Below are 922,746 nucleotides of genomic sequence, written 5' to 3' on the forward strand. Positions count from 1 at the left end.
AAAATAATTCTTTTACTTAGTTTCATCTTAATAGGAATATCGTCATTTGCTCAAAAATTAGAATATGAAACGAAAACCAATATTCAATATTATAACGCAGCAACCAATAAATCTGACAGTTACATAAATGAAAGATGTGTTCTTGATATTTATTATCCAAAAAATACTAAAAACTTCGCTACAATAGTCTGGTTTCATGGCGGAGGATTAACTGGCGGAAGCAAAGAAATTCCCGAAGCTTTAAAAAACAAAAGATTTGCTGTTATTGGCGTTAATTACAGATTATCTCCAAAAGCAAAAGCCGAAAAAGCTATTGAAGACGCGGCTGCTGCAATTGCATGGACTTTTAACAATATTGCTAATTATGGCGGAGATACTTCGCAAATTTTTATTTCCGGACATTCGGCAGGCGGATATCTTGCTTTGATGACTGGTCTGGATAAAAAATGGCTGCAAAAAGAAGGAATTGATGCTAATAAAATTGCAGGATTAATTCCGTTTAGCGGACAATGTATTACGCATTTTGAAATTAGAAGAGAAAACGGAATTCCGGATACAACACCAACTATTGATGATTTTGCACCGTTATTTTACGTTCGCGCAGATGCTCCGCCACTTTTATTAATTACCGGAGATCGCGAATTAGAAATGTTGGGTCGATATGAAGAAAACGCTTATATGGCACGAATGATGAAACTGGCTGGGCATAAACAAACCAAACTTTATGAATTAGACGGTTATGGTCACGGAATGACGGAACCCGGTTTTCCGTTGCTTGTAAACGAAATAAACCGCATTTTGAAAGAGAAACAAACCAAAAAATAATATTTAAAAAATCCACGGCAATGGAAACAAAGTTATTAATATTACCCGGACTTGGAAATTCAGGCGAAAAACACTGGCAAACCTTTTGGCATAAAAAATTTAAAAATTCAACACGCCTGGTTCAGGACAATTGGGATGAACCTATTCGCGAAGAATGGCTGGAACGCTTAAATGAAGAAATTTCAAAACTAGATCAACCAACAATTTTAGTCGCGCACAGTCTGGCGGTTTCTTTAGTACAGCATTGGGCAGCATCAAATAATAATAAAAATATTGTAGGCGCTTTATTAGTGGCTCCTGCCGATGTAGATTCACCAGAACATACTCCGGAAAGTGTCAGGAATTTTTCGCCAATGCCAATTTCAAAATTACCTTTTCCGTCTATAGTTGTGGCGAGTGAAAATGATCCGTATGCTTCTTTTGAAAGAAAACAATATTTTGCAGAAAAATGGGGAAGCGATTTTGTAAATGTTGGTCAACAAGGACATATTAACTCGGATTCTGATTTAAAATATTGGGAAGAAGGACAATTGATATTACAGCAGTTAATTTCTAAAATAAATTAGTTTTCAGTCTCAGTTGCAGTTTTCAGTCTAATCCCGGAAACTGAATAGTGAATACTGTGACTAAAATAGCCGCAGAGTTCGATAAAGTTTTACCCGAGTTCACAAAGCTGGAATTTAAGAATAATTATTGATAATTAGTGACTTCAGCGATAGCAAACAGCGGAAAACTGAAACTGAAACTGAAAACTGAAACTGAAAACTGAAAACTGAGACTGAGACTGAAAACTGAGACTGAAAACTAAAATCAACCTATCCTAAGTCCGTTTTCAATTTTAAAATCCGGAGCCAATAAAATAACATCTCCCTCCTTGCCTATTGCGCCAAGAACCAAACATTCACTCATAAATTTCCCTATTTGTTTTCTGGGAAAATTCACCACTGCAATAATTTGTTTATTTAGTAAATCTTCTTTTTTATAATGTACCGTTATTTGTGCCGATGATTTTCTAATTCCGATTTCGGCACCAAAATCAATTGTTAATTGATAAGCAGGTTTTCTGGCTTCTGGAAAATCATTTACGCCAATTATAGTTCCAACACGCATTTCAGTTCTTTCAAATTCACTCCAGGTTAAATCCATTCTGTTTTAATAATTTATTCAATTTACAAACCTATTAATTTTGTAATTATTCCCACTAATTCTATAACCTTTTTTTTAGTCTAGCTTCTAATTTTACTACATCAATTTTTAAGCTAACAACTAAAAAACATAAAAAAATGGAAAATATTATCTTAAACAGCGATCATTCTATAAGAGATTTTGATTTTGATATCCACGAATTAAACACCGATAAATACATACAAACCGACAAAAACGTTAAGCTATACGTAAAAGATTATGGTAAAGGAAAACCTGTAATCCTGATTCACGGATGGCCGCTTTCTAACGAAATGTGGGAATATCAGATTGATTTTCTGGTTCAGAACAATTATAGGGTAATTGCTTATGATCGCCGCGGATTTGGGAAATCATCCCAACCTTATGACGGATATGATTATGATACTTTAACCGACGATTTAAAAGAAATTATTGAACAGCTAAAATTAGAAAATGCAACTCTTGTAGGTTTCTCCATGGGCGGCGGCGAAGTAGTTCGTTATTTTAGCCGTTACGGCGGAAAAGGTGTTACAAAAGCAGCTTTAATTTCTTCTGTAGTTCCGTTTTTATTAAAAACTAATGACAATCCTGATGGACATCCAAAAGAAAAAAGCGACGCAACAGCCAATTCTATTAAAGAAGACAGAATAGGATTTGTAGATAATTTTGGGAAAACTTTTTTTGGTATCAACATTATCAACAAACCTTTAAGTACGCCATTGTTAGAATATTACAGAACTTTATGTTCATTTGCTTCTCCGCGAGCTACTTTAAAATGTGCCGAATCTTTTTCATACACTGATTTCAGAGACGAATTGGATTTTATAAAAGTTCCAACCTTGATTATTCATGGCGACGATGATAAAATCGTTCCTATTGAACTTACTTCAAAAAAAGCAGCAAAAGCCATTCGCGAAAACACTTACATTGTTTATGAAGGCGCACCACACGGATTATTTTATACGGACAGAGATAAACTAAATACAGATTTACTGAATTTTTTGAATTCGTAAATTCCATATAAATAGTAATAAATATCCAAAGAAGCAGCTTATTCTTAAGTAAAACTTCTTTGGATATTATTTTATACTTGTGTTTCTTTTACAGAATATTAAGGTTATTTTTGGAGAACTAATTTTTGTAAAAATGGCACGAACTTCTTCAAATATGTTACCTCTTGGAACTATTGCTCCAGACTTTAAACTAAAAGATACCAACTCTAATAATAATTATTCGTTTGAAGACTTAAAAGGATCAAAAGGAACACTTGTCATTTTTATGTGTAACCATTGTCCTTTTGTACATCATGTTATCACAGAAGTAGTTATGATTGCTAATGATTATCGTGTGCAGGGACTTGGCGTAATTGCTATTTCGAGCAACGATGTAGAGAAATTTCCTCAGGATGCTCCAGAATTGATGACAGAATTTGCTTTTCAGAATAAAATTGATTTTCCTTATTTATTCGACGAAAGTCAGGAAGTAGCGAAAGCTTTTGACGCAGCCTGTACGCCGGATTTTTATTTATTTGATAATCAAAACCGGTTGTTTTATCGCGGCCAATTAGATGATTCAAGACCTGGAAACGGAATTCCGTTAAGCGGAAGTGATTTGCGAAACGCCATAGATTCCCTTATTTACAATCGAAATTTAAAAGGTCCGCAGAAACCAAGTATTGGCTGTGGATTAAATGGAAATAAACATTCTTTAGCTTTTTTAGATTATTTTTCCTACCTTTGCCGTTCAATAAATATTCTCATTGTGAGCACTATAAGTATAATTACAGTTTTGACCCTGCTGTTTTCTTTAAAGAGGAAACCGCTTGCTGCTGCATTTATTTCACATAGTAAGGCCTTTATTAATTAGGCCTCCGTCTATTTCAATTCTTCTTTCAGGCGGAGGATTTTTACCACGATTTAATCCTTTATTTTATTTGAAAGAGTAAACCTCTCTCAAATAATTTTCTGGTTTTTTCAATCAAAATTTCCAAAACATACATAATTATTAAACTTCAATTTGCGCTGATGCAATTTGGAATATTAATTATGCATTTATCAGCCTGTAAAGAAATATACCAATCACTGAATTCAATAAAAATTTATAAAATAAAACATAGTTATGAAACCAACACCCACTTTCTGTAAAACAGATTATCATTTCTTAAGAGAATTGATAGTAAAAAGTAAAAATTCAACAAATGCAAAAGAAGCCAATCAGCTTTCACAAGAATTAGATCGCGCTATTATTAGCAAAGAAAGCGAATTAGGCAACTCGATTGTAAGAATCAATTCTCATGTTACAATTGAAGATGTAAAAGCGAAGAAACAAATGAAAATCCAAATCGTTTTGCCTTCATTTGCAGATATAAAACAAAATAAAATTTCAATTCTTGCGCCTTTAAGTGTAGCTATTATTGGATTTAAGGAAAATGACGAAGTTGATTGGGAATTGCCGGCCGGAATAAAGACCTTAAAAATAATTGCAGTGAGTAATACTGCTGAAAGTATTTCATAATTTTTTAAACACCTCATTCGTGAAGGTGTTTTTTTATGTTCCGTTTTAAAACAAAAAAACTATCCAATAAAATTTACTGAATAGTTTTTTGATATATCTACAATAGTACTTCTTCTTACAATTGAGAATTTATATAATTTGAGATTGAAACCATCTGAGTATCATCTAAATGTGCTTTTTTCTGCATTCTCGTTAAAATTGGCTTCCACTCTTCCTGAGTAAATTTCTTTGGTTCAAATAATTTGTGGCATTTTGCACAGTTATTTTCATACATACTTTTGCCTTCTGCCAATTCTGGCGTTAATTCTGCAGTTTTTACAGTTTCAGTTACAACTGGAGTAGCCGGAGTAGCGGGTGCTGATTTTTTAGAACCGCATGAAACTAAAAGTAGTACTGCAGCGGCCAGGATTAAGATTTTTGTTTTCATTGTTTACCTTTATTTTTATAGTAAATATAAAAAAATCCCATACACAGCGTGTATGGGATTACTATTTAAAACAATACTAAATTGCTTTTAAAATCTTATTTTACGTCCATTAATTCAACGTCAAAAATCAAAGTTGCGTTTGGTGGAATAACTCCTCCAGCACCTGCAGCTCCATAAGCCAAGTCAGATGGAATAACAAAACGAGCTTTGTCACCAACTTGTAATAAAGCAATACCTTCATCCCAACCTTCTATAACCTGACCTTGACCTAATCTAAATTCGATTGGTTTTTTACGTGGGTAAGATGAATCAAAAACTTTTCCGTTTTCAAGAGATCCTTCGTAATGTACTGAAACTGTTTTACCAGCTTCTGCTTTTTTACCGTCTCCTTTTTGAATCATTTTGTAACGTAAACCACTATCTGTTTTATCAAAACCTGCAGCTAATTGCTCCATTTTTGCTTCAGATTCTGCTTTTAAAGCTGCATCTCTTTTTAAACGAGCACCTTTTAAAGCGATAAAAGCTTCAATAGCATTAAACTTTTCAGCTTCTTCTCCAACTCTGATAATTTCTACAGATTCAAGACCATCACCCTGAGCAACAGCATCAACAATATCCTGACCTTCGATTACGTGACCAAAAACAGTATGTTTTCCGTCTAACCAGGAAGTTGGAACGTGCGTAATGTAAAACTGAGAACCGTTACTTGCTGGTCCTGAATTTGCCATTGCTAAAACTCCCGGACGATCGTGTTTTAAACTTGGGTGAAATTCATCATCAAATTTGTAACCAGGATCTCCTGTTCCAGTTCCTTTTGGACATCCACCCTGAATCATAAAATCAGGAATAACTCTATGGAATGTTAATCCGTCATAGAATTTTTGTCCTTGAGGTTTTACTTTATTTTCCATATTTCCTTCTGCAAGAGCTACAAAATTCCCTACGGTTCCTGGTGTTAAATCGTGTGTAAGTTTTACTAAAATCGAACCTTTGCTAGTGTTGAATTTAGCGTATATTCCGTTTTCCATGTTGTTATTTTTTATTTGAATGCAAATTTACAAATTAATTTTATATCAATTTGTTCTTTCTATTTTTTAGATTTATAAGTAAGTCCGTAAACTGTTAATGCTAATACTGACAAGCCAACACAACCAATGGTTACGGCGTGCCATCCGCCTAATTTCCATAGTAATAATCCGTAAGCAGATCCGGCTGCAGTTCCTAAAAAGCTAAACGACATAAATACGGTATTTAATCTGTTTCTGGCTTCGGGAAGCAATGAATATACTCTGGTTTGGTTTGAAATATGAACGCCCTGAATTCCTACATCAATAAATACAATTCCAATCGCAATTCCGATTACGCTTTCTATGGAGAAATAAAAAATTAAAAAACTAATTAAGATCAATAAACAGCCGTAACCAACCGCTACTCTTGACCCGCCTTTATCTCCCAATTTTCCTACCAAAGGTGCTGCTAAAGCTCCGGAAGCACCTACAATTCCGAATAATCCAATTGTGGCGCTGTTAAAATGAAAAGGTTCTCCTGAAAGCAATAAGACCATTGTAGTCCAGAAAGCACCAAATTGTGCAAAACTAAACACATTAATTAAAGTTGCTTCACGCAAAACAGGTTGTGTTTTTATAAGGGTAAAAAGAGATTTAATCAATTGACCATAAGTTCCCTGAAACTGTGGTTTGTTCACCGGAAATTTATTCTGAATTACAAAAAAGATCAAAAGACAAATTCCGGCAGCGATATAAAACATCGATCTCCAGCCTAAAACCTGACCAATAAATCCGCTTAAAGTTCTGGAAAGCAAAATACCTACAAGCAAACCGCTCATAATCGTTCCTACGACTTTTCCGCGCTGTTCAGGCGCACTTAACGATGCTGCTAAAGGTAAAATAAGCTGTGGTACAATCGAAGTGATTCCGATAAGTAAAGAAGCTATTTGTAAAATAAAAAAACTTCTAGATGTTGCTGCAATAATTAATGCAATTACAGAGGCAAAAGTGGTTATTAAAATTTGCTTTTTACGTTCGATTTTATCGCCTAACGGAACCATAAAAAACAAACCAATCGCATAACCAGCTTGCGTTAGATACGTTATTGTTCCGGCGTTGGCTTCAGGAATTTTAAATTCGTTGGCAATTAAAACAATTAAAGGCTGGCAGTAATACAGGTTTGCAACTATAAGTCCAGTGCAGGCTGCCATAAATAAGACATTCGTTTTGGATAAATTCATTTTGCAAAAATACCAATCTAATTTTTACCAAAACTTTAAAAAATGTATAAATTTTTCAAACCCAAAAGCAAATAAGAAGATTGTTTTAGAGATTATATTGATTTTTAAAATGTTATGAAGGCATAAAATCTTCACGAATCGGACTAAAAACATCGGTCAAAAGTCCGCTTTCTAAACAAACCACGCCGTGAATTGCATGTGGCGGAATGTAAAAACTATCTCCTTCTTTTAAAGTTTGGGTAATACCGCTTATAGTTACATCAAATTTACCGCTTGAAATATACGTTACCTGCGAATGATAATGTTCGTGCAAAACGCCAATTCCACCTTCTTCAAAATGAACATTTACAAGCATTATTTTGTCATCATACGCCATTATTTTACGTTTGATTCCTTCGCCAACTACTTCCCATTCAAGTTCATCACCTTTTATAAACTCTTTACTTGTTCCGAAACTTTGCATATTTATTTCTGATTTTATTCTTACAAAAATAAGATTTCTATATGAATTATTCTAAAACAATTCTTTCGAAATAAAATCACAGCTTTTTTTGATCGACTCAAAAGCATTTGGATTATAATTATTCTCCTGCTCTACAAAAAAATGTTTCATTCCGGATTGTTTTATTTCCTTAAATATAACTTTAAAATCAATTGAACCTGAACCTATTTCTGTATTTAAAGCCTGATTTGCCTTGTCCATATCTTTAACATGCCACATTGTAAAACGCCCTTTATTTGCCGCAAACAATTGCAAGGGATCATTTCCTGACCTTACAACCCAATATAAATCTAACTCAAAATGAACTAAATCTTTATCGGTTTCTTTTAACAGAATTTCGTAACCTGTAATTCCATCATGTTTTTGAAATTCAAAATCATGGTTATGATATGCCAATTTCAAACCGGCATTTTTACACAATTTACCTACTTCATTTAAACGTGCAGCGATCTTTTTATAATCTTCAATATTTCTTCTAAAAGGTTCATCAACCCACGGAATTGTCAGGTATTCGCTTTTTAAAATCTTAGCGGCTTCGATTGCTGCAGGAATTTCAGTTGTATTTCCATCAGCTAAAAAACTTCCTAAATTATAATGTCCGCTAACCGATTTAAGTCCGTTTGCGTCCAGTAATTTTTTCAATTCAATTGGAGAAAGTCCCCAAAACTGATCTTTAATCGAAAAACCATAAGTTTCGACATTTTTATATCCTGAAAGCGCTACTTTTTTAAGAGTTGATTTTACATCTTTAGGAAGTTCATCCCTTAAAGTATACAACTGTAAACCAATTTCATTTTTATTGGATGAAAACGCCAATGATGGCATTGCTAAAACTGCTGCGGTGGCTAAACTACTGTTTATCATAAAGGTTCGTCTGGAAATCATTTGTAAATTTTGAAAAATTATCGAAGTAAATCTACTATTTTTATTGCTATTATTCTGAAAATTGATTCTCAAAAGAATTGATAAAATTTTGAAGTGCAACTGCAGTTTCTTCATTTGTAATTTTGCCTTTGTCATTAATTTTACCACGAATACCTTGTATTAAAAGCAAATTTTCAGCTTCAAATTTGGCTCCAAGCGTTTTCATTATCAGCATTAATTGTTCATGCGCCATTTCGCCAGAAGCAGATGCGGTGATTAATCCAACCTTTTTATCTGAAAAAATAGTAGTCGAAACGCACCATTCTAAAGCATTTTTTAAACTTCCGGGTAAGCTAAAAACATATTCTGGCGTACAAATCAAAATTCCGTCAGCATTGGTAATTTTATTTCGAAAAGAAACTATTGTTTCCGGTGGATTGTCTGTATCTAGGTCCGGATTAAAATGAGGAAGTTCATCTAAATCTTCAAATATTTCAACTTCAAACGAATCATCGATTTGGTCTGAAATGTTTTTTAAAATTTTATAATTACTGGAATTCTTTCTGGTGCTTCCTGTTATGGCGAGGATTTTTGTTGTTGAATTTGACATTATCTTTTGGGAAATAACTTTAAATTAATTCCTTAAAAATAAACTTTTCATCATAATCTACTTCAAATTTTTCAAGAAAATCAATATATTCTTCTCTAAACGTTCTTTTTTTATGATGCAATTCCTGATTCTCAATATAGTTAGCTACGGCACGTAACTGGGATTTACTATATGAAAATGCTCCGTAACCTTCTTGCCACTCAAAATGATTTTTTGAAAATTTACTTGTATTAATCCACTTTGAAGAATCTTGTTTGATATTTTTTATCAAATCAGAAATGGATTGTGCAGGTCTTATTCCAATTAAAATATGGACATGATCTGAAACTCCATTTATAGCCAGAAGTTTATGATTATTATTTTTGATAATTCCTGCGATGTATTTGTAGAGTTCCTCTTTCCAAATCGTTACCTATTATAGCCTGTCTAAATTTTACCGCAAAAACAAAATGTATGTGTATTTGCGTGTAAGTATTTGCCATAAGAGTGTAGTCCCTACGGGACATTTTTTGCGTTAAACATTTGGTTTCTACCGACATATTGTTCCTAGCGGAATATTTATAACAGGCTTTATTAGGCAAATATAAAATCAATTATAAGAATATGATTACAAAATGTTTTTTGTGAATTTTTAAAAATATCATATTGATCGAGGATATCTCTGTGTAGTCCCTACGGGACACCTTAAAATTCGTGATTATTGCTTTTCCTACCGACATGTAATTCCTAACGGAATATTTAAATCAATAATTATAATTTAAAAAATATCACAAACTGAAATTGTTGCGTTAGGAACAAAATATTCATAGAAATATTGGAATATCCATAAGCCGAAACTGTTCCGCTAGGAACAAAATATTCATAGAAATATTGGAATATCCACAAGCCGAAACTGTTCCGCTAGGAACAAAATGTCGGTAGAAACATAATATCGAGAATAACATTTGTCCCGTAGGGACTACACAATAATAATTTCGAACGGAATATTTAGATCAATAATTATAATTTAAAAATATCAACAAGCCGAAACTGTTCCGCTAAGAACAAAATATTCATAGAAATATTGGAATATCCACAAGCCGAAACTGTTCCGCTAGGAACAAAATGTCGGTAGAAACATAATATCGAGAATAACATTTGTCCCGTAGGGACTACACAATAATAATTTCGAACGGAATATTTAGATCAATAATTATAATTTAAAGAATATCACAAACTGAAAATGTTGCGTTAGGAACAAAATATTGGTAGAAATATTGGAATATCCACAAACCGAAACTGTTCCGCTAGGAACAAAATGTCGGTAGAAACATAATATCGGAGAATAACATTTGTCCCGTAGGGACTACACAATCATAATTTCGAACGGAATATTTAGATCAATAATTATAATTTAAAGAATATCACAAACTGAAAATGTTGCGTTAGGAACAAAATATTCGTAGAAATATTGGAATATCCACAAACCGAAACTGTTCCGCTAGGAACAAAATGTCGGTAGAAACATAATATCGGAGAATAACATTTGTCCCGTAGGGACTACACAATCATAATTTCGAACGGAATATTTAGATCAATAATTATAAATTAAAGAAGATCACAAACTGAAAATGTTGCGTTAGGAACAAAATATTCATAGAAATATTGGAATATCCACAAACCAAAACTGTTCCGCTAGGAACAAAATGTCGGTAGAAACATAATATTTGAGAATAGCATTTGTCCCGTAGGGACTACACACCCATAATTCCTAACAAAATAAATCATCAAAAAATATTTTGCCAAACAAAATCACCATTTATCCTTTAAACTACACGAATTATCCAATTCTATTTCTTACTCGTATCTGCCTCAAAATTATCGAAATAGGTAAAATCTTTGGTAATTAACCCATTTTCAATTGTAAAAACTGTACAAATAGGCAATTCTAATTTTGAATTATCCGGCGCCGTTCCTGTCGAAACAAATTCAACAATAATATGATTTTCTCCGGACGGATAAATCTGTATAATTTTATCATGCAAATCCGGAAAAATTTTATTTAACTCTGCATATTTATCTTCAGTTTGTTTGCGGGTTTGTTTTACGATTCCTTTTCCGAAAGATGGATCTTTAAAATCAGCTGTTTCTATATACATTGCAGCCATTTTTTTCCAATCGTGATTATTGAAATGTTCAAAATATTGTCTGACTACTTTTTCGTTTTTAGAACTATCAATAACTTTTGACTGGTTTTGATTGTTGCAGGAAATAATTATAAAAGTTATAACTATCAATATTTTTTTCATTGGTTTCGGTTTAAGTTATTATAAATCAACTCGTAAAGAGTTTAAATATAATAAAAAATGACAGAAATTTCAATAAAAAATAAGCTGAAAAGATAAAATTATTTTACAGCAATTGCCTGAGGTGGTAATTGTTGTTTATCATTTTTATAAGAGTAAATTTTTCCATCCTTGTCTGCGTATACATATATATAGTTCCAATAATTTGGTCCCGCGATTTTTGAACCTGCATTATTATCATCATTTGTAAAAATTTGCTCTGCATAAATAAGAATTTGTCCTTGTTTACCATCATCAAGTATACGAACTGGTGGGCCCCAGCTTTTAATTATATCTTTTTTAGATTCTCCAATCCATTTGTCTCCAGTTTTTTGAGAACTCGAACAAGCGCAGAAAATCAATATGGGTATGAGTAGAATAATTTTTTTCATAATCGTGTGTTTTTAGAAATGTTTTTGGTGAATTGGTGAATTCCTTAATCAAGTGAATTAATAAGTAATGTTAGTTAAAGTTAGTTGTTAAAGGTTTACACAATAACATCTTAATATTATATAATTATTACTTATTCAATTGAATTACAATTACATATATTCAAAATTCTTAATCTCAATTCTTTAAAATTCTCAAATATTTACTTTGTATCTTTGCTGCTTAGAACTATTTGAAGAAAAAAATGCGAATTGACATTATTACGATTTTGCCTGAATTATTAAGAAGTCCGTTTGAGGCTTCAATTATGAAACGTGCCATAGACAAAGGTTTGGTCGAAGTACACTTTCATAATTTACGTGATTATACAACGAATAAACAAAAAAGTGTCGATGATTATCCTTTTGGAGGAGGCGCCGGAATGGTCATGACAGTTCAGCCAATTGATGCTTGTATTACACATTTGAAAAGCGAGCGCGAATACGACGAAATCATTTATATGTCGCCTGACGGTGAAACTTTGAACCAAAAAATGGCTAATACAATGTCGATGTATGAAAACATTATCATCCTATGCGGACATTATAAAGGTGTAGATCAACGTGTACGTGATCATTTTATTACTAAAGAAATTTCGATTGGCGATTATGTCTTATCAGGAGGAGAATTAGGCGCTTTGGTTTTATCTGATGCTTTAATCCGATTGATTCCAGGTGTTTTAAGTGATGAAACTTCAGCCTTAACAGATAGTTTTCAGGATAATTTACTTTCCGGACCTATATATACAAGACCAGCAGATTACAAAGGATGGAAAGTTCCTGAAGTTCTAACCAGCGGTCACTTCGCCAAAATTGACAAATGGCGCGAGGATATGGCGTATGAACATACAAAAAACAGACGTCCGGATCTTCTAGAAGGGCAAGATTAGTTTAAGGTTTCAGGTTATTTTTGTTTCAAGTTAAGATTCTCGTTAACAACAACTTGAAACGTTAAACAAGAAACAAAAACTTTACTTAAAATAATTTATAATTTACAATTTATAATTCATAATTATTTTCTACATTTGCACCCGAATTAGACTAACCTCTGGCGAGATCCGTGAATGTTGCTCTATATAAAAAACCATAATTACAAGATATCATGGCAGATTTAATGAAATTCGTTCAAACCGAATTAGTTGAGAAAAAAGATTTCCCTGTTTTCGGAGCTGGAGACACTATTACAGTTTACTACGAAATTAAAGAGGGTGAAAAAACAAGAACTCAGTTTTTTAAAGGAGTTGTTATTCAAAGAAGAGGTTCTGGTAACACAGAAACTTTTACTATCCGTAAAATGTCTGGAGCTATTGGTGTTGAGCGTATCTTCCCGGTAAACTTACCAGCTTTACAAAAAATTGAAATCAACAAAAAAGGAGCTGTTCGTAGAGCTAGAATTTTCTACTTCAGAGAACTTACTGGTAAAAAAGCTAAGATTAAAGATAAAAGAAGATAATCATTTATCGATTTGTTATAAAAAACTCGTTTCATATCATTTGAAACGAGTTTTTTTTTATGCTTATTTTTTAAAATATCAAAACCATAATTTTTCAATATCAAAATCATCGATTTCATAATAAAACGACTTCGAAATAACAATCTGTTAATTTCGGCATTTCTCATCAAAACTATACCGTTTTCGGACTGTTTTTATTATATTTGCTCCGCTCATTTTGAGCCGACTATACCTTTTACATCGCCATTCCTGACGATACGATTATAAAAAAAAAAAAATGACACAGAATTCAAAAATTTATTACACCTTAACTGATGAGGCGCCATTATTAGCGACTTATTCTTTTTTACCTATTGTTCAGGCATTTACTGCTACGGCTGGTATTGCAATTGAGACAAGAGACATCTCGCTTGCAGGTAGAATTTTATCAAATTTTCCTGAAGTTCTAACAGATGCTCAAAAAACCGGAGATGCATTGGCTGAATTGGGTCAATTAGCGACACAACCTGAAGCTAACATCATCAAATTACCAAACATTTCGGCATCAGTACCGCAATTAAAAGCGGCTATTGCTGAATTGCAATCTCATGGTTACAAAATCCCTGATTTTCCTGAAGAGCCTCAAAATGATGCTGAAAAAGAAATTAAGGCAAAATATGCAAAAGTTTTAGGTTCTGCTGTAAATCCTGTTTTACGCGAAGGAAACTCTGATCGTAGAGCGCCAAGAGCGGTTAAAAACTTTGCAAAAGCAAATCCACACTCAATGGGTGCATGGTCTGCTGACTCAAAAACAAAAGTAGCTTCTATGCCAAACGGTGATTTTTACGGAAGTGAAAAATCGCTTACTGTTGCAGATGCTAATGATGTAAAAATCGAATTCGTTGCAAAAGATGGTACAACAACTGTTCTTAAAGCAAGTACGCCATTAAAAGCAGGTGAAATAATTGACAGCTCTGTTTTAAGTGTAAAAAAATTAAAATCTTTTGCTGCTGATGCAATTGCTGATGCTAAAAAAGAAGGTGTTTTACTTTCTGTGCATTTAAAAGCTACCATGATGAAAGTTTCAGATCCAATTATCTTTGGCGCTATCGTTGAAGTTTATTTTGCTGATCTTTTCAAAAAATACGAAACTTTATTTGCTGAATTAAATATTGATACAAGAAACGGTTTAGGTGATATCTACGCAAAAATTGCCGGAAGACCTGAACAAGCTGAAGTGGAAGCTGATATTACAAAAGCTATCGAAAACGGACCAGCTTTGGCAATGGTAAATTCTGATAAAGGAATTACAAACTTACACGTTCCGTCTGATGTTATTGTTGATGCTTCTATGCCGGCAATGATCCGTACTTCTGGACAGATGTACAATAAAGATGGAAAACAACAAGATACAATCGCTCTTATTCCGGACCGTTCTTACGCCGGAATCTATACTGCAACTATCGATTTCTGTAAAAAACACGGTGCTTTTGATCCAAAAACAATGGGAAGTGTTCCTAACGTAGGTTTGATGGCTCAAAAAGCTGAAGAATACGGATCTCACGACAAAACTTTCCAAATGAAAGGCGACGGAGTTGTTCGTGTTGTTGATACAAACGGAAATGTTTTAATGGAGCAAAACGTTGAAACGAATGACATTTTCAGAATGTGTCAGGCGAAAGACGCTCCTATTCAGGACTGGGTTAAATTGGCTGTAAACAGAGCTCGTTTATCTGATACTCCTGCTGTTTTTTGGTTAGACGAAAACAGAGCACATGACAGAGAATTGATTGTAAAAGTTCAAAAATATCTTAAAGATTACAATACTGTAAACTTAGATATCCGTATTTTAAACCCTGTTGCTGCAACTGAATTTACTTTAGACAGAATCATCAAAGGTTTAGACACTATCTCTGTAACAGGAAACGTTTTACGTGATTACTTAACAGATTTATTCCCAATTTTAGAGTTAGGAACTTCTGCTAAAATGTTGTCTATCGTTCCGTTAATGAACGGTGGTGGATTGTTTGAAACTGGTGCAGGAGGTTCTGCTCCAAAACACGTTGAGCAATTTACTGAAGAAGGTTATTTACGTTGGGATTCATTAGGAGAATTTTTAGCTCTTGGTGCTTCTTTAGAGCATTTAGGACAAACTTTAGACAATTCTAAAGCACTAGTTTTATCTGAAACTTTAGATCAGGCAAACGATAAATTCCTGGCAAACGATAAATCTCCGGCTCGTAAAGTGGGTCAGATTGACAACCGTGGTTCTCACTTTTATCTTGCTTTTTATTGGGCTCAGGCTTTGGCAGCTCAAAATAAAGATGCTGAATTAAAAGCGATTTTCACGCCAATTGCTGCTCAATTTGAAGCTAACGAAGCTAAAATCGATGCTGAACTAATTGGTGCACAGGGAAAACCTCAAACTCTTGGTGGTTATTACCAGCCAACTCCTGAGTTAGTAAGCAAAGCAATGCGTCCTAGTGCAACATTTAACGCAATTATTGCTGAAATAAAATAATACAGCATTATATATTTTATATCAAAAAGACAACCATAACGGTTGTCTTTTTTTATTTTTGGCAACAAAGAATTGTTAGGATTAAAAGAAATAACAGTTGAATATTTTTAGGCTTAAAACAAAAAACATTCAGAATGTGTAACAAAAGAAAACTATTCTTAACTAATGTTTAACAAAACTTCCGCACATATATATAGTAAGAATTATTAACTATGTGCATCAAAACCAAGACAATGATTATAAAAAAAATTGGCCTTCTTTTTATCTTCCTTTTAACCACTTTAACTTCATTTTCTCAGGAAAAATTTACTTTAAGCGGAACAATCACTGACTTTAAAAACAACGAAACCTTAATAGGTGTAAATATTTATATTCCGGCTTTAAAAATCGGAACCACAACAAACGAATACGGTTTTTATTCGCTTACTGTTCCTAAAGGCGAACACGAAATCGAAATTAGTTATCTTGGCTATCAAACCATTCAAAAAACAGTTTCTTTAAACCAAAATACCAAAACTAATTTTGCCATTAACGAAAGCGGCGAAGAACTTCAGGAAGTTGTAATTACAGATAATAAAGGCAAAACCAATATAAAATCTCCTGAAATGAGCGTTAACAAACTCTCTATTTCGACCATCAAAAAAATGCCGGTTGTTTTGGGCGAAGTCGATGTTTTAAAATCGATTTTATTGCTTCCGGGTGTTACAAATGCTGGCGAAGGCGCTTCGGGATTTAATGTTCGCGGCGGCGGAGCCGATCAGAATTTAATTTTATTAGACGAAGCAACCATCTTTAATTCTTCGCATGTATTTGGTTTTTTCTCTGTTTTTAATCCGGATGCCATAAAAGATTTAAAATTATACAAAGGCGGAATTCCTGCCCGCTATGGCGGAAGAGCTTCTTCTGTTTTGGATATTTATCAGAAAGATGGAAATAGCAAGGAATTCCATGTAAATGGAGGAATCGGGTTAATTTCAAGCCGACTTCTTGCTGAAGGTCCTTTGGTAAAAGATAAAGGTTCATTTTTAATTGGAGGAAGAGCTTCTTATGCGCATTTATTTCTGAAATTATCCGAGAAACAAAAAGATAACGCAGCTTATTTTTACGATTTAAACACCAAATTAAGCTATAAATTAAACGATAATAACAGCTTGTATTTGTCCGGTTATTTTGGTCGTGATGTTTTTAGTTTAAATAAAAGTTTCACTAATACTTATGGAAATTCTACTTTAAACCTGCGTTGGAACCATTTATATTCTGATAAACTATTTGCTAATTTATCCTTGATTTACAGCGATTATTATTACGGACTTGATCTTAATTTTGTTGGCTTTAAATGGGATTCGGGAATTAAAAACTATAATATCAAATACGATTTCAAAAACTATATTTCAGATAAATTCAAATTAAATTACGGTTTAAACGGGATCTATTACGAATTTAATCCGGGAACGATAAAACCATCAGACGCAGATTCTGGAATTAATCCGGATCAATTAGATAAAAAATATGCTTTTGAACCTTCTGTTTATATCGAAGCTGAAAATCAATTATCAAAAAAAATCACCGTTTCTTACGGATTGCGTTATAGTTTATTTTATCGTTTAGGCGCCTCAACCATTAATTATTATGACAATAATGAACCTGTAGTTTTCGATACCGATATGCAGATTTATGAAAAAGGCATTCCAACCTCAACAAAATATTTTGGTAAAAACAAAGTCATTCAGCATTATAATAATTTAGAACCCCGATTTTCAATTTCCTATCAATTAAATGATGACCAGTCGGTAAAAGCAAGTTATAACCGAATGGCACAATATCTTCAATTAATTTCGAATACCTCATCTCCTACTCCGCTTGACGTCTGGATGCCGAGTGATAATTATATCAAACCACAAATTGCGGATCAGGTGGCGCTGGGCTATTTTAGAAACATAAATAACGGGGCATATTCGCTTGAAGTTGAAACGTATTATAAGGAAATCCAAAACAGGCTTGATTATATTGACGGTGCTGATTTAATTGCTAATAATGCAATTGAACAAGTAATTTTAAACGGACAAATGAGAGCGTACGGTCTTGAAATTATGTTTAAGAAAAACGAAGGAAAATTTAATGGATGGATTTCATATACATTATCAAAATCAGAACAGCAAACTCCAGGAAGAAATCCTGAAGAAACCGGGATTAATAATGGTCAATGGTACAGTTCTGCTTATGATAAAAGACATAATTTAGCGGTAACTTCGGCTTATAATTTAAACGAAAAATGGTCATTTGGAGCGAATTTCGCTTTACAATCAGGACAGCCGGTTACGTATCCTACCGGACAATATGAATATTTAGGAATTACGGTTCCAAGTTATGGTTTACGAAACGAAAATCGTTTGCCTGCCTATCATCATTTAGATGTTTCTGCAACTTTAACGCCTCGAAAAAACAAAGACAGAAACTGGAAAGGCGAATGGGTTTTTAGCATTTACAATTTATACAATCGTCATAATGCGGCCTCTATTAACTTTCAGCAAAACGTTGATACTGGTTTAAATGAGGCCGTAAGAACATCCATTTTCGGAATTGTGCCTGCTGTTAGTTATAATTTCAAATTTTAAAAATTCACTTCTGTAAAAGAAATAAAACATATACTATGAAAAAAGTACTCTTATTAATCGTGTTTTTTACATCGCTTTTTTTTACAAGCTGTGAAGAAGTTGTTGATGTTGATTTAGATACTGCCCCTCCAAAACTAGTTATTGAAGCTTCAATAAATTGGGAAAAAGGAACAACAGGAAATGAGCAGACAATAAAGCTGACTACAACAACCGGTTATTTCGAAAACGTAATTCCAACTGTTTCCGGTGCAATTGTTTATATAGAAAATAGTAAGAACGAAAAATTTAATTTTATAGAAGTTAAAAAAACGGGACGATATGTATGCATTAATTTCAAACCCGTTATCGATGAAGAGTACAAATTGACCGTAATTAGTCTGGGAAACAGATACAACGCAACTGAAACTTTAAAATCTGTAGCGCCTATTACCAGAATAGAGCAAAATAACGAAGGCGGAATTACAGGAACCGATATAGAAATTAGATCTTATTATAATGACCCGGCAAATGCTGATAATTTTTATTTGTACAAATACGTGTATTCGAATAAAGTAACCTCAAACTTTTACGTTGACGAGGATAAATTTTTTCAAGGCAACGAATTTTTTAGCAATTCTGATGATGACGAATTAAAAATTGGAAATGAAATTGAAGTTACGCATTACGGCATTTCAAAACAATATTATAATTACATGAGCATTTTAGTTAGTATTGCCGGAAGCAATGTAGGCGGGCCATTTCAATCTCCTCCCGCAACTGTAAAAGGAAATATCATCAATGTAACGCATAAAGAAAATTACCCGTTAGGTTATTTCTCTCTTAGCGAAACAGATACTAAAAAATACAAAATTCAATAAAAATAGCGCTATATAAAAATAGCCAAAATTGTTAAATCAATCCATCATTTTACAGAAGACAAGTCAAAACGGCTTGTCTTTTTTATTGTTTTAAAACATTCTATTCATTAACCATAAATTGTAATACAAATCTTATATTTTAACTAACAAATAAGCTATTATAACTTAACTTTAATACCATTATGTAATCAAATATTTGCAAATGGTAACTAAAAAATTCTACGCCTTATTGAGTATAATTCTTATTAGTTTTTTTTCATTTTCTCAGGAAAAATTCATTTTAAGCGGCATTATATCTGACTCAAAAAATAGTGAAATATTAATTGGAGCAAACATTCATATTCGTTCATTAGCTGTGCAAACTACCACAAATGAACATGGTTTTTATTCGATAAGTGTTCCAAAAGGAGAATATCAAATAGAGATAATTTATACTGGTTATCAATTACTTGAAAAGACAATATCGGTCACAAAAAACACTAAAAATAATTTTTCATTAAAAGAAGGCGGTGAACAATTACAAGAAATCGTTATTACGGATAATCGAAAAAAAGCTAATATCCGTTCATCTGAAATGAGCGTTAATAAACTTTCTATTTCAACCATAAAAAAAATGCCGGTTGTTATGGGTGAAGTAGACGTTTTAAAGTCTCTTTTGTTCCTCCCTGGCGTAACAAATGCAGGCGAAGGTGCATCTGGATTCAATGTGCGTGGCGGAGGCGCTGATCAAAATTTGATTCTACTCGATGAAGCTGTTATTTTTAACTCTTCGCACGTTTTTGGCTTTTTTTCTGTATTTAATCCGGATGCGATGAAGGATTTAAAACTATACAAAGGCGGAATTCCAGCGCGATATGGCGGCAGGGCATCTTCTGTTTTAGAAATTTATCAAAAAGATGGTAATAATCAGAATTTCAATATCGATGGAGGAATCGGACTAATCGCTAGCCGACTTTTATTTGAAGGTCCGATCATAAAGGATAAAAGTTCATTTTTACTTGCAGGAAGAAGTTCTTATGCGCATTTGTTTTTAAAACTTTCAGAAGAAGATCGCAACAAAACAGCCTATTTTTATGATCTGAATTCCAAATTTACATATCAGTTAAATCAAAATAACAATTTATATTTTTCAGGTTATTTTGGGCGTGATGTATTTAGTATCAACGAAAGTTTTACAAATTCTTACGGAAACACTACTTTAAACTTACGATGGAATCATTTATTTTCTAATCATTTATCTTCAAATTCATCCCTGATTTACAGTGATTATTTTTACGGACTTGATCTGGATTTAGTAGGTTTTAAATGGAAAACCGGAATTAAAAATTATAATTTCAAATATGATTTAAAAAGTTATGTTTCGGATAATTTAAAATTAAACTACGGCATAAACGGTATTTATTATGAATTTAATCCCGGAACTCTTAAACCAATAAATGCCCAATCCGGAATAAATGCCGATCAACTGGATCGAAAATATGCTTTTGAACCCGCTGTTTATCTTGGCATCGAAAATAAAATCGACGATAATCTGACCTTTTCTTACGGATTGCGTTTTAGCTTATTTTATCGTTTAGGAGCTTCGACGGTAAATCTTTATGAAGATAACAATCCTGTTATTTTTAATAAAACGCTGCAAATTTATGAAAAAGCAATTCCTATTGGGACGCAATATTTTGACAAAAATAAATCGATTTATACTTATGATAATTTTGAACCGCGTTTTTCTGTCGGATATCAAATTAATGAAGATATTGCCATAAAAGCCAGCTACAATAGAATGGTGCAGTATTTACAATTAATATCCAATACTTCATCTCCAAGTCCGCTGGATATCTGGATGCCAAGTGATCAATACATTAAACCACAACTTGCCGATCAGATTGCGCTGGGCTATTTTAGAAATTTCAGCAACGGAAAATATTCACTTGAAGTCGAAACCTATTTCAAAAAAATCCAAAACAGGCTGGATTATATTGATGGGGCAAATTTGCTGGCAAATGATGCAATTGAACAGGTTATTTTAAACGGAAAAATGCGTGCTTATGGTATTGAGGTATTATTCAAAAAAAATCTGGGTAAACTAAACGGATGGATTTCATATACATTATCAAAATCACAACAGCAAACTCCCGGCAGAACACTGCAGGAAACAGGAATTAATAACGGACAATGGTACAATTCTGTTTATGATAAACTTCATGATTTAGGAATAACAAGTACTTATACTTTAAACAAAAAATGGTCATTTGGAGCCAACTTTGTATTGCAATCCGGTCAGCCTTCTACCTACCCGGATGCACAATACCAATATTTGGGAATTAAAGTGCCCAGTTATGGTTTACGAAATGAAAACAGATTGCCCGCTTATCATCACTTAGATATTTCGGCAACATTAACTCCTAAACAAAGCAGGGAGAAAAACTGGAAAGGCGAATGGGTTTTCAGCATCTACAATTTATACAATCGTCATAATGCGGCTTCAATGAATTTTAAACAAAATACAGATACTGGATATAATGAAGCGATAAAGACTTATATTTTTGGAATTATCCCTTCGGCGAGTTATAACTTTAAATTCCCTTCAAAAAAGACAAATTCTATTTTCTAAAAAGAGAAGATTATCAGTTTTTATATGTTTTAATAACAACATTTACACATGAAAAAATTCAGTTTATTATTTTTAGTTTTATTCACATTAATGTTTACAAGCTGCGAAGAAATCACCAAAGTTAATCTCGCAACAGCATCGCCAAAATTAGTTATTTCAGCTGCCATTCAGTGGACAAAAGGCACGGATGGAAATGAACAAATCATCAAATTAAGTACAACAACAGGTTATTATAACAATGAAATTCCGGTTGTTTCAGGCGCTAAAATTTATGTGCAAAATAGTCGCAAGAAAAGATTCAATTTTATAGAAATTCCAGAAACAGGAGATTATATCTGCACAGATTTTGAACCTGTAATTAACGAAACTTATACTTTAACTGTTATTCATAAAGAGATTACGTACACTGCAACCGAAACCATGAAATCAGTTACGCCAATTACAAAGCTCATACAAAACAACAATGGCGGCATTGCAAAAGATAAGATCGAAGTAAAAGCTTATTTTACAGACCCGCCTAACGAAATCAATTATTATTTTTACAATTATAGGTATTCAAATCAGGCAACCGGTAATTATTCAGCCGAAGAAGATCGCTTTTTTCAGGGAAATGAATTCTTTAGTGTTTCCTATAATGACGACTTAAAGCCGGGTGATGAGGTTGAAGTCAGACATAGCGGAATCTCTGAGAACTATTTTATTTACCTCAGTATCTTAATTAGTATTGCCGGTGACAGCGGTCGTTTGCCGTTTCAAACCCCGCCAGCAACTGTAAGAGGAAATATCATGAATGCAACAAATAAGGATAATTTTCCGTTAGGATATTTTTCACTTAGCGAAGTTGATAGCAAAAAATATACGATTAAGTAATATCTTTGATATACTATTAAATAAAATATGAAACCCAGAATTGAAAACTTAATCGAAAAAAAATTCATTGGCAAATACATTTTAATGTCCTTTCTCGAAAATAAAACATTTCAGTTATGGAATGGTTTTATGCCGCAGCGAAAAGAAATAAAAAACGCAATTAACGATAATCTCTATTCACTTGAAGTTTTTCCCACGGGACATTTTGATAATTTTGATCCGGGTAATATTTTCGAAAAATGGGCTGCAGTAGAAGTTTCTGATTTTGATGAAATTCCGTCAGATATGGAATTTCTAATAATCCCAACCGGATTGTATGCCGTTTTCATTCATAAAGGCCCGCAAAGTGAAGGCCATAAAACCTATCATACCATTTTTGCAGAATGGCTGCCCAATTCAGAATATACTGTAGACGACAGACCACATTTTGCCGTAATGGATGAAAAATACAAAAAAGAAGATCCGGATTCTGAAGAAGAAATTTGGATTCCGATAAAAAACAGAGTTTAATAAAATTAAAAAGTTATGGTATTAATAGAATCACTAAAATCCCTTTTTGACAGAGATTTAAACAAATTAATAGTTGAGATAGAATCGTATGAAGACGAAAGCCAAATGTGGGTAATTGACAAAAATATTTCTAATTCTGCCGGAAATCTCTGCCTTCACCTAATCGGAAACATTAATCTTTTTATTGGTGTCGAAATCGGAAAAACAGATTATGTCAGAGATCGTCCTTTAGAATTTTCTTTAAAAAATGTCCCAAGATCCGAATTAATAAGCAAAATCAAAGAAACAAAATTAGTCGTAAATAATGCCCTGGATACTTTAACCGCATCAGATCTTGAAGCTATTTATCCGCTAATTGTTTTCGAAAAAGAAATGACAACCGGTTATTTCCTCATTCATCTTTCAACACATTTGGCGTATCATTTAGGGCAAATTAATTACCACAGAAGACTTATTTAATTTTAGATTTTAGATAAAAGATAATCTCAGGTAAAAAATCTAAAATCTAAAATCCGAAATCTAAAATAGTACCCGTACATTTACACCACATTTCAAATCAAGAATCTAAATGTCTTCACACCATATCGTACGCGACGACCAGGAACCAGCATTAATTATTGCCAACGGAGCAGCATGCAATCCCGAATTATTAGGACAATTATTAGAATGGTCGCCTTTGGTAATCGTATTAGATTCTGCCATCGAAAGAGTTATTGATCTGGGCATAAAAGTCGATGTACTTTTAGGCGATTTCGATCGTGGTTTTGATCCTGAAATCTACAAAACATCACAATATCCTATAGAAATTGTACACACACCGGATCAGGATAAAACCGATCTGGAAAAGGCTTTTGATTATTTAATTGATAGAAAAATCCCTGCCGTAAACGTAGTCTGGGCAACCGGAAAACGTGCCGATCATACCATTACAAATCTGACCAATATCGTTCGTTACCGCAATTTGCTTAAAATTGTTATTCTCGACGATCACTCAAAAATATTTTTATTGCCAAACAAATTCGAGAAATGGTACACCGCAAAAACGCCAATTTCCCTGATTCCAATTGGTGTTGTAAACGGTATTCATTCAACAAATTTACAATATCAGCTTCAAAATGATACGCTGACTATTGGCTACAGAACCGGCAGCAGTAATGCTGTTCTTCACGACGGTTTAGTCAGCATAACCCATACTGACGGCGATTTATTGCTAATGGAATGTATGGATTAGAAAATTGATCCTGAGAAAATTAGAAGAATTATTGGAATTTTCAGGAGCTATTTCCTGCTGTCCTTCCAATCTTTTGTGCCTCCCGAAGCCTCGGGACCGGCACAAAAGGATTTTCCCTCCCATCAGGGCTAGGGCAATCATTTTCATAATTACACTTTCCTCCAAAAGGAATGACTATCTTTGCACGGAAATTCAAAAAAATGAAAGCAATAGACAATTCCGAAAAAGACATTTTACACCCTCGAAACCTGCATCGTTCGCGTTATGATTTCGAACTTCTCATTGCAAATTGTCCCGAGTTAAAGCAATATGTTGCCATCAACATTCACGGAATTGAAACTATCGATTTCAGCAATCCCTTAGCTGTAAAAGCGCTTAACAAAGCATTATTACAAACGTATTACGACATTCAAAACTGGGATATTCCTAAAAATTATCTTTGTCCGCCAATTCCCGGAAGAGCAGATTATATTCATTATCTGGCTGATTTATTGGCCGAAACCAATAACGGAATCATTCCGCAAGGATCTTCGGTATTAGGATTAGATATAGGAACCGGCGCAAATTGCATTTATCCAATTCTGGGACATTCAATTTACGACTGGAGTTTTGTAGGAACCGATATCGACGAAAATGCAATCCAAAATTGCAGTAAAATAATCGAGGCAAATCCAAAATTAATTGATGCGATAAGTTTACAGCAACAAACCGAATCTCGTTTTATTTTCAAAAACATCATCACGCCAGAAGACCGTTTTACGTTCACAATGTGTAATCCGCCTTTTCATTCTTCTGCCGAAGATGCAAACCAAAGCACCGTTCGTAAAGTTTCGAATTTAAATCCAAAGGAAAAGAAAAAAACAAATCCGGTTTTAAATTTCGGAGGCCACAATGCCGAATTATGGTGCGATGGCGGCGAAATTGGTTTTGTAACCCAAATGATTTACGAAAGTGCCAAATTTGCCATGCAATGTTTGTGGTTCACCACATTAGTTTCAAAAAGAGAAAATCTTTCAAGCATTTATAAAACATTAAACAAAGTAAATGCCGCTTCCATAAAAACAATCGATATGGCTCAAGGCCAAAAAACAAGTCGTGTTGTAGCCTGGACTTTTTTAAGTGAAAGCCAGCAAAAGCAATGGAAAATAGAATAAAATTCATACAAATTTATTTAACCAATTTTTTTCACTACATTTACAAAACAAATAGGTAATACCTGATTCAACGTGGCGGTGAAACATCTACCATAAATGTATTGTTAATACATCGTTTTCAGGGTCTATTTTAAATACCAAAGGGCTTTATTAAGCCCTTTTTTTGTGCCTTTATTTTAGATAATGAAAATATATATTGACGAAAGTGGTGACTTAGGATGGAAACTTGACAAACCAAACAGACATGGTGGTTCAAGTAGATTTGTCACAATTACAGGGATTGTTATTGCTAAAGAGGAAGAAAAGTATATCTCTCGTTTTATTTCCGATATTTATAAAAAATATAATCTAACGCCAAATATTGAAAAAAAAGGTGCTAATTTCATATCTGAACATTCTTCATTTATTACTTCTCAGTTAACAAATAAAATAATAAACAAAAGTTATTCATTTAAGATTATTTCAATTACAGTTAATAAATCAAAAGTTTTTGAGTCATTAAGAAAAGACAAAAACATTTTTTATAATTATGTTCTTGGATTATTATTAAAACCCGAAATCATCCAACTTGATAATGCTGAAATTGTATTAGATAAAAGAACAATAAAAGTTAGCCATGGCGAAAGTTTTCCTGACTATATAAAAACAGAAATTTGGGGGCAGGTAATTGATATAGATATCTCTTGCGAATTTTTAGAAAGTACAAATAATAAAATGATTTGGCTTGCAGACTGGTATGCAAATTTTATTTGGAGAAATCATGAAGACAACGAATCCAGCTCCTACAATATTTTAATTGACCTTCCTAAAAGTAGATTTTTAGAAAAAAAACTTTTCTTTTAAGTGAGATGGTTATAGCATTGTAATTATGATATTTTAAAACAAAATTCTGATACTTCATCGGCAGTCCTTTATTGTACCTTTAAAGTAAATTGAATTTTATAATTATGCCAAAATCATTCCTCAGATTAGTATTGTTTTTCTTAATCGCAAGTTGCGCTTCCTCTAAAAAAGAAAAATTTGACGATTACGTTTTTCAAACAAAAAAAGAAAAAGAATCCTATATAAATTCTTATAATAAATCCCTAAAGCTTTGGGAAGTTCCATATACGGAAGAAAATATAAAAACCAGTTTCGGAACGGCGCATGTTATAATGGCTGGTCCAAAAAACGGAAAGGACGTGGTTTTACTCCACGGAATGGATGCCAGCTCCACAATGTGGTATCCTAATATTAAAGCGCTGACAAAAAATCATCGCATTTATGCCATCGACTTTTTGATGGAACCAAACAAATCTACGTTAACATCAAAACCACTTTCATCAGAGGAAATAGTACTTTTATACAATGAAATTTTTGCTCATTATAAATTAAAAAACTTTGATATTGTAGGTGCTTCACGCGGAGGCTGGATTTCTACTCTATTAGCTGTTCAAAAAGAAAATTCAATAGACAAAATTGTTTTATTAAGTCCGGCGCAAACCTTTAAATTTATTGATAAGGTCGGAAAAACAACATCTGCTTTAATGCTAAAACTTTTCCCAAGCGAAAAGAAATTCGGAAAAACATTAAAAGCCTTTTCTACACATCCTGAAAAAATTAACGCTGTTTATAAAAGACAATTTTATTTGGCCAATAAATATGCAAAATCAAATTCAAGCATGCTTAAAATGACACCTTTTTCAGATAAAGAATTAGAATCAATCAAAAATCCGGTTTTGATTTTAATTGGTGATCATGATGTCATTAATTCTGACGAAAGTCTGGAACGTGCCCAAAAATATTTGCCAAATTGTAAAACTAAAATCATTAAGGATGCGGGGCATTTTCTGTCTATTGATCAGACCAAAATTGTAAATGACGCGGTTGTTGATTTTTTATAGCATATTATTAAAGATGTAGTCCCTACGAGACAATTGTACATTATAAAAAATTATTTTTCTACCAATATTCAATCTCTACGAGAGATATTACATTAAAAACTAATTGCAAAATTATATTGACATAATACTCTCCGCTAGGATTTTAATATTGGTAGTAAAGAAAATGCATGCAAAATGTCCCGTCAGGGACTATACAATTGTGAATATCTATTCCTGACAAAATACTCTGTTAGGAGTTTAATAATCGGTAGAAAAACAAATACAAACGAGCACAAAAATGTCCCGTTAGGGGCTAAATAAAACAAAATTTATATAGTCCTGACAACACTTTTTTATAGATTTCAAACTTCGTATCTTTACAAAACCAAATTTTTCATACGCCAAAAATGAAGTTCAAAGTTACCTCAGAATATAGTCCTAAAGGCGATCAGCCACAAGCCATACAAAAATTGGCACAAGGTATTGTCGATGGCGATAAATATCAAACTTTATTGGGAGTTACAGGTTCCGGTAAAACATTCACCGTTGCCAATGTAATTCAGGAAGTACAAAGACCTACGTTAGTTTTGGCGCATAACAAAACTTTGGCGGCGCAATTATACTCCGAATTCAAACAGTTTTTTCCTGATAATGCCGTTGAATATTTCGTTTCTTACTACGATTATTACCAGCCGGAAGCTTTTATGCCCGTTACAGGCGTTTTTATCGAAAAAGATTTATCTATCAACGAAGAGCTTGAAAAAATGCGTTTGAGCACCACTTCTTCGTTACTTTCAGGACGAAGAGACATTCTTGTTGTGGCTTCTGTTTCATGTCTGTATGGTATTGGAAATCCGGTCGAATTCAAGAAAAATGTAATAGAAATCTTCAGAGATCAGGTTATTTCGAGAACCAAATTACTGCATAGTTTAGTACAAAGTTTATATGCCAGAACGGAGGCAGATTTTAATCCGGGAACATTTAGAATTAAAGGAGATACGGTTGAAGTATACCCAAGTTATGCCGATGATGCCTTTAGAATTCACTTTTTTGGAGATGAAATCGAAGAAATAGAATCGTTTGACGCCAAGACTTCTCAAGTCATTGAAAAATTTAAAAGACTGACGATTTATCCCGCGAATATGTTTGTGACTTCTCCGGAAGTTTTGCAAGGCGCTATTTGGGAAATTCAGCAGGATTTGGTGAAACAAGTTGATTATTTTAAAGAAATAGGAAAACATCTCGAAGCAAAACGTTTAGAAGAACGAACTAATTTTGACTTAGAAATGATTCGCGAATTAGGATATTGCTCCGGAATCGAAAATTATTCCCGTTACCTTGACGGACGACAAGCCGGAACAAGACCGTTTTGCTTATTAGATTATTTTCCAGATGATTTTTTAATGGTCGTTGACGAAAGTCACGTAACTGTTTCGCAAGTTCATGCGATGTATGGCGGCGATCGCAGCCGTAAAGAAAATTTGGTCGAATATGGTTTCCGTTTACCGGCCGCAATGGACAATCGTCCTTTGAAGTTTGAGGAATTTGAGGCCTTGCAAAATCAGGTTATTTATGTATCTGCAACTCCGGCAGATTATGAATTGCAAAAATCTGACGGTATTTATGTGGAACAAATTATTCGTCCAACAGGGTTATTAGATCCGGTTATTGAGGTTAGACCAAGTTTAAACCAGATTGATGATTTAATTGAAGAAATTCAGATTCGCTGCGAATTAGACGAAAGGGTTTTAGTCACGACTTTGACTAAAAGAATGGCTGAGGAATTAGCAAAATATTTAACAAAAGTAAACATTCGCTGTCGTTACATTCACTCAGAAGTTGATACTTTAGAGCGTATTGAAATTATGCAGGATTTGCGAAAAGGTATTTTTGATGTTCTAATTGGGGTTAATTTGCTTCGTGAAGGTCTGGATTTGCCGGAAGTTTCGCTTGTTGCTATTTTAGATGCTGATAAAGAAGGTTTTTTACGTAACCACAAATCTTTAACCCAAACTATTGGTCGTGCGGCTAGAAATTTAAATGGAAAAGCAATTTTGTATGCCGATAAAATTACAGGAAGTATGCAGAAAACGATCGACGAAACGGATTATCGCAGAACCAAACAGATCAATTTTAACGTTGAAAACGGAGTTACACCTCAGGCTTTAAACAAAAAAATCGATAGCGCTTTTACTAAAAATCCTTTGGTAGAATACGAATTAGGTCATACTTTATCTATTGCCGCAGAACCGGAAACGGCTTACATGTCTAAAGCAGAATTAGAAAAAATGATTCGGGAAAAACGTAAATCAATGGAAAAAGCTGCGAAAGAACTTGACTTTTTACAAGCGGCTAAATTGCGTGATGACATCAAAAAATTACAGGAACAATTGCCTTAATTGTGCTGTTCCTGAAATACTTTTAATAAAACTTTAGGTTCAATCATAGCGTTTGGCGCTTTTTTCATCAAATCTAAAACACGTTTTACAGAACCCGGACTTAAACCCATTTCGATTGCAATTTGCTGAATTGCGATTGATTCTTTTTCGTGCAAAATACCATCGCAATGCATAATCAAAGCCAATCTGTAAAATTGTTTAATTCTTTGAAACTCAGATTTTATAATTTCTGTTATCTGTTCCTGATGAAATAAATCCTTAAAAACATCATAACCAATACTTAATTCCTGCGCTACTAACCATAAAAAATCATATTCTCTTTTGTGCAATTGCCCGTCAACGGTAGAAAAAGCAATCATTTCTAAAAGTAAACTTCTCTTTTCTGTCTCCGGTATTCATCAATTTATTATTTTTAGCTAAATTATTGTTTTTAAATCTAAAACGCAAAAGAACTCATGATTCGAGTATTCTTATTTTCTTTTTTCCTTTCGCTTGCTTTTGCTGGAAATGCACAACAGCAAAGTACGGCATCAAAAAACGTGGCGACTTTTACAATTGAAGCCCCGCAATTAAAGACTACCAAAAAAATCTGGATCTATTTACCGGAAGGTTATTCGGCTACAGCCAAAAAAAAATACAGCGTAATTTACATGCAGGATGCCCAAAATTTATTCGATGCAAAAACTTCTTATGTTGGCGAATGGAATGTAGATGAAAAACTGGATAGTCTAAAAGCGCAGGTAATTGTCGTGGGAATCGAACACGGAAACGATAAACGCATAGACGAATTAACGCCATATAAAAATGAAAAATATGGCGGCGGAAATGCGGATAATTATGTAGATTTTATTGTAAAAACATTAAAACCATACATCGATAAAAACTACAGCACCAAACCTAAAACCAAGAATACCATTATTTTGGGAAGTTCGCTTGGCGGTTTACTTTCCTATTATGCCGCTTTAAAATATCCGGACGTATTCGGGAAAGTTGGCGCTTTTTCGCCTTCATTCTGGTTTTCTAATGATATTTATACTTTAACAGAGAAAACTCCGAAAATAAAAACAAAAATTTACTTTCTCTGCGGAGATAAAGAAAGCGATGATATGGTAAAAGATGTTAACAAAATGGAACGTTTATTAGACACAAAACGTTGTTATTGCCTGCATCTTAATAAAACCAAAATTGTAAAAGACGGCGAACATAACGAAAAACTCTGGCGAGATGGTTTTGTAAAAGCAATTCTCTGGCTTGGTTATTAAATATTAAATCGAATTAATTATGGAACTAATTTTAAGAGAATACAATCTAAAACTTAAACATACTTTTACCATTTCGAGAGAATCGATTGATTTTCAGCCTTCGCTGATTGTCGAGCTTAAAAGTGATGGTTTTTCAGGTTTCGGAGAAGCAACTTCAAATCCGTATTACAAAACTACAGTTCCGGTGATGATGCAGGATTTAGAAGAAATCAGAAGTATTATTGAAAGTACAGAAAATGAAACTCCTGAAGAATTCTGGGCAAAAATACATCCTCATTTAAAAGACGATATGTTTGCTTTGTGCGCTTTAGATTTGGCTTATAATGATTTGTATGCACGCAAAAAAGGCAAGAAATTATACGAATTATGGAATTATACTATCGAAAGAAATCCGCTTACAGATTATACAATCGGGATTGCATCAATAGATAAAATGGTTTCGAAAATGCAGGAACTTCCGTGGCCAATTTATAAAATTAAACTCGGAACAAAAGAAGATATCGCCATTGTAAAAGAACTTCGAAAACATACAAATGCTATTTTTAGAATTGATGCCAATTGCGGCTGGGGCGTTGATGAAACGATAAATAATGCAATTGAATTAAAAAAATTAGGCGTAGAATTTCTGGAACAACCCATGAAAGCAGATAATTGGGAAGCGCACAAAGAAGTTTTCAAACATTCGGTTTTACCAATAATTGCCGACGAAAGCTGTATAATTGAAGAAGATGTTGCAAAATGTAATAATCATTTTCATGGCGTAAATGTAAAACTGGTTAAATGCGGCGGATTAACTGCCGGAAAACGCATGCTTGAAGAAGCTAAAAAATTAGGTTTAAAAACGATGGTTGGGTGCATGACAGAATCTACTGTTGGAATTTCGGCAATTGCGCATTTATTACCTCAACTCGATTATGTCGATATGGATGGTGCGTTGCTTTTGGCAGAAGATATTGCGACTGGCGTAACCATAAAAGACGGCGTTATTCATTATTCTGAACTTAACGGAACCGGAGTTACTTTAAAATAAAAACCATGAACGTCAATCAATTTCCGGATAGAATTATTGTGATCGACCAGGAACACTATTTGTATTTTGGCGGAACGGCCTATTTAGGATTGCCAACAAATAATGCTTTTCAGGAATTGGTTATCAAAAACATTCGGAAATGGGGAACTACTTACGGAAGTTCCAGAAGTGCAAATATTAAACTTACCGCTTTTGAAAATGGCGAAAACTTTTTAGCCAGACATATAAAAGCTGAAGCCGCTGTTACGGTTTCATCTGGAATGTTAGCAGGAAAATTGGTAATTGATGAATTAAAAAAAAGTACTGATTGCTTTTTTCATTTTCCGGATATTCATCCTGCGATTCAGGTAGACAATAGTTTACCTGTATTTATAAATGATAAATTAAATCCCAGATTACTGGATTCAAAATCAGAGAAAATTACAGTTCTGACTGATGCTGTTCCTGGTTTTCAAACCGAAGCAATTGATTTATCTGTTTTAAGAAAAATTCCAGCTCATAAAGAAGTTACTTTAGTTGTTGATGAATCACATTCTCTTGGAATTTTAGGTCAAAATGGCTGCGGAATATATTCTGAAATTAATCTTCCTATTAAAAGAAAAATAACGGTTTCTTCTTTGGGAAAGGCTTTTGGTTTAACGGGAGGAGTTATTGCAAGTGATGCTTCTTTTATCAATCAAATGCATCATTTAAGTACTTTTATTTCTGCTGCGGGAATGAATCCTGGTTTTGTTCAAACTTTGGCTGATGCTGAAGAAATTTATAAAATTCAACATCAAAAATTGCTTGAGAATTTAGAATATATTGATACTATATTAGTTAAAAATGATGCTATAAAATTTGACAAAACATATCCTTTAATTTATTTAAAAGATGCAATTATGATTGAAGTTTTAAAAGCTAATAAAATCATTATTGCCAGTTTTAAATATCAGGAACAAGCAGAAAATTTAAACCGAATTGTAATTACCGCTAATCATATTAAAGAAGATTTAGATAAATTAATAAGTCTTATAAACGGTTATAATTTTAAATCATAATAAAAAAGTTAGCCACAAATTACACAAATTTTCACGAATTAAATTTTAAACGCAACGCAATTAGTGAAAATTCGTGAAATTCGTGGCAAAAAAACTTCCGTCAGTTCAATAAATTGTATTCAAATTAGTTTTAAAACGTACCTTTGTAAAAAATTAAACGATGACGAACAACGATATCCTAAAAAAACTGCGCGTGGCTTTGATGCTCCGTGACGACCAAATAGTTGAAATTTTAGAATTAGTCGATTTTAGAATTACAAAATCTGAATTGGGCGCTTTTTTTAGAGCCGAAGATCATGAAAATTACATGGAATGTGGTGATCAGGTTTTGCGTAATTTCTTAAACGGATTGGTAATTCATTTAAGAGGTACGAAAGAAAACCCTAAAAATCCAAATGATGTTTTAGCCAAACATAAAGCAGAAATTCCGAAGAAAGACAGCACTAAAGAAAGACCTGAATTTAAAGCAAGCGTGAAAGATGCTGAAAAAGGAAGAGGCGATAAAGCTCCTTCTAAATCAGGAGGACCGGCAGCTAAAAAACCTTTCAAGAAAAACAATACGAAAACTGCCCCTAAAGTTCAGGTTGTAGAAAAGGTTGTTTATAAAAACGGTAAGAATAAAAAATAATTTACCCAAAAGAACACAAAGATTTTATCTTGCTATTATGTTCAAAAACACAAAGTTCACAAAGCTATCTGCATAAAGCTTTGTGAACTTTGTGTTTTAAAAAAGATTCGAATTTTCAAATATAGCCCGCGGTTCCAACCGCGGGAATGCAATGTATATCGTACAATAATCTGGACGTCCCCGCGGTTGAAACCGAGGGCTATGTTCACAAAAATTCTCAAATCTTTATGCAGATAGGTTTGCGAACTTCGCGTTTATATTGAACATTACAATTAAAAACCTTGCACACTTTGCGATTAAATAGACCAAAAAAAAATCCCTCCGAATATCGAAGGGATTTTTATATATAACTTAAATCTTATTTGATTAAGATAATGCAGCTTTAACTTGGTCAGCAGCTTCTTGAAATTGAGTAGCTGATAAAATTGGCATACCTGAATTGTCAATTAATTCTTTTGCAATTTCAGCATTTGTTCCTTGCAAACGAACGATAATTGGCACATTGATAGCATCACCCATATTTTTGTAAGCGTCAACAACTCCTTGCGCCACACGGTCACAACGAACGATTCCACCAAAAATATTGATTAAAATTGCTTTTACGTTTGGATCTTTTAAGATAATACGGAAAGCAGTTTCAACACGTTTTGCATCAGCAGTTCCACCAACGTCTAAGAAGTTAGCAGGCTCAAAACCAGCGTATTTAATTAAATCCATAGTTGCCATTGCAAGACCTGCTCCGTTTACCATACATCCTACAGTACCGTCAAGATCTACATAGTTCAAACCTACTTCTTTAGCTTCAACTTCAATTGGATTCTCCTCACGGATATCTCTCATTTCAGCATATTTTGGTTGTCTGTATAAAGCATTATCATCGATATTTACTTTAGCATCAACAGCCATAATTTTGTTATCAGATGTTTTTAAAACGGGGTTGATTTCAAACATAGAAGCATCAGAACCAATGTAAGCATTGTAAAGTGCATCGATGAATTTAACCATTTCTTTAAAAGCATTTCCGGAAAGACCTAAGTTAAAGGCGATTCTTCTTGCCTGAAAACCTTGTAATCCAACATTAGGATCAACTTCTTCAGTAAAGATTAAGTGTGGCGTATGCTCAGCAACTTCTTCGATATCCATTCCACCTTCAGTAGAATACATGATCATGTTACGTCCTGTACCTCTATTCAATAAAACAGAAACATAAAATTCAGAAGTTTCGCTTTCACCAGGATAGTAAACATCTTCAGCAACTAAAATTTTGTTTACTTTTTTACCTTCTGCAGAAGTTTGAGGAGTAATCAATTGCATTCCGATGATTTGTTCTGCAATTTCTTCAACTTGTTGCAAGTTTTTAGCCAACTTAACTCCACCACCTTTTCCACGTCCACCTGCGTGAATTTGTGCTTTTATCACATGCCATCCTGTACCAGTTTCGGCAGTTAATTGTTTTGCAGCAGCCACAGCTTCAACCGCATTATTAGCCACAATTCCGCGTTGAATGCGTACTCCGTAACTCGCTAAAATTTCTTTTCCTTGATATTCGTGTATGTTCATAATATAGAATTTGTCTGGTTCTGAATTTAGTTCAGAATAAAAGTGCGACAAAAGTAGCAAAATTCAACTTAATAGTAAAATCTTTTTCAATTAAAAAACGAGTGAGATATCTCTAAAGCGTTTATTCTTTTTTAATGCAAAGAAATAGTTAAGCAAACGATTTGTTAATATTAACTGAAAGCAGCTAAAACGTTTGATATTTAACAAAAATATCACTGTATTCATTAGCCTTCCAGCGATTTTTCTTAATATATTTTAAAACAGATTATCATTTTGTCATTTCGCAATGCTTTCTATAAAATTATTATCATTTAAGAAGCGTTTTTCTAATATTACAACAAAAATGTAAGCCAAATTATAATTTCACTACATTATATTTAACGAAATCTTTATTTTTGTAGAAAAAATATCAAGAATGAAAGTTAAAGAACAAGGGCTTTATTTGCCTGAATTTGAACACGACAATTGTGGTGCAGGATTTATTTGTAATTTGAATGGTATTAAATCAAACGATATTATTCACAAAGCATTGGATATCTTAATAAAATTGGAACATCGTGGTGCCGTTAGTTCTGATGGACGAACTGGAGACGGGGCTGGAATTTTATTCGATATCCCACATGATTTTTTTAAAAAAGTATGTGATTTTGAAATCCCTGAAACACGTGAGTATGCAGTAGGAATGGTTTTTTTACCAAAAAGCAAAAACCAGGTTTCTTTTTGTATCAACGCTTTCGAATCAACTATTAAGGATCAAAATTTAAAGATTCTTGGTTGGAGAGATGTACCTGTTGAAGTTGAAAATTTAGGACAGATTGCCGCAGAAAAAGAACCAACAGTTAAACAGGTTTTTGTTAGCAAAAACGGTCAGGATTTAACTGAACAAGAATTTAATGCAAAACTTTTTGCAGCTAGAAAAATTGCTGAACATGCCGTAAGAGGATCAAAAACCTCTGAAAGCCATATGTTTTATTTCTCTAGTTTATCGACAACTACCATAATATATAAAGGTCTATTGATGCCGGAAGACATCAGCCGTTATTATGTTGACTTAAAAGATCCAGATTTAGTGACTCGTTTGGCGTTAGTGCACCAACGTTTCTCTACCAATACTTTTCCTTCATGGGAGTTAGCTCAACCGTTTAGATACATGTGTCATAATGGTGAGATAAACACACTTCGTGGAAACGTTAGCCGTATGCGTGCTCGTGAAGAGCTTATGCAAAGCAAAGTTTTTGGCGATGATATCAAAAAATTATTCCCAATTATCTTAGAAGGAAAATCAGATTCTGCTTCTATGGATATGGTGGTTGAACTTTTATTAATGACCGGTCGTTCATTGCCTGAAGCGATGATGATGGTTGTTCCTGAAGCTTGGGAAAAACACCAGACTATGTCTCCTGAGAAAAAAGCTTTCTACGAGTTTAATGCTTGTATCATGGAACCTTGGGATGGTCCGGCTTCTATTCCGTTTACAGATGGAAACGTAATTGGTGCCTTGCTAGATCGTAACGGTTTGCGTCCTTCTCGTTATACTTTAACTAAAAGCGGATTCGTAATCATGTCATCAGAAATTGGTGTATTGGATATCGATCCTGAAGATGTAATTCAGCACGGACGTTTAGAGCCAGGAAAAATGTTTTTGGTTGATATGAACGAAGGTCGTATTATTGAAGATGAAGAAGTTAAAAAAGCAATTGTTACCAAACGTCCTTACAAAGAATGGATCGATGCTAACTTATTGCCTTTGGCTAAAATACCATATACCAATAATCCAACTCCGGTTGAGAAACTTGATTTCCTGACAAGACAAAAATTATTTGGTTATACTATTGAAGATTTAAAAACCATCATTAACCCAATGGGAGGTCAGGGAGCTGAAGCAATCAGTTCTATGGGTAACGACACGCCATTGGCTGTTTTATCAGACCAGCCTCAATTGTTGTACAACTATTTTAAACAATTATTTGCTCAGGTTACCAATCCGCCTTTGGATGGTATTCGTGAAGAAATCATTACTGATATCAGTTTAGCAATTGGTGGAGATTTCAATATTTTTGAAATTGAATCGAAACAATGTAAAAAATTAAAAATCCAGAATCCGGTTATTTCTAATGAGGATTTGGATAAAATAAGAAACATTGATCACGCAGATTTCAAATCGGCTACCATTTCTACTTTATATAAAATAGAAAAAGGAGTTAACGGTTTAGAGCGTGCACTTGAAAAATGTGTTCAGGCAACTTACAAAGCGGTTTCTGAAGGATGTAATATTATTATCCTTTCAGACAGAGGCGTAAGTGAAGAATTAGCTCCAATTCCAATGTTATTGGCTTGTTCTTACATTCACCACTCTTTGAACATCTTGCAAGTTCGTTCTAAATTCGGAATCATAATCGAATCTGCAGAGCCTCGCGAACCGCATCATTTTGCTTTATTGTTTGGATATGGCGCAAGTGCGATTAATCCATACATGGTAAACGAAATCATTTACGATCAGGTTGCGCAAGGATTTATTACTGGTGTAAAAGCGGATTATGCAGTGGTAAATTACAACAAAGCGATCGCAAAAGGAATCGTTAAAATCATGAACAAAATTGGTATCTCTACTTTACATTCATACAGAGCTGCCCAGATTTTCGAGATTTTAGGTTTAAACAAAACATTTACTTCTAAATATTTCCCTTACACACCTTCAAGAATCGAAGGAATTGGTTTGATGGAAGTTGAAAAAGAGGTTAAAAAACGTTTCCAAAAAGCATTTCCAAACTCAAAAATTGCAAACTTGCTTTCTCTTGAAATTGGAGGTATTTACAGATGGAGACGTGGTGGAGAAAAACACATGTTTAACCCAACTACTATTGCTAAATTACAACAGGCCGTTCGTTTAAACAGTCCAGAAAGTTATAAAGAATACTCTAATATGGTGAATGAGCAAAGCTCTAACTTAATGACGATTAGAGGAATGTTTGAATTCAACAATTTAGATCCAATTTCTATTGATGAAGTAGAACCATGGACCGAAATTGTAAAGAAATTCAAAACCGGTGCAATGTCATACGGATCTATCAGTAGAGAAGCGCACGAGAATTTAGCAATTGCCATGAACAGAATTGGCGGAAAAAGTAACTCTGGAGAAGGTGGAGAAGATCCAAAACGTTTCCAGAAAGAAATTAACGGAGATTCAAGAAATAGTGCAATCAAACAAGTTGCTTCGGGACGTTTTGGTGTTTCGATCAACTATTTGACAAATGCTAAAGAAATTCAGATTAAAATGGCTCAAGGGGCTAAACCTGGTGAAGGTGGTCAGCTTCCTGGAGAAAAAGTAGTGCCTTGGATTGCCGAAACCAGAAATTCTACGCCTTATGTAGGTTTGATTTCGCCTCCGCCGCACCATGATATTTATTCTATTGAGGATTTATCGCAATTGATTTATGATTTGAAAAATGCAAATCGTGAAGCGCGTGTTAACGTAAAATTAGTTTCTGAAGTGGGTGTTGGAACAATTGCAGCCGGTGTTGCCAAAGCAAAAGCTGACGTTATCCTTATTTCTGGTTATGATGGAGGAACTGGTGCTGCACCGTTAACATCCTTACAACACACCGGAATTCCGTGGGAACTTGGTTTAGCCGAAGCACAGCAAACTTTGATCTTAAATGATTTAAGAAGCCGTGTGGTTCTGGAATGTGACGGACAATTAAAAACGGGTCGTGACGTAGCCATCGCTGCATTATTAGGAGCTGAAGAATTTGGTTTTGCAACTGCACCGCTTGTAGCTTCAGGTTGTATTATGATGAGAGCTTGTCACTTAAATACTTGTCCAGTTGGTATTGCCACTCAGGATCCTGAATTGAGAAAAAACTTCAAAGGAACTCCGGAGCATGTAATCAACTTCATGTATTTTATTGCTGAAGAATTGAGAGAAATCATGGCACAATTAGGTTTCAGAACTTTAAAAGAAATGGTAGGTCAGTCACAAAAATTAAATGTGAACAAAGCGATCAAACATTACAAAGCCAATGGTTTAGATTTATCATCTATTTTATACAAACCGGAAAAAGCAAAAACGGTTCCAAATCACAATACAACTACGCAAGATCACCAACTTGAAAATGTATTGGATTTTGATATCATTAAAGAAGCGATTCCGTCTATTTATAGAAAAGAAAAAACAAGAGTTACCTTTAAAATTAAAAATACAGACCGTTCTGTAGGTGCTATTTTGAGTAATGAAATCTCAAAAATATATGGCGCACAAGGTTTACCTGAAGACACTATTTTAGTTGATTTTGAAGGTTCTGCCGGACAAAGTTTTGGTGCTTTTGCAACAAACGGATTGTCGTTTAAAATTCACGGAAACTGTAATGATTATTTAGGAAAAGGTCTTTCCGGAGGAAAATTGATTATCAAAGTCCCTCCTACTGCAACCTTCAAACCTGAAGAAAACATCATTATTGGCAACGTTGCCCTTTACGGAGCTATTACCGGAGAGGCTTATATTAATGGAATGGCCGGTGAGCGTTTTTGTGTGAGAAATTCCGGGGCAACAGCTGTTGTTGAAGGAATTGGAGATCACGGATGCGAATACATGACCGGTGGTACTGTAGTTGTTTTAGGAAAAACAGGAAGAAACTTCGCGGCTGGTATGAGTGGTGGTGTGGCTTATGTTTATGATCCGAAACAACAATTCGATGCTACATTATGCAACATGGAAATGGTTGCTTTTGATCCTATCGAAGAAGAAGATGTGACTAAATTAAGAAAACTAATCAAAAATCACTCTTTGTATACTAACAGTCCATTAGCAAAAAGAATTTTAGCAGACTGGGAAAATGAACAGAAACATTTCGTAAAAGTAATGCCAACTGATTACAAAAAAGCATTACAACGAATTGCAGAAGAGAAAAAAATAGAAGAATTAATAGCTGGATAAATGATTTTAGAATTCAGATTTTAGATTTTAGATTTTAATTCACTTTGTGAAAAAATTGGAATTTGGAATTTAAAAATTTGGAATTTATCACTTTATTTTAATTAAAATGTCATGGGTAAAATAGGCGGATTTAAAGAATATAACAGAGCCGACGAAAGTAATCTTGCAGTTGCAGAACGTGTTTCGAACTACAACGAATTTACTATTCCGTTATCTGAAGAAAAGAAAAAAGAACAAGGATCAAGATGTATGGATTGTGGTATTCCTTTTTGCCACAGCGCTTGTCCGTTAGGAAATTTAATTCCTGACTTTAACGACATGGTACATCAGGAAGAATGGCAGGGTGCTTTGGAGATTTTACAATCTACAAATAACTTCCCGGAATTTACAGGCCGCTTATGCCCTGCTCCATGTGAGAAATCATGTGTATTAGGGATCATAAAAGAACCTGTTGCAATCGAAAATATCGAGAAAAACATCATCGAAAGAGGTTTTGATGAAGGCTGGATTAAACCACAACCGCCAAAAACAAGAACAGGAAAAACGGTTGCCGTTATTGGTTCAGGTCCTGCAGGTTTGGCGGCAGCTCAACAATTAAACAGAGCCGGTCACACGGTTACTGTTTTTGAAAGAGACAATGCAATTGGAGGTTTATTACGTTACGGAATTCCGAATTTCAAATTAGAAAAAGGGATTATCGACAGACGTGTATTAATTCTTGAAGCAGAAGGAATCACTTTTAAAACCAATGTAAATGTTGGTGTAAACTTTAGCGTTGAAGAATTAAATTCTTTCGATTCTATCGTACTATGTGGTGGAGCAACAGAAAGAAGAAGTTTACCAACTAAAGGAATCGAAAGCAAAGGCGTTGTTCAGGCAATGGATTTCCTGACACAACAAACGAAAGTTTTATACGGAGAATCAATTCCGGATCAGGTTAAAGCTACCGGAAAAGATGTAATCGTAATTGGTGGTGGAGACACTGGATCTGACTGCGTTGGAACATCAAATCGTCACGGTGCAAAATCAGTAACAAATTTTGAGATTTTACCAAAACCTCCAGTTGGAAGAAGTGAGTCTACGCCTTGGCCTTTTTGGCCGTTGCAGTTAAAAACTTCGTCTTCTCACGAGGAAGGCTGCGACAGAAACTGGTTAATCAATACTAAAGAATTTTTATCTAATGATAAAGGAGAATTAGTTGGATTAAAAACAGTTGAGGTTCAATGGAAAATGACTCCTGGCCAAAGACCTGAATTAATCGAAAAGGAAGGTTCTGAGAAAATCTGGCCTTGCGATTTGGCTTTATTGGCTTTAGGATTTACAGGTCCGGAGAAAACGTTGAGCGAGCAATTAGGTCTTGAAGTTGATATGAGAAGCAACTATAAAGCAAAAAATTATCAAACGAATGTTCCGCATATTTTCACCGCTGGTGATATGCGAAGAGGACAATCGTTAATTGTATGGGCTATTTCAGAAGGTCGCGAAGCAGCAAGAGAGGTAGATTTATTCTTAATGGGATATACCAACTTGCCAACCAAAGGAAACGGAGACTTACCGAGTTTGTAGTTTTTGAGTCACTAAGACATTAAGTTGCTGAGGATCTAAGTTTCTTATTTCCTTCATCTTAAAAACTTAAAATATCAAAAATTATCAGTAGTCTTTAAATCCTTATAACACACAACTAACAGAAGCCCCTGAATTAATTCAGGGGCTTTTTTTATGCCACTGATTTCGGATTTAAAATGATTTTTGTTTGCCCCTAATTTCACTAATTTTCACTAATTACTTCTATTTAGCAAAGTTACGCACAATTTAAATTAGTGAAAATTAGTGCAATTAGTGGCTAAAAAATCTGCGCTAATCCTTTAATCTGTGACAAAAACTTAGTACCTTAGAATCTTAGTAACTCAGCATCTTAAAAAGTTTTATAAAAATCCTAAATAAGCAACTTTTTGTTTAAAATTAAACAATTTGTTACAATTTGTTATTTTTCTACAAAAAATTTGTCGTTCCTCAAAAGTGTAATAACTTTGCTCAAAATAGTTTAAAAATGCAAGCAAAAGATTTACTGCAGTTAGCAGACCAATTTGGAAGTCCATTATATGTTTATGATGCCGAAAAAATCCAATCTCAGTACAATAGATTAACTAAAGCTTTCTCTAAGGTAGAAAACTTGAGAGTTAATTACGCCATGAAGGCATTGTCTAACGTTGCGATTCTTCAGTTATTAAAGAACATGGGGTCTGGTTTAGATACTGTATCAATTCAAGAAGTTTTATTGGGACTTCATGCTGGCTATGATCCTGACAAAATCTTTTTTACACCAAACGGAGTTTCTCTGGAAGAAATCGAAGAAGTTGCCGCAATGGGTGTTCAAATCAATATTGATAACTTATCTATTCTGGAGCAATTCGGGACAAAATATCCACAAATTCCGGTATGTATTCGTATCAATCCGCACGTAATGGCGGGTGGAAATGCAAATATTTCTGTTGGACATATCGATAGTAAATTCGGAATTTCGGTACATCAAATACCGCATATTTTGCGAATTGTAGAGAATACAAAAATGAGTATTGTGGGAATTCACATGCACACAGGATCTGACATTTTGGATATCGAAGTATTCTTGTATGCTGCTGAAATCTTGTTTGATACGGCAAAACACTTCAAAGATTTAGAGTTTTTAGACTTCGGAAGCGGATTTAAAGTTCCGTACAAAAAAGACGATATCGAAACAGATATTGAAGAATTAGGTAAAAAATTATCAAAAAGATTCAATTCTTTCTGTACAGAATATGGCAGAGATTTAACGTTGATTTTCGAACCAGGAAAATTTTTGGTGAGCGAAGCAGGTTTCTTCTTAGCAAAAGTTAATGTTGTAAAACAAACAACTTCAACGGTTTTTGCCGGAGTTGATAGTGGTTTCAACCACTTAATTCGTCCGATGTTTTACGGTTCACAGCATTATATCGAAAACATCTCAAACCCTAAAGGAAAAGAGCGTTTTTACTCGGTTGTAGGTTACATTTGCGAAACTGATACATTTGCCAACAATCGCAGAATTTCGGAAATTACAGAAGGTGATATTCTTGCTTTCAGAAACGCCGGAGCATATTGTTTCTCTATGTCTTCAAACTACAATTCAAGATACAAACCAGCCGAAGTTTTATGGAAAGACGGTAAAGGAATCTTAATCCGTCAACACGAAACTTTCGAAGATTTGCTTAAAAATCAAATTCCGTTGCCACAAGAAGTTGCTGCAACAGTTTAAAATAAAAAAAAAGAGAATATCTATTGTAGAAATCCCGTTTCATTTTGAAATGGGATTTTTTTTTGTTTTAGATTTCTAACGTTTGTCAGGCTGAGCGAAGTCGAAGCCCCGTAAAGCAAATCGTCAATATAGAACGCGGATGACGCAGATTCGCTTCGCAAAAACACTGATTAAAACGGATTTTTTTCATGGTCTTACAACTGAATCGGCTTGACGCAATAAACCCGACAGATTTTTGAAACCTGTCGGGTTTACTAACTTCAACAAGTGGAATTTGGAATTTAAAAATTGATATTTTATATTTTGGGCGTCTCCCGCCGAAAAAGGCGGGCCGGGCTTTCGGCTATATCTTTTGCTCCGTTTCACTTCACAAAAGGATACCGCCTCTATTACTGACGCAAGATCGTTTTGACAAGGAAATAAATACTATATAAGATTAAAGTTTTAATAAATTATTATAATATGTTTGTATAAATCTAATTAGCAAATGAAACAGGAACAAATTGCAACAAAGCCAAATCTTAGAAAAAGAATATTTGCAGGACTGATAGATTATACATTAATGTTTGGAATGCTCTATATTATGTTTGTCTATTTTGGAGAAAAAAATTCAACAGGATATGAATTACATGGATTTCCTGCATTAGCAACTTCAATAATCTGGTGCGTTTATATGATTGGATTTGAATTAAGATTTGGAGGAACTCTTGGCAATCTTATGTTTGATTTACAGGTAATTTCTATACGAGAGAATAGTACAAGTTTAACTTTTGGACAATCTTTTAAAAGACATTTGTTAGATATGTTAGATATTTGGTTTTTTGGACTAGTAGGAATATTATTAATTAAAAACACAAAATACAACCAAAGACTTGGAGATTTTTGGGCAAAGACAATTGTTATTGATTCAAAAGATAGTAATCAGTTTTTTAAGCGTTTTGTGTAAAAATAAAAGTCTATTATGTCAATTTAGAAACTAATATTATTGGATATTAAAAAATTATACTGCAGATTCTTTTATCTTAATACAAGAGGGAGAAATTCATTGAAAATAACTTTGCCCCTTTCAAGTCTTGAGGCATTTATTGTATTAGCAATTTGGGCAATTTTTAAGAAATCTTTATTTCTTCATTTTCAAATTAGCTTCCCTCTTATCTTTCTATTTTTTCTTCTAATTAGCTTATTAATTAATCATTTTAACTATAAATTATATCAAAGACAAAACAATATTTTTACTGCAGAATGGAAAAGTGAAACCAGAAGAAATAAAATTAGATACCGAATTTGTAATATCGTATTTGTGATTCTTGTTTTCTCGATTTGCATTTATATTTTAGATTATTTAGATAACAGATTTAAATAAGATGAACATCAAAACCTTAATCCCAAAAGAGAAATCACTAAAGATAAAATTGTTTTGAATGAAATCGAAAGAATTGCAAAAGATCCAACTAAAGACGAAATCGACGAAGAAGTTTCTGAAATTGCTAAACAGATAATTAATAAAAATCTTGTTTAATTCTTTTCAAATAAAAAAACTATTTTAGCTTGGTAAACTAAACCCAAAAACCATGAAAATTACGATTGCCCTGTCGATATTATTTCTGCTACTTACTACAACTTTATTCAGTCAGACGATTGCTGATTTAAAACTAAAACCCAAAGAAATTCCCAAATCTTATAACTTAAGCGACGGTCACAATTGTGTTTCTCCTGAGGCTTGTACTTTTTATAACGATATTGCAACGTACAGCAACATTGTTGGAACCGTGAAAAGTAAAGAAATTCAAAGCTTCAAAAGTAAAACAGATAGCGGCTCTATCATGTATTTTGAATTTGAAAACAGATTCAAAGGCGATCGTTTTCTGCAAGGATTACTTTGGCGAAAAGACGGTCAGCCAACTGATGAACATCCGGAAGAATATCTTGCAAAAGGAAAATTTCTAATTATCTGGAGTTTCCATCCGGACAGCGCTATTAAAGAAAAATCAGAAACCAAAATAGATGCAATTTTGCAGTAAACAACAATATCAAAAATGAACAGACAAGGCGCAGTTGGAGCATTGCTTGACATATATGAACAAGCAATTTTAGATCTTAAGAATGTTATTAAAGATATTCCTGACAATGCTTTAACGAAAATCATAGACGAAAAAACAACTAGCGAAGATTGTAAATCAATACAAACAATTCTGTCTCACGTTGTCAGTTCCTGTTATAGTTATGCTACGAGTATCCATAACCTGACAGGACATAATCTTAAGCGACCTGAAAAAGTTTTCCGTTTTACCATTGCCGAATATTTGAACGACTTAACGAATGTATTTATATATACCGAAAGTGTTTTTAAAGAAATTAAAGACGATGAATTAGAACAATGCGATAATTCATTAAAAATAAAAACAGGCTGGGGACAATCGTACGACATCGAACAAATTACAGAACATGCTATTGTACATATTCTTAGACACAAGCGACAAATTGAGAAACTAAAACACAGCAAATTGAATTAAATTATATTTAAATTATAAAGCCAATAGTATCTAAGAAATGAATTCAAGTATAAATAAACAGGTTAACCCGAAATTGAATATAAAATAACAACACGAACATAAAATATATAGCGTAAAATGTATAGATTATTTTATGGCGGAAAAACCTAATCAAAGCTTCATTTTTAATTCGTAATTTCGGCAAATTAAAAAAACATATAATGAAACCACAACTTCGAATCTTAATCTATTCTCTATTATTTTTTACTTATAGTTTTTCAACTTCACTTTTACTTGCATTAGGCGAAAAATTACAAGACCATAAATTTATTACATTGGGCTGCGGTTTTTTGCTCATTAATATTGCTTATTCTTTTTTCATGCTTAAATGGACACCTTTATTAAATATAATTTGTTCTATTGTAATCGCAGTTTTAGCGTTATTCCTGGCTTTGAGATTTGGAGATTTACATTTATTTTCAAAATATGATACTTATGGCATTAAAACAGCATTAATGGCCAATGCGGTTTTTTCGGTTATATTTTGGGAAATTGTTTATCAGATAAAAATCAGGAAAGAATAAAATATACCGCCTGTTAGACGCAATCCTGTGCGTCTCCGTTTGCATCATTTTTAAATTAAAATTCTTAAATTTATTATACGATTATTTCATGATCGGAATTAGGTTTTAATTTTAAAAATGAATTTTATGAAAACGAATAAAATATGGGCCAATTTAGGCGTCGAAGATCTTGCGCGAACAACTAAATTCTATAGCGAATTGGGGTTTAAACCAAACGGCACAAATACAGAACTCACAAGTTTTATTTTTGGAGATGATAACTTTATCATTCATTTTTTTATAAAAGAAAGATTTAAATGGGCTGTCAATGATGAGGTTGCCGACTTAAAACAAGGAAATGAAATTATTTTTTCCCTTTCGGCCGAAAGTGTAGATGAAGTACATCAATGGTTATTAGCAGTTAAAAATGCAGGCGGAAGAATTTTTGCTGAACCGCAAAGTTTTGAAAAAGGCTATTTCTTTGGATTTTCGGATCCGGATGGTCATAAATTTAATGTTTTGTACTGGCCAAAATAAATAGATTTTGATTAAATAACCAGAGACGCACTACTGTGCGCCTCTACATTCTTATGAATAATAAACTTCTTATCTAGCCCCGATATCCTCGCAATGAAATGGAGAGATAAAGGCGAAAGCGGGACAAGTCGTCTTATGAAAACGCATGAATCTGCTGCTTATAATAATTTTAAAAAAGGCATAGTTGTTGAAAGTTAAAAAAGATATATTTACACTTCAAAAGAGATACTATGCGAAAAATTACTTTACTGATTTCTATATTATTTTTAGCACTTTCGTCATGTGGCGTAAAAACTACTCAGTCGCTCATAAGTGATGGCAATTATGATGGGGCGATAGACCGCGCGATCGATGCTTTGAGAACCAAAAAAGACTCAAAAGGAAAACAAGATTATGTGATTTTGCTGGAAGAAGCTTTTGCAAAAGCCAAAGAAAGGGATTTACGCGATCTTGATTTGCTGGTAAAAGAGGCGAATCCTGCTAATTCTGAACGTATTTATAATACGTATATGCAATTGAATAACCGTCAGGAAAAAATAAGACCCTTGTTGCCTTTGCCGTTATTGAAACAGGGAAAAAATGCTTCTTTTGCATTTGAAACGTATTCGGATCAGATTGTGAGCAGCAAAAATGCACTTTCAAAATATTTATATGAAAAGGCTTCCGGGCTTTTAAAATCGAATAATAAACTTGATTTCAGAAAAGCGTATGATGATCTTGCGTATTTAGAAAGCATCAATCCGAATTATAAAAGCACTAAAAAACTGATGGATGATGCACAGTTTAAAGGGACGGATTTTGTTGATGTTTATGCCAAAAACGAAACTAATCTCGTAATTCCGAAAATGCTTCAGGATGATTTGTTAGATTTTAAAACCTACGGATTAAACGATAAATGGACGGTTTATCATAGCGCAAGACAAAAAAATGTTGTTTATGATTATAGCTTAATTATCAATTTTATTCAAATTAATATTTCGCCTGAGCAAATTAAAGAGAAAGAATTTGTAAAGGAAAGACAGATTAAAGATGGTGTAAAAACGCTTTTGGACAGTCGCGGAAGACCTGTAAAAGATAGTTTGGGCAAAGAAATAAAAGTGGATAATTACAGAATGCTTCGTGCAAATATTTACGAATTTCGACAATTTAAATCGTGTCAGGTTACGGCAAAAGTTGATTATGTTGACATTAGAACAAATGCATTATTACAGACGTTTCCGGTAACGAGCGAATATATTTTTGAGAATATTTATTCAACTTATAAAGGAGATCGAAATGCTTGTGAGGATAATTATGTGAATTATTTTAGTAAACGAGCTGTTCCTTTTCCGAATAATGAACAAATGGTTTTTGATACCGGAGAAGATTTAAAAGCGAAGCTTAAAGATATTATTGTTAAAAATAAATACAGGGGATAAAAATAAAATCAACCCGAATTGCTATAAGGACGTACAGAATTGTACGTCTTTTTTTTATCATATAATTCAAGATCTTTCGCTTTTCTGTAAATAATCTGAAAAAAATCATTAAAAACTTTTTTTGAAACCAAAAGGTTGCTTATATTTGCAACTGATTAGTTGCGTATTTAAATAAAATAAAAAATGAAACGAGATATTTTTCAGGCAATTGCTGACCCAACACGTCGGGCAATTTTAGTATTAGTTGCAACAAATGCATTAACGCCAAATGCTATTGCTGAGCAATTTAATACCACACGACAAGCCGTTTCTAAACACATCAAAATTCTCAACGAATGTGAATTATTAGATGAGAAAAAAGTTGGCAGGGAAATCTATTACCAACTTAGAATTGACAAAATGAAAGAAGTTGACAAATGGCTGGAACAGTTTAAGGAAATTTGGGAAAACCGTTTTAGCCAGCTGGATCAAGTATTAATGAATCTAAAATCTAAAGAAAATGAAATCTAATCTATTGATGAATTTTACCGTGAACAAGGAAAATAGCACGGTAAACGTAAAACGCGAATTTAATGCGCCAATTTCTAATGTTTGGTCTGCGTGGACAGAACCTGAAATCCTGGATCAGTGGTGGGCGCCATCGCCGTGGAAAGCCAAAACAAAAAGTATGAATTTTAAAGAAGGCGGACGCAGACTTTATGCCATGATTGGTCCGCAAGGCGAAGAACATTGGGCTATTGCCGATTTTACGTCTATAACGCCAAAAACTAATTTTAAATATTTGGATGCTTTTAGCGACAGCGAAGGAAACCTGAACAAAGATTTTCCGCGTTCTGACTGGAATGTGAATTTTTCTGAACAAGGAAACTCAACTATTGTCGACATTGCTATTAAACATGAAAACCTTTCGGATTTGGAAAAAATTATCGAAATGGGTTTCAAAGAAGGTTTCACAATTGCAATGGAAGGTTTGGACAAAATTTTTGCTTCTGGAGAGAAATAAATTTCTCAAAATATATAATCTCAAAAAAATGTGCGATGTCTCTGACTTTGCACATTTTTTTTGACTAAAAATGCAATATATAAGGGTTTTTACGGCTTTCCGTACTGCAAAAGAATTTCTAAATATTACATTTGGCCACTGAAAAAACGAACAACCAAAATCTATATTATAATGCCAATTATTCTACATTTCAAACGCTATTTCTTATTCTAATCCGGAAATAGAAGTATTCGTTTTCATTTCTCTTTTAAATACAAATAATCCAATAAACACTAATCAACCCCAATTAATCTCAATGAGAAAACAAATTTTATTTATTGCCTTAACTTTAATTTTAAGCATTCATTCTTATTCGCAAATCGTTTTTGAAAACGGATATGTTATTACCGATAACAACCAAAAAACAAACTGCTTAATCGAAAACGTGGATTGGAAAAATACTCCAAACAACTTTAGATACAGATTATCTGATAACCAGCCCATTATTGATGCAGATGTGAAAACCGTAAAAGAATTTGGACTAACCGGACAAAATAAGTTTATTAGAGCGGTTGTAAAAATAGACCGATCTACTAAAAATTTACAGAACATGTCTAAGGATAAAAATCCGGTTTTTAATCAGGAAAAAATATTTTTACAAGTTCTTCTGGAAGGAAAAGCTTCATTATATTTATTTGATGACGGAACTGTAAGACGTTTCTTTTATAGCGTTGATGGTTCTGAAATCAAACAATTGGTCTACAAATCTTATATGGCAGATGACGATCATATTGCCAAAAACAATTATTATAGAGAGCAGCTTTATCTTGATTTAAAATGTGATATCATTCAACAAGATGAATATGAAAAGTTAGGTTATGCAAAAAATGAATTAGTACGATTCTTTACAAAATACAACAAATGCAATAATTCTGAAGTTGTTGATTTTGAAGTAAAAGAGAAAAAAGATTTATTCAACTTAACCATTAGACCAAGATATAACAGCAGTTCTATGTCTTTAGACAATTCTCTTTTTAAAGGTCTTAGTTTTGATTATGGCAATAAATCCAGTTTTAGCGTAGGAATCGAGGCTGAATTTATTTTACCTTTTAATAAAGACAGATGGTCTGTAATAATTGAACCAACTTACAATTACTACAAATCAGAACAAACGATACAAAGTTCGCAGGTTGTTGGCGGAACTCTTACTGGAAAAGTAGATTACACATCTATTGAATTACCTATTGGTGTCAGACGTTACTTTTTCGTTAATGACGCCGTTAAAATTTTCGCAAACGCTTCTCTTGTAGTTGATTTTAGTACTAACTCATCTGTAAGCGTTACCAGAAGTGATGGTTCATCATTAAATGAATTAGATATTAAATCAGGTACAAATTTTGGTTTCGGATTAGGTTGTAAATTTATGGATAAATTTAGCGCCGAAATAAGATACCAAACCACAAGAGGACTTTTGGCAGAAAATCCAAACTGGGGATCTTCTTATCAAACTACTGCTTTAATAGTTGGATATTCGTTTTTCTAGAAATAATAATTTTGATGCTTTGCATTATTATCAAATCCCATTTCAATTGAAATGGGATTTTTTTGTTTCATTCGATACTAACAAATGTTTAATTAGAATTTTAAATTTGTATTTTCGATTATAAAAAAAGTTTAACTTACAAACTTTATTATTGCTTAAACTAACCTATGAAATCAAATATTTTTCTATCTATTACTGCTGTCTTACTATTAATTGGATGTAAAAACAAAGCCAACCAAATTTCAACCGTTGATTATGAAAAAGTTTTAGTTGAGCGAGAAAATAAAGCTGCTGCGACACCAATTAATATTACAGGGAAATTACAAAAAACAATATTGTTTGAAATTAAAGCTGATCCAAAAGATTTTGAAAATGGAATCCAACCTTGGGTAAGTATTGAAAATAAAAAAATGGATTTATCAAATTTGATAAAAAAAGATGAAATTGTTGTTTCTGAAAATACAATAACAATTATTATAGACTACCCATTATTGCATAAATACCAATTTGATTTAAAATCAGAAAATGGGTTTACCAGAGAAATACTTCTCAAAGAAATTAGTAGTCATTACTATAAAATTTATGCCGAAGAAGAAAAATCAGCAACCATAAAAACAGTTCCAATGGAAAAAAGAACTATGTACAACAGAAATGAAACTAACGGAAAATACGGTATTTGGGGACATGATATTGCTGATTTAGTTCTAACAGAAATTCAGGTCTATAAAGTTGAAAATGGAAAGACAATTCTAACATTAGGAATTGATTCTAAAAAACAGCTTTAATCCATGCATGGAAAGTCAATAAATAACAAACTATCAAACCCAAATTACTAAGTATGAAAAAACTAACTTTAATTATAACCTTATTTTAATTGGATCAACTTATACTTTGCAAAAAACACCAAGGAAGATTTAGTAAAAATGTCTGATCCCGTATTAATGAAAGCATTAGATATTGCAGAAAAAAAATAGATTCATTTTAATTTTTTGAATATGACACCAAATAAACAAACCGTAAACGAATATATGGCCGCTTTTAGAATAAGCGATCATCAAAGAATCCTTGCTTGCCTCACCGAAGATGTAATTTGGGAAATGCCTGGAATTTATCAGCATGTTGGCAAAGCAGCTTTTGACAAAGAAATTGAAAATGACAATTTTGTTGGCAGCCCCACAATTCAAATCATAAAGCTTGTGGAAGAAAATAATACCGTTATTGCCGAAGGCGCTGTACAAGGCAACATGAAAAACGGCAATATTTTAGACGCCGTTTTCTGCGATGTTTTTGAAATGGAAAATGGTAAAATAAAAAAACTGACATCGTATTTAATGTCCCGAAATGCAAGTTTAAAGTTTGAATAAGTTTTTTTACACCTGAATTATAAACAGCAAAACTATGCCTGATTTGTGATTTCGATTTCTATTATAATACTATTTTTTTGGAGCTATTCCCGCTATCCGTTTCAATCTTTTGTGGCGACACGCCACAAAAGGATTTCCACTTTTATCGGGGCTAGGGCAATCATTCCCAAAAAAATATTTTCGTTTCTTACTTATCATCACTTGATTTTAAGTACGAAAACCATTTGTCTTCCATAGATTTCTCCAGATCAATATTGTGATAATTTGCGAATAACAAAATCTGCCCAAAAACATCCGCCAATTCATTCGAAATATTTTTCTTTAATTCTTCTTGTGTTAGATTTCTATTTCTTCCTCTAAGTGTGTATGAAAGGTAATTTTGCGTTAATTCCCCCATTTCTTCATGTAGTTTTAAAATATACCAATCTTCATCCCTTTTGATGTTACAGTTTTTTTCATACTGATCAGATACCATTACAACTTTCTCTGTTAAAGTCTTTAAATCCATTATTTTCTATTTTTATTAAATTATTTTAAACGAGAACGAGGGCAATATTAAGAACAAATCGCAACAATCTAAACTCTGAAATCTAAAATTTTACCCCAGCCAGCCATCACGATCTAAACTTCTGTATTGAATCGCTTCGGCTATATGCTGCGAAATTACAACTGGCGCGGCATCTAAGTCGGCAATTGTTCTTGCAACTTTTAGGATTCTGTCGTACGCCCTTGCAGAAAGATTCAAACGTTCCATTGCAGTTTTAAGCAATTGTTTGGATTGTTCGTCGAGTGCGCAAAATTCGCGGATTAATTTGCTGCTCATTTGTGCATTATAATGTATGTTTTCCATTCCTTCAAATCTTACGGTCTGAATTTCGCGCGCAGCAGTTACACGTTTTCTGATTTCTACACTGCTTTCTGCTTTTCGGTCATCTGATAATTTCTCAAACGGAACCGGTGTTACTTCAATATGAATATCGATTCGATCTAATAACGGACCGGAAATTTTACTCAAATAACGCTGCATTTCATGTGGAGATGAGGTATTTGGCTGACTTGGATCATTAAAAAAACCACTCGGACTCGGGTTCATACTTGCCACCAGCATAAAAGATGATGGATAAGTTACGGTAAATTTTGCACGCGAAATAGTTACTTCACGATCTTCAAGCGGCTGACGCATCACTTCGAGAACATCACGTTTGAATTCCGGTAATTCGTCTAAAAATAAAACGCCATTATGAGCCATAGAAATTTCGCCCGGCTGCGGATAACTGCCTCCTCCAACTAAAGCAACATTAGAAATCGTATGATGCGGACTTCGAAAAGGACGCTGATTCATTAAACCAACTTCTTTTAATTTTCCGGCAACGCTATGAATTTTAGTCGTTTCTAAGGCTTCCCTCAGCGTCATTGGCGGCAAAATACTGGGTACTCGTTTGGCCAGCATTGTTTTTCCTGCTCCGGGAGGACCAATTAAAATAATATTGTGGCCTCCCGCAGCGGCAATTTCCATACAGCGCTTTATGCTTTCCTGTCCGCGAACATCGGAAAAATCAAATTCCGGAAAATCTAAGGTTTTATAAAATTCGGCGCGAGTGTCTATTATTGTAGGTTCAAGTTTTCCTTTTCCGGAGAAAAAATCAATTACTTCCTGTAAATTTTCGACTCCGTAAACATCTAAACCCGTAACAATAGCAGCCTCTTTTACATTTTGGATTGGAAGAAAAAATCCTTTATAACCTTCTTCTTTTGCTTTTATGGCAATTGGTAATGCGCCTCTTATGGGTTGTAAACTTCCGTCTAACGAAAGTTCTCCCATGATAATATAATCTTCAATTTCGGGAGCTTTTATCTGATCTGAACCTACTAAAATTCCCATTGTTAAAGTCAGATCATACGAAGAACCTTCTTTTCGCAAGTCGGCGGGCGCCATATTAATTGTTATTTTCTTGCCCGGCATTTTATAGCCATTGTTTTTTAGAGCAGCTGCAATACGATAACTGCTTTCTTTTATGGCATTATCCGGAAGTCCAACTAAATGATAACCAATACCATTATCCATATGTACTTCGATCGTAATCGTTGTGGCTTCAACTCCAAAAACAGCACTTCCGTAAACTTTTACTAACATAAATTTCTCTTCATTAAATATTTTTAAATCTAATGAAAAATAATTATTTGTAGCTATTTTAATACAAAATATATTTTATTCGAATTCCAACCCAATCTGATTTTTAATTTCCTCAACAATAGTACTCAGATCCAGACTATTTTGATGTGACCAAGATTCACTTTCAATTTGATTATTTCTAATGCATTTATGACATTCAATTGCTTCATGCGCATATCCTTTCCCGAGATTCGGTAAACTAAAAACAGACTCTTTTTCATTTTTAAAAATAGAATATCCATCAGCCATGAACCAAGGCGAATTCAATTCTATTCGGCCTTGTGTTCCGCTAATTGTGGCTTTCATATCTGAAGATGAAACAAAACCGGCATGCAAAACTGCCTGAGCAGCTTCATATTGCAAAATCATACTGGTTTGCGAATCGACTCCTGAAGTATGATAAGTAGATTTTGCGATAATCTCTTTTGGAATCCCTAACATTATATAGGAGAGAAACAACGGATAAACGCCAATATCAAAAAGAGAACCGCCGCCCAGTTTTTTATCTGTCAATCTACTTCCTTCTGATGGATCCATATAAAAAGCAAAATCGGCATTTATATATTTAACATCGCCAATATCTCCTTTTTTAACTTTCGCTAAAGCATCCTGAACTGACGGAATGAAACGCGTCCAGAATGCTTCCATAAAAAATTTATTGTATTTTTTTGAAGCTTCAATCATTCTAACTGCATCATTATAAGATAATGCAATTGGTTTTTCGCATAAAACGTGTTTACCATTTTGCAAGGCTTTTATCGATAATTCAGCATGCGAATCGTGTGGCGTGGCAATGTATATGATATCAACCTGATCGTCTTCAAAAAGAGCTTGATAAGTATCATACGCTTTTTTGCAATTGTATTTCTGAGCAAATTCTGACGCTTTTTCTTCATTTCTGGAAGCAACGGCAACTAATTCTGCATCTTCCAACAATAATAGATCAGTCGCAAATTGATTTGCAATATTTCCTAAACCAATAATTCCCCACTTAATTTTTTGAATTTCCATTCTTAAATTTTAATTATAAAAATTGTTAAAAACATCAAATATACATCATCATTAAAAAATTTTAGATGTTTTTCGACAACAAATACCTTATTTCTTCGCAAAACAATCAATAAAAATATAGGAAAAATGTCCATTTTACAAAATAACCTAAAAAAATCGTTGCCAAATTGTAAATTTTAAGTCTGTTTTAACAAATACATTCAAAACAGAGGGGGTTCTATTGAAAAATTAACAAAAATTAAACATTAGACTCTATTTTTTTTAGGGGTGTCGAATGATTTTATATTTTTATCAAAAATTTAAAACTAAATAACTATGCGAAAAATTATTTTAAGTGTGATTCTTATCACGATTTTGGTACTAACCTTTGTTTCAAACTTCATCTTATCAGATAACCCAATTCCTGCAGAAGCTGTAAAGTTTGACACAGGAGATACTGCCTGGATGATCGTAGCAACTGCATTTGTATTGCTTATGACTCCCGGATTAGGATTTTTCTACGGAGGGATGGTAGGTAAGAAGAACGTTATCAGTACTATGCTACAAAGTTTTATGGCAATGGTAATTGTTACTATCTTATGGGTTGTTGTTGCTTTTGGACTTGCATTTGGTCCTACAATTGGAGGAATTATTGGAAATCCAATGCCAAATTTATTTTTCCAAGGTGTTGGCACCAGTACTGCATGGAGTCTTGCCCCAACTATTCCGTTTATGTTATTCGCGTTATTTCAAGCAAAATTCGCCATCATTACGCCTGCTTTAATTACAGGTGCATTTGCAGAGCGTGTACGTTTCTGGGCTTATTTATTATTCATGGTTTTATTTATCTTAATCATATATGCGCCATTGGCTCACATGACGTGGCATCCTGATGGAATTTTCTTTAAAATGGGCGTATTAGACTTCGCCGGAGGAACTGTAGTACACATGAGTGCTGGTTGGGCTGCATTGGCCGGAGCGATCTTCTTAGGAAAAAGAAAAGTTCAAAAAGTAAATCCTGCAAGAATTACTTATGTATTATTAGGTACAGGTTTATTATGGTTTGGATGGTTTGGTTTCAACGCAGGTTCTGCATTAGGATCTAACGGATTAGCTGTTCAGGCTTTAGGAACTACAACTGTTGCTGCCGCTGCCGCAGCTATGGCCTGGGTTTTCCTAGACAAAATATTAGGTCACAAATTATCTGCACTTGGTGCTTGTATCGGGGCTGTTGTAGGTCTTGTTGCAATTACTCCTGCTGCTGGTTTCGTAAGTATTCCTCACGGAATTTTCATTGGAGCGTTTGCTGCAATCGTAAGTAACCTTGTAGTAAGCAAATTCCCTAAAGGAAAAATTGACGATGCATTAGATGTTTTTGCTTGTCACGGTGTTGGTGGTATGGTAGGAATGTTGTTAACCGGAGTTTTTGCTTCTAAAGCTATCAATCCGGTTGTTGGAGATAATCAAGGTTTGATTTTCGGAACTCCAACTTTGTTCATCAACCAATTAATTGCTTTAGTAGCGGTTTCTATCTTTGCTTTCGTAGGCTCTTATATTTTATTCTTTGTTGTGAATAAAATTACACCACTAAGAGTTACTGAAGAAAAAGAAGAATTAGGATTAGATATTTCTCAACACGGAGAATATTTGTAAAATTAATTTTCGATTTGCCAATCATTAATAAAAAAGCGCTCCAGGTTTACACTTAGAGCGCTTTTTGCTTTGAATTAATTTCCCCCTTATTATATTGTAGATTTTAGAATGTAGATTTTAGATTTCTATTCTCCGTATAGTCTATTGTCTATATTCTTTCCTCTTGCCTCTTGCCTCTTACTTCTTTCCTCTTCTTCAAAGACCTACTTAAAATTAGAAATCCCTTCTTTCAGCCACTTTAAATATTCCTCAACCCCTACATAACTAATTGTTGGTTTTGAATTGTTTAAATTCTTTCCTTCTAAATCAGTAATAACATATAAAGGCTGTGTATTGGTTTTATATTTAGAGATCATAAAATCAGTCCATTTATCACCAACAGTTATGATTTTATCTCCTGCTGCTGTTACAAATTGCTCCTCTTTTGGCAAATCGCGTTTATCATCAACATACAGAGAAATCAAAACAACATCATTTTTTAAGATTGGTAAAATAGTAGGATCAGACCAAACATTATTTTCCATTTTTCTGCAGTTTACACAAGCATAACCTGTAAAATCAAGCATAATAGGCTTCTTGATTTCTTTCGCATATGCTAAACCATCTTCGTAATCATGAAAAACCATAATACCGTGTGGACCTAATTCTGCTCCGGCAGGCAACCCTTTTATAGATTCTGCACTAACATTTGAATTAGACGAACCTCCTACTCCAAACGGGCTTTCGCTATAGGTTGGCGGTGGCGGAAATGCGCTGATTAATTTCAAAGGCGCTCCCCAAAGTCCAGGAATTAAATATACTGTAAACACAAGCGTAAGCAATCCTAAATATAATCTGCCAACAGAAATATGATGCAACGGACTATCGTGTGGCAAGGTAATTTTTCCGAATAAATATAAAGTCAAAGCTCCAAAAATCGCGATCCAGATGGCGATGAAAACTTCTCTTTCTAAAAAGTGCAATTGAAGAACCAAATCAGCATTTGATAAGAATTTAAATGCCAAAGCCAATTCTAAAAATCCTAAAACAACTTTTACAGTGTTTAACCATCCGCCTGATTTTGGCAATGAATTTAACCATCCCGGGAACATCGCAAACAGCATAAAAGGTAAAGCTAAAGCTAAAGAAAAGCCTAACATCCCAACAATTGGAGCAATTCCTCCGTTTGAAGCTGCTTCTACCAATAAAGTTCCAACAATAGGTCCTGTACAAGAAAAAGAAACAATTGCCAAAGCCAAAGCCATAAACAATATTCCAATTATTCCGCCTCTGTCAGCTTGTTGATCGGCTTTATTTGCCCATGAATTTGGAAGCATAATTTCGAAAGCTCCCAAAAATGAAGTAGCAAAAATGATCAATATTATAAAGAAGATCAAATTGAACCAAACATCTGTAGATAACGCATTTAAGGCATCAGCACCAAATATTTTAGTTACAATTAGTCCTAAAATTACATAAATAGCAATAATCGAAAATCCGTAAAAAATAGCATTTCGGATTCCTTTTGCCCTGCTTTTACTTTGTTTGGTAAAGAAACTTACCGTCATTGGAATCATCGGAAAAACACAAGGCGTTAACAACGCTGCAAATCCGGATATAAAAGCGATAAAAAAGATAGACCACAAACTTCTTGATGGCTTTGGTGCTGGAAGTTCTTCCTGAGCAGAAATCCCTGCAGGAGCTTTATGAATATCAGTTTTAGCAGTATTTACAACAGCTGGTTTTACTGTATCAACAGCTAAACCAACAATTTTAGTCTCGTCTTTTGTAGCTTCTGCAACACTTGCAACCGCATCCATTTTAAATGTTGACGGAATTGCAATTGAGAATTTTTTATTCGAATTGATACAAACTTCTTTACAAACCTGAAAATCAAAGTCAACATCAACCGTTTTTAAATTTGGGTTAATAATCGTGATTTCCTGTTCGATATGTGCTTTTCCTTCAAAGAAAGTTTCATTTACGCCAAAAACATCATTAAAAGCGGTTTTGGTCTTTCCTTCTTTAGCTTTGCCAACTAATTCGTAATTTCCTTTTTGATTTTTAAACGCAATTTCTAATGCAAGCGGTCCGCCTTCCGGTGTAAACTGCGAGTACATATGCCAGTCTTTTTCAATCGTTCCATCAAAAACTAAAACAGCATTCTTGCCGGTTTTTTTCTCAATTTTAGCAGTCCATTTTACAGGCTCCAGAATTTGCGCGTTACCTTTTGCAAAAGCAAAAAAGAAAAACAGCAAAAATACGATGATTTTATTCCAAACACTTTTTGACATTATCGTTTGATGGGATTGATTAAAGTTCATTATTGTAATTCTATTTTTAGTATTCTGTTTGTGGTATTTTCAATTTTAAAACGTTCGTCTTGTCTGATTCCAATAACCCAGACAATCTGATTATCAGAGCTTAAAATCCACGTTTTTTCCTTTTCGATTAAGGATAATTTTTCATCTTTAAAAAGCTTGCTCACTTTTTTAGATTTCCCCTGCATTCCAAAAGGATGAAAAACATCTCCCTCATTCCATTTACGTAAAACCAAAGGAAACTGGATTTTTTCTGCGTCCACAAAGATAGCTTTATTTGAATCTATTGTAATGTCGTCTACCTGACAAAGCTTCAATTTTAAGGGAAAATTAACGTCTGTTACATTTTCGTTAATTTCATATTCTTCCTTCTGATCAATCTCCGAAATTGGGCTTAAAATCAACGTATTTCTGTTTTTCAATATTCTAAATTCTTCTGAAAACACTTGTTTTCCGGATTGTCCATCGACCAAATCATAAATATCATTCCAGGCAACGAAACCAAATTCATTCAGCCATTGGTACAAATACGATTTATAATTAGGGAGCTTTTTTAGTTGATTTAAATCGAAATGAATATCGTCGCCTTCTTCTTTTGCCACTTGCTGATAAATCATAATCGATGCATCTTCAACCATTTCGTGAGATTCCTGCAAATACGATTGTGTTTTCTGAAAAGCAGTTAAAAAATTCGGATTGATTTCCTTTAAAATCGGAACCAAATCGTGGCGAATTTTATTTCTTAAATATTTATTTGAAGCATTGCTGCTGTCTTCCCGCCATTCGATATTATTTTCTTCTGCATATTTCAGAATTTCTTCTCTTGAAAAAGGCAAAAGCGGACGAATAATTTTATCATTTTGTTCGGGAATTCCGGTTAATCCGTCTAATCCGGTTCCGCGGGTTAAGTTGATTATAAAAGTTTCGAGATTATCATCTGCGTGATGTGCCGTTAGTATATAATCGAATTTTTCGGTTTCTAAAAGTTCGTAAAACCAACTATATCTTAATTCACGAGCCGCAACCTGAGTCGATAATTTATAATCTTTTGCGAAAGCTTCGGTATCAAATTGGGTGGAGAAAAGAGGAATATTATTTTGATCGGAATAGTTCTGAATGAAATCCTGATCTCCAAAACTTTCTAGTCCGCGTAATTGAAAATTGCAATGCAAAACGGCGATTTCATACGGCAATTGTTTTAGTAAATGCAATAAAACCATACTGTCTAATCCTCCGCTAACAGCCAGAAATAGTTTTTTATTTTCCAGAAATGGAAACCTTGAAGTGATGTGATTTTGAAAATTTTTAAGCATTTAACTCTTTTTTTTTGCCACGAATTACACAAATTTACGCTAATTATTTTTTTTCCACAGATTAGAAGACTTTTCACAAATTTTTTAAATCATTTTAATCCTTAAATATTTGGCTAATTTTTTTTGACAAAGATTAGAAACAAATTCGTGAATTCGTGGCTAACTTTTTTTTACTGTAAAACCTGGTGCATCGCCTTAGCCTTCAGCAAACATTCTTCGTATTCTTTTTCAGAAATCGATTGTGCTGTAATGGCACTTCCTACCGAAAACGAAACATATTGATTTTCCTGATTGTACAAAATACTTCTGATCACGACATTAAAATCAAAATCGCCTTCTGGTGTAAAATACCCAATTGATCCGCTGTATAAACCACGTTTTGTTTCTTCGAGATTTTCAATGATTTTCATGACTGAAATTTTTGGAGCACCCGTCATACTTCCCATTGGGAAAGTTGTTCTTAAAACATCAATTGGCGAATATTGAGGATCTAATTTTGAAGTTATCGTCGAAATCATTTGGTGAACCTGCAAAAAAGAATAAATCTTGCAAAGTTCTGTAACTTCAACCGAACCTTTTTGTGCGGTATGCGACAAATCATTCCGAACCAAATCGGTAATCATGATATTTTCGGCACGTTCTTTTTCATCTGATTCCAGAAATTGTTTCGATTTTTCGTCTTCTGCAGGATCTAAAAATCGCTTTGAAGTTCCTTTTATAGGTTGCGAAATCAACTTTTCTCCTTCTCTTTTCAGATAGCGTTCCGGTGATGCCGAAAGTAAATATTGTTTATTATTTTTGAAGAAAACCGAAAATGGTGCCTGTGATATTTCGTTTAATTTCTGAAATTTTTCTAAAGGATTTATGATTGCATCTTCAGCAAAAAATTCCATACAAAAATTGGCTTCATACATATCACCTTTATGAATATGTTCGAGCATTTTTGTTACTTTTTCGATATAAAATTCTTTAGAAATTCGTTGTTCAATTTTTAAAGATGTTCCACTTTCAACTTTCGACTTTTGACTTTCGACTATCTCATTAAAATCATCTTCGATCTCATCATTACAAAGCAATAAATACTGTATTTCAAGCTGATTTCCTTTCAATAAAAATATTTTTTTTGGTTGAAAGAAAAACAAATCCGGAAAATCTAATCCGTCAAAATTAGCCGATTTTAAATCCTCTACATCATTTTTTAAATCATAAGTCAAATACCCAAAAAGCCAGTCTTTTGTGGTTTGCTGATATTGTTTTAAATCGTCAAAAGCGTTTTGAAAATCAGTTTTTAAAGATGTAAAAGCATCTACGGCCAACACACAATCAAAACTGGAATATTCTTGCGGATAGGAATTGCTATCCAAAAAAACAACCTCACGAAATTGCTGTGACCAGATTAGAAGCTGTTGTTTAAACGGATCAGGATTTGGAATATGTTTATGAATTGAAACTCTCAAAAAGGTATAAATTTTAGACTTCAAAATTACGATAAAAAAAATCCTTCGATAAAAGAATACTCAAAAATTATTGGCACACTTTTTAGTATATCGAATTAATAACAATTTCCAAAACAGTTTTGCCATTTGATTAAAAATTACTCAAACAAACGCACAATAGACTAACAGATTCATACCGATTATAAAAAATCATTTAAGATCTTATAATCTTAAAACAAAAACTAACCTGAAAGACAGGCGAGTCTATTTATTAATCAACTTTAAAAACTTTTATGAAAACAATTGCACAATTAGGTTTGACTACCTTGGTAATCATCGCATTACTATTTTCCTGTAAAAAAGCAGATTCTACTGCTACGGCAGACATCGCAGATTCTCAAATCACTGCAGACAGCACCGCAGTTTCGTCATCGGCAGCGGTGGAAAAAAAAGACAGCAAGCAAAAATTTATTCGAACTGCTGATATTAAATTCAAGGTTAAAAACGTCGTCAAATCTACTTATGCAATTGAAAATGTCGTCTCTAAATTTGGCGGATTTGTTACTTATACTAATTTACAGAGTAATATTCACGATCAGATTAAAACTAAAATCAGTCAGGACAGCACACTTGAAACTACTAAATTTTCGGTAGAAAATAACGTTACGATTCGTGTTCCCAATACGCAGCTTGATACGGTCATAAAAAGCATCGCCAAACAAATCGATTTTATGGATTTCAGGGTTATAAAGGCAGATGACGTGTCTTTGAAATTATTAGCCAATCAGCTTTCGCAAAAAAGAAGTGCTGTTAATGAAAAAAGAGTCGAAAAAGCGATTGATTCAAAAGGCAAAAAAATAAATGATATCATGGAAGCCGAAAATACTTTGGCAAACCAAAAAGAAGAAAACGATAATCGCACGATAGATAATTTATCAATTCAGGATCAGGTTAATTTTAGCACCATTACTTTGCAGCTTTATCAAAATGAAACCATAAAACAGGAAATTATGGCAAGCGAAAAAGACAGCAACGCTTACAAACCAAATTTAGGTCTTCAAATTCTTGATTCGCTTAAAAATGGCTGGTATAGTATTGAAGCAATCTTTGTGTTTCTACTAAATCTTTGGCCTTTTATACTGATTGGTCTGGGTGGTTTTTTCCTTTACAAAAAATACGGCAAGAAAGAATAAAGTGTTAATAAACTAGCAATTTCATAACAAAAAAATCATTATATTTGATATAGCATTAAATTAATCCTAAAATAGGATTATAAAGATTGTAAAATTCTCAGTAAAATAGCCCCGAAAATTAATTTTTTATTTTATTTAGAGAATTAAGCTTATAACGTTTATCAAAAATAAATTATACTTTTTTAACCTATCTAAAAACCCTAAATGTTATGAAAATTGCAACTATTATTGTCCGCGTCCTGATTGGTCTTTTGTTACTTTTTGCTTCTATTAGTTATTTTTTTCATTTAACTCCTGAACCAGAAACAACAGGAAATTTTAAAGCTTTTAATGTTGGTTTAATGGCTTCGACTTATATAATGCCTTTAGCAAAATCAATTGAATTACTTTGCGGAATTGCATTTGTAACGGGTCGTTACGTAACATTGGCTAATATTTTGATCTTACCTATTACGGTAAATATTCTATTTATCAATTATTTTCTGGCTCCGGAAGGTTTGCCAATTGCCGCATTGCTGTTCCTGGCCAATTTATTTTTGATTTACAGATATTGGGATAATTACAGAAGTGTTTTTACACAATAATTTATCTTTCAACCTAAAATAAAGAAACCCGACATTTATGATGTCGGGTTTCTCTTTTTAATAATGTTTTGAAATTCAAATCATTATTAATTTGCTTTATTATGTTGAGTCCAGACAAGATCTGAAATATCATAACCTATTTCTCTGGCTTTTATAAGATAATCGGCTTTTATGCTTTCAGGAATTGTAGTTTCTCTGGATAATATCCATAGATATTTTAAGCTTTCGCCTGCAACAAGAGCGTATTTATAATCCTTGTCGATTGCAATTACGTTGTAACCAGCATAAAAAGGACCAAAAAATGAGACCTTAAGCATACCTACATCATCCTTTTTGACGAATTTGGCTTTTCCTATACTTTCCTCCCATTTGTCTTTTTTGACATTGTAGCCCTTATTATCAACTTTTATAGTTCCGTTATCATTCAGCGAATATTCTGCTGTAACGTTATTCAGTCCTTTTTCATATTTAAAATCCAATCTGGCAATTTCATACCATTTTCCTAAATACTTTGCTTTATCAAAATTATTTACGGCAGTTACGTTTTTCGGAATCGTTGTTCTGCAGGAATACAGTAAAAAAACAATTCCTGCTCCTAATAGAACTGGAGCTATATGCTTATTTTTCATGATGTTATCTTTTAAAAAAGTAAAGATAGCATCAATACTATCCATCTAATTTACAAAATTTTTCTGAGATTTTATATTTTTCTGCTAAAATGATTTATAAAATTTAAATACAAATCTTAAAATATTTTATACTAAAAACTATATTTGATTGATTTAAACAAACAGCGTAAATGAAAAAACAGCTACTCCTAATTTTTATACTTTTTACCGCTTTATCCCAGTCACAATCTATCCAAGCTGTTGATTCATTAAATATTGAAATCTGTAAATCACTGGTTCAAAATAAAAATTTGAAGGATGAAGTCAGAGTCAGTACAATTGAAAATTTGCATATAATACCTTATTTAGCAAAATTTACCGACACTGTAGTTCAGCAAAAAGTATTTGCTCAGATATTTTACAGATTACATAAAAACTGCAATGAATTTGTAGCCCTTTTTCCAAATAAAGCTAGTGAAAGCAGTTGGGGAATACAATATGAAAAACCAAAAGAAAATATATCTAAAGAGCAATGCAGGCATTTTGATGAAGCTTCAAAGTATTATTATGTTGAGAATGATGGCAATAAAGTAGAAGTTACTTTAAACGATAATTTGTGGATAGAAAAATTTGCCGATAATACTTTTTCGAAATTATATTACAGAAAAAAAGGCAGCTGCGAATTTGAACTGGAATTCATTGAAAGCAATAATTTATCGAGAAGCAACCTCAGCATCAAAGGCGATAAATATCTTTACAAAATATATAATGAAGAGCATGAAACGTATAGTGTTTACATGAAAAACAAAGAAACCTATTATACTTTTACAATAAAAAAGCAATAAAAAAAAACCGTCAAATACAAATCTGACGGTTTTTGAAAAATATATTTTTACGTAAATTATACGTGTAATGCTCTGTTATCAGTAGCGGCCAAAGCAGCTTCTTTTACCGCTTCTGCGAAAGTTGGATGCGCGTGGCTCATTCTTGAAATATCTTCAGCAGACGCTTTGAATTCCATTGCTGTTACCGCCTCAGCAATTAAATCAGCTGTACGTGCTCCAATCATGTGAACGCCTAAAACTTCATCTGTTTTTGCATCAGCAATGATTTTTACAAATCCGTCAAGATCTCCACTTGCTCTTGCACGACCTAAAGCTTTGAAAGGGAAACTTCCCACTTTATACTCCGTTCCTGAAGCTTTTACCTGCTCTTCAGTTTGTCCAACTGCAGCAACTTCAGGCCAAGTATAAACTACACCAGGAATTAAGTTATAATCGATATGTGGTTTTTGACCTGCAAGGATTTCAGCAACCATGGTTCCTTCTTCCTCTGCTTTGTGCGCTAACATTGCTCCACGAACAACATCACCAATTGCGTAGATGTTTGCAACATTAGTTTGTAAATGATCATTTACTTCTACTTGTCCTCTGTCTGAAATTTTCACTCCTGCTTTATCAGCGTTTAATCCGTCTGTATAAGGACGACGGCCAACAGAAACTAATGAATAATCTCCTTCAAGAGTTATCGTTTCTCCTTTTGTATTTTCAGCCTGAACAACAACTGCATCGCCGTTTCTTTCTACCGATTTTACTTTGTGAGAAACGTAGAATTTCATTCCTTGTTTTTTCAATACTTTCGTCAATTCTTTAGACAAAGAACTATCCATTCCCGGAATAATTCTGTCCATGAATTCTACCACAGAAACCTGAGCACCAAGACGTAAATAAACTTGTCCAAGCTCGATTCCGATAACACCTCCACCAATAATTACCAAGTGTTTTGGAACTTCTTTCAAAGCTAAAGCTTCTGTAGAAGTGATGATTCTTTCTTTATCAATTTTGATAAAAGGCAAAGAAGATGGTTTTGAACCTGTAGCGATTACAGCATATTTAGTTTCGATAGTTTCTGATGTTCCGTCAGCTTTTGCAACTGCAATATGCGTTGCATCTACAAAAGAACCTAAACCATTGAAAACTGTGATTTTATTTTTATCCATTAAGTAGTTGATTCCACCTACGGTTTGATCTACAACGGCTTGTTTACGCGCGATCATCTTCTCTAAATTGATTTTTACATCTCCGGAAACTTCGATTCCGTGATCTGCAAAATGAGCAATTTCAGCATAATGATGAGAAGAAGATAATAATGCTTTTGAAGGAATACAACCTACGTTAAGGCAAGTTCCGCCCAAAGAGCTATACTTTTCTACAATTGCTGTTTTGAAACCTAATTGTGCGCAACGAATTGCTGATACATATCCGCCAGGACCTGAACCTATAATGACTACGTCAAATGAACTCATAGTTTGTAAATTTTATTTTTAGCGATACAAAATTAAGGAATAAAGTTTTGTTTAAAGTTTAAATCTCAATGTTTTTTGTGTGAAATTTTGGGTTGGAGATTTTTGCCATGAAGGTTTATTTTTTTTGCCACAAAGGTACTAGGACGCGAAGTTTTTTTGATTGTTATGATTGCGAAAAGAAGGTTTCACGCAGATTTTGCAGGTAAAGCAGATTTTTTGTTTCTCAAAGACGCAAAGCCGCAAAGTTTAAACACAAACTTGTCATCCTGAGGAAGGAAGGATCTCCGCCCAGAATATCGCCAATCTTTATGGAGTTACTTGCGGAGATCCTTCCTTCCTCAGGATGACAAAAATGATGGATAAAAAACTTTGTCCCTCTGAACCTCTGAGCCTAAAACTTAGAATCCCAGCAACTCAGAACCTTAGTACCTCAAAAAATCACCGTCGAATTCTTCACTTCGCTAATCATAAACATGCTTTGCGTACTTCCAATATGTTGCAACGAAGTAAGTTTTGTTACTAAAAACTCTCTATACGCTTCCATGTCTTTTACGAGGACTTTGAGGATGTAATCGTAATCACCGCTTACGTGATGGCATTCCAGAACTTCATTAAGTTTGATGACTTCGCTTTCGAATTTGGTTAGAAATTCTTTGGTGTGCTGAATTAATTTTAAATGACAGAACACTACAAATCCTCTTTCGATTTTGGTTTTATCTACTAATGCTACGTAGTTCTTGATGATTCCTTCGCGTTCTAACTTTTTGATACGTTCGTAAACCGCTGTTACCGAAAGATTGAGTTTTAAGGATAATTCTTTGGTTGTTTTTTTACTGTCGGTTTGTAATAAAACGAGGAGTTTTTTATCTGTGGCGTCTAAGGTCATTTTCGTGGTATTAGGAAATGAAAGAAAATCTATTGATTCGGATTTTACAAAACAAATTTAGATTAATAATCTTTATTAAATCATTTAAATAGTTTTTAAATCTAATTATTAAACCCATCATTGATTAATTTTCTATTAAGACGTTATTTTGAATAGAATTTCTTTTGAAAACGAATGTCCTAGCCCTGATAGAAGTGGAAATCCACGCCTAAATTCTACGTGGTAAGAACTTGAAACTTGAAACAAATAAAACTTGAAACTAAAAAAAATGAAAAACTTTAACCCAGCAGATAAAATTCAGGATTTGCAATACTTTGGGGAATTTGGCGGTGTGAATCCTTCAATTTCTGATTCTTCTACTTATACGTTTCTTTCGGCGAAAACGATGTTCGATACTTTTGAAGGAAATATGGAAGGCTGTTATTTGTATTCGCGCCATTCTTCGCCAAGTAATTTGTATTTGGATCAGGCTTTGGCAGCAATGGAAGGAACGGAAACTGCCAATGTTTCGGCATCGGGAATGGGAGCGATTACGCCTACTCTATTGCAGCTTTGCGGTGCTGGCGATCACATTGTTTCAAGCCGAACAATTTATGGCGGAACGTATGCTTTTTTGAAGAATTTTACGCCGAGATTTGGAATAGAAACAAGCTTTGTAGACATTACTAAACTGGATATTGTAGAAGCTGCAATTACGCTAAAAACGAAAGTTTTATATTGTGAAACAGTTAGTAATCCGTTATTAGAAGTGGCGGATATTGCGGGTTTGGCTAAAATTGCTAAAAGGCATAATTTAAAATTGGTGGTTGATAATACGTTTTCGCCTTTATCTGTTTCTCCTGCAAAATTAGGTGCTGATATCGTGATTCATAGTTTGACTAAATACATTAACGGAAGCAGCGATACCGTTGGCGGCGTGACTTGTGCATCGAAAGAATTTATTAATTCGCTGAAAAATGTAAACTCCGGAGCGAGTATGCTTTTGGGACCCACGATGGATAGTTTGCGTTCTGCAAGTGTGATGAAAAACCTGCGTACGCTTCATATTCGTATCAAACAACACAGTCATAATGCGCATTTTCTGGCGGATCAATTTGAAGCGGATGGTTTAAAAACGGTTTATCCGGGACTGAAAAGTCACCCAAGTCATGAATTGTACAGAACGATGATTAATCCGGAATATGGTTTTGGCGGAATGTTGACGATTGACGTTGGAACTTTGGAGAAAGCCAATGAATTAATGGAATTGATGCAGGCGAGAAATCTGGGTTATTTAGCCGTAAGTTTAGGGTTTTATAAAACGTTATTTAGTGCACCGGGAACTTCTACTTCGAGTGAAATTCCGCTAGAAGAACAACACGAAATGGGATTAACGGATGGTTTGATTCGTTTTTCAATTGGGTTGGATAATGATATTCAGCGTACTTATGAAATGATGAAGGAATGTATGGTTGAGTTAGGGATTCTACAATTATTGCACAGAGATTCACGAAGAGTTTTCGCAGAGAACCGCTAAGTTATTTCACGCAGATTTTAAAAAGATTTAAGCAGATCAGCGCAGATTTATTTATTGTTTAAGCCTAAAAAAAAATCCATTTTAATCTGCTTAAATCTGCCAAATCTGCGTGAAATAAAATCATATTAATCGTTTTAATCTGTGGCAAAATAAAAAAACCGTTCTGATTCGATTTCAGAACGGCTTTTTTTAGTTTTGTTGAAAATGGCTAAACGATTGCCAATATTTATCTTTATAAAAATCGTAGGTTATTTCTAGTTTTTTATTGTATTTCTTAATTATTTCATTTAAAACTTTCGGTGGTTTTCTAAATTCTTTACAAGCAAAATAAATTTCTCTTTTACTGTTTGCGGTTTGTCTTCCAATATTCAAATAACCATCATAATCTTTCAAATCTAATATTAATTCTTCTTCAATTTCATTTAGTAACTGATAAGTTTCCTTATCTGGCATTCCGTTATTGTTACTTCCATTAAATGGAATTTCAACACTCAAAATCCATGGATGTGAGGCTTTTTTATCCCAATTTAAAATATCTGTATTAATGACAGCTAATAGCGCTTCTCCGTTTTTTAGATTTGCTTCAAGGATAGAATAATTATCATTTTCAGTACTATGTCTTAAACCTTCATATTTCTCTACAAACTCTTTTTCTCTCCAGATCAAATAATCTTTTAATTTTTCTATTGGAATTAACTCTTCAGAAATTGTTTCTTTACCTACCACATTCAGATGGTCAATAATAGTTATTGAATCTAATTCTCCTAAAAAATTATCTAAGAAAATATAAATCGCATTTGTTATCATTGGCCTTTTTTCTTCAACAAAATGATCATAAACTATTGTCAAATCAATCTTATCCGGATAATCAGAATGCACATTAGGATAAAAATTTATAGTATCCATATTGAATTTAAAGCCGTCCATCTGAAGACCAAAATCCTTACCATTAGTTGACGGTTTTAAAGCTGTAAATCTCCAGCCATCAATTTTAGGAGCTGAACTAACTAATTCTTCTATTACAAAAATATTTTTGATTACACCGTCAGGAGTTAGAACTAATTCAGCTGTTTGATCATCAAGCATCCCTGTTAAAAAGTAAATTCCTTCATGAATTTCATTCACTTTTGGACCTAATTTACTAAAAAAGACTTTTTCAATGTCTTTCTTCTTTTGTACTGTTTTGAAAAATTCCTTTTCATGTTTCAAAAACCAGTCCCAAAAATCATTATAAGATACTATTGGAGCATCTTTTTTACCAAATAAACTTTTTAAAAAACTCATTCTATATAAATTATTGGAGTAATTAGGCCTGTGCCGGAAAATTCAATTTACTATTTTTTCTACTATACGTAAAGTAAATAAACAACCCGATTAGTAACCAGATTGTAAAGTAAATCCAGTTCCAAACGCTCAATTCTGCCATCATATACAGGCAGCAGATCAATCCTAAAAGTGGAATTAAAGACAGGTTTTGTCTGAACGACCAAACAGCTAATCCAACTAAAACGAATAAGAATATCCACATTGGGATTTTATGTTTGAATAAACTGAAACCTGATTCATATTTTAAGGAATCGTTGATTGGCAATCCTTTTACAACTTCAGCATATTTTGAATCGTCGTCTTGGTATTGGCTTAACAAATGTTCTAAATCTGATGTTTCGGCAGTTTTATTTTTAACGTCGATACTTTCTAAATAAGTAAAAACTTTTGCCGATTCTTCTTTATTTAAAGATGTAATAATTGTCGTAGCATCGTTTGTTTGTGCTTCATTATTAATAAAAGCCATCGTTGCTTTATTGTTGAAAGCAAATGCATAATATAATCCGGCAATCATTAAAACAGGCAAAATAAATTTTGAATTTACGTATGGCGTTTTGAATTTTCCTCTCGGAATTTCTGGTTTATTCTGTAAAACCAAAACTCCGGCGCAAACCAATACAAAGGCAAATAAAGTACCGATACTACACAAATCAGTAACCATAGTCAAGTTCAAAAACAAAGCGGGAACGGCTACCACAAAACCGGTTACGATTGTAGCAAATGATGGCGTTTTGAATTTTGGATGAACGGTAGAAAATTTCTTTGGTAATAAACCATCACGGCTCATACTCATCCAGATACGAGGCTGACCCATCTGGAAAACCAATAAAACGCTTGCCATTGCAATTACGGCACTTACGGCTATAATTCCTGACATCCATTTTAGGTTTAATTTATCGAAAACAAACGCCAGAGGATCTCCAACATTTAGTTCATTATAACGTACCATTCCGGTTAAAACCAAAGCAATGGCAATATATAAGATCGTACAAATAATAATCGCCCACATCATTCCGCGAGGTAAATCACGCTGTGGATTTTTACATTCTTCGGCAGTTGTCGAAATCGCATCAAAACCAATATAGGCAAAGAAAACGGCTGAAACTCCTTTTAAAACCCCGCTAACGCCATTTGGTGCAAACGGATCCCAATTGGCTGTATCTACGTAAAATACACCCACTGCAATTACTAAAAGTACAATACAAAGTTTTACAACAACCATTGCGTTACTCGCGTTACGAGATTCTTTCATTCCTCTGTAAACCAACGCTGTAATTAAAACAATGATAAATAAAGCCGGTAAATCGGCCACAAAGTGGAACGATCCAATTGTTGGCGCTGTTGTCCAGGCTGTATAGGCAGCTTGCAAAGCAGTACTTAAATTTTCGTATGATTTTCCGCCCTGCATTAAAGCTGTGGCATCTTTAAATCCGTTTGAAGCAGTCAGATAATCCATCTGAATCCATTGTGGGAGATGAATGCCGCCACTCTGGAGCAGTCCTGTAAAATAATCACTCCACGAAATGGCGACCGTTATATTGCCCACGGCATATTCCATGATTAATGCCCAACCGATTATCCAGGCAATAATTTCTCCAAAAGCTACATAAGAGTATGTGTATGCACTTCCTGAAACGGGAACCATTGAGGCAAATTCGGCGTAAGCAAAAGCAGCAAAACTACAAGCCAATGCTGTAAATAAAAACAAGAAAATAACAGCTGGTCCACCGTCAGCACTGGCTTTTCCGATAGTACTAAAAATACCTGCTCCAACAATTGCAGCAATTCCAAAGGCAGTTAAATCCCTTGTTGTCAAATGTTTACCTAATGCATTATGACCATCTGCTTCGTTTTTTGCAACTTGTTTCAGAATATCCTGTACTGTTTTTTTTCGGAATAAACCTGATAATGCCATATGTGAGTTTGCTTTATAAATTAATATATTTCGGTCTTTGTGCTTTTATTTTGCAAATAATGCAAAAATTATCCTGATTTCAAATATATAAAACGATTTTGTTTTATTGGAAATTATTTTTTGCCGCTAAGGCGCTAAGTCGCAAAGATTTTTTTTGCCCCACGGATTTTGCGGATTAAACAGGTTTACACAGATTTTTTTTTAATCTGTTTCATCTGTGTGAATTTGTGGGCTAATTTTTTTCACGCAGATTTTGCAGATTCAGCAGATTATTTTTTGCCACAGATTAATTTTCTTTTAAATAATTAATGATCGAAATAACATCCTGACTTCCTAAACCTGATTTTTCTGCATTCGAATACGTGTCTAAAATAGAACTCGTTAAGGGATAATTTACACCATTTTGTTGGGCAAGAAATAAATCTTTCGTCATTAAACTTAAGGCAAAAGCAGGCGAATAATCCTCATCAATCAATAATGGGGTTTTAACTTTTGTGGCACCACTACCGGCAGCACTTTCATTAATAATTTCGAGTAAATCAGTCCGATTAATTCCGTTATTTTCTGCAAACAATACTGTTTCAGCCAATCCAAGATATAAAATGGAGAGAAAATAATTCACACTTAATTTCGCTGCAAGGCCTTTTCCGTTTGGTCCCAAATGTTTAATTAATTTTCCGAGTTTTTCTAAATAAGGCTGTGCAATTTCTAAATCAGAAGCATCGCCTCCAACCATAATGATTAGCGCTCCGTTTATTGCAGGCTGTGTGCTTCCGGCAACAGGCGCATCCAGAAGCGAAGCTTGTTTTTCTTTTAGTTGCTCAGCAATAGATTCAGATAATTGTTGTGAAATCGTGCTCATATCGATAAAAAGTTTTCCCTTTAAAGATTCCATCAGAAAAATTTCGTCGTACGTTGCTTCAATTGCTGCATCATTACTCAACATCGTAAAAATAATGTCTGAGCTGGCAACCAATTCTGAAATTGAAGAACAAATTGTGGCGTTCGTTTCTTCAAAAGGCTGTGTTTTTTCAGTCGTTCTATTAAAAACGCTTAACGAAAACCCTGCCTTTTCAAGATTTTTTGCCATTGGTGTCCCCATATTTCCAAGTCCTATCCATCCCAGTTTTTTCATTTTTATTTATTTATTTTTTATTATTTATTTTTTATTATTTATTGGCTACTAAATTTACATAAAAACCGGTGTTATTCTTTATAACCACAGTTAAAATATAATCTTCCTAAACGTTTTTATTTTTTAGTTCTGAAAATCAGATGATAAACTCATTTTTTTTAATTTTAATTGTTATTGATTGCAGTACAAACTTGCGACCTAATCAAAAATGGGATGTAGTTCAATCTATCGTCTTTTTTTGTTTTATTTTATTTTGTTTCACGCAGATTTAAAAGATTTAAGCAGATATGTGCAGATTTTTTATAAATTAGACTTACTGTATTTTTGTATAAATACATAATATGTAAAGTCAATTCGCTGATTATAAATAACTTACAATGAACAAAATTGTAATATTCTGAAAACAGTTTTACTAATAAATAAAAAATAAATTTTATGGAAAAAATATCAAGACGATCATTTGTAAATAAATTTGGAGTTGGAGTTGGTGCTTCAGTAATTATGACGACACTTCCATCCTTTTTGGCTGAACCACTATCAGATGAAAAGCCGTATACAGGAAAAAAATTAAATGTCGCATTATGCGGTCTTGGTATTTATGCTTCATTACTGGCAGAAGGAATTGTAATTTCTGAATACTGCAATCTATCCGGAATAGTGACAGGCACTCCGGCAAAAGCAGCTAAATGGAAAACCCAGTACAATATACCGGACAAGAATATTTATAATTATCAAAATTTTGATGATATTATCAATAACAAAGACATCGATTTAGTGTATGTTGTTCTGCCAAACAGCCTTCACAAAGAGTTTGTTATTCGTGCTGCAAAAGCCGGAAAACATGTCATTACTGAAAAACCAATGGCAATTTCTGTTAAAGATTGCGAAGAAATGATCAAGGCCTGCAACGATAATAATGTGCAATTGGCCGTTGGTTATCGCTTACATTATGAACCAACACATTTGGAAATTAAAAGATTAGGTCAGGAGAAAGTTTTTGGAAAAGTACGCTACATAGAATCATCGCTTGGCTATAAAACCTATGATACGATTGCCAAAACTCCTGTCGATGTAAATGATCCCGCCGTATGGAGATTAAATAAAAAATTATCCGGCGGAGGCCCTTTAATGGATTTGGGAATTTATTGCATTCAGGCCAGCCGCTATATTTTGGGAGAAGAACCTATCGCTGTTACTGCTCAATTTGGAACTGTAAATGATAAAAACAGATTTTCAGAAACGGAAGAAAGCATTTCCTGGCAAATGGAATTTCCGAGCGGTGCGATGGCAAATTGCAATTCTTCTGTTGGTTATTATATTGACCGAATTTATGCAACTGCTGACGAAGGTAATTTTCAATTAAGTCCTGCTTTAAGTTATGGACCGTATGAAGGAAAAACATCGAATGGAATATTAAAATTTCCTCCAATAAAACAACAGAAAACACAAATGGATGAAATTGCAAAATTATTATTAGAGAATAAAAAACTACCCAATCACATTACAGGAGAAGAAGGACTTAAGGACATTAAAGTTATCAATGCTATATATAAAGCTGCAGAAACACAAAAGAAGGTTTTTATAAAGTGATTTGCCACTAAGGCGCTAAGTCACAAAGTTTTTTTGCCACAGATTAAAAAATTATTACAGATTATTATAATCATTTTAATCCTTTAATCTGTGGCTAATTTTTTTCACGCTTCTCTATAAAAAAGATTGAAGCAAATGTGCGCAGATTTATTTATAACCAAACAAAATTAATTCTCCATTTTCCTCAGTTATTTCAAATAGTCCAACTCTATTTATGACTTCTTTAATTTTATTCAAATTCTGTTCCTCAGTTAGTTTTCCATTTTGAAATTTTGACGGAAAGCGGAGAAATTCTATTTCTTTATAAAGTAACCAACCACCAAAAGAATGACCACTTTCAAAACCTATATTCCAATAATCAAATTCATAGGCAAGATCACTTGAAATATAAAGTAATCCCCTTTTTTCATCAAGGACTTTTTTAATCTCAACTTCTTTGATCCATTCAGAATTAGCTACAAAAGCATTCATTAGTTTCACCCATTTTAGGTTAGACATATAACCTGATGAAAAATTTTGTTGTATTGTCTGATCTAGTTTTTTATCTAATTCATCAAAGCCTGGTTGATATTTTTTCATTTTTTATTTAATAGATAACTAAAATTTTTCTCTCGCAGATTTTGCAGATCAAGCAGATTTTTTTATCCCGATAGCTAGCGGGAGCGTGAAAAAATTAAAAAAATCCGCATTAATCCGCGCTTTCACGAAGTGAATCCGTGTCATCCGCGTGCCATCTCTCAACGCAAGCAGCTTCTTAAAATACTAACCGGATGCTGTGCTTCACGGCTAGTTCCGTCAAAAATTTGATGGCGGCAACTCGTTCCTGCAGCGGCGATTTTTACGTTTTTGGCAGTGGCACGCACTTTTGGGAATAAAGTATCTTCTCCCATTTGCATACTCACCTGATAATGTTCTTTTTCGTAACCAAACGATCCCGCCATTCCGCAACAGCCGGAATTGTAAATTGTAACGGTATTATTTGTTGGTAAATTCAGCATCGCGAAAGTCGCTTCAACCGAACTCAATGATTTCTGATGGCAATGTCCGTGAATCTTGATTTCTTTCTTTTCTTCAGAGAAAGATTCCGGTTTTATTTTTCCGTCGATGATTTCTTTTTTAAAGAATTCTTCGATTGTAAAGGCACTTTGCGATACTTTTTCGGCAGCTTCTTTATCATCTGACAAACGTAAATATTCGTCTCTAAAAGTCAAAATTGCCGAAGGTTCGATACCTATTAATGGCGCTTTCGCGGAAATTAAATCTTTGAAAATATTCACGTTGATATTTGCGATCTTTTTCGCTTCTTCCAGAAATCCTTTTGATAAATACGTTCTTCCGCTTTCTTCGTGATCGACGATTAATACTTCGTAACCTAATTTCGTTAATAATTCAAAAGCATCGATTCCGATATTTACGTCGTAATAATTCGTGAATTCGTCATTAAACAAATATACTTGTCCGTTCGGGAAATTATTATTTTGCGGTTTCTGATTTTCGTACCATTTTTTGAAAGTCTTTTTCGCCAAAAGCGGAACTTGTCTTTCAGGCGCAATTCCCATACTTTTTTTAACCAAAGATTGATTCGAAATAAAATTCGTAATCGACGGAAACTTACTTCCCATTTTATTCAGTTTTGCATTGTGGGCAAAAATCTTATTTCGGGTCGAGAAACCGTTTGCTTTTTGATATTGGTATAAAAATTCCGCTTTTAAAGTGGCAACGTCTACATTACTCGGACATTCGCTGGCGCAGGCTTTACAGCTCACACACAACTCAAAAACTTCGTAAAGTTCTTTCTGGTCAAATTTATTTTCTTTTTCAGAATACGTCAAATATTCACGCAACGCATTCGCTCTCGCACGCGTCGTTTCTTTTTCGTTTTTAGTCGCACGATAACTAGGACACATCGCTCCTCCTGCCGATGGCAATTTTCTACAATCGCCAGATCCGTTACATTTTTCGGCTGCACGTAAAATTCCTAAACTATCTGAGAAATCCTGAAACGTTTTAATATCCGGTTCTACCCTGCCCGAAATCACACGATGGTTTTCGTCCATTTTTAAGGCATTCACAATCTTCCCAATATTCAAAACCGAATTCGGGTCAAACGCTAATTTGATTCTTTTCAGCAATTCATAATTTTTCTCGCCAATCATAAACGGAATAAACTCTCCGCGCACAATTCCGTCGCCGTGTTCACCGCTTAACGAACCTCTATATTTCTTCACCAAAATCGCCACATCTGTTGCGATGGTTCTGAATAATTTAAGATCTGATGTTTTCTTTAGATTCAAAACCGGACGCAAATGCAGTTCGCCCGCACCGGCGTGCGCATAATAAATTGCGCCTTGTCCGTGGCGTAACATCATTGCCGAAAACTCTTCAATATAAGCTGGCAAATCGCTCAACTCAACGGCTGTATCTTCAATAGAATCGGCTGCTTTATCGTCTCCTACGATACTTCCTAAAAGGCCTAATCCGGCTTTTCTAAGTTCGTTTACTTTTTCAATATCTGCACCATAAATTTTTACGAGTGCATAACCAAAATTATTTTTTTCTAAATCCGCCACTAAAGCATTTGCCTGATTTTCGGCGTCTTGCGCATCGTGCGAAGCTACTTCAAACATCATAATTGCTTTTGGTTCTCCAACCAAAAAGAATCGGTTTTTAATGTGTTCGCGATTGGTTTTGGTACAATCCAGAATCGTGTCGTCGATCATTTCGCAAGTATATAAATGATGTTTCATCGCCACGACAACAGATTCCAGCGATTCCTGAATGCTATGATAATGTGCCACTACCATAATATTATTCGCAGGCGGTAAATCGTCTACTTTTAAGGTAATTTCATAAGTAAAAGCCAAAGTTCCTTCGCTTCCACAAAGCAATTTTCCCACGTTAATTGTTGGTTCAGTTCCGCCAAACAAATCTGATTTTAGTAGAATATCAACGGCATAACCTGTATTTCTTCTGTGAATCTCCGGTTTCGGAAACTCTTTTATAATTTCGTCCTGCGTTGCTTTTACCGAAAGTTCGTCGTAAAGACTTTTGTATATTTTATTTTCTAAAGTATCACCTTTGGTTTTCTCGATAAATTCAGCCGAAGTCAGCTCTTTAAAAACCACTTCAGATCCATCGCTCAAAAGTCCTTTGATTTCAACAATTTTATCTCGCGTAACGCCATACCTGATTGAAGTTGTTCCCGAAGAATTATTTCCCACCATTCCGCCAATCATACAGCGATTTGAAGTCGAAGTATTCGGACCAAAAAAAACGCCGTGAGGTTTCAGGAACAAATTCAGTTCGTCGCGAATTACACCAGGCTCGACCGTAACCGTTTTTTTAATCGGGTCAAAATTCAGGATTTTGGTAAAATTCTTCGAAACATCCACTACAATTCCGTCGCCAACCGTTTGTCCGGCAAGCGAAGTTCCCGCGGTTCTTGGCGTAATCGAAATTTGGTGATGCGCCGCAAACCGGATCAGTTTACTAATATCTGCTATCGTTTTAGGCACGGCAACCGCTTTTGGTTTAATCCGGTACACCGAAGCATCGGTCGAATAAAGCGTTTTATGAAGATCATCGTATAAAAGTGTTCCTTCTAACGATGCTGATAATTGTTCTAAATCCTTAAGTATTGACATTTTTGCTGAATATGATTTCACAAAAATAGTTATTTTTTTAAGGTTCAAAGATGCAAAGGGACAAAGGTTCAGAGGTTTTTCTTTGATTGGGTCTTTTTGAATTAAAATTTGGAGTTTTAATATTGAAATTAACCCAAATGTTATCCTGAGCGTCCCGAGGCTTCGGGAGAAGGCTTTTGAAAATGGAATTTATTTATTGGAATTTTCAGGAGCTATTTCCTGCTATTCGTTTCAATCTTTTGTGCCGCCGCGGCGGACACAAAAGGATTTCCACTTCTATCAGGGCTAGGGCACTCTTTTTCATAAGAAGTTTTGTCTAAATTAATTGACAAGAAATCATTACCCAACAATGCCCTCATGCAATATTTACAATCCCTACTTACAGCACTTTATTTTGATTTGTTGACAGTGTAAATTCCGCCCACAAGTAAAATGACGCCCAGCCCTAAATAAAGGTATCCCTGTTGTTTACCGGATTCGTTGGACGCATTAATTTTTAGTCCTAATAAATTAACTTCTTTTGTATTATCAGCTATTTTGTTGATGCCTATATATCCCAGACCGAGACTAATAATGATTAGAATTATTCCTATTATTTTTGATGGATTCATGTTTTTTGAATTTAATTGTTTCTCTAATTTAAGAAAAATATTTTTCAATCAGATGATAATATTCATTTTATCCTAATTGATACAACGATAGGGCGGATTTGTAATTCGTTCCGACAAAAATTAAACACGAGAAAACTTATATACTTTGCGGGCACGGATTGCAAATCTGCGCTATCGGGTTTCATTAGAAAATTATTTGAAAATTGATAAATAAAGCTTCAAAAAATATTTTTCTTAAATATTTACAACAAAATACATTTTTTTCGATATAACATTTATAAATATTATAATAAAATGGAAAAACTAAAAAATGAAATTGCAATAGCAAAAATTAGACTAGAAGCTTTAAAATATTCAATCAAACATTTTCGACAAGGATCTCAACAGGAAATGGATTTTTTGGAAAGTAATTTAATGATGCTAAAAAGACAACTAATAGTAGGAAATATATTAAAATAGCATTAATCAACTTGCACAAAAGCTGACAAAGATTGACGCAAAACGATAGTTAAATTGCTTTTTTATTAAAAAAAACTCCTAGTGATTACGCGGGTTTTACTATATTTGCCGTTCCTTAATTACAGAATCATGACATCTAAAAAACTTTTGCCCATGTGGTATGGTGGCGGTATTGGAAACAACCGTAACACTTCTGTAAGTGTAGGACACCTTAGCCTCATGGGTTTTATATTTCCTAATATTACAGAGTTATGAGTACCAACACCCTTTCAGAAGAAGCTGAAAAAAGGCTAATCCATTTTTTTAACGACACCATAGAACCCGAAGAAATGTCCAGGGCAATAAGGAAACTAAATTATATACTTGCCTTAGGCATTGTGCGCCAAGACCCAACTCTTCAAAACGAATTGATCAATTTAGAAGACGGCTTTTTTTGGCTGAATGAATTAGCAGAAGTTTTAAATCCTTATTTGAATGTGGAATAAGATTTTGATTTTTACAATAAATGGAAAACCTCGACTTTAAAAGATCGAGGTTTCTCGTTTAATTTTTTTATTAATTATTTGAACGGGTACGAAATTAGGAGATTTTGCACAGCATAGAACTTTTAATAAGATTTTCGATTTTTTGAAGACTTTGAATAGCTTTGACTTCACTAAACGCAAAATTTTTAATTATACTTTATGTTCTGAGAAGATTTCGGAGAGTTGGTTTAATTCTAATCTGTTATGACCCATGAAATTTTCTAACTATGCTTCATCATATCATAAAGCGGATATAATTTTCTAAATTCATCAAGAACGGTTGATGAAATATTTTCTTTAGAAAGTTTTGGACTTAAATAATCTATATTACAGCCAATTATAAAATATTTATCAATACTTTCTTTATTGGTTTCTTTTAATAAATCCTCAGGAGTTTTAATATCTCTTATTGCTGGTGAATTAGGTGTATTAATCCAGTATTCATCTCCAAGATTTTTAAACGCATTAAAAAAGTTTGTTCTAAAATTTTTATCCATCATCCTTAGCTTGAAGTGCTCTCTATCTTTAAAACTACCATTATTTCTCCCTAATACCAACCAAACACCTACACTATTTTCATGAATAATAATTTGCATCCTTATATTATTGATAAAGGAATCGGGTTTATTTATAGACTTATCACCACTGGCATATTTCTGTAATTGATTAAATGATTTTCCATAATGTAACCATATTGCATTGATATAGTTTCCACTAAATTGATTAAAAAAATGCCTACTTACGATTTCTCTGGATTGGTGGTGGTGATGTAAATCATTAAGTCCATAAGATTGAAACCTTGGAAATATTTTTTTATGTAATTGGAGAAATTTATCTCTTACTTCTTTTCTTAATCGTTTAAGATCAGGATTATCAAGACGATGATATTTTATATTGAATACTTCATGCTCATTAGCCGAAAAAAATTGCCCTTTATCTTTTGAAACATTTTCCTTGATCCTGTCGATTTCTTTTTCGATTTCTTTGATTTTGATTGAAGTTTTAGCAAATCTAGTTTTATAATTTTCAATAAAAGATTGAGTAACTAAGTAGCCTTTAGAATACAACTCTTTAAACCAAATTAATATTCTTTCACATTCCGTTAAATCGTTAATTTGATAATTCATCTCTATATTTTTTTCGAATCCCCAATTTGTTGTATTTGAAGACCCAATAAAACAAGTAAATGAATTATCAATTCGTTGAATTAGATATACCTTAGGATGAAAGGTGAATTGTGTTTCGTAAATTCTTGCATTTATCTTTAAATCAGTAAGGATATCTTCGAACACTTTTGGGTCAGTAGAAAGGTCTATACCAATTAAATAATTTTGAGTTGCATCTTTTGGAAGATTTGTTTGAAGAAATTTCCATCCATAATGACTAATCATAGCTGATGCAATCCAAACAGATTTTGCTTGAACTAATTCGGCTTGAATGCTTCTTTTGATATTTGAATGAATAATCATAATAGTTATTTAGCGAGTCATGCACATATGTATTCAAATATGGCTTATGTATTTGCAGTTGGAGTTAATTGCAGAATACTTTTGTTTTGACTAAATACAAAAAAAAGCTAATTCCAATAAACCCCAGTCACTCCAACGGCTTTTACAAACTGCTCATTTATTCAATAAGTCTTCATCCTTAGTAGATATTCCCTCGATCTGTGAAGTCTTCTGACTTCAGAGCGACCATGATAGACAAACATATTTAAAAAAACATATTGGATCGGGTACAAAGTCAGGAGATTCATAACAGCGGGCAAAATTCTAGTATTAAACTTCTAATAATGTCTTTCGTTTTTAGAATACTTGGGATAGCACATACAATTTTAAGATTTAAAATTTTGATTAATAAAATATCTCGTATCCAATATGAGTTTATAATTTTCTAAATATTGGTTTTCCTTAAACATTTTACTTTTTTGTAGAGCTTCTACTTTCTCAATTAGCTTTTCAATCAATTTATATTCATTAGTTTCAGAAGAAAATCTTAAATCAGAAAGCAGGCGATTATCATCTTCTTCTCCAGTAACCCTTTGGATCAAAACTTTTTCATTATTTTTTGCAAAAATTACATGAACTTCAAATCTGATTCCAAGATGAATTTCCTTATGCTCTAAAGAATCTGCAATTGGCCAAAAGAAATTTTCGGTATTATCTATAAGGTTATTAATTGTTGCTTCAATATCCATAAAATTTTATTTAATGAAACTGATCAAATAATGATATGTTAATATAAATCTTATCTAGTATTACTAGTAAATTTTCTCTAAGAAAAACTCAAATTAATCGTTATACCAAATCTTCGTCAGTAATTTTCTTTTCAAATGTTATAAACTCTTAATAGATTTTAAAAAATTTCTAATTTCTCTATCATGAATTGCTGTAACTCCTCCTGTGTGTTTATTTTCTATGTTATAATGAAAAATATGGTCTATAACAAAACTTTTGTTTTTATCAACGTTTGTCCAACTTCCTTTAATAAGAAAGTAAAATAGTTTAATATCTCTATCTGAAGGGACAATAATTTGTTGGATAATTGACGCATCTTTATCTAGCTGTGCATTTGACTGAAATAATTCAAATTCCTTAGAAAAAATCATTTTATTTGTTGAATCAATTGAAACAACATAGACTTTTGCATTTAAATTTCGACTTGGTGCAGAGGAATTACAGATTTTTAGGTCAAAAATGTACTCACTTGAAGATTTATTTGTTAGTGTAATAGGTTCTTCTTTACAAAGTGAAAGAAATGAATCTATGCCATTATAAATATTTACATTCTCCTTAATTGAATCTTTTAATTTTTCAACATTTTTTTTCAAAGTATCCAATTTTAGACCTTGCTTGGCAAAAGCCTCTGAAACATCATCGAATAATTTCTTTCTATTTGCATCAATTCCAACTTTTATTTTTGTAGCGATTACTAAGTCTCTTGTATTATTTTCTTTTCTTATAAAGCCATCTTTAATATCTGAAGAAATATTATTATTATATTCTTGTAAACATAAAAATATTGCAATAAAAAACAATGTAAAAAAAACTTTTTTCCCTCTGATTGTTAGTTTACTCCATTGATTGGTATATCTATCGTCCGTTAACTCTCCTTTTGTAGTTAAAAAAGTTAAGTAGCCAGTTAATATGGCAACAATAATGACAAATATTATATTAGGTAAAGGAAGCAATATGTTTAAATTTATAGTTAATTCTTTAAATATCATGGAGATCAGATTTATTTTTTTACTTTTTCTAATCCACACCAGAATCGATTTCCTTTTGTCACTAATATCGAATAATTTTTCCCTGTTCTACTTACTGCACTTTCAGCAGAAGAAAAAACTTCTTCAATAGTAAAATTACCAATTTTATTGTATTCTGCATTTGGTAAATAATACTCAATTTTTGTCTTGTCATCAATTATGGTTCTAATAAAACCTCCCGCTTCCATTTCCTTGTGTAAAATTTCATATTCATTCCAATCAAGTGGTTCTTTATTTGTTTCATCTTTATGCAACATTACTCTTGTTGTAAACTTAGCCATAATTTTTTTTGTGTTAGATAATACTTTAATTAGTTATTTATTTACTCTTCTAAGTTATAATTATCTTCCGATGCTTACCGTAAAATTAAAACTTCCAATTTCATTAACTAAAATTAAATCTTTTCCAAGGAATTTGAGACATATGTAATTTGGATAAAAAATTCACAATATCTGTTCGTCCATAGTATGTTGGTATTCCTCTAGAATTTTGTGCCATTAAGATAATTGGCATTCCTGGAAAATATCTTGAAAATTGCTTAACTGCATTATCTCGTTCACTTGAATTCAACACATGAGATTTAACAATTACAATCGCAAAATTCTGACCTTGTTCTTTTATAATAGCACCTTCTAATTGCATAACTTTTTTGATTTAATTGGTTAATAAAAATTAATAATCAATCAAATTTCATCTTAAAATTCAGTACTATTTTACGGAAAACCTTTTTCTAGAAAATAAATTTGTATCCATCAAAAATATCAATTAACAATTCTAAACAACCAAGTACATATACCCGTTTTTCCAAAACAAAAAAAATCCCCAACTTTCCCTAAATTTATATCCAAATAAATCCCATTTTAGCATTACCAAACAAAAAACATCATTTTAATGAATAAAAATATAAGTGCCCTTTACGAAATCGCTCAAAAAAAGACCCGAAAAATAATAGGTTTAATGTCCGGAACTTCGCTTGACGGACTTGATATTGCGCTTTGTGCTATGTCTGGTTCGGGTGAAAATACGGTTGTAAAAATTCTGGAATTTGAAACCATCAATTATACCGAAGACATTAAAACCGAAATCCGTAAAGTGTTTGCACAGAAAACAATCGATTTTCAGCATTTGGCTTTGTTAAACGAATGGATCGGGATTTTGCATGCAGGAATGGTAAACGATTGTCTCTCAAAATGGAATATTGCCGCACACGAAGTCGACTTAATTGCTTCGCACGGGCAAACGGTTTTGCACGCTCCGAAGTTTTTGCATCAGCAGGAAAAATTCCCAAATGCGACTTTACAAATTGGCGATGGCGATCATATTGCGGTAAAAACCGGAATTATAACGTTGTCTGATTTCAGGCAAAAACACGTTGCTGCGGGTGGCGAAGGCGCGCCTTTGGCGGTTTATGGCGATTATCTATTGTTTAGTAAAAAAGGCGAAAACCGCATTATGCTCAACATGGGTGGTATTGCCAATTTTACCTATTTGCCCACTTCTTTAAACGCTAGCGATGTTTTTGTAACCGATACCGGAACCGCAAATACCTTAATCGACATTTATACCAAACATTATTTCCCTGAAAAAAGTTACGATAAAGACGCCGAAATCGCCCAAACCGGAACCGTAAATCAAGCTCTTTTAACCGAATTAAAAAACAATGCTTTCTTCCAAAAAAGTTTCCCAAAAACCATTGGTCAGGAATTATTTAATTTTGATTTTGTACAAAATGCACTTTCAAAAACGACTTTACACAATATTTCGGCACCAGATTTGTTAGCTACTTTAACACGTTTAAGTGCAGAAACAATTGCTGAAGCGATTTTGTTTGTGGTCAAAAACAGTTCGGACAAATTAGAAGATTTCAAAATTTATATGTCGGGCGGTGGCACAAGCAATCCATTATTGGTCAAATGGCTGATGGAATTATTGCCGTACAAATTTCAAAAAAGCGATGATCTGGGTATTTTAAGCGATGCGAAAGAAGCGGTTTTATTCGCGATTTTAGCCAATGAAACGGTTGCGGGAGGTGATTATAATTTCGGGACAAACAAAGGAATTCCCTCAGTAACAATGGGAAAAATTTCGTTTCCTTGTTAAAGTTGCCACGAATTACACAAATTAGCACGAATTATTTTTACTACTCCCGATAGCTATCGGGATACAGAATTAAAATGATTTTGTTTCACGCAGATTTTACAGATTTAGGCAGATTTAATTTTAGATTTTTATAACTTAATCTGCGCGCATCTGCTTAAATCTTTTTGAATCTGCGTGAAATTCATATTAAAAAATCTGTGTGAATCATTTTATCCCGATAGCTATCGGGAGTAGTAAAAATTTTCTCTCGCAGATTTAGCAGATTTGGCAGATTTTTTTATCAAACAGAAACAAAAAAATTGAGCTAATTTGTGCAATTTGTGGCAAAAAAAACTTTGTGCCTTAGTGCCTTTGTGGCAAAAACAACACACAGCATACATAATTAATATTTTATCGTAAATTTATTCAAAAACAAATACATGAAAACCAACTTAGTAACGTTCAAATTATAATTTCTGAATTATTTATTATAGTCCGTTAAAAAAACTATTTTTGGTTTCTGTTAAAAAAGATTGAAATGCATAAAAATCAGCACCTAATATACTCTATCCTATTTTTATTTTTCTTTGGATTAAAATCCAATGCACAGGAAAAAACAATGTATCCTAAAAACGAATTTAGAGGTGTATGGATTGCAACTGTGGTGAATATTGACTGGCCTAAAACCGCTACTGACGGTGTTGAAAAAGAGAAAACTGATTATCTTGAAATTTTAGATGCTTATAAAGAACTTAATTATAATGCTGTAATTGTTCAGGTTAGAAGTGTTGGTGATGCTTTTTACCCATCTGAATTGGCGCCCTGGTCGCGTTTTTTAACGGGTAAAGAAGGTCAGGCTCCAACTCCGTATTACGACGCATTGGCCTGGATGATTGAAGAAGCGCACAAAAGAGGTTTTGAATTTCACGCGTGGCTGAATCCGTATCGTGCGACTTTCGATTTAAACAAACAACAATTGAGTCCTAATCACGACGTTTTTAAACATCCGGAATGGATGATCGAATACGGCGGAAAAATATATTATGATCCTGCGTTGCCTGAAGTTCAGGAACATTTGACCAAAGTGGTAAAAGAAGTTGTTGATAAATACGATATCGACGCGATTCATTTTGATGATTATTTTTATCCGTATACTGTTCCTGGAAAAACATTTAACGATACAGCTTCGTTCAAAAAATACGGAGCAGGTTTGAGCCTTGCCGATTGGCGTCGTGCGAATGTGAGCAACTTTGTACACACGATTTCTACTACTATAAAAGCAAGCAAACCGTGGGTTCAATTTGGGATTAGTCCGTTTGGGGTTTGGCGTAATAAATCAGTTGACCCAAAAGGTTCTGAGACACAATCAACTGCGAATTATGATGATTTATATGCTGATCCAGTTTTATGGATGGACCAAAAATGGATCGATTATATCATGCCTCAATTGTATTGGAGTATGTATAATCCGAGAGCCTCTTACTCTAAACTAGTAAAATGGTGGTCTGAAAATTCTAATAATACTGCGCTTTATATTGGTCATGCGTCTTATAAAATTAGAGGCGATAGCGACAAAAGCTGGAATTATGTTAGTGAAATTCCAACGCAGGTTGATTTTGCAAGAAGTTTCAAAAAAGTAGGCGGAAGTGCTTATTTTAGTGCCAAATGGTTCATCAATAAAAACTTTGATATTGTGCGCCTTTTGGCCGATAATCAATACCGATATCCGGCGCTTCCGGCTGCTGTTCCCAATTTAAAACATATTATTATTGATACGCCTGTTGTAGATGAATTTACAAAAGATACTACTAAATATGCTTTCAAAATTAAATCTCCGCTGAACACAAAAGTGCGTTATATGGTGATTTATGGTGGTGAACATGTTTCTAAAGTAGATATTAATGATGCTACTAAAATAATTGACAAAATTGCCGTGTACCAATACGACGGCAGCATTACGTTTTCTATCCCAACTGAAAAAATCGAGCAGTATAAAGCTTGCGCTGTGACATTTATTGATTATTTTGCAAACGAAAGTACCCCAACTGCTATCGACTTAAAACAGAATTATAAAATATATTCACCTGCTCAGCCTAATGAAAACAGATAATAAACCGTGGTTTTGGATTCCGCTGCTCAACTTTGCTTCCGGATTTCCTTATATAATTATTACATCCGTATCTGTATTGATGTATAAAAAATTAGGCATCAACAACGAAGATATTGGTGTTTATACCAGTTTATTATATCTGCCGTGGGTTATAAAACCATTATGGAGCCCGTTTATCGATTTGCACGGGACTAAAAGAAAATGGTTTCTGGCGATGCAATTGCTAATTTCAATTGCGTTTTTAATCGTAGGTTTTACCATTCCGCTTAATAATTTCTTTTTGATGAGTCTGGCTATTTTTTGGGTTGCGGCTTTTGCTTCGGCTTCAAATGATGTGGCAAGTGACGGATTTTATTTATTGGCTTTAAAAAAAGACGAACAATCTCTTTTTCTAGGAATCCGTAATACCTGCTACAGATTAGCGATGTTAACCGGAAACGGACTGATTGTACTTCTTGCCGGATATCTGGAACATAAATATGGTGATAATACAAAAGCGTGGTCACAAACTATGGTTTTTGTTGGTTTGGTAATGGTATTCTTAACGCTTTATAACTTTGTTTTTACTCCAAAAAATGCTGAAAATACAATAGATACTAAAGAACAGGCAGATCATAAAAGTTTCGGTTCTGTGTTTGTGAGCTTTTTCAAAAAGAAACAAATCGGATTGGTTTTGGCTTTTATTCTCGTTTTTAGATTAGGTGAATCGCAATTGCTTAAAATGCTGACGCCTTTTTTGGTTGACCCAATCAGTAAAGGCGGAATGGGTTTAGAAACCGAAGACGTAGGATTAATTTATGGTACTTTTGGTTTGATTGCTTTATTGGCCGGAGGAATTTTAGGCGGACTTACGATCTCTAAACAAGGTTTAACAAAATGGATGTTACCGATGATTCTGGCAATGCATTTACCCATTCTTGGTTTTGTGTTACTGGCACATTTTCATCCCACTTCAATTTATTATATTTACGCTGTCGTTATTATAGAACAATTTGGTTACGGATTTGGTTTTGCTTCTTTTATGATGTTTCTGATTTATGTTGCCGAAGGAGAATCTAAAACCTCACATTATGCACTTGCAACTGGTTTTATGGCATTAGGAATGATGCTTCCGGGAATGTTGAGCGGTTATATTCAGGAATATTTGGGTTACGGAAATTTCTTTATTTGGGTCTTTCTGGCCACGGTTCCTGGTATTATTTTATCTCGTTTTTTAATTTTCCCAAAAGATTATGGGAAAAAATCTGAAGAAGTTTAACCCCAAATCAAACATCTTATATGGAAATCAATGAAAATTTGCAGTCCGAACGCAACTTAAAAGGATCTGAGTTCGAGAAAACAGGAGAATTTGAAAAAGCAATTGAGTTATATGAGGAAAATGTTGCGGAAAGCTTTAAAGGAAACCATCCTTATGATCGATTGGCAACCATCTACAAAAACCAAAATGATATCGATAACGAAATTCGGGTTTTAGAAAAAGCGATTATCGTTTATGAAGAAATTACAATCGAAGACAGAATTGAAGGTTTACCCAAACTCTTCCGTTTTAAAAACCGACTCGAAAAAGCAATTGAAACAAAGAAACAATTAGCCAAACAAAAAAAAGCAAAACTAAAGTAAAATATCAAAATAATAGCCTTCGTCATTTAGTGAGAGCGTAAAGTTTTTTTTTAAAAAATTAAGCTTGTTTTGACATAAATACTAAACTTTTATTTAATCATGATTACCTTGAAAAGAACAAACTCTGATGATATTGATTTTATAAATCTCGTGGTTTTATTAGACCAGGATTTAGCCATTAGAGACGGAGAAGATCACGCCTTTTACAATCAATATAATAAAACCGATAAGATAAAACATGTTGTCGTTTTTTATGAAAATGATACTGCCGTAGGTTGTGGCGCTTTTAGGGAAAAGGAAAGTGACAAGGTCGAAATCAAACGTATGTTTGTACATCCTGATTTCCGAAAAAAAGGAATTGCATCTCAGGTTTTGGCTGAATTAGAAATTTGGGCAAAAGAGGTACATTACACTTATACTATTCTGGAAACCGGGAAAAACCAGCCGGAAGCGATTAATTTATACCAAAAACTAGGTTATACCATAATTCCGAATTATCCGCCTTATGAAAAAATGGATAATAGTGTTTGCATGAAAAAGACTTTATAATAATGAAAATGACAGCTCAAGCATTAAAACAAAAAGTGGGACAATTCTTTTTTCCCGCTGTATTCATAAACGATACCGAAGAAAATATTCAGGAAACCGAACGTGTAATAAAGGAACACAATATTGGCGGATTGACTTTTTTTCACAGTCGTGCGAGCGCTGCAACGAATTATGAAAGCAAGAAAAAAGTCGTTTTTAACGATGATAGTTACCAAAAAATAAAAGAGCTTATTGTTCGCTACCAAAAGGCCGCTTCTACTCCACTTTTAATCAGTATTGATGCTGAATGGGGTTTAGCGATGCGTATCGAAAAAACACCGCAATATCCGTATGCGATTACGCTTGGCGCTTTACCGGAAAGTAAAGCTAATTTGGTTTATGAAGTGGGAAAACAAATAGGTTTAGACCTGAAATCAGCCGGAATTCATTATAATTTATCGCCTTTGGCAGATATTAATAATAACCCGAATAATCCGGTTATTGGCTATCGTTCTTTTGGTGAAAACAAAGAAAAAGTCGCTGATTTTGGCGTAGAATATCTTAAAGGAATGTCGGAAGTTGGGATTCTTGGCTGTCTGAAACACTTTCCCGGACACGGAAATACCAATGTAGATTCGCATTTGGGATTACCGGTTTTAAATGAAACGCTTGAAGAATTACTGGAAAACGAATTATATCCGTTCATCAAAGGAATCGAAAATAATGTCGATTCGATTATGATTGGACATTTGGCTGTTCCGAGTCTGAATGACGGAAAGAATACTTCGGCTACTTTATCGAAACCTATTATTGAAACGCTTTTACGTGAGAAATTGGGCTATGATGGTTTGGTCATTTCTGATGCTTTAAACATGCACAGCGTTTCTAAATTATATGATATTAAAGGCGAACTGGAATGGGAAGCTTTTAACGCCGGAAATGATATTTTGTGCTTTGCCGAAAATGTTCCGGAAGGAATTGAGGCAATCCTGAAAAATGCTTCTCCGGAACGTATTGAACAAAGCTTCAACAGAATCATGAAAGCCAAAGAAAAAGTGGATATTTTATCCGAAAACACTTTTACTTCGGGATTATTAAACTTCGAAAAAGCTTCTGAATTAAACTTTGAAATTGCTCAAGACTCCATTACAAAAATCATTGACAATTCGAATACTGAATTGGCTTTTGAATCTCAAAAAAACAATCAATTAGCCAAATTGAGTTTGTATAAAGGAGTTGAAAATACGTTTTTTAAAACTTTAAATTCAAAACTTACTTCTCCTGAATTTGCTTTTGAAAACATAGAAGTTTCTGATATCAAATCGATAGAAAAAGAATTGGAAAATTTCGAAACCATAATCATTTCATTATTTGTTCCGAAGGCAAAACCTTTGAATAATTTCGAAATTGATGATGAAGTTTTCGCTTTGCTTTCAAATGTATTACAAACTAAAAAATGCATCGTTTATGTTTTCGGAAATCCGTATGTTTTACCACTTATTCCGAATCTAAAAAAGGCTTCCGGACTTATTGAAGTATATCAGGATTTTGAAGAATTTCAAAAAAATGCAGGAATTCAACTTTTAGAAAATATTTCTTGCAACGGGACTTTACCGGTAAATATTGACCTTCAATAACTTAAAACAACACATAGTTAAAATTGATCAACTTATAAATTTTAATAATCACTTCTTATTGTAAGAAACCTTACTTATAGACTACTTTTGCACCAGAAATAAATTTTTAACGTAAAACGAAAAATATGTCTTTAGTAGGAAAAAAATTCCCAAGTATTGCAGTAGATGCTATCTCAGAAATGGGTGATAACTTAAAAATCAACATTTTTGAAGAAGCAGTAAATAACAACAAAAAAGTATTATTGTTTTGGTACCCAAAAGATTTCACTTTTGTATGTCCAACTGAATTACACGCCTTTCAAGCTGCATTACCAGAATTTGAAAAAAGAAATACTATCGTAATCGGAGCTTCATGTGATACAAACGAAGTACACTTTGCTTGGTTAAACACTCCAAAAAACAACGGTGGAATTGAAGGTGTAACTTACCCAATTTTAGCGGATACAAACCGTAACTTATCTAACATTTTAGGTATTCTTGATATTGAGTCTACAGAATACAGCGAAGAAACTGATTCAGTTATCATCGAAGGTTCAAATGTAACTTACAGAGCTACTTACCTTATTGACGAAACTGGAAAAATCTTCCACGAAAGTGTTAACGATATGCCATTAGGCCGTAACGTAAACGAATATTTACGTATGGTTGATGCTTATACTCACATTCAGGAAAAAGGAGAAGTTTGTCCTGCAAACTGGGAAGCTGGAAAAGAAGCTATGTCTGCTGACAGAATTAGTACCGCTGAATATTTGAGCGCAAATTAATTCTCAAAGATTCTGAGATTCTAAGTTGCTAAGTCTCTAAGATTTAAAACTAGACAACAGAATTTTAATAAATTACATCTAATAACAAGTCACAAGATTCTAAGAGCAAAAAACTTAGCCTCTTAGAATCTTAGCGACTTAGAAACTTAAAAAAAGGTATGTTAATCGACTTAAACGAAGATACATTAGCAGATTTAGTTGCTAAAAACGAAAAAGTAGTAGTACAATATTCAGCTTCATGGTGTGGAAATTGCCGTATTATGAAACCAAAATTCAAAAAATTAGCAACAGAAAATGAAGCTATCACTTTTGTTTTGGTTGATGCTGAAAATTCTCCGGAATCAAGAAAATTAGCCAATGTAAGCAACTTGCCTACTTTTGCTACTTTCGTAAACGGAAAATTAGTTGGTGAAACTCAAACCAACAAACAAGAAGTTTTAATCGACCTGGTAAACGCAATCGCTTAATCTTAGATTTGTTAGACTTGCTTAGATTTTTAGACTACTTAGATTCTTTCAATCTAAGTTTCAAAATCAAGCGAAGTCCAAAAATCTAAGCAAGTCTAAGAAGTCTAAAAATCTAAGAAATCTAGAATATGAAATTACCCGTAATAAAGCAATTGACCCAATTTATCGAAGAAAACGATCAGGATTATATCATTGAAACGATTGAAGTTTTGGAAGCAATGACTGAAATTCCGTCTCTAAAAGATGAAGAATTAGATGTAATTGGCGAATTAATTTCAAATATGTATGGCGCGCTTGAAGTACACAAAATGGTAGTTCAGGGCACTGATAAAAAAGAAGCTTTGAATGCGTTTATGAAACGTGTTTTAGGTTCTATCGATAAATAAATCGACCTCTTTTTCAAAGAAAAAACAAAAAAACATGACTGAAGAAAGCGTTTCTATTCCAAAGAAACGCTTTTTTTTATGATTATAACTGCCCAAATGTGTTGCGTTCAACGGTTGAAACCGTTGGCAATATTTATACCTTTTATTTAAAATCTCAATTGTGTTTTTACCTGAAACTGCGTTAGGGATGGAAGCGGTATCCTTTTGTGATTACTTAAACTTCTTATTTATATCGAAAACTGCTATCACAAAAGATTTAGCGTACAGCCCGACCCGAAGGGAAACGCCATAATAAATAGCAACGAAATTAGTTTACCCAATATTCCGAAGTGCCCATTTAAGTAACGTGTTTTTCTCTTTTGTCAATTCCAGTTTTTCTATAATATTGGCACGATGACCTTCAACAGTTCTTTCAGATAAAAACAACAATTCGGCGATTTGTTTACTGGTTTTATTTTGGGCAATAAGTTCAATAATTTTCCTTTCGGACAATGTCAGCTTTTGTAGTTTGTCATTGCTATTTAAAGTATCTACTATTAAATTTTCTTCCAGATTAGTACTTACATAACGATTTCCTTTCTGGATTTCTTCTAAACATTTTTGCAATTCTATTTGTGCATGTTCTTTTAGTATATACCCGTAAATTCCGTATTCGCTGGCTTTTTTATAAAGCGTATTTTCTTTGTGCATGGTCAGCAAAATAACTTTTGTATTCATCCTGCTTTCCTGAATTTTTTTAGAAACGTCCAATCCGTCCAATCCGGGCATATTAATATCTAAAATAGCCACATCAGGCTGATGCAGCGTTATTAAATTTAAGGCCGAAATACCGTTTGAACACGTATCAATAACCTTATGTCCAAAAGATTCTACAAAAAACTTAGTTCCCTGAAGTGTAAAAGGATGATCATCTGCAATTAATATTCTCATCTTGTTTTTTTGATTTCAATGCTTATAATAGTCCCTTTTTTATCCGATATTATTTTGGCTTCTCCGCCAATAGCCCGGCTACGCTCAATGATATTATGAAGTCCAAAAGATTTTTTACTGTTCAGGGTTTCATTTACATTAAAACCAATTCCGTTATCTTTTATTTCTATTACTATACATGCATTATTTTCCGAAATTGAAATTTTGGCCGCAACTGCATTTGCATATTTAATAATATTAGACAAAGCTTCTTGTATGATGCGATATAACTGAAGTTCATCAGAAGTAGAAAGCGATTCCTTATAATCAATATCTGATGTGACCAAAAAATTATTAACCAATTGTGCTCTTTCTACCAATTGTTCGACACTTGCTTTTAAGCCTATTTTATCAAACATTACCGGATGAAGATTTCGGCTTATAATCCTGATGTCGTTTATAATACTGTCGATTTTTGAATCTGTGATTTCAGATTTTTCTTCAAATGATTTTTTCAGACTCAATAATTCATGGCTTACACTATCATGCAAATCACTGGCAATACGCCTGCGTTCTTCTTCGGTTTTTTCGAGTAATTGTTTGGTATATTCCTGCGAATTTTGTTTTTCGAGTTGTAATTTTTTCTGTTTTTGCCAGATGATATAAACAATTATAATTAGTAATAAACCAATTAGGCCAAAAACCAATAATGCGATTATATTGTTGTTATTTGTTATAGTTTTTTTCTGCAGTGCTATTTCCTGTTCTTTTGCCCTTGTTTGGTATTTTTTGTCCAGTTCTGCAACCTTGTGAGCCATTTCCTGGGTACCTAAACTATCTGTTGCAACATACATACTATCCTTATAAAGCATTGATGTTTCATAATCATTTTTATCCATAGCGTTATTATATAGTACAGCATATAAATCTCTTACCCGCGTATAATTTTGATCAGCCTTAAGTTGCTGAATAGCATCCAGAATAAGTTTGGTGTTTCGGATTCCTTTTTTTTGTTTAGATTCTACTGAAGCTAATGCCACTGTATATTCCTGAGTCGAAACCTTAGAATTCAAAGCCAATACTTCAGGTTCTAAACTGTCCAGAATTATTTTGGCTTCAGCTACTTTTCCCTGATCTAATATTCTGTGTACGTAATATGTATTAATTGAAATTTTAATGGAAGGATCATTTACCTTACTTTTTTTATAAGCAAAATAAACCGAATCTACTAAGGGATTCATCTTCGTATAATTCATACTTCGATCGTATAAATTAATTTTATTATATAAAACGATAAAAATATTCTCGATATTATTTTTTCTGTCTTTAGAGAAATTAGAAATGGCCATATTCAGGTAATCTTCAGCTTTATCATACTCTTTTGAAGATTGATATATTACTGCTGTTCCGGAATAAACAGAACCTATATTCGAGATATTATCTGTTTTTTTGAAATATTTTAATGCCAACAATTCGTTTTCCAATGCCAGATTCAGGTTTCCCAAATTAGTATTGCACCAAGCAATAGTGCGATAACTGTCGGCTTTAAAAAAACAAGATTGATAATCAACAACATCAACTGTTGTGTTTTTGCTATAACACTCAATTGCTTTTTTTAAATTTCCTTTGTCCGTATAAAAATCCCCAAAATACATGTTTATAAAAAGGGCATCCTTTTCAGGAATTTCATTTTTATAGTTCTCTGAAAAATTAGTTACAGTCTGAAAAAAACGCTGGTCAAAAGATGCAAAACTAGCCGTATTCCAGGCCACCACTTCTAGCGCTTTAGCTGCCTTACTATAATCTTGTTCTTTTATTTTTTCATTATAATACTTGTAGAAAACCGGCATATAATCTTTTTTAAAAAAATTATCTCCTTTTCTCAACCAGGTACAAGTAGCATCTAGTTTTTCCGGAGCTGCTTTTTTGTAAACAATTGTCGATTCTTTTTTTTCGTTACAAGCCAAAAAAGAAAACAGTATAACAATAAATAATGAAACTACTTTTTTATAGTCAGGCATATTAAGTGTGGATTTTCAACAAAAATATCTATTTTAATCTGATTAAAAACAGGATTAAAAAAATCAGGTATTACCACTTACAATATACAAACCTGAATTCCTTCAAATTATAACCAAATTGTTTCAGCTTAACTGTGTGTTTCTAAATTCTTACGTATAAAATTCCGAATTTCAGCTTGTCTTAAAACTCACCTAATTCTGATCACAACCCGTAACAAATACTTTTAGATTCAAATTTTAATCCTTACTTTTGAACCTCATTAATTTAAACAAAAATCATGGCTTCAATAACATTAGGAGGAAATCCTATTCATACTTCGGGAGAATTACCAGCAGTTGGATCTCAACTTGCTGATTTCAAATTAGTACAAAACGATTTATCAGTAGCTTCATTAAGCAACTTTGCCGGTAAAAAATTAGTTTTAAATATTTTTCCAAGTATTGATACGGGAACTTGTGCAACTTCTGTTAGAAAATTCAACGAAAGTGCAAGCAATCTTGAAAATACTACTGTTTTATGTATTTCAAGAGATTTACCATTTGCTCAAAAACGTTTTTGTGGAGCCGAAGGTTTAGAAAATGTAGTTAACTTATCTGATTTTCAAGCTGGTGATTTTGGTAAAACAAATGGTTTAGAAATCGTTGACGGGCCTTTGGCAGGTTTGCATTCAAGAGCAATTATTGTAGTTGATGCTAACGGAAAAATTACACATACGGAACAAGTTGCTGAAATTGCAAACGAACCAAATTACGAAGCAGCTTTAGCAGCACTATAATACTATAAATGGAATTTCAAAAAGATAATACTTTTGTTACAGGCCGATTAAAAAGCATGACTTATGCTTTTAATGGAGCTGTAAAATTGATAAAAACAGAACACAGCATTATGGTTCAATTTTCATTGGGAATTTTGATGACTATTGCCGGGTTCTATTTTCATATTTCACAAACTGAATGGCTTTGTCAAACCTTAGCAATTGGTTTAGTTTTAGCTATTGAAGGATTAAATACTGCTGTTGAAAAAATAGCTGATTTTATTCATCCTGATTACAGCAAACGAATCGGATTTATCAAAGATATTGCTGCAGGAGCAGTATTTTTTGCTGCAATGACGGCAATAGCAATAGGCTTGATTATTTATATACCCAAATTTATATAGGCAATAGGAAACGCAAGAATGGCAAAAACAACCAAAAAAGAAACTGTAAACAAAAAAAACGAACCAAAAGCTGAGAGCTTAAAATCTTGGAGACCTAATAAACAACAACGTTTTGTTTTAGGATGCCTTTTGGTACTATTTTCTATTGCATTATTAGTTGCATTTATTTCTTTTTATGTAAACGGACAATGGCAGTTAGACCAAAGCGCAGTCAGCCAGCTTGGTGATCGTACGGAAGAAGTGCAAAACTGGCTCGGAAAATTCGGGGCTTATCTTGCTGATTTAATTGTATACAGAGGTTTCGGAATTGCTTCTTTTATATTAGTTCGTTTATTTTTCCTTACGGGAATGTTTTTAGCTTTGGAATTATCACTGAAAAAACTAAAAAACATCTGGTTTTGGGATTTATTTGCCATTATTATTGTTTCTGTTCTATTTGGATTTTTCGCCACTTCAGCACCTGAATTAGGCGGAACTATTGGTTATGAACTGAATTTATTCCTGCAGGATTATATTGGAAAAACAGGAACTTTATTGACGCTGCTTTTTGGATTAATTGTGTATTTAATTTTCAAAATCAAATTATCTCCGGAGAAAATTCAGTCTTATTTTGATTCGACTAAAAAAGAATTCAAGTCGGAATTAGGTTCTTTAAAAACGCCTCAGCAGCCTGAAAGCGCTTATAATCTTGAAGAATTTGCTATTGAAGAAGATGAAGATCCTGAATTGGATAATATTCATTTAAAAACAGAAGATACGCAATTCGAAATCAACAAAGAAGCTTTAAAACCAACCATTTCAAATTCATCTGAAATTGATTTGAATCCGATTTTAAAACCAGTTCAAATGAATGTAAATCCTGTATCGCAGCCTCAGGTTCATACAGAAGAATTTGTTATTGAAAAAGCCGAAGAAGAAGATATTATCGAAGAAAATCTGGCTTCTCGTTTAGTGGCTGATTTCGGATTATTTGATCCTACTTTGGATTTATCCAATTATAAATTTCCAACAATCGATTTATTAAAAGAATATTCGACTGGCGGAATTACGATTAATCAGGAAGAATTAGAAGAAAATAAAAACAAGATTGTAGATACACTTCGTAACTACAAAATTGAAATTGCCCAGATAAAAGCAACCGTTGGTCCATCTGTAACTTTATACGAAATTGTACCGGAAGCGGGAATCAGAATTTCTAAAATTAAGAGTTTAGAAGATGATATTGCTTTGTCTTTATCTGCATTAGGAATTCGTATTATTGCGCCAATTCCCGGAAAAGGAACAATTGGTATCGAGGTTCCAAACAAGAATCCTACGATGGTTTCTATGAAAAGTGTTATTGGTTCTGCGAAGTTTCAGGAAGCTGAAATGGAATTGCCAATTGCGTTAGGAAAAACCATTTCGAACGAAACTTTTGTTGTCGATTTAGCCAAAATGCCTCACTTATTGATGGCGGGAGCTACAGGACAAGGAAAATCTGTTGGTTTAAACGCTGTTTTAACGTCTCTTTTATACAAAAAACATCCTGCGGAAGTAAAATTTGTTTTGGTTGACCCGAAAAAAGTAGAGCTTACATTATTCAATAAAATTGAAAGACATTATTTAGCCAAACTTCCGGATGCAGGAGATGCGATTATTACAGACAATGCAAAAGTAGTGAATACTTTAAACTCACTTTGTGTCGAAATGGATAATCGTTATTCATTGTTGAAAGATGCAATGGTGCGTAATATCAAAGAATATAACGATAAATTTAAAGCCAGAAAATTAAATCCGGAAGCGGGACATCGTTTTCTACCTTATATTATATTGGTTGTCGATGAGTTTGCCGATTTGATTATGACTGCCGGAAAAGAAGTCGAAATTCCGATTGCGCGTTTGGCTCAGTTAGCCCGTGCTATTGGTATTCACTTGATTATTGCAACACAAAGACCATCGGTAAACGTAATTACCGGTTTGATTAAAGCGAATTTCCCTGCAAGGATTGCATTTAGAGTAACATCGAAAATTGACTCGAGAACTATTCTTGACACACAAGGTGCCGATCAGTTAATTGGTCGTGGAGATTTATTATATACCAACGGAAATGATGTCGTTCGTGTACAATGTGCCTTTATTGATACTCCTGAAGTCGAAAAAATCACTGATTTTATTGGTTCACAGAAAGCATATGCTACGGCTTATTTGCTTCCTGAGTTCGTTGGAGAAGAAACTGGCATTAATCTTGATATGGATATTTCCGAAAGAGATACTTTATTTAGAGAAGCTGCAGAGATTATTGTCAATGCGCAACAAGGTTCAGCTTCATTATTGCAAAGAAAACTAAAATTGGGCTACAACAGAGCCGGTCGTTTGATCGATCAGCTGGAAGCAGCAGGAATTGTTGGACCATTTGAAGGCAGTAAAGCAAGAAGTGTTAACATATCTGATTTAAGTGCTCTTGATCAATTTTTTAACAATGAACAAAATTAATCCCATCATGAAAACAAAAATTCAGGAAATCAGAAACAATTCTATCACAAACATGACTAAAAAGTGTTTTCAAATGGCAATTTTATTGCTTTTGAGCTTCACTTCTATTCAGGCTCAGGATAAAAAAGCCAAAGATTTATTGAACGAAGTAACTGCAAAAATAAAAAGCTACGACAACATCGTTATTGACTTTAAATATTCTTTGAATAATGCGAAAGAAAACATTAATCAGGACAGTAAAGGAAATGTAACCATGAAAGGCAATCAATATGTATTGAATTTTATGGGTGTTACTAAAATATTCGATGGTCAAAAAACCTATACTATTGTTCCTGAGGACGAAGAAGTTACTGTTTCTAAAGTAAATGAGAAAGATGATACTGCTATTACGCCATCAAAAATGCTTACTTTCTTTAATTCAGGCTACAAATACAACATGGATATTGTGCAAAATGTGAAAGGAAGAAAAATTCAATACATTAAATTAGCACCAACAAATACAAAAGACCAAAGAAAAGAGATTCTTTTAGGTATTGATGTTCAGACTAAACACATCTATAATTTGATTGAAACTGGAAAAAATGGAACAAAAACCACTTTAACCGTTAATTCTTTTAAAACCAATCAGCCTTTGTCAAAAAATCAATTTACCTTTGTAGCGAGTAAATATCCAAAGTACTACATCAATAAATTAGATTAAATTACAAGGTTGAAAATTTTAGACAAATACTTACTAAAAACATTCCTGATTACATTTACTACGGTATTTGTAATCCTTTTTTTTATATTCATACTTCAAACTGTCTGGCTGTTTATTTCTGAACTTGCAGGTAAAGACCTGGATTTGATCTTGGTTGTAAAATTCCTTTTATTCTCAATGCCCCGAATAATTCCGTTGGTTTTGCCATTATCGGTTTTATTGGCTTCAATTATGACTTTTGGAAACTTAGCTGAGAATTATGAATTTGCGGCTATGAAATCATCCGGAATATCGCTGCAAAGAGCGATGCGGGTTTTAATTGTATTTATTTTTGTTTTGAGTATTGTGGCGTTTTGGTTTGCTAATAATGTGATTCCGTACGCTGAATATAAATTTGTTAATTTCCGAAAAAGTATCGCTCAGGCTAAACCTGCCATGGCAATTGCCGAAGGTCAGTTTAATGATGTAGGCCTCTATAACATTAAAGTAATCAAAAAATCAGGTGAAAACGGAAATATATTAACCGGAGTTACAATTCATGAGAAACCCAATAATATGGGCGAAAACAAAACTGTAATCAAAGCTAAAAACGGAAAGTTAATCAGTAACGAAAAATCAAGTATTTTAAAGCTGGTTTTAAATGATGGTTATTACTATCAGGATGTTACACCAAAAAAATATGAAGATCGTGCGAAACTTCCGTTTATAAAAGGAAAATTCAAAAAGCAAATCATCAATATAGACTTATCCGAATTAAACAAAACCGATGACGATAAAGAAAGCATAAACGGTACAAACGCCATGCTTAACGTTAACGAATTGCGTTATACTTTAGACTCGTTAAATAAAAACCTGAACAATGAAATTGTTTCTTTTTCAGAAAATATAAACCAACGCGTTGGGCTCAGAAAATCTCCTATACCAATAAAAAGCGATCCTAAAAAGAAAAAGCCATTACCTAATGATCTTTTATCTTTATTTAAGAATCAGGAAAAGTCAGGAATTCTAAAAATGGCAAGCAGCAATGTTACCAGCAACGTCTACTCTATCGAATCTACTCAAAAAGATTTAAAAGACAAACAGAGAGAAATTAACAAACACTTAAGCGCTTTATACGAGAAATTCGTAATTGCTTTTGCTTGTTTCTTAATGTTTTTTATTGGCGCTCCATTAGGCGCTATTATTCGAAAAGGAGGATTGGGACTGCCTATTGTATTTGCGGTTTTAATTTTTATTACTTTCCACTTTATTAATACTTTTGGAAAAAGACTTTCACAAGAAGGCGGAATGACTCCATTTATGGGATCATGGATGTCGTCCTTTATATTATTGCCATTGGCTGTTTTATTGACGTATCGTGCAACAAACGATAACGGATTAATAAACTTTGACGCCATTACTACTCCAATATCACAACTATTTCAGAAAATTTCCGAGCGATTTTTTCCTGCTCAAAATCCACAATAATTATGTCAACAACAAAAATACAATTGAATACCATTGAAGAAGCTATAGAAGATATTCGTCAAGGTAAAGTTATCATTGTAGTCGATGATGAAGATCGCGAAAATGAAGGTGATTTTTTGGCTGCAGCCGAAAAAGTAACACCTGAAATGATCAATTTTATGGCTACGCACGGACGCGGATTAATTTGTGCTCCACTAACAGAAAGCCGTTGTAAGGAATTGGACTTAAGACCAATGGTTACAAACAATACAGACCATATGGAAACTGCATTTACGGTTTCTGTAGATTTAAAAGGACACGGAGTAACTACAGGAATCTCCGCAGCAGACAGATCTAAAACCGTATTAGCATTAACAGATTCTAATGTTAAACCACATGAACTAGCAAGACCCGGACATATTTTTCCGTTAGTAGCAAAACAAGGCGGTGTTTTAAGAAGAACCGGTCACACAGAAGCTGCTATCGATTTTGCAAGATTGGCAGGATTTAAATCAGCTGGTGTTATTTGTGAAATTTTAAATGAAGACGGAACTATGTCCCGTTTACCGGAATTGGTAAAAGTGGCTCAGAAATTTAATTTAAAATTAGTTTCGATTGAAGATTTAGTTGCTTACAGAATGCAACACGACAGTTTAATCGTTAAAAAGGAAGATTTTGATATTGAAACCCGTTTTGGAACTTTTAGATTAAGAGCTTACGAACAAACGACCAACAAACAAATTCATATTGCTTTAACAAAAGGAACCTGGAATCTTGGAGAACCAATCTTAACCAGAATCCACTCTTCGCAGGTAAATAATGATTTATTAGGAACTTTAACCAACAATGCTGAACAGCAATTAGACGGCATGTTTAAAGTTATTAATGAAAACGGAAAAGGGGCAGTTGTTTTTATCAATCAGGATATGCAGGCCGTAAATTTATTAAGCCGTATCTCTGAACTTAAAACGTTACAGGCAGAAGGTACAATGAAAGCACCAAAAGTGGTCATTGACAGCAAAGATTACGGAATTGGAGCTCAAATTTTACACGATATTGATATCTCTAAAATTAGATTAGTATCGAATACCGAGCAAACAAAACGTGTTGGTATGATTGGATACGGACTTGAGATTACTGAATACGTAAGCTACTAATTTATGGGTACATTAGAAGAAAGAATTATAAAATCAGAAACACATATTTTTAAAGCCGTTTTTCCGAGTACAACAAATCATTACGATACTTTATTTGGAGGAACTGCGCTTCATCTTATGGATGAAGTTGCTTTTATTTGTGCAACGAGATTTAGCCGAAAAAAGGTTGTAACAATTTCGACTGGTCAAATTGATTTTAAAAAAGCAATTCCAGCCGGAACTTTAATCGAATTAGTGGCAAAAGTGATTAGCGTTGGAAGAACAAGCTGCAAAATTCATGTTGATATCTTCATGGAACAAATGTATTCAGAGCTTCGTGAAACGGTAGTTTCAGGAACTTTTTCGTTTGTTGCAGTCGATGAAAATAAAAAACCAGTACCGATTTTAGACTAAGATCGTAATTTAACGTAAAAATGTTCTTTTAGTAATTACTGATTATGAAGCACTTGAAAATTAATTTAAAATAATCAGTAAAAAAGCTTAAAAAAAGTTTTGAGAACCGAAAAAGCGTCTTATATTTGCACTCGCAATCAGCAAATGATCGCAACATACTGGAGAAATGGCAGAGCGGTCGAATGCGGCAGTCTTGAAAACTGTTGACTGTAACAGGTCCGGGGGTTCGAATCCCTCTTTCTCCGCCAGTAGAAGTTTCAAAAGAAACTTTAAAAGTCAAAACCCTTTAAATACTAGTATTTAAAGGGTTTTTTGTTTTTTGTAAGTTGTCAAAAAACACATATATTATCAAAGTACGGTGACCCTATGAGTGACCCCTATTTTTTTTCGCAAAAAAAAGCAAAAAAAGGGTCACTAAAAAAAGTGAATTGCCCGGGAATTCCTTGAAAACACTATAAACTTTCAGCGATTTTAAATCAATTTGATTATTAATTTAAAATTGTGAGTTATGTTAAAAGTAATTTTTTATCTCAAAGCAGGTAAATTCAACAAAAGTGGAGAATCTCCAATTTATGCCCGTATTTCGTACAAGAAACAATCCATAACCATGGCCGTGGGTAAATCGATCTTAAAAGAGAGATGGCAGTTTACCGACAACCTAAGAAGTGTTCTCAAGCTTGAAAAAGAAAAGGTAATCAAGAATGCCCTGGATCTTTTTCTTCTTGGTATGGAGAAGAAGTTCAATGAACTTCTTAAAATCGATCCCGATTTTTCATTACAATTACTCAAAGATGAATTTAAAGGAGAAACAGCCGTAAAAGAAGATGGTGTGAGCCTAATCGGAATTATGAACAGGCATAATGAGTTCTTTAAAAGAAAGGTCGATGCCGGAGAGCGATCAAAGGCGTCCCACCAAAAATATGAACGTGCAAAAGATTTGCTTATCACATTTATGACAAAGCAGTATGGAATACACGATATTTCTTTGCCTGAAGTGAACAGTGCCTATGTTTACAATCTTGAGGCTTTTCTTAAATATGACAGCAGCTTTAAAGGCAAAACAGGCATTCAAAATAACTCAGTAGTCAAATACATGCGGATGTACAAAACAGCATGTAAATACAGCATCAGAATGGGAATAATAGAGAAAGACCCTTTTAGTGTTTATGATGGCAAACTACATGTCACTGATGCTATATTTCTTACTCAGGAAGAATTAAACTTAATTGAAAACAAAAAATTTTCAGTTAAGCGCCTCGAAAAGGTTAAAGATGTCTTTCTTTTTAGCTGTTACACCGGTTATGCACCTGTAGATGCCGCTAACCTTACCTTCAATAACATATCTTCGGATGGGAATGATAATCTTTGGATCATGACCAATAGAGCCAAAACAGCAATTAGAGCAAATGTCCCTATCCTTCCTCCCACCTTGGTGATTATTAATAAATACAGGAACATGCAAATTGGACTGATCCCAAAATTATCAAATCAAAAAATGAACGCCTATCTTAAGGAAATTGCTGATTTGTGTGGTATTGATAAGCACCTCACTTGGTATGTTGCAAGACATACATTTGCAACAACAGTAACTTTAGGAAATGGAGTAAGAATAGAGAATGTTTCGGCAATGATGGGACATACTAATATTAAACAGACCCAGCATTATGCTAAGGTACTGGATATAAATATCATGGAAGATATGTCAAAATTAAAACAAAAGTACACTTGAACAATTAGTCAGTTAAACATTGACTACTATTAAAAAAGGCAAAAGGATTCAATTGTGAATTCTTTTGCCTTTGTGTTGAAATAGTATATTATTTTGTTTGCAGATGTACAATCAATAATGATCACGGCTCGTTTTCGCTAAGTATTTTTTCTATTTTGCTTGATTCATATAAGTATATATCACCTAATTTAGTATAAGGAAGTATACCCGTTTGACGGTATTTAATGATTGTATTATTTGAAAGCCCAAATATTTTCTTTAAATCTTCATTTCTATAATATCGTAAACTGTCTTTTGTATTGTTTCCTTTTATTTTTGAATCTATTTTTTCCAGTCTGGCATATAAAGGATCTAGCAATTGTTTGATTGCTACTATATAGGACATTTTTGTTTTATTACCTTCTTTAGACATAATAGTTAATTTTTAGTATTGCATTTTAAATGATACAGATTACCAGCAAATTAATTTTTCTCTCCGTTTTTCAAGTATAACAATAATATTCTCAAGAAATCTTATTTGCTTGTCTTTATAGGTAAATCCTTTTGACTCAGAAAACTGTTTACTTATTGTATCTATGTTTGTTTGAAGTCCTGAATCTCCTATATATGTAAAATTATTTTCTATAAAAAACTGAATTTTGCTTCTATTGCACTTTTGATTTCTATCATCAAAAAATAAAATTTTCTCATCCATAAGAATATAAAAAAGTTGTGCCAAATCGCTCTTGTTGAAATTAGAACTGCACTTCTCTTGCGCTAAGGCATTAAGTGACGAATTCCTTTTACTAAGGTTAGGTTTATTTTTTTCTAAAAACCTTTCTATTTCTTGCATCCTCTCATACAATTTTGAAACCGCATCGGGAAGTTCTTCAAAAGCAAACTTCTTCATAACATAAACTTTTTTTTGCAATTTTACTTCTATATCAAGGTCACTAAGAATTGAAATAAATCGTACTCCTTTGGTTTCTATTCCGCTTAGGCAGATAACTAATGTAGCCATACTCATTTAGCTCACGAATGCATTTATGGTAGGTTACAGGCCCCGTGATCTTCGCTAACTTCATGATTTCAGATCTATAGACCTTAATAGGATTTACAAAACCCTTTTCCGTCCTAAATTGAAGCAATGCAGCATATATACCAATATGCGTAACGCTAATACGATAATCTTTTTCTATTGCCTTAAAGAAATCCGATAAAGGTTTTAGTGTTTTCATTATATTTTAGTTTGTCAGCTTATACGCATACTATTCCTTTTCGAATGGTTCACCTGCTGGCTCTCATTCGTTTTTTGTATTTGTTTTACAGTTTCCATTGTTTTATTACCCAATGCCGTAGGGAGGGTAATTTTTCTCGAATGCTCATCATAAATGTTTACCGATTTAAACTGAGGATTTGCTTCAATATAAAATCGATATTCATTTCCATTTTTAAGCAAGGTTACGGGCAGCCGATTTCCTTGTTTTAAGTCATCCTTTAATTTATCAGCTTCATTTTTATTTGATAATTCCTTTAAAGGAAGCTGCTGTACTGTTTTATCAAGATCATAACCGTATCCGGAATGAAATTCTTTGATACGATGATTTCCACTTGCGTCTTTGTCATTAAGATCTAACTGTATCCAGGATTTTTCTTTTTGAACTGCTCGACCCGCTAACAAATTATAAGCCTGTTTTGTGTCAACAGAGTTCCTTTCCTGTAATTTGAAATACTGGCTTTTATTTTCTTCAGGTTTTAACTCATTATGCAGACTAGCTTTATAACCTTCAAATTGATACTGTCCGCTTTGGTCTTTAACAAACGACAACTCATGATCCAGTCGTTCTTTTTCGTTGACGTAATAGGAAACCGGAATAGTAAATTGCTCATGACCTTGTTTGATTTGTTGATCAATTTGATTTGATAAATCTCTAAAACCAATACGCTGCACTTGATCGCACAGCGCTTGGTTATTCTTCTGCTCTTCTTTTACATCCTTACGCACTGCAATTTGATCTATAAGCGGTGCGACAACTAGTTTACGAATGAGTCTTACCAATAAATTAGGATAAAGCTGTTTTAGAATCTTGTCCTTTTCCTGCTTGAGCATCTGCAAAGCAAAACGTTCCTCAATATTTTTACTGCCCTTATACTTTGTTCCAATTCGCTCGTAATGATGCAGCTTTTCTTTGATCAGTGACCTATTATTGGAAAGACTAAAATTAAACAGTTTACTAAAACGCTCTTCCCTGGAGCGCCACTGGTTCAATTCCATCTCTACTCTGTTTATGGGAAGTTGTTCGTTCATCATTATTGATTACATGGATTGACTTTTCTTTTTCTTCTTAGCTTCCTTTGGCACTTCTGGTCCATCATCATCGGCTGTTTGGTTTTGCTTTTTACTGCCCTGTTTTTCGGAAGTTTGCTGAGTTTCGGATTGCTTTTCTTCTTTAGACTTACGATTATCAATACGTTGCAAATTACTGTCATATACATTAATTGTCTTGAATTGTGGGCTGGCTTCAATATATTGCTTAATCTCATTTCCTTCTTTTTGGAAAGTAGCGGATTGCAGGTTTCCCTTTTTCAAAGAATTGATTAAGTCTTCTTTGTATTTTGGGGTTTCCAATTCTTTAATCGGATGTTTGGAGAGTGCTGCTTCTAAATCATAGCCGTAATTCTGATGGTAATGGTTTAGTTTAAAGTTTCCATTAGATTCGGATTGCTTAAAATCGATTTGAACCCAAGAATTGTAAATTTCTCCCTCTTTATTGGTAAGATCTTTATTTACTGATCTGCCTTCCATAAGATTGTAAGCTTCTTTCATGGTTATGTTGCTGCCTTTATTGATATAAAAGGTTTGCTCCAAATTTTCTTTAGAATTCTCTTTTTGCAATTCCACTTTATAAGAATTAAAGAAATACAGGTCACTTTCTTTTGACTTATTGAAATTTAATGTAGCTGTAGCAGTATCATTACCATATTGCGCATTATGCGTCAAAGTGAAATTAGGTTCTTCCTTTTGCATTTTTTCTTTTAATTCAGATTCAAGCATTTCACCGAAACCGGTATACTTAATTTGATCTCTTAAGTATTCAAAATTTTTCTCGTTCATGATTTCAATTTTTTAATTATTAAATAGTTTATAATTTTGGAAGTACAGTAACCTGTACCAGTTTTGTATTCTTGACATGTTCTTCTAGATGTCTGCCGCCATTTTTCTCCATTAGCTGTATGGCTAAATATTTTTTTTCCGGAATTGTAAATTTTGGCAGCGCAAATACAAATATGTTTTCTGCTTCAGCTTCAATTTTATCAATATCATTCAGAATATAAATGGGCGTAATTTCAATCTCCTGAGAAGCGGTACGTTTTACTTTTTTTGTATCACGAATAAAAAAACGAAGCTGATCGATTTCATAATTGATTTTAGAACTGTTGGTTACTTTTATCCTGTAATACATTACTTCGTCACGAATAAAAATTCCGTTGAGCCTAAAATCAATATCGTATTTACTTGCCCTTTGACCTCGGAGCTTCTTTTTGTTGTGTAAGGCTAACTTTGAATATTCCTCAATATCCTGATTATTAATAATTTCATCTGAAAAGTAAATTTCCTGTCCATCGGGCTTAGTTTTATTCAATGTAAGATTCAGCTGTGGATACTCTTCATTGTAATCCAGTACAAAAGAATAGAGTTTACCATCTGCAGTCACCACCGTAAGGTTGGTCTGGAAAAATCCCTTTTGGGCCGCCTTAACCTGAAGGATATTTTCAAGACCTTTCGCTTTTTGTACCAGTATATCGGGACTTCCTTTATCGACGCTTTTTATGGCAAAAGGAAATACAAGATGGGTCGTTTTTGAATAGGCTATCATTAAAGAGTCCGATTCCGTTTTGGATAAATGGTTTTTACTTGATTGCTGTGCTAATACACCGATGGTCATAAATAATAAATAACTCATCACCAATAGTTTAAAATTTTTCATCTGTATCATTTTTAGTTTTTAATTAGAATCATTTTGTTTCTGTTTTTCATCACGCAGCAGTACTTTATATCCCGCTTTTACAACTACTTTAACTAGTTTTACTTTTTTACTTAGCAGGCTTTTAGCCGCTTCAATTCCCGCTCCAGCTGCCTGAGCTCCCCAGGAATCGTCTAGTGATGCAACTCCTAAAGTTTGCATGGAGCGATCAGCGGATGTTTTGGCGACATCACGATTAATGGCTCCCGGAATATATATACCAACAAGTCCATCCATGTCGTAAACAGACAAATCCACCGGAAATAAGGAGTTGTTGTATCTGATACTAGTAATGTTAATAGTTAATCGTTCTCCTTTTAAGGAAGCTGTTCCAAACAAAAAATTGTCTTTTGGAACTTTAATGCCATTTATGAAAATGTCGTTGATGAGTCGGAACTTAACTGTAGCTCCATTTACAATAGTTTGTGTTTCATGAATAATGGCTTCTACGGCATTCTGCATTAAATCATCATTTTCTAGTTCGTCTAAAGGGTAAAAACCATTCTGTTTATACTCAGAACTGTTCATTGTTTTGTTTTGTAAAGAAGAAACAGGATCTTCATACTCCTTGGTTGAAATAGTAAAGACTTGTCCACGCTGAGCCTCGGACGCTTTTTTCAATTTTTCCTGTACCCTGTTTGGATGTTGGATATCCAAAATACTCTCCAGCATTCCACCGAGCTGCTGCAGTTCCGGATCCTGACCTTCCTGCTCTTCATTCATGGATTGCATCATTTGTTCGAGCCTGTCCACATCATTGGAATGCAGCGAGGTTTCATTCGATTTTGCAATTTTTACATAATCTTTATTTTGCTCCGGAACTGCTACTGGTGTATTTATTGCTTTTTGCAATGCTTCCAATTTTTGATGTACTTTTTCTTCGTTTGGATCGCGATAAACAGATTTATTTAAACCATGTCGCTCTTTTCTCTGAGTAACAGCACTGCTGTCTTCGGTTGAATCAATCTGAAAAGACTGGCTCAAATAGTTGGGATCTTTTTTGATAAGTTCATCAAGCTTTGCTGAATCAAGTGCAGCCAGATCATAGTAATTCATTTTATCGAGCGGAAGTCCTTCTTTCAGGTTCGCATTGGGAAGTTTTAGATTAAAACCTTTTTGCTGTGGTGCTGCTGAGTTGGCAGCATCCATTTTTCCACCGCCCAATGCCCAAAATAGGGCTGTTAGAAATGGCAACGCCAATATTGGCAGTACCAAGAGCATCTTACGATGCTTTAAGGCCTTTAATGATTTTGTGTTTTGTTCCATGATATTAATTTTTAAGATGTGAGTAATAATAATTTTCTATTATTGTTAAACTGTCCAGAAGTCCGGGACGATTTAATACAATGCTGTCATGCGTTTTTTTTCCTGTCGGACTGCGCTCCAGACTATCCATATACCGACGGAAACTTGTAATTTTTTCAAATTCAGTTTCGCTAATAATTGTATTGAGTTCAAGAGGCTTTTCTTTTGTGGGTATCAGATTGGTTGGTTTGGTAATCGGGGTTACTGTTATATTTCTATTTTTATTACCTGAAAAACTATTAACGATCAGGTATATACTGCAGCCAGTTGTAAATACTGTAAAACACAACAGAATCACAATCCAGTTATGGCGTGTAAAATGAGCTGTTTTGCGTTCCAGCCAATTGGCGCATTTATACTGAAATCGCAGATTAGCCTGATCAAACTTTTTCCATAGATTATTTTTAGCAGTTGCAAGAGCATCGCTTTTTTTGCTATTTCGTTTAGAAGTGAATTTCATGATGTGCAGCTTTATTGTTTTCTGTTTTCGGTACTTATGTCCCGATTCTCAATAGTATTCCAACGCTCGATTAAAAAGCCATGAGGGTTGTTGTCACTTCTTGATACGTTACGAAGGTTGCCTTCCGTAATAAGGTTTCGATGCGCAATACTGGTAGTACGAATGATATTTTGAGTAGCATAACATCGGAATCCATACGGATAGTTGTTAAGGTCAATAGTCACACTGTCAATCTGTATCGTCTGGCTGACATTCCCTGATATGATACCGGAGTAATAACCGTTTTCCATTAAATCGTCATAGACCCGTTTGGCACTGTCATCCGCCAGATAAAGAGCCTTTGTTACATTGCTTTTAATGACTTTATCATCCGGGTCAAGTGTAAAAAACAGCTTATGAAATGTCTTTACATGATCTCTCGCTTCTACAGGAATGTTATCTTTTCGATCCGAAGCATAGGCTTCGAGCGCTTTTCCGTTAGCCAGTATATATACCTTATTTTGCATTTGTGATACCAGCGAAAAACTCTTATAAAGTGAAAAACAGCTAATTAAAATACATCCTATAATGACCAGCAGGGTAAAACTGCGAACATGCCGAAAGGCAGTATCAATATTTTTCATTTTGCTAAACATAAACTTTGAATTTAGGGTTAAGATTTACCTTTTAATTTATCAGCCATATAATTGTCCTTGTCCTTGAAGTAAGGCGCAGAATTTCCGGAATCTGACATGCTTTGATACATACGACCGGCAGCATTCCCCATTGCATCCGCTACCATTGTAGTCCCTTGAGATGTAGTATTGACAACGGAAGTTGTAGAATTACTAAACATGCTGGTTACTTTTTGTCCAAGTGCACCGCCACCTCCGGCATGAACAATGTAATTGGCAACAGAAGGGACAGTGAAATAGCCTATAATCCCAATAATCATAAAGACCAAATAGGCAACATCAGTCCTGCTAAAGAAAGTATCTCCATATTCTCCAGCTTGTGCAATATCAATTTTGAGCATATTCTCCTGAATTTTTCCAATGATGCTTCCAAATATGTTAGCCACGGGAAGCCACAGATAGATATTGATGTAACGTGCGAGCCAGACGGTAAGGGTGTGTTGAAAACCATCGAAGACCGAAATGCCAAAAACAATTGGACCTAAAATAGAAAGTACCACCAATTGAAAAGTCCGCAGTGTATCGATGCACAGGGAAGCAGCTTCAAATAATACACGCAGTACCTCGCTCATCCACTCCTTTACTGAATTGCGAAAATTATAAGAGGCTTTGCTCATGGCAAATTTGATATCATTTCCAATACCATCCAGCATCCCCTGCCCACTTGGATCTGCATCATCATGAGTATAGCGGTACCATTTATCCTGATCACCAGTTCCTGTCGAACCAACATACATTTTCCATGGATCTGTTTCTTTGAGTGCTTCTTCTTTTTCTTTAAGCAGTCTTTCAATCGCTTTGTTCGATCCTTCCACCATTGCAGCAGTTGCTGTAACGGTAGGTTTCATAACACCATTAATCATATAGAGGACAGAGGGAAAAATCATAATACAAAATCCAATAACAAAGGGACGAAAGAGTGGATAGAAGTCGATGGGTTCAGCACTGGCAATATGTCTCCAGACTCTTGAGGCGATATACCACATAGCTGCAAAACCGGCAAGTCCTTGTCCAACCCCAATCAGATTACTGCATAAAGGCATCATTTCATCATACAATTGTTCCAGTACACTATGCAGGCCGTTCATGTCGTCTGCAATTCCTTGTGCCTGGATCGTAAACGGTAATATCATTGCAAGAAGAACAAGTATTATTTGCTTATTTATCTTTATCATAACAGTGGATATTTAGTTATTTAACTTATAAATACTGCGCATTGCCTGCGTATCATTATGCTCTTTTGCACGCTGTAAAGCCAGTACAGTCGTATTATTGTTGAAGTTTCTCAGGAACAAAAGTTTGTCCTGCATATCTGCATATATTTTGTCAATAGCGGCCAGCCTTTCATCATCAGACATTCGCATTTTATTTGCGGTAATCACAGAGGTCAGTTCATCAAGATTTCTAAGACTTTGCTTAAAAAGATTATTGTATACCCTTTCGAAATAGGCAATTTCTTCAGCATTAAAATTTTTACTGTCCCTAAAGCGGCTAAAAGCGGACTTGTATTCTTTTACTAAGAGCACTTGATAATTCACAATGTCACCAATACGCCTGTAATTCTTAACTGTGGGGCTAACCTGCATGAGCGCATCAAGAAATGTTTCATGAAGGTTGAAATTTCCTTCAGACAAATCTTTTACTGTATTATAACCTCCACTTAGTATTTCATAGCCCTTTTTCATATCCTTTAGAATCTGTTTGAACTGGGCCAACTTCTCTATGTTCAAAATCAATTGCTGGATTTCCTGTTTTTGGGCTATTATCGGGGACGGAAATAGCAATCCGATAAACACAATTCCTATAATCAGTAATTTTTTCATGGCAAATCAGTATTAATGCCGTTTACGACACGGCTGTTTTTTGCTTCTTTCAATTCGGTTGCTTTTGATACAACCAGTATTTTAGTTTCATTACTGAAGCTCTCAGAAAAAGCGTAGTTATCCAGCATATTCTGGTAAATCATATCAATGCGTTTCATTCGTTCATCATCTTTCATTTCTAAATTTCCGTCCGTAACGATTGTTAGAAGCTCATCCAGATTGGTATCACAATTTTTGATTAACCTTTCAAAGACCCTTTTGATATAATCGACTTCATCTCCATGAAACAAATCATCCTGCCGGATTTGCTGATGCAAGCTCTTGTAGCTTTTCATGATTTTTGTCTGGAGCCCAATAATTTCTGTTACCCTGGCATACTTTTTTATTTTGGGATTGACGACCTTGAGGGAATTCAGGTAATCGGTATGAAGATTAAATTCTCCACGTTTGAAATCTCCTATGGTATTGAGTCCTTTTTTGACTGCCGAATAGCCTTTTTGAGCATATCCGATATAGACTTGCAGGGCTGCTATTTGCTCTAAAAGCATCCTTTGCTGTTTTGCCTGTGCATGAAGATTCCCTGTGATCAGTGCAGTAAAAAGCACTAGTAAAAATATCTTTTTCATGATTTTATTACTTGTTTACGGAATTCCGTAAAATTGTTTAACGGATTTGACATCATGCTCTGTTTTGGCTCTTTGAAGGCTCAGTAGTATATTCTGTCTGTTGAAGAGCGTCAGGTCATCATAATTAGCATCAATCTGATCTGCAGCAGCATTTATAATCTCCAGTCTTTTGGCATCACTCATCTGTGTGGTAAAAGAATCCAATACAAGGAAAATCTGATCGATGTTTTTCAGGCTTTCATTTAATATTCCGGAATACACACTTTGCATATAATCGAGTTCGCTGGAATTAAAATGAGCATCTTTTTGAAACAGGTTCCATGCTCTTTCGTATTCATCTACCAAACGAACCTGCTTTTCACTGATGTCTTTGATACGCTGGTAATAGGTAATAATGGATTTAACTTTTGCCAGTTCCTCGTAATAATTCTTATAGAGTTCTTTTTGTTTCTCAGTCCAATCGGAAATCTCATCTAACTTTAGTTTGGAGAGGATATTTTCTATTTTTTTCTGCGCATTCTGCAGCCAGATCGTTTTGTTCTGCAGTTTTTGGATCCTTAGGTCAATAGCCTTAATTACCTTTTTGGCAACCGCTTTTACAATTTCTAAAATCGGTATTGCTGCAACCGTTGCCGGTCTTGCCGGTGTGCTGATCAGTAAAAAGCACAACAGGCAAATCATGATTTTCTTCTTTGTTTTCATAATTATTGTTGTTTAGTTTTTATAATTTTTATGCTCTTAAGTCATTAGCAAGTGCTGCAATCCCTTTTCTAATGTCACCATCAAATTTCTTTGCATACGCATGTACTTTTACTTTTTCGGTTTCTTCGGTAGTGTAGGCCAGATATTCTTCAAGAGATACCTCGGTTCGATATACTTTAGACTGCATGCCTCCAAGCGAAATGAATACTTCTTTGTATTTCTTATCAGGATCATTGGCTTTGTTTACAGATAGTACGAGTGCTTTTTCTTTTTCAGTAAGCCCAAGCAGTTCCTGAATTTGTTCGAATTTATTTTGATACTTGCTTTGGTCTAATAGTATCTTGCAGTCACTGTTATTGATGATGGCTTGTTTAACGACTGGAGAAGAAATAATATCTTCTACTTCCTGAGTCACTACAATGGCCTCTCCAAAGAATTTACGCACAGTCTTGAATAAATACCGAATATATTCTGCCATTCCTTCCTTGGCAATAGCTTTCCAGGCTTCTTCAATCAGGATCATTTTACGGACTCCTTTGAGCTTGCGCATCTTACTGATAAATACTTCCATGATAATGATGGTTACCACTGGAAAGAGTATTGGATGGTCTTTGATATTATCGAGTTCAAAAACAATAAAACGTTCTTTTAACAGATCCAGATTTTCGGTGGCGTTGAGCAGGTAATCAAATTCTCCTCCCTTGTAGTAAGGACGCAGTACGTACAGAAAATTGTTTACATCAAAATCCTTTTCCTTTACCTTGTCACCCTCTAATATGGATACAAACTCATTTTTTAGAAATTCATAAAAGCTGTCAAAGCAGGGAAACAAATCAGAATTGCTATCTAACTTTTCATAATACAATTGCAGTGCATTGGACAGTGCAACATATTCACTTCGATTGAATGTTTCATTGTCTTTTTTCCAGAGTGCTAATAACAATGTTTTAATACTTTCTTTTTTTTCGGTATCAAGCGAATCGCCTTCACTGATATAAAAGGGATTAAACCTAATAGGGTTCTTTTCATCGTAGGTAAAGTAATAGCCATTAACCATATCACACAGTCCTTTGTAGCTGTGCCCGACATCAACAAGTACAACATGAGTTCCCTGCTCATAGTAACTTCTAACCATATGATTTGTGAAAAATGATTTACCGCTTCCCGAAGGCCCTAGTATGAATTTGTTTCTATTGGTACAAATCCCCATTTTTACTGGTTCGTCGCTAATGTCTACATGAACCGGTTTTCCAGTCAATCGATCTCCTAATCGAATTCCAGTTGGACTAAGGGAAGAACGATACCCTGTTTCCAGATTTAGGAAGCATGTTGCTTGTTCTGTAAACGTATCGAAGGTGTCATTCATTGGGAAATCTGCGGAATTCCCGGGAATTCCTGCCCAAAATATTTGTGCGCCACCCACTGTTTCCTGTTTAGCAGCTGCATCCATCTGAGCCAATGCTGAAGAAACTTTATTCTTCAGGTCTTTGAGCTCTTCTTTATTATCTGTCCAGATCAGCACATTAAAATGTGCTTTTACAGGCAGTCGCTGCTGGCTGATAGCCTCGTTAAGAAAATCATTTGTAGCATCTCGCGCAATCAGGTTCTCCCTGCTGTAGGCTGATAAGGATTGCAGTCGCAGTCTTTTACTTTCAAGTTTTTGCAGCGTTTTCTGGAAATCCTCTATGAAAATATATTGATTATAAATGTGGTTACAGGAAAGTAATTGCCCCAGAGTCGAAGCAAATCCGATACTGAATTTGGTCTTGTCGGTTGAATATCTATCGTAGTTAATTCGGGAACCACATAATGCCGGTAGATCTGCTGCATCCCCCAAAGTATAAATCTGGCAGTGTTTGTCTCCTACCTGCAGGCCATCATCAAAAGCAATGTCTTTAAAAACAAATGAGTTTTGTTTTTCAGACAAAAAGCAATATTGTTCAATAATTCCAATTTTTCGGCTGTGGCTTCGCAGGTCATCATTACCAAGGCGGGTCAGTTTTACAAAACCACTGTCTTCCAGTATTCGTCTGAATTGACCAGTACTTTCAATAAATTCCTGACGTAATTGTGCTTTTAATGTTTCTTCCGGAACAATGGAAGTTCTCAGTAAATTTGAAAATAAGGAACTTGACGTTTTTCTTCCTGCCGGTTTTTTGGTCAGGAAAATGTAACAGGAATGATCCAGAAAGGGACGTTCGTTAAAAAACCGTTCACTGCTTCGGGTAAGAAAACTCGAATCTTCGCTTGTGAAATCGGGTTCAAACTTGCTGTCTATAAACCAGTCCTGTTTATGGAATACACTAAATTTCGGCAATAACTTTATGGCTTTGAGCCACGCCTGATGAAATGCTTCGTATTCCTGATCTGACAAGGTAAATATCTCGGGTAATTCAGCTTTAAACACTACTGTCACATCTCCTTGTTTGGACAGGATGCAATCGTGCTGCACATCCATAATTGGTAAAATATCATCTATCATCTTTTCCATCATCTTCTTTTTTACCGCTCAGGTAATACTGAGCAAATTCTATTTCTTCATCATAAATATTTTTCTACTTTGGGATTTCACAGCTTTTGGAATCTGTCGTTTCGCTAAAGCTTTCATCATTCCATATTGACCGTATTGATGGCTCATTTTATATATTTTCAAAACCCACAATGCTCCTGAAATACCAATAATTCCGATACAGATTAAAGAGGGTAATCCGGCTATGTACATAATTGCAAACAGTATCATAAGCACAATTACGCCACCACCCAAATACCAGATATACTGCGCTTTTAACCCTTTAAACTCGATGCTCTGGTTAATTCCTTTGTTGATTTGATACACACTGTTTGACATGGTCTTTATTTTAAAATTTCATCCTGCTGCTGCGTCTCATCTCCGAAAAAGAGCGCTCCTGCCATTTATCACTATTGCTTTCTGCCGCTTTGAAACCCTGTGATTCTTTACTGCTTTTTACTGGCAGTTGAATTACGGGAGTTGTATCCGTTAGTTTTGTTTCATTACTGAGACTAGCCTCTTGCGGATTGGCTTCTTTCAATTGGTTCTCCTGAATTTTCAGGGCTATTTCCCTTTCCAGACTAAAGAGGTCGCTTTTCATTTTTTGAAGTTCATCTTCCTGACTAAATACTCTTGTGGTTAATTGTTGTAATTCCGGCAGTTGGTTTTCAATATCATTCAGGGACTTTTGGTATTTTGCCGTGAGATGTTCCACCTTATCAATGGCATTTAGAAAATGACGGGCTGCTAATTTTGGATTGTCCACATTTGGAGTTCCTCCATTGGAAGTATATTTAATACCATCTTCCAAACGTTGTGCATAAAAGCTGTTGGAGTAACGGTACTGGTACAAACCATCATTTTGATAGGCTTCACGTTCTCTTTTTATATAGAGTCCAAAATCATATAATTTCCCAATCTGTTTGGCCTGGTTTTCTTCTTCGGGAGGTTTCCAGTTTTTATAGAGTAGGATAATTTCTTTACCGATACTTTCAGGATCTGCTGTCTTGCAGTCATACAACTCTATAGGATTTGCTTTGGAACCATCAGGCTCATACTTCAGATTGTTTTTGTAAAAACTGTGATCAGCAGTTAGTTTGTCCAGTGTTCTAGAGGTGATTCCTTTTTCCTCCATTAGGTATTCAACCTGATATTTAGTTCTGGAAATTTCCTTGTAATGTGCTTTTTTAAGGCTTTCCATTACCGTTACTTTTTTCTCCAATTTTGATTTTTCCAGTAATGAAGTATCACCTGATAATACTGCGATATATTCTGAAAAGTTCATTCCACTTTGCTCATCCATGGCTCCCTCATCAATAGTCCTCACATTAAGTTCACAGTTTTTCATCTGACTGATAAAAGTCTGTTTGTTCTTCAAAAGGTTGAATTTGTAATTGTCCAGTGACTGCTCTGTGGCATAGATGAAGTTCTTTACTTTATTACCATAATGCTGTTTGGCAACTTCGTTCCCTTGTCTGCTGCCTCGTCCGTTGCGTTGTCCCAGATCTGATGGTCTCCAGGGAATATCAATATGATGCATCGCCACAACACGCTTCTGCACATTAAGGCCAGTGCCTGCTTTTTCTGTACTACCCAAAAGAATACGTATCTCACCTGTATTCATTTTAGAAAATAACTCTGGTTTCTTCTTATCGGTCCAGTCGTGTATATAGGTAATCTCATGAGCTGGGATATTAAAATCCCTTACCAATTTTTCTTTAAGGGCATCATACATATTAAAGTCATCCGGCTTGGGTGTCCCGATATCCGAAAAAACAATCTGAGTGCCTTTATGCTCCATGGAAGCATGGTAAATTTCAGCCACATTTCTGGCGCATGTATTCACTTTATTATTCGGATGATCACCATATCTTTCATTTATCAGCCTCATATCGGCAGCCATTTTTTTAGCGTAATTAGTAGCTATAAGCATCCTGCCTTTATCTTCCTGCGAGGTAAGAGGTGCCCTGCCAATAAGTGTCGCATTACCTGTTTTGGCAAACTGCATGAGCTGGGTAATAAACTCGCTTTGCTCAGGTGTAGGACTGATATTGACAAGCTGTTCCTCAATTTCAGGTTTGTCCAGATCAATATGTTTTGCTGTTTTGTAATCGGTTATCTCATTATAAAACAGTGCCAGTTCCGGAACTTTAATAAAATGGCGAAAACGCTCCTTTGCAATAATCTCATTGGTGACCGAAAATTCAAAATCAGTTGTTTTTCTGGCAAAAACAGCTGCCCACCCGTCAAAGTTTTCAATATGCTGGCGTTCCATTTCTTTAGGCCGCAGGTATTTAAAAAGCAGGTACATTTCTGTCAGACTGTTTGAAATTGGAGTACCGGAAAGAAAGGTTACACAGAGATCCGAATCGAATTTTTCCTGAAGCGTGCGTACCGCAAATAACATATTAAGCGCCTTTTGGCTTCCCTGCATATTTCCAATTCCGGCAACACGGTCATGACGGGTAGTGAAAGTCAGGTTTTTGAATTTGTGTGATTCATCTACAAACAAATGATCAATCCCCATTTCTTTAAAGTTGATGCCACTGTCCTTTTTATCTTCTATATCTTTGAGCAGTGCTTTTAATCTGCCGTCCAGATTATTTTTTCGTATTTCAAGACCTTTTAATATTTTCTTGGAGATATCGCCTCCCAGATCTCTTGCCGTATCAAGGTCCCGTTCTATATTATTCAACTCATTTTGTAAGATCTCTTTTTGTATTTCGGGTGACTGCGGAATTTTACCAAACTGATCGTGGGTTAAGATGATACAGTCCCAATTATTATTTTTAATCTCATGGAAGAGTCTCATTCTTTTTGCCGGAGTAAAATCATTTTCACCAGGTGCCAATATTCTCGCATTGGGATAAGCCTTTTGATAGGTTGCTGCAATTTGATTTACATTGGCATTCAATGCCAGTATTGCAGGTTTATGAATAATCCCTAATCGTTTCATTTCATTGGCAGCGACAATCATAGTTAGTGTCTTTCCAAGCCCAACCTCATGATCGATTAATGCACCACAGTTCTGAATAATACGCCAGGCCGCATTTTTCTGCGAACTGTACAAGTCATCAATTTCAAGTGCTTTTTTATCCAAACCCGGAAAGCTCAGATGACTTCCGTCATACTCGCGTAATACATAACAATTGAACGTATTGTTATAGAGGCTCTCCAGTTCATTTTTATCGCTTATTGGTAATTCCTGCAGCCACTCAATAAAGCCGTTACGGATGTTTTCAATTTTTTGATGAGCAAGCTGTATGGCTTCATTATCGGGCAGTCGGATGGGTTTTCCGCCGGCTCCCTCAACTTCATAGGTAAAAAAGGGAGCCGTATTTTCGAGCGCATGCTCCAATATGGTGTATCCATAAGTTGTTCTGCCACTTTTTGGAGTTACCGAAAATTCTCTGTCTATTTTGGTATTGTGTCCTGCACTTACTTTAAAGGTATCTAGTGATGGGAAATAATTAATTTCAGTTGGCTGGTCAAATAATTTTCCGGCGAAATTCTCATAGTATCGGTTAGGAATCCATCGCTCACCCAGGTTAAAATCGAGTAATTCAAAAGGGATACGCTCTGGCTGAACTTTTTCCAGTGCCTGCAATCCCTTGTAGTATTGCGTGTTTTCAGGGTATAGCTCCACAGCCTGTTTAGCCTGTTGTAACTTTTCTACAACATTGCCGCTTAAATAGAGGTCTGAAGTTTCCCAATTCTGACCTGTAGGATTCAAATAAATATGATGGTTCAGACGTTCTATAACCTCGTTTTGTTCAAGTCCTGTCGAGGCAGTTATAAATCCTAAATCAACAGTTCCTTTTTCATTCAGACTGCGGGCCAGCGCTTCAACAGGATCATCTGTATAATAGCGTTCTTGCTGTTTTACTACAGACTCGATTAAAATATCCGACTTCACATAACGTTCGCCTTCTTTGCGTTCGAGTGAAGAAAGAATGGTGAAACCAAAAGCGAAATCCTGCATGATTAACCTGCGATTCTCAGCACTGTTCAAAATACCATAGTGGGACACAAATTTGGTATACTGCTCATCTAGATTTTTCCGAACCTCTTCACTGCCAGCTTTATTTGATTGCTCTTTCTCAAACAATTCCAGATAATGATCCCGAATAGCAATATAGGAATCATAGAATTTCAGATTGCCTTGTGGTACTAATGGTTGAAAAAAGGCCTGTTTGTGCTGCTCATTGATATCACTGATAATCCCAACGGATTCTCCAACTCTAACCAGAGTGCCTTCTGTATAAAAAGATTTCAATGAAGCAACTTCTTCATAAAGTCTTTTTTCAAGGTTAAAAGCAGGTTCAAGGGTTTTATCCCCTTCATAAGTATACTTGTGATCATAGTATTGAAGGGTATTGGATAAAGCCAATAATTCATGTGGCAGTAATCCGCCATTCATCCAATTGGCTGAAAAGCCATCGATTTCTTTTACATTGGAATATAATTTATACAAATACCGATTGGACTTGTTTTGTTTAGCAGTGATAAGCACAACATTTTCATGTGAGGGATTATCATTTGTGCGTATGGTACTGAGTATTCGTGCTGTTTTTTTATCTACTACAGTTTCATCAAGAGGATTGATGTAATCCATAGCACGATTGATATTCTCTGCAGGCACAGTATCAAACAAGCCAAGCTGGACTGAAATACCGCTTGCTTTACTCTCAGGCATGGGTAAATAAGTGAATTTTTGCCTGATTGCTTCAGCGGGCTGAACTATCTCCGTTTTTTGAGCCTTCTCAAAGCGTTCTGGGTTAAAGTTTTCTTTTAGTCCTTTGGCAATATTTTCTCCAAGGTGATTTCCAATAGAATTAATATCACCGATTTGTCTCACACTTTGATGCGCCTGTCCGTATTGGTTTTTACCGGCTTTTATTTCATTCCCAATGATGAGCTCGGGTCTATTGTGCAGATATTTATTGATACTGTATTTTCCAAATTCATTTCCCCGTTCAACGGTTTGCAGCAGCTCATTTTCATTATCAGACAGGGTTTGTTTATGCTCGTTTTTCTGAACAATAAGCAGATGATTTGGAGCATCAGTATTTCCTGTTTCTTTCATCAGGTTGTCAGGCATAACTGCCACACTCACAAAATCCGCATTTTGAAAAAGGAATTCTCGCACGCTCTGATTGGAAGGACTGTTTAAAAAACCGTCTGTTGTAATATAAGCCATAAGACCGCCATCAGCTAGTTTATCAAGTCCTTTTGCAAAGAAGTAATTGTGAATTTTCCCCGAAATCGCTTTATCGGGATAGGCTTGGTCATAAACAGAAAAATTACCAAAAGGAATATTGCTGACCACAAGATCATAACTGCCGTTATCATTTGTCGGAGCTTCTTCCAGTCCTATTACATGAGTGGTATTTTGGGTTGAAAGTGTACTGTTTAATGCTGAAAGTACCAGTCCGCTTAATTGGTCCTTTTCCACAGCAGTAATTTGTTCCAAACTTGAAAATGCACTGTCTGCTTCGGTTATAAAAATGCCTGATCCTGCTGATGGTTCGTACAACCTTTTAGGGTTAATACCTTGTTTTTCCAAAGCAGTGTACAAAGTGTTAGGTACAATTTCCGGCGTATAAAATGCGGTAAGGACGCTATTACGAAGTGAAGAAACAACTGAATTATACTCTTTTTCAGAATAGTGTTCCTGCAGTATTGTGTGCAGTCGTGTCATTTCAGGATACAGCTTCAGATCTTCTTTAGTTGCGCCGGATTTTGTCCAGTCTTCGGTAGTACCATTTGGATATAATATAGCCTTGATACCTCCAAAGCCAGCGTATGCCTTAAGCGCAGCAACTGCTTCTGCCGATAAAGCATCACTTTGCTGCCATTGCATTGCAATGGTAATCGCATTGATATTGGCACTTAGTTTTTGGGATAGATTGTAAGCCATAATTACTCCTTTTCATACTACATGCTATAAATAGCTCAATTCAAATAGTCAGCAATCTGACCAATAAGGGCATTTCTTAAATTAGGATCTTCTTCATTTTCTTTAGTAAAACCAATGGTTTCAAAAACGGGCCTGCAGTTTTCCATAAGATTCATTACCTCATAGGTCAGGATACCCGATTCCTGAAAAGCAGTATAGGTTTTCTCAAACTCATCCGAAAGAAGGGAGCGGATATATAAAAACCGGGAAGGTTTCAGATCTTCGGTAAGTACATTGAGACAGATTTCTTCGATGATATATTTAGGTGTACCATCAGATAACATATCGTCCAATATGGATTTTACACTACTTATTTTCTCATTGAGATAATCCAATACACTATAATCTTCCTGTAGTGTAAACATCAAATCTGGATTGTTATGGATAATGTAAAACCATAACTTTTCTTTGAGCAGATCTTCCATAACGATTTGTTTTAAATCCCAAAGAAGGATTTGATTACGGTAGCCACTACCACCAGAAAAACACAGCTTCCAAACCAAGCTGCCGCTACTTTTCCAGTATCGGGATCACCTGCGTTCCATTTTTGATATACTTTCACAGCGCCTATTAGTCCTAGTAATGCTCCTACGGCATACATGAGTTCCGTTCCTGCATCAAAGTAACTTCGTACTTGTTGGTTGGCTTCATTGATTCCTGCCAGACCATCCTGGGCATAGGTTTCATAACTGATCACAAAAAGGATTTGTACCAGAAGCATACAGATACTATCTGTTCTTTGCTCAATAAACTTTTTAAAATTCCAGTTCCATTTTTTCATCACTCATTATTTTTAAAGTTTAAAAATTCAGATAAAAAACGGAGGTGTAGCCGCTGTCGCAGTTCCACTTTCCTGTTACATATGCCATACTGCGCCGGGATGGACAGGGGCAATTCCTCCGTTAAATTGTTTTATAGTTATTCCCAAAGGGCTTCTGCTTCCTTCTGTGTTAAAGTAATTGATTCGAGTTTGTCACATTCTGAGACTATTAATTCACTTATCGAAGAATTAAAAGGGGAATTTTTCACTGAAGGAAATTCTCTTAGGAGAAGCTGCAGATAATAGGTAAATTCTTTTTGGACTAATTTTTTCTTTGCTGCATCTGCGATAAAACTTTTTAATCGTGCCACCAAAGTATCAACGTCCTGAAAGGTAGTGTCAAACTCTCCGAAGGAAGTTTGTTCTGAGATTGCTTCAGGTGATTCCTGATAATTTAATTCGGATTGAGAATCCTCGTAACTTGGATTTTCAAATCCACGGAATTGAAGTTTCCGCTTTCCTGATATGACTTCTTTGATATCATCAAAATAAAATCGAAATCCAACAAATAAATACCAGCTTGCCAATAGCAGAATAACTACAACCATGTAATTACCCCATGAAATGTTTGTAAACATACCTCATCATTTTATCGTTCTACATTAGTTCTCACAATCGCGGTAAATGGATAATTCCAAACCAGGTTCTTCATCATTACAAGGCAAAGAAACGATAGAGATAACACTGCCACAAGTACAACTTTTTGTTGTACCCCAGTTGTACCCCATTGAACCCCCAGTAAAATCAAGAATAAAAAATGCAAAAAAAATAAAAACCTCCCCAGTGGGGAGGCCAAATTGATGATGAAATAAATTATTTTTGAATCGTTGATCCTATTCTAATAAGATAAAAATTCAAATTCTGACTTTTTATCCACGAGCTTCCAGCCATCATCTGTTCGTATAAAATAGACTTCATGATTTAGTGTATCTTTTAATCCGTTTTTAATGGCAGCAGCAAAAACATTCTTTCTTCGAATCGTAGTGTATTCTACAATTGCCTTATTACCAGAACTCATCATCCTTATTTCTTTGATTGCTCCAAATTCTTCATCAGCTACTTTTACTCGCTGTATTTTACTTATTTTATCATCTGCTGGTGTATGTAGTAAATACGGTTTTGCTGCAGGAGTAAAACTCACAAACGAAGTTGTATCACCAAATTTCTTGCTTTGAAGTACTTTTACAAATCCTTTTTCTACGAGTCCGGATTTAAAAATGGTGTAAGCATGCGTCGGATCACCGCAAAAAATGTCATGGTGTACAATAGCAGGGTAATGATTTTTTTCCAGAATAAGGTTTGTAGCCAGTTTCTCATCCAGCTTTTTAGGCTGGCAGCCTATGATTATCAGAATCAAGGTCGCTAAAATGTAGGATAGCTTTTTCATGTTTTTAAATTTTAAATTAGTAGTATTTGATTAATATTCCTTGATCTGTTTGATCATGCGTTCCAATGTTTCAATTGCTATTTGCTTATCCCTTTCTTCAAAAACATAAGCCTTGCTCCTCATGGCATTGTATGAAAGATCTGCTTTGTTTGGAGTGGATAAAAAAGGAACGATTGTTTTAAATAAATGATTCATTGATTTTGAAATAAGAATTTTTAATTCATCGGATGCCCTTAATATTAAGGCTGTTTGATCGGTTGAAAGTTTACATAAAACTTTACCAGAAAAGCCATTCATTACTATAGGACTAGTTGTCTTGCTTTCAACAATTTGAAAAGGGGCCGTTAAATAGTTTGCAAATCTTGATTCTATAAAAATTATTAATTCATTCAAACAGGATATTAAAGTAGTTGTCACTTCTTTTAGACTATCTCTGTGTAAATCATTACTATTATTTATTTCTGTGATTTTATCTAAAAGAAATAGTAATGTGGAATAATAATTTCCAACTAAAATTTTTATCTGTTTCTCCTTAGTAAGCGAAAAAACCTGTATAGTAAACTGTGACTGAATAAAAAATGTTTGTTCATTCGCTTTTTCAATAATCTCTCTTGATTGAATTGGAGAAATCAGAGTAAGGTCCGTTTTGTTGGGATTAAGGGTTGAAGTCACCGTTAAGTCCATCCATTCTAAAAGATAGGTTTGAGTCATTTCTTTTACTTTTATTTAGTAAATATTTCTCCCGACTTGCAATCGACAGTACTCTAAATCAATGCTTATAGAACATTCTTAACCCGGTCAAAACATGTGTTGTTAATATATTTAATTAGAATTTAATCGTAAACGGTATTCAGAAGGAGACAGGGAAGTATGCTTCTTAAAAAAAGTACTGAAAAAAGAAGTATTGGCAAATTTCAGTTCTTCTGAAATATACAAAATGGTTAAATCATTATTTTGAAGCAAGATTTTGGCCTCCAGAATGATTGCATTTTCTATGCATTGTTTCGCTGTGATCTCCGTAACCTGTTTGACAGTTTTAGTAAGATGCCCTGCAGTAACATTTAGGATATTGGCATAGAATTTCACACTGTGTTCTTTTCTGCAGTGTAGTTCCACTAACCTAAAAAAATGGATAACTATTTTTTCATTTCCAGTATGTTTGACATTATCGTACCAGGATGATCGATAGTATGTTCCTGCCAGTTCATAAAGAAAAAGATTAAAACTCAAAAGCAATGTTTCCTTTTTCAGGATATTCTTATTTGAACTTCTGACCTTACTATTGATTAATTTAAGTAAATCTACAAGTAATCCAATTTCTTTATTTTTGAGAAAAATCTTGGAAGTATTTTTTGCAATAAAAAATTCAAAATATCCTATGTGCGGCCATCTTATACTATTAGCAAAAGCAAACTCCGAAGAGAATGAAAGCTGGCATATTTGCAATTGATTACTCATTATTAAAACTTCACAAATAGACTTTTTTGGAATGACGATTAGTTCATTGATAAATAAATGAATCTTTTTACTGTTGATCAACAGGCATACTGCTCCTGAATTTATAATCAAAACTGTAAATCGATTCAATATAATTGATTCTTTAAAAGCAATTCTGGAGGAAAATGTTTCAAAAATGTAGACTTGCAAGCCTGATGGGTTATATTTTGATTTTAGAGATGCCAAAATAAGCGTTTTAAAATGTTTAATTTTGCTAGAAAGTATTACTTATCAAATAATCTGGTCATCAATGAAACGCAAACGAAAAATAAATTTGATATGCCGTTTACAAAAAATAGATATGCCAATTTTCTGGGAGAATCAGTTTTTATCCCGCCATCGGTTAAATAGCCTATTATTTCATCATAGGATAATAGATCTATGATGAAATAAAGGCTCACAATATTGAAAAGAATCAAAAACACGCAATACACATATTGCAATTGTTTTTCAATCGACTCAGTTATATACATAACTATTCTGTTTGGAGATTTTGAATTATGAGTCCTGTCACTATTGATTTATTAATCGCAGTCGAAGAATTTGCTACTGCGCCTTGTACCGCTCCAGCACGATTTCCAACAGAAGTTTCCCAATCCTTATCTTTACGTTCTTTAGCATAATACGATGAATATCTTGCTATAGAGGAAGTAGTGAGAATAATCCTCTTATCCTCATTGCTAAATTGTGTGTTAGATATAACGGAGGTCTCGAATGAGATTATGGATTGATGAATGATAGCATATTCATCAGTTTCCCATAACAGTATGGAATCCATAAAGTTGGAAAGAGAAATTTTAGCGGCATTTGTCATTGAGGAATTTGCAATCGCCTGCTCTAATTTTATTTGAGGATCATCAACAGTTTCTTGAATTTCCTGAAAGTTGCAGGGAAGACTTGTTGCCATATTTAATAGATCGTTATTCAGAACCGAGATAGAATCTACTTTTTGGCTGATTTGAGCAATCGTATTGAATGTATAATTTCCAGACAAGTAAACATCAAGGATGTCATTATGTATTTTACCTGCTATGTCATATTCATTAGCCGGATTTTCAGGACTTAGTGTCTGAAGTAGCTTTGCCGTTTTTTTAGATTTATTTTCAAGAAGACCATCATCTAAAATTTTGGCATTATCAATACTCTCACTGGTACAAGAAACAAGTAGTGATGCTAATACAACTAGCAATAATAAAAGATTTTTCATGATTAAAAGTGTTAAATGTAAAGACTGTTTTTTTTCAGTCAGTTCATTTCACCCGGGTTAGCAGAACTTTAATCCGGCACGATGCCAAATGTTTTTGCTATTGAATTCAAGACAAATCTAGAAGTAGATTTTTTGATTTGCAAAACGTTGTATATGGGTTTTCCGAATTTAGTATGTCGATTTTCCGAAAATCGACATACCTTTTTTTACTTAAAACAGACTGATTCTAAATAGATTGCAGTATATTTAACATTGTTTTAAACAAAACACAATGTTATATTTACACAGTAGTGTTTTTCGCTGATAAAAATGCATTTCACATCAAATAATGTCTCATTTTTTAATTTAACTTATGATTAAAAATTATATATTATTAGTAATTCTTTGCTTTGGAAATCAATTGTATGCGCAGGAAATGGAATCGGAAATTTTCGATACGCTTAAAAGAAAAAGTTATGATTATCTTTTTGAACGTATAGAAGCCACAGCTGAGAATAAAGTAAACCAGGCATACTATCTTAAGTACTTTTTGAACAAGGCAAAAAAGGATAAAAATTTCGAGGAAATTGTAAATGGATATAAAAATTATTTATTCTATGCACCTGAAAAATCGAAATTGATATATGCAGACAGTATGATTTACACTGCCAAAAAAGCCAATAATAATGCTCTTATCGGCTCAGCTTATCTTTCAAAGGGAATTGTTTACTATGCCAGAAAAGAGCACAAAAATGCACTGGATAATTACCTCATAGCTGATAATTTTATTTCCAAAACCAATGATAAGTACTTAGTGTATAAGGTTAAATATAATATTGCCATCATAAAATATTTTCTAGGGTTTTATGACGAAGCAATTTCTTTATTTACTGAGTGTACTGATTATTTTAAAGAGAAAAATACAAGAGCATACTTAAATTCATTGCATTTACTCGGTTTGTGCCATAATAGGATTGGTAATTATGGATTATGTTCTGAAATAAATAAAAAAGGAATTGAAGAAGGGATAAGAATGTCAAATACTGAAATGAAAAATTATTTTATTCATTCAGAAGGCATCAATCAGTACTTTAAAAACAACTATGCAGAAGCTATAAAAAAAATTAATTATTCCGTTCCATCTATAAAGGAAAATAAAGATTTTGGCAATGAGTCTGTTGGGTATTTCTATATTGGAAAAAGCTATTGGGATCTCCATAAACCCGAAATGGCTTTGCCATATCTTTTTAAAGTTGATAAGATTTTTGATGATAAAGGATATATACGTCCGGATTTACGGCAGAACTACGAGTTACTATTAAAGTATTATAAATCTAAAAAAGATCTTCATAAACAGCTCTATTATACGGATAAGCTACTAAAGGCAGACAGTATATTAGACAACAAATTCATCTATCTTTCCGGCAGAGTTCGCAAAGTGTATGACACGAAAGTATTACTAAAAGATAAGCACGATATTGAAGACTTGTTTAATAAGAGGAAGTATAACGATTTTATTTTTACTGCTATCGTACTAGTATTATTTTTAATCGTATCATTCATTGCTTACAGGCATATCAAAAATAAGAATGTTTATAGGCAAAAATTTGAGGAATTGATGGCAAAAAATGAGGCAGTTTCTAAAGTGGAAGTCAAAAATGTAAGTAATGGAATTGGAAATATAAATAAAGATACTATTGCTGATATACTAAAACAATTGGAAAAATTCGAAAAAGATAAAAAATTTCTAGTAAAAGACCTGACTTCCGCAAAGCTTGCCGCTATTTTCAATTCCAATCCAAAATATTTATCACAGATAATTTATCAATACAGAGGAAAGAAATTTGTGAAATACATCGCTGATCTTAAAATCAATTATCTAATAAAGTTGTTAAAAGAAGATAGTAAAATAAGAAAATATTCCAATAGTGCATTGGCTGAAGAAGTTGGCTTTAACAGTACTAAAACATTTACTCAGGCTTTTTTTGCAGAAGCTGGATGTCCAACGTCTTATTTTATTGAAGAACTAAATAAGATGTCTCAGGAAAATTAGATTCTTTGAATAAATAATTCCTATAATAATTATGAATTAAAAACGTTTTTAATTTTTGCAGCAAAGTTGCAATATAACAAGCAAAGTTTTATTTTCGCTGCCTTAATTTAATAAAAACATACCATGAAAGATTTAGTAGCCAAAATAAACGCCGAAATCGAAACATTTAAAACAGAATCAGATTCACTAATTGAAAAAGGTGTTAAAGCAGCTGGAGCGAGAGCTCGTAAATCAACTTTAGAAATTGAAAAACTATTAAAAGAGTTTAGAAAAGTTTCAATTGAGGAGTCGAAAAAATAATTCAATCTTACTTTGCTTAAAAAGCCTTTCCGATTTTCCGAAAAGGCTTTTTTTTGTAAATTTATTATGACTCTTGTAATAGATCTTAATAAATCTGTAAGTAATTTTAATCTCTGAGATTCTAACGTTAATAAAGTAACTCAATTAGAACTTAAAAGAATAATTGCTATTATCTGTTTGGTTATCGGATGTTATCGACAGTTTCTAACTTTAGAGATTCACTAAATTTTACATGCTTTTCAATTTTTGGCCTCCATTTGTCTTGTGTTGACATAGTATCGCAAATTTTTTCATGAAAATAAACCTGAAACCATGTCTTTTTATGGAACTCACAAACATTCTTATATGTTTTTTCAGAATGTATCATTAACTTCAGAATAAATTCTTCTTTAGGTTCTCTGTGATTGTTTATGACTTGACTTAAACTTACTGGAGTTATATCAATATCTTTTGCAAAACTACTTCTCTTATTGTAAATAGTATCAATATATGCCGATAAGAATTCTGAAAAATAGTGGTGATTATCATAAGTTGGTTTGCTTATATAAGCTTCCATTTTTAATTTTAATTGTAATAGTTTGGCACGAATAACCTGATCTATGGGTAAGTTTTTAATTCGTTGTAAACGTGCTTCCATTAAAACCGCTCCATCAGTATCACGTTCTGAATTTGATTTGTATCTTGAATCTACTCCAAATTCAATATCTTCAATATTTACTTTCTTATTCATTATCGTATGTGTTTATCAAGTTTAAAATTTCCGGAACCTCAAGACTCAAAGTCATTCCGGTTATATTCATATTGTATTTGTCGATATAATGCTGGGCAATATTACTTTTTGGTTTGAGTGATACGCAGGCTAACTCTGCATATTCTGCTACTGCAATTTTCGCAGCATGAGTAATTAAGTTTGCAGCAATATTATCAAATATCTTATTTGCACCTTTATTTTCTAATGAAACAGTCAGAAGTCTAATATGGACTCTCCATTCCTCGGGTATTCTTTCCAAAGAAATAATTCCTAAAATATCATTTGAATTGATAATTTTTAACTTATAGATTTCGTACGCCCTTTCAGTCTTCCAATCGAAAAAAAAGCGTTTTTTATCTATAGACTTAAAATCAATATCTTCTACTGGCAGAATTTCTACATTGTAAATTTTTCCCGAAGAAGTTTCTTGAATTGTCATTTCACAAATTTACAAATAGTTTACTTAAAACGGAAACATTTATTGTTAAGTTTACGTCTTTGGGAAAATATCAGGTAACTTGTATTTACTAACAATTTAAGTAATTTTGCTTCTATGATACGTCCTGTTTTTTTAAATGTTCTGAAGCTAGAACAGATGCAGGGGAAAATTAATCAGAACTTTTAATATCAATCAATGAAGGTTGATCTAAGATTGCATCTTGTAAAACAAGAGTGTCATTTTTATCAGGAGGGCTTTCTGTTTGGTAAAGATTGACTTCCGCTCTTGTAATAGCAACATATTTAAGACATTTTTCTTGATATAATTGCCATTCTAACATGTTTTCTTTTTTTATGGGCAGTTCATTATAACCAATTATAAAAACATTTTTTTTCTCCAATCCCTTTGATCGATGTATTGATGATAGTATCACAGAATCTTCATCCTCACAATTCATTAAACTTTCAATATAGTCAAATAAATCATTTAGTGTTTTTGCATTTTGGTTATGAAAAAAACATGATTCAAGGATATTAATACTATCTCCTAGATTTTCCAGTTTTTCATAATTAGCAGGATTATTGCCTAATTTATTTTCAGCAATCTTATATATCTTTTGTAAGTGATCAGGTAACTCTTCATAATATTTTTCACTATATAGTTTATTATTATCAATTATATCTTTTAGAGATTTAAGAATTTCTTTTTTACCGATGATTTTACATTTAATATTATGACATAAAAGTTTGAAAACTACTTCAAACAAATTACAATTTTGTCTAGATAATACAAAATCTCCTTTTTGTACATATTTAATTATATCATCAAATTTTATTTTTATTATACTAGATTTAAAAGAGTTAGTAGTAGTAATGTCAGGTCTAATCTCTTGTGCTAATTTTACGATATCGCTTGAACACCTAAAGCAATTTGTGAGTTTAAACATTTTAGGGTTATATAATGTTTTGATGTTGTTAAAAGATTCAGGCGAAGCTCCTGCAAAACCATATATTGATTGAAATGGATCTCCTACTGCAAAAAATCTTCCGCCTTTTTTAAGATATTTAGTTATAGTTATTAATTGTGCATTTGATAAATCTTGACATTCATCAACAAATACAATATCAAATTGATCAGGTGAACTTAATTTAAACTCACATGGTAAGAATATCATATCAGCATAGTCATAAATACCTAATAATTTTGCTTTTATATTTCCCTCTCCTATGGCTAACTCAACTAATTTTCTGTACAATTCAAGTAATTGAGTGTTTTTCTGATCAATATCAATAGCATATTTTTCTACTAATCTTTGAAATGAACTTTCACCTTTTGCATAGCTTAATGTGTACCTTAATAAATCAACAAGTCTGTAATAATTTGAATAAAATGTCTTATAAAATATATCTGGCTCTTCTTGTTTCTTCTCTTGGTAATATATAAATTTTATTTTCTCAAAATACCTTGTGAATTTTGTTTCCTCAACATAGTTATTAGACTTATTTTTTCTTAATTGTTCATTTAAAATATTAAAATATTTTGACTTATCAAGGTTTGGACTTCTAGTAAATATTTCAAAATGATATTTTAGAATACTAAGACCTAATGCATAAGTAGTTTTAACAATCACATTTTCTTTATTGACTGTTTTTTGGTTAATTTCCTCTTGAATTTTTTTATTAAAAGCGCAAAATAAAATTTTGTTTTTTTTATCAATGTAATCTATACCATTTATTATTGTACTAGTTTTTCCTGACCCTGCTACTGCATCAATCATTCCATTTTCTTTTCCATTTTTAAAGAAGTTAAAAATTTGATTTTGTTCAATAGTTGGTTTGAAACTCATAGCTTTACTCAATTATGGGAATTATTCTATTTGGATTATCTAGCTAATATTTTTAAATGAAATATCTGTAGTCATATTCAACTTTATCTCTGTTTTCTATTAGTTTACCAATTTTAGCTATTTTATTGGAAGAATCAATAGTTGCAGGCATCTGTGAATACATATTTAAAGAGTTCCAATTCATTTTGGTAAGCCCAAGTATTTCATTAGCGATTTGTTCTAAACTGCCTGCTCCATAGTGTTTTATTATTCTTAATGGTTTTGGAATGTATCTTCCGCCTGGATAAAAGTTGTAACTAGGATTTTTTACAGATGGAATTACTCCATGGGCATAAAGTAATGCTTCTTTTTCATTTAAAAGAATACAAGTTCCTCTTGAAACAGAATATCCATCAATTTTTGTTTCACGATTGAATATTTTACTTGATACATACCTTACATTATCTTCAAAATTGATTTCAATTAAATCTATATTTTCAATTTTCTTATTGTCGTGAAGGCTATCTAAAATTCCTTGTTTTTCGTCTTCTGTATAAAAAGTTCTTTTATGAATGACAACCCTTTTAGGTACTTCATTCATTGATTCATAAAATAAATTAATTACATTTTTCCCAAACTCGTAAGCATCATCATAACTTAAATGTGGTTTCTTTTTAATCCATTCTATTTTGTCATTAACTTTTGATAATTTATACTTTAATCCTTCCCCATTTGAACTATAAATGTGGCTACAGCCTAATATAATATGTCCTTTATCTTCTTTTTTACTCTCTACACTATAACCTATACCAGCAAAAGCAGTTTTGTTATCAGTATTATCAATTACCCAAGGAGTTCTAAATGACTTAACAAAATATGATAAAGAAAGCCACCAATTTATTTGACACTCTAAGTTATTGTCAAGTATTGTTTTTTCCCTGATAAGTTGAGAGGTTACTTTTTTTTCTGTACAAAAAGCTTTAATGTAGTCATGTAAGTCAAATGATTCAACTGCATCATTGTAATGAACAAAATTGTCCCATCTTTTTGGAATAAAGATCACTATTGTTTTTTGACCTCCAATAGAACATAACTTGTTGATTTTGTCACAGATATTGTTTTTTATTTCATGAATGATTTCTTTAGAATCTCTGCTAACTGGTTCATTCGTCATCTCCCAGTTAGAGGATGATGTGGTTGGTATATTAAGGCTAAGTCCATAAGTATTATGAAATCCTTTGTAATCAATAACATATTGATCTTTAATATTTACATTTTTAATTTCTTGATTCTGTTTATTTAAAAATTTATAAAAATTCTCTGAGTCTTGCTGTGGACAAACAATACCCAGATTGATAGTTGTGTTTTTTAAACTACTTAATCCTCTATCAAAAGGACTATTATTGACAAGTCCTCTCATAGGATGAGTCTCTTTAACAACTTTATCGCCATTTTGACTAGAAAATAACAAGTTAGTTTCCTTAAATTGAACACCCTTCAATTTTATCATATTTATAGGGATATTATGTTCATTAGTATAGTTATTATTCAAGTCATCAATGTTAGTAAAAATAGGGTTTTTAGAAATTTTGAATACAAATCCAGTACCAGAATTCAGAGGAAGTTCGTAAGATGTAGTCTCTAATAATTTTTTTCTCCAAATATTAATATAATCGTTAAACTTGTCATTGTAAATTTTGTGAAAGAATTCCAAGCCAACTTGCTGATTAATATCATTGGGAACATTATCGTCTGCCAATTGAAAATCAGGATTTAGAGATAAGTAAGATTGTTCTTGAATTTTTACAAGATCAATTTTTATTGCATTATATACCTTTTGGTTATGAACTGTTTTATAACTTGATTCATCCCAGATTTTGCTTCTGAAATCAGTTTTTAAATTGTATGTTTTTGAAAGAAGTTTACATAAGGATGAAAGCAGTAAGAATTTTATATTGTGATTATATAATCTAATATCTGTAAGAGGTTTTCTCTGTATTTCTCCTTTAATTATATCTGCAAACTTTTCATATACGTTATTAGCAGTGCCAAAAGCCCAAATATCTTTTTCAAAAGGAATAGCTGAGATTTCATAATCACTTAACGTTTTTTCTTTTACTAATTCCCATGGGTTTTTATCAAAAGTAGCATTGAAAACAAATATTTCTTTTGGAAATGTAATGGGAAATAGGTTGCTTTTTAATACTTTGTTTATTCTTTCAGGGTTAAGTGTAAAAGGAGTAGTTGTATTTTTATTAATAATACTCTTTTTTAACTCTCTAAATTCTTCTTTCAAATTATCATCATCTTCAATAACATGCTTAGTAAGATTTAACATTGTATTATCAAATCCCTCTGTAGAAACATAGAAAGCACTTCTGCCTTTATCTTTTATAAATTTCAAAAGCTCCTTAACTTCATTAGATGGACTATTACCGTAGCCACACCAAAATAAAATTCCGGCACCAGGTTTTGAGTAGGTTTCTTTTAAAGATTCCATTAACGAATTATCTCGACCGCTATATCCAATAACAATTAGATTTTTATCAGATAAATAATCGAGTAATTTACTTCTTAAAGTTTCATCTTGATTTTGCAATTCTTCGGATGTGTTTTTTAGATCTCCATATTTAAAATCCCCATGAAGTTTTATAATAGGTAATTCATTTTTTGATTGATTTCTTTGATTGATTCTATTTACTGTGTGTAAAGAAATATCAATTCCTTGTACACCGCCCCCAATGCAAGCAACATTTACTAAGTCATCAAAATTGGTAGTCCAAATAGAATCCAACATACCTTGTCTTACCAATAATGGAATAGCTCTATATCCAACGGAAGGTTTTTTATTAGCACATATTTTTTGAAAGTACTGACGCCTATTTTCATCAATTGGAAAGCACTTCTTAGCATAGAATGAATATTCCTCTATATTATCCTTTTCAGGATTATTACCCTGATTATCCAGCCATTTTTGAATTACATCTTGTGTTTTATGGCTTTTGTAGTTTTCAATCCAGTCTTGAGTATTTGGATTATTACTTTTATAGATAATTTTTTTCCATTCCCAAATACAATCGTATGCTGATTGGATATCCGAAGTAATTGAGCAACCAGCACCTATAAGCATAGAATATGTGTTGTCCTTACTAATAGAAACCGATCTTAGAAATTCATCAAATTTTAAATGGTTAATCATTATTTTGTGGTTTTTAGGGATAGTTTGCCTTTTGGATTGAAAAGACAATATAAGCTAATTTTCAGAACATTCTTATGATTATCTATATTGTCTAAGTAAATATTTGTGTAGGGATTTTCACTACGAGCATAAAAAAACTCTTTTGGAAATATAGAAAAATTCAAGTTTAAATGATAAATGTAAAGATTAGCTAAGTAAGGATTTCGACATAAAGTATCCAAATCTTTTTAAAGACAAAAGCAACATTCCATGAAACCTATTGGCCAAATCCGCTGTAGCTGTTATGCGCAGATATTTTATTCTCCATATCGACCAAATAGTAGGGTTTGCTGCCCGTCAAACTTCAGATTAAGTTCTCCCGTTTCAGAAATTTCGAAATCAGTTTTAAAATCCTTAATATCGAATATGTCTCCGAAAACTTCTGAAAATATTTCTGCTTTTTCGAGAATAGTGTTAGACTCTACTCCAAGTTTTCTCTTTACATACGATAAAGAAAAATTACCCATTATGTCAGCAGCTTGTATCAGAAAGGAATCTCCATCTGATATTACTGAAACACCATTATCTATCAATGTTGGTGAATTACGATATTGAAGTTTTCTATAGCCATTATAAATTACATTAAGAAGTTGATTGGAAGTCATTGTAGTTGAACCTATCGAATTGGAAACTTGAATAGTTTGTGCTCCAAATCCTTGAGTCACGTTATGACTATCAACGATTATTTGAATTCCATAATCTGACGAGAGTGATTTAGTCAAGTGTTGTAACGTAAATAATGGACTTGTAAGCATTTGAGCAGACGAAACCAAATTAGGGTCATCTATATCATTTTTCCCATAGGTGTTTTTGATTATTCTTTCGGTAAATGGAATGTACTGACTTTTCCATTTTTCATTCTGCAAAACAACACCAATTAGTGATATTTTACTTTTCTCGGCATATTCTCTACAGAGTTTTAGAAATTGCAAATATTTATCTTTAAATCTTCTTTTGTAGTTTTTACCGTGGAATGAATCTAATGCTATTCCGTTAAGTAAATCATTTGCCTTTTGAGAAAATTCATCAAGCAGTTCTTTTTCAATTACAAAATAAGACCAACCTTCCAATAGTTGTCTTTCTGTCCCTAAGTCATCAATACCTGCTGTTAAAAGTGTTGTCATTTTGCTTTTCTATATTTGTGCATAACGTTCTCGTGCTTATTGCTGTTATGGAAGTTCGTAACCTTTCAATTTTCGGCTTTGCAGAAAGTTGATGCGAAACGATAATTTCACTAAATTCCATAATAGCCACAAACGTGGGTTATATAGCGTAACTTTGTGTGTAATTTAGTTGAATTATCATTAAAAATCTTTTTTCTATTTTCAAACTTTACAATTGCTTTCTTTTGGTTTTTAGCTATTTAAGTTTTCGACGCTTTTTAAAATAGTAGAATGAAAGTTAATTTCGTTTATTAATCTTCACCGTAAATATCAGAATCGATGTCAATTTTTATATCTGTAATTATTATTTTTGTTGAGTTTTCAAAATCAAATTCTCCTGTTGCGGAAAACGGTTTACTATAAGATTCATTAAAACTTGAATCTCCCTTACTTGACCCCATAATTAAATCAGCAGAGAAACTTCCATTTTTTACAGTAAAAGTTTTTTGAGGTATGTTAACAAAAATATCATTATAATCTACTTCTGCTTCCCAATGGTCACAACCATAATTACCAGGACTTGTATCATTTAGTACATCATTCCAATTGTCCATATCATTTGAAATTAATTCCGCTATTTGTTCTCTTATCTCGTCAATTTGCATAATAAATAATTATTAGATTTAAATATAATTTTTTCATTTGTTTAACATTCTTTAGTTAAAGATTATTTCGTTGTTCCTCGCGATAATTATTGCCAGACAGCGGTTATGCACCTTACTCTTTATATTGATGCATTTTTCGGCTTAAGTTTTGTCTGAGTCTTGTAGCATAAAATCTAAAAATAATAACTCTTTTTTTGAGTGTTCGTTTTCAAATTTAATATTCCATCTTCTTTCCATAAACTCTATCAAACTCAATCCACGTTTTAAAATACTGTCGGAATTCCATTCATCATAAGATGAAACTTCAATTTCTGAATGTGACCCGTCAGAATACCCTTGTCTAATTTTTTCGCCTCGCTCGTTGTATCTTGGTTTTTTCTTGTCAAAAAAACTGTCGTTTTGTAAACTTGAGTTTATACTTTGCGATAAAGGAAGTAAATTCCCTAATGTCCCTTGCAAAAAGTTCAATTCAGCTTCTTTATAAACTTTAAAAGATAGTTTCCAATCTTTATTTTCAGGTGTTTGTGGGTAAATATGTTCAATTGAAACTTTATCTTTTTCTCCTTTAACAAATAATTTCCAGTCTATTTTTTGGCTTCCTCTATGTCTTACTTTTTCCATTTCATACTCATACAAGAAATATCTTAAATCGCTCCAATAATAAAAACCGCCACCAATTTTAAACTTCTTGTCTATAAATTTTTGGAAATAAGTATAATCAAAGAAGCTTTCTGTTGAATTTTCTGGTGTGTAAAAACAATAACTCATTCTTTCTTCAAGACGTTTGGTTATTTCTTCAATTGTTAATTCGTTATTTCTAAATTGTCGTGCTGCTTTATAAAATTCACTGTTTCTATAAGTTGAAAAAGCACGACTTAATCTAAACGTAATAAAAATAAATCTTTCAATTGCTTTGAAAAGTTTAACTCGTTGGGTTGAATCAATTTCATTGGAAAGGAAGGAAACAGTAACAAGTGGTCTGAAATAAATTATACCTATTCGATTTAATCTGTCTATCCATAAACTTTCTGTATTTGTTAAGTCAGGATTATTTACGGGATTATGAGTATTGTACCAATGGACGGCAGCAGATTTTAAGCTATTAACATAATCTTCAATTTCTTTTGGGGAAAGTTTAGATCGAAAAACAACTATTTCTTCACTTTCATTTTCTTCAATTTCTTCTTGGTCATTTTCTTCATCTTCTCTTATTTCTTCGATTTCTTGTAATGAAGTTACTTTAACTTCTGTCTTAGCATAAATATTTTGAGGTGTAAATTTTTGTTCCAAAAGAAAACGGATGTAATCATCTCCTTTTTCTCTAGAGTATTGAAAATACATAATCCAATGAGCAACAAGAAAATCATCATCGTTTAGTGGATTTTTTTTGTTTCTACCAAGTTGATAATAAATTTCTTTCCAAGAATCATTAATTTTTTCACGAAGTGAAAAACGTTCGTCAGCTTTTAATTCGGTCTCCTCATATAGTGTTGAAAGATAGATAAGTCTATTTTTTAATAGTTCAAGGTTTGATAATTTTTTACCTCTATTATTCATTGTTTCAAAGGCAACGAATACGTCAAAATCATCACTAATTTCATAAACATTGAACATTAGATTTTGTGTGAGTTTTTTAAATAAAATTTCAATTTCTAATATTCCATATTTTTCATAGTAATTTTCTAAGTTTTCAACAAAAAATCTTTTAGCATTTTCAAGATTCAAAGTATAAAATGTCTCTTGAATAGTTCCACTATTTGGTTCGTTAAAGATTCTGTATTTTAAAAATTTGAAACTTGGATTATCTACTTCATAACTGAATTTATAAGTGCTAATTATGAATTGGGGTGGTTTTTGAATAACCAAATATTCTTCTTTTATAGCTTTGAGGCTAAAAGAACCTAGATAAATATCATCTTCTTTTTTGTCTTTGTTTTCGGGAATAGCTTTTAATAGTTCAGAAATTGCTTGTATGAAAATCACAAAAGTTGTTAGCCTTTGTTGACCATCAACAACGTGAAACGGTTTGTAACCTCTGTCTTCTAACAGCCACCTTTCGTCATTCCAGTTGTTCCAAACATTTCGTTCAACTTTTTTTAATGATAAAAGCCCAGTATAATGAAATCTATCGCTAGGAAGATTTACCACGTCTTCCCAAAAATCTTTCAGTTGTCTTTCTGCCCAAGCATAACCCCGTTGATAATCTGGAATTTTAAAAATTCTATCCTTGAATATGTTTTTTAATGATTCTAATTCGTTCATTTTAAGTTTGAATGTTTATGTTATTGGTGTTACTACACGTAGTATCGTTTGGCGAGATTGGGAACTTCTTAAACGCTAAATTTTTCACAAAGAAAAATTCTTGCAAAACTTGAACTTGATTCAAAATCCGAAATATTGCAAAACCGGGCCTAGTAATTATTCTCTACATTGGTAAACATCCCACCATTGTTGCATTTGACGTGTTGGTAAATTCCCGTTTAAATTTTTAATTACCTTAAGTTCTCGGCATATACATTCTTTGAGGCCATCAGAATATCTATCAAGTTGATTTGGTGTAATATTTAGGTTCGACACAGAATCATTAAAATCATTCCAGCAAACTTCAACCCTTGATCTTAATGTTCCCAAAATTGGAGTCGGAATTAAACTTTCAAGTAGTAACCCTTCATCAACTATTCCTGTACTATTCGTTACTTGATTAAATTGTTGAAGTTGATCTTGTACTTGTATAACATTTCTTGTTTCTCGCCACAGATTCAAAGTTTGAAATCCTACGGATAACACTCCTGTAATAAATTGTCCTAATCCAAAGTCCATAATTTCTGATTTTTCGTTAAAATATTTTGAAAATAATCGATTTAAAATTTTGCGTTGTACAAATGGTAAATATTCTTCATAGAAAGTTGCTGCTCTAATATTTGTCAAACGTCCTTCTTCGGAAGGTATTTTAATTATGAATTGTTCAGTTACAATCCATCTGATTGGAATAGAAAAATTATTCCAATCTGAAATATAAGAAGGATCTAAATTGTTTTCGATGAAGTATTGAATAAAACTTTGCTCAACAACTCCAATAGCCTTGACTCTAATATTTCTAGATCCTGGGCGGTTCGCTTTTAAATAAATTATGTCTCCAACTTTAAGCGAGGAAACCGCCTCATATATATCTTTAGCTGATAAATAATTCCATCCAACAATAAAATTTTTGTTTTCGAAGAAATGGTCTTTCATTTCCTCATCCCAAACAGATCCAATTCCAAATATTGCCATATATTATTGCTGTAGTTACTTGATTATTACACACAACTTACTTATATCTGCCATAAAATGACTTCAATAAATCTAGTTACGTTTGGATTTGTGTCACTTATTTTAATTTACCAAACATACAAAACCGCTTTTACTCTATTTTACGGTTTTCCACAATAGTATTTAAGTTGCAAAATAATTCTTTTATTAATGAAGAGTTTACCGTATAAATACCTGTTTTTAAATTCAATTGAGCATAAAAAAAGATGCTTAGAGCATCTTCATATTTTATAATCCCGTTAATTTAAAAAATTCTGATAGTTTCAAATTTTTTGCCTCACAGATCTTATTTATGGTTTCAAAACTTATATTGTAATTTGGATCATTTTTTATACTTCTGACCGTTTTTTCATCAATATTATGTTCTACAGCAAAAGAACTCTGGGATTTAGCTTTACTAACCCATTCATCCTTTATATAGTCAACAATAATACGGTTTGTACTCTTCATCTTAACAAAGTAAATCCCAAGAGGATAAAATAATTCGGATTTAAATCCGAATTATGAAATATTTTGTTATATTTGTTCATAATAAATTATATTTGCGACTCTTCATATAAAAATATTTGAAGCATTCGCTTTGAATCTCGTTTTCAAAAACTGGTAATTTTTAAACGCTCGAGATGATAAGTAAGATGCTCACGTCTTATGGCGTGGGCTCACTTATTCGTGCGTAGGGTATACCAGTACCTTGAAAGCGTTTAAGTTGAGTTCCGCGCCTTTTTTATGGTTATAACTCTCTTATTATTCATAGCAAATCACTCTTCTTAATTTTTAAAAGTTTCGCAACAAGAAAATCGAACTTTTTAAAACTATCATTGCCTGTGTATTAAAACAATCATCATTTATGTTTATTAAGCCGTCTACTTAATACGTAAAAAATGGCCCTCTACCACAGTGACCAAACTAGTATAGAGAACCATAGCTAATCAAATCTTCGTTTAACTAACCAATCCAATATTATGAATAATTTTTCATATTACAGGGATGGAAAAGAACTTTATTGTCTAATTTTTCTGGGCATGGTGCTATCTTTTTCATCTGCTTTAGCCGGAAACTCCAACCGGCAGTTCAAAACTATTTTACAACAGGCTCAGGTTCAGGGATCTGTCACAGATGGAAGCGCTCCCTTGCCCGGAGTTACAATTGCTGTAAAAGGCAAACTAAAAACCACTGCCATCACGGATTACAATGGGCAGTACACTATTAATGCCACGGCTCAGGATACTTTGGTGATCACTTTTATAGGTTTTAAAACGGCCATTATTCCTATTGCAGGGCGCACCAAAATTGATATTGCCCTGCAATATGATACGACAACCTTGCAGGAAGTCCGCGTAAATGCCGGATATTATTCGGTAAAAGAAAGCGAACGCACCGGAAGTATTGCCCGCATTACATCCAAAGATATCGAAACACAGCCCGTAACAAATATCCTTGCAACGATGCAGGGCCGTATGGCTGGAGTAAGTATAACCCAGGCAACTGGAGTTCCCGGGGGAGGCTTTGATATAAAGATAAGGGGACAGAACAGCATCAGAACGGATGCCAATGCACCTCTGTATATTATTGATGGTGTACCGTATTCCTCGGAACCGGTTGGGTCCTTTTATACTGGAACAACTTTCCCCACACTTACCAGTCCTTTAAACAGTATAAATCCTGACGCGATCGAAAGCATAGAAATTCTAAAAGATGCGGATGCTACCTCTATCTACGGATCTAGAGGTGCCAACGGTGTCGTTTTGATTACAACCAAGAAAGGTAAAGCCGGAAAAACAAAGTTTGCCGTGACGGCATCGACTGGGACTGGGACTGTAACTAAGTTTATAAAACTGATGAATACACAAGAGTACTTGGATATGCGCAGACAGGCCTTTATAAATGACGGGATTAGCGAGTACGGGATTTCTGATTATGATATAAACGGTACGTGGGATCAAAACCGCTATACAGACTGGCAGAAAGAACTACTTGGAGGAACAGCTCAAATAACGGACCTGCATGCATCTGTGTCAGGAGGTTCAGAGAATACACAGTTTCTGGTCAGTGGTTCTTACCATACAGAATCTACTGTGTTTGCGGGTGATTTTTTATACCGAAAAGGGGGCAGCCAGATAAATTTAAACCACCAGTCAGAGGATAATAAATTTAAGCTGACATTCTCGGCAGGATTTAATAGACAGGATAATAACCAGCCGTCATTTGATTTTACCTATGATGCGCGGGCACTGCCTCCTAATGCGCCAGCTTTATATAATTCAGATGGTGAACTAAATTGGGAAAACGGAACTTGGGATAATCCGCTTAGGAATCTTAATACGGAATTTGAATCTGCAACCAATGATTTAACAGCAAATACAACTCTTACATACGAACTGGCAAAAGGATTATCGGTAAAAAGTAACCTTGGATATACAATCTTGCATAATGATGAAACCCGAATCGTGCCATCCACAATTTATAATCCAGCAAATAATGTAAGCAGTGCAGGTTCTGCTATCTTTTTAAATAATACAGATCGCTCGTCATGGATTATAGAACCACAGATCAACTGGAAAAAAGATCTTGGTAAATCTAATCTCGACATTCTCTTGGGAGCCACATTTCAAAGCCAGGAGTCCCAATCGCTTGTTCAGTCGGGAACAGGTTTCGCTTCCAACAATCTAATTTATAACCTTGCCGCCGCAAAGAATGTACGTGTGCTCAATAATGACCAGACTCAGTATAAATATCAGGCTTTTTTCGGAAGGATAAATTACAACTTGAAAGAGCGGTATATCATCAATCTGACAGCAAGACGAGATGGATCTAGTCGTTTTGGTCCTGGAAATCAATTTGCTTATTTCGGGGCAGCAGGTCTGGCTTGGATTTTTTCAAATGAAAATTTACTAAAAGACAGCTCGTGGCTAAGTTTTGGTAAAATCCGTTCCAGTTATGGAACAACAGGAAATGATCAAATCGGTGATTATCAATTTCTCGATACCTATACAACCTCATCAGTGCTTTATGGTGGCAACACCGGACTTTCTCCCTCAAGATTGTATAATGCAGATTTTGGATGGGAAACAAATAAAAAATTTGAAGCAGCGCTCGAGCTTGGTTTTTTTCAGGATCGCATATTTGTAACAGGAGCTTGGTATCAAAATCGATCGTCCAATCAGCTGGTGGGCCTATCCTTGCCGGGCACAACAGGTTTTACAAGCATACAGTCTAATCTTGACGCTGTTGTAGAAAACAGCGGACTGGAATTTACACTTCGTACCAGTAATTTTGTAAAAGGAAATTTTACCTGGATAACAAATCTAAACTTAACGTTTGCCAAAAATAAATTGGTTCGTTTTCCAGGTCTGGAAAGCTCAGCCTACAGCCAGCAGTACCGCATTGGAAAACCTTTAAATATTGCACTGGTCTACGACCTCAAAGGTGTTAATCCGCAGACAGGCTTATATGAATTCCATGATTTAAATGGCGATGGAAGTATTACATTTCCCGAAGATAGACAGGCAATGGCCGATTTGAATCCGAAATATTTCGGAGGAATTCAAAATCAGCTGACTTATAAAGGAATCACTTTAGATTTTTTATTTCAGTTGGTAAAACAGAAAAACAGAACCTATCCAATGGGACCTGCCGGAATGATGTCCAATCAGCAGCAAAGAATAGCCAGCAGCTGGAGGGAACAGAACGATATTGCGCCATATCAGATCTACACTACCGGGTATAACGATGATGCTATGACAGCCAGTTATTTACTTGATGAAAGCACGGGATCTGTTACCGATGCTTCATTCGTTCGGTTGAAAAATATATCTCTTTCCTACAACCTGCCTCTTTCGTTAAAAGAAACTCAGTGTAAAATTATGCTGCAGGGCCAGAACCTTTTGACATTCACTAAATATAAGGATGGGGATCCGGAATTTTTAAGTTACGGTTTTCTGCCGCCACTAAAAGTTATAACAGCAGGAATACAATTAATATTTTAAATCAATTAATATGAAAACACTTTTTAACACATCGATCAATGCCTTGTGCCATATTATTATAATTTCGATGTTCTCCTGTGATTCGTTTGTAGAAGTTGATCTGCCAAAATCCCAGCTGACCACACCAACTGTTTTTGAAGACTATAATACTGCCAGTTCAGCACTTTTAAATATTTACTCCAATATTAGGGATGCGGGAATTTTCACTGGAACAGCTGTAGGGATTTCAAATCAGCTTGGCAACTATGCAGATGAAATTAAAAGCAGTGAAAGTCCAACCAATTCCAGTTTAAGTTTTTATAAAAATACACTTTTGCCTGCCAACACTGTTATCAGTGGGTACTGGAACGCCGCTTATAATCAAATTTATGCTGCAAATGGGATAATCGAAGGCTCAGATGCAAGTAGCAATCTTACCCTTGAGCAAAAGAATCAGCTTCAGGGAGAAGCATTATTTATCAGGGCACTGGTTCATTTCTATCTTACAAACCTTTTTGGAGATATACCCTATATTACTAGCACTGATTATAAAGAAAACAGCACTGTTAGCAGAAAACCTGTTGCGGAGATATATGGAAAGCTTACAACAGATCTTGAAAATGCTATTCTTTTACTGCCTGTTCAGTATCAGGGTCAGGAAAGAGTGCGTCCTAATGTTTTAACTGCAAAAGCTCTTCTTGCCAGAGTTTATTTGTATTCAAAAGCTTATCCGGAAGCGGCAAATGCCTCCTCTGCTGTGCTTAACAGAGAAGAACTTTATCATCTGGAAAGTCCCGACCGTGCATTTTTATTGAATTCAAATGAAACGATATGGCAGCTGCAGACCGGGGCTGCAGGCAGAAATACAGCAGAAGCTGCCACTTTTACTTTTATTTCGATTCCTCCCCCTCGTGTTTCGCTCAGTAGTTTTCTGGTCGATTCATTTGGGGCTAGTGATTTGCGCAGGTCCTTATGGATAAAATCAGTTACAAAAAATACTTCGACATTTTACCACGCATATAAATACAAAGAAAACAACTCAACAGCAGTTTCAAAAGAATATGCAATAATGTTTCGATTAGCTGAGCAGTATCTGATCAGAGCAGAGGCCAGGGCCTATCAGGGAGATCTCATCGGTGCCAAGGAAGATTTAAATAAAGTAAGGTATCGTGCAGGCCTATCAGACACTTCAGCCACAACGCAGCAGGAAATTTTGGACGCCATAATTATTGAGAGAAAATGGGAACTTTTTACTGAGTACGGGCATCGTTTTTTTGACCTTAAAAGGACGGCTAAATTAGACATTGTACTCAGTGGAATTAAACCTGGCTGGAATACAACTGATAATTTATTACCTATTCCTCAAAGTGAGTTTAGTGCAAATCCTTTTCTTGGATCTCAAAATCCGGGATATTAAATTTATAATTATGTTTTTCAATATAATAAAGAAGCATCTGAGAACCATGAGGTTCTGTGAAATGCAATGCCCACTATATTTAGTTTTATTATTTATTTTGCCATTAGTAGCCTGTCCCTTATGGGGGCAGGTGGTGCAAAAAAAAAATTGTCCCCTGATGAGTATCATCTTTGGGGAGAGGTGCGTTTAGACAAAGTAAGCCATGATGAGAAATGGGCAGTATACAATATGGAGTATACTAGCGGAAACAATACTTTATTTGTTCAGAATGTCGAAAAAAATACTACATATGCTTTTCCGGACGGCGAAAACGGCAGTTTTGCGCCTAATGATATATTCGTTTGCCGTTCAGGAGATAACCTGCATATTCTTAATTTGAAAACTTCAAAAAAAGAAACAGTGCCCAATGTGATGCAGTATTCATTAAGTGAAACAGGATATTTAATTTGTTTGCGAACCAATAAGAATAATAAAAAAACCCTTGAAATCAGATCGATGCAAAGCGGAAGCATCAAAAAGATCAATGATGTAACTAGTTATCTGATGAGTCCTGATGGTAAAAATTTGGTCTATACAATCTTATTGGATAACAGGAATGCTATTGCTTTAATTAGTATTAAAAAACCGGAACAGATAAAATGGTTTCAGCAGGACAGCAGGGAAAAATTCATAGGTTTGACATGGCAGAAAGAAGGGAATGCGCTGGCCTTTATAAAGCAGTATGATGATTCCAAAGAAAATATTTTGTTTCTGTACAACCTATTGAATCATGAATTATATCATCTTAGCGCATCTGATATAAATTTCCCGGAAAATTGGTCCATAGTAAATGATAATTTTCGAAAAATTCTAATATCTGAAGACCTGCAGAAAGTTTTTTTTGCTGTTGTTACCTCATCTGCTGTAATACAAAAGGAATCAAATGTTGAGATATGGAATGCAAATGATAAGTGGATATATCCTGTTGAAAAATTTCAGGGCAGTATTGAAAAGAAATCAAAATTAGGTTTATGGCAGCCTACAGAAGGCAAAGTAAATATTATTACCTCAAATGAGTTATCAAGTGTTATGCTTACCGCCGATATGAAGTATGCTGTATTATCAAATCCCAAAGAGTATGAACCCCAATTTGAAATAGAAGGTCCGAGAGATTATTACATCTTAAACTTGAAAACTTTCGAGAAAAAATTAATTCTGGAAAAACATCCCTATGATTTAGAGGCATTGAACCCTTCGCCCACAGGAAAATACCTGGCGTACTTTAAAGAAAATAACTGGTGGGTTTATAATCCGGCCACTGATGCCCATACAAATATTACTGCCTCGACAGGCATTAAATTCAAGGGAAAAAAGCAGGAACTTGTTCCGGAATCAGTCTATGGAAATCCGGGATGGACACAAAAAGACAATGAGATTATCCTATACGATCAATACGATATTTGGGCCATTAACCCTGATGGAAGTAATTTTAGAAGATTAACTAAAGGAAGGGAGCAGCATATACAATACAGAATTATTAATCCGTCTGTCAATTATAGAAAACTCGTATATGACGGACCCGTTGTAGAGACTTTTGACCTGAACAAAAAAATATTTCTGAGAGCTAAGGGAGACGACGGCAAGACGGGCTGCTTTAGATGGGATAAATCTTCATTTGAAAAAAGAATAGTCTATTTAGACAGTTATATTGATCAGTTTAAATACAGTGGAAAAAGAAATAAAATTTTCTATCGAGAGCAAAAATTTGACATGCCTCCACAACTCGTCAACAGTAATAATTCATCGCTGCCGGTTAGTTTTTTTAAAAGCAATCCCCAGCATGAAAAATACTATTGGGGAAAATCCGAACTGATTAATTTTAAAAATTCAAAAGATCAGAATTTAAAAGCTGTTGTATTATATCCCGCCGCTTACGATCCCAAAAAAAAATATCCAATGATTGTTAATATTTATCAGGGTAAAGCCGATGAGCTGCACCTCTATCAAAATCCAACCTTTGCAAACGAAGGAGGATTTAATGTTACTTTAATGACATTGGAAGGATATTTTGTGCTTCTTCCAGATATCAGCCTTATTTATCAGAGTCCTGGTGTTTCAGCTGCTGACTGTGTTGTTTCTGCAACCACGGCAGTAATAAAAAAAGGGATTGTAAATTCAGCAAAGATCGGTCTTATGGGACATTCTTTCGGAGGATATGAGACCGCTTTTACTATTACACAGACCCCTATGTTTGCTGCTGCAGTCGCCAGTGGGGCGATCACGGACCTGGTAAGCCTTTATTATTCTGTCGGCAGATCTGGAAATCCGGAAATGTGGCGCTTTGAGGGTGAACAATGGAATATGGGCGGATCTCCACATGATATGCCGTCAATCTATGCTGCCAATTCACCTCTTCCAAATGCTGCTAATATTCAGTCACCCGTACTGCTGTGGAGCGGCAAAAATGACCAGCAGGTTGATATACATCAGAGCCTGGAATTTTACTTGGCACTTCGCCGACTAAAGAAAAAAAGCATCATGCTTTTATATGCTGATGAAGGTCATGTTTTTACAAAACCAGAAAATCAAAAAGACATTACGATACGCATGATAGAATGGTTTAATTACTTCTTGAAGGATGATCATTCCTATTCTTGGATTAACAAAGGAGTACAATAGAAATTTATATAAAAATGCAGTCCCATTTGGGACTGCATTCTTCCATGAAAACGAAAATTACTGACCATTTACAACACGATATAAAGGTTGAACACAATTGTTTTGGTCATCTTTTTCATAAGCAACAGGACCTGATGTCACGTTAAGACGACATAGCTGCGGCTTTTGAATGTTAGAGCAATCTATTGGTTCTTCTTCAGTACAGTCTCCATTTGAATCAGGAAAGTATCCTGGTCGGATGGCAAGGGTATCTGCTTTTGGCGAACTCTGCATGGAGGTAGTTGCAAAAGCTCCTGCCATTGCCAATAATACGGCAGCCACAGGCATTCCTTTTTTTAAAAATAAACTTTTCATAATATTAAATTTAAAATTATAATTTGATCTACTTTTTCTACAGGTTTCGATCTGTTTCCTGTCACCAGCGCCGGTAAATTTTGAATTATTTTATTTCGTCTTTTATTATTTTTTTTAATTCATAAACTACAAGGTCTTTTCCTATTATAGTGTACAAATGCGTTTCGGTTATCACAAAAGAATTAAGGACTTTGCTCGAAGTGTGGAAGAGAGGAAAACTGAGCAGATATGTATTGTTTTTTAGATTGTATACATCTATAATAAAGGATTTATCCCATAACTTTTTATTCTCATACCTGCCCTTTACCCTGGAGTGCACGAAGAGCAGATTGCCGACTACTGCGGCATTTGCATTTACTACGAATGATGGTGTGGAAATTGCATATTGTTTTCCATCCCTGAGAAGTGAAACCTTTAAATTTGGATGGCTTATAGTATCAATGGTATTTCCTCTGGTGATAAGTTTTCCGTTTTTTTCAGCGGTTATAAATTCATTGCGGTAATAGTATAGGTAGACAATTTTCTTTGCCGCTTCACTGTACAGAAGCGTTCCATCAGTATCAAAAATACCATCATTGCGGCTCTGCAGAAGTTCTCTGCTATATGTTGTTTTTTGTTCGGCGTCAGCATTATAAATCCCCAAAACATTTGCCAGTTTTTTTGAATTGTTTGATCTGAATACCGCCATGCTGCTGTCAATTGGGACTATCCTTGTAAAGTAAGGAACTGAGTTTAATTCTCTAGTGATGGTCCAGTTTTTCATATCTCCTCTAAGGAGCACAGGAACATTGCCGTCCGATAAATAAAAATAGGGTTCTCTGACACTTATCGTAATTGATTGGAAGGGGAATTTTTTTGCATCGAAATGCAGTTTATCTAATTTTTTGTTCTTTAGATTTTGGTCCAATGAAAGTACATACATTGGATATTGATAGTTTCCAAGATAGATCCTGTTATTTGCAAAACCGGCAATATAATATGAATGATGTTTTAAATCTATTGTATTTGAAAACTCAGCTGGATGATTTGGATATGTTCTTATAAAAGGGTTGTTATGATGTATGATATTTTCAGAGGAAAGAAATAAGATAAACACAATCAGTATACCTCCAACAATAATTCCAATTGTTAATTTAACCGTTCTGGTGCCTGTTGTAGATGCAGTAGCATTAATGTTGGTTTGTTTTTCTAGCACAATTGCAAAAAGGCCCAGTACAATAAATATACAATTGAAAATCAAGTGCATATTCCAGCTCATTTTCTCTAAAATCCCTCCGCAGGAACAGGGAATAAAAGAACTGAAATTTAGAATTATAAAAATATAAGCAGAAAACATTGTCATCAAACCCAGTGCAGCATACAAACCTATTGATTGCAATTTGGGTACTAGCAGTGCTGCAGCGATTAATAGTTCAATAATAATTACCAGCCACGAAATCCACGAGGCATATATACTTAATAATGGAGACTGACCAAGCTGCACTTCAAAATTCTCAAAATTCAATAATTTACTTACTGCTGCATAAACAAAAAGAATTGTATACAAGAGACAAATGATCTCCGCAATTGCTTTTTTACTATGTAAATTTAATTTTTTCATCTTCATAGATTTTGAAAATCATTCCTGTTTCAAATTCTAGAAAGGATATCTTAACTTGAAGTTTTACTAATAAGAATTTGATAAGACAAAATTACAGTGACCTCTGCAATAAACTGTTACCGAAAACAAGCCAAGATTTTTCAAAAACAATCAATCATAGTTAAAAAAATAAAAAAAGACATTACTAAACTATTTTGTTTAGCAATGCCTTGATTAAATAATTCAATTCAAAGAAAATTACTTACCCGTTTCACTCAACGTTTTTAGTTTTTCACTAAGTTCAATCAGTCCGGCTTTTTGTAAACATTCATCTCCAAAGAATCTTAACTCCTGAAGATTTTCGTCTGGGATACTCGTCATGAGAATTGAGGGTTTGTCATTGTCCTTAACAGATAATCCACGTTCAATAACATGATTCAATAATAATACATTTTTTCGTGAAATTTTCAAATCAATCTTCACTACATCATTCATGCCTGGGATACTAAGTACAGTATCAAACACCTTGGCCACATCATTTGTTGTCATAATCATCACGTTTTTAATTAGTAATTTATTATTACAAAGGTATAAAGCCAGTCTTAAAGTGTCATGGACATAATATGTCCATCATAGGTAAAATCCATTTCGCTTACTTAATTTTGTCTCTGAATTAAACAGCAAAGATCAAAATGAGCAATCAAAAACCTTCCTTAAAACAGTCAGGATTTTGTTGTTTTAAAATTGGTTTATTGCTTTGAAAGAGCACGTTTTCAATCTAAAATTCGGAAGATAAATCGGCATAATAGTTACCAGGTTATAATAGTTCTGAATTTTATGCAGTGTGCACTTTCTTTGAGTTCTGAAAATAAAAATGAAATAGATTTTAGAAAAAATATTAAAAATTTAATGACTGTCTTTATAGTGTATTAAGTTCTATGAACAATACAGTTCAAACGTCAAATTGTCCAAAAAGAGGTGATAGTTGGATATTTTGAATTTTTAAAATCTTAGAAAATACTAGAATGTCTAAAGAACATTAAAGTACCAGCAGGATTGCCACGTTCCTGCAATCGGCAAGATGTCCTGTTGTTAAACAACAGCCTTCTTGCTGCTCTACACTCGGGACTCGTGAGCAGTAATAGGTGAAGGATAAAAGGAGTTTGATGATAATGAAAAAGAGAGATGATGAAAAGAGAAAATTCAAACAGAACACGCATTGTCGGGTTACGCTTTACACCTGAAGAGTATGCGAAAATTGAGAAAAAATGGAAAGCCAGTACTTGCCGTAAGCTGAGTGATTACATTCGAAAGCATCTATTTGAAAAACCAATAAACACCATTTACAGGAATCAGTCTTTAGATGATATGATCCATGAAATGTTGCCGTTGTTCAAGCAATTAAATGGTCTTGGAAACAACTTCAATCAGGCAGTAAAAAAACTACATACACTAAATCAAATTCAGGAATTTAAAGTATGGATTATAAGTGCTGAACTGGATAAAAAAATCCTTTTTGACAAAATTGATGAAATCAAAAATTACATCCGGAAAATCTCTGAAAAATGGTTGCGATCATAAAAACAGGATACTCTATCCAGAAAGTTTTCTATTACAATGAAAACAAAGTAAAAGAAAATGTGGCAGAGTGTATAGGTGCCGGAAATTATCCGATTGATGTCGATCAAATGAGGGGTGACGTAAAACTAAACCGGTTTTTAAAACAGCTGGAACTAAATGAAAATGTAAAGCGAAACACTGTACATATTTCGATCAATTTTGATCCTTCAGAAAATCATTCCAAAGAAAAATTAATGGCTATCGCGGATACTTATATGGAAAAAATCGGATTTGGCCAGCAGCCTTATCTCGTGTATCAGCATCACGATTCCGGACATCCGCACATCCATCTGGTCTCCATAAATGTTCAGAGAGATGGTAGACGTATTGACATGCAAAACATTGGCAAAAACCGATCTGAACCGGCAAGAAAAGAAATCGAAGAACGCTTTGGACTTGTTGAGGCGCAAGGGAATAAAAACAGTACTGATTTTACGCTTAAGCCAATCATCTCAAAAAAGATTCAATACGGGCGAAGCGAATCGAAAAAGGCTATTGCAAATGTACTGGGTCAGGTACTTTCATCTTATAAATATGCCAGCTTTCCAGAACTCAATGCTGTGCTTAAACAATACAATGTTTTAGCAGACCGGGGCAATGAAGATTCAAAAATGTTTAAAGCAAAAGGATTGATGTATAGAATACTTGATGATGACGGTAAACCTATCGGAGTCCCCATAAAAGCCAGTCTGTTTTACAACAAGCCAACAATGAAATTTTTAGAAGAAAAATTTGAGTCTAATAAAACAAATGAAGTCTCAGATTTAAGAAGGGTAAAAAATGCCATTGATATGGCATTCTTTAAAACTCAAATATCACTCGCAGAACTAGTTCAAGTACTGCAAAAAGATGGAATCAATACTGTTTTTAGAAAAAACGCAGAAGGATTGCTTTATGGAATTACCTACGTTGACCATACCACAAAATGTGTTTTTAATGGAAGTACACTTGGTAAACAATACAGTGCTAAAACGATACAGGAACGTTGCGCGTACGTTAATCCAGCCGAACAAAAAATGACAAATTTGGTTAGTGAAAAATTACACGAAATCACATTTGAAACACCGAAATCGGAAATAATTGTAGCACTGTTTGGTGATGATTTTAGGGATAACAAATACATAGGATCCAGCACTATAATGGGGCAATTAGCAGAGATGCTCATGCAATCAGAACAAACGGCTAATTATCTGCCGTATGAGCTGAGAAACAAAAAGAAAAAAAGAAAAGGACAATCTAATAATCGATAAAACTTGACATCATGGCTATGCAGACAGGAGAAAACGAACAGGCGCTTAGAAAGATCTTGGATATGACAAGACTTATAAGCATCATTATTTTAGTAATCCATTTTTATTATTACTGCTATGCTGCCTTTCAGCAGTGGCATCTGGTCAGCGGATTCAGTGATAAAATTATGGGCAATATTTACCATACAGGATTATTCAATAATTTTCATAAATCCAAACTCTTTGCTCTGGGATTTTTAATCATTTCTTTAATTGGTGCAAAAGGAAGAAAAGATGAAAAACTGAATTACAAAACAGCTTTTGCTTACATCATTACGGGGATTCTGATTTACTTTATAAGTTGTCTTTCACTATACCTGAAAATTGAACTCATGCTGGCAGCAATTGCCTATATGATCCTAACTTCCAGTGGCTTTCTTCTGATGCTTTCAGGAGGTACGCTATTATCTCGTATTATAAAAAACAGGCTGAACAGCAAGGATATTTTTAATAACGAAAATGAAACTTTCCCCCAGGAAGAAAGATTCTTGGATAATGAATATTCCATCAACCTTCCGGCCCGCTATCATTTAAAGGACAAGGTAAGGGACAGCTGGATAAATATTATTAATCCCTTTCGGGGATTGCTAGTTTCCGGTACGCCCGGATCCGGAAAATCTTATTTCGTCATACGCCATGTCATTACCCAGCACATACGAAAACAATTCACCATGTTTGTCTATGATTTCAAGTTTGATGACCTAACCAGAATAGTCTATAATACCTGGCTTAAATACAAACATCACTATCCGAAATTACCACAGTTTTATGTCATTAATTTTGATGACCTGACCCGGACAAATCGTTGTAATCCTTTAGAGCCATCTGGTATGAGTGACATTACGGATGCTTCAGAATCAGCGCGTACTATTTTGCTCGGACTCAACAGGGAATGGATCAAAAGACAGGGCGATTTTTTTGTAGAATCTCCGATTAATTTTCTATCAGCTATAATATGGTATTTACGAAAATACAAAGACGGCGAATTCTGTACGCTTCCCCATGTAATTGAACTAATGCAGGAAGATTACGATAGTCTCTTTACCCTGCTCAGAACCGAAAAAGAAATAGAAGTACTTATTAATCCTTTTGTGAATGCCTACCTAAATAATGTTATGGACCAATTGGAGGGGCAAATTGCTTCTGCAAAAATTGCCATGGCACGGCTTTCCTCTCCACAATTGTATTATGTTTTATCGGGTAGTGACTTCACACTGGACATCAATAATCCGGACGATCCTAAGATCGTATGCATGGGCAATAATCCGCAGAAAATCCAAATATATGGAGCTGTGTTGTCACTTTATGTAAACCGATTGGTTAAACAAGTGAACCAAAAAAACAAGCAGAAAAGCAGCCTTATATTCGACGAATTTCCAACTATTTATCTAAACAATATGGACAGTTTAATTGCCACAGCTAGGAGCAATAAAGTAGCAACCTGTTTGGGTATCCAAGATTTTAGCCAATTACGTAAAGACTATGGACGAGAGCAGGCTGACGTGATTATGAATATTGTTGGAAACGTAGTAAGCGGACAAGTTACAGGTGATACTGCCAAACAATTGTCAGAGCGTTTTGGAAAAATTATGCAGGACAGGGAAAGCCTTTCCATTAATAGCGGAGATACTTCTATAAGCCGGTCCAAACAATTGGAATCGGCAGTGCCTCCATCCAAAATTTCCGGACTTAGTTCTGGTGAATTCGTGGGTATGGTTGCGGATGATCCTGATTGTAAAATTGAACTCAAAACATTTCATTCTGAAATAGTAAATGACCATGAAGCATTAAAAAAAGAACAGGATCAATATGTAGATATTCCTATTATTCGCAAAGTTGATAATGCAATGGTACAGCGCAATTATCTACAGATAAAAAAGGACATCAAGGATATTATTTATGCAGAAAAGGAAAGACTATTAAATGATATTGAACTAAGTTATTTAGTAATTAAGAAGTGATAATAAATTAAATTCAGAAATAATGATACAGGAACAATTTACCGATATAATCCAATTAATAAAACAATCCAGATCAAAAGCCATATCAGCAGTTAACACTGAAATGATCAATCTGTACTGGAATATTGGACAATACATTTACAATCGTATCGAAACAGCACAGTGGGGGAAATCAGTAGTAAAAGAACTGGCTGATTTTTTGCAAAGAAGCGAGCCTGATTTAAAAGGATTTTCGGATAAGAATCTTTGGAGAATGAAACAGTTTTACCAGACATACAAAGCTTCTCCAAAACTCTCAGCACTGCTGAGAGAAATTAGCTGGACAAACAATCTTATCATTTTAAGCAGAACCAAGTCAATCGAAGAACAGGAATTTTATTTGCGCCTTTCAAGTCAGGAGAAATTTAGTTCAAGGGAATTAGAAAGGCAAATAAATAGTGGTGTTTTTGAAAGAACCATTATTGGAAATACAAAAGTCTCATCAGTGATGAGAGAATTACATCCCGATATAACAAACACATTTAAGGACAGCTATATATTTGATTTTTTAAACCTTTCAGATACCTACACCGAGAGTGATTTGCAAAAGGGCTTGATTGATCAGATGAAAAATTTCATACTTGAATTAGGCAAGGATTTTTTATTTATAGGGGAAGAGTATAAAGTTCAGGTGGGGCATAGTGATTTTTATATTGATCTGGTTTTTTATCATAGAGGCTTACAATGTTTGGTAGCATTTGAATTAAAGTCAGATAAGTTTAAACCGGAACATTTGGGTCAGTTAAATTTTTACTTGGAAGCTCTGGATCGAGATGTAAAAAAGGAGAATGAAAACCCAAGTATTGGTATTTTATTATGTAAAGACCAAGACCATGCAGTGGTAGAATATGCTTTAAGTAGAAGTCTTTCCCCTACTATGGTTGCTGAATATAAAATTCAGCTACCTGACAAACATTTGTTAAAGCAAAAGTTAAATACTCTATAACCGTAAACTTTTAGAGCAAGCTATTTTTGAATAAAATTTATTTTACTTAAATAAAGTTGTGCAATTAGAGCAGAAGTATCTAATAACATTCAAGTCCTTTTACACATTATCTATTCCAAGGGCTTTAAAAAACGCCTCATGTCTTTTTTCTGAAAAATCTAACATCTGTTCATAAGACATAACTTCAATGTGAAGATTTAATTCAGGATTAATTTTATATAAATGACCATGAGCACTTTTCTTAAAGCCATTCCACTTTATATTATGCTCAATGTTATCCTTGTTTAATTCGCAAATTATATAACCAAATTTAGGGGTATTATCTTCAATATTTAGAATTTTCCCTTTATTACTTCGAGCCTTACTCTTCATAAGATCTCTAAAATACTTCAAAACCAAATCATCTAAATTACTACTGCCGCTTATTTCTCTTCCTGGCTTCTTAAATTCGAAAACTACAAGCGAATTAATTTTATCTAAATTATCTGAATATGCACAAGGAACATCATATATTAACAAATCTGCTTCCTTTATGCCATCACTTAGGACATTTTTAACCGATTTTGTTTTAACATCTGAAGAAGTGTGAGAATGAAAAGTAAATCTTTCGTCTAAAAGCCACAAATTATGATAATCAATGGGTATAATATTAGTCTCAGAACCCATCGTAAAGATAATATTATGTAAATCTTTTTCGAGCATAAAATTTTCGTCGGTACGCCATTGTAAATACTTCTGAAACAATTTAATAACCGATTTTCTTTTAATCATTAAATCGGCTAATTTATCCTTTGAAAATGCTGCCTCTTCATTTAATATTTTATGGACTATTTCACCAAAAGCTTCTTTATCATATTCATTTTTTTTAAATACTTTTTCAAATGCTTTGCTTCTTTTTTGCTCTAATTTAAACTCCTTTTCGTGAAGTTTCGCCTCTAAAGTTTCATCTGATGCATTAATTGGGATATCTAAAAAGGCATTGTCAACACTTAATAAGTGGCGATACCTTAATCTAGGCTTCTGAGGATTTAAAATATAATTTTCGATTCTTTTATTTTTCTCCTTTTCTGCCTCTTGTATGTGTCCTGAAAAATTGAGTCTTACATTATCAGATACATGAGTAAATAATTCTTCCAACGAGAATAAATCGTAGTCACTTTTTTTATTTGAAGCCTCAGGAAAAGTAAATCTATTTCTTTGAGGGTGATTATTGTCATCGAGAAATTTACTTTCAACATATATTGATAAATAATATTTTTTGTCTTCGTTGTAAAGTTCTTTAAAAGAAGGTAAATAATTAGTAAGAGATTGTTTTTTTCCAACCTCTCTTTTATTTGCACATAAATGTATAGAGTGCGAATGGACTCCGTTGTAGTTTCTAATATATCTTAAATTAAAATCTTGCTCAATATCTGAAAACTTCAAGTTAAGCTCGTTCTTTTCTACTTCAATTACAGTTTTATATATATCATTTAAAACTATTGCATCTTCAATTTTTTCATTATCATATAATATTCTTATTGTAGGTATATCCGCTGAACCAATAAAAAAAAGTAGGCAATGCTGTATTATATCATCCGCAATATCTTTTATACTTATTTTTAATTTATTAGCAAAGTTGAAATATTCGGGACGGTAATTATTTAATTTAACAATAGTTTTATTTTTAAAATCATCACTAAAACTTTCAAAACTATCAGGATATTTTTGAAGACCTGTTAAGTTATCAAATTTATATTTCTTATTATAAACACTTTTTCCATCGGTAAAAGAGCTTTCTATTTCCATATTACCAAAACAGGCTAGAACAGTATACCTACCCATTCCTTTACCGCCCTTCTCATAATTGAAATTTGTAAATGGCGTACTGAAAGCCGTTTCTCTTTTGTTGGTAAAGCCTACACCATTATCGGTTACGGTAAAACCAGTAATAGGTTGATAATCATCAGCATCATCTAAGTCTAATTTTTCTTGAGAAATTCTATGAATTTTAATAATAATTGATCCAGAATCAGTGGGATTAGTCCTGTCTTCAATACTTTGGATAGAATTTACAATAACTTCGTGAAGAGGCAATAAATACTCATCCGGTTTAATATCAATGCTGTTTATTAATCCTGTATAGTTAACCTTCTGCTCGATTATTAGAATATCATCCATATATTAGTACTCATTTTCTACAAATATAATTAAATAGCAGATAGAAAAATCTCTTAAAACAACACCCTCTTCTTATTTTTATTAATATGGAGCTATGTTAGTAGAGTCGAAACCAAGTCCATAAACTTGTTTACATTAGGGTAATTTTCCCCAATACTTAATTTTAATTTATTTAAGTCAGTTCTATGCTCAAACAAAACGGCTAAATCATCATTAGATTATATTAACCAAGGAAAAACAGATCTTATAAATTTATTTTCCCCTAATTTAATATTACCTTCGGCAAATCATTTTCCTACATATAAAAAAATCAAATGAGCTTTAATAAAATACTAGAAAAATATCGTAAAATTTCATTTTCCGAACGTGATAAAGGAGCTCGTTTTGAAAGATTAATGCAAGCATATCTTTTAACCGACCCTCAATATGCTTACAGATTCAAAAAAGTTTGGATGTGGGATGAATTTCCCGGAAAAAATGATTTAGGTAGTGGCGACACCGGTATAGATTTAGTTGCTCTCACTATTGATGGGGATTATTGGGCTATTCAATGTAAATGTTATCACGAAACATCATTAATAGACAAACCGGCTGTAGATTCTTTTCTATCTACTTCAAGCCGTACATTTAAAAATGAAGATTTAAAAACCGTTGGTTTTTCACACCGCCTTTGGATTTCAACAACAAATAAATGGGGCCCTAATGCAACTCAGGCAATCAAAAACCAACACCCTCCAGTATCAAGAATTCATCTTCACGATTTACAGGATGCCCCTGTAGATTGGGCACAAATGGAATCGGGTGTTCATGGTGAAATAGCGCGTATTACCGGAAGAGATTTAAGAGATCATCAGAAAGAAGCATTAGATAAAACACACCTGAATTTTCAAATTGCGGATCGTGGTAAATTAATCATGGCGTGTGGAACTGGAAAAACTTTTACTTCACTTCGTATTGCCGAAAACGAAACCGACGGCAGCGGGATGATTTTGTTTTTAGTGCCATCCATTTCTTTGCTTGGTCAAACTTTACGTGAATGGTCAACTTTTGCCAAAGAACCTATTAATGCAATTTGTATTTGTTCCGATCCTGATATTTCAAAAAAGAAAACAAAAGATGAAGACACTGACACTTTCAGCACAGTCGATTTGGCTTTGCCAGCATCAACCGACCCTGAGGAAATTTTAAAACAGTTCAATCTTTTCAAAAGAATAAACAAACCTGGTATGACGGTTGTTTTTTCTACCTACCAGTCTATTGAGGTAGTCGCAAAAGCGCAAAAAATAATTCTTGAAAATGGTTTTTCTGAATTTGATATGATTATTTGCGATGAAGCACACAGAACCACCGGAATAAAAATTGCAGGTTTTGACGAATCTGCTTTTACAAAAGTGCATGATAACACTTTCATAAAAGCAAAAAAACGTCTGTACATGACTGCTACACCTCGTCTGTACAATGACGAAGTCAAAAGCAAAGCAGCTAAAGCAGAAGTGATTTTATGTTCTATGGATGATACCAATTTGTATGGAGAAGAAATCTATAGAATAGGTTTTGGAGAAGCCGTAGAAAAAGATTTATTGACTGATTACAAAGTTTTGATTCTTACGTTGAATGATTACGATATTCCACCGTCAGTTCAAAAAATGATTGCCGATGAAAACAGCGAAATATCGACGGACGATGCCTCAAAATTGATAGGTTGCATCAATGCTCTTTCAAAACAAGTTTTGGGAGACGAAGGAATTATAAAAGATTCCGACCCGCACCCAATGAAAAGGGCAGTCGCCTTTTGTTCAAATATAAAAGTTTCAAAAAAAATTACAGAAACCTACAACACGGCTTCTGATTCTTATATTGATTCCTTACCAAAAGAGAAAAGAGATACGATGGTTTCCATCGCTTCTAAACATATTGACGGCTCCATGTCAGCTCCAGATCGTGATGAATTATTAGGTTGGATAAAATCTGATATCGAAGATGGTGATTGTAGAATATTGACTAATGTACGTTGTTTGAGTGAAGGAGTTGATGTTCCTTCCCTCGATGCTGTTTTGTTTCTTTCGGCTAGGAACTCTCAGGTTGACGTTGTTCAATCCGTGGGGCGTGTTATGCGTAAATCGCCAGGAAAAAAATACGGTTACATTATTATTCCAGTTGTAGTTCCTTCTAATATAGCTGCCGAAAAAGGCTTAGATGACAACGAACGTTACAAAGTAGTTTGGACAGTCCTCAATGCACTTCGTGCACATGATGACCGTTTTAATGCAACGGTAAACAAACTCGAATTAAACAACAAACGCCCTACTAATGTCTTAGTGGGTGGCGCTCCTTGGGGTTTTGACGAGAATGGTAATCCCGTTAGAAAAGATGATTCAGAAGAAACTACAAAAAACAATGATTTAAATGACCAAATGACTTTGCATTTTGAAGAATTACAAAACGCAATATTTGCCCGTATGGTCAAGAAAGTTGGAGACAAAAACTATTGGGAAGTTTGGGCGAAAGATGTGGCGCAAATTGCGGAGCGTTATATGGAACGCATTACCAAACTCGTTAAAACTGACGGCCAACATAAAATCGCTTTTACTAATTTCTTAGAAGGATTACAAAAAAATATAAACCCTAGTATTGATGAAAATCAAGCCATCGAAATGTTGGCGCAGCACATCATCACCAAACCCGTTTTTGAAGCTTTGTTTGAAGGCTATTCCTTCGTTAAAAACAATGCTGTTTCAATAGCAATGCAAAACATGACGTCTATTTTGGAAGAACAGGCTTTGGAAAAAGATGTCGATGTACTGCAAAAATTCTACGAATCCGTAAAAATGCGTGCTGCGGGAATCGACAATGCCGAAGGAAAACAGCGCATCATCATCGAGCTTTACGATAAATTCTTTAAAACTGCTTTCCCTAAAATGGTGGAGCAACTCGGTATAGTTTATACGCCTGTCGAATGTGTCGATTTCATTATCCATTCAGTAAATGACATTCTTCAAAAAGAATTCGGCAGAAGTTTGACAGATGAGAACGTTCATATTCTAGATCCTTTCACTGGAACAGGAACATTCATCACGCGACTGCTTCAAAGCGGATTGATCAAAGAGGAAGATTTAGAACGTAAATACAAATACGAAATTCACGCCAACGAAATTGTTTTATTAGCCTACTATATTGCAGCTGTTAATATCGAAAATGCTTACCATGATGCTACGCTTGACCCTGATGATGGTATTGGTAAAGAGAAATATACACCTTATGATGGTATCTGCTTAACAGACACCTTCCAATTGGGTGAATCAGATAACAGCGAAAAAATGTTTTCTGAAATGTTTCCTCAAAACTCCTATCGTGTTGCCAAACAAAAGAAAGCACCGTTAAGGGTTATTATGGGAAATCCGCCTTATTCCGTAGGGCAAAGTTCTGCAAACGACAATGCACAAAATCAATCCTATCCAATTCTTGATAGCAGAATTGCTAACACTTATGCAAAAGAAACCATCGCAACAAATAAGAACTCTCTTTATGATTCTTACATAAAAGCATTCAGATGGAGTGCTGACCGCTTGGATAAAAATGGTGGTATTATTGCTTTTATCTCCAATGGAGCTTGGTTAGACGGTAATGCCACCTCTGGTTTCCGTAAATCATTGGAAAGAGAATTCAGCTCTATTTATGTGTTTAACTTAAGAGGAAATGCACGAACACAAGGGGAATTACGCAGGAAGGAATCAGGAAATGTTTTTGGAGTTGGCTCTCGAACTCCAATATCAATTACTTTCCTGATAAAAAATCCTGCTGTTATACAAGAAAAAGCAACAGTCCATTATCACGATATTGGTGATTATCTAACCCAACAGGACAAACTAAAAATTATTACAAAATTTGACTCTGCTTTCAACGAAAAAATGTTGTGGGAAACCTTAGAAACAAATGAGCATGGAGATTGGATAAATATGAGAAGCGATGCGTTTTCAACTTTTATAGCTATGGATGATAAGTCCGAAAAAAATACTTTTTGGAATTCTAACCTCTATTGCAGAGGACTTGAAACTTCTCGTGACGCATGGCTATATCAATCAAATAAAAACCATTTAAAAGAGAATGTTTCTGTCAGCGTAAATTTTTATAATTCAGAATTACATAAATTAAAGAAGGAAAAAGAAATTAATCCAAAATTAGATGCAAAAGAATTTATTAAATATGATAGTTCAAAAATTAGTTGGTCAAGGGCATTTATAAATGATATTAAAAATGAAAGGCATAAAGTTTGTGATGATACAAAAATTGTAAAATCGTTATATCGCCCATTTTTTAAACAATTTTTATATTTCAGTAGAGAACAAAATAATGTTGTTTCTAGAATGGATTCTTTCTTTCCAAATTCATCAATGAATAATTTAGTATTATGTATTTCTGGAGTCGGAGGAACTAAGGATTTTACAACAATTATTACTAATAACATTCCTGATGTTCAATTACAATTTAACGGTCAATGTTTTCCCCTCTACTATTACGAAGAAAACAACCGTTCACAAAAAAGTATTTTTGACACTAACGACACGAGTGACTACTTACGCCGTGATGGAGTAAGCGATTTTATACTAGAAAGAACTAAAAAACAATATGGAAAAAACATAACCAAAGAAGATATTTTCTATTATGTATATGGTTTTTTACATTGCCCGGAATACCGCGAAATGTTCACCAGCGACTTAAAAAAAATGTTGCCTCGTTTACCTTTGTTAGAGGATGTTAATGATTTTTTCAAATTTAGCAAAGCAGGTCGAGAACTCGCAGAACTCCATATCAATTATGAAACCGTTCCGCCTTTTGATGCTGTCGAGATAAAAGGAGCCGAAAGTGAATTCTATACCGTAGAAAAAATGCGCTTCCCGAAGAAAGACCAAAAAGACACCATCATTTATAACAGCCGTATTTCTATTTCAAATATACCTGTAACAGCTTACGAATATGTCGTAAATGGAAAATCTGCCATCGAATGGGTTATGGAGCGTTATGCAGTGACCACCCATAAAGACAGCGGCATCAAAAATGATCCAAACGATTGGGCTGCCGAAGTTGGGAATCCGAGATATATTTTAGATTTAATTTTGAGTATTATTAATGTAAGTGTACAAACTGTAGATATTGTTAAGGGATTACCTAAAGTTAATTTTGAGTAAAAACATTTAAAAGGATTGAAATTAAAGAACATATAAAAGGCTGTGGTGAAAAAGATATCATTATGCGTCTTACTATAAGGCATTATACAATTCATCTAGTCATTATATAGTGATTATCATTTTTCTACTCTAAACAGAGTATAATGACATTTAAATCACTACCACTTACATAATTATAAGCTTAAAATAGAAAATCAGTTAATATTTCGATTTATTGGCATAACCAGCAATAAATAAACCAAAAATAAAAACTCCAAATAAAGCCTCTGTTGCCATAAAAATCTTAAAACTACCATTCTGGAATGGTACAAAATCTCCAAATCCCAATGTAGTAAACATAATGGTAGAAAGATACATAGAAGTAGAAAAATCATGGTTTACAGGGGCTACTCCAGAGAAAAAATAGCATATTGAGTAAGATAGTAAAACTACTGCCGAAGAAATTAATGTTCTAAAAGGACGTTCTCCAAAACCCCATACAAGACATGAAAAAGAATCAGCTATTATTTTTCCAGCCTTATCAACATTTTCCACAATCAATGGTTTTGAATAATCGTATCCCATTTTATATAAAACTTTTATTGGTCTTGTAAACTCTACACTGCTTTTGTTATACTTTAGTTCATAAAGTCTTTCATTGAAATAAGCTTCACCTGCTTCTTTCCTGTGCCCATTATTCTGATAAAGAACCCTCAGTCTTTTATAATTTTCCAGTACATTTTCATACGTTAGTGCAGCACCTGAATACCAATTTTTCTTGGGAGGAACATAAGTAAGATTATCTACTTCAACACGGTTGAATGAAAAAGAACTCACGGAAGAATTATCTATTACGAAATTTACAAGTGATGAATTTTCAAAATCTGCTCCAAATAGGTTACAAGTAAAAAACCTTGTCGAATAGAAACGTGAATTTCTACTCTGGAGTTTTTCAAAATGACATCCATAGAAATTAGTGAAATTCACTACACTATCTTCAAAAATTATATTCCTGCAGCTTGAGAAGAAAATATTTGTCTCCGTACTGAAATGATGATGGCCTTTAACTACAAGGAAATCCAAATCGGCAAAATCTAAATTGACATTTGCTGTCAAACCCCAGCCCTTAATTTTAGTTCCACCAAGTTTTAAAACAGGTATTCCTGGAGCGATAAAAGTATTTGAAGCTTTAGGGACATCGGGGGCGTTTGTTAAAACAAATCGGAAAGTATTCTGGCTGCTGTATTTGCTTTCTATAATGTTCTCCTTTCCTAATTTATTTTTAGCCCATCTCAAGTAAGGTATAAAACGGTACTCAATAGTGGTATCGCTTTCAGATTTCTCACGTAACCTCCTATCATGCGCTTCATTTTCTATAGGAATAAAAAAATAATCATCAAATCCCCGCTCTATAGATTTTACTAATATGGTTTCTGTATCCCAATAAAAAAAGCCGCCAGGTTTATTGGTTTTTAGTATAAAATCGATCGTAAAGTTAAATTCCTTAAGCCATTCATCAAAGTGTGGCAGGCTTTTCTGAAAACAGTTAAAAAGTTTAAGCAAATCATTTTCTCTTCTCCATTGGTTAAAGTCATCGATGCTTAGTTTCCATAATTCTTTCGGTTTCATATTTTGAATTTAACGGTGTTGGATATTAGTAAACAATTCTATAAATTTCTCGCCAAGTTCAGTCTTTGCAGTAGTCAGCATAATGGGTGAAGACCCGCTTTGGGTCATCGCTGAAGCATTTTTAGAAATTTCCGCCATTCCGGTTCGCAGTAGTCTATCTAAGATCATTTGATTATTTGGTGTTTTTATAAAATCATACAAGTCAGAAGAGTGGCTTAGGTCAATTGCATTTCCTAATCTTATAAAATCGTCAAAAAGTAATCTGCCTTCAATATACGCTGAAAAACATTGGGCTAAAAAGTAAGGTTTGTTTAAATCACTAAACCTGTCTAATAAAAGGATTACCGCTTCTCCAGTTTTCTTTTTCACAGTATCACTGAGCTGTATTTTTTTGTGCAGGATACTTTTTTCCAAAGAAGCCACTGTTGAATATTCAAACAGAAAACGTTCCATTTTTTTTAAAAATATTCTATCGCTGATGGATTTTACAGCAAATCCAATCTTAACGGCTATGCCGATAATAGGAAAATCTTTAACAGCCTCGTTTTCGGTAAAAAAATCAATGCCGTATTCTAAAATATCGGCAGATCCATCAATAAGATTTGAACTGTTTTCATCCATTTTATTCTTTGTTAAGATTCAAGGCTAAAATAACCAATATTCTTTAATACAATTTGATTAATAAAATAGATGTATAAGTTTCTTGTCCATCTATAAAAGTAGAACTGCTGTATACTGAAGCTTTTAATAATGATATAGTGAATGATTTCACTCGAAACGGACTAAAAGGGCAGCTAAGATAGTGACTTAAGCATGCCCCGTGCGCATAATGGCGGCGCTTCCCTTGCCACCCTTCGGGACTTATAGCACTTACCCATCCTTAAGCCACTTACATCTTGCTTTCTTTTTTCCCGTTTTTTCGTTTTGAAAACAATTTTTGTGGGAGCAGGATTAGAGAGAAACTAAAACAGTAGTAATCTTTAAATTTTAAAATTATGGAAATCACAGGACGAGTAACAGCAGATGCATCAGTTCAAAAAGTGAACAATGACAAACAAGTGGTCAATTTCAGTATTGCCATCAACGACAATTACAAACCTAAAGGAAGTACCGAAGTAAAGGAAGTAACAACCTATATCAATTGCTCTTATTGGTTAAATACTGCTACAGCCCAGTGGCTTAAAAAAGGAACTCTTGTACAGCTCTTTGGGCGTATTGGCATGAATGTTTACAATAACAGCGAAGGCGAAGCAGTAGGCACGCTGACTTTTCACACCAATAATATTAAAATTTTGGTTTTTGCCAAAAAGACAGAAACTAATACAGCCAATTCAGCGGTAAAGGAAAAGAAATCAAAAAAAACAGCAGACGTACCTTTTTAATAATAGCGTAATCGCTTAAAATGTAACATCATGGCACACAATATCAATTACAACGAGCAGTCAGGAAAACACAGTTTTTTCAGCACGAAGCAAACAGCATGGCACAATTTGGGGCAGATTATTACCGATTACCCAACAAGTGCCGAGGCAATTATCCACTCAGGTTTGGATTATGAAGTAGAAAAACGTAAACTGTTTACAGCCGGTTCAGCCGACATTATTTTGGATAATGAAATCATTAACAATAAAATAGAAGTCCCGAATTATTTCAGTACGGTGCGCACCGATAATGATGCCGTACTCGGTGTGGTGGGTAAAGATTACCAGATTGTACAAAATAGGGATGCCTTTTCTTTTTTTGACAGTATCGTGGGCGGTGACGGGATTTTATACGAAACCGCAGGAGCCCTCGGAAAAGGGGAACGCATTTTTATAACGGCAAAATTGCCTGATTATATCAAGGTAGGTAACGATGATTTGATTGAAAAATATCTTTTCCTGACCACTTCCCACGATGGAAGCGGAAGCATAACGGCAGCATTCACGCCCATACGCATCGTGTGTAACAATACGCTAAATGCCGCTATGAATAACAAAACCAATACCGTGCGTATTCGCCATACCTCCAATGCCAAACAACGTTTGGAACAGGCGCACAAAGTAATGGGTATATCCGATATGCTTTCTTCGCAGATGGAATCCATTTTTAACCATTGGACAAAAATACGAATCACGGATAACGAAGTAAAAAAACTGATACAGTCTGCCCTTGTTCCTAATAAGGAAGTGCTGAAAACCATAAAAGATGGGAAAGAAGACGAATTATCTACTTGTTTTACCAATATGGTCGATAGCGCATTTGAATATGCCATGAGCAACCCTACACAACTGATGGACACAACCAAAGGGACTGTTTTTGGGGCTTACAATGCAATCACAGGATATTTTCAGAATGTTAGAAATTACAAAGATGAAGAGGCTAAATTAACTTCCCTTTTGATGGGTGGTACAGGACAGATTCGCACACAGTCTGCTTTTAACCTTTGTGTGGATTTTGCCAATAAAGGCTCGGACGCCTTGATTCTGAATTAGCTAATCAGGACAGGCAGTTCCTGCCTGTCCTTTTAAACCCTGAAATCATGATACAGATAGAAGATAGAAATGGAGAGAATATTGAAGTTCTAAATTTAGCAGAGGCAATAAAACAGGCAGACTACTTCAGGAATTTTGCCCATGAAGACAAACTCTTTGAAAACTTTGATAAAAAACGGCAAGCCTATTGGCAAGACCTGTACGAAAAGTTAGTAGCAATTAGTGATTTAGAGGTAAAACAAACTAAATAGTAAAGCAATGGAAACCAATTTTTTTAAATCAATCCTCGCCTTGCAGGTAGCAGGGAATTGGAAAATAAACATAGTCAAAGAAGAAGCAGACAAACTAATCGTATCGGTATTGTTTTTTAATGATACCGTTGGCGATGATGCCCGCAAAAAAGTACCGCCTATTTTGCTAAAAGGCACGGCGGAGGAACTCGACAACGGATTTTTTGAAGCGATTACAGAGCCTGTAAAAGATACCGCAAAGCTTTTTGCCAATATGGAACAGTTCCTCAAAGAAAAGGAACAGGCAAAAGTGAATTCACAGATGGAAAAAGACAACATTCTGAAAAGAGATAAGGAGAAATCCGAATTGCAGAAACAATACGAATCAGCCATGAAAAAAGCAGACGAACTCGAAACGGCAGGTAAATTTAAAGAAGCATGGATGAAAGTGCCACCTGCCGACCTGTACCCCGAGTATAAGGATATTATTCACGCCCGCAAAGCTGAGCTTTCTGATAAGTTCCCGATAGACCTTTTCAATGACCCCAAAACCGAAGAGCCATGTTAACAGCCACCACCTTAGAGCGCATTTTTATCTTCAGGGATAAAGAAGTAGATATAAAACTCGCCGACCCATCGCCATCGTTCAGCCCCGAAGCGGTACTCAATTTTTATGCGCAGACCTATCCGATTTTAACCACGGCATCCATAGAGGGACCTGTTATAAATGACGATGCCGTGCAGTACAAATTTGTAGCTCAGATCGGCACAAAAGGATAAACCATGAAAACAAAAACCATAACAGGCAGTATCAAACTGCCAAAAAACAAAAAGTTATGCAGACTATACAGACAGTTAGGGGAATTCGCAGAAAACACAAACAGGCTTCCCGATGCGCATCAAGTAAAAAAGAACCCGAACAGTTCGGTTCCGCTCGAACTCCTGCCGATGGTTTTTTAAGACATTCTTTTCTGCCATTGTTCGAAATGGGTAAAAAAATACCAGACCAATATGAGGTGGAAAATGATTTTTTTAATTCTCTTGCTATCCTGACAGGATTGTATGGCTTTGAGGTTTTGGATACTACAGGCAAATCCTATCCCTATAATATATTATTAGCACATTGTGATGCTCAGAAGCAGTTGAACCGTTTGGGGCGCGATATTGAATTGTCCATTATGCAGTGTAATAATGGCTGTGCAAAATTAGCAACCCGGCATATTTATAACACATGCAATACGCTGTACTATGTTCCTGTACTGCCTTTATATAAGCTATTGCAGGACAGGAAACAAAAACAAACCGCAGAACTACTGCTGTCTGTTTTTGCCTATCTATACCATATTGCAGGGATTCCGTATTACAGGGAAGACAGCAGTTGTCTATTTTACCACTATGAATGTATGGAAGAATGGATGATTGATGAGTTGGAAGATGAAGAGTCTGAAGCAGGTAACAGCATGATTTCAGAATTGAATAAGGCATCTTACTGTGGGGATGTTATACACCGTAAAATGTACAATCCCTATCATCTAAATGTCTTTGAAAAACGCATAAGCAGTTATAAATTCAATAACAGTTTCGAAAAAGACTGTCTGTGTATTGCCAAACAGGCATTAACATTAATGCTCGAATATCCTGCTTGCACTATTTTTCAAAGCACATCAAATCGGGAATTTGAAAAAGATGAGGGGATTATAAGAGCAGAACAGTACATTTCCTTTATAGCAGACACTGATGGTCTGCTCTATGAGAATATTGCACGGGTAATCAATGATGAATTTAACGAATGCTCCGAAATAGAAGAGCCGACACTCCTGCAAATCTATGATTCTCAAAATGAGTTAATCCATAAAACGCTCGATTTCGAATACAGGCTGTTTCCACTTCTAAATGATTTATGCACCCTTTTAAATAATATGCCATGAAAAATATAACCTCCGCATTCGGAACATTGTACAATCCTGTAAAAGCCTTTGTAGTCTATCAGAACCATTCTGCTGAAAAATCCATTTATGTGGAAGCCTATGATATGGATAAAAATGGCTGTCCCATAAACGCCCATCCTTTAAGCCTTAAAGAAAGTACACAGCTTGCCAGTGCCCTTGATACATCAGACGAACTGACCCGTAAATTCTTAAAGCCATCAGGACTGCTTCCTAGAAATGTACTGCACTTGAATCCCGAGCATAATGGTTCTGCCATTTGGTACACCCCTGCCCAAAAAGTCAGTTTGTTTTTCGTGGAGAGTTTAGGAATTACAAATGGAGAAGCATTTGTGCCTCCCTTGTTATGGAAAGCCTCTAAAAACACGCTGTACATTTATGCAATAGACACCGAAATGCAAATAAACGAACAGACACCCCTTTATCATGCACCGTTTTTTAATTTATATGCCGATGGCAGGGTCTGCATGGGGACGGTATCAGTTACTATAAAGTCAGACTGCCATTTGGAAGAATTCATTTCGCTTTGGGAACAGTATTTTTTTAACAGCTATTTCAGTCATCTGATTGGAAATAAAAGTCCTGTAAAAGGAAACATTATTCAGCTTTGGCAGAAACTTGTGGGTAGCGATAAACCATTTCCCATAAAATCCTTACTCAAAAATGGTTTAACAATTAAAAAGATACTATCATGAACACGCAAAGCGTCATGCATTACACGCACAATTACCTGATAAACCCAGCCAATCCAATAACGGTAAACCTTATTGGCGCAGGAGGAACAGGAAGCAGGATGCTCACCGAACTCGCACGAATGAACCACAGCCTTATCGCATTGGGACATCCCGGACTACAGGTTAATTTGTTTGATGATGATGTGGTTACCAAAGCCAATCAGGGACGACAGCTTTTTGCAGATGCTGAGGTTGGACTTCCCAAAGCAGTAGCACTTATAAATCGTACGAATCGCTTTTTCGGAACGAATTGGAAAGCCATAAAAGAGCAATTTTCAACGGCTAATTTGAAATCCCTGCCCAATCGTGGCAGAGCAAATATTTACATTAGTTGTGTTGATACCGTATCGGCACGTTTTGATATTGCAGATTTCTTTAAGAACTGTAATGGAAATAATGATTTTGAACGCAACAAATCCCTCTATTGGCTTGATCTCGGCAACGCTCAAAATACCGGTCAGGCGATACTCTCAACAATCACGGAAATCCAACAGCCTGATTCCAAACTATACAGGACTGTACCGAGTCTTCCGATGGTAACCGATGAATTTAAGGAATTACTGCAAGTACAGAGCGATAACAATGAGCCGAGTTGTTCGCTTGCCGAGGCACTTGAAAAACAGGATTTATTTATTAATGCGACACTTGCCAGTATGGGGGCATCACTACTATGGAAATTATTTCGTGAAGGAATGACTGCTCAGAGAGGATTTTTTCTGAATCTTGGCACTTTTAGGTTAGAACCTATAGCGGTAGGCTGATGCCCCGCCGCCCCGCAATTGGGCTTCCTCTGGTCGGGCAATTGCGGGGCGCTTTAAAACGGAACAACATCATTAGCTATATTGCTCATTACGCAATCGCAATATAGCTAATGATGTTTGTGTGTTTTAATATTTTTATTTTCAGACATCTTTAATAATCTATTAACACGTCTCTAGGTTTTATACATATGTTAGTTTCTTATCATCAAATTCTCGCATTCTAAATTCCCCCGGCATATATAAGTGGAACATTTATGCTATCATCTAAGAAACAACATCAAACATAACAACTTTAAGCGTTTACTAATCAAACATAATCTCATCATAACGGAAAAAGCAGTTCAAAATAAGATCAAGTCACGATAAAAAATAGGTACTAGAGTTTTTTTCTAGTTTTCTATTGACTCAATAAAATTAATTGTATACTTTTATAATGTGAAATTTCTCAACTTCATATTAACAATCTATCTGCTAAGCCTGCCGTGTTTTACCTGCGCAGATACGCAGATGCAAATTGTTGTTTCATCATCCTCTGGAATAGTGAAACAGCTCAATTTTAGCAAGGATACAACTTCACACAACACAAAAAATGATTTATGCTCGCCCTTATGCTGTTGTGCCTGTTGTGGCATTCACGTTGTTAGTGCTGTAGAAAAGGAGCCTATTGATTTTACTATTGTACTTCATAAAATTTCACCTCAGGTTTCCAACTACCAATCGCTTTTAACGTCAAGCTTCTTTGGAAGCATTTGGCAGCCTCCACAGATTATTTCATAATATTATTTATTATGGCGACTCTAAGTCAGGAAGGTGTATAATTATGTTATAATAATTATATTTTGACAGTATCAAAAAAAGGGTGTACACGGGAAATAACCGATTCAAATCTACTGTATCCAAAGAAAGTAAAAAGATAACCCTTTGCCCTTTTCCAAATTATTTTATCGTGATGATTTCTATATTAGTCTTTTTTACTAGTACGCACAAGAATACGTCATTTCTCTGTCGCACATTTAACCGAAGGATATTATTTCATTACACTGTTATTTGATGTAGCCGTGATGCAAAGACAGTATCTTTAAATTACATATTAGAAAGCCTAAAATAGAGGTACGATGATATTGCAAAACTCAGCAAAACAGTATTTACTAGCACCTTTAGATGACAACAGCGCAATCACTGCTAAAAATGAAAATAAAACCTGCATTACTTTTTTTAAATATATACCTGTTAAAAACTTGCTGCAGAAACAAGTGGAAAGCATTGTGACGAAGGCTTACATTCATTGGCCTACGATAGGGTTGTGAAAAAGAAAAACATATAAATAAAAGGGAGGTACATTGTTTGCCACATTAAAATAGTGTATATTTTAAACAATCAATATACTCAGAGGAAATTGCTTACACGACCAGGTAAACTTTATCAGTATTTGGTTTCGAAAGTAATGAAAGAAATTTTTATAGTTGGAAATTAATTCTTAATTTAGATACATATGGATATTAACACAGAACTTGCAATAATTATCAAAATAATTGTTTCGTTTATTTTAGGATTTCTGATTGGTCTGGACAGAGAGCGACATGACCATGATGCAGGAGTACGAACTTATGCAGCAGTCTGCATTGGAGCTACTCTGTTTACCTCCATCACGGTTCATTTAGCCAATGATCCTGCAGCCGCGTCAAGGGTAATAGCCAATATTGTTACTGGTGTGGGGTTCCTTGGCGCAGGAATCATATACAGGAACAATCATGCCAATTCGTCACATGGACTAACAACAGCCGCTACAGTTTGGTGTACTTCTGCTGTAGGCGTAGCTGTGGGCCTTAACATGTACCTTATTGCTATGGCAAGTTCCGCTGTTTTATACTACCTGCTCTCACTGCATCATCAAAAATGGTATGTAAGATGGAAAAAAAAGATAAAATATAACCATGATGAAAACCTATAGATCATCCTTAAAATATACTACTAATAATAAATAATTAAGGTAGTCAGAAAAACTTAGAATCTTCGTCTGAGATACCTAAATGAATTAATCATTAAAGAAAGTTCATACTATGTTAGTTAAAAACAATAAAGATTCAATAATCTATTTTTTCAGATCCATCTGGCGTGATATTACTGCCATAGTCATCTATGCGGTTTTAATAGGCACACTGGATCACGTGACCATACTCAGGCAGGTTGCCATACCTCTGCCTATAACCGGCATAATGGGCACTATAGTGGCATTACTTCTGGCTTTCAGGACGGCGCAATCCTATGAGCGCTGGTGGGAGGCACGGAAAGTATGGGGTGAAATTGTAAATGATTCCAGAACACTTCTTCGACAGATCAAGCAGTTTTTACCTGAGCTGGAATATCAGAGAGAACTTAAAGAATTTGCACAAAGACAGACCATTTGGTGCTATGCCTTGTCAGAGAGCCTGAGAAAGATCCCTTTCTCTGAGAAAGTGCTGCACTATTTAGAACAACATAAAATTACGGCCAATAATATTCCCGCCGAACTTCTCAACAGGCACGCAGACCAGCTTGCCTTAATCTGCAAAACCTACCAGATAAACGATAACAAGCAGGTACAGATCGACACGACCATTGCACGTCTGAACGATGCAATGGGAAAATGTGAAAGAATTAAAAATACCGTATTTCCAAAGTCATACAGCTTACTGATTCACTTTCTAATTTACGTCTTAATCTCCATACTTCCTTTTGGACTTGAAGATAACTTTCCTATCCTTGAAATTTTTCTAACCATAGTTGTAGCCTCAATGCTTATAGGAGTAGAAAAAACTGCAATCATTATGCAGGACCCATTCGAAAACAGTCCAACCGATGTACCCATGAGTGCATTAAGCGCCGTGATTGAAAATAACATCAAAGAAATATGCAGTGATACTGCCATACCGCCGCTGGCACCAGACAATTATTATTACATTAATTAACTTAGATTAACATTGTGAAATGAATTTCACACTATTTAAAAACAGATATTATGATTGAAAACAGCAATAATTCAGATATTCAGGCCGGAGACCAACTTAGCAATCATGCTGAGCACGATAAAGCAGCTCCGGAAAAGCAACAAACAATACATAAAGATGATGATGGTCACGACCATAATGCTACCGATACGGATTCGGGATGGAAAAGCCACTGGCAGCTGTTACTTGCCATTATAATACTGGTGGCAATGTTAGTACTTGAATTTGGCTTTGAGTTTGTCCCGCCATTCCCTGCCAACCTTATAATTTTTTCTGCCGCTTATCTCCTTGCAGGCTACAATGTACTTTATATGGCTTACAGAAAAGCTAAACGATTTGATTTTTTTAACGAATTTTTCCTGATGAGCGTTGCCACGATTGGGGCATTTGCGATTGGGTCTTATAGTGAAGGTGTTGCTGTGATGGCGTTTTATTCGGTAGGCGAGTGGTTTCAGGATGCTGCAGTTAACCGCGCCAAAAGAAGCATTCAGGCACTTCTGGACATCAGGCCTGATAAGGTTGCTGTTCAAAGAGATGGCGGTTTTGTAGTCGTGGATCCCAAAGAAGTAAAACCAGAAGAGATTATACAAATAAAGCCTGGTGAAAAAGTGGCTTTGGATGGCGAACTGCTTTCTGAAAAAGCTTCATTTAACACAGCAGCACTCACAGGAGAAAGCAAACCTGACACCAAAAATAAAGGAGAACAGATATACGCTGGTATGATCAATTTAAATACCGTTTCCCAAATCAAGGTAACCTCACTTTTTCAGGATAGCAAGCTAAGTAAAATTTTGGAAATGGTTCAGGATGCCACATCGCGCAAATCGCAAACACAGTTATTCATTAGCAGGTTTGCCAAAATTTATACTCCTATTGTTTTTGCCCTGGCGCTCGCAGTGTGTTTTGTTCCTTTTTTCTTCGTAGATCCTTATGTTTTCAATGTATGGTTTTACAGAGCCTTAGTGTTCTTGGTCATAAGCTGTCCTTGTGCTCTTGTGGTTTCGATACCACTTGGGTATTTCGGTGGAATCGGACTGGCATCAAGAAATGGCATACTTTTTAAAGGTTCAAATTTTCTTGATGTAATGACTGAAATTAATGTAGTTGTCATGGATAAAACAGGCACTCTTACCGAAGGTATATTTAAAGTGCAGGATATCAAATCAAAAGAAATTCCCCAGGAGGAGCTTCTTAAATATGCCGCAGCTATTGAAAGCCAGTCCACACACCCTATTGGACTTGCTGTTGTGGAACATGCCGGGAAGGATTCAATTAAAGGTATAGAAATTTCCAACGTGGAAGAAATATCCGGCCATGGACTCAGAGGAACCATAGCCGGCAAGGAAGTCCTTGCCGGAAATACAAAACTCATGAAAAAATTTGGCATCGAATATCCTGCCGAAATTGATGCGATTGTATATACTATTGTAGTACTCTCCCTTGATGAAAAGTATGCAGGACATATAACGATCGCAGATAAAATAAAAGAAGATGCCTTACAGGCCATCAAAGATTTACATGAATTAAAAATACAAACTGTAATGCTTTCCGGCGATAAGCAAACCGTTGTCGATGAAGTTGCCAGAAACCTGGGCATTGACAATGCTTATGGAGATTTGCTGCCGGAAGGAAAAGTAGAAAAAGTTACAGCGCTGAAAAATGAAGGAAAGAAAATTGCTTTTGTCGGTGACGGCGTCAATGATGCTCCTGTTGTAGCATTGGCAGATGCCGGAATTGCCATGGGTGGACTGGGCAGTGATGCCACAATCGAAACTGCTGACATTGTGATACAAAATGACCAGCCCTCTAAGATCGTTACGTCAATAAAAATTGGAAAACTTACAAAAAAAATTGTTTGGCAGAATATTATCCTGGCAATGGTCGTAAAGGTAATAGTGTTGGCATTAGGCGCCGGGGGGGTTGCTACCCTTTGGGAAGCTGTTATTGCTGATGTTGGGGTATCGCTCTTAGCTATACTTAATGCCGTTAGGATCCAAAGATTAAAAATCTAACATTTACTACTGAAAATTTTATCTATCTGAGAGAACTAGCTTGATATAAAAAATGGCATCTTACTATTTTCAGTAAACAAATGCAAAAAGATTACGGAATTTTAAAAATTATGGGTTCATACAAATAGTATGGATCCATAATTTTTTTATAAATGTGTTCTAAATCGGATACTGCTGCTACATTATTTTCTAAATTATCTGTTGTCACCTGTATTAAGTTATTGTGCTTAATCTGGAAAAAATGTAGAAAGTTGAACTGTATAATTTAAAATGGATTCCTGCTTATAATAAAAAAAAACAATTATCTGCATCCATATTATATAATTATGTATTTTTGCTTTCGTGAAATACATATGCACCATATTAACTCTGATTTTCATCACCCTTTCGGCCATTCCATGTGCCGATAGTCAGAGTAATGCCTTGAGTACTTCACATGTTTCTTTCTTAGATTCTTCTTCACATAAAAAACAAAGTAAAGATGATTGTTCTCCGTTTTGCACCTGTAATTGCTGCAGAACCATTCTTTGTTTGGATTTTGATAGCCAGATCGCAAAAGAAGTGATCGCAAGTTCACCTATAAGAAAAAAACAACAAAGCTACGTTTCAGTAGCTTACTCCCGTTTTCACGGTTCCATCTGGCAACCGCCCAAAATTAGTTAAATGACTTTTGTATTTTCGATCTGATCGAAGTGATTCGTTGTGGCATCATGCCATACTATTTATCGTCATTTAACTAAATTTTCATTCATGTTAAACAAAATCATCCAGTTCTCTATAAAGAACAAATTGATTATTGGGCTTATGGTCTTAGCCTTAATAATCTGGGGAATTTATTCCGTCAGACAGCTACCTATTGATGCGGTCCCTGACATTACAAACAATCAGGTACAAATCCTAACCAGTTCTCCAAGCAACGGAGCAGAAGATATTGAACGCTTTGTCACCTTTCCTGTGGAACAGACAATGGCAACTATTAAAGACATAGAGGAAGTTCGCTCTTTCAGCCGTTTCGGCTTGTCAGTTGTTACTGTTGTTTTTAAGGAAAATATTGATATCTACTGGGCAAGACAGCAAGTTGCAGAACGTCTTAGCGAAGCAAGCGAACAAATTCCTCCTGGTATGGGATTGCCGCAGATGGCTCCCGTTTCAACCGGCTTAGGTGAGATCTACCAATACGTACTGCATCCTAAAAAAGGACAGGAAAAAAAGTATAATGCCACAGAGCTTCGTACCATTCAGGACTGGATTGTGCGAAGACAGCTGTTAGGAGTTGACGGTATCGCTGATGTCAGCAGCTTTGGAGGTTTTCTTAAACAATATGAAATAACCCTTAATCCTGACAAACTGCGCAGTATGAACATCAGTATAAATGATGTCTTTCAAGCACTTGAGAAAAACAACCAAAATACGGGCGGAGCCTATATTGATAAAAAACCAAATGCCTACTTCATTCGAAGCGAGGGTTTAATCAATAATGTTGATGATATTGAAAACATTGTCGTTAAAACCAATGCTAACAGTACTCCTGTTTTAATTCGAAATGTCGCCGAGGTTAATATTGGGGCAGCTACCCGGTATGGTGCAATGACAAGAAACGATGAAGGTGAAGTGGTCGGCGGAATTGTTTTGATGTTAAAAGGGGCCAATGCATCCAAAGTAATTGGGAATGTAAAAACCCGAATGGAGCAGATTAAAAAAACGCTGCCGGAAGGTGTTACTATAGAACCTTTCTTAGACAGGACTAAATTGGTTGACAATGCTATCGGCACAGTTACCAAAAATCTTGCAGAAGGAGCCCTTATTGTAATATTTGTCTTGGTATTGCTTTTAGGAAATTTGAGAGCCGGACTTATTGTGGCATCTGTAATCCCACTGGCTATGCTATTTGCTATATGCCTCATGAATCTCTTTGGTGTCGATGGCAATTTGATGAGCCTGGGTGCAATTGATTTTGGATTAATTGTAGATGGGGCCGTCATTATTATAGAGGCCACAATGCATTATCTGCATGTCAAACATAAGGGCCAGGTCCTTACACAGGAACAGATGGATCACAGCGTTATGAGTAATGCGCGTAAAATGATGAGTTCTGCTGCCTTTGGTCAAATCGTGATTCTTATCGTATATCTACCAATTCTGGTATTGGTAGGCGTAGAAGGCAAAATGTTCAGGCCTATGGCACAAACAGTATCTTTTGCAATATTGGGAGCTTTTATACTTTCATTGACTTACGTGCCTGTTATGAGTGCGCTATTTTTAAGCAAAAAAGTAGCTGTAAAGGAAAACATTTCAGATCGGATTGTTAATGCTATACAAAGGGCCTATACACCGATTTTGGCTTTTGCACTTCGCTCCAAAGCTATTATAGTGGGGATTGCCGTTGGAATGCTGGTATTAAGCATGATCGTGTTTACTTATCTCGGAGCCGAATTTATTCCGACTCTCGAAGAAGGCGATTTTGCTGTAGAACTTAGAGTTCTGACCGGCAGCAGCCTTTCTCAGACCATTGAAACAACACAAAAAACAGCTAAGGTACTTAAAGATAATTTTCCTGAAGTAAAGGAAGTTATTGGTAAGATTGGTTCTTCTGAGATTCCTACCGACCCCATGCCTGTAGAAGCATGTGATATGATGGTTATCTTAAAAGATAAAAGTGAGTGGACAAGTGCTGACAATTCAGCCGACCTCGCAGAATTGATGCAGAAAAAACTTGAAGAAAATATAGCAGGAGCCACTTTTGGATTCCAACAGCCGATTCAAATGCGTTCCAATGAATTAATTTCAGGTGTAAAACAGGACGTGGCCATTAAAATATTTGGTGAAGATTTAGATAAACTATCCAAATACGCTAAACAAATAGGTTCAATAGCGGGTAAAATCAATGGTGCAGAGGACATTTATGTGGAGCAGGTTTCGGGGCTGCCACAAATTGTAATTGGCTTTCAAAGAGATAAAATAGCACAGTTTGGTCTAAATGTAGAAGACGTAAATACAGCGATTCGCTCGGCCTTTGCCGGTGAAGCCGCAGGACTGGTTTTTGAAGGCGAGAAAAGATTCAGTCTGGTAGTAAGACTTGGAAAAGAAAATCGACAGTCGATCGATGATATAAAAAACCTCTTTATTACTGCCCCTAATGGAAATCAGATTCCTTTAGATCAGCTTGCCAATGTTAGTTTTAAAGAAGGTCCAAACCAGATCCAGAGAGAAGATGCCAAAAGAAGAATTATTGTCGGCTTTAATGTGCGTGGAAGGGATGTAGAGAGTGTTGTTGCTGAAATTCAGAAAAAAATAGACACACAGGTTAAATTCGAATCAGGTTATTATCCTACTTATGGAGGTACATTTGAAAATCTGCAGGCTGCAAAAGAACGTCTGACTATTGCTGTACCTGCATCGCTTATGCTGATATTTTTATTATTGTTCTTTGCTTTTGGTTCCGTTAAGCAGGCATTGCTAATATTTACTGCCATTCCTTTATCAGCCATTGGAGGTATATTTGCCTTATGGATGCGAGGCATGCCGTTTAGTATTTCGGCCGGAGTCGGCTTTATCGCTCTTTTTGGTGTTGCAGTATTAAATGGTATCGTATTGATTGCCGAATTTAATCTCCTGAAGAGAGAAGGTATGGATGACCTGAAACAAATCGTTATAAAGGGAACTTCTGTCAGGCTAAGGCCCGTAGTAATGACAGCCCTTGTGGCTTCACTTGGATTTTTGCCAATGGCTCTATCCCATGGTAGTGGAGGAGAAGTGCAAAAACCTCTGGCGACAGTTGTAATAGGCGGTTTATTTACTGCAACGCTGCTTACTTTATTGGTTCTGCCAATACTTTATATATGGTTTGAAAAATTTAATAAGAAAGCTATGAAGATAAATCCAACAGTAGCCATTATTGTTTTGGTGCTTACAGCTAATTTTGCTACAGCACAAAATAAGACCTTAACCTTAGAACAGTCTATCGAAGAGGGATTGCGAAACAACCGCGAAGTACTCATCTCACAATTGGATATTAACTATCAGCAACAGCTGAAAAAATCCGCTGTAGAAATCCCAAAAACTGAAATTTCAGGTCAGTTTGGACAATACAACAGCTATGTAAAAAACGATAAAAATTTTGCTGTATCCCAGACTATTCCTTTTCCAACTGTCTTTGGAGCAAATGCAGCATTAGGAAATGCGTTGGTAAAAAGTAGTGAGTTAAGAACCAATATCACTAAAAATGAACTAATCTACCGTATCAGAAACACATATACAAATTTACAGTATTTGTATGCTAGGCAGGCCCTTCTGAGAAAGCAGGACAGTATATTTTCCGGCTTCCTTAAATCAGCAAAACTGCGCTTCGAAACAGGGGAAAGTACCCTCTTGGAACAAAGCACTGCTGAGACACAACTAAACGAAACACGGAATGTTTTAAGACAGGACGAGGCAAATATTGAAATTTATCTTTCTCAGCTTCAAGCATTACTGGGAAGCAGCGAGCGTATAGCTATTGCAGATAAAACTTTAGTACTCTCCGATTATACAGCTGTGGATAATGCTGCACTTGCATCTTCAAATCCTGCATTGGCATTTATACAGCAACAGATCGAGGTTGCAAAACTTCAAAAAAGAGTACAGAAAACAAAAGCACTGCCCGATCTAACCTTTGGTTATTTTAATCAATCCCTTATAGGTTCTCCTCTTAATGCTTCGGGAACCGAGCTCGCCCGTTCAGGCGACAGGTTTCAGGGGTTTCAGGCCGGTATCTCTTTACCAATTTTCTTTGGCTCATACAGTTCAAGAGTAAAAGCAGCCGAAATTAATACTCAGGTAGCTTCTAAAACACTGGAGAGTCAACAGATAACGATAAAAGGACAGTTTGAGCAGGCCTCGCAGGAATACATGAAAAATAAAACAAGTATTGATTACTATCTAACATCTGGCTTGCCAAATGCTGAACTACTCTTAAACAAAAGTGAAAGCGCATACAAAAATGGTGATATCAGTTATGCCGAAAATTTTTTTAATTTAAGGACCGCCACAGGAATCCAGGAGAATTATTTGTCAGCAATTTTACAATACAACTTGAGTATTTCCCTGTTGGAATACCTTTCAGGAACAAACCAATTATCAAGATAAAATCAAAAAATATGAATATTCTATATAAAACATCTATGTTATTTTTAGCTGTAACTCTGTTTACAGCATGCGGCGATAAGACCAAGGAATCAGAGCCTGCTGCAGCTGAGGCAAAACCTGCAGCACAGGCAGACATTGTAGAGATTACCGCAGAGCAATATAATTCAGCAGCTATCGAACTCGGCTCCATTGAATCAAAAGCGCTAAGTGGCACTACCAAGGTAAATGGCATACTTGATGTTCCTCCGCAGAATCTTGTTTCCATATCTACACCGTTTGGAGGCTTTGTGAAGAGTACAACATTGTTACAGGGAATGAAAGTAAGCAAAGGCCAGCTCGTGGCCATGATGCAAAACCCTGATTATATACAGCCTCAGCAGGATTATATCGATCTTAAAAGCCAGTTGAACTATTTGAAACAGGATTATGATCGTCAGCTGCAATTGTCGAAAGAAAATGTTAATGCGTTAAAAACATTACAGAAATCCAAATCAGAATATGAGAGTGTCCGCGCACGCGTTGCAGGGCTTAAATCAAAACTGCAGTTAATGAATGTCAATATTTCAAGCCTTGAAAAGGGAACTATACAAAGCTCAATTCCATTATATTCACCGATAAATGGGTATGTGACCCAAGTAAATACAAATATTGGCGCTTTTGTAAATTCTGAAGATGTTCTCTTTAAAATTGCCGACACGGGAAATCTTCACGCTGAACTTACCGTATTTGAAAAAGATGTTCCAAAACTTCAAATAGGTCAAAAAGTAAGGTTCACACTTGCAAATGAAACGAAAGAAAGAACCGCTACTGTAACTTTAATCGGTAGAGAAATCAGTGCAGAAAGAACGGTGCAGATCCACTGTAAATTAGATCAGAATGATAAGAATCTCTTGCCCGGTATGTATCTGAAAGCCCTCGTTGAGAGCGGAAGCTCACAGGTCCCTGCAGTAGTTTCAAAAGCTGTTGTGGAATTCGAAGGGAGTAAATATATCTTTGTAGCAGATGGCCAGACAAAAGATAAGCATGGTAATGTAAACCGTTTTAAATTAATGAACGTTAAAACAGGAATCTCAGAATTGAACTATACTGAAATCATTTTTGATGAACAGACTGATTATAAAAACCTTAAAATAGTTATTAATGGCGCTTATGATTTACTGTCGAAAATGAAAAACAGCGGCGAAGAAGATTAGCACCCCGATACACAGTTCTTTATAAGCTCAGAATTCCGAGCTGGTCTAAATTGTCATATACTGCCATTAGTTTTGCTAGTGGCCGTAGTGACAAACATTTGTCCTGCAGACTGTTTTATCTTAAACAAATAACCACGAAGAGGATAAATAAGCGGTCTTTAAGAGAATAGTAAAAGGACAAATACAAAAGATGATCAAACCAACTGGGATGTAAGCTGATCAAAAAGCGACAAATCATGATCAGCAGGCTTGGAAGGCAAATTTAGTGCAACTGGAAACAGATATGTTAATATTAAATAAAATATACAGCAGTGGAAATACTTTCTGAAGTTTTAGGATATGCATTTTTACCCGTAATAACCATAATCGCTGGAGGGGCTGTCGGACTTTACAAAAATCCTGGCGGTTTAATTCGCAGTTCCATTTTACATTTTGCTGCGGGTGTTGTTTTTTCTGTAGTAGCTGTGGAACTTTTACCTGATATTGTTAAAAATCATCTGCCTATTGAGGTTGGAATAGGTTTTAGCATGGGGATTGTTTTAATGCTTTTTGTAAAGTATTTTACAGAAAGAAACCAAAAAACAGAAAATGCGCTAAATGAAAATAAAGATCGGCTGCCATTCGGCCTGCTTAGTGCTCTAATCATTGATTTAATTATTGATGGGCTTTTGCTTGGTATTGGGTTTGCCGCTGGCAAGAAGGAAGGAATACTGCTTTCTGTTGCGCTGGGTTTGGAAACATTTTCTTTAGGGCTGGCCGTAGTGATAGCCTGTCGCAAAAGCAGCTTTTCAAAGTCAGAAAACTTTTTGATTTTGGCAGGACTTGGCCTGACCTTCTTTATTGGAGCGCTCTTGGGAATAACTTTACTTTCTCACCTGTCTCAGGAATTATTAGAATTACTGCTTTCATTTGGTTTAGCGGCCTTGCTGTTTCTTGTAACAGAAGAACTGCTGACTGAGGCTCATGAAGAAAAAGAGTCGCCAATCCAGACAGCCTGTTTTTTTCTTGGTTTCCTGTTATTTTTAATACTGGGTATGATGAACTGATGTAATTAAACAAATTGATGCAACATTGATTCATTATAACAATATCTGGCGGCTGACATGTACTTGTACTGCTTGTTTTTTGGAAAGAAATTCTGCCTTTACGAAAACTTCCTTAAGGTTGAATCTATTTTTTTAGGATGATTTGATCTTGCGGCTTAATTATTTTTAATTTCTGCTCACTTTGATTCATAAGAATGCATTTGAGTTAGACTAAGACAAGAAAAGTTTAAGTGTATGGCACTTCACACCGAGGTTTTAAGATCAGAAAAAAATCATATAAACTTTGTTGGCATACTAAATTAAATACCTGATGCGATTAAGATATTATTAATCTACGTCTACAACATTGAGATTCAAAAAAAATGGCTTTTGAAAAATTGTGATTTGGGCATAATGTAAAGCACTCCCACTATTTTTAAGTCCAAGCCTCAATAAATAAAAAGCACTAAAAAAGTTGCTTGTATGCCGATTGCTATTTTTTGAATTGCCTTACAATGTCTTTTAGCGACAGTAAATATTGTTGTACAATTTTTAGTATATACAAATAGAACTCTAATTTTTAATTAAAACGATACATCATATGTTTTATAAACAATTTTTATCACCAAGATACGCCCTTATAAGGGATTTAATCTTATTTTTTATATCTGCTTCATTTCTTTTGCGGCTCTTATTTTTTATATGGCAGTATCAGGAAGTTTCATGGAAGATATTGGACCTGCTTCGAACACTTTTTACCGGACTTTTTTATGATATAGGAGCAATTTCCTTTCTTATATTTCCAGCAGTGCTATACTATGCAGTTATGCCTAATAAATGGATTGGAACATATACTGATAAAATCCTAATCTGGCTCTTCACATTCCTTATCGTATTTATATTGGTATTAGTTTTTTTTGCCGAAATTACATTTTGGGACGAATTCAGAACTAGATTCAATTTTATTGCTGTTGACTACCTGATCTATACCCATGAGGTAGTGGCCAATATCGAAGAGTCATATCCGATGCCACTCTTAATTGGAGGAACCGTTCTAATCTCCTTGATCATCATTTTGATCTTTAAATGGCGGGAATCATTTCGAAAAACTTTTGAGTTTATCGCCAAACCTTCCACTAGAATAGCCTTTTTATCCATAACTGTAGTTATTATGGCATTCTTTACTTCTTACATTTCAAATGCACAGGCAGAGTGGTCTGCTAACCGTTATAATTCTGAAATTTCAAAATCTGGAATTTATTCTTTCTTTGCGGCCTTTCGCAACAATCAAATGAAGTATGATGAATTTTATACTTCAATTGATGATGACAAGGCTTTTAAATTGGTTCGAAGTAAACTGTCAGATTCAAATGCCAGCTTTACGGGTAAATATCCTTCAATACATAGAAAGATTAATGACTCTTTGAAATTATCATCAAAAAGAAATGTTGTTTTTATCCTGGTGGAGAGCCTTAGTGCCAGTTTTCTTAAAGAATTTGGAAATGAGCAGGATATCACACCCTTTATGGACAGTCTGGCTCAAAAAAGCATTTTTTTTGAAAATATTTTTGCCACCGGGACAAGAACTGTCCGCGGAATGGAAGCTGTGACATTATCAATCCCTCCAACTCCTGGGCAAAGTATTGTAAAAAGACCTGAAAACCAAAATCTCTTTACTGTTGCCAGCGTCTTTAAGGAAAAACAATACGATTGTAATTTCTTTTACGGCGGGGATGGCTATTTTGACAATATGAATTCCTATTTCGGCGGTAATGGTTTTACTATTCATGACCATGGACGTGGAAGTGTGCTAAGTGACCAGATTAGAACCATCAGAAATAATATTGAGGACCATGAAATTACATTTGAAAATGCCTGGGGTATTTGCGATGAGGATATCTATAATAAAATGTTAAGTGTTGCCGACAAACAATATACAGAAGGTGTTCCATTCTTTAATTTTATCATGACAACCTCCAACCACAGACCTTATACCTATCCCTCAGGAAAAATTGACATACCTTCGGGAACAAGCCGTGAAGGAGCCGTAAAATATACTGATTTTGCACTTCAGGAATTATTTAAAAAAGCTTCCAAAAAAGAATGGTATAAAAATACCATTTTTGTCATAATTGGTGATCACTGTGCCAGCAGTGCAGGAAAAGATGCCATTGATGTAGCCAACTACCATATTCCAGCCATGATTATAAATCTTCCAGCATCTCAAAACCAAAAGATTCCAAAATTGTGTTCGCAAATAGACATCTTTCCTACTCTTTTTGGCGTTATGAACTGGAGCTATCAGACCAATTTTTTTGGTAAAGACGTCTTAAAGAATTCATTTGAACAACGTGCTTTTTTGGGAACATACCGTAAACTAGCCTTGATGAAGAGAAATAAAGTAATGATCCTATCCGATCAAAAAAGACAGTCGTTTTACAAATGGAAAAAAGAAGACAACAGTCTATTGGAAATACCGATGGACAGGGCTTTTCTAAAAGAAACGATTGCATGGTATCAGACGGCAGATCATTTTTTTACCAATAAATTATTGAAATAATTTTAATTACAAATTAATTGCAGAAAAAAACAGTACCAGTACACACCTAATGCAGGTTTTTTTTCGTCTATTACTATGATTCTTCGACAAATCCCATCCAATTGGTCCAGAACCATAAGAGAAATTACTTTAAGAGAACCTATATCAAGAATGTATAACTTTAAAAATTTTACAAATGAAAAAAGGAAAACAGCCGGTATACAAGAGTCATTCCCGCTACAGCAGGAAAACTTCCAAGTCCATGAAAAGATTGCGGGATCTTGCTATATTTTTTGCTATTCTGGTAATTATTGCAGGCATCGTTATATCGATGATGTATTTATACCATTATTATCTTAAAAATTAAGCAGATAAAACATACTCTAGCCTTACAAACTAATTTTCAGCAATGCAAATTACTATATCATCACTTGCTTACATTCCTATATCAATTCTTGTAATACTTATAATTATGGCACTTCAGGAAGAATTCGAGAAACAAAGTATATGGCTGCTTAAATACGGGAAAACATTTCCCCACATTATGCTTCTTATAGGTTATTTATTACTGCTTAAGTCTGAAAAAAATCCAAATGGGCTAATCTTAAGACAATCACCTTTTGAAAGCTTATTTGAATATTTATGCCTGGCAATAAGCCTTCTAGGATGCACCATTAGAATACTCACCGTAGGTTACACTCCCAGTATTCCAACACATGAACATAAAAAAACAGGTGTATCTAATCATTATAGTTCTGGTACTTATTCGATGGTCAGGCATCCTTTGTATTTAGGCAATTTTATAATATGGCTTGGAATGATTGTCATCACCGGTGACTTTTGGTTCATCTTTGCCTTTGCACTTTTATATTTTATATATCTTGAAAGAATAATGATGGCGAAAGAAAGGCAATTAAAAAGTACGTTTGGTTTTAAATACTCTCGCTGGGCTGAAAAAGTACCTGCAATACTTCCTAATGTCTGGCTGTATAAAAAGTCACACTCACCTTTTAACTGGAAAAAAATAAGAAAGAGTGAAAGCGGGCGTCTCTGCAGTACATTTTTTATTTTCTTTGTGTTTGAAATTTCCTGTCAGTTAATGCAAGGAAAAAACAACTATAATTTTGTATCACTTATAATAAGTTTGATCTTCGGTATTATTTATATCTTTGAAAACTTGAAATCCATAATTTCCTTTTTCCGGAGATTAATTGTAAAAATGAGGTAAGAGTGTAAATAGAATTAAATCCGAAGAAATCTCTAAATGGATATTATTATTTACAAAATGATTAAATATTCATAAATATTACATTATCATTGAAATTATCCGGGAATGTATTGTCCAATATAATAGTGCCGTATCTGGATGCATAAAGCCATTAATGCATCCAGAGGGGGCCTATATTTGATAAAAAATAATTCCCCAGTATATTATTTTCAGATTACTACAATCTTTTTTTTGAAATACTGTTAGACAGCCCGCACAATTTGGCAATAAATTTAACCATATACTGTTCTTTTACAAATAAAACTGTTTGATGCTAGATTAAGGTAAGGCCAATGATAAATTACTCTAAAGCCTCTCAAAAATAGTTACTCAAAAACCTTTGCTATACGATTCATACTTTATATTTGAGATAGCCATTTACCGTAAAGTTTTCAGTATTAATTTTAATTATGAATTCCATCTTTATAAAAAAGTCATTATTTGATCTTTTTATATCTAAGAATAGGACTACTTTTGGATCAAACCGCCTATTATGTTAATACTTAGGGCCAAAATAATAGTATTAAAAAAAAAGGAAAGCATACCATGCAGTAAAACTATTCTCCTGATATGCCTTGCCGTGATACTAACATCGGATACCTGAAATGTGGTTCCCAGAACAAACGAAAAATAACAAAAATCCAAATAATCCGGCGTATTGTCTTCAGGAAAATTCAAACCTCCAAATACACGCCTCCCAGCTTTTTCTTCTCCCACAGCATAGTATAAATGTGCGTATTTAAATGTAAAAGTCGTGTGAACCAGCCACCAGGCCAATATGGCTGAGAAAACCGTAAGTAAAATATGAATAAGCAATTCAGTTCCTTTCATTTCACCTGAAGTCCTATAAAACAAAACAATAGCAATCAAACTAATTATAGAAGCCATCAAAATCAATATCATAATTAAAGAGCGACCTGAATCCTGCTTCTCTGCAATTTTATGCAAATCTTTAGGATGACAGCTTAAAATTGTCATCCAGCATAAAAGAAGATAGGCGCCAGAGAAAGCCAGCCATGAAGCCATCCAATGTACGGATGCTTTTTCAGTATTTTCCAACATAAAAAACATAGCAGCACCAATGGATAATGATATATATAATCGAAGATTACTGTCAATCTTGCTCATCCAAATTATCTTTGATTTCAAAATATTTAATTTAAATTATTTAATCATCTCCCGTAGAATATTGATTGATTATTTTAAGATTCATTAGCAATAAAACCGACACCTCTTACAGTCCTAAGTCTTTCATCGGTAGCAGAGATCCGAAGTTTTTTTCTTATATTACTCATAAAAACATCAATAATGCCTGCGTCATACTCATAGTCTGAACTCCATACCTCCTTAATAATATCTACGCGAGAACATACTTGTCCTTTATGCCGCAGCAGATAAGCCAGCAGCAGAAATTCTTTACGCGTCAGTAGAACCTCTCGACCTGATTTAAAAACTTTATAAGTATTCATTTTTATATTTATATCTGAAAGCCAGTATTCGCGCTCTGAATTTTGTGCTTTTCTTTCATATGCCATAATTCTTGAAATTAATTCCTCAAGACTAAACGGCTTTTTTATATAATCATTTGCTCCATGCTCCAGAGCAACGATGGTGTCCTCGAGTGTATCTTTTGTGGTGAGAAAAATTATAGGCGTCTGGGTATCGGATACACGGATTGCCTGGCATACTTCTATTCCCGCAACCGTAGGAAGAATCCAGTTCAGAAGAATCAAATCATAGTTTCTTGTAGCTGCTCTAAGAACTCCTTCCTTACCATCCTCAGCGGTATGCACAAAATGTCCTGCTTCCTCGAGTCCAATGCGCAGGAAGTTTACAAATTTTGGTTGGTCATCAATTATTAGAATATTCATTTTTAAGACGGTAATTAATTGTTGGAGATTTAGGGCTCCCTGATTTTAAAAGTGTTTATCTGGAAACCTGCCAAATGTTTGTGCATTTTATTCAGCGACCCTAAAATAATTTGCGAACATAATCCGCAATTCATTTTAATAAACAGAAAAATAAAGATAGATGGCACAGTACATAGATAAATTGTGCTGACATACTGATTCAATACGCTAACCAAGCATGTATTGTATCAATATGCAGACAATTCTCCCCAAGGGATTGTGTCCTGTAAGTGAAAAGACATTTTGGCTATGCCTCACCCCGCTCTTGCGGTGGCTGCCATATTGAACTAAGGTAATCAGACCTCAAGGATTGATATACTATTAAATTAGTCTCGGTAATCACAATGCTAATGGGAAAAACTAGCATATTGTTGATTGGAAGAGAAATATCACACTTACAGGTAATACAGTGGCAGACGGAACAGCATAATTCTTTATTACTATCACAGCCAGCATTTCTTTGTTCGGAAACTACTGTCCTCCCGCCACTGCTAGAAATTTCCATATCTAGACAGGGAATGAAAAGTACGGTCAGTAAATGTACCGCCAACAAGATTACGAAAATAGATTTCTGATAAGTCATTATTGTAAATTTACAAAAAAGAAAAAGAAAAGTAATTTATATTTTATAAAATCCGGTAATTTAATAATATAAGCAGATAAAAAAAGCCCCTTTAATCAAAAGACTATAAGGGGACTTTTTGGCATTCTCTACTTTTATTTGCTTTGTTTATGATGCTCACCTTCTTTATGATGTTCTATTTCATCGTGGTGTTCTAATTCATCATGATGTTCCGGATGATTTTTTCCCTGTTCTCCTTCATGATGTTCCGGATGCTGGTGATGTTCCTTATGTTTGTCATGTTCCGGATGTACATGCCCCTCTTTTTTTTCTGTGTTCATAATGTAAATATTTAATTAATAAATTAGTCTTACAAATACCTGAAAATAATTTACTAACGGCACCTGTATTTATTTACACTAATTTACATCATAATTCAAAGTAGTTTCTTAAGATTAAACTAAGATTTAATAAATAACAAAAAATTAAGATGTTATATTATTTTTAAACCTTAGAAATTTAAATTTTAAAAAAGTAAACAAATCTCAATTTTTATAGTAGAAAAATATATTTTTCATTTTTATTACTGTGTTCAGCAAACGATTTTGTGCTACAAGTTTCCTGTTATAATTAACCTTGTATATAGTTCTAACTAAAGAGAGTCTACCCTCAAATAATTTATATAAAATTAAAATATTTTTAGACACTTTTTTCTATATGATATTAGCTTCCCATTTTTTTATAAACATTCAAAGATAAAATATTAATTATCTAAAAAAAATATTTAGATTTGTCTAAAAATTAAAACATGTACTACATAAATATTTTTTTAAATAAATCTTTATTGCTGATAATGTCATCTTTAATATTATTATCATGCGAAACATCGTATGTAGAGCTTCCCGCCGATGATGAATTATTAGACGGCCCAATTGAGGGGTTATCCGCTTCGCAAGCTTCGCAATTTTTACGTGGTGATATCGCAGTGAATGAAGTTTTTACCAGAGCTACGGGCCTAGGATCAACGTTTGTTGGCACAAGCTGTATTAATTGTCATGCCGGAGACGGCAAAGGACATCTCTTTACAAGCTTGGTTCGTTTCGGACAAGTGGACGACACCGGTAACAAATTCCTGGATCAGGGAGGTCCCCAGCTCCAAAACCGTGCCTTGCCGGGTTTTCTGCCAGAAGAGATTCCTTCAGGTGCTACTTTTTCCAGGTTTACCCCTCCCGCCATTACCGGGCTTGGTTTTTTACAATATGTTTCAGACGCGGACATATTGGCTATGACAGATCCTGAAGACTTAGATAACGACGGTATTTCGGGTACCGTAAACTGGATCAGTATTCCCAATTATTCTATTACTGGTGCAAATACGATATCTCAAAATGGAAAATATATTGGAAGGTATGGCAAAAAAGCCTCCGCTTATGATTTATTACATCAGACAGTGAATGCTTACAATCAGGATATGGGAATTACATCATTATTTAATCCCATTGATCATTATACTAATTTAGAAATTGACCCTGAAATCCTAACGGCTAAAGTCAATGATGTTGTTTTTTACTTAAGCACTTTAAAAGCCCCGATTCAGCGAAATCAAAGTGATCCCATTGTTATTCGCGGTAAAAACATCTTTACTCAAATTAATTGTGTGGCTTGTCATAAAAGCGAACTTAAGACAAGTTATTCTCCTATAAGCTTTCTTTCTTATAAAACTTTTGCACCCTATACCGATTTGCTTTTACATGATATGGGAAAAGAATTAGACGACCGTTATACAGAAGGCACCGCCAAAACCTATGAATGGAGAACTCCTCCACTTTGGGGAATTGGTCTTTCAGAAAATTCACAAGGCGGCAATTTATTCCTAATGCATGACGGGCGTGCAAAAACTATTGATGAGGCCATAAAACTGCATGGCGGCGAGGCCGAGCAAAGTAGAAATGCATTTGGGCAGCTTTTTAAAGAAGATAGAGAAGCTTTACTGAAATTTATAAAATCATTATAATAATGGATAGAAAACAATTTTTAAAAACATGTGGTTTTGGATGTCTTGCAGGAATATCCGGAGTAACTTTATTACAAAGCTGTGCTTCTTCTCAGATCCTTTCAAGGGAGATTAAAGATACCGATCTTTTAGTTCCTGTTTCTGATTTTATATTACAAAAAGGAACCAAAACAGAATTTAAAAAATACATAATCATTCAAAATGAAGTATTAAAAGCTCCAATTTGCGTATATCGGTTTGACCAAAGGGATTATTGCGCCATGTTTATGTTATGTACACATCAAGGTGCGGAATTACAGGTTTTTGGGGATAAGCTCCAATGCCCTGCGCACGGAAGTGAATTCAGCAGTCGTGGTATTTTGGAGAACGGTCCAGCCAATACAGATCTTAGGAGATTTCCGGTAGTAATAGAAAATGACATTCTAAAAATATCTTTAAAATGAGATTAAAACTACCTTTAGTTCTGGCAATCGCTTTTTTCTCTTACGCAAATTGCTGTGCACAAATTGACCCAAGTTTACTAAAAAGAGTTCCTAAAGATACTGTAAAAAACATCTTAAATATGGATGCCCTTTATAGTAGACCTGCATTGAATATAAATAAAACACCGATTTCTATTGGCGGGTACATTGAAATGAACTGGCAAAAACTAACCACAGACGGAGTATCAGAAGGTCATCAATTTCAAGCCAGAAGATTGTCTATTTTCATGTCATCAGCCATTAGTAGAAGGGTAAAGTTTTTAAGTGAAATTGAATTTGAAGACGGAGGAAAAGAAATTGCAATTGAATTTGCATCTATAGATATCGAATTTGACCCTTTGGTAAATTTAAGGGCCGGAATAATTTTGAATCCAATAGGTTCTTTCAATCAAAATCATGACGGACCCAAATGGGAATTTACCGATCGGCCAATTTCATCCACGCAAATGCTGCCCGATACATTTAGCAATGCAGGTGCGGGACTTTTTGGAAAAAAATACACAAAAAACTGGATGTTTGGATATGAAGCTTATTTATCGGGAAGTTTTGATAATTCTATAATTGAGAATACCGAAAATAAAACTTTCCTGCCGGCAGCAAAAAATAACCCTGAAAGATTTGAAGAAATAAATAGCGGTGAGCCTTTATTTACAGGAAAAATAGCGCTTAGAAATAACAAAATAGGTGAAATGGGAATTTCATATATGGGAGGAATATATAACAAATTCCAGGATGATGCAGTGACGATTGACAAGAAAAGACGCGTAGCAGTTTTTGCCTTGGACTTTAACACTACACTGCCAAAAATCAGAACTTTTATTACCACAGAATTTGCCTGGATTTATGTTGATGTTCCAGAAACTTATTCTCAACAATTCGGCAACAAGCAAAAAGGCGGCTTCATAGATATTGTTCAGCCGATCCTGAGAAGATCAATTCTGGGATGGGAAAAAGCAACTTTAAATATCGCATGCAGATTAGAATATGTCGACTGGAATGTTGGAAAATTTAAGGAAACAGGAACCAATATCGGTGAAGACTTATGGAGCATAATGCCTGCCATTAGTTTCAGGCCCAGCTCTCAAACAGTAATTCGTCTGAATTACCGATATTTAAAACAAAAAGATATTTTTTCTAATCCCGCTTCTGTTACTGATGGCTTTAATTTAGGAATTTCAACCTATTTTTAATTTTATAAGCCCTGATTGTATCGGTATATACCCTATACATTTAAGCGTGGCATGAAAATTGTCTTATATAAAAAAATTAACTCTAAAACAATTCAATATGAAAAACAGGCTTAACTGCTGGAAATGTGTGATTGTACTTACCGGTATAATGGGATTTGTTTCCTTTTTTTCGCAATATTAAAATTTTAATATAACTACAAATTAGCCCCTTTCAAGAAACTGGGGCTTAAATTTCCCATCTGTCGAATGCTTACCGGCTAAATGTGGTCATTGATAAATTATTAGCAATAAATGAATCTTAGGACAAGAAATTATTAATTAAGTTAAAATAATATATTAAAATTGTCTAAATTTGGGATGTGAAATTCTGCCTGACATTCTTATCATTAATTGTACTGATTCTCTCAACAGTACCTTGTTCTGCATCTTCTAAGCATTCAAAATGTGATATCGAGAAAAATTGCAAAAATGATTCCCATGACTGCGGGAATGAGTGTAATGGAAAATGCTCTCCCTTTTATTCCTGTGGCAGCTGTATCGGCTTTACAATTACTCAAAATTCTATAATAATTTCTGAGAAACCAGGATTTACAATAAATGAAATCGTACAGCCCATCTTCTATGACAAGTTTGTCGATTCTTACTTCATTTGTAAAATCTGGCAGCCTCCTAAAATATCTTAATATTTAAAATAGTTCTACTTTCATGATTTCAATATCATGAGCCTATTTATGTATTAATATTAAGAAATTATAAATGTTTAAATATATTTTATTGATTGTGGCAATAACAACTATTGGCACAGCACAGGCACAGAATAACGTTAAAATTCTCATTAAAGATGCCGAAACCAATCAGCCCCTTAAAGGAATAACGGCTAAACTTGAGCAAACAAATTTATCAGCTTTATCCAACGCAGAAGGGCTTATCGTTTTTGAAAATCTTCAGCAGGGAGTTTATAATGTTTCTTTTTCTTTGGAAGGTTATAAATCGCACATGGCATCTTTTACAATACCTTTTACAGGTGAACTTTTAGAAATTTCATTAGAGAGCGAGGCCGAAGAGATGGATGAAATTATTGTCACTTCTACCAGGGGTACGCGAACTATAAGCAATATTCCTACCCGAGTGGAATTTATAGCAGGAGAAGAACTGGAAGAAAAAGCCAACATGAAACCAGGGGATATCAGAATGATGCTTAATGAAAGTACCGGTATACAAACCCAGCAGACCTCTGCCACTTCCGGAAACTCTTCTATCCGGATTCAGGGATTAGACGGCAGGTACACTCAAATATTAAAAGATGGTTTTCCTGTTTATTCCGGGGCTTCCAGCGGACTGGGATTACTTCAGACACCTCCACTGGATTTAAAACAAGTGGAGATCATTAAAGGATCTGCCTCTACCCTATATGGCGGGGGAGCAATTGCAGGTCTGGTGAATTTAGTCTCTAAAACACCAACAGAAGAAAGAGAGCTTCGATTTTTATTAAATGGAACCTCTGCCTTTGGCTTGAATATCAATGGGTTTTATTCACAAAGATTCAATAAAATTGGATTGACCGTATTTGCCTCACATGACCGCAATGCGCCCTATGATCCAGCCGATATAAAACTTACAGCTATTCCAAAATTTGAACGTTTTAATTTCAACCCAAAATTGTTTGTTTATTTTAACGATAACACAAAACTGAATTTCGGCGTAAATACAGTTTTCGAAAATCGTATTGGCGGAAACATTGATTATATTAAAGATCAAAGCAATTACCCTGATAGTTATTTTGAAAAAAATAAGACACAGCGAATCAGCACTCAATTTACCCTTACACATAAATTAAGCGAAAAAGAATCGCTAACATTCAAAAATAGTTTCAATAATTTTAGCCGTGTTATCACTATTCCTGATTATGCTTTTGATGGGCTTCAAAACAGTACTTTTTCAGAAATTACATATGCCCGCAATGGCGAAATATCCGAATGGGTTACCGGAGCCAATTTATACACTGATAAATTTACAGAAAATAGTGCTACTGCTTTCCCTTTAAGAGATTACAATCAAATCACATATGGGGCTTTTGTACAAAATACAGTTAAAGCCAAAGAATGGCTGGACATTGAAACCGGTCTGCGAGGTGACTACGTTATTGATTACGGGTTTTCACTCCTGCCCAGAATTTCGGCTTTATTTAAAATCAATCCTAAGCTTACCTCAAGACTCGGCGGTGGATTGGGTTATAAGACGCCAACTATATTTACAGAAGAAAGTGAGCGTATTGAGTACCAAAATGTATTACCTATTAATAGTGATTTTAATAAACTTGAAAAAAGCTATGGTGTGAATTTTGACGTGAATTACAAAACCAATATTACCGAAGATATATCTTTATCATTCAATCAGTTATTCTTTTATACGAATGTGGATAATCCCCTGATCTTGACTTCGCTCCCAAATAATATTTATCAGTTTGTTAATGTTGAAGGCTTTTTAGATACCAAGGGAGCTGAAACAAATATAAAATTAGGATATAAGGATTTTAAACTATTCCTGGGTTATACGTATACTGATGCCTCAATAAATAATAGTGGCATTAAATCTGAGAATCCTTTGACTGCAAAGCATCGCTTAAATAATGTTTTGATGTATGAAGTGGAAGATAAATGGAAGGCTGGTTTAGAGGCATATTACTACAGTGCTCAAAAATTAAATGACGGAACAACCGGAAGGGAATATTGGATTTTCGGTTTTATGGTTGAAAAATTATGGGAGAATTTTTCCCTGTATGCCAATTTTGAAAACTTTACCGATACCAGACAAACGAAATTTGGAAGTATTTATACCGGACCAATTTCAAATCCTGTTTTCAAAGATATTTATGCTCCGTTGGATGGTTTTGTCGTAAATGCAGGGATTAAAATAAAAATATAGATATTTACTCGAATATAAAAAAGCCTGTAGAAATATTTCTACAGGCTTTTTTTCATTTATATTACCAAATAAAATTATTCTTTTGATGCTTCTTTTTTAATCATTCCCATTCCACATTTAGAACAATTACCAGGTTTGTCTGAGATCTGACCATCCATTGGACAGACATATCTGGTTACCAATTCACTTCTTGGCTGACTTCCTTTTGTCGCATGAGTATCCTTTTTTTCGGTTACTTTTGTCATATTCATGCCACATTTTGAACACTTACCGGATTGATCAGAAGTCTCTCCATCCATTGGGCAGATATATTGATCCACTTTTTTAGTCATTGGCTGACTCCCTTTTGTTTGATGAGTATCTACTACTTTGGTTGTTTTTATCAATTGCATCGCACACTTAGAACATTTACCTTCTTTGTCTGAAATAGAACCATCCATTGGACAAACATATTGGATCACGTTTTTAGTCATTGGCTGACTGCCTTTGGTCTGATGGGTATCGATTTTCTTTGTTATTTTAACCATCTCCATCGAACAAATAGGGCATTTTGCGGAATTTACATCACTCTGTTCAGGATGAGAAGGGCAAACATAAATTGTTTTTGCCAGTTCTTTTTCAGTAACCTTTTGTGCTGATACTGTAGTTCCCATTATTAAAAATAGGTTTACAATTATTATTAGTGTTTTCATTTTATTTTTATTTAAATATTATTATTTTGTCTCTATTATTTTTAGAAACTTATATTAGTTTGCTTTTTTAAATATTGATGCAGTAGTCCTATTGTTCTTTAAATATTTTGGCTCTTTTAAATACAATTAACATCAGCCATCAATTCTTGTCACACTTTCTTTGTAAACTAACCAATCAAGTTCCTTGAGATTAGTTTTGTCATCATCAATAGCATCCGGAATATTTTTAATCTGCAAAATCGATTGATCACCATTATATCAATTTTATGGATAAAATAAGAGTCAAAAAAACTTTTTGAAATCAATATTCTATAAGATTTTTGATTCAAATGATTCATTTTAGATCAGGATCTAACAGTTGTAGAATAAAAACAGGAATTATATTGATTGTAAAGAAAATGTGATGATGAGCTTCTACTGCTCACGAGATTTGACACACCTATGGCTGTCAATTTTTTTATTAGCCTATTTTAGGTATAAGCCAAAGAGAAGAGAAACCAGATGAAATATTGCTATTATAACTATGAATTTTCTGTTTTCCACTAGAAATATCGTAATTATCAATCTTTAAAGCAGAACCAAAAATTGCCCAGAAATTGCCACAAGCTATAGTACAAATACACGTATTTTTACATTTTCCGGTGCAAGGGTTCTGATTTTTATTGTGGGAATGATTATTTACATTACAACATTCTTTTTTTTCTGATTTCGATAACTTTTCCATCTTAAAAGAGTAATTCTCTGATTTATTTTCACATGCAAAAGCACGACCTGGCATCAGGAAGAAACCAAGTAATAAAATTGCTAATAAATGAAATAATTTCATGTTTTTTAAAATAGATTATCAAGCAAAATTAATCAAATTACATTCATTAATTCTCAATAGAAAGTTAAATTGATAATATTTGGCTTATGCTATAATCCTTACTTCATAATTATTTTATTGGCTTGCTTTTCATTCACTTTTAAGAAAAATAACAAATACCGTAACGTTACATATTACAATAAAACATAGAAATAATTTTGAATTAAAATTTAATATCGTAATATTGCAATATAAATATAAAACAATGGGAGCTACAAAAACAGATTACTTTACAGACAGTCAAAACGAACTTGCGGTTTTAGCTAAGGCTTTGGGGCATCCTGCCCGTATTGCTATTATGGAATATTTATTAAAAGTTGATACCTGTATCTGTGGGGATATCGTCAATGAACTGCCGCTATCCCAGCCTACAGTATCACAGCATCTTAAGGAACTTAAAAATGCCGGGCTTATAAAAGGAAGCATTGAGGGCAACTCTATCTGCTACTGCATTAATGAGCCGGGACTGGAGAAAATAAAAGGATTTTTCGAACATATCACCGCTCATCTGGAAAAAAAGAGAAACGAGTGCTGTTAAATTAATTGCTATGGAAATCAGAAATTTATTAGCTAGTGACTGGGAAGAGATCAGATTAATCTACGAAAAAGGCATAAATACCGGTGATGCTACTTTTCAGACCACTACTCCTTCATGGAAAGATTGGGATGCATCACATCTTTCTTCCTGCAGAATTGTTGCAGAAAAAGATGGGCAGCTAATAGGCTGGGCAGCACTAACACCGGTCTCTTCAAGATGTGTCTATGCAGGGGTAGCCGAAGTCAGCGTATATATTGATCCTGAATGGTCAGGTAAAGGAATCGGTCTTACACTTTTAAATCAGCTTGTTCATTTAAGTGAGGATGAAGGTCTTTGGACACTTCAGGCTGGTATATTTCCGGAAAATAAAGCAAGCCTGCGTATCCATGAAAAAGCCGGATTCAGGATTTTAGGCATTCGCGAAAAGATCGGGAAGCAAAATGGAATCTGGAGAGACACCGTTCTTCTGGAGAGAAGAAGCAGATTGATTAATTAAATATTACTTATAAATATAATACCTGCAAGAATAACTTAAATAGAGTTATTGCTACTGCTGCAAAATATTATAAATTTTAAAAACATACATTATGAAACTCTCAGAAATTAAAGAAGTATTAAAAACAGTTGAAGCTGTAAATTTTGAATTGCCAAACGGAAATTTTGTTCCGGAATATTTTCATGTAACAGAAGTGGGCCTGATTACTAAAAACTTCATTGATTGTGGTGGAACAGTAAGAAAAGAAACTGTTGTAAACTTTCAGCTTTGGGATGCTAATGATTATGAGCACAGGCTGAAACCGCAAAAACTGATTCATATCATTGAGCTTTCAGAAAAGGTTTTGGGGATTGAAGACCATGAAATTGAAGTGGAATACCAGGATACCACAATTGGTAAATATGATCTTGAATTTAATAGCAAAAACTTTATTCTGCTAAATAAACAGACTGCATGTTTAGCTCAGGAACAATGCGGAATCCCTTCAGATAAATCAAAAGTAAAATTATCACAGCTCAATGCGGATAGTGCAAATTCATGTGCACCCGGATCAGGCTGCTGCTAATTTTTAATGACAATTAAACATCTATTATAAATACCAGACAAAAACTATGTTATTTACTGAAATACAAAATACCACGAGCTCATTTGATTTTAAGAAGATCTCAGAAGAGCGTAAAACGATCCTGCAGCCATTAGTGGATTATATTCAAAATAAATTCGACAACAAACTGCCGATCAGGCTTAATTTGATCTGTACACATAATTCCAGAAGAAGTCACTTGTCCCAAGTCTGGGCGCAGACTGCTGCTGCACATTATAATATACAGAATGTTTCCTGTTATTCAGGAGGAACAGAAGCTACTGCCCTATTCCCAATGGTAGCCGAAACCCTGCAGCGCACTGGATTTAAAATTAAAACTATTTCCGAAGGTCAGAATCCTGTGTACTCAATAAAATTTTCAGCAAATGAACTGCCCGTTATTGGTTTTTCTAAAACCTATGATGATGATTTTAATCCTGAGAGTGAATTTGTTGCTATCATGACGTGTTCACAAGCTGATGGAGGCTGTCCTTTTATTGCAGGTGCCGAAAAGCGCATACCGATTACTTTTGAAGACCCAAAAGCCTCGGACGGCACTCCACAGCAGAAGGAAGTTTATCAGGAGCGAAGCCTGCAGATTGGGACTGAAATGTTTTATGTATTCTCACAAATCAAACAATAAAAATGTCAGCAAATAACTGTGCGCCTGCCGCAGGACGCAAAAAATTAGGCTTTTTGGATCGGTTTTTAACCCTCTGGATTTTCCTGGCTATGGCACTAGGTGTAGCAATAGGATATTTTATTCCATCCAGTGGTAATTTTATCAACTCTTTTTCCAGCGGGACAACCAATATTCCTTTGGCTATTGGGCTTATTCTTATGATGTACCCGCCGCTTGCAAAAGTGAAATATGAGCAGATGGGACAGGTTTTCAGGAACACAAAAATTCTGGGGGCCTCTCTTTTTCTAAACTGGATTGTTGGGCCTATTTTAATGTTTTCCCTGGCCCTGCTTTTTTTAAATGGCTATCCTGAGTATATGATAGGTGTCATTCTGATAGGTTTGGCCCGTTGTATTGCAATGGTTGTGGTTTGGAATGACCTTGCAGATGGAAACAGGGAATATGCGGCCGGCCTTATTGCACTTAACAGTATTTTTCAGGTCCTGCTTTACAGTGTATATGCTTATATCTTCATAACTGTTCTTCCTCCCTACTTTGGTTATAATGGATTTGAAGTTAACATCAGTATTGGCCAGATTGCTAAGAGTGTTGGTATATATTTAGGAATTCCTTTTGCCCTTGGGATCATAAGCCGTTGTGTGCTTATTGCAATAAAAGGTTCTGAGTGGTTTGAAACTAAATATGTACCCTTTATTTCCCCTGTTACACTTATTTCGCTGCTTTTTACAATCATAGTGATGTTTAGCCTTAAAGGGGAACTTATTGTCCAGATTCCTATGGATGTTGTTCGTATCGCAGTTCCATTGGTAATATACTTTACCATCATGTTTATCATCAGCTTCTTTGTTGGAAAATATTTTGGTGCTGACTATTCGAAAGCAACTGCAATAGCTTTTACCGCCACTGGAAACAATTTCGAACTTGCAATTGCAGTGGCAATTGGTGTATTTGGAATAAACAGCGGTCAGGCATTCGCAGGAGTTATCGGACCTCTGGTAGAAGTACCGGCTCTTATTGCACTTGTGAATGTCGCTTTCTGGTTTAGAAAGAAGTATTATTTAAAAACAGCATAGTTTCCAATACTAATTTCCAAAAGATGAGAATTGCAGTACTATCGGATATACATGCCAATTTTCCGGCGCTCGAACAAACCTTAAAAAGTATTGAGCAGCAGAATATTGATGCTGTTTAATGCCTGGGAGATCTGGTTGGTTACAATCTGTGTCCTAATGCCGTGATCAATGAAATTCGCAAAAAACATATTCCAACGCTGGCTGGAAATCATGATGTTAAAGCTGTAGAAATACATAATGAAGGTTCTAATGACCTTGATAGTTATGCCTATCAAATAGTGGGCAAAGAGCAGATTAAATATCTTTCTGCTCTTCCTGCCCATATTAAACTGGAATTTCAGACAGCCGATAAACTAATCAAGATCCTGATGGTACACGGCAGTCCATACAGCAATACCGAATATTTGCTTGAGGATAAAAAAGAAAAGATTTTACGGACATTTTCCTTGATTCGAAAGCAGATATCATTATCTGCGGACATTCACACAAGCCTTATCACAGAGTCTTGGAAAACCCGAATAAAAAAGGCAGTTATTTCCATGCAGTGAATGCAGGATCGGTAGGAAAGCCAAAGGACGGAAATCCCAGATGCTGTTATGCCGTATTAACTATTGACAAAGACAGTAATCTCTCAAAAAAAGAAGGTGTACAGGTTGAATTCATAAGAGTCGACTATGATATTGAAAAAGCCGCCCAGGCCATTGAAGAAAGTCCTCTTCCGAATGTTTACGCACTTATGCTTCGAAAAGCATATTAAAGTTTTACAAATTAAATACTCAATGTAAAGTTCCCTATTATTCTTTCATTAAAACATATTTATCTTAAAACGACTCCCAGAAACAAATCGGTAAAAGTATATAATTCGAAAGTCGCAATCAAAACCTCAAAAACTGATTTTTAAACGTACTAATCTCCAAAAGCAGAAACATTAAAAAAATATTTTTCTTTATTTAAGCATTTGCTTAAATAAGCAAATTAGCTATATTTGCACAATGGACAATAATTCCTGCATACGCCAACAGGCGGATATCAAACAGATAAACCGCTGTAAAGAAAGACTATCGGACCTAAACGGCTCCTTTGACTATTTATCAAACGGACTCGAATTAGCCGGAAATAATATTAGGCTTAGAATTCTATTTCTGCTGTATGAGGAAAAACGGCTCTGTGTCTGTGATATCAGTGATGTTCTCGCTATGGGCATATCAGCTGTATCCCAGCATTTAAGAAAATTAAAAGACAGGAAACTTATCCAAACCGAACGAGAAGCACAAACAATCTTTTACTCATTGACAAAGGAATATGAAAAAATGTTAAAACCATTTTTTCTAATACTTGATGAAAATAAAATTTTAGAAATTTTATGAAAATTGACAATAAATTAATTGGAGCGGGATTCATCAGTGCTATAGCGGCTTCACTGTGTTGCATTACACCGGTATTAGCCCTTATTGCCACAACAAGTGGACTTGCTTCTGTTTTTTCCTGGCTGGAACCATTCAGGCCATATACCGTTGGCCTTACCCTTTTAGTTCTTGCATATACCTGGTATCAAAAGTTAAAGCCTAAAAAACAAATTGAGTGCAATTGTGATACGGTAGAAAAACAAAAATTCATTCATTCAAAAATCTTTCTTGGGATTGCGACAGTAGTTATAGCTGTTATGCTTACATTTCCCTACTATTCGTCCATTTTTTATCCAAAGACAGATAAAAAAATCATAGTAGCGGAAAATTCAAATATCCAAAAAGCTGAATTTACAATAAAAGGCATGACTTGTGAAAGCTGCGAGGAACATGTCAATCACCAGGTAAATAAACTCAGGGGAATAATTGATTCCAAGGTCAGTTATCAAAATGGTAAGGCTACCGTAGAGTTTGACAAGACCTTATCTAATATCAGTGAAATTGAAAAAGCAATTAATACAACCGGATATACTGTAATCAATACAAAATCAAAATGAAAGTGATATTAGAATCAATAATAACTTGTCCAAAATGTGGCCACAGGAAAGAAGAAATAATGCCTACAGATTCTTGTCAATATTTTTATGAATGTGAAAGCTGCAAAAAAGTTCTCAAACCAAATGAGGGCGACTGCTGCGTATATTGCAGCTATGGAAGTATTGCCTGTCCTCCCATTCAACAGGATAAAAAATGCTGCTAATGCTATAAAATTAAACGAATTTGAACCTATAGCGGGAATAGCTACTAAACAATAATATTAAACCTAAAAATAATATTATTATAGAATTGACGATGATAAGCACTCCAATCAGGTTCCGGTAACAATCCTTGACACCCGATTAATTCAAGCCTCATAAAATTCCGACCACTTCTTTATCAAAGCGGGCTACTTTGGCGGTCAAAGTGCGCGCTTATTTTTGGGCATGATGCTGCAACTTTATTATTTTAGATATCTTCCATCCATCAGGACTAAAATATAAGGATGCGAATTCTGTAACAACACACCAGCAGGCTGTAACCACAACGAGTCAGGAAAGTACATCTTTGACCCTGCAGCGATGCCCATCCTTTTAAATAGTTTGCAGCACTATGTCTTTAAGAATAAGCCAAGAAAAAGCATTACAGGCCTTTAGATAACTTAAGTAAACATAAAATGGAAGATTATGTTTATGGACACCCCGCCTGATGTATTTTCTGTATTGGGCGGGTTTTTTCAGAATCCCCGGCCTTTAAGGGAAAAACACCAAACAGCACTGCAATAACAGGTACAGGTTAAGGGTGGATATAGGAAGAAATTCAGCAGACAGATTTGAAATCGACTTCAATATTGCATTATCTTTGCATAAATTTCAGAGCGTTAAAACATTCTAAATTTAGTTTGCAGTGTAATGAGCCTGTAGAATTTATTGCTGATCCAAGAGTATGAAAAAGTTCGAAATAAAAAAAATATCCGAGGACAGCTGGATGGTTTCCCATAATGAACAGCCAAGATTTACGTGTCATTTTGAAAATAAGAAATTCAATTACAGCCGAACCATAACAGGGCTTGCAAACCCCACAGGCGACCCGAAAGAAATCCAGCTGCTCCAGAAAATAGAAAAATGGCTTTCTGAGTACCATATAGAGAAAATAAATGGTTAACTTTTTTGACTTTTAGCCAATTAGGATAAGGTGTTTATCATTTTAATATTCATCATTTTTCACATAAAAAAAAACTTGCATGCCAGTTAACCTGACTGAAGATAAAACAATGTAAATATCTGCTTTACAAAGAATAAAATCGATATCTTCCTTTTTTAAGACAACAGCAAGAAAATTTTCCATTTCAAAGAATCTGCGGCTATTTTATTTAACTTTACTACTTAAACCTTTTTATGGTGTAGAGAGGCGGGTTGCCAAAAAATATAAAGGGACTGATTTTGCATTTTGACAACCGTAACCCTAAGGCGCTTTTAACATTTTTTTTTGAAAAAAACCAAGAAATAGCAGTAGATTTGTACTATTATTTTTATTACATGAATCGATTTCACCTCATAGTAATTGTTTTACTTGGCTTATTCCTAATGCCAACAAATACTTTTGCTTGTAAAAAAAATGATGTAAATCATTCTTGTAAAAAAGAAACTTCGAAACCTGACAATGATGATTGCTGCTCTAAAACGAATCATTCAGGCAGCAAAAATCATGACGGTTGTGGCGGAAAATGCGGGCATTCAATCTGTGGTTGTGCCTCAGTATGCAATGGAGGCATATCCTTTTTAAGCGAACTGGAATTCAAAAATAATACTTTGAGTCTTTTTTCTAAAAAACAAAAATTCTACAATTCAGAAACCTCAATTTTAACAGGTTTCTATTCTATTTGGCTTATACCTAAAATAAGCTAAACACCTTTTTTGATAGCCATACGTGTGTCAAAAAAGGAAGGCATTTGCTTTTCATTTATTTTAATTTTTCGCTTATATAGAATAATAGTCTATACAACTCGTATATACAATTATTTCTCATAAGGCTACATTCACTTCTAATACATTTTAAAATGAAATCAATTCAAAAAGGATTGATGGCAATCACAATATTGCTATCAGTCATAGTGTATGGCGCACCTATAAAAAATGCCAAAACCGTAAACACAAAAATTTATGGTAATTGTCTAATGTGTAAAACTGCTATTGAAAAAGCAGGAAACATCAAAAATATTGCTTTGGTAAACTGGGATGAAAACACCAAAATTGCGGCCATTACCTACGACCAGAAGAAAACAAATCAAGATGAGATCCTAAAACGAATTGCCTTAGCGGGATATGACAGTGAGCAATTCTTATCTCCTGCCGAAGCATATGCAAAACTTCCACAATGCTGCCAATATGAAAGAACAAATAAGATGGCTGTCCCAATGAAAGAATCAAAAATGGATATGGAGAAAATGGATCATTCCCAGCATACAACCGCAGTTCTTCCAGATGCACAGCAAGACAGTCCATTTAAAACAATTTTCGACAACTACTTTGAACTAAAAGATGCTTTAGTGAAAACAGATGCCAAGACTACTGCAATCAAATCTAAAGAGCTTCTTACTGCAATCAATGCTGTTAAAATGGACAACCTAAAACCTAAAGAACATACTGCATGGATGAATGTAATGAAAAGTTTAGCTACAGATGCAAAAAACATTTCTGAAACCCAGGATATTAAGAAACAAAGAGAATCCTTTAAAAGCTTATCTAAAAACACTTACGATCTTATAAAAACTACCAATCAGCCACAACCGGTTTATTATAATCATTGCCCAATGGTTGATGCGAATTGGCTGAGCAAAGAAAGTGGTATCAAGAATCCGTATTACGGTTCCCAGATGCTAAGCTGTGGATCAACTATAGAAACAATCAAATAATCCCAAATCAAAAATGAAAAATATAATTACAGGTACTTCAATCCTTGGAGCATTAATCTTAGGAACCCTATGGCTGTCTTCTTGCAGTAAATCAGATGATATGAATATGTCCGATCCAAAATTGAACATAAACTATCCTGCCGCATATGTGGTCAATGGTCAGGACGGCACAATTTCAGTAATCAAATTGGCAACCAATGAAGTTACAGAGACCGTCAGCCTTATGGGGACCGGAACTGATATGATCATGTGGCCTCACCACATTTCTTTACATTCTAATCACCTGGCCATTGGCGTGCCCGGAATGGACTTCTCTGCCGGTCATACTGCCGGCATGGAAGGAATGACAGGTAAGCTCCTAGTAATTGATGCCGTCAATGGAACAACTGTAAAAAACATTAACCTGCCAATGATGAACCATAACACGATCTACAGTCCAAATGGTTTAGAAATTTGGGTACCTCAAATGGACATGAATGGAAAAGTTCTGGTTTATGATGCATTAACATACACATTGAAAAATACCATTGCAGTGGGCATGATGCCTGCTGAGCTTACCTTTTCTTCTGACGGCACTAAGGCTTATGTCGCTAATGGAGATGATAATACTGTGTCAGTTATAAATACGACAACCAAACAAGTTACAGCCACTGTTGCTGTAGGGAACAACCCTGTGGGTGCTTGGACAGGAAGTGACGCCAGAATGTATGTTGATAATGAAGACGGGCAATCTATCTCGGTAATCAATGTGGCAACGGATGCTGTAGATCAAACCATTGATTTAGGATTTATGCCTGGAATAGCGTCTCACAATGGCAATAAGAAGGAACTTTGGGTAAGCGATCCTGTTAATGCAAAAGTACATTATTGGACTTGGGACCAGACTATGATGATGTGGATGCATGGAGGTGTATTTACTACTGGCACGGGTGCACATGCAATAACATTTACAGCAGATGGCAATACAGCATATGTGACCAATCAGACAGCCAATACAGTCTCTGTAGTTAACGTATCAAATCACACTGTCTCTAAAACTATTAATGTAGGCCGAAAACCCAATGGGTTGGTGCTAAAAATGTAAATCCTATCCTAAAAGGTATTCAAAATGCCAACTGGAAATTGAATTTGCACAATCAAAAAAAGAATAATTCGTATAACACTCAAATAAAACAATGTTGGACAAAACAACATTTATAAGAGATAAAAACTAAAAAAAATGAAAAAAATAATTTTCTCGACCCTTATAATGGCAATTGTACTTACAGCCTGTAATTCAAAAAATAAGGAAACTACAGCTCCTGAAGCTGCTTCTGGGACCGCTCAGAGTGATTCACAACTGTATGCCTGTTCCATGCATCCTGAAGTTACAGGAAAAAAAGGAGACAAATGTTCCAAATGCGGAATGGAACTCACCGAGCCAGTAAAGGAAACTACTGAAAAAAGCGCAGAGGTAAAAACAACTCAAGCTGCCGGGGCAACATTTTCTATAAACGAAATTGTGAGCAATTATCTGACTTTAAAAAATGCATTAACCAAAGATGATACAAAAGGAGCTGCAAATGCCGGACAAGCATTGTATGCAATTTTTAATAATGTAAATCCCAATTCAATAGATGCGAAATTAAAGACAGAATATCTTGATATTGCTGATGATGCTAAAGAACACGCAGAACATATTGGAGCTAACGGTGGAAATATCGAACACCAAAGAGAGCATTTTGCCATGTTAAGTAAAGACATGAATGATTTGATAAAATCTTTCAAATCAAAGCAAAAATTGTATCAAGATTTTTGCCCTATGTATGATGGTGGGAAAGGAGCTATTTGGATAAGCGAAACCAAGGAAATCAAGAATCCATATCAAGGAAAAAAAATGTTAACCTGTGGTTCTATCAAAAAAGAACTGTAAAACGGTTAACTACTTATAAATATATCGGGTTATTTACATAATGACCACTCAATGTTCCGGTGACTACTGATGTTCCGAATTTATTGAAATGGAAAAAATGCATGTAATTTTTTATACTGCCCTTTGAACCATTCTTTAACCAAATAGTCACTTATGATATGTGTTTTCATGTAAGTAAGTTGATATACCTATTTTCAGAAACATCAATAGTAGCCTTTTTTTTTAACAATTAAAATGTAATAAAAATGAAAAATGTAATTCTTTCAGCCATAGTTATGGTATTTGTAATAGTTTCAGGTACTGCACAAAGCAAAAAAACAGAAACTAAATTTTCAACTGAACAAATTGTAGCAAATTATTTAGCATTAAAAAATGCACTTGCAAAAGATGACACCAACGGAGCTGCTAAAGCTGGAAAAGCATTGTATGCGACTTTCAAAAGCGTAAATATAAAAACGATAGATCCAAAATCCAAAGCAGCATATCTTGATATAGCTGACGACGCCAAAGAGCATGCAGAACATATTGGGGCTAATGGTGGTAATATTGAGCATCAAAGAGAGCATTTTGCACTACTGAGTAAAGACGTAAATGATTTGATCAAAACTTTTGGAGCTGCAAAAACACTATACCAGGATTCTTGTCCGATGTATGATGGTGGAAAAGGAGCTATCTGGATTAGTGAAACAAAAGAGATAAAAAACCCTTACTATGGTTCCAAAATGCTTACCTGCGGATCAATGAAAAAACAATTGTAAAATGAAACGATTCATCAGAAAAATTCTTTTTATTGGGTTAATTATTTTTCTACTGATGCAATTGTATCAGCCTGCCCGAAATTCCGATTACGGGCAGGTTTTACCAATTCACATTTCGAGAGTCTATCCTATTCCCAAAAATGTACAAACGATTCTTCAGACTTCCTGTTATGATTGTCACAGCAACAACACGCAATATCCATGGTACTCCTACATACAGCCGGCACGTACTTTCATGGAGGGGCATATTACTAAGGGTAAAGAAAATTTGAATTTTAGCCAATGGGGAAGTTATTCCAAACGAAAACAGGAAAATAAATTAGACCGAATTGCCAAGCAGATAAAAGCCAACGAAATGCCTTTGGCTTCCTATACGCTTATCCATAAAAATGCAGTGCTGAATACTGTTCAGAAAGAACAGCTGCTCAATTGGATTGAAAAAGTAAGCGATAGTCTTGCACAAATAAATTAAATCTATGGTACATAAATTAATAGAATGGTCGCTGCGAAACCGTTATATCGTTTTACTATTATCGGCAGGAATATTTGTATGGGGTATCATCTCTATTCAAAAAAATCCTATTGATGCTATTCCCGATTTATCTGAAAATCAGGTAATCGTATTTACAGAATGGATGGGACGTGCTCCACAGCTCGTTGAAGACCAGATCACCTATCCCTTGGTTACCAACCTTCAGGGATTGCCCAAAATTAAATATGTAAGAGCTGCTTCCATGTTTGGTATGAGTTTTATCTATGTCATTTTTGAAGATGATGTTGATGTATACTGGGCAAGATCAAGAGTACTGGAAAGGCTCAGTACTATTAGCAGCACCTTGCCCAAAGGAGTTGCCCCGCAATTAGGACCCGATGGAACTGGGGTTGGGCATATACTCTGGTATACTTTGGAGGCACCCGGTATTGACCTTGGCGAACAAAGAGCCCTACAAGACTGGTACGTCAAGTTTGCGTTGCAAAATGTTCCCGGAGTGAGTGAAATTGCTTCGTTTGGAGGATTTCAAAAAGAATACCAGGTTACCATTGATCCAAACAAACTGCTATATTATAAGCTGTCTGTCCCAGAGGTTATAAGTGCTGTACGTGCCAATAATAATGAAAGCGGCGGAAGAAAATTCGACATGAGTGATATTGGCTACATCATTAAGACATCCGGTTATCTGAAATCCATCAAAGAGATTGAGGATATTCCACTGAAAAACCAAAATGGTATTCCTATAAAAGTAAGCGATATAGGAACTGTTCAGATGAGCGGGGAAACCCGATTGGGAATCTTTGATCATAATGGTACTGGCGAAGTCGTTGGCGGTATAGTAGTGATGCGTTATGGTGAAAACGCAGATGCTGTAATTGATAATGTAAAAGAAAAAATGAAGGAAGTTGCTAAAGGGCTTCCAAAGGGGGTAAAATTCAATATTGTATATGACCGGGGGCATCTGATTAAAGAATCTATTGATTCGGTGAAGCGTACCTTAATTGAAGAAATGCTTGTAGTGTCGCTTATCGTTATTATTTTTCTTTTTCACTGGCGTAGTGCACTGAGTATTATCATCCAGATACCAATTACAATTGCAGCAAGTTTCATACTGCTCAATGCCTTTGACATATCCTCCAATATTATGTCACTTACAGGTATAGCACTTGCCATTGGAGTAATAGTTGACAATGGTATTATTATGAGTGAAAATGCCTACCAGCATCTCTCACAAAGGTATGCACAATGGGAATCTGAACAAAAAAATGAAACAAACTCTGATGAAAAGAATTAAAAATATATTTCGCAAAAAACCACAATGGATATCCGAAGAGGAAAGGCTCAAAATAATTGAGAAAAGTAGCAAGCAGGTTTCACGTGGCGTATTCTTTGCCACTGTAATTATAATTACTTCTTTCTTACCTGTGTTTATGCTTACCGGACAGGAAGGAAAACTATTCCATCCTTTAGCCTATACAAAAACATTCATATTGATTGTGGATGCCCTCTTGGTACTTACATTAGCTCCGGTACTGATATCTTTTTTTATGAAAGGAAAATTCCGTCCAACCGATTCACATCCGGTAAATCGCTTTTTGGAAAGAGGTTATGAGCCAATTATACGCTGGGTTCTGAAATGGAGAAAAACAACTCTTGCAGTCAATATTCTTGCATTATTGATTTCTATACCATTATTGATGCGGCTGGGAACGGAGTTTATGCCTCCATTGGATGAGCAGAGTATTTTATTTATGCCTGTTACCCTTCCTGATGTATCTAATGGAGAAATCAAACGCATTTTGCAGGTCCAGGATAAAATAATCAAATCGGTTCCTGAAGTAGAAAGTGTTTTGGGAAAGGCAGGGCGAGCTAACACAGCTACGGATAATTCCCCAATGAGCATGATTGAAACCATTATCATGCTAAAACCAAAATCACAGTGGCGTGAAGGAATAGATAAAAAAGATATTATTAAGGAACTCGACACCAAACTCCAGATACCTGGTGTAGTAAACGGTTGGACACAGCCCATTATTAACCGAATCAATATGCTGGCAACAGGAATTCGTACCGATGTAGGAATTAAAGTCTACGGACAAAATCTCGACACCATTGCCCGTGTGTCTGAAAGGGTGAAAATGGCTTTAGAAGGAACTCCGGGAGTGTCTGATTTATTTGTAGATCCTATTACCGGAGGTAAATACCTTGATGTTGATGTTAATCGCCAGGAATTGGCCCGATATGGATTAACAGTAGATGATGTAAACCAAACGGTGGAATTTGCTTTAGGTGGTGCATCCATTGGTAATACTGTTGAAGGACGAAGACGTTTTTCAATAAGTGTGCGTATGGCGCAGGATTATAGAAATAGCGTGGAACGCATTAAACGCATTCCCTTACAGTCTCCAACCTTTGGAGAAGTACCTTTATCTGCCGTTGCTGATATTAAATTCGTAGATGGCCCGCCAATGATCAGTTCTGAAAATGCATTATTGCGTGGAGCTGTTATGTTCAATATACGGGATCGTGATATGGGAGGAACCGTACAGGAAGCCATGAAAAAATTGGAAAGCGCCAAAAACATACTTCCTGAAGGGTACTTTATAGAATGGAGCGGACAGTATGAGAACCTGATTAGCGGAGAAAAAACACTTAAAATCATTGCACCACTGGTATTGCTTATTATTTTCTTCGCCCTCTATTTTGCCTTTAATTCCCTTAGAGAAGCCTTTTTAAGCCTTATAACAGTTCCTTTTGCTTTAATTGGAGGTGCCTATATCATTTTTTTCTGGGATGTCAATCTATCAGTGGCGGTAGCGGTAGGTTTTATTGCCCTTTTTGGAATTGCCGTGGAAACCGGAATTGTGATGGTTATCTATCTCAATGATGCCATGGAGCAACTTATCAAGGCCAAAGGAAACTCAAGGGAAACCATCACTAAAGAAGATCTCAGGGAATATGTGGTACACGGCGCCGCAAAACGATTGCGCCCAAAGCTAATGACCGTCTGCGTTTCATTATTTGGCTTAGTACCTGTCCTGTGGTCCAATGGTGTTGGAATGGATGTAATGAAACCAATTGTTCTGCCTATGATTGGTGGAGTATTTACCTCTGCCGTACATATCTTATTAGTAACCCCGCTTATTTTCCTAATGTCCAAAGAATATGAACTAAGAAAATATGGCAAACTTGAAGTACATGATGTCAAACATTAAAATACTGGCAGTACTATTGCTTTTACTGCCATTACAGCTATTGAGCCAGACCAAACAGGTCTTGTCTCTCGATACAATCCTTCAAAGGATTGATAAAAAAAATGTGCTCCTGCAAAGCTATAGTTTAAAAGCAGAAGGATATAAATACAGTGCCGATGCCGCAACAGCATGGATGGCACCAATGGTGGGTGTGGGAACCTTTATGACCCCCTATCCTTTTCAGGAAGTTATGGATGACCGCGACAAAGGATCTTTAATGTTCAGAATTGAACAGGACATCCCCAATGTAGGAAAGCTAAACAAGAAGAAAAAATTCATCCAGTCCCAAGGAAACATTGAGAACGCTACCCGTGCCGTTACCCTTAACGAGTATAAAGCACAGGCCAAACAACTATATTACAGTTGGATGGTGGCCGAGCAGCGAATGAAAGTTTTGGATCAGAACGAAAAGATAATGCTGACCATGAAAAAGATTGAGGAAGTGCGCTATCCCTACAACCAATCGCAATTGGGTAATGTATACAAGATCGATGCAAGGATTGAAGAAAATAAAAATATGGTCCGCATGCAGGAAGGTGAAATCGCAAAAGCAAGAGCATGGCTCAACAGCTTGATGAACCAGCCCGGCAATGCTGATTTTGCCATAGACACGAGTATTATCCCCGTCTTTAACCCTGCTTTACACGACACCACAAGTCTTGCAGGAGTGCGTGGTGATATTAAGAAGATGGATGCAGGGATTGAATCGATGCAGCTCAGTATCGCAGCAATGAAAGCGGAAAAGAATCCCTCTTTTAAAATCCAGTTTGATCATATGAATTCTTTTGATAAAATGATGCCCAAAGCCTATTCGGTAATGGCAATGATGTCTATTCCTATTGCTCCCTGGTCATCAAAAATGTATAAATCAGATACCAAAGCAATGCAATATAATGTGCAGGCAATGGAGAAAGAGAAATCCGCCATGCTGCAGGAAACCCAAGGTATGTTATATGGTATGCAATATGAAATATTGACCATGCAAAAAAGGATTTTAGGACTCGAAACAAAAATAATCCCTTCTATGCAAAAGTCCCTGGATGTAAACTTTCTGAACTATCAGGAAAACAAACTGCAGATTCCTGTAGTAATTGACTCCTGGGAAGCTTTAAATATGCTGCAGAATAACTTATTAGATGAAAAATTAAAACTATATCAAATGATTGTCGATTATGAAAAAGAACTCTATCGCTAAGTTAGTCGCATTGTTATTCGTTTCGATATTATTATTGACAGCCTGTAACAAGAAAACCGAGCATAACAATAAGCCATCACATCAGCATGTTACAAATCAGGAATATACCTGTCCAATGCATCCCGAAGTTATTCAGGATAAGCCCGGCAGCTGTCCAATATGCGGTATGGAATTGGTTCCAAGACATACCCCTGGTACGGAAACAGCTATAGACAGCAGCCTGAAACACCTTTTAAAACCCGTCAACGAACAGGTCGTTTCTAATATATCTGTCATAAAACCTCAGGGAGGGACTAAAATATTCTCTCTGCAGGTGCAGGGAATTATTACCTACGATACCCGTGAGCAGACCAGCATTTCCAGCAGGGTAAGCGGAAGGATTGAGCGCCTGCTGATTAAGTACAATTACCAGCCCGTAAAAAAAGGACAGCTAATCATGGAAATCTATTCACCTGACCTCGCTGCCGCGCAAAGAGAATTGTTGTTTATTTATCAATCCGATGCAAACAATCCGATGCTGCAAAAAGCAAAAGAGAGACTGTATCTGTTAGGTATGCAGCAGAAACAAATACAACAGGTATTAAAGACAGGTAAAATTTCCTATCGCATTCCTGTTTACAGTAATGCTACCGGATACATCTTAGACAACACTGCAGCAGGAAACAGTTCTACGGCAGCTAAGGCGGCTTCGCCTCAAAGCACAGTGTCAGATGATGGCATGGGCGCTATGGGTTCAAGTGGCAATGCAGCATCAAATAGTAACACATCTACCCCTGCTGTCTCTGCTATTATGTTAAGAGAAGGGCAATATATCGGTGCAGGACAATCACTTTTTACAATCTATACCAATAAAAACCTTATCGCTGAATTTGCTTTTGATCCATCTGTATCACCCCAGGTTAAAAAAGGACAAAAACTGGTGTTTTATGAACCATCAGATAAGCAAACCGTATATACTGGTACTGTCGGACTAATTCAGCCCGTCTTTAAAGAGGGGACCAACTTTACTATAGCAAGGATTTATTTACAGGATAATAAATTTCAGACTGGAAAATTAGTAACTGCAGCCGTTCCTATTGTCAGTAAAGGCTGGTGGCTTCCGCAAAGTGCTGTTCTCAATCTAGGTAATAAATCCATCGTTTTCAAAAGAGAAAAGGACGTATTTGTTCCCAGAGAAGTTAAAACGAAAAACAATGCTGATGGAATGGTCCTAATAGATCAAGACATCAGTGATTGGGGTATTGCCAGCAATGCGGCCTATATGATAGACAGTGAGAGTTTTATCAAGATAGCTTCAGAAAATAAATTAAAAAATTAAGTCATGAACAGTAAATCAATAATTCGTACTATTTTGCTCATTGCAATGGTTTTTCCACTTCTATTTACAGCATGTGCCCAAAAAGAAGAAAAAAAAGTCAGTCAGGAAAAAGCTCAAACCTATACCTGCCCCATGCATCCGCAAATTGTAAAAGATGGCCCTGGCTCATGCCCAATCTGTGGAATGGATTTAGTGCCCTTCGAAAAAAATAACGCACAGGACTTTCTAACCTTGGGGCCAAGTCAGCAAGCACTAGCCAATTTGACTACAATAACAGCCGGAGAAAATGAATTTTCAAATTCGTCCCGTCTCAATGGACGTTTGGTTACTGACCCTGAGCAAACTATTTATATCTCAAGCCGAGTAGCAGGAAGGATTGAAGAATTGTATGTAAAAGAAACTGGTGTTCCCGTTCGAAAAGGCCAGCCTTTATACAGAATATATTCAGAGCAGCTATCAGCCCTGCAACAGGAGTACCTCATCGCCACAGCACAGGCCACAAGCTTTGCCGAGGATAAACGCTTTGCCCAAATAAAAAATGCTGCAAAACAAAAACTATTATTGTATGGGCAGTCCGAAGCCCAGCTTAATGAATTATTCAAAAAACAAAAAGCATCCCCTTATGTTGATTATTATTCTCCCAATTCAGGAATAGTTGCGGAACTTTCCATAACGGAAGGCCAATATGTAGCAGAAGGAGCCTCTATTATGAAACTAGAAGATTACAATCGTTTATGGGTCGAAGCTGATGTTTATCCAGCCGATGCAGGTAAAATTAAAACCGGCCAAAAGGTTAAAGTTATAGTCTCGGGTTATGAAGATCAGCCCCAAACAATGACCGTAGATTTTATAAATCCTGCCTTGCAGACAAGCAAGCAGATAATACAGTTGCGCGGTACTATTGCCAATCCAAACAATCAATGGCAGGCAGGTCAGCAGGCGATTGTTTTACTGCCTTCATCAGAACAGAAAATGAAATTGACCATACCTGTGGATGCTGTAATAAGAGATGGCAGCGGCACACATGTGTGGATTGAAATTGGAAAAGGCAAATATCAGCCTAGAATGGTGGCGATTGGTTCGGAAACATTCGATGAAGTCGAAATTACTACGGGCTTAAAAAAAGGTGATGTCGTTGTTGCATCTGGCGCCTATCTTCTGTACAGTGAATTTATATTAAAGAAGGGCAAAAACCCAATGTCAGGAATGAAAATGTAATAACCAATCTCACAACAGACAATGAAAAAAATAATCAAAATAGGAATCCCAATAGTATCGATCTTCTTACTTATTGCCTGCGGTAATAATGAAAACAAAAAGCAAGAGAATCCTAAGGATAGTGAAACTTCTGTCCCAATTTCAAAGGAAGCCGAAATCAGGATAAATGATGATGTCTTAAACGCGATATACAACCAATATGCACATTTAACAGTAGCCCTTACCCAAGATAATCTCGCGGAAGCAAAGCTGGCGGGCAATGCGATTGAAGCGGGAGCACGGGAAATCAGCAACAACAGTAATCTTGCAGCAAGCGCTGCAGCAATCGTTTCAGCTCCTGATATCGAAAAGCAGCGGGCTGCTTATTCTAAACTAAGTAATGAAATGGTTGCCTTGCTAAAAAAAGCTGGAATGGCTGAGGCTGAGCTATACGTGGAATATTGTCCAATGGCTTTTGACAATAAAGGGGCCGTATGGATTAGTTCTACCAAAGAAGTGCTTAATCCTTACTTTGGAGAAAAAATGCTCAAGTGTGGTGAGGTGAAAGAAACAATTAAATAATTAATCTAAATATATAAATATTTGTAATTATTTTCCAGTGTTTAACAATAGGCTGTTCCAGCTGATGAACAACAAGTCATTTTAAGTAAATTAAAATTACAGGTTTACTAAAAAAAAAACACTAACTTTCTATATATTAAGTAAATAACGCTTCTAATCTGTAAAAAAAACTCATGACACACACCTATACAATATCGGGAATGACTTGCGATGGATGTCGTACCAAAGTAGAAAAAACATTAAATATGGTCGAGGGAGTAAAGGCAACTGTTACTTTAGATCCTCCATTGGCAACCATTACAATGGAAAAACATATTGCGACCGAGCAACTGCAGGAAGCATTGACTGCGGTTGGAAAGTACACCATTGAAATGACCCACACGACTCATTCGCAAGAAAAAACAGCTGAGAAATCATGCTGTAGTACTGCTAACGATCGTGATCATAAAAAGTTAGCTGTTCTTCATAATGCTGCGGGTGGAAAATACTATTGCCCGATGCATTGTGAAGGCGATAAAATGTATGATAAACCGGGAGATTGTCCTGTATGCGGAATGCATTTGGTACAAGAACCAGCCGCTGTTCAGGTTCAGCAATACACATGCTCTATGCATCCGGAAATTATAACCAATGCGCCAGGATCATGTCCTATTTGCGGGATGGATCTAGTACCAATGGAACCAAGCGAAAGCGAAGAACAAAGGATTTATAAGGGTTTGGTTAAGAAAATGAAAATAGCGGTTGTATTTACAGTTCCTATTTTCGCCATTGCCATGATAGAAATGGCACACAACAATCCTCTACTCGGGCTAATGGATGCGGCTAAATGGAATTGGGTACAGCTTATTTTATCACTCCCTGTTGTCTTTTATGCCTGCTGGGTGTTTTTTGTACGAGCATGGAAATCAATAATCACATGGAATTTAAATATGTTTACCCTTATCGGAATTGGTACAGGAGTGGCATTTTTATTTAGTTTAGTTGGAATGTTTTTTCCAGACATTTTTCCAAGTGAGTTTAAGACCGAGCACGGAACAGTACTATTATACTTCGAGGCTACAACAGTTATTCTAACTTTGGTTTTGTTAGGACAATTGCTTGAAGCCAGGGCGCATAGTCAAACCAGTGGTGCTATAAAAGAATTATTAAAATTGGCTCCTACCGAAGCTACTTTGGTAATTGATGGAGGTGATAAAGTAATCTCAATCCATGATATAAAAAAAGGTGATTTATTACGGGTAAAACCCGGAGATAAAATTCCTGTGGATGGGAAAATAACCGATGGTGAAAGTACAATAGACGAATCGATGATTACCGGTGAACCAATTCCTGTAGATAAAAAAACAGGCGATATGGTGTCTTCAGGAACTATAAACGGAAACAAATCATTTATAATGATTGCCGAAAAAGTTGGGTCGGAAACCTTGCTTTCGCAAATTATACAAATGGTTAATAATGCAAGCCGTTCCAGAGCACCAATTCAAAAACTAGCTGATAGTATTGCTAAATATTTTGTACCAATTGTTGTTGTAATTTCCATTCTTACCTTTTTCATTTGGGCAAAATTTGGTCCCGAACCGGCATTGGTCTATGGGTTTATAAATGCCATTGCGGTATTAATTATTGCCTGTCCTTGTGCTTTAGGATTGGCAACGCCCATGTCTGTAATGGTAGGAGTTGGAAAAGGTGCTCAATCGGGAATTCTGATAAAAAATGCTGAAGCTTTAGAAAAAATGGATAAGGTAAATGTTCTGATTACTGATAAAACAGGAACAATTACAGAAGGGAAACCTTCGGTAGAAAAAATTGTTGCATTACAATATTCAGAAGATGAACTGCTGCAATACATTGCGTCTTTAAATCAGTATAGCGAACATCCTTTGGCACAAGCAGTAGTAAAATTTGCCAAAGCGAAAAATGTCTCTTTAACGAAAGTCGATGATTTTGAAAATATTGCAGGAAAAGGAGTTATTGGAACTGCTATTGATAAAAAGATCGCATTAGGGAATAAAAAATTAATGGAGCAAGTAGGCGCAGCTATTTCTGCCACAATTGAAGAGAAAATTATTGCCGAACAAAAATTAGGAAAAACAGTTTCTTATATCGCTGTAGATAAGAACGTAGTGGGATTTGTAACGATAACCGATGCTATAAAAGAAACCAGTGCTGCCGCTATAAAAGAATTAATGCGTCAAGGAGTTGAAGTAATCATGCTTACGGGAGATAATGTAAATACTGCCAAAGCTGTTGCCGACGAGTTGCATTTAACCTCTTTCCAGGCAGGTTGTTTACCAGAAGACAAATTAAAAGTAATAGAGAAATTACAAGCTGAAGGAAAAGTTGTTGCTATGGCAGGAGATGGTATAAACGATGCGCCAGCTTTGGCACAATCGGACATTGGCATTGCGATGGGAACAGGAACAGATGTTGCGATCGAAAGTGCCAAGATTACTTTGGTAAAAGGAGATTTGCAAGGAATTGTAAAAGCAAAAAATCTGAGCCACGCTGTAATGAGCAACATCAAGCAAAACCTATTCTTTGCTTTTATATATAATGTCTTAGGTGTACCAGTTGCTGCGGGAGTTTTATATCCGTTTTTCGGAATATTACTTTCTCCTATGATTGCTGCCCTGGCAATGAGTTTTAGCTCGGTATCTGTTATTGTCAATGCATTGCGATTGAGAAGCTTAAAACTCTAAAGAATAATAATTTATTATAAAAACAAATGACCAATCTAGGACAAATTATTCTTCAGTATAAAAACGATAACGAAAGTGTCTACAATACCTGGTTTATAGATAACAACCAACGGTTAAAGGCATTTAGGACTATAAGACGAGGTGTTTTACAAGTCATTGAGGATATTAAAAAGAAAACCTTTCCTAATGATTTTAAAGAAAGCAGCTTAGAATTTGTTCTGAGTTGCATTGCTGAACAAAAACAAGTCTTTGCAGGGGTTTCCCATCCGTTTTATTGGAAACCCAAATTGCGCATCCCCGATATCTATGAAAATCAAAACAATAAATTGGCTTTTGGTCAATTCCTTGAAAATTGTATTAATGCCAAGTCTGAAGAACAGGTTGTAAAAGAAATCATAAAACTCGATGAATTAAAAATTAAAGGATTAGGACCTGCGGTTGCCAGTATTTTATATTTCATACACCCAACCTGGTTCCCGCCATTCAACACTGCTATTCTCAATGGTTTTAATTTTCTTTTTAAAGACAAAAAAAAATTGGGAAGCTGGACAGAATATCTTAAAATAAGGGAAACTTTGATGGAAACTAACACTTTGCATAAATCTCAACTGTCAAATGATTTGGGTGCCATTGCAGGATTGTGTTTTGAAATTGGAACCCAGAAAATGCTAATCGGTAACGATGAATACTTAAGCGAGGCAGAACGTTCAAAATTCGAAAAAAACGTACACAAGCGTCAAAGAGAAATACTCGAAGAAAAACTGGAGGAAAATCTGCATAGTGAGATGCAATACCATCTGCTAAAAATAGGTATTTCTCTAGGTTTCGATGTTACCCCGGCAAGCAATGATAAAAACAAATCATTTAATGGACAAAATTTCTCATTTATTTCACTGGTAAAATTCCCTGAGTTGCCTACTGACAAGGACACTCAAAATACCATCAGGCTTATTGATGTGCTCTGGTTTGAAAAAGGCACAAATAAAATTATAGGAGCCTTTGAAGTGGAAAAGAGCACTAGTATCTACTCCGGCATACTGCGCTTGTCTGACCTATACTTCAGCATATCAAGCGGTCAAGAAGTTTTTTATATTATTATTCCAAACAACCGCGAAAAAGATGTAGTTCTGCAATTAAATAGGCCCGTTATAAAAAACTCTAAAATGAATATAAAATATATCCTGTTCTCTGAACTAAGGGCCAATTGTGATGCGATTTGCAAGTTTGGAACAGACCATTCAATAATGGAAAAAATATCAAAATCAATTTAAAATTAAAAATTATGAAAAAAATACTTCTACTGAGCTTCATCACGATACAATCATTATCAATTTCTGCACAAGAAAAAGTTCAAATAAAGCTTACTCCTGCAAGTCCTTCAGCATCATTTCAGCAAGAAATCGGAAGTTCAACAATTAAAATGGCCTATAGCAGGCCCCTAGTAAGAGAACGTAAAATATTTGGCGAGTTGGTGCCCTTTGGTAAACTATGGCGAACAGGTGCCAGTGACTGTACGACCATCAGTACTAATGAGGATATTACCTTTGGAAATAATATTTTAAAAACAGGGACTTACTCTATATTTTCAATTCCTTCAGAAAATGAGTGGACTATCATTATCAATAGTGATATAACTTTACATGGTGAAACCGGTTATGATGAAAAAAAAGACATTCTGCGTTTTACCGTTCCCACAGAAAAAACGCCTAATTTTTACGAAACTTTTACTATCGAATTAAACGATATCAATAGTAAAGGGGAAGGTTTCCTTAAAATAGAATGGGAAAATACCATGGTTAAAATACCAATGAAAAGCAAAGCTGACAAAGAAATATTGGCCCTAATTGACCAAAATATCATCAAAGAGAAAAGCCACGATGCCAATTTATTATTTCAGGCTGCAAATTATTATTCCTCTACCAATCGAGATACTAATCAGGCGATAGCCTGGCTACTTGAAGCTGAAAAATTAGATCCTGAAAATTTTTATTATCCCAGCCTGAGACAAAAACTATCGGCAGGACAGAAAGATTATCCAAACGCTATTGAAGCTGCAAAAAAAGCGTTAGTCATTGCGGAGCAGAAAAAAATGAAAAGTGCAGAAAAATTAAAAAAACAAATTATCGAGTGGGAATTATTACTTAAAGGCAAATAAATAATAAACTATTACTGTATCACATTGAGAAATACAAGTGCGGAAAAAATCCCAGCGATTTAAGCAAATACTATAGTAATATTAGACTTGTTTGTTGGGAAATCTATTAAACTGAATAACTTTTAAACTACAAATTATGAAAATGGAACACGCAACACAGCAGCATTCAAAAGAGGTAGACTCCAAAATGTACAAAAAATTAGCCATTATGATCGTATTGTCATTTATTTCTATGTACATACTTATGTATTCGATGGTCGATATTTTTGCTAATGTCATTCCTAATGTAAACCAATTTTACATGGCAGGACTAATGACTATGCCAATGCTCGTAATTGAAATTATTGTTATGGGTAGTATGTATATGAATAAAAAATGGAACATAATGTTACTTATAACAGGCAGCCTTGTCGCAATCATTTTTTTTTCCAGCATCAGACAGCAAGCAGCTGTTGATGATAAACAATTCTTAAAATCAATGATACCACACCATGCAGCAGCAATCCTCATGGCTCAGGAGGCTTCTCTTCACGATCCAGAAATAAGCCAACTTGCCCAAGACATTATAAAAGCGCAAGAAGCTGAAATTGCACAAATGAAAGCCAAATTGGATGAAATGAAAAAAAAATAACAGAATAATATTCTTTAAAAAAGCAATATGAAAAAGATACTGACAATACTCGTATTTATCATGCTTCCTGTCCTAATTCAGGCGCAGGATATGAAAACAATGGAAATGGATAAAAAGCCAGCGAAAGAAGAGTCAAATGCCACTACCTATACCTGTCCAATGCATCCCGATATTCATGAACCCAAACCGGGAAACTGTCCAAAGTGCGGTATGAAACTAGTGCCGGAAAAAACAAAAAAGCAAACAAAAATATCGCAGCATAAAGACACCCCCAAGAAACAAACTGACCAAGGAAATACAGCAATACAGGAGAACAATAATAGTACGATTGCTCAAAAAAAACCTGAAGAAAATAACGCACAGCCACGTGTGGTTCGATATGACCTGTATATAAGAGATACAATAGTAAATTTCACGGGTAAAACAAAAAGGGCAATAGCTGTCAATGGACAAATACCAATGCCTACCCTGACTTTTACAGAAGGAGATATCGCTGAAATCTATGTTCACAATGAGCTGGATGAAGATACTTCCCTGCATTGGCATGGCTTATTCTTACCTAATCAATATGATGGTGTGCCAAATCTAACCCAAATGCCAATTAAACCCCATACCACGCATCTATATACTTTTCCCATTATTCAGCATGGCACACATTGGTACCACAGCCATACGGAACTACAAGAACAGATAGGCATGTACGGCTCTTTTATTATGAATAAAAGAATTGATGATCCGACTTTCCGTAAAGGAATTGATGATCTGCCTTCTGTTCCAATAGTATTGAGTGAATGGACAGATATGAAACCTGAAAATGTACACCGACTGCTGCACAATGCATCGGACTGGTTTGCTATTAAAAAAGGGACCACACAAAGTTATGCTGAAGCTATAAAGCAAGGGTATTTTAAGGACAAAGTAAAAAATGAATGGAAGCGAATGAATGCGATGGATGTCAGTGATGTTTATTACGACAAATTTTTAATCAACGGAAAAAATGAAAATCAGCTTTCTCAATTTAAAGCGGGTGATAAAGTCCGACTACGGATTGCCAATGGTGGTGCATCAACCTACTTTTGGCTTACTTATGCCGGTGGGAAAATTACGGTTGTGGCCAATGATGGAAATGACGTAGAACCTGTTGAGGTCGATCGATTAATTATTGCAGTTTCTGAAACCTATGACATAATTGTAACCGTTCCAGCTGACAAAACAGCTTATGAGTTTTTGGCAACACCGGAAGACCGAACAAAATCTACCTCTCTGTACATTGGCAGCGGGGTTAAGCAATTAGCGGCACCCTTGCCAAAGCTTAAATATTTCGAAGGGATGAAGATGATGAACGGTATGATGAAAATGAATGGAGATCTCGATGATATGGGCATGAGCATGAGCCTTAATAAAATGGATATGAATGTAGTAATGTATCCCGAAATCACCGGTGAAACCAAGCCTAAAACCAATACAAAGATGGATGGTATGAAAATGGATGCTGAGCAATACAATGCCAATGCGCTTTCAGATATTACAACTCTAAATTATGCAATGCTTAAATCGCCTACCAAAACAACACTTCCTGAAAATGCGCCTATTAAAGAACTAAAATTTGAACTTACCGGTAACATGAATCGATATGTCTGGAGTTTGGACAATAAGGTGGTTTCTGAATCCGATAAAATATTAATTAAAAAAGGCGAAAATGTACGCATCGTTTTACATAATAATTCAATGATGCGCCATCCAATGCACTTACATGGTCATGACTTCAGAGTCCTTAATGGACAAGGAGAGTATGCACCATTAAAAAATGTGATTGATATAATGCCGATGGAAACAGATACGCTGGAATTTAACGCCAACGTAGACGGGGACTGGTTTTTTCACTGCCATATTTTATACCATATGATGAGCGGAATGGGAAGGGTTTTTACCTACGAAAACCAACCTGCCAACCCTGAAATTCCAGACCCAAAATTGGCACAACGAAAACTCTTTGCAGACGACAGGAAATTTCATTTTATGGCAGAGAATGATTTTGCAACCAATGGAAATGATGGTGAAGCAATGTATCAAAGTACGCGCTGGAGTATAGGAACCGAATGGAGATTAGGCTACAATGATATGCATGGCTATGAAACTGAAACACATATTGGACGCTATATTGGAAAAATGCAATGGCTAATGCCATTTATAGGATTTGACTGGAGATATAGAAAAATGGGAGAAGATAAACAGGAAAGAAATCTCTTTGGACAAAAAAATACTAAAGATAAACGTGCAGTGGCTAGTCTAGGGGTCAACTATACCCTTCCTATGTTAATAGTAGCACAGGCTGAAGTTTTCACAGATGGTAAAGTTAGAGTACAGTTTGAGCGAAAAGATATTCCTGTTTCTAAAAGATTACGAGTGAATCTAATGTGGAATACCGATAAGGAATATATGGCGGGACTTCGTTACATTCTAACAAGATGGGGGTCAATTTCGTCGCATTATGATAGTGATATGGGTTTTGGGGCCGGATTCATTTTGAATTACTAACAGTTTATGCTGCAAAGTATCATATAAACGGTCGATGCCTAGTGTAGTAATAATAATGTAAAACTTGGGCTAAATTTTATAAATAAAAGACAAATGGTATAATTATTTTAGCTTTAGTATTATTTTATAACTGTAGAAATTATGAAAAAAGCAGCATTCACAACCTTGATCGTAATTGCGCTAATGGTTGGCTCTTGTTCAAATGATGAAGATAACGCAATACATCCTCAGGAGCATGATAAAAACCTATTGATGAATAAGATGCACATAATGATGGATCAAATGGCCGCAATGACCATGAGCAAAGATCCAGATCTGGATTTTGCCAATATGATGATTATGCACCATCAAGGTGCTATAGATATGGCTAATTATGAATTGCAAAATGGTACCGACGTCCAGATTAAGGAAATGGCACAAAATGTGATTGAGGCGCAGCAACAGGAAATACAGCATATGAAAGCTATTATAAATGGCATGCCAGCTGATGAAACCGATAATGCTTTTGCTATGGAACTTATGCAATAAATGGACAAAATGGGCATTACTGCTGACACGCAATTAATCACCGGAAATACGGACCATGATTTTGCAATACTAATGATTGTCCATCACCAAAGTGCACTCGATAATGCATCGGCTTATCTACATCATGGAAAAAACTCAGAACTCAAAGCAATGGCGAATATGATGGTAGAAATGCAGGCCAAGGAAATAATTGATTTTGGAAATTGGCTGCTTGTAGCAAATTAATTCAGTATGAATATATACTATAACTTGTAATACAAAATAAATAATTATGGATCAGAAATTTAGAAATTGTATCGAGGCCTGTCTGGTTTGCGGTATAGCGTGCAACAACTGCGCAACGGAATGTCTCAATGAAGACGATATAAAAATGCTTGCAAGATGTATACAGCTCGACAGGCAATGTTCTGTCATCTGTTTTGCCGCTGCAAACCTTATGAGCATTGGTGGCGAACATGCCTCTCATTTATGTGCTGAATGCGCAGAAATCTGTAAGGCCTGTGCTGAGGAATGTGAGAAACATGCTGCAATGGGCATGGATCATTGCGCGGAATGCGCGGAAGCCTGCCGCAAATCTGCCCAGGCTTGTGAGGCAATGGCAAGTTAATACCAGCAATTATTTAAACAAAAACCGCACAGATGTGCGGTTTTTGTTTTTGAAGCCTTAACCCAGTAAAAATCTGCCTGTTTATTGCCATTAGAGTTTCATTTTCTGAATCCTTACCGCATTTAGCACATCTTTTTGTTAATGGATTTCATTTTGCTTCCATTGCAGTATTTTTATCCCTAAAAATTAAACATGAAAATGACAAAACAATCATTTTAACCAACATTGATAAATATCAAAATTTTGAAATATCCCATACTGCTGTAATTAATCTTTTACCAAGTGCTATTATAATTGCTCTAATTCAATTACTTACATGTATTCCAAAAACAAAAGGAATGTTGAACACATTAAGAAATAAACTTGTCATGTTGCTAGTATATTTAAAATAAAAAACGAGCATTCAAAAACAAAGTTTAAACAGATATGCCTTATCTTTGCATTATAATTATTTAATATGCTGAAAGTTAAGTGACCCTATAGGTGACCCTTTTTTAATTAATATAACTTAGCCTTGTATTTACTGGGATTGACATAAAATCAGCGGAACCTCTTTCTCCGCTGAAAAAATCCTAAATGGTATCAAAACCTCGAAAATCTTATTTTCGGGGTTTTTTGCTTTTACAGACATATCAAATTATTGATTGAATCTTATCTCATGCGAATAAAATCGAGACCCTGGAAAAAATCAAAAATTAGGGTCTGGCTAAATTCTCTCAACCCTTCAAACATTAGGTTTAGCAACGTGTTCAATAGCCTGGTCATAAAAATATTCAGACAACACCGTATTATGCTAAAATATTGGATAAAAAAGTAAAAGTGAGGATATGAAATTATTGAGAGATAAGTTTTCAATCAACAATGCCATAAATATAAAAACAGGAAGTTAGCTATTTAAAGGATTTTCTATACAATTCCTAACGCAAAATTTCATTACTTCATGCGAGAAGCTTTCTTCGATAACTTGCGGGGGTTTCACCAACTTTGGATTTGAAAAGCCTATTAAATGCAGCTTCAGATTGATAACCTACTCTGTTCGCTATTTCACTGATGTTTTCTTTGCTTTCTGATAGAATCTCTTTCGATTTTAAAATACGCCAGTTAGTCAAATAACTTAAAGAAGTTTCACCTACAAATCTTTTAAACTCTCTGCAATACAACGAACGGGACATGCTGGCACTTGCAGCTAATTGATTTAATGTCCAGTCTTTTTCAGGAGATTCATGCATAATTTTTAAAGAATTACTAATTCTATCGTCCTTTAATGCCATAAGAAAACCTTCCTTTATATCTACCTGTTCTATATAAGCACGAATGATTAATACAAAAAGTATATCAACCAAGCGCCCTAAAATTAATTTACTTCCTATTTTTTCAGAACTTATCTCTTCATTCATCATTAATGCTGCTTGTTCCAACCACAAGTTTAATTCTGTAGTTGTATTTATGTGGATCACTTTAGGCAGCGACTTAATAAAAGGATGTTGTACAGATGGAGTAAACTCAAAATGTCCACCCATTAATATTGTCTCTTCATCTTTCCCTTGAAATAAAGGCTTCCCGCTGTGATAAGCTTTGCCAAATTCCGAAGCGGGCACACATATAGAATTTGATTTGCCTGAAATGAGATGTTTAGAACCATGAGGAATACAAACAATATCGCCCACATTCATTTTTATATCCTTCTCACCCGGTACTCTCAAATAACAAGTGCCTTTTAAAAGCTTCCAAAACTGCGAGCGTGAATCTTGCTCCATTTCTACACCCCAAGGTGACGTAAATAGAAATTTTGGATAAAAAACTGTTTTTAATTTCGCACTCTCTAAAACACCACTTAATGCATCCATAATATATTAAGCTTTACAAATCAATTTCTTTACCTAATTTCAGATAAAGCATAAAATAATAACTGGAGTAAATTGTCCATTAAATAAGCCGAAAGATCCATTTCAAAAAACTTTTTTATGTTGGAAATTTGACATGTATTTAAATACAATCAAATGAAAACTTTTTATAACAATACCCTAGTGGCTGCCTCACGATATCAAATTAAATTTTATACGATAGCGTATGGACTGATACTGCTGATGACTACAGCTGCACTAAGCTTTAAGGATAAGGAAATTATTTTGCCAGAACTGGCCGCCTTGTCAATCGGATGTTTCATGTACAAAAAAAACACATGGACTGCCAAGCCTCTGCACTTGTTTCTGCTGCCCTCGGCTACAGCATTTATTGGTTTTTTTATTAATCACTTAGAAATTAATATGATTGCCAAAATTGTAGTGATTATGATAGTAATGCTGAGCTTTTTGTACTCAATCAAGAGTAGTCTGGCACCAGCACTTGCAACAGGTCTGCTGCCAATTGTAACAAATTGTGATTCTTATAGTTTTCTAATTTCGATAGTTCTTTGCATGGGATTGCTTGCAATTCTTGCAGCTGTATTTTTTAAGCCTGAAGTTTCCGGGGCTGCTGCCGTGGAGGAACCAAAATCGATTCTTGCAATTTTGATATTTCTGGCTGTTTTGATAGTATGGATAATGATCTGCTCTGTATTAGGTCATATGCAGATAGCAGCGCTTCCTCCTATAATTGTAATGAGTTACGAATTGATCAACAAGAAGATGTACAGTCTTATAATGTTGTACAAACAGATTACCGCTTTGATACTCGCCGCTTTTATAGGAGCTCAGAGTTTTTATTTTTTAGACAATTTTCTGCTCGCCGCCTTTATAAATTTGATTGCGGTAACTATAATTCTGCATTATTTGAAAATGAAAATGCCTCCCTTGTATGCAATGGCAATGCTTCCGATGGTTCTGCCTTCCTATTCTCCTGTTTATTTCGCACTTGGTACAGGAATTGCCGCAGCGGCAATTTTGGGAACTGTATACATTTTAATAAATAAAACATCTATTAAGCTTTCGCATTAACTTATATCACTTCATAACTTAAGACTAATACAAAAGAATTAGAAACCTCCTAAAAATCACAGTAAAAAGATGGTTGAAATTATGGAATTTAAAGCTGGGGATCAGAGTCTGGTACGCGAATTTGTACTTGAATCTGCCTAAGAAGTATGTATTTCCCAATAAAAAACTCTAAAATATATAAGCTTGCTATATTGTAGTATTCAGAAAAAGCAGCGATATAAATTTGCTGCCTAACAGGTGATTAAGCTGTTTTTATATATTAATCTTGATATAAATCAATTCTTTTCCTATCAAATATCAATCAGTAAAAAGATCTTTTTTTGGAAATTTGAACTTTAAATAATACACTTTACAGGTGCTTAAATAACAATTTTATTTATTTTAAATATGGAAACTACTTCACCAAATAAAAATGGCCTTGCCTCTTTTTCCCTTTACAATGTTGCTTTTACCGTTGCCGACTTAGATCAGTCTATCCAATGGTACAAATCTATTTTTGGTTTTGATCTTGTAAGCCGAGTCACTTTTACTATTCCTGCCGGATCTGCAGAAACAGCAATAATAAAAGCTGGGGAACTGCATCTTGAACTTTTGCAGGTGCCAAATGCAAAACGAATTGAAGAACTTTTTGCAGAAGCACCACTGCATCTGACTCCAATAGGGAATAAATCTATTGTACTGCAGGTGAATGACCTCGCAGTGGCTTCACAAGAGCTTGAAGAAAAAGGAGTGACATTTGTTTGGCGTGAACTTTATATCGCTGGCGATAAAATGCTTTGTACTATGATACAGGATGTTGATGGAAATAAAATAAATATTTTTCAGACTGATACTATTATTGGTTATTAAAACAAATAGTTATTAATCTTAAATTTTTAAAGCGCTGTAGCAGTAAATGTTGCAGCTTTTATATTTTATCCCTTTTTGTATCAGAATAGATAAAATTGCTTTTGCCTTTGGGTAAAAAGGAAATAAAAATTAAAATTCATAAAGTAAACTGTTTATTTTTACATCAGTAATAAAGATAATTCCCAGCATATGAACAAAGTATTTTCAGATACAGGAAATGTACTCTTAGGGCTTGACCACCCTGAAAATAATAATTTCGTTTCACCTTCGCAATTTTCAGAATATACTATACTTGTGATAACAGAGGGCGAAGGTATATTTCATGCTGATTTTGCTTCTTTTGCATTTACTGCTCCTGTCATACTATTTTCAACACCTCAGCAGTCTATTTACGTTAAGGAAACAAAACCTGTAAAATATGTTATGCTACAGTTTCACAGCGATTTTTACTGCATTGAATACCATAGAAATGAAGTAGCCTGCAATGGACTGCTTTTCAATAATATTTATATTGAGCCATCATTGAAACTTGCCCCTGAAGAACTCCAATCTTATATGCAGTTAATCTATCAGATCAGTGATGAATTCAAACAGCCCGATCCTTCAGATATCGTACTTAGGGCATACCTGCAGCTTTTCCTTGCCAAATCCAGCAGCATAAAAATAAAAAGCACTGAAAAACAAAAAGTATTCAAGGATGAAAAAATGGATTTATTTAAACAGCTTCTTGAAGAAAACTTTCTCACGCTTCACAAACCAAGCGACTATTCTTCACTGCTGGCAATGACGCCAAATAATTTTACCAAACAGTGTACCAGACGTTTTAATAAAACTCCTTCTCAGCTGATTCAGGAAAGGTTAATCCTTGAGGCAAAAAAGCAACTTCATCTTACAAGGCTAAGTATAAAAGAAATTGCTTTTGCACTTAAGTTTCAGGATGAATATTATTTCAGCAGGCTATTTAAAAAGATGACTAAAATTTCTCCTCAGGCCTTCAGGAATACCACAGGCATCTCTATAGTGGCAGATTTGTCTATCTAAAAGCATTTTTCATCCATTTCAGCAGAACTCCATGTACCATAGCTTTGTACTGTTAATTATCAAAAATAATTTTAAAAAACAAAGCAATGAAAAATAATTTTTTAAATACAATAGCAAATCTTGACAAGGCAGGAAAAATTATCATTCGGGCGGGAATAGTGATTGTTTTCCTTTGGATCGGCGCTCTTAAATTTGTTCCTTACGAAGCGGACGGAATTGTACCATTTGTTGCCAACAGTCCTTTTATGTCGGGTTTATACAACAACCCTCAGGAATATAAAGATCATGTGAATAAGGAGGGCGAATTGATTACTGAAAACCGTCAGTGGAATATCGACAACAATACCTATGGTTTTGCAAATGCATTGGGGATGTTATTAATTGCACTTGGTATTCTGGTAGGAATTCACCGTTGGGCACCTCTTGAAAGCATGTTTGGAAGCATTCTTGTATTTATTCTAACACTTGGAACACTGTCATTTCTGATTACAACTCCTGAGAGCTGGGTGCCTCATTTGACTGATCAGCAATATGGATTTCCGTTTTTATCCGGCAGAGGGCGTCTTGTTTTAAAAGATGTAGTGATCATGGGCTCTTCCATAATTACGATGAGCGAGTCGGCGAGCCTTTATCTTAAAAATAAAAAGGCAAAATTGATAACAGAACATTGATAAACAACATAAATGAAGTTCGGAATTTTTCCAATCTGTGACTTGACTGATAATCGTGTTGATATTGAAAAAACGTTAAATTTGGCGGAAAAATTCGTCTAGTGTAAGACACAGAAATTATCGAAAATTTGCACTATCATGTACTCAATAGTTTCTGCAACCGGCCAATGCATGTTACCTGCACAGAATGATTGAAGGAGACTGAAATATAGAAAATACGCCTCAGCGGAAAAAATTTCTGCCGGGGCGCATTTCGTAATTATATAAATTAATCCTTACCAGGCAAGCCTAGTTACCTTTATATCAGATTCATTAAGTCTTTTATGCCGAATGCTAAAATATCAATACTCATATCTTAATCTTCTTTAATTCCCAGTTTTTCCTCCAATATTTTTACCTTGTTTTCCAAGCTTACAATGTACTCTTTCTGGGGTATCAGTGCCTCATCGATCTCCGCGGTTGTGTATCGCGGCGTAATGTGCTGCGGACAGTTCCAGTCGTATGCCTGAATTTCGAATACCATCATTCTCTCCGGACGAAACTTATAGTCTTCAGGTTTCAGCATATCGTATAATTTTTGATTATTTTCAAGATCTACAATCTTTGCCTTGGCATAAATTTTTAGTCTCGCACGATGAGGATAGGAAATCAAAATAATTGATACATTGTTATTCGTGGCGATATTTCCAGTGGATATATATTGTTTATTTCCAACAAAATCCACAAATCCAATAGTTTTATTATCAATGACCTTTATAAATCCTTTTGGTCCTCCGCGATGTTGTATATAGGGATATCCATTCTCTCCGAAACTTGCCATATAAAAACTGTCACGATCCTCTATAAAATAAATTTCATTATCGGTAAGTCCGTCAACTACAGACATTTTTTCCATTCTGTCATAACCATTTCTGCTCCCCTGTTTTTCCTGCAGGTCTTTAACAGCATCTGTAAAAGCTAATTGTGCATAATTCATAATTAAAATTTAAGTTGTTAGATTTTTATATTAGAGGCAAATCGTAATCTGTACAAAACTTGTCTGAGTCTTTTTTATAGGATTAATTCCAATTTTTCCTCCAATAAAACTGTGGGCAGAATTGCAGTAAATAATTCATTGGATTTTCCTTCGGTTTGATCCGGGTCTAAAGCTGTTAATCGTGCCATGATATTGATTATTAAATTAATATTCGTTTTGATTGTCGTTATTGACAGTACAAAGTTGCAATACTTATGATGGCAGGAGTTAGTCACATTTTCCCGATGAGTTAACGTTTTTTCCCAAATAGCAGAAATATCAAGAAATAAGGTCTTAACGGATTATAATAATCCCGGAAAGTTCAAGACGCAGCGTTTTATTTTTAATTTTAAAGAGGTTTATAAGCTTTTACAAAAAAACTGCAAAATCTGCGTGAGACTTTTTTACGCAAAAGTTATTTCTCGCAGATTGAGCAGATTATAATTGATTTATAAATTGATAATTCAAAATTTGATCTGAAATTCAGTTTTAAATAAGGCACAAAAAAATGCCCAATGGAGCACTTTGTTACGTATTTTATGTTGGCTAATTTAGCTTTAGTTTTTCGCGATATTGAATGGGTGAAACACCTTCTTTGTTTTTAAAAAACCGACTGAAAGTCTGAATATCTTCATAACCTAAATCGTAAGCAATTTCTTTTATCGATAAATTGGTATAATTGATTTGTCTTCTGGCATGCAGCATAATTCTGTCGTGAATAATACTTATGGGAGGACGGCTTGAAACCAAGGCAAAAAGATTCGACAGCGTTTTAGGAGATTTATTTAATTTAGAAGCATAAAAAGCAACATCATGATGCTTGGAGAAATGCCCTTCTACTAAAAAATTAAACTCGCGAATAATATCAACCTGACTTTTTTCTAAACGGTCATAATTGGCCGATTTTTTTAAACTTCGGGCACAAAAAATTAATATTTGTTTTAAGATAGATTGCAGCATGTCTTTTTGAAGACTGTCTTTGGCAGACATTTCATTTGAAAAGTTCTCCCAATAATTTTCAAGAAACTTAATTTCGTTTTCTATGATGTTTACAACCGGCAAACCTGTAGCGCCAAAAAACAAAAGTCCTTTGATCCCTACTTCATTATCATGATTAATTGGACAGAAGAAGGGCTGGTTCCAGCGAAGAAAACGAACGGAATCTACATTTAAGCGGTCTATTTTGTGATATTCGGTTAGAAAAACAACATCGTTTTTTTTAAAATTATATTCAACTTTATCAATCATGATTTGCATTTCTTCACCTTTGTTCCAAAGCAAAGTCATATCGGTATCACCACATTTATAAAGTATATCTTTGTTTACGTTATCCAATTCGTCTAAAATTAATAACTCTTTGCTTTCTCCGCTATAAATCATAACTATAAATATAAGGTGATTTAAAGATAAAATTAGCATATTTATTTACATGATGATAAATAGTATTGGAATTAAAACCTCAGCAGAAGCTAAATACTATTTCTATAAAAGAAAATTAAGCTGCCCTAAATGATAACACTGGTGATTTACAATAGTGAGCATGGTTTTTAATTGATGATACGATTTTTCATCTTCCATAATCCATTGCTTTTCATTTATCGAAGCAAATTTCAGAATCAGATGTTCATTTAACGAAAACCAATGCGATTTTACTTCTTTCGCAGTTGGAAAATTTTGAGCGTATTTATCAGGACGGCACAAGAAAATTTTCTCATAGTCGGGATACATTTTTTCTCCAAAACCAAAAAGCGGCAGCAATAAATCATTACTCGCAATTAAATGTCCCAACAGATAAATTCCGCTGTTTCTACCTAAAGCAACGTCTTTTTTTAAGTCTTCATCATTAATTTTATGAATGAGATCGCTAATTTTCCTGTTCTGTAAAAGCCATGCCTGATAAATAATGCTGCCTTCCATATTTCCTCACATTTTATGTTGTTAAGTAGTAGACAAAATTAATTTCAAAAACGCTGTAAAAAATTGATATAAAATAAAAAAGCACTTGATAAATATCAAGTGCTTAAAGTAGAAATCTATTTCATGATTATTTTTTCGAGCTCTGTTTTCTTATTCTGCTCAGTGTTTCGGGTGTCATTCCTAAATAGGAAGCAATCATATGCTGTGGAACGCGTAGTGCGATCTGTGGTTGTTTTTCGATAAATCGAATGTACTTTTCTTCGGCATTAAGGCTGATACTGTTATTGATCCGATCCTGACTTGCGACAAAACTTCGCTCAATTATTAAGTTTACCAAATCCTGAAATTGCGGAATGCTTTTCATGAGTCCGGCAAAATTTTCTTTACTGATTAAGAGCAAAGTACTATCTTCGATGGCATCAATATTAAAGCGGGACGGCGTTCCGTTTAAAAGGCTTTCCCTGTCTCCTATCCAATAATTTTCGATCGCAAAATTAAGAACATGTTCCATCGATTTATCGTCGATACTGTAAGTTCTCAAACAGCCTTTGGTTATAAAGGCATTAAAGCGCCAAATATCTCCTTCCTGCAATAAATATTGATTTCTTCTAAGTTTACGGACCACGCAAACGTCTTCGATCATTTTTAATTCCTGATCGCTGAGTTCGATCTTACTTTGCAGGTATTGAGCAAAAATTTCAAACATATAAATCTTAATTAAAATACAGATTATTTTAGCGTAAAGATAGAACAATTACCAAATGAATATACTGATAAAACAGGATCGTAACCTGAATTATTTCTAACCTGATTGTAATTTAAAAGTAAAAATTACACCAGAATCTTTTCTTCTTATCCGTAAATACTAAAATCATTAACCGCTTTTATACGCTTAGTTTCGTAAATAAAAAAACTCCTAAATAGTTTTAAGAGTTTTCGTTTTGAAAAAATAATAAGATCCTTAGTTTTTCTTGATTGTTTCATAATCCGTATAACCTTCGGCACCGCCTGAATAAAGAAGATCTGTGTTTGGAAGTGAAAGTGCAGTTCCCGTACGATATCTTTCTACCAAATCAGGATTTGCAATAAATGGGATGCCAAATGCAATAAGATCAGCATTTTTTGTGCGCAAAAGTGCATCTCCTTTTTCAGAATCAAAGCCACCGCCAATCATAAGAGTACCGTTGTATAATGGTCGAAAATAAGACGCAACATCCTGAAATGCTTCTGCCGGAGTTCCTGCAACTGATTCTGTTGGTCCCCAAACATGCAGATAAGCAAGATCAAATTGATTTAGCGCTTTGGCTAAATAACGAAAAGTGGGTTCCGTATCAGTATTCGGTTTCAACGTTCCGGAATTGGTTGCAGGACTAATTTTTAATCCAACTCTTCCTTTTCCCCAAACGCTGGTTACGGCTTCCAGAAGTTCAAGTACAAAACGGCTTCTGTTTTCTACAGAACCACCATAAGAATCGGTTCGTTTATTGGTCTCCGAACTCAAAAATTCAGGAAAAAGATACACATGAGCGCCGTGAATTTCGACTCCGTCAAAACCGGCTTTTTTTGCATTAAGGCTTGCGGTACGAAAATCTTCTATAATGCCTTTAATGTCTTCTACTGTCATTTCGCGGGGTACGGGAGTATCTTTAAAACCCTCAGGTGTATAGGTTTTTTCATTCGGGTTAATAGCAGAAGGTCCCATAGGTAATTTACCGTTAAGATGATCTGGATGACTAACTGCCCCCACATGCGAAATCTGAAGAAATATTTTACCGCCTTCGCTATGTACCGCATCAACAACATTCCTCCAGGCTTCGGTTTGTTTGTCGCTGTATATACCGGGCACATTGATATATCCAATAGCATCCGGGCTTACCCAGGTTCCTTCTGTAATGATCAGACCGGCTGATGCGCGTTGTTTATAATAAGCAGCCATTAAGTCAGTGGCCATAAGTTCCGGATTCGTAGCACGCCCTCGTGTCATTGGTGCCATGATCATGCGGTTTTTTAAAGTAAGATCGCCCAATTTGTATTCAGAAAATAATGTATTGTCCATTTTAATGTATTTGTATGTTAAAAATTGTGTTGATTATTTTGTTGTAAAATCAATTTAATGATTCATTTCTAAAAATGCCAGACTCGACTGCTTTCAAAAACAGGCTTCTTTGCTCATGAAAAATTTAAAGGGATTAAATAATTATTGAAGAGGAAGATGAGCTGCCGCTTCGGGAAAGAAGCTTTTGGTAACTTCGGCCATGTTTAAAGCTTCGCGAAGCAGTTTGATTTTTCCATTTTCTGCCACCAGTCTGCCCATATACGATTGATCGTAAAGAAGTCCTGTTGCTCCATTGGTACAATGAACATCATATTCACCAAATGCCTGATCTGGCGTATCAATAAAAATTTGAACATTTTCAAATGTAAAACCCGGAAACATAGCAGGAAGATTTTGTAGAAATTCTAATATGACGCCTTTTCCCTTCATTTGCCATGGCATTCCCAGAGTTTTAAGATATGGAAGTTCGATAGCGGCATCATCTGCAAATAATTCTATTACTGTCTTTGGATCATTAATATTTTCAAGATAACTGACAAGCAATTCTTTAGCTGTTTTAGTACTCATTTTGTCTCATTTAAATAGGTTAGAAATTCTATTTGATTATTGCAATTAACGCTAAACTGTAAAAAAGTTAACTACTAATTGAGTTACAAAATTAGGTCGGGATCCTGATATCGAAATTGACATATAATAAGAAATCAATTGACAAATCTCAAGGATAAATAGACGGTTATTATCGAATGGGAAGAACTCTCGCCTTACTTTGATCTTACAACAGATGGTAAAAAGTGTATATATAGGTACCTGCTTTCGATATTTTCGATACATAAATAAAGGCTTAAAAATTAAGGTTCCGGATCATATTACTTTTTAAAACTAATGTATAAAATCCTATAGTTTTCAATAGCAAATGGTTAAAATGCAGGCATTAAAGTACAGCAAAAATGAATATCTTTGGGATTTAGGCACTTAAATGATAATAACACCAAAATATAAAAGAAACATTAATCGTATTTTGCCATTTGGTATAATATGGCTGATATTTAGTTTAATTTATACGATCCTTGAACGAGGGCTTTTAGGCGACCTAAACTTTTATCCGTCATCGGGTAATCAATATGTTTTTGGCCGAAATATTATAGCGATTCCACTATTAGCTACTATATTTGGAACCATAATAGGTATACTTGAAATCCTTTACTTTAATAAATGGTTCTTCCAAATTAGCTTTACTAAAAAAATTTTATACAAATCTTCGATTTACCTGTTTATCATTATATTTCTTCTGATAATCATTTTTCTGACAACCGCTAATGAAATTCCTAACGCAATTTCGAGTGAAGGCTTTTGGCTTTAATGTTGGATTTCTTTACTGACTATTCCTTTCTCGGGATCCTAACCTATATTGCGAGCATTATTTTAATAACCCAGTTCTACACTGAGGTAAGTGAAAGTATGGGAACAGGTCTTCTTAGTAATTTTTTTCTCGGAAAATACAATAAACCCGTAGAAGAAGAACGGATTTTTATGTTCCTGGACATGAAATCATCTACGGCGATTGCAGAAAAGTTAGGACATGTTATATATTTTCAGATGCTTCAACAGTATTTTTCAGATCTGAGCGGTCCTGTAATTGAGTATTACGGCGAAATATATCAGTATGCCGGTGATGAAATGATTATATCCTGGAAATTAGAAAAAGGAGTAAAAAACAATGCTTGTATACGGTGCTTTTTTGCTATGAAAGAATCCTTAATAGAAAAATCATTTGCCTATAAAGAAAAATATGGCTTAGTACCGCAATTTAAAGCAGGATTGCATTGTGGAAAAGTTACAACTGGGGAAATAGGCGTATTAAAAAAAGAAATCATATTTACCGGCGATGTACTTAACACAACTGCACGAATTGAAGGGCTTTGTAACCATTATGATGTAAATATTCTGGTATCAGCCACAATTGCTGAGAAGCTTGACCTTAGTACTTATTACAAGGTAGAATCAGTAGGAAAAAATACTCTGAGGGGTAAAGACATGCAATTAGAATTGTTTACATTAAATCAAATTTGATTAAGACAAAAAAATCAATAAAAAACATGAATTAAGAGGTGCGATTTGTGGCACAAAATTTCACTTAAAGCCTAATAAAGCATTATCAGATCTACATCTCCGGGTAATACAAAAAAAGCTGCCAATGGCAGCTTTTTTAATGCGTTAGCATCTTTGATTAATTATTTGATTTTAAGTTACCGGATTCGTCCTGTTGCAAATCCGTAGGAGATTCTGGTTCATCATTTGTACTTAAAGATGATTCCAAATTTTCCTGCCCTTTTTCATCAGGTTTCTCCTGCTCATCCGGGCTGAAATCCCCAGAACCGCTGTATTGGTTTCTGGCATTAAATCCCTGATCGGTATCCTTAAATTCCTCATTACCATTATCCGTACTGTTTTTTTGCTTTTCCATAACTTATTCATTTACGTTTTTATCCTGAGCATCATGACCTTCCAATTTTACAAGCTTGTTATAAATTCCAAGCAATAAAAACGGAGCGGCCCATTGTCCTACAAATAATGCATTGTGGCTTTTACCCAGACACTTAAGGGTAAGTGAAGTTCCCATTGCGACCAATGAAGCATACAAAAATAAATCTGACGGCAGTTTTGAAGTTTGTTCTTCAATAGCTTTTGCCGTAGCACCTTCTGTGTTTTGATTTTCTAATATCATAATAAGTTTATTTAAAATTTATAGTGTAAATTAAATTTCTCCGTAACAGATATTTTACAGAATTTAACTGAAAATTTACAAAATTAACTAACTGCAATTAGCTTATAATGTGATAATTACAACGCTTTTATCTTCATATTAGATTTTAATAAATAAAATTAATTTTTGCTTATATAATTTAAAGTGGGTTGTTGATTTAAACCCAAAAAAGATGAAAATTCAGTAACAAATTGTGGTTTTCTTATAAAAAAAACATTTTCTATTAAATTAATTTTAGTGCTAAACCTTTAATAATTAAACAAATGGAAAATTTAGAATATTTCAACAACGAACAAAGATGTCCTTTTCACAGTCAATCCAAGGATTCATCTGACAAAGACTCACGCGAAAATGCAAATACCGGAGACTGGGACGACGAACGAGATGATACCGGCACAGATCCTAACCGATATGACCCTGAAAAATTTAGACAAGGCGGTAACGACAATTCAGGAGGTGCCGGAAGCAGCGGAAGCGCAGCAACAAACAGCTAAACTTATAATTTTTACTAACTATAAATTTATTATCATGAGCGACGATTTAAGCAAAAAGGGATTTCAGGACAGAACGAGAATCAATATGAGTGAACCACACGAAGTTGCATACTGGACTGATAAATTTGGAGTAACTAAAGAGGAACTTCAAAAAGCAATTGAAAGAACAGGTACCAACAGTGCTTTAGAAATTCAAAAAGCATTGAATAACAATAATAAGTAACATAATAAATATTATGCCTTGGTATAAAGGAGATTATCCGCCATCTTATAAGAACCAGCCCGTAAAGCTCCGTGATAAAGCTGTCGAAATTGCCAATGCACTTCTTAAAGAAGGTGTTGAAGAAGGTATTGCTATTGCCACCGGTCTTAAACGTGCAAGAGCATTTTTTCGAAATGAAAAGAAATGAAGACCAATAATCTTATAGTTGAATGGCGGATTTTTTTGATATAAATGATAAAAGAAGATGAAAACAAAGACGGAAACAAAAACAGCTATTTCGAAGAAAACCGATGCATTGTTAAAAAAAGGCATATCGGCTAAAATTCCTTCTGGTATAAAGCCAATGCTTGCTACATTGATTAATGCTCCATTTGATGATGCTGATTGGATATATGAAGTAAAATGGGATGGTTATCGGGCTGTTTCTTATATAAATAAAGGTTCTGTCACTATTTCATCACGCAATAATAAATCTTTTGCAGAGAAATATTATCCCATTACAGCTGTCATGGAAAAATGGTCTATCAATGCCGTACTTGACGGAGAAATTGTCGTTATTGGTAAAGATGGCAAAGCCAATTTTAGTGCGCTGCAAAACTGGAGAAGTGAAGCCGATGGCAATCTGATTTACTATGTTTTTGACCTTCTTTGGTACAATGGCATCAATATTATGCCACTTACTCTTGTTGAAAGACAGGCTATTTTAAAAGAAATTCTTCCTGTCAACGATGATCGTATCCGGCTGAGCTTAACATTTACGGGCAATGGAATTGACTTTTTTGCCGCCGCAAAGAAAATGGGCCTGGAAGGAATTATGGCTAAAAAAGCCAATTCTGTTTACAGTCCGGACAGTAGAAATAAAGAATGGCTAAAAATCAAGGCAAACCTGCGTCAGGAAGTTGTTATTGGCGGATTTACAAAAAATGATGGCTCGTCTAAACAATTCAGTTCCTTATTACTTGGTGTTTTTGAAAATGGCAAATTTCAATATGTTGGCAAAGTAGGTACCGGCTTTAGCGATAAACTTCAGAAAGAGATGATGCAACAATTTCTACCCCTAATTACAGACAAAATTCCCTTTGCTTCTGAACCTGATATTAACAAACCCTCCCGATTTCGTCCTAATCCGCCTAATGCAGTTGCAACATGGCTAAAACCTGCACTGGTTTGTGAAGTTAGCTTTGCAGAAGTTACCAGCGATGGTGTTTTTCGTCATCCCTCTTTTGAAGGTATGCGATCTGATAAAAAAGCTACTGAAGTAGTACGTGAAACTGCAGAAGCAACAACAGAAATTATATCAGATCTCCAGGAGAATATCGATAATAAATCCCAATTGGTGGCTGCTCCTAAAAATACAGGAAGAAAAACGCTGCTGAACCCTACTGAAGAATCTCAGGTAAAAAAAATAAAGGGACACAGCCTGAAATTCAATAATCTTAGTAAAATATATTGGCCGGAAGAAGGCTATACCAAACGTGATATGTTTAACTATTACTATCAGGTGGCTGACTATATTCTGCCTTATCTCAAAGACCGTCCATTGTCACTTAATCGTTTTCCGGGCGGTATAAACGGACCCGGTTTTTATCAGAAAGATGTGAAGGGGAAAGCTCCTGAGTGGGCTAAGACATTTCCTTACACGACAAGTGATGGCGAGGATAAGGAATTTCTTGTTGGCGGAGATGAAGCTACACTTTTGTATATGGTTTCACTGGGCTGCATAGAAATGAATCCGTGGTTTAGCCGGATTCAGCAACCCGATAATCCTGATTATTGTGTTATCGATCTTGACCCTGATAAAAATACTTTTGATCAGGTTATAGAAACTGCGCAGGAAGTAAAGAAAATATTGGATGCAATTGAAATTCAAGGTTTTGTAAAAACATCAGGATCTACAGGAATTCATATTTACATTCCGCTTGGCGCAAAATATTCGTATGACCAGTCGCAAATGTTCGCAAAACTTATTGTATCAATTGTTCATGAGCAGTTGCCTGAATTTACATCTATGGAACGCCAAATCAAAAACAGAGATGGAAAAATGTATCTCGATTTCCTTCAAAATCGCCCCGGTGCAACAATTGCCAGCCCTTATTCGCTTCGGCCAAAACCGGGCGCGACAGTATCAATGCCCTTGCATTGGGATGAAGTCAAAAAAGGGCTTACTATGAAAGATTTTACTATTAAAAATTCAATTGAGCGCATTAAAAGTGAAGGGGATCTCTTTAAAGGTACTTTACAAAAAGGCATTGATATAGCTAAAGCACTTACTAAAGCCCAAAGCATCTTTTTTTAGATAAAAAACACTATTGTGCGATTTTAAAAAAAGCAATCCGTAAATAAAAATTTCAGAAAATGGAAGATATAATAAAACAATTTGAAATAGGTTTAAGAGCCCACCTCGAAAGTACTTATACCCTATTTGATGAGCAGGATGAAATCAAAAAATTAGATGACATCGAAAAAAACGTTACTGATTTTGTTGACAATTATTTGCTTGAAACGAATTTAATTGCAGGAGATGTGGCAATAGCTACTCAGCATATTGTGGACGATTTTGTACAATCAAAAATAAAATAGAAAGAATGAGGCGAAATGTAAGAATTATTATTTTTTGACAATAGTATCTATTTAAAAAATTATATTCTTACAAAATATAAATAAGGCATGGTAATTATATAACAATTGCAAATAATTATATAAAAACAAGGTATATAACACTTTTATTTTTGTTTTGAATCAATATTAATTGTAAACTATTCCTTATGTACAAACCTAAACTCACTATAATTTTATTACTTTTCTCCTTATCTTTTGTAAGTATTAATTGTGGAAATTGTGATGATGAAGATTCTCCAAGAGAAAGGAAGGAAAATTTAAATATAAAAAAAACCGATACTGTAAATTTTAAAAAATAATGCTTAACAAAAGCAGTTATTTACTACTATTTTTTGTTGTCATCAGCTATCTTTATTTATTGAGGATCTAAAAGATTTTGCATTGAATACTACAACTGGCATTATCATCTCTGTTCCTTTTACAGCTTACATATTTAACTCTAAGGCAGAATAATCACCTGCATTTTAGAGAGTATTTTTTTATTTTTTCTACATTTTTATGCACTTTCTAACATTGATTGTTAGTGATAAAGGTGTCTTTATTTCATTAAAACCCATACTAAGGAATAACGATTGTATAACAAATAAATACCTGTTCATAAGCGATATTATAAAACAGACATTGTCTCCATTTAAATTCTTTATAAGCAATATGGGAATTATATAAGAAATCCGTGAAATTATGTAAATCGCTCTTTATTGACCCTTCTACTTTTGAAAAATGAGCTTAGAAAGAAAAAAATTACAATTTATAACCCATAATAAAATTCATATCGACTAAATACGTATTATATCGATAAAAAGCACTTTTAAAGCTCAAATAAATCTTTCATTTAAATCACGGATTACGATAATAATTACCTGAACCTATTTAAACAAATTATTAATCTATTAAATGTTATTTTATGAAGTATAAAAATATTTTACAAATTGACGACGATTATGACGACTGCGAATTTTTTGAACAAGCCTTAAAGGCAGTTTCTCATGCTCATTACACTGCTGTGAATAATCCGCTGGATGCTTTAAAACAGCTCATAAACAAAGAGATAAAGCCTGATCTCATTTTCATGGATGTTAATATGCCTCTCATGTCCGGTCCGGAATTATTAACAGAAATTAAAAAAAGGGACATAACCAAAAACATTCCTGTCATTTTGCTGTCAACCTCTCCTTTGCTTTCCAGAAATCACGGAAAAGTTTCAGGAGCTAAAGATTACCTTATTAAACCCAATACTTTTATGGAACTTAAAAATTTGATAAGAAATACACTCATCTAACACTAGATGAGTCTATTTCTTATTAAGTTAAAATTCGAAAAGAACAATAACCTGGTATTCACTAAATCAAAAGCCATGAAATTAATTACTGTTAAAACACATGCTTATCTTGACTATATTGTTGGAATCTTTCTTTTGGTTGCGCCTTTTGTTTTCCATTTGGGCCGCAAAAGCCCTGAAGGCCTCATCTTTTACATTCTTGGCGCAGGCTTGCTTGTTTACAGCATGATAACCAATTATGAGTTAGGTCTTTTTAAAATAATTCCAATGAAAATTCATTTATTTCTGGATGTATTATCCGGAATTTTTCTAGCTGCTTCTCCATGGATTTTAGGCTTTTCAAATCGTATTTATCTTCCGCATCTGGTATTAGGCTTATTTGAAATTGCAGCGGGCCTGATGACCAGTTCAAAACCAAATCCAAATCTTTAAAAAATTGCTGTGAATATGTTTTGGGATGGTATTTTTCATCTTTTTACTTTACTTTCTACCATAGTTGGAATTTATTTGCTTTGGAAAGTGATGCGAAAAATCAATATCAATACCTCCGGAAATCTTGTTACAGGAGGAATGCTGACAGGCTGGGGGATTTTTAATTTAGCAGAGGGAATTATTAATCACCAGATTCTTGAAATACATAATGTTAGAGAAATCACAGCTAACAAGGAGCTTTGGAATTACGGATTTCTTCTTTTTGGAATTCTACTGCTCCTTTTTGGATCGTTCCTAATAAGAAAAGTTACTTTAAACAAGTTTAGCTAAATTTTATAAAGTAAAAAAAGCCACTCATCAAGAGTGACTTTTTAAGATATGAAGCGAACTAACCCTATTTAAAAAAATAACCGATTGTTATTTGAAAAACCCTATTCTTCATATCACTATTAATAACATATGTAGCTGCACTTGCATCTTTAAATATGTCCGAATAAGAAATATTATATCTTAAGTCTGCATAAAACTTATTTTTAAACTGATATCCTAATCCAAAATTTACCGAAGTGTCGATACCATTTGCATAGTCAGATAAATTGAAAGTCTCATGATTTTCATAACCCAAAAAATTATCCTGATATTTGTTATTGGCTTTTAAAAGAATTCCTATTTGAGGTCCCGCTTGTACACTTAATCCTTTTACTACGTAATATTTTAACATTACAGGAATGTTTAAATAATTGAGTTCAATTGTGCTTTTATAATGTGAATTTTCTACATCTTTATCAGAATAGGTAAATTTCATTCCCTGTTGGCTGTATAGTATTTCCGGTTGAATTGCAAAGTTTTTTGCTAAAGGAATTTCCGCCATTACACCAGCCGTAAAACCTGTTTTATGAGATGATTCTAATTCATTTTCGTCAGAAGTAAGACTGGAAATATTCAAACCTGCTTTTACGCCTATTTTAACCTTTTCGGTTTGAGCCGTAACTGTTGCACACAAAAAAAGTGTACATAAAACTAGTATGGATTTTTTCATAGTTTTGTTTGTTTTAAGATTGACAACTCTAAAAATTAGAGCTGTCAAATCTTTATTTTTTGTTACTTTTTAATAATCTTAGCAGTATATTTTTTCCCTTGCACTGTACAATCTAAAATATAAACTCCCGTATTCAACTCACTTACATTAATATTCGATGGAATACTCGTGTACGTTTTGCTCCATAATGTATTTCCATCCATTGCATAAATTTTAATCTCGGTTTTACCGTCAATTTTATCTGTCAGGAAGATATTTACATTATCAGCAGCCGGGTTAGGAAAAACTCTGAATGAATTCGTTAACTTGCCAATAATCAGACCTTTTGATTCAATTGGTTTAGACATGCTGTTGCATCCATTGCTATTTGTTGCTTCAAGACTGTAACTTCCTTCCCAAATAGTGGCCACCATTTTTTGAGTTGCATTTGGAATCGGTCTTCCGTTTAAATACCATTGATAAGATGTTGCATCTGCCGAAGCCACTAATTTATTTTCATCTAAAGGCTGAATTTCCGGAACCTCATTTTCAAGAACCGAAATACTGGTTCTTAAAATTTTACCCAATCCGTTTTCGTTGTAAACAGTTACATAATAATCACCGCTTTCTGTAGTAACATAAGTTGGATTTGTAGAACCGTCAAACCATTCGTAAGCCGCATAATCTCCAGGAGTTAAAGTCACTTCCGGACCACAAATATTTCCGCTTGGTAAGTTAGACTCAAAATTATCAAAGACCACTTTTACGGTTTCTGAAACTGTACATCCATTTTCCAATACAGCCGTTACAGTATAATCACCTGCTTCAGTTACATCGATACCACTTGTAGTAACGCCGTTATTCCATTTATACGATGCAACGTTTAATTCACTTTCAAGGAAATTATTCCTGGCATCTATATAAAAACTTTTACCGGCATAACCGTGCACTACCGCATTATCAAATATTTTGAAATTTGACGATACATTTTGATACACATAATTCTTAATTACATTGTTTTTTGTAATAAGATCATTTTCAAGATTTGCCTCAATAGTAAACACATCAGAATCGCCTGAATTATCCAATTTAGGCTGTTTTTTGAAAGTATATTCGATACTTCCTCCAACAGGAATTGCTGCTCCTACCGTTTCTGAAGTAGTTTCGCCTGTATTCATATATTCCAGTCCTAATTGAATCGCATTTGCTGCAATGACAACTTGCCCTTCGTTTGTTAATTTCACTTTAACATCGCCCGCACCGCAAATATCTTTTGGAGATAAAATTTGTACTGAGACATCTAAAACTGGTTCAGCAATTACTTTTAAATCATCCAAAACCATGTACGAGTAACCGTCTGCCTTTGCATGTCTAAAACGGATCATAACCGATTTCCCTGCGTATTTAGTAAAATTAATATCTGCTTTTAACCATTCCTCATCAACATAAACACCTTGTCTGGTGTTTCTCCAAATTTCAGTCCATTCGCCACCCAAAGTTTTTACTTCAACAAATAAAGCATCGTTGTAATTACTCTGCATTGCATAATAGAATTCTAAAGCTGTTGCTTTGTCTGATACTTTATACACTGGAGAAATCAATTCACTTTCATAAGATAAATTTTCTAATTGGCTGTACAGCATCAATGCCGATTTATCTCCGGTATGATCTGCCATCGGAACTGATAAATTCTCATTATCAGGCGTTGTAACATTTCTCCATGGATAATTTTCATCACTTTGATTCGATACATAGCCATTTGTACCAAATAATGAACCTTCGCCTACAGTTGAAAAATTCTCTAAAGTCAATTCCGGTGCTTTATCAACAACCTGGAATGTTCCTTTAATGCTTTGTGCCTGATCTTTTGATGTACCGTCTGCAATTACTTTTACGTTAATTTCATAATTTCCGGCATCCAATTTTGGAAGACCATCAATTTTAGAAACAATCGTTTCACTTTCTAATATAGGATCTGCTTTTTCTATTACAACCGGAGCGCCAACGGCAGTTCCGTTTTTAGAAATTTGATATTCGATCTTAACTTTATCGATTGTTTTATAATCTAAATTCATGGCACTTACAAAAAATTCATGAGATGGAGCATCTTCATAAACCTTTTCAGCAACACTTAAATTCGATAATCCAATAGATTCTTTCGTATCTTTAAGTTCAATGTTATCTACTGCAAATCCGCTTGCATATAATCCATTGTCATTGTGTACAAAGGCAACCTGAACGCAGGATTTACCTGCATAAGCACTTAAATCTACATGATAAGGCGCCCAAGCTCCATAGTATGGCAAATGATAGGCTTCTGTCCATGTTTTACCACCATCAGTACTTACTTTTACATATCCGTCAGAAAGCTCTAAACTATCTCCAAAACCATCAAATGATAAATAAGCTTCTTTGTAATTTGTCAAATCAAATACCGGCGAAACCAACATATCGTTTGAAGAATCACAATTACATTTGTCATCATTACTCGCCATAAAATGAGTATGGTCGTCAATGAACCATCCCGGAGAACCTAAATCATCACGTAATCCTTGTTTCCATCCGTCGGCATTTTTATTTTCGAAAGTTCTCCAGCCTTTGTATTTACTGTCATCTTCAAAATTCATTTTGTATGGAAGAACAGTTACTTTTTCATCTTCATTTTTCCAATTATCATAATAGAATGTTACCGTATTATTTGACGGTTTAACATCTTTGGCTATATCTTCAGGGAAAACTGAAACTGAAATCGTATGTTCTCCAATATTTTTCAAATTGATATTTGGCGTAGAAAATGTTATCGTATCTCTAAATTTCGTGAACACTAAAGTTGTTTTCTCTGTTTTTGAGAACACTTCATTTTGATCCGCATCCAGAATTTTAGTTGTAATAACAACTGGCTGGCTGGTTTTTGCAAAATTATTCATGATGGCAGTATTTACTGTAACATTCGTATTGTCAACAGTACAAGCTCCGGCATTTACTTTTGAAGATACTACCTCTAAATCATAAGGTGCATCACCTACATGGATATTATCTACCATAGCACCTAAAAATCCATCATTATAATCATCAGTAATAACGCGGAAACGAATCGCTACTTTTTTTCCTGCCAATTCATTTAAACGCATTTGGTAAGGTGCTTTTGATCTAATTGTATTTATTCCGGTAAACCAATCACCTTCAACAAGTTCATTGTAATGAGGATCGGTAGGATAATTAGCATCAGCCACTTTTTTCCAATTTTGTCCTTTGTCTTCAGAATATTCAACAATTAAACCGTCGTATCCTCTGTGAAACAAGTAATACAAATCAAATTCTACATAAGGAGAAGCTACATTCGTAAAATCAAATATTGGAGATTCTAATGTAAAATCAGCATTAATTGCTACTTTACTGGTTTCATCACCAAATTGTACACATGCCCATGCATATTTTGAGTTAGTATCTCTCATAGATACAGGCGCTTGCTGCCAAATAAATTTTTGATCTACTGCATTAAGTGATTTTGTATACCATCCTCCAGGCGTATTTTCAAAAGCCATATCATACGGCAGCTGTGTAACCATACCATTGTATACTGCATCTGTAGCACTATTATTGGCAACAACCGGATCTTTATCAAATTCTAAAAATGACTGATAGGTATACAATCCGGCTTTAGATAAATCAATAGTAGCATCAAAAGGAATTGTAATTTCTGAATTCCTTGCAAAATCAGTACTTAAAGTTACCTCTTTCCAAATTGTATCCGTTTCTGCAGTATTTAAATATCCAATTTTTAATTTAGTACCGGCAACAATATCCTGACAGCCTAAATTATACAGTTTAAGCGATAAAGCATGATTTGCAGGCAATGCACCACCTGTGTATGCCGGAAGATTTAATCCTAAAACTTTAACATCATAATCTTGTTGTGAAGGCGCAACAATGAAACTCGAAATCACCGAAACTCCGTCCTGAGTTCCAAATTCTTCAACCGGTTTCAGATCAAGTTTAAATTCTACATAATTCAAATCAGTTGCACTTACTTCGTACGGAAGAGAATCCTGAATTTTTAAAGTGGTTTCCTGACCTATGCCCAAATCTTTATCCAGAGCAACAGCACCAGTATTGTCATAAAGGTCAAAAAATGTACCACGAAAACCAGCCACCATTAATCTCAATTTGTAATTAATGCTGTCCTTCGCTTTCATTACTGTAGCTCCAGTATTTTTAATTTTAATATAAAAAGGTTCATCTCCTTTTAGAGTTCCGCAGCTTACAGTAGGATTTTCTATAGAAGAAATCGCAAATTGTTTGTCTGAAAAAGCGGGTCCAACTCCAATAGCATGCCACGCATTTGTAACCTGAATGTATTCTTCAGATCCAATTCCGTATAAATCTTCTGCTGCTAATAAAGATGCCTGACGCATATCGCTAAAAGTAGCAGATGGTGCTAAATATTCCGTAAGAGTCATGTAAGCAATTTTTTCTGCTTTAGCAAGACCAAGGCCTTTTACGCTGTAACTTTCATTAAGGTCATTTACGCCTTCTCCACCTTTAACTAAAAGATAATACCAATAATTGGTAATTCCGCTGTTAACGTGTACCCCGCCATTATCGTATGAAGTATCGGCAGGATCTGCCCAGTTCTCACCTCCGTAAGTATCCGGCTGTCCTTGCGCTTTCGGATTGGCCATGCTTCTTAAACTTCCGTGAGAATATAATTCATCACCCAGCATCCAGATATCTTTTTCGGTATCTTTTCCTGAGTAAAATTCAATAGAAACACCAAAAATATCACTAAATGATTCATTCATCGCGCCAGATTCTCCTTCGTAAATTAAATCAGCTGAAAATTGTGTAACAGCGTGTGTTAATTCGTGTCCGGTAATGGCTAAACTCACATATGGAGTACCGTAACCATCTCCAAATTGTGCCCATCCGCCAGTCCAGGAAGCGTTTTCAACATTATTACCCAAATGCGCCAGACCAATAATGGTCATTCCCTTATCATCAACACTATTTCGGTCAAATTTTTCTTCGTAATAATCGATTGTTTTTTGAATTCCGTAATGAATATCAATAGCGGCTTCATTTCCATCTTTATCATACAAATCATTCCAGTTATTATCCTCATCGATATACTCTGTAAGTATTTCATCTGTAGGATGCTCGTAATGATTCATGTTTAAGGTAGTCATTGGCACTTTATATTTTCCTTGTAAAGCTTCTAATTTGTAACCTTCAGGATATAGCTTTGTATTAAAAGTAACATCACCGGAATAACGTGATTTTCCTTTTCCAATATTATTATCCGGAACAACATTTGTACTTTGACCCGCAACATGAACATCTCTGTCTAAAGCTACTTTCAGGATTATTTGTCCGGAATCGGCATCAACATAAATGGTTTGACTTGATTGTGGATTAGTCGCAAAAACATCGTATTTCCACGCCAGGTGATATTCTTTCAATTTGGAAGAATAATTAGGTCCAACATAAACCAGCTCGCCTTCAGGCTTTTTGCTGAATTTCTGATTCACTAATGCCGACATTTTTTTGCTTTGCCAAACATATTCTTTTGCATTCACATGTTTCATTGCATTGTCTAAACCCTGAGCCGAATTGACTTTGTATTTGCTGCTTGCCGGCAGTTTTTTACTTGTTTCTCCAAAAGCATCAATTTTAGTTTTATTCTCTCTGACTTTATAAATCGCACCTTCAACAGGAATGGCATTATGAAACTGCTGATAAGTAGCCAAAGTTCGTCCGTGTTTATCCGAAACCGATTTTAGCTGCATTTTATCAGAACCTGATAATTCAAAATCTCCTTTTTTTACTTCGAATACATTTCGAACCTTCAAATTAGCCGATTTAGCAAAAGATTTCACTTTTGAGATCGTGTCCTTTGGCATTGCTTTAGCTGTACTATTATTTCCTTTTTGACCAAAGAATTTTTTACTTTCTTCGGCACTTTTTTTAATTGCTTCACTTTCTTGTTTAGAAAGTTCTTTTCCTTTTCTCTTTTCTTCTTTTGGAAGAAATTGATTATCGGATTCATTACTTGCACTTACACTCGGATCAGCCGTCTTTTTAGACACTTGAGCCTTTTTTTGAATTGCGGCTGGCGATTGTACAGCCATTTGCACATTGCCTGGTTTGCTTTTTTGTAAAGATGACTGAGCCATTCCCACGGAACAGACCAAGAAACCCAACAAAAGAAACAAATACCTCGGTTTAGAGTAAATCTGGTTCATTTTTAAAAATTTAAATTAGTATTAAGATTTGTTTAGTTAAGAGTTTAGAAGCGCCACAATGGTTCATAGAAAACCACAAAAGCAAATTCTAAGAATCAATTTGGAGGTTGATTTTTAGAATTTGCTTTTGTTATTTTTTCTAAAATTTTTAAGAGTGCGCTCTTCTTTGTTTTTGCTTCCTCTAAAAGTTCATCAAGACTTTTAACAGGTTCATTCTTTTTCTTGGTGTTCATCAAACCTTATTTATATATAGATTTGGCGAATATAGAATGACAGTATCAGGTACTGAAAAAAAAGACTGATGCAAAAACCTTCGCAGGTAAAAATGCATCCCTAGAAAAACATTCGTTTTAAGATAAATACAAATAAATCAAGTAGTTACTTTAAAAATTATTTTATGATTGATTGTATTTAAATGTGTTCAGATAAGTAGAGATATTTACTTTTTCGTTGGTTAAATCAAACTTTTTACGAAGTCTTGCACGGGCACTTTCTATAGATTTATAAGATTGTCCGGTAATTTGAGAAATTTCTTTTGTAGTTAAATCCAAATAAAGCAGTGCACACAATCTGCGGTCTTTTGGGGTAAGTGAAGGATAGTCGACTGCAAGTTTGTCAAAGAAAGATTTATGTACCTGCTCAAAACTCATTTCAAATTCTTTCCAGATATCTGCATTTAAATCTTTTTCGAGGCGTTTTAAAACAATATCAATAGCATGCTGCATTTCTTTGTTTGCCGTTTGAAGTTTAATCTTTTTCAGATCGGTCAGGATTTCATTGATATTATCTGTACGACGTATTTCTGACATTGCTTTTCCTACCAAAACCATATTTTTTGCCTCAAGACTTTGTTTAAGTTCTTGTTGTTTGGCATTTAATGTTTGTTTTTCGAGCTGATTTTTTATATTCTTATTTCGATATCTTATCAGTAAAATAATCAAAATCAAAATCCCTACAACCAGTATTAATCCTGTTACATAAAATTTAAATCGGTTTTTCTCTTCCTCTAAAGTTCTTATTTGGCTGCGAACTTTATAATCCTGCTCCAGTCTTATTCTTTCCAGATTTACGGCTTTCTGCTCAATATTTATGCTATCACTTATAGCGGTATACTGCTTAAAATAATAAGCCGCACTTTTATAATCTTCTTTGCCTAAATAGGCTTCATACAGGATTTTATTCAATTTCAGTCCAGAAAAACTATAGACATTTTCTTTCGCTAATTCTAAAGCTTCTTTTGCATTTATAATGACATCATCAAACTTTTTTTCTTTTAAATTATATTCAGAAAAAGACTCATATACAAAGGATTTCAAAGAATTATCTGATACGTTTTTGATTAAGGAAAAAGCGTTTTGAAAATAAAGCTCCGTATTTTTTCTATCTTTCTTTAATGCGTAAGCTCTTGCTAAATTGGTATAAATGTATCCTGTTAAGGTATCATTTTTTAAAGTTTTGGCTTTTAAATCTGCCTTATGGAAATAATATAAAGACGAGTCTATATTTTTATCTAAATATATGGTTCCGATATTGTTTAAAATTTTAACCAGTTTATCAGATTCCTTTTTAGATTTTTGATACTGATAGACATGCAAAAAAAACTGAAGTGCTTTTTCCTGGTTATTACTTTCTGCATAAACAATTGCCAGATTGTTTTCTATTTTAGAAATTTCCTGAACATTGTTAGTGCTTTTATAAATTTCATATGCTTTTAAATAATATTGCAAAGCAATGTCCAGAACATCTTTTGAATCGTATATATTACCCGCAGAAATATATACTTTAGCTAAAATTTCATCTGACTTCGATGCTTTTTTTGCTTCGATTTCAGCCAATTCCAGATATTTTATGGCTCTGTTCCAATCAGAATCCTGAAGTGCAGCCGCAATTTTCAGGCACAGATCAACCTTTTTCTCATGATCTTCAATTCTATTTAAACTATCAATTAGTTCTTTTGTTGAAGACTGAGAATAACATATGAAGGTAAAAAAAATAAGAAAGGAAGATAATAATCGTGCCATCGTTGTAAAACTATAAAGATGGATTCAAAATTAAAGAAAATAAGCCATAAAAGAAATAAAACTGTATGTTGTAAAATCTCTTAAATAATGTATTTACAATAGATTATTAAATGGAAACAACACTTGCATAGAATTGACAAATCAATTATACCTTTTTGCCAGCCTTTAAACAGTATTGCTTTAAAGGCTTTTTTATTTTTGGCAGACCTTTCAAAAAGAACTTTCTTCGACAGTTCCCTAATTTTTGTTTATTTTTTAAGCAGGCTATCTCTTACTTAGAGCGCCAATGCTTTATTAATCAACCGCTGTTTTCTAAACTGATATATTGATCCGGCAATAAAGAACACCAATAAAATAAGAAGTGTATTACCAATTACGGGATCTTTTATATCTTTCGCCAGCGGATGCCCTACCGGAACTCTGGTAAAAGTTTCATTAACGGTTGGAACAAGAGACAGGAAAAAACTAAAGGACAGCCAGAAATTTTCAAAATAACGCGCCCTTCCGCTGTTCTTCTTTTTTGAATTCAGAAAATAAGCTGCCAATACAAGAACAATTATAAAAATAGAAAAGACATGTCCCGGATTAAAACCGCCATGTTTTGAAATACCTAATGAAGTTAATGAAGTAACAATAGTTCCGTAAAAATATATTTTACCGGATAATGCGTTCAAATTGATTTTACCGTATTTGATAAAATCCGATAACGCTGCTATAATTGAAGCAACACCAATGATAGTGTGAAAAATTCCTAAACTTGATAATCCCATTTTATACTGATTTAAATTTGTTTGAAAATACATCGCAAACTTCCGATAGATCAAGGAGATTAGTTTTGGCAATTAGTCCAATTATTTGGCAATTTAGTTCACAAAAAAAGTATTTTTAAAACTATATTGCAAACGTATATAAAATGAGTCTTCATTATGGTTTGTTATTCAGCTTCTGTCTGTAATTTGTTGGGCTGACGCTGTATTTACCGGTAAAACTTTTGGTAAAATTTGCCAGATCATTAAAACCGCAGTCAAATGCTATTTCAGTAATACGCTGATCAGAAACCTGAAGCAATTCGGCTGCTTTCTCAAGCTTTTTAGCCTTAATATAATTGGCCGGTGTATCGTGGTATATTTTTGAAAATTCACGTTTGAATGATGACACACTCAAATTATTCTGCTGTGCCAGTTCTTCAATTGTGAGCTGAGAAAATAAATTTGCTTCAATTATTTGTTTGAAAGTGTAAGTCGTGGGAGAAAAAAGCTGCGATAATATCAGCTGTATCGAGTCTGAATTTTGTGTTTGAGACAACAGCAGTATAATTTCTTTTACTTTCAGAACCAGGATATCTTCGTTGATCAAAGATGGATTCTCAAAATAAAACAATAATCCTTCGATGTATTTCTGAATTAAAAAATCGTTGTTTATTTTTTCACTTGATTTATTCGATAAGACATTCTTGGGTTTCTGAAGCAATAACGGAAGTTCCCTGTCATATATTTTCTTTAATATCTCCGGATAAAAGGTAACAATTACAATTTCACAATTATTTTTTGAATTTGAATTGTACAGCTGTTTGCCTGAATTTATACAATTCAGTAATAACGAATAATGAGTCGCAATGTTTATCTGTTCATCATCGATCTGATACTCAACCTCACCTTGCTTCACATATAAAAAACAAGCCTGTTCAGTAACCGGAAAATCAAATTTAAACGGCGGTGTTAATTCAATTTTCTGAATCAGTGTTTTACCATATAAATCGTGTTTTTTGTAATCGTTTATCATATATTTTTACCGTTACAAAATCTTTTAAGAGCGGTTTAACGATTAATTTTTCTACTTCTTCAGATTAAAGCATATAATAAACGCCATGCTTTAGCTCCATTCCGGAAACTGTGTACGATTTAAGTCCAATTTTTCAATCGCCTTCATATCTCCATTATCAAGACTAAAATCAAATATGTTAAGATTTTCTACGATGTGTGCTTTTTGCGAAGATCTCGGAATAGCGACAACACCACGCTGAAAATGCCATCTTAGATTTACCTGAGCAACGGTTTTGCCGTGTTTTTTGGCAATCTGAGCAAATACTTCATTTGTAAAAAGCCCGTTTCGGCCTTCCGCAAAAGGCGCCCATGCTTCCATCTGGATATTATGCTTTTTTAGCACATTATACGCATTCTCCTGCTGATAATAAGCATGTGTCTCAATCTGGTTCACAGCCGGTTTTACTTTAGCATAAGACAAAAGATCCGTCAGTTGATCTGAATCGAAGTTGCTTATCCCTATAGCCTTGATTTTTCCAGCCTTATAAAGTTCTTCCATTGCCTGCCAGGATCCTTTTACATCGCCTCTTGGACGGTGGATAAGGTACAGATCAAGATATTCAAGTCCTAATTTTGCCAATGTCTCCTCAAAACCTTTTTTAGCATTTTCATAACCAGCATCATCAACCCATAGTTTCGAAGTAATAAAAAGATCTTTCCTGTTAACCCCGCTTTGTTTTATTCCTTTTCCTACCGCCTCTTCGTTTCCATACACTTTTGCCGTGTCAACAAGGCGGTAACCTGCTGATAAGGCATCGGCTACAGATTGCTGGCATACTTCTCCTCTAAGTCCATAAGTTCCAAATCCGAGCATTGGCATTCTTAAGCCGTTATTCAGTTTAACATTTGGAATATCTGCAGCATTTTTATCCATTAAAACATTTGCGAACAATTTGGGCATACCAAACAGCCCCGCGTAAATTCCAACAGCTGCGGTGTTTTGTAAAAATCTACGTCGGTTTAGTCCGTTTTTTTGGTTTTGAGAATCCATATTTTTTGGTGTATTAGTCAGTTCGTATCAGTTGATAAAAGTATATATTATATTTTATATAGAAAGAGCCGTGATTGAAAATTTAAATTATATAAAGTAAAAAAATAATTAGAATAAAATTTTATTTTTATACTAAATCCAGATTGGAATGCTGAGATTTTATGCCTAAATTGGTAATATGAAAACAAATTCAGAGGTATTGATTATAGGTGGCGGACTTGCTGGTTTAACAGCGGCTATTCATCTGTCTCAAAAGAATTTGAAAGTAATACTGATCGAAAAATCCGAATATCCCAGGCATAAGGTTTGTGGTGAATATATTTCGAATGAAATTTTGCCTTATCTGAATTGGCTTGGCGCCGATGTTTCTGAACTTTATCCCACAAAAATCTCTACGTTTGAATTTACCACCAATACCGGAAAAACTGCAACAGCAAAACTTCCGCTCGGCGGATTTGGTATCAGCAGATATGCGCTCGATGATTTTTTATATCAAAAAGCTATATCAAACAATTGTACGGTAATTAAGGAGAATGTTACTGATGTGACTTTCAGCAACGATATTTTTACTGTTACAACTTCTGAGCAAATCTTAACGGCTAAAATAGTATTAGGTGCCTTTGGCAAACGTTCTAATATAGATCAGGTTTTAGATCGTAACTTTTTTCATAAAAAATCTCCATGGTTGGCCGTAAAAGCACATTATGCCGGTAATCTGGATAATGATGTTGTTGCGCTGCACAATTTTAATGGTGGTTATTGCGGAGTTTCCAAAGTAGAAAATAATATCATAAACATTTGTTATCTGGCCGATTACGCAACTTTTAAGCAATATAAAAACATTGAGGATTATCAGCAAAATGTCCTTTATAAAAACAAACATCTTAAAGCTGTTTTTGAAAACAGTACGCCTCTTTTTGATAAACCTTTAACGATAAGTCAGATTTCGTTTGAAAAAAAACAGCCTGTAGAGAATCATATGATAATGATTGGCGATACGGCAGGCCTTATTCATCCGCTTTGCGGTAACGGAATGGCAATGGCAATTCATAGTGCCAAAATTGCATCAGAATTAATCTTAGCCTATTATCTTAAAAATATTTCCAGAAATCAATTAGAAAAAAATTACACAAAGGAATGGAATAAACATTTTGGAAAAAGAATATTGATGGGCAGAGTTCTCGCGCGAATCTTAACCAATAAAACAATAACCAATATATTCGTTTCGGCTGTCGCTTCATTTCCTAAAATACTACCCGGAATAATCAGACAAACTCACGGTAAACCAATAGCAATTAACTAAAATGACCGTAAACACAAAATACAGAACACAGGAAACCGAAATAATGGACGATTTTTCTCTGCAGGGAGAAGAATTAAGAGATGCTCTCGATCAAATTGCGCGTATTAATCAACTGCTCGGCGGGAATAATATTACGCTGCAGGGAATAAAAAAATTATTAAACCAATCTGATCAAAATAAAACAATTACAATAGCCGATATAGGCTGCGGAAATGGAGATATGCTTCGGATGCTGGCAAAATTTGGTCAAAAAAACAACCTTAGTTTTAAACTTACAGGTATCGATGCCAATGATTTTACCATCAATTATGCAAAAAAATTATCAAAAGAATTATCAAAAGAATATTCTAATATCGAATACAAATGTGTGGATATTTTTAGTGAAGATTTTAAAACCATGAACTATGATATTATTTTATGCACCCTAACGCTGCACCATTTTACCAACGAACAAATATTAAAAATAATTAGTATCTTTAGTAATAATGCTCAAATCGGCATCATTATCAACGATTTGCATCGAAGTAAAATAGCCTACAGGCTTTTTGAACTGATTTGTGTTATTTTTAATTTAAACCGAATGTCACGCGAAGACGGACTGATTTCAATTCTGCGAGGATTTAAAAAAAACGAACTCGTGGCATTTTCTAAAAAACTAAATTTAAAAAACTATACCATAAACTGGAAATGGGCTTTTCGCTACCAGTGGATAATTGCAAAAAGATGAGTGTAAAAATAGTAACGGTTGCCAGGCAACTTCCAAAATATTCGCGTGCAACTGCTGATATACTTCCAATGCTGGAAGGCTGGCTGCACGGACAAGATGAACGATTTATAAAAAAAGTAAAAAAGATATTTGAAGGCGCTGCAGTCGACAAAAGGTATTCGATCATGGATCCTGAAGAAGTTTTTACCGCCACATCATTTGAAGAAAAAAATGATATTTATACGCGTGAAGTCATTATTCTGGGCGAACAAGTGCTTCAAAAAGCACTCGAAAAAGCAAATTGGGATCCGCAGAGCCTGGATTATATTATTACCGTAAGCTGTACCGGAATTATGATTCCGTCTTTGGATGCTTACCTCATCAATAAAATGAAATTACGACAGGATATTGTGCGTCTTCCGGTAACCGAAATGGGTTGTGCGGCGGGAATATCTGGTATTATATATGCGAAAAATTTTCTGAAAGCAAATCCCGGAAAACGTGCCGCTGTTATAGCAGTAGAATCTCCAACGGCAACATTTCAGCTTGACGATTTTTCGATGCCCAACATTGTAAGTGCTGCTATTTTTGGAGACGGATCTGCCTGTTGTTTATTATCTTCTCACGAAGACGATTATGGTCCCGAAATAATAAATGAAGAAATGTATCATTTTTATGAAGCAGAACATATGATGGGTTTTAAACTTACCAACAGCGGCCTGCAAATGGTTTTAGACATAGAAGTTCCGGACACTATTGCTTCTCATTTTGGTGCTATTATTCATCCGTTTCTCCAAAAAAATAATTTTGAAATTAAAGACATTGACCATATGATATTTCATCCTGGCGGAAAAAAAATCATTACTACGGTAGAAGAACTTTTTTCGGGACTAGGCAAAAATATCGATGATACAAAAGAAGTTCTCAAACAGTATGGTAATATGTCGAGTGCAACCGTATTGTATGTTTTAGAACAAATTATGGATCGAAATCCAAAACAGGGAGAAAAAGGTTTAATGCTCAGTTTTGGCCCAGGATTTTCGGCACAAAGAGTTTTATTACAATGGTAATTATTAGAGAAAAATTATGAAACTGACCGATATTTTAGCGAAACTGCCGTATAGCAAACCGTTTTTGTTTGTGGATGAATTACTGCACGCAGACGAAAATAGTGTGACCGGCACTTATACATATAGTGAAGATCTCAATTTTTATAAAGGTCATTTTAAGGATAATCCGGTAACTCCGGGCGTAATCCTGACAGAAACTATGGCTCAGATTGGACTTGTTTGTCTGGGTATTTTTTTACTGGGCGATACTTTTACTAAAGATACTGTAATTGCTTTTACCTCAGCCGATATGCAGTTTTTAAAACCAGTTTATCCAAATGAAAAAATAACCGTTACTTCTCAAAAAATATTTTTTAGGTTTGGAAAATTGAAATGTGATGTAATTATGAAAAACGAAGCCGGACAAGAAGTCTGCAAAGGTATTTTGGCTGGCATGATGACTAATAAACTATGAGCAAGCGAGTTGTAATAACAGGATTGGGCGTTGCAGCTCCTAACGGAGTTGGAATTGCTGCATTTAGCCACGCCATAAAAAACGGGATTTCTGGAATTAGGTTCGATAAACAGTTACAGGAATTACAATTTTCCTGCCAGATAGCCGGTCAGCCGCAAATATCTGAAGAACTCAAAGCTGAGTATTTTACCGAATTGGAATTGCGAGGTTTTAACAGCACCGGTATTTTGTACGGCGTTATTGCAGGAATAGAAGCCTGGAAAAATGCCGGATTACCAATAGAAATAAACGACGAACCCGATTGGGACAGCGGTACTATTTTTGGATCCGGAACCTCCGGAATTGACAAATTCCGCGAAAGCATTTATAAAATAGACGAATTACAAACCCGAAGATTAGGCAGCACTGTTGTGGCACAAACCATGAATAGCGGTATTAGCGCTTATCTTGGCGGAAAATTAGGCTTTGGAAATCAGGTTACCACAAATTCATCTGCCTGCGCAACAGGAACCGAAGCTATTATGATGGCTTACGATCGTATAAAAGCAGGACAGGCAAAACGAATATTGGCCGGAAGTACCGGAGACAGCGGACCTTATATCTGGGCGGGATTTGATGCGCTTCGTGTTTGCAGTTCAAAATATAATGAAAATCCGGAACAAGGTTCAAGACCAATGAGTGCAACAGCTTCAGGATTTGTACCAGGCAGCGGTGCCGGAGCATTGGTTATAGAAGATTTAGAGAGTGCATTAGAACGCGGTGCAACAATTTATGCCGAAATTTTAGGCGGAGATGTAAACTCTGGCGGGCAACGCGGCAACGGAAGCATGACTGCACCAAACAGCACAGCCGTGCAGCGCTGTATTACGAATGCAATTTACAATTCTGGTATTTCAGCTGATGAAATTGACGCTATAAACGGACATCTTACGGCAACCACAAAAGACAGTCTTGAAATTGAAAACTGGACAAAAGCACTTGATCGAAAGGGAAATAATTTTCCGTATATTAATTCTTTAAAAAGTATGACCGGACATTGTTTAAGTGCTGCCGGAAGTATCGAAAGTGTCGCAGCCGTTCTCCAGCTTCATGAAGGTTTTATATTCGGAAATATAAATTGCGAAGATCTTCATCCTGAGATTAGTACTCTTATTGATCCTTCAAAAATTCTTTTAAAAACAATTGATAATAATCCTAAAATTATTGCCAAAGCAAGTTTTGGTTTTGGCGATGTAAATGCCTGTATAATTTTTAAAAAATTTCAAAAATAATAGTATGAACAAAGAAGAACTTATCGCCAAATTAAAATTAATCATAAAGCCTTATACGTCCAATACAGAAGCGTACGACAACCTTACCGAAGAAACTGATTTTATTAAAGATCTTAATATCAACTCTGCTAATCTGGTAGATATTGTTCTCGATATCGAAGAAGCTTTTGATGTTGTAATTGACAATACCGATATGGAACGCATGCTTGATGTAAAAACGGCTGTAGAAATTATTGATGCCAAATTAGCCCAAAAATGATTGGAAATGACGTGATTGATATTTTACAATCCCGCAAAGAAAGCAATTGGCGGCGCAAGGGTTTTATAGAAAAAATATTTACCCTTGACGAACAATTGCTTATTTCAACCGCAGAAAATCCTGAAATTATGGTTTGGCTCCTTTGGAGTATGAAAGAAGCTGCATATAAAGTCTATAATCGGGAGACAAAAACAAGAGAATATATTCCTAAAAAACTGATTTGTACCATAACATTCCAAAACTGCAATACTATTGCAGGAAATGTAATTTGTCTGGGAAAAAGGTATTACACCAATACGATTTTTTCTCAGGATTATATTCATACTATAGCCACTAGTCATTTTGACGATTTGAATAAAGTTATAGAAATTAAAAAAGAAACGATCTCAAAAGATCAAAATGGTATTCCGTATTTGACTGTGGCGAAAAATACCATTCACGATGTATCTGTAAGTCATCATGGCCGATTTGAAAAAGTAGTAACTATCAGTCTTTCTCCTATTCAAAACTAAGCAATTCTTAATTTAGATATTTATAATTGATCCTTACCAAAGTTTTTATTTGGTACGAATCTTCATTTTTTTTTCCTTTTCTCTTATTGTATTGAAATTATATAATGGCAGTCAATTTACCTGTAAAATTAAAAAGAAAGGTCTCAGTAAATTTATTCATATGATTAAAATTAACCTTAAAACTTATTATTATGAATATAGATACAACAGAAAATTACCGTCAGGAAGACCAGAATTTTCAAAATGAAGCTAACAAAGAAAACATCGATCATTCTTTTACTGAAAATGCAGAACCAGATTATGGAGACGATTTAGTAAATGAAGAATCGGACAATAAAGAATTCGACTCTGATAATCTTGACAACGAAGAATTTGATCAGGAAAACTTCGAAAATGATGAGATCGATAATGATGATTTGGAAAGAGAGGGTTTTAATAACGACGAACTCGACAACGAAGAGCTTGGGAATGAAAACCTTGATAACGAAGGTTTAGGAAATAAGGATAATGACGACGAACCTTTTATTACCGGCTAAGATTATGAATCCAAATTAATTAGTAAAACCTAAAACCGTCTTATTCAGACGGTTTTTTTAGTATAAATCCAACAAATTTGACCAATTTTTCATAGCATTTTTATTGTTTGAAAACAGCAATTGTTTATGTGCTAAGCTTATAAAAGTGTATCAAAATGAATCGGCAGATTGTGTATGCGTTTTCCGGTGGCATGAAAAATTGCGTTTGCAATTGCCGGAGGCATTCCTACGATACCAATTTCACCAACGCCTTTTACACCAAGATCATTAACGAAGTCATCTTTTTCTTCTACAAAAATCACTTCTAAATCATGAATATCTGCATGAACCGGAATATGATATTCTGCCAAATTTGGGTTCATGTATTTTCCTAATTGATGATCGACAATTGTTTCTTCATGAAGCGTTTTGCTGATTCCCCAAATCATTCCGCCCAGGATTTGACTTTCGGCAGTTTTAGGATTTATAATTTTTCCGGCTGCTACCGCTGTCAAAGCTCTTTTTACCTCAATGATTCCCAACTCTTCATCCACTTCAACCTCAACAAAAACAGCACTATGAGTGGCTTTGGCTTTTTTTCCGGATTGCAGCGGATTTGGCATAGCCGTATTTGTAGTTTTAATTTCTTTATTAGTATTGGCTTCAAAAATTTCGGTTAAACCAATTATTAAATCAGGATTGTTTTTGTGAATGATAAAACCATCCGTAAAAATTACATCTTTAAATTTGGCTTCACTTAAAACAGAATTTTCTATTTCTTTAGCCTTTTTAAATAACTTTTTATTCAGTGCCCTGCAAGCTGCCTGAACAGCAGGCCCAACAGTTGCTACGGTAAAAGAACCGCCTTGAATAGGCGCAAATGGCATTTTACTATCAGCATAAGAAAAAGTAATATCTTCAATAGGAAGTCCGAGTTCATCTGAAGCAATCTGAGTCATTACGGTTAAAGTTCCCGTACCAATATCGGTTACGGCGCTTTTTATTTCGACTTTGCCGTCGCTTTTCATAATAGCTTCTGCACGCGCCAAAATTCTACTGGCTTCCCAAATTCCGGTTGCCATACCGTAACCTACCAATTTATTACCCCGTTTCATAGTTCGGGGTTCCGGATTTCTTTGGCTCCAGCCAAATTTTTCTGCTCCCTGAAGATAACATTCCCTTAGTTCCTTGCTCGAATATTCTTTATCAGTGCTTTTGTCGATTTCCGAATAATTGATTAATCGCAATTCAAGCGGATCAATATTTAATTTATACGCCAGTTCATCCATCGTGATTTCGATGGCGTGCATTCCTGTACTTCCGCCCGGAGCGCGCATATCAAGTGGCGTATAAACATCTAACGGAACTAATTTATGCTCAAGCAACGTATTTTCGGCAGGATAAAGCATGTTCGCCCAATTGACAACTGTTTCTACATAATCTTCAAACTGGGAGGTTTCGCCAATTGCATTATGGTAAATCGCATTTACTTTTCCGTTTTCGTCAGCACCAAATTTGGTTTCCTGCAAAGTTGGCGGTCTGTGTCCGAAGGTAAACATTTGAGCACGGTCTAATGTAACGCGAACATTTCGTTTTAATTGAAGCGAAGCCATAACCGCCATAAAAAGCTGGTATTGTGGCCGAAGTCCGGAACCAAAAGCACCACCAACAAAAGGCGCAATAACCTGAACATTTTTCATTTTTAAGCCAAAAACATTCGCCACATACATTTGCGAATTAATTGTTCCCTGTGTTTTATCGTATATTTTTAATTTGTCTTTTCCTTCATAAAGTACGGTCGTTGCAAACATTTCCATCGGGTTATGATGTTCTGTTCCGTGTTTGAATTCACCGGAAACCTGAGCAAAAGAATTTTGATAAGCCTCATCAAAATTTCCTTTTGGTTTTGGCGGAGGCGGTTTTAATAAAGACGCCAAACCTTTTTTTGGCTTTCTCGCTTTATTTGAATTTGCTTCTAAATTTGTTGCAAATTCTTCTTCGATATAAGCTACTTTTATTTTTGTTGCAGCATATCTTGCCATTTCAAAAGTTTCTGCTACGACCAGTGCAATGGGCTGACCGTTGTATTTAATTTCATTATCTTTTAATGGTTTAAAAACCGTTCCGGGAGGCGCATCCATATCGGCATATTGAAAATCAAACCACGCAGTTGATAGTCGGTTTTCATGGGTAAAAACTTCAATTACGCCTTCTAATTCCTTTGCATCTGAAGTAACAATTGCAGCTATTTTACCTTTCGTAATGGTGCTGTTTACCACATATCCATACAATAAATCAGGTACATTATATTCACCTGAATATTTGGCGGTTCCTGTTACTTTTAAGTGCCCTTCTAAACGGGGTATGGATTTTCCTATGGAAGGTAATTTTGTCATATTTTCAATTTTTAAATTGATTTAAATCGCTGGTAATTTTTAAACACATAGAAACATAGATTTCTTTTGCTAAAAAAGTCGTTTCAATTGTTTAAAAGAACATAGCTTATATATGTCAACGAAACAAACATCTATTTTTAATTTTTAATTCTCAATTTTTAATTAAAATGATGGCTTTGCGCCCGGGCGTTGTACTTCCGGATTTAGCGCCATGAAGCAATTACGTATAATGGCTCTTTTTGCCAATTCAATTTTAAACTCGTTATGTTCGTAACCTTTTGCGCCCTGTAGTATAATTTTGGCTGCAGCCGAAAAATTCCCCGTGGTTGGTTCCTTATCTTTTAAATAATCTTCGGCTTCTGTAACGCGCCACGGTTTGTGTGCAACGCCTCCCAAAGCTATTCTGGCTTCTTTGATTCTATTGTTTTCAAGATCAAAAGCCGTGGCTACAGATACAAGTGCAAAAGAATATGAACTTCTGTCTCTTAATTTTAGATAAGAATAATTTTGAGAAAATCCTTTTTCGGGAAGATCGATACTTGTAATAATTTCTCCGTGTTTAAGATTATTATCGAGATTAGGTGAGTCTCCGGGCAATCGGTGAAATTCGGCGAAAGCCAAAACCCGATCTCCATCCGGACCTGTAATATTTACGGTTGCATTTAGAGCTGCCAGGGCCACACACATATCCGAAGGAAAAACAGCGATACAATTTTCACTCTGCCCTAAAATCGCATGAATTCGATTATAGCCCGAAATCGCTGAACATCCAGAACCGGGATCGCGTTTGTTGCACGGCGTGTTGATGTCATAGAAATAATAACATCTTGTTCGCTGCATGAGATTGCCGCCATTGGTTGCCATATTTCTTATTTGCGCCGAAGCTCCGGCTAATATAGCTTTTGATAATAAAGGATAACGCTCTTCTATTATAGGATCGTATGCGGTATCGGCGTTGGTATGTAAAGCTCCAAGTCTTATGCCTCCATTATCAAGCCGGAGTATCGCATTATTTTCTGTAAGGGAATTGATATCAACGAGTTTATCGGCTTTGGTAATAAAGTATTTTAAAAGATCGTTGATGTTGGTGCCGCCAGCGATAATTTTATTTCTGATGTCACCATTAATTTGAGCGATTGCCTCAGGTGTGTTTTTTGCTTTTGTATAAGAAAAATTATTCATGATAACCTCCTTCCTTTACTTCCATAATGGCTTCGATTATACCTTTGCTGGCGCCGCATCTGCAAAGATTTCCGCTCATTAACTCCTGAACTTCTTCTCTGGTTTTGGCTTTGCCTTCCTGTAACATTCCAATAGCACTGCAAATCTGGCCCGGCGTACAATATCCACATTGAAAAGCATCGTGATTTATAAAAGCTTTTTGAATTGGATGCAGGTTTTCGCCATCTGCGATTCCTTCAATTGTAGTAATATTTGAGCCGTCTTTCATTACACCAAGTGTCATGCAGCTCAATATTCTCTTTCCGTCTGCAATAACAGTACAAGCTCCGCATTGTCCATGATCACATCCTTTTTTTGTACCTGTCAGATTCATTTTTTCACGAAGCAAATCCAGTAACGAAACCCAGGGCATAATTTCAAGATCATAGGCTGTGCCATTAACATTTAGGTTGATAGAATGTTTTTCAGATGGTATCATAGATGACTATTTTAAATAAGAAAAGAAATACTGCATAATTAATGAATTAACTTAAAAAAGCTATTTCACTGATTATAAGACTATAAAATTGTAATTCTGTTTTTTAAAATTACCTTTTCGCTGATGATTACTTTTATAGTATTTTTTCAATTCCTTACAAAACTTCAACTTGAATTTACCAAATCCAACATGGGAATTATATAAAAAAGATATAGTAATTATGTAAAAAGCGGTTTAGGTATGAAATTATTTTTGAAATCCTCTGAAAATTAATTAATAGATACAAATGAGAAAACTTGTATTATTTATAATTTGTTTATTTCCTGCTCTTTTTAATGCACAAGAAAAGGAATACAATCCGAAAGTTAATTTCGCCATTGAAACATACGCTTTTCTAAAAGGCCAGAGTTCTGCACTTAAAATGGTTGCCATTCAATTTCCTGAACTTCAGCGAAATATTGCAGCAGCAGAAAAAAATTCAAAAGCTTTATTTGGAAGGGCAGAGCGCAATATAGAGCACTTTTTGAAGGATGAACTAGAAATATCAACCTTTAATAAATTACAAAACAGTCTGGATTCTTTGCTTTATGAACAATTGAAAAATCCAATTGAAAAGGAACAACATGCACGCGATTTTCTCGCAAAAATCAAAAACAGACACCGTTTAATTGCTGATACATTGTTATTAAAAGGAATAATGTCATTTGCCTATCATGATGTTCCACATCAGGAAATTAATGACGGTCATGTTAAAATTTTTAATACAAAGGATCATCCTAAAGGAGGTCAAATCGCTCTAAAACTTACTATCCCTAATAGTTGGCTGGCCGAAGAAGCTGAGATGGCAGAAACAATTCAGCAATTTACCAGCTATTACGGAAAAGGACATGAGAAATTTTTAATTGTAGCCTATGATCTACCTCCGGAATATGATGTTATTCTGGACGAAAAATCAATTTTAGAAATGATGCCTCCCGAATCTAAAATCATTCGTACCGATACGGTGACAATTGACAATATCCCCGGAATGATGATTGAAGTTGAGGAACCGCTAAATACGGCAAATACTAAAATGAAAATACGAATGCTGCAGTTTATGTTCGTTCAAAAACGCAAATTATTCTGTCTTCAAGGAAGTATCGGGCCAGTCGAAGTGGGCAAAAACCTTGATCATGAGATAAAAAAATATGAACCGCTATTTAGACTTATTGCTACTAAAACACAAATCGAAAATTAAGTGCAATAACTAAAAAGTACACATTATCTTTTTGTTTCTTTTTGTTTTAAAACCTTCGCTTTAGCTTTTGCGCCTAACCTCGTAGTATCTTTTTTGGTTTGTGACGAAATATCATATGTCGCTCCGTCTTTTGCACTTGGCCCGGGTCCGCTTCCTGTACCAACAGTACTTGTTCCTTGTGCGGATGTTCCCGGGGCTGAAATACTTCCTGCACCAGTTACACCTTCAGACTCTGTTCCTGTAGCACCTGTTGAATTTGTACCTGTGGTATTTGCATTCTCATTTATATTGGTGGTGTCTGTAGCAGAACTATCAACAGGAGTTTGTCTGGTGTCAATTTCATCACTGTATCCATCTTTATTATTTTTGCACGAAAATAAAAATCCTGCTGTCATTATAATCATGACAATCTTTAATTTAAATTGAGTTTTCATAAATATTAAATTTTGTTTCTACTTATTTCAAATTTAAAATTATGATGCATTAAAATTTTATATAATTCTCATTACATTTTATAATCCTTTAATGTAAAGGCATTTTATTAATTGAACTTCTATCCGTATTTTCTTATCCTAACTTTCATAAACTTCCTAAGACGTACTGCTTTTTAAAAGAAAATAAGAAGTGGTATTAGCGAATTAGCCACTACTGTTTTAATAAATTTACGAAATAGCGTAAATTAAAAATACTGCAAAAAACAGCAACTCAATAAAAATCAACACCTTACACTTTAAGGCATATTATTTGGCTACTGCTACGCGATGCATTTCTTTTTAAATATTTAATAAGGTTCAAATAAAACTTTTATTTCTTAATCTAGGTTAATCGATACACCTTGTTTTCTATTATAGATTTGCAATGTAAACAAATGAAAAGTCAAACATTTAACAAAATAACACGTAAAAATTTAGATTTAATTTCAAATTATAAAATTATATCTAAAATCCATTAATTTAAAACCATAAAAAATGAGCACATTTAAAGTACAAGACGGAACAGAAATTTATTACAAAGATTGGGGAACAGGTCAGCCAATAGTTTTTCACCACGGATGGCCATTATCAAGTGATGATTGGGATGCACAAATGATGTTTTTCCTAAAACAAGGATACCGCGTTATTGCGCATGATCGTCGCGGACATGGACGTTCTGGTCAAAGTGCTGAAGGAAACAATATGGAAACATATGCATCTGACATAGCTGAATTAACAGCTGCGCTTGACTTAAAAAACGCGATTCACGTAGGTCACTCAACCGGAGGTGGTGAAGCGATTCGCTATGCAGCAAAATACGGAAAAGAACGTGTGGCAAAAGTGGTAATTATCAGTGCTGTAACGCCAATTATGATTCAAAACGAATCGAATCCTGAAGGTGTGCCATTAGCTATTTTTGATGAAATAAGACAAGGTACAGGATTTAACAGAGCACAATATTTTTATGACTTTCCTATTCCGTTTTACGGATGGAACCGTGAAGGAAAAACAGTTCAGGAAGGCATTAAACACAATTGGTGGCGTCAGGGAATGATGGGTTCAGTTTTGGCTCATTATGAAGGAATAAAAGCGTTTTCTGAATCAGATTTTACAGAAGATCTTAAAAGCTTAGATATTCCTGTTCTTGTATTACACGGAGAAGATGATCAGATTGTACCTTTTGGTCAGGCGCCAAGAGCGGCAAAACTTTTGAAAAACGGAAAATTAATTTCGTATCCTGGTTTTCCTCACGGTATGCCAACTACAGAGGCTGAAACAATCAATAAAGATATTCTTGACTTTATTAAAGCATAAGCATCTTTAAAAATAATCAAAACTGCCTGTAATTTTTATGGGCAGTTTAATCTCCACAAGTATGAGTTCAATACAACAGCCTTCTTTTGATACGGTTACAGAAGCTTTGCAATGGTTAAATAATCAAGGTTTTACAGAAAACTTTAATCTTGACGAAAACTGCATCCGTTACAATAATAACACCCAAAGTATGTCTCCCGAAGAATTTAAAATCGAATATTTATTTCGTTTTGAAGGCGATACAGATCCCGGAGATGAAGATATTGTGTACGGTATTACGTCTGATATTTATGATATAAAAGGTGTTTTAACGAGCGCTTTTGGTATCTATGCCGATGCTATTTCTACAGAAATGATTAAGAAACTTTCAACCCATTAAAATCAAAATTATGAAACCATCAACTAACTTATTATCACCGGATAATCACACATTAGTCTTAATTGACTTTGAAGGACAAATGGCATTTGCTACAACCAGTATTCCGCTAAGCGAATTGCGTACAAATGTTGCCATTATCGCCGGAGCATCAAAAATTTTTAAAGTACCAACAATTGTTACAACAGTAGCCGAAGAAACTTTTTCTGGTCCTGTTTTTCCGGAAGTTGAAGAATTTTATCCAATGGCAACTTCAGGATATATTGACCGTACAACCATGAATACCTGGGAAGACGAAAATGCTTATCAAGCCATTACCGGAACAAAAAAACAAAAAATAGTTCTGGCTGGATTATGGACAGGCGTTTGCATTGTTGGTCCTGCACTATCTGCAATTGACGAAGGTTACGACGTTTATGTAATCACAGATGCCTGTGGTGATGTAAGCAAAGAAGCCCATGAACGTGCAGTTCAGAGAATGATTCAAGCTGGTGCAAAACCTATCACTTCTATTCAATATTTACTGGAACTTCAGAGAGATTGGGCACGCCAGGAAACCTATGTTCCGGTAACCAACTTAATGAAAAAATATGGCGGATCTTACGGATTGGGAATTCATTACGCACACAACATGTTGAAACACTAATTCTTTTTCATTTCACCCAAACCTGAAACCTGAAACTTGAAACAAAACAAACATAAACTCTTGAAATCATCAAAACCCATATCGCAAAATTTCAGAATAATGGTGCTATTTTTTCTTTTAATAGGAAGTATAGCATCGGCACAAAATTTTAAACTTTTGCGTTATGATGAAAATTATGAATTCCTGAAAGACTCGAACAGAAATTTTTATGAAAATTTAAAATTTGTTCCATTAAACAAAGCCAAAGATGTTTATATGTCTTTTGGAGGTGAAGCAAGATATGAATATGTTGATTTTGATAATGAAGATTGGGGACGTTTAAACATTGGTCACAACAACTTTTTATTGCAGCGTTATGATCTTCATGCCGATATTCATTTAGGAAAAACCTTTAGAGTATTTGCCCAATTAAGAAGTGCTTTGCAAGACGGAAGAATCAACGGTCCAAGAGGAATTGATGAAGATCAGCTGAATGTTCAGAATCTTTTTGTGGATGTGAATGTATACCAAAAAGAAGATAAAAAACTAATCCTTCGTGCCGGAAGACAAGAACTTGATTATGGTTCCGGAAGATTGATTTCGGTTCGAGAAGGTCCAAATGCCAGACTTTATTTTACAGGAGGAAAAATAATGTATTCGTCTGCAAAATTTGCGATAGACGGATTTGCGATGATGGCAGATACAGTTTATAAGGGAGTTTTTGATAATAAAATGTCTAAACAACTTAATCTTTGGGGAATTTATTCCAAAATAATATTCCCCAAAGCAGGAAATCTGGATCTTTATTATCTCGGAATACAAAAAAAAGAATCCCTGTTTGAAGAAGGAATTGCTCCTGAAAAAAGACATACAATAGGCGCAAGACTCTGGAAATACGGCGGAGGTTTTATTTATAATTTAGAAGCAGCTTATCAGTTTGGGAGTTTTGGTTCCGGAAATATCAACGCCTGGACCACTTCTGCAGATTTGGGTTATTCCTTTGAAAACATAAAATTCAAGCCCACCATAAACCTTCGGAATGATTATATCTCAGGAGATAAAAACCAAGGCAACGGCGAATTACAAACTTTTAATCCGCTGTATCCAAAAGGAGGATATTTTGGCTTTAGTCCGCAAGTTGGGCCCGTAAATCTTATCGACATTCATCCTTATGCCACGATGGATTTATTGCCGCAGTTAAAGATGCAGGTCGATGTGGTTTTCAACTGGAGATATTCAATTCACGATGGCGTTTACAGACCTAGCGGCACGCTGAATCTTCCCGGAAGTGCTTCAGACGAGCGTTATATCGGGACGGCTTATCTGGCTAATTTTTCCTATAGCGTCAACAAATATATTTCAGTCGTCAGCGGAATTCAATATTTCAAAACCGGTGCTTTTATCGACGACATTATTCCAAATTCAAAAGACGGTATTTTCTTTAATGCCAGACTCGGATTTAAATTTTAATAACTTAATTCACAACTATGAAAAACATAGCGATTTTCACCACATACAGACTTAGATACGCTAATCTAATTCTTTTTATCACCATTTTATTTGCCGGTTCACTTACCAACAACACTTTTGCACAAACTGCTCCTGAAACCAAAATGGCTTCACTTGGAACCACAGTTACCTGGGGAAAAGTAGACGGAGTTGCCATAAACGGATTGGTTCAGGGACCATCTGCAACCGAAGCAGAATTACAGGTTGCCTGTGTTTTTGAATACACTGAAGGGGACATCTTCAACCCTCCTGCCCTTCCTGCTAACTTAAACGGAATGGTACATTTAGACGATGCATTAAAAGGCGTTATTACCGAATTACGCAAAAGCGGAAAATTCACTGGTCATTCTTTAGAAACGTTATTGATCACACCTCCAAAAGGTACTTTGGGCGCTAAAAAACTATTGCTGATTGGCCTTGGTGACAGAAATAAATTTACGCCGGATTTAATGACGAACGTAGGAAGTGTTGCCATGCGCGAAGCTTTGCGTTTGGGTGTAAGTAATTATGCATTTGCAAGCGATATCAAAGATGCGGGAATTGATTCTCCAACGGCTTTAATTGCTACAAATGTGGTTTTGGGTTCGTTTGAAGCGTATAGAACACAGACTTATTTAAGTGAAAAAAAATTATCCGATCACAAGCCTTTAACAAAAATTACTTTGCTTGCGGGTCCTGCATTTTATAATGTTGCGGGCGAAGGAATCAAAGAAGCAATTGCGAAACTTAACGCTAAATAATCAAATTATGAAAGCAGATCTAATTTTGTTCAACGGAAAGATTCACAGCTTTAATAGTGAAACGCCAAATGTGACGGCAGTTGCCATCAAAGACGGAAAGTTTATTGCAGTTGGAAACGACAGCAGCGTAATGGAATTTGCATCTGAGGAAACGAAAATAATCGACCTTCAAAACAGAAGAGTCGTTCCCGGAATCAATGATTCGCACATTCACCTGATTCGCGGTGGTTTAAACTATAATTTAGAATTGCGCTGGGACGGTGTTCCTTCTTTGGCAGATGCACTTAGAATGTTAAAAGAACAAGTAGACCGCACACCAAATCCGCAATGGGTTCGTGTCGTGGGCGGTTGGTCTGAATTTCAATTTGCGGAGCGCAGAATGCCAACTTTGCAGGAAATCAATGCCATTGCGCCCGAAACTCCTGTTTTTATCCTGCATTTGTACGATCGTGCGATTATGAACAGAGCAGCTCTAAAAGCAGTTGGTTATACTAAAAATACGCCTGCACCGCCCGGAGGACAAATCGAAAGAGATTCTAACGGCGAACCAACGGGACTTATTATTGCAACGCCAAATGCCATGATTTTATATTCGACTTTAGCAAAAGGCCCAGCACTTTCTTACGAACATCAAATCAATTCTACGCGTCATTTTATGAAAGAATTGAATCGTTTTGGGATTACAAGTGTGATCGATGCCGGAGGTGGTTTTCAAAATTTTCCCGATGATTATAAAGTGGTTAATGAATTGAATGAGAAAAAACAATTAACGGTAAGAATCGCTTATAATCTTTTTACACAAAAACCAAAACACGAATTTGAAGATTTTGAGGATTGGATTGATACCGTAAAATTATATCAGGGCGATGACATGTACCGCCATAATGGTGCGGGCGAAATGCTCGTTTTTTCTGCCGCTGATTTTGAAGATTTCTTGCAACCAAGACCTGATCTTCCTGAAAATATGGAAGCGGAACTTGAAAAAGTAGTCCGTCTTTTAGTCGAAAATCGCTGGCCTTTTAGACTTCATGCGACCTACAACGAAAGCATTACGAGATTTTTAAATGTATTTGAAAAGATCAATCAGGAAATTCCGTTTAACGGATTACCTTGGATTTTTGATCACGCTGAAACAATTGACGAAAGAAATATCGAACGTGTTAAAAATCTAGGCGGCGGAATTGCAGTTCAAAGCAGAATGGCGTATCAGGGCGAATATTTTACAGACCGATACGGAGCAAAAGCAGCCGAAAACACACCGCCAATCAAGAAAATGCTCGAAATGGAAGTTCCCGTTGGCGGAGGTTCAGATGCCACAAGAGTAAGCAGTTACAATCCGTGGGTTTCCATGTATTGGATGACGGTTGGAAAAACTGTTGGTGGTTTGCAATTGTATAACGAAAGCAGATTGAGCCGTGAAACAGCATTAGAATTGTACACCAGAGGAAGCGCATGGTTCTCGCAGGAACAAGCCAAAAAAGGCGATATCAAAACCGGAATGTTTGCTGATTTAGTCGTTCTGGATCGTGATTATTTTACTATTGACGATGAAGATATTAAAAAAATAGAAGCTGATTTGACGATTGTCGACGGGAAAATTGTGTATGCAAATGGTGATTTTTCATCCTTTTCACCGCCACATATTCCGATTTTACCGGACTGGTCTCCAACTAATATTTATAACGGATATCCCGCAAGAAGCAATTTTCAGAATACTATCGAAAAAAACACAAAAGCAGATGCAAAACCAAGTCTGACTTCTCAAATACACAGCTGCAGCGGAAGCTGTGATGTTCACGCTCACAGTCATGATGTTGCCCGATTGAGCAACGTGCCAGTAAATAACTATAACGCATTTTGGGGCGCATTAGGCTGCTCCTGTTTTGCCTTCTAAATTTTAAATAAAATGATCGAAATTATAAAACAAATCCTTTATTCAGATTTAGGAACATCATTCAACAATGCCGCTCTTTTAATATTTAGAGTATTACTGGCGGTTGAGTTATTCAGAGTACACGGAATGAAAAAATTCAGGGTTGAAAACGGACAAAGAGAACATGTGCCAAATCCGTTGCATTTGCCTGAAAAACTAAACGGATTAGTGGCTACTTTCTCTGATACCGTAGTTCCGTTTCTTATTATTCTGGGCATCGGAACCCGATTTGTTGTCCTGCCAACCATTGGCGTTACAGCCGTAGGTTATTTTGTAGTGCACAGAAAAGATTCACTCGAAGTACGCGACGTTCCTTATATGTACACTTTATCCCTATTATTAATTTTAGCACTTGGTGCCGGAAAATATTCACTTGATTATTATTTATTCACATTTATGAATAATTAATCTAAACACATAGAAACATAGAATTATTAAGATTAAAATGATTTTGTTTCACGCAGATTTTGCAGATTAGAGCAAATTTAATTTTAGATTTTTATTAATTAATCTGCGCTTATCAGCTTAAATCTTTTTAAATCTGCGTGAAAAATATCCAATACATAAATTTAAAATGATTACTTATTAAACCTTATATAAAATGAAAGCAAACATCGGAATTAAAGAAGAAAGCATCTCAAAAGTAGTTGAAGTATTAACTAAAGTTCTAGCTGACGAATTTGTATTGTATACCAAAACAAAAAAAGCACACTGGAATATTGAAGGACCGGATTTTTACAACAAACATCTTTTCTTTGAACAACAATACGAAGCACTTGATGAGGTTGTAGATGCTGTTGCAGAAAGAATCAGAACTTTAGGTCATTATGCACCCGGAACGCTAAAAGAATATTTGGCACTAACACATCTTACCGAAGAATCAAGAGAAAAAAACGATAGCGCAGGTTATATCAAAGAATTACTGGCGGATCATGAAAGTATTTTAATTCACTTACGTGAAAACATCAATAATTTTGCTGCAGAATTGCACGATGCCGGAACCAGCGATTATATTACCGGTTTATTAGAAAATCACGAAAAAATGGCCTGGATGCTTCGTGCACACTTGAAATAATCACATTATGGAGATACAAAAAAATATTTGGTACGTAACCCTGCTGCTCACCATGGTTGCAGGATATTGCGATACCGTAACTTTTGTGGCGGCTGATTCTATTTTTTCGGCACACGTTACGGGCAACTTTATTGTCTTTGCTTATCAGCTTGTCAAAGGTTCTGATGTGCATGCCTGGGTAAAACTGCTTACTTTTCCTGTATTTATAATCGCGGTTATTGCCGGAGGAAGAATTGCCTTAAAAAGTACCAATCGTTATAGGATTTTATTTTGGGAAGGTGTCATATTGGTTTTAAGCGGTATCGCTACTTATGCTTTTGGCTTTCTAGAAATGTTTTCAGAATGGACGATTTATTCCATCGCAATGGCTACTGTTTTTGCAATGGGACTTCAGAATGCTTTTGGAAAATTGTATGCTAAAGAAACCCACGGCCCAACAACCATGATGACCGGAAATGTAACACAAGCTTCTCTTGATTTGGGAAACCTGCTAAAAAGCGGCATTAAAGATCCTGAAACTATTTTAAGTTTTAAAAAACAGGCAGTTACTATTATGGGATTTCTTACAGGCTGTTTTTTAGGAGCAATCGCAGGAAAGTTTTTTGGTTTAGGAACTTTAATTATTCCCGGAATTGCTATTATAATTTGCTATATGTATCACCGCGAAAAATAAGTGTAATCCCTACGGGATATTTTACTGTGTGTTTTTTAATAATTCTACCGACATTTAACTCCTAACGGAGTAAAAAATATTTCGTAGAAATTACATATTGATAAAACAATTTATTTCGTGCCGGTTTGTCTCGAAAGCAATGTTACTAAGTTAAGAAAAAATCAATAATATTATGCGGACTAAATCTCTTGCAAAATCGTAAAAGTTTGTCATTTCGACGAAGGAGAAATCACACGCGGGATTCGACAAAGATTGACGACTTTCTCTGCGGAGTTTCTAGTGTGATTTCTCCTCCGTCGAAATGACAATATTGTGTTTAAACTTTGCGTCTTAGCGCCTTTGCGAGATTAATTTTATTTATAAAAAGCTTAACTTAATGACATGCCCTAAAGGATGTTTTATTTGTATGTTTTTCAATATTTCTGCCAATATATATTCCCAACGGAATAAAAAAAATATCTCGGAGAGATTACATGTCGGTAGTAAACAATTTATTTCGTGCCTTTTTTGTCCCGTAGGGACTACACTATATTAAATGCCACCTGAATTACAACAAAAACACAATTTGATTATCTGATAATTCTGAAATGATATAAATTTACATAATGAAGGATAAAATTTTAATTGTTGAAGATGAATTTATTGTAGCAAATGATTTAAAAATCATGCTGCTCAAAGCAGGTTATCAAATATCCGGCATTGCTTCTTCTGTGGTTCAGGCCCGAAAATTAATAGAAACCAAAAAACCGGATTGGATATTGCTTGATATTATGCTAAAAGGTGATTTGACAGGAATTGACCTCGCCTGGGAATTGCAAGAAAAGCAACTTCCGTTTCTATACATTTCTGCAAATACCAACCAAACAACCCTTGAAGCCGTAAAAGCTACGCATCCGTATGGATTTATGGTAAAACCGTTTAGAGAAAAAGACCTTATTGTAATGCTGGACATTGCCAAATATAGATTTGATCAGGAAAAAAGAACATTGACAACAATTAAAACTGAAACAAAAAGTCAGGAAATTGACAAAATTATTGGCGAAAGCCCTCTTTTAAAAGATGTAATTGAAAAAATAAAAATTGTAGCGCCTGCAGAAACTTCAGTATTGATTCTCGGCGAAAGCGGTACCGGAAAAGAAAGAGTTGCGCATGCCATACACGATCTTTCGGCTCATAAAGCAAATCCTATTGTAGTTGTAAATTGTGCTGCTCTGCCACATTCACTTATAGAATCGGAACTTTTTGGACATGAAAAAGGAGCTTTTACAGGAGCAAATACTTTACGAATTGGCAAATTTGAACAAGCCAATAACGGAACAATTTTTCTGGATGAAATTGGAGAATTACCACTTAATTCGCAGGTAAAATTATTGCGTGTTTTACAGGAAAAGGAAATCCAGAGACTGGGCGGAAATAAAACGATTAAAATTAATATCCGAATTATTGCCGCAACCAACAGATCTCTTGAAAAAGAAGTTGCCGAAGGACGTTTTAGGCTTGATTTATATTACAGATTAAACGTATTTCCGATACAATTGCCAACATTAAAAGAACGTGCAGCAGATATTGAAGTATTGGCTTTTTTCTTTTTAAAGAAATATTCAGCAAGTGCAGGAAAAAATATTACAAGTATAAGCCATTCCGCTTTAGAACAATTATTGCAATACGATTGGCCGGGAAATATTCGGGAATTAGAACATTTGATCGAAAGAAATGTGTTGCTTGCCAAAACAAATGAGATTGAAAAATTTGATCTTCCATCCCATTCTTCCTATTCTTTACAGGAGAATTCCGGAAAAATGAAATCGATGGAAGAAATGGAAAAAGATCATATTATGAATGCCTTACAAAACTGCGACGGAAAAGTTTCCGGTCCCGGTGGTGCAGCAGAACTTCTGAAATTACCGCCACAGACTTTGTATTCAAAAATGAAAAAATTAGGTATAAAACAAGGATATAATTAAATATGGAAACAATAAAACTAGAATTAGACCAGAAAAAACATGGCGCTTTTAATCTTTATGTCGATGAAAAAAAATTAGGCGAAATGACGGTAAGCATCAAAGATGATGTATTGACTGTTTACCATACAGGAGTTGAGCCGGAAGCCGAAGGAAAAGGTTATGCCAAGAAACTTCTGGACGAAATGACGACTTATGTACGTGCAAACAATATGAAAGTTTTAGCGCTTTGCCCTTATGTGCATGCACAATTTACGAGACATCCGGACGAATATGCAGATATCTGGAAAAAATAATTAATTCTTAACAAAGTATCACCAAAGTTTGTCATTTCGACGGAGGAGACTCGAGCGATAGCGAACAGACGAAGTAAATCACACTCCTAATTCGACAAAGATTGGCGGCTTTCTATACGGAATTTCTTGTGTGATTTCTCCCTTCGGTCGAAATGACAAGATTGTGTAAACACTATCATTATCGCGATAATAGATTAAAAATTGAAATCTGCGAAATCTGCAGAATCTGCGTGAAAAAATAACAACACTTAGATTTAAAAATCTGCACAATCTGCTGAAATCCATTAAAAATCTGCGTGAAAAATTATTGCCACAAACAATTAATCAAAAAACAAAAACTCATGAATTTAGAAATAATAACAGACGGCGTACCTTTAGATCGGGCTAAAAAAGCCCTGATTATGATTCACGGACGTGGCGCCGGCGCGCATGATATTCTTTCGGTTGCGAAACATCTTAATGTGGATGATTTTGCATTGGTAGCACCTCAGGCCGAAAACAACACTTGGTATCCATATTCGTTTTTAGTGCCAATTGCCGAAAATGAGCCTTCTTTTACAAAATCATTAGATGCCATTCATCAGGTTGTTGTTGCCATTCAGCAAAACGGAATTGAAAAAAAGAACATTTATTTTCTTGGATTTTCGCAGGGAGCTTGTCTTGCCTTAGAATTTACGGCCAGAAATGCTGCAAAATATGGCGGAGTTGTCGCTTTTACAGGCGGACTTATTGGCGATAAAGTTTACGAAGATCATTATACAGGAAACTTCGAAAACACACCCATTTTTATCGGAACGAGCGATCCTGATTTTCATGTTCCTGTAGAAAGGGTAAATGAAACAGAAGCACTTCTTAAAAAATTAGGCGCATCTGTCACTAAAAAAATATACGACAATATGGGACATACGATCAGTCAGGATGAGGTTGATCTGGCCAATGAACTTATTTTTTCTAAAAAATAATGATTCAAATTACGCGTATTTACAGCGATGAAAATGGTGAAAGTCATTTTGAGGATTTCGAAGTTGCATTAACAAACAATGGCGATATTGGTTTTTTATCTGATGATGAACCCGTAAAATCAATTGTTTTTAGAGAAGTAAAACCTTCTTATGACTATGATTTTCATAATGCGCCAGAACCTCAATATATTGTTTTGTTAGAAGGCGGTGTAGAAATTGAAACTTCTCTTGGTGAAAAAAGAACTTTTAATACCGGTTCTATTTTATTGGTTGAAGACACCACTGGAAAAGGACATAAAACCAAAAATCTGGAAACTAAATTGCGAAAATCAATATTTATAAAATTATGATTAAGAAAAAATTATAGCCATGAATTCACGAATTTATATGTTCAAACATTATCAAAATAATTCGTGAATTCGTGGCTAAAAAAAACTTAGCGCTCTTTGCGTTAAAAAATGATTTCAACAAATTATAAAATGGAAAAAGAAACCGTACGAATAGAGAATTTCAGCGATGCCGTTTTTGCGATTGCTATTACACTTTTGGTCCTGGATCTTCATGTTCCGGACACAAATGCTGTAAAAAATGGTACCGATCTTTTAATTTATCTAAAAGGCGAATGGACAACTTATCTTGCTTTTACGCTTTCTTTTTTCAGCATTTTTATCATGTGGGTCAATCATCATAAGATTTTCAAACAAATTTACAGCCGCAATACAGCTATTATGTTTGCCAACGGATTGATTCTTTTTCTGGTTTCTGCCGTATCATTTCCCACTGCTTTATTAGCCCGTTTTTTTGACGGAACGGCTTCTAATATTGCTGTGGCCATTTATACCGGAATTTTTGTGCTGATCAACCTTTCGTATAATCTTTTGTGGTTTATTGCGAGTAACAACAAAAAGCTTTTGCGTCCCGGAATTACAAATTCTGCCATCAAAAAAATCAGGAATAATTATTTGTACGGACTTCCAACGTATTTAATTGCTTTTGGAATTTCTTTTCAATATCCGGCAATTGCTTTAGCTATTAGCATGATCTTATTAGTTTTTTGGGCACTTTCTTCCGGAAAAATAAATGTGGTGCAGGAATAATAGAAAAGCTTGCCACGAATTCCCGCTAATTTTTCATGTATAATTAACCTAAAAAATGTTCTTTCTTAATCCCTAATTTTTTCATTTTCGAAATCAAAGTTGTTCCCGGTAAATCTAATAAAAAAGCCGCACCCTGAGGACCTGAAATTCTGCCATTGCATTTTTTTATCACTCTCAAAATATGCTCTTTCTCTGCTTCCTGAAGTGTTTTAGTGTGAAAATCAGTTTCTGTTGTATTTGATTCTGCCATAAAAACCGGAGGAAAAATCATTTCTTTTATAATGTCATCTTTGGCAAACAAAATACTTCTTTCGACCATATTCTCTAATTCCCTCACGTTTCCCGGCCACGAATTTGTGGTCATACTGTCAAGCACTTTTTTAGAAAAACCCTTCACTTTTTTTTCGTTTTTTTTGGAATGTCTTTCTAAGAAAAAATTCCCTAAAACGGCAATGTCTCCCTTACGGTCACGCAAAGCAGGCAAAGCAATTGGATATACATTTAAACGGTAATACAAATCGCTTCTAAAACGATCTGCAGCAACTTCTTTTTCGAGCGATTTGTTGGTTGCGGCTATAATTCTCGCATTTACTTTTATGGTCGTATTTCCGCCAATTCTTTCAATTTCTTTTTCCTGTAAAACACGAAGCAGTTTTCCCTGAAGTTCCAGAGGCAACTCTCCTATTTCATCTAAAAAAATGGTACTGTTTTGAGCTTGTTCAAATTTGCCAATTCGCATTTCTGCTGCTCCCGTAAAAGCTCCTTTTTCATGTCCGAATAATTCACTTTCGATAAGATTTACAGGAATTGAAGCGCAATTTACTTTAACCATATTTTTGTTCGAAACCAACGATAAATTATGAATTGCATTTGCTGCCAATTCTTTTCCGGTTCCGGTTTCACCAAAAATTAAAACCGTCGATTGCGATGGCGCAACTTGCTCAATTAATTCATACACTTTTTGTATCGCATCGCTGTTGCCAACAATTCCATGAAAATTTTCAATTTTTGCAGTTATGGTTTGTGCTTTTTTTTCGCTTAAATTTCTTTTCAACATTTTCAATTCGGCTATTTTATTTTCATATTCTTCACTTAACATGATATTGCTGACCGTGATTGAAAGCTGCATGCCGATACCGCGAATAATTCGGCTTGATTCTCTGTTAAAAGTTCTGGCAGTTTTAAAGAAAAGAAAAAGCACATTCCGATTTCCTTTTAAATAAGGAAGACAAATTCCTACTCCGTTTTTGAACCCTTTATTCTTTGCTTTGTTTATGTAATCTGGTAAACTATTATTTTTATTCAGTATGGCTTTTAAATCAAAAATAACCGTATCGGCTAAATCCAGACAAGCATTAAAAAAACCATCGTTTAAAGGATAATTTTTCTCTTCTGATGCCCTTTCAGAAAATTGATAAAAAATCTGATATTCGGATTCATTTTCTTTTGATGATGCAAAAATAAAATCATCAAAATCAAAATTTTCTTTTAATAAACCGTTTATGACAGCATTAAATTCTGCCTTAGATAAAACCTGAGCAAGTGCGCTGCAAATAGACAGAATTAGCATTTGTTCCTGCTCTCTTTCCTGCAATCTGTTCATAATAACTGCAGTCTGATCTGTCGGCTTTTCCATAAATAATAATTGTTGTGGTATTTTAGTGTGGCAACAGCGTAAATTTAATAAATAGCTTTATTTAAAAAAACACTATTCCTTTTAAATCAAACATTCCTAATTCATAAAATTACGAGATATCGTATAATCAAAATTTACTTATCTTATCTAAACACCTCATAAACAACACATTAAATAAACAGGGGTGTTATTTGGTTATTGTTTCTGTGATAAAAATCTGCCCGCTTTTTATTTCTTAATCTAGGTTAATCGATAGACAGCCATAACCGAAGTAAATTTGTATAAGAAAATCAAAATAACTTAATAAATAAAAACACCATGGAAAATACAATTTTAGGCTTACACCATATTACTGCAATTGCAGGTGACGCCAAACGTAATTTTAACTTTTACTCTAACATATTAGGATTAAGATTCATCAAAAAAACGGTGAATTTTGATGATCCCGGAACCTACCATTTTTACTTTGGCGACGAAGTAGGAAGCGCAGGAACTATCTTAACTTTTTTTCCTTGGGGAGAAGGAATTCAGCAAGGAAGAAAAGGTTCCGGAATGGCAACAGAAATTGGATATTCTGTACCAAAAGGAAGTCTTGATTTTTGGCAGAAACGTTTTGAAAAATACAACGTAATTTACAACAAACCAGCCGAAAAATTCGGAGAAAAATACCTTACTTTCCTAGATCCTGATGGTTTAAAACTAGAATTAATCGAATCTAAAACAGAAGATAATAGAAAAGCCTGGGAAACTGACGAAGTTAAAGCCGATGTTGCCACAAAAGGTTTTCATAACATTACTTTGACTTTAAACAGTATTAAAGCAACTGCCGCAATTTTGACTGATATTTTTGGTTATAAACTGATCGATCAGGATGTAAACCGTTACCGTTACGCAACTGATGCTGTAGAAAATGCTGCCATTGTTGATCTTGTAGAATTGGCCGATGAAAAACGCGGACATGTAGCAAACGGATCTGTGCACCACGTGGCTTTTAGAGTTCAAAATGACGAAATTTTAATGCACTTCCGTGAAAAAATCGAAGCATACGGATTATCCATTACACCACAAATTGACAGACAATATTTCCACTCCTTATATTTTAGAGAACCAGGAGGAGTTTTGTTTGAAATCGCTACAGAAAATCCCGGATTTACTGTCGATGAACCTTTAGAAGAATTAGGAAAAAACCTAAAACTTCCTGCACAATACGAATCAGAAAGAGCCAAAATTGAAGATCATTTGGTTAAAATTAATTAATTCTAAAATGCAGATTTACTACATCGTATAAATTACGGTGCTATGAATGCAATAATCCTGAATAATTTGTTATTAAGAGCTGTCTGTTTGAGACAGCTTTTTTTATTTTACAAACTTACATGATTGATGTGATATTGCAGAAAACAACAGTAATTTCTAAGGAAAAATAGTTTTATAAACTTGACAAACTATTAGCTTTACGCACCAAACAAATTTAAACCATGAAAAAAGCGATCATTGTAAGTCTTTTGTTCTTTTTTGTCGTAAAATCTTTTAGTCAAAACAAAAATACTGATCCCAAACTGCAGCTGCAAAAAACCCGATTGATGATCGAAAATATGGGGATTTATGTACATAGCGCAAATCAGGGACTTATTGATATAGACAGTGCCATGGTTTTGGTTTGTAAAGCAAATAAACTTCCTTATACATTAGTGAATGATGAAGGTTATAATGACGGTTCTTATTTTCCCGGAAATGATTTAATTAGTAATGGAAATATTCGTGGTGCCGAAAAATTGCTTTCCAAGTTAGAATTGGCAGATCAAATAAAATTAAGCTTACAATTGGCCAATTTTTACCTTTTTAAACCGGGAACAAAAAAAGCTGATCTTACAAATGCTTTTTTATATATCGCTAAGGCTGAAAAACTTGTAAAGGAAATAAAAATTCAAAAATGGTATTTTCAAGTTAAATTTCTTTTGGCAAAATATTATTATCAGGCGGGAAATAAAGCATTAAGCAAAACTATTTTTGCACAGCTTACAGCAGAAAGCAGAAAAACGAATGATCCTAAAATCATCGCTACGGCAATTGACAATCAGGGTACTTTTATGCCAAATGAAAGTCCTGAAAAAGCAGTTGTTTTAACTGAGGCTATGGATCTTTATAAAAAATCAGGCAATAAAGAAAAAGAAATTGAGACCTTAATGAAAATAATTACGGTTCATTTCTGGACAGGAAATCTTAAACTCGCAAAAGAAGAATGTTTACGCAGTCTGGCTCTTCAGAAAAAAACAGGCTTTAAATATACGCAGTATACCGAAACAACTATTGCCTATATCGAAATTGTAGATGACAATGTGAAAAATGCACTTTATTATGCTTTGCAAAGTATAAATTCTATGGAAAAAACCAAGGATTATGCCTTTGCAGATGGTTTCTACATGCGTTTGGGTAATATTTATAACCGAATGGGTTATTTTGAACAAGCTATTAAATTTTACGAAAAAGGAATTAGTTACAATCAAAAAGAACTGAGTGGCGGCTGGTATAAAAGTTTTTTTAGTGCCGTAGATTCTCTTAGTGAAAAAGGAAAATTTTCTGAAGCTTTACGTTATCTCGAAACGACCTTCAAAAAATATCCGCCTAAAAACGACTTGGACAACATGATTCTTTATGAGATTAAAGCGTATTGTTTAGAGCATTTGGGAAGAATGAAAGAAGCTGAAACTACTTATGAAAAAATGGCTTTTTATGCCCAAAAGCTAAACACTATAGAAACGATAAAAGATGTTGCAACGCATTATTCTTACATGGCATTATTTTACACTAAAATAAATAAAGTGGATAAAGCCAGAGCTATTACCGATAAAATAATTGCGATGACAAAAGAAAATAAACACGGTTTTAATCCTAGCAATCTGGAGCTTTCGTTGTATAAAATTGATTCTATTTCCGGCAATTATTATTCGGCAATTAAACATTCTGCAAATTATAATAAAATTAAGGATTCCATGTTCAATCTTGCTAAGAATAAAGAATTTGAAAATTTGAAATTTAAATATGAAACGGCAAATAAAGAACACAATATCAAATCATTAAAAGAACAGGCAAAACAGCAGGAAAGTAAATTAAATACGTCAAAACTTTTAAATACAATTTCGATCAGTTCGTTATTTTTATTACTTATAATTATTATTTTATTGTACAACAGATCTAAAATTAAGCAACGAAATACGAGCAGATTAGAACTGAAAGAAAGAGAAATCAATCTTAAAAATATCAAACTTCAGAATTTGGTTGAAGAAAAAGAATGGCTTCTGAAGGAAATTCACCATCGGGTAAAAAACAATCTTCAAACCGTAATAAGCCTGCTTAATTCTCAATCAGCTTATTTAAAAGATGATCTGGCTATTTCTACTATCAAAAACAGTCAGAACAGAATACACGCAATGTCGCTGATTCACCAGAAATTATACCTGGGAGAAAAATTGTCTACTATAAATATGCGTGATTATTGTAATGAATTGGTCGAATATTTAAAAGATTCCTTTAATGTAGCCCAGTCTATTCATTTTGAAATACAAATAGATCCAATTGAATTGGACATTTCGCAGGCCATTCAGCTTGGTTTAATCATGAACGAAGTAGTAACGAATTCTATAAAATATGCATTTCAGGAAAAAACAAATTGCATTATCAGTATCTCACTAATTGAAACTACTGAAAATTGCTATATCCTGATTATTTCAGATAACGGAATTGGTATTTCGAACGTCTCAGATCTACAAAACAGCAACTCATTCGGAATGACTTTAATTCAGGGTTTAAGTGATGCATTAGAAGGAGATCTTTCGATAGAAAATGAAAATGGATTGATTGTGAAACTGGCTTTTAAGAAGGAGCTTAAATAATTAATTCTGCTAAGACTTCATGTTTTGCTGGATTAAATCAAGGCACATAGGGTCTCTTTGCCAGTATTTAAAACCTCAACAATTGTTGAGGTTTTTTGTTTTCAATTTCAAATAAAATACTTCATTAAATTCTTCGAGAAGTAAGTATTTATCTTTAAAAAAAACATACATATTTCATAAGAAATAGTTGCTTTAAACATTTATATTTCAACAAAAATACCTCATTAAACAAAATTCATTAATTCGTTATCTTCTATAATTTTAACAAAGATTAAAACACTAATATTGTGTTAAAATATAATAACCTAATTAATGAAAAATAAAGCCCTGCTAACTTCAAATAGCTTTTTAGTTCTTTTCTTTTTTACTTCTTTTAGTATTTTTTCTCAAACTGTTTCGACTTTTTCTCCTAAAATTAATATTCCATCTTCGCCTGAAGCAGCCTTATTAGGCCGTTTTGGTGATATACCTGTAGGATATTATACTGGGACGGCAGATATTTCTATACCTATTTATACTATAAAAGAAGCTGGTATTGAAATTCCAATACAATTAAGATATCACAGTTCTGGAATTAAAGTTGCTGACGATGCAACTTGGGCTGGTTTAGGCTGGGATTTATCTCCTGGCGGAAGCATAATTCAGGAAGTAAGAGGAAAAAGAGATGATATGGACGGGTTTTATTCTTCAACATTACCTCCCAATTATTCTCATCTAAAAAATATTATTGTAAGTCAGGGATATCCTGCAACTTATAGAACTCTAAAACACCGTTGCTATGCTTCTGGAGAATCTGATAATTTAAATCCAATTCCTGGTGGTGTATTCCCTCTTGAAATCAAAAACCTTATAGATCAAGGAGGCGCTCAACCGGATATATACCGTTTTAATTTTGGAAGTCATTCAGGGAGTTTTTATATTAATTATGAAACTAAAGAGATAGTTCAAATAGACAAAAGCGAAGAAATCATGTTTACCAAAACAGCAACTGACATTACTGCAAAAACATCTGATGGTATTGTTTTTTTCTTCGGTGTTATTGAAAAGGCCTTTAATACTGATGTTAGTCCTGATGATGTTAGCAGAGCCGGACAAACTTATAAACTAAGTTCTATTACTCTGACAAACGGAAGCACTATTGACTTTTCATATGTAGACGCCACATCTGCAAATTTAACCTATCAGGAAAGCTATCAAATTACTGAAACTTGTAGCGGAAATAATCAAAGTGTTAAAGGATTAAAAACTAAAGTAATAGAGAATGATATAAAAGTATTATCTAAAATTACAACTAATGACGTTGTTATTGATTTTATACTGGAAGATCGAGACGATATTGTTCCTATTGCTTCACGTCCAAATCCAAAAAGACTTAAAGCTATTGATATCTCTTACAGAAGCTCACCAGTTAAAAAAATAAAAACTTTTGAACTGGGATACAGCTACTTTCCATATGATGAGTCTATGGGAAATCCTTCTATGAGCAGTTCCATAAGTTTTTATAATGACAATAAAGACAGATTAGGAAAACGACTTAAACTGGATACTGTAAAAGAAGTTGGATATGATCAAACTACCGGTACTGCAGACAGAACGAAACCATCTTATAGATTTGAATATGATTTGACCAATACAATGCCTATGAAACTTGGATTTGCAAAAGATTTTTGGGGCTATTTTAATGGTGTAGACAATAAAACATTATTACCAGATTTAAGATATTTTGATTACAATTACCAATTACCTTATTTCCAGCCTACTCTTGCAGCTCCGCAAATATCGTATTCACTTCCTTTTAATTACGCTAATTATCAAGGCATTAACCGATACACAGACAATACAAAAGCAGGTGCTTATATGCTTAAAAAAGTATATTACCCAACCGGAGGTTTTTCTGAATTTGAATATGAAGCAAACTCTTTTAGCAACCAATTTATTCCGGATGCTGTAGAATTAAATAATGCACGCAAAAGAACTGTTTTATTAAACGACAGTAAAGGAGTATATAATGTAAACTATCATAAAGAATTTAAAATAACAAATTCGACTACTATATCTTTTACGAATACTGTCGTTGACGGATATACTCCATTTCCTAATCCAAATGCACCTATTTATGGTTATACTGATTTTAAAAATTCAAGAATAGTTTTTTCTAAAACAAAACAAGGTGTTACTACCTTTATCCAACAATGGAAAGTTACTGACATTTCTGGAAGTCAATTTGGATTGAACCACGGAGCAACATGGTATCAAGACTTTAGACTTGATTATGACCCTGACCCAACTGTTGTTTATGCTGTAGACGTTATTAATGAATTGGTATATAGTGGCGCAGATACTTATAAAATTGCCAGTCTAAAAGCCGATTTCCTTTATTATGATAATACAGGTGTTAATACTTCTATTAGTAATCAGGGAGGAATGAGAGTGAAATCGATAAAAAATTATGCTTCAACCGGTAACATGACTAATCAAAAAAACTTAAAATATTCTGAAGGAAAACTTTTAAGCAAATTTGAACCCTTGTCTGCACAGGAAACATTTTGTGAATTTGCAAAACCTGATGCGGTAACCGGTCAACTTATAACAACAGCCACTATTAATAATGAAATTTCTATTTCATCTGACAATTTGATTAATAGCGAAGGAAATTTAGTTGGATATGGAACTGTTGAAGAAATTGATATTGATAATTACTATCAAACTCTTGGAAAAAAAGTATATCAGTTTTATAACTATGAAAATACAACCAGTAAAAATGCACCAAGCATTCCTAATGCACTTAATGGACTTCCAACTTATGAAAGTGTTTACAACAAAAACAATGATCTTTTGGTACAAAAAACAAATAGTTATCTACAAATAGGTTCTGACCAATATTTTCAGGGTATAATAAATATCAATCAGTTAAGTGGATTAAGCAGTTCTTGTAATGATATATATTACCCAGGAATGACAGATTTTTCATTTGTAGTATATCCTATTGTATCCAGAACTTTTAAATTACAAAATGTAATTACCAAAAATTATTTTAACGGAAATCCTGTAGCTACAAACGAAGCTTATACTTATACTTCCAGATATGATCTAAGAACCAAAACTACTACTAATAGTAATGATGATCAATTATCAAGTACTTATTATTATGCCAACGATTATCCGGATGGCCTTCCTATAGAAACTACAATGGTAACTGCTAATATGACAGCAATTCCTTTAGTAACTGAAAACCGAAAAAATACTGATTTTTTATCAAGACAAAAAACGCAATATGCTAAAGATGTCACTACTAACAATGCAATACTTCCTAAATATATTTTTGCAGGTAAGGGAGTAAGTGTTGTTGATACAGAGAAAAAAGTTACTTATGACAAATACGATTCAAAAGCTAATATTCAGCAGTATACTTTAGAAAATGGCGCTAGTGTAACTATACTTTGGGGTTATAACAAAACATTACCTATTGCAAAAATTGAGAATGCAACCTATGCACAAATTGCAAGTGCTCTTAGCATTACAACGACAGCTCTCGATGCCTACAATGAAACTAATTTAACAGCTATCAATGCTTTACGAAGTAATACAACTCTTGTAAATAGCCCTATTAGTACGTATACCCATCTGCCATTAGTTGGGGTAAATACTATAACAGATCCTAAAGGAGACATGATTACTTATACTTATGATTCACTCGGCAGATTAATAAATGTAAAAGATAAAAACAATAAGATATTATCTGAAAATAAATACCAGTATAAAAACTAATTTGAAATGATGAAAAAATACAATTACTACTTAGTTTTCTTTTTAATAATGTTTTTTGGTCAGATTCAAGCTGGAATTTATCCCAATTACACACAAAGCATTTCTGTACCAAGCTTAAACTATGCAGGCCAAGCCGGCACAGGAGGTGGTACAATCTCAGTCACCAATGATGTTTTAACTATTAATATTTCAGCAGCATGGGCTAATCTAAGCTATTTAAATTACGGCACAACTGTTGCAACCTTAACCATATCTCCAGCTTTACCTAATATGGAATTAGGGCAACTTTCATCTGCCCCAGGTAATCCCCTTGCAAATTTTGCTGCAAAAATTCAAGACAATAAACTGATTTTCTATTTGACAAATTCACCAACACAATGGTACGGATGTTATTTTAGCTATACCAAAAACCTGGCATGCAATATTGATAATACCTGGTATTTAGACGATGATTTAGATGGATTAGGTGATCCTTTAAATTTTCTCACTCACCAATGTTCAAAACCCCCGGGGAATTATGTACTTGACAATACAGACAATTGCCCGATGATTCCGGGTACAAATGCCAATTGTGCCAGTTTAGAACCTGCCTTGCAAAATCAAAACTCAATTAAAAATATTACTTATAAGATAGCTACAGGTGTTAGCCTTGCAAGCCCGACCGTTGCACAGGCTAATCAAAATATAACTTATTTTGACGGACTTGGCAGGCCTGTACAAAAAACAGCCTATCAATCCTCAGCAACTGGGAAAGACATTGTTACACCTATTGTATACGATGGCTTTGGAAGAGAAGCTAAAGAATACCTTCCGTATGCTTCAACACAAAACAATCTAAATTATATAAACCCTCTAACGCTTATCCCTAATTTAGTCACACAATATCAAACCAATTATGGAGCAGCAAACAATAATCCTTTTAGCGAAAAACAGTTAGAAGCTTCACCACTAAGTCGTGTGTTGCAACAAGCAGCTCCCGGAAATGATTGGGCCTTAGCAAATAATCATACCATTAAAATGGATTATCAAACTAATGCTGATACAGACTATGTACAAAATTATATTGCCAATGCTTCTTGGAATGCTACTTTAGGCTTATATGATATTGGATTAACCAAAGCTCCCGGAAATGGTTTTTATAGCAGTAATAAACTTTATAAAACTATTACTTATGACGAAAACACCACTGCATCTCCTCTAGAAGCTAACGGATCAACTGTAGAATTTAAAAATAAGGAAGGTCAGGTTGTACTTAAGAGAACGTATGGCATTGTTGGATCAGGAACTATTAATGAAAAACATGATACCTATTATGTTTATGATTCTTATGGAAATTTAACTTATGTAATTCCTCCAAAAGCAGTAGACCTGATGACTGCAATAAGCTACGCCGAAGCTAATATAACTTCTACAACCGTAACCGCATCGGGAAGTTCGCTAAATATAAAAGCGACCAATTCTATTACTTTATCTAATGGATTCAATGCAAAAAGTGGAAGTACTTTTTCTGCTGTTATTGATAATGGTAATCAAAGTGTGTTAGACAATTTATGCTATCAATACAAATACGATTCTCGTAATCGATTGGTTGAAAAAAAATTACCTGGCAAACAATGGGAATTTATCGTCTATGACAAATTAGACAGACCTGTAGCAAACGGACCAGCTAATTCTCCTTTTAATGATATGACCTCAGTTGGGTGGACTATAACCAAATATGATGCTTTAAATCGTCCTGTGCTTACAGCATGGCTGCCTGTCGCAACAGCCGCAATAACTGCTGCAGATAGAAAAACACTGCAGGATACTCAAAATAGTATTACAACTAATTTTAGTGAAACCAAAACTGCAGCAGCTACAAACACTACTATAAATGGTGTTGCCTTTCGTTATTCTACTGTTGCATGGCCAACTTCTGGATATCATGTGTTAACTCTAAGCTATTTTGATGATTATAATTATCCAAATGCACCTACTGCTTTTCCTGCTATTGAAACGCAAATTGTTTATTATAACAACACTATAAAACCTGCCGGACTTGCTACAGGAAGCTGGACGCGTATTTTAGAAACCAGCACCACTTATAGAAATGAATTAGCCTACACGTTTTACGATGAAAAAGCAAGACCAATTCGTACTTACACACAAAATTTCCTGGGAGGTTATACTTATACAGATAGTAAACTTAACTTATTCTCTGGACAATTACTGTATAGCATTACCAAACACAAAAGATTATCTACAGATACTGAACTTACTACAAAAGAAGTATTTACATACTCTGACCAAGATCGTTTATTGACTCAGACACATCAAATAAATAGTGGCACTATTGAGCCAATAGTGACTAACACATATAATGAATTAGGACAACTTCTAAATAAAGTTGTAGGAAACGTACAAATTGTTGATTATACCTATAACATTAGAGGATGGCTGAAAGGGATAAACGATATTACAACCATAAATACGACTGGTAATACAGACTTATTTGCGTTCCGAGTTAATTACAACGACCCTACAGATTCTACTAAAAAACTGTTTAACGGAAATATTAGCCAAACTTTATGGGCTACAAATAACACTGATAAAACCTTAAAGAATTATATTTATACTTATGATGTGCTTAATCGTTTAAAAAGCGCTACAGACAATACTACCCTATTTAATGAGGATAATATTTTATATGATAAGAATGGTAACATTACCAAATTAAAAAGAAAAGGCCCCATAGTAGATACACCATCTATAACAAATCCTGCTCAATATGGGCTTATGGATGATTTAAATTATACCTATGATAGTGGAAACAGACTGCAGATAGTTTCAGATTTAGGTAATGAAACTATTGGTTTTAAAGATGATGTAACAGGAGCTGGTATTGTGGATACAAGTATTGATTATACTTATGATGCTAATGGAAATATGATTACTGATATCAACAAGGGCATTACTAATATTATTTACAATCATTTAAATCTTCCTACGAAAGTCATTTTACCTACAGGAAATATTGTTTATCTTTACAATGCTGCTGGGCAAAAAGTACAGAAAATAGTAACCACAAACTCACCAGTAAATATTACTACAACTGATTATTTGGGATGTTATCAATATAACAATATTATATTAAAGTTTTTCCCAACGGCAGAAGGTTATGTTGAACCTTCTGGAAGTTCTTATAAATATGTATATCAATATAAAGATCATTTAGGGAATGTTCGCTTGAGTTATGACAAAACACTTGTTATTCAGGAGGAGAATAATTATTATCCTTTTGGATTAAAACATATTGGTTATAATGGAGCTACTCCTTCTACTAACGATGCTTTAAAGTTCAAGTATAACGGAAAAGAATTGCAGGACGAACTGGGGCTTAACATGTATGACTATGGCGCACGTAATTATGACCCTGCACTTGCGCGATGGATGAACATTGACCCATTGGCAGAACAAATGAGGAGATTTAGCCCTTACAATTATGCTTTTGACAATCCTATACGTTTTACAGACCCAGACGGAATGTCACCAAGTGATATAGTTTTAACTTTTCAAAATGATGATGCTAAAAAAGCTTATGAAAGTACAGTGAATAAAGCATTAGGAGATTCTTATAAAATAAATATTAACTCTGACGGAAGAGTAGCAATCGAGTCTACAGGAAATCAAGGTGTAATGACGGAACAACAACAAGCATTTTACAATGAATATAGTGCAGTTGTAGATAGCCCATACATAGTTAGTCAAAAGGTAATGGAAAGAAGTGTTGATACTAATGTAGGAAGTTTTGCTACAGCTAAGGTAGATATGGCAGATGTTAAAGCTTTTGATGACGCTGGGAAAGGTGCAACCACAAGTGCTGGTGCAATTATTCATGAAACTGTAGAACAACATGAGAAAGTAAAAATGGGTCTAAAACAAGGAGAACCTGGTTCGCCTGAACAATTTACTGTTGCTCACAATACAGCATCAACTGCCGAAGATAAGGTTAATGGAAATAGAAGAGTAGCTGATGGCAATGTTTTCATTGAAAAGGATAACACATTGACAAGACAGACCATAAATCCAAATAGTCCTTCTGGTCGAAACACCGTAACTAAACAAAAAAGTAAATAAAATATGAAAAAAAGAATATTAGTAATTTTAATAATATTTTCAATATTAAATTCAAACTGCTCAAGTTCTAAAAAAAATGAGAAGCAAGATTGTATAGAAAACATTGAATTTAGAAATGTTTTTATGTCACATATTTCTAATGTAGAAAATTATACATTGCAAAAAGAGTTCGACAAAAAAAAATTTAATGATGGGATTAAATTTCTATCAAAATATTGTCATATATCACAAGAAGAATTGATGAATTATGCAAATGAATATACTAATTCGATTGTATTTTACAAAGATAAAGACGGTTGGTTAAAGTGGTACGAAGAAAATAAATGCAACAATATTCAATTTAAATAGATACGATTCAACGAAAAGCCATTCCATATTAGGAGTGGCTTTTGCTTTTAAGTAAAGGTCTTAAATTATATTTTTCTGAATAGTTCTGATATTTCAACATTCAAAGCTTTACCAATACGAATAAGCTTGTCGATTCCCATTATTTGTTTCCCTAACATGTATCTCCTTAATGCTTCAATATCCAAATCTGAATCATGGGCCACATGTCGTACTTTAAGATTTTTTTCTTTTATAATCTCTTTTATATTATCTCCAACAATCTTAACGGATTCAGGTACTTCAGTTTTTCTCATTTCTATCTTATTAAAAGATGAAAATTATAAGTAAGTAGCCGTAAAAACAGGAATCTATATATCCAGTCAAATAAGTCTGTTTTTTATTTATATTTGCTAAGTAATGCAAAAAGAAAATCGAACAAACAGAATTTTAATTCAATGAAAAAAATAATCTTACTAGGAATCCTAATTACTTTCACCCGCTCTACGAAGAGTTCCTTATGAAATGCTGTGCGAACGTCTCCTGACTTCGCACCCGCAGAGAATAATCCACAGAGAATAAAATTAAGCCTCGCCCAGAAATGGCGAGGTTTTTTTGTGCTCAGAGCTTGGTAATATTAATTATGGTTTTAAAGATGATGTAACAGGAGCAGATGTTGTCGATACTAGTACTTATTATACCTATGATGTTAACGGAAATATGCTTACTGATGTCAATAAAGGGATTACGAATATCACTTACAATCAATTAAATCTGCCAGCAAAAATTGTTTTGTTTACAGGAAATATTGTATATATTTACAATACAGCTGGACAAAAAGTACAGAAAATAGTAACCACAAACTCACCAGTAAATATTACTACAACTGATTATTTGGGAGCTTATCAATATAACAATATTATATTAAAGTTTTTCCCAACAGCAGAAGGGTTATGTTGAACCTTCTGGAAGTTCTTATAAATATGTATATCAATATAAAGATCATTTAGGGAATGTTCGCTTGAGTTATGACAAAACACTTGTTATTCAGGAAGAGAATAATTATTACCCTTTTGGTTTAAAACATATTGGTTATAATGGAGCTACTCCTTCTACTAACGATGCTTTAAAGTATAAATTCAATGGGAAAGAACTGCAAGACGAGTTAGGGCTTAACTTCTATGACTATGGAGCAAGAAATTACGACCCTGCACTCGGTAGATGGATGAATATTGACCCGTTAGCAGAAGTTTCAAGACGATGGTCTCCTTATACGTATGCTTACAATAACCCTGTTTTACTTATAGATGTTGACGGTCTTTATGTAGACACATCTTGGATTTATCGAAAAAATAAAGATGGTAACTATGTAAATAAAAAAATAGTAGAAGCTTTTGAGGCTTTTGCTAAATCAAAAGAGGGAATTAGTTTTCTGGCTGATTTTGTAGAAAAAGGTCAAATAATTGCGGGACATGAATATTCTGAAAGTGGTAAATTCGATAAGAAAGATATTGATTTAAATTATGCAGATGCAAAAAGTGAAGATAGTACAGGTGATGCTTATACCAGTCAAGAAACCAAAGGTAAAAAAGGGGTTCAAATTACTATTCATTTATATGGAACAGCAAAAGATGTTCCTAGTTTGATTGATGATATTGGACATGAAGCTTTTCTTCATGCAGAACCAATAGCTAAAGATTTTTATGATGATAAGAAATTCAACTTATCTTCAGTTGACAAAAAAATTGTAAAGCAGTTGGAAGATGAAAATTATCCAAAAAAATGGAGGGAAAATGCTGCTCATCATATGCAAGATATGAAATATAACATTCTTGACAAAAAGGTAGTCCCAATATTGAGAAATTATTATAATAGCAAAAACATAAAAAAGACAGATGCACAAATTAGAAAAGAAAGAGGAAGAGGATATTAAAAATAAATCTGGATACATAAAATCAATTAACAAATTTTTCATGTTGTTATTAATTTATTTGCTTACTATTAATTGTACAAGTACATTAAAAAATAATGAAGAAGATTTTTATGCAATTGATTTAAGTGTTGAATACAAGAGTGAAATTAATACCTTTCAGATAGGGAAAGATGGCAAGGCTTTGGTATTAATAAGAAAATTCAATGAAAAGGATAAATACTATAATGTTGTTTTTAATGAAAAAGAAATGGCTCATATTCAAAAAATATTAATTGAAATGGATTATTCAAAATGTGATACAATAAATAGGACAATATATGATGGTACACAATATATCTTCCTTATTAGTAAAGATAGTATAAATAGAGAAATAATAAGCGGTACTTGTGAACAATTAAAAACTAGTGGTAAGTTAGTAAAATTCATTACTGAAGCTTACCGAGAAAAAAAGAAAACTGAATTTTTTAAAAGCTTAAGAATAATTATTCCACCAGATTTACCAAAGTGATGCACGGTAATTAATCAGATGTGTTGATGATTAATTATTGCATAAAACATTTACAGAAAATCAGAGATTTATAGTAATATCCCAACAAGGGACTTGTTAAAAAGCCCGCTCTGCAAAGAGTGTCCCTTATTAAAAGCTTGTGCAAATGTCTCTGACCCCCGCTCTGCGAAGAGTTCCTTATGAAAAGCTGTGCGAACGTCTCCTGACTTCGCACCCGCAGAGATAATCCACAGAGAATAAAATTAAGCCTCGCCCAGAAATGGCGAGGTTTTTTTGTGCTCAGATCTTGGTAATATTAATTATGGTTTTAAAGATGATGTAACAGGAGCTGGTATTGTGGATACAAGTATTGATTATACTTATGATTCTGATGGAAATATGATTACTGATATCAACAAGGGCATTACTAATATTATTTACAATCATTTAAATCTACCAACCAAAGTAATTCTATCTACAGGAAATATTGTTTATCTTTACAATGCTGCTGGGCAAAAAGTACAGAAAATAGTAACCACAAACTCACCCGTAAATATTACTACAACTGATTATTTGGGAGGTTATCAATATAACAATATTATATTAAAGTTTTTCCCAACAGCAGAAGGTTATGTTGAACCTTCTGGAAGTTCTTATAAATATGTATATCAATATAAAGATCATTTAGGGAATGTTCGCTTGAGTTATGACAAAACACTTGTTATACAAGAGGAAAACAACTATTATCCTTTTGGATTAAAACATATTGGTTATAATGGAGCTACTCCTTCTACTAACGATGCTTTAAAGTACAAGTACAATGGAAAAGAACTGCAGGACGAACTGGGGCTTAATATGTACGACTATGGAGCACGTAATTATGACCCTGCTTTAGGTCGTTGGATGAACATTGACCCGCTGGCTGAAGTTTCCAGAAGATGGTCTCCTTATGTATATTGTTATGATAATCCAGTTAGGTTTGTTGACCCAGATGGAATGTTAGCATCAGACCCAGGGGACTTATATAATTTAAAAGGTGAACATGTCGGAAATGACGGAGTTAAAGATAATACAGTCTATTTAGTGCATACAAACAGTAGTCAACAATTAACCCAAACTGAGTCAAAGCATTTGGTGGCTGGAACTTTAGCCCCAGGATTATCTCCAGGTCCTAAAGTTGAGCAAAAAGAGATTTCAAACGATGAACTTAATTTGAGAGCATCGCTTTCAACTTTGAAACAAACGGAAGCAGGAAGTGCAAATGCACCATTAGATTATAATAGTTGGAATATGGGTGACAATTTTACAGAAAAATCATTTTCGGAAAAACCGAGCGATTATTCTAAACATCCTGGTATGAATACTGAAGGTGGTGGTGGTTCTGCCGCTGGAGCTTATCAAGCTTTGGAAAGATTTTATAAGGGAAGTGATTTTAGCCCTAAAAGTCAGGATGCTTCTGCAGTTAATAATATGACATCATCTAGTTTTGCAGCAGCAAAATCTGGAAGTGGAGCAGACTTTAAAACAACTACTGAAGGTAGATGGACTTCACTGAAACATTTTACAGCAGGAGGAGTTCAACAGTTAATAAACAATTATAGAGCACAAGAATTGAAAGGAAGTTCAACTATAGCAACTCCAGTAGGAGAACTATTAAAAACAAGACGTTAAAATATGTTAAGCCAAATTTTAAAAACAAGTGTAGTTTTATTACTGATGAGTATTGCTTGCAATCAAGACAAAACCATTAGTAAAAGTGTTTCTCATAATAAAGAAAAAGTACAGAAGTCAAAAGATAAAATTACAAGCAGTTTGAGCAATAAAGATTTTTCTTTAAATGTTGAAACACAATTTTCTAAAGATACTTTAAATGTTGTAGACTATAAAGAAGATAGATATAGTAGTCCAATAATAATATTTCAGAAATTATCCTTTTACAAGAAAAATAAATTAGTTAAGAACCATCAATTACCTCTTAAAAACGTTAATAAGAAGACGATTACGGGTAAGGTTATAAGTGCTACGGAAACGCCCATTTATAAAGTATGCCTTTCCAAAAAATCAAATCAAGATTTTTATATAGTTCATGGTTCTGATTATTGTAATGGTTCCGATTGCCCTGAATTCATTGGTATATATTCAATGAATGGAGATGTTATTTATGAAGGTTTCTCTAATGAGAAAAAAAAGGTTCTATTAAAAGATGTTGTTTTTAAAAACAATATAGACTTGAATAAATTAAGTGATTGTGTTAATATTGACATTTTCAAATAATTTGATATGTAAACAAAAAGTAGCTTAAAGATTTTTTAAACCGTTCCGACATCTAAACGAATTAATACTACAACAGTAAAACTAAAACAACCCCTGTTGTAACTACAGATTATCTGGGAGGATATCAATATGAAAATGCAGTTTTAAAATTTTTCCCGACAACAGAAGGTTATGTTGAACCTTCTTCAGGTTCTTACAAATATGTTTACAATACAAAGACCACTTAGGTAACGTTCGCTTGAGTTATGATAATGCACTTACTATTAAAGAAGAGAATAATTATTACCCTTTTGGTTTAAAACAAGACGGATATAATAACATTAAAAATGGTGTTGAAAATAAGTATAAGTACAACAATAAAGAGCTCCAAGATGAGCTTGGACTGAACATGTATGATTATGGTTGGAGGAATTACATGCCAGATATTGGACGTTGGTCACAATCTGACCCCTGTTCTACGAAGAGTTCCTTATGAAATGCTGTGCGAACGTCTCCTGACTTCGCACCCGCAGAGAATAATCCACAGAGAATAAAATTAAGCCTCGCCCAGAAATGGCGAGGTTTTTTTGTGCTCAGAGCTTGGTAATATTAATTATGGTTTTAAAGATGATGTAACAGGAGCAGATGTTGTTGATACTAGTACTTATTATACCTATGATGTTAACGGAAATATGCTTACTGATGTCAATAAAGGGATTACGAATATCACTTACAATCAATTAAATCTGCCAGCAAAAATTGTTTTGTTTACAGGAAATATTGTATATATTTACAATACAGCTGGACAAAAAGTACAGAAAATAGTAACCACAAACTCACCAGTAAATATTACTACAACTGATTATTTGGGAGGTTATCAATATAACAATATTATATTAAAGTTTTTCCCAACAGCAGAAGGTTATGTTGAACCTTCTGGAAGTTCTTATAAATATGTATATCAATATAAAGATCATTTAGGGAATGTTCGCTTGAGTTATGACAAAACACTTGTTATACAAGAGGAGAATAATTATTATCCTTTTGGATTAAAACATATTGGCTATAATGGAGCTACTCCTTCTACTAATGATGCATTAAAGTTCAAGTATAACGGAAAAGAATTGCAAGACGAGTTACAGCTTAATGTTTACGACTATGGGGCTAGAAATTATGACCCTGCGTTAGGTCGTTGGATGAACATTGACCCGTTGGCTGAAAAAGGACGTAGATGGTCTCCCTATAATTATGCTATGGATAATCCTGTATATTTTATTGATCCAGACGGAATGTGGCCTTGGCCATCAGGGCCAATTTTTATACCTATAGTTAATGCGGTAAGTAACTTTTTTAAGGGAGCGGATAGCGGTACTAAACAAAGATACCAAACTGAACCTGTTAGGGGTGATACCAAAGCAGGTATAAGAGATACCAAAGCAGGAAGAACTAGTGCAACTACTGGGAAGCCAGTAGGAGATTGGGTCATTAGAGCAGACCAACCTCACAAAAATGCTCCTGAGCCTCATTTTAATATTAATCCAAAAGCAACTGGATTACCTGACCCGCATACAACTATTCCGGGTGGGGCTAAAACATTAGAAGCTCTAGAAAAAACAGGAAAAACACTTGACGCTATAGGTAAAGTAGCAAAACCACTTGCAATAGCGACTGACGTTGTCAGAATTGGTAATGCAATAAATGAAGATGGTGGAACTATAGGGAAAAATACTGTTGTTACTGGTGCTAGTGTTGCAGGTGGTTGGGCTGGTGCATCTATTGGTGCGTCAATCGGAACAGAAGGTGGTGCAGTTATCGGTGGTGGAATTGGTGTATGGGCTGGAGGTGTTGGAGCAGTCCCTGGTGCGGCAGTGGGAGGTTTTATAGGTGGTCTTGGAGGCGGTATAGCTGGTGCTTTCGGAGGTTCTTGGTTAGCTGAAGAAGGAGCGAAAAAAGCAGTTCAAACAGTAGAAAATAAATAGAAAAACTTATGGAATTTAATAAATATAGTGTTTTAAACACTGACTTTTCAGATAAATATAATTTTGAATATGAAAACCTGAAATATAGTTTCATTACTAATTTTATTTATACTCATGTCCAAAATGAAAAATGTTTTTTATTTGAAATGATGCCAGAAAAAAATTCAATTCTGTATGACATAACTTCATCAAATAAAGAGATTAAAATAAATGGAAAAAAATGTTTACATACTTTAAATATAAATTTAAGGAAGGAAGATATATACAAAATCGTCAAAGAAGAGGAATTTTATTTAGGACATCTATTAATTGTAATTAGTGAAATAACTGAAAATAATTTATTCAACATTGCAAATTTATGGAGTAATGAAATTTTTAAAACAGGGTTAGAGTTTTTTAAAATGGATAGTGACGGTTTATCTTTCTATTGGTATAATCCAAAAGATAATTTTGCAGAAATTGATTTTCAAACTTTTGTAAATGATTTTAAAATTAGTAGTAATAATTTAAATAAAATAATTTAATGCAATCCTTCCAGTGGACATAAGCATTTTGCTCGTGAACGCAATCAAAAAACAGAAGCCATTCCATAATGAACATGCCCCAAAAAGTTAGACACTATTTGGGGCATTTTTTATGGAAAGAAAAGCAAAGTATGACTACACATTTAAGTTAGAATGTGTAGAATTGGTTTTAAAGAAGCATTATTCAGATGGATATGTTTCAAAATTAAAACAGACTGCAAGATGGAATATTCGTAAGTGGGTCAGTTTTTATAAGGCATATGGCAAAATTGGTTTATTGCCACGGATGAATGAAAGCTATTCAGTCGAATTTAAGCTAAAAGTGCTCAATTCATAGAAAAGGAATCCCTTAGCTTGATGCAGGCTGGTATAAGATTTAATATTCCCGCTCTCCGAAGAGTTCCTTATGAAAAGCTGCGCAAATGTCTCTGACTTTGCGCATTTTTTTTTGTTTCTTAGAAATTGTTGACCTGATAAAAGTCTCCCGACTTTTCACGATTATTTCTTAATAATGAATTAAGTAAGAAAAATTATTAATTTTGAAAGAAATTATTTTAAAAATGAAAGAAGGATATATATTCGGGATCAAAAGCTGCCACATTTTATAACACCAACAGTTGTAGATTGGATTATGTTTTTGCACGCCAATCTTATAGAAGATATTGTTATTGAATGTTTAGATTATTGTATCAAAAACAAGGGAATGATTTTGTATGGTTATGTTATTATGAGCAATCATATTTATTTAATAATACAATTTGAAAACGGGAAATTATCTGATTTAATAAGAGATTTTAAAAAGTTTACAGCAAAGAATATTTTAGATAAAATTCAAAATGATCCTGAGAGCAGGAAGAGATGGATGGTAGAACGTTTTAAATTAGCAGCTGAAAAAAAAACAGCTGACGCGAGCGTCTCGCTCGTGAACACAACATCAAAATAAAAAAGCCGCTTCACAATATGCGAAACGGCTATCTTTTTATTAACTGAAATATTCTAATTCTTTTTTGTTTCAAGAACTTCTAAACGCTTATTTTGCTCGTTTATAATTTTAGTTAACTTCTCTGTATTTTTCTGTTGCTCAATTGCATACAAAGTCAATTCTTCTACTTTTTTCAGCAGCGCCATATTCATTTCTGCTAATTGAATTCCATTTTTTTCGAATTCTTTTGCTGAAGGAATTTCTGGTAAGTGACTGTTTTGGTTTACGAAGCTTTCTACTTCTTGTAATGTTCTTAACTTATAATCATTTGCAAAAACATAATCCGGTGCAGGAAAATTCAAATCAACTTTTACTTCTTTGGAATGGATGGTTCCGTTTACTGCTAATTTTGAATCTGGTGTTGCTGTACCTATACCAATATTACCGTTTATATCAATACGCATGCGTTCAGCTCCAGAAGTTCCCAATATAATATTTCGATCCATATCTGGAATTGTGGAATAACCTGACAAGTCAATATATGATTTAACGCCTACGGTTGTCCCTCCTCCGGCAGTCAATCTTAAAAATCCATCATCACCACTATTTGCAGTATTACTATAACCTCTAATTTCTCCATTTAGCAAAGTTCCTGGTGAAACGGCTGGTCTTGAAAAAGTATTAGTTAAGCCTCCATTTACAGTCAAAGAACCTGCAACAGATAATTTACTAAAAGGAGCAGTTGTTCCTATACCAACATTTCCAACGTCGCTAATACGTATTCTTTCTATTCCATTTGTTGAAAAACCAAGAAATCCGCCAAATGTATTAGCTCCTCTGTAAAATGAGATAAAACCATTGTTTTCATCATTTACATTTTTTAATCCTAATCTAAATGATTCCGTATTAATTGGAAGAGTAGTTAATGTTTTTGTATATAACGTAAAGCTATATTCAGTACCTGTTGCAAGAATAGCTCCGTAGGAGTTATTTCCATTGTTTATATGTAATTTTGTCTCTGGAGAAGTAGTTCCTATACCAACATTGCCAGTAGTTGGGAATGTATTTTGTCCAAAATTTATCTGACTAGTTAATACTATTATCACTAAAAATTTTATTTTCATCTTATTTCTTTTTTATTAAACCTATTTGATTTTTCAATTCGTTATTCTCTGCTTTTAAAATGGTAATATCTTTTTTCATCTCAATCATATAAAGCGTCATCTCTTCGATTTTCTGCAACAATTTAGCGTTCATCTCTCCTAAATTCACTCCATTTTTCAAAACTTCTTCTTCGCTTGGAATATTTTCTAAATGTCCTTTTTCAGTAATATGTTTTTCCACTTCTTCAAGAGTTGGCAAACTATATTCCTTTTTAAATACATAATCTGGCCAGCCTAACATATCTACTTTTACTTCTTTGGAATGGATGGTTCCGTTTACAGCTAGTTTAGCATCTGGATTTGTCGTACCAATACCAACATTCCCATTTCCCTGAATTCTTACTTTTTCTGTTTGATTTGTTTGATAAGATTCTTGTGTAAAAAATTGCATTCCGTAAGTATTGTTTCCTGCGCTTTGAGTAATTGTTCTTATTGATGTTCCAAAAGTATCAAGACTACCTGCATTAATAGAGTGCGCAATCATAATTGAAGATTCGTTATCTATGTTTACAGAATTACGAACTAGAATGTTACCACTATTCACTTCTAGTTTAGCAAGTGGTGTTATAGTACCTATACCTACCTTTCCTTTATTAATAGTTAAATAAGTTTGAGCAGCATTTCCCCATGATTGAATATCATCGCTCGGATCTCTTTCCCACCAAGTTCTAGTATCAAGTTGCGGAGTATTATGAGACACATCTATAGAAATTCCATCATGCAATCGAGCTGAAAACCAATTATTAATTGTAGCATCCCTATATACCCATAATCTATTAAACAAACTATTTTCTCCAACATTTCCTCCTACTTCATTTATCAATTGTGATGAATTTACACTAACGTTTAATGGAGTTGTTTCATAACTTTTAATTGTTCCTTTAACATACAATTTCGAAGAAGGAGATAATGTTCCTATCCCCACATTACTGCCATCAGTTGGAAAAATACTTTGAGCAAAATTAATTTGTGTACTTAATACCACAAATAATAAAATACATCTTTTCATAATGTTAGTTATTTTCAATTTTTAAAATTCTTTTTTCTAGTTCTATTTGATTCTTTTTCATCAGAGCATTTTCTTTCTTTACTACTTCATTCTCTTTTTTCATCTCAATCATATAAAGAGTCATTTCCTCAATTTTCTGTAACAACTTAGCGTTCATTTCTCCTAAATTAATTCCATTTTTCAAAACTTCTTCTTCACTTGGAATATTTTCTAAATGTCCTTTCTCAATAATATGTTTTTCCACTTCTTCAAGAGTAGGCAGATCATATTCTTTTTTAAACACATAATCTGGCCAGCCTAACATATCAACTTTTACTTCTTTAGAATGGATAGTTCCGTTTACATCTAATTTATTTGTTGGATTTGTCGTTCCTATACCTACATTTCCATTTCCTGTTATCTCCATGGAAAGTAATCCTGAATAAAGCTGATCTTGTATAACTGAGCTGGGATTAGTGGTGAAAAATTGAATTTTCCCTTGATTTGGTTGAGAATTTCCAGGAAACAATATTGCACCTCCAGACATAGTACCATGGGAATTAGCAATTTTTAAAATATCATTATTCGAAATAAATATATAGATTTGAGGAAATCAGTACGCTCCCGTGATTATTTGCGCTGAAATTCGCAAAATTTTTAGTACTTGTCAACTGATCTGTTTGACCAAAACCTGCATTGTAACTTTTTATTTGGCCTAAAATATCTAATTTTTGAGTTGGTGAAGTTGTTCCTATACCAACATTACTACCATCCGTTGGAAAAACACTTTGAGCAAAATTCATTTGTGCAGCAAATGCCACAAATAATAAAATAATCTTTTTCATAATGAATTATATAATTTAGTTTCGTAGTAAGCTTTGGAATTAAACTCCTTTATTTTTTTGCATAATAACTTCTACAAATAGCTGATCTGTATTCGTTTTATAATTTTTCTTTTTTACAAAGTTTAAATGTTTGATAGTTCCCAAAGCAGGATTGTTTTCGACTTTATTAAGCACTGCCAAACAACCGTTAAATGAGCCTTCTAAGGAAAAAATATAACTTGTTGTGGTAAATCCTTTTTGGGATATAGAATGCGGCTCCTGAAAATCTACAATTTTCAATTTATAACTATCACTATATGAAGTCAGTTGTTTTAATAAATCATTTTGAAATGATTCTGAAATTCTTATGTCATTTTGCACTAAAACCTGATCCAACTGCTTTTCTTTCTGAATCAATTGCCCTACCAATTTAGGCATGTTACTATCAGCAGCTATCTCTTCTTGTTTAGTCTTATATTCTTTATAATAATTTATAGTATTTGAAATCGCAAATGAATAACATATATATAAAATAACTATAAAACCAAGCAAAAGCAGTTTGTTTTTTTTGTCCAGTCTCATGTTATTTCAAAGTTAGTTTAATTGAAAATGCGGTTTCATTAGCGTCATCTTTTCCAAAATGAGTTATTAAAACTTTATCTATCCAATTTAATTTTTCCATTTCTTCAACCCAATGTGTAAACGCTTCATTTGCAATTGTTGTTCCTGAAATGGTAATAGTTTTTTCTTGTGTTAGTATCGGCTCATCGGCTTTTATTTTTTTCTCCAATGGATTAAAAGCTAATTCGGTCAATAAAATGGAGGATGGAACTTTATTTGCAATTTCATTAATAATTAATGAGCTCTGAGAAGTTGTTTTTCCAACAATATTTTTAACTTTTTCTTCTTTTAAAATAATTCTTTGCTTTATTTTATTGACATCTTCAATGGATGATTTATTAACCAATAACGTTTCTGATGTTTCTTGTGCAAGTTTATAATAATGAGTAAAAAAAATAAAATTAAGAAGTAAAATTCCTAATAGTATACCTACCATAATTTTCAAACCTTTGCTAAAAAAAACTTTTTGGTTGTAAGTATCATACAATTCATCACTGAAAGAAATGATTGAACCAGTGTTTACAGTGGTATTCATGATCAACCTCAGAATTCCTGAAAAAGTCAACAATTGTCTATTTTCTATCTGAAGATCATTAATGGTATAGATTATCGCAGTATCCTCAACATTAGCCGAAATTGTTTGCTGTTGTTCCTGTTTCGATATTAATTGATTATTGGTCTGTAATTCAGTTTCGTCAGTATATTCAATAATATCAGCTATAGCACATGTACCAAGACTAATTCCTGCAATTGCTATTTGCTGATTTTGATAGTTTGATAAAATAGTATCGAGATAGGACTTTCTTGTAATTGCAATTATAGATTTTGTTTTTAGCCGCCAGATTTCAAAATAAAATTCGTCCCAATTAGTATTTGGAAATGCTTTATGTAACAATTTTTCATCTGAAGGATCTATACCGGTAACTTCTTTCTGAATAACCTGATTGGTATTGACTATTAAAAAGAAAGGTAATTTAGAATCCCATTTCTCAGCAATTTTTCCATTATAAGTAACTCTGTCTTTTTTGGCAATTACCAATCCTTCTTTTTTCTTTTCGACTACTAATAATGCAACTTTTTCTTCATTATTTAAAGTGAAGTGCTCAACACCAATATAGTGATTGCCAAGCAAAAAAGCAGTTATTGATGGTAAAGACATTAGTAAATAACAGTAGGTTTAATTAATACACTTAATTTTTTCTTAGAATCTTCGCGTTTTCTGGAACTAAATAACCATTTGATTACCGGAATTCTGGACAATAATGGCACTCCTGTTCCGGAATCATTTTTTACAGATTCTTCAAGTCCGCCCAATACAATTAAATCCTGATCTTTTACCCTGATTATCGATGTAAATTCTCTTGAATTAATTCCCGGAGGTGCATCCTTATCCACTTTTTGTCCATTAAAACTAGATTGAATTACTTTAATATCCATTGTAATTTGTCCATTACCGGAAACCAAAGGCATAATAGTTACTGACAATTCAGCGTCAATAGGCTGGTAATTTTTAACCTCTGATGCTTGCGGAATCTGAGATCCGTAATAATTTTGATTCGTAACCACATAATACGTAGTTTCTCCTATAGAAAGATAGGCTTTATGACCGTTTAATGTTGATAATCTAGGGGAAGAACGAACTTTTAAATTTCCATTAGTTTCCATAGCTTTCAGGCTTAAGTAAAAATTAGGAACCACTTTCCCAATATTCAAAGAGCCAAATCCGCTAAAACCGTCAATGATATTATTAATTGTTTGTGCTCCCAAATTAATATCGGCAGTTGGAAATACAGTACCTGTTGTCGTAACTGGTTTATCACCAATACCTGCTTTAATTCCTGTTTCAACCGTAGCGCTTCTATTCACTTCCAGAAGCATAACTTCTATCAAAATAACCGGAACTGCCTTGTCTATATACTTTATAAAAGACTCAAATCGTTCGATATTTGCAGCTGGTCCATTTACCAGGAAACTATTCAGTTCTTTATCAATTTTGATATCTAAATCTCTCTTTATTTCATCCGGAACGATAGTCAAAATAGACTCTGAAGGATTACTACCCGAAGATGAAGAACTGCTTGCACTATTATAATTACTGTTTTGATTTTGATAATTAGAATTTGTTCTATTATCAGAAGAAGTTGAGTTTGTATTATAATTTGAAAAACTATTTGTATTATTATTTAATCGTCCGGCACTTCTACCCTCTTTTGAAGGATCACTCAAAATTTCAATTGAGCGGTGCATTAAGGTAATCGACTTAATATTTCTAACAACCAGCTGATCTTTGGTTCCAAAATAATAGATAGAACCGCTTTTCATGAAAGTAAAAGAACCGCCTGATGATTGTGCACTGGCGCCTGAATTACTACTGAATTGTTGAGAAGGATTATTTTGAGAAGGTCCATTTTCTGTTTTGGTTGAAAATAATTTAGCCAAAAGATCATCAAAAGTGATATTTTTAGCTTTAACGGTTCCGTTACCGGCATTCTCTAACGGACTTGAAATAAACATATCGATATCAAGTTCATGACCTATATCATAAACGATACTTGCAATTGGGGTATTTTCAAAATCTACATCTAATAACTTTTTATCAGCATCAACAACAGTAAAGAAAAAGTTTGATTTTCTAGGGCGTTGTGGTTTATTTTGTCTTATAGCTCCATTAGGGTCTGCCGCACCTTCAGCAACAAAACTTCCTTCTAATTTATCAAATACATAAAAATTATCTCTTGTTTTAGTCACAGTTAAATTATTGGCAAATGCCAATTTGTTTAAGGCTGCATCAAAAGGCATATTTTTAATATATACTGTCAAAAGCTGATTTTCCAAACCTGGTGCAAAAACTAAATTTTTAGCACTTTCGTCCATAATTTTTCTAAAAACGTCATATAATTTGTCGTCTTTCAAATTTAGGGAAAGTAAATTATTTGCTAAATCATAAGTAACATCTATATTTTTTAGCGCTTGAATTTCAACAGGTTTTTCATATGATTTTATGGAAAGAATATTACCCGTAAAATCAATTGTAAGGCTATATTCTTTACATAGAAAAATTAGCAAATCTCCTACTGTTACATCAGAAAAATTATTTACAATATTAATCTGAGTCAGGTTTGGAGCTACACTTATGTTTAATTTATGTACTTGAGAAACTGCTAGCAAAAAACTCGACAATGAGGCTTCCTTAATGTTTACATTAATTTTTTCATTTAATCCAGGGGCATCTGCAGTAATTGATTCAATCTGATTTTTAAGCTGCAATATTCTATTATCTTGCGAATATGAAGTTTGGAAAATTAGTATTAAAAATAGGGCAATTATTTTTTTCATGAATTTATTTCAATTGTATTTTTTATGCGCATTGTATTACAAGAGTAATGAAAAAACTTCATCAACAGAAGTTATTCCTTCTTTTATTAATAACAATGCATTACGTTTTAGTGTGAAAATATTATTTTCGTCAAGATACTCGTTAATATCCAGTTGATTGTTTTTTATTAAATTAGACAGCTCACTGCCAATTGGCAAAATTTCGTAAATAGCTTTTCTTCCTGAGTAACCTGTATGATAACAATGCTCACATCCTACTGCCAGATGATGGGAACTTAAATGATCCGGAATTGTAAACCCGGTTGGAAAATTGGCAGAAGAAATAGTTTCTTCTTTTTTACAAGAATTACATAGTTTACGGACCAAACGCTGTGCAACGCTAATATTAAGTGTACTTGCAATTAAAAAAGCAGGGATCCCCATATCAATTAACCTTGAAACTGTTGCCCAAGCCGAATTGGTATGGATAGTTGAAAGAACCAAATGGCCTGTTAAAGCGGCACGAATTGCCATATTTGCGGTATTGACATCACGAATTTCCCCAACCATAATAATATCAGGATCTTGTCGCAAAAATGTCCTTAACGTAGTAGCAAAATCAAGTCCGATATTTTCTTTTAACTGTACCTGATTAATTCCTTCAAGCGTATATTCTATCGGATCTTCAACCGTTAGAATATTAGTATTAGGTACATTTAATTTTTTTAATGTGGCGTATAAAGTGGTTGTTTTTCCAGATCCGGTTGGACCTGAAATAAGTACAATTCCGTTAGGACGTTTTATGTTTTCAAGATAAGCGGTCAATTCCTTTTCGGTAAAACCGAGCGAGTTAATATCAATATGACTGGTATCTTTACTTAAGATACGCAATACCACTTTTTCGCCATGTAAAGTTGGCAAAACAGACACACGAACATCAAAATCCTGATAATCGGTTACCATTGTAATACGTCCGTCTTGTGGCAAACGTTTTTCAGAAATATCAAGTTGTGCCCTGATTTTTATTTTATTTACGATAATAGGATATTCTTCAACCGAAATATGAAATTGCTCTTTAAGTTTTCCGTCTAAACGAAAACGAACCCTTGCATTTTTTTCATAAGGCTCAAAATGAATATCACTGCTTCCTATTTCTTTGGCATTTAATACAATTTTCTCTAAGAAATCAGATGTATAATGAATTTCAGAAACACTATCGTTATTTGTTTTCCTGTAATTTGTACTTAAATATCTATTTATATTTTCAGTGGAATCATTTTCTAATTCTACCTGAAAACTAAGCAAGATTCCTAATTCGTTTTGTAAACTTACAATGTCAGAAGCATCTGTTTTTAACAAAACAGTTTGTTGATTTTTTCCTACCGGAATAATTCGATAATAATAAGCCTGTTCTGATTTTACAAGCTGCTGAAATTCTATTGGAATATCAAAATTTTCCATTTAGTAAGCGTATAAAAAAGAACTATTATAAAAATAAGTAATGGCGTATATCACTCCAAAAAAAAGAGACATATAACCTGCCAAAGGTACTGTTTGCTGCTCTTTTTTATTATTTAAAACAAAGTGCAAAATCAACGAAAATAGTAACGCAAAGACAAATAAGATCAAAAATGATACAATGGAAAAAGTAAAGGATATGAATGCAAAAAATAAAACATCGCCAATTCCTATAGCATTCAGAAAATCTAACTTTCTAAGTCGGATATATATAAAACTTACACCTAATATTATGGCAACAAATACTAAATTAAAACCTGAATTATAAAATGCGATTGGCATAGGTACATTGTATAACTGAACTGCAAAAGCTAAAATTCCGATAATTGGATATAAAAACCAGTAAACCAAACGATTTTTAAAATCCTGAAATAATACAATTGCAAATACAATGATCAATATCAATTTTAAATACCACATTTAGTCGTTGATGATTTGCTTAGGGACTCCATTTTGATCAATTTCCCAAACGTTAAAAACACCATTCCCATTAAAGTCTGTAATTGCTGTTGCCTTTACCTTAAATTCATTATTTGTTGATTGAATAATTTCATACGTATAATTGGCACTCCCATTATCTTTTGTAGTCTTTGGGGCTTCAAAATCAATTTCGGTAAAATTTGGACTGTATTTAGAGTACATAAAATAATACTGTTTTTCAGCATTATAAATAGCTTTCAGCTGTACTTGTGCCTCTACGCTTTTGGCTTTAGTAATTAGCGGCATTAAGTTAGGCAGCGCAATTAGTAACAATATACCAATGATTGCCAATACAATTAACATCTCCTGAAGATTGAATGAAGGTACTTTTTTTAGCAGATTTTTTTTCAAAGCAAAGTGTAATTAATTTTTACAAATATATCTTTTTTATTGTGATAAAAGTTAAAATATTAAGTAAGAAATATTTCGTTAATTTTTATATAAAATATAAGAATTATTTTACTATTATTGCATTTGCTCAGATTGAAAATTAAAATCATTTAATAAACTATAATCAAATAATTATTATTTTTTTTAAAATTAAATCAAATAGCCTTTTAATAAATAAACGCCAATTAACATGAAAATTAAATTTGTAATCTTATTTATATTCTATTCTTTGCTAGGATTATGTCAAACTAATACAAATCCATCACTACCAACAATTATTTCAGCATCTCCAGAAGCGGCCAGTCTGGGGCAATATGGAGAAGTACCTATTAATTTATCTACAGGACAGATTAATTATACAATTCCAATTTACACCATAAAATCAGGAGATTTTGAATATCCCTTAACGATTTCATATAATTATAATGGTTTTAAACCTGAAACAGACCCTACAATGGTAGGAATGGGATGGACAGCAAATTTTGGTGGCGTAGTAGCTAGACAACTTAATGGAGCTCCTGATGAAGAACCTTATATTGGATATTTTATCAGAGGGAGTAAATATGAAAATTTAAGCAATTTTTCTCTAGCAGAAAAAATGGAAGCTTTGAAAAATGCTGCGGATCATGGCTACGATACTCGTCCTGACAAATTTATAATGAATACATCAACCATTAATGGAAGTTTTAGATTTAAATATGATAAGACCTCCGTATTTTCAGAGCAAAGAAACTACAAGGCAACATTTAACGGTTTTATTAATGTTAGAGATGATAATGGGATATTATATCAATTTAATGATATTGAACACTCTATTACAAGAGATTTGACATGGGCAAGTAATGAAACTGATTATATGAGCGCTTTTATGCTTAGTAAAATAACATTACCAAACTCAAATAAAGAACTTGTTTTTCAGTATGATAATTATAATTCTATTCACCGATATACAACTAACTTAAAAATAGTACAAACACAAACTGCTAATGGTGCAGAAGCTAATGGTGGAGGATATTCTTCTAATTACACTTTTGAGACAACAGAATCAAAGATTATAAAACGAATTGACTTCCCAAACGGATATATTCTTTTTGACCAAAATATTTTTTACAGACCAGGATATTCCATATTTCCTGATCCTGCAAGTACAGAAGGCACTTATCAAGTTAAACTAAGATCAGTTCGTATTTACAATTTAAACAATCAATTGATTAACAAATTAAATTTTGATTATTATGACTGTGGCTATTATTATTACTTAAAGTCTATAAAAAAAGAAGATAACAAAGGTATCTTAATAGACTACTATAATTTTGAGTATGAAAATTTAACTAATGTAGCAACTCATAAAATTGCCAACAATATGATTGATTTATGGGGATTTTACAACGGAATACCTTTTACCGAATTTGACACAAAAAACTCTTTAAATCCTTCATTTAATAATGGGATTTTAGGGGCATTGACCAAAATAACCTATCCAACCAAAGGAACTACTGAAATTAAATATGAGCCTAATCAAATTAGAAGATATGAAGGTGACTACGAATCGTCAAATCCAGTATTTAATGCATATGATTTTGTAGCTATATCTTCTGAGAACAATAGTTTTGACTGTGATGAAAAAGATAAAATTGTTACCATACCATTTAATCAAACTGTTAAAATTAAGCTTGAAGTTGATGTCACTGCAGGTAAGAGTTCCGCTACTAGTTCATTTCTTAATAATTCTCAGGAGTTTTTTAGATTATACAAAAATAATGAAGTTAATACAGGACCAAAATATTTCAGCGAAGAACATCTGCAATTTTTAGAAGCAGGCACTTACAAATTAAGGGTACACTTATGTGAAATAGGAGTAGAAAAAGGAAATCATAATGCAAAAACTTCTATAGAATATAGAACGACTCCGTATGTAGAAGACCTTACTTATTCAAATATTGAGGTTGGAGGTATTAGAATTGCTGAAACAAAAGATTGTTCCAATAGTAGTGGAGCAAACAATTGTGTAATTAAAAAATACAAATATACTGATGATACCTATTCTTTTAATCCTTTTTTATCAAGTGGTTTTCTGGTAGAACCAAGCCCCAGATTTAAAAGCTCTACTATACGTAAAGATATATATAATGCCCCAACTATTTTAGAACTCCCGGACGGAAATATAATATTTTCTACAGGAGGAGGACAATTTTCTACTCAAACATACTTTGAAACTAATTTTAGCTTAAGACCTCTCACTCCATTAACTGTTTTGGGTAGTCACATTTTTTATTCTAAGGTAAGTATCATTACCAATGATGAGAGTAGTGGCAAAACAGAAAATTATTATACCAGTTATATTAAACAATCTTTTTTACCCTTTGAAAATCTTTACCCTGATATTGAATTTAAATTAGGTAAAATGATTCAACAAAATTTATTAGAAAATAAATCCGGAAATCTTACAAATAAACAAACTAAAACAAATGTATACAACGAAACAGAAATCAATCCATCAAATTATGCTTTTGATTGCCAGGTTTTAAGACCCATGGAATCAATTGCAATTGATAAAAATGGAAATAGTTTAAAATTTAGTAGACTTAGTGATTTTGCTATGCAATCTATAAAACATATATCAAAAGATTTTCAGTTAAGTTCAAGTCATACAAGTGTTATAGAACCAACAGGAACTATAAATAATCAATCTTCTTATACCTATGATTTGTATACAGGTTATCCAACGGAGATTAATACTATAAACAGTCAGGGTCAGCAAGTAATTAAAAAAACATATTATGCAAATAATAAAGAAGCTATAATTGGTTTAGGGACTTTACAAAATCAGGCGATTGACGGCTTAATTAACAAAAACATTTTTTCTATTCCAATTCAAACAGAAACTTTAGTAAAAAACCTAAATGGGTCTATCATATTAAAAGATATGCAAAGGACTAATTTTAAGATTTGGCCTAATAATAATTTAGTTCTTCCTGAATTTGTTCAAACTGCAAAGGGAACAAACGTATTAGAAGACCGAATACAATATGACAGTTATTATTCAGATGGTAATGTAAAAGAAGTATCTAATACAAATGGTATTCATATAGTTTACCTCTGGGGTTACAATAAAGCATTGCCTATAGCTAAAATTGAAAATGCTACTAACGTCCAAGTTGCAACAGCTTTGGGCCTCACAGATTTAAATAGTATTGATGAAAATAGTTTGAACTCCGTGAATAATTTACGCAATTCTTTACCGAATGCTATGATTACAACCTACACTTATATTCCGTTAGTTGGGGTAAGTACTATAACAGATCCTAGAGGAGATAAGATAACTTATACCTATGATTCTTTTGGAAGACTACAATTTGTAAAAGACAAAGATGGCAACCTTATTTCTGAAAACCAGTACTATTATAAAAACTAAGCATCATGATAAAAACTATTCTAAAAAAAGCAACATTGTTTTTGGTTTTTACAAGTGCCAATTTATTCGCACAAACACCAGCAACTATAACAAAAACTAACTATACAGGTACAAATGAAACGCTTGTGGCAACAGAAAGCATTACAATAAAGCCTACTTCTGTTATTCCGGCAGGAACTACTTTTGTAGCAACTGTTCTTTCAGATGCTTATATACCAACTAGTTTTAGTAATCAAAACTATATTTTTACCAGAACATTCCAGACGCCAATGTCAACTGTTTCCGGTATTTCAAACAACAAGGATGTGATCGAATCTATAATCTACTTTGACGGTTTAGGAAGATCGATGCAAAATATTGCCATAAAAGCAGCTCCGGGAAAACAAGATATAGTAACACATATTGGCTATGATGGTTTAGGCAGGCCAGACAAAGATTACCTTCCTTATATGACCAGCAGCGGAGCTATTGCCTCATACCGAAGCGGTGCTGATGCCGGTACAAATAATTATTATAGCATCAATTATGCAACAGATATAAATAACACGGCACCAAACCCGTTTAGTCAAAAAAAGTTTGAAGATTCTCCTTTGAATCGCGTTTTAAAACAGGCAGCTCCCGGAAGAGACTGGGCTATCGGTTCCGGTCACGAGATCGAAACGGAGTATCTTACCAATACAGCTGCTGATAAAGTAAAATTGTTTACCGCTACTACTACCTGGAGTTCAGTCCTGGGCGCATATGAGATTGCTTTGGGGAACATTGGTAACTTTTATGGAGTCAACCAGCTTTATAAAACAGTTATAAAAAACGAAAACTGGACCAGTGGAAATGAAAATACAACCGAGGAATTTAAAGATAAAGAAGGGCGTTTAATTCTTAAAAAAACGTATGGAGTTTCTGTTGTAAATGGTAACCCTGTAAGTGTAGCACATGAAACTTATTATGTGTATGATATTTATGGAAATTTAACTTATGTGTTGCCTCCAAAAGCCGATGGCTTCATAGATACCTATGTTTTAAATAATTTATGTTACCAATACAAATATGATTCAAGAAACAGATTGGTTGAAAAAAAATTACCAGGCAAAGAATGGGAATACATCGTTTATGACAAACTAGACAGACCTGTACTAACACAAGATGCTAATTTGAAAGCTCAAAATAAATGGATGTTTACCAAATACGATGCTTTCAACAGGCCTGTTTATACCGGCGAATATACCAATACCGTACAAACTGCCAGATATGCTGTGCAGGCATTGGCTAATGGAACTATCTTATTTGAAAACCGTTCTGCTTCAGCCATACCTATTGGTGACACCTCTGTTAATTACACTAATACAGTTTTTCCAACAACGGGTATTACACCATTTACCATCACGTATTATGATAATTATACCAATATTGACTTAGACGCAGGTACACCAGCCGTATCTTACGGTATAACCCCTGTTACCAATGCCAAAGGCCTTACTACAATCTCTAAAGTTCGAATTTTAGGGACATCACTCTGGACAACAAATGTAAATTATTATGATGCTAAGGGAAGGACTGTTTATACCTACAGCAAAAACAACTATTTGATTACGACAAATACAATTAAAAGCCAGCTCGATTTTGCTGGAAAGGTATTAGAAACTACAGCAACACACCAAAAAAATTCCGCTAGTATTATTACAGTTACAGACACGTTTAGTTACGATCATACAGGCAGACTGCTCACACAAAAACAGAAAATAAACAGTCAGACCCAAGAAACCATTTTGGCGAACAATTATGATGATTTGGGACAATTAATCAAGAAAGGAGTTGGCGGTTTGGCCGCAAATCTTCAGACTGTTGAATATAAATACAATATTAGAGGCTGGCTAAAAAATATTAATGATATAAATGCAATTGGAACCGACTTGTTTGCTTTTCAAATCAATTACAATGATCTTAATAATATATCGGGGCCTTTATTTAACGGAAACATTAGCCAGACATTTTGGAAAACTGCAAATGTCGATACCAGCTTAAAAGGTTATAGTTATGGTTACGATGAGCTCAATAGATTAACATACGCAGTTGGAGAATCAGACGACCAGCAGGAAGTAGTATCCTATGATAAAAACGGAAATATCATGAGTATGTATCGTACAGGAATCAGGCCTAAAAATACTGGGACTTCTAAAAAAGTCATGCTGACTTTAGATGATTTAACCTATACATACGATCGGGAAATAAACTTATTAAAGTAGAAGACCGCGCAGATCCTGATGAAGGTTTTAAAAATGGTTCCAATCTTGCGATCGAATATACCTATGATACAAACGGTAACATGAAAACCGATGCCAACAAAGCAATAACCAATATAGTATATAATTATTTAAACCTGCCAACAGCAATAACACTTCCGGGTGGTAGGATTAGCTATACCTATGATGCCACAGGAATAAAACAGCGCAAGACAGCAGGATCTATTACCACAGATTACGCAAACGGCTTTCAGTACGAAAATAATACATTGCAATTTTTTCCTCAGCCAGAAGGTTATGTGAAAAATAATAATGGAGTTTTTGAGTATATTTACCAATATAAAGATCATCTTGGTAACGTTCGTTTGAGTTACAACAAAAACTTAAGTATTATTGAGGAAAACAATTATTATCCTTTTGGCTTAAAACAAATGGATAATAATAATATAGTGAATTCTTCAGGAAATGCGGCTGCCAATAAGTATAAGTACAATGGCAAAGAGTTGCAAGACGAGCTAGGACTGAACATGTATGATTATGGAGCACGTAATTATGATCCTGCACTAGGCAGATGGATGAATATTGATCCACTCGCGGAGAAATCACGTAGATTTAATCCTTACACTTATGCTCTTGATAATCCTGTTTATTTTATTGACCCTGATGGAATGATGGCTTATCCTCCAACAGGATTTGATGCAGAAAACGGACAACATCATACCGATGGTGATGGTAGTTGGGTATATAACAAAGAAACAACTACTTGGGTTGGACAAGGCGAAACAGCAGATATAGGCAATACTATTGAGTTAGACAATATTAATATCAAAGGATATAAGAGCAATTATGTTTCTTCTGGCGAGTATGGTCCTGATAAAGACTTTAATCATGCTTTAATAGCAGCTGGTGTCGTTGTTTTTCCTGCATTAGCCCTTGAAGGTGCTTTAGTAGGTGCTTTTGCATTATCTGGAGAAATGACTGCTGGAGCCACAGGGGGAAGAATGGCAATCGACGCTTCAGTACAAGCAGCAGTAAATTTTAGCACAAATGGTGGAGATTTTGGAAGGGCATTTGGAGATATAAACATAACTCAGGTTGGATTATCAGGATTAGGAATGAATTATGTTGGCAATGCTTTACTATCTTCTTCAACAAATTTTAGCTTTGGAAATAAAACAAAATCAATCTTTAATCGTACAATTACTTCGCAAGAGTTTGCTACGCAATCTGTATTTAGTATTGCTGGTGGTGCAGCAGCCCAAAGTATAAATGGGTCATCATGGTCTAAAGGAACTACTTTAGGAGCTGACATGTATAGTTCTGTTCGTTTTGGTCAAACTGCAGGTAACGCAGCAGGTAAATTTACTAGTGGACTTATATCAAACGCTCCTGTTTTTGGAGCTGGGGTGATACAAAATAAAATTCAATAAATTATGCTTAAGAGGATCGTAAAAAAAATAAATGATATATCTAAAAAAAATTCTTATTGGAATTTATGGATTATTATTGTATCAGTTCTAGGAATTTTAATATATAATGAAATTAAATTAGGTCCTTTAGAAAAGGGTAATTATACTATAGGTATAGTAACTAAAAAGTATTGGCCAATATTATCTCATAAAAAAATAATTTATACTTATACAGTAAATGGAGTGGATTATAAAAATGGGCAAGTATATTCAAGTGCTGAAGAAGGAAAACGTTATTTAGTTCAATATTCATTAGAAGATAATAGTATATCAGATATGTTTCAAAATATTCTTGTTCCAGATAGTATAAAAGAAGCACCCGATGTAGGCTGGAAAAAATTGCCAATATGGGCAGAAAAGAAATAACCCCTGCTTAAAGACTTCAATCATGCTTTAATAGCAGCTGGTATCGTTGTTTTTACTGCTTTTAGCCCTTAAAGGTGCTCGTAGGTGCTTTGAGCTGGAGCCGCAGGAATGGTTCAATACAAACAGCAGTAAACTTTAGTATAAATGGTGGAGATTTTGGAAATGCTAGAGGAAGAGTAAACCTTACTCAGACCTTATTATCGGGAGCTGGAATGAATTATTTAGGCAATGGCTTGCTTTCTTCTTCAACAAACATCTCATTAACAGATCAAACAAGTGTTTTTAATGGAACTATGAGTGTCCAATCGTTTGCCACTCAGTCAGTATTTAGTATTGGAGCAGCAGCAGCTCAAAAGCTAAATGGCTCATCATGGTTTAAAGGACCTACTATTGGTTCGGATATGTATAGTTCAGTTCGTTTTGGACAATCTGCTGGGAATGCTGCGGGTAAGATTACAAATATAGTTTTAGGAAATGCTCCCGTTTTTGGAGCTGGTGTAATACAGAATAAAGTTCAATAAATTATGTTAAAGAAAATCTTTCAAAAAGTTAACAGTATTTCTAAAAAAGAATCTTACTGGAATCTATGGATAGTTATTGTTCCAGCTATTATACTAGGAGTCTATATTTACAAAAAAAATGTTTCTATAAAACAAGGAAATTATTCAATAGCATTAGTAAATAAAAAATATTGGCCTTTAGTATCTCACATATCAATAATGTATTCTTACGAAAAAGGCAATGAACAATTTACTAGTTCTGCAGTTTATGATGATAGATATAAACCTAAAGTGGGGAAACGTTATCTAATACAATATTCTTTAAAATACAGTTTTGGCGGTACAAAAATTTTTCAAGATGTTCCAGTTCCAGATAGTATAAAAGAAGCACCACCTGAGGGTTGGAAGGAACTTCCTAAATGGGCAGAAAAGAGATAAAAGTATTTTTTTGAACTGACACCACCATACAAAATGCTACAATGAAAAAACTATTAAAAAAATTACAATATTATATATTTGTTAGACAATCTAAATGTAATCTTGTTGTCATAGTTATTCCTTTTGTCATTTTTTTTACTTATAAATTCATCATCATCTTTTATAAAAGAATATGTTTTTAAAAATATTAAGTATGAAGGATCGAGTATTTATAATAGAGGAAAAGAAGTAGAGGAAAACAAAGATATTTAATTCGATTTTCTTTGAATGCCCCTAGAGAACCTGATATTTTTCAGGACATATTCCAGATAGCATAAAAAGAAACACCTAATGGAGGCTGGAAGAAATTACCTGAATGGGGACAAAAGAGATAAAACTTACTCCTCAGATAGGTTCAACGATGCAGAAATATAATTTTGAAAAAAAAAAAAAAACAATTAAAAAAGGGCAAATTTTCAAACTTTTGAATAGTCTAAAACCTTAAAAATAAAGATAATGTTTTAACAGTCCATTACATCTATTTTATTAGATTTGTTAAAAATTGACTAAAAAAATATTAATAAAATATTGATGATAACAAACATTTATTTCAAGTCTAATAAATATTAGCTATCTCATTAAAAATCAAAGTTATGTTAAAAAAAATAGTTGTATTGACAATCTTAATTTGTAGTGCATGTCAAACAACAAAAATCAAAGATAAAGAGTATAAAGTTACATCTTCGGTTGTAGAATTAGGAAGTATTGGTGTTTCGAAAACCTCGTATGACCAAAATACATTTGAACCAAAAGCTTTACCAAAACTTGAAAATAATATTAGAGTCGAAATTGGTGTTGTTCCTTATAACAAAAAATTAAATCAGATTTATAAAGGAAAAGCAAAATACAATCAAAATCAAACAAAAGTAGCTTTTATTGATAGTCTTCCCGTTAAACCTGAATTAGTTACTATCCAAATTTTAGATGTAGCAGGTTTAGCTCATGAAATTAATGCAGATTATAATGCAGATATTTTAAAATTATTAGTAGATACTCAAAATTCTAAAATAATTTCAAGCCTAGCAGTTAGTTTGTCTACAGATGAAATTACAAAAATCAGACAAGCCGATGCTTTTTATTTATCTAATGTGCAATATAAAAAATACATAATTGCATTATTTAAATCTGGTAAAAAAGTAGATGCCATTGATATAAATCCGGAAACTATTGTGGCTTATCAGGTTAGCTCGTTTTGCTGGTCTATTTCAGAAAGAGGAAATTGGTATGTAGCTGATATAGTAAATGTACACAATCGATGCTCTGGAGTGACAAAGTCAAAAATAACCAAAAAGAAAAAATCTGAAAGTTTATTTGATCTCTAAATTGTTTACCCAACAATTTGTATCAATTTTAAAATAATTATAGTTACTCTATTATGCCTAAATTACATCTTAATAAATATTTACTCGTTTTAATAATCCTGTGTTTTGCTTCTTGTGAAGAGATTCTTATTGTACCGGATATATCAAAAGAAGAAGTTATTCTGGTTGCACCTGAAAACAATGCTGTTTTATCTTCCTCTGGTGTTACACTATCCTGGCAGTTTGTTGAAAATGCTGAAAAATACCAATTGCAAATCGCAACACCAAGTTTTGATGCTCCGCAACAAATAGTTACTGATACTCTTGTTTCAAAAAACTCTTATACCCAACAATTAAATATTGGCAAATATGAATGGAGAATAAAAGCAATCAATAGCGGATATGAAACAGCATATGAAACACGAAGTTTAGAAATTTTAAACAATGACGATTTTCAAAACAACACAGTAGTTTTACTAACACCTGCTAATAATATTATTACTAAAACAGCTTTGCAAAAATTATCCTGGGATGCTATAATTGGAGCAACTACTTATCAGCTTCAGATATTAGATGAAAGTAGCACTTTAGTAAAAGAGCAAAATGCTGCAACAACATTTCTAAACTTTACTTTTGATGATGGAAAATACACTTGGAAAGTAAGAGCCAGTAACGGAACCGCTCAAACTTTATACACAACAAGATCTATATTGATTGATACAAAAGCACCAAACACTCCTACTCTATCTATTCCTGTTAATGCAAGTACTACAACAAACACTGATATAAATTTTCAATGGAGCCGAACTCCAATTTCCGGAAGTCCTGAGAAAGACAGTATTTATGTATACAACGAAAGTGCTTTAACTAATTTAAACTTCAAGGACAAAAGTACTAGTCCGTATAGCAAAACATTAATAAAAGGAACCTATTATTGGTTTGTAAAATCATTTGACGAAGCCGGAAACCAAAGTGCAAGAAGTACTGTTTTTAACTTTACTATAAATTAATGTTTACTGAAAAACATTAATTTATAGATTCAACAAAATAATAAGGATAGAACTCTTAAGATATAAGCTAAAGCAATTCCAAAAAACACAAGCTAAAAATAATCTGATAAATTAAATCAAATTCTAAAATAGTGAAAAAAATATTTCTAACCATATCAATATTATTCATTTTAAATTCTGTTTTTTCTCAAACTACAGTAAATCAAAACGGATTACAAACTACAGTAATTGGCCCATTTTCCGGTCCAACTGGATCTGGATCTAAAAGATTTGAAATAGCTAATATTGGATATAACTCACATAATTGGCAAACTGGTGGTTCTATTGTTGTTGAATTATTTCAATTGAATTACTCTACGGATTATCAAAAATATATAATTGAAAAATGGTTATCGACAAGGTACAGACTTGACATTACCTGACCTACGATTAGTACAAAAAATTGAGGAATTAACATTATATGTAATTGAAATAAAAAAGGAAAATGCCGAAATTAAAAAGCAAAATGAGAAAATGATTGATTTAGAAAAACGCTTAAAAAAATTGAACTAAATTCGAAATAAACGAAATGAAAAAAAAGACCTCTCTATTTATAATTATATTGGGATTATTTACTACTGTAAATTTAACTGCACAAAGTTTTAACCCAACTTCTAATATATCTGCAACAGGTTCAGCAGATGTTTTTAAGGCAGGGTATACTTTTGCATACGCAACATCTGGAACACCCTGGAACGGGTCTCTTATTAGTTATGGTGGTTTCCCTTCTAATAATTATGATACGCAAATAAGTTCAGATTATGGACCTCAGGGAGGAAGTCATATTTCATATAGAACGAAAAATGGCGATACCAACACTTGGAATCCTTGGAATGAATTAGCAACGCGTGGAGCAAATAATTTCATCGGAGATCAAAATATAAATGGAAATGTTGGTATCGGAACAACTAGCCCTCAACATAAATTATCAGTAGTAGGTAATTCCGGAAGTCAATTTATAGCATCTTATACAGGAGGAAGCAGTATATATCAAAATTATAAATACACAGGAATAAGTTATGGAGAATCTATTAGTTTAGGAAATTCTTCGAATATAGGTTACATGTCACACCAGCTAGATAAATCACTAAGTGGTTTATATTTTACAAATTATGGTGAAAGTGAGATTTCCTCAAGTTTATTTATAAGAATTGGGGGAAATGTGGGTATTGGAACTATAAAACCAACTAATAAGCTAGACGTAAACGGAACCATTCATTCAAAAGAAGTAAAAGTTGATATGATAGGCTGGTCAGATTTTGTTTTCAAGAAAGAATATACTTTACCAACTCTTGAAGAAGTTGAAAAACATATTAATGAAAAAGGACATTTAGAAAATATTCCTAGTGAAAAGGAAGTTTTACAAAACGGAATTAATTTGGGAGAAATGAATGCTAAATTACTTCAGAAAATTGAAGAATTAACTCTTTATAGCATTGATCAAAATAAAAAAATTGAAGCTCAGGCAAAAGAAATTGAATCTTTAAAAGATTTGGTTATTAGGGTTTCAAAACTTGAAAATCAATTAAATCAAAGTAGGATTTAATGAAAAATAAAAAAAACATATATATTCTTTTACCATTAGTCTTATTTGTTTGGGGCGCTGTTTTATATCAGGTTTTTTCATTTACAAAATCAGATGAAATTGCTTCCGTAAGTAATCCAGAATTCAATATCAAACCCTTGAAAATTGATAAAAGAGAATCCTTTATTATAAATATCAATTATAGAGATCCTTTTTTAGGAAAAATGTATGCTGAGAATACTGCTCCAAAAAGCAAAACAAATATATCTAAAATAAAAAAAGAAGTAAAACCAAAGGAAACCTTAGTTTGGCCCATCATTCTTTACAAAGGAATGATATCTGATTCTAAAGAAAAAACTAAAATTTTCATGCTGATTATAGATAATAAGAATTATTACATGAAAATTGGAGATATAGAAAATGAAATTCTTTTGAAAAGTGGAGATAAAGAATCTGTTTATGTTAAGTACAAAGGCAATTTAAATCTAATAATGCTGCAAGATTGAAACTGAAATTCAAAATTAAATCTGGTGCTTTACAATTTACAGTTTTTATTGCTGTACTTATTGCTTTGCTTTTAGCCGGGTTAATTTTATATGCTTATACTTTCACTTATATGAAAGAACAATCTAAAGGCGCTATTGAAAATATTCAGTTTGCTGATATTGGAATTCAATCACTTTTAGAACAAAAAGAGCTTAACAAGGATACAGTTCAAATTGATTTCATTAAAAAAGAAAATCAATCCATAAAAATCCATTTATCACAATGGGGAATTTTTCAAAAAGGCATTACAGTAGCGCAATTCAGAAAAAAGAAATTCACTAAAACAGCTATAATTGGTTCACTTATAAAAGCTAATGAATCTCCTACTCTTTTTTTACAGGAAACCCATAATGCCTTAACTGTAGTGGGCACTACAAATATTAGAGGAATTGCCTATTTACCAACTCAAGGCGTAAATTCCGGTTATATAGCAGGAAATAGTTATTACGGATCACAACTAATATACGGATCTATTAAAAAAAGTACTGCAGATTTACCTAAACCTGAAAAAACAATTCTTGATGCCTCTCAATATTATCTAAAAGAATATAAAATTAATGATCAGGAAAACTATATAAATTTAAATTCTAATTCAAGGATTATTAATTCTTTTAAATCTAAAACAAAAGGATTCTATTCTTCAGAACCCATTATTTTGGAAAATAAAATCATCACTGGAAATATTATTATTAAATCAGAAACTTCTATTAAAATAAAAAAAACGGCATTTCTTAAAGATATCATTTTGATAGCTCCAATTATAGAAATTGAAGATGAAACTGTAGGCACTTTCCAGGCTATTGCCTCAAAAAAAATCGCATTGGGAAAAAAATGCAATTTGAGTTATCCAAGTGCTCTATTTCTTTTTCAGGATAATAAAAACAATCCGAACGAAGTTTCGAATATTCCATTTGATAATCAAATTTTTATTGACACAGGTAGTATTATAAAAGGAGTTGTCTGCTATATTCAAACCAAAGAAATAGCCGATTTTCAGACGCAGCTTATTTTAGAAAAAGAGGCAAAAATAAAAGGACAAATTTATTGTAATGGTAATTTCGAATTAAAAGGAACTGTTTCCGGTTCCGTTTATACCAAACAATTTGTAGCTAATCAATCAGGATCTATTTTTATGAATCATATTTATAATGGAATCATAGAAAATGAAAGTGTTCCTCCTATCTACGGGGGAATATTACTGGAACAAGAACCTAAAACAGTTTTGAAATGGTTGTATTAAAAAAAATAAAGTCGGCAACCTTAATAGAAGCTCTTGTAGCTACAGTTTTAATTGTGATCATATTTGTGATTGCAAGTCTAATATTGAACAATTTAGTCTTAAATACATTTTCTAAAAATACACATGCAATCGAAAATAGAATAAATGAACTTGAATATGAACTTCAGAACCACATTATAAAATTGCCTTATCAGGAAAATTATAAAGGCTGGGATATTGATATCAGTTTAGAAACTATTCCGACCCCAAAAACAATTTCAATTTCAGCTATAAATAGTACTTCTAAAAAAGAAATCACAAAACAACAAATAGTATGGCTGCAAGAAAATTAAAATCATTTACACTTGCCGAGTTGCTAGTTGTAATGATTATCACTGCTATTGTAGTTGGCATGGCGTTTAGCGTTTTACGTTTAGTGCAAAAACAAATTCATACCATTCAGACTAATTTTGACAAAACAAGTACTTTAGCTCTTTTTGAGCAAAAATTGTGGCAGGATTTTAATGAACCACATACTATAATTTACGACGATCAAAAACAAGTTCTCATACTAATTTCAGAAATAGATACTGTAACTTATTCTTTTCAGGAAAAATGTAGCCTGCGAAATCTAGATACTATTAAATTGAAACTCACACCAAATAAATTGTTTTTTAAAGGAAAAGAAATAAAAACCGGACAAGTTGATGCTATAAATCTATTTGCTGAAACAGAACTTCCGGATTATCAAATTTTCGTTTCTAAAAAAAATGACATAACCTTTTTTATGAATCAGGAAGATGGCCTTTAAAATAGAAAATACCTCAAATAAAAAAATTACTCAATCTAAGAAATCGAGTAGTATTGAAGACTTGCTGAAAAAAGAAATTACTCTTTTTGGCGACAGCTTTAATAACAAAAAGAAACAAGCCTTCTATCAGGAATTAGCCATCTTATTAAAAGCTGGTGTTAGCTTTAAAGAAGGATTATCCTTAATTGTAGAATCCTTAAAGAAAAATGCAGATAAAGAATTAATTCAATCTATATTGAATCAAGTGGTTAACGGAAAACCATTTTCTGAAGCTTTAGCAGCATCTAAATCATTTACTGAATATGAATATTATTCTATCCAAATTGGCGAAGAAACAGGAACTACTGCACAGGTTTGTAATGAATTAGGTCATTTCTTTGAACGTAAAAACGAACAAAAACGAATCATTGTTGCCGCCCTCACCTATCCTTCTATTGTATTAAGTACAGCAGTTCTTGTTGTTATTTTTATGTTGAGTTATGTAGTTCCGATGTTTCAGGATATCTTCAGGCAAAATAATATGGAATTGCCTTTTTTGACTCAGGTAATTGTCAAAATGTCTATTCTGACTAAAACATATGGTATTTACTTTTTATTAGCCATTATACTCTTTGTATTTTCGACTCAATTTTTTAAAGACAACGTCAAATATAAACGAGCTTTACATTACTTTTTAATTAAAATTCCAGTTTTAGGAGCTTTTATGACAAAAGTCTATCTAGCACAATTTACACAAGCCGTTACCTTACTTACAACGGCAAAAGTTCCGCTATTGAATAGTATACAAATGGTCAAAAAAATGATACATTTTATTCCTCTACAGGAAGCATTAGAACAAGTTGAACAAAGCATTTTAAAAGGAAATAGCTTGAGTTCCAGCTTAAGAAATACCCCTCTTTTTGATAACCGAATCATATCTCTCGTAAAAGTAGCCGAAGAAACCAACCAAACTGAATATGTTTTTAAACAACTTAGCGAACAATACAATCAGGAAGTTGTACAACAATCTAAAGTTATGACTACTGTCCTGGAACCTTTCATCATTCTTTTTGTTGGAGTTTTGGTGGCTGTTTTATTGGTAGCGATGTATTTACCTATGTTTCAATTGAGTAGCGCTATTTCCTGATTTTTTTTGTAATTCTCAATACAATATTTAAATCTTCCAATTTAAAGGCTTTTTGTGATATTGTTTAAAATGTAATTTGCTTACAAATAACAAAATCAATCTAATTATTTTTCGCAAGTTCAAAAAATATTGAAGCTATAAGTATAATAATTTAGTTTTTAATGTTTTTTGAAACTGTAATATATTGATTTTTAAACTTTAGAATTATTAACATAGTAATTTCAGAACTTAGAATTAAAACCCATTTATGAAGTATGTAAAATATATTAAAAAAGGATTCTACACTTAGCGCCTTGTTACTTATTTCAATACTCAATTCAAACACGGGATGTACTTTCCTTATATATTCTCTAAATCAATTTTTAATTCGTATTTTAGTTTTAACAAAAGAGCCTCAAGTATATAACTTCAATTCTAAAAATATGCGTTCTACCCTTCTCCTAGTAATATTAATACTGATAACTTCCTGCAAAAACGAAACTAAATCAGAAAAAAAGCTTGAAAATTATTTTACATACAATCAAAATATCAGTGTAGAATCAGCTGGCGTAAAAATGATTCCGATTAAAACTCCAATTGGAGAATTTAAAGTCTGGACAAAACGATTCGGTAATAATCCAAAAATAAAAATACTTTTATTACATGGAGGACCAGCTATGACGCATGAATACATGGAGTGTTTTGAAACGTTCTTTCAACGTGAAGGCTTTGAATTTTATGAATACGATCAATTGGGTTCTTATTATAGCGATCAACCAAAAGACAGCAGTTTATGGACTACAGAACGTTTCGTTGAAGAAGTAGAGCAAGTAAGAAAAGCCATTGGTGCAGATCAAAATAATTTCTATGTCTTAGGAAATTCCTGGGGAGGGATTCTAGCAATGGAATATGCACTTAAATATCAGAAAAATCTAAAAGGCTTACTAGTTGCCAATATGGTCGCCAGTGCACCGGAATATGGCAAATATGCCGATGAAGTGTTAGCCAAGCAAATGAAGCCAGAAATACTAGCTGAAATTAGAGCTTTAGAAGTCAAAAAAGATTTCAATAACCCACGTTATATGGAACTTCTCATTCCAAATTTTTACAAGGAACATCTATGCCGACTAAAGGAATGGCCAGACGGATTAAACCGAGCCAGTAAACACGTAAATGGAGAAATCTATACCTTGATGCAAGGACCAAGCGAATTTGGCATTAGTGGCCGCCTAGCCAAATGGGATATAAAAAATCGCTTACATGAAATTACAATTCCAACTTTAATGATTGGCGCAAAATATGACACTATGGATCCAAAGGCAATGGAAGAACAAAGTAAGTTAGTGCAAAAAGGAAGATTTTTATATTGTCCAAATGGAAGCCATTTAGCAATGTGGGATGATCAGAAGGTTTTTATGGATGGTGTTATTCAATTCATAAATGATGTTAATAGTCAGAAATTCTAAAAACAAAAGCACTTAGCACACCAATTTAACCATTAAAAACTTCAAAAAAAGCATAAAAACTTAGCAAAAAACGACTAAAAAACAATAATAGATAAACTTTAAAAGCTTCTTAACCACAATTAAGGAGCTTTTTTTAACTTCTTATTTAAAACCACTAGTAAACAAAATAATTAACAGAGGAAGATATTTTAGCATTATATTAATTTAAAATAGCAAAATATATTCTTTAAAACGTAAAAAATATATTCAAGAAGCATTTTCAAATTCATAATTCCTTATAATTTGAAAACTAAATCTTAACCAACAACATAAAAAAACATTATCTCTCTTAGTCCTTTTTCCATAAAAATCACAATAAAAGGCAATAAATTCCAAAGTAAAAGTTATAAGGCACTAATAACTTTGAGATTCCAAACAATATAAAATTTATTATAAGAATAAGACAGTAATATTTTTCAAATTATGGATTCTCAGAGCATTGTTTTTTGGTTTTAAATCTTAAAAAACAAGGAGGTTTTATTTTTTAAGATTTAAAACCAAAACAAACACTGTTAGGATAAGATTTTTCAACACAAAGGCGGCGACTCCGATAGCTATCGGGGCTCCCGCATAATTGCAATATTTTATAAAACAAAAAACCCTATTCGTTAGAATAGGGTTTTCCAAAAGAAAGGCGACGACCCCCGATAGCTATCGGGGCTCCCGCATAATTGCAATATTTTATAAAACAAAAAACCCCATTCGTTAGAATAGGGTTTTTCAAAGAAAGGCGACGACATACTCTCCCACATAACTGCAGTACCATCTGCGCAGGCGGGCTTAACTACTCTGTTCGGGATGGGAAGAGGTGAGCCCCGCCGCAATAACCACCTTAAGGTTGTTAGTCTAAAGTCACAAGTCTTAAAGTACAAAAGTCTTTTGACTTTATGACTTTAATCTTTCGACTTAAAGACTGCTCGCGTCGAGCAAATATCTTAACATACTGAGATAAAGAAAAGTATTTTTATTTATTATTTTTAGAAAGTTTCTTCCTCCCGTCTTTTGGACGGGAGGAAAAGGGTGTACATAAGCTTACGGATTATTAGTACTACTCGACTATGACATTACTGCCTTTACATCTATAGCCTATCAACGTGGTCATCTTCCACGATCCTTAAAAGAAATCTCATCTTGTGGTGGGTTTCGCGCTTATATGCTTTCAGCGCTTATCCCTTCCAAACGTAGCTACTCTGCGGTGCCCCTGGCGGGACAACAGATACACTAGAGGTTTGTCCAATTCGGTCCTCTCGTACTAGAATCAGATCCACTCAAATTTCTAACGCCCACAGTAGATAGAGACCGAACTGTCTCACGACGTTCTGAACCCAGCTCGCGTGCCACTTTAATGGGCGAACAGCCCAACCCTTGGGACCTTCTCCAGCCCCAGGATGTGACGAGCCGACATCGAGGTGCCAAACCCCCCCGTCGATATGAGCTCTTGGGGGAGATCAGCCTGTTATCCCCGGCGTACCTTTTATCCTTTGAGCGATGGCCCTTCCATGCGGAACCACCGGATCACTATGCTCTACTTTCGTACCTGATCGACCTGTATGTCTCTCAGTCAAGCTCCCTTATGCCATTGCACTCTACGCACGGTTACCAAGCGTACTGAGGGAACCTTTAGAAGCCTCCGTTACTCTTTTGGAGGCGACCACCCCAGTCAAACTACCCACCAAGCAATGTCCCCCGCAAAACGGGGTTAGGCCTCAGATAAACAAAGGGTTGTATTTCAACAATGACTCCACAACGCCTGGCGACGCCGCTTCAAAGTCTCCAACCTATCCTACACATCATTTATCCAAGGTCAATACTAAGCTATAGTAAAGGTGCACAGGGTCTTTTCGTCCCACTGCGGGTAAACGGCATCTTCACCGTTACTACAATTTCACCGAGCTCATGGCTGAGACAGTGTCCAGATCGTTACACCATTCGTGCAGGTCGGAACTTACCCGACAAGGAATTTCGCTACCTTAGGACCGTTATAGTTACGGCCGCCGTTTACTGGGGCTTCAATTCAATGCTTCTCCGAAGATAACATCTCCTCTTAACCTTCCAGCACCGGGCAGGTGTCAGGCCCTATACTTCATCTTACGATTTTGCAGAGCCCTGTGTTTTTGATAAACAGTCGCCTGGACCTCTTCACTGCGGCCCTGTATTGCTACAGGGCGACCCTTCTCCCGAAGTTACGGGTCTATTTTGCCTAATTCCTTAGCCATGAATCTCTCGAGCACCTTAGGATTCTCTCCTCAACTACCTGTGTCGGTTTACGGTACTGGTACTAATTACCTGAAGTTTAGAGGTTTTTCTTGGAAGCCCTTAGGCGCACTATCTCTTTGTCCGAAGACGCCGAGTACTATCGTATTTCCCCAAGACGCGTGGATTTGCCTGCGCATCTTATAGGTAGGTACTTCAACGAACTATTCCGTCAGTTCGCGGCGCTTTCATCACTCCGTCACCCCATCACAGTAATTAGTAGTACGGGAATATTAACCCGTTGGCCATCGACTGTCCCTTTCGGGTTCGCCTTAGGACCAGACTAACCCACAGCTGATTAGCATAGCTGTGGAAACCTTAGTTTTTCGGTGTGCGGGTTTCTCGCCCGCATTATCGTTACTTATGCCTACATTTTCTTTTCCAGCCGGTCCAGCATACCTGACGATACACCTTCAACCCTGCTGGAATGCTCCCCTACCACTTAGAGTAAACTCTAAATCCATAGCTTCGGTAATACGCTTATGCCCGATTATTATCCATGCTCGTCCGCTCGACTAGTGAGCTGTTACGCACTCTTTAAATGAATGGCTGCTTCCAAGCCAACATCCTAGCTGTCTGGGCAGACAAACCTCGTTCTTTCAACTTAGCGTATATTTGGGGACCTTAGCTGATGGTCTGGGTTCTTTCCCTCTCGGACTTGGACCTTAGCACCCAAGCCCTCACTGTTATGAAACATTATATAGCATTCGGAGTTTGTCAGGAATTGGTAGGCGGTGAAGCCCCCGCATCCAATCAGTAGCTCTACCTCTATATAACTTTACGCATAACGCTGCACCTAAATGCATTTCGGGGAGTACGAGCTATTTCCGAGTTTGATTGGCCTTTCACCCCTACCCACAGGTCATCCGAAGACTTTTCAACGTCAACCGGTTCGGACCTCCACACTGTGTTACCAGCGCTTCATCCTGCCCATGGGTAGATCACACGGTTTCGCGTCTAACACTACTGACTAAAGCGCCCTATTCAGACTCGCTTTCGCTACGGATCCGTGGCTTAACCACTTAACCTTGCCAGCAACGTTAACTCGTAGGCTCATTATGCAAAAGGCACGCCGTCACCCCACGAAAGGGCTCCGACCGCTTGTAAGCGTATGGTTTCAGGATCTATTTCACTCCGTTATTCACGGTTCTTTTCACCTTTCCCTCACGGTACTGGTTCACTATCGGTCTCTCAGGAGTATTTAGCCTTAGCGGATGGTCCCGCCAAATTCAGACAGGGTTTCACGTGCCCCGCCCTACTCAGGATACCACTATCTATTATACTCGTTACCCATACGGGACTATCACCCTCTTTGGTGTCGCTTTCCAGCAACTTCCGGTTCCTTGTACATAAAATATCGTGGTCCTACAACCCCAGAATTGCCGTAACAACACTGGTTTGGGCTAATCCGCGTTCGCTCGCCACTACTTACGGAATCACTTTTGTTTTCTTCTCCTCCGCCTACTTAGATGTTTCAGTTCAGCGGGTTTGCCCACCTATCGGTGTACTATGTCTTCAACATAGTGGGTTGCCCCATTCAGGTATCTACGGATCAATCGGTGTGTGCCCGTCCCCGTAGCTTTTCGCAGCTTATCACGCCTTTCATCGCCTCTGAGAGCCAAGGCATCCCCCATACGCCCTTATTTTGCTTATTGTACCAATCATAAATTAATATGACCGTTTTTTTTTGTCTTTTATTACTCGTATCGCTACTCATAACAAAAAACGCTTTCTACTTTTTATTATTTTCTTATCTCAATATGTCAATGAACTTTACGGGCTTCGCGCTTTACGCACTAGGCTTTAAGCTTACAGCCTATGGCTTATAGCTTTTTGTGGAGAATAACGGAGTCGAACCGTTGACCTCCTGCGTGCAAGGCAGGCGCTCTAGCCAGCTGAGCTAATCCCCCTTTTTAATTAAAAATTAAAAATCGTGAATTAAAAATTATGAACTTTTTGATTCTTAATCTTTCAACTTCTAAAATTTCCTTTTTTTTAAGTTTGCAGTCTTTTTAGTTTGTTGTTTTTTCTTATAACTTACAATTCATAATTTATAATCAACAATTTAAAAAGTAGTCCCGGGCAGACTCGAACTGCCGACCCCTACATTATCAGTGTAGTACTCTAACCAGCTGAGCTACGAGACTCTGTTTTACTTAAAATTTAGTATTTGAACTAACAGCAAGAGTAATGAAATTTTGTGATTCAGAACCTTCAAGATTAACATCTTTTTTCCCCATCGTGCATTACTGCTAACAATTGGGGCTCTAGAAAGGAGGTGTTCCAGCCGCACCTTCCGGTACGGCTACCTTGTTACGACTTAGCCCTAGTTACCAGTTTTACCCTAGGCAGCTCCTTGCGGTCACCGACTTCAGGCACCCCCAGCTTCCATGGCTTGACGGGCGGTGTGTACAAGGCCCGGGAACGTATTCACCGGATCATGGCTGATATCCGATTACTAGCGATTCCAGCTTCACGGAGTCGAGTTGCAGACTCCGATCCGAACTGTGACCGGTTTTATAGATTCGCTCCTGGTCGCCCAGTGGCTGCTCTCTGTACCGGCCATTGTAGCACGTGTGTAGCCCAAGGCGTAAGGGCCGTGATGATTTGACGTCATCCCCACCTTCCTCACAGTTTGCACTGGCAGTCTTGTTAGAGTTCCCGACATGACTCGCTGGCAACTAACAACAGGGGTTGCGCTCGTTATAGGACTTAACCTGACACCTCACGGCACGAGCTGACGACAACCATGCAGCACCTTGTAAATTGTCTTGCGAAAGTTCTGTTTCCAAAACGGTCAATCTACATTTAAGCCTTGGTAAGGTTCCTCGCGTATCATCGAATTAAACCACATGCTCCACCGCTTGTGCGGGCCCCCGTCAATTCCTTTGAGTTTCATTCTTGCGAACGTACTCCCCAGGTGGGATACTTATCACTTTCGCTTAGCCACTGAGTTTGCACCCAACAGCTAGTATCCATCGTTTACGGCGTGGACTACCAGGGTATCTAATCCTGTTCGCTACCCACGCTTTCGTCCATCAGCGTCAATCCATTAGTAGTAACCTGCCTTCGCAATTGGTATTCCATGTAATCTCTAAGCATTTCACCGCTACACTACATATTCTAGTTACTTCCTAATAATTCAAGTTTAACAGTATCAATGGCCGTTCCACCGTTGAGCGATGGGCTTTCACCACTGACTTATTAAACCGCCTACGGACCCTTTAAACCCAATGATTCCGGATAACGCTTGGATCCTCCGTATTACCGCGGCTGCTGGCACGGAGTTAGCCGATCCTTATTCTTACGATACCGTCAAGCTGCTTCACGAAGCAGTGTTTCTTCTCGTATAAAAGCAGTTTACAATCCATAGGACCGTCATCCTGCACGCGGCATGGCTGGATCAGGCTTGCGCCCATTGTCCAATATTCCTCACTGCTGCCTCCCGTAGGAGTCTGGTCCGTGTCTCAGTACCAGTGTGGGGGATCTCCCTCTCAGGACCCCTACCCATCGTAGCCTTGGTAAGCCGTTACCTTACCAACTAGCTAATGGGACGCATGCTCATCTTTTACCGTTGTGACTTTAATATAATCCCGATGCCGAGTCTATATACTATGAGGTATTAATCCAAATTTCTCTGGGCTATCCCTCTGTAAAAGGTAGATTGCATACGCGTTACGCACCCGTGCGCCGGTCTCTGCTTCCGAAGAAACATACCCCTCGACTTGCATGTGTTAAGCCTGCCGCTAGCGTTCATCCTGAGCCAGGATCAAACTCTTCATCGTATATTGTGTGCTCTAATTAATTAAAGCTAATTATTATCGATGCTTCTCTATCGGTTCTTCTCGAATCTCGCGATTCCTTTACTCTTATTCTTTTGCTCTAACATCTCTGTTAAAGCGGCTGTCAATTCAATATGTCTACGAACGTGTCTTTCAATCTTGTTTCGCTTGTGTTTCAAAGCGGGTGCAAAAGTAGAAAACTTATTTTAATCTGGCAAATGTTTTTTGAAGTTTTTTTTAAGAAATTTTACTTTCTTTTTCCCTCCTAAACCTTGCCAATCTCTCAATGAACTTTCCCTGTTTTGCGGGGTGCAAATGTAACTTCTGTTTTTAAATCTCACAAGCTTTTTGGAATCTTTTTTGAAAAAAAATTTTCATCCTAAATTCGTTTGCCTGTCAGTATTTCAGTGAACGTCTGTCGTTGTTGCGGGTGCAAAAGTACCACCTTTATTTACATTTACAAGGGTTTTTATTATATATTTTCCATCTTTTTCAAAACTTTTTCTTAACACTCTGATAACAGTAAACTTAGGTTTTGATATTTTTTGTCGCTTATGAGAATTTTCTGCGGAGTTTTGTATTTATCGTAATTGTATGATTGTTTGATATAGTGTTTTTATAGACTTCTAAGTTCAAACTTGTGTTTCCTGAGAACTTTTTAATAAAACCTTATTAGCGATTTTTATGGTGATTTGAGTGTTTAGGAGAGTTTTATAATGAAATTGCAAAGGCGCTAAGTTTTCTTTGGCGGTTTCTTTCTTAATATCATTAATGTTTTCTTCTGGAAACTGATGCCCTAGCCCCGATAGAAACGGAAATCCTTTTGTGCCGGTCCGATAGTTATCGGAAGGCACAAAAGATTGTAGTGGATAGCAAGAAATAGCTTCTAAATAAAAATTAAATTCCAAATTTTAAAAATTCCAAATTCCAATCTTGAAAATTGCTTCGTCTGTTCGCTAATGCTCGAGTCCAAATTCCAATTGCCACGATGCTTCTCCCGTCCCGAAGTTTCGGGATCGGGACGCGCAGCAGGACAAAAACTAGACTTATTATTATAACAGAAACTTATCCTTATATATAGGTGCAAAAAAACAAACCCGACAGCTTTTAGAAACTGTCGGGTTATGGCGAGTGAAATTTACTCTTATATATAGTATGCAAAAATGTACCTTATATATAGGTGTCGATAATTAGTTTAAAGCATCGATTACTTCTTTGGTGATTTGAATGCTTTTTAGTTTTGCCTGATGATCGAAAATTGGGCTTGTTACCATCAATTCGTCAATTCTGGAATAATCTATGAACTTTTTAAGGTCGATTATTAATTGTTCTTTGTTTCCGGTAAAAGTACATGCGGTCATTTGATTGACATGAAAGCGTTCTTCTTCGCCCATGATATCGTCTAAAGACGGAACTGGCGGCTGTAAACCTTTACGATCACCGCGAATTAAATTCAGGAACATTTGATATAAACTCGTGGATAGAAATTCGGCTTCTTCATTTGTATCTGCGGCAACGATATTAACACATGCCATTGTTTTGGGTTTGTCTAAAACTGCGGATGCCTGGAAATTTTCGCGATAAAACTCAAACGCCTGAATCATTTGGCGTGGTGCGAAATGTCCGGCGAATGCGTAAGGCAATCCGTAAGCTGCAGCAAGAGCAGCACTTTCCATACTTGAACCTAAAATCCAAATAGGAATATTTGCACCTTCGGCAGGAAATGCGCGAACTTTTGCTGTAGCATTTTCTAATGAAAAATAATCCTGAAGCTTGCTTACATTTTGAGGGAATCGCTGTGCCTGCTCAAAAAAGTCTTTTCGGATTGCTTCGGCTGTTGGCTGATCTGTTCCCGGCGCTCTTCCTAATCCTAAATCGATTCGGTTTGGATAAAGTGTTTCTAAGGTTCCAAATTGTTCGGCTACTATTAAAGGAGAATGATTCGGTAACATGATTCCGCCTGAACCTACGCGAATATTTTTTGTCTGACTGGCGATATAACCAATTAAAACTACGGTTGCAGTACTTGCAACATGTGCCATATTATGGTGTTCGGCGAGCCAAAAACGTTTATAATCTAATTGATCCGCGAGTTGCGCTATGTCTTTTGTTTTTTGAAATGTTTCGGTGGCGTTGCTATCTTGTGTGATGATAGCGAGTTCTAGTATGGAGACTGAAATTGGGTTTTTCATGAAAATTTTTGATTTATACAAAATTAATTCATTTATGGAGATGTCTTTTCTTTTCTTGTGTTAATAGAATTATAATGTTTTATTGTAGGACAAAAAAAGCATTTGAAATTACAAATTTTGATAACCAATTATTGTTTTACGATAATTAATTATACATTTGCAATATCAAAACTAAATTTAGTCACAAATGAAAACCACTTACATTGTTTCGAAAATCTTATTTTATGTTACACGATTTCTGTCTATTGTTTATTTTACATTATCATTTTATTCTTTGCTTACTTTAAGTACAGGATGGTTTTTGAACTTTAAGGATAACGGAAAGTATTTTCAGATTTGTTATCCTTTCACAGAACATCCTTTAATGTTAGGCGACTATAATCTTCCTTATATTATTTTTGAGTTTCTGTCGCCTTTGAGTCTTTATGGGCTTTTCTTTTTACTGATTAGTAATGTATTCAAAGTATTTTTTCAACCTAAATTGTTTACTCAAAACGGAATTAATCATTTAAGGCGATTTTATCTGGCTAATTTACTTTTGCCAAGTGCGGTGATATTTTTAGCTTCATTTTTTGTTTCGCTTGATAATGAAGTCAGCATTTTTATCGTGCTGCATTTTATGCTGGGTGTATTTGCTTATTTTTTAGCTGCCATTTTTAAACAAGGATTAAACCTTCAGAACGAACAAGACTTATTTATATAATCATGCCAATAATTGTAAACGTTGATGTCATGCTTGCGAAACGTAAGATGCAAAGTAAAGAGTTGGCTGAAAAACTAGAAATTACACCAGCCAATTTATCGATACTTAAAACCGGAAAGGCCAAAGGAATTCGGTTTGATACTCTTGAAGCTATTTGTAAAATACTGAATTGCCAGCCTGGTGATATTTTAGAGTACGTAAGCGAATAAATCTTTTTTAAATCTATTATAAAAATCGACTCTTTGAGGTCGACAGGAATTCTATTGCCTAATTTTTTCTCAATCATCATTTAAATAATCATTAAATCAATCAAAAAATGAACAGTTTATCAATCAAAAATCTCAGCAAAATGTATGAGAACGGCACGCAGGCATTAAATGACGTGTCATTGGAAATTACTAACGGAATGTTTGGCTTATTGGGTCCAAACGGAGCCGGAAAATCGACCTTAATGCGAACTATTGCGGCTTTGCAAGAACCTACTTCGGGAGGTATTGAATTTAACGGAATTAATATTCTTGAAAATCCAATGTTTATCAGAGAAAATCTCGGATACCTTCCTCAGGAATTTGGTGTTTATCCTAAAATTTCAGCTTATCGCTTATTAGATCATTTGGCTGTCTTGAAAGGAATTGTGAATACACAGGAAAGACACGATCAAATTCTGACTTTATTACAACAAACTAATTTACTGCAACACAAGGATAAAGCGGTTCACTCCTTCTCTGGCGGAATGCGTCAGCGGTTTGGTATTGCGCAGGCATTGCTTGGAAATCCGAAGATTATTATCGTCGATGAACCTACGGCTGGTCTTGATCCTGAAGAAAGAAATCGTTTCAATAATCTTTTAAGCGAAATTGGCGAAAGCATTATTGTGCTTTTATCGACTCATATTGTCGAAGATGTTCGTGATCTGTGTACCAAAATGGCGATTATTTCGAGTGGAAAATTGATTTTAGAAGGAAATCCAAATGAAACAATCGATTTATTGAAGGATAAAATCTGGATGAAAGTAATTCATAAAAATGAATTAACAGATTATCAAGCCCATTTTAATATTATTTCGTCGCATTTGAATTCCGGTAAATTGAATATTCATGTTTTTTCGGATCAACAGCCGGATTTTGGTTTCAACTTAATTTCACCTGATTTAAGCGATGTTTACTTTAGTGTTTTAGCTCAAAATCAATTTAAAAAATAACGTTATGTTCTCAAAATTAATTCAATTTGAATGGCATAACAATACCAGAAACTGGAGCTTTTATGCCACATTTTTAGTTTATTTAGTTTTAGGATTTTTTATGAGTGCTTTTGCGAATTTCTCCTTTTCCAGCGCTTATAAAAATAGTCCTTATGTTCTGACTTACGCCATTGGTTTGATTTCTTTGATGACGATATTCTCTACAACACTTCAAGTTGCACAGAATTTTCTAAAAGAATACGAAACTAAATTTGACACCATTATCTTCACAACCCCAATTTCTAAATTTCATTATTTAGGAAGTAAATTTATTGTCGGTTTTAGTATTGCCGTTGTTTCTTTTGGCATGTTTATCGTCGGGATGATGATTGGACATCAAATGCCCTGGCTTTCAAAAGATGAAATTGGTACTTTCTATATTATCAATTATCTATGGCCATATTTGGTTTTGGTGATTCCCAATATAATATTGTGTCTTTCTATTTTAACAACTTTGGCCTGGTTAACGCGAAGCAAGTTTTTTATTTATGTTGGCGGTTTCCTGATTTACATTTTATATATCGCGGGTTCGCTTTTCTCCAACTCTCCTATTTTTGCAAATGCTTCGCCTTCGTCTGCGGCGGCGATGTCTTTTGCAGCAAAAATAGATCCGTTTGGGTTGGCGGCATTTTTAGAGCAAACCAGATATTGGACTTCAATTCAAAAAAATACTGATCTGCTTGGATTATCGGGTAATTTTTTATTGAATAGAATGCTCTGGTCATGCGTTTCTCTTGTATTATTATTCTTGTCTTATAAATTATTTTCTTTCCGAAAAACGAAAACTAAAAAGGTAAAATCATCTAAAGTTTTAAAAACAGAAGTCATTTCATTTTCTAATGAATCTCCAAAAAATATGGAATTTAGGACTTTCAGACATAATTTTCTGGTTTTTAAAAGTTACACTAAAATGGATTTTTCCCTTATTCTAAAAGGAATTCCATTTCTGTTGATTGTTCTTTTATTTTCGGGATTGCTTTTAATTGAAATTTCTGATGAGATTGATGGCGGAATCAGATTGGCGCAAAATATTACGAATACGGCTTTGATGATTAGCACAATTATGGATTGTTTGCCGTTTATTCTCATTATTATTCTGCTTTTTTATAGCAATGAATTGATAAACCGAAGCGAAACGTCCCGATTTGAAATGCTGGAAAACACAACTCCTTATCAACAAACGGTCGTTTTAATCTCAAAAATCATTTCGCTTTTTACGATTCCGCTTCTTATAATTGCTTTGAGCATTTTGATTGGTTGTAGTTTTCAAATCGTTCATGCCAATGCGCCTATAGAATTTGGACTTTATCTTTCGCTATTTTATTATTTGGGCTTACCCATCCTATTGATTTCGATTTTAATTGTTTTTATTCAAACCATTATTCCTAATAAATATTTAGGTCTTTCGGCAGCGACTATTATTACGATCTTGGTCAGTACGGGAATTGGCGAACAATTAGGTATTTCCCATCCTTTATTGAGGTTTGGAGATTCTTTCAAAAGAGAATATTTTGATTTGAATGGTTTCGGAAAATATACATTTCCGTTTCATGTTTCGATGTTGTATAATTCAGGATTGGCTTTGATGCTGCTAATCGCGACAGGAATTTTATGGAAACGAAATGCTTCTATCCTGAAATCATTTCGAAGACATTCGTTTAATGCTATTCAAAAAGCAGTTTTTGCTTTCGGAATTCTTCTTTTTATTGGTTTTGGAAGTTATCTCTTTTATAAAACCAATATTGAATATCCTTATATTACTGAAGAAGATCAAAATAATTGGAGTGAGCAATATGAGTTGAAATTTAAAAAATATGCTGATTTACCTCAACCAACGATTACTTCTGTAAAAAGCAACGTTGATTTATTTCCATCAGAAAACCGTTATGAGGTAAAAGGAACGTATGAAATAATCAATAATTCTGAAAACCCAATTGATAGTTTACTCCTATATATAGATCGAAATTCGAAACTAACTTCAATTGAAATTCCGGATGCTAAAAAATTAGGTGATGTTTCTAAATTCAATCATTATTGGTTTCGATTAGCAAAACCACTAGAACCTCATCAGAAAATGGAAATTTCATTTTCGTTTGAATCAAGCTGGTCGCCGTTTAAAGGTCATACTCCTTTTAATTCGATTATAGAAAATGGTTCTTTTATGCGAATAAGTCGTTATTATCCCACTTTTGGTTATCAGGATTCTAATGAAATTGAAAGTAAAAAAGAACGCTTAAAAAGATATTTGAAACCTCAAAGTCCGCTTAAAAAATTAGAAAATAAAACATCAATTCCATATAATTTTATTGATTATGAAACTGTAGTTTCGACTTCTGAAAGTCAAACGGTAATTGGAGTTGGAGATTTAATTGGAAAATGGACCAAAAATAATCGCAATTATTTTCATTATAAATCAAATGGAAAAATTCCGTTTCGGTTTGCTTTCGCTTCCGCGGAATATCAAATTCAGAAAACAAATTATAAAGAAATTTCAATTGAAGTTTATTATGATAAAAGGCATTCCCGGAATGTTGCTAAACTGATTCAAGATGTAAAAAACACTTTAGATTATTGCCAAACCAACTTTGGTAAATATCCTTATAAAACGATTCGTTATGCCGAAGTTTCTGCTTTCGCCGATGGTTTTGCAGCGACTTCTTATCCTTCGACGGTTTATATGAAAGAGAATTTTGGTTTTTATAGTGATTTAAATCATCGCGATAAAGAAGATGTAATCAATCAATTAACGGCGCATGAATTGTCGCACGAATGGTGGGGAAATGCACAAATTAGTCCGGAGCAAAAAGAAGGAAGCTGGATTTTGACCGAGACTTTAGCCAATTATACGGAACTGATGCTTTATGAAAAAGAACATGGTTTGGAGAAAGCTTTGGAAACTTTAAAAATTCATCTCGATTTGTATTTGAGCAGCCGAAGCTATGATCCTGAAACGCCTCTTTATAAAACCAATTATGATACCCCATATTTGCCCTATGATAAAGGAATGCTTGTGATGCATCAATTGCGATTGTTGATTGGAGAAAAAAAGGTAAATCTGGCTTTGCAACGTTTCCTAAATCATTATAAATACCCAAACAAAACGCCGGATTCTGAAGATTTATTGAAGGAGATTTATTCGGTTACAGATTCTAAGCTTCATTATAAATTAGATGAAATGTTTAAACAGATTATTACCTATTCATCAAATGTAGTTAAAGTTGAAAGTCAGCAGAAAAATGGTTTTTATGAAGTTTCGTTTAAAGTAAATTCTGAAAAATATTCAGAGAATGCGACTGGAAAACGAAAACTTCTTCCGAATGATGCTACAATAGATATCGGGATTTATGATGAAAACGGAAAATTATTTTGTTATCCATTTTCTATAAAGAATAATTCCCTTGAAGGGAAAATTAAACTCAAAACCAAACCTCAACGTATTGTTGTTGATCCGTATTTAAAAAATATAGATACTTTTTATAAAGACAACGAAAAGGAAATTAATTAATTTTTTTGCCACAGATTAAAAGATTTTCACAGATTTGCAAAATCTGCGTGAAATAAAATCTTTCTAATCTTTTAATCTGTGGCAAAATTATTTTTATTTGAGTTCAATCGTAATTAATTTATGATTGGTTTTTCCATCGCTTAAAACTTTAAAATCAGGTGAATTAGATTCTATTTCAAATTTTGAAGGAGTATTAACTAATAATGAAATAGCACGATATCTGAATGTTTCCGGAATTTCCGGAAGTTCAATTGTTACTAGCCCTTCCTTATTATTTTGTTCATAATTGATTTTGATTCTGTCACGAAGCCAGATATATTCGTAAACTTCCTGCCACGGCGCCATCCAGATAGTATCGTCTCCTTTTGCTCCGTATTTATTGGCAATTGTGGTCATATAATATTTAAAATCAGGGAAACGCATGCTTAAATTCCAAAGATTTTGATTTCCAACTCCGTGCGTAAATTCGTTATACCAAACTGGACTTGGTGACTTTGCAACTGCGTCCAAATTCTCCAAAAAATGATCCATAGTTTTAAAACCAATCGTGTCTTTTGAGCTTTGCACAAAAGTTCTTGCATAAATCATTTTATCAAGGTTTACTTTTTCATTTACATTAATTACCGGTCCTGAACCAACATAAGATGCTACCGAAAAAGAACCATTTGCCAATGCGTCTCTTTCATATTCTAATTGATATCCGGGATCGCTTTCTCCGCCGGGAACTACAAACTGAGAAATGGTAAATCCTAAATTTTGTTTTATTGAAGTCGTATTTTCGGTTACTTCAGTCAAAAAAATAGTGCCGTGTTTGGTTGCATGATGAAAACCGTGGTTCAAAATATCCCAACCGGCATTGTACATTTCTTTTACTTCCGGCCACGAAAGATGTCCGCGATTGGCTGGCAAATCGCCAATTGCTGCGCCATTAATCGCCAAACCTAACTTAAACGGAATTTTATTTCCTAATCCGTCAGAATATAAAAGCCCTTTTGAGGTTGTTCCGTCTCCGCCCTGATCATTTTTCCATTCACTTTTTGATGGTCCGTTAATTTTTCCTCCATTCAATAACGGAAAAGCGGTTAAATAAGCCGACCGATATCCGTCATCAACCGTAAAACTGTAGGCTAAATGTTTATTAAATTTTAATGCTGAAGGCTCAATTTTTACTTTCTCATTTGACTTTAGTTTTATTTTGAATGAGATTGATTTTGATTTTAATGAATCTGTATTTGAATTATTTGCAGAACAAAAAAATACGCCATTGATTATGAGAATTGTAGTGAATAAAAATGTTTTCATTCGGAGTTGTGGTATTTCCATTTTAGGGATAAGATTTAGAGTTTCTAAAGATACATTTCTTTAAAATTAAAACTATTTAAAAAATGATATTTCAATATTATCAATTGTATTTTAACGAAATAAGAATAATTTATTAAAAACAAAACCTACAAAACATTGATAATCAATAACATAAAACAAGGCATTTAATTTGGTTCATTTTAGACATGCAATTCAAATTTAACAAAGCTGGAGATATATAAAAGCTTCCGGAATGAACAAAATATTTATTTACAGAAAAACATGCAGCTTAATTTTTAATCAGAAACAAAAGGGTAAAATAGTAGAAACTAATTTAAAAACACCATTATGAATCTATCACATACTAAAACTATTGTGTTTATTACAGGAGCATTCGTTAGCCATTCTTGTTGGGATGAATGGATCGTTTTTTTTGAAAATAAAGGTTACAAAACGGTTGCGCCGCCGTGGCCTAACAAAAATGAATCGGCTGAAGTTTTAAGAAGCAGACATCCGGACGAAAAAGTGGCTTCGATACGATTGCAAAACCTGATTGATTATTATACTGAAATAATTGAAAAACTTCCGAATAAACCAATCCTGATCGGACATTCATACGGAGGGCTTTTGACACAATTATTACTTCAAAAAGATCTTGCGACGGCCGGAATAGCGATACATTCTGTTGCTCCACAAGGATTAATAACGTTTAAATTTTCATTTTATAAAGCGAGCTGGGGCGCTTTAGGATTTTTTACTTCACTAAAAAAGACCTTTTTAATGCCGTTTAAACAATGGCAATATGCGTTTACAAACGGAATGTTGTTTGAAGAACAAAAAGAGGCTTATGAAAAATTAGTGGTTCCGGAATCTAAATTGGCCTTGAGGGATGGTTTGACTAAAACTGCCAAAATTGATTTCAGGAAAAAACATGCTCCTTTATTAATTATCGCAGGTGCTGAAGATCATATTATTCCTTCGTCTTTAAATTATTCGAATTTTAAAAAGTACAAAAACTTCGATTCTATAACAACTTTTAAGGAATTTAGAGGTCGAAATCATTTTGTTTTAGGACAATCTAACTGGAAAGAAGTGGCGAATTTTAGTGCGGATTGGCTAGAAAAAATAGATTAAATTTTGTTAAACACGAATTTCACTAATTTTCACGAATTCTGTTTGTGAATTAATTTCACAAACCTGGCTAACGCTTCAAATTAGTGAAAATTAATAAAATTCGTGTTTTATTTTTATAGACAATAGTCTAATTTAATTCTCGTTTAATTTCTAATTTCTTGATTTTTGAATTTAATGTCGATGGATGAATATCTAAAATTTCAGCGGCACCGCCAATTCCGGATATTTTTCCGTTGCATTTTTTCAGAATATATAAAATATAATCGCGTTCGTTTTCTAAAATAGTTTTAATCGAAAAAGATTCGCTTACTTCTTCTGCATGCATTTTTGAAGATGGCGAAACCTCAATTTCCTTAATCGTATTTCCGTCGGTTAGCAAAATCGCACGCTGAATACTGTGTTCTAATTCTCTTATATTTCCCGGCCAATTATAATTCATTATTTGCTGCAAAGCATGTTCGGCAAGAATTGGCGCTTTTCTGCCCATTTTCTCACTATATACCTTTATAAAATGATTCGTTAATTCCGGAATATCTTCTTTTCGTTTTTTTAATGATGGAACCATAATCGGGAAAACATGCAGGCGATAATACAAATCCATTCTAAATCTTCCTGCTGCAACTTCTTCTTCCAGATTTTTATTGGTTGCCGCAATAATTCTCACATCAACTTTTATAGACGAAGCTCCGCCAATGCGTTCAATTTCTCTTTCCTGCAAAACCCTCAATAATTTTACCTGAAGTTCCATAGGCATCTCTCCTATTTCATCTAGAAAAATAGTTCCGCCATTGGCCAGTTCAAACTTACCAATACGTTTATCCATTGCTCCGGTAAACGCTCCTTTTTCATGCCCGAAAAGTAATGATTCTGCCAGATTTTCCGGTATCGCACCACAATTTATGATGACAAGAGGTTTATCTTTTCGAGGTGATAAAGCGTGAATACTTTGAGCAATTTTTTCTTTCCCGGTTCCGCTTTCGCCTAAAACTAAAACCGAAGTATCGGATGGGGCAACTTTTCGGATATAATCAAAAACGGTCATCATTTGTGTACTATTTCCAATAATTCCTTCAAACCCAATTTTTGATTTTTCTGAATTTAAATCTTTTTTTTCCGTTTCTTTTTTGCTTTTTTCATCCAAATTCAAAACTTCGCCTGAATACGTTTTATTAATAAGCTGAACCAGATTATTTTCTAAATTTGATAGTAATTTTAAATTTTCAGCTGAATAAATATTGAAATTCCTACTGTAAAATGTAAAATGAAAAGTTTGAATTGCCGCAATTGAAATTGGAAAAACCAAATAAGATTTTATTCCAAAATTATGTGCGATCAAACCTTTTATCGGTGCATCCTGAAAATTATTAATCAACGATTCTTCGCTATAAATAACAGGTTTCAAATCTACTTTTGATTTTTTATACGTTTCATTTAATTCTTTTACCGAAATATCGGCGATTTTAGAGAATTTTTCAGGATTAATAATCTGATAATCATCTATGTTTTTACGCATCATTCCTAAATTATCATAATGCGTTTTATTGGTAAAACCAACTTCGAGATAATCAAATGAAATAAATGTCTGCATCATTTTTCCAAATTCCAGCAAAACATTTTCTTTTTTTAAATTTGAATTTATAATCGTTTCAATATCACTTTTCAATTGTAATTGCTGTACTAATTGCGATTCCAGACTATATTCCTGACGGTAAAAAGCGATTTCAAGTGTAGTTAAAACGTCTTGTTCCCTAAAAGGTTTTACGATAAAACCATAAGGCTGAGTTGTTTTGGCACAATCTAAAATACTTTTGCTGGAATTGGCGGAAATAAATATAAATCCGATGTAGTTTTCTTTTAAAATTCTGGCCAGATCAATTCCGTTTTTAGTTCCTTTCAAAAAAATATCCAAAAAAACCAAATCAGGTTTTTCCGCTTCAATTTGTTCCAAAGCCTGATCAACAGAACGGGCAATTCCGGTTACTTCATAATTTGCTTTTTCAAGGATTAATTGCAAGTCATGCGCTTCAATAAATTGATCTTCAACAATTAAAATTCGTTTTTTAAATCTCTTTTCAATTGAATTGATTGTAGCATCCGAAGCCGTTTTCATTATTGTGGTATTTTTATTGTTAGAAGACTTGTAATATATTGGTATAAAATTAGTTAATTATTACAATTAAAACAGCAATTTATCCAAATATTAAACATAAAAAACATCTTTTATGTGAATTTTCTTGATATTACTTCATAAAACGATAACAGTTTATATCTATATTTGTTACACCAAAAACCTCTGTAATAATTACTTATAAACCAATTATGAAACACGCATTTTGCCTCTATTTCTTGTTCTTTATTTCAACACTAACTTTCGCACAAGCACCTTCAACTGCAGATTACGACTTAAAGAAAAAACGTTTGCTAATTCATTTTTGTTCTACATTTTTATACGCCATTAATCAAGGAAAAATAGACGAAGACAGTTCGGCTGTTTTGGCCGCAAAAGCGTATAAATTACCACTTTCTTTAAGTTATGATGAAGGTTATAACGATAATGAAAGTGTTTTAATTGGAAGTGATCTTATAGAAAAAGGAAATATTAATGCTGTAAAAAAACTTTTAGGCACATCAAAAGATATAAATCAAATTAAAATATTGCTTCAGCTTGGCAGTTTTTACCTTTTTAAACCCGGAACAAAACCAGAAGATCTTCAAAATGCTTTTACTTATATTAATGGAGCGGTAAAAACCAGCAATCAGCTTAAAATTCAAAAATGGCAGCATCAAAGTTTATTATTACTCGGAAAATATTATGCTCAGATTCATAATAGTATCGAAAGTAAAAAATGTTTTTCTAAAGTTGCAGACGAATGCCGAAAACAAAATGACAAAAAGGCTCTTGCCGATGCGTTAGAAAATCAGGCCAGGTTCTTGCCAAATTTAGCTCCTGAGAAAGAAGAAATCTTAAATGAAGCGATAAAACTATATCAGGATTTAGGTTTAGAAGAAAAAGTCATCGAAACACATTTGGAGCTTATTACCGTTCATTATTTTGGTGGCAATATTAATCTGGCCACTAAAGAATTTTACCAAAGTTTATACCATCAAAGAAAAATTGGCTTTAAGCATATTCAATTTACAGAAGCTACAATATCTTATATAGAGCTTAATATGCACAATTTGAAAAGCGCTTTGTATTATGCTCAAAAAACAATACAAACCATACAAATACTTCATGATTACAATTTTGCTGACACTTTTTACCTGCGTTTCGGGAACGTTTATTTAGTCTTAGGTCATTATGAAGAAGCGCTCGAAATGTACCAAAAAAGTGTACAATTAGGACAGAAAAATATCAGTACCGGAAGTTGGTACAAAAGTTTTATGAGTCTTGTTGCGGCGCTGTCATCAAAAGGAAAAAACCAGGAAGCCATTGATTATATTAATACTGTAACTGCAAAATATCCGCCAACAAATCCTTATGACACAATGATCCTGAATTATACCAGAGCAAATTGCTATGATAAATTAAAAAATTATGCATTGGCAGATAAATATTATAAAGAAATGGATATTGCTGCACAACAATTAAACGGACCAGAAACGGTATATGATGTTGCAAACGCCTATTCGTCAATGTCTTATTTTTATGCTCACAGATTTCAGGCAGACAAAGCTATTTTTTATGCCAATAAAGTTTCGACATTATCCAAGGCAAATCATTTAAACTACAACTCTGTAAATCTCGAAGTTTCAAAATCGATAACAGATTCCTTAAATGGCAATTATCTCTCAGCCTTAAAACATTATCAGGTTTATAAAAAAATGAGCGATTCAGTGATTGATTTTTCAAAAAACAAACAAATAGAAGAACTTAGATTTCAGTATGAAACGCTTAATAAAGAACAAAAAATCAAGCTTTTAAACAAACAATCAAAGCTTCAGGAAAGTGAATTACACAAATCTCAACTCTTGAATAATCTATCAATCTGGAGCTTGATTTTACTTTTAATAACGATTGGTTTATTGTATAACCGTTATCGTTTAAAACAGCGAAACAATATAAAACTTGAACTTAAAGAAAAGGAAATCAGCCAGAAAAACATTAATTTAAGGCATTTACTCGATGAAAAAGAATGGCTTGTAAAAGAAATTCACCATCGTGTAAAAAACAATCTTCAAACCGTTATAAGTCTGCTAAATTCGCAATCAGCTTATCTGGATAATGATATGGCTTTATCGGCAATAAAAAATAGTCAGCACAGGATCCATTCGATGTCGCTGATTCACCAAAAATTGTATAATGCAGAGAATATTTCGACCATAAATATGCCAAATTATATCAAAGAATTAGTCGAATATTTACGAGAATCTTTTTCGCTTGGACAAAGAATTCGGTTTGAAATAAAAATTGATCCATTAGAATTAGATGTTGCTCAGGCCGTTCCGCTTGGACTTATTTTGAATGAAGGAATCACCAATTCTATCAAATATGCTTTTCCCGAAGACCGAACAGGAATGATTTATGTGACACTTGAAGGTGTCTCTGAAAACAACTATTTATTAACGATTTCTGACAACGGAATTGGAATTGATATGAACCTCAGCGCTAAAAAAATCAATTCGTTTGGATTGAGTCTAATAAAAGGTTTAAGTGATGATTTGGACGCAAAATTTACGATGGAAAATAAAAATGGAACGATTTTGAAAATTGAATTTTCGCAAGAATTTCCATTGAATCAAAAAAGAGAACTGATTTAAAACCTAAATTTGTATTTCAAAATGAATTCCTATTCCAGAATTTTCCTCAAATGACACATAAAATTTTAATTATAGACGACGAAGAAAAACTGAGAAGTCTTTTGGCACGCATTATAAAATCAGAAGGATTTGAAGTTTTTGAAGCCAAAGATTTAAAATCAGGTTTTAAAAAACTGGAACAAACCGAAATTGATGTCGTTTTATGTGATGTGAAATTACCGGACGGAAACGGCGTTGATTTCCTGCAAAATATAAAAGGAAGTTTTCCTTTGATCGAAGTTATTCTTTTGACAGCTTTTGGAAATATTCCGGATGGTGTTCAGGCGATGAAAAACGGTGCTTTTGATTATATTGTAAAAGGCGATGATAACGACAAAATTATTCCGCTTTTATACAAAGCCGTTGAAAAAGCACATTTACAGAAAAAGGTACAACAACTCGAAAAACGTATTGGCGATAAATATTCATTTAATTCGATTATAGGCAAATCAAAAGGAATTGAGCAGGTTATTGATCTTGCCAAAAAAGTAGCAAAAACCGATTCGACTGTTTTATTAACGGGTGAAACCGGAACCGGAAAAGAAGTTTTTGCACAAGCGATTCATGAAAACAGCAATCGTGTTGGCAAATCTTTTGTGGCTTTAAACTGCAGTACTTTTAGCAAAGAAATTCTCGAAAGCGAACTTTTCGGACATAAACAAGGTGCTTTTACCGGAGCGTTGAAAGATAAAAAAGGTTTTATTGAAGAAGCAAACGGCGGAACTTTATTTCTGGATGAAATTGGAGAAATGCCAATAGAATTGCAGGCTAAATTATTGCGTGTTTTAGAAACCAGCGAATATATTCCGATTGGAGATACAACTCCCAAAAAATCAAATTTCAGGTTAATTGCCGCAACAAATAGAGATTTAAAAACAGAAAGCGAAGAACACCGTTTTCGTTCTGATTTGTATTTTCGTTTGAATATTTTTGAAATTACGCTTCCGCCTTTACGAGAAAGAATTAAAGATATTGCGCCAATAACTAATTATTTTGTCAAGCAATTTTCTGAAAAAACAAATAAAAAAACTTTATCTATTTCAGATGATTTTCTTCAGAAATTAGAAAATTATTCGTGGCCGGGAAATATTCGTGAACTTAAAAATGTTATCGAAAGATCTGTTATTTTAAGCAGTGGAATTATTTTGACTTCAGATGTTTTACCTTATGAAATGCAGCATCAACCAGAAAAAGCAACAAAATCAATGTCGGCTTTTTCGATGCAAAGTATCGAGAAATTGCATATTCAGAAGGTTTTAAATTATACGAAAGGCAATAAAGCAGAAACAGCACGATTGCTGGAAATTGGAATTGCGACTTTGTATCGAAAGTTAGAAGAATATAGTATTCAATAAAAATTGCAATATCAAAATTCAATATCAAATTAAAATTCCAAATAAAGCTCCAGCGGAGCAAAATATTTATAGCAAATTCAATCGGGGTTTTAATAAAGCTCCAGCGGAGCGATATATTATTTGCTTTTGATTGCAAAATATGTCACCCCCGATGGGGTTTCTATCAAATAACCTTATAATTTTCTATAAATATTACGTCCCGCTTGGACTTAAAATACAATCATCAGCAATGACAATTTTTAATTTTTAATTCCTAATTTTTAATTAAACATTCCTATCATTTCAATAAAAGCTTATCATTTTGATAGGCTTTTTTTATGCCTGATTTCTGGCACGAAACCGCAATCCTTTTATTGGCAATACTTTGCGAGTTATTATACTTTTTCGGAATACATTTTGGCATAAGGAGGAAGAACATAAAAATTCATCCAAAATGAAAAATCAAGTCTCCTCAATCTACAAACAAGCTGAACGCTTTGCTGAGATAACCAAAAAATCTATTATTTCCGGTAATATCGTTCGTGCAAAAAAATGTCTGGCTCTTGCTGAACGCCTGTTTATTAACGGAAGTTTAGAAACTAAAAATGCCATTTCAAACGTGTACATTTTCTCTGTTTCTTCTTTTATGGAAATGCGTCACTGCAACATTTCACATCTTTTTCCTCAAACGCTCAAAGCGGAATATATCAAACAGGTTAATACGTCCGGTGTCTAGTTGTAAAATGTTTTTTGTGAATGTAAAATGACTTGTGTCTCACATTCTACAAAAAATATCCTACTTCTAACATTTTCACATTTCACTAAAAATAAAAATCTATGTTAATCACTTTTCTTTTACTCGCATTGGCTGTTTTGCTTTTTGCTATTTGTTTTAAATCAGTTGAATTTTTTGAAAAAATCTAATCATGACTGCACTATTTATTATTTCCATCGCTGTTTTTTGCTATTTGATTTATGTATTAATCAAACCCGAAAAATTTTAATGATGTAAAAAGTTATAAGTGAGATGTTAGCTGTTATGCGTCAGTCTCCTTTTACAAATCACATCTGACATTTTATTAAAATATAAAAAATTATGAATACAGAATTATTAGGCGTCATCACTATTTTTATCGTTTCGATAGTTTTAGCCATTCCGTTAGGAAAATATATCGCTAAAGTTTATTTGGGAGATAAAACATTGCTTGACCCAATTTTCAATCCAATTGAAAAATTTATTTTTAAAATTAGTGGAATTAATTCCACTGAAGAAATGAACTGGAAACAGCACTTAAAAGCACTTTTAAGCATCAATATGGTTTGGTTTTTTCTTTGCTTTTTTATCTTATTGTTTCAGGGATCGTTGTTTTTAAACCCTGACAATAACCCGTCTATGAGTTCTGATTTGGCTTTTAATACTGCCATTTCGTTTGTTGTAAATTGTAATTTACAGCATTATTCAGGCGAAAGCGGCGTTTCTTACTTGTCGCAAATGTTTCTGATGTTTCTTCAATTTGTTTCTGCCGGTGTCGGAATGGCTTCTGCTGCAGTAATTTTCACAGCAATGAAAGAAAGAACTACAGAAAAACTGGGTAATTTTTACGATTATTTCATCAAAAGCTGTACTCGTATTTTATTACCACTTTCGGTTATTGTAGCTACAATTTTAGCATTCAGCGGCACACCGATGGATTTTGACAGTAAAGATTCTATTACAACCTTACAAGGTGATCATGTAGACGTTTCCCGCGGACCTGCGGCAGCTTTTATTGCGATCAAACACATTGGTACAAACGGTGGTGGATTTTTTGGAGCCAACTCGGCACATCCTTTAGAAAACCCAACTTATTTTACCAATGCAGTTGAACTTTGGTCACAATTAATTATTCCGTTTGCCATGATTTTTGCTTTAGGCTTTTATCTAAAGAAAAAGAAATTCTCTTACGTAATTTTCGGAGTTATGACAGTTGGATTCTTATTACTCGTTATCCCAACAGTCATTAGCGAAATGAACGGAAATCCTGCTATCGAAAAAATGGGAATCGTCCAAACAACCGGAGCTATGGAAGGAAAAGAAGTTCGGTTTGGGCCAGCGATTTCAGGATTTTGGAGTATTGCTACAACCGTAATTTCTACAGGTTCTGTAAATAGTATGCACGATAGTTCAATGCCGGTTTCCGGTGCTATGGAATTGCTTGCCATGATGGTCAATGCCTTTTATGGCGGTTGTGGAGTTGGGATTCTAAACTTCTATATTTTCATTATTCTGGCTGTATTTATTTCCGGATTAATGGTGGGTCGAACACCTGAATTTTTAGGTAAGAAAATTGAAGCTCGGGAAGTTAAAATTGCTGCTTTTATTGCTATCCTTCACCCTTTATTAATATTAGCGGGTACCGCTTTAGCTTCTTATTTTGCTGCAAATGATACCGCAATGGGTTACTGGTTTAGCGGAAACGCAACGGGTTGGTTAAACAATCCCGGAAACCACGGATTCTCAGAAATGTTATACGAATATACCTCGAGCGCTGCCAACAATGGTTCTGGTTTTGAAGGTTTAGGCGATAACAACCCGTTTTGGAATATTACTACAGGAATTGTGTTGCTTTTGAGCCGTTTCATTCCTATCGTTGGACCATTAGCAATTGCCGGATTATTGGCAAATAAAAAATACATCCCCGAAAGCGCCGGAACTTTAAAAACGGACACTTCTATTTTTGGAGTTATGGTTTTTGCTGTAATCGCGATTATTGCTGCTCTATCATTCTTCCCAGCCTTAGCACTTGGTCCTTTAGCGGAGTACTTTACACTAAAATAAAAATGCTGAAAATATTTTTAAACACATAAAACATAAACGCAAAATATTTCAAACATAGCCCATGGTTTCAACCAGGGGAAACGAATGGTGGGAAGAAAGATTGTGATATACGTTGCGTCCCAGCGGTTGAAACCGCTGGCTATATTCTATAATCTATGTGTTTTTAGTGCATAACATTTAACAAATAACATTTAACAAATAACATTTAACTTTTTACAAGAAAATGACAACTAATAAATTCACATCATTGTTTGAAAGCAAACAGGTAAAAGAAGCCTTAGCGCAGTCTTTTGTGAAGCTGAATCCAAAATTGATGATCAAAAATCCGGTAATGTTTACCGTAGAAATAGGAACTGCCATTATGTTTGCCGTTTGTATTTCTATTTTAATGGGAGCAACTGACCAAGGTAGTTTCATCTATAATTTAATTGTGTTCCTGATTTTATTGGCTACGCTTTTGTTTGCCAATTTTGCAGAGGCTATTGCCGAAGCAAGAGGAAAAGCACAAGCAGATAGTTTAAGAAAAACACGTGAAGAAACTCCGGCAAGACAAATTTTGCCTAACGGAGAAATCAAAAACATCAGTTCATCTGAATTAAAAAAAGGAGATGTTTTCGTTTGTGAATCAGGAGATTTAATTGCAACTGATGGGGAAATTATCGAAGGTTTAGCGACTATCGACGAAAGTGCGATTACGGGAGAAAGTGCTCCTGTAATTCGGGAAGCCGGTGGTGATAAATCATCTGTAACCGGAGGAACAAAAGTACTTTCCGATAAAATTAAAGTAATTGTAACTTCTGAACCTGGCGAAAGCTTTTTAGATAAAATGATTGCTTTGGTTGAAGGTGCAAGCCGACAAAAAACACCAAACGAAATCGCCTTGACTATTTTGTTAGCCGCCTTTACACTAATCTTCGTGATTGTTTGTGTTACCCTAAAACCATTTGCAGATTATGCGAAAGCGCCCATTACAATTGCTGCTTTTATCGCCTTGTTCGTTTGTTTGATTCCAACTACAATTGGAGGTTTACTTTCTGCCATTGGTATTGCGGGAATGGACAGAGCATTACGTGCAAACGTAATTACAAAATCAGGAAAAGCGGTTGAAACTGCCGGAGATATTGATGTATTGCTTTTGGATAAAACCGGAACCATCACCATTGGAAACAGAAAAGCAACGAATTTTTATCCTGCAAAAGGCGTATCTGAAGAAGATTTTATAAAATCTGCTGTATTAAGTTCATTAGCAGATGACACTCCGGAAGGAAAAAGTATCGTGGAACTGGCAGGAGCCGAAACTGCCAATAAATTATCAATTGAAGGTGCTACTTTAATCAAATTTACCGCAGAAACCAGAACTTCCGGAGTTGTTTTAAAAGATGGAACCAATATTAGAAAAGGGGCTCAGGATGCTGCAAAAAACATTGCAAAACAAGCCGGAAATTCTTTTCCTGAAGATACCGCTCAAAAAGTAATTGATATTTCTACAAACGGAGGAACGCCATTGGTTGTCATCAAAAACGATCAGGTTCAGGGTGTTATCGAATTGCAAGATATCATTAAAACGGGAATGAAAGAACGTTTTGATCGTTTGAGAAAAATGGGTGTAAAAACAGTGATGGTTACCGGAGATAATCCATTAACCGCCAAATTTATCGCCGAAGCTGCAGGTGTTGATGATTTTATTGCCGAAGCGAAACCTGAGGATAAAATGAACTACATCAAAAACGAGCAAAACTTAGGTAAACTTGTAGCGATGATGGGTGACGGAACCAACGATGCCCCTGCCCTTGCGCAAGCAAACGTAGGTGTTGCCATGAACAGCGGAACTCAGGCTGCAAAAGAAGCCGGAAACATGGTCGATCTTGACAATGATCCAACTAAACTTATTGAGATTATCGAAATTGGAAAACAGCTTTTAATGACTCGAGGAACTTTAACTACTTTTTCTATTGCAAATGACGTGGCCAAATATTTTGCGATTGTTCCTGCGCTTTTTATTACTGCGATTCCTGCGCTTGAAGGTTTAAATATTATGCATTTGCATAGTCCTGAAAGTGCCATTTTATCTGCGGTAATTTTTAACGCGATTATCATTCCGATATTGATTCCGCTTGCGTTGCGAGGTGTTGATTATAAACCAATCGGAGCAAGTGCAATCCTTAAAAGAAACCTGTTAATTTATGGTTTAGGCGGATTGATTGTCCCTTTTATCGGAATTAAATTAATTGATTTGGTAGTTTCTCTTTGTATGTAAAATCAAACCTGGCAGGTCTACAAAAACTCAATAAAAAACAAAGACTTTGGATTACTACGCTTCTAAGAAAAACTTAGAACCTTAGCAACTTAGTCCCTTAGAATCTCAAAAAAATGAAAACTATATTCTCACTATTAAAATTGACGCTGCTTACTTTAATTCTATTTGCAGTTATTTACCCTCTTGCGATTTACGGAATTGCACAATTTGCTCCTAATCACGGAAAAGGGGAAACTATTTCGGTTAACGGAAAAGTGGTTGGTTACCAAAAAATTGGTCAGAAATTCGATAAGTCGAATTATTTCTGGGGAAGACCTTCGGCTGTGGATTATAATGCGGCAGGAAGTGCAGGAAGCAACAAAGGACCAAGCAATGCGGAGTATTTGGCTTTGGTTCAAAAAAGAATTGATACGTTTTTAGTCGTTCATCCGTATTTAAAAAAATCAGAGATTCCATCCGATATGGTGACAGCTTCGGGAAGTGGTTTAGATCCGAATATTTCTCCGGAAGGTGCTTTGATTCAGGTGAAACGTGTTGCTAAAGAACGAAAATTATCCGAAGATAAAGTGAAAGCTTTGGTTGAAGCGAATATCAATACTCCAAAAGTTATGGGAACTCCAACGGTGAATGTGTTGGAATTGAATGTGGCGCTTGATCAATTGAAGTAACACGTTTTTAAACCCGACAGGTTTGACAAAGATGATCGTTCGTTTTGTCATTTCGACGGAGGAGAAATCTCCGTTTCTAAATCTACACACATTGATATTCTTTGCGGAGTTTCTTGCGAAGATTTCTCCTCCGTCGAAATGACAAACTGTGGCGAAAATTAGAATAGAAAACCAATCTTATAATTAATACCTACAAGGTTTTGAAAACCTTGCAGGAAAACAAAACGCCTTTTTTACCCCAAATAATTAAAAACAAAAATGAAAAAAATTATACTTACTGCTTTAATCGCATTTGGTTTTAGTAATTTACATGCACAAGAAGAAACAAAAAGTCCGTTTACGTTTTCAGGATATATAGAGGCTTATTATAGTTATGATTTTGCGAAGCCGGAAGATCATACACGCCCGGGATTTTTTTATAATTACAACAAAAGCAATGAAATAAACCTGAATTTGGGTTTGGCAAAAGTGAATTATTCGAAAGATAATGTGCGTGGAAATTTTGCTTTAATGGCAGGAACTTACGCCGAATATAATATGGCGGCTGAACAAGGTTTGCTGAAAAATGTTTACGAGGCAAATGTGGGCGTGAAGATTTCGCAAAGCCATAATTTATGGATTGATGCGGGAATTATGCCGGCGCATATTGGTTTTGAAAGTGCGATTGGAAAAGATTCTCAGACTTTGACCCGAAGCATTTTGGCTGAAAACTCGCCTTATTATGAAACGGGAGTTAAAATTGGTTACACCTCTGAATCCGGAAAGTGGTATTTGGCGGGAATGTACTTGAATGGCTGGCAGCGTATTGAGAAAGTAAAAGGCAATCAGACTCCTGCTTTTGGAACGCAAGTTACCTATAAACCGTCGGACAAAGTGGTTTTGAACTGGAGTACTTATGTTGGAAATGAACAACCAGATATTGACAAAAAATGGCGCTATTTTAATAACTTTTACGGACAATTTAAAGTAACGGATAAAACAAATGTTACGGCTGGTCTTGATGTTGGATCACAGCAAGCGGCTAAAAACAGTAACAAATACGATACTTGGTTTTCGCCTGTTTTGATTCTGCAATACAAACCAACAGACAAAATTCAGCTTGCGGCTCGTGGCGAATATTATAGTGACGAAAAAGGAGTTATTATCGCAACAGAGACTCCAAATGGTTTTAAAACTTACGGATTTTCGGCTAACTTTGATTACTTAGTTACTGATAATGTAATGTTTAGAATCGAGGCCAGAAATCTTTCGAGTAAAGATAAAATATTTACAAAAGACAATCTTCGAACGGATACCAATACGTTTGTAACGACTTCCTTGGCGATTTCTTTCTAAAAATTATTTGCCACAGGTTTTACAGATTAAATGGATTTTTACATCTCTTTGTGTTGATTTATTCGCCACGAATTCACGAATTATAATTTATCCCATTTATAATAAAAATTCGTGAATTCGTGGCTAAAAAAATAAAAACTTTGCGACTTAGTGCCTTCGTGGCAAAACCATATGAAACAGGAAAAAGAAAATAACGCACAGCACTTTCTTGATTTAATTCAGAAATCACGAAAAGGAAAGTTTAAAATCTACATTGGGATGAGCGCCGGTGTGGGTAAAACGTATCGGATGTTACAAGAAGCGCATTCGCTGTTGAAAAACGGAATTGATGTGAAAATTGGTTACATCGAAACGCATATGCGAAAAGAAACGCATGAACTTTTATCTGGTTTGCCCGTAATTCCGCGGCGAACCATTTTCTATAAAGGGAAAGAGCTCGAAGAACTTGATGTACAAGCGATTATCAATTTGAGACCTGAAGTTGTAATTGTCGATGAATTGGCACACACGAATGTTGAAGGAAGCAAGAATGAAAAACGCTGGCAGGATGTTTTAGAGATTTTGGAAGCAGGAATCAATGTGATTTCGGCAGTAAATATTCAGCATATTGAGAGTTTAAATGAAGATGTAAAACGTATTACGGGAATAGACGTTCAGGAACGAATTCCGGATAATGTTTTGCGATTGGCAGATGAAGTGGTGAATATCGATTTGACTTCTGAGGATTTGATCGCACGTTTGAAGGAAGGAAAAATTTATACGGCTGATAAAATTCAGACGGCTTTGACGAACTTTTTTAAATCGGAACAAATTCTTCAATTGCGTGAATTGGCTTTGAAAGAAGTTGCCAGTCAAGTGGTTCGAAAAGTTGAAAACGAAGTACCTAATTTGCATGCTTTACGTCACGAAAAACTTTTGGCCTGCATTAGCAGTAATGACAAAACGGCTAAAATTGTGATTCGAAAAGCAGCGCGTCTGGCGAGTTATTATAACGGAAGCTGGTATGTTTTGTATGTAGAAACTCCGCAGGAAAGCAGCACCAAAATTGCATTGGATAAACAGCGTCATTTGATAAATAATTTTAAACTGGCGGTAGAATTAGGCGCAGAAGTTATTAAAATAGAACACAAAAATATTGCAGATGCGATTTTAATGACTGTTGAAGAAAAACAAATTACAACTGTCTGCATCGGGAAACCGCATTTGAATTTATTTAAAGTAATTTTGTCTACGACGATTTTCAGACGCTTATTAAATAGTCTGTCTTTATCGAATGCTGACCTTGTTATACTTTCGTAAAATGGTTAGATGATGTATGTAAATGTTAGATGTTCTGAGAAAATCCAATTTGCAGCCCACAATTCACATTTTACCAAAAAACAAAAAATATGAGAATTAAAACTAAATTGAATCTGGGCGTTGGGTTATTATTTTTGCTAATAATAATACTCACATTGGTGAGTGCCTTTTATATTTTTTCGATAAAAAAAGACACTGAGAATATTTTGAAAGCGAATTATAATACGCTTGAATATTCCAGAAATATGCTTTTGTCTTTGGATGAAATTAATATCAATAGAGAAAATGCTATTGTTACTTTTAAAGAAAACCTTCAGAAACAAACTCAAAATGTTACCGAAGAAGGAGAAAAAAAAGGCACGGATAATTTGAAGAAGAACTTTGCTGTTTTAGAAAAAAATAGTGCTGATGAATCTCTAAAAATGCAAATCAGACAAGACATTTTTGAGATTATGAAACTCAATATGAATGCCATAAAACAGAAAAGTGATATTGCCAAACATACCGCCGAAACGGCCAATTTATGGATTGCTATTGTGGGAACTTTATGTTTTTTGATTGCTTTTAATTTATTGATCAATTTACCCAATAATATTGCAAACCCAATTAAGGAACTGACACAGAGTATTAAGGAAATTGCGAATAAAAATTATTCAGAACGTGTGCATTTTACCAATCACAATGAATATGGAGATCTTGCAAAATCCTTTAATACAATGGCGCAAAAACTCGAAGAATACAATAGTAGTAACTTATACAAATTGTTCTTTGAAAAGAAACGTTTAGAAACGCTGATAAATAACATGCACGATCCAATTATTGGTTTGGATAATGAAGGTATTATTTTGTTTGTGAATGACGAAGCTTTGAAGATTATCGGAATGAAATCTGAAGATGTTATCGGGAAATCGGCTTCTACTCTAGCCTTGTCAAATGATTTGATTCGCTCTCTAATTTTGAAAGAATTAGCAACCGATTCCCAGAAAAAGCAACCATTGAAAATTTTCGCCCACGGAAAAGAAAGTTATTTTGATAAAGAAACCATCAATATCACGATAACGCCAACGGGCGAAGAAAAAGAAATCAATATTGGTGACGTTATTATTCTGCGAAATATTACTTTGTTTAAAGAACTGGATTTTGCTAAAACGAATTTTATTGCAACAGTTTCGCACGAATTAAAAACACCTATTGCTTCTATAAAACTGAGTTTGCAATTGCTTCAAAATACCAAAACGGGCGATATGAATGATGATCAGAAACAATTGGTAGAAAGCATTAAAGATGACAGTCAAAGGTTATTGAAAATCACGGGTGAATTACTCAATTTATCACAATTAGAAACCGGAAATATTCAGTTGAATATTGAAAAAAGTAATCCGTACGCTATTGTAAATTATGCCACCGAAGCCGTAAAAGTTCAGGCAGATCAAAAACAAATAAAACTTATTATTGATGCCGATGAAAATCTCCAGAATGTAAAAGCTGATAGCGAAAAAACAGGCTGGGTTTTGATTAATTATCTTTCAAATGCAATTACGTATTCTTCTGAAAAAAGTACGATTGTTATTAAATTAAAAGAAGAAAATGATCAGATTGTTTTTCAGGTGATCGATACCGGAAAAGGAATTGACGCGAGATATAAAGACAAGGTTTTTGATAAATATTTTCAGATTCCCGGAAGTCAAAAATCAGGAACCGGATTAGGATTAGCCATTAGCAAAGAATTTATCGAAGCCCAAAATGGAATTATTGGTGTTGAAAGTAATTTAGGTTTGGGAAGTACGTTTTGGTTTGCGTTGAAGGTATAATTTTATTTCTATAAAACTTAAAAGTCTAGTCCCTACGGGACATTTTTACCTGTGCTTATTATTTTTCTACCAATATTTAACTCCTAACGGAGTATATCTCAGATAAATTATATGGCATAAAATATTTTATTTTTCTACCAACATTTAATTCTTAACAGAGTATATGTCGGAGAGATTATATGTCGGTAGAAAAAAATTCACACGTGATATATTTGTCCCGTAGGGACTACACCTTTAATTGAAAATCATATTTTATTCTGTTCCCGTCTGAGCGGAGCCGAAGACCTTACGCCCTATAAAGCCCTTCGACTCCGCTCAGGGTGACACTTAAAACGACATAATATTTAGCCAATCTTAATACAACTACTCCATTTAAAACCAACTGATTAATATTGACTTAAGGTTAGATTAAGCCAAAAATAGTTGGATCAGACATTCGTTATTATTGCAACTTATAACGATAACGAAAAATGTTTTACAAAACGGTTTCCCTGGTATTTCTATTTAGTTTTTTTTCTGCAAATGCACAGCAAAACGACTCCATAACAAAAATTGACAGTACTTCTAACAATTTAAAATTCAATTACAAACAATTAATCATTCCGGGAGTTTTAATTGGATACGGTGTTATTGGAATTGGAAATGACCAACTGTTGAGTTTCAACCATCAAATCAAAAATGAAGTTACCGAAGATATTGATGAAAAAATCACGATTGATGATTTCTCGCAATATGCGCCTGCAGCATCGGTTTATGCTTTGAATGCTTTTGGTGTAAAAGGCAAAAATAATTTGCGTGATCGCTCGGTAATTTTTGTGACTTCGTATGCAATTATGGCGACAACTGTTTTGGGTTTAAAATCGATTGTACATGAAGAACGGCCAGACGGAAGTTCGAATAATTCTTTCCCTTCCGGACATACTGCAACTGCTTTTGCCGGAGCCGAATTTTTATGGCAGGAATACAAAGACAAATCAATTTGGTACGGAATTGCCGGTTATGCCGTTGCAACCGGAACCGGATTATTTAGAATTTACAACAATCGCCATTGGTTAACAGATGTTGCTGCCGGAGCCGGAATCGGGATTTTGAGTACTAAACTGGCCTATTGGATGAATCCATATATTACCAAAAAATTATTCAAATCATCTTCTGAAACTAATTCAACTTCTATGGTAATGCCTTTTTATAATGGAAAACAATATGGATTGGGTTTTGTGAAGGTTTTTTAGTTTTTTTTGCCACAAAGACGCTAAGACGCCAAGTTTATTTAAAGCTAGCGCCGATAGCTATCTAAATTCACAAATTAAAGGGATTTTTGAATGACTATATCTAGATTTTCCGCCACGAATTCACGAATTATTTTAAATCAAATTCGTGAATTCGTGGCGAAAAAAATGCTTCAAATCTGTAGCAAAAACTTTTCTAAGTATTCGAAGTATTATTCTTAATCTCCATCACTTCTCTTTTTACCTCCAAAAGCAAATCTTTCATACTTTGAGATTCCGTTGCTTCGTGTCGTTTATCACTGCGCCCGATGTTGCATTCGTATTCCCAGATTTCTAAAATATCTGATGCTTTCACTTCATAATTCGGATAAAAACGATTGTCTGATTCCAAAACCAAAGCATTTTTTTTGTTTTTGTTGAGACGCTTATAAACCATTCCTTCGTTTTTGGTAATCAGAATATAAGTTTTGCCATCCATCACTTCTCCCAGCCTTTCTACATAACGGCCAATAATAATTGAACCGTCTTCGTGTGGCGGCATCGAATCGCCTTCTACAGGAAATCCGCGGTGTTTTCCCGGACCTAAAAACGGAAGCGAAACTTGTTGCAGACTCTCAATATATTCCGGATCCGCATATCCGTTAAGATATCCTGCTTTTGCTTTTTGAGATACAATTTCGATAAAATTTTCTCCGAATTTGTCGACTTGTATCGGCAAAATGAGTCGATTTCCTTCTAATTTTATTAAATTTTCCACATCTATTTTACGTATATCGACAGACAGTATCAAATCGATACTCATATGAAAATATAAAGCGATCTGCTTTAAAATATCATACGGTGCTTCTGAAGTTCCATCTTCGTATTTAACGTATCTTCCTCTGGTAATTCTAAGGTTTTCAGCTAATTTCTCCTGTGATATTTTATGCTTAACCCTCAATGCTCTGATATTGTCTGAAAATAAGGACATAATTAATTTGTTATAATTTGGAACAGCAAATATACAAAAAAATGTTATCATCTGTACTAATTTTGTAATGTACAAAAAACATTTTTTTTGAAGTGATTATGAAATTGAGGAATATAAATACCACACAATCAATAGAATTCTACATTCCGGATGTAAGTTCAGAAGTAAATCTGCCTTTTTTTGACGTTGGTATTAGCGCAGGTTTTCCTTCGCCTGCTGATGATTTTATTGAATTATCGATTGATCTCAACAAAGAATTCATCAAACATAAATACACTACTTATTTTGCCCGGGTAAAAGGACATTCTATGAAAAATGTTGGTATTAACGATGGTGATTTATTAATTATTGATAAAAGTCTGGAACCGCAAAACAATAAAATTGCTGTTTGTCAAATTGATGGGGAATTTACGGTAAAACGTATCAAAATAGAAAAAGAGATTATTTGGCTTATTGCCGAAAATGAAGATTATCAGCCTATAAAAGTAACTCCTGAAAATAATTTTGTGATTTGGGGAATTGTGATTCATAGTATTAAATCTTTTTAAGTTGTTGTCAGTCTGAGCGGAAGTCGAAAACCTTTTACACAATGAAGCCCTTCGACTTCGCTCAGGGTGACAAAATAGAAATAAAAAACACGTTTAGAAAATGTTTGCTTTAGTCGATTGTAACAATTTTTATGCTTCTTGCCAAAGAGTATTTGAGCCACGTTTAAGAGGAAAACCTATCGTTATTCTCTCTAATAACGATGGCTGTGTTATTTCGCGATCTGATGAAGCCAGAGCTCTGGGTATACCAATGGCTATTCCGGCTTTTAAGTATGAATCCGTTTTTAAAGAAAAAAACATTTTTGTTTATTCTTCTAATTATCCGCTGTACGGCGATATGAGCAATCGGGTAATGAACCTGCTTCAAACGTATACGCCCGAAATCGAAATTTACAGTATTGATGAAGCTTTCCTGAAATTTTCAGGTTACGATTTATTTGATCTGAATACGCTGGGTTTAAAAATGCGAAAAGAAGTAACACAAGGAACCGGCATTCCGGTTAGTATAGGTTTTGCGCCTACAAAAGCTTTGGCTAAAATGGCGAATAAAATTGCCCGAAAATTTGCAGATCGTACGCAGGGTGTTTATTGTATTGACTCTGAAGAAAAAAGAATCAAAGCATTAAAATGGACTAAAATCGAAGATGTATGGGGAATTGGAAGAAAACATGCCAAACGGCTTAAATCAAAAAAAATCAATACAGCTTTTGAGTTTACTGAGCTTCCGGATGCGTGGGTAAGAAAAGAAATGTCTGTAGTCGGGCTTCGGTTAAAACATGAATTAGAAGGAAAATCAACTTTGCAATTAGAAGAGGCCACAGACCGAAAAATGATTGCCACTACGAGATCTTTCGAAAAAAAGTATACTACTTATGAAGAAATATCAGAACGAATCAGCACGTTTACAGCTTCTTGTGCCGAGAAATTAAGACGTCAGGATTGTCATTGCAATATGGTAACGGTTTTTATTCAAACTAGTTTTTTAAAGAATGAACCATCACATTATTCACGAAGTATTACTATCACAACAGATTTTCCAACCAATTCGACAATAGAACTTAATGAGGCTGCGCAAAAAGGATTTAAAGCTATTTTTAAAAAAGGATATCGGTATAAAAAAGCCGGTGTAATTGTAATGGGCTTAACGCCAAATAGCGAAACCCAGCTTAACTTATTTGAAACTTCAAATCCTAAACACGAACCTTTAATGAGGGCGATTGATAAAATGAACCAAAATTATGGCAATAACAAAATTAAATTTGGTGTGCAGTCTTTGGGACGGCAATGGAAAATGAAGCAGGACAGGTTGTCTCCCAAGTTTTCTACTTTACTCAAAGATGTTATTACGGTTAAAGCTTAAATGTTAGCCAATAAAAAATAAACCATTACAGATTTAAATTTTAATAAAACAACAGAAAACAATCGATTTTTACGTTATATAATAGAGATGAAAAAGCTGGAATATGCCATAGTAGATATTGAAACCACAGGTGGTAACGCCAGTGGCAGCCGCATTACAGAAATTGCCATCGTTATCCATGACGGAACAAATGTGATCGATCGCTATGAAACGCTTGTTAATCCGGAAAAAGAAATTCCAATCTCGATTTTTGCCCTGACAGGTATTAATAATGAAATGGTTCGTGATGCTCCTATTTTTGATTTTATTTCAGAAAAAGTATTAGAAATGCTTACCGACAGAATTTTCGTAGCTCACAATGTCAACTTCGATTATTCATTTGTTCGCCATCAACTGGAACAAGCAGGATTTAAATGGACGGCGAGAAAACTATGTACCGTTCGCGCAGCACGAAAAATCAGACCTGGTTTTGCATCGTACAGTTTAGGAAAACTATGCAATTCACTTGATATACCTTTAGAAAACCAGCATCGTGCCGGCGGAGATGCAGATGCAACAGCTATATTGTTTTCTCGATTATTAGAATGGGATGATAAAGGAGAAATTGAAAAAATGCTCAAAATTACATCGCAGGACCAACGCCTACCGCCGAATTTACCTCCTGAAGATTTTAATAATTTACCGGAAAAACCCGGCGTATATTATTTTTATAATGAAGTGAAAAAAGTAATTTATGTTGGAAAGGCAATCAACTTAAAAAAGCGTGTAGCTTCTCATTTTAGCGGTCATAAAATCAATCCGCAAAGGCAAAATTTTTTAAGGGAAATATACAGCATTTCCTTTGAGGTTTGTGCCACCGAATTAATGGCGCTGTTATTAGAATGTACAGAAATCAAAACATTATGGCCAACATACAACAGGGCTTTAAAACGTTTTGAACCAAAATTTGGACTTTATCAATATGAAGCCCGTAATGGATATAAATATTTAGCGATTGGGAAACTGAGTAAATTTCAGTCCTGCATTGAGCATTTCAGCAGTTTATATGACGGAATAAATTTATTGCAAAGTCTGGCGCAGCAATTTGAACTCGATTATCGATTCTGCAAATATTGTACGGTGGTAGAGGAAAATTTTCTAAAAAATGATCTCACAAATTTACCTGATGCCACACTTCATAACGCGCAGATCGAAAATGCGATTGATTTTTTAATAAGCAACAGACCTACTTTTGCCATTATAGATAAGGGAAGATCAACAGATGAACGCAGCTGTATTTGGGTTGAAAATGGTCACTTTTACGGAATGGGTTATTTGACTGCTGATATTGCAATTAATGAACCTTCGGATATTAAAAATTATGTTACAGCTTATAGAGGCAATCAATATATGCTGCACTTAATTATCGCTTACGCAGAAAAAAATCCACGGAAAGTTTTTTTCAACAAGAATTTTTTAAAATAAGATTCTAATATATTATTTGTAAATTTAAGAATACAACTAATTGAATGTCAGATGAAAATAGCAACTTATAACGTAAATGGAATTAACGGGCGCTTAAATGTATTACTGAAATGGCTTGAAGAAGCTACTCCGGATATCGTGTGTCTACAGGAATTAAAAGCGCCACAGGATAAATTTCCGCTTAAAGCGATTAATGATGCAGGTTACAATGCCGTTTGGCACGGACAAAAGCAATGGAATGGAGTTGCTATTCTCGCCCGCAATATGGAAATTGATGAAATAACCCGCATTCTTCCGGGAAACGATGAGGATATTCAAAGTCGGTATATCGAAGCTTTGATTAATGGTATTGTGATTGCGTGCCTTTATCTTCCAAACGGAAATCCGGCGCCCGGACCAAAATTAGAATATAAAATAAAATGGTTTGATCGTTTGGCTGATCGTGCCGAAATACTTTTGAATTTAAAAGTTCCTGTAATACTTGTTGGCGATTATAATGTAATGCCTACAGAATTGGATGTTTATAAGCCTGAAAAATGGGTAAAAGATGCACTTTTTCTACCTGAAGTCCGAAAAGCTTTTGCGGCTATTGTTTCGCAAGGATGGACAGATGCAATTCGCACCTTATATCCGGATGAGAAAATTTACACTTTTTGGGATTATTTTAGAAATGCTTATCAAAGAGATGCAGGCCTTAGAATTGATCATTTTTTGCTAAGTCCGCAAATAGCTCAAAAATTACGCTCCGGCGGGGTTGACCGCCATGTGCGCGGATGGGAAAAAACAAGTGACCATGCACCAGTATGGATTGAAATTGATACAAAATAATTGAACAATGACACTATTTAACGACACCGAATTATTTACCACTGGTTTGGGAGGGAAAAAAGTTTTTGACCTGCCTGATGCAGAACTTATTTTGATTGATAATTTCTTCAGTAAAGAAGAATCTGATCGTTTTTATGAAAAATTACTTTATCACACCAAATGGAGAGAATATGAAATGGAAATTTTCGATAAAATTGTTACTGCCCCCAGAATGATCGCCTGGTATGAAGATAAAGATAACGTTGGGGCAAGTGCGAACGGTCCTGACTGGACTTATGAATTGTTGACCATTAGAAGCCGGGTAGAAAAAGAAACTCAGCTTGATTTTAATGCGGTACTACTAAATTTATATCGAAATGGTAAAGATGGCGTAGCGTGGCACAGCGATAAAGAGCATAATACAGGTCAAAATCCTATTATAGCCTCAGTTACTTTTGGAGAAACGAGAATGTTTAGATTACGCCATAAATTCAGGAAAGATATTCCTCAGGTTGAGATTCCTTTGCATCACGGATCATTTCTCCTTATGGCAGGAACAACCAATAGTTTTTGGCAGCATCAGGTTCCTAAAACGGCCAAAAATGTATTGCCGAGAATAAATTTGACTTTTAGAAGAATTTATCGAAAGGAAGATAATGTCAAACATTTTCACACTCGGAATAGTGTACAAAAATTCCTTCTCTAAAAGTTAAAATACTCACTGTATGAACCTTTTATTAGGTATCGCCTATCTTTTTTAGTACTTTTGCAACCCTTTTTTCACAAACAAATACCATAATGGCATATTCAAACAATGATTTATCGCGTTTTTTAGATGCGCAAAACAAACTTTATCTTACTGCTCTTTCTGAAATTAAAAAAGGGAAAAAAGAAACGCACTGGATGTGGTTTATTTTTCCTCAAATAAAGGGATTGGGCACTAGCGATACTGCAAATCTTTACGCCATTAATGACCTAAAAGAAGCAACCGAATTTCTGGAACATCCTATATTAGGAAAACATCTTATAGAAATTTCTGAATTGATCCTGACTTTTAAAAGAAAATCAGCTGATGGAATTTTAGGAGATTTAGATGCCCGAAAACTACGCTCTTCTATGACTCTTTTTGCTTTGGTAGAAAATACAAATCCGATATTTAAGGAAGTACTGGATGCTTTTTTCTCCGGTGAAGAAGATCCTCTTACTTTGTCTATTATTAATTCAACAATAAAGCCTTCTATTGAAACTGAAATGGTATAATTCACCAAATAGTTTATTAGAATTTAGATTAAAAGACACTCCATTTTTTGCTTTTGCAGATTAGTAGTGTCTTTTTTTATTGGATACTTTTCTTGCCACGAAGCCGCTAAGGCTCCAAGTTTTTTATCGCAAGTAAATAATTTTTGGAATTATTTCTCTCGCAGATTTTGCAGATTGAGCAGATTTTTTTATTATTTGATCTTAGCAAAACTATTTCATAAAAAAATGCCTTGCTATAAGCAAGGCATTTTTTTTATATTTTCTTAGAGACTTAGCATCTCAGAACCTTAGTCCCTTTTTACTTAAACTTCTTTCGGTTTTGTTAAGTAATACACCGGAATTCCTGTTAGCATGATCAATACTCCCCAACCACAAGTTGAGAATTTTGTTACTAATAACGAAATACAAATTGCCGAAGCAATCACGATGTATAACAGTGGTAAAAATGGATATCCAAAAGCTTTATAAGGTCTTTCTACATCTGGCATTTTTTTACGTAAAATGAAGATTCCGTAGATTGTTAAAATGTAAAAAATCAAAACAATGATGATTACAAAGTCTAATAAATCACCATATTTTCCTGTAAGACACAAAGCCGAAGCCCAAATACATTGCGCCCATAAAGCCCATGCAGGAACACTCGATTCGTTTAAAACAGCTGCTTTTTTAAAGAACAAGCCATCTTTTGCCATTGTATAATAAACTCTTGCACCCGCCATAATTAATCCGTTGTTGCAGGCAAAAGTCGAAATCATAATCATAATTGCTATAATTAACGTTCCGATATTTCCAAAAATATATTGTGAAGCTACAACTGCTACTCTATCAGATTTTGCCGTTGCAATTTCGTTTAGCGGAATTACAGCCAAATACATCAAATTTGTCAATACATAAATAATCGTCACAATAAAAGTTCCCAGAAATAAACTGAAACCTACGTTACGTTTTGGGTTTTTAATTTCTCCCGCAATAAACGTCACACCGTTCCAGGCATCACTTGAGAATAAAGATCCAACCATAGCAGCTGAAATTCCGGTAATCAAAGCCGTTCCGCTAATTGGCAGCCACGAACCAGTTTCGACGTTGTACGAATGTGTTGCCCAGGCATCTGTCCAATTCGCATCCCAAACTGAAGCTTTTGCAGCAAGTGTTAATCCAAAAACGATTAAGCCCAACAAGGATAAAATTTTGATAATCGTTAAAACAGTCTGAAGAATTTTTCCGTTTTTAACACCACGACTATTAATATACGTCAATAAAACAATCGTAAAAATCGAAACAATTTGTGCTGCATTGAGTTTAAAAGAACCTAACTCATACAATATATTTTCGTCACTTAACGGTTCATAAAGGTAAGCCGCAAATTTCGAGAAAGCTACACCAACAGCAGCGATTGTTCCGGTTTGAATCACGGCAAAAAAGCTCCAGCCGTACAAAAAGGCAATCAATTTGTTGTAAGCTTCTTTGAGGTACACATATTGTCCGCCCGCTTTTGGAAACATTGCGCTTAGCTCGCCATAACTCACAGCGGCAATAATCGTAATCAGTCCTGAGATTAACCAAATCAGCGTTAACCATCCGGCAGAACCAACTTGTCTGGCGATATCAGCACTTACAATAAATATTCCGGAACCAATCATAGAACCTACCACAAGCATGGTTCCGTCTAGTAATCCTAGTTCTCTTTTAAAATTTTCCTGATCGTTTTCTTGCATTATTTTAGGTTTTTGGGTTGGTTAAAGATATACTTTTTTCTGAAATTTTAGAATTTAGATTGTAGATTTTAGATTCTTTAAAATATTTTGGAGCATTTATCTCCAGGTCGTCTCAAAACTTCGGGATTGCTATATCTTTTATTTATTTTAATAAAAAGTTTGGCATAATAATTTTATTTAAAGGTTTCGCATAAAATTATTATATTTAAGTAATCTGCATTTGACTTTAAAATAATTTCATCAAATAATTAAATTCTAAATGAAAAAATATAAAAACCTGAAAGGAGATTCCGGAGTTCAGTCCTACGAAATTGGTTCGGATTTTATCATTGTTCAATTTAAAAATGATGGAAGTTATCTCTATAATTATCAAATTCCGGGTTCATCACATGTAGAACAAATGAAAAAATTAGCAGTTAAAGGACAAGGATTAAGTACTTATATCAGTACAACTATTAAAAAAAGATATGCTGAAAAGATAAATTAATATAAAAATCCTTCTGATTAGGCATAAAATTCTTTTCTATAATTAAAAATAAGCCGCTTTTAAGATATTTTTATTTGTATAAATCTATGTTTGAATTATCCCTTTTTCGATCTGTATTTATTTTAAGTCTTAAATAAATTCTACACATTCTCCATTCTTCATTTAACTGTCTTTCTTGTACATCCTTAATTCCAAGACTAAATCTCTTATTAGAATTCTAGTTTTAAAGAATTTAATCTGATAATTTGATTTACGGATTTCCATAAAATTATACTTTTTCATCTTTTTACATTTGATAATCAGAAATATAATTAATAATTAACAATAATACAAAATGATTAACGAACCAAATCCAAGTAAACTAAGTTTACTAAATCTCATTGTATTAATATTATCTATTTATGTATTAGGTGCATTAATAATCAATTCTGTTTATGTCCTTCCCAAAGAAACATCATTACTATTAAATTATATTGACAATGTAATTTGCGGATTTTTTTTTATTGAATTTTGCATCCGTTTTAAAAATGCTGAAAACAAACTAAAATTTATGTATTGGGGATGGATTGATTTAATATCCTGTATACCGATGATTAATGCATTTCGAGCAGGTCGTTTATTACGACTTATTAGATTACTAAGAATTGTCAGGGCATTTAAAACAACAAAAAATATCGTTGATCATATTTTTGCAAACAAAGCAAAAGGTGCATTTACTTCTGTGTCAATTATTGCAGTTTTGCTTATTATTTTTTCAGCTATTGGAATCCTTCAAGTTGAAACTGATCCTAAAAGTAATATCAAAACTGCCGAAGATGCAATTTGGTGGGCATATGTAACAATAACTACAGTTGGTTATGGTGATAAATTCCCTGTTACTACAGAGGGAAGAATTATTGCTGCTGTTTTAATGACCGCAGGAGTTGGTTTATTTGGCACATTTACAGCTTACATCGCTTCTTTATTTGTAACCGAAAACAAAAATTAATTTAAATAATTATCCATGAAAAAAGTTTTATTTATTCTGTTATTATTTGCACTTAATTCCTGTGCAACAAATTATTACTTCGTCAGTATTGATGAAGATGCTACTATTTATGACTCTGAAAAAGCAACAGAATCAATTGCAGTAATCCCAAAAGGATCTGGCGCTTACATTAATATAAGCGATAAAAAACAGAGAAAAGTAAAATGGAAAAACTATAAAGGATGGGTAATAAATCCAGTCTATAGTAATTACAGTATGACAAATATTTCTAACGATTCCAACTCTTCCAGTAATTACAATTCTTCTAATAATTATACTAAATCATCAACTACTACCTCATCAGGAGGAAGCGTTCAGGTAAAAGGTTATACAAGAAAGAACGGAACGTATGTTGCTCCTCATACCCGAAGTGCTCCTCGAAGATAATAATGTAAACTTTTTTAAATAAAAAAATCACAATTATAAATTAGCCTCAACTGTTTCATACAAATAAAAATGGTCGTTTACGGGTTTACGTAAGAATATTCAAGCTCAACGTTTTAAATTTGAAAGCAAATCAATCTAAATTTTACAAAAAATATTTTGAATGCCATAAATAACCCAATTTTCAATTTAAATCAAAAAAACCATGAAACAAAACCAAAAAGGACTTGTAAAGTTAATATGCTTTACTGTTGGTCTATTATTTTCTTTAAATTCTTGTCAAAATGACAATGATGATCAGGCACAAATCCAATCAAAAGCAGATTCACATCTAATTTCTCAAGCAGATGCTGTTAAAATAGCTGAAAACTTATCACTTACAGGAGGAACGGCTTCTGCAACAGGTAAAACATCAAAAATAAAAAAGGCGGACAATGTTTTTGCAATGCTTACTAGTAAAAAAGATGCTGCATTTTATATCATAAACTATAATACCGGAGGTTTTGCAATAGTATCTGCCGATGATAGAAATACACCTATTTTAGCTTATTCTGATAATTCAACTTTTCAGAATGATACTGTAAATTATCCTGAAGGCCTAAAAATGTGGCTGGCTTTTCAAACCAAAAACATTGAAAAGATTAAGAGTAAAGGTGAAGTTCAATCTGCAGCTAGAAAAACAGAATGGAGCACCGTAGCTAAAACTATCTCTGGCAAGAGTATTACTGCCAGAATAACAATAGAACCTGAAGGTCCGTTATGCCCTGAGAGTTCAACAGAAATGGTTGGTCCACTTTTAACCACAACTTGGGGACAAGATTATGGTTACAATACTTTAGTCCCTTTTTTATGTAGTTCAGGTTCATCAGGGAGAGCACCAACCGGGTGTGTTGCAACTGCTATGGCTCAAGTAATGAAATATTATCAAAAACCTGCAACCTACAATTGGGCAAATATGCCTGCTAATTATGGCACAAGTACCACTGCACAACTTATGGTTGATGTTGGAGGTGCTGTTAATATGAGCTATAGTTGCGATGGATCTGCTGCAAATTCTGATCAAATTGCTTCATCTTTTAGAGATGATTTTCATTATGCAAATGCGTCAGGAAGCAGTTACAATTATCAGACCGTAGTTAATCAAATTATTGCAAGAAAACCTGTCATTTTAACTGGTGGAAGAAAAAAAGATGGTATTTCTTTTAACATGTATTCAGATGGGCATGCATGGGTTTGCGATGGTTACCGCAGATCTAGTAACTATAGTTATGATGAAAGTACGGGCTCTTGCATTGGAGGTTCAATTTTACAGTTACACATGAATTGGGGGTGGTCCGGTTCTTATGATGGATGGTACTATTTCAATAATTTTAACCCTGCAGACAGAACTTATAATTATGACACAAAAATGCATTACAACATAACTCCATAATTAAACTATTATATAAAATTATTATGAAGATATAAACTGGTATTCAAAATAAAAAGCCACAATTTTAAAAAAAATTGTGGCTTTTTTTAATTATAATAAATACTTCTGCTTTATTTATTCACGTCTTTAAAATTATTTCAATGTTAAACAAAAACAACTTTTTTTGACATTCTATTTCATATCATCAAATATTCAAAAATTAAATTCTTCGATTTTTAAAGTTGAATTTATTATTTAAAATCACGTACATCATTATCATTTAATTGATTATCAAATAGTTAGTTTGTTTATTTTTATTAAAACAATTTAACAAGAAATAATTAACAATTTGTCGAAGTGTATTCTTTTTTTTATTAAATTTGGATTAATCGTTAAACAAACAAATAAAACCCGAATATTTCATTAACAATTGTTTAATTTTTATTTTAATTCAATCGACCCCTAAGATTAATTATTTCAGAAGAAAAATTGTTCAAACAGTTAAAACAGGCATGGAATCAAATATTAACCTACAAATCCAAAATGTATGTCTAAGGGTCTATTTTTTAAAAAATTGCAGGTTCGTCTGCCAAAGGTTTTCGTTCTTTTATTAATTGTTTTTATTTCGTGTACGTTATTAATTTGCATCAATTTTTTTACCATTAAAATATTATCTGCCAATAGAGCTTATGTAAATGGCGAATCACATTATTCAAAAGGGCAAAAAGATGCTTCGCGGCACCTTATTACCTATTTATATACAAAAGAACCAAACCAGTGGGATTTATACCTCGAAGAATTAAAAGTTCCTCAAGGCGACGGAATTGCACGAAAGACGCTCTTAAAAGCTGGTGACAATGAGGTAGCCAGAAAAGGATTTACTACAGGCCGTAATCACAAAGATGATTTAGACGATCTGGTTTGGTTATTTGTAAATTTCAAGGAAGTTCCATTTTTAGCAAAAGCCATTCATGAGTGGGAACAAGGTGATAATTTAATTTATGAACTGTTTGTTATTGGGACTCAAATTGATGCCAGGATCAAACACAATACATTAACAGCTATTGATCGGGAAAAATTTCTTCAGCAAATTAGTCGTATTAGTGACAGGCTAACGATTAACGAGCGAAATTTCTCAAACACATTAGGAGAAGGGACCCGGAAAATAAAAGTTTTACTCATGATTACTAATATTGTTTTTATATTAATCATCATTTGCAGCGTTTGTCTCTATTATTCGATAATGGTGAAGCGATTAATTGTTTCTAAAAAGGAAATTGAGGTTAAAAACGAGAATCTAATATTGGTAAATCATGAACTGGACAGGTTTGTTTATAGCGCTTCTCACGATTTAAGATCTCCAATAACTTCTTTAAAAGGTTTAATTGAAATCACTCAGCTTGAGGACGATATTGAGCAGATTAAAGATTATTTAAGTTTAATGTATCAAAGCCTGACCAAACAAGATCAATTTATCAGTGATATTATTGATTACTCTAAAAATAAGCGGAAGCAAATAATCATAGAACCGGTAAGTTTAAAAGAGTTGTTTAACGAAGCTATTTCGCAATTGATGCATATTGAAAATGCCAACAGAATAACCTTTACACAAGAATTATTAGTAGATCAGATTCAGAGTGACGGTTTACGCTTAAAAATTATTATCAGCAATTTAATTTCTAATGCTATAAAATATGCCGATGATAGTAAACACGAGATGTTTATTTCTATTAAAACTTATATTATTGATGGTTTTAATAAAATTGAAGTTTCGGATAATGGAATAGGAATTAATGATGAATTTAAAGATCGTATTTTTGAAATGTACTTTGGAACTAACAAAAATAAAGGTTCCGGATTAGGACTTTACATTGTAAAAGAAGCTATCGAAAATATTAAAGGAAACATTTGTGTGTTTTCAGAAAGTAAAATTGGAAGTAAGTTTATTGTAACAATACCAACTTAGTATGCCATGTAAACCAGTATTTTTATTAATCGAGGACAATTTGATTGATCAGCTTGTTATCAAACAATTACTTAAAAAAGTACTGCATATTGACGAAGTTTTTATTGCAAATAACGGCAAGGAAGGCATTCAGTGGTTTTATAACAACAAAAAAAGTTTATTTCCATTGATTATTTTACTGGATATTCAAATGCCTATAATGAATGGTTTTGAATTTTTGGATGAATTTCAGAAGCTAAAATCGGGAATTAAAAAAGAAACTCAAATATATGTACTCTCTTCTACCCTAGATTCTGATGATATGGAGCGTATAAACAAAAATAAACATGTAGCTGGTTTTTTGAACAAACCTTTTCCTATTGAAGAATTTAAAAAGAAGGTATACTTTGAAATGAATTAATGAATTTCAAGAACACGATTTACTTGCGAAAAAGCCCTTTCGTAATATGGTTCTTTGGTTGAAGAAATCATTACGCCGCCATGGGTCGAAGAATGAACAAATCTAATTTCGCCATCAAGAACTTCTACAACCATTCCAACATGGTTAATTTGATGTCTTCCGTTGGTTTTAAAGAAAATGAGATCGCCTTTTTGTGCTTCTTCTGAATCTATTTTTATACCAATCCGCGATTGTTCTATTGAACTTCTTGGCAGTTTTATATCAAAATTATTGAAGGTACAAATCATTAAGCCTGAACAATCAAAACCTGCTTTTGTGGTTCCGCCCGATCGATATCTTGTTCCAATATTTTCAGTTGCATTTGCAATTAACTGTTCAATTAACTCTGAATTATTACTAACTCTTATAACTGTTGACGAATCTTTTTTAACTTCAGTATTATCAACAATAGCAACCTGAGTTGGAGTTGTAACAGGATCTTTTACTTCTGGAGCCGAAACTGGTTTTGCAGCTTGTATCGCATCGGCTTTTGCTTTAGGAATACGAATTTTTAAGGTATAACCAACTGGCAATTTGCCTTTCATTTCGGGATTTTGTTTTTCGAGTTCGGCTACAGAAATTCCAAATTCTTTGGCGATTGCGTATTTAGTTTCTTTGGGTAAAACTTCCCTGAATACATCAACTTCTGCAGATATCCGAGCATTTTCAATTGGTTTTTCTGAAGAAGCAATTCCATTTGACGGGATAACAATTTTCTGTCCTATTTTTAAACCTTCTGTCTCTAAAACCGGATTGGCCTTTTTTAAATCTTCTACAGAAACTTTATATTTTTTTGATATTCCCCAAAGTGTTTCTTTCACTAAAACTTCATGTGAACCGGGCGTATTAGTTTCGACAATTTCGGTTTTTGCAATAGTTTTAGCTTCCTTTGATTGCGATATGACTTTTTGATTTGTATTTGGAATTAATAAAACGGAGTTGAGTTTTAAAATTTTTGGAGCATCAGGATTTGCTTCTTTAATGTCATTCGGTTTTAGTCCGTATTTTTTTGCAATAATAGTAAGGTTTTCTCCTTTTGAGATGGTATGTTTGATATATTTTTCCTGAGAAAAAGCTCCAACACTAAAAAAAAACATTATAATTATTAACCTGACAACCATTATTTATTGAAATTTTTATTTTTTATTATTCTCGTATTGAGACTAACTGTATTATTTTAACTCAAAAAACACATTTATATTACCTGCAAAGCGAATTTAACTTTTTAAAGTAAAAAAAGAGTCTTTTTTAACAACTAATTTGGATCAAATTAACAAATTCGGCATGCAAATTGAGCAAGTAATTTAAAACCAAAGTTTTATAAAAAGGATATTTTTTCAATTGTGAGACTAAATTTTAAACCAAATCCTATGAAGAAATTACTACTCGTTATTTTTATTTCTTTTCCTTTATTTTCGATTGCCCAAAACATAAACGGAATTGTAGTTTCTCAAAAAACGAATCTGCCTCTTGAAGACACCAATGTTTTTGCCTTATCCAGCAACACTGGAACATTATCTAATGAAAAAGGTGAATTCTCACTAAAACTCCTTTCAAAATTTAAAGAAAATGACATTTTACAATTTTCTCATATTGGCTACATAACTACAAAAGTTACCGTTACAGATTTAAAGAAATTAAATTTTAAGGTTTCTCTGTCTGAAGATGTCGAAAATTTATCTGGATTAACGATTCCGGCAAATCAGAAATTAAGATTAAAATCGAAACTGGCTTTTACTAAACTAGCTCCTTTAAAATATAGAGTTTCAGCATTTGGATCCCTTTTAAAAGATGACAAAATTTATGTAATTGGCGGAGATGAGACTTATAAGATGGATCCGTTAGAAAAAGTTAAACGCGAAAAACCTGATTTTACCCTTCAAGATTATTTAAACGAACTTAAATTTCAATCTACCGGTGAATTCTATAAAGACAAATTATTGATTTATGACATCAAAAATAATTCATGGGAAACTTCGTCATTAAAATTTAAAAAAAGAGCATATCATAACCTCAACTATTATGATAATAAGATGTATGTAATGGGAGGAAAAAGAATATCCGCAAACGGAGTATTTCAATATTTACAAGATCAAATTGAAGTTTTTGACATGGATAAAAAAACAATTACAATTGATAAAACATATCCGCATCAGGCTTCTAATGCAGTTTCTTTTTCATACAAAGACAACATTATTGTAATGGGAGGTTCAGTAAAATCAACTGAAAAAGACAAAAAGGAATTTACGGACAAAGTGCATTTATACAATATTAATTCTGGTTATTGGTACGAACTTGAAAAAATGCCAATGGCTATGGAAACAAATGGAATCCTGATTGGCGATAAAATTTATCTAATTGGAGGCAACAACGGAAATCCGGTTTCAGGAATGGAAACTTTTGATTTAGTTACTGAAAAATGGGAAACAGAAGGCGAATTGTTTTCTGCCCTGGAAAGACCTGCCGTTGCGTTTCATGATGAAACGATTTATTTTTTTGAAAATCAAAAAATGTGCGTTTATGATATTAAATCAAAACAGCTAAAACAATACAATGTTGAACTTGGATTAAAAGATTCCGGGATGTATTACTATAATGATAAATTATATATTTTAGGAGGAAAGACGGTAAATAATTATTCTGAGTCGCCATCTGCACAGGTATACAGCATTGCTATTGATGAATTTGAAACTACTAAACCGGATCATACCAAGATTTTATCAACGGGAGGCAATTTGGCTAAAGCCAATTAATCTTAGATTAAAATCAAATTAGGAGCGGTATCCTTTTTTATGGCTTTTTCTGCCATAAAAAAGATATAGCGTCTGGACAATTCGGGATGGAAATAGCTTTAAATAAAAAAAACGCCCTGTTTTCACAGCGCGTTTTTAGTATCATTGAATCTTAATATTAAGCTTTTCCGGCAGCAATTAAGTTTAATGCTGAACCTGCAACGAACCAGCCAATCTGACCTGCGTTATAGGTATGATTTGCCAGGATAATGTCTTTTGTACCATTTTCGTGAACGAACTCTAATGTTAATGGTTTTCCCGGAGCGAACTCTGTTAAATCAGTAAAATTAATGGTATCGTTTTCCTGAATTTTATCGTAATCAGCTTCGTTAGCGAATGTTAATCCTAAAAGACCTTGTTTTTTAAGGTTTGTTTCGTGTATGCGGGCAAAAGATTTTACCAATACCGCTTTAACTCCCAAGAAACGTGGCTCCATTGCAGCATGTTCACGAGATGAACCTTCGCCATAATTGTGATCTCCCACAACGATTGACGGAACTCCAGCCGCTTTGTATGCACGAGCTACAGCAGGAACTGCATCATAAGCTCCTGTTAATTGATTTTTAACTGAATTTGTTTTTTGGTTGAATGCATTTACTGCGCCAATCAACATATTGTTAGAAATATTATCTAAATGTCCGCGGAAACGCAACCATGGCCCGGCCATAGAAATGTGATCCGTTGTACATTTTCCGAATGCTTTGATTAACAATTTAGCACCTGTAATATTTTTACCATCCCAGGCATCAAACGGCGCTAATAATTGTAAACGTTCTGATGCTGGACTTACAACAACCTGAACTCCTGAACCGTCTTCTGCAGGAACCTGGAATCCCGGATCTTTTACATCAAATCCTTTTGGAGGCAATTCGTCTCCTGTTGGGGCTTCAAGCATTACTTCTTCTCCGTCTTCGTTGATTAAAGTATCTGTTAACGGATTAAAACCTAAATCTCCTGCAATTGCCATAGCTGTTACCAATTCCGGAGAACCTACGAAAGCTAAAGTGTTTGGGTTACCATCTGCACGTTTTGAAAAGTTACGGTTGAAAGAGTGAACGATGGTGTTTCTTTCTTCTTTTTCTGCTCCGTCTCTGTCCCACATACCAATACATGGTCCGCAGGCATTTGCAAAAACAGTAGCGCCAATTTTTTCGAAAGTATCGATAAATCCGTCTCTTTCAATTGTATAACGTACAACTTCAGAACCTGGAGTAATCGTGAATTGAGATTTAGTTTTTAAGTTTTTAGCACTTACTTGTCTGGCCAAAGAAGCCGCACGTGCAATATCTTCGTAAGATGAATTTGTACATGAACCAATTAAACCAACCTGAATTTGTAATGGCCAGTTATTTTTGATGGCTGTTTCTTTCATTTTAGAAATTGGAGTCGCTAAATCCGGTGTAAAAGGTCCGTTTAAGTGTGGCTCTAATTCTGTTAAATTAATTTCGATAACCTGATCAAAATATTGTTCCGGGTTAGCGTAAACTTCCGGATCTCCGGTTAAGTAAGACGCTACTTTATCTGCAGCATCTGCAACATCAGCTCTGTTTGTAGAACGCAGGTAACGACTCATAGAATCATCGTAACCAAAAGTTGAAGTTGTAGCTCCAATCTCTGCACCCATATTACAAATAGTTCCTTTTCCGGTACATGACATAGAAGTTGCACCTTCACCAAAATATTCAACGATTGCACCAGTTCCTCCTTTTACAGTAAGAATACCGGCAACTTTAAGAATAACATCTTTAGGAGCTGTCCAACCTGATAATTTACCGGTTAGTTTTACTCCAATTAATTTAGGAAATTTAAGCTCCCAAGCCATACCGGACATAACGTCTACAGCATCGGCTCCACCAACACCAATTGCTACCATTCCTAAACCACCTGCATTTACAGTGTGCGAATCGGTACCAATCATCATTCCGCCCGGGAAAGCGTAATTTTCAAGTACTACCTGATGAATAATTCCGGCTCCCGGTTTCCAGAAACCAATTCCGTATTTATTAGAAACTGATGATAAGAAATCAAAAACTTCGTTGCTTTGTGTTTTTGCCCGTGCCAAATCTGTTGCTGCATCTACTTTTGCCTGAATTAAGTGATCGCAGTGAACCGTTGTAGGCACTGCAACCTTAGCTTTACCAGCATGCATAAATTGCAATAATGCCATTTGAGCAGTTGCATCCTGACATGCAACACGGTCCGGAGCAAAATCAACGTAATCTACTCCTCTGCCAAACGCCTGAGATGGATTTCCGTTCCAAAGGTGGTTGTACAAAATTTTCTCCGTTAAAGTAAGTGGACGACCAACAATCTCGCGTGCTTTATCAACACGACCCGGCATGTTCTCATACACTTTTTTAATCATTTCAATATCAAAAGCCATAAGTTATAATTGTTTTTTTATTTTTATTTTGAACATCACAAGTTACAAAAAATAGAATAGCCAGAAAAGAAAAAAGCCTGAGTTTATCGCTCAGGCTTTTTATATATAATCATTATAACTAATCGTGTAATTACATCACCAATAGTTTATGAGAAGGTGCAAATCTAGTCAGGCTAATCCCTTCTACCGCAGCTGTATATTCAGCAAGTGTAGGGGTTCTGCCTAAAATTGTAGATAAAACGACCACTGGTGTAGAAGAAAGCAATGACTCTCCTTTTTTACCTTCAGTATCTTCTACAACTCTTCCTTGAAATAAACGTGTAGAAGTTGCCATTACAGTATCTCCTTTTGCCGCTTTTTCCTGATTACCCATACAAAGGTTACATCCCGGACGCTCTAAATATAACATGTTCTCGTATTCTGTACGTGCTGCGCCTTTAGGAGCGTTATCGTTGAATTCGAAACCTGAATATTTTTGTAAAACTTCCCAGTCACCTTCGGCTTTAAGTTCATCTACAATGTTGTATGTAGGCGGTGCCACTACAAGCGGTGCTTTGAATTCAACTTTACCGTGAAGATCTTCTATATTTTTAAGCATTTGAGCAAGGATTTTCATATCTCCCTTGTGAACCATACAAGAACCGATAAATCCAAGATCTACTTTTTTCTCTCCTCCATAAAAAGATAAAGGTCTGATGGTATCGTGCGTATATCTTTTAGAAACATCAACATTATTTACGTCTGGATCAGCAATCATTGGCTCGATAATCTGATCCAAATCAACAACAACTTCAGCATAATATTTAGCGTTTGCATCTGGAGTCAAAGCTGGTTTTTCAGCTGATTTAATCTCTGCAATTCTCTTATCTGCTTTATTGATCAATCCCTGAAGAACTTGTTTTGTATTATCCATTCCTTTATCGATCATGATCTGGATTCTGCTTTTTGCAATCTCAAGAGATTCAATTAAAGTATCATCTTCAGAAATACAGATAGAAGCTTTTGCCTTCATTTCTGCAGTCCAGTCTGTAAACGTAAATGCCTGGTCAGCAGTAAGAGTTCCAAGATGAACCTCGATAATTCTACCCTGGAATACGTTTTCACCACCAAATTTCTTAAGCATTTGAGCTTGTGTTGAATGAACGACATCACGGAAGTCCATATAATCTTTCATCTCTCCCTTAAATGTCACCTTTACAGATTCCGGAATTGGCATTGAAGCTTCTCCGGTAGCAAGTGCAAGAGCAACTGTTCCTGAGTCAGCACCAAAAGCAACACCTTTTGACATTCTTGTATGAGAGTCACCACCAATAATGATAGCCCACTCGTCTATTGTAATATCATTAAGAACTTTGTGAATTACATCAGTCATCGAATGATAAACGCCTTTCGGGTCACGAGCTGTGATTAAACCAAAATCGTTCATAAATTTCATCAATTTTGGAATATTTGCCTGCGCTTTTTTATCCCATACCGAAGCTGTGTGACAACCAGATTGGTATGCACCGTCAACGATTGGCGAAATTACTGTAGCAGCCATAGATTCTAATTCCTGAGCAGTCATAAGACCAGTCGTATCTTGCGAACCTACAATGTTAACTTCTACACGAACATCAGAACCGGCGTGTAAAACTTTACCCGGAGTTATACCAACAGCGTTTCTGTTAAATATTTTCTCTACCGCTGTAAGACCTTGTCCTTCAATAGAAATTTCTTTTGATGGAGCAAATACAAGCGGAGCTTCGATATCTAAAATTTTAGCAGCTAATGTTTGAAGTTTTTTACCAAATACAATTGCGTAAGATCCGCCAGCTTTGATAAATTCCATTTTTTGAGGCGTGAATGCCTTAGAAATATCAATTAGCTCTTTGTCGCCGTTATATAGTTTCTTCGTTTTTGTGTTTATGGTAAGTACAGTTCCTGTAGCAACAGAATATGCTTCTTCAAGAATTGGCTCATTATTCTCATTACGAATAATATTACCATCTGTATCAAGCTTTTTTACCCAGTTTTTAAGGTCTAAACCAATACCACCAGTAACATCAACAGTTGTTAGGAAAATTGGAGAGATACCGTTTGTTCCTGCAACAATTGGAGCAATATTAATAAATGGAACATATGGGCTTGCTTGTTTACCTGTCCAAAGTGCCACGTTGTTTACGCCTGACATTCTTGATGAACCTACACCCATTGTCCCTTTTTCAGCAATTAGCATAACGCTTGCGTCAGGATGTTTTGCTTGTAATGCTTTAATTTCCTCTTGTGCCTGAGGCGTAATCATACATTTACCATGAAGTTCACGGTCAGAACGTGAGTGCGCCTGATTACCCGGAGAAAGCAAATCTGTCGAAATGTCTCCTTCACCGGCGATATATGTAACTACTTTAATTTCTTCAACTACTTCCGGCAATGAAGTAAAAAACTCTGCCTGTGCGTAACTTTTGATAATCTCTATTGCAACTGGATTACCATTTTTGAATGCTTCTTTAAGACGATCTGTATCTGCCTCATAAAGATAAACTTGTGTCTTAAGAACATCTCCTGCCTGTTTTGCAATAGCAGTATACTCACCAAGTGCTAAATCCAATAATACCTCAATAGAAGGTCCACCTTTCATATGTGACAATAACTCAAAAGCAAAATCAGGTGTTATTTCTTTTACTTCTGATTGACCCAGAATAATTTCCTTTAAAAACTTAGCCTTCGTACCTGCAGCACTTGTCGTCCCGGGTACAACATTATAAATAAAAAAGTTAAGAGAATCCTCTCTGTACTCATTATTCAAATCTTTAATTTGTTCAATGATTTCGCTTAATAATTCAGCTCCATCAATTGGTTTCGGGTTAAGCCCTTGACCTTTTCGTTCTTCAATTTCTTGGATGTAATCCTGATAAATATTCATAATAAAAGTCTTTTCTAGGTATTTTTATTTTTTTGTACGCAAATTTAGGTATTAAAGCCGACAATTAAAAAAAATATAATGGAAGTCGCCTTTTCAAAAATTATTATTGTTAAAAAACGATTTTGACTGCTTGTTTTTATCAAAATAGCAGTTTTGTATTAAAAAAATGAATTATTGATATTTTAAAATCTTTTCTTTAACAAAGTCGAAATCTAATGTTATAATCTAAGTCAGATTTTACCGCATTTTCCGCTAAGAATCTTTCTAAATTAAAATTTACATCGTTATAGTGCGTCTAAAACTCAATTTGAGGTGCGTCAATACCACAAAAAAACAATGACAAATAGAAACAAAAAAAAGCCTAACAGGTTTCTAAAATCTGTTAGGCTTTTTGCTTTTTTTATATTTATTACATCAACTTCTGAATAATAATTTCTTCTGTTATTCCTTCAGCATCTGCTTTGTAGTTTTTAATAATTCTGTGGCGCAGAATTCCCGTTGCAACAGCTTTAACGTCTTCAATATCCGGAGAGAATTTACCATTGAAGGCTGCATGTGCTTTTGCTGCCAGAATTAAATTTTGAGAAGCTCTTGGCCCTGCTCCCCAATCCAGATAATTCTTTACAAAATCATTTGACAAGGTATTATCAGGACGTGTTTTACTTACCAAAGTTACAGCATATTCAATAACATTATCAGCTACCGGAATTCTGCGGATCAAATGCTGAAAATTAATAATTTCCTGAGCCGTAAATAATGGATTAATAGTCGTTTTAACATCAGATGTGGTACGTTTTACAACTTGTACTTCTTCTTCAAAACTTGGATATTCTAATTTTATAGCAAACATAAAACGGTCTAATTGCGCTTCCGGCAACGGATATGTTCCTTCCTGCTCAATTGGGTTTTGAGTTGCTAATACAAAATAAGGCAAGTCTAATTTATAATTCTGCCCTGCAATTGTAACGGAACGCTCCTGCATTGCCTCAAGTAAAGCTGCTTGCGTTTTAGGCGGCGTTCTGTTAATCTCATCAGCAAGAATAATATTTGAAAAAATAGGTCCTTTAATGAATTTAAAATGTCTGTTTTCATCTAAAATCTCGCTTCCTAATATATCAGATGGCATTAAATCCGGCGTAAACTGAATTCTTTTAAAATCTAAACCTAAAGCCTGAGACAAAGTGTTTATCATTAAAGTTTTTGCCAAACCGGGAACACCTATTAAAAGTGCATGTCCTCCAGAAAATATACAAAGTAAAATTTGATCTACAACATCATCTTGACCTACGATGATTTTTGCTATTTCGGCTTTTAATTCATTTCGTTTTTGAACTAGGTTGTGAATTGCTGTTACGTCAGACATCTATGAATGTATTTTAAATTAAAAAGAGTTAGTGCTATGAATTCATAAAACTAACTCTTTTTATTTATTTAATAAAAATTATTTTTTCAACCAATTGTATACAAAATTACAATCTCTATACTCTCCGATAACTTTAATGTAAGTATCTTTTATCTTGGTATCAAACCATTTTGAAATTGTAGTAATCTGTTTTTCTTTTAATGCTAATTCTTTAATTTTAGTATAATCTTTAGCATAATCAGCAACGTGCTCATCAATTCTGTTGGTAACGGTAATCAACTTATATGTTTTTTTACCTTTATCATCTGTATTTAAAAGAGGCTGAGAAATTTCATCGTCTTTTAAATTAGAAACCTGACTGTACAAGGTTGGATCCATTTTAGTCAGCTCAAAACGTGTATCCTGAGTATTTGGATTTACTAAAGTTCCTCCATTTGCTCTTGTTTCTTTTTCATCTGATTCTGTTCTTGCAGCATCAGCAAAAGAAATCTCTTTGTTGATTATCTTATTTCTAATATTTGTAATTCTTTCTTTGGCATCTTTCAAAGCTTCCTCAGAAACCGTTGGTGCAATTAAAATATGACGTAATTCTACTTCCTGTCCTTTTATTTTTTCAACCATAATAATATGATATCCAAAAGTAGTTTTAAAAGGTTCCGAAATTTCACCTTCTGCTAAACTAAAAGCAACATCTTTAAATTCTTTTACGAAAGGCGTTTTTCTTGTCATTTTATAAAAACCTCCTGTTGGCGACGATCCCGGATCTTGTGAATACAAAACGGCTTTTGTTGCAAAACTGGAACCTTCTAAGACATCTTTTCTTATAGCATTTAATCTGTCTTTTACTTTTTGTTCATCTTCTGCCGAAACTTTAGGTTCTACAACAATTTGCGCAACTTCCATTTCAGCTCCAAAAGTTGGCAACTCCTCTTTTGGTATTTTCTTAAAGAAATTACGAACTTCTTCCGGTGTGATTTCTACCGCATCAATGATTTTTTTAGTCATTTCCTGCGCTAATTTTTGCTCTTTTAAGATATCTGCAAAATAAGTTTTAAACTCTTCTACTGAATTTTTTTTGTAATAAGCAACTACCTTATTAATATCTCCAACTTGTTGGATCATATAATTTAACCGATCCTCCATCATGCTTCTTACTTCAGCATCACTCACGATAATACTATCCTGAATAGCCTGATGTGCATATAATTTATCTTCTAAAAGTTTACCAAGCATCTGGCATCTTGTAATATCTTTTATAGAACCTCCCTGACTTGAAATCTCTAAATATCCTTTATCTATATCCGAATCTAAAATAATATAGTCTCCAACATTAGCAATAATACCATCAATTTTTTGCTTTTGACCTGAAGGAATCGCAACTGATTTCTTAACAACAGTATCTTTAATAATTTCCTGAGCCGAAATAATTGAGTTGAAAAAAAGTAAAAAACACATTGTCAATACTAGCTTGTAATCAATTGTTTTTAGCTGTAATTTTTTTAATAACATTATTTTAAATTTAATTTGAATGTAAAGATCTTGTTTTTAGAATTTCGTTTTAAACTAAAATCAACTTAACCTATATTTTTAGAAATCATCTAAAAACACTAAATATTTAAGATCTAGTTCCTTTAACTTATGCCGAACAAAAATAACAATTCAATTACATAATACAACTATCAGCTATACTATTAACAAAAAATTATATGGATAGCTCTTAAATCTAATAAAAGGAATCTGCTTTTTTGCAATTAATCTTTCTAAAACGATAGAAATCGTGTCGTTTTTGCTTGAGAATTGGCTTTATTTAGCTCTTTTCAGAAAACCCAAACTATCCTAATTTAAAATCGAATAAAAAAAGTTCTCAACACTACAACGTTTTCGTAGTATAAATATTTTCTTATAAAAGTTTATCGAATCAAAAAATACATACTTTAGATGCGTAATTAATAATTTACAGGTATTAAAATTACGAATATTCACTTTTTAAAGCCTTATAAATACATTATTACAACTTTATTAATTAACCTTAACCAAATCACTATTATGAAAAAACCGAATGCAAAGATTTATTTTCTTGCAGTAATGACAGCTTTTTTTTGTTCTTGCTCGCAAAATGAAACCAACGAGGCAGATGCTAAAGCTGAAAGCAAGCAATTTCAAATTATTAATGTTACACATCACGATGGAAAACCGTTTAGTACAGGGCTTTCTCAATCTTCACCAACGGGCAAGTATGTTGATAATCCTGGCGGAGGTGTTATGATGCAGGCTTTTTACTGGGATGTTCCTGCCGGAGGAACCTGGTGGAATACTGTTGCGACCAAAGTAACTGCCTGGGGGAATGCCGGAATTGGTTCTATTTGGCTCCCGCCAGCTTCTAAAGCACAAAATGGTGCGTTCTCGATGGGATATGATCCAACAGATTATTTTGATTTTGGAGATTACAACCAAAATGGTTCTACAGAAACACGTTTTGGATCTAAAACCGAATTGGTAACTCTGATTACAAAAGCACATACCGAAAACTTAAAAGTGTATGCTGATATCGTAATTAATCACAACAGTGGAGGACAATCAGAAGCGAATCCTTTTACAGGTACAAACACCTGGACGAACTTTACAGGAATTGCATCTGGAAAATTTCCACGTACATATAATGACTTTTACAAAAATAGTTATGGTAATAACGACGAAGGTTCTTTTGGAGGCTTTCCGGATTTATGCCATGCAGCACCTAATGTACAGAATTGGCTGTGGTTAAGAACAGACGGAGTTGGAAAATACTATAAAAACACCATGAAATTTGATGGTTGGAGATTCGATTATGTTAAAGGTTTTGCTCCGTGGGTTGTACACGATTGGAACGCAAATGTAGGCGGATTTTCGGTTGGGGAATATTGGGATGCAAACGTAAACACATTGGAATGGTGGGCTAATAATGCGAATAGTTCTGTGTTTGATTTTGCTTGTTATTATAAAATGAATGATGCTTTTGATGGAAATAATCTTGCGTTATTAAACGACGACATGATGTGGAAAAGAAATCCGTACAAAGCAGTTACTTTCGTGACCAATCACGATACAGATGAAATTTCGAATAAATTATTAGCGTATTCCTATATTTTAACTCATGAAGGATATCCAACAATATTCTACAGAGATTATGAAGAATGGCTGGATAAAAACAAGTTAAACAATCTAATCTGGATTCATAATAATAAAGCAACAGGTACAACTTCGATTTTATATTCTGATAATGATGAATATGTAGCGAGAAGAAACGGATATAACGGAAATCCCGGATTGGTTGTTTACATTAATAATTCGTCATCGTGGCAAGAAAGATGGGTTCAGACTAATTGGGCCAACACTCAAATTAAAGATTTTACAGGAGCTTCAACCTGGTACCCAACAACCCAAGCTGATAAATACGTAAAAATTCAATGTCCGCCTAAAGGATATACGGTTTGGTCAATCAACCAATAATTTACATTAAATGTTAATCTAAGGCTGTTCTAAAAAAACAGCCTTATTTTTTTCTTAGAAACTCATATTTATAATACAAATAGTTCCCAAATTATAGAAGTGAATATTTTTATTAAGCGTTAATTAATAGTACTTTTGCAACCTATTTATACGAAATATGAGTTTTTTAAAAGAAATACAACGCAGAAGAACATTTGGAATTATATCGCATCCTGATGCCGGTAAAACAACTTTAACTGAAAAATTATTGTTGTTTGGAGGTGCAATTCAAGAAGCTGGTGCCGTAAAAAACAATAAAATAAAAAAAGGAGCAACGAGTGATTTCATGGAAATCGAACGCCAAAGAGGGATTTCGGTTTCAACATCTGTTCTTGCTTTTAATTATAAAGACAAAAAAATCAACATTCTTGATACTCCGGGACACAAGGATTTTGCAGAAGATACTTTTAGAACTTTAACCGCTGTTGACAGTGTTATTGTTGTAATCGACGTTGCAAAAGGGGTTGAAGAACAAACTGAAAAATTGGTTGCAGTTTGTAGAATGAGAAATATTCCGATGATTGTTTTCATCAATAAATTAGATCGTGAAGGTAAAGATGCTTTTGATTTGATGGATGAAGTTGAACAGAAATTAGGATTAAAAGTAACACCTTTAAGTTTCCCGATTGGTATGGGATATGATTTCCAGGGAATTTATAATTTATGGGAAGAAAATATCAACCTTTTCAGTGGAGACAGCCGTAAAAATATCGAAGAGACGATCGCTTTTTCTGATGTTCAAAATAATCCTGAATTAGATAAAATTGTAGGTCAAAAAGCAGCTGAAAAACTTCGTGAAGAATTAGAATTAATTGATGAAGTTTATCCAAAATTTGAACGTCAGGATTATTTAGACGGAAAAATTCAGCCTGTATTTTTCGGTTCGGCATTAAACAATTTTGGAGTTCGTGAATTGTTAGATTGTTTCGTTGCAATTGCTCCATCTCCAAGACCAAAAGATTCTGAAACTCGTTTAGTTGATCCAAAAGAAGAAAAAATGACTGGTTTTGTATTTAAAATACACGCCAACATGGATCCTAAACACCGAGATCGTTTAGCCTTTATAAAAATTGTTTCCGGAACTTTTGAAAGAAACAAACCTTATTATCACGTTCGTCAAAAGAAAAATTTAAAATTTTCTAGTCCGAATGCATTCTTTGCGGAGAAAAAAGAAATCGTAGATATTTCTTATCCTGGTGATATTGTTGGTTTACACGATACTGGAAATTTTAAAATTGGAGATACCTTAACGGAAGGTGAAATAATGAGTTTCAAAGGAATTCCGAGTTTCTCTCCGGAACACTTTAGATATATCAACAACGCTGATCCTATGAAAGCCAAGCAATTGGACAAAGGTGTAGATCAATTAATGGATGAAGGTGTTGCGCAGTTATTTACGCTTGAAATGAATAACCGTAAAGTAATCGGGACAGTTGGAGCACTTCAGTATGAGGTAATTCAATATCGTTTAGAACATGAATATGGCGCAAAATGTACCTATGAAAACTTTCCGGTTCATAAAGCTTGCTGGGTGAAACCTGATGATGCTAAAAATGATGAATTCAAAGAATTTAAACGTATTAAACAAAAATTCCTGGCTCATGATAAATATGGTCAATTGGTATTTTTAGCCGATTCTGACTTTACAATTCAAATGACTCAAAACAAATATCCGACTGTAAAATTATTTTTCACATCTGAATTTGATTAAATATCATTCAGAAAAAACCATAAAAAAAGCGCTAATAAATTATTAGCGCTTTTTTTTAATTTGAATTAAACCAACCTTACTAAGTCATTATATTCCAAAATTTATCCTATATGATTTTAGGAAAGTACCAAATTAGAATAATAGAATTTAGAAAAGAAATTTAGTCGATGAAAGTAGAATTAAATCGGGTAAACTACATTTAATCATTTATCCCTAAATTATATAATAAAAAAAGCCCCATTACTGGGGCTTTTTAAAATTTATGCTTGTCCTGCCGGACCAAAATTAAGCGGGATTGGAGCTTGCTCTGTCTCTTTGATTTCGCCATGAGCGGCTTCAAAGCGATGAATGTTTTCACCAATTGCTTTTAATAATCTTTTAGCATGTTGTGGTGTCAGGACAATTCTTGACTTTACCTTGGCTTTAGGAATACCCGGCATAATGCTCACAAAATCTAAAACAAATTCTGATGATGAGTGATTAATAATTGCAAGATTAGAATAAATTCCTTCTGCAATAGTTTCATCTAACTCAATATTAATCTGCTCCTGTTGTTGTTTCGGATTACTCATAGTTTCCTAATTAATAAATATATTCTTCTTTATTAGCCATCATTTCATTGTAATCGTCTTTAGATCCTACGATAGTGTTATCGTATTCTCTCATACCAGTTCCTGCAGGAATTCTGTGTCCAACAATTACATTTTCTTTTAATCCTTCTAAATCATCTACTTTACCAGCTACAGCAGCTTCGTTAAGTACTTTTGTTGTTTCTTGGAAAGAAGCAGCAGAAATGAATGATTTAGTTTGTAGCGAAGCTCTTGTAATACCTTGTAAAACCGGCGTTGCAGTTGCAGTAATTACGTCTCTTGCTACAACAAGATTTTTATCAGTACGTTTCAATAATGAATTTTCATCACGTAAATCACGAGGAGAGATAATCTGACCTGGTTTCAATACAGCTGAATCTCCAGCATCTTCAACTACTTTCATACCGTATAATTTATCGTTTTGAACGATAAAATCTTTAGTGTGAATTAATTGATCTTCTAGGAATAATGTATCTCCCGGATCCTGAACTCTTACTTTACGCATCATTTGACGAATAACTACCTCAAAGTGCTTATCGTTAATTTTTACCCCTTGTAAACGGTATACTTCTTGAATTTCATTTACCAAATACTGTTGAACAGCAGCCGGTCCTTGAATTCTTAAAATATCATCTGGTGTAATTGCACCGTCAGACAATGGTACTCCTGCTCTTACGAAGTCATTTTCCTGAACTAAGATTTGGCTTGAAAGTTTAACTAAATACTTTTTAATCTCACCAAATTTAGATTCGATAACAATTTCACGGTTACCTCTTTTGATTTTTCCAAAAGAAACAACACCGTCAATTTCAGAAACAACCGCTGGGTTAGAAGGGTTACGAGCCTCAAGCAACTCTGTAATTCTTGGTAAACCTCCTGTAATATCTCCTGCTTTAGAAGAACGACGTGGAATTTTAACCAATACTTTACCTGCTTTAATTTTCTCTCCATTCTCAACCATAAGGTGGGCTCCTACTGGTAAGTTATACGAACGAATCAATTCACCTTCTTTACCGTAAACCAATAAAGTTGGAATTAATTTTTTATTTCTAGCTTCAGAAATTACTTTTTCCTGGAATCCTGTTTGCTCATCAATTTCAACCATGAACGATTGTCCTTGCTCTAAATCCTCGTAAGCAATCTTACCAGTAAACTCAGAAACAATTACACCATTATATGGATCCCATTTACAAATAGTAGATCCTTTAGTAACTACTTCACCATCCTTAACGAAAATACTAGATCCGTAAGGAATATTGTGTGTGTTTAAAACAATTCCAGTTTTCTCGTCAACTAATTTTAATTCAGTTGAACGTGATACTACGATATCAACCGCATTACCTTCACTATCCTCACCTTTAACAGTTTTTAAATCTTCAATCTCAAGTCTACCGTTGAATCTTGTAACAATACTAGATTCTTCAGAAATACCTCCAGCAACCCCTCCAACGTGGAACGTACGAAGTGTTAACTGTGTACCTGGCTCTCCAATAGACTGAGCTGCAATAACTCCTACAGCTTCACCTCTTTGTGTCATTTTTCCGGTAGCTAAGTTTCTACCGTAACATTTAGCACAAATACCTTTTAAAGCCTCACAAGTTAATGGAGATCTAACTTCTACTCTTTCAATCGGAGAAGCTTCAATAGTTCTCATGATTGCCTCAGTAATTTGTTGACCTGATTGAACCATTACCTCATTAGTAAGTGGATTTATAACATCTTGCAATGCAACACGTCCTAAAATTCTTTCTCCTAACGATTCAACGATCTCCTCATTTTTCTTCAAAGCAGAAACTTCAACACCTCTTAAAGTACCACAATCTTCGATGTTTACAATAACATCTTGCGAAACATCATGAAGTCTTCTTGTTAAGTATCCGGCATCGGCAGTTTTAAGAGCCGTATCCGCAAGTCCTTTACGAGCACCGTGAGTAGAAATGAAGTACTCAAGGATCGAAAGACCTTCCTTAAAGTTAGAAAGAATCGGGTTTTCAATAATCTCACCACCACCGGCAGTAGATTTTTTAGGCTTAGCCATCAATCCACGCATACCAGTTAACTGACGAATCTGTTCCTTAGAACCCCTCGCCCCAGAGTCAAGCATCATATATACAGAGTTAAAACCTTGTTGGTCTTCTCTAATATTTTTCATTGCTAACTCAGTTAATTGAGCATTTGCCGAAGTCCATACGTCAATAACCTGGTTGTAACGTTCGTTATTGGTAATAAGACCCATGTTATAATTCACAGAAATACCTTCAACTTGCTCTCTGGCGTCTGCAATTAATTTTGTTTTTTGTTCTGGAATTCTAATATCACCTAAAGAGAATGATAAACCTCCTCTAAATGCGAATTTATACCCCATATCTTTCATATTGTCCAAGAAAGCTGCAGTAGTAGGTACATCAGTCACACTTAAAATGTGTCCGATAATATCTCTAAGGTTTTTCTTAGTCAATACATCATTGATATATCCAGCTGCTTCTGGTACTACTTCATTAAATAATACACGTCCTGCAGTTGTTTGAATAATTTTATACACTAATTCTCCGGCATCATTAAAATCTTTTGCTCTGATTCTTACACGAGCATTCAATTCTAATCTTCCTTCGTTTAATGCAATATTTACTTCTTCAGCAGAATAGAAAGTTAAGTCTTGACCTAAAATTACATGTTCTGGTGTAGAGATACGTTCTTTGGTCATATAATATAGACCCAAGACCATATCCTGAGAAGGTACAGTAATTGGAGCACCATTTGCAGGATTCAGAATATTATGAGAAGCCAACATTAATAATTGTGCCTCTAAAATAGCCTCTGGTCCTAATGGCAAGTGAACTGCCATCTGATCCCCATCAAAATCGGCGTTGAAAGCCGTACATACTAATGGGTGCAATTGGATCGCTTTTCCTTCAATTAATTTTGGTTGGAAAGCTTGAATACCAAGTCTGTGTAACGTAGGAGCACGGTTAAGTAATACTGGGTGACCTTTAATTACATTTTCAAGGATATCCCAAACTACAGGCTCTTTTTTGTCTATGATTTTCTTAGCAGATTTTACTGTTTTAACAATACCTCTTTCAATCAATTTACGGATAACGAAAGGTTTGTATAATTCAGATGCCATATCTTTTGGCAATCCACATTCGAATAATTTTAATTCAGGACCAACAACAATTACCGAACGAGCAGAATAATCCACACGTTTTCCAAGTAAGTTTTGACGGAAACGTCCTTGCTTACCTTTTAAGGAATCAGATAATGATTTTAATGGTCTGTTAGATTCTGTTTTAACAGCAGAAGCTTTACGAGTGTTGTCAAATAATGAATCTACAGATTCCTGTAACATACGTTTTTCGTTTCTTAAGATAACTTCTGGAGCTTTAATCTCCATTAATCTTTTCAAACGGTTGTTACGGATGATTACACGACGGTATAAGTCATTTAAATCTGAAGTTGCAAAACGACCTCCATCAAGTGGCACAAGCGGACGTAATTCTGGTGGAATAACAGGAACCACTTTCATAATCATCCACTCAGGACGATTTTCGCGGTTTAAGTTAGACTCACGGAAAGACTCAACAACTTGTAATCTTTTTAAAGCTTCAGTTTTACGTTGTTTAGAAGTTTCGTTATTAGCACTGTGTCTCAATTGGTAAGACAACTCATCTAAGTCGATACGTGCTAATAAATCCATAATACATTCTGCTCCCATTTTGGCAACAAATTTATTAGGATCTAAATCATCTAAATATTGGTTTTCCTGTGGAAGAGTATCTAAAATATTCAAATATTCTTCTTCAGTTAAGAAATCTAGTCTTTGTAATGATTCTCCATCGGCATTTTTAGCAATACCTGCCTGAATTACTACGTATCTTTCATAGTAAATGATCATATCTAATTTCTTAGATGGAAGACCAAGGATATAACCAATTTTGTTTGGAAGAGAACGGAAATACCAGATATGAGCAATTGGCACAACAAGGTTGATGTGTCCTACTCTGTCACGACGTACTTTTTTCTCTGTAACTTCAACACCACAACGGTCACAGATGATACCTTTGTAACGAATTCTTTTATATTTACCACAAGCACATTCAAAATCCTTAACAGGTCCGAAGATTCTTTCGCAGAAAAGTCCGTCACGCTCTGGTTTGTGCGTTCTGTAGTTGATCGTTTCAGGTTTCAAAACCTCTCCTCTTGATTCTTTTAAAATAGATTCAGGTGAAGCTAATCCTATCGAAATTTTGTTAAATCTTTTTATAGGATTTTTATCTTTATTATTATTTCTATTATTCATCATAGTTTTTACTATTGATTTATCTGCAATTAAAAAATTGATTTTATTTCAGTCTAAAGTAAAATGTCATAAGTTTTTAAAATCACGAGTGACTTTAGACTTTGGACTTTCAAACTTTCGACTTAAACACTACCTCGGATTACTTCTCTAAACTTCAACAAAATGTTGAAGTGCTAATTATAAAACTTTTCAGGTTTAAATAAAAAATCGGAACGGGTTACGGGTATAAATCCTAAAAACTTTTATTTTAATAAACAGCTTCAGTCTCAGCTTTCAGTGTTGAACCGAATACTGAGACTGTAACTGAAAACTTTTATTATTCTTCTAAACGAATGTCAAGTCCAAGACCCTTCAATTCATGCATTAATACATTGAATGATTCCGGTAATCCTGGTTCTGGCATAGATTCTCCCTTAACGATAGCCTCGTAAGTTTTAGCTCTACCAATAACGTCATCCGACTTAACTGTTAAGATTTCTCTAAGTGTACTTGATGCTCCATAAGCTTCAAGTGCCCAAACCTCCATCTCTCCAAAACGCTGACCTCCAAATTGAGCTTTACCTCCAAGTGGCTGTTGAGTGATCAACGAGTATGGCCCGATAGAACGTGCGTGCATCTTATCATCAACCATGTGTCCTAATTTAAGCATGTAAATTACACCCACAGTTGCAGCTTGATGGAAACGCTCTCCGGTACCACCATCATAAAGGTGTGTATGTCCGAAACGTGGCACTCCAGCTTCATCAGTTAATTCATTAATTTGATCTAAAGAAGCACCGTCAAAAATTGGAGTAGCAAATTTTCTACCTAAGTTTTGTCCAGCCCATCCAAGAACAGTTTCATAAATCTGACCAATGTTCATACGTGAAGGTACCCCAAGTGGATTCAATACGATATCTACTGGTGTTCCGTCTTCAAGGAAAGGCATATCTTCATGACGAACGATTCTTGCAACAATACCTTTGTTACCGTGACGTCCTGCCATTTTATCCCCAACTTTCAGTTTACGTTTTTTAGCGATATAAATTTTCGCTAATTTCAAGATTCCAGATGGTAATTCATCCCCAACTGTAATAGTGAATTTTTCTCTTCTTAAAGATCCTTGTAAGTCGTTCAGCTTAATTTTATAGTTATGAATCAAATCATTCACCATTTTATTAGTAGCGTCATCAGCAACCCATTGACCTTTGCTTAAGTGAGCAAAATCTTCTACTGCGTAAAGCATTTTTTGAGTATATTTTTTACCTTTTGGCAAAACTTCTTCACCCAAATCATTCATTACACCCTGAGATGTTTTTCCGTTCACGATCAGGAATAATTTTTCAACTAATCTGTCTTTTAATTCAACAAATTTAGTTTCAAATTCCATTTCTAAAGCGCCTAAAGCATCTTTATCCTGAGTACGTTTACGTTTATCTTTTACGGCTCTTGCAAATAATTTTTTGTCAAGAACTACACCGTGTAAAGATGGAGAAGCTTTTAATGAAGCATCTTTTACATCTCCTGCTTTATCCCCGAAGATTGCACGAAGCAATTTCTCCTCAGGAGTAGGATCTGATTCTCCTTTTGGTGTAATTTTTCCGATAAGAATGTCGCCAGGTTTAACCTCTGCTCCAATTCTGATCATACCGTTTTCATCTAAATCTTTAGTAGCTTCTTCAGAAACGTTAGGAATATCGTTTGTTAACTCTTCATTTCCTAACTTAGTATCTCTAACCTCTAATGAATAATCATCAACGTGGATAGAAGTAAAAATATCATCACGAACTACTTTTTCAGAAATTACAATCGCATCCTCAAAGTTATACCCTTTCCATGGCATGAACGCTACTTTTAAGTTTCTACCTAAAGCTAATTCACCATTTTGAGTAGCATATCCTTCTGATAATACTTGTCCAAGACTAACTCTGTCCCCTTTTCTTACGATAGGTTTCAGGTTGATACTTGTACCCTGATTGGTTTTTCTAAATTTAATTAAGTTATATGTTTTTTCATCAGCATCAAAACTTACCATTCTTTCTTCTTCAGTACGGTCGTATTTGATAGTAATGATGTTAGCATCAACATATTCTACAGTTCCATCTCCTTCAGCATTTATCAATACTCTAGAATCTGAAGCTACCTGACGCTCTAAACCTGTCCCAACAATTGGTGCTTCCGGACGGATCAAAGGAACCGCCTGACGCATCATGTTAGATCCCATCAAGGCTCTATTCGCATCATCATGCTCCAGGAAAGGAATCAATGAAGCCGAAATCGAAGCAATCTGGTTTGGTGCAACGTCTGTATAATGTACTGCAGATGGCTCAACTACCGGGAAGTCACCTTCCTCACGAGCAATTACATTGCTAGCTGTAATTTTACCAGAAGCGTCCATTTCAATGTTTGCCTGAGCAATCATTTTTCCTTCTTCTTCTTCTGCGCTTAAGTAAATAGGTGTGCTTTCTAAATCAACTACACCATCAGTTACTTTACGATATGGAGTTTCAATGAAACCCATTCCGTTAACTTTTGCATAAACACCTAGAGATGAAATCAAACCAATGTTTGGTCCCTCTGGAGTTTCAATCGGACATAAACGACCATAGTGTGTATAGTGAACGTCACGAACCTCAAAACCAGCTCTTTCTCTCGAAAGTCCACCAGGTCCAAGTGCAGATAATCTTCTTTTGTGCGTAATCTCAGCTAATGGATTCGTTTGATCCATAAATTGAGATAACTGGTTCGTACCAAAGAAAGAGTTGATAACTGATGATAATGTTTTAGCATTAATCAAATCAATTGGTGTAAACACCTCGTTATCCCTAACGTTCATTCTCTCACGAATAGTTCTCGCCATACGTGCTAAACCAACACCGAATTGTTGAGACAATTGTTCTCCAACTGTTCTAACACGACGGTTTGATAAGTGATCAATATCATCAATCTCTGCTTTAGAGTTAATTAATTCGATCAAATATTTTACAATGGTAATGATATCTTCTTTGGTAAGCACTTGCTTTTCCATTGGGATATCTAAACCAAGTTTTTTATTCATTCTGTAACGACCAACTTCACCTAAGTTATAACGTTGATCAGAGAAGAACAATTTATCTATAATACCACGAGCAGTTTCCTCATCAGGCGGTTCAGCGTTACGCAACTGACGGTAAATGTGCTCTACAGCTTCTTTTTCAGAGTTTGTTGGATCTTTTTGTAATGTATTGTGGATAATAGCATAATCTGCCTGATTATTATCCTCTTTGTGTAACAAAATAGATTTAACGTTTGAATCGATGATTTCTTCAACATTATCTTTGTCGATAATAGTATCTCTATCAAGGATGATTTCGTTACGTTCGATAGAAACTACCTCACCGGTATCTTCATCAACGAAATCCTCGTGCCAAGTGTTCAATACACGTGCAGCAAGTCTTCTTCCAATATATTTTTTAATACCTGTTTTAGAAACTTTAATTTCTTCAGCAAGGTCAAAAATTTCAAGGATATCCTTGTCTCTTTCAAATCCAATTGCACGGAACAAAGTTGTAACCGGTAATTTTTTCTTTCTATCGATATAAGCATACATTACGCTGTTGATATCTGTAGAAAATTCTATCCAGGAACCTTTAAAAGGAATTACTCTGGCAGAATAAAGTTTTGTTCCATTTGCGTGGAATGATTGACCAAAGAAAACTCCTGGAGAACGGTGTAGTTGGGATACTACTACACGCTCAGCACCATTGATAACAAAAGTACCGCTTGGAGTCATATAAGGTATTGTTCCAAGATAAACATCTTGTACAATAGTTTCAAAATCTTCGTGTTCTGGATCTGTACAATATAGTTTTAACCTGGCTTTTAAAGGCACACTATAAGTAAGACCTCTCTCTATACATTCTTGAATTGTATAACGTGGTGGATCTACAAAATAATCTAGGAACTCCAATACAAAGTTGTTTCTTGTATCTGTGATTGGAAAGTTTTCCATGAAGGTGTTGTACAACCCTTCGTTGCCTCTTTCGTCAGATTTCGTTTCTAATTGAAAGAAATCTTTAAAAGATTTAACCTGAACATCTAGGAAATCCGGATAGTCAGGGATATTTTTTGTAGAGGCAAAATTCAATCTTTCAGTCTGATTTGTTATCATCAATGGACAAAATTTTGATTAAAAAAAAGTAATTTTTTGTGTAAACACACACTGTTTAATCTATACTTTCTTATTATAATCAATACATCTTTAAAAATAAACCGATAAATTAGGTTCAATCTTTTTTCTTCGTATTGATCAAAAACTTTTTCGTATTTTAAACTATTTGAATAATAAAATTGGATATATTTTATTATACGAAAAATGGTTTAGGCCATTGAGTTAACTCAAGACCTAAACCTAGTTCTTAAAACCGAGTGAACTTATTTAAGCTCAACTACAGCTCCAGCTTCTTCTAATGATTTTTTAAGACCTTCAGCCTCTTCTTTAGAAACACCTTCTTTAACGTTACTTGGAGCACCGTCAACTACATCTTTAGCTTCTTTCAAACCTAAACCTGTAAGTTCTTTTACTAATTTTACAACTGCTAATTTAGAAGCACCAGCTTCTTTTAATACAACTGTAAATTCAGTTTGTGCTTCTTCAGCAGCACCTTCTCCACCACCAGCAGCAACTACTACAGCTGCAGCAGCAGGCTCGATACCATACTCGTCTTTTAATATTGTTGCTAATTCGTTAACTTCTTTAACTGTTAAGTTAACTAATTGTTCTGCGAATTGTTTCAAATCTGCCATTTTTTCTATCGTTTAAAATGATTTGTAAAATATAATTTATTTATTGTGCGCTAATTAAGCAACAAGGAATAATCCTTGTTTCGAATTATTATGCCTCAGCTTCTTCTTCGCTTTTTGCGAATTGATTTTGTAAAGCAGAAATAACTCTTTGTGCTGGTGATTGCAATAATCCAATAAGTTCTCCAAGAAGCTCTTCTTTAGATTTAATAGTTGCTAATGCATCTAATTGATCATCTCCAATATAAATTTCAGAATTAATATAAGCTCCTTTTAATACAGGTTTAGCCGATTTTTTTCTGAAATCTTTAATTATTTTTCCAGGTGCGTTTGCAACATCTGAAATAAATATAGCACTATTACCAGTCAATACTGAAGGTAAATCACCATAGTCATTAGCAGAAGCTTCCATTGCTTTTGCAAGCAAAGTATTTTTTACAACCTCTAATTTAATACCTGCTTTAAAACAAGCTCTTCTCAAGTTTGAAGTTGTTTCTGCGTTTAATCCAGAAATATCAGATACATAAATAATATTTGTACCAGCTAACTGTGCAGTTAAATCTTCAATCGCGATTGATTTTTCTTCTCTAGTCATACTAAAAATTATTAACTACCAATTATACTGCTTTTGGATCCAATGCAATTGCAGGACTCATAGTGCTTGTAAGGTGAATACCTTTAATATAGGTACCTTTAGCAGCAGTTGGTTTAAGTTTGATTAATGTTTGAATAATTTCGTGTGCATTGTCATAAATTTGCTCAGCTCCAAAAGAAACTTTACCAATTCCTGCATGTACAATACCAGTTTTATCAACTTTAAAGTCAATTTTACCAGCTTTTACCTCTGCAACAGCTTTTGCAACATCCATAGTTACAGTACCTGTTTTAGGGTTAGGCATTAAACCTCTAGGTCCTAAAATACGACCTAATGGACCTAATTTACCCATAACAGCCGGCATAGTGATAATAACATCAACATCTGTCCAACCATCTTTAATTTTTTGTAAGTAATCGTCAAGACCTACATAATCAGCTCCAGCTTCTTTAGCTTCCGCTTCTTTATCTGGAGTAACCAATGCTAATACTTTAACGTCTTTACCAGTTCCGTGAGGTAATGTAACTACACCTCTAACCATTTGATTCGCTTTTCTTGGATCTACACCCAAACGAACTGCGATATCAACAGACTCATCAAATTTTGCAGAAGCTATAACTTTAATTAATGCAGCTGCATCTTTTAAAGAGTATAGTTTGTTCTTTTCAATTTTTGAAGCAGCCTCTTTTTGCTTTTTTGTTAATTTTGCCATTTCTTTCTCTTAATTAAAAAGGAGCATCTCCTGATACAGTTATACCCATAGATCTAGCAGTTCCAGCGATCATGCTCATTGCAGATTCGATTGTGAATGCATTTAAATCTACCATTTTATCTTCAGCAATTGCTTTGATAACGTCCCAAGTAACGCTAGCTACTTTTTTACGATTTGGTTCACCTGATCCAGACTTTAGCTTTGCAGCTTCCAATAATTGGACAGCAGCTGGAGGAGTCTTAACAACAAAATCAAATGATTTGTCTTTATACACAGTAATTTGTACTGGGCATATTTTGCCAGGTTTATCTTGTGTTCTAGCATTGAACTGCTTACAGAACTCCATGATATTAACCCCAGCAGCTCCTAAAGCAGGTCCAACCGGTGGCGACGGATTCGCAGCACCTCCCTTAACTTGTAGTTTAACTACCTTACTAATTTCTTTAGCCATTTTTTAAAAAATTTAACACCATAATCATAGGAAGCGATTATAGTGGTTATTATAGATGTAACAAAAATTATACTTTTTCAACTTGCATAAAACTTAATTCTAACGGTGTTTTTCTTCCGAAAATTTTAACCATAACTTCAAGTTTACGCTTTTCTTCATTGATTTTTTCAACCGTACCGTTAAACCCATTAAAAGGACCATCGATCACCTTAACAGTTTCACCTAAGTTAAAAGGAATAGCACGAGTATCTGTATTTACAGCTAACTCATCTACTTTACCTAACATTCTATTTACTTCAGAAAGTCTCAAAGGAACAGGTTCTCCCCCTTTGATCTCACCTAAAAATCCAATTACACTAGTAATAGACTTAATAATATGAGGTATCTCACCAACTAAATTGGCTTCGATCATAACATATCCAGGGAAATAAACTTTATCCTTAGACATTTTCTTTCCTTCTTTTACAGTAACTACTTTTTCTGTAGGTACTAAAACTTGGGAAACATAATCACCCATACCTAGTCTGGCAATCTCAGTTTCGATGTAAGCTTTGACTTTATTTTCTTGTCCGCTTACTGCTCTAACCACGTACCATTTTTTCACATTATTATCTGCCATCACAAAAAAATTATCCTTTTAACCAGTTAAAAAATCCAGCCAAAGCTTTTGCAAAAAATTCGTCTACTCCCCATGTTGCCAAAGCGAATAAAACCGAAAATACAGCCACAACAATTGTCAATTTTTGAACCTCAGCCCAAGCAGGCCAAGTAACATTTGACTTTAACTCTTCGAAAGCCTCTGATAAATAATTAGTAACTTTTGTCATTTGATATATTTTATATTGCACGGGCGGAGGGATTCGAACCCCCATCAACGGTTTTGGAGACCGCTATTCTACCCTTGAACTACGCCCGTAATTAAAAGCCAGTGATTTCAGTTATGAAAATCAACTGGCTTTTTATAAATTTTATAGGATTATCCTACGATTTCAGTTACCTGACCCGCACCTACTGTTCTACCACCTTCACGGATAGCGAAACGTAAACCTACGCTCATTGCGATTGGGCTTAATAAAGCAACATTGATAGTCAAGTTATCTCCTGGCATTACCATCTCTACTCCTTCTGGTAAAGTAATAACTCCTGTTACGTCAGTTGTACGGACGTAGAACTGTGGACGGTAGTTATTATGGAATGGAGTATGACGTCCACCTTCTTCTTTTTTCAAGATATAAACCTCAGCTTTGAAAGTAGCGTGTGGTTTTACTGATCCTGGCTTAATGATAACCATTCCTCTTTTGATAGATTCTTTATCAATACCTCTTAACAATAAACCTACGTTATCTCCAGCTTCACCTCTATCAAGGATTTTACGGAACATCTCAACTCCTGTAATAGTAGAAGTTAATTTATCAGCTCCCATACCAATGATTTCAACTGGATCTCCTGTATTAGCAATACCTGTTTCGATACGACCTGTAGCAACAGTTCCACGACCAGTAATTGTAAATACATCTTCAACCGGCATCAAGAATGGTTTAGCTACGTCACGCACTGGCTCTTCGATCCAAGCATCAACAGCTTCCATTAATTCAATGATTTTTGGTACCCAAGCAGGATCATTATTCAATCCTCCTAAAGCAGAACCTTGAACTACAGGACCATTATCTCCATCATATTCGTAGAAAGATAATAAATCTCTGATTTCCATCTCAACAAGCTCTAACAATTCAGCATCATCAACCATATCCACTTTGTTCATGAAAACAACGATTCTTGGAATACCTACCTGACGACCTAAAAGGATGTGCTCACGAGTTTGTGGCATTGGACCATCTGTAGCAGCAACTACTAAGATAGCTCCGTCCATTTGAGCAGCACCAGTAACCATGTTCTTTACGTAATCCGCGTGACCTGGACAGTCAACGTGAGCGTAGTGACGGTTAGCTGTTTCATACTCTACGTGTGATGTATTAATAGTAATACCTCTTTCTTTCTCCTCTGGAGCGTTATCGATTTGATCAAACGATTTTGCTTGACAGTAACCTGCATCAGACAATACTTTTGTAATTGCAGCAGTTAATGTAGTTTTTCCGTGATCCACGTGTCCAATTGTACCTATGTTTAAGTGCGGTTTGGAACGATTAAAATTCTCCTTTGCCATTTTACTTAATTTTTAATCTTAGTTATATATTAATTTTCAATTTCCTACTTACTTGAGCCAACTACGGGAATTGAACCCGTGACCTCTTCCTTACCAAGGAAGCACTCTACCTCTGAGCTAAGTCGGCAGAGAGTTCTGATTTAGATTGTATTTATAGATTTTAGATTTAAAATCTGAAATCTACGCTCTGAAATCTTAACTTCTTTTTGTGGGGAGAGCAGGATTCGAACCTGCGAAGTTCACACAGCAGATTTACAGTCTGCCCTCGTTGGCCGCTTGAGTATCTCCCCGGACAATCTTAGATTTCTGACTTAAGATTTTAGATTACCCTAAAACCAAATTAAGAACCTAAATTTGTTTTATTTCATAATTTTAAAGAACAAATTTCAAATCGCATTTGAAATATTTTTGAGCCGGCGGAGGGACTCGAACCCACGACCTGCTGATTACAAATCAGCTGCTCTAGCCAACTGAGCTACGCTGGCAATATCAATAAAAAAGTCCGCTATTTCTAACGGACTGCAAATGTAGCTATTTTATCTTTGTATCAAAACATTTTTTGAAAAAAATTTCAATTATATGTGTGCTCTTACCTTTTCTTTCCTTTTTACTAGTAAACGCTCTAAAGATTCTGCCGAAAGTTCGACTGCTTCTTCAAAGGTTTTGCATTGTTTTTTCACTAAAAAATCATCTCCCGGAACATTAATCTTAATCTCTACTGCCTTATTCTCCTTATCACTTGTTCTCTCGACCTTTAAAAAAACGTCTGCCGAAACTACGCGATCATAATATTTTTCTAGCTTATCCATTCTCTCCTGAATAAAATCTACCAATTTTCTGTCAACAGTAAAGTTAACTGCATGAACATCTACCTTCATAATACTAATTTTAGGGTTAAACATTTCAGAATTATCATTTATTTCTTGGATGCGCGTTAGTATATACCTTTTTAAGCTCCGCTAAACTATTATGAGTATAAACTTGTGTAGACGCTAAACTCGAATGCCCTAATAATTCCTTAACTGAATTTAAATCTGCTCCGTTATTTAACAAGTGAGTCGCAAAAGTATGCCGAAGCACATGCGGACTTTTTTTTACCTTCTCAGAGACCCTACTAAAGTAAGAATTTATTAATCGATACACAAAAGATTCGCTCAATTTTAACCCTTTTTTCGAAATAAAAAAATAATCCTTATCTACTATGTTTTCAACCGAAGCGCGTTCCTTTAAATACAAATCAAACTGCTCTGTTATAATTGGCAAAATAGGAATAATACGCTCTTTGTTCCGTTTTCCTAAAACTTTAATTACACCAGAAGACAAATCAACATTACGCATCATTAAACCTATCAACTCTGCCCTTCGCATTCCGGTAGTATAAAAAACATCTACAATAAGCTTATCCCTGACTTCTTCAAAACCAACCGGATTACCAACTTCCTGCATTAAATCGACCAATTCTTTTTCAGAAAAAGGAATCTGGACAATTTTAGGCGTTTTCAAAGCCTTATGTTTCAACATTGGACTTACTTCGATTTGTTTTGTTTTTAGAAGAAATTTATAAAACGCTTTTAATGAAGCCATTTTTCGGTTAACAGAAACATTCGAAATATCCGCATCAACCAATGAAACAATCCAACTTCTAATCTGACTGTAATTTACCTGCTCGATATTTTCTTGTTCGAAATTAGCCTTATTAAAAGTTTCAAAAAACAAAATATCATTCAAATAAGCATTGACCGTATGTGCAGAATATTTTTTCTCCAATTGAAGATAATCACGAAATGCCTCCTTATTTGATTTCATAAAATAAATTCTTATTTAATTTATTTTTCTACTTATATATATTATGCATCTCAAAATTAAGCATAAAAAAACCGTTAGCATCAAAAATTATGATACTAACGGTAATTTATTTTTATAAAGCTATATACTAACTCTCTAAACCATCTCTCATGTTTTGGATGTAAGCAGCTTTTTGAATTTGAGCTCTTTTGATTACAGAAGGCTTAATAAAAGCAGTACGTGCTCTTAATTGACGAACAGTTCCTGTTTTATCAAATTTTCTTTTATAGCGCTTTAATGCTCTATCGATATTTTCTCCGTCTTTAATTGGTATAATTAACATAATATAGACACCTCCTCTCGTTAAGGGTGCAAAAGTAACTATTATTTTTAATTATGAGTTATAAATTATGAATTATTTTTGAAGAAAGAAAAAAGAATATAGAAAACAGAGCTGAAGCATTATTTTACAACTAAAATTTGATCGTAAACTTGCTCTTATTACTGCCTTTTTATTTAAAAAAATCTTATTCATTCAATAATCTATATCATAACCGAAAATGCGTGAGGGATTGAAATGGAAAGCCCGACGACCATAAGAACAAAAGCCACTTAACGTTTGCTAAATGGCTTTTGTTTGTATGGGCACGCCCAACTAAAACATCTTATTCTTTTAGCAGATTTCTTGAAATAACTAATTTTTGAATTTCTGTAGTTCCTTCGCCAATTGTACATAATTTAGAATCACGATAGAATTTCTCTACCGGAAAATCTTTTGTATAACCGTAACCACCATGAATCTGAACGGCTTCGTTTGCAATTCTAACGCAAGCTTCTGATGCATACATTTTTGCCATAGCACCAAGTGTTGTTACTGGCTTATGCTGTTGCTTTAAATACGCAGCCTTATGCAACAACAATTCTGAAGCTTCGATTTCGGTTGCCATATCAGCTAACTTAAACGAAATTCCCTGAAAACTACTGATTGGCTGACCAAATTGATATCTTTCTTTAGAATATTTTAATGCTGCTTCATAAGCACCTTTTGAAATTCCAAGAGATAAAGCTCCAATTGAAATCCTACCTCCATCTAATATTTTCATAGCCTGAACAAAACCCTGGCCAACTTCTCCTAATCTGTTTGCATCGGGAACACGGCAATTATCAAAAACTAATTCTGCTGTTTCACTGGCACGCATTCCTAATTTATTTTCTTTTTTTCCCGAGGTAAATCCTTTCATTCCTTTTTCAAAAACAAAAGCAGTCATTCCTTTAGAATCCCCTTTTTCTCCCGTACGTACAATTACTACTGCAACATCTCCGGAAATAGCATGGGTAATAAAGTTTTTTGCTCCATTTACAATCCAGTCATCACCGTATTTTACAGCTGTTGTATTCATTCCTCCGGCATCAGAACCTGTATTATGTTCTGTTAAACCCCAGGCTCCAATATGTTCAGCTGTAGCTAATTTTGGCAGCCATTTTTTCTTTTGCTCTTCATTTCCAAAAGTTAAGATATGATTGGTACATAAGGAATTATGAGCCGCAACAGACAATCCAATTGAAGGATCTACTTTTGAAATTTCATCAATAACTGTAATATATTCATGATATCCCAATCCTGATCCTCCGTATTCTTCAGGTACTAAAACTCCCATAAATCCCATTTCGCCTAATTTTTTAAATAGTGAAATTGGAAAAATTTGAGCCTCATCCCATTCCATTATAAAAGGTCTGATATTTTTTTCGGCAAAATCTTTTATAGATTGAGCAATCATCGACTGCGTTTCGTTGTAATCAAAATTCATTATGTGCTATTTTTTTAGAACTCCAAATATAAACTAATTATTTTTGCTTTATCAACAGGAAAACCTTTAATTTTTGATAAATCCTCAATATTATTAAAATTTCCGTTCATACTTCTGCTTGTTACTATTTGTTTTGCCAAAGCATATCTGAAATACGGAAACTGCGATAATTCTTTTAAAGAAGCATCGTTTATGGCTATTCTTTTAAAGTTTGAAGGCATTATAATTTTAAAATGAGCGTTTAATTCTATGATTACTTCCGGTGAAAGTCCCCAAACATCATTCATTTGTTCCATAGAAACAAAACCTCCTAAAATTTCTTTTTGTTTTAAAATTCGTAAAGATAAAGCTTCACCAATGCCATAAATTTTGATTAAATCTTCCTGAGTTGCCTGATTTATATCTAAGATTGCCATTTTTTCTTTTTTAAGGTAAGGCTTCTGAACATACTCTTTCTTTTCTGTTTTAAAATTAGATTTATTTTTAATCCAATCCGGGAATTTAAAAAAAGGAGAAATAACTTTTAATAAAGAATCTGAAACTTTTGTTACTTGCTGAAATTCTTCTGCAGAATTTACATATTTATTTTCTTTCCGAAATTCCAATAAGCGATCAATCTCCTTTACAGACATTCCTAATTTGTATCCTTTATAATCTGAAATAAAATTTGGATTAAAAGAATAAACTTTTGGTTTTTCATTATACTTTATCGATTTTGCAGCATCTACTTCAGCCTGCAAAGACAGCCATTGTTCTTTTTCCGGAAAAGATTTTTCCGGCAGGTTAAAATCAACAAAAAAATAAACCAACTGTAATACAATTATAATAGCAAAAAGTAAAAAAATTCCCGTGCGCTGTTGATTTGTAAACTTAAAATGTAGTAATACTGCTTTAAAACTCATTATTTAATAAAATTTCTCTTTCTAATTAAAATATACCGTTGGCGAAAATAAATCATTTTATTAAGAAAAGTATTAAAAAAATGACTATTTTGCGAAATGATTATTCTACTGTTAAACCCCGATTAATTTAATGAATTTCAGTGTTTAAGGAATATTCATGGTATGTTTTATCAAAAATTTAAATATTTTATAACTTAAAAAGAGATAATTGTTTTTATTTTTTACAAAAAACGATACATTTGGAGCTTAATAACAATAAACCAATATAATAGTATGTCAATTTGGAAAACTAAACCACTTTCGGTATTGCTTGACGAAGCATCCGAATCTGAAAAAGGCTTAAAAAGAACCTTATCTTCACGCTCACTTGTTGCGCTTGGAGTTGGTGCCATTATTGGAGCCGGATTATTCTCGTTAACCGGAATTGCAGCAGCAGAACATGCTGGGCCAGCCGTAACACTTTCGTTTATTTTAGCAGCGGTTGGATGTGCTTTCGCAGGACTTTGTTATGCAGAATTTGCTTCAATGATTCCTGTTGCCGGTAGTGCTTATACCTATTCGTATGCTACAATGGGAGAATTTATGGCGTGGATTATTGGTTGGGATTTAGTTTTGGAATATGCCTTAGGAGCCGCAACCGTTGGAGTAAGCTGGTCGCGTTATCTACTCGAATTGCTAAACAAATACGGAATTCACCTCCCTCACAACTATATTTGTTCGCCCTGGGAAACTCTAAAATTGAGTGACGGAACTATAATTGAAGGCGGAATTGTAAATTTACCTGCCATCTTTATTGTATCAATGTTATCTTTATTATTGATCAGAGGAACAAAAGAATCTGCATCTTTAAACAACTTTTTAGTAGTTGTAAAAGTAGCAGTAGTAATTATTTTCATCGTTTTGGGATGGAGCTATATTGATACTTCAAACTATACGCCTTATATTCCTCAAAACACAGGTGTTTTTGGTGAATTTGGATGGTCTGGAATCGCAGCCGGTGCAGGAACAGTATTTTTTGCCTTTATTGGTTTTGACGCTGTATCTACAGCTGCTCAGGAAGCAAAAAACCCACAAAAAGGAATGCCAATTGGTATTTTAGGTTCACTTATTATCTGTACTTTGTTATATGTGTTTTTTGCTCACGTAATGACAGGTCTTGTTAACTATAAAGAATTCGCCGGAGATGCTAAACCTGCAGCAACTGCTTTTGCAAAAACAGGTTACGACTTTTTACAAACTGGTTTAATTGTAGCTATTTTAGCAGGTTATACTTCTGTAATGTTGGTAATGCTTATGGGACAAAGCCGTGTGTTTTATACAATGAGTAAAGATGGTTTATTACCTCCATTCTTCAGCTCAATTCATGCTAAATACCGTACGCCATGGAAAACTAACCTTTTCTTCTTAGTATTCGTAAGTTTATTTGCAGGTTTAGTTCCGGTAAGTGATTTAGGGCATATGGTAAGTATCGGAACCTTATTGGCTTTTGTTCTGGTTTGTATTGGGGTAATGGTTATGCGTAAAAGAATGCCTGACGCTCCAAGATCTTTCAGAACTCCGTTAGTTCCTTTTGTACCAATTGCAGGTATTGTTATCTGTTTGGCTTTAATGTATTCATTACCTAACGAAAGCTGGATTAGACTTGTAGTCTGGATGGCTTTAGGAATTGTTATCTATTTCATTTACGGTAAGAAAAACAGTAAATTGAACAATCCGGAAAAATAATTTTCGATATAAAATAAAAAAAGGATCATGAAGTAAATTACTTTATGATCCTTTTTTTATGTTTTAAATTGATTTATAAATCAAAAACTGATGTTCGTTTTGCGCGAATTAAATCTTTTAAACGAATCCAGAATGCCAAAGTAAGATAAACTCCAAAACCTAAACCCGCCGTAACAAACGAAATATAGATAAAAAATAATCTTACACTCGTTACACGCATTCCCAGTTTATCTGCAAGTCGCGACGAAACATGAAATCCGTATTTCTCAAAGAAAAACTTAAGTTTTAAAATTGCTGACATTTTTATTTTAGATTTTAGATTTATCCTTCGACTCGCTCAGGATGACATTTGCATTTAGAATGACACAAAAGTACAAAATTATCTAATTGACACATTTTCTAATTATCTAATTATTTTTAAGTAACTCCATTCCTAAAGCACATTTTAAACAGGATTTATGATTGCAATATTCATTTTTAAGTTCTAGTAATGTTTGTGTTTCAAAGGCATTTTTAGATAAAATTCCAAAAGAATTAAACTTTTCTATTATGCCGTTTTTCTCTGGTGAAACTTCATTCATAAATGTTATTAAATCCTCAGAAATTAATTCTCCCATTATATTTGAATACGCAAACTGAATTGGAATTATGGTATTTATAATGACTAAATCCAGAAATGATTTTGATAAAAGTTTTGATTTCTTCGGACTTTCTTTATCAAACTGATAATGATTATGCCAATAAAAACTAGCTGAAACGCCTAATAAATTATAGACATCCTTAACTGATTTTAAAGTAACTATTTTAGAAAATAGATTTTGATGTTTTCCATACAAATTAGCCAACTGCGAAAGCCTAATTGTAGGGAAATTATCCGGACGATGTTTAAAAAACTGAACGGGATCTATATGACATTTTTCTAACTGGTATTTATGCAAAAGATAAAAATACCTGAGTTTTAAATCTGTAAAATAAACATCTTCTTTTTCTGCATCTAACAATCCTGAAGTACCTAAAAGTAACGCTTCGAGATTTTCAATTTCAAAACTTTCTTTCCTGATAATTGAAAACGGAATGGCTTTCGCAATTTGTAAAAAAGAATTTCCGTTTGTATTTAGTCCAAAATTCTTTGCTAACAAACAAAATAATACAGCTTCCCAATCATTATTTGTGGTTTCAAGCAAATCATATATAAATTTTGATTTACGTTCCAGACGTTCAAAAAACAATCGTTCCTGCCAGTTTTTGAAAATAAAATCATCAATCTCAACGATTTGTCTTTCGCAAAAAATCCATGATTTCGGAGAAAGCAATTCCTGATAGTTTGATATCATATCTAATGAAACATAATCTTTGAGAAGCAAAACCGGAATCTCAGTATTGTTCTCCCTGAATATTGCCGCATCATTTTCCCAAACAACATGTAGAATTACATTTTCATAAGCGGTATCTTTTTCATGATGATGTATATACCAATCCGAAGATTTTAAATGAATTTCGACATTTCCTGCCCATTTTTGATCGCCAATTTTAATTTGAGCATTGAAAAAATCCGGACCAGAAAGTCCTAAATAATCCCCAGTTTTAGTAATTACTATTGGTTCATTTTGAGTTGTTCTTAAATTCAATGTTTCAAACTTCTTGAATTTCCAGAGATAATGAAGAAAATCTTCTTTCATTTTTTGGTTTTTACTTATGATTTATAAAAACCTAAAATTAATTAAAAAATAATATTAATCTTACAAAATAATAATTTTTATCTCAACATATATAGTTTTGCACAAGCCCGAGCATCAGATAATGCCTCGTGATGATTCAGCTGAATTTTCATTTCACGACAGCAATCACTTAATTTAGTTGGTTTTAAACCTTTTGCCTTATAAATTTTAACAGTGCATTCCCATTTCAAAGCAATATTCAGATCTTCATAGTTTAAACCATGCAATGCCATTGATTTCATTAAAACATTACGATCAAAACTTTCGTTATGTGCTACTACAACACGATTTTTTAACCTTCTTTCAATTTCTGGAAAAACTTGTCGGAAAGATTTTGCGTTGATTGTATCTCTTGGATAGATTCCGTGAACTTGGATCGTAAACGGATTATATTCATTATTTGGCGGCTTAATTAAAGTAACGAATTCATCTACAATTATTCCGTTTTGCACGGTAACAATTCCAACTGAACAAGGATGATAACCTGTCGCCGTTTCAAAATCTATAGCGGTAAAGTTCATTTTTAATGTTTTAAAGATAAAAAAATCCATAAATCTAATTTCTCAAAAACTAGATTTATGGATTTATAACGTTATTAAAATTGTCTTATTTTATTGATCCAATAATATCATATTTGGTAATAATATGATGATTTCCGTTTCCTAAATCAACTAATACAGCATCATTTTCTTTGGTAAATAACTTAGAAACTTCTTCTATAGGAGTTCCCATTTTTACAATCGGGAAAGGTTTGCCCATTACTTCTTTGATAGGTTTTTCGGCAACATTTTTATCGGCAACATAACTTCTGAATAAATCTGTTTCGTCAACAGAACCAACAAATCCGTTAATATCTACAACAGGAATTTGCGAGATTTTATATTTACGCATACGCTCAATTGCGTGCGAAACCAATTCTTCTGTACGGACAACGATCAATTCTTTATCGATATGATCTTTGATAACATCTTCGGCCTTTGTTATATTTTCTTCTAAAAAGCCACGTTCACGCATCCAGTCATCGTTAAACATTTTTCCCACATAACGGCTTCCAGAATCGTGAAAAAGCACTACAACAACATCTTCGGGTTTAAAATGTTCCTTAAGCTGTAACAATCCTTTTATACAAGCTCCGGCAGAATTTCCAACAAAAATAGCTTCTTCAAGAGCAATTTTTCTGGTGTAAACCGCTGCATCCTTATCGGTTACTTTTGTAAAACCATCAATCAAAGAAAAGTCAACATTTTTAGGTAAAATATCTTCTCCAATTCCTTCTGTTATATACGAGTAAATTTCATTTTCGTCAAAAATTCCGGTTTCATGGTATTTTTTAAAAACAGAACCGTAAGTGTCAATTCCCCAGATTTTAATATTTGGGTTTTGTTCTTTTAAATATTTTCCAACTCCTGAAATCGTTCCGCCAGTTCCGACTCCAACCACAAAATGAGTGATTTTACCATCTGTTTGTTTCCAGATTTCCGGTCCGGTTTGCTCATAATGTGCCAATGAATTTGACATATTATCATACTGATTTACGTACCAGGAATTTGGTGTTTCTTCAGCTAATCTTTTTGATACCGAATAATAAGAACGTGGATCTGTTGGTTCAACATCTGTTGGACAAACTACAACTTTGGCACCAACGGCACGTAAAATATCCATTTTCTCTTTAGATTGTTTGTCTGATATCACACAAATCAATTTATATCCTTTTATGATGGCCACAAGTGCCAATCCCATTCCGGTATTTCCAGAAGTTCCTTCAATAATAGTTCCACCAGGTTTTAATCGCCCATCAGCTTCAGCATCTTCAATCATTTTTACGGCCATTCTGTCTTTTACAGAATTTCCCGGATTAAAAGTTTCGACTTTTGCCAATACCAACGCATCAATTTCAGCAACAATTTTGTTGAGTTTTACCAAAGGCGTATTACCTATTGTTTCTAAAATATTTTTTGAAAAGTCCATTTTATTTTAATTTTAATATTTAGTTTTAAATAGGAAGCAGAACCTAATTTTATTGGAAGAAATTCCAAACTAAACCAAATCGGATAACAAAATCACGATAAGGATTATTAGGCGCTGAGTAATAATCGGTTTTACCAAAAAGAGCATTTATGTGTTCTCCTTTGAAATAAAATCGGGTCTGACGAATTCTGAAATTTACGAAAACATCAAATAACGGATAATTTCCAATTTCTTTATTCTTCTGAACAAAAAATTCTCCAATAACCGGATTATAATCGTTTGCATAATACTTTGTAAAATAATTAAAAACAATTCCACTCTGCATATACAATGCTTTTTTAAAGAAATAACCTGAGTAATAAAATGTATTTCTGGTTACAAAATCAGGTACATTTAAAATCAAATCAGACTGATCTACTTTTTGATATAACAATGTATTATCTAAAGCAAAAGGACCAAATTTAAATTCTCTGCTTGCTTTTACAGATAAATAATTAATTACATTTCCGTACTGGGCCGGATTTACAATTTGTTCGTAAAAAGCTGTTTCTGCCGGCGTAGAAACGTCTTCAAAATACAAATGATCTTTTAAAACAGAATATTGTACCTCAGCATTTAACCATGGTGTAAAAACATTGGCGCTAAGCGAATTGATTTTTTCGTTTTTAAAATTATTCGACCAATTGTATTTTACGTAACTGCTTTGATATAAATTATAATTGTTATTAGGTAATTTATTAATGTTTCGGTATCTGAAATCGAACTGAATTTTATCATTCAGATTGTATCTTAATTTGGCATCTAAATCAGATAATGATTGATTTGTAATTGATCTTGAATATAAAAAACGCCCGTTCCATTTGTTTTTTTGATATTCGTATTGTCCTCCAAAATTATTGATCTGCTGGAATAAATTATCCGGAATTGTTCTTCCGTCTTTAAAAATTATTATTCTGTTAAACTGATAATTTGATCTATAATCGTCTACAAAAAAATTGAATTTTCCTAAAAGTGAATTCTCATAAGCAAGTCCTACTTTATTATATAATCTTTCGTAATGTGTCTGATCGTTTATATTGTTTGCTACGTAAGATTCTCCAAAACGAAAAGTCGTAGTAGTTCCTCCGGTTGATGACGTAATTGTTGAGGCAACGGTGGGCTGATTGTATTCGAAAAATTTATTTTCGTAATTAAACTGATGCGTTACATATAAATTATTATTTCCGTCAGTTGGGTTTATTCTAAAAGCATGATCAAAAAACAAACGTCTTCCTTTTAAAAATGACTTTGCGTTAGTCAGGAATACTTGTAATCTCTGGCGATTTTTAAAATCTTTATTATCACTTTCAAAATCTTCAGGTGTTGTAATTCCACCATTTTCTTCTGCCGAATTATCCTGGACGGTAAAATGTCCGTTTATAGCATATCTTCGGTTAGTTGTTGCGTAACTCGTTGTAAACCTGAAATTTCCTGCACTAACCAATTGATTTATATAATCTCCTTCTGAACGTAATCCTCTGTAAGCGATAGAAAAATTAAGGTTTTTAGACGTATTTAATGTAATAAATGAATCTACGTTCTGCCCTTTATTTATTGTTGTATTAAAGAACAATTCTGTAAATGGGGTTGCAGCCGAATAATATCTAATATCCTCTGCCTCCATGTAATTAAAATGTTTTCCTTTAAAACCAATCTCCGGATAAGGAGAAAAACTGGTTAAACTGTATTGCAACGTATTATAAACTTGTCCAATATTAGAGAACGGCAAAAGTCCAAAATCATCCTTTCGGATATGGTTTTGTTTGTAGGCACTTTTTAAGGTTAAAGATGTATCGACATAAGTCGTATCGTGTTCTAACGTAATAATTTGATATTGATCAATAGTAGCAACTAACGATTTTTTCTTTTTAACGGTATCAGTTATGCTTGAATATTTTGTATTCATATCTAAACTATTTTTAGAAGTAGTTTTTTCCTGAGAAAACAATAAAGTTGGTACAACTAATAGATATAGAAAAAAGAATATTCTCATTTGATGGCTTTATATGTAATTATTTCGACAAAATTTATCAAGCAAAGGTAAAAGATAAAAACGTATAAAAAAATACTTTTAGTATTGGGAAGTTTTCAAGCTTGCATATAAAAAAACTGCCCAATAATCTTGGGCAGTTTTAAAATTAATGAGAAAAATTTATAAATCGTTTTGAATCATTAAAGGATTAGCATCCATTTCTGCTTGTGGCATCTGGAAAATAAATTTGTTATCCCCAGCCGGAATGTTAAATCTACCGAAAGCCGGATGATTTGTTCCTTCATAATCTCTTAACAAACCAATTCCTAAACGTTTCATATCGTACCAGGCACAACCTTCTCCCCATAATTCAATTCTTTTTTGAAGAATGATTTCACTTATTAAAGCTGCACCGGAATTTGATGATAATATATACGCTGGGTCTCTGGTAATTGTTATTTCGTACAATACTTCTTTTGCCGATGCTTCATTTCCTGATCTTGCAAGAGCTTCTGCCTCGATATAATACATTTCTGATGATCTTAAGTAAATGTAACTGCCTGAATCTATAGTTGGATCTCTGAATTTTATATTTGCATATGCAGGCAAAGATGGATAAGTTGCATTGCCTGATGGAGAAACAAAAGCTTTCTTTCTAAAATCAGTATCTGAAATACTATTATAAAGTTTTTTGTCTATATTTTTATAAACGCCCATTCCTCCGGCATATCCTGATGGATTTGTATTATCAAAATGCCCAAAGAAATTCGCAACAAAAGTCGTAATTGATGAATTCATTGTTGCTCCCCACATAGTTTCATTAGATTTTGTAATATAAAAACCATTCATCCAATCAACTTCGTTAAGTAAGGAATAACCTTGTCTTGCCAAATGTGCTGTAGCAGCAGCATCTGAGTATTTACCCATTTCCAAATAAACATCTGCTAAAAAAGCCTGTGCAACAGTCTTATCAACTGAATCATTGTTTGAACGCTTGTAAGCTGCCAATAACTCGATAGACTCGTTCAAGTCATCTTGTATCAAATCATATACTTCGCTTACTGTTGATCTTGCTTTACCTTCTAATGTTACTTCTGTATAAAGAGGCACACATAGTTTCGCTTCATTTCCTACATAAGTTGGGCCATAAGTACGTGCCAACATAAAATAGAAATACCCTCTTAATGCTAAAGCTTGTCCTCTAATTTCTTTTAATTTTTCATCTGTTGTATTTGATGGAATACCGCCTAATACAATATTTGTAGATTTAATTTGAGGATAATACGTATTCCATATTAATCTTGATCTCGAATTTACTTGTTGTCTTCCTAAATATGTATAAAAGGACTGGTACCAGCTTGATTTAGTCATCAACATATCGTTAGACATCATATCCATCGCAGACAGCACAGATTTATGACCGTAATCTTCGTGATTACCTCCAATTGCTAATCCGTAAGATCGCAATGCAGCATAAATTCCGCTTACAATCGCCTGGTTAGCCGAAGCAGATTTAGAAAGCTGCTCATCATTTATGGTAGATTGAGGTACGGTATCCAAAAATTCCTTATCACAGCCCGTTAACATCAACATCGTTAATGTTATTATTATTATTTTTTTCATGTTCTTAAAAATTAACTGTTAAACCAAATGAAATAGACTTCATTACTCCATATACATTTAGAGACTGACCATTATTAGATCTGGTGCCTAAGTTGTTTAATCTTGGATCCATTCCTTTTCTCTCAGACCATAATGCAAGATTAGACCCCATCAAAGTAAATTTTGTCGATTGAATTCCTAAATCGGTAAGTCTGTCATTTTTAAAATCATACGATATAGAGACATCCTGAATACTTATATAATCTGATTTTATTAAGAAATAATCAGAGGCTCCCATTTGAAAAGTAGAAATATGATCAATTCTTGGTATATCTGAATTTGGATTGTCAACTGTCCATGCTTTTGTTACATCTGTGTGATAATTTTGCCCAATATTATCTGACCCTGAATACATGGCACTTTGATAAATTCCATCATACATATATCCGCCAAATTGGTAAGCAAAACTTGCCTGGAATGTAATATCCCTGAATCTGAAAAGAGTTCCAAAACCACCGTAAACATCCGGATTGGCATCTTTTTTACTCAAATATGTTGTAGCATCTCCAAATACATTAGTAATTAATTTATTTCCGGTTAAATTTCCAGAAGCATCTTTCTCGTCTTTGTACCATAATGCATCTCCATTCGTTTTGTCAACTCCTGCAAATTCCTTCAGGAAATAAGAATACGCAGGCGCACCAACTTCAAAACGATAAATTCCATCTGTAAATGCTTTAGGTAATGATGTTATCTTATTTTTATAATGCGTTGCATTACCCCAAATATTAAAATAAACATTTTTATTTTTAATAATATCAATTCCTAAATTTAGCTCAACACCTTTATTCCCCATATCTCCAATATTTTTTGAAACAAATGAAGTTCCTGTAGATAAAGCAATTGGAAAGTTATAAATCAAATCACTTACATTTCTTTCGAAATATTCAGCTTCAATAGAAATTCTATCAAATAATGTGATATCAAATCCAACGTTTAGATTTTTCGATTTTTCCCATTTAACATTTCTATCTGATTCGAAAACATTTAAAACACTTGCATTACCCTCAGAATCAGGAACAACTTCATATTGCGTCTCATAGGCATAATAATTTCTTAAACTGCTAAAGTAGCTGCGATGACTAATTTGTGACGTTACCGGATAAAGTATATTATCATTTCCTTGTTCTCCGTAACTGCCTTTTATTCTTAAATCAGTAATCCATTTTGTTTTAGGAAAGAATGATTCTTTCATTACAGACCATGCGCCTCCAAAACCATAGAAATTCCCCCATCTGTTTTCTTCTGCAAATACAGAAGATCCATCTCTTCTGAAACTACCATTAACAAAATACTTGTTTTTATAATTATAGTTTACTCTCGAAAAATAGCCTTCAACTTTATACAAATCATTATACCCGTCTACATAACTATATTTAGTAGCATTACTAATAACTGGCAAATCAGGTATTACAACATTACTTTTTTGCCCCGCTAACATTTTTGAAGTAAAGTCAGATGATTCATGTCCTACAAGTACATCAAATGAATGCTGCCCGAAAGTTTTTTTCCAAGATAGTAATTGCTGATTCGTTAATGTATATTCATTTTTAGTTGCTGTTCCTATTCTTCCATTAACTCCCATATCATCACCACCTTCTCCGGTAGTGCTCGTTAAATAATAGCCGGATAATAAATCATATCCAAGATTGTATCTAAAATTAAAATCTTTTAAAAAATCAATAGAAACATAACCTCTGGCACCAAATTTATTCTCCTCATTTAATTTTGTGTTCAATAACGTAGTAGCATAAGGATTAAGATTTGAACCATATGGTCTATCGCCTTGCTGGTTAAAATCATAAGATCGGCTACCGTCTTCGTTATACATCATATTGCCATTACCATCTCTTTGCCAAACTGGATAAATAGGCGCTATATTTCTTGCCCAACCAAACAAATTACTATAAGTTGAAGATGATGTTTTTGAAATTGGAGCGTTTTGATTTGAATGTGCATAGTTGATATTTGTTCCAACTTTAACTTTACTCGAAACAGTATAATCAACATTTGCTCTTAAAGTTACACGCTCAAAATCTGAATTAATTGTATATCCGCCGTCAGACAGATATCCTAATGACAAGTAAGAACTAAGATTATCAGTACTGCTTGATAAACTCAAGTATTGCTCTTGTCTAATGGCATCCCTAAATAATGCTCTTGACCAGTTATCATGGTATAATAACTTCGCATCTGTATTTATTTCTCCGGTAGCCGGATTTATAACCTGATTATTGGCTACATTATAATTATTGTATCCAAGGGAATACGTATCTCCATTAATTAGATTTTGGGCCGCTGTACTTGATGCATTAGCAGACGTTTGCCCCTGATAAATCAAGCCGTTTTTAACCCTGTTATAAACTGCTTTATAATAATCAGCCGGATTTGAAATCATATCATATTCAGGAACAGATCTTGAATTAACTCCAATTTTGGTTTCATAAGTAATTTTTAACTGCCCTTTTTTACCTTTTTTGGTTGTAACTATAATTACTCCATTTGCACCTCTGCTGCCGTATAATGCATTTGACGAAGCATCTTTCAAAAAGCTAATTGATTCAATATCCTGAGTCGCTATAGAATTTATATCTCCATTAAATGGTATACCATCTACTACATATAAAGGTGCGTTAGACGACGAAATAGATCCTATTCCCCTAAATCTTACCTGAGGCGCATCTCCCGGTTGTCCTGAATTTGCACTAATTTGTACACCCGCAACCTTACCAGTCAAGGATTGAACAGCATTAGAAGCTTGTGTAGTTTCTAACATTTTTGAGTCAATTTTAGATACTGCTCCCGTGATTTCTTGTTTCTTCTGGGTTCCAAAAGCCACAACCACAACTTCATCCAATGTCTTACCATCCTCCTGCATTTTAGCATTCACAGTAGACGAAGTCCCAACGGTAACGACAACATCCTGCAATCCCATGTATGAAAACACAATAGCATCTCCGGTTTTTGCCCTAACGACATATTTGCCATCCAAATCGGTTTGAGCACTATTTTTTGTTCCTTTTACATTCACGTTCACACCGGGAATTGGTCCAGCTCCATCTGAAACAATTCCAGAAATCATTCTTTCCTGTGCAAAAGAAAACTGCATAATAAACAGGGCTAAGAAGGTTAAAATACATGTAAATTTTAATCTCATGCTAAATTATTTTGAGTTAATAATTTAACAAAAATGAAATTATTTTCTTACAATAACAATTTTTAAAACGTTAAATATCATTACTTTCTTACTTTATACAAATAAACATAAACAATTGTCTATAAAATCAAGCTGTAAAACACAGATTATCTGAATGATAGATATTTTCATCAATTGTTTAAAAAAAATAATTATAACAAGAAATAAAACGTTAAAAATTAACAAAATGTTCCTTCTCAAAAAAATAGAACCAATAAGTATATAATATTTCGTTAATCTCTACTTCTGTTTTAGAAAAAATTTACAATATTTGCTTTTTAAAATTTAAAAAATGCTTGCAAAAAACTTTTCCGGATTTATTTTCGAAACGGGGACTGATGAAGCTGGTCGTGGTTGCTTAGCCGGACCTGTAACTGCTGCTGCAATAATTTTGCCTGCTGAATTTGAGCACGAAATTTTAAATGACAGTAAACAATTGTCTGAAAAAACAAGAGCGTTTTTAAGACCACTTATTGAACAGCATGCCGTTTGTTTCGCCGTAACGCATTTATTTCCTGAAGAAATCGACGAAATAAATATCCTGAACGCTTCGATGAAAGGAATGCAGGAATGTATTTTGAAATTACATCAAAAGCCTGAATTTATTATTGTGGATGGAAATCGCGCTTTGAACGCAAAACTGGGTTTAAAGAATACTTTTGGAAAACAATTCTCTTCTGCAGAAATTGAATTATTAAAATCGATTCCGAATCAAAGTATCATTCAGGGAGACGGGAAATTCCTGAGTATTGCTGCAGCTTCTGTTTTAGCAAAAACATATCGGGACGAATATATGGAACAAATTCATGAAGAATTCCCAATGTATAACTGGAAACAAAACAAAGGCTATCCAACTAAGGAACATCGCGATGCCATTAGAAAATATGGCACTACAAAATACCACCGAATGAGTTTTAGACTTTTACCGGATCAATTAGAATTAGATTTTTTTGAAGAATAAAAGGCTTATCAAACGATAAGCCTTTTTATTTGGGTTTTTTATTATTTTACTTGTTCCACTTTTTACTTTTTACTTTTTAAGAACTCTGCAAATTGCTTGGTATCAAAATAAAAAGGCCTGATTGCGGTAATCTTTCCGTTTTTTAAATCGAAATGCTCAGAAATTGGCATCGAAAGTGTTTTGCCTGATTTCTTGGCTCTGCATTTTATTGTAAAATAAATAATAACTTCATTTTTAGTGGCATCGCTAAAATAAACAGGTTCTTTTTCTATTTGCAAATCAAAAAATTCAGCTGATTTTGCATACATTTTTGTCCACTCGTTAAAACCAACATAAGTTCCGCCGTAAGGCAATCCTTCTGCCTGGTTATAAACGGCTCCTTCTTCGATTAAAGTTGACATTGCAGTAAGATTTCTGGTTTTAAAAAGATATTCAAAATATTGTGCGACAACTTTAAAATTATCTGCTTCTAGATGTTGCAAAATTTCAGCTTCCGATAAGGTAGCATCTGTATCCCAAAAACCAATAATTTTGCTTACTTGTCCTTTACCATTCAATCTGGCAAAATCACGGCCTGCCATTATGAGTTTATTTTTTGAATCCAGAATTTTCCAATCCCAGCTTACATAGTTGTCTTTTACAACTTTAGATCCTGACGTTAATATCGCATCCGGAAATTTTTTATAAAATTCGTTTATAACATTATTTAAAGCAACGGTTCCTTTTATAGATGCCGAAGGATCTTCGAAAGTACTGTCGTCTAACCAAATTGTTTTTATCAATTTTAATCGCACATCACTATTATGCTCCTGCCATACTTTTTCATAAGCTGCAATTGGACTTAATTTATCCTTCTTTTGAGCAAAAAGACCATTGAACATAAAAAGGAAACAAAGGAAGTAGATTTTTCTCATAAGTTTTAAAATTAAATTTAGTTAAAGCATAATACCAAATTTAGCATAAAAACCCCACAAAACCTCAACATTTTTATAATTTACTATCAATTCAAAATCTTGCCCCTGAACCCATCATTTTTACATTTTTTGCAGTATTTTTTTCCAAAAATAAATTTCTATACAAAAACAGAAACTTCATCCACAGATTTAAAAGCAGCTATAATCTGATTTTTCCAGTCTTCAATAGCTTCAACAGAAGCCCTGTCAGCTTTATCAAAATAAAAATGCTGTTTGATTTCTAATCCGCAATAGGTGAAGATCCCGGTGTCAGAAGTTAATTTCAGAGCTTTATCCATACCAATTGCTTCATATTCTGCATTTGATTTTCCATGCGAATTAATAATGATGGTCTGTTTTCCCGTCAATAAACCTTTTTGAACGCCCTGATCGTATCGATAAGCAAAACCGTAACTAAAAACACGATCAATATAACCTTTCATAATCGCTGGCATTCCCGTCCACCAAATTGGATAAACAAAAATAATTCGATCTGCCCAGTTTATAAAATCCTGTTCTGTTTGTACCTCATTCGCGACTTTTCCCATGCGTTGTCCGTTCATATCTTCTAAAGAAAGAACCGGATTAAAATTGATTTCATATAAATCCCTCACCACAACTTCCTGTCCTGAATTTTCTAAACTTTCCACAACAGTTTCTTTGAAGAAATGATTTAAACTTGCTGAATTTGGATGCGCATAAATAATTAAATTTTTCATGTTTTCTATTTTTAAAGATTGAACATGACAAATGTAGAACGCAAGATTTGGATACAATTGTAAGAAAACGAAAACGGCTTATTCTGGTTTCGAAATACAAATATCATTCTGGAATTTCAGAAATTTAGTTGGGGAAATATCCATATAATATTTAAAATCATGAATAAGCTGACTTTGATCATAATAACCACACCGATCAACAATAGAAAGCCAGTCTGTTTTAAGATCATTTAAAATATCCTGCTGAATTGCTTCAACAGCTTTTAAAAACCGTTCATATCGATTGACTTCTTTAATAGTATAACCAAAAAATTTCTTTTGATTAAGCTGAATATTGCGTTCTGTCTGGTTGGTTTTTGAAGCAATTGCTTTTATCGGATTTAAAGTTTCATCTTTAAAATCAGCTAAAAGTGTTGTAATACTATTTTTATCCCGCAAATAAGGTTTGCAGAAATCTAATATATACCCAACGCGATTTTTTATATCAGGAATCATTTTTAATTCTTCCCATAAAGCAGAAAAACAATTTTCAGGAATTAAAGCATCGGGATGAATGGGCAAGGAATGCGTCAATAAAGCATTCCCGAAAAATCTATAAAAAGCATCTTCTTTAAAATTGGCAACTAAAATTTCTGAATTTGGTTCTAAAGTATACTCGAAAGCTTGTTTTATTGGACCTAAAACCAGACATTTTTCGATTTCTAAAACAGTATTATGCTGTGATTTTAAAGATGATTTTGTTCCAAAATTAAACACCAGAATGGTTTGAAAACTTGGCAACAATGTTTTGGTTATGGGAAATTCTGTTTTGTTTTCGGCAAAATAGAAATGAGAAAAAACAGATTCAAATGCTGAAGGAACAGCAATTTTATAATTGTTATTTTCTTCAGCATTTTTCATTCTATTTATATTTTAGAAGCTTTTAAACAAATTCAGCCTCAAATAATTGAGTCAAATGTTTTATAATTTTGGCTTTTACTTCATCTTCATCCACTTTTTCTACGCCAAGTTCTACTTGCAATGAAGTAACGCCTTTTCCGCGAATTCCACACGGAATAATATTATCAAAATAGCCTAAATCTACATTTACATTCAAAGCAAATCCGTGCATCGTTACCCACCGTGAAGCGCGTACGCCAAGCGCACAAATTTTTCTGGCAAACGGAGTTCCAACACCTAACCAAACACCGGTTTCTCCTTCACTTCTTCCGGATTCCAATCCATATTCTGCCAATGTCAGAATAACTGATTCTTCCAGAAAACGTAAATATTTATGAATATCCGTAAAGAAATTTTCAAGGTCCAAAATCGGATAACCTACAATTTGTCCGGGTCCGTGATACGTAATATCACCGCCACGATTAATTTTATAAAAGGTTGCGCCTTTTGCTTCGAGTTGCTTTTCGTTTAATAAAAGGTTCTCAAGATCACCACTTTTACCCAACGTATAAACGTGCGGATGTTCTACAAACAGCAAATAATTTGGGGTTGGCAATTCGAGTTCTTCTCTTCTGTTTTTGATTTTTAAGTCGACTATGTCCTTAAAAAGTTCTTCCTGATATTCCCAGGTCGATTTATAATCTTTACTTCCTAAATCTTGAAGTTGAATTTTTTTATTCATTTTAATTATTTTTCAAACTCCACATCAAAGTTGAGTTTGTCAGGATTCTCCATATAATCCGTGAAAGGGTACTGAATTGTAATTGTTTTTCGGTCTTCACTAAACAAAGCATCCGGATTCGAAACCTTTTTAATTCGTTTAGGAAAGTGATATTTTATAATATAATTGGAAGAAGCAAAAATCATTTTCGACATATCTGCCGCCGTATCTTTTGCTTTTTCGGCTATTTTTTGTTTGTCGATTATGGCTTTTCGTGTAAATTTTTTTCCGTCGTACGTATAACTTAAGGTACTATTATTGGTTCCTAATCCGCCACCCAAAGGATTCGAAGCGCTTGCGCCGCCTTCTAATTTTTGAAGCGTGCCCATAGATTGCAGAATATCCTGTAAATCATTTACGTTTTTAAAATCTCTCGAAAACGTCATCAGAAATTCCTTTTTCTCTCCATTCATTTTAATATTAACAACAAGATCTTCTAGTTTTTTAATTTCCTTTTGAGCTTCAGGAGATAATTTTGCAATACTATCTTTTTTTTCTGCCAATAATTGTTTGAAAGTAAAAGTCGAATCGATATCTTTTTTTGCATCGGCACCCATTTGGTTTCCAATTTGATCACCCGCCATTGCCATCAAAGACGAACCATCCATATCTACAGAAAATTTTCCGGTTCCGTTATCATTTACATAAATGTTTTCGGTAAAAGTGCAGCTTGTTAATGTTGCTATTAAAAAAGAAAAACTAAGTAACTTATATAATTTCATAGGACTAAATTTTTATCAAATATACGAACTCTATTTTACTTGGTGAATGCTTTATGTGAAGATTACCCACCGATTTGACGGATTTAAACGGATCGTACACTGATTTTTTTTATTTTTTGAAGTGAAGATCTTTGTCAAAGTTTGATAAAGATTAGCCGAAAGAACCTGCGTTCAATCTGTTTAAATTCGTCAAATCCGTGGCCTATAAATTATTCCAAAACCACTTCTAAACTAGTCATTTCAGGGTTTTGAAAACAATCTGAAAGTAAAAATTCTAATGTCATTGTTTTTTTATCAGCACTTATAACTGCTTTATTATTTGAAACCGATTTTATTTTCTTAGGAAAATGATATTGTAAAACGTAGGATTGCGTCATTTTTAAAGTTTTATATTTTGGATCCGTATTCTTAAACCGATCTTTCGCTTTTTGAAGTTCTCCCGTATTTGTAACCGAAACCAAGCGTTTGAAAACCGTTCCGTCAAAAGTATAATCTATATTATAATAATGATTTTCGGCTGTTAAAGCATAATTATTAGCGAGATCATCCGCATAATCTTCGGTTTTGTACAAATCAGGAATATCCAAAACTTTAATAAAATCCTGCGTAAATGTATTTCGGAATTCTTTTTCGAAAGAGCTTTTTTTGAGATGTACTTTTACATTCGAATATTTTTGAAATAACTTTTGTTCTTCAGGCGTATATTTCAAAAACGTTTCGTTGTATTTTGCTATATATTCCTTAAAAACATAAGTTGTATCCTGAAAAGCTTCTTCTCTTGAATAATTTTCTCCTGCCAATTGCATATAACTATTTTCGTCCCGAAGCTGAATAACTTCAATTGTTCCGCTTCCGTCAGGATTGATTGTTATGGTTTCTGTGACTTGACAACTTGTAAGGAGAATTAGAATTATTACGAATGGTATGAATTTCATTTTTGGGAAAGGTTCTGAGGTTCTTACTTGCTAAGATACTAAGGTTTTTATTTGATTACTTGCAGAAATAATATTTTATCGGTTTTTTGTCAGGCTGAGCGGAGTCGAAGCTTTTCGCAAGAAACTCGACAAAGATTAGCGAATTCCTATATGGAGTTACTTACGAAGGCTTCGACTCCGCTCAGCCTGACAATATTGTGTTGAATTATTATAAAAATACATTCCAACTAAAACGTCTAATAGAAACAAAAATTTCTTATCTAGCCCCGATAGAAATGGAAATCCTTTTATGCCGTGGTTCGGCATAAAAGATTGAAATGAATAGCGGGACAAAAAGTGATTGAAATACGATAATTTTCTGCTTCAAAAAATCTAAAAACTGCATTCTGAAATCTACATTCTTTTCTTTATCTTTGCGCACTTAAAAAAGAGCACAAAATGGCATTATCAGAACAAGAAATCATCAGAAGAGAAAAACTTCAAAACTTACGCAACTTAGGAATCAATCCTTATCCGGCTAATCTTTTTCCTGTAAATCACACTTCGAAGCAGATAAAGGAATCGTTTGAAGAAGGTAAAAAGGTGATCGTTGCGGGTCGTTTGATGAGCGTGAGAGATCAGGGAAAAGCTTGTTTTGCTGAGTTGCAGGATAGCGAAGGACGTATTCAATTATATGTAAATCGCGATGTTTTGTGTGAAGGTGATGATAAAACATTATACAACACGGTATTTAAAAAATTAACTGATTTAGGTGACTTTGTTGGTATTGAAGGAGAATTATTTACTACACAAGTTGGTGCACAATGTATTCGTGTTAGTGGATTTACTTTTTTAAGTAAAACTTTGCGTCCTCTTCCTTTACCAAGAGTTGATGTGGACGGAAACGTTCACGATGCTTTTACAGATCCTGAGTTACGTTACAGAATGCGTTATGTAGATTTAACAGTGAATCCGCAGGTTAAGGAAAACTTTATCAAACGAACGAAGTTATTTAGCGCAATGCGTGGTTATTTTAACGATGCAGGATATCTTGAAGTTGAAACTCCGGTTTTACAGCCAATTGCGGGTGGAGCTGCGGCGCGTCCGTTTATCACGCACCATAATTCGCTTGATATTCCGCTTTACATGCGTATTGCAAACGAATTATATTTAAAAAGATTAATTGTTGGTGGTTTTGAAGGTGTTTATGAATTCTCGAAAAACTTCAGAAATGAAGGTATGGACAGAACGCATAATCCTGAATTTACCGCAATGGAAATATATGTAGCCTACAAAGACTACAACTGGATGATGGAATTTGCTGAAGGCCTTCTTGAGCATTGTGCGATTGCCGTAAACGGAACCAGCGAAGTTACTTTTGGTCAACACCAAATTAACTTTAAAGCGCCTTATGCTCGTGTAACGATGACAGATTCTATCAAACATTTTACTGGTTTTGATATTTCAGGAAAAAATGAAGATGAATTATTTGAAGCGGCAAGAGGAATGGGAATCGACGTTGATAAAACAATGGGGAAAGGAAAATTGATCGATGAGATTTTTGGCGCTAAATGCGAAGGAAATTATATTCAGCCCACTTTTATTACGGATTATCCTAAAGAGATGTCGCCTCTTTGTAAAGAGCACCGTGACAATCCTGAACTTACAGAACGTTTTGAATTAATGGTTTGTGGTAAAGAAATTGCAAATGCATATTCTGAATTAAATGACCCAATTGATCAGCGTGAGCGTTTTGAAGATCAAATGCGTCTTTCTGAAAAAGGAGATGATGAAGCAAACGGAATTATCGACGAAGATTTCTTAAGAGCTTTAGAATACGGTATGCCGCCAACATCCGGAATGGGAATTGGAATGGATCGTTTGATTATGTATTTAACAAACAACGCATCGATTCAGGAAGTTTTATTGTTTCCGCAAATGCGTCCGGAGAAAAAACAAGCACAGATTGAACTTTCTGACGAAGAAAAATTCATCATCGATTTATTGAAAGGAAATGAAAATAAAATGGATCTTCAGCAATTAAAAATTACAGCTAATTTAAGTGGTAAAAAATGGGATGCTTCTATGAAAAATTTATCTAAACACGGTTTGACGAAAGTGGTTGTGGATGGTGAGTTTAAATTTGTGGAATTGGTGGAATAGATTCCTTTAAAACATATTAAAATTTAAAAAGGAGCTTTTATTGAAGCTCCTTTTCTTATATAAAAATTTTCCTTAATTTTGAAAACATGGAAAGAGCAAAACTTATTGTTAAAAATTTCGGACCTCTAAAAGATATTGAAATCGAAGTTAGAGAAATGGTTACTTTTATTGGGGCACAAGCTTCTGGAAAGAGTACTTTAGCTAAATTAATTTCCATATTGGAAGATGAAATTTTTAGAAAAAAAATAGATCTCTCATTTGAAGATGAGTTGAGAAAATATAACATTTCTTCATTTTTAAATGATCAAACATATATTAAATATCAAAATATAAGTTATGACAAAAGTCCATTTATTTTTGAGTTCAATAATCTAGAATCAACAAATACTAATATTCAAAGTGCTTTAGAATATTTTAAAGATATAAAAATAAAATATAAAAATTACGGACTAAACATTGATACTGATACTCAGGAAGATGTAAAAAAAAATATATTAATTTCCTTAAATTTACATTCTGTTTTTTATCGAAATGAAATAATTGAATTTTTTATAACAGATAAACAAAAAAGTAATTTTTATACATTTTTGAAGAAGAAGGAAAAATTTGAAAAACTTACGATTGGAGATATCGACACCATTCTTACTATTATTGGAAAAGAAAAAAATTTAGATTGTTATATTGAATTGTTTGATAACGTAGTAAACTTATTTCCTGATTTATATTTATTTGACTCTATCTACATACCTTCAGAAAGAAGTTTTTTACATTTAATCAAAGAAAACGCTTTAGGCTTACTTAATAATAATGTGCAGATTCCAAAACATTTATTAATTACTGGACAAGAATACGAAAAAGCAATCCAATCTATAAAAGAACTACCATTAACTATTATTGATAAAAAATTTAAATACAAAAGAGAAGGAAAGACATCTTACATCTATCATAATGAAAATGAAAAGGTTGATTTATTAGAGTCTGCCTCAGGACTACAATCTGTTATTCCTATTTTATTGTTAGTAGAATACTCAAAATCATTAAAAGAAGAATATAATTTCAATTTTGTTGTTGAAGAACCTGAATTAAATTTATATCCAAAAGCACAACACGAACTAATTAAATACCTTGTTAAAAATTGTTTGTTAGATAGAAAGAATTTAATTCTTACTACGCATAGTCCTTTTGTTTTAGCTTCTATTAATAATTTATTGTTAGCTTATGATAAAGGAAAAGCCAAACCAAAAGAAGTAAATAAAATTATTAAAAAAGAATCTTGGTTAAATCCTAAAAACTTTATCGCTTACGAATTGAAAAATGGGAAAGCAAAAAAGATCATGAATGATAAGTTAGGGCAGATTGCAGAGAATATGATAGATTCTGTTTCTGATACTTTTGCTGATGAATTTGATAAACTTTTAGATTTATGAGTTTTGAAGAATTATTAGCTCATTTTCCTGATTTACAAAAAGATGTTTGCTATAAAATATTAGAAAATTCCGTTTATTATCTTGAAGAAGTTAAAGACTCAACAACTCAGTTTAGATCTGAAGAAGAGTATTGGAATCTTTGTTTAGAAAATGATAATTTGATAGAAATTTTACTTCTCGAGAATGAACACTCCATCATGAAAAATGAAGATTCAAAAAAGTGTGATTGGGTTTTGTTTGAAAATAATAAGCTATATTTAATTGAGTCGAAAGATGTAAAACCAAGAAATAGAAGAAAAGAAAGAAATGATGCAACAAAACAATTAATTGCAACAATTGAATTTTATAAATCTAAAATTGAATTAGATTCAATATCAATTTTTTCTCAAATTTGTTTCAAGTCAAATTCAAGAATAGTAAAAGCAGGAGATCAGGCACGAAAAGTTTTATTTAAGCAATATAATTCCGAATTTTCAGAAGGCAATCTTATTAAATTCTAGTAAATCAATTATCATGAATACTTAAAAACTTACCAATTCGAGCAATTTGAATTAGATATTCTTAACCAAAGCGAAGAAGATATAAAATATGGCAGAGTTATTTCTCAGGAAGATTTAGATAAAGAAGATTTAGAGTGGCTTTCTCAAATATGATAGAAACCCGACAGGTTGAAAAACCCTGTCGGGTTTGAATTTTAAAACGAATACTTATCTAATTTCTTTCCCTGAATATCCAAAACCTTCGAATTTTCTTTAGAAATATCTCCTTTCCAAACTTCCTGAACGGATGGATTTGAAGGATATTTTCCGTTTTTTATTTTCAAAAAATGAAATTTTCCTCCTGTTTGAAATATAAGATTGTAAAATGTATCAGTTGATGAAGTTGTAATATAAATAGGAAAATCGGTTACGGTAAAAGCATTCATTAAACTTCCATCGTTATTCAAAATATAACCTGAACAACCACCGCTTCCGCAGAAATAAGAATTCGAGAAACCAACGAAATATTCGTCTTTTTTATCGTTATTCAAATCGAAAGCGTCGTAATAGAAAAACCGATCTTCTTTTGTCATGGCGGGCAAATCATTTTTCAATAAAATCAAAAGCTGTTTTCTAATTAATTCTACTGTTTCATTCTCTTTTGGAAAAGCATCACTAACATCTGCCGTTCCTGTTACCGTTTTTGACAATGTATCCTGAACAATTGATTTAACAATATTTTCCTTTCCTTTATTTTGACAAGAAATTATCGCCAAAATTACAAAGGCGATTAAAATTTTATATCTCATAACTATTGTTTTTTATTCTTAAGATTCCGTTTCGAAACCTATCGGGTTTGCCAACTAATTCAATTTAAACCAATAAAGCCGCTTTATTCTCAATATCATTTTCCGTCAATAACGATTTAATATTATTAAAAGTGACCAAAGCGATTTGCGTTAAAGCTTCATTCGTAAAAAATGCCTGATGCGCGGTTACCAAAACATTCGGAAAGCTCATTAAACGCTGAATCGCATCATCCTGAATAATATCAGCAGATAAATCTCTGAAGAAAAGTTTTTCTTCTTGTTCATAAACATCAATTCCCAGATATCCAATTTTCCCTTCTTTCAAACCTTCAATAACACAAGCTGTTTCTATCAATCCGCCACGGCTTGTATTGATAATCATTACGCTGTCTTTCATTTCATCAATAGACTTTTTATTAATGATATGTTTGGTTTGCTCATTTAACGGGCAATGCAGCGAAATAATATCGCTAGTTTTAAAGATTTCTTCTAAAGAGACAAATTTTACTCCGTCTTTTTCCATTTCCGGATTTGTGATAATATCATAAGCCAGCACTTTACATCCAAAACCTAAAGCAATTTTAGCAAAAGCTTTTCCGATATTTCCCGTTCCGATGATTCCGATTGTTTTGCCGAATAGATCAAAACCTAATAATCCGTTTAGGGAGAAATTTTGTTCACGAACTCTGTTGTATGCTTTATGGGTTTTTCGGTTTAAAGTTAAAATCATTGCCATTGCATGTTCTGCGACCGCCTGAGGAGAATATGCAGGAACGCGACAAACTTTTAAATTGTATTTTTTGGCGGCTTCTAAATCTACGTTATTAAAACCTGCACAACGCAATGCAATTATTTTCACATTCTTTTCTGCCAATTGTTTTATAACAGATTCGTTGACAATATCATTTACAAAAACACATACAATTGAAGCGTTTTCGATTAAAATAACGGTTTGAGGATTTAGTTGCGTTTCAAAAAAATCCAATTCGAAACCAAAATCACCATTATACTTATTAAAGAAAGCTTTATCGTAAGGCTGAGTCGAAAAAAAGGCGATTTTATTGGTATTTGTTATAATTGCTACACTCATGATAATTTGTCTAATTTCTTAATGAACTAAGTTAAGCATTTAATTTTGTAATCTTATTACAACAAAAAAGCTTTAAGGAATTCTTTTTCAATTTGTTAAATAAATTAAAATTCTAACGATCAAATTAAACCTATTGAATTTAATAATGTCTAATCGATATAAACAATTAAAAAACTTACATCATGAAAAAATTATTTATTGCAGCTTTACTATTCGTTGGAGTAGTAAGTTTTGCACAAGACATGGATCAAAAACCGGCGCGCGATCAAAGAGAAAGATTAACTCCGGAACAACGCAGCGAAAAGCAATTGGCAAAATTAACCACAGAATTAAATCTTGATGCTAATCAACAAGCACAAGTAAAACAACTTTTAGCCGAAAGAAGTGCTAAAGCAGAAAAATTCAGAGAAGCACGTCAGGCAAAAAAAGATAGTGACGTAAAACCAACGGCTGAAGAAAGAGAAGCTTTCAAAAAAGAATTAATGGCAGAAAAAGATTCTAACGATGCTAAAATGAAAGCGATTCTGAATGCCGATCAATACAAAAAATGGACGTCTATTCAAGAAGAAAACAAAGACAAAGCAAGAGAGAAAATGAGAGAATACCGAAAAGATAACAACTAATCTTTCGAATAAAAAGAGGCTTTTAAAGCCTCTTTTTCATTATTAGACTTCAGTATTATTCAATATCATATCTGTTAAATAAATGATAATTCTGACAATCCAATTAAACCTAATGAATTCGATTTGGTCTAAATGGTATAATCATTAAAAAAAACGAAAAATGAAAAAATTATTTATTGCTGCTTTATTATTCGTTGGAATAGTAAGTTTTGCACAAGACATCAATCAGAAACCGACACGTGATCAAAGAGAAAATCTAACTCCGGAACAACGTAACGAGAAACATTTACAAAAGTTAACTTCTGACTTGAATTTAGATAAAAAACAACAAGAACAAGTAAAACAATTGTTGGCCGAAAGAAGTGCCAAAGCAGAAAAGTTTAAAGATTCAAGAAAAGACAAGAATACAAAACCGACTGCTGAAGAAAGGGAAGCTTTTAAAAAGCAAATGGAAGCTGACGAAACAGCGAACGACGCTAAAATGAAAGCAATTTTAAATGCAGATCAATACACAAAATGGACTGCACTTAAAAAAGATCATAAAGGAAAAAGAGATCATAAATCTCCGCAAGAACGCAATCAGGCACATTTGCAAAAATTAACAACTGATTTAAACTTAAATGCCGATCAGCAAAAACAAGTTGGCGAACTTTTATCTAACAGAAGTACTAAAATGGAAATGCTGAAAAAAAGCAGAAAAGATACTGGTATTGCACCAACAGACGCTGAAAAAGCGGCTATGAAAAAACAAATGAAAGAAGATCATAAAGCGTATAATGCTAAAATGAAATCTATTTTAACTGCTGATCAATATAAAAAATGGGAAGCAATTAAAAAAGAGCATAAAGACAAAATGAAAGATCACCGAAAAGATAAAATGTAATTGAGATCAAAAAAAAGAGGCTTTTAAAGCCTCTTTTTTGTTATTAAAATGTTTTCGAAACTTTATCGATCGCATGGATCGTAAAATCTAAATCTTCATAAGTTAATGCATCTGTAATAAACCAGGTTTCATATGCTGATGGTGCAATGTAAACACCTTCGTTTAGCAAACCGTGAAAGAATTTCTTAAACGTTTCGTTGTCTCCTTTTGCAGCCGTTTGAAAATCGGTAACCGGATTTGCATCAAAATGTACCGAAATCATAGAACCTACTCTATTGATGGTAAAAACAACATTATTTGCTTTTAAAACCCTGTCAATTCCAGCTTCTAAATATGCTGTTTTTTCTTCTAAACGGGTAAAAATTTCACGATCATTATCAAGAGATTGCAACATTGCTAATCCCGCTGCCATTGCCAACGGATTTCCTGATAATGTTCCTGCCTGATAAACAGGTCCAAGCGGTGCTAAATAATTCATGATTTCGGCACGTGCAGCAAATGCACCAACTGGTAAACCTCCACCAATTACTTTTCCGAAAGTAACAATATCAGCGACGATATTATACAATTCCTGAACGCCGCCACGAGCTAAACGAAAACCAGTCATTACCTCATCAAAAATTAGTAAAATTCCGTTTGCGGTACACAAATCTCTTAATCCTTGCAAAAATCCTTTTTGAGGCGGAATACATCCCATATTTCCGGCAACTGGTTCAATTATAATTGCAGCAATTTCGTTTTTATTAGCTTCGATCAACGTTTTTACGTTCTCTAAATCATTGTATTTCGCTAACAATGTATCTTTTGCAGTTCCTTCTGTAACGCCCGGACTATTTGGCGATCCAAAAGTTACGGCTCCACTTCCGGCCTGAATCAAAAATGAATCTGAATGTCCGTGGTAACAACCGGCAAATTTAATTATTTTATCTCTTTTTGTAAACCCGCGAGCCAGACGAATTGCGCTCATACATGCTTCTGTACCTGAATTTACAAATCTTATTTTATCAATATTCGGAACCATAGAAACCGCCAAGGCTGCGATTTGAGTTTCCAGTTCCGTTGGCATTCCAAATGAAGTTCCAAGTTTTGCTTTTTCGATTACGGCATCAACAACAGGCTGATATGCGTGACCTAAAACCATTGGTCCCCAGGAGTTGATATAATCAATTAATTTATTTCCGTCTTCGTCATATAAATAAGCTCCTTTGGCACTTTTTACAAAAATAGGAGTTCCACCAACTGCTTTAAAGGCTCTTACTGGCGAATTTACGCCTCCCGGAATTACTTTTTCTGCTTCAGCAAAAAGCTGACTACTTCTTTTATAGATCATTTTATTTTTAGATTTTTAGATGTTAGATCGTTAAACTTCTTAGATTTTTGAAGCAAAATAATTCAATATCTATTTTTTATTTAATAATTTATAATTAACAATCAATAATTAATAATTTATTTCACTCTCAGTTTTTGCCCTACAGAAAGCGTATTATCCAAAAGATTATTTTTCTGTTTTAAATCATCAACCAGCAAGTTGAATTTTTTTGAAATCGAATACAAGGTGTCTCCTTTTTGAACTTCGTATAAATTAGGATCATTCAAATTTATATTAGAATTAGAAGTTTTGGTTGTAGTGCCAACCGATTTATCAAACGGCTTATAACTTTTTCCTGTAACCTGACAATCGTATTGGTGCAAATTATAACGTTCTATATAACTGATTAATTTATCCGGATAATTAGGATCTGTCGCATATCCGGCCGCTCTTAAACCTTTTGCCCAGGCTTTATAATCGTCTTTTTCGTAAGTAAATAAAGTTGCGTATCTGTTTTTTCCAACCAAAAATAAAGCGTGATCACGATAAGATTCTGATGCTTCAGTATATTTTCTAAAACATTCCTGAGCCGAATCATCATCATGCCGAACACTTTCTCCCAGCCAATCATTATGGCATTTTATCCCAAAATGATTATTCGCTTCTAATGCCAAATCTCCTTTTCCTGCTCCAGATTCTAAGATTCCCTGAGCCAGAATAATACTTGCAGGAATACCATATTTCTGCATATTTCCCATTGCAATATCTTTAAATTGCAATACGTAATTATTGATTAAATCGCTGGTTACAACCGTTTTTGAAGTCGACTGAATTACCTCAGTTGTAACATTTGTAGAAGGATAATTTTTGCCAATTGGCTTAACTGGTGTTGACCTTTTGGTAGTCGCTACTCTTGGTTTTTGCACTGCTGCAGCTTTTCGGGTTGTTGCAATAGTAGGTTTGCTGGCAGAACAACTGGCTAAAGTTGCAATTATAAAGAGAACGATGATTTTTTTAAACATTTTTTTTGAGTATTGGTAATTTCTTCTGCATCAATTTTATATTCATTCCGTCAATTCCCTGTAATCCGCCTGTGTGAATGAGTACTATTTTTGAATGTGGCTCAAAATAATTTTTGCCGATTAAATCTATAACGCCAAAAACCATCTTTCCTGTATAAATTGGATCTAAGGGTACTTTATTTTCTTCAAAAAAAGCATTGATAAATTCAATTAATTCCAAATTTACCTTTCCATAACCTCCAAAATGATAGTCAGAAATTAAATTCCAGTTATCTTTTTTTGCAAAAATACGAATTTCATCGGTTAAAAAGTCACCTTTTAACGCCGGAAACCCTAAAATTTTCTGATTTGGAAAAGCACTATTGATTAATCCCGAAATCGTTCCGCCCGTTCCTACCGCGCAACAAACGTAATTAAAAACAGAATCTTCTTCTGTCAAAATCTCTTCGCAGCCTTTTACGGCCAGTTCATTTGTGCCTCCTTCGGGCACTAAATAAAAATCTCCGAACTTGTCTTTTAATTTTTCTATAAAAGAAATTTCGCTTTTTAGCCGGTAATCTTCTCTGGAAACAAATTCAAATTGCATTCCGTTTTCCTGAGCAAATTTCAGAGTTGGATTCTCTTCAATTTTATCAAAAAGTTCGTCTCCGCGAATAATTCCGATAGTTTTAAAACCCTGCTCTTTTCCTGCATAAGCAACTGCGGCAATATGATTCGAAAAAGCACCGCCAAAAGTCAATAAAGTAGTTTTATTTTCGGCTTTTGCCTGAAGTAAATTGTATTTCAGTTTTCTGAATTTATTCCCGGAAACAAACGGATGAATCAAGTCTTCGCGTTTAATTGTCAAAGAGATTTCATTGGGAAAATTGATATGAATATCCTGGTTCAAAATCAGATTTATTTTAAATTAATGTATTTCAGAAATTGAAAAAAAGATCGGTTTTTCAAATAATTCAAGTCGCCTTCTTTCGCATAAGCTTCTCTTTCAAAACTTATATTCCGGTACGCCAAATCTTTGTTTTTATATTGAAGCAATCGAATTAAATATTCTGAAAAATACCAAATAAAAAAAGGAAAAATCAACATTTCCAGCTGCTGTCTTAAATGTATCTTTTCGTGATTAACGAAAGTTTCATTTGTTTTATCAAAACCATATTTTACTATTACAAACGGAAATACAGTCATTCCACGATATCCATTCGGAATTAAATATTTAGCAACAATTAGAAACATTGGCTGTAAAATTTATAAATTTGTAGCTATAAAATTGTTTGATTTCAATAAAATCATAATCAATTATTTATTTTTGATTTTTTGAAGAAATAAAACGACCGAAAGCAGATTTATGAAAGAGCAAAGTAATGAAAATAAATTAATCGAAGGCGAAGATTTTTATTATACGCCCGAAGGTTATAAATGTTTTACCGAAAAACACCACCTAAAACGTGGTTATTGCTGCAAAAGCGGTTGTCGTCATTGTCCGTACGGATTTGATAAAAACACAGGACGAATTAGAAAACAATCTAATTAGAAAATGTGCCAATTTGATAATGAGATAATTTTGTCATCCTGAGAAAAGTCGAAGGACAAATCTAAAATCTAAAATTATATATGGATATTCTCTTGCGAAAATTTAGGATTACGATCCACAAATCCTATCACAGGTCGGATATTCGTTATCCCTAGCTTTTTAATTAGATAATTTGTCAATTAGAAAATGAGATAAATATTTCAGATCGAATTTTCATTGATAGATATTTCGCTCCTATGGAGCTTTTGTAAAAGACCGATTCTATTTTTCTATAAACATGACGCCTTTCCAAGGCTGGAAATAACTCCGTAGGAGTACTATATTTATAGGGAAAAATTAACGCCGGGATATAGCTCCAGCGGAGCGATATAATTTCAAGAGAATAATTAAAATAGACAATTGATTATCTGACTTCAAAAAAATCTCAGAAGTCTAAAAATCTAATATCTAAAAATCTAAAAAAAATGACTTTTAAAGAAGAAATACAACAAGGAATTCCAACAATATTACCTCCAAAAAAACAATACGATTTAGCGATTAATCATGCGCCAAAACGAAAAGACATTCTTTCGGCAGAAGAAAAAAAACTGGCTTTAAAAAATGCTTTACGTTATTTTGAAGCGAAACATCACGCTGAATTGATTAAAGAATTCTCTGAAGAATTAGAAAAATACGGTCGTATATATATGTATCGCCTGCGTCCGGATTACAGAATGTACGCCCGACCAATTGACGAATATCCTGGGAAATCCATACAAGCAAAAGCGATTATGCACATGATTCAGAACAATCTGGATTATGCTGTGGCGCAACATCCGCATGAATTGATTACTTATGGCGGAAACGGGGCTGTTTTTCAGAACTGGGCGCAATATTTATTGACGATGCAATATTTGTCTGAAATGACAGATGAGCAGACTTTAACGATGTATTCAGGACATCCAATGGGATTATTTCCTTCGCATGCTGAAGCGCCGAGAGTTGTAGTTACAAACGGAATGGTTATCCCAAATTATTCGAAACCGGACGATTGGGAAAAAATGAATGCTTTGGGCGTTTCACAATACGGACAAATGACGGCCGGAAGTTATATGTATATTGGCCCTCAAGGAATTGTACACGGAACTACGATTACGGTTTTGAATGGTTTCAGAAAAATAAAGCTAAATCCTGAGGGAAATCTTTTTGTGACTTCAGGTCTTGGCGGAATGTCCGGAGCACAGCCAAAAGCCGGAAATATTGCCGGTTGTATTACGGTCTGCGCCGAAGTAAATCCTAAAATTACAAAAATTCGCCATGAACAAGGCTGGATTAATGAAATCGTAACTTCGACAGAAGAATTAGTAAAAAGAGTCAATTCGGCGAAAGCCAATAAAGAAGTGGTTTCGATTGCTTATTTAGGAAATGTGGTTGATGTTTGGGAGTGTTTCGACAAAGAAAACATAAAAATTGATTTGGGTTCAGATCAGACTTCACTTCATAATCCTTGGGCTGGAGGTTATTATCCGGTTGGAATTTCTTTTGAAGAAGCCAACGAAATGATGGCCAATAATCCAGAATTATTCAAAGAAAAAGTTCAGGAATCTTTACGTCGTCAAGCGAAAGCAATAAACAAACACACCGCAAAAGGAACGTACTTTTTTGATTACGGAAATGCGTTTTTATTAGAAGCTTCCCGCGCTGGTGCTGATGTAATGGCAGAAAACAATATCGATTTTAAATATCCGAGTTATGTTCAGGATATTATGGGACCAATGTGTTTCGATTACGGTTTTGGACCTTTTAGATGGGTTTGTACTTCAGGAAAACCGGAAGATTTACAGAAAACGGATACTATTGCAAGCCAGGTTTTAGAAGAATTAGCCAAAACTTCTCCAAACGAAATTCAACAGCAAATGCAGGATAATATAAAATGGATTAAAGGCGCGCAGGAAAATAAATTGGTTGTAGGTTCTCAAGCCAGAATTCTGTACGCTGACGCTGAAGGCCGAATTAAAATTGCTGAAGCTTTTAATCAGGCGATTGCAAAAGGCGAAATTGGAACGGTTGTTTTAGGTCGTGATCATCATGATGTTTCGGGAACGGATTCTCCTTACAGAGAGACTTCTAATATCTATGACGGTTCTCGTTTTACGGCAGATATGGCGATTCAAAACGTGATTGGCGACAGCTTTAGAGGAGCAACCTGGGTTTCGATTCACAATGGCGGAGGAGTTGGCTGGGGAGAGGTTATAAACGGCGGATTTGGTATGGTTCTTGATGGTTCTAAAGAAGCTTCAAAGCGTTTAGCATCAATGCTTTTCTGGGATGTTAACAACGGAATTTCAAGAAGAAGCTGGGCTAGAAATGACGAAGCGATTTTTGCCATAAAAAGAGCCATGAAAGTTCAGCCCTTATTAAAAGTGACTTTACCTAATATTGTAGATGAAAGTCTCTTTTAATTAAATTGTCATCCTGAGCGAAGTCGAAGGAATGTCACCCTGAGCGGAGTCGAAGGGCACTCAGCCTGACAAAGAAATTGAGAACAAATAAATTTTATAAAAATGAAAACATTCAAATTAGTGCCCGTTTTTTTGCTTTTGATACTCGCCTCATGCAGTACTGTTAGTGTTTATTCTGATTACGATAAAAACGTAGATTTTGCACCTTATAAAACTTATGCTTTTTTTAAGCCGGGAATCGATAAGGTCGAAATATCTGATTTGGATAAAAGACGTATTCTACGCGCCATCGATGATCAAATGCAGGCAAAAGGTTTTACAAAAAGTGAAAACCCTGATTTATTAGTAAATATTTTTACTAAATCAAGAGAACAAGTTGATGTGAACCAATTTAGCGCCGGATGGGGTTATGGTTGGGGTTGGGGATGGAATCCTTACATGATGTACGGAGGACAGACCACTGTTTCAACTTCCACAGAAGGAACTTTATTTATCGATTTGATCGATGCTAAAAAGAAAGAAATGATCTGGCAAGGTGAAGGCGTTGGAACTTTAACCAGAAACGTGGATAAAAAAGATGAAAAAGTTACTGAATTTGTAACTAAAATTTTAGCGCAATACCCACCGGTAAAAAAATAATTAATACATTTGCGATTCAATTATCTGAAATGAAAAACTTAAATATCATGATTATCTCTATTATCATTATTGCAATTCAGCAATAACGGCGAGGTATTATATAAATAAGTAAACAAAATACATTTTATTAAACCTCCCAAATCGGGAGGTTTTTTTTTATTTTATCAATTAAAAAATAACCACAAATTACACATATTTTCACAAATTATTTCCCTGTGTTTGAGTAAATAAATTAGCGGAAATTTGTGCAATTTGTGGTAAAAAAATAATAAACAACATGAATTTATTTAACGAAGTACTTGCCGCCAAAAAACAACTTGAAAATGTAGTTTCTGCTACGCCGCTTACACAAAATTTGAATCTTTCTGAAGAATTTAAATCGACAATTTTATTAAAAAGAGAAGATTTACAAATTGTCCGGTCGTATAAAATCAGAGGCGCTTACAACAAGATTTCTTCGTTGAATGATGCTGAAAAAGCTATTGGAATTGTCTGCGCAAGTGCCGGAAATCATGCGCAGGGCGTGGCGTATTCTTGTCATCTTCTGCAAATAAAAGGGAAAATTTATATGCCAAAAACAACTCCAAAACAAAAAGTAAAACAAGTTCAGTTATTCGGGAAATCGTTTGTTGAAATCGTTCTTACCGGAGATACTTTTGATGATGCTTATGCTTCGGCTACAGCCGATGCTATTCAAAACCATAAAATTTTCATCCATCCTTTTGATGATGAAAAAGTGATTGCAGGTCAGGGAACTGTAGGATTAGAAATTCTGGAAAGTTATAAAGAGCCGATTGATTATGTTTTTGTTCCGATTGGCGGCGGCGGATTAGCTTCTGGTTTATCAGAGGTTTTTAAACATTTGAGCCCAAATACTAAGATTATTGGTGTTGAACCAAAAGGTGCGCCTTCGATGAAAACTTCGATTGAAGAAAACAAAAATACGGCTTTAACCACAATTGATAAATTTGTAGATGGCGCCGCAGTAAAACAAGTTGGCGATAAAACGTTTGAGATTTGCCGTTATAATTTAGAAGATATTATTCTGGTTCCCGAAGGAAAAGTCTGCACCACAATTTTACGATTATACAATGAAGAAGCCATGGTTGTTGAGCCGGCCGGAGCGTTAACGATTGCTGCTTTAGACTTTTATAAGGATAAAATAAAAGGAAAAACGGTCGTTTGTATCGTTAGCGGAAGCAATAACGATATTGAAAGAACTGCCGAAATAAAAGAACGTTCCTTATTATATGAAGGTTTGATGCATTATTTTATGATTCAGTTTCCGCAGCGTCCGGGAGCTCTGAAGGAATTTGTAAACAATATTCTGGGTCCGGATGATGATATTACTTATTTTCAATTTGCGAAGAAAAACAGCCGCGAAGTAGGTTCTGTAGTTGTTGGGTTAGAACTGAAAAACAAAAAAGATATTCTAGCCATTAAAATGAATATGACCAAAAATGGTTTTGAGTTTCAATATTTAAATGACAATCAGGATTTATTCACGCAATTAATTGGATAAAAACAAAAAGGCTGTTTGACGTAAATCAAACAGCCTTTTAAACTCAAATATAAAATTACTAATTGAATTCCGTATTTGTAATTATTGCTTCAATACTTTTTTAGAATAAGAACGTTGACTATCGTTAACTCTTACTACATACAGTCCTTTTGGTAGTTTCGAAATTTCGATTGCAGTTTCACTTCCATTTTCAAAATCCACCGTTCTTTTTAAAACACTTTGACCTCCAACTGAATAAAGCTCAACCTGACCTGAACCAGAATTAGGCGTATTGATTTTTAAATAGTCATTTGTCGAATTGATGTAAACAGAAAACTCAGATGATGTAGGTTCCAGAGTAACTTTTTTAGCAGTTGATTCAACCTGTACCAATTGCCATTGTTGGTTTAATCCGCTTGTATAATCCCAAATTTGAATGTTAGCACCATTTGCTGTAGAAACATTTTCAACATCAAGAGATTTATTGCTGTTTACGTTGATAATACTATAATACCCGCCTCCAAGACTATTAACAGTCCATTTAAATTCATTAGAATTAGAGAAAGTTTTTTGCTGCACTTTCAATCCATTTGCTGTTCCATTGTTTTCAACTGCCAAATACATTCCTGTAGATTTTACGATAATGTAATAGCTGCCACTTCCTGTAGAAACAAATTTCCAGCGTTGGTTACTTCCACCGCCACCGGTAACATCATATTGCTGAATACGACCGCCGCTTGTAGTTGAATTATCAGCTACATCAAGTGCTTTATTGCTGTTTCTTGAAACAATATTATAATATCCGGGAAAAGATGACGATGGCGGTGATCCTGCTCCCCAATTAAAAGTAACAGCTGATGAAGCCGGAACTGTGTAATTAAATGCAGAAGATCCAGAAACAACTTTAATCGTATTTGCTGATCCTGAATTATAAATTACAAGTGCAATTGATCCGTCAGGGTTTTTAAATCCGGCAGAAACAATTGAACCGCTTGTACTTGAAGAGCTGATTCTTAAAGCTCCCGGTTTTACAAATTTTGAGATTTGACCAATAATATAATACGCTACATTTTTAGTATAACTGGTACTGTTGTTCACGGTAATAGCACCTAAACAAGTATTACATCCCCCAGGAGTACGTGGCCCAAGGCTTGAATTATTAGCTGCATTCCATTCTAATACGGTTTTTGCCCAGTTATTTGTACTTCCAATAACGATGTTTTGCATGTGCCATCCAAAATCTCCACTAAAACTACCGCCTGAGCTTGTATATTGTTCTGTAAAATAAACATTTTTATTCGTTGCATTTCGTACTGTCGACATTGCTGAAATGTTTCCTAAATACAAGTGAAACGCTGCACCATCAACATAACTGCTGTTGTTTAAAACATCCGTAGGATATGCAGTGTTATCGCAATTGTGATCAAAAGCAATAATTTTTATGTTTCCGTAACCGGCTGTTGCCATTTGTGGCCCAAGCTGTTGATTAATAAAATTCTTTTGTTCTGTTGAATTCATCAACATACTTGGTTCATTATTTGGATTTTCAGGTTCGTTTTGAGGTGTGATTCCCCAAATAGAAATTCCCTGCGCCTGCATTGCAGCAAAATATTTTACAAAGTATTTAGCGTACGCTGCATAATATTGCGTCTGCAAACTTCCGCCAACCCAAGATCCATTGGTTTTCATCCAGCGTGGCGCTGACCAAGGTGTTGCTAATATTTTTATGTTTGGATTAATAAGTAGAATCTTTTTTAGAATCGGAACTAAATAGTTCAAATCCGGACCATTAAGACTAAAGTTGTTCATGTTTGTGTCTCCGGAAGTTTCGTTATAACTATAAGAAGAACTACTTAAATCTGAAGCTCCTATACTAATACGAACCACATTTGCGTTTAAGCCTGTAGTAGGATTATACAAATCATTCAACAATTGATTTTGCTGTGTTGCAGCCATTCCGCTGATTACTTCGCAGCTTCCTTCTGTAAGTGTGTAACCAAATCCGTCCATGGTTTGGTATGTTGTTCCTGCGTTAACGGTTACTGTAGAAGGATTAGTTCCTGAATTGCTTCCAAAGGTAACAGTACCTTGTTGCTGCAATAATTTTGTTTGGTCTCCTGAGGTGATCCAGGGAGTAACAGTTTGGGCATTCATTTTAACAGAAAATGAAATCATAATAATGAAATACATCATTATCTTAAATTTCATTCGGTTTTTTGGTTTTTGGGTAATTTTGTTCATCATTTTTTGGGTTTTTAATAATTAAATTTTTCTTAAATTTTAAGGTTAATTTTATTAATTTACTTCAATATTATGTTAAATTTAATTAAAATGACAATTATACAACTTTACAAATACACATCAAATCATAATTCAAACCTTACAAAAACTTATCTGATTTATTTTTAAATTATTAATTACCAGCTCTTTAAAAATAAAATATTACCATATTCAAAAATTATACTACTTATCTTATTATTCTTTTTTATAAATGTTTTAAAATTCCGTCTTTTATATTTATTAGAGGATACAAAAACTGGCTTATTTCGTGCTTTAAACGTACTTTTGCCGCTTGATTTTTATTTTTATAAACATGCCTACTCAAGATATTTCAAACTTAGATGACATTAAGCTTTTAGTAAATACATTTTACACAAAAGTGCAGGAAGATGATTTAATTGGTCCCATTTTTAATGAAAAAATGTTAGGAAGATGGCCTGAACATTTAGAAAAAATGTATCGTTTCTGGCAGACCATTTTATTAGAAGTACATACATATTCCGGAACTCCTTTTCCGCCACACAAACATTTGCCGGTAAATCAATCTCATTTTGACCGGTGGATGGAAATTTTCACTTCAACGGTTGACGGTTTATTTGTTGGAAAATTAGCCGAAGAAGCTAAACTTCGTGCTGCAAACATGGCTTATATGTTCAATTACAAAATTGAATATTTCAGGAATTTAGAAAATCAATAAAAAGTTACATCAAATTTCATAATAGACTGAATTGCTATTTTATAAATAATTAAATTTGATTGAAACAATCTTATCTGAATATGAAAAAACTAATGCTGTCTCTTTTACTGTGTCTTTTATTTTTCAACTTGAGCAACGCGCAAAAACCCGCAGAAACTTCCTTATATAAAGGAACTATTGATGGAAAAATAGCGGTTACATTTTTTATCAAAACGGAAGAAAATCCTTGTACCGCTGATTTAATGTATACATCAATGTATCATTATGATAAATCCGGAAGCTGGATACAATTGGATATTACTCAAAACAGAAAAAATGAAAATGACTTTGTAATGGTAGAACACGATTTTTCTGGCGTTATGATTTTGAAGAAAACCGGAACAAGTTTTAGCGGTTTGTGGATTAGTCCAGACGGCAAAAAACAATTAAAAGTTGAACTGAAAGAAGCTACAATGACTAAAAAGGATGTGGAGAAATACGAAGAAAAAATGGAGAAAGTAAATTATGAAAATAACGATTGCTAAAGAAAAACTTCTGTTTCTATAATTCAAAAAATGCTCTTTTGAAAACTGGTGCCCTAGCCCTGATGGAAGCGGCATCCTTTTTATTTTTTCTTTAAAAATAAAAAGATATAGCGGACAGCAGGAAAAAGCTCCAAAAAAGCAACATAAATAACAAGCAAATAGCTAACGAAACTGCAATAAAAAATCGTTTTGAATAAAAAAATTGTGACAAACAGCAAAAAATAGCGGTCAAAATTCGTAATTTTACATTCTAATCTACAACGTTTTCGAAATGAATGCAAGTATTGAAACAAATCCGTTATTAGAGCGATTGCCTAAACATTTAAAGCAATTTATTAAACCTCAGGATTATGGTGATTATACACCAATTAATCAGGCGGTTTGGCGTTATGTAATGCGTAAAAATGTAGATTATTTATCTAAAGTTGCCCATAATTCGTATTTGGATGGTTTGCGAAAAACCGGAATCGAAATCGATTCTATTCCGAGTATGTACGGCATGAACCGAATCCTGACCGAAATTGGCTGGGCTGCAGTTGCCGTTGACGGATTTATTCCGCCAAATGCTTTTATGGAATTCCAGGCTTATAATGTTTTGGTTATTGCATCGGATATTCGACAGTTAGAACATATAGAATATACGCCTGCACCGGATATTATTCACGAAGGCGCCGGCCACGCTCCTATTATTGCCAATCCTGAATATGCGGAATATTTACGCCGTTTTGGCGAAATTGGCTGTAAAGCGATTTCTTCGCACAAAGATTATCAAATGTATGAAGCGATCCGTTTGCTTTCGATTTTGAAAGAAGCCGAAGATACGCCACAGGAAAAAATCGACGAAGCCGAAAAAGCGGTCGCAGATTTGCAAAATAATATGGGCGAATTGTCTGAAATGGCGCAAATTAGAAACTTACATTGGTGGACAGTTGAATACGGTTTGATTGGAACTGTCGAAAACCCAAAAATATATGGCGCAGGATTGCTTTCTTCTATTGGTGAAAGTGCGTGGTGCATGACGGATAATGTGAAGAAAATTCCTTATGATATTTCGGCTGCAAATCAGAATTTTGATATTACGAAGCTGCAGCCTCAACTTTATGTAACACCAAATTTTTCCTATTTAAGTTTGATTCTGGAAGAATTTGCCAATAAAATGGCATTGAGAACCGGAGGACTTTCGGGAATTCAAAAACTGATTCATTCGAATGCTTTAGGAACAATTGAATTAAGTACCGGTTTGCAAATTTCTGGTGTTTTTACTAATGTAATTGAAGAAGAAGGAAAACCGGTTTACATTCAGACAACCGGAAAAACAGCTTTATCCTATCGTGAAAAAGAATTGGTTGGTCACGGAACTTTAACACATCCCGATGGTTTTGGAAGTCCGATTGGGAAACTAAAAGGCTTTAATTTATCGATTGAAGATATGAGCCCGAAGGATTTACAGGCTTATTCGATCGTTGAAAATGAAACCGTAAAATTAGAGTTTGAAGGTAATATAATTGTTGAGGGTGAAATTATTACAGGTTCAAGAAACTTACACGGAGAAATTATTTTAATTAGTTTTAGAAATTGTAAAGTAACTCATGGCGAAACAATTTTATTTCAGCCTGAATGGGGAAATTATGATATGGCGATTGGTAAAAAAGTAGTTTCTGCTTTTTCCGGTCCAGCCGATGTGAATAGTTTTGATTTGATTAATTCTGTTCCGAAAACGACAACCATTAAAGCAAAACATACAAATGAACGCGATGATTTAGAAGTTCTATATCAAACGGTTCGCATGATTAGAGAAAATAAAGATTCTAAATCTGAAGTAAAAGCTGTTTTTGAAAAACTTAAAAATAACCATGCTAACGATTGGCTGCTTTCTGTTGAAATCGCTGAACTTTTGAAAGATTCTGATGAAAAACAGCTTTTGCAGGAAGTTTTGGTTTATCTGGATCAATTGAAAGTAAAACGTCCTGAAGTCGCGCATTTAATTGCTGGCGGACTGGATTTGATTTTTGATAGTTCTTTGCCACAAAGGCACTAAGGCGTAAAGTTTTTCTTTTGATTGTGTTGAATTCATTTCTCGCAGATTTGGCAGATTGAGCAGATTTTTTTCAATCTCGCAATCTCGATAGCTATCGGGATGCAAAGTTGTAAGTTTGTCATTTCGGGAAACGAGAAATCGCACTCGTAACCCGACAAAGATTGGCGCTTTTAGGAGTGTGATTTCTAGTGCGATTTCTCGTTCCTCGAAATGACAAAAAGTACGATTAGATTATTTTAATAAAACTTTGTGTCTTAGTGTCTTCGTCGCAAATCACAACTTCAAATCTTCGTTAAAATCTTTATCAGATTCTATAGTTTTTCCTTCGTATTGTAATTTCCAGCCCATTGAATTGGTTAGGATTAAAATCTTCGACAATTCGCTGATTAATCTGTTTTGGGCATTGGTTTTTAGTGTAGACTTTTCGATTTTCTTGGCCAGGTTTGCCTTTACGGATTTGTTGATTTTATTGTAATCGTCTCCTGTAAACGGATTTAGTTTACTTTGTTCTACGTCGTAAAACTGAATATCCGGATTGATTGTGATTTCTTCTTTTGGGATATTTAGGATTGTAATTGTTTTATTTTTCTCGTCGATGTCGTATTTCATTTTATGCAAATCGTACGCAACCGTTACATTTGCATTTACGACAACAAGCGCTTTTTTCTCAAAAGAAATCATATCCAGCAAATATTTCTGTTGATTTTTATAGGTTATAACTTCTGAGAAATGTCCTTCGGTGACAACCAATTTTCCAACATTAAGAATTTGCTGCTGAATTAAATTGGTGTTATAATCGATGGTAGAATCGTCGTCTTTTTTGAATTGGCAATATTTGAAAGCCAAAACTATTACGAGTACTGCAACAGCTAAAACTATTATCCTTTTTATTAAATTTTGCATTCGATTTAATTATTAGACCAATTTACTTCTTTTTTTTAGTTTTTTCGCCACGAATTTCACGAATTTTCGCTAATTCGTAGTTTGTATATAATAATCAATTTCACCAATTTTTAATTCGTGAAATTCAATTTTAAAGTCTCCAACATTAGTGTAAATTCGTGAAATTCTTGGCGAAAAAAATCGTAGTAAAAAATTTAAAATGGATATCCAATTGCTATATTCAGAATCAGGTTATCTTTTCTCCATGGTCCGCTTCCAAAATCAATATCTTTGATTACCCATCTTTCACCTTCAGGCAAATAGGGTTTTCTTAGCGGGAAAGCTAAATCGGTTCTTAAAACCAGGAACGATAAATCAAAACGCAATCCGGCTCCTGCTCCAACGGCGATATCTTTCATGAAATCTTTGCTAATTTCTCCTCCTGGTTTATTAGGATCAGCGTTTAAAAGCCAAACATTTCCTGCATCGACAAATAATGCACCACGCACAATACTAAAAAGTTTCGCCCTGTATTCTGTATTAAATTCTAATTTTAAATCTCCGGATTGATCGGGTAAATAATTGTTTGCTGTCTGTGTATTGAGGTAACTTCCCGGTCCTAGCGATCTCGCCCTGAAAGCACGGATACTATTGGTTCCTCCTACCACAAATTGTTTTGATGTAGGCAAAGCACCTGAATTGCCATAAGGAAGACCAGCTCCCACAATAATTCTGCTTGCTAATTCGCTTTCTTTTCCGAGTTTTAGATAATGTCTGAAATCTCCTTTTAGTTTCACATATTGACTAAACGGAACATCAAATATTTTTATTGTATCATTTTTTCTGGCATTTGCACCTGTAACCAAACCTGTTATATTTCCGGCCAGATCTACTTCACCATTAAAATAGAAGGTATTCTTTTTACGCTTTTGCATCGTATTTGTATAGGTATACGAATATGTTGGACCAAAAATTAATTGTTTTTCGATTATTTTTCCTAAAGATGCATCTTGTTGAATATCCTCTCGATACTCTGCCGTTACGTTATTTGGACTCACATATGTAACATCAATTATGTTCAATTGATGCTCTTTTCGAATATTTTCTTTCCATAAATAACCAAAAGAAGTTTGAAACGAATTTAAAGCATACAATTGTGTTCTGTTTTGAAATTCATATCGTAAAGTGGCTTTTGTTCTGGGAACATATTCGCTTGATCCTTCGATATGAAAAAACGGAACGATAAATCTTGGCCACGTTAAACTGGTTTCTGTACCTAATTTATAGATATTTTTTCCATTATTGGCTCCTGAAAGCTGAAAATCGGCTCCACCAAAAACAGAAACGGTCAGCAATTCGGCTCCACGGAATAAGTTTCTATTGTTCCAGTTTACATTTACTTCTGTTCCGGTATAACTGGCTGAATTGGTTTTTCCCAAGACTTCAACACGAATAAACTTCTTCGGCAAAAGCGTTAGATAATAATAAGAATCCAATGTGTTTTTTAAACTATCCGAAGGTTTAAATTCATTTTTTACAAAGCTAAAAACGCCCAGATTCACAAAACGATTCAAAGTCAGATTATGATCTTTCCTGTTGTATAAATCACCTTTTTTAAAGTAAATTGTACGATCAAAAATTCTTGGTTTAAATGTATTCGCCGTATCAATAATCGTAAAATCTTTGTATTGAACTACATCTTTATCGGTATATTTTACGCTGTCTTTTGAAATAGTGAAATTCGGATATACAACAATTTTATTTATTTTATATGCCGTAAGGGCTTTTGGCGGTGTATCAGCCTTAATTACCAGTTTCACTTTTACTTCGTGATCGCCTTTGCTGCTGTCTACCTGCGCTAAAATATAATCCGGATTAAAATAATAATATCCTTTTTCTTTAAGTCTCGCGTCTATACGTTCACGTTCGGCTTTTATAACGTCTAAATCATACGGTTTTCCTATTTTGAGCAAACTTCTTCGGCTTGACCTTCCAATAATTCTTGACATTGCTAATGAATCATCCGGAAAAGTCACGCTTTTAATAATGTATTGCTTTTTAGGAACAACAGTATATTCTGCTGTTGCTCTTTTATTTTTAGCGGTCGAATCTGCACTGACACGAGTTTTAAAATAACCGCGATTTTCTGTAAAATTTCTTAAAACCGAAGCGTTATAATCCAGGTCAACTTTACTAAAAAGGACTGGCGGTTCACCCACTTTTGTTCTTAACCAATATCTGATTCCTTTTTCTTTTTTAGGCTGTCCGGCAATATTATAAATCCATAATTTAGGACGTAATCCTAAAATTTGCTGGTTTGGTTTAGGGCGTAACAATCCTTCCAGTTCTTTTTCCAGTTCTTTTCTTTCTTTCTTTTTAATGATAGAATCTTTTACGGTTACAGAACCGCCCGTGTACAATAATTCTCCTTCTGGCAAATATTTTGTATTACTGCATCCAAAAACAAAAAATAAGGACAGCGCAATAAAATATCTGATATATTCCTTTTTCATATTGCTATGTTTTTTTGCTCATTTCCTTCAATTTGATTTTCTTCGTTTTCTTCTTTTTCTTTCTTCTCTTCTTTTTCTTTGAGTTTTTTCTTTTCCTTACGCGCTCTTTCTTCCTTAATTATTTCTTTTTCTGCCGCAGTACGATGAAAAAGCTCGCGGAATTTATTATAACTCATCGTGATAATAAAGGCAACTCCGGTTTCTACCACTTGCCCTTCTACCGCAACCTGATATTCATTTTTTCGATACGCACGAACCATATAACGGCCGTCTTTCGTTAATTGATAATCTAATGCAACATCGCCTGCAATATTAGTACTTTCTTCGTTTGCACGTTCCTGGCCTTCGACTGCAAAACTGCTTCCTACGGTAACTTTTAATCTGTCGTCTAAAAGTTTCTTAGAAACACCAACATTCAAATCGGTTCTGTTTTCTCTCGTTCCGGTCGTATAATCATCTGTCGATTCAAGATCAAATTCTAACTGAACTCCGGTAATTAGTTCTCCTGCAAGATCATTTAATTGCTGTGATAATATTTTGCTCACACTTTGTCTGGCCAAAGATTCGGCGCTTGTTCCGCCACTTTCGCTTGCAAACGGATTTTCGCCAATAAATCTATTCAATAATAAAAGGGCAAAAACTTGTTTATTCAGCTCCGCCGGTTCCTGGCGCAGTTGTTGTAATTTTGTTTGTGTAAGTGAAACTACATCTGTCGAAACATCATAATTTCCGTCCGGAAGTACAATATCAAAAGTGATTTCAGGCTTTAAAAGTTCCCCATTCATTTTTAATAACGTCTGAAACGGAATTTTTTGTTTATACGTATTTCTAACCGTAGGATTGTCTGTTGGCAACTGGTTGCCTAATAAATCAATTGGTGCGGCTTCTACTTTATAAATGGCCGTAATCCCTAAATTTGCCATTGTTGGCTCACCGTTCCAGATAATATAACTTCCTTTTTGAATATCAAATTTTCTTCGGATCATGTTGAAATTCATTTCATATGCTCCTTCTGAGAATTCATATTTACCCGTTAAAGTTGTTTTTCCTGATGGATCAATTCCTCCGGTAAGTTCTGCTTCGCCTTTTAGATTTAGGTAATCTCCATTTCCTTTATCGATAACAAGCGTTAATTCTGCTTCTTTGTCTATAGAAATTGCAACGCTGACATCCATACCGATTAATGGCGACTGATTCAGTTTTTCCTGCATTGCAGCAGTTTGTTTCAAATACAGATTATCTTCGTCTACAAATTCTACAATTCCTTCTCTGTCAGCAATTGAAGGATCTGATTGTGGCAAAACAACGGTGAATTTCGTATTGTCTTTTATCTTGATATTTCCGCTTACAACAGGATTTTCAAGTGTTCCTTTTATATTTAATTTGGTATCTAAAATTAAATCTCCATAGAACAAATCGTTGTCTTTTTCTTTTGAATGTATCGCTCTAAAATCATCGGCAACAACGGTTAAGCCAAAATCAAAATTGGTATAATCCGCAGATTTAATAGTACCGTTTATCGTTAATTCATTCTCATCCTCATCATGAAAAGTAAAACTGTCAAAAGTAATTACGTCGTTTTGAAGCGTGATTTTTTCATTGGCAGTTTTAAAATAGGAGTTAAATTTTGTTACCCTGAAACCGGCATCATTAAAATTTAATTCTCCGTTGACTTTTGGCGCACTTGCATTTCCTGTAATTTTGAAATTCCCTGCTAAATATCCTGTTCCTTCCGTAATATTATCCATGCTGAAACCCTGGATACTTTTGATATTTAGCTTATTCAAATCCAGATTAAAGTCCAGGTTTCCGTCACTAATACTATAATTCCCCGTTAGGTTTACATCATTTCCTTCTCCGCTAAGCGTAACATTTGCCGCTAATAGATTATTGGTTTTATTATCTACTTTTATGGCAATATCCCCAACAGGTTCTCCTTTAAAAGCAAATTGATCTATTTTTATATCGGATGTAAAAGTGGGTTTTGTCATCACATTTTCGACCAATGCATTTCCGTTTATTAAACCTTGCATCAACAATTTATCTTTCTTGACGATATTCATGACCGTCTCAATTTTAAAGTTTACAAAATCAATCTGCAATGGCGCATTATCCTGATTTCCTTGTGATTGAATTTTAAGTTCGTTTCCTGCATTGTCCAAAAAGAACTTATTGATATAAAGTCTTTTTCCTCCAAATTCAATCGAATTTTCAGGATTTACATTCCATTTATCATAATTCAGAACAAAGTTTTCTGCATCGATTTTAAAAATATTTTTAGAATCTTCTGATTTAAATTCTCCTGCGATAAAATATTGCTGTTTGTCTTTTGCATCTTTTACTTCAAGTGCATAATCCAAAATATTATTCTCTACTTTTCCGGATAAACTGGTGAACGGGATTTTTAAAGATCCGCTTTCAATTGTCGCTACAGAAATTTGATATTCCAATGCATTTTCTTTGGCTTCGATATTTATTTTTCCGTCGGCAATTGTATTATCAGCGTAAACAATTCTCGGAATCGTTCCTTTTATTTCTAAAGAATCGGTTACGTTATTGTATTTCCCTGTGATTTTCAGCGGTTCTAAACCTGTCAGTTTCGGAATAAGTTTAAACAGAATCGGATCATTATCAACTGTTAATGTAAAAGCTAATCGTTGTTCATCAGATTCTCCGTTTGCTTTTGGCGTTTTTAAATCAATATATTTTGAAAGTGATTTTTTTACTGCCGCAGCTAATGTGGTTAATTTGTATTTTCCGTCTACTTCCGCTTTTAAAAACTGAGATGATATTTTGATATTATTTCGATTATTGTCGGCGAAAGCAATTACACGAACCGAATCTAAAACAATTGGCTCCGCTTCCTGCAAAATCTGAATATTCGAAAGAAACACTTTTCCGTTTAGAAAATCAGGATTACTATTGGCAATATCGGCATCAATATTTCCGCGCAATTTCATTGGTCCGGCATGAAGATTCAGTTTTTCTAAATCGGCAATATCCAGGTTTAATTTTAATTGAACTGACGGATATTTATCTTTTGTGTTTCCGCTTGCAACCAAATCAAAATGCAGATTCGGGTCTTTCATTCCAGATTTTACTGCAAAAGATCCGTTTTCGATATTTCCTTTTAAAGCTAAATCTCTGTAGGTATATTTATTGAAAACCGCTTTTTGAACCAATCCGTCAAATTGTGCCTGCGCCGTTTTTGGGTCTAAACCTTTGCCTTTTACTTTCGCTTTAAGCGTAATTTTTCCAATTGAATCGTTTTTGATTAATTTTCCTAAATTAAAATCCAATAAATAAACAGTTGCATCATATTTCTCTCTTTTTTTGACGCGCTGATCAAATAAAGCATCGATTTTTGCATTTCCGAAACTGCTGTTTAAAGCCAGATTTGTTTTGAAATTCTGAACCGAACCTTTAAATTTTCCCTGTAAATTCAATTGAGAAGGCAGTTGGATATTTTTCGGAATTGTTCCGGCCGGCACAAAAGAATATATATCTTTAGAAGTGCTCGATAATTTCTTGATATTTAAATCATAATACGCTTTTTGGGCATTTGGCAAACCGGTAATTTTCCCCGAAAGGGAAACTTTTGTCGTTCCAATTCCGCTCATTTCGAATTGCGGAATATTCAGGTCTTTTATTTTTCCGCTTAAGCGCGTATTCAAATATAAAATAGCATTTGGATTGCTTTTGAAGGGATTAGTTTTTTGTAAATCCGGTGCAAAAAGCAGAATGTCTTTAAATCCAATTTTGGACTGATTTAAATTCGCATCTAAACTCAGGTTTCCTAAATCTTTTTTTAAGGCATTAAGCGAAGCATATTTTATTTTGATTTTATTCTGCAAAAGCGTTTGCGGCGTTCTAACATATAAATTTTCCAGTGACGCATTTTTAGGTCCGTAAAAGAAATTGGTTTTTAAAGACTGAATCTCTAAACCTCTTTTTTCAGTTGCGGCAAGCGATTTTATATTTCCCGAAATTACACCGTTTCCATAAGACAGTTTTTCTGCTTTCAGATTAAATTTACTCAAATCTAAATGGCTGTAATCAATTCCTTTTTGAGTTGGTTTTGATTGCATATCATCAAATTTGAAAACAATATTTTGTATGTCGACATCATTCAGTTTTACTTTCCAACCGGTTTGTTTGATGGAAGTTGAATCTAAACTTGGCGCTTTGATCTGTTTGTCTTTTGCGCCTAATCGAAGATTTCCTTTTAAGTTTTTTAATTCGAAAGAATCAAAATCTAAAAGCTGTTTGTTTAAATCAATTTCGTTAACTGTTAAATCTAAATTTCCCAGCTTAATGCCAGAATCTAATTTTGAATCTTTATTATCGTAAGAAACATCAATTTTAGACAAACTGATTTTATCTAATTTTAATTTGAAATCTTTTCTTTTCGAAATGGTGTCAACCGTTTCAACAGAAACTTCGGCAATTTTTTCTACAGCATCCTGATCTAAAACCAATTTTAATCCGTTCAGATTAATATCCGGAATATCAAAATTCATTTTATCCAATTCGAATTTGTTGAATTTCGTGTCAAAATGTGTCAATTTTACTTTTACGTCATTCTTGGCGAAATCATCTTTAAAATTAAAATTGATATGATCCAGGTTTACCTTTACAACTGATATTTTGAAAGGTTTAGCATCAGGATCTTCTACTTTTGGTTCTTTTGATTCGAATGCTTTTATGATATAATCGAAATTAAAAACACCATTTTTGTTTCTTGAAATATTGGCAGTAGTTTTTTCTAATGAAACCGAATTGATTTCGAGTTCGCTGCTTACAAGTTTAAATAAATCGACATCAACGACTAAACGTTTACCTGCCAAAAGAATATCTTTTTTTTGATCTTCAAAATAGAAACCTTCCAGAACTACATCTTTAGGAAATTTGATCGAAATATGATCTAACGAAACTTTGGTTTTTATTTTATTATGAAGATAAGTTACGGCTTTATCCTTGGCAAAATTCTGAATCGACGGAACCTGAATTAATATAATAAGAAGTAATAAAAGTGCAACAACAGTACCCACGCACCAAAGTAGTACACGAAGTGTTTTTTTAAGAAAATGAATTGTTTTTTTATTCATACGTCAATAAAACACGTTTAAATTAATGTAGCGTTATTATTAAAACTGTATTGCTACAGTTTACAAAAATCTAAATTTTAAATCTTAACAATTTACATAATTACACGCAATTATTCTAAAATTTTACGGACAAATAATTCTTTTCTTACTTTTTTCGGATTGTTGCGAAGGATCGAAAGCACAAAAAAAAGCCAAATATTTTAGTATTTGGCTTTGTAATTTTTATAAATTTTACTTTTGAGAAGATTTTTATTTAATAAGAATAACCAAATGTAAAAGCAAGAGATTCACCATAATAATATTTTATTAAAGTTGGAAAATCATTTGTATTATAAACATAGGTAATCTTATTTGTATAAGTAATTTCAGATGATTTATAAGTATAACTAATTACATTATTTAAAGACGTACTTGCTTGTGGCTCTTCTGAAAGCAACTTATTATATCCAATAATATTTTTGAATGGATTGCTTTTATTATCATATTCGTAAGTAGTTGTGGATGCTTCTCCACTTTGTCCTACTCGTTCATATTTTATTATATTGCCATCTTTTAATGTAAAAACATTAACTGCCGAAGTAATTTCTTCTGCGCCGGTTGAAGTGATAACCTTGCTTATTACAAATGACACAGTTCCATCTGAATGATACGTATATTGGTATTTATCATAATAGTCGCGTCCATTTAATTTTCTTAGATAAGTTGTTAGTTTTCCTTCGGTGTAAAAATATTCCTGAATCAAATTAAGTTTTTGATTTTCAAAACCTTCACTTTTTGTGATTAAATCTCCTGTGTATGTGTACTTTACTATAAAATCATTAGTTGTTTGACTTACAATTTTATTTCCATTTAAATTAAAGTCGTAAGTAACCGGATTATCCAATTCACTCGAAATAGTTTGTTTAGTAGGCAATGTATTGTCTACAATAATTGGATCGGCATCATTTGAACAGGAAATAAAGAACAACAAAATGCTAAACAAACAGATTAATTTCTTCATATTTTTAGTGGTATATATTACAAAGAAATAAAAAAATGTGAAAAAACATAAAGAATTTGTCCGTTTTTTTATAAAAAAGCGGAAATCTCCAAATTATTTGTTTAAACTTTTAAATATTCAAAAGATTGCCTTCTTAATTTATTAAAAAATAATATGCGGCCATTTTTCTTCTACAGTTTTTATTTTTTGCTGAAGTCTGGCCAAGAACTTCTGATGTTGTTCAGAGTCCGGATTGAAACTTCTGTGACGCAGGCTTTTTTGTATTTCTGCGATTTCTTCCATTGTAGCAATACTGTTTTCAGAAATATAATTTTCACTGAACCTATTCCAGATATAATCGATTGCAACCTGATTGGGATGCAGCATATCTTCAGAATAAAAACGATAATCGCGAAGTTCATCCATCATGATTTCGTATGACGGAAAATATTCTAATTGTAGATTGTGGAGCTTAGATTTTAGATTAGGATGAAGTGCCGAAAATAAATGCGATTTACTTAATTGATTTTCGGCAAAACCATCTTTTATATGCCTTACCGGAGAAATCGTAAAAATGAAATTTAGATTTGGGTTTAATGTCTGAATAAAATCAATTGTATTTTGAATGCTTTCCTGAATTATTGTAACTGGTAATAATTCTTTTAAAAATTGCTTTTGCGGAACTTTATGGCAATTGGCGACGATTTCGTCACTTTCGATATTTCTATAAATCCACGATGTTCCGTAGGTGATAATAATATGCGAAGCTTCTTTTAATTGATTGAATGTTTCTGAGATAGCTTTATTCAAAGTTTCTAATAATTCCTGTCTGTCTGAATTGCTTAAATCGGAATGAACTTCGTAACTATGCCATCGTTCGTTATAAAAGAAAACATCTTTTTCTGTAAATAATTCCTGCTGAACAACTCTTCTGATTATTTTCTCAATTGAAACCGGATTGAATATAATTCCAAATGGATTTGTTGTATTCTGAAACTTAAAATAATCGAATTTCTCTGCCATATTTTCAGCAAAACAAGATCCAAAAGAGATGACTTTCGAATTATAATCAATTGGATTATGGGTTTTAGAAAGCGGAATTTGAGTTCTGAATTGCATGGTTTCTAGTTTTAAACAAATTTCAACCATTTTTTACAAACAAAAAAGCCAAAATATTAAAGTATTTGACTTTTTAAAATTCCCTTTTTACATCACAATTATATTTTACAAGGATATTCCTGATTAATAAATTTTCTTGATTTTGAATAAAGCTGAATTTTTAGTTTTAAAACAAACTCCATTATATCAATACGTTGTACTCAATAAAAAAGCGGTTTCAGAAATAAAATAATTTCTTTTTCACGATATTTTACTTCCGAAAAAGAAGCTATAAAACAAAAAGAAATATTTTAGCCAAAATTAACTGACCCAATAAGCCTAAAATATAACACTATAAGCCAAATTAAGGATTGTGTTTAAAAAATACTTTTTTAGACTGAAAACAATCTTTATCAGATGATGATCATGAAAAAGCTCAAACTCCTAATTGCTGGTTTAATTTTGATTCTTTCGTCTTGTGATCAAAACATTGACGAAAGCAATCCAATCTCTTCTGTAAATAACGAAATTCAGATGTGCACTTTTGATGTATTAAATGTGCACAATCCTATTACATCAAAATCAAATGCTGCAATTATAAATTGGCCCAGATGGAAAACAGGTCAGATCATTAAAATTAAATTCTTAAACGGAGATACTACTGTTCAGGAAAAAGTAAAACAATATGCAAGCGAATGGACTAAATATGCCAATTTAAAATTTCAATATGTTGCTGCGACTGAATACGCTGATATCCGAATTGGTTTCAGATATAAAAATAATTCCGGCAGCTGGTCGGTTTTAGGAATGAATTCTACAAGCGCGACTTCTAATTACCAAAACGAACCTTCGATGCATTTTGGATGGATCAAAGTAGAAAATGAGGAAACGGTAAAAAGAGATATATTACATGAATTTGGACATGCATTAGGATTAATACACGAACAATTAAGTCCTGCGTCGACCATATCCTGGAATTTACCTAAAGTATACCAATATTACAGTGATCTGATGGGTTTTACGAAAGAAGAAACGGATCAGTTTGTAATTGATAAATACAGCGCTGACCAAACAAATTACAGCGAATATGACAAACTTTCGATCATGCATTATTACATAGATCCTGCGCTTACAAATGATGGAGTTCGTGTTGTCGAAATGAATGATTTATCAATTACTGATAAAACATATATCAACAAATGGTATCCGTTTCCTATAATTTCAACTGTAGAATCCGGAGAAAGAATCGATAAAATTTCCTGGACACAAACCAGATCTCCTAATGGCAGATATTCGTTAGAATTTACTTTTGGCTATTTATTTATACGCGATCAAACGACGAATCAAAAAATTTGGAATGCCGGAAAATCCATTTATCAGGATGCATCTTGTTATTTAGAATCTAACGGAAACATTGTAATTAAAGCAAGAACTACAGATTTTTCTCTGCCTCAAAGTATCATTTGGAGCAGCAATACTGCTGAATTTCCCGGAGCCATATTACAGTTACAAGATGATGGAAATTTGGTATTATTATATAACGGAGAAATAAAATGGACTTCTAAAACAGGAAAACCGTAAAGAACTTCGGATTAAAACAAATTTATCAATAAAAAAATCCCCAAAATCAATATTTATTGATAATTGGGGATTTTAAATTAATGAGGATTATAATTAATAAGTTATCTCTAATTTATAAGAATCCTGAGCATCTCCAGAAAATACCTCAGAAACAAAACCACTTGCATTGTACTTATTTGTAGTCGTTACCGTAGCTGTCTGAGTCAGTTTTCCTTCGCTATTAAAAGTTTCAGTAACATTTTTCACTGTATTATTCGCTGAATAAAAATCAAAATTATTATCCAAATCCAATAAAAGTTTCGCTCCTGTTACATTAACAAATGGACTTTTCTTATCATCAAATGTACTTGTTATTTTTTCTCTTTCTGAATCGATAAATTCCGAAGATATCATATTACCATTAGCTAAAGTATAAAGAGTTGTAGTATCGTATTTAACCTCTACTTTATCGATTATTTCAGATTGATTTGCGTTAACTGTTCCGTTTGCATTATAAACAAAAGTCAATTTTTGTGGAGGAGTACTGCCAAAAGCTCTAGTAGTAATTTTTGACATTAGTTTTCCGTTCTCATATGCATAAACATCTGTAGATTGCAAAACACTTGAATAATACAACTCTACTTTAGTAATAAGATCTCCTGTATAAGTATACACAGATCTTGAAGCATCAGAAAGTGAAATTTCTTTTAACTTATTTCCATCGTAAGTGATCGTATAAGTAATACTTCCGGATTTTCCGTTTTCAACACTTGTTTCAACAATTTTTTTCGGTAATAAAGTTCCAGATGCTGCTTCTGATGAAGAATCATCACTTGAACAAGAAGTTAGCATTAAAGCTAAAGCACTAAAAAGGCATAAAATTTTTTTCATTTTGTTTTGTTAAATTTGTTATTGGCACAAACGTATTACAGCCCAAAATCAAAACCTTACGGGATTCCACAATGAAATAAACAGCATCATCTAAAAAACTTCTTAACACACTTACAGTAAATAAAATAGTTAAATAATTACCTTAGTAAAAAAATTAACTTAAATGTAAAATAAGTTATAATTGACTAACTTTTTTCTTACTTTTTTTTATTACTGCGGTGCTAAAAAAAATGTTTTGTAAAAAATTAAAACATTCTGGATTTAAAAAACTACACTAAAATTCAGTCATAAAAAAATTTACATTTTTAATAACAAAAACCAACTTCACAAAGCCAAACTATTCACTACTTTTGCATCTCTAAATTCAAACTCACCTATGAAATTATTATATTCTTATATAATCAAACATAAAATGCTTCTGTTTTTTGCTTTGATTATGGCTACCATAAACATCTGTTTCAGCTTATCAGACTCTGTTATTACCGGTAAATTAATGCAGGATTGCGGTGTTGGTTTACACAAATACGCAGGAAACGAAATCGGGTTTATAAAATCTTTATCTTTCTGGCTCGGACTTTCACTTGGCGCTGCCATGATTTCGAGAATTACCAAAAACTTTCAGGATTATTTTACCAATGTTGTGATTCAGCGCACTGGTGCTCAAATGTATACTGATGGAATTAAAAAATCGCTCGATTTGCCTTATGCTGAATTTGAAGATCAGCGAAGCGGAGAAACCTTAAGCAAACTAACAAAAGTACGTTCTGATTCTGAAAAATTAATTACGCTTTCAATTTCTTTAATTTTTCAAACCATTATCGGGTTCATATTTGTTATTGTATATGTTGCCAGAATCGATTATCGCATTTCGATTATCTTTTTAATTACGGCGCCAATTATTGCTTTAATCAGTTCGTATTTGGGTAAAAAAATCAAAATTGTTTCTAAAAAAATTGTCAATCAAACCAATGCTTTGGCTGGTTCTACGACCGAAAGTTTACGAAACATCGAACTTGTAAAAAGTCTTGGATTAACGTATCAGGAAGAAAAACGTCTGAACTTAAATACATTTAAAATTCTGCAGCTTGAACTGGAGAAAATCCGTTTTATAAGAAGTTTGAGCTTTATTCAGGGAACAACGGTTCACTTTTTAAGAACTTGTGTTGTTTTTACTTTGTATTATTTCTTGTTTGGACAAAAAATTATTGTTGGTGATTTATTGACAATGGTATTCTTTACTTTTTTCATTTTTGGTCCTTTACAGGAATTAGGAAATTTTATCATTGCTTTGAATGAAACGAAGGTTTCAATGGAAAATTTTAAAACCTTATTAAGTGCTCCAAAAGAATTTCGTCCTAAAAATCCAAAGCATGTTGGTGCAATTCAGTCCTTACTTTTTTCTGATGTAAGTTTTAAACATAAAACTGCCAAATTTAAAGCGGTAGAAAATATTAATTTTGAAATTAAGCAAGGAGAAACCGTAGCTTTTGTTGGTCCGTCAGGTTCCGGAAAAACGACTTTAGTAAAATTATTAGTCGGATTATATACACCTGCAGAAGGTCAGGTGCTGTATAATGAGATCGATTCAACTGAAATTGATCTATTAGATTTAAGAAAACAATTGGGATTTGTAACGCAAGACGCTCAATTATTTTCAGGAACAATCCGCGAAAATTTATTGTTCGTAAGACCAAATGCAACTGATGAGGATTTATATGACGCTTTGAAACGTGCAAGCTGTGAAAAATTATTACAACGTGCCGAAGATGGATTAAACACTACAATTGGTGAAGGTGGAATTAAAGTTTCAGGTGGTGAAAAACAACGTTTATCAATCGCCCGCGCTATTTTAAGAAATCCAAATTTATTGATTTTTGATGAAGCTACTTCGGCTTTAGATTCGATTACCGAAGAAGAAATTAATACAACAATCAGAAATATATCAGATAAAAACAGAATTACGGTTTTAATCGCTCACCGATTATCGACCGTAATGCATGCCGATAAAATATTCGTTTTAGAACAAGGCAAAATTATTGAATCCGGTAAACATGAGGATTTGATAACAGAGAAAGGTTTGTATTACGCTATGTGGCGTCAGCAAATTGGAGAACGTAAATAAGTTTAAGTTCCTAAGATGCTAAGGTTCTAAGCTGCTAAGTTTTTTTAGCTTTCCTGAGATTAAGCGTACTATTTGTCATTTCGACGAAGGAGAAATCCTCGCGAGAAACTCGACAAGGATTTTATTCTCGTTACTGAGTTACTTACGGAGGTTTATTTCTTCTGTTCGCTATCGCTCGGGTCTCCTTCGTCGAAATGACATAAAATGAGGAAATACAATAGTATAAATAGAAAACCCGATAGTTTAAAAAAACTATCGGGTTTATTTTTTAACGTATAAAAACTTAGAACCTTAGCAACTTAGATTCTTAGCAACTTTATTTCACAAACTCTATTGCGTGCCCCAAAGCCTCCGCAATTCCATTAGCATTTTTACCTTTTCCGGATGCGAAGAAAGGCTGACCTCCTCCATTTCCGTCAATATATTTTCCTAATTCCTTAATAACTGCATTTGCATTTAAGCTTTTAGCTGATACTAATTCTTTAGAGATATAACAGTGAATATTTGGCAATCCATCTTCTATTGAAGCTAAAAACACAAATGAATCCGCTTTTGAACTTCCTAAAGCAGAGGCTAAATCTTTAGTCGATGCCATGCTTAAATCTACTTGTTTTGCAAGGAAATTTACGCCGTTTACTTCTTGGAAATCTTTCTCTAATTGAGTTTTTAAAGCACCAACTTTTTCTTTTAGTAATTGCTCGATTTGTTTCTTCAATTTTGCATTATCATCCTGTAAAGAAGCTACTGATTTTAAAATATCCTGTGGATTTTTTAAGGTCTCTTTTATTTCAGCTAAAGTATTTTCCTGATTTTGATAGAAATCTTTTACTGCATCACCTGTAATGGCTTCAATACGACGAATTCCAGCCGCTACTGCACCTTCAGAAATAATTTTGAAATGCCAGATTTCTGCCGTGTTTTTCACGTGAATTCCACCACAAAGTTCTTTACTTTCTCCAAATTCAATCATACGAACATTATCGCCGTATTTCTCTCCAAATAAAGCCATTGCACCTTTATCTAATGCTTCTTTAATCGGAATATTTCTGTGTTCTACTAATTGCAATTGTGCTTCAATCTGTGCATTTACACTTGCTTCAACCTGACGTAATTCTTCATCTGAAACTTTAGAAAAATGCGAAAAGTCAAAACGCAAATAGTTTGGATTTACTAATGAACCTTTTTGCTCTACGTGAGTTCCCAAAAGGTTTCTCAAAGCTAAATGCATTAAATGCGTAGCCGAGTGATTTTTAGAAGTTGAACCTCTTAAATCGTTATTCACTTTTGCTGTAAAACCGGCTTCAATATTTTCAGGCAATTGTTTTGCAAAATGCAAAATCAAATTGTTTTCTTTTTTAGTATCAATGATTTCGATCGTTTCATTTGCAGAAACTAATGTTCCTTTATCACCAACTTGTCCTCCGCCTTCTGGATAAAAAGGTGTATTATCTAAAACGATTTGGTATAAAATTCCGTCTTTTTTAGAATCTACTTTACGGATTCTTGTGATCTTTACATCATTTTCTGTTTTATCGTATCCAACAAATGTTTCCACATTTCCTGGAATCAAAATAGTCCAGTCTTCTGTTGAAACTTCTGATGCTGCACGTGAACGATTTTTTTGTTCCTGCATTGACGCATCAAATTCTGTTTCATTAAAAGACATTCCTTTTTCTTTCAGGATCAAAGCTGTTAAATCTTTCGGGAAACCGAAAGTATCGTACAATTCAAAAGCTTTTGCTCCGGAAAGTTCAGAACCCGTAGTTTGTGCAATTACATTATCTAATAATTGTAATCCCTGATCTAACGTTCTTAAAAAAGAAGCTTCTTCTTCACGAATTACATTCGTAACTAATTGTTGCTGTGATTTGATTTCCGGGAAAAATTCTCCCATTTGGTTTGCCAAAACTTCAACCAATTTATTGATAAAAGGCTCTTTTGTACCTAAGAAAGTAAATCCGTAACGAATTGCACGACGCAAAATTCTACGAATAACATAACCTGCTCCGGTGTTTGATGGTAATTGTCCGTCTGCAATTGCAAATGCAACCGCACGAACGTGATCCACCACAACACGAATCGCAATATTGGTTTTATTTTGTTCTTCGCTCTCTTCGACTCCGCTCAGAGTGACATCATTTGGTGTGTATTTTAAACCTGTAATTTGTTCTACTTTTTCGATAAGTGGTGTAAAAACATCAGTATCATAATTTGATGTTTTTCCTTGCAAAGCCATACACAAACGCTCAAATCCCATTCCGGTATCTACGTGTTGTGCAGGAAGTTTTTCCAGAGATCCATCAGCTTTACGGTTGAATTCCATGAATACATTATTCCAGATTTCAACTACTTGAGGATGATCATTATTTACTAAACTTTTTCCTGAAACCAAAGCTTTCTCAGAATCCGGACGCAAATCAACGTGAATTTCAGAACAAGGTCCGCATGGTCCCTGATCGCCCATTTCCCAGAAATTATCTTTTTTGTTTCCAAGAATAATTCGGTCTTCGTCAATTAAAGTTTTCCAGATATCCCAGGCTTCCTGATCAAAAGGAACATTATCTTCTTTACTTCCTTCAAAAACAGAAACATAAAGATTTTCTTTTGGTATTTTATATACTTCTGTCAATAATTGCCAAGCCCAGTTGATAGCTTCTTTTTTGAAATAATCGCCAAATGACCAGTTCCCCAACATTTCGAACATCGTATGGTGATACGTATCAAAACCAACATCTTCAAGATCATTATGTTTTCCTGAAACACGAAGACATTTTTGCGTATCGGCTATTCTTTTACTTTTTGGTGTTCCGTTTCCTAAAAAATATTCTTTAAACTGGGCCATTCCCGAGTTATTGAACATAAGAGTTGGATCGTCCTTAAGAACGATTGGAGCAGAAGGAACAATTAAGTGTCCGTTGCTTTTAAAAAAGTCTAAAAATTGTTTACGTACGTCTTGTGATTTCATATTTTATTAATGTGACAATTTGATAATGTGCCAATTAGATAATTACTTAACGCATCAATTTAATAATATGATAATTTAACTAAAAAACTTATAGTGTTAAACAATAAATCTCCTACTTAATACATTATCTAATTATCTAATTGGCACATTATCTAATTGATTTTTATTCTTGAAAAAAAGCTGTGAACAACTGAAACATTTATTAAATTTGTTCGACTAACTATTTTACAAGCTGCAAAAATAGGGTATTTTAAAATATGGCGAAAGTAAAATATTATTACGACTCAGAAAATCTGGCTTATACAAAAATAAAAACCAGAAAAAGAATCAAAATTGGTTACGCATTACTGTTTTTGGTGGCTTCTGCGCTCTTTGGTTTCTTTGTTTTTATACTTTTAATCAATACTCCTTATTTTGAAACTCCAAAAGATCGTTTACAAGCGAGGGAAATCGAGAACCTTAAAATTCAATATGCGATTTTAAACAAAAAAATGGATGAAATTGATGATGTAACCGAGGCTTTGGAAGATAGGGACAATAATATTTACAGAGTATATTTTAACAAAGCAGAAATTCCGGATTCTATCAGAAAAGCCGGATTTAGAGATAATCAGCGTTATAAAGATTTAGAAGGCTATAACAATTCGCAATTGGTTTTAAATACGACAAAAAGAATTGACAAATTATATAAGGAACTGGCGATTCAGTCAAAATCATTAGATGAAATTTTGAAATTAGCCAAAGTAAAAGGGAATTTATTATTGGCAATTCCGGCGATTCAGCCCGTTCGGAATGAGAATTTAAAAAGAATGGCTTCCGGTTTTGGATACAGAACTGATCCTTTCACGAAAGTGAGAAAAATGCATAACGGAATGGATTTTACTGCCAACACAGGTTCTCCCGTTTATGCCACTGGTGACGGGGTTGTAGAACGGGCAGATGCCGCAGCGTCAGGATTTGGCAATCATGTTGTCATAAGGCATGGTTTTGGCTATGAAAGTTTGTACGCTCATTTAAGCAAATACAACTGCCGGGCCGGACAACATGTCAAACGCGGCGATGTTATTGGATATGTGGGAAGTACCGGAAGATCTGAAGGTCCGCATTGCCATTACGAAGTTCATAAGGATGGAAAAGTCGTAAATCCGCTGAATTTTTATTACGGAAATATTTCGGCTGTAGAATATGTAGCAATTTCACAAATGGCCAATCAGGAAAACCAGTCATTAGATTAATCCTCCAAAAAGTAGTATTTTTGGAATGAAAACAGAAAATTAAAAATCATGCATATTGAGCTTTCAAAAGATAAAAGATATTATAGCATTGGCGAAGTAGCCAAAGCTTTTAATGTCAATGCATCATTGATACGTTTTTGGGACAGCGAATTTGATATTTTAAAACCTAAAAAGAATGCCAAAGGCAACAGAATGTTTACTCCGGAAGATATTACAAACCTGCAATTGATCTATCATTTGGTCAAAGAAAGAGGTTTTACGCTTGAAGGTGCCAAAACACATTTGAAGGAAGGACAAAAGAAAACATTAGATAAATTCGAAATAATACGTAAATTAGAGACCATAAAAACACAATTAAACGAAATTAAGAACGAATTGTAATTAAAAATAAATAAACTTAAATCAAAACAAATATGAAAAAGTGGTTAATCCCGGTAGGAATTATAGTAGTACTAATTGCTATTATTGCTTTTTGGTCAATTGGAATTAAAAATACTGGTTTACAAAAAAATCAGGCAGTTAATAAAGAATGGGGAAATGTGAGTACGACTTACCAAAGAAGAAATGATCTTATCGGAAACTTAGTAAACACTGTAAAAGGTGCTGCTGATTTCGAAAAATCAACTTTAACAGCAGTTATTGAAGCTCGTGCAAAAGCTACTTCTGTAACAATTGATCCAAGTAATGTAACTCCTGAACAATTAGCTCAATATAATCAGGCTCAAAGTGGTGTATCTTCATCTTTATCAAGATTATTAGTTTCTGTTGAGCAATATCCAACATTAAAAGCAAACGAAAATTTCTTGAAATTACAGGATGAATTGGCTAGTACAGAAAATCAAATTTTAACAGCCAGAACTCGTTTTAACGAAGCTGTACAAGATTACAACGGTTATATTCTTTCTATCCCTAACAAATGGTTCTTAGATTACAAAGAAAAACCATATTTTGAAGCTGTTGCCGGTGCTGATAAACCAGTTGAAGTAAAATTCTAAACCATAATTTTGGTTGCGATTTCAGGTTAATCTGAAATCTAAGATTTAGTCTAAAATTTATTATATGAAATCTATCCCGATAGCTATCGGGACTAAAATAATTTCAATGTCAAAAGTAGAAGATTTTTTATCCAAAGAAGAAGAACAAGAAATTGTTGAAGCTATTCGCGTGGCCGAAAAAAATACTTCTGGCGAAATTAGAGTACACATAGAACAAACAACTTCTAAAGTTCCTTTTGACAGGGCTTTAGAAGTTTTTTATGAATTAAAAATGAATGAAACCCAGCTTCAAAACGGGGTTTTATTTTACTTTGCTGTAGCAGATAAAACATTTGCTATTTGCGGGGACAAAGGCATAAATGATGTTGTTGCATCTGATTTTTGGGATTCAACCAAAGAGAAAATGGTAACACAATTTAAATCAGGTAATTTTAAACAAGGAATTGTTGAAGGCATTTTAAGTGCCGGTGAACAATTAAAAAAGAATTTTCCCTGGTCTGAAGACGATACCAACGAATTATCAAACGAAATATCAAAAGGTTAAATGATGAAAAATTCCAAAAATAAAATCTCAAATTCCAAAAGAATTTTTCAGTTTACTTTTTTGCTATTAGCGTTTTTTACCTGTAATTGTATTTTTGCACAATTTACAATTCCGGAAAAACCCAGTTTACAGACTTCTGTTTACGATTATGCTAATATTTTAAGTGCTACTGAAAAGGCACAATTAGAAGAAAAACTGATCCGTTATTCAGATTCTACTACAACTCAGATTGTAGTTATTACAATTGAAAGTTTAAAAGGTGAAGATGTCAATCTGTTAGCTACAAAATGGGGACAAACCTGGGGAATTGGCGGAACTGCAAAAGATGATAATGGTGTTATAATTTTACTGGCAAAAAACGAGAAAAAAATTGCCATTAATCCCGGATACGGAGTTGAAGATCGTTTAACTGCCGGAATTGGCGGAACGATAATTAGAAATATTATTATTCCGGAATTCAAAGCCGGAAGTTTTTACAACGGTCTTGATAAAGGAACAGATGCTATAATTGATGTTTTTAAAGGAAAATTTAAAGGCGAGCGCAAACAGTCTAAAGGAAAAGATTTTCCGATATTCCCATTTATTGTTATTGTTGTAATTGTATTAATTTTACTGTCCAGAAATAAAGGCGGCGGAGGAAATTCAGGCAACAATAGCGGAGGCGGCCCAAGCCTGATGGATGTAATTCTTTTAAGCAGTCTTGGAAGAAGCGGCGGAGGCGGCGGATTTGGAGGTTTCGGCGGCGGATCATCTGGTGGTGGTTTTGGCGGCGGAGGCGGCGGCTTCGGAGGAGGTTTTGGCGGAGGCGGATTCTCTGGCGGAGGTTCCAGCGGAGGCTGGTAAACTGTCTTTTTGTTTCAGGTTTTTCCTGTTTCAGGTTTCAGGTTTCAAAAACTCATAATTAATAATTTACAATTCATAATTAAATATAGATGTTATCACATAAAGCAAAATACGCCCTTAAGGCCTTACTTTATTTAGCACAACAAGACGAAAATCACATTTCTAAAACTATAGAAATTGCTGATGGCGCGAATATTCCTAAAAAGTTTTTAGAGCAAATTTTATTGGATCTAAAACGTGGACGTTTTGTGAGCAGTAAGCAAGGAAAATTCGGCGGATATTATCTGATAAAATCTAAAAACGAAATTACTTTAGCAGAAATTCACCGTCTATTTGATGGTGCAATTGCGCTTTTACCGTGTGCTTCTTTAAACTTTTACGAACCTTGCTCAGATTGTAAAACTGAGGAAGAATGCAGCCTAAGACACGGCTTAATGATCATTCGCGACGAAACCCTTAAAGCGATGCAAGGCATTACTATAGCCTCTTTGATAAAAAAATAAAAATTATTTTCTAATTCCTAGTAGATTGATAGAATTTATATATATTTGCAAAAAATAATTAACAAACCATTTACAAAATTTTAACCTATGAAAGTAAATTACAGTCCATCAGGTGTAACTAAAAATCTTTTGCAAAGAAATTATAATAAACATTTTACAACTGTGAAAAACAATTCATCTATGATGTGTATGTGCTGGTAAAAAAATTTTAATTTAAATTCTACTAATCACATATACTTAATATAAAAATGAAAAATTCTATAAAAAATATACTTACCTTACTATTTGTTTTAACCTTCTCTGTTTCATTTGCACAAACCATTGAAGGTGTTGTTTCAACAAGCGAAAATATTCCATTAGAAGCTGCTAACATTGTTATCAAAGGAACAACTTCTAATACTACTTCAGATCAAAGCGGAAAATTCACAATAGATACAAGAGGGAAACTTCCTTTTACACTATTAATTCAATATGTAGGATACAAAACTACAGAGATAGAGCTTAATGCTTTACCTGCAACTCCATTACAAATAACTCTTAATGAAGAAAATGCGCTTGTTGAAGTTGTCGTTTCTTCAAGACGAAGAATAGAAAAAGTTCAGGATGTGCCAATTGCAATATCTGTTATTACAGGTAAACAAGCTGAACAAACTGGTGCTTTTAACGTAAACCGCATTAAAGAACTTGTTCCATCGGTACAGCTTTATTCATCAAATCCCAGAAATACAGGTATCAACATTCGTAGCCTTGGTTCTCCTTTTGGGCTTACAAATGACGGAATCGATCCTGGTGTTGGTTTCTATGTAGACGGTGTATATTATGCGCGTCCGGCTGCTACAACTTTAGATTTTATTGATATTGACCAAATCGAAGTTTTGCGCGGACCACAAGGATCTTTGTTTGGTAAAAACACAACTTCTGGTGCGTTTAACATTACTACCCGCAAACCAAGTTTTACTTCGGGTGCTAACTTTGAAGTTAGTTACGGAAATTATAACTTTTTGCAGGCTAAAGCTTCGGTTACTGGAGCTTTGAGTTCAAAACTAGCAGGCCGTTTGTCTTTTTCAGGTACACAACGTGACGGTTTAATCGATAATGTTGCTACAGGAAGACCTACAAACACACTAAACAATCAGGGAATTAGAGGTCAGTTACTTTGGACTCCAACAGTAAATACCAACATTATATTAGCTGCAGATATTACGACGCAACGTCCAGACGGATATGCTCAGGTTGTTGCCGGTGTTGCTCCTACTCAAAGAGCTGCTTACCGTCAGTTTGATGCCATTATTAAAGATCTAAATTATCAATTACCAAGTTTAAATGCTTTTGATCGTAAAATTGACCAGGATACGCCATGGCGTTCTAATCAGGATATGGGAGGTATATCTTTAAATATTGATACAAAAATTGGAAGCGGAACCCTTACTTCAACTACAGCTTGGCGTTTTTGGAACTGGGATCCATCAAATGACAGGGATTTTACAGGATTGCAGGTATTAGCAAAATCTCAAAACCCAACAAGACAAACTCAAATTACTCAGGAAGTTCGTTACGCAGGTCAGCTTACGTCTAAAATAAGTGGTGTTGCAGGTGTATTTTTCATCGATCAAACATCTCAAACAGATGGTACAGAAGAATCTGGTAATGCACAATGGAGATTTGCTCAAAGTACGACAAGTAACTTATGGAAAACTCCGGGTCTTTTTGAAGGATACGGAATCAAAACGGATGCAAATATAAGAGCCTCAAGTGCAGCAGTATTTGGTCAATTAGACTGGGCTATTACAGATCGTCTTCATGTTTTACCGGGTTTAAGATATAATTTTGATAAAAAAGACGCGCATTATTCCCGTACAACATACGGAGGTCTTCAAACTACCGATCCAGCTTTATTAGCTTTGAAAAAACTGGTTTATTCTGATCAGGCATTTGACTCTAGTACTGATAATACTGATTTTTCAGGAAACTTAACGTTGACTTATAAAGCTAGTGACAAAATCAATGCTTATGCAACTTATGCAAAAAGTTACAAACCAGTTGGTGTAAACGTAGCGGGACTTCCTACAGATGCAAAAGGAGCGCCTTTATTAGATCTTGCGGTAATCAAACCAGAGAAAGTAAATCATTATGAAGTTGGTGTAAAAACATCTCCATTTAGAAACTCAGTATTCAATTTGGCATTCTTTAATACAGAAATTAAAGATTTCCAAACAAACGTTCAGGCTGCTGAATTAGGTGTAAACCGTGGATATCTTGCAAATGCGGATAAAGTTCGCGTAAGAGGTGCAGAATTAGATGCTAGTTTTGTAGTAAACAGAAATTTAACCATCAACGGAGCAGCAACTTATACAGAAGGTACGTATGTTAAGTTTACAAATGCACCGCTTCCTTTAGAAGAAACTGGAGCAGCGGTAGCTTATAAAGATGTTTCAGGAACTGATTTACCTGGTGCTTCAAGATGGGCAGGATCTTTAGGTGGCGAACTTTCTGATGATGCAAAATTCTTCGGAAACAAAGGAAAAGTTTTCTTAGCGCTTGATTCTTACGCTCGTTCTGAATTCTCTTCAAGCCCTTCTGCTTCAAAATATTTAGTAGTTCCGGGATATGCAATTTTTAATGCGCGTTTAGGTTTCCGTGCTTCCGAAGGTTTATCGATCCATTTCTGGGGACGTAACCTTTTGAACAAAGATTATTACGAACAATTATTGCCTGCCGGTGGAAACTCAGGACAATATGCCGGAGTAATTGGAGATCAAAGAACATACGGAATCACTTTGAAATATAATTTGTAAATCAAGTTAGTTAATTTATACACATCAAAACGAGGCAGGTTTTTAAACTTACCTCGTTTTTTTATTGAGTATGAAATCACAAAATAAAATTTAAAACGAATTTAAAAATCAAGTCTACTTTCTTTAGATCTATTCTGATTTGTATATATTCGCAGCCTGAATTTATATGAATTAGATGAAATTTGTCAAATTATTGTTCTTATTCGGGTTTATAAGTCCTTTTTTATCGGCACAAAATCTCAAAAAAACAGATCAGCAAACCCTGACCTGGATTCGTTATTACAATATTTTACCGCTAACTGAAAAATGGGCGATTCATTCTGAATTTGATAATCGCAGTTTTCTAAATCCTGTTCATGAAAATCTATTTGTTATTCGATTTCAAGGAAGATATCGGGTTCATAAAAACATAGATTTAGGTGCTGGTTTTGCTTATTTCAATGTTAATACGCAAGATCCTAAATTTGATCCTGATTATTCTATTCCGGAATACCGAATTCAACAAGATGTTACTTTTATAAATGATATTGCCAAAATAACTTTTCACAACCGTTTTCAGCTCGAAGAACGTTTTACACAAAAAGCAACTAAAACCGAATTATTGGATGATTTTTATTTTGCATACCGATTCCGTTATAGATTACAATCGACTTTTGATCTTTGGAAAAAAGACAAACAAAGCTTAAAAGGAACAATTTCTGATGAAGTTATGTTCAATTTTGGAAAAGACAACAAAAGAAATACTTTCGATCAAAACCGACTTTATCTTGCATTACGTTATCATTTTAATCCGAATATTGGACTAGAACTAGGTTATCTGAAAAGTTTTCAGAGAAGATCCAGCGGAGTTGATTTTTATGATCGGGATATTATCAGGTTTACTGTTTATCATAGAATTGACAGGAAAATATGAGAATGAGATAATGTGTCAATTTGATAATTTGATAATGCGAGGAATAAAAATCAAATTTCAATAATGGAAATTTTAAATAAAAAATCGCAAATTCTAAATAAAAAAAGACGCACTGTTGTGCGCCTCTACAAAACCTTTGTCGCTCAGAACCTTTGAATTCCTGAGCCTTAAACCTTTATTCTCCTCTTTGTCTTCTTTTCCCGCCTTTATCATTTGCAGCAAAATTTCCGATTTTATAGGCTACTGAAAACATTACATAACGTTTAAGAACGGTATTTTCTTCGTCACGAATTGAAGTTGCCGATATTGTTCTTGTTGCACTTTGATTTTGATTTAAAACATCATACACTTTTATTTTTGCATAGACTTTTTTGTCAAAAAAACCATAAGACAAACTGGTATTCCAGAGATAAAAATCTTTCTTGAAATCGCTCGAAATATTCGAATTATAAGTATATCCAAAATCATTTCCGAAAATGAAATTTAACGGCCAATAACTTGTTGTCTGTAAATTGATTCTGTGCACAACATTTGAAGTCGCATCACGTGTATAATTTTCATATTTGGTTTCATTATACGATAAACTATAAGACGGCGAAATAGACAATAATTCTCCGTATTCATACGTTAAATAAACTCTTGGCGTAACAGCTGTTGATTTTGCGTTGTATAAAACGGCATTAGTAAAGCCTTTATCAAAAGAATAACTTCCGTTAATTCCTAAACCATATCTTAGCGTATGTGCGTCTCTTTTAAGCGATTGATTCCAATTTCCTCCAATAGATGCAATGTACGTTCCTGATATATTGGCGTAAGTTGTCGTTCTTTTTCCGCTATCGTCGTAAATTGAAGTCGAAACTACATCATTATTATAATAATCAGCTTTGATAAACATGCTGTAACCGGAACGTGTACGGAAATCAAAGTTTTTAAAATCTATTCCTGCACTATTCTTCTCGATCGGATTTAGGTTTGGATTTCCAATTACGGTATTCAAAGGATTCATCAAATTCAAAACCGGCAATAACTGAGTCGCACTCGGAAGCGCATTCGAATAATCGTATCTAAAACTTAAATTTTTCGATCGGCTAAACTTATACCTCATTTGCGCACTTGCAAAAGGCAACGCATACTTTTTATTCAAATCCGTCGAATTTCCTAAATATAATGAGTGATTATCATAATCAATAATTGCTGTTTTTGTGTTTAAATTAATCGTGTATTTACTTTTTTGCAAAGTAATTCCCATTTTGGGACTAATCGTATTTTGTGTCGAAGAAATATAATTCGTCAAAGATTCATTTAAATCTGAATATGAAGCTGTCGCGGCGTCAAAATTGTACGTTTTTTGATCATTTACTGTTTTTGCCCAATCAAAATCAGAACCAAATCTAATTCTCAACGAATCTGTTATAGGTTCTGTATATTCAATATCAGCCGAATAAGTATCTGAACTTGTATTATTTTTACTGTTTTGATTTCTTAAATCATTCGGTTTATCATCCTGATAAAAAATAGTTTCGGACAAATTAAAGCCATTTACATCCGTTCGTGTATTATTATTATCGAAAACGAAACTTAGATTACGTGACTTTTTTTCGAAAGCTTTATTGAAATTAATGCTATTAGAAAAGTTAGTACTTGTATTTTCATTTTTTGATTGTGAAGTACTTTCGTTTAAAGCATTTCCGCTTTCATCTTCAGAAGCGGTAGAAGATTCTGAAGTACTATTTGATCTCGTTTGATTGAATTTTGGCGTAATAAAAAGTCGTGTACTTGGATTAATTTTATATTCTAATTCCAGGTTTACCTTGTTTCCGGTAGTTTCATTTCTCGTTTTAGAATCAGATGCCGTCAGGATATTTCCCGTTGGAAGAAAATTAATCTGATTCGATTTACTGTCATTATTATTAATCGTATTCGAAAAATTATAACTGCTCGTAACGTCAAAATCTTTTGTCCACGCATCAGAATAATTGATTCCTGCCAAATTAGATTGCGTGATTCCTTTGCCTCCGCCAGAACTTTGAGCACTTGTTTTGCTATTTCTTCCTCCGCCCATGCTATCAAAAACATCATCCATAGAAAATCCTGTAGAATTGATATTATTTGATGAAGCCAGAATGCTTATTTTCTGCTGGTCTTTAAAAAAATTCATAATCAGACTGCTTTCGTATCGATCATCAGAACCATATCCGCCAAGGACTTTCCCAAAGAAACCTTTATTTTTCTTTTCGTCAATTGTTAGGTTTATACTCGAATAATCAGAAGTTGATTCTTGTTTGGCGAGTTCTTCTTTTTTGGTTTTATAATCAGAAACCTGAACTTTTTTTATAATTTCTGCCGGTAAATTCTTCAAAAGCAAAGCTCCGTCTTTATCAAAAAATGTTTTTCCGTTGACTAAAAATTGCGTTACTTCCCTTCCGTTTACGGTCACTTTTCCGTCATTATCAACATCAACGCCAGGCAATTGTTTCAATAAAGCTTCGACATTTGCATCCGGACGAACTTTGTACGAAGAAGCATTAAATTCTAAAGTATCTTTTTTAATTGTAATTGGCGGCGCTTCGGTTTTAATAACCACATTATCTAGCGCATTTACACTTTCTAACAAATATAATTTGCCAAAATCCTTGCTTTCCAAAATGCCTTTTTGCTGTTCTTCAACCAAAGGCTGATACCCCATATAATTTACTTTCAGAAAAACAGGTTTGTCTATTTTTTTTGTATTTATCCTAAAAGCGCCGTTTTTATCGGTAGTTGCATATTCTATAACTGTAGAATCTTTTACAGTCGAAAAATAAACAGTCGCCATTTCCAGAGGCAATTGGGTATTGATATCGATGATGGTTCCTTTAATAACAATATCGTTTTGAGCACTAGCCGAATAACCAAAAATTATAAGCAGTAAAAAAAGGTATAGTTTAGACATAAATAGCATTTTAAGTACATAAGACTTTAGAAAATATAAAAGGTTTAATCTATTTTATTACTATTTATCTTCTTTATTGTCTCTCATAAACAATCAGAAGTCAAAAAAGGGGAAAAACACCCTTTTAAAAACAGTATTTACCCTCGTAGCTATTTCGTTAAAATATAAAATCTTTGCGTCAGAAAATTTAAAAATCATTTACTAGTGCTTAACTTGCAGTTTGCACTTAAATATAAAGCAGTCATACGGTCGAAGGAGATATTTTATTACGTGGGGATAATAAATTACTCTTCCGGCTGTTGACAAAAAACAGCAGATTCATCATCTTACAAACAAAAAAAACGCAACATTTCAAAATCCGAAATATTGCGTTTTTATTATTGTAAAAGAATTTTATTTCTCTCTAATATAAATATCAATTGGAACTCCTGAAAAATCCCAATTTTCTCTAATTTTATTTTCCAGATAACGTTTGTAAGGTTCTTTAACGTATTGTGGCATATTGGCAAAAAACACAAACTGAGGCGTTAATGTTGGCAATTGCATACAATATTTAATTTTCACATATTTACCTTTTGTTGCCGGTGGCGGATAAGCTTCGATTACCTTCAACATAAATTCGTTGAATTTAGAAGTTGGGATTCTTTGCTTTCTATTTTCAAAAACTGTAACCGTAGCTTCCAGTGCTTTTAACAAACGTTGTTTCGTTAACGCCGAAACGAACAAAATTGGCACATCTGTAAAAGGCATTAATTCTTCTCTAATTTTAGCTTCATAATCACGAGTCGACATGGTATCTTTTTCAACCAAATCCCATTTGTTTACTAAGATTACAACACCTTTACGGTTTTTCTCAGCCAGCCAAAAAATACTTTGATCCTGACCTTCAAATCCACGGGTTGCATCAATAATCAGGATACAAATATCTGCATGCTCAATCGCACGAACAGAACGCATTACAGAATAAAATTCTAAATCTTCCTTAACCTTAGCTTTACGACGGATTCCCGCAGTATCAACCAGGTTAAATTCAAAACCAAAACGGTCAAATTTTGTATCAATTGCATCACGGGTAGTTCCTGCAATATCTGTAACCATGAAACGTTCTTTACCAATTAAGGCATTGATAAAACTTGATTTTCCGGCATTTGGACGTCCTACAACAGCAAAACGTGGCAAAACTACTTCTTCCTGAACAGGTTCGGGTTTCACCGGAAAAGACTCAATTAGAGCATCCAATAAATCTCCAGTTCCACTTCCGGATATACTTGCAAACGTAAAATATTCTCCTAAACCAAGGTTATAAAATTCAAGCGCATCTTTCTCACGCATTGCATTATCTACCTTATTTACAGCCAATAAAACTGGTTTTGTCACCTTACGCAATAAACGCGCAACAACATCATCCATTGGTGTAATTCCTTCCTCAACATCAACCACAAAAATAATAACATCTGCCTCATCGATAGCAAGCTCCACTTGTTTACGAATTTCACCTTCAAATACGTCATCAGATCCGCGCACATATCCGCCGGTATCAATTACAGAAAACTCTTTTCCGTTCCACTCGCTTTTACCGTAGTTTCTATCTCTGGTAACTCCAGAAACCGAATCTACAATAGCTTCTCTTCTTTGTATCAGCCTATTAAAAAGGGTTGATTTCCCCACATTAGGTCTTCCTACTATCGCAACAATGTTATTCATTTTTTTGAATTTTTGATTTTAGACCTTAGATTTCAGATTTTTAGTTTCCTAAAAACCTAACCTCTTGAAATCCAAAATGCTTTATTTTAATTTTTTGCAAAGGTAGTTAAAAAAAGTTGCTGAGTTGCTAAGTTTCTAAGTACCTAAGTTTTTTATTATTTTTCCTGTTATATTAAGGAGCTGTTTCCCGCTGTCCTTCCAATCTTTTGTGCCTCCCGAAGCCTCGGGACCGGCATAAAAGGATTTTCTCCCCGAAACTTCGGGACTATCGGGGCTAGGAATTAAAAGTATCAAGAACTTTTCGGTAATCATTTTACATTTCACCTGAAACTTCAAAACTTAACCGTTCCAATTTCGCATTTCAAACCTGAAACCTGAAACTTGAAACAAACAAAACTTTATTGATTATACCCGAAACGTTTCAACATATTCGCGTTGCTTCTCCAGTTTTTGTTCACTTTAACAACTAGTTCAATGTGAATTTGTTTCCCGAAGAATTTCTCTAAATCAGCACGCGCATCGGTTCCTACTTTTTTAAGAGCTGCACCTTTATGTCCGATGATGATCCCTTTTTGGGTTTCACGTTCTACCATAATTATAGAACGGATTCTGATAATTTTTTCATCTTCAAAAAATTCCTCCGTCACAATTTCAACTGCATACGGAATCTCTTTGCTGTAATTCAACAAGATTTTTTCACGAATAGTTTCGTTTACGAAAAAACGTTCCGGTTTATCTGTTAACTGATCTTTTGGATAATATGCCGGAGATTCTGGCAATAATTCGATGATTCTCCCGAAAACTTCTGGTACATTAAAGTTCTGTAAAGCCGAGATTGGGAAAATTTCAGCATTTGGCACTTTTGCAGTCCAGAATGCTACTTGTTCCTCTAATTGCTCCTGATTTGAGTTATCTATTTTATTCAACAATAACAAAACCGGAATTTTAGCGTGGATAATTTTATTAAAGAAAGCTTCGTCTTTTAAGTCCTGCTCCCCTATTTCGACCATGTAAACCAGAATATCAGCATCTTCAAAAGCCGATTTTACGAAGTTCATCATCGACTCCTGCATTTCATAAGCTGGTTTGATGATCCCGGGAGTATCCGATAATATAAGTTGAAAATCTTCGCCATTCACGATTCCAAGAATACGGTGACGAGTTGTTTGTGCTTTTGATGTAATGATCGATAATCTTTCTCCAACAAAGGCGTTCATCAACGTTGATTTTCCAACGTTTGGATTCCCGATGATGTTTACAAAACCTGCTTTATGTGACATTTGCATATTATTTATTTTGCAAAGGTAGTCATATCAACTCAATACAGAAAATAAAACATTTTTTAAAGTTTTCGTTGGATTTCTCAAAAAACGGCGTATCTTTGCACCCGAAACATCGCGGGATAGAGCAGTAGGCAGCTCGTCGGGCTCATAACCCGAAGGTCACAGGTTCGAGTCCTGTTCCCGCTACTAAGAGAAACACCACTTAAAAAAGTTGGTGTTTTTTCATTTTAAAACATAAGCTGTCGGGCTCATATCCGCCACGGCGGACACAGGTTCGAGTCCTGTTCCCGCTACTAAGACGAAAAGCTTCAGAGAAATCTGGAGCTTTTTTTATGAAATAAATTTCAGTTCGTCGGGCTTATATCCGCGGCGGCGGACACAGGTTAGGTTTTCAATAACTCTTCTTTTAAGTTTCCATTTTTATATGCTTCCAAATAAGTTTGGGTTTCTGTACTCAAGGTAATTTTGTTTTCAGGCTTTGTGGCGTATGTTAGGAATATTTTGGCACCTTCAAGTTGTACTTCTCGGACATCATCTTGGTCTTTATAAATTTGCCCTTTGACAGGAGTATTTTTTAGCAACCTTTGATTTGATTCTTTTTGATGCAAAATATAGTTAATCATTGAGATAATATAAAGGAATTTTTGATTCTTATCTTTACTTAATGTTTGATGAAATTTTGTGCCGATCGGTATTCCAAACCAAGTTTCTCTATCCATCCAAAAAGCAACTATTTTAGAAGCACCAATAAATTCCGGGTTTTTTACATCAAGAGTGTTACTTAAAATATAATCGGTTGCTTGAAGTAATAAACTCTCGTAATTTTTAAAATCAGGGTTTGTTTCTTTTACCATTTCATCATTCGCTTTTTCGAATTGTGGATAGCAAAAAAATGGAACGAGTATAAGTAATAGTAAGGTTATTTTTTTCATATAAATTTTAAGGTTAAATGCTCACGGCTGACGCATAACGTTCCGGTAATACAGCGGTTTGAAACTAAATTAAGTCTATTCTTTGGATTTACCAAATCTCCCAAATGCAAAACCAACTTTCCATTAAGCTCAATGCCCAAATCCGTTGTAGTGGCTGTTATAGGTAGCTTTTTTGGTTTTTACATATTAAAGTATGTTTCAACTTTTCCCCAGGTTGGATCTTGTTTTATTTTGTATCCAAATCCTCTTAATTGACCTTCTTTGTTAACTTGTGTTTGCAGGTATTTATTAACTTCTTCTGGATTATTTAAATAAATAAAACAATCTAGAAAATTGTCGTTGTAAATGTGTCCGATATAGTGAGCAATTTCAATTTTTTGAATTTCTTTTAAAAGTTTATTTTCAAGTTTACTTGCAATTTTTCTTTCACTTTCTATTGGTAGAGTATTTTCTGTACAATTTTCGATTTTCAAAGCTATATTGATTTCCAAGCACCAAGGATATTTTGCCTTTTCAATGAAATTTTTATAAGCAAAATCAATCGAGCCGAGCATCGAGCTCCCGTCTTGATAATCAGCTTCAATTACATAGAAATTATCTTTAGAGAGAAAATTTTCGTTCTTCTTTTGCTCATTTTTATTTCCAAATAACTTAGATAGGAAAGCTGTCATGTTTTTTCTTTTATGTCTATTTTTTCTAAAGTTGCCTATAACGTTCTGGTACGACTGCGGGTTTGGGATTAAATTAAGCCTATTCTTCGGATTTGAAAATCATTCAAATACAAAACCAACTTTCCATTAAGCCAATTGCCCAAATCCGTTGTAGTAGCTGTTAGGCGATTCTTTTTAAAGTCTTTTCATTAAAAACTCTCCTAAACCCATTTTTAAAATCATTTCGTCTTGGGTTAACTTTATAATTTTAAAAATCATTTTGTCTTTTCCGACTATCGCAATTATTGAGTTTTGATCCTTTGCTAAAGACCATTTTCCATTTGAAATTTCTCCCATACCAAACCAAATGAATTCTTCATTGCTCTTGAATTCGTATGTCATCTTATTAATAACCTGTTCCTTTAAAGTTTTTCTACCAAGCTCATCAACTTCTTTATTTAATGCTTCTTTAAATACCCATTTTCCTAGGATTAATTTGGAGTTCTGTGATTGTGCACATAAAGAAATGAATAGAATAAAAGTTATTACAAGATTTTTTTGCATGTTTTTATTTTGATTTTTTTGTTAAAATATTACCTAACGTTCTCGTACTACAACGAATTTGGCACTAAATTAATCCCATTATTCGGATTCGCCAAATCATCTCACATACACAACCAACTTTCCATTGAGCATCATCTCCAAATCCGTTGTAGAAGCTGTATTCAGTTGCCTTTATTCTCGTTTTTTAATTGTTCTAATCTCTGTAAAGCTTTCGGTAAATCATATTCCTCTTTTGGCAACTCTTCTATTAGTTCATAATTTAGGAATCTATATCTTTTTATTCCACAACCTTTATCGAGAATATTGAGTTCAGAACATTTTACACATTTAATTATGTCAAACTCAAAACTAGGAATGTCATTATCTCGTTCCAAAATAAAAGTTTCCAATTGAGTTTCGCATTTTTGGCATTCTATGGAAAGAATTTCATGTCTTTTTCTTTCTTCTGCTAATATTTTTTTCGAAGCTTTTTTAACAGCCTTCTCATGGTCATAATCCTCAATTCCGTATATCCAAAAGTTTAATTTTTCATTAATATTCCGAATATTTAAAATTTTCGCAATCTCAGCAAAATAATCCACAACAAATTCTCTTTCTTCTGTATCTAATTCGTCAGATTTAATTTCCTTGAAATAGCGTTCAAATATGTTCTCAATTTCTTTATCCGATTTTTTTGTATTATTTGCAGAAATTAAATTCGTTAGTAAATCATTAAAAGAATTTTCAAGTGTAATGCATAGACTTTTTTCTGAAGGATTCAATCCACGATTTTTCCATTCTTCGCTCGAGAATTTTTCTGTGCTTTTTAATTTTTCTAATGCTAAAATCGTATTATTCACTATCGTTTCTTTAAGGTTAACTGGTAACGTTCTGGCGCTTGGCGAGGTTAGGGAATAAAGATGCGAGATTTTTCGTTAAACACAAATTTTCCAAATACAAACCATCTTTAAATTAAGCCTAAAACCCCAATCTCCGCTGTGCGAAGTTTGCCGACTTCGTACCCGTTCCAATATTCTATATTGATTGTTACTAGTTTTATAGACTTCTCTTTGTCGATTCTCCTTACGGATGCGAAGTCAAGAGACATTCGCACAGCGTTTCCTAAGAACTCTTCGGAGAACAGGGCAGTTTTTATTTCGTGCGTTTTGCTTCTATCTTCTTTCCATTCTGTAATAAAAACAAATTTGAAATTTCTCCTTTTTCGTTCTTTTCAAACTGAATTTGTGCATCTACTACTTTGTAGAAAAATAACATTTCACTTTCTACAAATATCGGGAACACATTTTGTCCTGTCAATTGTGAAAAAAGCTGGTCTTTATCTAATGAAATTTTGATTTCATAATCTTTTTCAACTGCATAAGTCCCAACAAACTTTTGAAGTTCTTCAGTTGTAATCATAATTTCTTTTCTGATTTTTTGCACAGGCAATGGTTTATTATATAGAATATTTCTAATTGCTTTAGAAGGAATTGTAACGTTGTTGTGATTTTGAAGTATTATTATTGTTTTATCATTTGTAATATGTCTATCGATAAAAGTTACATAACCTGGCCAACCCCCATCATGGTTTGCAATTTTTCCAAAATCAGCATTGTTTTCAATTCCCCAACCAAAACCATAATTTCTTTTAGCTCCGTCTTTCAAAGTTGCTAATTCAAAAATTGATTTCATTCCCTCTTTTGTGAGTAATTTATTGGTATATAATGCTCTATCCCAAATCAATAAATCGTTTACAGTTGAATTAACTGTTCCGTCTCCAACAATACCATCAAGCCAAATAACCATTTTAGTTTCTTCCAAATCGTCTGGTAAAACATATTTTTTCAAACTATCTGAGTAAACATAACCAAAAGCATAATTGTCAATTTTCTTTGGCGATAATCTACGAGTGTAAACAAAGGTGTTTTTCATTTTCAACGGTTGGAAAATAGCTGTTTTTAGATAGTCAGCGTATGTCATACCCGATGCTTTCTCAATTATTGATGCCAATAGTGCATAGCCCGTATTGCTATATTCCCATTTAGTATTTGGCTCAAATACTATTTTTGGTTGATGTTTACTAAATATATTAATAATGTCTTTGTTAGTGGCAATTTTAGATTTGTCAAATAAACTATCCATAAGCTGCATATAGTCTGGTAGACCTCCAGTATGATTTAATAAGTTTCTTATAGTTATACCTTTATAAAAAGAAAGTTCTGGTAAGTATTTCCTGATGTCATCGTCCAAATTCAACTTTCCTTTTTCTTTAAGTATCATTATCCCCATAGCTGTGAACTGCTTTGAACAAGATGCCAATTCAAAAATCGAATTTTCGTTCAATTTATCTTTTGTTGTTTCGTTTGCAAGTCCAAAACTACGGTTATAAATAACTTTCCCTTTTTCTGCAATTAGAAAATTTCCATTGATTTTCTCTTTTGAATAAAGAGAATTGAGTAAACTGTCAATTTTTTGAATTCTGTCTTGTCCAAATGTAAGATGTGCAATTAAAAAAAGTCCGATTGTAATTATTAATTTCATTTTTTTATTTCTTGTTAATTAAAGTAGGGAGATGTCTCGCAAAGTTACCACCAACTTATTTATATATGTGACAAAACCACACAAAGCCATCCAAATTTAGACAGCTATGTATGATAAATTTCATACATTATCTATCTTTCAAATATATATTTTTTTATCTTTGAAATTCATTTTTTTTCAGCCAAATGGCTTTATCTTTGAGTCTTTAGAAAAATTGATCATCATTATGGAACAGAAAATACATCAGGGAAGAAACGTTAAACGTTTTAGAGAAATGCTTGGCATCAAACAAGAAGCATTGGCTTTTGATCTGGGAAATGACTGGAATCAAAAGAAAATTTCTATGCTGGAGCAAAAAGATGTAATTGAAGATGATATTCTTAATCAAATCTCGGAGGCATTAAAAATTCCCGTGGAAGCTTTTCAGAATTTTGACGAAGAGCAAGCAATAAATATTATTTCGAATACTTTTGGAGATAATGCTTGTGTTGGAAATCCTAATTCTACATTCAACTTCAATCCTATTGAAGAATTAAAAAAACTTCACGAAGAAAAGATTGCTTTGTTTGAGCGTATGCTGAAAGAAAAAGATGAAATGATGGCAAGGCTTGAAAAATTAATCAATAAATAATTTCGGAATCATTCTTATTTATATATGGAAATATTGAATTAAGAAATAATCATTTATAAAAACATCAAAAAAAAGCTTCAGATTTCTCTGAAGCTTTTTGTTTATTGTGGCTGTAATTCTTTTTCTAATTCACTTTGTGTTACACAAAAGGATTCGTGCGAGATCAGGCGTCAGCTTTTATTTATTCAGCTCTTTATCAATTGCTTTAATAAGTTCAATTGCTAATGGTTTTGTGTTTTCGTCATAAACCCTTATATTGTTATTACCTAGTCTGACAAGAAATTCGATTGTCTTTTTAAATTTTGGGTCCGAATATAATTTCTCTTCAGGTTTATCTGCGTTTTCTATCATTTTGTCAAAACACTTAAACAAAAAATCAGTATACATTTTATCAACTTCGTTAATTGCCGGTACATATATTTGGTAATACTCTAAGATTTTCTGTTTTAATTTTTCGTCTTCAATGTAGCCAATTTTACCACTTGACTTAAAACCTTCATAATTACCAATACTCATTATTTGTCCATGTGAATAAATTGGGAAATTAACCTTATTTTTAGTCTTAGAAATACTGTCAAGCTGGAGATTCGTTAGTGCTAAAATTTTTTCATAGCCTATATTTGAATTTTCGTATGCTTTCTTTTCAATTTCAATTCTTTTTATATCATTTTGCAAATCATGTTTTAAATTAGCAAGAAATACAGATACTTCTTCTTGTTGATGTCTGTGTTCACTCCAACTGTGTAATCCTATTGAAAGCGTTACTGCAAAAACGATTATAAATATTTCAATAATGATTTCTTTCACTTTATCTCCCAATGTATGTTCTGAATTTTTCACAGCTTTGTAAATTTTTTGAGTATGTTTTTGTACTTCTTCTTGCATGTTGTTTAGGTTAAAATATTCTATTAATTTGTCTGTATATTGGTTTTACAAATGGTATATAACTTATTTATGCGTGTGACAAAAACCACACAAAACGCCCTAAATCAGGATAGATACGTGTGATAAGTATTACACATTATTTATTTTCAAATATATAATTTTTCAATTATAAATCATCATAAGTACTTTTATTAAAAAAAGAAAAGTACAGAAACAAATAAGTAATAAAAGTGATTTTAATCGTAATCTCTTTTACTTTTGCCCAATGTTAGAAATTCTTTACCAGGACGAATATATTATCGCAATTAATAAACCAAGCGGGTTGTTGGTGCACAAATCATTTTATGCCCGAGATGCAAAAGTTTATGCTATTCAGGAATTGAGAAATCAAATTGGCCAACACGTTTATCCTGTTCATCGCTTAGACCGCAAAACATCCGGCGTCTTGTTATTTGCTTTGGATACAGCTGTTTTGAAAATTATGAATGATCGTTTTGCCACACGCGAAGTCGAAAAAAAATATTTAGCAATTTTACGCGGCTGGTCGCCGCAAGAACTCACAATTGATTATGATTTAACCAATGATGATGACATTACACAAAATGCAATAACATACTTTCATCGTTTGCAAAATGCCGAAGTTGAGTTAGAATTTAACAATCGACCAACGTCACGATATTGTTTGGTAGAAGCGATTCCTGAAACTGGACGCATGCATCAATTACGAAAACATTTCAAACATATTTTTCATCCCATTTTAGGAAGTCGTCCGCATGGTTGTAACAAACAAAATAAATTATGGCTGGAGAATTATGACCTGAAAGGAATGATGCTTCATGCACATCAGTTAATTTTTAATCATCCAATAAAAAATGAACAACTAATCCTGAACGCAAAGATTAATGAAGAGTTTAGCAGAGTTGGTACTATTCTTAATCTGGATTTGAGCAAGTATCAATAATAATGTCAAGTTTAATTACTTATTATTCTTCAACTTCTTTCATTCATAAAATGTTCCGAAAATGTCCCGTTAGGGATCTACCATTCTTTCATTTATAAATTATAGCTGTAAAAATGTTTTAGCATTAAAAAATTACATATCTTTATGATATCAATTTAATATCATTTAAATATTAATTATTATGAAAACAGAAAAAGTTTTAATACCCTTTAATGGCTATTTGGCTATTGTTATTTTATTACTATCGATCGCGGTAGCATCTTATGGTTTTATCTCAAACAACCTGATATTAGCAGTAGTTTCACTTCTGCTATTTGTTATTTTAGCAAAGGGTTTTATTGTAATAGGTCCCAATAGTTCTAAAGTTCTATTACTATTTGGAGATTATAAAGGAAGTATTAAACAAAGTGGTTTGTTTTGGGTAAATCCTTTTTATAGTACAACTAGTTTATCTTTGCGTGCAAGAAACTTCGAAAGCGAAAAAATTAAGGTTAACGATAAAATGGGGAATCCTATTTTAATTAGCGTTATATTAGTTTGGAAAGTTAAAGACACATTTAAGGCTACGTTTGAAGTTGATAACTATGAGGGATTCATTAGAATCCAAACCGATTCGGCTGTTAGAAAACTTGCAGGTTCTTTTCCATACGATCATTTTGAAGATGAAAGAGCAACGGTAACATTAAGTACTAATTTTGATGACGTTAATATAGCGCTTGAACACGAAGTTACGCAACGATTAGAAATTGCAGGAATAGAAGTAATAGAGTCAAGAATTGGATATCTGGCCTATGCTCCCGAAATTGCCCATTCGATGTTACGACGACAACAAGCATCAGCTGTTGTTGCTGCACGTCATAAAATTGTAGAAGGCGCCGTTGGTATGGTCGAAAGTGCTCTAAAACTATTAGCAGATAAAGAAATTATAGAATTTGATGAAGATAGAAAAGCAACAATGGTAAGTAATTTAATGGTAGTTCTTTGTGGAGATAGTGAAACTAAACCTGTAATAAATACCGGTACTTTAAATCAATAAAAAGATGTCTGAAAAAAAGTCATTTGCATTAAGAATTGATTCAGAAACGATGAAAGCAATTGAAAAATGGGCTAATGATGAATTTCGTAGTGTCAATGGCCAGATTGAATGGATGCTTAATAATAGTCTAAAGAATGCGAAAAGATTAAAGGAAAAAAACGAACAAAAAAAATAAACCATATAATGATTCTGTAAACAAGAACTGCAGTCAAGTTTAAATCATTTACTTAATACCCTACTCTAATAAGCTTCGGAGAAATCTGGAGCTTTTATTGTCTATATTTTAGAGTTATAAAACAAATTAAATCGAACATTTTTAAAGTTACACGCAACCTTTTGCATAATTTGAAATCTCTTTATTATAACTAAAAACCTAATAAATTATGAAAAAGAGTATTATTCTTTTAATGCTAATTGGCCTTTTTGTTTCTTGTAATAATGATGAGCAGGAGAAATCTTCAACTGAGTTGATAGGAACCTGGAAACTGACTGAGGTTTTGGCTGATCCGGGTAATGGCAGCGGGAGTTTTAAAGCTGTGGAAAGCAATAAAACTATTGAGTTTAAAAGCAACGGAACTATAGTAACAAATACTTCTTTATGTGATCCGTATTCAGATGAAATAAAAAGTTCCGGAAGTTTTAATCTCGCTACTAATTCTATAACCACTAATTGTCAGAACCCAAATATTGCAACAATATCTTTTGAGTTGAAAGACAATTATCTGATTTTACATTTTTTATCTAATGAAGGTTATTCGCAAAAATTTCAAAGAAGTAATTGAAAAATTGCGTGTTGAAAAAACAAAACAAAGCTTCGGAGAAATCTGGAGCTTTTTTTGATTTTGCTATTTTGAAATTCTTTTAAGATCGCGGTTTAGGCAAATTTCTATCGTACATGATAATAGTTCCTGCAACAGCTACATTCAGGCTTTTTACCGATTTAAATTTTACTAAATGATGGCATTTATCCATTACTTTTTTGGATAAACCATGATCTTCTGCTCCCAATAAATAAACACAACGTCTTGGATGCTCAAAGGTTTCTAAATCAGCAGCTTTTTCATCTAATTCGACACCAACTAATCGTGCTCCTTTAGGCAGGTTTTCGAAAAAAGCTTCAAAAGTATCATAATGAAAATAAGGAATTGCTTTTACCGCATCATGAGTATCAGAGGCTTGTTTGGCATATCGATTACCAATGGTAAAAATAAAAGTAGCGCCTAAATTTTGAGCGGACCTCCATAAAACACCCAAATTTTCAGGCGTTTTACCATTTTGTATTCCGATTCCAAAATATTCATTTATAAAATTATCATTCATAACGCAAAAGTACAAACTGTAAATACATAAATCAATTTTTATTGAGTTGAAAGAAGGATCTGATCTTGAATATTTCGTATATAATTTAAAAACCTCGATAGCAATTATTTATCTCTAATATTATTAGAAGCTGCAATAACCAACTCATTAATTTCACCTAACAACTCAAACTCATCCGAAGGAAATAATTGAAGCGCAACTTCTAAAATAAGACTCACATTAATAGATGGATTCCTGACCGTTTCTGAAATTTTGGGCGCTTCATGATCGAGTGCCAAAATACACAATTTAAGCATATTGGTAATTAGAAGACTAAGCTCATAATAATTTACTAATTTGATTTCGGCAGTATAAAATTCTGTTTTATTGTTTGGAACTTTTAAAGTATTTAAATCCTGGCTCATTAATTTTTTAAGATACTCAATGTTTTTATTTTCTTTTGTTTCCATATAATCTATTTTAAATTAATTCTTACTTTATGATAATTCAAATTTGATCATATCTTTATAAAAAACGGTTATCTTATATGATAACCTAAAAAATAAAATTGATTGTTATAATCTTTGATAATGAAAAAATCAAAAGAATATTCTTTCAAAACAAATAATTTTTAATTTTATTGAAAGTTGTATTTTTAATATACAAGGAGAAAAAATCCTTTTTTGTATAAAAACAAGCATTTATTAATCAAACAAATACATCTAGATTAATCCAATTTTTTTTGGATTAATTATTTCTAAATAGAATATTTTCAGAAGAATTAAACAAAAATATTTTTGTGTATTTTAAAATTATTTGCATTTTTGCACCCGCATTAGAAAAATGGCCCGTTCGTCTATCGGTTAGGACGCATGGTTTTCATCCATGTAAGAGCGGTTCGATTCCGCTACGGGCTACCAGCATAAAGCTTCAGAGAAATCTGGAGCTTTTTTTGTTTAAATGACACAATTCTTTTACTATATTTGAAAAGAACAAACAGAGTTTTTTTTACATACTGACGCTAGCTTTCACTAAGCATGACAAATCAAGATTTCAAATCACTTACACTTTATGATTTTTCGGTAGATTGGAATCAAGGTAATTTTGACACTAAGAATATTAATAAACCTATTACTGATTTAACTTTCGAAGATATTAATTGGTGTTTAAGAAAAAGACGCTATTTAGACCAAATTATCGCTATTACAATACAAAGAATAGAGAATGATTGGGAGAAAATAAATATTTTTTATCCAACAACTTTATGTCAATGGTATGATGATGCAATGAAAGAAATTGTAACCATACCTTTTGATTTTTGGCAATCAAGAATTACAACTTTTCATAAAATCCAAAAAATTATTGTTTCGTCAACAAAACGTAAAATTGAAATTGAACAAACAATAATTGATCTTTTTATTAATCATCAACCAACTGCAATAAGTTGGACAAAAAAAGATTCTCATGATTTTGAATTAAATCTCATCTATGCGCAACAAAGAGATTTAGGAGGAAACTTAATTCAGGCATACAATCAAATAAAAAGAGTAAAATATGCCTTAATGCATGGACAATCTGTATTTATTGAGCAGGAATATAAATCAATTTCAGATGACGGAGAATTATACACCTTTTTGCGTGATGAATACACCGGATTTGAAGAATTTATTGAAGAAGATATTATTGAGCAATTAAAGAAAGAAAAATTAATTGGTTTTTAAATATCTTTAAGTTTTACCGTTTTACAAAATCTTCCTTTCAAAAAAAATGCGCAAAGTTCTAAAGAGACATTTGCGCAACTTTTATCTGAATTCTCCTGAGGGTAGAGAATTTAAAATTCGTATTAAAAACAGCCTTGACCAATCAATCTGCAAATTCCTTCCGGACTTCCGGCATAACAACAGTAATTACCTGGTTTTGGACAAACACCATCAACACAAGCCAAACCGCCTTTGATGCTTTTTTTTTCGTTTTTGGTTAATTCTGTGGCTCCTTCTAGGTTTAAAATGTTTTTTATCATAATATAAAGTTTTAAAAATTAATTAAGACCTCAATCAATTAAAGACACTTGAGATTATGTCTATGCAAATGGATTTTTTATATATTTTATCGATCTTGTTTTTAAATTTTTAATTTCCGGGAGATCGAAAGAATGTCTTAATTCGTATGAATTAACTCAAAGATAAGCATCTTTTCTTACAAATAAATATTGATTTTGTAAAGATATTAACAAAAGAATGTTTCTAACTTATTAATGAAGAATGACTTACAATATACACTTATGTATTTTTATCAGGTTTTGGCAATAGCTTTTAGCTTGTAATTTTATATTTTTTGACTAATTTATAGCACTACAAGCTCTTCTGAGTATTTTGAATATGATTTTTACAAAATAAGAACCATTTGCAGTTTGCATAAATAGTTGATTATTTTATTTCTTTTAAAAATCGATTAAACCTTCTTTTTCAACACGTTAGAATACAAAATTAATATTATTAATTCCGAAACATTATCTTAATAATTAAATAACATATTTTATTAAAAACTGACTTTATGTTATTAAATGTTTTTATAAATTTGCAATCTTGTATCGAAACCCGTTATTTTCAATTCAAAATTATGATTTTCATATAATTACCATAAAAGTTTTATCCAAAATAAATATATTCTAACTACAATTAAATCCAAATGTTTAAAAAACACAAATCCCAAATTCTATTTTTTATTCTTTTAAATCTATTTTTCTCCATTAATTCCTTTGCTCAAAAAAATGTTTATGCCGGAATTGAAATCGGACGCAGAGCCATAAAAACTTCGGTTCTGGAAGTTGACAATATCAAGAAAGCAGATTATAAGATTCTGTATTTTTCGAATGACAGAATTAGTCTTGCCGATCATATCACTGCAACCGGCGAGGTTCCTCAGGACGATATCGACAAAGTGAGTGCAATAATTGTGGATCAGCTGAAGAAAATAAAAGAGCAATTTAAAATTCAAGAAGGAAACATATTTATAGTTGCTGCTCCTGTTTTTTCGTCTGCCCGAAACATTGATGTTTTGAAAAATAAAATTACTACGCAGACTACTAAAACTTTTGATGTAATTAATGTTGATGAGGAAGCTAAAATGCTGGTTAAAGGCGCCATTCCTCCTGTTGATTATTATAACGGTTTATTGCTTGACATTGGTGCGCAAACCACTAAAGGCGGATATATTGATGAACTTGACGACAATAAATTAGAGTTTGTGCCTCTTGAACTTGATTTTGGTACAATGACGCTTACTGATGCCGTAAAAAAGACGGTTGCAAATCCAAACCAGGTTAATGATATGTCAACTTATCAGGAAAAATCTTTTGATTTTACTACGGTTCTGCGTAAGAAGATTAAAGATATGCTTGACGCAAATCCTCTTTTATTAAAAAAAGAAAAAATCTATTTATCAGGAGGAGCTGTATGGGCTTTTGCAACATTATATTATGATGAAAATCTTAAAGATCATTATATTCCTTTCAACTTAGAAGATGTTATTAATTATGATGCGATCCTAAAAAACAATTTTATCAAGTTTACTGCTCTTTCTAAAACCAATAAAGAAGCTGCGAGAGTTTTAAGTACGTATGACCAAACATACCTTATTTCGGCAAATAATATATTGGCAAATTTTCTGGAAAGCATTCCAAATGTAGAGACAAAGAAAATATATTTTGTTAAGGACGGGCAAGTAACATGGCTAATGTCATACATCGCAGATCGTTCTAAAAAGGTAAACACTAAATTTTAAAATAACTGCTCATATAAAATTCGATTTAATTACAAACCTTATATAACTAAAGCTTCAGAGAAATCTGAAGCTTTTTTTGTTTCCGGCAGTTTCCATTTTCATTATTGGTCAGAAATCTACTTTCTCCTACTTTACATCATAACTTTAAACATAGAAAAATGCTAAATCTGGCATTAAAAAGTGACATTATTATTAATACAGAATAAGAATTTACTTTAAAATACTGTCTATCCGATATTTATGTCATATTTTTTCTATAAATTTAATATCTCAATCAAAAGGCTGACTTCCATTACAGGCTTGCAAATAAACCAATCATAATTTTTTAAATACAGTTCGCTCTATTTTGATTGATAAGATCAAAGCTTATTTTTAGAAATAATCGATCAAAATTAATGTGACACGAAAAAGCGATTTTATGACATGAAAAAACTGTTCTGTAACATATTTTTCTTTCAACTATCGCTATAAACTTAATTTTAAAACTGATTTAAGGATATAATAATCAGAAAAAGAAGTTTAAAAGAAAAAACTCAATGCGTTAAAAATGATGCTGCTTTGGTTTTTTACCAAAGTACTAAATGTTCGAAGATTTTTACTTTCGATAGTTTCTGTTTCATCGTCTAAATTATAGTATAGCCATCAAAAACAGGTAAAAACACTTGCTTCTGAGATACTTATATAAAGTACTTTAGCACGGTATTAAAACTGTTATAACCTAAAAACAGATTTAATACACAAACAACTATTAACAAATAACTCTTAAAAACTAACAACTTATGGATGGAACAGTAGGAGAAATCCGCCTCTTTGCAGCAGGATTTATGCCCAAAAATTGGTCATATTGTAATGGGTCATTAATTGCAATTAGAAGTAACACCGCACTATTTTCTATTTTAGGAACTGTGTATGGTGGTGATGGTAAAACGACATTTGGTTTACCAAATCTTGCCGGACGTGTAGCGTTAGGCGCTGGCCAGGGACCTGGCTTATCTTATTATGCTGCAGGAGACATGAGCGGTGCAAACAGTGTTACATTAACAATTGCAGAAATTCCTCCTCATATTCACACTGCAAGTGCAACTGTTACGGTTCCTGCTTATTCAGACGAAGGGGACACAAACGTTCCAACCGGAAATGTTCTTGCTGCTAAATCAACTATGTATAGTACTGCAGGTGGAGATACAAATTTGAAACCAGCATCTTTTAACGTGACAACTGGTGTTTTCGGTAATGGTCAGCCATTATCTCTTAATCAGCCTTCATTAGGTATGAATTACATTATCTGTATGTTTGGGACTTTTCCTCAACGCCAGTAACTCATCTAACTACATTTTTTAACTTTTAAAATATTATCATGGAAGGAACGATAGGAGAAGTACGTTTATTTGCGGGCAATTTTGCACCGCTAAATTGGCAATTTTGCGACGGCCGTTCACTTAGTATAGCAGAATATGAAACTTTATATGTTTTAATAGGTACAACATACGGCGGAGATGGTGTACAGACTTTTAATCTTCCGGATTTGCGAAGCCGTATTCCAATTGGAACAGGCCAGGGACCGGGTTTAGCAAACATAGTACTTGGGCAGGTTGCAGGTTCAGAAACAGTTACAATGAGCACGGGTCAAATGCCGGCACATATTCATCCTGGTAATCCGGCTACTCTTTCTATTCCTGCTTATACAGGAACCGAAGTTTCAGCAACACCAACAGGTGCAGTAATTGCAGGTTTAGCAGGTGCTTATTCAACTGCAGCGCCTGATACCAATTTAAAGACTGACACGGCATCAGTAACACTTGGACCAACAGGTCAGGGTAATCCTTTTAGCATTATACAACCCTATCTGGCTACAAATTATATTATATGTCTGCTAGGTATTTTTCCAAGTAGAAATTAATCTTAAAAATACAAATCATGGAAGGAACAATGTCAGAAATTCGCTTATTTGCACCAAACTTCGCACCAAAAAGCTGGGCTTTGTGTTATGGGCAAACATTAGCTATAAGTACAAATCAAGCACTATTTAGTCTTCTGGGCACAACCTACGGCGGTAATGGTGTACAAACCTTTATGTTGCCGGATTTTCGCGGACGTGCCCCAATGGGTACAGGACAGCCATCAGGTGTTACCCCATATGTTCTGGGACAAATACAAGGAACAAATTCGATAACAGCAACATCTTTAAATTTACCTTCTCACAATCATATTGGTACCGGTTCTTATGGTATGGCGGCACTTTCAGACGGAGGAGATAGCGGAATTCCAACAGGAAATACCCTGGCTTCTTTAGATGGACTTTATTCATCTAAACCTAGTGACAGCAATATAAAATCGGTTCAGGTTCCGGTTACCGTAAATCCAACAGGAAATAATCTGCCTATACCAGTTCAGCAGCCTTATCTGGGGATGAACTATATAATATGTTTATACGGAATATATCCTTCAAGAAACTAAAACAATTTAAACTAAGGGTGCATTAACGTTTATCATCGTTACGCACCCTTAACAAATATAATTTTATGAATATAGGTTTACTTTTGCCACGATCTGTGCTTTATCCTTCTATCTCTTTTGATATAATTGACGGATTAAAAGCGGGTCTGAAAAAATTAGATTTTGATGAAGCACAAGTAGTAACTACCAGTATAGGGGTTGCTGCAAAAAGCGAAGATATTTATGCCAGCTGCGAACAGTTATTGTTTAATGGTACCGATGTAATAGTAGGATATATGAATCCTGTTTCGGCCGAGTTTGTTCAACCTCTTTTTGAAAGTTCCGGCAAAACACTTATTGTACTGGATAGTGGTTATCATTTCCATTCCTTTGAGGGAAAACTACCAAATGTTTATTTTATCTCCCTGCAAGGTAGTTTGTGTTCCCGTTTAATTGTTCGTAAAGCATTGACAGATGGTCAAAATAATTTTGCCTTTACCTGCTCTTTTTATGATGCCGGTTATCGATCTCCTTATGCGTATGCAATTGCAACAGAAGAAAAAGGAGCTTCAATTACCTACAATCATATTACACCTTTACAAAAAGCAGATTTTAGTTTAGAACCGCTCGCTCAATATCTTGAAAATAATAAAGAAGTTGCTTTACTAACTTCTTTTTGTGGAGATATGCTGGAAGATTTTTTTAGAGAAGCAGCAAAATTTGATAGTATTTCATCTCGCAAAACTTACGGAAGCGGTTTTACCGCCGAAGAATTGTGGCTGGCTAAAATACCTTATCCGGGATATGACTGGAATTGCTCAATTCCGTGGTCATTAAAAATACAATCGCCGGAAAATATTGAATTTGTAACAACAATGGAAAACATTAAGGCAGATAAAGCCAATGTTTTTTCTCTATTGGGTTGGGAAGCGGCTTTGTTTATAGCAGCAATGAAAAAACAATCTATAGATGGCTTGATTATAAATTCTCCGCGTGGTGCAGTATTTATGAATCCAAATACAGGCTTTTCAGAAGCATCTGTTTATTATGCTACAGTTACAAAAAATGAAAAAACAGGTAACTGTCATTTAGAAAATATTATAGAAGTCATTGATTTCGAAGAGGAAAGAAAAAATTTACAGCAAAATATAAATGCTATAAAAGATACTCTGACTAATTCCTGGCTTAATGCTTATGCTTGTTTAGAATCATGAATACCAATCGCGACATAGTTGTTTTATGTAACCATCGTATGGCATTTCCTGCTATGCAAACTCTTCATAATATGGGGAGATTGTCTGGTATAGCAATACCTGAACATAATGAAGACATAAAAGACTTTTGCCTGCATTTTGCTTCTCAGGCTGGTATCACTTTGGTTTTACTTGAAAAAGAAAAACTGACAATACAATTAGAAGAATTAACAAAAAATAAGTCTTTAAAACATATTTTCACAATGACATTTCCATGGAAAGTACCTGGCGAAATTATAAAGCAACATCCAAACTTGTTTTATAATTTTCATTACGGACTTTTGCCTGAAATGCGAGGATCTGATCCTGTTTTTGAATCTATCCGACAACAGAAAAAAGAAACCGGTATTACGGTTCATGTTATTGAAAAAGAAATTGACAATGGCGCAATTATATTTAAAAAAACAATACCATTAGATACTGTTGTAACACACGGATTATTGTGTACCAATTTATCTTATTTAGGTTCTAATATTTTACCGGAAGTATTGACTTTACTTCAAACCAATATAAAAGGTATTACACAAGAAGAAACACTTTCAAACTATTATAAAAGACCTGCTGCTTCTGATGTATGCATTAACTGGAAAACCCAGGATGCAAAATCTATACAAGCAATAATAAGAGCCTGCAATCCTTGGAATAAAGGCGCTTATACCCAATGGAACGGATGGAATTTTCGGATTCTTGAAGCTTCTCTAACTAATTATAAATCTGAACAACCTCAAAACCCAGGAACTATCTTGACTATCGATGAAAAAAATGGACTAATTATTCAATGTTATAACGATACACAACTTTGTATAAATATGGTTTATACAGACGAAGCATTTATGAGTGGGCACAAGTTGCTCATTTTTGGCTTAAAAAATGGCGAGCAACTTGCCTCTTTATAATTTAACCACTATATTATGAAACATTTTTACTCACAAATTAAAAACTGTATCAATATCGCCCTTTTTCTGGGGATATTTTTGCAAAGTTATTTATCTAACTCTCAAACCACTTTAGCAGCTGGAGATCTTGTTTTTACAGGATATGATGCAACTGTTACTCCGTCTGCTTCGGCTAGTGATTCTTACTCATTTGTATTACTTACCCCTATTTCTAATGGTACAGTAATCAGTTTTAGTGACAGAGGATATACCGGCAGTGGCTGGATCACTGCAAGTGGTACAGAAGGAACTGTCACCTGGACCTCAAGTGGTGCACTCGCCATGGGTACAGAGATTTTAATCAAAGGACTTACGGCCTCTGCTTACGACCCGGCAACGAGTAGTTTAGTGGCAAATGGTACCGTAACCCGTACAGAAGGAACCTTTTTGTATGGATTATCGCTATCTACTGTAGGGGATCAAATTATTGCCTTTCAAGGCGGTGCTGGTTCCATTTCTGCAGGTGGAGTTACTATATTAACAGGTCTTAGTTATTCCAGATGTGACGCTAATAGTTCAGCATCAACTTGGGATTCAGCCGCTACATGTACGATAGGACCCAGCACATCTGTTAAACCTGTAGGTCTTGGAGCTAATGGATTTTATCTGGGTGCAAATCCTACAGCACAATCGTCAAAATTTACAGGTACAGGACCTTTTGCTAATGCTGCTGCTATTAAAGCTGCAGTTTTAGATGCGACAAAATGGCAAACTTCTACGACAGCACTTACTATGCCCTCAACGGCTCCTTTTGTAGGTGTTCCGCCAACAGTTACAAACCCGCCAAACAGAACATTATGTGTTGGCGGCAGTACTACTTTTCCGGTTACGGCAACTGATGCCAATTCTTATCAATGGGAAGTTAATACAGGCAGTGGATTTACAAATATTACAAATGGTGCGCCTTATTCTAATGCCACTACGGCTACCTTAACTGTATCACCAGTAACAGGGGCTATGTCTGGATACCAGTATCGATGTACGGTCACTGGAGTAGGTTCAGTAAGTTCTACTTCAGGAGGAACATTAACGGTATCAGATATTGCTGTTTCTACTACAACCCAGACAAATGTTTCATGTAAAGGTGGTAACAATGGTTCTGTGACTTTATCTGCTTCTGGCGGAATTGCACCTTATACTTATTCGTCTTCACCTTCTGGTATTTCAAGCGCAACGCCAACGGGATTATCAGCCGGAACTTATACGGTTACTGTTACAGATAATATTTCATGTAGCAAAACACATACAGTTATCATTACTGAGCCTCTTGCGGCTCTTTCTGCAGTTTCCTCTACTACTCCGGTATCTTGTTTTGGAGGGAGTAACGGTACTGCTACAGTAACACCTTCTGGCGGAACTTCGGGTTATACTTATTTATGGTCTAATCCAGGTGCAGCTACAACACAAACTGCAACAGGACTTAGTGCAGGAACGTATAGTGTAACAGTTACAGATTCTAAATCTTGTACTTTTACAATAAATAATATTTCTGTAGGTCAACCTTCAGCTATCGTTGATGGAACGACAAGTACTACACCTGTATCTTGTTTTGGAGGAAGTAATGGTACTGCTACAGTAGTAGCTTCTGGAGGTAATGGCGGCTATACTTATTTATGGTCACCATCTGCACAAACTGGAGCTACAGCTTCAGGACTTACTGCAGGAACCTATAGTGTCCTTATCACAGATTCTAAATCTTGTACCAAAACTATAAACAGTATTATTGTAGGTACAGCTCCTGCTCTTGACGGCACAGCTAGTACTACTCCGGCATCTTGTTTTGGAGGATCTAATGGTACTGCTACAATTAGTGCTACGGGCGGAACTCCGGGTTATACTTATTTATGGACACCATCCGGACAAACTGGAGCTACAGCTTCGGGACTTGCAGCCGGAACTTATAGTGTTACTATAACAGATGCTAATACTTGTACCAAAACCGTAAGCGGTATTGTTGTAGGTCAATCGACAGCCATTGTCTCAAATCTTGTTACGACTCCGGTTTCATGTAATGGCGGAACCAACGGTTCTGCAACGGTTGCTCCTACAGGAGGATCAGGAACTTATACGTATGCTTGGTCAACAAGTGCAACAAGTGCAACAATAAGTAATTTGTCACAAGGAAATTATAGTGTTACTATTACAGATAGTAACGGATGTCCAAAAACAGAAAGCTTCACGATAACAGAACCAGGTGTTCTTCTTGCTAGTGCAGGATCACAAACCAATGTTTCCTGTAATGGAGGAACCAATGGATCTGCAACGGTTAATGCAACAGGCGGAACTTCTGGCTATACCTATTCATGGTCGCCTTCTGGCGGAACAGCTGCAACTGCAACAGGACTTTCAGCGGGAACTTATACCGTAACGGTAACAGATGCCAACAGCTGTACTGCAACTCAGAGTTTCACTATAACAGAACCAGCAATTTTAGTTGCCATTGCAGGATCACAAACCAATGTTTCCTGTAATGGAGGAACCAACGGATCTGCAACAGTAAATGCAACAGGCGGAACTTCTGGTTATACATATTCATGGTCGCCTTCCGGCGGAACTGCTGCAACTGCAACAGGACTTTCAGCGGGAACTTATGTTGTAACGGTAACAGACGCGAATAGCTGTACTGCTACTCAGGCTTTCACCATAACAGAACCATCAATATTAGTTGCCAGTGCAGGATCTCAAAATAATGTTTCCTGTAATGGAGGAACTAACGGATCTGCAACAGTTAATGCAACAGGCGGAACTTCTGGTTATACCTATTCATGGTCACCTTCAGGAGGTACGGGAGCAACAGCTTCAGGACTTGAAGCCGGAACTTATGTTGTAACGGTAACAGACGCGAATAGCTGTACTGCTACTCAGGCTTTCACCATAACAGAACCATCAATATTAGTTGCCAGTGCAGGATCTCAAAATAATGTTTCTTGTAATGGAGGCACTAACGGATCTGCAACGGTTAATCCAACAGGAGGAGCTGGAGGATATACTTATTTATGGTCACCATCTGCACAAACTGGGGCAACAGCTTCAGGGCTTGAAGCCGGAACTTATGTTGTAACAGTAACAGATGCGAATAGCTGTACTGCAACTCAGGCTTTCATTATAACAGAACCATCAGTATTAGTTGCTAGTGCAGGATCACAAACCAATGTTTCCTGTAATGGAGGCACTAACGGATCTGCAACGGTAAACGCAACAGGCGGAACTGCAGGTTATACCTATTCATGGTCACCTTCAGGAGGTACGGGAGCTACAGCTTCAGGACTTGCAGCAGGAACTTATACCGTAACGGTAACAGATGCCAATAGCTGTACTGCAACTCAAAGCTTCACGATAACAGAACCAAGTGTTCTTGTTGCCAGTGCAGGATCTCAAAGTAATGTTTCCTGTAATGGAGGAACTAACGGATCTGCAACAGTAAACGCAACTGGAGGAACTTCTGGTTATACCTATTCATGGTCGCCTTCCGGCGGAACTGCTGCAACTGCTTCAGGACTTTCAGCGGGAACTTATACCGTAACAGTAACAGATGCCAACAGCTGTACTGCAACTCAAAGTTTCACGATAACAGAACCAAATGTTCTTCTTGCCAGTGCAGGATCTCAAAGTAATGTTTCCTGTAATGGAGGAACTAACGGATCTGCAACAGTAAACGCAACTGGAGGAACTTCTGGTTATACCTATTCATGGTCGCCTTCCGGCGGAACTGCTGCAACTGCTTCAGGACTTTCAGCGGGAACTTATACCGTAACAGTAACAGATGCCAACAGCTGTACTGCAACTCAAAGTTTCACGATAACAGAACCAAATGTTCTTCTTGCCAGTGCAGGATCTCAAAGTAATGTTTCCTGTAATGGAGGAACTAACGGATCTGCATCGGTTAATGCAACAGGCGGAACTTCTGGCTATACCTATTCATGGTCGCCTTCTGGCGGAACAGCTGCAACTGCAACAGGACTTTCAGCGGGAACTTATACCGTAACAGTAACAGATGCCAACAGCTGTACTGCAACTCAAAGCTTCACAATAACAGAACCAGGTGTTCTTGTTGCCAGTGCAGGATCACAAACTAATGTTTCCTGTAATGGAGGAACTAACGGATCTGCAACAGTAAATGCAACAGGCGGAACTTCTGGTTATACCTATTCATGGTCGCCTTTAGGAGGTACGGGAGCAACGGCTTCAGGACTTTCAGCAGGAACTTATACGGTAACGGTAACAGATGCTAATAGCTGTACTGCAACCCAGAGTTTCACGATAACAGAACCAGCAATTTTAATTGCCAGTGCAGGATCACAAACCAATGTTTCCTGTAATGGAGGAACCAATGGATCTGCAACGGTAAACGCAACAGGCGGAACTTCTGGCTATACCTATTCATGGTCACCTTCCGGCGGAACAGGAGCTACAGCTTCAGGACTTTCAGCAGGAACTTATACCGTAACGGTAACAGATGCCAATAGCTGTACGACAACGCAGAGTTTCACTATAACACAACCAGCAATTTTAGTTGCCAGTGCAGGATCACAAACCAATGTTTCCTGTAATGGAGGAACCAATGGATCTGCAACGGTAAATGCAACAGGGGGAACTGCTGGATATACCTATTCATGGTCGCCTTCTGGCGGAACAGGGGCTACGGCTTCAGGACTTTCAGCGGGAACCTATACCGTAACGGTAACCGATGCCAATAGCTGTACAACAACTCAAAGTTTCACGATAACAGAACCAAGTGTTCTTGTTGCCAGTGCAGGATCTCAAAGTAATGTTTCCTGTAATGGAGGCACTAACGGATCTGCAACGGTAAACGCAACAGGCGGAACTTCTGGTTATACCTATTCATGGTCGCCTTCCGGCGGAACTGCTGCAACTGCTTCAGGACTTTCAGCGGGAACTTATACCGTAACGGTAACAGACGCTAATAGCTGTACTGCAACCCAGAGTTTCACGATAACAGAACCAAGTGTTCTTGTTGCCAGCGCAGGATCACAAAGCAATGTTTCCTGTAATGGAGGAACTAACGGATCTGCAACGGTAAACGCAACAGGCGGAACTGCAGGATATACCTATTCATGGTCACCTTCTGGCGGAACTGCTGCAACTGCTTCAGGACTTTCAGCAGGAACTTATACCGTAACGGTAACAGATGCCAACAGCTGTACTGCAACTCAAAGTTTCACGATAACAGAACCAAGTGTTCTTCTTGCCAGTGCAGGATCTCAAAGCAATGTTTCCTGTAATGGAGGCACTAACGGATCTGCAACAGTAAATGTAACTGGAGGAACTGCAGGATATACGTATTCATGGTTACCAACAGGTGGAACTTCTGCAACTGCTTCAGGACTTTCAGCAGGAACTTATACCGTAACGGTAACAGATGCCAACAGCTGTACAACAACTCAAAGTTTCACGATAACAGAACCAAGTGTTCTTCTTGCCAGTGCAGGATCTCAAAGCAATGTTTCCTGTAATGGAGGCACTAATGGATCTGCAACAGTAAATGTAACTGGAGGAACTGCAGGATATACGTATTCATGGTTACCAACAGGTGGAACTTCTGCAACTGCTTCAGGACTTTCAGCGGGAACCTATACCGTAACGGTAACAGATGCCAACAGCTGTACAACAACTCAAAGTTTCACGATAACAGAACCAAATGTTCTTCTTGCCAGTGCAGGATCTCAAAGTAATGTTTCCTGTAATGGAGGCACTAACGGATCTGCAACGGTAAATGCAACTGGCGGAGCTGGAGGATATACTTATTCATGGTCGCCTTCTGGCGGAACAGGGGCTACAGCTTCAGGACTTTCAGCGGGAACCTATACCGTAACGGTAACCGATGCCAATAGCTGTACAACAACTCAAAGTTTCACGATAACAGAACCAAGTGTTCTTGTTGCCAGTGCAGGATCTCAAAGTAATGTTTCCTGTAATGGAGGCACTAACGGATCTGCAACGGTAAACGCAACAGGCGGAACTGCAGGATATACGTATTCATGGTTACCAACAGGTGGAACTTCTGCAACTGCTTCAGGACTTTCAGCAGGAACTTATACCGTAACGGTAACAGATGCCAATAGCTGTACAACAACTCAAAGCTTCACGATAACAGAACCAGCAATTTTAGTTGCCAGTGCAGGATCTCAAAGTAATGTTTCCTGTAATGGAGGGACTAACGGATCTGCAACAGTAAACGCAACAGGCGGAACTGCAGGATATACGTATTCATGGTCACCTTCTGGCGGAACAGGGGCTACAGCTTCAGGACTTTCAGCGGGAACCTATACCGTAACGGTAACCGATGCCAATAGCTGTACAACAACTCAAAGTTTCACGATAACAGAACCAAGTGTTCTTGTTGCCAGTGCAGGATCTCAAAGTAATGTTTCCTGTAATGGAGGCACTAACGGATCTGCAACGGTAAATGTAACTGGAGGAACTGCAGGTTATACGTATTCATGGTCGCCTTCTGGTGGAACTTCTGCAACTGCTTCAGGACTTTCAGCGGGAACTTATACCGTAACGGTAACAGATGCCAATAGCTGTACGACAACGCAGAGTTTCACGATAACAGAACCAGGTGTTCTTGTTGCCAGTGCAGGATCACAAACCAATGTTTCCTGTAATGGAGGAACCAACGGATCTGCAACAGTAAATGCAACAGGCGGAACTGCAGGATATACGTATTCATGGTTACCAACAGGTGGAACTTCTGCAACTGCTTCAGGACTTTCAGCAGGAACCTATACCGTAACGGTAACCGATGCCAATAGCTGTACTGAAACTCAAAGTTTCACGATAACAGAACCAGGTGTTCTTGTTGCCAGTGCAGGATCACAAACCAATGTTTCCTGTAATGGAGGAACTAACGGATCTGCAACTGTTAATGCAACAGGCGGAACTGCAGGTTATACCTATTCATGGTCGCCTTCCGGCGGAACTGCTGCAACTGCTTCAGGACTTTCAGCAGGAACTTATACCGTAACGGTAACAGATGCCAATAGCTGTACAACAACTCAAAGTTTCACGATTACAGAACCAGCAATCTTAGTTGCCAGTGCAGGATCTCAAAGTAATGTTTCCTGTAATGGAGGAACTAACGGATCTGCAACGGTAAATGCAACTGGCGGAACTGCAGGTTATACCTATTCATGGTCGCCTTCCGGCGGAACAGGAGCTACGGCTTCAGGACTTGCAGCAGGAACTTATACCGCAACGGTAACAGATGCTAATAGCTGTACAACAACGCAGAGTTTCACGATAACAGAACCAGCAATTTTAGTTGCCAGTGCAGGATCTCAAAGTAATGTTTCCTGTAATGGAGGAACTAACGGATCTGCAACGGTAAATGCAACTGGCGGAACTGCAGGTTATACCTATTCATGGTCGCCTTCTGGCGGAACAGGAGCTACGGCTTCAGGACTTTCAGCGGGAACCTATACCGTAACGGTAACCGATGCCAATAGCTGTACAACAACTCAAAGTTTTACGATAACAGAACCAGGTGTTCTTGTTGCCAGTGCAGGATCACAAAGTAATGTTTCCTGTAATGGAGGCACTAACGGATCTGCAACAGTAAATGCAGCAGGCGGAACTTCTGGTTATACCTATTCATGGTCGCCTTCCGGCGGAACTGCTGCAACTGCTTCAGGACTTTCAGCAGGAACTTATACCGTAACGGTAACAGATGCCAACAGCTGTACGACAACTCAAAGTTTCACGATAACAGAACCAAGTGTTCTTCTTGCCAGTGCAGGATCTCAAAGCAATGTTTCCTGTAATGGAGGCACTAATGGATCTGCAACAGTAAATGTAACTGGAGGAACTGCAGGATATACGTATTCATGGTTACCAACAGGTGGAACTTCTGCAACTGCTTCAGGACTTTCAGCGGGAACCTATACCGTAACGGTAACAGATGCCAACAGCTGTACAACAACTCAAAGCTTCACGATAACAGAACCAAATGTTCTTCTTGCCAGTGCAGGATCTCAAAGTAATGTTTCCTGTAATGGAGGCACTAACGGATCTGCAACGGTAAATGCAACTGGCGGAGCTGGAGGATATACCTATTCATGGTCGCCTTCTGGCGGAACAGGGGCTACGGCTTCAGGACTTTCAGCGGGAACTTATACCGTAACGGTAACAGATGCCAATAGCTGTACAACAACTCAAAGTTTCACGATAACAGAACCAAATGTTCTTGTTGCCAGCGCAGGATCACAAACCAATGTTTCTTGTAATGGAGGAACTAACGGATCAGCAACGGTAAACGCAACAGGCGGAACTTCTGGATATACCTATTCATGGTCGCCTTCTGGCGGAACAGGAGCTACAGCTTCAGGACTTTCAGCGGGAACCTATACCGTAACGGTAACCGATGCCAATAGCTGTACAACAACTCAAAGTTTTACGATAACAGAACCAAGTGTTCTTGTTGCCAGTGCAGGATCACAAAGTAATGTTTCCTGTAATGGAGGAACCAATGGATCTGCAACGGTAAATGCAACTGGCGGAGCTGGAGGATATACTTATTCATGGTCGCCTTCTGGCGGAACAGGGGCTACGGCTTCAGGACTTTCAGCGGGAACTTATACCGTAACGGTAACAGATGCCAATAGCTGTACAACAACTCAAAGTTTCACGATAACAGAACCAAATGTTCTTGTTGCCAGTGCAGGATCACAAACCAATGTTTCCTGTAATGGAGGAACCAATGGATCTGCAACAGTAAACGCAACTGGCGGAACTTCTGGTTATACTTATTCATGGTCGCCTTCTGGCGGAACAGGGGCTACGGCTTCAGGACTTTCAGCAGGAACTTATACCGTAACGGTAACAGATGCCAATAGCTGTACAACAACTCAAAGTTTCACGATAACAGAACCAAATGTTCTTCTTGCCAGTGCAGGATCTCAAAGTAATGTTTCCTGTAATGGAGGAACCAATGGATCTGCAACGGTAAACGCAACAGGCGGAACTTCTGGTTATACCTATTCATGGTCGCCTTCTGGCGGAACAGGGGCTACGGCTTCAGGACTTTCAGCAGGAACTTATACCGTAACGGTAACAGATGCCAACAGCTGTACTGCAACCCAGAGTTTCACGATAACAGAACCTAGCGCAATTATTGCAACAATTGCTGCAACTAACGTTAGCTGTAACGGAGGATCTAACGGATCTGCAACTGTAACTACAACTGGCGGAACTGGTGCATATACATACGCATGGGCACCTACAGGTGGAACTGCTACAACAGCAACAGGACTTAGTGCAGGAACTTATACCGTAACAATTACAGATGTAAATACTTGTACTACAACTCAAAGCGTTACCATAACTGAACCAGCTATTTTAGCAGCTACTCCTTCTCAAACTAATGTTTTATGTAATGGTGGAGCTACAGGAACAGCAACTGTAACCGCAACTGGCGGAACAGCACCTTATACTTATGTATGGTCACCGGCTGGCGGAACTTCTGCAACTGCAACAGGACTTACGGCGGGAATTTATTCTAGCTTAATTACTGATGCTAACGGATGTGCGTTTACACAATCATTCACTATTACTGAACCTGCAATACTAAGCGCATCAATTACCAAAGTAGATGCAAGTTGTCTGATAGGTGGAGAATCAACAGTGAGTGTTAGTGGTGGTACACCTTCTTATACTTATTTATGGTCACCTTCTGGTGCTACAACAGCAACCGCAACGGGATTAGCTGTCGGAAATCATTCTGTTTTGATTACAGATGCTAACGGATGTACAATTACCCAAACCGTTACTATTAATTTAATCAATACACTTGTTGCCACTACATCTCAGACTGATGTTTTATGTAATGGAGGAAATACAGGTTCGGCTACAGTGATACCTGCCGGAGCTCCTGGTCCTTTCACATATGCATGGGCACCTTCAGGAGGAACTGCTGCTACAGCAACCGGACTTAGTGCAGGAAATTATAGTGTAACAATAACTTCTGCTAATGGCTGTTCTATTGTAAAAAACTTTACAATTACAGAACCTGCTCCACTAGCCGTTACACCATCACAAATTAATCTGTTATGCAACGGAGGAACCAACGGATCTGCAACTGCAGCTGTAACAGGAGGAACTGGAGCATATACTTACGCATGGTCTCCTTCTGGCGGAACTGCTGCAACAGCAACTGGACTTAGTGCAGGAACTTATACCGTAACTGTTACTGATGCTAACTTGTGTCAGATTACACAATCATTTACAATTACAGAACCTAACGCACTTACTGCAACAACTATAGTAACAAACGTTAGCTGTAATGGTGAAACAAACGGATCTGCAACTGTAACTCCAACTGGCGGAACTGGTGCATATACATACGCATGGGCGCCTACAGGTGGAACTGCCGCAACTGCTTCAGGATTATCTGCAGGAACTTATACTGTAATAATTACGGATGCAAATAGTTGTACTACAACTCAAAGCGTTATTATAACTGAACCGTTAATTCTAAATGCAACAAGTACTCAGACTGATGTAACTTGTATTGGAGGAAATGATGGATCAGCAACTGTAACTCCAACTGGCGGAACTGCTGCATATACGTATGCATGGTCTCCTTCTGGCGGAACTGGTGCAACTGCAACAGGACTTAGTGCAGGAAATTATACGGTTACAATTACGGATGCAAATGGATGTATCCTGACAAAATCGATAAACATCCTAACAACTCCAGATGTAACGGCACCAGTACCTAATGTAGCAAATCTTCCAGCTATTACAAGCAACTGTTCAATAGTATCGGCTCAGATAGCGATTCCAACAGCGACAGATAATTGTGCAGGAATTATAAATGCTACAACAACAGATCCTTTAAATTATACAGCTGTTGGTACGTATGTAATTGCATGGAGTTATGATGATGGGCATGGGAATATTTCAACTCAAAATCAAACACTTAATGTAACAGCTTCTCCTTTAGATCAGGTAACTTTCAGCGATGCCGAATTTACTTATAATGGAGCTTTACATACTTTAGAGGTTGCCAATCTTCCTGCAGGAGCAACGGTAGCTTATACTACAACTCCAACAACAGGAACAGCAAACGGAGCAACAAATGCAGGGGTTTATACTATCACTGCAACAGTTTCACCATCTGCAAGTACGCCTAATTGTTCACCAGTTACGCTTACTGCGCAACTTACTGTTCAAAAAGCGGTGCAACAGATTACTTTTGGAGCTTTACCAATAAAAATCCTTGGAGTAAACAACAACTTCAATTTAGCTGCAATTTCTAATTCAGGATTGGCAATACGCTACACATTTACATCTACTACTGCCCTGCCTGCTGCAAATGTTGCAACTAATGGTTTAGTAAACTTGTTAAGACCTGGTCAGATATTAATTACTGCACATCAGGATGGTGATACTAATTATTTACCAGCAGCAGATGTTTCGCAACTTCTTGTTATCAAGAATAATGATGTAACAGTTACCAGTATAACTATTGGTAATCAGGTATATCAAAATCCAAATCAGAATATAAAATACGTAATGGCTTGTGATGAAAACAACAATCCGAGTATTTCTATTTTGAATCAGACAAATGCCACTATTACTCCATCCGCTAATTTTAGTATTAATACTCCTGTACCGGGAATTTATACACAAAATGTGACTATTACTTCAGAAGATGGAAGTACGACGGCAAACTATACGATTACTGTAGAAAAACCATTTTCATTCTTTGATATTGTACGTCAAAAATTCAACAACGTACTTCTTGTAAACAACAATCCTCAAACCAATGGCGGTTATGAATTTGTGTCTTACGAATGGTTTAAAAATGGGCAGTCAATTGGAACAGGTCAATATTATACTGCAGGAAATGCTATAGGAAATACATTAGATCCTACAGCTGATTACAGTGTAAAAATGACTACGAAGGATGGAAAAGTACTGCAAACCTGCAACAGCAAAATTTCACTATCGAAATCAGCAGATGCTAAACTTTATCCAAATCCAATTCAAACAGGAAAAACAATTACTGTTGAAGCAGATTTCCCTTCAGAAGAATTAGAGAACATGCAAATAAGTCTTTATTCTGTTTCTGGTCAATTGATAAAAACCGTGAAATCTTCTACAGTACAAACTGAAATTCAGTTGCCACAGGAAGAAACTAGTATGTATATTGTAGTTATTAAAACTGCAAACATCAAGAAAACAATCAAAGTAATTGTAAGTAAATAAAATCTGCCAGTACTATTTTCTTAATAGTACTGGCATAAAAAACAATTAAAGATGAAAAAATATATAAACTATATCGCTCCATTAGCAATGATTACTGCACTTTTAGGAACTTGCCTAACGAGTTATGCTCAGGATAAAAAGCAGGAATTAGCTGTTTGTGTAGCAGGTCCGTTTTCATTTCCGGTGTATAATACAAGCGGGGAAAGAATATCCGGAAACGGAATTAGTGCCGGGCTTCGTTATTCGTATTATCTAAATGAAGGCATAAGTATTGGTGTTGGTGCAGAATATCAAACGTATGGCTCTGATGTAAAATTTCCGTTTCTTTCCGGTCAATATAATACTATTGATGCAGAAGATGAATCATTTCAATTCAGATATAAAACAACTCAATTGAGAGAGACACAGAAATTAGGATATGTAAATGTTCCTATTACCATTCAATATGAGAATCCGGGACCAACAAAATTGTATCTGGCTGCCGGAGTTAAAATAGGATTCGCAGTAAACGGAACCTATGAAACAAAAATGGAAAACCTGACCACAAGTGGGTATTATCCGCAATACAATGTTGAATTATTTAGTCCTGCATTTGCCGGATTTGCAAGTACGAATGATATCAGAACAAGCAAACAAGATCTTGATACAGAGACCTCTTATTCTGCAACTTTTGAAACTGGCTTAAAACAAAAAGTGGGAGACAGAAGCTGGATTTATATCGGACTTTATCTTGATTATGGATTAAATGACATAGTAGGCAAGAACAACAATAAAAATCTGATTGAATATCATCCGGAATTACCTGTACAGTTACAATACAACAGTACGCTTAATACGTCTTTCACAAATGATGTCAGATTGGTTTCTTACGGACTTAAACTAAGATTTGCCCTGAGATAACTTTTTCAAAAGCAAAAATGTAAAAGCCGATTTTCTTTAAGAAATCGGCTTTTTTTATGTTTAAATAATCTTGTGTGTTTCACATAAATAATTAATATTGAAATGCTATTTTCTGTTTCTTAACCAATTTTCTACAGGTTCAAGAACCGTGTTTACAATAACTACCAAAAACGTACAAATTAAAGCCTCAGCAAAATAACCCGAAGCTGCAATACATCCAATAGCAGCGCTACACCATATTGTAGCTGCTGAATTTAATCCGTGTACATTGGGACCTTCTCTAAAAATAACTCCGGCCCCCAAAAATCCAACTCCCATAACAACTTGGGCCGTAATACGGGTAACATCAATATTTGGCGCAGTTCCGGCAACTTTTATAGACAACAAAACAAAAGCCGCTGCACCTGTTGCAACCAGCATATTTGTTTTTAAGCCAGTTTCTTTATGGTGCCATTGCCGCTCAAAACCAATAATTAATCCAGCCAATAAAGCAATTACAAGTCTGGTAAAAAATTCTGTAGTACTCAATATGATGTGATTTAATAAGATTAAAAAGCTTGGTTTAATTTTTTTTAACAGCGTTACAATGCCATTCGATAAATAAATTTAAATATAAAAATCTTAAATTAAATAATATTCCAAAATAAAAACATCCAGATAGAAATTTAGCTTTCCGCAACGGTTTGATTTTCTAGTATATTTTTTTAATAAAAGTACAAATTCTATAAAAAAAGGCTGTCTTAAATTTTCATTTGAGACAGCCTTTTTTATAAGTATAATTTAATTAATTTTCACATTCACTGCAAACAAATAAATGTTATGCCTTTGGAGGTGTTCCTTCTGCATTTGCAGCAACAACATCAATTTGAACTAATGCATCTTTAAGCAAAGCGGATACACCTACAGTTCTTCTTGCAGGAATACCACCTGGAAAGAATGTTGCATAAACTTCATTTACAGCATCAATATCTTCAATATTTTTAAGGAAGAGATTTACTTTAACCACATCTTCCAGACCGTGGTCAATACTTTCTAAAATTGCTTTGATGTTTTTTAAACATTGTCCAGCTTGTTCTTTTACATCACCAGCAACAATTTCACCCGTTTTTGGATCTAAAGGCAATTGAGCTGAAATGTGATTGTAATGAGAAAATGCTACAGTTTGTGTTGAAAAAGAACACTTTGGTGCATTCTCGGTATTGTTTGCTTTTATAACGATTCCATGTCTGTCTTCAATAGCTTGTGGAGGCGTTCCGTCCCCATGTGAAACCACTGCTTCAATTTGCACCAAAGCATCCATAAGTAAAGCCGAAGCTGCAATTGTTGTTCGTGCAGGAACATACGCTACGGCTCTTGCAATAGCTGAATCCGGGAAAAATGATTTATAAACTTCGTTTACAGCTTCACTATCCGAAAGGTTTTTAAGAAAAATATTAATCTTAACAATATCATCAAAAGGAACATCAATACTTTCCAGAATTGCCTTTATATTCTTTAAACATTGTCTGGCTTGCTCTTTTATACCACCAGTTACCAATCTGCCCGTTTTTGGATCAATTGGCAATTGCGCTGAAAGATTATTGTAATGAGAAAATGATACAGTTTGTGTAGATAAAGAACATGTTGGCGCATTTGGCGTATTATTGGTAAGCTTTATAAGGTTACCTGATTGTGGCGCGTTTGGAATTGTACCTTCTCCGTTTGAAACAAGTGCTTCAATTTGAACCAATGCATTCAAAGGTAATGCTGCAACGGCCACTACAGTTCGTGTAGGAACATAGGTTGAGAAGAATGTCTTATAAACCTCATCTACAGCATTACTATCTTTGATATTTGTAACGAATACCGTGATTTTAACAACATCGCTCATAACATGGTCGATGCTTTCTACAATAGCCTTAATATTTTTAAAACACTGCTCGGCTTGTTCTTTTATGCCACCAGCTACCAATTTGCCAGATTTTGGATCTACTGGTAATTGGGCTGAAAGATTATTGTAATGGGAAAACGCTACAGTTTGTGAATATGTACCAATATTTTTTGGTGCGTTTTCAGTATTTCTTGCTAGTACTGAATTTACTTTATTTGAAGTCATTTTGTTAAATAATTTACCTTGTTAATAATTTGGGTTATTTTTAATTTAGCTTAAAATCGAAAAGAGTTTAATACGATATTTTAGCAAAATCAAAATTATTATTGCCCCCATTCAAAATCATTCACAATAAGTTATAAAAACACAAATGTAAGACTTTTTTGTCAATATATATTTTTAATACTATTATATAACAAGCAAATACTTTCAAAAATTAAAAAAAAGGTATAAAAAAATAATATTCTTTATCTAACCAGGAACGGTTTTAAATATATTAAAACAAAAACCTTTGCCAAGGTCAGGAACATCGGCAAAGGCAATTATACGTTTTTTTACAAGGTATTATCTAAAATTCCACACCAAAAAAAGTGTTTATTCTTTATTCAAATATAATTTTTTTTGCTGTTGTATAGCCATTCTCCAAAGCAACTTTTATCAACAAAACCTGATTTCCTGATTGTAAATTTGGTATTTGCAATTCATTAGATCCAACTTTCTTTTTATGATAAAGAAGACTTCCTGAAATATCGTAAATGCTTACTTCGTTAATCGCTTCCTTAGTAGACGTAATTTTTATTGCTTTGTTTTTTACCGAAATTAAAATCCTGTCTTCTGAATTTTCAAAATCTCCGGTTCCTAATGATTTTTTAGTGTAACTTATAGTAAAACGATCTGCAAAAGTTCCTGTTGCAGTTGTAAATGTATAATTTCCTGATCTTAAATCCTGCACGACATTTGTTAGTTTATCTTCTAAATAAACAGGCTGACTGCTAAATAACCCATCTGCGTGATCAATGGCAATCGTGAAATCTCCGGCAATAATTGTTTTATAACCTAATGGTATGCGGTCTGAATTGTCAAATGGCAAAGCGCGCCCCTGAATGGTTAATTTCTTTGTATTATTGATACTATAAAAATCTATATAAGAGTTTCCGTTTATGGTAACTGCATCATAATTGACATCCCAATTGTTGGATGCGCCTTCGATATAACCCACCAAAACTTGTTTGAAAGCTCCTCCTGAGTTAGTCATATTCAGCCAGAAACGGTTTTTCTCGAGTAGACTTTCTTTCGTAGTTTTAAAAAACTGACTGTTGTTGCCCGTTTCTCTCATATCGTTCTTGAATACTATATTATCACTTGTACTTGCGTTCAAAAAGAAAGCTACACCAGAAGCGATTATTCCTGATGGTGTAGTAGGTGATCCGCCCGGATCTCCAATTCCCACGCCTCCTGTATAGGTATAAATCGCATAATCGTCATTGGTGTAATTATATTTACCATCTCCTGGAATACTACTTGATGGAGGCGAATTGTGTGTCCAGAAATATAAAGCGCCGGAATGATTTAGATCCATAAACTCATCAGCAAATATCGCCGAAGGATATGGATTTCCTAATAAAATCCATTTTGAGGCAACTATACCCGTAACTTCTATTGTACCGTTGTTGGGGACTCCGGTAAATGAAGCCGGATATATTGCCGCTACATTAATATCATAATATTGTGGTGCCCTCACGATATATCCCATTCCGGGAGTCATATTGAGCGTTCCGTTATAATTTATAACCCAACCTGCGACCGGATCGTAGCTATAATATTTATCGCCTAATGTATTTGGAGACAAATCGTGTAGTGTAAAACCTGATGATGAAACCGGACTTGACCAATGCGTAAAATCATAGCGTCGTACCGGCGTAGTGATACGATGGTAAATTATATTTCCGGTATTGGCAACATCTGTTTTTTGTACCAGACTGGCATTATTCATAAATTCTAAAAGACCTGCTGGGGCAACTGTTACACTATTGGTTACTTTTAAAGTTGCATCACCATAAACGACTACTGAACCGCCATTACTTATTTCGACTGCATAAGCATATCCAATATTTCCCGCAGAGATAATAGGTTTATTTATAAAAGCAGTTACATCGGGTATTAAAATACAGTCAGAATCTGATGGAGCCAATGTTGTAACAGGATTCCAGTTTGCCGGGTCATTCCAGTCGTTATTATTATTTCCGGTCCATGTTTTAAGTCCTGCTATGGCAAGTACTATTGGTGCTGGCGTGGTCATCAGACAGCCTGAACTATTTTTGACCCATACGGTGTAAGATCCCGGACTTACATTAGCAAATACACCTGTAGTATTAGCATAATTTGATCCGTCCAGACTGTATGTAAAACCTGAAGCCGGCAAGGGATCAGAAACTGTAATGGTTCCTATTGGTGCCATACAAGTTGGCTGTACGGTAACTGATGCCAAAACATTGGTTAGTTTTGGATTCACGGTAAGTATTACCGGATTTGATGTTACAGACGGACTACACGTTCCGGTTACCACACACTGATATTGATAACTATCCATTATTTCTGTAGCGGCTGTAATATTCAGAATTGCAGTTGTAACATTAGAATAAACACTATCATCGGATAAATTTGTAAAAGTCGATCCGCCATTTGTACTTACTTGCCATTGATAGGTTAATCCTCCTCCGGATGCTACAATACTAAATGAAGTATTGTTACCTGCACAAATAGATGAAGTTGTTGATTGGGTAGTTATAGAAGGTGGTCTGTGTACTGCTAAAATAAGCGTCTTTGGAAATCCCACTGACGTACCGCAATATAAAGAAACTGGATATGAAACTCCAGCAATCTGTAAAATCTGATTATTATTAGCTGTTGTAAGTGCCGAAGTAGTAAAGCTTCCATTTCCTGATGCATCTGCAGTAACCAAAGCAGCAGGTTGATTAGTAGAACCGATAGCATAAACAAGAAGAGTTGTGACGTTTGGCAGTAAACCTGTTAGCTTTATTACAGCTCCGGATCCTGTACAAACTGGAGCTGCCTGGCTTAATCCGCTTAAAGTAGGAAACGGTTTGACCCCTAAAGTAGCAGTTACAGCAAATGTTTGACTACAAGCTGAAGGCAATATGTTTGTAATTTTTATAATTTCTAAAATTTTCCCATTATACCCCATGTTTAACACTTCTGTTAAAAAACTACCCTGTCCAGCATTATTAGCATAATAAGTAGCATCAGGTTGCTGCACGCCATCTATTTTATAAGAAATCTTTCCGTAACTATTTGCCAATAATCCTGTTAACCCTATCGATGCTTGTGATCCCTCACAATCTAAAGGCAAGGCCTGAAATGCATTTGTTAAAGTCGGACTCGGATTAACCTTCAGGGGTGTACTAATAGAAACTGCCTGAGTACAGAATGGACTGGCTGCATCCTGAATTCTTGTAATCTCCAGGGTTTGATTGTTATTAGCTGCTGTAAGTGCAGCAGTAGTAAAACTGGCTTCTCCGGATGCATTAGCTGTAACCGTAAGAAAATTTTGTGCAGTACCTCCTATCGAATAAAAAGTAGTATATGAACTATTTGGTATTAATCCTGTCAGGTTTATTATGGCCCCTGATCCTTCACAAACAGGAGCTGCCTGACTTACTCCCGTTAATGTAAGAGCAGGATAAACAGCTAAAGTAACATCTACTGCAAACGTTTGACCGCAATAAGGTGTCTGGGTTGTATTTTTAATTCCTGTAATTCGTAAAATTTTTCCATTATCAGCTGCTGTTAATGGTACAGTCGAAAAACCGCCCGCTGAAGTTGATGGACCGGTAGCGACAGTAGCATCTGGTTTTGGCACACCATCTATCGTATAAGAAATAACAGAAACAGCGGAAGTCAGCAAACCTGTTAAACGTATTATTGCCCGCGATCCGCACAAACAGTTCCTCCCAGGCTTGCACCTGTTAAAGTCGGGATTGGGTTTGCTCCAATAATAACACTTCCTGTCATGTCTGCTGCTATTGCGGTGCATTTTGAATCCTTTAAAGCAGTAATCATGTAACTTTTATACGAAATTGGAGTTAAATTAACCGTATACGGATTCGTCGTTATGCCGGTAAGGCTTACAGGAGCACCACCGTCTGAATAACTAAAATCCCATGGCCCGGTTCCGGTAAACGTTACCGTAAAACTACTACTGTCTCCGTAACAAACCGAACCTCCTCCGCTTATTATAGAAGTTGGCCTTGAAATTACTGTTACTGCAGCATTTCCTGCCATATCTGCCGCTACAGCAGTACATTTTGAATCTTTTAGTGCTGTAATTGTATACGTTTTATCAGATGCGGGGTTCACATAAAATAGGTAAGGGTTTGTAAATACTCCTGCCTGAGTTGTAGAAGTTGTTCCGTCTGAATAGGTAAATTGCCATGGTGCAGTTCCGGTTAAAGCAACAGAAAGAGCTCTATAAGTACCATCACAAGTTTCACCTCCACCACTTAATATCGAAGTTGGTCTTTGGTTTAGTTTAATAAGAGCACTTCCTGTTCTGTCTGCTGCTATGGCAGTGCATTTTGAATCGCTTAAAGCTGAAATGGTGTACGTTTTTTGAACGGACGGATTTACGCTAATGGTATATGGACTTGCCGTTATACCAGTAACACTAACAGGCGTTGTACCATCAGTATAGGTTAAATTCCAGGGTGCTGTTCCGGTAAGAGCTACAGAAAGATTTGAAGATGATCCTGCACAAATTGTAGCTGAACCACTCAGTACTGAAGTTGGTCTTGGATTTACTTTAACCAAAACTACTGCCGAAAAATTAGTACAACTAGCAGCTATTACTTTTCTTCTAAACCAGGTATCCTGAGTTAAAACACCAGGACTATAATTTTGACTATTATTTGTACCTGCTGCTGTACCAAAACCCATTGTACTGCTTGTAGTACTACTTTCCCACAAATACGTATAAGCTCCGGTTTCTACTGGTACAGTTCCCGTTATAGTTCCGGCTGCATTGCCCGCACATATGGGTTCTGAATAATGGGCTGTAGCCGATAACTTTTTGAAAGTTCCTCCACAAGGATCTCCAAAAAGAGTATTTGAAGCTGAAATTATTATGCTATTTATTTTGCCTAAAAGTGCATTTTCAACTATAGCCTGACTATTAACCTGATGACAGCTATTGTTGATCGAATAATTACAAGCAGTCCCGGTTGGCGTACCAAAACTGGCAAAACTAACCGTATCAAAATATGTTCCTGCCGGAGCAGTAAAAGTAGCATCCGTGTTTTCATCTGCTTCTATACAAACTGAATTTGAATTGCCGTTTGCATACGATATAATATTGTTTCCGCCTCCTACTGTTATCGTCCCTGAGGTTGTTGCAGGACTACAAGAATTTCCGCTTGTTGTAACGTTATAAGTAAAGACTCCAAGATCTCTTGGAGTGCCGCTTATGGTTAGTGTATTTCCGGAAACGGAACTCGTTATTCCATTTGGTAAACCTGTAACAGTCGCTCCCGTTATACCATCGCTTAAAGTCAAAGTAGTTGACATAGCACTATTTTGACAAGCATTTGCATTGGTTCCGGCCGTAATAGTAGATGCAGGATTTAAGGTAACCGTTACTGTAAAAGGAGTTCCTGTACATATGCCCGTTTTAGGAGTAACGGTATAAGTCGCTGTTTGTATAGTATTGGTCGTATTTACTAAATTTCCTGTAATTGTCGAAGCTCCACTTCCTGTAGCTCCGCCTGATAATCCGCCGGTTACTATCGGCAAAGGCCAGCTATAAGTAGTTCCTGCAGGCACAACTCCATTAGTACCGTTAATTGGTGTTGCAGTAAACCCAACTCCTGAACAGGCTGCAATTGATTGGCTTACATTTATAGTTGGAATTGGATTAACAGTCAGGATCGTATTGACGGCAAATGTCTTACTGCAAAATGGACTAACTGTAAGTTGACTTTTTGTAATCTGCAAAGTCTGGGCATTATCAGCTGTTGTAAGTGGCACAGTGGTAAAACTCGCTTCTCCTGATGAATTAGCCACAACTGTAACAGTTGGTTTAGTAACTCCTGCTATTGCATAAGTAATATCTGATGTGCTGCCTGCCAATAATCCTGTCAGTTTTATTACTGCTCCTGATCCTTCACAAACCGGTGCATCCTGAGTTGCTGTGTTTAGCGTAACATCAATGACAGCTAAAACGACATCCATTGAAAAAGTTTGAGTACAATTGAAAGACTGGGATGTTGTTTTAAGTCCTGTAATTTTTAAAATTTTTCCATTAGCAGCAGCTGTTAATAATACCGGAATGGTAAAAGTTAATGTACCAGCTGAACCTGCAGAGGTAGTAACAGCTCCACCTACTATACCCGGTATTATATAATTAACAGTAGTAGAAATATTTGGCACTAAACCTGTTAAAGCTATAGATACTGCTGATCCGGCACAAACCGGAGCGACCTGAGTTGCGCTTGCTAAAGTCGGCGTTGGAACTACTTTAATAATAACACTGCTAGTTAAGTCGGCTGCTGTTGCAGTACAATTTGAATTCTTTAAGGCAATAAGGCTATAGGTTGCGGATGAAGTTGGAGTTAAATTAACCGTGTACGGATTTGCCGTTATACCGGTAAGGCTTACAGGAGTAACCCCATCTGTATAGGTTAGATCAAATGGTCCGGCTCCGGTAAACGATATTGTAAAACTAGTACTGCCTCCACCACAAATAGTACCTCCTCCGCCCAGTGTCGCAGTTGGCCTTTGATTTACTTTAACCAAAACTACTGCCGAAATATTAGTATCGCTATTCGTTATTACTTTTCGTCTAAACCAGGTATCCTGCGTTAAAACACCAGTAGTATAATTTTGACCATTGTTTGTTCCTGCTGCTGTACCAAAACCTGCCGTACTGCTTGTCGTACTGCTTTCCCACAAATAGGTATAGGCATTAGTTTCTGTTGAGACAGCTCCTGTTATACTTACAGATGCGCCGGCACATAGAGGTTCTGTATAATGTGCTTTAGCATAGAGTTTTTTAGCAGTTCCTCCGCAAGGATCTCCAAAAAGAGTATTTGAAGCTGAAATTATTGTGGTATTTATTTTGCCCAAAAGTGCATCTTCAACTATAGACTGACTATTAGGCTGATGACAAGCAGCATTTATGGTATAATTACAAGCGCTGCCCGTTGGGGTACCAAAACTGGCAAAACTAACGCTATCAAAATAAGTTCCTGCCGGAGCAGTAAAAGTGGCATCCGTATTTTCATTAGCTTCTACACAAACTGAATTTGAATTTCCGTTTGTATAAGATATGATATTATTTATATCTCCGGCATTTACAGCCGTTTTAGCCGTTGCTTTATTAATAAGGGATTTTCCTAAAATGGTTTGGCTAAAAGAAGAAAATGAAACTATTAAAAACAATACACAAAAGAGTATTTTTTTAGTCATAAAGGTGGTATTAAATTTGGTTTTGGTATGGGTAAAAGAAACAAAAACAGTCCTAATACTTTTAGTAGAACATTTTTGAAACTTTTAAACAGAAAATTAAAGCTAAACTCTTGTTATAAAGCAAAGAAAAAACTTAATCTTAGTGGACAAAAATATTGGTAATTATGCACATTCGCACCATCATAAAGCAAGTTTATATTTGACAATTGTCAAAAAAACACCTAAAATCCAACATCAGGATAATTTATTTTAGCAATAATCGTTAAAAAGAAAGAAAAATCATAATATTTTTAACAAGCTATAATTTATGCTTTAGCAAAACGACAAACCCAACATTACTTTGGTTTTAAAAAGAAGTTATTTCGATAAATCAACAGCAATGTTCAAAATATAAAGATCTACAATTGAACATTTTACAGTTTAATCAATTAAAATTTTAACAGTTTTTCACAAATTCAGGCATCTTCTTTTTCATAAAAAATAAAATAAAAATTATTCAAAAACACAAGTAACTGATAATCAATATTTTAAATAATGAAAATGTTAAAAAAAAAGGGTATTTTTCCCCTTACTGATAACTTTTTGTTTCTCTAACTTCGACATGTTTATAAGCCCACAGTTTATATTACAAGTAAAACAAGCCAGAAAATCTTCTTTTATTTTTTCAACCTACAATATTGAATATCATTTATTTAGAACAATTTCATATATCAAAACGAGATGTGATGAAAACCAAAATACTTGAATTCATAAAACAAAAAGTTACCCCAATCAGCATATAGAGATTATCTCTGAAAAGCAATCTTAAAACATATATATAAGGACTGCTTTTAGAAGAATAGAAATTTGAATTATACTTTTTAAAGTATGATTAGGTATAAGGCAATCAGATTAGCAATAGTGTAGAATGTAAAGCTGTCACCAGATGATTTTTGAAATTATTCAAATAATTGCAGAACAAGTAAACAACTATCTCGATGAAATTGGGTTAGACAAAACAGTTGTGGCAGAAAATATCGCTTTTCTGGAGTCGCAAAACGAAACTGTATCTGCAAATTTAGAAGATAAAGTTGCCCTTACCTTAATTAATTTGGATGAGGAAGCTACGCTAAAAAACTTTCCTAATCATACTATCGAAAATGCTAAAACAATTTATAAAAACAGCATTATCAATTTAAATCTGTATTTGCTTTTTAGCGCCAATAGAACGGCATACATCAATTCTCTTAATGATATTTCAAAAATTATTGCATTTTTTCAGGGGAAAAAGCTTTTTACGCAAGCCAATACTATTTACAACCGAAATAATGTTGCAATGGATAATATTGAAAATTTCAGATTTTCAGTTGAACTCTACACGCCCACTTTTGAAGAATTAAATTATATCTGGGGAACATTAGGCGGCAAACAATTTCCATCGGCTTTATACAAAGTGAGCATGATACAAATTGAACGCAATATTGCACAAGGCGAAGGACAGCTTATCAGCAAAATCAATGGTATAACAAAAACAAAAGAGCAATCATGAGTTTTAATCTTTCATATGGATTGTTATTTGAAGTAACACTTTATCACAATTATTTCCTGAATAGCGGTGAAGATACTTTTGCAGGAATGTCCGCAACCGCTAAAGAAAAAATGCTGCAAAAATTTGAAAGCGATTCATTTGCCACCATAACGCCAACTGTAGAAACCATCACACGGTTAAAAAACTACAAAATGGCATTCAAACCAACAAAAACAGGATTTCGGGTATATATTAAAGTGAAGGAAACTGATGAAATCGATCCTTTTATTAGTATTCCTGCCGATTTGAAACTGGATTTTATAATCTCCATCAACGACTATCAATTTGAGAATTACACCAATTTGGATTTTATTCTGAAACAGATGTTTTTATTCAGCAACGTCAAACCTTCAACAGAACCTGTAACGTTTAAATACATTCCAAACAGCAATGAAAATATTCTGATATCAGATGATTTTTTAGTTTCCGAAGAAACAACCGCACATTTCATATCGGAACTTCATACACAGGAAAGACAAGGGGTTTTCGGAATCATTTCCCTGACAATGAAAGGTGATACGAATCCGAAAAATATTGTGAATAATTTGGGCAAAATGATCAGCCCGAATTTTAAAATTCATTTTGATAATAGAAAAACGCTCTGGAAATACATCAACAGAAAAGCCGCTACAGAAGTTGAAACCAATGCTGTAAAACCCCTAACCTATTCGGGTTTTGTTGAAATTGATCCCCTCACCGATTTTACCCCGCCAGAACCGGCAAATCATCAATATCCAAATCCATCTGTCAAATCAATAATAAAAATCAATAGTGATTACTATTCGGAAATATTTATTTAATAATTAAAAACAATTAATCATGGCAACAACTTACAAAACGCCTGGAGTATATATTGAGGAAATCGTAAAATTTCCCCCTTCGGTTGCTCAGGTAGAAACTGCGATTCCTGCTTTTATTGGCTATACCGAAAAAGCCACTAAAAAAGTGGAGAACGATCTAGACAGGGTTCCTACCCGAATCACCTCTTTACTGGATTATGAAACGTATTTCGGGTTTGCATATCCGGAAGATACCATTTCTGTAGATGTAACCGATGTTGTGACTGACAATGTGCTGACCGAAAGAAACATTGTGGTTAACCAGCCTAGTGCTCCAAAACCATTCCTGATGTATTATTCGCTTCAGATGTATTTTGCAAATGGCGGCGGACCTTGTTATATCGTTTCGGTGAAGAAATATGAAGCTTTAAATGGCACTCAAAACCCTGTAAGTCCTTCTGATTTAAAAACCGGATTGAATTTATTAAATGCAGAAGATGAACCAACATTAATCTTATTCCCGGATGCAAAAGCATTGAGCGTAGGTGATTTTTATGCCTTATACGGAGATGCCTTAATGCAATGCCACGATATGCAGGATCGTTTTACTATTATTGACACGCATGATTCTAATGATATCGCAGTTGATTCGCTAGCCCTTAGAAATGGACTTTCTCAAGAGAAAGATTACCTGAAATACGGTGCTGCTTATTATCCGTATCTCGATACCATATTAGATTATCGATATAATGAAAGTGACATTAAAATCAATCATATCACAAATGTACCTGATGCCTTAGTTACAGCTTTCAGTCAGGTTAATGCTGCTTTAGGAACTATTACACCAACCGTTTCAGATTTAATAACTGTTAGTGATAGTGCAGATCCGGGCACAACGAACGACACCTTATCCGGAAGTATTGCAGATGTTCTTTTGTTTACAGATTCAGCAAATCCAGCGGGTTTTAATCTTGGCGCAGGTTCTGCAAATTATGATATGGCTTTAAAAAATACCTTTGCTGATACAGTAGAAATATTAGCCACGGATTTAGGAAAATTAATTAGCGATAAGCAAAAAATAGCAAATGCAGCAAACTCTGCAATTGCTTCTGTTGAAGAAAATTCAGGCGTTGAGATTCCTCTTAAAACTGCCTTAACTACTTTCACAAACTTGTTTGAAGGCACAGATAAAATTGAAGATGTAAAATTAAAATTAGACGATTTAACAGCCAAGATCCGCGCTGCCAAAACCTCAACAACCTTAGGAACACATGTTAATAGCGTAGTTACTGAAGTGGCCAAACTGCTCACTTTTACGGTAACAGGAGCACCAACCAATTCTATTATTGAATTGCCAGATGATAATCTGACTATTGGAGTTGATGTATTCAATCAATCAACACCAACAGATGATATGGTGGCACTTGCTACAGCAATCAGAGATGAAATCAATAATATTACGACTACAGATACCAATAATGGGGCAATGAACGGTCGTTTTCTTGGCGATATTGAAGGATTAGACAACAAATCATACAACGCTATAAAAGCCGAAATTTCAAATTTACCTCTTACGCTTCCTCCAAGTAGTGCTGTCGCCGGAATTTACGCCCGTGTTGATTCTAACAGCGGGGTTTGGAAAGCTCCGGCAAATGTGGGTATTAATTATGTGATTAAACCCGCAATAAAAATAACAAATGGGGATCAGGACAACCTGAATGTTGATACTGTTGGCGGAAAATCTATTAATGCCATCAGAAGTTTTACGGGTAAAGGAACCCTGGTTTGGGGATCAAGAACTTTGGCAGGAAACGACAACGAATGGCGTTATGTACCCGTTCGCCGTTTCTTTATCATGGCAGAAGAATCCATCAAAAAAGCAACAGAACAATTTGTATTCGAACCTAACGATGCCAATACCTGGATAAGAGTTCGGGCCATGATCGAGAATTTTTTAATTCTGCAATGGAGAGCCGGAGCTTTAGCCGGGGCAAAACCAGAACAGGCTTTTTATGTAAGAGTCGGATTGGGACAAACGATGTCGGCTTTAGATATTTTAGAAGGCAGAATGATTATCGAAATCGGATTGGCAGTAGTGCGTCCGGCAGAATTTATCATACTTCGTTTCTCTCACAAAATGCAGGAATCTTAATTAATATCAACATTAAAAAAATATAGATCATGAGTTATCCGCTACCAAAGTTTCATTTCTCAGTTGACTGGGGTGGAACAAAAATAGGATTTACAGAAGTTTCCGGTTTAGATGTAGAAACTGAAGTCATTGAATACCGCCAGGGAGCAAGTCCCGAATACAGCAAAATTAAAATGCCCGGCATGCAGAAATTCTCCAATATTACTTTGAAAAGAGGAACTTTTGCAAGTGATAACGAGTATTACAATTGGTGGAATACGGTAAAACTAAATACCATAGAGAGAAGGGACATTACCATCAAATTACTAAACGAAGAACATCAGCCTGTAATTACCTGGAAAGTAAAAAATGCATGGCCGGCAAAAGTTCAGTCGACTGATTTAAAAGCTGACGGAAACGAAGTCGCTATCGAATCTATGGAATTGGTTCATGAAGGTTTATCCATTCAAAATGATTAATCATGGCTAACTATTATCCACCTGTAGGTTTTCATTTTTTAGTTGAATTTGAAGGTCTTGGCTCGCAAGCAAAAGACCATCAGTTTCAATCGGTTTCCGGTTTATCTGTTGATATCGAAACGGAAGAAATAGCCGAAGGTGGTGAAAACAGATTCAAACACAAACTTCCTGTAAAGACAAAATATCCAAACCTGACTTTAAAAAGAGGGTTATTGATTGATTCTAAAGTGATAGACTGGTGCAGGGATGCTATCGAAAACTTCTCCTTTAAGCCCGTCAACCTGACCATCAAATTGCTCAATGAAGAACATCAGCCTTTGATTTCATGGAACGTGGTTCACGCCTATCCTGTAAAATGGTCGGTTGAAGATTTTAATGCCGAAGAAAGTAAGCTCGTTGTCGAAAATTTTGAGCTTACCTACAATTATTTCACCTTACTTAAAAGTTAGTTATGCCAATAGAAATAAAAGAGCTTCACATTAAAATAAACGTGAACGAAGGATCGAAACCGCCTGCTTCTAAAAGTGCCGCAAAAAGCAAAGACGAAGATGCGGTAGCCGAATGTGTAGAACAAGTAATGAAAATCATCGAACGTAAAAAAGAACGGTAATCATGGCAGGAGAATTAGAAAAACTAAAAGTTGTTGCTTATAGTGATCCGGAATTTAATACCAAAATTGCGGACGGGGAATTTTCGACTTTGATGAATCCGGAAAAATACACCTATCATTATAAAATTGAAACCGATGACACACAGGCTTCCGGAACAAGTACAGTTTCGCCAAGGTTCAATAAAAAATTGCCTGAAAACCTCGAACTCGATTTTGTTTTTGACCGGTCCGGAGTAATCAACGGTTACGCAAGTTCTGATGACGGAATTATCGAGGATATCGAAAAATTCAAAAAAGTAATTCTGGATTATAACGGAGATGAACATAAACCCAATTACCTGATTATTTCCTGGGGAACATTGCTTTTTAAAGGTGCTTTGACCGAAATGGATGTAGAATTCAAACTCTTTAAACCAGACGGAACTCCGATACGGGCAATCGCAAAAGCAAAATTTCAGGGTTTTGTTGAAGACAATTTAAGAGCGGCAAGAGAGAATAACAAATCACCGGATTTAACACATTACAGAACTGTAAAAGAAGGCGATACGCTGCCTTTGATGTCCTTTAATATCTACGGCGATTCTAAGTATTATCTGGAAGTTGCCAAAGTCAATAACATTATCAATTTCAGAAAATTAAAAACAGGGCAAAAACTATTCTTTCCGCCCTTACAAAAACAATCCTGATGAACAACAGCGGAGTCATACAAACCAGTAAAAGTGCCGATTTAGTAACGCTTAAAATTTTAATTGAAGGAGAAGAACTGTCTAATACCTATCAGGTTAAAAGTGTTGTGGTACAAAATGAAGTCAACCGCATTCCTATGGCTCAAATTGTTTTGATAGACGGAGAAGCTTCTGAAAGAGATTTTAAGCTGAGTAATGAAGATTTATTGATTCCCGGTAAAAAAATTGAAATAAATGCGGGTTATCACAACGATGAGGGAACTATTTATAAAGGAATTATCATCAAACATTCGATCAAAATAAAAAGCAGCGCTTCGTTATTGATTATCGAATGTAAGGATGAAGCCGTAAAATTGACTATTGGCAGAAAGAGCAAATATTTTTATGATGTAAAAGACAGCGAAGCATTCGAAGAAATCATTGATGCATACGGATTAGAAAAAGACGTCGAAACAACTAATTTTAGTCATAAAGAAATCGTTCAGTACAATACTTCCGATTGGGATTTTATTGTTTCAAGAGCGCAAGCCAATGGTAAACTTTGTTTTGTTGAAAATGGAAAAATAACCATCAGCAAACCTAACCTAAAATCATCGCCTGTTGAAACAGTTACTTTTGGTTCTACTTTATTGGATTTTGATGCCGAAATTGATGCTCGAAATCAATTTGCAAAAGTGTCTTCGTACAGCTGGGATTACACCAACCAAAAATTAGTCGAAATCGAAGCCAACAATCCAAACATAAGTCTGAATGGCAATCTTTCTACTTCTGATTTGTCTGAAATCATCGAGCTTGAAAACCTGGAATTACGTCATGGCGGAACGATTACAGAAGTTGAACTTCAGGATTGGGCCGATGCCAAATTACTGTTTCAGCAATTATCAAAAATCCGCGGAAGAGTCAAATTTCAAGGAATTCCCGCCGTAAAACCAAATACGATTATTACACTAGAAGGTGTTGGCGATCGCTTTAACGGAAATGCCTATGTAACCGGTGTTTTTCATGAACTTGCCGAAGGAAACTGGACTATCGATGCACAATTCGGATTAAATCCGGAATGGTTTTCTGAAACATTCGACATTCATACCCCAACAGGTTCTGGAATTATCCCGGCTATAAAAGGGCTTCATGTTGGAATTGTCACACAACTCGAATCTGATCCTAATGGAGAAGATCGCATTTTGGTCAAAATTCCAATCATCAATAATGACGAACAAGGCATTTGGTGTCGTGTTGCTTCGCCTGATGCGGGAGATAAAAGAGGTATTTTTTTCAGGCCTGAAATAGAAGACGAAGTGATTATTGGTTTTATAAACGAAGATCCAAATAATGCCATCGTTTTAGGAATGCTGCACAGCAGCGGAAAATCTGCTCCGATTACAGCTTCTGATGACAATCATCAAAAAGGAATTGTAACCCGAAGCGAAATGAAGGTTTTATTCGATGATGAAAAAAAATCCATCGGAATAGAAACTCCCGCCGGAAAAAAAATCACAATCGATGAAGATCAGGGTGTTATTAAAATAGAAGATGAAAATTCGAATGTAATCACCATCGACAGCAACGGAATAAAAATGGAAAGCGTTGGAAACATTGAATTAAAAACTTCCGGAGATGTAACGATCGAAGGCAATAATATTTCCTTAAAAGCGAACGCCCAATTTAAAGCAGAAGGAAGTGCGGGCGTAGAAATGTCATCGAGCGCAACTGCAGTTTTAAAAGGAAGTATTGTACAAATAAATTAAAATTATGGGAGCACCAGCCGCAAGAGTTTCAGATATGCATGTTTGTCCAATGGTTACCGGAACGGTCCCGCACGTGGGTGGTCCAATTTTACCTGCCGGAGCCCCAACCGTATTAATTGGCGGAATGCCAGCTGCATGCGTGGGTGATATGGCTACTTGTACGGGTCCGCCGGATACGATTGCAGCAGGTTCAGCAACGGTTTTAATTGGTGGAAAACCAGCAGCACGAATGGGAGATTCAACCGCACATGGCGGCACAATAGTCGCCGGATTACCAACAGTATTAATTGGTTAATTAATACAATTTTACAAATTAAAAACACTGAAATCAAGGTGTATAATCCCTACGGGATATTTTTTCTGGAGGGGCTCGATTTTTAATACCAATATTTAATCCTAACAGATTTATTTATTGGAAATTTTTTTCACTACCAATATTAAATCTTAACAGATTATTTATTGGAAACTTTTTTTACTACCAATATTTAATCCTAAGAGATTTATTTATTGGAAATTTTTTACTACCAATATTAAAATCCTAACAGATTATTTATTGGAAACTTTTTTTACTACCAATATTAAAATCCTAACAGATCATTTATTGGAAGATTGTTACCATATAAACCATCACAAAAAATTATCTCGTAGAGATTATATATTGGTAGCAAATAAATTAGACGAATAATATTGTCCCGTAGGGACTACACATGACCGACCAGCAACGTAAATTAATTATGGAAACAGAACAAGATTTTTTAGGAATTGGATGGAGTTTTCCTCCTGAGTTTAAAAAAACGACCAAAACAGTAGCAATGTTAACGGATGAAGAAGACATTAAAAGCAGTTTGGAGATTTTGCTTTCGACTAAAATTGGCGAGCGCCTCATGCAGCCCAAATACGGCTGTAATATGGATGAATTGTTGTTTAATCCGTTAAACCGAACATTAAAAACATTTGTTTCCGAGCTGATTAAAACGGCAATTCTGTATCACGAACCAAGAATTGATGTTGAAAAAATTGACATTACAAAAGGTGACGATTTGAGTGGCGAATTATTAGTACTGATTGATTTTAAAGTACGCGCTACCAATTCGAGAATAAATATGGTTTATCCATTTTATAAACAAGAAGGAACCAATTTATAAATTGTTAAAAGATGAGTAATTGTAATACTATATTGAGTGTTTTGACTTCTAATGGCAGCGACCAAAAGCAACGCTATCTCAACGCGTTACAACCTGAAAACATTCGTCTTAATGATTTTGAAATAACAGATTGGGTTCTGTTTGCCTATAATTTTTCTGAATATGTAAATTATTTTGAAACCTCCAATCCACAGCTGCCCGCAGGCGATTGGAAAACCTTTTTTGATTTTTTTAAGTTGACCGGTAAACCATCCATAGAAAATCAATTGATACTGGATCGGGTTAAAAAAGAACTGGATAGTTTAATTTCAGAAAATAAAAAAGAATATGCGATTACGCCACATTTAACTTTGTTTCTTACTTTTTTGATGCTGTTAGAAAACAGTAAAAAAAGATACAACAACCTTACGAAACGTCATCTTGATTTTTATTACAATCAGATTCTGCATATTGAAAAGCTTCCTGCCACACCTGATAAAGTATATCTTGTTTTTGAATTAGCCAAGAATGCTATTCAGGAAAAAATTGAAGCCAAAACCGGTTTTGAAGGTGGCAAGGATGCTTCCGGAAAAACCCGAAACTATTATTCTAACGATGAATTGATAGCCAATAAAACTATCGTTTCTTCCTTGAAAAATATTTATAACGACGTCAACGCAAAAAAAATAGTGGCCAGCCCAATCGCAAATTCTTACGATGGTTTAGGCAAAGCATTTCCAGATAAAAACAACACACAATGGTGGCCATTTGGCTATACGAACGACGCAAATTTTCCAACAGAATTACCTAATGCAACTGTAGGTTTTGCAGTCGCCTCTCCTATTCTATCTTTAGCAGAAGGAAAACGCACCGTTCAAATAAGTTTTGCTTTTCAAAATAACATTACTGTTGCAACTTCGGCTATTATCATAGAATGTTTAAGCCTGCAATTAACTACAGCAAAAAAATGGCTTGACGCTAAAATTTCAGCATCATTACCTGTAAAATCAGGCAGCTCTTACACTACTTCCGTTAGCGGAAAAACCATGAAAATTGCTTTTCTGTTAGATGAAAATGCAGATGCTATTTCGGGTTATGATCCTAAAATATACGGTGAAGAATTTGGTACAAATTTACCCGTTGCAAAATTTTATCTCGATACCACAAAATCTAATGGATATGACTTATACAAATCATTAGCACAAAATAAATTAGAAAATATTACCATCAATATAGATGTCCAAAATATTCAAAATGCTGTTTTAGAAAACGATAATGGCATTCTTAATGCTGCAAAACCGTTTTTCCCCTTTTCAACACAACCTGTCGCAGGTTCTAATTTTCATATTAAATATAATGAGGCTTTTGCTAAAAACTGGAACAATATCAACGTTGAGGTATTTTGGAAAAATACTCCGTCCGATTTTGTCGAACATTACAAAGCCTATAAAACCTCATCTATAAATACCATTAGTACACTTGAATTTAAAGATAGTGTATTTGACGGAACCAAATTTAAAGTCGATGGCGGAATCGTAACCACTAATGATTATTTTAAATACAAATTATCGATTTTATCTAATAATACCTGGCAAAGTAATGGTGTTGATAACGTATTATTTACAGCAGCAAATCCGTTTAAGACAACTTTTAGCGTAAATAACAGCAATTATAATACAGAGAAAAACGGAGAGATCAGGCTAACATTAGCTTCTTCATTTCTGCATAATTTGTATTCCAAAACCTATGCTTTGGCACTTTCGAGCAAAAACCTAAATGTGGTAATCCCGAATGAGCCTTATACACCGCTGGTTGAAAAACTGCTGCTGAATTATACCGCTTCTGAAACTACTGCATTTTCAGCAACAGGATTGGAAACCTTAGAAGATGTTTATAATAAAAATGAAGCTAAACTATTCCAAATCAGTCATTTTGGATATACTGAAGAACATTCTTATTTAAAATCAAATCTGGATTTTGTCGAAGATAAAAATTCATATTTGCTTCCTGTTTTTTGCAAAGGCGGCGAATTGTTTATTGGTTTGGAAAATGTACAGGAATTGCAGCAAATCACTTTATTGTTTCAGGTTTTGGAAGGAAGTGAAAATCCAACAACGCCATCATTTACCGGAAAACAGAAAATAGAATGGTCTGTTTTGGGCAATAATGAATGGCGTATTCTGAACTCTTCGGATATTTTATTGAATGAAACCGACAATTTATTACAATCGGGGATTTTGAAATTCAGCTTACCAAATGAGGCTACTCAAAACAACACCAGATTGCCTAAAAATTATATTTGGCTTAAAGCCAAAATGCACAAAAAATACGATGTGGTTTGCAAAATAATCGGAATTCATTCGCAAGCAGTTTTGGCTACTTTTCAAAATAATGTAAATGATTTATCGCATTTAAAAACCGGATTAGAAGCCGGAACTATTTCGAAATTGCTTCAAAGACTAAGCAATATAAAATCGGTTACGCAGCCTTATAATAGTTTTGATTATAAACCGGAAGAGTCCAACGAAGATTATTACAGAAGAATCAGCGAACGCCTTCGACACAAAAACCGAGCAATTACGATGTGGGATTACGAACACATTATACTGCAAAAGTTTCCGGAATTATACAAAGTAAAATGCCTGAACCATACTTGCGAAACCTCGTATCAATCGCCCGGAAATGTAACGCTTGTTGTGATTCCGGACACGGTAAACAAAAATGTATTTGATATTTATCAGCCACGCGTGAGTACGGCAACGCTAAATAAAGTCAAAAATCATATCGATCAATTGAATTCGATGCACATAACGACTTTTGTAATCAACCCGAATTATGAAGAAGTTACGGTTGATTTAAAAGTAAAATTCAATCCCGGTTACGATGAAAATTTCTATTTGCAAAAGCTTAATGCAGATATAATCAAGTTTTTATCGCCCTGGGCACTCGACAAAAATAGCCCAATTACGTTTGGAGTTACTATTCATTCGAGTCTGCTCATAAATTATATCGAAAAATTAGGTTATGTCGATTATCTGCAAGATGTAAGATTGCTGAAAAATGGCGCTGTTTCAGATAAAGTTGCCGTTCCGTCTAATCCAAAATCGATTTTAGTTTCGGCAAAAAAACATTTACTCAGCACCGACGTCAAACAATGTACTGTTAAAATCATAGAACCAAAAGAAGAATGTCAACTGTAAACCAACATATCAGCATCCCAAAAAACGTCAGTTCTAATGATGACATGAGTTTTGATTTCCTTCGAAAAAAAGGAATCGAATACATCGAATCTTTAGGAAGTCAATTTTGGACGGATTATAACACGCACGATCCGGGAATTACGATTCTCGAAGTGCTTTGTTATGCGATTACCGATCTGGGCATGAGAATCAATTTGCCTATCGAAGATTTATTAAACAACAATTCGAACCCCATTAACGAACAGTTTTTTACGGCTTCGGAAATTTTGCCAACGCAGGCGGTTACGGCTTTGGATTACCGAAAAATCCTGATTGATATTGACCCGAAAAGAATCAAAAATTGCTGGCTTCAAAAAGCTTCGAAAAAGTTATTTGTTAATTGTAAAGAAGCCAAAATTTCACTTGTAAAAGATGATTTCATCGGAACATTGGAAACCTTTATCAAAGAAACAGAAATCAAAGGTTATTATACTATTCTGGTTGATTTTAATGAAGATAATCTGGCTCAGAAAGAATTGCTTAAAACTCAGATTATCGAAAAATTTCATGCGAACAGAAACCTTTGCGAAGATATTTTAGAAATAAAAGAAGTAGAAATTCAACCCATTGCCGTTTGTGCCTTAATTGAACTTGATCCTGAAGCTAATGAAGAACTTGTTCATGCAAAAATTACTTTTGAACTTGAAAAATACTTATCGCCAGGCATAAAATATTATTCATTGGCTGAGATGTTTGAGAAAGGCTATTCGAGTGACGAGATTTTTGAAGGACCTTTTCTGGATCGGGGATTTATTGATACTGCGGAACTGAAAAATTCTTCGTTGAAAACCGAAGTACGCCTTTCTGATATTATGCAGATTATCATGAGTATAGAAGGTGTAAACGTAATAAAAGATATCGCATTAAACAATTGTGAAGCGATAGAATTGGAAGGAAGCGTTTGGAACATTTGCATTCCGCCTAATAAAAAACCAAGCCTTTGTCATAAAAGCACGCTGAACTTTAGCAAAGGCGTTTTGCCGGTTACAGTCAATAAAACAAAAGCAAAAAAATATTTAGACGATCTAAAAGACGAATTTGCTTATTCACAGCAAGATGCGGCTAAAAACAAAGAAATAAAAGTGCCTCAGGGCAAAATTACAGAAACTGATTTTTATACCAGTATCACCAATAATTTTCCGGAAAATTACGGAATTGGCGAAGTGGGTTTGTCTGAATCTGCCAACACGGAACGAAAAGCCAAAGCCAAACAATTAAAAGGATATTTGCTGTTTTTTGATCAGATTTTGGCGAGTTATTTCAAACATTTAAGCAATGTCAAAGAATTGCTTTCTATAAATGGTGATCTGGAAAATACTTATTTTACTCAGCCTATTTCTGATATGACGGGTTTTGATGAAATTGTAAATGAGGCCTATTTATCTTCTAATGAAGCAAAACTGGACGAATTGTTATTTGGTGATCTGGATGATTCTGTTAAAAGACAAAACCAAATAAAAGATCATCTTATTTCGAGATTTGCCGAACGATTTGCTGAATATGCTTTTCTAATGAAATCATTATATGGCGCTTCTTCGGATGAAATTGTATTGCAAAACAAATCCGATTTTTTAATCAATTATGATACAATAAGCAGCAAACGGGGCAGCGGATTTAATTATTTCAATCAGCCTTTATCTAATTTGTGGAATACGTTTAATGTAACGGGTTTAGAAAACAGAATCGCCGGTTTGTTAGGAATCAAAGGCGATAAAAATCCGGTTACAGGCAAAAAAGGTATTAAAAGAAAAGACCTTTCCGGTTTGTTTGTTCAGCTTTATGATCCGAGTCCGGGCGTGGTTCCAAATCTTTTTAGATGGAGGATTAGAAACGCTGCAAATCAAATTATTCTGACCGCAACAGAAGATTATCTAAATCAGCATAATGCTATTAAGGAAATGTATTTTGCAATTCTGAAAATTTACGAAACCAGTGAAAAAGAAATTGAAAATGCTTTTGAAAATCTCTTCAAAAACAGCCATAACGGTATTGCTTTTAAAGATACTGTGATGAACACTTTTGAAGTAATTGAATCTGATACACATAAATATTCGTTTCATATCGTTAATCCTGAACTTGTTGACGATCTCAGCAATCCTGACAGAATTATTGCACGACAATATGAATTATACGAAACGCTGGAAGAAGTAAAAACGGCAATGCTTGATTTACTGATTTTCTTTAAGGAAGAATTCAGCGACGAAGGTATTTTTCTGGTAGAACATATGCTGCTGGTTCCCAATCCTGCTGAAGCAATTGACGCAAGTTATTATATGCCAATATGTGTAGACGATTGTTCTGGTGATTGTTGTGTACCAAATCCGTACTCGTTTAAAATTAGTGTGGTTTTGCCCGGATATACGTATCGTTTTGCAGATGTTGATTTTAGAAATTTTGCCGAAAACGTAATTCGGCAGGAAATTCCATCTCATATTTTGGGTAAAATCTGCTGGATTGGTTATCGAAAGGATCAAATTGTGCCCGTTGACAATGACCTGCTCGATTTCGAAAGAGATTTCAAAAATTTTCTGATGGATAAAACTCAAAATAAACAAGATGCTTTACCAAAATTCATTGCATCATTATCAAAATTAAATTCTATTTATCCAACCGGCACATTGTACAATTGTGTAGATGAAGAGGAAGATATTTCAGGAAAAATAGTATTAGGAAGAACAAATTTAGGAACAATATAAAAATACAAGGTCATGGCAACAAAACTTACCACCATTACAGGAAATTATCATAGTTATGTAGCAGATCAGATGTTAACGCACTATCAGCTCAACGAAACTATTGACTATTTTGATGACCAAAATCGATTGAACAGAATCTTTCTTACCGGTACAGGAATTGTTTGCGGCTTTGAAGTTTCAATCAATGCCGGCTACTCTACCGTGACGATAAATCAGGGAAACGGAATTACGACTGACGGCGATTTGATAAAATTAAAAAAAGAAACCAACAAACCTTTGGCAACTGCCATTAAACAAAAATTGTTCACGATTGATTTTCCAAAAATTGATTATAAATCCTATAAAATATTTGATACTGATAAAGGCAATTATCCTGCTTTTAAAAACGCCAGCAATGTGATGTTGCCTATGTGGGAATTACTGCCTGAAAAACCAGTTGGAACTCCGTTGGAAAATGGCGAATCGCTGTTGACCAATTTTGCTAATTTAAAAAATCATGTTGTCATTTTGTATCTTGAAAGTTATACTAAAGATGCTTCTTTGTGCGATGAAACAGATTGTTCGAACAAAGGCGGCGAAGAAATTTTTAACTTACGTGTCCTTGTCGTAACTCAGGCAACTGCGAATATTATTATTGGCAAAAGCGGTTCTCCGGAAAGAGATTCTCTTTATAATAAATACGATGTTTTTCAAAAATATACAACACTTGAAGAATTGGGTGTCCGAAAAGTAATTCCAACATTCAATAGTACTTCAACCGCCGATAAAATCAAGAAACTTTTTAATACAGTTGTCAATGATGTGACGTTTCAATCTGACTTGCTTGCCAATTTAGCCACCGTTCTTATCCCTTTTGGTTATGTAACGCAGCTTGCAGCTATAAGCAGCCGCATCAATGCACTTTTTACCATCGATCCGCTAAATATCCCGGAGGATATTCATTATCGATACGATTTATTAAAAGATATTGTGGCGACTTATAAGGAATTGAAAGATCTTTTTATTCAGTTAAAATCAGAGTGTAATCCGCCAATTAGTTCATTTCCAAAACATTTATTATTGGGATTTGTAGAAGATACGAATCGTTTTAAAGATTACAGACATCAATTTTATAAAGCAAGTGCTTTAGACCAGAATAAAACATTCAGCAATTTTGATTCTTTGGTCAGAAGACTTAAAGGCATTTTAGATAATTATCAGATAGATGCCAAAAGCATTAAAATTACGCCTTCAAAAGCAATAGGAAAACTGGGTACAAAATCGGTTCCGTATTACTATAATGTCGACGACAATTTATTACATGCCTGGGATTTTGAAAAAAGCAAACTTTATATTCATCAAACCAATTTTAGCTATCACACCACAAATCTGTCAAACAACGATTATATCCAGAATCCGCTGGATTATTGTACAGACGATTACGATTTTTATAGAATTGAGGGTTATTTGGGCGATAGTGTTGAGGATGTAAAAACATCTTTAAACGTACAAAGAAAAGAATACGGATTGGATTTTGATTTTTATATTATGGATGTTGTTGAAAATGCAGCCGATTTAAAAATCTTATTCAATACTCATTATTCTTTCGAGCACAAAGCCGGTGTTAAAAAAGGAGGAACTTTATTATTGCTAAAATCAGGCAACACTTTTATAACTGATTTTGCTATTGAGGGAAAAATAAGTCAGGACGACGGATTAGGATGCTGTACGATTATGGGATGTTTATATCCCTGGATTAGCTCGTTGCGCTATATCAATAATTTATCAAGAAGTTTAAGAGGTACTAAAAGTGAGAGAATTGATATGCCAACACATTACAGGTTAAGCATAAAAAAATATACTATAAATGGTGTCAATTTGATTAATGATAAAGTTATGGTCAGCATTCCGCTAGATCAAATTTTTGCCCGTCGATTACATGTCGTAATGGAAACACTAAATACTCAATTTCCAACCGGTCTTTTGTTTGATTTTATTGAAGAAGAGAAAAAACTAAGAATCATGCGACTTGAAAAAGATGTATTTGAATTTGAAGTTCAAGACATTACGCTTTCAAGAAAAACTCCAATTTATACGTTTACTGAAAATGGCGTTACTAAAAACGGTAAAATTTATACGTCAAACAAAATTACCTGCTCTGTCGTTAATTCGTATAAAGCTGATATGTATAAAAAAATCCATGCTAATTACGATCCAATCAACAAAGACGATGATAATTTTGGCCGCTTTAAAGAAGATTGGAACAAATGGGAAGATTTAAGAAAGTCATTGCAATCACATCCTGTTACAAAAGAATTTCCAAGATTTCCGAAAAAATTTCATGAGTTTTATAATATTCCGATGGTTTATGAAAATTATCACGAAGGAGATCAGAAAAAATCAGTTGCTGATCTTCTAGTAGAGATTGCCACTCAAATCACTGAAATAGATAATAGACTTACTCATATTTACATTGGTGGCGACTGGACAAGCGGAAATTGGGTCAATACAGATATGCAATCTTATTACTTAGAAAATAGTACTAATACAAATGATGATTTAGTCTTGTTTATGAATTTAAGAAAAAAAATTCATAATGAAACCAGATTGAGTAAATTCATTATTCACATTGATACTACAAGAATTGTAAACCTTTCAAAATTTGAAAGCTTATTCGCTGCATATGCTACTATAGCAGAATTTTATTTTTACAAACCTACAGAAGGTTTCTTTATTTTGATAGGAAGAGATCGTCAATCGACAGAAGATCATAAAAAAAATAGGATTATTGTTGATACAGAAAAAATAACCAAACCTATTGCCAAAAATCCCGAAAAGCCGAATGATAACAAATAAAAAAGCTTGAGACCAATACCAGGGTACGGGCTCAAGCTTTAATGGGGTGAAGATGTTCGCATTACGAACACTATTTATTCCCAGTACAACCTAAACGGCTGGAGACAAATGTAAGAAAAAAAAATAAACTACCAAATAAAAATGACTAAAAATTCACATAGCATCCAAAGAGTTTTTTTAGAGATCGATACCAACTCTATGTCGGTGGCAAATGCTATCAAAGATGACCTTGCTATGTTTATGCAAAATGAGGTATTTATTATTTTAGAAAAGCAATTTAATTTTATTAAAGATATTGACAATCAAATCATTCAAATAGAAAAACTGGAAATTTCTGTTCAGTCAGACAATGAGAAAAACAAGGTCTCTTTTTCTAAAATCGATATCAAAAACCAAATCGAAAAAGAAGTTCAAAAAGCTATAAATGAGCTCCACAAAACAACTAAAAACAACATCAATAAAGAACCTGAAATTCTTACACTTTCACCAGAAGATAAGGACCTGAAAACCCTACTTTATTTTATAGAAAATGGCAGTATGCCGTGGTGGATTTCTAAGATGAATGAAGTTGATTTTTTTGATAAAATCCATTTTGAAAACCTTAAAAAAGATACTTTCAAAATTCCGTTCAGCAAATTAATTCGGCAAAAAAAAGTTCAAAACCGAATCATAAATCAGTTTTCAAATCAGGAAATTATGATTTTGTTTTCGGTTGTTTTAGATTCAGAAATGCAACAAAAAGTACTTTTAGAAAACAAATTATTACAAATACTCCATCAACAAACAAGCAGTTTTAAAGCTTCTTTCTGGCAACTGATTTTTGATTTTTGGATGGAACCAAAATCAATTAATCTTATTGCATTTTATTATAAAAAAGAGACTCAATTTTCATCCAATAAAATCTCTTTGAAGCTTTTTATCCAAAATATAAAAACAATTATACCACTTGATTTAACCGATGAAAAACTAACACAAATAAAAACGGATTATTTGGTTTCTGAAAAAGAAAAATCAATTCTAAAACCAAATCCCGAAACATCAAAATCAGAAATTACAACAAAAGAAGAATCCATAATTGAGGATCATTTTCAGGAAGACAGTCCGGGTTCTAAATCCTGTTATGTACAAAATGCAGGTTTAATCATTTTGCATCCCTTTTTGAAAGAAATGTTTAAAAGCTGTCATTTGATGGATGAAAATAATACGCTTTTAGACAAGGAAATGGCAGCGCATATTTTGCATTATGCGGCTACAAAAAAAGAAAATGAGTACGAACATTTAATGCTTTTTGAGAAATTTTTGTGCGGAATACCCATGCAGCAATCCATCCAAAAAGAAGTTAAAATTGAAGAGAAACACAAACAGCAAGTAGAAGAAATGCTGCTTTCGGTGGTAGAACACTGGTCGACTTTAAAAAATACTTCGACAAATATCTTAAGAACCGAATTTCTTCAAAGAGAAGGTAAATTAGACTGGAGCGAAACCAATCCGAAACTGGCTATTGAACGAAAAACACAGGATCTTTTATTAGAAAAAATTCCGTGGAATATCAGCATCGTTAAAATTCCGTGGATTCAAAAATTAATCTATACCCAATGGTAAAATTATAGTTATGAGAGCATTTGAACAACGAAAAAAAGACAGCCCGACAAGCCCAAGTTTTTTTGGACCTAAAATTCAGAAAAAACTAAAAACAGGAACAGCAGGTGACCAATTTGAGGTAGAAGCAGACAAAGTAGCTGATAAAGTGGTGAATAATAATGCGTCTGGAGGCGGACTTTTGCAGTCGAAAGATGAAGTGCAGCAAAAACCTATTTCTGAAACTATTTCTTCTGTTCAGGCCAAAGACATAAAAGAAGACGAAAAGCCAATTCAGAAAAAAAACAAACATACAAAAGACGAAGAAAAACCAATTCAGGCTAAGTGTGATTCTTGTGAAAAAGAAGATAAAATTCAGAAAAAGGATAAAAAAGACGAAGAAAAAAAAGTTCAAAAAAAAGAGCAAAATTCGGAAGCTGAAATTCACGACAATGAATTGGAAGAGAAACTCGACAACTCAAAAGGAAGCGGAACCGGATTAGATAAAAAAACCAAAGGAGAAATGGAATCTGGTTTTGGTGCCGATTTTAGCAATGTAAAAATTCATACAAACACAAATGCTGTTCAAATGAGTCAGGAATTGGGCGCGCAGGCTTTTACCAATGGAAATGATGTTTATTTTAATAAAGGCAAATACAATCCGGGTTCTAAGGAAGGAAAACATTTGCTGGCGCATGAATTAACACATACAGTTCAGCAAACCGGGGCCAAACAAAAATCAGGAACCATACAAAAATCATCTGTTAAAAACCATCACGAAGATTTGCAAACAGAAAAACCCTATTTTAAAGGCAATGATCCGCTTGAAAAAGCCAATGATGATGAAATGCTCATTTCATCCGGGCAAAAAGGACAATATATTACAGACTTACAAGAAGGGCTGGTCATCGCGGATCAAAAATTACCGGATTTTGGCGCAGATGGCGATTTTGGAAATGAAACCCGAAATGCAGTAATAGGTTTTCAAAGCGAAAACCATCTGAATAAAATTGATGGTATTGTAGGACCGGAAACTATAGGAGTTTTGGATAATGTGGTAAAGAAGAAAACCAAAGGCGGAAAGAAAGAAAAACCACCAAAGAAAAAAGATTGCGATATATTTAATCGATTCCAATTTTCATCAGAACCTACACATTTTGAACCATTAAAGCCAACTGAGAAGTGCAAATTATTCTCTATCAAATTAACAACAAAACGAAATAAAAAAAGCGCCCCCTGTTCGACTTACAGTGCAGAGATTATAGATAACTCAGGAACAGCTATCATACCAGCCGTACAAATTCCAGTTGGCGGGACATTTCCTATTGAATTCGTCGCACCAAGGGTGGAGAAGTTTACTCTAATCATTAAAACTCCGCCTTCATGTGGAGCAAATGCCTTTATTGGTAATGGAACAAAACACAGACAATAGCAAAATCACGTATTATTAAAATATATGTCAGCATTCAGTCAAATAGCAAAATCAAACTCTTCTGCCCCATCCGTTTTTAATTCGAGAAAGGGAGAAGATTTTTTTGGCGTTCAGGCAAAGCTTAACATTGGCAAATCGAATGATAAATATGAAGTTGAAGCCGATAGAATGGCTGATAAGGTAGTTTCTAATAAACAAACCAATACTTCAGCGCCTTTTTTTAATGCTGCTCCAATTGTTCAAAAAAATCAGGCAACGGAAGTTCAAAAACAAGAAAAAACTGAAAATGAAATTCAGGAGAAACCATTAGCAGAATCAATTACGCCTGTACAATTACAGCCTATTCAAAAATGTGATTGTGAAAATAATGATAATAAAATTCAGAAGAAACCGCTAGCAGCATCAATTACGCCTGTACAGCAATTGCAGTCTATACAAAAATGTGATTGTGAAAAGGATAGTAATAAAAATCAAATTCAGAAGAAACCGTTAGCAGCTTCAATTACACCCGTACAGCAATTACAGTCCGTTCAAAAATGCGATTGTGAAAAGGAAAACGTTCAAAAGAAGGATGAAAATGGGACTCAGGCTGAAAAATCAAATTCTGATTTCGAGAGCAAACTTAATAATTCAAAAGGCAGTGGCGCCGCACTTTCTAAAGATACCAAAGCAGAAATGGAATCTGGTTTTGGAGCAGATTTTAGTAATGTCCGAATCCACAATGATTCAAATGCCGTTCAAATGAGCCAGGAAATTGGTGCGCAGGCTTTTGCCAGCGGAAATGATATTTATTTTAATGAAGGAAAATACAATCCGGATTCAGCATCAGGAAAACATCTTTTGGCACATGAATTAACGCATACGATTCAGCAAGGAAATTCTCCTGTTGCAAAAGTACAACGTTATTCATTTGATGAATTTATGAACGATGCGTCAAATGCTGTTGATACTGTTGACCAAGGTATAAGCGATGTTGGCAATAGTATTGCAGATACTGCATCGGATGTTGGAAATGCCATCGTAGATACTGCTTCGGACGTTGGAAACGCCATTTCTGATACAGCTTCAGAGGCAATCGACTGGATAAAAACGGAAGCCGGTGAAGCAGCATTAGCTCTGGCAAACGCGGTACTGAGCAGATTTGGCGGAAGCATCACAATAGTAGGATCATCGATTATTATTGATATTCCGAATGTCACTCTTTTTGATAGTTTTCAAAAAGAATTAGGAGATGATGAACTTCCGGCGATCCCAGTTTTAGAGATTCCTATTTTTGGAGAAACAGTAGGTGTTTTTACATTTCTTGCTTCATTAGAAGTCAACTTACAACCTTCAATTTTAGCTGCTTTAGGCCCGGGTGAATTAAGACAAATTCGTCTGACACTTGATCCGTTTTCAAGCACATTTGCAGGTCAGGCAGAACTTTATGTGGGCGCTGCAATAGGAGAAAGACTGTCTATTTTTGGCGGATTAGTCGGCCGCGGATTAGGGGTAATTCCTAGTGAACCTCCTATCCCGCTCGAAGCAAGTCTGGAAGGGGGAATCAGAGGAACCGGAACTGGCTGGGGTATTGGCGCAATAAGCAGTTTGATAAATGTAGGTTATAGTTCCGGAACCTGGAGTTTTAGTGCCGATAATGATATTATGATGGGCGTCTTGCTTCAGGGAGATGTAGATTTATATGCTTCATCGAAAGTATTTGAACATTTAGTCTGTGAATATGCCCACCCACTTGGTCATTGGGAAATAGGTGATGCTTACAAAATCAACATACCAGTAAGTTTAGGCGGTGCTGCGCCTCCATCAATTGGCCCTATAACTTCTGGCCCAATGCCTGTAGGAGATATTGAAACTGCAATTGAACCGCTTAGTTCAGGATTAAATTGTAAAAGATTACAAGAAATAGTGAATGAATTATGCGAAGAAGGATTGCTTCCTAAAGATGTTTGTGATACTATAAAGGAAATTATTGACGGAATCGAGGAAACAGGAGATGATGTTGCCAAAGATTTGGGTATTGAACCATTAAGCGATAAAAGTTGTGATGATTTACCGGATTCCTATCGATATAAGAGCTACAAAGATGCCGAGAAGGAGTTGAAAAGAAGAGCAGGAATTCCGGATAGTAAACAATTGTATCGTAATGACAAAAAAGCTACTAGTGGGCCATGTCCAAGAATAGGCAGACATTATAATTTATGGGATAATTCAGCTAAAAAAGGAGAACCTGTTGGAGCTATTGGCATGTGTCCTTGTACCATTATTGACAAAGTAGGAAATGAAGTTAAAGTAGAGCGTTATGCGGTACTCAATGCGGCTTCAGCAGAAATATTAGCCAAAAAATGGGGCTGCACAGACGTAAGGTGCAATGTGTATCAAATTCCCGGATCTGGCGCTACTTGTCCGAGTCGTGTGATTGGAAATGCAGATTATAAATATAGTAACTATAAAGAAGCTTGTAGCGCCGCTGAAAAAGATGCCAATTCTAAAGTTCCGGCAGGATGCAATAAAAGACATTGCAATTGTAAAACAAAATGCAGTCAAAAATAAAACATTCAGATGAGCATATTTGCAAGAAGTACAACCGGAAAAAGTAATCTCAATCCTCATAATAAAGGAAAAGAGAGAGAATCTTTTTTTGGTGTTCAGGCAAAACTCAACATTGGTAAATCGAATGATAAATTTGAAGCTGAAGCTGACAAAGTAGCTGATACGGTTGTTTCAAATAAAAAGAATAGTACTCCTGAACCTTTCTTTTCGGCTTCGCCTGTTGTTCAGAATAAAGTGGCTGAAACAAATCCTGAAAATAGAAATAGTGAAATTCAGAAAAAAGCTCCTTTACCAGAAATCTCATCGATTGCTCAGCCAAAATTAAAAGTACTGCAAAACAAAAAACAAGCTGCAATTCCTGAAACTTTTTTTAATGCTTCGCCTGTCATCCAAAACAAACAAGTTAATGAGATTCAGAAAAAAAATAATATCGAAAAAGAGGTTCAGAAAGAAAATCTAACGAAAGAAATTACGCCTGTTGTTCAATTAAAAGCTGAGAAAGAAGAATCGGTACAAAACAAAATTGAATCTTCTAAACCAAAAGAAAAAACAAGCACGTCTAAATCTTTGGTTCAACCAAAAAAAGAAGAAGATATTCTGAAAAAAAATGCAGTTGAAAAAGTCGATATATCTTTAAATAAAAACGATTATGTTAAAACTGAAAGCTCCAAAATCACGGAAAAAAGTCTTGTTCCCAAACCATTAATTCAAAAGAAAAAAGAAGAAGACATTCAGGCAAAAGAAGAAGAGGAAATCCAAACCAAAGAAGACGAAAAAGAACTTCAGATGAGTGCGGGTGCAGATGCAAATCCTATTGACAATTCTAATCTGGAAAGTACTTTAAACAGCAGTAAAGGCGGCGGATCTCCCCTATCCGGACAGATAAAAAACGAAATGGAATCCAGTTTTGGAACTGACTTTAGTGATGTTAAAATACATAACGATTCCACTGCAGTTCAAATGAACCGGCAATTAGGTTCGCACGCTTTTGCAAACGGCAGTGATGTTTACTTTAATAAAGGAAAATACAATCCGGATTCGCAGGATGGTAAGCACTTACTTGTGCATGAATTAACACATACTGTGCAACAGGGTGCTAGTAAGCCTTTGGTACAAAAAATGGAGCAAACTAGCTTGCAAATCCAAAAAGACGATCAAACAGATGTTACTGCTGTAGAAATAGACGTAAATAGAGTTGGTGATATGCATTTTAATAATGTAATTAATAATTTTAATAATGCAATTTCTCTTTTCCAAAATTGGTATTTTGGAAAAGATGAAGCAGATGAAACATTTTACAATGAAGCATCTGATATTATTTGTGACGCATCTTCTATAGTAACGAATGTTTCTACTTCCATTGGTTCTGAATTAGAGGCCACGTTTAGTCATGCAGCAGAACAGCTTGGACTTAACCGATTTGAATTTATAACTTCTTTAACTTTAGTTAACGGCGGTTTTAATGAAATGGTAAACGACAATCTTATAGGACAAACGGCAGCTATTCTGGAAGAAGACAGCGCAGTTTGGAACAATATAGTTGAGAAAAGTTCCAATCATGAAGAATGGCTAGAGCAAGCTACACAAGCCGGGTTGCCGCCTGCCAGTAATGGCAATTTGAAGCAACAACTTCTGTCACGTTTAATATTTGCATATAACAGGTGGGAGCTTCACCAGCATTCAGCCATGTATCAGGGAATATATTCTATTGTTGATCCCTATTTACAGCAAATGCAAGCCGAAGCCGATGCTGACGCAGCAAGCCTTATCGCACACCCGAGAATGAATTTGGGAGATTTTGTATTTGATTTACCAGATTATACATTATTAGAACGTATGACGATGAATCCTATCGCAGAAACCTACACAATAGGGCGTACAGGTTTTTCAGTGCCTATTTTTGAAGGACTTGGAGTAGGATTAAATGGCGCACTAACTGCTGGTTATAATATTGGAGGATATTTTGGAGGAATAAAACTTACCAATTTAAAATTTGGCTTTAGTTATGCCCAGACCCCTATCATGCTTGATGCATTGGCATTAGCTTTGCCGTTAGGTGGTTTAAACGCACTAAAAGCGATGTCTTTATTATACAATTCAAGATTCAGACTAAGTGGAATGCTTGAAGTACCTACAGAAGTTTATGGGCAAATGTTTATTGAAGCAGCTTTGGGAATGGGACTGGAAGTAGGTTTGCCTAATATTATCTCTGCAAATGTTGCCGGAATTAATGGTTCTTTAAGGGCCGAAGGAAACGCAAGATTTGGTGCATTTTTTGGAGCTCCCGTAGATATTATTATTGCAGGAGGTAATATGAGTTTTTCTCATACCGCTTCTTTAGAATTAAAAAGTGCATTGGGATTTGATATATTAGGCGGTATTCATGCTAACTTTTTAACCCTTGACTGGAAAAGGGAGTGGAATATTGCTTCCTGGAGATGGGACAAAAACTGGATGCTAAATTCAAATATGAATCTAATTTATATTAATGGAATTCAAGGAGATCCAAAAAATGTAATAAATGTTGAAAATTTTGTTCATGCCGTTTCTCAGTTAAATAGTCTCGGGTCGCAAATTATGAATCTTGGCCCAACAGGCAGTACTTCTGGTCCGGCTGCAGGACCTCCGGCGAAACCAAATCCAAATAGCCATCTGGATTTAACATGGCCAAAACCTCCAAGTGCTTCTTATCCTTCGCTTTATCTAACCCATAGAGGAGAAACCCGAAGTCAGAGAACATTAAAAGGTTTACATGATGAAGGTGACCCTACTATTGAAGAATTTAGACCACATGAGAAAAAATTTCTTCCTGCAAACGAAGCGGAAATTGGAATTGATCCGGAAAATCAAATATCACGAGGAACAAGTGTAGGTCCGCTTGACGAAACTGCCAGTACTCCAGGAGGAGCGAAAATGAATGATTTAGTAAGGGATTATGGGGTAAAACCAGCGGAACAACAAGGAGATCATGTCTATGAAATTCAAGTTGGAGGACAGGATATTCTTGTAAATATGTGGCCACTAGATGCCCACATAAATACCAGAGGAGGATCAAGACTTAACACCGCCAGAGTAACAGAAGCATTAACCGGAAACGTATTTAGAATCGATTTTCTGAAAACTGTAATGCGTAATCATGGACATGTTACTTATATGTTTATTATTAGGGATTTTGATTTTTAAAAATTTCAAATAATAAGCAGATTACTAAATAAAACGAATCAAAATTACCGGCAATCAAAAATAAAATCCTTTTCAATTAAAAATCTTGTATAAAATGGAAAACATATTCAATCATCTAAAAAACCAATTTGTATTTCAGCTTGATGCTCTTTTTCAAGTCGAAAACCCAATGGAAAAACCGGTTTTAAATCAACTTGATTCAAATGGGTTTGTCAATGAATTTGCCATCGAAAATAGTCTGACTGAAGCTGATATACTTTTATTGGGATTGGCTCTTGTACCTCATGTTAAACCCGATTTTCTTAGTTCGGTTATAGCCGAATATTTACCTAACGGAGGTGAATTACCTGAGTTTGGAGGGATGAAAACGAAGAACCATCGCGGCATTTTACCAACGGGTGAAACGGCTCAGTTTTTAATCGCGGGAAATCATCTTGAAGACAGGATTTTTTTCTATAATTATTTACACAATCATTCTTTTCTTTATCAGAAAGGAATCATCAAAATAGAATCTGTTCCTAATGGCGAACCCAAACTGAGTGGTTTATTGATTTTAGAATATGAATACATTGAAAAATTCATCACAGGAAAAATCCTAAAACCTCAGCTTAGCAGTATTTTTCCAGCACAATTAATCGAAACCGATCTGGATTGGAGCGATTTGGTACTTAATTCTAATACTTTAAATCAGATTAAAGAAATAGAAACCTGGCTAAAATTCAACGAAATTTTGCTTCACGAATGGAATATGAAAGCGAAGATAAAACCCGGTTTCAGAGTGATGTTTTACGGCGCACCCGGAACCGGAAAAACGCTTACGGCTTCGCTTTTGGGAAAATATACCAAAAGAGATGTGTACCGAATCGACTTGTCGATGGTAATTTCAAAATATATTGGCGAAACCGAAAAAAATCTTTCTTCTCTTTTTGACAAAGCTGCTGATAAAGACTGGATTTTGTTTTTTGATGAAGCTGATGCTGTTTTCGGAAAAAGAACAAATGTCAGGGACGCGCATGATAAATATGCCAATCAGGAAGTTTCGTATTTGCTGCAGCGTATCGAAAATCATCCCGGATTGGTTATTCTGGCTTCTAATTTCAAAACAAATATTGATACGGCTTTTACCCGAAGATTTCAATCTATAATTGAGTTTGAAGTTCCTTCTTATGGCGAACGTTTACAGCTTTGGCAGAATAATTTGCCTAAGGGAATTAAAATTGCCGAAGATGTAAATCTTAATGAACTTTCAAAAAAATACGATATTACCGGCGCCAATATTGTCAATATTATTCAATATGCCTGTCTGAGAACATTGGAAAACGAAAACGAAAGTATTAAACTTGATCACCTTATTCAGGGAATCAAAAAAGAATATGCGAAGGAAGGAAAAATGATGTAACTGCTAATTAACGGCATTTACAAAAATGATACTTTTTATTTTTTTCAAAGTCTTTCAAGAAGGCAAAGGAAATTTTAAAACCTCAAAACACACATCTTCAAAACATTACCATATTAATTTTGAAATTGTGAATATCTATTTCAATAATTAACCCTTTTTTTTCCTGTAAAATCTATCTTTGACATCCTTAAAAAATTAAAAGAGATGAGTGCAACCTGGTACGAATGCAAAGTAAAATATAGAAAAACAGACGAAACTGGAGGACAAAAAGTACTGACTGAACCTTATTTGGTAGATGCTTTGTCTTATACAGAAGCTGAAAAAAGAATTAATGAAGAAATGGCAGCTTATATTAGTGAAGAATTTAAAATCACAAATATAAAAGTGGCCAATTATGCTGAGATTCATCCTTTTGAAAATGCTGATCGCTGGTTTAAATCAAAAGTTTCATTATTGGCTTATGATGAAGAAAGCGGTAAAGAAAGAAAAACAAATATGTACATGTTAGTTCAGGCAAATGATGTGCGTGAAGCTTTTGACAACACACTTCATGTGATGAAAAATACGATGGGAGAATATTCTATTCCTGCTATTTCAGAATCACCAATTATGGATGTTTTTCCTTATTTCAGCGGTGAAGAAGATGACTTGGAACAATTAGAAAGATTCAATGCGCTTAAAGCTTCTAAACCTGCACAGCCAGAAGTAGAAACGGTTGATCACATGGAATTTGAAACAGCAATAGAGGAATAATTTTTGTAAAATTCCAAATCTCAAAAAAAACTTCAATTCAAAATTGAATTTTTAATAAAATTAGCTTCAGAGAAATCTGGAGCTTTTTTATTTTACAGAGATTTCAGAATATTTTCTTTACTTCTAAACTGAAAATAAATTATATATTAGCTTTATATTTTAAGAACTGATATCGAATACATTAGTTCTGATTATCCAAATTAAAAACCTCAGAAACCAAAATTTTCATGACCAAAAAAACGTTAATTTTAATTGGGTTTATTATTTTGAAATTTGCTTTGCAATATATTTTAATAAGTCCCGAATATGATTTGCAGCGTGACGAATATCTTCATCTGGATCAGGCGCATCATTTGGCTTGGGGATATTTGTCAGTTCCGCCGGTTACTTCGTGGTTTTCGTATCTTATATTTTTACTCGGAAATTCGGTTTTCTGGGTTAAGTTCTTCCCTGCTCTTTTTGGTGTTTTGACATTGATCATTGTCTGGAAAACGATCGAATTACTTAAAGGAAATTTATATGCTTTGATTTTAGGCGCCACTTGCATTGTCTTTTCATCATTGTTGCGTATCAATATGTTGTACCAACCTAATTCTTTGGATGTTTTATCCTGGACTGCTTTTTATTTCGTTGTCATTCAATATATCACAACCGAAAAACCGAAATGGTTTTATATTGGAGCTATCGTTTTTGCTTTTGGTTTTTTGAACAAATACAACATTCTTTTTTTATTAATTGGCCTCTTGCCTGCCCTTTTGCTTTCTAACCAAAGAAGAATTTTAGCCGCGAAAAAACTTTATTTCGCCTTAATTCTGGGATTACTATTAATTCTACCGAATCTTTTATGGCAATACAACAATCACTTCCCGATTGTGCACCATATGAAAGAATTGGCCGAAACGCAATTGGTCAATGTCGATCGAATGGGGTTTCTAAAAGAACAATTATTGTTTTTTATTGGTTCGTTCTTTGTTATTCTAGCCGCTTTATATTCGCTTTTATTTTACAAACTTTTCGGGAAATATAAACTCTTTTTTGCCTCTATTATTTTTACACTTGTCGTGTTCTTGTACTTCAAAGCAAAAGCTTATTATGCAATTGGCTTATATCCTATTTATATTGCTTTTGGTGCCGTTTTTCTTTCTGATATTTTAAAAACAGGCTGGAAACGTTATTTACAACCAGTATTTATCATTATTCCGTTATTGTTATTTATTCCGATGTACAATCTTTCTTTCCCCAATAAAAGCCCGCAATATATTGTAAATCATCCGGAGAAATACAAAAAACTTGGAATGCTTCGTTGGGAAGACGGAAAAGATCATGCTTTACCACAAGATTTTGCTGATATGCTGGGATGGAAAGAACTCGCTCGTAAAACGGATTCGGTTTATGTTTTATTTCCAAAATCTGAAAACACTTTAGTACTCTGTGACAATTACGGTCAGGCTGGAGCAATAAATTATTATACTAAAAAAGGGATTAAAGCGGTTTCGTTTAATGCCGATTATGTGAATTGGTTTAATTTAAATACTTATTACAAAAACCTAATCAGAGTTAAAGATTTTGAAAAAGACAGTAACGAATTTGTAGAAACCGGTCCTTATTTTGAAATATCTTTAATTGGTGGTGAAATCACAAATAAATACGCCAGAGAATACCGAACCACTATTTTTATTTTTAAAGATGCCAAAGTCAACATCAATAAAAGAATAGAAGAAGAAATCAAAGAAGAAACAGATTACAGCAAATAATGATCAATTTTACCAATATTGAGTATTTAAAAAACGGAAAACCAAAACAGATTCAGGCTTTTGAAGTCCTGACTCAAAATAAGGTTTTAGATAATCTCGCTGAATTTGATCCTATTTTAGTGGGTACAATCCCAATAAATATTGATATCGAAAACAGTGATCTGGATATTATTTGTTATTTGAAAAATAAAAATGATTTTATACAAAAACTGAATTCTATTTTTGGAAACAAAAGCGAATTCAAAATTCTCGAAACCATTATTAATGATCAGAAATCTGTTATAGCTAACTTTAAAATAGAGGATTTTGAAATTGAAATCTTTGGGCAAAACATTCCTACCAAAAGTCAAAACGGCTACAGGCATATGATTATCGAACATGAAATTCTACAATCAAAAGGTGAAAATTTCCGCTTAGAAATCATCACACTCAAACAAAAAGGCTACAAAACTGAGCCTGCTTTTGGTCTTTTACTCGGTTTAAAAGACGATCCGTATCAGGAATTACTAGATTATAAGATTTAAATAGTTGTATTTACTATCCAAAACCAAATCGACATTACTATATACCCTTAAAAAACAATATATTACCCTTTTAAATTCATCAAATTTAAATTTTTTAACTAATTTCTTTGCATAACCGTATTTACTGCGTATCTTTGCACCCGAAACATCGCGGGATAGAGCAGTAGGCAGCTCGTCGGGCTCATAACCCGAAGGTCACAGGTTCGAGTCCTGTTCCCGCTACTAAGACAAAGCTCCAGAGAAATCTGGAGCTTTTTTTGTTTAAACCTAAGCTGTCAGACTCATATCCGCCGCCGCGGACACAGGTTCGAGTCCTGTTCCCGCTACTAAGACAAAGCTTTAGAGAATTCTGGAGCTTTTTTGTTTTAACATTACAATTTAAAATCAAGATATTTTTAAAACGTTTACAATTTCTATAAAACAAAAAAATGCGCAAAGTCATAGACATTTGCGCAGATCTTTTTATCAGAACTCCTTGAAGAGTGGGTTGTCTGTTATTAAATATTAATCTTGAAAAATATTCCTAAAACAATTGACAAAACATAATATAACAACCAAAGTAATACAACTAATTGAGCTATTTTACCCTTACTAATATTGTATTTATACCTTTTAAACAAAAATACAAGAGTATAGTAAATCAGGCATAAAATTACTACTTGCAAAACGTTGTATAACAAATTATTTTTAATAAATTCCATAACAATAGATTAGAATGCATTTTTAATCATTTTCCATAGATCTTGCCAACTTGTTGGACCAACACTATATCTTGAACCACTTTTCTGACCTCCTGGGGTTTTCATTTCTCTCATCATTGTACCATTTTGAATGTGCTCTACTCCATAGACAATCATATACTTATTATTTGCACCTACTGCTTCTTTTAAGCCACTTCCAATAGTTCCCATAAGACTATCAGAACCTTTAACGCCCCCGACAACTCCAAGTAATGCTTTAGTATTTGTACTTAACATGGAAAACATCCCATCAAAACCTGCAAAAGTTCCTAGAACACTAACTCCTGCTTTACCTGCAACCGTGGTATAATCAGCGGTCTTATTTATCTTATCAATATTATAAATTCCTTTCTCATTAGATTTATTATAGTTTGATACGGTATTGGTCCATTGACTAAATGTAGAAGATGCGTCTCCTGATTTCGCTTCTCTAGTAGTTGTTTTGCCTATCGTAGTAGATATTTTCCCATTTGCATTTTTACTTATAGTTCCTGATGATTGTGTAACAGAAGTCCCTTTTGTTATATTTCCTTCTGCATCAACTTTATTTGTTATCGAAGTAGAAGAATAACTTACACTTACACTACCATCATCATTAGTTGTTGTAGTCGTATTTGTTGTAGTTTCCGTAATACTTGTAACATTATTTTTATCCACAGAAGAAGATATCACAGTAGTCTTGTCTTTTATCGGGTCAACTGTATTTGCTCCATCGGGATCAGCCCAAAAAACTGGATTATTATCAAAAGCAGTATATGGTGATTGACCATGATGTGATACAGGATCTACCTGAAACATTCTACCTAAAGCCGGATCATATTGTCTTAATCCAAAGTCATACAAATTAAGCCCCAGCTCATCTTGGAGTTCTTTTGTTTGAAACTTATATTTTAGAGCTGAATTACTAGATACAATTGCGGGACCGTAACCTGTATGTTTTAATCCAAATGGATAATAGTTGTTTTCCTCGAGAATTTCACTAGAAATTATACTACCGTTTCCGTCACTATCTTTATAGCTTAAACGTAAATTACCTAAATGATCTTTGTATTGGTATACGTATTTAAAAGAACTTGGTGTAACAGCCTCAACATAACCTTCTGCAGTTGGAAAAAATTGTAATACTGTATTCAAATATTGGTATTCTCCAAGATATTCTGTAGTTGTTGTACTGGCAGGAGAAGTAGCTGTTACTACTTTTTGCACTTTTTGTCCGTTTGCATTGTAAATATAAGTAATACTTCCCGTTGCTGAAAAAGTTATTTTGGTTGGTAAATTAAGGTGATTGTACGTAATTGATGTAATATTTTTATTTGCGTCACTAATCATATTACCATTAAGATCATAAGTGTAATCATCAACGGTATTTGCTGCACTATCTGTAAAACCATTTACTTTAGAAGCTGCAGGAGCATTGTCAATAACCTTTGTAAGCTGGTTTGTAACATTCGTAGTTCCATAACTATACACCAGATTATCTATTTGTGCAGCGGTTTCATTGCTTCCGTTACGTATTAATGACAAGATGTTTCCATTTTTATCATAAGAAAGACTTTCATTGTAAGCGTTAGTGGTTACACCAGTTTTCTGAAAAGTTGCATCTGTTAACCTGTTTAAGTTATCATATTTATAACCATATGATCTTTGAACATCAGCTGTATTCCATATTGTTTCAGCTATATTTCCATTGTATAATGCTTTTACTCCGCTAATTCCGGAAGTACTTGTATTATAGTTGATTTTAAAAGCAAATAAATCTTTAGGATCTCCTGCCTGTGTCAGCGAAGCTACATTATTTATACCTGTCATCCATCCTCTTATGTTATAACTAAAATCTACTTTTTGCAAAGGCAATGCAGTTGTATTTCCTACTTTTTTTGATATTAACTGACCTAGTTCATCATAAGTATTAGAAGCCATTAATTGTGGCGCATCTGCATTAATCTGATGTGTCTGAGTAAGCAATCTTCCTTGAGGAGAATAGGTAAATACTTCCTTGGTTTTTACTTCAGTTTCTGCAGTTGCTCTTTTATGGTAAGTAACAGTATACTGTACTTCGCCAGAAATAGGCTTTAAATTAGTATCGGTATAGGTATAACCTCCCAAATGATTTTGAGTATAAGAACGTATAGGTCTTGACTTAGCATCATATAAACTATAACTCAATTCATTTTTATATAAGGTACTCGTTTCCAAAACTCTTACCCATGTACCTGTTGTGAGTCCTTTTGGTTTTATAGTTGCATTGTAATAAACGGTCTGTCCTTCAACTGTTGCAGGAATAACTGGAGAACCCGGATAATTATAATCATCAAAATAATTTACTGTTAATACATGAAAACCTGTTGTTGGCCATGCAACATTGCTATAACGAAAATCTACACCATTTATCGTAGTATTGGTTGCTGTTGCAATTTTAGTTTCGCTAAAATTGGCAGTTAAAGCATTTTGTGCATCCTGTAAAGTTTTTCGGGTAGCACTTGTAACCGTAGCAGCGGGCCACCATGCAGTTACAACTGGTCTGTTAAATGCATCATATTTAGTAACTGTCCATCCACTAGAGGTTAAATCAGAAAATGGAGAAGTTGAAGGTCCGGTTGCTACGACCCTGTCCAATTTATCGTATACAATAAATTCCCATTGTTTACCAGGCAGTTTTTTTTCTGTTAATCGATTTCTGTAGTCATACTTATATTGATAACATAAATCGTTTAGTGTTGTGGCTGTAATAACTCCATCTGCTTTTGGAGGAATTACATAAGTAAGATTTCCATAATCATCATAAATATAATAGGTATCTAATTTTACTCCGGCATCATAAGTCCTTTTTAAAACAATTTGACCTTCTTTATTTTTAAATTCCACAACTGATCCTGCTGTTTCTATAGGTGCTGCAAGAGTATTTTCGTCATAAGTAACTGTTTTATAGAGTTGTCCGGAAAGGTAAGAAAGTGTTCCGTTCCCGTTATTCAATGCAACATCATAAAGACCAGTAGTCGCATTCCATGTTGTCGTGGCTGTAAATGCTTTTATTTCGCTATCTACATTGGTCTGGTACTCCATTTTTATTTCATGTCCTGAACCTGATTGCCAATCGTTACCGGGAGCAGCCTGTTTCATGATTCGATTTAAAGGTGAAGCTTCTATTTCTTTTTGAGAAAATGGATTAACAGATGCTTCAAAATTTGGATTCCCATTTTGTAAAGCATTAGGTGTACCATAATAAGACGTTACATTCGCTTTACTATTTACATCAAACGTCATATTTCCTGTCGCAGATTTAAAAGGAAGGTATTCTTTAATCTGTTTACCAAAAGTATCGTACTCTACATGTACTATAATATCTTTTCCGGAATTGGATTGTTGGTTTGCAATTTGTTGAATTGGTCTTCCTATACCATCAAAGTAAGTAATATTTACTTTAGCTTTATCAGCGCCAGGCATAACAAAAGCTGTAGTTGCCGGTTCTTTATATGCTTTGGTAATAATATAATTTTGATCTTGAGATGGAGCCGGAACTATTATAGAAGTACAATCTGAAGCAGTACCAGAAACTAAAGGACAGTTATCTGTGTTATTCAATACATAATTACCACTAGGCTGAGCACATTGTGTAACAAATGTTAATGGATCTCCCAAGTTATCTAAATCATTATCCAGATACCATTTTGTATTTGGATTTATTGTTGCATCCCCATCATTACAGTCTGTGCTATTCACTGCGTAACCTGCCGGTTTTGCACTATAATAAATTGAAATTGCAGCATTTCCAAAACCATCTCCATCGCTATCCTGGTAAAAAGTAGAGGGTGCAATATTCGTGATATTAGCCGTAGTGTCATTATAATCAGATGAATTACGAACATATCCTGACGGTTGTGTACAGCTTGCAGAGGTCGTAGTACTAATTCCATAACCATCGGCATCGGCATCGCGATACCAAATTGTATTTGGATTTATAGTATTATCAGCATCATTACAGTCTGTATTATTAGTCACATAACCTGTTGGTTTTACACTATAATAAACTGTTACTGTTGGACTACCAAAAGTATCTCCATCAGCATCTCTGTAAAAAGTACTTGGGGCAATATTGGTGATGTTCATTGTTGTATCATTATAATCAGAGGAGTTACGTACATATCCTGCAGGTTGTGTACAGCTTACCAAAGTTGTGGTGCTAATTCCGTAACCATCTCCATCGACATCACGATACCAAACTGTATTCGGGTTTAGTGTTACATCAGCATCATTACAATCCGTATTATTAGTAACATATCCTGTTGGTTTAACACTGTAATAAACGGTTACTGTCGGACTTCCAAAAGTATCTCCATCAGCATCTCTATAAAAAGTAGATGGCGCTATATTAGTAATATTAGCCGTTGAGTCATCATAATCGCTATTATTAGTAACATAGCCTGTAGGTTTGACACTATAATAAACGGTTACAGTTGGACTTCCAAAAGTATCACCATCAGCATCTCTGTAAAATGTACTTGGAGCAATATTGGTGATATTAGCTGTTGTATCATTATAATCTGATGCATTACGCACATAGCCTGTGGGCTGTGTACAGCTAACAGTTGTTGTCGTACTAATTCCATATCCGTCAGCATCAGCATCACGGTACCAAATCGTATTTGGATTTATAGTAGCGTCAGCATCATTACAATCTGCATTATTAGTTACATAACCAGTTGGTTTAATACTATAATTTACGCTAGCACTTGGATTTCCATAAGTATCTCCGTCTAAATCTCTATAAAAAGTTTGAGTCTGAACATTTGTGATATACGGATTAGTATCATCTAAATCTGACTGATCAGCTACATAACCATTCGGTTTTGTCTGACTATAAACATACACTTCAGGATTTCCATATCCATCTCCATCAGCATCTCTGTTCCATTGATATCCTAACGGACAATCATCACAAGGTGGCGGATCTTCTGGGACAGATGCAGGTTTTAGAATTGCTGATTGAGTTTTAACTGCATTTTTATTTTGTGCATAACCTAAAAAAATAAATAAGTGGAGCACTATACTATATAATAATCTTTTTTTCATTTTTATGGTTGATTAATTTTTGTAATGGTATTCATTTTCAGATATGATATTTCCGCTTTTGTCTTTTACAAATTGGAGTCTGCCAAAACTATCATAGACATATGTTATTACATCACCTTTGGGATCTGTAATACTATTAATACCTACAAGCGGCGTATAATTATAAGTTGTAATAAGCGAATTGATTAATGACACATTATTTCTTAAAGCATTTATGTCAGCTAGTTTGCTGTCATTATAAGTATCCAAAACAGTCGTGGTTATCCCTAAAGCTGAGGCAACTTGTGCATATGTTGCATTTTCTATTTTTGTTATTGGCAGTGTTTTACTATATCCCCAAATTACTGTTACACTTATTCCGCTTTCTAAAGTATACTGCTGAATATTTCCTTTGTCATCATATTTATCATAGGTGATTTTCTTTTCTAATTGTCCAATATCCGGAGTTGTGATTGTAGGAAGGCTATTAGGAAATTTGGCTGCGTAAATATTTTTTGGCAGTAATAAATTTCCTGTTGCAGTACTTTTATCGTAAATCGTTTTTTGCTCTGAAATTTTAGCCCCTGCTCTAAAAGACTGAGTACCTAAAGGTACACCCACTAAATAATTAGACAAAATTTCTGTTTTAAATGGCTGATTAATCATTTCGGCATCAGCAGCATAAAAATATTTAGTTTCTATATCATTAACCAGTGATGAAGTGGTTATTTCGCTCTTCAAATGATGATGATTCGCTGCATTACTATACGTATAATTTGTTGTCGTATTTATATTAACACCATTTTTTAAATCATATAATATATTTTCTTTCTTTTTTAAATATACCTGATGACTATAAGTTGTATAGGCTGCCATCTTGGTTAAAGTTTTCATATGTTCGAAAACAGGACCTCCTATTACATTTACATCCGTTTGTAAATTACCTATAACCGTTTCAGAAAAGTCAATCGATCTTATCTTATCTGTAAATCTGCTTGCATCATCATTATAAGTATAATTGGTTTGTTCAACTAGTACATTTTGGGCGTTATTTTTTCTTTCAGAAAGCAAATTACCTCTTTCAGAAGCAAGACTATTAAAAGATATTTTTTTCGAAATGACGTTTTTTATATCGTCAGCGGGAACTCCTAATGAATTTCCGCTGGCGTCACTATATTTAAAAAGATATTGATCTGCCAGTTTATCCATATAACCATTATCATGATTACTGTATACATATTCTGTATAACTGCCATCTTGTAATTTTTCAACAACAGTTGTATAGGTAACATGACTTCCGTTTGTATCGTTTAATTGGCTAAAAGTGTTACTGCTTAACCTAAAAAAGTGCATGTTAGGTATAACTGCCTCTTCGATATAGGTAGGTCTTCCTGCCAAAATACCACTTGATGTCAAGACATTATTTTTATAATCTTTTACATAAAAATATTCTTTGGTCAACGGTGTCCCGCTATTCAAAGGATCTGAAATCACTTTCTTTATTCGCAATCCACCTGCAATCTCATTATTACTGGCAGCATTTACCAGACTAAAAGCTGTAGATGTCTTATCTACTACTTTTGAAAAATCATGCGGTTCATAAAAAAATTGAGTAGAACCACCAGTAGGATAAATTATTTTAGTAAGTGTTCCGGCTTGTAATGCTGCTGCATTTGGATTTCTTGTTCCGTAATAATAGGTACGCAATTGATCGTCATTATAATAAAGAGAACCTGAAGGCAATGCTACTGCTTGAGTAAAGTTTGTATTATTAAAAAAGCCCCAATGATCTATTTTAAACGAATTGTATGCTGGCAAAGCTGTTGCATTGTATTCAAAACTAGTTTTTTTATTGACCGCACTATTTAAAATCCCGGACTCATCAATACCCGTTAAAAACAAACGGCTGGTTGGGTTTTCAAGATATTTAAAAGTCGCTTTGTAGATTTGTTTTGAATCTGTAATACTCTTAACTATAAAATTATCTAATTTATACCAGTGCTTTAAGGGAGTATAACTGACATTTAATGGTTTAACATATTCTATCTCATACTGCTCCCATGGAGAATTGGTTAAATCATAGTCTAAATCATTCGAAATTGAATTATTAAAGGTAATTTCAGTATCTGCAGTTGTAATCTTATCTAAATAAACAACATACATTCTTTCTAAAATTTTGTTAGTAAGATTTCCTGATGAACTGGCTTCTGTCATTTGAACTCTTCCGTCAGAATAATGCGTCCAATATTTCATAACATCAGACGAAACATATTGTTTAAAAACAGCTTTATTTGTTGTATCTCCATCAGAGCTTGGGTCTGTAAAGTTCGTTTTATACTGAAATGAAATTACTTTACTGCTTGGCAATATAATTTTAGTTAAATACCAGGTTTTAACAACAAAATTTGGATTTTTTCCATCATTTGTATTGTTGACAGATGCTGTGAACTCTAATGAATTTGGATCTTTTCCAAAAACATATTGCGTACCATTATCGGTTGTTAACGTAAAACCGTAAAATATTCTGCTAACATTAAAAGTTCTGGTGTTTGTAACATGATTTCCAATTTCGTATAATTTAAAATCATTTTTTATTTCCTCATTTATTTTAATATCAATGTTTTGGTTTGCCTTAACAACCCATACCCCTTCATGGTTTTTATAAAAGCTTCCTGAAAGGCCATTTACATTAAACATAAATTCGTCCGGTGCCGGATAAGGTGCAAACTTTACAGGTCCTAAAGAGCGCATCCAACTATTATATTCTTCTACTTTTGCAGCTGAGTTCCAATTTGCTGTATTAAGTTCCGTATAATAATCGTAATAAGAAAACACCTTTGGATTTGTCATGTTAGAAACAACCACTTCATCAACTCCTCCTTTAACAACTCTTGTAATAGCTCCCCCAGAGTTCAAATTCCATCCTAAACCTACCCAGCCCGGGCGTTCTTCCGGTTTAATGCTTGCTAAACTGTAAGTCACTGAGATTGGCAGCTCAAAATTATCTACTTTTAGGTTGTAAAGATTTACACCAATATTAGGCAATCCATTAAAAAGGTTTACAGGGATCTGACCATAAGTCCCTAATGAGGATGCATTAGGACTTGCTGAAAAAACTGTAGGCAATAATTTATTACCATTTGCTACGGCTTGTCCCCTAATTAAACTACTCATAAAGAGTAATGTCATAAACATGCTAATTTTCAAATTTCTCATACTTATTTTTAGGTTGTTTTAGGTTATTTAAGCCTGCAATCTAAAACAGTATTGTGAGAAATCTTTACGGGATTCCTCATTCCGAATTATTTTATATTTTTTTGAAAATTTTAAAAAATAACCCTCTTAATTCTTAATTTACTATAGATGTTATTAAGATTTCGATTTTTTGAACAAAAAAATGCGCAAAATCTAAAGACGTTTGCGCAAGCTTTCAGAAGAACTGAATATAGTAAAACATGTAAATTATTCTTTAAATAACTTCTTATTCCCCTGAGAAAATTTATACTTAAAAAACCATTGAATTTTTGATTTTTCGGTTGGTTTTGAATTAACTTCAAAACCCGCATACCAATCGGAGTCAATTTGTATATAATATCCCCAGCCAGTTATATAGTTTATTTTTGAACTTTTAAAAATTCTTGATACCTCATCGTTCACTCTAAATCCTCCTATCACAAAGTTTGGATCAACTGTCGAAGTAAATACAACTGTTTTATTTTCGTTTATTCCAATTATGAAAGAGTTATTTTTATAAAGAAAAGGTATCGCATCAATCATTGCTCCTGATGGGATTAAAATCTTTGAATTATTTTCTGTTTTTTCGCTCACTTTGTAGCCTAAATTTAAATTTTCCTGAGCTGTACATGAAATGAAAATCAGTAAAAACAAAAATGGTATTTTATTGAAGAAGTTATTCATACAAATATTTTTGAGAAATTATTCTAAAAAGTTTTCGAGGAGGAAAGAATTTCTACCATTGTAATCATACAGAGTTAATTCTTTCATATTTAAAATTTCATCATCTTCGGTATGAATTAAAAACTGTATCATAATCGAATCAGGAATAAAAAAAGCAGATGTATCAAGTTCGTCTTTATTATTACTAATTTTATCAATGTACAAATATATGTTACAGCCTAAATAGTTAATTTTTTTTGTGTAATTTTTTGGTTGATAATTATTTAATACCACATCAACAATAGAGTAGTTATTATTAAGTTTTCTAAATTCAACATGGAAATTAAAATCTCCTTTTTTCAACGTTTCATCATGTTCCAGAATTGTAGCAATAATTTCTCTTGTTTGTAAATCAAATTTTTCATTTTGAGAAACGGTTAACTTTGATGACTGGCAGGATGACAGTATAAACAATATAATTAAGGTGATTTTTTTCATTTCTCTATTTCTTGTAAGTTGCATAGTGCAATAATATAAAACAAAGCTAAAACTTTAACCTGCCATTACTAAAAACAAAAAACTACAACATTTTACAGTTGTAGCTTTTCTATTTATTCACCTTGTGGGCACGGATTGCAAATCCGCGCTATCGATTATATACTATATTACTTACACTCACATTTAGGGACTTTTCCGCCCGCATCAACACTGTAAGATTTGTCATATTTTTTATAATTTATTATTCTGTCTTTTATAATATCCGAATACTCTAAGTCTTTGTTTTTTTCAATAAAATTAATAACATCATCTATTTTATTTATTTTTTTTACACAATTTATTCCTTCAAAGAAATAAAGCTTTCCTTTCAATAAAATCAAAATCATTGATGTTTTAAAATAATTATTCAAAGATGCTATATGGTAAATATGGTTATCAACAAACTCTATAAGATTTCTTTCTTTATTTGGAGTTACGTTGGTGGTGTCTACTAAATCAAAAACAAAAAAGTTGTAAATATTATCATCCATAACTGAATATTTCATTGGATGATCTAATTCATATTTTTTATCTAATTTATTTAATTTTATTGAAATCTCCTGTAGAATTTCTATTCTATTATATAACTTATCTTTGTTACTTGCAAATACATACTTATCATTATTCTCTTGGGAATAACAAAAATTAATTAGCATAAACACTATTATCAATAATGTATTTTTCATATTTATCTATTTTAAATTTCAGTTGCGACTTTATATCCCGATAGCGTGAATTTTTAATCCGTGCTCCATTCCAACTATAAAACAAAGCTAAAACTTTTAGCTTGCCATTCCTAAAAACAAAAAACTACAACATTTTACAGTTGTAGTTTTCTATTTATTCACTTTATGGGTACAAATTACAAATCCGCGCTATTGGGATACATTATATTTGTAAAAATACCTAATCTAATACATTACTCATTATTGCATAAATTTAGCTTTAATAAATTCGTGAACTTCTTGTTTTGAGTTATAGATTATAAATTCTATTTTATCATGTTCTTCAGAAACCCTCTTAATAAATTCCTTTGCCTTCTGAATATCTTCAAAAACAGAATAGACATTTAAATTTACTACATTATTTTGGCATATATTAAAATTTACATCTAAAACAATTCCTGTCTCACAATGAGCCATTAAAACAGCAAATTCATTCTTTTTTAAAGTTGGACATTTCATAATTACATAATTTATCTTTCTACGCGGATTGTAAATCCGTGCTATCGAGATATTACATTTTAACTTTAGCTAATTTTTTCGATATCTATTGAACTACTATTACTTATGTCTCCTTTATAATAGGTTCTTTTTAAAATATCTAAAATATTTTGAGGTATTTCATCAACTTTTAGTGGGTTTAATGGCTTTGTAACTAAATGATAGTTTGTATCTAAACGATGCCCAATATCCGTTTTGTTAAATGAATAAAATCCTTTTTTAGACATTTTTATAAAGTAACTTAAATATTTCTCTGTTATCGAAAAACCTGCCATTTCAGCAATATCATTTAAATCAGGGCTTATTAAAAATTCCTTTTCTTCTATTAGACTATCAATATAAGAAAATAAAACTTCATCATCTCTATTTTCTAAACTAGTGACTGAAAGAGGAAGTTTCCCATATGCAGATGCTACAAATCCAATATGTTTTTCATCAGTAAAAAACCAATCAATATCTAATGTTTCTTCTTCTAGTTCTGTATACATATCTAAAAATAGCGTCACAGTTTACGCACATAGAGTTAAATTAACCTGTTCTTGGTTTATAGCCATAGACATTTCAACTATAAAACAAAATTAAAACCTTTTCGCCAATCATTCTAAAAAACAAAAACTACAACATTTACAGTTGTAGTTTTTATCCACTTTGTGGGCACGGATTGAAAATCCGGGCTATCCGGTTATTATAATTTATTAAATTTATTTAAAACCTCTCCAGCAACTAAATCAACTTCTTCTTCTTTTTCTGATTCATTTGCATTTGAATATAAATCGTTAATAGCTTTCAAAATATTATTATTAGGCTGTACCTTCGAATTATACAATAATCGAGATAACATATAGTATTTCCAAATTGGGTCATTACTCTTTAATATGTTAATTATTTCGCTTTCTATTTCATTTACATACGGCAAAAAATAATCGACTATAAGTTTAGCTTGAGGCCAATTTCCGTCTTGAATCCATTCTAACAATTCAGGAACATTATCTCTTATATCATTAATATTTTTTAATCTCAAATTTTGGATAAAATCTATATCTTCTTTATTCTTTGGCACTATGTTATTTTCCATCTTAATTCGTTTTTGCGACTTTTATTTCTTGTACTCTAGCTGATTTTACCATGTCGGTAAGAATTTGAGCTGGATTAGTTCCTGGAGCAGTTCCTCTACTTTCTGCCCATTTTTCTAATAATGTTTGACTTGGAGGTCTAACCCCAACATGTCCTCCAACATTTGTTAATTGAAACCCCATTCCCTTTAGTAAATCAACACTTAACACTTGAGCTTTACCCCCTTCACCCATCGTAGCTTTTATAGGGTCGGTAAAAGTAGACAAACCACTTTGTGGACCAACTCCATCGTCTTTTCCAGGTCGAGGTGTAAAATTTGCATCTGTAAAAGCACCTCCTCTGTAAACAACTTCTTCATCAGATTTTTCAGTCTCAGAACTATATGGAGTTGTTTTTAGAGAAGTTTTAACACCATCACCAATAATCTGATGCTTAAGTTCGGCCTTCATTTCATTTGTTTTCCCAAAATTGGGGCTCATGTAATTTGACAGTAGAGCTGCCCCAAGGCTAACCACATTTGTAATAGTTTTTGCGACAGGGCTTAAACCACCTACAACTTTTTCAACCACTTTTTCAGTACCTTCTTGAACAACCTTAGATTCTACTAAATAACCAGGAACACCTCTTGCTTCCTGATTTATAACCTTCACCGGTTCGTGGTTACCAATGTCAGGTTTTCCATTAGAAGGAGCTCCTTCTAAACCTTCTATTTCAATTTTCCACACGGGATTATTATGAGCAAACTGATAAGTAGAAATTGACATATATTCTTCCGAAACGGGGTCAATTCCAAAAAATCTCGCAATAGCATAATCGTAATTTCTATGTCTAAACGTGTCCCAGTTCAGTCCTAGCTCATCTTGAATTACCAAGACTATTAAAAATGCTATCTATTTTAAGCCCAAATGATATAGACCGTCCATCATTCACATTTAATCCAATCACTATTGTCTATTTTGTTGTTAACTTTAATTGTGTTTTTAGAGTTTTTTATATATTCCTGAATCGAATCTATATAATTAAGGAGCTCTTGGTTACTCGAATTGATATCACGAAGAAAGGAAATCAGTTCTATTAGTGACTTACTAACATCGTTAAAAGTCAATAGTTTGATTTGGTTTTCCTTTTTTAAAACAATTAGTTTTCTTCTATGCGAACTTAAAGTTGAAATGATAAAAACTCCATTTGTCTCTTTTTCAAATTCACTTCCTTTTAATAATTCGCTAGATCTTAAAGGCTTTTGCTTCGAATCAACACCTTCGATTGTACCCATCCTTAACATATAATCTCTAGCTAGTCTGGTAGCGCAGTTATTATTACTTAATTTTATTGAATCTGGTTCTACTTTTACCTGGGCGCTTAACGATTGTATTCCGATTAACAGTAGCAATACTATTTTTATAACTAAATTTTTCATCTTACTTTTTATTTAATTCGTCAATAATTTTATTTGAAATATTAGTTGCTGGAACTTCATCTTTAGTTGGGTTTTTAGCTCCGTACAGTAAATCTTTCGGATTTGCATGTCCTATTTCATGCCCAAATGTTATACCTATTATTTGAGAGAAAGTTGTTCCTTTAGGAACTTCCTTGCCATACACTTCTCCACCATTTTTTACATCTTTAGATGCAGCATCAATATTTTTTTCAAATAACGTTATTGTAAATCCTTCTGGCCTCAAACCAACGACATTACCAGCCTCATCTTTATCTTGTTTGACATTTCCACTCTTTGAAAGTACAGGTTCAGTTAATCCTAGAATCATACCTCCAGTATCAGGGTCAACAGGTGAATTAATTGTTCTCTTCCTGAATAGCAAGCGTTTTATCATAACTTAAACGCACATTTCCTAAATGATCTTTGTATTGGTATACATATTTATAAGAACCTGAAACCGCTTCTACATAACCTTCTGCTGTTGGAAAGAATTTTAATACTGCATTGTTATATTGATAACCTCCTAAATAATCTGTTGTAATAACACTTGCTGGAGAAATTGTCGTTACTATTTTCTGCACTTTCTGTCCAATTGCATTGTAAATATATACAATATTTCCAGTAGACAAAACTATTTTTGTTGGTAAATTTAGCTGATTGTAAATGATATTCGTAATTCCTTTATTAACATCAGTCAGCATATTTCCGTTGACATCATAGGTATAATCAGTACTAGTATCAACAACACCTGCTCCTGTTACATCATCCTTAAAACCATAAGTTTCATTATCAAGATCTGAGCACAAAAAAACCTCGCCATTTCTGGACGAGGCTTAATTTTTATTCTTTGTGGATTATCTTTGCGGGTGCGAAGTCAGGAGACATTCGCCCAGCGTTTCCCTAAGAAACTCTTCGGAGAGCGGGGGTATTTGAATTGTAAAAAAGCCACTCCATTCACTCCATTATGAGATGGCTTCTTTACAATAGCTTAATAGTTTTCGTCTATATTGAAATCTTCCCTTCTTTTAAATTCTCAAAAAAACTTGTTACAGTTAGAAAACACTTATTTCATAACAATTTTTCAAAGTGTTCTTTTAAAAATTTTATTGAGTTCTTATTTTTCCTATCAGTATCATCGAATTCATCGACAAATTCTATGTTTTTAATTAATTTTAAACTTCGTTCTTCACCAAGTATACTTTCCAAAACTATATCGCCAATTACTATATTTTCTTTTTCTGAAGATGATTTTAAATTTTTGGCTTTAAGTATTATATCAAAGGTTTCATCAGGAAATTTATAAAGAACGTATTCCCAATCTTTCACATCTAAAATCCTTTTAACATTGGATTCTTCATATAAAGTTAGTTGATAGTCCCACTTTTTTGAAGGCTTATAATGGCAAAATTCCCAACCTTCAATTTTAGGTGCCAATTCAATAATAAATTTTGTATTAGGCAATAAATCAACATCTCCTCCTGGAGATATGATGAGCATATAATCTTCAATAATACCTTCTTGGATTTCCCAACTAAAATCTCCCATTGACAAAATTTTTCGATCCAATTTTGATATTAAATCATCGGATATCTTTTTAGGAACTAGGTTTTGCTCATTAACTTCAAACCAATCCCAGAATTCACCAATCTTTTCTTTATCACTCCCCATATTTCTTTTTTAATTCTTCCATTCTTTCCATTCTCATCTATTGCTTTCTGTTCTTTATAGGCGCCTTGACCTGGTTTATTTGGATCATATTTATCAATTATTTCCGCATCTTTTCTATCTCTACCATCATTTGCGCCTTCTCCTCTTTTTTCTGGCGACTTTTGCTTTGCACGACCTATATAAGGCTGTCCACTTTCTGTCTTTTCACCAGGAACTTTGTATATTTTTCCAGTTTCTTGTGTTGTTGCTTTTGCTTTTGCATTATCAACAGTCCTTTCCATAGCATTTTTTGGAACCAAGTCTGTTTTTATATCCGAACCGCCAGTTAGCGCTTCCCAAGCTTCTCCAAGAAAATTACCAACACTTTCCCATGCACTAATTCTGGGAGCAGTTTCAATAACTACATTCTCTAAAGCAATGCTCATTTCAGGCATTCCACCGGTAGTCACATTTTTACTGGAGCAAACTCTACTTCTACAGAAGAAGAGGAGAAATAAGCTCTAAACCTTCTAATTCTCTACCCATTCCCATTTTATTTTCTTGGAATGCGTAAGTTGAATTATAAGTATATTTTTCTGCCAAGGAATCAATTGACATGAATCTTCCAATTGCCATGTCATAGTTTCTCCACTTAAAGCTATCCCAGTTCAGTCCCAGCTCGTCTTGACGCTGTTGTCCTTGATACTTACAAAAGGGTCTGTGACTATATTTACAAGGTTTTACCTGTTAAATACCATATTTTAAGAACATCATTTTAAAGCATAAACTTACTGTTTTATTGCTCAAATCCAAAAATAAATCTTCAAAACAGCAGTAAAAATCACTAAACTTTTACTGAAGCAGATTGTCCTGCGGTTGAGTCGTTTCAGATGAGTTCTGAGTGTCAAATTCTTCCTTTCAATATGGTTTGTCCCGAAACGTTTTACCGAATGCAGTTTCTCGTCAATCAAATATCTGTAGTTTTTTAATCTGTCCGTAAATATCTTTTTAGCATCAGATAATTTTAAAATTTCCAGAACACGATTAAGCGTTTTATTCGTTCGTTTCCCAACATTAAAACTCACAACTTTTTTAGAATTCTTTTCCAATGCATAAACTAGCCAGATATAATTTTTCTTGTGTCCGATATAAGTGCAAAGCTCATCGACTTCATAAGTTTTGCCTTTGCTGATAATTGGTTTGGTAATATTTCGGGCGATAAAAACAATTCTTTTTAATAATGTTGTCGTTGAAATTTTCAATATTCTTGCCGTACTTCTTATACCTAATCCCTCTTTAGTTAATTGAATAATATTCTGATTAATCTCTTCCTTATAAGCCAGATATGCATAATTTTCAACTCTGGTTTTCCCGCATTTTCTGCAAATATATCTTTGATTGCCAGACTTTGTCTTTCCATACTTTATCATCTTTCGAATGTCATCAACACATCTGTAACACCTAGTCTGGTTTGAGCTCATTTTTTTCGATTTAAGGCATTATAAAATAAAAAAACAGCCCAAAGGCTGTTTTAATTTTTATGCGATATTAATATAAATATCTGATTTTCTGTAAACGTTAAATGCAATAATTAACCACCAACACATCTGATACATTTACCAAAACACCTAATCTGTAACACTACCGTATTATAACTGTCGATTCAATTTTCTATCTTAATCTATGTAATTATTTCGCATAAATAAATTTTCTTATTTTCAATATCTAAAACACAGATGTCGATTGCATATATGTTTCCATCGCTTTCTTTGAAGTAATAAGAAATATAATTATTCTTTGAGTTTATTAGAAGCTTAAGATTTGCTAGTTCTTTTTTAACAGCTGTATCACTAATATCATAATTAAATAAAAGCTCGGAGACATCTTTGTTTACTAATGGTGTCTTTTGCCAATTGGATATTTTCCAATCTTTTCGTAAATCATAGGATTTAGGATAACTATCACTATTTACAAATAAGCTATCACTTTCCTTTTTATCAAAAGTAATAATTTCCATGCTGAAACCTTCCCCTTGGGGACTTATTGAATTTTCTGAGTTGAAAATTTTCTTTTTGATTTCAATATTTAAACCCATAGTTTTATTGAAATATTCTTGATTTGTTGTACTTGAACAACCTGCTAAAACAAAACTAATAAAACAAAACAAAAAATTATTTCTTTGTTTTTTCAACTTTACCTTTTCCATAATTATATATTTTATATCCAGTTCCATTTCCTGCAAGTATAGCACCTGCTTTTGTTCCAATATTTCTTAATTCTCTTTTAAGAGTTCCATCAGATTTTTTCTGTTCAAAATCATATGTATCTAAATAGCCCCCTTTTCCTCCAATTTTTACAGTCCCATTATTGTCCTCTAAAGTAAGTTTAATAGTTCCATACACTGCTCCTGTTTCCTGATTTGAAGTCAAAAAGAAATTTTTATATTGTGAAGAGCCAACAGATTCAAAATCGCCAGTCTCTACAGGTGATAAATTAACTTTCGCTGCATCTACAAAAAGAGGTTCACCGCCGCCATTACGAAACCATGCGTTCGCTTCTTTCAATGTTAATTTTCCATCGTAATCTGGTCTATCTTTTAATCCAGAAAAATGATTATAAGCTTTAGTTGCAGATTTATCATCTTTAAAACCTTCTTGGCTTATAGTAGCATCAGCATCATTACAATCTGTATTATTAGTTACATAACTAGTTGGTTTAATACTATAATTTGCACTAACACTTGGATTTCCATAAGTATCTCCGTCTAAATCTCTATAAAAGGTTTGAGGCTGGACATTTGTAATATAACGGTTAGTATCATCCAAATCTGATTGATTACCTACATAACCATTCGGTTTTGTTTGACTATAAACAAAAACTTCAGGATTTCCAAATCCATCTCCATCAGCATCTCTATTCCATTGATATCCTAACGGACAATCATCACATGTTGGTGGATCTATTGGTGCAGATGCAGGTCTTGCAATTGCCGATTGGGTTTTAATTGCATTTTTATTTTGTGCACACTATATCGAATTCCATTTTCTTGAATTCAATATCACCACATTACTACATCAGGCAAAGTAAAACAACTCTATTAACATTTGATTTTTATCTTGCCATCTTATCCATCCCCTATTTCGTATATCATCTCCCCATTTAATTTCCAACCAGTCCCCTTGTATTTTAACAGGGAAATAAAATTCGTCATTATCGTAAGGTAGATTTACAGATTTTAAGGTTGGGTCCTTTCTAATAGGATTTTTAGTTGGGTTAAAATCAATCGAGAATACACTTAAAATATGTTTTTCCTTGCTTTGGAATTTAAAATTAATATCGTCTGTTCTAATATATTTTATTTCGTTTGTTGTTTCATTAGAAATAACCTTATACCATTTTTCTGTCTTTGCTATACATCGAAAAACTAATAGTGAATAATCTGCATGCCAAGCATATGGTTGTATTTTTGCAGTAGACTTACTAAAAGAAAATGATTTGAAAAGCTTTTCCTTATCATCATAAAGCTTGAACAATTGATTATTTCCACCCTTTTCATTTGAAACAACAAACCCCACAAAATCAACAATTTCTTTATTGTTAGCAGTATTTTCTTTTTGAATCGCTTGCGTCTGATTTTCGCGAGTTATATTCAATTTTTCCTTTGAGTTTTCCTTTATTGAACAAAAACAAGGTATCATTAAAATTGAAATAAATCCTTTTAAAATATTCATAATTATCCTTTTAAAATAGTGTTATTTATATTAAAATACTCTAGATGGCAAACTAGGCCAAGTAGGTCTTGGAGTTTGTGAAGGTGCATCTTGGGAATAATTCCAACTCATTGATTGATACTGCAAACCTAAATGACCATGGTCATTATGTCCTCCTACCTTTGTTATACCTGGTATAGTTCCATTAGTCCCTTGGTAGTTTTTTGTAAAACCATATGCCTTAGCAGTTTCGTAAACTTTAGTATTATTTGCACTACTGAAATTTGAATCTGTGTTTGCAGTTTGGCTTTGGAAACTAGTCCCATCATTCCCAATATATCTAAAATCAACATTTGTTCCACTTTGTTTTCCATTATGTCCATGACCTCCATGGTGTTTACTTCCAGGCTGCCATGGGTCTGAACCATTTGAAGATGACATATCTCCTAACGCAATAGATATACCTGCATCCCGAAGTGTACTTATAACCCCAAAAAGTGCAGCAGCTGCCTCCGGTTTTAAATAATGATCACCTTGACCTACCTCTTCACTTGGATTTGTTGACGTTCCGCCCGCATCAGTACCACCATATCTGGAATAACCATCTCCACTTGCAGGAAAGTTAACCAATCCATCAATATTCTTTTCCAAAGTGGCTTCTAACTTATAAGTTCCATTATTATTTTGAGTATAGAATCTATCAAATGTATCTTCTGTCTTTACTGTTGTAACAGTACCGTCATCACCAATATAATGATCATCGAGATTCATCCCATCAGGGTCAGTAAATCTTATTGGGTTATTTACACAATACGTATAAGATGACCATCTCCTATATTGTTCAGCAAGTGGATCAATATTCATCCAACGACCAAGCGTTGGGTCATAGTTCCTAGCACCATAGTCATATAAATTCAGCTGTATACCTCCAATATTATCATCCTGGAGCTCCTTCCCATTGTACTTATACTTTAAAGCATCATTAGTTGAAGAAGCAACATTATTATATCCAATATGTTTTAATCCAAAAGGATAATAATTATTCTCTTCCTGAATAACAAGCGCTTTATCATAACTTAAACGCACATTTCCTAAATGATCTTTGTATTGGTATACATATTTATAAGAACCTGAAACCGCTTCTACATAACCTTCTGCTGTTGGAAAGAATTTTAATACTGCATTGTTATATTGATAACCTCCTAAATAATCTGTTGTAATAACACTTGCTGGAGAAATTGTCGTTACTATTTTCTGCACTTTCTGTCCAATTGCATTGTAAATATATACAATATTTCCAGTAGACAAAACTATTTTTGTTGGTAAATTTAGCTGATTGTAAATGATATTCGTAATTCCTTTATTAACATCAGTCAGCATATTTCCGTTGACATCATAGGTATAATCAGTACTAGTATCAACAACACCTGCTCCTGTTACATCATCCTTAAAACCATAAGTTTCATTACCCAAATCTGAGACGATCTGAAGTTTGTTTCCGCCATCATAGCTATACGTAAGATCATCCATCAGTCCATAATTTGCAGGTGTGGCAATAGATGGGCTGGCAACTAACTGACCATTTCTTTTTAATTTGGTGATGTTACCATTTTTATCATATATTATATTATCCTCATTAAAAAAGGTTGTATTGTCTGTTGCTGTTTTTAAGCGGTTAAGCTTATCATACGAATAAATATAATTTTTAATCGTTTTATCGGTGTTATCCGTAGCCCAAAGGGTCTGACTTATATTTCCGTTGTACAATTTTTTTGTAACATCTGTTATACCATTATAATTTAACTTAAAAGCAAATAAATCCTTAGGATCTCCTGCCTTAGTCAATGAATTAATATCATTAATAGTAGTCAGCCAGCCACGAATATTATACGTATAATCTACTTTTTGAACAGGAGCTACCGCAGTGTTTCCTACTTTTTTAGAAATTAGCTGTCCTAACTCATCATAAGCATTATTAGCAATAACTTCTATTGTACCTCCATTGATTTGGTTCGTTTGAGTTAGCAAACGATCTTGTGCAGAATAGGTAAAAGCATCTTTTGTTAAAAGCTCCGTATCGGCAGCTAGTCTTTTATGTCGGGTCATAGTATATTGCAACTGACCAGAAAAAGCATCTAGCTTGCTGTCTACATAAGTATAACCTCCCAAAAAGTTTGTTGTATATTGACGAACTGGTCTTGCCTTAGCATCATAAAAGGTAGCACCGGTTTCTCCCAATGTAGCGGTACTGGTAGTAGGTACTCTATTCCATGAGGCTGTTGGGAGTCCTTTTACCTGAGTTGTGGTTAAAGTAGTTTGGCTTTCTACACTTACAGGTATAGCAATTACCGGAGTACTAGGAAAAGTATAGTTGTCGTAATAATTTACCGATAGAAGCTTGAAAGCTGTTGGAACCACAGTATTGCTATAATAAGCTGCTATACCATCTATAGTTCCGGTTGTTTGCTTAGTTTCATATAAAACTGTTGCTAAATTCTGTGCATCCTGTAGTGTTTTTCTACCTGCAGCTGTAGCGACAGTCGAAGTCATCCAACCCGTATACACCGGACGGCTAAAGGCATCGTATTTAGTTATTAACCATCCTACCGTTGTCAAATCTGAAAAAGGAGATGCAGCCGGCCCTGTAGCCACTGGTCTGTTTAATTTATCATAAACGGTAAATTCCCATTGTTTGCCCGGTAGTTTTTTCTCGACCATACGATTACGAGAATCATATTTGTATTGGTAACACAAATCGTTTAATACTGCTGCTGTAATTGCCGCATCTGCTTTTGGAGGAATTACATAGGTTAAATTCCCAAAATTGTCATATACATAATAGGTATCGTGTGCAATGCTATTATCATAGGTTCTTTTTAGCACAACTTGTCCTTCTTTGTTTTTAAACTCTACAGTTGATCCTGCTGTTTCTACAAGTGGAATAGCGCTATTTTCATCATACGTTACCGTTTTATAAAGCTGATTAGCGGCATAAAAAGTTGTAGCGTCACCATTGACAAATGCAATATCATATAAACCAAGACTGGCATCCCAGGTTGCAGTCGCTTTAAATAATTTTACATCTCCTGCATTGGTCTGATAATCCATTTTAATCGTATGATTGTTGGCCATTGCCCAATCGTTACCAGGAGCAGCTTGTTGTAAAACCCTGTTTAACGGCGAAGCTTCTAATTGTTTTTCGCTGAAAGCATTTGTTGTAGCTTCAAGACTAGGATTACCATTTTGAGTAGAATTTGGTGTCCCATAATAGGCTGTAATTCCCGCTTTACTATTGGCATCATAAGCCATATTAGCCGTTGAAGATTTAAAAGGAAGATAATCCTTAACCTGTCTTCCGAGACCATCATATTCTATAAAAGTGACAATATCTTTACCTGAATTCGATTGTTGGTTGGCAATACTTTGCATGGGTCTTCCCAATCCATCAAAATAAGTAATGTCCACTTTTGCCTGATCAGGAGTTGGAGCTGTAAAAACGGTTGAAGTTGCCTTTTTGTAGGTTTTTGTAATAATGTAATTTTGATCTGATGAAGGAGCAGCGATAGCACTACAATCAACATTTGTTCCTGCAATTAAAGGACAATTGTCTGTATTGTCACGTATATAATTCCCTGCTGGTTTGGTACATTGCTGTACAAAGGTCAAAGGATCTCCAAGACTGTCCAAATCATTATCCAGATACCATTTTGTATTAGGGTTTAAGGTTGCATCCCCATCATTACAGTCTGTACTATTCACTGCATAACCTGCAGGTTTTACACTATAATAAATTGAAACTACAGCGTTTCCAAAACCATCTCCATCAATATCCTGGTAAAAAGTAGAAGGTGCAATATTGGTAATATTAGCCGTAGTATCATTATAATCTGAAGAATTACGAACATATCCTGCAGGTTGTGTACAGCTTACAGAGGTCGTAGTACTAATTCCGTAACCATCAGCATCCGCATCGCGATACCAAACCGTATTTGGATTTATAGTATTATCTGCATCATTACAATCTGTATTATTAGTCACATAACCTGTTGGTTTTGCACTATAATATACTGTAACCGTTGGGCTTCCAAAAGTATCGTTATCTGCATCTCTATAAAAAGTAGCCGGTGCTATATTGGTAATATTGGCTGTTGAGTCATCATAATCGCTATTATTAGTTACATAACCTGTTGGCTTTGCGCTGTAATATACTGTTACGGTTGGACTTCCAAAAGTATCTCCATCAGCATCCCTGTAAAAAGTACTTGGGGCGATATTGGTGATATTGACTGTTGTATCATTATAATCAGTGGAGTTACGCACATATCCTGCAGGCTGCGTACAGCTTGCCAGCGTTGTAGTGCTAATTCCGTAACCATCTCCATCGGCATCACGATACCAAACTGTATTGGGGTTTAAGGTTGCATCAGCATCATTACAATCCGTATTATTCGTTACATATCCTGTTGGTTTGACACTATAATAAACGGTTACGGTTGAACTTCCAAAAGTATCATTATCAGCATCTCTGTAAAAAGTAGCCGGAGCTATATTGGTAATATTAGCCGTTGAATCATCATAATCGATATTATTAGTTACATAACCTGTTGGTTTTGCACTATAATAAACTGTTACAGTTGAACTTCCAAAAGTATCTCCATCAGCATCTCTGTAAAAAGTAGACGGAGCGATATTAGTAATATTAGTTGTAGTATCGTTATAATCGGAAGAGTTTCGCACGTATCCCGTTGGCTGAGTACAGCTAACCGATGTCGTAGTACTGATTCCGTATCCGTCACCATCTGCATCTCGATACCAAATTGTATTGGGGTTTAAAGTTGCATCAGCATCATTACAATCTGTATTATTGGTTACATATCCAGTTGGTTTAACACTATAAGAAACACTTACACCCGGATTACCGAAGGTATCACCATCGCCATCCTGATAAAAGGTTTGTGGTGCTATATTGGTAATATTTGCTGTAGTATCGTTGTAATCTGATGCATTACGAACATAACCTGTTGGTTGTGTACAACTGGTCGCTGTAGTCGTACTTATCCCGTATCCATCCGCATCCGCATCACGATACCAAACAGTATTCGGATTTATAGTAGCATCAGCATCATTACAGTCTGTATTATTCGTAACATATCCCGTTGGTTTAACACTATAGGAAACCGTTACACTTGGGCTACCAAATGTATCATTATCAGCATCACGATAAAAAGTTTGCGGTGCTATATTGGTAATATTAACAGTAGTATCATTGTAATCTGAGGAGTTACGTACATAACCTGTTGGCTGTGTACAACTAGTAGTTGTAGTAGAACTTATTCCGTAACCATCTCCATCCGCATCACGATACCACACTGTATTTGGATTTATAGTAGCATCACTATCGTTGCAATCTGTATTATTAGTTACATAATATTGTGGTTTTACACTATAAAGAACGCCTGAAGTGGGATCACCAAATGTATCCTGATCAGAATCCCTGTAAAAGGTTTGAGGAGGAATATTTGTTATACGATAATTATAATCGTCTAAATCTGAACTGTTTCCAACATAACCCGCTGGTTGGTTTACTGCAGTTATTGGGGCATATTCTGCTTCACTTGCCCCATATCCATCACTATCCTGATCAATATACCATTTTGAACTGCCACCCGGTGCTACATTGACAGACATAGCATCCTTTGGGCTTTGTCCGTAACAAAAAGCAATAATCATAAATAAAATACTTGAAAGTATAATTTTTTTCATAATAACTTTAATCTTAATTTTTATAATTATATATATTTTCAGATAAGAAATTACCATTCATATCTTTCACGTATTTCAGTCTGCAATACTCATCATATTCATAATACGAGGTCATTCCTTTTGGATCTGTAACACTCGTTACGCCTACCAAAGGATTATAAGTATAAGTAGAAATAAAAGCATTAGGCAATGTATCTCTAAAAGTATTTAATGCATTTCTTAATAGTTGTTCTGTGCAACTGCCAGTTCTACAATTATCATTATCTGCATTTGAGAGTGTCTGTAAATTTGTCATTGTTGCTGCGGGAATTGCGGCATAAACAACATTTTGAACCGTTGCAATTGGCTGTGTTTTATTATAACCCCAAATGATAGAAACCGGAATTCCGCTTTCTGGTGTATACTGTAAAACATTTCCTTTTTCATCATACAGATCATAAGTAAGCTTTTTGTCAAGACTCAAATCTATAGCTGCTAATCCTTTGTTAGCATATATATATCTTGGCAACAATACATTATTTGTGGCTGTACTCTTATCATAGTTGGTTAGCTTTTCCGCAGTTTTAATCCCGGCTTTAAACGATTGGGTGCTCAACGGAATCCCAATCATATATGCTGCATTCAATTCGGTTACAAAAGGTTTACTTGCCATTTCAGTATCCGGTGCATAAAAATATTTGGTCTCTAATGTTTCACCAACCGAGTTTGTAGTAGTTTGCGATGTTAATTGTAAGTGAGACGGATTATTGTAATTATAGGTTGTTGTACTTACTACTGTTCCTGTCAAAGTATTTGATGGATTATAAAAATAACTTGATTTTTCAGATGTTTTTTGGTAATACCATAAAATTTGAAGATTGTACGTTATAGGTTCTATTATATTCAAAACTCTTATATCTAAGCCATCAGCATTATAAGGACAAAGAAGTGTTAGAGGATTTGCAGTATATTCAACTATATTAGTCTTTCCACTGCGGAACATCTTAAACCCATTATAATAAGAAATTTTTGCAGTATCTTCAATATAAGTATTTTTCTCCTCCTCTACTATATAATTACTTGCCCCTATTGTCTTATATATTTTTTTATTTAAAACTTTACCTCTTTTCCATGTCGTAGAAATTTGTACAGCAGGATTACCTAAAGGAATATTGTCTCCTTCAATAGTAAATTCATATTGAGTAAATCCATTATTAGTTAGATTTGCAGGATCAATTTGTTTTTCCTTTACATATTTATAAATTATCGAATTTCCTTCGATACCATATCTTGAATTAGATGAAATATCAAAACTTACATTGACATCAGAAGATGGAAAACATCCCGATGTCTCATAACTTTCACCAGTACCACAAGGCGAAAAATTATAATTAGTAAATTGATGAGAAGTATAAGTAGTACTTAATTCATTTATTAATTTACCACTTGAAATATTTTGATTGCTAATATCTGAATAGTCGTATTCCTTTTTTAAAAGTAAATTATTATCAAAATTATAATTCTCAACACTTTGAATTCGCAGTCCGGCACCTAAAACATTTTTAGATGTTGGATCATTATTAACAAATTTAAGCTGCAGGTTTTGTATGCTGTAGTACTGCCCGTAAACTTCAGCCTCTATTGTTCCGGATTGTTGCAATGTAACAGGAATATTATATTCTTGTCCGACTAAGCTTCCTGAATTATAAACTTCATTGCCTCCCGAAATTACCCTAATTTTTGCATAGTGATATTTCAGTAATGTTGGATCATCTCCCTGCGGTTTATTCAATTTAAATGTAAGCAAGCCTGCCGCATTTATAGCTGTAAAGGGAATTGAAACATAATTAACACAATCTAACGGATTTGTATTATCACATACCATTCCATCAATACCTGGTTTTTCTTTTACTGGTACAGTTCCTCCTGTTCCCTGAATAAGATTACTGCTAACAATAATAGGTTCATATTTACCTAAAGCATCAATGCCAAAAAATTGATTGGTTTCATAATTAAATTTCGTCCAGCCTTTAGTGGGATAATGAATCTCTTTTAAAATACCGGCCTGATTTACAGAAGAATTTACCTTTCGATTTCCGTTTCCAACTTCTGTTACATAAGGATAGCTAAGATAATGCTTCGGTATTAAGTCTACATTATTAACTGCCCCGTTATTATAGCCAAAATAGTCCTGTCCTTTTGAGTTTTTATTTGGAAGTGCGATATCCGAATAAACAAAATTTTGCTGGTCCTGGCCATTTAAATCAACTATCTTATTTAATTTTAATCTTTTCCCTGAATAGTTAATACTTCCTCCTTCTTCCTGGAAGTATGAATACTGAAAAACAAAACCTTTTACAGATTGAAACCCATCAAATGCGCGTTGCTGAATTTCCATTTTATTTAGAAAACCATTTCCATTTAGAAGATCCTGCCTTCCGTCTGTTTTAGTAAATAAAATTCTGGAATTACCATCGTTAAAAGTGATTTCTTTTATTTTTTTTGAAAGCGTTTGAGTATTTGATGTCTGGTTTATTACAGCACCAATTTGAGTCTCTATCACAGGTACTGGCAAACAAACTCCTGCAACGTTTTTACTTACGCTTCTTTTATTTATTTTAATACTTTGAAAGGTACTTATATCATTGAAACCGCCATCATCCTGATAGGTAAAACTGATCTTATTATTTGAAGGCGTTTTTATTTCATCTACATACCACGCACTAATGTACCTATCATCATGAGTCAATGTTCTAACTGAAATCTCTGTAGTATTCAATGAATACACATTACCCTGTGGATCTGTAATTTTAAACTTCATGTTCTCTCTACTTGTCCCCTGAAGATCGACCTTGAATGCATTAGGAGGTATCGTTACAACATCATTGTTTGCAAAATTTCTAATATAAAAACTACCATTCACAGTTGGTGATGAAAAAACATACATATCCTTAACCCTAGATTGATCAAGATTTGAATTTAAAGCCAGAACATCGTTATGTTTATAAGGATGTAATTTAAAAAAGGCAATTATTGAATCATCATCCGGAATGTCATCAATGTATGGATTATTTTCATCAATTTCATCTCTTGGGCTTAAAACAACCTGAGCCCCTGCATTTAAATTCCATCCTAATCCTACCCAGGTTGCTTCCTGAGTTACTTTTATACCTGAAGCATGATAATCTAAAGATATTGGCAATTTAAAATCCTTTACATCAACAGTATAAAGTGGTATCGAAATTCCCGGAACTCCTGTAGACAAATCAACCGGATATTCTCCATATTTTAAAAAAGCGGCAGCTTCAGGGGATTTAGGTGCAAAATCAGGAGTTGGAGTACTATTTGTATCTGTTTGAGCTTGTATTTTATCAGGAATATTAATTAATAATATGCATAATAAAACCAATTTAACTAAACTATTTAAAGTTAATTTATACATTCTGGTTATTTATTTTAATATTTGTTATTCTTTTATTTTAACATTTTGAGCGCAAATCTAAGTGAATAGACATCTTAAATCTTTACGGTTTTCCTCATTTCTTATAAAACTTTTAAAGATTGTTAATAAATTGGCAAAAAGTCGAATTTTACTGTAAGTTAAATACCACTAAACCACAAAAACATTCTTTTTTCAACATTTATCTTTTTTTTTAAACCTTCACTTTTAGACATAAAAAAAAGACTGTTCAAACAGAACAGTCTTTTCTAATATTTTAAAATTTATAAAGCTTTAAGCCATAAACAAAGCATATTTATTATAATTATACAAAACCAAATCATAAGGCACTAAAAGCGGTGCGATTTTCTCTGACGAAGCATTGAATTTGATCCCATTATGCTTTCTGAACAAATAGATTTCTTTTAGGCAATTCGACAAACTTTGGTGAATTGATGTTGTAAAAGTCGGCAATTGTTTATCGCCTACTAATAAATCGATTTGATAATTAGAACTGCTTTTAGACAAATTGTTTCCAATAATTCTTATTGTAAATGTTGTAGATTTTCCGTGTTGTTCACCTTGATACTGTACTACCATAATTTTATAATTGAGAAGGTTAAATTAGTTTTTCAGAACTTCAATTTTTATGATTGATTGAATTCCATATTAAAGTTATGAAAAAAAAGTAAATTGTTGTAAAAACTGATCTTAAATTATCAATTTGGCACAAAGTTATGATTAATTATATTTTGGAGAAATCTTTTCTTTAATACTATTGGTTTTATTTCCTGAATTCTCCGTAACTGTTGTCGTTTCTTTTTCAGAATTTATTTCTAACAAAAACAGATTCCCATTTTCGTCAAACATTGTCAGATTTAAAGGATCTAACAAAGCCAGATTTTTTGAAACTTCCCCTCTAAATTTATTGTACGAAAGATTCATTTCAGATAAATTATGCAATTTTTCAAGTTCTTTCGGGATTTCTCCTTCAAAATTATTATCGAATAAACTAAGATTCTGTAAATTACTTAAGTTCACAATTTCAGCACTTAAAGTACCGGATAATTTGTTACTGTTTAAAAGTAAAACTTTCAAGGTTGAAATTTTATATAAAGAATTTGGCAACTCGCCTTGAATGTCATTATTAAATAATGCAAGAATTTCTAAGCGGTTTAATTTATCAATATTCAAAGGCAATTCACCCGATAATTTGTTCTCATGCAAATCAACAGCAACGAGATTTACTAAATCTAGAAATTCGGCGGGTAATTCTCCCTGTAGATTATTATCAGCTAAACGAAGTGCAACTATTTTTCCATTTTCAATCTCAACTCCATACCAAGTTGACACTGAAAGTGCTAAATCCCATTTTATTTTCCACTGCGGTCCATTTGTGGCGTAATAGAATTTTATTAGGGCATCTTTCTCTTTATCCGAAACTGTATCTGCAAAAATATTCACAGAAAAAACAAGCATTAATAATACTATGGCTAAGCTTTTCATAACAGATTTGGGGTTTTGTTATTCAAGGCTAAAGTATATATTTCGTAGTTATAAAGCGTATATTGTCGATAAAGTGTTAATAAGTAATTAATTAACATTATTTGTACTACTTTCAATAAAATAACATAATTATGTTTTTTTGATTAAATTTGACTAACTAATTCTAAAAACCTCATATTATGGAAATTAACTTTGTTGCGCTGTTATTAGCAGCTATTGTTACACTTGTTGTTGGATTTATTTGGTACCATCCAAAAGTATTTGGAACAATCTGGATGAGAGAAAATAATCTCACACAAGAAGAACTTAGAACCGGAAATATGCTCAAAATCTTCGGATTAACGTATATTTTTTCCTTAATGATCACGGTAACTTTAATGTCGTTGACCATTCATCAATCAGGAGCAGTCGGAATGGTTGGCGGCCCTCCTTTGTTAGCAAATGCAAAACCATCATTTGCAGCTTTCATGGCAGATTACGGAACGGCTTATCGTACTTTTAAACATGGAGCACTTCACGGATTCATTTCAGGATTGTTCTTTGCTTTACCAATAATTGGAATTAACGGATTATTCGAAAGAAAATCGTGGAAATACATACTTATTCATGCAGGATTCTGGATTGTTACGCTCACTTTAATGGGCGGAATTGTTTGTGGATTTGCATAAAAATCATAAAACTGAAACCCGTTTGAGATTAAACTTAAACGGGTTTTTCTTAATAATAACTTAAACCAACTAAGTTATTATAAATATTACCTAATTTTGAAGAAATTAGCTCACTCTTTTGAATACAACTTATTCTTTTCAAATATACAATAGCGCGTCATTACTGCCTTCAGAATGGAACTTGCTAACGCCTGACAACATTTTTTTGACAAGAGAATATCTCGAAATCCTCGAAAATTCTTCTCCTGTAAATATGATTTGTCATTTTATCGGAATTTTTGAAGAAGAAAAACTTGTAGGAATTGCATTAACGCAGTTTTTATTTGCTGAAAAATTAGAATCGTTTGGAGAACGAGATCAATGTTTAAAAACATCTGTCCGTAATTTTGCTTTCAAAAATTTTGCCTCTCATGTATTATTCGTTGGTAATAATATGCTTACGGGCCAGAATGCTTTTGCTTTTGACAAAAATATAAAGCAGCCAAAAGCCATTAAAACACTTCATAAAGCAATTAATCAGCTTAAAAAAGAGCTGAAAGCAACTGGAAAAAAAGTACACATTACCAGTATAAAAGATTTTACTGCAACAGAAATTGAACCCTTGCAAGCTGAATTTAAAAACAATTATACGTTTTCAACTCAGCCCAATATGATTTTTAAAATCAATGAAAGTTGGAAAACAGAACAGGATTATATTGATGCTTTATCAAAAAAATATCGCGATCAGTATAAACGCTCTCGAAAAAAAGCTGACGGAATCCAAAAACAAAAAATGTCTCTTTCTGATATTCAAAAATATGAAGATGTTATTTATGATCTTTATTTTCATGTTGCAAAAAATGCGCCCTTCAATACCTTCTTTTTAGCCAGAAATCATTTTAGCTTTTTTAAAGAAATCATGAAAGATAACTTTTTACTTTATGGTTATTTTCTTGATGGAAAACTCATCGGTTTTAATACCTTAATAAAAAATGGAACCGTAATGGATACCTATTTTTTAGGATATGATGAAAGCGTACAGCGCGAAAAAATGTTATATTTAAACATGTTATATGACATGATTGCCTATTCGATCAATCAGGGATTTAAAGAAATTGTTTTCGCCAGAACTGCACTTGAAATTAAAAGTTCCGTTGGTGCAAAACCTGTAAAAATGTATGGTTTAATTACACATACAAATGCTTTGATTAACCATAATATTGGTCGATTTTTTAATTACCTCGAACCTAAAACAGAGTGGCAGGAACGAAATCCGTTTAAATAAATCTTTGACAAAGTTTTGAAACTTTGTCAAAGTTAAATTTTAGTTTTAAGGAATTGCAATTTTCATTTGCTTGTGCAGAATATGAATTTCCAAGTCACTTTGTGCCCCGCAATATTCTCCATCAATTTGAAAATTAACAGGATAATCCGTTTTTATAGTAGCTTTATCTGTCGAAATAATTACAATATCATCCGAATCAATTGGCATATTTCCCGTAATAATTTTTCCGAGCAGAAATAAATCAAGACTTTTTAGAATAACCAATTCAAATTTTCCGTCATTCATGGCTCCATTTGGATTGATGGTAACCCCGGTTCCATATTTTTGAGAATTGGCAATAACAATTATTCTCGCTGTATGCTCAACAGTTTTATTGTTAGCCGTAATTGTCGCTACAAATGGCGCTGCAGAATCTTTAAGCGTGGTGTAAGCCTGTAAAGCATACCCCCAAAAACCACGTAAATTGCTTTCTTCATAATTTTTAACCAAATCTGCATTGATACCAATATCACTCAAATGAATACTTTTTTTGCCATTGATGCAAATCATGTCCATTTCGATATAATGATGTAAAAAAGCAACTTTTAAATTTTCTTCAATTGTAAGCGGCAGATTTAAATCGACAGATAAACCGTTTGCAGAACCAGCGGGCAAAATACCGATTATCACATCGTGCTCCTCCATCGCTTCAGCAACCATTTTTATCGTTCCGTCACCACCGGCGACAACAATTCTTTCTGGTAAATTTTCGTTATATATTGATTTTATTTCTTTTAAATCATTCTTGCCTGTAGTTTCAAAAACCACAAGATTAAAGTTATTTGTAGTTGCAAATTCATGAACCGAATCGATTAAATCTGATTTATCCAGATCTCCGGAAATAGGATTTACAACAAATATGATATTCTTTTTCAAAATTTTATTTTTAATACCGATTAAAATAATTAATTTACAGTCTACTATAAAAATACACAATTAATGAAACCAATCCTACAATTATATCGCGGTTATGCTAATGAACAAGAATTAATTGTAATGGGACATGTTTTTAAAAGAACGTATGATTATGATTTTCAGAAGAAAAACTTTAAAAATGCGACTTCTGTAATTAATCAATTTAGGATAAAAACGCTCGAAAATTTTGATATTTATCTAAAATATGGCGAACAGGAAATTCATACCAAAACATTAGATGACGGTTATTTTAAATTTTGCATTCCGCTTGAAAAAGAATTTAATTTTGGATGGATGGAATATGAAGTCAGTTTAAAATATAAATCAGAAATTATAATCTCAAAAGGCAGTTTTATTCGTCCTCATAAAGGAAATTTGGGAATTATATCCGATATTGATGACACTTTTTTAATTTCTCACACTCATAATTTCTTTAAAAAAATATATATTCTGCTTTTCAAAAATGTAAATGATCGCAAAGTTTTCAAAGATGTTGTTCCGCATTATCAGGCTTTGAGTTCAGCGGGAAGAAATAATAAGGAAGAAGAAAATGCTTTCTTTTACATTTCAAGCAGCGAATGGAATTTGTACCGATTTATTGTAAAATTCACAAAAATACACCAATTACCCAGAGCTGTTATTTTATTAAAAGATATAAAACGCGGTATTACTGATTTTTTCATGAGCGGACGCGGCAATCACAATCATAAATTTGACAAAATAAAACACGTTTTAGAATTTTATCCCAATCTTAAATATGTTTTATTGGGAGATGATTCGCAACACGATCCTATTTTATACGAACGAATTTGCAAAATATTCCCTGTAACTGTAAAAGCGGTTTATATTAGACAAACAGGTAAATATCAAAAAGAAGCAACGAAAACTATTTTGAAAAACTTAGAGAATCTAGAGGTTTCGGTTTGTTATTTTAAAGAAAGTAGCGAAGCAATTATGCATTCAAAATCTATTGGAATTATTAAGTAGTTTTTTTGAAATCTGTTTTGTGGATTATTGGCACACGGATGACGCAGATTTTAACGGATTTTAGCAGATTTTTATTCTCTCATTTTTGTCATTGCGAGGACGAAGCAACCTCACTAATAATTGACACAAAGTTTGATTTGTAAATGCGGTTGCTTCGTTCCTCCCAATGATATCTTTTGCGAAAACTTGAAACCTGAAACTCCCTTTCCTAGCCCAGATTGAAGAGAAAAGCCCAGAGCTAAAAAAACTAATTTTTCTTGCCAGAAAACAGCGACCAACGGAAGCTCGTTTTATGGTTTAGAAAAATAGTTTTTTTAGTGAGGACTTGAAACGGAAAGCTGGAAGTAGCTCCCGAAAACTAAAAAACCTTTGTCAAAATTCGAGAACTTTGACAAAGGTTTATAGATAATTTTAAAAAAAAAGATAGAAACTCAGGCTGAAAATTATTTTAAGGATTGAAATTATCAATCTCTTCCTGAACGATTTCCCAGTCGAGAAGCAATTGATCTAAATCTTTTTTCTTTTTCTTGTAAGCCGTAAAAAACGAAGCGTCTTCGATATGTTTGTCATAACTAGAAGCTAACAATTTATCGTCGTGCTGAATGTCTTTTTCTAATTGTTTAATCTGACTTTCAACTTTACTTAATTTGTTTTGAAGTGCTTTGCCTTTTTTCTGATCTTCGTATGAAGTTTTGTTATTTTCTTTTGGAGCAGCGGCTTTCACAATATCTTTTTTCTCGACTTCACGCATGTTTTCAAGATTGCGCTGCTCTAAGAAATAGTTAATATCTCCTAAATATTCTTTTATTTTTTGATCTTTAAATTCGTAAACAATATTCGACATTCCTTGCAGGAAATCTCTATCGTGAGAAACCAATAATAAAGTCCCACCAAATTTTTGAAGTGCCGCTTTCAGAACATTTTTAGATTTGATATCCAAGTGATTTGTAGGCTCATCCATCAGCAAAACGTTGATTGGCTGTAACAATAACTTACAAAGTGCCAAACGGTTACGCTCACCTCCTGAAAGTACTTTTACCTTTTTCTCGACATCATCGCCACGAAATAAAAATGAACCTAACATATCACGAACTTTAGAGCGATTCGTATCCATTGCAGCATCTTCCATGGTTTGGAGCAAAGTAATTTCGCCGTCAAGATATTCTGCCTGATTTTGTGCAAAATAACCAAGTTGTACGTTGTGGCCTAATTTGATATTTCCCTGATATTCAAACTCGTTTACAATAGCTTTTATAAAGGTTGATTTTCCCTGGCCATTTTGACCCACAAAAGCAATTTTGCTTCCGCGTTCTACCAATAAATCAATATCTTTTAAAATAACTTTATCGCCGTAAGCTTTCGTTACATGTTCGGCCTCAACAACTACTCGTCCAGGTTCTTTTGAAACCGGAAAAGAGATATTCATTACCGAATTGTCGTCTTCATCAACTTCAATTCGTTCTACTTTATCTAATTTTTTAATCAAGGATTGCGCCATTGAAGCTTTTGATGCTTTGGCACGGAATTTCTCGATTAATTTTTCTGTTTCTTCAATTTTCTTCGCCTGATTTTTTTGAGTCGCTAATTGCTTTTCACGAATTTCATGACGCAATTCTAAATATTGAGAATAAGGTTTATTAAAATCGTATGCTTTTCCTAATGAAATCTCAATCGTACGATTCGTTACATTATCCAAAAACATTTTATCGTGCGATACAATCACCACAACACCCGGATAATTACGAAGGAAACTTTCTAACCAAATGATACTTTCGATATCTAAGTGATTGGTTGGCTCATCCAGAAGCAATACATCGTTTGACTGTAATAATAATTTTGCCAGCTCAATACGCATTCTCCAACCTCCTGAAAATGTTTCGGTTTGGTTATTAAAAACTTCTCTTTTGAAACCTAATCCTAAAAGAATTTTCTCTGTATCACCTACATAATTATAACCTCCTAAAAGTTCAAAACGATGTGTATAATCAGATAAATCTTCGATGATTTGGCTGTATTCTTCACTCTCATAATCGGTTCTGGTAACCAATTGATGATTGATTTGTTCTAATTTTTTTTCAACAATCTTAATTTCGGTAAAAGCTTCATATGCTTCTTCTAGTACAGTTCTTCCTTGTTCAAAATCGATATCCTGACGTAAAAATCCCATTCGGATATCTTTTTCCTGAGAAATAACTCCAGAGTCAGGAGCAAAATCTCCCGCTAACATTTTAAGCATTGTAGACTTACCAGCTCCATTTTTTCCAACAAGACCTACTCGGTCGCCTGCACCTAAACGAAAAGTAACTTCTTCAAATAAATATGTTCCTCCAAAAGAAACCGAAAGATTGTGTATATTAAGCATGTATTGTTATTTTATAACTAATTGATTGTGTAAATTTACACTCCCAATTCAATGGGGTAATTTAATTTTTTGCAAATGTTAAAAAAAGGATCCAAACTAAATAGTATTTTAACAGGAAGTTGTCCAAAATGCCAAAAAGAAAGCATGTATTCAGACAAAAATCCGCTTCATTTGACTAAAGTTCTAAAAATGAACGATCATTGCAGTCATTGTGGATTAAAATATCAAATTGAGCCATCGTTTTTTTATGGGGCAATGTATGTGAGTTACGGATTGAATGTTGCGGTAGGAATTGCGGCTTTTATAATTTCTTTTGTCTTTTTTGGAACTACAATTGAGCAATCATTTTTGACAATTGTTATTAGTCTAATTGTGCTATTTCCATTTGTTTTGCGACTTTCCAGAAACCTGTACATTAATATGTTTGTTTCTTACGATCCTAAGGCCGGTCAGAAATAAGCGTTTTCAAATATTTCTTGTGAAATCTTTTTATATCAATTTCAGGAGTCAAAGGAATTTCATTTTCTATATTATCGTATAAAGCTTTTGCCATAGCAGGTCCAAGCATTACTCCCCGAGTTCCTAATCCGTTAAGGATATGGAGCATTTTACGTTCGTGATGTGTTCCTATCAAAGGCCTTCTGTCTTTAACGGTTGGGCGAACTCCTCCAAAATGTTCAACAATTTCAAAATCGCAGGTAATTATTTCTCTGATGCGTTCTAAAAGTTCCTGCTTTCCATCTTCAGTTGGTAAATCGGTTTTATCCTGCCAGTTATATGTAGCTCCAACTTTAAATAAATCATTACCTAACGGCAATATAAAAATACTGGTATTAACAATAACATCCAGGTTTAAATCAGGAGCTTTTATGATAAACAATTCCCCTTTTGTACCGTCTAATGGCAAGTAATTAAAGAACGGATTTTTATGCAATCCAAATCCTTCTGCGAAAATAATGTGTCGAGCCTGAATATTTTTATATTGAATTCCGAAATCATAAAATTCAATGAAAGATGGATCAAAAAACGCTTCTAACAATAAATTATTCTCTTTTAAGTATTCTTTATAGGTGTCTAAGAGCAAAGCCGTATCGACATAACCAGTATGCAAAACTTCTCCATAATCGTACGGAGAATCAATGCTATTGTATTTTTTGGAAATTAATTTTGTAGATAAAAAAGGAGCAAGATTTATTTTATCCGAAGCAGCAAACCAATTATTCTGTTCTTCTATAGAAAAAAACTTTCTCAGAATAGGAAGCTTAAAATTTACTTTCGTCTGCAATTTAGCTTCTATCTGATTGTAAAAATCATCCATTAAAACCAATTGTTCTTGTGCATTCCACACTTCACTAAATCGCTTTAAAATTACCGGATTATACAAACCTCCCGCAACTCTGGATGAATTTTGCGACTTATTGTCAACCAATAAAATAGATTTGTTGTTTTTAAGGGCAATTTCAGCAAATGAAATTCCAGCTAATCCTGATCCGATAATTAAATAATCTAACATGTGTAATAAGTAAAAAACTCTTATTACAAAGGTAGTAAGAGTTTTTGTTATAATATGATTTTAGGTTCTTAATAGCTCCACATATCTTGTTCGAAGTCACGAATTTTCTCTTTTACTCTTTCCGATTCTAACAGCTGATTTTGTGCATTATCTTTCATGTAATCTTTAATCTCACGATCTCCGTACATATTTTCTTCTTTGTAAATCATTGCGTTAAAACGTCTTGAATTTAAAATCTGATCGAAGGAAATTGGCTGAGCCGAATTGACATCATTAAAGACTTTTGCTTCATGTAATACCTCGCGCGCATTCGGGAAGAAAACCCAAAATAATTCGATATAATCCTTTTCGTCACTATTCATGGTATAAACATCAGGCGTTACAGGACAAATACCCAGTAAACGATATTTCAATTCACTTTGACGTTTGTCAAAATACCAATACCCCTTGACTTTGTATTGTGTAACATCAGCGGCAGTAAGATCTTGTTTCAGTATATATTCTGCAGGAATTGTTCTTGTTGGACCTACAGTTTGATCTACATAAGAAACAACTTTCTTTTTACCGGTACCTGTAACTACTTTTTTCTTGACAACACGTGTTACATAATCATCCGGATATTGATTAACCAACTCTTTACCCGCATCTGTTGTATCAATACGAGACAATGATCCCTGAATATCTTTCAACGTTTTTTTAGTATTGAAATAACTATCTGAATATACCTCGGTTATTTTGCCATTTTTCATGGCTTTTGTCAAAACATCATATAGGGAACGTCTGTTAGCACCTATATTAGCTGAATCTACAGGAAAATACAAAGGAAAATTGATTTTTTCATTCAAGTCAATAATTTCCCAGGTCGTTTTACCCATCAATATATCTTTATCGTCTATATAACCATATGACATTGGCTTATCATTATCAGACACTTGCTGTGCAGCATTTTTTTGGCCAATCTTGTCAGCGGTTTTGGCATTAAGTAAATTAGATTGTGCATTAGAAGCAAAACTTCCAGCAATAAAAATAATCGCTATTAATAAACTCTTTAATTTCATCATTATATTATTATAAGATATTACAACGCAATATTACAAATTATATTGCTATTTTTCTTACAATATTTAAAAATTGATTAAATAATTATTTATCGAATTAAAAGGATAACATAGAAATAATATTCAGGCATGTTATCTTTAAAGTGATGAAAGCAAAAAGCCCTTACTACATTTGTAGCAAGGGCTTTTCATTTATGTTTTAGAATACTTTTAGTAGTTCCACATATCTTGTTCGAAGTTACGAATCTTCTCTTTTACTCTTTCAGATTCCAACAATTGGTTTTGTGCATTATCCTTCATGTAATCACTAATTGCTCTGTCTCCATACATGTTCTCTTCCTTGTAGACAACTGCATTAAAACGTCTGGAGTTTAGTATTTGATCAAATGAGATTGGCAATGCTGAATTATTGTCATTAAATGCTTTTGCTTCGTGCAATGCTTCTCTCGCATTTGGGAAGAAAACCCAGAATAACTCAATATAATCCTTTTCATCACTATTCATTGTATAAACGTCAGGAGTTACAGGACATATTCCTAGTAAACGATATTTCAATTCACTTTGACGTTTGTCAAAATACCAGTATCCTTTAATTTTATATTGTGTAACATCTGCTGCAGTAAGATCCTGTTTCAGGATATACTCAGAAGGAACTGTTCTTGTTGCACCAACTGTTTCATCAACATAAGTAACAACTTTCTTTTTACCTGTACCGGTAACTACTTTTTTCTTCACAACGTGAGTTTTGTAGTCATCCGGATATTGGTTGATCAATTCTCTACCAGCATCTGTAGTGTCAATACGTGATAATGCACCTTCGATGTCTTTCATAGATTTTTTAGTATTGAAATAACTGTCGCTATAAACTTCAGTTACTTTGCCGTTTTTAACAGCTTTCGTCAATACGTCGTATAGTGAACGTCTATCAGAACCAATATTTGCCGTATCTACAGGAAAATATAATGGAAAGTTGATTTTTTCATTTAAATCAATGATTTCCCAAGTAGTTTTTCCCATCAAAACATCTCTATCATCTACATAACCATAAGCTAATGGCTTATCATTGTCTGAGATAAGTTGTGCCGGAGTCTTTAGTCCTATTTGTTCAGGTGTTTTTGCGTTTAGCAAATTCGATTGCGCATTAGAAGCAAAACCTCCTGCAATAGAAACAATAGCTATTAAAAAATTTCTTACTTTCATCGTGGTATCATTATAAGATTTTGAACGTAGTCTTACCTACTTTTATTATTGTATTTCAAAAATTACCGGAGCAGTTCTTGGTAATAAATAGCTACCAGCTCCAACAAGTTTAGTTTTAATTTCAGAAATAGTAACCTGATCTCCTTTTCCAGCTCTTGAAAGAATTTGTTTACATTGTGCATTTAATTTATTACCAGCAACAACAACTGTAGGTTGTCCAGGAATTTTTAAGTTAAATCCAACAACATCTAAACCAACTTCGAAATCAAAATCAAGTAATTTAGCACCAATAGTAGCAATTTCTAAGTTAGATTTAGGTCCTTTAACAACACCCATTTCACCTCTAATTGTTCCTGTTGGCCCAGGAATACCTTTAATTCTAAATGTTTTCTTATCTGTAACTTTGTCTCCGTTTGGTAATGTACCTGTAACAGAAATAGTAGCTTCAGTACCTGCACCCGGGCTCATGTTATATTTACCAGCTTTACCAGCAGAAGATAATCCAGGAGCACTTGCAGCAACTTTATTATCAGCAACACCAGCGAATGATACAGAGATTGGGTTAACAACACCTCTATAAACTACATTCATTTTGTCTGCAGAAATTGTAGCTGAATTTGGTCTTGGTACTACAACATAATTTCCTTTAAATTTAAGAGGAATATTTTTTCCATCTTCTAAGAAAGTAAATTGACCGTCAATATTTTGCTCTCCTACACCACCAGCAGTTAAAGAGATAACAGCCTGTCCGTTAACAATTTGTCCAGGACCTTGGAATGAAGTAGGTTTTGTGTTTTCGTCATAACGACCTAAAACTACTTTACCAGTAACTTTTTCTCCTTGGAAATAAGCACTTTTATCTAAAACAACAATTGCCTGATAATTATTCATAGAAGCAGCAGCAACAGCAGCTTTTCCTAAAGCAGCACTGTAAACATCAGATTCTGCTTTTTGAACGTCATTTTGCCAAGTTGAAAGTTTTGCAGCTGAAGCAATCGCAGGAAATCCTTTGAAGTGATACGCTAAATACTTATCTTTTAAACCTTCTTTGTTTTTTACATCAGAAACATCAAATTTCTTTTCAATTTCTCCAACAATTAAAGCATACTTTTTATCAGATAAGGCAGCTTTCATATCTGCTTTATATTTTTCAATATGAGCAATGATGTCTTTCCCTTTAGCAGTATATCCTTCTCCTGTAAACCAGTCGTCGATATTATCTCCTCTATCCATCGCTTCATAAGGTAATTTTCCAGTTTCTTTTTCAACCTCAAATCCTTTTATAGCCTGAGCTTTCAAACTTCCAATGTAAGCGTAAAAATCTTTTGTAATTGCTTCTACTTTATGTGCAGTTTCTGCAGCTGTAGCAAATTCTCCTTTTGCTTCTGCAGCTTTTTGATCTAAAGAAGTTAGTAAAGTCGCATTTGTTTGAATTGATGAAGTATTTGAGCTTTCAAATTTCTCATTCATTAAACCAAAAGCTGATATTACTTCTTTTGATACGTTCATTGCTAACATTGCGATGAAAACCAGATACATCAGGTTAATCATCTTCTGTCTAGGGGTTAATTTTCCTCCTGCCATTTTTTTCTAATTAGTTCTTATTAATAAATTTAATATAATAGTTAAAAACTAATTATCCTTTGTTACTCATTGCAGAAAGCATACCACCGTAAACACTGTTTAAAGAAGCAATGTTTGCAGTCATTGATTGCATTTGTTCTTTTAATTTAGAAGCATTTTCAGCGATTTCGCTGTTTGCCTGTGCATTTCTTGAAGCACTTTCTAATTGTACTTTGTATAAGCTGTTTAATGATTCCATTTGCGCAGCAGCCATAGACATTTCTTCAGCATATTTCTTTTGTCCTGCAATAGAATCTACTGTTGGAGAAATTGCTTTTGCAGCTCCTTCGAAGTTTTTGATAGAATTTCCTAAACTTGACATTAATTCACCGTCAATTTTAGCTTCTTTCAACATAACGTCTAATTTTTGAGACAACAATCCTTGGGCATCAGAAGGAGTTTCAACTTTATCCGCTTTTTTTCTAGCCTGACCGTTAGCTAATTCTGGATAAACAAGAGTCCAATCTAACTCATCGTCAACTGGTTCGAAAGCAGAAAGTGCAAAGATCAACGCCTCTGTTAATAATCCAACTGAAAGCATTAATGTACCTGTTAATGGTCCAATTTCAAAGTGAGTAATTTTGAATAATGCTCCAACGATTACTACTGCCGCTCCCATACCATAAGCGAAATTCATTGCTTTTTTACTTAATAATGCCATAATACTTTTTTTTAGGTTTTAATTTTAAATAGATTCGATTTGGTTATTGATAAATTATAATTTACTTTTCTTTTTTCCGCTTCCTGTTGTTTGAGTTCCCATGTAATCCTGTACAGTTCTGAAACCAATATAACTTCTTGCAGAGTCCGCATATTCGTGATCACGAGTACTTACTTGTAAGAAGTAAGCAACATCTTTCCAAGATCCACCACGAACTACTTTTCTTTGATTGTTTCCGTCAATTACGTTAGGGTTCATTGTAGAAACGTATTCATATGCATTTGGATTGTAAGCTGAATCTGTCCACTCTGAAACGTTTCCTGCCATGTTGTATAATCCGTAACCGTTTGGTTCGTAAGATTTAGCCTCAACAGTATATAAAGCTTCGTCAGCAGCATAATCTCCTCTGTTAGGTTTGAAGTTTGCTAAGAAACAACCTCTGTCACTTTTAGTGTAAGGTCCTCCCCAAGGGTAAGTAGCTGATTCCAGACCTCCTCTTGCAGCGTATTCCCATTCTGCTTCAGTTGGTAATCTGAATGCATTTACAAGATCACGCCCTTTTTTCTTAGATTTAATATAACTGTTTTTATTTAATGTTCTCCAGGCACAGAATGCTTTTGCTTGTTTCCAGGTTACACCAACTACAGGATAATCTCCGTAAGCTTTATGCCAGAAATAATCATTGTGCATTGGCTCATTATAAGAGTAAGCAAAATCTTTAATCCAAACTGTTGTGTCAGGATAAACACTTACTTGTTCTGTTTTAACGAAGTCTTTTCTTTTTCCAACTTTAGCTTTTGCAGCAGCCTGAATATCCATCCAGGAATAACGGAATTTCAATTTATTTACATCAATTGTTCTTAAACCATTATATGATTCTTCAATTGGCAAATACATAGAATCCATTACTTCAGCGTAATACTCATCCGGATAAGCTTTAGTATCTTTAATCAACTTCACTTTTTTGTTTAGTTTTCTTCCGGCATAAGGATCGTCTTTTGTACCTACACTATAGTAATTATCATACATGTATTTATCGTAAGCAGTCATTTTGTCCGGCTCAGAATCATTAAATGCATAATCAGAAATACTTCCGCCTTTACTTCCTTTACCTCCAGTAGGTTTCTGACCTGTTTCATCAGCTAAAATAGCCAGACGAACTCTCATTGTAGAATCTTTTACCCATTCTACAAACTGGCGATACTCACTGTTTGTAATTTCTGTTTCATCCATATAAAATGAACGAACCGTCACGGTTTTAGTAGGAGCGTCTTCTACATTAGCTAAATCAGCATCAGATTTACCCATGATAAATGATCCGCCTGGAACCAAAGTCATACCATAAGGTTTTTCAGGATGCCATTTTCCTCCTGTAACACCAACCAATTCACCTTTGTCACCTGACTTACCACAGCCAATTACTAGTGTTAAAATTGCTGCAAATGCAATAAACTTCTTCATATAAATTTGGGATTATCTATTCATTATTATAAGTTCGTAAACGTATTTATTATTTATCTAAAAAACAATACTAGTTGCGAAATTTATTTTACCGTTCAAAAATAATGTTAAATAAAATAAAAAAAAAATATTTCATCGATAAACTAACGCAAAAAATCGACGTAAAACGTTAAATTTTATATTTTGTAAACCTTAACCTACTAATAATTCTTAACGATTTTTTAATAACGCAAAAAACAAAAAAATTATTGTAAAACTTTACTTCACAAAGCATTTTTTCTTTGTGCCTTCCACCATCTTTCTGGCAATTCTTGATTGCAAGCAGAGAGATATTCGTCATAAGAACACGGTAATAACGTATTTCTTTTCAATTTATTGTGACCATTAGATTCGTAAGGAATTTCTATCCACCAACGTTCTGTTTTGTCACTTTTATAAAAAATCAATTCTTCATCTTCCAGCGGCACAATATATTTTAAATAATTTGTTCTGCTTCCAAAAGGATATTCTTTTGATCGATAATGATATCCTTCTATAAAATACCAAACTATCTGAGCTATCATCGCTGACTCATATACGGTATTATTGTGATTAAAGATTCCAAATGATGAAACTTTATCGCTAATCCCCGCATATCTGGCCAATGAGCAGATCTCTTTTCCATTAAAACCGTTAGGTTCAAAGGAAATATTGTTTCCTGAATCAGATGATTTTATTGAATTTAAATCAATACTTACCAGATCAGCATCTCTAAAAACCGGTTCAGCCAATGCTATATTATTTGATATTTCGCCTAAACGATAAGCATCAAAAAACAATTTCTCAATCAAATCAATTTCTTCCTGCGAATTATAATAGGTCTGATATCCTATATTACAGTAATTAAAGAGGTTATTAGGCTCATCAATTATGATTTTAGTGAGATATGAATTAGCCGAAACTGTTTCATTTTCCTTTCCAAAATCAAATCTGTTATCTACTGCAACCATATTTACCATTTGCTCTAAATCGTCATAAGCGCGATACAAAGCATAGGTCAGATCCTGCGAACCTCCCAGGACTATAGGAATCACTTTATTCTTAATTAAGGTAGCTGTTACCTTTTTAAGAGCAAAGTAAGTATCTTCTACAGAATCGCCGGCAAGAATATCTCCTAAATCAGCAATTGAAGCATCCCAATTACCGGGAAACATGCTATAAAGCTTCTTACGAATAGCATTTAAGCTTACTTCATTAATGGCATTGCTGTTTCTGCGATCTTCTAAAACACCAACAATTGCAATCGTAATTTTATCAATATCAGGAAATTGATCTTGAGTATGCAAAACAATTTTACTACCCAACTCTTGTGAAGACAACGAACTAATGAATTTTAAAATTCCGTCGTTAACTGGTTCTAGAAAATCAAATTCCATTTTTTATTTCTTTTTAGCGGCTGTTTTCTTAGCTGGTGCTTTTTTTGCTGTTGTTGTTTTTTTGGCTGGAGCTTTTTTAGCTGGTGTCTTTTTAGCAATCATTTCCTGAACTTCCGCCAATGTCAATTTTGTTGCATCAACGTCTTTACTTAATTCAATTTTGATTTTGCCTTTTGTGATTACTGAACGGCCCCAACGTGCTTTTTCAACCAAAATCCCTTCGTCTTCCCAATTGTGAAGCACTTTATCTATATTTTTTTGCAATTTATCCTCAATCAGTTCTTCAACATCTTGTTGCGATAAATTATCAAAATTGTATTTTTTACTAACATTTACAAAAAGACCATTCCATTTGATGAAAGGACCAAAACGCCCCACACCTTTCTGAACACCTTCTCCTTTATAAACTGCAATTGGAGCATCAGCAATTGCTTTTTCATCAATTAACTCTTGCGCTCTTTCTTTAGAAAGACTTAACGGATCTTCTCCTTTTGGCAAAGAAATAAACACACTTCCGTGACGAACATAAGGACCATAACGACCGTTGCTAACCTCTACTTCTTCTCCTTTATATTCACCTAAGTTTTTAGGCAATAAAAACAAATTCAAAGCTTCTTCAAGGGTAATGTTTCCGATATTTTGATCAGACATCAAACTGGCGAATTTTTTATCTTCATCATCGGCTTCTCCAATTTGAGCCATTGGTCCAAATTTTCCTAAACGAACAGAAACTTGTCTTCCGTCTGCATCTTTTCCAAGTATTCTTTCTCCGCTTTCACGTTCTGCATTCGCTTCAACCTCTTTTACATTTGGATGAAATTTATTGTAGAACTCCTGCATCATAATTGCCCAGTCAATATTTCCTTCGGCAATTTCGTCAAAATCCTGCTCTACTTTTGCAGTGAAATTATAATCTAATATGTTTCCAAAATTCTTAACCAGGAAATCCGTTACGATTGTCCCGATATCTGTTGGGACTAATTTTCCTTTATCAGAACCTGTATTTTCTTTCAGCAACTTCTCTCCTACTTTACCAGTTTGCAAAGTAAGTTGTGTATAATTACGTTCCTGACCTTCAAGAGTTCCTTTTTCAACATAATTTCTATTGATGATAGTCGAAATAGTTGGCGCATACGTAGACGGACGACCAATTCCTAATTCTTCTAATTTTTTCACCAACGAAGCTTCTGTATATCTTGCCGGAGGTCTTGAATATCTTTCGGTTGCTGTAATATAATTGTTAACTAATTTTTCGTTTACTTTTAATGCAGGCAACATTCCTTCTTGTTCTTCTTCATCGTCATCATGACCTTCTAAATACACTTTTAGGAAACCTTCGAAAAGCAAAACTTCTCCGGAAGCTGTAAAAATTTCGCTATGATTATTGGCTTCAATTTTTACGTTTGTTCTTTCTAATTGTGCATCGCTCATTTGAGACGCTAATGTTCTTTTCCAGATCAAATCGTATAAACGCGCCTGATCACGATCGATATTTACAGTATGGCGCGACATATCTGTTGGACGAATTGCTTCGTGCGCTTCTTGTGCGCCTTTACTTTTGTTGGCAAAAGTTCGGGGTTTAGAAAACTCTTTTCCGTATGATTTTATGATTTCAGCTTCTGCAGCACTCATTGCTTCAGCAGAAAGATTCACACTATCCGTTCTCATATAAGTAATAAGTCCGGCTTCGTATAAACGCTGCGCAAGCTGCATGGTGATTCCAACTGGTAAATACAATTTTCTTGCTGCTTCTTGTTGCAATGTAGAAGTTGTAAATGGTGCTGTTGGGGATTTTTTGGTAGGTTTAGTTTCTAAATCTGCTACCTTATATTGTGATCCGATGTTTTTATTTAAAAAATCTTCGGCTTCTTTTTTAGTATTAAAGTTCTTTGGTAATTTGGCTTTGAAAGTTTTTCCTGCCTCATTCACAAATTCTGCTACGATAGAATAACTCGCAACTGCATTAAAGTTTTGAATTTCGCGTTCTCTTTCTACAATCAAACGAACCGAAACGGATTGCACACGTCCGGCAGAAAGTCCGCCTTTGATTTTTCTCCATAAAACCGGAGACAATTCGTAACCTACCAAACGGTCCAAAACACGACGTGCTTGTTGTGCGTTTACTAAATTATAATCAATTTCTCTTGGATTGTCGATTGCTTTAAGAATCGCAGATTTGGTAATTTCGTGAAAAACAATTCGCTTGGTTTTTTTAACATCTAGTTTTAATTCTTCCGCCAAGTGCCATGAAATAGCTTCTCCTTCGCGGTCCTCATCACTTGCTAACCAAACCATTTCGGCATTCTTAGATAATGTTTTAAGTTTACTTACTAAGGCTTTTTTATCTGGAGAAACTTCATATTTAGGTTTAAATCCATTTTCTACATCTACACCTATTTCCTTAGATGGTAAGTCGGCTATGTGCCCATAACTTGACTCTACCTGAAAATCACTTCCTAGAAATTTCTCTATTGTTTTCGCCTTTGCAGGTGACTCAACTATTACTAAATTCTTTGCCATTGCTCTATTTTTCTGCAACAAAAGTATCTATTTTTTTTAAATATCAGCCTCGATAATGCATTTTTGAGTTATTTTAATATTATGATTGCTAAAATTGCACATTTATCTGTAATCGTACCTATTATATATATAGGTATAATTTTTAAAGGATTATGACCGAGAAATATTCTTTTTTACTGCAGATTCCTAGCCCGGATTATAGTGAAAAGCCCGGAGTAAAAAATGTAAAAAGTTTCTTGTTTTAAAAAAGCGACTCCCGAAGCTTTGGGAGAAGCTCTTTTTAAAAACATTAGAAACTTTGCATTTTTATGTCCCGATAGCTATCGGGATGTAGCGGAAAGCCGGAAATAGCTACAAATTATTTTAGATTTTCGATTGTTGATTTTAGATTAATCTTCTTATCTACAGATTATTATTAATTGGCCGTTATTTAAGTCGCTATTATTAAAATTTAAAATCAGCAATTGTTAATTAGCAATCTAAAATCTTAACTCTAAAATCTAAAATTTCTTTTCTGCCATCTTGTCATATTGAACACATTTGCGTTATCTTTGCACTTTGAAATTATACAATGGAAAAGATTATTGAAGAAAGCAAGCAGGGCGAAAGTCTTGTTTTGGAGAATAAACCTGAAAATACCAAGAAACTTTTTATAGAAAGTTACGGTTGTGCGATGAATTTTTCGGACAGTGAAATCGTAGCTTCCATTTTATCGATAAACGGATATAATACGACACAAACTCTTGAAGATGCCGATTTGGTTCTTGTAAATACCTGCTCGATCAGAGACAAGGCGGAGCAAACTATTCGTAAACGTCTGGAGAAATATAATGCGGTGAAACGTATTAATCCGAAAATGAAAGTGGGCGTTTTGGGCTGTATGGCCGAGCGTTTGAAAAGCCAATTCCTAGAGGAAGAAAAAATAGTTGACCTTGTTGTTGGTCCTGATGCTTATAAAGATTTGCCAAATTTATTAGCAGAAGTTGAAGAAGGCCGCGACGCAATAAATGTAATTTTATCGAAAGAGGAAACGTACGGAGATATTTCGCCGGTTCGTTTGATGAGCAACGGAATTACAGCTTTGGTTTCGATCACGCGCGGTTGTGATAATATGTGCACGTTTTGCGTTGTACCTTTTACACGCGGACGTGAGCGTAGTCGTGAACCTCAGAGTATTATGGGAGAAATTCAGGATTTATGGGATAAAGGCTTTAAGGAAATTACACTTTTGGGGCAAAACGTTGACAGTTATCTTTGGTATGGGGGTGGTTTGAAAAAAGATTTCGTAAACGCATCTGAAATGCAAAAAGCAACGGCAGTAGATTTTGATCAATTGCTTGAAATGGTTGCTGTAGGTTTCCCTAAAATGAGAATCAGATTTTCGACTTCTAATCCACAGGATATGCACGAAAGTGTTTTGCATGTTATTGCGAAACATCCTAATATTTGCAAACACATTCACTTACCTGTTCAGTCCGGAAGTAACCGAATTTTAAAGGAAATGAATCGTTTGCACACCCGCGAAGAATATATGACTTTGATTGATAAAATCAGGTCGATTATTCCGAATGCTTCAATTTCACAAGATATGATTGCGGGTTTCCCAACAGAAACCGAACAAGATCATCAGGATACCATGAGTTTGATGGAATATGTAAAATATAATTTCGGTTATATGTATTCGTATTCTGAACGTCCGGGAACTTTGGCCGGAAGAAAAATGGAAGATGATGTTCCGGAAGAAACAAAAGCGAGAAGATTACAGGAAATTGTCGATTTACAACAAAAACATGCCTGGTTTAGAAGCGAAGAATTTGTTGGACAAGTTGTTGAAGTTTTGGTCGAAAAAGTTTCAAAAAAATCAACCGAAGAATTCTCAGGAAGAAATTCTCAAAGTATTACAGTGGTTTTCCCGAAAGAGAATTATAAGATTGGGGATTTTGTAAATGTAAAAATCACAAGCTGCACAAGCGGAACTTTAAAAGGTGAAGCTGTTGGATTGAGCAGTATGAATTAGATTTTTAACCGCAAATTTCACAAATTTTCACAAATTAATTTCCATGCCTGACTCAAACGAATATTATTACAAGAAAAACGAAAACTATAAAATTGTTGGAATCTGTATGGAAGTACATAGATTATTAGGATCTGGATTACTTGAAATTGTATACAAAGACGCATTAGAAATTGAATTCAAAATTCATCAAATTCCCTATCAACGAGAAAAGGAGTTTGCAATAGAATATAAAGGAATTATTTTGCCTCATAAATTTTATGCAGATTTCATAGTTTATGACGATATAATATTAGAGGTGAAATCTGTGAAAGAAATTAGCAATGATCATCTTGCCCAAACATTAAATTACATGAAACTTGCAGATACCCCTGTGGGGATAATTGTAAACTTTCAAAATAAATCACTAATACATAAACGATTAATAAATTCATAAAATAAATTTGCGCTAATTTGCGTAATTTGTGGTTAATTTAATGATAATCAAATTACTTGAAAAAAGTTATTCGTCGATTTAAAAAATCTGTGTTAATCATTTTATCCCGATAGTTATCGGGAATGACAAACGAAAAATATTATTTGTGGTTTTAAGACTCGTATACATTCCGTAACTTGAAACCTGAAACAAATAAAACTTGAAACAAAATTTTACATGGAAACAGTTCAAGCAATAAAACAGCGATTTGAGATTATTGGAAATGATCCGAAATTAAATCGCGCTATCGAAAAAGCCATTCAGGTTGCTCCTACTGATATTTCGGTAATGGTGACTGGGGAAAGTGGTGTTGGTAAAGAAAATATTCCGAGAATAATTCATTCGCTTTCACACAGAAAGCACGGAAAATATATTGCTGTAAACTGTGGTGCAATTCCGGAAGGAACAATTGACAGTGAACTTTTTGGACATGAGAAAGGTGCTTTTACCGGAGCTACAAGCACGCGTGAAGGTTATTTTGAAGTGGCAGATGGCGGAACCATTTTTCTTGATGAAGTTGGTGAATTGCCATTAACAACTCAGGTTCGTTTACTTCGTGTTCTTGAAAACGGAGAATTTATAAAAGTAGGTTCATCTCAGGTTCAAAAAACGAATGTTAGAATCGTGGCAGCAACAAACGTAAACTTATTCAATGCGATCGAAAAAGGCAAATTCCGTGAGGATTTGTACTATCGTTTAACAACTGTCGAAATTACTTTACCGCCTTTACGCGAAAGAAACGAAGACATTCATTTATTGTTTAGAAAATTTGTTGCCGATTTTGCGCATAAATACAAAATGCCTCCGTTAAAGTTAGATGACGATGCGGTTCAGCTTTTGCAAAAATTCAGATGGAACGGAAATATTCGTCAGCTGCGAAATGTAGCGGAACAAATTTCGGTTTTAGAAACCAATCGCGATATTACATTGTCTACTTTACAATCGTATTTACCAACCGAAGGAAGCAATTTACCATCGGTAATCAACGATAAGAAAAAAGAAAGCGATTTTAGTACCGAAAGAGACATTTTATACAAAGTGCTTTTTGATATGAAAAGTGATTTGAATGATTTGAAAAAACTGACTTTGGAATTAATGAAAAACGGCAGTTCGAAAGTACAGGATATAAATCCGAATTTAATTCAGAAAATATACGGTTCTCAGGAAAATGACAGTGAAATAGATTTTGAAGAAGAACCAAGAACAGCTGTTATGACGCCTGCAACGCGCGAAGATAATTACCAAATGCAGGATGATAATTACTTGTTTGCCGAAACAATTGAGGAAGAAGAAGTTTTGCGTTTAGAACAAAAAGAAATCGAAATGATCAAAAAATCATTAGAAAAAAATAAAGGAAAACGAAAAGCTGCTGCTGATGAATTAGGCATTTCGGAACGAACTTTATATCGAAAAATTAAACAATTTGATTTGTAGTTTTTGCTACGAAGACACAAGGACGCAATTTTTTTTTAAACGAAAATGAATATCTTTGGCCAAACGCCATTCAACTGGCGAAGCAATTCTTAAACTAAAAAATGAAAAACTTAAAATATATTTTAATTCTGATAATCGCTACAACTTTCAGCGGCTGCGGAGTTTACAATTTTACAGGAACAGGAAAAATCGATGCTGACACTTTTCAGGTTAACTTTTTTCAGAATAATGCTGATTTGATCGAGCCTGGAATCGACAGAGATTTCACATTGGCTTTGCAAGATTTAATTCAGAGCCAAACCAATTTAAACTTGGTAAGCAGCGGCGGTGATTTGCTTTATGAAGGGGAGATTATAGATTACAGAACAACTCCTATGACAGCGACTGCTGTGACGTCTGATGGGAATGTTGGAGCAGCACAAAACCGTTTAACGATTCGTATACGAGTTAGATTTTCGAATAAAAAGAAAGAAACAGATGATTTTGAGAAAACTTTCGAATTCTACAAAGATTATCCTGGAGATCAACAACTTGTAGGTTCTGCTTTAAATGCTGCTATCAAAGAGATTTATGACAGGATTACTCAGGATATTTTTAATGAGTCATTAGCAAAATGGTAGTTTTCTGGTTTAATCGGTAAATCGTTTATTCATTAAGTGATAACGATTAACACTATCGATTATACAATTAAGCAAATTTCAACGATTAAACAAAAAATAATGAATGTAACTGATTATAACTACCTAATAAACAAACCTGATGCTATTACAGAAAAGCAGGCGGATGCATTAGGAGATGTTTTGAATGAATTTCCGTATTTTCAAAGTGCGCGTGCACTGCGATTAAAAGGACTTTACAATCAAAACAGCTTTAAGTATAATTATGCTTTAAAAGTTACAGCAGCACATACAAGTGATCGTTCGGTTTTGTTTGATTTTATTACTTCAGAGACTTTCACTTCTATCCAAAGTGAATATTATGATCAAAAACTTAGAGATCTTCTACAGATTACAGTTTTCGACAGCCAAATTATTTCACCTGAAGAAATCAAAAAAGTTACCGAAGTTAGGATTGATCCTATCGAACAATCTATTTTAAATTCTATAAAAGAAGCTACATCCGTAACTTTTGAACAACCGGTAAAAACAGAAGAAAAACCAATTGATCCAATTATTGAGGAACCAACTATAACCTCTGATAAAGAAGGTACTACGATAATTTTTGAAGAAGACGTAAAAACAGAAGAAAAACCAATTGAATCTGTTGAAGAATCTATTGTAATTTCTGAAACAGAACCTGCAACTATAATTTTTGAAGAAGTTGTAAAAACAGAAGAAGAACAACCTATTGAATTTATCGAAGAATCTATTGTAACTTCTGAAACAGAACCTGCAACTATAATTTTTGAAGAAGTTGTAAAAACAGAAGAACCAATTGAATCTATCGAACAACCTTATGTAACTTCTGAAACAGAACCTACAACAATAACTTTTGAAGAAGTTGTAAAAACAGAAGAACCGATTGAATCTATCGAAGAAGAAACTATTACAACTTCCGTTAAAGAACCAACGCCAACTTTTTTTGATGAAATAGTTGATGATGAAACTCCTTTAATTCGAATTGATCCTATTGAGGAATCAATATATATATCTTTAAAAGAAGCTTCGACAGTTGTTTTTGAAGAAGCAAAACCAACTCAAGAACCTGAAGCAATTAAAGAATTGGTGCCAGTTTCTATAGAAGAAAATGCGACAATTGTTTTTGAAGAACTTCAAGTTGAAGAAGAAGTTAAAGAAATTGGAGAAAACGAAGAAGAAAAAGACGAAGAATCAAAAGAAATTCAAAGTCCTGAAATTCAAGAATCAATAAAAGTTGCCAGAGAACATCTGGAAATAGGAAAACCATTAGATTTTTCTGTTAATGAAAAACATTCTTTTCAGGAATGGCTTCAATTAGCCAGGACAGAACCTATTGACAGAACAAATGAAGTAACTGTAAAAGAGAACCCTTTAAAAGAAATAAAAGCACAAGAAATAAAAACAGAAAAAGTTAAAGAAAAAGAAGAAATTCTTTTACCAGCTCCTGAACCTGTTATAAAAGCTGTTGCCAAAATTGTTCCGGACAATGGTACTCAAACAGAAGTAATGGACGAAGATAAAAAGAAGAAGGCGGAAATAATTAATAAATTCATCGAAACAAATCCAAAAATCTCTCCAATAAAGCAGACTGCAATCAATACAACAGTACAGTATGACCTTAATAAAGAGGACAATACCTATTTAATGACAGAGACTTTAGCCCGTGTATATCTGGAACAAAAGAAATATACGAAGGCAATACAAGCATATGAAATATTAATTTTGAAATATCCAGAAAAAATTAGTTTCTTTGCAGACCGTATTTCGGATATAAAGATTTTACAACAAAATAACAATAATAATTAAACAATGAGCACATTTTCAATTTTTTTAGTTTTAATCACAATAGTTTGCTTTCTATTGATCGTAGTAATCATGGTACAAAACCCTAAAGGAGGAGGATTATCTTCTACTATCAGCGGAACTCAAATGTTAGGTGGGGTACAAAAAACAACTGACTTTTTAGACAAAAGTACTTGGACTTTGGCTACTATTTTGATTGCTTTAATTTTGCTTTCAAGCTTAAGCTTTTCAGGATCATTAAGTGATACTGATTCTAAAATTATTGAAAAAACTGAAGCTCCGGCTGCTAATACGCCAACTGCTCCGGTTCAACAAACTCCTGCTCCGGCAACTCCTGCAGCGAAATAATAATTTTGATATAAATATAAAATGCCAGCCTGTCAAAGCTGGCATTTTTTTTAAGAAATAATGTCAGTTTTAAGAGCATGGCACAATTTCTGAAATCCAATAGAACATTAAAAACGTATAACTTGTATAACTTATAATAAATATAAAATCATGGCCTTAAACATTAAACCGCTTTCAGATCGCGTACTTATTGAGCCTGTTGCAGCTGAAACTAAAACTGCTTCAGGGATTTTTATTCCGGATACTGCCAAAGAAAAACCACAAAAAGGAACTGTTGTAGCTGTAGGAAATGGATCTAAAGATCACACTATGACCGTAAAAGTTGGCGATACTGTTCTTTATGGTAAATATGCTGGAACAGAATTAAAACTTGAAGGAACTGATTATTTGATTATGCGTGAAGATGATATCTTAGCGATAATCTAAAAAAACAATAAGTATTAAGTTCTGAGTATTAAGAATTAAGACTGCAAAACTTGAAACAAATCAAACATTAAACAAAAAAGAAATGGCAAAAGATATAAAATTTGATATTGAAGCACGTGACGGATTAAAACGTGGTGTTGATGCATTAGCAAATGCTGTAAAAGTAACTCTTGGACCAAAAGGTCGTAACGTAATCATCGGAAAATCATTTGGTGGACCAACTGTTACTAAAGATGGTGTTTCTGTTGCAAAAGAAATCGAATTAAAAGACCCATTAGAAAACATGGGCGCACAAATGGTTAAAGAAGTAGCTTCTAAAACCAATGATTTAGCGGGTGACGGAACTACAACTGCTACAGTTTTAGCTCAGGCAATCGTTAAAGAAGGTCTTAAAAACGTTGCTGCAGGTGCAAATCCAATGGATTTGAAACGTGGTATCGATAAAGCTGTTGAAGCGATTGTTGCTGATCTTGCAAAACAAGCTAAAGTAGTAGGAAGTGATTCTGATAAAATCAAACAAATTGCTTCTATCTCTGCTAATAACGACGAAGTTATTGGTGAACTTATCGCTACTGCTTTCGCTAAAGTAGGAAAAGAAGGTGTTATTACTGTTGAAGAAGCTAAAGGAACGGATACTTTCGTTGACGTTGTTGAAGGTATGCAGTTTGACAGAGGATATCTTTCTCCTTACTTCGTAACAAACCCAGAGAAAATGGAAGTTGAGTTAGACTCTCCATATATTTTATTATACGACAAAAAAGTTTCTTCTTTAAAAGAATTACTACCTGTTTTAGAGCCAGTTGCTCAATCAGGAAAACCATTATTAATTATTGCTGAAGATGTTGACGGAGAAGCTCTTTCAACTCTTGTAGTAAATAAATTAAGAGGTGCCCTTAAAATTGCTGCTGTAAAAGCTCCAGGTTTTGGAGACAGAAGAAAAGCAATGTTAGAAGATATCGCTATCTTAACTGGTGGAACTGTAATTTCTGAAGAAAGAGGTTATACACTAGAAAATACAACTATCGAAATGTTAGGAACTGCAAAAAGAGTTTCTATTGATAAAGACAACACTACAATTGTAAGTGGTGCTGGTGAAGCTGATATCATCAAGAACAGAGTAAACCAAATTAAAGGTCAGATGGAAGCTACAACATCTGATTATGATAAAGAAAAATTGCAGGAACGTTTGGCTAAATTAGCTGGTGGTGTTGCTGTTCTTTATGTTGGTGCTGCATCTGAAGTTGAAATGAAAGAGAAAAAAGACAGAGTAGATGATGCATTACATGCAACGCGTGCTGCTGTTGAAGAAGGAATTGTTGCTGGTGGAGGTGTTGCTTTATTAAGAGCAAAAGCGGCATTGGCTGATCTTAAAGCTGACAACGCTGACGAGGCTACAGGAATTCAGATTGTATCTCGCGCTGTTGAATCTCCATTAAGAACTATTGTTGAAAATGCAGGTCTTGAAGGTTCTGTAGTGGTAGCAAAAGTTGGTGAAGGTTCTGGTGATTTTGGATACAATGCTAAAACTGACGAATATGTTGACATGCTTAAAGCTGGTATTATCGATCCTAAAAAAGTAACTCGTGTAGCGTTAGAAAATGCTGCTTCTGTTGCCGGAATGATCCTTACTACAGAATGTGCATTAATTGATATTAAAGAAGAAAGTGCTGGCGGAATGCCAATGGGTGGCGGTATGCCAGGAATGATGTAATCGTTCTTAACTTCTTAAAATTTAAAACGTGTAATAGAAAATTCTATTACACGTTTTTTTTGCCTATTTTTTCGCCACGAATTTCACGAATGAGCACCAATTATTTTCCTATAAATTATACATAAAAAATTGGCGAAAATTCGTGGAATTCGTGGCAAACTTTTTTATCACCATAAAGATTATAACATAAATTCGTGGCAAACTTTTCTTTAGTTTAACATTCTGTTTTTCATTAAAAATTCAGTTATTAATACCTTTGCAGTTCTATTTAAAATTGCAAAATGAGAAAATTCACCACTCACCTATTATTTTTTACATTCTTACTCATTACTACTTTCTCCTATTCTCAGTCTTCGAAAGAAAATTACGTTGTATTGGTTTCTATGGATGGATTTCGTTGGGATTATGCGAAACATTTTCACCTTCAAAATCTCGATAAAATTGTTAAAGAAGGCGTTCATGCAAAATCAATGCGACCTTCTTACCCTAGTAAAACTTTTCCAAATCATTATGCTATAGTGACCGGACTTTATCCGGATCATCACGGCATTATTAATAATGTTTTTTATGATAAAGCTTTAAATGAATCTTTCTCCTTATCAACAAATGCTAAAAATGATTCGCGTTTTTATGGCGGAAATCCAATTTGGAATGTTGCTGAAAATCAAGGTGTAAAAAGTGCTTCTTTCTTCTGGCCGGGATCTGATACAGATAAAAAAAGACCTGGAATCTATAAAAATTACGACAATAAAATTCCGTACGGAAACAGAATTGATACTATTATAAAATGGTTGCAGCTTCCTGAAAAACAACGTCCGCATTTGATTACCTTATATTTTGATGAACCCGATCATACGGGACATAATTTTGGACCTCTTTCTGCAGAAAATGAAAAAATGGTTCACAAAATGGATTCGGTTATGGGACAATTATCATCTAAACTGGATCAATTAGCCATCGGAAAACAAATCAATTTAATTATTGTTTCAGATCACGGAATGGCTGATATCAGCAACAATAAAAAAGTAGCTATTCTTGATTATTTAAAACCGGAATGGCTGGGCTATAAAGACGTAATTAATCCGATTATGAGTCTTGAAGCAAAACCAGGTTGTATCGATTCGATTGCAAAAGCATTAAAAAAAGTCCCACATATCAAATTCTGGAAATCCGGTGAAGTTCCGAAAAGATTGCATTATGGAACAAATCCGAGAGTTCATGATTTTGTTATCGAAGCTAAAAAAGGGTATAGTTTAGTGAGCGATAAAACCCAAAATATAAAAGGCGGAACTCACGGTTATGATAACAAAAGAAAAGATATGCAAGCCATTTTTTACGCAAAAGGTCCCGCTTTTAAAGTTGGTAAAGAAGTTGGATCGTTCCAAAATGTTTCTGTTTATCCTTTAATTGCTCATATTTTAGATTTAAAAATCGAAGATGTGGACGGGAAATTTAGTGAAGTAAAAGATATGCTTGTTAATTGATAATGTGTCAATTTGATAATTAGAAAATTAGATAATGGAGTAGTGTATTAATAATTAGATTGAAAAGAACACACAATGTATTTTGATTCGATATTTCCTAATTAGAAAATTTTATAGATAACACATAATCATTATCTAATTATCAAATTGACACATTTCCTAATTTAGGAAACCACTTTATATTTCGGATCATCAATCACATTTACTTTAATAACGGCATCGGCATTTTTAAGTAATGTTCTGCAATCGGGACTTAAGTGTTTTAATTCTATTACTTTATTCAACTGACTGTATTTTTTGGTCAGATTATTTAATGCTTCAATTGCCGACATATCGGATACGCGGCTTTCCTTAAAATCTATAATTACATGATCCGGATCATTTTGAGCGTCAAATTTTTCCATAAATGTCGCTATTGAACCAAAAAATAATGGTCCGTAAATTTGGTATTGTTTTATTCCGTTTTCATCAATAAAATGCCTGGCCTGAATTCTTTTGGCGCTTTCCCAAGCAAAAACTAATGCCGAAATTATTACACCTATTAATACTGCTAAAGCCAGATTATGCAACAAAATAGTAATCACGGCCACTAAAATTCCGACGAAAATATCATGTTTTGGCATTTTATTGATTACCCTGAAACTTGCCCATTCAAATGTTGTAATGGCAACCATCATCATAACGCCTACTAAAGCTGCCATTGGTAATTTTCCAATTATGGGAGCTCCAAAAAGTATGATTAATAAGATTGTTAATGCGGCAATTATTCCGGAAAGTCGGGCTCTTGAACCAGCCGAAAGATTTACTAATGTCTGAGCAATCATTGGACAGCCTCCCATCCCAAAAAAGAAACCATTTAAAATATTCGAACTTCCTTGTGCGATACATTCCCTATTGCTGTTTCCGCGAGTTCCTGTAATTTCATCAACAAGGTTTAATGTCAACAGACCTTCGGTTAAACCAACGGCTGCAACTATTACTGAATATGGGAAAATTACTTTGAAAGTCTCGAAAGAAATTGGGATATTTGGAATATGAAAAGGAGGAAATCCGCCTTGAACAGAAGCAATACCTTCGACAGTTTTTGTTTCAATATTAAATATAATTACGATTGCAAAAACGACCATAATTGCGACCAAAGAAGCCGGAACAGCTTTTGTAATTTTCGGAAAAAGCAATACAATACCAATTGTTAGTGCAACTAAACCCAACATAATATACAAAGGAGTTCCCTGAAGCCATGAAATTTGTCCGTTTACTATGGTTTTAAATTGTTCTAATTGCGACATGAAAATAACAACTGCCAATCCGTTTACGAAACCAAACATAACGGGTTGTGGAACTAGTCTGATAAATTTTCCGAGCTTAAAAAGTCCAATGCAAATCTGGACGATTCCGCCTAAAGCAACGGCGGCAAAAACATATTCTATTCCGTGTGATTTCATTAAAGCGATTAAAACAATAACCGTTGCTCCCGCTCCGCCAGAAATCATTCCGGGTCTTCCGCCAAATATTGCCGTAACTAAACCCGCAATAAAAGCGGCATATAAACCAACCAAAGGAGGAAATCCGGCTAAAATAGCAAAAGACAAAGATTCCGGAATCATAGTCATCGCTACAGTTAAACCTGCTAAAATTTCATTTTTATAATTGACTTTCTGTGAAAAGTCGAAGAGAGAGAAAGCTTTTTTCATAAGAGCACAAATGTAGGAAATCTGGCAATTAGATAATGTAGAAATTAGATAATGTGTCAATTAGATAATTAGATAATTTTATAGATAGCGCGTAATCATTATCTAATTATCTCTACTCTGACCTTATTAAACACATAAACATTTCAATTACAAATAATTAAAATGTTTGTTTTTTACATTTTTATTAAAAAACCGTATAAACCCCCTTTTGCACCTCTTAAACAATTATTAATATTGTCAGAACATTTTAACAGTTGTACTTACCATTGAAATAGAAGATATTCTTCTCAAATCTGTTTTTATTTATTCGCTATTCCCAGGTTTATACTTTCTGTTAATCCTATTTTACAAATCAAAATAATATTAAACTAAAAAATCATGGCAATTTCAGCAAATCAAAAAAGAAAAATAATTCAGGTGGTTAATGTTTTTGAAACGGGAACTCCCGCGGGAAACTATTCTAATATTTCCATTTATGCAGATGGTCCTGTTATTAACGGAAGCCGAATTAAACAAATAACCTATGGCAGAAGTCAAACAACTGAGTATGGTGTATTAAAAATATTGATACAACAATATGCCGCCAACAATGGACAATTTTCTGATCAATTCAAACCATTTATAGATAAAATAGGAAAACAACCTAGTTTATGTACAGATTCATCTTTTAAAGGTTTACTTAAAAATGCCGGACAAAACGATCCTGTTATGAAATCAACTCAGGATGTTTTTTTCGATCAAATTTATTATCAACCTGCTTTTAAATGGTTTACAAGCATGAAATTTACGCTACCTCTAAGTCTTTTGGTTATTTACGATAGTTTTATTCATAGTGGTACTATATTGGCTTTTCTTCGCCAAAGGTTCCCTGAATCTGTACCTGCAAATGGTGGAGATGAAAAAAAATGGATTACCCAATATCTTAATGTTCGACATGATTGGCTGGAACATCATTCAAATAAAGTTTTAAGAAATACTGTTTACAGACCAATTTGTTTTGAAAACGCAATAGCACAAAACAACTGGGATTTGGCATTACCCATTAATGCGAATGGTACAATAATTTGATTTTAACTATAAATAAGACATTTGATTTCCATCTACGGTAAACATAGCCAATTATAACTCTAATTTATTTTTAATATTGTTTGTACTTCTATAAAGCATCAGAATTAAAAGCCGCAAACCAAAACTTACGTTTTTTTAACTTCAATTTTTCCCAACCAGAAACCCTTTCTTTAAAAAAAACTTTACTAAAGCCATTTTTCTTACATAAATAATTATATTAGCAACACCACTACAATAATCATAGAAAAATGAGCATTTTTAATTTCCTGTTTAGAAAATCAAATGTAGAATGCCCCAGATGTTTGGGAAAAACTTTTGTTGATTGGAATGATATACGACGTTTAAATAAACTCTTAAAATGGGTGCCGGCTCCTTGTGCTTATTGCTTGGGCAGTGGGAAAGTTTCTAAAGAAATGCTGGCAAAAGTTCCTGTAGATTGTACGTACCTGACTATTGATTTACCAGAATCAGAAATGGAAAAATTAAAAGATGGCAATAAAGAAGCATTAGAAAAAGCAAAACTACATGATATTTTTCTGGACAATCTTATAAAATATACCGAAGATCATTATGTGAACAAAAAGATGGATGCACAAAGCATTGCTGATTTGTATTTAAGTACCGAAGATGAAACTGCTTTATTTTCTTTAGAACGAAAAAATTTAATACAATTTATTGAAAAAGTAATTGAATTAAAGAAATCCGAATTAAATTAAGCAATATTCTCTAATCCACCCGGAAATGGTCTATAGGCATAATAATGCAAAACCTCTTCTATAGCCATTTTTAGTGCTTCGTTTATGGGTAATAAAGTAATTCACAATCGAAGATCGATTTGGGCGAGCTGCATATAATAATCGGTAAAAATGGGCACGTATTTATCTTTATTGATCGATTCTTCGGCTATAATGAAGTTTTCTTGTTGTTCTTCCTTAATGATTTTGCAAGTCGCTAATCTTAGTTTTCCGTATTTATCAGTATTTGCGGCATAACCAAAAAGACGGCATATTAATCCGCGATATTTATAATTGCTGCAATTACCTTTATGATGTTCTAAAACGGAAAGCGGGCGGTATAATAAACAATTTTTCGTAGTAGAATTTTTTAATTCTTCTAGTGTTTCTTCGGCTTTGCCATTCAAAAATAAATGGAATGCCCAAGGCAAAAATTCTAATGGCGAAGCGTCAATATTGGGTGTAGAACAACATTTGCCACAACCAGCGTTGCAGAACAAATGGGTTTCGGATTTGAAAGCAGTAATTTCTATTTCAATACGATCAAACAATTTCTCAACAAGCCGAACTTTTTGTTCTATTGCCATTAGTTTTTGTGTAAGGTAGACTAATAGAAATGGCTCAAGCCAGGATTGTATTTTTATTGGTAAAAAATAAAATTCCAAAATATCAATTCCAAATTCCAAAAATTTAAATCTTTTCCTTTAAACCTTTGTCCCTATTTTACCTTTGAATTTCTAAAATAAGCAATTGCACCAGTAGACCATAACGTCAGGAAAATCAAAACAGGCTGAAAAAACAATCGGATTAAACGGGCTTGATCTGTGTCGAGTCCAAGAGCACTGGTACCATTGAGATATTGGGCAATATTACCCGGAAAAACCAATACGTAAAATATCGCTAATCCGATTCCAATTTTTACTTTATACTTCGTTAGAAATATCATAACAAACCCCAATATAATTTCTACAATTCCGGAAAGAATCACTACGAGATCTTTATCCATAGGAACCCAATTTGGAACTTGTGCCTGAAAATCGGCTCTCTGAAAAGTAAAATGACCAATGGCTGCCGTAATCATAAAAATTCCCAAAAGTATTCTAAAGACATTTTGCGTCTTTGATGTTTGTATATTTTCCATATCCAGTATTAATTCGTTTTAATCTCTTATTTTAAAATGAGGTTCAATCAAATTTACGATAAATATGCAGCACGTTTTTGCAAAGTTTTCATAGAATTGTTGCGTAATATCCATGTAATTAATTTCTCTTAACCTCATTCTTTTTAAACATTTGAACCCGAATAGAAAATAACTAAACTTTAATAGAAAATCCGTTCAGAAATCAAATTTCGGGTGGTATTTTTGCGTTTATTAAAGTACCACTAAAAGCCAAAATCTGTATGACACGAGAACATTATATTCCCTTTAACAAGGAATTCTTACTCGAACAACAAATTACCAATTTCTCTGAAGACTCAAAAAAGGTTGATGATTTTAAAAAACTTTTCGATATTATCGAACATTATTATCATTATGAAGCTTTTAATCTAAACCGAAACCTAAAACAAAACTATGCCTTATTTGATCCTGATTTAAGCCTGAAAGAACGCGAAGGATTTATTGGAAAAAGTGATTTTTCGGTTTTTAAAGAAACGCTTCTTACCGTTTTGGAGCATGGTAATTATCGCCGTATTGATCAGGAAACTCTAGATAAAGCTTTTAAGGATTCGGATTTAATCGGACTGAATCTTTCGATAGATTTTAATGCTTTTAAGGACTACGAATTATATGTTCGCGGACATCATAAAGCAAAAGAAAAAGTCAAAAAATTTATTTTCTGGAAAAAAGAAATTGAGATTGAATATTATGATCGCGTTATGATTTATCTGAATTATAACGAATCGGATTATCTGACGGAGAAAAAAGTCAAATTAGGTAAAATGCCTATTGATCCGGGAACGATTGCTTTGAAAATCTTTAAACGTGTCCCGCAAAACGACTTAGAAACGATTTTTCCAAATGCGATTCCGAGAATGTCGACTACAGATAAACTATTCTTTTGGGTTCCGGGTATTTTTGGAGGTTTTTCGTTATTGAGCGCAACCGTAATTCCGGCTTTGATTGCCATGTATGCCGCTTATAAATCAGGCGAAACTATCGATTTATTAAATAGTAAGGCTTCTTTAAACCAGGGTTTAATTGCTTTGGGAATTCTTGCTGCTTACTTATTTCGCCAATACAACAATTTTGTAAATAAGAAAATCAGGTATTCAAAAATGCTTTCGGATAGTCTTTATTTTAAGAATCTTGGAAATAACAGCGGCGCTTTCTATTCTCTTTTAAATTCATCTGAAGAAGAAGTTTTGAAGGAAACTATTCTGGCTTATGCTTTTTTAAACAGGAGCCAAAATCCGATAACGGCTGAAGAACTCGATTCTCAAATTGAAAACTGGTTTAAAACAGTATTAGATACCGATCTTGATTTTGATGTAAAAGATGCTTTATTGAAATTGAAAAATATTGGTCTTGGTATAGAAACCAATGGCAAATGGGAAGTTATTTCGTTAGAAAAAGCACTTGTTCAAATTGATGAATTATGGGATGGTGTTTTTGGGTATAATCAGGGATAGGTTTCTGCCAATTGTAATTCTATAATTTAAAATGTGGCTTTCCGCAATCAGGCAAAATATTAAATGAGGATATTTGTTTTTAATTATAAAATCTTAATTGGTTCTAAACACTGCAGGACCAGATTATTTTGACACAATTAAAAAATAAAATATGAAAAAAAAATTACTCTTCTTTTTATTTCTATTGAATTTCTGTCTTTACGGACAACCTTCCTTACAGTGGCAAAAATCTATTGGCGGCACATCAAATGATCTTGGCCGAAAGATTTTACAAACACCAGATAACGGCTACATTACTATTGGATACTCTTTTTCTAATGATGGTGACGTAATCAATAATCATGGTGCTTTTGACATTGTGGTTGTAAAACTTAATCGTACCGGAACTATTGAGTGGCGAAAATCATACGGCGGAAGTAGTTCTGATACTGCAAGTGCTATTCAGAAAACTGCTGACGGAGGTTATATTATTGCTGGAAGTACTAACTCTAATGATGGAGATGTAAGTGGGAATCCTGAAGGTGGTGATTTTTGGATTATTAAAATTTCAAGTAATGGCACCATAGAATGGCAAAAATATTTAGGAGGTACTAGTAATGATTATGCAAGCGTTATTAAGCAAACAACGGATGGCGGATATATTGTTGGAGGTACTTCTGGATCTAATGACGGAAATGTAACAGGCAATCACAATACTATTGGCTCTCCATCTACTGATTATTGGGTTGCAAAATTGACCAGCAGTGGCGATATTATTTGGCAAAAATGTTATGGAAGTAATTATAATGAAACTTTACTGGCATTAGCACAAACAGCTGATGGCGGATATATTTTAAATGGAGAGACTAACGGTAATGGTGGAGACGTTACGGGATTTCATGGCGATGTAGATTGCTGGATTGTTAAAATCAATAGTACGGGAGCACTAGAATGGCAAAAAACACTCGGTGGTACAGGTGCTGAGGCTGGTGCCGATATTATACAAAATTCCGAAGGTGATTATATCTCCGCAGGTTTTTCTTCATCTGAGAATGGTGATTTAACAAATGCTCACGGAAACGGAGATGGCTGGGTAGTGAAACTTAATGCTACAGGAAATATTATCTGGCAAAAAGCTTTGGGGGGAACCGGAAGTGATTTCTTATATTCTGTTCAACAAACCCTGGACCAAGGCTATATACTTGCCGGAGCCACTGCTTCTAATGATGGCGATGTAAGCGGGCACCATGGAAGTAACGATTCCTGGGTAGTTAAACTAACTAATGACGGTCAGGTAGATTGGAATAAATCTTTAGGTGGAAGCAATAACGATGCGGCTTCTTCGATTATCGAAATTGCGAATGGTAAATATACTATTTTTGGCTATTCTTCATCAAACGATGGTGATGTAACGGGTAATCATGGAGCTACAGATATGTGGATTGCAAATTTGTCAAATAATTTATCTGTGCCTCAAAACACTATAAATAAATTGGTACGATTTTATCCTAACCCAACCAAAGATTTTATAACTATAAATATTGATTCCAGTATTATTGGGACTTCTTACACATTAAACGATCAACTATCAAAAGTGGTTCAAACGGGAATACTAAATGCCGAGAACTCAAGGATTCAAATTGATCATTTATCTAACGGAATTTATTTCCTTAACGTTTACGGTTCTCATATAAAGATTATTAAAAATTAATTACATTTCAGTAACAATAGTTTTTAAAAGCTTGAATAATTCGATTAAAACCTTCTTTTAAAACCGTAAATCCCTAGCCCAGATGGAAACGGCATCCTTTTGTTTTTTTCTTTAAAAAACAAAAGATATAGTGGACAGCTGGAAATAGCTCCTAAATCATATTATTGAAAACAAAAAGATTTTTTATTAGATTTACATATCTAAACATTAAAAAATGAGAACATTAGAACAATGGTTTGAAGAATATGCGGTAAGTCACCAGAATCCAAAAAATAAGGCGATACATTATGTTTGTGTTCCGGCAATTTACTTTTCGATTGTGGGTTTATTAATGAGTATTCCGAGTGGTTTTATTGCCAATACTTTAAAACTGAATGCGCCCATTATAGAAAACTGGGCTGTGGTTGTTTTAATTTTTGTTCTTATTTTTTACATTCGGTTATCTGTTTCAATGGCTTTCAAAATTTCTATTTTATCTGCAATTTGCCTTGTTGTCAATTATTATATTGGGCAAGTTGTTCCGTTATGGGCGTTTTCGATTGGCGTTTTTGTCATTGCCTGGATTGGTCAGTTTTACGGACACAATATTGAAGGCAAAAAACCTTCTTTTTTAAAAGATCTTCAGTTTTTAATGATTGGTCCGGCTTGGGTTGTTGAGAATTTGTTTTCTAAGAAATAACACGAATAAATTAGCAATTTTTATACGTCTGGCTTAAACCAAATACAACATGCCCAATTCTTTGACTTCGGTTATAGAATTGGGCTTTCTTTTATTATTTACACAAAATTAACAAGCATAATAATATATAATTTTAATTTTCGTTAATAAACTAACCTTCAGCGAATAAACCAAAAACCAGATGAAAAAAATCACCATTTTATTATTCTTTAGTATTATTAACATTTCCTTTTCGCAAACCGGAAAAGTGTATTTAAAAAACAAATTCAAAGTTGGCATGGCAAATAGCTATGTATATGAACCTCCAAAAGGCCTGATAATAGGGGATAAATTAACAGCCAATCTAATGTATGATTCAGATAATGATTTAATTTCTGATACAGCACCAATTGTTAAAAATGGAGAGAAATATGAATTCACCGTTAAAGTAGCCGATTCTGCGAGGGCATTTTTCGTAATTTTTAGTGATGTACAAAAAATTACTGATAATAATAAGGATAAGGGTTATGTAGTATACCTAAAAACCAAAAATGAATCTGAATTGGGTAAAACTTTGGCAAGTGAAATTTCAATGCGTGCTTCTGCCTATTATGCCTTCAAACTAAAACTCGATATAAAACCTGAAACTACGGTTAAAAGCTACGAAAAATTATTTGTCAAATATCCGAACTTAAAAAAGGACAAATGTTATTTGAGTTATCTTTATGAAAAAAACAACCTGACCAAAAAGAATGACAAAAAAGGCTTTTTGGCCTTTGCAGAGCTTTGTCGCAAAAAAAATACAGAAGAATATTTATTTCTTGCCTATTCTATATATGAAAGAAATAATAAAATGGAGGAGAAAGAAAAACTGGAAAAAGAGATTCTGACAAAATATCCTGATGGAAAACTTGCAAAAATAAAATTTATTGGTAGTTTTTTTGCTTATCAGAATAAAACCGAAGATTATATTTTAGAAACTATAAATATTTGCAAAACAAAATATCATGATAGCTCTAAAAGGACTTTGATAATGCTTTATCATCCTTTAATGCTTTTATACCTGGATAATAAAGATTTTGAAAAAGCACAAAAAATCGAATCTCAATTTTATTCTCCGGGAGGTTTGTACAATCAGACTGCATGGGAGTCATCCGGAGGTGATTTGACTTCGCCTGTAAAAGACATTGAATTTGCTTCAAAAATTTCTAAAAGATCTTTAGACATTATTTCAGAAAATAAAAAACAAAATTATAATCCGGAATATCAAAACCAATTCAATATGTATGCAGATACATACGCTCTTTTACTTTACAAACAAGGCAAATATGAGGATGCGTTTCAATATCAGGACAGCGTTAGAAAAGCTGGAGGATTGGATGCCGGAAGTAAAGAACGTTATTTAGCCATGATGGACAAAGTTGAAAGCAAAGATAAAGTAAAAGCTTATATCGAAGACGAAATCAATAATAACGGTGTTACTTCGCCTTTCTTTCTTTCAAAACTAAAAGAAATTTATGTTGTCAAAAATATTTCTCTGAATGAATATGAAAAGCTAAAACAAAAAACAAATTTGTTAGCTAAAACCAACAAAGACAAACAGATTATAAAAGAGTTTGGAAGTATAAATGCCCCGAATTTTGTTTTAAAAAATATAGAAGGAAAAGAAACCAAACTATCTGATTATAAAGGAAAAATTGTTGTTCTTGATTTTTGGGCCACCTGGTGCGGCCCATGTAAAGCTTCTTTTCCTAAAATGCAGGAATTGGTAAGCAAATACAAGGATAAAGATGTCCAATTTTTATTTGTAAATACATGGGAAAAAGGAGAAGAAAATGAAACCTTAAAAATAGTAACTGCTTTTATTTCAGACCAAAAATATAATTTTAATGTTGTATTTGACTCAAAAATGGAGGTTGTTGGCAATTATAAAATTAAGGCAATACCAACACGAATTGTAATTGATAAAGATGGCACCATACTTTCTACAAACAATTCTGATGCAGATATAGCTGCTTTTATTGAAGAACGTTTGAACTAAAATTACCTTAAATTAAATTAATGCACAGCTATTTATAAGCTGTGCATTTTTTATATCTTTATTATTATTCAAAACTTTAGCTTCTGGTTTATGAAAATTGACAATAAGGAAATCAAAATTGAGAATTATGATATTTTCACTTACCGAAGAATCCGTCGCGCGATTGGATATCTTGGAATAAGTTTACCTATATTTTTGGTTGGGTTTTCTTTAATTTCATTTTTTCAGACTGAGATTCAGCCTTCTATAAGTGATTATTATTATACTAATCTAAGGGAGATTTTTACCGGAACTTTGTGTGCTATTGGTTTATTTCTAATTAGATACAAAGGTAATGGCAATAAATCTATTTGGAAAAATGACAATTTACTGACCAATATTGCCGGAATCATGGCTTTGGGCGTGGCCTTGTTTCCCACAAATCCCGACGATTTTACACAAAAAATTTATACCCTTATTCCCTATTCTGAAAAATGGCTCGGCTGGCTTCATTATGGTTTTGCCGCTCTCTTATTTTTGATATTGGCTTTATTAGCGATTAATGTTTTTACAATTGGTCAGGGAAATGAAACCCAAGCCCCTAAAAGTATGCTCAACGAAAATAATATTTACAGAGTTTGCGGTTATTCGATCTTAGTATTTATTCTCATGGTGCCCGTTTCGAGTGCTTTAAAATTGTTTTCGTATTCCACTTTACTGTTTGAGGCGCTTTCACTTTTTGCTTTCGGAATTGCCTGGCTGATTAAAGGCCGCGCTTTAGGAGATCAGGGAATTATTGGACAAAAATTATATCAGGAAAATAATCCTGTTGATACGGAAAAAATATTTGAAGAATAAAATTAAGACATCTAATTCATTTATTTCCAAACAATAAGAGAGATTATCGAATAGTCTCTTTGAGTAAATTTATACGATTTTATTTACAATTTATTAGATTTTATTTTATATTTTGTGCTTTTTGAGCTACTTTTGCGTCTTATATAATTAAGGCGTATGAGATTACTATTATTTTTTGGGATTTTTATTTTATCCTTTTCTATAAAAGCACAGTCCGTTAGTGGTGTTGTAACTGATGAAACCGGAAAACCTCTTACTGAAGTACTGATTCGTAATTTTATTTCGAAAATGCACGCCCATAGTGATATCGATGGAAAATTCACATTAGAAAACACTAAAATAGACGATAGTCTACAAATCTCCAAACAAGGTTATATCACACAAAATTTTAAAGTGCTGAGTAATGATCCTATTACTATTTCATTAGAAGAAAAACCTTTTTTACTTGAAGAGGTAAAAATCACCAATAACCTGAAGTATTTGAATACGATTTCTAAAATAGATTTAGAAGTTCAGCCTATCTCGAATTCTCAGGATTTAATGCGTAAAGTTCCGGGACTTTTTATTGGCCAGCATGCCGGTGGTGGAAAAGCAGAACAAATTTTCCTGAGAGGTTTTGATTGTGACCACGGTACAGATATTAACGTTTCGGTTGACGGAATGCCGGTAAACATGGTTTCTCATGCGCATGGTCAGGGTTACGCTGATCTTCACTTTGTAATTCCGGAAACGGTTGATAATATTGATTTTGATAAAGGTGCTTATTTTGCTGATAAAGGCGATTTTACCACAGCTGGATATATTGCTTTTAATACCAAACAAACTTTAAAAAATAGTTCTGTACAGTTTGAATTGGGTCAATTTAATACGTACAGAACAGTCGCTTTATTTGATTTATTGCATACCGAAAATCAATCGGCATATTTTGCCGGCGAATATATGATGACAGATGGCTATTTTGATGCATCACAAAACTTTAGCCGTATCAATTTATTCGGAAAATATTCGGCAAAAATGAATAACGGAGATAAAATTTCCCTTTCGTTATCACACTTTACAAGTCAATGGGATGCGAGCGGACAAATTCCGGACAGAGCCGTAAACAGCGGAATGATTTCACATTTTGGCGCTATTGATTCGAATGAAGGAGGAAATACCGGAAGAACAAATTTGAACCTTCAATATGATTCAAAAATTGATGACGTTTCCCAAATTAAAAACACGGCCTTTATTAGTAAATATGATTTTGAATTGTATTCTAATTTTACCTTTTACTTAAAAGATCCTGTAAACGGGGATCAAATAAAACAAAAAGAAAACAGGACTATTGTTGGATTTCAATCCGAATATGACCGCAAATTATCTGATAAATGGAATTTTAAATTAGGAGCAGGATTGCGGAATGATAACAATAAGGACATTGAATTATCACATACCGTAAACAGAAAAACAGTCTTAGAATATTTAAGTCTTGGCAATATAAACCAAACGAATCTTTTCTCATATACCAGTTTTGATTTTACATCTGGAAAATGGTTAATTAATTCCGGAGTTCGTCTGGATTATTTTAAATTTGGTTACGAAGATTTATTGGCTCCAACTTATAGCAATCAAACGCAGTCGAAAGCTATTGTAAGTCCAAAACTGAATTTTTTATACACTCAGGATAATACTTTACAATATTTCTTGAAACTAGGAAAAGGATTTCACAGTAATGATACGCGCGTTGTGGTTGCTGAAAAAGGACAAAAAATTCTTCCTGAAACTTATGGGGGAGATCTTGGTATAAATTGGAAACCATTTCCAAGAATGATTGTTAATTCGGCAATCTGGTATTTATATTTAGCACAGGAATTTGTGTATGTAGGCGATGAAGCTATTGTTGAACCAAGCGGAAAAACAGCGCGAAAAGGATTTGATTTTGGTATTAGATATCAGTTTACCAATTGGTTATTCTGGAACGCAGATTATACTTTTACACACGCTCGCTCAATAGATGAACCAAAAGGACAGGATTATTTGCCCCTTGCTCCTATTAATACTTTGATGAGCGGAATTTCTGTTAAAGATCTTAAAGGATTCTCAGGAAGTTTAAGAACACGTTTTTTAGGAGACAGACCTGCGAATGAAGATAATTCTGTAGTGGCAAAAGGATATTGTATCACTGATTTTTCAGTAAATTATCAAATCAAAAAGATTTCTATTGGTGTAAACATCGATAATATTTTTGATACAAAATGGAAAGAAACACAATTCCTGACCGAAACAAGATTGCAAAACGAAACTGAGCCGGTAAATGAAATATGTTTTACAGCCGGAACTCCTTTTAATGCCCGATTAATTTTGAAATATAGCTGGTAAACTAATTATGAATTTCTAAAATATCATAACCCGAATGTTGAATTCAATCAGGAATTTCAACATTCGGTTTTCTATTTATATACTATTACTTTCTTAATTTCTAATAAAAATTTTAAATGTTTTACCTTATCTTGATCTACTAAAATCGAAATTAAAAAAATAAATCAGATTTTCTTAGCTTCCCTTTCCAACCTTTTTATAAAAATAGTGCTCTATAATTTTATAGGAGTTTCTTCTAGAAAACTTAAAACTATTATTTATGAAAAACATTCTTCTAATCACGCTATTATTCTTTGGCTTATGTACTCAGGCACAAAGTCCACAACTGAATGTAAAAGGAAAAGATTCATCTTTAGTTCGACTAAATCAATTAAAAGTCGCTGTAAAAGTTGTAGGCAATATTGCTTACACCACAACAGAAATGCATTTTTTTAACGGAACCAATCGCCAAATGGAAGCCGAACTTTTGTTTCCGTTACCGGAAGGAGTTTCAGTTTCCAGATATGCAATTGATATTAACGGAAAAATGAGAGAAGCTGTTCCTGTAAATAAAAATAAAGGAAAACAGGTTTTTGAAGCTGTTGAACATCGCCGGGTTGATCCGGGATTGTTGGAGAAAGTAGAAGGAAATAATTTTAGAACACGCATTTATCCTTTATTACCCGGAAAAGAACGTATTGTAATTATTGGTTATGAACAAGAATTAACCAGTTTTGATGCAACACATTTATCCTATCAAATGTTGAGCAGCTACTCCGGTAAATTAGATGTTTTTGAATTGAATGTTGAAGTTCTAGGTGCGGTTTCGCAACCCGTTATTTCAAACGACGAAGGAACATTAGCATTAGAAAACCACAATCAATCTTATCTGACTTCTATTAAAAAAGAAAATTATTTACTTAAAGATAAATTATTAATTACAATCCCAATTCGTGCAGAAATTCCAAGTGTTGTTGTTCAAAGTGTAGATAGTCAAAATTATTTTTATGCGAATACTATTTTGGACAATCCGAAAATATTGAAGAAAAATCCAAATACAATTGGTTTAATCTGGGATACATCTTTAAGTTGCAAAAACCGAAATCTTAAAAAGGAATTACAGCTACTTGACACTTATTTAACGAAGCTAAAAAATGTAGAAGTAACTTTGTATTTAACAAGTTATAATTTTGAAAAAAAGAATTCTTATGTTATTAAAAACGGCAATTGGGACGCTTTAAAAACAGCACTAGAAAGCACTGTTTATGATGGTGGAACCCGTTTTTCTAAAATTAAATTACCTGTTCATGATGAGTATTTATTTTTTACCGATGGACTATCTTCTTTAAGCAATAACGTTTTGGCTTTAACCAAAAAACCAATTTATACCATAAGTTCCCTAACCTCATCAGATTATTCTTTTTTGAATTATAATGCTATAAAAACCGGTGGGAATTTCATTAATCTGAATCAGTTAAAGGTCGAAGATGCCTATGATAAACTAATGTACCAAAGTTTGAAATTTTTAGGTATTAAAGATAATTATCTGGTTACAGAATTATATCCAATGATTGGAACACCTGTTTCAGGAAGTTTTAGTGTGGCCGGAATTTCATTAAAAAACACAAATGATGTGGTGCTGCTTTTTGGTTATGATGAAAAACCTATTCTCGAAAAAACAATTCATATTGACGCCACCAAACCCGTTTCGAATGATGTTAGTATCGAAAAACTATGGGCACAAAAGAAAATTGCTAATCTTGAAATTCAATACAAAAGCAATGCTGACGAAATTGAAACTTTAGGAAAACGATACGGAATTGTAACGGAAAATACATCTTTAATCGTTCTAGAAAGTCTCCACGATTATATTCAGTATGATATTATTCCACCAGCAGAATTAAGACCCGAATTTGATCAAATAATGAAACAGCAAATTGCCAGCGCTCAAGCTAAAAAATACAGCAATTGGGAAAATGTTGCCCGTTATTATGAACAGCTATTAGCCTGGTGGAATGCTGACACAAAATACTCTGCGCCGAAACCACCACCAAAACCTAAAACTATTAAACCAGATAGAAACGTTAGTAACCCAGTAACGGGTAATATCAGAGGAACTATTTATGACGAAAATAGTCTTCCTTTACCTGGAGCAACAGTTGTTATAAAAGGAACTTCTCGTGGAACTGTAACGAATTTTGATGGACGATTTGGAATTAATGCTACTGCAGGTGAAACACTTTTAGTTTCATTTATCGGAATGAACAACAGAGAAATCAAAATTGGAAGATCTCGTACTTACAATATTGTTTTGTCAGAGTCGAATAATGCTCAATTACAAGAAGTTGTTGTTACAGCAATGGGAATTAGTCGTCAGCGAGCGGAAGAATCAGAAGAGGATGAAGATGACCGAAAAGAAAAAAGAAGTGTTAGTTATAGTGCTACGGTTGTGCGCTCAGAGAGTATCGCATCTCCTAGTCCAAATGTAACACAAGCTTTAGCCGGAAAAGTTACAGGAGTTGAAATTTCAACTGTCGATAATTCAGTAAATAATGTACATAAAGATCAGGATAAGGAAGATTCTAATTCAGATGTAGATATATCAATGGGGTATTCCAGCTCAAATCAAACAAAAGTAAGCAAATGGAATCCAGATCGAATTTACCTGAAAGCATTAGCAAATGCCCCGAATGATAAAAAATATGGATTGTACCTTGAATTGCGTAACGACCAAATTAATAATCCAAGTTTTTATTTTGATGTAGCCAATTATTTTTATGACAATGGTGATAAAGAAAAAGCACTTTTAGTATTAAGCAATATTGCCGATTTAGGATTAGAAAATCATCAATTGTATAAATCATTAACGTATTTATTGCGTCAATGGCAGGCTTATGAAGATGCTTTGTTTACCGCAGGTCAGGTTGCAAAATGGAGAGAACAAGAACCACAAGCACATCGCGATTTAGGTTTAACTCTTGAAGACAACAAACAATATCAGGATGCTTTTGATGAATTGATTAAAGCGCTTGAAGTAAATTATTTTGGCGAAATGAGCGGACAATATGAAGGTGTAGAAGATATTATTTTAATGGATTTAAACAGAATGATGCAGGAACACAAAGGCATTAAAACAGACAAACTAGATAAAAAATATCTTAACAAAATGCCTGTTGCCATTAGAATAATCCTAAACTGGAACCAAATGGACACTGATATCGACCTGCATATCATTGAACCTACAAGTGAAGAATGTTTTTATGGACACAAAGACACTCAAATTGGAGCGCGCTTCTCTAAAGACTTCACGCAAGGCTACGGTCCTGAACAATATTTATTGCGAAATGCCATAAAAGGAAAATACATCATCAAAACGAATTACTACGGAGAAAGCGCTCTAACCGAAAATGGTCCGGCAACTGTTATGGTTGAAATTTACACTACTAAAAATGGTATAACGGAACGTAAATTGCAAACGATTCAACTTGGGAAGATTAAAGAGAATCAGAATTTGGCCGAGATTATTGTGAATTAAATACAATTCAAAACTACGCATAAGAAACCTCGCATTGAGGCGAGGTTTTTTTCTATTACTTGTCGATTCGCTTGTAGGCACGGAAAGAATTTCTGCGCTATCGTTGTACAATATCCGAGTGATCAGGTTCTATTTTTCGTCAACCAATAATATTTTTAAAGGTAATTGACTTAATACTCTATCTTTAAACCTTTCTTCAATTTCTTCTTTTTATGATCTCGATAAATCCTTAAAAGTTTTCCATCCTAATAGATATTCTTTTACTCGAAAAATTGATCTTACCGCAACTCCTGCGCTATTAGTTTTTGCATTGGAGGGATAACTGAGACATAATACATTTCATCATCACTAGCTTCTTTTTCTTTCATATAAAAGATTTTCTCTTTTAAAAAACCATATCCTGTTTCATCCCAATTATCATACTTCTTCCATTTTTATGGAATTTTCATAGATAGATTATGCTCTTCAATATTATCTAAATAAAAATTTAACTTCTCCTCTTTACAGTTAAATTTATATATTACCTCCTCCTAACGTTCCTAAAAATCCTAAATCACAAGAAGTTAAAATGATCAAACCAAACGTTGTTGCCATTAATAAATATTTTTCATAACTATTTCCCATCCAATTATACAAATACTTTTATCACATTGGTAGCAATATCAAAGATTTAGATATGTCCTGAATCCTATAAAGGAGCTTTATTAAAAAATAAACGACTCAAAGATTGTCTTAATTTTCAATATTACAATACCTCAAAAGTTTTGTTCTAAAAATTATAGGATAAAAAAACTCGCATTTCTATGAGTTTACTTTTTTAATTCTATCCTTTGTCGGTGCTTTTTTTGGGCAAGGAAAGAATTTCCTCGATATCGTTGCTAATATCAGAGCGGTGAATATATTTTTAAGTTTTTTGCAATAGCCGGAATTACAAGTTTTACAGTTCTTAATTTATTAACTTCTAATGTGATATTGTTAAAATATGAACTCTCCCAAAAAGGTTTCTATATCATCACTGCAGCCTTTCTTATCTTGACAGGTCTGACTTGTCCATTTTTTTATCTTATGTTTAAAAACTTATTTTTCCTAAAAATACCACTAATCAAAAACCTTTTACAATTGTATAAAAACATAAAAACTCGCAGGAATGCAAGTTTTTATGTTTTTATACTCTTTGTCGATGCTCTTTGCGATTGGGTTTTCAATAAACATAGTACTAAAACTACACCAAAGCTAAGTTACATAATAGGTCATTATAGTGCTACCGCTTCGCACTGCACTATAAACTCATTATGTAAAATAGCTCGTTTCTTCAAGACCTTTAGCAAAACCCAACGCTTCTGCCCTTGCGCACTAGGATTTATTTTTTATTTTGTTCAATCGCCACAAGGGTTACGCATTTTTTTTTAAAATAATGCCAGGAATTTAACTTTTCAATTACAACTTTCAGCCGAAGCATTATCCCAAAAAAAAAGCAGTTTCTAAACATAAAAAAACCGCTCATTTCTGAGCGGTTTAATCTTTCTATTCTTTGTCGATTCTCTTTGCGGGCACGGAAAAAATTTCCGCGCTATCGTTGTCTACGTATCCGCGCCATCGGGATTGCCTCATTTTTTACAAAAATTAATATTCATTCTTTATTCTAATGTTCTTAAATGTTCATTTATTTAAAATGCCCTAATCTGATACATTATCCCATTATTCATCAATTGATACTGTTTTTAAAGGCAATTGACTTAACACTTTTTTTTCAAACTTTTTTTCAATCCCCCTCCTATCAAACCACCATAAATCTCTGAGATATAACCATCTTGGCTTATTATCAACCATTCTAAAAACAGCCCGTACTGATGCTCCAGGATTTTTATTAAATTTCTCCTTTGGAGGGATAACAGAAACATAATACATCTCATCATCATTTGAATCTTTCTCTTTGATATAAAAAACTTTTCCTTTTAGAAAACCGTAACCAATTTGATTCCAATTATCATACTTTTTCCACTTTTTGGGAATTTTTAAAGATAAATTATGCTTTTCGATACTATCTAGATAAAAATTTAAATTCTCTTCTGTACAGTTGAATCTATGTATATTCCCTCCTCCTAAAGTTCCCGAAAATCCAAAATCACAGGAAGTTAAAATCATTAAACCCAAAATTGCAATTGCTAAATATTTTTTCATAATTATTTCCCTATTTCAATTACTTCAAATGCTTTAGCCATATTTACAGCTGCCTCATTAGTTTTTTTAGACACGGGAGCCCCCGTAAAAGGATCTACTGCTTTGTTATTATACATTGCTTGAACTTGCTTGCTAATGCTGATTAAGTCCTTATTTGCTTTAGTTGATTGTGGGGACAGAACTCCTTTAAAACCTCGTATTTCATCTTTATCATAATTTTTATCATGAGAATAACCTCCAAAATCAGCTATGTTTTGTGGTGGTTGAGAGTAATCATCTTGTCCTGAAATTTTATTTTTTGGATTGTACGCTCCAGCATAGGTAGTTCCTGGATGTTCTGATCCTGGAAATGAATTTTCAGCTGCACCTCTATCAGAAGTATTTAAAACGTATTTCTCTTTTGGATGATTCCATAGCCATTGTCCCTTTTTAGTTGAGATACTCCAAACCCCTTCTGCTTTTTGCTGATCATCAATAACCCCTCCATTTGAAAAAGTATATGCAGCAACTTTCGAATTGACATTATAGTACTTCCCATTAGGAGCCATTACCAAAGCTCCGTTCCCATTCTGTGTACTTCTTATATATTTTGTAGGCACTATCTTAAAGAATGATAATACTGATTTTTCACCAGGTGGATCTATAGCTTCTTGTCCATCCGGATCAACAAATTTAACAGGATTATTAAGAGTATAAGCATAAGAACTAACCCCTGCATATTTCTCAGCCAACGGATCGACCGATATAAAGATTCCGAGTTTCGGGTCTTGATATCTAGCCCCGAAGTAATAAAGTCCAGTCTCTCTATCAAGCTCTTTGGAAGTAAACAAATACGGTGTATTCCATTTGGCATTCTTCTCTTCCAAGAAAACTTCTCCAAAAGGCACGTACTCGATATGCTGAAATACTTCACCATCGAGATTACTAATATACGAAGAACTTCCTAAATGATCAGGATGATAATAGAATTGTTGCAACTCTGCATTATCATTTTTCGATGTCATTTTTCCAGTTGTAGAACCTGAACCAGTTTCTCCTGAAGGATTACAACAGAATCCTAAACCATTTACATAATCATTGTTGTCAACACCGTAATAAGGGACATCTAAAGTTGCGTAATTTTCTTTTACAATTTCTAGTGCTTTTTTATACTTCGCATCATAATTTACTTTCACACCTGAGAAAGATTCTCCTGCTTTTTCAACACGTCGTGGATCCGCTCCGTAACTGTCAAAATCTCCTAATTTAGAAACTATTCTTTGTGAACCTATATAGATATGTTTCGTGTAACGACCTCCGTTTTGTGCGACCAAATAAGGATTACACATAAAGTGTAAAATCAGACGTTGAGGTTTTCCCCCCACTGCGAATACTGAATTCACGAAAATTCCTTGTCCGCCACCTGAAAGTTTGGTTTCGTACTTCATTTCCAGAATGTAGTTCGCTATTTTTCAAACTTATAACATAACACCAAAGAAAAAAACCTTTTACAGTTTTGTTTATATCAGAATATGGCAAATATTTGATGTAAAAAAGCCTCGCAATAAGAGGCTTTGATTTTTTATTCTTTGTCGATGCGCTTTGTCGGTTCGAAGTCGGGAGACTTCGAACAGCGCACTAAACGCTTTATGGAACTCTTCGTAGAGCGGGATTACAAGTTTTACAGTTCTTAATTTATTAACTTCTAATGTGATATTGTTAAAATATGAACTCTCCCAAAAAGGTTTCTATATCATCACTGCAGCCTTTCTTATCTTGACAGGTCTGACTTGTCCATTTTTTATCTTATGTTTAAAAACTTATTTTTCCTAAAAAAACCACTAATCAAAAACCTTTTACAATTGTATAAAACATAAAAACTCGCAGGAATGCAAGTTTTTATGTTTTATACTCTTTGTCGATCTTTGTCTTCACGAGCGGGACGCTCGCGCCAGTGGAGATCGGATTTACCTTATCTATTCATCCTTAAACATTCTTTTCTTTATAAATCTTAAAATTAGTATAATCAAAAAATTGGATAAAAGACAAATCAAAAAACATATATCTGTTTTAATTGGAATATCATGACCTGCCCCATGATATAACATCCACATTATACAAAATAAAGAAAATGAAATATAAAACAATACTAATATAATATTTAATATAATTTTCATTAGAAATTTTGTTTAAGCTGATAAATCCCTTCATTCCCTTTCATAGACTCTAGTGTAAATCCATTTTTATAAAAAAGTTCTGTAGTTATTTTTAATTGCTTTTTTGACATTCCATTAAAATCCATTATCATACCGTCTTTTAAATTACCTCCATTATTAATCTTATTAAACATCGTTAATACTGCTAAGGCAGATTTTGTAATTAGCCTTGCCTTCCTTGTATTTCCATACATATCATTAGCTATCATACCTGCCGAAGAAGGATTACATCCCAAATGCTCATTAGTTGTAACTCCATCATGAGCATAAGCATCTTGTAAAGCATGCAACCCCTGCCCTAATTTACCTTCATCCACTCCATTCATTTGATCAAAAATATTTGACCATCCAAACTCCAAACCTCTTTGTTTCGCTTGTGAATAATTCATACCAGCCCTACCCTCTGCGTCAGACATCATTGAATGCCATCTACTATTACTTTCATCTTGAGACTTTGACGTGGGAGTATAGTCTACATCAGTTCTATAATGATGGTCAGTTCCATGTCCATTATTATCCATACCTAATACAAACATCGTCGGATGATCCGCATATACACTAGCACGATGTGCAATTCTTCTTGCATCAGCTTTACTAAAACCAGCATTTATCATTGCATTCACTGTAATTCTATAATGAACAGATACAGCATATCTGCCATCTGGATCCGTATAATTAATGGGACTATTAAGTGCATAATTATATGAAGAAAAATTAGGTATCACCTCTGCCTTTGGATCAACGGATATAAAGATTCCTAATTTCGGATCCTGATAACGTGCTCCAAAGTAGTACATTCCGGTTTCTTTGTCAAGCTCTTTGCTTGTAAAAAGATACGGCGTATTCCATTTCGCATTCTTTTCCTCCAAGAAAACTTCCCCGAAAGGCACATATTCAACATGCTGAACAACTTCACCATCTAAGTTACTAATATACGAAGAACTTCCTAAATGATCAGGATGGTAATAGAATTGTTGCAACTCTGCATTGTCATTTTTTGCTGTCATTTTTCCAGTAGCATTACCCGAATTAGTATCTCCTGCTTGATTACAACAGAATCCTAGACCATTTACATAATCATTGTTGTCAACACCGTAATAAGGGACATCTAAAGTTGTATAATTTTCTTTTACAACTTCTAATGCTTTCTTGTACTTCGCATCATAATTTACTTTTACTCCAGAGAATGATTCTCCTGCTTTTTCAACACGTCTAGGATCTGCTCCGTAACTGTCAAAATCTCCCAGTTTAGAAACTATTCTTTGTGAACCTATGTAGATATGTTTCGTATAACGTCCTCCGTTTTGTGCAACCAAATAAGGATTTACATATAATGTAAAATTAGACGTTGAGGTTTTTCCTCCTGCGAATACTGAGTTCACGAAAATTCCTTGTCCGCCTCCAGACAATTTCGTTACACGTTCTCCTCCTGCATCATAACTGTATGATGAAACATAACCGTTGATACTTATAGCACCTAGTCTGTTTTCTTCATCCCAAAGCATTTTCTTTTCCTGGGCTTTTTCCGCTACTTTTCCATCAATTTTGATTTCTTCCGTATTTACATAAATCATGTTTCCGTTAGCGTCATAAACATATTTGTTGTCTTTTTGTTTATCTACTTTCGGGTCTGTGTTTTTTGTACGATACTCTGTTTCGGTTACATTATCTAACTGATGTTTGTTGGTACTGTTATAATTGTAATTCATAACATAACCTGCTTTTAATACACCCGGATCGCTTACTTTGTTCTGGGCGACATTTTGTGTTTTACTCACAATATTGTGCAGATCATCGTACTTCATTTCCAGATTATAATTCGCCGTTTTTTGATCCGCTCCTGTATAGACTCCATTTGCAGATGTTAACTGGTACAAATTATCATACTGATAATTGTGCGCCATCATTCCACCCATTTTATTGCTCACGCCTGCTGCACTGTTTGTAACATTCAATACATTGCTTACTTTGTCATATTGATATTTATTGTTCATGAACATTCTTGGGGTATTATTCCCTTGATAGCCTGTTCCTGAAGCTACAGTCATATTATCGAGTCTTCTTCTTAATGGCTCGTAATTGTATTTGGTTTCTGTTCCGTTACAATATTTCAGGTAACTTCTTTGCTCAAATTTGTCATAACCAATTTTGTTTACATAGTTGTAGCTATAAGCTTTTTTACCTGCAACCGCTTGCAATAATCCACCTGAATTATAAGTATAACTTACTTTTTCCTGATCCGGATAAATCATTTCCTGTAGACGGTTCCAGGAATCGTATTTCCAACTTGTGACATAAGTCGCAATAGCTGAATTCGGAACAATTACTGTTCTGCGAATACTTTCGATTTCACCCATAATTCCGTATGAGAACTCTTGTGCTCCGGTAACGTCTTCCATCAAAATCAATCTTCCTTTACGGTTTTGACTCTCATTTTTAGACCCGAAAACATAACGCACATCATTCTCAGGATGTTCCGGATAATGAATATTCGTCAATCTGTTATAATCGTATTCATAAGTAATCTTTTTGCTTTTAGCTTCCAGATTAGCGGTTTGTCTTTCGAGTAAATTCCCTAAAGCATCAAAACTAAATGTACTTTTTCCTGCATCCGGTTGAATTACCTGCGTACGTCTGTCGCCCAAATCATAGGTACTTATGGTTTGCTGTCCCTGAGCATCGGTTACGGTAATATTTCTTCCAATTCCGTCATAACCAAATTGTGTTACTACGCTATTTGCATCAAGCGTTTTCATGGTTAATCCTGAACCATTGGCATAACTTGAATTGGTATTATTCAAGGCATCTGTAACTTCTGTTTTTAATAAATCACCTTCAATAGTGTATGCCATTTTAGTAGCTGCACCATCAGGTAAAGTAGTCGTCATTGGTCTATCCAGAACATCATAGGTAGTTTTTGTCGGTTCAACCGAATCATAGCCATCCATAAATTTATTCCAGTCTCCAAGAGCTGAAGTCTGAGGATAATAAGCTGATTTTACACGTCCGAAAGCATCAAAAAGTGCACGTCCCGAAACAACCATCACATTACTTTGCTGTTCCGGTGCTTGATTATCTGTAATTGCTACATCTTTTTTAACCTGAATGGCTCTTCCCAGTCCATCTACAAAAGTTACGGTTTCAATTGGATCAGTCGGATGTTGTGCATCAAAATGTTTCGTTCTTGCATGCGCCGTTCTGCTGATATTTCCGTTAGACACAATTGTTGTTGGAAAATAATCCATTTGAATTGTATACGGTTGTCCAATTGCGGCTTCTTTTGGCCCCTGAACTTTTGTTAACCTTCCAAATTCGTCTATTTCTTTTTTAATTACATATCCATTTACATCTTCACTTTCTAAGGCAATTCCGTAACGGCTATCGTAATTTCTGGCATAACTGCGGTAATCGAAATTATCTGAGATTTCTTCTACATACATTTTAAATTGATCGTCGTAACGATATTTATAAAACGGACGTTCTTTTTTGTAATTCTCCGGTAATGTTTTTTGGGTTATGTTTCCAAAAGCATCATATTTAAGGTCTGTAACTGCCCATTGGCTGTCGTTTAATTTTTGACTTATTTGTATAATATGATTGGCATAATTGGTATCATAAACCGCTTTTACCTCGCGCACGGCTATGCCACCCATAATAACTTTACTACTTGTTGGCAATCCCAGAATATGTTTCGCTACATTATTGGTATAACTTATTTCGGTCTTATAATTTCCGGTGGTGTTGTCTTTAAAACTATAGTTTTTCAGATTTCCAAAATCCCCTGAACTTACATAGTATTCACTATTTATTTCGCTCAATTTTAGCGGTGTTGTTCCACCTTCATAAGCAAATGAAGTGATATTTTTATTTGGATTAAAACTCACGCCTCTGTCTGAACACATTTTATTTACGGCTGTAAAATCATATTTGTCTCCAGTAGCTTTTACGGCATAGGTAAAATATTTTTGCGTATTCTCTGTGTATTTTGCTCCAGAATTCGTATCGCTATCAACACCTTCATTACTTTCTAAAACTGAGCTTAACAATTGTCCGCTGTTGTAATAATCAGACACGTCATAATTTTGCGTTAGTGTTCTGTATACTTTATCGCTATTCTCGGTATCAATACTTTGAGTTTTTACTTCTCCAAAACCAAGGAAACTTCTCTCATGGCGTTCGTATTTCCCTTTTGAATAGGCAAACTGGGTTTTCATATCAGGACCATCACTCGCAATTCCGTCTTTTATAACCACACTTTGCATCACCCATTTTCCTCCCGGATGGTCGTAAGTAGGTGTAGTTCGACTATAGTCTACAATAAATTCTCCTCCTAGTGGCGTATGAACTGCTTTTAGCTTGTTCGTTCGCGCAATAGTCGAGCGTTTTACCTCCATAGCATTATCTTCCGTAGAAGTTAAATAGTCTGGGAATCCATCACCGTCAATATCCTGTAATTGTGTTTCAGTACGATTGCTCGAAAGCCCCGCAGATACACCCGGATTAATTGCTATTTTAATACTCACAATTGGCACTGTAAAGCCAGTAGTGAATGATGCATTAAGCGACTCCGCTGTAGAAGATAACTGACCTAAAACTCCCAATCCATTCCATGGTATTGGATCACTGTAGCGATCTCCTAAATTCAGACGAACCAGATTATTCTTAAACACCTGATCTACCAGTCCATCACCATTGACATCCTGCAATGTAAAATCACTCCAAGTGATCGTTTTTACAACACCATAACCACCTGACATGGAAGACGATCCCATATCAAATCCTCCTCCTACATTTACACTAGGAAATAATGATTCTGCCTTAGTTATATCTTCTAAGCCATAATCGATTGGCTCAGTAAAACTATACCCTAAATTAAGCTGTACTTTTTTGTTACTTAAAATTTTATCCGGAAGACCATCACCGTTAACATCAGTCAAGGTTTGAACTGTTTCTTCTTTATTATAAGAAACTCCACCGCTAACCGGTGACTGACTTTTAGCTTTATTTAATGCACTCTCTGCATTTCTGGTTGCCTGAGCAGCTTCAGCGTAAGCTTCATCTGCACCCGCTTTTGAACAATCAATAGCTGACTTGGCGGCAACTGCTGCATTATAATTTGCAGTAGCAGTTTTAATTGACTTAGAGAAGAAAGGTGATCCTCCTAATGCTACACTATAGGAGCTATTACTACTACTGTGTAACGCACTTATAGCAACATTCTCTCCATCAAAACCTCCTCTGCTGTTAGACATCTGAATATTTCCTTTGGTAATGATATCCGGGAAACCATCTCCGTTCATATCCTGATAATCGGTTATCACTTCTGATGTTCCTTGTGATTCGCTCACAGTAAAAGGTGTTAATCCATATTGTCTCGCAGTACTCTGTGATTTTGTGATTTTATTAATTCCAAATGCAGCTGAACCTTCCGTACAATATGGATTATTTGTATTTATGTCTCCAGCAGCCAAACTATCCAGTGGATTAGTCAATACTACATTATCCTCGCCTAAACGAGAACTCGATACTATTGTGCCGTTTACATAGGTTAAATTATCTGCCCCTGACCAGTATTTTTTAGTCATTACATCAGGAGTCATCATATTAAAGATTATTTTTCGCGGATCCATTTCGGCCGAATCTGAGTCTGGCAAAAATAATTCACTTTCATCTATTGGCTTCTCGTATCGTTTGTCCATCGCATTGTAAACAAATTGTCCCCAATGGCGTTGCATAGAACCAAATGGCTCTGCGCCTACCGTTTGAGCAAATACTGCGGCTACTAACGGAGTTCCGTTTACGATAACGCTTGGTGTAGTGTCTGCTAATACTGATAAAGTTCCTAATGCTGCACTATCAGATAAAGCATATTCTATCCAGATTTTATCTCCTAAAGTTGCTTTTACTACTACTGGTGTAGTATCTAAAAGTTGTCCGTTATACATAGGATAACTTCTTTTACCTAATAAAATACCTTCACTTGTTTTAGCAGAAAGTGTTACTTTATAACCTGATCCGTTTGTATTGGTTGCTGTTAAGGTTGGCACCAAATTAAGCGAACCTGTTGTGGTTGCTGTATATAGATTTCCTTCTACTAAATGATTCGCATAAATGCTGTAATCCTTAAAAGGAATTGTTTCAAAATCTGATGCTCCTGTAAGAGTTATCCCATCAGTACCTGTACCATTAAGACTATAAGCCCCTAATGAATAATGTGCTAATTTAGCATCCCATAATATTTTATCCCAGGCAATATTGGTATCACTCAAAATGGCGACTTTTAGTTCCTGATAATCCTCCGCAATTGCCGGTACCATAAAAGTTGCAGTAAGTTCGCCATTAGAAACCTGATCTGATGTATAAGTGGTACACCAAAGTTGTTCAAAAGCACCCGAAGCATTTTTACCTGAAATGATGACTTTGATATCATCGCTGGTTACGGGTTTTGTGAAAATCCCTTTTATTTGTACAACTCCTGTTTCGTTTGCTTTTTGAACTACAACATTAGCCGTGCTGTTTTCTACTACAAAACCTTCGCTTGCTTTGTAGCTGAACCGTTGTTCTCCATCGGCATTTGTTGGCAAATTAGTTCTGCTTGCATCAGTATACGTAATAACCGGATTCCAGTCTACCTGATCAAAAGCTCCATTGGCTAAATCTGTACGACCGGATTGTACCCTGAAATACACTTTCTCCCCTTTAGCTACTATTTGCGAAGCTGTTGAAAGATTCATCGATGGTGCTGTTTTTGTTAGTGCTTGTTGCGCTACAATTTGCGTTGCTCCTTTTTGGATTCCCACAAATACACCATCTGCTAAAGCGTATTCATCTTGATCATAAACTCCTGTTGGAGGTATTAATGTAGCAGTACTTTCTATTTTTATGGTTCCTGCAAATGGAGCTTCCCATACTCGTATTACATCGTGCAAAGGTGAATTAGCAATAGCTTCTGCCTGTTCTGCAGGATCTACTGCTGTAACACTTGTATCGATGTTTCCGCCTCCCACCATTGGACTGGCAGTATCAGAGCTTGAAGTAGTAAAAGTTGGAATTGCATTACCATTTAGATTCACAATATGGTTAAAATACACTACACCATCGCGTATCAAATCTACTAAACCATCATTATTTACATCTTGAAAATAAGTATTCGTTGTATTTTTAGTAGTTTCAGAACTTTCCCCTAAAGTTGCAACACTAAAACCTATTCCCGGTTTCGCTACAAATCCATATGAGGTTGAAGCTGATTTACTCATTGAAATAGCAGAAATTCCATGCACTTCATTTCGTTCTCCAAAACTGCCGTTCCCTAAATTAGCTCGGTAATATATTTTTCCTGAATCCTTAAATACCTTATCAGCTAAACCATCTCCATTAATGTCCACCAAGGCCAAAAGTCCTTTTGATTCTGATGGCGAATAGGAAAAACTAACTCCAACAGTATTACTCGTAGAAGTTGGAACATAATCACTAAGACCAACACCTACAAACATAGAAAATCCACCATTAGTAGAAACTCCGCCTCCTAATGCCGAGATTTTGTCATTGAAAAGCACATCACCAGCTATGATATCTGTTTTTGTAATAACACCATTTCCGGTTACATTATCTTTCCCGGTATTCCAATTTTCTGTACTACTGCTAAAAGGAACATAACCTTCGGCAGCTTTTACGTCATCATAATATTCAAAAACATGCTCATTGAATTTTGCTCCGCTTGCATCATTCTGAACTATTTTTTCTAAAAGGGTTTTCTTAAACGCTCCATCGTCTTTTTTATAAACAAAATCATAACTACGTAACGTATTACCCAAATGGTTTACAGTTATTTTGGTCAATAGTTTTTGTTTTGAAGTTAAAAAACCGTAACGCCCACTACTGGTTTTTACTGTTTTTACAGCTTCATTTGTAAATGAAATAATCGTGTGTGAATTGTCATTTTTATTTCCATATTCTATATTCGTTAAATATGTAGCCTTTGCTTTTACAGTTCCTTGTATAGTTTCATCAACTTGCGAATGTGTATATTTTATAAAGTCGCCATGTAACTCTGTTACACTGCTCAGATACCATTCCGCAATGTTTCCGTTATTACTTTTAAGTGTTTGTGTATATTGATAAACTGTACCGCTTTTATCTGTTACTTCCCAAATATAATTTTTAGGATCACTCCCTTTTCGGATAATTTTACTAAAGCTTCCTTCGGTTCTTGGGTAAAACTGAACATCTCCTGTTTTACGTGCTATTTTATCTCCACGGTGTGCTACCGTTGCATTTTGGTTCTCCATTTGAACCAACATCGTCCCATTAAAATTATAAGTTTCCGTTTCTTGTGTAGTACTATAACGAGGCACTCCCCAACGGGTATCTACACTAATACTTGGAGTTTGTATGTCCCAGCCTTCGCCAAGCCAGCCACTGCCTCCATCACTATTGTAGCTCACCGTTATGTTAGGCTGCATACCATTACGTGCCGGCGGTAGTTCGATACCATAATTTAAATTGGCTGATCCCTGTTGATTTGCTATTGGCGGTTGTATGGTCTGTATGGCAGCTGTTGGATCAGCTGCTTTGATGTCATTCATCATTGTTGCTGCAAATCCTTGTGTATCGGGTGATTCAGGAGTTTTAATAACTCCGTTAATCATGTCGGTAAAATGAGTTGTTTTTGAAATGATTATTTGATGGGCTACATCTAAACTATCTCGTTCCAGAGCTTCCCAATGTCCGGTATTTTTATCGAAAAAGAAGGTTCTAATATCTTCTTCTGTATAACCCGGTGGCAATAATTCTTTGTTATATCCTAATTTTACAATTGCTCCATCTGCAAAATGTTCTCCATGGGGTAAAAAACGATATCCTTTGCCATTAGTTAGATTGGTCATCATTGGATCTAATGCTGGTAAATCAAGAGATCGTAAAGGTGTTATACTTAATATTTTGTTTTCTAATAAGGCATTTTCATTGACCTCTATACTAGCTGAACCAACAGACAAAGTCATTTTTTGTCCTTTTACAAATGTTTTAGATTGTCCTGTAAAAACACTCGTCAATTCTTCCTGATGTAGGGCCGAAATAGGTTTAACAGCAATACTTTGTTGTAATTTTTCCCCTTTTGTGCTAATAGTTACTATAACTTTTGAAGTCGTTCCAGCAGGCAAAATAGTTTCAAAAAATCCATTTTGATGAGTTATAACTTTTCCTTCAACACTAATTTGACTGTCTGAGGTTAATCCGTCTACAAACCCGCTTACATATTCTTCACCTTTATAGCTCAAAGCTGTCAGATTATCTAATCGAAGTGCTTTCGATTTTTCTGTCTCTACTACAAAAGCTAGCTTTCGAACCTGAAAACCATAAGTAGCATTTTCCGGTAATGAAAATAAAAGTGTATTATCGCCCTGGCGCAGACTCTCCGCATTAATATATTGTTCTTGCTGGCTCCATTGATCACTTTTTTGTACCCAATTTCCGCCTCTCGAAAATTCATCATTGATGCTTATAGCAACCCCATGATAATCTGAAACTCCCTGCAATTCGTAAACTAATTTTACCCGATCTTCAGGTTTAAGTTGTTCTTTAAGATAAAAATGGAATAAATTATCAGCTGGATTATCCAGAAGTTTACCTGCATATACGCCAATAACTCCACCGTTTTCCAAAGCAGGGATTATAATTTGATTTGCTTCATTAACTTCATCAGATTTTCTTTTTGAAACATTTCCTTGAGTTGGGTTTATTGATTCTGCTTCATGATGAGACTTATTATTAGTATTTACTTTTGAAGATATAGTAAAACATAAGTCTTTCGCTGATACAAAATTGTATGCAAGAGCACTTTGTCCAAATATTATACTAGCCAATATACTTGCGGTAATCTTCTGTATGGTTGATTTCAAACTTTCTTTCTTTTCCATCTTTGCTGGTTTTTCCAAATTAAATCTTTGGATAATTACTTTATTGAGTTGCTGACATTTCACTCTTAAAAATGCCTGACTTAGTTTATGATAATTGATTTGGAGAATTCACCTTCTGCTGTCAATGCCTTTACAATGTAGATTCCCGATGTAGGGATGCTGGTAATAAAAGTGTTTGATTTTTGCAATTCAGGATTTCGCAATTGCTGAATTAAAGTTCCTGCGGTATTGAATATTAATATCATAACCTCTGAAGGGGAATCCAGATTTACATAAATATTGAAGTTTGCCCCTGATTTTGAAGGCACCGGAGCAACAATGAGTTTATCATTTATTACAGGTACTGGAGGCGGGAGAATCTCATTACACTCAGGAGTTTTAAGTATTATTTTTTGCATCAGTTTACTGGTAACTCCATCGCCTTCTGTAATGTTCAAATAAGATGCTGTTCCCCAAATAAGCTTAGCACTATCGGTAACAAAGCCAGTGTGGAGTAAATTGTAAATTCCGTTGTTAGATCCATTGAGTGCAACAAATCCAAAATAAGATAAACCTACATCTGCCGCAGCTAAATTTTGAGTTCCTACTTGTGTATTATCAACCCAACATTGGAAAATATTTCCCTGCATTACCAATTTTATTTGGCTGCCTTTTTTTAATGTGGTTAAAGTGGTTTCTGACGCCACACCTTTATTCCAGAAATACAATTGATTTTGTTTTATCTGAACTCCATAATTAAGTAATGCGGTTGTCCCAGTTAATTTTTGATTGATAAAACCAATATATTTATCCGAAGTAAAATCAGTTACTGTCCATTGCAAACTTCCATATCCCGCTACATAGAATGCTGTATTTGTTGTAACAGCAACTTGGGTATTTCCTCCTGTTTTCTCAAAATTGGTTCCAACCATTTCCAGAGTCAAATCATAATTGCCTGCTTCCAGATTTTCAAGTGTGGCTTTTGATTCATAAAAAGTATCTGATTTTAAAACCGTAGAAGATCCTGTTTTATTCAGGGTGTATTTATATCCCGGTACGCCTTCTTTTATTTCAATATTAATTTTACCATTTTGCTGTAAAACACCTTCTTCACAAGTAGGATCTATTGCTTCTTCGACAGCAATTAATTTTAAGTTAGCATCTTTATATCCAAAAGTAAAAACGTCTTTACCGTTGCCGTCAGCATCCCAAATAATATTGTTAAATATTATTTTCTTTCTACTCAAGTCAATATCGCTAACCGGATAATAATCAACATTATCCACTCCAAAATTACCTGTACCTGAGCGGTCTATGATAAGAAAACTTTTATCCGTATAATTTGCAAATTCAGAAGCTAGTGAATCATCATACGAAAGCTCAACCTTAGAACCTGTTGCAACAAATCCGCCGTGAGCAATTGTTAATGAAGTGTCTGTATTTTTTTTCTGTAAAGAAATAACACCGTAAAACTTCTTATCGGCGTCTGCAGGAGCAATTGTCAGTTTTCTGGTTGCAAGATCTTTGGTTCCATCAGGATTATAAATATTAATATAAATTACATTTTCTTTTTTCTCTATGGTAATAGTGTGGATAGTAGCTGACATATTCCTCCAGAAATCCGGTTTTTTGATACCTTCCAAAGTATAAGTAGCACCGCTTGCCTCAATCTTTATCCCATAATCTGATGTATTGGCAGTACCATCCTGATTTCCAAATTTAACCTGCAACTCAGTTCCAACGGCTATGGATTTAAACTCAAGATACCCATTTGTTCCCTGCAGAGGAACTGATGTCACACTCGTTCCTGTGCTGGAAGCAGTCTTATTAGTAAACGTACTTTTGCCAAAATCTGAATCGACCTGCAAACCATTACTATTAAAAAGTAATGTTTTTTGTTCTGCTGTTGGAGGTAATGTATTTGTAACGAGTTTCCAGGTTCTCACCATTCTTTTCATTCCTGCAATGCCTCCACCCGCTTTCTGTGTGGTTAAAACTCCATTGTCATCACCCCATAAAGTGGCGTTTTTATCTGTCAGATTATTACCGGGAAATTGTCCCATTACCAATAATCGATAACGGGAAGAATTACCGCTCTGATTTTGATCCTGATAAGAATCATATGCATCAGAAAAATAAGGTCCTTCTTCATAACTTGTAGTTGAAAAAGGCTGATTTAATCCACTCGCATCATCGCGCATAATGCCAGTAATACGGTTATTATAAGCTGTATTGGCACTCCAGTCCCAAATTAAATTATCATCACTGTCTATATAAGAATTATTTAAACTCACACCATATTTTACAGCCAGATAAGTCTCTGCTTTTCGGCGTTCAAGGGGAGTTAAGACACGGCTGTAAACTAGTAATTCGGGAATATATCCGTAAAAATTATTCCCGAAATTTTTCATGGTATACGTGGATAAGCCGTTAACATTATTCAGATAACCGTAACCCAGCGTTAAATTTGATTGTTGATCTTCTCCCCATACAGAAATGTTAGGTTGTTGGTATTGATAATAAGAAACAATTTTTAAGGAACCTTCCCTGAATTTTGCATCTGTACCTTCGCTGTTATCTTGTTTTCGATATAAATCTTCTCCGGTTGTACTGCCATAATCCAAAATTTCTCCATCCCTTTCTGTACTATTTACCACTTTATCATTGGTTACTAACACACCTTCGTTAGGACGACCGTTTATTCCGAATAAAATAGTCTCGTAATTAAAATAAGTTGCCGTATAACCAAAAAGTCCAATTATGGTGCCTTGTTGTAAGTTGGTTTGATTTAAGAAAAATTGACGACTTCCGCCATCAAAATAAAGCCCGGCATTAAAATTAAAATACCGGCTGCTGTTTGAATATTCATTCTTTGTGTTCCAATTATTTAGTTTAGATCCATCTCCGCTGAAATCCTGCCAATTAAAAGATCCATTTGGCAAAAGATTGGTTTTAAACCATGCCTGAGATCCCGTAACTCCACCGGGAGATTGTCCAAATGAAATATTAATCCATAAAAAAAAACTCCAAATCAATATATTACTGACTCTTTTCATACCCTTACAATTATATTATGTTCTTTTCCAATACCTTAAATATTTAAGATATTAATTTTAACATAAATTTTCACACAAAGTAAAGTCGTTTACTTTCGCTTTTCTTCCACATTAGGGTATAAAACAGTCATTATCAGGTTAATTTGAACAAAGAGATATATTGATTCAAAAATTTAAGAGCATTCTAATTTTGCTGCTATCATAATTTTTGCGAACTATTATAATATCCTTAGATTGAAATATAAATACAAAAAGCCCTCTAAAAATGAATGTTCTTAGAGGGCTTTTTGATTATTTGTTTAAAAGATACTAAATGATTTTTTTCACTCCCGGAATTAATAAAATAAGCGATCCTAATATAAAACTCCCAAATACTATTAATGGGGCTACAACTAAAAGTTTTATTGCTGGATCAATAACCCAATTTCTTATGGCTAATGTAAAACCAACAATTACTAACGGATGAAAAATATACACAGCAAAACTATTGCGTGATAATGCAGCAAGCAATACAGAAGAAGTATTCCAACTTCTTTTTCCTTTAATTAATAGCGCAGTTACTATAGAAATACCAATCCATTGTTCCCAAACTGCATACAACAATGCCTGCCAATAAAAACCACCGGAAAACCACGAAGAAGGAGTATTTAATTTGAATTTGACAATTAAAAATACAGGGAAAAATAATAAACATAGCAAAGCAGATATTTTTAATTGTCTGCCTGTTTTATCAGAAAGTGTATCAAACCAATTGTTTTTGGCCGCCAATAATCCAACAATAAATAAGGCGATATATTGTGAAAAATGCCCTAATTGAAATCCGATTGGCTTAAGAACCCATCCAACAGGAAATATGATTCTGACCAAAAAACTAACAACTCCTAATACTATGGCAAACAACAATATAGATTGTGAATTTGGCGCAGCTAAAGGCATTTCTAAATTAAAATTAAATATTTTTCTTGCTGCTGCATAAATAAGTGTAAAAAGCAATAATGCGGCAACAAACCATGTAACGCCTAAATCGATCCAGCTATCAAATCCGCTCAAATATTCCAAATAGGTAATATGGTTTCCTTTTGCGAAATAGTAAACAAGATAACTTAAAAATGGTGATAAAATAAGAGAATAGAATATTACAGGAATTCCTAATCTAACAAGACGATCTTTAATAAATTTTAATGCTCCTTTTTTGGAATAAGAAGAACCCGTAAAATAGGCTGCCAGCATAAAGAAATATCCCATAAAAAAAGACTGATTAATACTTACAAACATTGTCATTGGAATTCGTGCTCCCATCAGACTAGTTTGTTCGTTATAATACCAGCCTTCGGAAGAACTATACGTAATAACCGTGTGATGAAGCACCACCAATATTGTTAATAGAACTTTAATATTATCTATGTATAATAGTTTGTTTGACGAACCGGAATCCTGATTTGAAGTAACAGTTGAAGTTGACATAATAAATTAGTTTAGTATTATTTATGGCAAACGTACAACTAGAAAAGACAGCGGCAGCAAGGCTTGTTACAAGTAACTAGCTTTTGTGATGAGCAACAAGCTTAAGCTATATATTTGTTGCGAAGCTGCTGATAATAAGTATCAAAACTATCGACCTGTTTTCTGGAAACCGGAACTTTTACAACAGTTTCATGAAAAGATAATAGATAACCCTGAGAATTTCCGGATACTTTTTCGATCTTAAACATATTTACTAAATAGGTTCTGTGGCATCTGAAAAAGTGTGGATAATCTGTTATTTGAGATTCAAATTGAGTTAGAGAAATCCTCTTTACTTCTGTAGTAATTTCATTGCCATTTGACTTGGTCAATTCGATATAATTACCATCAGCTTTTGCAAAGAGTAAATGATCTATATCCAGGCTAAAATCATCTTGTTTTACTTGCGTGTTAATAAAAAGAACAGACTCGAAATTCTTCTTTTCAGGTTCTATAGCAAGCGGAATAAACTGAAGTACAAATGGAGATCCTTTTTTTGATTCAAAATAAAAACTGCCTAATCTTATAAAAAAGTAGAAAAATATACCCGCGACAAAACAATTTCTAATTTCTTCATCAAAATAATTCCACGACCAATTGTCTGGATTATTATAAATTAAATCCCGCATTAAAAAACTGGACAATCCTGCAAGAACCAATATAATCGCTATATGAATATACTCTTTGAGTAAAGTCCATCTAATTTGATTTCGTTTTTGTCTGAAATAATTCAATGTTCCAAAATAAAACAACAGAATTAATGCCGGTGATACTGCATGGAAAAAACAAATAAACAAATAATGCATTTTGAGTTCCGGATCATAAACACCAAATGGTTTGAACAATAACAGAAACATTAAAATGATCAAAAACACAATAACCGAACTTTTGATTAAATTTTGAGACTCATATCGCGCGGGATATTCAATCTCATTAATTAAATGTTCTTTATTGATGTAAAATATCATGATTGAAATTGCTTTTGTCCGGGACTAAAGTACAAAAAAACTCGATTTTTCAGCTTTGTTTAGCAAATCATATTCTAAATATAGCTTTTATCCCCCAAAGCTGTTTATTGAAAATATTTATTAAATTAGCTTGCAGAACTCATCCCTTTTAACTCAAATAGAAACAATTAAAACAGAATCACATCCTGAACAAATGAAAAATATTAACCAAATTGAATTAGACAAATACAACGACTCAAATTATGAGTTAATCGAAAATGGTATTTATAAAAATATAGAAGAAGATCTTCATGTTTTTGCTTTTACATTTGAATTAGAAGACGATGAAGATTCTCAATATCCGTTAGAAGATATTCTTGATGAATTCAACTTATATGTTTCTGATTTTATTGATGAAGATGCATTTAATAATTCGAAAATTGTAAGTCTTGAATTAGCAGGAGATTTAGAAGAAGTGCAAAATGCGGTTAAATCAATTATAGGAAAACGTGTTTATAATGCAGAATATATAGGCGAAGATGAACAAGCGTATATAAAGTTGGTCATAGAATAAGACAGAAAATTTAAATAAAAAACCTATTTCATAATGAAATAGGTTTTTATTTAAGTGACCGCGGAGGGGTTCGAACCCCCAACCCTCAGAGCCGAAATCTGATATTCTATCCAGTTGAACTACGCGGTCTTTTAATTTATGATTTTAGAGTTCAGATTTTAGATTCCAATTGATAATCTAAAATCTAAACTCTGCAATCTAAAATATTTTTAAACTAAAAGTTTCTTTACAATAGTAGAAATTGTTTTTCCTTCAGCAGTTCCGCCTAATTGTGCAGAAGCTAATCCCATAACTTTACCCATTGAAGCAATTCCTGAAGCTCCGGTTTCAGCGATAATTTTGGCAATTACAGCTTCTACTTCTTCTTCGCTTAATTGTGCAGGCAAGAATTTTTCGATTACTGCAATTTGTGCTAATTCCGGCTCAGCCAAATCAGGACGATTTTGTTCTGTGAAAATTCTGGCGCTTTCTTTACGGGTTTTAACTAATCTTTGAAGCAATTTAATTTCTTCGTCTTCTGATAATTCTTCTTTAGAACCTGAAGCTGTTGCAGCTAATAACATTTCAGATTTAATGGCTCTTAATGCTTCCAGTGCTACTGTATCTTTTGCTCTCATGGCTGTTTTAATTTCATCCATGATTAATGTTTGTAAACTCATCTATGTTTTTATTTAAATAGGTAAAACCTATAATTGATATATTTGTTTTGAAAGCATTCCCGACTCCGTTTGAACTGACATCAAGATTAACTTTAAAAGTCAGGTAAAGAAGTCAAAATTCTAAATTCTGTGCGAAGATAAAAAAAATAACCCGAAAATTAAATCCAATTTTCGGGCTATCTTTATTATTATGATTGTAAAATTAATCTACGTTGTCGTGCAAAAATGAATTGTTTGAACGCAATTGTAAATCGTTGTTACTATCTGTACCAACTGATATCCTCGAATTGTTATTACCTGATTGCGAATTTGATAAATCGATGCCTAATCTTTTATAAGCAGGTTCTTTTTCAAGTTCATCAATTCTTGAAACATTATTATGAAATTTATAATTAAATTCTTTTAGTTTCTTTCTTCTTTCTTCAGCTCTTAAACGTAAAGTCTCTTCGATTGTCAATTCCATCGGAGAAATATTATCCGTCGTTGTATAAGTAGCTTCGCTTGCAAAATCAACTCTTGGTTTCATGGTAATGTTTAATTCAGCAGGAACTACATCTTCTACTGCTTTTTCAACTGGTTTTGATGCTGTTAAGTCATTTTCAACCTCCATGTATTCTTCTAAAGAATATTTAATGATTCCGTTTTCAGAAAGCTCCGTTACAGGAACAAATTGTACGGGATCATTAACTTTAATATTACGGGTTTCGTTTGATAATTCGAATAAAATTTTAGTCTCTTGCTCAGCAACAGGCTCTTTTTTTACTTCTGGTTCTGATCTGAAAAGAGGCAAATCAAATGAGAAAGTTGTTTGCTCTTCTCTTTCAAAAACTCTTTGCTGAACAGGTTTCATTTCCTGAAAAGATTGTACTTCAGGAGTTGAAATAGTAAAATCGATATCTGTAATTGGCGAAACGATTTCAAAAGTTACATCAAGATTTTTGATGAATTCTGACATCACTACCAATTCTTCCTGATTCATATTCATAGTTGGAGCAACTGCAACTGGAGCAACAGGAGTAGGTACTACGGGAGCAATCGTATCAGCAAACGGCGCATCTTCCATTAAATCAAAAACAATTTTCTCTTCTGATCTCGCAGTAGGTGTTTCAGCATTTAAATCAAAAGAAGTAACCGATTTATTGGTTAAATTATGAACGCTTCTTTGCTCATCTTCTAACGTGTGAATGATTTTTTTAGGCTCTGTATTTACAATTTCATTTTGTTGTTCAACATCAAAACCAGTTGCAATAATAGTCACAGCAATAGCATCACCAAGAGTTTCGTCTTCACCAACTCCCATGATAATATTTGCGTTATGACCCGCTTCTACCTGAATGTGATCATTGATTTCTCCAATCTCATCTAATGTAATTTCGTTTGATCCAGAAACGATAAGCAACAATACGTTTTTGGCTCCTGTAATTTTGTTGTCGTTTAATAACGGAGAATCCAATGCTGAAACGATAGCATCTTTAGCTCTGTTTTCACCCGCAGCAACAGAAGATCCCATGATAGCTGTTCCGCTGTTTGATAAAACAGTTTTAGCATCACGTAAATCGATATTTTGAGTATAGTGGTGCGTAATTACTTCAGCAATACCTCTTGAGGCTGTTGCCAAAACTTCGTCCGCTTTAGAGAATCCTGCTTTAAAACCAAGATTTCCGTATACTTCTCTTAATTTGTTATTATTAATTACAATTAATGAATCGACTTGCTTACGCAATTTTTCGATTCCTAAAAGTGCTTGTTCCTGACGTACCTTTCCTTCAAACTGAAAAGGGATTGTTACGATACCAACCGTAAGGATTTCTCTTTCTTTTGCCAATTGCGCAATTACCGGAGCGGCACCTGTACCTGTTCCTCCGCCCATACCAGCGGTAATAAATACCATCTTAGTACCACGATCTAACATTTTTTCAATATCGGCAATACTTTCAATAGCAGATTGCTGTCCTACATCAGGATTTGCTCCTGCTCCAAGACCTTCTGTTAAATTTACTCCTAACTGAATTTTGTTAGGTACTGAACTGTTCTGTAATGCTTGTGAATCTGTATTACAAACGATAAAATCTACCCCTTTAATACCTTGCTTAAACATGTGGTTGATAGCATTACTACCACCTCCACCTACACCTATTACTTTGATTACATTTGATTGGTTTTTTGGTAAATCAAATGAAATACTTCCAAATTCTGAGTTGCTCATCATCTTTTTGGTTTTGAAATTCTTATTAAATACATTTTTTACTTCTTGACTTGGGGCAAAAAGTAATCCTTTTCGTTTTTATTACTTATTCTTATTCTGCGTTGTCTAAAAAATCTTTGATTTTATCGACATATCTATCAAAAAATGATCTCCTAATCTTATTTTCTGTAGACTCTTCTTTACCTGCGTTATTTCTAACTTCTCTTGGCTGTTCGAAGGTTTCTACTCTTTCAACGTAGTTTTCTTCAACTTCGTATCGCTGTTGTACAGGTTGTTGTACCGGCGGAGGAACATTTCTGTAAACCACTTTTGGCTGTTCATTTACAACTTCCATTCTAATAGCACTTTGCGTACTATTTTCGATACTATTCATTACTAAACCTACTGCTGTTGCAAATAACGGACTAGAAATTTCTTCGCTTGAATTTCCTGCTAAATGTTCGTTTGGATATCCAATTCTGGTATCCATGCCGGTAATGTACTCTACTAATTGTTTAATATGTTTTAGTTGAGCCCCGCCACCTGTAAGAACAATTCCTGCAATTAATTTTTTACGAGGATCTTCGTGTCCATAAGCTTTAATTTCTGCAAAAACCTGCTCTACAATTTCCACAACACGTGCGTGAATAATTTTAGATAAATTTTTAAGCGAAATCTCTTTTGGCTCTCTTCCTCTTAATCCCGGAATAGAAACAATTTCGTTGTCTTTATTTTCCCCCGGCCACGCTGATCCGAATTTTATTTTTAAAAGCTCTGCCTGTTTTTCAATAATCGAACAACCTTCTTTAATATCATCCGTAATCACATTTCCTCCAAAAGGAATTACAGCTGTATGGCGAATAATACCATCTTTAAAAATGGCTAAATCTGTTGTTCCGCCACCAATATCAATTAAAGCCACACCTGCTTCTTTCTCTTCCTGACTCAAAACGGCATCTGCAGAAGCTAAAGGTTCTAATGTCAATCCTGACAATTCGATTCCTGAACTCTGAATACATCTTCCAACATTTCTGATAGAGGATGCCTGCCCGACTACTACATGAAAACTAGATTCTAATCTTCCGCCGTACATCCCGATAGGTTCTTTTATTTCAGATTGTCCGTCGATTTTAAATTCCTGCGGCAAAACGTGAATAATTTCTTCTCCCGGCAACATCGCCAGTTTATTAACCTGGTCAATTAAAAGCTGAATATCTTTTTCGCCAATTACTTCTTCCGGATTATTACGGCTGATGTAATCTGTATGCTGAATACTTCTGATGTGTTGCCCTGCAATACCCACAACCACATCTTTTATCTTGTAACCTGAATTATTTTCTGCTTCCAGGATAGCTTGTTGAATAGATTGGATCGTTTGCGTAATGTTGTTTACAACACCTCTTGCAACTCCCAAACTTTTGGATTTTCCAATACCCAAAATTTCCAACTTACCATACTCATTTTTCTTGCCTATCATGGCAACTATTTTGGTTGTTCCAATATCTAGACCTACTGCAATGTTATCTTTTTCCATTTTCTATTATTTTGTGCAAACTACTTGTTCCGAAAACCTAAGGTCAATCTTATTGTATTTATATAACGAACTATCTAAAACTGCTTTTTGAAAAAAGGCTTTATAGTTTCTAAATTTTTTATCAACATTCATCGTTCTGCCAAAATCGATGACGTAATTATAATTTCGATTAAACATTTTTAAGCTGCCATTAGGCATAATTTGTATTGCAATGATGTTTTTTTTCAAAAACGCATCGTCATAAATTGTGCGAAATAAAGCAGCTAAATCTTCGTTATTTTTTTTATTGATTGCTCCCGAAACAAGAGGAACCCGCGCTGTAAAATTGTCTGATAAAGGCATTTTATTACCCTCATAGTCAATATAAAAAGATTGATCACCATCGTAAACTCGCGCTACTGGTGTCTTCTGTTTTACTACCGCTTTTAGAACACCGTCGATACTTACAAATACATCTGATTTTTCAATCATCTCTTGCGTATCAAGGGTTTTTTCAATCTTATTCAAATCTAACTCATCTTTTCGGATACTGGAAGCGTCTCTTTTATTTTCTATCAACAATTTATTAACCGTTTCAGGCTTTACAAACAGTGTATTTTCTCCTACAAAAACTACCATGGATTTCTTCAATTTTCGATCTCCGTTTTTATGCTGCGCAAACGAATACAAAAAAAGTACAAGCCCAAAAATGAGCACTAATCGAATATTCGTCCAATTAAATATTTTCATTTAGCATTTTTTTGATTGATGGAACCATTTCACCAATATCACCAGCTCCAATTGTTACAATTATTGGCGCATCACTGGCTTTGATTTCCGATAATAAATCATCTTTTGCAACAATTTTTTTGTTCGAATTTGTCATTTTTCCCAACAGCCATTCTGATGTAATCCCTTCCATCGGTAATTCGCGTGCCGGGTAAATATCCATTAAATACACTTCATCAAATTGCGATAAACTTTCCGCAAATCCATCTGCAAAATCCCTTGTTCTGCTGAATAAATGCGGCTGAAAAATGGCCAAAACTTTACGATTTGGATATAATTCCCTAACCGCCTGATGCACAGCATTTATTTCTGTTGGATGATGGGCATAATCATCTATATAAACTAATTTTTCTGTTTTAATCTGATACGAGAAACGTCTTCTGATTCCGTTAAATGAAGCCAAAGCTTTTGCAATAGAATCAGTTGTGGAACCATACGTTTTAGCCATCGCAATAGCCATTAGCCCATTCATTAAATTGTGTTTTCCCGGTAATCCAAAACGTAAATCTTTCATGATTTCTGATGGTGTCTGCACATCAAAAACATAACTTGCATTTTCTATACGAACATTAAACGCTTTAAATACAGCATCTTCATTTATAGCACATTGCACGCCTTCAAGAGGCAATTCTTTCGTTATAAAAAGATTCTTTTTATCTTCTACTTTTGATGCAAATTCTACAAACGAAGCTTCAATGGCTTCACTTGTTCCGTAGATATCCAAATGATCTGCGTCCATTGATGTAATACATGCGATATCCGGGTGTAAATGCAAAAAAGAACGGTCAAATTCATCTGCTTCTACAACTGTTACCGTTTTTCCGCTTCCAATCAAATTAGAATTATAATTTTCTACGATTCCACCCACAAATGCAGTAACATCTGCGCCGCTTTGAAATAGAATATGTCCTAAAATACTTGAAGTTGTCGTTTTTCCGTGTGTTCCGGCAACTGCAAAACAAAATGTGTCTTTTGTAATGATTCCCAGAACTTCTGCACGTTTTTTAACCTGATATTCTCTTTCTACAAAATAATTCCACTCTGAGTGTGATCTTGGTACTGCCGGCGTAATAATAACCAGTGTATTTTCTACAAAATAATCGGTTGGAATTAAACTAATATTATCTTCAAAATGAATATCAATACCACTTTCAATCAATTCGTTTGTTAGCATTGACGGCGTTTTATCGTAACCCGAAACCTGTTTCCCGATATTTTTAAAATAACGGGCCAGAGCACTCATTCCGATGCCTCCAATGCCAATAAAGTAAACGTTTTGTATTTGATTTAAATTCATTTCAATTTGTTTTTGAGCTATTTACGCCTTACTTTATTTTGTAAGAAACTAGTAATTAAGCTTTTGTAATTTTCTTATTTTAATAACTCAAAACGCCTAAAAATAGCGTTCTAATTTTTTTATAATGTTCTATAATTTTCAGAAAAAGTTACATTATAACAACTTTACAATCTGATTTACAATATCTTTTGTTGCGTTTGGCATAGCCAGCTTTTTAATATTTTCACTCAACTGCTTTTGCTTGCCGTGATCTTTCAATAAAGCCTCAAAAACAATACTAAACTGACTGTCTAGTTCTGATTCTTTCAATAAAATAGCCCCTTTTGCATCAACAATTGCCTGCGCATTTTTGGTTTGATGATCTTCGGCTACATTTGGTGACGGAATAAAGATTACAGGTTTCCCAACAATGCATAATTCCGAAACTGATGACGCTCCCGCACGTGAAATAATCACATCTGCCGCAGCATACACAAAATCCATTCTTTCAATAAAATCAACGACTCTTACATGCTGTTGTTGATGTTTTTTATAATCTTCAAAATATAATTTTCCGCATTGCCAGATTATCTGAACATCCTGCGAAAGCATATTGTGCAATTCTTTTTCAATTAACTGATTGACTCTTCTGGCACCTAAACTTCCGCCAAGAACCAACAATGTTTTTTTATTCGGATCTAAACCGTAAAACGTGATTGCTTCATCTCGTTTACTTTCAATGTCAATTAAATCCTGACGAACCGGATTTCCAGTGATAATGATTTTATTCTTTGGAAAAAATCGTTCTAAATTTTCATACGCCACACAAATTGCATTTGCTTTTTTGCTCAGCAATTTATTTGTAATTCCAGGAAACGAATTTTGTTCCTGAATTACTGTCGGAATTCCTGCTCCGCCTGCTGCTTGCAATAAAGGTCCGCTGGCAAAACCACCTGTACCTATCACCACATTTGGTTTAAATTGCTTGATGATTCTTCTTGATTCTAACAAACTTGTTGCCAGTTTTAAAGGAAACATCAAATTTTGTAAAGTCAGCTTTCGCTGCAAACCGGCAATCCAAAGTCCTTTTATTTCATAACCTGCCTGCGGTACTTTCTGCATTTCCATTTTATCTTTTGCACCAACAAAAAGAAATTCAGCATCAGGAAACTTTGCTTTTAATTCATTTGCAATTGCAATTGCAGGATAAATGTGTCCTCCTGTACCGCCACCACTTAATATGAATTTATAATTTGTCATATTTTTTAAAACTTAATCTCTTAAAAACTATTCTATTTTAATCTTTATTTATTCAAAACTGCATTCATGGGATTTCTCGAAGTGTCTTCAATTGAATACATTCCTGCTTCTTCATATATTTCGTCAGCAGGCAAATCTTCTTCTGATAATTCTTTATCAATTAATCTTTGAAGCGCTTCTTTTCGTCTTTCTTTTTCTTCTTGTTCTTCAGCAACTTCTTCTTCTTTTTTGGTTACACTAATAATGATTCCCAAAGAAAAACAAGTCATCCAGATCGAACTTCCCCCACTACTTATCAGCGGAAGCGTTTGCCCTGTTACCGGCAGTAATTCTACCGCAACGGCCATATTAATCATCGCCTGAAATATCATCGGAAAACCGAGCCCGACGACGACTAACTTCCCAAACAGCGTATTGGCTTTATGCGATGCTATAACGAATCGGAATAATAACAATAAGTATAAGAGCAATATCGAAACTCCGCCAACTAAACCATATTCTTCAACAATAATAGCATAAATAAAATCTGAAGATGACTGTGGTAAAAAGTTCTTCTGAACGCTTTTTCCTGGTCCTAAACCTCCAAACTTTCCTGATGCAATTGCGATTTTTGCTTTTTCTATCTGATAATCATCTTCGTCTGGTTTATCTGTGGTAAAATTCATAATACGACTTTCCCAGGTTGAAACCCTGCTGAAGAATCTTGAATCCGGAAAAGCTTTTGCAACCAGAAGAAAGAATGCTAACATTACAATTCCTGAACCTATAATAAAACCAATATATTTTAATGGATATTTACCAATAAATGTCAGCATGATTACCATTGAAAATATCAGCGCCGTTGTCGAAAAGTTAGCGGGCAAAATAAGTACTAATGTTATAAAAACCGGCAACCATAACTGAATTAACGAAGCTTGAAATGGTTCATTTTCTTCTTTAGTTTTTGACAAATAACGCGCTACAAATATGAACAAGATACTTGCTGCCAAAGTAGAAGTTTGAAATGTTATACCAATAAACGGCACCTGAATCCAACGACTTGCATTTGCTCCGGCAATTACAGTTCCTTTTAAAAGTGTATATGCCAATAAAATCCAAACTACCGGCAAAGCCACTTTTGAAATCGCCCTGAAATAATGATAAGGCACTCTATGAACCCAATAAATAATCAGAAAACCAATGCAAACATGAGCCAAATGTTTCACCAAATAACCCAATGTATTTCCGGTTCCGTGACCAATATAGGCCAAATTACTACTCGCACTAAAAACAGGCATAAACGAAAATAGCGCTAATAAAGCCACGAATGACCATATTACTCTATCTCCTTTTAATTTGTTAACCAATTCTTTCATGTCCTTAGTTTCAAGTTTTTCTTGTTTCAGGTTTCAGGTTCCCACGTAACGTGAAACCTGAAACTTGAAACTTTTTTTACAAATTGTGTACCGCTTGCTTAAATTGTTTTCCTCTGTCTTCGTAGTTTTCGAATAAATCGAAACTTGCGCAGGCCGGAGACAATAAAACAGCATCACCTTTTTCTGTTAATCTTTGCGCCGTTTTTACTGCATCGTTCATGTTGTTTACTTCAACCATGATATCAACAACATTTCCAAAAGCATTGATAATTTTTTGATTATCAACTCCTAAACAGATAATTGCTTTTACTTTTTCACGAACTAACGACATCAATTCGTTGTAATCGTTTCCTTTATCAACACCTCCAACAATCCAAACCGTTGGCACATTCATACTGTCTAAAGCAAAGAATGTAGCGTTTACATTTGTTGCTTTTGAATCGTTGATATATTGTACATTCTGAATTTTTAATACTTTTTCTAAACGGTGTTCTACACCTTGAAAATTCGATAAACTTTCGCGAATTGTTGCATTTCTAATTTGCATCAATTTTGCTACAGAGCTTGCTGCCATTGCGTTTTTCATATTATGTTTTCCTTCTAACGCAATGTATTCTGTTTCCATTGTAAACTCTTCTTGGTTGATCTTTATTTCCATTTTGTTGTTATTTATAGAAGCCCCTTCATCGAATGTTTTAGACAATGAAAAAGGAATTAATTTTGCTTTTGTTGTGTTGCTTTTTAACCATTCGGCAATTGCCTCATCATCTGCATCGTAAATAAGATAATCGCTTTCGGTTTGATTCATTGTTATTCGAAACTTTGAATCGATATAATTTTGATATTTATATTCGTACCGGTCTAAATGATCCGGGCTAATATTTGTAATTATGGCAATATCCGGCCGGTATTCTATAATTCCGTCAAGCTGAAAACTACTTAATTCCAGCACATAGGCATCGTATTTATTATCGGCTACCTGCCAGGCAAAACTTTTCCCAATGTTTCCTCCTAAACCAACATTCAAACCTGCTGATTTCAATAAATGATACGTCAGCATTGTCGTGGTTGTTTTACCATTACTTCCTGTAATTCCAACTGTTAAGGCCTCTGTAAAAGGTTTCGCAAATTCAATTTCCGAAATCACCTTTACTCCTGCTTCAATCAGCTTTTTTACGATGGGAGATTTCTCTGGAATTCCCGGACTTTTCATCACCACATCTGCATTCAAAATCAGGTCTTCGGTATGCTGTTCCTCTTCCCAGGCAATTTTATTAATGATAAGAACTTCTTTATAACTCTCTTTTATCTTTCCAAAATCAGATACAAAAACATCGTATCCTTTTTTCTTTCCGAGAATAGCGGTACCAACACCGCTTTCTCCTCCGCCAAGTACTACTAACCTCATACTTTATAAATTAAAAATTGAGAATTAAAAATTAAAAATCTAACATATGAAGTTTCTAATTCCATCACGTCTTCCCTTTTAAGGTTATTATAATTTTCGCTAATATTTTACATATTTCTTCTGCTTCTTTATGAACACTTTCGAACTCATTTACAGAAATATAATCTGTTGCCTTCAATAATTTCAATCAATAAATTGTTTCTCTAGCTTCTTTGTATGAAATCTCAAGCTTAAACAGAAACTCTTTATCAGAACGTCCTCCAATCGACTCTTCAATGTTTGCTCCAATTGAAGTTCCCGATCTTAAAAGTTGTTTACTTAAAACAAACTCTTTTTTTGTATTAGTTAGATATTTATATAAATTGACTACTCTAACTGCAAAGAGAAATGACTTCTCTTGAATAATATTCTCCTTCATCTACCCGAACACACAATTTTTAATTTTTAATTCTCAATTTTTAATTAAAACCCTATCTTAATTTTAAAGTAACAATTGATAATATGGCTAACATGATGGCAACGATCCAGAATCTGGTTACAATTTTACTCTCATGATATCCCTTTTTTTGATAATGATGATGTAGTGGCGACATCAAAAATATTCTTCGGCCTTCGCCAAAACGTTTTTTAGTGAATTTGAAATAACTCACCTGCAAAACCACGGAGAAATTCTCCACTAAAAAGATTCCACACAATAACGGAATCAATAATTCTTTTCGAACGGCAATTGCCAAAACTGCAATGATTCCGCCAATAGTTAAACTTCCTGTGTCTCCCATAAAAACAGATGCGGGATAAGAGTTGTACCAAAGAAATCCAATCAGCGCCCCAACAAATGCGGATATAAATACGGTCATTTCCCCCGAATTAGGGATATACATAATATTCAGATAATTAGAAAAAATAATATTACCGGAAACAAACGTAAATATTCCGAGCGCCAGGACCGAAACTGCGGATGTTCCTGCTGCAAGACCATCAATTCCATCTGTTAAATTAGCCCCGTTTGAAACCGCTGTGATAATAAAAATAACAACCGGAATAAAAATTAACCAAGCCCATTTTTCATATCCCTCACCTGTCCAGGCTAATATTTCGGCATAATCAAATTCATTATTTTTTACAAAAGGAATTGTCGTTGCAGTTGATTTTTCTTCTATTGGAGCAGGCATAACCACTGTTGTATTTGCATTTTTTTGAGTGCCAATATAACCTGTATCAGTTCTTACTGTAACAGCAGGATTAAAATACAAAACAGTGCCAACGATAAGTCCTAAACCAACCTGACCAATAACCTTAAAAATACCTTTAAGTCCTTCTTTATCTTTTTTGAATATTTTAATATAATCGTCTATAAAACCAATTGTTCCCATCCAAAGCGTAGTTACAATAAGCAATACAATGTAAATATTATGCAAACGAGCAAACAACAAAACCGGTACAAGAGTGGCAAAAATGATAATCAATCCTCCCATTGTTGGGGTTCCTGCTTTTTCATTTTGACCTTGAAGACCTAACTCACGAACCGTTTCACCAACTTGCTGATTACGCAAAAAATTAATGATTCGCTTTCCGTAAATCGTTGACAAAAGCAACGAAAGCATTAACGCTAAAGCTGATCTAAAAGTGATGTATTGAAAAACTCCAGTTCCCGGGATGTCTAGTGTTTTGTCTAAATATTCAAATAAATAGTATAGCATATTTTATATTTTTTAAATTCCAATTTAGAAATTCCAAATTCCAATTATTGTGGTGGTATTTGAACTTAAAAATTTATTGTGATTATTTGTTTAATTGATCTAAAATTTCTTTTACAGTTTCCATATCATCAAAATGATGACGAACACCATTTATTTCCTGATACGTTTCGTGTCCTTTACCTGCGATTAAAATAATATCATTTGGCTGAGCCAATTGACAAGCCGTTTTTATAGCTTGTTTTCTGTCCGTAATTCTCAATATTTTTTTATAATTATGGGCTTCAACACCTTTTTCCATTTCATCTAAAATCACTTCCGGATCCTCGTTTCTTGGATTATCAGATGTTAAAATTGCTTTATCACTAAGATCTGTAGCAATTTTTGCCATAATTGGCCTTTTGGTTTTATCTCTGTTTCCGCCGCAGCCCACAACTGTAATTAACTGTTCGTTTTTAGTTCGGATATCTTCAATAGTTTTTAAAACATTTTCTAAAGCATCCGGCGTATGTGCATAATCTACAATCACTGTAATATTTCCTTCTGAAATAATATATTGAAAACGACCTGAAACACTTTCTAAGTCCGACAGTAAACGCAATGCCTCTAAACTATCCATTCCTAATTCGATTGCTGTTCCGTAGATTGCCAAAACATTATAAGCGTTAAAAGTCCCGATAAGTTTTACCCAAACTTCGTTGTCATTTACTTTTAATAATAACCCTGACAATTGGCTTTCTAAAATATTTGCTTTAAAGTCTGCATATGATTTTAAAGCATAAGTGCGTTTTCTGGCAACAGTATTCTGCAACATTACAGGTCCGTTTTTATCATCGATATTTGATAAGGCAAAAGCTGTTTTTGGCAATGAATCAAAAAATGATTTTTTTACATCTCTATATTCTGCAAACGTTGGATGATAATCTAAATGATCGTGTGAAAGATTCGTAAAAATCCCGCCAACAAAATGCAAAGCTTCGGTACGTTTTTGGTGAATTCCGTGCGAACTCACTTCCATAAAACAATGTGTTACACCAGTTTCAATCATTTCATTTAAATAGTGATTGATTGTAATAGAATCCGGCGTTGTATGCGTTGCTTTATATTCAGTTTCATCGACCATAATTTTTACGGTTGATAACAAACCAACTTTAAAACCTGCTTTTTGAAACAACTGAAATAATAATGACGCAATTGTTGTTTTTCCGTTTGTGCCTGTAACGCCAACTAATTTTAATTTTTCAGAAGGATTTCCAAAATAATTAGCCGCCATAAAAGCCAGCGCTGTATTGGTATCTTTTACCTTTATATAGGTAATTCCTTTTTGAATATTTTCCGGTAATGTATCGCAAATAATCGCAATCGCACCTAATTGAATTGCTTTTTCAATATAATCGTGACCATCAGAAAGTGATCCGCGAATTGCTACAAAAACATCATTCGCTTCAATTTTTCTTGAATCGAAATCAATTTTATGGATATCAATTTCCGTTGAACCTGTTACAGATTCAATAGCTACTTTATATAATATGTCTTTCAGTATTTTCACGATAATTCTAATACTATTGTTGAATTTTTACTAATATTTTGTCCAGCTTGTAAAGACTGTTTTTTTACTTTCCCTACTCCGTTTACCTTAACTTTCAAACCTAAATTCTCTAGTAAGGCAATTGCATCCATTCCCGGCATTCCTTTTAAATCCGGAATTTGATTTGATTTTTTATTGGCTTCAACTACGTAAAATTTATCATAACTAGAATCTTGTTTCGGAACATTTGAATCCAATTTTTTAATTTTATTAGTTGATGGCGCATCCGTAAATATTTTTTGGGCAATTCTCTTGAAAACCGGCCCGGCAACATCTGCCCCGTAATAATTATTTTTAGATGTATTAGGCTTATGAACTACCACAATACAAGAGTATTTAGGATGATCTGCCGGAAAATATCCTACGAAAGAAGAAGCATAATACAATGCTGACTTTCCTTCTTTTCCGCCATAATTCATCTGAGCCGTTCCTGTTTTTCCTGCCATCGAAAAATCTTTCGAATACAATTTAGAAGCCGTTCCTTTTTTAACGACATTCAACAAAACTGCTCTTAATTTTTTAATCGTTTCCGGTGAACAAATCCTTGGATTAATAACTTCTGTATCGAATTTTTTAATTGTTTTGTTCCATTCTTTAATTTCAGATACAAACTGCGGTTTTACCATTACGCCATTATTGGCAACCGAATTGTAAAATGCCAATGTCTGCATTGGTGTAACTGAAACTTCATATCCAAAAGCCATCCACGGTAGTGAAATTCCCGACCAATGTTTATCTCCAGGTTGCGGGATATGAGGCCTTCCTTCTCCTTTAAAATGCAATCCTAATGTTTTGTCTAATCCATAACTCTTAATATGATTCACAAATCTTGACGGATTACTTTTGTAATTATCATAAACCGCCTGAACCATTACGGTATTAGATGAAAGTTCGAAACCGCGTGCTAACGAAACTTTACCGTAACCTCCTTTATGTGAATCATTAACAGAACGACCATAATATTTTACTTGCCCGCCGTGACTATCGTAAACTGTGCTTGTATCTGCTACTTTATCTTCTAAAATGGCCATTAAATCAACCAGTTTAAAAGTCGATCCCGGCTCGTGAGACTCTGCTACAGCATAGTTTGTAGTTTCAGTATACGTTCCGTCTTCTCCTCTTCCTAAATTCGAAATCGCTTTTACATAACCTGTTTCTGTTTCCATAACTACTACACAACCATGATCTGCTTCGTAATCTTCTAATTGTTTTAACAAAGCGTGGTGCGCAATATCCTGGATAAAAACATCAATTGTCGAAATCACATCATAACCATCAATTGGGTCAACTTCATTTACATCCCGAATAGGTTTCCATTGTCCTTTTGCAATTTTTTGCTTTAGGATTTTACCGTCTTTTCCGTTCAGATAATTTTTAAAAGCCCATTCGATTCCTTTTCCAACTTCAATTCCGGTTGCAGGATCAATACGGTCGTAACCAATTGTTCTCTCTGCAATTTTTCCTATCGGATGTTTTCTAACGGTTTCTTGTTCAACTATAATTCCGCCTTTAAAAGCTCCTAAACTGAATAATGGAAAACCCTTAATTTTTACATATTCGGTATAACTCAAATTACGGGCAATCAAATAATAGCGGTTTTTATTGACTCTTGCTTTTCTTAACTCCTGTTCGTAATAACCTCCCGGTCTGTCTAAAACAGTAGCCAATGAATCTGATAATGCTTTTACGTATTTCTCGAAAGTTTCTGTTTTTGGCGCTTTTGCATCAAATCTAATTTCATAATTAGGAATTGATGTTGCCAGCAAACTTCCGTCAGCCGAATAAATATTTCCTTTGTTTGCCGGAATGACAAAATTTCTAACGGTACGCTGTTTCGCCAGTTTTCTATAATAATCTCCTTCAACCCATTGAATATTGGTTAATTTAACGACAATAGCAATTGCCATCACGAAGATGAAAACTGCTACGAGGTAAATTCTGTAGGATATATGTTTATCGTCTACTGCCATATTCTTTTAAAGAAACTTTTTTCTTCTTCTTTTTTAACTTCTATTTTTACCGGAGGAACTGTCGATGGAAAAATTTGCTTTTCAAGCATTTTATCCGATATGGTTGACTCCATTTTTAACTTCATTAATTCGGAACGTCGGTCTACAAATTCTGATCGCAATTCTTTTACTTCGTTATTGAGTTTTGCAATTTCAAAAACCTTTTGTTCGTATCGTTGTGTATTGGCAATCATTAAAATAGCAAGCAGAATTATAAAAACTATGAACCGCCAGTTTTTTATCGCGTCATCGTTAATCAAAAATCTTGCTTTTAATATGCCAAATACTCCACCTTTCATTTTTCTACCTTTATATTATATCTTTTCAGCAATTCTTAATTTTGCACTTCTTGCCCTGTTATTAATTTTGATTTCAGCATCATCCGGAACAATCAATTTTCCGATGGTTTTAAACGGAACTGAAAAATTTCCGTAAAAATCGCGTTCTGGCTCTCCTTCAAACATTCCATTTTTAATAAATCTTTTTACCAGTCTGTCTTCTAAGGAATGATAAGAGATTACTGAAAATCTTCCGCCCGGATTAAGAATTTCTAATGATTGCTCAATAAACTCTTTTAAAACATCCATTTCCTGATTTACCTCAATTCGAATCGCCTGATAAATCTGAGCCAATATTTTGTTTTTAACTCGTTCAGGTAAATATTTTGCCAAAACATCTTTTAATTCGTCTGTAGTTTTGATTGGATATTTCTCTCTGGCTTCTACAATTGTTCTTGCCAAAACCGGAGCATTCTTCAACTCTCCATAATCAAAAAAAACACGACGTAAATCCTGTTCTTCATATTCGTTAACCACACGATAAGCATTTAAATCATTTTTCTGACTCATCCGCATATCTAGTTCGGCATCAAATCTTGTTGAGAAACCTCTTTCCGGAACATCAAACTGATGTGATGAAACACCCAAATCAGCCAAAATTCCGTCTACACTTTTTACTCCGTGAAAACGTAAAAACCTTTTTATAAACCTGAAGTTTTCATTAATTAAGGTAAACCGTTCATCCGGCAGCGCATTTGCAAGTGCATCTTCATCCTGATCAAAAGCAAATAATTTTCCGTTTGGCCCTAATCGTTTCAAAATTTCTTTTGAATGACCTCCTCCACCAAACGTAACATCTACATATATTCCGTCAGGCTTAATATTTAAACCATCAACTGTAGGATGAAGCAAAACCGGATTATGATATTCCATTGTCGTCGTCATTAATATTTCCCATTACTTCTTCGGCTAAATCTGCAAAATCCATATCTTCGCCGCTTATTGATTTTTCGTATAAATCCTTATCCCAAATTTCCACAATATTAACCGCAGATGAAAAAACAACATCTTTAGAAATACTTGAAAAAGCTACCAAATCCTTTGGTACCAATAATCTTCCTAATGCATCAATCTCTACCACTTTAACACCAGCAGTAAATCTTCGGATGAAATCATTGTTCTTTTTTACAAAACGATTCAGCTTGTTGATTTTTTGCATCATCAGGTCCCACTCTTCCATTGGATATAATTCTAAACACGGCTGAAAAACAGAGCGCTTCAAAACGAATCCGTTTTGAAGAGAAGAAGCCAATTGCTTTTTTAAAGGTGCAGGCATCATTAGCCTTCCTTTAGCATCGACTTTACACTCATATGTTCCAACAATTGTGTTCAAGAAAAATACATTAAGATGTTATACAGCAAAAATATAAAAAATATTACCACATTTTACCACTAAATACCACTTTGTTAATAAGTTTAACCACTTTTCTACCACCTTGCTTAATTTATGGACAATCAATACTTTAGATAATAATTAGCCGATCGACAATAAGGATTGCAGATCGAAAAAAATATGCACTATATTTCTTAAAAAATTAGTTATTACGCAGTTTTCTTAACATTTAGAAAATATACCAAAACAAGCCATAAAAGCTGATTTTTAAACACTTAGATATTCTACAAAAATTATGTAGTTAAAAAACGGTAGCAAAAATTCATTTTTATTTATTAAACCCTATATTTGTCCAAATTGAAATTGGCATTAAATTAAATGGACAAACACTACAAAAAAGAAGGCAAATACAGCTATTATGAAGCTGGAGAAGGAACTCCTATCGTGATTTTACATGGCTTAATGGGAGGCCTAAGTAACTTTGATGCTGTAGCAGAATATTTTCCAACGAAAGGATACAAAGTTGTGATCCCGGATTTGCCAATATATACTCAGAGTATTTTAAAAACCAACGTGAAAAGCTTTGCTAAGTATGTAAAAGACTTTATCACTTTTAAAGGTTTTGAAAAAGTAATTTTATTAGGCAACTCGCTAGGAGGACATATTGCTCTTTACCACACTAAACTATATCCTGAAAAAGTAGCCGGACTTGTAATAACTGGAAGTTCAGGACTTTACGAAAGCGCTATGGGAGATAGTTATCCTAAAAGAGGCGATTATGAATACATCAAAAAGAAAGCTGAAGATGTATTTTATGACCCAAAAATAGCTACTCCTGAATTAATTGATGAAGTGTACGCAACCGTTAATGACCGTATTAAATTAATTAAAACCTTAACGATTGCCAAAAGTGCAATTCGTCATAATATGGCAAAAGATTTACCTAAAATGACAGCCGAAACCTGTATTATCTGGGGTAAAAATGATGCTGTAACTCCACCAAATGTGGCGGAAGAATTTGATAAATTATTGCCTAATTCAACTTTGTATTGGATTGACAAATGTGGACACGCTGCTATGATGGAACATCCTGAAGAATTTAATGCAATTCTTGAAGAATGGCTCGTTAAAAAGAATTTATAGCATCTAACTTTCGATTTCTGGAGGTTTAAAAAACAAAACACATGAAAATTACAACCGCCGAATTTATTATTAGCAATTCTGTAGTTGCAAAATGTCCGCAGGATTTTTTGCCGGAATATGCTTTTATCGGAAGATCTAACGTAGGGAAATCTTCGTTGATCAATATGCTTACTAATCATAAAAATTTAGCAAAAACATCCGGAAGACCAGGAAAAACGCAGCTTATAAATCACTTTAAAATCAATAACAATTGGTTTTTGGTCGATTTGCCCGGATATGGATATGCTAAAGTATCTAAAAAAACAAAATCAGTTTTCCAGCAATTTATTACCGATTATTTTGAAACCAGAGAACAATTAGTTTGTGCTTTTGTTTTGATTGATATTCGTCACGAAGCCCAAAATATCGATATTGAATTTATGTCGTATATGGGAGAAAGCGAAATTCCGTTTTGCATCATTTTTACTAAAGCAGACAAAATTAGCAAGACAAAAATAGACTCGCATATTGCTGCATACAAAAAGCAAATGTTTGCAAATAACTGGGAAGAAATGCCGCATTATTTCGTAACCTCAGCAACAGAATCTACCGGAAAAGACGATGTTTTAAATTATATCGACGAAGTAAATCAGGAAGTTTTTAAAAACAATAGTCAGTTTTAAAAAAAAATATAGAATTAAAAAAGGGATAAAATATAGAATCAGTTTCTATTATTTTATCCCTTTTTTATGGCATTAATTTTCAAAATGTTTTTGAACCGCAAGGACTAAAAACATAAAATCTGTAGAACCGCCGCCCATAACATATTCTGTCTGCTGCCAAAAGTAAGGCCATTTTTTAAGTTCCGGCAAATTGGGCCTGATAAGAGCCGTTCCTGAAGTTACGCCGCCCGGAATATACGACCAATCTGCACGGTTCATGCCATAAGCAACCAACAATGAATTTGATCCAATTCCCGAGGCAAAAGATGCTGTATTATTTCCCGGATGAACTCCGAGTATAAAATTCAGGGCATTACTGTAAATTTCATAATTTGCAAACTCCGGCCATGATTTTGAAAAATAATATTGCTGAACGCCAAAATCCTGCAAAGTCCAGCCAGCTCCCCAAATATTAGGCGTATAAGGAACACCATATGGCGAATCTGTCAGGGAATTGTTTTTGGTTTTGGCACTCCATTTTTCTGCTTCAGAATTTAATTTATCAAGAAACGGTTTATCTTTAATAAGATGTTTTATTCTGCCAACCCTCCATCCTAAATTGCCAAAATTTTTCAATACTTCGCCCTGCAAGCCAATAATTTCATTGGTATAAACCGCGTCATTAGTTGCCAATGCTAATTCAACCAATACCATTATTTTACTATCTGGTTTTTTTGATTTTAAATACGAGGTTTTATAAAGTGCCTTAGCTGTTTCTAAACATTCTGCTGCCAGTTTTGGGTTTTTAACTTTTAAAACACGGTAAGATGCGGCAAGCCCGGCGGCTACATACAATTCCCTATCCGGGTTATCTTCTGTAAAAACCCATCGATCATCATCTTTTGCATCTGGATTAGCGCTCCATTTATTATCTGTAACGCCTCCAAAATCGCCAAGAAGCACATATTGTTTTAAACTATTGGTAATTATCCCTCTATACAAGCGTCCCATAGAACGATATCCTCCCAAAACAGATGCAAGTCCGTGTTCCATTTGCTGTAAAGCATCTGACTTACCATCTGGCTGGTGAATTTCGACTATTTTTTTATTCTCATCGACACTTGTCGCATCATAAGATTCAATATTAAATTCTTCCAGCATTAATGCGAGATTCCAAACTGTACCAATTTGAGATTCAACTCTTAAATCATCATCTCCGGCATCGTGCCATCCGCCCTGATTTAAATTAGGAACCACTTCATTCGGTTTGAATTTGGTAAGCGTAGAAGGTCCCTGAACATAACCATCAAAATGATTAAGATTAACCGGTGCCATCTGAGCATCATCTAAATGACAGAAGTTATGCCAAATTCGATACTTTTCATTTACTCTGACGTGACACATTTGAACGGGCAAAAAATATTCAAGAATTGGCTGCCAAACATTTCTATCATATAATTTTTTACTTATTTGAAAAGGAGAAGTTTCGTTTCCTCTATAACTCAGCGTATACATTCCTTCCTCTTTTATTTCAGAAAAGTCAATTTGATAATAATTATACCTTAAAAAGTCTCCCCATTTTTTAGGTTTTATGGTTTTGATATTTTTCTTTCCAAACTCATCATGTTTGATCAGAATTACTTCTGATAGTTCAGTATCATTAGGATCATTTTCTAAAATAGCTACTTTAGATTGCGTTGGATAATACCCTACCTGCGAAACCTGAACTACGGGTTTGTAAGTCCAATTTGGAATAACATTTGGAGAAACAACAATATCTATAACTCTTTTTCCTGAATTTTTAGAAATTGGGGCACGAAGAATAAACCAACCATTATTATGATTAATTCGCCCGTCCCATAAAGCAATATCTTCTAAATTAGACTGAATTGTAACTCTTGACAAATCACTTTCGGCAGCAATTGTAATTTTTTTTCCTTTACACAAAGGGACTCCAAGGTTCTGACCATCAACTTGCGTTTGAAGAGGACCATAAGGAGAATGCGTAAAAATTCCGAAATTCCCATCACAGCTATAAGATTTTCCAAACAAATCGCCTGGAAATAATTCGATATTAAAACCAATTTTTCCCAACCATTTTACATCAACTTCATTTTCTAAATCAACCGTAATTCTAAAATTATTACCTTCAGTTGGCGTTACATTTACTTTGTATTTTAACTTCAAATCAGGATAATCTATTGGATTAAAACCAATATGATTTTTACTTTCATCCGGATATGATAAAGATTGAGAAATGGTTTGTGTTGCCGGATCTATTTTCTTTTCCATTTCTTTTGGTACAGGCGACCATTGACCGGGAGAAATTTCTAAACGTAAATCTCCGTTTGCCATAACGCGTTCTCCATGCTGAATCATTGTTACGCCAGTTTGATGTCCGTCAGGATAAATATCATCAAACACGGTAACATCTATTCCTCTTGCAGAAAAATAACCTTTGGGATGAAGTTTTAAATTTTGTGCATTCCCTTTTATTTGGAAGATCACTAATAATATCACAAAAATAAAACTGATTCTGTTTTTCATTTACCTATTTTTTTAAGAATAAGTAAATGTAAATCAAATAATTAACAATAAAATTCCAGATTAAAAGAAATATTGTGAAAATATATAATCATAAAAGAAACAAATGTTATAAACTTGTTTGTACAATTAGTTTTTTAAATCTAAATTGGCACAAACTCAGAATAAATATTTTCTTTTATAAATAAAATCTTATAGGAAAGTTTTTTGAAGTACATTTGAAATAATAAAATTCAGATATGAAGATTCTTAAATTACTCTCAATTGTTTTTGTTTTACTTTTATCTTCATGTCAGACGGCTCGTTATATGTTTACGACCGGACAAAGAACCGGCGTGGATTTTACAACCGGAAAATGGCTTTTAAACGAAGTAGATTCTCCTAAAAATTCTAAAGAAAAAATGACGAGTGAATCGTTGAAATTTTTTAGAAAAAACTTAGGCGAAAGAATTTATTATATTAATGATGTAAATGGATTATTGGTTACCCGAAAAATTCATTTAAATCCAAATAGTGTAAAATTAAAAGAACTCAAAGACGGAACTGGTTTTGATTTTTTTATTAATATATCTACCAAAAAAAACAAAAACGATTTTTCTACCATAGAACTTTACCAAAGCGATAACGAATCTGGAAAAAACGAAGCAGAAGTAACGCTTGAAATATATGATTTAAATTTAAAGCAAATCATTTACTCCCAAAATGTTGTGGGCATTACAGCAAAAGGAAATACAGAATCGATGTGGGAAACAGAAAAATCGAATAAACTTGCAGACAATATAACGTTCTATAAAAATACAGATAATTTAATGTCAGGAGCTTTAAAACGAATTTTTAAGGATTTAAATAAAAGATCTGTTCATTGATCGAAATTCCAACAAGAAATATTCAATAAAAAAATCCCAAATTCTAATTTACAAATTGGAATCCGGGATTTTTTTTAGAACTTCAATTATCTGATAAAAGCCAGGAAATTGGAATTTAGACTTAAAAAATTTGAAATTTATTTCGTTAGTTCTAATTTTTCTGCAAAATAATCACAGAAGTCTTTCATAGTATCTGACATCTTTTCGTCATCTGTTGCGCGTTTAAAAGTATCCGACATTGCAACTAAAGTCTGGTGAAAGAAAATCTTCATTTCATCAACCGGCATATCTTTTGTCCACAAATCGATACGCATCGTTTCTTTGGCTTTGCTATCCCAAATAGATAACATAATTGCTTTTGCTTCTTCAGCCTGCACTCCGCCATCTTGTGCGCTCCACGTTAATTTTTCAGGAACGCGGTTTTCATCTAATTCTATATTGAATTTAATTTCTGAGTTTATTGTATCTGACATTACTTCTTAGGTTTATATTTTGATTTTTCAAAAATTTCTTTTGCTTCTGTTTTTAATAATTCCGGCAACGTTACATTATTATTTTTCATGTACGATCGCACGATTTGCCAGCCAATCCAGGCACCAATTCTTCCGGGAGAATCATTATCTATTTCTAAATAAAATTTAGAAAATGGCGCAGGCGTTATAAATCGGGTTGTTAATTTAGGATCATCACTGTACAGCATTTCACTTTCTATAAAAAAGCGCCACATATAAGCTTCATTTTCTTCGCACCATTTTATTTGCTCTGGTGTATATCCTATTTTTTCAGCATCTGCATATTCCGGCAAAAGCAAATCTTTTGCATACAATTGTTTTCCTTCAAAAATCATTTGAGAAACTAAGCTTTTATCTGCAGAAGCAGGAACATTTCGATACGTAAAACTCGAAACTACATCCGGCATAATTTGTTTTTCTTCAAAATTCTGCTTCAGATAATTTGGAAATTCATAAAACTTATGTTCTTTTCCCAAATACAATTCTAATGCAACAATTACCAGACTATCAGCATAAATAGCCTTTGCATTATAATCCATTTCTCCAATTACCGTAATAACCTTTGGTGTTTTAGTTTTAGGAAAATAATATTTTACGTGTTGAAACAATGCGTTAAACTGTTCGCGAACAGGCTCAAAATTGCTGTATTTTTTCTGTACTTCTGTATATACTTCTCGCCAAAGCGGATCCTGCATTTTCTTTAGCCAGATATTGTCATCGTTTCCTTCCGGAAAAAAGAAAGGATATTGTTTTTTTATTTTCGCCAAATCTTCGGGTTTGGTTTCGAAAAATACTTTATCAAAACGCTCAACCTTAATATCAACCGGAATTTCTTCTACTGCTTTTTCGACTTTAGTTTTTTGATCGCAGGACAAAAAAAACAAGCACAGAAGCACTACAAAGCGATATATTTTCATTTTATTTTAATTAGATTTGTGTAGCTTATATTTTAAATAAACGTTACTTAAAAATATTTGTGCAAATATACACCCCTGTATCTTAAAACTTGAATTATTATGGCTAAAAAAAGCACTATTCAGACAGAAAAAGTAAATACCCACATTGTAGAGTGGTTAAAAAATTATGCTAACAATGCAAAAGTAAACGGTTTTGTAATTGGAATTTCGGGCGGAGTTGATTCTGCTGTAACTTCTACATTATGTGCCCAAACGGGCTTGAAAGTTTTATGTGTAGAAATGCCAATTCACCAGGCAGAAAGTCAGGTTTCTAGAGGAAGGGAACATATTGACCAATTAAAGAAACGTTTTTCTAATGTTTCTGATGTAAAAACTGACTTAACCTCAACTTTTGAAGCTTTTAAGGCTTCTGTGCCCAATACAGAAGATTCAACAAAAGTTAATTTATCATTAGCCAACACACGAGCTCGTATACGAATGACATCTTTATATTATTTAGCTGGAATTCATGGCTTATTAGTTGCCGGAACCGGAAACAAAGTCGAAGATTTTGGTGTAGGATTTTATACTAAATATGGAGATGGCGGAGTCGATTTGAGTCCAATTGCCGACTTAATGAAATCAGATGTGTATGCTCTTGGTGAATTTTTAACAATTCCTCAATCAATTTTAACAGCTGCACCAACAGATGGACTTTTTGGAGACAATCGTACCGATGAAGATCAATTAGGCGCAAGTTATGATGAATTGGAATGGGCGATGTTGGCCGCGGAGTCAGGAAAGACGCCAGCTGACTTCACTGGGAGAGAAAAATCTGTCTTTGAAATTTATAAACGTTTAAACACCAGCAACAAGCATAAAATGGATGCAATTCCAGTTTGTTTAATACCAAAAACGTTAAAATAAAACATTTTAACATTCGTCTGCAATTAATTACAGAATTTATTTATTAATTTTACAGTTCCAAAAACATGAACAATTCTAAAAAAGGTAAAAATTATGATTAAAGTATGTCTTGCAGACAATCATCCTGTGACTCACTTTGGCGTTAAGTCTTATTTTAAAGACCACGATCAAATTTCAATTGTTGCCAACGTAGGCAATTTTTCAATGGTTAGAGATATTCTTCAGACGAAGGAGATTGACATCCTAATTCTAGATTTAGAGTTAGAAGGTCTTTCAAGCATCTTCGAAGTAAAATCGATCCTGAAAAACTTCCCAAAAACAAAAATTGTAATTTTTAGTGACCTCGCTGAACAAATGTATGCTCCAAATGCAATTAAAGCAGGAGTTTCCGGGTATGTGCACAAAACAGAAAAACTTGAAACTTTAGGTCTTTCTATTATTAAAGTACACGAAGGAAAAATTATCATCAACGAAACTGTACGCAAAAACATGGCTCTTATTGCGAAACAAAGCAAAAGCGAACGCTTGTACAGAAAACTTTCGAATCGTGAGATCGAAGTTTTACGTTACTTAAGTGATGGTAAGAAAAACAATGAAATCTCTAAAATCTTAAATCTGAACGAGAAAACGATCAGTACTTACAAACTAAGATTATTGACTAAATTGAATGTTACTAATTTAGTCGACTTAGTAAACAAAGCAAAGACTTTAGAAATTATTTAATGGTATCTCGACATTACTCTTCCTAGTTTTTTCGAGAACGCATTGACTAGTTTTGAATAGTCGACTACCATAGACAAAAGCTCTGTATTATCTGAATTATCAGGTTGTATAGAGCTTTTTAATTCCTGGATGATTTTATCAACCAAAAACCAGCGCATAGACATAATGGTTTCCGTAACATATTGTGCTATCGTTTCATGTTTCATTTTCGAAAAAATGTTCTGCCCTTCCCAATCATGAAGTGCCAACTTTTCATCTTCCATTAAAATATCTGTTACTTCCTGAGCAAAATCAGGCTGTAAACGCATTAAATATTGTTCCAGACTGAATTTTTCATTTTGGTTATAGTACCCAATTAAGTCCGTAAAAATATCACGGAACAAATTATTAGAAAGTTCTACCTCATCTTCCTGCAAACTGAGATAAATACGCTCGTACACTTTATACTTTTTCTTTTCAGAAACGATTACAACTTCACCTTCTTCATTATTTTTTAAAAGTTCATCTACAAATTCTTCAGTTTTATCGCCGTAAAGCAATAAAATCTCAATTACTTTTCGTTCTAAACGATATAGAATATCTACTTTTTCTGTCTGCTCTCCCGGATATCCCTGTTCTCCCGGATAATCATCCGGCGGACCAAATCTTGGATCTTCCGGATCTCCTCCTGAATATCCAGTTTGTTTTGAGTTTTGGTTTCTATGAACTTCAAAAGGTTTTTGTTCCTGCTTTTGCTTTTTACCTGCCTCAACAAGATCTTTCTGAATCAATTGTGCCAAAGTACTCACCAATACCTGTTCAGAAATATCCATAATCCTGGCACATTCCTGTGTATAAATTTCACGCTGAATACGATCCGGAATTTTTGAAATACTAACAACCATATCACGAATCAAATCAGCTTTTTTTATAGGATCGTTTTTGGCTTCTTTCATTAAAAGCGATGCCTTAAACTGTATAAAATCTTTGCTGTTTTCTTCTAAGTAAGCAACCAGATCGTCATGAGAATTTTTTCGCGCAAAACTATCCGGATCTTCTCCATCAGGGAAAGCACAAACCCTTACGTTCATTCCTTCTTCCAGAATCAAATCGATTCCGCGAATGGAAGCACGTAATCCAGCAGCATCTCCGTCAAAAAGAACAGTAATATTTCTCGTCAATCTATTTACCAAACGAATCTGATCTGGCGTTAAAGCAGTTCCAGATGAAGCTACAACATTCTCAATACCAGCCTGATGAAACTGAATAACATCTGTATAACCTTCAACCAGATAACAATTGTTTTGCTTTGCTATGGATTGTTTGGCCTGAAAAATTCCGTAAAGCACTTTACTCTTATGATAAATATCACTTTCCGGCGAGTTTAAATATTTTGCCGCTTTTTTATCATTGGTTAAAATACGTCCTCCAAACCCCAAAACACGGCCCGACATACTTTCTATAGGAAACATGACACGACCTTTAAAACGGTCAAAAGGGCGATCTTCTCTGGCAATTGTCAAACCGGTACTTTCCAGAAATTCCAGTTTATACCCTTTACCCAAAGCTTCTTTGGTAAGTGCGTCCCAAGTTTCCGGCGAATATCCTAAACCAAATTTTTTGATGGTTTCGTTAGTAAAACCTCTTTCTTTAAAATACGAAAGTCCAATTGCTTTTCCTTCTTCCGAGTTTAAAAGTGTATTATGAAAATATTCTTTTGCAAATTCTGAAACCAGATACATGCTTTCGCGAACATCCGTCATCGCTTTTTCAGCATCGGATTGTTCGGTTTCTTCAATTTCAATATTGTATTTTCTCGCTAAATACCGAATGGCTTCCGGATAAGTAAACTGTGAGTGCTCCATCAGAAACTTGACAGAATTCCCTCCTTTTCCTGTACTAAAATCTTTCCAGATTCCTTTTGCAGGTGAAACCATGAACGACGGAGAGCGCTCATCTGAGAACGGACTCAAACCTTTGAAGTTACTCCCCGCGCGTTTTAAATTGACAAAATCACCAATAACCTCCTCTACACGAGCAGTTTCAAAAACAGTATCAATCGTATTTTGTGAAATCAAAACGTAAAATATTTTTAAAGTTGAAAGCTTGTAAAAGTACACAAATCCTTCCTGAAATTTGAGGATTTGGCATAAAAAAAGTGCCTCTTTCGAAACACTTTTTCTACTAACTAACTCAATTGTATTCTTAATTTAAATCAAATCTTAATCCTAATGAAATATTATTTTCTTTGACTACATTATCCTGAAATAAAGGGTTCAGATCATATTTGCAATACAAACTCATTTCTTTATATCCAATATATGAACTTAGTCCGTAAACAAAATTATTTACATTATAATCGCCTTTTATCGTTGTTTTATAATCTAAATCGTCCTGATCGTATTTTAAAATTTGTTTTGATTTTACGTTAATTCCTGCGTAACCACCAATCCCGAAACGGAAACTTTTATGTGTTCTGAAATATGTTTTTCCGTTCACTACTTTAGGTTTAGAAAAATCAAATTCTAAATGAACCGGCGCCACGATATAAACATTTCTAAAACGAGATTCGCTAAGATTGATCGCGTTGGTTTGCAGTTCGGTTTGATCGCCATTTACCACAAAACTTCTATTATCTGTTGGGCGAATATTATTATACATTAACGAAAGCCCGTATTTGGCATGCAGTAAATTATCATTTTTCAATAATCTTGAATTATAAGTAAAACCCCATTCGTAAAAATGCGAACCTATAAAACTGTAATTAGAATCCTGAAGTTTTCCGTCGACCATTATATTATTCAAACCCATTGCAAACACAAACTGCGAAGTGGTTCTTCTTTCGCCATGGATAGAATCTTTTCTTTTTTTGTTCTTTTCATTCCATTCCTTATCATTCCAATGAATAACCAGAGTATGTTTCTTGATTGAATCTCCTTCTTTGATTTTTCCGTCTACTTTTTGCTGCACTAAATCATTAAGTTCGTTTTGTGCTAATGTTACTTTTTCTTCAATAATTACTGCTCTGGCTTCGGCCAATTCTTTTTTGCGTTTGTCAGCTTGTTCCTGTGTAATTTTCCCTTCAGATAATTGCACGTTTACGGCTTCGACTTCTTCTTTCAAAGTTGCTTTTTCTTCTTTCGTAACCTTCTCTATTTTGTCAGCAATTTGTTTTGCTTTTGATTCAAAAGTTTCCTGTCCCAGCACTTTGCTAACAAATAAAAAGACTAGAATTACGAGATAAATGGTAAAATTTTTCATGATTGATTGATTTTTAAAATTGATTGTGATTGATGATTTTTTTTATTATTAATTGTTAATTATTAATTTTTTGTTCTTGATCTTGGTTCTTGATTCTTTAATCTATATTCTTTAATCTATATTCTTTAATCTATATTCTTTACTCCTGTTGATTTCTGTTTGCCAAAGCCACTTTTACAGTCTGATAATTTCTATTGACTTTGGTAATTACTTTTTCTCTGAACGAAAGTTCTAATTCGCCATCGACCTGATTGAGTAAATCGTTGGCATTAATTCTTATTTTAGTTTTTGGTTTAACCGAATTCTCTGCCACAACAGTTTTTTCGGCTGAATTTAACAACTGATCTACGTTTTCACCTTTAGGTTTTTCGGCAGTTACAGTTTGATTGTTGATTGATTGTTTTTCTTGATTGTTTTTGATGATGACTGAAGACTCCGCTATTTGATTTTGTACATTTTTAATTGGTTTATTTGAATTTTGTTCTGAAACATCGTGATGATTATTTTCTTGTTTTTCTGTTTTCTGAACTAATTTCTGTTCAGAAACTGCAACTTCAGTTCTAACTGAATCTGTTGTATTTAAAGTTGGCTTTATCACTGAATCCCTCTTTACAACATTTTCAATTACAACTTTGTTTGTTGGAGTTTCAGTTACACTTTTCTTTTGATTGAAAAAGAAAGTTCCAACTAATAAAAACCCAACAACACTGGCAGCTATATAAAGCCACTTTCTGTTCTTTTTAGGTTGCTTCTTTTCTTCAGCCACACTTAACATTGCGTCTAATCTGTCCCAAGCTTTATCGCTTGGTTCAATTTTACGCTGGTTTAGTTTTTCACGGAAATCCTTTTCAAAATTATTCGGTTCCATTATCTTGTTTTTTTAGAATATTAATTTGTGTTTGCAGCATTTTTCTGGCGTGCGATAATTGCGATTTCGATGTTCCTTCATTAATGCCTAACATCTTTGCAATTTCATTGTGTTTGTATCCTTCGATGGCGTATAAATTGAAAACCATTTTGTAACCGTCTGGTAAAGCATCTATTAAAAACTGAATCTGATCTATCGAAAATTGACTGTCGATTGCATTAAAACTTTCTTCTGTATAAATTTCATCTTCCGTAAATTTTACTTTTTTCTGAACTCTTAAATAAGAAATACATTCATTAACCATGATTCGGCGAATCCAGCCTTCAAAACTTCCTTTATGTTCAAATTTGTTTAAGTTCGTAAACACTTTCATAAAAGCGGTTATCATTACATCTTCGGCTAGTTGAATGTCTTTTATATATTGTCGACAAACACTCAGCATTTTTGAAAAAAACCGACTGTATATTTGCTGTTGTGCTTGTCGATTATTTTCGACAGCCAACTTTATAAGTTCAGTTTCTTCTTGATGTAAATGAATAATTTTCATTTATAAGCTTTTGGTTTTTGGTTTAGTAACAGACTTCTATTAGCATAGACGAGTTAGGTTGTAAAATGGTTGTATGAGGGATGAAAAAAAGTCAAAAAATATCCCGAAGCTTTCGAACCAAATTCCAATATAAAAATATAGACAATTGATTTACAACAAGGTAAACAAATTATCTAATTTTCTAATTGACAAATTATCTAATTATTTTTTTCTTTCAATAACGTAATTCACCATTAAAATAAGCGCAGCTTTAAACTCAGAATCAGGAAAATTTTCTAAAAGTAGAAGTGCTTCCTGTTGAAATTCGATCATTTTATTTTCGGCGTAAGCCAAACCATTATGGTCTTTTACAAAAGCAATTACTTCTTTGACGCGTTTTTTGTCTTTATTGTGGTTTTTGATGGAGTTTATCAACCACTTTTTTTCTTGCGGAGTACAAGTATTTAAAACATGAATTAAAGGCAAAGTCATTTTTTGCTCTTTAATATCAATTCCTGTTGGTTTTCCGATTGCTTCTTCGCTATAATCGAATAAGTCATCTTTGATTTGAAACGCCATTCCGATAAGTTCACCAAATTTGCGCATATTCTCGACCTGAATATCATCTTCAATTACAGATTTTGCACCAAGCGCACAACAAGCTGCAATAAGTGTTGCGGTTTTCTTTCGAATGATTTCGTAATAAACATCTTCGGTAATATCGAGTCTTCGGGCTTTTTCTATTTGGAGTAATTCACCTTCGCTCATTTCACGAACGGCTACAGAAATGATTCGGAGTAAATCAAAATCACCATTATCTATAGAAAGCAATAATCCTTTTGACAATAAATAATCCCCAACCAGAACGGCAATTTTATTTTTCCAAAGTGCATTGATGGAGAAAAATCCGCGGCGGCGATTGCTATCATCCACCACATCATCATGTACCAAAGTTGCAGTATGAATCAGTTCAATTACTGATGCGCCACGATACGTTCTTTCGTTTACAATACCACCGGAAACCATTTTTGCGGTCAGAAAAACAAACATCGGACGCATTTGTTTTCCTTTTCTATTGACTATATAATAAGTGATTCGGTTCAGTAAAGCCACCTTTGAGGTCATCGATTCATGGAACTTTTTTTCAAAAAGTTCCATCTCGTTAAAGATGGGCTGTTTTATTTGAGAAGTAATATTCATTTCGATTCCAAATATACTATTTTAAATAAAAAAACGTTGTGTATTTTAAGTTAGTATATTAACAATTTATAGAATAATTAAGAAAACATACCAAAAAACACTATCTAATAAAGCCTAATTAAATTCATTAATTAAAAGTAAATCACGTAAACTATTTATTATGAAAACTAAATTTTTATTTATTGGAACATTAGTCGCTTTATCTTTTTTCGTTAGCTGTAATTCTGATGAAAAAACAAATGACGGATCATCTGCAGGAATTTCTAACGATGATATTATTACAAATTCTAAAATTGACGCCTCAATTGAAGATGTAACTGATATTGCTGAAGATCAATTTAGCGCACAGCAAAACAGCAATAGTAAACCTGACGGAGTCGTAAAAAATTTTCTGCCAGGCTGCGCTACTATAACAACGGTTTTAACAAATAATACCTGGACGAGAACGGTAGATTTTGGTGTTGAAGGCTGTACACTGAATAACGGAAATACGGTGAAAGGAAAAATGGTCATTTCTTTCTCTAATGATTTTTCTGCTTCAACACAATCTATAAGTTACACTTTTGATGGATTTTATCACAATGGCAAAAAACTTCAAGGCAGCAAAAGTATTATCCGAACTGTAAAAACAACGGATCTACTGGCAACTGCGCATCCGGTTTCGACTGCAGCAGTTGATATTACGGTTACTTTTGATGACGGAAGTGTGTATATCAGAAAAGGTTCTTTAGTAAAAGAAATGGTAGAAGGCTACGATACCTGGTTTAATTGGGAAGACAATGCTTTTCTTGTAACCGGAAGCGTATCGACTACTTTTCCTAACGGAGATAGTTTTTCTGCCGAGATTACTACACCTCTCGAATTTAATGCGTATTGTAAAAAATCATTTGCTGTTAAAGGAATTGTATCGGTTACTAAAAATAGTGCTTCTGCAGTTATTGATTATGGCGACGGAAATTGTGATTCTCTTGCCAAAGTAACAAAAGACGGAGTTACGGAAGAAATTGATCTGAAAAAATAATATCCTTTTTGCCCAAAAAAAGCATTAAGAACAAGAATTAATCTCGTTTTTAATGCTTTTTATTTATATGAATTATTGTAATGTGTAGTCCTTACGGGACATTTATATTGCGTTTATTTTTTTTCTACCGGCATCTAATTCCTAACGGAATAAATCATAGAGAACTTACATAAAGTTATCAGAAAATGTTTTTCTATTAATATATCTCGGAGAGATTACATGTCGGTAGAAAAAAATTATCATAGTATGCGTGTTTGTCCCGTAGGGACTACACTATTTATCCCCTTCTTTATTCGCTAATTGTCCGCAAGCGGCATCAATATCTTTTCCGCGGCTGCGACGTACTTTAACTACTACTCCAATATTTTCTAAAGCTTTTATATAAGCCATAATAGATTCTTCTGAAGCTTGTTGAAACTCGCCGTCATCAATTGGGTTATATTCAATTAAATTAACTTTACAAGGCACATATTTACAGAATTTAACCAAGGCATCAATTGAAGCTTTATCGTCGTTAATTCCTTTCCAAACCACATATTCATACGAAATTTTATTCTTTGTTTTTCTGTACCAATATTCTAATGATTCTCTTAAATCTGCTAACGGGAAATTTTTACTAAAAGGCATGATTCGGGCGCGGATTTCATCTATCGCGGAGTGTAAGGAAACCGCCAATTTGAATTTCACATCATCATCGGCCATTTTCTTAATCATTTTTGGGATTCCGGATGTCGAAACCATAATACGTTTTGGCGACATTCCTAAACCTTCCGGAGATGTAATCATATCAATAGCTTTAATGACATTGTTATAATTCATCAAAGGTTCGCCCATTCCCATAAAAACAATATTCGAAAGCGGATGATTATGATACAAACGGCTTTCTTTATCAATTGCAATAACCTGATCGTAGATTTCTCCCGGCTCCAGATTTCGCATTCTTTTTAAACGTGATGTTGCGCAAAAATTACAATCTAAACTACAGCCAACCTGACTTGAAACACAGGCTGTTGTTCTGGTTTCTGTTGGAATCAAAACAGATTCTACCACTAAACCATCGTGTAAACGAACTGCATTTTTTACTGTTCCGTCGCTGCTGCGCTGCATTGTATCAACCTTAATGTGATTGATAACAAAATTATTTTCTAACATAGTTCTTGTGGTTTTAGCCACATTGGTCATATCATCAAAACTATGTGCTCCTTTGCTCCATAACCATTCATAGACCTGATTTCCGCGAAAAGCTTTGTCATTGTTTTCAACAAAAAAATCGCGTAACTGATCTTTTGATAAGGCTCTTATGTCTTTTTTCTCAATTTGCATGGCGCAAAGTTACTAAGTATTTATGGAAACCTTTTCATTCTGAAAAAACTTTATGTTTATCTTTTATAATCCTAAAAATTTGGCACGGGAATTGTCTTGCTCTCAAAAGGAAAATAACCTTACAAAGAGCTCAATCATTTTAAAATGTGTATCTTTATTTTTCAGCTTTATAACCTTTAAATTTTATAACCTAAAAAAAAATTAATCCATTATGAAAAAACAAATTTTAAGCTTAGCTGTTATTGCTTTATTAGCATTCGCTGTTCAATCTTGCGAGAAGAAAGAGCCAAAACCGGGAGATGATCAATTAACGCTTGGAAACAAAGTTGATACTTTAACAACAGATATTGAGCAAGCTAAAGATAGCGCTGTAATTAAAGCCGAAACTGCTGCTGCTAAAGCAAAAGAAGCTTCGCAAAATGCAGTTCAGGATGTAAAAGATGCTACTAAAAAAACAGCTGATGATGTTGAAAGTGCAGCCAAAAAAACAGCAAATGACGTAAAAGACGCAACTAAAAAAGCGGCAGAAAAAACCGAAGCTGCTGCAAAAGCCGCTAAGGACGGAACTGTAAAAACAGCTAAAGACGTTAATGACGCCTTAAAAAAATAATTTCTTCTGGAATTCAAATTAAAACCACTCGCTGATACGAGTGGTTTTTTTATGCAAAAAAGGAAGTGGATATTTTTGTATTTTTGCTTTCTAAATTAGAAGAACTACAAGATGCATTTTATATCACAAGACTTAGAGAATTATATTGAACAGCACTCTGAAAACGAACCGGAATTACTGGCAAAATTAAATAAGGAAACGTACCAGAAAATACTTTTGCCAAGAATGTTAAGCGGACATTTTCAAGGTCGTGTTTTAAGTATGCTGTCTAAATTAATTCGTCCGGTAAATATTCTTGAAATTGGCACTTATACAGGCTACGCTGCTTTGTGTTTATGCGAAGGAATGCAGGAAAACGGACAATTACATACTATTGATATCAAAGAAGAATTAGTTGATTTTCAACGAAAATATTTTGATGCTTCGCCTTGGGGAAAACAAATTTTTCAGCATTTAGGCGAAGCGGTTGCTATTATTCCAACGCTTGATGTAAAATTTGATTTGGTTTTTATTGATGCAGATAAAGAAAACTACCTGAATTATTGGGAAATGATTGTTCCGAAAATGAATAAAGGCGGAATCATTTTATCTGATAATGTTTTGTGGAGCGGAAAAATCCTGGAACCTGTTCACCCAAATGATGTGAGTACAAAAGTACTTTTAGAATACAATTTGCTTTTGAAAAACGATCCAAGAGTTGAAACGGTTTTATTGCCGATTCGTGATGGATTGACTGTGAGTAGAGTGCTTTAGCGAAAGATTCTAAGTTCTGAGAGGCTAAGATTCTAAGTTTTCCAGCACAATAATTATATAAATTGATTTCAAAATGAATTCTTTAAACGAAATAAATTCCGAAGGTTTTACAATTATCGATAATGTATATTCTGAAAATGAAATTAAAAAATTGATTTTATTAATTGAGAATGTTACCGAAAACAATAACGCAAAAACCACTTTTAGAAAATCTGAGGATTTATTTGCCATCAGACAATTTCACAAAGAAATACCGGAAACTTTGCCTTTCATTTTCAATCAGAAATTACAAGATATTATTGAATCTAATTTTGGAAAAGGTAATTTTATTACTAAATCTATTTATTTTGATAAACCGGAAAAATCCAATTGGTTTGTGGCATATCATCAGGATTTAACCATTTCTGTTGACAAGAAAATAGAAATAGAAAACTTCGAAAACTGGACGACAAAACAAAATCAATTTGCTGTTCAGCCGCCGAAAGAAATTCTGGAAAATAATTTTACAATCAGAATTCATATTGACAAAACCACGAAAGATAATGGCGCTTTAAAAGTCATTAACAATTCACATTCAAAGGGAATTTTAAGAATCGAGAATTTAGATTTTGAAAAAGAGAAAGAATCTATTTGTGAAGTTGAAAAAGGCGGCATCATGATTATGAAACCTTTACTTTTTCATGCTTCAAACAAAACTACCAATAACGAACGAAGAAGGGTTATTCATATTGAGTTTAGTAAACAAGAACTTCCTAATGGATTGGAATGGAGTGAAAAAACTGTTGTTGAAAATTTGACTTTTAGCCAAGTGCTTTAGTCGTGATTTTGTCATTTCGATCGAAGAGAGAAATCGCACTAGTTTATCTACAAAGATTAGCAACTCTGTGCAGAGTTCTTGTGTGATTTCTCGTTCCTCGAAATGACAAATCCAACTTGATTGAATTGCCTCTTGCTTTAGCTGGAGGTAAATTAAATAATATTAAAAAAGGCTTTAGCCAAACGTTATAAGCGTTTTGGCTAAAGCCTTTTATTTTGGTTTAAATTTTATCCTCCCAGTTAAAGCAAGAGAGAATTCAAGACTTGATATATAATTTGATCTTAATTTTCTTTTGAAAATGAGTTCCCTAGCCCAGATAGAAGTGTAAATCCTTTTGTGCCGGAGTTCGGGATAAAAGATTGAAACGGATAGCTGGAAATAGCTCCTGAAAATTATCCCGGAAAATATTGTGGTTTTAGTTTTCGATATACCAAATAAAGTAAAGATCCAAAAAGAGCTCCGAAGAAATATCCGGTAAGAATATCTCCAGGATAATGTAAACCTAAATAAATACGGCTATAAGCGAAAATTAACGGCCATAAAAACAAGAATCCTAAATACTTGAAATCGCGTTTAAAAATTAGGTATAAAAAGGTCGCAACAGCCATTGTGTTTGCGGCATGACCTGAGAAAAAACTATATGAAGTACGAACCTGAACAATACGAATAAAAGATTTTAATTCGGGATTATTACAAGGACGTAAACGTTCGAAAGTGTGTTTGAATAAATTACAGGTCTGATCTGTAAAAGCAATCAAAACTGCTATAAAAAGTAAAATATACAAGGTTTGTTTACCTCCTACTTTTTTATAAATCAGATAAAAAAGGAACAGGAAAAATGGCGTCCAATACAATTGATTGGTAATAATTAGCCATAATTTGTCGTATGTTTCAGAGCCTAAACCGTTAAGATATACAAATAAATTGGTATCTAATTCTTGTATTTTTTCAAGCATCTTACATTTGGCGTTTTACAGGTCCTGAGATCGAATCTATATCTTCTTTTACTTTATTGATTTCTGTGGCCGTATCACCCAACAAATTATTAGACGATAAACTAGTTGTATCACCTAATAAATTCGATTTTGCATCATTAATCTGGGCATTGATATTTCCGGTTATATCCGTAAGGGCTTTTGCATCAAGACCATTAGCCTCTGCTCCTTTCTGGATTTCGCTTTTAATATCGTTGGTCGCATGTTTTAATTGCGCCATAGCTTTTCCCATGGTACGTGCAATTTCCGGAACTTTGTCTGAACCAAAAAGCATTAGTACAATAAATAGTATGAAAACTAATTCTCCTCCTCCTATACCAAACATATCTTTTTATTTTTGTGTGCCACAAAGATATTAAATTTTGTAGCTGAGAGTTTTAAAATTTACTTAAAAAACTAAAAGACTCTTTTCAGAGTCTTTTAGTTTTATGTTTAATCGAATTTTGACTTTTCTTCAACTTTAGGCCAGGAATTATTGGTTACGTCGATATCTGCAGTCATTAATTTTGGATCTATCTGAATGCTTTTGATTGCTTTTTCGGTTGCATACACTTTCTTAGCGGTGTCATTATTTTTTCTCCAGATTTGCGCCGGATACTGATAATTTTGTTTTGTACCGTCTTCGTAAGTAATCTCCACCAAAATTGGCATAATCATTCCGCCTGGTTTATTAAATTCTACTTCATAGAAATATTTAGGCGATTTTAAACTTGCTTTTTCTTCGGCAGTAAAAGTTTGATTTACATAATCCGATAATAATTTTACGTCGTCTACTTGTAATGCTTTTTTCTTTGAAGCATTTACTTCTGCATTTTCTCCAGAAACCAAGTAAACAAATGGTCCTTTATCGAATCCAAAACGTCCTTTTCTTACTTTTACATTCTTAATATCGGTTGTTGGAGTGTCAGAAACATAATATTGTTTTACATCTTTGATTCCGATATCTACAAAATCAGTTGAATAAAACCATCCTCTAAAAAACCAATCTAAATCTACTGCAGAAGCATCTTCCATAGTTCTAAAGAAATCTTCAGGAGTTGGATGTTTGAATTTCCATCTGTTTGCGTATGTTTTAAAGGCATAATCAAACAATTCTCTTCCCATAACTACTTCTCTTAAAATATTAAGACCTGTAGCCGGTTTTCCGTAAGCATTATTTCCAAACTGAATAATTGTTTCAGAATTTGACATAATTGGCTCCAACATTTTTTGATCGCCACTCATATAAGGAACAATGTTTTTTGCAGGTCCGCGTCTTGACGGGAAATTTGAATCTAATTCCTGTTCAGCCATATACTCCATAAATGAATTTAAACCTTCATCCATCCAGGTCCATTGACGTTCATCTGAGTTTACAATCATTGGGAAAAAATTGTGTCCCACTTCGTGAATTACAACACCAATCATTCCGTTTTTAGTTTCTTTGCTTGTTACTCCATTTTCATCAGGACGACCAAAATTCCAGCAAATCATTGGATATTCCATTCCCTGATCTTCTGCAGAAACTGATACTGCTTTTGGATAAGGATAATCAAATGTGTGTGATGAATAACTTTTTAAAGTATGTGCCACTGTCATTGTCGATGTTTCTCCCCAAAGCGGATTTGCTTCTTTTGGATAAACAGATTCTGCCATTACAACTTTACCGCCTAATTTCACGGCCATTGCATCATAAATGAATTTTCTTGACGAAGCAATCCCAAAATCACGTACATTTTTAGCGCTGAATTTCCATGTTTTTTTCTTTTCAGAAAATCCTTTTTCAGTTGCTTCTGCTTCTGCCTGCGTAACGATTACAACTGGTTTGTCAAATGATTTTTGAGCTTGTTCGTAACGTTTTACCTGTTCCGGTGTAAAAACTTCGTTTCTGTTGGTTAATTCTCCTGTTGCATCAATTACGTGATCTGCAGGAACGGTAATATTTACGTCGAAATTTCCAAAAGGTAAAGCAAACTCTCCGCCTCCCCAGAATTGCATGTTTTGCCATCCTTCAACGTCATTATAAACGGCCATTCTTGGATAAAACTGCGCAATTACATATAATTTGTTTCCATCTTTTTCGAATAATTCATAGCCTGAACGTCCGCCTTCTTTTTTGTAATTATTGATGTTGTACCACCATTTTACAGAAAATGAGATTTTTTCTCCCGGTTTTAAAGGCGCAACCAAATTAATACGCATCATGGTTTCGTTGATGGTATATGACATTGGATTCCCTTTTGAATCTTTTACAAATTCGATATTAAAACCACGCTCTAAATCTTTTTTCAAATATTTGCTTGAAAAACTATCAAGTGGTAAAACGGGATTAATTTTTTCGCTTTCAGCTAAAGAAGTTTGTGTATTGGCTTTTGCCTGATTTTGATCTAACTGAACCCATAAATACTCTAAACTATCCGGTGAATTGTTTGAATAGGTAATCGTTTCAGAACCACTTAATTTTGAATTTTTATCGTCTAATTCAATATCAATTTTATAATCTGCCTGCTGCTGATAATAAGCCGGACCTGGTGCACCGGATGCGGTACGAAACATATTTGGCGTTGCCAACAAATCATACATTTGACTGAATTTGTTTGTGTCGTACTTGCCTTGTTGTCTTGGTGTGGCTGTGTTAGTTGTTTTTTCCTGTGCGATAAGTATTGCAGGAAAAAGCAATAATAATGAAAGTTTTTTCATAAATCTTTATGGGTAATTTTGTCAGGGTGTGAAAATAATAATTAAAATAATAATTTAACTTATTATCTAGTACTTTAACACTTCCTTCCTTGAAGATTCTGTAAAGAGAACGCTCTTTTTAGTACCAAATGCTGTAATATGTGTAATGTTTTGCTGTTCTGCATTCCAATCCACTAAAATTGTGTTAGAAATTTCAATTGTCTTAAATTTCTCAATATCTTTTATTCTGGAATAACAAACGAGAACATCATCAGACTCTACTTCTTTAGATAAAAAAGTAACAGGCTTTGATTGTCCGTTTATTTTTATGGTAAAATTTTCTGAAAGGTATTTTTTTAATAAATCAACATCGGCCTGGGTTTCTTTCTCCGTGCCGATGTATGTTTTTGTGTGGTATTTTTTCTCGATTCCGTTGTTTAGATCATCAACAAAAATTCGGGAAGTAATTTGGATCATTTTTTTCTCAGCCGCATAATTGACCTGAAAAACGCCCATATAAAATTTATGGAATGCAAAAGATGAAAGCATCAAAAACAAAATCCCAAGTAAAGGATATATTAATCTATTTTTCGGCAACATTTGATTTCTGAAATTCTTTATTTTTATTCACCATATAATCCATTAACTCAAATTTCTGGTCCGGCTGTAAATGTTTTTTAGATTCCGGATCGTTTGAGCAATACATCAAAAACAGATCGATTTCATCTTCTTTTAAACCTAACGTTTTTGTGTAGAAATCTTTTGTAAAATTAGCTCTTGAATATTTAACAAAAGCCATGTCATCTATAACTTCCGGTTTCACATCTTCATTTTTCTTCAGCGCCTTTTTCACATCCTTAAAAATTCGAACAAAATCCATTCCGTATTTAATCGTCTGATCAGAATACATGACCGTATTTTTGGCTGTTGATTGCTTATCATCTTCAAATTGCATATCAACATATTTTTGAGTATCCTTATCAAGAGATTTTACTTTCAAATCTTTACGAACTACAACTTCTTTTAATTGATTATTAGCCAAATCCAATTGAATCAGATAAAGTACTGCTGCACAATCTTTTTCAGTTAAAACCACTTTTTTTGGCTGAAATGCCAAACCCGAAAACACCAAAGTGTCTTTAGGTTTTGCCATGATATCAAATAATCCGCCTGAACCAATAAAAGTTCTGACTTTTGCACTAATATTCATTACATAACCACTTTCTATAGCCAATGTACTATTGACAACCTGACCATGCAATGGCTTTCTTGAAGCATTTTGCCCTAACATGATTTGACAAAATAAGCACACAACGAGTATTCCTAGTCTATTTTTCATTTTCGAGAATTATTAGATATTTCCTTGCTAAATCTGTTATTAAAAACATACTCATTGTTTTGTTTTTAGTATTCAAAGATACGGCAAATTCAGCATCATCTACGCAATATAATTGAAATCCTTTTATATCAGCTAACGGAATTTTCAGTCTTTCCGTATAATAATTCTCTTCAAAAAGGTATTCCATTTTTCTAAAAAGCATCTCTTTTTTCTCGACATTCACTTCTTTTTTGAGCATTGCAGTTCGCCCGGAAATTTTATTAAGCAGCTTATCTACAGAAGTTGACGTTGCTGTATAAACTTTTCTTTCGGCCGGCGTATACTTTTTTTGCCCGTATGGAATTATACCCAAATTTTCAGCATTAATATTGGCGTTTTCATTGACAACTACTTCTTTTAATTCAATTTCTTTTGCTGTCATTCTGATCAAAATTGAAGTCGCCGTCAAATCGTCAGCAGTAATTCTGTGTTTGAGAGGTTCTAAATTAACCGATGAAAAGACTAAAACATCGCCTTCCTTGCCAACAATCGAAAACATTCCGTTTGAATCTGAGATAGCCGAAACCTGTGTAGTATTATTAATGATATTTACACCATCAACCGAAGTAGTTTTTTCCAGGATTTGACCCAGAATTTCTTTCGATGCAGTATTTTGTCCAAAACTAACCTGAACTAAAAGCAGCAATAGAATTAGTAAAGTATTATTTGTTTTCACTTGCAATTATTTCTTTGTATTTTAGAGCTAATTCAGTCATTAGAAACTCTAGTTTTTCATTTTCTTTATCCTTCAAAAACAACATTATTTCATTATTCTCAACAAGATAAAATTTAAATCCATTAATATGTTCCAGAGAAATCCCTAAACGATTAGAAAAATAATCATCATCAAATCGATAACCTAATATCTCTATACTATTTTCTTTTTTTTCGACTTCAATATTCTTTTTTAATATTTTAGTTCTGCCATTTATTTTATTTAAAACAGGATCAAAAGGCATAGAACCGCCTAATAATCCTAAAAGAGAAATAGGTTTAAAATCTCCAGCAGTCGCTAGTTTTCTTTCGGCGTCCGTATATTTTTTTTGGTTTTCTGAAATGATTCCAAGATTTTTAGCCGTAATATTAGTATTCCCGTTAATTATTACTTCTTTTAACTCTATTTCTTTTTCCGGCATTTTAATCTGAATAATATTAGTATTCAAATCTTCGGCTGTAATCTGATATTGAAAAGTTTCAAAATTAAGTTTTGAAAAAACTAAAATATCACCTTGCTTTGCCATAATCAAAAACATTCCGTTTAAATCCGAAACAGTTGATACCTGAATTGTGGTATTAACAATATTCACGCCATTAATTAAAATATATTGCTTTAAAATTTGGCCTCGAATTTCTTTTAAAGCAGTACTTTGTCCAAAACTCACTTGAACGAATAACAGAATCAATAAACTATTATTTATTATTTTCAATAGCTAGTATTTCTTTGTATTTCACAGCTAATTCTGCTAATAAAAACTCTGTAGAAGTTTTATTCTTTGAATTTAAAATCACCGTAAACTTATCATTTTCAACTGCATAATATTCAAATCCTTTTACGTATTCAAGTGGAATTTTTAATTGATCAACAAAATGATCCAAACTGAACATATGCTCTAAAAGCTTCATAAAAGCTTCTTTTTTCTCAACAGCAACTTCTTTTTTAAGCATTGCCGTACGTCCGGAGAAAAAATTCAACAAAGGATCTGCAGAGATTGAACCTCCGGCCATTGATCCCGCATTAGCCTCAGGATTTAAAGCAGTTGCAGTATGTAATTTTCTTTCGGCCTCCGTATATTTTTTTTGTCCGTCAGGAATAATTCCCAAAGCAACAGCATTAATATTATTATAATTTCTAATTATTACTTCCTGCAATTGGTGCATTACCATATTTAATTTAACGGTAAAATTAATATCCGTAAAATTTTCAGGCGTTAGCAAAACCCGATTTTCTTTAAATTGTATGGATGAAAAAACCAATGTTTCGCCAGCTTTTGCAGCAATAGAAAAAGCACCGGATTCATCTGTAGTTGTCATAGCTTCAGTTTGTGCATTTATAACATAAACACCTTCTAAATCAGAAGTATTTGATGTAATTTTTCCACGTAAAACAGGAGTATCCAAATTTTGGGACCAACTGGTTTGGCTTAAAATAACTATCAAAATACAGGCAACTTTATTAATCAAAATGAGAAAAAATTAGAATTATTCTTAAAGGTGTAAAAATATCTTAATGTATTCCAAATTTAGTATTAATGACTTGGTAAAAATATGTTAATTAAAGTCGATTTATCTGTTGTAGAAAAGGACTTTTAATATCTTTAACATAAACAATCTGAGTTCAAATTTTATGAAAAGCATCATCATTGCCAGCACTTCTACCTTACACGGAGGCAGTTATTTAGAGTATTTATTACCTACTTTACAATTGCATTTTAAAGATTGCAAAACCATTTTATTTATTCCTTATGCACGTCCTGGCGGAATTTCGCATGACGAATACACATCAAAAGCAGCCCAGGCATTTGCATTAATAAACATTGCTGTAAAAGGAATTCATCAATTTGAAAATGCCGAAGATGCCATAAAAAATGCCGAAGGAATTTTTACCGGTGGAGGAAATACTTTTTTGCTGGTTACACAATTATACAGACACAATATTATGCAGCTTCTAGCAGAAACTGTTAAAAGCGGCACACCTTATTTAGGAACCAGCGCAGGAAGCAATATTTGTGGCTTATCAATGCAAACCACTAATGATATGCCTATTATTTACCCTCCAAGTTTTCAGACTTTAGGATTAATTCCTTTCAATTTAAATCCGCATTATTTAGATCCTGATACACAATCTTTGCATATGGGAGAAACCCGCGAAACGAGAATTAAGGAGTTTCATGCTTTTAATGCGATTCCGGTTTTAGGTTTAAGAGAAGGAAGCTGGCTCGAAGTAAAAGGTGAAAAAATCACTTTAAAAGGAAGTTTAAAGGCCCGTTTATTTTTGAAAAATGAAACCCCTCAGGAATTAGAAACCGAAAGCGATTTGAGTACTTTAAAATAAATCTTCTTCTTCAACCATATAAGTGATATAAGTTCATTAAAAAAAACTTATAATAACTTATATCACTTATATGGTTCATGAAATTCCAAAAAAAAATCCTCAAACAATGTTTGAGGATTTTGAAGAGCGAAAGACGAGGCTCGAACTCGCGACAACCAGCTTGGAAGGCTGGAGCTCTACCAACTGAGCTACTTTCGCATTAACAGGGTGCAAATATAAAAAATTAAATCATTTAAAAAAACAAAAATCAATAATTCTTTAATTTTGATAAAAAAACCGAAGCAATTAAGTTTCGGTTTTTTAGAGCGAAAGACGAGGCTCGAACTCGCGACAACCAGCTTGGAAGGCTGGAGCTCTACCAACTGAGCTACTTTCGCATTACTGGTGCAAATATAAAAAATAAGTTAAGTTCAAAACAAGCTTTTTTTCAAAAAAAATCAATAAAAATGAACTATTTTTTATAACCTATTTAAAATTAAAAAGTTATACATTTATTTATTTTCTACAAATTATGAATATTATCAAAGAAATACCCTCAAAAGAAACATATATCGTTCGTCAACCTGTCTTAAGAGAAGGAAAACCTATTGAAAGTTGCATCTTTGAAGGAGATGATTTAGAATCTACACATCATTTTGGATTATTTGACAATGAAAATTTAACAGGAATTATTTCCTTGTTTTCTAAAATCAATCCTATCTTTGACCCAAAAAATCAAGCTCAAATTCGCGGAATGGCCGTTCTCGAAACACATCAAAAAAAGGGTTTCGGCGAAGCTTTGGTCAAATATTGCGAAGCGTATTGTAACGCAAACAATGTTGACTTAATCTGGTTTAATGCGAGAACTGCAGCTGTGGGTTTTTATCAAAAAATGAATTATCAAATTAGTGGAGAATCCTTTAATATTGAAGATGTTGGAGAACATTATTTAATGTTTAAAAAATTATAAAATGAAGCAACTTTACCTTTTTTTAGTATTATGCCTATTTATTAGCTGTAAAAAAGATACTAAAATAATCCCTGTTGTGGTAAAAAAACCAACTCAGGCAATCATACTTACCGATGAAAGAAAAGTGCAGATTGATACTGCAACAATAGGCGCTTTTAAGAGCGAGACCTTAAAACAATTTTATAGCGCATCTGAAAATAAAACGGTTTGGGGAAATCTTAAAAAAAGAACCTATGTTTTAGCTCAATTAAAAAATGCCGAGACATTAGGATTAAATCCTGAAGATTATAAAGCATCTCAACTTAAGAAATTCGAAGACAGAATTAGTACTCTGAACGACTCTGAATTAGTAACTTATGATATATTACTGACTTATAATTTCGAAAAATACCTGAATCATTTATATAAGGGAAAACTGGATCCTAAAAAATTATATACAGATTGGGATTTGGATGAAAAGACATTTGATGTAAATAATGCGTTGATTAAAGCTTTCAATAAAAACAAATTAGACAGTATTGTCGAAAACAGCCAATCAAAATCTGAGACTTATAAACAGCTATTAAAAGCGCTTGAAATTATTAATACGTATCCGGATGACAATATTCAGACTATTGATACCATAAAAAAAATCTCTTTAAACGATACAAATGCAGCTTTAATAAACATCAAAAAAAGGCTTTTGTATTGGAATGATATGTCTGGAAAAGACAGTCTGACTAAAATTTACGATAAAAAAACATTCGAATCTATTAAGAAATTTCAGGAAAGACACGGTTTAGCTGCTGATGGCGTTATTGGTATGGGAACAATTAAAGCGCTTAATTATTCTAAAGACCAAAGAAAAAGGCAAATTATTGCCAATTTGGAACGCTGGAGATGGTATCCGAATGATTTTACCGAGAATTATTTTATTATCAATATTCCGAATTACAGCCTGAATGTAGTTGAAACCAAAGACACAACTTTAGTTCGAAATGTTATTGTGGGAACAAACAAAAGAAAAACGCCTATTATAACATCTGTATTAAAAACAGTTGTTTTTAACCCAACGTGGACTGTTCCTCCAACAATTCTTAAAGAAGATGTAGTTCCGGCAATGAAACGAAACCGAAATTATCTGGCAAAGAAAAACATTACTATATATGACAGCACAGGAAAAGTCGTAGATCCAAACGCCTGGAATGAAGAAAAACCCAATAATTACCGATATGTACAAAGTCCGGGATATAATAATTCATTAGGGTTGATGAAGATTTTATTTCCCAACCATCATAGCGTGTATCTGCATGACACCAATCACCGTGGTAGTTTTGGAAGAAATAACAGATCGTTAAGTTCAGGATGTGTTCGTATTGAAAACCCTTTAGAATTAGCCGAACATATTTTAGACAACCCGGAAAGATGGAATAAGGAAAAAATCGATACGTTAATTGCGTCTAAAAAAACAACGAGTATAAGAATTACAAAAAAGTATGCCTTATATCAATGGTACTGGACGGCTTGGAGCAAAAAAAATCAGCTCATTTTCAGAGCTGATATTTATAATTTAGATTCAGATTTGTATAATAAATTAAGAAATTAATTTTTCTTCCATCTCAAAACTTCTTGACGGATGGTAGATATACAAACATGATTTATCTTTTATAACCTGAATAATTTCGTCTGTTAATTCCATCGGAATCGCAGGACAACCCTGGCTTCTGCCTAATCTTTTATTATTTCTGATAAAAGATTCCGAAACATAATCAGCTCCGTGCATTACCACGCCTCTTTCGCGTGCATTACTATTTACGCCGTTTTCTAAACCATCTAAACGTAGCGAAGCTCCATGTTTTCCCTGGTAAATTTCGCCAGTTGCATAAAAACCTAAACTGCTTTTAAAAGATGAATTTGAATTGGAAAATGTAGAAGCAAATTCTTCTCCGGTATTTCTTCCGTGAGCAACTAATGAATTAAATAAAATAGTATTTGTAGACAAATCAATCACCCAAAGACGTTTTGTGTTTGATGACAAGCTAAAGTCAATTAACGTTAAAATATCTTTTTGGATAGCTCCTTTTTCTTTCAACAGGTAAAAACCTTTTAAAGCTTCAGAAAAAGTTTTAAGTTCAGGCAATGAAAAATTGTTAGAATTTAAGGTATTATAAATACTTTCAATTTTTGCATCAACAGTAAGTTTCTCAACTTTAGCATAATGCTTTACTGTTTCTTTTTTAATCTCGGGAGTGCTTTTTGAATCTTTACCAAAAGACAATAGAAAAAACACAAATAGGGGATAAATTTTGTAAATCATTGAATTTCTTTAGGTTAAACATAAATTTGGGTTTGACAAAAGTATAAATTTTTTAGGGTTGTCAAAACAAAACTCTGTGAATCAGGCCCTTTTTGTTTAAACTTTAACAGATAAAAAACAAAAAATTAGCATATCGACGGAAAAAACCTATTTTCGCGAAATATTTTAACTTTTATTACGTAGCGATATACTTACAATATAGAAATGATATAATTATTGCCTTTTAAAGTGTAACATTTAACACATATTGTTGTCTATATTATTGATGGATTTCATACTTCATTATTTAAAATGAAAAAAATAGTTTTTTTTAGTTTTCTTTTATGCGTATCCTTTTGTTATAGCCAAAAGAAAACATTGCAGGCTCAGCCTATTTCTCAATCTATTTTCATTGACGGAAAATTAGACGAGGCTGCATGGGAAAACGCTTCAATAGCCACAGACTTTATAATGTTTGAGCCTGATAACGGCAAACCAATTCCGGAAACTCAAAAAACAGATATCAAAGTGTTGTATAATAATGACGCGATTTATATTGGCGCCATGATGTATGATAATGAACCTAACAAGATCTTAAAGGAAATTTCGCAGCGTGATAATTTTGGAACAGCTGATATTTTTGGTGTTTTTATAAATGGTTTTAACGACGGTCAGCAAAATTTTGAGTTTTTTGTATCGGCAGCAGATGTTCAGGGCGATTGTATTATGACGGATGCAATTGGCGAGGATTATTCCTGGGATGCGGTTTGGATAAGTAAGGCAAGAATAACCGATAAAGGCTGGATTGTAGAAATCAAAATTCCGTATGCTGCTTTAAGATTTTCAGGAGAAAACAAACAAACATGGGGAATTAATTTTTTCAGGGAAGTAAAACGCGAACGTAAAAAATATACCTGGAGTTTGATTGATACCAAAATAGGAACTTTTACACAACAAAACGGAAATTTAGACGGAATTGAAAATATCAAACCTCCTACCCGATTGTTTTTAATGCCGTATGCGTCCTATTATTTAAATGCGGCTGATAGCCAAAAAACGTATGGTACGCTTAAAGGCGGAATGGATATTAAATACGGAATTAACGATGCTTTTACGCTTGATGCAATTTTGATTCCTGATTTTGGACAAACAAAATACGATGATCAGATTTTGAATTTAGGTCCGTTTGAACAGCAGTTTAATGAAAACAGAGCCTTTTTTACAGAAGGAACTGATTTGTTCAACAAAGGAAATATGTTTTATTCCCGAAGAATTGGAGGAAAACCTTCGATTGATCCTGATTTAAACGACAATGAGAAAATCATTGAAAATGTGCAAAATGTAAATCTTATTAACGCCTTAAAAGTTTCCGGAAGAACTAAAAACGGATTAGGAATTGGTGTTTTAAATGCAGTTACCGAAAAAACTTTCGCAACGATTCAGGATACTATTTCCGGAGAAAACAGACGCACTATTGTAGAACCTCTCACTAATTATAATGTATTGGTTCTAGATCAGCGCTTTCGCAAAAATTCTTCCGTTACACTTATCAATACAAATGTTATCAGAAATGGTCATTTTAGAGATGCCAATGTTTCTGGTTTGGCCTGGGATTTAAATACAAAAGCAAATACTTATAATTTATCCGGAAATGTAAAATATAGTATTATTAATGATATCGAAGACAAAAATGGTTTTTATTCGACTTTTGGCTTTGCCGAAACAAGCGGTAATTATCGATATAATCTGGGAACAGATTTTGTTTCGAAAGATTTTGATCCAAATGATCTGGGCATAAACTTCTACACCAATTATTATAATTTTTACGGCAATGCAAATTATAGGATTTTAAATCCAACAAAGCTTTTTAACAGCTTTAAGATTGATTATAATATGTATACCGAATTCAATAAGGAATCCGGAAAATTACAAGACAATAAAATCAGTGCCGAAGTTAATCTGACCACCGTAAAAAACAATTATTACGGAATGGGAACAACAATTTACCCATTAGAATCTTATGATTATTACGAACCAAGAGCTGAAAATCGATATGTTGCTATTCCCCGAAGAATGGAATTTTGGGGAAGTGTTTCAACCAATTACAATCATAAATTTGCTATAGATTTAAATCCGTCCATTTCGATTGCGGATGAATCAGGAAGAATTGCTTATGGATGCGATATTGGTCCGAGATACCGTTTTAACGACAAACTTTTATTGACGTATACTTTTAGCTTTCTTAGAAAAAACAACAATAAAGGTTATATAGATAGTGTTGACAATGACGACAATGAAAATACGCCTGAAACTATTGTTTTTGCTAATAGAAATGTAATTACATATTCAAATACTTTAGGTGGAAAATATGCGATCAATAGTGCTATGACCCTTAATTTGTCCATCCGTCAATATTGGTCTTACGCCGAAAACAAAGACATTCTTGAACTTCAGCAAAACGGAACTTTAACACCTTATCCCCAATATACTGAAAATAAAAATTCAAGCTTTTATTCCTGGAATGCAGATTTATCTTATTCCTGGTGGTTTGCTCCCGGAAGCCAGCTTTCGGTTTTATATCGAAATAATGCTTCAAACTTTGAACGTATTATTGACAAGCAGTTTCGCGATAATGTTACCGGACTATTGAATAATGACGCCTTAAAACACATTTTTTCGATAAGTGTCAAATATTTTATTGACTATAATGCCGTCAAAAATAAGCTTAGAAACAAGGCATAGCGTGAATTAATTTTAAAAAATAAAGCCTTCTTTAATTAAATTACTATTTTTTAATACGCTTCATTTTATTAAACATAATTTGTCATAAAGCTTTCTTTTACGTTTTATAAATGGTTTATCTTTGTAAAAAACAAGAATGATGAACAAAAAAGTAATCCTTATGATTTTAGACGGTTGGGGAAAATCTCCTGACCCTAAAGTATCGGCAATAGACAATGCAAATGTTCCTTTTATAAACAGTCTTTACAAAAATTACCCAAACGCACAACTTCGTACTGACGGATTAAATGTTGGTTTACCTGAAGGCCAAATGGGAAATAGTGAAGTTGGTCACATGAACCTTGGCGCGGGAAGAATCGTATATCAGGATTTAGCCAAAATAAATTTAGCCGTAGCGCACCAAACCCTTGCCAAAGAACAAGTACTTGTTGACGCTTTTACGTATGCTAAAGAAAACAATAAAAAAGTACACTTTTTAGGATTAGTTTCTGATGGTGGAGTTCACTCGCATACTTCGCACTTACGCGGATTAATCGATGCATCTCAGCAATATGGTTTAGACCAGGTTTATGTTCACGCTTTTACAGATGGCCGTGACGTTGACCCGAAATCAGGAGCAAAATACATTCACGATTTAGAAGAACATATTAAAGATACTCCGGTAAAAATTGCTTCGATCATTGGCCGTTATTACGCAATGGATCGTGACAAACGCTGGGAACGTGTTAAACTAGCTTACGATTTAGTTGTAAATGCGGTTGGAACACCATCAAAAAATGCAGTTGCAAGTATTCTTGACAGTTATGCACATGATGTTACGGATGAGTTTATTGCGCCAATCGTAATGGTTGATGAGCAGGAAAAACCATTGGCAACAATTGTTGAAGGCGATGTTGTGATTTTCTTTAATTTCAGAACAGACAGAGGTCGTGAACTTACCGAAGCACTTTCGCAACAAGATTTTCACGAACAAAATATGCACAAGTTAAACTTGTATTATGTAACACTTACAAACTACGACGAAACGTACCAAAACGTAAAAGTGGTTTACAATAAAGATAATATTACCGAAACTCTTGGTGAAGTTTTAGAAAAAGCGGGCAAAAAACAAATTCGTATTGCAGAAACTGAGAAATATCCGCACGTAACGTTTTTCTTTTCCGGTGGTCGAGAAACTCCTTTTGAAGGCGAATCCCGTATTTTAAGAAATTCCCCAAAAGTAGCAACTTACGATTTACAGCCAGAAATGAGTGCTTTTGAACTTACTGCTGCTCTTGTTCCTGAACTGAATAAAAAAGAGGTTGATTTTGTTTGTCTAAACTTTGCAAACGGAGATATGGTAGGTCATACCGGAATCATGAGTGCTGCAATTAAAGCATGTGAAGCTGTTGATGCTTGCGTAAAACAAGTTATTGAAGCTGCTTTGGCAAACGATTATACAACAATTGTAATTGCCGATCACGGAAATTGCGAAACCATGATTAATCCTGACGGAAGCCCAAATACAGCACATACAACGAATCCTGTGCCGATTATTTTGGTTGACAAAGAATTAAAAAATATTCAAAATGGTGTTCTTGGCGACATCGCTCCTACTATTTTAGAACTTATGGGAGTTCAGCAGCCAAACGCAATGACTTGTCATTCGTTATTGTAGAAATCATTTTATTGAAATAAAAAAAAGAGACAAGTTTTATAATTTGTCTCTTTTTGTTTTTCCTACTGTCACCCTGAGCGAAGTCGAAGGGCAGCACTACAATTAAAACGAGGGTTTCCACTCCGCTCAGCCTGACACAAAATCAAACGGTATCAAACTATAAAATAATGATACGTCCATTCAACGCAATAGATTATAATACCAATAAGTCCTCCAACCAAAGTTCCGTTGATTCTGATGTATTGAAGATCTTTTCCTATTTCTAATTCCAGTTTTTCAGAAACTTCTTTTCCGTCCCAGCTTTTTACGGTAGAAGAAATCAAATCTCCAATTACTTTTTTATTATTTAAAAGAATAGAAAGTAAATCGTTCTTAATGAAATTATTTATTTTGTCGATCATTACCGAATCTTCTTTGATTCCGTTTCCGAAAGTTTGAATTAAACCTGAAATACTATTTTTAATAGACGATTCATCACCTTTATCCAAATCGTTTGTAATCGACAATTTTATTTCGTCCCAAATTCCGTTAATATAATCCTGAACTTCTTTTTTACCGGCAAAACCCAAAATCATAGTATTGATTTTTATTCTCATTTCTTCAGAGTTTTTAACCTTATCCAGAAAATTATAAACGTATTCATCTATTTTAATTCTGATTTCACTTTCCGGTTTTTTGGCTTCATCCAAAAACTCTTGCAATCCATTAAAAATACCTTCTGAAATACTTTTATCGGCTAAGCCAAAACTCAAAAATGGTGTTGATTCTTTTACTTTTTTCCGAATCAAATCTTTATTATTACTCAATTCTCCGCTTAAAACTTCCAGGATATTAGTTAGCAGTTCGTCTTTTACATTTCCTTTTTGCAAAGGTTCTAAAGCCAATGCAACCCAATCTCCAAAATTTATAGCTTCTAGTTTTTCTTTAAATTGAACCTGAATAAATCGTTTTATATCCTCGTCTTTTATCGTTTTTAAAATTCCCGGAATAATATTTACGGCAACCAAATTGGCAATTTTATTGGCGTTTTCTTGTTGCGACAACCATTCTGAAGCTTTTGTGGCGAAATTGAATTCTTCCAGTTTAATTTCCAGTTTTTCCCGATTCAGGAATTCTTCCGAAACAAAATTCCCGAGGTTTTCACCAATTTCATTTTTTTTGGTTGGAATAATTGCCGTATGCCAAATTGGGATTCCTAACGGATGACGAAATAATGCTACAACTGCAAACCAATCGGCAATTCCGCCCACCATTGCAGCTTCGCTAAAAGCCTGCAGCATCGGAATTTTAAAATAAATAGCAATTATAAAAAGAAGTACCGCAACACCTAAAAGAGACAACGCACTCCCTTTCATTTTATTTAAAGCTTTCTTTTTGGATATATTTTCCTGATCGATAGACGTTTCCATAATTTATTAGTTTTAACTATAACTAATTTACGGTTTTTCTGTCAAACATGCGAAAAAGGCGATTGTTATTCGTTGTACATTCGCCACGAATTTCACGAATCAACACAAATTATATCGGAATGTTAATTTCTCGAATACTAGATATTTAATTTTAAGTCATTAAATATTTTTAAGAAAATTCGTGAATTCGTGGCGAAAAAAAATAATTGACGGCGAAAAAATTTAGATAAAAAACAATATTAAAATCGTACTTTTGCCAACTGAAAATCCGAAATTATGATTATAGTAAAATCACGTGAAGAAATCGAGTTAATGCGCGAAAGTGCCTTAATCGTATCTAAAACATTAGGAATGATTGCTTCTGAAATTAAAGAAGGAGTTACCACATTATATCTTGACAAATTAGCCGAGGAATTTATTCGTGACCACGGTGCAGTTCCTAGTTTTCTTGGTTTATATGATTTTCCTAATTCACTTTGTATGAGTCCAAACTCACAAGTTGTACACGGAATACCTAATAATACGCCTTTAAAAAGTGGTGATGTTATCTCTGTAGATTGTGGTGCATTTAAAAATGGATATCACGGTGATCATGCTTATAGTTTTGAAATTGGAGATGTTGCTCCTGAAACTAAAAAGCTTTTACAGGTAACTAAAGAATCTCTTTACGTGGGAATCAGAGAATTTAAAGCTGGAAATCGCGTTGAAGATGTTGGAAATGCGATTCAAAAATATACAGAATCTCACGGTTACGGCGTTGTTCGTGAATTAGTTGGTCATGGTTTAGGACAAAAAATGCACGAAGAACCTGAAATGCCAAACTACGGAAAACGTGGTCGCGGGAAACTTTTTGTTGAAGGAATGGTGGTTGCCATCGAACCTATGATTAATATGGGAACAAGAAACATCAAACAACATAAAGACGGCTGGACAATTACAACTGCTGACGGAAAACCAAGTGCCCACTTTGAACACGACGTTGCCCTGATAGACGGAAAACCAGAAATTTTATCGACTTTTTATTACATCTACAAAGCCTTAGGAATCGAAAGCAATGAAGAAGATGAATTTAGACAAGTGCCTTTAGTTTTATAAACACGGATTTCACAAATTTGCACGAATTAATATATTGCTAAAAATTTCACTGATTGATGATGCTGAATGAGTTGTATTTAAAAGAAGAATCTTATAAAATTATAGGAATCTGTATGGAAGTCCATAAAATATTAGGGAAAGGACATAGTGAAAAAGTTTATGGTGATGCATTAGAATATGAATTTCAAAAAAATGAAATTCCTTACAATAGAGAATTAAAATATAATATTGCTTATAAAGACATTATATTATCAAGTTACTATTTTGCAGATTTTGTGATTTTCAATGAAATCATTTTAGAGTTGAAAGCAATCGCAACTCTAACAAGTAGTGAAATTAAACAAACATTAAATTATCTGGCAGCATCGAAAAACAAACTAGGTTTACTAGTTAATTTTGGAGAAGACAGCCTAAAATATAAAAGAATAATACTTTAAACCCAAATCAAGGTTCGTGAAATTTTCGCAACTACATTAATCCGTGTTAATTTGTGAAATTCGTGTTCAAATCTATTAAACCGTGAAAAAACTTTTCAAATTAGTACTTAATACAATTCCTCGTCCATTATTAATTCGTTTGAGTTATGTGGCGCGCCCGATTTTGGCTTTATCATTAAGAGGCGACAAATTTACTGATCCTATTGACGGAAAAAGTTTTAAATCGTTTCTGCCTTACGGATACGGAAAACAACGTAATAACGTGCTTTCGCCAAGTACTTTATCTTTAGAAAGACACCGTTTACTTTGGTTGTATTTAAACGATCAGACTGATTTTTTTACTGCGCCCAAAAAAGTACTTCACTTTGCTCCGGAACAAGCCTTTTATAAATTATTCCGCAAGCAGAAAAACCTTGATTACACTACAACCGACTTATTTTCGCCTTTGGCAGATGTAAAAGCAGATATTTGCAATTTACCTTTCAAAGACAACGAATATGACGTTATTTTATGCAATCACGTTTTAGAGCATATTCCGGATGATGCAAAAGCGATGCAGGAATTATTTCGCGTTTTAAAACCAGGCGGAATGGCAATCCTTCAAATCCCACAAGATTTATCAAGAGCCGTAACTTTTGCCGATGATTCGATTACAGATCAAAAAGAGCGCGCTAAAATATTTGGTCAGTACGATCACGTTCGTATTTACGGAAGAGATTATTTTGACAAATTAAGAAGCATTGGTTTTATTGTTATCGAAGAAGATTACACCAATAAAATTACACCCGAATTAGTAGAAAAATATTGTTTGGCAAAAGGAGAAATTATTCCGCTATGTTTTAAACCGGAAAACTAAACAGTTTTTTTACATATAAATAATATCAATTCATTTAAAAAGTTTTCAAATAGTAATAATTTGGAAACTTTTTAAATTTAGACCACTTCCCAAATTACAACCAAACCAAATCCCTACTCTTGGAACCTTCAAAATCATTTCAATTTTGCTTTGACATCAGTTTTGAAAAAAATCTGAATGTTTATATTCCAACATCTTATATCGTTGAGAATACGGATGAAATTAAATATTTAAATAAAAAAGCAAGCAAAGATGTGCTTGAAAGTTTTGGACTTATTTTTGAAAACTTAGATTCTAATGCAAAAAAAATACTGACAATTTGCGAATCTTTAAAACCTGATTTTATTTTCAAAAAATTCAGCGCAAAAATCAAATCGGCAAAAACAATTGCTGATTTACAAAAAGATTCTAAAATTGATTTTGCGATTCGCCAGCATTTGCAGCTTAATTTAAATTCCTTTTACACTTTAATTGTACAAGAACAATTTCCGCTGTCGATTAATATGGGAGCCCAAAAAGACTTTTATCGTTCCAGAGTCAATACAGATCTGCTTTATTTTGAACCTCAAATTCAATTTGACAAACACACCGCCGGCATTACCTACACTCTATCGTTAAAAGAAAACGAAACTACATTTTTACCGATGAATAACAGCATTGAAGTTCTTTTGGATGAACCTGGCTGGTTAATTATCAATAAAAAATTAGGGCAGTTAACAGCGCTTAATTCGAAAAAACTTTCTCCTTTTTTAAAGAAAAAATCAATCGAAATACCTTCAAAATTAGTTGATAATTATTTTAAGAATTTCATTCCTGAAATAGCTAAAAAAATTGATATTGAAGCAACAGGATTTGAGATTGAGCTTCGTGATAAAATTATTTCATGCACGATTCAGCCTGTTTATGATTTCTTTAAAAACTGTTATTACCTCAACCTTTATTTTGATTATAACGGTTATACATTTGACGCCAGTAAAACGAAGAAAATACATTCGTTTGTTGATTTTAGCATTGCCAATGAGCCCAAAATAATTCAGTTTAAGCGAAGTGCTGATGAAATTTTATATACAGAAAAATTAAATAAAATTGGCTTCATAAAAATCAAAAATGAATTGTTTGGATTGAATTCTGAATCAGAAATCAATGATCCTTACATCAATATCCAAGTGGTTATGGATCGTAAAGAAGAACTTGAAAGTTTAGGTTTTACTATCCAGAATTTAAAACTGGAAAGCAAAGAAATCATCACGGAAAATCATAGTGTTTTTGCTTCAAAAGAAACAACAGGCGATTGGTTTGACATTAAAATAATTATCAAAATTGGAGTTTATACTATTAATTTTAGTGAAATTGTTCCGAACATAAAAAGCAAAGAAAGACTCTTTTTATTGCCAGACGGAAATTATTTTTTGATTCCTTTAGAATGGCTCAGTAAATATAGTTCGTTGGCAAAATTGGCCAACACAGAAAACGGAAATCTTCTTTTGCGTAAAAATAATTTTGCTGCTTTAGACGCGATTCCGGAAATCAAAAGTGATGTAGAGCAAATTTACAAAGCCGAATATGTCCCTACAGATTTGCTAAAAGCAACTTTAAGGCCATACCAAATTGATGGCGTAAAATGGCTTTTGGGTCATTTTAACTCGAATTTAGGTGCTTGTCTGGCTGATGATATGGGACTTGGTAAGACTTTACAAACTTTGGCTGTTTTGGTTGCCGTTCAGGAACAATTAGGATTTACGACTAAAACTACCAATTTTGATTTGTTTCAAAATGAAACCACTATAGAAAGAGAACCTTTAAAAACATTGATTGTTTTACCTTCTTCATTGGTTTTTAACTGGTATAATGAAGCCGCAAAATTTACGCCACATTTTTCGAAAATGCAATATGTGGGTAACGACAGAAAATTATTAGCAAGCATGCTGGAATCATCTGATTTAATTTTTACGAGCTATAGCATCGTTCATCGTGATATTTCAATTTTAGAAAAATATAATTTTCGTTATTTAATTTTAGACGAAAGTCAATACATCAAAAACAAGAATTCTAAAATTTTCAAAGCGATTAATAAAATAAATACGGAACATAAAATTGCCTTAAGTGGTACGCCTATAGAAAATTCACTTGATGATTTATGGTCGCAAATGCAATTTATAAATCCGGATATTTTGGGCACTTATATTTTTTTTGTAGAAAATTTTAAAAACCCGATCGAGAAAAAACAAGACGAGAATAGTTTAACTGAACTAAAAAATCTGGTTCAGCCTTATATTTTAAGGAGAACCAAAGAACAGGTTTTAAAAGATTTGCCAGAATTAACAGAGCAGATTTACTATTGCGATATGGATCCTGAACAGGAAAAATTATATGAGCAGGAAAAATCAAAAGCACGTAATTTTTTACTGAAAACCGATGGATCCGGTCGTGACAAAATTAGTATTATCAACACTTTGATGAAGTTAAGACAGTTGAGTAATCACCCGAAAATGGTCGATCAGGAATCGGAAATTGATTCGGGAAAATATATTGCCGTTACTAATTATCTGGAAACTTTAGTAAAAGGAAAACAAAAGACTATTATTTTTAGTTCGTTTGTCACGAATTTAAATTTTTATACGGATTGGTGTAACGAAAATAAAATAAAATTTTGTGAAATTACTGGTGAAACTCCAGCGAGCAAAAGAGAACAACAGGTAAAACTCTTTCAGGAAAACGAAGAACCGCTGTTATTTTTTATTTCGCTTAAAGCGGGTGGCGTTGGGTTGAATATTACAAAAGCTTCTTATGTTTTATTTCTGGATCCGTGGTGGAATCCTTTTGCTGAAAAACAAGGAGTTGGACGAGCACACCGAATTGGTCAATTGAATAAAGTAAATGTGATCCGGTTTATTTCGAAAAATACGGTTGAAGAGAAAATAATCAAACTGCAGGAAAACAAAAAGTTATTATCTGATTCGCTTTTAGAAGAAAGTTTTGTTAACGACGAAATCGAAGTTAATCTGGAATACATTTTGGGTTCATAATAAATTGTTTTTAAAACCAATAAATTGTCTTATTTTTCGTTGTATAAATTGTTATATTTACAATCTTACAAAATAATAAGATGTCAAAATTTTTGTTTCCGAACCTTCTTTTGTTTTTCATTTTCACTTCGGCGACAGCCCAGGAAGTACAAACCGAAGTTATTCCTCCGTACAACATCAAAACTGTTTCATTTATTCAAAATGGAAATAATGTTGTTCCTATATTTGAGTTAGGCGATACATTCGAATTTCAGTTTGATGATTTATTTGGCAATGAAGCGAACTATTATTTTGAAGTTATTCATTGCGATTATAACTGGATTCCAACCGATATTCCGAAAACAGATTACGTACGTGGTTTTGATAATCAAAGAATTACAGATTATTCTAATTCCTTTAATACGCTTCAGGTTTTTTCGCATTACAGACTGCCTTTTCCAAATCAGTTTACATCGCAATTACGGATTTCAGGAAATTATATGCTCAGAATCCTGAATGACGATAAAGAAGTTGTTTTTTCGAGAAAGTTTATTTTATATGAAAATCATTCTACCATTGCTGCTCAGGTAAAACGAAGCCGAAACGTTACCAATATCGATTATAAACAAAACCTTGATTTTTCAGTATTATCAAATGATATTGTTTTTCAGAATCCGCTGCAAAATGTAAAAATACTTTTATTGCAAAACGGCGATTTTAGCACAAGCATTAAAAATATTCCGCCGCAATATACAATCGGGAATCAATTGGTTTACAAATACGATAAGGAAACGCAATTTTGGGGAGGAAATGAATTTTTATATTTTGAGAATAAAGACATTCGCGCAGCCAACAATAATGTGGGAAGAGTGGGTTCGAATAATGATATTTATAATTCTTATCTCTATACAAATCAGGCAAGAGGCAATCAAATTTATACGGTATACCAAGATGTAAACGGGAATTTTGTAGTAAAGAATGTAAATGCTTCAAATAATGAAATTGAAGCAGATTATGCATGGGTTTATTTTAGTCTCTCGGCGCCGACTTTCAGGTTAAATAAAGACATTTATATTACGGGAATGTTCAATAACTACGCCCTTTCTCCGGAATACAAAATGGATTACAACTCAGATAAAGCATTATACGAAAAAGCGGTTATGATCAAACAGGGATTTACTAGTTTTGAATATAAAATTGCGGATAAAAAAGGAGTAATCGATTATGAAAATGCCATTGATGGTAACTTTTATCAAACCGAAAATGAATATACGATATTGGTGTATTACAAAGAAAGTTCAGATCGATACCAGAGAATAATCGGGAAAGGAAATGCTAACTCTTTAAATATCATCAATTAAAACATTGTTAAAGGATTTCGGTCGAAGGATTTTTTTTTGTAAGTTTGCCATTATAACACACACATATATACTGCTTTAGTATGGTCTCTCAGATAACACGAGGTATAAAAATATCTGTTTTAACTAGTTTTGAAGGTACTTACTTCAAGAACTACAAGATTCATTTTGCCTTTAGTTACGTCGTTACAATCGAAAATCACAGTAAAGATTCTGTACAATTAACTTCTCGTCACTGGGATATATTTGATTCTTTAAACGATATTGAAATTGTTGACGGAGAAGGAGTTATTGGTAAAAAACCAGTTTTAAAACCTGGAGAAAACCATACCTATAGTTCCGGTTGTTTATTGTCGTCTCCTTACGGTGCCATGAAGGGTCATTTTAATATGATCAATTTTACTACTACAAAAATATTCAAAGTAATTGTGCCGACTTTTAGAATGTGCGCTCCGTTTGCCTTGAATTAATTTATTGCCACTTCTATTATTCCTTCTTTTGTAATCGCGTATGCTTTGTCATTTTCTGCTGGAAGTAAATAAGAATTACCCGTAAACTCACCAAAAGCCGGAAAAATCAACTGATTTGGTTTTCTGAAAAAGCAAGATAAACTCAAAAACTGTCTGCCTAATCCTCTTAATTGTATTGCGGGATGAATGTGTCCGCAGCAATTAAAAAAACCTTCTTTTTCTGTAGGATGATGTGTCAGCAAAAAATTATCTATTCTTAATTCAGCAAAAATTTCAATATTCAAATCTGAATAGTTTTCTTTTGAAATGATATCATGATTGCCTTCAACTAAAATTATTTTCTGAGAATGCTGTTTGGTCCATTCTGAAAAAAAATTCCATTCATTATTGATTTTACTGTGAAATAAATCGCCCAAAAAAACAATTGTCATTGGACTGAATAATTCTAAAACCGTATTTAATCTTGCAAAATTTTCAAAAATAGCATCTTTTGGAATTCCGATTCCGTGTTTTCTAAAATGCGCCACTTTTCCTAAATGAACATCAGAAATTAAAAGGATTTTTTTTTCTTCCCAAAAAGCAGCGCCAGATTGATGCAGAATAAAATCCTGATTGTTTATTGTTATTTTCATATAAATGTTTATCCAAAAATCAGTCCAGAATTATTTCATGTAACTGGCTGTCATTTTTTTGATTCTTTCTGCCAATGTTTCACTTGATAATTTTTCTCTGAGTCGGTCTGTAATTATAGGAAAACTGAATGGCGTTGGTTTCAAACATTGTTTCCAGACAATAGTCTGCCTGTTAATTCTTTCGAGTGCCTGAAGCAAACGCCCTTCTTCCAGTTGATGTTCAAACGTTTCTATAAACGCCTGATGCAGCAATAAATTGTCTGGTTCATAATCTCTAAAAACTTCAAAAAGTAATTGAGAACCACTTTGCAAATGTTTTGTTTTAACAGGTTTGCCCGGCATTCCCGTAAAAACCAAACCGGCAATTACGGCAATATCCCTGAATTTTCTACGCGCCATTTCTGTCGAATTTAAGCTTTTTTGCAGATCGTGATGTACATATTCTGATGAAAATAAATCATTATCAAAAATAGCCTGCATATCAATTTCCTGATCCGAAAGCAATTCGAATCCGTAATCATTATAAGCAAGCGAAAAAGTAATAGAAAACAATAAACTAATGCGATACGAAAGAATACTTGCCAAAGCTTCATGCACAAATCTGCCTTCGAAAGGATAAAAAACAGCATGAAAGCCTTCTCTGGTTTTGAATGTTTCGATTAAAAATTCATGGTTTCCGGGAACAATACTTTCTTTTCGCTGTCTTTTAAAAATGGGTTGTAATGCTTTTAATTCCGGAGTTAAATTATCTGTATTTGCGGCGTATAATTCTTCCCGCAACAATTCACTCATTTGTTCCGACAAAGCCATTCGGCCGCCCATCCAGCTTACTACTTTTGACGCTTTTTTAGGATCTGCCTTTCGCACTAAAACCTGCATATTTTTTACGCGGAATAATTCAAGGCGTTTTCCTGCAAAAGTAAAAACGTCTCCCGGTTGTAGTTTTGAGGCAAACCACTCTTCAATAGAACCAATATAACCTCCACTTAAAAACTTAACGTTGAGAGCAGCGTCTCCTACAATAGTACCTATTTGCATTCTGTGATGCATGGCAATAAACCTGCTATTTATCTTAAAGCGTCCGTCTGCTTCAATTTCTACTTTTTTGAATTCGTCGTACGCTTGTAAACTCTGACTTCCGTTAGTAATAAAATTGAGAATCCAGTTCCAGTTTTCTTTTGTAATATTCTGGTAACAGAATGTATTTTTTACTTCTTCGTAAATATCATCTGGAAAAAATCCGTCAGAAACAGCCAAAGTATTAAGGTATTGCACCAGAACATCCCAACTATTCAGATACGGGATTCGGTCTTCAACAATATTTCTATTAACCGCTTTTTTTAATGCCGAAGCTTCTATTAATTCCATCGCATGTGTTGCCAGAAAATAAATCACGCTTTCTTTTCCGGGCTGATGTCCGCTTCTTCCGGCTCTTTGCAGAAAACGTGCAACACCTTTTGGTCCGCCCACCTGAATAATACTTTCAACAGGTACAAAATCGACGCCTAAATCCAGGCTTGATGTACAAACGACTACTTTTAGTTCTTCGTTTCGAATCGCGTTTTCGACCCATTGCCTGATTTCTCTACTGATACTTCCGTGATGCATGGCCATTTCTCCGGCAAATTCAGGATATTTTTCCAGAATTGCCTGATACCACATTTCGCAGGAAGAACGCACATTTGTAAAAATCAAAGTGGTTTTATTGTTTCTGATAATCTTAGCGACCTCATCAATTAAATGCAAACCCATATGTCCGCGCCACGGATAAGTATCCATTTTTTCCGGAATAATAGAAACTACTTTTATCTTCTTGTTGATATTCGCTTTTATTAAAACCGAATTATTATAAGCCTCAGGATTTAATCCTAATAATACCTGCTGTGCTAATTCGAGATTTCCTATAGTGGCTGATATTCCCCAAATACGCATTTTTGGTGCAATTGTTTTTAATCTGGATAAACCCAATTCCATTTGAACACCGCGTTTTGTACCTAATAATTCATGCCATTCGTCAACAACAATTGCGGAACAATTTGCAAAAACTTTTGCATATTCTTTAGTTGCTAAAAGAAGCTGCAAACTTTCGGGTGTTGTAATAAGCAAATCCGGCATTCTTTTGCTTTGCTTTGTTCTTTCGCTTTGCGAAGTGTCTCCGGAACGAATTCCGACGGTCAACGGCAAATCTAAATCTTCGACAATTCTTTCGGCCGCTTGTTTTATTTCTACCGAAAGTGCTCGCAAAGGCGTAATCCAAATGGCTTTTAATCCGGGTTTGTGCTTGGTTTTATAATCGGGATTTTTTTTGATGTAATCAAGAACTATCGGAAACCATAATGCATAGGTTTTTCCGCTTCCTGTTGGCGCGTTCAACAAACCATTTTTGCCTTGCAGAAATGATGTCCAGGTTTGGGTTTGAAACGGAAAAGGTTTCCACCCCTGATCCTGAAACCATTTTTCTGCAATGTTATATAGTTCATCTCTGTTCATTTGTTAATCGTGCTTTATAAATCCGCTAAATCTGCTAAATCTGCGTGCTATAATTTTTTACGCACATCTGGCAGATTTGGCAGATTGTTTTTGATATTTCTTAATTATCTATTATTACGAAATCATACTTTTTAGATCTTCAATAGAATTTGCTTCGTCGATTTTTTTATCATGTCGCCATCTCAAAATTCTTGGAAAACGTGTTGCAACGCCGCTTTTATGTCTTTTTGAAAGTGCGATTCCTTCAAATCCAATTTCAAAAACCAATTGTGGCGTAACGCTTCGAACCGGACCAAATCGTTCTAAAGTGTTTTTCTTTATAAAATCATCTACTTTTCTAAATTCGGCATCGGTTAAACCGGAATACGCTTTTGCGAAAGTCACTAGTTCTTTTTCGCCGTTGTCATTTGTTTGCCAAAGCGCAAAAGTATAATCGGTAAATAAGTTCGAACGTCGCCCGTGACCTCGCATGGCGTAGGTTAAAACGGCATCGATTACGAGAGGTTCTATTTTCCATTTCCACCAATCGCCTTTTTTTCTTCCTACCAAATAAGCCGAATCATTTCGTTTTAACATCAAACCTTCGCTTTTCATTTCGCGGGCACGCATTCTTTCCGTTGCAACGTCTTCCCAGGAATGGAGTAAAACTCTTTCTGATAATTGAAAATGTGGCGTTTTATCTTTTATGGCATCGTATAATTGTTCTAATAATAATCTTCTTTCTGAATAAGGTAAATGTCGAATATCTTCACCTTGCCATTCTAAAATATCATATGCTTTTAGTATTACCGGGACTTTTTCGAGCAAACTTGCTGATATTGTTTTACGTCCGATTCTGGTTTGCAAATCATTAAAAGTTCCGATTTCATTTTCAGTAAAAGCCAAAATTTCTGCATCAATAACGGTTCCGTCCGGAATAATTCCAACAAAAGATTGAAACTCAGGATATTTATCGGTTACCAGCTCCTCGCCTCTTGACCAGACATAAATTTCGTTTTCACGGATAATGGTCTGCGAACGAATTCCGTCCCACTTGTGTTCTATAGACCAATCTTCTGGATTTCCTAAATTGTCGACTTCACCTTCAATAGGATACGCCAAATAAAACGGATATGGTTTTGATAAATAATCGCTGCTTTTTTCGTCTAAAATTAATTCCTGAAAAGTGATTGTATTCGGATCCCAATTTCCCATTAATTTATAAGCCAACGCATCTTCGTCAACATCTTCTGCTTTAGAAAGAGCTCTTGTCATTAATTTTTGACTTACGCCGATTCTTAAACTTCCGGTAATTAATTTGGTAAAAACAAAACGTTCGTAATAATTGAGTGCTAACCAGTTTTCGTGTAAATATTTCTTTTTTTCTGAATCTGTTTTTCTTCTTAAAGCAATAATTTCCTGAAGATATTCAGTTAAACTTTTATCAGAATGTTCTTTTGTAGTTGGAATTATCAAGGCAATTGTTTCTGCTAAATCTCCAACAATATGATAACTTTCTTCAAAAAGCCACAACGGAATATTTGCCAGTTCATTTGCCCAAAGACGCAATAAAGTCGTATTAACAGGTCTTGGCGGACGACGATGCGAAAGAATGGCAATGGTCCATACTTTATCTTCCGGCGATGCATTTTTAAAATACATCGTCAGCGCATCGACTTTTACGTTCGTTTTATTAGAACTGTCAAGTGTTTTTATGAGTTGGGCAAAATTTTTCATTCCTGGATTTCTTTTTCTACAACTTCTTTTTCCATTTCTGCCGTTTCGCCTTCGTATTGCGTTTTTTCGGTTCTGGCATCGTAACCAATTTCTCTTAAATATTTAGAAAAAATATCCGTATAACCGTGTGTGCAAATTACTTTTTCTGCTCCGGTTGCTTTTATGCTATCCAATAAAGAATACCAATCGCAATGATCGCTTAAAACAAAACCTTTGTCAATGGCGCGTCTTCGCCTTGCTCCGCGAAAAGCCATCCATCCGCTTGCAGAACCTGTTACGAAAGGCGTCATTTTTCTGATCCAGGTACTTCCGTGTGCGCTTGGCGGTGCGAGAACAATATTACCAAGTAAATCTTCTTTTTTGGTTTCGTACGTAACTAATTTTGTTGGCGGAAGATTAATTAACGGGCGCACGACATTGGTCATATTTTCGATCGCGCCGTGCGTATATATTGTTCCAAGATCTGTATCAAGGTATTTTAAAAGGCGCTGTGCTTTTCCTAAGGAATATCCAAAAAGAATAGAAGTTTTTCCTTCTGCTTTGTTTTCTGCCCACCAATTATTGATTTCTGTAATAACTTCGGCTTGCGGCGTCCAGTTAAAAGCGGGCAATCCAAAAGTACATTCGGTTATAAAAGTGTGGCATTTTACAACTTCGTACGGAACAGAAATTCCGTCATCTTCTGTTTTATAATCTCCTGTAAAAACCCAGACTTCTCCTTTATATTCTACCCGAATTTGTGCACTCCCGATAATATGTCCGGCGGGATGCAATGAGAATTTTACGTTGTTGATTACAAAGGTTTCGTTCCAGTCTTTTCCTGTCACATTTATTTCTCCTAACCGATGACGAATAATAGGAATATTGGTATGATGTGTTATATAATTCTGATTTCCCCATCGTGCATGATCAGAGTGACCATGTGTTATAATCGCATTTTTTACCGGCTTCCAGGGATCGAGATAAACATCGGCCTGCTGGCAGTAAATTCCTTTGTCATTAAAAGCTAAAAGAGGTACTTTCATAATATTATATTTAGACGATTCTTTCGGAATACCCTCAAATTTAATTATTTATACCAATATGAATTTTATAACCTAACGAGATTAGTTTATTTAATTACAACTTTTTAATAATGTATTGTGATATAATCAAATTATCATTTGTACTTTTGTATAAAATTAAACAATTCGTAATTTTAAAATAATTTACCCCATGTTAAAAGGATTCTTTCATGTACCAAAAGCGGTAAACGAGCCTGTTAAAAGCTACGCACCAAACTCACCAGAAAAAGCAGCTGTTCAGGCGGCGTACACTTCAATGTGGAACTCTAAAATTGATGTTCCATTATACATTGGTAGTGAAGAAATCAAAACTGGAAATACAAAAACTATCTCAGCGCCTCACGATCACAAACATATCGTAGGAACGTATCATTTAGCTGAAAAACAACATATTGAAAAAGCCATTGCAAATGCTCTTGAATCAAAAAAAGCATGGGCAGATATGGCATGGGAACAGCGTGCTGCTATTTTCTTAAAAGCTGCTGAACTTATTGCTGGTCCGTACAGAGCGCGTATCAACGCAGCTACAATGATTGGGCAATCTAAAAACATTCACCAGGCAGAAATTGATGCTTCCTGCGAATTGATCGACTTTTTACGTTACAACGTAGAATTTATGACTCAAATTTACAACGATCAGCCAAAATCTGATTCTACAGTCTGGAACCGTTTAGAATACAGACCTCTTGAAGGTTTTGTTTACGCTATAACTCCATTTAACTTTACTGCTATTGCTGCAAATCTTCCTGCAAGTGCTGCAATGATGGGTAATGTTGTGGTTTGGAAACCAAGTGATAGTCAGGTTTTTTCTGCAAAAATTATTATTGATGTTTTCAAAGAAGCTGGTGTTCCTGATGGCGTTATCAACGTTGTTTTTGGAGATGCTTTAATGATTACGGATACTATTTTAGCAAGTCCTGATTTCGCCGGAATTCACTTTACAGGATCGACTCATGTATTTAAAGATATCTGGGCTAAAATTGGTGCAAACATCCATAATTATAAAACATACCCAAGAATTGTTGGCGAAACTGGTGGTAAGGATTTTATCATTGCACACCCAAGCGCTAACGCAAAACAAGTGTCTACAGGAATTACTCGTGGAGCATTTGAATTTCAGGGACAAAAATGTTCTGCTGCTTCGAGAGCTTATATTCCGCAAAGTTTATGGCCTGCTGTAAAAGAACAATTAATTGCTGATGCAAAATCGATGAAAATGGGTTCTCCGGAAGATTTCGGAAACTTTATTACAGCGGTTATTCACGAAGGTTCTTTTGATAAATTAGCTGGTTTTATCGATCAGGCTAAAAAAGATGCTGATGCTGAAATTATTGTTGGTGGAAACTACGATAAATCAGTTGGATATTTTATTGAGCCAACAGTTATTGTAACTACAAATCCAAAATATACTACAATGGAAACCGAATTATTCGGCCCCGTTATTACGATATATGTGTACGAAGATGCAAAATGGGAAGAGACTTTAGAATTAGTTGATACTACTTCTGAGTATGCTTTAACAGGAGCTGTATTTAGCCAGGATCGTTATGCTATTGAAGTAGCTACTACAAAATTGCAAAATGCTGCCGGTAACTTCTATATTAATGATAAACCAACAGGAGCTGTTGTAGGCATGCAGCCTTTTGGAGGAGCGAGAGCTTCCGGAACTAATGATAAGGCTGGTTCTGCATTGAACTTATTGCGTTGGGCTTCTCCTAGAACGATCAAGGAAACTTTTGTAACTCCGGAAGATTACAGATATCCGTTTTTAGGTTAATAATCTGATTTTAGATTTATAAAAAACCCGCAAACTTCATTTTGAAGTTTGCGGGTTTTTCTTTTTTATGCCTTATTCTAATAGTTTGTGAATTTATTGTGACTACGGTAAAAAAGAATAATACGTTCCTTCATGAAAAATTAAAACATGAAAAAATACTTATTCTTTATTTGTTTAACAGCACTGGCCTCATGCAGTGAAAACGAAAGTTCATCAAAATCAGAAATTCAAAACAACAACGCTAATTTTACTTTAACCAAAGACATTAATCGTGTTGATTGGAGTAATATTCAAGTTGGCGAAACTTTAAAATTTGATGTAACGATTAATGATTTTGATTCTAACTCTGATGTTGTTTATATCCTGAAACCTATAACACGGTCTGCTATAACCCATCAAAGAAATAAACTTGATTATAATTTTCAGGAGGAAATCAAAATTCCTTTAGATATTTCTTCTACTACGGGCGATCAAATTACGCAGAAAGAAACAAGAGACAGCATTATCATTAAAACATCAAAATCTTCTTTTTTTCTTTCCATTTTAAAACCGGGCAATTTTATACATCAATATGAATTGAAAAAAATGAGAGGCAATAAATATGTTGCCGGCTCTACTCAGGAAATTTCCTTTTTTGCAGTAAAAATAGATGCATATACACGAAATGAACAAACAGATAATGCAACCATGTTTTCAAATTCGAAACATAGCCGTTATTATGAATTTACTATTGATGATGGCGACCAATCAAACGATACTTATTTAACGGATAGTGAATCTAAAGAAAACACTTATACGGCATTTTATAATGGAAACAAATATCCTGGCATTGTCTCTATCGATAAAGTTCTAACATTTAGTGATAAAGTAAATACCGAAAAAGGAGCGCAAATAGTTCCTACATGGATATTGTCAGAATTAAAAATAACACAAAAAAGAAAAGGTGAACCTGATAACATCATCACTTATAACAACTTAAATATCAGCCAAAAATAATAATACAAACAAAAATTGATTATGAAAAACAAAATGAAACAGACTACATTTTTAGCATTAGCAATAAGTGCAGCACTATTTACCTCATGTAGTAACGATGACAATAAGGACAACAAAGGAGGCGATTTAAACAACCTGCAACCTGTGGTCTTTGCCTCAAAATCTGATAACGTAATTAGTTCAAAGAAAACAGGTGCACAGGAACTAAACCCAACTACGGGTAATAATGAATATGTATATCTGACTACAGTTGAAAAACAAACAACCTTATCGCCGCTTTCTATAATAAGCGAAGCAAATTTGGATGTTATTTATCCGGGAAGTATTTTGCGCGGTTCAAGCTTCATGAATGCAACTTATGATCCGCTTGTATTAAAGAATGCTTTTAAACCTGTTACTTTATCAATGTCTTTAAGAGGCGATTTATCTGTAAGTGATTACGCACTTCCTGTACCAAGCGAAATTAGGAATACTATTAATGGTTTAGTCAGCAAAAATAAAAATCTTATTGACTATGAATCCATTCCGACCTATTATGAATACCAAAGCAATGAAATTACAACTGAGGATAGTTTTAAGAAATCTCTAGATGCTCATTTAAATGTAAATGTTTTAAGTGGTTTGGTAAAAGCTAATTTTGGTTATACGCAAAATAGCGGTTCAAGCATTACTGGTTCTTATATAATGGTAAAAGTAAGACAACGCTTATACAGTATGACAATTGATCCTAAATACTATAGTGATTGGATCGATGGAGATATTAGTGCAAACAATTTTGGAACACATGAACCTGTATATGTTAGTAATGTTGATTATGGCAGGGTTGCTTATTTATTAATAGAAACATCTAAAAATGAATCTTACAACAATACAATGGTTAAAGCCGCAGTTGGTGTCGCATTAAAAGTTGTAGATATCGGAGTAGATGTAAATTATTCAGAAGAGTTTAAAAAATTATTTGCTCAAAATAAAATAAAAGTAATGATTGTAGGAGGACCATTATCATTAGGAGGAAAAGTAACTGATTATAATAGTTTTGTAAAATTTTTACAATCTCCTGATAATTCATCATTAGTTGGATCGTCTGCACCAATATCTTATAAAATACGCCGATTAAAAGACAACACTGAAGTTGAAGTAAAAGATATGTACACCACACAAATGAAAGAACTTAAAGCAAATTAATCCAATAAAAAAATTGTAAACTAGCCAATCTATAAAGATTGGCTTTGTTTTAAATCACAAAAGCAATCTCAATTTTTGTGATACACAATTCTTTCTCATAATAAGCCAAAAATTTTAACACTAATTTTGTAGAATATATTTTACATTTGCCTTTCTGAAAAATTACTTCTTATAAAGTAACTTATTCAAAAAGAATAATTTGTAAAAAAAATTTGTAAATATTAAATCAAATATTGTACATTTATCATATAAATATTACAATTTAACTATTTTTATTATTTTGTAGTCTTTTTCTTATTATATTGATCCTCAACAATATACGCCCGTAAAAAATCCTATTCTACCATTTTAAAAACTTATTCTATCATTTTAAAGATGAGGTCTCTTATAAATTTGTCCTTTCTTTAATTACATAATCAAAATGTAATTAATTGAAATAATTTGTGTGTTTTAAAATCAAAAACAGGCAATATATTACAAGTATAAAATAATAATTCACTGTAAACTAAGAGATGCTTATGAAAAATTTAAAAACTACTCCGCAAATAATTCTTAAATCAAAAAGCATTGGACATCCAATTGATTTTAAATGGAATAGGAAAAAAATGGAACAATTATTAGATCCATTAGAAGGAAATGAAGAACTGGAAAATGCATTAGCCAATATTAATCATAAAGCTTCTGTTGGTCTTACAGCTGCATTATTAGAATGGGTTTATTGGCGTTTTAAAGGGTATACCAAAACTACTACCGATACACAAAAACGTATTGAAGCACTTTGGTGTTCAATCGAAAATCTTGACAATACAAAACCATTAGATTTTGATACAGAATTAAACGTACCAGTTTCAGGTTGTGTAAATGGACCTTTATGGATTGCACTTATGAATGTAAGAATGATTGATGTGAGATATAGAAAAGGATCTTACTTTATTCAAAGCGAAATTATTGGCTTAGTTTTATTAGCGCGCCATATTACACCTAAGAAAAAAGTTTTTGACAAATGGTTTAATAAAACTATTACTGAATTAAATAGTTTATTTCCTTGTCCGTATTCACATACTAATCTTGATGAAAGTGACGAAGAAATTTATGATTCATCAAATGAACCGGTAATTACTCGTGAATTTTTCTTTGATCCAAAATTTGAATATACAAATGAAGAATCTGTAAAAGCTATGGAGGATTTTATTGAAAATATAGATCACAAATCAAATCCATTTTTGCACTTATCAAGAGAAGCATCTTAATTATTAATTCATCATTTGATAGTAAGCAAAAACCCGACAAGAATATAATTATTGTCGGGTTGTTTTTCTAATTTGAATGCGATTAAAACGTAAACTTCAAAGGTAAATGCACTACTTTTTTGGTTTCAAAAAATTCATCTTCAAAAATATCTGCTAAATCATACAAAGTTGCTTTGGGGAAATCCTTAAGCTCTTCAGATAAATCCCCACCTTTTAAATATAAAATACCATTTTTCAGGGTGTGTTTATGTTGCTTTTTAATTTTATTCTTAATCCAGGAAACAAAATCCGGCATATTTGTAACGGCGCGGCTTACAATAAAATCAAAATCGCCTTTTACATTTTCTGCACGTAATTGTTCTGCCTTAACATTTTTTAATTCTAAAGCATCCACAACTCCCTGAACTACTTTTATTTTTTTTGCAATAACGTCAATCAGGTAAAAGCGTGTTTCCGGAAAAAGAATCGCCAGGGGAATTCCAGGAAATCCTCCGCCAGTTCCAACATCCAAAACAGTTGTTCCCGGTTCAAACTTCATGATTTTTGCAATTCCAAGCGAATGCAAAACGTGTTTTGTATATAAGGCATCAATGTCTTTACGGGAAATAACATTGATTTTTTCATTCCAATCATGGTATAAAAAGTCTAATTTTTGAAATTGTTCGATTTGAATGGCACTCAAATCAGGAAAATATTTCAATATCTCATCCATTGCTCTAATTTTTTAACAAAAGTACTACTTTACAGTTGAAATATTTAACTCAATTTTGCAAATTGAAAATTTATAATAATTACCTTTGAAAACTATTTAAATCAATTATGAATAACACTGCGCCTACATTTGCTAAGCAAGACAATCTGAAGTTCTTCAGAACACTTAACTCACGAGTAAACAATTACTTTAAGGAGAATAACATTCAGAAAACCGGAAACTGGAAGCTGCACTTAAAAGCCGTTATTCTTTTTGCTGTTTTTCTAACTCCTTATTTTTTAATACTAACTCTTGATATGCCATTTTGGGCACAATTGTTACTAAATATTCTTATGGGAGTTGGAATGGCCGGAATTGGAATGAACGTTATGCACGACGGGAACCACGGATCTTACTCTTCTAAATCATGGATTAACAAAATTATGGGCGGAAGCATTTATGTTTTGGCCGGAAATGTACACAACTGGCAAGTTCAACATAATGTTTTACACCATACATACACTAATATTCACGGTCATGATGAAGATCTTGACGCCGGTAGAATTATACGTTTTACACAAAATGCCGAATGGCATCGTTTTCATAAATTTCAACATTATTATTCTTTCTTCTTATACGGATTATTGACTTTTAATTGGGCTCTAACAACTGATTTCAAGCAAATGAAAAACTATCTTAGAAGAAAATTATCCTACGGAACTCCACAAAGTCCAGCCAAATTATGGACTGTTTTGGTAATCACAAAAATAATTTACGTTTTAATCTGGATGGCTTTGCCAATGATTTTAGGCGTAACATGGTGGAAAGTCGTTATTGGATTTTTTGTAATGCATTATACTGCAGGATTAATTTTAAGCATCGTTTTTCAATTGGCACACGTAGTAGAGGAAACGTCAAATCCTGTTCCAAACGAAGAGGGAGAAATGGAAAATACATGGGCTATTCACCAATTATACACAACGGCAAATTTTGCTCCAAAAAACAAAATAGTTAATTGGTTTACCGGAGGTTTAAATCACCAGATCGAGCACCACATTTTTCCACATATCAGTCATATTCACTACGGAAAAATTGCTGAAATTGTAAAACAAACCGCAATCGAATGCAACTTGCCTTATCATGAATTCAAAACGATGAGAGGTGCTGTTATAGCTCATTACAAGCATTTGAAAGACCTTGGAATGAAGCCTGAATTATCAGTATAAAACTAAAAAAATCTATTAATAATTAACCTTCCTTAATTACAGTTGAAAATTAAGGACATTCAAAAATTTTATAATGAATCACATTCTTTCAGACAGAATTAACAACTTAGCGACGTCACAAACATTAGCAATGGCTGCTTTAGCACGTGAATTAAAAGCGCAGGGAAAAGACATTATCAGTTTAAGTTTAGGAGAACCTGACTTTAATACACCGGATTTTATCAAGGAAGCCGTTAAAAAAGCAGTCGACGAAAATTACAGCACCTATTCTCCGGTTGAAGGTTATTTAGAATTGAGAGAAGCAATTTGCCGAAAATTCAAAAGAGACAATGATTTAGATTACAAACCAACTCAAATTGTAGTTTCTACAGGAGCAAAACAATCTTTATACAACATTGCACAAGTAATGTTAAACGATGGTGACGAGGTTATTTTACCAGCACCTTACTGGGTTTCTTATTTCGAAATTGTAAAGCTTTCTGGCGGAGTTCCCGTAGAAGTTCCAACATCTGTAGATACTGATTTCAAAATCACACCAGAACAATTAGAAGCTGCCATCACACCAAAAACAAAAATGATGTGGTTCAGTTCTCCTTGTAACCCATCTGGATCTGTGTACAGCAGAGAAGAGTTAACAGCTCTTGCAAAAGTTTTAGAAAAACATCCAAATATATATGTAGTTGCCGATGAGATTTACGAGCACATCAATTTCTCAGGAACTTTCTGCAGTATTGGTTCTATTCCGGGAATGTTCGAAAGAACAATTACAGTAAACGGAGTTGCAAAAGCATTCGCCATGACAGGATACAGAATTGGTTATATTGGAGCGCCGGAATTTATTGCAAAAGCATGTACAAAAATTCAGGGACAAGTAACTTCAGGAGCAAATTCTGTGGCACAACGCGCTACAATTACCGCTGTAGATGCGGATCCAAGTGTATTAAACCACATGGTTCAGGCTTTTCACGAACGCAGAGATTTAGTTGTTGGACTATTAAAAGAAATTCCTGGCGTAAAAATCAACGTTCCGGAAGGAGCATTTTACGTGTTCCCTGACGTTTCTTCTTTCTTCGGAAAAACATTAAGAGGAACTGAAATTAAAGATGCAAACGATGTTTCTATGTATCTTTTGGCAGAAGCAAACGTAGCAACTGTAACAGGAGATGCTTTCGGAAACCCGAATTGTATTCGTTTTTCTTACGCAACAAGCAACGATATTTTAAAAGAAGCTTTACGCAGAATCAAAGAAGCTTTGACTGCATAACTTCATAAATAAGTTTTATTAAAACGGCTTAAGGTTCAAAGTTTCATCACTTTATACTTTAAGCTGTTTTTTTATGCAATTATTTTGGGCGTGCCCAGCCGAAAAGGCGGTCGGGCTATTCGCTACAAGTCCTCGCTCTTGCTTCGTCCGGCTGTTGGGCCTTTCGCATCTATCCCTCACGCAAAATGGTAACAAGAAATTTTAGTTTTTACTTTAAAATAAATCTTTTAATTTTCCACATCTGAGTGAAGATAATTTTTGTCTTTCAAAATTCCCATTCCAGAATTTTATAAACAACCAATATAATTCTGTAAAACATAAGGCTTTACAAAATCCCATCTTTGTATTATACATTAATTATAAAATTTAAAGATCATGATACATACAGATGAAACCACAAAAGAAGCAGTTAGTACTTTAGAAGGATTAATTGCAATTTTAGAAGATGGAAAATTAGGATACACCAATGCTGCAGAACACGTAAGCAGTCCAGCCATAAAAACTGATTTTTTAGATTATGCTCGTGAACGTGCATTATTTATTGTAGAAATACAAGACGAAATCAACAAACTGGGAAAATCAACTGATACAGCCGGCGGAGGTCCATTAGGAGCTTTACACCGTGCATGGATTGATATTAAATCTTCTTTTACAAGTGGAGATACAGAAGCGATTATCAATGCTTGTATTACAGGAGAAGAAGCTGCTATTGAAAAATACAAAATGGCTTTAGAAAAAAATGAACTTGAAGCGAGTCAAATTGCAATTGTTTCAAAACAATTAAACAGTATTCAAAATACTTTGACTAAAATCAAAGCGAAAAAACTGTCATAATATTTGGCACTATTTTTTTGAAAGTGAAAACTACTCCGTTATTAAAACGGAGTAGTTTTTTTGTTTTATAGAAATCTAAAAAATAAATGTTATTTTCGTTTCAATCATTAACAAATCAAACCACTTTATGAATCTAACTTTACGCAACTCTCTTTTAATTATAATCTTTACTTTATTTTTTTCTAATCTGACAAAAGCCCAAACTGAAGGTAATTCCATAAAAGCCTCAATAGGTTTTGGATCAAGTACTTCAAATTATGAAGAAGAAGATCCGGAAATCATAGATGGTTCTGGTTTATATCTACAGGGAGAATATGTATTTGGAATAAAAAAATGGTTTAGTGTGAGACCATATGCCGGAATAATTATAACATCAACAGATGAAGATAAGGTAAAGAATCCAGAAGGCTACAAAGTTGAATCTAAAGCCTTTTTTCTGGGAGGAAAAATTAGACTTTGCGCTCCAATACCCTGGGTTGCTCCTTTTGTAGAAGTCGGTATTGGTACATCAATAGGCTCTTTCGAAACTTATATTCCAGGTTTTCATGCAAAAGAGAAGGGAGCACAAGTCCATATTCCTATAGGTTTTGGGCTTTCAATTGGCCGCAAAAACAATATAGAACTTGGAGCTTCTTTCTATGCACAACCATCTGCCGAACAATCTTTCGGAGGATTCACGGCAGGATTTTCTTTTCCAATAGATTAAAAATCCCATTTATCATCATTCCATATAACCTTACTATTTCAAAAAAAGTCACTTCAGCATTAGTAAACTCGAATTATTTATAAGAACTTTGCAAACTTTTTTGCGTGAATACCACAAAAGCCTAAAGTTCTAAAAATGAAGAAGAAAATTGAAATATTAGCTCCTGCTAAAGATTTAATTGGAGGAATGGCCGCCATAAATAGTGGCGCCGATGCAGTTTATATTGGAGCTCCACAATTTGGAGCGCGTTCTAATGCCAACAATTCTATTGAAGATGTTGCCGCTTTGGTACAATATGCGCATTTATTTAATGCTCAGGTTTTTGTAGTAATGAATACCATTTTGTACGATAACGAATTGGAAACGTGTCGCTCAATGATCTGGGAATTATACGAAATTGGTGTAGATGCCCTGATTATTCAGGATATGGCGATTATGGAAATGGACTTACCTCCTATCGTACTTCACGCCAGCACACAAGCCAATAATCGTGATGCCGATAAAATTAAATTCCTAAAAGATGCCGGAATCAAACGTGTGGTTTTAGCCCGCGAATTGAACTTGCATCAAATTAAAACAATATACGACGAGGCTGATGTAGAATTAGAATTTTTCGTAACCGGAGCTTTATGCGTTTCTTTCAGTGGAAACTGTTATATGAGTGTCGCCAACGGAGAACGCAGCGCCAATCGTGGTTCTTGCGCACAAAACTGCCGTTTGCCTTATAACTTAATCGACGGAAACGGAGAAACTTTAATCAAAAACAGTCACTTACTTTCGATTAAAGATTTAGATATTTCAGATCAAATTCCGAATTTGATTGAAGCCGGAATCGTTTCTTTTAAAATTGAAGGACGCTTAAAAGATGTTGTTTACGTAAAAAACAACGTTTCATTTTTACGTCAAAAATTAGACAGTTTTTTAGAAGGTGAAGGAAGCGACAAATACATGAAAGCTTCTTCTGGAACTTGCACCTATACTTTCGATTCTTCTTTAAACAGAACTTTTAACCGCGGTTATACGGACTATTTTGTAAACGATAGAAATCATAGTATTGGATCTTGGGAAAGCCCAAAATCAAAAGGACAATACATCGGTAAATTAATCCGAACTGTTGGAAACGCTTACGAAATCGAAAACGGCGAATTACTAAACAACGGTGACGGACTTTGTTTCATCAACGAAAATAATGAAGCTGACGGAATTTATGTAAACAAAGCCGAAAACGGTAAAATTTATCCAAATGTTTTAAAAGAAGTAAAAGACGGAACTTTTATTTATAGAAATAACGATGCCGCTTTCATCAAAATTGTAGAAAGAGAAGATAGCGCCGTTCGAAAAATCAGCACAACTTTATTGCTTACCGAAAATGAAACTGGTTTCGAATTAATCGCAACCGATGAAGACGGAAATGTAAGCATCGTAAATTTAGAACACTCAAAAGAGCAGACTAAAACTGGCGAATCAATCGAAGAAAACATCAAAACGCAATTGGCAAAAACAGGCTTTACACCCTATACAGCCAATGAAATTAACATCATGTTTTCTCAAAACTGGTTCCTTCCTATTTCAAAAATTAACGAAATGCGAAGAACAGTTTACGATCAGTTAACCGAAATTCGTTTGAAAAATTACAAACGCGAAGAACATCAAATAGTAAAAACGTCACATCCGTACCCTGAAACCAAACTTGATTTCATGTACAATGTTTCGAACAAAACCGCTCGTAAATTCTACGAACGTCACGGCGTAACCGAAATCGAAAAAGCATTCGAATTGCAATGGGATCCAGGGAAATCTCGTGTTATGACTACTAAATATTGCATCAAATACGAATTAAAAAAATGCCCAATACACCAAAAAGACATCATGGGTGTTAAAGTAAAAGAACCATTGGTTTTAAAACAAGGCGAGTTGGAATACAAACTAAAATTTAACTGCAAACCCTGCGAAATGGAAATCTGGGAAAAAGATGCCGAATTCGAAATCGAAGAAGATCATTTTCATTAAGAATATTTAACCGCAAGGTTTTTTTACCGCAAAGAGCGCAAAGAATTACGCAAAGGTTCGCAAAGATTTTAAGTTTAATCTTTGCGAACCTTTTTTTCTGCTATTTCACCAATCTTGTCATTCCGAGGAACGAGGAATCTCCGCGAGTAGCTCTACAAAGATTGGCTTATTGGAACGGAGTTACTTGAGGAGATTCCTCGTTCCTCGGAATGACAAACTACACGGTCACTTTTGTAATTTAAAAATTAAATTTCCATTTAAAATTAAATCTGCCGAATCTGCATGAAATTCTTTGCGCTCTTTGCGTAAATCTTTACGAACTTTACGGTTAAACATAGATCACGTAGACGCACTGCAGTGCGCCTCTACCATAATACATGTGAATAGAACTTTGGGGTTAAAAACATTTTTCCCTACTTTTACTACTCCAAAATTTGAAATTTCCCCTTATGAAAATACTACTCCTCGGTTCAGGTGAATTAGGCAAAGAATTTGTCATTGCCGCACAACGAATTGGACAAACCATAATTGCTGTTGACAGTTACGAAAATGCTCCTGCAATGCAGGTTGCACACGGATTTGAAGTCATCAACATGCTCGACGGTGAAGCTCTTGACCGAATCGTAGCCAAACACAAACCCGATTTTATAGTTCCCGAAATAGAAGCCATTCGCACCGAACGTTTTTACGATTACGAAAAACAAGGAATCACCGTTGTTCCTTCTGCAAAAGCGGCAAACTTTACCATGAATCGCAAAGCCATTCGTGATTTGGCTTCAAAAGAATTAGGATTAAAAACAGCCAAATATCAATACGCAACTTCTGCAGAAGAATTGCAAAAAGCAGTTCAGGAAGTTGGAATTCCGTGTGTAGTAAAACCATTAATGTCTTCTTCCGGAAAAGGACAATCGACTATAAAAACCGAAAATGATATCGAAAAAGCATGGCAATATGCCGTTGCAGGTTCACGTGGCGATGTTATCGAAGTTATTGTAGAAGCATTTGTTGATTTTAATTCGGAAATTACGCTTCTAACAATTACTCAAAATAATAATCCAACTTTGTTTTGTGCGCCAATTGGACACCGACAAGAACGTGGAGATTATCAGGAAAGCTGGCAGCCTGCTTTGGTTTCAGAAAAAGATTTATACGAAGCGCAGGACATGGCCGAAAAAATTACGGAAGCACTTGGCGGTGCCGGACTTTTTGGTGTTGAATTTTTCTTAACCAATGAGGGCGTTTATTTCTCTGAACTTTCTCCCCGCCCACACGATACCGGTATGGTAACTTTGGCGGGAACGCAAAATTTCAACGAATTCGAATTGCATTTGCGTGCGATTTTAAGCCTGCCAATTTTCGAAATTACGCTTGAAAAAGCCGGTGCGAGCGCTGTAATTTTAGCTTCGGAAGACTCAACAAATCCAACTTTTAGCGGAATAGAAAAAGTAGCTGCTTTGCCAAAAACCGATTTCAGAATTTTTGGAAAACCAACTTCAAGACCATATCGCAGAATGGGTGTTGTTCTAAGTCATGATTCATTGGCAACTCCAATAGAAGAAATTATCGATCGCGCAAAACAAACAGCAACCTTAATAAAAGTACATTCATAAATGAATTTAATTCTAGAAAATATTGCGAAGCACGTTTCGCTAACGCCTGAGGAACAAGCACATTTCTTATCTAAACTAGAAACGAAAACCTACAAAGCCAAAACGATTTTATTGAATGCCGGAGAAGTTTGCAAACATTCGTATTTTGTCAATTCGGGAATTTTAAGAAGCTTCAATATCAACGATAATATTGTCGAACACGTTCTGGCATTTGCCTGCCAGGGCTGGTGGATGAGTGATATGTACAGCTTTTTTTCTCAAAAACCTGGACAGCTTTTTATAGAAGTTTTAGAAGATGCCGAAGTAGTTTCATTATCAAAAGAAAATCAGGAACAATTATATCATGACATTCCAAAATTAGAACGTTTCTTCAGAATATTAATCGAAAATTCACTGGTCGCCAATCAGCAAAGATTAATGGATAATTTGAGTTTACCGGCAGAAGAGCGTTTCGAAAAATTTACCACCAAATACGGAACGTTAGTTCATAAAGTTCCGCAAAAACAAATCGCTTCTTTCATTGGTGTAACGCCAGAATTTTTCAGTAAAATGAAAGCCAGGCTATTAAAAAAATAATATTTAGCCACAGATTCAACAGATTAAAACGATTTTTTTTAGCCACAAATTTCACAAATTTTCACAAATTAAAATTCGAGTGAATTCGTGAAATTCGTGGCAACTTTTTTTAAAATCATTTTAATCTTCGGAATCTGTGGCTAAAAAAAACAAATCCAGTTTAATGAACTGGATTTGCTTTTGAATTAAAATTGCTCAACCTCCGTAGAATGTTTCATTGCCGTTATAGTTGATTTTCCTATCATAACTGTATTTTGAACCGCATCAAAATAAGAAGTTCCCACAAAAGCCTGATGTTTTACAGCTCTGAAACCGTTTTTCTGTAAAGCAAATTCGCGTTCCTGCAATTCAGAATATCCTGCCATTCCGCGTTCTTTGTAGGCTTTGGATAATTCAAACATACTGGTATTCAAAGCATGGAAACCTGCCAAAGTGATGAACTGGAATTTATATCCCATTGCCGCTAAATCTTCTCTAAACGTTTCCATTTCGGCAACAGATAATTTTGCACCCCAATTAAATGATGGCGAACAATTGTATGCCAGCATTTTATCAGGAAATTCTTTTTTCATGGCATCGGCAAACTTTTTAGCATACACCAAATCCGGATTACTGGTTTCCATCCAAATCAAATCAGCATAAGGCGCGTAACTTAAACCTCTTGTAATTCCTTGATCGATTCCGTTTTTTACGTAGAAAAAACCTTCGTTTGTTTTTTCACCTGTAATAAATTTAGCATCTCTTGGGTCAGCATCGCTGGTTAATAAATTAGCCGCATCAGCATCTGTTCTTGCAACAATTAAAGTCGAAACTCCCATAACATCAGATGCTAATCTTGCTGCAATAAGTTTGTTAATTGCTTCCTGAGTTGGTACTAAAACCTTTCCGCCAAGATGTCCGCACTTTTTAGCAGAACTCAACTGATCTTCAAAATGAACTCCGGAAGCTCCGGCTTCAATCATAGATTTCATTAATTCGAAAGCATTTAGATTTCCACCAAAACCAGCTTCGGCATCAGCCACAATCGGAACTAAGTAATCTTTTTTATCTTCAACTCTATTTACAGTCTGAATCTGATCAGCGCGCAACAAAGCATTGTTTATTTTTTTAACCACCATTGGCACACTATTTACCGGATAAAGCGATTGGTCCGGGTACATTTCTCCCGCCAAATTCGCATCGGCAGCTACTTGCCAGCCACTTAAATAAATCGCTTCCAGACCGGCATCGACTTCCTGAATCGCCTGATTTCCGGTTAAAGCGCCCAACCCAGCTACATAATCCTGACTTTTTAACTTTTTCCATAATTTTTGCGCTCCCATTTTGGCAATAGAATGCTCAATTTGATAAGAACCCTGAAGCGTTACTACTTCTGTAGCGGTGTAAGGACGTTCAACACCTTTCCATCTTGGGTTCGTGATCCAATCGTTAATCAATTCCTGAATTCTGTCTTCTGTTGTTTTCATAAATAATATAGTTTAAGTTGGTTAGTAAAGCATTTTATTCAAATTAAAAATTGAAAATCTGCGTTATTTGCTAAATCTGCGTGAAAAATATTTTTAATTTTTAATTCTCAATTTTTAATTGTCAAAGGTATTTGTAACACGGAATAGTCAAAAAGTCAACGAAATCGGGATTTACGACCAATCTTTCTAAAACCTTTTCAGCCAGAGAAAATTGTCGTTGTTCGTGAATTTCTTCTCCTAATTCGTCTTTTATTTTTTTGAATTCCTCTAAAGCCAATTCGTGATAATATGCCAGATTTAAAATTTTGCCATTATCCAAAGTCACTTTATTCTGAAGCCATTGCCACAATTGCGATCTCGAAATTTCAGCTGTTGCTGCGTCTTCCATCAAATTATGCAACGCTGCTGCGCCTTGTCCGTTTAGCCATGATGACAGATATAAAACACCAACATTTATGTTTTTGCGAACACCGTTTTCGGTTATGATTCCAATTGGTGGTTCAATCAAATCTGCTTCTGTTATTTTTCGATGTTCTCTTTTAATATGAATTTGATTTGGAGTTGGCATCCCGACATCAAAAACCGATTTTGCAAGCGAAACCAAATCCGGATGTGCGACCCAGGTTCCGTCGTGACCGTTTCGAACTTCACGTTCTTTATCTGTTTTTACTTTTGCGAAAGCTGTTGCATTCGCTTCTTCATTATTTTTAATCGGAATTTGAGCCGCCATTCCGCCAATAGCATGAATTCCTCTTTTATGACATTTTTGAATTACCAAATTCGAATACGCATTCATAAAAGGCGAAGTCATATTAACCTGATCGCGATCCGGAACTATGAATTTCGGATTTTTGCGAAATTTCTTGATATAAGAGAAAATATAATCCCAGCGCCCGCAATTCAATCCTACAACATGTTCTTTCAATTCATAAATAATTTCATCCAATTGAAAACTTGCTGTTATAGTTTCAATTAAAACCGTTACTTTTATTGTTCCGCGCTCCAGTTTTAAATAATCTTCTGTAAAATCAATTACAGTATTCCACCAGCGTGCTTCGAGATAATGTTCTAATTTTGGAATATAGAAATACGGTCCGGAATTGTTTTCTAAAAGTCTTTTGTGGTTATGAAAAACATACAATCCAAAATCTATTAAAGAACCCGAAACCATTTCCCCATCAATTAAAATATGTTTTTCTAAAAGATGCAATCCTCTTGGACGTACCATTAATGTTGCAATCTTTTCATTTAATTGATATGATTTATGTTTAGCAAAATCAGTATAGGAAATTGTTCTGTTTACCGCATCAATCAAATTTACCTGCCCGTCCATCAAATTTTGCCATGTTGGAGAAGTACTGTCTTCAAAATCGGCCATAAAAGTTTTTGCACCTGAATTCAAGGCATTTATTATCATTTTGCGATCAACCGGTCCGGTAATCTCGACTCTGCGATCTAATAGATCTTTGGGAATTTCTCCAGATGTCCAATTACTTTCTCTGACGGTTTTAGTTTCTGTTGGAAAAGTTGGCATTACACCCTGATCAAATAAAACTTGTTTTTGATCGCGTTGCAACAACAACAATTTTCGTTGCGATTCGAATTTTCGATGCAATTCTATTATAAAAGCAATTGCTTCTTCTGTCCAAATGTTTGGATAAGAAGGATTCTTTTCGGCTAAAAATTCCATTGCCGTTTCGGTAATTTCTAATTGGTTTTTCATAGCTGTGGCTTTATTTTTTTATTAGTAATAATCAAATTAGTTTCAATTTCAGTTTATTTCTTTCTAAACATAAAACCATAAGAATCTGATATCTAATATTTTCTACACCACAATATTAGAAAAAAGTTTTTTACAAAACAAGCGAACGTTCGCTAAATATTAAAAACATTATTTTGGCGATTATTTTTTAAATAGCTATATTTGATTCATGAATATCGAAAAAGACTATATAAAGCTGATATTTGGGCTAAAACTGAAACAGGTTCGAACTCAAAAAAATCTTTCGCTTTTTGGCTTAGCCAAATTGACAAATCTTTCAAAATCGTACTTAAACGAAATTGAAAAGGGCAAAAAATATCCAAAAACAGATAAAATTTTACTGCTTTGTAAACATTTGGACGTTTCTTACGACCAAATGATTTCTTTAAAACTCGATAATAATCTCGCTCCGATTGGCGAAATCTTAAAATCGGGAATTTTAAAAGAGATTCCGCTAGAACTTTTTGGCATACAGGAAGCTGATTTAATTGATATTATTGCGAATGCTCCGGCGAAAGTCAATGCATTTATTAGTACTATAATCGAAATTGCACAACATTATAATTTAAGTCGCGAAAGTTTTTTTCTTGCTGCTTTACGGTCATACCAAGAAGCGCACAGCAATTATTTTGAAGATTTAGAAGAGAAGGTAATTGCTTTTTCGAAATCATTCCAAATCAATTTGGATTCTAAAATTAGTATTGAAGAATTAGAAGCGATTCTTAAAGAAGAATTTGAATACACTATAAAAGAAATTGCGTTTACAGATCAGGAAGCTTTAGAAGATTTACGTTCGATTTATGTCCCGAAAAGTAAAACGTTATTACTTTCAACCGAAATTGATAATCCGCAAAGAGCTTTTATTTTAGCCAAAGAAATTGCTTATAATTATCTAAAAATTTCAGATCGATTACTGACTTTCAGCTGGATTAAATTTGAAAATTTCGATCAGGTTTTGCATAATTTTTATGCTTCTTATTTTGCCGGTGCTTTATTGTTACCGAGACAATTGGTGGTTAATAAAATCAATAATTTTCTGAATAACGAACGACCAAATCCACAAGAATTTGTTACTTTAATCGAAAGTTTTGAAGTTTCTCCAGAGTCATTTTATCAGAGATTGACCAATTTATTGCCGAAAGATTTTCATCTGAAAAATTTATTCTTTTTAAGAATGTCCCATAAAATTGGTTCTGATTTTTATCAGATCAAAAAAGAATTGCACATTACCAATCAGCAAGAACCGCACGCTAACGAAACTAACGAACATTATTGCAGAAGATGGGTTTCGGTAAAAACCATAAACGAAGCCATCAGACAAAATAAACCTCATTTTTTTGATGCACAAATTTCAAGTTACGTGCATAGCGGAAATGAATATCTGGTTTTTTCTTCGGCTACAAAAGATCCTTTTATAAAAGATAATATTCGCAGTATTTCTGTTGGAATCTTAATTAATCCAACCATGAAAAAGAAATTCAAATTCATTGAAGGAAAACCTCTCGTAAAACGAATTGTTGGCGTTACTTGCGAAACCTGCGATGTAAAAAATTGTCTCGAAAGAGCAGCACCTCCGATTGCATTGGAAAAGAAAAAACGTCATGAAAATACAGATTTGGTGGTTCAGCAGTTTATTACACAGTATAGCTAATTTTAGATTATTAGATCTTTAGACGTTAGATTTCTTAGATTTTTTCGCAATCTTTTACCGCAATCTTGTCATTCCGAGAAACGAGGAATCTCCGCAAGTAGTTCGACAAAAATTGGCGATAATAGGAACTAAATGGCAATATTGGGGTCACTTTACGTTTCAAGGGATTAAAATCCCTGGCTACAAAATAAATCATTCCTCCGGAATTTTATAAAGAGTTCTTGAGGAACGGTCAATTTTGTAGGGATGAATTTTAATCCGTCCATCGCAAGAAGCCCGACAAAGATTGGCGATTTTGCATGCGTAGAATGGATTAAAATCCATCCAACAAAATCTTTTGTTACTCAAGAACGATTAAAACCTCTCAACCTCTGCACTTTTGAGCCTTTGCACCTAAAAACTTAGCTACTTAGAACCTCAGAATCTTAGCTACTTAAAGAACTTAATCTACATTAAGTGTACTTCATGCATGTTGATCGTAAATTTGTACCATAATAATAACACAAAGCAAAACATCATGGAAAATATAGTATTACATAAAGCAGAAACAAGAGGAAATGCAAATCACGGATGGCTTAATGCTTATCACAGTTTTAGTTTTGCAAGCTGGTACAATCCGGAAAGAATTCAGTTTGGGGCACTTCGTGTTTTAAATGACGACACGATTGCAGGCGGAATGGGTTTTGGAACGCATCCGCACGATAATATGGAAATCATTACGATTCCACTTGAAGGTGATTTGGCGCACAAAGACAGCATGGGAAATACTGAAATTATCAAAAATGGAGATATTCAGGTGATGAGCGCCGGAACCGGAGTTCAGCATAGTGAATTTAACCCAAATGCAGATCAACAAACTAAATTATTGCAAATCTGGTTGTTTCCAAACAAAAGAAATGTAGATCCTCGTTACCAACAAATCACTTTGAATGTTGCGGACAGACATAATAAATTAGCGCAAATTTTGTCTCCAAATGCAGATGATGAAGGCGTTTGGATTCATCAGGATGCCTGGTTTAATATGGGGAATTTTGATGCCGGAACCGCAACAGAATATAAAATTAAAAAAGAAGGAAACGGAGTTTACGCTTTCATATTAAAAGGAAACGTAACGATAAACGGTCAGGAATTAAACACTCGTGATGCCGTTGGAATTTCTGGAACTGATACTTTAAATATAAAAGCAAATACTGAAGCTGAATTTCTTTTAATGGATATTCCGATGAACTATTAATTCATAAACAACACATACTTTTTTTCTCGGGAAACGATAACAAATCTGAATTTCAGGTTATTATCGTTTCTTTTTTTACTAAACTTTTCATAATGAATAATTATAATCTATATGAGAATTGTATTTTTAAGATAATCAATCTAAAAATAAAAATCCCATTTTTTATTTCTTAATCTAGGTTAAGTGTGTTTCGAATACTGTGGACGTAACTTTGTCCTATCAAAATGAAATTAATTATTTAAAAATAAAAATTATGGCAACTACAAAATGGTCAATTGACCCAACGCATTCAGAAATTGGTTTTAAAGTTAAACACATGATGTTTACAAATGTTTCAGGTAAATTTGGAACTTACGATGCTTCAATCACTACAGAAGGAAATGATTTTGAAAACGCAGCAATCGAATTTTCAGGAGATATTGCTTCTATCGATACTGCAAATGCAGACAGAGACGGGCATTTAAGAAGTGCTGATTTTTTTGATGCTGAAAATAACCCAAAATTGACTTTCAAATCTTCATCTTTCAAAAAAATTGACGACGGTGATTATGAATTAACTGGAGATTTGACAATTAAAGGTATTTCTAAATCAGTAAAATTTCCTGTAGAATTTAGCGGAATCATGACTGATCCTTGGGGAAATACAAAAGTAGGCTTAAATATTGAAGGAAAAATTAATCGTAAAGATTGGGGTTTAAACTGGAATTCTGCTCTTGAAACTGGTGGTGTTTTAGTTGGAGAAGAAGTTCGTTTAAACATTGAATTGCAATTTGCAAAACAAGCTTAATTCGTTACGAGATTTAATTTGGTTGGTTGAAAAGCCTGCACTTTTTAGGAAGTGCAGGCTTTTTTTGGAACGTGGGGCTTCGACTTCGCTCAGCCTGACAATCGTATTCTCAAGAGTTTCACCTGTCAGGCTGAGCGAAGTCGAAGCCCTTTTTTTACTTAAATTTTGCCACAAATTTATTTTTTTAGAACGAAGTTTTTGCCACAGATTAAATGATTCGATGGATTTAAAATCTGTGAAAATCTTCTAATCTGTGGCAAAAAACATTTTCATTTTCAAATAAATTCGTGAATTCGTGGCTAAAAATTATCGCACTGAACTTCTAAATTCCGTTGGAGACAATCCGGTTTGTTTTTTAAAGAATCGGGAGAAATACGAATAATCCTCGTAGCCAAGAGCAAATGCAACTTCGTTTATAGACAATTGTTTATCGATTAACATTCGTTTTATTTCAAGAATTACCCTATCTGTAATTACTTCGGTTGCAGTTTTTTGAAGGATTTCGTTGCAGATTCTGTTTAAGTGTTTTAATGTGATATTTAATTTTTCGGCGTAAAAAGAGGGCAGTTTTTCTTCTCTGAAATATTGTTCCAAAAGCATTTCAAACGTATTGATTTTAATATTATATGAATGTGTTTGATGCGAATAAGTTTCACTATATTTTCTTGAAACTTCAATGTGAATACAATCTAATAAATTCAGCAGTTTATCTAATTGCAGCTTATTGTTTTGATTGTTTTCCTGAATTAGTAAATCAAAATAAGGCAGGATTTTTGGAATTTCATTTTCCTCAAAAACCATTTCCGGCCTGTTATATATAGAATGATAAAAATTATAATCGTTGATTTTTTTTTGTCCGAAATATAAATTATAAAGTTCCTGCGAAAAAATAATCACAAAACCTTCAATATCTTCAGACAAACTCCAATGATGCATTTGCCCCGGTTGCAAAACAAATAAACTTCCTTTTTTTATTTCGAATTGATCAAAATCAACTTCATGCAAACCGGAACCTTTCGTAAAAAAAACCATTAAATACGAATCATGACGATGCGGTTCTTCGACAAAACTGTGGCTTTTTAGATGTTCTTTAAATGTATTTACATAAAAATCACGATGGATATCGTTACAACTAAAATTCTGAACACTATAAATGGGATATTTTTTCATACACGATTAGATTTTAGATCCTAGATTGCAGATTTTGGAATTTGTTTTTTTATTGAAATTTCAATCAAAATGTCCTTATTGTGCTATAAGTAGCGAAGATATAAAAAAGACTCTTATAATACTCTGAGTTACCTTTGTATAAATAAAAAACAACAAGATCATGTCAAGTGCATTAACTCATATTTTAAGCAACGAATGTCCTATTTGTCATAAAGGAAAAGTTTTTAAAGACAAGAATATTTTTCTGAATTTTGGTTTACCAAAAATGAACGAATATTGCAGTAATTGTAATTATAAATTTCAAAAAGAACCGGGTTATTTTTTTGGTGCGATGTATGTAAATTACGGATTAACTGTTGCGCAAGGTATTGCTACATATTGTGTTGCCCAGTTTTTCTTTGATCAAACATTCGATTTACGAATCATTCCCATTATTGCTATTGTAATTACTTTACTCACTTCTTTCAATCTCCGATTTTCAAGATTAGCATGGATTTACATGTTTAAGGATTATACGAGCTAAAAAAATACTATTTTTGCCTTTCAATTGAAACTAATTTTCAATTCAATAAAATTCAACTTTAAATTAGAGAAATGAAAGCATACGTATTTCCAGGTCAGGGCGCACAATTTACAGGAATGGGCAAAGACTTATATGAAAGCTCGGCTTTAGCCAAAGAATTATTCGAAAAAGCTAATGAAATTTTAGGTTTTAGAATTACAGATATTATGTTTGAAGGTACTGCCGAAGAACTAAAAGAAACTAAAGTTACGCAGCCAGCCGTATTTTTACATTCGGTTATTTTAGCGAAAACTTTAGGGGAAGATTTCAAACCGGAAATGGTTGCAGGACATTCTTTAGGAGAATTTTCAGCACTGGTTGCAAACGGAACTTTATCTTTTGAAGATGGTTTGAAATTAGTTTCACAACGTGCTTTAGCAATGCAAAAAGCCTGCGAAATTACGCCATCTACAATGGCTGCAGTTTTAGGTTTGGCTGATAATATTGTTGAAGAAGTTTGCGCGTCTATTGATGGAATTGTGGTTGCTGCAAACTACAACTGCCCGGGACAATTGGTTATTTCAGGAGAAACTACAGCAGTTGAAAAAGCTTGTGAGGCTATGAAAGCTGCCGGAGCAAAACGTGCTTTAATTTTACCTGTTGGAGGCGCTTTTCACTCGCCAATGATGGAACCAGCGAGAGAAGAATTAGCTGCAGCAATTGAAGCAACTACTTTCTCTACTCCTATTTGCCCGGTTTACCAAAACGTAACGGCAAATGCAGTTTCTGATGCAAACGAAATCAAAAAGAATTTAATTATACAATTGACTGCTCCTGTAAAATGGACGCAATCGGTTCAGCAAATGATCGCTGACGGCGCTACTTTGTTTACTGAAGTTGGCCCAGGGAAAGTTTTAGCTGGTTTAATTAGCAAAATTGACAAAGAAGCGGTTACGGCGAATGCTTAAATTTTAGTATTCAGTCTCAGTTACAGTTTTCAGTTAAAAACTACATCTATAAAAAAATCCTCATAACGAAATGTTTATGAGGATTTTCTTTTTATAATTCATTTACTTCTTCGCTGTTATTATTTATAATTCCAGTTATCAGGTAATTTTGATTTCTTTTTTCAAAAAAGATATACCAAGTTGTTCTTGCATTAGCTTTATAAAAAATATAATTGGAACCTAAATATTGAAGAGATTGCGGAGTTTTCTTGTGAGGAAAACTTGAAATGCTAGACACAATAAAACCAACTATTTTATCAGTATAATTCTGAGCTGACTGAGAAAAGCCGAAATATTCTTCTTCAAAAAGCGCAAAAACTAAATTATCAAAATATTCCAGAACAGCATTTTCAAAAATTATTTTTTCCAAGGATATGCTTTTATTCTCTTAGACATTTCAGCTTTAAACTCCTCAGGCGTTAATCCTTTTGCAAACTCGGCATCAAAATCAAAAGTTTCACGATCTATTCCTTTAAATTTAGGTTTATGAACTTCGTATTCTACTCTGGGTTCTTCAACCTTATTATTTTTTTTATTTTCTTTTTCAGAATCCATAATTCCTACATTTTTAATTCTTACAAATTTACAAAATAAATCGAATCGAAATAAAAATCCCGAATAATAAATTATTCGGGATTTTTATATTGGAATGTTAGACGCACTGCTGCGCCTCTATGAAAAAACTGTGACTGTGACTGAAAACTATTAAGAACGCACTTTCTGTTCCCATTTCCAGGCGCTTGCCATTGCTTCATCTAAACTTAATTCGGATTTCCAGCCTAAAACATTATTTGCTTTATCTGTATTGGCGTAGGCTTCGGTGATATCGCCTTCGCGGCGCGGCATGATTTTGTATGGCAATTTTTTATCGCTTACTTTTTCGAAACTATGAATTACTTCCAGAACTGAGCTTCCTTTTCCGGTTCCTAAATTGAAGGTTTCTACTTTTTGTAAATTCTTTTTATTAAACAAACGCTGTAATGCAATTACGTGCGCTTTTGCCAAATCTACTACATGAATATAATCACGAACCGCAGTTCCGTCAGGAGTTGGATAATCATCTCCAAAAACCGACAATTCTTTACGTAAACCAACACCTGTTTGAGTTATAAAAGGAACTAAATTTTGAGGAACACCTAATGGTAATTCTCCAATTTCTGTACTTGGATGCGCCCCAACCGGATTGAAATAACGCAATAAAATCGCGCTGATATTGGTAACTTTAGCTGTATCTGTAATAATTTCTTCTCCAATTTGCTTGGTATTTCCGTAAGGAGACATTGCCGCTTGTATTGGAGCATCTTCTGTAATTGGCATTTTTTCGGCTTGACCGTAAACGGTACAAGACGAACTAAAAATAAAACTTGCCTCTGGTTTTTGCTGTAATTCCTGTAAAAGATAAACTAAACTGCTAATGTTGTTTTCGTAGTACAACAAAGGCTGTTCTACACTTTCACCCACTGCTTTTGAAGCTGCAAAATGAATTACACCAGTAACATCATTATGTTTTTTAAAGAAATCCTGAACTGACGCTTTTTCTCTTAAATCTAATTTTTCGAATAAAGGCGTTTTTCCTGTAATGGCTGTAATTCCTTTTAAAACATCTTCTGTAGAATTAGAAAGATTATCAATTATCACAACTTCAAAGCCTTCATTTTGCAATTCGACTACGGTGTGAGAACCAATAAACCCTAATCCTCCTGTTACTAATACTTTCATTTTGTGGTTATTTTTATTATGTAGTTAACTTATAAGCTTGTCTGGCAATAAGAATCCAATTGTTTTTTTGCTTTTGCCAGATAAGCATTATTCCTATTTTAATGTCTTTTTCAATTCCGTCATCTTTGGTATGTGCTGCCAAAACATGCCTTACTATTGCTATATTATCATTAATAGTAATAGTTTGGTCCTGAAAATCTATGGTTACAAAATCAGATTTCCCACTAACAATTCCGTCTATAAATTCGGTTTGATTTTGAAAAACGCCATTTGAATGAACGTAATTCAACTTTTCAGAAGTTAGTGATTTTAATTTTTCGTCATCAGCGTCGATCATTGCCTGACGCAAAATTTCAACCTGATTACGGACAGCGGCTTCTTCTTTAGCATTCGATTTTTGGGCAAAAGCCGAAAACTGAACCAGAATCATCAAAATTAAAATACGGAAGCTTCTCATCTTTATTTATTCAAAAATTCTAAAACAGAGTCTGTAATAAATTTAATTTGCTCGTCATCAAGTTCTGTATGCATTGGCAAAGCAATAACTTCTTTTACTAATTGATTCGTAACCGGAAATTGCTCTTCCTTATAGCGAGTATCCACATACGCTTTTTGTGAGTGCAACGGAATTGGGTAATAAATAGCACACGGAATCGCTTTATCCAATAAATGTTTCATTAATGCATCACGATCTGCATCTATAATTCTCAATACATATTGATGAAAAACGTGATCATTTTCGTTTGCATCAAATTCTGGTGTAATAATGTGCGCATTTCCAGCGAAAGCTGCATTATATTTTGTAGCCGCCAAACGACGCGCTTCATTATACTGATCTAAAAGTGGCAATTTTGCATTTAAAACTCCTGCCTGAATACTATCTAAACGCGAATTTACCCCCACAACATCATGGTGATAACGCTCATACATTCCGTGGTTTACGATTCCGCGGATAATGTGCGCCAATTTATCATCGTTTGTAAAAATTGCGCCGCCATCACCATAACAACCTAAGTTTTTAGACGGAAAAAATGACGTTGCTGCAACATGTCCAATAATTCCAACTTTGCTTTTTACTCCGGATTTCGAAACATAATCAGCTCCAATTGCTTGTGCATTATCTTCGATTACATATAAATTATGTTCATTTGCAATTTCCATAATCGCATCCATATTTGCAGCGCGCCCAAATAAATGTACCGGAACAATTGCTTTTGTTTTTGGCGTAATTGCTTTTTTAATTGCCTCGATATCAATATTCATATTTGTAATATCAACATCAACTAAAACCGGCGTTAACTGTAACAAAGCAATAACCTCAACTGTAGCTGCAAAAGTAAAATCGACTGTAATAACCTCATCGCCAGGCTTTAAATCTAATCCCATCATGGCAATTTGCAAAGCATCTGTTCCGTTTGCGCAAGGAATTACATGTTTTGCACCCAAATAATCTTCAAGATTTTTTTGAAATTGATGAACCAACGGTCCGTTTATATAAGTATTTGTATCTAAAACTTCTTGAATTGAAGCGTCAACGGCAGTTTTTATTTTTTCGTATTGACTCTTTAAGTCAACCATTTGAATTTTTTTCATTTTCAATATATTTTTAAAATAAAGATCTGTTTTGAAACCAGAATCTCTAAAACGAAGAACAAAAATAGTTATTTAATACCTTCAAACCAATGAAAATAATCGAAAGAAATGTAATTTAGCCACAAAAATAAACAGATGCTTTTTCTATATAATTTAGTTATTTCTATTGCGGCGTTTTTTCTGAAAATTGTCGCTCTTTTTAGTCCGAAAATTAAGCTTTTTGTAGATGGCCGTAAAAATATCTTTGCAATTTTACAGGAAAAAATTAAACCTGAAGATAAAACAATTTGGTTTCATTCGGCTTCACTTGGCGAATACGAACAAGGTTTGCCTGTAATCGAAAAAATTAAAGAAAAATATCCCTCTCATAAAATCATCGTTACTTTTTTCTCGCCTTCTGGTTATGAAGTACGAAAAAATAACACAGTTGCCGACGTGACGCTTTATCTTCCTTTGGACACTAAAAGCAACGCAAAACAGTTTTTAAAATTAGCGCATCCGGAATTGGCCTTTTTTATTAAATATGAATTTTGGCTCAATTATTTAAAAGAATTAGAAAACAGCAAAACTCCAACTTATTTAATTTCCGGAATTTTTAGAGACAATCAAACCTTCTTTAAATGGTATGGTGGTTTTTACCGAAAAGCACTAAAAGCTTTCACTTACTTTTTTGTTCAGAATGAAAAATCTAAAGAAAAAATTGAATCAATAGGTTTTCATAATGTTATTGTTTCCGGTGATACCCGATTTGATCGTGTTGCAGCTATTTTAGAAAGAGATAATACTATTGATTTTATTGAAAAATTTAAAAATAACACCCCTGTTATAGTTATAGGAAGTTCCTGGCCAAAGGACGAAACATTAATAACGGAATACATCAATCAAAGTTCAGAAAATGTAAAATTCATTATTGCGCCTCATAATATCAAAACGGATCAAATTGCGAATCTTAAATCGCAAATCACAAAATCAACTGTTTTATTTTCTGAAAAAGAAAACCTTGATTTATCAAAATACAATGTCTTTATAATAGATACCGTAGGTTTATTGACAAAAATTTACAGCTACGGAACAATTGCTTATGTTGGCGGAGGTTTTGGAAATCCCGGTATTCACAACATATTAGAACCTGCAACGTTTGGAATTCCGATTATGATTGGCCCAAACTATTCGAATTTTGCCGAGGCTATTCGATTGGTCGATCTTGGAGGCTGTATCGTTATTTCTAATTTCGAAGAATTGAAACAAAATTTTAATCGCCTGCTTACTGATGAAACTTTTTTTAAAGAAAAAAGCATGATTTGTGAGTCCTATATTCAGGATAATAAAGGAGCAACAAACACGATTATGAAAACGGTTTTATAAGCTCAAAAAAACAATAAAACGAGATTTAGTATCGTTATTGTCAAAAAATCGATTTAAATAAGCTTATTTTAAGCTTTAAGCTTTGCAGAATAATCAATCAAAAACAAAACAAACTGCAAACAAGAGAATCGAAATAGCCAATTCTCTTATTGAATATTCAACGAAAAATAATTTATACAAAAAATACAATAATATCATAATTTTTGCTTATTTTGGCATATTCTTTGATAAATAAGATAATCGTGAGCAATGAAAATATTTTAAAAAAAAAATAAAAAAATATTTTACATATTAAAAAATTTATATCTTTGCCACGAATTAATAATTAACCTTTTATAATAAAGTAAGATGAAAAAAGTATTTTTAAGTTTAGCTGTTGTTGCTGTTTTAACTGTTGTATCTTGTAAAAAAGCTGACGCTGCAGCTACTGAAACTGTAGATTCTACTGCTGTTGCTGTTGATTCTGCTGCTACTGTAGTTGACTCTGCTGCTGCAACTGTTGACTCTGCTGCTGCAAAAGTTGATTCTGCTGCTGCAAAAGTTGAAGACGCTGCTAAAGAAGTAAAAAAATAATTAGAACCTAAATTCTAAAGATTTTAAAACCATCATTGCGATGGTTTTTTTTATGTCTAAAATTTAATTTAAAATTCCAATATTTTAAATTCTAAATTCTAAACACAAAATCCCAAATTCGAAATAAAACACTGAGTCTTATTAGAATTTGGGATTTTTTTTATTTAAACTTATTTACACAAAATCAAACAAATAACCATCACTTGCAAAGTTTGCAATTTGGAATTTTAAAATATTAGTAGTCCTTTATTCCTCTTCCTCAAAAACCACTTCATCTTCAAAAATCGATTCGCCGGATGAGAAATCCAAAATCTCAGCTCTTGAAGCATATGTTACAATTTCTTTTATCCCTTTTTGCAAAAGCAATTCTGTTGTATATTTTCGACTTGTAGCAAAGTGAACATCCTCTAGCATCAATTTAAAGAAATATTTCCCTCCAGAGCCTTTAAATTTCAAAAATTTAGCCAGATCTGTTTTCCCTTTAAACTTTTCAATATCTTCTTCACACTCAAACTTCAATTCGTAACTCAAACTTGTAAAAATCACTTTGCCTTTCCTGGAAGTAAATACGAATTTATATTCATCATTAAATCTTTTACTAATTACAAAAGCACCCATAGTTATATTTTAGATTTAAGATTGTGGATTTTGATTAACAGCTTTAGATTCTTGATTTTTAACAAACAAGATTTATTTAAAGATTTAAAATTGCGCTACAAGATAACGTTTTCAAATTACGTGAGTTTACACAATAAAAAAAGCCTCTTCAAAAGAAGAGGCTTTAGTACTCAGAGCGGGACTTGAACCCGCACGAACATTGCTGTTCACTGGATTTTAAGTCCAGCGTGTCTACCAATTTCACCATCCGAGCATTATATGGTTTTGAGCGAAAAACGGGGCTCGAACCCGCGACCTCGACCTTGGCAAGGTCGCGCTCTACCAACTGAGCTATTTTCGCGTTTCAAATCTTGTAAGAACTACAATACTTAACTTGTTTCGTATTGCGAGTGCAAATTTAGGACATTTATTCAATTATACAAGCCTTTTTTGAAAAAAAATTACACTTATTTTATAACTTTCTGATAACCTAAACTTTAAATACACAAATTTATTTCTTAACCAGCATCCTTTTAATTTCATTGAGTTTCATCAGCGCTTCAACTGGTGTAATCGCGTTTATATCAAGACTCATGATCTCTTCTTTTATTTCCTCCAACAAAGGATCATCTAGATTAAAGAAACTCATCTGCATTTCATCATTCGCCGATTTGATTCCGTTTAATGCATCACTTGAATGATTCTTTTCTAATTTCTTCAATAACTTTTGTGCTTTCAAAATTACGATTTGAGGCATTCCCGCCATTTTTGCGACATGAATTCCAAAACTGTGCGCACTTCCTCCTTTTACCAGTTTACGAATAAAAAGAACGGTATCTTTTAATTCTTTTACGGCAACATTATAATTCTGGATTCTTGGCAGCGATTCTGTCATTTCATTTAATTCATGATAATGCGTTGCAAATAAAGTTTTAGGTTTTGATGGATGTTCGTGCAAAAATTCGGCAATAGCCCAGGCAATTGAGATTCCGTCATACGTACTTGTTCCTCTGCCAATTTCATCTAATAAAACCAAACTTCTGTCTGAAATATTATTCAAAATAGAAGCCGTTTCATTCATCTCAACCATAAAAGTAGATTCTCCCATCGAAATATTATCCGATGCCCCTACTCTGGTAAAGATTTTATCTACAATTCCCATTCTCACGCTGTCAGCCGGAACAAAACTTCCCATTTGTGCTAATAACACAATCAACGCAGTTTGTCTCAAAATAGCCGATTTACCAGACATATTGGGACCTGTAATCATTATCAATTGCTGAATTTCCCTATCTAAGAAAACATCGTTGGCGATATATGGAGTTCCAACCGGCAATTGTTTTTCGATTACTGGATGTCTTCCGTTTTTGATTTCAAGCTCGAAAGTTTCATCAATTTCCGGACATACATATTGATTTTCGATTGCTAATTGCGTAAAGGAGCACAAACAATCTAATTGCGCCACCAAATTCGCATTCATTTGAACCGGTTTAATATAAGTTGCAATCCAGGCAATTAATTGCTCAAAAAGTTCTGATTCGATTTTATGAATTTTTTCTTCGGCACCTAAAATCTTGGTTTCGTATTCTTTTAGTTCCTCTGTAATATAACGTTCTGCGTTTACCAGCGTTTGTTTACGAATCCATTCTGCCGGAACTTTATCTTTATGCGTATTTCTAACTTCAATATAATATCCAAAAACATTATTGAAAGATATTTTCAAAGAAGAAATTCCGGTTCTTTCTGATTCTCTTTTTTCAATTCCTTCCAAATATTCTTTTCCGGAAGTCGAAATATCACGCAAATCATCTAATTCTGCACTAATTCCTCTTGCAATTGCATTTCCTTTTGCAATCGCAACCGGCGCATCCTGATTTAAGGTTGTTTTGATTTTCTCTCTCAACAAATCGCAGGCATGCAAACTATCTCCGATAACTTTTACGGCTTCTTGCGGGCTTTGAAGCGCCAGGGTTTTTATTGGAATAATAGCATCCAGAGATTCTTTTAGATAAACAATTTCACGTGGCGAAACTTTTCCTGCTGCAATTTTAGAAATCAAACGCTCTAAATCTGAAATTTGCTTGATTTGATATTGAATGGTGTGTAAAACTTCAGGATTGGATTTCAAATACGAAACCACATCATGACGTCCTTTTATTTTATTGCTGTCTTTTAAAGGCAAAGCCAGCCAGCGTTTTAACAAACGGCCTCCCATTGGCGAAAGCGTTCTGTCTATTACATCTAAAAGCGTAACGGCATTTGGATTATAACTGTGGTATAATTCTAAATTTCTAATCGTAAAACGGTCCATCCAGACATAGGCATCTTCTGCAATACGCTGAATTGCCGTAATATGCTGTACACGATTATGTTGTGTTTCTGACAAATAATACAAAATCGCTCCTGAGGCAATGATTCCTTCTTTTAATTCTTCAATACCAAAACCTTTTAAGGAAATGGTTTGAAAATGTTTGGTCAGGATTTCTAAAGCATAATCTTCTTTATAAATCCAGTCTTCTAAGTAAAAACTATGGAAATCATCTCCAAAAGCGTCCTTAAAATCTCCTTTATTATTCTTTGGAACTAAAACTTCACTCGGATTAAAATTCTGCAAAAGCTTATCTATATATTCTGCATTTCCCTGAGCGGTTAAAAATTCTCCTGTTGAAACATCCAAAAAGGAAATTCCGATACTTTTATTAGCAAAATAAACGGATGCTAAAAAGTTGTTTGTTTTTGATTGTAAAACTTCATCGTTTAGTGAAACTCCCGGAGTTACAAGTTCTGTAACACCACGTTTCACGATTGTTTTGGTCATTTTTGGATCTTCAAGCTGATCGCAAATCGCTACACGAAGTCCGGCTTTGACCAATTTTGGCAAGTACGTATTAATAGAATGATGAGGAAATCCTGCCAAAGCTGTTTCAGTTTCAGAGCCCGCACCTCTTTTAGTCAAGGTGATTCCAAGGATTTTTGAAGCTCTAATAGCGTCTTCTCCAAAGGTTTCATAAAAATCCCCTACTCTGAAAAGCAGACATGCATCAGGATATTTTCTCTTGATTTCGTTGTACTGTTTCATCAAAGGTGTCTCTTTCACCACTTTCTCTTTCGCTGCCAAATTATTGTCTTTTAAATGAAAAATTAAGACAGCGAATTTATAATATTTTAAAGGAATATCGAAGCCGTTCAAAAATTAAAATATTTTAAGAAATTTTTAAGTTGAGATATAAGAATTTTATATAGATTTGTTCATAATTAAAACAAAGAATCTAAAGATGAAAAAAATAATCTTAATCGCTATGTTAGCTGTAGTTGGAATTACAGCTTCTAATGCTCAGGCTAAAAAAGCTAAAGTTGCTAAAGTTGAAGGTGCAGGAATGGCTTTCGAAACAGAAACTATTGATTACGGGACTATCGCTCACAATGCTGATGGAAAACGTGAATTCGTTTTTGTAAACAACGGAACTAAACCATTAATCATTACTAACACACAAGGATCTTGTGGTTGTACTGTACCAACAACTCCAAAAGAGCCAATCGCTCCGGGTGCTAAAGGTATTATTGGTGTAAAATATGCTACTGACAGAGTTGGTGCATTTACAAAAACTGTAACTGTTACTTCTAATGCTGAAGGACAACCTACAAAAGTACTTACTATTAAAGGTACTGTTTTACCAGATCCAGTTAAAAGCTAATCTGAAAACGAAACAAAATAAAATAATTGAAAAAGCTTCCTTATCTTTGGAAGCTTTTTTTATGACCTGAATTTACACCAATGAGAAAACTTGAAAATAGCGAACTGGACCGAAAATCGATCGAAGATTTCAAAAAATCAGACAAAACACCTCTTATATTAGTTTTGGATGATATTCGCAGTTTGCATAATATTGGTTCTGTTTTTAGAACTGCTGATGCTTTTTTGATCGAAAAAATAATATTATGCGGCATTACAGCCACTCCTCCTAATAAGGAAATTCATAAAACCGCTCTTGGCGCAACCGAAACTGTGACTTGGGAACATCACGAAAATGTTTTGGAAGTTATTGAAAAACTTAAAAAAGAGAATGTACTAACACTTGCGATTGAACAAGTTGAAAGCGCCATTTTTCTTCAGGATTTTAAAGTGGAAAAGAATCAAAAATATGCTTTAGTTTTTGGGAATGAAGTTTATGGTGTTGCACAAGAGGCTGTTGCCATTTGTGATGGCTGTATTGAGATTCCGCAGTTGGGTACAAAACATTCTTTGAATATTGCTGTGAGTGCCGGAATTGTAGTTTGGGATTTATTTCAAAAGCTAAATTGGCCAAATACAATTTAACAGAATTTACTTCGATAAATTGTTATTTTACGTTAAATTCTGTGTTTAAATGTTACAAATAGAAAATTATTTTTTTATTATTATAAAATTGATACTTTTATAAAATGAAAAATAGTAATTTCCTGAAAATATCTGTTTTATTTTTTGTTTTTGGTTTTATTCAATTACACGCAATTGAAAAAGTTAAAACGCTGGATAAAATTGCAATCATTATATTAAAAGACACTTTAAAGTCAGGCAAAAAAAACAATACAAAAGTAAGTTTTGCAGTAACACCTCCGGTAATTAAAGCGACGGGAGATCAATTATATTGTCCTCAAAGCACCTTAAATATTGTAACTGGTATTACCATTACTCACGATCCCACAGAACCAGGAACGCAAGCTGTTTATATTCAGGTTTCTTCCGGTTATTCAAGTGGTTTAGACAAACTCGAGCTTTCAAATCCGGCGGCTCATCCATCAATAACAACAAGTTGGGATTCTACCGCTGGAAAATTAAAATTATCAAGCCCAACGGGAGCTGATGTTTTATATACTGATTTTGTTGATGCAATTAAGGATGTTGTATTTACAAATTCTTCTGCAACAGCTTCCGGAACCAGAACTTTTTCTATAACTATTGGTCAGGCAAATTATTTACCTTCTACTCAGCATTTTTATTTATTTGTTCCCAGTGTTGGTATTACCTGGTCAGCTGCTAAGGCTGCTGCCGAAGATCCTGCAAAAAATTATTATGGACTTAAAGGGTATCTTGCAACATTATTGTCTGCAGATGAGGCCCAATTAAGCGGAGAACAAGCCTCCGGAACCGGATGGATTGGCGGAAGCGATGCCGAAACTGAAGGCATTTGGAAATGGGTAACAGGTCCTGAAGCAGGAACAGTAATGAGTTATACGTTCTGGAATACGGGTGAACCAAATAATCAGGGAGACGAAGATTATGCGCATATTACTCAACCGGGAGTTGGAATAAGAGGTTCATGGAATGACTTATCAAACACCGGATCAACAAATCCCGGAGATGCTTATCAGCCAAAAGGGTATATTGTTGAATATGGCGGAATGCCCGGAGAATCGCCTTTAGAAATCGCAGCAAGTACTAAGATTACGATTCCGCAAGTTACACCACTTTCTCCTTCTCCAATGTGCGATTCCGGAAGTTTTACTTTTACAGCTACTGCAACACCCGGAGCAACAATAAATTGGTACGATATTGCAACTAGTACAACACCTGTAGCAACAGGAGGTACTTTTACAACCCCGGTACTTAATACAACCACAACTTATTATGTTGATGCAGGCTGCCCTTCAAACCGAAAATCAGTTGTTGCTACTATTAACAAAACATCTGCAACACCTGTTGCAACGAAGTCAACATATACAAATTGCGGACCCGGAGCTGTAACAATCGAAGCTACTACAGATGTTGGAATTATTAATTGGTTTACTGCTTCTACCGGCGGCGCAAGTTTATATTCTGGTAATAGTTTTACAACGCCAAAGATCTCAACAAACACTACTTATTACGCCGAAGCTTCAAATAATGGTTGCGTAAATACAAATCGAACTCCTGTAAATATTGTTATTTATACGCCTCCTGTTGTAACGGATGAAGAAGTTGCTTTATGTCAGCTTCAAAAAGTTACGCTTGATGCAGGAATTGCAGGAATGGGTTATTTATGGTCTACCGGCGCAACGACTCAAACTATTGAAGTTACTACTGGCGGAACTTATACTGTTGATGTTATAAGTGCTGAAAACTGTACAAGTACAAAAACCATTAAAGTTACAGAACGCTTACTCCCTAAAATAGATCATATTGAGGTTAACGGAACAAGAGTTGTGATTTATCTGACCAAAGAACAAGATTATTTTGAATATTCTATAGATAGTAGCAATTTTCAGGATTCAAATGTATTTTATGATGTTCCAGGCGGATTACGAACTGCTTTTGTAAGAGAAAAAAGTGGCTGCGGTCAAACCACACAAATGTTTGTTGTTCTTGTTTTTCCTCCATTTTTTACTCCAAACAACGATTCCTATAATGATGTTTGGGAAGTAACCGGAATGGAAAATTATCCGCAGGCAGAAGTTACCATTTTTGATCGATACGGAAAACTTATAGCACAATTAAATGCTTCTAAAATGGGTTGGGACGGAACTCTGGACAAAAATCCTCTTCCTGCTTCTGATTATTGGTATGCGTTGAAAATTGACAATACAAAACCAATTTTAAGAGGACATTTTGCTCTGAAAAGGTGATTTTAATGTGTCAATTAGAAAATGAGATAATTAGATAATTATTCACCTCATTTCAGGAATTATCTAATTTTCTAATTGGCACATTCTCTAATTCAATTTCTTCTGAATTTCACTTAAAATAAAAAGATAATCTTCGTGTTTTTTTACAAAGTCACGATCAGAAACATCTATTATCAAAACATTCAAATCGGTTTGGGATTTTATATAATCGAGATAACCGTTGTTGATTTTATCCAGATATTCTGCTTCAATATTTTGTTCGTAAGTTCTTCCTCGTTTTTTGATGTTTTGAAGCAAACGATCTGAATTCTGATATAAATACACATACAAATCAGGCTTTGGCATTTCTTTGTAGATGATATCAAAAAGGTTTCGGTATAAACGATATTCATCTTCTGCCAAAGTAATTTTAGCAAAAATCAGCGATTTAAAAATATGATAATCGGCTACTACAAAATCTTTAAACAAATCAAATTGTGCCAAATCATCTGATAATTGCTGATAGCGATCGGCCAGAAAAGACATTTCAAGCGGAAAAGCATATCGGTTTTGATCTTTATAGAATTTGGGCAAAAACGGATTATCGGCAAAACGTTCTAAAACTGTTTTTGCATTAAAATCTTCTGAAATTTTGTGGGCCAATGTCGTTTTCCCTGCTCCAATATTTCCTTCAAAAGCAATATAATTAAAACTTTCAAGCGGAATTTCATTCAACGGGCATTTCAAATCCTGAACTACCGTACAAACACTATCATCTGGCGAAATCGCAATTAATTCGGAAATAGATTTATGAAAAACAGGATGTTTCCAGTCTAGTTTTAAATCCTGCAAGGGCAACAAAACAAAATTCCTGTTTTGCATTAAAGGATGCGGAATCTGAAGTTTCTCAGATTCAATAATTTCATCGTCAAAAACAATCAAATCAACATCAATAAGCCGGGATTGATATCCTTCCTGATTTGATCTGATTCTTCCTAATTGTTTTTCAACTTTAAGAACCTGATTCAGTATTTTTTGTGCCGATGAATTGCTGTGCAAAACCAAAGCGCAATTATAAAAAGCATCACTTTCAAATCCCCAGGCGGGAGTTTCATACAACCTCGAAACCCTGATAACGGTTCCCACTTCCTGATGTATTAAAGCAATACAACTTTCGATGTTTGACAACCTGTTTCCCTGATTACTGCCTATAGATAAAACGACTTGGTGCTGTGATTTCATAATTACTGCAAATTAACTAAAACTATTTTAGAATTAAGCACATTATTTACCTCAAGAATCAGAAGTTTTCAGTTGATTCATGCGATCAATTATTGTTTCTTTTTCCCAAATTAATTTTAAAAAACCTTTACTATCGTACAAAATAATATATCTTTATTTAGGGAATTTAAAAATGCAAAAATTACAACTGTTTCATAAATCACGTATCAAAATTATATCGTATTTAGATTATATTTGTAACAAACCAGCCTTTTTAGCTACTTATTAAAAAAAATATACTTATGAAGTTTTTAGGAAATGTAATTGCCACAGTTATTGGTATTTTTGTATTTATTATGCTCTTCTTTTTTGGAGTAATTCTTATTGGTGCCATTTTTGGTGGAGACGACACGGTTTCTGTTAAAAACGATTCGGTTATTGAATTAGACCTGAAACAAATTCAAAATGATTATGCCGGAAAATATAAAGATCCTTGGGTAACTGTTTTTTCTGATAAAAAAGGGGTTGGTTTAACCGATGTTATTAATGCTATCGAAGCAGCAAAAACGGATGATAATATTAAAGGAATTTCGATCTTAAACGACGAATCTTCTTTAGGATTAGCACAATATAAAGATTTAAGAAATGCTCTTGAAAGCTTTAAAAAATCAGGAAAATTTGTTTGGGCTTATGCCAATACGTATTCTCAAAAAGAATATTATTTAAACTCTGTTGCCAATACTATTTATTTGAATCCCGCAGGAGATTTAGATTTTAAAGGACTTTCGTCTGAAGTGATGTTCTTCAAGGATTTTCAGGATAAATCAGGCATTCACATGGAAGTGATTCGTCACGGAAAATACAAAAGTGCTGTTGAACCATTTTTAGAAAATAAAATGAGCGATGCTAACAGAGAACAAGTTACGGCTCTTTTGAACTCTATTTGGACGACAGTTTCTACTGATATTTCAAAAAGCCGAAATATTCCGCTTCCTAAATTAAACGAAATCGCAAACGGATTATTGGCCAGAACTCCTGAAATGGCAAAAGCACAGCATTTGGTAGATATTGTTGCCTATGAAGATGTGTACCACAATGCGATCAAAAAAGCATTAAAAGTTACCGGAGACGATGATTATAACAAGATTTCGATTCTGGATTATACTCAAAACAATATTACAACAGCTTTAACAAATACGGCATCTGACCAAATTGCTATTATTTACGCTCAAGGCGAAATACAAAGCGGCGAAGGAGATGTTACCGTAATTGGCGAAGGTTCGATGCGCCGTTCTCTAAAAGAAGCCAGAGAAAATGATGATGTAAAAGCGATCGTTCTTAGAATTGACAGCCCCGGCGGAAGCGCTTTGACTTCTGACTTGATCTGGAGAGAAATCGAAATTACCAAAAAAGTGAAACCGGTTGTAGTTTCAATGGGAAATTACGCTGCTTCCGGAGGATATTATATCGCTTGTAATGCCAACAAAATTTTTGCTGAAAACAATACAATTACAGGTTCTATCGGCGTTTTTGGAATTTTACCAAACTTCAGCCCTTTAGCAACTAAATTAGGAATAAATACAGAACAGGTAAAAACCCACGAAAACTCGGCTAATTATAGTCCGTTTGTGCCTGTTGACGAAAAGTTTAAAGCATTCACTTTAGAAGGAGTTGAACATATTTACAACACTTTTGTAACGCATGTTGCCGAGGGAAGAAAAATGACTTTTGCGCAAGTTGACTCAATCGCACAAGGAAGAGTATGGTCTGGAACTGAAGCGTTAAAAATTGGTTTGGTTGATAAAATTGGAGGATTGAATGATGCTATTGCCGAAGCTGCAAAAATTGCCAAAATAAAAACATACAGCACGCAAAACTATCCGGAATATGATAAAACATTCAATGATTTACTTTCGGGTTTACCTTTTGTCCAATCTAAAGAAGCTTTTATAAAAGAAGAAATCGGCGAAGAAAATTACATGTTAATTGAGCAGGTAAAAAGACTTCAAAAACAAAAAGGCGTTCAGGCAATGCTTCCTTTTGGATTAAATATTAAATAATCAGATCCATGAAAAATATAGTTCTTCTGCTTACTCTTTTTTTATTGAGCATTGTGAATGCTCAGGATAAAAAAGAAATTACCTATAAGGAGTCCAACGCAATTTTAAAAATTAATAACGATCAGCTTTTTGGTACTTTGATCGTTCCTGATCTGACAAAAAAAGTTCCGGTTGCGTTAATAATTGCAGGTTCAGGACCAACAGACAGAAACGGAAATAACCCAATAATGAAAAACAATTCGTTAAAAATGCTGGCAGAAGCGCTGGCAAAAAACGGAATTGCATCATTAAGATTTGATAAAAGAGGAATTGGCGAAAGCAAAGCTTCTGCATTAGCCGAATCAAGTTTGGTTTTTGAAAATTATACGGAAGATGCTAAAAGCTGGATTAATTTTCTGAAACAAGACAAACGTTTTTCGCAAGTTGTAATTATTGGTCATAGCGAAGGATCTTTAATAGGAATGATTGCCGGAGCAAAAGCAAACAAGTTTATTTCGATTGCCGGAGCCGGAGATTCAGCAGATAAAATTATAAAAGCACAAATCGCAAGTAAGTCAAATAAACAAATAGAGGATTTAACATTCCCGATTATTGACAGTTTAAAAGGCGGAAATAAAGTAAAAAAAGTAGATCCAATGCTTAACGCGCTTTTCAGGCCCAGCATTCAGCCGTATTTAATTTCATGGTTTAAGTATAATCCGCAAACAGAAATTAAAAAATTAACGGTTCCTATTTTGATTCTGCAAGGAAACAACGATTTGCAGGTAACCGTAAAAGATGCTGAGAATTTAAACCAGGCCAATAAAAATTCTGAGTTAGTGATCGTTGATAAAATGAATCATATCATGAAAATTATCGATGGCGACAAACAGGCAAATATGGAAAGTTACAACAATGAGAACATACCTGTTTCAGCTGTTTTGGTGGATAAAATAGTAACTTTTATTCATAAATAATTGAAATAATAAAAACTAAAATCCGTTTGAATATAGCATCAAACGGATTTTTTATTTTAACAAATTAAGTATAATTCTTACATTTTTAAGAAAACTTTATCTCAGATCTCAATCAAAAAAACTATTTTTGCAAAAGTTAATATCAATTTTAAACCCCAAATCCTATATATAATGTTTAAGAAAATTTTAAAAATTACAGCCATTGTCCTCGTAGTGATTGTAGCCGCACTATTTGCTATTCCTTATTTCTTTAAAGATCAGATAAAAGCCAAAATCGCCCAAGCCATCAACGAAAGTGTTGATGCAAAAGTAAGTTTTGCTGATGCTGATTTAAGTTTGTTTAAAAACTTCCCGAATGCAACGGTTGGAATCGAAAAATTACTGATTATCAACAAAGCGCCTTTTGAAGGCGATACGTTGGTTTCGTTAGGCGAACTGAACCTGAAAATGAGCATTAAGGAACTTTTTAAAGGAAAAGATGAACCTTTGAACATCCAGGGAATTAGTTCTACAAATGGTTTAATCAATATTATTTTTAATAAAGATGGTGTTGGAAACTTTGATATTGCCTTAAAAGATAAAAATGAAACGAAGAAAGATGAAGCCAGCAAACCGCTTTCTTTAAAAATTCAAAATTATAAAATTGAGAATTTTACCTTCAGATATATCGATCAGGGTTCAAAAATTAAAATGGTAATTGATAGTTTAAATCACGAAGGAACTGGTGATTTTACCAATTCAAAACTTGATTTAACGACGAAATCTACTGCAAAAGTTTCTTTGGATATGGATAAAGTGAATTACATGAAAAATGTAAAATTAACTTTAGACGCTGTTTTAGGAATTGATTTAGAACAGAGCAAATATACTTTTAAAGAAAATAAAGCTTTAATTAACCAATTGCCTTTAGAATTTGACGGATTTATCCAGATGGTTGAAGCAGGTCAGATTTATGATTTAAAATTTAAAACGCCAACTTCATCGTTTACTAATTTCTTAGGCTTAATTCCTTCGGCATATGCTTCAGGTTTAGATGGTGTAAAAACAACCGGAGATTTTACCGTTGTTGGTTTTGCAAAAGGGCAATTAACAGATACAACTGTTCCTAAATTTAATATTGCAATTGCTTCAAACAACGCTTCTTTTCAATATCCGAACTTACCAAAATCAGTTCAGAATATTGTAATTGATACTAAAATCATCAATGAAACAGGAATTTTAAATGACACCTACGTTAATTTAGATAAACTTTCTTTTAGAATTGATCAGGATATTTTTAGCGCTAAAGCGAATGTTAAAAACATAACCGTAAATCCGCTTGTCGATGCAGCTCTAAAAGGAACTATAAATTTAGCGAACCTTTCAAAAGCATATCCAATAAAAATGGATAAACCATTAGCCGGTATTTTGAAGGCTGATGTTACGACAAATTTTGATATGGCATCTGTAGAAAAAAGCCAATATCAAAATATTAAAAATGCCGGAACGATGAGTTTGTCTGGATTTAAATATACGGATGAAAACAACAAGTCTATGAACATTAGTACGGCTTTGGTTGAGTTTAATCCGAGCACGATTAACTTAAAACAATTTAATGCTACAACCGGAAAAAGTGATTTGAGTATTAACGGAGTTTTAGAAAATTTCTATGGTTTTATGTTTAAAAAACAAGAACTAAGAGGAAACTTCAACATGAGTTCAAACCAATTGGCTGTTGACGATTTTATGACTTCCGGAGAACCTGCGAAAACCGGTACTGCAGCCGGAAAAGAAGGAGAAACAAAATCGGCACCGGCAAAACCTGCTGAAGCAATGAAGATTCCTGCGTTCTTAAATTGTACACTGAACGCAAAAGCAACTACTGTTTTATATGATAATTTAAAACTAAAAGATGTTTCCGGCAAATTGATTGTAAAAGATGAAAAAGCTACTTTAGAAAACTTTAAAACATCAATTTTTGGAGGAACAATTGGTCTTACAGGAACAGTTTCTACAAAAGCAAAAGTACCTGTTTTTGATATGAATTTAGGTTTTAACCAAGTTGATATTGCTCAGACTTTTACGCAATTAGACATGATGAAAAAAATTGCTCCTATTGCAGGAATCATCAACGGTAAACTGAATTCGACTATAAAATTGAACGGAAATTTAAATGCTAATGAACTAACTCCGGATTTAAAATCGATTTCAGGAGATTTAATCGGGCAATTACTTTCAACGACTATAAATGCTAAAAATTCAACTGTATTAAATGCTTTAACTTCAAATATTAAATTTATCGATATGAATAAATTAAATTTGAATGATATTAAAGCAGCGCTAACTTTTGAAAACGGAAAAGTAAATGTAAAACCATTTGATATTAAATATCAAGATATTAAAGTAACAGTTGGCGGAACACATGGTTTTGATCAAACTATGAATTACAATTTAAAATTTGATGTTCCTGCTAAATATTTAGGAAGTGAAGCAAATGCATTTATAGCAAAAATGTCGCCTGCAGATGCTGCAAAATTGCAAAACATTCCGATAAATGCTATTGTTACAGGTAATTTTTCTAGTCCAAAGATTACTACAGATATGAAAAGCGCTGTTACGAGTTTAACCACCCAATTGGTGAATCAGCAAAAAGAAAAACTGACTCAAAAAGGTACTTCGGCACTTACTGACTTGATTAATAAAAACACAAAAGCAAAAGACACGACAAAAGCTGCAGCAACTGAGAAAGAACAGAAAACCCAGGAAGTTACTAAAAAAGCAAGTGACTTATTGAATGGTTTGTTCAAGAAGAAAAAATAATAAAAACAGCATAAAAAAAAGAGGCATTCAGTAACGAATGCCTCTTTTTTTATGCTTTGCTTTTTTAAATAGCATTTGAATAGATATTTAATTTTCCGTTATTCAAAATTGAATTTATGGTTTTTAAATAATCTTTTTTAGTATACAAATTAACATCTATTCCAACGCTGCAATTGTCATACGGTTCGTATTTTTTTATGTTTGAAACAGAAAACAAACCAACAGTTGGAGTTTTAACAGCACTTGCTAAATGCATAATACCGCTATCGGCACCAATAAACAAATCTACGTTTGCCATTACTGCACCCATTTCGCGAATATTTACACTATAAAATGTTGGTGCCTGAAAACCTATCTGAGAAACATTTTCTACAGGTAAAATTTCCATGATATTATAATCTTTATATTCTTCTTTAAGTGTAGCATAAAAATCTTGCCACCAAACTTCTGAAAAACATTTTGTTCCGGTAGCGTAAGTAAACAAACAGATTGTTTTTTTTGAGCTGTCTACCAAAGAATCTAAAATCTTTTTTCCTCCGGCTAATTCTGCAGCTGATAATTTAAGATCTAAAGGTGCAATTATTTTATTGGTTTTAGGAAATCTAAGTTTTGTCAGATAATTTCGGAAATTATAAACCGGGTATTTTGCAATATGTTCGTAATCGCTTTTTTTCTCTTGCAGTTCATCAATTGAATCGCCGTAAAATTTATATTTTGCATTTGAAAATCGCACTGCTAATCTGCCTGAAGAAGAATTTTGATCAACATTGATGGCCATATCATATGGCTCTTTTTTTATAGAAATCCAAACCTTTATATAGTCAAGTAAGTTTTTAAAAGGTTTTTTAGGCAAGTGTATCGTTTTATTAACGACGATGTAATTTTCAAATATAATAGGTGCTAATGTACCTTTTACAAACAAATCGATTTTACAATTTGGAAACACTTGTGAAACTTCCTGAACAAGCGGAGTAATCAATAAAAGGTTTCCCAATCTTCCATTCGGTCTACAAATTAAAACTCTTTTAATTTCCGTTTTATCGACCAGAATAAAATCATGCTGCATTTTTGGTTTCCCAATGTTCTTAGTCAGATTCCGCATTACGCCTCGCCTGTAATGGTTTATTTTGCTTAAAACACTCATTTTTATAATTAATTTACAGATTATTAAATCTTAATTTAAATTTAAAAAAATCCAAATATTGAACTAATTCAAAACTAGGCACTTTTTGTTTTTAAAAATAGATTCTTTCAATAAGCAATTATTACAAAATTGTAACCAAATGTATCAAAATTTACATTTTTTGCTTTTGAAAGAGATTTAAAAATAAATAAATTATTATGTAAATAAGCAAATACTAGACAGTTAGGTGATAATAATCGACGAATAGCATCTCACACTAGACGTTAACATTTACAATGTATCCTTCTGAACCACGGATGTTAAAAACAGTTCCGTTTTCAAAAATTAAGTATTGACCTTTAATTCCTATTAGTTTTCCCTGAAACGAAGGTGTCTTATCTAAATTTAAACTTGCCACTTTAGCCGGATAATTTAAAACCGGATAATTCAATTCATACAAGTCATTTTTTTGACTATAAAAGTATTCTTGTGCTTCAGGTGGAATTAGACTTTCTACTTTTGCTTTTTCGGCAATCAAGTCAAAAATACCTCCGGTACTCTGCAGCATTTTTCTCCAGTTTGTTTTATCTGTGTAATGATCTTTTAAGGCAACCTCGGTAATTCCGGCCAAATATCGATTTGGAACCTCAACAATGGCAATTGCCTGAGTTGCGCCCTGGTCTATCCAACGAGTTGGCACTTGTGTTTTGCGGGTAACGCCAACTTTTACTTCACTTGCCAAAGCGAAATAAACAATGTGAGGCTGCAATTGCACTTTTTGCTCATAGTCTAAATCTCGATCGGCGATTCCTAAATGGGCAGTACTTAATTCAGGTCTCATAATCCAATCTCCCACAGCAGGACTTGAATAAAAACAGTCATAACAAAAACCTTGTCGAAATATTTTTTTCTTTTTATCACAATTCAGACATTGATAACCTACAAAATTAATCTCAATTTCTTTGTTTAATAACTGATTCATATTAAGAAAACTATCTTCAAAAACCAGGTAATATTGAATCGGGTTTCCTATTTCTGTCTGCATTTTTGTAAGTACTCCTTGATATGTCATTATATTTTAGATTGCTGATTTTAGATTTTAGATAGTCTGAATTTTAGGTGTAAAATTCATCTTTGCTGTAAATAGAGTGGTTTTTTTTATAAAAAAACACTATTTTTGATACAGCGACAAAGTTAGCATTTGTCTATCGATATTCAAATTTTAAATTTCCCTGATTATGTTAATCATGAAATCTAGAAGGTAAATCATCAATCTAAAATCTATTTTCCCTCATGCCCTTACCAATCATAAATTCGTTTGCCTCCTGGGTCCTGAAACAAAGGATACATCAAATTGAACTCTTTCTAAAATACCCGAATGAAGTTCAGGAAGAACTTTTGCACAATTTATTGACGGCTTCAGAAAATACAGTGATTGGAAAACAATATGATTTTGAATCGATAAGCTCCTATCAGACTTTTACTGAAAGAGTGCCAATTGCAACTTATGAAGAACTGCAGCCCTTAATTGAGCGTACGCGTCAGGGGGAACAAAATGTTTTTTGGGAAACTCCTATAAAATGGTTTGCAAAATCGAGCGGAACTACAAATGCCAAAAGTAAATTTATTCCCGTAAGTACCGAAGCTTTAGAAGATTGCCATTATAAAGGAAGCAAGGATTTGCTTTGTTTGTATTTGAATAACAATGAAGATTCTGAATTGTTTTTAGGAAAAAGTCTTCGCTTGGGCGGAAGTTCTCAGATTTATGAAAACAACAATACTTTCTTTGGAGATTTATCGGCTATTTTGATTGAAAACATGCCTATATGGGCTGAATTTAGCAGTACGCCAAGCAGCAAAACGTCATTAATGAGCGAATGGGAATCTAAAATTGCCGCAATTATTAATGAAACCAAAAATGAAAATGTAACCAGTTTTGCGGGCGTTCCGTCGTGGATGCTGGTTTTAATGAATAAAGTTTTAGAAAATACGGGCAACCAAAATTTATTGGAACTCTGGCCAAATCTGGAAGTTTATTTTCACGGAGGTGTAAATTTTTCTCCATATAAAGACCAATACAAGAAAATATTACCGAGTAAAGATTTCAAATATTACGAAATATACAATGCCTCAGAAGGCTTTTTTGCTATTCAGGATTTAAATAATTCAAATGATTTATTGTTGATGCTGGATTATGGAATTTTCTACGAATTTATTTCAATGGATACTTTTGGAACTCCAAATCAAAAAGTGATTCGTCTGGCTGATGTTGAATTGAATAAAAACTACGCGATTGTAATTACAACCAATTCCGGATTATGGCGTTATTTAATTGGAGATACGGTTCGTTTTACGTCTTTAAATCCTTATAGAATTCGGGTTACAGGCAGAACCAAACATCATATTAATGTTTTTGGTGAAGAATTAATGGTCGAAAATACCGATCAGGCGATTGCAAAAGCCTGTCAGCTTACTCAAACTGAAGTTATCGATTATACTGTTGCTCCTATTTTTATGCAGGACAAAGAAAAAGGCGCCCATGAATGGATGATTGAATTCAAGAAAAAACCTGCTGATGTTGGTCTTTTTCAGAAAGTTCTGGATGAAACTTTGCAGACTTTAAATTCTGATTACGAAGCTAAACGTCAAAACAATATGACTTTAAATCCTTTGGTGATTAATGTGGCACGAGAAAATTTATTTTATGATTGGCTGAAAGAAAGGGATAAACTTGGCGGACAGCATAAAATTCCGAGACTTTCAAATCAAAGAGATTATTTGGAGCAATTGAAGGAAATGTGTGTAGTTAAGAATTAAACACGGATTTCACTAATTAGCAGAATTATTTTCTCTTTAAAAAGTCTATAATTTAAAATTTAGCAAGTCAAATTAAGTACCTAATTAACAAAAACCAAATAAGATGAATAATAAGAAATTTAGCGAAATGACTACTGAAGAATTGCTTAATAGTCAAAAAACATCAAAAATAACGACCTATGCATTTGCTGTAATTTTACTTTTCTTATTTGTTATCAATATATTCCTTGTTATTGAAAAAGGATTTGGTGCATCTCAGGTTATTCCTCTCGCTTTGCTGCCAATCCTTATTCTAAATTTTAAGACTTTAAAAGAAATTAAAAAAGAATTGCAATCCAGAAAAAATTAAAAACTGATAATTCCACTAAATCGCATGAGGGATAGAAGTGGAAATCCTTTTTGTCCCGCCGCCGCGGACAAAAAGATTGGAACGGATAGCCCGACCCGCTTTTTCGGCGGGACATGCCCATAAAAAAAACCTTAGCTTTATTGAAAAACTAAGGTTTGTTTGTCTTTGCGAGAAATGAAGCAATCTCACTTAGTAATACATCGTTTGCTTTTGTTAGGGAGATTGCTTCATTTCTCGCAAAGACTAAATAACGTCAACTTTTCATTACATCATATCAATATATCGATCGTGATAGCCTAATAAGTATAAAACTCCGTCAAGGCCTAAGCTAGAAATTGATGTTGCGGCGTTTTCTTTTACTTTGGGTTTTGCATGAAAAGCAATTCCAAGGCCGGCTAAATTTAGCATTGGCAAATCGTTTGCCCCATCTCCTACTGCAATAGTTTGGTTGATGTGAATTTCTTCTTTTTCGGCAATGGCTCTTAGGTATTCGGCTTTCTTTAAACCGTCTACGATTTCGCCTAAATATTTACCCGTTAATTTACCGTCTTTAATTTCTAATTGATTGGCGTGAACATAATCAATGCCTAATTCTTTTTGCAGATAATTGCCAAAATAAGTAAATCCTCCGGAAAGAATTGCGGTTTTATATCCGTAGTATTTCAAGGCTTTCATCAAACGATGTGCGCCTTTTGTTATTGGTAAATTTTCTGCAACTTTTTGCAAAACATCTTCGCTTAAACCTTCTAACAAAGCCATCCTTTGTTTGAAACTTTCGTTGAAATCTATTTCGCCATTCATCGCTGATTCTGTGATTGCCCGTACTTGTTCTCCTACTCCGTTTAGCTCTGCTAATTCATCAATTACTTCAGCCTGAATTAAAGTAGAATCCATGTCGAAACACACCAAACGCCTGTTTCTTCTGTATATATTATCTTCCTGAAATGAAATATCAACGTCTAAGGTTCTGGAAATTTCCATGAAACTTGCCGTCATAATAATCTTGTTTTCAATTTCGCCGGTTACGGATAATTGTATGCAGGAACGAGGATATTCTTCTTTTTCGACGATAGAAGTTCTTCCTGTTAGTCTAATTATGGAGTCGATATTCAGATTTTGATCTGACATTATTTTAGTTACCGCAGCCAATTGAGAAGCAGCCAGTTTTTCGCCTAAAATATTGATGATATAACGTTGTTTTGATTGTGATTTTACCCACTTTTCGTAATCTTCGATAGAAATTGGCGTAAACTTAACCTTGATTTCGAGTTCATATGCTTTGAAAAGCAAATCTTTTAAAACAGGTCCAGAAGTCGAACCAGCTTTGATTTCGAACAAAATTCCTAAAGAAAGCGTATCGTGAATATCGGCTTGACCAATATCTAAAATATTAGCATCGTAAGCGGCTAATACAGCTGTTAAACCTGCTGTAACCCCTGGTTTATCGTGTCCTGAAACTTTTAATAAAATAATCTCTTTATCTTCTATCGCCATTTTATCTTTATTGATTTTAAGAAGCGACAAAAATCGGCAATCTAATGTTTATAAAAAAGGATAATCCTTGTTTTTTTGAAAAGAAAAAGCACATAAGAATGTGCTTTTTGAATTAATTTAACAAATATGTTCCGCTATTAGAATAACTTAACTATTGTATTCTTTGTGTGCCTCTGACTCATCGAAATTTACCATCCAGCTTACGCCAAATTTATCTTTGAACATTCCGAAATAAGCTCCCCAAAATGTTTTATTCATGGGCATATAAATAGTTCCTCCTGCCGAAAGTCCGTTGAAGATTCTATCGCCTTCTTCTGCACTTTCCACATTGATGGATACTGAAAAATTTCCTCCAAAAACTACATCGCCTGATTGTTCGTTGCTATCACTTCCCATTAAAATGGTTTTTCCAATTGGCAGCGAAACGTGCATTACTCTGTTTGCATCTTTCTCAGATATTTCGGGACAGCTTCCGTTTTCGTCTTTCGGCATGTCTTTAAATTTTCCGATATACGGAAATTCTCCTCCAAAAACTGATTTGTAAAACAGAAATGCTTCTTCGCAATTTCCGTTAAATAATAAATAAGGGTTTACTGATGTTGCCATGATCTTGATTTTTATTGTTGTTTTTTGTTTCTATTTTCTATTCTTTATTTTCAGATAATTCCTTTACGATTTCTAATCCTTTTGGGAAAGCTTCTTTAAAATAGTCTAAATATTTCTCTACTACATCGACCTCAACAACCAAATCTGTAAACTCATCATCAGGCATTAGTCGGTATGTTTCCATTGCACCGCTCCACTCTTTAGTTTCTTCGTCGATTGGCAATTCCTCAAAATCTTTTATTTCTCCCAAATGCTTAAAAGCCATATATTCATTTGGAATTTTCTTTTCGATAATACTATTCATTCCTTGTCCATTTGGAGACATGAAATGTATTTTATCACCTTCGTTCCAATTACTTACCGCATAAGAACCTTCGCAAAAAGTTCCTGACCATTTTCTATAGGTTTCATCTTCCCATAAAATCGACCAGATTTTTTCAACCGGAGCTTTAATTCTGATTTTAAATTCTAACGTTTCCATCTCCTATTATTTTGGTAATTTACTAAAATCCATAAAGAGAACATTCCAGCGATGACCATCCAGGTCTGCAAAAGCCAGGCCGTACATCCAGCCCTGACTTTCTGCAGGAGGACTAAATAGATTTCCGCCAGCTTCTTCTATTTTTTTTGCTAATTGATCAACTTCTTCAACACTTTCGGCGTCAACCGAAATTAAAATTTCTGAGCTTTCTTTTGTGTCTGTAAGTTTGTTTTGAGAAAAACCGGCAAATAGTGATTCTTCAAAAAGCATAACTACAAAATTTCCTTCGCCAACTAACATGCAAGTCGAACTTGGCGTGTCGTGCTGTTCATTAAAAGAAAATCCTATTTTAGAGAAAAAAGCTTTTGATTTTACCACGTCCTTAACGGGCAAATTCAACCATATTTGTTTTGTCATTTTTTTATATTTTTAAGTTAAACCATTTTGCCACAAAGTCGCTAAGGCGCAAAGTTTTTAGTTATCTATTTCACACTTGTTCCTTTGTCCCTTTGAGCCTATAAATCTTTGCACCTTCCTTAATTATTTTCTGCGTAACTTTTAAAATTATCCAAAATGGCCTGCCAGCCACCTTGCTGCATTTCTACAGGATTTACTGTTTCTGGATCAAAACTTTCGATTACTTCTACTCCATTTGGTGTTTCGGTAAAACTGATTTCGACTTTTCTTCCATCTCCTAATACATATTCAATTGCTTTATTTTTTTCTACTAAAGTATATTCGCCGCCAAATTCAAAACTCATACTGCCATCTTTTGCAGCCATTGTCGATTTGAATTTTCCGCCTTCCTGCAAATCATTTTCAGCATAAGGCGTATGCCAATCTGGCGATGCAAAACTCCATTTTGTAATGTGTTCCGGTAATGTCCAGAATTCCCAAATTTTATCTATTGAGGCGTTGATTGTATTTTTTACTGTTATCATTATCTATTTATTTAAAAATTATGTTTTTATACTTTAATTATTTTCGACATATGTCTTAAAATTATCTATAACTGCCTGACACCATTCTTTCTGCATACTTTCAGAATTTCCTTTTTCAGGTTCAAATATTTCTGTAATTTTCACTTTATCACCTTTACTTTCAAAATGAATGCTTCCTGTTCTGTTATCAACAAGTTTATATTCTATTAAAAGCAAATTTTGAACTTTGGTATATTCTCCTTTAAAATCAAAACCTTCACTTTTATTTTTTGCTTCCATTCTGTAATTGAATTTTCCGCTAACTCTCAGATCATTTTCTGCAAAAGGTGTGTGCCAATCCTGCGAAGGATAATTCCATTTTATGATATGTTCCGGTAAAGTCCAGTATTCCCAAACTTTGTTTATTGATGCATTTGTTATATTTTTTACCGTTATCATTATTTATTTATTAAAATAGAAATTAGTATTATATAAAATTACAAATTATTTAAAGCAAATGTAAAATATTACAATTTACCCAAACATACATTAAAAGTCATCTTTAGGGTCATTTAAGACAAAATAGCTATTTTTGTATGAAATCATTTCTCTAAAACAAAAAATGCCATGACTAAGAAACTAGGATTAATTGTACCGCACGATTACAAATTATTGAGTATAGCAGCAATTTTAGAAGTTTTTGAAACTGCGAATAAGCTTTCTAATAAAGCTGAAAATCCATTTGAAATCAGGGTTTTTCAATCGAAAGAACAAATTGAGCAAGAGTATTTATTTGGTTATAAAGTCAATTCAATCGAAAGTTTGAATGAGATTTTAGATTTGATTTTAATTCCTGCTTTTACTACAGACAATATGAGTGAAATGATTGTCAAGAATAAAAAATTTATTCCCTGGCTGCAAAAACAACATAGCGCCGGAGCTGAATTGGCGAGTTTTTGTACAGGTGCATTTTTATTTGCTGCTTCAGGTTTACTGAACGAAAAACTCGCAACAACGCATGTTGACGCCTGCAGTGCTTTTACAAAAGCTTTTCCGTTAGTGAAATTAAAAGCCGAAGAAACTCTAACTGCTGATGGAAGTTTATATACAAGCGGCGGTTCTACCTCAACGTTTCATTTATTGATTCTTTTGGTTCAGAAATATTGCGGAAATGAGATTGCAGTTCAGATTGCGAAGATTTTTTCTATTGATTTAAACCGATATAAACAAAGTTATTTCAGCACTTTTAGACCGAATCATTTGCATAATGACACTTTGGTTGCTATGTTGCAGCAAAAAATTGAAAGTCAATATCACTCTATTGAAAAACTGGAAGAAATTACAAAAGATATTCCAACAAGTGCCAGAAACATGACACGAAGATTTAAACAAGTTACAGGAATTCCGCCAATTGAATATTTGCAAAATATAAGAGTTGAAAGTTCTAAAAAATACCTCGAACAAACCCAACTTTCAATTTCAGAAATTATTGAAAAAACCGGTTATAATGATCCAAAAGCGTTTAGAAAAGTATTCTATAAAATGGTGGGAATGAAACCAATTGAATATCGGGAGAAGTTTAGAGTGCAATAAAATAATTTATTAGATTTTTCTTATATTTATCTAAATTTAAAAAAAACCAAAAATGAAGAATATGATTTTCATTTGCTTAAGCGCATTCTTTTTATTCGGTTGCAATGCTGATCAGGTTAAGACAATAGATGGATTTAATGTTGATGCAAGTCAAAATATTGTAATTGTAAATTCTAATGGTAAAGATTTACTGGATTCTAATACTCCAAATGCTTATGACCAAAGTAAAATTAAAATTCTTTATTTGGTAAAAGGTAAATTAATTGAACAACCAAACGGTACTGATTATCCTCGTAACTTTTTAATTTACAAACAAGACAATTATAATGTTATTCGTGTTTTCCTGAATGCTTCAAAAGAAGAAGAATATCCGGAAACTTATATTCAATGGAGTCAAAACATTACCGATATAATAAAAGTTGAATACAGCAGAACACCAAATTCTATTACTAAAAAAAGCCTTTGGTTAAACAATGAATTAGTTTCTAATACTAATCCTTATTTAAAGATTGTAAAATAATATATGTTTTAAACACTGATTATTTTCTAAACTTGTTTCGTAAAAACTTAATCAGCAAATACAATACATATAGTATGATTAAAAATCCGATGACATTTATAACTTGCCAAAGAAATATATGTCCATTAGATTCTTCAACAGCTTCATTCATAACGCAATAGTTTTAGTAGTGATTTTATAAAGATACAAAAACGCAATTAATAAAAATTTACATTTAAAACTAAGGGTTTTATACTTTGCATTAACCAATAAAAAAAACCTGCTCAAATAATTGAACAGGTTTTAAGTAAATTTTGTCAAAGTAATATCAAGATTTATGAAGCGATTTCCATTCGTTTCAATAAATTTTTACTTAAGGTATGTTTCGCATAATCTTCATCGATTGTCAAAACTTTATCGTCTGAACTTGGTAATTCATACATTGCATCTGTTAAGATTGCTTCGCACAAAGAACGTAATCCACGGGCTCCTAATTTGTATTCTAAAGCTTTATCAACAATAAAATCTAATGCTTCATCAGTAATACTAAATTCAACATCATCCATTAAGAATAATTTTTGATACTGTTTGATTAACGCATTTTTAGGCTGTGTCAGGATGGCACGTAAAGTTTCTCTGTCTAAAGGATCCATATGCGTTAAAACTGGCAAACGACCAATTATCTCAGGAATCAAACCAAAATCTTTGATATCTTTTGGAATGATATATTGCAATAAATTGTCTTTGTCGATATTGTCTACATTTTTTGAAGTTGAATATCCAACTGCCTGACGGTTTAAACGTTTAGAAATAATACGTTCTACTCCATCAAAAGCACCACCTGCAATAAACAGGATGTTTTGGGTATTTACCTCAACAAATTTCTGGTCCGGATGTTTACGGCCTCCTTTTGGTGGTACGTTTACAACTGTTCCTTCTAATAATTTCAATAATGCTTGTTGTACACCTTCACCAGAAACGTCACGTGTTATGGATGGATTATCGCTCTTACGGGCAATTTTATCAATTTCATCAATAAATACGATTCCTCTTTCGGCTTTTGTTACATCATAATCAGCGGCTTGCAGTAAACGTGTCAAAATACTTTCGACATCTTCACCTACATAACCTGCTTCTGTAAGTACGGTTGCATCTACGATTGCCAAAGGAACGTCTAACATTTTTGCAATAGTTTTTGCTACCAATGTTTTTCCGGTTCCGGTTTGTCCAACCATAATGATGTTACTTTTTTCGATCTCTACTTCGTCGTCTAATTGCTGTTGCATTAAACGTTTGTAGTGATTGTAAACCGCAACTGACATTACTTTTTTTGTCTGATCCTGACCAATAACATATTGATCTAAGAAAGCTCTGATTTCTTTTGGTTTCTTTAAAATTAAGTCACCAACAAGTTTTGCGCTTCCGCTTGATTTTAATTCTTCTAATACAATTCCGTGTGCTTGTTCAATACACTTATCACAGATATGTGCATTAATACCTGCAATCAATAAATTGGTTTCTGGCTTTTTTCTTCCACAAAACGAACATTCTAATACTACTTTAGCCATTCTCTTTTAGTTACTAAGCTGCAAAGTTAATAAGTTTCTGAGATTTTTCATTAAAACCTCAAAAACTTAGTAGCTTATTAACTTATATTTTTGTTTCAAGTTTATTTTGTTTCAAGTTTCAAGTTAACTAAGCAACTTGAAACCCGAAACCTGAAACTAATTTTTTATCCTCTTCTTAATACTTCATCAATCATTCCGTATTCTTTTGCTTCGTCAGCTTTCATCCAGTAATCACGCTCACTGTCTTTGTGTACTCTTTCAAAAGATTGTCCTGAATGGTGTGAAATAATGTTGTACAATTCATCTTTAAGTTTCAACATTTCGCGTAAGTTGATTTCCATGTCAGTTGCAACTCCTTGTGCTCCTCCTGATGGCTGGTGAATCATAACTCTTGAATGTGGTAAAGCAGAACGTTTTCCTGCTGCTCCTGCGCATAATAAAACAGCTCCCATTGAGGCTGCCATACCGGTACAAATTGTAGCTACATCTGGTTTGATGTATTGCATGGTATCATAAATTCCAAGACCTGCGTAAACGCTTCCTCCTGGAGAGTTTAGATAAATTTGAATATCTTTTGATGCATCAGCACTTTCTAAAAATAATAACTGTGCCTGAACGATATTTGCGATTTGATCGTCGATACCTGTTCCTAAAAAGATGATTCTGTCCATCATTAATCTTGAAAAAACGTCTAATTGAGAAATGTTCAACTGACGTTCTTCGATAATGTATGGAGTCATATTAGTTGGATTCATTGCTGCTACGATTTTGTCGTAGTACATAGCGTTTACTCCTTGGTGCTTTGTAGCAAATTTTTTAAATTCTTTACCGTAGTTCATATTTTATCTGTCTAAAGTTTTACTTAATTTTTGGTATTATATTTTTAATTCCCACAAAGGTCATACCCTTTTCTAAAGAATGTCAATATGTCTTATTTCTAGCCCAGATAGCAGTGAAAAGCTTTTTGAAATGACAACTATTTTTTGTTGGTAAAAAAAAGCGACCAGCGGAAGCTCTTTTTTTACCTTACAAAAAAAGGCAGGCATGAAAAAACTTGTAACGATAGCTGGATTAGCTCCTGAAAAGTAATCAAAAAATAAGTTAAAACAAAAGAGCGTCAGGAAAAAAATCCTGACGCTCTAAATATATTTAATTTAGAAAATTATTCTCCGTAAGACGCAGCGATAAATTCTTCGTAAGTTACTTCTTTAGTTGTTGGATTTGCTTTTTCTTTAAACACTTCTAACAATTTTTCAGCCACAACTTGCTCAGAAAGTCTTTTTACTTCTTCCTGGTTCGATAAAACTCTTGCTACAATTCCCTGAACTTCTTCGTCAGTTGGATTTGTTTGTCCAAATTGTGCCATTTGTTGTCTGATAGCGTTTGTTGTAAAAGCTTTCAAATCTTCAAATGTAATTTGGATATTGCTTTGAGCCATTGCTTTTCCTTCGATTAATTGAAAACGTAATCCTCTTTCAGATCTTGCGTATTCAGCTTCAGCTTCTTGTGCAGAAAGTTTTTTCTCTCCAACAGTTTGCAGCCATTTTTTAAGGAATTCAGCCGGTAAATCAAATTTTGTGCTTTCGATTAGGAAATCCTGAACGTCTAACAATAATTTTTGATCTGCTTGCTGTGCGAATTGAGCTTCAGCATCTTCTTTAATTTTAGCTTTCAAATCTTCTAATGAAGCTACTTTTCCTTCTCCAAAAAGTTTATCGAATAACTCCTGATTTAATTCTGCTGGTTCAGAAACATTGATTGCTTCGATTGTAAAAGCTACATCAACTGCTAAACCATGAACATTATCGTGACCTACTTTTAAGTAATCCATTAATTGGTGATCGTCTTCGAATAAACCTTTTGTGTTTACTGTAACTACATCTCCAACTTCTTTTCCGATAAATAAATCAGCTGTTTTTTTATCTTTAAAAACTGACAATGAAAAAGTTGTTTTGTTTTCGATTCCGTTTTCTTCGTTTACGAAAGTTCCTGTAATATCAGAATCAGCAGTAATTTTTTCAACTGGATTTGCTTTTCCAAATTGTTTTTGGATACGTTCTACTTGTCCGTCGATTAATTTATCATCGGCCGTAACGATATATTTTACGATATTATTTTTTGCTTCTAAATCAATTTCGAAGTTAGGAACCAAACCAATTTCGTATTCGAAAGTTAGTTCTTCTGCATCCCAGTCAAAGTTTTCGTTTTCTTTAGCAAGAGGAGTTCCTAAAAGATTTAATCTTTCAGACTGAACAAAACGCTCTAAAGCCAAATCAACTACTTTTTTAACTTCTTCCTGCTTAATTGCTTTTCCGTATTGTTTTTCAACAAGGTCTTTAGGAACTTGTCCTTTTCTAAAACCTTTAACGGTAGCCAAAGGCATTTTTTCGTTTATTCTTTTTGCTACTTGACCTTTATAATCCATGTGAACAACTGTCATTACGATCGTTTCATTCACAGCGTCTATTGCTACTCTTTTAATATCCATCTCTTCTTTAATTTACATAATAAAATTGGGTTGCAAAATTATAAAATTTTTGCAACCCAACCAAGTTTTTAATCTATTGTATTTGAAGACGTTTTAAACGCCTTTTATATTTTAGGTTTATTTATCGTCTCCAAGTATTTTATATGTAATAGACTGAAGGATAGACAATATAATACTAAAGATCAACGCTGTCCAGAAGGAATCGACCGCAAAGCCTCCAACAATATTAGTACACAACAAAATTATAATTGCATTTATGACCAATAAAAATAAACCTAAAGTAATGAATGTGACAGGCAATGTCAGGATAACTAATATTGGTTTTATAAAAAGATTCAGCAATCCTAAAACCACTGCTACAATTACAGCTGTGGCGAAACTGGCAACATGAACTCCCGGCAGAAAATTAGCGATTAATAAAACCAATGCTGCAGTAACAAGAAGTCTGAGTAAAAAATTCATAGTTTTTGATTTAAAGTTTTAATAAAAGTAATGAAAATTTTATCAAAAACGATTACTCTTTTAGAAACTCCGTCGTTAATTCGAAAAACATTTTAGGATTTTCGGCATGAAGCCAATGTCCTGCATCTGGAATGGTTTCGAACTTTACATTTGGAAAATGCTGGCGTATTGCATCAAAATCTTCATCTAAAATATAGCCTGATTCTCCGCCGCGGATAAATAAGGTTGGTTTATCGAAAACCAAATCATCGGCCAGAGCTTTCCCGATTGCATCGAGATTATTATTGAAAACTTCAAGATTAAACCTAAAAGCTAATTGTCCCGGTTCTTGCCAATATAAATTTTTCAATAAAAACTGGCGAGTTCCAAAATCAGGAACATATTGCGCTACGATTGCTTCGACGTCATTTCGGCTTGGTTTTACAGAAAAATCTACTGCATTTAAACCTGCCAAAATATCCTGATGATGTTGTTTATAGGCTTTTGGACCAATATCTGCGACAATTAATTTATCGACAATTTCAGGATGTGTGGTTGCAAAAAGCATAGCTACTTTTCCGCCCATCGAATGTCCTAGAATATCAATTTTAGCTAATTGATTCGCCTGACAATATTCGAAAACATCCTGTACCATGGCTTCGTAACTCCATTCATCTGAATGAAAACTGCGGCCGTGATTTCGCAAATCTAAAATATGAACCTGAAAACCAGCTTCTACATATTGTCCTGCCAGCGTTTTCCAGTTATCAGACATCCCCAGAAATCCATGCATGATGATAAATGGTTTTCCTTCGCCTTCTATTTTTGAGTATAACATCTCTATTTTGCTTTTAAAAACTATTAATACAAAGGTAAAAAACTTATTCTTCAATCTCTCATTAGAAGTTATCCTTAAAATTAATTGAAGGATATTTTATTAAAAAAGTTTACGATTTTACGGTTTCACGTAAGCTTTCTAAAATCTGTTAAAGTATCTTGCGGCTTTAAAAATCAAGCTGAAAATTTGATTTAATCCATTAATTAAATACCATACCATGATTAAAAAACTACTTTTATTATCATTAGTTGTTTCTCAACTTACTATTTCATGTTCAAGTGAAGACAGTCCGGAAAACACTCCGGAAACTCCAGAACAAACATTAGCAGAACAAATTGCAGCAATCGTTAAACAACCTTACTCTGCATTAAAACCAGCTGACCAAAAAATAAAATTAGAAGCTGAAGCTAATGACATGTTGGTACAATTAGACAAAACAAAAAGTTCAAGCGCTATTGAAGCAATCGAAAATTTAAACAGACTGTTAGACATTAGTACTGTTGATATTTTTAACGGAAAAAATGATAATGAAGTTGAAGATATTATCAATATTTCTGGCGTTTATGGTGTTTATACCTGGAACAACGCAGGAAAAAAATGGGATAAAACAGCATCGACTACAGAATTGAAATTTGTTTTTCCTGCTAAAGAATCTCAAACGGCAAACAATGCTTCTTTTTCTTCAAAAAGTGTTTCTTCTGATGTAAAAGTTGAACTTTTTGATAGTTATAATGGAAACGCAGATGTATATGACAATATTTTCCTTCCTTCTTCATCAGATGCGATCTTAACAATTGACAATGTACAATCGGCTACATTTACTCAAACTGCTAAATATTCCAGTAAAAACCAATCACCAGATGATTTCGCTTATAAAATGACCTTAAATGATGGTTATACTTGGGAAATGAGTGGTAAAAAATCTGCTGAAAGCAACTCTAAAGCTGTTCTTACTTACAACGGAAAAACTTTACTTGACTTTAATTCAGGAAGTACTGCAAACATCGATGGTTTAATTGACAACGATGCACTTGTTCAATACAGAGGAAAAGCAAATGGATTGATCAAATTGATGGACAATTTTGTTATTGTTGCTCAAACAGATCTTGCAACTGCTGCTGCAGATGATGCCGCGCTTGAACAAACGGTAACTTATCCAAATAATTATAATTCTCCAACTTATTATGCTGATATAAACGCTTATTACAAGAAAAATGCTGATGGTAAAGTTGCTAATTTTAATAAAAACATGAAGTTAATTTTAGTTTCTAAAAAAGACGGAACTAAAATAGCCGATATTATTCAGCATGCAGAAAAAGGATATAGCTATACAACTACACAACCTAAATGGGTTGTTGATGCAGGTTACGATGAAGGCGGATATTGGACTTATGATGGTGGTACAGAAGTAACAGTTCAGTACTATGATACAGTAGAATACCTTAAATTTAATGACAATACTGAAGTTTCTATGAGTACATATTTCTCAGAAGGATTCAGTACTTTCGAAACTAAATTTGAAGATTTTATTAAAGCTTTCGAAAAATAATATTCTTTTTAGAATCATAATAAAAGCCGATTTGAAAATAATTTCAAATCGGCTTTATTTTTTTGGAGGCGTTTTTACAATTAAAGTACTTTGCCCATAACCGGCCCAAATACCTATTCCGCCTTTTATATTCGATTTCAGGCTCGTATTTGCAGGATAAATAGGGTTTCTGCTGTTTACAATTTCGTTTTGCCAGCTGTTCCAGAAATCTAAGGCATCTTTGTTTTGCGTTCTTAATTTTACAAAAATCAAATCGCCATCCGCAAAATAAGGTGTGAATTTTGTTTTAGGAAAAAGTATAATTCCTCTGTTTATTTGTTGCGAAACTGAAGCTGTCTGAAAATTTTTATCGTCTAAATTACCATAAAATGACGGAACAAAAATAGGTTCTTCGCCATCGATTTTTGTTGCAATCTGGTAATAGTTTTTTTCATTTAAGGGATCATCAAATTTTACAAAAACATAACCTGTTGTGTCTGTAGGAATTTTTTTTATATACTCGGCACTTTTTAACTGAACCGTTTTTGGGATTGTTGTTACCGCTTCTACAACCCGATTTAAATATTCAATTTTAAGCGAATATTCTTTTCCTGCTTCTCCTTTTAAGGTTAATCCGTAATATACAAATGGCGGCACTCGGTTTTTATCGTTTTTAACTTTTAAAACTTCAGATGTTTCTCCGTCAGAAATAGTAATTTTTGCTGATCTTATAACATGATTTAAAACGTTTGTAGAATCAATAACATCTGTAACCGGAATACTGCTCGACAATAAAACCTGTGCATAATCGCCTTCTTCGATCCAGCCTTCTACAACAATTTTAGATTCGAGGCTTTTTTGTTCACTAAAATCATCTTTAGAACAACCTGCCATTATTAAAACAAAAAGAAACAGTATATATTTTTTCATCTTTTAAAATTTAAATCTCCAACTTACCGAAGGAAGAATTCTGTACAAAACCTTTTTTTCCTGTTTTACAACAACGCTTGTTTTATCTTCGTTTACCTGAACATTCAGCACCACATAAATTGGATTATCGATATTAAAGGTATTATAAATAGAGAAATTCAAAGCGCTTTCTTTTTTATTTGTTTTCAGGAAAAAGTAATTCACAGAAAGATCCGTTCTGATATAATTTGGCATTTGCGCATTATTATAACCTGAATATTCTTTGACTGGATTATTATTGATAAAATACCAGGAAGTTGGCATCGTAAATCGGTTTCCGGAACTAAAAATCTGCGTAACGCCAAAATTCCATTTTTGGTTTAAATCATACATTCCAACTACCGAAAGATTATGGCGACGATCATATTTGGCAAAATAGGTGTTTCCGTTATTAAGTTCATCAAAATTTCGATCAGACCAGCTCAATGTATAACTTAACCAGCCGGTAAATTTTCCGTTGCTTTTTTTCAACATCATTTCAAGTCCATACGCTTTTCCTTTTCCAACCAGCAAATCATTTTTAAGTGTTGTAGTTTCATTAAACTGCGTTATTCCATAAGGATATTCCAGCAAATCTTTCATCAAACGATAAAATCCTCCAAAAGAAGAACTATAGTTTCTTGAAATATTTTGGTTTGAACCAATAGAAAATTCGTCTGATGATTGTGGTTTTATGCCATCTGAACTCGCAATCCAAAAATCTGTCGGGATTCCAACGCTCGAAGTCGTTATCAAACTCAAATATTGATATTGTTTGTTGTAAGAAGCATAAAAAGAGTATTTATTGTTTGGGTAATAATTCAACAATACGCGTGGCTGAAAATGCAAATACGAATTATTAGAACCGGAAGTATAATAATTGATTCGAAGTCCTAATTCTGCGATTACATTATCGAATAATTTTGGTTTTGCAGTTGTAAAAACAGAAGCTTCATTTGCATTTATACTATTGTTTTGAGAAGTATTATTATTAGAAGTCAGATTTTCTACATTGACTTTTTGAGGCTGCAAATCATGATATACATATTGAAAACCAGATTCAAAAGAAATGTTTTTAATGGAATATCGAACTGAATTATTAAACCCAAAATCTTTTACATAAGATGAAACTCCAAACTGAATTGTCGCTTGTTCCATTTTCAAATCATTCGAATATTGACTAAAATAAACAGAGTTTGACATGTTCACTTTAGGCGAAATTGTAGTTGTTAAAGTTGGAGAAACAGTAAAATTACTCCATTCTAAACTGGTTTTCAGAGCCAAATTTTCATCTTTGATTTTCAATTCATCTCCGCTAATAAAAGCGTCAACAGAAAGCAGATTGTTTTTAGAAATTTGAGATATGAATGTTATATTTCCATCTGAAAATCCGTATTTCATATCCTGAACATCTTTGTTTTTCGAATCGGAATTCAATAATGGCGCAACAATTTCATCAATGTAAGTTTTTCTGCCCGAAATATAAATTCCGGTTTTTTCGGTCATCGGAATTGCCAAAGTAAGCTGCGAGGCTAAAATTCCGACATTTCCCTGAATTTCAAATTCCGAAGACACTTTTTTATTCGGAATTAAAAGCGTTGTCGAACTTAAACGTCCACCGTATTTGGCATTGGAACTTGATTTATCAAATTCTACTTCCTTAATATGGTCTGTGTTGTAAAAAGGAAAAATGCCTAGTAAATGCGACATTCCGTATATTGGAGTTCCGTTGTATAATATGGCATTGTGTCCGGGATCTCCGCCTCTTACATATAAATATCCGTTTGCATCTCCGGAATTCTGAACTCCGGGCGTCAATTGCAACAATTTTATAATATCTGTAGTTCCTAAAACGGTTGGGACTGATGATAATTCTTTTAAATTGAAAGATAATTTTCCGCCTGATAAAGTTGTAATCCCGCTTTTTTTATCATTAGAAATGACCACTTCTTTTAAAAGGGAAATATCTTTTTCTAATACAATTGAAATTATAGTGTCTTTGGTCAAATTAAAACTGACAGTATTGTTAAGAAAACCAATCTGGTTTACAGTTATCGTAACTTGTCCTAAAGGAATATTTTGCGAAAAATTACCCAAAGAATCTGATACCGCAAAATAGTGCTGCTTATTGGTTTCTAAGGAAATACTGGAACCAATGAGGTTTTCGTTATCAGAAGATTTTATATTCCCCATTATAGTTGCTTTGGATTGCGCAAATACATTAGAAAAACAAAATAATAATAAAAGGAGAATAATTGTTTTTGGCACTTGGGTTTTAATAAGAAAAGTGCGAAAATAGACAATTATAAATCAATTTTTAACCGATGTAAATGTTTTATTTTTTGTTTAAAACTTATATCCTAAAAAGCTCATTGTTACCGGTATGTCGCATGAGGGATAGAAGTGGAAATCCTTTTGTTTTTTTTCAAAAAACAAAAGATTTAAACGAAAAGCCCAACCCGCTCCCGAGGCTTCGTGACTGCGGGTCATGCCATACTTCTTTTTATTTCAATTTATTCAAATACATATTCACCACATTATCCAAACCAAGATAAAGTGCTTCTGAAATTAAAGCGTGACCAATAGAAACTTCTAATAATCCCGGAATATTTTGTTTGAAAAACTGAATATTATCCAAACTTAAATCGTGTCCGGCGTTGATTCCCAAACCTAATACGTTCGCCAATTCTGCTGCTTTAATGTAAGGATCAATTCCGTTTTTATTTCCTAAATCGTATTGATGTGCAAAAGCTTCGGTGTATAATTCGATTCTGTCTGTTCCCGTTTTTTTAGCGCCTTCGATCATTTCATTAATTGGATCAACAAAAATCGAAGTTCTGATTCCGTTACGTTGAAATTCCTGAATCACTTCAGTCAAATAATCCTGATTTTTTATCGTATCCCAACCTGCAGAAGATGTAATGGCACCAATTGCATCAGGAACTAAGGTAACCTGCGTTGGTTTGCATTCTAAAACCAAATCGATAAAATTGTGCTGTGGATTTCCTTCAATATTATATTCGGTATGAACGATTGCTTTTAAATCGCGGGCATCCTGATAACGTATGTGACGCTCGTCCGGACGTGGATGAATGGTGATTCCCTGACCTCCGAATTTCTGAATATCGGCAGCAACTTTTAATAAATTAGGAACATTTCCGCCACGTGCATTTCTTAAGGTTGCAATTTTATTGATATTTACACTTAACTTTGTCATATAAATAGATAATTAATTCTAGTAACACTATATTTGTTACGACAAAAATACAAAGTAAAACGTAGCAGTTTTTGCTATTTTTTGATTATTTTGCATCAAATATCCTCAATTGATTTATGACAGAAATTACTAATTATATCACCAATGATTTCAGAGCGATTGATAGTCAGGAAACGATAGCATCTGTTCAGGACTTTTTTGCCGATTTGAATTTCTCGCATTTTCCTGTTTTAGAAAATGGAATTTTTATTGGAAGTATCGCTTCAGACGATGTTGAAACTTTTGATTTAGATAAAAAAGCCATCGATTACAAATATACCCTGGAACGTTTTTTTGCCAGAAAATCAATGATATGGCTCGATGTTTTAGAAGTTTTTGCAAAAAACCACACAAACGTAATTCCGGTTCTTGACGAAAACAATGCTTATGTTGGTTATTATGAAATGGAAGATATCATGAAATTTTTTCAGGAAACTCCATTTTTAAAAGAACAAGGCGGTATTATTATCGTTCAAAAAGGACTTTTAGATTACTCAATGGGTCAGGTTACTCAAATTGTAGAAAGCAATAACGGCAAGATTCTGGGCTGTTTTGTATCTGAAGCTGACTTAGAAAACGTTCAGATTACCATAAAAATTGGCGTTGGGCCTATGAATGAAATTATTCAGACGTATAGAAGATACGGTTATGAAATTATTTCTGAACATCAGGAAGATGCTTATATCAACAGTTTAAAAGAACGTTCAGATTATTTAGACAAATACCTTAATATATAATGAGAAAATTAGAGAATGAGTCAATTAGATAATTTTCCGACTCAATAAACATTATCTAATTTTCTAATTGCCAAAATTATCTAATTAACACATTATCTAATTAAAAAGAATGAAAGTAGCCATTTACGGACAGTATTATCAAAACAGTACAGAGCCCATTATCAAAGATATTTTTGTGTTTTTCAATACCAATAATGTCGAAATGGTAATTGAAGAAAACTTTCTGAAAATGCTTCACGAAAAGCAACTCGTAAAAAAGGAATATAAAACCTTTGCTTCGAGCACGTCATTAGATGATAGTTTTGAAATGCTGATTAGCATTGGAGGTGACGGTACTATTTTAAGAGCCGCTACCTTAGTTCGTAATTCCGGTGTACCTATATTAGGAATCAATGCCGGAAGATTAGGTTTTTTGGCAACTGTTCCGAAAGAAAGTATTGATAATTTTTTGCAGTTTGTGATTGATAAAAATTATACGATTTCTGAAAGAACATTACTGAGTTTAACCTGTGAACCCAAAAATGATGCAATTGAGGATGATCTTAATTTCGCTATGAACGAAGTTACGGTAAGCCGAAAAGACACCACATCGATGATTACGGTTGACACCTATTTAAACAATGAATATTTAAATTCATACTGGGCAGATGGCTTGATAATTTCTACACCAACGGGTTCGACAGGATATTCATTAAGCTGTGGCGGACCAATATTAACGCCTAATGTCGAAAGTTTAGTCATTACACCAATAGCGCCACATAACTTAAACGCCAGACCACTTGTAATTCCTGATAATACAGAGATAAAACTTCGTGTTTCCGGAAGAGAAGATCAATATTTAGTTTCGTTAGATTCGAGAATTGCTTCAGTTAAAAATGAATCTGTTTTAACAATCAGTAAAACAGGCTTCAAAATTAAAATGATAGAAATTCCGGGCGAAACTTTCCTGAAAACATTGAGAAATAAATTGCTTTGGGGTGAGGACAAAAGAAATTAGGCCTTTTCCGACACCTCAATATACGATAATACCACTTTTTCTCGTTCTGCATGTATCGAATCCTCATTAAATGTTTCAAAATCATAACGTAAATTGAAAAAAAAGCACATTTAATCAAAGGAACGTTGATTCGTATTGATAATTATTATATTTGCACGCAATTTTGAATTAAATGAAGAAAATTTTTAATTTATTGTTATGTTTTTTTCCCTTTATCACACTGAATGCTCAAATAAATGAGATTGGTGTTTTTCTTGGTGGAAGCAACTTTGTAGGAGACGTTGGTAGTACAACTTATATTAATCCGGATAAAATAGCTTTTGGCGTTTTATATAAATGGAATAAGAGTCCGCGTCATTCCTATCGTTTCTCTTATACACAATCTTCCGTTTCCGGAAATGATCTGGATTCAGAAGAAACAGGCAGAAGCAAAAGAGGTTATAGCTTTAAAAATGATATAAAAGAACTTTCTGCAGGTTTAGAGTTTAATTTTTTCGACTTTAACCTTCATGATGATCATATGAAAATTACGCCTTATGTATATTCAGGATTAAGTTTCTTTATGTTTGACCAGCTGTATCGTTACACAACAAGTCCAAACGTAACGCATACACAAAATGGAAATTCATTTGCAATACCTATAACATTGGGTATAAAATCGAATATTTCGCCCAATTTTGTTTTGGGACTTGAAGTTGGAGCCCGTTATACTTTTACGGATGATATTGACGGAAGCAACCCAAATACAACCAATGCAAATATTATGCATTTTGGAAATTTAAATAATAATGACTGGTATGTTTTCTCAGGTATTACATTAACGTATACCTTTGGACAAAAACCCTGCTATTGCGCATATTAATAAAAATGGATTTACTAGACTCTATAGACCACAAAAACTTACCCAAACATCTGGCCATTATCATGGACGGAAATGGTCGTTGGGCCAAACAACAAGGCTTTTTAAGAGCATTTGGTCATGAAAACGGAACGAAATCTGTAAAAAAAACGATTAAAACCTGTGCCAAACTTGGTATTGAGTTTTTAACCTTATACGCTTTTTCTACAGAAAACTGGAACCGCCCAAAATTAGAAGTCGATGCATTAATGAAAATATTGATTAATTCATTAAAAAAAGAACTCGTTACTCTGCAAGAAAATAATATCAAGCTTAATGCAATTGGAAATCTTGATAAATTGCCAAAATCAGCCCAAAAGGAGCTCCAGGACGTTATTGATAAAACAAAAAATAATACACGTCTTACGTTAACTCTTGCTTTAAGTTATGGATCAAGAGAAGAATTGGTAAATGCTGTGAGAATCATCAGTGATAAAGTTAAAAATAATATAATTTCAATAGACACTATTGACGATTCAATTATAAATGAGCATCTTTACACGCAAAATTTACCTGACGTAGATTTATTAATACGAACAAGTGGAGAACATAGAATAAGTAATTTTTTGCTGTGGCAGATAGCCTACGCAGAATTATATTTTACTAATGTCTTGTGGCCAGACTTTAAAGACCAGGATTTATATGAGGCTATTATTAGTTATCAAAAAAGAGAACGTAGATTTGGAAAAACCAGTGAACAAATTAAATAATTTTTTAGTGTTACAAAAAAGAATACAAATAGCCCTTACCCTGATTCTTTTGGGTAGTTTTTCACAAATAAAAGCACAAGAAAGAGTTCCTTTTGATCAAGGAAAAAAATACATTCTTGCCAAAGTTTCTGTTGTTGGTAAAATAAGCTTCAATGAACAAACTGTTGTTACCTTTTCAGGTCTTCAAAAAGGTCAGGAAATAACCGTTCCTGGTGAAGAAATCAGTGGTGCTATCAAAAAATTAGGCAAACTTGGCCTGTTTGACGAAATTGCCTTCTATATTAATAAGGTAGAAAACGACAGTATTTATCTTGATCTTAATATCGTTGAACTTCCTAAACTAAACGAAGTTAAATTTGTTGGCATTAAGAAAAGTAAAGTCGAAGGATTAATTAAGGACAACAACCTGACAAAGAACAAAATTGTCAATGAAAACTTAATTACGACAACTAAAAACTACATCGAAAACAAATACAAAAAAGAAGGTTTTTATAATACTAAAGTCACCATTACAAATACACCGGACACTACCGCCGGAAGCCATCAGGTAAATATGCTGGTTCGGATCGATAAAGGCGACAAGGTAAAAATTCGCAGCATTGACTTCATCGGTAATGAAAAACTTACTGATACGCAGTTAAAATCTGCTATGAAAGACACTAAGGAAAAAAATATCCTTCATGTTTTTAAATCCTCAAAATTCATTCCTGAAAAATACAAAACCGACTTAGAAAAAGTTGTCGCTGCCTATAAGGAAAAAGGATATCGTGATGCACGTATTATATACGACTCTGTTAATTATATTAAGGAGAAGAATATGCTGGCAATCAAAATTAATGTTGAAGAAGGAAACAAATACTACTTTGGAAATATTAAGTTTTTAGGAAATACTGTTTATTCTGATCAATTGTTAAATCGCTATTTAGGAATCAAAAAAGGAGAAACTTATAATGGTGTTTTACTAGAAAAAAGAATCGCTGATAAATCTAAACCAGACGCAGAAGATATAACAAACTTATACCAAAATAATGGTTATTTGTTCTCTAACATTAATGCTGTAGAGGTAAAAACCGTAAATGATACAATAGATTTTGAAATTAGAGTTACAGAAGGTCCTATTGCCTACTTTAATAAAATATCTGTTGTAGGAAATGACAAAACAAACGATCACGTTATCTACCGTGAGTTAAGAACTAAACCAGGAGAAAAGTACAGTAAAGAACAATTGGTTAGAACAATTCGTGAGATTGGACAATTAGGATTCTTTGATCCGGAGGCTATCGAACCAAAATTCAAAAATGTAGATGCCGGAGCCGGAACAGTAGATATTGAATATAATGTTGTAGAAAAAGGATCAAGCCAGGTGGAACTTCAGGGAGGTTATGGCGGCGGTGGTTTTATTGGTACCTTAGGGCTATCATTTAACAACTTCTTAGCCAGAAAGCTATTCGACAAAGAAGCCTATAAGCCTCTGCCAATGGGAGATGGACAAAAAGTATCGCTGCGTTTACAAGGAAGTACCTATTTCCAAACGTATAGTGTATCGTTCTCAGAACCATGGTTTGGTGGGAAAAAACCTGTACAATTTAGCTCTTCTATCTCATATAGTAAACAATTTCTTAATAATTATGTGACTAGTAAGGTCGATAAGTCCAAAAGTTTTAATATTTTTACAATCCAGGTAGGACTAGCGAAAAGATTACAAGTACCGGATGATTATTTTGTACTGTCACAATCGGTGAGTTACCAACATTATGATTTGAATAATTATAATACAGGTTTATTTACTTTTGGTAATGGAGCATCAAGAAACTTAGCGTATACAATTGGACTTACAAGAAGCAATAAAGGAGTTAACCCGATATTCCCAATGTATGGTTCAGAGTTCAGTATCTCGGCAAAAGTTACACCTCCATACTCATTATTTAATGGTATTGATTACGGAGATTTAAAGAATCAAAAGGATTACAAGTCTAAATGGACAGGAGAATCAACTTCTGGTGTAGACGGTAAACCACTTAATAATGGTGATTACATAAAATCAGAAACTGTAAATGGTCAGACAGGAACAGTAAGTGTTGGATCAGATTACGGAAGCGCAGATACAGATGTTGCTAAAGTCGATCAGAAAAAATACAATTGGTTAGAATATTATAAAGTTAAATTTAAAGCGGATTGGTATACTAAACTGTATGGTAAATTAGTTTTAAGAACTTTAACTGAATTTGGTTTCTTAGGAGCATACGATCAGGCAAGAGGTGTTGTACCGTTTGAACGCTTTTATTTAGGAGGAGACGGAATGGCTAATTATTCTATGGATGGTAGAGAGACTATCCAGTTAAGAGGTTATCCAAACAACTCATTAACTCCAACAAATGCAGCGGGAGATCAGATTGGAGCAACAATTTATAACAAATTCTCTATGGAATTACGTTATCCGATTACATTAAAATCGTCTGCTTCGATATATGCCTTAACGTTTTTAGAAGCAGGATCATCATATCCTACGTTTAAAGATTATAACCCATTTGATTTGAGCCGTTCAGCTGGTGCTGGTTTACGTGTATTCATGCCGGCATTTGGTTTATTAGGTATTGATTTTGGTTATGGATTTGATGCGCTTCCAGGTGAGACAAAAGCGCATGGTTGGGAAACACACTTTATCATAGGACAACAGTTCTAGATAAAATAAATTTATTTGGTTAAAAATTTTCAAATAAAGTAATGTTATGAGAAAACAATTTTTATTTATATTTTTAGCCTTGATTGTAGCTAATACAAGTCAGGCGCAAGGAAAAACGACTCGTATTGGTTACATCGACATGGAATATATTTTGGAAAATGTTTCTGATTATAAAGAGGCAACAGCCCAATTAGAGTTAAAAGCTCAAAAATGGAAACAAGAAGTAGAATCCAAAAAATTAGATATAAACAAGCTTAAGGAAGGCCTTAAAGCTGAAAAAGCCTTATTGACGAAAGAGCTTATTGACGAAAGAGAAACTGAAATTAAGTTCCTGGAACAGGAAATGCTGGATTATCAGCAAAAACAATTTGGATCTGACGGGAATTTAATGCATCAAAAAGCTGCATTGGCAAAACCAATTCAGGATCAGGTTTTTACTGCTGTTCAGGATATAGCTGAGGCTAAAAATTATGATTTTGTTTTTGACAAATCATCAGATTTAACAATGCTTTTCAGTAATAAAAGATTCGACATCAGTGATCAGGTTTTACGTATTTTAAACAGAACTGATAAACGAGAGCAATTGACTAAAAAACAATTGAAAGATCAGGAAGTTAAAGAAGGTAAAGAAAATGCCATAGATGAAAATCCGGCATTACAAGACAGACAAAAAGCACTGAATGAAAAGAAAGCTGCCAGAGATAAATTGATTGAAGACAGAAGATTAGAGCAGGAAGCTAAGAAAAAAGAATACGACGACAGAAGAAAAGCAATACAAGCTGAAAGAGACGCTAAAAAAAATGGCACGGTTTCTGAACCTGCAAAAACAACTGAGGCAGCCACCAAAACAACTGAAGCAGTTAAAACTGACGGAACAGCTAAAACGGATGGAACAACAGCCAAGCCTGCTGCCGGAACTGAAGCCACAACAACAGAACCTGTTGTGGACAAAGCTGCAGAAAGACAAAAGCTTTACGAACAGCGTAAAAAAGAATTAGAAGAGAGAAGACAGAAGATTTTAGACGAAAGAGAAGCGGCTAAAAAAGCGAAAGAGGCCGAAACACAAAAAGCAAATACGACCAATAATTAATTAATATTTTTAAAAACGATGAAACAAATCAAAACTTTACTAATTGCTGCCATACTAATTTTAGGAGCAAGTAACACAATTAACGCACAAGCTAAGGTAGCTCATGTTGATGTTAGCGAGATTATGTCGAAAATGCCTGCAATGCTGGATGCTCAAAATCAACTACAAAAATTAAGTGGTACATATGATGCAGAATACAAAAAAATGGTTGACGAATATCAGGTAAAAATTAAAAAGTACGAGACTGAATCTACAACAGTAACTGATGCTGTAAACGGAGAACGTTCTAAAGAAGTTCAGGACATGCAAAAAAGAATTGTTGACTATAGAGACAATGCACAAAAAGAACTACAACAAAAAGAAACTGATATCGTAAAACCTTTAATGGAAAAAGTAAGAGCTTCTATCCAAAAAGTTGGAAAAGCTAAAGGTTTCCAATATGTATTAGACGGTTCTACTTTATTATTAGCTGATGGACCAAACATTACTGCTGATGTAAAAAAAGATTTAGGATTCTAAAAAACGAATTCTTTCAATAAAAAACTGCTCAATTCTTTTAAAAGTTTGAGCAGTTTTTTTTTACAATAAATTAAAATTAAAAAACAATAATATTCATAGATTTCAGTTAAATTGAAATATAAATTTATTTCAAAAAACACTAAATTTGTACTATGACGAATAATAATCCTATAGGCGTTTTTGATTCCGGTATTGGAGGAACTTCCATCTGGAGCGCCATTCACGATCTGCTTCCAAACGAAAAAACCATATATTTAGCCGACAGCAAAAATGCTCCTTATGGTCAAAGAACTAAAGAAGAAATTGTTGCGCTCAGCAAAAAAAATGTTGATTTTTTACTCGAACAAAACTGCAAACTAATTGTTGTAGCCTGTAATACAGCAACAACAAATGCAATTCGTGAACTTCGTGCAGATTATGATGTTCCGTTTATAGGTATTGAACCTGCAATTAAACCCGCAGCCAATAATTCTAAAACTCAGGTTATTGGTATTTTGGCCACTAAAGGAACGCTGAACAGTGAGTTGTTTAATAAAACTGCCGAAATGTTTCAGCATACAACAATTATCGAACAAGTAGGTCATGGACTTGTCCAACTTATTGAAGATGGAAATTTATATTCGCCGGAAATGACACAATTGCTAGAGTCTTATTTGCAGCCAATGATTGAGGCCAATATTGACTATTTGGTTCTGGGTTGCAGCCATTATCCGTATTTGATTCCGCAGATAAAAAAGATACTTCCGGAACACATTCAGATTATAGATTCAGGAGAAGCCGTTGCAAGACAAACTCAAAATATTCTACGCGAAAAAGTGGGTTTTACAAACACCCCAAATACTGATCCTGTATTTTATGTCAATTCAAATCCTGAAGTTTTAAAATCAATTTTAGAAAACAAATATTCTGTCGTCGAAAAAGATTTTTAAACGCCTACTCCAACTTTCGCTTGACGAACCATATCCCGTCTAAAGACAAATTGACTGATATTTTATGATAATTTTCTTTTATTAGATTATCTGAAATTCTTCCTTTTTGCCCGTATGAATAGGAAATATTTACAGCAGAAAAAGTATTTTCAATAGGAAGTGAAAGCCCTATAGAAACGGCAGCATCATTGACTCTTTTTCCGTCTACTTCCAGATAACCGGTATCCAAATTTAAACCTGTCGAAAACTGAACCGTATCCCAATATTTCCTCACATTCTTTTTGGCTCTGTACGTAAATCCAAGTGCAAATCTGTCCTGGTTTACAAAATCTCCATATAATTCAGATTGATTGGTATCATTCCATAAACTCTTTTCGTAATCCAGCGTCATGTTCAAATTATTCTTAAACCGTTTGCTTATTCCTATTCCAATTTCCAATGGCATATAATAATCATCTGTATCAGTTGCTAAATCAGATTCAATACTAGTTGATACATTATTGGTAAGAGTTTGAACTGATTGTACTTTTGAAGCATTGATTTGTGCCGGCAATTTAAAAGTTGTCGCTATGGTAAAAGTTGAATCAATTTTATATTGTGCGCCTAATGTAGCGCGCAAACCGCTGTAATCTGTTTTTTTATTGATTGTTGTTATTGAATTTGCAATTAGAAAATTTCTATCGTCTACAGTATTTCCAAACAAAACTGCTGCAGAAACTCCAACTGACAATTTCTTTCCAAACCGATATCCATATGAAAAATCAAAATTATTTAATCCGCCAGAACCTGCGGCAGTTAGATAATAATATTCCTGACTGTTTGAAATTGGCAGTTTTAAATTGGAAATTTTAAATGTCGAACTCGAATATGGCCGCAAAGCAACACTAAATCCGGAATTTTTGGTAACCGGAAAAGCAAAAGCAATATGCGAAAACTGAAAATTATTACGTTTTTCAGATCTTGAACTGCTTTGATATGTAGTTGCGATAGCATTTCCGCCAATATCAAACATAAAGTGACTTTGTGGCAAGTATCCTAAGGATGCAGGATTCAGATTATTGATAAAAGTATCTGAGGGCAAAGCCATTCCGGACGAACCGATAGACGGAAGTGATCCAAAATCAGAATCGAATAAACTTCCCACGCCATATAACGAATAAGGTGAACTTGAAATACTTTGGGCAAATGAAGTCAGCGACATTAAAATGGCACCACTTAAATAAACTATTTTATTTTTCATTAATAAGAGATGTAATAAATTTTCAGTTGAATTTTATTGTTCAAATGTTTTTGATCTCCTAAAACAATTCTGTTTACTGTTTTAGAAATTCCAGGAAGCGTTAAAATGAGAGAAGACCTGGAATCAGATTGCTTCAGTATTTCTTTCTGCAAAAAACCTCCAATAGGAATTGTGTAGCCTATATTTTCATTAAACTCATCGCTTTTTTTATTTAAAATTCCATAAACAGTAGCTCCTGCAGAATTTAATAAAGGACTGCTAAGTCTGTTTAAATTATCGGCTACGTATACTTTTATAGAATCTGCGAGAGGATATTTATCTGAATAAGAATTGTTAACGGGTTTCAAAAACAATTGTGCATCGACTACGGCGCCCTTGTCAGAAATACGCCTGAACTCTTTTATATTTGGAAAATCAATTCTGCAGGCAACTCCGGTTCCGGACTGAATAAATCCCTGATTATTGGTTAGTGAACTTGACAATTTGCCGGTAGAAATGGGTAAATTCTGAATTACAGTTCCTGTTTTATCTAATGAAATTGAATTGAACTGCTTTGTCCCGTCAATAATAGAAAAATCTATAAAATAAGGCGTTTCTTCAGTATCTGACTGATATTTTGAATAATATAACCTGACTTTACTGGTCGTAGTATTAAACCCGATAATACTGGAAGAATTTGTATTTGAAGGCACAAGAACAAGTCCTTTTAAATATTCGGTAAAACTGTCGAAATCTGTAATTTCTCTTTTCTTCAATTTTTGAAAAAGCTCTGCTCCTAATGCATCGCTCATTTTTATGTTGATAGAATCTCTTTCTACAGGACGAGGTTTGTATGAAATCGTACCGAGACTTTCGCTGCTATAATTTAAAGCTGAATTATTATAAAAATTATCATCTTCTGTGTTTGGTTTTACTTTTTGAGTCAAACGATGAATATCAAATGTCTGCACTTTTGTGGTATCGCCATAATAGTAATTATCATATTTTAGAATCATTGAAATAGAATCAAAAACATAATTAACCGATTCTGTATCTGAACCGTTGTTTATCAAAGCATATGACGTTGAGGATAATTGAAAATAGCTGTTTGATTTTACCTTCCCAAAAACAGGGTCATCATAATCTCCAATCAAAATTCGGCTTTCGCCGGAAGTTACAAGCGAGTCTAAATTTATCGTAGACATATCGACCGTAAGGGTATCAATTAAAATGACTTTATTATTTATAGCTAAATAATCTGACCCAACAACAAATTCTCCGGCATCAGCATCAGTGCCGCATGAAACAATTGCAATTGCAAAAAAGAACATCAATATAAACTTGTGCATAATCAATTTTTTGAACAAATATAAAATGCACGCTTCGGGACTTCACTATAACATATACAGTCTCGCTTATTTAGCCTATAAATAGTAAAAAACCATCTACAATAGATAAATACATGCAAATAGTTCATTCGACCTCAAAAAGGGCTATTTAGTCTATCAAAAAGTGCCATACATATATCTTCTTTTTTTTAAAACCATTAGCCACCTACTTTTGAACCAATAAATACGTAATGAAAATAAGGGTTTTAATTTGTTCGTTTTTTTCAATTTCATTTTTTAATATGAATGCTCAGGAAAAAATTTTAGTAGATATGAATTTAAAAACAGAGCCAACGGATAAAATTGATTTTAATGAAAGTACTATTGGTGTAAAATTCAATAAAAAAATAAACTCCGAAAATCAAATAACAAATACATTAGAATATTCGAATTTGAAAGTGAATTATGATTTAGGAAGTTTTAACACATTTGAAAATTTGGATGGATTTAATCAAATTCAGAATAAACTTGAAATATCTCATGAAATTTCAGATGCAACAAAACTGAATTTTACTATTACACCTACAGCAAATTTTGAACATCATTTTTCTGCTTCTGATCTTTCGCTTTTAGGAAGTTTTGAGATTAACCAACGATTAAATTCAAATTTGAATATTAGTCTTGGCGCTGCCAGATCAGCCGTTTTTGGTTATCCTAAATTCATCCCTGTTTTATCGATAAACTATCAAATGAACGACAAAAGTAATTTGCTGATTGGGTTTCCGGATTCAAAAATCTCATACTCCAATAATATCAGGAACAAATTCAGTTTGACAAATAGCTTTAATGGCAATTTTTACAATTTAGACAACCAAACTAATAATGCTGCAAAAGCTAGTTTATCACAAATGACTTCATCATTTGACTATGAAAGAAATGTAGATAAAAACTGGTTTCTAAATTTTAAGGCGGGATATGACTTTAATAAAAAATATAACCTGATCGATACTGACAATCATAAAGTGTATGATTTTAATATTAGTAACGGATATATTCTGGGCATTGGGATCAAATACAAACAATAAATAAATTTAATACACTATGAATAATTTAAAAAAAGGAATATTATTCGCGGCTTTGTTTTCGAGTCTCTTTTTTATAAGCTGCAGCAATGATGATGACGATGATGATTTAATAGGAAACTGGATTAAAAAATCAGCCTTTGACGGACCGGCAAGATCTAGTGCAACTAGTTTTGTGATAGGAGATTATGCTTATATAGCAACAGGTTATACGGGCGATGTATATTTGAAAGATTTATGGGCATACAATTCTAATGGAGATTATTGGGAACAAAAAGCTGATTTTACAGGAGTTGGAAGAAGTTCTGCGTCAAGTTTTACTTTGAACGAAAAAGGATATGTTGGTCTTGGTTATGATGGAACTAATAAACTCAAAGATTTTTATCAATACGATCCTACGAGCAACAGCTGGACTCAAAAAACTGATTTTGGCGGAACGGGACGTTATGCAGCTGTAGGTTTTCAGGTTGGCGGTAAAGCTTATTTTGGAACCGGTTATGACGGAAATTATCTTAAGGATTTTTATCAATACGATGATCAGTCTAATACCTGGACGCTTGTAAATGGTTTTAGCGGAAACAAAAGACGTAATGCTACTGTTTTTGTAATTGCTGACAAAGCTTATTTGGTTACAGGAGTCAACAATGGCGTTTATCAGGAAGATTTTTGGGAATTTGATCCTGCAACTGATGTCTGGACGAGAAAACGTGATATTGATAAAGATACTGACGACGATCCTACATACAATGACGATTATGCCATTATTCGTGCTAATGCTTCTAGTTTTTCTATGAACGGATTAGGTTATGTTGTGGGTGGAGAAAGTATAAAAACGGTTTGGGAATATAATCCGGCTACAGATCTTTGGGGAGAAAAAACTCCGATGGAAGGCGCTACACGAGCAGATGCTGTTGGTTTTGCCATTAACAATCGAGGTTTTTATATGTTAGGCCGCATTGGTTCTACTTATTTTGATGATGCCTGGGAATTTAAACCTTTAGACGAACAAAATGATGACGATAATTAATACTAAAAAACAATTCTTCTGGGGTAAAATCCAGAAGAATTTATTGTTTATTTTGCTTGTTTTGCAATTTGCTGCGTGCACAAAAAAAGAAACTTTTAAAACCGAATCCTTCAAAACAACATCGGGTTGGGGATATTCAATTGCCTATAAGGATAAAACGGTAATCAAACAATCTATTATTCCGGTAATAGTTAATAATAAGAGTTTTTCGACAAAAGATGATGCGTTGAAAGTGGCAAATTTAGTGGTACAAAAACTCAATCAGCATATATCGCCAACGGTAACAAAAAATGATTTAATTTTATTAAAAATAAAATTCTAAATGAAGATCGATACCATTAAAAATACCAGTTCTAACAAAATTTTGTTCCATTGCATCATATGGATTTTCTTTATTCTGACTTCTTTAATTCAGTTTTACGAAAGTCCGTTTAAGATTAATACTGATTTTTATGTGCAATGGTTTACAGGAATTATTTTGTTTTACCTGAACTATTTTTACCTGGTTCCTGCTTTGCTTCTGCAAAAAAAATACTGGCTTTATTTTGCTTTTGTTTTTATTCTGATTGCTGTTTTTATGATTATCAGAATTAATTATTTTATTCCTGATTTCAGAAATCTAAGGCCGCAGAGTATGATAACGTCGAGGATAATGCCAACCGAACCTAATATTTTTCTTAAAGGAAAACATTTAAGATTACAAATGAGGCAGCCGCTATTCTTTAAAATCGGGCCTTCATTTTTCTATATTTTAATTATTACCATAAGTGCGATTATTCGAACACTTACAGAATTTTATAACAACCAGCAAAACAAATTAATTGCCGAAACTCATCGAACAAATACCGAATTGATTTATTTGCGCAAACAAACCAATCCGCATTTTTTATTCAATTCCTTAAATAGTATTTATTCTTTGGCACACAAGAAATCTGATTTGGTCCCTGATGCCATCGTGACATTGTCTGAATTAATGCGCTATATGCTGTATGAAACAGATAATAAAACGGTGGCTTTAGAAAAAGAAGTCAATTATATTCAGAATTATATCGAACTGCAAAAACTGAGACTTAACAATATTGAAGACATTGTGATCAACGTTCACGGCGATACGAGAAATAAATTTATTGAGCCTTTATTGCTGATTTCGTTTGTCGAAAACGCCTTTAAATACGGAACTGATTATAAAGGTGCTGCACATATAAAAATCAAAATTATTATTCTGGACAATAGCCTTGATTTTTGGATAGAAAACACCATCGAAAACTATATAAAAGACCCTGAAAATTCAGGAATTGGATTAGTAAACATCCAAAACCGACTGGATTTACTTTATCCGAATGCGCACGAACTTAACATTATACAAGACAATCAATATTATCGTGTGCATTTGAATTTAAAATTAGATGAAATTCAGAATGCTATAAATTAATGCAGCGAATGATTTTATTTTATGAAAACTTTAAAACTTAATTCATTGGTTTAAAAGTACTTTTGAGCACCAACAAATCTTAAAAATTTAATTCCCAACAGATGAAATGTGTAATTATAGACGATGAACCTTTAGCGGTTGAATTATTAGAGGATTTTGTTCGAAAAGTAGATTCGCTTGAATTGATTGCTACTTTTAATAACGCAATTGATGCCGTTTCTTTCATCAATCAAACGAATGTTGATTTGATTTTTCTGGACATTCAGATGCCGCATTTCTCCGGAATTGACTTTTTAAATACGATCGAAAAAAAACCATTGGTTATTTTTACCACCGCTTATTCTGATTATGCTGTTGAAGGATTTAATCTTGGCGCTGTTGATTATTTGGTAAAACCTATTCCGTTTCATCGTTTTTTAAAATCTGTAGTTCGGGCACAGCAAGTCTTAAATCCTGCAGCTGCTGTTCAGGCTATTTCTGAAAACACAACTGCACCGGAATTAGAACAGGATTTTATGTTTGTAAGAGCAGAATATGAAAATGTAAAAATGAATTTCTCAGACATTCTATTTATTGAAGGTTTGAAAGATTATGTAAAAATTTATACCACAGACAACAAATTTACTTTAACCTTAATCAGTTTAATAAAGTTAGAAAATTTGCTTTCCAGCAAAGGATTTTCAAGAATTCACAGGTCTTATATCATTAATATAAAACACGTAAAATCGATTCAGAAAAATAAAGTTTTGATTAGCGATAAAAGAATCCCAATTAGCGAAAGTTATAAAACTGCTTTTTTCGAAAGAATCAATTTGTGATTTATAAAGTTTCAAAAAATAGAAATTCCAAATTCCAATAGTGTTATACTTTATTGGAATTTTTTGGTTTTACGATTTGCGTGAGTGATAGAAGTAGAAAGCCCACAGCCTGACGAAGAAAGTGCGAGGACTTGAAACGGATAGCCAATCCGCCGCGGCGGACACGCCCAAACTAAAATAAAAAAACCGATACTTATAAAAGCATCGGTTTGTATTTTTATGAAAATGTTTTTGTTTTGAATTTAGATTTTATTTATCGTCTTTAAACCAGCCTGAATACATGACGTAATTATTGGAAATACGCTCGATTTCGCCTGCAAAATCAGATTGGTCAATATCTTTTACTTTTTTTGCAGGAACTCCGGCATAAATACTTCCTGAAGTTACCACCGTATTCTGCGTTAAAACGGCTCCGGCCGCAACAATAGAATTACTTTCTATAACGCAATTATCCATTACAATAGCACCCATTCCTATCAAAACATTATCATGAACGGTACAACCGTGAACAATGGCATTATGGCCAATCGAAACATTATTGCCAATAATAGTTGGGTGTTTTTGATACGTACAATGAATAATTGCTCCGTCCTGAATATTCACTTTATTTCCTATTTTGATAAAGTGAACATCTCCGCGGATAACAGCATTAAACCAAACGCTGCAAGATTCTCCAAAAGTAACATCGCCAACAATAGTAGCATTTTCGGCAACATAACAATCCTCTGGAATCAAAGGCGATTTTCCGTTTACAGATTTAATCAGCATAATAAATTAGTTAATAGCCGGACAGTTACAATCGTAACGTTCCTTGGTACAAAATAAATTAATTCCTAAGGTAATCTGGTGATAGCCGCCAGTATCAAATTTTACATCGCCCATAACTTGTGAATAGGTATAAGCAAACATGAAATTCTTGAAGTTAACACCTATTATAGGTGTAAAATATTGTAATTTTTGAGATGAAACTCCGCTTCCGCTACCATATTGTGCTCCGTCAAAACTTCTTCTGTACGATAATGCAGCCCATAAACTTCCAAAATCCATATTTTTATACGCTTTCAGGTTTACATCAAGTGATTTTTGTTTCGTTTTATCAAATAATTGAAATAAAATTGAAGGTTCCCAGGTAACATTTTCTCTTTTACCAAAAACATACCCAACACTCAACAAGAATTTTCTCAAATTATCACTTTCATATTCGGTGTACAATTCTCTTCTGGTTTCAAGCAAACCCTGAACCGTTGCATGGGCATAAAAATCAAGGTAATTATAAGAAGCTCCAACATCAAGATTAAAATAAGAATCTTTTTGAATGGATCCGAAAACGATAGGATCAAAAGTTCCTCCAAATTTAGTTTCATCTAACTGACTCTGAATCAAGCCTCCGCTAATACCAAATGACAACTGATTTAGATCGACTTCATCTCTTGAGAACATAATATGATGCGCATAAGTCAATTTTACCCCTTTTTGAGAATGATAACCGTTTTCGTCATTAAAAATAATAACTCCGGCACCGGATCGCTCCCCTATTCTTCCGTTAAAACTTAACGTTTGAAGTGATGGCGCGTCATCCTGACCAAACCATTGTTTTCTTGCTGTTAATCTAATTTTTGCACAATTTGCCGCGCCCGCCATAGACGGATGTATCAAATAATAATTGTCTGATAAATAATCTGAATAAACGGGAATTCCTTCTTGAGAATAAGAATAAAATGTCGTGATGAAAAAGATAAATAAAATCTTGATTCTAAATTCCATAAAGGCAATTTGTTTAAGTATATTTTCTGACTCTCATAATTTAATACGATTTATTTGAAAAGAGTCTTAATTATTTTATTAAAAAACCAAATATAGGTATTAGTAGAAAATAACTTTACTAAATTTGTAAAAAATTACAAATCATGACAAAAATCACTATAAAAGAAACTCAAAATCCTACTATTTTAAAATTTGAGTTTGAAGATTTCATTACTCAAAATCAAAATTTTGAATTCAAAAATATTGATGAAGCACAAGCATCACCTTTAGCACAACAATTATTTTATCTTCCATTCGTAAAAACAGTCTATATTTCAGGAAACTTTATTGCTATCGAAAGATATAGTATTGTAGAATGGGATGATGTAAAAGATGCTGTTGCAGAACAAATTGCAGCATTTGTAGACAAAGGCGGCGTTATTATTAAAATCGACGAGAATCAAACCAAAAAACAGCCTATTACGGTTTATGGGGAAACAACTCCAAATCCATCTGCTTTAAAATTTGTGGTTAGCAGAATGTTGACCAGAAATGCTGTTGAATACAAAAATATCGATCAGACGGCTTCTTCTCCATTAGCAAAAGAATTATTTAAATTTCCGTATGTAAAAGAAGTTTTTATTGATGAAAATTATATTTCGGTAACTAAATATGACGTTAACGAATGGGATGAAATCACGTTAGAAGTAAGATCGTTCATCAAACAATTTATCGAAAACGGAGGAACTGTTTTGGATGAAACATTGATTGAAGTTGCTACTAAAAATGATATCACCAAAGATGAAGCATTTGATAAATTAGATGTGACTTCGCAGCAAATTATTAATATCCTCGAAGAATACGTAAAACCTGCAGTTGCCGCTGACGGTGGAAATATTGCTTTTGACTCTTATAATGAAGAAGACAAAACGGTAAAAGTAATTTTGCAAGGTGCTTGCAGCGGTTGTCCTTCATCGACTTTTACACTAAAAAGCGGAATCGAAAATATGTTAAAAAGCATGTTGAACGATGAAGGTATCAAAGTTGAAGCTTTAAATGCATAACATTTATTTTAAATAATAGCAAAAGCGTCCGTCAATAACGGGCGCTTTTTTTATGCATATCTTATTTATTATCAGGAAATTATTTTAACAAAAAGATTGTTATTCTGCAAAAAAGGTTAATATTGTAGTATAAACTAATTCAAAAAACATAACCATGGGAGTATCATCATTTTTTAAAAATTTATTTGGCTCAGCCAAAGAAACCGCTTCAGATCTTGCTGTTCAGGCAGAAACTACTTTTGAACATGCTAAAGAAGCCGCTGCTCCTTATGTAGAAAAAGCCGAAACTTTTGCCGAAGAAACTTTCGCAAAAGCAAAAGAAGCTTCAGAACCAGTTCTAGAAAGTGCGGTTGAATATGCGCATCAGGCAAAAGACATTGTGAGCGAATATGTTGAAAAAGCATCCGATTCAATAAGTCATGTAATTGATTCTGTAAAAGAAAAAACCGGTGATCTTACAAATGATACCCAAACAGCTGCTGCTGAAACCCTAGTTGATGCAAGCGAAAAAGCAGAAGATACAGCAGATAAAGTTATTGACGAAACTACAGACAAGGAATAAAAAATTACTTCTCTTTGTAAGAATAAATATCTTTATATTTGCATTTTTTAATATACCTTCTCAAAAGAGAAGGTTTTTTTTATTCTACAAAACATGATGAGTCCAGAACAACTTAGCACTTACGCCACAAAATTCATTGACGTATTAGTTGACTATTCGCCTAAATTAATTTCGGCATTTCTAATTTTATTTGTTGGTATATATGCCATCCGATTAATTAATAAAATCATAATTAAAGTAATGGTCCAAAGAAACTTAGATCCTACTTTAACCAAATTTCTTTCGGACATTTTAATTTGGGCATTGCGAATTTTATTATTTGTAACTTTTATTTCAAAACTCGGAATCGAAACTTCATCGTTCGTTGCTATTTTAGGTGCAATGGGACTTGCAGTAGGTTTATCATTGCAGGGTTCTCTTTCTAATTTTGCGGGGGGAATGTTAATTATTGTTTTCAAACCTTTTAAGGTTGGAGATACGATAGAAGCACAAGGCGTAATTGCAACTGTACTAGAAATTCAGATTTTTGTAACGAAGATGCTTACAGCCAATAACCAAACGGTTTTTGTACCAAATGGTGCTTTATCAAATGGAACAATTATCAATTATTCGATGCAGGGAGAAAGAAGAGCTGACTTGACTTTTGCGGTTTCTTATGATTCTGATATTAAAAAGACAAAAGATATTCTTTTAGAAGTTTTAACTAAAAATCCTAAAGTGCTTAAAAAACCTGCACCTGAAGTTTTTGTAAAGAACTTAACGGCAAGCTCAGTAGAATTTGCAGTGCGTCCGTGGGCGAAAAACGTAAATTACGGATCTGTTTTTTCTGAGACTTTAGAAAATTGCAAAACGGCTTTAGACGAAGCAGGAATTTCCGTTCAGCCTTTTACCGTTCAAAAATAAAGTAGTTTTATTGTTTTTTTGATGGAGGTGCCATCATAAAATCTTTTAAATAATAAGGTTCAAAATAAGCGACATCTACAGTGTCGCTTATTTGATATTTATCATAACTGATTTTACTCATTGCTGCTGCTGAAGGATATTTTATTTCTTCTAGAAAAATAAAATTCTCTTTTGTTAAAACGGGTTTGCATTTCTCGGCACAATCGCCAACAAAATAAACCGTTTCGGTAATATCTGCAAAAGAATCTTCTGTAATAACTTCGGCCTGAATTGCTCTTTCTGTTTCTAATTTAGTATTAAAAACAGCACTATAAACTTCCATTCTTCTTGCATCAAGCATCGGAATAATTTTTCCATCAGAAACATTGGCCTGAGACGCTAAAGTCTGCAAAGTATCTACTGCAATAAGCGGAAGGTTTAAAGCGAAACACAATCCTTTTGCTGCAGAAACTCCTATTCGTAAACCTGTGTAAGAACCCGGTCCCTGACTTACTGCAATTGCAGCTAAATCCTGAACTGAAATTCCGGCTTCGGCAATAACTTCTTCAATAAATACATGCAGCTTTTCGGCATGCGAATAGCCTTCTTCTGCAATTTCTTTACACACAATTGTTTCACCATTTTTTGCAATGGATACTGAACAGTTTTTAGTAGCCGTTTCGATATTGAGAATAAAAGACAATGTATTTATTTTTAAAAATTAATTATTTATGTCAGGCTGAACATCCCAAACACTAGACGCTTAGCCTGACAATATCTTAAAATATATTATTTATTTCTTTGGTAAATCTGCTTTTTTAAGTTTCACTTTATCACCCGAATTTAATTCTTTAGAAACAGTTGTATAAGGTCCGGTTATCACTACATCACCCGATTTTAATCCTGACATTACTTCAATATTAGTATCGTCCTGAATACCTGTTTTTATTACTCTGATTTTAGCTTTATCACCTACTTTTACAAAAACACATTCGAATTTTTTATCGCTTTTTGGTGCATCTTTTTTGTCTTCGTTTGGATCCTCAACTTTAAATTCTTTTACAGCCGTAGTATCAGATTTAACTACTACAGAACTAATTGGCACTGCTAAAACATTTGCTTTTGTTTGTGTAATAATATCCACTGTAGCGGTCATTCCTGGTCTAAAAGGGGAATATGTATCTGGTTTTCCTTCTAATAAATCCTGGTATGAATCTTTAAGAATACGAACTTTAACTTTAAAATTCGTTACCTGATCTGATGTCAGAGTACTGCTGGCAGAATTAGAAATGCTTGTTACGACTCCTCTAAATTTCTTTTTTAGATAAGCATCAACTTCGACATTTGCTTCGTCTCCAATTTTTATTTTAACGATATCATTTTCATTTACGTCAACTTCAACCTCCATATTATTAAGGTTTGCCACTCTCAAAAGTTCTGTTCCTGCCATTTGCTGCGTTCCTAAAACACGCTCGCCTAATTCAACATTTAATACTGAAATAGTTCCGTCAGCAGGAGCATAAATAGTAGTACGCCCTAAATTGTCTTTTGCTTCTGTTACAGATGCAGACGCACTTTGAACATTGTAATAAGCATTTTGTTTAGTCGCTTTTGCAACTTCATAAGTTGATATGGCCTTCTCCCAATCCGATTTTGAGATTACACCTTTATCGTACAATGTTTTATTACGATCGTAACTTGCTTTTGCTTCTCTGTAACTGGCCTCAGACTGGGTTAAACCGGCTTTGGTTCCGGATAAATTAGCAACAGACCTGTCTAATCCTGAAGTATATAAATCCGGATTTATTTTTACCAATAAGTCTCCTTTTTTAACAACCTGACCTTCTTTTACATTTAATGCTATGATTTCGCCCGAAACCATTGATGAAATTTTTACTTCAATTTCCGGCTGGATTTTACCTGTTGCCGAAACAGTTTCAACAACTGTAGAAGCCACTACTTTTGAAATTTCAACTTCTTTTCCTTCATCCTTATTTCCTATTACTCCTGATTTTGAAAGACCAACCAAAATGGCAATCAAAAGGATTGCGCCGCCTAATAAGAAATAAATTGTTTTTTTTGACATAATAAATTATTTTGTGATAATTGGGACAATTGGAATTCCAAAATAGAATTCAAGTATCTTTATTTTAAACATGTAATCGTATTTTGTTCTAATTACGTCTGACTGTGCATTTGTCAATAATGTCTGAGCCTGAGTAAAATCGAATGAATTCATTAAACCTACATCATACTTTTCTTTAGCATAATTGTAAGCTTGTTGTCTTGCCTCTAAAGTTACAGTTGACGATTCGTAAGTGTTTAAAGCTCCTCTTGCATTTGTAAAAGCAGTGTAAACGTTACGTTGCAAATCTAAACTTTTTTGTTCTAAATCTATTTTAGATTTCTCTAAACTTACTTTACTTCTTTCAACATTATTTCTTGCAGAAAATCCGTTGAAAATAGGAACAGAAAGCTGAAGTCCAAAAGATTGTCCTTTATTATCATTGAACTGATCAAAAATCGGAGCCGGACCTCCTAAAATTGGCGAATAATTATTTTGCAATACCGCCTGATTTGTACCTTCAACAAAACCTATTTGGTTAGTTGGTTTTGCGGTATTTAAAGTAGAACCTGTAATGATATCCGAATAACTTGCTCTGGTATTAAAGTTATAAAAAGCACTCAAAGTTGGTTGATATGCGCCTTTTGCAATAACTACATTTTTCTGAGCAATTTCAAGATTTGTTTGTGCCAGTTTTAATTCTGTTCTGGTTTCTTTTGCTTTATTATAAATATCAATTGGACTTTGCGCCATGATATTATTCTCATCCTTTGCATCAGTATCATCAATTACATCAAAATCTGCAAATTCTTTTAACTGTAAAAGCTGTGCTAAACTTAATTTTGAGATTAACAGATTGTTTTCTGAAACAGAAATATTTTGTTTATCTGTTGCAATAGTAGCTTTCAGATCATATAAATCACCTCTTGGAATTGTTCCGGCGTTTACCATTTCTTCTGAACGTGATAAACGTTTTTCATCAATCGTTAATTGCTCTTTTTTTACTTTTAGTTCTTCTTTATAAGACAAAATCTGAAGAAAAGCATTAGCTACATTCAGCGAAATATCTTCCTGCATTTTCAGCAATTGATATTGTGAAGCTACAATAGCCAATTTTGTTCTTCTGTAATTATTTTGATTTTGTAAACCTTTGTAAATATCAACCCCGACAGAAGCACCAACAGATGAGTATTGAGTCGTTGAATTTTGAAGCAAACCTGTTGTAATATTCTGATTCAAACCAATGTTCCAGGAATGGGAAGCATTTGCATTAACCGAAGGCAGAAAATTACCTAATGCGCCCTTTTTATCAATGGCTGCATTTTTTACATCTAACTCTGATAATTTTATTGTGATATTATTATCCAATGCATATCTCACACATTCTTCAAGTGTCCATTGTTTTGTTTGTGCCTGGCCTGATAATCCAAAGCCAAATAACATAGCAAAAACAAGACTATTAATTTTATTTATTTTCATATATTTTATATCAAAGTGTAGCAAATGTACTACGCAAATTTAACATTTTTTAAAACCAAAAAACTTTACTGTTTCAGATTATTTTTTTTCTCCTTCATTAATTAAGCCCTGATTCCAGATTTTAATTTTATCCGTGTTTTTTAGACCGTTTTTAACCTGAACATAAATTCCGTCGCTAACTCCTAATACTAAATCTTTTCTTTGAAATTTCTGTGGAGTTGTTTCGACTTCAACATATGGTTTTTGAGTTTTTTTATCAAATTGTACTAATGATTCTTTGATTGCTAAAACTTTATCTGCTTTCTCTAAAATAATCGAAGCGTTTGCACTTAACCCGGCTCTGATAAAGGTAGCGTCTCTGTTTTCTAAAGAAGCTTTAATTTCAAATTGAATTGCACCGTTTTCAACTACACCTTTTGGTGCAATATCAGTTAAACGCGCATCAAATTTTTTATTTTCAATTGCCCCGATTGTAATTTCGATTGGCATTTGAACTTTAATTTTTCCTACTTCAGATTCGTCAATTTTTCCAATAAAAATCATTCTTCCAACATCTGCAACACTCGCAATTGTAGTTCCTTCGTTAAAGTTATTACTTTCAATAACCTGGTTTCCAACTTTTACAGGAACCGCCAAAACCATTCCGTTTACTGTTGAACGAATTAGGGTATTTGCATAACTTCCTAATGATGTTGTTGTTCCTGTTTTTACGATATCCAAACTTTGTCTTGCAGCAAGATAGTTTTGTTTTGCCTGTGTGTAAGCTAATTGGGCAGCATCAAAATCATTTGCAGAAATTACATCTTTATCAAACAAAGTTTTTTGTCTTTTGTAGATTTTTTCCTGATTGTCTAAAGCAATTTTAGCCGTTTGCACTTGATTTTGAGTAGAACTCACATTCGAAACGTTTGCTACAACTCTAATTTTCGCAATCATATCGCCAGCCTTGATTTTTTGACCTGCTTTGATATATACATCTTCAATAATACCAGAGATATTTGGTTTGATTAGAACCTCTTCATCCGGTTGAATATTACCTGTTGCGATTGTATTTTTTACGATCGTTTTAATTTCAGCTTTTTCAGTTTGAAACACAATTGGTGACTCTTGATTTTTAGCATATAAATAGTATAATGCGCCAAAAAAAACTATAGCTATAAAAATTAAAATGGTTACAGTTACTCCTTTTTTCATTTTGTTCTTGGTTTAATCGATTATTTTTGATTGATAATTTTATTCTGTTCGTAAAGCGTCTACAGGCTTCACATTTATGGCGGTTTGAGCCGGAATAAACCCTGCCAGCAAACCTGATCCTATTAATATTAATAAAGCAACAAATACAACTCTTAAGTCAACACTTGGGTTTGCAAACATCGTATTACTTCCCGGCGGCATCGAATCCAGTACCATATTCAGGAGCGCAATAATTCCGGTTGCGACGGCAATCCCTAACATTCCTGAAATAATAGTCAAGAAAATAGATTCTGATAAAATTTGTCCGCGAATAGCGCCCGGAGTTGCTCCTAATGCTCTACGGATTCCGATTTCTTTCGTACGTTCTTTCACTACGATAAGCATGATATTTGAAATACCAATTACGCCCGAAATCAAAACTAAACTTCCTACAAAGTAAGCAATTACCTGCAGAATATTAAACAAACTCTGAACCTTATTAAATTGTTCGTATAAATCGAAATTTCCTACCGCGCGATCATCTGAAGGATTAATAGAATGCAATGATTTTATTAACTCTAAAATCTTTGGTTTTAATGACGTTATAGAAGTTTCGTCTTTGGCAGTAAGTGCCATCCAGCCCACTTTATCTCCGTAATTAAAAGCTTGCTGAAAAGTAGTGAATGGTACAAAAATATTTTTTTGTTCCTGTTCCGCGTTTCCTCCTTGTTGTTTAGAGTTGTAAACTCCAACCACCATAAAATTAACGCCATTTACTTTTATATAAGTTCCTACTGCTTCTTCTTCTTTTCCGTAAAGCTCACTGATAACTCCTTTTCCAATTACAGCAATTTTTCGTCTCTCGTTAATATCCTGCTGATTGATAAAACGTCCTTTTATAATATCCATTGGCTGTTGTTTAATCAGCTCCGGATAATCTCCATAAATAGTAAAAGAGGAAGTTTTAGTACCGCGAACCACATTATTTGTTCCGTTAAAATCCCCTAATTGATTTCTTGGCGAAACATATAATAAATCCGGCAAAGCTGCTCTTAAAGCTGCAACATCGCTGTTTCTAAAATCATATCGACGCGTTTTAGGCAATCCTTTATAGGCTTTTGATGTTGTCTGACTCCACATAAACATGGTGTTTGTGGCGATTCCGTCAAACCCTTTTTTTACTCCATTTTCAAGACCTTTTCCGGCTGCAAGTAATATTACCAAAATAAATATTCCCCAAAATACCCCAAATGCAGTTAGGACTGTTCTGAAAACATTGGCTGTTAAAGCCTGTAAAATCTCATCCCAATTATCTTTTTTAAACATAATTATTCGTCTCTAAGTGCTACAATAGGTTTAATTTTGGCGGCTCTGTATGCTGGGAAAAATCCAGCCAATGCACCCGCAAATACAAGTAAAACAAGTGTTGTTAATGCCACACTGAAATCTACTTCAGGATTCTGAAAATATTCACTTTGCACCATTGGACCAACAAATTCTAATAATAATAAACTTGCCAGCAATCCCACAAAACCTGCAATAGTGGTAATGAAAATAGATTCGTGAAGTATCATTGAAATGATCGAAAATGGCGATGCGCCTAAAGCTTTTCTAATTCCAATTTCCTTAGTTCTTTCTTTTACGATGATAAGCATGATGTTACTTACGCCCACAACACCGGCAATAATGGTACAGATACCAACCCACCAAAAGAACAATCTGATGTAAAGGTTCAGGTCATAAAATTGTTTAGCATCCTTAACAGAATTATATACGCCAACGCCACCATCATCATCAGGAGCAACTGTATTTCTGCTTTTTAGCAAGTCTTTTAAATCTTGCGTAAATTTTTCAGATTGGGCTAAAGCTTCATCATAATTATCTGTTTTTTTCATCGTAAAAAACAGATTACTAATTTTATCTCCGTTCCCAAAAGCTCTTTGTACAGTAGTTAACGGCAAATAAGCTCTTGTTTCTTCTCTTTCTCCTCCCGGATCAGTAAAAACTCCAACTACTTTAAAATTGATACCGTTTATTATGATTTCTTTCCCTAAAGGATCTTTGTCTTTAAACAGATCTGTTTTAACTTTCATTCCAATAGTAGCAACTTTTTCGTTGTTGGCTAAATCATTACTATTTATATATCGTCCTTGGACTATCGTTAGGTTTTCAACTTTGCCATAATCAGGCGTAACTCCTCTATATTGATAACTTCCTGATTCTTTTCCGTACGAAAATGGAGCTCCCCAATAATTATACGTAGATGCTCTTAAATCTAATTTGTCATCAAATTTTTGTACCGACTGTTTGTAATCGGCATCTCTGTACTGAATTTGTCTCCCCGGATTTAATCCTTTAAATTCTTTGGTTGTTGTTCCTGACCAAACTTCAATAATCCCGGCGGCATCGCGCTCAAATTGTTTCTCAATTCCGTTTTGAAGCCCTTTACCGGCGCCCAGCAAAATCACTAAAATAAAAATTCCCGAAGCCACAGAAATTCCGGTTAAAAATGTTCTTAACCGATTTTTAGAGATTGCCTCAAATATTTCCTGCCAACGCTCAATATTAAACATAAGATGACGCTCTAACTTGTTCTACCATTTTATCATCGATAATCAGTCCGTCTTTCAGGACCACATTTCTTTTGCACATTGCGGCAATATCCGGTTCGTGTGTAACGATCAAAATAGTTTTACCTTCATCGTTAATTCCTTGAATAAGTTCCATAACCTCATACGAAGTTTTGGTATCCAAAGCTCCAGTTGGCTCATCGGCCAATAAAACTTTTGGGTTCGATGCTAACGCTCTTGCAATTGCAACACGCTGTTTTTGTCCTCCTGAAAGTTCATTTGGCAAGTGATGGGAATGAGAACCCAAACCTACTTTCTCCAAATATTTCATAGCAATTTCATAACGTTCTTTTCTCTTTATACCCTGATAGTACAAAGGCATCGCAACATTATCAAGAGCCGTTTTATAATTGATTAGATTGAAAGACTGAAAAACAAATCCTAAAAACTTATTTCGATATTTAGAAGCTATCGTCTCGTTCAGGTTTTTAATCGAAGTATTGTCTAAAATATAACTACCAGAATCAGCTTCATCAAGAATTCCAAGAATATTAAGAAGTGTAGATTTTCCAGATCCTGATGATCCCATAATCGCAACCAATTCGCCTTCTGCGATATTAAAATTAATTCCTTTTAACACATGCAATTCTGAATTTCCCATTTTATAGGACTTGTGTAAATCTTTGATTTCGATCATGGTATTGTTAAATTTTAAAACAATAATAACATTTTTATTAAGTAATTTATGGTAAGAAAACGTTAATAATTCCGTTTTGTTATTTGTATAAGACTCAATTTGTTGTCAAATGTTACACTTTTTTAAGATAATATAATTGTTTTCTTAATTTTGCATGACTTAAAAAATCTTAACGATGAAATTTTCTTCGATTCCTTCTTTATTTACGGCACTTATGCTGCTCGTTAGCTGTTCTACATCTCAAAAATTAGAAACCTTAAAACCAGAACCAGATGATGCAAGTCCGTTGGTTTATGATGCCAATCCTTCTTTTATCAATTTGCCTATTACAGTAAAACTAAAGGATATTGAAAACCAAACCAATGCCATTTTAAACGGATTAATTTACGAAGACAATAACATTGAAGATGATGATATTGAAATGAAAATCTGGAAACAGGCTCCGATAAAAATTCAAAATGATCCCGCAAATCCGGATAAAAAGATAAAAACAATTCTGCCATTAAAAGCCACCATTAAATACCGAATTGGGACTAAAAAATTAGGCGTTGAACTTTATGATACACGCGAATTTAACTTAAACGGAGTAATAACATTATCAAGTGAAGTTGCTTTGACCAATTGGAAACTGAATACCAAAACCGAATTCAAATCATTAGACTGGAGCGAAAGTCCAACAATGTTAGTTTTTGGAAAAAGTATGCCTATAACCTATTTAGTAAATCCGGCAATTTCTATTTTTAAATCAAAAATTGAAAAAAGCATAGATCAGGCAATCGAAAAATCAATGGATTTTAAGCCGAATGTTTTATCTGCTTTAGAAAAAATTTGTACTCCTTTCCAGATGAGTGATACGTATGAAAGCTGGTTAAGAATTGTTCCTGTTGAAATTTATTCGACTACTGCAAAACTGAAAAATGATCAGTTTATATTAGATATGGGAATGAAGTGCAACATGGAAACCATTGTTGGCAAACAACCCGAATCTAAATTTAATGCCAGCAAAATTGTTTTAAAACCTGTTGCAAAAGTTCCGAATCAAATTTCAGCAAATATTGCAGCAATTTCTACTTATATAGATGCTTCAAAAATTATGACCAAGAATTTTGCCGGACAGGAATTTGGATCAGGAAGTAAAAAAATTACAGTGAAAAATGTTACGATTTGGCATAAAGATGGCAAAATGGTTATTGCGCTTGACGTTTTAGGATCTATAAACGGAACACTTTATTTAAACGGATTTCCGCAATATAATGCGCAGACAAAAGAAATCTATTTCGAAAAACTAGATTATGTATTAGATACAAAAAGCAAACTAATGCGAACTGCTAGCTGGTTGGGTCAGGGATATATATTAAGAAAAATGGAAGAAAGCTGTCGTTATTCTATTCAGCCAAATTTAGAAGAAGGAAAGAAAAGTATGGCGGCTTATCTAAAAAACTATTCTCCGATGCCAGGAGTATTTGTAAACGGAAAAATGGAAGATATCCAGTTTGATAAAATTCAATTGACAAATCAAGCCATAATAGCTTTTATCAAAATAAACGGAACTGTAAATGTTTCTGTAGACGGAGTGAAATAAGATCGAAATAAATAAACAGATTAAAATAAAAAGAAAAAAGCAGAATAATTATTCTGCTTTTTTCTTTTTAGACTGATACATTCTGTAAATCAGAACACCAATTATAGCAACAAGCAAATACGGAATTACCATTAAATAAACGATACCATTGTTTACTGCTTCTGCTTTTTTTACATTTGAATCTCCCGCAAGTGCTGCACGGCACATAGCACATTGAGCGTTAGCTGCAAGAGAAAAGAATATAGAGAAAAGAATATAAATATATTTATTCGATGAACTTCTCTCTAAATTCTTTTCTACATTTTCCAATCTATTATATTCTCTATTCTTTATTCTATTTTCCATTTTCCATTTTCCATTTTAAGCATAATAAGGAGAAATCATTAAGAAAACCACAACACCCGTAACCGCAACATATAACCAAAGCGGAAAAGTTATTTTAGCTATTTTTCTATGTCTGTCAAATCGTTCTGCAAGGGCTCTTACATAAGAAATTAACACCAGCGGAATAATAGCAATAGACAATAAAATATGCGTTATTAAAATAAAGAAATACACATAACGCAGTGCACCAATTTTAGCCGTTTCAGCCAAATCAAGAATTCCATCATGATTTAAATCACCAAATTTAGTAGAATCAGCTGTCATGTGATAAGCAACATACATTCCTAAAAAAGCAACTCCTAATACAATTGCCAAAGTCATTAAACGTTCGTGCAGTTTCCGTTTTCCATTTTTAATGGCAATTACTGCCAAAACCAAAACAACAGCACAAATTCCGTTTATTGTAGCGTAAATTGGAGGCAAAAATGAAAGTGGCTCTACATTAATTCCAAAATCCTTCAATTTAATTGCGAATAATATTCCAACTAAAACCGGAATTATAATTGAAACGGCAACAATATATTTATTGTATTTTTTTTCTAATGAATGATCTTCCATTTTTATTCTGCTAATAATATTTTAATATCTTCCTGAATATCTCTAACCCCTTTTTTGTCTAATCCGTCATAATATAAAATTGGATTTCCAAAATCATCTTTTCTGCAGCGAATATTTCCATCTTTATCAATTAAAGCGAATAAACCAGAATGCTCAAAACCACCGTTTACTTTAGAATTTTCACCAGCATATAAATTAAAACCTTTGTTCGATAAATCCATAATAGTTGCCCTGTCTCCCGTTAGAAAGTTCCAGTTTGAAGATTTTACTCCCAACAATTTAGCATGCTCTTTTAAAACTTGCGGCGTATCGTGAACAGGATCAATAGTTATAGAAACAATTCCGAAATTAGGATTTCCAAAGAATGTTTTCTCTATTTCTAACATGCTCAAATTCATTTTCGGACAAATAGACGGACAAGTAGTAAAGAAAAATTCTAAAACATAAACTTTGCCTTTATAAGCTGCATTCGAAATTTTAGCATTATCCTGATTTGTCAATTCAAATTTTGGCGCTGGTCCGATAGTCAACAATTTAGAATCAGATTTTGAAGACTTCAAACCTACATTATCTAAACGATTTCCCTTAACAACTTCACCATTTTTTATTCTGTCTACAATTTTAGGCACAGCATAAATTCCGAAAATTAAAATGATAAACGAAATTCCGATATATGATTTATTTTTAAACATATGATATAAAGATTAAAGTTCTTTTGTTGCGTTGTGGTTCTTTTTAAGAGCTGCGCGATATTCGTATAAAATGATCTTGAAATCATCCAGCATTTCATTACTCAAATCAGATGGATGAAAAGTATCATAACCTTCTTTGTACTCCTCTTTATTATCTTTTGTAACTCCTTTTCTGCCTCTTAAATTTCTTTCTTTATCTACAATATAAACATTTGAAGTTCCAAGGTTATTATCGAGCTTTCCTTTCAACTGCAATTGGTTATAAAATGTTTTGATTTCTTCTGGAGAAGCAAAAACAAAATGCCATCCTGAAACATCAGTAAAAGCCCCTAAAGATTCAACAATTTTCTGAGCATCATTTTCTGTTCCTAAAGGACAGATAACTACAAACTGTAAATCTTTAAAACCATTATAGCGTTGGTAAATTTTTTCGTTTAGATTAAAAAAATTCCCTCTGTTTTTTAAAATTTCAGAACCTGAAAAACCAAGAATCGTGATTTTATTATTTAAAGTTACTTTTTCTCCTTTAAGGAATTTCCAATTACCAAGATCGGCGATTTTAGGAGTTATAACAGGAAGTTTAGTAAAGCTGTTTACACCTGAAGCAAAAAATAAATAGGCTACAATTGGCAAAACAAAAAGTACAAAGAGAACTATATTTTTTTTCATTTTATTACCGAAGTTATTGAGGTACAAAAATAAAAAAATCCCGATGTTATCGGGACTCTTTTCGAATTAATATCATGTTAAAAATTCCATTTAATAGTAGAATCTTTAAAAACCCCATAAATATAATGTCCTTCTGTCAACAGAATAAACAATAAATATAAAACTAGGAAAATAACTGGTGAAACAACAGACCATCTAAGGCTGCTTTTTTCACCTTCCATGTGCATAAATGCCCATACTATATAATAAGCTTTGAAAATTGTTAAGATATAAAATATCCAGTTCAACAAATTCAAACCTACAAAATGATTAAATTCTAGAAATCCAGGTTTAACAATTCCAAGGAAAACTTCAAATGTTGTTACAACTGACAGTAATCCAAAAACAAACCAGATTCTTTTTGTATTTGATACGTATTCGTGATCGTGTGACATAATGATAAATCTTAAAAATTAAACTAAGTAGAAAACTGTAAATACAAATACCCAAACTAAATCGACAAAGTGCCAGTATAAACCAACTTTCTCTACCATTTCGTAGCTTCTTCTTTTTTCGTAAGTTCCTAACAATACATTAAAGAAAATAATGATGTTAATGATAACTCCGGAAAATACGTGGAATCCGTGGAATCCTGTAATAAAGAAAAAGAAATCAGCAAATAATTTACTTCCGTATTCGTTTCTTGTAAGGTTTGCACCTTCTACTACATATTTTGCAGAACTTAAACGAGCTTCAGATTCTGCTCTGTTTAATACTGTTTTTTTCTTTTCAGCTGTAAGATGCTCTGTTCTTATTAATAATTCCGGATGCGCTTTAAAACCTGCCTGTACTTCAGCAACTGAATATGTAGACAATGTTTCTGCATCCTCCATGAACCATTTTCCTTTAGCTCTTGAAAGTGCTTCTCTTTGTTCCGGTAATTTTACAGCGAAATCTTCCAGAGCAACTCTTTTTCCGTCTTTATCAACAAACTGCAATAAACTTCCACCTACTGTTTCTACTGCACCGTATTCACCTTTAATAAAGTTTTTCCACTCCCATGCCTGAGAACCAACGAAGATCAAACCTCCAATGATAGTTAAGAACATGTAGATTGCAACTTTTGTTTTTTTCAATTGATGACCAGCATCAACAGCTAAAACCATTGTTACAGATGAGAAAATTAAAATAAAAGTCATTAAGGCCACATAGTACATTGGAGCCGAAACACCATGCATAAATGGAAAGTGAGTAAACACTTCATCAGCCAAAGGCCAAGTTTCAATAAATTTAAATCTAGAAAAACCGTAAGCCGCCAGGAATCCAGAGAATGTCAGGGCATCTGATACGATAAAAAACCACATCATCATTTTACCATAACTTGCTCCTAATGGCTCATTGCCGCCTCCCCAAGTTTTTTCTTCGTTATTTGCAGTAGTAACTGTCGCTTCCATAAAAGATATTCGTTAAAAAGTTCCCAAATTTACGTTTTTTTCTTATTTAAAGAAATATAAAAATAAAAATAAATATACCCATAATAAATCTAAAAAATGCCAATACATCGCACCTAGTTCTATACCAAGAGATTGAGTCGAATTGTATTTTTGTTTAAAATGATTATAAATTATAATTAAAAGTGAAATTAGCCCTCCAGCCAAGTGTAATAAGTGTGTTACGGTAACTACATAAAGAAAAGTTGTAGTAATTGAACTACCTTCTCCTGTAAAATAATAACCGCTTTTTACGATTTGTCCAAAACCTACAAATTGTAAAACCACAAACAAAACGCCTAAAGCTAATGTTCCTAAAAGCAAAGCTGTAGTTGCGCTTCTGTTATCTTTTTGAATTGCTTTTTTAGCCAGATAAAAAGTAACGCTGCATCCTATAATTACTGCTGTACTGTAATAAAATGCTGTTGGCAAATCAAAGTTTTTCAACCAGTCTGCTCTTGATTTACTTACTACAAATGCGCTTGTAAGTCCCGCAAACATCATGGTCATACTTACCATAGCGAATAACAAAATCAGTTTTGCCGATTTTGATTTTCTTACTTGTTCCTCACCTGTTGTCATTGTCATTTCCATAACTATCTTAAAAATTTATCTACTATAAATACAATTTGCAGCAACGAGATATACGAAACACTTACCAACATTAATGTTCTTGCCGCTTTTGCTGTTCGTAACTGATACAAACGCACCGCATAAAACAACATCCACAATCCTAATAAAAATACTAAAATTGCTGCAATTGGTGTTATAAATAATTGTCCTGTGTAACCTAAAACTGGTAATAATGAAGCAATAATAAGCCACACTGTATATAATATAACCTGCAAAGCTGTTCCTTTATCTTTTTTTCCGGTTGGAAGCATAAAAATTCCTGCCTTTTCATAGTCTTCATATAAAAACCATCCAATTGCCCAAAAATGAGGAAATTGCCAGAAAAACTGAATCAAAAATAATGTTCCCGCTTCGATACCAAATTCTCCTGTCGCCGCAACCCAGCCTAACATAAACGGAATTGCACCCGGAAAAGCACCCACAAAAACTGATAACGAAGTTACTGTTTTTAAAGGCGTATAAATGCTTGTATATAAAAATATTGAAATTGCAGCAAACATTGCTGATTTTGGATTAATTGTATACAACAATGCAATACCTGTAATGGTAAGCAGACTTGCAACAACCAAAGCCATTTTTGGAGACATACGTCCTGAAGGAACCGGACGGTTTTTTGTTCGATCCATCAAAGAATCGATATCTTTTTCAATCACCTGATTAAAAGCATTTGACGCTCCAACCATACAATAACCACCAATTGCCAATATTACCAACGTACTCCACTGAAAAGGATGTGCATCATTAACACCTAATAAATATCCCGCAATTGAGGAAAACAATACGCTGATTGCTAAACCAGCTTTTGTAATCTCTTTGAAATCGTTAAATATTGATTTTATTGAAAATGTATTTTTAGTAGCGTTCAATACGGTAATTGTTTGTATGTTTTTTTTGAGTGGTGCAAATGTACAAATTAGATTGTAGAATTCTGACCTATCAAATTAGATTTTTTTCAATAAAACCTTTATAAAATAAGGACTTGCAAATCTTTAACATAATTATTTCGAAAAATCTTATTAAATACTAATAATCAAAATACATATTAAAGATATCAGAACGCAATCCGATACTAAACCAGGTCGTACTTTGTTTAAAAGTAGTAGCTGTTTCCTGCGTTGGATCAAAATTTCTATAAATAAGACTTCCAAAAAATTTTAGGTTAGTCATTGGATTTATCAGATATCCTCCTTGCACATCTGCTATAAAAATACTTGTTTTATTTCCCTGACCTACTTTTACACCTTTATCATACGGACGATTTTCATCGTAACTTTTATAAATATTACCTCCGTAATTATAACTGTCCTGTGCAGTATCAAAATCTAAACCTCGGGTTCCCATTGTTAATTTGGCATCAGCATAATAACGTCCTTTATGATACCTTCCTATTGCTACAAATTCTTCAAAATTACCTCCCCATTGATGTCCAATACTTTGATTATTATGTCCGTAATTAGTAATTACAGCACTATGCTCATAAACATACGGACGAACATGGTTGTATTCAAGCTGCAGCAATAAATCTTTTACTTTAAATGCATTGAAATATTTTGCCCCTAATTGATAACCAAATTTATTTTTCCAGCTTTTTTCTCCGGCCGCCATATCTGAAACCGAAAATTCATCTAATAAAAACTGTCCGTATAAATTGACACTATTATTCCATTTATATTTTGATGTTATTCCAAGAAGGGCATTTCCGCTTTTAGAAGACGACGTAAATTCAACTGTACGATAAAAAATAATCGGGTTTACAAAATTGACATCAAATCCTCTATTATTGGTATCTGTCCAGACCACTGATTCAAAAAATCCCAGATTCAGTTTGTTCGAAACATTCCAGCTTAAATAGTGATTTGCCATAAATTTTGTTGCATAGGTTTTTTCGACCGTAACATCCGGGCGAACATCTTTAAGCCACATATAAGTGTTCGTGTATTTTATTTTCCAGAAAGTGGTATTGATTTTAAAATACGGATACGGACTTGCTCCATCACTTTCGAGTAAGGAACGATATCCATCTCCAATAAAATTTCTGCCGTAACCTAACTGAAAATCAAAAATCTTACTTGGCGCATAGGTAATATTGGCTTCTGCCAAAGGAAAATCGTAAGCATCAGTTTTAAATCGTTTTGCAATTCCAACACCTGGAACAATTGCCGGATTTCCTCCTGAAGGTTTTATCGATTCGGCATAATCATTAAAATAACCTGCAAATCGGCCCTGGCTTTCAAAAACAGTAGTCGTAAAATTAATTTGTTTTCCTAAACCTCCTCTAAAATTTAAGGCGCGTGTATTTACATAAGTATACGAAGCATCAAGATCTGATGCTTTACCCATTTGCAAATCAACAATAGGATTTAATGTTAACCAATAACCTTCACCCTGAATCTGAACCAGATTTTCATTCCACCATTTTCTTCCCAACCAGGTTGAAACATTTTTTTGAAGTGATGCGTTTACCGCTTTTAAATCGTAATATTTTGAAACCTCAGCATACGTATAGGGCTTAGAAGCTGTGTGATTATTGCTTCCAACCTGATTCATTGCGCCATCAAACTGTGCATAATAACTATGTGAAAACGGAATATTCAAATGACTTTCAAATTCGGGATTATTGTATTTTTTATATACAATACTATCCAATTCTGTCATTGGTTTTTGTTCTGGTTTTAAAATTTCGGCTGCAGCCAAAGCTTCTTTAGCAATCTGATCAGCACTTTTTAAAGGAACAGTAATCGAAATTGTATATTTTGAATATGTTGGTTTTCCGTTATAAGTGGATGGTTTTATTTTCGGAAATTTACCGAAAACACGTTTTGCTTCTTCAGATAATTCTTCATTAGCGGCATTTACATAAATTACTCTAAACTCACCGTTGGCATCAACTTCAAAAAGCACTTTTACTTCTCCTTTATAATTGTTCTGTTTTAAATTTTCAGGAACTTCAAAATTATTAAATACAAAATCCTGAACTTCTTTATAAAAACAATCTTCCAGTTTTTTAGATTCTAAATTTTCACAATTTGGAAAAACCGGAAACTGCTCTGTTGTAAAACCAGGCTTTATAGAAGAGTTATTATTTTCCTGAGCAAAAGCAAAAAAGGCAGATAATGTTAAAATAAGGGATAAAGAAATCTTATTCACGTGAATTTGGGTTTTCATTTAATATTGATTTGTAGTATTTTCTCCGTTAGCAATTGCTTTTGCTGCCGAAGTTCCGATGCGTTTAACACCTAAACGAATCATTTCTATAGCGTCATCATACGACCGGAATCCGCCGGCTGCTTTTACCTGCAAAGGCGATGCATTTTCTAACATCATTATAATGGTTGGAATCGTCGCTCCGTTTGGTGCATCATCTTCAGTTTTAAAAAAACCTGTTGATGATTTTACAAAAACAGAAGCATAATTCTCTTCCTTAAAATTTGACATGACAACGTTTTTTATCAACGCAGAAAGCTGGATAATTTCTTTATCTGTCAAAGCTGCAACTTCAATAATCCATTTTACTGTTTTATTATTTGCTAAGCCAATTTGTGTTCCTATTAAAATTTCTTGTTTCAATAAAGCAATATCTCCACTTTTAAAAGCTTCATAATTACAAACAAAATCTAAATCATCAGCGCCATTTTCGATAGCTTGATTTGCTTCTTTAATTTTTGTTTCAAGATCTGATTGGCCTTCCGGAAAATCTATTACAGTACCAACAAGCAAATTTGAATTGGCCTGTAAAATCATTTCTTTAGCCAAAGTAACATGTTCAGGCCGAATCATAATCAATTTAAAACCTTCAAGAATTGCCTCAGCGATTGTGTTTTTAACCACAACATTATTTTCTGCTTCTGAAAGTCCGGCTTGAGAGGCAGTTTTTAAGTAAGTCGAATCTAAATATTGCTTAACATTCATCTTTTCGAAATGATTTTGAACCGGGACAAAAATACATTTTAAATTCAAAAAAAAGCACTCTTTAAATGCTTGATTTTTTGGTAATAAAAAACCCACCGAAGTGGGATTTTATATGGTTATATTTTATCGATTTGCTTTTTGAAAGCGATGGCTGAAAAGACGGCTACAAATGCACCAAGCGCATTTGCCAAAACATCTGTTACATCAGCTGCTCTTGTGACTGTAAAAACACTTTGTAAGATTTCGATCGTAATTCCGAAAAAAACAGAAAAAATAAACGAAATCAAATAGGCTTTATAATCGTCAGCATCTTTTCCTTTAAGTTCTTTTTTGAAAAACAAAATCCAGGAAATTGTAAATCCAAAATGAAAACAAAAATGCACAATTTTATCTATGCTCGGAAAATTAATTGCAGGGATATTACTTGAGTCCGTCAAACAAAAATAAGTAATGATGCCCGAGCAAATAATTGCCCAGATTAATAAGAGTTGTTTAGGCACCGATAAGTTGTTTATAAGCTTCATCAGATAATAGAGCATCTATTTCTGAAGCATCAGCAATTTTAATTTTAATCATCCATCCAGCTCCGTAAGGATCAGAATTTACAGTTTCAGGCGCACTTTCTAAGCTGTCATTAAAAGCAATAATTTCTCCTGTTAAAGGCAAGAACAAATCAGATACTGTTTTTACAGCCTCTACTGTTCCAAAAACCTCATCTTTATCAAGTGTCTGATCTAAAGTTTCTACTTCAACATACACGATATCCCCTAACTCTTTTTGTGCAAAATGAGTAATTCCTACAGTTGCAACATCTCCTTCGATGCTAACCCATTCGTGATCTTTTGTGTACTTTAAATTTGCTGGTATGCTCATAATAGTATGTTTGAAAATTGATAATTTAATATATAAGGCACAAATGTAATAATCTTCTAATGAAATCTAGTTTAGAAACTAAAAATTAATTTCCGAAGTTATAACGAAGTGTAAAACCTGATCGAATGTTTGTTAATGGGAACGATGTTGAAATTACTGCTTTCGAGAACGAATGATCATAATAGAATATGGCAGTTAAGTTTTTACTAAACGCATAATCTGCAGTAAGTTTTACCGACCAAATATTTTGTCCCGCAGCCAATTGATTGTTATCGTAATCCAGGTAACGCACTAATGTCTGATTATTTCTCATAGAGAAATCTGCCTTTATATTAATATCACTCTTAATAATTCCCGTTGGACTATCTGCCAGTCTCGACGAGAAAATAACATCTTTAAAACGATATCCCATTCCCACAACATATTCAACACCTTTAACTTCTGTCAACAAATTATTATCAAAACTCATTGACAAAGCTCTGTCTTTTTTAATTTCTGTAAGAATACGTAACGAGCTTTTCAACTCAAAATCTACTCGAATAAGCGGACTAAACTGCTCTACTAAATTGACATTTGACATAATTGTCTTGTTGTAGAAATTAGTATTTATATCTTTTCCGTCCGGTTTTTCGATATAATCAAAATTAGATCTAAACTGGTTTATTGTATAAGATGCTCTATAATTATGCTGTAAAGAAAAACGCTTGAATTTATCTTTGAAATATTTATAGCGCATTAAACCGTTATATTTTATACTCCAGTTTGGAATAGGAAAACTTCTAAAAATATCTGTCGATGTGCTTGCAGCATTCCCTCCTGAATAAGCTGCTAAAAAGGCAGGCAATAAAACAGCCTGATTGCTTTTTGTAAAACCTATAGGATATCCCTGATTGGCAACATATATTTTATAATTTGGATCTGTATCTGCAGGAATTGGATTGTTCGCGTCTCCATATCTCGGAATTTCAACTCCCGATCCATAACGTTCTTCAGCCAATCTATTTGCAATTACCAAACGGTTGTTTCTAAAATCATCAAACGCAGCAGACTGAGTTTCATCACTTGTAGAAAAAGAGGTCTTAATTAATACAGTAGAAATTGAAAACATTCCATAAGTATAAGGAGACAACGGCATGTATTCGCCATTTACAACACTATATTGCTCAGATGAATTTTCAGAATAAGCACGATCCATTGCTAAATCTATCTTTAAATCAGGAAACAAATCCATGTTTGCCGTAATTTTTAAAAGCTTATTTGTTACCTGCGTAAAGTTTTGATTAAAATCCTGATACGTTGTTAACCATCCATTTTTGGCTGCTTCGTAACGCACATCATCCTGGCTTCCAAAGATAAATCCTAATGTAGGTCTCGAAGTTCCCAGGAAACCAACACTTGGTGTATATCCCGGTAAAACTGTTCCGCTGTTTTTCGTGTAATTTACCTGAATGTTTTTTACACTTGTCAAAACTCCAATCAAACCATCATAAAAAGGACTACTGCTTGTCGCTGGTTTTGCCGTATTTACAATTTTCTCTCCTGGTTTTGGCGGCGCGGCCGGTTTTGCTTTTGCAGCCGACTTAGCACCAGGCGTTAAACCTAAATACTTATACAACATATTCATATTAAAAGTTGTAGTCAGTGTATTTGAATTTGCATTCTGAATTGTATTTCCTAAATTATATTGCGATAATGATCCATCCGGATTTTGCACCTCAAGATTAGAAAATGCCGAGGAAGATCGCTGCCAGCTATAATCTGCCGTGTAAGAATAAGCCGCTTTTACAAAACTAAAAATCGGAACTTTATTTATCGGAATATCATAATTCAGTACTAATTGCTGTATATGCTGATTTGGTGTTCCAATATCCCAATAATCATCCCAAATATTAAAATCTTCTTTAGGAGTATTATCAGCATTCATATAATTTTTCACAATATTATTGGATGCTGCGGTATAATTTAATTTTAATGATTTTGTCAGGTTATAACCAAAACCGTATTGATAATTAAAGGCAAAATTTCGTCTGTAAAGAGGATCTAAACCAATTCCTTCTACCTCAACTTGTCTAAATTGCTGACGGTTGCTTTGTCTTAAAATATTAGTATTAAATGTAATATTAGATGGCAGATAATTAAAATTAAAATCACTCAGCAACTTCCAATATTCACTTTTTTTCATGAATTTGGTTTGCTTAAAAGGAACTACTTCTTTTGGCTGAAAAGTATACGCATAATTTATTGCCGTATTCGATTGTTCATCTGAATAATCTTCGACTTCATAGTCATGACGTTCCACCTGATTATACGATTGAGAGAATGTTAAGTTCTCAACATCATAAACGTGAGGTTTCTGTTCTGGCGCCCTGTCTTTTCTTACTCCGATAAAGTTGATACTTCTTCGTTTTGTATAATCTACAGCACGCGTTCTGATATTATCTTTTTCTGCCTGATCAGTTGTTTCGGCAATTAACTGATTCAATTTAATATCCTGGTTAAAAGGATCGTATTCCGGTGTGATTACCTCTTCTCCAATAGCATAATTAAACGGTAAATTAATTCCCCATTTGTGTGGCAATAATTTTCCTAAATTTAAATTTGTAACAATATTATATTGCTGAATATCTTCCCGATCTCTTTCATTAGCACCTTCTTCTAATGATCCAAAACCAATCGTACTCTTTTTACCACTGGCAGAAATCGTTGCAAAATCGGCCATATTGGTATCAACATTTAACAATGCCGCCATTCCGCCTTTGTTTTCCAAATCAGCCAGACGAAGTTCGTTAAACCAAACCTCTCCTTTAATATCTTTATGATCTGCCCTGCTTCTTACACCGACCATTAAATTCCTCACCAAACCAAAATTAGGATTTCCTTTTATACCTAATCTTAATTTACTATCACCATCTCTTAAATCAGGACTTCCTTTTATACTTATATCATCATCCGGGTAATAAATTCCATTGATATCTCTTTTGTCAGAATTAACTTCAAGTGACATGGCTTTAATCTTCATACTGGTCAATAACTCAAGCGCCAGATCGATATCATTTTGCTCCATCCAAACCTGATCTGCGCTTATTGTACATGATCCTCCGGTTCTGGTTACCTTTAATGGAATCTCAACTTGATAGAAGTTTTGTGTAAAGTCATTTCCAAAACGAATAAATCCTATCATTTCATCATCCAGTAATGTGCTTTCTGCAGGTAAAGATTCAGCGTGTAAAAACATTTTAAGTTTTTTATACTGACGCATATCTACACTTACGTTTTTGAAAACCGCTCTTGAATCTTCAGGCTGTAAACCTGTTCCTCCAACACGTAATGCTAATGCCTGCTCATTTTGGTTGATGATCGTATTATTATTATACAATTGCTCTCTCTGAACTCCAGGAGGAACAACGTAATTTACTGGACATTTTGTACTGTTTTCCTGAATATTAACTGCCGAAACATCAAATTCAGTTCCGTCATCATCCGGGTTTGTATCGTTCGCATCAAGTGTACCTGTGTATCTTCTCCACTCTCCTCTTACTAAATCTAAAGCTCCAAAACGAACCGTCATTTGGTTATTAAAACCAGTCATAAACATACGCATGAAACGAATAGATCTAAAATCGGTTATGTTTCCTATTGTATTTTGAGGCTGAGAAACCGGAATTTTAAACTGAATCCATCTTGCTGTTGTTGTTGATCCGTTTGGTAATTCGATATTCGTTACTTCACGAATGTCTGTAATATAATTTTGACCAACCTGCATTCCCGGCTTCACATCAACGCTATATTCGTAATAAGCATTAATAGTATTCATGGTATTGTCACGATTAATGTCTTCAACATCCGGTAATGTTGTTGATCCACGATTAGGATCATCAACACTTACGGCTGAGTTATTTTCTACTCCATTATAATTTTTATAGCGTTCCAAAACTCCTCCATCAGTATTTAAATAGTACGTATAATCGTCCGCTGCAGGATCTTTTTCTCCTGCATAGTTCGTATATATTGATCCTTCTTTTGAACTTGGCAAACCATCTAAACCAACGTCTTGATTTTTACGATTATCAGCATTTGTATCAAAGGCATAAATCAAGGATTGTGATGCAGGAACATCTCCCCACAGTGGCTGCGGATTTACCAATATCTGATCCGGCCCTAATCCGTTTTCGTATTGTTTTCTTCCGTCTTTTAATACATCTTCAGAAACTTCACCTAAGTTAAAATATATTTTACCTGTATTATTGGTTTGCGCTTCTCCGTTTCCTACATAAGGGTCCATTACCCAAAATTGAATATATTCTACGTTTCCTTGCTCAAAATTGGTTGAGTTTAAAGAACGCATAATTCCTCCATAATTTGAAGTAGCAGGATCTGTATTAAAATTTGGATTATTATTATAAGGTCCTCTGTCAGAAGGATAATAACTTAAATCAAGTGTATTGATAACCTGTATTTGTCCCTGGGCAATATCTGTATTTGGATATAACTCTTTACTGTAAATTCGTCTGGTTGTATTTAATGACAAATCATCGTTTGAAATACCTGATGGTTTTGATGCATAAAAAATAGGATCAATCGTATACCATGCTAATTTTGCTCGTTTGTATCCGTACTCTAAAGTATTTGAATTTGCATTAAAAGTATTGTCATTTATAGAATTCAGGAATGGCGTTGATGCTAAACTCCACGCATAAGCTGATCGCATATCAATTGTAGATTGCGAACCTTCGAAATCATCAACATATATAGTTGCTTCACCTTCAAAATCACTTGCTTTTGGAGCATCAGGTCTTAAAAAAGCAACTTCACCACGAATCGAAAGATTGGAAGGAACATCTGTATCAATGTTTGGTAATTTATTTACTAATCTGGTAAAGAAAGGAACTTCTGTCGAGTAATTTCCGTTAAAACCAAAAATCGTATTATTTACAGATTCTTGTCCGTAACTTGATTTTTGAGTAAACGGTCTTTCTGTCATTTTTAAATAAGTACCTCCAACCACAAAATTATCTGAGATTTTATGTTCTACATTGAATCCCATAAATCTTCGGGTTTGCTGTCCGAAAATTGAATTATTTTCAAGAGAAACTTCAATAGGTGTATTTGAAGCCTGAAGCGAAGGATCTAAAATCTGAACCCTTCCTAATTGGTAATCGACACTATAATCAATACCTTCTACCAATCTTCTTCCTGCTGCCATAACGACAACAGAACCTTGCGGCACATTAAATGCCCCAATAGGAATACCATTACTGCCCGATGATTTATATTTTCCTCTTAATAAGAATTTGTTTTTATCACTATCCTGCAATGCTCCGGATTGTGTATTTCTATACATGTTTCTAAACACGTATTTCTGTTGATTTGCATTATATGTACTTGGATCATCGTAATTTTCTCCAGAACCTCCATTTTGTAATTTCTTAAATAAAAGTTCTCCAAAAGGCTCTTTGGTCGTGAATATAATTCGTCCGTTTTGAACATCTACCGTCACACCCGGAAGATAATCAAAGAAACCATCTCCGCCAGTTTGCGGATCATTGTTATAATTTAAACGATCTAGGTTAAAGACATTCAACAATGGCGTTTGATCAACTTTATTATCTGCTGTTGGGTTTGCCGGAAAACTACTTCCCGGAACCGGCGTAATATAATTTATTGGCGAAGGATCTGTATAAAGGATGTTTAATCTAAAATCATCTTGCTTAATTTGGTAAGCCTGAGGAATTTGATACACGTTTTTCATCATCAAATTCCAAACTGGATTTTGCACGTTTGTCAAATTGCTTTTCAGCATTTTCAAAATTAAACTTTGTGTGATAATTGCCTGATTTGAATTATTATTTCCTGTCACAACAGTTGCATCAACTCCATCACTACCAAATTCACCCACTTGATATACTTTTCCTCCTACTGTATATTCAAAAGCAACTGCTAAGATTTCGTCATTTGCTAAACGCTGCTGTAAGGAGATATATCCTAATTGTGGATTAAATGTAAATTCGTTTGCATTTAATTTACGGGCATTTTCAAGTACGGAATAATCTGTTCCTTCGCTAACATTTGTATTGTTGAATCCGGATTTTGCCGTTACAATTTCTCTAATATTTGAATTTAAATAAGAACCTGGTTTTCCAATTGTTTCCGGATCGTATTTATTATTATCATTATCAGTTGGAGAATCAATAGCATTATTAAAAAATCCTGTTGAAGAACTTATCACCACAACCTGGTTATCCGGAATTCCGGTAATCTGCCCCTCACCTAAATCCTGAAGTGCAATAACATTACGTAAATTGTTACTGGTTGTACTTACCCTATTTTGTTTGTTTGTTACCCAAACTTCCAGCCTTGTAATCTGTACACGGCTATCAATAAATGGATATCCTTTTAAGGAAGCGTCGTATTTGTTTCTAAAATATTGAGATAAGAAGAAGTGTCTGTCGTTATCATAGTCCAACGCATATAAATCAAAATTCTGAACAGTTCCGCCACCTTCTGCAACTATACTCTTTGTTTGTGACTTCTGTTCTGAGAAAACTCCGGTTATGGTAGTCTTACCAAATTGCAGCTGCGTTTTTACTCCAAATAAACTTTGGGCTCCACGAATAAGCGTACTGTTTAAAGGCATGCTGACATTACCAACTTCTACTTTTTGAATAATATCATCTTCAGAAGGAGAATATGCTAATTTGAATAAGTTCTGGAAAGCAAATGTAGATTGTGTATCATAATTAGCATTTACATCTAATCTGGTACCCACTTTCCCCATTAAACTCATGCTGATTCGCTGATCAAAATCGAAAGTTAAACTCGATCTGTTTCTGGGAGAAAATGAAGGATTGTCTTGTTTTGTGTATCGAACCCCCAAGTCCATTTCGACTGATCCGGTGGGCTTTACGTCGATTGTATTGCTGCCGAAAACACTTTCGAATAAACTTGAATTAATATAATATCGAGGCAGCAAATCCTTTTTAGCAGTTTCGCTTCCTGTTTTTTTACCATCAATAGCATCTGATTTTTTTCTGAAATAATCTCTTCTGGATTCTTTCAAAACTAAATCTTCATACTCTTTTGGTGTTAAAATAATGGGATAATTAATAGAAAAGCCATCAACCGAATTGGTATACACATATCGATCCATAACAGGATCATATTTATAAGCAGAAACGATACTTGGCGGATCTTCTAACTCGACTTTACCAACTGAGAACTGCGTTTTTGTCGTATCTTGAACCGCTGGATTAACTTGCGCACGCAAAACATTACCGCAAAATAAAACCAGCAAAAAAATACAAATTTTACGCATACAATTCCTTTATAATAGATGAGTTTATAAACTTTTCAGGGCCTTTTTTATGATTGTTTCAACAGTAGCTTCGGGATCTTCTTTTACGATTTTTTCCACTACTTTTTCAGATGTTTTTCGAACAAAACCTAAAACTTCCAAAGCAGATAACGCTTCATCTCGATTTGTATTGTTTTGAACTACCGAAACTTCGTCTAAATCATATAACTTTAACACTTTTTCCTTCAAATCAAGGATAACTCTTTGTGCCGTTTTGTTTCCAATTCCTTTAATAGATTGAATAACACCTACATCTCCGGAGGCGATTGCGTTAATAATCTGTCTCGGTTCTATAGAAGACAACATTGTTCTTGCAATATTTGCCCCTATTCCGGAAACCGATAATAACATTCTAAATATCTCTCTTTCAGATTTTTCGGCAAAGCCAAATAAAGTATGCGCATCTTCTTTAATCAGAAGATGCGTATACAATTTTATATGTTCACTATTAGGAATTAACGAGAAGGTATGTAAGGATATATTTACCTGATATCCAACTCCCCCGCAATCAATCACGACTTCTGTAGGGTTTTTCTCAACTAACTTTCCTTGCAAATGTGCTATCATAGTAATAATTTATTGGGCCAAATATAACAAAAATGCAATAAAAATACGACAAAAATTGTTCAAATCCTTACTATGAAATACTTTATTTAGCTAATTTATTTTTCTTGTTTTCTTTTTCCTGAGCATCGATAACTGCAATTGCAGCCATGTTTACCATTTCTTCAACACTTGCTCCTAATTGAAAAATGTGAACCGGTTTACCCATTCCCATCATAATTGGACCTATTGAATTTACTTTATACAACTCCTTCAACAACTTATAAGTGATGTTTGCAGATTCTAAGTTAGGAAAAATCAATGTATTTACTTTTTTACCTGCTAATTTAGAAAAAGGAAATTTCTCTGCAAGCATTTCCTGATTCAAAGCAAAATCTGCCTGAATTTCTCCATCAACAATCATGTCTGGCTGGTTTTTATGCAAGTAAGCAACTGCTTCTCTTACTTTTGACGCTCCAGGACTAGTAGATGATCCAAAGTTAGAAAATGACACCATTGCAATAACAGGTTCAACCCCGAACATCTTAGCCGTTTTTGCCGTCATAATGGCAATATTGATCAAATCTTCTGCCGAAGGATTTATATTGATTGCTGTATCAGACAAGAACATTGGTCCGCGAGACGTTAACATCATGTTTGCAGTTGCAACTAGTGAAGCCCCTTGTGCTTTTTCGATCAATTGCAACATTGGCTTTACAACACTTGGATAACTTCTGGTATGACCTGTTACCAAAGCATCTGCTTCACCTTCATTTACCATCATGGCTGCGAAATAATTTCTTTCGCGCATAAATTTTTGTGAATCAAGTAACGAAACTCCTCTTCTTTCTCTTGTTTCCCAATATGAAGTAGCAAATTTATTACGTCTTACTTCTTCTTGATTCGTTTTTGGATCAATGATTTCAAGTTCTGCATCAAATCCTAATTCAGCTTTAAGCTCTAAAATAACGTCTTTGTTTCCTAATAAAATCGGGAAACCAATTCCATCTTCATAAACAATCTGAGCTGCTTTTAATACATTTAATTGATCTGCTTCTGCAAAAACAATTCGTTTTGGATCCATTTTAGCACGGTTTGTAATCAAACGCACCATTTTATTATCGTTACCCATACGTTCGCGAAGCGCATCTTCATAAGCTGCCCAGTCCGTAATAGGATTTTTTGCAACTCCGGATTCCATTGCTGCTTTTGCAACTGCCGGCGCTACTATGGTAATCAATCTTGGATCAAACGGTTTAGGAATAATATAATCTCTTCCGAAACCTAATTTTGTTGCTCCGTAAGCTACGTTTACCTGCTCCGGAACTGGTTCTTTTGCCAAAATAGCCAATGCTTTTACAGCGGCCATTTTCATAGCTTCGTTAATTTTCGTAGCTCTTACATCCAGTGCTCCTCTAAAAATATATGGAAAACCTAAAACGTTGTTTACCTGATTAGGAAAATCTGAACGCCCTGTAGCCATAATAACATCTTTACGGGTTTCTGTAGCTAAATTATAATCGATTTCCGGATTTGGATTTGCCATTGCAAAAACGATTGGATTATCGTTCATTGACAATAACATTTCAGGTGACAAAATATCTCCCGAAGATAATCCTATGAAAACATCTGCTCCTTTTACGGCTTGTGCTAACTCGATTTTAGCGCCATCGACAGCATATTTCAATTGTAATTCTGATAATGAAGGATTGTCTTTTGTTAAAAGTCCTTTACTATTATACATTAAAATATTCTCGACTTTTACTCCTAACAAAACATATAAATCAGTACAAGCGATCGCAGCAGATCCTGCACCTGAAACTACCATTTTTACATCTTCTGCTTTTTTTCCTGCTAATTCAAGCGCATTGATTAAAGCTGCCGAAGAAATAATTGCCGTACCATGCTGATCATCGTGCATAACCGGAATATCCAACTCTTCAACCAGTCTTCTTTCGATTTCAAAAGATTCCGGTGCTTTAATATCTTCAAGGTTTATTCCTCCAAAAGTTGGAGCAATATTTTTTACAGTCTGAATAAATTCCTCAATATCTTTTGTTCCAATTTCGATATCAAAAACATCAATATCAGAGAATATCTTGAACAATAATCCTTTTCCTTCCATTACCGGTTTAGAAGCTTCCGGGCCAATATCCCCAAGTCCTAAAACAGCTGTACCGTTTGAGATTACGGCAACTAAATTTCCTTTTGCTGTATATTTATAAACGTCGTCTACGTTTGCTGCAATTTCTAAACATGGCTCTGCAACACCTGGCGAATAGGCCAAAGATAAATCTCTTTGGGTTGCGTATTTTTTTGTTGGAACTACCTGAATTTTTCCTGGAGTTGGTTCTGAATGGTACAGTAACGCTTCTCTTCTTTTACTCTCTTTGTTCATTATATTTAGCTTTTATTCTAGCTTACAAAGATATAAGTCTTGGTTTAAAATGGCATGTTTTTATAGGTTTCTTTTCTTAAAATAACATTTAAGAGAGTCCAAAAAAAATAGCCCACTATAATTTGGACTATTTAATAAGGCTTATTTTTTGAATTTCTGTTACTGAGAAATATAAGAGTTTAAATGATTAATAGTATCCTTCTGAATTTCTATAATCGCTTTTACAACATCGCTGATCGAAATTATTCCAACCACAATTCCTTCTTCCAAAACGGGCAAATGTCTGATTCTTTTCGTACTCATAAGTTCCATGCAATCCTCGATATTATTGGAGAGGTTTACCGAAAAAACATTACTTTCCATGATTTCATTCACTAAGGTTTCCTTTGACGATTTGTCTTTCAGAACAATTTTTCGGGCATAATCTCTTTCGGATAATATTCCTTTTAAATCGGATCCGTCAATAACAAGAATTGCTCCTATGTTTTTTTCGCCCATTACTTTCAAAGCATCATAAACTGTTGTTGTTGAAAGTACAGAATAAACATTTTTCCCTTTTGCGTTTAGTATTTGATTTACAGTCATATCTGAAAAATTTTAGATTTATAAAGTTAAAAAAAAATGAATATAAAAAACAACGAAAACGATTTTTTAAAAACTTAATCACCTCATTTTAAACATAATAAGTTAAATTTTAATTTAAAGGAATTTTACTTTAAAAAAATGAATGAATTTTAAGACTTTTTTGCGAAAAGCGCAGGGTTATGGTTTTGATATGATTAACCATGATTGCGTTATGATTGTGGCACGATTCGAAAGATGGATTAAAATCCATACCTACAATATTTTCCGTTCCTCCGGAACTCGTTATAAAATTCCAGAGGAATGATTTATTTTGTAGCAAGGGATTTTAATCCCTGGAAACGTAAAGTAACCCCAATATTTGTCATTTCGATTGCGTTACGATTACGAAAGATGGATTAAAATCCATCCCTACAATATCTTCCGTTTCTCCGAAACTCTTTATAAAATTCCCGAGGAATGATTTATTTTGTAGCAAGGGATTTTAATCCCTTGAAACGCAAGTAACCCCAATATTTGTCATTTCGACGCAAGGAGAAATCGCACTTAAAATCCCCAATCTTTGTCGAATTACTTGTGTAATTTCTCCTTGCGTCGAAATGACAAAATTGCGAAGTATAGTCCCTACGGAACAAAAGGGGATATTATATTCTTTTTCTACCAACATTTAATTTCTACGAAATATCTCTGTAAATGTGAAATATTGCAATCAATTTAATGTTATAAATATTCCGTTAGGAATTAAATGTCGGTAGAAGCAGAAATCACCATTCCATAATATCCCGTAGGGATTACATTAAATCTAAAAAAAATAACACGGCATATCTATCAAATAAAAAAGCCCTTTTTTAAATTAAAAAAGGGCTTTGTATAATTGAATATTTATTTACAAATTCGTAATTATAAATTCGCTTCGTCTGTTTTGCTGATGTTCTGTTTCGGTACATTTTACACCATCGGCACATTTATTTACTAATTGTGTTTCTCCGTATCCTTTTGCTGTTAGTCGATTCGCATTAATTCCTTTTTGTATCAGCCAGTTTTTAGTCGATTCCGCTCTTTTGTCTGATAAAATCTGATTACTTTCAGTCGATGAACGGCTGTCTGTATGAGAGCGAATATCAAGCGTTATTGTTGGATATTGATTTAGCAAATCGACAATTTTCATTAACTGAGGTTCTGAGCTTTTCTTAATAGTTGCTTTGCCCAAATCAAAAAAGTTCATCGGAATATGAAGCAATTTCGCCAAATCTGTTCCTACTTTTATAGGTCCTATTTTTACAGATTTAATGATTGCTGATTTAATCACAACTGCTTTTGCCACTATCGGTTTTGCTTTCTTTTCGATAGGAACAGGCAAAGTTGTTGTTCCTGATAATTTGCTTATTGTTATTGTAATTTCTTTTATTTCATAATCTGTTTTAGATGTTTTTAAAAAGTATTTTTTACGACATTTTACTTTCGGAAAAATATAATTTCCATTCTCATCCGAAACAACTTCTGTAGCAGATTGACGCATTTCATCAAACAAAATTAAAGTAACTCCCGAAAGCTTTTCATTAGTTTCAGAATCGGTAACGGTTCCCATTAAATCCTGTTCGCATACTAATTTTCTGTTTTCTGTAAATCGATAAATATCATCAGATCCATGACCATTATCTCTGTTTGAAGAAAAGAAACCATTTCTGTTTTTACTGTTAATTACAAAAGCAAAATCATCTTGTCTGCCATTTACAGGTTCTCCAACGTTTTGTACTTCTTCAAAATTACCATCTTTATCTATTCTTGAAACAAAAACATCCAATCCGCCTAAACCGGGATGTCCGTCACTGGCAAAATAAAGTTCATTATCATTTGATATAAAAGGAAAAGTCTCTCTTCCTTCGGTATTAATTTCAGTACCTAAATTTTCAGGTTTGCCGAAAGTTCCATCATCATTTATAGTAACTTTAAACAAATCAGACTGACCTACAGTTCCCGGCATATCTGATGCAAAATATAATGTTTTTTCGTCAATACTTAATGCAGGATGAGCGACACTATATTCGTCACTATTAAACGGAAGTTCCTGAATATCTTTCCATTCACCATCAATTAAAGTGGCTTTAAAAAGTTTTAGTAATGTAATTTTATTTTCGTTTTGTCTTCTTTTCCCGTTTTTAGAATTGTTTCTGGTAAAGTACATTGTCCTTCCGTCTTTTGTGAAAACGGGAGTCGATTCATTAAAATTTATATGTAAACTATTTTTATGAAAAAACACAGGTTCGCTAATGCTTCCGTCTGGCATTAATTCAACTGTATATAAAGCAGAAATAGATTTATTGGTCCATTTAAAATTCTTTTTTACGATTCTGCCCGTATCTCTGGCAGATGTAAAAACTAATTTATTATCTAAAATTGTGCTTCCGTAATCAGAATCTTTTGAATTGACTCCGGCATCAACAATGTCAAACCGACCTGAATTTTCTTTAATATCATCCAAATAATTTTTATTCCTTTTGAATAAAATTGCTCTTTGATCAGAAGGTGCTTTTTGACTGAATTTTTCTAAAATCTCATCTGATTTATTATAATTCCCTGCCGATTTTAAGCATTGGGCATATTTGTACATATACTCTGCTTCCTGATTTTCATTTAGCATAAACAGTTCTTTATAACATCTTAAAGCTTCTGCTAAATCTCCAACATAATAATAAGAATTACCAAGTCGTTGAAACACTTTTTCATCTTTATAACCTGTACTTACTACACTTTCATATAAGTTTATTGCATCTGCATAAGCATATGTTTCGTACTTTTTATCGGCGAATTTAATCTTTGCAGTTTGAGAATTTACATTCCCAAAAAAACAAAAGAATAAAAGGGTATACGCTAAATTTTTAATCTTCATAGTTTAATTAATTAAAAGAATCTTGGAGATGTCATTCTGTTATAATTATTGAAAAAGTCAAAACGAAGGAAAATTTCATGTGATCCTGAACTGTATTTTCTCAAATTAGTCGTTTCGTGATCATAACCATATCCTATGTATAAACCATCTGAAATCTGAAAACCTGCCATTGCACTTACTGAAGCACTCCAACGATAAGCAAGTCCAATAACAAATTTGTCGTTGAACATAAAATTACCTGAAACGTCTACTTGCAAAGGCGCGCCTTCGACCATTTTTGTTAATATTGCCGGTTTGAATTTGGTGTAATAATTAACATCAAAAACATAACCTGCCATTAAATAATAATTTATTTTATCTTTAAAAATAGCAATATCATTGGCATCGTAGCGATTTGTTTCGATAAAATTAGGAACCGATAATCCTACATAAGCCCTATCTGAATGCAGATAAACCCCTGCTCCGATATTGGGTGAAAACTTATTTTTTAAATCCTGAAACTGAGGATCGTCCTGATCTTCGTAACTTAATTTACTAACATCTAAATTGAAAAGATTTGCTGTTCCTTTTATTCCGAAAGAAAGTTTAAAATTTTCTGAAGTTGGAATACTATAAGAGAAATCCGCAGATAATGTATTCTCATTAGTTGGTCCAATTTTATCGTTTACCAAAGTAACACCCAATCCTAACTTGCTATTATTTAAAGGTGTGTTTATCGAAAAAGTGCTTGTTTCCGGAGCTCCGTCAAGACCAATCCATTGTGTACGATATAATCCAAAAGCACTCAATACGCCACGGGAACCTGCATAAGCCGGATTTATCGCAGTCGTGTTATACATATATTGTGTAAACTGGGCATCTTGTTGCGCGGAACACACAATTGAAAAAAACACAAAAATTAAAATTAACTTTTTCATTTAATACGTTTTTAAAACGGCCCAGCTATAAACCAAGCCGTTTATCTTTTTTATTTATTGATATATAAGTAACCTGATAATTCATGCTGGTTTGATGCGCCGTCTCTATATTTCAAAATATAGAAATAGGTTCCTACCGGAAGTCCGTCAGATTGTTTTACAGTTGCACGTCCTGCTGAAACTCCAACAAAGACTCTATCCTGATTGTTATAATGGTCTGTATCAAATACCAGAACTCCCCAACGGTTGTAAATTTCGACCGTATTATCAGGATAACATTCTAATCCCTGAATGTAGAATCTTGCGTTTTTAGCATCTCCGTTTGGAGAGAATGCGTTAAAGACTTTTATCTCACATCCATTTAAGGATACAATTGTTGGTCTGTTTTCTGCATTGTTATCCATATCAGATAAATCATCAACAACAATTCCTTTTTCGCTAAGTCCGTCAACACTTGCCTGATTCGTTACACTTCCCAAGTTTATATCGGCTTGTGTAATTTTGTACAGCGCAGCAAAATTAGTATCATTAGATTCGCCTGCCTCTAAATCAATTGCTTGTCCAGAAATCATAATTCCTGGTAAAGCATCTGAAATCATGGCACGTACAATTGGAACATTTCCTATATTGGTTACTTTAAACTTATACGTTATTGTTTCACCAGCTTCTGCAAATCCGTTATTGTTTTCATCATTAAATACTGCTGTTTTAATAATTGCAATATCCGGAACTTCAACAAAAACAGTCAGCGTTGCCGAGTTACAATTTGTTGGATTTGCTTTCTCGCAAACCTGATAAGGTAAGGTATAACTTCCTCCAGGTGTGTTTGGTTTAACATTTACAGTTCCGTCTGAATTAAATTCAAAATATGGACTCGTTGATGTACTAGTGAAAACAATATCTAATGGATTAATTGGTAATCCGTTTAACAAATCATTATTCAAAACATTGATAAATTCTAACTGACCATTTATACCATCAACACTTGCTATATCATTTGTTAAAACAATTGGCGTTATTGGTGGTGTTGGCGGCTGCGAATTCACTACTGTAATTTTTACAATTGCCTGACTGCAATTTGATGTATTTGAAGCATCGCAAATTTGGTACGTTAACTCATAAGTTCCTGATGGTGTATTTGCTTTTACATCAACCGAGCCATTTGGGTTTAGAACCAGATTAGGATTTGGAACGACAGTTGTTAAAACAACATTTGTCGCGCTTAATGTTACTCCGTTTAAAGTATCATTATTAAAGATATTTAATGATGTACTTATTTCTTTACTAGCGTCTATCGGTCCTGCAGTATCATCATTTGCCTTAATAGTAAACGTTGGTTTTGCATTACAATCCGACGTTGCTACAGGATAAGTTACTACTATACTCGCTGTAGGATTTAATGAAAACTCCATTGTTACTGCAGGTCTTGTATTTTCAAATCCGTCAGCACCTTCTGTCCATTGTCCGTTTGTTAATATCCATCCTGGCCAGTCAAGACCATTTCCGTTACCGTCAACAACTGCTCCCGGCCATAAAATGTTTCCGCTTAAAGCTAAACCAGTTTGAGTTGCTACTACATTATTTGCGCTATCAATCCATTTTACAGTCAATAAATTATTTGGTGTAAAATTATCTGGCGTTACATTATATGAAAGGTAAGGCACATTATTAGAGCAATAACTATTTGCTGTTATTGTCATAGTTGGAGCAACAACAGTAATTTTTACAGTTGCTGTTGCACAATTTGTAGTGTTTAATTCACAAACCTGATACGTTAGCTCATAATTCCCTGCTGGTGCATTTGCTCCTAAAACAACTGTACCATTAGGATTTACTGTTAAGAATCCTGTTGGATCCGGAGTCGTTACCGAAAGATTTACATCCGTAGCAACAATTGGTGATCCGTTTTTAGTATCATTATCCAAGACGTTTAAAACATCTGTTGGATGATTAACCCCTACAACTGAATTTGCCGTATCGTCAACCAATACCAATGTTGCCGGAGGAACTATTGTTACCGTTACCGGAACTATGCTTTTGGCCGTATCGCAGTTGGTCGGGTTGGTTACCTCGCAAATGCTGTACTGGATTTCATAGTCTCCTGCCGGAGTTCCTGCCGCTACACTTACTGTTCCGTCCGCATTTAAGGTAAATCCTGTTGGAAGGTTAATTCCAGTCAGGGTTACCTCTCCCGGATTGGTTCCGATAACTGCCTGTGCTCCGTTTAGCGTATCACCTGCAATTAATGATGTTGTCGTTGTTCCGCCTGTGGTTCCGTTTACTGAATCCGTAGTTTCGGCAACGGCATCGATAACTGGGGCTGTAACAGTTATTTTAACTACTGCAGTGGCGCAGTTTGTCGTGTTTAATTCACAAACCTGGTATGTTAATGTGTATGTTCCTGCCGGTGCATTTCCTTTTAGGATGATGCTTGCGTCTGTTCCAAGTGTGATATTTCCTGTTGGGTCGGCTGTTATTACTGAAAGATTTACATCCGTAGCTGCAATCGGCAATCCGTTTTTGGTATCATTCCCTAAAACATTCAATACCGTTGTCGAAACATTTGATGTTACAACAGAATTTGCCGTGTCATCAACCAGTACCAATGTTGCCGGTGGCACTGCTGTTACCGTTACCGGAACTGTACTTTTGGCCGTATCGCAGTTTGTAGGGTTGGTTACCTCGCAAATGCTGTACTGGATTTCATAGTTTCCTGCTGCAGTTCCTGCTGCAACGCTTACTGTTCCGTACGCGTTTAAGATAAATCCTGTTGGAAGGTTAATTCCAGTCAGGGTTACTTGTCCTGCGCTTGTTCCGATAACTGCCTGTGCTCCGTTTAAAGTATCACTTGCAATTACTGATGTTGTTGTCGTTCCGCCTGTGCTTCCGTTTACTGAATCCGTTGTTTCAGCTACGGCATCGATAACCGGGGCTGTAACAGTTATTTTAACTACTGCAGTGGCGCAGTTTGTGGTGTTTAATTCACAAACCTGGTATGTTAATGTGTATGTTCCTGCCGGTGCATTTCCTTTCAGGATGATGCTTGCGTCTGTTCCAAGTGTGATGGTTCCTGTTGGGTCTGCAACGGTTTGGCTGATCGCAACATCTGTAGCTGTAATTGGCAATCCGTTTTTAGTGTCATTCCCTAAAACATTCAATACCGTTGTCGGAACATTTGATGTTGAAACTGAATTTGCGGTGTCATCAACGAGTACCAATGTTGCCGGTGGTACTACCGTTACCGTTACCGGAACTGTACTTTTGGCCGTATCGCAGTTTGCCGGGTTGGTTACCTCGCAAATGCTGTACTGGATTTCATAGTTTCCTGCTGCAGTTCCTGCTGCAACGCTTACTGTTCCGTCCGCGTTTAAGATAAATCCTGTTGGAAGGTTAATTCCAGTCAGGGTTACTTGTCCTGCGCTTGTTCCGATAACTGCTTGGGCTCCGTTTAGGGTGTCACCTGCAATTACTGATGTTGTCGTCATTCCGCCTGTGGTTCCGTTTACTGAATCCGTAGTTTCAGCTACGGCATCGATAATTGGAGCCGTTACGGTGATTTTCACTATTGCCGTAGCGCAGTTTGTCGTGTTTAATTCACAAACCTGATACGTCAGAGTATAAGTTCCTGCTGGTGCATTTCCATTCAGGATGATGCTTCCGTCTGTTCCAAGTGTGATGGTTCCCGTTGGATCTGCAACGGTTTGGCTGATCGTCACATCCGTCGCTGTAATCGGTAATCCGTTTTTAGTGTCATTCCCTAAAACATTTAATACCGTTGTCGGAACATTTGATGTCACAACTGAATTTGCCGTATCGTCAACCAGTACCAATGTTGCCGGAGGAACTATTGTTACCGTGACCGGAACTGTACTTTTGGCCGTATCGCAGTTTGTAGGGTTGGTTACCTCGCAAATGCTGTACTGGATTTCATAGTTTCCTGTCAGAGTTCCTGCCGCAACGCTTACTGTTCCGTCCGCGTTTAAGGTAAATCCTGTTGGAAGGTTGATACCAGTCAGGGTTACCTCTCCCGGATTTGTTCCGATAACTGCCTGTGCTCCGTTTAAAGTATCACTTGCAATTACTGATGTTGTAGTGGTTCCGCCTGTACTTCCGTTTACTGAATCCGTTGTTTCAGCTACAGCATCGATAACTGGGGCTGTAACAGTTATTTTAACTACTGCAGTGGCGCAGTTTGTCGTGTTTAATTCACAAACCTGATACGTCAGAGTATAGGTTCCTGCCGGTGCATTTCCATTCAGGATGATGCTTGCGTCTGTTCCAAGTGTGATGGTTCCTGTTGGGTCTGCAACGGTTTGGCTGATCGTCACATCCGTCGCTGCAATCGGCAATCCGTTTTTGGTATCATTCCCTAAAACATTCAATACCGTTGTCGGAACATTTGATGTCACAACTGAATTTGCCGTATCGTCAACCAGTACCAATGTTGCCGGTGGGGCTGCTGTTACCGTTACCGGAACTGTACTTTTGGCCGTATCGCAGTTTGCCGGGTTGGTTACCTCACAGATGCTGTACTGGATTTCATAGTTTCCTGCTGCAGTTCCTGCCGCAACGCTTATTGTTCCGTCCGCGTTTAAGGTAAATCCTGTTGGAAGGTTGATTCCAGTCAGGGTTACTTCTCCCGGATTGGTTCCGATAACTGCCTGGGTTCCGTTTAAGGTATCACCTGCAATTACTGATGTTGTTGTCGTTCCGCCTGTACTTCCGTTTACTGAATCCGTTGTTTCAGCTACAGCATCGATAACTGGGGCTGTAACAGTTATTTTAACTACTGCAGTGGCGCAGTTTGTCGTGTTTAATTCACAAACCTGATACGTCAGAGTATAGGTTCCTGCCGGTGCATTTCCATTCAGGATGATGCTTGCGTCTGTTCCAAGTGTGATGGTTCCTGTTGGGTCTGCAACGGTTTGGCTGATCGTCACATCCGTCGCTGCAATCGGCAATCCGTTTTTGGTATCATTCCCTAAAACATTCAATACCGTTGTCGGAACATTTGATGTCACAACTGAATTTGCCGTATCGTCAACCAGTACCAATGTTGCCGGTGGGACTGCTGTTACCGTTACCGGAACTGTACTTTTGGCCGTATCGCAGTTTGCCGGGTTGGTTACCTCACAAATGCTGTACTGGATTTCATAATTTCCTGCTGCAGTTCCTGCTGCAACGCTTACCGTTCCGTCTGCGTTTAAGGTAAATCCTGTTGGAAGGTTGATTCCAGTCAGGGTTACTTCTCCCGGATTGGTTCCGATAACTGCCTGGGTTCCGTTTAGAGTATCACTTGCAATTACTGATGTTGTTGTCGTTCCGCCTGTGCTTCCGTTTATTGAATCTGTAGTTTCAGCCACAGCATCAATAACAGGAGCTGTAACGGTGATCGTTGAGATTGCGCTGTCACAGTTCGTTGGATTGGTGACCTCACAGATTTTATATTCCACATCATAGCTTCCCGCTGCAGTGTTTGCTGCAACCGTAACGGTTCCGTCTGTATTGATCGTGATGCCGGCTGGGAGGTTCACACCTGTAAGGGTTACTTCTCCCGGATTGGTTCCGATAATTGCCTGGCTTCCGTTTAGGGTATCAGCTGCAATTAACGAAGTTGTAGTGGTTCCGCCTGCAATTCCGATTATTGATGGGGAAAGCGCATCGGCCACGGCATCGATAACCGGAGCTGTAACGGTGATTGTTGAGATCGCGCTGTCACAGTTCGTTGGATTGGTGACCTCACAGATTTTATATTCCACGTCGTAGCTTCCCGCTGCAGTATTCGCTGCAACCGTAACGGTTCCGTCTGTATTGATCGTGATGCCGGCTGGAAGGTTCACGCCTGTCAGGGTTACTTCACCAGGATTTGTTCCGATAACAATTGGGGTACCATTTAAAGTATCGCCTGCTGTTAATGAAGTTGTAGTGGTTCCGCCTGCAATTCCGATTATTGATGGAGAAAGTGTTTCGGCCACGGCATCAATAACCGGAGCTGTAACGGTGATCGTTGAGATCGCGCTGTCACAGTTCGTTGGATTGGTGACCTCACAGATTTTATATTCCACGTCGTAGCTTCCCGCTGCAGTGTTTGCTGCAACCGTAACGGTTCCGTCTGTATTGATCGTGATGCCTGTTGGAAGGTTCACGCCTGTCAGGGTTACCTCTCCCGGATTGGTTCCGATAACTGCCTGGCTTCCGTTTAGGGTATCGCCTGCTGTTAATGAAGTTGTAGTGGTTCCGCCTGCAATTCCGATTACTGATGGAGAAAGCACATCGGCCACGGCATCGATAACAGGAGCTGTAACGGTGATCGTTGAGATCGCGCTGTCACAGTTCGTTGGATTGGTGACCTCACAGATTTTATATTCCACGTCGTAGCTTCCCGCTGCAGTGTTTGCTGCAACCGTAACGGTTCCGTCTGTGTTGATCGTAATTCCCGCTGGAAGGTTCACGCCCGTCAGGGTTACTTCTCCCGGATTGGTTCCGATAACAATTGGGGTACCATTTAAAGTATCGCCTGCTGTTAATGAAGTTGTAGTGGTTCCGCCTGCAATTCCGATTACTGATGGAGAAAGTGTTTCGGCAACGGCATCGATAACCGGAGCTGTAACAGTAATCGTTGAGATCGCGCTGTCACAGTTCGTTGGATTGGTGACCTCACAGATTTTATATTCCACGTCGTAGCTTCCCGCTGCAGTGTTTGCTGCAACCGTAACGGTTCCGTCTGTATTGATCGTGATTCCCGCTGGAAGGTTCACGCCCGTCAGGGTTACTTCTCCCGGATTGGTTCCGATAACGGCCTGAGATCCGTTTAGGGTATCACTTGCTGTTAATGAAGTTGTAGTGGTTCCGCCTGCAATTCCGATTATTGATGGGGAAAGCGCATCGGCCACGGCATCTATAACCGGGGCAGTAACGGTGATCGTTGAGATCGCGCTGTCACAGTTCGTTGGATTGGTGACCTCACAGATTTTATATTCCACGTCGTAGCTTCCCGCTGCAGTATTCGCTGCAACCGTAACGGTTCCGTCTGTGTTGATCGTAATTCCCGCTGGAAGGTTCACCCCTGTCAGGGTTACCTCTCCCGGATTGGTTCCGATAATTGCCTGAGATCCGTTTAGGGTATCAGCAGCAATTAATGAGGTAGTGGTGGTTCCGCCTGCAATTCCGATTATTGATGGGGAAAGTGTTTCGGCCACGGCATCAATAACCGGAGCTGTTACCGTTACTGTTGAAGTAGCCGTATCGCAGTTCGTTGGATTGGTGACCTCACAGATTTTATATTCCACATCGTAGCTTCCCGCTGCAGTATTCGCTGCAACCGTAACGGTTCCGTCTGTATTGATCGTGATTCCCGCTGGAAGGTTCACCCCTGTCAGGGTTACCTCTCCCGGATTGGTTCCGATAATTGCCTGAGATCCGTTTAGGGTATCAGCCGCAATTAATGAGGTAGTGGTGGTTCCGCCTGCAATTCCGATTATTGATGGAGAAAGTGTTTCGGCCACGGCATCGATAACCGGAGCTGTAACGGTGATCGTTGAGATCGCGCTGTCACAGTTCGTTGGATTGGTGACCTCACAGATTTTATATTCCACGTCGTAGCTTCCCGCTGCAGTATTCGCTGCAACCGTAACGGTTCCGTCTGTATTGATCGTGATGCCTGTTGGAAGGTTCACGCCCGTCAGGGTTACCTCTCCCGGATTGGTTCCGATAACTGCCTGAGATCCGTTTAGGGTATCTGCCGCAATTAATGAAGTTGTAGTGGTTCCGCCTGCAATTCCGATAACTGATGGGGAAAGTGTTTCGGCAACGGCATCAATAACCGGAGCTGTAACGGTGATCGTTGAGATCGCGCTGTCACAGTTCGTTGGATTGGTGACCTCACAGATTTTATATTCCACGTCGTAGCTTCCCGCTGCAGTGTTTGCTGCAACCGTAACGGTTCCGTCTGTATTGATCGTGATTCCCGCTGGAAGGTTTACCCCTGTCAGGGTTACCTCTCCCGGATTGGTTCCGATAACTGCCTGGCTTCCGTTTAGGGTATCGCCTGCTGTTAATGAAGTTGTAGTGGTTCCGCCTGCAATTCCGATTACTGATGGAGAAAGCACATCGGCCACGGCATCGATAACAGGAGCTGTAACGGTGATCGTTGAGATCGCGCTGTCACAGTTCGTTGGATTGGTGACCTCACAGATTTTATATTCCACGTCGTAGCTTCCCGCTGCAGTGTTTGCTGCAACTGTAACGGTTCCGTCTGTGTTGATCGTAATTCCCGCTGGAAGGTTCACGCCCGTCAGGGTTACTTCTCCCGGATTGGTTCCGATAACAATTGGGGTACCATTTAAAGTATCGCCTGCTGTTAATGAAGTTGTAGTGGTTCCGCCTGCAATTCCGATTACTGATGGAGAAAGTGTTTCGGCAACGGCATCGATAACCGGAGCTGTAACAGTAATCGTTGAAATTGCGCTGTCACAGTTCGTTGGATTGGTGACCTCACAGATTTTATATTCCACGTCGTAGCTTCCCGCTGCAGTGTTTGCTGCAACCGTAACGGTTCCGTCTGTATTGATCGTGATTCCCGCTGGAAGGTTCACGCCCGTCAGGGTTACTTCTCCCGGATTGGTTCCGATAACGGCCTGAGATCCGTTTAGGGTATCACTTGCTGTTAATGAAGTTGTAGTGGTTCCGCCTGCAATTCCGATTATTGATGGGGAAAGCGCATCGGCCACGGCATCGATAACCGGAGCTGTAACGGTGATCGTTGAGATCGCGCTGTCACAGTTCGTTGGATTGGTGACCTCACAGATTTTATATTCCACGTCGTAGCTTCCCGCTGCAGTGTTTGCTGCACCCGTAACGGTTCCGTCTGTGTTGATCGTAATTCCCGCTGGAAGGTTCACGCCCGTCAGGGTTACTTCTCCCGGATTGGTTCCGATAATAATTGGGGTACCATTTAAAGTATCGCCTGCTGTTAATGAAGTCGTAGTGGTTCCGCCTGCAATTCCGATTATTGATGGGGAAAGCGTTTCGGCAACGGCATCGATAACCGGAGCTGTAACGGTGACCGTTGAGATCGCGCTGTCGCAGTTCGTTGGATTGGTGACCTCACAGATTTTATATTCCACGTCGTAGCTTCCCGCTGCAGTGTTTGCTGCAACCGTAACGGTTCCGTCTGTATTGATCGTGATGCCGGCTGGAAGGTTCACGCCTGTCAGGGTTACTTCACCAGGATTTGTTCCGATAACAATTGGGGTACCATTTAAAGTATCGCCTGCTGTTAATGAAGTTGTAGTGGTTCCGCCTGCAATTCCGATTATTGATGGAGAAAGTGTTTCGGCCACGGCATCAATAACAGGAGCTGTAACGGTAATCGTTGAGATTGCGCTGTCACAGTTCGTTGGATTGTTGGTGACCTCACAGATTTTATATTCCACGTCGTAGCTTCCCGCTGCAGTATTTGCTGCAACCGTAACGGTTCCGTCTGTATTGATCGTAATGCCTGTTGGAAGGTTCACACCTGTCAGGGTTACCTCTCCCGGATTGGTTCCGATAATAATTGGGGTACCATTTAAAGTATCGCCTGCTGTTAATGAAGTTGTAGTGGTGCCACCGGTGATTCCGATTACTGATGGAGAAAGCGCATCGGCCACGGCATCGATAACCGGAGCTGTAACGGTGATCGTTGAGATCGCGCTGTCACAGTTCGTTGGATTGGTGACCTCACAGATTTTATATTCCACGTCGTAGCTTCCCGCTGCAGTGTTTGCCGCAACCGTAACGGTTCCGTCTGTATTGATCGTGATTCCCGCTGGAAGGTTCACCCCTGTCAGGGTTACTTCTCCCGGATTGGTTCCGATAACAATTGGGGTACCATTTAAAGTATCGCCTGCTGTTAATGAAGTTGTAGTGGTTCCGCCTGCAATTCCGATTATTGATGGAGAAAGTGTTTCGGCCACGGCATCGATAACAGGAGCTGTAACGGTAATCGTTGAGATTGCGCTGTCACAGTTCGTTGGATTGTTGGTGACCTCACAGATTTTATATTCCACGTCGTAGCTTCCCGCTGCAGTGTTTGCTGCAACCGTAACGGTTCCGTCTGTGTTGATCGTAATTCCCGCTGGAAGGTTCACGCCCGTCAGGGTTACTTCTCCCGGATTGGTTCCGATAACAATTGGGGTACCATTTAAAGTATCGCCTGCTGTTAATGAAGTTGTAGTGGTTCCGCCTGCAATTCCGATTACTGATGGAGAAAGTGTTTCGGCAACGGCATCGATAACCGGAGCTGTAACAGTAATCGTTGAAATTGCGCTGTCACAGTTCGTTGGATTGGTGACCTCACAGATTTTATATTCCACGTCGTAGCTTCCCGCTGCAGTGTTTGCTGCAACCGTAACGGTTCCGTCTGTATTGATCGTGATTCCCGCTGGAAGGTTCACGCCCGTCAGGGTTACTTCTCCCGGATTGGTTCCGATAACGGCCTGAGATCCGTTTAGGGTATCACTTGCTGTTAATGAAGTTGTAGTGGTTCCGCCTGCAATTCCGATTATTGATGGGGAAAGCGCATCGGCCACGGCATCGATAACCGGAGCTGTAACGGTGATCGTTGAGATCGCGCTGTCACAGTTCGTTGGATTGGTGACCTCACAGATTTTATATTCCACGTCGTAGCTTCCCGCTGCAGTGTTTGCTGCACCCGTAACGGTTCCGTCTGTGTTGATCGTAATTCCCGCTGGAAGGTTCACGCCCGTCAGGGTTACTTCTCCCGGATTGGTTCCGATAATAATTGGGGTACCATTTAAAGTATCGCCTGCTGTTAATGAAGTCGTAGTGGTTCCGCCTGCAATTCCGATTATTGATGGGGAAAGCGTTTCGGCAACGGCATCGATAACCGGAGCTGTAACGGTGACCGTTGAGATCGCGCTGTCGCAGTTCGTTGGATTGGTGACCTCACAGATTTTATATTCCACGTCGTAGCTTCCCGCTGCAGTGTTTGCTGCAACCGTAACGGTTCCGTCTGTATTGATCGTGATGCCGGCTGGAAGGTTCACGCCTGTCAGGGTTACTTCACCAGGATTTGTTCCGATAACAATTGGGGTACCATTTAAAGTATCGCCTGCTGTTAATGAAGTTGTAGTGGTTCCGCCTGCAATTCCGATTATTGATGGAGAAAGTGTTTCGGCCACGGCATCAATAACAGGAGCTGTAACGGTAATCGTTGAGATTGCGCTGTCACAGTTCGTTGGATTGTTGGTGACCTCACAGATTTTATATTCCACGTCGTAGCTTCCCGCTGCAGTATTTGCTGCAACCGTAACGGTTCCGTCTGTATTGATCGTAATGCCTGTTGGAAGGTTCACACCTGTCAGGGTTACCTCTCCCGGATTGGTTCCGATAATTGCCTGAGATCCGTTTAGGGTATCGCCTGCAATTAACGAGGTAGTGGTGGTGCCACCGGTGATTCCGTTTATTGATGGAGAAAGTGTTTCGGCAACGGCATCTATAACTGGGGCAGTAACGGTGATCGTTGAGATCGCGCTGTCACAGTTCGTTGGATTGGTGACCTCACAGATTTTATATTCCACGTCGTAGCTTCCCGCTGCAGTGTTTGCCGCAACCGTAACGGTTCCGTCTGTATTGATCGTGATTCCCGCTGGAAGGTTCACCCCTGTCAGGGTTACTTCTCCCGGATTGGTTCCGATAACAATTGGGGTACCATTTAAAGTATCGCCTGCTGTTAATGAAGTTGTAGTGGTTCCGCCTGCAATTCCGATTATTGATGGAGAAAGTGTTTCGGCCACGGCATCGATAACAGGAGCTGTAACGGTAATCGTTGAGATTGCGCTGTCACAGTTCGTTGGATTGTTGGTGACCTCACAGATTTTATATTCCACGTCGTAGCTTCCCGCTGCAGTATTTGCTGCAACCGTAACGGTTCCGTCTGTATTGATCGTAATGCCTGTTGGAAGGTTCACACCTGTCAGGGTTACCTCTCCCGGATTGGTTCCGATAATAATTGGGGTACCATTTAAAGTATCGCCTGCTGTTAATGAAGTTGTAGTGGTGCCACCGGTGATTCCGATTACTGATGGAGAAAGCGCATCGGCCACGGCATCGATAACCGGAGCTGTAACGGTGATCGTTGAGATCGCGCTGTCACAGTTCGTTGGATTGGTGACCTCACAGATTTTATATTCCACGTCGTAGCTTCCCGCTGCAGTGTTTGCCGCAACCGTAACGGTTCCGTCTGTATTGATCGTGATTCCCGCTGGAAGGTTCACCCCTGTCAGGGTTACTTCTCCCGGATTGGTTCCGATAACAATTGGGGTACCATTTAAAGTATCGCCTGCTGTTAATGAAGTTGTAGTGGTTCCGCCTGCAATTCCGATTACTGATGGGGAAAGCGCATCGGCCACGGCATCGATAACAGGAGCTGTAACGGTGATCGTTGAGATCGCGCTGTCACAGTTCGTTGGATTGGTGACCTCACAGATTTTATATTCCACGTCGTAGCTTCCCGCTGCAGTATTCGCTGCAACCGTAACGGTTCCGTCTGTGTTGATCGTAATGCCTGTTGGAAGGTTCACCCCTGTCAGGGTTACCTCTCCCGGATTGGTTCCGATAATTGCCTGAGATCCGTTTAGGGTATCAGCTGCAATTAATGAGGTAGTGGTGGTTCCGCCTGCAATTCCGATTATTGATGGGGAAAGCGCATCGGCAACGGCATCTATAACTGGGGCAGTAACGGTGATCGTTGAGATCGCGCTGTCACAGTTCGTTGGATTGGTGACCTCACAGATTTTATATTCCACATCGTAGCTTCCCGCTGCAGTGTTTGCCGCAACCGTAACGGTTCCGTCTGTGTTGATCGTGATTCCTGCTGGAAGGTTCACCCCTGTCAGGGTTACCTCTCCCGGATTTGTTCCGATAACAATTGGGGTACCATTTAAAGTATCGCCTGCTCTTAATGAAGTTGTAGTGGTTCCGCCTGCAATTCCGATAACTGATGGAGAAAGCGCATCGGCCACGGCATCAATAACCGGAGCTGTTACCGTTACTGTTGAAGTAGCCGTATCGCAGTTTGTCGGGTTAGTTACCTCACAGATGCTATAGGTAATGTTATATGTGTCCGCTGCAGTATTTGCTGCAACTGTAACGGTTCCGTCTGTATTGATCGTGATGCCTGTTGGAAGGTTCACGCCTGTCAGGGTTACTTCTCCCGGATTGGTTCCGATAATTGCCTGGCTTCCGTTTAGGATATCTGCAGCAATTAATGAAGTAGTGGTGGTGCCACCGGTGATTCCGATTATTGATGGGGAAAGCGCATCGGCCACGGCATCAATAACCGGAGCTGTAACGGTGATCGTTGAGATCGCGCTGTCACAGTTCGTTGGATTGGTGACCTCACAGATTTTATATTCCACGTCGTAGCTTCCCGCTGCAGTGTTTGCTGCAACTGTAACGGTTCCGTCTGTATTGATCGTGATGCCGGCTGGAAGGTTCACGCCCGTCAGGGTCACTTCACCAGGATTTGTTCCGATAACGGCCTGAGATCCGTTTAGGGTATCTGCAGCAATTAATGAGGTAGTGGTGGTGCCACCGGTGATTCCGATTATTGATGGGGAAAGCGCATCGGCCACGGCATCGATAACCGGAGCTGTAACGGTGATCGTTGAGATTGCGCTGTCGCAGTTCGTTGGATTGGTGACCTCACAGATTTTATATTCCACGTCGTAGCTTCCCGCTGCAGTATTTGCTGCAACTGTAACGGTTCCGTCTGTATTGATCGTGATTCCCGCTGGAAGGTTCACACCTGTCAGGGTTACCTCTCCCGGATTGGTTCCGATAATAATTGGGGTACCATTTAAAGTATCGCCTGCTGTTAATGAAGTTGTAGTGGTGCCACCGGTGATTCCGATTACTGATGGAGAAAGCGCATCGGCCACGGCATCGATAACCGGAGCTGTAATTATAACTTTTATTGTAGCTGAATCACATATACTATTATTTGTTGACTTACAAATTGTATAAGTAATTAAATGCGTTCCTACTGCTGTGTTAGGAGCAATTGTTATAGTACCATCTGAATTAATAGTCAGTCCTGCTGGAAGTATGGTTGTCGTTAAACTAACATCAGACGATAAAAATGATGAACCATTTATTTTATCATTTACAAAAACTGTTGAAATAGTTCCTCCTGTTTTACCATTAATAGGTAATGGTAGATCATCTTCAGCACATATAAAATCTGAAATTGTAATATTTGCTGAAGCTAATGATTCACAACCTAAAGAATTTGTAACAGTATAATTATATGTATTCCCTGCAAGTAATCCAGAAATTGTAGTTGTAGATGTATTTCCAGAAATATTTCCTGGATTTATTGTCCATACTCCTGATGGCAAACCACTCAATTCAACACTAGCAATTGAAGATGCACATGATGGTTGATTAATCATATTGATAATTGGGGTTGCAGGGGTTGGGTTTACCGTTACCGAAGTAGCCGCAGAAGCTGCACTCTGGCAGCCTGAAGCATTGCTTACCTGAACACTATAATTGCCTGTTGCGGATACCGTGATGGATTGGGTAGTTGCTCCCGTTGACCATAAATAACTCGATCCTGCACTTGAAGTTAAAACCACACTTCCGCCTGGACAGAACGTTGTTGTACTTCCAGCCGTAATTGTTGGGGTTGCCGGTGTTGGGTTTACCGTTACCGCAGTAGCCGCAGAAGCTGCACTCTGGCATCCCGAAGCATTGCTTACCTGAACACTATAATTGCCTGTTGTTGATACCGTGATGGATTGGGTAGTTGCGCCTGTTGACCATAAATAACTCGCTCCTGCACTTGAAGTTAAAACCACACTTCCGCCTGGACAGAACGTTGTTGTACTTCCAGCCGTAATTGTTGGGGTTGCCGGTGTTGGGTTTACCGTTACCACAGTAGCCGCCGAAGCTGCACTCTGGCATCCCGAAGCATTGCTTACCTGAACACTATAATTGCCTGTTGCGGATACCGTGATGGATTGGGTAGTTGCTCCTGTTGACCATAAATAACTCGTTCCTGCACTTGAAGTTAAAACCACACTTCCGCCTGGACAGAACGTTGTTGTACTTCCAGCCGTAATTGTTGGGGTTGCAGGGGTTGCGTTTACCGTTACCGAAGTAGCCGCCGAAGCTGCACTCTGGCATCCCGAAGCATTGCTTACCTGAACACTATAATTGCCTGTTGCTGATACCGTGATGGATTGGGTAGTTGCGCCTGTTGACCATAAATAACTATTCCCTGCACTTGAAGTTAAAACTACACTTCCGCCTGGACAGAACGTTGTTGTACCTCCAGCCGTAATTGTTGGGGTTGCCGGTGTTGGGTTTACCGTTACCGCAGTAGCCGCCGAAGCTGCACTCTGGCATCCCGAAGCATTGCTTACCTGAACACTATAATTGCCTGTTGCTGATACCGTGATGGATTGGGTAGTTGCGCCTGTTGACCATAAATAACTCGCTCCTGCACTTGAAGTTAAAACTACACTTCCGCCCGGACAGAACGTTGTTGTACTTCCAGCCGTAATTGTTGGGGTTGCAGGGGTTGGGTTTACCGTAACTGTTACTAAAGTCCTTGGACTTTCACAGCTGTTTAAATTTTGACTTACATAATAATTTCCTGAAACTAATGTCTCAGTTCCTGTATAAAGTGTTCCGCCTGTATTGGCACTATACCATTTTAAAGCTGTTCCTGTAGCAACTAAATCACTTACTTTCTTATTATCCGCAAAACAAAATATTTGAGCTGATGCCGTTGGTGCAGGGGTATTATTTACAGTAACAGCTACTAAAGTTCTTGTGCTTTCACAGCTATTTAAGGTTTGGCTTACATAGTAATTCCCTGTAGATAAAATCTCAGTTCCTGTATAAAGTGTTCCACCTGTATTGGCACTATACCATTTTAAATTTGTTCCTGTAGCAACTAAATCACTTACTTTTTTACCATCATTAATACAAAATATCTGAGATGAAGCTGTTGGTGCTGTTGTATTATTTACTGTAACTGCTACCAAAGTTCTTGCACTCTCACCGCAACTATTTGTCGTCTGACTTACATAATAATTTCCTGAAACTAATGTCTCAGTTCCTGTATAAAGTGTTCCGCCTGTATTGGCGCTGTACCATTTTAAACCGGTTCCTGTAGCAACTAAGTCACTTACTTTTTTACCATCAGTAGCACAAAATATTTGAGGTGAAGCCGTTGGTGCAGATGGAACTGTATTTATAGTTACTACTACCAAAGTTCTTGCACTTTCACCACAACTATTTGCAGTTTGGCTTACATAATAATTTCCTGAAACTAATGTCTCAGTTCCTGTATAAAGTGTTCCACCTGTACTGGAGTTGTACCATTTTTTAGCTACTCCTGAAGCAACTAAATCATTTACTTTTTTATTATCAGCAAAACAGTATGTTTGAGCTGAAGCAACTGGTGCTGAAGACATTGTGTTAATAGTTACTACAACAGAAGTTCTTGTACTTTCACAACTATTTACTGTTTGACTTACATAATAAGTTGTTGAAGTTAATACCTGACTTGCTGCAAGAGCTGTACCACCTGTATTAGCACTATACCATTTTAAATTACTGCCTGTAGCAACTAAATCACTTACTTTTTTATTTTCAGAAGAACAAAATGTTTGTGCAGAAGCTGTTGGTGCGTTTGGTGTAAAAGTCACTACTGTAGCTGCAGAACTAGGACCCGCACACCCTGCAGCGTTTATTCTTTTAACCGTATAACTTCCAGCCACTGTAACGGTGATATCTTTTGTAGTTTCTCCGGTTGACCATAAAAAAGTACCTGAATTACCCGATGATCTTAATACAACACTTCCTGTTGAACATGAAGTTGACCCACTTACTACACTAATTGTTGATGTATTGGCTTGGGCATTCACTGTTACTACAACTGGTTTTATGCTTTCACATCCTTCAGGAGAAGTTCCTTTTATATAATATGTCCCACTAGTGGTAACAGCAGTTGGCGTGGTTAAAGATGTTGTTGCTGCCGCATTTGTCCAATACGAAAGAGTCAGATTTGTTGTGCTTCCTGCTGTTACTGCAGCAGCAGTTATATCGACAGTTGAAGGCGAACAAACTGCAGCTGGGTTTGTTACAACAAGGGATACCAAAGGTTTCGGATTTACCGCCGCACTTGCTGAATTATTTGCCGTGTTTGTATCTATGTTAGATGGTAATGAAGCTGTATTTGTATAAGAACCAGATGCATTTATCGTAGCTGTAATTTTTAATGTAAATACTGCTGCTGCGTCTACATCGCCAATACTCCAGACTCCTGTTCCCGAATCATAACTGCCTACTGATGGCGATGAACTTACATAAGTATAACCAGAAGGAAGCAAATCAGTTACTGAAATTCCAGAAACATTATTACCGCCTAAATTACTCACTTTTATGGTAAATTCTACATTAGATCCAATACAAGGAGTTGTATTATCAACCGTTTTTGTAATTCCTAAATCCGTACACAAAGTAACACTTACAGGCTTTGATGGAGTTTGAGCCCCACAAGCCAAAGTAGAAGATACAGAATATGAACCTGTTTTAGTAGCTGTATAAGTTGAGGAATTAGCACCTGTAACAGCTGTTCCGTTAAAATACCATTGATAAGGGGCAAAACCAGCAGGTGTTGTTAATTCGGCTTTATTATTAGTACAGCCACCACCTGCGATATAAGTTAAAGTTGGGTCTTCAGGCTGGGCCGCAAACGTAGAAAAGAATCCCGCCATCGAGAAACCTCCTCCTTGCTGTACAATTGAAACTGTCATTTTAGAAACACTTGAAATAGAAAGAACATTTGGACTTCCTATTTGAGTATCTTCAAAATTTATTAAATACCAGCCTGTTGTACCTAATTGATGACGAGCTGAAACACCACTTATCGTTTCAATATTAGTTCCATTTACATTTACAATATCAGTAGGACTTTTTAAAAGAATATATCCAAAATAAGGCAATGTTCCTGTTCCGTAATTTCTAAACTTTGCTGTTTCTATAAAATTAGATCCTCCACATTCTGATACCGGAGCAATTGTTGAGATATCAACCTCGCAAGATTGAGCCGTTCCTGAATAAACAGCAACCCTTTTATCTGCAACAACACGTGATGCAGAAAAATCTGTGTTAGTAGTACCGTTTAAAAAAGTATAAAAATCACCTGCCGATGCTAAAGTGACAGGAGTAGTAGATACCAATGCTCCCGTAGGCGAATAAGCACTTATTGTTAAACTTGTATCGTCTTTTGTTGCAACTACCGTAGTTTGTTCTGCAATATCGTTACCTTTTCCTCTTTCAATAAAATATTCAGTCCCCAAAACTGCTTCAGGAGGAATCTGATTGTAAGCACTATCTCCACAACCGCCTGGTGTATCAATAGCAGCTGATGTATTCATAACACAAGGATTTGAAGATTCTACCAAAGTTCCTATTGGAGCCTTAAACAGATAACTTTGTCCTGCATTTAATGTAGCTGTAATAGTATTATTTATTTTTATTGTAGTATTAGCAGCAGTAGCCATAATACTGTAAATAGGGCGTTGATCACCAAAACCACCAAAATTACCAAGCGAACCATCTCTGTAATACCCTACTCTAAATCGCACTCCAATTCCTGCATCACCAAAACTTGTCAACGCAGCATTTCCTTTAAGATAAGCATCATTATTTTCTCCTGAAGGATCATCAGAAGCAATATTCCGCATGTTTATAGACGTAGGTCCAGTACTGGTAACAATCAATCCTGCTGCATTAAGCACTGTATTTAAAGGATTCATCGGAAGATCTTTTGCAAGCAACGGAAATCTATACACCGCAGGAGTTCCTTTTATTGCTGTCAAAGTCGTTATTGCAGTACCATCACTTTTCGTCACAGTAATATTCACCGTCGTTGTGGAATTAGTAGCAATTACAATTTCATTTGATTTACTAAAATACTGCCAGGGAGCAGGTGCGATATAATGTTTCGTGTAAAATTGAGCCGAAGCACTAAATGTGGTCAGTAATAAAAATGCAATAAGAAAAATTAACCTGAAAAATTTAGGCTGATTAAAAGTAAAGTTACGCATAGACAGCTGGGATTTGGGTAATAGAAATATTATAAGCTGAAAAACCAATTTTAGTTTTCGGCATATAGCACAGATACGATAAAATAAAGGGAATGGATGTAGAAAATCTTAAAAAAGTTTTTTCAAGATTTTTATACGGAAAACATAGTGTTTCGACCATAGGGTATAAATAGATTCAAGACTCTAAAGTCTTTAGGTTAGATTAGTAGTTTTGGAGCCGCGAAAATATATAAATACCTATGTACTAGATATATTAGTCGATAAAGTGCATGAAAAAACGTTGAAATACACTTTTTACCAACTAAACTTAACTACAAAAGACCAAAAAAATAACTATTTGATAACGTAAAGGCAGAAATTTCTTAATTTATTGCAGATGTATCATCTTTTTATACTATTATAGTACAAAAACGCAAAATATCTTACAAAACAAGCAGCGGAAAAATCATACTTTTTCAGCATGTATTTTTTTCTGTTTTTTAGAGGAATTTTCAATAAATTGATTGAGGATTTTAGTATTTTAATAACCAAAAGTCATGACGTTGTCTACGCCCTATTTTATTAATTTTTTTGACAAATAGTGGTTATGAAATTAATCGATTACATAATTTCAAAAAAAATTGAACATAAAATCATTTTTAAAAATAAATCACACACAATTAACTAAAAATCAAATAATTAATTAAAATTTATATAGATTAAATTCAAATCAAAATTAAATAGTTAATATTTAAATGAAATTTATTTTCAATATACTTTTTAGAATATATTTATTGAGGAAAAAAATATTTAAATAACAATTCAATCAGCCTTTTTTTTAAACATATAGGATAATTCTCAGGAATAAAATTATTCTTTCATATGGATTTAATAATCAAACATTTAGAACATCTGTAAGTAATTTTCTATATTGGAAGTAAAAAAATAATTAGTAAATAAACCAAAAGTTCTTACAAATTTATTTTTGAATTTGTTGCTTTTCATCTCAAGGATAAATAAGTCGAATTCTCTTATAAAAAACTAAAATATTGTTATTGAATTTATTCTAAAAATTTAATATTACGTTTTAGTCCTTCGAATTTTGTTCTTTTAATAGGTGAATTTTTGAAAACTGTACGGAAAGTTTCTTCCGTAATTTCGGTCCAGTCTTTTTTGGAAAAAGAAAGTAAATCAGGATTGGGATTAAATAAAGGTTCCGAGTGAGATTTTGAGAATCTGTTCCAGGGACAAACATCCTGACAAGTATCACAACCAAACATCCATTCGTCAAATTTCCCTTTCATATCATAAGGAATATTTTCTTTAAGTTCGATGGTGTAATAAGAAATACATTTGCTTCCGTCAACTACATGAGGAGCAACAATTGCTTGTGTAGGACAAGCATCAATACAAGCTGTACAAGAACCACAATGATCTGTTGTGGCGTGATCATATTCTAATTCCAGATCAAGAATAAGTTCAGCAATAAAATAAAAAGAACCTACTTTTTGAGTTAATAGGTTACCACTTTTACCAATCCAGCCAAGACCGCTTTTGGCTGCCCATGCCCTGTCTAAAACAGGTGCCGAATCTACAAAAGCACGACCTGATACATCACCAATATTCTCTTGTATCGAAAAAAGAAATTCTTTTAATTTCTCTTTAATTACAAAGTGATAATCCTGACCATAAGCATATTTTGAGATTTTGAAACTTTCTTCAGTTTGAACTTCTGACGGATAATAATTTAGCAAAAGCGATACAACACTTTTTGCATCATCAACCAATAATGTAGGATCTAAACGTTTATCAAAATGGTTTTCCATATACGCCATTTGACCATGATGATTATTGTTTAACCATTTTTCAAGCCGTGGAGCTTCTTCTTCCAAAAATCCCGCTTTAGAGATTCCGCAAGAAAGAAAACCAAGTCGTTTTGCTTCTGATTTTATAAATTTCGAATATGTCTCTTTAGCATTAATTGTCATCTTTTAGAGAATGAAACTTCTACTCCAACAGGTTTTAAAGTGATTAAAGGATTAAACTTAACAGTATCATTATTGGATTTAATCACATATTTTTTTACAATATGAGAAAGCGTTAAACACATCTCATAAATGGCAAATCCAGATCCGATACACATTCTTGGTCCGGCACCAAAAGGATAAAAATACTGCATTGAAATCTTCTTTTGTTCTCCCAGAAATCGTTCTGGCATAAATCCATCCGGATTTTCCCAATATTTAGGATTTCGGTGCAACTCATAAAAAGAAACCCCAATCAGTGTTTCTTTTTTTATAGTATAACCTGCAATTGTATCATCTGTAACATTTTGTCTATCGGTAATCCAGGCTGGCGGATATAAACGCATAGATTCATTTAAAACTGCATTTGTATACGTCATTTTTTGCAGCTGCTCTACAACATCTTGGGTTTGGGATTGTATTTCAGCAATCTCATCAAAAACCTTTTGTTGCACGTCAGGATTTCTTCCCAAAAGATGCAAAGTAAAAGTCAATGCATTTGCCGTTGTTTCATGTCCGGCAATAAACAGAATCTTGATTTCATCAACTAACTGGCTTACCGACATTCCTTCTCCTGTATCTTCATAACGAGTTTCCAGAAGCATATTCAGCAAATCATTAATTTCTTCTTTTGAAGCAATTCGCTCATCGATAATTTCCCTAATAATTGTATTGTTTTCCTCTGCCAGTGCAAGATGTTTTTTCACTTGTCTGCTTAAAGAAAACCACCACGCTTTATGCGGAAGTCTAATTTCTTTAATTAAGAAATTTTGAACTTCTTCAATAATAAATTTTATCCGATTTAATTTTTCGTCTGAAATTGAAAGTTGAAATAATGATTTAGCCACAACATTAAAAGCTAATTGACTCATTACAGGAAAGAGATCAATTGGTTTTTCTTCAACCAAACCATTTAATTCCGAAACAATAGTCTCATTCATATTTTCGACTAACTGATTCATTTTTTGTTTATGAAATGCAGGCTGGATTAACCTTCTTTGCTTCAACCAAAAATCGCCGTCAACCGTTAAAAGTCCTTTGCCTAAATACTTCGAAAGATATACCGATTGAAATTTAGATTTATGATAATTCTTTTGATTCTTCTGTAATATATATTGGGCAACTTCATTATCCCTTGACAAAATTATATATTTAGAGAAACCTATCTTAAGAGAAAAAGAATCGCCAAATTGATCAAAATATCTTTTGTGAAACGGAATAGGATTTTTGCGCACTCCTTCAGCATCCAGAAAAAATCTCAATATTGAAATTCTGCTCGGGTAATTATATTTTCTGTTTTCAGACATTTTGATAGCATTAAAACAATCTCCCGGAATCTTGGAGTTTTTTTCTGTAAATAAAATCTATTTATTATGTTTTGTGATCCAATCCGAAATATCATTTATATTCTGAATTTCAGTGTCAGGCGAATTCATTCCAACATCATGTCCTTTACCTTCCCTGATTTTTAATTCTGTCTCTACGCCTTTTCTTTTTAATTCTGCATAGAGATTTCGGGATTGACTGACATTAACCAAAGGATCTGCATCACCGTGTATTAATAATGTCGGCGTGTTTGAAATATTATTAAAAGGACTTATTGCAATAAAAGCAGGATTAGGTCCATTTTCATTTAATTTAGTTCCAGCTAATTTTTCGATGATATCCAAATGTCCATTTGTTTTCATAAATTTTAATGCTTCATCAGAATCTAATCTTGAAGGCGCACAAAGTGCTGTTATAGACTTCATATTTTTTTTGGTATAACCATACAATAAGGCCAAATGTGCTCCGGCGCTAATCCCAACAATATGATAACCTTTTTTAGCATAACCATATTTATTAGAAACATTTGAAACATAACTAACAGCTGCATCAATATCAGCTAATAAATCCTTGGCAGAAATCTCATTAGTTACATAGCGGTAATCAACATTGGCAACAACAAATCCTTTATTGCATATATCCTGAGCGTGTTTGCTAGTATATTCAAGTCCGCCCATAGACCATGCGCCACCATGGAGAAGTATTACAACAGGTAAATCTTTTAAATTTCCATCCGGAATATAAAGATCTAAAGTTTGTTGCGGTGATTTCCCATAAGCCAAATGGGGGAAATTTTTAGTTTGTCCAAAAGAACTGAAACAAGTAAACAGCAAGAATAAAACAAAATGCTTCATAATATATTTTTAAAATAATCCGCCCTGGATATTAGTATTTATCTTTCCTAAATGTTTATAAGCCTTATCTGTAACTTCTCTTCCTCTTGGAGTTCGCATAATAAATCCTTCCTGAATCAAGAAAGGTTCATAAACTTCTTCGATTGTTTCACTGCTTTCAGATACAGCCGTAGCCAAAGTTGAAAGTCCAACGGGCCCCCCTTTAAATTTATTGATAATCGTCAACAAAATTTTATTATCCATTTCGTCAAGGCCATGTGCATCAACATTAAGCGCTTTCAAAGCATAACGTGCAATTTCAAGATCGATAGTTCCATTTCCTTTTATTTGTGCAAAATCACGTACTCTCCGCAATAATGCATTAGCAATACGAGGTGTACCACGGCTTCTGCCGGCTATTTCGATAGCAGCATCTAAGGATATTGGCATTTTAAGAATAGAGGAACTTCTTTCGACGATTGTAGTTAAAAGTTCAGTAGTATAATATTGTAAACGTGATGAGATTCCAAAACGTGCACGCATAGGTGCTGTCAATAATCCAGAACGTGTTGTAGCACCAATTAAAGTAAAGGGATTTAAATTGATTTGTACTGTTCTTGCATTTGGTCCGGATTCAATCATAATATCGATTTTGAAATCTTCCATAGCCGAATATAAATATTCTTCTACGATTGGACTCAAACGATGAATTTCATCAATAAACAAAACATCTCTTTCGTCAAGATTAGTAAGTAAACCAGCCAAATCTCCAGGCTTATCTAAAACAGGACCAGAAGTAATTTTGATTCCAACTTCGAGCTCATTAGCCAGAATATTGGCCAAAGTAGTTTTTCCTAATCCGGGAGGCCCATGAAAAAGTGTGTGATCAAGTGCTTCACCACGTTGATTGGCTGCAGCGACAAATACTTTTAAATTCTCTAAAACTTGATCTTGTCCGGCGAAATCATCAAATGACAGCGGACGTAATCTTTTTTCAAGATCTAATTCTTCTGGGTTGTACCCATTTGTAGTGGGATCTAGGTTCTCATTCATTTTACAAAGATAGACAAAGTAATCAGTTTGTAAAATAGATAAATTTCAAATAAAAAAGCTAAAATCCCAATATTTAAATTTCCAAATTCCAGTCAAGTTTAACCACATATTGGGATTTGCAATTTAAAATATTTGGATTTATATTAAAACAAAAAAAACCATCTGAAAGATGGTCTTTTTTTAAATATTTTTAGTGGTGTAAAACTTCTTCACCTTCTTTCATTGGTACATTTTGCGGTACAAAATCTACATCGTGATTTGGGTTACTGTAGTCATATGGCCAACGGTATACGTGAGGAATTTCACCTGGCCAGTTACCGTGTATATGTTCTACCGGAGTAGTCCATTCTAATGTTGTTGATCTCCATGGATTTTGAACAGCTTTCTTACCGTAGAAAATACTACTAAAGAAGTTGTACAAGAATACTAATTGGAACGCACCTCCTACAAGAGCAAATGTTGTAATTAAAACATTCACATTTTGTAAATCATCAAATAATGGGAAGTTTGTGTTTGTATAGTAACGTCTTGGTAAACCGGCAAGTCCGATAAAGTGCATTGGGAAAAATACTCCGTAAGCACAAACTGCAGTTACCCAAAAGTGAATATAACCTAAGTTTTTATTCAACATTCTTCCGTACATTTTAGGGAACCAGTGATAAATACCAGCAAACATTCCGTAAAGTGCCGAGATACCCATTACTAAGTGAAAGTGAGCAATTACAAAGTAAGTATCGTGAACGTTAATATCTAAAGTACTATCTCCTAAAATAATTCCGGTTAAACCTCCAGTAATGAAAGTAGAAACCATTCCGATAGAGAATAACATTGCAGGATTAAATTGCAAGTTACCTTTCCATAAAGTTGTAATCCAGTTGAACGCTTTTACAGCAGATGGGATTGCAATTAATAAAGTAGTAAAGGTAAATACAGATCCTAAGAAAGGATTCATACCTGAAATAAACATGTGGTGTCCCCAAACAATTGTAGATAAAAATGCAATTGCAAGAACAGACATAATCATCGCTCTGTATCCAAAAATTGGTTTACGAGAATTCGTAGCCATAATTTCAGAAACAAGCCCCATTGCTGGTAAGATTACGATATAAACCTCAGGGTGTCCTAAGAACCAGAATAAGTGTTCGAATAAAACCGGAGAACCACCTTGGTAATGTAAAACCTCTCCTGCAATATAAATATCAGATAAGAAGAATGAAGTACCAAAACTTCTGTCAAAAATCAATAATAATGCAGCTGATAATAATACCGGAAACGAAATAACACCAATAATAGCTGTTACGAAAAATGTCCAGATTGTAAGCGGAAGTCTGGTCATAGACATTCCTTTAGTTCTTAAGTTGATTACAGTAACGATGTAATTTAAAGATCCCATTAAAGAAGATGCAATAAAGATAGCCATCGAAACTAACCATAAAGTCATACCTGTTCCAGAACCTGGAATTGCTTGTGGTAAAGCACTTAATGGAGGATAAATTGTCCAACCAGCAGAAGCTGGTCCAGCTTCAACAAATAATGAAGACAACATGATTACAGCAGATAAGAAAAACAACCAGTATGAAATCATATTCATAAATCCGGATGCCATATCTCGAGCTCCAATCTGAAGCGGAATAAGTAGGTTACTAAAAGTTCCACTTAAACCGGCCGTCAGTACAAAGAATACCATGATGGTACCGTGAATTGTAACTAAAGCTAAATAAATATCATTTGCCATTACACCATCAGGTGCAAATTTATCTCCTAATAAAACATTAAATATTTTGAAAGACTCTTCTGGCCACGCCAATTGCATTCTGAAAAGCAAGGACATTGCAATACCGATTACTCCCATAACAATACCAGTAATCAAGTATTGTTTAGCAATCATTTTGTGATCAATACTAAAAATATATTTAGTAATGAATGTGTCTTTATGATGATGTTCGTGCTCGTGATCGTGTCCGTGATCGTGATCGTGCGCTTCTGCTGACATATATGTGTACTTTAAATTTTCTTAATAAATATTATTTCATAGCAACTTTAGCTACAACTGCTTTCACAGTATCAATAACTGCTTTCACAGTATCTTTAGCAGTACTATCTGTAGTAGCTTTTGCCCCTTCAGCTGGTTTTTGAGCAGCAGCAGCTGCCGCTTTAATATCCTGAGCCAAAGTAGTTTTTTCGCTTAACCATTTTTTATAATCTTCCGGAGTGTCAACAACCACTTTCATTTGCATGTTGTAGTGAGAAGCTCCACAAATTTTATTACATAACAATAAATAATCAAATGTATAAGGATCTAAAGCTGTTCCGCCTTTAGCAACTAATTCAACACTTTTTTCTGCTCTCAGCTTATTGATATTTGCAACTTTTTCAATCATGAAAGGCAATTCTCTATATTCGGCAGTTGTATAAGTTGGAATAAAAGCAAACTCAGTAACCATTCCCGGAACACAGTTCATTTGCGCTCTAAAGTGAGGCATATAAGCTGAGTGCAATACGTCTTGAGAACGCATTTTGAAATGTATTTTTTTACCTTTTGGTATATGCAATTCAGTAACTACGATATCATCTTGAGAATTAGGATCTGACATATCAACTCCTAAAGTATTTATACCTTCTATTAAACGTACGTTAGCTTTTCCCAAAACATTATCATTACCTGAATATCTTGCAGTCCATTTAAATTGTTGAGCATACAATTCAATTTCGATTACATCTTCGTCTTTGTCAACAAACATAATGTTATTCCAAGCGTACAATCCGTAAAGGATTAAACAAGCTAAAACAACAGATGGAATAATACTCCAAATTGCTTCTAATTTATTACTATCAGCAAAGAATAATGCTTTTTTATCTTTATGGCCTCTGTTTTTAAACGAAAACCAGTATAATAAACCTTGTGTAATAAATTGAACTACAAAAATTAAAACCCAAGTAATATTCATCAAATTATCTACTAAAAGACCGTGCTCTGAAGCAGGAGTATGAAGTGCTAAATGCCCCCATTTTAGTAAACCGTAAATCGTAAATATATAAATGAAAGCTAAAAAGCCAAACATAACATATCCTTGAATATTATTATCATTATCTGATGCAACTTGAGAATCGTCCGAAGAAGATCCTACTTGAGTAAGATCAAATATCTTGGTCAATTGCCATAATGCAACTGCTAATAAAACTACAACTATAATTACCAACAAACTTGTCATCTGTTTACTTCTTTAAATATTAATAATGAAAATGTTTACTTTCTTCAATGAAAGGATTTCTTTTTGCTAACAGAGGAGCTTTAGTTAATGCAGTAAATACAACAAAAATAAATAAACCTAAGAAGAAAAGTATAGACGCAATTTCAGGTACTCCAATAAACCATTTATCCCCTACTGTTCCAGGCATAATCATATTGAAGAAATCTACATAGTGACCTAATAATATAACAGTCCCAGCCATTACAATAACCCAGCTTAGACGTTTAAAGTCTGTATTAACTAAGATTAATAATGGGAAAACAAAGTTCATAACAACAGCACCAAAGAATGGCAAGTTATATAATTGAATTCTTGTTATGAAATAGGTAACCTCTTCAGGAATATTTGCGTACCAAATCAACATAAATTGAGAGAACCATAAGTATGTCCAGAAAATACTGATACCAAACATAAATTTAGCTAAATCATGAATATGACTTGTGTTTACATATTCTAAATATCCTTTAGATTTTAAGTATATCGTAACTAATGCGATTGTAGTAATACCACTTACAAAGAAAGAAGCAAATACATACCATCCGAACAAAGTACTAAACCAGTGCGGATCAAATGACATAATCCAATCCCAAGACATAATAGACTCAGATACGATAAAGAATACCAAGAAGCCCGCAGAAATCTTAAAATTCTTTTTGTAGTAAAGATCATCATTAGCATCGTCTTGAGCCAAACAATTTTTTCTTGAATAGTAACGGTATAAATTCCATCCTATTAAAAAGACAGCAGCTCTGATAATCCAGAAAGGAAAGTTTAAATAACCCGCTTTACCAGCAATAATTTCATCATAGTCAGCATGTTTAGGATCTGTAACATGCTCTCCTAACCAAACAAATATATGGTTAAAATGTAATCCGCAAAGAACTAAAATAATAAAGAAGATTACAGAAGCAACAGGCAAATAAGCTGTTATTCCCTGCATAACTCTAAACAAAACCGGGGACCAACCCGCCTGAGCAACTTGTTGAATAGCATAAAATGCTAAAACTCCCATAGAAAGTAGTAAAAAGAAAATACAAGCAACATATAATGCAGACCATGGTTTGTTTTGCAGTTGGTGCAATACATGCTCTAAATGTTTTTCATGCTCATCAGCAGCATTAACTTTTGCATGTTCTCCATCTTTATGTGATTCATGCGAAGCCTCGGCAGCTTCTTCATGTGCAGCACCATGAGAACCATGAGCATCTGCAGCTAGTATTTTTTCAACTTCTTGAATATCTTTAGGCGCACTTAAAAAACCATACCCAATTCCTAATAGACCAACGGCCATTAAGATGATAGAAAAAGTTTTTAATTTACTTGAAAATGTATACATATCTATTACGATCAGTTTGTTCAACAATTATAATTGGCTTCTTAGTTTTAGAACATAGTCAGCAACTAACCAACGTTCATGGGCACTTAATTGATTTGCATGTGAACCCATTGCATTTAAACCATAAGTTTCAACAAAAAAGATACTTCCTTCAGTAATATCTCTGTCCTTATAGTTAGGTACTCCAAGAAATTTTTCTCTTTCAACCAATTTACCTTTACCGTTACCAGCTGCACCATGGCAACTAATACAATAAATTTCGAAAAGTTCTTTTCCTTTTCCTGAATTTCTTTCAATAGAATCCAAAGGAGATTTCAAATTAGCTTTTGCTAATTGATAATCAGCAGTTGTGTTTGCATATTCAAAAGGTTCAAAACCTCTATTGATAGTTCCTTCTACAGGAAGTTGTCCTTCTTTTCCTCCTTTAAATATTTTTGCTTCTGAATAAGTTTCATAACCTACAGATTCATACATATTTGGAAAATACTGATAGTTTGGTGCCGAATTATTGTGGCAAGATGAAACTAAAATAGTTATACCAACTAAAAGTGTTATTTTATATATCCTTTTCATAGCTACAATTAATTCTTTTCAATTACTTTAACTTCAACAGCTCCTGTACCTTCGAAAAAAGAAACTAGTTCTGCTTCGTTATTATTTACAGCAACTTCCATTAAAAAATGGTCATCTGTTGTTCTTACATCAGGGTTTTCAGCAGCTTTAAATGGCCATAATCTACTTCTCATATAAAAAGTGATAACCATTAAGTGGGCAGCAAAAAACACAGTCATTTCAAACATAATTGGCACAAATGATGGCATATTCTGAATGAAACTAAAACTTGGTTTACCTCCAATATCTTGTGGCCAATCGTGAATCATGATATAACTCATCATGAATGTCGCAAAAGAAATACCAACACAACCGTATAAGAAAGAACAAATTGCTAATCTTGTTGGTGCTAAACCCATAGCTTTATCCAACCCGTGAACTGGGAATGGAGTAAAAACCTCTTCAATATGATGATGAGCAGCTCTGGTTTTCTTTACTGCATCCATCAAAATATCATCGTCATTATAAATGGCGTATATTACTTTATTACTCATGATGTGAATCTTTATTTGCTCTTTCTCTAATGTAATTATCTCCTGTTCCTTTCAAAATTGTTTTAACCTCTGCCTGAGCAATTACAGGGAATGTTCTAGAGTATAATAAAAACAATACAAAGAAGAAACCAATTGTTCCGATGAAAATTCCAATATCAACAAATGTTGGTGAGAACATTGTCCAAGAAGATGGAAGGTAATCTCTATGTAAAGAAGTAACAATAATTACAAATCTTTCAAACCACATTCCGATGTTTACAACAATCGAAATAATAAATGAAAACATGATACTTGTTCTTAATTTTTTGAACCACATAAACTGTGGAGAGAAAACGTTACAAGTCATCATCGACCAATATGCCCACCAGTAAGGTCCGGTAGCTCTGTTTAAGAATGCATATTGCTCATATTCTACTCCTGAATACCAAGCCACAAATAACTCAGTAATATACGCTACCCCAACGATAGAACCCGTAATCATAATTACAATGTTCATTAACTCAATATGTTGTAGTGTGATATATGCTTCAAGATTAGAAACTTTTCTCATGATGATCAACAATGTGTTTACCATTGCAAATCCAGAGAATACCGCTCCAGCAACGAAGTATGGAGGGAAAATTGTTGTATGCCATCCTGGAATGACAGAAGTAGCAAAGTCCATTGATACAATCGTGTGTACAGAAAGTACAAGTGGAGTAGCTAAACCAGCAAGAACTAAAGATACTTCTTCAAAACGCTGCCAATCTTTTGCTCTACCGCTCCATCCAAAACTCAGGATAGAATATACTCTTTTATGAAAAGGTGTTATTGCTCTATCACGCAGCATTGCAAAGTCAGGTAATAAACCAGTCCACCAGAAAACTAATGATACCGAAAGATACGTTGAAATTGCGAATACGTCCCAAAGTAGCGGTGAGTTAAAGTTTACCCATAGCGATCCAAATTGATTTGGAATAGGTAAAACCCAGTATGCTAACCATGGACGACCCATGTGAATAATAGGAAATAAACCTGCCTGAACTACTGAGAAAATAGTCATTGCTTCTGCAGAACGGTTAATAGCCATTCTCCAACGCTGACGGAAAAGTAATAATACTGCAGAAATCAATGTTCCTGCGTGACCAATACCAACCCACCAAACGAAGTTCGTGATATCCCAAGCCCAACCAACTGTTTTATTTAATCCCCATGTTCCGATACCGGTAGATATGGTGTAAGTTATACAACCCAACCCCCAAATGAAGGCTGTTAATGCGATTGAAAATACAATCCACCAATGTTTGTTTGCTTTACCTTCAACAGGTGCAGCTACATCTACTGTTACATCGTGATAAGATTTATCACCTATAACTAAAGGTTTTCTAATGGGTGCTTCGTAATGAGACGACATAATCCTTTATATTGTTTCTTAATTAATAATTTTTTGTACTACGTATTTCTAACTTTAACATGGTAAACCACATTAGGTTTTGTTCCAACATGCTCTAATAAGTGGTATGATCTGTCATCAGCAGCTAATTTAGCAACTTTACTTTCAGCATCATTAACATCCCCAAATATCATTGCTCCAGAAGAACAAGCATTTGAACAAGCTGTTTGGAATTCTCCATCAACAACCGGACGTCCTTCATTTTTCGCTTTTAATTTAGTCGCTTGTGTCATTTGAATACACATAGAACATTTTTCCATTACCCCACGAGAACGAACGTTTACGTCTGGATTTAATACCATACGACCTAAATCATCATTCATGTGATAATCGAATTCACTGTTTTTGTTATACAAGAACCAGTTGAAACGACGTACTTTATATGGACAGTTGTTTGCACAATAACGAGTACCAACACATCTGTTGTATGCCATATGATTTTGCCCTTCACGACCGTGAGAGGTTGCAGCAACCGGACAAACTGTTTCACATGGTGCATGGTTACAGTGTTGACACATTACTGGCTGGAAAGAAACTTGTGGATTATCTCCTGCTTTTTCCATTTCATTAAATGTAGACAATGAACTAGATAAACCAGCGATATTCTCTTTTCTTTCGTTATCACCTTCAAAAGTACTTTCAGAAGAGTAATATCTGTCAATACGCAACCAGTGCATATCACGACTTCTTCTTACTTCCGCTTTACCTACAACCGGTACGTTGTTTTCAGCATGACAAGCAATAACACATGCTCCACATCCTGTACAAGCGTTTAAGTCAATTGAAAGATTAAAGTGATGTCCTGTAGAACGATCAAATGATTCCCATAAATCGACAGTTGTAGCTTCAACTTCCTGGTGATCCAAAGATACCATTGGTTTTTCATTCCAATGTTCAGCATCTTTAGTATTAAATATTTCAAGAGAAGTTTCTTTAATAATATCTCCTCTTCCCATTAATGTTTTCTGTCCCTGAACACAAGCGAACTCATGAACTCCATTTGCTTTCGCAATAGAAACAGATTGAACACTATTGAAATTTTTATATAATGAGTAAGCGTTTAAACCTACTACCATTTCTTCTTTCAAAGCAGCCTTACGACCGTAACCTAATGCTAAACCAACAGTTCCAACCGCTTGTCCTGGCTGAACAATTACCGGTACGTTTTCTAATTTAAGACCATCAGCAGTTGTAATTGTAGCATAACTTCCGTTTAAACCTCCGTTAGCAACAATTTCATTTGTTAATCCTAATTTTTTAGCATCAGCATTCGAAACTGTAACATAGTTATCCCAGGAAACTCTTGTAATTGGATCCGGAAACTCTTGCAACCAAGGGTTGTTTGCTTGTTGTCCGTCACCTAAACCTGTTTTAGTATACAATACTAATTCGAAATCTCCAGTTGATCTTGATTTAGAAACTGCATTTGCAGCAGCAGTATAATCAAAAGAACCAGCAGATAATGCAGATGAACCTATTACAAAAACACCATCATGTAAAACTTTATTCCAAGATGATCCTACAATAATAGCAGCTGAATTAGCTTTAATATAATCGTAGAAATGTCCAGGAGTTCCGTTTAATGATAATAAAACGTCTTGAAATTGTTTTGTATTGAATATAGGACGAATAGTTGGCTGAGTCAAACTATAAGTTCCTTTTGTAATTTCAACATCTCCCCAAGCCTCTAAATAATGAGGTACCGGAGCAGCGATTGTGGTTATAGATGCAGTTTCGTCTTCTTTTAAAGAAAATGCAACTGATGTTTTTACTTTTTTCAATCCAGATACAAAAGAAGTTGAATCAGCTAATGTATAAACCGGATTAATTCCGCTCATAATTAAAGTATGAACACTTCCAGCGTTCATATCTTTTACCAATTGAGACACAAGAGCATTAGAACCTTTTCTAATTTGTCTTGTACCTACAGTATTAAAAGCTTCACTACCCAACACCTGGTTGATTGCTAAAACTAATAATTGAGCATTTTTATCTTCTAGTCCTGAAACTAAAACCCCTTTAGAACCAGCAAGTTTTAATTGTTGAGCTGCTTTGACAACTTCAGCTTTAAACTTAGCATCTAAAGAAACTGCTACAGAAGAACCTGTAATAATATTATAAATTTGAACTAAAGCTTGTTTTTGATCTGCGATAGTCATTGGAATACGCTTATCAGCAGCAGCTCCAGACAATGTCATGTTTGATTCAAACTGAAAATGACGAGACATTTTTTTAGCTCCGTTAGATCCTGCCGGAATTCTACCTTGAGCATATCCTGCATCATATCCACCACCTTGCCAATCTCCTAAGAAATCAGCACCAACAGAAACGATTAAAGAAGCTTTTGAGAAATCATAATCTACAAGTGCTCTTTCTCCGTAAACTGTTTCAAATGCGTCTAATGCGTCAGATGAAGAAACTGCATCATAAACGATATGTTTTGCATTTGGGTTTTTAGCAATGAATTCACCAATTAACTTTTCAGTAGATGGACTTGCTAAAGTATTTGTCAACAATACCACTTGACCGCCTTTTGCTTTTGCATCAGCAAGACTTGATTTAATTTTTAAATCAACAGCAGACCAGCTACTATTTTTTCCATCCAATTTAGGCTCTTTCAAACGCATACTATCATATAATGATAATATAGACGCATGAATTCTAGCATTGGCTGAAAACTTAGCTCCAGAAATAGTATTGTTATCAATTTTAATTGGACGACCTTCACGAGTTTTCACTAAAAGGTTAGCAAAATCAAAACCATCAAAAACAGTAGTTGCATAATAATCAGCAACACCAGGAATGATTTGTTCCGGTTGTAACACATAAGGTATAGACTTGTGAACAGGACCTTCGCAGGCAGCTAGAGTTACCGCTGCAGTACTAAATCCTACGTACTTTAAAAAGTCACGACGTGAAGTTCCAGATGTAGCTAAAGCATCTGCATTTCCTAAAAATTCTTCAGTAGGAATTTCTTCAACAAATTCGTTATTTCTAAGCGCCTCAACAATAGAACTATTTTCTAGTTCTTCAACACTTTTCCAGTATTTTTTGTTTGATGACATTGTATATAAATATTAAAATCTTAATAATTCGATTAATAGTGGCATTTACCGCATTCTAAACCTCCCATTTGCGCTGCAGTCAGTTTTTCTACACCGTATTTTTTAGAAAGTTCAGCATGAATTTTATCATAATATGCATTTCCTTCCATCTTAACATCAGTTTTTCTATGGCAATCAATACACCATCCCATTGTTAATTTAGAATATTGCTTCATGATCTCAAATTCCTGCACTGGACCGTGACAAGTTTGACATTCAACTCCTGCAACAGAAACGTGTTGAGAGTGGTTGAAGTAAACAAAATCAGGAAGATTATGAATACGAACCCATTTTACAGGCTGCGTTTTTCCGGTATAAGCTTGCTTAGCTTTATCCCAGCCAACAGCATCATATAATTTTTGGATTTGCGCATCGTAGAATGCTTTGCTGTACTCTGGAGTAGCAGTAGATTCAGCAACTTCAGAAATATTTTTATGACAGTTCATACAAACATTCAAAGAAGGAATACCAGCATTTTTACTCACACGAGCAGCAGAGTGACAATATTTACAATTGATTTCGTTATCTCCGGCGTGAATTTTATGAGAATAGTGAATTGGCTGAATTGGCTCGTAATTTTGATCTACACCTACCTGCATTAAGAAAGCATATACAAAATAACCGCTTGCCAAAAGCAAAAATATAGAAGTAACTAATACCAGAAACTGGTTTTTAGCAAAAGCTTTCCAGATTGGAGTTCTGGCTTCTCTAGGCGCTACTACAATACCATTGTTACCTGCAACTTTAGTAAGTACTTTGTTAACCATGAACAACATCACAACTAAAATAGCCATTACAAGAGCAAGAGCACCTAAAATAATGTTATTAGAAATTCCGCTTCCTTCTTGCTGTGGACCTGTTGGCAATGTTGCAGCTCCAGGAGCAGGTTCAGCTTTAACCTCAGAAGTGTAGGCGATAATATTATCAATATCACCTGTAGATAATTGAGGAAAAGGAGTCATTACAGACTTATTGTTTTCTTCAAAAAGTTTAACAGCAACAGGATCACCTGATTTGATTACTTCAGAACTGTTATGAACCCATTTGTAGATCCAAGCCATTTCATGCCTTCCAGCAACTCCTCTTAAAGCAGGACCTGTTGATTTGGCATCTAATTTGTGACATGCAGCACAATTTGCATTAAAAAGTTCTTTCCCTTTTACTGGATCACCACCTGAAGTTGCAGCCGGAGCGGCAGCAGCAGGCGCCGCGGGAGCAGCAGCAGCATCTTGAGCAAATGAAGTTAGGGAGAAAATCAGCGTTAGCGATAAGCTAAGCAGCAATTTTCTTGAGATCGAATTATGGTTACCCACCTTTTTCATATAGTATAAAATTATCTACTAATTTTTGGTATGATTTTTTCTGTATTAAAACAGTTAAAAACGAATACCTTCTTTTAAAACTTGCACAAAAATACGACTTATGAACTATTCTCAAAACCTTAAAATACTCTTAAATATCAATTTATATCAATTCTAAATAATATTAAAATTTTACACTCAAACTTTAAATAGTATTTTTGCATAAAAACCATCACATTATGAGAATTTTAACCCCTTCAAAAAGAGTTTTCTTAACATTAACAATGTTCACTTTAGCATATAATATTCATGCTCAAGACCAAAATTTAACACTAAATCAAGACCCTAAATTTGAGCAATTATTAAACGACAAACGCAAAATTAACACATCAATAAGTACAAACGACACTTATAAAATTCAAATCTTCAGCGGTAAAAGTGAGGAAGCCAAAAAAACGCTTGCAGATTTTAAAAGAGAATACTCTGACATTGACGGTACCATAATTTTTAACACCCCTAACTACAAAGTAATTGTTGGAAATTTTAAAACCAGAATAGAGGCTGAACGAAATTTAGCCGAAATAAAGAAAAAATACAAAAGTGTGTTTTTGATCAAACCAAGCAAATAATTCTTCCAGAAATAAAAAAAGCAACTCGATCTGAGTTGCTTTTTTTATATCGAATACTTATTTGCAAATAAGCATCTTGAGATTATCTTAAAATCATCGTTATTTTTTATTTTCAATATTAGGCAAAAAACCTGTTATAATACCAATTAAGGGCAGAAAAGCACAAATTTTAAAAACATAATTTATACTCGTCAAATCTGCAAGTTTTCCTAAAATAGCAGATCCTAATCCACCCATTCCAAAGGCAAATCCAAAAAATAATCCAGCCACTAAACCAACCTTACCAGGCAATAATTCTGTTGCATATACTAAAATGGCAGAAAATGCAGAAGAAAGTATCAAACCAATAATTACAGATAAAATGCCAACCCAAAACAAAGAAACATAAGGCAACATCAATGTAAAAGGAGCAACTCCTAAAATAGAAATCCAGATCACATATTTTCTTCCAAATTTATCTCCTAACGGGCCTCCTATCAATGTTCCGGCTGCGACTGCACCTAAAAAAGCAAATAAATAAATCTGTGATTCCTGAATAGAAACATGAAATTTATCAATCAGGAAAAATGTATAATAACTTGTAATACTTGCCAAATAAAAATATTTAGAGAAGATTAAAACCAACAGAATAATCAATGAAAATACTACTCGTTTTTTAGATAATTTATGAATAAAAACTTCTTTTAATACTTCTTTATTTTGCCTTTTTAATTCTAAATGATTGCTATACCAGATTCCAATTTTATATAAAGCAAAAATTCCAACCAAGGCGATAAGACAAAACCAAATTATATAAGATTGTCCATTTGGTACAACAATTAAAGCCGCAAGCAAAGGCCCAACAGCACTGCCTGCATTTCCTCCCAATTGAAAAATAGACTGAGCCAATCCCTTTTTTTCGCCAGAAGCCAAATGTGCCACTCTCGATGATTCCGGATGAAAAATAGAAGATCCAATTCCGATTAAACTGACTGCGATTAATAAATAAGTAAAACTAGAAGCCATTGAAACGAAAAACAATCCTAATAATGTAAAACTCATTCCTATAATTAATGAATAAGGCTTAGATTTTTTATCGGTATACATTCCTATAAAAGGCTGTAAAATAGATGCCGTAAGCTGATATGTAAAAGTTATCATACCAATTTGAGCAAAACTTAAATTAAATTTTTCTTTAAATAATGGATAAACAGAAGGTATTACGGCTTGCAATAAATCATTTATAAAATGAGAAAAGCTAATTATAAAAAGAATAGAATAGATTGTTTTCTGAATAATTTCAGGTTGTGTTTTACTAGTTGTCATAGATTATTTTTTATTTTCTTAAACATCAATAAATCTTAAATATTATTTTAACAAAGATGACATTAAAAAATATTGTCTGAATTACTATATTTGGACAATGAATAAGGAATATCAGACATATTTAGTTGTTGATTATGGATATCAGATCAATCCAGATTTACCTGTTGTAGGTTATACTACAGAAATCACAAATGCTATTTGTTCATCACATTCACATCCGAGGGCACAACTTATTTATGCTACAAGCGGCGTCATGAATGTCGTTGTGAAAAATCAAATTTGGGTTGTTAATCCATTACAAGGATTATGGATTCCTGAAGGACTTGAACACCAGGTTTCTTTTCAGGAGAATGTAAACTTATATAGTGTTTTCATTGATCCTTCATATACGCACAATCTCCCAACAAGTAGTTTTTCTTTTGATATCTCTGCTTTTTTAAAACAACTGGTTTTTAAAATTGTTTCTTTTGAAGATGATAAAGACATTACTCTTTCACAAAGAAAAATCATGGATGTGTTTTTAGACGAATTGACATTAATTGAATCTAGTTCGACATTTTTACCGACCAGTAATCATATGCAATTAAAAAATGTTATTGATCTTTTGATAAATGATATATCCAGCAATTACACTATAGATTATTATGCTGATTTATCCTGCATGAGCAGCAGAACATTATCAAGATTATTCATTAAAGAATTGGGAATGAATTTTAGTGATTGGCGAATTAGATTAAAATTATTGGAAGCCATAAAAAGATTGGGAGAAAAACAATCCATAAAAGAAATAGCTTTTGATTTGGGATATGAAACTACAAGTGCCTTTATTTTTATGTTCAAAAAAAACTTAGGCAAAACTCCTTCAAATTATATTCTGGAAAATAAGATTAATGGGTTAACTTAATTCAAAAAGAAAGTTTAAAAAAACATTTAAAACAAAAAAATCCCGATTGCTCGGGATTTTATATTTAAAAATTTTTCAATTTTATTTCAATTTTTTCTTGATAGCAACTTCATGGTATGCTTCAATAACATCTCTTTCTTCGATGTCGTTGTAACCTTTAATCTGAATACCACAATCGTAACCTTTAGAAACTTCTCTAACATCATCTTTGAAACGTTTCAAGGCAACAAGTTCTCCTGTATGTACCACTACTCCATCTCTAATAACTCTAATTTTAGAAGTTCTCATGATTTTACCATCCATAACCATACATCCTGCAATAGAACCTACTTTAGAAATTTTGAAAATCTCACGGATTTCAGCAGTTCCTAAAATTTCTTCTTTCATCTCAGGAGCTAACATTCCTTCCATCGCATCTTTCAAGTCATCGATAGCAGCGTAGATAATAGAGTAGTAACGGATATCGATTTCTTCTTTATCTGCAAGTTGTCTAGCATTTCCAGCAGGACGAACGTTAAATCCGATAATGATCGCATCAGAAGCAGAAGCCAACATAACGTCAGTTTCAGTAATTGCTCCAACACCTTTATGGATAATATTAATTTGAACTTCTTCCGTAGAAAGTTTAGAGAACGAATCTGATAATGCTTCAACAGATCCATCAACGTCTCCTTTAAGGATCACGTTCAATTCTTTAAACTGACCAAGAGCAATACGACGACCAATTTCATCAAGTGTAATATGACGTTGTGTACGTACAGATTGTTCACGCATTAATTGAGAACGTTTAGATGCAATTTGTTTTGCTTCTTTTTCATCTTCAAATACATTGAACTTATCACCTGCGGTTGCTGCACCATCTAAACCTAAAACTGATACCGGAGTCGAAGGACCTGCTTCTTTAACAATATGTCCACGTTCGTCATGCATCGCTTTAATTTTACCATGATGCTTACCAGCTAACATATAATCTCCAACTCTTAAAGTTCCGTGTTGAACTAAAATTGTTGATACATATCCTTTTCCTTTATCTAAGAAAGCTTCTACTACAGTTCCCTGAGCTGCTTTATTTGGATTCGATTTTAAATCTAAGATTTCAGCTTCTAATAAAACTTTTTCTAATAATTCTTTTACTCCTGTTCCAACTTTTGCAGAAATATCATGTGACTGAATTTTTCCACCCCAATCTTCAACAAGTAAATTCATACCAGCCAAACGTTCTTTGATTTTCTCAACATTCGCGTTTGGTTTATCAATTTTATTGATTGCAAATATAATTGGTACTCCCGCAGCTTGTGCGTGAGAAATTGCTTCTTTTGTTTGTGGCATGATATCATCATCCGCAGCTACTACAATAATAGCGATATCGGTAACCTGAGCTCCACGTGCACGCATCGCGGTAAACGCCTCGTGACCTGGTGTATCTAAGAATGCGATTTTTTGACCGTTATCTAAAGTTACTCCGTATGCCCCAATGTGTTGTGTAATACCTCCGGACTCACCAGCGATAACATTTTCTTTACGGATATAATCCAGTAAAGATGTTTTACCGTGATCGACGTGACCCATTACAGTAACAATTGGCGCTCTAACTACTAAATCTTCTTCTTTATCTTCGATTACTTCAATAGCATCTTCGATATCAACTGTAATAAACTCAACTTCGTAACCAAATTCATCGGCAACAATAGTTAATGTTTCAGCATCTAAACGCTGATTCATGGTTACCATGATACCAAGAGACATACAAGTTCCTATTACTTTAGTAATTGGCACATCCATCATGATCGCAATTTCGCCTACAGTAACAAACTCCGTAACTTTAATAGTTTTACTTCCTTCGTCAATAGCTCTTTGCTCTTCATCAGATTTCTGACGGTGCGTATCTCTTTTATCTCTTCTGTATTTAGCAGCTTTTGATTTTCCGCCTTTACCCTGAAGTTTTTCAAGAGTCTCTCTAATTTGGTTTTTTACTTCCTCTTCAGTAGGCTCAACTTTAGCAACAATAGCAGGACGGTTTCCTTTTACAAAACCAGGTCTTGCACTTCTGTTTGCATTAAAACCTCCTCCACCAGTATTTGGTGTAATTTTATTAGGGTTTGGAGTTCCCGGCGCATTTCCTGTAGCAGGTTTTGGCGCTCCCGGTGCACCCGGTTTTGGAGCAATTCTTTTACGCTTATTTTTGTTAGCGTTATTATTATTTGCTCCCGGAGCTCCAGGTTTATTAGGCGTTATTTTTGGATCTTCTTTCTTTTTCTTAGGCTTGTTGAATTGAGATAAATCAATTGTTTGCCCTGTAAGAGTAGTTCCTGATAATTTTTGATATTGTGTTGTAATAGTTTCCTCAGCAGTTGCAGGATCAGTTGAAACAACTGGTTCCGACGCTACTTTTGGAGTTTCTACTTTTACTTCTTTTGCTTCTTTTTTCTCGGTAATAACAGGTTTTTCTACCTTTTTCTCTTCAGAAACTACAGGAGCTACTGGCTCAGGCTGTACAATTTCTTTTTGAACAGGTTTTTCTGGTTGAGACGGAGCAACAACTACTTTAGGTTCTTCGGCTTTAGCCGGTTCCTCAGAAGGAGGTGAAACAACTGCAGGTTTCTTCGGGTTCAAATCAATTTTACCTACTTGAACAGGTCCTGTTACAACAGCTCTCGCTTTTATAATCTCCTGTTGTTTTTGGCGTTCCTCGTCTTGTCTGCGTTTGTCTTCAATTTCTTTCTCACGTTCAACACGTAATGCCTCTTTCTCTTTTCTTTTTTCTTCTCCTACCTCTTTAGAAGCTTCTTTATTCCCCTTATCGCCCGCAAATTGGCTTTGTAGGATATTAAATTCGCTATCAGAAATTTTCGCATTTGGATTTGCATCAATAGCAATTCCCTTATCTTTTAGATAATCAACAGCTCTTTCTAACGAAATATTTAATTCCCTTAAAACCTTGTTTATTCTTATTACTCTCTCTTCAGACATATAACCTTTTTATTATTACCTTTTTCGTTGTGTTGTTAGAGCAGATAACTAGCTATCAAACTCTTCTTTTAGTATTTTCATAACATCAAGAATTGTTTCCTCTTCTAAATCTGTTCTTCTTACTAAATCTTCTACTTCTTGTTTTAAGATACTTCTAGCTGTATCTAAACCAATTTTTGCAAACTCCTCAATAACCCAGCCTTCGATTTCATCTGAAAACTCTGTTAATTCAACGTCATCATCTTCTCCGCTTGCAACATCTCCTTCTCTGATAACATCCAGCTCGTAACCTGTTAACTGACCTGCTAATTTAATATTGTGACCGCCTCTACCAATTGCTTTAGAAACTTCTTCTAATTTCAAGAAAACTTCGGCTCTTTTGTTTTCCTCATCAATTTTGATTGAAGAAACTTTTGCAGGGCTTAATGCTCTTGTAATAAACAATTGAATATTGCTTGTGTAATTGATTACATCAATATTTTCGTTTCCTAACTCACGAACAATTCCGTGAATACGAGAACCTTTCATACCAACGCAAGCTCCAACAGGATCAATTCTGTCATCATAAGAATCTACCGCTACTTTTGCTTTTTCACCAGGAATACGCACTACATTTTTAACTGTAATTAATCCGTCGAATACTTCAGGAATTTCTTGTTCAAATAATTTTTCCAAAAACTTCTCAGAAGTTCTGGACATAATAATTTGAGGTTTGTTTCCTTTTAATTCAACGCTTTCAATGATTCCACGAACGTTATCTCCTTTACGGAAAAAGTCAGATGGAATTTGTTTTTCTTTTGGCAAAACAATTTCGTTTCCTTCATCATCAACCAAAATAACTACTCTTGGACGCACGTGGTGCACTTCGGCAGTATATATATCACCAATAATATCTTTAAATTGCTTGTAAAGATTTGTATTATCGTGTTCGTGAATTTTAGATATTAAGTTTTGACGTAAAGCCAAAATAGCTCTTCTTCCTAGATCAATCAATTTAACCTCTTCAGAAACTTCTTCACCAATTTCAAAATCCGCTTCGATCATTCTTGCTTCAGTCAAAGTAATCTCCTCATTTTCAAAATCAAGATCTTCGTCAGCAACAATTACTCTTCTTCTCCATATCTCCATATCTCCTTTATCAGGATTTATAATAATATCGAAGTTATCATCAGAGCCGTATTTTTTCTTCAATGCATTTCTAAACACGTCCTCTAAAATTGCCATAAGCGTTACACGATCAATAAGTTTATTATCTTTAAACTCTGAGAATGAATCGATTAATGCTAAATTTTCCATGCGAATTCTTTAATTAAAATGTTACTGTAACAATTGCCTCTTTAATTTCTGTATAAGGTATTTGTTGCTCTTTTTGAACTGTTTCTTTTCCTTTTCCTACTTTTTTCGGTTCTCTTGCCTTCCAAGACAAAATTATAAAAACATCGTTAGCTTCCACTAATTCTGCTTCAATTTTTTCAGTATTTGTTGTAACAATCAACGTTCTACCAATATTTTTCTTGTATTGTCTTATCATTTTCAAAGGAGATCCTACTCCAACCGATGCTACTTCAAGCGAAAAATCCTGTTCTTCACGATCCAGATTATTCTCGACTGCACGACTAACATCAATACAATCCTGAAGTGCCACTCCATTATCCCCGTCTAAACCTACACTAATTTTGAAAGAGTCTGAAATAGACAGATCAATCAAAAAGATTGAGGGCTTTTCTAAAAGAGCCTCCGTAATTAATCCGTTTACTTTTTCTTTAAATGTCATAATTTTATAAAAAGAGGGGACACTTAGTCCCCTCATTATTTAGATTTTAATAAATAACGGTGCAAATATAGTGTTTTTTTTATAAATCAAAATAAATAGATGGCGAAGAAAATATTTCTTATCTTTATGGGAGCATTAAAATAACGGATTATTCATATTATTTAACTCTCAAAAATTATGAAACGAATTCTAGTTCCTACCGACTTTTCCGAACATGCCGAAGACGCTTTAAAAGTAGCCGCACAAATCGCTCAAAAAAACAATTCAGAAATCATCATTTTACACATACTCGAACTGCCACATCAAACAAATGATGCTGTTTTGGGAGGAGCAAGTATCCCGGAAACTATGCTGTTCATGAAGAAAGCAAATGAAATGCTGGACGAAGTTTCTTCACGCCCGTATTTAGACGGAATTCCTGTTACCGAAATTGTAAAAATGGACAAACCAATTCATGGAATTTCGCAAGTAAGCCAGGAATACGATGTTGATTTAATTGTTATGGGATCTCACGGTTCTTCAGGAATTCAGGAATTATTAATTGGCTCTAACACTGAAAAAGTTGTTCGTAATTCTGAAATTCCGGTTTTAGTTATCAAAAAAGATATTTCAAATTTTAACGCTGCAAATATTGTTTTTGCATCTGATTTTACTGCAGAAACCAAAAAACCATTCAAAAAACTATTAGACGTTACTAAATTCTTCGATTCAAAAATTCATTTGGTAACAATTTGTACTCCAAACAGCTTTAAACCAACTCATGCGATAGAAAAAGCAATGAATGAATTTATAGCCGAATTTAATCTTAGCAATTATTCAACACATATCTACAACGACACTAATATTGAAAAAGGAATTATCAATTTTTCAAATAGTATAAATGCAGATATTATTGGAATGTGCACGCACGGAAGAACTGGTTTTGCGCATTTTTTTAACGGAAGTATCAGCGAAGGCTTAGTCAATCACGCCGTAAAACCAGTTATTACCTTTAAAATTTAAAAACCAGAACTTTATGATAAAAGAAATACTTTTCACCTAAGTTTATTCCATAAAAAAGCCTCTCGGATTGAGAGGCTTTTATGTTGGTCTACAAGGACTCGAACCTTGAAAGACTGCACCAAAAACAGTTGTGTTACCATTACACCATAGACCAGCAATGCTGTTAAGCGAGTGCAAATTTAAAGCTTTTTTTAGTTTGCGCAAGCTTTAAGGCAAATTAAACCAATAAATTTATTCTTACGACAAGGAAGAAAACATATCTTATTTAATTTCAAGACATAAAGCATCTCTCACTATATCTTATTCCTAAGAGGCTTCGAATATCTTATTTTAAAAAATTATTCCATAAAAAAAGCCTCTCGATTGAGAGGCTTTTATGTTGGTCTACAAGGACTCGAACCTTGAAAGACTGCACCAAAAACAGTTGTGTTACCATTACACCATAGACCAATACAGCGGTTAAGCGAGTGCAAATTTAAAGCTTTTTTTAGTTTGCACAAACTTTTTGCTAAAAAAAAATCATTTTTTGTTATTTTTTTTCCTTCCTAATGCACCACATTAACGCAAGTATTTCACAAACAATACGTTACTTTTATCAAATTGTTTTGTAGAATTTTATGTTAATGGTCTTTTCTTTACGTAAAAAAACATTTTCTTTGTAGGATAGAAAACATTCAAAATTATAACACCTAAATATGGCACAATTCAATTTCAATAAATGGAATACTATTATTGGTTGGTTTGCATTTGCAATCGCTTTAATTACTTATACATTAACCGTAGAACCTACAATGAGTTTTTGGGATTGTGGCGAATATATTGCCACTGCAGCTAAACTTGAAGTTGGTCACCCGCCCGGAGCCCCTTTATTTCAAATGATGGGTGCTTTTTTCGCCATGTTTGCCATAGATAAAGAACATGTGGCAGTAATGGTAAATATGATGTCTGTTTTTTCAAGTGCTTTTACTATTTTATTTATGTTTTGGTCTTCGTCTATGATTTTGAAAAAAATTGTAGCTCGTTTTGCTGAAATCGATCAAAATAATTCAATTGTTATTCTTGGAAGTTCTTTTGTTGGAGCTCTTGCTTATACGTTCTCTGATAGTTTTTGGTTTAATGCCGTTGAAGCCGAAGTTTATGCAATGGCATCCTTATTAATTGCTTTGCTTTTCTGGCTTGGATTACGTTGGGAACAAGATATGGACCAACCAAAAGGAAACAAATGGCTGTTGATTATTTCTCTTGTTGTAGGACTTTCATTTGGAGTTCACTTCATGGCATTACTGACTATTCCTGCAATTGGATTTCTTTATTATTTTAAACACTACGAAAAAGTTACTATAAAAAACTTTATTATTGCTAATGCTGTTGTAATTGCAATTTTGCTGTTTATCTTCAAATTATTATTACCATTAACAATGGCTTTCTTTGGTAAAACCGAAGTTTTCATGGTAAACAATCTTGGATTACCTTTTAATTCAGGAACTATATTTGTTGCATTATTGCTTATTGCTTTCTTTTATTTTGGATTAAAATACACCAAACAAAAAGGATTCATTTTCTACAATACCATTATTCTTTGTGTTTTATTTATCCTAATCGGTTTCTCAACCTGGATGATGCTGCCTGTTCGTGCTAACGCAAATACAGTAATTAACGAAAACAAACCATCTGATGCGACTGAAGTTTTAGCCTATTATAATCGTGAACAATATGGTGTAAATCCATTGTTTTACGGACCTCAATACACAGAAGTTTATGCTGGTCTTGATGCAAAAAATCCTTATTTAGACAAAAAACCTAACTACGAAAGAGATTATAAAACCGGTAAATATATCATTACCAACAATTATAAAAACGCCGAACAAAATTCTGATGATAATCAGAAAACAATTCTGCCAAGAATGTGGAGTACGGAAACTGGTCATATCCAAAACTATATAAGCTTTACAAATCCTCCAAAATTCAAAATAAACCCTGATTATCCTTACGAAGATGATTTGGCAAAATACGGAATCGATGCCAGCCAGTTAAGCGAAGAAGAATACAATAAAGCTACTGCCCAATTACGTAATGAAGTTGAAAAAACAGTTTCTGAATTCAGAAAAGCGTTTGCTCAAAGACAAATCGACAACGAAGGGTATGTTAAATTCTTAAATAGCTACAGAGATTATTTAATCATAGAAAAACCAACAACTGCAGACAATTTCAGTTTTATGTTCGAATATCAATTTGGATATATGTACTGGAGATATTTGATGTGGAATTTTGTTGGACGCCAAAACGATGTACAAGGAAAATATGATAATCTTGACGGAAACTGGATCAGCGGAATTAAAGCGCTTGATTCATTACATCTTGGTTCTCAGGATAATTTACCATCAGATGTTTTAAACAATAAAGGACGAAATGTATATTTCTTCCTGCCGTTTATTTTAGGTCTTATCGGACTTATGTATCACGCAAATAAAGATCTTAAAAGTTTTTATGTGCTTTTGGCATTGTTCTTATTTACCGGAATTGCATTGAAAATTTACTTAAATGAAAGACCTTTTGAACCTCGCGAAAGAGATTATGCACTGGTAGGATCTTTTTATGTATTTGCAATCTGGATTGGTTTTGGAGTTTATTCATTATACGAAAGTATCCAGAAATACATTGCTCCTAAAATTGCCGGACCAATTATTATTGCCGCAAGTTTATTGGCAGCACCCGTTTTAATGGCGTCTCAAAACTGGGATGATCACGACAGATCAAACAGATATACTGCTGTTGCAATGGCAAAAGCATACTTAAATTCGTGTGATAAAAATGCTATTTTATTCACCATTGGAGATAATGACACGTTTCCATTATGGTATGCGCAGGAAATTGAACATTTCAGGACTGATGTTAAAATCGTAAATACGAGCCTTTTCATGACGGATTGGTATATTGATCAGATGAAAGCCAAATCATACGAATCTGATGCATTGCCAATATCATTTGTACACGATGAATATGTAGGTGATAAACTGGATTATGTTGCTTTTATCCAGAAAATAGAAACCCGTTGGAATATTAACGACTTTATTAGTTTTATTAAAAATCCAAAATCAACTGTAGGTTTACAAAACGGACAAACAATTCATTTTTATCCAACAAATAAAATTAGGGTTAACGTTGATAAAAACATGATTATCAAAAACAAAGTTGTCGATGCAAAATACAACGATTCTATTGTACCATATATCGACATTGATATCAAAGGAAGTGCATTGTACAAAAATCGTTTAATGATGCTTGATATCTTAGCTAACAACAATTGGAAAAGACCAATTTACTTCAGTGGCGGAGCTTTTGATGATGAAGACTATTTATGGCTTAAAAACTACCTGCAATTAGACGGAATGGTTTATAAATTAGTTCCGGTTAGAAATGTTCCTTCAAAAGATGGCGGACCAATGGATATGGGACAAATTGATGCTGATAAAATGTACGATATTGTAATGAAATGGGATTGGGGTAATAGTGACAGCGAAAAAATCTATCATGATCCTGAAACGAGAAGAAACAGTATTACATACCGCACCAATTTATCGCGTTTAATGAACCAACTGATCGAAGAAGGTAAAATTGACAAAGCTAAAAATGTTATCAACTTAGCGATGACAAAAATGCCGTTAGACAAATTTGGATATTATTCATTGGTAGAACCTTTTGCCGGAGGATATTATAAAGTTGGAGAAACTGCAAAAGCACATGATCTGTTAAATAAATTAGTTCAGAAGTATAAAGAAAACCTGAATTATTACGGAACATTAACTCCGGGAGACCAAACTGATTTAGCTATGGATATTATTACAGATATTGAGCGCTACAGAAGTTTGCTGCATGTTATGAAAGAAAATAAAGACCTTGCTTTCTATGAAAAACATAAAACAGTATTTAATACCTATGTAAATGTTTTTGAACGTTTTGGCAGAGAAAAAGAATAATATACGAAAAATATACTGATTAAAAAAATGCAGCACTGTTTGATAAATAGCGCTGCATTTTTTATTTTTACATAAGTCTAAATCTTTTCAAAATGAGCTTTTATTGGGTAAAAACAAATTCGTTCATAAAAAGGGTATTTTCTAAATATTGTTGGGATATTCCGAACAAGGAAAAGAAAATATACCTAACCTTTGATGATGGCCCAACTCCTGAAATTACAGATTGGGTTTTATCTGAATTAAAGAAATTCGACGCAAAAGCAACCTTTTTCTGCATCGGGAAAAACATCAAAGCTAATTTATCTTTATTCGAAAAATTAATAACCGAAGGACATTCTATTGGTAATCATACCATGAACCACGTAAACGGATGGAAAAGCCATACCAATGATTATATTGAGAATGTGCAACATTGCGCGACTGTTTTAGAAGAAGAAAAAACTTTTAATCGCTTATTATTTCGTCCTCCTTACGGGAAGATAAAAAAGGCACAATCTAAAATCTTAAGAAATCTGGGTTACAAAATAATCATGTGGGATGTTTTAAGCGCAGATTTCGATCAAAGTATTACTCCCGAAAAATGTCTTGAAAACGTTACTAAAAATGTAAAGTCAGGAAGCGTAATTGTATTTCATGACAGTATAAAGGCATCACAGAATTTAAAATTTGCGCTACCTAAAACCTTACATTTTTTAAAAGAAAACGGATACAAATTTGATATTATTAATTAAAATAATAATATCTTAAGAAGAGTTTTATACCGTGAATTGCTCCTGTACAATTCCGATAATTGTATTTGCATCAAGTTCACCGGATTGTCTCCAGATCATTTGCCCTTCTTTGTAAATCATTAAAGTTGGAAGTCCTTTAATACGTAGTGCTTCGGCCAGTTCCTGATTTTTATCCACATCAATTTTAATCACTTTAGCTTTATCGCCTAGTGCAGCCGCAACATCCTTAATTACAGGGTGCATCGATACTGATGATTCGTTCCAATCTGTGTAAAAGTCAATTAGCACAGGAACCTGAGCATTTATAAGTTCTCCAAATTTTGACATAAAACCAAAAATTTAATTCTTTTATTCTATTAAAAAGAGATAATTATATACAAATGTAGCATTTTTAACGAATTAAGCCACATTGTTCCCTTTTTTTAGTTCAATCACTGTTATTTCTGGCATAATACCAACTCGTCCAGGATAGGCGTGAAAACCAAATCCGCGGTTAACATAAACATACCTTCCAAACTCTTCATACAATCCAGCCCATTGTTTATAAATATATTGCGCCAGACTCCATTTAAAATATCCCGGAATTTCAATTCCAAATTGCATTCCGTGTGTATGACCCGCAAGGGTTAAATGAAAGTTTTTAGGATGCTTTTTAATTTCATATTCCCAATGACTTGGATCGTGGCTCATTAAAATTTTAAAATCATCCTGATGGACATTTGCCGAAGCTTTATTTAAATCACCTGCTTTTTTAAAATTCTGTCCCCAGTTCTCTACTCCAATAAGTGCAATTTTATCATCACCTTTTTGAATATAAGTATGCTCGTTAAGCAAAAGGTCAAATCCTATTTGTCCGTAAAGGCTTTTTATTTCCTGAAAGTTTTCATCTTTCTCTTTTTCAGATGGCCAGGTAACATATTCTCCGTAATCATGGTTTCCTAAAACGGAATATTTACCGTATTTATAGCTTTTTATTCTCTTAAAGGTTTCTAACCACGGATGCATTTCTTTAGCATGTGTATTTACAATATCTCCTGTAAATAAAATCATGTCTGCCTCTTGCTCATTAATCAAATCAATGGCATAATTTATTTTTTCAGGATTATCAAAACTTCCGCTGTGAACATCAGAAATCTGGGTTATTTTAAAACCATCAAAAGCATCTGGCAAGTCTGGAAAAAACACCGTTTGTTTGATTACCTTAAAATTATATTTCCCTTCAAAAATTCCATAAATCAAAGACAAAAACGGAACTGCAGCCAATCCTAAAGCTATTTGGCTCACAAACTTCCTTCTGTCCGGCATCATTTCCTTTCTGGAAGCATTGTACATAAAATAATTTAAGATACTTGCCCCTATTCTAAAAATATCTTCTCCAAACATTACAAGTGTCAGAACTATTTTTGGAACATAAACCAATAACATTAAACCCATTGTAAACATGGTTTGTTTAGTTTGTCCAACAGAACGATCAAATTGTGTAAAAGAGTATATGATAAAAATTAAAAGCAGTAAACTTATAATTTGGTAGCTAATCAAAACCCATCTTAATTTTATTAAAGTACGAAAGGCTTGATAAGAATAGAACTCAATAAATAAAAACAGCGCACAAAGAAGTATAAAACGAAAGATCATTAGTTATAGTTTTAAGCAAAGTAACAAAGAATGAAAATTTTATTGCTTTTTATTATCAAAAATTTAACTCTAATAATTGCAAAAAAGCTGATAGATTTCTCTACCAGCTTTTTTCTCTACCAAATTTTTTAAAACCTTTATAATCCACAACATGGTTTATGAACATAAACCTATATTGTTTTATTTTTTAGCTTCTGGTTTAGCTGTTTCCATTTTAGCTTCTGCTTTTTTAGCTTTTTTATCCGCTTTTTTGTCTTTTTTAGGAGCTTTAGCTTCTTTTGCCGGAGTTGTTTGAGCTGGAGTTGTTTGTGCGTTTACCATTGCAGTTGTTCCTAAAACAGCTACTGCTAACATTACTAATTTTTTCATGATTTTGTAGTTTTATAATTGTTATAATTTCATTTATTATACCTCAAAGATAGAATCACTAAATGAAGATTAAATGAAGATTTAATGGTCAGAAAAAAATTAACTTTTAATTGTATTTTGCAGTTTCCGGAAGTAATAATAAAAAGGTAGTTCCTTCATTTATTTGCGAAGTAACTTTGATTTCTATATGATGAAAAGAAGCAATACTATCAGCAATAGCAAGGCCTAAGCCCTGCCCGTCCTGATCAGAACTAATTCTGGCAAACCTGTTGAATATCTTTTCAATTTGGGATGGATTCATGCCTATTCCTGAATCTGTTATCGAAATGAAATAATTATTATTCAAAAACCCGTCTGCAACTATAATCTTTCCTTTTGGCTTATTATATTTTATCGCATTGGTTACCAAATTATAAATCAAAATATGAATGAGCGTTTTATTTCCTGTAAAGGTAAAATCACTTTTCATTTCGTTTAAAAACTGAATCTCTTTATCTTCTATTCTGTCTTGAAGATCTTCTTGCAGGTTAGTAACAATCTCATGGAAATTAATATTTTCATTCGCCTCATATTGATTGTTTTCGATTCTGGAAATCAACAATAAGTTATTGATGATTTTTTTCAGCATATCTAATGTTCGTAACGAACCTGCAATTTTATCAACTGCATTATCATCTAAAGAATCATTTTGCAATAAATTCTCGAACTTATTTTTAAGCAAGGCAATTGGAGTAAGAAGCTCGTGTGAAACATTCGATATAAATTGCTTTTCTTTTTTAAAAAGTTCCCCAATACGATCCATCATTTGGTTCAAAACCAAATCCAGTTCCCTAAAATCTCTGGATCTTGCTTTTATTGGGGTATGATCAAAAGCTTCGGGTTCGTTGACACGCCTTATTTTAGTATCAATAATTTTATAAAAAGGCTTTAATAAATATTCGATATAAAAAGTATCGGCTAAAAAAGTAATTAAAAGTATAATTACAAAAACAATCAAAATAAAAAACCTAATTATAAACGTAAGATCGTTTACTTCGCTAAGACTGCTTCCTATTTCTAATTGATATCCCTGATTTTCATATGTAAAATGATATTGCAGAATTCTGTATTCATTTTCTTCACCCTCAATAATTCGGTAATCATTGCTAAAAGTTGCTTTTTTCTGATTTGGCTTTATTGGAGATCTCGAAAGCACTAGAAATTCACTGTGAAGTGTAGAAAATTGCGAATACGTTTCTGTAGAATCGTCCGGATTTTCAATAAAATCATTAATTTCATTTTGATTTAAATGATCAATAAATTTTTGTTTCTTTTCCAGTAATCCATTATTGATGTGACGATAAACAACATTTTCTACCAAAATTGGCAGCATTAACCATAAAATTAAAATCACCAACAATCGTGTTAGTGCGTTAAAAATAGCAAGCTGATGTTTTATTTTCACAGTTTTTTATTTACTCATTTATACGATAACCTACATTTCTAACCGTTTCGAACCAATCTATTGCAGTGTGTTTATCAAGTTTTTTTCGGAGATTTCGAACATGAACATCTATAAAATTAGAATCTGAATTTACTTCAAGAATATCTCCCCAAATATGTTCTGTTAACTGTAATCTGGTTATAACCCGATTTTTATTCAGAACAAGATACTGAAAAATGTCAAATTCTTTTTTGGTCAAATTAATAGGCACTTCGTTGTAACTTACTTTATAATCCTGAAGCTGCAGAATAAAACCGTGTACTTCTAAATTATTTAATGTAAACCCGTGAATCCTGCGAATAACGGCAAATAATCGCGCGCTAAGTTCTGTTAACGCAAAAGGTTTAGTCAAATAATCATCAGCACCAAGATGCAGACCGTTTATTCTGTCATCTAATTCGCCTCGAGCAGTAAGTACAATCACTGCCATTTTCGATTTGGTTTTTCTAACGCTTTTCAGCACATCAAAACCATCTCCGTCAGGCAAACCAAGATCAAGCAGCATCGCATCATAGTCATTGCTGTTAATCTCTTCGAGAGCATCAGCACAATTATGAGCTATTTTGCACACATAACCTATATTGCATAAAAAATCGTAAACCTCTACGGCAAGTTCCTTATTATCTTCAACAATTAAAATATTCATAACAGAGCTTTTAAGCGCAAATAAATTTAAGCAATTATAAAAAGCTTTATTGCACATTATTAAAAAATTAACGAATCAAAAAAAGCTGATAAATTTCTTTATCAGCCTTTTTCAACCAGCATTCTCCATAACCATTATTCCTGTTTTGCTGCCTTTTGAAAGCAAAACAAAAACAATCCTTATTTATTTACTTTTGCTGTTTCTGCTTTTGGAGCTGCTGTTTTTTCAGCATTTGCTTTTTTAGATTTTTTAGGGTGTTTTGTAGCTTTAACTTCTTTTGCAGGAGTTGCTTTCACCTCTTTTGCCGGAGTTGCTTTAATTTCTTTTACGGGTCCAACTTTTACTACTACTGGAGCTGCGCTTACTATTGCACTTGTTCCTAAAACTGCTACGAGTAACATCAATAAATTTTTCATGACTTTTTAATTTTAAATTAATTAACCTTTATTTTTATAATAACCGCTTTTTATTTTTTAGCAGCTTCTGCTTTTGGAGCTTCTGATTTTACTTTTTTATCAGCTTTGTTTTTGTGGTGTTTTGTTGCTTTAACTTCTTTTACAGGAGTTGTTGAAGCTGGAGTTGTTTGTGCATTTACCATTGCGCTTGTTCCTAAAACTGCTACAAGCAGCATAACTAGATTTTTCATAACTTTTTATTTTTAAATTAATTAACCTTTTATTTTATAATCCTTTTTTATTATTTTTTTACTTTTGGAGCTTCTGTTTTTGGAGCTGCACTTTTTTCTGATTTTGTTTTTTTATCAGATTTGTTTTTAGGATGTTTGGTTGCTTTAACTTCTTTTGCAGGAGCTACTTTTACACCTTTTGCAGGAAATGCATTTACCATTACACTTGTACCTAAAACTGCTACTAATAACATCAATAAATTTCTCATGATTTCTTATATTTAAATTAATACCTCTTATTATAGATCAAATGTACCCCTGTAATATGAAGACAAAATGAAGGAAATAGTGATCTTCAGAAATTTAACTTCACATTAACGCTTTTCGAATTTTCTTCACCATATAAGTCATATAAGTACATTTAATTGATTGCGTAAAATGCAATTAAAGACGCATGCTTTACGCCTCTACTAAAAATGTACTTATATAACTTATATGGTAAAAAACCATTCCTATTTTAAATTTGAGTTTTATTTTTAAGATGAGAATCGTTTTTAAAACCCAATTGTTTATTTTTACAGACTAATATTTTTTTTATGTCAACTCAAAAACGCCTTTTTCTGCTCGATGCTTACGCTTTAATTTTTCGTGGTTATTATGCCTTCATAAAAAATCCGCGAATTAACTCTAAAGGAATGGATACATCAGCGATTATGGGATTCATGAATTCGCTTTTGGATGTCATTAAACGTGAAAAACCAGATCACCTCGCCGTTGCTTTTGATAAAGAAGGAAGTCAGGTTAGAACCGAAATGTATTCTGATTATAAAGCCAATCGTGATGCAACGCCCGAAGCGATAAAAATTGCGATACCTTATATTCAGGATTTATTAAGAGCCATGCATATTCCGATTATCGAAATGGCAGGTTGTGAGGCCGATGATTTAATTGGAACTATTGCGAAACAAGCCGAAAAAGAAAACTACAAAGTCTTTATGGTTACTCCGGATAAGGATTTTGCACAATTAGTTTCTGAAAATATATTTATGTACAAACCAGCCCGTATGGGAAATGGTATTGAAATTTGGGGTGTTCCCGAAGTTTTGGCAAAATTTGAAATCGAAAGACCGGATCAGGTAATCGATTTTCTTGGAATGATGGGAGATGCTGTGGATAATATTCCGGGATTGCCAGGTGTTGGAGAAGTTACTGCCAAAAAGTTCCTGAAAGAATTTGGAACAATGGAAAATCTTCTGGATAACACACATTTACTGAAAGGTAAAATGAAAGAAAATATAGAAGCTAATAAGGATAAAGGAATCTTATCTAAAAAACTGGCTACTATTATATGTGATTGTGATGTGGTTTTCAACGAAGATGATTATGAACTTTCGCGCCCGGATATCGAAAAAACCGATGCTATTTTTCAGGAATTGGAATTTAGAAGAATGGCGGAACAATTTGATAATTTGTTTAAAGTTGGCGGCGGAAATGAATTGGCAAATAAAACTGACGAAGCCAAATTATACAAAAAACCACAACCTAAAAATGAAGATCAGTTTGATCTTTTTGGTGGTGGAGCAACTACAGATGAAAGCACCGAAAGAACATCATTTTATGATACTTTAGAAACCAAGCCTTACTCCTATCAGGCAATTCAGGGCGATTTAGGAATTAAATTGCTTTTGCAGAATTTACAAAATCAGACTTCTGTTTGTTTTGATACTGAAACTACTGGTTTAGATGCTCTGCATGCTGAATTGGTTGGAATGTCATTTTCTTATGAAAAAGGAAAAGCATTTTACGTTCCGTTTCCGGAAAACCAGGAAGAAGCCCAGGTTTTAGTAGATAAATTTAAACCGTTTTTTGAGAATGAAAACATCGAAAAAATTGGTCAGAATTTAAAATACGATTTGAAAATCCTTTCTAATTATGGCGTTACGGTAAAAGGGAAACTTTTTGATACCATGATTGCGCATTATCTGATTAATCCGGATATGCGTCATAATATGGATATTTTAGCCGAAACCTATTTGAAATATTCCCCAAAATCAATTGAAACCTTAATTGGTAAAAAAGGTAAAAATCAAATAACAATGCGTGATGTTCCACTTGAAGATATCAAGGAATATGCTGCAGAAGATGCTGATGTAACTTTTCAATTAAAAGAAATCTTCACTACTGAATTAGATAAAACTGAAACTAAAAAGTTATTTGATGAAATCGAAATTCCGTTAGTAAGCGTTTTGGCCGATATGGAAACGGAAGGAATTCGTCTGGATGTTGAATTCTTAAGCGCCATGTCTAAAGAAATGGATGTTGAGATTAAATCTTTGGAACAAAAAATATACGAAACAGCCGGAGAAAAATTCAATTTAGCTTCTCCAAAACAATTAGGAGATATTTTATTTGATAAATTAAAAATTGGCGGTGCAAAACAAAAGAAAACCAAAACCGGCCAATATGCAACCGGCGAAGAAGTTTTGACTTATTTGGCAAACGATAATCCTATTGTAAAAGAAATTCTGGATTGGCGTCAAATGGTAAAATTACAAAGCACTTATATTTTGGCTTTGCCGGAACAAGTAGACAAAAAAACATTACGCGTTCATACCGATTATATGCAAACTGTTGCTGCAACTGGTCGTTTGAGCTCTAATAATCCGAACTTGCAAAATATTCCGATTCGTACCGAAAGAGGTCGTCAGATTCGTAAAGCGTTCGTTGCCCGCGATGAAAACCATACTTTAATCTCTGCCGATTACTCGCAAATAGAATTAAGAATTATAGCTGCTTTAAGTGGTGAAGAAAACATGATTAAAGCATTTCAGGACGGAGAAGACATTCACAAAGCAACGGCTTCAAAAGTTTTCAATGTTCCTTTAGAGGAAGTTTCACGCGATCAAAGAAGTAATGCCAAAACTGTAAACTTTGGTATTATATATGGAGTTTCTGCTTTCGGATTAAGCAATCAAACCTCTTTATCCCGTAGCGAAAGTGCTGCTTTGATCGAAGCGTATTACAAAACATATCCAAGATTACGATCTTATATTAATGAGCAAATAGAATTTGCCCGCGAAAAAGGATATGTTCAAACGATTCTTGGCCGTCGTCGTTATCTAAAAGATATTAACTCGGCAAATGCCGTAGTTAGAAGTGCCGCCGAACGAAATGCCGTAAACGCACCAATTCAGGGAAGTGCAGCTGATGTGATCAAAATTGCCATGATCAACATTCATAAAAAATTAAAAGAAGAAAACTGGAAATCAAAAATGCTGCTTCAGGTTCATGATGAGCTTGTGTTCGATGTTCACAACGATGAACTCGAAAAAATTCAGCCCATGATCAAACACGAAATGGAAAATGCTTTTATGATGAGCGTTCCTTTAGATGTTGAACTTGGAATGGGTTCTGATTGGTTAGCGGCACATTAAGAAATTGTAGATTTTTGAGTTTAGATTTTAGAATAAACTCTATAAATTAATACACAATATTGTCATTTCGACCGAAGGGAGAAATCACACCAGAAACTCTGCAAAGCTGCTAATCTTTGTCGATAAACGAGTGCGATTTCTCCCTTTTATCGAATGACAAAAAACAAAAAAGACTGCCTTTCTGGACAGTCTTTTTGATTTTATCTTATTATGTATTTTATTTTTTTCTTGTCGATTCTCGTTCTTTCAATTTTGTTTTGATGACAATAGTTTCGTAATCTGAAGTTTCTTCTTCAGATTCTTCCAGTCTTTCGATTAATTTTTTGGCTGCAACTTCTCCAATTTCAATTCCGTGCTGACTTACTGTTGTCAAACTTGGCGATAAACGTCTTGAAGCTAAAATTCCGTCAGCAAAACCTATTATCGAAATATCTTCCGGAACTCTAAAACCCTTTTTCAAACTTACGCGCAAAGCGGCAACCGAATCATTTTCATCCAAAGCAAAAATCGCATCAATTTTTTGATCAAAGATTGCATCAATTTTGGCTTTCATATCATCTTCTGAATCGGTACGAAGAATAATTTTTTCGTTTAACGGAATATTATTGTCTTTTAAAGCTTTCAAATATCCATCAGCTCTTAATTTTCCAACACTCAAATTATCAACTGAAGAAATTAAGGCAATATTTTTACATCCCAAATCAATTAAATGCTGTGTAGAATTTAAAGCCGAATCAAAATCATCAACTACAACTTTATCACATTCAACTTCATCTGCAATTCTATCGAACATTACAATTGGAGTTCCATCATTTATAATTGCAGAAAAGTGACTGTATTCCTGTAATTTCTGAGCTTCTTCAGAAACCGAAAGAATAAATCCGTCAATTGTTCCGTTGCTTAGCATCTCAAGTGTATGAATTTCTTTCTCTAAAGATTCATTCGAAATACAAGTAATTACATTATATCCTTTTTTATCGGCTACTTTTTCGATACCACTAAAAACCTTTGCAAAAAAGGAGTTTAATATATTAGGTATAATTACACCAATTGTTTTGGTTTTACGATTCTTCAGGTTCAGACCAATAACATTAGGCTTATAATTTTTGAGTTTGGCATACTCCTTAATCTTCACCTTCGTTTGCTCACTAATTTCCGGGCTATCGTTCAATGCCTTAGAAACAGTCGATACAGAAACGTTTAGTTCTTTCGCAATTTGTTTTAGAGTTGCTTTAGCTTTCATTTAAAAATAATTTATGTAATTAATACAAATATAGTAGAATTACCTATAATAAAACAAAAAACACCTACCAGTATTTGAATTATATACTCTTTTTAAAATAATTTAAAAAAATAAGGTTTTTCTGAAACCGCACTTCATAAAATTTCGTTAATACCTTAATACATGTTATTAACCTTTTTAAAAGCCTTGATTATGAAAAACGAAGTTAAAATTCATGAAGTAGACCCTTCATTGAATAACAGAAGGAGCTTTCTTAAGCTCAGCGGATTAACACTAGTTAGCGCAGGTTTAGTTATGGCTGGCTGCAGCAACAACGATGATGATAATGATATGCCTCAGGACAATACGCTGCCCGGAATAAAAAATGGAGTGTTTGATTTAGGATCCGGAGATTTTGGCATACTGACTTACGCTTATGCTCTTGAACAATTAGAAGCCGATTTTTACACTAAAGTTGTAAATGCTTCAAATTTTAATGCGACATTCAATGATATTGAACGTCAGGTATTAACTGATTTATATCACCATGAAGTAATTCATAGGGATTTTTTCAAAGCTGCTTTATCAGGAGCACTTCCTGATCCGAGTTCTCAACTGCTTCCCTCCCTGGCATTCAACTATGGTTCTATGAATTTTAATAGCCGTGCCGAAGTTCTTGCTACTGCAAAAGCGTTAGAAGATACCGGAGTTGCTGCCTATAATGGAGCCGGAAAATTGATTAAAAGTCCTGATTATCTATTATTAGCCGGAAAAATTGTTTCGGTAGAAGCAAGACATGCTTCTGCGATAAGAAGTTTGATTAACCCAAATTCAGCTGATTTTGCAGGTGACGATATTGTAAGCGCATCAACCGGATTAGATGCTGCTAAAGATCCTTCTAAAATTTTACCAATTGCAGGAGGTTTCATTACTACAAAATTTACTGCCAAATATTTACCTTAATCTTAACTAGCTAAAACATAGAAATTATGAATATTTTAAAATTTATAGAAACATTTACTGATGATAGCTTAATGAGAAGCACTGGTTCTCGAAGAGATAGTTTTAATCAGTTTGGAAACATCGGAAAAAATTTAGCAATGGCCTCAATTCCTTTCGGATTATCAGCCTTTGCAAATAAGGCATTAGCCAAAGATATCACTGCAACACCAGCCACTCCAATTGGAGCTTTGCAGTTTGCATTAACTTTAGAATACCTGGAAAACGAATTTTATGCCATGGCATTAGATTCTGGAGTAATTCCGGCATCTGAAAATAGTGGACGCGATTTAAAAGTTTTTCAACAAATTGCTGCACACGAATCAGATCACGTAAAATTTTTAATTGCAGGATTAGGCGGAACAGCAAGTGCTAATTTCGTTCCAAAACCTACTTTTGACTTTACTGTTGGCGGAGCATTTGATCCGTTTAATGATTATCCAACGTTTTTAGCATTAGCTCAGGCTTTTGAAGATACTGGCGTAAGAGCTTATAAAGGTCAGGCAGCAAATTTAATATCTGCTCCGGACTTATTAACAGCTGCATTGCAAATTCACTCTGTAGAAGCAAGACACGCATCAGAAGTTCGTCGCTTACGCGGATTAAAAGGCTGGATCTCGAATGAAGAAAGAGGTGCCGGAATGCCATCAGCAACACAAGCCGTTTACGCTGGCGAAGGTGTTACAGTTCAGGCAGGATTCAACACAGCAACTGCATTTGGAGCTGCTGCAGGATCAGAAGCTTATGATGAACCACTTACGACGCAACAAGTTGTAGACATAGCAAATTTATTTATTGTTTAACAAAACAATTCTAAATATTGAACCACCTTCGCGTTATTGTGAAGGTGGTTTTTTTTTATTGTTTTAAATATAAAACTGATGCCCTGATTTTCAGTAGATAAAATATTCTTTTCAGGTATTTGGTTTTAAAATAATTAATTGTACTTTTGCATCCCCTTTATTGGGGATGGAATGTTTAATTAAAATAATATTATGGACGCATTAAGCTACAAGACAATTTCAGCTAGCAAAGCCACTGTAACGAAAGAGTGGATCGTTGTAGACGCTGAAGGTCATAACTTAGGTCGTCTTGCTTCAAAGGTTGCAATGATCTTAAGAGGTAAGTACAAACCAAGTTACACACCGCACGTTGACTGTGGAGATAACGTAATTGTTATCAACTCAGAAAAAATTAACCTTACAGGTACAAAAATGAATGACAAAATTTACATGCGTCATACAGGTTACCCAGGAGGACAAAGAACTTTAACTGCTAAAGTATTGCAATCTAAAAACCCTGCATTATTAGTAGAGAAAGCTGTAAAAGGAATGTTACCTAAAAATAAATTAGGAGCTGAACTTTTTAGAAATCTAAATGTTGTTGTAGGTGCTGAGCATACTCACGGAGCTCAAAAACCTAGAACTGTTAACCTAAACGATCTTAAGTAATGGGAGTTATTCACAAAATCGGTAGAAGAAAAACCGCTGTTGCACGTGTATATGTTTCTGAAGGAACAGGAAAAATCACTGTAAACAAAAAAGAATTCGCAACTTACTTTCCAACTGCAACTTTACAATACAAAGTTTTACAACCAATGTCTATGACAGAAAATGTAAACAACTTTGATGTAAAAGTAAACGTTTACGGAGGTGGTTCAACTGGTCAGGCAGAAGCTGTAAGAATGGCATTGGCACGCGTTATGTGTGAAGTAAATGCTGAAAACAGAGCTATCCTTAAACCAGAAGGTTTATTAACAAGAGATCCAAGAATGGTTGAACGTAAGAAATTCGGTCAGAAGAAAGCTCGTAAGAGATTCCAATTCTCTAAACGTTAATATTACCTGTCTTGTGCATATGGTACAAGACATCATCAATTTATTGAAATTAAAAAACACAGTTGTTGTTGCTCTCCTATCGAGGTAGGAAATAGTTTAGCATCTAAATGTATAAAGCCTGGGAAACCGCCATTTATACATTGCTAATCAACAGAACGTAAACTAGTACAAAAATGGCAAACAAAATAGAAGTAAAAGACTTACTAGAAGCAGGTGTTCACTTTGGACACATGACTAGAAAATGGGATCCAAATATGGCCCCTTACATTTATATGGAGCGTAATGGTATTCACATTATCAATCTATATAAAACTGCAGCTAAAATTGAAGAAGCTAACGAAGCTTTGAAAAAAATTGCTGCATCAGGTAGAAAAATCTTATTCGTAGCTACCAAAAAACAAGCAAAAGACATCGTTGCTGAAAAAGCAAAGGCTGCAAACATGCCTTACATCACTGAAAGATGGCCTGGTGGAATGCTAACTAACTTTGTAACTATCAGAAAGGCAGTTAAAAAAATGTCTTCTATTGATAAAATGAAGAAAGATGGTACTTTCATGACGTTATCTAAAAAAGAGCGTTTGCAAGTTGATCGTCTACGTGCTAAATTAGAGAAAAACTTAGGTTCAATCGCTGATATGTCAAGACTACCTGCAGCATTGTTCGTAGTAGATATCAAAGCTGAACACATCGCAATAAAAGAAGCACAAAAATTAAACATTCCAGTTTTCGCAATGGTTGATACGAATTCTGACCCAAGAGAGGTTGATTACGTTATTCCTGCAAATGATGATGCTTCTAAATCAATTGACAAAATTTTATCTTTAGTAACTGCTGCAGTAATCGAAGGTCTTTCTGACAGAGGTTCTGACAAAGAAACTGAAGTTTTCACAGAAGAAGCTCCAGCTACTGAAGCTGCTGCTCCAGCTGTTGAAGCTGCACCGGCTGTTGAAGCTGCTGCTCCTGCAACTGAAGAATAAATCAAATTTAAATTCCAAATTTTAAATTCTAAAATCCAAACACAAATTAAAAACGTTATGTTGATAATTTAATAAAATTGGAGTTTAGAATTTAAAAGATGGAATTTTTACTTTTAACATTAAAATTCAAAATATTATGGCAACAATTACTGCTGCAGACGTAAATAAATTAAGACAAACTACAGGTGCCGGAATGATGGACTGTAAAAAAGCTTTAGTTGAAGCTGATGGAGATTTCGATAAAGCTATACAAGTCCTTAGAGAAAAAGGACAAAAAGTTGCTGCTAATCGTTCTGACCGTGACTCTTCTGAAGGAGCTGCTGTTTCTTTTATCAATGCTGACAATACTAAAGGAGCTATCATCACTTTAAACTGTGAAACTGATTTCGTAGGTAAAAATGAGGCTTTCGTAACTTTGGCTAAAGAATTAGTAGAAAGAGCTATTAACTTCTCTTCTAAAGAAGAATTTTTAGCTTCAGATTTCAACGGAATTACTGTTGCTGAAAAATTAATCGAGCAAACTGGTGTTATTGGTGAAAAAATCGAAATCGGTGGTTTTGAAATTTTAGAAGGTGCTTTCGTTGGATCTTATGTTCACGTTAACAAAATTGCTGCATTAACTGCAATTTCTGCTGCAATTCCTAACGCTGACGTTTTAACTAAAGATGTTTCTATGCAAGTTGCTTCTATGGGAGCTGATACATTATCTTACAAAGATTTTGATCCTGCTTTCGTTGAATCTGAACTTGCTGCTCGTATTGCTGTAATCGAAAAAGATAATGAAGAAGCTAAACGTTTAGGAAAAACGTTGAAAAATGTTCCTAAATATATTTCTTTCTCTCAATTGACTGAAGAAGTTATTAAGCAAGCTGAAGAAGATGCTAAAGCTGAATTAAAAGCTGAAGGTAAACCAGAGCAAATTTGGGACAAAATTATCCCAGGAAAAGTGCAACGTTTTATCTCTGACAATACTACTTTAGATCAAGAGAAAGCTTTGTTAGATCAAAACTTTATCAAAGACGATAGTAAAAAAGTTGGTGATTACGTTAAAGGATACAACGTTGAAATCACAGGTTTCAAAAGAGTTACTTTAGGTTAATATATTATTTCAATATAAAAAGCCCGAATATTAATTTATTCGGGCTTTTTTATTTTAGTTTTTTATCTTAATCACTTCTTCAACGGGAAAATTTCTGGTTCGCATCAAAGCATCAGATTTTGGCGCTCTTCCTCTAAAATTCTCATACCCTTTTTCGTTATCAATCGTATTTCCTACACTAAAAACGGTCTCATAAAGTCGTTTCGCAACTTCTTTGTCATAAGGTCCTTTTCCTTCTGTAAAAGCTTCATATGCATCTGCGTTAATAACATCTGCCCATAAATAACTATAATATCCGGCGGCATATCCATCACTCGAAAAAATATGGGCAAATTGCGGAATTCTATGACGCATTACAATTTCTGACGGCATATTCAATTTATCCAGAGTTTCTTTTTCAAACTTTACAGGATCAATAGTTTCTGTTGTCAAATGAAGTCTCATATCTACAAAAGAACTTGATATTGTTTCTACTGTTGCAAAACCTTCATTAAAATTAGCAGCCTTTTCGATTTTTTCAAGCATTGATTGTGGCAATGGTTCATTCGTTTTATAATGCAATGCAAACCTGTTCAATACTTCCGGAGTAGCAAGCCAATGCTCAAATATCTGCGAAGGAAACTCTACATAATCTCTTGCCACAGAAGTCCCTGCCAAACTAGGATACGTTACATTTGAACATAATCCGTGAAGCGCATGACCAAATTCGTGAAATAAAGTCGTAGCATCATCCCAGGAAATTAAAACCGGTTCGTCTGCTTTTCCTTTTATAAAATTGCAATTATTAGAAACAATTGAAGGCACCTCTTTTTCCAGTTTTTGCTGATCGCGATACGAACTCATCCACGCGCCTGAACGTTTTCCTGCACGTGCATAAGGGTCAAAATACCACAAACCAATTAATTTACCTGTAGTTTTATTATTAACTTCCCAAACTCGCACATCTGCATGATAAACCGGAACATCCGCAACTTGTTTAAATTCCAAATCAAATAATTCACCGGCAACCCAAAACATTCCTTCACGTAAATTTTCTAACTGCAAATATTGCTTTATCTCATTTTGATCTAAATCATATTTTGCTTTTCTGACTTTCTCAGCATAATAACGATAATCCCAAGGCTGAATTTTAAAATTTCCTCCTTCGGCATCTACAACGTTTTGCATCTGAGCAACATCCTGATGAACTTTTTCGATTGCTGGTTTCCATACAGAATCCATTAATTCTAAAGTTCTCTCCGGATCTTTAGCCATTTTATTCGACAAACTCCAATGTGCAAACGAAGGAAATCCAAGCAGTTTTGCTTTTTGGGCACGTAATTTCAAAATCAAAACAAGTGTCTCATTGTTATCATTTTCATTACCGTTATCGCCACGTTTTACGAAAATATCAAAAGCTTTTTCTCTTAAATCTCTTCGACTTGAAAATGTCAAAAAAGGCTCGATAGAAGAACGTGTATTGGTAATACAACCCAAAACATTCATCTTTCTGGTCTTTGCATCAGCAATGGCAGCATTTTTTAATTCATCGGGCAAACCGTCAAAATCGTTTTCATTTTGCAAAACCAGATATTGATTATGTTCTTCAGCCAATAAATTTTGACTGAATTTTGTAAAAAGCGCTGCTAACTCCTGATTAATTTTTGCAACTTTTTCTTTATTATCCTCATCTAATTCAGCGCCTTCACGAACAAAATCTGTATAATACAACCAAATTAAACGTTGCTGTTCATCAGTTAGTTTTTTACTTTCTTCTGATTTATATAGAAATTCAATTTTGGAAAAAAGTTTCTTATTCTGAAAGATTTTATCATTTAACTCTGATAATTTTGGGGACATTTCTGTTTCTACAATTCCAAATTCAGGTGTGAAAATATTGGAGCTGAAAATTTCAAAAGCAGCATAAACTCTGGACATTTTTTTTCCTGAAAGTTCTAATGCTGCAATTGTGTTTTCAAAAGTTGGTGTTTCCTCATTATTGGCAATATTATCAATTTCGTTCAATTTTTGCTGGATCGCAAATTCAATTGCAGGTTTAAAATCCGAAACCTTATACGCATTAAATGCAGGAACTCCACCATAAGGACCTTCCCAGTTTTTCAATAAAGGATTTGAATTTGTTTGTTCGTTAACCGATGAAAAAGTCGTATTCATGATAAATTTGATATTATTTTTTTCGCATTATTATTCTGAAAAAAGAAAATTAAATTTCTTATTTACTCAAAAGTACCCAAAAATTAGAAATCATTAAGGAAGTTTAACATTCTATGTTTACAAAAATAATATCATATAATTCATAAACTCTTTCTTTAACTTAATGAGAAATAACTTAAATTTGAAATATCATTTTATGTCACAAACATGTTTAAAACCAGAAGAGAAATTGTTTTTGTTATTCTAGCCGGAATCTTTATTACCAATGCCGTTGTAGCAGAACTTATTGGAGGAAAATTAATTCAAATTGGCCCATTTGTAATGAGTATCGGAATTTTGCCGTGGCCGATTGTTTTTCTTACCACCGATTTAATTAATGAATATTTTGGAGAAAAAGGAGTTAAAAAACTCTCTTTTATAACGGCCTGTCTAATCGCTTATGCTTTTTTAATACTATTTATGGCAATTGTAATTCCTGCCGCAAAAGGAATAAGTCCGGTAAACGACGAGCAATTTCAGGCTGTTTTTGGGCAGAGTATGTGGATTATTGTGGGTAGTTTAATTGCTTTTATGGCATCTCAATTAATCGATGTCTGGATATTTTGGTTTTTCAAAAGACGTACCGGCGAAAGAAAAATATGGCTCAGAACAACCGGATCGACTGTGATTTCACAATTATTTGATTCGTTTATTGTACTTGGAATTGCTTTTTGGTTGCCTGGAAAAATTGATTTTCATACCTTTATTACGTCTGGTTTAACGGGTTATATATTTAAACTTACTGTTGCTGTTATATTAACGCCGCTAATTTATGCCGGGCATCATATGATTAAAAAATATCTTGAAAATGACCCTGCAAAAAAAGATTAGACTATCTTATTATTATGAAAAGAAACGGTTCTATCATATTATTTTCACTACTCTATTTCTTTATCAGCTGCGGTAACGACGAGAAAAAACAGCCTGAAAAAGAAAAAATATATCCTGTAAATAAATTAAAAGCTGTTTCTGAAAAAATTACAAAAAAAGCTTTACCCGAGAAAGTTGCACTTATAAAAGAGCTGAAAAAAAATTCTGACAGCAATAAAAACAGGTATGCGGATAAGAAAAGAATGTATGTTCAGCCACAAATTCAGAATCCACAAATTGCGACAGAAAACACAAATCTGAATGTTTCAAAAGAGTCAGATAAATCTTTATTGACCTTTGTTAATTTGCGTAAAATACTTTCTAAAAGTAAAATTGGACAGACTTTAACCCAAGAGCAATTAACAGAAGATTTTGAAATTCCGAAAGAAGCTGTCAAACTGGTAAAAACTATTACAAAAACTGCCGAAGACGAAATTGCCGTAAAATGGCATTCAACCTGGTTTGTAGAAAAACTTTCAGATGCAAAATTTAGGGACGGATTAATGAAAATTACATTTAAAGCTAATAAATTGTATACTTCTGGCAGTGCGATTGGTATTAAATACAACAAAAAAATCTATACTGATTTAGTTATCGTTGGACGTTCAGCTTATATTCCGAGTGTAAAAGGATATAGCTGGCAAATTGGAAAATAATGGAAAATGAAAATTTAATTCGATGCGGCTGGTGCACATCAAGCGATTTATATAAAAAATATCATGACGAAGAATGGGGAATTCCCGTTTACGACGATCCTACTTTATTCGAATTTTTAATTCTGGAAACTTTTCAGGCAGGTTTAAGCTGGATAACTATTTTAAACAAAAGAGATAATTTTAGAGTTGCTTTTGATTCTTTTGATTATAAAAAAATCGCGAATTATTCTGAAGATAAAATCGAAGAATTACTGGAAAACACCGGAATTATTCGAAATAAGCTTAAAATTCGAGCAGCCGTTTCGAACGCCCAGGCTTTCATGAAAGTACAGGAAGAATTTGGGACTTTTTCAGATTACATCTGGAAATTCACTAACGGAAAACCCATCATAAATAGTCCAAAAACCTCAAAAGATGTTCCTGCTACTACTCCACTTTCAGACGAAATCAGCAAAGATTTAAAAAAAAGAGGCTTTAAATTTGTGGGTTCAACCGTAATTTACGCACACATGCAAGCCACCGGAATGGTCAATGATCACGCCGAAAATTGCTGGACAAGAGTTCAGTAAACAGCCTCGGTTTTCGGTCTCAGTTTCCAGTTTTCAAAAACCTGAAACCTGAAACCTGAAACTTTTTTTAACTTCCAAACAAAAAATTATTACATTTGCTTCACACTTTAGGGGTGTCTACTAAAAAGTAGGCTGAGATTTTACCCTCTGAACCTGATCTAGTTAATACTAGCGTAGGGAAAAGTAAGATGACTTCTGCGCGCATTTTTATGCGCAATTGTAGCCATTCCTAAGGTATAACACATACTAAATCTAGAAGGAATGGAACTAAAAATCAACCAACAAATCAAACAATTCAATGCTGAATCGCTAAGCGTTCAATCATTGCTCGATCTCGAAATTCCGAACAAACAAAACGGAATTGCCGTTGCTATTAACAATACTGTTGTTCCAAAACTCAACTGGAACCAACATCTCGTACACGAAACTGACGAAATTTTAATTATTTCGGCTACGCAGGGAGGTTGAGAATTAAACTTCAAAAATAAATTCCAAATTCCAATTTCATATCAGACGTAGACGCACTGCAGTGCGCCTCTACAATAACTTATAACTCATAACTCATAACTTCTTTCCTTATGACTACCGAAGAACAAATTTCCAGAACTCCTTTTCCCAATTCTAAAAAAGTATATGTAAACGGTGAAATTCATCCTATAAAAGTTGCAATGCGCAAAGTGATTCTTAGCGACACTAAACTTTCAAATGGAGGAATTGAGAAAAATCCACCTGTAACAATTTACGATACATCCGGTGCTTATACAGATCCAAACATTGAAATCGACATTCGAAAAGGTTTACCGCGCTTACGCGAAAGTTGGATTCTAAATCGAAATGACGTCGAAGTCTTAAACGAAATAACTTCAGATTACGGTCAAAGCCGATTAAAAGATGAAAGTCTAAATCATCTCCGTTTTGAATATTTGCATCAGCCAAAAAGAGCCAAAAAAGGTGCAAATGTTACCCAATTGTATTACGCGAAACAAGGAATTATAACTCCTGAAATGGAATACATTGCGATCCGCGAAAATCAACGCATTGAACTTTTAAACGAACAAACCAGCGCCATGCAATGTCAGCATGCCGGACATAGTTTTGGAGCAAACACGCCAAAAAGCAAAATAACACCTGAATTTGTTCGTAGCGAAGTAGCTTGCGGAAGAGCCATAATTCCTAATAATATCAATCATCCTGAAAGCGAACCCATGATTGTTGGACGTAACTTTTTGGTAAAAATAAATGCAAATATCGGAAACAGTGCAGTGACTTCGAGTATTGAAGAAGAAGTCGAAAAAGCGGTTTGGGCTTGTCGTTGGGGTGCTGACACGATTATGGATTTATCTACCGGAAAAAATATTCACGAAACCAGAGAATGGATTATTCGTAATTCTCCCGTTCCAATTGGTACCGTTCCTATTTATCAGGCTTTGGAAAAAGTAAAAGGAATTGCCGAAGATTTAACCTGGGAAGTTTTCCGTGATACTTTAATTGAACAGGCTGAACAAGGTGTTTCTTATTTCACAATTCATGCAGGTGTTTTGTTGCGTTACATTCATTTAACTGCCAATCGCGTTACCGGAATTGTTTCCCGAGGCGGATCGATTATGGCAAAATGGTGTTTATTCCATCATAAAGAAAATTTTTTATACACCCATTTTGAAGAAATCTGCGAAATCATGAAACAATATGATGTAACATTTTCTCTTGGAGATGGCTTGCGTCCGGGTTCAATCGCTGATGCAAATGATGCAGCACAATTTGCCGAATTAGAAACGTTAGGCGAATTAACAAAAATCGCCTGGAAACATGATGTTCAGGTTTTTATCGAAGGTCCGGGACATGTACCCATGCATATGATTAAAGAAAATATGGACAAACAATTAGAACATTGCAGCGAAGCCCCGTTTTATACTCTTGGACCTTTAACAACAGATATTGCACCGGGTTACGATCATATAACATCTGCAATTGGCGCTGCAATGATTGGCTGGTACGGTTGTGCGATGCTGTGTTATGTAACGCCAAAAGAACATCTTGGCCTACCCAACAAAAAAGATGTAAAAGATGGTGTTATCACCTATAAAATTTCGGCTCATGCGGCTGATTTAGCCAAAGGTCATCCGGGAGCACAATATCGTGACAATGCTTTAAGTAAGGCTCGTTTTGAATTCCGTTGGGAAGATCAGTTCAATTTAGCGTTAGATCCGGATACTGCGAGAGAATTTCATGATGAAACACTTCCGGCTGACGGCGCAAAAGTCGCTCATTTTTGTTCGATGTGCGGACCAAAATTCTGTTCTATGAAAATATCTCAGGAAATTAGAGATGTGGCTGCCGCCGAAAAAGGTATGCAGGAAAAATCAGAAGAGTTTATTGAGCAGGGGAAAGAGATTTATATTTAAAAGAAAATAGAGTAAAGAACAAAGAAGAAAGATATGATTGTGATTTCTCATCCTTTTGCTGTTGAAAATGAAATCAATGTAGTGAATTCTTTATTTGAAGAAGGATTGTCTTTGCTTCATATTCGGAAACCTGATTTTTCTGTGGTAGAAATGGCGCAATTTATTCATCAGATAAAACTGGAATTTCGATCTAATCTGGTTTTGCACAGTCATCATGAATTGGCAGAAGATTTTGGAATTAACCGCATTCATTTTTCTGAAAAGGACAGAAAACATTTTCAAGACTTTCCTGCAAGGTTTTCAAAACCTTGCAGGTATACAACATCAACACATACAATCGAAGAGTTTAATCAATTAGAAAAAGATTTCGAATATGCCTTTTTAAGTCCAGTTTTTAAAAGTATTTCGAAAGAAAAATATTATCCCAAAACTGATCTTTTTGAAGCTTTAAAATCAAGAACAAATTTTAATTCAAAAGTTATCGCTTTAGGCGGAATTGATGCTGAAAACATCAAAAAAACACTTGAAAATGGTTTCGATGATGCAGCACTCTTAGGAAAAATATGGAATAGTGAAAACCCCATAAAACAATTCAAATTATGTCAGAAAACCGTCCTTTCGTGCTTTCTATAGCAGGTTTTGATCCTTCAGGAGGCGCAGGTGTTTTGGCAGATGTTAAAACATTTGAACAGCATCAAGTCACGGGATTTGCTATTGCAACTGCAAATACCATTCAGACAGAAAATGAGTTTCATCATATTGAATGGATTAATGTGAGTTTTGTAATTCGTTCTATTGAGATTTTATTTCAAAACTATAAAATAAAAAGTGTTAAAATTGGAATTGTTCCGGGTTTACATTATTTAAACCGAATTCTTTCGACTATAAAATTACTATCTCCAACCACTCAAATCGTTTGGGATCCGGTTTTAAAATCAACAACAAAATTTGAGTTTCTGACTATTGAAAATCGTTTGGATTTAAATAAAATCCTGTCTAAAATTGATTTAATAACGCCCAATTATAATGAAATAGAAATCTTATTTCCCGGTTTTATTCAGCATCAATTAAGAATGCAAAATGAAGTTTCAACCGCTGTTTTCTTAAAAGGCGGGCATAATTCTTTAGCTATTGGAACAGATCGATTATTTCTAAAAGATGAAACAATTGATTTATTTCCATCAGAAAAAAATTGCTTTGAAAAACATGGTTCCGGCTGTGTTTTATCATCCGCAATCGCCGCAAATCTCGCATTGAATCAAACTCTAAAAGAAGCTTGTGAAAATGCTAAAACTTACATTGAAAAATACCTGAGTTCAACTTCAACCTTAATCGGATATCATTATGTACCATAAACTGCAATACATCTCACAAGGAAAAACAATTGAAAATCAGCTTTATAATATTCATCAGGCTCTGGATGCTGGCTGCGATTGGGTGCAGATGCGTTTTAAAAATCAAACTGTCAAAAACACTTTTGCTTTAGCCGAAAGTGTAAAATTGTTATGCGAAGAATATTTAGCCAATTTCATTGTAAATGATAATCTCTATCTCGCACAGCAAATTGCTGCCGATGGCGTTCATTTAGGTTTAACCGATATGAATATTGCCGAAGCAAGAGCAATTTTAGGAAATACCAAAATCATTGGAGGCACAGCAAATACTTTCGAAGACATTGAAAATCATATTAAAAATGGCTGCGATTATATTGGCCTTGGACCTTTTCAGTTCACCGAAACAAAAGAAAAACTAAGTCCAGTTTTAGGTTTATCCGGATATTCTGAAATCATTCAAAAAATGAAAAACAGCAACCTGAAAACGCCTGTTTACGCCATTGGAGGTATCACATTAGAAAATGTAGATCAATTAATGAAAACCGGAATTCACGGAATCGCTATTTCCGGGATGATTACAAAAAGTGATGAAAAGAAAAAACTAATTCAACAACTTAATAAAAAACTATATGCAAACGTCATTGTTTAAAATTGGAGATAAAACCTTTAAATCCCGTTTGTTTTTAGGAACTGGAAAATTTGGTTCGAACCAGGAAATGGAAGAAGCAATTTTAGCATCTGAGAGTGAATTGGTGACTGTCGCCTTAAAACGCATCGATCTCGAAACGGAAACTGATGTTATTTTATCGCATTTAAAACATCCAAATATCCAGTTATTGCCAAACACATCAGGAGCTAGAAATGCAAAAGAAGCTGTTTTCGCAGCTCAATTAGCAAGGGAAGCATTAGAAACAAACTGGCTAAAACTTGAAATTCATCCGGATCCAAAATATTTAATGCCAGATCCTATTGAAACTTTAAAAGCAACGGAAGAATTAGCAAAACTTGGCTTTTTTGTACTGCCATATATTCATGCTGATCCTGTTTTGTGCAAACATTTAGAAAATGCCGGGACAACTGCTGTAATGCCTCTAGGTTCGCCAATTGGAAGTAATAAAGGTTTAAAAACCATTGACTTTCTAGAGATAATTATCGAACAAAGCAACGTTCCTGTAATCGTTGACGCTGGAATTGGAGCTCCGTCTGATGCTGCAAAAGCAATGGAAATTGGTGCAGATGCTGTTTTGGTAAATACTGCGATTGCCGTTGCCGGAAATCCTAAACTAATGGCCGAGGCTTTCCGAGAAGCTGTTATTGCAGGAAGAAAAGCTTTTGAAGCTAAAATTGCTAATCAGCAGAATTATGCTGTTGCTTCTAGTCCTTTGACTTCATTTTTATATGAATAGTTTTTAATCTCTCGCAGATTTGGCAGATTGAGCAGATTTATTTTAAATAAAATGCTTCAAGAAAGGTTAATAAAATCTGCTCAATCTGCCAAATCTGCGAGCGAAATATTTTAACAAAAAGTAAGAAATTTCATTAATTTTGATTTCAAAAATAAAATCATAATTATGTCGGAAAATGAAATTTCATATAAAATAAGAGGCGCAATTTTTAAAGTATATAACACATTAGGTCCTGGATTATTAGAATCAATTTATGAAAGCGCTTTATATTATCAATTAAAAAAAGATGGGCTACAAGTCGTTAAACAAATAGAAATACCTGTTAAATATGAAGAAGTGACATTAGACATTACTTTTCGATTAGATTTATTGGTTGAAGACAAAGTAATTGTTGAATTGAAATCTGTTGATGAATTGAAATCCATTCACTTTAAACAATTAAATACTTATTTAAAACTGACAAATAAAAAACTGGGGCTGTTAATCAATTTTAATTGCACGAATATTCTAGATAATATACATCGAGTCGCAAACAAAATCTAAATCTATCTGCAAAATCTGCGTGAAATAAAACACAATCCAAATGAAAACATTTAAAGCAATATTTGAGCAATATAATTGGAATAATATTCAATCTAAAATATACAAAACCTCATCAAAAGATGTCGAACAATCTTTGGCTAAAACCAAAAGAAATCTCGATGATTTTTTGGTTTTGATTTCTCCCGTTGCTCAAAATTATCTGGAGCAAATGGCTCAGGAATGCCATGAAATTACCAAAAAACGTTTCGGGAAAACCATTCAAATGTATGCGCCATTATATTTAAGCAACGAATGCCAAAACATTTGCACGTATTGTGGATTCAGCTTAGATAATAAAATCAAACGAAAAACACTTTCTGATACTGAAATAAAACTCGAAGTGGAAGCTTTAAAAAAAGCAGGTTTTGATCATGTTTTATTAGTAACCGGCGAAGCAAATTATACCGTAAACATTAATTATTTTCTGAATGCAATTGCCTTAATAAGAAAACAATTTTCGATTATTTCTGTCGAAGTTCAGCCACTTTCTACAGAAGATTATAAACATTTGCATGAAGCTGGCGTTTATTCTGTTTTGGTTTATCAGGAAACCTATCATCAGGAAGTTTACAAAAAATACCACACAAAAGGGAAAAAATCAAATTTCGATTATAGATTGGAAACTCCTGACCGAATTGGAACTGCAGGAATTCATAAAATAGGATTAGGGGTTTTATTAGGCTTGGAAGATTGGCGAACGGATAGTTTTTTTAATGCTTTGCATCTCGATTATTTACAAAAGAAATATTGGCAAACTAAATATTCTGTTTCGTTTCCCAGATTACGTCCTGCTGAAGGCATTATCGAACCTAATTTTATTATGGATGACAAGGACTTAACGCAGCTTATCTGCGCCTATCGTTTATGGAATGAAGATTTGGAAATCTCCATTTCAACAAGAGAAAACGAAAAATTCAGAAACAACATTATTCCAATTGGCGTTACAAGTATGAGTGCAGGCTCTAAAACAAATCCGGGTGGTTATGTTGTTGATCCGCAATCATTAGAACAATTTGAGATTAGTGACGAACGTTCTGCGAAAGAAATTGCCCAAATTATAAAAAATTCAGGCTACGAACCCGTTTGGAAAGATTGGGACAAAATATATAGTCAAATGTCTTAAAGTCTGTCAGAAAGTCCAAAATTTTACTTATGTTTTTGACTTTAACCTTCACTCGGCTTTTGACTTTTGATCTTCGACTTACAACTTTAAGACTTCAATTAAAATGACTCTAATAAAAGAATTTCTACGTTACAACAGACAAACCATATTGCCTGAAATTGGCGATGAAGGGCAGGAAAAACTAAAAAAAGCAAAAGTTTTGGTAATTGGTGCGGGCGGTTTGGGCTGCCCTATTTTGCAATATATTTCGACTGCCGGAGTTGGTTTTATTGGGATTATGGATTTTGATACCATTGAAATTCACAATTTGCATCGACAGATTTTATATACCGAAAATGAAATTGGTCAACTGAAAGCTCTTGTTGCTAAAGAAGTAGTTTCGAAACTAAATCCGTTGATTGAAGTTGAAGCTATTCCTGAAAAACTGACTTTAGAAAATGCTGAAAAAATAATTCAGCATTATGATATTGTCGTAGATGGTTCTGATAATTTTGCAACCCGCTATTTGGTTAACGATACTTGCGTTGCTTTACAAAAGCCTTTGGTTTATGGAAGCATTTTAAAATTTGAAGGTCAACTTGCCGTTTTCAACGATAACGGAAGTAAAAACCTACGCGATTTATTCCCTGAAATGCCTGATCCAAAAGATGTTCCAAATTGTAATTTGAATGGTGTTTTAGGAACTTTACCTGGAATTATCGGAACAATGATGGCGCATGAAACGCTTAAATTGATTTTGGAATTACCAACTTTAAAAAATGAATTGTTGCTTTTTAATACTTTGAATTGGAATTTTACAAAACTGAATTTCTAGAAAACAAGTTCATCTCCAACACTAATAATTCCTGAATTTAAACTTACAATATTAGTTCCGAATAAAACGGAATTATTGACATTTCTGTATTTGCTCAACGTTTTCAAAGGTTCTTTTTTTACAATCCCTTTTTTTGGATCATTATTGACCATAATACATCTTCCGCAAGGTTTTACGTTTTTAAATTGTACTTGGCCAATGCTAAAAGTAGTAAAATCGTCTTCTTCATGAGGAACTTCGCTGCTTATTACAATATTAGGACGGAATCGTAAAATGGTGATTTTATCTGCTAATTTTTCATTCAAAAAATCCAAACTTTTTGCCCCTATTAATAAATAAGGATAACCATCAGCCAAACTTACATTGAAGGTTTCTTTTAATCTTGAACTTTCATGTTTACGATCTCCGCTTTTAATGATTTTGACCAATTTGCATTCAAAACCCAAACGATCAGTAAACCATTTTGAGGTAACAGAATTCACCTCAACAACTTCACTTTTATCATCCCAGACATTTACTTTTATTGGATTATTTAAATGTTCGGCTGTAAAAAATTCATGCTTTTGATCCTGAAAAGTAATACTGATTTTTCCATCAGAAATTTGTGGGTAAAACTGACTCAAAATTGGGTATTCCCTTTGTGTTATAAATTGATTTTCGCCATCAACCAACATCCAGCGGCGATCATTTTCGAATCCCATTTCTTCAGCAAAAGCTTCTTTACAGCTTATTCCCGCCAGACTTTTTATTGGATAGATATAGATTTCTTTTACAACATGAATTGCACTCATTTTTTACTTTTTTAAAATAGACATAAATTCGTCACGATCGATTTCGCGACAGCCCAAACTTTCTAAATGCGGATTATAAACCTGACAATCCAGGAGTTTATAATTATCTTTTTTTAATTGATTTACCAAAGAAATAAAGCCAACTTTTGAAGCATTTGATACTTTCGAAAACATGCTTTCTCCACAAAAAACATGACCCAAATCAATTCCGTATAATCCTCCAACTAAAATATCGTCTTGCCAAACTTCAACAGATTTTGCAATTCCCTGCGCATGTAATTGACAATAAGCATCAATCATTTCGTTTGAAATCCAGGTTCCGTTTTGACCTTCTCGTTTAATCCTTTGGCAATTTAAAATCACCTCGTTAAAACTTTGATTAAAGGTAACTTTAAACAGATTTCGGTTCAGGATATTTCGCATGCTTTTAGACACAATTAATTCATCCGGAAACAAAACCATTCTGGGGTCTGGTGCCCACCAAAGAACAGGCTCTCCTTCGTTAAACCAAGGAAAAACACCACTTCTGTAAGCTAATTTTAATCGTTCGGGATCTAAGTCTCCGCCAATTGCCAGAATACCTTCTTCATCGGCTTCGGAAACTGCAGGAAAAAATAGTTCATCAAATATGTAATACATGTCTTTAAAATTCCAATATATAAAAATCCAAATTCCAAATACTTAATTAACCTTTGTCAAAGTTTAAACTTTGACAAAGGTCTGCACGATACAAAAAATTCCAAATCCCAAATACACTAATGATTTGGAATTTGGAATTTATCCGAAGCTTCGGATTGAGATTTAGCTCTTTCTTAGAAAGGTAAATCGTCCGGTTCGTCTTCGTTTAAGTTTGTAGCCGGAGCAAAAGCTTCTGCTGCAGGCATTGGTGGCGTTTGTCCAGGACCTTCTGGCGCTACTCTTTCGATTCTCCAACCTTGAATACTATTGAAATATCTGGTTTCTCCTTGTGGATTAACCCATTCTCTTCCTCTTAAATTGATAGAAACTTTTACTGCCTCACCTTGTTTATAGCTACTCAACAAATCGCATTTATCTTGTGTAAATTCGATTAAAATATGTTGTGGATATTGCTCATCAGTAGTAACAACTAATTCTCTTTTTTTGAATGAGGCACTAACTTGTTGCTCCGGGTTAACCACTTTTACTTTTCCTGTAACTTCCATCTTCGTCTATATTAATTATTGTTTCTTTTCTTATTTCTTGGCCAAAAGCACTTTCCACGCTGATGAAACATCATCTTTATTCAGGTATTTTTTAGCTTCTAAATGAATTTTTTCCTGATCGTCTGAGCTTAAAACTCCTTTAACTGAAAAATTTTCTTTCACAAATATACTAACTTCTTCCATTGTAGGCAAGGCTTCTATGTTACCTAATTTTCCAAGATCATTTCCATTAAAAACGGGACTTTCTTTGATAAAATTCGGAATTACATCTACACCAACCCCTAAAGTTGTCAATGGTTTTGGCACTTCAAAAAGTCCCTGATTAGATCTTGAATACCAATTACTTCCTAATCTTGAAACCAAATCAATTTTATGTTGATCAATCGCTCCGTTTTCATCTAAAACAGATTCGTGAATATGCATTTTTACTACTTCACAAAGAATTAAATTCCCTGCTCCGCCTTCGGTTCCCAGCGGAATTATCTGCGTAACTTTGCACTCAAACTGCACGGGAGACTCTTTTACCCGATATGGTTTAACTAAATCTGACGGAATTTGCGTTAATCCTGCTTTTATAAATTCGTTTATACCTTCGGCATATTCGGTACTTGCCAGCGATGTTTGCTGCACCATATCATAATTTACCACATTAATTACCACTTCACGTGTTGCTTCGGCATTAATTAAAGTGTGTTTTACGGTATTGTCGCGTACACGCCTTGCCGGTGAAAAAACCAAAATTGGCGGATTGGCACTAAATACATTAAAGAAACTAAAAGGCGACAAATTCGGAATTCCTTTTGCGCTTATTGTACTTGCAAAAGCAATTGGTCTTGGCCCTACGGCACTTTGCAAATACCCATGTAATTTTGCCGTTGGTATCTCTTTTGGATCGATGCTAATCATATTTTTCTTTTTATCCGAATCTCGTTTCGGCAACTACAAAAGTATAGAAATCGTTTAAGCCAAAGAAATAGTTTCTTACTTAAAAACAAAAAATCTTTAGAGCTCAACGAAATATTAAATGTGTTTATTTCGTTATATTTATACCTCAAAAATTAGTTTATGCGCTTTTCTGAAAGTAGAAATACAACTCGTTGGATTATTATTTTTATCTCCTTTTTAATCATTTCTTTGATTCTTTGGAATACTTATACGTTTTTTCAAATTTTTAAAAATGAAGAGCGATTAAAAATGGGGCTTTGGGCCGATGCGCAAAAAACATTGGTTAATGCTAATGAAAATACTGATTTAGACTTACCGCTTGAAATTTTAAACAACAACACCTCTGTTCCGGTTATGTTAACGATGTATGACAAAGTTATTAGTTCTGTGAATGTTCCTGAGGAAATTCTCGCAGATGAGAACAAATCTATGTCATATCTGAATAACTTAAAAAGCGAAAACGAACCTATTCTTATTGAATTTGCTCCCGGAAGAGTTCAGCAAGTTTATTATGGAAATTCGGCATTATTGAATAAACTTAAATATTATCCTCTCGCTTTATTACTGATTATCTTTTTGTTTGGTGCTTTAATTTATAATTTTTATAAGAGTACTAAAATGGCTACTCAGAACAAACTTTGGGCGGGAATGGCAAAAGAAACGGCACATCAGATTGGAACGCCATTATCTTCTTTGATTGGATGGGTTGAGATTTTAAAAACAGAAGAAATTGATCAGTCTATTGCTTCGGAAATTGAAAAAGATATTGAACGGCTTCAAACTATTACTGATCGTTTTTCTAAAATTGGTTCGGTTCCGGTTTTAGAAGAAAAAGATATTATTGTTGAAACTTTAAACACTTACGAATATTTGCAATCCCGTTTTTCTAAACAAGTTGTTTTTTCTTATGACGTTCCCGAAAAACCAATTTTTGCACTGATAAATCCAACGCTTCATAGCTGGACTATCGAAAATTTAGTAAAAAATGCAATTGATGCGATGAAAGGAAAAGGAACTTTAGACCTTGAAATTGATCAGGATAACAATCATGTAAAAATAAATGTGAAAGATTCCGGGTCCGGAATCTTTAAAAACCAATTCAAAACCATTTTTGAGCCCGGTTTTACAACCAAAAAACGCGGTTGGGGATTGGGACTTTCCTTGACCAAAAGAATCGTCGAGGAATATCATAGCGGAAAGATTAAGGTTTTAAATTCGGAAATTGGAAGAGGAACTACTTTTCAGATTTCATTAAATAAAATAAAAAAAGTGCAGTAAAATCATTTACTGCACTTTATATTTTTTATTAGTTGAGCGATTTGTTTGTCAGGCTGAGCGAAGTCGAAACCCTTTATGTTCAATCAGGACTGGGCTTCGACTTCGCTCAGCCTGACATCTGTCAAAACAATTATCATAAATTATAAATTCGCCTGAATGCTTTTTGCCAAAGCTTCAAATTCTTCTTTAGAAAGTGATACTTTATTATGAAAACGCATTTCATCCATATGATTTAAAGGAATCAAATGTACGTGTGCGTGAGGAACTTCCAGACCTACAACTGCCATTCCGACTCTTTTGCAGGGAACGGTTTTTTCTAACGCAATTGCAACTTTTTTAGAAAACTTCATTAATCCTAAATACAACTCATCATCCATATCAAAAATCTTATCGATTTCTTGTTTCGGAATACAAAGTGTATGCCCTTTTGCATTTGGATTTACATCTAAAAAAGCCAAATAATTATCATCTTCAGCAATTTTATAAGAAGGAATTTCTCCGTTTACTATTTTGGTAAATATGCTCATTGTGTATGCGTTTATTTGGTAAATCGTTAATTCGGTTAACCGATTAAACAAATAAACGGTTAAACTTTAAAAAATTAGTCTCTTGAGATTTCAAGAATTTCAAATTTCAAAACTCCATTTGGAACCGTAATTTCGGCAACTTCTCCAACTGATTTCCCAAGTAAACCTTTTCCAATAGGAGACGTTACTGAGATTTTTCCAGTTTTTAGATCCGCTTCACTTTCAGCAACAAGCGTATATTTCATTTCCATTCCGTTGCTTTGGTTCTTAATTTTTACATTAGAAAGTACCAATGCTTTTGAAACGTCTAGTTGTGATTCATCAATTAATCTTGCATTAGAGTACACTTCTTCTAATTTAGAAATTCTCATTTCTAACAATCCTTGTGCTTCTTTTGCTGCATCATATTCGGCGTTTTCAGATAAATCACCTTTGTCTCTTGCTTCTGCTATATCTTGAGATGCCTTTGGACGCATTACACTTTTTAGGTGATCCAGCTCATCTTTTAATTTTTTTAATCCTTCTGCTGTATAATAAGATACTTTACTCATAACTTCATCGTTTATATAAATACAAAAAATCCCATCGGGACGGGATTTTGTATTACAAATATACTATTATTTTTTATAGTACATAATTATATGTTAATCATATAAAAATCAAATCTAAATAATTTATTTTTGTTTCACTAATTCTTATTAAAATAATGAAAAAAATCTGGCTCCTAATCCTGTTTGTTTCTGTACTTCTCTCTTGTAGTGATAATAACATCAGTAATAAAAACCCTTACATACCCAATTATTCTATTAATGTAACAATAGATATGAATTTGCCCGCTTATTCAAATCTTAAATTTCCGAGTAATGGTGTCTTACTTCCAAGTTATGGCGCAAAAGGAATTATCGTTTTTAATACAGGAAGTGGTTATAATGCTTTTGATGCGGCGTGTCCTAACCAGGAAATTACTTCATGCACTGCTATGACTATAAATGGCATCAACGCTGTTTGCTCATGTGACAAAACGGAGTATAGTTTATTTACCGGACTTGGCGGCAAAGAATATCCGCTGAAACAATATCGTGTTGAAGTTACAGGAAGTGTAATTCACGTTTATAATTAAAATAAAAAAGCCTGAAAATTTAAAACTTTCAGGCTTTTTTATAGCTGGGATATTTTAAAATTTCAAAGTCAGCCCAAGTAAGAAATTAATTCCTGCCTGCGGATAATAGTACGGATAAACATCATACATATATCCGTTTGAAACATACTTTTTGTCTAAAATATTATTGACCAAACCTGTAATCATGATGGATTTAAAAATTGATTTTGGTTTTATTTCGTAAGAAACATTCAAATCGTTTACAAAATAATCTGCCAGTTTTGCTGCCGGCAATTCGATATTATTCATGTATTGTTCGCCAACATATTTTTGTAACAACGAAAGATGTAAACTCTGAATTGGACTATAAACAATTATATTTCCAGCAATAACTGACGGAGAATAAGCGATATCTTTAGTTCCGTAATTTTGACCTTCTACAGCCAAATCGACATTTTTATTACTGCTCAAAGTAAAGTTTGGACGCAGTAAAAATTTCTCAGAAAGTTTAATCGTTGCATCAACTTCAAAACCTAAACGATAGCTGTTATCAGTATTTGAACGAATTGGCGACCCAACATCGTCTAATGTTCCTGTCAGAATCAATTGGTCTTTGTATGCCATATAATAGAAGTTTGAATTCAGTTGAAAATGCTCTGAATTGAATCTCCAGCCTAATTCAAAATCGTTTAGTTTTTCGGGTTTTGCATTTCCGCCTTCATAATCCGTTCTGTTAGGTTCGCGATTTGCTCTGGCATATGAAAAGTAAAGTGTGCTTTTTTGATTGATTTCATAGTTTAATCCCGCTTTTGGATTAAAGAAATTAAAGTTATCATCAACCACTCCGGTTTCAATACTATTCGCTTTATAATGAACATTTCTATATTGTAAATCTCCGTAGAAACTTAATTTTTCTGTGAATTGATAATTCGCCTTAGCGAAAACATTCCCGTCTGTTTTAGTTGAGAAATCATCGTAATAATGATTTCCGGGTTCTGACTGAGAAGCATATCTTGCCCAAGTCACTATACCGTAATGATCGCCTTCGTATTTATTCCAGCCTCCGCCAAAGATTACATCCAACTTTTCATCTTTATATTTTACTGAAAAAGTAGTTCCGTAAAAGTCATTATCCAACCATTTCTGACGTACTAAATCTGTTGTCGTTACGGCACCAACCGGCAATAAACCATAATCGGCCATATCAGCATCTTCTTTGTAATTTTCGTAATATCCTTTCCCTTTTGTATAATGAAAAGCTAAATTCGTGCTCCATTTATCAGAGAATGATTCATTCCAATGCAATTGATAATGATCTTGTTTGTAGTTATCGGTTTCATTGTTGTAGAAACGAATATTTCCGGATTCATCTGTATACATTCCTGCCGAATTGAAAGTTCGATCTGAATTTAAGGTTTCACCGTCAATTCCGTTCCAGGACTGATATGTTTTTTCGGTTCCGCCAAAAACCAAAGCTTTAATCAAAGTGGTTTTGCCAACATAAGTTCCCTGCAGGAAATACGATTTTAAATCAGAACTTCCTCTGTCAATATAACCATCAGATTTTAACGAAGACAAACGTCCGGCAAGTTCAAAATGATTGTTTAATAAACCTGTACTGAATTTTACGGTTTGTTTTTGAGAATTGAAACTTCCGTAAGAACTTGAAACTTCTCCATTTGCTTTAGATGCATAATTATCTGTCAGCATATTCAAACTTGCTCCAAAAGCTCCGGAACCGTTTGTAGAAGTTCCAACACCGCGCTGTAATTGTAAACTTTCAACAGAAGAAGCAAAATCAGGCATATTTACCCAAAATGTTCCCTGACTTTCAGCATCATTATACGGAATTCCGTTTATGGTAACATTTACTCTTGTTGCATCGCTTCCGCGGACTCTGATTCCGGTATAACCAAAACCATTTCCTGCATCAGAAGTCGTTACAACCGATGGCAAATAATTCATCAAAATTGGAATATCCTGACCCAGATTTCGGTATTTAATATCTTTTTTATCCAGATTGCTAAAAGAAACCGGCGTTTTTGTAGTAACACGAACCGCAGAAACCAAAACCTCATCGAGAGAATTTACTTTGGTAGAATCCTGCTCTTGCGAAATAGAAGAAAGAGAATAGAAAAAAGAAAAAAGAAAAAAGAAAATAGATTTGCTGCTCGACTTTGAACCTTTGCAACTTTGTACCTTTGTACCTTTAAAAGTACCTTTAAGAGAAGTTTTCATCCGTAAAAAAATTACGAATAAAAGGGGGAATTATTCTTTTTGTTAAATTAATAAATGTTTCACGACAAAATATAGTGTGCACGCTAAAATTGTCGTTTTTTCCCTTAGCAACATTACTCGCTCAGGTTCTTTGGGTATGATCTCAGCTCGTTATTTAGAGCACCCCTTTGAGACAGTGCAAATGTAGTGTTAAAAAACAAATTCCAAAAATTAAATTCCAAATTCCAAAAACTTACTTTTAAAGAAATTCCAAAAAAAAGAAATTCCAAATTCCAATTGAAAACTGGATAAGTAAGTTTTCTTTTTTTGGAATTTGGAATTTATCCTGAGACTTCGGGATTGGAATTTTACTCCAAGTTAGGTTTTCTCCTTGATTGTTTTATTTCAGAAATATTCTTTTTATCCTTAATTCTCTTTTTTATTACAGACTTCGGAATCTTAGTTGCTTTTCTAACCTTCGGAACAAACAATCCTTTTTTGATGATTTCCAGAAAACGTTTTACAACAATATCTTTGTTTTTAAGCTGACTTCTGTCTTCGTCACAGTTTAAAATCAGGATATTTTCTGTTGTTAACCGAGGCGCAATATTAGTTAGCAAAAGCAATTTTTCTTCTTCCGATAAAGCCTGAGAAGTATTCAAATCAAAAGTCAGAACTACTTTTGAAGAAACTTTATTCACGTTTTGTCCGCCGGCGCCGCTACTTCTGACCGCTTTAAAACTTAACTCTGATATGATTCTATCGATGTCCATTATTGTGGTTGGTGAGCCGGTTTTAATAAATCATTTACTGTTTTTACCGGATTAAAAGTAATTAAAGGAACTGCAACAAAAATAGTCAGCCAATTTGCCATCGCACCGTTCCATAATCCTGGTAATTCATAACTTTTAACTGTTTTTCCTTCAACGCTTTTTTCTACAATAAAACCTGCATTTTGATCTACAAATTGCATCAGATCGAATTTCTCGTTTTTATAATTTTTAATCCCGCAAACTAAATCTACCGGATTAAAATGTGTTGCTTCGGCTAAAGCTTTCAATTGTTTTTTACTGGTCGAATCTACTTGTGACGTTTCCACAATCTGAAGAGAAACATTTCCTTTATCATTCATAACCCAAAATGGTCCACCGCCGGGTTCTCCTTCATTTTTAACCATTCCGCAAACGCGAATTGGCCTGTTTAATAATTCCTTAATCTTAGCGATTTTATTTTCAAAAGTAAATTTATTAAAATCATTACTTAGCGTTATGTTAAGCTTTTCAGCTAAAAAAAGAACGATTTCTTCAATAGAATCTTCTTTTATTTCATTCTTTTCGATAGCATTCAGATAACTAAAAACTTTTTGCTGTACTTCTATTAAAATACCTGCCAGAGCTTTTTTGTAAAGCGCGATTTTATCAATATGATTTTGAATTACATTGTCGATGTTTTTAATAAAAATAATATCTGAATCAAGTTCATTTAAATTTTTAATTAAAGCTCCGTGCCCTCCGGGCCTAAAAACAAGTGATTCATTTTTATCGCGAACCAATTTGTTTTTTGCATCAATTGTAATAGAATCAGTGCTTTTACATTGATAAGAATAACTAATATCTATTTGAGTTCCTGAACTTTCTTCTACTTTTTCTTTTACAAGATCGACAGCGTCCTCAAAAAGATCCTGATGAATTTCTGAAACCGTAAAATGCAAATGAGAAACCTGATTTGCCGATGCATAATGTACACATTCGTTCAAATGTTCTTCTATTGGGTTTGCAATATGGGTTTTATACTTATGAAAAGGCAAAACTGCTTTTGGTTTATTGGCGAAATCAAAATGATCTCCAGACAATAATAATTTTATAAAGTAATAATTCTGATAATTTCTATCCAGAGTTTCAAAATCCGGATAAAGTATTTTTAGCCTTTTATCGATGGTTTTAAAAAACGGAAACTTCTCCATTGCTACAATAAAAATTGGCAATTCTTTATTTTTCTTTCTGTTGATATAGGCATTTATACTTTCTTTTTCAACATTAAAATCATTCAAAAAAGCTTTCAAAAACTTAAACATTCTCGTTGCCGCTCCAGAAGCCGGAACAAATTTGTTTATTTTGAGATTCGCTTTTTGAGTATCAAAAAAGTTAGCTTTTTCTTCAAATCCTTCATCAGACAAATTCAAAATACCGTTGCCAATAATTGCCGGATCTATCAGGTTGCTTTTTGCAATTCCTTTTTTTAATATTTGCAATTGCTCGATTATATTTTCGAATGGAATTCCGTGATTGTATATCTGAACAAAATCGGCTGATGAAAAATCACGTTCTTTGGCAATAGCAAGGCTATCAATGACAGCTATAGCTTTTGCTAAACGGCTTTCTTTGTTTCCTGAAAGTGTTATAAACGGCTTTTTTGTATTAACTAAAGTCTGTTTGAAAACTGAAAATACGGTTTCTCTGCCATTAGGTGTATCTCTTATATCATCTTTTTCCCAGGGAACATCAATATCGGTAAGGAAAAACAAATCGTAGTCGTGCTGTAAGGCCGCATCATGCAAAAGCGGATCACAGAATCCGTAATACATTTCTGAAAACACTTTGGTAACCATTAAATTGGTATCACAAAACAAGTATTTATTTGCAGAAGAAAGTTTTTCATTTTCCAGCTCAACTTGTCCGTATGCGATAGGCAGCATATCATCAGCAACACAAATATGCTGATTCTCTTCCCATTTTTCCTGTAAATAATCACGTGCAAATTCAGGAACCCATTGGGTTTTATAATGTTCTGCAAGTTGCTTTGCTAATGTGGTTTTCCCTGTACTTTCAGGACCAAATAAAGCAATTTTTATGATATTTGTTTTTTGCTGTCTAAGATTTTTCTCCATTCTAAATAAGCTGAAATAGCCAAAATTGTAAAAATTAAATACTGAAGTGATAACATCCCTAAGCCACGATAAGCATAAAGAGGCACTACAATAATGTCGCCAATAATCCAAAGTGTCCAGTTTTCGATTTTTTTCCTGGCCATGTACCACATTCCGGCAAAAAATATTCCGGACGAAATCATGTCGACATAATTATCCGGATTAATTTTATAATCAAAATACTTATAAATACCGAAAACTACAAAAACAGTTACAATAAATAGTAAAATTCCAATTATTTTTTCATTTTGAGTTGTTCTGGTGATTGGCAAATTATCTTCAACCGTTCCGCCTTTTGCCCAAACATACCAACCATAAATACTCATAATCGAGAAATATCCGTTGATAATCATATCGCCAATATAACCGGCAATATATAAAAGATAAACCGATATTACTGTAGCAATTAGTCCGGTTGGATATACCCAGATATTTTCTTTTTTTGCAAACCACACACTTAAAATTCCGAATACAAAAACCAGGAACTCTAAGGCAATATGCCATAATGGAGCGTTTTTGTAACTCTCGAGAAAAAAATCAATCATTTTGGTTTGGTTGTTTTGGTTATTTTTATCATTCAAAAAAATGGCTGTTGTTTTCAAAAGCAGTTCCTATAACTACTAAATCGGCACCAGCTTTATAGGCATTTTGAATTCCGTGCAAATCTACAATTCCTCCTCCAACAATTATCGGAATTTTAATATTTTGAGCAATTAACGCTATCATTTCCAGCGGAACTGGCTTTTTTGCTCCGCTCCCGGCTTCTAAATAAATCAATTTATTTCCTAACATTTCACCCGCTTGTGCTGTTGCCAAAGCCAAATCAAAATTATCGCGATTAAGCGGTTTTGTTTTACTCACTCTTGCCACGGCAGTTTCATTTCCGCTTTCGATCAAAATATAACCGGTCGAAATAACTTCGAGATTTGTTTTTTTAAGAATTGGTGCTGCCTGAACCTGATATTCAATTAAATAATCCGGATTTCGGCCAGACAATAACGATAAGAACAAAATACCATCGGCCTGAGGCGATATTTGCGACGGATTACCCGGAAATATCACAACGGGCAAATTTGTTTTTTGTTTTAATTGTGCAATTAAATCTTCTAAAATAGTAGATTCAACAATGCTTCCTCCAACAAAAATATGGGTTGCAGGCGATTGATTTATTTTTGATAATAAATGATCTAAATTTTCCCAAACAATTTTATCCGGATCTAAAAGTATGGCCAATAATTTTTGTCCATTCTTTTTAGCTTCCAAAATTTCCTGGTGGATATGAAGTGCTTTTTGTTGCATAATGGGCGTAAAAGTAAAAGTTTTTTAATGTAGAAGAACTATTTTGAATGAATTATATTTGTGTTATATCTTTTGATAAATAACAACAAATCATGATTGCAACTGACTTACTTGAGAAATATGGTGCTTTGAAAAAGTCGTTCTGCAAAAGTGAAATCATTTTTGAAGAAGGTAATTTACCTACACATTACTATCAAATTGTTTCAGGCGAAGTAAAAATGAGCAATTATAATGATGACGGACGTGAGTTTATTCAGGGCATTTTTTATAAAGATCAATCTTTTGGAGAACCTCCTTTATTCTTAAACCAAAATTATCCTGCAAATGCTATTGCTGTTGAAGATTCAGAAATACTTCTTTTGACAAAAAGCAGTTTTATGAAATTGCTGGAAGAAAATTCGGCAATTAGCTTTAAAATAATCGAAAATTTAGCGCAGCGATTGTACTACAAATCGGTTATGGCAGCCGAAATGTCAACGCAAGAACCAGAGCATCGTATTTTAAAATTAATGGATCACGGAATTGCTTATTTCAATTTTAAGAAAGATGCAAATGGTTACCTCATCAATTTCACCCGACAACAAATTGGCGATTTAACCGGATTACGCGTCGAAACCGTTATTAGAACCATAAAAACTTTAGAAAAAAAAGGTATTTTGAAGATTATAAACAGAAAAGTATACCGATAAAAAAGTTCTTGTTTTATGATTAAAGTCATAAAATGGAGTTGTATTGTGCATGTACCTTTGTAGTATAAAAATCACAATATCATGACACTATATCAAACAACATTCGAAAATTTCAATAAAAATTACATGGGTTCTGCAGCAATGGCTGTAATTGGTCAAAGCTGTTTAGGCGGTGCTGCGGCAATGTATATTCTTTCTCACGGAACTTCTGTTGGGCAAATGATTCAACTTGCTATTATTGTTTTAGCCTGTGTTTTTGCCAACACTTCAATCTTAGCGCAAATGAAACATAAAGTCGTTTTTAACCTTATTATTTTAAGCGCTGTATTAAGTGTTTTATTTATATTTCTGAATAGTTTTGTACTATGAGAAAACAAATAGAAAATAGAGCTGACGTCGAATTTCTGGTACATCAGTTCTATGCTAAAATAAGAGCCGATGAAGAAATTGGCTTTTATTTTAATACTATAATAAAAGATTGGGACGCGCATCTGGAAAAGCTGACTGATTTTTGGGAAACTAATTTGTTTGCCGTAAAAAAGTACAAAGGCAATCCT

At 34.2% G+C, this 922,746-nt stretch carries 750 protein-coding genes, 17 tRNA genes, 3 rRNA genes, 5 pseudogenes and 1 riboswitch (2 of these 776 only partly in view); of the genes and pseudogenes, 405 read left to right on the forward strand and 370 right to left on the reverse strand.

The genetic code is table 11. The annotated features are described in order from the left end of the window. Together ACZ0AH_RS16605 and ACZ0AH_RS16610 are read left to right on the forward strand one after the other, a co-directional pair. Positions 1–825, forward strand: the 3' portion of a protein-coding gene (locus ACZ0AH_RS16605; protein WP_463476911.1) for an alpha/beta hydrolase. The gene continues 6 nt to the left of window position 1, outside the view; 825 of the gene's 831 nt are visible here — the last part of the coding sequence; its start codon lies off the left edge, out of view; the stop codon is at positions 823–825. Positions 826–845: 20 nt separating this feature from the next. Further along, complete coding sequence (locus tag ACZ0AH_RS16610; protein ID WP_463476912.1) at positions 846–1,391, forward strand: RBBP9/YdeN family alpha/beta hydrolase; 546 nt, start codon at positions 846–848, stop codon at positions 1,389–1,391. 244 nt (positions 1,392–1,635) lie between these two features. Here the strand turns inward: ACZ0AH_RS16610 and ACZ0AH_RS16615 are convergent, their stop codons facing one another. Further along, complete coding sequence (locus ACZ0AH_RS16615) at positions 1,636–1,971, reverse strand: tRNA-binding protein (RefSeq protein ID WP_463476913.1); 336 nt, start codon at positions 1,969–1,971, stop codon at positions 1,636–1,638. Positions 1,972–2,108: 137 nt separating this feature from the next. On the opposite strand from ACZ0AH_RS16615, the gene ACZ0AH_RS16620 reads away from it, so the two are divergent. From ACZ0AH_RS16620 to ACZ0AH_RS16630, 3 genes are all read left to right on the forward strand, one after another. Beyond that, positions 2,109–3,002 carry an alpha/beta fold hydrolase gene (locus ACZ0AH_RS16620; RefSeq protein ID WP_463476914.1) on the forward strand — a complete coding sequence of 298 codons (894 nt, stop codon included), beginning with the start codon at positions 2,109–2,111 and terminating at the stop codon, positions 3,000–3,002. Between the two features lie 133 nt (positions 3,003–3,135). Beyond that, positions 3,136–3,855, forward strand: a complete 720-nt coding sequence (locus ACZ0AH_RS16625) for a thioredoxin family protein (RefSeq protein ID WP_463476915.1) — start codon at positions 3,136–3,138, stop codon at positions 3,853–3,855. Between the two features lie 252 nt (positions 3,856–4,107). Next, the gene (locus ACZ0AH_RS16630; RefSeq protein WP_463476916.1) at positions 4,108–4,503 is read left to right on the forward strand and encodes a GreA/GreB family elongation factor; all 396 of its coding nucleotides are present in this window, start codon (positions 4,108–4,110) and stop codon (positions 4,501–4,503) included. A 115-nt stretch (positions 4,504–4,618) separates the two neighbouring features. On the opposite strand, the gene ACZ0AH_RS16635 is transcribed toward ACZ0AH_RS16630, so the two are convergent. The 9 genes and pseudogenes from ACZ0AH_RS16635 to ACZ0AH_RS16675 form a co-directional block, all read right to left on the reverse strand. Continuing rightward, a complete protein-coding gene (locus tag ACZ0AH_RS16635; protein WP_463476917.1) occupies positions 4,619–4,930 on the reverse strand; it encodes a cytochrome c in 312 nt (103 codons plus the stop codon). A 95-nt stretch (positions 4,931–5,025) separates the two neighbouring features. Next, positions 5,026–5,958, reverse strand: a complete 933-nt coding sequence (locus tag ACZ0AH_RS16640) for a peptidylprolyl isomerase (protein WP_463476918.1) — start codon at positions 5,956–5,958, stop codon at positions 5,026–5,028. A gap of 59 nt (positions 5,959–6,017) precedes the next feature. Continuing rightward, positions 6,018–7,148 (reverse strand): MFS transporter, encoded by a 1,131-nt coding sequence (locus ACZ0AH_RS16645; protein WP_463476919.1) that lies wholly within the window; start codon positions 7,146–7,148, stop codon positions 6,018–6,020. Between the two features lie 142 nt (positions 7,149–7,290). Then, entirely contained in the window at positions 7,291–7,641 is a 351-nt protein-coding gene (locus ACZ0AH_RS16650; protein ID WP_463476920.1) for a cupin domain-containing protein, read from the reverse strand. Positions 7,642–7,692: 51 nt separating this feature from the next. Continuing rightward, on the reverse strand, positions 7,693–8,544 hold the full coding sequence (locus tag ACZ0AH_RS16655) for a sugar phosphate isomerase/epimerase family protein (protein ID WP_463476921.1): 852 nt from the start codon (positions 8,542–8,544) through the stop codon (positions 7,693–7,695). A gap of 70 nt (positions 8,545–8,614) precedes the next feature. After that, positions 8,615–9,154: an NADPH-dependent FMN reductase gene (locus ACZ0AH_RS16660; protein ID WP_463476922.1), complete on the reverse strand. Its 540-nt coding sequence runs from the start codon at positions 9,152–9,154 to the stop codon at positions 8,615–8,617. Between the two features lie 19 nt (positions 9,155–9,173). Continuing rightward, positions 9,174–9,636 (reverse strand): annotated as a pseudogene (gene tnpA, locus ACZ0AH_RS16665) (IS200/IS605 family transposase). A gap of 1,347 nt (positions 9,637–10,983) precedes the next feature. After that, positions 10,984–11,442 carry a nuclear transport factor 2 family protein gene (locus tag ACZ0AH_RS16670; RefSeq protein WP_463476923.1) on the reverse strand — a complete coding sequence of 153 codons (459 nt, stop codon included), beginning with the start codon at positions 11,440–11,442 and terminating at the stop codon, positions 10,984–10,986. 98 nt (positions 11,443–11,540) lie between these two features. Next, on the reverse strand, positions 11,541–11,870 hold the full coding sequence (locus ACZ0AH_RS16675; protein ID WP_463476924.1) for a hypothetical protein: 330 nt from the start codon (positions 11,868–11,870) through the stop codon (positions 11,541–11,543). A 242-nt stretch (positions 11,871–12,112) separates the two neighbouring features. On the opposite strand from ACZ0AH_RS16675, the gene trmD reads away from it, so the two are divergent. The 14 genes from trmD (at position 12,113) to uvrB (ending at position 29,968) form a co-directional block, all read left to right on the forward strand. After that, positions 12,113–12,796, forward strand: coding sequence for a tRNA (guanosine(37)-N1)-methyltransferase TrmD (gene trmD, locus ACZ0AH_RS16680; RefSeq protein ID WP_395421081.1), 684 nt, complete (start codon positions 12,113–12,115; stop codon positions 12,794–12,796). Between the two features lie 212 nt (positions 12,797–13,008). Then, complete coding sequence (gene rplS, locus ACZ0AH_RS16685; RefSeq protein WP_132036021.1) at positions 13,009–13,359, forward strand: 50S ribosomal protein L19; 351 nt, start codon at positions 13,009–13,011, stop codon at positions 13,357–13,359. Between the two features lie 277 nt (positions 13,360–13,636). Beyond that, on the forward strand, positions 13,637–15,859 hold the full coding sequence (locus tag ACZ0AH_RS16690; protein ID WP_463476925.1) for an NADP-dependent isocitrate dehydrogenase: 2,223 nt from the start codon (positions 13,637–13,639) through the stop codon (positions 15,857–15,859). Between the two features lie 233 nt (positions 15,860–16,092). Then, a complete protein-coding gene (locus tag ACZ0AH_RS16695; RefSeq protein WP_463476926.1) occupies positions 16,093–18,474 on the forward strand; it encodes a TonB-dependent receptor in 2,382 nt (793 codons plus the stop codon). A gap of 35 nt (positions 18,475–18,509) precedes the next feature. Then, complete coding sequence (locus ACZ0AH_RS16700) at positions 18,510–19,331, forward strand: DUF4249 domain-containing protein (protein ID WP_463476927.1); 822 nt, start codon at positions 18,510–18,512, stop codon at positions 19,329–19,331. Between the two features lie 202 nt (positions 19,332–19,533). Continuing rightward, positions 19,534–21,942, forward strand: coding sequence for a TonB-dependent receptor (locus ACZ0AH_RS16705; protein ID WP_463476928.1), 2,409 nt, complete (start codon positions 19,534–19,536; stop codon positions 21,940–21,942). Between the two features lie 48 nt (positions 21,943–21,990). Next, positions 21,991–22,812: a DUF4249 domain-containing protein gene (locus ACZ0AH_RS16710; RefSeq protein WP_463476929.1), complete on the forward strand. Its 822-nt coding sequence runs from the start codon at positions 21,991–21,993 to the stop codon at positions 22,810–22,812. A 27-nt stretch (positions 22,813–22,839) separates the two neighbouring features. Further along, positions 22,840–23,322: a GyrI-like domain-containing protein gene (locus ACZ0AH_RS16715; RefSeq protein WP_463476930.1), complete on the forward strand. Its 483-nt coding sequence runs from the start codon at positions 22,840–22,842 to the stop codon at positions 23,320–23,322. Between the two features lie 15 nt (positions 23,323–23,337). Next, on the forward strand, positions 23,338–23,781 hold the full coding sequence (locus tag ACZ0AH_RS16720; protein WP_463476931.1) for a DinB family protein: 444 nt from the start codon (positions 23,338–23,340) through the stop codon (positions 23,779–23,781). A 109-nt stretch (positions 23,782–23,890) separates the two neighbouring features. After that, positions 23,891–24,553 (forward strand): thiamine diphosphokinase, encoded by a 663-nt coding sequence (locus ACZ0AH_RS16725; RefSeq protein WP_463476932.1) that lies wholly within the window; start codon positions 23,891–23,893, stop codon positions 24,551–24,553. Between the two features lie 200 nt (positions 24,554–24,753). Then, complete coding sequence (rlmF, locus tag ACZ0AH_RS16730; protein WP_463476933.1) at positions 24,754–25,707, forward strand: 23S rRNA (adenine(1618)-N(6))-methyltransferase RlmF; 954 nt, start codon at positions 24,754–24,756, stop codon at positions 25,705–25,707. Between the two features lie 183 nt (positions 25,708–25,890). Then, positions 25,891–26,550 carry a DUF3800 domain-containing protein gene (locus ACZ0AH_RS16735; RefSeq protein WP_463476934.1) on the forward strand — a complete coding sequence of 220 codons (660 nt, stop codon included), beginning with the start codon at positions 25,891–25,893 and terminating at the stop codon, positions 26,548–26,550. Positions 26,551–26,654: 104 nt separating this feature from the next. Further along, positions 26,655–27,590: an alpha/beta fold hydrolase gene (locus tag ACZ0AH_RS16740; protein WP_463476935.1), complete on the forward strand. Its 936-nt coding sequence runs from the start codon at positions 26,655–26,657 to the stop codon at positions 27,588–27,590. A gap of 386 nt (positions 27,591–27,976) precedes the next feature. Then, a complete protein-coding gene (gene uvrB, locus ACZ0AH_RS16745) occupies positions 27,977–29,968 on the forward strand; it encodes an excinuclease ABC subunit UvrB (RefSeq protein WP_463476936.1) in 1,992 nt (663 codons plus the stop codon). Here uvrB and ACZ0AH_RS16750 read toward each other — a convergent pair. Further along, complete coding sequence (locus tag ACZ0AH_RS16750; protein ID WP_463476937.1) at positions 29,965–30,327, reverse strand: excinuclease ABC subunit B; 363 nt, start codon at positions 30,325–30,327, stop codon at positions 29,965–29,967. The two genes, uvrB and ACZ0AH_RS16750, sit on opposite strands and share 4 nt — an antisense overlap. 96 nt (positions 30,328–30,423) lie before the next feature. On the opposite strand from ACZ0AH_RS16750, the gene ACZ0AH_RS16755 reads away from it, so the two are divergent. From ACZ0AH_RS16755 to ACZ0AH_RS16770, 4 genes are all read left to right on the forward strand, one after another. Continuing rightward, on the forward strand, positions 30,424–31,230 hold the full coding sequence (locus tag ACZ0AH_RS16755; RefSeq protein WP_463476938.1) for an alpha/beta hydrolase: 807 nt from the start codon (positions 30,424–30,426) through the stop codon (positions 31,228–31,230). A 19-nt stretch (positions 31,231–31,249) separates the two neighbouring features. Next, entirely contained in the window at positions 31,250–32,260 is a 1,011-nt protein-coding gene (locus ACZ0AH_RS16760; protein WP_463476939.1) for a dipeptide epimerase, read from the forward strand. Between the two features lie 5 nt (positions 32,261–32,265). Further along, positions 32,266–33,300: an aminotransferase class I/II-fold pyridoxal phosphate-dependent enzyme gene (locus ACZ0AH_RS16765; RefSeq protein ID WP_463476940.1), complete on the forward strand. Its 1,035-nt coding sequence runs from the start codon at positions 32,266–32,268 to the stop codon at positions 33,298–33,300. 160 nt (positions 33,301–33,460) lie between these two features. Continuing rightward, on the forward strand, positions 33,461–33,928 hold the full coding sequence (locus tag ACZ0AH_RS16770; protein ID WP_463476941.1) for a DUF1456 family protein: 468 nt from the start codon (positions 33,461–33,463) through the stop codon (positions 33,926–33,928). 366 nt (positions 33,929–34,294) lie between these two features. Here ACZ0AH_RS16770 and sucC read toward each other — a convergent pair whose 3' ends face one another. Then, entirely contained in the window at positions 34,295–35,488 is a 1,194-nt protein-coding gene (sucC, locus tag ACZ0AH_RS16775; protein WP_463476942.1) for an ADP-forming succinate--CoA ligase subunit beta, read from the reverse strand. A gap of 415 nt (positions 35,489–35,903) precedes the next feature. On the opposite strand from sucC, the gene gltB reads away from it, so the two are divergent. From gltB to ACZ0AH_RS16845, 14 genes are all read left to right on the forward strand, one after another. Then, positions 35,904–40,421, forward strand: a complete 4,518-nt coding sequence (gene gltB, locus ACZ0AH_RS16780; RefSeq protein WP_463476943.1) for a glutamate synthase large subunit — start codon at positions 35,904–35,906, stop codon at positions 40,419–40,421. Between the two features lie 111 nt (positions 40,422–40,532). Beyond that, the gene (locus tag ACZ0AH_RS16785; protein ID WP_463476944.1) at positions 40,533–41,987 is read left to right on the forward strand and encodes a glutamate synthase subunit beta; all 1,455 of its coding nucleotides are present in this window, start codon (positions 40,533–40,535) and stop codon (positions 41,985–41,987) included. A gap of 484 nt (positions 41,988–42,471) precedes the next feature. Further along, on the forward strand, positions 42,472–43,695 hold the full coding sequence (gene lysA / locus ACZ0AH_RS16790) for a diaminopimelate decarboxylase (RefSeq protein ID WP_463476945.1): 1,224 nt from the start codon (positions 42,472–42,474) through the stop codon (positions 43,693–43,695). Positions 43,696–44,182: 487 nt separating this feature from the next. Next, positions 44,183–44,641, forward strand: a complete 459-nt coding sequence (locus ACZ0AH_RS16795; RefSeq protein ID WP_463476946.1) for an RDD family protein — start codon at positions 44,183–44,185, stop codon at positions 44,639–44,641. A gap of 625 nt (positions 44,642–45,266) precedes the next feature. Next, complete coding sequence (locus ACZ0AH_RS16800; protein ID WP_463476947.1) at positions 45,267–45,716, forward strand: hypothetical protein; 450 nt, start codon at positions 45,267–45,269, stop codon at positions 45,714–45,716. Positions 45,717–45,731: 15 nt separating this feature from the next. After that, positions 45,732–46,208 carry a DinB family protein gene (locus tag ACZ0AH_RS16805; RefSeq protein ID WP_463476948.1) on the forward strand — a complete coding sequence of 159 codons (477 nt, stop codon included), beginning with the start codon at positions 45,732–45,734 and terminating at the stop codon, positions 46,206–46,208. A gap of 200 nt (positions 46,209–46,408) precedes the next feature. After that, entirely contained in the window at positions 46,409–46,771 is a 363-nt protein-coding gene (locus ACZ0AH_RS16810) for a hypothetical protein (protein ID WP_463476949.1), read from the forward strand. Between the two features lie 126 nt (positions 46,772–46,897). Continuing rightward, positions 46,898–47,287 (forward strand): VOC family protein, encoded by a 390-nt coding sequence (locus ACZ0AH_RS16815; RefSeq protein WP_463476950.1) that lies wholly within the window; start codon positions 46,898–46,900, stop codon positions 47,285–47,287. Between the two features lie 230 nt (positions 47,288–47,517). After that, positions 47,518–48,705: a hypothetical protein gene (locus ACZ0AH_RS16820; protein WP_463476951.1), complete on the forward strand. Its 1,188-nt coding sequence runs from the start codon at positions 47,518–47,520 to the stop codon at positions 48,703–48,705. Positions 48,706–48,888: 183 nt separating this feature from the next. Continuing rightward, entirely contained in the window at positions 48,889–49,215 is a 327-nt protein-coding gene (locus tag ACZ0AH_RS16825; RefSeq protein ID WP_463476952.1) for an ArsR/SmtB family transcription factor, read from the forward strand. After that, on the forward strand, positions 49,205–49,708 hold the full coding sequence (locus tag ACZ0AH_RS16830; RefSeq protein WP_463476953.1) for an SRPBCC family protein: 504 nt from the start codon (positions 49,205–49,207) through the stop codon (positions 49,706–49,708). Before ACZ0AH_RS16825 ends, ACZ0AH_RS16830 begins: the two co-directional genes overlap by 11 nt. Before the next feature lie 295 nt (positions 49,709–50,003). After that, a complete protein-coding gene (locus tag ACZ0AH_RS16835) occupies positions 50,004–51,230 on the forward strand; it encodes a porin family protein (protein WP_463476954.1) in 1,227 nt (408 codons plus the stop codon). Positions 51,231–51,397: 167 nt separating this feature from the next. After that, entirely contained in the window at positions 51,398–52,015 is a 618-nt protein-coding gene (locus ACZ0AH_RS16840; protein WP_463476955.1) for a hypothetical protein, read from the forward strand. A gap of 210 nt (positions 52,016–52,225) precedes the next feature. Next, a complete protein-coding gene (locus tag ACZ0AH_RS16845) occupies positions 52,226–52,594 on the forward strand; it encodes a nuclear transport factor 2 family protein (RefSeq protein WP_463476956.1) in 369 nt (122 codons plus the stop codon). Between the two features lie 187 nt (positions 52,595–52,781). Here the strand turns inward: ACZ0AH_RS16845 and ACZ0AH_RS16850 are convergent, their stop codons facing one another. The 3 genes from ACZ0AH_RS16850 to ACZ0AH_RS16860 all read right to left on the reverse strand — a co-directional run bounded on the left by ACZ0AH_RS16850 (position 52,782) and on the right by ACZ0AH_RS16860 (position 55,778). Beyond that, the gene (locus ACZ0AH_RS16850; protein WP_463476957.1) at positions 52,782–53,102 is read right to left on the reverse strand and encodes a hypothetical protein; all 321 of its coding nucleotides are present in this window, start codon (positions 53,100–53,102) and stop codon (positions 52,782–52,784) included. 90 nt (positions 53,103–53,192) lie between these two features. Further along, positions 53,193–54,728: a YifB family Mg chelatase-like AAA ATPase gene (locus ACZ0AH_RS16855; protein WP_463476958.1), complete on the reverse strand. Its 1,536-nt coding sequence runs from the start codon at positions 54,726–54,728 to the stop codon at positions 53,193–53,195. A 75-nt stretch (positions 54,729–54,803) separates the two neighbouring features. Then, positions 54,804–55,778 (reverse strand): Gfo/Idh/MocA family protein, encoded by a 975-nt coding sequence (locus ACZ0AH_RS16860; RefSeq protein WP_463476959.1) that lies wholly within the window; start codon positions 55,776–55,778, stop codon positions 54,804–54,806. A gap of 315 nt (positions 55,779–56,093) precedes the next feature. Here ACZ0AH_RS16860 and ACZ0AH_RS16865 point away from each other — a divergent pair, with 315 nt between their 5' ends. Continuing rightward, on the forward strand, positions 56,094–57,410 hold the full coding sequence (locus ACZ0AH_RS16865; RefSeq protein ID WP_463476960.1) for an ammonium transporter: 1,317 nt from the start codon (positions 56,094–56,096) through the stop codon (positions 57,408–57,410). A gap of 203 nt (positions 57,411–57,613) precedes the next feature. Here the strand turns inward: ACZ0AH_RS16865 and ACZ0AH_RS16870 are convergent, their stop codons facing one another. The 3 genes from ACZ0AH_RS16870 to ACZ0AH_RS16880 form a co-directional block, all read right to left on the reverse strand. Beyond that, complete coding sequence (locus ACZ0AH_RS16870) at positions 57,614–59,713, reverse strand: protein-disulfide reductase DsbD family protein (protein ID WP_463476961.1); 2,100 nt, start codon at positions 59,711–59,713, stop codon at positions 57,614–57,616. After that, positions 59,713–61,023, reverse strand: coding sequence for a tRNA lysidine(34) synthetase TilS (gene tilS / locus ACZ0AH_RS16875; protein WP_463476962.1), 1,311 nt, complete (start codon positions 61,021–61,023; stop codon positions 59,713–59,715). Before tilS ends, ACZ0AH_RS16870 begins: the two co-directional genes overlap by 1 nt. Positions 61,024–61,193: 170 nt before the next feature. After that, positions 61,194–62,480, reverse strand: coding sequence for an anthranilate synthase component I family protein (locus ACZ0AH_RS16880; RefSeq protein WP_463476963.1), 1,287 nt, complete (start codon positions 62,478–62,480; stop codon positions 61,194–61,196). Between the two features lie 272 nt (positions 62,481–62,752). On the opposite strand from ACZ0AH_RS16880, the gene ACZ0AH_RS16885 reads away from it, so the two are divergent. Together ACZ0AH_RS16885 and ACZ0AH_RS16890 are read left to right on the forward strand one after the other, a co-directional pair. Continuing rightward, positions 62,753–63,652 carry a DUF4349 domain-containing protein gene (locus ACZ0AH_RS16885; protein WP_463476964.1) on the forward strand — a complete coding sequence of 300 codons (900 nt, stop codon included), beginning with the start codon at positions 62,753–62,755 and terminating at the stop codon, positions 63,650–63,652. A 209-nt stretch (positions 63,653–63,861) separates the two neighbouring features. Beyond that, on the forward strand, positions 63,862–64,236 hold the full coding sequence (locus ACZ0AH_RS16890; protein ID WP_463476965.1) for a DoxX family membrane protein: 375 nt from the start codon (positions 63,862–63,864) through the stop codon (positions 64,234–64,236). An 86-nt stretch (positions 64,237–64,322) separates the two neighbouring features. Here ACZ0AH_RS16890 and ACZ0AH_RS16895 read toward each other — a convergent pair whose 3' ends face one another. Continuing rightward, positions 64,323–64,865: a lipocalin family protein gene (locus ACZ0AH_RS16895; protein ID WP_463476966.1), complete on the reverse strand. Its 543-nt coding sequence runs from the start codon at positions 64,863–64,865 to the stop codon at positions 64,323–64,325. Positions 64,866–65,035: 170 nt separating this feature from the next. On the opposite strand from ACZ0AH_RS16895, the gene ACZ0AH_RS16900 reads away from it, so the two are divergent. Further along, complete coding sequence (locus ACZ0AH_RS16900; RefSeq protein WP_463476967.1) at positions 65,036–65,689, forward strand: hypothetical protein; 654 nt, start codon at positions 65,036–65,038, stop codon at positions 65,687–65,689. 56 nt (positions 65,690–65,745) lie between these two features. Here the strand turns inward: ACZ0AH_RS16900 and lpdA are convergent, their stop codons facing one another. Together lpdA and ACZ0AH_RS16910 are read right to left on the reverse strand one after the other, a co-directional pair. Next, positions 65,746–67,149, reverse strand: a complete 1,404-nt coding sequence (gene lpdA, locus ACZ0AH_RS16905) for a dihydrolipoyl dehydrogenase (protein WP_463476968.1) — start codon at positions 67,147–67,149, stop codon at positions 65,746–65,748. A 430-nt stretch (positions 67,150–67,579) separates the two neighbouring features. Continuing rightward, a complete protein-coding gene (locus tag ACZ0AH_RS16910; RefSeq protein WP_302095110.1) occupies positions 67,580–68,035 on the reverse strand; it encodes an Lrp/AsnC family transcriptional regulator in 456 nt (151 codons plus the stop codon). A 268-nt stretch (positions 68,036–68,303) separates the two neighbouring features. Between ACZ0AH_RS16910 and ACZ0AH_RS16915 the strand changes: the two genes are divergently transcribed. Continuing rightward, positions 68,304–69,551 (forward strand): aminotransferase class I/II-fold pyridoxal phosphate-dependent enzyme, encoded by a 1,248-nt coding sequence (locus ACZ0AH_RS16915; RefSeq protein WP_463476969.1) that lies wholly within the window; start codon positions 68,304–68,306, stop codon positions 69,549–69,551. Between the two features lie 189 nt (positions 69,552–69,740). On the opposite strand, the gene ACZ0AH_RS16920 is transcribed toward ACZ0AH_RS16915, so the two are convergent. From ACZ0AH_RS16920 to ACZ0AH_RS16930, 3 genes are all read right to left on the reverse strand, one after another. Next, the gene (locus ACZ0AH_RS16920; RefSeq protein ID WP_463476970.1) at positions 69,741–70,835 is read right to left on the reverse strand and encodes a DUF695 domain-containing protein; all 1,095 of its coding nucleotides are present in this window, start codon (positions 70,833–70,835) and stop codon (positions 69,741–69,743) included. A gap of 22 nt (positions 70,836–70,857) precedes the next feature. Next, the gene (locus ACZ0AH_RS16925) at positions 70,858–72,792 is read right to left on the reverse strand and encodes an amino acid permease (RefSeq protein WP_463476971.1); all 1,935 of its coding nucleotides are present in this window, start codon (positions 72,790–72,792) and stop codon (positions 70,858–70,860) included. A gap of 286 nt (positions 72,793–73,078) precedes the next feature. Continuing rightward, positions 73,079–73,927, reverse strand: coding sequence for an NAD(P)-dependent oxidoreductase (locus tag ACZ0AH_RS16930; protein WP_463476972.1), 849 nt, complete (start codon positions 73,925–73,927; stop codon positions 73,079–73,081). A 435-nt stretch (positions 73,928–74,362) separates the two neighbouring features. Between ACZ0AH_RS16930 and ACZ0AH_RS16935 the strand changes: the two genes are divergently transcribed. Beyond that, positions 74,363–75,517, forward strand: coding sequence for a Gfo/Idh/MocA family protein (locus ACZ0AH_RS16935; protein WP_463476973.1), 1,155 nt, complete (start codon positions 74,363–74,365; stop codon positions 75,515–75,517). A gap of 147 nt (positions 75,518–75,664) precedes the next feature. Here the strand turns inward: ACZ0AH_RS16935 and ACZ0AH_RS16940 are convergent, their stop codons facing one another. The 3 genes from ACZ0AH_RS16940 to ACZ0AH_RS16950 form a co-directional block, all read right to left on the reverse strand. Then, entirely contained in the window at positions 75,665–76,096 is a 432-nt protein-coding gene (locus tag ACZ0AH_RS16940; protein WP_463476974.1) for a DUF6678 family protein, read from the reverse strand. 158 nt (positions 76,097–76,254) lie between these two features. Beyond that, positions 76,255–79,161: an FAD-binding and (Fe-S)-binding domain-containing protein gene (locus tag ACZ0AH_RS16945; protein WP_463476975.1), complete on the reverse strand. Its 2,907-nt coding sequence runs from the start codon at positions 79,159–79,161 to the stop codon at positions 76,255–76,257. A gap of 389 nt (positions 79,162–79,550) precedes the next feature. Continuing rightward, positions 79,551–79,772, reverse strand: a complete 222-nt coding sequence (locus ACZ0AH_RS16950; RefSeq protein ID WP_463476976.1) for a hypothetical protein — start codon at positions 79,770–79,772, stop codon at positions 79,551–79,553. A gap of 294 nt (positions 79,773–80,066) precedes the next feature. On the opposite strand from ACZ0AH_RS16950, the gene ACZ0AH_RS16955 reads away from it, so the two are divergent. Together ACZ0AH_RS16955 and ACZ0AH_RS16960 are read left to right on the forward strand one after the other, a co-directional pair. Continuing rightward, entirely contained in the window at positions 80,067–80,231 is a 165-nt protein-coding gene (locus ACZ0AH_RS16955; protein ID WP_463476977.1) for a hypothetical protein, read from the forward strand. 251 nt (positions 80,232–80,482) lie between these two features. After that, the gene (locus ACZ0AH_RS16960) at positions 80,483–80,716 is read left to right on the forward strand and encodes a hypothetical protein (RefSeq protein WP_463476978.1); all 234 of its coding nucleotides are present in this window, start codon (positions 80,483–80,485) and stop codon (positions 80,714–80,716) included. A gap of 260 nt (positions 80,717–80,976) precedes the next feature. Here the strand turns inward: ACZ0AH_RS16960 and ACZ0AH_RS16965 are convergent, their stop codons facing one another. From ACZ0AH_RS16965 to ACZ0AH_RS16985, 5 genes are all read right to left on the reverse strand, one after another. After that, positions 80,977–82,224 carry a phospholipase D-like domain-containing protein gene (locus ACZ0AH_RS16965; protein WP_463476979.1) on the reverse strand — a complete coding sequence of 416 codons (1,248 nt, stop codon included), beginning with the start codon at positions 82,222–82,224 and terminating at the stop codon, positions 80,977–80,979. Between the two features lie 365 nt (positions 82,225–82,589). Continuing rightward, positions 82,590–82,952, reverse strand: coding sequence for a hypothetical protein (locus tag ACZ0AH_RS16970; RefSeq protein WP_463476980.1), 363 nt, complete (start codon positions 82,950–82,952; stop codon positions 82,590–82,592). A 138-nt stretch (positions 82,953–83,090) separates the two neighbouring features. After that, complete coding sequence (locus tag ACZ0AH_RS16975) at positions 83,091–83,981, reverse strand: hypothetical protein (RefSeq protein WP_463476981.1); 891 nt, start codon at positions 83,979–83,981, stop codon at positions 83,091–83,093. An 11-nt stretch (positions 83,982–83,992) separates the two neighbouring features. Then, positions 83,993–84,301, reverse strand: coding sequence for a hypothetical protein (locus ACZ0AH_RS16980; protein WP_463476982.1), 309 nt, complete (start codon positions 84,299–84,301; stop codon positions 83,993–83,995). A 103-nt stretch (positions 84,302–84,404) separates the two neighbouring features. Next, positions 84,405–84,662: a hypothetical protein gene (locus ACZ0AH_RS16985; protein WP_463476983.1), complete on the reverse strand. Its 258-nt coding sequence runs from the start codon at positions 84,660–84,662 to the stop codon at positions 84,405–84,407. A 249-nt stretch (positions 84,663–84,911) separates the two neighbouring features. Here ACZ0AH_RS16985 and ACZ0AH_RS16990 point away from each other — a divergent pair, with 249 nt between their 5' ends. From ACZ0AH_RS16990 to ACZ0AH_RS17030, 9 genes are all read left to right on the forward strand, one after another. Next, positions 84,912–86,120 carry an anhydro-N-acetylmuramic acid kinase gene (locus tag ACZ0AH_RS16990; protein ID WP_463476984.1) on the forward strand — a complete coding sequence of 403 codons (1,209 nt, stop codon included), beginning with the start codon at positions 84,912–84,914 and terminating at the stop codon, positions 86,118–86,120. A 517-nt stretch (positions 86,121–86,637) separates the two neighbouring features. Further along, positions 86,638–88,209 carry a glycoside hydrolase family 10 protein gene (locus ACZ0AH_RS16995; RefSeq protein WP_463476985.1) on the forward strand — a complete coding sequence of 524 codons (1,572 nt, stop codon included), beginning with the start codon at positions 86,638–86,640 and terminating at the stop codon, positions 88,207–88,209. Continuing rightward, entirely contained in the window at positions 88,196–89,467 is a 1,272-nt protein-coding gene (locus ACZ0AH_RS17000; RefSeq protein WP_463476986.1) for an MFS transporter, read from the forward strand. The genes ACZ0AH_RS16995 and ACZ0AH_RS17000 overlap by 14 nt, the downstream gene beginning before the upstream one ends. Positions 89,468–89,487: 20 nt before the next feature. Further along, positions 89,488–89,829 carry a hypothetical protein gene (locus tag ACZ0AH_RS17005; protein WP_463476987.1) on the forward strand — a complete coding sequence of 114 codons (342 nt, stop codon included), beginning with the start codon at positions 89,488–89,490 and terminating at the stop codon, positions 89,827–89,829. Between the two features lie 99 nt (positions 89,830–89,928). After that, positions 89,929–90,378 carry a GNAT family N-acetyltransferase gene (locus tag ACZ0AH_RS17010; protein WP_463476988.1) on the forward strand — a complete coding sequence of 150 codons (450 nt, stop codon included), beginning with the start codon at positions 89,929–89,931 and terminating at the stop codon, positions 90,376–90,378. 8 nt (positions 90,379–90,386) lie between these two features. Next, the gene (locus tag ACZ0AH_RS17015; RefSeq protein ID WP_463476989.1) at positions 90,387–91,994 is read left to right on the forward strand and encodes a glycoside hydrolase family 3 protein; all 1,608 of its coding nucleotides are present in this window, start codon (positions 90,387–90,389) and stop codon (positions 91,992–91,994) included. 125 nt (positions 91,995–92,119) lie between these two features. After that, positions 92,120–92,758 carry a peroxiredoxin gene (locus ACZ0AH_RS17020; protein WP_264536663.1) on the forward strand — a complete coding sequence of 213 codons (639 nt, stop codon included), beginning with the start codon at positions 92,120–92,122 and terminating at the stop codon, positions 92,756–92,758. A 158-nt stretch (positions 92,759–92,916) separates the two neighbouring features. Further along, on the forward strand, positions 92,917–93,225 hold the full coding sequence (locus tag ACZ0AH_RS17025) for a thioredoxin family protein (protein ID WP_041519142.1): 309 nt from the start codon (positions 92,917–92,919) through the stop codon (positions 93,223–93,225). 128 nt (positions 93,226–93,353) lie between these two features. After that, complete coding sequence (locus ACZ0AH_RS17030; protein WP_017495510.1) at positions 93,354–93,611, forward strand: DUF6952 family protein; 258 nt, start codon at positions 93,354–93,356, stop codon at positions 93,609–93,611. A gap of 312 nt (positions 93,612–93,923) precedes the next feature. Here ACZ0AH_RS17030 and ACZ0AH_RS17035 read toward each other — a convergent pair whose 3' ends face one another. Both ACZ0AH_RS17035 and ACZ0AH_RS17040 read right to left on the reverse strand, forming a co-directional pair. Then, a complete protein-coding gene (locus ACZ0AH_RS17035; RefSeq protein ID WP_463476990.1) occupies positions 93,924–94,541 on the reverse strand; it encodes a response regulator in 618 nt (205 codons plus the stop codon). Then, entirely contained in the window at positions 94,538–96,541 is a 2,004-nt protein-coding gene (locus ACZ0AH_RS17040; protein ID WP_463476991.1) for a sensor histidine kinase, read from the reverse strand. Before ACZ0AH_RS17040 ends, ACZ0AH_RS17035 begins: the two co-directional genes overlap by 4 nt. Positions 96,542–96,819: 278 nt before the next feature. On the opposite strand from ACZ0AH_RS17040, the gene tpx reads away from it, so the two are divergent. The 9 genes from tpx (at position 96,820) to ACZ0AH_RS17085 (ending at position 105,597) form a co-directional block, all read left to right on the forward strand. Beyond that, on the forward strand, positions 96,820–97,317 hold the full coding sequence (gene tpx / locus ACZ0AH_RS17045; protein ID WP_463476992.1) for a thiol peroxidase: 498 nt from the start codon (positions 96,820–96,822) through the stop codon (positions 97,315–97,317). Positions 97,318–97,325: 8 nt separating this feature from the next. Then, positions 97,326–97,700 carry a diacylglycerol kinase family protein gene (locus ACZ0AH_RS17050; protein ID WP_463476993.1) on the forward strand — a complete coding sequence of 125 codons (375 nt, stop codon included), beginning with the start codon at positions 97,326–97,328 and terminating at the stop codon, positions 97,698–97,700. A gap of 18 nt (positions 97,701–97,718) precedes the next feature. Further along, positions 97,719–100,172, forward strand: coding sequence for a DNA translocase FtsK (locus tag ACZ0AH_RS17055; RefSeq protein ID WP_463476994.1), 2,454 nt, complete (start codon positions 97,719–97,721; stop codon positions 100,170–100,172). A gap of 73 nt (positions 100,173–100,245) precedes the next feature. Then, entirely contained in the window at positions 100,246–100,872 is a 627-nt protein-coding gene (gene lolA1 / locus ACZ0AH_RS17060; protein ID WP_463478116.1) for an outer membrane lipoprotein periplasmic chaperone LolA1, read from the forward strand. A 9-nt stretch (positions 100,873–100,881) separates the two neighbouring features. After that, positions 100,882–102,339 carry an LptF/LptG family permease gene (locus ACZ0AH_RS17065; protein WP_463476995.1) on the forward strand — a complete coding sequence of 486 codons (1,458 nt, stop codon included), beginning with the start codon at positions 100,882–100,884 and terminating at the stop codon, positions 102,337–102,339. A 2-nt stretch (positions 102,340–102,341) separates the two neighbouring features. Further along, the gene (gene ribB, locus ACZ0AH_RS17070) at positions 102,342–103,475 is read left to right on the forward strand and encodes a 3,4-dihydroxy-2-butanone-4-phosphate synthase (RefSeq protein ID WP_463476996.1); all 1,134 of its coding nucleotides are present in this window, start codon (positions 102,342–102,344) and stop codon (positions 103,473–103,475) included. Positions 103,476–103,478: 3 nt separating this feature from the next. Beyond that, positions 103,479–103,868, forward strand: a complete 390-nt coding sequence (locus ACZ0AH_RS17075; RefSeq protein ID WP_056188847.1) for an acyl-CoA thioesterase — start codon at positions 103,479–103,481, stop codon at positions 103,866–103,868. Positions 103,869–104,028: 160 nt separating this feature from the next. Beyond that, positions 104,029–104,116 (forward strand) — tRNA-Ser (locus ACZ0AH_RS17080). 260 nt (positions 104,117–104,376) lie between these two features. Then, complete coding sequence (locus tag ACZ0AH_RS17085; protein WP_463476997.1) at positions 104,377–105,597, forward strand: site-specific integrase; 1,221 nt, start codon at positions 104,377–104,379, stop codon at positions 105,595–105,597. Positions 105,598–105,718: 121 nt separating this feature from the next. Here the strand turns inward: ACZ0AH_RS17085 and ACZ0AH_RS17090 are convergent, their stop codons facing one another. The 24 genes from ACZ0AH_RS17090 to ACZ0AH_RS17205 form a co-directional block, all read right to left on the reverse strand. Next, positions 105,719–106,009, reverse strand: coding sequence for a helix-turn-helix domain-containing protein (locus tag ACZ0AH_RS17090; RefSeq protein ID WP_315246572.1), 291 nt, complete (start codon positions 106,007–106,009; stop codon positions 105,719–105,721). 39 nt (positions 106,010–106,048) lie between these two features. Then, positions 106,049–106,597: a hypothetical protein gene (locus ACZ0AH_RS17095; protein WP_463476998.1), complete on the reverse strand. Its 549-nt coding sequence runs from the start codon at positions 106,595–106,597 to the stop codon at positions 106,049–106,051. Beyond that, positions 106,530–106,814 carry a hypothetical protein gene (locus ACZ0AH_RS17100; protein WP_463476999.1) on the reverse strand — a complete coding sequence of 95 codons (285 nt, stop codon included), beginning with the start codon at positions 106,812–106,814 and terminating at the stop codon, positions 106,530–106,532. The genes ACZ0AH_RS17095 and ACZ0AH_RS17100 overlap by 68 nt, the downstream gene beginning before the upstream one ends. 14 nt (positions 106,815–106,828) lie before the next feature. Next, on the reverse strand, positions 106,829–107,887 hold the full coding sequence (locus tag ACZ0AH_RS17105; protein WP_463477000.1) for a hypothetical protein: 1,059 nt from the start codon (positions 107,885–107,887) through the stop codon (positions 106,829–106,831). A 6-nt stretch (positions 107,888–107,893) separates the two neighbouring features. After that, complete coding sequence (locus tag ACZ0AH_RS17110) at positions 107,894–108,691, reverse strand: hypothetical protein (RefSeq protein WP_463477001.1); 798 nt, start codon at positions 108,689–108,691, stop codon at positions 107,894–107,896. 28 nt (positions 108,692–108,719) lie between these two features. Further along, positions 108,720–109,565, reverse strand: a complete 846-nt coding sequence (gene traN / locus ACZ0AH_RS17115) for a conjugative transposon protein TraN (RefSeq protein WP_463477002.1) — start codon at positions 109,563–109,565, stop codon at positions 108,720–108,722. An 18-nt stretch (positions 109,566–109,583) separates the two neighbouring features. Further along, positions 109,584–110,822 carry a conjugative transposon protein TraM gene (gene traM, locus ACZ0AH_RS17120; protein WP_463477003.1) on the reverse strand — a complete coding sequence of 413 codons (1,239 nt, stop codon included), beginning with the start codon at positions 110,820–110,822 and terminating at the stop codon, positions 109,584–109,586. Between the two features lie 49 nt (positions 110,823–110,871). Next, positions 110,872–111,366, reverse strand: coding sequence for a hypothetical protein (locus tag ACZ0AH_RS17125; RefSeq protein ID WP_463477004.1), 495 nt, complete (start codon positions 111,364–111,366; stop codon positions 110,872–110,874). An 11-nt stretch (positions 111,367–111,377) separates the two neighbouring features. Next, on the reverse strand, positions 111,378–112,001 hold the full coding sequence (traK, locus tag ACZ0AH_RS17130; RefSeq protein WP_463477005.1) for a conjugative transposon protein TraK: 624 nt from the start codon (positions 111,999–112,001) through the stop codon (positions 111,378–111,380). A 17-nt stretch (positions 112,002–112,018) separates the two neighbouring features. Further along, positions 112,019–113,215 (reverse strand): conjugative transposon protein TraJ, encoded by a 1,197-nt coding sequence (gene traJ, locus ACZ0AH_RS17135; protein WP_463477006.1) that lies wholly within the window; start codon positions 113,213–113,215, stop codon positions 112,019–112,021. Positions 113,216–113,227: 12 nt separating this feature from the next. Then, entirely contained in the window at positions 113,228–113,863 is a 636-nt protein-coding gene (locus ACZ0AH_RS17140; protein WP_463477007.1) for a TerB family tellurite resistance protein, read from the reverse strand. Beyond that, a complete protein-coding gene (locus ACZ0AH_RS17145) occupies positions 113,860–114,489 on the reverse strand; it encodes a hypothetical protein (RefSeq protein WP_463477008.1) in 630 nt (209 codons plus the stop codon). The genes ACZ0AH_RS17140 and ACZ0AH_RS17145 overlap by 4 nt, the downstream gene beginning before the upstream one ends. 15 nt (positions 114,490–114,504) lie before the next feature. Beyond that, the gene (locus tag ACZ0AH_RS17150) at positions 114,505–115,191 is read right to left on the reverse strand and encodes a conjugal transfer protein TraI (protein ID WP_065450750.1); all 687 of its coding nucleotides are present in this window, start codon (positions 115,189–115,191) and stop codon (positions 114,505–114,507) included. Between the two features lie 28 nt (positions 115,192–115,219). Continuing rightward, entirely contained in the window at positions 115,220–117,682 is a 2,463-nt protein-coding gene (locus tag ACZ0AH_RS17155) for a TraG family conjugative transposon ATPase (protein ID WP_463477009.1), read from the reverse strand. Positions 117,683–117,721: 39 nt separating this feature from the next. Beyond that, a complete protein-coding gene (locus tag ACZ0AH_RS17160) occupies positions 117,722–118,039 on the reverse strand; it encodes a DUF4133 domain-containing protein (RefSeq protein WP_463477010.1) in 318 nt (105 codons plus the stop codon). A gap of 10 nt (positions 118,040–118,049) precedes the next feature. Continuing rightward, positions 118,050–123,620: an Eco57I restriction-modification methylase domain-containing protein gene (locus ACZ0AH_RS17165; RefSeq protein WP_463477011.1), complete on the reverse strand. Its 5,571-nt coding sequence runs from the start codon at positions 123,618–123,620 to the stop codon at positions 118,050–118,052. A 35-nt stretch (positions 123,621–123,655) separates the two neighbouring features. Further along, positions 123,656–124,024 carry a DUF1896 family protein gene (locus tag ACZ0AH_RS17170; protein ID WP_463478117.1) on the reverse strand — a complete coding sequence of 123 codons (369 nt, stop codon included), beginning with the start codon at positions 124,022–124,024 and terminating at the stop codon, positions 123,656–123,658. Positions 124,025–124,095: 71 nt separating this feature from the next. After that, positions 124,096–124,440 carry a DUF4134 domain-containing protein gene (locus ACZ0AH_RS17175; RefSeq protein WP_078227693.1) on the reverse strand — a complete coding sequence of 115 codons (345 nt, stop codon included), beginning with the start codon at positions 124,438–124,440 and terminating at the stop codon, positions 124,096–124,098. 137 nt (positions 124,441–124,577) lie between these two features. Further along, the gene (locus ACZ0AH_RS17180) at positions 124,578–125,057 is read right to left on the reverse strand and encodes a hypothetical protein (RefSeq protein WP_463477012.1); all 480 of its coding nucleotides are present in this window, start codon (positions 125,055–125,057) and stop codon (positions 124,578–124,580) included. 24 nt (positions 125,058–125,081) lie between these two features. Then, the gene (locus ACZ0AH_RS17185) at positions 125,082–125,207 is read right to left on the reverse strand and encodes a hypothetical protein (protein WP_463477013.1); all 126 of its coding nucleotides are present in this window, start codon (positions 125,205–125,207) and stop codon (positions 125,082–125,084) included. 110 nt (positions 125,208–125,317) lie between these two features. Next, the gene (locus tag ACZ0AH_RS17190) at positions 125,318–125,866 is read right to left on the reverse strand and encodes a hypothetical protein (protein WP_463477014.1); all 549 of its coding nucleotides are present in this window, start codon (positions 125,864–125,866) and stop codon (positions 125,318–125,320) included. A 30-nt stretch (positions 125,867–125,896) separates the two neighbouring features. After that, positions 125,897–126,577, reverse strand: a complete 681-nt coding sequence (locus tag ACZ0AH_RS17195; protein ID WP_463477015.1) for a hypothetical protein — start codon at positions 126,575–126,577, stop codon at positions 125,897–125,899. Positions 126,578–126,688: 111 nt separating this feature from the next. After that, the gene (locus ACZ0AH_RS17200) at positions 126,689–127,549 is read right to left on the reverse strand and encodes a helix-turn-helix domain-containing protein (RefSeq protein ID WP_463477016.1); all 861 of its coding nucleotides are present in this window, start codon (positions 127,547–127,549) and stop codon (positions 126,689–126,691) included. Positions 127,550–127,838: 289 nt separating this feature from the next. Continuing rightward, entirely contained in the window at positions 127,839–128,570 is a 732-nt protein-coding gene (locus ACZ0AH_RS17205; RefSeq protein WP_463477017.1) for a hypothetical protein, read from the reverse strand. Positions 128,571–128,922: 352 nt separating this feature from the next. On the opposite strand from ACZ0AH_RS17205, the gene ACZ0AH_RS17210 reads away from it, so the two are divergent. Together ACZ0AH_RS17210 and ACZ0AH_RS17215 are read left to right on the forward strand one after the other, a co-directional pair. Next, entirely contained in the window at positions 128,923–130,602 is a 1,680-nt protein-coding gene (locus ACZ0AH_RS17210) for a helix-turn-helix domain-containing protein (protein WP_463477018.1), read from the forward strand. A gap of 123 nt (positions 130,603–130,725) precedes the next feature. Then, on the forward strand, positions 130,726–130,902 hold the full coding sequence (locus ACZ0AH_RS17215; protein WP_072974225.1) for a histone H1: 177 nt from the start codon (positions 130,726–130,728) through the stop codon (positions 130,900–130,902). Between the two features lie 181 nt (positions 130,903–131,083). Here the strand turns inward: ACZ0AH_RS17215 and ACZ0AH_RS17220 are convergent, their stop codons facing one another. The 9 genes from ACZ0AH_RS17220 to ACZ0AH_RS17260 form a co-directional block, all read right to left on the reverse strand. Further along, positions 131,084–131,632, reverse strand: coding sequence for a hypothetical protein (locus tag ACZ0AH_RS17220; RefSeq protein ID WP_463477019.1), 549 nt, complete (start codon positions 131,630–131,632; stop codon positions 131,084–131,086). Further along, complete coding sequence (locus tag ACZ0AH_RS17225) at positions 131,625–132,092, reverse strand: N-acetyltransferase (RefSeq protein WP_073409927.1); 468 nt, start codon at positions 132,090–132,092, stop codon at positions 131,625–131,627. Before ACZ0AH_RS17225 ends, ACZ0AH_RS17220 begins: the two co-directional genes overlap by 8 nt. Before the next feature lie 169 nt (positions 132,093–132,261). Then, complete coding sequence (locus tag ACZ0AH_RS17230) at positions 132,262–133,938, reverse strand: UvrD-helicase domain-containing protein (RefSeq protein ID WP_073409928.1); 1,677 nt, start codon at positions 133,936–133,938, stop codon at positions 132,262–132,264. Between the two features lie 52 nt (positions 133,939–133,990). Then, positions 133,991–137,116, reverse strand: coding sequence for an SIR2 family protein (locus ACZ0AH_RS17235; RefSeq protein WP_463477020.1), 3,126 nt, complete (start codon positions 137,114–137,116; stop codon positions 133,991–133,993). A gap of 296 nt (positions 137,117–137,412) precedes the next feature. Beyond that, on the reverse strand, positions 137,413–138,279 hold the full coding sequence (locus ACZ0AH_RS17240; RefSeq protein ID WP_463477021.1) for a hypothetical protein: 867 nt from the start codon (positions 138,277–138,279) through the stop codon (positions 137,413–137,415). A gap of 290 nt (positions 138,280–138,569) precedes the next feature. After that, the gene (locus ACZ0AH_RS17245) at positions 138,570–138,923 is read right to left on the reverse strand and encodes a hypothetical protein (protein ID WP_463477022.1); all 354 of its coding nucleotides are present in this window, start codon (positions 138,921–138,923) and stop codon (positions 138,570–138,572) included. A gap of 141 nt (positions 138,924–139,064) precedes the next feature. Continuing rightward, entirely contained in the window at positions 139,065–141,185 is a 2,121-nt protein-coding gene (locus ACZ0AH_RS17250; RefSeq protein ID WP_463477023.1) for a DUF262 domain-containing protein, read from the reverse strand. A 156-nt stretch (positions 141,186–141,341) separates the two neighbouring features. Next, positions 141,342–142,196, reverse strand: a complete 855-nt coding sequence (locus ACZ0AH_RS17255; RefSeq protein ID WP_463477024.1) for a hypothetical protein — start codon at positions 142,194–142,196, stop codon at positions 141,342–141,344. Between the two features lie 267 nt (positions 142,197–142,463). Further along, the gene (locus ACZ0AH_RS17260) at positions 142,464–142,685 is read right to left on the reverse strand and encodes a helix-turn-helix domain-containing protein (RefSeq protein ID WP_463477025.1); all 222 of its coding nucleotides are present in this window, start codon (positions 142,683–142,685) and stop codon (positions 142,464–142,466) included. Between the two features lie 512 nt (positions 142,686–143,197). Here ACZ0AH_RS17260 and ACZ0AH_RS17265 point away from each other — a divergent pair. From ACZ0AH_RS17265 to ACZ0AH_RS17275, 3 genes are all read left to right on the forward strand, one after another. After that, a complete protein-coding gene (locus tag ACZ0AH_RS17265; protein WP_463477026.1) occupies positions 143,198–146,221 on the forward strand; it encodes a SusC/RagA family TonB-linked outer membrane protein in 3,024 nt (1,007 codons plus the stop codon). A gap of 10 nt (positions 146,222–146,231) precedes the next feature. Then, a complete protein-coding gene (locus tag ACZ0AH_RS17270) occupies positions 146,232–147,617 on the forward strand; it encodes a RagB/SusD family nutrient uptake outer membrane protein (RefSeq protein WP_463477027.1) in 1,386 nt (461 codons plus the stop codon). A gap of 66 nt (positions 147,618–147,683) precedes the next feature. Beyond that, a complete protein-coding gene (locus ACZ0AH_RS17275; protein ID WP_463477028.1) occupies positions 147,684–150,275 on the forward strand; it encodes an alpha/beta hydrolase family protein in 2,592 nt (863 codons plus the stop codon). Positions 150,276–150,332: 57 nt separating this feature from the next. Here the strand turns inward: ACZ0AH_RS17275 and ACZ0AH_RS17280 are convergent, their stop codons facing one another. The 3 genes from ACZ0AH_RS17280 to ACZ0AH_RS17290 all read right to left on the reverse strand — a co-directional run bounded on the left by ACZ0AH_RS17280 (position 150,333) and on the right by ACZ0AH_RS17290 (position 152,757). Beyond that, positions 150,333–150,629, reverse strand: coding sequence for a DUF6520 family protein (locus ACZ0AH_RS17280; RefSeq protein WP_463477029.1), 297 nt, complete (start codon positions 150,627–150,629; stop codon positions 150,333–150,335). 85 nt (positions 150,630–150,714) lie between these two features. Beyond that, complete coding sequence (locus ACZ0AH_RS17285) at positions 150,715–152,229, reverse strand: MauE/DoxX family redox-associated membrane protein (RefSeq protein WP_463477030.1); 1,515 nt, start codon at positions 152,227–152,229, stop codon at positions 150,715–150,717. Positions 152,230–152,466: 237 nt separating this feature from the next. Continuing rightward, complete coding sequence (locus tag ACZ0AH_RS17290) at positions 152,467–152,757, reverse strand: hypothetical protein (protein ID WP_463477031.1); 291 nt, start codon at positions 152,755–152,757, stop codon at positions 152,467–152,469. A gap of 636 nt (positions 152,758–153,393) precedes the next feature. Between ACZ0AH_RS17290 and ACZ0AH_RS17295 the strand changes: the two genes are divergently transcribed. The 4 genes from ACZ0AH_RS17295 to ACZ0AH_RS17310 are packed head-to-tail and all read left to right on the forward strand — an operon-like array spanning position 153,394 to position 158,063. Next, the gene (locus ACZ0AH_RS17295) at positions 153,394–153,789 is read left to right on the forward strand and encodes a plasmid mobilization protein (RefSeq protein WP_463477032.1); all 396 of its coding nucleotides are present in this window, start codon (positions 153,394–153,396) and stop codon (positions 153,787–153,789) included. Beyond that, a complete protein-coding gene (locus tag ACZ0AH_RS17300) occupies positions 153,774–155,078 on the forward strand; it encodes a relaxase/mobilization nuclease domain-containing protein (protein ID WP_463477033.1) in 1,305 nt (434 codons plus the stop codon). The genes ACZ0AH_RS17295 and ACZ0AH_RS17300 overlap by 16 nt, the downstream gene beginning before the upstream one ends. A 17-nt stretch (positions 155,079–155,095) precedes the next feature. After that, a complete protein-coding gene (mobC, locus tag ACZ0AH_RS17305) occupies positions 155,096–157,078 on the forward strand; it encodes a conjugal transfer protein MobC (RefSeq protein WP_463478118.1) in 1,983 nt (660 codons plus the stop codon). Between the two features lie 22 nt (positions 157,079–157,100). After that, positions 157,101–158,063: a PDDEXK nuclease domain-containing protein gene (locus ACZ0AH_RS17310; RefSeq protein WP_463477034.1), complete on the forward strand. Its 963-nt coding sequence runs from the start codon at positions 157,101–157,103 to the stop codon at positions 158,061–158,063. Positions 158,064–158,162: 99 nt separating this feature from the next. Here the strand turns inward: ACZ0AH_RS17310 and ACZ0AH_RS17315 are convergent, their stop codons facing one another. Then, the gene (locus ACZ0AH_RS17315) at positions 158,163–160,223 is read right to left on the reverse strand and encodes a hypothetical protein (protein ID WP_073409942.1); all 2,061 of its coding nucleotides are present in this window, start codon (positions 160,221–160,223) and stop codon (positions 158,163–158,165) included. A gap of 314 nt (positions 160,224–160,537) precedes the next feature. Between ACZ0AH_RS17315 and ACZ0AH_RS17320 the strand changes: the two genes are divergently transcribed. Next, positions 160,538–165,409, forward strand: a complete 4,872-nt coding sequence (locus ACZ0AH_RS17320) for a DEAD/DEAH box helicase (RefSeq protein WP_463477035.1) — start codon at positions 160,538–160,540, stop codon at positions 165,407–165,409. Between the two features lie 198 nt (positions 165,410–165,607). On the opposite strand, the gene ACZ0AH_RS17325 is transcribed toward ACZ0AH_RS17320, so the two are convergent. Both ACZ0AH_RS17325 and ACZ0AH_RS17330 read right to left on the reverse strand, forming a co-directional pair. Beyond that, positions 165,608–167,017, reverse strand: coding sequence for an ion channel (locus ACZ0AH_RS17325; RefSeq protein WP_463477036.1), 1,410 nt, complete (start codon positions 167,015–167,017; stop codon positions 165,608–165,610). A gap of 9 nt (positions 167,018–167,026) precedes the next feature. Continuing rightward, a complete protein-coding gene (locus ACZ0AH_RS17330) occupies positions 167,027–167,638 on the reverse strand; it encodes a hypothetical protein (protein ID WP_463477037.1) in 612 nt (203 codons plus the stop codon). 374 nt (positions 167,639–168,012) lie between these two features. On the opposite strand from ACZ0AH_RS17330, the gene ACZ0AH_RS17335 reads away from it, so the two are divergent. The 18 genes from ACZ0AH_RS17335 (at position 168,013) to ACZ0AH_RS17420 (ending at position 189,270) form a co-directional block, all read left to right on the forward strand. Next, positions 168,013–168,399, forward strand: coding sequence for a single-stranded DNA-binding protein (locus ACZ0AH_RS17335; protein ID WP_463477038.1), 387 nt, complete (start codon positions 168,013–168,015; stop codon positions 168,397–168,399). 30 nt (positions 168,400–168,429) lie between these two features. Further along, positions 168,430–169,491, forward strand: a complete 1,062-nt coding sequence (locus tag ACZ0AH_RS17340; RefSeq protein WP_463477039.1) for a DUF932 domain-containing protein — start codon at positions 168,430–168,432, stop codon at positions 169,489–169,491. Positions 169,492–169,538: 47 nt separating this feature from the next. Further along, positions 169,539–169,742: a hypothetical protein gene (locus ACZ0AH_RS17345; RefSeq protein ID WP_463477040.1), complete on the forward strand. Its 204-nt coding sequence runs from the start codon at positions 169,539–169,541 to the stop codon at positions 169,740–169,742. Between the two features lie 7 nt (positions 169,743–169,749). After that, on the forward strand, positions 169,750–170,289 hold the full coding sequence (locus ACZ0AH_RS17350; RefSeq protein WP_463477041.1) for a prtrc system protein e: 540 nt from the start codon (positions 169,750–169,752) through the stop codon (positions 170,287–170,289). After that, positions 170,283–170,501 carry a PRTRC system protein C gene (locus ACZ0AH_RS17355; protein WP_463477042.1) on the forward strand — a complete coding sequence of 73 codons (219 nt, stop codon included), beginning with the start codon at positions 170,283–170,285 and terminating at the stop codon, positions 170,499–170,501. Before ACZ0AH_RS17350 ends, ACZ0AH_RS17355 begins: the two co-directional genes overlap by 7 nt. Positions 170,502–170,557: 56 nt before the next feature. After that, complete coding sequence (locus tag ACZ0AH_RS17360; protein ID WP_463477043.1) at positions 170,558–171,649, forward strand: hypothetical protein; 1,092 nt, start codon at positions 170,558–170,560, stop codon at positions 171,647–171,649. Then, the gene (locus ACZ0AH_RS17365) at positions 171,646–172,362 is read left to right on the forward strand and encodes a PRTRC system protein B (RefSeq protein ID WP_463477044.1); all 717 of its coding nucleotides are present in this window, start codon (positions 171,646–171,648) and stop codon (positions 172,360–172,362) included. The genes ACZ0AH_RS17360 and ACZ0AH_RS17365 overlap by 4 nt, the downstream gene beginning before the upstream one ends. Further along, positions 172,359–173,162, forward strand: a complete 804-nt coding sequence (locus ACZ0AH_RS17370; RefSeq protein WP_463477045.1) for a PRTRC system ThiF family protein — start codon at positions 172,359–172,361, stop codon at positions 173,160–173,162. Before ACZ0AH_RS17365 ends, ACZ0AH_RS17370 begins: the two co-directional genes overlap by 4 nt. Positions 173,163–173,597: 435 nt before the next feature. Further along, complete coding sequence (locus ACZ0AH_RS17375) at positions 173,598–173,939, forward strand: DUF6660 family protein (RefSeq protein ID WP_463477046.1); 342 nt, start codon at positions 173,598–173,600, stop codon at positions 173,937–173,939. Positions 173,940–174,654: 715 nt separating this feature from the next. Then, positions 174,655–175,113, forward strand: a complete 459-nt coding sequence (locus ACZ0AH_RS17380; protein WP_463477047.1) for an MgtC/SapB family protein — start codon at positions 174,655–174,657, stop codon at positions 175,111–175,113. 109 nt (positions 175,114–175,222) lie between these two features. Then, entirely contained in the window at positions 175,223–176,110 is an 888-nt protein-coding gene (locus ACZ0AH_RS17385) for a bestrophin family protein (protein ID WP_463477048.1), read from the forward strand. Positions 176,111–176,160: 50 nt separating this feature from the next. Then, a complete protein-coding gene (locus ACZ0AH_RS17390; RefSeq protein WP_463477049.1) occupies positions 176,161–178,161 on the forward strand; it encodes a heavy metal translocating P-type ATPase in 2,001 nt (666 codons plus the stop codon). Between the two features lie 342 nt (positions 178,162–178,503). Beyond that, on the forward strand, positions 178,504–178,824 hold the full coding sequence (locus ACZ0AH_RS17395) for a DUF6660 family protein (RefSeq protein WP_395421229.1): 321 nt from the start codon (positions 178,504–178,506) through the stop codon (positions 178,822–178,824). Between the two features lie 87 nt (positions 178,825–178,911). Next, the gene (locus ACZ0AH_RS17400; protein WP_463477050.1) at positions 178,912–183,285 is read left to right on the forward strand and encodes a CusA/CzcA family heavy metal efflux RND transporter; all 4,374 of its coding nucleotides are present in this window, start codon (positions 178,912–178,914) and stop codon (positions 183,283–183,285) included. 11 nt (positions 183,286–183,296) lie between these two features. Further along, the gene (locus ACZ0AH_RS17405) at positions 183,297–184,478 is read left to right on the forward strand and encodes an efflux RND transporter periplasmic adaptor subunit (RefSeq protein WP_463477051.1); all 1,182 of its coding nucleotides are present in this window, start codon (positions 183,297–183,299) and stop codon (positions 184,476–184,478) included. Between the two features lie 311 nt (positions 184,479–184,789). Then, positions 184,790–185,524: a ZIP family metal transporter gene (locus ACZ0AH_RS17410; protein ID WP_463477052.1), complete on the forward strand. Its 735-nt coding sequence runs from the start codon at positions 184,790–184,792 to the stop codon at positions 185,522–185,524. A 580-nt stretch (positions 185,525–186,104) separates the two neighbouring features. After that, positions 186,105–188,063 carry an LTA synthase family protein gene (locus ACZ0AH_RS17415; protein ID WP_463477053.1) on the forward strand — a complete coding sequence of 653 codons (1,959 nt, stop codon included), beginning with the start codon at positions 186,105–186,107 and terminating at the stop codon, positions 188,061–188,063. Between the two features lie 451 nt (positions 188,064–188,514). Further along, the gene (locus ACZ0AH_RS17420) at positions 188,515–189,270 is read left to right on the forward strand and encodes a methyltransferase family protein (RefSeq protein WP_463477054.1); all 756 of its coding nucleotides are present in this window, start codon (positions 188,515–188,517) and stop codon (positions 189,268–189,270) included. A 507-nt stretch (positions 189,271–189,777) separates the two neighbouring features. On the opposite strand, the gene ACZ0AH_RS17425 is transcribed toward ACZ0AH_RS17420, so the two are convergent. From ACZ0AH_RS17425 to ACZ0AH_RS17435, 3 genes are all read right to left on the reverse strand, one after another. Further along, positions 189,778–190,458 carry a DUF1345 domain-containing protein gene (locus ACZ0AH_RS17425; RefSeq protein WP_463477055.1) on the reverse strand — a complete coding sequence of 227 codons (681 nt, stop codon included), beginning with the start codon at positions 190,456–190,458 and terminating at the stop codon, positions 189,778–189,780. A gap of 53 nt (positions 190,459–190,511) precedes the next feature. After that, entirely contained in the window at positions 190,512–191,180 is a 669-nt protein-coding gene (locus ACZ0AH_RS17430; RefSeq protein ID WP_395421237.1) for a response regulator transcription factor, read from the reverse strand. Positions 191,181–191,936: 756 nt separating this feature from the next. Then, the gene (locus ACZ0AH_RS17435) at positions 191,937–192,122 is read right to left on the reverse strand and encodes a hypothetical protein (RefSeq protein ID WP_463477056.1); all 186 of its coding nucleotides are present in this window, start codon (positions 192,120–192,122) and stop codon (positions 191,937–191,939) included. Positions 192,123–192,634: 512 nt separating this feature from the next. On the opposite strand from ACZ0AH_RS17435, the gene ACZ0AH_RS17440 reads away from it, so the two are divergent. From ACZ0AH_RS17440 to ACZ0AH_RS17455, 4 genes are all read left to right on the forward strand, one after another. After that, positions 192,635–193,795: a di-heme oxidoredictase family protein gene (locus ACZ0AH_RS17440; RefSeq protein WP_463477057.1), complete on the forward strand. Its 1,161-nt coding sequence runs from the start codon at positions 192,635–192,637 to the stop codon at positions 193,793–193,795. A 2-nt stretch (positions 193,796–193,797) separates the two neighbouring features. Continuing rightward, positions 193,798–194,238 carry a QcrA and Rieske domain-containing protein gene (locus tag ACZ0AH_RS17445; protein WP_463477058.1) on the forward strand — a complete coding sequence of 147 codons (441 nt, stop codon included), beginning with the start codon at positions 193,798–193,800 and terminating at the stop codon, positions 194,236–194,238. Continuing rightward, positions 194,235–195,467: a hypothetical protein gene (locus ACZ0AH_RS17450; RefSeq protein WP_463477059.1), complete on the forward strand. Its 1,233-nt coding sequence runs from the start codon at positions 194,235–194,237 to the stop codon at positions 195,465–195,467. Before ACZ0AH_RS17445 ends, ACZ0AH_RS17450 begins: the two co-directional genes overlap by 4 nt. A gap of 756 nt (positions 195,468–196,223) precedes the next feature. After that, positions 196,224–198,392, forward strand: coding sequence for a TonB-dependent receptor (locus tag ACZ0AH_RS17455; RefSeq protein WP_463477060.1), 2,169 nt, complete (start codon positions 196,224–196,226; stop codon positions 198,390–198,392). Positions 198,393–198,466: 74 nt separating this feature from the next. Here ACZ0AH_RS17455 and ACZ0AH_RS17460 read toward each other — a convergent pair whose 3' ends face one another. Beyond that, positions 198,467–199,084 carry a heavy metal-binding domain-containing protein gene (locus tag ACZ0AH_RS17460; RefSeq protein WP_463477061.1) on the reverse strand — a complete coding sequence of 206 codons (618 nt, stop codon included), beginning with the start codon at positions 199,082–199,084 and terminating at the stop codon, positions 198,467–198,469. A 460-nt stretch (positions 199,085–199,544) separates the two neighbouring features. Then, entirely contained in the window at positions 199,545–199,910 is a 366-nt protein-coding gene (locus ACZ0AH_RS17465; RefSeq protein WP_463477062.1) for a hypothetical protein, read from the reverse strand. Between the two features lie 244 nt (positions 199,911–200,154). Here ACZ0AH_RS17465 and ACZ0AH_RS17470 point away from each other — a divergent pair, with 244 nt between their 5' ends. From ACZ0AH_RS17470 to ACZ0AH_RS17625, 32 genes are all read left to right on the forward strand, one after another. Beyond that, positions 200,155–200,487 (forward strand): ArsR/SmtB family transcription factor, encoded by a 333-nt coding sequence (locus ACZ0AH_RS17470; protein WP_463477063.1) that lies wholly within the window; start codon positions 200,155–200,157, stop codon positions 200,485–200,487. Positions 200,488–200,497: 10 nt separating this feature from the next. Then, positions 200,498–200,983 carry a GNAT family N-acetyltransferase gene (locus ACZ0AH_RS17475; RefSeq protein WP_463477064.1) on the forward strand — a complete coding sequence of 162 codons (486 nt, stop codon included), beginning with the start codon at positions 200,498–200,500 and terminating at the stop codon, positions 200,981–200,983. Between the two features lie 91 nt (positions 200,984–201,074). Beyond that, positions 201,075–201,548 (forward strand): DUF6428 family protein, encoded by a 474-nt coding sequence (locus tag ACZ0AH_RS17480; protein ID WP_463477065.1) that lies wholly within the window; start codon positions 201,075–201,077, stop codon positions 201,546–201,548. 46 nt (positions 201,549–201,594) lie between these two features. After that, complete coding sequence (locus tag ACZ0AH_RS17485; RefSeq protein WP_463477066.1) at positions 201,595–202,209, forward strand: arsenate-mycothiol transferase ArsC; 615 nt, start codon at positions 201,595–201,597, stop codon at positions 202,207–202,209. 2 nt (positions 202,210–202,211) lie between these two features. Next, complete coding sequence (gene arsB / locus ACZ0AH_RS17490) at positions 202,212–203,282, forward strand: ACR3 family arsenite efflux transporter (RefSeq protein ID WP_463477067.1); 1,071 nt, start codon at positions 202,212–202,214, stop codon at positions 203,280–203,282. 23 nt (positions 203,283–203,305) lie between these two features. Continuing rightward, complete coding sequence (locus tag ACZ0AH_RS17495) at positions 203,306–203,401, forward strand: metallophosphoesterase (RefSeq protein WP_463477068.1); 96 nt, start codon at positions 203,306–203,308, stop codon at positions 203,399–203,401. A 42-nt stretch (positions 203,402–203,443) separates the two neighbouring features. Continuing rightward, on the forward strand, positions 203,444–203,830 hold the full coding sequence (locus ACZ0AH_RS17500) for a hypothetical protein (protein WP_463477069.1): 387 nt from the start codon (positions 203,444–203,446) through the stop codon (positions 203,828–203,830). Further along, positions 203,788–204,039 (forward strand): metallophosphoesterase family protein, encoded by a 252-nt coding sequence (locus ACZ0AH_RS17505; RefSeq protein ID WP_463477070.1) that lies wholly within the window; start codon positions 203,788–203,790, stop codon positions 204,037–204,039. The genes ACZ0AH_RS17500 and ACZ0AH_RS17505 overlap by 43 nt, the downstream gene beginning before the upstream one ends. Before the next feature lie 235 nt (positions 204,040–204,274). Continuing rightward, positions 204,275–204,649: an ArsR/SmtB family transcription factor gene (locus ACZ0AH_RS17510; protein ID WP_463477071.1), complete on the forward strand. Its 375-nt coding sequence runs from the start codon at positions 204,275–204,277 to the stop codon at positions 204,647–204,649. Further along, positions 204,646–205,245: a mercuric transport protein MerTP gene (gene merTP, locus ACZ0AH_RS17515; protein ID WP_463477072.1), complete on the forward strand. Its 600-nt coding sequence runs from the start codon at positions 204,646–204,648 to the stop codon at positions 205,243–205,245. Before ACZ0AH_RS17510 ends, merTP begins: the two co-directional genes overlap by 4 nt. Beyond that, a complete protein-coding gene (locus ACZ0AH_RS17520) occupies positions 205,242–205,448 on the forward strand; it encodes a GDCCVxC domain-containing (seleno)protein (protein WP_463477073.1) in 207 nt (68 codons plus the stop codon). The genes merTP and ACZ0AH_RS17520 overlap by 4 nt, the downstream gene beginning before the upstream one ends. A gap of 722 nt (positions 205,449–206,170) precedes the next feature. After that, the gene (locus tag ACZ0AH_RS17525) at positions 206,171–206,389 is read left to right on the forward strand and encodes a hypothetical protein (protein ID WP_463477074.1); all 219 of its coding nucleotides are present in this window, start codon (positions 206,171–206,173) and stop codon (positions 206,387–206,389) included. Positions 206,390–206,811: 422 nt separating this feature from the next. Then, positions 206,812–207,132 carry a hypothetical protein gene (locus ACZ0AH_RS17530; protein ID WP_463477075.1) on the forward strand — a complete coding sequence of 107 codons (321 nt, stop codon included), beginning with the start codon at positions 206,812–206,814 and terminating at the stop codon, positions 207,130–207,132. A gap of 152 nt (positions 207,133–207,284) precedes the next feature. Further along, positions 207,285–208,139 (forward strand): DUF3347 domain-containing protein, encoded by an 855-nt coding sequence (locus tag ACZ0AH_RS17535; protein WP_463477076.1) that lies wholly within the window; start codon positions 207,285–207,287, stop codon positions 208,137–208,139. 13 nt (positions 208,140–208,152) lie between these two features. Next, complete coding sequence (locus ACZ0AH_RS17540; RefSeq protein WP_463477077.1) at positions 208,153–209,223, forward strand: hypothetical protein; 1,071 nt, start codon at positions 208,153–208,155, stop codon at positions 209,221–209,223. Between the two features lie 135 nt (positions 209,224–209,358). Then, positions 209,359–210,051, forward strand: coding sequence for a DUF3347 domain-containing protein (locus tag ACZ0AH_RS17545; protein ID WP_463477078.1), 693 nt, complete (start codon positions 209,359–209,361; stop codon positions 210,049–210,051). A 245-nt stretch (positions 210,052–210,296) separates the two neighbouring features. Beyond that, positions 210,297–210,809 (forward strand): DUF3347 domain-containing protein, encoded by a 513-nt coding sequence (locus tag ACZ0AH_RS17550; RefSeq protein WP_463477079.1) that lies wholly within the window; start codon positions 210,297–210,299, stop codon positions 210,807–210,809. Between the two features lies 1 nt (position 210,810). Beyond that, on the forward strand, positions 210,811–211,281 hold the full coding sequence (locus ACZ0AH_RS17555) for a heme-binding domain-containing protein (RefSeq protein ID WP_347051860.1): 471 nt from the start codon (positions 210,811–210,813) through the stop codon (positions 211,279–211,281). A gap of 4 nt (positions 211,282–211,285) precedes the next feature. Further along, complete coding sequence (locus ACZ0AH_RS17560; RefSeq protein WP_089055911.1) at positions 211,286–212,596, forward strand: efflux RND transporter permease subunit; 1,311 nt, start codon at positions 211,286–211,288, stop codon at positions 212,594–212,596. Next, positions 212,568–214,517 carry an efflux RND transporter permease subunit gene (locus ACZ0AH_RS17565; protein ID WP_463477080.1) on the forward strand — a complete coding sequence of 650 codons (1,950 nt, stop codon included), beginning with the start codon at positions 212,568–212,570 and terminating at the stop codon, positions 214,515–214,517. The genes ACZ0AH_RS17560 and ACZ0AH_RS17565 overlap by 29 nt, the downstream gene beginning before the upstream one ends. Continuing rightward, positions 214,501–215,751 (forward strand): TolC family protein, encoded by a 1,251-nt coding sequence (locus tag ACZ0AH_RS17570; RefSeq protein ID WP_463477081.1) that lies wholly within the window; start codon positions 214,501–214,503, stop codon positions 215,749–215,751. Before ACZ0AH_RS17565 ends, ACZ0AH_RS17570 begins: the two co-directional genes overlap by 17 nt. Beyond that, entirely contained in the window at positions 215,729–217,069 is a 1,341-nt protein-coding gene (locus tag ACZ0AH_RS17575; RefSeq protein WP_463477082.1) for an efflux RND transporter periplasmic adaptor subunit, read from the forward strand. Before ACZ0AH_RS17570 ends, ACZ0AH_RS17575 begins: the two co-directional genes overlap by 23 nt. Before the next feature lie 3 nt (positions 217,070–217,072). Continuing rightward, a complete protein-coding gene (locus ACZ0AH_RS17580) occupies positions 217,073–218,287 on the forward strand; it encodes an efflux RND transporter periplasmic adaptor subunit (RefSeq protein WP_463477083.1) in 1,215 nt (404 codons plus the stop codon). 21 nt (positions 218,288–218,308) lie between these two features. Next, the gene (locus ACZ0AH_RS17585; RefSeq protein WP_463477084.1) at positions 218,309–218,848 is read left to right on the forward strand and encodes a DUF3347 domain-containing protein; all 540 of its coding nucleotides are present in this window, start codon (positions 218,309–218,311) and stop codon (positions 218,846–218,848) included. A 173-nt stretch (positions 218,849–219,021) separates the two neighbouring features. Beyond that, entirely contained in the window at positions 219,022–221,547 is a 2,526-nt protein-coding gene (locus ACZ0AH_RS17590; protein ID WP_463477085.1) for a heavy metal translocating P-type ATPase, read from the forward strand. Between the two features lie 26 nt (positions 221,548–221,573). Continuing rightward, positions 221,574–222,818, forward strand: a complete 1,245-nt coding sequence (locus ACZ0AH_RS17595; protein WP_463477086.1) for a hypothetical protein — start codon at positions 221,574–221,576, stop codon at positions 222,816–222,818. Positions 222,819–222,829: 11 nt separating this feature from the next. After that, positions 222,830–223,702 (forward strand): DUF2911 domain-containing protein, encoded by an 873-nt coding sequence (locus ACZ0AH_RS17600; protein ID WP_463477087.1) that lies wholly within the window; start codon positions 222,830–222,832, stop codon positions 223,700–223,702. Between the two features lie 136 nt (positions 223,703–223,838). Beyond that, positions 223,839–224,333 (forward strand): DUF305 domain-containing protein, encoded by a 495-nt coding sequence (locus ACZ0AH_RS17605; RefSeq protein ID WP_463477088.1) that lies wholly within the window; start codon positions 223,839–223,841, stop codon positions 224,331–224,333. 27 nt (positions 224,334–224,360) lie between these two features. Then, positions 224,361–226,871, forward strand: coding sequence for a multicopper oxidase domain-containing protein (locus ACZ0AH_RS17610; RefSeq protein WP_463477089.1), 2,511 nt, complete (start codon positions 224,361–224,363; stop codon positions 226,869–226,871). Between the two features lie 141 nt (positions 226,872–227,012). After that, positions 227,013–227,399, forward strand: a complete 387-nt coding sequence (locus tag ACZ0AH_RS17615) for a DUF305 domain-containing protein (RefSeq protein ID WP_463477090.1) — start codon at positions 227,013–227,015, stop codon at positions 227,397–227,399. A 9-nt stretch (positions 227,400–227,408) separates the two neighbouring features. Then, the gene (locus ACZ0AH_RS17620; protein ID WP_463477091.1) at positions 227,409–227,624 is read left to right on the forward strand and encodes a DUF305 domain-containing protein; all 216 of its coding nucleotides are present in this window, start codon (positions 227,409–227,411) and stop codon (positions 227,622–227,624) included. 46 nt (positions 227,625–227,670) lie between these two features. Then, the gene (locus tag ACZ0AH_RS17625) at positions 227,671–228,006 is read left to right on the forward strand and encodes a four-helix bundle copper-binding protein (protein ID WP_463477092.1); all 336 of its coding nucleotides are present in this window, start codon (positions 227,671–227,673) and stop codon (positions 228,004–228,006) included. A 938-nt stretch (positions 228,007–228,944) separates the two neighbouring features. Here ACZ0AH_RS17625 and ACZ0AH_RS17630 read toward each other — a convergent pair. Further along, on the reverse strand, positions 228,945–229,853 hold the full coding sequence (locus tag ACZ0AH_RS17630; protein WP_463477093.1) for an AraC family transcriptional regulator: 909 nt from the start codon (positions 229,851–229,853) through the stop codon (positions 228,945–228,947). 153 nt (positions 229,854–230,006) lie between these two features. On the opposite strand from ACZ0AH_RS17630, the gene ACZ0AH_RS17635 reads away from it, so the two are divergent. The 4 genes from ACZ0AH_RS17635 (at position 230,007) to ACZ0AH_RS17650 (ending at position 233,503) form a co-directional block, all read left to right on the forward strand. Beyond that, a complete protein-coding gene (locus ACZ0AH_RS17635) occupies positions 230,007–230,942 on the forward strand; it encodes a hypothetical protein (protein WP_463477094.1) in 936 nt (311 codons plus the stop codon). A 387-nt stretch (positions 230,943–231,329) separates the two neighbouring features. Further along, the gene (locus ACZ0AH_RS17640) at positions 231,330–231,791 is read left to right on the forward strand and encodes a VOC family protein (RefSeq protein ID WP_463477095.1); all 462 of its coding nucleotides are present in this window, start codon (positions 231,330–231,332) and stop codon (positions 231,789–231,791) included. 189 nt (positions 231,792–231,980) lie between these two features. Continuing rightward, on the forward strand, positions 231,981–232,832 hold the full coding sequence (locus ACZ0AH_RS17645; protein WP_463477096.1) for a helix-turn-helix domain-containing protein: 852 nt from the start codon (positions 231,981–231,983) through the stop codon (positions 232,830–232,832). 86 nt (positions 232,833–232,918) lie between these two features. Beyond that, positions 232,919–233,503 (forward strand): DUF417 family protein, encoded by a 585-nt coding sequence (locus tag ACZ0AH_RS17650; RefSeq protein ID WP_463477097.1) that lies wholly within the window; start codon positions 232,919–232,921, stop codon positions 233,501–233,503. 355 nt (positions 233,504–233,858) lie between these two features. Here ACZ0AH_RS17650 and ACZ0AH_RS17655 read toward each other — a convergent pair whose 3' ends face one another. From ACZ0AH_RS17655 to ACZ0AH_RS17680, 6 genes are all read right to left on the reverse strand, one after another. Beyond that, positions 233,859–234,479, reverse strand: a complete 621-nt coding sequence (locus tag ACZ0AH_RS17655; protein ID WP_463477098.1) for a pyridoxamine 5'-phosphate oxidase family protein — start codon at positions 234,477–234,479, stop codon at positions 233,859–233,861. Between the two features lie 585 nt (positions 234,480–235,064). Beyond that, the gene (locus tag ACZ0AH_RS17660; RefSeq protein ID WP_463477099.1) at positions 235,065–235,898 is read right to left on the reverse strand and encodes a helix-turn-helix domain-containing protein; all 834 of its coding nucleotides are present in this window, start codon (positions 235,896–235,898) and stop codon (positions 235,065–235,067) included. A 102-nt stretch (positions 235,899–236,000) separates the two neighbouring features. Next, the gene (locus ACZ0AH_RS17665) at positions 236,001–236,435 is read right to left on the reverse strand and encodes a DinB family protein (RefSeq protein WP_463477100.1); all 435 of its coding nucleotides are present in this window, start codon (positions 236,433–236,435) and stop codon (positions 236,001–236,003) included. A gap of 127 nt (positions 236,436–236,562) precedes the next feature. Continuing rightward, the gene (locus ACZ0AH_RS17670) at positions 236,563–237,141 is read right to left on the reverse strand and encodes a Crp/Fnr family transcriptional regulator (protein WP_463477101.1); all 579 of its coding nucleotides are present in this window, start codon (positions 237,139–237,141) and stop codon (positions 236,563–236,565) included. Between the two features lie 255 nt (positions 237,142–237,396). Then, entirely contained in the window at positions 237,397–238,491 is a 1,095-nt protein-coding gene (locus ACZ0AH_RS17675) for an alkene reductase (protein ID WP_463477102.1), read from the reverse strand. Positions 238,492–238,632: 141 nt separating this feature from the next. Next, positions 238,633–239,058, reverse strand: a complete 426-nt coding sequence (locus ACZ0AH_RS17680; protein ID WP_463477103.1) for a nuclear transport factor 2 family protein — start codon at positions 239,056–239,058, stop codon at positions 238,633–238,635. A gap of 891 nt (positions 239,059–239,949) precedes the next feature. On the opposite strand from ACZ0AH_RS17680, the gene ACZ0AH_RS17685 reads away from it, so the two are divergent. Then, positions 239,950–240,561, forward strand: coding sequence for an adenylate/guanylate cyclase domain-containing protein (locus tag ACZ0AH_RS17685; protein WP_463477104.1), 612 nt, complete (start codon positions 239,950–239,952; stop codon positions 240,559–240,561). 157 nt (positions 240,562–240,718) lie between these two features. On the opposite strand, the gene ACZ0AH_RS17690 is transcribed toward ACZ0AH_RS17685, so the two are convergent. Both ACZ0AH_RS17690 and ACZ0AH_RS17695 read right to left on the reverse strand, forming a co-directional pair. Further along, positions 240,719–240,955: a hypothetical protein gene (locus ACZ0AH_RS17690; RefSeq protein ID WP_463477105.1), complete on the reverse strand. Its 237-nt coding sequence runs from the start codon at positions 240,953–240,955 to the stop codon at positions 240,719–240,721. A 3-nt stretch (positions 240,956–240,958) separates the two neighbouring features. Continuing rightward, positions 240,959–241,216, reverse strand: coding sequence for a hypothetical protein (locus ACZ0AH_RS17695; RefSeq protein WP_463477106.1), 258 nt, complete (start codon positions 241,214–241,216; stop codon positions 240,959–240,961). A 302-nt stretch (positions 241,217–241,518) separates the two neighbouring features. On the opposite strand from ACZ0AH_RS17695, the gene ACZ0AH_RS17700 reads away from it, so the two are divergent. The 8 genes from ACZ0AH_RS17700 to ACZ0AH_RS17735 all read left to right on the forward strand — a co-directional run bounded on the left by ACZ0AH_RS17700 (position 241,519) and on the right by ACZ0AH_RS17735 (position 246,632). Next, the gene (locus ACZ0AH_RS17700) at positions 241,519–241,749 is read left to right on the forward strand and encodes a hypothetical protein (RefSeq protein ID WP_463477107.1); all 231 of its coding nucleotides are present in this window, start codon (positions 241,519–241,521) and stop codon (positions 241,747–241,749) included. A 34-nt stretch (positions 241,750–241,783) separates the two neighbouring features. Then, entirely contained in the window at positions 241,784–241,972 is a 189-nt protein-coding gene (locus ACZ0AH_RS17705) for a DUF3606 domain-containing protein (protein ID WP_463477108.1), read from the forward strand. 13 nt (positions 241,973–241,985) lie between these two features. Further along, positions 241,986–242,159: a DUF2188 domain-containing protein gene (locus ACZ0AH_RS17710; RefSeq protein WP_463477109.1), complete on the forward strand. Its 174-nt coding sequence runs from the start codon at positions 241,986–241,988 to the stop codon at positions 242,157–242,159. Positions 242,160–242,216: 57 nt separating this feature from the next. Continuing rightward, the gene (ligD, locus tag ACZ0AH_RS17715) at positions 242,217–244,268 is read left to right on the forward strand and encodes a DNA ligase D (protein WP_463477110.1); all 2,052 of its coding nucleotides are present in this window, start codon (positions 242,217–242,219) and stop codon (positions 244,266–244,268) included. 59 nt (positions 244,269–244,327) lie between these two features. Continuing rightward, the gene (locus ACZ0AH_RS17720; protein WP_463477111.1) at positions 244,328–244,552 is read left to right on the forward strand and encodes a hypothetical protein; all 225 of its coding nucleotides are present in this window, start codon (positions 244,328–244,330) and stop codon (positions 244,550–244,552) included. 943 nt (positions 244,553–245,495) lie between these two features. After that, positions 245,496–245,870, forward strand: a complete 375-nt coding sequence (locus tag ACZ0AH_RS17725; protein WP_463477112.1) for a response regulator — start codon at positions 245,496–245,498, stop codon at positions 245,868–245,870. Between the two features lie 75 nt (positions 245,871–245,945). Next, positions 245,946–246,302: an SPW repeat domain-containing protein gene (locus ACZ0AH_RS17730; RefSeq protein ID WP_463477113.1), complete on the forward strand. Its 357-nt coding sequence runs from the start codon at positions 245,946–245,948 to the stop codon at positions 246,300–246,302. Between the two features lie 15 nt (positions 246,303–246,317). Continuing rightward, positions 246,318–246,632: a DUF2243 domain-containing protein gene (locus tag ACZ0AH_RS17735; protein WP_463478119.1), complete on the forward strand. Its 315-nt coding sequence runs from the start codon at positions 246,318–246,320 to the stop codon at positions 246,630–246,632. Positions 246,633–246,696: 64 nt separating this feature from the next. On the opposite strand, the gene ACZ0AH_RS17740 is transcribed toward ACZ0AH_RS17735, so the two are convergent. From ACZ0AH_RS17740 to ACZ0AH_RS17770, 7 genes are all read right to left on the reverse strand, one after another. Continuing rightward, complete coding sequence (locus ACZ0AH_RS17740; RefSeq protein ID WP_463477114.1) at positions 246,697–247,341, reverse strand: porin family protein; 645 nt, start codon at positions 247,339–247,341, stop codon at positions 246,697–246,699. Between the two features lie 62 nt (positions 247,342–247,403). Further along, the gene (locus tag ACZ0AH_RS17745; protein ID WP_463477115.1) at positions 247,404–253,562 is read right to left on the reverse strand and encodes a M4 family metallopeptidase; all 6,159 of its coding nucleotides are present in this window, start codon (positions 253,560–253,562) and stop codon (positions 247,404–247,406) included. A 95-nt stretch (positions 253,563–253,657) separates the two neighbouring features. Further along, the gene (locus ACZ0AH_RS17750) at positions 253,658–253,795 is read right to left on the reverse strand and encodes a hypothetical protein (RefSeq protein WP_463477116.1); all 138 of its coding nucleotides are present in this window, start codon (positions 253,793–253,795) and stop codon (positions 253,658–253,660) included. A 162-nt stretch (positions 253,796–253,957) separates the two neighbouring features. Then, positions 253,958–255,583, reverse strand: a complete 1,626-nt coding sequence (locus ACZ0AH_RS17755; RefSeq protein ID WP_463477117.1) for a hypothetical protein — start codon at positions 255,581–255,583, stop codon at positions 253,958–253,960. 275 nt (positions 255,584–255,858) lie between these two features. Beyond that, complete coding sequence (locus tag ACZ0AH_RS17760) at positions 255,859–256,353, reverse strand: hypothetical protein (RefSeq protein WP_463477118.1); 495 nt, start codon at positions 256,351–256,353, stop codon at positions 255,859–255,861. 154 nt (positions 256,354–256,507) lie between these two features. Then, positions 256,508–257,365, reverse strand: coding sequence for an AraC family transcriptional regulator (locus tag ACZ0AH_RS17765; protein ID WP_463477119.1), 858 nt, complete (start codon positions 257,363–257,365; stop codon positions 256,508–256,510). A gap of 90 nt (positions 257,366–257,455) precedes the next feature. Beyond that, positions 257,456–258,397 carry an aldo/keto reductase gene (locus ACZ0AH_RS17770; RefSeq protein ID WP_463477120.1) on the reverse strand — a complete coding sequence of 314 codons (942 nt, stop codon included), beginning with the start codon at positions 258,395–258,397 and terminating at the stop codon, positions 257,456–257,458. Between the two features lie 178 nt (positions 258,398–258,575). Between ACZ0AH_RS17770 and ACZ0AH_RS17775 the strand changes: the two genes are divergently transcribed. The 8 genes from ACZ0AH_RS17775 to ACZ0AH_RS17810 all read left to right on the forward strand — a co-directional run bounded on the left by ACZ0AH_RS17775 (position 258,576) and on the right by ACZ0AH_RS17810 (position 264,508). After that, entirely contained in the window at positions 258,576–259,700 is a 1,125-nt protein-coding gene (locus ACZ0AH_RS17775; protein ID WP_463477121.1) for an NAD(P)/FAD-dependent oxidoreductase, read from the forward strand. 1 nt (position 259,701) lies between these two features. Further along, positions 259,702–260,427 (forward strand): methyltransferase domain-containing protein, encoded by a 726-nt coding sequence (locus ACZ0AH_RS17780; RefSeq protein ID WP_463477122.1) that lies wholly within the window; start codon positions 259,702–259,704, stop codon positions 260,425–260,427. Next, a complete protein-coding gene (locus ACZ0AH_RS17785; RefSeq protein ID WP_463477123.1) occupies positions 260,424–261,476 on the forward strand; it encodes a type III polyketide synthase in 1,053 nt (350 codons plus the stop codon). The genes ACZ0AH_RS17780 and ACZ0AH_RS17785 overlap by 4 nt, the downstream gene beginning before the upstream one ends. Positions 261,477–261,492: 16 nt before the next feature. Further along, complete coding sequence (locus tag ACZ0AH_RS17790) at positions 261,493–261,930, forward strand: 3-hydroxyacyl-ACP dehydratase FabZ family protein (RefSeq protein ID WP_463477124.1); 438 nt, start codon at positions 261,493–261,495, stop codon at positions 261,928–261,930. Continuing rightward, positions 261,927–263,201, forward strand: a complete 1,275-nt coding sequence (locus ACZ0AH_RS17795; RefSeq protein ID WP_463477125.1) for a beta-ketoacyl-[acyl-carrier-protein] synthase family protein — start codon at positions 261,927–261,929, stop codon at positions 263,199–263,201. Before ACZ0AH_RS17790 ends, ACZ0AH_RS17795 begins: the two co-directional genes overlap by 4 nt. Positions 263,202–263,205: 4 nt before the next feature. Further along, entirely contained in the window at positions 263,206–263,460 is a 255-nt protein-coding gene (locus ACZ0AH_RS17800; RefSeq protein ID WP_463477126.1) for an acyl carrier protein, read from the forward strand. Continuing rightward, positions 263,457–263,972, forward strand: a complete 516-nt coding sequence (locus ACZ0AH_RS17805) for a 4'-phosphopantetheinyl transferase family protein (protein ID WP_463477127.1) — start codon at positions 263,457–263,459, stop codon at positions 263,970–263,972. Before ACZ0AH_RS17800 ends, ACZ0AH_RS17805 begins: the two co-directional genes overlap by 4 nt. Positions 263,973–264,163: 191 nt before the next feature. Further along, positions 264,164–264,508, forward strand: a complete 345-nt coding sequence (locus ACZ0AH_RS17810) for a hypothetical protein (RefSeq protein WP_463477128.1) — start codon at positions 264,164–264,166, stop codon at positions 264,506–264,508. Positions 264,509–264,645: 137 nt separating this feature from the next. On the opposite strand, the gene ACZ0AH_RS17815 is transcribed toward ACZ0AH_RS17810, so the two are convergent. The 3 genes from ACZ0AH_RS17815 to ACZ0AH_RS17825 form a co-directional block, all read right to left on the reverse strand. Next, positions 264,646–266,883 (reverse strand): xanthine dehydrogenase family protein molybdopterin-binding subunit, encoded by a 2,238-nt coding sequence (locus ACZ0AH_RS17815; RefSeq protein WP_463477129.1) that lies wholly within the window; start codon positions 266,881–266,883, stop codon positions 264,646–264,648. A 162-nt stretch (positions 266,884–267,045) separates the two neighbouring features. Next, a complete protein-coding gene (locus ACZ0AH_RS17820; protein ID WP_463477130.1) occupies positions 267,046–268,065 on the reverse strand; it encodes an FAD binding domain-containing protein in 1,020 nt (339 codons plus the stop codon). After that, a complete protein-coding gene (locus ACZ0AH_RS17825; RefSeq protein WP_463477131.1) occupies positions 268,058–268,543 on the reverse strand; it encodes a (2Fe-2S)-binding protein in 486 nt (161 codons plus the stop codon). The genes ACZ0AH_RS17820 and ACZ0AH_RS17825 overlap by 8 nt, the downstream gene beginning before the upstream one ends. 286 nt (positions 268,544–268,829) lie before the next feature. Here ACZ0AH_RS17825 and ACZ0AH_RS17830 point away from each other — a divergent pair, with 286 nt between their 5' ends. Next, positions 268,830–269,780 carry a hypothetical protein gene (locus ACZ0AH_RS17830; RefSeq protein ID WP_463477132.1) on the forward strand — a complete coding sequence of 317 codons (951 nt, stop codon included), beginning with the start codon at positions 268,830–268,832 and terminating at the stop codon, positions 269,778–269,780. A 23-nt stretch (positions 269,781–269,803) separates the two neighbouring features. Here ACZ0AH_RS17830 and ACZ0AH_RS17835 read toward each other — a convergent pair whose 3' ends face one another. After that, the gene (locus tag ACZ0AH_RS17835) at positions 269,804–270,214 is read right to left on the reverse strand and encodes a hypothetical protein (protein ID WP_463477133.1); all 411 of its coding nucleotides are present in this window, start codon (positions 270,212–270,214) and stop codon (positions 269,804–269,806) included. A 534-nt stretch (positions 270,215–270,748) separates the two neighbouring features. Here ACZ0AH_RS17835 and ACZ0AH_RS17840 point away from each other — a divergent pair. The 14 genes from ACZ0AH_RS17840 (at position 270,749) to ACZ0AH_RS17905 (ending at position 282,814) form a co-directional block, all read left to right on the forward strand. Beyond that, the gene (locus ACZ0AH_RS17840) at positions 270,749–271,567 is read left to right on the forward strand and encodes an alpha/beta fold hydrolase (protein WP_463477134.1); all 819 of its coding nucleotides are present in this window, start codon (positions 270,749–270,751) and stop codon (positions 271,565–271,567) included. Between the two features lie 61 nt (positions 271,568–271,628). Then, the gene (locus tag ACZ0AH_RS17845; protein ID WP_463477135.1) at positions 271,629–271,946 is read left to right on the forward strand and encodes a phosphoribosylpyrophosphate synthetase; all 318 of its coding nucleotides are present in this window, start codon (positions 271,629–271,631) and stop codon (positions 271,944–271,946) included. 10 nt (positions 271,947–271,956) lie between these two features. Next, the gene (locus ACZ0AH_RS17850; RefSeq protein ID WP_463477136.1) at positions 271,957–272,589 is read left to right on the forward strand and encodes a hydrolase; all 633 of its coding nucleotides are present in this window, start codon (positions 271,957–271,959) and stop codon (positions 272,587–272,589) included. Positions 272,590–272,688: 99 nt separating this feature from the next. Next, the gene (locus ACZ0AH_RS17855) at positions 272,689–274,038 is read left to right on the forward strand and encodes an alginate export family protein (RefSeq protein WP_463477137.1); all 1,350 of its coding nucleotides are present in this window, start codon (positions 272,689–272,691) and stop codon (positions 274,036–274,038) included. Between the two features lie 17 nt (positions 274,039–274,055). After that, entirely contained in the window at positions 274,056–274,817 is a 762-nt protein-coding gene (locus ACZ0AH_RS17860) for a M17 family peptidase N-terminal domain-containing protein (RefSeq protein ID WP_463477138.1), read from the forward strand. 7 nt (positions 274,818–274,824) lie between these two features. Beyond that, a complete protein-coding gene (locus ACZ0AH_RS17865) occupies positions 274,825–276,711 on the forward strand; it encodes an amidohydrolase (protein ID WP_463477139.1) in 1,887 nt (628 codons plus the stop codon). Between the two features lie 12 nt (positions 276,712–276,723). Then, on the forward strand, positions 276,724–277,158 hold the full coding sequence (locus ACZ0AH_RS17870) for a DoxX family protein (RefSeq protein WP_463477140.1): 435 nt from the start codon (positions 276,724–276,726) through the stop codon (positions 277,156–277,158). Between the two features lie 193 nt (positions 277,159–277,351). Next, positions 277,352–277,825: a Dps family protein gene (locus tag ACZ0AH_RS17875; RefSeq protein WP_463477141.1), complete on the forward strand. Its 474-nt coding sequence runs from the start codon at positions 277,352–277,354 to the stop codon at positions 277,823–277,825. A gap of 7 nt (positions 277,826–277,832) precedes the next feature. Continuing rightward, positions 277,833–278,498, forward strand: coding sequence for a YoaK family protein (locus ACZ0AH_RS17880; RefSeq protein WP_463477142.1), 666 nt, complete (start codon positions 277,833–277,835; stop codon positions 278,496–278,498). A gap of 605 nt (positions 278,499–279,103) precedes the next feature. Continuing rightward, positions 279,104–280,462 (forward strand): sigma-54-dependent transcriptional regulator, encoded by a 1,359-nt coding sequence (locus ACZ0AH_RS17885; RefSeq protein ID WP_463477143.1) that lies wholly within the window; start codon positions 279,104–279,106, stop codon positions 280,460–280,462. A gap of 2 nt (positions 280,463–280,464) precedes the next feature. Beyond that, the gene (locus ACZ0AH_RS17890; protein WP_463477144.1) at positions 280,465–280,755 is read left to right on the forward strand and encodes a GNAT family N-acetyltransferase; all 291 of its coding nucleotides are present in this window, start codon (positions 280,465–280,467) and stop codon (positions 280,753–280,755) included. Positions 280,756–281,096: 341 nt separating this feature from the next. After that, positions 281,097–281,717, forward strand: coding sequence for an alpha/beta hydrolase (locus ACZ0AH_RS17895; RefSeq protein ID WP_463477145.1), 621 nt, complete (start codon positions 281,097–281,099; stop codon positions 281,715–281,717). Further along, on the forward strand, positions 281,717–282,067 hold the full coding sequence (locus ACZ0AH_RS17900; RefSeq protein ID WP_463477146.1) for a cupin domain-containing protein: 351 nt from the start codon (positions 281,717–281,719) through the stop codon (positions 282,065–282,067). Before ACZ0AH_RS17895 ends, ACZ0AH_RS17900 begins: the two co-directional genes overlap by 1 nt. Positions 282,068–282,175: 108 nt before the next feature. Then, positions 282,176–282,814, forward strand: coding sequence for a TMEM175 family protein (locus ACZ0AH_RS17905; protein ID WP_463477147.1), 639 nt, complete (start codon positions 282,176–282,178; stop codon positions 282,812–282,814). Between the two features lie 43 nt (positions 282,815–282,857). On the opposite strand, the gene ACZ0AH_RS17910 is transcribed toward ACZ0AH_RS17905, so the two are convergent. Beyond that, positions 282,858–284,450, reverse strand: coding sequence for a sigma-54 interaction domain-containing protein (locus ACZ0AH_RS17910; RefSeq protein WP_463477148.1), 1,593 nt, complete (start codon positions 284,448–284,450; stop codon positions 282,858–282,860). 318 nt (positions 284,451–284,768) lie between these two features. On the opposite strand from ACZ0AH_RS17910, the gene ACZ0AH_RS17915 reads away from it, so the two are divergent. The 5 genes from ACZ0AH_RS17915 (at position 284,769) to ACZ0AH_RS17935 (ending at position 296,575) form a co-directional block, all read left to right on the forward strand. Then, complete coding sequence (locus ACZ0AH_RS17915; RefSeq protein ID WP_463477149.1) at positions 284,769–285,707, forward strand: ring-cleaving dioxygenase; 939 nt, start codon at positions 284,769–284,771, stop codon at positions 285,705–285,707. A gap of 221 nt (positions 285,708–285,928) precedes the next feature. Beyond that, complete coding sequence (locus ACZ0AH_RS17920) at positions 285,929–288,343, forward strand: histidine kinase dimerization/phosphoacceptor domain -containing protein (protein WP_463477150.1); 2,415 nt, start codon at positions 285,929–285,931, stop codon at positions 288,341–288,343. A gap of 312 nt (positions 288,344–288,655) precedes the next feature. Then, positions 288,656–292,111 (forward strand): hypothetical protein, encoded by a 3,456-nt coding sequence (locus ACZ0AH_RS17925; RefSeq protein ID WP_463477151.1) that lies wholly within the window; start codon positions 288,656–288,658, stop codon positions 292,109–292,111. Positions 292,112–292,117: 6 nt separating this feature from the next. Continuing rightward, entirely contained in the window at positions 292,118–296,227 is a 4,110-nt protein-coding gene (locus ACZ0AH_RS17930) for a DUF6443 domain-containing protein (protein ID WP_463477152.1), read from the forward strand. Positions 296,228–296,230: 3 nt separating this feature from the next. Then, entirely contained in the window at positions 296,231–296,575 is a 345-nt protein-coding gene (locus ACZ0AH_RS17935; RefSeq protein WP_463477153.1) for a hypothetical protein, read from the forward strand. A 65-nt stretch (positions 296,576–296,640) separates the two neighbouring features. On the opposite strand, the gene ACZ0AH_RS17940 is transcribed toward ACZ0AH_RS17935, so the two are convergent. Further along, on the reverse strand, positions 296,641–296,868 hold the full coding sequence (locus tag ACZ0AH_RS17940) for a helix-turn-helix domain-containing protein (protein ID WP_463477154.1): 228 nt from the start codon (positions 296,866–296,868) through the stop codon (positions 296,641–296,643). A 298-nt stretch (positions 296,869–297,166) separates the two neighbouring features. Here ACZ0AH_RS17940 and ACZ0AH_RS17945 point away from each other — a divergent pair, with 298 nt between their 5' ends. The 9 genes and pseudogenes from ACZ0AH_RS17945 (at position 297,167) to ACZ0AH_RS17985 (ending at position 304,670) form a co-directional block, all read left to right on the forward strand. Continuing rightward, positions 297,167–297,511 carry a hypothetical protein gene (locus ACZ0AH_RS17945; protein ID WP_463477155.1) on the forward strand — a complete coding sequence of 115 codons (345 nt, stop codon included), beginning with the start codon at positions 297,167–297,169 and terminating at the stop codon, positions 297,509–297,511. 61 nt (positions 297,512–297,572) lie between these two features. After that, positions 297,573–298,484, forward strand: a complete 912-nt coding sequence (locus ACZ0AH_RS17950; protein ID WP_463477156.1) for an RHS repeat domain-containing protein — start codon at positions 297,573–297,575, stop codon at positions 298,482–298,484. Continuing rightward, positions 298,447–298,992, forward strand: a complete 546-nt coding sequence (locus tag ACZ0AH_RS17955) for a hypothetical protein (protein WP_463477157.1) — start codon at positions 298,447–298,449, stop codon at positions 298,990–298,992. The genes ACZ0AH_RS17950 and ACZ0AH_RS17955 overlap by 38 nt, the downstream gene beginning before the upstream one ends. Positions 298,993–299,265: 273 nt before the next feature. After that, a complete protein-coding gene (locus tag ACZ0AH_RS17960) occupies positions 299,266–300,642 on the forward strand; it encodes an RHS repeat-associated core domain-containing protein (protein ID WP_463477158.1) in 1,377 nt (458 codons plus the stop codon). A 3-nt stretch (positions 300,643–300,645) separates the two neighbouring features. Next, positions 300,646–301,245 carry a hypothetical protein gene (locus ACZ0AH_RS17965; RefSeq protein WP_463477159.1) on the forward strand — a complete coding sequence of 200 codons (600 nt, stop codon included), beginning with the start codon at positions 300,646–300,648 and terminating at the stop codon, positions 301,243–301,245. A gap of 101 nt (positions 301,246–301,346) precedes the next feature. Further along, a pseudogene (locus ACZ0AH_RS17970) lies at positions 301,347–301,708 on the forward strand (RHS repeat-associated core domain-containing protein); the annotation flags it as partial. Between the two features lie 103 nt (positions 301,709–301,811). Beyond that, positions 301,812–303,203, forward strand: coding sequence for an RHS repeat domain-containing protein (locus ACZ0AH_RS17975; RefSeq protein WP_463477160.1), 1,392 nt, complete (start codon positions 301,812–301,814; stop codon positions 303,201–303,203). 8 nt (positions 303,204–303,211) lie between these two features. Then, positions 303,212–303,727 (forward strand): hypothetical protein, encoded by a 516-nt coding sequence (locus ACZ0AH_RS17980; RefSeq protein ID WP_463477161.1) that lies wholly within the window; start codon positions 303,212–303,214, stop codon positions 303,725–303,727. Positions 303,728–304,430: 703 nt separating this feature from the next. Further along, positions 304,431–304,670, forward strand: a complete 240-nt coding sequence (locus ACZ0AH_RS17985) for a hypothetical protein (protein ID WP_463477162.1) — start codon at positions 304,431–304,433, stop codon at positions 304,668–304,670. A 53-nt stretch (positions 304,671–304,723) separates the two neighbouring features. Here the strand turns inward: ACZ0AH_RS17985 and ACZ0AH_RS17990 are convergent, their stop codons facing one another. The 10 genes from ACZ0AH_RS17990 to ACZ0AH_RS18035 are packed head-to-tail and all read right to left on the reverse strand — an operon-like array spanning position 304,724 to position 313,909. Continuing rightward, complete coding sequence (locus ACZ0AH_RS17990; RefSeq protein ID WP_463477163.1) at positions 304,724–305,773, reverse strand: hypothetical protein; 1,050 nt, start codon at positions 305,771–305,773, stop codon at positions 304,724–304,726. Between the two features lies 1 nt (position 305,774). Continuing rightward, complete coding sequence (locus ACZ0AH_RS17995) at positions 305,775–306,821, reverse strand: hypothetical protein (protein ID WP_463477164.1); 1,047 nt, start codon at positions 306,819–306,821, stop codon at positions 305,775–305,777. Between the two features lie 4 nt (positions 306,822–306,825). Continuing rightward, positions 306,826–307,347 (reverse strand): hypothetical protein, encoded by a 522-nt coding sequence (locus ACZ0AH_RS18000; protein WP_463477165.1) that lies wholly within the window; start codon positions 307,345–307,347, stop codon positions 306,826–306,828. Positions 307,348–307,381: 34 nt separating this feature from the next. Continuing rightward, a complete protein-coding gene (locus ACZ0AH_RS18005; RefSeq protein ID WP_463477166.1) occupies positions 307,382–307,645 on the reverse strand; it encodes a hypothetical protein in 264 nt (87 codons plus the stop codon). Between the two features lie 39 nt (positions 307,646–307,684). After that, positions 307,685–308,206 carry a hypothetical protein gene (locus tag ACZ0AH_RS18010; protein WP_463477167.1) on the reverse strand — a complete coding sequence of 174 codons (522 nt, stop codon included), beginning with the start codon at positions 308,204–308,206 and terminating at the stop codon, positions 307,685–307,687. A 1-nt stretch (position 308,207) separates the two neighbouring features. Then, complete coding sequence (locus ACZ0AH_RS18015; RefSeq protein WP_463477168.1) at positions 308,208–309,404, reverse strand: hypothetical protein; 1,197 nt, start codon at positions 309,402–309,404, stop codon at positions 308,208–308,210. Next, positions 309,404–311,581 carry a type II secretion system protein GspD gene (locus ACZ0AH_RS18020; protein ID WP_463477169.1) on the reverse strand — a complete coding sequence of 726 codons (2,178 nt, stop codon included), beginning with the start codon at positions 311,579–311,581 and terminating at the stop codon, positions 309,404–309,406. Before ACZ0AH_RS18020 ends, ACZ0AH_RS18015 begins: the two co-directional genes overlap by 1 nt. Before the next feature lie 36 nt (positions 311,582–311,617). Further along, a complete protein-coding gene (locus tag ACZ0AH_RS18025) occupies positions 311,618–313,021 on the reverse strand; it encodes a GspE/PulE family protein (protein WP_463477170.1) in 1,404 nt (467 codons plus the stop codon). Then, positions 313,022–313,477, reverse strand: coding sequence for a hypothetical protein (locus ACZ0AH_RS18030; RefSeq protein ID WP_463477171.1), 456 nt, complete (start codon positions 313,475–313,477; stop codon positions 313,022–313,024). 21 nt (positions 313,478–313,498) lie between these two features. Then, entirely contained in the window at positions 313,499–313,909 is a 411-nt protein-coding gene (locus ACZ0AH_RS18035) for a type IV pilin protein (protein WP_463477172.1), read from the reverse strand. A gap of 229 nt (positions 313,910–314,138) precedes the next feature. Here ACZ0AH_RS18035 and ACZ0AH_RS18040 point away from each other — a divergent pair, with 229 nt between their 5' ends. The 16 genes from ACZ0AH_RS18040 to ACZ0AH_RS18115 all read left to right on the forward strand — a co-directional run bounded on the left by ACZ0AH_RS18040 (position 314,139) and on the right by ACZ0AH_RS18115 (position 331,437). After that, on the forward strand, positions 314,139–317,363 hold the full coding sequence (locus tag ACZ0AH_RS18040) for an RHS repeat domain-containing protein (protein WP_463477173.1): 3,225 nt from the start codon (positions 314,139–314,141) through the stop codon (positions 317,361–317,363). Between the two features lie 5 nt (positions 317,364–317,368). After that, a complete protein-coding gene (locus tag ACZ0AH_RS18045; protein ID WP_463477174.1) occupies positions 317,369–319,606 on the forward strand; it encodes a DUF6443 domain-containing protein in 2,238 nt (745 codons plus the stop codon). 80 nt (positions 319,607–319,686) lie between these two features. Continuing rightward, positions 319,687–321,033 (forward strand): RHS repeat domain-containing protein, encoded by a 1,347-nt coding sequence (locus ACZ0AH_RS18050; RefSeq protein WP_463477175.1) that lies wholly within the window; start codon positions 319,687–319,689, stop codon positions 321,031–321,033. A 3-nt stretch (positions 321,034–321,036) separates the two neighbouring features. Continuing rightward, entirely contained in the window at positions 321,037–321,438 is a 402-nt protein-coding gene (locus tag ACZ0AH_RS18055) for a hypothetical protein (protein ID WP_463477176.1), read from the forward strand. A 74-nt stretch (positions 321,439–321,512) separates the two neighbouring features. After that, positions 321,513–321,959 carry a hypothetical protein gene (locus ACZ0AH_RS18060; RefSeq protein WP_463477177.1) on the forward strand — a complete coding sequence of 149 codons (447 nt, stop codon included), beginning with the start codon at positions 321,513–321,515 and terminating at the stop codon, positions 321,957–321,959. A gap of 3 nt (positions 321,960–321,962) precedes the next feature. Beyond that, the gene (locus tag ACZ0AH_RS18065; RefSeq protein WP_463477178.1) at positions 321,963–322,376 is read left to right on the forward strand and encodes a hypothetical protein; all 414 of its coding nucleotides are present in this window, start codon (positions 321,963–321,965) and stop codon (positions 322,374–322,376) included. A 632-nt stretch (positions 322,377–323,008) separates the two neighbouring features. Continuing rightward, positions 323,009–323,737: a hypothetical protein gene (locus tag ACZ0AH_RS18070; RefSeq protein ID WP_463477179.1), complete on the forward strand. Its 729-nt coding sequence runs from the start codon at positions 323,009–323,011 to the stop codon at positions 323,735–323,737. Positions 323,738–323,790: 53 nt separating this feature from the next. Next, entirely contained in the window at positions 323,791–324,726 is a 936-nt protein-coding gene (locus ACZ0AH_RS18075; RefSeq protein WP_463477180.1) for a hypothetical protein, read from the forward strand. A gap of 378 nt (positions 324,727–325,104) precedes the next feature. Further along, the gene (locus ACZ0AH_RS18080) at positions 325,105–325,278 is read left to right on the forward strand and encodes a hypothetical protein (RefSeq protein ID WP_463477181.1); all 174 of its coding nucleotides are present in this window, start codon (positions 325,105–325,107) and stop codon (positions 325,276–325,278) included. A gap of 16 nt (positions 325,279–325,294) precedes the next feature. After that, positions 325,295–326,311, forward strand: a complete 1,017-nt coding sequence (locus ACZ0AH_RS18085) for a hypothetical protein (protein ID WP_463477182.1) — start codon at positions 325,295–325,297, stop codon at positions 326,309–326,311. Beyond that, complete coding sequence (locus ACZ0AH_RS18090) at positions 326,311–326,796, forward strand: hypothetical protein (RefSeq protein WP_463477183.1); 486 nt, start codon at positions 326,311–326,313, stop codon at positions 326,794–326,796. Before ACZ0AH_RS18085 ends, ACZ0AH_RS18090 begins: the two co-directional genes overlap by 1 nt. Next, entirely contained in the window at positions 326,793–328,076 is a 1,284-nt protein-coding gene (locus ACZ0AH_RS18095; RefSeq protein ID WP_463477184.1) for a hypothetical protein, read from the forward strand. The genes ACZ0AH_RS18090 and ACZ0AH_RS18095 overlap by 4 nt, the downstream gene beginning before the upstream one ends. Next, positions 328,064–328,408, forward strand: a complete 345-nt coding sequence (locus ACZ0AH_RS18100; RefSeq protein WP_463477185.1) for a hypothetical protein — start codon at positions 328,064–328,066, stop codon at positions 328,406–328,408. The genes ACZ0AH_RS18095 and ACZ0AH_RS18100 overlap by 13 nt, the downstream gene beginning before the upstream one ends. Beyond that, positions 328,390–328,866 (forward strand): PulJ/GspJ family protein, encoded by a 477-nt coding sequence (locus ACZ0AH_RS18105; protein WP_463477186.1) that lies wholly within the window; start codon positions 328,390–328,392, stop codon positions 328,864–328,866. Before ACZ0AH_RS18100 ends, ACZ0AH_RS18105 begins: the two co-directional genes overlap by 19 nt. Next, complete coding sequence (locus ACZ0AH_RS18110) at positions 328,856–329,992, forward strand: type II secretion system F family protein (RefSeq protein ID WP_463477187.1); 1,137 nt, start codon at positions 328,856–328,858, stop codon at positions 329,990–329,992. The genes ACZ0AH_RS18105 and ACZ0AH_RS18110 overlap by 11 nt, the downstream gene beginning before the upstream one ends. Positions 329,993–330,414: 422 nt before the next feature. After that, a complete protein-coding gene (locus tag ACZ0AH_RS18115) occupies positions 330,415–331,437 on the forward strand; it encodes a proline-specific peptidase family protein (protein ID WP_463477188.1) in 1,023 nt (340 codons plus the stop codon). 764 nt (positions 331,438–332,201) lie between these two features. On the opposite strand, the gene rrf is transcribed toward ACZ0AH_RS18115, so the two are convergent. From rrf to ACZ0AH_RS18150, 7 genes are all read right to left on the reverse strand, one after another. Next, positions 332,202–332,311 (reverse strand): 5S ribosomal RNA (rrf, locus tag ACZ0AH_RS18120). 187 nt (positions 332,312–332,498) lie between these two features. Beyond that, positions 332,499–335,384, reverse strand: a 23S ribosomal RNA gene (locus ACZ0AH_RS18125). 181 nt (positions 335,385–335,565) lie between these two features. After that, positions 335,566–335,639, reverse strand: a tRNA-Ala gene (locus tag ACZ0AH_RS18130). 163 nt (positions 335,640–335,802) lie between these two features. Continuing rightward, positions 335,803–335,876 (reverse strand) — tRNA-Ile (locus tag ACZ0AH_RS18135). A 124-nt stretch (positions 335,877–336,000) separates the two neighbouring features. After that, positions 336,001–337,514 (reverse strand): 16S ribosomal RNA (locus ACZ0AH_RS18140). Together the 16S, 23S and 5S rRNA genes with 2 tRNA genes alongside form the textbook arrangement of a ribosomal RNA operon. A 629-nt stretch (positions 337,515–338,143) precedes the next feature. Then, entirely contained in the window at positions 338,144–338,419 is a 276-nt protein-coding gene (locus ACZ0AH_RS18145; RefSeq protein ID WP_463477189.1) for a hypothetical protein, read from the reverse strand. Positions 338,420–338,701: 282 nt separating this feature from the next. Beyond that, positions 338,702–339,703: an LLM class flavin-dependent oxidoreductase gene (locus ACZ0AH_RS18150; protein ID WP_463477190.1), complete on the reverse strand. Its 1,002-nt coding sequence runs from the start codon at positions 339,701–339,703 to the stop codon at positions 338,702–338,704. Positions 339,704–339,890: 187 nt separating this feature from the next. Between ACZ0AH_RS18150 and ACZ0AH_RS18155 the strand changes: the two genes are divergently transcribed. The 4 genes from ACZ0AH_RS18155 (at position 339,891) to ACZ0AH_RS18170 (ending at position 345,151) form a co-directional block, all read left to right on the forward strand. Then, positions 339,891–340,406, forward strand: a complete 516-nt coding sequence (locus tag ACZ0AH_RS18155) for a DUF2975 domain-containing protein (protein ID WP_463477191.1) — start codon at positions 339,891–339,893, stop codon at positions 340,404–340,406. A 2-nt stretch (positions 340,407–340,408) separates the two neighbouring features. Beyond that, entirely contained in the window at positions 340,409–340,615 is a 207-nt protein-coding gene (locus tag ACZ0AH_RS18160) for a helix-turn-helix domain-containing protein (RefSeq protein ID WP_463477192.1), read from the forward strand. 107 nt (positions 340,616–340,722) lie between these two features. Further along, positions 340,723–341,607, forward strand: coding sequence for an ABC transporter ATP-binding protein (locus ACZ0AH_RS18165; protein ID WP_463477193.1), 885 nt, complete (start codon positions 340,723–340,725; stop codon positions 341,605–341,607). A 4-nt stretch (positions 341,608–341,611) separates the two neighbouring features. Further along, entirely contained in the window at positions 341,612–345,151 is a 3,540-nt protein-coding gene (locus tag ACZ0AH_RS18170) for an ABC transporter permease/M1 family aminopeptidase (RefSeq protein WP_463477194.1), read from the forward strand. Between the two features lie 93 nt (positions 345,152–345,244). Here ACZ0AH_RS18170 and ACZ0AH_RS18175 read toward each other — a convergent pair whose 3' ends face one another. Further along, positions 345,245–346,474 carry a polysaccharide deacetylase family protein gene (locus ACZ0AH_RS18175; protein ID WP_463477195.1) on the reverse strand — a complete coding sequence of 410 codons (1,230 nt, stop codon included), beginning with the start codon at positions 346,472–346,474 and terminating at the stop codon, positions 345,245–345,247. Positions 346,475–346,801: 327 nt separating this feature from the next. On the opposite strand from ACZ0AH_RS18175, the gene ACZ0AH_RS18180 reads away from it, so the two are divergent. Further along, entirely contained in the window at positions 346,802–347,587 is a 786-nt protein-coding gene (locus ACZ0AH_RS18180; protein WP_463477196.1) for an alpha/beta hydrolase, read from the forward strand. A gap of 127 nt (positions 347,588–347,714) precedes the next feature. Here ACZ0AH_RS18180 and ACZ0AH_RS18185 read toward each other — a convergent pair whose 3' ends face one another. Then, positions 347,715–349,697 (reverse strand): sigma 54-interacting transcriptional regulator, encoded by a 1,983-nt coding sequence (locus ACZ0AH_RS18185; protein WP_463477197.1) that lies wholly within the window; start codon positions 349,695–349,697, stop codon positions 347,715–347,717. A gap of 209 nt (positions 349,698–349,906) precedes the next feature. Between ACZ0AH_RS18185 and ACZ0AH_RS18190 the strand changes: the two genes are divergently transcribed. From ACZ0AH_RS18190 to ACZ0AH_RS18240, 11 genes are all read left to right on the forward strand, one after another. Beyond that, a complete protein-coding gene (locus ACZ0AH_RS18190; protein ID WP_463477198.1) occupies positions 349,907–352,348 on the forward strand; it encodes a histidine kinase dimerization/phosphoacceptor domain -containing protein in 2,442 nt (813 codons plus the stop codon). A gap of 50 nt (positions 352,349–352,398) precedes the next feature. Further along, positions 352,399–353,742 (forward strand): sigma-54-dependent transcriptional regulator, encoded by a 1,344-nt coding sequence (locus tag ACZ0AH_RS18195; protein WP_463477199.1) that lies wholly within the window; start codon positions 352,399–352,401, stop codon positions 353,740–353,742. A 364-nt stretch (positions 353,743–354,106) separates the two neighbouring features. After that, complete coding sequence (locus ACZ0AH_RS18200; RefSeq protein ID WP_463477200.1) at positions 354,107–354,457, forward strand: DUF7674 family protein; 351 nt, start codon at positions 354,107–354,109, stop codon at positions 354,455–354,457. Between the two features lie 190 nt (positions 354,458–354,647). Next, positions 354,648–354,725, forward strand: a complete 78-nt coding sequence (gene kdpF / locus ACZ0AH_RS18205) for a K(+)-transporting ATPase subunit F (RefSeq protein ID WP_463478120.1) — start codon at positions 354,648–354,650, stop codon at positions 354,723–354,725. 92 nt (positions 354,726–354,817) lie between these two features. Then, positions 354,818–356,539 carry a potassium-transporting ATPase subunit KdpA gene (kdpA, locus tag ACZ0AH_RS18210; protein ID WP_463477201.1) on the forward strand — a complete coding sequence of 574 codons (1,722 nt, stop codon included), beginning with the start codon at positions 354,818–354,820 and terminating at the stop codon, positions 356,537–356,539. Positions 356,540–356,762: 223 nt separating this feature from the next. After that, positions 356,763–358,796: a potassium-transporting ATPase subunit KdpB gene (gene kdpB / locus ACZ0AH_RS18215; RefSeq protein WP_463477202.1), complete on the forward strand. Its 2,034-nt coding sequence runs from the start codon at positions 356,763–356,765 to the stop codon at positions 358,794–358,796. Positions 358,797–358,909: 113 nt separating this feature from the next. After that, positions 358,910–359,464: a K(+)-transporting ATPase subunit C gene (locus ACZ0AH_RS18220; RefSeq protein ID WP_463477203.1), complete on the forward strand. Its 555-nt coding sequence runs from the start codon at positions 358,910–358,912 to the stop codon at positions 359,462–359,464. A gap of 258 nt (positions 359,465–359,722) precedes the next feature. Next, entirely contained in the window at positions 359,723–360,799 is a 1,077-nt protein-coding gene (locus ACZ0AH_RS18225; protein ID WP_463477204.1) for a porin, read from the forward strand. Positions 360,800–360,970: 171 nt separating this feature from the next. Continuing rightward, the gene (locus ACZ0AH_RS18230; protein ID WP_463477205.1) at positions 360,971–362,098 is read left to right on the forward strand and encodes a sensor protein KdpD; all 1,128 of its coding nucleotides are present in this window, start codon (positions 360,971–360,973) and stop codon (positions 362,096–362,098) included. 89 nt (positions 362,099–362,187) lie between these two features. Then, the gene (locus tag ACZ0AH_RS18235) at positions 362,188–363,909 is read left to right on the forward strand and encodes a sensor histidine kinase (RefSeq protein WP_463477206.1); all 1,722 of its coding nucleotides are present in this window, start codon (positions 362,188–362,190) and stop codon (positions 363,907–363,909) included. 470 nt (positions 363,910–364,379) lie between these two features. Then, positions 364,380–365,141: a phosphatase PAP2 family protein gene (locus tag ACZ0AH_RS18240; RefSeq protein WP_463477207.1), complete on the forward strand. Its 762-nt coding sequence runs from the start codon at positions 364,380–364,382 to the stop codon at positions 365,139–365,141. A 193-nt stretch (positions 365,142–365,334) separates the two neighbouring features. Here ACZ0AH_RS18240 and ACZ0AH_RS18245 read toward each other — a convergent pair whose 3' ends face one another. Then, the gene (locus ACZ0AH_RS18245; RefSeq protein ID WP_463477208.1) at positions 365,335–366,108 is read right to left on the reverse strand and encodes an XRE family transcriptional regulator; all 774 of its coding nucleotides are present in this window, start codon (positions 366,106–366,108) and stop codon (positions 365,335–365,337) included. A gap of 98 nt (positions 366,109–366,206) precedes the next feature. On the opposite strand from ACZ0AH_RS18245, the gene ACZ0AH_RS18250 reads away from it, so the two are divergent. From ACZ0AH_RS18250 to ACZ0AH_RS18275, 6 genes are all read left to right on the forward strand, one after another. Further along, entirely contained in the window at positions 366,207–366,656 is a 450-nt protein-coding gene (locus ACZ0AH_RS18250) for a LexA family protein (RefSeq protein WP_463477209.1), read from the forward strand. A 100-nt stretch (positions 366,657–366,756) separates the two neighbouring features. Next, positions 366,757–368,016 carry a Y-family DNA polymerase gene (locus ACZ0AH_RS18255; protein ID WP_463477210.1) on the forward strand — a complete coding sequence of 420 codons (1,260 nt, stop codon included), beginning with the start codon at positions 366,757–366,759 and terminating at the stop codon, positions 368,014–368,016. A gap of 87 nt (positions 368,017–368,103) precedes the next feature. Further along, positions 368,104–369,480, forward strand: coding sequence for an exonuclease domain-containing protein (locus ACZ0AH_RS18260; protein WP_463477211.1), 1,377 nt, complete (start codon positions 368,104–368,106; stop codon positions 369,478–369,480). A gap of 51 nt (positions 369,481–369,531) precedes the next feature. Next, positions 369,532–370,308: an exodeoxyribonuclease III gene (gene xth / locus ACZ0AH_RS18265; protein WP_463477212.1), complete on the forward strand. Its 777-nt coding sequence runs from the start codon at positions 369,532–369,534 to the stop codon at positions 370,306–370,308. A 7-nt stretch (positions 370,309–370,315) separates the two neighbouring features. Further along, positions 370,316–370,993, forward strand: a complete 678-nt coding sequence (locus ACZ0AH_RS18270) for an alpha-ketoglutarate-dependent dioxygenase AlkB family protein (RefSeq protein ID WP_463477213.1) — start codon at positions 370,316–370,318, stop codon at positions 370,991–370,993. 92 nt (positions 370,994–371,085) lie between these two features. Then, positions 371,086–371,547, forward strand: coding sequence for a DUF1810 domain-containing protein (locus ACZ0AH_RS18275; RefSeq protein ID WP_463477214.1), 462 nt, complete (start codon positions 371,086–371,088; stop codon positions 371,545–371,547). A 302-nt stretch (positions 371,548–371,849) separates the two neighbouring features. On the opposite strand, the gene ACZ0AH_RS18280 is transcribed toward ACZ0AH_RS18275, so the two are convergent. Then, positions 371,850–373,262 carry an APC family permease gene (locus ACZ0AH_RS18280; RefSeq protein ID WP_463477215.1) on the reverse strand — a complete coding sequence of 471 codons (1,413 nt, stop codon included), beginning with the start codon at positions 373,260–373,262 and terminating at the stop codon, positions 371,850–371,852. Positions 373,263–373,521: 259 nt separating this feature from the next. Between ACZ0AH_RS18280 and ACZ0AH_RS18285 the strand changes: the two genes are divergently transcribed. The 6 genes from ACZ0AH_RS18285 to ACZ0AH_RS18310 all read left to right on the forward strand — a co-directional run bounded on the left by ACZ0AH_RS18285 (position 373,522) and on the right by ACZ0AH_RS18310 (position 378,937). After that, on the forward strand, positions 373,522–373,749 hold the full coding sequence (locus ACZ0AH_RS18285) for a hypothetical protein (protein ID WP_463477216.1): 228 nt from the start codon (positions 373,522–373,524) through the stop codon (positions 373,747–373,749). Positions 373,750–374,083: 334 nt separating this feature from the next. Continuing rightward, the gene (locus tag ACZ0AH_RS18290; protein ID WP_463477217.1) at positions 374,084–374,737 is read left to right on the forward strand and encodes a potassium channel family protein; all 654 of its coding nucleotides are present in this window, start codon (positions 374,084–374,086) and stop codon (positions 374,735–374,737) included. Between the two features lie 15 nt (positions 374,738–374,752). Then, a complete protein-coding gene (locus ACZ0AH_RS18295) occupies positions 374,753–375,163 on the forward strand; it encodes a hypothetical protein (RefSeq protein WP_463477218.1) in 411 nt (136 codons plus the stop codon). A gap of 202 nt (positions 375,164–375,365) precedes the next feature. Continuing rightward, positions 375,366–376,592, forward strand: a complete 1,227-nt coding sequence (locus tag ACZ0AH_RS18300; protein WP_463477219.1) for a C10 family peptidase — start codon at positions 375,366–375,368, stop codon at positions 376,590–376,592. 526 nt (positions 376,593–377,118) lie between these two features. Beyond that, on the forward strand, positions 377,119–378,537 hold the full coding sequence (locus ACZ0AH_RS18305) for a sensor histidine kinase (protein WP_463477220.1): 1,419 nt from the start codon (positions 377,119–377,121) through the stop codon (positions 378,535–378,537). A gap of 1 nt (position 378,538) precedes the next feature. Beyond that, the gene (locus tag ACZ0AH_RS18310) at positions 378,539–378,937 is read left to right on the forward strand and encodes a response regulator (RefSeq protein ID WP_463477221.1); all 399 of its coding nucleotides are present in this window, start codon (positions 378,539–378,541) and stop codon (positions 378,935–378,937) included. Here ACZ0AH_RS18310 and ACZ0AH_RS18315 read toward each other — a convergent pair. After that, entirely contained in the window at positions 378,934–380,073 is a 1,140-nt protein-coding gene (locus tag ACZ0AH_RS18315) for an NlpC/P60 family protein (RefSeq protein WP_463477222.1), read from the reverse strand. The two genes, ACZ0AH_RS18310 and ACZ0AH_RS18315, sit on opposite strands and share 4 nt — an antisense overlap. Before the next feature lie 273 nt (positions 380,074–380,346). Between ACZ0AH_RS18315 and ACZ0AH_RS18320 the strand changes: the two genes are divergently transcribed. Next, positions 380,347–381,729 carry a Kelch repeat-containing protein gene (locus tag ACZ0AH_RS18320; protein WP_463477223.1) on the forward strand — a complete coding sequence of 461 codons (1,383 nt, stop codon included), beginning with the start codon at positions 380,347–380,349 and terminating at the stop codon, positions 381,727–381,729. Positions 381,730–381,886: 157 nt separating this feature from the next. On the opposite strand, the gene ACZ0AH_RS18325 is transcribed toward ACZ0AH_RS18320, so the two are convergent. The 4 genes from ACZ0AH_RS18325 to ACZ0AH_RS18340 form a co-directional block, all read right to left on the reverse strand. Next, positions 381,887–384,151 (reverse strand): aconitate hydratase, encoded by a 2,265-nt coding sequence (locus ACZ0AH_RS18325; RefSeq protein ID WP_463477224.1) that lies wholly within the window; start codon positions 384,149–384,151, stop codon positions 381,887–381,889. Between the two features lie 130 nt (positions 384,152–384,281). After that, positions 384,282–387,053: a bifunctional aconitate hydratase 2/2-methylisocitrate dehydratase gene (locus ACZ0AH_RS18330; RefSeq protein ID WP_463477225.1), complete on the reverse strand. Its 2,772-nt coding sequence runs from the start codon at positions 387,051–387,053 to the stop codon at positions 384,282–384,284. 409 nt (positions 387,054–387,462) lie between these two features. After that, positions 387,463–388,416 (reverse strand): AAA family ATPase, encoded by a 954-nt coding sequence (locus ACZ0AH_RS18335; RefSeq protein ID WP_463477226.1) that lies wholly within the window; start codon positions 388,414–388,416, stop codon positions 387,463–387,465. Between the two features lie 78 nt (positions 388,417–388,494). After that, positions 388,495–389,925 (reverse strand): peptidylprolyl isomerase, encoded by a 1,431-nt coding sequence (locus tag ACZ0AH_RS18340; protein ID WP_463477227.1) that lies wholly within the window; start codon positions 389,923–389,925, stop codon positions 388,495–388,497. 537 nt (positions 389,926–390,462) lie between these two features. Here ACZ0AH_RS18340 and ACZ0AH_RS18345 point away from each other — a divergent pair. Together ACZ0AH_RS18345 and ACZ0AH_RS18350 are read left to right on the forward strand one after the other, a co-directional pair. Beyond that, positions 390,463–391,905 (forward strand): alpha-amylase, encoded by a 1,443-nt coding sequence (locus ACZ0AH_RS18345; RefSeq protein WP_463477228.1) that lies wholly within the window; start codon positions 390,463–390,465, stop codon positions 391,903–391,905. A 157-nt stretch (positions 391,906–392,062) separates the two neighbouring features. Then, complete coding sequence (locus ACZ0AH_RS18350) at positions 392,063–393,655, forward strand: peptide chain release factor 3 (protein ID WP_463477229.1); 1,593 nt, start codon at positions 392,063–392,065, stop codon at positions 393,653–393,655. Positions 393,656–393,915: 260 nt separating this feature from the next. Here ACZ0AH_RS18350 and ACZ0AH_RS18355 read toward each other — a convergent pair whose 3' ends face one another. The 19 genes from ACZ0AH_RS18355 to ACZ0AH_RS18445 form a co-directional block, all read right to left on the reverse strand. Next, positions 393,916–394,227, reverse strand: a complete 312-nt coding sequence (locus ACZ0AH_RS18355) for a DUF3467 domain-containing protein (RefSeq protein WP_072959407.1) — start codon at positions 394,225–394,227, stop codon at positions 393,916–393,918. Positions 394,228–394,237: 10 nt separating this feature from the next. Continuing rightward, positions 394,238–398,548: a DNA-directed RNA polymerase subunit beta' gene (rpoC, locus tag ACZ0AH_RS18360; RefSeq protein WP_463477230.1), complete on the reverse strand. Its 4,311-nt coding sequence runs from the start codon at positions 398,546–398,548 to the stop codon at positions 394,238–394,240. A 313-nt stretch (positions 398,549–398,861) separates the two neighbouring features. Continuing rightward, on the reverse strand, positions 398,862–402,674 hold the full coding sequence (gene rpoB / locus ACZ0AH_RS18365) for a DNA-directed RNA polymerase subunit beta (RefSeq protein ID WP_463477231.1): 3,813 nt from the start codon (positions 402,672–402,674) through the stop codon (positions 398,862–398,864). A gap of 263 nt (positions 402,675–402,937) precedes the next feature. Further along, on the reverse strand, positions 402,938–403,309 hold the full coding sequence (gene rplL / locus ACZ0AH_RS18370) for a 50S ribosomal protein L7/L12 (protein WP_007807437.1): 372 nt from the start codon (positions 403,307–403,309) through the stop codon (positions 402,938–402,940). 88 nt (positions 403,310–403,397) lie between these two features. Then, positions 403,398–403,901, reverse strand: coding sequence for a 50S ribosomal protein L10 (gene rplJ / locus ACZ0AH_RS18375; RefSeq protein ID WP_463477232.1), 504 nt, complete (start codon positions 403,899–403,901; stop codon positions 403,398–403,400). Between the two features lie 22 nt (positions 403,902–403,923). Beyond that, positions 403,924–404,613, reverse strand: coding sequence for a 50S ribosomal protein L1 (gene rplA, locus ACZ0AH_RS18380; protein WP_007807440.1), 690 nt, complete (start codon positions 404,611–404,613; stop codon positions 403,924–403,926). Positions 404,614–404,626: 13 nt separating this feature from the next. After that, complete coding sequence (rplK, locus tag ACZ0AH_RS18385) at positions 404,627–405,064, reverse strand: 50S ribosomal protein L11 (protein ID WP_007807442.1); 438 nt, start codon at positions 405,062–405,064, stop codon at positions 404,627–404,629. Positions 405,065–405,131: 67 nt separating this feature from the next. Further along, on the reverse strand, positions 405,132–405,683 hold the full coding sequence (gene nusG / locus ACZ0AH_RS18390) for a transcription termination/antitermination protein NusG (RefSeq protein WP_029273444.1): 552 nt from the start codon (positions 405,681–405,683) through the stop codon (positions 405,132–405,134). Between the two features lie 10 nt (positions 405,684–405,693). Then, entirely contained in the window at positions 405,694–405,891 is a 198-nt protein-coding gene (gene secE, locus ACZ0AH_RS18395) for a preprotein translocase subunit SecE (RefSeq protein ID WP_041517377.1), read from the reverse strand. 18 nt (positions 405,892–405,909) lie between these two features. Further along, positions 405,910–405,980, reverse strand: a tRNA-Trp gene (locus ACZ0AH_RS18400). Between the two features lie 60 nt (positions 405,981–406,040). Next, positions 406,041–407,228, reverse strand: coding sequence for an elongation factor Tu (tuf, locus tag ACZ0AH_RS18405; protein WP_031456758.1), 1,188 nt, complete (start codon positions 407,226–407,228; stop codon positions 406,041–406,043). A 55-nt stretch (positions 407,229–407,283) separates the two neighbouring features. Next, positions 407,284–407,355 (reverse strand) — tRNA-Thr (locus ACZ0AH_RS18410). Between the two features lie 82 nt (positions 407,356–407,437). Next, a tRNA-Tyr gene (locus tag ACZ0AH_RS18415) sits at positions 407,438–407,518 on the reverse strand. A gap of 121 nt (positions 407,519–407,639) precedes the next feature. Continuing rightward, positions 407,640–407,713 (reverse strand) — tRNA-Thr (locus ACZ0AH_RS18420). A 90-nt stretch (positions 407,714–407,803) separates the two neighbouring features. Next, complete coding sequence (gene hpf / locus ACZ0AH_RS18425) at positions 407,804–408,106, reverse strand: ribosome hibernation-promoting factor, HPF/YfiA family (RefSeq protein ID WP_463477233.1); 303 nt, start codon at positions 408,104–408,106, stop codon at positions 407,804–407,806. A gap of 34 nt (positions 408,107–408,140) precedes the next feature. Continuing rightward, the gene (locus tag ACZ0AH_RS18430) at positions 408,141–409,034 is read right to left on the reverse strand and encodes a tyrosine-type recombinase/integrase (protein WP_463477234.1); all 894 of its coding nucleotides are present in this window, start codon (positions 409,032–409,034) and stop codon (positions 408,141–408,143) included. Between the two features lie 127 nt (positions 409,035–409,161). Then, positions 409,162–409,356: a 30S ribosomal protein S21 gene (gene rpsU, locus ACZ0AH_RS18435; RefSeq protein ID WP_026985791.1), complete on the reverse strand. Its 195-nt coding sequence runs from the start codon at positions 409,354–409,356 to the stop codon at positions 409,162–409,164. Between the two features lie 322 nt (positions 409,357–409,678). Further along, positions 409,679–410,821, reverse strand: coding sequence for an acyl-CoA dehydrogenase family protein (locus ACZ0AH_RS18440; RefSeq protein WP_463477235.1), 1,143 nt, complete (start codon positions 410,819–410,821; stop codon positions 409,679–409,681). A 14-nt stretch (positions 410,822–410,835) separates the two neighbouring features. Further along, complete coding sequence (locus ACZ0AH_RS18445; protein WP_463477236.1) at positions 410,836–411,723, reverse strand: ComEA family DNA-binding protein; 888 nt, start codon at positions 411,721–411,723, stop codon at positions 410,836–410,838. Between the two features lie 273 nt (positions 411,724–411,996). On the opposite strand from ACZ0AH_RS18445, the gene ACZ0AH_RS18450 reads away from it, so the two are divergent. Continuing rightward, positions 411,997–413,448, forward strand: coding sequence for an amino acid permease (locus ACZ0AH_RS18450; protein ID WP_463477237.1), 1,452 nt, complete (start codon positions 411,997–411,999; stop codon positions 413,446–413,448). Between the two features lie 73 nt (positions 413,449–413,521). Here the strand turns inward: ACZ0AH_RS18450 and ACZ0AH_RS18455 are convergent, their stop codons facing one another. The 7 genes from ACZ0AH_RS18455 to ACZ0AH_RS18485 form a co-directional block, all read right to left on the reverse strand. Continuing rightward, complete coding sequence (locus ACZ0AH_RS18455) at positions 413,522–413,749, reverse strand: PspC family transcriptional regulator (protein WP_007810860.1); 228 nt, start codon at positions 413,747–413,749, stop codon at positions 413,522–413,524. A gap of 106 nt (positions 413,750–413,855) precedes the next feature. After that, positions 413,856–415,127 carry a DUF2851 family protein gene (locus ACZ0AH_RS18460; protein ID WP_463477238.1) on the reverse strand — a complete coding sequence of 424 codons (1,272 nt, stop codon included), beginning with the start codon at positions 415,125–415,127 and terminating at the stop codon, positions 413,856–413,858. 77 nt (positions 415,128–415,204) lie between these two features. Beyond that, entirely contained in the window at positions 415,205–415,687 is a 483-nt protein-coding gene (locus ACZ0AH_RS18465) for a 3'-5' exonuclease (protein ID WP_463477239.1), read from the reverse strand. Between the two features lie 85 nt (positions 415,688–415,772). Beyond that, complete coding sequence (locus ACZ0AH_RS18470; RefSeq protein WP_463477240.1) at positions 415,773–417,134, reverse strand: pyridoxal-phosphate dependent enzyme; 1,362 nt, start codon at positions 417,132–417,134, stop codon at positions 415,773–415,775. A gap of 49 nt (positions 417,135–417,183) precedes the next feature. Next, positions 417,184–419,166, reverse strand: coding sequence for a putative porin (locus ACZ0AH_RS18475; RefSeq protein ID WP_463477241.1), 1,983 nt, complete (start codon positions 419,164–419,166; stop codon positions 417,184–417,186). A 159-nt stretch (positions 419,167–419,325) separates the two neighbouring features. Continuing rightward, positions 419,326–420,768 carry a RagB/SusD family nutrient uptake outer membrane protein gene (locus tag ACZ0AH_RS18480; protein WP_463477242.1) on the reverse strand — a complete coding sequence of 481 codons (1,443 nt, stop codon included), beginning with the start codon at positions 420,766–420,768 and terminating at the stop codon, positions 419,326–419,328. A gap of 4 nt (positions 420,769–420,772) precedes the next feature. Continuing rightward, positions 420,773–423,964: a SusC/RagA family TonB-linked outer membrane protein gene (locus ACZ0AH_RS18485; RefSeq protein WP_463477243.1), complete on the reverse strand. Its 3,192-nt coding sequence runs from the start codon at positions 423,962–423,964 to the stop codon at positions 420,773–420,775. A gap of 331 nt (positions 423,965–424,295) precedes the next feature. Between ACZ0AH_RS18485 and ACZ0AH_RS18490 the strand changes: the two genes are divergently transcribed. Next, the gene (locus ACZ0AH_RS18490; protein ID WP_463477244.1) at positions 424,296–424,964 is read left to right on the forward strand and encodes a ribonuclease HII; all 669 of its coding nucleotides are present in this window, start codon (positions 424,296–424,298) and stop codon (positions 424,962–424,964) included. 62 nt (positions 424,965–425,026) lie between these two features. Here the strand turns inward: ACZ0AH_RS18490 and ACZ0AH_RS18495 are convergent, their stop codons facing one another. The 6 genes from ACZ0AH_RS18495 to ACZ0AH_RS18520 form a co-directional block, all read right to left on the reverse strand. After that, the gene (locus tag ACZ0AH_RS18495) at positions 425,027–425,878 is read right to left on the reverse strand and encodes a nuclear transport factor 2 family protein (RefSeq protein ID WP_463477245.1); all 852 of its coding nucleotides are present in this window, start codon (positions 425,876–425,878) and stop codon (positions 425,027–425,029) included. Positions 425,879–426,036: 158 nt separating this feature from the next. Next, positions 426,037–426,636 (reverse strand): NAD(P)H-dependent oxidoreductase, encoded by a 600-nt coding sequence (locus tag ACZ0AH_RS18500; RefSeq protein ID WP_463477246.1) that lies wholly within the window; start codon positions 426,634–426,636, stop codon positions 426,037–426,039. Between the two features lie 78 nt (positions 426,637–426,714). Continuing rightward, positions 426,715–427,536: a DUF6597 domain-containing transcriptional factor gene (locus ACZ0AH_RS18505; RefSeq protein ID WP_463477247.1), complete on the reverse strand. Its 822-nt coding sequence runs from the start codon at positions 427,534–427,536 to the stop codon at positions 426,715–426,717. Between the two features lie 22 nt (positions 427,537–427,558). Next, a complete protein-coding gene (lipB, locus tag ACZ0AH_RS18510) occupies positions 427,559–428,257 on the reverse strand; it encodes a lipoyl(octanoyl) transferase LipB (protein WP_463477248.1) in 699 nt (232 codons plus the stop codon). Between the two features lie 5 nt (positions 428,258–428,262). Then, positions 428,263–429,018 (reverse strand): hypothetical protein, encoded by a 756-nt coding sequence (locus ACZ0AH_RS18515; RefSeq protein ID WP_463477249.1) that lies wholly within the window; start codon positions 429,016–429,018, stop codon positions 428,263–428,265. Between the two features lie 209 nt (positions 429,019–429,227). Beyond that, on the reverse strand, positions 429,228–429,953 hold the full coding sequence (locus ACZ0AH_RS18520; RefSeq protein ID WP_463477250.1) for a hypothetical protein: 726 nt from the start codon (positions 429,951–429,953) through the stop codon (positions 429,228–429,230). Positions 429,954–430,391: 438 nt separating this feature from the next. Here ACZ0AH_RS18520 and lysS point away from each other — a divergent pair, with 438 nt between their 5' ends. The 3 genes from lysS (at position 430,392) to ACZ0AH_RS18535 (ending at position 434,022) form a co-directional block, all read left to right on the forward strand. After that, positions 430,392–432,095 (forward strand): lysine--tRNA ligase, encoded by a 1,704-nt coding sequence (lysS, locus tag ACZ0AH_RS18525; RefSeq protein ID WP_463477251.1) that lies wholly within the window; start codon positions 430,392–430,394, stop codon positions 432,093–432,095. Between the two features lie 86 nt (positions 432,096–432,181). Next, complete coding sequence (locus ACZ0AH_RS18530) at positions 432,182–433,522, forward strand: AAA family ATPase (protein ID WP_463477252.1); 1,341 nt, start codon at positions 432,182–432,184, stop codon at positions 433,520–433,522. Further along, positions 433,519–434,022: a hypothetical protein gene (locus tag ACZ0AH_RS18535; protein ID WP_463477253.1), complete on the forward strand. Its 504-nt coding sequence runs from the start codon at positions 433,519–433,521 to the stop codon at positions 434,020–434,022. Before ACZ0AH_RS18530 ends, ACZ0AH_RS18535 begins: the two co-directional genes overlap by 4 nt. A 194-nt stretch (positions 434,023–434,216) precedes the next feature. On the opposite strand, the gene ACZ0AH_RS18540 is transcribed toward ACZ0AH_RS18535, so the two are convergent. Beyond that, entirely contained in the window at positions 434,217–434,810 is a 594-nt protein-coding gene (locus ACZ0AH_RS18540; protein WP_463477254.1) for a hypothetical protein, read from the reverse strand. Positions 434,811–434,874: 64 nt separating this feature from the next. Next, positions 434,875–435,900: a 2-hydroxyacid dehydrogenase gene (locus ACZ0AH_RS18545; RefSeq protein WP_463477255.1), complete on the reverse strand. Its 1,026-nt coding sequence runs from the start codon at positions 435,898–435,900 to the stop codon at positions 434,875–434,877. A 182-nt stretch (positions 435,901–436,082) separates the two neighbouring features. Here ACZ0AH_RS18545 and ACZ0AH_RS18550 point away from each other — a divergent pair, with 182 nt between their 5' ends. Together ACZ0AH_RS18550 and ACZ0AH_RS18555 are read left to right on the forward strand one after the other, a co-directional pair. After that, positions 436,083–436,523: a hypothetical protein gene (locus ACZ0AH_RS18550; protein WP_463477256.1), complete on the forward strand. Its 441-nt coding sequence runs from the start codon at positions 436,083–436,085 to the stop codon at positions 436,521–436,523. 160 nt (positions 436,524–436,683) lie between these two features. Then, entirely contained in the window at positions 436,684–437,406 is a 723-nt protein-coding gene (locus ACZ0AH_RS18555; RefSeq protein WP_463477257.1) for a hypothetical protein, read from the forward strand. Positions 437,407–437,449: 43 nt separating this feature from the next. Here the strand turns inward: ACZ0AH_RS18555 and hemL are convergent, their stop codons facing one another. The 4 genes from hemL to ACZ0AH_RS18575 form a co-directional block, all read right to left on the reverse strand. Next, positions 437,450–438,736 carry a glutamate-1-semialdehyde 2,1-aminomutase gene (hemL, locus tag ACZ0AH_RS18560; protein ID WP_463477258.1) on the reverse strand — a complete coding sequence of 429 codons (1,287 nt, stop codon included), beginning with the start codon at positions 438,734–438,736 and terminating at the stop codon, positions 437,450–437,452. A gap of 116 nt (positions 438,737–438,852) precedes the next feature. After that, positions 438,853–439,737: a glucosaminidase domain-containing protein gene (locus ACZ0AH_RS18565; protein WP_463477259.1), complete on the reverse strand. Its 885-nt coding sequence runs from the start codon at positions 439,735–439,737 to the stop codon at positions 438,853–438,855. Beyond that, positions 439,730–440,626: a 1-aminocyclopropane-1-carboxylate deaminase/D-cysteine desulfhydrase gene (locus ACZ0AH_RS18570; protein WP_463477260.1), complete on the reverse strand. Its 897-nt coding sequence runs from the start codon at positions 440,624–440,626 to the stop codon at positions 439,730–439,732. Before ACZ0AH_RS18570 ends, ACZ0AH_RS18565 begins: the two co-directional genes overlap by 8 nt. A gap of 8 nt (positions 440,627–440,634) precedes the next feature. Further along, positions 440,635–440,970, reverse strand: a complete 336-nt coding sequence (locus tag ACZ0AH_RS18575) for a hypothetical protein (protein WP_463477261.1) — start codon at positions 440,968–440,970, stop codon at positions 440,635–440,637. Between the two features lie 112 nt (positions 440,971–441,082). Here ACZ0AH_RS18575 and ACZ0AH_RS18580 point away from each other — a divergent pair, with 112 nt between their 5' ends. From ACZ0AH_RS18580 to ilvA, 4 genes are all read left to right on the forward strand, one after another. Then, a complete protein-coding gene (locus tag ACZ0AH_RS18580) occupies positions 441,083–441,268 on the forward strand; it encodes a DUF5522 domain-containing protein (protein WP_463477262.1) in 186 nt (61 codons plus the stop codon). Positions 441,269–441,732: 464 nt separating this feature from the next. Next, complete coding sequence (locus tag ACZ0AH_RS18585; RefSeq protein WP_463477263.1) at positions 441,733–443,709, forward strand: urocanate hydratase; 1,977 nt, start codon at positions 441,733–441,735, stop codon at positions 443,707–443,709. Positions 443,710–443,811: 102 nt separating this feature from the next. After that, the gene (locus ACZ0AH_RS18590) at positions 443,812–444,348 is read left to right on the forward strand and encodes a DUF4136 domain-containing protein (RefSeq protein WP_463477264.1); all 537 of its coding nucleotides are present in this window, start codon (positions 443,812–443,814) and stop codon (positions 444,346–444,348) included. A 277-nt stretch (positions 444,349–444,625) separates the two neighbouring features. Then, a complete protein-coding gene (ilvA, locus tag ACZ0AH_RS18595; protein WP_463477265.1) occupies positions 444,626–445,870 on the forward strand; it encodes a threonine ammonia-lyase IlvA in 1,245 nt (414 codons plus the stop codon). A gap of 81 nt (positions 445,871–445,951) precedes the next feature. Here ilvA and ACZ0AH_RS18600 read toward each other — a convergent pair whose 3' ends face one another. Beyond that, positions 445,952–448,093, reverse strand: coding sequence for an RICIN domain-containing protein (locus tag ACZ0AH_RS18600; protein ID WP_463477266.1), 2,142 nt, complete (start codon positions 448,091–448,093; stop codon positions 445,952–445,954). A gap of 349 nt (positions 448,094–448,442) precedes the next feature. On the opposite strand from ACZ0AH_RS18600, the gene ACZ0AH_RS18605 reads away from it, so the two are divergent. From ACZ0AH_RS18605 to ACZ0AH_RS18615, 3 genes are all read left to right on the forward strand, one after another. Beyond that, the gene (locus ACZ0AH_RS18605) at positions 448,443–448,826 is read left to right on the forward strand and encodes a group III truncated hemoglobin (RefSeq protein ID WP_463477267.1); all 384 of its coding nucleotides are present in this window, start codon (positions 448,443–448,445) and stop codon (positions 448,824–448,826) included. Positions 448,827–448,906: 80 nt separating this feature from the next. Continuing rightward, positions 448,907–449,350 (forward strand): hypothetical protein, encoded by a 444-nt coding sequence (locus tag ACZ0AH_RS18610; protein ID WP_463477268.1) that lies wholly within the window; start codon positions 448,907–448,909, stop codon positions 449,348–449,350. Between the two features lie 271 nt (positions 449,351–449,621). Next, positions 449,622–451,388, forward strand: coding sequence for an aromatic amino acid hydroxylase (locus ACZ0AH_RS18615; protein ID WP_463477269.1), 1,767 nt, complete (start codon positions 449,622–449,624; stop codon positions 451,386–451,388). A 273-nt stretch (positions 451,389–451,661) separates the two neighbouring features. Here ACZ0AH_RS18615 and ACZ0AH_RS18620 read toward each other — a convergent pair whose 3' ends face one another. The 5 genes from ACZ0AH_RS18620 to ACZ0AH_RS18640 form a co-directional block, all read right to left on the reverse strand. After that, complete coding sequence (locus ACZ0AH_RS18620) at positions 451,662–452,291, reverse strand: DUF4230 domain-containing protein (protein WP_463477270.1); 630 nt, start codon at positions 452,289–452,291, stop codon at positions 451,662–451,664. A gap of 194 nt (positions 452,292–452,485) precedes the next feature. Beyond that, positions 452,486–454,783, reverse strand: a complete 2,298-nt coding sequence (gene tamL, locus ACZ0AH_RS18625; protein WP_463477271.1) for a translocation and assembly module lipoprotein TamL — start codon at positions 454,781–454,783, stop codon at positions 452,486–452,488. After that, entirely contained in the window at positions 454,780–459,891 is a 5,112-nt protein-coding gene (locus ACZ0AH_RS18630; protein ID WP_463477272.1) for a translocation/assembly module TamB domain-containing protein, read from the reverse strand. Before ACZ0AH_RS18630 ends, tamL begins: the two co-directional genes overlap by 4 nt. 253 nt (positions 459,892–460,144) lie before the next feature. Next, a complete protein-coding gene (locus ACZ0AH_RS18635; protein ID WP_463477273.1) occupies positions 460,145–460,891 on the reverse strand; it encodes a hypothetical protein in 747 nt (248 codons plus the stop codon). 141 nt (positions 460,892–461,032) lie between these two features. Next, positions 461,033–461,989, reverse strand: coding sequence for a GSCFA domain-containing protein (locus ACZ0AH_RS18640; protein WP_463477274.1), 957 nt, complete (start codon positions 461,987–461,989; stop codon positions 461,033–461,035). 405 nt (positions 461,990–462,394) lie between these two features. Here ACZ0AH_RS18640 and ACZ0AH_RS18645 point away from each other — a divergent pair, with 405 nt between their 5' ends. Continuing rightward, positions 462,395–463,549, forward strand: coding sequence for a matrixin family metalloprotease (locus tag ACZ0AH_RS18645; RefSeq protein ID WP_463477275.1), 1,155 nt, complete (start codon positions 462,395–462,397; stop codon positions 463,547–463,549). A gap of 93 nt (positions 463,550–463,642) precedes the next feature. Here ACZ0AH_RS18645 and ACZ0AH_RS18650 read toward each other — a convergent pair whose 3' ends face one another. Continuing rightward, positions 463,643–464,419: a hypothetical protein gene (locus tag ACZ0AH_RS18650; RefSeq protein ID WP_463477276.1), complete on the reverse strand. Its 777-nt coding sequence runs from the start codon at positions 464,417–464,419 to the stop codon at positions 463,643–463,645. Between the two features lie 376 nt (positions 464,420–464,795). Here ACZ0AH_RS18650 and ACZ0AH_RS18655 point away from each other — a divergent pair, with 376 nt between their 5' ends. Continuing rightward, on the forward strand, positions 464,796–466,541 hold the full coding sequence (locus ACZ0AH_RS18655; protein WP_463477277.1) for an ABC transporter ATP-binding protein: 1,746 nt from the start codon (positions 464,796–464,798) through the stop codon (positions 466,539–466,541). A gap of 316 nt (positions 466,542–466,857) precedes the next feature. On the opposite strand, the gene alaS is transcribed toward ACZ0AH_RS18655, so the two are convergent. Further along, positions 466,858–469,506 (reverse strand): alanine--tRNA ligase, encoded by a 2,649-nt coding sequence (alaS, locus tag ACZ0AH_RS18660; protein WP_463477278.1) that lies wholly within the window; start codon positions 469,504–469,506, stop codon positions 466,858–466,860. 257 nt (positions 469,507–469,763) lie between these two features. On the opposite strand from alaS, the gene ACZ0AH_RS18665 reads away from it, so the two are divergent. The 8 genes from ACZ0AH_RS18665 (at position 469,764) to ACZ0AH_RS18700 (ending at position 477,334) form a co-directional block, all read left to right on the forward strand. Further along, positions 469,764–470,741, forward strand: coding sequence for a peptidoglycan DD-metalloendopeptidase family protein (locus ACZ0AH_RS18665; protein WP_463477279.1), 978 nt, complete (start codon positions 469,764–469,766; stop codon positions 470,739–470,741). 48 nt (positions 470,742–470,789) lie between these two features. After that, positions 470,790–471,122, forward strand: coding sequence for a MerR family transcriptional regulator (locus tag ACZ0AH_RS18670; RefSeq protein ID WP_026985753.1), 333 nt, complete (start codon positions 470,790–470,792; stop codon positions 471,120–471,122). 32 nt (positions 471,123–471,154) lie between these two features. After that, entirely contained in the window at positions 471,155–471,736 is a 582-nt protein-coding gene (locus ACZ0AH_RS18675; RefSeq protein ID WP_463477280.1) for a LemA family protein, read from the forward strand. Positions 471,737–471,842: 106 nt separating this feature from the next. Continuing rightward, positions 471,843–472,280 (forward strand): TPM domain-containing protein, encoded by a 438-nt coding sequence (locus ACZ0AH_RS18680; protein WP_463477281.1) that lies wholly within the window; start codon positions 471,843–471,845, stop codon positions 472,278–472,280. 3 nt (positions 472,281–472,283) lie between these two features. Continuing rightward, entirely contained in the window at positions 472,284–473,123 is an 840-nt protein-coding gene (locus ACZ0AH_RS18685) for a TPM domain-containing protein (protein WP_463477282.1), read from the forward strand. A gap of 89 nt (positions 473,124–473,212) precedes the next feature. Further along, on the forward strand, positions 473,213–473,626 hold the full coding sequence (locus tag ACZ0AH_RS18690; protein ID WP_463477283.1) for an RrF2 family transcriptional regulator: 414 nt from the start codon (positions 473,213–473,215) through the stop codon (positions 473,624–473,626). Positions 473,627–473,874: 248 nt separating this feature from the next. Beyond that, positions 473,875–476,421, forward strand: coding sequence for a TonB-dependent receptor (locus tag ACZ0AH_RS18695; RefSeq protein WP_463477284.1), 2,547 nt, complete (start codon positions 473,875–473,877; stop codon positions 476,419–476,421). 175 nt (positions 476,422–476,596) lie between these two features. Then, positions 476,597–477,334, forward strand: coding sequence for a DUF2490 domain-containing protein (locus tag ACZ0AH_RS18700; protein ID WP_463477285.1), 738 nt, complete (start codon positions 476,597–476,599; stop codon positions 477,332–477,334). Positions 477,335–477,509: 175 nt separating this feature from the next. On the opposite strand, the gene ACZ0AH_RS18705 is transcribed toward ACZ0AH_RS18700, so the two are convergent. From ACZ0AH_RS18705 to era, 3 genes are all read right to left on the reverse strand, one after another. Continuing rightward, positions 477,510–480,266 (reverse strand): outer membrane beta-barrel protein, encoded by a 2,757-nt coding sequence (locus ACZ0AH_RS18705; RefSeq protein WP_463477286.1) that lies wholly within the window; start codon positions 480,264–480,266, stop codon positions 477,510–477,512. Positions 480,267–480,659: 393 nt separating this feature from the next. After that, on the reverse strand, positions 480,660–481,970 hold the full coding sequence (gene der, locus ACZ0AH_RS18710) for a ribosome biogenesis GTPase Der (protein WP_463477287.1): 1,311 nt from the start codon (positions 481,968–481,970) through the stop codon (positions 480,660–480,662). Between the two features lie 398 nt (positions 481,971–482,368). Beyond that, positions 482,369–483,250, reverse strand: coding sequence for a GTPase Era (gene era / locus ACZ0AH_RS18715; protein ID WP_056194996.1), 882 nt, complete (start codon positions 483,248–483,250; stop codon positions 482,369–482,371). 116 nt (positions 483,251–483,366) lie between these two features. Here era and ACZ0AH_RS18720 point away from each other — a divergent pair. Next, positions 483,367–483,439 (forward strand) — tRNA-Met (locus tag ACZ0AH_RS18720). Positions 483,440–483,636: 197 nt separating this feature from the next. Here the strand turns inward: ACZ0AH_RS18720 and ACZ0AH_RS18725 are convergent. From ACZ0AH_RS18725 to ACZ0AH_RS18745, 5 genes are all read right to left on the reverse strand, one after another. Further along, on the reverse strand, positions 483,637–484,185 hold the full coding sequence (locus ACZ0AH_RS18725; protein ID WP_463477288.1) for a hypothetical protein: 549 nt from the start codon (positions 484,183–484,185) through the stop codon (positions 483,637–483,639). A gap of 179 nt (positions 484,186–484,364) precedes the next feature. Beyond that, the gene (locus ACZ0AH_RS18730) at positions 484,365–484,856 is read right to left on the reverse strand and encodes a DUF695 domain-containing protein (protein ID WP_463477289.1); all 492 of its coding nucleotides are present in this window, start codon (positions 484,854–484,856) and stop codon (positions 484,365–484,367) included. 174 nt (positions 484,857–485,030) lie between these two features. Continuing rightward, entirely contained in the window at positions 485,031–485,399 is a 369-nt protein-coding gene (locus ACZ0AH_RS18735; protein ID WP_463477290.1) for a hypothetical protein, read from the reverse strand. 161 nt (positions 485,400–485,560) lie between these two features. Beyond that, entirely contained in the window at positions 485,561–486,238 is a 678-nt protein-coding gene (locus tag ACZ0AH_RS18740; protein ID WP_463477291.1) for a DUF4844 domain-containing protein, read from the reverse strand. Between the two features lie 292 nt (positions 486,239–486,530). Then, a complete protein-coding gene (locus ACZ0AH_RS18745; RefSeq protein ID WP_463477292.1) occupies positions 486,531–487,919 on the reverse strand; it encodes a serine hydrolase in 1,389 nt (462 codons plus the stop codon). Positions 487,920–488,145: 226 nt separating this feature from the next. Between ACZ0AH_RS18745 and ACZ0AH_RS18750 the strand changes: the two genes are divergently transcribed. Next, positions 488,146–488,550 (forward strand): helix-turn-helix domain-containing protein, encoded by a 405-nt coding sequence (locus ACZ0AH_RS18750; protein ID WP_463477293.1) that lies wholly within the window; start codon positions 488,146–488,148, stop codon positions 488,548–488,550. Between the two features lie 177 nt (positions 488,551–488,727). Here the strand turns inward: ACZ0AH_RS18750 and ACZ0AH_RS18755 are convergent, their stop codons facing one another. After that, complete coding sequence (locus ACZ0AH_RS18755) at positions 488,728–489,435, reverse strand: DUF6090 family protein (protein ID WP_463477294.1); 708 nt, start codon at positions 489,433–489,435, stop codon at positions 488,728–488,730. Between the two features lie 265 nt (positions 489,436–489,700). Here ACZ0AH_RS18755 and ACZ0AH_RS18760 point away from each other — a divergent pair, with 265 nt between their 5' ends. The 4 genes from ACZ0AH_RS18760 to ACZ0AH_RS18775 all read left to right on the forward strand — a co-directional run bounded on the left by ACZ0AH_RS18760 (position 489,701) and on the right by ACZ0AH_RS18775 (position 492,214). Next, positions 489,701–490,396, forward strand: coding sequence for a pseudouridine synthase (locus ACZ0AH_RS18760; RefSeq protein WP_463477295.1), 696 nt, complete (start codon positions 489,701–489,703; stop codon positions 490,394–490,396). Between the two features lie 181 nt (positions 490,397–490,577). Continuing rightward, entirely contained in the window at positions 490,578–491,432 is an 855-nt protein-coding gene (locus ACZ0AH_RS18765; protein ID WP_463477296.1) for an SPFH domain-containing protein, read from the forward strand. A gap of 4 nt (positions 491,433–491,436) precedes the next feature. Continuing rightward, positions 491,437–491,607, forward strand: a complete 171-nt coding sequence (locus ACZ0AH_RS18770; protein ID WP_089352030.1) for a type II toxin-antitoxin system antitoxin — start codon at positions 491,437–491,439, stop codon at positions 491,605–491,607. 208 nt (positions 491,608–491,815) lie between these two features. After that, on the forward strand, positions 491,816–492,214 hold the full coding sequence (locus tag ACZ0AH_RS18775; protein WP_463477297.1) for a lipocalin family protein: 399 nt from the start codon (positions 491,816–491,818) through the stop codon (positions 492,212–492,214). A 79-nt stretch (positions 492,215–492,293) separates the two neighbouring features. Here ACZ0AH_RS18775 and ACZ0AH_RS18780 read toward each other — a convergent pair whose 3' ends face one another. Together ACZ0AH_RS18780 and ACZ0AH_RS18785 are read right to left on the reverse strand one after the other, a co-directional pair. Next, entirely contained in the window at positions 492,294–492,752 is a 459-nt protein-coding gene (locus tag ACZ0AH_RS18780; protein ID WP_463477298.1) for an RNA methyltransferase, read from the reverse strand. A 104-nt stretch (positions 492,753–492,856) separates the two neighbouring features. Beyond that, the gene (locus ACZ0AH_RS18785; RefSeq protein ID WP_463477299.1) at positions 492,857–493,201 is read right to left on the reverse strand and encodes a hypothetical protein; all 345 of its coding nucleotides are present in this window, start codon (positions 493,199–493,201) and stop codon (positions 492,857–492,859) included. A 375-nt stretch (positions 493,202–493,576) separates the two neighbouring features. Between ACZ0AH_RS18785 and ACZ0AH_RS18790 the strand changes: the two genes are divergently transcribed. Continuing rightward, a tRNA-Glu gene (locus ACZ0AH_RS18790) sits at positions 493,577–493,651 on the forward strand. 117 nt (positions 493,652–493,768) lie between these two features. Continuing rightward, the gene (locus tag ACZ0AH_RS18795) at positions 493,769–494,452 is read left to right on the forward strand and encodes a hypothetical protein (protein ID WP_463477300.1); all 684 of its coding nucleotides are present in this window, start codon (positions 493,769–493,771) and stop codon (positions 494,450–494,452) included. 122 nt (positions 494,453–494,574) lie between these two features. Here the strand turns inward: ACZ0AH_RS18795 and ACZ0AH_RS18800 are convergent, their stop codons facing one another. Then, positions 494,575–494,751: a hypothetical protein gene (locus ACZ0AH_RS18800; protein ID WP_463477301.1), complete on the reverse strand. Its 177-nt coding sequence runs from the start codon at positions 494,749–494,751 to the stop codon at positions 494,575–494,577. A 668-nt stretch (positions 494,752–495,419) separates the two neighbouring features. Here ACZ0AH_RS18800 and ACZ0AH_RS18805 point away from each other — a divergent pair. The 8 genes from ACZ0AH_RS18805 to ACZ0AH_RS18840 all read left to right on the forward strand — a co-directional run bounded on the left by ACZ0AH_RS18805 (position 495,420) and on the right by ACZ0AH_RS18840 (position 514,269). Further along, a complete protein-coding gene (locus ACZ0AH_RS18805) occupies positions 495,420–496,514 on the forward strand; it encodes an exopolyphosphatase (RefSeq protein WP_463477302.1) in 1,095 nt (364 codons plus the stop codon). Between the two features lie 779 nt (positions 496,515–497,293). Further along, positions 497,294–497,833, forward strand: coding sequence for a phage tail protein (locus tag ACZ0AH_RS18810; RefSeq protein WP_463477303.1), 540 nt, complete (start codon positions 497,294–497,296; stop codon positions 497,831–497,833). A 38-nt stretch (positions 497,834–497,871) separates the two neighbouring features. Continuing rightward, positions 497,872–498,414 carry a phage tail protein gene (locus ACZ0AH_RS18815; RefSeq protein ID WP_463477304.1) on the forward strand — a complete coding sequence of 181 codons (543 nt, stop codon included), beginning with the start codon at positions 497,872–497,874 and terminating at the stop codon, positions 498,412–498,414. Positions 498,415–498,431: 17 nt separating this feature from the next. Further along, positions 498,432–498,971, forward strand: coding sequence for a phage tail protein (locus ACZ0AH_RS18820; protein WP_463477305.1), 540 nt, complete (start codon positions 498,432–498,434; stop codon positions 498,969–498,971). Between the two features lie 65 nt (positions 498,972–499,036). Beyond that, positions 499,037–500,164, forward strand: a complete 1,128-nt coding sequence (locus ACZ0AH_RS18825; protein ID WP_463477306.1) for an ABC transporter substrate-binding protein — start codon at positions 499,037–499,039, stop codon at positions 500,162–500,164. Further along, positions 500,161–501,099, forward strand: a complete 939-nt coding sequence (locus ACZ0AH_RS18830) for a formyltransferase family protein (RefSeq protein WP_463477307.1) — start codon at positions 500,161–500,163, stop codon at positions 501,097–501,099. Before ACZ0AH_RS18825 ends, ACZ0AH_RS18830 begins: the two co-directional genes overlap by 4 nt. A 15-nt stretch (positions 501,100–501,114) precedes the next feature. Beyond that, complete coding sequence (locus ACZ0AH_RS18835; RefSeq protein ID WP_463477308.1) at positions 501,115–513,369, forward strand: T9SS type A sorting domain-containing protein; 12,255 nt, start codon at positions 501,115–501,117, stop codon at positions 513,367–513,369. 51 nt (positions 513,370–513,420) lie between these two features. After that, the gene (locus ACZ0AH_RS18840; protein ID WP_463477309.1) at positions 513,421–514,269 is read left to right on the forward strand and encodes an outer membrane beta-barrel protein; all 849 of its coding nucleotides are present in this window, start codon (positions 513,421–513,423) and stop codon (positions 514,267–514,269) included. A 105-nt stretch (positions 514,270–514,374) separates the two neighbouring features. Here ACZ0AH_RS18840 and ACZ0AH_RS18845 read toward each other — a convergent pair whose 3' ends face one another. From ACZ0AH_RS18845 to ACZ0AH_RS18860, 4 genes are all read right to left on the reverse strand, one after another. Next, positions 514,375–514,797, reverse strand: a complete 423-nt coding sequence (locus tag ACZ0AH_RS18845) for an MgtC/SapB family protein (protein WP_463477310.1) — start codon at positions 514,795–514,797, stop codon at positions 514,375–514,377. A 289-nt stretch (positions 514,798–515,086) separates the two neighbouring features. Continuing rightward, a complete protein-coding gene (locus tag ACZ0AH_RS18850; RefSeq protein ID WP_463477311.1) occupies positions 515,087–516,364 on the reverse strand; it encodes a Rid family detoxifying hydrolase in 1,278 nt (425 codons plus the stop codon). A gap of 376 nt (positions 516,365–516,740) precedes the next feature. Continuing rightward, the gene (locus ACZ0AH_RS18855; protein WP_463477312.1) at positions 516,741–520,064 is read right to left on the reverse strand and encodes a T9SS sorting signal type C domain-containing protein; all 3,324 of its coding nucleotides are present in this window, start codon (positions 520,062–520,064) and stop codon (positions 516,741–516,743) included. Positions 520,065–520,078: 14 nt separating this feature from the next. Next, on the reverse strand, positions 520,079–523,618 hold the full coding sequence (locus ACZ0AH_RS18860) for a PKD-like domain-containing protein (protein WP_463477313.1): 3,540 nt from the start codon (positions 523,616–523,618) through the stop codon (positions 520,079–520,081). Between the two features lie 925 nt (positions 523,619–524,543). On the opposite strand from ACZ0AH_RS18860, the gene ACZ0AH_RS18865 reads away from it, so the two are divergent. The 22 genes from ACZ0AH_RS18865 to ACZ0AH_RS18970 all read left to right on the forward strand — a co-directional run bounded on the left by ACZ0AH_RS18865 (position 524,544) and on the right by ACZ0AH_RS18970 (position 554,904). After that, entirely contained in the window at positions 524,544–525,146 is a 603-nt protein-coding gene (locus tag ACZ0AH_RS18865; protein ID WP_463477314.1) for a Pvc16 family protein, read from the forward strand. After that, positions 525,143–525,985: a hypothetical protein gene (locus ACZ0AH_RS18870; RefSeq protein ID WP_463477315.1), complete on the forward strand. Its 843-nt coding sequence runs from the start codon at positions 525,143–525,145 to the stop codon at positions 525,983–525,985. Before ACZ0AH_RS18865 ends, ACZ0AH_RS18870 begins: the two co-directional genes overlap by 4 nt. A gap of 19 nt (positions 525,986–526,004) precedes the next feature. Beyond that, positions 526,005–528,116 carry a phage tail sheath family protein gene (locus ACZ0AH_RS18875; RefSeq protein ID WP_463477316.1) on the forward strand — a complete coding sequence of 704 codons (2,112 nt, stop codon included), beginning with the start codon at positions 526,005–526,007 and terminating at the stop codon, positions 528,114–528,116. Positions 528,117–528,145: 29 nt separating this feature from the next. Next, complete coding sequence (locus ACZ0AH_RS18880; RefSeq protein ID WP_463477317.1) at positions 528,146–528,574, forward strand: phage tail protein; 429 nt, start codon at positions 528,146–528,148, stop codon at positions 528,572–528,574. Between the two features lie 2 nt (positions 528,575–528,576). Then, positions 528,577–529,023 carry a phage tail protein gene (locus tag ACZ0AH_RS18885; protein WP_463477318.1) on the forward strand — a complete coding sequence of 149 codons (447 nt, stop codon included), beginning with the start codon at positions 528,577–528,579 and terminating at the stop codon, positions 529,021–529,023. Between the two features lie 2 nt (positions 529,024–529,025). Further along, positions 529,026–529,184 carry a DUF5908 family protein gene (locus ACZ0AH_RS18890; protein WP_463477319.1) on the forward strand — a complete coding sequence of 53 codons (159 nt, stop codon included), beginning with the start codon at positions 529,026–529,028 and terminating at the stop codon, positions 529,182–529,184. A gap of 2 nt (positions 529,185–529,186) precedes the next feature. After that, positions 529,187–529,870, forward strand: coding sequence for a CIS tube protein (locus tag ACZ0AH_RS18895; RefSeq protein WP_463477320.1), 684 nt, complete (start codon positions 529,187–529,189; stop codon positions 529,868–529,870). Next, the gene (gene vgrG / locus ACZ0AH_RS18900) at positions 529,870–531,615 is read left to right on the forward strand and encodes a type VI secretion system tip protein VgrG (RefSeq protein WP_463477321.1); all 1,746 of its coding nucleotides are present in this window, start codon (positions 529,870–529,872) and stop codon (positions 531,613–531,615) included. Before ACZ0AH_RS18895 ends, vgrG begins: the two co-directional genes overlap by 1 nt. Positions 531,616–531,619: 4 nt before the next feature. Continuing rightward, positions 531,620–531,910 carry a PAAR domain-containing protein gene (locus ACZ0AH_RS18905; RefSeq protein ID WP_463477322.1) on the forward strand — a complete coding sequence of 97 codons (291 nt, stop codon included), beginning with the start codon at positions 531,620–531,622 and terminating at the stop codon, positions 531,908–531,910. A gap of 439 nt (positions 531,911–532,349) precedes the next feature. After that, positions 532,350–532,760 (forward strand): GPW/gp25 family protein, encoded by a 411-nt coding sequence (locus tag ACZ0AH_RS18910; protein WP_463477323.1) that lies wholly within the window; start codon positions 532,350–532,352, stop codon positions 532,758–532,760. A gap of 11 nt (positions 532,761–532,771) precedes the next feature. Then, positions 532,772–535,939 (forward strand): baseplate J/gp47 family protein, encoded by a 3,168-nt coding sequence (locus tag ACZ0AH_RS18915; protein ID WP_463477324.1) that lies wholly within the window; start codon positions 532,772–532,774, stop codon positions 535,937–535,939. Next, positions 535,927–538,674 carry a hypothetical protein gene (locus ACZ0AH_RS18920; protein ID WP_463477325.1) on the forward strand — a complete coding sequence of 916 codons (2,748 nt, stop codon included), beginning with the start codon at positions 535,927–535,929 and terminating at the stop codon, positions 538,672–538,674. The genes ACZ0AH_RS18915 and ACZ0AH_RS18920 overlap by 13 nt, the downstream gene beginning before the upstream one ends. A gap of 12 nt (positions 538,675–538,686) precedes the next feature. Continuing rightward, positions 538,687–541,509 (forward strand): hypothetical protein, encoded by a 2,823-nt coding sequence (locus ACZ0AH_RS18925; RefSeq protein WP_463477326.1) that lies wholly within the window; start codon positions 538,687–538,689, stop codon positions 541,507–541,509. A gap of 141 nt (positions 541,510–541,650) precedes the next feature. Beyond that, entirely contained in the window at positions 541,651–543,111 is a 1,461-nt protein-coding gene (locus tag ACZ0AH_RS18930; protein ID WP_463477327.1) for a contractile injection system tape measure protein, read from the forward strand. A 10-nt stretch (positions 543,112–543,121) separates the two neighbouring features. Beyond that, positions 543,122–544,519 carry an eCIS core domain-containing protein gene (locus ACZ0AH_RS18935; protein WP_463477328.1) on the forward strand — a complete coding sequence of 466 codons (1,398 nt, stop codon included), beginning with the start codon at positions 543,122–543,124 and terminating at the stop codon, positions 544,517–544,519. A gap of 24 nt (positions 544,520–544,543) precedes the next feature. Further along, positions 544,544–547,069, forward strand: coding sequence for an eCIS core domain-containing protein (locus ACZ0AH_RS18940; protein WP_463477329.1), 2,526 nt, complete (start codon positions 544,544–544,546; stop codon positions 547,067–547,069). 9 nt (positions 547,070–547,078) lie between these two features. Beyond that, positions 547,079–550,252 (forward strand): eCIS core domain-containing protein, encoded by a 3,174-nt coding sequence (locus tag ACZ0AH_RS18945; RefSeq protein WP_463477330.1) that lies wholly within the window; start codon positions 547,079–547,081, stop codon positions 550,250–550,252. A 94-nt stretch (positions 550,253–550,346) separates the two neighbouring features. Further along, positions 550,347–551,651, forward strand: coding sequence for an ATP-binding protein (locus ACZ0AH_RS18950; RefSeq protein ID WP_463477331.1), 1,305 nt, complete (start codon positions 550,347–550,349; stop codon positions 551,649–551,651). 204 nt (positions 551,652–551,855) lie between these two features. Continuing rightward, the gene (locus tag ACZ0AH_RS18955; protein WP_463477332.1) at positions 551,856–552,404 is read left to right on the forward strand and encodes a DUF4494 domain-containing protein; all 549 of its coding nucleotides are present in this window, start codon (positions 551,856–551,858) and stop codon (positions 552,402–552,404) included. A 227-nt stretch (positions 552,405–552,631) separates the two neighbouring features. Next, positions 552,632–554,158, forward strand: a complete 1,527-nt coding sequence (locus tag ACZ0AH_RS18960; RefSeq protein ID WP_463477333.1) for a glycosyltransferase family 39 protein — start codon at positions 552,632–552,634, stop codon at positions 554,156–554,158. Further along, positions 554,158–554,682, forward strand: a complete 525-nt coding sequence (locus ACZ0AH_RS18965) for a DUF4269 domain-containing protein (protein ID WP_463477334.1) — start codon at positions 554,158–554,160, stop codon at positions 554,680–554,682. The genes ACZ0AH_RS18960 and ACZ0AH_RS18965 overlap by 1 nt, the downstream gene beginning before the upstream one ends. Positions 554,683–554,831: 149 nt before the next feature. Beyond that, a tRNA-Met gene (locus tag ACZ0AH_RS18970) sits at positions 554,832–554,904 on the forward strand. A 488-nt stretch (positions 554,905–555,392) separates the two neighbouring features. Here the strand turns inward: ACZ0AH_RS18970 and ACZ0AH_RS18975 are convergent. The 23 genes and pseudogenes from ACZ0AH_RS18975 to ACZ0AH_RS19085 form a co-directional block, all read right to left on the reverse strand. Further along, a complete protein-coding gene (locus ACZ0AH_RS18975) occupies positions 555,393–560,492 on the reverse strand; it encodes a DUF6443 domain-containing protein (RefSeq protein WP_463477335.1) in 5,100 nt (1,699 codons plus the stop codon). A gap of 12 nt (positions 560,493–560,504) precedes the next feature. After that, positions 560,505–563,687, reverse strand: a complete 3,183-nt coding sequence (locus ACZ0AH_RS18980; RefSeq protein ID WP_463477336.1) for an RHS repeat domain-containing protein — start codon at positions 563,685–563,687, stop codon at positions 560,505–560,507. A gap of 246 nt (positions 563,688–563,933) precedes the next feature. Beyond that, positions 563,934–564,359, reverse strand: coding sequence for a hypothetical protein (locus tag ACZ0AH_RS18985; protein WP_463477337.1), 426 nt, complete (start codon positions 564,357–564,359; stop codon positions 563,934–563,936). 48 nt (positions 564,360–564,407) lie between these two features. After that, a complete protein-coding gene (locus ACZ0AH_RS18990) occupies positions 564,408–564,866 on the reverse strand; it encodes a hypothetical protein (RefSeq protein WP_463477338.1) in 459 nt (152 codons plus the stop codon). A 167-nt stretch (positions 564,867–565,033) separates the two neighbouring features. Next, complete coding sequence (locus tag ACZ0AH_RS18995) at positions 565,034–565,591, reverse strand: hypothetical protein (protein WP_463477339.1); 558 nt, start codon at positions 565,589–565,591, stop codon at positions 565,034–565,036. A 240-nt stretch (positions 565,592–565,831) separates the two neighbouring features. Continuing rightward, positions 565,832–566,089, reverse strand: a complete 258-nt coding sequence (locus ACZ0AH_RS19000) for a hypothetical protein (RefSeq protein ID WP_463477340.1) — start codon at positions 566,087–566,089, stop codon at positions 565,832–565,834. Positions 566,090–566,154: 65 nt separating this feature from the next. Further along, a complete protein-coding gene (locus ACZ0AH_RS19005) occupies positions 566,155–566,616 on the reverse strand; it encodes a hypothetical protein (RefSeq protein WP_463477341.1) in 462 nt (153 codons plus the stop codon). Between the two features lie 197 nt (positions 566,617–566,813). Then, the gene (locus ACZ0AH_RS19010; RefSeq protein ID WP_463477342.1) at positions 566,814–567,203 is read right to left on the reverse strand and encodes a DUF5071 domain-containing protein; all 390 of its coding nucleotides are present in this window, start codon (positions 567,201–567,203) and stop codon (positions 566,814–566,816) included. A gap of 1 nt (position 567,204) precedes the next feature. Then, positions 567,205–568,074 carry a hypothetical protein gene (locus ACZ0AH_RS19015; protein WP_463477343.1) on the reverse strand — a complete coding sequence of 290 codons (870 nt, stop codon included), beginning with the start codon at positions 568,072–568,074 and terminating at the stop codon, positions 567,205–567,207. 50 nt (positions 568,075–568,124) lie between these two features. Continuing rightward, the gene (locus tag ACZ0AH_RS19020; protein WP_463477344.1) at positions 568,125–568,619 is read right to left on the reverse strand and encodes a hypothetical protein; all 495 of its coding nucleotides are present in this window, start codon (positions 568,617–568,619) and stop codon (positions 568,125–568,127) included. A 1-nt stretch (position 568,620) separates the two neighbouring features. Next, the gene (locus ACZ0AH_RS19025; protein ID WP_463477345.1) at positions 568,621–568,968 is read right to left on the reverse strand and encodes a hypothetical protein; all 348 of its coding nucleotides are present in this window, start codon (positions 568,966–568,968) and stop codon (positions 568,621–568,623) included. A 28-nt stretch (positions 568,969–568,996) separates the two neighbouring features. Next, on the reverse strand, positions 568,997–569,446 hold the full coding sequence (locus ACZ0AH_RS19030; RefSeq protein ID WP_463477346.1) for a hypothetical protein: 450 nt from the start codon (positions 569,444–569,446) through the stop codon (positions 568,997–568,999). Positions 569,447–569,708: 262 nt separating this feature from the next. Continuing rightward, complete coding sequence (locus ACZ0AH_RS19035) at positions 569,709–570,308, reverse strand: hypothetical protein (RefSeq protein WP_463477347.1); 600 nt, start codon at positions 570,306–570,308, stop codon at positions 569,709–569,711. Continuing rightward, a complete protein-coding gene (locus tag ACZ0AH_RS19040) occupies positions 570,242–570,733 on the reverse strand; it encodes a hypothetical protein (RefSeq protein WP_463477348.1) in 492 nt (163 codons plus the stop codon). Before ACZ0AH_RS19040 ends, ACZ0AH_RS19035 begins: the two co-directional genes overlap by 67 nt. Positions 570,734–570,782: 49 nt before the next feature. Beyond that, positions 570,783–570,986 (reverse strand): annotated as a pseudogene (locus ACZ0AH_RS19045) (RHS repeat domain-containing protein); the annotation flags it as partial. A 104-nt stretch (positions 570,987–571,090) separates the two neighbouring features. Then, the gene (locus tag ACZ0AH_RS19050; protein ID WP_463477349.1) at positions 571,091–571,768 is read right to left on the reverse strand and encodes an IS1 family transposase; all 678 of its coding nucleotides are present in this window, start codon (positions 571,766–571,768) and stop codon (positions 571,091–571,093) included. 200 nt (positions 571,769–571,968) lie between these two features. Further along, on the reverse strand, positions 571,969–572,493 hold the full coding sequence (locus ACZ0AH_RS19055; protein ID WP_463477350.1) for a hypothetical protein: 525 nt from the start codon (positions 572,491–572,493) through the stop codon (positions 571,969–571,971). Beyond that, positions 572,459–573,112, reverse strand: coding sequence for a hypothetical protein (locus ACZ0AH_RS19060; RefSeq protein ID WP_463477351.1), 654 nt, complete (start codon positions 573,110–573,112; stop codon positions 572,459–572,461). The genes ACZ0AH_RS19055 and ACZ0AH_RS19060 overlap by 35 nt, the downstream gene beginning before the upstream one ends. 249 nt (positions 573,113–573,361) lie before the next feature. Continuing rightward, complete coding sequence (locus ACZ0AH_RS19065; protein WP_463477352.1) at positions 573,362–574,018, reverse strand: hypothetical protein; 657 nt, start codon at positions 574,016–574,018, stop codon at positions 573,362–573,364. A gap of 30 nt (positions 574,019–574,048) precedes the next feature. Next, entirely contained in the window at positions 574,049–579,760 is a 5,712-nt protein-coding gene (locus ACZ0AH_RS19070; RefSeq protein ID WP_463477353.1) for a DUF6443 domain-containing protein, read from the reverse strand. A 13-nt stretch (positions 579,761–579,773) separates the two neighbouring features. Further along, positions 579,774–583,181: a hypothetical protein gene (locus ACZ0AH_RS19075; protein WP_463477354.1), complete on the reverse strand. Its 3,408-nt coding sequence runs from the start codon at positions 583,179–583,181 to the stop codon at positions 579,774–579,776. A gap of 291 nt (positions 583,182–583,472) precedes the next feature. Further along, a complete protein-coding gene (locus ACZ0AH_RS19080; protein WP_463477355.1) occupies positions 583,473–583,778 on the reverse strand; it encodes a hypothetical protein in 306 nt (101 codons plus the stop codon). A 141-nt stretch (positions 583,779–583,919) separates the two neighbouring features. Further along, positions 583,920–584,684, reverse strand: coding sequence for a leucine-rich repeat domain-containing protein (locus ACZ0AH_RS19085; protein WP_463477356.1), 765 nt, complete (start codon positions 584,682–584,684; stop codon positions 583,920–583,922). Between the two features lie 179 nt (positions 584,685–584,863). Here ACZ0AH_RS19085 and ACZ0AH_RS19090 point away from each other — a divergent pair, with 179 nt between their 5' ends. Together ACZ0AH_RS19090 and ACZ0AH_RS19095 are read left to right on the forward strand one after the other, a co-directional pair. After that, entirely contained in the window at positions 584,864–585,352 is a 489-nt protein-coding gene (locus ACZ0AH_RS19090) for a DUF1761 domain-containing protein (RefSeq protein WP_463477357.1), read from the forward strand. A gap of 118 nt (positions 585,353–585,470) precedes the next feature. Further along, the gene (locus tag ACZ0AH_RS19095; protein ID WP_463477358.1) at positions 585,471–586,616 is read left to right on the forward strand and encodes a GNAT family N-acetyltransferase; all 1,146 of its coding nucleotides are present in this window, start codon (positions 585,471–585,473) and stop codon (positions 586,614–586,616) included. A 45-nt stretch (positions 586,617–586,661) separates the two neighbouring features. Here ACZ0AH_RS19095 and ACZ0AH_RS19100 read toward each other — a convergent pair whose 3' ends face one another. After that, positions 586,662–587,531, reverse strand: coding sequence for a diacylglycerol/lipid kinase family protein (locus tag ACZ0AH_RS19100; protein ID WP_463477359.1), 870 nt, complete (start codon positions 587,529–587,531; stop codon positions 586,662–586,664). A 63-nt stretch (positions 587,532–587,594) separates the two neighbouring features. Between ACZ0AH_RS19100 and ACZ0AH_RS19105 the strand changes: the two genes are divergently transcribed. Continuing rightward, on the forward strand, positions 587,595–588,557 hold the full coding sequence (locus ACZ0AH_RS19105; protein ID WP_463477360.1) for an App1 family protein: 963 nt from the start codon (positions 587,595–587,597) through the stop codon (positions 588,555–588,557). Positions 588,558–589,005: 448 nt separating this feature from the next. Here the strand turns inward: ACZ0AH_RS19105 and ACZ0AH_RS19110 are convergent, their stop codons facing one another. Further along, positions 589,006–590,919, reverse strand: coding sequence for an ABC-F family ATP-binding cassette domain-containing protein (locus ACZ0AH_RS19110; protein ID WP_463477361.1), 1,914 nt, complete (start codon positions 590,917–590,919; stop codon positions 589,006–589,008). Positions 590,920–590,994: 75 nt separating this feature from the next. On the opposite strand from ACZ0AH_RS19110, the gene ACZ0AH_RS19115 reads away from it, so the two are divergent. Continuing rightward, positions 590,995–591,378, forward strand: coding sequence for a DUF983 domain-containing protein (locus ACZ0AH_RS19115; RefSeq protein ID WP_463477362.1), 384 nt, complete (start codon positions 590,995–590,997; stop codon positions 591,376–591,378). On the opposite strand, the gene ACZ0AH_RS19120 is transcribed toward ACZ0AH_RS19115, so the two are convergent. The 8 genes from ACZ0AH_RS19120 to topA form a co-directional block, all read right to left on the reverse strand. After that, positions 591,359–592,432 (reverse strand): NAD(P)/FAD-dependent oxidoreductase, encoded by a 1,074-nt coding sequence (locus tag ACZ0AH_RS19120; protein WP_463477363.1) that lies wholly within the window; start codon positions 592,430–592,432, stop codon positions 591,359–591,361. The two genes, ACZ0AH_RS19115 and ACZ0AH_RS19120, sit on opposite strands and share 20 nt — an antisense overlap. A gap of 68 nt (positions 592,433–592,500) precedes the next feature. Then, positions 592,501–593,490, reverse strand: a complete 990-nt coding sequence (gene porN / locus ACZ0AH_RS19125; RefSeq protein ID WP_463478121.1) for a type IX secretion system ring subunit PorN/GldN — start codon at positions 593,488–593,490, stop codon at positions 592,501–592,503. Positions 593,491–593,700: 210 nt separating this feature from the next. Further along, positions 593,701–594,690, reverse strand: coding sequence for a type IX secretion system ring subunit PorN/GldN (porN, locus tag ACZ0AH_RS19130; RefSeq protein ID WP_463477364.1), 990 nt, complete (start codon positions 594,688–594,690; stop codon positions 593,701–593,703). 45 nt (positions 594,691–594,735) lie between these two features. Then, positions 594,736–596,274, reverse strand: a complete 1,539-nt coding sequence (porM, locus tag ACZ0AH_RS19135) for a type IX secretion system motor protein PorM/GldM (protein WP_463477365.1) — start codon at positions 596,272–596,274, stop codon at positions 594,736–594,738. 52 nt (positions 596,275–596,326) lie between these two features. Continuing rightward, positions 596,327–596,974: a type IX secretion system motor protein PorL/GldL gene (gene porL / locus ACZ0AH_RS19140; RefSeq protein ID WP_463477366.1), complete on the reverse strand. Its 648-nt coding sequence runs from the start codon at positions 596,972–596,974 to the stop codon at positions 596,327–596,329. A 54-nt stretch (positions 596,975–597,028) separates the two neighbouring features. Beyond that, positions 597,029–598,435: a T9SS ring complex lipoprotein PorK/GldK gene (porK, locus tag ACZ0AH_RS19145; RefSeq protein WP_463477367.1), complete on the reverse strand. Its 1,407-nt coding sequence runs from the start codon at positions 598,433–598,435 to the stop codon at positions 597,029–597,031. Between the two features lie 263 nt (positions 598,436–598,698). Then, positions 598,699–599,850, reverse strand: a complete 1,152-nt coding sequence (locus ACZ0AH_RS19150; protein WP_463477368.1) for a formimidoylglutamase — start codon at positions 599,848–599,850, stop codon at positions 598,699–598,701. A 3-nt stretch (positions 599,851–599,853) separates the two neighbouring features. Continuing rightward, complete coding sequence (gene topA / locus ACZ0AH_RS19155; RefSeq protein ID WP_463477369.1) at positions 599,854–602,370, reverse strand: type I DNA topoisomerase; 2,517 nt, start codon at positions 602,368–602,370, stop codon at positions 599,854–599,856. A 571-nt stretch (positions 602,371–602,941) separates the two neighbouring features. Between topA and miaB the strand changes: the two genes are divergently transcribed. From miaB to ACZ0AH_RS19200, 9 genes and pseudogenes are all read left to right on the forward strand, one after another. Continuing rightward, on the forward strand, positions 602,942–604,387 hold the full coding sequence (gene miaB, locus ACZ0AH_RS19160) for a tRNA (N6-isopentenyl adenosine(37)-C2)-methylthiotransferase MiaB (protein ID WP_463477370.1): 1,446 nt from the start codon (positions 602,942–602,944) through the stop codon (positions 604,385–604,387). Positions 604,388–604,430: 43 nt separating this feature from the next. Beyond that, a complete protein-coding gene (locus tag ACZ0AH_RS19165) occupies positions 604,431–604,820 on the forward strand; it encodes a GxxExxY protein (RefSeq protein ID WP_463477371.1) in 390 nt (129 codons plus the stop codon). Positions 604,821–605,036: 216 nt separating this feature from the next. Beyond that, positions 605,037–606,293: a sigma-54 interaction domain-containing protein gene (locus tag ACZ0AH_RS19170; protein ID WP_463477372.1), complete on the forward strand. Its 1,257-nt coding sequence runs from the start codon at positions 605,037–605,039 to the stop codon at positions 606,291–606,293. Between the two features lie 101 nt (positions 606,294–606,394). Further along, positions 606,395–606,913, forward strand: a complete 519-nt coding sequence (gene lptE / locus ACZ0AH_RS19175) for an LPS assembly lipoprotein LptE (RefSeq protein ID WP_463477373.1) — start codon at positions 606,395–606,397, stop codon at positions 606,911–606,913. A gap of 1,266 nt (positions 606,914–608,179) precedes the next feature. Further along, positions 608,180–608,737 (forward strand): annotated as a pseudogene (locus tag ACZ0AH_RS19180) (tetratricopeptide repeat protein); the annotation flags it as partial. Between the two features lie 3 nt (positions 608,738–608,740). Next, a complete protein-coding gene (gene secG, locus ACZ0AH_RS19185; RefSeq protein WP_463477374.1) occupies positions 608,741–609,082 on the forward strand; it encodes a preprotein translocase subunit SecG in 342 nt (113 codons plus the stop codon). Positions 609,083–609,232: 150 nt separating this feature from the next. After that, positions 609,233–609,508: a co-chaperone GroES gene (locus ACZ0AH_RS19190; protein WP_012023920.1), complete on the forward strand. Its 276-nt coding sequence runs from the start codon at positions 609,233–609,235 to the stop codon at positions 609,506–609,508. Positions 609,509–609,590: 82 nt separating this feature from the next. Beyond that, positions 609,591–611,219 carry a chaperonin GroEL gene (gene groL / locus ACZ0AH_RS19195; RefSeq protein WP_463477375.1) on the forward strand — a complete coding sequence of 543 codons (1,629 nt, stop codon included), beginning with the start codon at positions 609,591–609,593 and terminating at the stop codon, positions 611,217–611,219. A 281-nt stretch (positions 611,220–611,500) separates the two neighbouring features. After that, positions 611,501–612,703 carry an alkaline phosphatase family protein gene (locus tag ACZ0AH_RS19200; RefSeq protein WP_463477376.1) on the forward strand — a complete coding sequence of 401 codons (1,203 nt, stop codon included), beginning with the start codon at positions 611,501–611,503 and terminating at the stop codon, positions 612,701–612,703. Positions 612,704–612,867: 164 nt separating this feature from the next. On the opposite strand, the gene ACZ0AH_RS19205 is transcribed toward ACZ0AH_RS19200, so the two are convergent. Next, the gene (locus tag ACZ0AH_RS19205) at positions 612,868–614,397 is read right to left on the reverse strand and encodes a SulP family inorganic anion transporter (protein ID WP_463477377.1); all 1,530 of its coding nucleotides are present in this window, start codon (positions 614,395–614,397) and stop codon (positions 612,868–612,870) included. Positions 614,398–614,775: 378 nt separating this feature from the next. Between ACZ0AH_RS19205 and ACZ0AH_RS19210 the strand changes: the two genes are divergently transcribed. Both ACZ0AH_RS19210 and ACZ0AH_RS19215 read left to right on the forward strand, forming a co-directional pair. After that, on the forward strand, positions 614,776–615,465 hold the full coding sequence (locus ACZ0AH_RS19210; protein WP_463477378.1) for a chitosanase: 690 nt from the start codon (positions 614,776–614,778) through the stop codon (positions 615,463–615,465). Positions 615,466–615,713: 248 nt separating this feature from the next. Continuing rightward, entirely contained in the window at positions 615,714–616,181 is a 468-nt protein-coding gene (locus tag ACZ0AH_RS19215; protein ID WP_463477379.1) for a hypothetical protein, read from the forward strand. Between the two features lie 101 nt (positions 616,182–616,282). Here ACZ0AH_RS19215 and ACZ0AH_RS19220 read toward each other — a convergent pair whose 3' ends face one another. Both ACZ0AH_RS19220 and ACZ0AH_RS19225 read right to left on the reverse strand, forming a co-directional pair. After that, positions 616,283–616,786 carry a YkgJ family cysteine cluster protein gene (locus tag ACZ0AH_RS19220; protein WP_463477380.1) on the reverse strand — a complete coding sequence of 168 codons (504 nt, stop codon included), beginning with the start codon at positions 616,784–616,786 and terminating at the stop codon, positions 616,283–616,285. A gap of 131 nt (positions 616,787–616,917) precedes the next feature. Next, the gene (locus ACZ0AH_RS19225) at positions 616,918–617,340 is read right to left on the reverse strand and encodes a DoxX family protein (protein ID WP_463477381.1); all 423 of its coding nucleotides are present in this window, start codon (positions 617,338–617,340) and stop codon (positions 616,918–616,920) included. 260 nt (positions 617,341–617,600) lie between these two features. Here ACZ0AH_RS19225 and ACZ0AH_RS19230 point away from each other — a divergent pair, with 260 nt between their 5' ends. The 7 genes from ACZ0AH_RS19230 (at position 617,601) to ACZ0AH_RS19260 (ending at position 629,931) form a co-directional block, all read left to right on the forward strand. Beyond that, the gene (locus ACZ0AH_RS19230; RefSeq protein ID WP_463477382.1) at positions 617,601–618,830 is read left to right on the forward strand and encodes a TMEM143 family protein; all 1,230 of its coding nucleotides are present in this window, start codon (positions 617,601–617,603) and stop codon (positions 618,828–618,830) included. Positions 618,831–618,981: 151 nt separating this feature from the next. Continuing rightward, positions 618,982–620,520 carry a T9SS type A sorting domain-containing protein gene (locus ACZ0AH_RS19235; protein ID WP_463477383.1) on the forward strand — a complete coding sequence of 513 codons (1,539 nt, stop codon included), beginning with the start codon at positions 618,982–618,984 and terminating at the stop codon, positions 620,518–620,520. Positions 620,521–620,734: 214 nt separating this feature from the next. Then, positions 620,735–621,199 carry an Mpo1 family 2-hydroxy fatty acid dioxygenase gene (locus tag ACZ0AH_RS19240; protein WP_463477384.1) on the forward strand — a complete coding sequence of 155 codons (465 nt, stop codon included), beginning with the start codon at positions 620,735–620,737 and terminating at the stop codon, positions 621,197–621,199. 181 nt (positions 621,200–621,380) lie between these two features. Continuing rightward, positions 621,381–623,219: a TlpA family protein disulfide reductase gene (locus ACZ0AH_RS19245; protein WP_463477385.1), complete on the forward strand. Its 1,839-nt coding sequence runs from the start codon at positions 621,381–621,383 to the stop codon at positions 623,217–623,219. Between the two features lie 90 nt (positions 623,220–623,309). Then, on the forward strand, positions 623,310–624,056 hold the full coding sequence (locus tag ACZ0AH_RS19250; RefSeq protein ID WP_463477386.1) for a hypothetical protein: 747 nt from the start codon (positions 623,310–623,312) through the stop codon (positions 624,054–624,056). Between the two features lie 156 nt (positions 624,057–624,212). Then, a complete protein-coding gene (locus tag ACZ0AH_RS19255; RefSeq protein WP_463477387.1) occupies positions 624,213–626,417 on the forward strand; it encodes a TonB-dependent receptor in 2,205 nt (734 codons plus the stop codon). A 259-nt stretch (positions 626,418–626,676) separates the two neighbouring features. Next, entirely contained in the window at positions 626,677–629,931 is a 3,255-nt protein-coding gene (locus ACZ0AH_RS19260; RefSeq protein ID WP_463477388.1) for a VIT domain-containing protein, read from the forward strand. A 1,698-nt stretch (positions 629,932–631,629) separates the two neighbouring features. On the opposite strand, the gene ACZ0AH_RS19265 is transcribed toward ACZ0AH_RS19260, so the two are convergent. From ACZ0AH_RS19265 to ACZ0AH_RS19290, 6 genes are all read right to left on the reverse strand, one after another. Then, complete coding sequence (locus ACZ0AH_RS19265; protein ID WP_463477389.1) at positions 631,630–632,112, reverse strand: hypothetical protein; 483 nt, start codon at positions 632,110–632,112, stop codon at positions 631,630–631,632. 2 nt (positions 632,113–632,114) lie between these two features. Then, complete coding sequence (locus tag ACZ0AH_RS19270; protein ID WP_463477390.1) at positions 632,115–633,440, reverse strand: RHS repeat domain-containing protein; 1,326 nt, start codon at positions 633,438–633,440, stop codon at positions 632,115–632,117. An 827-nt stretch (positions 633,441–634,267) separates the two neighbouring features. Beyond that, positions 634,268–644,224 carry a SpvB/TcaC N-terminal domain-containing protein gene (locus ACZ0AH_RS19275; RefSeq protein WP_463477391.1) on the reverse strand — a complete coding sequence of 3,319 codons (9,957 nt, stop codon included), beginning with the start codon at positions 644,222–644,224 and terminating at the stop codon, positions 634,268–634,270. Positions 644,225–644,304: 80 nt separating this feature from the next. Then, a complete protein-coding gene (locus tag ACZ0AH_RS19280) occupies positions 644,305–647,259 on the reverse strand; it encodes a T9SS type A sorting domain-containing protein (RefSeq protein ID WP_463477392.1) in 2,955 nt (984 codons plus the stop codon). Positions 647,260–647,568: 309 nt separating this feature from the next. Beyond that, a complete protein-coding gene (locus ACZ0AH_RS19285; RefSeq protein WP_463477393.1) occupies positions 647,569–648,723 on the reverse strand; it encodes an acyltransferase family protein in 1,155 nt (384 codons plus the stop codon). Positions 648,724–648,824: 101 nt separating this feature from the next. Continuing rightward, positions 648,825–649,730: a LytTR family transcriptional regulator DNA-binding domain-containing protein gene (locus ACZ0AH_RS19290; protein WP_463477394.1), complete on the reverse strand. Its 906-nt coding sequence runs from the start codon at positions 649,728–649,730 to the stop codon at positions 648,825–648,827. Between the two features lie 193 nt (positions 649,731–649,923). Between ACZ0AH_RS19290 and ACZ0AH_RS19295 the strand changes: the two genes are divergently transcribed. Continuing rightward, complete coding sequence (locus ACZ0AH_RS19295) at positions 649,924–650,283, forward strand: hypothetical protein (protein WP_463477395.1); 360 nt, start codon at positions 649,924–649,926, stop codon at positions 650,281–650,283. Positions 650,284–650,338: 55 nt separating this feature from the next. Here ACZ0AH_RS19295 and ACZ0AH_RS19300 read toward each other — a convergent pair. From ACZ0AH_RS19300 to ACZ0AH_RS19375, 16 genes and pseudogenes are all read right to left on the reverse strand, one after another. Then, a tRNA-Arg gene (locus tag ACZ0AH_RS19300) sits at positions 650,339–650,412 on the reverse strand. A gap of 80 nt (positions 650,413–650,492) precedes the next feature. Next, positions 650,493–650,942, reverse strand: a complete 450-nt coding sequence (locus ACZ0AH_RS19305; RefSeq protein WP_463477396.1) for a GatB/YqeY domain-containing protein — start codon at positions 650,940–650,942, stop codon at positions 650,493–650,495. Positions 650,943–651,144: 202 nt separating this feature from the next. After that, the gene (gene ftsZ, locus ACZ0AH_RS19310; protein ID WP_463477397.1) at positions 651,145–653,151 is read right to left on the reverse strand and encodes a cell division protein FtsZ; all 2,007 of its coding nucleotides are present in this window, start codon (positions 653,149–653,151) and stop codon (positions 651,145–651,147) included. A gap of 88 nt (positions 653,152–653,239) precedes the next feature. After that, positions 653,240–654,661: a cell division protein FtsA gene (ftsA, locus tag ACZ0AH_RS19315; RefSeq protein ID WP_463477398.1), complete on the reverse strand. Its 1,422-nt coding sequence runs from the start codon at positions 654,659–654,661 to the stop codon at positions 653,240–653,242. 6 nt (positions 654,662–654,667) lie between these two features. Then, on the reverse strand, positions 654,668–655,390 hold the full coding sequence (locus tag ACZ0AH_RS19320; RefSeq protein ID WP_463477399.1) for a cell division protein FtsQ/DivIB: 723 nt from the start codon (positions 655,388–655,390) through the stop codon (positions 654,668–654,670). After that, the gene (murC, locus tag ACZ0AH_RS19325; protein ID WP_463477400.1) at positions 655,377–656,726 is read right to left on the reverse strand and encodes a UDP-N-acetylmuramate--L-alanine ligase; all 1,350 of its coding nucleotides are present in this window, start codon (positions 656,724–656,726) and stop codon (positions 655,377–655,379) included. The genes ACZ0AH_RS19320 and murC overlap by 14 nt, the downstream gene beginning before the upstream one ends. A gap of 153 nt (positions 656,727–656,879) precedes the next feature. Beyond that, a complete protein-coding gene (gene murG / locus ACZ0AH_RS19330; protein ID WP_463477401.1) occupies positions 656,880–657,965 on the reverse strand; it encodes an undecaprenyldiphospho-muramoylpentapeptide beta-N-acetylglucosaminyltransferase in 1,086 nt (361 codons plus the stop codon). Positions 657,966–658,009: 44 nt separating this feature from the next. Next, positions 658,010–659,320: an FtsW/RodA/SpoVE family cell cycle protein gene (locus ACZ0AH_RS19335; RefSeq protein WP_463477402.1), complete on the reverse strand. Its 1,311-nt coding sequence runs from the start codon at positions 659,318–659,320 to the stop codon at positions 658,010–658,012. 76 nt (positions 659,321–659,396) lie between these two features. Further along, positions 659,397–660,728: a UDP-N-acetylmuramoyl-L-alanine--D-glutamate ligase gene (gene murD / locus ACZ0AH_RS19340; RefSeq protein WP_463477403.1), complete on the reverse strand. Its 1,332-nt coding sequence runs from the start codon at positions 660,726–660,728 to the stop codon at positions 659,397–659,399. 64 nt (positions 660,729–660,792) lie between these two features. Further along, a pseudogene (locus tag ACZ0AH_RS19345) lies at positions 660,793–661,146 on the reverse strand (four helix bundle protein). A 52-nt stretch (positions 661,147–661,198) separates the two neighbouring features. Next, complete coding sequence (mraY, locus tag ACZ0AH_RS19350) at positions 661,199–662,428, reverse strand: phospho-N-acetylmuramoyl-pentapeptide-transferase (RefSeq protein ID WP_463477404.1); 1,230 nt, start codon at positions 662,426–662,428, stop codon at positions 661,199–661,201. An 82-nt stretch (positions 662,429–662,510) separates the two neighbouring features. Further along, the gene (locus tag ACZ0AH_RS19355) at positions 662,511–663,974 is read right to left on the reverse strand and encodes a UDP-N-acetylmuramoyl-L-alanyl-D-glutamate--2,6-diaminopimelate ligase (RefSeq protein WP_463477405.1); all 1,464 of its coding nucleotides are present in this window, start codon (positions 663,972–663,974) and stop codon (positions 662,511–662,513) included. Further along, complete coding sequence (locus tag ACZ0AH_RS19360) at positions 663,971–665,983, reverse strand: penicillin-binding protein (RefSeq protein ID WP_463477406.1); 2,013 nt, start codon at positions 665,981–665,983, stop codon at positions 663,971–663,973. The genes ACZ0AH_RS19355 and ACZ0AH_RS19360 overlap by 4 nt, the downstream gene beginning before the upstream one ends. Then, positions 665,974–666,321 (reverse strand): FtsL-like putative cell division protein, encoded by a 348-nt coding sequence (locus ACZ0AH_RS19365; RefSeq protein WP_463477407.1) that lies wholly within the window; start codon positions 666,319–666,321, stop codon positions 665,974–665,976. Before ACZ0AH_RS19365 ends, ACZ0AH_RS19360 begins: the two co-directional genes overlap by 10 nt. Positions 666,322–666,336: 15 nt before the next feature. Next, on the reverse strand, positions 666,337–667,245 hold the full coding sequence (gene rsmH / locus ACZ0AH_RS19370; protein ID WP_196812446.1) for a 16S rRNA (cytosine(1402)-N(4))-methyltransferase RsmH: 909 nt from the start codon (positions 667,243–667,245) through the stop codon (positions 666,337–666,339). Further along, a complete protein-coding gene (locus ACZ0AH_RS19375) occupies positions 667,220–667,693 on the reverse strand; it encodes a division/cell wall cluster transcriptional repressor MraZ (RefSeq protein WP_029273286.1) in 474 nt (157 codons plus the stop codon). The genes rsmH and ACZ0AH_RS19375 overlap by 26 nt, the downstream gene beginning before the upstream one ends. Before the next feature lie 378 nt (positions 667,694–668,071). Between ACZ0AH_RS19375 and ACZ0AH_RS19380 the strand changes: the two genes are divergently transcribed. Both ACZ0AH_RS19380 and yihA read left to right on the forward strand, forming a co-directional pair. Beyond that, the gene (locus ACZ0AH_RS19380) at positions 668,072–668,836 is read left to right on the forward strand and encodes an alpha/beta fold hydrolase (protein WP_463477408.1); all 765 of its coding nucleotides are present in this window, start codon (positions 668,072–668,074) and stop codon (positions 668,834–668,836) included. A 41-nt stretch (positions 668,837–668,877) separates the two neighbouring features. Beyond that, on the forward strand, positions 668,878–669,498 hold the full coding sequence (gene yihA, locus ACZ0AH_RS19385; protein WP_463477409.1) for a ribosome biogenesis GTP-binding protein YihA/YsxC: 621 nt from the start codon (positions 668,878–668,880) through the stop codon (positions 669,496–669,498). 72 nt (positions 669,499–669,570) lie between these two features. On the opposite strand, the gene ACZ0AH_RS19390 is transcribed toward yihA, so the two are convergent. Continuing rightward, on the reverse strand, positions 669,571–672,024 hold the full coding sequence (locus ACZ0AH_RS19390; RefSeq protein ID WP_463477410.1) for a glycoside hydrolase family 9 protein: 2,454 nt from the start codon (positions 672,022–672,024) through the stop codon (positions 669,571–669,573). A gap of 236 nt (positions 672,025–672,260) precedes the next feature. On the opposite strand from ACZ0AH_RS19390, the gene ACZ0AH_RS19395 reads away from it, so the two are divergent. Further along, positions 672,261–672,887 (forward strand): hypothetical protein, encoded by a 627-nt coding sequence (locus ACZ0AH_RS19395; RefSeq protein ID WP_463477411.1) that lies wholly within the window; start codon positions 672,261–672,263, stop codon positions 672,885–672,887. Between the two features lie 137 nt (positions 672,888–673,024). On the opposite strand, the gene gldC is transcribed toward ACZ0AH_RS19395, so the two are convergent. Further along, entirely contained in the window at positions 673,025–673,360 is a 336-nt protein-coding gene (gene gldC / locus ACZ0AH_RS19400) for a gliding motility protein GldC (RefSeq protein ID WP_026985662.1), read from the reverse strand. Then, positions 673,360–674,316 carry a gliding motility lipoprotein GldB gene (gldB, locus tag ACZ0AH_RS19405; protein ID WP_463477412.1) on the reverse strand — a complete coding sequence of 319 codons (957 nt, stop codon included), beginning with the start codon at positions 674,314–674,316 and terminating at the stop codon, positions 673,360–673,362. Before gldB ends, gldC begins: the two co-directional genes overlap by 1 nt. A 99-nt stretch (positions 674,317–674,415) precedes the next feature. Here gldB and nadE point away from each other — a divergent pair, with 99 nt between their 5' ends. Together nadE and ACZ0AH_RS19415 are read left to right on the forward strand one after the other, a co-directional pair. Next, positions 674,416–675,222, forward strand: coding sequence for an NAD(+) synthase (gene nadE / locus ACZ0AH_RS19410; RefSeq protein WP_463477413.1), 807 nt, complete (start codon positions 674,416–674,418; stop codon positions 675,220–675,222). Positions 675,223–675,315: 93 nt separating this feature from the next. Then, positions 675,316–675,945, forward strand: coding sequence for a response regulator transcription factor (locus ACZ0AH_RS19415; protein WP_026730588.1), 630 nt, complete (start codon positions 675,316–675,318; stop codon positions 675,943–675,945). Here the strand turns inward: ACZ0AH_RS19415 and dnaG are convergent. The 5 genes from dnaG to ACZ0AH_RS19440 form a co-directional block, all read right to left on the reverse strand. Further along, positions 675,942–678,002, reverse strand: coding sequence for a DNA primase (gene dnaG / locus ACZ0AH_RS19420; RefSeq protein ID WP_463477414.1), 2,061 nt, complete (start codon positions 678,000–678,002; stop codon positions 675,942–675,944). The genes ACZ0AH_RS19415 and dnaG overlap by 4 nt on opposite strands. A 127-nt stretch (positions 678,003–678,129) precedes the next feature. Next, positions 678,130–679,185, reverse strand: coding sequence for a hypothetical protein (locus ACZ0AH_RS19425; RefSeq protein ID WP_463477415.1), 1,056 nt, complete (start codon positions 679,183–679,185; stop codon positions 678,130–678,132). Positions 679,186–679,324: 139 nt separating this feature from the next. Then, on the reverse strand, positions 679,325–680,053 hold the full coding sequence (locus tag ACZ0AH_RS19430; RefSeq protein ID WP_463477416.1) for a hypothetical protein: 729 nt from the start codon (positions 680,051–680,053) through the stop codon (positions 679,325–679,327). After that, positions 680,040–680,600 carry an RNA polymerase sigma factor gene (locus tag ACZ0AH_RS19435; protein WP_463477417.1) on the reverse strand — a complete coding sequence of 187 codons (561 nt, stop codon included), beginning with the start codon at positions 680,598–680,600 and terminating at the stop codon, positions 680,040–680,042. Before ACZ0AH_RS19435 ends, ACZ0AH_RS19430 begins: the two co-directional genes overlap by 14 nt. A gap of 201 nt (positions 680,601–680,801) precedes the next feature. Beyond that, positions 680,802–681,779, reverse strand: coding sequence for a polyprenyl synthetase family protein (locus ACZ0AH_RS19440; RefSeq protein WP_463477418.1), 978 nt, complete (start codon positions 681,777–681,779; stop codon positions 680,802–680,804). A 160-nt stretch (positions 681,780–681,939) separates the two neighbouring features. Between ACZ0AH_RS19440 and ACZ0AH_RS19445 the strand changes: the two genes are divergently transcribed. Next, positions 681,940–682,800: a hypothetical protein gene (locus ACZ0AH_RS19445; protein WP_463477419.1), complete on the forward strand. Its 861-nt coding sequence runs from the start codon at positions 681,940–681,942 to the stop codon at positions 682,798–682,800. 273 nt (positions 682,801–683,073) lie between these two features. Here the strand turns inward: ACZ0AH_RS19445 and rlmN are convergent, their stop codons facing one another. Continuing rightward, a complete protein-coding gene (rlmN, locus tag ACZ0AH_RS19450) occupies positions 683,074–684,123 on the reverse strand; it encodes a dual-specificity RNA methyltransferase RlmN (protein ID WP_463477420.1) in 1,050 nt (349 codons plus the stop codon). A 211-nt stretch (positions 684,124–684,334) separates the two neighbouring features. On the opposite strand from rlmN, the gene ACZ0AH_RS19455 reads away from it, so the two are divergent. The 3 genes from ACZ0AH_RS19455 to ACZ0AH_RS19465 all read left to right on the forward strand — a co-directional run bounded on the left by ACZ0AH_RS19455 (position 684,335) and on the right by ACZ0AH_RS19465 (position 686,303). After that, positions 684,335–684,733 (forward strand): hypothetical protein, encoded by a 399-nt coding sequence (locus ACZ0AH_RS19455; protein WP_463477421.1) that lies wholly within the window; start codon positions 684,335–684,337, stop codon positions 684,731–684,733. A gap of 111 nt (positions 684,734–684,844) precedes the next feature. Continuing rightward, positions 684,845–685,486, forward strand: coding sequence for an O-methyltransferase (locus tag ACZ0AH_RS19460; protein WP_463477422.1), 642 nt, complete (start codon positions 684,845–684,847; stop codon positions 685,484–685,486). 73 nt (positions 685,487–685,559) lie between these two features. Further along, complete coding sequence (locus ACZ0AH_RS19465; RefSeq protein ID WP_463477423.1) at positions 685,560–686,303, forward strand: phytanoyl-CoA dioxygenase family protein; 744 nt, start codon at positions 685,560–685,562, stop codon at positions 686,301–686,303. Positions 686,304–686,695: 392 nt separating this feature from the next. On the opposite strand, the gene ACZ0AH_RS19470 is transcribed toward ACZ0AH_RS19465, so the two are convergent. The 8 genes from ACZ0AH_RS19470 to ACZ0AH_RS19505 form a co-directional block, all read right to left on the reverse strand. Beyond that, positions 686,696–687,259 (reverse strand): phosphatase PAP2 family protein, encoded by a 564-nt coding sequence (locus tag ACZ0AH_RS19470; protein WP_463477424.1) that lies wholly within the window; start codon positions 687,257–687,259, stop codon positions 686,696–686,698. Position 687,260: 1 nt separating this feature from the next. Then, positions 687,261–687,623 carry a Sec-independent protein translocase subunit TatA/TatB gene (locus ACZ0AH_RS19475; protein WP_463477425.1) on the reverse strand — a complete coding sequence of 121 codons (363 nt, stop codon included), beginning with the start codon at positions 687,621–687,623 and terminating at the stop codon, positions 687,261–687,263. 107 nt (positions 687,624–687,730) lie between these two features. Beyond that, positions 687,731–689,977 carry a M1 family metallopeptidase gene (locus tag ACZ0AH_RS19480; RefSeq protein ID WP_463477426.1) on the reverse strand — a complete coding sequence of 749 codons (2,247 nt, stop codon included), beginning with the start codon at positions 689,975–689,977 and terminating at the stop codon, positions 687,731–687,733. A gap of 66 nt (positions 689,978–690,043) precedes the next feature. Next, positions 690,044–690,556, reverse strand: coding sequence for a DUF6702 family protein (locus ACZ0AH_RS19485; RefSeq protein ID WP_463477427.1), 513 nt, complete (start codon positions 690,554–690,556; stop codon positions 690,044–690,046). Next, positions 690,540–691,295, reverse strand: a complete 756-nt coding sequence (locus ACZ0AH_RS19490) for a hypothetical protein (RefSeq protein ID WP_463477428.1) — start codon at positions 691,293–691,295, stop codon at positions 690,540–690,542. The genes ACZ0AH_RS19485 and ACZ0AH_RS19490 overlap by 17 nt, the downstream gene beginning before the upstream one ends. Further along, complete coding sequence (locus tag ACZ0AH_RS19495) at positions 691,285–692,010, reverse strand: carboxypeptidase-like regulatory domain-containing protein (protein WP_463477429.1); 726 nt, start codon at positions 692,008–692,010, stop codon at positions 691,285–691,287. Before ACZ0AH_RS19495 ends, ACZ0AH_RS19490 begins: the two co-directional genes overlap by 11 nt. Continuing rightward, the gene (locus ACZ0AH_RS19500; RefSeq protein WP_463477430.1) at positions 691,997–692,761 is read right to left on the reverse strand and encodes a carboxypeptidase-like regulatory domain-containing protein; all 765 of its coding nucleotides are present in this window, start codon (positions 692,759–692,761) and stop codon (positions 691,997–691,999) included. The genes ACZ0AH_RS19495 and ACZ0AH_RS19500 overlap by 14 nt, the downstream gene beginning before the upstream one ends. Then, entirely contained in the window at positions 692,745–693,452 is a 708-nt protein-coding gene (locus ACZ0AH_RS19505) for a carboxypeptidase-like regulatory domain-containing protein (protein WP_463477431.1), read from the reverse strand. The genes ACZ0AH_RS19500 and ACZ0AH_RS19505 overlap by 17 nt, the downstream gene beginning before the upstream one ends. A gap of 226 nt (positions 693,453–693,678) precedes the next feature. On the opposite strand from ACZ0AH_RS19505, the gene pepE reads away from it, so the two are divergent. Then, positions 693,679–694,386 (forward strand): dipeptidase PepE, encoded by a 708-nt coding sequence (pepE, locus tag ACZ0AH_RS19510; RefSeq protein ID WP_463477432.1) that lies wholly within the window; start codon positions 693,679–693,681, stop codon positions 694,384–694,386. A gap of 125 nt (positions 694,387–694,511) precedes the next feature. Here the strand turns inward: pepE and ACZ0AH_RS19515 are convergent. Beyond that, a tRNA-Gly gene (locus tag ACZ0AH_RS19515) sits at positions 694,512–694,584 on the reverse strand. Positions 694,585–694,690: 106 nt separating this feature from the next. Then, positions 694,691–694,763: transfer RNA gene (locus ACZ0AH_RS19520), tRNA-Gly, on the reverse strand. 134 nt (positions 694,764–694,897) lie between these two features. On the opposite strand from ACZ0AH_RS19520, the gene ACZ0AH_RS19525 reads away from it, so the two are divergent. After that, positions 694,898–695,335, forward strand: a complete 438-nt coding sequence (locus ACZ0AH_RS19525; RefSeq protein ID WP_463477433.1) for a GNAT family N-acetyltransferase — start codon at positions 694,898–694,900, stop codon at positions 695,333–695,335. Between the two features lies 1 nt (position 695,336). After that, positions 695,337–696,920 carry a L,D-transpeptidase family protein gene (locus tag ACZ0AH_RS19530; protein ID WP_463477434.1) on the forward strand — a complete coding sequence of 528 codons (1,584 nt, stop codon included), beginning with the start codon at positions 695,337–695,339 and terminating at the stop codon, positions 696,918–696,920. On the opposite strand, the gene ACZ0AH_RS19535 is transcribed toward ACZ0AH_RS19530, so the two are convergent. Beyond that, on the reverse strand, positions 696,909–697,631 hold the full coding sequence (locus ACZ0AH_RS19535; RefSeq protein ID WP_463477435.1) for a murein L,D-transpeptidase catalytic domain family protein: 723 nt from the start codon (positions 697,629–697,631) through the stop codon (positions 696,909–696,911). The genes ACZ0AH_RS19530 and ACZ0AH_RS19535 overlap by 12 nt on opposite strands. A 291-nt stretch (positions 697,632–697,922) precedes the next feature. Here ACZ0AH_RS19535 and ACZ0AH_RS19540 point away from each other — a divergent pair, with 291 nt between their 5' ends. Further along, entirely contained in the window at positions 697,923–700,352 is a 2,430-nt protein-coding gene (locus ACZ0AH_RS19540; RefSeq protein WP_463477436.1) for a DUF5916 domain-containing protein, read from the forward strand. A gap of 139 nt (positions 700,353–700,491) precedes the next feature. Next, on the forward strand, positions 700,492–702,009 hold the full coding sequence (gpmI, locus tag ACZ0AH_RS19545) for a 2,3-bisphosphoglycerate-independent phosphoglycerate mutase (RefSeq protein ID WP_463478122.1): 1,518 nt from the start codon (positions 700,492–700,494) through the stop codon (positions 702,007–702,009). 152 nt (positions 702,010–702,161) lie between these two features. On the opposite strand, the gene ACZ0AH_RS19550 is transcribed toward gpmI, so the two are convergent. Next, positions 702,162–703,418, reverse strand: coding sequence for a DUF445 domain-containing protein (locus tag ACZ0AH_RS19550; protein WP_463477437.1), 1,257 nt, complete (start codon positions 703,416–703,418; stop codon positions 702,162–702,164). A gap of 276 nt (positions 703,419–703,694) precedes the next feature. Here ACZ0AH_RS19550 and map point away from each other — a divergent pair, with 276 nt between their 5' ends. From map to apaG, 6 genes are all read left to right on the forward strand, one after another. Continuing rightward, positions 703,695–704,513 carry a type I methionyl aminopeptidase gene (gene map, locus ACZ0AH_RS19555; RefSeq protein WP_463477438.1) on the forward strand — a complete coding sequence of 273 codons (819 nt, stop codon included), beginning with the start codon at positions 703,695–703,697 and terminating at the stop codon, positions 704,511–704,513. Between the two features lie 59 nt (positions 704,514–704,572). Beyond that, entirely contained in the window at positions 704,573–704,950 is a 378-nt protein-coding gene (locus ACZ0AH_RS19560) for a GxxExxY protein (RefSeq protein WP_463478123.1), read from the forward strand. A gap of 82 nt (positions 704,951–705,032) precedes the next feature. Beyond that, entirely contained in the window at positions 705,033–705,806 is a 774-nt protein-coding gene (locus ACZ0AH_RS19565; RefSeq protein WP_463477439.1) for a class I SAM-dependent methyltransferase, read from the forward strand. 119 nt (positions 705,807–705,925) lie between these two features. Continuing rightward, entirely contained in the window at positions 705,926–708,832 is a 2,907-nt protein-coding gene (locus tag ACZ0AH_RS19570; protein ID WP_463477440.1) for a DEAD/DEAH box helicase, read from the forward strand. Positions 708,833–708,912: 80 nt separating this feature from the next. Next, the gene (locus tag ACZ0AH_RS19575; protein WP_463477441.1) at positions 708,913–710,172 is read left to right on the forward strand and encodes a type IX secretion system plug protein; all 1,260 of its coding nucleotides are present in this window, start codon (positions 708,913–708,915) and stop codon (positions 710,170–710,172) included. Positions 710,173–710,252: 80 nt separating this feature from the next. Beyond that, complete coding sequence (apaG, locus tag ACZ0AH_RS19580; RefSeq protein WP_463477442.1) at positions 710,253–710,639, forward strand: Co2+/Mg2+ efflux protein ApaG; 387 nt, start codon at positions 710,253–710,255, stop codon at positions 710,637–710,639. Here apaG and pdeM read toward each other — a convergent pair. From pdeM to ACZ0AH_RS19600, 4 genes are all read right to left on the reverse strand, one after another. Next, positions 710,636–711,271: a ligase-associated DNA damage response endonuclease PdeM gene (pdeM, locus tag ACZ0AH_RS19585; protein ID WP_463477443.1), complete on the reverse strand. Its 636-nt coding sequence runs from the start codon at positions 711,269–711,271 to the stop codon at positions 710,636–710,638. The genes apaG and pdeM overlap by 4 nt on opposite strands. Before the next feature lie 30 nt (positions 711,272–711,301). After that, positions 711,302–713,761 carry a ligase-associated DNA damage response DEXH box helicase gene (locus ACZ0AH_RS19590; protein ID WP_463477444.1) on the reverse strand — a complete coding sequence of 820 codons (2,460 nt, stop codon included), beginning with the start codon at positions 713,759–713,761 and terminating at the stop codon, positions 711,302–711,304. A gap of 114 nt (positions 713,762–713,875) precedes the next feature. Next, on the reverse strand, positions 713,876–715,477 hold the full coding sequence (locus ACZ0AH_RS19595; RefSeq protein ID WP_463477445.1) for an ATP-dependent DNA ligase: 1,602 nt from the start codon (positions 715,475–715,477) through the stop codon (positions 713,876–713,878). Next, positions 715,474–716,502 carry a ligase-associated DNA damage response exonuclease gene (locus ACZ0AH_RS19600; protein ID WP_463477446.1) on the reverse strand — a complete coding sequence of 343 codons (1,029 nt, stop codon included), beginning with the start codon at positions 716,500–716,502 and terminating at the stop codon, positions 715,474–715,476. Before ACZ0AH_RS19600 ends, ACZ0AH_RS19595 begins: the two co-directional genes overlap by 4 nt. Positions 716,503–716,692: 190 nt before the next feature. Between ACZ0AH_RS19600 and pruA the strand changes: the two genes are divergently transcribed. The 4 genes from pruA (at position 716,693) to ACZ0AH_RS19620 (ending at position 721,749) form a co-directional block, all read left to right on the forward strand. Next, entirely contained in the window at positions 716,693–718,318 is a 1,626-nt protein-coding gene (gene pruA, locus ACZ0AH_RS19605) for an L-glutamate gamma-semialdehyde dehydrogenase (RefSeq protein WP_463477447.1), read from the forward strand. A 147-nt stretch (positions 718,319–718,465) separates the two neighbouring features. After that, positions 718,466–719,314, forward strand: a complete 849-nt coding sequence (locus tag ACZ0AH_RS19610) for a hypothetical protein (RefSeq protein ID WP_463477448.1) — start codon at positions 718,466–718,468, stop codon at positions 719,312–719,314. A 21-nt stretch (positions 719,315–719,335) separates the two neighbouring features. Next, a complete protein-coding gene (locus ACZ0AH_RS19615; RefSeq protein WP_463477449.1) occupies positions 719,336–720,499 on the forward strand; it encodes a thiol-activated cytolysin family protein in 1,164 nt (387 codons plus the stop codon). Between the two features lie 518 nt (positions 720,500–721,017). Beyond that, positions 721,018–721,749 (forward strand): hypothetical protein, encoded by a 732-nt coding sequence (locus tag ACZ0AH_RS19620; RefSeq protein ID WP_463477450.1) that lies wholly within the window; start codon positions 721,018–721,020, stop codon positions 721,747–721,749. An 82-nt stretch (positions 721,750–721,831) separates the two neighbouring features. Here ACZ0AH_RS19620 and rsmG read toward each other — a convergent pair whose 3' ends face one another. Next, positions 721,832–722,461, reverse strand: a complete 630-nt coding sequence (rsmG, locus tag ACZ0AH_RS19625; RefSeq protein WP_463477451.1) for a 16S rRNA (guanine(527)-N(7))-methyltransferase RsmG — start codon at positions 722,459–722,461, stop codon at positions 721,832–721,834. Between the two features lie 107 nt (positions 722,462–722,568). On the opposite strand from rsmG, the gene ACZ0AH_RS19630 reads away from it, so the two are divergent. From ACZ0AH_RS19630 to ACZ0AH_RS19660, 7 genes are all read left to right on the forward strand, one after another. Next, the gene (locus tag ACZ0AH_RS19630) at positions 722,569–723,666 is read left to right on the forward strand and encodes a fatty acid desaturase family protein (protein ID WP_463477452.1); all 1,098 of its coding nucleotides are present in this window, start codon (positions 722,569–722,571) and stop codon (positions 723,664–723,666) included. 73 nt (positions 723,667–723,739) lie between these two features. Continuing rightward, complete coding sequence (locus ACZ0AH_RS19635) at positions 723,740–724,930, forward strand: pyridoxal phosphate-dependent aminotransferase (RefSeq protein ID WP_463477453.1); 1,191 nt, start codon at positions 723,740–723,742, stop codon at positions 724,928–724,930. A 375-nt stretch (positions 724,931–725,305) separates the two neighbouring features. Continuing rightward, positions 725,306–725,764 (forward strand): ferritin-like domain-containing protein, encoded by a 459-nt coding sequence (locus ACZ0AH_RS19640; protein WP_463477454.1) that lies wholly within the window; start codon positions 725,306–725,308, stop codon positions 725,762–725,764. Positions 725,765–725,891: 127 nt separating this feature from the next. Next, on the forward strand, positions 725,892–726,470 hold the full coding sequence (locus ACZ0AH_RS19645) for a hypothetical protein (protein WP_463477455.1): 579 nt from the start codon (positions 725,892–725,894) through the stop codon (positions 726,468–726,470). 135 nt (positions 726,471–726,605) lie between these two features. Next, on the forward strand, positions 726,606–728,480 hold the full coding sequence (locus tag ACZ0AH_RS19650; protein ID WP_463477456.1) for a peptidase U32 family protein: 1,875 nt from the start codon (positions 726,606–726,608) through the stop codon (positions 728,478–728,480). A gap of 449 nt (positions 728,481–728,929) precedes the next feature. Continuing rightward, positions 728,930–730,090 carry a formate-dependent phosphoribosylglycinamide formyltransferase gene (gene purT / locus ACZ0AH_RS19655; RefSeq protein WP_463477457.1) on the forward strand — a complete coding sequence of 387 codons (1,161 nt, stop codon included), beginning with the start codon at positions 728,930–728,932 and terminating at the stop codon, positions 730,088–730,090. Then, the gene (locus tag ACZ0AH_RS19660; RefSeq protein WP_463477458.1) at positions 730,091–730,666 is read left to right on the forward strand and encodes a Crp/Fnr family transcriptional regulator; all 576 of its coding nucleotides are present in this window, start codon (positions 730,091–730,093) and stop codon (positions 730,664–730,666) included. A gap of 185 nt (positions 730,667–730,851) precedes the next feature. Here the strand turns inward: ACZ0AH_RS19660 and aceA are convergent, their stop codons facing one another. Together aceA and aceB are read right to left on the reverse strand one after the other, a co-directional pair. After that, positions 730,852–732,132, reverse strand: a complete 1,281-nt coding sequence (aceA, locus tag ACZ0AH_RS19665; protein ID WP_463477459.1) for an isocitrate lyase — start codon at positions 732,130–732,132, stop codon at positions 730,852–730,854. Between the two features lie 121 nt (positions 732,133–732,253). Further along, a complete protein-coding gene (gene aceB, locus ACZ0AH_RS19670) occupies positions 732,254–733,855 on the reverse strand; it encodes a malate synthase A (RefSeq protein WP_463477460.1) in 1,602 nt (533 codons plus the stop codon). 208 nt (positions 733,856–734,063) lie between these two features. Here aceB and ACZ0AH_RS19675 point away from each other — a divergent pair, with 208 nt between their 5' ends. From ACZ0AH_RS19675 to ACZ0AH_RS19685, 3 genes are all read left to right on the forward strand, one after another. Beyond that, positions 734,064–735,545 (forward strand): helix-turn-helix domain-containing protein, encoded by a 1,482-nt coding sequence (locus ACZ0AH_RS19675; protein WP_463477461.1) that lies wholly within the window; start codon positions 734,064–734,066, stop codon positions 735,543–735,545. 517 nt (positions 735,546–736,062) lie between these two features. After that, positions 736,063–736,779 carry a pirin family protein gene (locus ACZ0AH_RS19680; protein ID WP_463477462.1) on the forward strand — a complete coding sequence of 239 codons (717 nt, stop codon included), beginning with the start codon at positions 736,063–736,065 and terminating at the stop codon, positions 736,777–736,779. Positions 736,780–737,032: 253 nt separating this feature from the next. Next, on the forward strand, positions 737,033–737,566 hold the full coding sequence (locus ACZ0AH_RS19685; RefSeq protein WP_463477463.1) for a YceI family protein: 534 nt from the start codon (positions 737,033–737,035) through the stop codon (positions 737,564–737,566). 306 nt (positions 737,567–737,872) lie between these two features. Here the strand turns inward: ACZ0AH_RS19685 and ACZ0AH_RS19690 are convergent, their stop codons facing one another. Continuing rightward, on the reverse strand, positions 737,873–738,736 hold the full coding sequence (locus ACZ0AH_RS19690) for a helix-turn-helix domain-containing protein (protein WP_463477464.1): 864 nt from the start codon (positions 738,734–738,736) through the stop codon (positions 737,873–737,875). Between the two features lie 160 nt (positions 738,737–738,896). Between ACZ0AH_RS19690 and ACZ0AH_RS19695 the strand changes: the two genes are divergently transcribed. Further along, positions 738,897–739,259 (forward strand): DUF983 domain-containing protein, encoded by a 363-nt coding sequence (locus tag ACZ0AH_RS19695; protein WP_463477465.1) that lies wholly within the window; start codon positions 738,897–738,899, stop codon positions 739,257–739,259. 71 nt (positions 739,260–739,330) lie between these two features. Further along, entirely contained in the window at positions 739,331–740,206 is an 876-nt protein-coding gene (fabD, locus tag ACZ0AH_RS19700) for an ACP S-malonyltransferase (RefSeq protein WP_463477466.1), read from the forward strand. Positions 740,207–740,297: 91 nt separating this feature from the next. On the opposite strand, the gene ACZ0AH_RS19705 is transcribed toward fabD, so the two are convergent. The 5 genes from ACZ0AH_RS19705 to ACZ0AH_RS19725 all read right to left on the reverse strand — a co-directional run bounded on the left by ACZ0AH_RS19705 (position 740,298) and on the right by ACZ0AH_RS19725 (position 743,557). Next, positions 740,298–740,615 (reverse strand): hypothetical protein, encoded by a 318-nt coding sequence (locus tag ACZ0AH_RS19705; protein ID WP_463477467.1) that lies wholly within the window; start codon positions 740,613–740,615, stop codon positions 740,298–740,300. Next, positions 740,603–740,800, reverse strand: a complete 198-nt coding sequence (locus tag ACZ0AH_RS19710; RefSeq protein WP_463477468.1) for a hypothetical protein — start codon at positions 740,798–740,800, stop codon at positions 740,603–740,605. The genes ACZ0AH_RS19705 and ACZ0AH_RS19710 overlap by 13 nt, the downstream gene beginning before the upstream one ends. 150 nt (positions 740,801–740,950) lie before the next feature. Continuing rightward, positions 740,951–741,964 carry a UDP-glucose 4-epimerase GalE gene (gene galE, locus ACZ0AH_RS19715; RefSeq protein WP_463477469.1) on the reverse strand — a complete coding sequence of 338 codons (1,014 nt, stop codon included), beginning with the start codon at positions 741,962–741,964 and terminating at the stop codon, positions 740,951–740,953. 16 nt (positions 741,965–741,980) lie between these two features. Then, entirely contained in the window at positions 741,981–742,421 is a 441-nt protein-coding gene (locus ACZ0AH_RS19720; protein ID WP_463477470.1) for a nuclear transport factor 2 family protein, read from the reverse strand. A gap of 2 nt (positions 742,422–742,423) precedes the next feature. Next, entirely contained in the window at positions 742,424–743,557 is a 1,134-nt protein-coding gene (locus ACZ0AH_RS19725) for a DegT/DnrJ/EryC1/StrS family aminotransferase (protein WP_463477471.1), read from the reverse strand. A gap of 135 nt (positions 743,558–743,692) precedes the next feature. Between ACZ0AH_RS19725 and ACZ0AH_RS19730 the strand changes: the two genes are divergently transcribed. Both ACZ0AH_RS19730 and ACZ0AH_RS19735 read left to right on the forward strand, forming a co-directional pair. Then, entirely contained in the window at positions 743,693–744,922 is a 1,230-nt protein-coding gene (locus ACZ0AH_RS19730; RefSeq protein ID WP_463477472.1) for a 3-deoxy-D-manno-octulosonic acid transferase, read from the forward strand. 348 nt (positions 744,923–745,270) lie between these two features. Next, a complete protein-coding gene (locus tag ACZ0AH_RS19735) occupies positions 745,271–745,495 on the forward strand; it encodes a PG1828 family lipoprotein (protein ID WP_012023801.1) in 225 nt (74 codons plus the stop codon). Between the two features lie 246 nt (positions 745,496–745,741). On the opposite strand, the gene ACZ0AH_RS19740 is transcribed toward ACZ0AH_RS19735, so the two are convergent. From ACZ0AH_RS19740 to mutS, 4 genes are all read right to left on the reverse strand, one after another. Then, positions 745,742–746,113 carry a DUF1508 domain-containing protein gene (locus ACZ0AH_RS19740; RefSeq protein ID WP_463477473.1) on the reverse strand — a complete coding sequence of 124 codons (372 nt, stop codon included), beginning with the start codon at positions 746,111–746,113 and terminating at the stop codon, positions 745,742–745,744. 167 nt (positions 746,114–746,280) lie between these two features. Continuing rightward, positions 746,281–746,366 (reverse strand) — tRNA-Leu (locus ACZ0AH_RS19745). A gap of 14 nt (positions 746,367–746,380) precedes the next feature. Beyond that, positions 746,381–746,453 (reverse strand) — tRNA-Gly (locus ACZ0AH_RS19750). 150 nt (positions 746,454–746,603) lie between these two features. Beyond that, positions 746,604–749,210 (reverse strand): DNA mismatch repair protein MutS, encoded by a 2,607-nt coding sequence (gene mutS / locus ACZ0AH_RS19755; protein ID WP_463477474.1) that lies wholly within the window; start codon positions 749,208–749,210, stop codon positions 746,604–746,606. A gap of 157 nt (positions 749,211–749,367) precedes the next feature. Between mutS and ACZ0AH_RS19760 the strand changes: the two genes are divergently transcribed. The 3 genes from ACZ0AH_RS19760 (at position 749,368) to ACZ0AH_RS19770 (ending at position 752,674) form a co-directional block, all read left to right on the forward strand. After that, positions 749,368–749,787 (forward strand): DUF1573 domain-containing protein, encoded by a 420-nt coding sequence (locus ACZ0AH_RS19760; RefSeq protein ID WP_029273217.1) that lies wholly within the window; start codon positions 749,368–749,370, stop codon positions 749,785–749,787. Positions 749,788–749,867: 80 nt separating this feature from the next. Beyond that, positions 749,868–750,410 carry an RNA methyltransferase gene (locus ACZ0AH_RS19765; protein ID WP_463477475.1) on the forward strand — a complete coding sequence of 181 codons (543 nt, stop codon included), beginning with the start codon at positions 749,868–749,870 and terminating at the stop codon, positions 750,408–750,410. A gap of 104 nt (positions 750,411–750,514) precedes the next feature. Then, complete coding sequence (locus ACZ0AH_RS19770; protein ID WP_463477476.1) at positions 750,515–752,674, forward strand: Ig-like domain-containing protein; 2,160 nt, start codon at positions 750,515–750,517, stop codon at positions 752,672–752,674. A gap of 87 nt (positions 752,675–752,761) precedes the next feature. Here ACZ0AH_RS19770 and folK read toward each other — a convergent pair whose 3' ends face one another. After that, on the reverse strand, positions 752,762–753,895 hold the full coding sequence (gene folK / locus ACZ0AH_RS19775; protein ID WP_463477477.1) for a 2-amino-4-hydroxy-6-hydroxymethyldihydropteridine diphosphokinase: 1,134 nt from the start codon (positions 753,893–753,895) through the stop codon (positions 752,762–752,764). Between the two features lie 281 nt (positions 753,896–754,176). Between folK and sppA the strand changes: the two genes are divergently transcribed. The 3 genes from sppA (at position 754,177) to ACZ0AH_RS19790 (ending at position 759,689) form a co-directional block, all read left to right on the forward strand. After that, positions 754,177–755,934: a signal peptide peptidase SppA gene (sppA, locus tag ACZ0AH_RS19780; protein ID WP_463477478.1), complete on the forward strand. Its 1,758-nt coding sequence runs from the start codon at positions 754,177–754,179 to the stop codon at positions 755,932–755,934. 8 nt (positions 755,935–755,942) lie between these two features. Further along, positions 755,943–756,890, forward strand: a complete 948-nt coding sequence (locus ACZ0AH_RS19785) for an alpha/beta hydrolase family protein (RefSeq protein WP_463477479.1) — start codon at positions 755,943–755,945, stop codon at positions 756,888–756,890. Positions 756,891–757,061: 171 nt separating this feature from the next. After that, complete coding sequence (locus ACZ0AH_RS19790) at positions 757,062–759,689, forward strand: AsmA family protein (RefSeq protein WP_463477480.1); 2,628 nt, start codon at positions 757,062–757,064, stop codon at positions 759,687–759,689. Between the two features lie 64 nt (positions 759,690–759,753). On the opposite strand, the gene ACZ0AH_RS19795 is transcribed toward ACZ0AH_RS19790, so the two are convergent. Continuing rightward, positions 759,754–760,833 carry a glycosyltransferase family 9 protein gene (locus ACZ0AH_RS19795; RefSeq protein ID WP_463477481.1) on the reverse strand — a complete coding sequence of 360 codons (1,080 nt, stop codon included), beginning with the start codon at positions 760,831–760,833 and terminating at the stop codon, positions 759,754–759,756. A 256-nt stretch (positions 760,834–761,089) separates the two neighbouring features. Further along, a complete protein-coding gene (locus ACZ0AH_RS19800) occupies positions 761,090–761,884 on the reverse strand; it encodes a DUF2797 domain-containing protein (RefSeq protein WP_463477482.1) in 795 nt (264 codons plus the stop codon). 221 nt (positions 761,885–762,105) lie between these two features. Between ACZ0AH_RS19800 and ACZ0AH_RS19805 the strand changes: the two genes are divergently transcribed. Together ACZ0AH_RS19805 and ACZ0AH_RS19810 are read left to right on the forward strand one after the other, a co-directional pair. After that, the gene (locus tag ACZ0AH_RS19805) at positions 762,106–763,629 is read left to right on the forward strand and encodes a GH3 auxin-responsive promoter family protein (RefSeq protein WP_463477483.1); all 1,524 of its coding nucleotides are present in this window, start codon (positions 762,106–762,108) and stop codon (positions 763,627–763,629) included. 103 nt (positions 763,630–763,732) lie between these two features. Further along, the gene (locus tag ACZ0AH_RS19810; protein WP_463477484.1) at positions 763,733–763,978 is read left to right on the forward strand and encodes a redox-active disulfide protein 2; all 246 of its coding nucleotides are present in this window, start codon (positions 763,733–763,735) and stop codon (positions 763,976–763,978) included. Between the two features lie 264 nt (positions 763,979–764,242). Here the strand turns inward: ACZ0AH_RS19810 and serB are convergent, their stop codons facing one another. The 6 genes from serB to ACZ0AH_RS19840 form a co-directional block, all read right to left on the reverse strand. Continuing rightward, the gene (gene serB / locus ACZ0AH_RS19815) at positions 764,243–765,472 is read right to left on the reverse strand and encodes a phosphoserine phosphatase SerB (RefSeq protein ID WP_463477485.1); all 1,230 of its coding nucleotides are present in this window, start codon (positions 765,470–765,472) and stop codon (positions 764,243–764,245) included. 147 nt (positions 765,473–765,619) lie between these two features. Then, the gene (locus ACZ0AH_RS19820) at positions 765,620–766,078 is read right to left on the reverse strand and encodes a VOC family protein (protein WP_463477486.1); all 459 of its coding nucleotides are present in this window, start codon (positions 766,076–766,078) and stop codon (positions 765,620–765,622) included. A 37-nt stretch (positions 766,079–766,115) separates the two neighbouring features. Beyond that, positions 766,116–766,559, reverse strand: coding sequence for an SRPBCC domain-containing protein (locus ACZ0AH_RS19825; RefSeq protein ID WP_463477487.1), 444 nt, complete (start codon positions 766,557–766,559; stop codon positions 766,116–766,118). 6 nt (positions 766,560–766,565) lie between these two features. Further along, complete coding sequence (locus tag ACZ0AH_RS19830; protein WP_463477488.1) at positions 766,566–766,976, reverse strand: VOC family protein; 411 nt, start codon at positions 766,974–766,976, stop codon at positions 766,566–766,568. A 119-nt stretch (positions 766,977–767,095) separates the two neighbouring features. Next, positions 767,096–767,500 carry an SRPBCC family protein gene (locus tag ACZ0AH_RS19835; RefSeq protein ID WP_463477489.1) on the reverse strand — a complete coding sequence of 135 codons (405 nt, stop codon included), beginning with the start codon at positions 767,498–767,500 and terminating at the stop codon, positions 767,096–767,098. Between the two features lie 33 nt (positions 767,501–767,533). Then, complete coding sequence (locus ACZ0AH_RS19840; RefSeq protein ID WP_463477490.1) at positions 767,534–767,938, reverse strand: SRPBCC domain-containing protein; 405 nt, start codon at positions 767,936–767,938, stop codon at positions 767,534–767,536. Positions 767,939–768,106: 168 nt separating this feature from the next. Between ACZ0AH_RS19840 and ACZ0AH_RS19845 the strand changes: the two genes are divergently transcribed. Further along, positions 768,107–769,072: a GlxA family transcriptional regulator gene (locus ACZ0AH_RS19845; protein WP_463477491.1), complete on the forward strand. Its 966-nt coding sequence runs from the start codon at positions 768,107–768,109 to the stop codon at positions 769,070–769,072. A gap of 61 nt (positions 769,073–769,133) precedes the next feature. Further along, positions 769,134–769,592: a hypothetical protein gene (locus ACZ0AH_RS19850; RefSeq protein WP_463477492.1), complete on the forward strand. Its 459-nt coding sequence runs from the start codon at positions 769,134–769,136 to the stop codon at positions 769,590–769,592. 314 nt (positions 769,593–769,906) lie between these two features. Here the strand turns inward: ACZ0AH_RS19850 and clpX are convergent, their stop codons facing one another. The 5 genes from clpX to ACZ0AH_RS19875 form a co-directional block, all read right to left on the reverse strand. After that, positions 769,907–771,139 carry an ATP-dependent Clp protease ATP-binding subunit ClpX gene (clpX, locus tag ACZ0AH_RS19855; protein ID WP_463477493.1) on the reverse strand — a complete coding sequence of 411 codons (1,233 nt, stop codon included), beginning with the start codon at positions 771,137–771,139 and terminating at the stop codon, positions 769,907–769,909. A gap of 164 nt (positions 771,140–771,303) precedes the next feature. Continuing rightward, positions 771,304–771,978, reverse strand: coding sequence for an ATP-dependent Clp endopeptidase proteolytic subunit ClpP (clpP, locus tag ACZ0AH_RS19860; protein ID WP_463477494.1), 675 nt, complete (start codon positions 771,976–771,978; stop codon positions 771,304–771,306). Between the two features lie 323 nt (positions 771,979–772,301). Continuing rightward, positions 772,302–773,627, reverse strand: coding sequence for a trigger factor (locus ACZ0AH_RS19865; protein WP_463477495.1), 1,326 nt, complete (start codon positions 773,625–773,627; stop codon positions 772,302–772,304). A gap of 117 nt (positions 773,628–773,744) precedes the next feature. Then, positions 773,745–774,089, reverse strand: a complete 345-nt coding sequence (locus tag ACZ0AH_RS19870) for a phage holin family protein (protein ID WP_463477496.1) — start codon at positions 774,087–774,089, stop codon at positions 773,745–773,747. Between the two features lie 52 nt (positions 774,090–774,141). Further along, positions 774,142–774,906 (reverse strand): alpha/beta fold hydrolase, encoded by a 765-nt coding sequence (locus tag ACZ0AH_RS19875; RefSeq protein ID WP_463477497.1) that lies wholly within the window; start codon positions 774,904–774,906, stop codon positions 774,142–774,144. A 217-nt stretch (positions 774,907–775,123) separates the two neighbouring features. Here ACZ0AH_RS19875 and ACZ0AH_RS19880 point away from each other — a divergent pair, with 217 nt between their 5' ends. Further along, positions 775,124–776,455, forward strand: a complete 1,332-nt coding sequence (locus ACZ0AH_RS19880; protein WP_463477498.1) for a hypothetical protein — start codon at positions 775,124–775,126, stop codon at positions 776,453–776,455. Between the two features lie 54 nt (positions 776,456–776,509). Here the strand turns inward: ACZ0AH_RS19880 and ACZ0AH_RS19885 are convergent, their stop codons facing one another. The 3 genes from ACZ0AH_RS19885 to ACZ0AH_RS19895 all read right to left on the reverse strand — a co-directional run bounded on the left by ACZ0AH_RS19885 (position 776,510) and on the right by ACZ0AH_RS19895 (position 780,599). Next, positions 776,510–777,364, reverse strand: coding sequence for a DUF4249 domain-containing protein (locus tag ACZ0AH_RS19885; RefSeq protein ID WP_463477499.1), 855 nt, complete (start codon positions 777,362–777,364; stop codon positions 776,510–776,512). A gap of 3 nt (positions 777,365–777,367) precedes the next feature. Beyond that, positions 777,368–779,575: a TonB-dependent receptor plug domain-containing protein gene (locus ACZ0AH_RS19890; RefSeq protein WP_463477500.1), complete on the reverse strand. Its 2,208-nt coding sequence runs from the start codon at positions 779,573–779,575 to the stop codon at positions 777,368–777,370. A 310-nt stretch (positions 779,576–779,885) separates the two neighbouring features. Next, positions 779,886–780,599, reverse strand: coding sequence for a pyridoxine 5'-phosphate synthase (locus tag ACZ0AH_RS19895; RefSeq protein WP_463477501.1), 714 nt, complete (start codon positions 780,597–780,599; stop codon positions 779,886–779,888). Positions 780,600–780,715: 116 nt separating this feature from the next. Between ACZ0AH_RS19895 and ACZ0AH_RS19900 the strand changes: the two genes are divergently transcribed. The 8 genes from ACZ0AH_RS19900 to murI all read left to right on the forward strand — a co-directional run bounded on the left by ACZ0AH_RS19900 (position 780,716) and on the right by murI (position 789,201). Further along, positions 780,716–781,375, forward strand: coding sequence for a CBS domain-containing protein (locus tag ACZ0AH_RS19900; RefSeq protein WP_463477502.1), 660 nt, complete (start codon positions 780,716–780,718; stop codon positions 781,373–781,375). A gap of 109 nt (positions 781,376–781,484) precedes the next feature. Beyond that, on the forward strand, positions 781,485–782,372 hold the full coding sequence (locus tag ACZ0AH_RS19905) for an NAD kinase (protein ID WP_463477503.1): 888 nt from the start codon (positions 781,485–781,487) through the stop codon (positions 782,370–782,372). 172 nt (positions 782,373–782,544) lie between these two features. Beyond that, a complete protein-coding gene (gene porG, locus ACZ0AH_RS19910; RefSeq protein ID WP_463477504.1) occupies positions 782,545–783,234 on the forward strand; it encodes a type IX secretion system protein PorG in 690 nt (229 codons plus the stop codon). 5 nt (positions 783,235–783,239) lie between these two features. Continuing rightward, positions 783,240–783,980 (forward strand): isoprenyl transferase, encoded by a 741-nt coding sequence (locus ACZ0AH_RS19915; RefSeq protein WP_463477505.1) that lies wholly within the window; start codon positions 783,240–783,242, stop codon positions 783,978–783,980. Then, the gene (locus ACZ0AH_RS19920) at positions 783,913–786,663 is read left to right on the forward strand and encodes a BamA/OMP85 family outer membrane protein (RefSeq protein ID WP_463477506.1); all 2,751 of its coding nucleotides are present in this window, start codon (positions 783,913–783,915) and stop codon (positions 786,661–786,663) included. The genes ACZ0AH_RS19915 and ACZ0AH_RS19920 overlap by 68 nt, the downstream gene beginning before the upstream one ends. A 46-nt stretch (positions 786,664–786,709) precedes the next feature. Beyond that, complete coding sequence (locus ACZ0AH_RS19925) at positions 786,710–787,753, forward strand: OmpH/Skp family outer membrane protein (RefSeq protein ID WP_463477507.1); 1,044 nt, start codon at positions 786,710–786,712, stop codon at positions 787,751–787,753. 18 nt (positions 787,754–787,771) lie between these two features. Beyond that, the gene (locus ACZ0AH_RS19930) at positions 787,772–788,272 is read left to right on the forward strand and encodes an OmpH/Skp family outer membrane protein (protein ID WP_463477508.1); all 501 of its coding nucleotides are present in this window, start codon (positions 787,772–787,774) and stop codon (positions 788,270–788,272) included. Positions 788,273–788,424: 152 nt separating this feature from the next. Further along, positions 788,425–789,201 carry a glutamate racemase gene (gene murI, locus ACZ0AH_RS19935; RefSeq protein ID WP_463477509.1) on the forward strand — a complete coding sequence of 259 codons (777 nt, stop codon included), beginning with the start codon at positions 788,425–788,427 and terminating at the stop codon, positions 789,199–789,201. 4 nt (positions 789,202–789,205) lie between these two features. Here murI and ACZ0AH_RS19940 read toward each other — a convergent pair whose 3' ends face one another. Continuing rightward, positions 789,206–790,441, reverse strand: coding sequence for an aromatic hydrocarbon degradation protein (locus ACZ0AH_RS19940; protein ID WP_463477510.1), 1,236 nt, complete (start codon positions 790,439–790,441; stop codon positions 789,206–789,208). Then, positions 790,441–791,769, reverse strand: coding sequence for a DUF4270 family protein (locus ACZ0AH_RS19945; RefSeq protein WP_463477511.1), 1,329 nt, complete (start codon positions 791,767–791,769; stop codon positions 790,441–790,443). Before ACZ0AH_RS19945 ends, ACZ0AH_RS19940 begins: the two co-directional genes overlap by 1 nt. Positions 791,770–792,080: 311 nt before the next feature. Here ACZ0AH_RS19945 and ACZ0AH_RS19950 point away from each other — a divergent pair, with 311 nt between their 5' ends. The 5 genes from ACZ0AH_RS19950 to ACZ0AH_RS19970 all read left to right on the forward strand — a co-directional run bounded on the left by ACZ0AH_RS19950 (position 792,081) and on the right by ACZ0AH_RS19970 (position 796,107). Beyond that, positions 792,081–792,833, forward strand: a complete 753-nt coding sequence (locus tag ACZ0AH_RS19950; RefSeq protein ID WP_463477512.1) for a DUF6268 family outer membrane beta-barrel protein — start codon at positions 792,081–792,083, stop codon at positions 792,831–792,833. Between the two features lie 16 nt (positions 792,834–792,849). Continuing rightward, positions 792,850–793,857, forward strand: coding sequence for a Kelch repeat-containing protein (locus ACZ0AH_RS19955; RefSeq protein ID WP_463477513.1), 1,008 nt, complete (start codon positions 792,850–792,852; stop codon positions 793,855–793,857). Next, entirely contained in the window at positions 793,841–794,179 is a 339-nt protein-coding gene (locus ACZ0AH_RS19960) for a DUF4907 domain-containing protein (protein ID WP_463477514.1), read from the forward strand. The genes ACZ0AH_RS19955 and ACZ0AH_RS19960 overlap by 17 nt, the downstream gene beginning before the upstream one ends. Next, positions 794,180–795,289 (forward strand): sensor histidine kinase, encoded by a 1,110-nt coding sequence (locus ACZ0AH_RS19965; protein WP_463477515.1) that lies wholly within the window; start codon positions 794,180–794,182, stop codon positions 795,287–795,289. Between the two features lie 101 nt (positions 795,290–795,390). Beyond that, positions 795,391–796,107, forward strand: coding sequence for a LytR/AlgR family response regulator transcription factor (locus tag ACZ0AH_RS19970; RefSeq protein ID WP_463477516.1), 717 nt, complete (start codon positions 795,391–795,393; stop codon positions 796,105–796,107). Positions 796,108–796,356: 249 nt separating this feature from the next. On the opposite strand, the gene ACZ0AH_RS19975 is transcribed toward ACZ0AH_RS19970, so the two are convergent. Together ACZ0AH_RS19975 and ACZ0AH_RS19980 are read right to left on the reverse strand one after the other, a co-directional pair. Then, the gene (locus ACZ0AH_RS19975; protein WP_463477517.1) at positions 796,357–796,875 is read right to left on the reverse strand and encodes a gamma carbonic anhydrase family protein; all 519 of its coding nucleotides are present in this window, start codon (positions 796,873–796,875) and stop codon (positions 796,357–796,359) included. Positions 796,876–796,881: 6 nt separating this feature from the next. Further along, entirely contained in the window at positions 796,882–797,871 is a 990-nt protein-coding gene (locus ACZ0AH_RS19980) for a PorP/SprF family type IX secretion system membrane protein (protein WP_463477518.1), read from the reverse strand. Between the two features lie 143 nt (positions 797,872–798,014). Between ACZ0AH_RS19980 and ACZ0AH_RS19985 the strand changes: the two genes are divergently transcribed. The 3 genes from ACZ0AH_RS19985 (at position 798,015) to ACZ0AH_RS19995 (ending at position 800,379) form a co-directional block, all read left to right on the forward strand. Beyond that, positions 798,015–798,914, forward strand: a complete 900-nt coding sequence (locus ACZ0AH_RS19985) for a NifU family protein (protein WP_463477519.1) — start codon at positions 798,015–798,017, stop codon at positions 798,912–798,914. Between the two features lie 154 nt (positions 798,915–799,068). Further along, positions 799,069–799,476, forward strand: coding sequence for a YtxH domain-containing protein (locus tag ACZ0AH_RS19990; RefSeq protein ID WP_463477520.1), 408 nt, complete (start codon positions 799,069–799,071; stop codon positions 799,474–799,476). A gap of 93 nt (positions 799,477–799,569) precedes the next feature. Then, positions 799,570–800,379 carry a mechanosensitive ion channel family protein gene (locus ACZ0AH_RS19995; protein WP_463477521.1) on the forward strand — a complete coding sequence of 270 codons (810 nt, stop codon included), beginning with the start codon at positions 799,570–799,572 and terminating at the stop codon, positions 800,377–800,379. Positions 800,380–800,386: 7 nt separating this feature from the next. On the opposite strand, the gene tsaB is transcribed toward ACZ0AH_RS19995, so the two are convergent. The 7 genes from tsaB to ACZ0AH_RS20030 all read right to left on the reverse strand — a co-directional run bounded on the left by tsaB (position 800,387) and on the right by ACZ0AH_RS20030 (position 808,342). After that, positions 800,387–801,061, reverse strand: a complete 675-nt coding sequence (gene tsaB, locus ACZ0AH_RS20000) for a tRNA (adenosine(37)-N6)-threonylcarbamoyltransferase complex dimerization subunit type 1 TsaB (protein WP_463477522.1) — start codon at positions 801,059–801,061, stop codon at positions 800,387–800,389. 90 nt (positions 801,062–801,151) lie between these two features. Beyond that, positions 801,152–802,444: an efflux RND transporter periplasmic adaptor subunit gene (locus ACZ0AH_RS20005; RefSeq protein WP_463477523.1), complete on the reverse strand. Its 1,293-nt coding sequence runs from the start codon at positions 802,442–802,444 to the stop codon at positions 801,152–801,154. Positions 802,445–802,450: 6 nt separating this feature from the next. Next, on the reverse strand, positions 802,451–803,902 hold the full coding sequence (locus ACZ0AH_RS20010) for a TolC family protein (protein WP_463477524.1): 1,452 nt from the start codon (positions 803,900–803,902) through the stop codon (positions 802,451–802,453). 78 nt (positions 803,903–803,980) lie between these two features. Beyond that, positions 803,981–805,096 (reverse strand): efflux RND transporter periplasmic adaptor subunit, encoded by a 1,116-nt coding sequence (locus ACZ0AH_RS20015; protein ID WP_463477525.1) that lies wholly within the window; start codon positions 805,094–805,096, stop codon positions 803,981–803,983. 39 nt (positions 805,097–805,135) lie between these two features. Continuing rightward, positions 805,136–806,401 carry an ABC transporter permease gene (locus ACZ0AH_RS20020; protein ID WP_463477526.1) on the reverse strand — a complete coding sequence of 422 codons (1,266 nt, stop codon included), beginning with the start codon at positions 806,399–806,401 and terminating at the stop codon, positions 805,136–805,138. A gap of 2 nt (positions 806,402–806,403) precedes the next feature. Further along, entirely contained in the window at positions 806,404–807,648 is a 1,245-nt protein-coding gene (locus ACZ0AH_RS20025; RefSeq protein ID WP_463477527.1) for an ABC transporter permease, read from the reverse strand. Further along, complete coding sequence (locus tag ACZ0AH_RS20030) at positions 807,641–808,342, reverse strand: ABC transporter ATP-binding protein (protein WP_463477528.1); 702 nt, start codon at positions 808,340–808,342, stop codon at positions 807,641–807,643. The genes ACZ0AH_RS20025 and ACZ0AH_RS20030 overlap by 8 nt, the downstream gene beginning before the upstream one ends. Before the next feature lie 175 nt (positions 808,343–808,517). Between ACZ0AH_RS20030 and ACZ0AH_RS20035 the strand changes: the two genes are divergently transcribed. Beyond that, positions 808,518–809,924 (forward strand): DUF4403 family protein, encoded by a 1,407-nt coding sequence (locus tag ACZ0AH_RS20035; RefSeq protein ID WP_463477529.1) that lies wholly within the window; start codon positions 808,518–808,520, stop codon positions 809,922–809,924. A 48-nt stretch (positions 809,925–809,972) separates the two neighbouring features. Here the strand turns inward: ACZ0AH_RS20035 and ACZ0AH_RS20040 are convergent, their stop codons facing one another. The 16 genes from ACZ0AH_RS20040 to ACZ0AH_RS20115 form a co-directional block, all read right to left on the reverse strand. Continuing rightward, positions 809,973–810,269 carry a hypothetical protein gene (locus ACZ0AH_RS20040; RefSeq protein ID WP_463477530.1) on the reverse strand — a complete coding sequence of 99 codons (297 nt, stop codon included), beginning with the start codon at positions 810,267–810,269 and terminating at the stop codon, positions 809,973–809,975. A 15-nt stretch (positions 810,270–810,284) separates the two neighbouring features. Next, positions 810,285–810,866: a DUF420 domain-containing protein gene (locus ACZ0AH_RS20045; protein ID WP_463477531.1), complete on the reverse strand. Its 582-nt coding sequence runs from the start codon at positions 810,864–810,866 to the stop codon at positions 810,285–810,287. A 2-nt stretch (positions 810,867–810,868) separates the two neighbouring features. Continuing rightward, positions 810,869–811,558, reverse strand: coding sequence for an SCO family protein (locus ACZ0AH_RS20050; protein WP_463477532.1), 690 nt, complete (start codon positions 811,556–811,558; stop codon positions 810,869–810,871). A 12-nt stretch (positions 811,559–811,570) separates the two neighbouring features. Next, positions 811,571–812,227: a hypothetical protein gene (locus tag ACZ0AH_RS20055; protein WP_463477533.1), complete on the reverse strand. Its 657-nt coding sequence runs from the start codon at positions 812,225–812,227 to the stop codon at positions 811,571–811,573. Positions 812,228–812,304: 77 nt separating this feature from the next. Beyond that, entirely contained in the window at positions 812,305–812,661 is a 357-nt protein-coding gene (locus ACZ0AH_RS20060; protein WP_026985528.1) for a cytochrome C oxidase subunit IV family protein, read from the reverse strand. An 18-nt stretch (positions 812,662–812,679) separates the two neighbouring features. Continuing rightward, complete coding sequence (locus tag ACZ0AH_RS20065; protein WP_463477534.1) at positions 812,680–813,660, reverse strand: cytochrome c oxidase subunit 3; 981 nt, start codon at positions 813,658–813,660, stop codon at positions 812,680–812,682. A 42-nt stretch (positions 813,661–813,702) separates the two neighbouring features. Continuing rightward, positions 813,703–814,290: a cytochrome c oxidase subunit 3 gene (locus tag ACZ0AH_RS20070; RefSeq protein WP_463477535.1), complete on the reverse strand. Its 588-nt coding sequence runs from the start codon at positions 814,288–814,290 to the stop codon at positions 813,703–813,705. 2 nt (positions 814,291–814,292) lie between these two features. After that, positions 814,293–815,195: a heme o synthase gene (gene cyoE, locus ACZ0AH_RS20075; RefSeq protein ID WP_463477536.1), complete on the reverse strand. Its 903-nt coding sequence runs from the start codon at positions 815,193–815,195 to the stop codon at positions 814,293–814,295. 157 nt (positions 815,196–815,352) lie between these two features. Beyond that, positions 815,353–817,494, reverse strand: a complete 2,142-nt coding sequence (locus tag ACZ0AH_RS20080) for an energy transducer TonB (protein WP_463477537.1) — start codon at positions 817,492–817,494, stop codon at positions 815,353–815,355. Continuing rightward, positions 817,495–818,238 (reverse strand): deoxyribose-phosphate aldolase, encoded by a 744-nt coding sequence (deoC, locus tag ACZ0AH_RS20085; RefSeq protein WP_463477538.1) that lies wholly within the window; start codon positions 818,236–818,238, stop codon positions 817,495–817,497. Between the two features lie 116 nt (positions 818,239–818,354). Further along, entirely contained in the window at positions 818,355–818,738 is a 384-nt protein-coding gene (locus ACZ0AH_RS20090) for a VanZ family protein (RefSeq protein ID WP_463477539.1), read from the reverse strand. Continuing rightward, positions 818,731–819,111, reverse strand: a complete 381-nt coding sequence (gene gcvH / locus ACZ0AH_RS20095; RefSeq protein WP_463477540.1) for a glycine cleavage system protein GcvH — start codon at positions 819,109–819,111, stop codon at positions 818,731–818,733. The genes ACZ0AH_RS20090 and gcvH overlap by 8 nt, the downstream gene beginning before the upstream one ends. Before the next feature lie 85 nt (positions 819,112–819,196). Further along, entirely contained in the window at positions 819,197–826,423 is a 7,227-nt protein-coding gene (gene sov / locus ACZ0AH_RS20100) for a T9SS outer membrane translocon Sov/SprA (RefSeq protein ID WP_463477541.1), read from the reverse strand. A gap of 24 nt (positions 826,424–826,447) precedes the next feature. Further along, a complete protein-coding gene (gene ruvA / locus ACZ0AH_RS20105) occupies positions 826,448–827,029 on the reverse strand; it encodes a Holliday junction branch migration protein RuvA (RefSeq protein ID WP_463477542.1) in 582 nt (193 codons plus the stop codon). Between the two features lie 82 nt (positions 827,030–827,111). Next, positions 827,112–829,403, reverse strand: coding sequence for an NADP-dependent malic enzyme (locus tag ACZ0AH_RS20110; protein WP_463477543.1), 2,292 nt, complete (start codon positions 829,401–829,403; stop codon positions 827,112–827,114). 159 nt (positions 829,404–829,562) lie between these two features. Next, positions 829,563–829,988, reverse strand: a complete 426-nt coding sequence (locus ACZ0AH_RS20115) for a CBS domain-containing protein (protein WP_463477544.1) — start codon at positions 829,986–829,988, stop codon at positions 829,563–829,565. Positions 829,989–830,130: 142 nt separating this feature from the next. Between ACZ0AH_RS20115 and ACZ0AH_RS20120 the strand changes: the two genes are divergently transcribed. Further along, entirely contained in the window at positions 830,131–830,292 is a 162-nt protein-coding gene (locus ACZ0AH_RS20120) for a hypothetical protein (RefSeq protein WP_463477545.1), read from the forward strand. 579 nt (positions 830,293–830,871) lie between these two features. On the opposite strand, the gene ACZ0AH_RS20125 is transcribed toward ACZ0AH_RS20120, so the two are convergent. The 15 genes from ACZ0AH_RS20125 to ACZ0AH_RS20195 form a co-directional block, all read right to left on the reverse strand. After that, positions 830,872–832,875: an OmpA family protein gene (locus ACZ0AH_RS20125; RefSeq protein ID WP_463477546.1), complete on the reverse strand. Its 2,004-nt coding sequence runs from the start codon at positions 832,873–832,875 to the stop codon at positions 830,872–830,874. A gap of 11 nt (positions 832,876–832,886) precedes the next feature. Beyond that, on the reverse strand, positions 832,887–833,792 hold the full coding sequence (locus ACZ0AH_RS20130) for a PorP/SprF family type IX secretion system membrane protein (protein WP_463477547.1): 906 nt from the start codon (positions 833,790–833,792) through the stop codon (positions 832,887–832,889). A 50-nt stretch (positions 833,793–833,842) separates the two neighbouring features. Next, positions 833,843–852,922, reverse strand: coding sequence for an Ig-like domain-containing protein (locus ACZ0AH_RS20135; protein ID WP_463477548.1), 19,080 nt, complete (start codon positions 852,920–852,922; stop codon positions 833,843–833,845). A 1,040-nt stretch (positions 852,923–853,962) separates the two neighbouring features. Continuing rightward, entirely contained in the window at positions 853,963–854,889 is a 927-nt protein-coding gene (gene queG / locus ACZ0AH_RS20140) for a tRNA epoxyqueuosine(34) reductase QueG (RefSeq protein ID WP_463477549.1), read from the reverse strand. Beyond that, positions 854,886–856,232, reverse strand: coding sequence for a cytochrome P450 (locus tag ACZ0AH_RS20145; protein ID WP_463477550.1), 1,347 nt, complete (start codon positions 856,230–856,232; stop codon positions 854,886–854,888). The genes queG and ACZ0AH_RS20145 overlap by 4 nt, the downstream gene beginning before the upstream one ends. Positions 856,233–856,289: 57 nt before the next feature. After that, positions 856,290–857,105, reverse strand: a complete 816-nt coding sequence (locus ACZ0AH_RS20150) for an alpha/beta hydrolase (RefSeq protein ID WP_463477551.1) — start codon at positions 857,103–857,105, stop codon at positions 856,290–856,292. 9 nt (positions 857,106–857,114) lie between these two features. Next, entirely contained in the window at positions 857,115–858,137 is a 1,023-nt protein-coding gene (ruvB, locus tag ACZ0AH_RS20155; RefSeq protein ID WP_055096839.1) for a Holliday junction branch migration DNA helicase RuvB, read from the reverse strand. A 190-nt stretch (positions 858,138–858,327) separates the two neighbouring features. Beyond that, positions 858,328–860,130, reverse strand: coding sequence for a cytochrome c oxidase subunit I (locus ACZ0AH_RS20160; protein WP_463477552.1), 1,803 nt, complete (start codon positions 860,128–860,130; stop codon positions 858,328–858,330). Positions 860,131–860,161: 31 nt separating this feature from the next. Continuing rightward, on the reverse strand, positions 860,162–861,349 hold the full coding sequence (locus tag ACZ0AH_RS20165) for a cytochrome c oxidase subunit II (RefSeq protein ID WP_463477553.1): 1,188 nt from the start codon (positions 861,347–861,349) through the stop codon (positions 860,162–860,164). A 19-nt stretch (positions 861,350–861,368) separates the two neighbouring features. Continuing rightward, positions 861,369–862,724: a quinol:cytochrome C oxidoreductase gene (locus tag ACZ0AH_RS20170; RefSeq protein ID WP_463477554.1), complete on the reverse strand. Its 1,356-nt coding sequence runs from the start codon at positions 862,722–862,724 to the stop codon at positions 861,369–861,371. Between the two features lie 27 nt (positions 862,725–862,751). Next, on the reverse strand, positions 862,752–863,297 hold the full coding sequence (locus ACZ0AH_RS20175; protein ID WP_463477555.1) for a c-type cytochrome: 546 nt from the start codon (positions 863,295–863,297) through the stop codon (positions 862,752–862,754). An 8-nt stretch (positions 863,298–863,305) separates the two neighbouring features. Further along, the gene (locus ACZ0AH_RS20180; protein WP_463477556.1) at positions 863,306–863,830 is read right to left on the reverse strand and encodes a DUF3341 domain-containing protein; all 525 of its coding nucleotides are present in this window, start codon (positions 863,828–863,830) and stop codon (positions 863,306–863,308) included. After that, a complete protein-coding gene (nrfD, locus tag ACZ0AH_RS20185) occupies positions 863,823–865,223 on the reverse strand; it encodes an NrfD/PsrC family molybdoenzyme membrane anchor subunit (RefSeq protein ID WP_463477557.1) in 1,401 nt (466 codons plus the stop codon). Before nrfD ends, ACZ0AH_RS20180 begins: the two co-directional genes overlap by 8 nt. Positions 865,224–865,261: 38 nt before the next feature. Next, a complete protein-coding gene (locus tag ACZ0AH_RS20190; RefSeq protein ID WP_463477558.1) occupies positions 865,262–868,327 on the reverse strand; it encodes a TAT-variant-translocated molybdopterin oxidoreductase in 3,066 nt (1,021 codons plus the stop codon). Between the two features lie 32 nt (positions 868,328–868,359). Beyond that, the gene (locus ACZ0AH_RS20195) at positions 868,360–869,688 is read right to left on the reverse strand and encodes a cytochrome c3 family protein (RefSeq protein WP_463477559.1); all 1,329 of its coding nucleotides are present in this window, start codon (positions 869,686–869,688) and stop codon (positions 868,360–868,362) included. A 218-nt stretch (positions 869,689–869,906) separates the two neighbouring features. Here ACZ0AH_RS20195 and ACZ0AH_RS20200 point away from each other — a divergent pair, with 218 nt between their 5' ends. Next, positions 869,907–870,296 (forward strand): SPOR domain-containing protein, encoded by a 390-nt coding sequence (locus ACZ0AH_RS20200; RefSeq protein WP_463477560.1) that lies wholly within the window; start codon positions 869,907–869,909, stop codon positions 870,294–870,296. Between the two features lie 99 nt (positions 870,297–870,395). On the opposite strand, the gene ACZ0AH_RS20205 is transcribed toward ACZ0AH_RS20200, so the two are convergent. Beyond that, positions 870,396–871,601 carry an MFS transporter gene (locus tag ACZ0AH_RS20205; RefSeq protein WP_463477561.1) on the reverse strand — a complete coding sequence of 402 codons (1,206 nt, stop codon included), beginning with the start codon at positions 871,599–871,601 and terminating at the stop codon, positions 870,396–870,398. Positions 871,602–871,698: 97 nt separating this feature from the next. Between ACZ0AH_RS20205 and ACZ0AH_RS20210 the strand changes: the two genes are divergently transcribed. Next, a complete protein-coding gene (locus tag ACZ0AH_RS20210) occupies positions 871,699–872,505 on the forward strand; it encodes an AraC family transcriptional regulator (protein ID WP_463477562.1) in 807 nt (268 codons plus the stop codon). A gap of 81 nt (positions 872,506–872,586) precedes the next feature. Here the strand turns inward: ACZ0AH_RS20210 and infB are convergent, their stop codons facing one another. From infB to rimP, 3 genes are read right to left on the reverse strand one after another with little or no spacing between them, the layout of a single operon-like run. Beyond that, entirely contained in the window at positions 872,587–875,475 is a 2,889-nt protein-coding gene (gene infB, locus ACZ0AH_RS20215; RefSeq protein ID WP_463477563.1) for a translation initiation factor IF-2, read from the reverse strand. 48 nt (positions 875,476–875,523) lie between these two features. Then, entirely contained in the window at positions 875,524–876,771 is a 1,248-nt protein-coding gene (nusA, locus tag ACZ0AH_RS20220; RefSeq protein ID WP_041516381.1) for a transcription termination factor NusA, read from the reverse strand. 13 nt (positions 876,772–876,784) lie between these two features. Continuing rightward, positions 876,785–877,249: a ribosome assembly cofactor RimP gene (rimP, locus tag ACZ0AH_RS20225; protein ID WP_463477564.1), complete on the reverse strand. Its 465-nt coding sequence runs from the start codon at positions 877,247–877,249 to the stop codon at positions 876,785–876,787. A 177-nt stretch (positions 877,250–877,426) separates the two neighbouring features. On the opposite strand from rimP, the gene ACZ0AH_RS20230 reads away from it, so the two are divergent. Continuing rightward, complete coding sequence (locus tag ACZ0AH_RS20230) at positions 877,427–878,251, forward strand: universal stress protein (protein ID WP_463477565.1); 825 nt, start codon at positions 877,427–877,429, stop codon at positions 878,249–878,251. Positions 878,252–878,334: 83 nt separating this feature from the next. Here ACZ0AH_RS20230 and ACZ0AH_RS20235 read toward each other — a convergent pair. Both ACZ0AH_RS20235 and ACZ0AH_RS20240 read right to left on the reverse strand, forming a co-directional pair. Beyond that, positions 878,335–878,405 (reverse strand) — tRNA-Gln (locus tag ACZ0AH_RS20235). A gap of 225 nt (positions 878,406–878,630) precedes the next feature. After that, positions 878,631–878,701: transfer RNA gene (locus ACZ0AH_RS20240), tRNA-Gln, on the reverse strand. A gap of 245 nt (positions 878,702–878,946) precedes the next feature. Here ACZ0AH_RS20240 and ACZ0AH_RS20245 point away from each other — a divergent pair. After that, positions 878,947–882,228: a glycosyltransferase family 117 protein gene (locus ACZ0AH_RS20245; RefSeq protein WP_463477566.1), complete on the forward strand. Its 3,282-nt coding sequence runs from the start codon at positions 878,947–878,949 to the stop codon at positions 882,226–882,228. A 92-nt stretch (positions 882,229–882,320) separates the two neighbouring features. Beyond that, positions 882,321–882,959: a polysaccharide deacetylase family protein gene (locus tag ACZ0AH_RS20250; RefSeq protein WP_463477567.1), complete on the forward strand. Its 639-nt coding sequence runs from the start codon at positions 882,321–882,323 to the stop codon at positions 882,957–882,959. 24 nt (positions 882,960–882,983) lie between these two features. Here ACZ0AH_RS20250 and ACZ0AH_RS20255 read toward each other — a convergent pair whose 3' ends face one another. From ACZ0AH_RS20255 to ACZ0AH_RS20290, 8 genes are all read right to left on the reverse strand, one after another. Further along, on the reverse strand, positions 882,984–883,286 hold the full coding sequence (locus tag ACZ0AH_RS20255; protein WP_463477568.1) for a thioredoxin family protein: 303 nt from the start codon (positions 883,284–883,286) through the stop codon (positions 882,984–882,986). A gap of 72 nt (positions 883,287–883,358) precedes the next feature. After that, entirely contained in the window at positions 883,359–884,594 is a 1,236-nt protein-coding gene (locus tag ACZ0AH_RS20260) for a metallophosphoesterase (protein ID WP_463477569.1), read from the reverse strand. 180 nt (positions 884,595–884,774) lie between these two features. Beyond that, entirely contained in the window at positions 884,775–884,963 is a 189-nt protein-coding gene (locus ACZ0AH_RS20265) for a hypothetical protein (protein WP_463477570.1), read from the reverse strand. 106 nt (positions 884,964–885,069) lie between these two features. After that, positions 885,070–886,407, reverse strand: coding sequence for a sensor histidine kinase (locus ACZ0AH_RS20270; protein WP_463477571.1), 1,338 nt, complete (start codon positions 886,405–886,407; stop codon positions 885,070–885,072). A gap of 10 nt (positions 886,408–886,417) precedes the next feature. Continuing rightward, positions 886,418–887,092 (reverse strand): response regulator transcription factor, encoded by a 675-nt coding sequence (locus ACZ0AH_RS20275; protein ID WP_463477572.1) that lies wholly within the window; start codon positions 887,090–887,092, stop codon positions 886,418–886,420. A gap of 179 nt (positions 887,093–887,271) precedes the next feature. Beyond that, positions 887,272–887,508, reverse strand: coding sequence for a hypothetical protein (locus tag ACZ0AH_RS20280; RefSeq protein WP_463477573.1), 237 nt, complete (start codon positions 887,506–887,508; stop codon positions 887,272–887,274). 50 nt (positions 887,509–887,558) lie between these two features. Beyond that, the gene (locus ACZ0AH_RS20285) at positions 887,559–887,738 is read right to left on the reverse strand and encodes a hypothetical protein (RefSeq protein ID WP_463477574.1); all 180 of its coding nucleotides are present in this window, start codon (positions 887,736–887,738) and stop codon (positions 887,559–887,561) included. Between the two features lie 50 nt (positions 887,739–887,788). Beyond that, positions 887,789–887,986, reverse strand: a complete 198-nt coding sequence (locus ACZ0AH_RS20290) for a hypothetical protein (protein WP_463477575.1) — start codon at positions 887,984–887,986, stop codon at positions 887,789–887,791. A gap of 327 nt (positions 887,987–888,313) precedes the next feature. Between ACZ0AH_RS20290 and polA the strand changes: the two genes are divergently transcribed. Next, on the forward strand, positions 888,314–891,151 hold the full coding sequence (polA, locus tag ACZ0AH_RS20295; RefSeq protein WP_463477576.1) for a DNA polymerase I: 2,838 nt from the start codon (positions 888,314–888,316) through the stop codon (positions 891,149–891,151). A gap of 217 nt (positions 891,152–891,368) precedes the next feature. Here the strand turns inward: polA and ACZ0AH_RS20300 are convergent, their stop codons facing one another. Then, entirely contained in the window at positions 891,369–892,394 is a 1,026-nt protein-coding gene (locus ACZ0AH_RS20300) for a LacI family DNA-binding transcriptional regulator (RefSeq protein ID WP_463477577.1), read from the reverse strand. Positions 892,395–892,586: 192 nt separating this feature from the next. Here ACZ0AH_RS20300 and ACZ0AH_RS20305 point away from each other — a divergent pair, with 192 nt between their 5' ends. The 6 genes from ACZ0AH_RS20305 to tsf all read left to right on the forward strand — a co-directional run bounded on the left by ACZ0AH_RS20305 (position 892,587) and on the right by tsf (position 897,285). After that, positions 892,587–893,336: a ferritin-like domain-containing protein gene (locus ACZ0AH_RS20305; RefSeq protein ID WP_463477578.1), complete on the forward strand. Its 750-nt coding sequence runs from the start codon at positions 892,587–892,589 to the stop codon at positions 893,334–893,336. A 26-nt stretch (positions 893,337–893,362) separates the two neighbouring features. Next, on the forward strand, positions 893,363–894,175 hold the full coding sequence (locus ACZ0AH_RS20310) for a ferritin-like domain-containing protein (protein WP_463477579.1): 813 nt from the start codon (positions 893,363–893,365) through the stop codon (positions 894,173–894,175). 192 nt (positions 894,176–894,367) lie between these two features. Further along, a complete protein-coding gene (gene rplM / locus ACZ0AH_RS20315) occupies positions 894,368–894,823 on the forward strand; it encodes a 50S ribosomal protein L13 (RefSeq protein WP_026983738.1) in 456 nt (151 codons plus the stop codon). Further along, positions 894,823–895,209, forward strand: coding sequence for a 30S ribosomal protein S9 (rpsI, locus tag ACZ0AH_RS20320; RefSeq protein WP_007808909.1), 387 nt, complete (start codon positions 894,823–894,825; stop codon positions 895,207–895,209). Before rplM ends, rpsI begins: the two co-directional genes overlap by 1 nt. A 173-nt stretch (positions 895,210–895,382) precedes the next feature. Continuing rightward, the gene (rpsB, locus tag ACZ0AH_RS20325; RefSeq protein WP_463477580.1) at positions 895,383–896,186 is read left to right on the forward strand and encodes a 30S ribosomal protein S2; all 804 of its coding nucleotides are present in this window, start codon (positions 895,383–895,385) and stop codon (positions 896,184–896,186) included. A 136-nt stretch (positions 896,187–896,322) separates the two neighbouring features. Further along, a complete protein-coding gene (tsf, locus tag ACZ0AH_RS20330; RefSeq protein ID WP_395332116.1) occupies positions 896,323–897,285 on the forward strand; it encodes a translation elongation factor Ts in 963 nt (320 codons plus the stop codon). 54 nt (positions 897,286–897,339) lie between these two features. On the opposite strand, the gene ACZ0AH_RS20335 is transcribed toward tsf, so the two are convergent. Further along, positions 897,340–899,439, reverse strand: a complete 2,100-nt coding sequence (locus ACZ0AH_RS20335; protein ID WP_463477581.1) for a M3 family metallopeptidase — start codon at positions 899,437–899,439, stop codon at positions 897,340–897,342. A 207-nt stretch (positions 899,440–899,646) separates the two neighbouring features. On the opposite strand from ACZ0AH_RS20335, the gene ACZ0AH_RS20340 reads away from it, so the two are divergent. The 12 genes from ACZ0AH_RS20340 to ACZ0AH_RS20395 all read left to right on the forward strand — a co-directional run bounded on the left by ACZ0AH_RS20340 (position 899,647) and on the right by ACZ0AH_RS20395 (position 909,234). Then, a complete protein-coding gene (locus tag ACZ0AH_RS20340; protein ID WP_463477582.1) occupies positions 899,647–900,309 on the forward strand; it encodes a queuosine precursor transporter in 663 nt (220 codons plus the stop codon). Between the two features lie 14 nt (positions 900,310–900,323). Further along, positions 900,324–901,004: a hypothetical protein gene (locus tag ACZ0AH_RS20345; RefSeq protein WP_463477583.1), complete on the forward strand. Its 681-nt coding sequence runs from the start codon at positions 900,324–900,326 to the stop codon at positions 901,002–901,004. Beyond that, on the forward strand, positions 901,004–901,573 hold the full coding sequence (locus ACZ0AH_RS20350; protein WP_463477584.1) for a DNA-3-methyladenine glycosylase I: 570 nt from the start codon (positions 901,004–901,006) through the stop codon (positions 901,571–901,573). The genes ACZ0AH_RS20345 and ACZ0AH_RS20350 overlap by 1 nt, the downstream gene beginning before the upstream one ends. A 99-nt stretch (positions 901,574–901,672) precedes the next feature. Next, positions 901,673–901,770: riboswitch (TPP riboswitch) on the forward strand. Between the two features lie 64 nt (positions 901,771–901,834). Continuing rightward, positions 901,835–902,041 carry a sulfur carrier protein ThiS gene (gene thiS / locus ACZ0AH_RS20355; protein ID WP_463477585.1) on the forward strand — a complete coding sequence of 69 codons (207 nt, stop codon included), beginning with the start codon at positions 901,835–901,837 and terminating at the stop codon, positions 902,039–902,041. Positions 902,042–902,151: 110 nt separating this feature from the next. Next, positions 902,152–903,975: a phosphomethylpyrimidine synthase ThiC gene (thiC, locus tag ACZ0AH_RS20360; protein WP_463477586.1), complete on the forward strand. Its 1,824-nt coding sequence runs from the start codon at positions 902,152–902,154 to the stop codon at positions 903,973–903,975. Positions 903,976–904,008: 33 nt separating this feature from the next. Next, positions 904,009–904,608: a thiamine phosphate synthase gene (locus ACZ0AH_RS20365; RefSeq protein WP_463477587.1), complete on the forward strand. Its 600-nt coding sequence runs from the start codon at positions 904,009–904,011 to the stop codon at positions 904,606–904,608. Beyond that, positions 904,575–905,330: a hydroxymethylpyrimidine/phosphomethylpyrimidine kinase gene (locus tag ACZ0AH_RS20370; protein WP_463477588.1), complete on the forward strand. Its 756-nt coding sequence runs from the start codon at positions 904,575–904,577 to the stop codon at positions 905,328–905,330. Before ACZ0AH_RS20365 ends, ACZ0AH_RS20370 begins: the two co-directional genes overlap by 34 nt. Continuing rightward, positions 905,320–905,958, forward strand: coding sequence for a thiamine phosphate synthase (locus tag ACZ0AH_RS20375; protein ID WP_463477589.1), 639 nt, complete (start codon positions 905,320–905,322; stop codon positions 905,956–905,958). Before ACZ0AH_RS20370 ends, ACZ0AH_RS20375 begins: the two co-directional genes overlap by 11 nt. After that, a complete protein-coding gene (locus tag ACZ0AH_RS20380) occupies positions 905,939–906,715 on the forward strand; it encodes a HisA/HisF-related TIM barrel protein (protein ID WP_463477590.1) in 777 nt (258 codons plus the stop codon). Before ACZ0AH_RS20375 ends, ACZ0AH_RS20380 begins: the two co-directional genes overlap by 20 nt. A gap of 165 nt (positions 906,716–906,880) precedes the next feature. Further along, entirely contained in the window at positions 906,881–907,258 is a 378-nt protein-coding gene (locus ACZ0AH_RS20385; RefSeq protein ID WP_463477591.1) for a GxxExxY protein, read from the forward strand. Between the two features lie 40 nt (positions 907,259–907,298). Continuing rightward, positions 907,299–908,420, forward strand: a complete 1,122-nt coding sequence (gene thiH, locus ACZ0AH_RS20390) for a 2-iminoacetate synthase ThiH (RefSeq protein WP_463477592.1) — start codon at positions 907,299–907,301, stop codon at positions 908,418–908,420. 103 nt (positions 908,421–908,523) lie between these two features. Next, a complete protein-coding gene (locus ACZ0AH_RS20395; protein WP_463477593.1) occupies positions 908,524–909,234 on the forward strand; it encodes a HesA/MoeB/ThiF family protein in 711 nt (236 codons plus the stop codon). On the opposite strand, the gene ACZ0AH_RS20400 is transcribed toward ACZ0AH_RS20395, so the two are convergent. From ACZ0AH_RS20400 to ACZ0AH_RS20415, 4 genes are all read right to left on the reverse strand, one after another. Then, positions 909,231–910,025, reverse strand: a complete 795-nt coding sequence (locus ACZ0AH_RS20400) for an MOSC domain-containing protein (protein WP_463477594.1) — start codon at positions 910,023–910,025, stop codon at positions 909,231–909,233. The two genes, ACZ0AH_RS20395 and ACZ0AH_RS20400, sit on opposite strands and share 4 nt — an antisense overlap. Before the next feature lie 3 nt (positions 910,026–910,028). Continuing rightward, a complete protein-coding gene (gene aat, locus ACZ0AH_RS20405) occupies positions 910,029–910,664 on the reverse strand; it encodes a leucyl/phenylalanyl-tRNA--protein transferase (RefSeq protein ID WP_463477595.1) in 636 nt (211 codons plus the stop codon). Positions 910,665–910,837: 173 nt separating this feature from the next. Next, positions 910,838–911,209, reverse strand: coding sequence for a DUF3127 domain-containing protein (locus tag ACZ0AH_RS20410; RefSeq protein ID WP_042566241.1), 372 nt, complete (start codon positions 911,207–911,209; stop codon positions 910,838–910,840). 30 nt (positions 911,210–911,239) lie between these two features. Next, on the reverse strand, positions 911,240–912,115 hold the full coding sequence (locus tag ACZ0AH_RS20415) for a flavin reductase family protein (protein WP_463477596.1): 876 nt from the start codon (positions 912,113–912,115) through the stop codon (positions 911,240–911,242). 159 nt (positions 912,116–912,274) lie between these two features. Between ACZ0AH_RS20415 and ACZ0AH_RS20420 the strand changes: the two genes are divergently transcribed. Then, positions 912,275–913,432 carry a sensor histidine kinase gene (locus tag ACZ0AH_RS20420; protein WP_463477597.1) on the forward strand — a complete coding sequence of 386 codons (1,158 nt, stop codon included), beginning with the start codon at positions 912,275–912,277 and terminating at the stop codon, positions 913,430–913,432. 140 nt (positions 913,433–913,572) lie between these two features. Here the strand turns inward: ACZ0AH_RS20420 and ACZ0AH_RS20425 are convergent, their stop codons facing one another. Continuing rightward, positions 913,573–913,959 carry an HIT family protein gene (locus tag ACZ0AH_RS20425; protein WP_463477598.1) on the reverse strand — a complete coding sequence of 129 codons (387 nt, stop codon included), beginning with the start codon at positions 913,957–913,959 and terminating at the stop codon, positions 913,573–913,575. Positions 913,960–914,033: 74 nt separating this feature from the next. Then, positions 914,034–914,510, reverse strand: a complete 477-nt coding sequence (gene greA, locus ACZ0AH_RS20430; protein WP_089048113.1) for a transcription elongation factor GreA — start codon at positions 914,508–914,510, stop codon at positions 914,034–914,036. A gap of 155 nt (positions 914,511–914,665) precedes the next feature. On the opposite strand from greA, the gene ACZ0AH_RS20435 reads away from it, so the two are divergent. Beyond that, positions 914,666–915,079, forward strand: coding sequence for a Rieske (2Fe-2S) protein (locus tag ACZ0AH_RS20435; RefSeq protein WP_463477599.1), 414 nt, complete (start codon positions 914,666–914,668; stop codon positions 915,077–915,079). A gap of 54 nt (positions 915,080–915,133) precedes the next feature. On the opposite strand, the gene ACZ0AH_RS20440 is transcribed toward ACZ0AH_RS20435, so the two are convergent. From ACZ0AH_RS20440 to ACZ0AH_RS20460, 5 genes are all read right to left on the reverse strand, one after another. Further along, a complete protein-coding gene (locus ACZ0AH_RS20440) occupies positions 915,134–917,296 on the reverse strand; it encodes a TonB-dependent receptor (protein ID WP_463477600.1) in 2,163 nt (720 codons plus the stop codon). 347 nt (positions 917,297–917,643) lie between these two features. After that, on the reverse strand, positions 917,644–918,048 hold the full coding sequence (gene arfB / locus ACZ0AH_RS20445) for an alternative ribosome rescue aminoacyl-tRNA hydrolase ArfB (protein ID WP_463477601.1): 405 nt from the start codon (positions 918,046–918,048) through the stop codon (positions 917,644–917,646). Next, positions 918,048–920,162 (reverse strand): DUF4301 family protein, encoded by a 2,115-nt coding sequence (locus ACZ0AH_RS20450; protein WP_463477602.1) that lies wholly within the window; start codon positions 920,160–920,162, stop codon positions 918,048–918,050. Before ACZ0AH_RS20450 ends, arfB begins: the two co-directional genes overlap by 1 nt. Continuing rightward, positions 920,123–920,746 (reverse strand): nicotinamide riboside transporter PnuC, encoded by a 624-nt coding sequence (gene pnuC / locus ACZ0AH_RS20455; protein ID WP_463477603.1) that lies wholly within the window; start codon positions 920,744–920,746, stop codon positions 920,123–920,125. The genes ACZ0AH_RS20450 and pnuC overlap by 40 nt, the downstream gene beginning before the upstream one ends. A 28-nt stretch (positions 920,747–920,774) precedes the next feature. Beyond that, a complete protein-coding gene (locus tag ACZ0AH_RS20460; protein WP_463477604.1) occupies positions 920,775–921,500 on the reverse strand; it encodes a phosphoglycerol geranylgeranyltransferase in 726 nt (241 codons plus the stop codon). 92 nt (positions 921,501–921,592) lie between these two features. On the opposite strand from ACZ0AH_RS20460, the gene ACZ0AH_RS20465 reads away from it, so the two are divergent. From ACZ0AH_RS20465 to ACZ0AH_RS20475, 3 genes are all read left to right on the forward strand, one after another. Continuing rightward, entirely contained in the window at positions 921,593–922,189 is a 597-nt protein-coding gene (locus ACZ0AH_RS20465; RefSeq protein WP_463477605.1) for a Crp/Fnr family transcriptional regulator, read from the forward strand. A gap of 81 nt (positions 922,190–922,270) precedes the next feature. After that, complete coding sequence (locus ACZ0AH_RS20470) at positions 922,271–922,558, forward strand: hypothetical protein (protein WP_463477606.1); 288 nt, start codon at positions 922,271–922,273, stop codon at positions 922,556–922,558. Beyond that, positions 922,555–922,746: the beginning of a group III truncated hemoglobin gene (locus ACZ0AH_RS20475; protein ID WP_463477607.1), read on the forward strand. The gene runs 213 nt beyond the window's last position; only the first 192 of its 405 coding nucleotides appear in the window; its start codon is at positions 922,555–922,557; the stop codon falls past the right edge of the window. The genes ACZ0AH_RS20470 and ACZ0AH_RS20475 overlap by 4 nt, the downstream gene beginning before the upstream one ends.

The organism is Flavobacterium sp. AC105, from assembly GCF_979258495.1.

Coding starts and splice junctions, on each gene's coding strand:
- ACZ0AH_RS17030 (WP_017495510.1), top strand. CDS start 93,354: ATGAAATTACCCGTAATAAAGCAATTGACCCAATTTATCGAAGAAAAC.
- ACZ0AH_RS17730 (WP_463477113.1), top strand. CDS start 245,946: ATGAAATTAATTACTGTTAAAACACATGCTTATCTTGACTATATTGTT.
- ACZ0AH_RS19200 (WP_463477376.1), top strand. CDS start 611,501: ATGAGAAAATTCACCACTCACCTATTATTTTTTACATTCTTACTCATT.
- ACZ0AH_RS17890 (WP_463477144.1), top strand. CDS start 280,465: ATGGAAACAATAAAACTAGAATTAGACCAGAAAAAACATGGCGCTTTT.
- ACZ0AH_RS18235 (WP_463477206.1), top strand. CDS start 362,188: ATGAGAATTAAAACTAAATTGAATCTGGGCGTTGGGTTATTATTTTTG.
- ACZ0AH_RS17255 (WP_463477024.1), bottom strand. CDS start 142,196: ATGGCAATATTTGGAATTGGATCTGTTTGGGATGAGGAAATGAAAGAC.
- ACZ0AH_RS16885 (WP_463476964.1), top strand. CDS start 62,753: ATGAAAACAATTGCACAATTAGGTTTGACTACCTTGGTAATCATCGCA.
- hemL (WP_463477258.1), bottom strand. CDS start 438,736: ATGATCTATAAAAGAAGTAGTCAGCTTTTTGCTGAAGCAGAAAAAGTA.
- ACZ0AH_RS19360 (WP_463477406.1), bottom strand. CDS start 665,983: ATGGCAGTAGACGATAAACATATATCCTACAGAATTTACCTCGTAGCA.
- ACZ0AH_RS19740 (WP_463477473.1), bottom strand. CDS start 746,113: ATGGGTGCTTTTGTAATTAGTAAAAGATTTAATGATGAATATAAATTC.
- ACZ0AH_RS17325 (WP_463477036.1), bottom strand. CDS start 167,017: ATGAAACCGAAAGAATTATGGAAACTAAGCATCGATGACTTTAACCAA.
- ACZ0AH_RS17660 (WP_463477099.1), bottom strand. CDS start 235,898: ATGATTTATAGCGGAGAAAGCAAAGAGTTATTAATTTTAGACGAATTG.
- ACZ0AH_RS16845 (WP_463476956.1), top strand. CDS start 52,226: ATGACACCAAATAAACAAACCGTAAACGAATATATGGCCGCTTTTAGA.
- thiC (WP_463477586.1), top strand. CDS start 902,152: ATGACTACCGAAGAACAAATTTCCAGAACTCCTTTTCCCAATTCTAAA.
- ACZ0AH_RS18455 (WP_007810860.1), bottom strand. CDS start 413,749: ATGTCAGCAATTTTAAAACTTAAGTTTTTCTTTGAGAAATACGGATTT.
- ACZ0AH_RS20410 (WP_042566241.1), bottom strand. CDS start 911,209: ATGGAAGTTACAGGAAAAGTAAAAGTGGTTAACCCGGAGCAACAAGTT.
- ACZ0AH_RS20170 (WP_463477554.1), bottom strand. CDS start 862,724: ATGTATACATTTTCAAGTAAATTAAAAACTTTTTCTATCATCTTAATG.
- ACZ0AH_RS19800 (WP_463477482.1), bottom strand. CDS start 761,884: ATGACATATCAAGGAGTACTTACAAAAATGCAGACAGAAATAGGAAAC.
- fabD (WP_463477466.1), top strand. CDS start 739,331: ATGAAAGCATACGTATTTCCAGGTCAGGGCGCACAATTTACAGGAATG.
- ACZ0AH_RS18445 (WP_463477236.1), bottom strand. CDS start 411,723: ATGAGTTTTAAAGCAGTATTACTACATTTTAAGTTTACAAATCAACAG.
- ACZ0AH_RS18165 (WP_463477193.1), top strand. CDS start 340,723: ATGAACAGTTTATCAATCAAAAATCTCAGCAAAATGTATGAGAACGGC.
- ACZ0AH_RS17125 (WP_463477004.1), bottom strand. CDS start 111,366: ATGAAATTCACTTCTAAACGAAATAGCAAAAAAAGCGATGCTCTTGCA.
- tuf (WP_031456758.1), bottom strand. CDS start 407,228: ATGGCAAAGGAGAATTTTAATCGTTCCAAACCGCACTTAAACATAGGT.
- ACZ0AH_RS16715 (WP_463476930.1), top strand. CDS start 22,840: ATGAAACCCAGAATTGAAAACTTAATCGAAAAAAAATTCATTGGCAAA.
- ACZ0AH_RS17550 (WP_463477079.1), top strand. CDS start 210,297: ATGAAAAATGTAATTCTTTCAGCCATAGTTATGGTATTTGTAATAGTT.
- ACZ0AH_RS19040 (WP_463477348.1), bottom strand. CDS start 570,733: ATGAGCATTGCTTTAGAGAATGTAGTTATTGAAACTGCTCCCAGAATT.
- ACZ0AH_RS17150 (WP_065450750.1), bottom strand. CDS start 115,191: ATGAAAACAAAGAAGAAAATCATGATTTGCCTGTTGTGCTTTTTACTG.
- ACZ0AH_RS19590 (WP_463477444.1), bottom strand. CDS start 713,761: ATGAACAGAGATGAACTATATAACATTGCAGAAAAATGGTTTCAGGAT.
- pnuC (WP_463477603.1), bottom strand. CDS start 920,746: ATGATTGATTTTTTTCTCGAGAGTTACAAAAACGCTCCATTATGGCAT.
- ACZ0AH_RS17865 (WP_463477139.1), top strand. CDS start 274,825: ATGAAAGCAGATCTAATTTTGTTCAACGGAAAGATTCACAGCTTTAAT.
- ACZ0AH_RS17910 (WP_463477148.1), bottom strand. CDS start 284,450: ATGGAAAAGCCGACAGATCAGACTGCAGTTATTATGAACAGATTGCAG.
- ACZ0AH_RS19535 (WP_463477435.1), bottom strand. CDS start 697,631: ATGATTTACAAAATTTATCCCCTATTTGTGTTTTTTCTATTGTCTTTT.
- ACZ0AH_RS19835 (WP_463477489.1), bottom strand. CDS start 767,500: ATGATAACAGTAAAAAATACAATCAACGCCTCAATAGATAAAATTTGG.
- ACZ0AH_RS17270 (WP_463477027.1), top strand. CDS start 146,232: ATGAAAACACTTTTTAACACATCGATCAATGCCTTGTGCCATATTATT.
- ACZ0AH_RS17455 (WP_463477060.1), top strand. CDS start 196,224: ATGTTTAAATATATTTTATTGATTGTGGCAATAACAACTATTGGCACA.
- ACZ0AH_RS19435 (WP_463477417.1), bottom strand. CDS start 680,600: ATGAAAATTATTCATTTACATCAAGAAGAAACTGAACTTATAAAGTTG.
- ACZ0AH_RS17920 (WP_463477150.1), top strand. CDS start 285,929: ATGAAAAAAGCGATCATTGTAAGTCTTTTGTTCTTTTTTGTCGTAAAA.
- ACZ0AH_RS19235 (WP_463477383.1), top strand. CDS start 618,982: ATGAAAAAAAAATTACTCTTCTTTTTATTTCTATTGAATTTCTGTCTT.
- ACZ0AH_RS19530 (WP_463477434.1), top strand. CDS start 695,337: ATGAAGCAACTTTACCTTTTTTTAGTATTATGCCTATTTATTAGCTGT.
- ACZ0AH_RS18025 (WP_463477170.1), bottom strand. CDS start 313,021: ATGGAAAATTTTGATATTCCAATAGAATTTCAGCAGCTTGTAAAATCA.
- ACZ0AH_RS18320 (WP_463477223.1), top strand. CDS start 380,347: ATGAAGAAATTACTACTCGTTATTTTTATTTCTTTTCCTTTATTTTCG.
- ACZ0AH_RS17050 (WP_463476993.1), top strand. CDS start 97,326: ATGGAATTTCAAAAAGATAATACTTTTGTTACAGGCCGATTAAAAAGC.
- ACZ0AH_RS17245 (WP_463477022.1), bottom strand. CDS start 138,923: ATGCAAATTGACGAGATAAGAGAACAAATAGCGGAATTAATTTCAAAT.
- ACZ0AH_RS20045 (WP_463477531.1), bottom strand. CDS start 810,866: ATGGAAGATCATTCATTAGAAAAAAAATACAATAAATATATTGTTGCC.
- porK (WP_463477367.1), bottom strand. CDS start 598,435: ATGAAGAAGTTTATTGCATTTGCAGCAATTTTAACACTAGTAATTGGC.
- rpsB (WP_463477580.1), top strand. CDS start 895,383: ATGGCAAACAAAATAGAAGTAAAAGACTTACTAGAAGCAGGTGTTCAC.
- ACZ0AH_RS19615 (WP_463477449.1), top strand. CDS start 719,336: ATGAAAAACAAAATGAAACAGACTACATTTTTAGCATTAGCAATAAGT.
- ACZ0AH_RS17240 (WP_463477021.1), bottom strand. CDS start 138,279: ATGACAACACTTTTAACAGCAGGTATTGATGACTTAGGGACAGAAAGA.
- traM (WP_463477003.1), bottom strand. CDS start 110,822: ATGCTCTTGGTACTGCCAATATTGGCGTTGCCATTTCTAACAGCCCTA.
- ACZ0AH_RS18345 (WP_463477228.1), top strand. CDS start 390,463: ATGAAAAAACCGAATGCAAAGATTTATTTTCTTGCAGTAATGACAGCT.
- ACZ0AH_RS18705 (WP_463477286.1), bottom strand. CDS start 480,266: ATGTCTAAACTATACCTTTTTTTACTGCTTATAATTTTTGGTTATTCG.
- ACZ0AH_RS17745 (WP_463477115.1), bottom strand. CDS start 253,562: ATGAACCAGATTTACTCTAAACCGAGGTATTTGTTTCTTTTGTTGGGT.
- clpP (WP_463477494.1), bottom strand. CDS start 771,978: ATGAACTACGGTAAAGAATTTAAAAAATTTGCTACAAAGCACCAAGGA.
- ACZ0AH_RS20335 (WP_463477581.1), bottom strand. CDS start 899,439: ATGAATACGACTTTTTCATCGGTTAACGAACAAACAAATTCAAATCCT.
- ACZ0AH_RS19645 (WP_463477455.1), top strand. CDS start 725,892: ATGAATCTAACTTTACGCAACTCTCTTTTAATTATAATCTTTACTTTA.
- lptE (WP_463477373.1), top strand. CDS start 606,395: ATGAAAAACTTAAAATATATTTTAATTCTGATAATCGCTACAACTTTC.
- ACZ0AH_RS17110 (WP_463477001.1), bottom strand. CDS start 108,691: ATGAACGAGAAAAATTTTGAATACTTAAGAGATCAAATTAAGTATACC.
- ACZ0AH_RS19050 (WP_463477349.1), bottom strand. CDS start 571,768: ATGAGCTCAAACCAGACTAGGTGTTACAGATGTGTTGATGACATTCGA.
- nadE (WP_463477413.1), top strand. CDS start 674,416: ATGGCTAAAAAAAGCACTATTCAGACAGAAAAAGTAAATACCCACATT.
- ACZ0AH_RS18075 (WP_463477180.1), top strand. CDS start 323,791: ATGCCTAAATTACATCTTAATAAATATTTACTCGTTTTAATAATCCTG.
- ACZ0AH_RS18655 (WP_463477277.1), top strand. CDS start 464,796: ATGAAATTATTATATTCTTATATAATCAAACATAAAATGCTTCTGTTT.
- ACZ0AH_RS18920 (WP_463477325.1), top strand. CDS start 535,927: ATGTCAACTGTAAACCAACATATCAGCATCCCAAAAAACGTCAGTTCT.
- secE (WP_041517377.1), bottom strand. CDS start 405,891: ATGACAAAAGTTACTAATTATTTATCAGAGGCTTTCGAAGAGTTAAAG.
- hpf (WP_463477233.1), bottom strand. CDS start 408,106: ATGAAGGTAGATGTTCATGCAGTTAACTTTACTGTTGACAGAAAATTG.
- sucC (WP_463476942.1), bottom strand. CDS start 35,488: ATGAACATACACGAATATCAAGGAAAAGAAATTTTAGCGAGTTACGGA.
- ACZ0AH_RS20245 (WP_463477566.1), top strand. CDS start 878,947: ATGGCACAATTCAATTTCAATAAATGGAATACTATTATTGGTTGGTTT.
- ACZ0AH_RS18440 (WP_463477235.1), bottom strand. CDS start 410,821: ATGAATTTTGATTACAACGAAACGCAGTCGATGATTGCTCAATCTATA.
- ACZ0AH_RS19985 (WP_463477519.1), top strand. CDS start 798,015: ATGACAAAAATCACTATAAAAGAAACTCAAAATCCTACTATTTTAAAA.
- sov (WP_463477541.1), bottom strand. CDS start 826,423: ATGCGTAAAATTTGTATTTTTTTGCTGGTTTTATTTTGCGGTAATGTT.
- rplL (WP_007807437.1), bottom strand. CDS start 403,309: ATGGCAGATTTGAAACAATTCGCAGAACAATTAGTTAACTTAACAGTT.
- ACZ0AH_RS20280 (WP_463477573.1), bottom strand. CDS start 887,508: ATGAAAAATTTATTGATGTTACTCGTAGCAGTTTTAGGAACAAGTGCA.
- ACZ0AH_RS18775 (WP_463477297.1), top strand. CDS start 491,816: ATGAAAAAGAGTATTATTCTTTTAATGCTAATTGGCCTTTTTGTTTCT.
- pdeM (WP_463477443.1), bottom strand. CDS start 711,271: ATGAAAATAACAATAAACAATCAGGATTTTATTCTGCATCAATCTGGC.
- ACZ0AH_RS17275 (WP_463477028.1), top strand. CDS start 147,684: ATGCCCACTATATTTAGTTTTATTATTTATTTTGCCATTAGTAGCCTG.
- ACZ0AH_RS19770 (WP_463477476.1), top strand. CDS start 750,515: ATGAAAAATAGTAATTTCCTGAAAATATCTGTTTTATTTTTTGTTTTT.
- ACZ0AH_RS17485 (WP_463477066.1), top strand. CDS start 201,595: ATGTTATTTACTGAAATACAAAATACCACGAGCTCATTTGATTTTAAG.
- ACZ0AH_RS18745 (WP_463477292.1), bottom strand. CDS start 487,919: ATGAAATTAATAATTACAATCGGACTTTTTTTAATTGCACATCTTACA.
- ACZ0AH_RS18430 (WP_463477234.1), bottom strand. CDS start 409,034: ATGAAATCAAATAAGGAGGCATTTCGTGATTATCTTCAATTGGAGAAA.
- ACZ0AH_RS17575 (WP_463477082.1), top strand. CDS start 215,729: ATGAAAAAGAACTCTATCGCTAAGTTAGTCGCATTGTTATTCGTTTCG.
- ACZ0AH_RS20420 (WP_463477597.1), top strand. CDS start 912,275: ATGCGCTTTTCTGAAAGTAGAAATACAACTCGTTGGATTATTATTTTT.
- ACZ0AH_RS20005 (WP_463477523.1), bottom strand. CDS start 802,444: ATGTCAAAAAAAACAATTTATTTCTTATTAGGCGGCGCAATCCTTTTG.
- murG (WP_463477401.1), bottom strand. CDS start 657,965: ATGACAAATTATAAATTCATATTAAGTGGTGGCGGTACAGGAGGACAC.
- ACZ0AH_RS17710 (WP_463477109.1), top strand. CDS start 241,986: ATGCCTTGGTATAAAGGAGATTATCCGCCATCTTATAAGAACCAGCCC.
- ACZ0AH_RS20190 (WP_463477558.1), bottom strand. CDS start 868,327: ATGTCATCAAACAAAAAATACTGGAAAAGTGTTGAAGAACTAGAAAAT.
- ruvA (WP_463477542.1), bottom strand. CDS start 827,029: ATGATAGCACATTTGCAAGGAAAGTTAGTTGAGAAAAACCCTACAGAA.
- ACZ0AH_RS17295 (WP_463477032.1), top strand. CDS start 153,394: ATGATGAAAAGAGAAAATTCAAACAGAACACGCATTGTCGGGTTACGC.
- ACZ0AH_RS18600 (WP_463477266.1), bottom strand. CDS start 448,093: ATGATGAACAAAATTACCCAAAAACCAAAAAACCGAATGAAATTTAAG.
- ACZ0AH_RS19390 (WP_463477410.1), bottom strand. CDS start 672,024: ATGAAAAACAGAATCAGTTTTATTTTTGTGATATTATTAGTGATCTTC.
- ACZ0AH_RS17095 (WP_463476998.1), bottom strand. CDS start 106,597: ATGGCTACATTAGTTATCTGCCTAAGCGGAATAGAAACCAAAGGAGTA.
- arsB (WP_463477067.1), top strand. CDS start 202,212: ATGTCAGCAAATAACTGTGCGCCTGCCGCAGGACGCAAAAAATTAGGC.
- ACZ0AH_RS17100 (WP_463476999.1), bottom strand. CDS start 106,814: ATGAAAACACTAAAACCTTTATCGGATTTCTTTAAGGCAATAGAAAAA.
- ACZ0AH_RS18670 (WP_026985753.1), top strand. CDS start 470,790: ATGCATATTGAGCTTTCAAAAGATAAAAGATATTATAGCATTGGCGAA.
- ACZ0AH_RS20470 (WP_463477606.1), top strand. CDS start 922,271: ATGACACTATATCAAACAACATTCGAAAATTTCAATAAAAATTACATG.
- ACZ0AH_RS17165 (WP_463477011.1), bottom strand. CDS start 123,620: ATGGCTTACAATCTATCCCAAAAACTAAGTGCCAATATCAATGCGATT.
- ACZ0AH_RS17760 (WP_463477118.1), bottom strand. CDS start 256,353: ATGGGATTATCAAGTTTAGGAATTTTTCACACTATCATTGGTGTTGCT.
- ACZ0AH_RS20340 (WP_463477582.1), top strand. CDS start 899,647: ATGTTTAAAACCAGAAGAGAAATTGTTTTTGTTATTCTAGCCGGAATC.
- ACZ0AH_RS18505 (WP_463477247.1), bottom strand. CDS start 427,536: ATGAAAAATGCTGAAGAAAATAACAATTATAAAATTGCTGTTCCTTCA.
- ACZ0AH_RS18195 (WP_463477199.1), top strand. CDS start 352,399: ATGACACATAAAATTTTAATTATAGACGACGAAGAAAAACTGAGAAGT.
- ACZ0AH_RS18965 (WP_463477334.1), top strand. CDS start 554,158: ATGATCAATTTTACCAATATTGAGTATTTAAAAAACGGAAAACCAAAA.
- ACZ0AH_RS16830 (WP_463476953.1), top strand. CDS start 49,205: ATGAAATCTAATCTATTGATGAATTTTACCGTGAACAAGGAAAATAGC.
- ACZ0AH_RS19725 (WP_463477471.1), bottom strand. CDS start 743,557: ATGAAAAAAATTCAAATGGTTGACTTAAAGAGTCAATACGAAAAAATA.
- ACZ0AH_RS19010 (WP_463477342.1), bottom strand. CDS start 567,203: ATGGAAAATAACATAGTGCCAAAGAATAAAGAAGATATAGATTTTATC.
- ACZ0AH_RS18055 (WP_463477176.1), top strand. CDS start 321,037: ATGCTTAAGAGGATCGTAAAAAAAATAAATGATATATCTAAAAAAAAT.
- ACZ0AH_RS18950 (WP_463477331.1), top strand. CDS start 550,347: ATGGAAAACATATTCAATCATCTAAAAAACCAATTTGTATTTCAGCTT.
- ACZ0AH_RS16610 (WP_463476912.1), top strand. CDS start 846: ATGGAAACAAAGTTATTAATATTACCCGGACTTGGAAATTCAGGCGAA.
- ACZ0AH_RS17530 (WP_463477075.1), top strand. CDS start 206,812: ATGCCAACAAATACTTTTGCTTGTAAAAAAAATGATGTAAATCATTCT.
- ACZ0AH_RS17450 (WP_463477059.1), top strand. CDS start 194,235: ATGAGATTAAAACTACCTTTAGTTCTGGCAATCGCTTTTTTCTCTTAC.
- ACZ0AH_RS18515 (WP_463477249.1), bottom strand. CDS start 429,018: ATGAAATTATATAAGTTACTTAGTTTTTCTTTTTTAATAGCAACATTA.
- ACZ0AH_RS17335 (WP_463477038.1), top strand. CDS start 168,013: ATGGAAATCACAGGACGAGTAACAGCAGATGCATCAGTTCAAAAAGTG.
- ACZ0AH_RS16980 (WP_463476982.1), bottom strand. CDS start 84,301: ATGGCTAAGTTTACAACAAGAGTAATGTTGCATAAAGATGAAACAAAT.
- ACZ0AH_RS18665 (WP_463477279.1), top strand. CDS start 469,764: ATGGCGAAAGTAAAATATTATTACGACTCAGAAAATCTGGCTTATACA.
- ACZ0AH_RS18685 (WP_463477282.1), top strand. CDS start 472,284: ATGAAAAATTCCAAAAATAAAATCTCAAATTCCAAAAGAATTTTTCAG.
- ACZ0AH_RS17345 (WP_463477040.1), top strand. CDS start 169,539: ATGATACAGATAGAAGATAGAAATGGAGAGAATATTGAAGTTCTAAAT.
- rplA (WP_007807440.1), bottom strand. CDS start 404,613: ATGGCAAAATTAACAAAAAAGCAAAAAGAGGCTGCTTCAAAAATTGAA.
- ACZ0AH_RS17075 (WP_056188847.1), top strand. CDS start 103,479: ATGGGTACATTAGAAGAAAGAATTATAAAATCAGAAACACATATTTTT.
- porG (WP_463477504.1), top strand. CDS start 782,545: ATGAAGAAAATTTTTAATTTATTGTTATGTTTTTTTCCCTTTATCACA.
- ACZ0AH_RS18575 (WP_463477261.1), bottom strand. CDS start 440,970: ATGTTTCTAATTGTTGCTAAATATTTAATTCCGAATGGATATCGTGGA.
- ACZ0AH_RS20180 (WP_463477556.1), bottom strand. CDS start 863,830: ATGAGTAATAAAGTAATATACGCCATTTATAATGACGATGATATTTTG.
- ACZ0AH_RS18045 (WP_463477174.1), top strand. CDS start 317,369: ATGATAAAAACTATTCTAAAAAAAGCAACATTGTTTTTGGTTTTTACA.
- ACZ0AH_RS19940 (WP_463477510.1), bottom strand. CDS start 790,441: ATGAAAAATAAAATAGTTTATTTAAGTGGTGCCATTTTAATGTCGCTG.
- ACZ0AH_RS20385 (WP_463477591.1), top strand. CDS start 906,881: ATGTCGGAAAATGAAATTTCATATAAAATAAGAGGCGCAATTTTTAAA.
- ACZ0AH_RS17355 (WP_463477042.1), top strand. CDS start 170,283: ATGTTAACAGCCACCACCTTAGAGCGCATTTTTATCTTCAGGGATAAA.
- sppA (WP_463477478.1), top strand. CDS start 754,177: ATGAAGTTTTTAGGAAATGTAATTGCCACAGTTATTGGTATTTTTGTA.
- ACZ0AH_RS18020 (WP_463477169.1), bottom strand. CDS start 311,581: ATGAAAAAAATAATTGCCCTATTTTTAATACTAATTTTCCAAACTTCA.
- ACZ0AH_RS18070 (WP_463477179.1), top strand. CDS start 323,009: ATGTTAAAAAAAATAGTTGTATTGACAATCTTAATTTGTAGTGCATGT.
- ACZ0AH_RS20310 (WP_463477579.1), top strand. CDS start 893,363: ATGAATATTTTAAAATTTATAGAAACATTTACTGATGATAGCTTAATG.
- ACZ0AH_RS17790 (WP_463477124.1), top strand. CDS start 261,493: ATGAAACTGACCGATATTTTAGCGAAACTGCCGTATAGCAAACCGTTT.
- rplK (WP_007807442.1), bottom strand. CDS start 405,064: ATGGCTAAAGAAATTAGTAAGGTAGTTAAACTACAAGTTAAGGGAGGT.
- ACZ0AH_RS18325 (WP_463477224.1), bottom strand. CDS start 384,151: ATGGCTTTTGATATTGAAATGATTAAAAAAGTGTATGAGAACATGCCG.
- ACZ0AH_RS16765 (WP_463476940.1), top strand. CDS start 32,266: ATGAACGTCAATCAATTTCCGGATAGAATTATTGTGATCGACCAGGAA.
- yihA (WP_463477409.1), top strand. CDS start 668,878: ATGAAAATTACAACCGCCGAATTTATTATTAGCAATTCTGTAGTTGCA.
- ACZ0AH_RS16670 (WP_463476923.1), bottom strand. CDS start 11,442: ATGAAAAAAATATTGATAGTTATAACTTTTATAATTATTTCCTGCAAC.
- ACZ0AH_RS17610 (WP_463477089.1), top strand. CDS start 224,361: ATGAAAAAGATACTGACAATACTCGTATTTATCATGCTTCCTGTCCTA.
- ACZ0AH_RS19105 (WP_463477360.1), top strand. CDS start 587,595: ATGAAACCAATCCTACAATTATATCGCGGTTATGCTAATGAACAAGAA.
- ACZ0AH_RS19885 (WP_463477499.1), bottom strand. CDS start 777,364: ATGAAAAAATATATACTGTTTCTTTTTGTTTTAATAATGGCAGGTTGT.
- ACZ0AH_RS18295 (WP_463477218.1), top strand. CDS start 374,753: ATGAAAAAAGTTTTATTTATTCTGTTATTATTTGCACTTAATTCCTGT.
- ACZ0AH_RS17795 (WP_463477125.1), top strand. CDS start 261,927: ATGAGCAAGCGAGTTGTAATAACAGGATTGGGCGTTGCAGCTCCTAAC.
- ACZ0AH_RS19875 (WP_463477497.1), bottom strand. CDS start 774,906: ATGTTATACTCAAAAATAGAAGGCGAAGGAAAACCATTTATCATCATG.
- ACZ0AH_RS17780 (WP_463477122.1), top strand. CDS start 259,702: ATGACCGTAAACACAAAATACAGAACACAGGAAACCGAAATAATGGAC.
- ACZ0AH_RS16760 (WP_463476939.1), top strand. CDS start 31,250: ATGGAACTAATTTTAAGAGAATACAATCTAAAACTTAAACATACTTTT.
- ACZ0AH_RS16995 (WP_463476985.1), top strand. CDS start 86,638: ATGCATAAAAATCAGCACCTAATATACTCTATCCTATTTTTATTTTTC.
- ruvB (WP_055096839.1), bottom strand. CDS start 858,137: ATGAATGAGAACCTAGATCCCACTACAAATGGGTACAACCCAGAAGAA.
- ACZ0AH_RS18340 (WP_463477227.1), bottom strand. CDS start 389,925: ATGTTATTAAAAAAATTACAGCTAAAAACAATTGATTACAAGCTAGTA.
- ACZ0AH_RS19260 (WP_463477388.1), top strand. CDS start 626,677: ATGAAAAACATTCTTCTAATCACGCTATTATTCTTTGGCTTATGTACT.
- ACZ0AH_RS18620 (WP_463477270.1), bottom strand. CDS start 452,291: ATGCAAAATTTAATAAAAAGGATAATAGTTTTAGCTGTTGCAGTACTC.
- ACZ0AH_RS17210 (WP_463477018.1), top strand. CDS start 128,923: ATGATTAAAAATTATATATTATTAGTAATTCTTTGCTTTGGAAATCAA.
- ACZ0AH_RS16895 (WP_463476966.1), bottom strand. CDS start 64,865: ATGAAAAATAAGCATATAGCTCCAGTTCTATTAGGAGCAGGAATTGTT.
- ACZ0AH_RS20305 (WP_463477578.1), top strand. CDS start 892,587: ATGAAAAACGAAGTTAAAATTCATGAAGTAGACCCTTCATTGAATAAC.
- ACZ0AH_RS17215 (WP_072974225.1), top strand. CDS start 130,726: ATGAAAGATTTAGTAGCCAAAATAAACGCCGAAATCGAAACATTTAAA.
- ACZ0AH_RS17000 (WP_463476986.1), top strand. CDS start 88,196: ATGAAAACAGATAATAAACCGTGGTTTTGGATTCCGCTGCTCAACTTT.
- ACZ0AH_RS17390 (WP_463477049.1), top strand. CDS start 176,161: ATGATTGAAAACAGCAATAATTCAGATATTCAGGCCGGAGACCAACTT.
- ACZ0AH_RS19485 (WP_463477427.1), bottom strand. CDS start 690,556: ATGTTGCCGAAAAATAGATTAATATATCCTTTACTTGGGATTTTGTTT.
- ACZ0AH_RS19890 (WP_463477500.1), bottom strand. CDS start 779,575: ATGGGGAATATAAAATCTTCTGATAACGAAAACCTCATTGGTTCCAGT.
- ACZ0AH_RS19690 (WP_463477464.1), bottom strand. CDS start 738,736: ATGAAAAAATATCCCATTTATAGTGTTCAGAATTTTAGTTGTAACGAT.
- ACZ0AH_RS16675 (WP_463476924.1), bottom strand. CDS start 11,870: ATGAAAAAAATTATTCTACTCATACCCATATTGATTTTCTGCGCTTGT.
- ACZ0AH_RS17290 (WP_463477031.1), bottom strand. CDS start 152,757: ATGACAACAAATGATGTGGCCAAGGTGTTTGATACTGTACTTAGTATC.
- vgrG (WP_463477321.1), top strand. CDS start 529,870: ATGAACAACAGCGGAGTCATACAAACCAGTAAAAGTGCCGATTTAGTA.
- ACZ0AH_RS19335 (WP_463477402.1), bottom strand. CDS start 659,320: ATGAAAGAATTGGTTAACAAATTAAAAGGAGATAGAGTAATATGGTCA.
- ACZ0AH_RS19995 (WP_463477521.1), top strand. CDS start 799,570: ATGATGAGTCCAGAACAACTTAGCACTTACGCCACAAAATTCATTGAC.
- ACZ0AH_RS16800 (WP_463476947.1), top strand. CDS start 45,267: ATGAAAATTACGATTGCCCTGTCGATATTATTTCTGCTACTTACTACA.
- ACZ0AH_RS19240 (WP_463477384.1), top strand. CDS start 620,735: ATGAGAACATTAGAACAATGGTTTGAAGAATATGCGGTAAGTCACCAG.
- groL (WP_463477375.1), top strand. CDS start 609,591: ATGGCAAAAGATATAAAATTTGATATTGAAGCACGTGACGGATTAAAA.
- ACZ0AH_RS18945 (WP_463477330.1), top strand. CDS start 547,079: ATGAGCATATTTGCAAGAAGTACAACCGGAAAAAGTAATCTCAATCCT.
- ACZ0AH_RS17320 (WP_463477035.1), top strand. CDS start 160,538: ATGAGCTTTAATAAAATACTAGAAAAATATCGTAAAATTTCATTTTCC.
- ACZ0AH_RS17005 (WP_463476987.1), top strand. CDS start 89,488: ATGGAAATCAATGAAAATTTGCAGTCCGAACGCAACTTAAAAGGATCT.
- ACZ0AH_RS16870 (WP_463476961.1), bottom strand. CDS start 59,713: ATGAACTTTAATCAATCCCATCAAACGATAATGTCAAAAAGTGTTTGG.
- ACZ0AH_RS19695 (WP_463477465.1), top strand. CDS start 738,897: ATGTCAAGTGCATTAACTCATATTTTAAGCAACGAATGTCCTATTTGT.
- ACZ0AH_RS18690 (WP_463477283.1), top strand. CDS start 473,213: ATGTTATCACATAAAGCAAAATACGCCCTTAAGGCCTTACTTTATTTA.
- ACZ0AH_RS18810 (WP_463477303.1), top strand. CDS start 497,294: ATGGATGGAACAGTAGGAGAAATCCGCCTCTTTGCAGCAGGATTTATG.
- ACZ0AH_RS18870 (WP_463477315.1), top strand. CDS start 525,143: ATGAGTTTTAATCTTTCATATGGATTGTTATTTGAAGTAACACTTTAT.
- ACZ0AH_RS20010 (WP_463477524.1), bottom strand. CDS start 803,902: ATGAAAATAAATAAAATTAATAGTCTTGTTTTTGCTATGTTATTTGGC.
- ACZ0AH_RS17415 (WP_463477053.1), top strand. CDS start 186,105: ATGTTTTATAAACAATTTTTATCACCAAGATACGCCCTTATAAGGGAT.
- ACZ0AH_RS19675 (WP_463477461.1), top strand. CDS start 734,064: ATGAATATCGAAAAAGACTATATAAAGCTGATATTTGGGCTAAAACTG.
- ACZ0AH_RS18285 (WP_463477216.1), top strand. CDS start 373,522: ATGAAAAAATATAAAAACCTGAAAGGAGATTCCGGAGTTCAGTCCTAC.
- ACZ0AH_RS20350 (WP_463477584.1), top strand. CDS start 901,004: ATGGAAAATGAAAATTTAATTCGATGCGGCTGGTGCACATCAAGCGAT.
- ACZ0AH_RS20285 (WP_463477574.1), bottom strand. CDS start 887,738: ATGAAAAATCTAGTTATGCTGCTTGTAGCAGTTTTAGGAACAAGCGCA.
- ACZ0AH_RS18185 (WP_463477197.1), bottom strand. CDS start 349,697: ATGAAAACGGCTTCGGATGCTACAATCAATTCAATTGAAAAGAGATTT.
- ACZ0AH_RS18925 (WP_463477326.1), top strand. CDS start 538,687: ATGGCAACAAAACTTACCACCATTACAGGAAATTATCATAGTTATGTA.
- ACZ0AH_RS20205 (WP_463477561.1), bottom strand. CDS start 871,601: ATGACAACTAGTAAAACACAACCTGAAATTATTCAGAAAACAATCTAT.
- ACZ0AH_RS17280 (WP_463477029.1), bottom strand. CDS start 150,629: ATGAAAAGTTTATTTTTAAAAAAAGGAATGCCTGTGGCTGCCGTATTA.
- ACZ0AH_RS19295 (WP_463477395.1), top strand. CDS start 649,924: ATGAAAAATATTAACCAAATTGAATTAGACAAATACAACGACTCAAAT.
- ACZ0AH_RS17160 (WP_463477010.1), bottom strand. CDS start 118,039: ATGTCAAACAGTGTGTATCAAATCAACAAAGGAATTAACCAGAGCATC.
- ACZ0AH_RS18545 (WP_463477255.1), bottom strand. CDS start 435,900: ATGAGTGTAGCAATTATAACAAATACCAATAAAATCGCCTTTTTTTCG.
- ACZ0AH_RS17495 (WP_463477068.1), top strand. CDS start 203,306: ATGAGAATTGCAGTACTATCGGATATACATGCCAATTTTCCGGCGCTC.
- ACZ0AH_RS18565 (WP_463477259.1), bottom strand. CDS start 439,737: ATGTTTAAAAAAATCATCGTTCTCTTTATAATTGCAACTTTAGCCAGT.
- ACZ0AH_RS17180 (WP_463477012.1), bottom strand. CDS start 125,057: ATGTTTACAAACATTTCATGGGGTAATTACATGGTTGTAGTTATTCTG.
- ACZ0AH_RS18895 (WP_463477320.1), top strand. CDS start 529,187: ATGGCAGGAGAATTAGAAAAACTAAAAGTTGTTGCTTATAGTGATCCG.
- ACZ0AH_RS19735 (WP_012023801.1), top strand. CDS start 745,271: ATGAAAAAAGTATTTTTAAGTTTAGCTGTTGTTGCTGTTTTAACTGTT.
- ACZ0AH_RS20055 (WP_463477533.1), bottom strand. CDS start 812,227: ATGAAAAAAAATATAGTTCTCTTTGTACTTTTTGTTTTGCCAATTGTA.
- ACZ0AH_RS19930 (WP_463477508.1), top strand. CDS start 787,772: ATGAAACAAATCAAAACTTTACTAATTGCTGCCATACTAATTTTAGGA.
- ACZ0AH_RS17250 (WP_463477023.1), bottom strand. CDS start 141,185: ATGAACGAATTAGAATCATTAAAAAACATATTCAAGGATAGAATTTTT.
- ACZ0AH_RS18000 (WP_463477165.1), bottom strand. CDS start 307,347: ATGTCTGGAGGTGCAATATTGTTTCCTGGAAATTCTCAACCAAATCAA.
- ACZ0AH_RS20025 (WP_463477527.1), bottom strand. CDS start 807,648: ATGTTTAATATTGAGCGTTGGCAGGAAATATTTGAGGCAATCTCTAAA.
- ACZ0AH_RS19865 (WP_463477495.1), bottom strand. CDS start 773,627: ATGGATATTAAAAGAGTAGCAATAGACGCTGTGAATGAAACGATCGTA.
- ACZ0AH_RS18310 (WP_463477221.1), top strand. CDS start 378,539: ATGCCATGTAAACCAGTATTTTTATTAATCGAGGACAATTTGATTGAT.
- ACZ0AH_RS19720 (WP_463477470.1), bottom strand. CDS start 742,421: ATGAGAAGCTTCCGTATTTTAATTTTGATGATTCTGGTTCAGTTTTCG.
- ACZ0AH_RS17870 (WP_463477140.1), top strand. CDS start 276,724: ATGATCGAAATTATAAAACAAATCCTTTATTCAGATTTAGGAACATCA.
- ACZ0AH_RS17055 (WP_463476994.1), top strand. CDS start 97,719: ATGGCAAAAACAACCAAAAAAGAAACTGTAAACAAAAAAAACGAACCA.
- ACZ0AH_RS17995 (WP_463477164.1), bottom strand. CDS start 306,821: ATGAAAAGATGTATTTTATTATTTGTGGTATTAAGTACACAAATTAAT.
- ACZ0AH_RS18010 (WP_463477167.1), bottom strand. CDS start 308,206: ATGAGACTGGACAAAAAAAACAAACTGCTTTTGCTTGGTTTTATAGTT.
- ACZ0AH_RS17235 (WP_463477020.1), bottom strand. CDS start 137,116: ATGATTAACCATTTAAAATTTGATGAATTTCTAAGATCGGTTTCTATT.
- ACZ0AH_RS18905 (WP_463477322.1), top strand. CDS start 531,620: ATGGGAGCACCAGCCGCAAGAGTTTCAGATATGCATGTTTGTCCAATG.
- pepE (WP_463477432.1), top strand. CDS start 693,679: ATGAAAAGCATCATCATTGCCAGCACTTCTACCTTACACGGAGGCAGT.
- ACZ0AH_RS17810 (WP_463477128.1), top strand. CDS start 264,164: ATGAATATAGATACAACAGAAAATTACCGTCAGGAAGACCAGAATTTT.
- ACZ0AH_RS17845 (WP_463477135.1), top strand. CDS start 271,629: ATGAGTTCAATACAACAGCCTTCTTTTGATACGGTTACAGAAGCTTTG.
- gldC (WP_026985662.1), bottom strand. CDS start 673,360: ATGTCAGATACAATAAACTCAGAAATTAAATTCAATATAGAATTAGAT.
- ACZ0AH_RS17555 (WP_347051860.1), top strand. CDS start 210,811: ATGAAACGATTCATCAGAAAAATTCTTTTTATTGGGTTAATTATTTTT.
- rplS (WP_132036021.1), top strand. CDS start 13,009: ATGGCAGATTTAATGAAATTCGTTCAAACCGAATTAGTTGAGAAAAAA.
- ACZ0AH_RS20040 (WP_463477530.1), bottom strand. CDS start 810,269: ATGGAAAATAGAATAAAGAATAGAGAATATAATAGATTGGAAAATGTA.
- aceB (WP_463477460.1), bottom strand. CDS start 733,855: ATGAAAAACCAATTAGAAATTACCGAAACGGCAATGGAATTTTTAGCC.
- ACZ0AH_RS16910 (WP_302095110.1), bottom strand. CDS start 68,035: ATGACCTTAGACGCCACAGATAAAAAACTCCTCGTTTTATTACAAACC.
- ACZ0AH_RS18115 (WP_463477188.1), top strand. CDS start 330,415: ATGCGTTCTACCCTTCTCCTAGTAATATTAATACTGATAACTTCCTGC.
- ACZ0AH_RS20400 (WP_463477594.1), bottom strand. CDS start 910,025: ATGAGTGCAATTCATGTTGTAAAAGAAATCTATATCTATCCAATAAAA.
- ACZ0AH_RS16660 (WP_463476922.1), bottom strand. CDS start 9,154: ATGTCAAATTCAACAACAAAAATCCTCGCCATAACAGGAAGCACCAGA.
- trmD (WP_395421081.1), top strand. CDS start 12,113: ATGCGAATTGACATTATTACGATTTTGCCTGAATTATTAAGAAGTCCG.
- murD (WP_463477403.1), bottom strand. CDS start 660,728: ATGAGGTTAGTAGTACTTGGCGGAGGAGAAAGCGGTGTTGGTACCGCT.
- ACZ0AH_RS19035 (WP_463477347.1), bottom strand. CDS start 570,308: ATGGGGAGTGATAAAGAAAAGATTGGTGAATTCTGGGATTGGTTTGAA.
- merTP (WP_463477072.1), top strand. CDS start 204,646: ATGAAAATTGACAATAAATTAATTGGAGCGGGATTCATCAGTGCTATA.
- ACZ0AH_RS18330 (WP_463477225.1), bottom strand. CDS start 387,053: ATGAATATTTATCAGGATTACATCCAAGAAATTGAAGAACGAAAAGGT.
- ACZ0AH_RS18175 (WP_463477195.1), bottom strand. CDS start 346,474: ATGGAAATACCACAACTCCGAATGAAAACATTTTTATTCACTACAATT.
- ACZ0AH_RS18730 (WP_463477289.1), bottom strand. CDS start 484,856: ATGACAGCTTTCCTATCTAAGTTATTTGGAAATAAAAATGAGCAAAAG.
- ACZ0AH_RS17540 (WP_463477077.1), top strand. CDS start 208,153: ATGAAAAATATAATTACAGGTACTTCAATCCTTGGAGCATTAATCTTA.
- ACZ0AH_RS17875 (WP_463477141.1), top strand. CDS start 277,352: ATGAAAGCAAACATCGGAATTAAAGAAGAAAGCATCTCAAAAGTAGTT.
- ACZ0AH_RS19230 (WP_463477382.1), top strand. CDS start 617,601: ATGACACGAGAACATTATATTCCCTTTAACAAGGAATTCTTACTCGAA.
- ACZ0AH_RS19225 (WP_463477381.1), bottom strand. CDS start 617,340: ATGGAAAATATACAAACATCAAAGACGCAAAATGTCTTTAGAATACTT.
- ACZ0AH_RS18840 (WP_463477309.1), top strand. CDS start 513,421: ATGAAAAAATATATAAACTATATCGCTCCATTAGCAATGATTACTGCA.
- ACZ0AH_RS17620 (WP_463477091.1), top strand. CDS start 227,409: ATGGGCATTACTGCTGACACGCAATTAATCACCGGAAATACGGACCAT.
- ACZ0AH_RS16865 (WP_463476960.1), top strand. CDS start 56,094: ATGCGAAAAATTATTTTAAGTGTGATTCTTATCACGATTTTGGTACTA.
- gltB (WP_463476943.1), top strand. CDS start 35,904: ATGAAAGTTAAAGAACAAGGGCTTTATTTGCCTGAATTTGAACACGAC.
- ACZ0AH_RS19120 (WP_463477363.1), bottom strand. CDS start 592,432: ATGTTAGATTATTTAATTATCGGATCAGGATTAGCTGGAATTTCATTT.
- ACZ0AH_RS17035 (WP_463476990.1), bottom strand. CDS start 94,541: ATGAGAATATTAATTGCAGATGATCATCCTTTTACACTTCAGGGAACT.
- ACZ0AH_RS18085 (WP_463477182.1), top strand. CDS start 325,295: ATGAAAAAAAAGACCTCTCTATTTATAATTATATTGGGATTATTTACT.
- ACZ0AH_RS19620 (WP_463477450.1), top strand. CDS start 721,018: ATGAAAAATTTAAAAACTACTCCGCAAATAATTCTTAAATCAAAAAGC.
- ACZ0AH_RS18880 (WP_463477317.1), top strand. CDS start 528,146: ATGAGTTATCCGCTACCAAAGTTTCATTTCTCAGTTGACTGGGGTGGA.
- aat (WP_463477595.1), bottom strand. CDS start 910,664: ATGTATTACATATTTGATGAACTATTTTTTCCTGCAGTTTCCGAAGCC.
- ACZ0AH_RS16985 (WP_463476983.1), bottom strand. CDS start 84,662: ATGCAATTAGAAGGTGCTATTATAAAAGAACAAGGTCAGAATTTTGCG.
- ACZ0AH_RS19610 (WP_463477448.1), top strand. CDS start 718,466: ATGAAAAAATACTTATTCTTTATTTGTTTAACAGCACTGGCCTCATGC.
- ACZ0AH_RS18610 (WP_463477268.1), top strand. CDS start 448,907: ATGAAAAAACTAATGCTGTCTCTTTTACTGTGTCTTTTATTTTTCAAC.
- arfB (WP_463477601.1), bottom strand. CDS start 918,048: ATGGACATCGATAGAATCATATCAGAGTTAAGTTTTAAAGCGGTCAGA.
- ACZ0AH_RS19900 (WP_463477502.1), top strand. CDS start 780,716: ATGACAGAAATTACTAATTATATCACCAATGATTTCAGAGCGATTGAT.
- ACZ0AH_RS20020 (WP_463477526.1), bottom strand. CDS start 806,401: ATGTTTAAAAAAGATAATTGGGATGAGATTTTACAGGCTTTAACAGCC.
- nusA (WP_041516381.1), bottom strand. CDS start 876,771: ATGGAAAATTTAGCATTAATCGATTCATTCTCAGAGTTTAAAGATAAT.
- ACZ0AH_RS19395 (WP_463477411.1), top strand. CDS start 672,261: ATGAAGATTCTTAAATTACTCTCAATTGTTTTTGTTTTACTTTTATCT.
- ACZ0AH_RS20415 (WP_463477596.1), bottom strand. CDS start 912,115: ATGATTAGCATCGATCCAAAAGAGATACCAACGGCAAAATTACATGGG.
- ACZ0AH_RS17990 (WP_463477163.1), bottom strand. CDS start 305,773: ATGAAAATAAAATTTTTAGTGATAATAGTATTAACTAGTCAGATAAAT.
- ACZ0AH_RS18190 (WP_463477198.1), top strand. CDS start 349,907: ATGAAACACGCATTTTGCCTCTATTTCTTGTTCTTTATTTCAACACTA.
- ACZ0AH_RS16900 (WP_463476967.1), top strand. CDS start 65,036: ATGAAAAAACAGCTACTCCTAATTTTTATACTTTTTACCGCTTTATCC.
- ACZ0AH_RS18240 (WP_463477207.1), top strand. CDS start 364,380: ATGTTTTACAAAACGGTTTCCCTGGTATTTCTATTTAGTTTTTTTTCT.
- ACZ0AH_RS18280 (WP_463477215.1), bottom strand. CDS start 373,262: ATGCAAGAAAACGATCAGGAAAATTTTAAAAGAGAACTAGGATTACTA.
- ACZ0AH_RS17750 (WP_463477116.1), bottom strand. CDS start 253,795: ATGAACACCAAGAAAAAGAATGAACCTGTTAAAAGTCTTGATGAACTT.
- ACZ0AH_RS18500 (WP_463477246.1), bottom strand. CDS start 426,636: ATGAAAAATTTAATTATTTATGCGCATCCAAATTCAGCAAGTTTAAAT.
- ACZ0AH_RS19080 (WP_463477355.1), bottom strand. CDS start 583,778: ATGGTAGTACAGTATCAAGGTGAACAACACGGAAAATCTACAACATTT.
- ACZ0AH_RS20115 (WP_463477544.1), bottom strand. CDS start 829,988: ATGACTGTAAATCAAATACTAAACGCAAAAGGGAAAAATGTTTATTCT.
- ACZ0AH_RS16805 (WP_463476948.1), top strand. CDS start 45,732: ATGAACAGACAAGGCGCAGTTGGAGCATTGCTTGACATATATGAACAA.
- ACZ0AH_RS19960 (WP_463477514.1), top strand. CDS start 793,841: ATGATGACGATAATTAATACTAAAAAACAATTCTTCTGGGGTAAAATC.
- ACZ0AH_RS17825 (WP_463477131.1), bottom strand. CDS start 268,543: ATGATACCATCTGAAAAACATTCTATCAACCTAAATGTTAATGGCACA.
- ACZ0AH_RS17880 (WP_463477142.1), top strand. CDS start 277,833: ATGGAGATACAAAAAAATATTTGGTACGTAACCCTGCTGCTCACCATG.
- ACZ0AH_RS19055 (WP_463477350.1), bottom strand. CDS start 572,493: ATGGAAAAGGTAAAGTTGAAAAAACAAAGAAATAATTTTTTGTTTTGT.
- ACZ0AH_RS18725 (WP_463477288.1), bottom strand. CDS start 484,185: ATGAAAAAAATAACCTTACTATTACTTATACTCGTTCCATTTTTTTGC.
- ACZ0AH_RS19250 (WP_463477386.1), top strand. CDS start 623,310: ATGAAAATTGACAATAAGGAAATCAAAATTGAGAATTATGATATTTTC.
- rlmF (WP_463476933.1), top strand. CDS start 24,754: ATGAAAGCAATAGACAATTCCGAAAAAGACATTTTACACCCTCGAAAC.
- ACZ0AH_RS17625 (WP_463477092.1), top strand. CDS start 227,671: ATGGATCAGAAATTTAGAAATTGTATCGAGGCCTGTCTGGTTTGCGGT.
- ACZ0AH_RS17570 (WP_463477081.1), top strand. CDS start 214,501: ATGATGTCAAACATTAAAATACTGGCAGTACTATTGCTTTTACTGCCA.
- ACZ0AH_RS17430 (WP_395421237.1), bottom strand. CDS start 191,180: ATGAATATTCTAATAATTGATGACCAACCAAAATTTGTAAACTTCCTG.
- ACZ0AH_RS19840 (WP_463477490.1), bottom strand. CDS start 767,938: ATGATAACGGTAAAAAATATAACAAATGCATCAATAAACAAAGTTTGG.
- ACZ0AH_RS17465 (WP_463477062.1), bottom strand. CDS start 199,910: ATGAAATTATTTCATTTATTAGCAATTTTATTACTTGGTTTCTTCCTG.
- ACZ0AH_RS18305 (WP_463477220.1), top strand. CDS start 377,119: ATGTCTAAGGGTCTATTTTTTAAAAAATTGCAGGTTCGTCTGCCAAAG.
- ACZ0AH_RS17755 (WP_463477117.1), bottom strand. CDS start 255,583: ATGGCACGATTATTATCTTCCTTTCTTATTTTTTTTACCTTCATATGT.
- mobC (WP_463478118.1), top strand. CDS start 155,096: ATGCAGACAGGAGAAAACGAACAGGCGCTTAGAAAGATCTTGGATATG.
- kdpA (WP_463477201.1), top strand. CDS start 354,818: ATGAATACAGAATTATTAGGCGTCATCACTATTTTTATCGTTTCGATA.
- ACZ0AH_RS20015 (WP_463477525.1), bottom strand. CDS start 805,096: ATGAAAAAAGGAGTAACTGTAACCATTTTAATTTTTATAGCTATAGTT.
- ACZ0AH_RS19465 (WP_463477423.1), top strand. CDS start 685,560: ATGAATTCTTTAAACGAAATAAATTCCGAAGGTTTTACAATTATCGAT.
- ACZ0AH_RS20365 (WP_463477587.1), top strand. CDS start 904,009: ATGATTGTGATTTCTCATCCTTTTGCTGTTGAAAATGAAATCAATGTA.
- rlmN (WP_463477420.1), bottom strand. CDS start 684,123: ATGCAAATTGAGAAAAAAGACATAAGAGCCTTATCAAAAGATCAGTTA.
- ACZ0AH_RS18865 (WP_463477314.1), top strand. CDS start 524,544: ATGATTTTTGAAATTATTCAAATAATTGCAGAACAAGTAAACAACTAT.
- ACZ0AH_RS17705 (WP_463477108.1), top strand. CDS start 241,784: ATGAGCGACGATTTAAGCAAAAAGGGATTTCAGGACAGAACGAGAATC.
- ACZ0AH_RS16920 (WP_463476970.1), bottom strand. CDS start 70,835: ATGAGTTTTTTAAAAAGTTTATTTGGTAAAAAAGATGCTCCAATAGTA.
- ACZ0AH_RS16785 (WP_463476944.1), top strand. CDS start 40,533: ATGGGTAAAATAGGCGGATTTAAAGAATATAACAGAGCCGACGAAAGT.
- ACZ0AH_RS19525 (WP_463477433.1), top strand. CDS start 694,898: ATGAATATTATCAAAGAAATACCCTCAAAAGAAACATATATCGTTCGT.
- ACZ0AH_RS16955 (WP_463476977.1), top strand. CDS start 80,067: ATGGAAAAACTAAAAAATGAAATTGCAATAGCAAAAATTAGACTAGAA.
- ACZ0AH_RS19415 (WP_026730588.1), top strand. CDS start 675,316: ATGATTAAAGTATGTCTTGCAGACAATCATCCTGTGACTCACTTTGGC.
- ACZ0AH_RS17840 (WP_463477134.1), top strand. CDS start 270,749: ATGAGCACATTTAAAGTACAAGACGGAACAGAAATTTATTACAAAGAT.
- ACZ0AH_RS17560 (WP_089055911.1), top strand. CDS start 211,286: ATGGTACATAAATTAATAGAATGGTCGCTGCGAAACCGTTATATCGTT.
- ACZ0AH_RS18935 (WP_463477328.1), top strand. CDS start 543,122: ATGAGAGCATTTGAACAACGAAAAAAAGACAGCCCGACAAGCCCAAGT.
- ACZ0AH_RS20125 (WP_463477546.1), bottom strand. CDS start 832,875: ATGAAGATTAAAAATTTAGCGTATACCCTTTTATTCTTTTGTTTTTTT.
- ACZ0AH_RS20145 (WP_463477550.1), bottom strand. CDS start 856,232: ATGTCTGAAAACAGAAAATATAATTACCCGAGCAGAATTTCAATATTG.
- ACZ0AH_RS19550 (WP_463477437.1), bottom strand. CDS start 703,418: ATGGAAACGTCTATCGATCAGGAAAATATATCCAAAAAGAAAGCTTTA.
- ACZ0AH_RS17285 (WP_463477030.1), bottom strand. CDS start 152,229: ATGAAAAAATTAAATTTACATAGTAAAAAAGCAATTGCGGAGATCATT.
- topA (WP_463477369.1), bottom strand. CDS start 602,370: ATGGCAAAGAATTTAGTAATAGTTGAGTCACCTGCAAAGGCGAAAACA.
- ACZ0AH_RS17655 (WP_463477098.1), bottom strand. CDS start 234,479: ATGAATTATGCACAATTAGCTTTTACAGATGCTGTTAAAGACCTGCAG.
- ACZ0AH_RS17190 (WP_463477014.1), bottom strand. CDS start 125,866: ATGAAAAAGCTATCCTACATTTTAGCGACCTTGATTCTGATAATCATA.
- ACZ0AH_RS17010 (WP_463476988.1), top strand. CDS start 89,929: ATGATTACCTTGAAAAGAACAAACTCTGATGATATTGATTTTATAAAT.
- ACZ0AH_RS17635 (WP_463477094.1), top strand. CDS start 230,007: ATGAAAACTTTTTATAACAATACCCTAGTGGCTGCCTCACGATATCAA.
- purT (WP_463477457.1), top strand. CDS start 728,930: ATGAAAATACTACTCCTCGGTTCAGGTGAATTAGGCAAAGAATTTGTC.
- mraY (WP_463477404.1), bottom strand. CDS start 662,428: ATGCTATACTATTTATTTGAATATTTAGACAAAACACTAGACATCCCG.
- ACZ0AH_RS19760 (WP_029273217.1), top strand. CDS start 749,368: ATGAAAAAAATAATCTTAATCGCTATGTTAGCTGTAGTTGGAATTACA.
- ACZ0AH_RS18885 (WP_463477318.1), top strand. CDS start 528,577: ATGGCTAACTATTATCCACCTGTAGGTTTTCATTTTTTAGTTGAATTT.
- ACZ0AH_RS17985 (WP_463477162.1), top strand. CDS start 304,431: ATGATTTTGTATGGTTATGTTATTATGAGCAATCATATTTATTTAATA.
- ACZ0AH_RS17800 (WP_463477126.1), top strand. CDS start 263,206: ATGAACAAAGAAGAACTTATCGCCAAATTAAAATTAATCATAAAGCCT.
- ACZ0AH_RS18830 (WP_463477307.1), top strand. CDS start 500,161: ATGAATACCAATCGCGACATAGTTGTTTTATGTAACCATCGTATGGCA.
- ACZ0AH_RS18315 (WP_463477222.1), bottom strand. CDS start 380,073: ATGTTTTTTTTTAGTGTTGGAGCTTTTTCTCAGGAAAAATATATCAAA.
- ACZ0AH_RS18955 (WP_463477332.1), top strand. CDS start 551,856: ATGAGTGCAACCTGGTACGAATGCAAAGTAAAATATAGAAAAACAGAC.
- queG (WP_463477549.1), bottom strand. CDS start 854,889: ATGACAATTAATGCTAAAGAGACATATTCGAAATTTATAAAATCAGAA.
- traK (WP_463477005.1), bottom strand. CDS start 112,001: ATGTTTAGCAAAATGAAAAATATTGATACTGCCTTTCGGCATGTTCGC.
- ACZ0AH_RS17085 (WP_463476997.1), top strand. CDS start 104,377: ATGTTAAAAGTAATTTTTTATCTCAAAGCAGGTAAATTCAACAAAAGT.
- ligD (WP_463477110.1), top strand. CDS start 242,217: ATGAAAACAAAGACGGAAACAAAAACAGCTATTTCGAAGAAAACCGAT.
- ACZ0AH_RS16970 (WP_463476980.1), bottom strand. CDS start 82,952: ATGGATATTGAAGCAACAATTAATAACCTTATAGATAATACCGAAAAT.
- ACZ0AH_RS19165 (WP_463477371.1), top strand. CDS start 604,431: ATGCCTGACTCAAACGAATATTATTACAAGAAAAACGAAAACTATAAA.
- ACZ0AH_RS16750 (WP_463476937.1), bottom strand. CDS start 30,327: ATGATTGCTTTTTCTACCGTTGACGGGCAATTGCACAAAAGAGAATAT.
- ACZ0AH_RS18580 (WP_463477262.1), top strand. CDS start 441,083: ATGAAAGAGCAAAGTAATGAAAATAAATTAATCGAAGGCGAAGATTTT.
- ACZ0AH_RS17720 (WP_463477111.1), top strand. CDS start 244,328: ATGGAAGATATAATAAAACAATTTGAAATAGGTTTAAGAGCCCACCTC.
- ACZ0AH_RS20130 (WP_463477547.1), bottom strand. CDS start 833,792: ATGAAAAAGTTAATTTTAATTTTTGTGTTTTTTTCAATTGTGTGTTCC.
- ACZ0AH_RS19460 (WP_463477422.1), top strand. CDS start 684,845: ATGCATTTTATATCACAAGACTTAGAGAATTATATTGAACAGCACTCT.
- ACZ0AH_RS19190 (WP_012023920.1), top strand. CDS start 609,233: ATGGCCTTAAACATTAAACCGCTTTCAGATCGCGTACTTATTGAGCCT.
- ACZ0AH_RS18820 (WP_463477305.1), top strand. CDS start 498,432: ATGGAAGGAACAATGTCAGAAATTCGCTTATTTGCACCAAACTTCGCA.
- ACZ0AH_RS17370 (WP_463477045.1), top strand. CDS start 172,359: ATGAACACGCAAAGCGTCATGCATTACACGCACAATTACCTGATAAAC.
- ACZ0AH_RS20435 (WP_463477599.1), top strand. CDS start 914,666: ATGAAAAAAATCTGGCTCCTAATCCTGTTTGTTTCTGTACTTCTCTCT.
- ACZ0AH_RS19470 (WP_463477424.1), bottom strand. CDS start 687,259: ATGCTTGAAAAAATACAAGAATTAGATACCAATTTATTTGTATATCTT.
- ACZ0AH_RS16815 (WP_463476950.1), top strand. CDS start 46,898: ATGAAAACGAATAAAATATGGGCCAATTTAGGCGTCGAAGATCTTGCG.
- ACZ0AH_RS16700 (WP_463476927.1), top strand. CDS start 18,510: ATGAAAAAAGTACTCTTATTAATCGTGTTTTTTACATCGCTTTTTTTT.
- ACZ0AH_RS17605 (WP_463477088.1), top strand. CDS start 223,839: ATGAAAATGGAACACGCAACACAGCAGCATTCAAAAGAGGTAGACTCC.
- ACZ0AH_RS16770 (WP_463476941.1), top strand. CDS start 33,461: ATGACGAACAACGATATCCTAAAAAAACTGCGCGTGGCTTTGATGCTC.
- ACZ0AH_RS17520 (WP_463477073.1), top strand. CDS start 205,242: ATGAAAGTGATATTAGAATCAATAATAACTTGTCCAAAATGTGGCCAC.
- ACZ0AH_RS19630 (WP_463477452.1), top strand. CDS start 722,569: ATGAATAACACTGCGCCTACATTTGCTAAGCAAGACAATCTGAAGTTC.
- ACZ0AH_RS20255 (WP_463477568.1), bottom strand. CDS start 883,286: ATGTCAAAATTTGGAGAACTTATAAATGCTCAGGTTCCTGTGCTAATT.
- ACZ0AH_RS17140 (WP_463477007.1), bottom strand. CDS start 113,863: ATGAAAAAATTACTGATTATAGGAATTGTGTTTATCGGATTGCTATTT.
- ACZ0AH_RS19805 (WP_463477483.1), top strand. CDS start 762,106: ATGCCCTTACCAATCATAAATTCGTTTGCCTCCTGGGTCCTGAAACAA.
- ACZ0AH_RS16930 (WP_463476972.1), bottom strand. CDS start 73,927: ATGAAAAAACTGGGATGGATAGGACTTGGAAATATGGGGACACCAATG.
- ACZ0AH_RS17685 (WP_463477104.1), top strand. CDS start 239,950: ATGGGAACAGGTCTTCTTAGTAATTTTTTTCTCGGAAAATACAATAAA.
- ACZ0AH_RS16635 (WP_463476917.1), bottom strand. CDS start 4,930: ATGAAAACAAAAATCTTAATCCTGGCCGCTGCAGTACTACTTTTAGTT.
- ACZ0AH_RS18005 (WP_463477166.1), bottom strand. CDS start 307,645: ATGAAAAAGATTATTTTATTATTTGTGGCATTTGCTGCACAAATGAAT.
- tamL (WP_463477271.1), bottom strand. CDS start 454,783: ATGAAAAAGGAATATATCAGATATTTTATTGCGCTGTCCTTATTTTTT.
- ACZ0AH_RS18675 (WP_463477280.1), top strand. CDS start 471,155: ATGAAAAAGTGGTTAATCCCGGTAGGAATTATAGTAGTACTAATTGCT.
- ACZ0AH_RS18930 (WP_463477327.1), top strand. CDS start 541,651: ATGACTAAAAATTCACATAGCATCCAAAGAGTTTTTTTAGAGATCGAT.
- ACZ0AH_RS16645 (WP_463476919.1), bottom strand. CDS start 7,148: ATGGCAGCCTGCACTGGACTTATAGTTGCAAACCTGTATTACTGCCAG.
- alaS (WP_463477278.1), bottom strand. CDS start 469,506: ATGAAATCACAAGACGTACGTAAACAATTTTTAGACTTTTTTAAAAGC.
- ACZ0AH_RS17460 (WP_463477061.1), bottom strand. CDS start 199,084: ATGAAAACACTAATAATAATTGTAAACCTATTTTTAATAATGGGAACT.
- ACZ0AH_RS18160 (WP_463477192.1), top strand. CDS start 340,409: ATGCCAATAATTGTAAACGTTGATGTCATGCTTGCGAAACGTAAGATG.
- ACZ0AH_RS18065 (WP_463477178.1), top strand. CDS start 321,963: ATGTTAAAGAAAATCTTTCAAAAAGTTAACAGTATTTCTAAAAAAGAA.
- ACZ0AH_RS20460 (WP_463477604.1), bottom strand. CDS start 921,500: ATGCAACAAAAAGCACTTCATATCCACCAGGAAATTTTGGAAGCTAAA.
- ACZ0AH_RS19480 (WP_463477426.1), bottom strand. CDS start 689,977: ATGAAAAAACTTTCATTATTATTGCTTTTTCCTGCAATACTTATCGCA.
- ACZ0AH_RS19905 (WP_463477503.1), top strand. CDS start 781,485: ATGAAAGTAGCCATTTACGGACAGTATTATCAAAACAGTACAGAGCCC.
- ACZ0AH_RS18290 (WP_463477217.1), top strand. CDS start 374,084: ATGATTAACGAACCAAATCCAAGTAAACTAAGTTTACTAAATCTCATT.
- ACZ0AH_RS17735 (WP_463478119.1), top strand. CDS start 246,318: ATGTTTTGGGATGGTATTTTTCATCTTTTTACTTTACTTTCTACCATA.
- ACZ0AH_RS18100 (WP_463477185.1), top strand. CDS start 328,064: ATGGTTGTATTAAAAAAAATAAAGTCGGCAACCTTAATAGAAGCTCTT.
- murC (WP_463477400.1), bottom strand. CDS start 656,726: ATGAATTTAAATCAAATACAAAACGTTTACTTTATTGGCATTGGAGGC.
- ACZ0AH_RS20030 (WP_463477528.1), bottom strand. CDS start 808,342: ATGATCGAAATCAAAGATTTACACAAGTCCTATAAAATGGGAAATTCA.
- ACZ0AH_RS18260 (WP_463477211.1), top strand. CDS start 368,104: ATGAAAAAGCTGGAATATGCCATAGTAGATATTGAAACCACAGGTGGT.
- ACZ0AH_RS17365 (WP_463477044.1), top strand. CDS start 171,646: ATGAAAAATATAACCTCCGCATTCGGAACATTGTACAATCCTGTAAAA.
- ACZ0AH_RS18475 (WP_463477241.1), bottom strand. CDS start 419,166: ATGAGAATATTCTTTTTTCTATATCTATTAGTTGTACCAACTTTATTG.
- ACZ0AH_RS19110 (WP_463477361.1), bottom strand. CDS start 590,919: ATGCTTAATATACACAATCTTTCGGTTTCTTTTGGAGGAACATATTTA.
- ACZ0AH_RS17600 (WP_463477087.1), top strand. CDS start 222,830: ATGAAAAAAATACTTCTACTGAGCTTCATCACGATACAATCATTATCA.
- galE (WP_463477469.1), bottom strand. CDS start 741,964: ATGAAAGTATTAGTAACAGGAGGATTAGGGTTTATTGGTTCTCACACC.
- ACZ0AH_RS18520 (WP_463477250.1), bottom strand. CDS start 429,953: ATGAAATTCATACCATTCGTAATAATTCTAATTCTCCTTACAAGTTGT.
- ACZ0AH_RS17440 (WP_463477057.1), top strand. CDS start 192,635: ATGTCATCTTTAATATTATTATCATGCGAAACATCGTATGTAGAGCTT.
- polA (WP_463477576.1), top strand. CDS start 888,314: ATGTCAACTCAAAAACGCCTTTTTCTGCTCGATGCTTACGCTTTAATT.
- ACZ0AH_RS17205 (WP_463477017.1), bottom strand. CDS start 128,570: ATGAAAAATCTTTTATTATTGCTAGTTGTATTAGCATCACTACTTGTT.
- ACZ0AH_RS17470 (WP_463477063.1), top strand. CDS start 200,155: ATGGGAGCTACAAAAACAGATTACTTTACAGACAGTCAAAACGAACTT.
- ACZ0AH_RS16710 (WP_463476929.1), top strand. CDS start 21,991: ATGAAAAAATTCAGTTTATTATTTTTAGTTTTATTCACATTAATGTTT.
- ACZ0AH_RS17230 (WP_073409928.1), bottom strand. CDS start 133,938: ATGAGTTTCAAACCAACTATTGAACAAAATCAAATTTTTAACTTCTTT.
- ACZ0AH_RS19020 (WP_463477344.1), bottom strand. CDS start 568,619: ATGAAAAATTTAGTTATAAAAATAGTATTGCTACTGTTAATCGGAATA.
- ACZ0AH_RS16945 (WP_463476975.1), bottom strand. CDS start 79,161: ATGTCAATACTTAAGGATTTAGAACAATTATCAGCATCGTTAGAAGGA.
- ACZ0AH_RS16850 (WP_463476957.1), bottom strand. CDS start 53,102: ATGGATTTAAAGACTTTAACAGAGAAAGTTGTAATGGTATCTGATCAG.
- ACZ0AH_RS17260 (WP_463477025.1), bottom strand. CDS start 142,685: ATGAAGAGTACAAACCGTATTATTGTTGACTATATAAAGGATGAATGG.
- ACZ0AH_RS16935 (WP_463476973.1), top strand. CDS start 74,363: ATGGAAAAAATATCAAGACGATCATTTGTAAATAAATTTGGAGTTGGA.
- ACZ0AH_RS20250 (WP_463477567.1), top strand. CDS start 882,321: ATGAGCTTTTATTGGGTAAAAACAAATTCGTTCATAAAAAGGGTATTT.
- ACZ0AH_RS17650 (WP_463477097.1), top strand. CDS start 232,919: ATGAAAAATAATTTTTTAAATACAATAGCAAATCTTGACAAGGCAGGA.
- ACZ0AH_RS16690 (WP_463476925.1), top strand. CDS start 13,637: ATGACACAGAATTCAAAAATTTATTACACCTTAACTGATGAGGCGCCA.
- ACZ0AH_RS18230 (WP_463477205.1), top strand. CDS start 360,971: ATGAAACAGGAAAAAGAAAATAACGCACAGCACTTTCTTGATTTAATT.
- der (WP_463477287.1), bottom strand. CDS start 481,970: ATGAATAACATTGTTGCGATAGTAGGAAGACCTAATGTGGGGAAATCA.
- ACZ0AH_RS18640 (WP_463477274.1), bottom strand. CDS start 461,989: ATGCAATTCAGAACTCAAATTCCGCTTTCTAAAACCCATAATCCAATT.
- ACZ0AH_RS19215 (WP_463477379.1), top strand. CDS start 615,714: ATGAGCATTTTTAATTTCCTGTTTAGAAAATCAAATGTAGAATGCCCC.
- ACZ0AH_RS17805 (WP_463477127.1), top strand. CDS start 263,457: ATGATTGGAAATGACGTGATTGATATTTTACAATCCCGCAAAGAAAGC.
- ACZ0AH_RS19305 (WP_463477396.1), bottom strand. CDS start 650,942: ATGAGTTTACAAACATTAATCATGGATGAAATTAAAACAGCCATGAGA.
- ACZ0AH_RS16835 (WP_463476954.1), top strand. CDS start 50,004: ATGAGAAAACAAATTTTATTTATTGCCTTAACTTTAATTTTAAGCATT.
- ACZ0AH_RS19255 (WP_463477387.1), top strand. CDS start 624,213: ATGAGATTACTATTATTTTTTGGGATTTTTATTTTATCCTTTTCTATA.
- ACZ0AH_RS19945 (WP_463477511.1), bottom strand. CDS start 791,769: ATGCACAAGTTTATATTGATGTTCTTTTTTGCAATTGCAATTGTTTCA.
- ACZ0AH_RS19915 (WP_463477505.1), top strand. CDS start 783,240: ATGGATTTACTAGACTCTATAGACCACAAAAACTTACCCAAACATCTG.
- ACZ0AH_RS18090 (WP_463477183.1), top strand. CDS start 326,311: ATGAAAAATAAAAAAAACATATATATTCTTTTACCATTAGTCTTATTT.
- thiH (WP_463477592.1), top strand. CDS start 907,299: ATGAAAACATTTAAAGCAATATTTGAGCAATATAATTGGAATAATATT.
- ACZ0AH_RS19290 (WP_463477394.1), bottom strand. CDS start 649,730: ATGATATTTTACATCAATAAAGAACATTTAATTAATGAGATTGAATAT.
- ribB (WP_463476996.1), top strand. CDS start 102,342: ATGTCAACAACAAAAATACAATTGAATACCATTGAAGAAGCTATAGAA.
- ACZ0AH_RS17220 (WP_463477019.1), bottom strand. CDS start 131,632: ATGAATAAGAAAGTAAATATTGAAGATATTGAATTTGGAGTAGATTCA.
- ACZ0AH_RS17740 (WP_463477114.1), bottom strand. CDS start 247,341: ATGAAAAAATCCATACTAGTTTTATGTACACTTTTTTTGTGTGCAACA.
- ACZ0AH_RS18975 (WP_463477335.1), bottom strand. CDS start 560,492: ATGAAAAAAAGATTATTATATAGTATAGTGCTCCACTTATTTATTTTT.
- traJ (WP_463477006.1), bottom strand. CDS start 113,215: ATGATAAAGATAAATAAGCAAATAATACTTGTTCTTCTTGCAATGATA.
- ACZ0AH_RS17670 (WP_463477101.1), bottom strand. CDS start 237,141: ATGTTTGAAATTTTTGCTCAATACCTGCAAAGTAAGATCGAACTCAGC.
- ACZ0AH_RS17785 (WP_463477123.1), top strand. CDS start 260,424: ATGAGTGTAAAAATAGTAACGGTTGCCAGGCAACTTCCAAAATATTCG.
- ACZ0AH_RS17665 (WP_463477100.1), bottom strand. CDS start 236,435: ATGGAAGGCAGCATTATTTATCAGGCATGGCTTTTACAGAACAGGAAA.
- uvrB (WP_463476936.1), top strand. CDS start 27,977: ATGAAGTTCAAAGTTACCTCAGAATATAGTCCTAAAGGCGATCAGCCA.
- ACZ0AH_RS18890 (WP_463477319.1), top strand. CDS start 529,026: ATGCCAATAGAAATAAAAGAGCTTCACATTAAAATAAACGTGAACGAA.
- ACZ0AH_RS20345 (WP_463477583.1), top strand. CDS start 900,324: ATGAAAAGAAACGGTTCTATCATATTATTTTCACTACTCTATTTCTTT.
- ACZ0AH_RS18350 (WP_463477229.1), top strand. CDS start 392,063: ATGAGTTTTTTAAAAGAAATACAACGCAGAAGAACATTTGGAATTATA.
- ACZ0AH_RS16950 (WP_463476976.1), bottom strand. CDS start 79,772: ATGAATCCATCAAAAATAATAGGAATAATTCTAATCATTATTAGTCTC.
- ACZ0AH_RS19205 (WP_463477377.1), bottom strand. CDS start 614,397: ATGAAAAAAGCTTTCTCTCTCTTCGACTTTTCACAGAAAGTCAATTAT.
- rpsI (WP_007808909.1), top strand. CDS start 894,823: ATGGGAGTTATTCACAAAATCGGTAGAAGAAAAACCGCTGTTGCACGT.
- murI (WP_463477509.1), top strand. CDS start 788,425: ATGACGAATAATAATCCTATAGGCGTTTTTGATTCCGGTATTGGAGGA.
- ACZ0AH_RS20195 (WP_463477559.1), bottom strand. CDS start 869,688: ATGAAAAAGGTGGGTAACCATAATTCGATCTCAAGAAAATTGCTGCTT.
- ACZ0AH_RS19070 (WP_463477353.1), bottom strand. CDS start 579,760: ATGAAAAAAATTATACTTTCAAGTATTTTATTTATGATTATTGCTTTT.
- ACZ0AH_RS18815 (WP_463477304.1), top strand. CDS start 497,872: ATGGAAGGAACGATAGGAGAAGTACGTTTATTTGCGGGCAATTTTGCA.
- ACZ0AH_RS17675 (WP_463477102.1), bottom strand. CDS start 238,491: ATGGACAATACATTATTTTCTGAATACAAATTGGGCGATCTTACTTTA.
- ACZ0AH_RS18480 (WP_463477242.1), bottom strand. CDS start 420,768: ATGAAAAAAATAATAATAATAACATTAACGATGTTGATGTTAACGGGC.
- ACZ0AH_RS17565 (WP_463477080.1), top strand. CDS start 212,568: ATGAAACAAACTCTGATGAAAAGAATTAAAAATATATTTCGCAAAAAA.
- ACZ0AH_RS19365 (WP_463477407.1), bottom strand. CDS start 666,321: ATGAAAGGTGGAGTATTTGGCATATTAAAAGCAAGATTTTTGATTAAC.
- ACZ0AH_RS17405 (WP_463477051.1), top strand. CDS start 183,297: ATGAATATTCTATATAAAACATCTATGTTATTTTTAGCTGTAACTCTG.
- ACZ0AH_RS16940 (WP_463476974.1), bottom strand. CDS start 76,096: ATGAAAAAATATCAACCAGGCTTTGATGAATTAGATAAAAAACTAGAT.
- ACZ0AH_RS16650 (WP_463476920.1), bottom strand. CDS start 7,641: ATGCAAAGTTTCGGAACAAGTAAAGAGTTTATAAAAGGTGATGAACTT.
- ACZ0AH_RS17615 (WP_463477090.1), top strand. CDS start 227,013: ATGAAAAAAGCAGCATTCACAACCTTGATCGTAATTGCGCTAATGGTT.
- ACZ0AH_RS18450 (WP_463477237.1), top strand. CDS start 411,997: ATGTCAATTTGGAAAACTAAACCACTTTCGGTATTGCTTGACGAAGCA.
- lysS (WP_463477251.1), top strand. CDS start 430,392: ATGGCATTATCAGAACAAGAAATCATCAGAAGAGAAAAACTTCAAAAC.
- gcvH (WP_463477540.1), bottom strand. CDS start 819,111: ATGAGCATACCAGCAAATTTAAAGTACACAAAAGATCACGAATGGGTT.
- ACZ0AH_RS17510 (WP_463477071.1), top strand. CDS start 204,275: ATGGACAATAATTCCTGCATACGCCAACAGGCGGATATCAAACAGATA.
- porL (WP_463477366.1), bottom strand. CDS start 596,974: ATGGCATTATTAAGTAAAAAAGCAATGAATTTCGCTTATGGTATGGGA.
- ACZ0AH_RS19660 (WP_463477458.1), top strand. CDS start 730,091: ATGAATTTAATTCTAGAAAATATTGCGAAGCACGTTTCGCTAACGCCT.
- ACZ0AH_RS18110 (WP_463477187.1), top strand. CDS start 328,856: ATGGCCTTTAAAATAGAAAATACCTCAAATAAAAAAATTACTCAATCT.
- ACZ0AH_RS16640 (WP_463476918.1), bottom strand. CDS start 5,958: ATGGAAAACGGAATATACGCTAAATTCAACACTAGCAAAGGTTCGATT.
- ACZ0AH_RS17935 (WP_463477153.1), top strand. CDS start 296,231: ATGAAAAAAAGAATATTAGTAATTTTAATAATATTTTCAATATTAAAT.
- ACZ0AH_RS19220 (WP_463477380.1), bottom strand. CDS start 616,786: ATGGCAATAGAACAAAAAGTTCGGCTTGTTGAGAAATTGTTTGATCGT.
- ACZ0AH_RS18700 (WP_463477285.1), top strand. CDS start 476,597: ATGAAATTTGTCAAATTATTGTTCTTATTCGGGTTTATAAGTCCTTTT.
- rsmG (WP_463477451.1), bottom strand. CDS start 722,461: ATGGATGAGATATTGAAATATTTTCCTGATTTGAGTGCCATTCAAATC.
- ACZ0AH_RS18465 (WP_463477239.1), bottom strand. CDS start 415,687: ATGAACTTTACCGCTATAGATTTTGAAACGGCGACAGGTTATCATCCT.
- ACZ0AH_RS19685 (WP_463477463.1), top strand. CDS start 737,033: ATGGCAACTACAAAATGGTCAATTGACCCAACGCATTCAGAAATTGGT.
- ACZ0AH_RS18735 (WP_463477290.1), bottom strand. CDS start 485,399: ATGCAAAAAAATCTTGTAATAACTTTTATTCTATTCATTTCTTTATGT.
- ACZ0AH_RS18760 (WP_463477295.1), top strand. CDS start 489,701: ATGTTAGAAATTCTTTACCAGGACGAATATATTATCGCAATTAATAAA.
- ACZ0AH_RS18630 (WP_463477272.1), bottom strand. CDS start 459,891: ATGAATAAAAAAACAATTCATTTTCTTAAAAAAACACTTCGTGTACTA.
- ACZ0AH_RS17155 (WP_463477009.1), bottom strand. CDS start 117,682: ATGGAAAAGATGATAGATGATATTTTACCAATTATGGATGTGCAGCAC.
- ACZ0AH_RS19115 (WP_463477362.1), top strand. CDS start 590,995: ATGTTAAAAAAAGGATCCAAACTAAATAGTATTTTAACAGGAAGTTGT.
- ACZ0AH_RS20230 (WP_463477565.1), top strand. CDS start 877,427: ATGAAACGAATTCTAGTTCCTACCGACTTTTCCGAACATGCCGAAGAC.
- ACZ0AH_RS19975 (WP_463477517.1), bottom strand. CDS start 796,875: ATGCTGATTAAATCTGTAAACGGAAAATCGCCTTTGATTCCAGAGGAT.
- ACZ0AH_RS19710 (WP_463477468.1), bottom strand. CDS start 740,800: ATGGATTCTGAAAAAGAAAATAAAAAAAATAATAAGGTTGAAGAACCC.
- apaG (WP_463477442.1), top strand. CDS start 710,253: ATGGTCTCTCAGATAACACGAGGTATAAAAATATCTGTTTTAACTAGT.
- kdpF (WP_463478120.1), top strand. CDS start 354,648: ATGACTGCACTATTTATTATTTCCATCGCTGTTTTTTGCTATTTGATT.
- ACZ0AH_RS19825 (WP_463477487.1), bottom strand. CDS start 766,559: ATGGAAACGTTAGAATTTAAAATCAGAATTAAAGCTCCGGTTGAAAAA.
- ACZ0AH_RS19430 (WP_463477416.1), bottom strand. CDS start 680,053: ATGGAACCGAATAATTTTGAAAAGGATTTCCGTGAAAAACTAAACCAG.
- ACZ0AH_RS19000 (WP_463477340.1), bottom strand. CDS start 566,089: ATGAAATGTCCAACTTTAAAAAAGAATGAATTTGCTGTTTTAATGGCT.
- ACZ0AH_RS18785 (WP_463477299.1), bottom strand. CDS start 493,201: ATGGAAACAAAAGAAAATAAAAACATTGAGTATCTTAAAAAATTAATG.
- ACZ0AH_RS20275 (WP_463477572.1), bottom strand. CDS start 887,092: ATGAATATTTTAATTGTTGAAGATAATAAGGAACTTGCCGTAGAGGTT.
- ACZ0AH_RS20160 (WP_463477552.1), bottom strand. CDS start 860,130: ATGTCAGCAGAAGCGCACGATCACGATCACGGACACGATCACGAGCAC.
- ACZ0AH_RS18770 (WP_089352030.1), top strand. CDS start 491,437: ATGTCTGAAAAAAAGTCATTTGCATTAAGAATTGATTCAGAAACGATG.
- secG (WP_463477374.1), top strand. CDS start 608,741: ATGAGCACATTTTCAATTTTTTTAGTTTTAATCACAATAGTTTGCTTT.
- rplJ (WP_463477232.1), bottom strand. CDS start 403,901: ATGACTAGAGAAGAAAAATCAATCGCGATTGAAGATTTAACTGCACAG.
- ACZ0AH_RS20425 (WP_463477598.1), bottom strand. CDS start 913,959: ATGAGCATATTTACCAAAATAGTAAACGGAGAAATTCCTTCTTATAAA.
- ACZ0AH_RS18795 (WP_463477300.1), top strand. CDS start 493,769: ATGACAAATCAAGATTTCAAATCACTTACACTTTATGATTTTTCGGTA.
- ACZ0AH_RS19445 (WP_463477419.1), top strand. CDS start 681,940: ATGAAAACTAAATTTTTATTTATTGGAACATTAGTCGCTTTATCTTTT.
- ACZ0AH_RS16615 (WP_463476913.1), bottom strand. CDS start 1,971: ATGGATTTAACCTGGAGTGAATTTGAAAGAACTGAAATGCGTGTTGGA.
- rsmH (WP_196812446.1), bottom strand. CDS start 667,245: ATGACGACGACAATGGAATATCATAATCCGGTTTTGCTTCATCCTACA.
- ACZ0AH_RS19595 (WP_463477445.1), bottom strand. CDS start 715,477: ATGAAAAATTTTGCCCAACTCATAAAAACACTTGACAGTTCTAATAAA.
- rimP (WP_463477564.1), bottom strand. CDS start 877,249: ATGACATTTAAAGAAAAAGTAAACGGATTAATTACGGAGGCTCTTTTA.
- ACZ0AH_RS17690 (WP_463477105.1), bottom strand. CDS start 240,955: ATGGAAAAGCAAAAAAACAGTACGGATAATGGTAATGAGGAATTTAAG.
- ACZ0AH_RS18805 (WP_463477302.1), top strand. CDS start 495,420: ATGTTTAAAAAACACAAATCCCAAATTCTATTTTTTATTCTTTTAAAT.
- ACZ0AH_RS18355 (WP_072959407.1), bottom strand. CDS start 394,227: ATGAGTAATCCGAAACAACAACAGGAGCAGATTAATATTGAGTTAGAT.
- ACZ0AH_RS19650 (WP_463477456.1), top strand. CDS start 726,606: ATGAAGAAGAAAATTGAAATATTAGCTCCTGCTAAAGATTTAATTGGA.
- ACZ0AH_RS18875 (WP_463477316.1), top strand. CDS start 526,005: ATGGCAACAACTTACAAAACGCCTGGAGTATATATTGAGGAAATCGTA.
- ACZ0AH_RS17090 (WP_315246572.1), bottom strand. CDS start 106,009: ATGTCTAAAGAAGGTAATAAAACAAAAATGTCCTATATAGTAGCAATC.
- ACZ0AH_RS19005 (WP_463477341.1), bottom strand. CDS start 566,616: ATGTATACAGAACTAGAAGAAGAAACATTAGATATTGATTGGTTTTTT.
- ACZ0AH_RS20035 (WP_463477529.1), top strand. CDS start 808,518: ATGAAATTTTCTTCGATTCCTTCTTTATTTACGGCACTTATGCTGCTC.
- ACZ0AH_RS17905 (WP_463477147.1), top strand. CDS start 282,176: ATGATTTCAACAAATTATAAAATGGAAAAAGAAACCGTACGAATAGAG.
- infB (WP_463477563.1), bottom strand. CDS start 875,475: ATGTCTGAAGAGAGAGTAATAAGAATAAACAAGGTTTTAAGGGAATTA.
- clpX (WP_463477493.1), bottom strand. CDS start 771,139: ATGGCTAAAGTAGTATTAGAATGTTCGTTTTGTGGAAGAAAAAAGCCA.
- nusG (WP_029273444.1), bottom strand. CDS start 405,683: ATGGCAGATAATAATGTGAAAAAATGGTACGTGGTTAGAGCAGTAAGC.
- ACZ0AH_RS18495 (WP_463477245.1), bottom strand. CDS start 425,878: ATGAGAAAAATCTACTTCCTTTGTTTCCTTTTTATGTTCAATGGTCTT.
- ACZ0AH_RS20290 (WP_463477575.1), bottom strand. CDS start 887,986: ATGAGAAATTTATTGATGTTATTAGTAGCAGTTTTAGGTACAAGTGTA.
- ACZ0AH_RS18590 (WP_463477264.1), top strand. CDS start 443,812: ATGAAAACATTCAAATTAGTGCCCGTTTTTTTGCTTTTGATACTCGCC.
- ACZ0AH_RS20175 (WP_463477555.1), bottom strand. CDS start 863,297: ATGAAAAGGATATATAAAATAACACTTTTAGTTGGTATAACTATTTTA.
- lolA1 (WP_463478116.1), top strand. CDS start 100,246: ATGGCAATTTTATTGCTTTTGAGCTTCACTTCTATTCAGGCTCAGGAT.
- ACZ0AH_RS20065 (WP_463477534.1), bottom strand. CDS start 813,660: ATGGAAGCGACAGTTACTACTGCAAATAACGAAGAAAAAACTTGGGGA.
- ACZ0AH_RS19895 (WP_463477501.1), bottom strand. CDS start 780,599: ATGACAAAGTTAAGTGTAAATATCAATAAAATTGCAACCTTAAGAAAT.
- ACZ0AH_RS19090 (WP_463477357.1), top strand. CDS start 584,864: ATGGAAATTAACTTTGTTGCGCTGTTATTAGCAGCTATTGTTACACTT.
- ACZ0AH_RS17930 (WP_463477152.1), top strand. CDS start 292,118: ATGATGAAAAAATACAATTACTACTTAGTTTTCTTTTTAATAATGTTT.
- ACZ0AH_RS16795 (WP_463476946.1), top strand. CDS start 44,183: ATGAAACAGGAACAAATTGCAACAAAGCCAAATCTTAGAAAAAGAATA.
- ACZ0AH_RS20210 (WP_463477562.1), top strand. CDS start 871,699: ATGAATAAGGAATATCAGACATATTTAGTTGTTGATTATGGATATCAG.
- ACZ0AH_RS16630 (WP_463476916.1), top strand. CDS start 4,108: ATGAAACCAACACCCACTTTCTGTAAAACAGATTATCATTTCTTAAGA.
- ACZ0AH_RS16620 (WP_463476914.1), top strand. CDS start 2,109: ATGGAAAATATTATCTTAAACAGCGATCATTCTATAAGAGATTTTGAT.
- ACZ0AH_RS17420 (WP_463477054.1), top strand. CDS start 188,515: ATGGCACTTCAGGAAGAATTCGAGAAACAAAGTATATGGCTGCTTAAA.
- tsf (WP_395332116.1), top strand. CDS start 896,323: ATGGCAACAATTACTGCTGCAGACGTAAATAAATTAAGACAAACTACA.
- ACZ0AH_RS20260 (WP_463477569.1), bottom strand. CDS start 884,594: ATGATCTTTCGTTTTATACTTCTTTGTGCGCTGTTTTTATTTATTGAG.
- ACZ0AH_RS20395 (WP_463477593.1), top strand. CDS start 908,524: ATGACTCTAATAAAAGAATTTCTACGTTACAACAGACAAACCATATTG.
- ACZ0AH_RS17640 (WP_463477095.1), top strand. CDS start 231,330: ATGGAAACTACTTCACCAAATAAAAATGGCCTTGCCTCTTTTTCCCTT.
- ACZ0AH_RS18650 (WP_463477276.1), bottom strand. CDS start 464,419: ATGAAAAAAATTTTATGCCTTTTTAGTGCTTTAGCTTTAATGCTAACT.
- ACZ0AH_RS19065 (WP_463477352.1), bottom strand. CDS start 574,018: ATGAATATTTTAAAAGGATTTATTTCAATTTTAATGATACCTTGTTTT.
- ACZ0AH_RS16740 (WP_463476935.1), top strand. CDS start 26,655: ATGCCAAAATCATTCCTCAGATTAGTATTGTTTTTCTTAATCGCAAGT.
- serB (WP_463477485.1), bottom strand. CDS start 765,472: ATGGCGATAGAAGATAAAGAGATTATTTTATTAAAAGTTTCAGGACAC.
- ACZ0AH_RS17025 (WP_041519142.1), top strand. CDS start 92,917: ATGTTAATCGACTTAAACGAAGATACATTAGCAGATTTAGTTGCTAAA.
- ACZ0AH_RS17815 (WP_463477129.1), bottom strand. CDS start 266,883: ATGACAAAATTACCTTCCATAGGAAAATCCATACCCCGTTTAGAAGGG.
- ACZ0AH_RS18825 (WP_463477306.1), top strand. CDS start 499,037: ATGAATATAGGTTTACTTTTGCCACGATCTGTGCTTTATCCTTCTATC.
- ACZ0AH_RS17835 (WP_463477133.1), bottom strand. CDS start 270,214: ATGAAAACTCAATTTAAATTAAAGATTGTCATGATTATAATGACAGCA.
- ACZ0AH_RS18680 (WP_463477281.1), top strand. CDS start 471,843: ATGTCAAAAGTAGAAGATTTTTTATCCAAAGAAGAAGAACAAGAAATT.
- nrfD (WP_463477557.1), bottom strand. CDS start 865,223: ATGTCGTCTCATTACGAAGCACCCATTAGAAAACCTTTAGTTATAGGT.
- ACZ0AH_RS19540 (WP_463477436.1), top strand. CDS start 697,923: ATGAAAAAAATAGTTTTTTTTAGTTTTCTTTTATGCGTATCCTTTTGT.
- ACZ0AH_RS18155 (WP_463477191.1), top strand. CDS start 339,891: ATGAAAACCACTTACATTGTTTCGAAAATCTTATTTTATGTTACACGA.
- ACZ0AH_RS16625 (WP_463476915.1), top strand. CDS start 3,136: ATGGCACGAACTTCTTCAAATATGTTACCTCTTGGAACTATTGCTCCA.
- ACZ0AH_RS20050 (WP_463477532.1), bottom strand. CDS start 811,558: ATGTTTAAAAATAAATCATATATCGGAATTTCGTTTATCATTTTAATT.
- ACZ0AH_RS17330 (WP_463477037.1), bottom strand. CDS start 167,638: ATGGATGAAAACAGTTCAAATCTTATTGATGGATCTGCCGATATTTTA.
- ACZ0AH_RS17830 (WP_463477132.1), top strand. CDS start 268,830: ATGAGAAAACTTGTATTATTTATAATTTGTTTATTTCCTGCTCTTTTT.
- ACZ0AH_RS17700 (WP_463477107.1), top strand. CDS start 241,519: ATGGAAAATTTAGAATATTTCAACAACGAACAAAGATGTCCTTTTCAC.
- ACZ0AH_RS19025 (WP_463477345.1), bottom strand. CDS start 568,968: ATGATTCTAGGATTAACTGAACCTGTACTTTCAAAGAGTGGAAATGTC.
- ACZ0AH_RS19075 (WP_463477354.1), bottom strand. CDS start 583,181: ATGTATAAATTAACTTTAAATAGTTTAGTTAAATTGGTTTTATTATGC.
- ACZ0AH_RS16755 (WP_463476938.1), top strand. CDS start 30,424: ATGATTCGAGTATTCTTATTTTCTTTTTTCCTTTCGCTTGCTTTTGCT.
- ACZ0AH_RS20135 (WP_463477548.1), bottom strand. CDS start 852,922: ATGCGTAACTTTACTTTTAATCAGCCTAAATTTTTCAGGTTAATTTTT.
- ACZ0AH_RS18270 (WP_463477213.1), top strand. CDS start 370,316: ATGACACTATTTAACGACACCGAATTATTTACCACTGGTTTGGGAGGG.
- ACZ0AH_RS18105 (WP_463477186.1), top strand. CDS start 328,390: ATGGCTGCAAGAAAATTAAAATCATTTACACTTGCCGAGTTGCTAGTT.
- ACZ0AH_RS17020 (WP_264536663.1), top strand. CDS start 92,120: ATGTCTTTAGTAGGAAAAAAATTCCCAAGTATTGCAGTAGATGCTATC.
- ACZ0AH_RS20300 (WP_463477577.1), bottom strand. CDS start 892,394: ATGAAAGCTAAAGCAACTCTAAAACAAATTGCGAAAGAACTAAACGTT.
- ACZ0AH_RS18150 (WP_463477190.1), bottom strand. CDS start 339,703: ATGAAAAACCCAATTTCAGTCTCCATACTAGAACTCGCTATCATCACA.
- ACZ0AH_RS17265 (WP_463477026.1), top strand. CDS start 143,198: ATGAATAATTTTTCATATTACAGGGATGGAAAAGAACTTTATTGTCTA.
- lpdA (WP_463476968.1), bottom strand. CDS start 67,149: ATGAGTTCATTTGACGTAGTCATTATAGGTTCAGGTCCTGGCGGATAT.
- ACZ0AH_RS18615 (WP_463477269.1), top strand. CDS start 449,622: ATGAATGCAAGTATTGAAACAAATCCGTTATTAGAGCGATTGCCTAAA.
- ACZ0AH_RS18245 (WP_463477208.1), bottom strand. CDS start 366,108: ATGTCCTTATTTTCAGACAATATCAGAGCATTGAGGGTTAAGCATAAA.
- ACZ0AH_RS20370 (WP_463477588.1), top strand. CDS start 904,575: ATGTCAGAAAACCGTCCTTTCGTGCTTTCTATAGCAGGTTTTGATCCT.
- ACZ0AH_RS18995 (WP_463477339.1), bottom strand. CDS start 565,591: ATGAAAAATACATTATTGATAATAGTGTTTATGCTAATTAATTTTTGT.
- ACZ0AH_RS19795 (WP_463477481.1), bottom strand. CDS start 760,833: ATGAGTGTTTTAAGCAAAATAAACCATTACAGGCGAGGCGTAATGCGG.
- ACZ0AH_RS19955 (WP_463477513.1), top strand. CDS start 792,850: ATGAATAATTTAAAAAAAGGAATATTATTCGCGGCTTTGTTTTCGAGT.
- ACZ0AH_RS18750 (WP_463477293.1), top strand. CDS start 488,146: ATGGAACAGAAAATACATCAGGGAAGAAACGTTAAACGTTTTAGAGAA.
- ACZ0AH_RS19285 (WP_463477393.1), bottom strand. CDS start 648,723: ATGTCAACTTCAACTGTTACTTCAAATCAGGATTCCGGTTCGTCAAAC.
- ACZ0AH_RS18540 (WP_463477254.1), bottom strand. CDS start 434,810: ATGAGATATAAAATTTTAATCGCCTTTGTAATTTTGGCGATAATTTCT.
- ACZ0AH_RS18835 (WP_463477308.1), top strand. CDS start 501,115: ATGAAACATTTTTACTCACAAATTAAAAACTGTATCAATATCGCCCTT.
- ACZ0AH_RS18755 (WP_463477294.1), bottom strand. CDS start 489,435: ATGCAAGAAGAAGTACAAAAACATACTCAAAAAATTTACAAAGCTGTG.
- rpoC (WP_463477230.1), bottom strand. CDS start 398,548: ATGATGAATAATAGAAATAATAATAAAGATAAAAATCCTATAAAAAGA.
- xth (WP_463477212.1), top strand. CDS start 369,532: ATGAAAATAGCAACTTATAACGTAAATGGAATTAACGGGCGCTTAAAT.
- ACZ0AH_RS19640 (WP_463477454.1), top strand. CDS start 725,306: ATGATACATACAGATGAAACCACAAAAGAAGCAGTTAGTACTTTAGAA.
- ACZ0AH_RS18800 (WP_463477301.1), bottom strand. CDS start 494,751: ATGATAAAAAACATTTTAAACCTAGAAGGAGCCACAGAATTAACCAAA.
- ACZ0AH_RS17775 (WP_463477121.1), top strand. CDS start 258,576: ATGAAAACAAATTCAGAGGTATTGATTATAGGTGGCGGACTTGCTGGT.
- ACZ0AH_RS17435 (WP_463477056.1), bottom strand. CDS start 192,122: ATGAACACAGAAAAAAAAGAGGGGCATGTACATCCGGAACATGACAAA.
- ftsZ (WP_463477397.1), bottom strand. CDS start 653,151: ATGATGAGCAACTCAGAATTTGGAAGTATTTCATTTGATTTACCAAAA.
- ACZ0AH_RS16860 (WP_463476959.1), bottom strand. CDS start 55,778: ATGGAAATTCAAAAAATTAAGTGGGGAATTATTGGTTTAGGAAATATT.
- ACZ0AH_RS17385 (WP_463477048.1), top strand. CDS start 175,223: ATGTTAGTTAAAAACAATAAAGATTCAATAATCTATTTTTTCAGATCC.
- ACZ0AH_RS19980 (WP_463477518.1), bottom strand. CDS start 797,871: ATGGAATTTAGAATCAAGATTTTATTTATCTTTTTCATCACGACATTT.
- ACZ0AH_RS20265 (WP_463477570.1), bottom strand. CDS start 884,963: ATGAAAAAATTAGTAATGTTAGCAGTAGCTGTTTTAGGAACAACTGCA.
- greA (WP_089048113.1), bottom strand. CDS start 914,510: ATGAGTAAAGTATCTTATTATACAGCAGAAGGATTAAAAAAATTAAAA.
- ACZ0AH_RS19810 (WP_463477484.1), top strand. CDS start 763,733: ATGAATAATAAGAAATTTAGCGAAATGACTACTGAAGAATTGCTTAAT.
- porN (WP_463477364.1), bottom strand. CDS start 594,690: ATGAAAGTAAGAAATTTTTTAATAGCTATTGTTTCTATTGCAGGAGGT.
- ACZ0AH_RS18860 (WP_463477313.1), bottom strand. CDS start 523,618: ATGACTAAAAAAATACTCTTTTGTGTATTGTTTTTAATAGTTTCATTT.
- miaB (WP_463477370.1), top strand. CDS start 602,942: ATGGAAAAGATTATTGAAGAAAGCAAGCAGGGCGAAAGTCTTGTTTTG.
- ACZ0AH_RS19920 (WP_463477506.1), top strand. CDS start 783,913: ATGAGGCTATTATTAGTTATCAAAAAAGAGAACGTAGATTTGGAAAAA.
- ACZ0AH_RS17400 (WP_463477050.1), top strand. CDS start 178,912: ATGTTAAACAAAATCATCCAGTTCTCTATAAAGAACAAATTGATTATT.
- ACZ0AH_RS17300 (WP_463477033.1), top strand. CDS start 153,774: ATGGTTGCGATCATAAAAACAGGATACTCTATCCAGAAAGTTTTCTAT.
- ACZ0AH_RS17480 (WP_463477065.1), top strand. CDS start 201,075: ATGAAACTCTCAGAAATTAAAGAAGTATTAAAAACAGTTGAAGCTGTA.
- ACZ0AH_RS19320 (WP_463477399.1), bottom strand. CDS start 655,390: ATGAAAATATTTAATTGGACGAATATTCGATTAGTGCTCATTTTTGGG.
- ACZ0AH_RS17955 (WP_463477157.1), top strand. CDS start 298,447: ATGCACAAATTAGAAAAGAAAGAGGAAGAGGATATTAAAAATAAATCT.
- deoC (WP_463477538.1), bottom strand. CDS start 818,238: ATGAATGTTAAGCAATATTTAGATTCGACTTACTTAAAAACTGCCTCT.
- ACZ0AH_RS17145 (WP_463477008.1), bottom strand. CDS start 114,489: ATGAAAAAGATATTTTTACTAGTGCTTTTTACTGCACTGATCACAGGG.
- lysA (WP_463476945.1), top strand. CDS start 42,472: ATGCAAGCAAAAGATTTACTGCAGTTAGCAGACCAATTTGGAAGTCCA.
- ACZ0AH_RS19965 (WP_463477515.1), top strand. CDS start 794,180: ATGAAGATCGATACCATTAAAAATACCAGTTCTAACAAAATTTTGTTC.
- ACZ0AH_RS18940 (WP_463477329.1), top strand. CDS start 544,544: ATGTCAGCATTCAGTCAAATAGCAAAATCAAACTCTTCTGCCCCATCC.
- ACZ0AH_RS18050 (WP_463477175.1), top strand. CDS start 319,687: ATGAAAACCGATGCCAACAAAGCAATAACCAATATAGTATATAATTAT.
- ACZ0AH_RS18960 (WP_463477333.1), top strand. CDS start 552,632: ATGACCAAAAAAACGTTAATTTTAATTGGGTTTATTATTTTGAAATTT.
- ACZ0AH_RS16855 (WP_463476958.1), bottom strand. CDS start 54,728: ATGTTAGTAAAAGTTTACGGAAGTGCTGTTTTTGGAGTTGAAGCCACA.
- ACZ0AH_RS18910 (WP_463477323.1), top strand. CDS start 532,350: ATGGAAACAGAACAAGATTTTTTAGGAATTGGATGGAGTTTTCCTCCT.
- ACZ0AH_RS18490 (WP_463477244.1), top strand. CDS start 424,296: ATGCTTGCAAAAAACTTTTCCGGATTTATTTTCGAAACGGGGACTGAT.
- ACZ0AH_RS18550 (WP_463477256.1), top strand. CDS start 436,083: ATGAAAAAATTATTTATTGCAGCTTTACTATTCGTTGGAGTAGTAAGT.
- ACZ0AH_RS19845 (WP_463477491.1), top strand. CDS start 768,107: ATGACTAAGAAACTAGGATTAATTGTACCGCACGATTACAAATTATTG.
- ACZ0AH_RS17360 (WP_463477043.1), top strand. CDS start 170,558: ATGCAGACTATACAGACAGTTAGGGGAATTCGCAGAAAACACAAACAG.
- ACZ0AH_RS20380 (WP_463477590.1), top strand. CDS start 905,939: ATGCAAACGTCATTGTTTAAAATTGGAGATAAAACCTTTAAATCCCGT.
- ACZ0AH_RS19560 (WP_463478123.1), top strand. CDS start 704,573: ATGCTGAATGAGTTGTATTTAAAAGAAGAATCTTATAAAATTATAGGA.
- thiS (WP_463477585.1), top strand. CDS start 901,835: ATGGAACTAAAAATCAACCAACAAATCAAACAATTCAATGCTGAATCG.
- ACZ0AH_RS17895 (WP_463477145.1), top strand. CDS start 281,097: ATGAATTTAGAAATAATAACAGACGGCGTACCTTTAGATCGGGCTAAA.
- ACZ0AH_RS19170 (WP_463477372.1), top strand. CDS start 605,037: ATGGAAACAGTTCAAGCAATAAAACAGCGATTTGAGATTATTGGAAAT.
- ACZ0AH_RS18460 (WP_463477238.1), bottom strand. CDS start 415,127: ATGAAAGAAGATTTTCTTCATTATCTCTGGAAATTCAAGAAGTTTGAA.
- ACZ0AH_RS18915 (WP_463477324.1), top strand. CDS start 532,772: ATGAGTAATTGTAATACTATATTGAGTGTTTTGACTTCTAATGGCAGC.
- ACZ0AH_RS17040 (WP_463476991.1), bottom strand. CDS start 96,541: ATGCCTGACTATAAAAAAGTAGTTTCATTATTTATTGTTATACTGTTT.
- ACZ0AH_RS16655 (WP_463476921.1), bottom strand. CDS start 8,544: ATGATAAACAGTAGTTTAGCCACCGCAGCAGTTTTAGCAATGCCATCA.
- ACZ0AH_RS18300 (WP_463477219.1), top strand. CDS start 375,366: ATGAAACAAAACCAAAAAGGACTTGTAAAGTTAATATGCTTTACTGTT.
- ACZ0AH_RS17535 (WP_463477076.1), top strand. CDS start 207,285: ATGAAATCAATTCAAAAAGGATTGATGGCAATCACAATATTGCTATCA.
- ACZ0AH_RS18250 (WP_463477209.1), top strand. CDS start 366,207: ATGAAATTGAGGAATATAAATACCACACAATCAATAGAATTCTACATT.
- ACZ0AH_RS17350 (WP_463477041.1), top strand. CDS start 169,750: ATGGAAACCAATTTTTTTAAATCAATCCTCGCCTTGCAGGTAGCAGGG.
- gldB (WP_463477412.1), bottom strand. CDS start 674,316: ATGAAAATATATCGCTTTGTAGTGCTTCTGTGCTTGTTTTTTTTGTCC.
- ACZ0AH_RS19850 (WP_463477492.1), top strand. CDS start 769,134: ATGATTTTCATTTGCTTAAGCGCATTCTTTTTATTCGGTTGCAATGCT.
- ACZ0AH_RS17695 (WP_463477106.1), bottom strand. CDS start 241,216: ATGATATTAGAAAATCAAAACACAGAAGGTGCTACGGCAAAAGCTATT.
- ACZ0AH_RS18470 (WP_463477240.1), bottom strand. CDS start 417,134: ATGGACTTTTCAAAAAATATTTTAGAAACAATAGGTAATACGCCTTTG.
- ACZ0AH_RS17585 (WP_463477084.1), top strand. CDS start 218,309: ATGAAAAAAATAATCAAAATAGGAATCCCAATAGTATCGATCTTCTTA.
- ACZ0AH_RS18335 (WP_463477226.1), bottom strand. CDS start 388,416: ATGTCTGACGTAACAGCAATTCACAACCTAGTTCAAAAACGAAATGAA.
- ACZ0AH_RS19575 (WP_463477441.1), top strand. CDS start 708,913: ATGTCAAAATTTTTGTTTCCGAACCTTCTTTTGTTTTTCATTTTCACT.
- lipB (WP_463477248.1), bottom strand. CDS start 428,257: ATGAATAAAAAAATTCAACTTCAAGATTTAGGAAGTAAAGATTATAAA.
- ACZ0AH_RS19265 (WP_463477389.1), bottom strand. CDS start 632,112: ATGAAAAAATATTTAGCAATTGCAATTTTGGGTTTAATGATTTTAACT.
- ACZ0AH_RS19245 (WP_463477385.1), top strand. CDS start 621,381: ATGAAAAAAATCACCATTTTATTATTCTTTAGTATTATTAACATTTCC.
- ACZ0AH_RS19970 (WP_463477516.1), top strand. CDS start 795,391: ATGAAATGTGTAATTATAGACGATGAACCTTTAGCGGTTGAATTATTA.
- ACZ0AH_RS19950 (WP_463477512.1), top strand. CDS start 792,081: ATGAATTTAAAAACAGAGCCAACGGATAAAATTGATTTTAATGAAAGT.
- ACZ0AH_RS20060 (WP_026985528.1), bottom strand. CDS start 812,661: ATGTCACACGATCACGAATACGTATCAAATACAAAAAGAATCTGGTTT.
- ACZ0AH_RS18225 (WP_463477204.1), top strand. CDS start 359,723: ATGAAAAAAATTATACTTACTGCTTTAATCGCATTTGGTTTTAGTAAT.
- ACZ0AH_RS17965 (WP_463477159.1), top strand. CDS start 300,646: ATGTTAAGCCAAATTTTAAAAACAAGTGTAGTTTTATTACTGATGAGT.
- ACZ0AH_RS18585 (WP_463477263.1), top strand. CDS start 441,733: ATGACTTTTAAAGAAGAAATACAACAAGGAATTCCAACAATATTACCT.
- ACZ0AH_RS19790 (WP_463477480.1), top strand. CDS start 757,062: ATGTTTAAGAAAATTTTAAAAATTACAGCCATTGTCCTCGTAGTGATT.
- aceA (WP_463477459.1), bottom strand. CDS start 732,132: ATGAAAACAACAGAAGACAGAATTCAGGAATTGATTAACGATTGGATC.
- ACZ0AH_RS17925 (WP_463477151.1), top strand. CDS start 288,656: ATGAAAAATAAAGCCCTGCTAACTTCAAATAGCTTTTTAGTTCTTTTC.
- ACZ0AH_RS18255 (WP_463477210.1), top strand. CDS start 366,757: ATGTTTGCTTTAGTCGATTGTAACAATTTTTATGCTTCTTGCCAAAGA.
- ACZ0AH_RS17645 (WP_463477096.1), top strand. CDS start 231,981: ATGAACAAAGTATTTTCAGATACAGGAAATGTACTCTTAGGGCTTGAC.
- ACZ0AH_RS18485 (WP_463477243.1), bottom strand. CDS start 423,964: ATGAGATTAAAATTTACATGTATTTTAACCTTCTTAGCCCTGTTTATT.
- ACZ0AH_RS19820 (WP_463477486.1), bottom strand. CDS start 766,078: ATGGCAACATCAGTAAACCCTTATTTATTATTTAACGGAAATTGCGAA.
- ACZ0AH_RS19150 (WP_463477368.1), bottom strand. CDS start 599,850: ATGGAATTTGATTTTCTAGAACCAGTTAACGACGGAATTTTAAAATTC.
- ACZ0AH_RS18555 (WP_463477257.1), top strand. CDS start 436,684: ATGAAAAAATTATTTATTGCTGCTTTATTATTCGTTGGAATAGTAAGT.
- ACZ0AH_RS18535 (WP_463477253.1), top strand. CDS start 433,519: ATGAGTTTTGAAGAATTATTAGCTCATTTTCCTGATTTACAAAAAGAT.
- ACZ0AH_RS20080 (WP_463477537.1), bottom strand. CDS start 817,494: ATGAAAACCCAAATTCACGTGAATAAGATTTCTTTATCCCTTATTTTA.
- ACZ0AH_RS18605 (WP_463477267.1), top strand. CDS start 448,443: ATGCCTACTCAAGATATTTCAAACTTAGATGACATTAAGCTTTTAGTA.
- rplM (WP_026983738.1), top strand. CDS start 894,368: ATGGACGCATTAAGCTACAAGACAATTTCAGCTAGCAAAGCCACTGTA.
- ACZ0AH_RS17980 (WP_463477161.1), top strand. CDS start 303,212: ATGGAATTTAATAAATATAGTGTTTTAAACACTGACTTTTCAGATAAA.
- ACZ0AH_RS16720 (WP_463476931.1), top strand. CDS start 23,338: ATGGTATTAATAGAATCACTAAAATCCCTTTTTGACAGAGATTTAAAC.
- ACZ0AH_RS16960 (WP_463476978.1), top strand. CDS start 80,483: ATGAGTACCAACACCCTTTCAGAAGAAGCTGAAAAAAGGCTAATCCAT.
- ACZ0AH_RS17900 (WP_463477146.1), top strand. CDS start 281,717: ATGATTCAAATTACGCGTATTTACAGCGATGAAAATGGTGAAAGTCAT.
- rpoB (WP_463477231.1), bottom strand. CDS start 402,674: ATGATAACAAATCAGACTGAAAGATTGAATTTTGCCTCTACAAAAAAT.
- ACZ0AH_RS19425 (WP_463477415.1), bottom strand. CDS start 679,185: ATGAAAAATTTTACCATTTATCTCGTAATTCTAGTCTTTTTATTTGTT.
- kdpB (WP_463477202.1), top strand. CDS start 356,763: ATGACAACTAATAAATTCACATCATTGTTTGAAAGCAAACAGGTAAAA.
- ACZ0AH_RS19490 (WP_463477428.1), bottom strand. CDS start 691,295: ATGAAAAATAGACTAGGAATACTCGTTGTGTGCTTATTTTGTCAAATC.
- ACZ0AH_RS17580 (WP_463477083.1), top strand. CDS start 217,073: ATGAACAGTAAATCAATAATTCGTACTATTTTGCTCATTGCAATGGTT.
- gpmI (WP_463478122.1), top strand. CDS start 700,492: ATGAACAAAAAAGTAATCCTTATGATTTTAGACGGTTGGGGAAAATCT.
- era (WP_056194996.1), bottom strand. CDS start 483,250: ATGTCACATAAAGCAGGTTTTGTAAACATCATCGGGAATCCAAACGTT.
- ACZ0AH_RS17105 (WP_463477000.1), bottom strand. CDS start 107,887: ATGATGAACGAACAACTTCCCATAAACAGAGTAGAGATGGAATTGAAC.
- ftsA (WP_463477398.1), bottom strand. CDS start 654,661: ATGGAAAAAGATAACATTGCAGTAGGTCTAGATATTGGAACAACCAAA.
- ACZ0AH_RS17170 (WP_463478117.1), bottom strand. CDS start 124,024: ATGTTTACACTACAGGAAGATTATAGTGTATTGGATTATCTCAATGAG.
- ACZ0AH_RS20120 (WP_463477545.1), top strand. CDS start 830,131: ATGAATTTTAAGACTTTTTTGCGAAAAGCGCAGGGTTATGGTTTTGAT.
- ACZ0AH_RS18015 (WP_463477168.1), bottom strand. CDS start 309,404: ATGTCTTTACCATCAATAACTGCTTTTTTGCTTGGCAATCACTATATT.
- ACZ0AH_RS17380 (WP_463477047.1), top strand. CDS start 174,655: ATGGATATTAACACAGAACTTGCAATAATTATCAAAATAATTGTTTCG.
- porN (WP_463478121.1), bottom strand. CDS start 593,490: ATGAAATTAAAGAGTTTATTAATAGCGATTATTTTTATTGCTGGAAGT.
- ACZ0AH_RS16820 (WP_463476951.1), top strand. CDS start 47,518: ATGCGAAAAATTACTTTACTGATTTCTATATTATTTTTAGCACTTTCG.
- ACZ0AH_RS20440 (WP_463477600.1), bottom strand. CDS start 917,296: ATGAAAACTTCTCTTAAAGGTACTTTTAAAGGTACAAAGGTACAAAGT.
- ACZ0AH_RS19635 (WP_463477453.1), top strand. CDS start 723,740: ATGAATCACATTCTTTCAGACAGAATTAACAACTTAGCGACGTCACAA.
- ACZ0AH_RS18040 (WP_463477173.1), top strand. CDS start 314,139: ATGAAAATTAAATTTGTAATCTTATTTATATTCTATTCTTTGCTAGGA.
- ACZ0AH_RS17185 (WP_463477013.1), bottom strand. CDS start 125,207: ATGGGGTACAACTGGGGTACAACAAAAAGTTGTACTTGTGGCAGTGTT.
- ACZ0AH_RS16840 (WP_463476955.1), top strand. CDS start 51,398: ATGAAATCAAATATTTTTCTATCTATTACTGCTGTCTTACTATTAATT.
- ACZ0AH_RS20070 (WP_463477535.1), bottom strand. CDS start 814,290: ATGGAAATGACAATGACAACAGGTGAGGAACAAGTAAGAAAATCAAAA.
- ACZ0AH_RS17765 (WP_463477119.1), bottom strand. CDS start 257,365: ATGATAAACGATTACAAAAAACACGATTTATATGGTAAAACACTGATT.
- ACZ0AH_RS19270 (WP_463477390.1), bottom strand. CDS start 633,440: ATGTGTAATCCTTATTTGGTCGCACAAAACGGAGGTCGTTACACGAAA.
- ACZ0AH_RS18765 (WP_463477296.1), top strand. CDS start 490,578: ATGAAAACAGAAAAAGTTTTAATACCCTTTAATGGCTATTTGGCTATT.
- ACZ0AH_RS19785 (WP_463477479.1), top strand. CDS start 755,943: ATGAAAAATATAGTTCTTCTGCTTACTCTTTTTTTATTGAGCATTGTG.
- ACZ0AH_RS20375 (WP_463477589.1), top strand. CDS start 905,320: ATGTACCATAAACTGCAATACATCTCACAAGGAAAAACAATTGAAAAT.
- ACZ0AH_RS19730 (WP_463477472.1), top strand. CDS start 743,693: ATGCTTTTTCTATATAATTTAGTTATTTCTATTGCGGCGTTTTTTCTG.
- ACZ0AH_RS18645 (WP_463477275.1), top strand. CDS start 462,395: ATGAAAAAGCTCAAACTCCTAATTGCTGGTTTAATTTTGATTCTTTCG.
- ACZ0AH_RS18980 (WP_463477336.1), bottom strand. CDS start 563,687: ATGAGAAATTTGAAAATTAGCATGTTTATGACATTACTCTTTATGAGT.
- ACZ0AH_RS16915 (WP_463476969.1), top strand. CDS start 68,304: ATGAAAAACTTTAACCCAGCAGATAAAATTCAGGATTTGCAATACTTT.
- ACZ0AH_RS19765 (WP_463477475.1), top strand. CDS start 749,868: ATGAGAAAACTTGAAAATAGCGAACTGGACCGAAAATCGATCGAAGAT.
- ACZ0AH_RS17680 (WP_463477103.1), bottom strand. CDS start 239,058: ATGAGTACTAAAACAGCTAAAGAATTGCTTGTCAGTTATCTTGAAAAT.
- ACZ0AH_RS16695 (WP_463476926.1), top strand. CDS start 16,093: ATGATTATAAAAAAAATTGGCCTTCTTTTTATCTTCCTTTTAACCACT.
- ACZ0AH_RS16825 (WP_463476952.1), top strand. CDS start 48,889: ATGAAACGAGATATTTTTCAGGCAATTGCTGACCCAACACGTCGGGCA.
- folK (WP_463477477.1), bottom strand. CDS start 753,895: ATGAAATCACAGCACCAAGTCGTTTTATCTATAGGCAGTAATCAGGGA.
- ACZ0AH_RS19880 (WP_463477498.1), top strand. CDS start 775,124: ATGATTAAAAAACTACTTTTATTATCATTAGTTGTTTCTCAACTTACT.
- ACZ0AH_RS17475 (WP_463477064.1), top strand. CDS start 200,498: ATGGAAATCAGAAATTTATTAGCTAGTGACTGGGAAGAGATCAGATTA.
- ACZ0AH_RS17340 (WP_463477039.1), top strand. CDS start 168,430: ATGGCACACAATATCAATTACAACGAGCAGTCAGGAAAACACAGTTTT.
- ACZ0AH_RS17595 (WP_463477086.1), top strand. CDS start 221,574: ATGACCAATCTAGGACAAATTATTCTTCAGTATAAAAACGATAACGAA.
- ACZ0AH_RS19455 (WP_463477421.1), top strand. CDS start 684,335: ATGAAAAAACAAATTTTAAGCTTAGCTGTTATTGCTTTATTAGCATTC.
- ACZ0AH_RS17630 (WP_463477093.1), bottom strand. CDS start 229,853: ATGGATGCATTAAGTGGTGTTTTAGAGAGTGCGAAATTAAAAACAGTT.
- ACZ0AH_RS18990 (WP_463477338.1), bottom strand. CDS start 564,866: ATGAAAAAAATCACCTTAATTATATTGTTTATACTGTCATCCTGCCAG.
- ACZ0AH_RS17725 (WP_463477112.1), top strand. CDS start 245,496: ATGAAGTATAAAAATATTTTACAAATTGACGACGATTATGACGACTGC.
- ACZ0AH_RS19085 (WP_463477356.1), bottom strand. CDS start 584,684: ATGAAAAGCTTAGCCATAGTATTATTAATGCTTGTTTTTTCTGTGAAT.
- ACZ0AH_RS19210 (WP_463477378.1), top strand. CDS start 614,776: ATGGCAATTTCAGCAAATCAAAAAAGAAAAATAATTCAGGTGGTTAAT.
- ACZ0AH_RS17770 (WP_463477120.1), bottom strand. CDS start 258,397: ATGGATTCTCAAAACCAAAAAAACGGACTAAACCGACGTAGATTTTTA.
- ACZ0AH_RS18275 (WP_463477214.1), top strand. CDS start 371,086: ATGGCATATTCAAACAATGATTTATCGCGTTTTTTAGATGCGCAAAAC.
- ACZ0AH_RS17445 (WP_463477058.1), top strand. CDS start 193,798: ATGGATAGAAAACAATTTTTAAAAACATGTGGTTTTGGATGTCTTGCA.
- ACZ0AH_RS18780 (WP_463477298.1), bottom strand. CDS start 492,752: ATGAATGATAATTTTATAAATGAATATTTTGGAATCGGAATACAAAAT.
- ACZ0AH_RS18850 (WP_463477311.1), bottom strand. CDS start 516,364: ATGACTTCAAATAAAGTAAATTCAGTACTAGCAAGAAATACTGAAAAC.
- ACZ0AH_RS19600 (WP_463477446.1), bottom strand. CDS start 716,502: ATGAAAGTACCTCTTTTAGCTTTTAATGACAAAGGAATTTACTGCCAG.
- ACZ0AH_RS17940 (WP_463477154.1), bottom strand. CDS start 296,868: ATGAGAAAAACTGAAGTACCTGAATCCGTTAAGATTGTTGGAGATAAT.
- pruA (WP_463477447.1), top strand. CDS start 716,693: ATGTTAAAAGGATTCTTTCATGTACCAAAAGCGGTAAACGAGCCTGTT.
- ACZ0AH_RS20110 (WP_463477543.1), bottom strand. CDS start 829,403: ATGAACAAAGAGAGTAAAAGAAGAGAAGCGTTACTGTACCATTCAGAA.
- traN (WP_463477002.1), bottom strand. CDS start 109,565: ATGAAAAATTTTAAACTATTGGTGATGAGTTATTTATTATTTATGACC.
- map (WP_463477438.1), top strand. CDS start 703,695: ATGATTATAGTAAAATCACGTGAAGAAATCGAGTTAATGCGCGAAAGT.
- ilvA (WP_463477265.1), top strand. CDS start 444,626: ATGAATTTATTTAACGAAGTACTTGCCGCCAAAAAACAACTTGAAAAT.
- ACZ0AH_RS17885 (WP_463477143.1), top strand. CDS start 279,104: ATGAAGGATAAAATTTTAATTGTTGAAGATGAATTTATTGTAGCAAAT.
- ACZ0AH_RS17315 (WP_073409942.1), bottom strand. CDS start 160,223: ATGGATGATATTCTAATAATCGAGCAGAAGGTTAACTATACAGGATTA.
- ACZ0AH_RS20150 (WP_463477551.1), bottom strand. CDS start 857,105: ATGAAGCATTTTGTTTTATTCTTGCTGTTTACTTGTTTCAGTTCTTTT.
- ACZ0AH_RS19925 (WP_463477507.1), top strand. CDS start 786,710: ATGAGAAAACAATTTTTATTTATATTTTTAGCCTTGATTGTAGCTAAT.
- tpx (WP_463476992.1), top strand. CDS start 96,820: ATGGCTTCAATAACATTAGGAGGAAATCCTATTCATACTTCGGGAGAA.
- ACZ0AH_RS20450 (WP_463477602.1), bottom strand. CDS start 920,162: ATGGAGAAAAATCTTAGACAGCAAAAAACAAATATCATAAAAATTGCT.
- ACZ0AH_RS17855 (WP_463477137.1), top strand. CDS start 272,689: ATGGTGCTATTTTTTCTTTTAATAGGAAGTATAGCATCGGCACAAAAT.
- rpsU (WP_026985791.1), bottom strand. CDS start 409,356: ATGTTAATTATACCAATTAAAGACGGAGAAAATATCGATAGAGCATTA.
- ACZ0AH_RS17850 (WP_463477136.1), top strand. CDS start 271,957: ATGAAACCATCAACTAACTTATTATCACCGGATAATCACACATTAGTC.
- ACZ0AH_RS17590 (WP_463477085.1), top strand. CDS start 219,022: ATGACACACACCTATACAATATCGGGAATGACTTGCGATGGATGTCGT.
- ACZ0AH_RS19870 (WP_463477496.1), bottom strand. CDS start 774,089: ATGAATTTTTTACTCAGACTTCTTGTTACTGCAGCATTGGTTTTATTA.
- ACZ0AH_RS16705 (WP_463476928.1), top strand. CDS start 19,534: ATGGTAACTAAAAAATTCTACGCCTTATTGAGTATAATTCTTATTAGT.
- ACZ0AH_RS17860 (WP_463477138.1), top strand. CDS start 274,056: ATGAAAAACATAGCGATTTTCACCACATACAGACTTAGATACGCTAAT.
- ACZ0AH_RS17195 (WP_463477015.1), bottom strand. CDS start 126,577: ATGACTCAAACCTATCTTTTAGAATGGATGGACTTAACGGTGACTTCA.
- ACZ0AH_RS17310 (WP_463477034.1), top strand. CDS start 157,101: ATGATACAGGAACAATTTACCGATATAATCCAATTAATAAAACAATCC.
- ACZ0AH_RS16890 (WP_463476965.1), top strand. CDS start 63,862: ATGAAAATTGCAACTATTATTGTCCGCGTCCTGATTGGTCTTTTGTTA.
- ACZ0AH_RS19380 (WP_463477408.1), top strand. CDS start 668,072: ATGGACAAACACTACAAAAAAGAAGGCAAATACAGCTATTATGAAGCT.
- ACZ0AH_RS19475 (WP_463477425.1), bottom strand. CDS start 687,623: ATGTTTGGTATAGGAGGAGGAGAATTAGTTTTCATACTATTTATTGTA.
- ACZ0AH_RS16725 (WP_463476932.1), top strand. CDS start 23,891: ATGTCTTCACACCATATCGTACGCGACGACCAGGAACCAGCATTAATT.
- ACZ0AH_RS20200 (WP_463477560.1), top strand. CDS start 869,907: ATGAGAATTTTAACCCCTTCAAAAAGAGTTTTCTTAACATTAACAATG.
- ACZ0AH_RS16965 (WP_463476979.1), bottom strand. CDS start 82,224: ATGATTATTCATTCAAATATCAAAAGAAGCATTCAAGCCGAATTAGTT.
- ACZ0AH_RS17820 (WP_463477130.1), bottom strand. CDS start 268,065: ATGAATAATTTTTCTTATACAAAAGCAAAAAACACACCTGAGGCAATC.
- ACZ0AH_RS17915 (WP_463477149.1), top strand. CDS start 284,769: ATGGAAAATACAATTTTAGGCTTACACCATATTACTGCAATTGCAGGT.
- ACZ0AH_RS16975 (WP_463476981.1), bottom strand. CDS start 83,981: ATGATATTTAAAGAATTAACTATAAATTTAAACATATTGCTTCCTTTA.
- tilS (WP_463476962.1), bottom strand. CDS start 61,023: ATGCTTAAAAATTTTCAAAATCACATCACTTCAAGGTTTCCATTTCTG.
- ACZ0AH_RS19275 (WP_463477391.1), bottom strand. CDS start 644,224: ATGGAAAAGAAAGAAAGTTTGAAATCAACCATACAGAAGATTACCGCA.
- ACZ0AH_RS20165 (WP_463477553.1), bottom strand. CDS start 861,349: ATGACAAGTTTGTTGGTAATTATAGTTGTAGTTTTATTAGCAGTTGCA.
- ACZ0AH_RS16810 (WP_463476949.1), top strand. CDS start 46,409: ATGAAACCACAACTTCGAATCTTAATCTATTCTCTATTATTTTTTACT.
- ACZ0AH_RS17175 (WP_078227693.1), bottom strand. CDS start 124,440: ATGAAAAAATGGAACTGGAATTTTAAAAAGTTTATTGAGCAAAGAACA.
- ACZ0AH_RS20465 (WP_463477605.1), top strand. CDS start 921,593: ATGATTGCAACTGACTTACTTGAGAAATATGGTGCTTTGAAAAAGTCG.
- ACZ0AH_RS18180 (WP_463477196.1), top strand. CDS start 346,802: ATGAATCTATCACATACTAAAACTATTGTGTTTATTACAGGAGCATTC.
- ACZ0AH_RS19280 (WP_463477392.1), bottom strand. CDS start 647,259: ATGAAAAGAGTCAGTAATATATTGATTTGGAGTTTTTTTTTATGGATT.
- ACZ0AH_RS17225 (WP_073409927.1), bottom strand. CDS start 132,092: ATGACAATTCAAGAAACTTCTTCGGGAAAAATTTACAATGTAGAAATT.
- ACZ0AH_RS18170 (WP_463477194.1), top strand. CDS start 341,612: ATGTTCTCAAAATTAATTCAATTTGAATGGCATAACAATACCAGAAAC.
- ACZ0AH_RS18220 (WP_463477203.1), top strand. CDS start 358,910: ATGAAAACTATATTCTCACTATTAAAATTGACGCTGCTTACTTTAATT.
- ACZ0AH_RS19440 (WP_463477418.1), bottom strand. CDS start 681,779: ATGAATATTACTTCTCAAATAAAACAGCCCATCTTTAACGAGATGGAA.
- ACZ0AH_RS17525 (WP_463477074.1), top strand. CDS start 206,171: ATGAAAAAGTTCGAAATAAAAAAAATATCCGAGGACAGCTGGATGGTT.
- ACZ0AH_RS19990 (WP_463477520.1), top strand. CDS start 799,069: ATGGGAGTATCATCATTTTTTAAAAATTTATTTGGCTCAGCCAAAGAA.
- ACZ0AH_RS18635 (WP_463477273.1), bottom strand. CDS start 460,891: ATGAAGAAATTAATCTGTTTGTTTAGCATTTTGTTGTTCTTTATTTCC.
- ACZ0AH_RS17545 (WP_463477078.1), top strand. CDS start 209,359: ATGAAAAAAATAATTTTCTCGACCCTTATAATGGCAATTGTACTTACA.
- porM (WP_463477365.1), bottom strand. CDS start 596,274: ATGGCAGGAGGAAAATTAACCCCTAGACAGAAGATGATTAACCTGATG.
- ACZ0AH_RS16990 (WP_463476984.1), top strand. CDS start 84,912: ATGAATAAAAATATAAGTGCCCTTTACGAAATCGCTCAAAAAAAGACC.
- ACZ0AH_RS18530 (WP_463477252.1), top strand. CDS start 432,182: ATGGAAAGAGCAAAACTTATTGTTAAAAATTTCGGACCTCTAAAAGAT.
- ACZ0AH_RS18695 (WP_463477284.1), top strand. CDS start 473,875: ATGAAAAATTCTATAAAAAATATACTTACCTTACTATTTGTTTTAACC.
- ACZ0AH_RS19680 (WP_463477462.1), top strand. CDS start 736,063: ATGGAAAATATAGTATTACATAAAGCAGAAACAAGAGGAAATGCAAAT.
- ACZ0AH_RS19830 (WP_463477488.1), bottom strand. CDS start 766,976: ATGACAAAACAAATATGGTTGAATTTGCCCGTTAAGGACGTGGTAAAA.
- ACZ0AH_RS16925 (WP_463476971.1), bottom strand. CDS start 72,792: ATGGCATTATCAGGTTTATTCCGAAAAAAAACAGTACAGGATATTCTG.
- ACZ0AH_RS17015 (WP_463476989.1), top strand. CDS start 90,387: ATGACAGCTCAAGCATTAAAACAAAAAGTGGGACAATTCTTTTTTCCC.
- ACZ0AH_RS16735 (WP_463476934.1), top strand. CDS start 25,891: ATGAAAATATATATTGACGAAAGTGGTGACTTAGGATGGAAACTTGAC.